The 917134-nt window shown below is 72.6% G+C and carries 789 protein-coding genes, 6 tRNA genes, 3 rRNA genes, 11 pseudogenes and 2 riboswitches (1 of these 811 cut by a window edge); of the genes and pseudogenes, 480 read left to right on the top strand and 329 right to left on the bottom strand.

Annotated features, from left to right (window positions below):
* Together fabG (K4G22_RS04060) and fabI are read left to right on the top strand one after the other, a co-directional pair.
* On the top strand, positions 1-484 hold the 3' portion of the coding sequence (gene fabG / locus K4G22_RS04060) for a 3-oxoacyl-[acyl-carrier-protein] reductase (protein ID WP_228078282.1). It extends 236 nt beyond the left edge of the window; the window shows 484 of its 720 coding nt (coding positions 237-720); its start codon lies off the left edge, out of view; its stop codon occupies positions 482-484.
* 2 nt (positions 485-486) lie between these two features.
* Positions 487-1266, top strand: coding sequence for an enoyl-ACP reductase FabI (gene fabI / locus K4G22_RS04055; RefSeq protein WP_228078281.1), 780 nt, complete (start codon positions 487-489; stop codon positions 1264-1266).
* 941 nt (positions 1267-2207) lie between these two features.
* Here fabI and K4G22_RS04050 read toward each other — a convergent pair.
* Positions 2208-2873: a FadR/GntR family transcriptional regulator gene (locus K4G22_RS04050; protein ID WP_228078280.1), complete on the bottom strand. Its 666-nt coding sequence runs from the start codon at positions 2871-2873 to the stop codon at positions 2208-2210.
* A gap of 75 nt (positions 2874-2948) precedes the next feature.
* Here K4G22_RS04050 and K4G22_RS04045 point away from each other — a divergent pair, with 75 nt between their 5' ends.
* The 4 genes from K4G22_RS04045 to K4G22_RS04035 all read left to right on the top strand — a co-directional run bounded on the left by K4G22_RS04045 (position 2949) and on the right by K4G22_RS04035 (position 5345).
* Complete coding sequence (locus tag K4G22_RS04045; RefSeq protein ID WP_228078279.1) at positions 2949-4241, top strand: CynX/NimT family MFS transporter; 1293 nt, start codon at positions 2949-2951, stop codon at positions 4239-4241.
* 16 nt (positions 4242-4257) lie between these two features.
* On the top strand, positions 4258-4374 hold the full coding sequence (locus K4G22_RS31600) for an SGM_5486 family transporter-associated protein (RefSeq protein WP_265590210.1): 117 nt from the start codon (positions 4258-4260) through the stop codon (positions 4372-4374).
* Between the two features lie 175 nt (positions 4375-4549).
* Positions 4550-4732 carry a hypothetical protein gene (locus tag K4G22_RS04040; RefSeq protein ID WP_228078278.1) on the top strand — a complete coding sequence of 61 codons (183 nt, stop codon included), beginning with the start codon at positions 4550-4552 and terminating at the stop codon, positions 4730-4732.
* Positions 4733-4826: 94 nt separating this feature from the next.
* Entirely contained in the window at positions 4827-5345 is a 519-nt protein-coding gene (locus K4G22_RS04035; protein ID WP_228078277.1) for a SixA phosphatase family protein, read from the top strand.
* Between the two features lie 48 nt (positions 5346-5393).
* Here K4G22_RS04035 and serB read toward each other — a convergent pair whose 3' ends face one another.
* Positions 5394-6605 (bottom strand): phosphoserine phosphatase SerB, encoded by a 1212-nt coding sequence (gene serB / locus K4G22_RS04030; RefSeq protein WP_228078276.1) that lies wholly within the window; start codon positions 6603-6605, stop codon positions 5394-5396.
* Positions 6606-6864: 259 nt separating this feature from the next.
* Between serB and K4G22_RS04025 the strand changes: the two genes are divergently transcribed.
* From K4G22_RS04025 to K4G22_RS04005, 5 genes are all read left to right on the top strand, one after another.
* A complete protein-coding gene (locus tag K4G22_RS04025; protein WP_228078275.1) occupies positions 6865-9321 on the top strand; it encodes an FHA domain-containing protein in 2457 nt (818 codons plus the stop codon).
* Positions 9322-9466: 145 nt separating this feature from the next.
* Positions 9467-10615: a GAF domain-containing sensor histidine kinase gene (locus tag K4G22_RS04020; protein WP_228078274.1), complete on the top strand. Its 1149-nt coding sequence runs from the start codon at positions 9467-9469 to the stop codon at positions 10613-10615.
* Entirely contained in the window at positions 10608-11240 is a 633-nt protein-coding gene (locus tag K4G22_RS04015) for a response regulator (protein ID WP_228078273.1), read from the top strand. The genes K4G22_RS04020 and K4G22_RS04015 overlap by 8 nt, the downstream gene beginning before the upstream one ends.
* Before the next feature lie 181 nt (positions 11241-11421).
* On the top strand, positions 11422-11661 hold the full coding sequence (locus tag K4G22_RS04010; RefSeq protein WP_228078272.1) for a chaplin: 240 nt from the start codon (positions 11422-11424) through the stop codon (positions 11659-11661).
* 157 nt (positions 11662-11818) lie between these two features.
* Positions 11819-12058, top strand: coding sequence for a chaplin (locus K4G22_RS04005; RefSeq protein ID WP_228078271.1), 240 nt, complete (start codon positions 11819-11821; stop codon positions 12056-12058).
* Between the two features lie 68 nt (positions 12059-12126).
* On the opposite strand, the gene K4G22_RS04000 is transcribed toward K4G22_RS04005, so the two are convergent.
* Positions 12127-12918 carry a hypothetical protein gene (locus K4G22_RS04000; protein WP_228078270.1) on the bottom strand — a complete coding sequence of 264 codons (792 nt, stop codon included), beginning with the start codon at positions 12916-12918 and terminating at the stop codon, positions 12127-12129.
* 132 nt (positions 12919-13050) lie between these two features.
* On the opposite strand from K4G22_RS04000, the gene K4G22_RS03995 reads away from it, so the two are divergent.
* From K4G22_RS03995 to K4G22_RS03985, 3 genes are all read left to right on the top strand, one after another.
* Entirely contained in the window at positions 13051-13842 is a 792-nt protein-coding gene (locus K4G22_RS03995) for an ABC transporter ATP-binding protein (RefSeq protein ID WP_228078269.1), read from the top strand.
* A gap of 49 nt (positions 13843-13891) precedes the next feature.
* Positions 13892-14314 carry an NfeD family protein gene (locus tag K4G22_RS03990; protein WP_228078268.1) on the top strand — a complete coding sequence of 141 codons (423 nt, stop codon included), beginning with the start codon at positions 13892-13894 and terminating at the stop codon, positions 14312-14314.
* Positions 14315-14381: 67 nt separating this feature from the next.
* The gene (locus K4G22_RS03985) at positions 14382-15356 is read left to right on the top strand and encodes an SPFH domain-containing protein (protein ID WP_228078267.1); all 975 of its coding nucleotides are present in this window, start codon (positions 14382-14384) and stop codon (positions 15354-15356) included.
* An 80-nt stretch (positions 15357-15436) separates the two neighbouring features.
* On the opposite strand, the gene K4G22_RS03980 is transcribed toward K4G22_RS03985, so the two are convergent.
* Positions 15437-15964 carry an HNH endonuclease gene (locus K4G22_RS03980; protein ID WP_228078266.1) on the bottom strand — a complete coding sequence of 176 codons (528 nt, stop codon included), beginning with the start codon at positions 15962-15964 and terminating at the stop codon, positions 15437-15439.
* A 137-nt stretch (positions 15965-16101) separates the two neighbouring features.
* On the bottom strand, positions 16102-16641 hold the full coding sequence (locus K4G22_RS03975) for a YbhB/YbcL family Raf kinase inhibitor-like protein (protein ID WP_228078265.1): 540 nt from the start codon (positions 16639-16641) through the stop codon (positions 16102-16104).
* A gap of 84 nt (positions 16642-16725) precedes the next feature.
* On the opposite strand from K4G22_RS03975, the gene K4G22_RS03970 reads away from it, so the two are divergent.
* The 6 genes from K4G22_RS03970 to K4G22_RS03945 all read left to right on the top strand — a co-directional run bounded on the left by K4G22_RS03970 (position 16726) and on the right by K4G22_RS03945 (position 24581).
* The gene (locus K4G22_RS03970) at positions 16726-17397 is read left to right on the top strand and encodes a DNA-3-methyladenine glycosylase (RefSeq protein ID WP_228078264.1); all 672 of its coding nucleotides are present in this window, start codon (positions 16726-16728) and stop codon (positions 17395-17397) included.
* Between the two features lie 349 nt (positions 17398-17746).
* Positions 17747-19288 (top strand): 16S ribosomal RNA (locus K4G22_RS03965).
* Positions 19289-19593: 305 nt separating this feature from the next.
* Positions 19594-22706: ribosomal RNA gene (locus K4G22_RS03960) — 23S ribosomal RNA — on the top strand.
* 91 nt (positions 22707-22797) lie between these two features.
* A 5S ribosomal RNA gene (rrf, locus tag K4G22_RS03955) occupies positions 22798-22914 on the top strand.
* The 16S, 23S and 5S rRNA genes sit together here, the layout of an rRNA operon.
* Positions 22915-23040: 126 nt before the next feature.
* Entirely contained in the window at positions 23041-23901 is an 861-nt protein-coding gene (locus tag K4G22_RS03950) for a hypothetical protein (RefSeq protein ID WP_265590209.1), read from the top strand.
* Positions 23880-24581 carry a tetratricopeptide repeat protein gene (locus tag K4G22_RS03945; protein WP_228083938.1) on the top strand — a complete coding sequence of 234 codons (702 nt, stop codon included), beginning with the start codon at positions 23880-23882 and terminating at the stop codon, positions 24579-24581. The genes K4G22_RS03950 and K4G22_RS03945 overlap by 22 nt, the downstream gene beginning before the upstream one ends.
* Here the strand turns inward: K4G22_RS03945 and K4G22_RS03940 are convergent.
* The 3 genes from K4G22_RS03940 to K4G22_RS03930 are packed head-to-tail and all read right to left on the bottom strand — an operon-like array spanning position 24563 to position 28296.
* Positions 24563-26377 (bottom strand): IucA/IucC family protein, encoded by a 1815-nt coding sequence (locus K4G22_RS03940; RefSeq protein WP_228078263.1) that lies wholly within the window; start codon positions 26375-26377, stop codon positions 24563-24565. The two genes, K4G22_RS03945 and K4G22_RS03940, sit on opposite strands and share 19 nt — an antisense overlap.
* Positions 26374-26958: a GNAT family N-acetyltransferase gene (locus tag K4G22_RS03935; RefSeq protein ID WP_228078262.1), complete on the bottom strand. Its 585-nt coding sequence runs from the start codon at positions 26956-26958 to the stop codon at positions 26374-26376. The genes K4G22_RS03940 and K4G22_RS03935 overlap by 4 nt, the downstream gene beginning before the upstream one ends.
* Before the next feature lie 45 nt (positions 26959-27003).
* Positions 27004-28296 carry a DUF1015 family protein gene (locus K4G22_RS03930; RefSeq protein WP_228078261.1) on the bottom strand — a complete coding sequence of 431 codons (1293 nt, stop codon included), beginning with the start codon at positions 28294-28296 and terminating at the stop codon, positions 27004-27006.
* A gap of 43 nt (positions 28297-28339) precedes the next feature.
* Between K4G22_RS03930 and K4G22_RS03925 the strand changes: the two genes are divergently transcribed.
* The 6 genes from K4G22_RS03925 (at position 28340) to K4G22_RS03900 (ending at position 34811) form a co-directional block, all read left to right on the top strand.
* Positions 28340-29398: an HAD hydrolase-like protein gene (locus K4G22_RS03925; protein WP_228078260.1), complete on the top strand. Its 1059-nt coding sequence runs from the start codon at positions 28340-28342 to the stop codon at positions 29396-29398.
* A gap of 160 nt (positions 29399-29558) precedes the next feature.
* A complete protein-coding gene (locus K4G22_RS03920; protein ID WP_228078259.1) occupies positions 29559-29906 on the top strand; it encodes a hypothetical protein in 348 nt (115 codons plus the stop codon).
* An 8-nt stretch (positions 29907-29914) separates the two neighbouring features.
* The gene (locus K4G22_RS03915; RefSeq protein ID WP_228078258.1) at positions 29915-30736 is read left to right on the top strand and encodes a TlyA family RNA methyltransferase; all 822 of its coding nucleotides are present in this window, start codon (positions 29915-29917) and stop codon (positions 30734-30736) included.
* Complete coding sequence (locus K4G22_RS03910) at positions 30733-31647, top strand: NAD kinase (RefSeq protein WP_228078257.1); 915 nt, start codon at positions 30733-30735, stop codon at positions 31645-31647. Before K4G22_RS03915 ends, K4G22_RS03910 begins: the two co-directional genes overlap by 4 nt.
* A 41-nt stretch (positions 31648-31688) precedes the next feature.
* Positions 31689-33479: a DNA repair protein RecN gene (recN, locus tag K4G22_RS03905; RefSeq protein ID WP_228078256.1), complete on the top strand. Its 1791-nt coding sequence runs from the start codon at positions 31689-31691 to the stop codon at positions 33477-33479.
* A gap of 204 nt (positions 33480-33683) precedes the next feature.
* Positions 33684-34811, top strand: a complete 1128-nt coding sequence (locus tag K4G22_RS03900; protein WP_228078255.1) for a glycosyltransferase family 4 protein — start codon at positions 33684-33686, stop codon at positions 34809-34811.
* A gap of 748 nt (positions 34812-35559) precedes the next feature.
* Here K4G22_RS03900 and K4G22_RS03895 read toward each other — a convergent pair.
* The 3 genes from K4G22_RS03895 to K4G22_RS03885 all read right to left on the bottom strand — a co-directional run bounded on the left by K4G22_RS03895 (position 35560) and on the right by K4G22_RS03885 (position 39172).
* Positions 35560-36585: a LacI family DNA-binding transcriptional regulator gene (locus K4G22_RS03895; protein WP_228078254.1), complete on the bottom strand. Its 1026-nt coding sequence runs from the start codon at positions 36583-36585 to the stop codon at positions 35560-35562.
* A gap of 197 nt (positions 36586-36782) precedes the next feature.
* Positions 36783-37241, bottom strand: a complete 459-nt coding sequence (locus K4G22_RS03890; protein WP_228083937.1) for a MarR family winged helix-turn-helix transcriptional regulator — start codon at positions 37239-37241, stop codon at positions 36783-36785.
* A 125-nt stretch (positions 37242-37366) separates the two neighbouring features.
* On the bottom strand, positions 37367-39172 hold the full coding sequence (locus tag K4G22_RS03885) for a glycoside hydrolase family 15 protein (protein ID WP_228078253.1): 1806 nt from the start codon (positions 39170-39172) through the stop codon (positions 37367-37369).
* 351 nt (positions 39173-39523) lie between these two features.
* On the opposite strand from K4G22_RS03885, the gene K4G22_RS03880 reads away from it, so the two are divergent.
* The 13 genes from K4G22_RS03880 (at position 39524) to der (ending at position 54521) form a co-directional block, all read left to right on the top strand.
* On the top strand, positions 39524-41206 hold the full coding sequence (locus tag K4G22_RS03880) for a CTP synthase (protein ID WP_228078252.1): 1683 nt from the start codon (positions 39524-39526) through the stop codon (positions 41204-41206).
* A 5-nt stretch (positions 41207-41211) separates the two neighbouring features.
* Positions 41212-41856, top strand: a complete 645-nt coding sequence (locus tag K4G22_RS03875) for an NUDIX domain-containing protein (RefSeq protein WP_228078251.1) — start codon at positions 41212-41214, stop codon at positions 41854-41856.
* A 54-nt stretch (positions 41857-41910) separates the two neighbouring features.
* Positions 41911-44022: a tetratricopeptide repeat protein gene (locus K4G22_RS03870; RefSeq protein ID WP_425336775.1), complete on the top strand. Its 2112-nt coding sequence runs from the start codon at positions 41911-41913 to the stop codon at positions 44020-44022.
* A gap of 133 nt (positions 44023-44155) precedes the next feature.
* On the top strand, positions 44156-45268 hold the full coding sequence (gene ald, locus K4G22_RS03865; RefSeq protein ID WP_228078249.1) for an alanine dehydrogenase: 1113 nt from the start codon (positions 44156-44158) through the stop codon (positions 45266-45268).
* 483 nt (positions 45269-45751) lie between these two features.
* Entirely contained in the window at positions 45752-46786 is a 1035-nt protein-coding gene (locus tag K4G22_RS03860; protein WP_425336597.1) for a ParA family protein, read from the top strand.
* Positions 46771-47340, top strand: a complete 570-nt coding sequence (locus K4G22_RS03855; protein WP_228078248.1) for a hypothetical protein — start codon at positions 46771-46773, stop codon at positions 47338-47340. Before K4G22_RS03860 ends, K4G22_RS03855 begins: the two co-directional genes overlap by 16 nt.
* 50 nt (positions 47341-47390) lie before the next feature.
* Positions 47391-48434 (top strand): segregation and condensation protein A, encoded by a 1044-nt coding sequence (locus K4G22_RS03850; RefSeq protein ID WP_228078247.1) that lies wholly within the window; start codon positions 47391-47393, stop codon positions 48432-48434.
* Positions 48431-49096 (top strand): SMC-Scp complex subunit ScpB, encoded by a 666-nt coding sequence (gene scpB, locus K4G22_RS03845; RefSeq protein ID WP_228078246.1) that lies wholly within the window; start codon positions 48431-48433, stop codon positions 49094-49096. The genes K4G22_RS03850 and scpB overlap by 4 nt, the downstream gene beginning before the upstream one ends.
* Positions 49096-50256 carry a pseudouridine synthase gene (locus tag K4G22_RS03840; RefSeq protein WP_228078245.1) on the top strand — a complete coding sequence of 387 codons (1161 nt, stop codon included), beginning with the start codon at positions 49096-49098 and terminating at the stop codon, positions 50254-50256. The genes scpB and K4G22_RS03840 overlap by 1 nt, the downstream gene beginning before the upstream one ends.
* 54 nt (positions 50257-50310) lie before the next feature.
* Positions 50311-51396 carry a prephenate dehydrogenase gene (locus K4G22_RS03835; protein ID WP_228078244.1) on the top strand — a complete coding sequence of 362 codons (1086 nt, stop codon included), beginning with the start codon at positions 50311-50313 and terminating at the stop codon, positions 51394-51396.
* A 187-nt stretch (positions 51397-51583) separates the two neighbouring features.
* Positions 51584-52279, top strand: a complete 696-nt coding sequence (cmk, locus tag K4G22_RS03830) for a (d)CMP kinase (RefSeq protein WP_228078243.1) — start codon at positions 51584-51586, stop codon at positions 52277-52279.
* A complete protein-coding gene (locus K4G22_RS03825; RefSeq protein WP_228078242.1) occupies positions 52276-52923 on the top strand; it encodes a lysophospholipid acyltransferase family protein in 648 nt (215 codons plus the stop codon). Before cmk ends, K4G22_RS03825 begins: the two co-directional genes overlap by 4 nt.
* A gap of 107 nt (positions 52924-53030) precedes the next feature.
* Entirely contained in the window at positions 53031-54521 is a 1491-nt protein-coding gene (der, locus tag K4G22_RS03820; RefSeq protein ID WP_228078241.1) for a ribosome biogenesis GTPase Der, read from the top strand.
* A gap of 18 nt (positions 54522-54539) precedes the next feature.
* On the opposite strand, the gene K4G22_RS31900 is transcribed toward der, so the two are convergent.
* Both K4G22_RS31900 and K4G22_RS03810 read right to left on the bottom strand, forming a co-directional pair.
* Positions 54540-54794, bottom strand: coding sequence for a hypothetical protein (locus K4G22_RS31900; RefSeq protein WP_425336596.1), 255 nt, complete (start codon positions 54792-54794; stop codon positions 54540-54542).
* Between the two features lie 200 nt (positions 54795-54994).
* A complete protein-coding gene (locus K4G22_RS03810; protein ID WP_228078240.1) occupies positions 54995-55777 on the bottom strand; it encodes a hypothetical protein in 783 nt (260 codons plus the stop codon).
* A 396-nt stretch (positions 55778-56173) separates the two neighbouring features.
* Here K4G22_RS03810 and K4G22_RS03805 point away from each other — a divergent pair, with 396 nt between their 5' ends.
* A complete protein-coding gene (locus tag K4G22_RS03805; protein WP_228078239.1) occupies positions 56174-56389 on the top strand; it encodes an I78 family peptidase inhibitor in 216 nt (71 codons plus the stop codon).
* A 28-nt stretch (positions 56390-56417) separates the two neighbouring features.
* Here K4G22_RS03805 and K4G22_RS03800 read toward each other — a convergent pair whose 3' ends face one another.
* Positions 56418-57302 (bottom strand): phosphatase PAP2 family protein, encoded by an 885-nt coding sequence (locus K4G22_RS03800; RefSeq protein ID WP_228083935.1) that lies wholly within the window; start codon positions 57300-57302, stop codon positions 56418-56420.
* A gap of 413 nt (positions 57303-57715) precedes the next feature.
* On the opposite strand from K4G22_RS03800, the gene K4G22_RS03795 reads away from it, so the two are divergent.
* Both K4G22_RS03795 and K4G22_RS03790 read left to right on the top strand, forming a co-directional pair.
* A complete protein-coding gene (locus K4G22_RS03795) occupies positions 57716-59308 on the top strand; it encodes an MFS transporter (protein WP_228078238.1) in 1593 nt (530 codons plus the stop codon).
* Between the two features lie 46 nt (positions 59309-59354).
* A complete protein-coding gene (locus K4G22_RS03790; protein WP_228078237.1) occupies positions 59355-60554 on the top strand; it encodes an acyl-CoA dehydrogenase family protein in 1200 nt (399 codons plus the stop codon).
* Positions 60555-61439: 885 nt separating this feature from the next.
* Here the strand turns inward: K4G22_RS03790 and K4G22_RS03785 are convergent.
* Positions 61440-61883 carry a cell division protein SepF gene (locus K4G22_RS03785; RefSeq protein WP_228078236.1) on the bottom strand — a complete coding sequence of 148 codons (444 nt, stop codon included), beginning with the start codon at positions 61881-61883 and terminating at the stop codon, positions 61440-61442.
* A gap of 363 nt (positions 61884-62246) precedes the next feature.
* On the opposite strand from K4G22_RS03785, the gene K4G22_RS03780 reads away from it, so the two are divergent.
* From K4G22_RS03780 to K4G22_RS31775, 4 genes are all read left to right on the top strand, one after another.
* Positions 62247-63164 (top strand): S1 family peptidase, encoded by a 918-nt coding sequence (locus K4G22_RS03780; protein WP_228078235.1) that lies wholly within the window; start codon positions 62247-62249, stop codon positions 63162-63164.
* Between the two features lie 497 nt (positions 63165-63661).
* Complete coding sequence (locus K4G22_RS03775) at positions 63662-64747, top strand: S1 family peptidase (RefSeq protein ID WP_228078234.1); 1086 nt, start codon at positions 63662-63664, stop codon at positions 64745-64747.
* 138 nt (positions 64748-64885) lie between these two features.
* Positions 64886-66013, top strand: a complete 1128-nt coding sequence (locus tag K4G22_RS03770; RefSeq protein WP_228078233.1) for a DUF5685 family protein — start codon at positions 64886-64888, stop codon at positions 66011-66013.
* 217 nt (positions 66014-66230) lie between these two features.
* Positions 66231-66497, top strand: coding sequence for a chaplin (locus K4G22_RS31775; RefSeq protein WP_425336774.1), 267 nt, complete (start codon positions 66231-66233; stop codon positions 66495-66497).
* A gap of 80 nt (positions 66498-66577) precedes the next feature.
* On the opposite strand, the gene K4G22_RS03760 is transcribed toward K4G22_RS31775, so the two are convergent.
* Positions 66578-67606, bottom strand: coding sequence for an aspartate-semialdehyde dehydrogenase (locus K4G22_RS03760; RefSeq protein WP_228078231.1), 1029 nt, complete (start codon positions 67604-67606; stop codon positions 66578-66580).
* 239 nt (positions 67607-67845) lie between these two features.
* On the opposite strand from K4G22_RS03760, the gene K4G22_RS03755 reads away from it, so the two are divergent.
* The 6 genes from K4G22_RS03755 (at position 67846) to K4G22_RS03730 (ending at position 72497) form a co-directional block, all read left to right on the top strand.
* Positions 67846-68148, top strand: coding sequence for an urease subunit gamma (locus K4G22_RS03755; protein ID WP_228078230.1), 303 nt, complete (start codon positions 67846-67848; stop codon positions 68146-68148).
* 67 nt (positions 68149-68215) lie between these two features.
* Positions 68216-68548: an urease subunit beta gene (locus K4G22_RS03750; RefSeq protein ID WP_228078229.1), complete on the top strand. Its 333-nt coding sequence runs from the start codon at positions 68216-68218 to the stop codon at positions 68546-68548.
* Positions 68541-70274 (top strand): urease subunit alpha, encoded by a 1734-nt coding sequence (locus K4G22_RS03745; RefSeq protein WP_228078228.1) that lies wholly within the window; start codon positions 68541-68543, stop codon positions 70272-70274. Before K4G22_RS03750 ends, K4G22_RS03745 begins: the two co-directional genes overlap by 8 nt.
* A gap of 63 nt (positions 70275-70337) precedes the next feature.
* On the top strand, positions 70338-71015 hold the full coding sequence (locus K4G22_RS03740) for an urease accessory protein UreF (RefSeq protein WP_228078227.1): 678 nt from the start codon (positions 70338-70340) through the stop codon (positions 71013-71015).
* Positions 71016-71055: 40 nt separating this feature from the next.
* Positions 71056-71766, top strand: a complete 711-nt coding sequence (ureG, locus tag K4G22_RS03735) for an urease accessory protein UreG (protein ID WP_228083934.1) — start codon at positions 71056-71058, stop codon at positions 71764-71766.
* Complete coding sequence (locus K4G22_RS03730; protein WP_228078226.1) at positions 71763-72497, top strand: urease accessory protein UreD; 735 nt, start codon at positions 71763-71765, stop codon at positions 72495-72497. Before ureG ends, K4G22_RS03730 begins: the two co-directional genes overlap by 4 nt.
* Positions 72498-72562: 65 nt before the next feature.
* Here the strand turns inward: K4G22_RS03730 and K4G22_RS03725 are convergent, their stop codons facing one another.
* Positions 72563-73471 carry a helix-turn-helix domain-containing protein gene (locus K4G22_RS03725; RefSeq protein ID WP_228078225.1) on the bottom strand — a complete coding sequence of 303 codons (909 nt, stop codon included), beginning with the start codon at positions 73469-73471 and terminating at the stop codon, positions 72563-72565.
* 91 nt (positions 73472-73562) lie between these two features.
* Between K4G22_RS03725 and K4G22_RS03720 the strand changes: the two genes are divergently transcribed.
* A complete protein-coding gene (locus K4G22_RS03720; protein ID WP_228078224.1) occupies positions 73563-74408 on the top strand; it encodes a phytanoyl-CoA dioxygenase family protein in 846 nt (281 codons plus the stop codon).
* Positions 74409-74515: 107 nt separating this feature from the next.
* The gene (locus tag K4G22_RS03715; protein WP_228078223.1) at positions 74516-75391 is read left to right on the top strand and encodes a pentapeptide repeat-containing protein; all 876 of its coding nucleotides are present in this window, start codon (positions 74516-74518) and stop codon (positions 75389-75391) included.
* A 101-nt stretch (positions 75392-75492) separates the two neighbouring features.
* Here the strand turns inward: K4G22_RS03715 and K4G22_RS03710 are convergent, their stop codons facing one another.
* Entirely contained in the window at positions 75493-76146 is a 654-nt protein-coding gene (locus K4G22_RS03710; protein ID WP_228078222.1) for an HAD family hydrolase, read from the bottom strand.
* Between the two features lie 23 nt (positions 76147-76169).
* On the opposite strand from K4G22_RS03710, the gene K4G22_RS03705 reads away from it, so the two are divergent.
* A complete protein-coding gene (locus K4G22_RS03705; protein WP_228078221.1) occupies positions 76170-76736 on the top strand; it encodes an AAA family ATPase in 567 nt (188 codons plus the stop codon).
* Between the two features lie 32 nt (positions 76737-76768).
* Here the strand turns inward: K4G22_RS03705 and K4G22_RS03700 are convergent, their stop codons facing one another.
* Both K4G22_RS03700 and K4G22_RS03695 read right to left on the bottom strand, forming a co-directional pair.
* Entirely contained in the window at positions 76769-77854 is a 1086-nt protein-coding gene (locus tag K4G22_RS03700; protein WP_228078220.1) for a DNA polymerase Y family protein, read from the bottom strand.
* Positions 77851-81303 (bottom strand): DNA polymerase III subunit alpha, encoded by a 3453-nt coding sequence (locus K4G22_RS03695; RefSeq protein WP_228078219.1) that lies wholly within the window; start codon positions 81301-81303, stop codon positions 77851-77853. The genes K4G22_RS03700 and K4G22_RS03695 overlap by 4 nt, the downstream gene beginning before the upstream one ends.
* A 392-nt stretch (positions 81304-81695) precedes the next feature.
* On the opposite strand from K4G22_RS03695, the gene K4G22_RS03690 reads away from it, so the two are divergent.
* Positions 81696-82556: an esterase/lipase family protein gene (locus tag K4G22_RS03690; protein WP_228078218.1), complete on the top strand. Its 861-nt coding sequence runs from the start codon at positions 81696-81698 to the stop codon at positions 82554-82556.
* 53 nt (positions 82557-82609) lie between these two features.
* On the opposite strand, the gene K4G22_RS03685 is transcribed toward K4G22_RS03690, so the two are convergent.
* On the bottom strand, positions 82610-83227 hold the full coding sequence (locus tag K4G22_RS03685; RefSeq protein WP_228083933.1) for a pyridoxamine 5'-phosphate oxidase family protein: 618 nt from the start codon (positions 83225-83227) through the stop codon (positions 82610-82612).
* Between the two features lie 339 nt (positions 83228-83566).
* Between K4G22_RS03685 and K4G22_RS03680 the strand changes: the two genes are divergently transcribed.
* The 3 genes from K4G22_RS03680 to K4G22_RS03670 are packed head-to-tail and all read left to right on the top strand — an operon-like array spanning position 83567 to position 86839.
* Positions 83567-85084, top strand: a complete 1518-nt coding sequence (locus K4G22_RS03680) for a pyridoxal phosphate-dependent decarboxylase family protein (protein WP_228078217.1) — start codon at positions 83567-83569, stop codon at positions 85082-85084.
* Positions 85081-86400: a lysine N(6)-hydroxylase/L-ornithine N(5)-oxygenase family protein gene (locus K4G22_RS03675; RefSeq protein ID WP_228078216.1), complete on the top strand. Its 1320-nt coding sequence runs from the start codon at positions 85081-85083 to the stop codon at positions 86398-86400. The genes K4G22_RS03680 and K4G22_RS03675 overlap by 4 nt, the downstream gene beginning before the upstream one ends.
* 58 nt (positions 86401-86458) lie before the next feature.
* Positions 86459-86839, top strand: coding sequence for a GntR family transcriptional regulator (locus tag K4G22_RS03670; RefSeq protein WP_425336594.1), 381 nt, complete (start codon positions 86459-86461; stop codon positions 86837-86839).
* A 60-nt stretch (positions 86840-86899) separates the two neighbouring features.
* On the opposite strand, the gene K4G22_RS03665 is transcribed toward K4G22_RS03670, so the two are convergent.
* The 3 genes from K4G22_RS03665 to K4G22_RS03655 form a co-directional block, all read right to left on the bottom strand.
* On the bottom strand, positions 86900-88576 hold the full coding sequence (locus tag K4G22_RS03665) for a glycoside hydrolase family 13 protein (RefSeq protein ID WP_228078215.1): 1677 nt from the start codon (positions 88574-88576) through the stop codon (positions 86900-86902).
* Positions 88577-88664: 88 nt separating this feature from the next.
* The gene (locus K4G22_RS03660) at positions 88665-89711 is read right to left on the bottom strand and encodes a LacI family DNA-binding transcriptional regulator (RefSeq protein ID WP_228078214.1); all 1047 of its coding nucleotides are present in this window, start codon (positions 89709-89711) and stop codon (positions 88665-88667) included.
* Between the two features lie 250 nt (positions 89712-89961).
* Complete coding sequence (locus tag K4G22_RS03655) at positions 89962-90636, bottom strand: hypothetical protein (protein WP_228078213.1); 675 nt, start codon at positions 90634-90636, stop codon at positions 89962-89964.
* A gap of 250 nt (positions 90637-90886) precedes the next feature.
* On the opposite strand from K4G22_RS03655, the gene K4G22_RS31590 reads away from it, so the two are divergent.
* Genes K4G22_RS31590 through K4G22_RS03640 form a run of 3 tightly spaced genes read left to right on the top strand, consistent with a single transcriptional unit; the run spans position 90887 to position 93583 of the window.
* Positions 90887-92011, top strand: coding sequence for a helix-turn-helix domain-containing protein (locus tag K4G22_RS31590; protein ID WP_265590208.1), 1125 nt, complete (start codon positions 90887-90889; stop codon positions 92009-92011).
* Between the two features lie 49 nt (positions 92012-92060).
* Complete coding sequence (locus K4G22_RS03645; RefSeq protein ID WP_228078212.1) at positions 92061-93029, top strand: pirin family protein; 969 nt, start codon at positions 92061-92063, stop codon at positions 93027-93029.
* Between the two features lie 38 nt (positions 93030-93067).
* A complete protein-coding gene (locus K4G22_RS03640) occupies positions 93068-93583 on the top strand; it encodes a hypothetical protein (RefSeq protein WP_228078211.1) in 516 nt (171 codons plus the stop codon).
* 67 nt (positions 93584-93650) lie between these two features.
* Here the strand turns inward: K4G22_RS03640 and K4G22_RS03635 are convergent, their stop codons facing one another.
* The 12 genes from K4G22_RS03635 to K4G22_RS03580 are packed head-to-tail and all read right to left on the bottom strand — an operon-like array spanning position 93651 to position 108921.
* Entirely contained in the window at positions 93651-94331 is a 681-nt protein-coding gene (locus K4G22_RS03635) for a hypothetical protein (RefSeq protein WP_228078210.1), read from the bottom strand.
* Positions 94328-95482 carry a type VII secretion protein EccE gene (locus K4G22_RS03630; protein ID WP_228078209.1) on the bottom strand — a complete coding sequence of 385 codons (1155 nt, stop codon included), beginning with the start codon at positions 95480-95482 and terminating at the stop codon, positions 94328-94330. The genes K4G22_RS03635 and K4G22_RS03630 overlap by 4 nt, the downstream gene beginning before the upstream one ends.
* A complete protein-coding gene (gene eccB / locus K4G22_RS03625; protein ID WP_228078208.1) occupies positions 95479-96879 on the bottom strand; it encodes a type VII secretion protein EccB in 1401 nt (466 codons plus the stop codon). Before eccB ends, K4G22_RS03630 begins: the two co-directional genes overlap by 4 nt.
* Before the next feature lie 2 nt (positions 96880-96881).
* Positions 96882-98249 carry a S8 family serine peptidase gene (locus tag K4G22_RS03620; protein WP_228078207.1) on the bottom strand — a complete coding sequence of 456 codons (1368 nt, stop codon included), beginning with the start codon at positions 98247-98249 and terminating at the stop codon, positions 96882-96884.
* Between the two features lie 11 nt (positions 98250-98260).
* The gene (gene eccD / locus K4G22_RS03615) at positions 98261-99685 is read right to left on the bottom strand and encodes a type VII secretion integral membrane protein EccD (protein ID WP_228078206.1); all 1425 of its coding nucleotides are present in this window, start codon (positions 99683-99685) and stop codon (positions 98261-98263) included.
* Positions 99682-103689 carry a type VII secretion protein EccCa gene (gene eccCa / locus K4G22_RS03610; protein ID WP_228078205.1) on the bottom strand — a complete coding sequence of 1336 codons (4008 nt, stop codon included), beginning with the start codon at positions 103687-103689 and terminating at the stop codon, positions 99682-99684. The genes eccD and eccCa overlap by 4 nt, the downstream gene beginning before the upstream one ends.
* Positions 103690-103720: 31 nt before the next feature.
* A complete protein-coding gene (locus K4G22_RS03605; protein WP_228078204.1) occupies positions 103721-106135 on the bottom strand; it encodes a TPR repeat domain-containing protein in 2415 nt (804 codons plus the stop codon).
* 25 nt (positions 106136-106160) lie between these two features.
* Positions 106161-106499, bottom strand: coding sequence for a hypothetical protein (locus K4G22_RS03600; RefSeq protein WP_228078203.1), 339 nt, complete (start codon positions 106497-106499; stop codon positions 106161-106163).
* 19 nt (positions 106500-106518) lie between these two features.
* The gene (locus K4G22_RS03595; protein ID WP_228078202.1) at positions 106519-107820 is read right to left on the bottom strand and encodes a hypothetical protein; all 1302 of its coding nucleotides are present in this window, start codon (positions 107818-107820) and stop codon (positions 106519-106521) included.
* Complete coding sequence (locus K4G22_RS03590) at positions 107817-108191, bottom strand: hypothetical protein (protein WP_228078201.1); 375 nt, start codon at positions 108189-108191, stop codon at positions 107817-107819. The genes K4G22_RS03595 and K4G22_RS03590 overlap by 4 nt, the downstream gene beginning before the upstream one ends.
* Before the next feature lie 42 nt (positions 108192-108233).
* On the bottom strand, positions 108234-108545 hold the full coding sequence (locus tag K4G22_RS03585; RefSeq protein ID WP_228078200.1) for a hypothetical protein: 312 nt from the start codon (positions 108543-108545) through the stop codon (positions 108234-108236).
* Between the two features lie 37 nt (positions 108546-108582).
* Complete coding sequence (locus tag K4G22_RS03580; RefSeq protein ID WP_228078199.1) at positions 108583-108921, bottom strand: WXG100 family type VII secretion target; 339 nt, start codon at positions 108919-108921, stop codon at positions 108583-108585.
* Positions 108922-109248: 327 nt separating this feature from the next.
* Between K4G22_RS03580 and K4G22_RS03575 the strand changes: the two genes are divergently transcribed.
* The gene (locus K4G22_RS03575) at positions 109249-110214 is read left to right on the top strand and encodes a helix-turn-helix domain-containing protein (RefSeq protein ID WP_228078198.1); all 966 of its coding nucleotides are present in this window, start codon (positions 109249-109251) and stop codon (positions 110212-110214) included.
* A 78-nt stretch (positions 110215-110292) separates the two neighbouring features.
* Here the strand turns inward: K4G22_RS03575 and dctA are convergent, their stop codons facing one another.
* Positions 110293-111771, bottom strand: coding sequence for a C4-dicarboxylate transporter DctA (gene dctA, locus K4G22_RS03570; protein WP_228078197.1), 1479 nt, complete (start codon positions 111769-111771; stop codon positions 110293-110295).
* A 135-nt stretch (positions 111772-111906) separates the two neighbouring features.
* Here dctA and K4G22_RS03565 point away from each other — a divergent pair, with 135 nt between their 5' ends.
* A complete protein-coding gene (locus K4G22_RS03565; protein WP_228078196.1) occupies positions 111907-112803 on the top strand; it encodes a TAXI family TRAP transporter solute-binding subunit in 897 nt (298 codons plus the stop codon).
* Positions 112804-112864: 61 nt separating this feature from the next.
* Here K4G22_RS03565 and K4G22_RS03560 read toward each other — a convergent pair whose 3' ends face one another.
* The gene (locus K4G22_RS03560; protein WP_228078195.1) at positions 112865-114247 is read right to left on the bottom strand and encodes a HAMP domain-containing sensor histidine kinase; all 1383 of its coding nucleotides are present in this window, start codon (positions 114245-114247) and stop codon (positions 112865-112867) included.
* 7 nt (positions 114248-114254) lie between these two features.
* Positions 114255-114944 carry a response regulator transcription factor gene (locus K4G22_RS03555; RefSeq protein WP_228078194.1) on the bottom strand — a complete coding sequence of 230 codons (690 nt, stop codon included), beginning with the start codon at positions 114942-114944 and terminating at the stop codon, positions 114255-114257.
* 195 nt (positions 114945-115139) lie between these two features.
* On the opposite strand from K4G22_RS03555, the gene K4G22_RS03550 reads away from it, so the two are divergent.
* A complete protein-coding gene (locus K4G22_RS03550; RefSeq protein ID WP_228078193.1) occupies positions 115140-115559 on the top strand; it encodes an ATP-binding protein in 420 nt (139 codons plus the stop codon).
* A gap of 68 nt (positions 115560-115627) precedes the next feature.
* Here K4G22_RS03550 and K4G22_RS03545 read toward each other — a convergent pair whose 3' ends face one another.
* The 3 genes from K4G22_RS03545 to K4G22_RS03535 form a co-directional block, all read right to left on the bottom strand.
* Positions 115628-115885: an SCO5918 family protein gene (locus K4G22_RS03545; RefSeq protein ID WP_228078192.1), complete on the bottom strand. Its 258-nt coding sequence runs from the start codon at positions 115883-115885 to the stop codon at positions 115628-115630.
* 76 nt (positions 115886-115961) lie between these two features.
* Complete coding sequence (locus tag K4G22_RS03540; protein ID WP_228078191.1) at positions 115962-117512, bottom strand: DEAD/DEAH box helicase; 1551 nt, start codon at positions 117510-117512, stop codon at positions 115962-115964.
* A 306-nt stretch (positions 117513-117818) separates the two neighbouring features.
* Positions 117819-118022, bottom strand: coding sequence for a cold-shock protein (locus K4G22_RS03535; protein ID WP_062214946.1), 204 nt, complete (start codon positions 118020-118022; stop codon positions 117819-117821).
* A gap of 812 nt (positions 118023-118834) precedes the next feature.
* Between K4G22_RS03535 and K4G22_RS03530 the strand changes: the two genes are divergently transcribed.
* Positions 118835-119104, top strand: coding sequence for a hypothetical protein (locus K4G22_RS03530; RefSeq protein ID WP_062214944.1), 270 nt, complete (start codon positions 118835-118837; stop codon positions 119102-119104).
* Between the two features lie 191 nt (positions 119105-119295).
* Here the strand turns inward: K4G22_RS03530 and K4G22_RS03525 are convergent, their stop codons facing one another.
* The 6 genes from K4G22_RS03525 to K4G22_RS03500 all read right to left on the bottom strand — a co-directional run bounded on the left by K4G22_RS03525 (position 119296) and on the right by K4G22_RS03500 (position 124491).
* Positions 119296-120111 carry a GntR family transcriptional regulator gene (locus tag K4G22_RS03525; protein ID WP_228078190.1) on the bottom strand — a complete coding sequence of 272 codons (816 nt, stop codon included), beginning with the start codon at positions 120109-120111 and terminating at the stop codon, positions 119296-119298.
* 35 nt (positions 120112-120146) lie between these two features.
* Complete coding sequence (hmgA, locus tag K4G22_RS03520; protein ID WP_228078189.1) at positions 120147-121508, bottom strand: homogentisate 1,2-dioxygenase; 1362 nt, start codon at positions 121506-121508, stop codon at positions 120147-120149.
* A gap of 80 nt (positions 121509-121588) precedes the next feature.
* On the bottom strand, positions 121589-122896 hold the full coding sequence (locus tag K4G22_RS03515; protein WP_228078188.1) for an NsdA family TPR-like regulatory protein: 1308 nt from the start codon (positions 122894-122896) through the stop codon (positions 121589-121591).
* A gap of 353 nt (positions 122897-123249) precedes the next feature.
* Positions 123250-123711, bottom strand: coding sequence for a MaoC family dehydratase (locus tag K4G22_RS03510; RefSeq protein WP_228078187.1), 462 nt, complete (start codon positions 123709-123711; stop codon positions 123250-123252).
* 43 nt (positions 123712-123754) lie between these two features.
* Positions 123755-124114: a hypothetical protein gene (locus K4G22_RS03505; protein WP_228078186.1), complete on the bottom strand. Its 360-nt coding sequence runs from the start codon at positions 124112-124114 to the stop codon at positions 123755-123757.
* Positions 124102-124491, bottom strand: coding sequence for a YidH family protein (locus K4G22_RS03500; RefSeq protein WP_228078185.1), 390 nt, complete (start codon positions 124489-124491; stop codon positions 124102-124104). The genes K4G22_RS03505 and K4G22_RS03500 overlap by 13 nt, the downstream gene beginning before the upstream one ends.
* 156 nt (positions 124492-124647) lie before the next feature.
* On the opposite strand from K4G22_RS03500, the gene K4G22_RS03495 reads away from it, so the two are divergent.
* Positions 124648-126300 (top strand): FAD-binding dehydrogenase, encoded by a 1653-nt coding sequence (locus K4G22_RS03495; RefSeq protein WP_228078184.1) that lies wholly within the window; start codon positions 124648-124650, stop codon positions 126298-126300.
* 65 nt (positions 126301-126365) lie between these two features.
* On the opposite strand, the gene K4G22_RS03490 is transcribed toward K4G22_RS03495, so the two are convergent.
* Positions 126366-128219 (bottom strand): BCCT family transporter, encoded by a 1854-nt coding sequence (locus K4G22_RS03490; protein ID WP_228078183.1) that lies wholly within the window; start codon positions 128217-128219, stop codon positions 126366-126368.
* 313 nt (positions 128220-128532) lie between these two features.
* Entirely contained in the window at positions 128533-129126 is a 594-nt protein-coding gene (locus tag K4G22_RS03485; protein ID WP_228078182.1) for a TetR/AcrR family transcriptional regulator, read from the bottom strand.
* A 68-nt stretch (positions 129127-129194) separates the two neighbouring features.
* On the opposite strand from K4G22_RS03485, the gene K4G22_RS03480 reads away from it, so the two are divergent.
* On the top strand, positions 129195-130745 hold the full coding sequence (locus K4G22_RS03480; protein ID WP_228078181.1) for an MFS transporter: 1551 nt from the start codon (positions 129195-129197) through the stop codon (positions 130743-130745).
* 131 nt (positions 130746-130876) lie between these two features.
* Positions 130877-131668: an SGNH/GDSL hydrolase family protein gene (locus K4G22_RS03475; RefSeq protein ID WP_228078180.1), complete on the top strand. Its 792-nt coding sequence runs from the start codon at positions 130877-130879 to the stop codon at positions 131666-131668.
* Between the two features lie 129 nt (positions 131669-131797).
* Here the strand turns inward: K4G22_RS03475 and K4G22_RS03470 are convergent, their stop codons facing one another.
* Complete coding sequence (locus K4G22_RS03470; RefSeq protein WP_228078179.1) at positions 131798-132259, bottom strand: NUDIX hydrolase; 462 nt, start codon at positions 132257-132259, stop codon at positions 131798-131800.
* Positions 132260-132424: 165 nt separating this feature from the next.
* On the opposite strand from K4G22_RS03470, the gene K4G22_RS03465 reads away from it, so the two are divergent.
* The gene (locus tag K4G22_RS03465) at positions 132425-133606 is read left to right on the top strand and encodes a hypothetical protein (RefSeq protein ID WP_228078178.1); all 1182 of its coding nucleotides are present in this window, start codon (positions 132425-132427) and stop codon (positions 133604-133606) included.
* A 96-nt stretch (positions 133607-133702) separates the two neighbouring features.
* The gene (locus tag K4G22_RS03460) at positions 133703-134509 is read left to right on the top strand and encodes a helix-turn-helix domain-containing protein (RefSeq protein ID WP_228078177.1); all 807 of its coding nucleotides are present in this window, start codon (positions 133703-133705) and stop codon (positions 134507-134509) included.
* 171 nt (positions 134510-134680) lie between these two features.
* On the opposite strand, the gene K4G22_RS03455 is transcribed toward K4G22_RS03460, so the two are convergent.
* Positions 134681-135151, bottom strand: coding sequence for a MarR family winged helix-turn-helix transcriptional regulator (locus tag K4G22_RS03455; protein ID WP_228078176.1), 471 nt, complete (start codon positions 135149-135151; stop codon positions 134681-134683).
* A gap of 114 nt (positions 135152-135265) precedes the next feature.
* Here K4G22_RS03455 and K4G22_RS03450 point away from each other — a divergent pair, with 114 nt between their 5' ends.
* The 7 genes and pseudogenes from K4G22_RS03450 to K4G22_RS31770 all read left to right on the top strand — a co-directional run.
* Positions 135266-136354 (top strand): substrate-binding domain-containing protein, encoded by a 1089-nt coding sequence (locus K4G22_RS03450; protein ID WP_228078175.1) that lies wholly within the window; start codon positions 135266-135268, stop codon positions 136352-136354.
* Positions 136355-136517: 163 nt separating this feature from the next.
* Positions 136518-137765: an urea ABC transporter substrate-binding protein gene (gene urtA / locus K4G22_RS03445; protein ID WP_228078174.1), complete on the top strand. Its 1248-nt coding sequence runs from the start codon at positions 136518-136520 to the stop codon at positions 137763-137765.
* 3 nt (positions 137766-137768) lie between these two features.
* Positions 137769-138665 carry an urea ABC transporter permease subunit UrtB gene (gene urtB / locus K4G22_RS03440; RefSeq protein WP_228078173.1) on the top strand — a complete coding sequence of 299 codons (897 nt, stop codon included), beginning with the start codon at positions 137769-137771 and terminating at the stop codon, positions 138663-138665.
* Positions 138662-139738: an urea ABC transporter permease subunit UrtC gene (gene urtC / locus K4G22_RS03435; RefSeq protein ID WP_228078172.1), complete on the top strand. Its 1077-nt coding sequence runs from the start codon at positions 138662-138664 to the stop codon at positions 139736-139738. Before urtB ends, urtC begins: the two co-directional genes overlap by 4 nt.
* Complete coding sequence (urtD, locus tag K4G22_RS03430; RefSeq protein ID WP_228078171.1) at positions 139735-140523, top strand: urea ABC transporter ATP-binding protein UrtD; 789 nt, start codon at positions 139735-139737, stop codon at positions 140521-140523. The genes urtC and urtD overlap by 4 nt, the downstream gene beginning before the upstream one ends.
* Complete coding sequence (gene urtE, locus K4G22_RS03425; protein ID WP_228078170.1) at positions 140523-141218, top strand: urea ABC transporter ATP-binding subunit UrtE; 696 nt, start codon at positions 140523-140525, stop codon at positions 141216-141218. The genes urtD and urtE overlap by 1 nt, the downstream gene beginning before the upstream one ends.
* A 12-nt stretch (positions 141219-141230) precedes the next feature.
* Positions 141231-141475, top strand: a pseudogene (locus K4G22_RS31770) (ATP-binding cassette domain-containing protein); the annotation flags it as partial.
* Positions 141476-141529: 54 nt separating this feature from the next.
* Here the strand turns inward: K4G22_RS31770 and K4G22_RS03415 are convergent.
* Positions 141530-143296: a VanW family protein gene (locus K4G22_RS03415; protein ID WP_228078169.1), complete on the bottom strand. Its 1767-nt coding sequence runs from the start codon at positions 143294-143296 to the stop codon at positions 141530-141532.
* 107 nt (positions 143297-143403) lie between these two features.
* Positions 143404-143850 carry an ATP-binding protein gene (locus K4G22_RS03410; protein WP_228078168.1) on the bottom strand — a complete coding sequence of 149 codons (447 nt, stop codon included), beginning with the start codon at positions 143848-143850 and terminating at the stop codon, positions 143404-143406.
* Between the two features lie 228 nt (positions 143851-144078).
* Between K4G22_RS03410 and K4G22_RS03405 the strand changes: the two genes are divergently transcribed.
* The 3 genes from K4G22_RS03405 (at position 144079) to wrbA (ending at position 146032) form a co-directional block, all read left to right on the top strand.
* Entirely contained in the window at positions 144079-144942 is an 864-nt protein-coding gene (locus tag K4G22_RS03405) for a helix-turn-helix domain-containing protein (protein WP_228078167.1), read from the top strand.
* On the top strand, positions 144939-145178 hold the full coding sequence (locus K4G22_RS03400) for a DUF397 domain-containing protein (RefSeq protein WP_062214904.1): 240 nt from the start codon (positions 144939-144941) through the stop codon (positions 145176-145178). The genes K4G22_RS03405 and K4G22_RS03400 overlap by 4 nt, the downstream gene beginning before the upstream one ends.
* 242 nt (positions 145179-145420) lie before the next feature.
* Entirely contained in the window at positions 145421-146032 is a 612-nt protein-coding gene (gene wrbA, locus K4G22_RS03395) for an NAD(P)H:quinone oxidoreductase type IV (RefSeq protein ID WP_228078166.1), read from the top strand.
* A 99-nt stretch (positions 146033-146131) separates the two neighbouring features.
* Here wrbA and K4G22_RS03390 read toward each other — a convergent pair.
* Positions 146132-147610 (bottom strand): annotated as a pseudogene (locus K4G22_RS03390) (MDR family MFS transporter); the annotation flags it as partial.
* Positions 147611-148037: 427 nt separating this feature from the next.
* Here K4G22_RS03390 and K4G22_RS03385 point away from each other — a divergent pair.
* The gene (locus K4G22_RS03385) at positions 148038-150740 is read left to right on the top strand and encodes an alpha/beta fold hydrolase (RefSeq protein WP_228078165.1); all 2703 of its coding nucleotides are present in this window, start codon (positions 148038-148040) and stop codon (positions 150738-150740) included.
* A gap of 2 nt (positions 150741-150742) precedes the next feature.
* Complete coding sequence (locus K4G22_RS03380; protein ID WP_228078164.1) at positions 150743-151606, top strand: ABC transporter permease; 864 nt, start codon at positions 150743-150745, stop codon at positions 151604-151606.
* Positions 151607-151688: 82 nt separating this feature from the next.
* Here K4G22_RS03380 and K4G22_RS03375 read toward each other — a convergent pair whose 3' ends face one another.
* Positions 151689-153269, bottom strand: coding sequence for a S8 family peptidase (locus K4G22_RS03375; RefSeq protein WP_228078163.1), 1581 nt, complete (start codon positions 153267-153269; stop codon positions 151689-151691).
* Between the two features lie 366 nt (positions 153270-153635).
* On the opposite strand from K4G22_RS03375, the gene K4G22_RS03370 reads away from it, so the two are divergent.
* A complete protein-coding gene (locus K4G22_RS03370; protein WP_228078162.1) occupies positions 153636-154358 on the top strand; it encodes a hypothetical protein in 723 nt (240 codons plus the stop codon).
* Positions 154359-154365: 7 nt separating this feature from the next.
* On the opposite strand, the gene K4G22_RS03365 is transcribed toward K4G22_RS03370, so the two are convergent.
* The 3 genes from K4G22_RS03365 to pip all read right to left on the bottom strand — a co-directional run bounded on the left by K4G22_RS03365 (position 154366) and on the right by pip (position 157179).
* Positions 154366-155049 carry a hypothetical protein gene (locus K4G22_RS03365; protein ID WP_228078161.1) on the bottom strand — a complete coding sequence of 228 codons (684 nt, stop codon included), beginning with the start codon at positions 155047-155049 and terminating at the stop codon, positions 154366-154368.
* Between the two features lie 84 nt (positions 155050-155133).
* A complete protein-coding gene (locus tag K4G22_RS03360) occupies positions 155134-156099 on the bottom strand; it encodes a sporulation protein (RefSeq protein ID WP_228078160.1) in 966 nt (321 codons plus the stop codon).
* A 108-nt stretch (positions 156100-156207) separates the two neighbouring features.
* Positions 156208-157179 (bottom strand): prolyl aminopeptidase, encoded by a 972-nt coding sequence (pip, locus tag K4G22_RS03355; RefSeq protein WP_228078159.1) that lies wholly within the window; start codon positions 157177-157179, stop codon positions 156208-156210.
* Between the two features lie 89 nt (positions 157180-157268).
* Between pip and K4G22_RS03350 the strand changes: the two genes are divergently transcribed.
* Both K4G22_RS03350 and K4G22_RS03345 read left to right on the top strand, forming a co-directional pair.
* Positions 157269-157919: a MarR family winged helix-turn-helix transcriptional regulator gene (locus tag K4G22_RS03350; RefSeq protein ID WP_228078158.1), complete on the top strand. Its 651-nt coding sequence runs from the start codon at positions 157269-157271 to the stop codon at positions 157917-157919.
* Positions 157858-158148 carry a GNAT family N-acetyltransferase gene (locus K4G22_RS03345; RefSeq protein ID WP_228078157.1) on the top strand — a complete coding sequence of 97 codons (291 nt, stop codon included), beginning with the start codon at positions 157858-157860 and terminating at the stop codon, positions 158146-158148. The genes K4G22_RS03350 and K4G22_RS03345 overlap by 62 nt, the downstream gene beginning before the upstream one ends.
* 27 nt (positions 158149-158175) lie before the next feature.
* Here K4G22_RS03345 and K4G22_RS03340 read toward each other — a convergent pair whose 3' ends face one another.
* Together K4G22_RS03340 and K4G22_RS03335 are read right to left on the bottom strand one after the other, a co-directional pair.
* Positions 158176-158553, bottom strand: coding sequence for an RNA-binding S4 domain-containing protein (locus K4G22_RS03340; RefSeq protein WP_228078156.1), 378 nt, complete (start codon positions 158551-158553; stop codon positions 158176-158178).
* A gap of 114 nt (positions 158554-158667) precedes the next feature.
* Positions 158668-159705 (bottom strand): LacI family DNA-binding transcriptional regulator, encoded by a 1038-nt coding sequence (locus tag K4G22_RS03335; protein ID WP_228078155.1) that lies wholly within the window; start codon positions 159703-159705, stop codon positions 158668-158670.
* A 366-nt stretch (positions 159706-160071) separates the two neighbouring features.
* Between K4G22_RS03335 and speB the strand changes: the two genes are divergently transcribed.
* From speB to K4G22_RS03300, 7 genes are all read left to right on the top strand, one after another.
* Positions 160072-161388 carry an agmatinase gene (gene speB, locus K4G22_RS03330; protein ID WP_228078154.1) on the top strand — a complete coding sequence of 439 codons (1317 nt, stop codon included), beginning with the start codon at positions 160072-160074 and terminating at the stop codon, positions 161386-161388.
* 37 nt (positions 161389-161425) lie between these two features.
* Positions 161426-163003, top strand: coding sequence for an ABC transporter substrate-binding protein (locus tag K4G22_RS03325; RefSeq protein WP_228078153.1), 1578 nt, complete (start codon positions 161426-161428; stop codon positions 163001-163003).
* A 27-nt stretch (positions 163004-163030) separates the two neighbouring features.
* Positions 163031-164497 carry an MDR family MFS transporter gene (locus tag K4G22_RS03320; protein WP_228078152.1) on the top strand — a complete coding sequence of 489 codons (1467 nt, stop codon included), beginning with the start codon at positions 163031-163033 and terminating at the stop codon, positions 164495-164497.
* A gap of 36 nt (positions 164498-164533) precedes the next feature.
* Entirely contained in the window at positions 164534-166570 is a 2037-nt protein-coding gene (locus K4G22_RS03315) for a dipeptide ABC transporter ATP-binding protein (protein ID WP_228078151.1), read from the top strand.
* Positions 166570-167433 (top strand): ABC transporter permease, encoded by an 864-nt coding sequence (locus tag K4G22_RS03310; protein WP_228078150.1) that lies wholly within the window; start codon positions 166570-166572, stop codon positions 167431-167433. The genes K4G22_RS03315 and K4G22_RS03310 overlap by 1 nt, the downstream gene beginning before the upstream one ends.
* A 103-nt stretch (positions 167434-167536) precedes the next feature.
* Positions 167537-168535 (top strand): ABC transporter permease, encoded by a 999-nt coding sequence (locus K4G22_RS03305; protein WP_228078149.1) that lies wholly within the window; start codon positions 167537-167539, stop codon positions 168533-168535.
* A gap of 162 nt (positions 168536-168697) precedes the next feature.
* Positions 168698-169117, top strand: a complete 420-nt coding sequence (locus K4G22_RS03300; protein ID WP_228078148.1) for a hypothetical protein — start codon at positions 168698-168700, stop codon at positions 169115-169117.
* 110 nt (positions 169118-169227) lie between these two features.
* On the opposite strand, the gene K4G22_RS03295 is transcribed toward K4G22_RS03300, so the two are convergent.
* Complete coding sequence (locus K4G22_RS03295) at positions 169228-170727, bottom strand: dihydrolipoyl dehydrogenase family protein (protein ID WP_228078147.1); 1500 nt, start codon at positions 170725-170727, stop codon at positions 169228-169230.
* A 250-nt stretch (positions 170728-170977) separates the two neighbouring features.
* The gene (locus K4G22_RS03290) at positions 170978-171586 is read right to left on the bottom strand and encodes a TetR/AcrR family transcriptional regulator (RefSeq protein WP_228078146.1); all 609 of its coding nucleotides are present in this window, start codon (positions 171584-171586) and stop codon (positions 170978-170980) included.
* A 120-nt stretch (positions 171587-171706) separates the two neighbouring features.
* On the opposite strand from K4G22_RS03290, the gene K4G22_RS03285 reads away from it, so the two are divergent.
* Positions 171707-172396: a cysteine hydrolase family protein gene (locus K4G22_RS03285; protein WP_228078145.1), complete on the top strand. Its 690-nt coding sequence runs from the start codon at positions 171707-171709 to the stop codon at positions 172394-172396.
* Positions 172397-172421: 25 nt separating this feature from the next.
* On the opposite strand, the gene K4G22_RS03280 is transcribed toward K4G22_RS03285, so the two are convergent.
* Positions 172422-173498 carry a LacI family DNA-binding transcriptional regulator gene (locus tag K4G22_RS03280; RefSeq protein ID WP_425336773.1) on the bottom strand — a complete coding sequence of 359 codons (1077 nt, stop codon included), beginning with the start codon at positions 173496-173498 and terminating at the stop codon, positions 172422-172424.
* Positions 173499-173705: 207 nt separating this feature from the next.
* Between K4G22_RS03280 and K4G22_RS03275 the strand changes: the two genes are divergently transcribed.
* From K4G22_RS03275 to K4G22_RS03260, 4 genes are all read left to right on the top strand, one after another.
* On the top strand, positions 173706-174635 hold the full coding sequence (locus tag K4G22_RS03275; RefSeq protein WP_228078144.1) for a carbohydrate ABC transporter permease: 930 nt from the start codon (positions 173706-173708) through the stop codon (positions 174633-174635).
* 3 nt (positions 174636-174638) lie between these two features.
* Complete coding sequence (locus K4G22_RS03270) at positions 174639-175577, top strand: carbohydrate ABC transporter permease (protein WP_228078143.1); 939 nt, start codon at positions 174639-174641, stop codon at positions 175575-175577.
* A gap of 78 nt (positions 175578-175655) precedes the next feature.
* Positions 175656-176993 carry an ABC transporter substrate-binding protein gene (locus K4G22_RS03265; RefSeq protein ID WP_228078142.1) on the top strand — a complete coding sequence of 446 codons (1338 nt, stop codon included), beginning with the start codon at positions 175656-175658 and terminating at the stop codon, positions 176991-176993.
* Between the two features lie 71 nt (positions 176994-177064).
* A complete protein-coding gene (locus K4G22_RS03260) occupies positions 177065-179113 on the top strand; it encodes a beta-galactosidase (RefSeq protein WP_228078141.1) in 2049 nt (682 codons plus the stop codon).
* Positions 179114-179193: 80 nt separating this feature from the next.
* Here the strand turns inward: K4G22_RS03260 and K4G22_RS03255 are convergent, their stop codons facing one another.
* Positions 179194-179814, bottom strand: a complete 621-nt coding sequence (locus K4G22_RS03255) for a CGNR zinc finger domain-containing protein (protein ID WP_228078140.1) — start codon at positions 179812-179814, stop codon at positions 179194-179196.
* Between the two features lie 172 nt (positions 179815-179986).
* Between K4G22_RS03255 and K4G22_RS03250 the strand changes: the two genes are divergently transcribed.
* The 8 genes from K4G22_RS03250 to K4G22_RS03215 all read left to right on the top strand — a co-directional run bounded on the left by K4G22_RS03250 (position 179987) and on the right by K4G22_RS03215 (position 186966).
* The gene (locus K4G22_RS03250) at positions 179987-180730 is read left to right on the top strand and encodes a metallophosphoesterase (RefSeq protein WP_228078139.1); all 744 of its coding nucleotides are present in this window, start codon (positions 179987-179989) and stop codon (positions 180728-180730) included.
* Positions 180731-180738: 8 nt separating this feature from the next.
* Positions 180739-181368 carry a LysE family translocator gene (locus tag K4G22_RS03245; RefSeq protein ID WP_228078138.1) on the top strand — a complete coding sequence of 210 codons (630 nt, stop codon included), beginning with the start codon at positions 180739-180741 and terminating at the stop codon, positions 181366-181368.
* 61 nt (positions 181369-181429) lie between these two features.
* Positions 181430-182479: an ATP-binding cassette domain-containing protein gene (locus K4G22_RS03240; RefSeq protein ID WP_228078137.1), complete on the top strand. Its 1050-nt coding sequence runs from the start codon at positions 181430-181432 to the stop codon at positions 182477-182479.
* Positions 182476-183303: an ABC transporter permease gene (locus K4G22_RS03235; protein ID WP_228078136.1), complete on the top strand. Its 828-nt coding sequence runs from the start codon at positions 182476-182478 to the stop codon at positions 183301-183303. Before K4G22_RS03240 ends, K4G22_RS03235 begins: the two co-directional genes overlap by 4 nt.
* 145 nt (positions 183304-183448) lie before the next feature.
* Positions 183449-184438, top strand: coding sequence for an L-glyceraldehyde 3-phosphate reductase (gene mgrA, locus K4G22_RS03230; RefSeq protein WP_228078135.1), 990 nt, complete (start codon positions 183449-183451; stop codon positions 184436-184438).
* Between the two features lie 202 nt (positions 184439-184640).
* Positions 184641-185618: a GlxA family transcriptional regulator gene (locus K4G22_RS03225; protein WP_228078134.1), complete on the top strand. Its 978-nt coding sequence runs from the start codon at positions 184641-184643 to the stop codon at positions 185616-185618.
* Between the two features lie 54 nt (positions 185619-185672).
* Positions 185673-186305 (top strand): DJ-1/PfpI family protein, encoded by a 633-nt coding sequence (locus K4G22_RS03220; protein ID WP_228078133.1) that lies wholly within the window; start codon positions 185673-185675, stop codon positions 186303-186305.
* A 94-nt stretch (positions 186306-186399) separates the two neighbouring features.
* Positions 186400-186966 (top strand): snapalysin family zinc-dependent metalloprotease, encoded by a 567-nt coding sequence (locus K4G22_RS03215; protein WP_425336592.1) that lies wholly within the window; start codon positions 186400-186402, stop codon positions 186964-186966.
* Positions 186967-187050: 84 nt separating this feature from the next.
* Here the strand turns inward: K4G22_RS03215 and K4G22_RS03210 are convergent, their stop codons facing one another.
* A complete protein-coding gene (locus K4G22_RS03210; protein WP_228078132.1) occupies positions 187051-187617 on the bottom strand; it encodes a GNAT family N-acetyltransferase in 567 nt (188 codons plus the stop codon).
* Between the two features lie 147 nt (positions 187618-187764).
* Between K4G22_RS03210 and K4G22_RS03205 the strand changes: the two genes are divergently transcribed.
* From K4G22_RS03205 to K4G22_RS03195, 3 genes are all read left to right on the top strand, one after another.
* On the top strand, positions 187765-188715 hold the full coding sequence (locus K4G22_RS03205; protein WP_228078131.1) for an LLM class flavin-dependent oxidoreductase: 951 nt from the start codon (positions 187765-187767) through the stop codon (positions 188713-188715).
* Positions 188716-188890: 175 nt separating this feature from the next.
* Positions 188891-191062: a GMC family oxidoreductase gene (locus tag K4G22_RS03200; RefSeq protein WP_228078130.1), complete on the top strand. Its 2172-nt coding sequence runs from the start codon at positions 188891-188893 to the stop codon at positions 191060-191062.
* Positions 191063-191244: 182 nt separating this feature from the next.
* Positions 191245-192009, top strand: coding sequence for a polysaccharide deacetylase family protein (locus K4G22_RS03195; RefSeq protein WP_228078129.1), 765 nt, complete (start codon positions 191245-191247; stop codon positions 192007-192009).
* Positions 192010-192081: 72 nt separating this feature from the next.
* Here the strand turns inward: K4G22_RS03195 and K4G22_RS03190 are convergent, their stop codons facing one another.
* From K4G22_RS03190 to K4G22_RS03175, 4 genes are all read right to left on the bottom strand, one after another.
* Positions 192082-193128 carry a lactonase family protein gene (locus tag K4G22_RS03190; protein ID WP_228078128.1) on the bottom strand — a complete coding sequence of 349 codons (1047 nt, stop codon included), beginning with the start codon at positions 193126-193128 and terminating at the stop codon, positions 192082-192084.
* A gap of 134 nt (positions 193129-193262) precedes the next feature.
* Positions 193263-194651, bottom strand: a complete 1389-nt coding sequence (locus K4G22_RS03185; RefSeq protein ID WP_228078127.1) for a GntP family permease — start codon at positions 194649-194651, stop codon at positions 193263-193265.
* Positions 194652-194977: 326 nt separating this feature from the next.
* On the bottom strand, positions 194978-196837 hold the full coding sequence (locus tag K4G22_RS03180) for a coagulation factor 5/8 type domain-containing protein (protein WP_228078126.1): 1860 nt from the start codon (positions 196835-196837) through the stop codon (positions 194978-194980).
* Between the two features lie 438 nt (positions 196838-197275).
* Positions 197276-198394: a glycoside hydrolase family 5 protein gene (locus K4G22_RS03175; protein ID WP_228078125.1), complete on the bottom strand. Its 1119-nt coding sequence runs from the start codon at positions 198392-198394 to the stop codon at positions 197276-197278.
* A gap of 254 nt (positions 198395-198648) precedes the next feature.
* On the opposite strand from K4G22_RS03175, the gene K4G22_RS03170 reads away from it, so the two are divergent.
* Entirely contained in the window at positions 198649-199071 is a 423-nt protein-coding gene (locus K4G22_RS03170; RefSeq protein WP_228078124.1) for a cold-shock protein, read from the top strand.
* Positions 199072-200344: 1273 nt separating this feature from the next.
* Positions 200345-201007: a lytic polysaccharide monooxygenase auxiliary activity family 9 protein gene (locus K4G22_RS03165; protein ID WP_483414794.1), complete on the top strand. Its 663-nt coding sequence runs from the start codon at positions 200345-200347 to the stop codon at positions 201005-201007.
* Positions 201008-201114: 107 nt separating this feature from the next.
* Here the strand turns inward: K4G22_RS03165 and K4G22_RS03160 are convergent, their stop codons facing one another.
* Positions 201115-202614, bottom strand: coding sequence for a glycoside hydrolase family 76 protein (locus K4G22_RS03160; RefSeq protein ID WP_228078122.1), 1500 nt, complete (start codon positions 202612-202614; stop codon positions 201115-201117).
* Between the two features lie 200 nt (positions 202615-202814).
* The gene (locus tag K4G22_RS03155) at positions 202815-203402 is read right to left on the bottom strand and encodes a TetR/AcrR family transcriptional regulator (RefSeq protein ID WP_228078121.1); all 588 of its coding nucleotides are present in this window, start codon (positions 203400-203402) and stop codon (positions 202815-202817) included.
* 146 nt (positions 203403-203548) lie between these two features.
* Between K4G22_RS03155 and K4G22_RS03150 the strand changes: the two genes are divergently transcribed.
* From K4G22_RS03150 to K4G22_RS03120, 7 genes are all read left to right on the top strand, one after another.
* The gene (locus tag K4G22_RS03150; RefSeq protein WP_228078120.1) at positions 203549-205102 is read left to right on the top strand and encodes an MDR family MFS transporter; all 1554 of its coding nucleotides are present in this window, start codon (positions 203549-203551) and stop codon (positions 205100-205102) included.
* Between the two features lie 228 nt (positions 205103-205330).
* Positions 205331-206413, top strand: a complete 1083-nt coding sequence (locus K4G22_RS03145) for an iron-siderophore ABC transporter substrate-binding protein (protein WP_228078119.1) — start codon at positions 205331-205333, stop codon at positions 206411-206413.
* A 28-nt stretch (positions 206414-206441) separates the two neighbouring features.
* Positions 206442-207482: a FecCD family ABC transporter permease gene (locus K4G22_RS03140; RefSeq protein WP_228078118.1), complete on the top strand. Its 1041-nt coding sequence runs from the start codon at positions 206442-206444 to the stop codon at positions 207480-207482.
* Positions 207479-208570: a FecCD family ABC transporter permease gene (locus tag K4G22_RS03135; protein WP_425336591.1), complete on the top strand. Its 1092-nt coding sequence runs from the start codon at positions 207479-207481 to the stop codon at positions 208568-208570. Before K4G22_RS03140 ends, K4G22_RS03135 begins: the two co-directional genes overlap by 4 nt.
* Entirely contained in the window at positions 208549-209430 is an 882-nt protein-coding gene (locus tag K4G22_RS03130) for an ABC transporter ATP-binding protein (RefSeq protein WP_425336590.1), read from the top strand. The genes K4G22_RS03135 and K4G22_RS03130 overlap by 22 nt, the downstream gene beginning before the upstream one ends.
* 136 nt (positions 209431-209566) lie before the next feature.
* A complete protein-coding gene (locus K4G22_RS03125) occupies positions 209567-211429 on the top strand; it encodes an ABC transporter transmembrane domain-containing protein (RefSeq protein ID WP_228078117.1) in 1863 nt (620 codons plus the stop codon).
* Positions 211416-213215, top strand: a complete 1800-nt coding sequence (locus K4G22_RS03120) for an ABC transporter ATP-binding protein (protein WP_228078116.1) — start codon at positions 211416-211418, stop codon at positions 213213-213215. Before K4G22_RS03125 ends, K4G22_RS03120 begins: the two co-directional genes overlap by 14 nt.
* Positions 213216-213220: 5 nt before the next feature.
* Here K4G22_RS03120 and K4G22_RS03115 read toward each other — a convergent pair whose 3' ends face one another.
* Complete coding sequence (locus K4G22_RS03115) at positions 213221-214450, bottom strand: cytochrome P450 family protein (protein WP_228078115.1); 1230 nt, start codon at positions 214448-214450, stop codon at positions 213221-213223.
* A 338-nt stretch (positions 214451-214788) separates the two neighbouring features.
* Between K4G22_RS03115 and K4G22_RS03110 the strand changes: the two genes are divergently transcribed.
* From K4G22_RS03110 to K4G22_RS03090, 5 genes are read left to right on the top strand one after another with little or no spacing between them, the layout of a single operon-like run.
* A complete protein-coding gene (locus tag K4G22_RS03110) occupies positions 214789-216168 on the top strand; it encodes an extracellular solute-binding protein (RefSeq protein WP_228078114.1) in 1380 nt (459 codons plus the stop codon).
* Positions 216146-217072 carry a carbohydrate ABC transporter permease gene (locus K4G22_RS03105; protein ID WP_228078113.1) on the top strand — a complete coding sequence of 309 codons (927 nt, stop codon included), beginning with the start codon at positions 216146-216148 and terminating at the stop codon, positions 217070-217072. The genes K4G22_RS03110 and K4G22_RS03105 overlap by 23 nt, the downstream gene beginning before the upstream one ends.
* Positions 217072-217962 carry a carbohydrate ABC transporter permease gene (locus K4G22_RS03100; RefSeq protein ID WP_228078112.1) on the top strand — a complete coding sequence of 297 codons (891 nt, stop codon included), beginning with the start codon at positions 217072-217074 and terminating at the stop codon, positions 217960-217962. Before K4G22_RS03105 ends, K4G22_RS03100 begins: the two co-directional genes overlap by 1 nt.
* A complete protein-coding gene (locus K4G22_RS03095) occupies positions 217962-219062 on the top strand; it encodes an ABC transporter ATP-binding protein (protein ID WP_228078111.1) in 1101 nt (366 codons plus the stop codon). The genes K4G22_RS03100 and K4G22_RS03095 overlap by 1 nt, the downstream gene beginning before the upstream one ends.
* Complete coding sequence (locus K4G22_RS03090) at positions 219059-220276, top strand: CehA/McbA family metallohydrolase (protein WP_228078110.1); 1218 nt, start codon at positions 219059-219061, stop codon at positions 220274-220276. Before K4G22_RS03095 ends, K4G22_RS03090 begins: the two co-directional genes overlap by 4 nt.
* Before the next feature lie 90 nt (positions 220277-220366).
* Here K4G22_RS03090 and K4G22_RS03085 read toward each other — a convergent pair whose 3' ends face one another.
* Positions 220367-221497, bottom strand: a complete 1131-nt coding sequence (locus K4G22_RS03085; protein ID WP_322785074.1) for a cupredoxin domain-containing protein — start codon at positions 221495-221497, stop codon at positions 220367-220369.
* Between the two features lie 51 nt (positions 221498-221548).
* Positions 221549-223969, bottom strand: coding sequence for a ThuA domain-containing protein (locus tag K4G22_RS03080; protein ID WP_228078109.1), 2421 nt, complete (start codon positions 223967-223969; stop codon positions 221549-221551).
* A 185-nt stretch (positions 223970-224154) separates the two neighbouring features.
* Between K4G22_RS03080 and K4G22_RS03075 the strand changes: the two genes are divergently transcribed.
* Positions 224155-225162 (top strand): multicopper oxidase domain-containing protein, encoded by a 1008-nt coding sequence (locus tag K4G22_RS03075; protein WP_228078108.1) that lies wholly within the window; start codon positions 224155-224157, stop codon positions 225160-225162.
* 139 nt (positions 225163-225301) lie between these two features.
* Here K4G22_RS03075 and K4G22_RS03070 read toward each other — a convergent pair whose 3' ends face one another.
* The 5 genes from K4G22_RS03070 to K4G22_RS03050 form a co-directional block, all read right to left on the bottom strand.
* Positions 225302-226348, bottom strand: coding sequence for a sodium:calcium antiporter (locus K4G22_RS03070; RefSeq protein WP_228078107.1), 1047 nt, complete (start codon positions 226346-226348; stop codon positions 225302-225304).
* A 108-nt stretch (positions 226349-226456) separates the two neighbouring features.
* On the bottom strand, positions 226457-227008 hold the full coding sequence (locus tag K4G22_RS03065) for a hypothetical protein (RefSeq protein ID WP_228078106.1): 552 nt from the start codon (positions 227006-227008) through the stop codon (positions 226457-226459).
* A 285-nt stretch (positions 227009-227293) separates the two neighbouring features.
* Positions 227294-228559, bottom strand: coding sequence for a glucuronyl esterase domain-containing protein (locus tag K4G22_RS03060; RefSeq protein WP_228078105.1), 1266 nt, complete (start codon positions 228557-228559; stop codon positions 227294-227296).
* A 399-nt stretch (positions 228560-228958) separates the two neighbouring features.
* Positions 228959-229498, bottom strand: a complete 540-nt coding sequence (locus K4G22_RS03055) for an NUDIX hydrolase (protein WP_228078104.1) — start codon at positions 229496-229498, stop codon at positions 228959-228961.
* A 97-nt stretch (positions 229499-229595) separates the two neighbouring features.
* Complete coding sequence (locus K4G22_RS03050) at positions 229596-231173, bottom strand: isocitrate lyase/phosphoenolpyruvate mutase family protein (protein ID WP_228078103.1); 1578 nt, start codon at positions 231171-231173, stop codon at positions 229596-229598.
* Between the two features lie 65 nt (positions 231174-231238).
* Between K4G22_RS03050 and K4G22_RS03045 the strand changes: the two genes are divergently transcribed.
* Entirely contained in the window at positions 231239-231943 is a 705-nt protein-coding gene (locus tag K4G22_RS03045; protein WP_228078102.1) for an ArsR/SmtB family transcription factor, read from the top strand.
* A 4-nt stretch (positions 231944-231947) separates the two neighbouring features.
* Here K4G22_RS03045 and K4G22_RS03040 read toward each other — a convergent pair whose 3' ends face one another.
* Positions 231948-232820 (bottom strand): NAD-dependent epimerase/dehydratase family protein, encoded by an 873-nt coding sequence (locus K4G22_RS03040; RefSeq protein WP_228078101.1) that lies wholly within the window; start codon positions 232818-232820, stop codon positions 231948-231950.
* A gap of 216 nt (positions 232821-233036) precedes the next feature.
* Between K4G22_RS03040 and K4G22_RS03035 the strand changes: the two genes are divergently transcribed.
* The 3 genes from K4G22_RS03035 to K4G22_RS03025 all read left to right on the top strand — a co-directional run bounded on the left by K4G22_RS03035 (position 233037) and on the right by K4G22_RS03025 (position 235188).
* On the top strand, positions 233037-233876 hold the full coding sequence (locus tag K4G22_RS03035; protein ID WP_228078100.1) for a helix-turn-helix transcriptional regulator: 840 nt from the start codon (positions 233037-233039) through the stop codon (positions 233874-233876).
* Positions 233877-233956: 80 nt separating this feature from the next.
* A complete protein-coding gene (locus K4G22_RS03030) occupies positions 233957-234736 on the top strand; it encodes an SDR family oxidoreductase (RefSeq protein WP_228078099.1) in 780 nt (259 codons plus the stop codon).
* Positions 234733-235188 (top strand): hypothetical protein, encoded by a 456-nt coding sequence (locus K4G22_RS03025; protein ID WP_228078098.1) that lies wholly within the window; start codon positions 234733-234735, stop codon positions 235186-235188. The genes K4G22_RS03030 and K4G22_RS03025 overlap by 4 nt, the downstream gene beginning before the upstream one ends.
* Positions 235189-235250: 62 nt before the next feature.
* Here the strand turns inward: K4G22_RS03025 and K4G22_RS03020 are convergent, their stop codons facing one another.
* Positions 235251-236609 carry an NsdA family TPR-like regulatory protein gene (locus K4G22_RS03020; RefSeq protein ID WP_228078097.1) on the bottom strand — a complete coding sequence of 453 codons (1359 nt, stop codon included), beginning with the start codon at positions 236607-236609 and terminating at the stop codon, positions 235251-235253.
* 342 nt (positions 236610-236951) lie between these two features.
* On the opposite strand from K4G22_RS03020, the gene K4G22_RS03015 reads away from it, so the two are divergent.
* The 8 genes and pseudogenes from K4G22_RS03015 to K4G22_RS31765 all read left to right on the top strand — a co-directional run.
* Positions 236952-237500 (top strand): hypothetical protein, encoded by a 549-nt coding sequence (locus K4G22_RS03015; RefSeq protein ID WP_228078096.1) that lies wholly within the window; start codon positions 236952-236954, stop codon positions 237498-237500.
* Positions 237501-237845: 345 nt separating this feature from the next.
* Positions 237846-239111: a serine hydrolase domain-containing protein gene (locus K4G22_RS03010; protein ID WP_228078095.1), complete on the top strand. Its 1266-nt coding sequence runs from the start codon at positions 237846-237848 to the stop codon at positions 239109-239111.
* Positions 239112-239743: 632 nt separating this feature from the next.
* Positions 239744-240259, top strand: a complete 516-nt coding sequence (locus tag K4G22_RS02995) for a DUF6879 family protein (RefSeq protein WP_228078093.1) — start codon at positions 239744-239746, stop codon at positions 240257-240259.
* Complete coding sequence (locus K4G22_RS02990) at positions 240256-241086, top strand: helix-turn-helix domain-containing protein (RefSeq protein ID WP_228078092.1); 831 nt, start codon at positions 240256-240258, stop codon at positions 241084-241086. Before K4G22_RS02995 ends, K4G22_RS02990 begins: the two co-directional genes overlap by 4 nt.
* 76 nt (positions 241087-241162) lie before the next feature.
* Positions 241163-241672: a hypothetical protein gene (locus tag K4G22_RS02985; protein WP_228078091.1), complete on the top strand. Its 510-nt coding sequence runs from the start codon at positions 241163-241165 to the stop codon at positions 241670-241672.
* A gap of 72 nt (positions 241673-241744) precedes the next feature.
* The gene (locus K4G22_RS02980; RefSeq protein ID WP_228078090.1) at positions 241745-242407 is read left to right on the top strand and encodes a class I SAM-dependent methyltransferase; all 663 of its coding nucleotides are present in this window, start codon (positions 241745-241747) and stop codon (positions 242405-242407) included.
* 148 nt (positions 242408-242555) lie between these two features.
* The gene (locus K4G22_RS02975; protein ID WP_228078089.1) at positions 242556-242906 is read left to right on the top strand and encodes a hypothetical protein; all 351 of its coding nucleotides are present in this window, start codon (positions 242556-242558) and stop codon (positions 242904-242906) included.
* A 42-nt stretch (positions 242907-242948) separates the two neighbouring features.
* A pseudogene (locus K4G22_RS31765) lies at positions 242949-243059 on the top strand (IS5 family transposase); the annotation flags it as partial.
* Positions 243060-243128: 69 nt separating this feature from the next.
* Here the strand turns inward: K4G22_RS31765 and K4G22_RS02970 are convergent.
* On the bottom strand, positions 243129-245438 hold the full coding sequence (locus tag K4G22_RS02970; protein ID WP_228078088.1) for a hypothetical protein: 2310 nt from the start codon (positions 245436-245438) through the stop codon (positions 243129-243131).
* Positions 245439-245605: 167 nt separating this feature from the next.
* Here K4G22_RS02970 and K4G22_RS31585 point away from each other — a divergent pair, with 167 nt between their 5' ends.
* The 7 genes from K4G22_RS31585 to K4G22_RS02940 all read left to right on the top strand — a co-directional run bounded on the left by K4G22_RS31585 (position 245606) and on the right by K4G22_RS02940 (position 250364).
* Positions 245606-245728, top strand: coding sequence for a hypothetical protein (locus K4G22_RS31585; protein WP_265590207.1), 123 nt, complete (start codon positions 245606-245608; stop codon positions 245726-245728).
* A 223-nt stretch (positions 245729-245951) separates the two neighbouring features.
* Complete coding sequence (locus K4G22_RS02965) at positions 245952-246227, top strand: hypothetical protein (RefSeq protein WP_228078087.1); 276 nt, start codon at positions 245952-245954, stop codon at positions 246225-246227.
* Positions 246228-246267: 40 nt separating this feature from the next.
* Entirely contained in the window at positions 246268-246726 is a 459-nt protein-coding gene (locus K4G22_RS02960; RefSeq protein WP_228078086.1) for a DUF6879 family protein, read from the top strand.
* A 13-nt stretch (positions 246727-246739) separates the two neighbouring features.
* Positions 246740-247588 carry a helix-turn-helix domain-containing protein gene (locus tag K4G22_RS02955; protein WP_228078085.1) on the top strand — a complete coding sequence of 283 codons (849 nt, stop codon included), beginning with the start codon at positions 246740-246742 and terminating at the stop codon, positions 247586-247588.
* 160 nt (positions 247589-247748) lie between these two features.
* Complete coding sequence (locus K4G22_RS02950; RefSeq protein WP_228078084.1) at positions 247749-248876, top strand: Rossmann-fold NAD(P)-binding domain-containing protein; 1128 nt, start codon at positions 247749-247751, stop codon at positions 248874-248876.
* A 1-nt stretch (position 248877) separates the two neighbouring features.
* Entirely contained in the window at positions 248878-249417 is a 540-nt protein-coding gene (locus tag K4G22_RS02945; RefSeq protein ID WP_228078083.1) for an NUDIX hydrolase, read from the top strand.
* A gap of 668 nt (positions 249418-250085) precedes the next feature.
* Positions 250086-250364 (top strand): hypothetical protein, encoded by a 279-nt coding sequence (locus K4G22_RS02940; RefSeq protein ID WP_228078082.1) that lies wholly within the window; start codon positions 250086-250088, stop codon positions 250362-250364.
* A 96-nt stretch (positions 250365-250460) separates the two neighbouring features.
* Here the strand turns inward: K4G22_RS02940 and K4G22_RS02935 are convergent, their stop codons facing one another.
* The 4 genes from K4G22_RS02935 to K4G22_RS02920 form a co-directional block, all read right to left on the bottom strand.
* Positions 250461-250682: a DUF397 domain-containing protein gene (locus K4G22_RS02935; RefSeq protein ID WP_228078081.1), complete on the bottom strand. Its 222-nt coding sequence runs from the start codon at positions 250680-250682 to the stop codon at positions 250461-250463.
* Between the two features lie 88 nt (positions 250683-250770).
* Positions 250771-250971, bottom strand: a complete 201-nt coding sequence (locus K4G22_RS02930) for a DUF397 domain-containing protein (RefSeq protein WP_228078080.1) — start codon at positions 250969-250971, stop codon at positions 250771-250773.
* Positions 250972-251385: 414 nt separating this feature from the next.
* A complete protein-coding gene (locus tag K4G22_RS02925; protein ID WP_228078079.1) occupies positions 251386-251607 on the bottom strand; it encodes a DUF397 domain-containing protein in 222 nt (73 codons plus the stop codon).
* Positions 251604-252473 carry a helix-turn-helix domain-containing protein gene (locus K4G22_RS02920; protein WP_228078078.1) on the bottom strand — a complete coding sequence of 290 codons (870 nt, stop codon included), beginning with the start codon at positions 252471-252473 and terminating at the stop codon, positions 251604-251606. The genes K4G22_RS02925 and K4G22_RS02920 overlap by 4 nt, the downstream gene beginning before the upstream one ends.
* Before the next feature lie 200 nt (positions 252474-252673).
* Between K4G22_RS02920 and K4G22_RS02915 the strand changes: the two genes are divergently transcribed.
* The 3 genes from K4G22_RS02915 to K4G22_RS02905 all read left to right on the top strand — a co-directional run bounded on the left by K4G22_RS02915 (position 252674) and on the right by K4G22_RS02905 (position 254062).
* Entirely contained in the window at positions 252674-253186 is a 513-nt protein-coding gene (locus K4G22_RS02915) for an ATP-binding protein (RefSeq protein ID WP_228078077.1), read from the top strand.
* A complete protein-coding gene (locus K4G22_RS02910; protein WP_228078076.1) occupies positions 253183-253551 on the top strand; it encodes a DUF7848 domain-containing protein in 369 nt (122 codons plus the stop codon). The genes K4G22_RS02915 and K4G22_RS02910 overlap by 4 nt, the downstream gene beginning before the upstream one ends.
* Positions 253552-253612: 61 nt before the next feature.
* Positions 253613-254062: an NUDIX domain-containing protein gene (locus tag K4G22_RS02905; RefSeq protein ID WP_228078075.1), complete on the top strand. Its 450-nt coding sequence runs from the start codon at positions 253613-253615 to the stop codon at positions 254060-254062.
* 37 nt (positions 254063-254099) lie between these two features.
* Here K4G22_RS02905 and K4G22_RS02900 read toward each other — a convergent pair whose 3' ends face one another.
* Together K4G22_RS02900 and K4G22_RS02895 are read right to left on the bottom strand one after the other, a co-directional pair.
* The gene (locus tag K4G22_RS02900) at positions 254100-254852 is read right to left on the bottom strand and encodes a methyltransferase domain-containing protein (RefSeq protein WP_228078074.1); all 753 of its coding nucleotides are present in this window, start codon (positions 254850-254852) and stop codon (positions 254100-254102) included.
* A 9-nt stretch (positions 254853-254861) separates the two neighbouring features.
* Positions 254862-255356, bottom strand: coding sequence for a MarR family winged helix-turn-helix transcriptional regulator (locus tag K4G22_RS02895; protein ID WP_228078073.1), 495 nt, complete (start codon positions 255354-255356; stop codon positions 254862-254864).
* Positions 255357-255413: 57 nt separating this feature from the next.
* Between K4G22_RS02895 and yczE (K4G22_RS02890) the strand changes: the two genes are divergently transcribed.
* Both yczE (K4G22_RS02890) and K4G22_RS02885 read left to right on the top strand, forming a co-directional pair.
* Positions 255414-256055, top strand: a complete 642-nt coding sequence (gene yczE, locus K4G22_RS02890) for a membrane protein YczE (RefSeq protein WP_228078072.1) — start codon at positions 255414-255416, stop codon at positions 256053-256055.
* Positions 256056-256175: 120 nt separating this feature from the next.
* Positions 256176-256751, top strand: coding sequence for an NADPH-dependent FMN reductase (locus tag K4G22_RS02885; protein ID WP_228078071.1), 576 nt, complete (start codon positions 256176-256178; stop codon positions 256749-256751).
* Positions 256752-256803: 52 nt separating this feature from the next.
* Here K4G22_RS02885 and K4G22_RS02880 read toward each other — a convergent pair whose 3' ends face one another.
* Positions 256804-257412 (bottom strand): TetR/AcrR family transcriptional regulator, encoded by a 609-nt coding sequence (locus tag K4G22_RS02880; protein WP_228078070.1) that lies wholly within the window; start codon positions 257410-257412, stop codon positions 256804-256806.
* A gap of 72 nt (positions 257413-257484) precedes the next feature.
* Between K4G22_RS02880 and K4G22_RS02875 the strand changes: the two genes are divergently transcribed.
* Positions 257485-258303, top strand: coding sequence for an SDR family NAD(P)-dependent oxidoreductase (locus K4G22_RS02875; RefSeq protein WP_228078069.1), 819 nt, complete (start codon positions 257485-257487; stop codon positions 258301-258303).
* 196 nt (positions 258304-258499) lie between these two features.
* Here K4G22_RS02875 and K4G22_RS02870 read toward each other — a convergent pair whose 3' ends face one another.
* From K4G22_RS02870 to K4G22_RS02845, 6 genes are all read right to left on the bottom strand, one after another.
* Positions 258500-261613, bottom strand: a complete 3114-nt coding sequence (locus K4G22_RS02870; protein ID WP_228078068.1) for a ThuA domain-containing protein — start codon at positions 261611-261613, stop codon at positions 258500-258502.
* Between the two features lie 75 nt (positions 261614-261688).
* Positions 261689-262552 (bottom strand): sugar phosphate isomerase/epimerase family protein, encoded by an 864-nt coding sequence (locus K4G22_RS02865; RefSeq protein WP_228078067.1) that lies wholly within the window; start codon positions 262550-262552, stop codon positions 261689-261691.
* Positions 262549-263766 carry a substrate-binding domain-containing protein gene (locus K4G22_RS02860; protein ID WP_228078066.1) on the bottom strand — a complete coding sequence of 406 codons (1218 nt, stop codon included), beginning with the start codon at positions 263764-263766 and terminating at the stop codon, positions 262549-262551. The genes K4G22_RS02865 and K4G22_RS02860 overlap by 4 nt, the downstream gene beginning before the upstream one ends.
* Positions 263763-264845, bottom strand: a complete 1083-nt coding sequence (locus tag K4G22_RS02855; protein ID WP_228078065.1) for an ABC transporter permease — start codon at positions 264843-264845, stop codon at positions 263763-263765. The genes K4G22_RS02860 and K4G22_RS02855 overlap by 4 nt, the downstream gene beginning before the upstream one ends.
* Positions 264842-265864, bottom strand: a complete 1023-nt coding sequence (locus K4G22_RS02850) for an ABC transporter permease (RefSeq protein WP_228078064.1) — start codon at positions 265862-265864, stop codon at positions 264842-264844. The genes K4G22_RS02855 and K4G22_RS02850 overlap by 4 nt, the downstream gene beginning before the upstream one ends.
* Positions 265864-267357 carry a sugar ABC transporter ATP-binding protein gene (locus K4G22_RS02845; protein ID WP_228078063.1) on the bottom strand — a complete coding sequence of 498 codons (1494 nt, stop codon included), beginning with the start codon at positions 267355-267357 and terminating at the stop codon, positions 265864-265866. The genes K4G22_RS02850 and K4G22_RS02845 overlap by 1 nt, the downstream gene beginning before the upstream one ends.
* 166 nt (positions 267358-267523) lie before the next feature.
* Between K4G22_RS02845 and K4G22_RS02840 the strand changes: the two genes are divergently transcribed.
* The 3 genes from K4G22_RS02840 to K4G22_RS02830 all read left to right on the top strand — a co-directional run bounded on the left by K4G22_RS02840 (position 267524) and on the right by K4G22_RS02830 (position 271772).
* On the top strand, positions 267524-268741 hold the full coding sequence (locus K4G22_RS02840) for an ROK family transcriptional regulator (RefSeq protein ID WP_228078062.1): 1218 nt from the start codon (positions 267524-267526) through the stop codon (positions 268739-268741).
* 635 nt (positions 268742-269376) lie between these two features.
* On the top strand, positions 269377-270087 hold the full coding sequence (locus tag K4G22_RS02835; protein WP_228078061.1) for a class I SAM-dependent methyltransferase: 711 nt from the start codon (positions 269377-269379) through the stop codon (positions 270085-270087).
* Between the two features lie 164 nt (positions 270088-270251).
* Entirely contained in the window at positions 270252-271772 is a 1521-nt protein-coding gene (locus tag K4G22_RS02830) for an alpha-N-arabinofuranosidase (protein ID WP_228078060.1), read from the top strand.
* Positions 271773-271838: 66 nt separating this feature from the next.
* Here K4G22_RS02830 and K4G22_RS02825 read toward each other — a convergent pair whose 3' ends face one another.
* The 13 genes from K4G22_RS02825 to K4G22_RS02750 form a co-directional block, all read right to left on the bottom strand.
* Positions 271839-272168 carry a DUF4333 domain-containing protein gene (locus K4G22_RS02825; protein ID WP_228078059.1) on the bottom strand — a complete coding sequence of 110 codons (330 nt, stop codon included), beginning with the start codon at positions 272166-272168 and terminating at the stop codon, positions 271839-271841.
* A 217-nt stretch (positions 272169-272385) separates the two neighbouring features.
* Positions 272386-273525, bottom strand: a complete 1140-nt coding sequence (locus K4G22_RS31580) for an ABC transporter ATP-binding protein (RefSeq protein WP_265590206.1) — start codon at positions 273523-273525, stop codon at positions 272386-272388.
* A gap of 122 nt (positions 273526-273647) precedes the next feature.
* Positions 273648-274799 carry an ABC transporter substrate-binding protein gene (locus tag K4G22_RS02805; RefSeq protein WP_228078058.1) on the bottom strand — a complete coding sequence of 384 codons (1152 nt, stop codon included), beginning with the start codon at positions 274797-274799 and terminating at the stop codon, positions 273648-273650.
* Positions 274796-276637, bottom strand: coding sequence for an ABC transporter permease (locus tag K4G22_RS02800; RefSeq protein WP_228078057.1), 1842 nt, complete (start codon positions 276635-276637; stop codon positions 274796-274798). Before K4G22_RS02800 ends, K4G22_RS02805 begins: the two co-directional genes overlap by 4 nt.
* Before the next feature lie 38 nt (positions 276638-276675).
* Entirely contained in the window at positions 276676-277716 is a 1041-nt protein-coding gene (locus tag K4G22_RS02795) for a flavin reductase (protein WP_228078056.1), read from the bottom strand.
* A gap of 46 nt (positions 277717-277762) precedes the next feature.
* Complete coding sequence (locus K4G22_RS02790; RefSeq protein WP_265590205.1) at positions 277763-279433, bottom strand: thiamine pyrophosphate-binding protein; 1671 nt, start codon at positions 279431-279433, stop codon at positions 277763-277765.
* 4 nt (positions 279434-279437) lie between these two features.
* Entirely contained in the window at positions 279438-280940 is a 1503-nt protein-coding gene (locus K4G22_RS02780) for an aldehyde dehydrogenase family protein (RefSeq protein ID WP_228078055.1), read from the bottom strand.
* A 5-nt stretch (positions 280941-280945) separates the two neighbouring features.
* A complete protein-coding gene (locus K4G22_RS02775; RefSeq protein ID WP_228078054.1) occupies positions 280946-281572 on the bottom strand; it encodes an RraA family protein in 627 nt (208 codons plus the stop codon).
* Complete coding sequence (locus K4G22_RS02770) at positions 281572-282231, bottom strand: RraA family protein (RefSeq protein ID WP_228078053.1); 660 nt, start codon at positions 282229-282231, stop codon at positions 281572-281574. The genes K4G22_RS02775 and K4G22_RS02770 overlap by 1 nt, the downstream gene beginning before the upstream one ends.
* Before the next feature lie 3 nt (positions 282232-282234).
* Complete coding sequence (locus tag K4G22_RS02765; protein ID WP_228078052.1) at positions 282235-282951, bottom strand: RraA family protein; 717 nt, start codon at positions 282949-282951, stop codon at positions 282235-282237.
* Between the two features lie 154 nt (positions 282952-283105).
* Positions 283106-284119: a DODA-type extradiol aromatic ring-opening family dioxygenase gene (locus K4G22_RS02760; protein WP_228078051.1), complete on the bottom strand. Its 1014-nt coding sequence runs from the start codon at positions 284117-284119 to the stop codon at positions 283106-283108.
* Between the two features lie 32 nt (positions 284120-284151).
* Positions 284152-285156: an amidohydrolase family protein gene (locus K4G22_RS02755; RefSeq protein ID WP_228078050.1), complete on the bottom strand. Its 1005-nt coding sequence runs from the start codon at positions 285154-285156 to the stop codon at positions 284152-284154.
* Entirely contained in the window at positions 285153-286637 is a 1485-nt protein-coding gene (locus tag K4G22_RS02750; protein WP_228078049.1) for a 4-hydroxyphenylacetate 3-hydroxylase family protein, read from the bottom strand. The genes K4G22_RS02755 and K4G22_RS02750 overlap by 4 nt, the downstream gene beginning before the upstream one ends.
* 221 nt (positions 286638-286858) lie before the next feature.
* On the opposite strand from K4G22_RS02750, the gene K4G22_RS02745 reads away from it, so the two are divergent.
* Positions 286859-288043, top strand: coding sequence for a PucR family transcriptional regulator (locus K4G22_RS02745; RefSeq protein WP_228078048.1), 1185 nt, complete (start codon positions 286859-286861; stop codon positions 288041-288043).
* A gap of 416 nt (positions 288044-288459) precedes the next feature.
* Here the strand turns inward: K4G22_RS02745 and K4G22_RS02740 are convergent, their stop codons facing one another.
* Positions 288460-288609 (bottom strand): hypothetical protein, encoded by a 150-nt coding sequence (locus K4G22_RS02740; protein WP_228078047.1) that lies wholly within the window; start codon positions 288607-288609, stop codon positions 288460-288462.
* A gap of 218 nt (positions 288610-288827) precedes the next feature.
* Here K4G22_RS02740 and K4G22_RS02735 point away from each other — a divergent pair, with 218 nt between their 5' ends.
* On the top strand, positions 288828-290582 hold the full coding sequence (locus tag K4G22_RS02735; RefSeq protein WP_228078046.1) for a carbohydrate-binding module family 20 domain-containing protein: 1755 nt from the start codon (positions 288828-288830) through the stop codon (positions 290580-290582).
* A gap of 105 nt (positions 290583-290687) precedes the next feature.
* On the opposite strand, the gene K4G22_RS02730 is transcribed toward K4G22_RS02735, so the two are convergent.
* Entirely contained in the window at positions 290688-292280 is a 1593-nt protein-coding gene (locus K4G22_RS02730) for an MFS transporter (RefSeq protein WP_425336772.1), read from the bottom strand.
* Positions 292281-292374: 94 nt separating this feature from the next.
* On the opposite strand from K4G22_RS02730, the gene K4G22_RS02725 reads away from it, so the two are divergent.
* The gene (locus tag K4G22_RS02725; RefSeq protein ID WP_228078044.1) at positions 292375-292743 is read left to right on the top strand and encodes a MerR family transcriptional regulator; all 369 of its coding nucleotides are present in this window, start codon (positions 292375-292377) and stop codon (positions 292741-292743) included.
* Between the two features lie 36 nt (positions 292744-292779).
* On the opposite strand, the gene K4G22_RS02720 is transcribed toward K4G22_RS02725, so the two are convergent.
* From K4G22_RS02720 to K4G22_RS02660, 13 genes are all read right to left on the bottom strand, one after another.
* A complete protein-coding gene (locus K4G22_RS02720; RefSeq protein ID WP_228078043.1) occupies positions 292780-294225 on the bottom strand; it encodes an NDP-hexose 2,3-dehydratase family protein in 1446 nt (481 codons plus the stop codon).
* Positions 294226-294262: 37 nt separating this feature from the next.
* A complete protein-coding gene (gene rfbA / locus K4G22_RS02715; protein ID WP_228078042.1) occupies positions 294263-295150 on the bottom strand; it encodes a glucose-1-phosphate thymidylyltransferase RfbA in 888 nt (295 codons plus the stop codon).
* Positions 295147-297057 (bottom strand): anthranilate synthase family protein, encoded by a 1911-nt coding sequence (locus K4G22_RS02710; protein ID WP_228078041.1) that lies wholly within the window; start codon positions 297055-297057, stop codon positions 295147-295149. Before K4G22_RS02710 ends, rfbA begins: the two co-directional genes overlap by 4 nt.
* Positions 297054-297734: an isochorismatase family protein gene (locus tag K4G22_RS02705; protein WP_228078040.1), complete on the bottom strand. Its 681-nt coding sequence runs from the start codon at positions 297732-297734 to the stop codon at positions 297054-297056. The genes K4G22_RS02710 and K4G22_RS02705 overlap by 4 nt, the downstream gene beginning before the upstream one ends.
* Before the next feature lie 72 nt (positions 297735-297806).
* Positions 297807-299021, bottom strand: a complete 1215-nt coding sequence (locus K4G22_RS02700) for a 3-deoxy-7-phosphoheptulonate synthase (RefSeq protein WP_228078039.1) — start codon at positions 299019-299021, stop codon at positions 297807-297809.
* A gap of 31 nt (positions 299022-299052) precedes the next feature.
* Positions 299053-300186 carry a nucleotide disphospho-sugar-binding domain-containing protein gene (locus tag K4G22_RS02695; RefSeq protein WP_228078038.1) on the bottom strand — a complete coding sequence of 378 codons (1134 nt, stop codon included), beginning with the start codon at positions 300184-300186 and terminating at the stop codon, positions 299053-299055.
* Between the two features lie 48 nt (positions 300187-300234).
* A complete protein-coding gene (locus K4G22_RS02690) occupies positions 300235-300960 on the bottom strand; it encodes a methyltransferase domain-containing protein (RefSeq protein ID WP_228078037.1) in 726 nt (241 codons plus the stop codon).
* On the bottom strand, positions 300957-301598 hold the full coding sequence (locus K4G22_RS02685) for a dTDP-4-dehydrorhamnose 3,5-epimerase family protein (RefSeq protein WP_228078036.1): 642 nt from the start codon (positions 301596-301598) through the stop codon (positions 300957-300959). Before K4G22_RS02685 ends, K4G22_RS02690 begins: the two co-directional genes overlap by 4 nt.
* A 62-nt stretch (positions 301599-301660) precedes the next feature.
* A complete protein-coding gene (locus tag K4G22_RS02680; protein ID WP_228078035.1) occupies positions 301661-302770 on the bottom strand; it encodes a DegT/DnrJ/EryC1/StrS family aminotransferase in 1110 nt (369 codons plus the stop codon).
* Between the two features lies 1 nt (position 302771).
* Entirely contained in the window at positions 302772-303491 is a 720-nt protein-coding gene (locus K4G22_RS02675; RefSeq protein ID WP_228078034.1) for a class I SAM-dependent methyltransferase, read from the bottom strand.
* Between the two features lie 26 nt (positions 303492-303517).
* Entirely contained in the window at positions 303518-304507 is a 990-nt protein-coding gene (locus K4G22_RS02670; RefSeq protein ID WP_228078033.1) for an NAD-dependent epimerase/dehydratase family protein, read from the bottom strand.
* On the bottom strand, positions 304504-305490 hold the full coding sequence (rfbB, locus tag K4G22_RS02665; RefSeq protein ID WP_228078032.1) for a dTDP-glucose 4,6-dehydratase: 987 nt from the start codon (positions 305488-305490) through the stop codon (positions 304504-304506). Before rfbB ends, K4G22_RS02670 begins: the two co-directional genes overlap by 4 nt.
* Positions 305491-305607: 117 nt before the next feature.
* On the bottom strand, positions 305608-306657 hold the full coding sequence (locus K4G22_RS02660; RefSeq protein ID WP_228078031.1) for an IS701 family transposase: 1050 nt from the start codon (positions 306655-306657) through the stop codon (positions 305608-305610).
* Between the two features lie 1668 nt (positions 306658-308325).
* Here K4G22_RS02660 and K4G22_RS02655 point away from each other — a divergent pair.
* From K4G22_RS02655 to K4G22_RS02620, 8 genes are all read left to right on the top strand, one after another.
* The gene (locus tag K4G22_RS02655) at positions 308326-309642 is read left to right on the top strand and encodes a hypothetical protein (protein WP_228078030.1); all 1317 of its coding nucleotides are present in this window, start codon (positions 308326-308328) and stop codon (positions 309640-309642) included.
* Between the two features lie 395 nt (positions 309643-310037).
* Complete coding sequence (locus tag K4G22_RS02650; RefSeq protein WP_228078029.1) at positions 310038-310682, top strand: MBL fold metallo-hydrolase; 645 nt, start codon at positions 310038-310040, stop codon at positions 310680-310682.
* Positions 310683-310799: 117 nt separating this feature from the next.
* Positions 310800-313613, top strand: a complete 2814-nt coding sequence (locus K4G22_RS02645) for an AfsR/SARP family transcriptional regulator (protein WP_228078028.1) — start codon at positions 310800-310802, stop codon at positions 313611-313613.
* A 587-nt stretch (positions 313614-314200) separates the two neighbouring features.
* A complete protein-coding gene (locus K4G22_RS02640; RefSeq protein WP_228078027.1) occupies positions 314201-314974 on the top strand; it encodes a hypothetical protein in 774 nt (257 codons plus the stop codon).
* On the top strand, positions 314971-315678 hold the full coding sequence (locus tag K4G22_RS02635; RefSeq protein ID WP_228078026.1) for a hypothetical protein: 708 nt from the start codon (positions 314971-314973) through the stop codon (positions 315676-315678). The genes K4G22_RS02640 and K4G22_RS02635 overlap by 4 nt, the downstream gene beginning before the upstream one ends.
* Positions 315675-316928 (top strand): MFS transporter, encoded by a 1254-nt coding sequence (locus K4G22_RS02630; protein ID WP_228078025.1) that lies wholly within the window; start codon positions 315675-315677, stop codon positions 316926-316928. The genes K4G22_RS02635 and K4G22_RS02630 overlap by 4 nt, the downstream gene beginning before the upstream one ends.
* A complete protein-coding gene (locus K4G22_RS02625; RefSeq protein WP_228078024.1) occupies positions 316921-317910 on the top strand; it encodes a hypothetical protein in 990 nt (329 codons plus the stop codon). Before K4G22_RS02630 ends, K4G22_RS02625 begins: the two co-directional genes overlap by 8 nt.
* On the top strand, positions 317900-319078 hold the full coding sequence (locus K4G22_RS02620) for an insulinase family protein (RefSeq protein WP_228078023.1): 1179 nt from the start codon (positions 317900-317902) through the stop codon (positions 319076-319078). The genes K4G22_RS02625 and K4G22_RS02620 overlap by 11 nt, the downstream gene beginning before the upstream one ends.
* A gap of 68 nt (positions 319079-319146) precedes the next feature.
* Here the strand turns inward: K4G22_RS02620 and K4G22_RS02615 are convergent, their stop codons facing one another.
* From K4G22_RS02615 to K4G22_RS02490, 26 genes are all read right to left on the bottom strand, one after another.
* Complete coding sequence (locus tag K4G22_RS02615) at positions 319147-319770, bottom strand: alpha/beta fold hydrolase (protein ID WP_228078022.1); 624 nt, start codon at positions 319768-319770, stop codon at positions 319147-319149.
* An 83-nt stretch (positions 319771-319853) separates the two neighbouring features.
* Positions 319854-320744, bottom strand: coding sequence for an alpha/beta fold hydrolase (locus K4G22_RS02610; protein WP_228078021.1), 891 nt, complete (start codon positions 320742-320744; stop codon positions 319854-319856).
* The gene (locus K4G22_RS02605) at positions 320741-321454 is read right to left on the bottom strand and encodes a TetR/AcrR family transcriptional regulator (RefSeq protein ID WP_228078020.1); all 714 of its coding nucleotides are present in this window, start codon (positions 321452-321454) and stop codon (positions 320741-320743) included. Before K4G22_RS02605 ends, K4G22_RS02610 begins: the two co-directional genes overlap by 4 nt.
* 146 nt (positions 321455-321600) lie before the next feature.
* Positions 321601-324060 (bottom strand): family 78 glycoside hydrolase catalytic domain, encoded by a 2460-nt coding sequence (locus tag K4G22_RS02600; RefSeq protein WP_228078019.1) that lies wholly within the window; start codon positions 324058-324060, stop codon positions 321601-321603.
* Positions 324057-325988 (bottom strand): glycoside hydrolase family protein, encoded by a 1932-nt coding sequence (locus tag K4G22_RS02595; protein ID WP_228078018.1) that lies wholly within the window; start codon positions 325986-325988, stop codon positions 324057-324059. Before K4G22_RS02595 ends, K4G22_RS02600 begins: the two co-directional genes overlap by 4 nt.
* A gap of 70 nt (positions 325989-326058) precedes the next feature.
* On the bottom strand, positions 326059-326937 hold the full coding sequence (locus K4G22_RS02590) for a carbohydrate ABC transporter permease (protein WP_228078017.1): 879 nt from the start codon (positions 326935-326937) through the stop codon (positions 326059-326061).
* Positions 326934-327848, bottom strand: coding sequence for a carbohydrate ABC transporter permease (locus K4G22_RS02585; RefSeq protein ID WP_228078016.1), 915 nt, complete (start codon positions 327846-327848; stop codon positions 326934-326936). Before K4G22_RS02585 ends, K4G22_RS02590 begins: the two co-directional genes overlap by 4 nt.
* Entirely contained in the window at positions 327845-329137 is a 1293-nt protein-coding gene (locus K4G22_RS02580) for an ABC transporter substrate-binding protein (RefSeq protein WP_228078015.1), read from the bottom strand. The genes K4G22_RS02585 and K4G22_RS02580 overlap by 4 nt, the downstream gene beginning before the upstream one ends.
* The gene (locus K4G22_RS02575; protein WP_228078014.1) at positions 329134-330504 is read right to left on the bottom strand and encodes an FAD-dependent oxidoreductase; all 1371 of its coding nucleotides are present in this window, start codon (positions 330502-330504) and stop codon (positions 329134-329136) included. Before K4G22_RS02575 ends, K4G22_RS02580 begins: the two co-directional genes overlap by 4 nt.
* Positions 330497-331339 carry an IclR family transcriptional regulator gene (locus K4G22_RS02570; protein WP_228078013.1) on the bottom strand — a complete coding sequence of 281 codons (843 nt, stop codon included), beginning with the start codon at positions 331337-331339 and terminating at the stop codon, positions 330497-330499. The genes K4G22_RS02575 and K4G22_RS02570 overlap by 8 nt, the downstream gene beginning before the upstream one ends.
* Before the next feature lie 417 nt (positions 331340-331756).
* Positions 331757-332398: a LysE family translocator gene (locus K4G22_RS02565; protein ID WP_228078012.1), complete on the bottom strand. Its 642-nt coding sequence runs from the start codon at positions 332396-332398 to the stop codon at positions 331757-331759.
* Positions 332399-332405: 7 nt separating this feature from the next.
* Positions 332406-333119: a 4'-phosphopantetheinyl transferase family protein gene (locus tag K4G22_RS02560; protein ID WP_228078011.1), complete on the bottom strand. Its 714-nt coding sequence runs from the start codon at positions 333117-333119 to the stop codon at positions 332406-332408.
* Complete coding sequence (locus tag K4G22_RS02555; protein WP_228078010.1) at positions 333116-333835, bottom strand: thioesterase II family protein; 720 nt, start codon at positions 333833-333835, stop codon at positions 333116-333118. Before K4G22_RS02555 ends, K4G22_RS02560 begins: the two co-directional genes overlap by 4 nt.
* Positions 333836-333864: 29 nt before the next feature.
* Entirely contained in the window at positions 333865-334947 is a 1083-nt protein-coding gene (locus K4G22_RS02550) for an HAD-IIIC family phosphatase (RefSeq protein ID WP_228078009.1), read from the bottom strand.
* On the bottom strand, positions 334944-336113 hold the full coding sequence (locus tag K4G22_RS02545; protein ID WP_228078008.1) for an acyl-CoA dehydrogenase family protein: 1170 nt from the start codon (positions 336111-336113) through the stop codon (positions 334944-334946). The genes K4G22_RS02550 and K4G22_RS02545 overlap by 4 nt, the downstream gene beginning before the upstream one ends.
* 25 nt (positions 336114-336138) lie before the next feature.
* Complete coding sequence (locus K4G22_RS02540; RefSeq protein WP_228078007.1) at positions 336139-336408, bottom strand: acyl carrier protein; 270 nt, start codon at positions 336406-336408, stop codon at positions 336139-336141.
* A gap of 42 nt (positions 336409-336450) precedes the next feature.
* Positions 336451-337326, bottom strand: coding sequence for a 3-hydroxyacyl-CoA dehydrogenase family protein (locus K4G22_RS02535; protein ID WP_228078006.1), 876 nt, complete (start codon positions 337324-337326; stop codon positions 336451-336453).
* Between the two features lie 76 nt (positions 337327-337402).
* Positions 337403-343054, bottom strand: coding sequence for a type I polyketide synthase (locus tag K4G22_RS02530; RefSeq protein ID WP_228078005.1), 5652 nt, complete (start codon positions 343052-343054; stop codon positions 337403-337405).
* The gene (locus tag K4G22_RS02525) at positions 343054-344964 is read right to left on the bottom strand and encodes an AMP-binding protein (RefSeq protein ID WP_228078004.1); all 1911 of its coding nucleotides are present in this window, start codon (positions 344962-344964) and stop codon (positions 343054-343056) included. The genes K4G22_RS02530 and K4G22_RS02525 overlap by 1 nt, the downstream gene beginning before the upstream one ends.
* On the bottom strand, positions 344961-345767 hold the full coding sequence (locus K4G22_RS02520; RefSeq protein ID WP_228078003.1) for a 4'-phosphopantetheinyl transferase family protein: 807 nt from the start codon (positions 345765-345767) through the stop codon (positions 344961-344963). The genes K4G22_RS02525 and K4G22_RS02520 overlap by 4 nt, the downstream gene beginning before the upstream one ends.
* The gene (locus tag K4G22_RS02515) at positions 345740-346507 is read right to left on the bottom strand and encodes a 4-hydroxy-tetrahydrodipicolinate reductase (protein ID WP_228078001.1); all 768 of its coding nucleotides are present in this window, start codon (positions 346505-346507) and stop codon (positions 345740-345742) included. The genes K4G22_RS02520 and K4G22_RS02515 overlap by 28 nt, the downstream gene beginning before the upstream one ends.
* Complete coding sequence (locus tag K4G22_RS02510) at positions 346504-347469, bottom strand: hypothetical protein (protein WP_228078000.1); 966 nt, start codon at positions 347467-347469, stop codon at positions 346504-346506. Before K4G22_RS02510 ends, K4G22_RS02515 begins: the two co-directional genes overlap by 4 nt.
* A gap of 16 nt (positions 347470-347485) precedes the next feature.
* On the bottom strand, positions 347486-347746 hold the full coding sequence (locus K4G22_RS02505; RefSeq protein WP_228077999.1) for a phosphopantetheine-binding protein: 261 nt from the start codon (positions 347744-347746) through the stop codon (positions 347486-347488).
* 19 nt (positions 347747-347765) lie between these two features.
* Entirely contained in the window at positions 347766-349304 is a 1539-nt protein-coding gene (locus K4G22_RS02500; RefSeq protein ID WP_228077998.1) for a class I adenylate-forming enzyme family protein, read from the bottom strand.
* Positions 349297-350481 carry an acyl-CoA dehydrogenase family protein gene (locus K4G22_RS02495; protein WP_228077997.1) on the bottom strand — a complete coding sequence of 395 codons (1185 nt, stop codon included), beginning with the start codon at positions 350479-350481 and terminating at the stop codon, positions 349297-349299. The genes K4G22_RS02500 and K4G22_RS02495 overlap by 8 nt, the downstream gene beginning before the upstream one ends.
* A gap of 43 nt (positions 350482-350524) precedes the next feature.
* Positions 350525-352042: a nitroreductase family protein gene (locus K4G22_RS02490; RefSeq protein WP_228077996.1), complete on the bottom strand. Its 1518-nt coding sequence runs from the start codon at positions 352040-352042 to the stop codon at positions 350525-350527.
* A 2435-nt stretch (positions 352043-354477) separates the two neighbouring features.
* On the opposite strand from K4G22_RS02490, the gene K4G22_RS02485 reads away from it, so the two are divergent.
* From K4G22_RS02485 to K4G22_RS02475, 3 genes are read left to right on the top strand one after another with little or no spacing between them, the layout of a single operon-like run.
* On the top strand, positions 354478-355017 hold the full coding sequence (locus K4G22_RS02485; protein WP_228077995.1) for a hypothetical protein: 540 nt from the start codon (positions 354478-354480) through the stop codon (positions 355015-355017).
* A gap of 38 nt (positions 355018-355055) precedes the next feature.
* Positions 355056-357281 carry a hypothetical protein gene (locus K4G22_RS02480; protein WP_228077993.1) on the top strand — a complete coding sequence of 742 codons (2226 nt, stop codon included), beginning with the start codon at positions 355056-355058 and terminating at the stop codon, positions 357279-357281.
* Positions 357265-358050, top strand: a complete 786-nt coding sequence (locus tag K4G22_RS02475) for a hypothetical protein (RefSeq protein ID WP_228077992.1) — start codon at positions 357265-357267, stop codon at positions 358048-358050. Before K4G22_RS02480 ends, K4G22_RS02475 begins: the two co-directional genes overlap by 17 nt.
* On the opposite strand, the gene K4G22_RS31885 is transcribed toward K4G22_RS02475, so the two are convergent.
* Together K4G22_RS31885 and K4G22_RS31760 are read right to left on the bottom strand one after the other, a co-directional pair.
* Positions 358014-358283, bottom strand: a complete 270-nt coding sequence (locus K4G22_RS31885; protein ID WP_342399144.1) for a transposase — start codon at positions 358281-358283, stop codon at positions 358014-358016. The genes K4G22_RS02475 and K4G22_RS31885 overlap by 37 nt on opposite strands.
* A 163-nt stretch (positions 358284-358446) precedes the next feature.
* Positions 358447-359211 (bottom strand): annotated as a pseudogene (locus tag K4G22_RS31760) (IS701 family transposase).
* Between the two features lie 1254 nt (positions 359212-360465).
* Here K4G22_RS31760 and K4G22_RS02460 point away from each other — a divergent pair.
* From K4G22_RS02460 to K4G22_RS02445, 4 genes are read left to right on the top strand one after another with little or no spacing between them, the layout of a single operon-like run.
* Entirely contained in the window at positions 360466-362037 is a 1572-nt protein-coding gene (locus tag K4G22_RS02460) for a TIGR02677 family protein (protein WP_228077990.1), read from the top strand.
* On the top strand, positions 362034-363284 hold the full coding sequence (locus K4G22_RS02455; protein WP_228077988.1) for a TIGR02678 family protein: 1251 nt from the start codon (positions 362034-362036) through the stop codon (positions 363282-363284). The genes K4G22_RS02460 and K4G22_RS02455 overlap by 4 nt, the downstream gene beginning before the upstream one ends.
* Positions 363268-367518 (top strand): TIGR02680 family protein, encoded by a 4251-nt coding sequence (locus K4G22_RS02450; RefSeq protein WP_228083925.1) that lies wholly within the window; start codon positions 363268-363270, stop codon positions 367516-367518. The genes K4G22_RS02455 and K4G22_RS02450 overlap by 17 nt, the downstream gene beginning before the upstream one ends.
* Positions 367505-368761: a Wadjet anti-phage system protein JetD domain-containing protein gene (locus K4G22_RS02445; protein ID WP_228077986.1), complete on the top strand. Its 1257-nt coding sequence runs from the start codon at positions 367505-367507 to the stop codon at positions 368759-368761. Before K4G22_RS02450 ends, K4G22_RS02445 begins: the two co-directional genes overlap by 14 nt.
* A gap of 47 nt (positions 368762-368808) precedes the next feature.
* On the opposite strand, the pseudogene K4G22_RS02440 reads toward K4G22_RS02445, so the two are convergent.
* Positions 368809-369014, bottom strand: a pseudogene (locus tag K4G22_RS02440) (IS701 family transposase); the annotation flags it as partial.
* Positions 369015-369333: 319 nt separating this feature from the next.
* Here K4G22_RS02440 and K4G22_RS02435 point away from each other — a divergent pair.
* Complete coding sequence (locus tag K4G22_RS02435) at positions 369334-370659, top strand: IS4 family transposase (RefSeq protein WP_228077984.1); 1326 nt, start codon at positions 369334-369336, stop codon at positions 370657-370659.
* Positions 370660-371168: 509 nt separating this feature from the next.
* Here K4G22_RS02435 and K4G22_RS02430 read toward each other — a convergent pair.
* The 3 genes from K4G22_RS02430 to K4G22_RS02420 form a co-directional block, all read right to left on the bottom strand.
* Complete coding sequence (locus tag K4G22_RS02430; RefSeq protein ID WP_228077983.1) at positions 371169-372053, bottom strand: IS982 family transposase; 885 nt, start codon at positions 372051-372053, stop codon at positions 371169-371171.
* A 406-nt stretch (positions 372054-372459) separates the two neighbouring features.
* Positions 372460-373005 (bottom strand): hypothetical protein, encoded by a 546-nt coding sequence (locus K4G22_RS02425; RefSeq protein ID WP_228077982.1) that lies wholly within the window; start codon positions 373003-373005, stop codon positions 372460-372462.
* Positions 373006-373236: 231 nt separating this feature from the next.
* The gene (locus tag K4G22_RS02420) at positions 373237-373656 is read right to left on the bottom strand and encodes an ATP-binding protein (RefSeq protein ID WP_228077981.1); all 420 of its coding nucleotides are present in this window, start codon (positions 373654-373656) and stop codon (positions 373237-373239) included.
* Positions 373657-373912: 256 nt separating this feature from the next.
* Between K4G22_RS02420 and K4G22_RS02415 the strand changes: the two genes are divergently transcribed.
* Together K4G22_RS02415 and K4G22_RS02410 are read left to right on the top strand one after the other, a co-directional pair.
* Positions 373913-374788, top strand: coding sequence for a helix-turn-helix domain-containing protein (locus K4G22_RS02415; RefSeq protein ID WP_228077979.1), 876 nt, complete (start codon positions 373913-373915; stop codon positions 374786-374788).
* The gene (locus K4G22_RS02410) at positions 374785-375021 is read left to right on the top strand and encodes a DUF397 domain-containing protein (protein WP_228077977.1); all 237 of its coding nucleotides are present in this window, start codon (positions 374785-374787) and stop codon (positions 375019-375021) included. Before K4G22_RS02415 ends, K4G22_RS02410 begins: the two co-directional genes overlap by 4 nt.
* A 49-nt stretch (positions 375022-375070) precedes the next feature.
* Here K4G22_RS02410 and K4G22_RS02405 read toward each other — a convergent pair whose 3' ends face one another.
* Positions 375071-376024 (bottom strand): FAD-dependent oxidoreductase, encoded by a 954-nt coding sequence (locus tag K4G22_RS02405; protein WP_228077975.1) that lies wholly within the window; start codon positions 376022-376024, stop codon positions 375071-375073.
* Between the two features lie 10 nt (positions 376025-376034).
* A complete protein-coding gene (locus K4G22_RS02400; protein WP_228077974.1) occupies positions 376035-377480 on the bottom strand; it encodes an NsdA family TPR-like regulatory protein in 1446 nt (481 codons plus the stop codon).
* A gap of 227 nt (positions 377481-377707) precedes the next feature.
* Between K4G22_RS02400 and K4G22_RS02395 the strand changes: the two genes are divergently transcribed.
* Genes K4G22_RS02395 through K4G22_RS02360 form a run of 8 tightly spaced genes read left to right on the top strand, consistent with a single transcriptional unit; the run spans position 377708 to position 386373 of the window.
* Complete coding sequence (locus tag K4G22_RS02395) at positions 377708-379018, top strand: glycosyltransferase family 4 protein (RefSeq protein WP_228077972.1); 1311 nt, start codon at positions 377708-377710, stop codon at positions 379016-379018.
* The gene (locus K4G22_RS02390; RefSeq protein ID WP_228077970.1) at positions 379015-380004 is read left to right on the top strand and encodes a D-2-hydroxyacid dehydrogenase; all 990 of its coding nucleotides are present in this window, start codon (positions 379015-379017) and stop codon (positions 380002-380004) included. Before K4G22_RS02395 ends, K4G22_RS02390 begins: the two co-directional genes overlap by 4 nt.
* Positions 380005-380015: 11 nt before the next feature.
* Positions 380016-381125 (top strand): radical SAM protein, encoded by a 1110-nt coding sequence (locus tag K4G22_RS02385; RefSeq protein WP_228077969.1) that lies wholly within the window; start codon positions 380016-380018, stop codon positions 381123-381125.
* Between the two features lie 5 nt (positions 381126-381130).
* Positions 381131-382270, top strand: coding sequence for a hypothetical protein (locus tag K4G22_RS02380; protein WP_228077968.1), 1140 nt, complete (start codon positions 381131-381133; stop codon positions 382268-382270).
* Complete coding sequence (locus K4G22_RS02375; RefSeq protein WP_228077967.1) at positions 382255-383028, top strand: radical SAM protein; 774 nt, start codon at positions 382255-382257, stop codon at positions 383026-383028. Before K4G22_RS02380 ends, K4G22_RS02375 begins: the two co-directional genes overlap by 16 nt.
* Before the next feature lie 26 nt (positions 383029-383054).
* Positions 383055-384779 carry a carbamoyltransferase C-terminal domain-containing protein gene (locus tag K4G22_RS02370; RefSeq protein WP_228077965.1) on the top strand — a complete coding sequence of 575 codons (1725 nt, stop codon included), beginning with the start codon at positions 383055-383057 and terminating at the stop codon, positions 384777-384779.
* The gene (locus K4G22_RS02365) at positions 384776-385390 is read left to right on the top strand and encodes an HD domain-containing protein (protein ID WP_228077964.1); all 615 of its coding nucleotides are present in this window, start codon (positions 384776-384778) and stop codon (positions 385388-385390) included. The genes K4G22_RS02370 and K4G22_RS02365 overlap by 4 nt, the downstream gene beginning before the upstream one ends.
* Positions 385387-386373 (top strand): glycosyltransferase, encoded by a 987-nt coding sequence (locus tag K4G22_RS02360; protein WP_228077963.1) that lies wholly within the window; start codon positions 385387-385389, stop codon positions 386371-386373. The genes K4G22_RS02365 and K4G22_RS02360 overlap by 4 nt, the downstream gene beginning before the upstream one ends.
* Here K4G22_RS02360 and gltX read toward each other — a convergent pair whose 3' ends face one another.
* The gene (gene gltX, locus K4G22_RS02355; protein ID WP_265590260.1) at positions 386374-387741 is read right to left on the bottom strand and encodes a glutamate--tRNA ligase; all 1368 of its coding nucleotides are present in this window, start codon (positions 387739-387741) and stop codon (positions 386374-386376) included.
* A 2348-nt stretch (positions 387742-390089) separates the two neighbouring features.
* Between gltX and K4G22_RS02350 the strand changes: the two genes are divergently transcribed.
* Entirely contained in the window at positions 390090-390542 is a 453-nt protein-coding gene (locus K4G22_RS02350; protein WP_228077961.1) for a plasmid mobilization protein, read from the top strand.
* Positions 390543-390596: 54 nt separating this feature from the next.
* Here the strand turns inward: K4G22_RS02350 and K4G22_RS02345 are convergent, their stop codons facing one another.
* The 5 genes from K4G22_RS02345 to K4G22_RS02330 all read right to left on the bottom strand — a co-directional run bounded on the left by K4G22_RS02345 (position 390597) and on the right by K4G22_RS02330 (position 394892).
* Positions 390597-391214 (bottom strand): hypothetical protein, encoded by a 618-nt coding sequence (locus K4G22_RS02345; RefSeq protein WP_228077960.1) that lies wholly within the window; start codon positions 391212-391214, stop codon positions 390597-390599.
* Positions 391215-391227: 13 nt separating this feature from the next.
* Entirely contained in the window at positions 391228-391617 is a 390-nt protein-coding gene (locus tag K4G22_RS31895) for a NucA/NucB deoxyribonuclease domain-containing protein (RefSeq protein WP_425336587.1), read from the bottom strand.
* Positions 391575-392348, bottom strand: coding sequence for a hypothetical protein (locus tag K4G22_RS02340; protein WP_228077958.1), 774 nt, complete (start codon positions 392346-392348; stop codon positions 391575-391577). Before K4G22_RS02340 ends, K4G22_RS31895 begins: the two co-directional genes overlap by 43 nt.
* 96 nt (positions 392349-392444) lie before the next feature.
* A complete protein-coding gene (locus K4G22_RS02335) occupies positions 392445-393290 on the bottom strand; it encodes an IS5 family transposase (RefSeq protein WP_228077957.1) in 846 nt (281 codons plus the stop codon).
* Between the two features lie 234 nt (positions 393291-393524).
* Positions 393525-394892, bottom strand: coding sequence for an AlbA family DNA-binding domain-containing protein (locus K4G22_RS02330; RefSeq protein ID WP_228077956.1), 1368 nt, complete (start codon positions 394890-394892; stop codon positions 393525-393527).
* A 295-nt stretch (positions 394893-395187) separates the two neighbouring features.
* Between K4G22_RS02330 and K4G22_RS02325 the strand changes: the two genes are divergently transcribed.
* The 4 genes and pseudogenes from K4G22_RS02325 (at position 395188) to K4G22_RS02310 (ending at position 399840) form a co-directional block, all read left to right on the top strand.
* A complete protein-coding gene (locus tag K4G22_RS02325) occupies positions 395188-396516 on the top strand; it encodes a hypothetical protein (RefSeq protein ID WP_228077954.1) in 1329 nt (442 codons plus the stop codon).
* Between the two features lie 189 nt (positions 396517-396705).
* Positions 396706-397883, top strand: a pseudogene (locus K4G22_RS02320) (IS3 family transposase); the annotation flags it as partial.
* Between the two features lie 259 nt (positions 397884-398142).
* Positions 398143-398301 (top strand): helix-turn-helix domain-containing protein, encoded by a 159-nt coding sequence (locus tag K4G22_RS02315; protein WP_228083923.1) that lies wholly within the window; start codon positions 398143-398145, stop codon positions 398299-398301.
* A 267-nt stretch (positions 398302-398568) separates the two neighbouring features.
* Positions 398569-399840, top strand: a complete 1272-nt coding sequence (locus K4G22_RS02310; RefSeq protein WP_228077952.1) for a tyrosine-type recombinase/integrase — start codon at positions 398569-398571, stop codon at positions 399838-399840.
* Between the two features lie 97 nt (positions 399841-399937).
* Here the strand turns inward: K4G22_RS02310 and K4G22_RS02305 are convergent.
* Positions 399938-400025 (bottom strand) — tRNA-Leu (locus K4G22_RS02305).
* Between the two features lie 137 nt (positions 400026-400162).
* Between K4G22_RS02305 and K4G22_RS02300 the strand changes: the two genes are divergently transcribed.
* The 3 genes from K4G22_RS02300 (at position 400163) to K4G22_RS31755 (ending at position 402846) form a co-directional block, all read left to right on the top strand.
* Entirely contained in the window at positions 400163-401500 is a 1338-nt protein-coding gene (locus tag K4G22_RS02300; protein ID WP_228077950.1) for a M20/M25/M40 family metallo-hydrolase, read from the top strand.
* Positions 401501-401729: 229 nt separating this feature from the next.
* Entirely contained in the window at positions 401730-401963 is a 234-nt protein-coding gene (locus K4G22_RS02295; protein ID WP_228077948.1) for a chaplin, read from the top strand.
* A 148-nt stretch (positions 401964-402111) separates the two neighbouring features.
* The gene (locus K4G22_RS31755) at positions 402112-402846 is read left to right on the top strand and encodes a chaplin (protein WP_228077947.1); all 735 of its coding nucleotides are present in this window, start codon (positions 402112-402114) and stop codon (positions 402844-402846) included.
* Between the two features lie 131 nt (positions 402847-402977).
* Here K4G22_RS31755 and K4G22_RS02285 read toward each other — a convergent pair whose 3' ends face one another.
* The gene (locus tag K4G22_RS02285; RefSeq protein WP_228077945.1) at positions 402978-403166 is read right to left on the bottom strand and encodes a DUF5703 family protein; all 189 of its coding nucleotides are present in this window, start codon (positions 403164-403166) and stop codon (positions 402978-402980) included.
* A gap of 47 nt (positions 403167-403213) precedes the next feature.
* Here K4G22_RS02285 and K4G22_RS02280 point away from each other — a divergent pair, with 47 nt between their 5' ends.
* Entirely contained in the window at positions 403214-403897 is a 684-nt protein-coding gene (locus tag K4G22_RS02280) for a hypothetical protein (RefSeq protein ID WP_228077943.1), read from the top strand.
* A 28-nt stretch (positions 403898-403925) separates the two neighbouring features.
* Here K4G22_RS02280 and K4G22_RS02275 read toward each other — a convergent pair whose 3' ends face one another.
* Together K4G22_RS02275 and K4G22_RS02270 are read right to left on the bottom strand one after the other, a co-directional pair.
* On the bottom strand, positions 403926-405845 hold the full coding sequence (locus K4G22_RS02275; protein ID WP_228077942.1) for an AAA family ATPase: 1920 nt from the start codon (positions 405843-405845) through the stop codon (positions 403926-403928).
* A complete protein-coding gene (locus K4G22_RS02270; RefSeq protein WP_228077941.1) occupies positions 405842-406828 on the bottom strand; it encodes an aldo/keto reductase in 987 nt (328 codons plus the stop codon). Before K4G22_RS02270 ends, K4G22_RS02275 begins: the two co-directional genes overlap by 4 nt.
* 85 nt (positions 406829-406913) lie before the next feature.
* On the opposite strand from K4G22_RS02270, the gene K4G22_RS02265 reads away from it, so the two are divergent.
* The 5 genes from K4G22_RS02265 (at position 406914) to mshC (ending at position 411570) form a co-directional block, all read left to right on the top strand.
* Positions 406914-407963, top strand: a complete 1050-nt coding sequence (locus K4G22_RS02265; RefSeq protein ID WP_228077939.1) for an LLM class F420-dependent oxidoreductase — start codon at positions 406914-406916, stop codon at positions 407961-407963.
* Between the two features lie 129 nt (positions 407964-408092).
* The gene (locus K4G22_RS02260) at positions 408093-408785 is read left to right on the top strand and encodes an MSMEG_4193 family putative phosphomutase (protein ID WP_228077937.1); all 693 of its coding nucleotides are present in this window, start codon (positions 408093-408095) and stop codon (positions 408783-408785) included.
* Positions 408786-408849: 64 nt separating this feature from the next.
* A complete protein-coding gene (locus K4G22_RS02255; protein ID WP_228077935.1) occupies positions 408850-409443 on the top strand; it encodes a DUF3090 domain-containing protein in 594 nt (197 codons plus the stop codon).
* Positions 409404-410249, top strand: a complete 846-nt coding sequence (locus tag K4G22_RS02250; RefSeq protein WP_228077933.1) for an SCO1664 family protein — start codon at positions 409404-409406, stop codon at positions 410247-410249. The genes K4G22_RS02255 and K4G22_RS02250 overlap by 40 nt, the downstream gene beginning before the upstream one ends.
* A gap of 91 nt (positions 410250-410340) precedes the next feature.
* Positions 410341-411570, top strand: coding sequence for a cysteine--1-D-myo-inosityl 2-amino-2-deoxy-alpha-D-glucopyranoside ligase (gene mshC / locus K4G22_RS02245; RefSeq protein WP_228077931.1), 1230 nt, complete (start codon positions 410341-410343; stop codon positions 411568-411570).
* 142 nt (positions 411571-411712) lie between these two features.
* Here mshC and K4G22_RS02240 read toward each other — a convergent pair whose 3' ends face one another.
* The 10 genes from K4G22_RS02240 to K4G22_RS02195 all read right to left on the bottom strand — a co-directional run bounded on the left by K4G22_RS02240 (position 411713) and on the right by K4G22_RS02195 (position 424396).
* Positions 411713-412690 carry a PAC2 family protein gene (locus K4G22_RS02240; protein ID WP_228077929.1) on the bottom strand — a complete coding sequence of 326 codons (978 nt, stop codon included), beginning with the start codon at positions 412688-412690 and terminating at the stop codon, positions 411713-411715.
* A gap of 382 nt (positions 412691-413072) precedes the next feature.
* Entirely contained in the window at positions 413073-414131 is a 1059-nt protein-coding gene (locus K4G22_RS02235; protein WP_228077927.1) for an LLM class flavin-dependent oxidoreductase, read from the bottom strand.
* A 59-nt stretch (positions 414132-414190) separates the two neighbouring features.
* Complete coding sequence (locus K4G22_RS02230; protein WP_228077925.1) at positions 414191-415894, bottom strand: dipeptide ABC transporter ATP-binding protein; 1704 nt, start codon at positions 415892-415894, stop codon at positions 414191-414193.
* Entirely contained in the window at positions 415891-416724 is an 834-nt protein-coding gene (locus K4G22_RS02225) for an ABC transporter permease (RefSeq protein ID WP_228077924.1), read from the bottom strand. The genes K4G22_RS02230 and K4G22_RS02225 overlap by 4 nt, the downstream gene beginning before the upstream one ends.
* Positions 416721-417671, bottom strand: a complete 951-nt coding sequence (locus K4G22_RS02220; RefSeq protein WP_228077922.1) for an ABC transporter permease — start codon at positions 417669-417671, stop codon at positions 416721-416723. Before K4G22_RS02220 ends, K4G22_RS02225 begins: the two co-directional genes overlap by 4 nt.
* A 9-nt stretch (positions 417672-417680) precedes the next feature.
* Positions 417681-419252 (bottom strand): ABC transporter substrate-binding protein, encoded by a 1572-nt coding sequence (locus K4G22_RS02215; RefSeq protein WP_228077921.1) that lies wholly within the window; start codon positions 419250-419252, stop codon positions 417681-417683.
* Between the two features lie 191 nt (positions 419253-419443).
* Complete coding sequence (locus K4G22_RS02210) at positions 419444-421042, bottom strand: glycerol-3-phosphate dehydrogenase/oxidase (protein WP_228077920.1); 1599 nt, start codon at positions 421040-421042, stop codon at positions 419444-419446.
* A gap of 6 nt (positions 421043-421048) precedes the next feature.
* A complete protein-coding gene (glpK, locus tag K4G22_RS02205) occupies positions 421049-422593 on the bottom strand; it encodes a glycerol kinase GlpK (protein ID WP_228077918.1) in 1545 nt (514 codons plus the stop codon).
* 72 nt (positions 422594-422665) lie between these two features.
* Positions 422666-423481 carry an MIP/aquaporin family protein gene (locus tag K4G22_RS02200; RefSeq protein WP_228077916.1) on the bottom strand — a complete coding sequence of 272 codons (816 nt, stop codon included), beginning with the start codon at positions 423479-423481 and terminating at the stop codon, positions 422666-422668.
* Positions 423482-423631: 150 nt separating this feature from the next.
* A complete protein-coding gene (locus K4G22_RS02195; RefSeq protein ID WP_228077914.1) occupies positions 423632-424396 on the bottom strand; it encodes an IclR family transcriptional regulator in 765 nt (254 codons plus the stop codon).
* Between the two features lie 216 nt (positions 424397-424612).
* Here K4G22_RS02195 and metH point away from each other — a divergent pair, with 216 nt between their 5' ends.
* The 3 genes from metH to K4G22_RS02180 all read left to right on the top strand — a co-directional run bounded on the left by metH (position 424613) and on the right by K4G22_RS02180 (position 430745).
* A complete protein-coding gene (metH, locus tag K4G22_RS02190; RefSeq protein ID WP_228077913.1) occupies positions 424613-428125 on the top strand; it encodes a methionine synthase in 3513 nt (1170 codons plus the stop codon).
* Positions 428126-428290: 165 nt separating this feature from the next.
* Positions 428291-429043, top strand: a complete 753-nt coding sequence (locus K4G22_RS02185; protein ID WP_228077911.1) for an HAD family hydrolase — start codon at positions 428291-428293, stop codon at positions 429041-429043.
* Between the two features lie 109 nt (positions 429044-429152).
* The gene (locus K4G22_RS02180; RefSeq protein ID WP_228077909.1) at positions 429153-430745 is read left to right on the top strand and encodes an ABC transporter substrate-binding protein; all 1593 of its coding nucleotides are present in this window, start codon (positions 429153-429155) and stop codon (positions 430743-430745) included.
* 197 nt (positions 430746-430942) lie between these two features.
* On the opposite strand, the gene K4G22_RS02175 is transcribed toward K4G22_RS02180, so the two are convergent.
* Positions 430943-431611: a response regulator gene (locus tag K4G22_RS02175; RefSeq protein ID WP_228077908.1), complete on the bottom strand. Its 669-nt coding sequence runs from the start codon at positions 431609-431611 to the stop codon at positions 430943-430945.
* 90 nt (positions 431612-431701) lie between these two features.
* The gene (locus K4G22_RS02170; RefSeq protein ID WP_228077906.1) at positions 431702-432670 is read right to left on the bottom strand and encodes a RecB family exonuclease; all 969 of its coding nucleotides are present in this window, start codon (positions 432668-432670) and stop codon (positions 431702-431704) included.
* Between the two features lie 194 nt (positions 432671-432864).
* Here K4G22_RS02170 and K4G22_RS02165 point away from each other — a divergent pair.
* From K4G22_RS02165 to K4G22_RS02155, 3 genes and pseudogenes are all read left to right on the top strand, one after another.
* Positions 432865-434043: pseudogene (locus tag K4G22_RS02165) on the top strand (site-2 protease family protein); the annotation flags it as partial.
* Between the two features lie 48 nt (positions 434044-434091).
* Positions 434092-434982: a tRNA (adenine-N1)-methyltransferase gene (locus K4G22_RS02160; protein ID WP_228077905.1), complete on the top strand. Its 891-nt coding sequence runs from the start codon at positions 434092-434094 to the stop codon at positions 434980-434982.
* A gap of 146 nt (positions 434983-435128) precedes the next feature.
* The gene (locus K4G22_RS02155; RefSeq protein WP_228077904.1) at positions 435129-435719 is read left to right on the top strand and encodes a hypothetical protein; all 591 of its coding nucleotides are present in this window, start codon (positions 435129-435131) and stop codon (positions 435717-435719) included.
* A gap of 33 nt (positions 435720-435752) precedes the next feature.
* Here the strand turns inward: K4G22_RS02155 and K4G22_RS02150 are convergent, their stop codons facing one another.
* Positions 435753-436070, bottom strand: a complete 318-nt coding sequence (locus K4G22_RS02150) for a ferredoxin (protein WP_228077902.1) — start codon at positions 436068-436070, stop codon at positions 435753-435755.
* A 237-nt stretch (positions 436071-436307) separates the two neighbouring features.
* On the opposite strand from K4G22_RS02150, the gene arc reads away from it, so the two are divergent.
* The 5 genes from arc (at position 436308) to prcA (ending at position 441923) form a co-directional block, all read left to right on the top strand.
* Positions 436308-438092: a proteasome ATPase gene (arc, locus tag K4G22_RS02145; RefSeq protein ID WP_425336586.1), complete on the top strand. Its 1785-nt coding sequence runs from the start codon at positions 436308-436310 to the stop codon at positions 438090-438092.
* Positions 438093-438259: 167 nt separating this feature from the next.
* A complete protein-coding gene (dop, locus tag K4G22_RS02140) occupies positions 438260-439771 on the top strand; it encodes a depupylase/deamidase Dop (RefSeq protein ID WP_228077898.1) in 1512 nt (503 codons plus the stop codon).
* Between the two features lie 123 nt (positions 439772-439894).
* Positions 439895-440113 (top strand): ubiquitin-like protein Pup, encoded by a 219-nt coding sequence (locus K4G22_RS02135; protein WP_062215349.1) that lies wholly within the window; start codon positions 439895-439897, stop codon positions 440111-440113.
* 140 nt (positions 440114-440253) lie between these two features.
* Positions 440254-441099, top strand: coding sequence for a proteasome subunit beta (gene prcB / locus K4G22_RS02130; protein ID WP_228077893.1), 846 nt, complete (start codon positions 440254-440256; stop codon positions 441097-441099).
* A 56-nt stretch (positions 441100-441155) separates the two neighbouring features.
* Positions 441156-441923, top strand: a complete 768-nt coding sequence (prcA, locus tag K4G22_RS02125; RefSeq protein WP_228077892.1) for a proteasome subunit alpha — start codon at positions 441156-441158, stop codon at positions 441921-441923.
* 51 nt (positions 441924-441974) lie between these two features.
* On the opposite strand, the gene K4G22_RS02120 is transcribed toward prcA, so the two are convergent.
* Positions 441975-442985, bottom strand: coding sequence for a LacI family DNA-binding transcriptional regulator (locus K4G22_RS02120; protein ID WP_228077891.1), 1011 nt, complete (start codon positions 442983-442985; stop codon positions 441975-441977).
* A gap of 164 nt (positions 442986-443149) precedes the next feature.
* Between K4G22_RS02120 and K4G22_RS02115 the strand changes: the two genes are divergently transcribed.
* The 11 genes from K4G22_RS02115 to K4G22_RS02065 all read left to right on the top strand — a co-directional run bounded on the left by K4G22_RS02115 (position 443150) and on the right by K4G22_RS02065 (position 454946).
* Positions 443150-444412, top strand: coding sequence for an MFS transporter (locus K4G22_RS02115; RefSeq protein ID WP_228077890.1), 1263 nt, complete (start codon positions 443150-443152; stop codon positions 444410-444412).
* Between the two features lie 9 nt (positions 444413-444421).
* Positions 444422-445783, top strand: a complete 1362-nt coding sequence (gene pafA / locus K4G22_RS02110) for a Pup--protein ligase (protein ID WP_228077889.1) — start codon at positions 444422-444424, stop codon at positions 445781-445783.
* Positions 445784-445868: 85 nt separating this feature from the next.
* Complete coding sequence (locus K4G22_RS02105) at positions 445869-446867, top strand: FKBP-type peptidyl-prolyl cis-trans isomerase (RefSeq protein ID WP_228077888.1); 999 nt, start codon at positions 445869-445871, stop codon at positions 446865-446867.
* Between the two features lie 95 nt (positions 446868-446962).
* Positions 446963-447334 (top strand): FKBP-type peptidyl-prolyl cis-trans isomerase, encoded by a 372-nt coding sequence (locus K4G22_RS02100; RefSeq protein WP_062215363.1) that lies wholly within the window; start codon positions 446963-446965, stop codon positions 447332-447334.
* A gap of 133 nt (positions 447335-447467) precedes the next feature.
* Complete coding sequence (locus K4G22_RS02095) at positions 447468-448421, top strand: helix-turn-helix transcriptional regulator (protein WP_228077887.1); 954 nt, start codon at positions 447468-447470, stop codon at positions 448419-448421.
* A 57-nt stretch (positions 448422-448478) separates the two neighbouring features.
* On the top strand, positions 448479-449447 hold the full coding sequence (locus tag K4G22_RS02090) for a helix-turn-helix transcriptional regulator (protein WP_228077885.1): 969 nt from the start codon (positions 448479-448481) through the stop codon (positions 449445-449447).
* A gap of 2 nt (positions 449448-449449) precedes the next feature.
* Positions 449450-449713: a hypothetical protein gene (locus tag K4G22_RS02085; RefSeq protein ID WP_228077884.1), complete on the top strand. Its 264-nt coding sequence runs from the start codon at positions 449450-449452 to the stop codon at positions 449711-449713.
* A gap of 140 nt (positions 449714-449853) precedes the next feature.
* A complete protein-coding gene (tatA, locus tag K4G22_RS02080) occupies positions 449854-450132 on the top strand; it encodes a Sec-independent protein translocase subunit TatA (protein WP_228077882.1) in 279 nt (92 codons plus the stop codon).
* 96 nt (positions 450133-450228) lie between these two features.
* Complete coding sequence (gene tatC / locus K4G22_RS02075; protein ID WP_228077881.1) at positions 450229-451137, top strand: twin-arginine translocase subunit TatC; 909 nt, start codon at positions 450229-450231, stop codon at positions 451135-451137.
* Positions 451138-451154: 17 nt separating this feature from the next.
* A complete protein-coding gene (locus K4G22_RS02070; protein WP_228077880.1) occupies positions 451155-452060 on the top strand; it encodes a diacylglycerol kinase in 906 nt (301 codons plus the stop codon).
* 75 nt (positions 452061-452135) lie between these two features.
* A complete protein-coding gene (locus tag K4G22_RS02065) occupies positions 452136-454946 on the top strand; it encodes a DEAD/DEAH box helicase (RefSeq protein ID WP_228077879.1) in 2811 nt (936 codons plus the stop codon).
* A gap of 25 nt (positions 454947-454971) precedes the next feature.
* On the opposite strand, the gene K4G22_RS02060 is transcribed toward K4G22_RS02065, so the two are convergent.
* Complete coding sequence (locus K4G22_RS02060) at positions 454972-455910, bottom strand: 5'-3' exonuclease (RefSeq protein WP_228077878.1); 939 nt, start codon at positions 455908-455910, stop codon at positions 454972-454974.
* A 245-nt stretch (positions 455911-456155) separates the two neighbouring features.
* On the opposite strand from K4G22_RS02060, the gene K4G22_RS02055 reads away from it, so the two are divergent.
* The 4 genes from K4G22_RS02055 to mycP all read left to right on the top strand — a co-directional run bounded on the left by K4G22_RS02055 (position 456156) and on the right by mycP (position 460815).
* Complete coding sequence (locus K4G22_RS02055) at positions 456156-457355, top strand: cation:proton antiporter (RefSeq protein ID WP_228083922.1); 1200 nt, start codon at positions 456156-456158, stop codon at positions 457353-457355.
* A gap of 200 nt (positions 457356-457555) precedes the next feature.
* Positions 457556-458605 carry a DUF2510 domain-containing protein gene (locus tag K4G22_RS02050; RefSeq protein ID WP_228077877.1) on the top strand — a complete coding sequence of 350 codons (1050 nt, stop codon included), beginning with the start codon at positions 457556-457558 and terminating at the stop codon, positions 458603-458605.
* A 27-nt stretch (positions 458606-458632) separates the two neighbouring features.
* The gene (locus K4G22_RS02045) at positions 458633-459622 is read left to right on the top strand and encodes a hypothetical protein (protein WP_228077876.1); all 990 of its coding nucleotides are present in this window, start codon (positions 458633-458635) and stop codon (positions 459620-459622) included.
* Between the two features lie 20 nt (positions 459623-459642).
* Positions 459643-460815 (top strand): type VII secretion-associated serine protease mycosin, encoded by a 1173-nt coding sequence (mycP, locus tag K4G22_RS02040; protein ID WP_425336771.1) that lies wholly within the window; start codon positions 459643-459645, stop codon positions 460813-460815.
* Positions 460816-460845: 30 nt separating this feature from the next.
* Here mycP and K4G22_RS02035 read toward each other — a convergent pair whose 3' ends face one another.
* Positions 460846-461781: a serine hydrolase gene (locus K4G22_RS02035; RefSeq protein ID WP_322785073.1), complete on the bottom strand. Its 936-nt coding sequence runs from the start codon at positions 461779-461781 to the stop codon at positions 460846-460848.
* 194 nt (positions 461782-461975) lie between these two features.
* Here K4G22_RS02035 and K4G22_RS02030 point away from each other — a divergent pair, with 194 nt between their 5' ends.
* Both K4G22_RS02030 and K4G22_RS02025 read left to right on the top strand, forming a co-directional pair.
* On the top strand, positions 461976-462704 hold the full coding sequence (locus K4G22_RS02030) for an SseB family protein (RefSeq protein ID WP_228077875.1): 729 nt from the start codon (positions 461976-461978) through the stop codon (positions 462702-462704).
* 110 nt (positions 462705-462814) lie between these two features.
* The gene (locus K4G22_RS02025; protein WP_228083919.1) at positions 462815-463645 is read left to right on the top strand and encodes an MIP/aquaporin family protein; all 831 of its coding nucleotides are present in this window, start codon (positions 462815-462817) and stop codon (positions 463643-463645) included.
* Here the strand turns inward: K4G22_RS02025 and K4G22_RS02020 are convergent.
* Positions 463635-464006, bottom strand: a complete 372-nt coding sequence (locus K4G22_RS02020; protein ID WP_228077874.1) for a DUF1844 domain-containing protein — start codon at positions 464004-464006, stop codon at positions 463635-463637. The two genes, K4G22_RS02025 and K4G22_RS02020, sit on opposite strands and share 11 nt — an antisense overlap.
* Positions 464007-464331: 325 nt before the next feature.
* Here K4G22_RS02020 and infC point away from each other — a divergent pair, with 325 nt between their 5' ends.
* The 7 genes from infC (at position 464332) to pheT (ending at position 471739) form a co-directional block, all read left to right on the top strand.
* On the top strand, positions 464332-464946 hold the full coding sequence (gene infC, locus K4G22_RS02015; protein WP_228077873.1) for a translation initiation factor IF-3: 615 nt from the start codon (positions 464332-464334) through the stop codon (positions 464944-464946).
* Positions 464947-465005: 59 nt separating this feature from the next.
* The gene (gene rpmI, locus K4G22_RS02010; protein WP_228077872.1) at positions 465006-465200 is read left to right on the top strand and encodes a 50S ribosomal protein L35; all 195 of its coding nucleotides are present in this window, start codon (positions 465006-465008) and stop codon (positions 465198-465200) included.
* A 108-nt stretch (positions 465201-465308) separates the two neighbouring features.
* Positions 465309-465692 carry a 50S ribosomal protein L20 gene (gene rplT / locus K4G22_RS02005; protein ID WP_228077870.1) on the top strand — a complete coding sequence of 128 codons (384 nt, stop codon included), beginning with the start codon at positions 465309-465311 and terminating at the stop codon, positions 465690-465692.
* Between the two features lie 136 nt (positions 465693-465828).
* Positions 465829-466719: a TrmH family RNA methyltransferase gene (locus K4G22_RS02000; protein ID WP_228077869.1), complete on the top strand. Its 891-nt coding sequence runs from the start codon at positions 465829-465831 to the stop codon at positions 466717-466719.
* A gap of 119 nt (positions 466720-466838) precedes the next feature.
* Positions 466839-467921: a sensor histidine kinase gene (locus K4G22_RS01995; RefSeq protein WP_228077868.1), complete on the top strand. Its 1083-nt coding sequence runs from the start codon at positions 466839-466841 to the stop codon at positions 467919-467921.
* A 177-nt stretch (positions 467922-468098) separates the two neighbouring features.
* Positions 468099-469220: a phenylalanine--tRNA ligase subunit alpha gene (pheS, locus tag K4G22_RS01990; protein ID WP_228077867.1), complete on the top strand. Its 1122-nt coding sequence runs from the start codon at positions 468099-468101 to the stop codon at positions 469218-469220.
* Positions 469220-471739: a phenylalanine--tRNA ligase subunit beta gene (gene pheT, locus K4G22_RS01985; RefSeq protein ID WP_228077866.1), complete on the top strand. Its 2520-nt coding sequence runs from the start codon at positions 469220-469222 to the stop codon at positions 471737-471739. Before pheS ends, pheT begins: the two co-directional genes overlap by 1 nt.
* 69 nt (positions 471740-471808) lie before the next feature.
* On the opposite strand, the gene ligD is transcribed toward pheT, so the two are convergent.
* Positions 471809-472696, bottom strand: a complete 888-nt coding sequence (ligD, locus tag K4G22_RS01980; RefSeq protein WP_228077864.1) for a non-homologous end-joining DNA ligase — start codon at positions 472694-472696, stop codon at positions 471809-471811.
* A 29-nt stretch (positions 472697-472725) separates the two neighbouring features.
* On the opposite strand from ligD, the gene ku reads away from it, so the two are divergent.
* Positions 472726-473787, top strand: coding sequence for a non-homologous end joining protein Ku (ku, locus tag K4G22_RS01975; protein WP_228077862.1), 1062 nt, complete (start codon positions 472726-472728; stop codon positions 473785-473787).
* Here ku and K4G22_RS01970 read toward each other — a convergent pair.
* The 3 genes from K4G22_RS01970 to K4G22_RS01960 form a co-directional block, all read right to left on the bottom strand.
* Positions 473767-474945 (bottom strand): low temperature requirement protein A, encoded by a 1179-nt coding sequence (locus K4G22_RS01970; protein WP_228077861.1) that lies wholly within the window; start codon positions 474943-474945, stop codon positions 473767-473769. The genes ku and K4G22_RS01970 overlap by 21 nt on opposite strands.
* A 112-nt stretch (positions 474946-475057) precedes the next feature.
* Positions 475058-475927 carry a 3-hydroxybutyryl-CoA dehydrogenase gene (locus K4G22_RS01965; RefSeq protein WP_228077859.1) on the bottom strand — a complete coding sequence of 290 codons (870 nt, stop codon included), beginning with the start codon at positions 475925-475927 and terminating at the stop codon, positions 475058-475060.
* Between the two features lie 97 nt (positions 475928-476024).
* Entirely contained in the window at positions 476025-478289 is a 2265-nt protein-coding gene (locus tag K4G22_RS01960; protein ID WP_322785072.1) for a xyloglucanase, read from the bottom strand.
* A 249-nt stretch (positions 478290-478538) separates the two neighbouring features.
* On the opposite strand from K4G22_RS01960, the gene K4G22_RS01955 reads away from it, so the two are divergent.
* Together K4G22_RS01955 and K4G22_RS01950 are read left to right on the top strand one after the other, a co-directional pair.
* A complete protein-coding gene (locus tag K4G22_RS01955) occupies positions 478539-479819 on the top strand; it encodes a glycoside hydrolase family 10-like protein (RefSeq protein ID WP_228077857.1) in 1281 nt (426 codons plus the stop codon).
* 260 nt (positions 479820-480079) lie between these two features.
* Positions 480080-480775, top strand: coding sequence for a hypothetical protein (locus tag K4G22_RS01950; RefSeq protein ID WP_228077855.1), 696 nt, complete (start codon positions 480080-480082; stop codon positions 480773-480775).
* Here the strand turns inward: K4G22_RS01950 and K4G22_RS01945 are convergent.
* The 6 genes from K4G22_RS01945 to K4G22_RS01920 all read right to left on the bottom strand — a co-directional run bounded on the left by K4G22_RS01945 (position 480763) and on the right by K4G22_RS01920 (position 484915).
* The gene (locus K4G22_RS01945; protein WP_228077853.1) at positions 480763-481032 is read right to left on the bottom strand and encodes a hypothetical protein; all 270 of its coding nucleotides are present in this window, start codon (positions 481030-481032) and stop codon (positions 480763-480765) included. The genes K4G22_RS01950 and K4G22_RS01945 overlap by 13 nt on opposite strands.
* A gap of 50 nt (positions 481033-481082) precedes the next feature.
* Positions 481083-481418, bottom strand: coding sequence for an NAD-dependent epimerase/dehydratase family protein (locus K4G22_RS01940; RefSeq protein ID WP_228077852.1), 336 nt, complete (start codon positions 481416-481418; stop codon positions 481083-481085).
* Between the two features lie 352 nt (positions 481419-481770).
* On the bottom strand, positions 481771-483069 hold the full coding sequence (locus K4G22_RS01935) for a DUF6236 family protein (protein ID WP_228077851.1): 1299 nt from the start codon (positions 483067-483069) through the stop codon (positions 481771-481773).
* A gap of 205 nt (positions 483070-483274) precedes the next feature.
* Complete coding sequence (locus tag K4G22_RS01930) at positions 483275-483694, bottom strand: thiol-disulfide oxidoreductase DCC family protein (RefSeq protein ID WP_228077850.1); 420 nt, start codon at positions 483692-483694, stop codon at positions 483275-483277.
* A 49-nt stretch (positions 483695-483743) separates the two neighbouring features.
* Positions 483744-484304, bottom strand: coding sequence for a histidine phosphatase family protein (locus tag K4G22_RS01925; RefSeq protein ID WP_228077849.1), 561 nt, complete (start codon positions 484302-484304; stop codon positions 483744-483746).
* Positions 484305-484459: 155 nt separating this feature from the next.
* Positions 484460-484915, bottom strand: coding sequence for a helix-turn-helix domain-containing protein (locus K4G22_RS01920; protein WP_228077847.1), 456 nt, complete (start codon positions 484913-484915; stop codon positions 484460-484462).
* A 188-nt stretch (positions 484916-485103) separates the two neighbouring features.
* Here K4G22_RS01920 and K4G22_RS01915 point away from each other — a divergent pair, with 188 nt between their 5' ends.
* Both K4G22_RS01915 and K4G22_RS01910 read left to right on the top strand, forming a co-directional pair.
* Positions 485104-485637, top strand: a complete 534-nt coding sequence (locus tag K4G22_RS01915) for a helix-turn-helix domain-containing protein (protein WP_228077845.1) — start codon at positions 485104-485106, stop codon at positions 485635-485637.
* 228 nt (positions 485638-485865) lie between these two features.
* Positions 485866-486633 carry an ATP-grasp domain-containing protein gene (locus K4G22_RS01910; protein ID WP_228077844.1) on the top strand — a complete coding sequence of 256 codons (768 nt, stop codon included), beginning with the start codon at positions 485866-485868 and terminating at the stop codon, positions 486631-486633.
* A 218-nt stretch (positions 486634-486851) separates the two neighbouring features.
* On the opposite strand, the gene K4G22_RS01905 is transcribed toward K4G22_RS01910, so the two are convergent.
* Positions 486852-487937: a pyridoxal-phosphate dependent enzyme gene (locus tag K4G22_RS01905; RefSeq protein WP_228077840.1), complete on the bottom strand. Its 1086-nt coding sequence runs from the start codon at positions 487935-487937 to the stop codon at positions 486852-486854.
* Positions 487938-487962: 25 nt separating this feature from the next.
* A complete protein-coding gene (locus K4G22_RS01900) occupies positions 487963-488607 on the bottom strand; it encodes a class I SAM-dependent methyltransferase (RefSeq protein ID WP_228077836.1) in 645 nt (214 codons plus the stop codon).
* 61 nt (positions 488608-488668) lie between these two features.
* Here K4G22_RS01900 and K4G22_RS01895 point away from each other — a divergent pair, with 61 nt between their 5' ends.
* Entirely contained in the window at positions 488669-489307 is a 639-nt protein-coding gene (locus K4G22_RS01895) for a TetR/AcrR family transcriptional regulator (protein WP_228077835.1), read from the top strand.
* A gap of 39 nt (positions 489308-489346) precedes the next feature.
* On the opposite strand, the gene K4G22_RS01890 is transcribed toward K4G22_RS01895, so the two are convergent.
* Positions 489347-490351, bottom strand: coding sequence for an SDR family NAD(P)-dependent oxidoreductase (locus tag K4G22_RS01890; protein WP_228077834.1), 1005 nt, complete (start codon positions 490349-490351; stop codon positions 489347-489349).
* Positions 490352-490425: 74 nt separating this feature from the next.
* Between K4G22_RS01890 and K4G22_RS01885 the strand changes: the two genes are divergently transcribed.
* Positions 490426-491337, top strand: a complete 912-nt coding sequence (locus K4G22_RS01885; RefSeq protein ID WP_228077828.1) for an AraC family transcriptional regulator — start codon at positions 490426-490428, stop codon at positions 491335-491337.
* Positions 491338-491354: 17 nt separating this feature from the next.
* Here the strand turns inward: K4G22_RS01885 and K4G22_RS01880 are convergent, their stop codons facing one another.
* On the bottom strand, positions 491355-492515 hold the full coding sequence (locus tag K4G22_RS01880) for an ATP-binding protein (protein WP_228077827.1): 1161 nt from the start codon (positions 492513-492515) through the stop codon (positions 491355-491357).
* Between the two features lie 101 nt (positions 492516-492616).
* On the opposite strand from K4G22_RS01880, the gene K4G22_RS01875 reads away from it, so the two are divergent.
* The 7 genes from K4G22_RS01875 to K4G22_RS01845 all read left to right on the top strand — a co-directional run bounded on the left by K4G22_RS01875 (position 492617) and on the right by K4G22_RS01845 (position 499197).
* On the top strand, positions 492617-493468 hold the full coding sequence (locus K4G22_RS01875; RefSeq protein WP_228077825.1) for an alpha/beta fold hydrolase: 852 nt from the start codon (positions 492617-492619) through the stop codon (positions 493466-493468).
* Between the two features lie 19 nt (positions 493469-493487).
* Complete coding sequence (locus tag K4G22_RS01870) at positions 493488-494012, top strand: AAA family ATPase (protein ID WP_228077823.1); 525 nt, start codon at positions 493488-493490, stop codon at positions 494010-494012.
* 96 nt (positions 494013-494108) lie between these two features.
* Positions 494109-495137, top strand: a complete 1029-nt coding sequence (gene argC, locus K4G22_RS01865) for an N-acetyl-gamma-glutamyl-phosphate reductase (protein WP_228077822.1) — start codon at positions 494109-494111, stop codon at positions 495135-495137.
* Positions 495134-496255: a bifunctional ornithine acetyltransferase/N-acetylglutamate synthase gene (locus K4G22_RS01860; protein WP_228077820.1), complete on the top strand. Its 1122-nt coding sequence runs from the start codon at positions 495134-495136 to the stop codon at positions 496253-496255. The genes argC and K4G22_RS01860 overlap by 4 nt, the downstream gene beginning before the upstream one ends.
* A 101-nt stretch (positions 496256-496356) precedes the next feature.
* On the top strand, positions 496357-497436 hold the full coding sequence (gene argB, locus K4G22_RS01855) for an acetylglutamate kinase (protein ID WP_228077818.1): 1080 nt from the start codon (positions 496357-496359) through the stop codon (positions 497434-497436).
* Complete coding sequence (locus K4G22_RS01850) at positions 497433-498623, top strand: acetylornithine transaminase (RefSeq protein ID WP_228077817.1); 1191 nt, start codon at positions 497433-497435, stop codon at positions 498621-498623. The genes argB and K4G22_RS01850 overlap by 4 nt, the downstream gene beginning before the upstream one ends.
* Positions 498624-498639: 16 nt before the next feature.
* Positions 498640-499197, top strand: coding sequence for an arginine repressor (locus K4G22_RS01845; RefSeq protein WP_228077816.1), 558 nt, complete (start codon positions 498640-498642; stop codon positions 499195-499197).
* Between the two features lie 35 nt (positions 499198-499232).
* Here K4G22_RS01845 and K4G22_RS01840 read toward each other — a convergent pair whose 3' ends face one another.
* Positions 499233-500288 (bottom strand): polyprenyl synthetase family protein, encoded by a 1056-nt coding sequence (locus K4G22_RS01840; RefSeq protein ID WP_228077815.1) that lies wholly within the window; start codon positions 500286-500288, stop codon positions 499233-499235.
* Between the two features lie 213 nt (positions 500289-500501).
* Positions 500502-501053, bottom strand: coding sequence for a GNAT family N-acetyltransferase (locus K4G22_RS01835; protein ID WP_228083918.1), 552 nt, complete (start codon positions 501051-501053; stop codon positions 500502-500504).
* Positions 501054-501410: 357 nt separating this feature from the next.
* Between K4G22_RS01835 and K4G22_RS01830 the strand changes: the two genes are divergently transcribed.
* Positions 501411-502607, top strand: a complete 1197-nt coding sequence (locus K4G22_RS01830) for an argininosuccinate synthase (protein ID WP_228077814.1) — start codon at positions 501411-501413, stop codon at positions 502605-502607.
* The gene (gene argH / locus K4G22_RS01825; RefSeq protein ID WP_228077813.1) at positions 502604-504070 is read left to right on the top strand and encodes an argininosuccinate lyase; all 1467 of its coding nucleotides are present in this window, start codon (positions 502604-502606) and stop codon (positions 504068-504070) included. The genes K4G22_RS01830 and argH overlap by 4 nt, the downstream gene beginning before the upstream one ends.
* A 69-nt stretch (positions 504071-504139) precedes the next feature.
* Here the strand turns inward: argH and K4G22_RS01820 are convergent, their stop codons facing one another.
* Entirely contained in the window at positions 504140-505144 is a 1005-nt protein-coding gene (locus K4G22_RS01820; protein ID WP_228077812.1) for a Gfo/Idh/MocA family protein, read from the bottom strand.
* A gap of 154 nt (positions 505145-505298) precedes the next feature.
* Between K4G22_RS01820 and K4G22_RS01815 the strand changes: the two genes are divergently transcribed.
* Positions 505299-506273: an aldo/keto reductase gene (locus tag K4G22_RS01815; RefSeq protein WP_228077811.1), complete on the top strand. Its 975-nt coding sequence runs from the start codon at positions 505299-505301 to the stop codon at positions 506271-506273.
* Between the two features lie 18 nt (positions 506274-506291).
* On the top strand, positions 506292-506483 hold the full coding sequence (locus tag K4G22_RS01810) for a hypothetical protein (protein ID WP_228077810.1): 192 nt from the start codon (positions 506292-506294) through the stop codon (positions 506481-506483).
* Between the two features lie 301 nt (positions 506484-506784).
* Here the strand turns inward: K4G22_RS01810 and K4G22_RS01805 are convergent, their stop codons facing one another.
* On the bottom strand, positions 506785-507498 hold the full coding sequence (locus K4G22_RS01805; RefSeq protein WP_228077809.1) for a lysophospholipid acyltransferase family protein: 714 nt from the start codon (positions 507496-507498) through the stop codon (positions 506785-506787).
* A gap of 235 nt (positions 507499-507733) precedes the next feature.
* On the opposite strand from K4G22_RS01805, the gene K4G22_RS01800 reads away from it, so the two are divergent.
* The gene (locus K4G22_RS01800; RefSeq protein ID WP_228077808.1) at positions 507734-508918 is read left to right on the top strand and encodes a glycerophosphodiester phosphodiesterase; all 1185 of its coding nucleotides are present in this window, start codon (positions 507734-507736) and stop codon (positions 508916-508918) included.
* A gap of 210 nt (positions 508919-509128) precedes the next feature.
* Positions 509129-509650: a GNAT family N-acetyltransferase gene (locus K4G22_RS01795; RefSeq protein WP_228077807.1), complete on the top strand. Its 522-nt coding sequence runs from the start codon at positions 509129-509131 to the stop codon at positions 509648-509650.
* Positions 509651-509737: 87 nt separating this feature from the next.
* On the opposite strand, the gene K4G22_RS01790 is transcribed toward K4G22_RS01795, so the two are convergent.
* Together K4G22_RS01790 and K4G22_RS01785 are read right to left on the bottom strand one after the other, a co-directional pair.
* Positions 509738-510193 carry a hypothetical protein gene (locus tag K4G22_RS01790; protein WP_228077806.1) on the bottom strand — a complete coding sequence of 152 codons (456 nt, stop codon included), beginning with the start codon at positions 510191-510193 and terminating at the stop codon, positions 509738-509740.
* Positions 510186-510563 carry a hypothetical protein gene (locus K4G22_RS01785; RefSeq protein WP_228077805.1) on the bottom strand — a complete coding sequence of 126 codons (378 nt, stop codon included), beginning with the start codon at positions 510561-510563 and terminating at the stop codon, positions 510186-510188. Before K4G22_RS01785 ends, K4G22_RS01790 begins: the two co-directional genes overlap by 8 nt.
* 395 nt (positions 510564-510958) lie before the next feature.
* On the opposite strand from K4G22_RS01785, the gene K4G22_RS01780 reads away from it, so the two are divergent.
* From K4G22_RS01780 to K4G22_RS01740, 9 genes and pseudogenes are all read left to right on the top strand, one after another.
* Complete coding sequence (locus tag K4G22_RS01780; RefSeq protein ID WP_228077804.1) at positions 510959-512008, top strand: methionine ABC transporter ATP-binding protein; 1050 nt, start codon at positions 510959-510961, stop codon at positions 512006-512008.
* On the top strand, positions 512008-512676 hold the full coding sequence (locus K4G22_RS01775; protein WP_228077803.1) for a methionine ABC transporter permease: 669 nt from the start codon (positions 512008-512010) through the stop codon (positions 512674-512676). The genes K4G22_RS01780 and K4G22_RS01775 overlap by 1 nt, the downstream gene beginning before the upstream one ends.
* Positions 512677-512765: 89 nt before the next feature.
* Positions 512766-513638, top strand: a complete 873-nt coding sequence (locus K4G22_RS01770) for a MetQ/NlpA family ABC transporter substrate-binding protein (RefSeq protein ID WP_228077802.1) — start codon at positions 512766-512768, stop codon at positions 513636-513638.
* Between the two features lie 136 nt (positions 513639-513774).
* Positions 513775-514392, top strand: a complete 618-nt coding sequence (locus K4G22_RS01765) for a GNAT family N-acetyltransferase (protein ID WP_228077801.1) — start codon at positions 513775-513777, stop codon at positions 514390-514392.
* Positions 514393-514442: 50 nt separating this feature from the next.
* On the top strand, positions 514443-515681 hold the full coding sequence (cbiE, locus tag K4G22_RS01760) for a precorrin-6y C5,15-methyltransferase (decarboxylating) subunit CbiE (protein ID WP_228077800.1): 1239 nt from the start codon (positions 514443-514445) through the stop codon (positions 515679-515681).
* 715 nt (positions 515682-516396) lie between these two features.
* Positions 516397-518520: pseudogene (cobT, locus tag K4G22_RS01755) on the top strand (nicotinate-nucleotide--dimethylbenzimidazole phosphoribosyltransferase); the annotation flags it as partial.
* Between the two features lie 256 nt (positions 518521-518776).
* Positions 518777-519982 (top strand): uroporphyrinogen-III C-methyltransferase, encoded by a 1206-nt coding sequence (gene cobA / locus K4G22_RS01750; protein ID WP_228077799.1) that lies wholly within the window; start codon positions 518777-518779, stop codon positions 519980-519982.
* Positions 519979-520800, top strand: a complete 822-nt coding sequence (locus tag K4G22_RS01745) for a TrmH family RNA methyltransferase (protein WP_228077798.1) — start codon at positions 519979-519981, stop codon at positions 520798-520800. The genes cobA and K4G22_RS01745 overlap by 4 nt, the downstream gene beginning before the upstream one ends.
* Before the next feature lie 100 nt (positions 520801-520900).
* Positions 520901-521158, top strand: coding sequence for a GNAT family N-acetyltransferase (locus K4G22_RS01740; protein ID WP_425336584.1), 258 nt, complete (start codon positions 520901-520903; stop codon positions 521156-521158).
* 13 nt (positions 521159-521171) lie between these two features.
* Here the strand turns inward: K4G22_RS01740 and K4G22_RS01735 are convergent, their stop codons facing one another.
* Together K4G22_RS01735 and K4G22_RS01730 are read right to left on the bottom strand one after the other, a co-directional pair.
* Positions 521172-521867 carry a D-Ala-D-Ala carboxypeptidase family metallohydrolase gene (locus K4G22_RS01735; protein WP_228077797.1) on the bottom strand — a complete coding sequence of 232 codons (696 nt, stop codon included), beginning with the start codon at positions 521865-521867 and terminating at the stop codon, positions 521172-521174.
* A gap of 460 nt (positions 521868-522327) precedes the next feature.
* Positions 522328-523392, bottom strand: a complete 1065-nt coding sequence (locus K4G22_RS01730; RefSeq protein ID WP_228077796.1) for a serine/threonine-protein kinase — start codon at positions 523390-523392, stop codon at positions 522328-522330.
* A 332-nt stretch (positions 523393-523724) separates the two neighbouring features.
* Between K4G22_RS01730 and K4G22_RS01725 the strand changes: the two genes are divergently transcribed.
* Positions 523725-523895 carry a hypothetical protein gene (locus K4G22_RS01725; protein WP_228077795.1) on the top strand — a complete coding sequence of 57 codons (171 nt, stop codon included), beginning with the start codon at positions 523725-523727 and terminating at the stop codon, positions 523893-523895.
* A 234-nt stretch (positions 523896-524129) separates the two neighbouring features.
* On the opposite strand, the gene K4G22_RS01720 is transcribed toward K4G22_RS01725, so the two are convergent.
* From K4G22_RS01720 to K4G22_RS01705, 4 genes are all read right to left on the bottom strand, one after another.
* Positions 524130-524201, bottom strand: a tRNA-Val gene (locus K4G22_RS01720).
* A gap of 22 nt (positions 524202-524223) precedes the next feature.
* Positions 524224-524295, bottom strand: a tRNA-Val gene (locus K4G22_RS01715).
* A gap of 1 nt (position 524296) precedes the next feature.
* Positions 524297-524367: transfer RNA gene (locus K4G22_RS01710), tRNA-Cys, on the bottom strand.
* A 23-nt stretch (positions 524368-524390) separates the two neighbouring features.
* Positions 524391-524463: transfer RNA gene (locus tag K4G22_RS01705), tRNA-Gly, on the bottom strand.
* A gap of 108 nt (positions 524464-524571) precedes the next feature.
* Between K4G22_RS01705 and K4G22_RS01700 the strand changes: the two genes are divergently transcribed.
* From K4G22_RS01700 to K4G22_RS01690, 3 genes are all read left to right on the top strand, one after another.
* Positions 524572-525660 (top strand): chorismate-binding protein, encoded by a 1089-nt coding sequence (locus tag K4G22_RS01700; RefSeq protein ID WP_228077794.1) that lies wholly within the window; start codon positions 524572-524574, stop codon positions 525658-525660.
* Positions 525635-526459, top strand: coding sequence for an aminotransferase class IV (locus K4G22_RS01695; protein ID WP_228077793.1), 825 nt, complete (start codon positions 525635-525637; stop codon positions 526457-526459). Before K4G22_RS01700 ends, K4G22_RS01695 begins: the two co-directional genes overlap by 26 nt.
* A gap of 97 nt (positions 526460-526556) precedes the next feature.
* Complete coding sequence (locus K4G22_RS01690) at positions 526557-527402, top strand: GNAT family N-acetyltransferase (protein ID WP_228077792.1); 846 nt, start codon at positions 526557-526559, stop codon at positions 527400-527402.
* 13 nt (positions 527403-527415) lie between these two features.
* Here the strand turns inward: K4G22_RS01690 and K4G22_RS01685 are convergent, their stop codons facing one another.
* The gene (locus K4G22_RS01685) at positions 527416-527925 is read right to left on the bottom strand and encodes a DsbA family protein (protein WP_228077791.1); all 510 of its coding nucleotides are present in this window, start codon (positions 527923-527925) and stop codon (positions 527416-527418) included.
* Between the two features lie 115 nt (positions 527926-528040).
* Between K4G22_RS01685 and K4G22_RS01680 the strand changes: the two genes are divergently transcribed.
* Together K4G22_RS01680 and K4G22_RS01675 are read left to right on the top strand one after the other, a co-directional pair.
* On the top strand, positions 528041-528472 hold the full coding sequence (locus K4G22_RS01680; protein WP_228077790.1) for a hypothetical protein: 432 nt from the start codon (positions 528041-528043) through the stop codon (positions 528470-528472).
* A gap of 126 nt (positions 528473-528598) precedes the next feature.
* Positions 528599-528808 carry a hypothetical protein gene (locus K4G22_RS01675; protein WP_228084292.1) on the top strand — a complete coding sequence of 70 codons (210 nt, stop codon included), beginning with the start codon at positions 528599-528601 and terminating at the stop codon, positions 528806-528808.
* Between the two features lie 137 nt (positions 528809-528945).
* Here the strand turns inward: K4G22_RS01675 and K4G22_RS01670 are convergent, their stop codons facing one another.
* Positions 528946-529359, bottom strand: coding sequence for an SsgA family sporulation/cell division regulator (locus K4G22_RS01670; RefSeq protein ID WP_003959770.1), 414 nt, complete (start codon positions 529357-529359; stop codon positions 528946-528948).
* A 162-nt stretch (positions 529360-529521) separates the two neighbouring features.
* Between K4G22_RS01670 and K4G22_RS01665 the strand changes: the two genes are divergently transcribed.
* The 4 genes from K4G22_RS01665 (at position 529522) to K4G22_RS01650 (ending at position 532865) form a co-directional block, all read left to right on the top strand.
* Positions 529522-529989 (top strand): SRPBCC family protein, encoded by a 468-nt coding sequence (locus tag K4G22_RS01665; RefSeq protein WP_228077789.1) that lies wholly within the window; start codon positions 529522-529524, stop codon positions 529987-529989.
* Positions 529990-530031: 42 nt separating this feature from the next.
* Positions 530032-530103, top strand: a tRNA-Val gene (locus tag K4G22_RS01660).
* Between the two features lie 151 nt (positions 530104-530254).
* Entirely contained in the window at positions 530255-532234 is a 1980-nt protein-coding gene (thrS, locus tag K4G22_RS01655) for a threonine--tRNA ligase (RefSeq protein WP_228077788.1), read from the top strand.
* Positions 532235-532307: 73 nt separating this feature from the next.
* A complete protein-coding gene (locus K4G22_RS01650; protein WP_228077787.1) occupies positions 532308-532865 on the top strand; it encodes an HIT family protein in 558 nt (185 codons plus the stop codon).
* A gap of 50 nt (positions 532866-532915) precedes the next feature.
* On the opposite strand, the gene K4G22_RS01645 is transcribed toward K4G22_RS01650, so the two are convergent.
* A complete protein-coding gene (locus K4G22_RS01645; protein ID WP_228077786.1) occupies positions 532916-534592 on the bottom strand; it encodes a hypothetical protein in 1677 nt (558 codons plus the stop codon).
* Between the two features lie 292 nt (positions 534593-534884).
* Here K4G22_RS01645 and pgsA point away from each other — a divergent pair, with 292 nt between their 5' ends.
* From pgsA to K4G22_RS01570, 15 genes are all read left to right on the top strand, one after another.
* Entirely contained in the window at positions 534885-535589 is a 705-nt protein-coding gene (gene pgsA / locus K4G22_RS01640) for a phosphatidylinositol phosphate synthase (protein WP_228083917.1), read from the top strand.
* On the top strand, positions 535586-536518 hold the full coding sequence (locus K4G22_RS01635; protein WP_228077785.1) for a phosphatidylinositol mannoside acyltransferase: 933 nt from the start codon (positions 535586-535588) through the stop codon (positions 536516-536518). Before pgsA ends, K4G22_RS01635 begins: the two co-directional genes overlap by 4 nt.
* A complete protein-coding gene (locus K4G22_RS01630; RefSeq protein ID WP_228077784.1) occupies positions 536515-537675 on the top strand; it encodes a glycosyltransferase family 4 protein in 1161 nt (386 codons plus the stop codon). The genes K4G22_RS01635 and K4G22_RS01630 overlap by 4 nt, the downstream gene beginning before the upstream one ends.
* Positions 537676-537697: 22 nt before the next feature.
* Positions 537698-538258 (top strand): LemA family protein, encoded by a 561-nt coding sequence (locus K4G22_RS01625; RefSeq protein ID WP_228077783.1) that lies wholly within the window; start codon positions 537698-537700, stop codon positions 538256-538258.
* A 201-nt stretch (positions 538259-538459) separates the two neighbouring features.
* Positions 538460-539383 (top strand): pyridoxal 5'-phosphate synthase lyase subunit PdxS, encoded by a 924-nt coding sequence (gene pdxS, locus K4G22_RS01620; RefSeq protein ID WP_228077782.1) that lies wholly within the window; start codon positions 538460-538462, stop codon positions 539381-539383.
* A gap of 13 nt (positions 539384-539396) precedes the next feature.
* Positions 539397-540002, top strand: coding sequence for a pyridoxal 5'-phosphate synthase glutaminase subunit PdxT (gene pdxT, locus K4G22_RS01615; protein ID WP_228077781.1), 606 nt, complete (start codon positions 539397-539399; stop codon positions 540000-540002).
* A gap of 67 nt (positions 540003-540069) precedes the next feature.
* The gene (locus K4G22_RS01610; RefSeq protein WP_228077780.1) at positions 540070-540822 is read left to right on the top strand and encodes a YebC/PmpR family DNA-binding transcriptional regulator; all 753 of its coding nucleotides are present in this window, start codon (positions 540070-540072) and stop codon (positions 540820-540822) included.
* A 404-nt stretch (positions 540823-541226) separates the two neighbouring features.
* A complete protein-coding gene (ruvC, locus tag K4G22_RS01605; RefSeq protein WP_228077779.1) occupies positions 541227-541799 on the top strand; it encodes a crossover junction endodeoxyribonuclease RuvC in 573 nt (190 codons plus the stop codon).
* Positions 541796-542431, top strand: a complete 636-nt coding sequence (ruvA, locus tag K4G22_RS01600; RefSeq protein ID WP_228077778.1) for a Holliday junction branch migration protein RuvA — start codon at positions 541796-541798, stop codon at positions 542429-542431. The genes ruvC and ruvA overlap by 4 nt, the downstream gene beginning before the upstream one ends.
* A gap of 82 nt (positions 542432-542513) precedes the next feature.
* On the top strand, positions 542514-543578 hold the full coding sequence (ruvB, locus tag K4G22_RS01595) for a Holliday junction branch migration DNA helicase RuvB (protein ID WP_228077777.1): 1065 nt from the start codon (positions 542514-542516) through the stop codon (positions 543576-543578).
* Positions 543579-543751: 173 nt separating this feature from the next.
* The gene (yajC, locus tag K4G22_RS01590; RefSeq protein ID WP_228077776.1) at positions 543752-544219 is read left to right on the top strand and encodes a preprotein translocase subunit YajC; all 468 of its coding nucleotides are present in this window, start codon (positions 543752-543754) and stop codon (positions 544217-544219) included.
* Positions 544220-544310: 91 nt separating this feature from the next.
* A complete protein-coding gene (secD, locus tag K4G22_RS01585) occupies positions 544311-546161 on the top strand; it encodes a protein translocase subunit SecD (RefSeq protein ID WP_228077775.1) in 1851 nt (616 codons plus the stop codon).
* A 1-nt stretch (position 546162) separates the two neighbouring features.
* A complete protein-coding gene (gene secF / locus K4G22_RS01580) occupies positions 546163-547350 on the top strand; it encodes a protein translocase subunit SecF (RefSeq protein WP_228077774.1) in 1188 nt (395 codons plus the stop codon).
* 5 nt (positions 547351-547355) lie between these two features.
* Entirely contained in the window at positions 547356-547916 is a 561-nt protein-coding gene (locus K4G22_RS01575; RefSeq protein ID WP_228077773.1) for an adenine phosphoribosyltransferase, read from the top strand.
* A 208-nt stretch (positions 547917-548124) separates the two neighbouring features.
* Positions 548125-550575 carry a RelA/SpoT family protein gene (locus K4G22_RS01570; protein ID WP_228077772.1) on the top strand — a complete coding sequence of 817 codons (2451 nt, stop codon included), beginning with the start codon at positions 548125-548127 and terminating at the stop codon, positions 550573-550575.
* 83 nt (positions 550576-550658) lie between these two features.
* Here K4G22_RS01570 and K4G22_RS01565 read toward each other — a convergent pair whose 3' ends face one another.
* Together K4G22_RS01565 and K4G22_RS01560 are read right to left on the bottom strand one after the other, a co-directional pair.
* Positions 550659-551888 (bottom strand): DUF349 domain-containing protein, encoded by a 1230-nt coding sequence (locus K4G22_RS01565; protein ID WP_228077771.1) that lies wholly within the window; start codon positions 551886-551888, stop codon positions 550659-550661.
* A gap of 190 nt (positions 551889-552078) precedes the next feature.
* Positions 552079-552918, bottom strand: coding sequence for a peptidylprolyl isomerase (locus K4G22_RS01560; RefSeq protein ID WP_228077770.1), 840 nt, complete (start codon positions 552916-552918; stop codon positions 552079-552081).
* 179 nt (positions 552919-553097) lie between these two features.
* Here K4G22_RS01560 and K4G22_RS01555 point away from each other — a divergent pair, with 179 nt between their 5' ends.
* The 4 genes from K4G22_RS01555 to K4G22_RS01540 all read left to right on the top strand — a co-directional run bounded on the left by K4G22_RS01555 (position 553098) and on the right by K4G22_RS01540 (position 557431).
* Entirely contained in the window at positions 553098-553811 is a 714-nt protein-coding gene (locus K4G22_RS01555) for an MBL fold metallo-hydrolase (protein ID WP_228077769.1), read from the top strand.
* Between the two features lie 8 nt (positions 553812-553819).
* Positions 553820-555103 (top strand): histidine--tRNA ligase, encoded by a 1284-nt coding sequence (hisS, locus tag K4G22_RS01550; protein WP_228077768.1) that lies wholly within the window; start codon positions 553820-553822, stop codon positions 555101-555103.
* 234 nt (positions 555104-555337) lie between these two features.
* A complete protein-coding gene (locus K4G22_RS01545) occupies positions 555338-555997 on the top strand; it encodes a vitamin K epoxide reductase family protein (RefSeq protein WP_228077767.1) in 660 nt (219 codons plus the stop codon).
* Between the two features lie 72 nt (positions 555998-556069).
* On the top strand, positions 556070-557431 hold the full coding sequence (locus tag K4G22_RS01540; RefSeq protein ID WP_228077766.1) for a replication-associated recombination protein A: 1362 nt from the start codon (positions 556070-556072) through the stop codon (positions 557429-557431).
* 7 nt (positions 557432-557438) lie between these two features.
* Here K4G22_RS01540 and K4G22_RS01535 read toward each other — a convergent pair whose 3' ends face one another.
* The gene (locus tag K4G22_RS01535) at positions 557439-558284 is read right to left on the bottom strand and encodes a DUF2470 domain-containing protein (RefSeq protein ID WP_228077765.1); all 846 of its coding nucleotides are present in this window, start codon (positions 558282-558284) and stop codon (positions 557439-557441) included.
* 55 nt (positions 558285-558339) lie between these two features.
* Between K4G22_RS01535 and rpsD the strand changes: the two genes are divergently transcribed.
* Positions 558340-558951 (top strand): 30S ribosomal protein S4, encoded by a 612-nt coding sequence (rpsD, locus tag K4G22_RS01530; RefSeq protein ID WP_228077764.1) that lies wholly within the window; start codon positions 558340-558342, stop codon positions 558949-558951.
* A gap of 1172 nt (positions 558952-560123) precedes the next feature.
* On the opposite strand, the gene K4G22_RS01525 is transcribed toward rpsD, so the two are convergent.
* Positions 560124-562172, bottom strand: a complete 2049-nt coding sequence (locus tag K4G22_RS01525) for an ATP-binding protein (RefSeq protein WP_483414793.1) — start codon at positions 562170-562172, stop codon at positions 560124-560126.
* A gap of 288 nt (positions 562173-562460) precedes the next feature.
* On the opposite strand from K4G22_RS01525, the gene K4G22_RS01520 reads away from it, so the two are divergent.
* The 14 genes from K4G22_RS01520 to nusB all read left to right on the top strand — a co-directional run bounded on the left by K4G22_RS01520 (position 562461) and on the right by nusB (position 575818).
* The gene (locus K4G22_RS01520) at positions 562461-562901 is read left to right on the top strand and encodes a DUF948 domain-containing protein (RefSeq protein ID WP_228077762.1); all 441 of its coding nucleotides are present in this window, start codon (positions 562461-562463) and stop codon (positions 562899-562901) included.
* Complete coding sequence (locus K4G22_RS01515) at positions 562898-563236, top strand: DUF6167 family protein (RefSeq protein ID WP_228077761.1); 339 nt, start codon at positions 562898-562900, stop codon at positions 563234-563236. The genes K4G22_RS01520 and K4G22_RS01515 overlap by 4 nt, the downstream gene beginning before the upstream one ends.
* The gene (gene alaS / locus K4G22_RS01510) at positions 563236-565905 is read left to right on the top strand and encodes an alanine--tRNA ligase (RefSeq protein WP_228077760.1); all 2670 of its coding nucleotides are present in this window, start codon (positions 563236-563238) and stop codon (positions 565903-565905) included. Before K4G22_RS01515 ends, alaS begins: the two co-directional genes overlap by 1 nt.
* A complete protein-coding gene (ruvX, locus tag K4G22_RS01505) occupies positions 565905-566369 on the top strand; it encodes a Holliday junction resolvase RuvX (RefSeq protein ID WP_228077759.1) in 465 nt (154 codons plus the stop codon). Before alaS ends, ruvX begins: the two co-directional genes overlap by 1 nt.
* An 83-nt stretch (positions 566370-566452) precedes the next feature.
* Positions 566453-568540 (top strand): endolytic transglycosylase MltG, encoded by a 2088-nt coding sequence (gene mltG, locus K4G22_RS01500; RefSeq protein ID WP_228077758.1) that lies wholly within the window; start codon positions 566453-566455, stop codon positions 568538-568540.
* Positions 568537-569373 (top strand): shikimate dehydrogenase, encoded by an 837-nt coding sequence (locus tag K4G22_RS01495; RefSeq protein WP_228077757.1) that lies wholly within the window; start codon positions 568537-568539, stop codon positions 569371-569373. Before mltG ends, K4G22_RS01495 begins: the two co-directional genes overlap by 4 nt.
* Positions 569374-569481: 108 nt before the next feature.
* A complete protein-coding gene (aroC, locus tag K4G22_RS01490) occupies positions 569482-570666 on the top strand; it encodes a chorismate synthase (RefSeq protein WP_228077756.1) in 1185 nt (394 codons plus the stop codon).
* Positions 570663-571178 carry a shikimate kinase gene (locus K4G22_RS01485; protein WP_228077755.1) on the top strand — a complete coding sequence of 172 codons (516 nt, stop codon included), beginning with the start codon at positions 570663-570665 and terminating at the stop codon, positions 571176-571178. The genes aroC and K4G22_RS01485 overlap by 4 nt, the downstream gene beginning before the upstream one ends.
* Positions 571175-572290: a 3-dehydroquinate synthase gene (gene aroB, locus K4G22_RS01480; protein ID WP_228077754.1), complete on the top strand. Its 1116-nt coding sequence runs from the start codon at positions 571175-571177 to the stop codon at positions 572288-572290. Before K4G22_RS01485 ends, aroB begins: the two co-directional genes overlap by 4 nt.
* Positions 572290-572751, top strand: a complete 462-nt coding sequence (gene aroQ, locus K4G22_RS01475; RefSeq protein ID WP_228077753.1) for a type II 3-dehydroquinate dehydratase — start codon at positions 572290-572292, stop codon at positions 572749-572751. The genes aroB and aroQ overlap by 1 nt, the downstream gene beginning before the upstream one ends.
* A 142-nt stretch (positions 572752-572893) precedes the next feature.
* Entirely contained in the window at positions 572894-573586 is a 693-nt protein-coding gene (locus K4G22_RS01470) for an AAA family ATPase (RefSeq protein ID WP_228077752.1), read from the top strand.
* Positions 573587-573647: 61 nt separating this feature from the next.
* Entirely contained in the window at positions 573648-574754 is a 1107-nt protein-coding gene (locus K4G22_RS01465) for a M24 family metallopeptidase (protein WP_228077751.1), read from the top strand.
* A gap of 69 nt (positions 574755-574823) precedes the next feature.
* On the top strand, positions 574824-575390 hold the full coding sequence (gene efp / locus K4G22_RS01460; RefSeq protein ID WP_228077750.1) for an elongation factor P: 567 nt from the start codon (positions 574824-574826) through the stop codon (positions 575388-575390).
* A gap of 2 nt (positions 575391-575392) precedes the next feature.
* The gene (nusB, locus tag K4G22_RS01455; protein WP_228077749.1) at positions 575393-575818 is read left to right on the top strand and encodes a transcription antitermination factor NusB; all 426 of its coding nucleotides are present in this window, start codon (positions 575393-575395) and stop codon (positions 575816-575818) included.
* Positions 575819-575926: 108 nt separating this feature from the next.
* Here nusB and bldD read toward each other — a convergent pair whose 3' ends face one another.
* The gene (bldD, locus tag K4G22_RS01450) at positions 575927-576427 is read right to left on the bottom strand and encodes a transcriptional regulator BldD (RefSeq protein WP_062215586.1); all 501 of its coding nucleotides are present in this window, start codon (positions 576425-576427) and stop codon (positions 575927-575929) included.
* A gap of 208 nt (positions 576428-576635) precedes the next feature.
* Here bldD and pyrR point away from each other — a divergent pair, with 208 nt between their 5' ends.
* From pyrR to K4G22_RS01380, 14 genes are all read left to right on the top strand, one after another.
* Positions 576636-577247 carry a bifunctional pyr operon transcriptional regulator/uracil phosphoribosyltransferase PyrR gene (gene pyrR, locus K4G22_RS01445; protein WP_228083916.1) on the top strand — a complete coding sequence of 204 codons (612 nt, stop codon included), beginning with the start codon at positions 576636-576638 and terminating at the stop codon, positions 577245-577247.
* A 252-nt stretch (positions 577248-577499) separates the two neighbouring features.
* Positions 577500-578516, top strand: a complete 1017-nt coding sequence (locus K4G22_RS01440) for an aspartate carbamoyltransferase catalytic subunit (RefSeq protein WP_228077748.1) — start codon at positions 577500-577502, stop codon at positions 578514-578516.
* Positions 578513-579808 carry a dihydroorotase gene (locus tag K4G22_RS01435; RefSeq protein WP_228077747.1) on the top strand — a complete coding sequence of 432 codons (1296 nt, stop codon included), beginning with the start codon at positions 578513-578515 and terminating at the stop codon, positions 579806-579808. Before K4G22_RS01440 ends, K4G22_RS01435 begins: the two co-directional genes overlap by 4 nt.
* Complete coding sequence (locus K4G22_RS01430; protein WP_228077746.1) at positions 579805-580431, top strand: PH-like domain-containing protein; 627 nt, start codon at positions 579805-579807, stop codon at positions 580429-580431. The genes K4G22_RS01435 and K4G22_RS01430 overlap by 4 nt, the downstream gene beginning before the upstream one ends.
* A complete protein-coding gene (gene carA / locus K4G22_RS01425; protein ID WP_228077745.1) occupies positions 580428-581573 on the top strand; it encodes a glutamine-hydrolyzing carbamoyl-phosphate synthase small subunit in 1146 nt (381 codons plus the stop codon). Before K4G22_RS01430 ends, carA begins: the two co-directional genes overlap by 4 nt.
* Positions 581566-584889, top strand: a complete 3324-nt coding sequence (gene carB / locus K4G22_RS01420; RefSeq protein ID WP_228077744.1) for a carbamoyl-phosphate synthase large subunit — start codon at positions 581566-581568, stop codon at positions 584887-584889. Before carA ends, carB begins: the two co-directional genes overlap by 8 nt.
* The gene (locus K4G22_RS01415; protein WP_228077743.1) at positions 584886-586016 is read left to right on the top strand and encodes a quinone-dependent dihydroorotate dehydrogenase; all 1131 of its coding nucleotides are present in this window, start codon (positions 584886-584888) and stop codon (positions 586014-586016) included. Before carB ends, K4G22_RS01415 begins: the two co-directional genes overlap by 4 nt.
* The gene (gene pyrF, locus K4G22_RS01410; protein ID WP_228077742.1) at positions 586003-586839 is read left to right on the top strand and encodes an orotidine-5'-phosphate decarboxylase; all 837 of its coding nucleotides are present in this window, start codon (positions 586003-586005) and stop codon (positions 586837-586839) included. Before K4G22_RS01415 ends, pyrF begins: the two co-directional genes overlap by 14 nt.
* A gap of 341 nt (positions 586840-587180) precedes the next feature.
* Positions 587181-587501 (top strand): integration host factor, encoded by a 321-nt coding sequence (locus K4G22_RS01405; protein WP_062215601.1) that lies wholly within the window; start codon positions 587181-587183, stop codon positions 587499-587501.
* A gap of 63 nt (positions 587502-587564) precedes the next feature.
* Complete coding sequence (gene gmk / locus K4G22_RS01400) at positions 587565-588116, top strand: guanylate kinase (RefSeq protein WP_228077741.1); 552 nt, start codon at positions 587565-587567, stop codon at positions 588114-588116.
* Positions 588117-588164: 48 nt separating this feature from the next.
* Positions 588165-588437, top strand: coding sequence for a DNA-directed RNA polymerase subunit omega (rpoZ, locus tag K4G22_RS01395; protein ID WP_062215606.1), 273 nt, complete (start codon positions 588165-588167; stop codon positions 588435-588437).
* Between the two features lie 116 nt (positions 588438-588553).
* The gene (coaBC, locus tag K4G22_RS01390; protein ID WP_425336582.1) at positions 588554-589807 is read left to right on the top strand and encodes a bifunctional phosphopantothenoylcysteine decarboxylase/phosphopantothenate--cysteine ligase CoaBC; all 1254 of its coding nucleotides are present in this window, start codon (positions 588554-588556) and stop codon (positions 589805-589807) included.
* A gap of 122 nt (positions 589808-589929) precedes the next feature.
* Positions 589930-591138 (top strand): methionine adenosyltransferase, encoded by a 1209-nt coding sequence (metK, locus tag K4G22_RS01385; protein ID WP_228077739.1) that lies wholly within the window; start codon positions 589930-589932, stop codon positions 591136-591138.
* Positions 591139-591256: 118 nt separating this feature from the next.
* Entirely contained in the window at positions 591257-593380 is a 2124-nt protein-coding gene (locus K4G22_RS01380) for a primosomal protein N' (RefSeq protein WP_228077738.1), read from the top strand.
* A 154-nt stretch (positions 593381-593534) separates the two neighbouring features.
* Here the strand turns inward: K4G22_RS01380 and K4G22_RS01375 are convergent, their stop codons facing one another.
* Positions 593535-593915: a MerR family transcriptional regulator gene (locus K4G22_RS01375; RefSeq protein WP_228077737.1), complete on the bottom strand. Its 381-nt coding sequence runs from the start codon at positions 593913-593915 to the stop codon at positions 593535-593537.
* A gap of 137 nt (positions 593916-594052) precedes the next feature.
* On the opposite strand from K4G22_RS01375, the gene K4G22_RS01370 reads away from it, so the two are divergent.
* The gene (locus K4G22_RS01370; protein WP_228077736.1) at positions 594053-594970 is read left to right on the top strand and encodes an alpha/beta hydrolase family protein; all 918 of its coding nucleotides are present in this window, start codon (positions 594053-594055) and stop codon (positions 594968-594970) included.
* A 60-nt stretch (positions 594971-595030) separates the two neighbouring features.
* On the opposite strand, the gene K4G22_RS01365 is transcribed toward K4G22_RS01370, so the two are convergent.
* Positions 595031-595540 (bottom strand): hypothetical protein, encoded by a 510-nt coding sequence (locus tag K4G22_RS01365; protein WP_228077735.1) that lies wholly within the window; start codon positions 595538-595540, stop codon positions 595031-595033.
* Between the two features lie 296 nt (positions 595541-595836).
* Between K4G22_RS01365 and fmt the strand changes: the two genes are divergently transcribed.
* From fmt to K4G22_RS01345, 4 genes are all read left to right on the top strand, one after another.
* Positions 595837-596769, top strand: coding sequence for a methionyl-tRNA formyltransferase (fmt, locus tag K4G22_RS01360; RefSeq protein WP_228077734.1), 933 nt, complete (start codon positions 595837-595839; stop codon positions 596767-596769).
* Positions 596770-596857: 88 nt separating this feature from the next.
* Complete coding sequence (locus K4G22_RS01355; protein ID WP_228077733.1) at positions 596858-598273, top strand: RsmB/NOP family class I SAM-dependent RNA methyltransferase; 1416 nt, start codon at positions 596858-596860, stop codon at positions 598271-598273.
* A gap of 52 nt (positions 598274-598325) precedes the next feature.
* On the top strand, positions 598326-598988 hold the full coding sequence (gene rpe, locus K4G22_RS01350) for a ribulose-phosphate 3-epimerase (protein WP_228077732.1): 663 nt from the start codon (positions 598326-598328) through the stop codon (positions 598986-598988).
* A gap of 83 nt (positions 598989-599071) precedes the next feature.
* Positions 599072-600109, top strand: coding sequence for a sugar-binding transcriptional regulator (locus tag K4G22_RS01345; RefSeq protein WP_228077731.1), 1038 nt, complete (start codon positions 599072-599074; stop codon positions 600107-600109).
* Positions 600110-601188: 1079 nt separating this feature from the next.
* Here the strand turns inward: K4G22_RS01345 and K4G22_RS01340 are convergent.
* The gene (locus K4G22_RS01340) at positions 601189-602106 is read right to left on the bottom strand and encodes an LLM class flavin-dependent oxidoreductase (RefSeq protein ID WP_228077730.1); all 918 of its coding nucleotides are present in this window, start codon (positions 602104-602106) and stop codon (positions 601189-601191) included.
* A gap of 268 nt (positions 602107-602374) precedes the next feature.
* On the opposite strand from K4G22_RS01340, the gene K4G22_RS01335 reads away from it, so the two are divergent.
* The 3 genes from K4G22_RS01335 (at position 602375) to K4G22_RS01325 (ending at position 605206) form a co-directional block, all read left to right on the top strand.
* Positions 602375-603814: a GuaB1 family IMP dehydrogenase-related protein gene (locus K4G22_RS01335; RefSeq protein ID WP_228077729.1), complete on the top strand. Its 1440-nt coding sequence runs from the start codon at positions 602375-602377 to the stop codon at positions 603812-603814.
* A 75-nt stretch (positions 603815-603889) separates the two neighbouring features.
* On the top strand, positions 603890-604582 hold the full coding sequence (locus K4G22_RS01330; protein WP_228077728.1) for a class I SAM-dependent methyltransferase: 693 nt from the start codon (positions 603890-603892) through the stop codon (positions 604580-604582).
* A gap of 171 nt (positions 604583-604753) precedes the next feature.
* Positions 604754-605206: a phospholipase gene (locus K4G22_RS01325; protein ID WP_228083915.1), complete on the top strand. Its 453-nt coding sequence runs from the start codon at positions 604754-604756 to the stop codon at positions 605204-605206.
* Between the two features lie 18 nt (positions 605207-605224).
* Here K4G22_RS01325 and K4G22_RS01320 read toward each other — a convergent pair whose 3' ends face one another.
* Positions 605225-606442 (bottom strand): MFS transporter, encoded by a 1218-nt coding sequence (locus K4G22_RS01320; RefSeq protein ID WP_228077727.1) that lies wholly within the window; start codon positions 606440-606442, stop codon positions 605225-605227.
* A gap of 133 nt (positions 606443-606575) precedes the next feature.
* On the opposite strand from K4G22_RS01320, the gene K4G22_RS01315 reads away from it, so the two are divergent.
* From K4G22_RS01315 to K4G22_RS01280, 8 genes are all read left to right on the top strand, one after another.
* Positions 606576-607796: an ROK family transcriptional regulator gene (locus tag K4G22_RS01315; RefSeq protein ID WP_228077726.1), complete on the top strand. Its 1221-nt coding sequence runs from the start codon at positions 606576-606578 to the stop codon at positions 607794-607796.
* Positions 607797-608416: 620 nt separating this feature from the next.
* Positions 608417-608547, top strand: a riboswitch (FMN riboswitch).
* 304 nt (positions 608548-608851) lie between these two features.
* Complete coding sequence (locus tag K4G22_RS01310) at positions 608852-609484, top strand: riboflavin synthase (RefSeq protein ID WP_228077725.1); 633 nt, start codon at positions 608852-608854, stop codon at positions 609482-609484.
* Positions 609481-610146 (top strand): nicotinamide mononucleotide transporter family protein, encoded by a 666-nt coding sequence (locus K4G22_RS01305; protein ID WP_228077724.1) that lies wholly within the window; start codon positions 609481-609483, stop codon positions 610144-610146. Before K4G22_RS01310 ends, K4G22_RS01305 begins: the two co-directional genes overlap by 4 nt.
* On the top strand, positions 610143-611501 hold the full coding sequence (locus tag K4G22_RS01300; protein ID WP_228077723.1) for a bifunctional 3,4-dihydroxy-2-butanone-4-phosphate synthase/GTP cyclohydrolase II: 1359 nt from the start codon (positions 610143-610145) through the stop codon (positions 611499-611501). The genes K4G22_RS01305 and K4G22_RS01300 overlap by 4 nt, the downstream gene beginning before the upstream one ends.
* Before the next feature lie 53 nt (positions 611502-611554).
* Positions 611555-612061, top strand: a complete 507-nt coding sequence (gene ribH, locus K4G22_RS01295; RefSeq protein WP_228077722.1) for a 6,7-dimethyl-8-ribityllumazine synthase — start codon at positions 611555-611557, stop codon at positions 612059-612061.
* A 13-nt stretch (positions 612062-612074) separates the two neighbouring features.
* Positions 612075-612347, top strand: a complete 273-nt coding sequence (locus tag K4G22_RS01290; RefSeq protein ID WP_228077721.1) for a phosphoribosyl-ATP diphosphatase — start codon at positions 612075-612077, stop codon at positions 612345-612347.
* Between the two features lie 62 nt (positions 612348-612409).
* Positions 612410-613258: an ATP phosphoribosyltransferase gene (hisG, locus tag K4G22_RS01285; RefSeq protein WP_228077720.1), complete on the top strand. Its 849-nt coding sequence runs from the start codon at positions 612410-612412 to the stop codon at positions 613256-613258.
* Positions 613255-613734 (top strand): PH domain-containing protein, encoded by a 480-nt coding sequence (locus K4G22_RS01280; protein WP_228077719.1) that lies wholly within the window; start codon positions 613255-613257, stop codon positions 613732-613734. Before hisG ends, K4G22_RS01280 begins: the two co-directional genes overlap by 4 nt.
* Positions 613735-614532: 798 nt before the next feature.
* Here K4G22_RS01280 and K4G22_RS01275 read toward each other — a convergent pair.
* A complete protein-coding gene (locus K4G22_RS01275; RefSeq protein ID WP_228077718.1) occupies positions 614533-616377 on the bottom strand; it encodes an AAA family ATPase in 1845 nt (614 codons plus the stop codon).
* 78 nt (positions 616378-616455) lie between these two features.
* Entirely contained in the window at positions 616456-617028 is a 573-nt protein-coding gene (locus tag K4G22_RS01270) for a uridine kinase family protein (protein ID WP_228077717.1), read from the bottom strand.
* A 167-nt stretch (positions 617029-617195) separates the two neighbouring features.
* Here K4G22_RS01270 and K4G22_RS01265 point away from each other — a divergent pair, with 167 nt between their 5' ends.
* Positions 617196-618578, top strand: a complete 1383-nt coding sequence (locus tag K4G22_RS01265; RefSeq protein WP_228077716.1) for a peptidase C39 family protein — start codon at positions 617196-617198, stop codon at positions 618576-618578.
* A gap of 52 nt (positions 618579-618630) precedes the next feature.
* On the opposite strand, the pseudogene K4G22_RS01260 reads toward K4G22_RS01265, so the two are convergent.
* Positions 618631-618771, bottom strand: a pseudogene (locus tag K4G22_RS01260) (tyrosine-type recombinase/integrase); the annotation flags it as partial.
* Between the two features lie 447 nt (positions 618772-619218).
* Between K4G22_RS01260 and K4G22_RS01255 the strand changes: the two are divergent.
* Positions 619219-619551 carry a hypothetical protein gene (locus K4G22_RS01255; protein WP_228077715.1) on the top strand — a complete coding sequence of 111 codons (333 nt, stop codon included), beginning with the start codon at positions 619219-619221 and terminating at the stop codon, positions 619549-619551.
* A 553-nt stretch (positions 619552-620104) separates the two neighbouring features.
* Entirely contained in the window at positions 620105-622339 is a 2235-nt protein-coding gene (locus K4G22_RS01250; protein WP_228077714.1) for an APC family permease, read from the top strand.
* Between the two features lie 78 nt (positions 622340-622417).
* Here the strand turns inward: K4G22_RS01250 and K4G22_RS01245 are convergent, their stop codons facing one another.
* Together K4G22_RS01245 and K4G22_RS01240 are read right to left on the bottom strand one after the other, a co-directional pair.
* A complete protein-coding gene (locus tag K4G22_RS01245; protein WP_228077713.1) occupies positions 622418-623104 on the bottom strand; it encodes an SDR family NAD(P)-dependent oxidoreductase in 687 nt (228 codons plus the stop codon).
* A 90-nt stretch (positions 623105-623194) separates the two neighbouring features.
* Positions 623195-624091 (bottom strand): helix-turn-helix domain-containing protein, encoded by an 897-nt coding sequence (locus K4G22_RS01240; RefSeq protein WP_228077712.1) that lies wholly within the window; start codon positions 624089-624091, stop codon positions 623195-623197.
* A gap of 302 nt (positions 624092-624393) precedes the next feature.
* Here K4G22_RS01240 and K4G22_RS01235 point away from each other — a divergent pair, with 302 nt between their 5' ends.
* The gene (locus K4G22_RS01235; RefSeq protein WP_228077711.1) at positions 624394-625662 is read left to right on the top strand and encodes a multidrug effflux MFS transporter; all 1269 of its coding nucleotides are present in this window, start codon (positions 624394-624396) and stop codon (positions 625660-625662) included.
* 52 nt (positions 625663-625714) lie between these two features.
* Here K4G22_RS01235 and K4G22_RS01230 read toward each other — a convergent pair whose 3' ends face one another.
* Both K4G22_RS01230 and K4G22_RS01225 read right to left on the bottom strand, forming a co-directional pair.
* Positions 625715-626998, bottom strand: a complete 1284-nt coding sequence (locus tag K4G22_RS01230; protein ID WP_228077710.1) for a glycoside hydrolase family 27 protein — start codon at positions 626996-626998, stop codon at positions 625715-625717.
* Between the two features lie 159 nt (positions 626999-627157).
* Positions 627158-628213, bottom strand: a complete 1056-nt coding sequence (locus tag K4G22_RS01225) for a helix-turn-helix domain-containing protein (RefSeq protein ID WP_228077709.1) — start codon at positions 628211-628213, stop codon at positions 627158-627160.
* Between the two features lie 230 nt (positions 628214-628443).
* Between K4G22_RS01225 and K4G22_RS01220 the strand changes: the two genes are divergently transcribed.
* From K4G22_RS01220 to K4G22_RS01200, 5 genes are read left to right on the top strand one after another with little or no spacing between them, the layout of a single operon-like run.
* On the top strand, positions 628444-628704 hold the full coding sequence (locus tag K4G22_RS01220) for a phosphopantetheine-binding protein (protein WP_228077708.1): 261 nt from the start codon (positions 628444-628446) through the stop codon (positions 628702-628704).
* Positions 628697-630265 (top strand): acyl-CoA ligase (AMP-forming), exosortase A system-associated, encoded by a 1569-nt coding sequence (locus tag K4G22_RS01215; RefSeq protein ID WP_228077707.1) that lies wholly within the window; start codon positions 628697-628699, stop codon positions 630263-630265. The genes K4G22_RS01220 and K4G22_RS01215 overlap by 8 nt, the downstream gene beginning before the upstream one ends.
* On the top strand, positions 630259-631092 hold the full coding sequence (locus K4G22_RS01210; protein ID WP_228077706.1) for an ABC transporter ATP-binding protein: 834 nt from the start codon (positions 630259-630261) through the stop codon (positions 631090-631092). Before K4G22_RS01215 ends, K4G22_RS01210 begins: the two co-directional genes overlap by 7 nt.
* Positions 631082-631873, top strand: a complete 792-nt coding sequence (locus K4G22_RS01205) for an ABC transporter permease (RefSeq protein WP_228077705.1) — start codon at positions 631082-631084, stop codon at positions 631871-631873. Before K4G22_RS01210 ends, K4G22_RS01205 begins: the two co-directional genes overlap by 11 nt.
* A gap of 4 nt (positions 631874-631877) precedes the next feature.
* Complete coding sequence (locus K4G22_RS01200; protein ID WP_228077704.1) at positions 631878-635093, top strand: type I polyketide synthase; 3216 nt, start codon at positions 631878-631880, stop codon at positions 635091-635093.
* 92 nt (positions 635094-635185) lie between these two features.
* Here K4G22_RS01200 and K4G22_RS01195 read toward each other — a convergent pair whose 3' ends face one another.
* From K4G22_RS01195 to K4G22_RS01150, 8 genes are all read right to left on the bottom strand, one after another.
* A complete protein-coding gene (locus K4G22_RS01195; RefSeq protein ID WP_228077703.1) occupies positions 635186-635941 on the bottom strand; it encodes a thioesterase II family protein in 756 nt (251 codons plus the stop codon).
* Positions 635938-637002 (bottom strand): HAD-IIIC family phosphatase, encoded by a 1065-nt coding sequence (locus K4G22_RS01190; RefSeq protein WP_228077702.1) that lies wholly within the window; start codon positions 637000-637002, stop codon positions 635938-635940. The genes K4G22_RS01195 and K4G22_RS01190 overlap by 4 nt, the downstream gene beginning before the upstream one ends.
* Complete coding sequence (locus tag K4G22_RS01185) at positions 636999-638129, bottom strand: acyl-CoA dehydrogenase family protein (RefSeq protein ID WP_228077701.1); 1131 nt, start codon at positions 638127-638129, stop codon at positions 636999-637001. The genes K4G22_RS01190 and K4G22_RS01185 overlap by 4 nt, the downstream gene beginning before the upstream one ends.
* Positions 638130-638134: 5 nt before the next feature.
* Positions 638135-638446 carry an acyl carrier protein gene (locus K4G22_RS01180; RefSeq protein WP_228077700.1) on the bottom strand — a complete coding sequence of 104 codons (312 nt, stop codon included), beginning with the start codon at positions 638444-638446 and terminating at the stop codon, positions 638135-638137.
* A gap of 21 nt (positions 638447-638467) precedes the next feature.
* Positions 638468-639313, bottom strand: coding sequence for a 3-hydroxyacyl-CoA dehydrogenase family protein (locus K4G22_RS01175; RefSeq protein ID WP_228077699.1), 846 nt, complete (start codon positions 639311-639313; stop codon positions 638468-638470).
* 102 nt (positions 639314-639415) lie between these two features.
* Positions 639416-648175: a type I polyketide synthase gene (locus tag K4G22_RS01160; RefSeq protein WP_265590204.1), complete on the bottom strand. Its 8760-nt coding sequence runs from the start codon at positions 648173-648175 to the stop codon at positions 639416-639418.
* A gap of 7 nt (positions 648176-648182) precedes the next feature.
* On the bottom strand, positions 648183-652751 hold the full coding sequence (locus K4G22_RS01155) for a type I polyketide synthase (RefSeq protein ID WP_228077698.1): 4569 nt from the start codon (positions 652749-652751) through the stop codon (positions 648183-648185).
* A 66-nt stretch (positions 652752-652817) separates the two neighbouring features.
* Positions 652818-660842 (bottom strand): type I polyketide synthase, encoded by an 8025-nt coding sequence (locus K4G22_RS01150; protein ID WP_228077697.1) that lies wholly within the window; start codon positions 660840-660842, stop codon positions 652818-652820.
* Between the two features lie 467 nt (positions 660843-661309).
* On the opposite strand from K4G22_RS01150, the gene K4G22_RS01145 reads away from it, so the two are divergent.
* The 3 genes from K4G22_RS01145 (at position 661310) to K4G22_RS01135 (ending at position 665950) form a co-directional block, all read left to right on the top strand.
* Positions 661310-662560 carry a pyridoxal-dependent decarboxylase, exosortase A system-associated gene (locus K4G22_RS01145; protein WP_228077696.1) on the top strand — a complete coding sequence of 417 codons (1251 nt, stop codon included), beginning with the start codon at positions 661310-661312 and terminating at the stop codon, positions 662558-662560.
* A gap of 64 nt (positions 662561-662624) precedes the next feature.
* A complete protein-coding gene (locus tag K4G22_RS01140) occupies positions 662625-665012 on the top strand; it encodes an AfsR/SARP family transcriptional regulator (protein ID WP_228077695.1) in 2388 nt (795 codons plus the stop codon).
* Entirely contained in the window at positions 665009-665950 is a 942-nt protein-coding gene (locus tag K4G22_RS01135; protein WP_228077694.1) for a TIGR03564 family F420-dependent LLM class oxidoreductase, read from the top strand. Before K4G22_RS01140 ends, K4G22_RS01135 begins: the two co-directional genes overlap by 4 nt.
* A 79-nt stretch (positions 665951-666029) precedes the next feature.
* Here the strand turns inward: K4G22_RS01135 and K4G22_RS01130 are convergent, their stop codons facing one another.
* The 9 genes from K4G22_RS01130 to K4G22_RS01090 all read right to left on the bottom strand — a co-directional run bounded on the left by K4G22_RS01130 (position 666030) and on the right by K4G22_RS01090 (position 673926).
* Positions 666030-666752: a 4'-phosphopantetheinyl transferase family protein gene (locus K4G22_RS01130; RefSeq protein WP_228077693.1), complete on the bottom strand. Its 723-nt coding sequence runs from the start codon at positions 666750-666752 to the stop codon at positions 666030-666032.
* Entirely contained in the window at positions 666749-669997 is a 3249-nt protein-coding gene (locus K4G22_RS01125; protein ID WP_228077692.1) for a S41 family peptidase, read from the bottom strand. The genes K4G22_RS01130 and K4G22_RS01125 overlap by 4 nt, the downstream gene beginning before the upstream one ends.
* On the bottom strand, positions 669994-670578 hold the full coding sequence (locus K4G22_RS01120) for a GNAT family N-acetyltransferase (RefSeq protein ID WP_228077691.1): 585 nt from the start codon (positions 670576-670578) through the stop codon (positions 669994-669996). Before K4G22_RS01120 ends, K4G22_RS01125 begins: the two co-directional genes overlap by 4 nt.
* On the bottom strand, positions 670566-671027 hold the full coding sequence (locus K4G22_RS01115; RefSeq protein ID WP_228077690.1) for a hypothetical protein: 462 nt from the start codon (positions 671025-671027) through the stop codon (positions 670566-670568). The genes K4G22_RS01120 and K4G22_RS01115 overlap by 13 nt, the downstream gene beginning before the upstream one ends.
* Positions 671020-671481, bottom strand: coding sequence for a GNAT family N-acetyltransferase (locus tag K4G22_RS01110; RefSeq protein ID WP_228077689.1), 462 nt, complete (start codon positions 671479-671481; stop codon positions 671020-671022). Before K4G22_RS01110 ends, K4G22_RS01115 begins: the two co-directional genes overlap by 8 nt.
* Positions 671478-671981, bottom strand: coding sequence for a hypothetical protein (locus tag K4G22_RS01105; RefSeq protein ID WP_228077688.1), 504 nt, complete (start codon positions 671979-671981; stop codon positions 671478-671480). The genes K4G22_RS01110 and K4G22_RS01105 overlap by 4 nt, the downstream gene beginning before the upstream one ends.
* On the bottom strand, positions 671978-673114 hold the full coding sequence (locus K4G22_RS01100) for an acyl-CoA dehydrogenase family protein (RefSeq protein WP_228077687.1): 1137 nt from the start codon (positions 673112-673114) through the stop codon (positions 671978-671980). Before K4G22_RS01100 ends, K4G22_RS01105 begins: the two co-directional genes overlap by 4 nt.
* Positions 673111-673704, bottom strand: coding sequence for an acyl-CoA dehydrogenase family protein (locus K4G22_RS01095; RefSeq protein WP_228077686.1), 594 nt, complete (start codon positions 673702-673704; stop codon positions 673111-673113). Before K4G22_RS01095 ends, K4G22_RS01100 begins: the two co-directional genes overlap by 4 nt.
* 69 nt (positions 673705-673773) lie before the next feature.
* Entirely contained in the window at positions 673774-673926 is a 153-nt protein-coding gene (locus K4G22_RS01090) for a hypothetical protein (protein WP_228077685.1), read from the bottom strand.
* Between the two features lie 239 nt (positions 673927-674165).
* On the opposite strand from K4G22_RS01090, the gene K4G22_RS01085 reads away from it, so the two are divergent.
* From K4G22_RS01085 to K4G22_RS01000, 18 genes are all read left to right on the top strand, one after another.
* Positions 674166-675776, top strand: a complete 1611-nt coding sequence (locus K4G22_RS01085; protein ID WP_228077684.1) for a condensation domain-containing protein — start codon at positions 674166-674168, stop codon at positions 675774-675776.
* On the top strand, positions 675773-677116 hold the full coding sequence (locus K4G22_RS01080; RefSeq protein WP_228077683.1) for a preATP grasp domain-containing protein: 1344 nt from the start codon (positions 675773-675775) through the stop codon (positions 677114-677116). The genes K4G22_RS01085 and K4G22_RS01080 overlap by 4 nt, the downstream gene beginning before the upstream one ends.
* Positions 677113-678387, top strand: a complete 1275-nt coding sequence (locus K4G22_RS01075; protein WP_228077682.1) for a type III PLP-dependent enzyme — start codon at positions 677113-677115, stop codon at positions 678385-678387. The genes K4G22_RS01080 and K4G22_RS01075 overlap by 4 nt, the downstream gene beginning before the upstream one ends.
* Positions 678387-678650: an acyl carrier protein gene (locus tag K4G22_RS01070; RefSeq protein WP_228077681.1), complete on the top strand. Its 264-nt coding sequence runs from the start codon at positions 678387-678389 to the stop codon at positions 678648-678650. Before K4G22_RS01075 ends, K4G22_RS01070 begins: the two co-directional genes overlap by 1 nt.
* 1 nt (position 678651) lies before the next feature.
* Positions 678652-679599 carry a 3-oxoacyl-[acyl-carrier-protein] synthase III C-terminal domain-containing protein gene (locus K4G22_RS01065; protein WP_228077680.1) on the top strand — a complete coding sequence of 316 codons (948 nt, stop codon included), beginning with the start codon at positions 678652-678654 and terminating at the stop codon, positions 679597-679599.
* Positions 679596-680201 carry an acyl-CoA dehydrogenase family protein gene (locus K4G22_RS01060; RefSeq protein ID WP_228077679.1) on the top strand — a complete coding sequence of 202 codons (606 nt, stop codon included), beginning with the start codon at positions 679596-679598 and terminating at the stop codon, positions 680199-680201. Before K4G22_RS01065 ends, K4G22_RS01060 begins: the two co-directional genes overlap by 4 nt.
* Positions 680198-681331: an acyl-CoA dehydrogenase family protein gene (locus K4G22_RS01055; protein ID WP_228077678.1), complete on the top strand. Its 1134-nt coding sequence runs from the start codon at positions 680198-680200 to the stop codon at positions 681329-681331. Before K4G22_RS01060 ends, K4G22_RS01055 begins: the two co-directional genes overlap by 4 nt.
* A complete protein-coding gene (locus tag K4G22_RS01050) occupies positions 681324-682094 on the top strand; it encodes a hypothetical protein (RefSeq protein ID WP_228077677.1) in 771 nt (256 codons plus the stop codon). The genes K4G22_RS01055 and K4G22_RS01050 overlap by 8 nt, the downstream gene beginning before the upstream one ends.
* Positions 682091-682498, top strand: a complete 408-nt coding sequence (locus tag K4G22_RS01045) for a holo-ACP synthase (protein WP_228077676.1) — start codon at positions 682091-682093, stop codon at positions 682496-682498. The genes K4G22_RS01050 and K4G22_RS01045 overlap by 4 nt, the downstream gene beginning before the upstream one ends.
* Entirely contained in the window at positions 682495-684054 is a 1560-nt protein-coding gene (locus K4G22_RS01040) for an amino acid adenylation domain-containing protein (RefSeq protein WP_228077675.1), read from the top strand. Before K4G22_RS01045 ends, K4G22_RS01040 begins: the two co-directional genes overlap by 4 nt.
* Before the next feature lie 13 nt (positions 684055-684067).
* Entirely contained in the window at positions 684068-684328 is a 261-nt protein-coding gene (locus tag K4G22_RS01035; RefSeq protein WP_228077674.1) for an acyl carrier protein, read from the top strand.
* Positions 684329-684435: 107 nt separating this feature from the next.
* Positions 684436-685410, top strand: coding sequence for a 3-oxoacyl-[acyl-carrier-protein] synthase III C-terminal domain-containing protein (locus K4G22_RS01030; RefSeq protein ID WP_228077673.1), 975 nt, complete (start codon positions 684436-684438; stop codon positions 685408-685410).
* Positions 685407-686534, top strand: a complete 1128-nt coding sequence (locus K4G22_RS01025) for an acyl-CoA dehydrogenase family protein (RefSeq protein WP_228077672.1) — start codon at positions 685407-685409, stop codon at positions 686532-686534. Before K4G22_RS01030 ends, K4G22_RS01025 begins: the two co-directional genes overlap by 4 nt.
* Positions 686527-687267, top strand: a complete 741-nt coding sequence (locus K4G22_RS01020; protein ID WP_228077671.1) for a hypothetical protein — start codon at positions 686527-686529, stop codon at positions 687265-687267. The genes K4G22_RS01025 and K4G22_RS01020 overlap by 8 nt, the downstream gene beginning before the upstream one ends.
* Positions 687268-687437: 170 nt before the next feature.
* Positions 687438-688556, top strand: a complete 1119-nt coding sequence (locus tag K4G22_RS01015; protein ID WP_228077670.1) for a hypothetical protein — start codon at positions 687438-687440, stop codon at positions 688554-688556.
* A 31-nt stretch (positions 688557-688587) separates the two neighbouring features.
* Entirely contained in the window at positions 688588-689775 is a 1188-nt protein-coding gene (locus K4G22_RS01010) for a toxic anion resistance protein (RefSeq protein ID WP_228077669.1), read from the top strand.
* A complete protein-coding gene (locus K4G22_RS01005) occupies positions 689772-691361 on the top strand; it encodes a substrate-binding and VWA domain-containing protein (protein WP_228077668.1) in 1590 nt (529 codons plus the stop codon). Before K4G22_RS01010 ends, K4G22_RS01005 begins: the two co-directional genes overlap by 4 nt.
* Positions 691348-691998, top strand: coding sequence for a hypothetical protein (locus K4G22_RS01000; RefSeq protein ID WP_228077667.1), 651 nt, complete (start codon positions 691348-691350; stop codon positions 691996-691998). Before K4G22_RS01005 ends, K4G22_RS01000 begins: the two co-directional genes overlap by 14 nt.
* Before the next feature lie 4 nt (positions 691999-692002).
* Here the strand turns inward: K4G22_RS01000 and K4G22_RS00995 are convergent, their stop codons facing one another.
* Positions 692003-693157, bottom strand: a complete 1155-nt coding sequence (locus K4G22_RS00995) for an RNA polymerase sigma factor (RefSeq protein ID WP_228083913.1) — start codon at positions 693155-693157, stop codon at positions 692003-692005.
* An 8-nt stretch (positions 693158-693165) separates the two neighbouring features.
* The gene (locus tag K4G22_RS00990; protein WP_228077666.1) at positions 693166-693573 is read right to left on the bottom strand and encodes a YciI family protein; all 408 of its coding nucleotides are present in this window, start codon (positions 693571-693573) and stop codon (positions 693166-693168) included.
* Positions 693574-693863: 290 nt separating this feature from the next.
* Here K4G22_RS00990 and K4G22_RS00985 point away from each other — a divergent pair, with 290 nt between their 5' ends.
* Together K4G22_RS00985 and K4G22_RS00980 are read left to right on the top strand one after the other, a co-directional pair.
* Positions 693864-695345: an RICIN domain-containing protein gene (locus K4G22_RS00985; protein WP_228077665.1), complete on the top strand. Its 1482-nt coding sequence runs from the start codon at positions 693864-693866 to the stop codon at positions 695343-695345.
* A gap of 43 nt (positions 695346-695388) precedes the next feature.
* On the top strand, positions 695389-696462 hold the full coding sequence (locus K4G22_RS00980) for a glycoside hydrolase family 5 protein (protein WP_228077664.1): 1074 nt from the start codon (positions 695389-695391) through the stop codon (positions 696460-696462).
* A gap of 138 nt (positions 696463-696600) precedes the next feature.
* Here K4G22_RS00980 and K4G22_RS00975 read toward each other — a convergent pair whose 3' ends face one another.
* Complete coding sequence (locus K4G22_RS00975; RefSeq protein ID WP_228077663.1) at positions 696601-696804, bottom strand: hypothetical protein; 204 nt, start codon at positions 696802-696804, stop codon at positions 696601-696603.
* Positions 696805-697429: 625 nt separating this feature from the next.
* Between K4G22_RS00975 and K4G22_RS00970 the strand changes: the two genes are divergently transcribed.
* Entirely contained in the window at positions 697430-698146 is a 717-nt protein-coding gene (locus tag K4G22_RS00970) for a TVP38/TMEM64 family protein (protein WP_228077662.1), read from the top strand.
* Between the two features lie 152 nt (positions 698147-698298).
* Entirely contained in the window at positions 698299-699255 is a 957-nt protein-coding gene (locus K4G22_RS00965; RefSeq protein ID WP_228077661.1) for an aldo/keto reductase, read from the top strand.
* Between the two features lie 22 nt (positions 699256-699277).
* Here the strand turns inward: K4G22_RS00965 and K4G22_RS00960 are convergent, their stop codons facing one another.
* Positions 699278-699931 carry an FMN-dependent NADH-azoreductase gene (locus K4G22_RS00960; protein ID WP_228077660.1) on the bottom strand — a complete coding sequence of 218 codons (654 nt, stop codon included), beginning with the start codon at positions 699929-699931 and terminating at the stop codon, positions 699278-699280.
* Between the two features lie 186 nt (positions 699932-700117).
* Here K4G22_RS00960 and K4G22_RS00955 point away from each other — a divergent pair, with 186 nt between their 5' ends.
* The 10 genes from K4G22_RS00955 to K4G22_RS00910 all read left to right on the top strand — a co-directional run bounded on the left by K4G22_RS00955 (position 700118) and on the right by K4G22_RS00910 (position 709545).
* The gene (locus K4G22_RS00955) at positions 700118-700495 is read left to right on the top strand and encodes a DUF2255 family protein (RefSeq protein WP_228077659.1); all 378 of its coding nucleotides are present in this window, start codon (positions 700118-700120) and stop codon (positions 700493-700495) included.
* A gap of 71 nt (positions 700496-700566) precedes the next feature.
* Positions 700567-701187, top strand: coding sequence for an L-threonylcarbamoyladenylate synthase (locus K4G22_RS00950; RefSeq protein WP_228077658.1), 621 nt, complete (start codon positions 700567-700569; stop codon positions 701185-701187).
* A 147-nt stretch (positions 701188-701334) separates the two neighbouring features.
* Positions 701335-702105, top strand: a complete 771-nt coding sequence (locus tag K4G22_RS00945) for a TauD/TfdA family dioxygenase (RefSeq protein ID WP_228077657.1) — start codon at positions 701335-701337, stop codon at positions 702103-702105.
* Positions 702106-702194: 89 nt separating this feature from the next.
* Entirely contained in the window at positions 702195-703283 is a 1089-nt protein-coding gene (locus K4G22_RS00940) for a FecCD family ABC transporter permease (protein ID WP_228077656.1), read from the top strand.
* 1 nt (position 703284) lies between these two features.
* Positions 703285-704145 (top strand): ABC transporter ATP-binding protein, encoded by an 861-nt coding sequence (locus K4G22_RS00935; RefSeq protein WP_228077655.1) that lies wholly within the window; start codon positions 703285-703287, stop codon positions 704143-704145.
* A complete protein-coding gene (locus K4G22_RS00930) occupies positions 704142-705137 on the top strand; it encodes an ABC transporter substrate-binding protein (protein WP_228077654.1) in 996 nt (331 codons plus the stop codon). Before K4G22_RS00935 ends, K4G22_RS00930 begins: the two co-directional genes overlap by 4 nt.
* A 133-nt stretch (positions 705138-705270) precedes the next feature.
* Entirely contained in the window at positions 705271-706857 is a 1587-nt protein-coding gene (locus K4G22_RS00925; RefSeq protein WP_228077653.1) for an MFS transporter, read from the top strand.
* Positions 706858-706966: 109 nt separating this feature from the next.
* A complete protein-coding gene (locus K4G22_RS00920) occupies positions 706967-707596 on the top strand; it encodes a TetR/AcrR family transcriptional regulator (RefSeq protein ID WP_228077652.1) in 630 nt (209 codons plus the stop codon).
* A gap of 160 nt (positions 707597-707756) precedes the next feature.
* Positions 707757-708230 carry a cupin domain-containing protein gene (locus K4G22_RS00915; protein ID WP_228077651.1) on the top strand — a complete coding sequence of 158 codons (474 nt, stop codon included), beginning with the start codon at positions 707757-707759 and terminating at the stop codon, positions 708228-708230.
* A gap of 109 nt (positions 708231-708339) precedes the next feature.
* A complete protein-coding gene (locus tag K4G22_RS00910; protein ID WP_228077650.1) occupies positions 708340-709545 on the top strand; it encodes an acyl-CoA dehydrogenase family protein in 1206 nt (401 codons plus the stop codon).
* 31 nt (positions 709546-709576) lie between these two features.
* Here K4G22_RS00910 and K4G22_RS00905 read toward each other — a convergent pair whose 3' ends face one another.
* Complete coding sequence (locus K4G22_RS00905) at positions 709577-709990, bottom strand: hypothetical protein (RefSeq protein WP_228077649.1); 414 nt, start codon at positions 709988-709990, stop codon at positions 709577-709579.
* A 202-nt stretch (positions 709991-710192) separates the two neighbouring features.
* On the opposite strand from K4G22_RS00905, the gene K4G22_RS00900 reads away from it, so the two are divergent.
* The 5 genes from K4G22_RS00900 to fxsA all read left to right on the top strand — a co-directional run bounded on the left by K4G22_RS00900 (position 710193) and on the right by fxsA (position 715927).
* Positions 710193-710633: an Lrp/AsnC family transcriptional regulator gene (locus K4G22_RS00900; RefSeq protein ID WP_228077648.1), complete on the top strand. Its 441-nt coding sequence runs from the start codon at positions 710193-710195 to the stop codon at positions 710631-710633.
* 44 nt (positions 710634-710677) lie between these two features.
* Positions 710678-712318 (top strand): amidohydrolase, encoded by a 1641-nt coding sequence (locus K4G22_RS00895; RefSeq protein ID WP_228077647.1) that lies wholly within the window; start codon positions 710678-710680, stop codon positions 712316-712318.
* A 502-nt stretch (positions 712319-712820) separates the two neighbouring features.
* Positions 712821-714566 carry an apolipoprotein N-acyltransferase gene (gene lnt, locus K4G22_RS00890; RefSeq protein ID WP_425336579.1) on the top strand — a complete coding sequence of 582 codons (1746 nt, stop codon included), beginning with the start codon at positions 712821-712823 and terminating at the stop codon, positions 714564-714566.
* Positions 714567-714570: 4 nt separating this feature from the next.
* Positions 714571-715353 carry a polyprenol monophosphomannose synthase gene (locus K4G22_RS00885; protein ID WP_228077646.1) on the top strand — a complete coding sequence of 261 codons (783 nt, stop codon included), beginning with the start codon at positions 714571-714573 and terminating at the stop codon, positions 715351-715353.
* A complete protein-coding gene (gene fxsA / locus K4G22_RS00880) occupies positions 715340-715927 on the top strand; it encodes an FxsA family membrane protein (protein WP_228077645.1) in 588 nt (195 codons plus the stop codon). The genes K4G22_RS00885 and fxsA overlap by 14 nt, the downstream gene beginning before the upstream one ends.
* A gap of 241 nt (positions 715928-716168) precedes the next feature.
* Here fxsA and K4G22_RS00875 read toward each other — a convergent pair whose 3' ends face one another.
* On the bottom strand, positions 716169-716543 hold the full coding sequence (locus K4G22_RS00875; RefSeq protein ID WP_062215891.1) for an RNA polymerase-binding protein RbpA: 375 nt from the start codon (positions 716541-716543) through the stop codon (positions 716169-716171).
* A gap of 170 nt (positions 716544-716713) precedes the next feature.
* Positions 716714-717403 (bottom strand): membrane protein YczE, encoded by a 690-nt coding sequence (gene yczE, locus K4G22_RS00870; protein WP_228077644.1) that lies wholly within the window; start codon positions 717401-717403, stop codon positions 716714-716716.
* 151 nt (positions 717404-717554) lie between these two features.
* On the opposite strand from yczE (K4G22_RS00870), the gene yczR reads away from it, so the two are divergent.
* Positions 717555-719057: a MocR-like transcription factor YczR gene (gene yczR / locus K4G22_RS00865; protein ID WP_228077643.1), complete on the top strand. Its 1503-nt coding sequence runs from the start codon at positions 717555-717557 to the stop codon at positions 719055-719057.
* A gap of 25 nt (positions 719058-719082) precedes the next feature.
* Here the strand turns inward: yczR and K4G22_RS00860 are convergent, their stop codons facing one another.
* The 3 genes from K4G22_RS00860 to K4G22_RS00850 all read right to left on the bottom strand — a co-directional run bounded on the left by K4G22_RS00860 (position 719083) and on the right by K4G22_RS00850 (position 722124).
* Positions 719083-719469 (bottom strand): VOC family protein, encoded by a 387-nt coding sequence (locus K4G22_RS00860; RefSeq protein ID WP_228077642.1) that lies wholly within the window; start codon positions 719467-719469, stop codon positions 719083-719085.
* Positions 719470-719578: 109 nt separating this feature from the next.
* Positions 719579-721222, bottom strand: coding sequence for a bifunctional 3'-5' exonuclease/DNA polymerase (locus K4G22_RS00855; RefSeq protein ID WP_228077641.1), 1644 nt, complete (start codon positions 721220-721222; stop codon positions 719579-719581).
* Between the two features lie 56 nt (positions 721223-721278).
* Positions 721279-722124, bottom strand: a complete 846-nt coding sequence (locus K4G22_RS00850) for a DeoR/GlpR family DNA-binding transcription regulator (RefSeq protein WP_228083911.1) — start codon at positions 722122-722124, stop codon at positions 721279-721281.
* A 141-nt stretch (positions 722125-722265) separates the two neighbouring features.
* Here K4G22_RS00850 and K4G22_RS00845 point away from each other — a divergent pair, with 141 nt between their 5' ends.
* Positions 722266-724644 carry a hypothetical protein gene (locus tag K4G22_RS00845; protein ID WP_425336578.1) on the top strand — a complete coding sequence of 793 codons (2379 nt, stop codon included), beginning with the start codon at positions 722266-722268 and terminating at the stop codon, positions 724642-724644.
* A 16-nt stretch (positions 724645-724660) separates the two neighbouring features.
* Here K4G22_RS00845 and K4G22_RS00840 read toward each other — a convergent pair whose 3' ends face one another.
* Positions 724661-727111, bottom strand: a complete 2451-nt coding sequence (locus K4G22_RS00840) for a right-handed parallel beta-helix repeat-containing protein (protein ID WP_228077640.1) — start codon at positions 727109-727111, stop codon at positions 724661-724663.
* A gap of 459 nt (positions 727112-727570) precedes the next feature.
* Between K4G22_RS00840 and K4G22_RS00835 the strand changes: the two genes are divergently transcribed.
* Both K4G22_RS00835 and K4G22_RS00830 read left to right on the top strand, forming a co-directional pair.
* Complete coding sequence (locus K4G22_RS00835) at positions 727571-728992, top strand: family 2B encapsulin nanocompartment shell protein (protein ID WP_228077639.1); 1422 nt, start codon at positions 727571-727573, stop codon at positions 728990-728992.
* Between the two features lie 230 nt (positions 728993-729222).
* Positions 729223-730656 (top strand): family 2B encapsulin nanocompartment shell protein, encoded by a 1434-nt coding sequence (locus tag K4G22_RS00830; RefSeq protein WP_425336577.1) that lies wholly within the window; start codon positions 729223-729225, stop codon positions 730654-730656.
* Positions 730657-730705: 49 nt separating this feature from the next.
* On the opposite strand, the gene K4G22_RS00825 is transcribed toward K4G22_RS00830, so the two are convergent.
* Positions 730706-731254, bottom strand: coding sequence for a DUF6643 family protein (locus K4G22_RS00825; RefSeq protein WP_228077638.1), 549 nt, complete (start codon positions 731252-731254; stop codon positions 730706-730708).
* A gap of 237 nt (positions 731255-731491) precedes the next feature.
* Between K4G22_RS00825 and K4G22_RS00820 the strand changes: the two genes are divergently transcribed.
* The 3 genes from K4G22_RS00820 to K4G22_RS00810 all read left to right on the top strand — a co-directional run bounded on the left by K4G22_RS00820 (position 731492) and on the right by K4G22_RS00810 (position 734102).
* Positions 731492-732757 (top strand): TerD family protein, encoded by a 1266-nt coding sequence (locus tag K4G22_RS00820; protein WP_228077637.1) that lies wholly within the window; start codon positions 731492-731494, stop codon positions 732755-732757.
* A gap of 61 nt (positions 732758-732818) precedes the next feature.
* Complete coding sequence (locus K4G22_RS00815) at positions 732819-733604, top strand: glutamate racemase (protein ID WP_228083908.1); 786 nt, start codon at positions 732819-732821, stop codon at positions 733602-733604.
* A gap of 9 nt (positions 733605-733613) precedes the next feature.
* Positions 733614-734102: an NUDIX hydrolase gene (locus K4G22_RS00810; protein WP_228077636.1), complete on the top strand. Its 489-nt coding sequence runs from the start codon at positions 733614-733616 to the stop codon at positions 734100-734102.
* A gap of 6 nt (positions 734103-734108) precedes the next feature.
* Here the strand turns inward: K4G22_RS00810 and K4G22_RS00805 are convergent, their stop codons facing one another.
* From K4G22_RS00805 to K4G22_RS00785, 5 genes are all read right to left on the bottom strand, one after another.
* On the bottom strand, positions 734109-734537 hold the full coding sequence (locus K4G22_RS00805) for a PTS-dependent dihydroxyacetone kinase phosphotransferase subunit DhaM (RefSeq protein ID WP_228077635.1): 429 nt from the start codon (positions 734535-734537) through the stop codon (positions 734109-734111).
* Positions 734534-735148 carry a dihydroxyacetone kinase subunit DhaL gene (gene dhaL, locus K4G22_RS00800; RefSeq protein ID WP_228077634.1) on the bottom strand — a complete coding sequence of 205 codons (615 nt, stop codon included), beginning with the start codon at positions 735146-735148 and terminating at the stop codon, positions 734534-734536. The genes K4G22_RS00805 and dhaL overlap by 4 nt, the downstream gene beginning before the upstream one ends.
* A gap of 12 nt (positions 735149-735160) precedes the next feature.
* Positions 735161-736159, bottom strand: coding sequence for a dihydroxyacetone kinase subunit DhaK (gene dhaK / locus K4G22_RS00795; protein ID WP_228077633.1), 999 nt, complete (start codon positions 736157-736159; stop codon positions 735161-735163).
* 166 nt (positions 736160-736325) lie between these two features.
* The gene (locus tag K4G22_RS00790) at positions 736326-738041 is read right to left on the bottom strand and encodes an ABC transporter ATP-binding protein (RefSeq protein ID WP_228077632.1); all 1716 of its coding nucleotides are present in this window, start codon (positions 738039-738041) and stop codon (positions 736326-736328) included.
* Complete coding sequence (locus tag K4G22_RS00785; protein ID WP_228077631.1) at positions 738038-739867, bottom strand: ABC transporter ATP-binding protein; 1830 nt, start codon at positions 739865-739867, stop codon at positions 738038-738040. The genes K4G22_RS00790 and K4G22_RS00785 overlap by 4 nt, the downstream gene beginning before the upstream one ends.
* 148 nt (positions 739868-740015) lie before the next feature.
* On the opposite strand from K4G22_RS00785, the gene K4G22_RS00780 reads away from it, so the two are divergent.
* The 4 genes from K4G22_RS00780 (at position 740016) to K4G22_RS00765 (ending at position 745650) form a co-directional block, all read left to right on the top strand.
* On the top strand, positions 740016-740669 hold the full coding sequence (locus K4G22_RS00780; RefSeq protein ID WP_228077630.1) for a TetR/AcrR family transcriptional regulator: 654 nt from the start codon (positions 740016-740018) through the stop codon (positions 740667-740669).
* Positions 740670-740892: 223 nt separating this feature from the next.
* A complete protein-coding gene (locus K4G22_RS00775) occupies positions 740893-743106 on the top strand; it encodes an MMPL family transporter (protein ID WP_228077629.1) in 2214 nt (737 codons plus the stop codon).
* 145 nt (positions 743107-743251) lie between these two features.
* Complete coding sequence (locus K4G22_RS00770) at positions 743252-745072, top strand: serine/threonine-protein kinase (RefSeq protein WP_228077628.1); 1821 nt, start codon at positions 743252-743254, stop codon at positions 745070-745072.
* A gap of 80 nt (positions 745073-745152) precedes the next feature.
* A complete protein-coding gene (locus tag K4G22_RS00765; RefSeq protein WP_228077627.1) occupies positions 745153-745650 on the top strand; it encodes a hypothetical protein in 498 nt (165 codons plus the stop codon).
* 469 nt (positions 745651-746119) lie between these two features.
* Here the strand turns inward: K4G22_RS00765 and K4G22_RS00760 are convergent, their stop codons facing one another.
* Complete coding sequence (locus K4G22_RS00760) at positions 746120-747226, bottom strand: aminoglycoside phosphotransferase family protein (protein ID WP_228077626.1); 1107 nt, start codon at positions 747224-747226, stop codon at positions 746120-746122.
* 241 nt (positions 747227-747467) lie between these two features.
* Between K4G22_RS00760 and K4G22_RS00755 the strand changes: the two genes are divergently transcribed.
* On the top strand, positions 747468-748928 hold the full coding sequence (locus tag K4G22_RS00755) for a DNA-binding protein NsdB (RefSeq protein ID WP_228083907.1): 1461 nt from the start codon (positions 747468-747470) through the stop codon (positions 748926-748928).
* A 39-nt stretch (positions 748929-748967) separates the two neighbouring features.
* On the opposite strand, the gene K4G22_RS00750 is transcribed toward K4G22_RS00755, so the two are convergent.
* Complete coding sequence (locus K4G22_RS00750; protein WP_228077625.1) at positions 748968-750353, bottom strand: PP2C family protein-serine/threonine phosphatase; 1386 nt, start codon at positions 750351-750353, stop codon at positions 748968-748970.
* 217 nt (positions 750354-750570) lie between these two features.
* Here K4G22_RS00750 and K4G22_RS00745 point away from each other — a divergent pair, with 217 nt between their 5' ends.
* From K4G22_RS00745 to K4G22_RS00735, 3 genes are all read left to right on the top strand, one after another.
* Positions 750571-752058: a HEAT repeat domain-containing protein gene (locus tag K4G22_RS00745; protein WP_228077624.1), complete on the top strand. Its 1488-nt coding sequence runs from the start codon at positions 750571-750573 to the stop codon at positions 752056-752058.
* A 50-nt stretch (positions 752059-752108) separates the two neighbouring features.
* The gene (locus K4G22_RS00740; RefSeq protein ID WP_228077623.1) at positions 752109-755717 is read left to right on the top strand and encodes a hydantoinase B/oxoprolinase family protein; all 3609 of its coding nucleotides are present in this window, start codon (positions 752109-752111) and stop codon (positions 755715-755717) included.
* Positions 755718-755872: 155 nt separating this feature from the next.
* Positions 755873-756826, top strand: coding sequence for a hypothetical protein (locus K4G22_RS00735; protein ID WP_228077622.1), 954 nt, complete (start codon positions 755873-755875; stop codon positions 756824-756826).
* A gap of 391 nt (positions 756827-757217) precedes the next feature.
* Here K4G22_RS00735 and K4G22_RS00730 read toward each other — a convergent pair whose 3' ends face one another.
* On the bottom strand, positions 757218-757667 hold the full coding sequence (locus tag K4G22_RS00730; RefSeq protein WP_228077621.1) for a Crp/Fnr family transcriptional regulator: 450 nt from the start codon (positions 757665-757667) through the stop codon (positions 757218-757220).
* A 153-nt stretch (positions 757668-757820) separates the two neighbouring features.
* Between K4G22_RS00730 and K4G22_RS00725 the strand changes: the two genes are divergently transcribed.
* The 4 genes from K4G22_RS00725 to K4G22_RS00710 all read left to right on the top strand — a co-directional run bounded on the left by K4G22_RS00725 (position 757821) and on the right by K4G22_RS00710 (position 767630).
* Positions 757821-760349, top strand: coding sequence for a SpoIIE family protein phosphatase (locus K4G22_RS00725; protein ID WP_228077620.1), 2529 nt, complete (start codon positions 757821-757823; stop codon positions 760347-760349).
* Positions 760350-760469: 120 nt separating this feature from the next.
* Positions 760470-761999, top strand: a complete 1530-nt coding sequence (locus tag K4G22_RS00720) for a hypothetical protein (protein ID WP_228077619.1) — start codon at positions 760470-760472, stop codon at positions 761997-761999.
* Positions 761996-762844 (top strand): hypothetical protein, encoded by an 849-nt coding sequence (locus tag K4G22_RS00715; RefSeq protein WP_228077618.1) that lies wholly within the window; start codon positions 761996-761998, stop codon positions 762842-762844. Before K4G22_RS00720 ends, K4G22_RS00715 begins: the two co-directional genes overlap by 4 nt.
* Positions 762845-762977: 133 nt before the next feature.
* Positions 762978-767630 carry a coiled-coil domain-containing protein gene (locus K4G22_RS00710; protein WP_228077617.1) on the top strand — a complete coding sequence of 1551 codons (4653 nt, stop codon included), beginning with the start codon at positions 762978-762980 and terminating at the stop codon, positions 767628-767630.
* Here the strand turns inward: K4G22_RS00710 and K4G22_RS00705 are convergent.
* Positions 767546-767932, bottom strand: coding sequence for a hypothetical protein (locus tag K4G22_RS00705; protein ID WP_228077616.1), 387 nt, complete (start codon positions 767930-767932; stop codon positions 767546-767548). The two genes, K4G22_RS00710 and K4G22_RS00705, sit on opposite strands and share 85 nt — an antisense overlap.
* 257 nt (positions 767933-768189) lie before the next feature.
* Here K4G22_RS00705 and K4G22_RS00700 point away from each other — a divergent pair, with 257 nt between their 5' ends.
* On the top strand, positions 768190-770556 hold the full coding sequence (locus K4G22_RS00700) for a sensor histidine kinase (protein WP_228077615.1): 2367 nt from the start codon (positions 768190-768192) through the stop codon (positions 770554-770556).
* A gap of 28 nt (positions 770557-770584) precedes the next feature.
* Positions 770585-771022: a roadblock/LC7 domain-containing protein gene (locus tag K4G22_RS00695; protein WP_228077614.1), complete on the top strand. Its 438-nt coding sequence runs from the start codon at positions 770585-770587 to the stop codon at positions 771020-771022.
* A 155-nt stretch (positions 771023-771177) separates the two neighbouring features.
* Here the strand turns inward: K4G22_RS00695 and K4G22_RS00690 are convergent, their stop codons facing one another.
* A complete protein-coding gene (locus K4G22_RS00690; RefSeq protein ID WP_228077613.1) occupies positions 771178-771906 on the bottom strand; it encodes a M15 family metallopeptidase in 729 nt (242 codons plus the stop codon).
* A gap of 148 nt (positions 771907-772054) precedes the next feature.
* Here K4G22_RS00690 and K4G22_RS00685 point away from each other — a divergent pair, with 148 nt between their 5' ends.
* Positions 772055-774082: an acetoacetate--CoA ligase gene (locus K4G22_RS00685; protein ID WP_228077612.1), complete on the top strand. Its 2028-nt coding sequence runs from the start codon at positions 772055-772057 to the stop codon at positions 774080-774082.
* Between the two features lie 31 nt (positions 774083-774113).
* The gene (locus K4G22_RS00680) at positions 774114-774833 is read left to right on the top strand and encodes a hypothetical protein (protein ID WP_228077611.1); all 720 of its coding nucleotides are present in this window, start codon (positions 774114-774116) and stop codon (positions 774831-774833) included.
* A 17-nt stretch (positions 774834-774850) separates the two neighbouring features.
* Here K4G22_RS00680 and ptsP read toward each other — a convergent pair whose 3' ends face one another.
* Positions 774851-776521, bottom strand: coding sequence for a phosphoenolpyruvate--protein phosphotransferase (ptsP, locus tag K4G22_RS00675; RefSeq protein ID WP_228077610.1), 1671 nt, complete (start codon positions 776519-776521; stop codon positions 774851-774853).
* Between the two features lie 175 nt (positions 776522-776696).
* Here ptsP and clsA point away from each other — a divergent pair, with 175 nt between their 5' ends.
* The 9 genes from clsA to K4G22_RS00630 all read left to right on the top strand — a co-directional run bounded on the left by clsA (position 776697) and on the right by K4G22_RS00630 (position 785783).
* Positions 776697-777305 (top strand): cardiolipin synthase ClsA, encoded by a 609-nt coding sequence (gene clsA, locus K4G22_RS00670; protein WP_228083906.1) that lies wholly within the window; start codon positions 776697-776699, stop codon positions 777303-777305.
* A gap of 136 nt (positions 777306-777441) precedes the next feature.
* Entirely contained in the window at positions 777442-779937 is a 2496-nt protein-coding gene (locus tag K4G22_RS00665; RefSeq protein ID WP_228077609.1) for a mannose-1-phosphate guanyltransferase, read from the top strand.
* Positions 779938-779990: 53 nt separating this feature from the next.
* Positions 779991-780947 (top strand): DUF881 domain-containing protein, encoded by a 957-nt coding sequence (locus K4G22_RS00660; protein WP_228077608.1) that lies wholly within the window; start codon positions 779991-779993, stop codon positions 780945-780947.
* 7 nt (positions 780948-780954) lie between these two features.
* On the top strand, positions 780955-781287 hold the full coding sequence (locus tag K4G22_RS00655; RefSeq protein WP_062215961.1) for a small basic family protein: 333 nt from the start codon (positions 780955-780957) through the stop codon (positions 781285-781287).
* A gap of 4 nt (positions 781288-781291) precedes the next feature.
* On the top strand, positions 781292-782113 hold the full coding sequence (locus tag K4G22_RS00650; RefSeq protein WP_228077607.1) for a DUF881 domain-containing protein: 822 nt from the start codon (positions 781292-781294) through the stop codon (positions 782111-782113).
* Between the two features lie 270 nt (positions 782114-782383).
* Positions 782384-782968: an FHA domain-containing protein gene (locus K4G22_RS00645; RefSeq protein ID WP_425336575.1), complete on the top strand. Its 585-nt coding sequence runs from the start codon at positions 782384-782386 to the stop codon at positions 782966-782968.
* 77 nt (positions 782969-783045) lie between these two features.
* Positions 783046-783519 carry a bifunctional nuclease family protein gene (locus K4G22_RS00640; protein ID WP_062215965.1) on the top strand — a complete coding sequence of 158 codons (474 nt, stop codon included), beginning with the start codon at positions 783046-783048 and terminating at the stop codon, positions 783517-783519.
* Positions 783520-783662: 143 nt separating this feature from the next.
* Positions 783663-784265: a MerR family transcriptional regulator gene (locus K4G22_RS00635; protein ID WP_425336574.1), complete on the top strand. Its 603-nt coding sequence runs from the start codon at positions 783663-783665 to the stop codon at positions 784263-784265.
* Between the two features lie 45 nt (positions 784266-784310).
* The gene (locus K4G22_RS00630; RefSeq protein WP_228077605.1) at positions 784311-785783 is read left to right on the top strand and encodes a DNA polymerase IV; all 1473 of its coding nucleotides are present in this window, start codon (positions 784311-784313) and stop codon (positions 785781-785783) included.
* Here the strand turns inward: K4G22_RS00630 and K4G22_RS00625 are convergent.
* Entirely contained in the window at positions 785690-786076 is a 387-nt protein-coding gene (locus K4G22_RS00625) for a PRC-barrel domain-containing protein (RefSeq protein ID WP_228077604.1), read from the bottom strand. The two genes, K4G22_RS00630 and K4G22_RS00625, sit on opposite strands and share 94 nt — an antisense overlap.
* Before the next feature lie 137 nt (positions 786077-786213).
* A riboswitch (glycine riboswitch) is annotated at positions 786214-786312 on the top strand.
* Positions 786313-786492: 180 nt separating this feature from the next.
* Here K4G22_RS00625 and gcvP point away from each other — a divergent pair.
* Positions 786493-789384 (top strand): aminomethyl-transferring glycine dehydrogenase, encoded by a 2892-nt coding sequence (gene gcvP / locus K4G22_RS00620; RefSeq protein WP_228077603.1) that lies wholly within the window; start codon positions 786493-786495, stop codon positions 789382-789384.
* 61 nt (positions 789385-789445) lie between these two features.
* On the opposite strand, the gene K4G22_RS00615 is transcribed toward gcvP, so the two are convergent.
* Complete coding sequence (locus tag K4G22_RS00615; protein WP_228077602.1) at positions 789446-790015, bottom strand: hypothetical protein; 570 nt, start codon at positions 790013-790015, stop codon at positions 789446-789448.
* 272 nt (positions 790016-790287) lie between these two features.
* Between K4G22_RS00615 and K4G22_RS00610 the strand changes: the two genes are divergently transcribed.
* Together K4G22_RS00610 and K4G22_RS00605 are read left to right on the top strand one after the other, a co-directional pair.
* The gene (locus K4G22_RS00610; protein WP_228077601.1) at positions 790288-791775 is read left to right on the top strand and encodes a glutamate-cysteine ligase family protein; all 1488 of its coding nucleotides are present in this window, start codon (positions 790288-790290) and stop codon (positions 791773-791775) included.
* 109 nt (positions 791776-791884) lie between these two features.
* Positions 791885-792649, top strand: coding sequence for a CPBP family intramembrane glutamic endopeptidase (locus K4G22_RS00605; RefSeq protein ID WP_228083904.1), 765 nt, complete (start codon positions 791885-791887; stop codon positions 792647-792649).
* A 217-nt stretch (positions 792650-792866) separates the two neighbouring features.
* On the opposite strand, the gene K4G22_RS00600 is transcribed toward K4G22_RS00605, so the two are convergent.
* A complete protein-coding gene (locus tag K4G22_RS00600; protein ID WP_228077600.1) occupies positions 792867-793589 on the bottom strand; it encodes a DUF4232 domain-containing protein in 723 nt (240 codons plus the stop codon).
* Positions 793590-793770: 181 nt separating this feature from the next.
* A complete protein-coding gene (locus K4G22_RS00595) occupies positions 793771-794433 on the bottom strand; it encodes a pyridoxamine 5'-phosphate oxidase family protein (protein ID WP_228077599.1) in 663 nt (220 codons plus the stop codon).
* Positions 794434-794492: 59 nt separating this feature from the next.
* On the opposite strand from K4G22_RS00595, the gene K4G22_RS00590 reads away from it, so the two are divergent.
* The 4 genes from K4G22_RS00590 to K4G22_RS00575 all read left to right on the top strand — a co-directional run bounded on the left by K4G22_RS00590 (position 794493) and on the right by K4G22_RS00575 (position 799773).
* Positions 794493-795824 carry an aminotransferase class I/II-fold pyridoxal phosphate-dependent enzyme gene (locus tag K4G22_RS00590; protein WP_228077598.1) on the top strand — a complete coding sequence of 444 codons (1332 nt, stop codon included), beginning with the start codon at positions 794493-794495 and terminating at the stop codon, positions 795822-795824.
* A 62-nt stretch (positions 795825-795886) separates the two neighbouring features.
* Complete coding sequence (locus tag K4G22_RS00585; RefSeq protein ID WP_228077597.1) at positions 795887-796786, top strand: LysR family transcriptional regulator; 900 nt, start codon at positions 795887-795889, stop codon at positions 796784-796786.
* An 831-nt stretch (positions 796787-797617) separates the two neighbouring features.
* Positions 797618-798361, top strand: a complete 744-nt coding sequence (locus K4G22_RS00580; protein ID WP_228077596.1) for an SDR family oxidoreductase — start codon at positions 797618-797620, stop codon at positions 798359-798361.
* A 224-nt stretch (positions 798362-798585) separates the two neighbouring features.
* Positions 798586-799773 carry a glycoside hydrolase family 64 protein gene (locus K4G22_RS00575; RefSeq protein ID WP_228077595.1) on the top strand — a complete coding sequence of 396 codons (1188 nt, stop codon included), beginning with the start codon at positions 798586-798588 and terminating at the stop codon, positions 799771-799773.
* A 134-nt stretch (positions 799774-799907) separates the two neighbouring features.
* Here K4G22_RS00575 and K4G22_RS00570 read toward each other — a convergent pair whose 3' ends face one another.
* A complete protein-coding gene (locus tag K4G22_RS00570) occupies positions 799908-800324 on the bottom strand; it encodes a Rieske (2Fe-2S) protein (protein WP_228077594.1) in 417 nt (138 codons plus the stop codon).
* A gap of 287 nt (positions 800325-800611) precedes the next feature.
* Here K4G22_RS00570 and K4G22_RS00565 point away from each other — a divergent pair, with 287 nt between their 5' ends.
* From K4G22_RS00565 to K4G22_RS00535, 7 genes are all read left to right on the top strand, one after another.
* Complete coding sequence (locus K4G22_RS00565) at positions 800612-801199, top strand: SRPBCC domain-containing protein (protein ID WP_228077593.1); 588 nt, start codon at positions 800612-800614, stop codon at positions 801197-801199.
* Between the two features lie 84 nt (positions 801200-801283).
* On the top strand, positions 801284-802114 hold the full coding sequence (locus tag K4G22_RS00560) for a HipA family kinase (protein WP_228077592.1): 831 nt from the start codon (positions 801284-801286) through the stop codon (positions 802112-802114).
* Positions 802111-802506, top strand: coding sequence for a DUF3037 domain-containing protein (locus tag K4G22_RS00555; RefSeq protein ID WP_228077591.1), 396 nt, complete (start codon positions 802111-802113; stop codon positions 802504-802506). Before K4G22_RS00560 ends, K4G22_RS00555 begins: the two co-directional genes overlap by 4 nt.
* A gap of 86 nt (positions 802507-802592) precedes the next feature.
* Positions 802593-803354, top strand: coding sequence for a 3-oxoacyl-ACP reductase FabG (gene fabG, locus K4G22_RS00550; protein WP_228077590.1), 762 nt, complete (start codon positions 802593-802595; stop codon positions 803352-803354).
* A complete protein-coding gene (locus K4G22_RS00545) occupies positions 803347-804120 on the top strand; it encodes an SDR family oxidoreductase (protein WP_228077589.1) in 774 nt (257 codons plus the stop codon). The genes fabG (K4G22_RS00550) and K4G22_RS00545 overlap by 8 nt, the downstream gene beginning before the upstream one ends.
* 89 nt (positions 804121-804209) lie before the next feature.
* Positions 804210-804890: a uracil-DNA glycosylase gene (ung, locus tag K4G22_RS00540; protein ID WP_228077588.1), complete on the top strand. Its 681-nt coding sequence runs from the start codon at positions 804210-804212 to the stop codon at positions 804888-804890.
* 169 nt (positions 804891-805059) lie between these two features.
* Positions 805060-805962, top strand: coding sequence for a Gfo/Idh/MocA family protein (locus K4G22_RS00535; RefSeq protein ID WP_228077587.1), 903 nt, complete (start codon positions 805060-805062; stop codon positions 805960-805962).
* Between the two features lie 7 nt (positions 805963-805969).
* Here the strand turns inward: K4G22_RS00535 and K4G22_RS00530 are convergent, their stop codons facing one another.
* On the bottom strand, positions 805970-806875 hold the full coding sequence (locus K4G22_RS00530; RefSeq protein ID WP_228077586.1) for an undecaprenyl-diphosphate phosphatase: 906 nt from the start codon (positions 806873-806875) through the stop codon (positions 805970-805972).
* A 397-nt stretch (positions 806876-807272) separates the two neighbouring features.
* Between K4G22_RS00530 and tuf the strand changes: the two genes are divergently transcribed.
* Together tuf and K4G22_RS00520 are read left to right on the top strand one after the other, a co-directional pair.
* Complete coding sequence (gene tuf / locus K4G22_RS00525; RefSeq protein ID WP_228077585.1) at positions 807273-808448, top strand: elongation factor Tu; 1176 nt, start codon at positions 807273-807275, stop codon at positions 808446-808448.
* 110 nt (positions 808449-808558) lie between these two features.
* Positions 808559-809404, top strand: coding sequence for a spermidine synthase (locus K4G22_RS00520; RefSeq protein ID WP_228077584.1), 846 nt, complete (start codon positions 808559-808561; stop codon positions 809402-809404).
* Between the two features lie 42 nt (positions 809405-809446).
* Here the strand turns inward: K4G22_RS00520 and K4G22_RS00515 are convergent, their stop codons facing one another.
* Positions 809447-810529 (bottom strand): DUF8017 domain-containing protein, encoded by a 1083-nt coding sequence (locus K4G22_RS00515; RefSeq protein ID WP_228077583.1) that lies wholly within the window; start codon positions 810527-810529, stop codon positions 809447-809449.
* A gap of 150 nt (positions 810530-810679) precedes the next feature.
* Here K4G22_RS00515 and K4G22_RS00510 point away from each other — a divergent pair, with 150 nt between their 5' ends.
* Positions 810680-811120 carry a DUF4442 domain-containing protein gene (locus K4G22_RS00510; RefSeq protein WP_228083903.1) on the top strand — a complete coding sequence of 147 codons (441 nt, stop codon included), beginning with the start codon at positions 810680-810682 and terminating at the stop codon, positions 811118-811120.
* Between the two features lie 22 nt (positions 811121-811142).
* Here K4G22_RS00510 and K4G22_RS00505 read toward each other — a convergent pair whose 3' ends face one another.
* Together K4G22_RS00505 and K4G22_RS00500 are read right to left on the bottom strand one after the other, a co-directional pair.
* Positions 811143-812012 (bottom strand): hypothetical protein, encoded by an 870-nt coding sequence (locus tag K4G22_RS00505; protein ID WP_228077582.1) that lies wholly within the window; start codon positions 812010-812012, stop codon positions 811143-811145.
* A 109-nt stretch (positions 812013-812121) separates the two neighbouring features.
* Positions 812122-812985: an EamA family transporter gene (locus K4G22_RS00500; protein ID WP_228077581.1), complete on the bottom strand. Its 864-nt coding sequence runs from the start codon at positions 812983-812985 to the stop codon at positions 812122-812124.
* 182 nt (positions 812986-813167) lie between these two features.
* Here K4G22_RS00500 and K4G22_RS00495 point away from each other — a divergent pair, with 182 nt between their 5' ends.
* The 3 genes from K4G22_RS00495 (at position 813168) to K4G22_RS00485 (ending at position 815284) form a co-directional block, all read left to right on the top strand.
* Positions 813168-813743: a helix-turn-helix domain-containing protein gene (locus K4G22_RS00495; RefSeq protein WP_228077580.1), complete on the top strand. Its 576-nt coding sequence runs from the start codon at positions 813168-813170 to the stop codon at positions 813741-813743.
* Between the two features lie 21 nt (positions 813744-813764).
* A complete protein-coding gene (locus tag K4G22_RS00490; protein ID WP_228077579.1) occupies positions 813765-814319 on the top strand; it encodes a YbaK/EbsC family protein in 555 nt (184 codons plus the stop codon).
* A gap of 113 nt (positions 814320-814432) precedes the next feature.
* Entirely contained in the window at positions 814433-815284 is an 852-nt protein-coding gene (locus K4G22_RS00485) for a siderophore-interacting protein (protein WP_228077578.1), read from the top strand.
* A 64-nt stretch (positions 815285-815348) separates the two neighbouring features.
* On the opposite strand, the gene K4G22_RS00480 is transcribed toward K4G22_RS00485, so the two are convergent.
* The 3 genes from K4G22_RS00480 to K4G22_RS00470 all read right to left on the bottom strand — a co-directional run bounded on the left by K4G22_RS00480 (position 815349) and on the right by K4G22_RS00470 (position 817881).
* The gene (locus K4G22_RS00480; protein ID WP_228077577.1) at positions 815349-816407 is read right to left on the bottom strand and encodes a pyridoxal-phosphate dependent enzyme; all 1059 of its coding nucleotides are present in this window, start codon (positions 816405-816407) and stop codon (positions 815349-815351) included.
* Positions 816408-816516: 109 nt separating this feature from the next.
* The gene (locus K4G22_RS00475) at positions 816517-817128 is read right to left on the bottom strand and encodes a sigma-70 family RNA polymerase sigma factor (protein WP_425336770.1); all 612 of its coding nucleotides are present in this window, start codon (positions 817126-817128) and stop codon (positions 816517-816519) included.
* 180 nt (positions 817129-817308) lie between these two features.
* Entirely contained in the window at positions 817309-817881 is a 573-nt protein-coding gene (locus K4G22_RS00470) for a hypothetical protein (protein ID WP_228077576.1), read from the bottom strand.
* A 514-nt stretch (positions 817882-818395) separates the two neighbouring features.
* Between K4G22_RS00470 and K4G22_RS00465 the strand changes: the two genes are divergently transcribed.
* Together K4G22_RS00465 and K4G22_RS00460 are read left to right on the top strand one after the other, a co-directional pair.
* Entirely contained in the window at positions 818396-819172 is a 777-nt protein-coding gene (locus K4G22_RS00465) for a class I SAM-dependent methyltransferase (protein WP_228077575.1), read from the top strand.
* Entirely contained in the window at positions 819169-820386 is a 1218-nt protein-coding gene (locus tag K4G22_RS00460) for an ATP-grasp domain-containing protein (RefSeq protein WP_228077574.1), read from the top strand. Before K4G22_RS00465 ends, K4G22_RS00460 begins: the two co-directional genes overlap by 4 nt.
* 64 nt (positions 820387-820450) lie before the next feature.
* On the opposite strand, the gene K4G22_RS00455 is transcribed toward K4G22_RS00460, so the two are convergent.
* A complete protein-coding gene (locus tag K4G22_RS00455; RefSeq protein ID WP_228077573.1) occupies positions 820451-821305 on the bottom strand; it encodes an NmrA family NAD(P)-binding protein in 855 nt (284 codons plus the stop codon).
* Positions 821306-821430: 125 nt separating this feature from the next.
* Between K4G22_RS00455 and K4G22_RS00450 the strand changes: the two genes are divergently transcribed.
* Positions 821431-822006, top strand: a complete 576-nt coding sequence (locus tag K4G22_RS00450; protein ID WP_228077572.1) for a TetR/AcrR family transcriptional regulator — start codon at positions 821431-821433, stop codon at positions 822004-822006.
* A 14-nt stretch (positions 822007-822020) separates the two neighbouring features.
* Here the strand turns inward: K4G22_RS00450 and K4G22_RS00445 are convergent, their stop codons facing one another.
* Positions 822021-822374, bottom strand: a complete 354-nt coding sequence (locus tag K4G22_RS00445) for a cupin domain-containing protein (RefSeq protein ID WP_228077571.1) — start codon at positions 822372-822374, stop codon at positions 822021-822023.
* 72 nt (positions 822375-822446) lie between these two features.
* Between K4G22_RS00445 and K4G22_RS00440 the strand changes: the two genes are divergently transcribed.
* Positions 822447-823403 carry a helix-turn-helix domain-containing protein gene (locus tag K4G22_RS00440; protein WP_228077570.1) on the top strand — a complete coding sequence of 319 codons (957 nt, stop codon included), beginning with the start codon at positions 822447-822449 and terminating at the stop codon, positions 823401-823403.
* Positions 823404-823425: 22 nt separating this feature from the next.
* On the opposite strand, the gene K4G22_RS00435 is transcribed toward K4G22_RS00440, so the two are convergent.
* Complete coding sequence (locus K4G22_RS00435; protein WP_228077569.1) at positions 823426-823839, bottom strand: CoA-binding protein; 414 nt, start codon at positions 823837-823839, stop codon at positions 823426-823428.
* A gap of 63 nt (positions 823840-823902) precedes the next feature.
* Here K4G22_RS00435 and K4G22_RS00430 point away from each other — a divergent pair, with 63 nt between their 5' ends.
* From K4G22_RS00430 to K4G22_RS00405, 6 genes are all read left to right on the top strand, one after another.
* Positions 823903-824529, top strand: coding sequence for a YigZ family protein (locus K4G22_RS00430; protein ID WP_228077568.1), 627 nt, complete (start codon positions 823903-823905; stop codon positions 824527-824529).
* 112 nt (positions 824530-824641) lie between these two features.
* Positions 824642-825739, top strand: a complete 1098-nt coding sequence (locus K4G22_RS00425) for an LLM class flavin-dependent oxidoreductase (RefSeq protein ID WP_228077567.1) — start codon at positions 824642-824644, stop codon at positions 825737-825739.
* 71 nt (positions 825740-825810) lie between these two features.
* On the top strand, positions 825811-826443 hold the full coding sequence (locus K4G22_RS00420; RefSeq protein ID WP_228077566.1) for an FMN reductase: 633 nt from the start codon (positions 825811-825813) through the stop codon (positions 826441-826443).
* Between the two features lie 87 nt (positions 826444-826530).
* Positions 826531-828540, top strand: coding sequence for a pectinesterase family protein (locus K4G22_RS00415; RefSeq protein ID WP_228077565.1), 2010 nt, complete (start codon positions 826531-826533; stop codon positions 828538-828540).
* A gap of 114 nt (positions 828541-828654) precedes the next feature.
* A complete protein-coding gene (locus K4G22_RS00410) occupies positions 828655-829809 on the top strand; it encodes an exonuclease SbcCD subunit D (protein WP_228077564.1) in 1155 nt (384 codons plus the stop codon).
* Complete coding sequence (locus K4G22_RS00405; protein ID WP_228077563.1) at positions 829806-832832, top strand: AAA family ATPase; 3027 nt, start codon at positions 829806-829808, stop codon at positions 832830-832832. The genes K4G22_RS00410 and K4G22_RS00405 overlap by 4 nt, the downstream gene beginning before the upstream one ends.
* 29 nt (positions 832833-832861) lie before the next feature.
* Here the strand turns inward: K4G22_RS00405 and K4G22_RS00400 are convergent, their stop codons facing one another.
* The 3 genes from K4G22_RS00400 to K4G22_RS00390 form a co-directional block, all read right to left on the bottom strand.
* A complete protein-coding gene (locus K4G22_RS00400) occupies positions 832862-834541 on the bottom strand; it encodes a DUF885 domain-containing protein (protein ID WP_228077562.1) in 1680 nt (559 codons plus the stop codon).
* Positions 834542-834647: 106 nt separating this feature from the next.
* Complete coding sequence (locus tag K4G22_RS00395; protein ID WP_228077561.1) at positions 834648-835301, bottom strand: GNAT family N-acetyltransferase; 654 nt, start codon at positions 835299-835301, stop codon at positions 834648-834650.
* Between the two features lie 159 nt (positions 835302-835460).
* Positions 835461-836234 (bottom strand): SDR family oxidoreductase, encoded by a 774-nt coding sequence (locus K4G22_RS00390; RefSeq protein ID WP_228077560.1) that lies wholly within the window; start codon positions 836232-836234, stop codon positions 835461-835463.
* A gap of 158 nt (positions 836235-836392) precedes the next feature.
* Here K4G22_RS00390 and K4G22_RS00385 point away from each other — a divergent pair, with 158 nt between their 5' ends.
* The gene (locus K4G22_RS00385; RefSeq protein ID WP_228077559.1) at positions 836393-837124 is read left to right on the top strand and encodes a GntR family transcriptional regulator; all 732 of its coding nucleotides are present in this window, start codon (positions 836393-836395) and stop codon (positions 837122-837124) included.
* Between the two features lie 768 nt (positions 837125-837892).
* Here the strand turns inward: K4G22_RS00385 and K4G22_RS00380 are convergent.
* From K4G22_RS00380 to K4G22_RS00340, 9 genes are all read right to left on the bottom strand, one after another.
* Positions 837893-839035: an ROK family transcriptional regulator gene (locus K4G22_RS00380; protein WP_228077558.1), complete on the bottom strand. Its 1143-nt coding sequence runs from the start codon at positions 839033-839035 to the stop codon at positions 837893-837895.
* Positions 839036-839098: 63 nt separating this feature from the next.
* Positions 839099-840529, bottom strand: coding sequence for an adenylosuccinate lyase (gene purB / locus K4G22_RS00375; protein ID WP_228077557.1), 1431 nt, complete (start codon positions 840527-840529; stop codon positions 839099-839101).
* An 11-nt stretch (positions 840530-840540) separates the two neighbouring features.
* Complete coding sequence (locus K4G22_RS00370; protein WP_228077556.1) at positions 840541-841350, bottom strand: SGNH/GDSL hydrolase family protein; 810 nt, start codon at positions 841348-841350, stop codon at positions 840541-840543.
* A 64-nt stretch (positions 841351-841414) separates the two neighbouring features.
* A complete protein-coding gene (locus K4G22_RS00365; protein ID WP_228077555.1) occupies positions 841415-841831 on the bottom strand; it encodes a DUF2752 domain-containing protein in 417 nt (138 codons plus the stop codon).
* Positions 841832-841835: 4 nt separating this feature from the next.
* Complete coding sequence (locus tag K4G22_RS00360; RefSeq protein ID WP_228077554.1) at positions 841836-842231, bottom strand: NINE protein; 396 nt, start codon at positions 842229-842231, stop codon at positions 841836-841838.
* A gap of 122 nt (positions 842232-842353) precedes the next feature.
* A complete protein-coding gene (locus K4G22_RS00355; RefSeq protein ID WP_228077552.1) occupies positions 842354-842836 on the bottom strand; it encodes a DUF5709 domain-containing protein in 483 nt (160 codons plus the stop codon).
* Between the two features lie 113 nt (positions 842837-842949).
* Entirely contained in the window at positions 842950-844446 is a 1497-nt protein-coding gene (gene crtI, locus K4G22_RS00350; protein WP_228077551.1) for a phytoene desaturase family protein, read from the bottom strand.
* A gap of 246 nt (positions 844447-844692) precedes the next feature.
* Positions 844693-845577 (bottom strand): hypothetical protein, encoded by an 885-nt coding sequence (locus tag K4G22_RS00345; protein WP_425336572.1) that lies wholly within the window; start codon positions 845575-845577, stop codon positions 844693-844695.
* A 111-nt stretch (positions 845578-845688) separates the two neighbouring features.
* A complete protein-coding gene (locus K4G22_RS00340; RefSeq protein ID WP_228077550.1) occupies positions 845689-846780 on the bottom strand; it encodes a substrate-binding domain-containing protein in 1092 nt (363 codons plus the stop codon).
* Positions 846781-846897: 117 nt separating this feature from the next.
* Between K4G22_RS00340 and K4G22_RS00335 the strand changes: the two genes are divergently transcribed.
* From K4G22_RS00335 to K4G22_RS00320, 4 genes are read left to right on the top strand one after another with little or no spacing between them, the layout of a single operon-like run.
* Positions 846898-848223, top strand: coding sequence for an ABC transporter substrate-binding protein (locus K4G22_RS00335; RefSeq protein ID WP_228077549.1), 1326 nt, complete (start codon positions 846898-846900; stop codon positions 848221-848223).
* Positions 848220-849119, top strand: coding sequence for a carbohydrate ABC transporter permease (locus tag K4G22_RS00330; protein ID WP_228077548.1), 900 nt, complete (start codon positions 848220-848222; stop codon positions 849117-849119). The genes K4G22_RS00335 and K4G22_RS00330 overlap by 4 nt, the downstream gene beginning before the upstream one ends.
* Positions 849116-849970 carry a carbohydrate ABC transporter permease gene (locus tag K4G22_RS00325; RefSeq protein ID WP_228077547.1) on the top strand — a complete coding sequence of 285 codons (855 nt, stop codon included), beginning with the start codon at positions 849116-849118 and terminating at the stop codon, positions 849968-849970. Before K4G22_RS00330 ends, K4G22_RS00325 begins: the two co-directional genes overlap by 4 nt.
* Positions 849967-851928: a DUF2264 domain-containing protein gene (locus tag K4G22_RS00320; protein WP_228077546.1), complete on the top strand. Its 1962-nt coding sequence runs from the start codon at positions 849967-849969 to the stop codon at positions 851926-851928. The genes K4G22_RS00325 and K4G22_RS00320 overlap by 4 nt, the downstream gene beginning before the upstream one ends.
* Positions 851929-851978: 50 nt before the next feature.
* On the opposite strand, the gene K4G22_RS00315 is transcribed toward K4G22_RS00320, so the two are convergent.
* Entirely contained in the window at positions 851979-854087 is a 2109-nt protein-coding gene (locus K4G22_RS00315) for an MMPL family transporter (protein ID WP_228077545.1), read from the bottom strand.
* A 137-nt stretch (positions 854088-854224) separates the two neighbouring features.
* Entirely contained in the window at positions 854225-854689 is a 465-nt protein-coding gene (locus tag K4G22_RS00310; protein ID WP_228077544.1) for a MarR family winged helix-turn-helix transcriptional regulator, read from the bottom strand.
* Between the two features lie 168 nt (positions 854690-854857).
* On the opposite strand from K4G22_RS00310, the gene K4G22_RS00305 reads away from it, so the two are divergent.
* The gene (locus K4G22_RS00305) at positions 854858-856366 is read left to right on the top strand and encodes a cryptochrome/photolyase family protein (RefSeq protein ID WP_228077543.1); all 1509 of its coding nucleotides are present in this window, start codon (positions 854858-854860) and stop codon (positions 856364-856366) included.
* Between the two features lie 25 nt (positions 856367-856391).
* On the opposite strand, the gene K4G22_RS00300 is transcribed toward K4G22_RS00305, so the two are convergent.
* From K4G22_RS00300 to K4G22_RS00285, 4 genes are all read right to left on the bottom strand, one after another.
* Complete coding sequence (locus tag K4G22_RS00300; protein ID WP_228077542.1) at positions 856392-857279, bottom strand: sirohydrochlorin chelatase; 888 nt, start codon at positions 857277-857279, stop codon at positions 856392-856394.
* 110 nt (positions 857280-857389) lie between these two features.
* On the bottom strand, positions 857390-858403 hold the full coding sequence (locus K4G22_RS00295; RefSeq protein WP_228077541.1) for an N-acetylglucosamine kinase: 1014 nt from the start codon (positions 858401-858403) through the stop codon (positions 857390-857392).
* Complete coding sequence (locus K4G22_RS00290) at positions 858400-859077, bottom strand: uracil-DNA glycosylase (protein WP_228077540.1); 678 nt, start codon at positions 859075-859077, stop codon at positions 858400-858402. The genes K4G22_RS00295 and K4G22_RS00290 overlap by 4 nt, the downstream gene beginning before the upstream one ends.
* A gap of 120 nt (positions 859078-859197) precedes the next feature.
* Complete coding sequence (locus K4G22_RS00285; protein WP_228077538.1) at positions 859198-860280, bottom strand: NADH:flavin oxidoreductase/NADH oxidase; 1083 nt, start codon at positions 860278-860280, stop codon at positions 859198-859200.
* 119 nt (positions 860281-860399) lie between these two features.
* Between K4G22_RS00285 and K4G22_RS00280 the strand changes: the two genes are divergently transcribed.
* Positions 860400-860768, top strand: a complete 369-nt coding sequence (locus K4G22_RS00280) for an ArsR/SmtB family transcription factor (protein WP_228077537.1) — start codon at positions 860400-860402, stop codon at positions 860766-860768.
* Here K4G22_RS00280 and K4G22_RS00275 read toward each other — a convergent pair.
* Together K4G22_RS00275 and K4G22_RS00270 are read right to left on the bottom strand one after the other, a co-directional pair.
* Complete coding sequence (locus tag K4G22_RS00275) at positions 860765-862123, bottom strand: FAD-dependent oxidoreductase (protein WP_228077536.1); 1359 nt, start codon at positions 862121-862123, stop codon at positions 860765-860767. The two genes, K4G22_RS00280 and K4G22_RS00275, sit on opposite strands and share 4 nt — an antisense overlap.
* 109 nt (positions 862124-862232) lie before the next feature.
* Positions 862233-862922, bottom strand: a complete 690-nt coding sequence (locus tag K4G22_RS00270; RefSeq protein ID WP_228077535.1) for a DUF305 domain-containing protein — start codon at positions 862920-862922, stop codon at positions 862233-862235.
* Between the two features lie 130 nt (positions 862923-863052).
* Between K4G22_RS00270 and K4G22_RS00265 the strand changes: the two genes are divergently transcribed.
* Positions 863053-864528 carry an LVIVD repeat-containing protein gene (locus tag K4G22_RS00265; protein WP_425336571.1) on the top strand — a complete coding sequence of 492 codons (1476 nt, stop codon included), beginning with the start codon at positions 863053-863055 and terminating at the stop codon, positions 864526-864528.
* Positions 864529-864535: 7 nt separating this feature from the next.
* Here K4G22_RS00265 and K4G22_RS00260 read toward each other — a convergent pair whose 3' ends face one another.
* The 4 genes from K4G22_RS00260 to K4G22_RS00245 all read right to left on the bottom strand — a co-directional run bounded on the left by K4G22_RS00260 (position 864536) and on the right by K4G22_RS00245 (position 867705).
* Positions 864536-865180 carry a TetR/AcrR family transcriptional regulator gene (locus tag K4G22_RS00260; protein ID WP_228077534.1) on the bottom strand — a complete coding sequence of 215 codons (645 nt, stop codon included), beginning with the start codon at positions 865178-865180 and terminating at the stop codon, positions 864536-864538.
* Between the two features lie 197 nt (positions 865181-865377).
* A complete protein-coding gene (locus tag K4G22_RS00255; RefSeq protein ID WP_228077533.1) occupies positions 865378-866076 on the bottom strand; it encodes an HAD family hydrolase in 699 nt (232 codons plus the stop codon).
* A gap of 44 nt (positions 866077-866120) precedes the next feature.
* Entirely contained in the window at positions 866121-867062 is a 942-nt protein-coding gene (locus K4G22_RS00250) for a M56 family metallopeptidase (protein WP_228077532.1), read from the bottom strand.
* A gap of 64 nt (positions 867063-867126) precedes the next feature.
* On the bottom strand, positions 867127-867705 hold the full coding sequence (locus K4G22_RS00245) for a DUF5134 domain-containing protein (protein ID WP_228077531.1): 579 nt from the start codon (positions 867703-867705) through the stop codon (positions 867127-867129).
* Between the two features lie 130 nt (positions 867706-867835).
* Between K4G22_RS00245 and K4G22_RS00240 the strand changes: the two genes are divergently transcribed.
* Positions 867836-868390 (top strand): GNAT family N-acetyltransferase, encoded by a 555-nt coding sequence (locus tag K4G22_RS00240; protein WP_228077530.1) that lies wholly within the window; start codon positions 867836-867838, stop codon positions 868388-868390.
* Here the strand turns inward: K4G22_RS00240 and K4G22_RS00235 are convergent.
* Positions 868374-869057, bottom strand: coding sequence for a glycerophosphodiester phosphodiesterase (locus K4G22_RS00235; RefSeq protein ID WP_228077529.1), 684 nt, complete (start codon positions 869055-869057; stop codon positions 868374-868376). The genes K4G22_RS00240 and K4G22_RS00235 overlap by 17 nt on opposite strands.
* Before the next feature lie 111 nt (positions 869058-869168).
* Between K4G22_RS00235 and K4G22_RS00230 the strand changes: the two genes are divergently transcribed.
* Genes K4G22_RS00230 through K4G22_RS00220 form a run of 3 tightly spaced genes read left to right on the top strand, consistent with a single transcriptional unit; the run spans position 869169 to position 872465 of the window.
* Complete coding sequence (locus tag K4G22_RS00230; protein WP_228077528.1) at positions 869169-870566, top strand: DUF6421 family protein; 1398 nt, start codon at positions 869169-869171, stop codon at positions 870564-870566.
* 46 nt (positions 870567-870612) lie between these two features.
* On the top strand, positions 870613-871392 hold the full coding sequence (locus K4G22_RS00225) for an SDR family NAD(P)-dependent oxidoreductase (protein ID WP_228077527.1): 780 nt from the start codon (positions 870613-870615) through the stop codon (positions 871390-871392).
* Entirely contained in the window at positions 871389-872465 is a 1077-nt protein-coding gene (locus K4G22_RS00220) for a threonine aldolase family protein (protein WP_228077526.1), read from the top strand. The genes K4G22_RS00225 and K4G22_RS00220 overlap by 4 nt, the downstream gene beginning before the upstream one ends.
* Before the next feature lie 284 nt (positions 872466-872749).
* Here K4G22_RS00220 and K4G22_RS00215 read toward each other — a convergent pair whose 3' ends face one another.
* Entirely contained in the window at positions 872750-873466 is a 717-nt protein-coding gene (locus K4G22_RS00215) for a lysophospholipid acyltransferase family protein (RefSeq protein WP_228077525.1), read from the bottom strand.
* 229 nt (positions 873467-873695) lie between these two features.
* On the opposite strand from K4G22_RS00215, the gene K4G22_RS00210 reads away from it, so the two are divergent.
* From K4G22_RS00210 to K4G22_RS00200, 3 genes are all read left to right on the top strand, one after another.
* A complete protein-coding gene (locus tag K4G22_RS00210; RefSeq protein WP_228077524.1) occupies positions 873696-874046 on the top strand; it encodes a TlpA family protein disulfide reductase in 351 nt (116 codons plus the stop codon).
* A 149-nt stretch (positions 874047-874195) separates the two neighbouring features.
* Positions 874196-874981, top strand: coding sequence for an electron transfer flavoprotein subunit beta/FixA family protein (locus K4G22_RS00205; RefSeq protein ID WP_228077523.1), 786 nt, complete (start codon positions 874196-874198; stop codon positions 874979-874981).
* 89 nt (positions 874982-875070) lie between these two features.
* Entirely contained in the window at positions 875071-876033 is a 963-nt protein-coding gene (locus K4G22_RS00200; protein ID WP_228077522.1) for an electron transfer flavoprotein subunit alpha/FixB family protein, read from the top strand.
* A 46-nt stretch (positions 876034-876079) separates the two neighbouring features.
* On the opposite strand, the gene K4G22_RS00195 is transcribed toward K4G22_RS00200, so the two are convergent.
* Complete coding sequence (locus tag K4G22_RS00195; protein ID WP_228077521.1) at positions 876080-876292, bottom strand: hypothetical protein; 213 nt, start codon at positions 876290-876292, stop codon at positions 876080-876082.
* A 199-nt stretch (positions 876293-876491) separates the two neighbouring features.
* Here K4G22_RS00195 and K4G22_RS00190 point away from each other — a divergent pair, with 199 nt between their 5' ends.
* The 5 genes from K4G22_RS00190 to K4G22_RS00170 all read left to right on the top strand — a co-directional run bounded on the left by K4G22_RS00190 (position 876492) and on the right by K4G22_RS00170 (position 881406).
* On the top strand, positions 876492-877799 hold the full coding sequence (locus tag K4G22_RS00190) for a DUF6986 family protein (protein WP_228077520.1): 1308 nt from the start codon (positions 876492-876494) through the stop codon (positions 877797-877799).
* Positions 877800-877863: 64 nt separating this feature from the next.
* Positions 877864-878829, top strand: coding sequence for an ROK family protein (locus tag K4G22_RS00185; protein ID WP_228077519.1), 966 nt, complete (start codon positions 877864-877866; stop codon positions 878827-878829).
* 27 nt (positions 878830-878856) lie between these two features.
* On the top strand, positions 878857-879894 hold the full coding sequence (locus K4G22_RS00180) for an NUDIX hydrolase (protein WP_228077518.1): 1038 nt from the start codon (positions 878857-878859) through the stop codon (positions 879892-879894).
* A 110-nt stretch (positions 879895-880004) separates the two neighbouring features.
* Positions 880005-880688, top strand: a complete 684-nt coding sequence (locus K4G22_RS00175; RefSeq protein ID WP_228083899.1) for a class F sortase — start codon at positions 880005-880007, stop codon at positions 880686-880688.
* A gap of 160 nt (positions 880689-880848) precedes the next feature.
* Positions 880849-881406 carry a hypothetical protein gene (locus K4G22_RS00170; RefSeq protein ID WP_228077517.1) on the top strand — a complete coding sequence of 186 codons (558 nt, stop codon included), beginning with the start codon at positions 880849-880851 and terminating at the stop codon, positions 881404-881406.
* Between the two features lie 324 nt (positions 881407-881730).
* Here the strand turns inward: K4G22_RS00170 and K4G22_RS00165 are convergent, their stop codons facing one another.
* Positions 881731-883110 carry a dipeptidase gene (locus tag K4G22_RS00165; RefSeq protein ID WP_228077516.1) on the bottom strand — a complete coding sequence of 460 codons (1380 nt, stop codon included), beginning with the start codon at positions 883108-883110 and terminating at the stop codon, positions 881731-881733.
* Between the two features lie 215 nt (positions 883111-883325).
* Between K4G22_RS00165 and K4G22_RS00160 the strand changes: the two genes are divergently transcribed.
* On the top strand, positions 883326-884630 hold the full coding sequence (locus K4G22_RS00160) for a geranylgeranyl reductase family protein (RefSeq protein ID WP_228077515.1): 1305 nt from the start codon (positions 883326-883328) through the stop codon (positions 884628-884630).
* Here the strand turns inward: K4G22_RS00160 and K4G22_RS00155 are convergent.
* Complete coding sequence (locus K4G22_RS00155; RefSeq protein WP_228077514.1) at positions 884588-885358, bottom strand: AfsR/SARP family transcriptional regulator; 771 nt, start codon at positions 885356-885358, stop codon at positions 884588-884590. The two genes, K4G22_RS00160 and K4G22_RS00155, sit on opposite strands and share 43 nt — an antisense overlap.
* Positions 885359-885472: 114 nt before the next feature.
* Here K4G22_RS00155 and K4G22_RS00150 point away from each other — a divergent pair, with 114 nt between their 5' ends.
* Entirely contained in the window at positions 885473-887713 is a 2241-nt protein-coding gene (locus K4G22_RS00150; protein WP_228077513.1) for an MMPL family transporter, read from the top strand.
* Between the two features lie 29 nt (positions 887714-887742).
* On the opposite strand, the gene K4G22_RS00145 is transcribed toward K4G22_RS00150, so the two are convergent.
* Together K4G22_RS00145 and K4G22_RS00140 are read right to left on the bottom strand one after the other, a co-directional pair.
* Entirely contained in the window at positions 887743-888219 is a 477-nt protein-coding gene (locus tag K4G22_RS00145; protein WP_228077512.1) for a DUF4442 domain-containing protein, read from the bottom strand.
* 72 nt (positions 888220-888291) lie between these two features.
* Positions 888292-889479: an MFS transporter gene (locus K4G22_RS00140; RefSeq protein WP_228077511.1), complete on the bottom strand. Its 1188-nt coding sequence runs from the start codon at positions 889477-889479 to the stop codon at positions 888292-888294.
* Positions 889480-889544: 65 nt separating this feature from the next.
* Between K4G22_RS00140 and K4G22_RS00135 the strand changes: the two genes are divergently transcribed.
* Positions 889545-890753 carry an ROK family protein gene (locus K4G22_RS00135; RefSeq protein WP_228077510.1) on the top strand — a complete coding sequence of 403 codons (1209 nt, stop codon included), beginning with the start codon at positions 889545-889547 and terminating at the stop codon, positions 890751-890753.
* 5 nt (positions 890754-890758) lie between these two features.
* Here the strand turns inward: K4G22_RS00135 and K4G22_RS00130 are convergent, their stop codons facing one another.
* Both K4G22_RS00130 and K4G22_RS00125 read right to left on the bottom strand, forming a co-directional pair.
* Positions 890759-891907, bottom strand: a complete 1149-nt coding sequence (locus K4G22_RS00130; RefSeq protein WP_228077509.1) for a hypothetical protein — start codon at positions 891905-891907, stop codon at positions 890759-890761.
* 76 nt (positions 891908-891983) lie between these two features.
* Positions 891984-892178, bottom strand: coding sequence for a hypothetical protein (locus tag K4G22_RS00125; RefSeq protein WP_228077508.1), 195 nt, complete (start codon positions 892176-892178; stop codon positions 891984-891986).
* Positions 892179-892387: 209 nt separating this feature from the next.
* On the opposite strand from K4G22_RS00125, the gene K4G22_RS00120 reads away from it, so the two are divergent.
* The 3 genes from K4G22_RS00120 to K4G22_RS00110 all read left to right on the top strand — a co-directional run bounded on the left by K4G22_RS00120 (position 892388) and on the right by K4G22_RS00110 (position 895496).
* Entirely contained in the window at positions 892388-893629 is a 1242-nt protein-coding gene (locus K4G22_RS00120) for a MurT ligase domain-containing protein (protein ID WP_228077507.1), read from the top strand.
* 50 nt (positions 893630-893679) lie between these two features.
* Entirely contained in the window at positions 893680-894408 is a 729-nt protein-coding gene (locus K4G22_RS00115) for a type 1 glutamine amidotransferase (RefSeq protein WP_228077506.1), read from the top strand.
* A gap of 140 nt (positions 894409-894548) precedes the next feature.
* Complete coding sequence (locus K4G22_RS00110) at positions 894549-895496, top strand: cytochrome c oxidase assembly protein (protein WP_228077505.1); 948 nt, start codon at positions 894549-894551, stop codon at positions 895494-895496.
* Positions 895497-895539: 43 nt separating this feature from the next.
* On the opposite strand, the gene K4G22_RS00105 is transcribed toward K4G22_RS00110, so the two are convergent.
* Positions 895540-896025 carry an MFS transporter gene (locus K4G22_RS00105; protein WP_228077504.1) on the bottom strand — a complete coding sequence of 162 codons (486 nt, stop codon included), beginning with the start codon at positions 896023-896025 and terminating at the stop codon, positions 895540-895542.
* A 71-nt stretch (positions 896026-896096) separates the two neighbouring features.
* Here K4G22_RS00105 and K4G22_RS00100 point away from each other — a divergent pair, with 71 nt between their 5' ends.
* Both K4G22_RS00100 and K4G22_RS00095 read left to right on the top strand, forming a co-directional pair.
* The gene (locus K4G22_RS00100) at positions 896097-896504 is read left to right on the top strand and encodes a helix-turn-helix transcriptional regulator (RefSeq protein WP_483414792.1); all 408 of its coding nucleotides are present in this window, start codon (positions 896097-896099) and stop codon (positions 896502-896504) included.
* A 44-nt stretch (positions 896505-896548) separates the two neighbouring features.
* Complete coding sequence (locus tag K4G22_RS00095; protein WP_228077502.1) at positions 896549-897295, top strand: thioesterase II family protein; 747 nt, start codon at positions 896549-896551, stop codon at positions 897293-897295.
* 21 nt (positions 897296-897316) lie between these two features.
* Here the strand turns inward: K4G22_RS00095 and K4G22_RS00090 are convergent, their stop codons facing one another.
* Positions 897317-898141: a class I SAM-dependent methyltransferase gene (locus tag K4G22_RS00090; protein WP_228077501.1), complete on the bottom strand. Its 825-nt coding sequence runs from the start codon at positions 898139-898141 to the stop codon at positions 897317-897319.
* 52 nt (positions 898142-898193) lie between these two features.
* Positions 898194-898682: a GNAT family N-acetyltransferase gene (locus K4G22_RS00085; protein ID WP_228077500.1), complete on the bottom strand. Its 489-nt coding sequence runs from the start codon at positions 898680-898682 to the stop codon at positions 898194-898196.
* A gap of 107 nt (positions 898683-898789) precedes the next feature.
* On the opposite strand from K4G22_RS00085, the gene K4G22_RS00080 reads away from it, so the two are divergent.
* A complete protein-coding gene (locus K4G22_RS00080; RefSeq protein ID WP_228077499.1) occupies positions 898790-899824 on the top strand; it encodes an alcohol dehydrogenase catalytic domain-containing protein in 1035 nt (344 codons plus the stop codon).
* A gap of 261 nt (positions 899825-900085) precedes the next feature.
* A complete protein-coding gene (locus K4G22_RS00075; RefSeq protein ID WP_228077498.1) occupies positions 900086-901006 on the top strand; it encodes an alpha/beta fold hydrolase in 921 nt (306 codons plus the stop codon).
* A 60-nt stretch (positions 901007-901066) separates the two neighbouring features.
* Here the strand turns inward: K4G22_RS00075 and K4G22_RS00070 are convergent, their stop codons facing one another.
* Positions 901067-901486, bottom strand: a complete 420-nt coding sequence (locus tag K4G22_RS00070) for a DoxX family protein (RefSeq protein ID WP_228077497.1) — start codon at positions 901484-901486, stop codon at positions 901067-901069.
* Between the two features lie 83 nt (positions 901487-901569).
* A complete protein-coding gene (locus K4G22_RS00065; RefSeq protein WP_228077496.1) occupies positions 901570-902442 on the bottom strand; it encodes a sigma-70 family RNA polymerase sigma factor in 873 nt (290 codons plus the stop codon).
* Between the two features lie 176 nt (positions 902443-902618).
* On the opposite strand from K4G22_RS00065, the gene tap reads away from it, so the two are divergent.
* Together tap and tpg are read left to right on the top strand one after the other, a co-directional pair.
* Positions 902619-904709, top strand: coding sequence for a telomere-associated protein Tap (tap, locus tag K4G22_RS00060; RefSeq protein WP_228077495.1), 2091 nt, complete (start codon positions 902619-902621; stop codon positions 904707-904709).
* Positions 904710-904712: 3 nt separating this feature from the next.
* Positions 904713-905270, top strand: a complete 558-nt coding sequence (tpg, locus tag K4G22_RS00055) for a telomere-protecting terminal protein Tpg (protein WP_228077494.1) — start codon at positions 904713-904715, stop codon at positions 905268-905270.
* A gap of 13 nt (positions 905271-905283) precedes the next feature.
* Here tpg and K4G22_RS00050 read toward each other — a convergent pair.
* The 3 genes and pseudogenes from K4G22_RS00050 to K4G22_RS00040 form a co-directional block, all read right to left on the bottom strand.
* Positions 905284-905404, bottom strand: a pseudogene (locus K4G22_RS00050) (ATP-binding protein); the annotation flags it as partial.
* An 80-nt stretch (positions 905405-905484) separates the two neighbouring features.
* On the bottom strand, positions 905485-906225 hold the full coding sequence (locus tag K4G22_RS00045) for an SDR family NAD(P)-dependent oxidoreductase (RefSeq protein WP_228083898.1): 741 nt from the start codon (positions 906223-906225) through the stop codon (positions 905485-905487).
* Between the two features lie 185 nt (positions 906226-906410).
* Positions 906411-907037: a TetR/AcrR family transcriptional regulator gene (locus K4G22_RS00040; protein WP_228077493.1), complete on the bottom strand. Its 627-nt coding sequence runs from the start codon at positions 907035-907037 to the stop codon at positions 906411-906413.
* A 119-nt stretch (positions 907038-907156) separates the two neighbouring features.
* On the opposite strand from K4G22_RS00040, the gene K4G22_RS00035 reads away from it, so the two are divergent.
* A complete protein-coding gene (locus tag K4G22_RS00035; protein ID WP_228077492.1) occupies positions 907157-907945 on the top strand; it encodes an SDR family oxidoreductase in 789 nt (262 codons plus the stop codon).
* A 177-nt stretch (positions 907946-908122) separates the two neighbouring features.
* Here K4G22_RS00035 and K4G22_RS00030 read toward each other — a convergent pair whose 3' ends face one another.
* On the bottom strand, positions 908123-908626 hold the full coding sequence (locus tag K4G22_RS00030) for a transposase family protein (protein ID WP_228077491.1): 504 nt from the start codon (positions 908624-908626) through the stop codon (positions 908123-908125).
* 240 nt (positions 908627-908866) lie between these two features.
* On the opposite strand from K4G22_RS00030, the gene K4G22_RS00025 reads away from it, so the two are divergent.
* The 3 genes and pseudogenes from K4G22_RS00025 (at position 908867) to K4G22_RS00015 (ending at position 912472) form a co-directional block, all read left to right on the top strand.
* Entirely contained in the window at positions 908867-909391 is a 525-nt protein-coding gene (locus tag K4G22_RS00025; RefSeq protein WP_228077490.1) for a hypothetical protein, read from the top strand.
* A 1096-nt stretch (positions 909392-910487) separates the two neighbouring features.
* Positions 910488-911240 (top strand): AAA family ATPase, encoded by a 753-nt coding sequence (locus K4G22_RS00020; RefSeq protein ID WP_228077489.1) that lies wholly within the window; start codon positions 910488-910490, stop codon positions 911238-911240.
* A 78-nt stretch (positions 911241-911318) separates the two neighbouring features.
* Positions 911319-912472, top strand: a pseudogene (locus tag K4G22_RS00015) (hypothetical protein).
* A gap of 313 nt (positions 912473-912785) precedes the next feature.
* Here K4G22_RS00015 and K4G22_RS00010 read toward each other — a convergent pair.
* Both K4G22_RS00010 and K4G22_RS00005 read right to left on the bottom strand, forming a co-directional pair.
* A complete protein-coding gene (locus tag K4G22_RS00010; protein ID WP_228077487.1) occupies positions 912786-913784 on the bottom strand; it encodes a hypothetical protein in 999 nt (332 codons plus the stop codon).
* Positions 913785-914156: 372 nt separating this feature from the next.
* A complete protein-coding gene (locus K4G22_RS00005; protein ID WP_228077486.1) occupies positions 914157-916652 on the bottom strand; it encodes a DEAD/DEAH box helicase in 2496 nt (831 codons plus the stop codon).
* Between the last annotated feature and the right edge of the window lie 482 nt (positions 916653-917134).

Below are 917134 nucleotides of genomic sequence, written 5' to 3'. Positions count from 1 at the left end.
CAACGCCGGCGTCAACCGCGACCAGTTGTTGCTGCGGATGTCCGAGGAGGACTTCACATCCGTCCTCGACACCAACCTCACCGGCACCTTCCGGGTGGTGAAGCACGCGGCCCGCGGCATGCTGCGGGCCCGTTCCGGCCGCATCGTGCTGATCTCGTCGGTGGTCGGGCTGCTGGGCTCGGCCGGGCAGGCCAACTACGCGGCCTCCAAGGCCGGCCTCGTCGGCTTCGGCCGCTCCCTGGCCAGGGAGCTGGGCTCGCGCGGCATCACCTGCAACGTGATCGCGCCGGGGTTCATCGACACGGACATGACGAGGGAACTCACCGAGAGCCAGCGCGACGCCATCGTCGAGAAGATCCCGCTGGCCCGCTACGGCGCCGCCGAGGAGATCGCGGCCACCGTGCGTTTCCTGGCCTCGGAGGAAGCCGCGTACATCACTGGAGCCGTCATTCCCGTTGACGGCGGATTGGGCATGGGTCACTGAGCATGAGTGGACTTCTCGCGGGCAAGCGGATCCTGGTCACCGGCGTTCTCACCGATTCCTCGATCGCCTTCCACACCGCCAGGCTGGCCCAGCAGGAGGGCGCCGAGGTGGTGCTCACCGGGTTCGGCAGGCTCTCCCTGGTGCAGCGCATCGCCAAGCGGCTCCCCAAGCCCGCCCCGGTGATCGAGCTCGACGTGCAGAACAAGGAGCACCTCGCGGGGCTCGCCGACCAGGTCACCGAACACTTCGGCGCGGGCGTCGGTCTGGACGGCGTGGTGCACTCCATCGCGTTCGCCCCGCAGGACGCGCTCGGCGGCAACTTCCTCCACACGGAGTGGGACTCGGTCGCCACCGCCGTCGAGGTCTCCGCGTACTCCCTGAAGTCGCTGACGGTCGCCCTGCTGCCGCTGCTCGAACAGCGCGGCGGATCGGTCGTCGGCATGAACTTCGACGCCCAGGTCGCCTGGCCCAAGTACGACTGGATGGGCGTCTCCAAGGCCGCCCTTGAGGCCACCTGCCGCTACCTGGCGCGGGACCTGGGAGACCGGAACATCCGGGTCAACCTGGTCTCCGCCGGCCCGATCAAGTCGATGGCGGCGAAGTCCATCCCGGGCTTCGAGGAGCTGGCCGACGTGTGGGACGGCCGCGCCCCGATCGGCTGGGACCTCGCCGACCCCGAGCCCGCGGCGCGTGGCGTTGCGGCGCTGCTGTCGGACTGGTTCCCCAAGACCACCGGCGAGATCGTCCACGTCGACGGCGGTGTCCACATGATGGGGGCCTGAGGCGGGTCGCGTGCCCGCGCACCCGGCCTGACCGCCACCACCCCCCGGCCCGCCGGGGGGTGTCGCGTTCCACGGGGCTCCGCCCGGGGGCGGATCGCGCCTGAGCCCCGTCACAGGCGCTCGCCCCGGTGGACGCCCGCCCGGACACACGCCCGGGACCGCCCCCCATCCGGACAGCGGGCCCGTCTTGCCGACGGCGCCCCGCCGTTCACACGGACCTCGTGGGACAGACGCCGGGGCTCTCGACCCGTGCGGTCAGCGGTCGGTGTTCGGCCCATCCGCTCCAGGTGCCCGGCGTTATTCGCCGGCGGCGCCCGGCCGTTCACACGGCACCCCGTGGGACAGACACCGGGGCCCGATCCGTGCGGTCAACGGTCGGTGTTCGGTCCGTGGACTGGGGCGCGTCGTTCGGAATCTCGCGGGCTCGTGCTTCCCCCAGACGTCGTCCGGGGGACCCGGGGCACCTCCCGGACGAAGTCCGGGGGAGTACGAGCAGGCCCTTGGGGCCTTGCGACCGCCGGGCTGGGGGAGCCGCTCGCTGTCCGCGAAGATCCCCACGACGGCGGGCCCCCGGCCGCCTCCGCCGGTCCCGGCCCGTGCGGTCGGCGTTTGGCCCACCCGCTCCAGGTGCCCGGCGTTCTGCCGGCGGGGCCCGGCCGCTCGCATGCACCCGGTGCACGGGCCGATGCCTGGCCGGGGCGCACCCCGTGGGACAGACGGCGGGCCCCCGGGCCGCCTCCGCCGGGCCCGGCCCGTGCGGTCGGTGTTCGGCCCACCCGCTCCAGGTGGCCGGCCGCCGCGCGGCAGGTGCCCGTCCCGTGGGACAGACGGCGGGCCCCCGGCCGCCTGCGGTCAGCGGGCGGTCCCTCGCGGCTCGGGGGGCGTTCGGTCCGTGTTCGGGCTGGGCTGGTCCCGGGCCGGGACGCGGCCCGGGACTCCGCTCAGCGGTGGCAGACGAGGGCGTAGGAGCCCGCCTCGGCGGCAGCCGTCTCCGCGTCGGCGGCGCGGATGGCGGTGAGGAGGCGGCCGTGGTCGACGTGGTCGGCCGGGCGCAGCTCGTCGCCCACATCATGGCGCAAAAACGCCCTGACGACGGCGCCCAGATCGGCGTAGAGCGCCGTCAGCACCTCGTTGTGCGAGGTCTGCACCACGGCCATGTGGAACGTCGCGTCCGCCTCGACGAAGCGTTCGACGTCGCCGGTGGCCCAGGCCGCCTCCCTGCGGGCCAGCAGGGTCTCCAACTGCCGTAGCTCGCGCGGCGTTCGGCGCCGCGCGGCGAGCCGGGCGGCGGACGCCTCCAGCGTGCTGCGCACCTCCGCGACGTCCCTGGCCTGCGCCCCGGCGAACCTGCGGTGCATCACACCGGCCAGCTCGCTGGTCGCGGCCACATAGGTGCCCGAGCCCTGACGGATGTCCAGCAGCCCGTTGTGCGCCAGCGCCCTGATCGCCTCGCGCACCGTGTTCCTGGCCACCCCCAGCTGTTCGACCAGTTCGGGCTCCGTCGGAATGCGTGACCCGACGGGCCACTCGCCCGAGGTGATCTGCAGGCGCAGCTGGCCGATCACCTGGTCCGCCAACGCTGCGCGACGCGGCGCGGTCAGTGACATGACTCTCCCCGATGCCGTCGTCCACTGGCTCAGACCGTGAACGAGGATTCATCCCATGATTCTATGATGAGGTTCATGGGACCCACGCGGACTGACCGTACTCTGCGCCGAGCCTCCGCGGTCACCGAACGACCACAGCCCGGCCAGCCCGGGCGGGGTACGGCCTCGGCGACCGCCGGCCGTTGGCTGATCGCGCTCGCGCTGGTGCTCACCGCCATCAACCTCCGTCCCGCCATCTCGGGCCTCGGTCCCGTCCTCGCCGAGGTCCGCCACGACCTGGGGATGAACGCCACCGTCGCCGGCCTGCTCACCTCCGTGCCCGCGCTCTGCTTCGCCGTCTTCGGCTTCACCGCGCCCCGGCTCGCCGGCCGCTTCGGGCCCGTCCGCGTCGTGGTGCTCGGGCTGTGCGCGATCAGCGCGGGCCTCGGCCTGCGCGCGCTGGCCGGCAACACCGTCGTCTTCCTGGCCACCAGCGCGCTGGCCCTGGGCGGCATCGCGGTGGGCAACGTGCTGATGCCGGTGCTGGTCAAACGCTTCTTCCCGGACCGGATCGGGCTGCTCACCGGTCTCTACTCCATGGGCCTGGCCATCGGCACCTCGGCAGCCGCCGCCTGCACCATCCCGCTCTCCCGCGCGGTGGGCGGCAACTGGCGGGCCGGCCTGGCCGGTTGGGCCGTGCTGGCCGCGCTCGCGCTCATCCCCTGGGCCGTTCTGCTGCTGCGCACCAGGAGACGCGCCGCCGGGCGGGACCGCGTCGGCGAGCAGGCCACCGCCACCACCACCCCGCCGCCCAGGATGCTGCGCTCCCGCACCGCCTGGGCGCTGGCCGTGTTCTTCGGCCTCCAGGCCACCGCCGCCTACATCATCATGGGCTGGCTCCCACAGATCTACCGCGACGCCGGGGTCTCCGCCGGCACCGCCGGCCTGCTGCTGGCCCTCGTCATGGGCCTGAGCGCGCCGTTGAGCTTCCTCATCCCGCCCATCGCGACCCGGCTGCGCAGCCAGGCTCCGCTGGTGATCGCCATCGGCCTGTGCGCGCTGGCCGGTTACGCGGGTCTCTGGCTGGCGCCGGCCACCGGCGCCTGGCTGTGGGCCGTGCTGCTCGGCGTCGGGAACTCCGCCTTCACGGTGGCGCTGGTGATGATCGGCCTGCGCACCCGCACCGGGCCTGGGGTGATCCGACTCTCCGCCTTCGCGCAGAGCATCGGCTATCTGCTGTCCGTGCCGGGACCGCTGCTGGTCGGCGCGCTCAACGAGGCGACCGGCGGTTGGGACGCTCCGCTGCTGCTGATGACCTGCCTGCTGCTGGCCCAGGTCACCTGCGGCGTTCTCGCCGGCCGGGACCGCTGTGTGGAGGACGGTCACTGAGTGCGAGACTGGTGCCATGCCAGCGCTCGATCCGAACCCCCGCAACGGCCAACGCTCCCTGCTGCTGATCCTGGGAGCCATGCTCGCCATCACCGTCGTGATCGGTGTGATCGCCACTGTCGCCTCGCCCTGACCCGGAGGGGTGGGGCTGGCCCCACCATCCCCTAGGGGGTTGGGTTCAGGGACGACTGGGTGGCTCACCGGATGGGCCGGACGTCTCCCGGTCCGTAGATTCGTGGTCATCGCGAAAGGCCCCCGCAACCGGCGGACTCGTGCCGCTCCCGCGCCCCACGGATGGAGACCGCGCCATGACCGCTCGCGCCCAGTCCGCCGACCACGAGATCCGCCTGCGCTGGTGGGCGGTCGCCCTGCCGGTCGCCGTCTTCGTCGCGCTTCTCGCGCTGCTCACCTCGGGCGGCCCGAACGAGACCGCCACGGGCCTGGAGCCGGTCACCAGGATCCTGGAGCACGTCCACTCGGCCCTGCTCTGACGATCCGGCCCCGCGGCGGACGTTGCCGGCCCGGCGTCGCGCCGATGCCCAACGACCCGCGCCCACCGGCGCGTTTCGTGCGAAGCTGGGGCACATGAGCGTCGAAGTTGCCCGCAGGATCGTTCTTCTCCGACACGCCAAAGCCGACTGGCCCGAGGTCGCCGACCACGACCGGCCGCTCGCCGAGCGGGGCCGTCATGACGCCCGCACCGCCGGACTGTGGCTGGCGGGGGCCGGCGTCACCCCCGACCTGACCCTCTGCTCCACCGCGGTGCGCGCCCGCGAGACGTGGAAGCTCTATGCCTCCGAGCTGACCAGGCGGCCGAAGACCGCCTACGACGAGCGGCTCTACGAGGCGTCCCCCGGCGAGGTGATCGCCGTGATCAACGAGGTGGACGAAGCGGTCAGGGATCTCCTGGTGGTCGGCCACAACCCGACCACCCACGCCCTCGCCGACCTGCTCGCCGCCACCTCCGAGGGCGACACCCGCGCCCGGATGAACGCCAGCGGCTACCCCACGTCGGGCCAGGCCGTGTTGACCCTGACCACCCCGTGGAAGTCCGTGGAACCGGGCGTGGCCCGGCTGAGCGCGTTCTGGACGCCGCACGACTGACGCCGCACGACCAGGGCACGGACCAGGCCGACCGACCGGGCCCGCCGCTCAGCCGTGAGCGTCCGCCGCCTCCACCTCTTCCCTGGTGATGCCCAGCAGATAGAGCACGGTGTCCAGAAACGGCACCGTGACGGCCGTGTGCGCGGCCTCGCGGACCAGCGGCTTGGCGTTGAACGCCACCCCGAGGCCCGCCGCGTTCAGCATGTCCAGATCGTTGGCGCCGTCCCCGATGGCCACCGTCCGGGAGAGCGGCACCCCCGCCTCGGCCGCGAACCGGCGCAGCAGCGTGGCCTTCCCCGGGCGGTCCACGACCTCGCCCGTGACCCGTCCGGTCAGCTTCCCGTCGACCACCTCAAGGGTGTTGGCCGCGGCGAAGTCGAGACCGAGGTGCTCCCGCAGCGCGTCCGTGACCTGCGTGAACCCGCCGGAGACCACGCCCACCTGGCAGCCGAGCCGCTTCAGCGTGCGGATCAGGGTCCTGGCGCCGGGGGTGAGCCGGACCTCGGACCTCACCTTGTCGATCACCGACTCGTCGAGCCCGGCCAGCAGCGCCACCCGCTGGTGCAGGGACTGCTCGAAGTCCAACTCGCCGCGCATCGCGGCGGCCGTCACCTCGGCGACCCGCTCCTCGCAGCCCGCGTGGGCGGCGAACAGCTCGATCACCTCGTCCTGGATCAGCGTGGAGTCCACGTCCATCACCACCAGGCGCGGCGCCCGGCGCTGGAGGCCCGACGACACCACGGCGATGTCGACGCCGCTGGCCGCCGCCTCCTTGCCCAGCGCCGTGCGGAGCGCCTCCGTCGGCACCCCCGACACGTCGAACTCCACGGCGGTGACCGGGTACTTGGCCAGCCGGTAGATCCGGTCGATGTTGCCGCCAGTGGCCGCTATCCGCGCGGCCACCGCCGCCGTGGTCGAGGCCGTCAACGGGTTGCCCAGCACCGTCACATGGCTGCGCCCGGTGCCGCGCGACGGGTTGTCGCCCGTGCCGGAGATGATCTCGGCGGACAGCCCGGCGCCCTCGGCCCAGGCGTGCACCGTGGCTCTCAGCCCCCCCTCGCCGCCGTTCCCCGGCGGCTGGCGGACGAGGGCGCAGAGCGTGATCCGTCCCCGGGTGACCACCTGCTCGATGTCGATCACATCCACCTGGAAGGTGGCCAATGTGCGGAAGAGACCAGCTGTCAGCCCCGGTCGGTCCCTGCCGAAGATCTTCACCAGCAGCGTCGGGGTTTCCTGGTCAGCCGTGTGTTCGGAGGTCATGGTGAGGCCAACGTTAGCGGCTCGCCGCGCGCCGGCGGCGCCACGGTCCGGCTGCCGGACACCCCGGCGCGACCGGCGCGAACACCCTCGAAAGCCTCTCGAACGTCACGGCGAAGCCCACGCTTCGCGACAGCTTGGTGACTTTCGGGGGGCGACTTCCCGTTTCGAGCCCGAGCCTGGAATAGTTCCCCAACGATGTTCAACCATCCCTAGACTTCCGGCCGGAGGTCACTCGGGGGACAACTTTGTGGGGCATGGAGTGCCGGAACTCGTACTCGAATTGAACGGTCAAATCTGGGCGTTGGACCCTACGAGGTCATACAGCCTCGGTAGGGACCCCCAGGGTGACTTCGTCCTTCAGGACGCTCGCGTGTCCTGGCGTCACGCGACCGTGCGGTGGGGTGGTCAGGGCTGGGTGGTGGAGGACCACGGCAGCACCAACGGGACCTACGCGCAGGGACAGCGCGTGCAGCAACAGGCGTTGGCGCCGGGGTCCGTCATACATCTGGGAAACGCCACCGACGGGCCCCGCCTGGCGTTCTCCCTCAGCGGTGCGGCGCCCTACCAGTCGCAGCAGGCCCCCGCCATGCCCTATCAGTCCCAGCCGGCCCCGGCCGTCGCGACGGGGGGCCCACCCCAGCACCAGACGCCCGGCGGGCCGCCGCAACACCAGCCGGCCGCCGACGCGGGCGGCCAGCCGCAGGGCAGCCACGGGGCGACGAGCCTGCACCGGCTCAACGTGGGACAGGTCACCCGCATCGGCCGTGCGCTGGAGAACGAGCTGGTCGTCTCCGACCTCCAGGTCTCCCGCCTGCACGCCGAGTTCCTCGCCCACCCCGACGGCAGCTTCGAGCTCCACGATCTCGGCAGCCACAACGGCACCTATGTCAACGGCCAGCAGGTGCCCAAGAACGGGCGGATCAGCCTCGGGGCCAACGACACCGTCGGTATCGGCCACTCCACCTTCCGGCTGGTGGGCAACCAGCTACAGGAGTTCGTCGACACCGGTGAGGTCTCCTTCTCCGCCCGCCACCTGACCGTGCAGGTCAACAACGGGCAGACGACCATCCTCAACGACGTGTCGTTCGGCGTCCCGGAGAAGTCGCTGATCGGCGTGATCGGCCCGTCCGGATCCGGCAAGTCCACCCTGCTGCGCGCGCTCACCGGCTACCGTCCGGCGACCTACGGCGAGGTGCTCTACGACCACCGGAACCTCTACACCCACTTCGCCGAGCTGCGCCACCGCATCGGCCTGGTCCCGCAGGACGACATCCTGCACACCGCGCTGCCCATCCGCCAGGCGCTCAGGCTCGCCGCCCAGCTCCGGTTCCCCGGCGACGTCGCCGCCGCCGAGCGCAACCACCGGGTCGAGGAGGTGCTGGCCGAGCTGAAGCTCGTGCCGCACGCCGACAAGCGGATCTCCTCCCTCTCCGGCGGCCAGCGCAAGCGGGTCTCGGTCGCCCTGGAGCTGCTGACCAAGCCCTCGCTGATCTTCCTCGACGAGCCCACCTCAGGTCTCGACCCCGGCATGGACCGGGACGTGATGCAGCTGCTGCGCGGGCTCGCCGACGACGGCCGCACCGTGCTGGTCGTCACCCACTCCGTGGCCGAACTCGGCCTCTGCGACCGGGTCCTGGTGATGGCCCCGGGCGGCGGCGTCGCCTACTTCGGCCCGCCGGACGAGGCCCTCAACTTCTTCGGCTACGACAGCTGGGCCGACGTCTTCTCGGCCTTCGAGAACTACCGCGACTACGACTGGATGGGCCGCTGGCGCGGCTCGCAGCACTACCAGATGTACGCGGCCGACCTGGACGCCGTGCAGCCCCAGGCCGCGTTCCAGCCCATGGGCGCCATCCAGCAGAAGGCCCAGACCTGGGGCTCGCAGGTGCTCACCCTGATGCGCCGCTACTCCGCCGTGATCCTCGCGGACAAGGGGTTCCTCGGCCTGACCATCGCGCTGCCCGTCATCCTGGGCCTGGTCAGCCTCGCCATCCCGGCCGACTCGGGGCTCGGCTACGGCCCCGTGGAGAACGGGCTGCGCAACGGCGACGCCAGCATCGTGCTGCTGGTCCTGGTGGTCGGCATGTGCTTCTCCGGAGCGGCCAACGCCGTCCGGGAGCTGATCAAGGAACGGGTGATCTACGAGCGAGAACGCGCCGTCGGCCTCTCCCGGTCCGCCTATCTGATGTCCAAGGTCTTCGTGCTGGGCATCGTCACCGTGATCCAGGGCGCGATCCTCTGCCTCATCGGCCTCGCCCCGCGCGAGATGCCGGAGGAGGGCGTGCTCTTCACCGGCTCGCCCGCCGTCGAGATGAGCCTGGTCATCATGACCCTGGGCTGCACCTCGATGATGATCGGACTGCTCATCTCCGCGCTGGTCCGCACCTCCGAGATGACCATGCCCCTGCTGGTCATGATCTCCGTCGTCCAACTGGTCTTCACCGGCGCCCTCTTCCAGGTGCACGGCACCCTCGGCGTCGAACAGCTGGCCTGGCTGATGCCGTCCCGCTGGGCGCTGGCCGGCACCGGCACCACCGTCGACCTCAACACGCTGACGGCGTCGCCCACCGAGGCCCCCGACCCCGACCCCCTCTGGAAGCACGAGGCCGGGTACTGGCTGCTCGACGTCGGCGCCCTGGTGGTGCTCGCCGTCATCTGCGGCCTGCTGGTGATGAAGTTCCTGCGCCGGCACGAGCCCGAGGTCATGCGCGCCTGACCCCCTCGCCGCACCGAAGGGCGGTGGCCCCCCGACGGGGGGCCACCGCCCTTTCCGCTCCGCCCAAGGACCTAGGCCGAGCGCCGCAGTCGGGGCCGGCCAGGGCCCGATCCGCCGACGCCGGCGGGCGCGCTACCGTTCGGTCATGGGCCCACCGACGGGGCTCGCCGCGGTCAGCGCGGCGCTGCTCGCCATGAACCGCACGCTCGCGGTGCACGACGTCCTCCAGACCATCGTGCGCTCCGCCCGCGAACTGCTCGACGCGCGCTACGCCGCGCTCGGCATCCCGGACGGCAACGGCGGCTTCGCCCAGTTCTTCGTGGACGGCGTCAACGACCGCCAGTGGCGGGCCATCGGCCCCCTGCCCCGGCAACACGGCATCCTCGCCGCCATGCTCTCCTCGGCCACGCCCGTCCGCCTGGCCGACGTCCGCCTCGACCCCCGCTTCGAGGGCTGGCCGGCCGCGCACCCCGAGATGACCGACTTCCTCGGCATGCCCATCGCCGACGGCGAGTCCGTGCTCGGCGCGATCTTCCTCGCCAACAAGCGCTGCCCACCCGGCGGGCCCCAACCCGACGGCTGCGCCTTCACCGGCGAGGACGAGGAGCTCCTCAGCCTGCTCGCCGAACACGCCGCCATCGCCCTCACCAACGCGCGCCTCTACGAACGGGGCCGCGAGCTGACCATCGCCGACGAACGCGCCAGACTCGCCCACGAGCTGCACGACGCCGTCGCCCAGAAGCTGTTCTCGCTCCGGCTGACCGCCCAGGCCGCCAGCACCCTGCTCGACCGCGACCCCGAGCGCGCCCGCGACGAGCTGCGCCAGGTCACCGCCCTCGCCGCCGAGGCGGCCGAGGAGCTGCGCGCCGCCGTGATCGAGCTGCGCCCGGCCGCCCTGGAGGAGGACGGCCTGATCGCCACCCTCCGCGCCCAGACCCAGGTCCTCGACCGCGCCCACCCGGCCACGGTCACCTGCGACTGCCGCGACATCCGGGCGCTGCCCGCCACCCAGGAGGCCGCGCTGCTGCGCGTCGCCCAGGAGGCGCTGCACAACGCGCTGCGCCACGCGGCCCCCAACGTCGTGGACGTCCTCCTGACCCGGAGGGGCAGCGCCACCCTGCTGCGGATCAGCGACGACGGCGTCGGCTTCGACCCCGACGCGATGCGCACGGCGGGACGCCATCTGGGGCTGGTCTCCATGCGCGACCGCGCCGCGTCCGTCGGCGGCCGGCTCACCGTACGATCGGCGCCCGGCAAGGGCACCGTCATCGAGATGGAGGTGCCCGGTGGCTGACGCCATTCGCGTACTGATCGTGGACGACCACCAGGTGGTGCGGCGTGGCCTGCGCACCTTTCTTGAGGTCCAGGACGACATCGAGGTGGTCGGCGAGGCGGCCGACGGCGCGGCGGGCGTCGCCAGCGCCCAGGAACTGCGCCCCGACGTCATCCTGATGGACGTCAAGATGCCCGGCACCGACGGCGTGGAGGCGCTCCGTCAGCTGAGCGAACACGGCAACCCGGCCCGGGTGCTGATCGTCACCAGCTTCACCGAACGGCGCACCGTCGTGCCGGCGCTGCGCGCCGGGGCGGCCGGCTATGTGCACAAGGACATCGACCCCGGCGCACTGGCCGGCGCCATCCGCTCCGTGCACGCCGGCCATGTGCTGCTTCAACCCGAGGTCGCCGGCGCGCTGTTGGCCCAGGAGAGCGGGGGCGGACGCCCCGGGGCGCTCACCGACAGGGAGCGCGAGGTGCTGGCGCTGATCGCCAGGGGCCGGGCCAACCGGGAGATCGCCCGCGCACTGGTGCTGTCGGAGAAGACGGTCAAGACCCATGTCTCCAACATCCTGATGAAGCTGGACCTCGCCGACCGCACCCAGGCCGCCCTCTGGGCGGTTCGGCATGGCATGTCCGACTAGTCCCGCGTCCATCCCGCGCCGACCCCTCGGCCATCGGACAACCGTCAACTCGGCTCTTCATACCATCGGGTGACCCTCGCACGAATGGCGTATCCCCGGCCCGCGCCCGCCGTTCTTGATGGCGTGCCCTGGCAACCCCGCCACGGGCATGCCCATCCCGAAGAACACAGAAGGACCCACTGTGAAGAACCTCAAGAAGGCCGGCGCCGTCGCTCTGCTCGTGGGCGGGATCGCCGCCACCGGCGCGGGGGTCGCCCAGGCGGACAGCGCCGCCGGCGGTGCCGCCTTCGGTTCCCCCGGCGTCGTGTCCGGCAACAGCGTGCAGGCCCCGATCCACGTTCCGGTCAACGTCAACGGGAACACCGTCAACGTGGTCGGCCTGCTCAACCCGGCCTTCGGCAACGTCGCCGTCAACAACTGACACCGGCCGGCGGCGCCGTCGCCGCCCGCCCCGCGTTGATCCGAACGGGGGTATCGGGCCCAGGGCCCGTGCCGCCGCAGCGGTCGGCGCGTTGTGCAGCGCGCGACTCCGTCCGACGGAGTCGCGGCTCAGCATTCGTCCAGGAGGAACGCAACTCATGAACACCGCGAAGAAGGCCGCCCTGGTCCTGGCCGCCACCGGTGCGGCCGTCGGCGCCGCCGCCGGCACCGCCTCGGCCGACTCCGGCGCCGCCGGTGCCGCCATCGGCTCGCCCGGCGTCGTCTCCGGCAACCTGATCCAGGCCCCGATCCACGTTCCGGTCAACGTCAACGGGAACACCATCAACGTGGTCGGCCTGCTCAACCCCACCTTTGGCAACGTCGCCGTCAACAACTGACCGGCCAGCCACCCGACGGCCCCCGGAACCACCCGGTTCCGGGGGCCGTCCCCTTAGGCGCGGCGGCCCTAGTCCGCCCGCTGCCGCTCCAACTCCTCCGCGTAGGCGTTGTACGACGCCACCCGCGCCCGCCGTGCCGCCCGCTCCACCGGGCGCAACAACGCGTCCCGGTGCGCGATCTCAGCCGCGCTGACCGCGCCCACCGGCTCGCTCACCTCGGCGATCCCGACCAGCGCCGCCACCCGGTCCGCCAACTCCAACACCCGTGCGGCGCGCGGCGGATACCCGGGGGCCAACACCTGCCGCCCGCGCTCCATCCGCGCTCGATAGGCGGCCAGCGCCGCATCCGCCACCGGCCCGGAACCGGCCACATCCAGCAGCGTCAGCGCCTCCGTCGCGTCCCGCAGCGCCTGCCCCAGCTCCCGCTCCGCCTCGCCGAGCGACGGCACATCGGCCGGCGGCCCCTGACGCACCTCCCGGACCCGCCACACCACCTCAGTCAGCACATCGCCAGGCGGGCCCACCTGGGACACCTCGGGCACCAACCCCAGCGCGGCGCCCACCACGACGACGGCCTCCCCGGCCACCAGCGCGGCCTCGTTGAACTCCGGCGGCCCCGAGAGACCCAGCGGATGCCCGGGCGCGGGCAACGCGATCCGCAGCCCGACCGCGCCCAGCGCGCGCAGCCGACCGAGTGCCAGCGTCAGCCCCACCGGGCCCGGTTCACCCGGCACGCCCACCACTCGATGCGCCGCGTCGTCACCGACCGCTCCCGTCACCGCGTCATCGGGTGACACCAGACCGGCCAAGAGCGCGTTTCCCCAGGCGGCCAGCCGCCCCACACGAGGTTCCTCCCACATGCCATCTACCTTAGGTAAGAAACCCGAACGAGCCGCCTGGCGCTCGATGCCGGGGACGGGTGGCGTAGGTTTTGTTCCGGGGAAGTGCCCACAGGCACCGAAACGGCGATTGCAAGGGGAGAGACCGCGCGCATGAGCGATGTACTGGAGCTGGTGGACGTATCCGTGGTCCGCGACGGCCGAGCTCTGGTGGACAAGGTCTCCTGGTCGATCGCCGAGGGCGAACGCTGGGTGATCCTGGGCCCCAACGGAGCCGGCAAGACGACGCTGTTGAACGTCGCGTCCAGCTATCTGTTCCCCACCTCGGGCACCGTCCAGATCCTCGGCGAGAAGCTCGGCGGGGTCGACGTCTTCGAACTGCGCCCCCGCATCGGCATGGCCAGCAGCGCCCTCGCCGACAAGCTCTCCCGCCGCCAGACCGTCCTTCAGACCGTGCTCACCGCCGCCTACGGCATGACCGCCGGCTGGCAGGAGAGCTACGACGAGGTGGACGAGCAGCGCGCCCGCGCCTTCCTCGACCGCCTCGGGATGAACGACCTCCTCGACCGCCGCTTCGGCACCCTCTCCGAGGGCGAGCGCAAGCGCACCCAGATCGCCCGCGCCCTGATGACCGACCCCGAGCTGCTGCTCCTCGACGAGCCGGCCGCCGGCCTCGACCTCGGCGGTCGCGAGGACCTGGTGCGCCGCCTGGGCCGGCTGGCCCGCGACCCCTACGCCCCCTCGATGGTGATGGTCACCCACCATGTCGAGGAGATCGCCCCCGGCTTCACGCACGTCCTGCTCATCCGCAGCGGCCAGGTGCTGGCCGCCGGCCCGCTGGACACCACGCTGACCTCGGCCCAGCTCTCCCGCTGCTTCGGCCTGCCGCTGGTGGTCGAGCGGCAGGGCGACCGCTGGACGGCCAGGGGCCTCCCGCTGTCCTGACCGGTTAGCGACCTATCCCCGACCCCCGCCCTCGCCCTACCATGGCCGGGTGGACTTCTGGGTGTGGTGGCTGATCGCCGCCGGAGGGTTCGGCATCGCTCTGGTGCTCACCACGATGCCGGAGCTGGGCATGCTCGGCGTGGGGGCGCTCGCCGCCTCGGGCGTCGCCGGAGTCACGGACAACGTGGTCATCCAGGTGATCGTCTTCGCCGTGGTGTCCACGGCGCTCATTCTCGTGGTCCGCCCCATCGCCCGCCGCTCCCGCACCCAGTCACCCGAGCTGAGCAGCGGGATCGACGCCCTGCGGGGCCGATCCGCCCTGGTGCTGGAGCGAGTGGACGCCACGAGCGGCAGGATCAAGCTCGCCGGCGAGGAGTGGTCGGCCAGAGCGCTGGGCGACGAGGACTCCTACGAGCCCGGCAGCCAGGTCAGCGTTGTCGAGATCGACGGCGCGACCGCCGTCGTGATGTGATGGCTGCCGCAGCACGCAGCTGTCCTGACAATCGTCCCAACTCAACTAGCAGCAGGGGGAGTACACGATGGACGCCATCATCATTGTGCTGATCATCCTGGTGGTGCTGGTCGTCATCGCGCTCGTCCAGACGATTCAGGTGATCCAGCAGGCCAGCGCGGCCATCGTCGAGCGCTTCGGCCGCTACACCCGCACCCTGAACGCCGGTCTCAACATCGTCGTTCCCTTCATCGACCGCATCCGCAACCGCATCGACCTCAGGGAACAGGTCGTTCCCTTCCCGCCCCAGCCGGTGATCACCCAGGACAACCTGGTGGTCAACATCGACACGGTCATCTACTACCAGGTGACGGACGCCAGGGCGGCGACCTACGAGGTCTCCAACTACATCCAGGCCATCGAGCAGCTCACCGTCACCACGCTGCGGAACATCATCGGTGGCATGGACCTGGAGCGCACCCTGACCTCCCGCGAGGAGATCAACGCGGCGCTGCGCGGGGTGCTCGACGAGGCCACCGGCAAGTGGGGCATTCGCGTCAACCGCGTCGAGCTGAAGGCGATCGAGCCGCCCACCTCCATCCAGGACTCGATGGAGAAGCAGATGCGCGCCGACCGTGACAAGCGGGCCGCGATCCTCCAGGCCGAGGGTGTGCGACAGTCCGAGATCCTCCAGGCGGAGGGCGCCAAGCAGGCCGAGATCCTGCGCGCCGAGGGTGACTCCAGGGCCGCGTCCCTGCGCTCCGAGGGTGAGGCCCAGGCCATCCGCACCGTCTTCGAGGCGATCCACGCCGGCGACGCGGACCAGAAGCTGCTCTCCTACCAGTACGTGCAGATGCTGCCGAAGATCGCTCAGGGCGAGTCCAACAAGCTCTGGATCGTGCCGAGCGAGATCGGCGAGGCGCTCAAGGGCCTCGGCGGCAACCTCAGCCGCTTCGCGAACAACGGGGACAACGACAACGGCGGTGGCGGCGACCCCGGCAACGGCGGCCCCGCCCCGCTGGACAAGCCCCCGGCCCCGCGCGAACGGCCGCGCATCGAGTAGCCGCTCCGGCGTTCACCACGGTCAACGGGCGGGGGGCCCGGGAGAGACCTCTCCCGGGCCGCCCGCCCGCTCTCGTTCCGTCAGGCCGCCACCGGCGGCGCCCCGGCCCGCGCCGTCAACCAGTGCGGCAGCGCCACCCCGTCCGTCCTGGTGTCCACGGCCAGCACCAGGGCGTCGGCCGGCGTCGGCTGGAACGGCTCGGCCAGCAGCCGCATCCCCGCCTCGACCGGCGTGCGGTTCGCCTTACGGCGGTTGTCGTCGGCGCATGCCGCGACGGTATTCAGCCATGTGTCGCCGCCACCCCGGGAACGGGGCACCACATGGTCGATCGTGGTGGCCCGCCGGCCGCAGTAGGCGCAGCGGTGCCGGTCCCTGACCAGAACACCCCGGCGTGACCAGGGCGCCTGTTGTCGGAACGGGACCTTCACGAAGCGCCGCAACCTGATCACCTGGGGCACCGGCAGATCGACGGCGGCGGCCCGCAGCCGCAGCCCGGGCAACACGTGCTCCACGACTGCCTTGTGCTGCAACACCAGCACCACGGCCCGCCGCGTGGACACCGTCGACAACGGCTCGTAGCTCGCGTTCAACACCAGGGTCCGCCGCACCCCGACCACCTCCCCGATCCCGCACCGCCCGTTGGCGGGCCGACACCCACTGTGCCGCCGGCCCCCCGGCCGAACAACGCAATTTCCCCGGCCCCGGGGGCCGGCGGGGAAGGGGGAGGAGCCCCGGGACGCGACGGTCAGCTCTCGGCCGGCACCTCGTACTCGGCGATCAGCTGCGCGCGGCCCACCGCGTGGAACCGCAGCATGAACCCGACCCGGGCGGGCGTCGCGTTCTCGTCCAGGCCGAGCTGCTCCGAGTCCACCGCGTAGACGGTGAACACATAGCGGTGCGGCCCGTCCCCGGGCGGCGGCGCGGCGCCGCCGAAGTCCCGGGTCCCGTAGTCGTTCCGCACCCGCACCGCGCCCGCGGGCAGACCGGCGCCATCGGCGTCGCCGGCGCCGGCCGGCAGCTCGGTGACCGAGGCCGGGATGTCGAACAGCACCCAGTGCCAGAACCCGCTCCCGGTGGGCGCGTCCGGGTCGTAGCAGGTCACGGCGAAGCTGGCGGTCCCAGCCGGGAAGCCGGACCAGGACAGCTGCGGGGAGCGGTTGCCGCCCGCGTGCACCTGCGCGTCCGGCAACGACCCACCGTCCTGGAACTCCGCGCTGGTCACGGAGAAGGAGTCGACCGGCGGATGGAACTCATGCGGCAGAGGGCGACGGCGCAACTCGGACATAGGACTGGAAACCTCCACGTCGAACGGTTCGCTGGCGCCGTTAGCCTAGTCAGCCAGACCGCTTCCCCGACCCGATTGAGCAACGTGCGAAACCCAGCCGCCGACCAGCCCCTGCCCCGTGTCTTCTTCGACCGCCCCGTGCTCGACGTGGCACCCGACCTCCTCGGCCGGACCCTGGTCCGCACCACCGAGCAGGGCGTGATCACCCTGCGGATCACCGAGGTCGAGGCATACGCGGGGGAGATCGACCCCGGCTCGCACGCCTACCGGGGACGCACCCGCCGCAACGCCTCGATGTACGGCGAGCCGGGACACGCGTATGTCTACTTCACCTACGGCATGTGGCACTGCCTCAACCTGGTCTGCGGCCCCGAGGGTCACGCCAGCGGGGTGCTGCTCCGCGCCGGCGAGGTCCTCACCGGCGCGGAGCTGGCCCGCACCCGGCGGGCGAGCGCGCGCAAGGACGCCGAGCTGGCCAAGGGGCCCGCCCGGCTGGCAACCGCCCTCGGCGTGGACCGGGTCCTGGACGGCACCGACATCTGCGGCGCGGACCAGGCCGCTCCGCTCGGCGTGCGGCATGGCGTCCCCGTGCCCGCGGACCGGATCAACTCCGGCCCCCGCACGGGGATATCGGGCCCGGGCGCGGTGCACCCGTGGCGCTACTGGATCGCCGACGACCCCACCGTCAGCCCCTACCGGGCCCATCAGCCACGGCGGCGAGCTGCCAGACTTGACGCTGAGGCCACCGGGTCGTAATGTGGATCGAGTCGCCTGAAGCAGGTCCTCCAGGGCCTCCAGGGAGAGTGTCGCAAGACCCTCCGGAGATGCTCCAGGGACGGTCTACTACCTTCAGCAACAAATCTCCCTCCCGAGGGCTTCTTTCGGTACGCCGAAAAAAACCCGGAAGGAACCGGATTAGGCGCTGGCCGGGAAATCGGTTAACGTAGTGGACACACCGAAGGGAAAGCCCGGAGGGCCTCGGAAGAGGTTCGAAGGAAGCGTCCGTTCCTTGAGAACTCAACAGCGTGCCAAAAGTCAATGCCAGATTTTGTTGTATTTTTGCGAGGATGTTCAAGCATCCTTCGTGAGATGCCTTTCTAAGACATTCACGGAGAGTTTGATCCTGGCTCAGGACGAACGCTGGCGGCGTGCTTAACACATGCAAGTCGAACGATGAACCGGTTTCGGCCGGGGATTAGTGGCGAACGGGTGAGTAACACGTGGGCAATCTGCCCTGCACTTCGGGATAAGCCCGGGAAACTGGGTCTAATACCGGATATGACCAACTGTCGCATGGTGGTTGGTGGAAAGTTTTTCGGTGCAGGATGGGCCCGCGGCCTATCAGCTTGTTGGTGGGGTGATGGCCTACCAAGGCGACGACGGGTAGCCGGCCTGAGAGGGTGACCGGCCACACTGGGACTGAGACACGGCCCAGACTCCTACGGGAGGCAGCAGTGGGGAATATTGCACAATGGGCGAAAGCCTGATGCAGCGACGCCGCGTGAGGGATGACGGCCTTCGGGTTGTAAACCTCTTTCAGCAGGGAAGAAGCCTTGCCTTTTTGGGTGGGTGACGGTACTTGCAGAAGAAGCACCGGCTAACTACGTGCCAGCAGCCGCGGTAATACGTAGGGTGCAAGCGTTGTCCGGATTTATTGGGCGTAAAGAGCTCGTAGGCGGCGTGTCACGTCGGTTGTGAAAGCTCGGGGCTTAACCCCGGGTCTGCAGTCGATACGGGCAGGCTAGAGTTCGGTAGGGGAGACTGGAATTCCTGGTGTAGCGGTGAAATGCGCAGATATCAGGAGGAACACCGGTGGCGAAGGCGGGTCTCTGGGCCGATACTGACGCTGAGGAGCGAAAGCGTGGGGAGCGAACAGGATTAGATACCCTGGTAGTCCACGCTGTAAACGGTGGGAACTAGGTGTGGGCAGCATTCCACGTTGTCTGTGCCGCAGCTAACGCATTAAGTTCCCCGCCTGGGGAGTACGGCCGCAAGGCTAAAACTCAAAGGAATTGACGGGGGCCCGCACAAGCGGCGGAGCATGTGGCTTAATTCGACGCAACGCGAAGAACCTTACCAAGGCTTGACATACATCGGAAACTGCTGGAGACAGTAGCCCTCTTTGAGTCGGTGTACAGGTGGTGCATGGCTGTCGTCAGCTCGTGTCGTGAGATGTTGGGTTAAGTCCCGCAACGAGCGCAACCCTTATCCTGTGTTGCCAGCATGCCCTTTCGGGGGTGATGGGGACTCACGGGAGACTGCCGGGGTCAACTCGGAGGAAGGTGGGGACGACGTCAAGTCATCATGCCCCTTATGTCTTGGGCTGCACACGTGCTACAATGGCTGGTACAATGAGCTGCGATGCCGTGAGGTGGAGCGAATCTCAAAAAGCCAGTCTCAGTTCGGATTGGGGTCTGCAACTCGACCCCATGAAGTCGGAGTCGCTAGTAATCGCAGATCAGCATTGCTGCGGTGAATACGTTCCCGGGCCTTGTACACACCGCCCGTCACGTCACGAAAGTCGGTAACACCCGAAGCCGGTGGCCTAACCCCTTGTGGGAGGGAGCTGTCGAAGGTGGGACTGGCGATTGGGACGAAGTCGTAACAAGGTAGCCGTACCGGAAGGTGCGGCTGGATCACCTCCTTTCTAAGGAGCATATGGCCAGCTTCGGGCGAATGTCCTGGAGTGGTTGCTCATGGGTGGAACATTGACTATTCGGCGCTCTTCGGGTTTTTCGGCCTGCTAGTACTACTCGTCCTTGTGATGGGTGTGGAACGCGGTCCGGAAGGCATGAGGGGTGTCGGGCACGTTGTTGGGTGTCTGAGGGCACGGCCGCTGTTGGGTGGTTGGTGTCTTCGGTTTCCAGTATCAGGAGGGGCTCCCTTGATGGGGGGTTTCTTTTGGTGGACTGGTTGTTGGTTGAGAATTGCACAGTGGACGCGAGCATCTGTGGCCAAGTTATTAAGGGCGCACGGTGGATGCCTTGGTACCAGGAACCGATGAAGGACGTGGGAGGCCACGATAGGCCCCGGGGAGCTGTCAACCGAGCTGTGATCCGGGGGTGTCCGAATGGGGAAACCCGGCAGTCGTTATGGGCTGTCACCTACCGCTGAATGTATAGGCGGTGTGGAGGGAACGCGGGGAAGTGAAACATCTCAGTACCCGCAGGAAGAGAAAACAACAGTGATTCCGGGAGTAGTGGTGAGCGAAACCGGATGAGGCTAAACCGTTTGTGTGTGATACCCGGCAGGGGTTGCGCAGGCGGGGTTGTGGGAGCGTGCTTGGTCGTTCTGCCGGACGGTCGGAGAGTAAGAAACCATTGTGGTAGTCGAAGGGCATGCGAAAGGCCCGGCGTAGAGGGTAAGACCCCCGTAGGCGAAATCATGGTGGCTCTCTTGTGTGTTTCCCAAGTAGCACAGGGCCCGAGAAATCTTGTGTGAATCTGGCGGGACCACCCGTTAAGCCTAAATATTCCCTGGTGACCGATAGTGGATAGTACCGTGAGGGAATGGTGAAAAGTACCGCGGGAGCGGAGTGAAATAGTACCTGAAACCGTGTGCCTACAAGCCGTGGGAGCGTCGCACAGTGAGCTTGCTTGCTGTGTCGTGACTGCGTGCCTTTTGAAGAATGAGCCTGCGAGTTTGCGGTGTGTTGCGAGGTTAACCTGTTGGTGGGGAGCCGTAGCGAAAGCGAGTCCGAAGAGGGCGTTTGAGTAGCATGCCCTAGACCCGAAGCGGAGTGATCTAGCCATGGGCAGGGTGAAGCGTGGGTAAGACTGCGTGGAGGCCCGAACCCACCAGAGTTGAAAATCTGGGGGATGACCTGTGGTTAGGGGTGAAAGGCCAATCAAACTCCGTGATAGCTGGTTCTCCCCGAAATGCATTTAGGTGCAGCGTCGTGTGTTTCTTGCCGGAGGTAGAGCACTGGATAGGTGATGGGCCTTACCGGGTTACTGACCTTAGCCAAACTCCGAATGCCGGTAAGTTTAAGCGCGGCAGTGAGACTGTGGGGGATAAGCTCCATGGTCGAGAGGGAAACAGCCCAGAGCATCGACTAAGGCCCCTAAGCGTGTGCTAAGTGGGAAAGGATGTGGAGTCGCAGAGACAGCCAGGAGGTTGGCTTAGAAGCAGCCACCCTTGAAAGAGTGCGTAATAGCTCACTGGTCGAGTGATTCTGCGCCGATAATGTAGCGGGGCTCAAGTACACCGCCGAAGTCGTGTCACTGCACTTGTGTGTGGTGGGTAGGGGAGCGTCGTGTGCTGGGTGAAGCAGCCGTGTAAACGTGTTGTGGACGGTTCACGAGTGAGAATGCAGGCATGAGTAGCGATACATGCGTGAGAAACGTGTGCGCCGATTGACTAAGGGTTCCTGGGTCAAGTTGATCTGCCCAGGGTAAGTCGGGGCCTAAGGCGAGGCCGACAGGCGTAGTCGATGGATAACCGGTTGATATTCCGGTACCCGCTATGGAGCGCCAACGCTGAATCTTCTGATGCTAAGCCCGTGAAGCCGCTGGTGATCCTTTCGAGGTGATCCAGAGTGGTGGAGCCGGTGACCCGAGGGGGTAGTAGGTGAGTGATGGGGTGACGCAGGAAGGTAGTCCAGCCCGGGCGGTGGTTGTCCCGGGGTAAGGGTGTGGCCCGTTGTGCAGGTAAATCCGTGCAACATTGTGGGTGAGACCTGATGCCGAGCCGATTGTGGTGAAGTGGATGATCCTATGCTGTCGAGAAAAGCCTCTAGCGATGTTTCATGGTGGCCCGTACCCTAAACCGACTCAGGTGGTCAGGTAGAGTATACCGAGGCGTTCGGGTGAACTATGGTTAAGGAACTCGGCAAATTGCCCCCGTAACTTCGGGAGAAGGGGGGCCTCTTCTGGTGATGACACTTTGCTGTCTGAGCTGGGGGTGGCCGCAGAGACCAGCGAGAAGCGACTGTTTACTAAAAACACAGGTCCGTGCGAAGCTGTAAGGCGATGTATACGGACTGACGCCTGCCCGGTGCTGGAACGTTAAGGGGACTGGTTAGTCACATTTCGGTGTGGCGAAGCTGGGAACTTAAGCGCCAGTAAACGGCGGTGGTAACTATAACCATCCTAAGGTAGCGAAATTCCTTGTCGGGTAAGTTCCGACCTGCACGAATGGCGTAACGACTTCTCGGCTGTCTCAACCATAGGCCCGGTGAAATTGCATTACGAGTAAAGATGCTCGTTTCGCGCAGCAGGACGGAAAGACCCCGGGACCTTTACTATAGCTTGATATTGGTGTTCGGTTCGGTTTGTGTAGGATAGGTGGGAGACTGTGAAGCTCAAGCGCCAGCTTGGGTGGAGTCATTGTTGAAATACCACTCTGATCGTGCTGGATGTCTAACCTGGGTCCGTGATCCGGATCGGGGACAGTGTCTGGTGGGTAGTTTAACTGGGGCGGTTGCCTCCTAAAGAGTAACGGAGGCGCCCAAAGGTTCCCTCAGCCTGGTTGGTTATCAGGTGGTGAGTGTAAGTGCACAAGGGAGCTTGACTGTGAGACTGGCGGGTCGAGCAGGTGCGAAAGCAGGGACTAGTGATCCGGCGGTGGCTTGTGGGAGCGCCGTCGCTCAACGGATAAAAGGTACCCCGGGGATAACAGGCTGATCTTCCCCAAGAGTCCGTATCGACGGGATGGTTTGGCACCTCGATGTCGGCTCGTCGCATCCTGGGGCTGGAGTTGGTCCCAAGGGTTGGGCTGTTCGCCCATTAAAGCGGTACGCGAGCTGGGTTTAGAACGTCGTGAGACAGTTCGGTCCCTATCCGCTGCGCGCGTTGGAGTCTTGAGAAGGGCTGTCCCTAGTACGAGAGGACCGGGACGGACGAACCTCTGGTGTGCCAGTTGTTCTGCCAAGGGCATGGCTGGTTGGCTACGTTCGGGAGGGATAACCGCTGAAAGCATCTAAGCGGGAAGCCTGCTTCGAGATGAGGACTCCCACCCACTTGATGGGGTAAGGCTCCCTGTAGACCACAGGGTTGATAGGCCGGAGATGGAAGCCTAGTGATAGGTGGAGTTGACCGGTACTAATAGGCCGAGGGCTTGTCCATAGATGCTCGCGTCCACTGTGAATTTTCTTGAACTTGCTGTGCTTTTTCAACTGAACAGCGCGCTTGTTCGTTGGAGCACTTCTTATAGTGTTCCGGTGGTCATGGCGAAGAGGAAACGCCCGGTTACATTCCGAACCCGGAAGCTAAGCTCTTCAGCGCCGATGGTACTGCATGGGGGACCGTGTGGGAGAGTAGGTCGCCGCCGGACAATTATTGATGGGACCTTTGGTTCCCCAGCGTAAGCGTTGGGGAACCAAAGGTCCCTTTTTTGTTTTACGGCAACTTTTTCGCGGGTTTGGAAAGCTAGGAGTCACGGCGATGTCAGATTCTTCCGGTGAGCGCGACGAGCGCCCTTCAGGGAGGCGTGAGGACGACGCGCGGGGACGTGGGCGTGGGAACGACCGCGGCCCTGACCAGCGTGGTGGCTACCGCCGTGACGACCGTCCGCGTTCCGGTTTTCGGCGGGATGACCGCCCCCGCGATGCCGCCCCTCGCTCTGGGGAAGGGCGGCAAGGCTGGGGCGAGCGGCGGGAGTTCCGCCGTGACGACCGCCCCCGTGACGACCGTCCCCGGGACGATCGGCCGCGTCAGGGCGGTGGTGGTGGTTACCGTCGTGACGATCGACCGCGCGATGACCGGCCGCGTCAGGGCGGCGGTGGTGGCGGCGGTTACCGTCGTGATGACCGCCCGCGTGATGACCGGCCGAGGGATGACCGTTCACGTCAGGGCGGTGGTGGGTATCGCCGTGACGATCGGCCGCGTCAGGGTGGCGGTAGCGGTGGCGGCGGTTACCGCAGGGACGATCGACCCCGTGATGACCGGCGGGAGTTCCGGCGGGACGAGCGTCCCCGTCAGGGCGGTGCCGGCGGTGGCGGTGGTTACCGTCGCGATGACCGGCCCCGTGATGAGCGTCCCCGTCAGGGTGGTGGCTTCCGGCGGGACGATCGACCCCGTGACGATCGGCGGGAGTTCCGGCGGGATGACCGGCCGCGCCAGGGCGGCGGCGGTGGTTACCGGCGTGACGACCGGCCGCGCCAGGGCGGCGGCGGTGGTTACCGGCGTGACGACCGGCCGCGCCAGGGTGGTGGCGGTGGCGGGTACCGGCGGGATGATCGGGGGCGGCCGAGCGGTGGTGGCTTCCGGCGGGACGATCGGGCCCCGCGCGAGCGGCGGTTGCCGATTCCCGAGGACGTGACCGGCTCCGAGATCGACAGGTCGGTGCGGCAGGAGCTGATGAGCCTGCCGAAGACGCTGGCCGAGGACGTGGCGAAGAACCTGGTGATGGTCGCCCGTCTCCTGGACGAGGACCCCGAGCACGCCTATCTGTACAGCAGGACCGCGCTGCGGCTGGCCTCCCGGGTCGGCGCCGTGCGGGAGGCCGCCGGCTTCGCCGCCTATGCCGTGGAGAAGTACGGGGAGGCGCTCACCGAGTTCCGGGCCGCCAAGCGGATGACCGGTTCTGTGCACCTGTGGCCGATCATGGCCGACTGCGAGCGTGGTATCGGCCGTCCCGAGCGGGCCCTGTCGATGGCGGGGGAGCCCGAGGTCAAGCAGCTGGACCGCGCGGGCCAGGTGGAGATGCGGCTGGTCGCCGCCGGCGCCCGGCGGGATCTGGACCAGGCGGACGCCGCCGTGGTGACCCTGCAGAGCCCCGAGTTGGCGTCCACCGCGGTGCATCCGTGGACGGCCAGGCTGCGTTACGCGTACGCGGACGCGCTGTTGGCGGTGGGGCGCGAGTCGGAGGCGCGGGACTGGTTCGCCAAGGCCCTTGAGGCGGACCAGGGCGGGACGACCAACGCCTCCGACCGGTTGGCGGAGTTGGACGGCGTCGAGTTCCTCGACGCGTTGGACCCGGATCAGGCGGAGGAGGACTGACCCTCGGGGCGGTGCCTGGCCAGCGGGTTGTCGAGCGTGCCGACCAGGTGGGACTCGTCCTCGTCCGGGTTCTCCAGGTCCACCATCTGCTGGTTGTTCCGCAGTTGCATGCGGTTCAGGCAGACCCGGTGGAACGACTCGGCGAACAGGTCGTACTGCGCGAACCGTTCGGCGAGTTCCGGGGTCGCCCGCTGGTAGGCGATGACGCACTCCGCGACCGTGGCCCAGAACGTGTCCTCGTCCAGCAGCCCCTCGCTGTCGAGGATGGGGCTGAGGAAGCGGAAGATGCAGTCGAAGACGTCGGTGAAGATCGAGAGGGGCCAGATGTCGTCCCTGGGGACGGGGAGCCGGATGCGCTCCACGTCCTTGGGGACCTCCGCGTCCTCGTCCAGCAGGGCGATCTCCTCGGCGAGGTCCTTCATCAGCGCGCGCACCGGGACGCCGTCCTTCAGGACCAGGATGACGTTCTCACCGTGCGGCATGAACATCAGGTCGTGGGCGTAGGCGCAGTGGATCAGCGGCGTGAGGTAGACGTCGAGGTAGCGGCGCAGCCAGTCGGCCGGGTCGAGGCCGGACGCGCGGATCAGGCCGCCGACGAAGGAGGCGCCGTCGGGGTCGGTGTGCAGCAGCGCGGCCATGGTGGTCAGGCGCTCGCCCTCGCGGAGGGTGGGGACCGGGCTCTCCCGCCAGAGCGCGGCGAGCATCTTGAGGTAGGGGGAGGTCTTCTTGGCCGCCTCCTCGAAGTGCCGGTGGCGGTAGCCGATGGCGGCGCGCTCCTTGAGGATGCCGAAGCCGTGCCGGGCGAGCACCTCGTCGTCCTCGATGATCTCGCCCAGCCAGTCGTTGATGGCGGGGGTCACGCTCATGTAGCGGGCGGAGAGGCCGCGTAGGAAGCCCATGTTGAGGACGGAGAGCGAGGTCTTCACATAGTGCTTCTCGGGGGCGTCGGTGTTGAAGAAGGTGCGGATCGACTGCTGGGCGCGGTAGCGGTCCTGGCTCGCGCCGAGGTGGACGAGACGGCGTTGGGCGACCTCGGCGGCGAAGGTGACGGAGATCTTGTTCCGCCACTGCCAGGGGTGGGTGGGCAGCAGGTAGAAGTCGTCGAGGTCGAGGCCGAGTTCGGACATGCGGTCGGCGAGGGTCGCGCGTTCGTCGGCGGAGAGTTCCTGCGCGAGCAACTGGTCGTAGTCCAGTCCAGCGACGGCGCTGAAGGTGGCCAGATCGCGGCGGGCGGCCAGCCAGACGAGGTGGACGGGCGCGCCGGTCTCGGGGGCGTAGTCGAGGTACTCGGTCGAGTCGAAGCCGAGCCGGCCGTTGTTGGCGACGAAGATGGGGTGGCCCTCGAACATGCCGGTTTCCACGGTCTGGAAGTCCTGGGCGGAGAGTTCGGGGGCGCTGTGCGCGCGGTTGGCGAGTTTGTAGGCGGTGCTGGCCAGGGTGCTGCTGATCTCCTCCAGGTAGACCGGGAGGATGTCGTCGCTGAGGTTGAGCGATGCGCGCAGCTCCAGCACGAGGTCGAGGGCGTCGAGGGGGAGGCTCTCGTCGGCGCGTTCTCTGGTGATCGAGGTGTGGTCGATGCGCCAGTGGTCGAGGGCGAAGACGCGCGCGGTGAAGCGGTAGGCGACGGTGCCCTCGTCGCTGTGCACGGCGTAGCGGCCGTCCGGCTGCTGTTTGGGGGTGATCAGGCGCTCGTGGGAGAACTCGGCGAGGGCCTTGCGTATCAGCAGGCGGTTGGCCTGTGCCCAGAGTTCGGGGTCGAGGTGGGCGGGAGTCTGCTGGGGCGATGTGGGGGTCATCGGGCCGCTCCGGGGAGTCGCTGGCTGGTGGTTGCGAGGTACTGGTCGCGGGTGCAGAAGCTCAGTTTGGCTTCTTTGTCCGGCAGTCGTACGGTCTTCTCGACAGTGAATCCGACAGCTTCGTTGAGCCGGTGGACCGCCTGGTTGCGGGCGTCGGGTTCGACGACCACGCGCCGGGTGGCCGGGTCGGCGAAGAGCAGCCGCATCACGGTGTCGATCACGGCCAGGGTGAAGCCGGGGAGCGGGGCGTCCGTGGGGGCGACGAGGAAGTGCATCCCGATGTCGCCCTCCCGCACCTCGTAGGTGTCGCCGACGGGGTCCCCGGCGGGGTCGTAGCTTTCGACCAGGAACGTGGGCAGGCCGTCGTGGTGCCCGACATAGGCGGCGCGGCCGGGGTCGCCGTCGATGGTGTCGTACTCCTTGCGCACGTCGGCCAGTTGGGCGTCTCCCATGAGCCAGAAGGCCGATTTGGGGTGGGTGAGCCACCGGTGCAGCAGGGGGCTGTCGGTGGCTGGTTCGACGGGGCGAACGGTGAACTCACCGAGGTGTGGATGGCGTCGGGCGAAGGTCTGACCGCGCATGGGACTCCAAGTCACAAAGGGGGACTGGAGTGAGGTTAGCCTAGCCTAAGTTTGGTCGGCAATCGGGCCTTCGGTCTCGTCCGACAGATCGCGGAGCACCAGGCCACTGGCCGGTTTGGGCCCGAACGAGGTGGACTTCTGCGGCATGGTCACGCCGGCCTCGGCGAGTTGACGGACCGTCGTCTCGGCGACCGGGCGGAGCAGCACGGCGCTGCCGCCCGACTGCCGGGCCTGGGCGACGGCGCTCGGGGCGTCGTGGAGATAGCGGGGGTTGGTGGGGCCGATGTCCCCGGGGCGGGGCGTCCAGAGGCGGTTCAGCAGGGCGGCGTGCAGGACGGTGGCGTCCAGGCCGCGCCAGAGCGGTGGCCGGTCGTGGCGCACGGTGCGCTCCAGCAACTCGGGGGCGGGGCGGTCGAGAAGATGGAACGCGCCCTCGTCCCCGCCGGCGAGAAGGAGGGCGGGGCCCGCGGCGTCCCGCAACACCTCCAGGGCCTCGGGCAGTCGCGTGGAACGGAGCGGGCGGACCCGGAAGGCGTCCGCGAGACGGTCGAGAGCGGCGGCCGGCGGCAGCCAGGGCAGCACCCGGTGGATCGCCTGCACCCGCAGCGGGAAGCGCGCCGTGTCGACGAGCAGGACCAGGGTGCGGTCCCACGGCGGGTTCCCGTGGTGCTCGTCGTTGAGGCGCCTGGCGGTGGCCCACCGGTGGTGGCCGTCCGCGATCAGGGCCCGGTGGCGGGCCAACTCCGCGTTGATCGACGCCTGTCGGGCGGGGTCGTGGATGGCCCAGACGCGGTGTTCGATGCCGTTGGGCGTGGTGGTCGCGAGCAGCGGTTCGCCCTCGGTCGCCGCGTCGACGGCGCGGGCGGCCGGCCCTTCGGGATCGCCCCGGTAGGAGAGGAGCAGCGGTTCGAGGTTCGCGGCCGTGGCCCGTGTCAGGGCCGCGCGTTCGGCCACCACCTCGGGCATCACGTCCTCGTGCGGCAGCACCAGGCCGGCCTCGGGCGGGGTCAGCGCGAGCGAGCCGAGGAGGCCGCGCTGGAGCACGGTGTCCGGGCCCCGGCGCTGTTCGTACACATAGAGGCCGGGGAGGGGATCGGCCGTCAGCACGCCGGAGGCGCGCCAGTGGCGCAGCCGCCGGGCCGCGGCGCGGTGGTCGGAGCCCTTGGGCAGGATCAGCCGCACCACGTTGTGGGGTTCGGCGGTCTCCAGGCGGTGCAGTCCGTCCGGCTTGACCACGACGTCATACGGGGGTGAGGTGACGGCGGCCAGGTCGGCGACGCGACGTGGTTGGTAGCGTACGGCGTGGAACGGGGCGAGGGTGAGGCCCGCGACATGCATCCTGGCATGGTAAGCCCGAACGGGGTGCGGGATGATCGGGGCGATGGCTGATTCGACAGAACTCCCACGGACCCGTCCGGCAGGCTCCGCCCAGGCGTTGAGCGAGGCATACGACACCGCGCTGCTGGACCTGGACGGTGTGGTCTACGCGGGCGGCGTCGCCGTTCCGCACGCGGTGGACGCGCTGCGCGTCGCGCGGGGCGGTGGCATGCGGCTCGCCTATGTCACCAACAACGCGGCCCGCACCCCGGAGACCGTCGCCGAACATCTGACCGAACTCGGCGTGCCGGCCACGGCGGACGAGGTGGTGACCTCGGCGCAGGCGGTCGCCCGGCTGATCGCCGAGCGGGTGCCGGCTGGCGCGCCGGTGTTGTGCGCCGGGGGCGTGGGCCTGCGGGTGGCGCTGACCGAACGCGGGCTCACGCCCGTTGACTCGGCCGAGGACGAGCCGGCGGCCGTGGTGCAGGGCTACGGCGGTCCCGAACTGCCCTGGGGGGTGCTCACCGAGGCCGCGCTCGCGGTCAACCGGGGCGTGCCGTGGTTCGCGTCCAACACGGACCTCACCATCCCCAGCGGACGGGGCATCGCGCCCGGGAACGGGGCGGCCGTCGAGGTGGTGCGGATCGCGACCGGGCACACCAAGGACCCGGTGGTCGCGGGCAAGCCGCTGCCGCCGATGCACCGGGAGACGATCCTGCGCACCGGCGCGCGGCGCCCCCTGGTGGTGGGGGACCGGCTCGACACGGATATCGAGGGTGCCCAGGCCGGCGACGTGGACTCGCTGTTGGTGTTCACCGGGGTGACCGATCCGGCGACGCTGCTGACCGCCGTGCCCGAGCACCGGCCGACCTATCTGGCGGCCGATCTGCGCGGGCTGTTGACGCCGCATCCCGAGGTGCTGCCGGCCGGCGACGGCTTCCGCTGCGGCGGCTGGCTGGCGACGGCGGGCCCCGACGGCCGTCCGGAGGTGCGCGCGGTGGAGGGCGCGGAGGGCGGCGATCCGCTGGACGGGCTGCGCGCGCTCTGCGCGGCGGTCTGGACGGCTGGCGGCGTCGACGACCGCTCGTGGGCGGCCGGGGCGCTCGGCGCGCTCGGCCTCTGAGGCGCGAGGAAGCCAGCCGAATCCCATGGCAGCTCTCTGACGCTCATCGTGATCCAACACGGCCCGGGGCGCGGCGCGTTGGCGCCGGCCGCCGGGCCGCTCGGCGGCGCGCGGCGGGTGTGTCCGGTGGCTGGGACGGGCACCCGGTAGCGTCGGTGCCATGCACCCCGCGCAGCCCGCAGAGTCCGCAGAGCACGAGCCCGTCGAGCCCGCACCGGCGACCGACGCCGCCGTCCCCGCCGCCCGCCCCGCGCCGCCTCGCGAGGCCGAGCCGGCGGACGCCGCCGCCGAGGAGGGGCCGGCGCCACTGGGCGTGCCGGTGCGCGCCACCGGGCACGGCCCGGTGGACGCCGTGCTGGCGCGGCTGGCCGATGTGGACCGACTCGGTGTCGGCGGGCATCCGGAGGTGTACGAGGATGTGCACGAAGGGCTGCGGCAGACGTTGGCCGCGCTCGACCAGCCCACCGGGCCGCCCGTGCCGCGAGCCCCCCACCCCTCCAGGAGCTGAACGCCCCCGTGGCAGCGACACAGCGACGGCTCGCCCGGCTCGACGCGGAACTGGTGCGCCGCAGACTGGCCCGTTCCCGCGACCACGCCAGAACCCTGATCGAGGCCGGCCGGGTGACCGTCAACGGCTCGGTCGCCGGCAAGCCCGCCACCCAGGTCGCCACCAGCGCCGCGCTGGTGGTGCGCGAGGACGACGGGGATCCGGAGTACGTCTCGCGCGGTGGCCACAAACTGGCCGGCGCGCTGGCCGCGTTCACCCCCCGAGGGCTGCGGGTCGCCGGCCGGCTGGCGCTGGACGCCGGCGCCTCCACGGGCGGCTTCACCGATGTGCTGCTGCGGGCCGGCGCGGCCGGGGTGATCGCCGTCGACGTCGGCTACGGCCAACTCGCCTGGTCGCTGCGGGCCGACGACCGGGTCACCGTCAAGGACCGTACCAACGTACGGGAGTTGACGCCGGAGGCCATCGACGGGCGGACGGTCGGTCTGGTCGTCGGGGATCTGTCGTTCATTCCGCTGGGGCTCGTGCTGCCGGCGTTGGTGCGCTGCGCCGAGCCTGACGCCGATCTGGTGGTGATGGTCAAGCCACAGTTCGAGGTCGGCCGCGAGCGGTTGGGCAGCGGCGGCGTGGTGCGTTCGGCGGCGCTGCGGGAGGAGGCCGTGACCGGGGTCGCGGTGCGTGCCGCCGAGCTGGGCCTCGGGGTCCTCGGCATCGTCGCGAGCCCACTTCCTGGCCCCTCGGGCAATGTTGAATACTTCCTTTGGCTGCGTGCCAGGGCACCCGCGCTGGATCCGGCCGACGTCCACCGTGCCGTGTCGGAAGGCCCACAGTGACCAGTACCCCAGAGCCACGCACCGTGTTCCTGCTCGCCCACACCGGGCGGCCAGCCGCCGTCCGCAGCGCCGAACGCGTCGTCGCCGGGCTGCTCTCCCACCACATCGGGGTCCGGGTGCTGGCCGACGAGGCCGACGACCTGGCGCTGCCGGTCGAGGTCGAGCGGATCGCCAGGGCCGACCGCGAGGGTCGGGTGCTGGACGGCTGCGAGCTGCTGGTGGTCCTCGGCGGGGACGGCACGCTGCTGCGCGGCGCCGAGTTCGCACGGGCGTCCGGGGTGCCGATGCTGGGGGTGAACCTGGGCCGCATCGGCTTCCTCGCCGAGGCCGAGCGGGACGATCTGGAACACCTGGTGGACCGGGTGGTGGCGCGCGCCTACGAGGTGGAGGAGCGGATGACGCTGGACGTCTCCGTCTACGCCGACGGCGATCTGCTGCACGCGGACTGGGCGCTCAACGAGGCCGCCGTGGAGAAGGCGGCCAGGGAGCGGCTGCTTGAGATGGTGATCGAGGTCGACGGCCGTCCGGTGTCCGGCTTCGGCGGGGACGGCGTGGTGTGCGCGACCCCGACCGGCTCGACCGCCTACGCCTTCTCCGCCGGCGGTCCCGTGGTGTGGCCGGAGGTGGAGGCGCTGCTGATGGTGCCGATCTCGGCGCACACGCTGTTCGCCAAGCCGCTGGTCACCGCGCCCGACTCGGTGCTGGCCGTGGAGGTGGGGGCGCACACCTTCCCCGGGGTGCTGTGGTGTGACGGGCGCCGCAGCTTCGACCTGCCGGCCGGCACCAGGATCGAGGTGCGGCGAGGTGCGGTCCCGGTGCGTCTCGCGCGCCTGCACAAGGCTCCGTTCACCGACCGGTTGGTCGCCAAGTTCGCCCTGCCGGTCGCCGGCTGGCGCGGCGCTCCGCACTGATGTTCGGACCCCGTCGTCGCCAGGGGCCCGGTTAACCTCGTATGGTCGTATCCGTGTTGGAGGAAATGCGGATCAAGGGTCTTGGCGTGATCGACGACGCCGTGGTCGAGCTGTCCTCCGGATTCACCGCGGTCACGGGTGAGACCGGAGCGGGCAAGACCATGGTGGTGACGAGTCTCGGTCTGCTGCTCGGCGGCCGGGCCGACGCCGCCTATGTGCGGATCGGCGCCTCGTCCGCCGTGGTGGAGGGCCGGCTCCACGTCCCCGCGGGTGGGCCAGCGGCCCGCCGGGCCGAGGAGGCGGGCGCCGAGCTCGACGAAGGGGCGCTGTTGATCAGCCGCACCATCTCCGCCGAGGGCCGCTCCCGCGCGCATGTCGGCGGCCGGACCGTCCCGGCGGGACTGCTCGCCGAACTCGGCGAGGACCTCGTCGCCGTGCACGGCCAGACCGACCAGCAGGGGCTGCTGCGGCCGGCCCGGCAGCGGGAGGCCCTGGACCGCTACGCGGGGGAGCCCGTCGCCGAGCCGCTCGTCGACTACCAGCAGACCTACCAACGGCTGCGCTCCGTCGCCGGCGAACTGGCCGAGCTCACCACCCGCGCCAGGGAGCGCGCCCAGGAGGCCGACCTGCTGCGCTACGGCCTCGACGAGATCAGCGCCGCCGAGCCGCGTCAGGGCGAGGACGCCGAACTGGCGGCCGAGGCCGAGCGGCTCGGCCATGTCGAGGCCCTGGCCGGCGCCGCCGCCCAGGCCCATGGCGCGCTGGCCGGCGATCCGGCCGACCCCGAGAGCCTGGACGCCGTCACCCTCGTGGGTGGTGCGCACCGGGCGCTGGAGGCGGTCCGAGCCCACGACCGCTCCCTCGCCGAACTGGCCGACCGGCTCGGCGAGGTCGGCATCCTGCTCTCCGACGCGGCCGGCGAACTCGCCGGCTACGGCGACGGCCTGGAGGCCGACCCCCGCCGGTTGGCCGCCGTCGAGGAGCGCCGCGCCACGCTGGGCCACCTGATCCGCAAGTACGGCGACGGCTCCGCCGACGGCGCCGGCGCGGTGCTGAGCTGGGCGGAGACGAGCGCCGCCAGGGTCGCCGAGCTGGAGGGCGACGACGACCGCATCGGCGAGCTGACCGCCGAACGCGACAACCTGCGCCACCGGTTGACCGAGCTCGCCCTGGCCCTGAGCGAGGCCAGGGCCCAGGCCGCCAAGCGGTTCGCCGACGCGGTGACCGAGGAGCTCGCCCAACTCGCCATGCCGCACGCCCGCGTCCAGGTCGCCCTCCGCCAGACCGAGGCGGCCGGCGGCCCCGAGACGGCCGACGACGTCATCGAACTCCACGGCCGTCCGGTCCACTTCGGCCCGCACGGCGCCGACGAGGTCGAGCTGCTGCTGGCCCCGCACCCCGGCGCCCAGCCGAGGCCCATCGCGAAGGGCGCCTCCGGCGGCGAACTCTCCCGGGTGATGCTCGCCGTCGAGGTGGTCTTCGCCGATGTCGCCCCCGTCCCCACGTACCTCTTCGACGAGGTCGACGCCGGCGTCGGCGGCAAGGCGGCCGTCGAGGTCGGCCGCCGGCTGGCCCGACTCGCCGACGCGGCCCAGGTGGTGGTGGTCACCCACCTGCCGCAGGTCGCCGCCTTCGCCGACCGGCACCTCGTGGTGGAGAAGACCCACGACGGCACGGTGACCAGCTCCGGGGTCCGCTCGGTGCACGGTGAGGGACGCGTGCGGGAACTCTCCCGGATGCTCGCCGGTCAGGAGGACTCCGAACTGGCCCGCGCGCACGCCGAGGAGCTGTTGGCGACCGCCGCGGCGCAACTGCGCGAGCGGGGGCGCTGACCGCCGGCCCCGCCCTAGCCCGTGCGGGTGGCGGACGCTACCGCGATCCGGGTGATGGCTGGCATCCTGGTGTCCGTTGCCACTCCCCGCCAGCGGGAGGTCGCTGTGCGCGACGACGTACGCTGGGGGAGCGGCGGCACGGCCCGGCGGCAGCGACGATGCCGAGAGGCATCGCCACCGCAGACCAGCGAACGAGAGGTTGCCGTGAGCAGCACCCCCCCACCGCCGCGCCGAGGCGCGCCCTTGCACGTGGTGCAACTCCTGGGCAGCGGCAGCGTGGGGACCGGCAGCCATGTGCGTTCCCTCTCCGCCGGCCTGGCCGCGCGCGGGCTGCGGGTCACCGCCTGCGCGGCCGGCTCCGCCGAGGGGCGGTACGGCTTCGTCGCAGCCGGCGCCCGCTTCGTGCCCGTACCGACCCACTCCGCCGTCGCCGCGGCCCGCGTGTTGCGGCTGGCCTGCGCCGACGCCGATCTGGTGCACGCCCACGGCATACGCGCCGGCCTGCTGGCGGCACTGGCGCTCCGCGGCCGGCGCGTTCCCCTGGTGGTCACCTGGCACGCCCGCTCGGCCACCCACGGGCCCGGCGCCCAACTGCGCAAACTGACCGAGCGGTTGGTGGTCGGCGCGGCCACCGTGGTGCTCGGCGCCACCTCCGACCTGGTGGATCGGGCGCGTCAACGGGGCGCGCGTGACGCGCGCCTGGCGCCCGTCGCGCTCTCCGCGCCCCGGCGTCCCGCCGGCGGGGAACGCCTCGCCGAGCCGCACCGCGAGAAGCTCCGCGCCGACCTGGGCGCGCTTGACCGGCCGTTGCTGGTCGCCTCGGCCGGTTTCGGCCGGGATCCGGGCCTCGACCTGCTGCTCAGCGCCTCCCGCTACTGGCTCGACCGGCGTCCGCAACCCCTGCTCGTCATCGCGGGGGAGGGCCCCGAGCGGGCCGTGATCCGCCGCCGCATCGCCAGGCAGCGGCTGCCCGTGTGGCTGCTCGCGCCGGGCGAGGAAGCCACCGAGCTGCTGCCCGTCGCCGACCTGGCCGTCCTGGCGGCGCGGTGGGCCGGCCGGGCGCCGCTGGTGGACGACGCGCTGCGGCGCGGCGTTCCGCTGGTCGCGACCGCGGTGGGCGGCGTGCCCGAAGTGGTGGGCGGCGCCGCGGCGTTGGTCCCCTACGGCAAGCCGGCCGCGCTCGGCTCGGCGGTGAACGCGCTGCTGGACGACCCGGCCCGGCGCGCCACGTTGGCCGAGGCCGGCCCGGCCCGCGCCCGCACCTGGCCCACCGAGGACACCACCGTCGCCCAGGTCCTCAGCGTCTACGACGAACTGACGTCCGCCCGCTGAACGCTGGGCACTTTGCCTGAACCACCGGCCGCCGGGCGTCGGGCGGTTGGGCACGACCACGAACGCCTGCCCACCGGGCGGGCCGGTTCGCCCCTGCGTCTGACCACCGACGGCTGGCCGGTGACGGTTGGTCGTTGGTCGTTGGAGCTGGCCACCGGTCGTCGGCCGTTGGCCGCAGGGGCTGGCCGTTGTCCCTTGGCGGTTGGGCGTTGGCCGCTCGGTCTGGCCGGTGCTCGTTGGGGGTGGGGTGCGACCGCCGGTGGCCGTGGGCGACGGCTGTTGGTGGTGGGGCGTGGCCGCCGGTGGCCGGGCGGCTGCGGGCATGGCGTGGGGAGCGGCTGTCGCCGTCTGACGGCCGGGCCCGGCCCGTGGTGGGCGACCGCCGGCCAGGCGGTACCGGGTGCGGAGGTGACCGTGGGCCCGAAGGGCACCTCGGGCGCGAGGAGTTGGACGAGTGCCTCCGCCGGATGCTCACGGTCAGCACGCACGGCGAGCTGCCCTCGGGCGCCGGGCCCACCAGCGCCGCCGCCGGCCGGCGGCGGAACGGAGCCAGTGGCCCTGTCCCTGGCCGTCCTCGAACACGCGGTGCTCGACATCGGTCGCGACTCGGCACCGGCCGGGCCAGGGTCACGGCGCCGCGTGACACGAACACGTCGCCCCGGATCTCCGGGGCCACCAGGGTGGGACGGCGGGGAACCCGCCACACGCGGCGTTGGGACTGCCGCGGCCGGCCGCGCCCGGGCACGGGCTACGCGGAGGCGCGCACCACCAGATGCACCGGCATGATCACCGGCTCGGGCACGGCGGGGGAGTTGAGGCGCTCCAGGAGGACCGCGGCCATGATCTCGCCCATCCGGGCGACATCCTGGCGGACCGTGGTCAGCGGCGGGTCCGACCAGGTGGCCGGCTCCAGATCGTCATAGCCCACCACCGCCACGTCCTCGGGGACCCGCAGCCCCTCGGCGCGCAGCGCGCGTAGCGCCCCCGTGGCCATCAGGTCGTTGCCCGCGAAGACGGCGTCCGGGGCGGGGGAGCGGCGGATCAGCTCGGCCATCGCCGCCATGCCGCCCTCGACCGTGAAGTCCCCGTGGGCCAGCAGCTCGGGCGCCGGCCGCTCCACGCCCAGCGCGTCGCAGTAGCCGGCCAGTCGGTCCACCGCCGAGGTCTGGTCGAGCGGACCGCTGATCACCGCGATCCGCCGGCGGCCCAGCGAGAGCAGATGCCGCACCGCCTGCCGGGCGCCGTCCCGGTTGTCCGTGTCGACATAGAGCACGGAGTCGTCGTCCTCCCAGCCCGGCCACCAGGGGCGACCGCCGAAGACGGTGGGCAGCCCGGAGGCGGAGGCGATGCCGCGCAACGGATCGTCCGTGTGCAGCGAGAACATCAGCGTGCCGTCCACATGGCCGCCGGCCAGATAGCGGGCCACCCGCTCGTAGTCCGCGTCCTGCTCCAGCAGCATCAGCAGCAGTTGCAGGTTGTTCGCCGACAACTCCCGGCTGATCCCGCGTAGTTGGCGGGCGAAGAACGGGTCGGCGAAGACCCGCGTCTCCGGCTCGGCGATCACCACGGCGACCGCGCCGGTCCGACGGGTGACCAGGCTGCGGGCCGCGCTGTTGGGCACATAGCCGAGCTCGGCCACCGAGCGTTTGACGCGCTCACGCAACTCCGGGCGGACGCCGGGGGTTTCGTTGACGACCCGTGAGACGGTCGCGCGGGAGACTCCGGCGTGGGCCGCCACGGCCTCCAACGTGGGGTGGGCAGCGGACACCTTCACATCCCTCTTGTTCGTGACACCCCGACCGTACAGGCAAGCGACGACAGTGGGCAGGGTCGTGACATGAGAGCGCTCTCACTCGTCCGGAAAAGCGCGCTTTGTCGGCGTCTCCCCGCCCCGACAGGCAAGGCTCGCATGGAAGTTCGTGTCACGAATGGCTATGGTTCGTGTCACGAACTGTAGATGGTGGCCGCGTCTCAGGGAGCGGGGGTGGTGGAACGGTCCTCGTCCAGTTCGAGGAAGACCACGGGGGCCTTGTTGTCCAGCACGATCCGGCCGAGCAGCCCGGCGAGCACGCCGCGCTCGGCGGGGCTCAGCCCGGACGACAGTCGTTCGACCCGCCGGCAGGTCTCGGCGTAGAACCGCTCGACCAGGTCGCTGCCCCTGGCGGTGAGCGCGACCCGCACCGCGCGGGAGTCACGCGGATCCGGCTGACGCCGCACCAGCCCGTTGCGCTCGGTGCGGTCGACAAGGCCGGTGAGGCTGGACTTGGCGAGCCCCAACGCGCTGCCCAACTCCCTCATGCCGTAGGGCCGCGCCATCAGCACGCACAGGAGCTGCCCCTGCTGCGGGGTGAGGCCGAACTCCCGACTGGACTCCGCATACGCCGTGTTGACCAAGAACGTGGAGCGGACCAGGGCGGGCACCAGCCCCAGTTGGCCCTCTTCGCGCTTTTCCACCCGGTCAGGCTAACACCGGAACGACGTATGTTCGTGAGACGAATTAACCGGCCCGCGACGGTTGTTCCGCAAGGGAGTCCAACCGCCACGGGCCCGGATACTCAGCCGCCGAAAGCGCCTGAGGCGGTCAACCTGAGCGCCGTGTCGATCAGCGGCACATGGCTGAACGCCTGCGGGAAGTTCCCCACCTGGCGCATCCGGCGCGGATCCCACTCCTCCGCCAGCAGCCCCAGGTCGTTGCGGAGCGCCAGCAGCTTCTCGAACAGCTTGCGCGCCTCGTCCACCCGGCCGATCATCGCCAGATCGTCCGCCATCCAGAACGAGCAAGCGAGGAACGCGCCCTCGTCGCCCTCCAGACCGTCCACGCCCGCCTGGTCGCCCGACGTCGGATAGCGCAGGATGAACCCGTCCAGGGTGGACAGCTCCCGCTGGATGGCCTCGATGGTGCCTATCACCCGCTTGTCGTCGGGCGGCAGAAAGCCCATCTGCGGGATCAGCAGCAGCGAGGCGTCCAGCTCCTTGGAGCCGTACGACTGGGTGAACGTGTTCCGCTCCGCGTCGTAGCCGTGCTCGCAGACCGTGCGGTGGATCTCGTCCCGCAGCTCGCGCCACCGCTCCAGCGGGCCGTCGACCTCGCCCGACTCGATCAGCTTGACCGTGCGGTCCACCGCCACCCAGGCCATCACCTTGGAGTGCACGAAGTGCCGGCGCGGACCGCGCACCTCCCAGATGCCCTCGTCCGGCTCGTCCCAGTGGTCCTCCAGATAGCGGATCAGCTTGAGCTGGAGCAGGTTCGCGTGGTCGTTGCGGGAGAGGCCCGTCATATGGGCCAGGTGCAGCGCCTCGGTGACCTCGCCGTAGACGTCCAGCTGGAGCTGGCCGGCGGCGCCGTTGCCCACCCGGACCGGCTGCGAGTTCTCATAGCCGGGCAGCCAGCTGAGCTCGGCCTCGGCCAGCTCGCGCTCACCGCCGATGCCGTACATGATCTGGAGGTTCTCCGGGTCGCCGGCGACCGCGCGCAGCAGCCACTCGCGCCAGGCCCTGGCCTCGTCGTGGTAGCCGGTGCGCAGCAGCGAGGAGAGCGTCATGGCCGCGTCCCGCAGCCAGGTGAAGCGGTAGTCCCAGTTCCGGGAGCCGCCGATCTCCTCGGGCAGCGAGGTGGTCGGCGCCGCCACCACGGCCCCGGTCGGCGCGTAGGTCAGCGCCTTGAGGGTGATCAGGGAGCGCATCACGGCCTCCCGGTAGGGCCCGTGGTAGGTGCACTGGGCGACCCACTCGCGCCAGAACTCCTCGGTGGCGGCCAGCGTCTCCGCCGGGTTGGCCACCGGCGGCGGCCCCTTGTGCGAGGGCTGCCAGCTGATGGTGAACGCCACCCGGTCGCCCTGGGCGACGGTGAAGTCCGAGTAGGTGGTGAGGTCCTTGCCGTAGGTGTCGGCGGTGGTGTCCAGCCAGACCGAGTCGGGCCCCGAGACGGCGACCGTCCGGTCGTCCACCTTGTGCACCCACGGCACCACCCAGCCGTACGAGAACCGCATCCGCAGCGCCGAACGCATCGGCACCCGTCCGCTGACGCCCTCGACGATCCGCACGAGCTGCGGCGCGTCCACGCCGCGCGGCGGCATGAAGTCCGTCACCCGCACGGTGCCTCTGGGGGTGTCCCACTCGGACTCAAGGATCAGGGAGTCCCCGACATAGCGGCGACGGTTGGCGGGCGGCGGCGGCATGTCCCTGCCATGCGCCGGCCCCACCCGCCAGAACCCGTGCTCCTCCGTGCCGAGCAGCCCGGCAAAGACGGCATGGGAGTCGAAACGCGGGAGACACAGCCAGTCGGCCGTCCCGTCCCGACAGATGAGCGCGGCGGTCTGCATGTCGCCGACCAGTGCGTAGTCCTCGATGCGCCCGGCCACTTGCCACTCCAGTCGAACAGCGCTCCGCCCCCCGTGGGACGTGCGGAATTTCCTCGCCCATTCCGGCGTCCAGGCAGGATACGACGCCGTTCGGCGTTCCGCTGGACACGTGGCGAACCCGTCCTGTGGCCCGGGTGCCCTTGTTGGCATTCGTCAGCACATATCGATTCGTCCGATACTCGTCCGGTAGAGGTCCTCGGGCGCTGTGCCCCGTCCGTCCGCTGTTACCCTGGTAGCCCGTGGACCGGAGGCAGCGACAGACCTTCGAACACCAACGACGGCACCCCGGCAGCGAACCGCGTGGGGCCTTCGCGTATCCGACCTCGCGACCACGGGAGCCCTGATTTGGCCATGCCGCCCAGCACCACGACGACCAAGCACATCTTCGTCACCGGCGGGGTCGCCTCCTCGCTCGGCAAGGGGCTCACGGCTTCCAGCCTGGGAGCCCTCCTCAAGGCGCGTGGCCTGCGCGTCACCATGCAGAAGCTCGATCCCTACCTCAACGTCGACCCCGGCACGATGAACCCGTTCCAGCACGGCGAGGTGTTCGTCACCAACGACGGCGCCGAGACCGATCTGGACGTCGGGCACTACGAGCGGTTCCTCGACGTCGACCTCGACGGCAGCGCCAACGTCACCACCGGGCAGATCTACTCCACCGTGATCGCCAAGGAGCGGCGCGGCGAGTACCTCGGCGACACGGTGCAGGTCATCCCGCACATCACCAACGAGATCAAGCACCGCATCCGGCGGATGGCCACCGACGACGTCGACGTGGTGATCACCGAGGTCGGTGGCACCGTCGGCGACATCGAGTCGCTCCCGTTCCTGGAGGCCGTGCGTCAGGTGCGGCACGAGGTCGGCAGGGACAACGTCTTCGTGGTGCATATCTCGCTGCTGCCCTACATCGGCCCCTCGGGTGAGCTGAAGACCAAGCCCACCCAGCACTCGGTGTCCGCGCTGCGGAGCATCGGCATCCAGCCGGACGCCATCGTGCTGCGCGCCGACCGCGAGGTGCCCACCGCCATCAAGCGGAAGATCTCGCTGATGTGCGATGTCGAGGAGGCCGCCGTGGTGGCCGCCATCGACGCCAAGTCCATCTACGACATCCCCCCGGTGCTGCACGCCGGCGGTCTGGACGCCTATGTGGTCCGCCGGCTGGACCTGCCGTTCCGGGACGTGGACTGGACCCAGTGGAACGACCTGCTGGGCCGGGTGCACCACCCCGAGCACGAGGTCACCGTCGGCCTGGTCGGCAAGTACATCGACCTGCCCGACGCCTACCTCTCGGTCACCGAGGCGCTGCGCGCCGGCGGCTTCGCCAACAACGCCAGGGTCACCATCAAGTGGATCACCTCGGACGACTGCCGCCCGCCCGGCGGCGCCGCCCGGCAGTTGGGTGACTGCGACGCCATCTGTATCCCCGGCGGCTTCGGCGACCGGGGCGTGGACGGCAAGATCGCCGCGATCACCTACGCCAGGGAGCGGGGCATCCCGCTGCTCGGCCTCTGTCTCGGCCTCCAGTGCGTGGTCATCGAGGCGGCCAGGAACCTGGCCGACATCCCCGACGCCAACTCCACGGAGTTCGACCAGGCCACGGCGCATCCGGTGATCTCCACCATGGACGAGCAGCTGGACATCGTGGCCGGCGAGGGCGACATGGGCGGCACCATGCGGCTGGGCCTCTACCCGGCCAAGCTCGCCGAGGGCTCCGTGGTGCGCGAGGCCTACGCCGGCGAGGCGTATGTCGAGGAACGGCACCGGCACCGCTACGAGGTGAACAACACCTACCGGGCCGAGCTGGAGAAGAAGGCGGGCCTGGTCTTCTCCGGCACCTCGCCGGACAACCGGCTGGTCGAGTTCGTCGAGTACCCGCGCGAGACCCACCCGTACCTGGTCGCCACCCAGGCGCATCCGGAGCTGCGCTCCCGGCCCACCAGGCCGCATCCGCTCTTCGCCGGCCTGGTCGGCGCCGCGGTGCGCCGGATCGCGGAGGGCCGCTCCACCACGGGCGAGGCGCCCGGGGGAAACTGAGGGGCATGACCCAACAGTCCCCGGAACGCGTCGTCGACTCCCCGGCGCGGTGGCCCGTCACGGCCACCGAGACCCCGTTCACCGGAAACAAGACCAGTGTCCGCACCGACCAGGTCACGCTGCCGGACGGCGGCAGCGTGCACCGCGACTACCAGGTCCACCCCGGCTCGGTCGCGGTGCTCGCGCTGGACGAGCACGGCCGGGCGGTCGTCATCGAGCAGTACCGGCACCCGGTGCGCCACAAGCTGTGGGAGATCCCCGCCGGCCTGCTCGACGTCCCGGGCGAGAACCCGCTGCACGCCGCCCAGCGGGAGCTGTACGAGGAGGCCCATGTCAAGGCGGACGACTGGCGGGTGCTGACCGACGTCTACACCTCGCCGGGCGGCAGCGACGAGGCGGTGCGGATCTTCCTCGCGCGCGGGCTCTCCGACGCCGAGGGCGAACGCTTCGAGGTGTTCGCCGAGGAGGCCGACATGCGGCACGCCCGGGTGCCGGTCGCCGAGCTGGTGCGCGGGGTGCTCGCGGGGGAGCTGCACAACACCTGCCTGGCCCTCGGGGTACTGGCCTACCAGGCGGCCGGCGCCGGGGACGGCCTCGACGGGCTCCGTCCGGCCGAGGCTCCCTGGCCGGCCCGCCCGTTCACCGGCTGACGTGTCCTGACCTCGCCTCCCGGGGCGTTGGCATACGCTCGGCCCGTGACGGATGTGACGGAACAGACAGTCACCGACGGCGGGGGTTTCCTCGGCCGACGCCGCGAGCTGGCCACCCTGCGCGCCGACATCGAGAAGGCGGGGCTCGACACCCTGGCCGGCCGGCCGGCGCCGCGCGGCCGGGTCCTGCTCGTCGCCGGCCGGCCTGGGTCGGGGCGGACCGCGCTGGCCGAGCGGCTCGCCGCCGCGCTGGCCGGGTCCGGGGAGTATCCGGACGGCGTCTGCCACGCCCGGCTCACCGACCCGGGCGGCGCCCCGGTGCCCACCGCGCGCACCGCCAGGGAACTCCTCGCCCAGCTCGGGGCTCCCGCCCCGGCGGGAGGCGACGACGCCGAGCTGTCCGATCTGCTGCGCGAGGCGCTCGCCGAGCGGCGGGCCGTGCTGCTGCTGGACGACATCGCCACCGCCGAGCAGCTGGCCGAGCTGGTCCCCGACAACCGGGACTGCCTGGTGCTCGCCGTCGCCGCCGGGCCGCTCACCGGCGTCCCCGACGTGCGCCCGTGCGTCCTTGGCGGCCTGGAACGTCCGCTCTCCATCCGGCTGCTGGCGCGCGGCGGCGGCCCCGTCCGTGGCACCGTCGACCCGGGGGCCGCCGACAGCCTCGCCGAGCTGTGCGCCGATCTGCCGGCCGCCCTGGTGCTGGCCGCCGGCTGGCTCACCCTGCACCCCGAACACACCCTCGCCGACGCCGTCCGCGGCATCGCCGCCGGCGCCGACCACCTGCCGCTGCACGACAGCGGTCCGGCCGACCCGGCGGACCTGCCGCTGCACCGCGCGTTCGGCCTGGTCTACGCCGCGCTGCCGACGCCGGCGGCGCGGCTGCTGCGGCTGCTCACGCTGGCCCCCGGCGGGCTGGTCGACGCCCATGTCGCCGCCGCGCTGGCCGGCTGCCCGATCGGGCTGGCCAGCACCCTGCTCAGCGACTTCAGCGCGTTCGGGCTGCTGCGCCCCCTGGACGAGGCGCCCGTCGCGGGAGCCGGCCCGCAGTACCGGGTGCCCGGCTGCCTCGACCCGCTGCTCGCCGCGCTGCTGCGGGCCCAGGAGCGGCCGGGGGAGGCGCTGTTGGCGCGGGCCAGGACGCTGGAGCGGACGGTGCGGTTGCTGCGTGCCTGCCACGCGGCCACCGAGCCGTCGGGGTCGCCGGCCAGGCAGTGGCTCTCCGGGCTGCCGCGCTCCCTGCGCTTCGAGAGCCGGGCCGCCGCCGACCGCTGGCTCGCCGCCCGGCTGCCCGCGCTCTTCGCCGCCGCCAGGGTCGCCGTCTCGGACGGGGAGTTGGACACCCTGGCCAGGCGGCTGATCGCGGCCCTGACCCGCGCGCTGATCGCCCACCGGGGCCCGGACGAGGCGGCGCCCGAGCTGTACCAGCTGCACGAGCTGGTGCTGGGGGTGGCGACACGTCTCGGGCTGACCAGGGAGAAGGCCGCCGCGCTGCTCAACCTGGGGGATCTGGACGCCCGCACCGGGCGGCTGCCGCAGGCGCTGACCCGCTACCGGGCGGCGCTGGAGGAGGCCCGCGCGGAGGGGGACGCCGCCGACCCGCTGGCCGTCGGCCGCACCCTGGAGTCCATCGGCGGCACCTACGCCGAGCTGGGCGACTGGCAGCGGGCGGCCGACTGGTACGGCCGGGCCGTCGCGCTGGCCCAGGCGAGGGACGATCTCGCCGTCGAGGCCAGGCTGCACGGCCGGATCGGTGCCGTGCTCGCCTATGACGGCCAGTTGGACGAGGCGCTGCGCGCCTGGCGGGCCGCCGCCTCGGCGCACCGCAGACGGGGCGACGTCCAGGCGCACGCGCGTTCGCTCACCGAGGCGGCCCGCGTCCAGGAGTACGCGGGGCAGTACGAGGAGTCCGAGCGCACCGGGAAGGAGGCGCTGCGGCTGGCCGCCGGCACGGGGGACCGCCGACTCCAGGCGGCGCTGCGGCTGCGCCTGGCGGACGCCGCCGAACGGCTCGGCCACGCGGAGCGGGCGGCCGTCCACCGCGCGGTGGCCCAGACGCTGCTCAACGCCCCTCGTCCCGTGCTGGAGCGGCCGGTGCCGGAGGCGGAATCCTCTGCTTACCCAGAGGGACACGCTTATGAAACACAGACGAAGCACGGGGATAATTGACTGAAAGCAAGGGTGGACAGCGTTCTCTCCTTGCTTAGAATGGTCGGAGCACCTCTCTTGTGGCAGGGATCTGGGGCACCGCTCTGTCACACGCCTGGCGACACAGTTTCGCGACACAAGGACCGTGATCGACATGAAGGTTGGCATCCCCCGCGAGGTCAAGAACAACGAGTTCCGCGTGGCCATCACCCCGGCCGGCGCACACGAGCTCGTCAGCGGCGGCCACCAGGTCTATCTGGAGCGCGGCGCCGGCCGTGGCTCCGCCATCCCCGACGAGGAGTACGTCGCCGCCGGCGCCACCGTGCTGGCCGACGCCGACCAGGTCTGGGCCGAGGCCGACCTGCTGCTCAAGGTCAAGGAGCCGGTGGCCGAGGAGTACCACCGGCTGCGCAAGGACCTCACCCTCTTCACCTACCTCCACCTCGCCGCCTCCCGCGCCTGTACCGACGCGCTGCTGGCCGCCGGCACCACCGCCATCGCCTACGAGACGGTGACGGCGGGCGGTGCCCTGCCGCTGCTGGCGCCGATGTCCGAGGTGGCCGGGCGGCTGGCCACCCAGGTGGGCGCCTACCACCTGATGCGCCCCGGCGGCGGGCGCGGCGTGCTGCCCGGCGGCGTCCCCGGCACCCCGGCCGGCCACGCGGTGGTGATCGGCGCGGGCGTCGCCGGTTGGAACGCCACCCAGATCGCCGTCGGCATGGGCTTCACCGTCACCGTGCTGGACAAGGACACCGCCAAACTGCGCGAGCTGGACCGGGTGTTCGGCACCCGCGTGCGCACCGTCACCTCCAACGCGTTCGCCCTGGAGCAGGCGGTGCTCGACGCCGACCTGGTCGTCGGCGCCGTGCTGGTCCCGGGCGCCAGGGCGCCCAGGCTGGTCAGCGGGGAGCTGGTGTCCCGGACGCGGCCGGGAAGTGTCCTTGTCGACATCGCGATCGACCAGGGCGGCTGCTTCGCCGACTCGCGGCCCACCACGCACGCCGAGCCGACCTTCCTCGTGCATGACTCGCTCTTCTACTGCGTGGCCAACATGCCCGGCGCCGTGCCCAGTACATCGACTCACGCGCTGACCAACGCCACCCTGCCCTACATCACCCGGCTCGCCGCTGACGGTTGGCGTTCCGCGCTGCGGGAGAGCGAGGGGCTGGCGGCCGGTCTCGCCACGCACGAGGGCCAGGTGACCAACCATCCCGTCGCCGAGGCTCACCAACTGCCCTTCGTCGCACCGTCAGAGGTCCTCGCCTGAGGCGGCGCGCCAACGCCGGGTCAACTCCCCGCGTCAACATTGGGAATGTCACATCGGGGCGCTCGACGGCCGTGTCGATTCAGCCACTCGGGCGTCTCGCCGAGACGCCCGAGAAGCCCCCAACTCGTCGCTAACGTCGCCCTTTAGCGGTCTGGGATGGGGTGGGAATCGCCCGTCTCGCGAAGCATGGGCCCTTGACAAGCGATTGTTCGATGGCCGACACATCCGTGCCGGTCCGGTGGATTGTGTTGCTGCGGACCGCCGACACGCCATAGAGTCGCCAAACGTCGGCATGGTGCAACGCTGACTCTGTCTAGAAGTTTCCTGGTCCCCAAGGAGGTAAGACGACTTGTGAATGAGTCGATAATTACTCCCAGGGGAGCACAGCCAGGGGTCCCGGAGCGGCGTCAGAGCGCCTCGGATTCGACGGGCATCGGCTCCGTCGCTGTTCATACCTTCGCAACCCACCAGAGCCAACCGAGCATGACAGCGCATCAGAGCACGGACGGCCAGCAGGCCAGTGCCGTAGCAGCGAACCGAACGGCCGGCGAGACCGACCGTTATCCCGACTACGAAGACATCCCCGACGGGCAGTTCTACGACCCGGACGCGGAATACGAGCCCGACCCCGAGTACGCGGCCACGATCGCCCCCGACGCGGCCCGGCAACGCCGGGAGCGCATCGGACCCACCGGCCGCCCACTGCCGTACTTCCCCATCCCGGGACCGCTCACCGAGCGCGGGCCGGGGAAGGTCATCGCCATGTGCAACCAGAAGGGCGGGGTGGGCAAGACCACCTCGGCCATCAACCTGGGCGCGGCGCTGGCCGAGTACGGACGCCGGGTGCTCCTGGTGGACTTCGATCCCCAGGGCGCCCTGTCGGTCGGCCTGGGGGTCAACCCCATGGAGCTGGACCTCACCATCTACAACCTGTTGATGGAACGGGGCATGGCCCCCGACGAGGTGCTGCTCAAGACGGCCGTGGCAGGCATGGACCTGCTGCCCAGCAACATCGACCTCTCCGCCGCCGAGGTGCAGCTGGTGAGCGAGGTGGCGCGCGAGTCGACCCTCCAGCGCGGCCTCCAACCGCTGCTGAGCGACTACGACTTCATCATCATCGACTGTCAGCCGTCGCTCGGCCTGCTCACCGTGAACGCGCTCACCGCGGCGCACAAGGTGATCGTGCCGCTGGAGTGCGAGTTCTTCGCGCTCCGGGGCGTCGCACTGCTCACCGAGACCATCGAGAAGGTGCAGGAGCGGCTCAACCCCGACCTGCGGCTCGACGGGATCCTGGCGACCATGTACGACTCCCGCACGGTGCACAGCCGTGAGGTCCTCGCCCGGGTCGTCGAGGCGTTCGACGACAGCGTCTACCACACGGTCATCGGCCGCACGGTCCGCTTCCCCGAGACCACCGTCGCGGGGGAGCCGATCACCACCTACGCCTCCAACTCGGTGGGGGCGGCGGCCTATCGGCAGCTCGCCAGGGAGGTGCTCGCCCGGTGCCACGCCGAGTGAGCCTTCCGGCGGCCGACGAACTGTTCCGTAGTACCGGTGGGGCGGCGGTGCAGCCGTCGACCCCCTCCGAGCCCACCGAGGGCCAGCAGGGGCCCGAGGGCCAACCGACGGCGCCGGCCGACCAGTCGGCCCAGTCGGCGGGCTCCGCGTCCGACGAGGCCGCGGGGGCTCGGGGCGCGCGCCAGGCGCGGGAGCGGTCGGGGCGTGAGCCCCAAGTCCCGGGCCAACCCCAGCGGGACGGCGCGGGCCGCCCCAGCGTCCCGCCCGCCGGCAAGAACGCCGGCGCGCGGGGCGGGGCTCCCGCGACGCCCCGGAAGGGGCGAGGGGCCGGACGTCGGCCGAGCGGGCGCGAGCGTCACGACGAGAAGATCACCGTCTATGTCTCCGCCGAGGAGTTGATGGACCTGGAGCACGCCCGGCTGGTGCTGCGCGGCGAACACGGCCTCGCCGTTGACCGCGGCCGGATCGTCCGCGAGGCCGTGGCCGTGGTGCTCGCCGACCTCGAATCCCGGGGCGACGCCAGCATCCTGGTGCGCCGACTGCGCGGTCGCTGACCGCGCGGCGCACCCCGGGGGCACGGCGCCGGGGAGTAACCTGCCCGGCGATGACCCCGCCCACCCGTCCACGTCGCCCTCTGGGAACCGGCCCCACCAGGCCCCCGGAGGGCCCCTCGGTCGACGCCGCCCCGGCGCCGGCCGAGCCGCCCACGCGCGCGGAGCCAGCCGAGGCGGCCACCCCGGAGGCGCCTGAGGCGGCGGGGGAGCCGGGCGAACCCGCTGAGGGCGCTGAGCCCGCTGAGGGCGAGGTGGTCGAAGACGGCCGGTTCCGGGTGGTGTTGGAGAACTTCGAGGGCCCCTTCGACCTGCTGCTCCAGCTGATCTCGCGACACAAGCTCGATGTCACCGAGGTCGCGCTCTCCCGGGTCACCGACGACTTCCTCGCCCACCTCAGGGCGATGGGCCCGGACGGCGATCTGGACCAGACGACCGAGTTCCTGGTGGTCGCCGCGACTTTGCTCGATCTGAAGGCCGCCAGGCTGCTGCCCACCGCCGAGGTGGAGGACGAGGCGGACCTCGCGCTGCTGGAGGCCCGCGACCTGCTCTTCGCCCGGCTGTTGCAGTACCGCGCGTTCAAGCGGGTGGCCGAGATCTTCTCGGCGCGACTGGCCGACGAGGCCCTGCGGCACCCCCGCACGGTGGGTCTGGAGCCGCACCACGCCGAGCTGTTGCCCGAGGTGGTGATCAACGTCGGGCCCGAGGGCTTCGCCCGGCTCGCGGCCAAGGCGATGCTGCCCAAGCCCAAGCCGGAGGTGTATGTCGAGCACATCCACGCCCCGCTGGTCAGCGTCCGCGAGCAGGCCGAGGTGGTGATCGCCCGGCTGCGGGAGCTGGGCGCGGCGACCTTCGCCGAGCTGATCGGCGACGCCCCCGACACCCTCACGGTGGTGGCGCGCTTCCTCGCGCTGCTTGAGCTGTACCGGGAGCGCGCCGTCACGCTCGAACAGGAAGAGGCCCTGGGCCCTTTGACGGTGCGCTGGGGCGGTGTCGAGCCGGAACGGGCGCGGGTGAGCGACGAGTTCGACCGGCCCGCCGAGGAACGGGACGGCCGGGAAGACGGGACATCGGGTCCCACGGAGGAGGCGCGATGACCGAGGCGGCGGCGACGGCCCAGGCGGCCGATGGCCCTGACGAGCGGGCCGAGGCCGAGGAGCCGACCCCGCTGAAGCCGGCGCTTGAGGCGGTGCTCATGGTGGTGGACGAGCCGGCGACCGAGGAACACCTCGCCAAGGTGCTCGGCCACCGCCGCCGGGCCGTGGCCGACGCGCTGCGCGAGTTGGCGGACGAGTACACCAGGGACGGGCGCGGCTTCGAGCTGCGGCTGGTCGCCGGCGGCTGGCGCTACTACACCCGCCCCGCCTTCGCGAAGGTCGTGGACGGCTTCGTCCTGGACGGCCAGCACGCCCGGCTCACCCAGGCCGCGCTTGAGACGCTGGCGGTGGTCGCCTACCGACAGCCGGTGAGCCGTTCCCGGGTCTCCGCGATCCGGGGCGTGAACTGTGACGGCGTGATGCGGACCCTGCTCCAGCGGGGGCTGCTGGCCGAGGCGGGCGGCGAACCCGAAACAGGTGCGATCCTGTATGGGACGACGCACTACTTCCTGGAGCGGATGGGCCTGCGCGGCTTGGACGAACTTCCCGAGCTGGCGCCCTTCCTTCCCGAGGCGGACCAGATCGAGGGGGAGAGCCAGGAGGGGGTGCCGTCGTTCGACGTAGATGCAGACGACAGCGGCGACTCCCCAACGGATCATTGATGCGAAGCAGCGGCAGGAACACCAACCGGAACACCAGCCGGAACAACCGGGGCGCGGGCGACAACCGCGACGACCGGCGACAGCGCGCGGGTCGGCCACGTCCCGAGGAGCGCCGCTACACCCAGGGCCAGGGGGGTCAGGGCGGGCAGGGCGGCCAGGGCGCTTCCGGCGGCGGCCGGGGCCAGGGCGGCGGCGCCGACCGTGCCCAGGGCGGCGGCCGTCCGCAGAGCGGTGGCGGTCGTCCCCAGGGCGGTGGTCGTCCCCAGGGCGGTGGTCGTCCCCAGGGCGGTGGCGGGCGGGGTCCGGGCCAGGGCAAGGGCGGCCCCCGTCGGCGCCCGGCGCCCGGCCGGTCCCGCGAGTACGACGCCCAGATCGAGGAGCGCAACCGCGAGCGGCACGACAAGCCGGCCGTGCGGGTGCCCAGGACGTTCGGCGAGCAGGAGGGCGAGCGGCTCCAGAAGGTGCTGGCCAGGGCCGGACTCGGCTCCCGGCGGACCTGCGAGGAGCTGATCGACCAGGCCCGGGTGGAGGTCAACGGCAAGATCGTCACCTCCCAGGGGCTCCGGGTCGACCCCGAGACGGACGAGATCAAGGTCGACGGGCTCACCGTCGCCAGCCAGTCGTACCTCTTCTTCGCCCTCAACAAGCCGGCCGGGGTGGTCTCCTCGATGGAGGACCCGGACGGGCGGCAGTGCCTCGGCGACTACGTGCAGAACCGCGAGACGCGGCTGTTCCACGTGGGGCGGCTCGACACCGAGACCGAGGGGCTGATCCTGCTCACCAACCACGGTGAGCTGGCGCACCGGCTCACCCACCCCAAGTACGGGGTGCGGAAGACCTATCTGGCCGCCATCCAGGGGCCCATCCCGCGCGATCTGGGCAAGCGGCTCAAGAACGGCGTCCAGCTGGAGGACGGCTACGCCAAGGCCGACCACTTCCGGGTGGTCGAGAACACCGGCCGCAACTACCTGGTCGAGGTCGCGCTGCACGAGGGGCGCAAGCACATCGTGCGGCGGATGCTCGCCGAGTCCGGCTTCCCCGTGGACCGGCTGGTCCGCACGGGCTTCGGTCCCATCGTGCTGGGTGACCAGAAGTCGGGCTGGCTGCGTCGGATGACCAACACCGAGGTCGGACGGCTGATGAAGGACGTCGGGCTCTGAGAGCGCCGCCGGAACCGGTCGAGCGGGGCGCGTCCAGGCGACTACGCTGAGAGGATGCGCACCGCCCTCGTCACAGGTTGCGGCCTGATCGGCACCTCCGTCGCCCTGGCGCTCACCGCCCGTGGCGTCCGGGTGCACTTGGCGGACCGCGACCCGGACCAGCGCCGCACGGCCTCGGCGCTGGGCGCCGGCAGCGAGGACCCGCCGGAAGGGCCCGTCGAGCTCGCCCTGGTCGCCGTGCCCCCCGCCCAGATCGCCACCACCGTCGTCGAGTTGCAGCGGCGGGGCGCGGCCCACGCCTATGTGGACGTGGGCAGCGTCAAGGCCGGCCCGGCGCGCGAGCTGGTGGCGCTGGGGGGCGATCCCACGAGCTACCTCGGTACCCACCCGATGGCCGGGCGGGAGCGGTCCGGGCCGCTGGCCGCCACGGCCGACCTCTTCGAGGGCCGGCCCTGGGTCCTCACCCCGCACCAAGAGACGGCGACCGAGGTGGTCAACCTGGTGCTGGAGCTGGCCGCGCTGTGCCGCGCCGTGCCGGTGATGATGGCGCCCGAGGCGCACGACCGCGCGGTGGCGCTCGTCTCGCACACCCCGCAGCTGGTGTCGAGCCTGGTGGCCGCCAGGCTCCAGGAGGCCGAGGAGACCGCGGTGCGGCTCTGCGGGCAGGGCATCAGGGACGTGACCAGGATCGCCGCCTCCGACCCCCGGATGTGGGTCGAGATCCTCTCCGCCAACCCGGGCCCGGTCGCCGACGTGCTGGCCGACGTGGCCGCCGACCTGGACGAGACGGTCCGCTCGCTGCGCGCCCTTGAGTCCGCCGACGAGGCCAAGCGGGCGGTGGGCGTCGCCGGCGTCGAGGAGCTGCTGCGGCGCGGCAACGCCGGCAGGGAACGGGTGCCGGGCAAGCACGGCGCCGCGCCGGCCAGCTATGAGACGGTCGCCGTCTCGATCACCGACCGTCCTGGCGAGCTGGCCAGGATCTTCGCCGACGCGAGCCGGGCCGGGGTCAACGTCGAGGATGTGCGCATCGAGCACGCCACCGGGCAGCAGTCGGGGCTCGCGCAGCTCATGGTGGAGCCGGCGGCGGCGCCGGTGCTGGCCGCCGCGCTCGAAGAGCGGGGCTGGTCGATCCGGCGGTAGCGCCGCCGGGGCGGGCGGCTGGTCGGGGGCCGGCCCCGGGCCGGTACCCTTCTCCGGGTGGGTCGGCGTAGGCATCCAGGGTGGCCGCCGCCCCCACCAGCGCGCTGCCGGGGGCCAGCCGCCCCCAGCACGCCGAGGAGCCCGAGGGCTCCCGTTCCTCCCGAACCTGCGAAAGGTGTCCACCGCCGTGGCTGCAACTCCCGTCGTCGTCGCCATCGATGGCCCCTCCGGCACCGGCAAGTCGAGCACCTCGAAGGCGGTGGCCGCCCGCATGGGGCTGCGCTATCTGGACACCGGCGCCCAGTACCGGGCCATCACCTGGTGGATGCTGAACGCCGGGATCGACGTCGACGACCGCGACGCGGTGGCCGCGGCGGCCGGCAAGCCGACCATCGTCTCGGGCACCGACCCGCTGGCGCCCACCATCGTCGTGGACGGCACGGATGTCGCGGCGCCCATCAGGGGCCGGCAGGTCACCGGCGCGGTCAGCGCGGTGAGCGCGGTGCCCGAGGTGCGCACCCGGATCACCGAGCTGCAACGTTCCATCGCCGCCGAGGCGCGCGACGGCATCGTGGTGGAGGGCCGGGACATCGGCACCACCGTGCTGCCCGACGCCGAGGTGAAGATCTTCCTGACCGCCTCCCCCGAGGTGCGGGCGGCCCGGCGGAGCGCCGAGCTGGCGGGCAAGCCGGGCGCCGCGGCCGAGGTGGCCGCCACCAGGGCCGCGCTCCTCAAGCGGGACGCGGCCGACTCGGGCCGCACCACGTCGCCGTTGGCCAAGGCCGATGACGCGACCGAGGTGGACACCAGCGAGCTGACCCTTGAACAGGTCATCGAATGCGTGGTCACCCTCATCGAGGAACGGGGGCGGCGGTCGCGATGACCCCATCCGGCGCCGGCGGCGCCGTGGCAGGGCGCAGGCTGGCGCTCGGCGTGGTGCGCTCCCTGTGGCGCCCCCGGGTGCTGGGCGCCTGGCGGATGCCGCCGGCCGGCCCGCTGATCCTGGCCGTCAACCACACCCACAACGTGGACGGCCCCGTGCTGCTGGGCACCGCCCCGCGACCGGTGCGCTTCCTGGTGAAGCGGGAGGCGTTCGTCGGCCCGCTGGGCCCGTTCCTGCGCGGTGTCGGCCAGCTCTCCGTCGACCGTGGGGAGATCGACCTGGGCGCCGTGCGCGGCGCCCTTAGGGTGCTCGACGACGGCGAGGTGCTGGGCGTCTTCCCCGAGGGGACGCGCGGCGACGGCGACTTCTCCTCGGTGCGGGCCGGCGTCGCCTACTTCGCGCTGCGCTCCGGGGCGCCGATACAGCCGGTCGCCGTGCTGGGCGGCGCGGAGCGGGCGAGCCGGCTGATCCCCGCGCTGCCCCGGCTGCGCGGGCGCCTGGACGTGGTCTTCGGCGAGCCCTTCACGGTGGCGGCGCCCGGGGGAAGCAGGCGCGGTCGGGCCGCGTTGGACGGGGCGAAGGGCGTCATCCAACGGCGCCTCGCGGCCCATCTGCGGGAGGCGAGGCACCTCACCGGCAGGTGAGGGAGACTTGACGGCCCCGCCACCGATCGCGGGCCGCACCCACCAGCGACACCATCAGCGACACGTCAGCGACACAGGACGACAGACGGACGAGGTAGACGTACGCCATGAACGACCAGAACCCCCCAGGCGCCGTGGACGGGCCGAGCGACGGGCAGGCGGCTGGCCATGGCGCGCTCGGCGACGCCGAGTACGACGAGTTCCTGCGGCTGGCCGAGCGCGAGGGCTTCGAGGCCGAGGAGATCGAGGGCGAGCTGGCCGCCGCCGCGTCCGGGCCGCTTCCCGTGCTGGCCGTGGTCGGCCGCCCCAACGTGGGCAAGTCCACTCTGGTCAACCGGATCCTGGGCCGCCGCGAGGCGGTCGTCGAGGACCGTCCGGGAGTCACCAGGGACCGCGTCACCTACGAGGCCGAGTGGGCCGGGCGCCGCTTCAAGGTGGTGGACACCGGCGGCTGGGAGCAGGACGTCCTCGGCATCCAGGCGTCCGTGGCGGCCCAGGCCGAGTTCGCCATCGAGGCCGCCGACGCGGTGGTGCTGGTGGTGGACGCCACGGTCGGCGCCACCGACACCGACGCGGCGGTGGTGAAGCTGCTGCGCAAGGCGGGCAAGCCGGTGGTGCTCTGTGCCAACAAGGTGGACGGGCCCAACATGGAGGCCGAGGCCGCCTATCTGTGGTCCCTCGGCATGGGCGAGCCGCACCCGGTCTCGGCGCTGCACGGCCGAGGCACGGGCGACATGCTGGACGCGGTGCTGGAGGCGCTGCCCGAGGCGCCCGAGCAGACCTTCGGCGACGCGGTGGGCGGCCCCCGCCGGATCGCCCTGATCGGCCGGCCGAACGTCGGCAAGTCCTCGCTGCTGAACAAGGTGGCCGGCGAGGACCGGGTGGTGGTGGACGCCGTCGCCGGCACCACCAGGGACCCGGTGGACGAGCTGATCGAACTGGGCGGCAAGACCTGGCGCTTTGTCGACACCGCGGGCATCAGGCGCCGGGTGCACCTCCAGGGCGGCGCGGACTACTACGCCTCGCTGCGCACCGCCGCGGCCCTGGAGAAGGCCGAGGCCGCCGTGGTGCTGATCGACGTCACCGAGCCGATCAGCGTGCAGGACACCCGCATCATCACCATGGCGGTCGACGCGGGCCGCGCCCTGGTGATCGCCTACAACAAGTGGGACACGCTGGACGAGGAGCGCCGCTACTACCTGGAGCGGGAGATCGAGCAGGAGCTGGTCCGGGTGCGCTGGGCGCCCCGGGTCAACATCTCGGCGCGCACGGGCCGGCACATGGAGAAGCTGGTCCCCGCCGTGGAGACGGCGCTCGCCAGCTGGGAGAGCCGGGTGCCCACCGGGCGCCTCAACGGCTTCCTGGGCGAGCTGGTGGCCAGCAACCCGCACCCGGTGCGCGGCGGCAAGCAGCCGAGGATCCTCTTCGGCACCCAGGCCGGCACCAGCCCGCCGCGGTTCGTGCTCTTCTCCTCCGGCTTCCTGGAGGCGAGCTACCGCCGCTTCATCGAGCGGCGGCTGCGCGAGGAGTTCGGCTTCGAGGGGACGCCCATCCAGATGTCGGTGCGGGTGCGGGAGAAGCGCGGCCGGAACAAGTGACGCGGGCGCACCCGCGGTTCAGTGCTCGCCGTGCGGCTCGGGGGACGAGCCGGCGGGCAGCTCGGCGCGGGCGGCGGGCAGCGATCGGTAGTCCAGATGGCGCCAGCTGCTCAGGCCGACCCCACGGATCGTGTTGAACCCGACGAACCCCAGCTCCTCCTCGCCGCTGCGGTCGCCGGGCAGCGCCCGGAACAGCCGGCGGTACTCGGCGCACAGCGCGTCGTAGATCGGCGTGGCCGACCCACCGCCCGCCCGTTCGTAGGGTGCCCGCATGCCGGGGATGGCGGCGGACGCGGGGCGGAGGGACTGCGCGGATCGCTGGGGCTCATAAGGGTGCACGCCCAACCCAACGACCGGCCGGGGCGCCGGATGCGGCCCCGCCCCGCCGTGTACACGATCGCCTCAGGAACGCCCGGCCCCTCGGCCCTCCCGCCGGGAGGGCCGAGGGGCCCGAGCTCGGGTGCCAGGGGGCGTCAGGTGCCGGCCAGCGGCATCGCGGCGGCCACCAGCAGTCCGCCGGCCGCGGCCTTCTCCAGCGCCTCCCGCAGCAGGTCCTCGCGCGGCTGCTGTCCGATGGTGCCGGCGGGCGCCGCGTAGACGAACACCGTGTGCCGCTGGTTGGCGCTGGCCCGCCAGCCGTCAGTGACCGACAGCGGCTCGTGCGCCTGCCACCAGGCGCTGGCGTCACCGCCCGCCGGGTCGTTCTGTAGCACCGCGTGCAGCTTGCCCATGGCCAGCAGCACGGACCAGCCGCTGAGCACGCTGGGCGCCCTGGCGACATCCGTCACTGGCATGAAGCCGCCCTCGATCAGCAGCGGCAGGAAGTCGTCACCAGGGCCCTGGGAGCCGGGGCGCACGATCGGCGCGGTGGGCTCCACGACGATCGCTGGGAAGAGTTCGTCGTCGATCAGGATCTGGCCGCAGGTGACACCGAGCACGGCCTGCCCGCGCCCGGCCTCGCCGCCCTGCCCCGGCTGGGTCTCGCCGGTGATGGAGCGCACCGCGCCGCGCAACTGCTCCTCCGAGACGGAGACCACCTGGGAGGGGATGCAGGAGGCGTGGGCGAAGGCGAGCACGGCGGTCTCGCCGCCCACGAACAGCACGGTGCTGGTGCGTTCCTGGGAGGTGTTGCCGGGGGTGCGGCAGGAGGTGCAGTCGTAGGCGCCCGGGGCGTTCTCGCCGGCGAGCAGCCGTTCGGCTTCTTCGTCGCCGATCTCGGCGCGTACGTCGTCGCTGACGTCGAGCAAGGGGGACACGGTCGCTCCTCGGTTCGGGTTCTCCCCGCCGTCACGGCGGGTGCCCCGTGCACAACGGCCCGAGACGCGCCCGGGTCACGCGCTTCCGTGAATCCGCGGGATCGCCCCGGCGGCCCCCGGCGCGCGTTCGGGACCGCCGGCATAAACCCGGCGTTCACCGAGGTTCACCTGGGGCGTGAATTCCGCGTGTCCCGAATACCGTCCTTCCGGTCGTCGGAAAAGCGGACCGATAACCCATCGAGGCGGCGCGCCGGGTAATTCCAGATGGCCCGCCAATAGGCCGCCGGGGCGTTCCCCTGAAGGGGCGAAAGAGCGGGTGGTTGTGACACAAGCGTGACAGTCCGCCGCTCCCCACGGGACTTCCGGGGGGTGGCGGGCAGGCCGTACGGTGTGGCCATGCCATCCCTTCCGAAGCCGCCCAAGTCCCCCGACGACGACCCGGACGCCTATCTGGGCCTGGCCGCCGACCGGGCCGAGGAACGTGCCAGGGGGCGCGGCTGGCGCACGGTGCGCCGGCTGGCCCCCGACGCCGTGGTCACCATGGAGTTCATGCCCGGCCGGATCAACTTCGCGGTACAGGACGGCTCGGTGGTGCGCTGCTGGCGCGGCTGAGGCCGCCCCGCCGCCGGCCCGCCCGGGCTCAGCGCCGGCTGGCCGGGCCGACCGGCTGCTCCGGGTGCGCGGGATGCGGCCGGGTGGCGCCCGGGGGCCGCAGCCCCACCTTCGACAGCCGCCCGGCGCCCGACCGCCCCGCGGCGACCGCGGGCTCGGCGCGCGGCCGGGGCTCCTCCTCCCCGCGCGCCGAGGCGGTCAACACGGTCGGCCGCACCTCGATCGTCGGCAGCTCCCTCGGCTTCGGCCGGGTGCGGCGCAGGCCGTCCCAGTACCGCAGCAGGGTGGCGTCGGCCTTGATGATCAGCGGCTCGCACCACGGCAGCGCCAGCAGGATCAGCAGGCCGGCCGCCCAACCGAGCAGCACGTCGCTCACCCAGTGGGTGCCCAGGTAGACGGTGGTGCCGCCGACGCCGAGGGCGAAGACAGCGGCGATCACCGAGAGGGTCCTGCGGGCGGTCGGGGTGGTGGCCAGATAGGCGAGGATGCCCCAGGTCACCACGGCGTTGGCGGTATGGCCCGAGGGAAATATATCCCCGGTCAGCCACATCTCGTTGGAGCCGATCGAGGTCGCGTAGTGCGGGCCCTCCCGGCCCATGCCCAGCTTGGCGGCGCCCACCGAGAGGTTGAGGAGCAGCAGCGCCGTGGCCATCACCAGCAGCGGGCGCAGCGTGCGCTGCCGCCAGCAGCGCCAGCCGAGCCAGGCCGCGATCAGCACCGCGGTGGGGCCGCGCTGGCCCAGCACCACGAAGTAGTCGAGGAAGGCGTGCAGCTCGGGCCACTGCTTGTAGGGCCGGAAGAGCATGACCTGCCAGTCCAGCCGGACCAGCCAGGAGGTGGTGCAGACCGCCGCCACGATGGCCGCGTAGATGCTCGCGGTGAGCCACAGCACGCCGAGGCGCGTGGGGCTCATAACAGGGGGCGGCACGTCCGGCGGACGTGCCTCCTGTTCGAGGCGGGCGAAGAATCGGTCGATGCGCACTCTCGCAAGATTACCGCCAGTGATACCCGACTTCCTCCCGTGGCCCGCCTTCGTAATGGCGATGTGATGTGATCGGGACCGACCAAGCCCCCGGCTTTCTCTCCGGTTTACCAATTCCACCGTGATCGGATAAGCCGTCATCAGGCTTTTCGCGAGCCCGTTCATCTGTTTTTCCCGGGGTTCGAACGGTGAACGGGACCGGGCCCGTCGGGTGGCCGGCGTGGCCTGCCGTAGGCTGTCCCCCCGTCTGCCCTCCGCACCACGCCCGCGCCCGCGCGACGTCGGGGTTCCCCCGTGGCCGTGAGGGGTGTGTCGCCGCGCGACGGATGAGACGGAGGGGTCGCATGTCCGGGGTTCCCCAACCCGGATGCCCCGCCACCGAGCGGACCCGCTGGACGGTTCTGGTGGTGCTGTGCGTCAGCCTGTTCCTGGTCGCCGTCGACGCCACGGTGCTGCATGTGGCGGTGCCGGCCGTCAGTGCGGACCTGCGGCCCGACGGGGTCGAGCTGCTGTGGATCGTCGACGCCTACCCGTTGGTCTGCGCCTCGTTGCTGATCCTCTTCGGCACCCTGGGCGACCGGATCGGCCGCCGCCGGGTGCTGCTGATGGGCTACGGATGCTTCGGTGTGGCCTCCGCCCTCGCGGCGCTCGCCGACGGCGCCCACGCGCTGATCCTGGCCCGCGCGCTGCTCGGCGTCGGCGGGGCCATGATCATGCCGGCCACGCTCTCCATCCTGCGGCAGGTCTTTCCCGACCGGCGGGAGCGGGCCGTGGCCATCGGCATCTGGAGCGCGGTCGCGGCGGTGGGCGCCGCGATCGGGCCGCTCGTCGGCGGGCTGCTGCTGGAGCACTTCTGGTGGGGCTCGGTCTTCGTGGTCAACGTCCCGCTGATGGCCGCCTGCCTGCCGGTGGCCTGGCTGCTGGTGCCGGAGTCGACGGGCGACGGCTCGGGTCCCTTCGACGTGCGCGGCGCGCTGCTCGCGGCCACCGGCCTCTTCTCGGCGATCCTGGCCGTCAAGCGGGCCGGCGGCGGGGACCTGGCGACCCCAGGGACGCTGCTGGCCGCCGCGCTCGGCGCCGCGCTGCTTGTGGCCTTCGTGCGCCGTCAACGGGCCGCCGAACGCCCGTTGTTGGACCTGTCCGCGTTCGCCAGGCCGGCCTTCGGCGCCTCGGTCGGCTGTGTGGTGCTCACGGTGCTGGCCCTGGTCGGCCTGGCCCTGGTGGCCGCGCAGTATCTACAGCTCGTCCTCGGCCTGTCCCCGCTCCAGACGGGCCTGCGGCTGCTGCCGCTGAGCCTCGCGGCCATCACCGCGGGGCTGCTCGGCTCCCGGATGCTGCTGTGGCTGGGGCCACGGGCCATGGTCGCCGGGGGCTTCGCGCTGACCGTGCTCGCGGTGTTCCTGCTGACCGGCTTGGACGAGACCGACCGTCCGGTGCTGCTCGGCGTCGGTTTCGTGCTGCTCGGCTTCGGCCTGGAGACCACCCTCTTCGGCGCCTACGAGTCCCTGCTCAGCGACGTCCCGGCGGCGCAGGCCGGGGGAGCGGCGGCCGTCGGCGAGACCGCCTACCAGTTCGGCGCCGGGATCGGGATAGCGCTGCTCGGCAGCGTGATGAACGCGCTCTACGGTCCCTCCGTGCGCCAAGTGGACGGGGTCGGCCCGGCCGAGGCGGAGGCCGCCGGGCACTCGTTGGGCGAGGCGCTCGGGGTGGCCGACCGGCTGGAGGGGCCGGTGGCCGAGGCGTTGCGCTCATCGGCCAGGGACGGCTTCGTGCACGGGATGCGGATGACGCTGCTGACCAGCGCGGCGCTGCTGCTGCTCGGCGCGCTGGCGGCGCTGCGGCTGCCCAGGGCGCTGGACGGGACGAGGGACGGGACGCCGGACGGTGTCGACGCGTCGGGTGGCGGCCCCTTGCCGACTCGGGTTACCCGCCCGTAACGTCGGCGGCGCTCGCCTCCACCCGCAGCGAAGGGCCGCACCCCAGATGCCGGACGACAAGCCGTCAGCCACCCCACCCGCCTTCGACCCCGCCGACCCGCTGGGGCTCGACGAGCTGCTCGCGCCCGACGATCTGGCCGTGCGGGACACGGTCAGGCGCTGGGCCGCCGAGCGGGTCTCGCCCCGGGTGGCCCAGTGGTTCGAGCGCGGGGCGCCCGACGACCCCCGGGGGCTGGCGCGCGAGTTGGGGGCGCTCGGCGCCCTGGGCATGACGCTCGACGGCTATGGCTGTGCCGGTGCCTCCGCGGTCCAGTACGGCCTGGTCTGCCTGGAGTTGGAGGCGGCCGACTCGGGCGTCAGGTCGCTGGTCTCGGTGCAGGGCTCGCTGGCGATGTACGCGATCCACCGGTTCGGCTCCGAGGAGCAGCGCCTGCGCTGGCTGCCGAGGATGGCCACGGGGGAGGCGATCGGCTGCTTCGCGCTGACCGAGCCCGACCACGGCTCGGACCCGGCCGGGATGCGCACCCGCGCCGAGCGGGACGGCGACGACTGGGTGCTGACGGGCCGCAAGATGTGGATCACCAACGGCTCGCTGGCGGAGGTCGCGGTCGTCTGGGCCAGGGCCGAGGACGGCGTCCGGGGCTTCGTGGTGCCGACCGACCGGCCAGGGTTCACGGCCAACGACATCCCGCACAAGGCATCGTTGCGCGCCTCCGTCACCAGTGAGCTGGTGCTGGACGGGGTGCGGCTGCCGGCGGACGCCGCGCTGCCGGGGGCGCGCGGGCTGCGCGCCCCGCTCGGCTGTCTGGCGCACGCCCGCTACGGCATCGTCTGGGGCGCGCTGGGCGCGGCCCGCTCCTGTGTGGAGACGGCGCTGGAGTACGCGCGGACCCGCGAGCAGTTCGGCCGGCCCATCGGCGGCTTCCAACTGACCCAGGCCAAGCTCGCCGACATGGTGCTCGAACTGCACAAGGGCCTGCTTCTCGCGCTGCACCTGGGCCGCCGGATGGACGCCGGCCGGCTGCTCCCCGAACAGGTCAGCTTCGGCAAGCTGAACAACGTCAGGGAGGCGCTGGCGATCTGTCGGAGCGCCAGGACGATCCTGGGGGCGAACGGGATCTCGTTCGAGTACCCGGTGATGCGGCATATGGCGAACCTGGAGTCGGTGCTCACCTACGAGGGCACCAGCGAGATGCACCAACTGGTACTGGGGAAGGCCCTCACGGGGCTCGACGCCTTCCGCTGACCGCGTGGTCCCGGTGGGACTTTCGCGGCCCCCGGGCCCGGGGGGCCCGGGGAGACCCCCGCCTCCGGCGGACGGGCGCCATGGCACGGCGGCCTTCTCCTGGGCGTTCGGAAGCAGCCTTCGGCCCGGTGGGCCGGGTCCTTGGACGGTGTCCCGCGGGTGCGGGATCTGCGGCTTGTTGTGCGAGTCGGCCGAGGTGGACGGAACCGCGGTCCGCTGCGCGCTGGCGTATCTCCGAGCTCTCCGAAGGGCGCTCCCACCCCGGTACGAGGCTTCCCTCGGCATCGCCCGGGGCGATCCACGTGGTGGTGTTCCTCTCGGTCTCCGCGGAGTTGGGCCCGCGTCCGGGTGGGGGTTTTCCTCGGCATCGTCCCCGTTCCGGTCCACGTGGTGGCGTTTCTCCGGAGCGTCCGGGTGGGGGTTTTCCTCGGCATCGTCCCCGTTCCGGTCCACGTGGTGACGTTTCTCCAAAGCGTCCGGGCGGGGGTTTTCCTCGGCATCGCCCGGGTCCGTCAGCGTGGTGACGTTCCTCCGGAGCGCCCGGAGGGTTTTCCTCGGCATCGCCCGGGTCCGTCAGCGTGGTGGCGTTTCTCCGGAGAGCCCGGGGGGTCCCTCGGCATCGCCCGGTCGGGTGCGTGGTGGTGTTTCTCCGGAGCGCCCGGAGGGCTTCCCTCGGCATCGCCCGGGGCGATCCACGTGGTGGTGTTTCTCTCGGTCTCCGCGGAGCTGGGCCTGAGCCCGGGCCGGGCGACGGGTGACGGGCGCTGGTCGCTCCGTGACGGTGTTCTCCCGATCCCCCGTACCGGTCCGCGCGTGTGGCGGGGGTGTCGGCGCCCCCGCCGACACCCCCGCCACACGCGCCCGCTGACGCCCCCCGCGCAGGGGTCAGCTCTGGTTGAAGAAGCCGCCGTCGTCGGCGCGCCTCGGGTCCTCGGAGACCACGTCGTAGGTGTCGGGCGTCAGCAGGAAGACCCGGTTGGCGACCCGCTTGATGGTGCCGCGCAGACCGAAGTTGAGGCCGGCGGCGAAGTCCACCACGCGCTTGGCGTCGGCGGTCTCAAGGGACGTCAGGTTGATCACCACGGGGATGCCGTCCCGGAACAGTTCGCCTATGCGCCGGGCGTCCCGGAAGTTCTCCGGAGTGACCATCGCGATGCGGCTGCCCTGTTCCTCGGCCGCCTTGGCCGCGACCCGCAGACGCGGGTCGGTCGTCCATGGCGCGGGGCCGTTCCCGGTCTCGGGCCCCTCGGAGTACTCGTCGTCGTAGTAACGCATCTCGCGGTCATCGACGAGGCCCAGCCAGGCGCTGGCCTTTCGTACCGATCCCATGGTCGCCTCCTCTCCTGACGCGGCCTCTACCCATCCGCATGCCTATCGTCGTCCATGATGCGGATGTTGTGCCATGTGGATACCTGCCTGTTACGAGTTTCGTGACGGTTCTGGTGCATTCGACGTGCCGTCCCATCAGGGATGTTGCGGTGACGGACGGCTGACGGAGAGTGAGTCGCCCTCCGGCGGCCAAACGGGTGAAGTCGAGCCTGGTGGCCGAAAGGCGTTCTTGGCAACCGGCCGGTATGTGAAGAAGATTCGACCAGCGCTTGTCAGGGGCATGGCAAATCCTGCTGCTCCTGACCACGCCTCACGGACCCGTTCACCCAGCGGGTCCCTCGATTCCTTGACTGGAGGAAGTACGTGAGTTTGAAGCGCACCAACCCCCACAGCCGCAAGTCCCGCCGCATCGGGCTGATCGCCGCGGTGACGGGGCTGCTGGCAGCCACCGCCCTCGCCCTGCCGGGCTCCGCGCAGGCCGAGGAGGCCCGGGTCTTCTCCAGCGCCGAGCTGACCGTCGCCGGGGACGCCGTGCTGGAGGCGGACGTCGCCGGTACCGCCTGGCTGGTGGACCGCGAGTCCAACACCCTGCGCGTCACCGTGGACGAGACCGTTTCGGACGCGGCGATCGCGGAGATCAGCGAGCGTGCCGGCGAACTGTCGTCCGCTATCACCTTCGAGCGCACCGAGGGCAAGATCCAGCGCCTGCTGGCCGGCGGCGACGCCATCTACGCCTCCGCCGGCTGGCGCTGCTCCGCCGGCTTCAACGTGCGGATCGGCAGTGCGGACTACTTCCTGACCGCCGGCCACTGCACCGAGGGCCTGCCGGGCTGGTACACCAACTCCAGCCAGAGCACCTACATAGGCCCCAGCATCGACGCCAGCTTCCCGGGCGACGACTACGGCCTGGTGCGCTACGACTCCTCCGTGCCCCGGCCGGGCGTGGTGAACCTCTACAACGGCACCACCCGTGACATCACCGGTGCGGCCAACGCCACCATCGGGCTGTCCGTGCAGCGCAGCGGCAGCACCACGGGCCTGAGCGGCGGCAGCGTGACCGGTCTCAACGCCACCGTCAACTACGGCGGCGGGGACATCGTCTCCGGTCTGATCCAGACCAACGTCTGCGCCGAGCCCGGCGACAGTGGTGGCCCGCTCTTCTCGGGGAACACCGCGATCGGCCTGACCTCGGGTGGCAGCGGCAACTGCTCCATCGGTGGAACGACCTTCTTCCAGCCGGTCGTCGAGGCCCTGAACGACTACGGGGCGACGATCCTCTGAGTCCCACACCCCTGCCCGCGCCATTCGGGGAGCATCCCCTGATCGCCGCGCCGGGACGCTCGCTCACTGCCCCCACCCGGGATCGGGTGGGGGCAGTGAGGCATTCAGGGGGCGCACGCGTGCCGTTCTTCGTTACGCGTTGGGAAAAAGGTGACCACGGTGAGGAGCTGGGTGGGCATCACCGATGCTTTTCAGACAGGTCTACTCCACCCCCAGGGGGGTGAACGCGACCATGCGCGCGGGTACGGGGCGCCCTTGTTCGGCTGACTGGGCGTCTCCCGTCGGGGAAATGGGGAGTGTTCTCGCCGGTTTACGCGCATTACCCGCACCGGTGTGATGATCTGGTCGGGGCAGGAACTTGTCCTTGTGTGGCCCGGGGTGTGCTGGGAATACTCGCCGGTACCGCTTGGCATGGACGTGACGGACCACTCAGAGGTCCGAACCGCGTCGGTGCTCTCTCCGGAGCGAAGGCTCCAACCCCCACAGGAGGAAAAAGCGTGACACAACGACGCAAGTCAACCCGGCGCGTCACCATTGCCGCCGCCGGCGTGGCAGCCCTCTTCGCCGGCTCGTTCGCGGTGGCCCAGGCCAGCGCCGAGCCCGCGGCGAGCGGGACCGCCGCCCCGAGCGTGCTGTCCTCGGCCGAGGCCGGAACGCTCGCCACCACCCTGGTCGATCAGCTGGGCGAGTCGGCCTCCGCCGGCAGCTACTTCGACGCCGAGTCCGGGACCCTGGTGGTCAACGTGCTCGACGAGAGCTCGGCCGACGTCGTCACGGCGTCCGGCGCCGAGGCCCGGGTGGTCGAACACAGCCTGGACACCCTGAACGAGGTGATGACCGAGGTCGAGGCGTTCGCCGTGCCGGGCACCTCCTGGTCCGTCGATCCGCTGAGCAACTCGGTCCAGGTCAAGGTGGACTCCACCGTGGCCGCCGACGACCTCGCCGGCATCGAGCGGGGCGTCGCCGAACTCGGCGAGCTGGCCCGACTGAACACCGTGGCGGGGGAGTTCCAGCCCTTCCTCGCCGGTGGTGACGCGATCTACAGCTCGGGCGCGCGCTGCTCGCTCGGCTTCAACGTCACCGCGGGTGGCACGGACGGCTTCCTCACGGCCGGCCACTGCGGCAGCGTCGGCAGCACCTGGGCGGCCTCCTCGGGCGGCTCCGCCGTGGGCACCCTGACCCAGGGCGAGTTCCCCGGCGGCGACTACGCGTTGGTCGAGTACACGACCAGCACGGACAACCCGAGCGAGGTGAACCGCTACGACGGCACCACCCAGCAGATCACCGGCGCCGCCGAGGCGGTCGTCGGACAGTCGGTGGAGCGCTCCGGCTCCACCACCGGGCTGCACGGCGGCGAGGTGGTCGCGACCGACGTCGCGGTCAGCTACCCGCAGGGCACGGTCTACGGCACCATCGAGACCAACGTCTGCGCCGAACCGGGCGACAGCGGCGGCGCGTTGTTCGCCGGCAGCGACGCGGTCGGCCTGACCTCGGGCGGCAGCGGCAACTGCTCCTCCGGTGGCGTCACCTTCTTCTACCCCGTGACGGACGCGCTGTCCCAGGTGGGCGCTAGCATCCCGTAACGAGAAGCGCACGGCCCGACCGCCGAGGCGGTCGGGAGCACCGCGACGCAGTCAAGGCCCCCGGCCCCACACCGGCCGGGGGCCTTGACGTCGTGACATGCCGGCGGGCGCGGCGCCCAACGGCGAGGGGGAGTAGGCGTGTTCGGAATCATCAGGCCCTGCCGGCATCGGCTTTCCGAGGGGTTGCGGGACGAGTGGCTCGGCCATCTGTGCGGGCTCTGCCTCGCGTTGCGCCGAACCCATGGGCAGGCGGCGAGGATGGCGACCAACTACGACGGCCTGCTGATATCGGTGCTCCACGATGCCCAGTCGGCCGCCGAGCCCGGGAGCAACCGGCGCACCGCGGGGCCCTGTCCGCTGCGCGGGATGCGCACGGCCCGGGTGGCCGCGGGCGAGGGGGCCCAGCTGGCGGCGGCCGTCTCGCTGGTGCTGGCCTCGGCCAAGATCAGGGACCATGTGCTGGACGGGGACGGCCTGTTGCGGCGGCGGGCGCTGGCCGCCGCGGCCACCAGGGTGGCCAGGAGCTGGGACGGCGCCGGCGCCCGAGGCGGCGCACGGGCCGGCTTCGACACGGCGCTGCTGGTGGACGCCGTGGCGCGGCAGCAGTCGATCGAGTCGCTCACCGGCCGTGGCAGCCCGCTGCTCACCGTCACCGAGCCGACCGAGACGGCGACGGGCGCGGTCTTCGCGCACACCGCGCGGCTCGCGGGCCGCCCCGGCAACGCGCCGGCGTTGGCCGAGGCGGGCCGGCTCTTCGGCCGGTTGGCGCATCTGCTGGACGCGGTCGAGGATCTCGCGGCCGACCGCGCGGCCGGCCTGTGGAACCCGATCGACATCACCGGTACCCCGCTCCCCGAGGTGCGTCGGCTCTGCGACGACGCGGTGCACGGGGTCCGACTGGCGCTTAACGACGCGGAGTTCACCAACGGCCGGCTCGCGCACGTCCTGTTGGTGCACGAGCTGGCCGAGGCGGTGGACCGGACGTTCGGCGCCGCCTGTGGGCACGCGTCCCCCGCCGCCTCGGCGCCCTTCGGAGCGCCGCAGGAGCCGCCCCCGGTCCGGCGCGGCCCGGTGGCCGGCTGCGTGGTCTGGGCGGGCCTCTTCTGCACCTGCCAGATCTGCTGCCGCTCGGAGTACCAGGATCCGTGGAACGGCAAGCGGCGCGAGGGCTGGTGCGGCAAGGCGAACTGCTGTGACTGCTGCGACTGCTGCCGGTGCTGCGACGGAGGGGGGAAGGGCTGCGACTGTTGCTCCTGCGACTGCTGAGGCGCGCCCGGGGAGCACGGCACGGGCGCGGGCAGCCGCGCGACACGCCTCCTTGTGGAGCAATGCCCAGGTCAGGGTGGAGATACAGGGTGTGATCTTCCCGTTCAGTTCTTCCTTACCGAGGGGTACACCCATGCGTCTTCGCACCGCTGCGGCTGCCACCGCCGTTGCCTGCACCGTCGTTCTCGGCGCCGGCTCGGCCGCTGTCGCCTCCGAGCTGCCCGTCCAGCCGCAGTCGTCCGACAAGGGTCATCACAAGGGCGACAAGCACGACAAGGGCGACAAGAAGGGGAAGGGCGGCGGCCACCACGGCGACACCGAGGCCGAGATCGGCGCCATCGGGTTCGCCGCGGGCTCGCCCGGCGTGCTCTCCGGGAACGTCATCCAGATCCCGATCCACATCCCCGTCAACGTGTGTGGCAACAGCATCAACGTCATCGGCCTGCTGAACCCGGCCATCGGCAACGTCTGCGTCAACGACTGACCTGACGACACCGCCTGACGGAACGAAGGAGGCCCACCCCCGGATCGAGGGGGGTGGGCCTCCGCCGTGTGCGCCGCCGGTCAGCCGCGTTCGGCCGCGACCAGCTCGGCGATCTGCACCGCGTTCAGCGCCGCGCCCTTGCGGAGGTTGTCGCCCGAGACGAAGAGGGACAGCCCGTTCTCCACCGTCTCGTCCCGGCGCAGCCGGCCGACGTAGCTGACGTCGCCGCCCGCCGCCTGTAGCGGGGTGGGGATGTCGGAGAGCGCCACGCCCTCCGCCTCGGCCAGCAGCTCACGCGCCTGACGGGGGGAGAGGGGGCGCGCGAACCGGGCGTTGAGCTGGAGCGAGTGCCCCGTGAAGACCGGGACCCGCACACAGGTGCCGGAGACCGGGAGCCCGGGGATCTCCAGGATCTTGCGGGTCTCGTTGCGGAGCTTCTGCTCCTCGTCGGTCTCCTCCAGGCCGTCGTCCACGATCGAGCCGGCCATCGGCAGCACGTTGAAGGCGATGGGCCGCAGATACTGCTCGGGGGCGGGGAACTCGACGGCCGTGCCGTCGAAGGTGAGCGATGTCGGATCCTGGCCCAGCGCGGCCTTGACCTGGTTGTTCAGCTCGGCGACCCCGGACAGTCCGCTGCCCGAGACGGCCTGGTAGGTGGTGGCGACCAGCGCCACGAGATCGGCCTCCCGGTGCAGCGGCTTGAGCACCGGCATGGCCGCCATGGTGGTGCAGTTCGGGTTGGCGATGATGCCCTTGGGCCGGTCCGCCACGGCGTGCGGGTTGACCTCGGAGACCACCAGCGGCACCTCGGGGTCCATCCGCCAGGCCGACGAGTTGTCGATCACCACGGCGCCGGCTGCGGCGACCTTCTCGGCGAGGGCCTTCGATGTGCCCTTGCCCGCTGAGAAGAGCACCACATCGAGATCGGAGTAGTCCGCGCTGGTGGCGTCCTCCACGGTGACCTCGCCGTCCTGCCACGGCAGGGTGCGACCGGCCGACCGCGCGGAGGCGAACAGGCGCAGCCGTTCCACCGGGAACTTCCGTTCGGACAGAATCCCGCGCATCACGGTGCCGACCTGTCCGGTGGCTCCGACGATCCCGATCTTCATGGGGCTCCTCACCTCGTTTGTTCATGTCCCGACCGTTACCTCCTACCCTGCCCGGTCCCACACGTGGCAGCCAACTGTTTGACGCTGGTCACACTCCCCGGCGGGGGCGCGGTCGTTTCGGCGGGGAGGTCCCGCGTGGAGGTTCCGAAGGGAAGTAACGCCGTCGTAACGCGTCCGATCTAACCTCCAACAGCCAGGTCCCCGGGCCGCCCAGGGCCCTACGACGGTGAGGTGGAAGCGTGCAACTGACCCCGCACGAGCAGGAGCGCCTGTTGATCCATGTCGCCGCCGACGTGGCCGAGCGCCGTCGGGCGCGCGGGCTGCGGCTCAACCATCCGGAGGCGATCGCGCTGATCACGGCGCATGTGCTGGAGGGGGCCAGGGACGGGCGCACCGTCGCGGAGCTGATGGAGTCGGGCCGTCGGGTGCTCGGCCGCGCCGAGGTGATGGACGGGGTGCCCGAGATGATCCACGACGTGCAGGTCGAGGCGACCTTCCCGGACGGCACCAAGCTCGTCACGGTGCACGAGCCCGTCAGCTGACGCCGCCGACGGCGGCTTTCGTATCCGACCGGTGCCCGAACCAGGGCCCGGAGAAGGGCCGATCGACGTGATCCCAGGAGAGATCCTCTTCGCGGAGACACCGGTGCCGTTGAACGAGGGCGCCCCCGTCACCCGCCTCGCCGTGCGCAACGTCGGCGACCGGCCCGTGCAGGTCGGTTCGCACTACCACTTCGCCGAGGCCAACCCCGGCCTGACGTTCGACCGCGCGGCGGCCTGGGGGCAGCGGCTCGGCATCGCGGCCGGCACGTCCGTGCGGTTCGAGCCCGGCATCCCCGTCGAGGTGGAGCTGGTCCCGCTGGCGGGCCGGCGCGTGGTGCCGGGGCTGCGCGGCGCGGCCGGCGGCCCGCTGGACGGCGCGGGAGAGGCCGACCATGGCTGAGCTGACCAGGCAGCGGTACGCCGACCTCTTCGGACCGACCACGGGCGACCGGCTGCGGCTGGCCGACACCGATCTGCTGATCGAGATCGAGGACGACCTCAGCGGCGGCCCGGGACGGGCGGGGGACGAGGCGGTCTTCGGCGGCGGCAAGGTGATCAGGGAGTCCATGGGACAGTCCCGCGCCACCCGCGCCGAAGGCACCCCCGACACCGTGATCACCGGCGCGGTCGTGCTGGACCACACCGGCATCGTCAAGGCCGACCTCGGGATCAGGGACGGCCGGATCACCGCGCTCGGCAAGGCGGGCAACCCGGACACCATGGACGGGGTGCACCCCGAGTTGGTGATCGGCCCTGAGACCGAGGTGATCGCGGGGAACGGGCGGATCGTCACCGCCGGCGGGATCGACGCGCATGTGCACTTCATCGCCCCCGGCATCGCCGACGAGGCGTTGGCCTCCGGCATCACCACGCTGGTCGGCGGCGGCACCGGGCCGGCCGAGGGCTCCAAGGCGACCACCGTCACGCCCGGCTCCTGGCATCTGGAGCGGATGCTGGCGGCGCTCGACGGGCTGCCGCTCAACATCGGGCTCCTCGGCAAGGGCAACACCGTCTCGGCCGACGCGATGCGCGCCCAACTGCGGGGCGGCGCCGTGGGGTTCAAGATCCACGAGGACTGGGGCGCCACCCCGGCGGCGATCGACGCCTGTCTCACGGTCTGCGAGGCCACCGGGGCCCAGCTGGCCATCCACACCGACACCCTCAACGAGGCCGGCTTCGTCGGCGACACGCTGGCGGCCATCGCGGGCCGGACCATCCACGCGTACCACACCGAGGGCGCCGGCGGCGGGCACGCGCCCGACATCATCACGGTCGTCTCCGAGCCGCACGTGCTGCCCAGCTCCACCAACCCGACCCGGCCGCACACCGTCAACACCGTCGACGAGCACCTCGACATGCTGATGGTCTGCCACCACCTCAACCCGTCCGTGCCCGAGGACCTGGCCTTCGCCGAGTCGCGGATCAGGCCGTCCACCATCGCCGCCGAGGACGTGCTGCACGATCTGGGCGCGATCTCCATCATCTCGTCCGACTCGCAGGCGATGGGCCGGGTCGGCGAGGTGGTGCTGCGCACCTGGCAGACGGCGCATGTGATGAAGCGGCGGCGCGGCGCCCTGCCGGGCGACGGGCGGGCGGACAACCTGCGCGCCCGTCGCTATGTCGCCAAGTACACGATCAACCCGGCGATCGCGCAGGGGCTCGACGGCGAGATCGGGTCCGTCGAGCCGGGCAAGCTGGCCGATCTGGTGCTCTGGGAGCCGGCGTTCTTCGGTGTCAAACCGCTACTGGTGCTCAAGGGCGGCCAGATCGCCCACGCGCGGATGGGCGATGCCAACGCGTCCATCCCCACCCCGCAACCCCAACTGGCCAGGCCGATGTTCGGCGCGCTGGGCCGCGCGCCGGCCGGGAACTCCGTCACCTTCGTCACCGAACTCGCCCTGGCGGACGGCCTGGACCGGCGGCTGGCCGAACGGTATGGGGTGGGCAAGCCGCTGGTGCCGATCCGCGACACCAGGCGGCTGACCAAGGCGGACATGCGGCTCAACGACGCCAGGCCCGAGGTGCGGGTTGACCCCGACAGCTTCACCGTCACCGTCGACGGCGAGCCGATCACCCCCGAGCCGGCCGAGGAACTGCCCATGGCCCAGCGCTACTTCCTCTTCTGACGCTGTTCCTGGTCCTGTTCCTGATTTCCTGATTCCGACCGCATGCTGAGCGAGGCGAGGACGATGAGTGCGGGAGCCGCCCTGCTGCTGCTCGCCGATGGCCGGTTCCCGGCCGGCGCGCACGCCCACTCGGGGGGCGCGGAGGCGGCGGTGCGCGCCGGCCGGATCAGCGACCCCGCGTCGCTGACCGCGTTCTGCCGGGGACGGCTGCACACCGCGGGCCAGGTCGCCGCCGCGCTGGCCGCCGCGGCCAACGCCGGCGCCGAGCCGGCCGGCCTCGACGCGGCGGCTGACGCCCGCACCCCCTCGCCCGCGCTGCGCGCGGTCGCCCGCCGCCTCGGCCGCCAGCTGCTGCGCGCGGCCCGCGCCACCTGGCCGGCCGAGGAGTGGGACGCGCTGGCCGCCGCCCACCCGGGCGGCCTGCACCAGCCGGTGGTGCTCGGCCTGGTCGGCCGGGCCGCTGGGCTCGGCCCGGGGGACGTGGCGCTGGCCGCCTGCTACGACGCGGTCAGCGCGCCGGCCACCGCCGTGGTGCGGCTGCTCGGCCTCGACCCCTTCGACGCCACCGCCACGCTCGCCGAGCTCGCCCCCGAGCTGGACGAGGTGGCGGCGCTGGCGGTGCGGGCCGCCGAGGAGTACCCCGCGCTGGGCGCCGAGGCGCTGCCGGCCGGCGCGGCGCCGCTGCTGGAGATCGCCGCCGAACAGCACGCCGACTGGCCGGTGCGCCTCTTCGCCTCCTGACCTCAGCCCCGAACAGCCTTGATCCGTGAAGGAGTTCGCCGTGCACCGCGATCATCCCGAGAGCTATCCCCAGCGCCACACCTACCGGGCCGCCGATCCCCGCCGGCCCGACGGCAGCCGGCGGGCCCTGCGCGTGGGGCTCGGCGGGCCCGTCGGCTCGGGCAAGACCGCCACCGTCGCCGCGCTCTGCCGGGCGCTGCGCGAGCGGCTCGCCATCGCGGTGGTCACCAACGACATCTACACCCGCGAGGACGCCGACTTCCTGCTGCGCAACGCGGTCCTGCCGGCCGAGCGGATCGCGGCCGTGGAGACCGGCGCCTGTCCGCACACCGCGATCAGGGACGACATCTCGGCCAACCTGGAGGCGGTCGAGGAGCTGGAGGCCGCCACCGGGCCCCTCGATCTGGTGCTGGTGGAGTCCGGCGGGGACAACCTCACCGCCACCTTCTCCCGTGGCCTGGTCGACGCGCAGATCTTCGTGATCGACGTGGCGGCGGGCGACGACATCCCGCGCAAGGGCGGCCCCGGGATCACCACGGCCGATCTGCTGGTCGTCAACAAGACGGACCTGGCCCCGCATGTGGGCTCCGACCTGGCCGCCATGGCCCGCGACGCCAGGGCGCAACGCGGCGAGCTCCCCGTGGTGTTCACCTCGCTGACCGCCGAGGACGGGGTGGCGCCGATCGCCGCCTGGGTGCGGGAACGGCTCACCGCCTGGCACGCCGTGCCGGCGGCCGGTGCCGGGGTGTGACCGGCAGGGCCGCCGTCGCCGCGCACGCCAGGATCGTCGCCGCGCCCGGCGGCGCGCTGCCGGTGCTGGCCGGCGACGGGCCGCTGGCGGTGCGCCGCACCCGCGCCGACGACCCCTCGTTCAGCCAGGTCACGCTGGTGGGGGCGATGAGCGCGCCGCTCGGCGGGGACCGGATCGAGCTGACGGTCGAGCTGCTGCCCGGGGCCGCGCTGCGCGTCACCTCGGCCGCCGCCACCATCGCGCTGCCCGGACGGGACCCCGTCCCCGCGCGCTACCGGATCACGTTGCGGGTCGGCGCGGGGGCCGTCCTGCACTGGATGCCGGAGCCGCTGATCTCCGCCGCCGGCAGCGAGCTGCGCCAGCTGACCCGGGTCGAACTGGCGCCCACCGCCCGGCTTCTGCTGCGGGAGAGCGTGGTGCTGGGCCGGGCCGACGAGGAGCCGGGCCGGCTGGCCAGCCGGCTGACGGTGGTCCGCGACGGCCGCCCGCTGCTCGACCAGGAGCTGCGCTGCGGCCCCGACGCGCCGGGCTGGGACGGCGGCGCGGTGCTGGACGGGAACCGCGCGGTCGGCCAACTCCTGGTGGTCGACCCGGCGTTGGACGGCCAACAGGCCGCGCCCAGGCTGCTGGGCGAGGGCGCGGTGTGCGCGCCCCTGGCCGGCCCCGCCACCCTGACCAGCGCGGTCGCCCCCGACGCCCTGGCCCTGCACCGCGCGCTGGCCAACGCGTAGCCCTCCGGGGGCGGGGCGTGGCCCCCCGCGGGCGACGCCCGGCGACCGGCGTGGGGAACGTTCGCTCAGCCGTCGTCGGGCGGCGAGGATCCGCCGGAGCGCCGCCGGTGGTCGCTGGGTGGGACGCCGTAGCGGACGCGGAAGGCGCGGCTGAAGTGGAAGGCGCTGACGAAGCCGGCCGAGGCGGCCACCCTGGCGACCGTCAGCTCGGTCTCCTCCAACAGCCGGGCGGCGTGCCGCAGTCTGGCCTCCCGCAGGGCCCGCATCGGCGGCACGCCGAGCTGCTCGGCGAACAGGTGCGCCATCCGGGACGGCGACAGCGCCACCGGCGCCGCCAGCGACGCCAGGGTGTGCGGCGCGCCCGGGTCCGCCGCGATCAGCGCGGCGACCCGCCGCACCCGGGGGTCGACGCCGTCCGTCGGCGAGCGGGCGCCGGCCAGCAGCACGATCTCCTCCACCGCGCCGAGCGCCAGCTCGCGCGCGGCCGAGCCGTGCGCGACCGCGGCCCGTCCCGGCTCCGCCGCCGGCTCGGGCGGCGGCGGAGCCCCGTAGCCGGACCAGCGGGCGTCGGACCGCATCCGGGCGAAGGCGCCGGCGATCCGCTCCCGGTTGGCCTCGGGCACCGGGCTGACCGCGTAGAGCCGTCCTTCGGCGATCCGATGCGGCCTGAGCCAGTCGCCCCAGCCCGGCCTGGCCTGGCAGTGCACCCACCAGAACGCCCAGCGCTCGGCGTCCGGCGCCACCGCGTACCGGTGCGGGGCGCGCGGCCCGAGCACCACCAGGTCCCCCGGCGCCGCCCGCGCCTCGGCCGGTCCCTGGCTCAGCTCGCCATGGCCGGCGACGGTCCAGGTGAAGAGCCAGCTGTCCGCGCCGCGCGGCCGGTGCACCGCGTAGCCGGGGCGCTCGTCGAAGTAGCCGACGGTCAGCAGCCCCGGCGGCGGGCCAGCGGCTTCGGGCAGGTGCGCGGCGGTCATGGGCATCCTCCTGGCCGTGGGGCGGGCCTACCGTCAAGAAACAGACATCAACGGACGTGACCAGACACTGATAGGGAGAGGGAGCGATCAGATGTCAACAGCAGAGAGGCAGATCCTGCCAGATGCCCAGGGGCTGCCGGCGGGGGAGCGGCAGCTCTTCCAGGAGCGGGGCTTCCTGGTGCTGCGCGGTCTCTTCGGCGCCGCCGAGATCGACGAGCTGCGGGCCGAGTTCGACGAGCTGGCCGAACGGGGCCCGGTGCCCGGGCACTTCGAACCCAGGGAGCCGGCCGCCGGCGAGCCGGACGATCCGCTGCTGTACCGGCCCCGGGTGATGCACCCGCACCGGATCAGCGCGCTGGCGCTGCGCTGGCTGCTGGACGCCCGGCTGCGCACGGTGCTCGAAGGGCTGCTCGGCGAGGAGCCGCTCGCCGCGCAGAGCATGTACTACTTCAAGCCACCGGGCGCCAGGGGACAGGCGCCGCACCAGGACAACTTCTATCTCCGGGTCGAGCCCGGCACCTGTGTGGCGGCCTGGATCGCCTGCGATCTGATCGACCGGGACAACGGTGGTCTTGAAGTGGTCCCCGGCACGCATGACATGGACCTCTTCTGTCCGGAAGAGGCCGATCCCACGCTGTCCTTTGTCCGCGAGTATGTCCCCCCGCCGCCTGGGCTCTCGTCGGTGCCGGTGGACATGGCCCCCGGGGACGTCCTCTTCTTCAACGGCAGCCTGGTGCACGGCTCGCAGCCCAACCGCACCACCGACCGCTACCGCCGCTCGTTCATCTGCCACTACGTCGGCCGCTCGGCCGAGCGGATCGGCGACTGGTACCCCACGTTGACGATGAGCGGTGAACGGGTCCGGCTGCCGGAGAGCGAGGGCGCGGGGCCCTGCGGCACCGAGTTCGACCAGGTCGGCCGGGACGCCCCGCACTGAGGCCCTGGCCGCCGGGGGCCGTGCGACGGCTGGCAGGATGAGGACGGCGGCGCCCGGCGGCGACGAGGGGGACGAGGGGGACGAGGGGGACGAGGGGAGAGTGGCACGTGGCGGCGAACGAGACCACGCCCGTCACGGCGGGCACCCGTCGACGGCTCGACCTGGTGGGCGACTGCGCCGCCTGTCACGGCCTGTGCTGTGTCGCGCTGCCCTTCGCCGCCTCCGCCGACTTCGCCCACAGCAAGGACGCCGGTCACCCCTGCCCCCGGCTGGGCGCCGACTCCCGCTGCGGGATCCACGCGAACCTCCGGGGAAGCGGCTACGCGGGCTGCGCGGTCTTCGACTGCTTCGGCGCCGGGCAGCGGATCTCCCAGCACACCTTCGGCGGCCGGAGCTGGCGCGACGACCCGGGGACCGCGCGCCTGATGTTCGCCGTCTTCCCCGTGCAACGGCAACTCCACGAGCTGCTCTGGTATCTGACCCAGGCCGAGGAGCTGCCCGCCGCGCGCCCGCTGCGCCCCGCGCTGAACGAGGCGCTGGCCGCCACCGAACGCCTGGCCGCCGCCGAGGCGGAGACGCTGCTTGGCCTTGACGTGGCCGCGCACCGGGCCGAGGTCAACACGCTGCTGCTGCGCGCCAGCGAACTGGCCAGGGCCGGGCAGCCGGCCCAGCGGCGGTACGCCAGGGGCGCCGATCTGGTCGGCGCCCGGCTGCGCCGGGCGGATCTGCGCGGCGCCAACCTGCGGGGCGCGCTGCTGATCGCGGCCGACCTGCGCCAGGCCGACCTCGGCCTGGCCGATCTGATCGGCGCCGACCTCAGGGACGCCGACCTGCGCGGCGCCCGGCTCGCCGGCGCGCTCTTCGTCACCCGGCCCCAACTCGACGCCGCGCGGGGAGACGCCGACACCACCATCCCCGACGGGCTCGCCCGCCCCGCCCACTGGACCGGCGGCTCGCGCCCCCGGCCCCGCAGGGGCCGCTGACCCGCCCGCGTCGCGAGGGCCCTGGTGCGCTGCTCAGGGCGAGGCCGCCACCCGGCGGAACCGCTCCGGCAGCGGCTCACGCGCCGAGGGCGCCACGGGCGTCAGCGACCGCTCAGCAGCGCGGGCAGCTTGCGCATGTCGTCGAAGACGGTGGTGTCGGGCCCGGCGAGCCAGTCGGCCGGGGTGAGGCCACCCGCGTAGCCGAAGGCGTACATGCCGGCGGCGCGGGCCGCGCGCACCCCGTACTGGCTGTCCTCGACCACCGCGCAGCGCGCCGGATCGACCCCCATCCGCGCCGCCGCGTGCAGGAACAGATCCGGCTCCGGCTTGCCCCTGGCCACCTCGCCGGCGCTGAAGATCCGGCCGTCGAACCGCTCGCGGAGCCCGGTGCGGCCCAGCGTGTGGCGCATCTTCTCGTGACTGCCGCTGGAGGCGATGCAGTTCAGCGGCACGGTCAGCGCGTCCAGCGCCTCCGTCACGCCGTCCACCTCGGTCAACTCCGTGTCGATGAGAAGGGCGAGGCGCCGCTGGTACTCCTCGCCCCAGCGGGCGGCCTTCTCCGCGCCGAGGCGCTCGGCTATCTGCTCCTGGACCGCCCGCTCGGAGCGGCCGAGGAAGCGGTCGACGACCTCGCCCTCGGTCAGCGGCCAGCCCAGCTCGGCCCCCAGGTCGAGACAGACCCGGAGGGCGAGCGGCTCGCTGTCCACCAGCACGCCGTCACAGTCGAAGATCACAAGGTCGAAGGGGATAGCCACGCTTGGCACCCTAACCTGTTGGGGTGACAGGGAGCGGAGCGGTCGTCCTGCTGAGCGGCCCACCCGGAGCGGGCAAGAGCACCGTCGCGCGGTCGCTGACCGAGGCGCCGGGCGAGCCCGGCAGCGCCTGGCTGCACGCGGACGACTTCTGGGCGGTGCTCGGGGACGACGCCGTGCCGCCGTATCTGCCGGCGGCGCGGCACCAGAACGAGGTGGTGGTCGGCGTGCTGGCGCGGGCGGCGGCCGGCTATGCCGCCGGTGGCTATCTGACGGTGGTCGACGGCGTGATCGGCCCGTGGTTCGTCGAGCCCTTCCGGGCCGAGACCGTCCGAGCGCTCGGCGAGACGCCGCACTATGTGGTGTTGCGCCCGGATCGGGAGACCACCCTGGAACGGGGAACGAGCAGGCGCGATCATCCGCTGACCGATCCTGGCCCGATCGAGGAGATGTATCGACAGTTCGCCGATCTCGGTCGCTATGAGCACCACGTTCTGGACAGCACGGGGCAGCCCCAGGGCGTCACCGCCGACGCGGTGCGCGCCGCGCTGGCCACCGGGCGCTGCCGCCTGCCGGCGCCCGAAGCCGGCTGACTCCGAGCTGACTTTGACGGGCCGTCAGGCGCTCAGGGGGACCACCGCGCGGTGGTCGAGGCGACCACCCTGGGTGGCTGGTCCGGGTGGCCGTACCAGGACGGCGGCCCCACGGCCGCCGCCCCGAACCGGCGGCGGATCCGGTCCGCCACCGCCTCGGCGGCCCTGGCGCGGTCGTCTCCCGAGTCCAGGGAGAGCTGACGATGGGCGGTGTCGGCGGGCCGCAGCTCCTCGGCGCGGACGGTGAAGCCGCGCACCCGGGCGCGTTGCAGCCCGAGCCCCGCCAGCAGCCCAAGGGCGGCCGACGCGAGGGCGGGGGAGTGCCCGGTCGGCTCCGCCAGCCGGTGGGCGCGGGTGCTGGTGGAACGGTCGGCGTACCGCACCGTGAGGGTGACGCGGCCGGCGACCTGGCCGGCGCCGCGCAGCCGGTGACCGAGGTGCTCGACGAGCCCCAGCACCGAGCGGTGCTGCCGCTCCGGATCGAGGCAGTCCCGCTCCAGCGCGAGCTCGGCGGTCAGCCGCGCGGCCGGTTCGTCGGGGACGACCGGACGGGGGTCGTGGCCGTGGGCGCGTTCGGTCAACAGCCGTGCCCGGCCGACGCCGAGGAGACGTTGCAGGGTCGCCGCCGGCAGGTCGGCGATCTGGCCGATGGTGTGCAGCCCGTATCTGCCCAGGGTGGTCGCCATGGACCGGCCGACCTCGGGCAGCGCGGTGACCGGACGGGGGCGCAGCCAGGCGGTGGCCCGTTCGGCGGGGACCCAGACGGTGTGTCCCGGCGCGGCCGTGTCGGCCGCCATGGCCGCCAGCATGCGGTTGCCGGCGAGCCCGGCGCCGGCGTCGACGCCGTGCAGGGCCTTCAGGCGCAGCTGCGCCAACTGGACGACGTGGTAGGGGGACAGGTCGAAGTAGCGGAGCGCCGACGTCAGGTCGAGCTGGACGGCGTCCGGCGGGACGGCCTTGACATGCGGGGTGATCCCGGACAGCACGTCGACGATGTCGGCGTACCGTTCCCCGTCGGTCTCGGCGTCGGTGTCGGTGTCGGGCGCGGTCAGGGCGAGGTGGGCGATATGCCGCTGACGTGAACGCGGCCGTGGGTCCGTCCGGCGTTCCCCGGTCATCCGGCGCTCCCCGGGCTGGTGTGGCCGAACTTTCGCAGGTCGATCGAGGGGCTGCCGGCGGGCCGCAGATCGGCGTACGGGTGCAGCCTGGCCCCCGCGGTGCCGTCGGTCAGGGTGCGCCCCGGCTGGGCGGGCGTCGGGTGGGGCCGGTCGGCGCCGAGGAGGGCGAGCGCGGCCTCGGGGCCGTCGTCCCTGCGGGCGGCGGCGATCCGTTCGAGGTCCCAGGCCATGGTGCCCACCACGGTGCGGCGGGTGCCGCGCACCTGGACCGTGCCCCGGACCAGCAGCAGCCCGCTGTGGAAGACGGTGTGCGCGCAGGCCGGGTGGGAGTCCTCGAAGAACGCCAGGTCGACCAGCCCTGAGCCGTCCTCAAGGGTGACGAAGATGATGCGTCTGCCGCTGGCGATCGGCGGGGTCTGGGTCGAGGCGCGCGCGCCGGCGACGAGGACCCGTTGGCCGGGGCGCAGCTCCGCCAGATGCGCCGCGTCGGTCGCGCCGATCTCCCGCAGCAGCCGGTGGTGGTGCTCCATCAGATGCTGCGAGACGTCGATGCCCAGGGTGCCGAGTTCGGCGCCGAGCGCCTCCCTGCCGGTCATCTCGGGCAGGCCGCTCGGCCCGCCCCCGCCCGGGGCGCCGGCATCGAGCGGCAGCTGCCCCGGGCCCGCGGTCCTGGCGCGGGCGGCCCGGTGGAGTTCGGCGATCTCCAGCAGCAGGTCCCGCCGGGTGCGGCGCCCGTCGTGGAGCGTGCCCAACGCGCCGACCTCGGCGAGGCGTTCGGCGACCGGCCGGCTGGGCCGCGCCCGCTGCCAGAAGTCAGACAGCGAGTCATAGGGCTGCCCCTCCTCGATCCGCGCGCACTCCTCCTCGCCGATGCCGTGCACCGAGGCCAGCGCGAGCCGCACCCCCCACGGCCCCTCGTCGGTTCGCTCCACGGCGTGCCGGACCCCGGACCTGTTGACGTCGACGGGGAGGACCCGCACGCCGCGGCGGCGGGCGTCGGCGACCAGGACACGCTTGGGCCACATGCCCGGGTCGTGTTCCAGGAGACCGGCCAGCAGGAACGCCGGGTGGTGCGCCTTGAGCCAGGCGCTCTGCAACGCGGGCACGGCGAAGGCGACCGCGTGGGCCCGGCAGAAGCCGTAGGCGCCGAAGGACTCGACGGTCTTCCACACCTCGTCCCTGACCGCCGCCGAGTAGCCGCGCTCGCCCGCCGTGCGGTGGAACCAGTCCCTGATCCCCGGCAGCCGCTCCCGGTCCCCGAGCGCGCGCCTGGCGACCTCGGCCAGCGCGCGGTCGCAGCCGGTCAGCACCGACAGCGTCTCGATGACCTGCTCGTGCCAGATGGTCACCCCGTAGGTGTCGGCGAGCACCGGTTCGAGGTCCCGGTGGGCGTAGGCCGGCGCGCCGCCGTGCCGGGCGGCGACATACCGCTCGGGCATCCCGCCGGCGACGGGGCCCGGCCGGAAGAGGCTGATGTCCGCGATGACGTCCTGCGGATCGCGCGGCTTGAGCCGGGAGAGCAGGTCCTGCTGGCCAGGCGATTCGAGCTGGAAGAGACCGAGGGTCTCGCTCTCCTGGATGAGCTTGAACGCGAAGGGGTCGTCGAGCGGTACCTGCCGCGGATCGTCCAGGTCGACGCGGTCGCCCGTGGCCCGTTCCAGCTCGGCGACGGCGTGGGCCATGGCCGACTGCATCCGGACGCCCAGGACGTCGAGCTTGATGTTGCCCAGCTTCTCGATCTCCTCCTTCGCCGCCATCGCCATGGGGTAGTCGCCCTGCGGGGTCGGCCGCACGGGCAGCCGGTCCAGCAGCTTCGCGTCGCTGATCACCACGCCGCAGGGGTGCATGGCCATGCCGTGGACCAGGGAGTCGAGGCCCTCGGCGAGCTCCCACAGCGGCCCGTATCTGTCCTTCTCGGCGGCCAGCTCCCGCAGTTCGGGCAGCTCGGCGAGCGCCCCCGAGATGTCGGACGCCCGCAGGTGCGGGAAGCTCTTGGCGATCCGGTCGACGTCCGCCGGCGGGATGCCGAGGGCGAGCCCGGTGTCCCGCAGCGCCCGGCGGGCGCGGTAGGTCTCGGGCATCGCGGTGACCGCGACCCGCTCCGGGCCGAACCGTTCGAAGATCGCGTCGTAGCACTCCAACCGTCTGGCGGACTCCACGTCGATGTCGATATCGGGCAGCGACGCGCGGCGTTCGCTCAGAAAGCGTTCGAACAGCAGCCGGTGGTCGAGAGGGTTCGCGGTCGCGATGTCCAGGGCGTGGCAGACCAGCGACCCCGCCCCTGAGCCCCGGGCGGCGACCCGGATGCCCTTGGCCCGGATATCGGCCACCACCTGGCCGACGGCGAGGAAGTACGCGTCGTAGCCCAGTCGGGAGATCACGCCGAGTTCCGCTTCGAGCCGGTCGCGGGCGGCCGGGTCCCGGCCCAGCCCCCGGCGGGCCAGCCCCTCCTCGGTCCGCTGCCGCAGCATCCTGGCGGTGCCGCCGGGGCCCGGGTCGGCGCCGAGCGCCTCGGGCTCCGGGAGGTGCGGCCGGCCGAGCCCCAGATCGGCCGCCGGGTCGACGACGCAGGCGGCGGCCGTGGCGGCCGTGTCCGCCAGCAGCCGGTGGGCCCGCCGGGCGTCGGCGCCCGCGCACTCGGCGATCAGGCGCGCGACCTCCGCCATCTCCCGCTCGCTCTTGAGCCAGCGCTGTCCGCTGTCCAGCCGGCGCCGGTCGACGGGCCGCAGCAGCCGTGCGGCGTCCAGGACGTCGGCGAGGCGGTGCTGTTCCCGGTCGGCGTAGCGGACGGCGTTGGAGAGCACGGCGGTGGTGTGGGTGCGGTCGGCCAGCGCCAGGGTGCGGGCGGCCAGCCGCAGCGATCCGGGCCCGGTGCCGAGGCGGTGGTGCGCGACGGCCTCCAGCCTGATCCCGTCGCCGAAGATCTCCCGCCAGGGCGCCAGCAGCCTCACCGCGACGTCCTCCCGGCCCACCGTCAGCGCGCGCACCGGCTCCGAGACCGGGCCGAGCAGCACGGTCAGCCCGGGGCCGCCGTGTTCGCGCAGCGCCCGCCAGGGCACCACGGGCGCCCCGCCGGCCGAGGTGCCATGGGCGGCCGAGGTGATCCGGCAGAGCCGGGCCCACCCCGTCCGGTCCCTGGCGAGCAGCGTGAACCGCAGCGGCGGCTCCCCGACATGGGCACCCCCGCGCGCCGGGGTGCGGGGCCGGCGGGCCGCGGGCGGCGGGGGCGCGCTGGCCTCCACCGCGAGTTCGACGCCGAAGACCGGACGTATCCCGTGCTCGGCACAGGACTCGGCGAACCGGACGGCGCCGGTGACGGTGTCCCGGTCGGTGAGCGCGAGCGCCGTCATGCCGCGTTCGCGCGCCCTCAGGACCAGCCGCTCGGGATGGGCGGCGCCGTACCGCGCCGAGTACCCGGACGCGACATGGGTGTGGACGAAGCCCGCCATGCCGCACCTCCCTCGCTCCGCCCCCGTTCCAGCCAGTGACCCAGGCGTTTATCGCACCTCAGTTCGATTACTGTAAACCCTGTCCCTGCTGGTCAGCGACATGGGTCGAACTCATGATCGATAACTTGGGCGGCGGGGAGGGTGGCTGAAAAAGTGCCCCGTCGTCAGCTTCGCGACGGAGTGGTGGAGTTGGCGGACCGGTGTGCGATTCGACGCTGAAACGGGGGAGGCGGGTGGTGCCGAAGTGGCCTGTGAGGAAAATGTGGCCATCTCTTTACCTTGTCGATGTGTGCTCAGGGGTTACCGCTCCGTAATTTGGCAGAGGTTTTCGCGTTGCGATCGGAAACCGCCTACCGATCACTCCAGTTGAGGGGACATCCATGCTGTTACGAATGCGGCGGAAGCGATCAAGACGGCTCCGGGGGGCCCTTCTCTCCGCCCTGCTGATCGCCCCCCTGACCCTGCTGCCGGCCGGCAGCAGCGCCGCGGCGAGCGGCGACGGCGGCTGGAACAAGCGGAACTGCGCGTCCGAGCACGACCGTCCCGTGGTCCTGGTGCACGGCACCGGGGGTAACGCGTGGCTGAGCTGGCTCGGCCTCGCGCCCTATCTGGTGGAGCGCGGGTACTGCGTCTACTCGCTGGACTACGGGCAGATGTCCGGTGTGCCGATCCTGCACGGGCTGGCGCCCATCGAGGGCTCGGCCGCCCAGCTCGCCACGTTCGTCGACGGGGTGCTCGCCACCACGGGGGCCGACGAGGTGGACATCGTCGGCCACTCGCAGGGCGGGATGATGCCGCGCTACTACCTGAAGCACCACGCCGACGGCGCCGACCGGGTCAACGCGCTGATCGCCCTCGCGCCCAGCACCAACGGCACCACGGCCAGCGGGCTGATCGGGCTGCTGGATCTCGTCCCTGGGCTCACCGCGTTCCTGGACGAGCACTCCCCGGTGCTGCTCCAGCAGATGGTCGGCTCGGAGTTCATCACCGGGCTCAACGCGGGCGGCTACACCCTGCCCGGCGTCGAGTACACCGTGATCGGCACCGAGCACGACCAGGTGATCACCCCGTACGAGACGCAGTTCATCGACGAGCCGGGCGTCACCAACGTGTTGCTCCAGGAGCTCTGCCCGGAGAACGAGTCGGGGCACATGGCCCTCGTGCTCGGCGACCGGATGGCCTTCCAGGAGGTGGCCAACGCCCTGGACCCGGCCAACGCCGAGCCCGCCGACTGCCGGCTCCTGTCGGAGTAGCGCCCCGCCGACGGCTGTCGAGGGGCCCCGTCCCGGCGGGGACCTCGGCGGTCTCAGTCCTGGTAGAGGCGCTCCCGATAGCCCGCCCCGTAGTGCTCCTCCAGCGCCTCGATGGGCTCGTCGTGCCGCTCCAGGGCCTTCGAGAACCGCGCCCTGGAGGGCAGTGCCTCGGGCTGCCAGCTCTCCGGCTCCCAGGCGCGGGAGCGCAGAAAAGCCTTGGCGCAGTGGTGGAACACCTCGTCGATCGAGACCACCAGCGCCAGCCGGGGCCGGTTGCCACGCACCACCAGCCGGTCGAAGAACGGCGCCTCGCGCACGATCCGGGCGCGTCCGTTGACCCGCAGGGTGTCCCCCCGGCCCGGCAGCAGGAAGATCAACCCCACCCGCGGGTTGCTCAGGATGTTGCGGAACCCGTCGACCCGTCTGTTGCCGGGGCGTTCGGGGATGACGAGGGTGTGGTCGTCCAACACCAGGGCCAGGCCGGCCGGATCGCCCTTGGGGGAGACGTCGCAGCTGCCGTCGGCGGCCGAGGTGGCGACCAGACAGAGCGGCGAGGCGGCCAACCACGCGCGGTCCAGTGGGTGGAGCGAGGTGCGGACCTTGTCGCGGGTGTAGGGCTTGGGCTCGCCGACCAGCTCGACGAGCTCGGCCTCCGTGGTGACCTCGCGCATGTCCTCCAGGCTCACGGTGCTTCCCCTCTCGGCGCGTCCCTCACTGGTCACGAGCGTACGCCCGGTCGTCCCCGAGGGGTTGGGGCGGGGACGGACGTCTCGGGTGGTGGGACGGCCCAGTTGACAAACTTAGGTGTGCCTAACCTAAATTATCGTGGGGTCGCCGCGCCGGGCCGCGCCGCCAACGTCGGTCCTGGACAACGCCGTTCCCCCTGACAACCCCATTGATCCCGCCCGCCACCGCCGGGCCTCCCCCACGAGACAGCCTCCCCAGACTGCCGCGACACCCGAGACAAGGGACGTCACCGACTCATGAGCATGTCCGGCCACGCAACAACCGTGCCCGTGCCCGCCCCCCTGCTGGAACCCGCCCTGCTGGCCGCCGATCCCGAGGGAATCGCGGAAGTCGGGCGCCTGGTAGGCGAGTTGACCAGTGAAGCCGCCAAAGCGCTGCGCCGCAGAGGCGGGCCGCTGCCGCCCATGACCCCCACCGAGCTGGCCCATGTGGTCGACGGCCAGCTCCCCGAAGGGCCGCTGCCGGCCGAGGGCGGCGGCCGGAACGCGCTGCTCGCCCTGGCCCGCGCCTACGCCACCTACACCGTCGACCTCGCCGACCCCCGCGCCGCCGCGCACCTCCAGCCGCCGGCCCTGGGCGTGGCCACCGCGACCGACGTGCTGGCCTCCGCGTTCAACGCCTCCGTCGACACCTGGGACAGCGGCCCCTACGCGGTCGAGCTGGAGAGCCGGCTGGTGCGCGCCCTGACCGCGCTGGCCGGCTACGGCCCGCGCGCCGACGGGGTGCTCACCCCGGGCGGCACCGCGTCCAACCTCCAGGCCCTGCTGATCGCCAGGGACGCCGCGCTCGGCGCCCGACGCGACGTCAGGCTCCTGGGCCTGGTCGGAGTGGACGTCCAACCAGTCGTCTACTGCTCGGAGTTGGCGCACTTCTCGGTGGCCAGGGCCTGCGCCGTGCTGGGCCTGGGCGAGGACGCGGTGCGCCCGCTCCCCGCCGACGCCGACCGTCGGATGGCCCCCGAGACGCTGGAGCGGGCCCTCGCCGAACGCGCCGAGAACGAGCTGCCCATCGCCGTGGTCGCCACCGCGGGGACCACCGACTACGGCTCCATCGACCCGCTCCCCGAGCTGGCCGCCGTCGCCCGGCGGCACGGGGCGCGGCTGCATGTGGACGCCGCCTACGGGGGCGGCGCGCTCTTCTCCGACCGGCTGCGTCCCCTGCTGAAGGGTCTTGAGGCGGCCGACTCGATCACCATCGACCTGCACAAGACCGCCTGGCAGCCGGCCGCGGCCAGTGTGCTCCTGGTGCGGGAGGGCACCGACCTCACCGCCAGCACCGGGCTGCGGGTCGCCTACCTCAACCCGGACGACGACGGCGCCGCCGGCTACGACGGGCTGCTCGGCCACAGCCTGGCCACCACCCGCAGGGCCGACGCCCTCAAGGTGGTCGCCACCTTCCTGGCGCTGGGCCGACGCGGCGTCGGCGCCCTGCTGGACTCCTGCCACGACCTGGCGCTGCACGCGGCGGACGCCATCAAGGACCACCCGCGCCTGGAGCTGGTCGCCACCCCGGTGCTCACCACCGTGGTCTTCCGCTACCGGCCGGCCGAGGCCAACCGGGCGCACGCCGACGCCATCAACGGCGCGCTCCGCCGCCGGCTGCTGCGCCAGGGCCGCGCCCTGATAGGCCGCACCGACGACCTCGCGGGGACGTCGGAGACCGGTCGGGTGCGGCTGAAACTCACCCTGCTCAACCCGCAGGCGACCAAGGACGACATCCAGGAGCTGCTGGCCGCCGTGGACGCGGCCGGACGAGCCGTGGAGACGGAGGACTACGCGTGAGCGAACCGGAACTCGACCTCGCGGCGGTGGGCATCGGCCCGTTCAACCTCGCCCTGTCGGCGCTGGCCGACGAACTGCCCGAGCTGCGGTTCGCCGCCTTCGACCGGCGCGAGAGCTACGACTGGCATCCCGGGCTGATGTTCGACTGGGCGTCGCTCCAGGTGGGCTTCCTGGCCGATCTGGTCTCGCTGATCCGCCCCACCAGCCGCTGGTCCTTCCTCAACTACCTGGTCGAGCACGACCGGATGTACCCCTTCTACATCGCCGAACGCTTCCATGTGCCGCGCCGCGAGTACGCCGACTACTGCGCCTGGGCCGCCGCCAGGCTGCCCGGCTGCCACTTCGGCACCGAGGTGACCGAGGTGGTCTGGCAGGAGGACCGGGAACGCTGGCGGCTCAGCCTGCGTGACACGGCCACCGGCGTCACCCGCCACCAGCTGGCCCGCCACCTGGTGCTCGGCGTCGGCACCCAGCCGGCGCTCCCCGAACCGCTGCGCCGGCTCGCCGGCGAGCGGGTGTTCCACTCCGGCGAGTACCTGCACCGGATCGACGCGCTGGCCGAGGCGGGCGCCCGCGAGATCACGGTCGTCGGCTCGGGACAGTCGGGCGCCGAGGTCTTCCTCGACCTGCTGCGCCGCCAGCGCGCCGCCGGCTGGGCCGTCAGCTGGCTCACCCGCTCCTGGGGCTTCGCGCCGCTCGACTACTCCAAGCTGGTCCTGGAGTACACCACCCCCGCCTACATGCGGTACTTCAACGCCCTGCCGCCCGAGACCAGGGACCGGCTGATCACCTCCCAGTGGCAGCTCTACAAGGGCATCGACAGCGAGACCATCGACCTGATCCACCAGGAGCTGTACGACCACCTGCTGGACGGCGACCGGCCCCCCGTCACGCTGCTCCCCGCCACCGCGGTCCTGGGCGCCGAGGCGCTGCCGGACGGCGGGGGAGTGCGCCTCACCACCCGGCACGCCGACACCGAACGGGAGGCCACCCGCGACACCGGGGCGGTCGTCGCCGCCACCGGCTACGCCGCCCGCCGCCCCGACTGTCTGGCCCCGGTGGAGAAGCTCATCGCCTGGGACGAGCACGGCCGTTACGACGTCTCCGAGGGGCACCGGGTGGCCACGGCCCCCGAGGTCACCGGCGGGCTCTTCGTGCAGAACGCCGAACTGCACACGCACGGCGCCGCCGCGCCCGACCTGGGCATCGGCGCCTACCGCAGCGCGCTGATCCTGAACGCGGTGACCGGCAGGGAGGTCTTCCGCATCCCGCGCAGCACCGCGTTCCAGACGTTCGGACCCGATCCGGGCCGCTGAGCCCGGCGCCCGTGGACAGGTTCGGAACGCGGCGCTCCGGTGCGGCAGAATCAGCGGGATGAACGGGATGACAGTGCGTATCGACCCCGACTCATCCACGCCGCCCTACGAGCAGCTCTGCGGGCAGGTCTCCGAGCAGGCGCGCGGCGGCACGCTCCCCGTGGGGTTCAGACTCCCGACGGTGCGGGCCCTCGCCGCCGAACTCGGCGTCGCCGCCGGCACCGTGGCCAAGGCGTACCGGACGCTGGAGGCCGACGGCGTGGTGGAGACGAGGGGCCGGCAGGGCACCTTTGTCGCCCCCGCCAGGGCCGCCGCCGCGCGTGAGGCGGCAGCGGCGGCCGAGACCTACGCGCGGCGGGTGCGGCGCCTCGGCCTGGACCGGGACGCCGCCCTGGCCGCCGCGTCCGACGCCGTGCGCGCCGCCTACCAGGCCGACTGACCCGGCCGCCCAGGCCGTCGACCCCCGTCGCGGGAACGGGAGTCGACGCCACGGCGCCGCTCAGCCCCGGGACGAGCCGCCGCCCCAGAGCCAGACGGTGGTGTCCGCCGGCAGCTGGCCGCCGGTGATCCGCTCGCTGGCCAGCAGCACGCCCCAGTTCTTCGGCAGCGGGAACGGCTCACCCGAGAAGTTCACCGCGCACCGCAGCACGGGGGACCGCTCGAAGGCCAGCACCCCCTCCGGCATCTCCAGCCAGCGCAGCGTGCCGCTGTCGAACCCCGACTGCTCCCTGCGCAGCCGCAGCGCCGAGCGGTACAGCTCCAACATCGACCAGGGAATGCCGGACTGCGCCTGCGCCGTCAGGGTCTTCCACTCCGCCGGCTGCGGCAGCCACGCCTCGGTGCCCTTGGGGCCGAAACCGAACGGGCCGTCGAGCCCCGACCACGGCAGCGGCACCCGACAGCCGTCCCGGCCGCGCACCGTGCCGCCCGACCGCTTCCAGGTGGGGTCGGCGAGCACCTCGTCTGGGAGGTCCTCCACCTCCCACAGGCCCAGCTCCTCGCCCTGGTAGAGGTAGGCGCTCCCGGGCAGGGCCAGCGTCAGCAGCGCCGCCGCCCTGGCCCTGCGGGTGCCGAGCTCCAGATCGGCGGGCCCGGCCCCGACGTCGTGCTCGTGCGTCTGGGTGTCGCCGCGCCCGTAACGGGTCACATGCCGGGGCACATCGTGGTTGGAGAGCACCCAGGTGGGCGGCGCGTCCACGGCCGCCAGGCCGGTCACGGCGCGGTCGATCACCTCCCGCATCGCGTTCGGCTCCCAGGAGGACTTCAGGAAGGGGAAGTTGAACGCGGTGTGCAGCTCGTCCTGGCGCAGGTAGTCGACCAGCCGGTCCTCCCGGACGTGCGCCTCGGCCACGAAGAGCCGGTCGCCCGCGTAGGAGTCCGCGATCTTCCGCCAGGTCTGGTAGATCTCGTGGACCCCCTCCTGGTCCCAGTGCGGGTGGTCCTCCTTGTGCCGCTCGTGTTCGAACAGCGCGTCGTCGGGGATGCCCAGATCGGGCAGCGCCGGATCCTTCGCCAGGCCGTGCGCGACATCGATGCGGAAGCCGTCCACGCCCCGGTCGAACCAGAACCGCAGGATGGCCTCGAACTCGGCGCGCACCTCCCGGCTGGCCCAGTTGAGATCGGGCTGTTCGGCGGCGAACAGATGCAGGAACCACTGCCCGGGGCTGCCGTCCGCCTCGGTGACCCTGGTCCAGGCCGGCCCGCCGAACCGGCTGCGCCAGTCGTTGGGCGGACGCGAACCGTCGGGTCCCGTGCCGTCCCTGAAGAGATAGCGGTCCCGCTCCGGCGATCCCGGCGGCGACGCCAGCGCCTCGACGAACCAACGGTGCTGGTCCGACGTGTGGTTGGGGACGATGTCCAGCACGACGCGCATCCCGCGGGTGTGCGCCTCGGCGATCAGCTCCTCGGCCTCGGCGAGCGTGCCGAAGAGCGGGTCGATGCTGCGGTAGTCGGCGACGTCATAGCCGCCGTCCGCCATCGGGGAGGGGTACCAGGGATTGATCCACAGCGCGTCCACCCCCAGTTCCTGGAGGTAGGGCAACCGCGCGCGGAGGCCGGCGATATCGCCGACTCCGTCGCCGTTGCCGTCGGCGAAGCTTCTGATGTAGACCTGGTAGATGACGGCGTCACGCCACCATGGCGTGGCCGACTTCTGGTCTGTGCGGGTGCGGGGCACGTATCTTCCATCCTCTTGCGAGTTGACCCTGGGAGATGCGCGGTCGGGGGCGGCTCACCGCGCGGTTGTGCGGCTGTGCTGGTCCGGTTCAGGTCCCGGCCGAGGTAGTGGAGTGATATCGGGGCGGATGTTCCCTAGCCGCGCCGGTGGTGCCCCGGACGACCAGCCGGGTCGGCACCACCACCTGGGCGGGCTCCTCGCTGCTGCCAGACAGTGCGTCCAGTATCTGGCCGGCGAGCAACTCGCCCTGGTGGGCTACGGGTTGCGCGATCGTGGTGAGATCGAGCAGCTCGGCCGTCTCGTGGTTGTCGAACCCGATGACCGAGACATCGTGGGGGGCGCGAAGCCCCATGCGGCCCAACGTCCGCAGGGCGCCGAACGCCATCTGGTCCGACTCCGCGAAGACGGCGGTGGGCGGCACCGGCAGGCTCAGCAGCTGTGCCATCGCTGACGCACCCTTGTCGATACTCAGATGGCCCGGCACTTCAAGATCCGGGTCGTAGGGAATCCCGGCCTGCGCGAGCACCGTGCGGTAGGCGTGCTGGCGAACGATCGGGCTGGTGAAGCCCCGGGGATCTCCGGGGGCGGCCGTGATCATACCGATCCTGCGGTGCCCCAGGTTGATGAGATGCCGGACGGCGGTGCTCGCGCCCTCCGCGTTGTCGATGGAGACGTGCCAACAGCCGGGAATGCGGGTGCCGAGCACGGCGATCGGCACCTCCATCGACACCAGCGCCTCGCTCTCGGCGGCGGCCAGCGGGAGGTTGAGCACGATCAGCGCGTCCACCCTGCGCCGCAGCGGCATCCGGGCGAAGAACCGCTCGTGCACCCGCTCGTCCCCGAGGTTGTACAGCAGCAGATCCAGATCGTGGGCGCGGAGCACCGAGTCGATCCCGGAGAGCACCTGGCTGTAGAACCAGCGGTTGACGAACGGCAGGACGACGCCGACCGTCCCCGTGCGCCCGGACGCCAACGAGGAGGCGTGCGGTGAGATCGAGTACGACAGCTCCTCGGCGGCGCGCAGCACGCGCGCACGCGTCGCCTCCGACACGTTCGGCAGCCCGCGCAGGGCACGGGAGACGGTCGCGGTGGAGACCTCCGCGCGCCGAGCCACATCCATGATGCTCGCGGCCATAACCCTCCGATCACGGCAGTGAGCCGAACGTACTGCCGATCCCCGAGGGAATGCAATCGCTTACATGAAAAGATCTTGTGCTTTTGGCCAACTCAGGCCAAGTGGCAGCCGGTTACCACCCTCACCGTAGCTGAAACCCCGACAGGCAACCCTGTAAACGTATGCATCGTGGCAGTCACATGCCACGGCCCGACCGCCGGCGCCCGCTGGCGCCGAACGGCCGGGCCGACAGCAGGCCTGACCCGGTCGGTCAGTCGTTCAACCGATCGAGCGCCGCCTCGGCGGTCTCCCTGAACTCCGCCACCGGCGCCTGTGACAGTGTGCCCATCTGGCCCCAGCGAACCACCGTGACCTTGCTCCCGTCCTGGATCACGGCGAACAGGTTGACGTCGTATCCGGCCTCCACGGGCGCGGTCCACACGCCGAAGATCCGGCCGTAGTCCGCGTCCGCCAACTCGCCGAACTCGTCCCAGGAGGCGGTGCCCCCGGGGTTCTGCCACAGCCAGTCGGAGGCGCAGTCGGTGCCCGCCTCGTGCAGCACCTCGACCAGGCCGGCCGCCTCGTTCTCGTCGCCGAGGTCCACCACCACCTGGGTGGCGGTGGCGTCCAACTCCGTCCAGTACTCCTGGTGCGCCGTGGTGCCGTCGTACGCGTCGGGCAGCAGCGCCCCGAAGCAGAACACCGGCACCTCGGGCCGCCCCTCGCCCGGACCCCCGGCGTACCAGCCCCACTCGTGCGCCGGCAGTTCGTCCGGGGTGACGAAGGCGGTGTCCGGTATCGCGTCGGCCACCGCCTCCTCGGCGGTGGCCCTCGCCTCGTCGGCGGTGGCCGTGGTCGCCAGCGTCGTCGAGGCCAACGCACAGGCTCCGACGGCCGCGCCGATCGTGAGTGCCAGGCCGCGTCCGGAGAATCGCGTGTGCCGCATGGCTCCATCCCCCCTCGGGTGTTGTCGAGTCATCGAAATGATCATCGAATGGATACTTCGGGGGCAGCGTGTGGCCGGCCGGCTCCCGGCCGCAAGCGTCCCGGTGGCATCTGGGATGGTGGAACGCCGAAGGGGGCTCTGACGTCGGACAATGTGATGTCCCTGGAACGCGGAACGGGACGCCGGGCGGGACACCGGGCGGGACACGGCACGGCACGCCGCACGGGACACGGCACACGGGGGAGAACGGATGGGAAACACGTCGACCGACGTCTTCGCGGCCCGGCTGCGCGCGCTCAAGGAGCGCTCGGGGCAGAGCTTCGGCAGCCTGGCCAAACGGACGCACACCAGCACCTCGACGCTGCACCGCTACTGCTCGGGCGCGGTGCTGCCGGCCGACTACGCGCCCGTCGAGCGCCTGGCGCGCGCCTGCGGCGCCCGGCCGGACGAGCTGTTGGAGCTGCACCGGCTCTGGCTGCTGGCCGACAGCGCCAGGGGCCGCGCCGCCCCGCCGGGGCCCGAACCGGCCGGTGACGCCGAGTCCGACCCGCCGGCGCCCGTCGACCCGCCGGCGCCCGTCCCCGCGCCGGCGCACGCCCCCAGGCGGCGCCCGCTGTGGCTGGCGGCGGCGATCGTCGTGGCGCTCGTCGGATTAGGCGTGTTCTGGTCCCTCGGCCCCGGCGACCCGGACGCCGACGCCCGCTCCTCCCACCGCCCGGCCGCCGGCTCGGCCGACGCCGAAGAGCCGGCCGCCGCCGCGCCGCTGGACTACAGCGCCCGTTCGCACGTCTGGGCCGAGGGCTGCGCCCACCGCTACCTCGTGGACCGCGATCCGAGCCGGGTGCCCCCGCCCCCGCCGGCCCAGGACGCCGAGCGCTGGGCGCTCGAACAGGGCGCGGTGCACGGGGAGTCCACCATCGTGGAGGCCACCGTCCGGGGCACCACGACCGATCCCGTGGTGATCGGGGCGCTGCACATCCGGGTCGCCGAGCGGCGCGCGCCGCTGGACTGGACGGCCTACGACATGTCCCCCGGCTGCGGCGGTGCCCTCACCCCGGCCGCCTACGAGGTGGACCTGGACGCCGAACGCCCCGTGCCGAGGCCCAGGGACGGCCGCGACGGCGAGGCGGGGGAGGACCTCCCGGCGCCCACCCTCCCGTTCTCGGTCAGCCTGGATGAGCCGCTGGTCCTGCGGGTGGAGGCGCGCACCGCCGGCTGCGACTGCGACTGGTACATCGAGCTGGAGTGGAGCGCGGGGGACCGCAGCGGCACCCTGCGTGTCGACGACGGCGGGGTGCCGTTCCGCACCAGCGGCGGCGGCTCCGCCGAGGCCCTGGTCCACTTCCCCGAGTCCGGCGGCTGGACGAGCGGTTGACCGGCGGCGGATCGGCCCGATTCGCCCCCGGTTGCGGCAGGATCGCCCCATGAGCAACCTCGACCAGCGCCCCGCTCCCACCCTCTGCGGCGCCGCCCACCACACGGGCCCGGTGCGCGTGCTCCAGGAGGGGCGACGGGTCCCGCTCGGCGAGAGCACCGTCGTCCGCCGCCTGCTGCCGACCCTGGGCCGCCGCATGGTCGGCGCCTGGTGCTTCGTCGACCACTACGGCCCCGACGACATCACCGACGCACCGGGGATGCGGGTGCCGCCGCATCCGCATATCGGCCTCCAGACGGTCAGCTGGCTGCACGCCGGCGAGGTGGTGCACCGCGACAGCCTGGGCAGTCTGCGCGTCATCGGGCCACGCCAGCTCGGCCTGATGACCTCGGGCCGGGCCATCGCGCACTCCGAGGAGTCCCCGCGCCCGCACCGCGACGCGCCGATCCTGCACGGCGCCCAGCTCTGGGTGGCGCTGCCCGACGAACACCGGCACACCGCCCCGGCGTTCGAGTTCCACGCCGAGCTGCCCCGGGTGACGGGCGGTGGCGGCCTGTCGGCCACCGTGCTGCTCGGCACGCTGGACGGCGCCGCCTCGCCGGGCACCACCTACACCCCGCTGGTCGGCGCCGACCTGACGCTCGCCGCCGGCACGGACGCCCGGCTGCCCCTGGAACCGGACTTCGAGTACGCCGCGTTGACCATCTCGGGCGAGTCCGAGATCGACGGCGTCCGGCTCGCCCCTGGATCCCTCCTCTACCTGGGCGAGGGCCGTCAGGACCTCCCGGTCCGCGCCGACACCGAAGCGGCCGTGCTGCTGCTGGGCGGCCTCCCGTTCGAGGAACAGCTGTTGATGTGGTGGAACTTCGTCGGGCGGACGCGGCAGGAGATCGAGCGGGCGCGGGACGACTGGGCGGCGGGTGCGCGGTTCGGCACCGTCGAGGGCTATGAGGGGCCGCCCCTGGCAGCGCCCCCGCTGCCGCCCACCCCCCTGAAGCCCCGCGGACGGGCCCGCTGACCCGCGGCCCCGGGCAGCGGCTGACGCGTACGCACCCGATGGCCTCGTCCTCCGGTCGGTTCCTGGACCCGCGCGGCAGCGCGTACGACTTCATGGGCCTGATCATGGTGCGCTGCCCCGGGTGCGAGCGGGCGGCCCGTGTCGTCCCGGGGCCTGAGGACCGCGCTCCCGGAGGCCGGACGGCGTTCCGGCCGCGACGCCTGGTCTGTCGCGGCTGCGGGCTGTCACGGGAGGGGAGCGGCGGCGACGGCGGCCTCTCTCCCGGCCCGGCCCGACCAGCGACCGATCCGTACTTCGGGATGCCGCTCTGGCTCCGGGCCGAGACCCGGCACGGGTGGTTGTGGGCGTACGACCCCGAACACCTCGACCTGATCCGCCGCTTCGTCCAGGCGCCGCTGCGGGAACGAGCGGCCTGGTACGACACCGGCCAGCGGCTGACGCTGGTGGCCCGGCTGCCGGCCTGGGTCAAACGCGCCAGGAACCGGGACGAGGTGCTGCGCGCCGTCGGCCGGACGCGCGCCTCGCTGGTGGCCGCGACGCCCGGGCGTCCATGACGACGGCGAACGGGCCGCGCGGGAGACCACCGACACCGCAGCCTTCGGCCGGCCGCTCCGTCCCGCGTCAGGGGCCCGGCTCCTGGGGCGGGGTCAACAGCGCGGTCTCGGCCGGGGAGATGTCCAGGCGGAGCGTCCGCGGGCCGGTGGGCCGGAAGAGGACGATCTCGCCGGGGGCCAGCCGCGAGACATGGGCGGCGGCGCCGGCGCCGAGGAGCTGGCCGACCTGCCGGGCGTGCGCGGCGTCGAGCGCGAGGAGCGCGTCCGGCCGCTGCCAGAAGGCGGCGCGACGCGGGACGGCGCGCGTGACATGGACGACCGTGCGCCACGGCCCGTCGGCCAGGGCGGCCGGCGGAGCCGCGCCCCGGTCGGTGACCAGCGCCTGGGGCCCGGCCGCGACGGTGGGCGGGGCCGGCGGGTGGCGGGGCCAGCCGTCGCCCGCCTCGGCCAGCCGCAGCCGGTCGCCGGCCGAGGCGCGAAGCCCCTGCCACTGCTCGGGCACCCGGGTGACGGCGGTGACCTGGGCGCCGACGGCCAGCAGGCGCAGCGCGACAAGCCGGCCGAACAGCGATTCGCCGAACACCGCGATCCGGCTGCCGGCGGGGCCGGGTGCCGGCAGGTCGACCGGCCGGCCTTCGAGGTCGGTGCCCAGCCGCAGCCCGGCGTGGGCCGGGGCGAGACGGAAGGACGGACGGAGCTCGTCCGCCCAGTCGGCGGCCGGCAGCGTGGACGGGTCGGGGGTCGTCATCGGGCAGTGCCCTCCCGGGGCGCGGCGGGGACGAAGCCGATGGCCTCGTCCAGCGGGCGGCCCGGATGGGCCAGGGGCAGGGTGGCCAGCACCCCGGCGGCCTGGTCGGCGACCGGCGGCCCGGTGGCGCCGGCCGAGCGCAGCAGGTCGCCCCTGGCCGCCGCGTGCTGGGCGAGGCCGCTGACCAGGCGCGCGCACGACCGGACCCGCGGCGTCCGGCCCACCAGCGTCAGCGTGGCCGCCACCACCGTGCGCTCGACGCCGGAGGCCGCCATTCCCGACAGCAGCCGCCGCCAGTCGGCGTCGGAGGCGACCCGCGCGGTCAGGACCCGGTGGGTGGCGGCCCGTCCGGCCCAGCCGCCGGCCCTGGCCTCGCCCTCGCCGTCGGCGTCGCCGAGCTGCCGCAGCAGCTCGGCCGCCTCGGCGCCGCTCAGCGGCGTGGTCGGCGCCCCGTGCGCGGCCAGCCGGGCGCACAGCCGGGCGGTGGCCGCCGCCACCGCGGCGCGCGCGCCGGCCGACCCACCGCCGCGCCGCGCCACCGCCGCCGGCGCCGCCAGCGGTTCGTGACGCACCACCAGCCAGGAACGGACGGCCACCGGACGCTCACCGTGCGGGAGTTGACGGTAGGCCGCGGTGGGCGGGAAGCGATGGTGCAGGTCCCAGGGCGGCACGCAGAACTGCTCGACGAGGATCTGCGCCGCCGCCGGGCCCGCCGGATCGTCGGCCAGCCACTCGGCGACGATCCCCGCCGGGATGGCCGGCAGCGTCCCGCCGGGGAACGCGGCCACGGCGGCGTGGCCGCGCCCGTCGGAGATCACGCCGAGCCCGGCGGGGAAGTTGCGGTCGGCGACCTCGGCCACCTCAAGCGCCGGCAGCAGGGCCTGGGCCAGGCCGAGCTCGTCGCCGGGCGGGCGCGCGCCGGGGCTGGCCGGTTCCAGGGTGCCCCGGCGCAGCCGGGCGAGGGCCCACCCACTGGCCCAGGCCCCGTCCCGGCGCGCCAGCGCGCCCAGCGCCAGCGCCACGCCGGCGCCGGCCAGCGCCTGCCCCGGCCAGCCGCCGAAGGCCACGCCGGCCAGGGCCGTCCCCGCGCCCGCCTCCACCGCGATCAGCCGGGCGCGGCCGAACGGCTGGCGGCCCGCGCGCCCGCTCACTCGTCCGCCCCCGCTCCGCCGCCCTGCTCCCTGGCCGCGGCCCACGGGTCGAGGACGGGCCCGGTGGGCAGTAGATCGACGTAGGCGCTCGGCAGCGAGGGCGCCGTCGCCGGGTCGTAGCCCAGCCGGGTCACCGCCTCGGCCGAGGAGAGCGGATAGGCGATGCCCCCGTCCGTGACCAGGGTGTAGGTGCCGGCGCTGCCGCCGGACGCGGTGGAACGGACCACGGCGCCGGCGCCCGCCGGCACATAGACGCGGTCGAGCAGCCCGAGCCGCCCGCCGCGCGACGCCTCGATCGGCGCGACATCCGTCGGCTCCGGCATGGTCGGCGGCAGATGCGCGGTCGCCTGCCAGGGCGCGTCGCCCGGGCGGCTGCCCGGCGGGGTGCTGACGCAGACGGGCCGGTCGCGCTCCGGCGCGTCGGCGACGGGCAGCTCCTCCGGCCACGTCGACTCGCCCGGCGGGGCCTCGGCCGACCTGGGGGCGCCGACCGCGTCGGTGGGGCTGATCTCGTGGTCGGCGCCGGCGGTGCTCGCCAGCAGGGCGTAGACCAGCTCGGAGATCGGGACCAGACCGTCGGGGCGCACCACGAACCACCGTCTGGCCGGCCCGCCGTCGGCCGTGTGGGCGACATCCCCGACCATGGCGTCGAACGGCAGGGCCGCCGACGGCGCCTCGCCCCACGCGTCGTCAGGTTCGGGGATGGTGATCGCCGGCGCCTCGGGGAGGGTAGCGATCACGGCCCTGGGCAGCCGCACCGGTTCCTGACGCAGCGCCAGTGCCTCGGCCGCCGTCTCCACCAGCGCGTATCTGCGGCCCTCGGTCAGCAGCCACCGGCCGCCGTGCTCCGACTCCACCAGCAGTGTCGCCCCGGGGCCGGCCGGCGCCACGCCCGGCACGGAGACATAGAGGGCGGTCTCCAGCGGATCGCCGCCGGTCTCCGAAGGGGTGGCGCACAGCGTCCAGTCGCCGTCCAGCAGATCGTCGGCGCCCGGGAGCGCGTCGGGGGCCCCCGGGATGCCGACGGGCAGCCCGCGCGGGGCCTCGTCGAGGGTCGACCCGCGCACCTCGGTCAGCTCGCCGCCGCCGGCCAGCAGGGCCGAGGCGAGGTTGAGCGCGGGATGCGCGACGCCCTCGGTGAGCACATAGGGATGGCCGCCGGTGCCGGCCACCACCGCGCCGGCGGCCGGCAGGTCGGGGCCGCGCCCGCCGCCGAGCCAGCCGACGATGCCGAACCCGGCCATGACGAGGATGGCCACGGCCACCCCGCCGCCCAGCGCGCGGTTGTGCCGGCGGCGCGGATCGAGGCGGGCCTCGTCGACGCCTCTGAGGAGGCTGGTGGACAGTCGGCGGTTGGCGTACGCGTACGCCTCCGCCTGCTCGCGGGTGCTGGCCATGGCTACGGTGTCCGGCTCCGTTCGGGGGAGTGGGGGCTGGGGACGGGGGCCTCGCCGGCGAGTCGGGCGAGGCCGGCGGCCGGCGGCGGATCGTTGGCCCTGGCCCGTGGCGCGACCAGCTCCTCGGGGCGCCCCGGGCGCCAGCCGCGCCGGACCGAGCGGCGCACCCCGGGCGCGGCGAGCAGGCCGAGGACCACGGCGAGCAGCAGCGCGCCGCTCCAGGCCAGCGCGGTGGCCGTCGCCGAGTCCAGCGGCGGCTCGGCGGTGGGCACGGCGCGCACCGGGATGTACCCCGGCGAAACGGCGGTGTCGGCAGGGTCGGCAGGGTCGGCAGGGTCGGCCTGGGTTGCGCCGCCGCCGAGATGGGTCAGCGCGCCGAACGGGTCGACAAGACCCGCGCCGGTGCGGTCGTTGACATCGCCGCCCAGCGGCGTGGCCGAGCCGGTCAGCCGGCGGCCCACCTCATCGGCGGTCAGCCCGGGGAAACGGGATCTGACCAGCGCCGCGGTGGCCGAGACCTGCGCGGTGGCCATGCTGGTGCCGCCCTCGACGCGGTAGCCCGAGCCGCCGGGGGCGACCACCGGCAGATCCTGGCCGTAGCCGGCCAGATCGACCCAGGGGCCGCTGTTGGAGGTGTCCAACGGCGCCCCTTCGGCGTCCACGGCGGCCACGGCGATGACGTCGTCGTAGGCGGCCGGGTACATCCGGCCGCCGGTGGGGCCCTGACCGCTCTCGTTGCCCATGGCGGCGACGACCACCACGTCTGCGGTCAGCGCGTCGGCGATCGCCTCGCGCACCGCGTCGTCGTCGTGGGGCCGGGCGAAGGACAGGTTGAGCACGCCCGCCCCGCTCGCCACCGCCTCGTCGATCGCGGCGGCGAGCAGCCCCGGGGTGGCCTGGTCGACGCCGTCGGCGACGCGGATCGGGTGGACAGAAGCGCCGGGCGCGACCCCGGCGATGCGATCGCCCTCGGCCCGGCCGGCGGCGATCAGCCCGGCCAACGCCGTGCCATGGCCCAGACAGTCCTGCTCGGGCGGCGGGGTGGTCCGCTCGAACTCCCGCTCGTCGGCGACGCCGGCGAACTCGCTGCCCTGGGCGACGGCCCCCGCGAGATCGGGGTGGGTGGCGTCCACACCCGAGTCGACGACGGCGACCGTGACACCCTCGCCGGTGGCCAGATCCCACGCCTGGGGCAGCCCCAGCTGGTCGATCAGCGGATACCGACCGGCCCCGTCCGGCAGCTCCTCGCCGCCCGCCTGGGTCCGGCACGGCTCGGCCGCCGCCGCCGGCCCGGCGACACCCGGCAGCGGCACGGGCCCGGCGACCACGACCAGCAGGGCGACGACCACGACGGTCGACCTTCCACGCATCCCTGACCCCCTCAGACCTTCAGATCGAGCAGCGCGCCGTACACGCCCCAGACCGCGAGCACCAGCGGCACCACGGCCACGAGCAGCAGCGTCTCCAGCACGTCGAGGGCCCGCTCCAGCCTGGGGTTGCCCCGGTACCGGCCGGCGGCCAGCGCCACACAGCCGGCCACCACCGCGGTGACCAGCGCCACCGGCAGCACGACGCCGAGCAGGGGGAAGCCACGCGCGGCATGGTCGGCCACCGTCCAGGCGCCGCCGCCCGCCGCCGCGAGCAGGGCCGCGACGAGCGCCGTCGCGGCCTGCCACGACTCCCGGAACAGCCGGGTCCGCAGCAGCATCAGCACGGTGAGCGTGCCGCCGAGCACCCCCGCCCACAGCTCGGACGCCGCGAACAGCACCAGGGCGCCCCCGACCGCCACCAGATGGCTGCCCACCAGCAGGCCGCCCAGCAGCCGCCTGGCCGCCGCGACCCGCTCCGCCAGCCGCTCGTGCGCCAGCTGCACCGGCAGCCGGTCCACGTCCTCCGCCGTCGCGGCCAGCTGCGGCGTCGGCACCCGCGCGACGCGCAGCGCCAGCGACGGCCAGAGCGCCGTCAGCGCCAACGCCAACGGGGCGGCGACCGCCGCCGCCTCCGCCGGGGTGACGTTCCGTCCGACGGCGGCGACCGCCGCCCCGACGCCGGCCAGCGGGCCCGCGACGGCCAGCGCCGCGAACGTGCCGTCCCCGCCGCCGATCAACACCGGGCCGAGCCCCCCGACCACCGCCACCACCGCGCAGCCAAGCAGCAGTTGGCCGGCGGTGAGGCCGTCCCCGCCCAGCAGCCTGACCGCGCCCACGGCGGCCGGCGGGGCGGCCAGCACGCCGGCGAACGTGCCGGCGCGGAGATCGCCGAACCCACGGGACATCAACACCCCGACGGCGAGCGCCAGCAGCGCCACCGTCAGGCCGAGCCCGCCGGGCGCCGCCCGCCCGGGGGCCACCGCCAGCGCGCCCGCCACCGTCCCCACGGCCAGCGCCGCCAGCGCCCCCGCGCCCACCCGGGTGGCCCACGCCGGCCACGGGGCGCGCACCCCGTGCTCGCCGACGACCTCGACGATGTCGTCGTACACCGGCGGAACGGTGTCGTCCGTGCCATGGCCGAGGAAGAGCAGGTCGCCCTCCTCGACGCCCTGTTCGGCGAGCGAGGCGGCGGCGTCGAGACGGGTCCCGTCCCCACGGCGCAGCACCCAGCCGCCATGTCCGAGCCCCCCGTCGGGGGCCGGGTCCGCGCCCGAGTGGCGCAGCAGCATCGGCAGCAGCCGCGCCAGCGCCACGGACGCCGGCACCGCCAGATCCGCGCGTCCGGCGGGAGAGGCCAGGCCGATGCGGACGAACTCCACCTGGGCGCCCTCCGGATCGGTCACCGCTGCCGGCTCGGGGCCGAGACCGATGGTCATCGCCGCTCGTCCCCCGTCGGTATGGCCGCCAACGGCGAGTCGGCGTGGGCCAGTTGCACCAGCACGGTGCCGAGGCGACGGTGCAGCAGCACACCGCGCCCCTTCGCCCGTCTGGCGGGCTTGACCCCCCAGATCGGCATCTCGTCGTTGGGCACGCTGAGCAGCACCACGGGGAAGTTCAGCTCCTTCATCCGGCCGAGCACCGGGTCGAGCACGGCCCGGGAGGCGCCGCCCGCCTGCCGGGTGAGGACGATGTTCAGGCCCATCGCCCGCGCGTGCGGCAGATAGTCGAGCAGCGCGGCCAGCGGGTTGCCGCGCGAGGTGGCGACCAGGTCGTAGTCGTCGACCAGCAGATAGATCTCGGGCCCCGTCCACCAGGAGCGGTCCCGCAGCTGCTCGGGCGTCACATCCGTGCCGGGCAGCCGCTTCCTGAGGCCGTCGGCCAGCCCGCCGACCACCTCCATCGACCGCTCCAGGGTGGTCGAGTAGCCCATCAGATGCGGCCCCTCGAACTCCCTGAGCGTCGTCATCCGGTGGTCGAGCACGATCAGCCTGGCCCGCTCCGGCGGATACGCGTCGACCACCTGGCGGGCCACCGCCCGCAGCAGCGACGTCTTGCCCGACTCGCTGTCCCCGATGACGATCAGGCCCGCCTCCTCGCCCGGCGTCAGCGCCACCGGGTCGAGACGGCCCCCCTCGACGCCGATCAGCACACCGGGGCCTCCCTCGGGGGCCCGTGGGGCGCTCCACACCGTCGGCAGCAGCCGCACCCCGGGCGGGCGCGGCCCGTGCCACGCCTCGTCGACGCGCCGCACCAGCTCGGTCACCGCCTCGGACAGCCCCTCGGCGGAGCGGACCCCGTCCACCCGGGGCACGGCGGCCAGGAAGTGCAGCTCGCCCTCGGTCACGCCGCGCCCCGGGCGGCCGGCCGGGATGGCGCGCTGCGCGTTGCGGTCCACCTCGGAGTCGAGCGCGTCGCCCAGCTTCAACTCCACCTTGGTACCGATCAGATCGCGCAGCCCCATCCGCATGTCGAGCCAGCGGTTGCCGGTGGCCACCAGATGGATGCCGTAGGTCAGCATCTGTCCGGCCACCGCCATCAGCACCTCCTCCAGCTCCGGATAGCTCTGCCGCAGCACCGCCCAGCCGTCCACCACCAGGAACACGTCGTCGAACACCTCGCCTTCGGCGGCCCCCGCCGGCGCCCGCCCTGACCGCAGGCCCGCCATGGACTCCACGCCCAGTTCGCGGAAGCGGCGTTCCCGGGTTTCGAGCAGCTCCAGCACCTCGGCGACGGTGCGGTTGACCACCTCGGCGTCCAACCGCCCCGTCACGCCGGCGACATGCGGCAGATCGGCGAGGGCGAAGAGCGTCCCGGAGAAGTCCAGGCAGTAGAACCGCACCTCGGCCGGGGTGTGGCTCAGCGCCAGCGAGGCGATCAACGCCCGCACCGCCGTCGACTTGCCGCTGCGCGGACCGCCGACGATCGCCACATGCCCGCCGGCGCCGGTCAGATCGAGCGCGAACGGGTCCCGCCGCTGGTGGAACGGCTTGTCCACGATCCCGATCACCGCCGTCAACGGCGCCCCGCCGGGCGCGGTGCCAAGGCCACGGCCCGCCCGCACCGCCAGGTCGCCGAGGAGCACGTCCAGCGGCTCGGGCTGGTCGAGCGGCGGCAGCCACACCTGGTGGGCCTGCGGCCCCTGCCCGACCAGGCCGCTCACCATCGCGCCGAGCACCGTGTCGCCCAGCTCCTCGTCGTCGGCGAACTCCCCCTCGGGCGGCGCCGGACGGGGCGGCTCCTCCGGCTGCTGCCCGACCGGCACCGGCACATAGGAGGCGGGGAAGGGACGCACGTCAGCCGCACCACCGAGCGGCCGGCCGCCCCCCTCCTCTCCCATCCGGTAGGGACCGGAGACATAGGCGGCGCGGAACCGCCTGAGCGTCGCGGTGTCGGTCCGCAGATAGCCATGCCCGGGCGCGCTGGGCAGATGGTGCGCGTCGGGCACGCCGATGGCGGTCCTGCTCTCGCTCTCCGAGAAGGTGCGCAGCCCGATCCGATACGACAGATGGGCCTCAAGTCCGCGCAGCCGACCCTCGTCCAGCCGCTGCGAGGCGAGCAGCAGATGCAGCCCCAACGACCGGCCCAGCCGGCCTATCCGCCCGAACAGATCGGCGAAGTCCGGCTTCTGGGCCAGGAGTTCGGAGAACTCGTCGACGACGAGGAACAGGCTGGGCAGCGGCGGCAGGCTCGAACCGCGCTGCCTGGCCCGCTCGTAGTCCCGCACCGACACCAGGTTCCCCGCGTCCCGCAGCACCTCCTGACGGCGGTCGATCTCGCCGCTCAGCGCCTCCGCCATCCGGTCGACCAGCGCCAGGTCGTCCTCCAGGTTGGTGATGACGGCGGCGACATGCGGCAGCTCGGACAGCCCGGCGAAGGTCGCGCCGCCCTTGAAGTCCACCAGCACCAGGTTGAGTTGATCGCTGGGATGGGTGGCGGCCATGCCCAGCACCAGGGTGCGCAGCAGCTCCGACTTGCCCGAGCCGGTCGCGCCCACCACCAGGCCGTGCGGGCCCATGCCGTTCTGCGCCGACTCCTTGATGTCCAGGCCCAGCACCCGGCCGTCAGCCGACACCCCGATGGGTGCCCGCAGCCGATCCCCCATCGGCCTCGGACGCCAGAGCGCGGCCAGGTCCAACCGCCCGGGATCGGCCACCCCGAGCAGCGCGGGCAGGGTGTTCACCACCGTGGTCCTGTCCTCGGCGTCCGCCGCGCTGGCGCCGACCTCCATCCGGAACCGCGCGATCCGCGTCGCCAGCGCCTCCGCCTCGACGACGCTCAGCGCGTCGACCCGGCCCAACTCGTCCCGGCTCTCCGCCGCCAGCACCGAGACCCGGCCCCCGGCCACCGCCAACCGCAACCCGTGCTGCTCGGTCAGCGGCCCCGCCACCGCGCCCCCGACGTCCAGCACCGTCACCGCCTGCAACCCGTTCGCGTCCACCAACGCCTCCGCCCCCGTCACCACCCCGCCGTCCACCACCACCAGCAGATGCGGCAGATCCGCGTCCGGCGCCGCGTCCCGGCTGAACCGCGTGCGGCGCGTCAACTCGGCGCCCAGCCACTCCTCCAACACCCCCAGCACCGGATGCGTCATCCGCACCGGGCCGACATGGTCGACCTCCTCGGGATGGTGCACGTGCGGCAGCCACTTCACCCACGACCACGCCGGCCCCTCCACATCGCCGGTACAGACCAGCACCCGCAGATCGTTGGGGGAGTGGAACGTCACGGCGTGCGCCACCACCGCCCGCGCCAACGCGCGCGCCGCCTCCACGCCCCCTTCGCCCTCGCCCTCCACCGACACGGAGGCGAACTTGCGCAGCGTCACCAGCACCGGCAGATCCGGCACCACGGCGTGCGCGTCCATGAACCGCCGCAGCGCCACGGCGCACAGCGGATCCAGATCCTCGACCGGCGGCGTCTCGTCCACCGTCAGCGGCGTCCCCAGATACCGAGGCCCCACCCCGACCCGCACCACCCCGAAGTCCGCGTCCCCGCTGCGCCGTTCCCAGAGCCGCCGGCTCTCCGGCACCCCCCAGAGCGCCCCGGGCTCCGGCGTGTTCCACGCCATCGCCGCCCGCTGCGCCCTCGCGGTCCGCCGCACCTCGACCCGGGTGACCTCCAGATACCGCAGATACTCCCGCCGCTCGTTCCGCGCCTGCGTCTTGGTCGTCGACCGCTGCCGCACCACCGAGCCGACGACCATGGCGAGACACGAGATCAGAAACATCGTCCCGACGATGTACCCGATGGGCCCCCGCCCCATGGTCAACATGTACAACACGGACCCGAGCCCACTGAGCGCGGGCAACGCGGTCATCCAGGCGTTCGCATCCTCCGGCTGCGGCAACCTGGGCGGCGCCCGCAGCACCATCTCTTTGACCGCCACATCCCGCTGCGCGGCACGGGGTGGACGACGGAACAGGGTGGTGGGGGAGGTCATTTGGCGGCCTCACGAACCGGTTGGTGTCTCATCATTGCGGTTTGGCTTGAGCTTTGAAAGCTTCTTCGTATTCTTTCAGGATTTCGTGTATTTTTTTATTGTTTTCCCTGATTGTTGTTATGTGGCCTTTTTGGTGTCCGGCTGTGGGTTCTTGCCCTTGAGAGAGTGAGGGTTGAGCTGTAAGGCCTCCCATTTTTGCGTAATCGGCATTGATGGCGGCGCCGGTGATGGCTACTAATCCGGGCAGGCTCCCGTGTTGCCCAACATTCCATAGAGCGCGCATCTTGATCTCGTCGGCCTTCTCTTCGGCGTTTCCGGTGACGATGTTCCCGATAATTCCCATAGTCTTATCGGTGGCCAATCCCAGGGCGGCGATCCTTGGGTCTCCGGACAGCATGGCGGTTGCGCCGGCTATTTCGGCGGCCTTGAGGACCGTCGTCCATCCCGTGGATCCATCCGGTGTCGAAATTTGTGAATAGGCGACCGCTCCGGCTATGGTGCCGATATTTTGGAAAGTTGACCATTTGGGATCGTCGGATTTGAATGCTTTGAGGGCGGTTCTGTGTTGCCATTCAGTGGTTTCGGTGAAAAATTTATTCTTCACCGAAACCTCAGTCTGATTCATCAAGTTGAAAAGTTCATGCCGGGCTTGAGGGGAGAACTCGAAAGACCACGGGTGGTCAGTTGCGTTGATTCTGGGATTGGTGCCTTTTTCGTGGTCTTGGCCAGCGACAGACAGCAGGTTCATATGGTGCACGGCGGTGTCCCCGATGGCCCTCTGGAGTGCGGCGAGGTCGATATCCGATCCCGGATTTCTTGTCCAAAACGTGCCGAGGATGTCGTCGTGGTGATTTGCTGCGTAGCTGAGTACCCGGTAGGCGGCTCTGACGTACTTCTCGGCCTCGGGGGCTGTCCTGGGCATGTCCTCAGGGATGTTGGTGCCCGACGTGACCAGTGCGCCGGCTCCGGTGCTGTCGTCCCAGCCTTGCGAGAGGAGACTGCGGAGGAATCCCTCCTCTTTGAGTAGTGCCGCAGCGGCTTCGGTGTTCAAGGCGGCAGCTTCGAGTAGGCCGCTGCTGCCGATGTTATTCTGAAGTGAACTTTGGGCACCAACTATTCTCTCGACCTCAATAGCGGTGCGCGCGAGTTTTATGGAAAATTCCTCGTCAGAGGGGATAGTGGCCTCACTCATGAGAAGTCCGAAGCCATTAAAGTCTCCGAGGTGCTGGCCAATGATTGCTCTTAACGTGGACTCAGGGATGTTGCCGTGGTAGCCCTCCATGAGATGACGGACGTCTCGGAAGAAGCGGATAGAGGCCGGAGCCTCATTCCACCTCAGCGGGCGGTCACCACCACGGGTGTCCACGATATTGTCATTCATTAGCATCATGATGCCGTTGGCGACGGTTGCCTTGACGGTTTTCAGAGGGTCCCCGACCCTGTGGGGATCCCCACCCAAGGGAATATTTAAGGCCCCCAAGGCGACGAGGGTTTTGGCGTCGATCGCGCTGTAGAACTGTCGGAGGTACGCGAGTTCCGAGGTGGTCAGTTTCCTCGGATCGTCGCTGGGACGGAATAGGTCTCCGTAGACGCCCTCCGCGATGGAGCGCAGCGCAGCCGTGTATTGCTTCAACAGTGCAAGATCTGGCTTCTCCTTCTTCATCGCCTTCTTGAGCGCGCCGGCGGCATAGCGCGCCATCTCCGGCGTGAGGACGAGTCGGAATGGGCCTTTGCTTAACTCATAGCCCAGGTCGGCCAGTTCGGCGGCCTCGTCCATCAGCTTGTGGCGGTAGTGCTCGATCGTGTCCTTGATCTTGGACTCGGAGTGCGCGGCGTGACCGGCTGCGCTCTCCAGGTGCTTTTCCCTGATCCCTTCGGCCACTTCCGGCGGCAGGGTCACTGCCGGACCGCCGTGGAGACTGCCGCCGGTCCTGACCGCCATGACTTGTCTGCCGTCGGGACCGGTGACGAAGACGGGCCCGACGCCATGGTGGCCGGCGACCGCCGTGTTGAGCGCGCGCCCCCAACTGGCCCACTCGCGCTCCGCAGCCCGCTTGTGGGCCTCCAGCTTGTCGTTCGTCCAGTACACCCACCCGTGCGCGTACTTCTCCGCGTCGATGGCGTGGTTCATGGCCCGGATGATGTGCTTGACCACGGCGTCCATGTGGTTGCCGCCGCGTTGCAGCGCCCGGTGGGTCTCCTGGAACCGGCCGTCGGGCTTCACCAGTGGTGCCCCGTTCAGGCTGCCGGCGTCCCGCGAGATCGTGGTGGCCCGCCCGGCGAGGGCGTCGACGTTTCTGGCCTCCGCCGACGCCCGCGCGTAGGCGGCTGCGGTGTCCGACATGGACTCGGTGTTCAGCTCCTTGGAGAACGTCTGCTGGGTGGTCCAGGGCTTCGCGCCCTTGGCCTCCACGTCGCGATAGCCGAACAGCCGCAGCGCGCTCATATCCCCCGGTCTCCCTCTCTGTGCCCTACACGCCGTCGGCGATGGTGCGGTCGGTGGGGGTGGTGGCCTGGGTGAGGGCGCGGGTGGCCTCGGTGTCCATGGTTTCGCCGGTGGTCGCGACGGAACGGTCGGCGGCGGCCATGTTGGTGCGGCCCTCGGCCGCCCGCGCGACGCTGCGGGACTGGACGTCGCGGGTGCTGGTCAGCGCCTTGGGGAACGCGTCGGCGCCCGCGTAGCCGGCCGGGTCGATGGGGACGCGGCCCAGGTAGCGGCTCACGCCGTCCGCCGCGTCGGCGGTGTCCGTGTTGGCGCGGGCGCCCTCGCGGAAGCCCTCGGGCAGGTAGTACAGACCTTCGTTGGACATGGCGTCACTCCTTCTCTGCCTACTCGCCCAGCACGCCCCGGGTCGCGTTCCGGGGCGGTGCCCAGACGGCGGGGTCCTCGGTCAGGTCGGTGGGCCGCTGCTCGCGGGGCTTCCGCTCGTCGCGCCCCTGGCCCCGGGCGGCGGCGCCGGGGGACGGCCCCGGCGTCCTGCCGCCCCCCGGGCGCCCGGCGCCCGCGCCGGCGGCCGGCCCCGGCGCCCGCCCGCCGCCAGGACCCCGCGCGCCGCCGTTCGCCGCCCCCGGCGGTGGGGTGAAGGGACGGCCGCCCGGCTGTGCCGCCTCGTGCAGGCCGAACCGGGCGGCGACCCGCGCCTTCATACCCATGTTGCGCAGGGCCTGTTGGGGCCCGGTGTGCGCGACGCCGGGCGGCACCGTGCCGCCGTAGAGGCCGGCGATGGTCGCCGCGCCGACGAGGCCGCCGGCCGAGGCGACCGCGCCGGGCCCCGCGCCGAGCCCCGAGAGTCGGGTGGCGTACTCGGTCACCTCGCCGAACGGCTCGCCGGTGACCGGGTCGATCCAGCGGCCCGCCACCGGGTCGAACTCCCGGCCCGTCGCCGGGTCCACCAGGAAGCCGGTGTTGGGACTGCGCACCCAGCCGGCGAAGTCACCGCTCTCCGGGCCGAGTACATGCGTGGACGGGTACCGGCCCGCGCCGACGACCGCGCCGTTGGGCGCCTCGTGCATCCGCCCCGTGCGCGCCCCGGCCACCCCGCCGCCGACGACGCCGGCCACCCCGCCGGCTCCGCCCAGCGCGCCGAGACCGGCGGAGTCGATCACCGCACCGGCTCCATCACCCGGCGCCGGCGGCGCGGTGCCGCCGACCACCCGGCCGAACTCGGCGGCCAGCGCCGCCAGTTCACGTTGCGCCGCGTCCACGATGGGCTGCTTCTCGCCCTCCGCCTGAATGTTGGCCGTCCGGGCCGCCATCCCGTCCGGCACCTGGACGTTGCGCTGCTCCTGCCACCGCCGCACCTCCTCCAGCTGCACCCGCAGCGTCTCGGCCCGCTCGACGGCCTGGGCGGAGCGCTCCGACGCCCGTTGCAGCTGGTTCGCGATACTTCGAGCCATCGAGGCGGCACCATCGGCCCAACCACTCGTCGCCTGGAGGCGGTCGGCGAGCTGCGTCAGTCCCACCCCCGGCTCTCCGGCCGCGGTGCGCGCGGTGCCGGAGAGCGCACTGCTCTCCGCCGCAGCCGCGTTGGCGAGCGCGACCCAGGCGCCGGCCGCCGCCGAGATGTTCAGGTGCTGGCTGCTTCTGATCTTGTCGAACGCGTCCCAGAACGCGTCGTCGGCCGCCGTCACCGGAACGCCACCACGGGGGGAGGCGTGGGCGGGCGCGTCAGGTCGATCGCCAGCAGTGCGCCGACGCTCGCCGCCTGTTCCCTGGACAGGGTGCGCCTGGCCTCCGCGTCCGCGCCTTCCCCGATGCCGGCCGCCGTCGCGGCGCTGCGCCTGATGTCGTCCACGGTGTGCCCCGCCCGCTCCAGCTCCTGGAGCAGGCTGGCAGCGGCCGACCGCAGCGCGGCGGAGGCCTGCTCCGCGTTCGGCACGATGCCGAACATGGCGGGGGTCGACGCGATGTCCGCGAAGTTGGCCCTCATCCGGGCGAGCCGGTCGCGGTCGCCCGCCCCCTCCTCGGCGTTCCGCAGGCCGCCGATGTTCATCGTCACCACGATGGTCGCTCTCCCCCTGTGAGATCCCCGGTGCGTGCTGTCTCAGCGTCCGCCGGCGGCGGCGCGGACCATGGCGGCGCCGCCCTCGTTGCCGATGTTCTGCACGTTGCGCATCGCGGTGTTCTGCGCGGTGACGCCCTGGTCGTAGCCGGCCGCCTCGCGGCGGAAGATCTGGTCGCGCTCGGTGAGCACGTTGCCGATCTGGGCGTCGACCTGGCCGTTGTGCACCAGCGCCGTCAGCTGCTTGTGCACGTCGTTCCAGATCGTGATGTATTGCTCCTGCTGCCCCCTGGTGCCGGTCTGGATCGCGTCGAGGCCCTCGTTCCTGAAATGGATCACACCGTTGAGCGACATGGTCGATCTCCCCCTGTCAGAAGTGTTGTTGAAGCGCTCAGATCTGTGCGGCGATGGACGGGTCCCCGGAGACGTTCGGGGCGACGACGCCCTGGAGCGCGGCACGGGCGGTGTCGTCCGTCTCGCGGCCGGTCATCGCGGTCAGGCCCAGGTCCTGGGAGAGGCCGTTGAGCGCGTTGGCCAGCGCCTGGCCGGCCCGGCCGAGGTCCTCGTAGGTCTGCACGCCGACGGCGGTGCCGCTGCCCTGGTAGGCGGTGCCGAGGTTGGCGCCATGCCTGCCGATGCCGGTGGCGACCTGGGCCATCTCCTCGTTGGCCTGCGCGATGATCCCCTTGACGTGTTCGACCTCTTCCGGAGAAAGCTTGATCTCTTCCATCAGCGGTGTGCTTTCTGATCAGTTGCTGCTCAAGTGATGTCATGGCACGCATGACCCGCCATCGGCGAGTGTGACAGCCGAGGGGGCGTCGATTGTTAGCGCTGGGCGCCATCCGCTACGCACTCAGTGCCACGGCGGGGGGCGGTCCGCCCGGTGGAACCGGGCGGAAACGGGGTACGTCTCCCCTCCCGGACCGCCTGCGTGAATGAGCGAAGGTGACGAGATGATCGCGAGCAGTTTTACGCTTGGGCACTTATCGAGAGCGGAACGGTTCCATCGCGTGCGCGACATGACCATGCTTCCGCTGCGGGCGCCGAGGGGGAGAGCGTGATCGAGTCGGCTTCCCCCGACCTGGAGTTGACCGGCGCCGAGCGGTACGACCGTTGGCGACAGGCGGCGTTCGAGAGCCACAATCCGTGCGAGATGCATCTCGACCGGCCGGCCGACTTCGACGCCAGCCTCCGGGTGCTCGACCTGGGTGCGGTGCGGGGGACGTCCTTCCAGTGCCCACCGCTGTTCTCGGCCAGGACACCTCGGCTGATCCGGCTGTCCGACCCCGAGGTGGTCTATCTGGCGACGCCCCGGCGGGGCCGGGTCGAGGTCGGCCGCGGGGACAGCCGGTTCGTCGTGGAGCCGGGCGATCTGCTGCTGATGAGCAGCTCCTACCCGTTCCAGACCGGGCTGCGGAACGAGAGCGGGGCCTTCGCCCTCAACGATCTGCTCGTCCCGCGGGCGTTGCTCCCCGAAACCCTGCGCCCGGGGAGCCACTCGGTCTCCCTGCACTTCCCCAGCCCCACGGGACTGGCCGCGCTGCTCGTCCAGCTCCTGACCCATCTGGTGGACGACTACGCGATCTACCGTCCGGCGCACACCCACATGCTCGGCACCGCCGCCGTCGATCTGGTGGCGGCCGTGCTCACCCACCACCTCGACCGGCCGCTGCCGCCGGAGGAGCGGCAGCGGGTCCTGACCCTGCGCGTCCACGACTTCGTCCAGCGGCATCTGCACGAGGACGATCTGACGCCGGCGACCATCGCCGCGGCCCACCATGTCTCGCCGCGCTCGTTGCACCGGCTGTTCCAGCAGAACGGGACCACCGTGGGCGCGTTCATCCGGGAGCAACGTCTGCAACGGGCCCGCCGGGCGCTGGCCGACCCGCTGTCGGCTCATCTGACGATCGCCGCGATCGCGCGGCACCACGGGTTCGCCCGGCCCGCCGACTTCACCCGCGCCTTCCGGTCCGCCTACGGCCTTCCGCCCCGGGACTACCGGGAGCGGGCGCTGCGGTCCTGAGGCGGCGCCTCACGGCGGACGCGCCCGCCCCCGGAGCGGCCTTCCGCTCCGGGGGCGGGCGTCGAGCCGCCGTCGGCGCTACCGCTGCTTCGCGATCGTGACGTCGGTGGACTCCTCGTCCCGATCGCCGACCGGCCCCTCGGGGCCCTCGCCGGAAGGGCCCTCGCCGGAAGGGCGCTCGCCGGACGGGCCCTCGTCGGACGGGTCCACCGTCGGCGGCACCTCGTCCTTCATCCACTCGTCCACGTCCACCGTGCCCGGGTTGTCGAGCACATAGGCGAGCCGTTCGCGGTCCAGATCGCCCGTCCAGCGGGCGATGACCAGCGTGCCCAGGCCGTTGCCGGTCAGGTTGGTCAGCGCGCGGCCCTCGCTCATGAAGCGGTCGATGCCGACGATCAGCGCGATGCCGGCCACCGGGATCACCGAGTCGAACGCGGTCAGCGAGGCGGCCAGGGTGACCAGGCCGGCCCCCGAGACACCGGCGGCCCCGTTGGACGAGATCAGCATGAACGCCAACAGGCCGATCTGCGTCGTGATCGGCACATCGATGCCGAACGCCTGGGCGATGAAGAGCGCGCCCATCGACATGTAGATCGCGGTGCCGTCCAGGTTGAAGGAGTACCCGGTGGGAATCGTCATGCCGACGACGTGCTTGGGCGTACCCGCCGCCTCCATCTTGCCCATCATCCGGGGCAGCACCGTCTCGGAGGAGGAGGTGCCGAGCACGATCAGCAGCTCGTCCTTGATGTAGCGGATGTACTTCAGCAGGCTGAAGCCGGCCGCGTAACAGATCGGGCCGAGCACCAGGAAGATGAAGAGCAGACAGGTCAGCCAGAAGGACAGCATGAACGAGGCCAACGAGCCCAGGATCGCGCTGCCGTGCTCCCCGATGGTGAAGGCCATGCCGCCCATCGCGCCCAGCGGCGCCACCCACATCACCAGCTTGATCACGCTGAACATGATCTTGGCGAAGGTGTCGAGCGAGCGCACCACGGGCTCGGCCCGGCTGCCCAACATGGTCACCGCGACCGCCACCAGGATCGCCAGCAGCAGCACCTGGAGCAGCTTGCCGTCCACAAAGGCGCTGGCGAAGGACGTCGGCACCAGATCGAGCACGAAGCCGGTGACCCCGCCCTGGTCCACCTCGCCAGCCGAGGCGATGGCGTCGTCGGCGGCCGAGGTGTCGAAGCTGTCGATGTCGTAGTTGAGGCCGCTGCCCGGCATGACGACGTTCACCACCACCAGGCCGATGGCCAGCGCGAACACGGTGGTGATGTTGAAGTACAGGACCGTCCTGAGGGCCAGCCCACCGGCGCGGGCCAGATCGCCGAGACCGGCGATGCCCACCACCACGGTGGCGAAGATGGTCGGGGCGATCACGACCTTCACCAGCTTGACGAAGAGGTCGGCCAGCCACTTCATGTCGGCTCCGACGCCGGGCGCCACCAGGCCGATCACGATGCCGATGCTGATGCCGAGCAACACCCAGAAATACAGGTGGTGGTACAGCTTTTTCTTCTTCGCCGTTGGCGCCTGCTGCGCCGGCTCATTCGTCATGGGCGTCCCCATCCCTGTGACTGTTATGGTCGAGATCACAGCAAGGTGAGGCTTAACGGCGTGTAACAGCAACGGCGCCGGTTAAAATTTAAGGTTGATCTGACATTGCCTGGCAGGGGCCCCAGCAGACGGACGGTGCTTTCCGCTGCCCTCGGTCTCGGCCTCGTCACCGCCTGCGACCGCGCCCCGGACGTCGACGTCTCCCAACTCACCCTGGCCACAGGCCCCGAGGGCGCGACGTACCGCGAGTCGGGCGCCGCGCTCGCCGAGCTGTGGAACGACGCGCTCGACGGCCCCGTGGTGCGGACGCTGCCCACCGAGGCATCCGTCGACAACATCCGGCTGCTGCTCGGCGAAGAGGTCGATCTGGCCTATGCCAACGTCGATGTGCTGCGCCCACACGGCGCCGACGTGGTCGCGCTGCTGCGCATCTTCGACTCCGTGGTCCATCTGGTGACGCTGCGGGACAACGGGGTGCGCGCGCTCTCCGACCTGCCGGGCCGTCGGGTCGCCGTGGGGCTGCCAGGGTCCGGCACCCGCTACACCGCCGAGCGCCTGTTCCAGGCGGCCGGGGTGGATGTCGAAACCCGTGACTACGGACAACAGAGCGCCGCCCAGGCGTTGTTGGACGACGAGGTCGACGCCGTGATGTCGCTCACCGCGATGCCGACCCCGGCGATCTCCTGGCTGCTGGCGAACGGCCCGGCGATCCGCTTCGTCGACCTGGGCACCGAGGCCAACACCCTCCAGCGAGCGCACCCGGGCGAGTACCTCTCGGTGACCATCTCCAACACCGTCTACCCCGGCGTGGAGACCACCGACACCGTGGCCGTCCCCACCCTGCTCGCGGTACGCCGGGGCTTCCCCGACGACCTCGCCCGGTTCCTCACCGGGACGACGATCGAGCAGGCCGACAGCCTGGCCCGCACCCGGCCCGAGGCCCTCCAGATCGACTCCCGCACGGCCGCCGCCACCGCGCCCGTCGCGCTCCACCCCGGCTCGGCCGACTGGTTCCGCGACGCCAAGCCGTAGCGCCGGTCGGCGGAGCCGCCCGCTCCAGGCCGGACCCTCGGTGTCGAACTCCCCGGGGGAGTCAGCGGACCACCGGGAGCCGGACCAGGACCCGCAGCCCGTGCGGCTCGGCCGCCGCCAGACGCACCTCGCCGCCGACGTCCTCGACGACATCGTGGACGATAGCCAGGCCAAGGCCGGTGCCCGGCGCGTTCTGGTGGCGCTGGGCGCGCCAGAACCGGCCCCTGGCGGCGTCCCGTTCCTCGTCCGTCAGCCCCACCCCGTCGTCCGCGACCCAGACCGTGCCGTGCGCGCGGTCCGCGTCCACCGACCAGCCCACCCGCACCGTGGTGCCGTCCGAGAGCCGGGCGGCGTTGTCCACCAGCTCGTCCAGCACGGCGACCAGACCGCCGGGCGGCTGGCGCAGCACCAGGTCCCGGTCGGGCTCGGCCACCTCAAGCGCCAGCCCGTGGTCCTCGGTGGCGCGCGTCCAGTGCGGACGGCCGGCGTCGAAGACCTGCGGCAGCGTCCACGCCTCCCGGTCGCGCACCCGCTCGGCGCCGGCGACCGCGGTGGCGGCCAACATCGCCTCGAACATCTCGCCCATCTCCACGGCCTCGGAGACCGCCTCCTCGCCGGCCTCCCGCGCCGCCGGCTCCCGCAGCCAGGGACGCAGGTTCTCCACCGAGAGCCGCAGGCTGGCCAGCGGGTTCCGCATCTGGTGGGCGGCGTCGGCGACAAAGGCCCGCTGCCGCTCCAGGGAGCGCTGCACCGTGTCCACCATGGCGTTGAACGACGAGGCCAGCCCGCGCAGCTCGGACGGGCCGTGCTCCACCTCGGCCCGCGCGTTCAGATCGCCGCCCCGCACGTCCGCCGCGATCCGCTCCAGGTCCCGCACCGGACGCAGGATCCATCTGGTGAGCGGCCACAGCCCGCCCACCAGGGCCGTCACCGGCAGCAGCAACAGCGCCGCGCCCACCCCCCACTGCCGCAGGGTGGCCCCGCGCAGCGCGTCGGTCGATGCCTCCAGCACCACCACGGCCGTCACCTGCGAGTCCCGGCCCACCGGCTCCACCACCCACAGCGGCCCCTCGGACCACGGCCACACCACCGGGTTGTCCATCGCGCGGCTGCCGGCGAACGCCAGCTGGATGTCGCGGCCGACGCCGGTCCCGTCGGGCACCGGCACGCCGGGGTCGTGCACCAGGCTGCCGTCCAGGCCGAGCACCCAGACCGGGGAGTCGAACAGCGCCTGGTAGGCGTCGAGTTCGGTCTTGAGCCGGGCCAGGTCACCCGATCTGATGGCGGCCTCGGTCAGGCTGGCGAACCGCACCGCGTCCCCGCTGCGGTCGATCTGCACCTCCTGCGTCAACCGCTCGCTCACCACCACGGCATAGGAGATGCCCACACCGACGATCAGCAGGGCGAGCACCGGCAGCAGGGCGACGACGATCCGTCGGCGCATCGGACGGCTACCCGCCCGATCGTCCGGCCGGCTCCAGCCGGTAGCCGATGCCCCGCACGGTGGCGATGCGGGCGGCCGGGCCGAGCTTGGCGCGCAGCGAGGCCATATGGGTGTCCAGGGAGCGGCTGCTGCCCTCCTGGGTGGAGCGCCAGACCTGGTCCAGTATGTGGTCCCGCTCGACCACCACGCCGACGTTGCGGGCCAGGACGAGGAAGAGGTCGAACTCCTTCCGGGTCAGCTGGAGCGGGCTGCCCCGGTGGGACACCTGGTGCTGGTCCCGGTCGATCACCAGCTCGCCGTGCGCGATGGTGCCCTGGGCGGCTGGCACGCCGCGCACCACCCGCAGCCGCCGGCTGACCGCCTCGATCCGGGCGAGCAGCTCGGCCACCCCGAAGGGCTTGACCAGGTAGTCGTCCGCGCCCGCCCGCAGCCCGCGCACCCGGTGCGTCTCCTCGCTGCGCGCGGTCACCGCGATGATGCCGGTCGACGCGTAGTCCCGCAGCGCCCTGATCACCTCGACGCCGTCCCCGTCGTCCAGGCCCAGGTCGACCAGCGCGATATCGAACTCCGAATGGCCGATCGCGTCCACCGCGCCCCGCACCGTGCCGACCCGCTCCACCTCGAACCGCTCGGCCCGCAGGGTCCGGCGCAGCGCGCGCGCCACTTTGTCGTCGTTCTCCACAATGAGGGCGCGCATGTCGCAAGCCTAGAGGAATGCGTCCGATGTGCACCGGTCGCGGGTCCGGCGGGCGCCGTCCGGGTGTCGGGAAGCGGGCCGGGCCGTTCGACGAACCGGGCCCCGCACGCGCGAAGTACGCCTAGAAAGCCGCATATCGGGAACGCTCGCTCTCAGGGAGGTGGCAACCACCGACACGAACCGAGGGGTGCGTATATGTATGGCACACAGATCATGGACAGGTCGCACGGGGTCGCGACCCCCGTCGCCAGCGTGGCCGGGACCTCGATGGCCGAGGTGCGCGACGCGCGCGACCTCACCCGCGCCTTCTGCGCGCGGCTGACCCCGACCCCGCCCCGTGACGCCGTGGACGCGGCGCTGCTGGTCGTCTCCGAGTTGGTCACCAACGCGCTGCGGCACGGCGGCGGACGCTATCTGCTCGAACTGTCGGCGACCGGGGCGACGGTGCGGGTCGCGGTCAGCGACGGCGAGCCCCGCCCGCCGAAGGCCCGAGGGCCCGACGTGCTGCGCGGCGGGGGCTTCGGCTGGCCGCTGGTGCGTTCCCTCTCCGTCGAGGTGGGCGTCCGCTGCCACGCGAAGGGGAAGACCGTCAGCGCCGTGCTGCCGCGCGGCTGACGCGAACGCCCGCCCCGCCCTGGCCAGGGCGGGGCGGGCGCGCTTCTCGCGGTGTCAGGCGTCGGCGCTCAGCCGGGGATGCCGAGGCTCCCGCTCGCGGTGCGGCAGGTGAAACCCAGCTTGTTCAGCGCCCGCGTCACCTCACGGGCCGAGAAGTCACGGCGGTCCTGCTTGGTGATCACCTGGCCGACCTGCATGACCGGGTACTCGCGGCGGCCGATGGTCACCGACTCCCCGGTGACGGGCTCGGGCTTGACGCCCTTCATCAGGTGCTCGACCTCACTCTTGACCAGGTCGAAGGGAAAGCGGGCGATGATGCAACGCATGTGGCCTCAACTGGGGTGATGGGGACGCCGGTCGGTCGTCCCGGGGGAGTGGGGAGAGGTGGTGACGGTGAGGGCTTCAGGATTCCGTTCCCGGGGCGCGGCGCGTGCCGCCGCCTCCCTGGCGGGGAGCCGCGCCGGAGCGCCGCCCGACGGGACGGCGCCCGCGCCGCTGCCCGCCGCCGGGGGCGGCACCCCTGGCGGCGGACTTGGCTGTCTTCGCTGCGGGCTTGGCCGCTGGTTTGCTGGCGGGGGCCTCCAGGATGACCGGCACCCCCGAGGGGGCCTGGGCGCCGGTGACCCGGCGCAACTCGTCGCTGCCCGAACGGACATGGGAGACCTGCGGGGTGATACCCGCGTGGTCCATCAGCCGGTGGATCTCCCGCCGCTGCTCGGGCAGCACCAGCGTCACCACCCGCCCTGAGGCGCCGGCGCGCGCGGTCCGGCCGCCCCGGTGCAGGTAGTCCTTGTGGTCTCCCGGCGGGTCCACGTTGACGACCAGGTCCAGATCGTCCACATGCAGACCGCGCGCCGCCACGTTGGTGGCCAGCAGCACGGTGACATGTCCGCTCCGGAACCAGTCCAGGGTGCGGGTGCGCTGCGCCTGCGACTTGCTGCCGTGCAGGGCGGCGGCGCGCACGCCGTTGAGCGCCAGATGCTTGGCGAGCCGGTCGACCGCGCGCCTGGTGTCCAGGAACATGATCACCCGCCCGTCCCTGGCCGCGATCTCGGTGGCCGTCGCCCGCTTGTCGGTGTCGGGGACGTACAGCAGATGGTGCTCCATCGTGCTCACCGCGCCGGCCGACGGGTCGACCGAGTGGACCACGGGGTCCCGCAGGAACCGACGGACCAGCCGGTCCACGTTGCGGTCCAGGGTCGCCGAGAACAGCATCCGCTGGCCCTCGGGGCCCACCTGCGTCAACAGCGCGGTGACCTGCGGCAGAAAGCCCATGTCGGTCATCTGGTCGGCCTCGTCCAGCACCGTGATGGCGACCCGCTCCAGGGCGCAGTCGCCCCGGGTGACCAGGTCGTTGAGCCGGCCGGGGGTGGCCACCACGATCTCGGCGCCGTCGCGCAGCGCGTTGCTCTGCCGCCGGATGGAGACGCCGCCGATGACGGTCGTCATGCGCAGCCGCAGGGCCCTCGCGTACGGCGTCAGCGCCTCGGTGACCTGCTGGGCCAGCTCGCGGGTGGGGACCAGGACGAGCGCCAACGGCTGGCGCGGCTCGGCCCGCTGCCCGGCGGTACGCGCCAGCAGGGCCAGGCCGAAGGCGAGGGTCTTGCCCGAGCCGGTGCGTCCACGACCCAGCACGTCGCGGCCGGCCAGCGCGTTGGGCAGCGTCGCGGCCTGGATGGGGAACGGTATCGCCACCCCCTCGACGGCGAGGGCGGCGAGCAGCGGGGCGGGCAGCTCCAGCTCGTCGAAGGCCTCGACGGGGGGCAGCGGGGGAGAGACGGTGTTGGGGAGCGCGAACTCACCGGGCGGAGCTGCGGGGCGACGGCCCTTGCCGCCGGAGCCGCCACGCGGGGCCTTGCCGCCGCGCTGGGCCGGGGAGCCTAGGCCGTCCCGGCGCTTTCCGGCCCCTGACCCCGTGCGGGGACGGTGGCCGGCCTGGGCTGAGCGGTTCATGAGGAACCTTCCTCGATGCGGTGCGTATCGAGGAATTCCTGGTGACCCATGTCACCCGAAGAATCGCAAGAACGGACCGGCGGAGAGACGGGGGCGGGGCGGGGAGGCACGGAGCGGCCCCGCAGCCGCCTGAGAATTCACTGAACAGGAATTCGAGGGAAGCCCGGTCTGCTGCAACGGCGTACGAGGCGCCGAACGGCCGGGGGAAGCACGGGTGAAACGTGCGCAACGTAGGGGAAAACCCGGAGCTGGGGCCCCCGCCTCGAAAGGTGTGGGGCCCCAGCCGGTGTCGTACGGGAGGGCTGCTCAGGCAGGAACGATGTTCTCCGCCTGCGGGCCCTTCTGGCCCTGGGTGACGTCGAAGGTCACCTTCTGGCCCTCGTGGAGCTCGCGGAAGCCCTGGGTGGCGATGTTCGAGTAGTGGGCGAAGACGTCAGCGCCGCCACCCTCCTGCTCGATGAAGCCGAAGCCCTTTTCCGCGTTGAACCACTTGACGGTGCCAGTAGCCATGTCTTGCTCTCCTTCTCGGGGCAGTTACAGAACCCACACCGTGTGGGCTCCGTGTCGCCGCGATGATTGCCCCGCCCGGTAAACAACCCGGGAAATACAAAGTAATTCTCGCCGTTCTGATGAATCAGTGAGACTACTCGAAGTCTTGGGAACCACAACTGCAACTGAGATCGACGGTAGCACGGGGGCGCCGAACCGGCATCATGGCCCGTTTCCGGGTCGGTGCGATCGCCGCGTCGCCGCCGCGTCATTGCCTCATCGGCCGGATGGGATTCGCCCGGTCGCCCGGGGCGTCGGGATTCCCGAAAATGGACTAATCCCGGAACAGGTGCTATGGCCCCCACGATGCGCCAGGTCAGGGCGGTGGGCGGCGCCGCCGTCGGCCGCCCCAACGGGGGCCGACCGGCGCACGCGCCCCGGCGCGCTCCCGCGCACCGTCCGCACTGGTGCGCGGGAGCGCCGACGGCCCCGACATCCGGGCCCCCTCGTCGGCGGCCCCGACGCGCGGGACGCGCGGGAGACGCGGGACAGGGGGGCCGGGGCGCCGGGGCCGCCGGGGTGTGACCGGAGGGGCCGCGGCGCGTTAGCCCCTATGGGTGGATGCCATGATGGTGGTACAGATGGTGTGCAAGAGGCGCCTGTGGCAGTTGTGACAGTGCCAGCGTGGAGTTTCCGGTCGGCACGTGGGGGCGGGCGTGTTCGTCAACCCCGTAGCGGGAAAGCTGATCGTGGGACCGGGATACCCACGTGTCCATGTGGGGCGTTAGGGTTACCCTGCCCGGACCGGGTGCCGCTGTACGGGTGGGAGAGTCATGGAGCAGATAACAGCGCACGGCAGGCCGCCACGAGTGCCTGCGATCAACTGCGGGAGCGCCGCCAACAGCGCGCGTCTCGACCGGCACTTGAGCGTGCTCTCCGGTCCCGCGGTGCCGGCGGTGGAGGCCGAGGAGGCCACCACCCTGATGCGTGAGCTGACCAGGCGGGATCACAAGAGCCCGACCAGGACGAACCGCACGGCTCGGGTCCTGCTCTTCGCACCGCTGCGGCGCTTGCGCCGCACGCTGTTCGGCGGGCGCGGCTGATCGTTGTTGCCGCCGGGCGCCGCCCGGCGGCAACACCCACCCTCTCCCATCTGTGACGGCGCTCCCGGTCCCAGCGCTCCCGTCCACCACCGCCTGACTCTCGCGCCGACGCGTTCCCACCCGTACGCGTCGGCGGCGCCATCTCCGCCTCCCCGGTGCGGAGTTCGGCTTCTCCCGCCGCTCCCCGGCGCTCAGCGCCCCGTCGTCCCGCCGCCCCCGTCGTCCGCCCCGGCGCCCCCCATCGCCTCGTCGGGTGTGGCCCGCACCGTGACGGCGAAGGAGAACCGGTCCCCCCGGTAGTGCATCAGCGCCACGTCGACGACCCGCTCGCCCTCGTCGTACTCCACCCCCGTGATGTGCAGGATCGGGCTGAGCAACGGCACGTCGAGCAGGCGGGCCGTGGTGGGGTCGGCGAGTCGGGCCTGGGCCGTGTTGTCGATCCGCCGCACCCGCACCCCGGCGATGTCCCGCAACACCCGGGTCATGGGCCAGTGTTCGAGGGCGCTCGGGTCGATCCGGTCGGCGACCTCGGGATGGATCAGGTTCTCCACCCAGTTGACCGGCTCCCCGTCCGGGCGGTCGCGGCGCAGCCGCCGGAAGCGCACCACCTCGGCGACGCCGGGGAAGTGCTCGGCGACCTCGGCCGGCACCGGGACGGCCGTCGGGGCGTCGTCAAGGAGCGTGCTGTGTTCGCCCGACTGCTGGGCCACGATGCTGTCGAGGGAGCCGAACAGCCGGACGGGCGCGCCGCGTTGGGCCGGTGGCTCGATAAAGGTGCCGCGGCGCCGATGCCGGCTGATCAGCCCCTCGTCCTCCAGCTCCTTGAGCGCCTGGCGCATGGTCAGCACGCTCACGCCGTAGTGCTCGGCCAGCTGCTCCTCCGTGGGCAGCCGCGACGGCGACCCCTGGGGCCGGCCGAGTATCGAGGTGCGTAACGACTGGGAAACCTGGTACCACAGCGGGAGCTTGCGGTTGAGCTCCAGGGAGTCGGGGGCGAAGACGGTCACGAGGTTGGCTCCGAGTCAGGTCGACCGGCGGGTTGTCACGAGGGGGCGCTGCCGCCGCTCTCGGGGAAGTTCCGCCCAAGACCCTGCCACACATCGTCGTACCCGCGCTGTCGATGGGGCGCGTCCACCGCCGCCGCGGTGAGGGCCACCGGCCAACGGGTCTCGAACATGAACGCGAGCCCCTGGTCGACCCGTTCCGGACGCAGCTCCGCCGTGCTCGCCCGGTCGAACGTGCTCCGATCCGGACCGTGGGCGGACATCATGTTGTGCAAGGAACCACCGCCGGGGCGGAATCCCTCCGCCTTGGCGTCGTAGGCGCCCTCGATCAACCCCATGTACTCGGTCATCACGTTGCGGTGGAAGTACGGCGGCCGGAAGGTGTCCTCGCCCACCAGCCAGCGGGGTGCGAAGACCACGAAGTCCGCGTTGGCCTGCCCCGGGATCTCGGACGGCGAGGTGAGCACGGTGAAGATCGACGGATCGGGATGGTCGTAGCTGAGGGAGCCGAGCACGTTGAACCGGCGCAGGTCGTAGAGGTACGGCAGATGGTTGCCGTGCCAGGCGACCACGTCCAGCGGGGTGTGGTCACGTTCGGCCGCCCAGAGCCGGCCGCAGAACTTGTCGATCACCTCGACAGGACCCGTCGGCTCGTCGAACGCGGCGGTCGGCGCCAGGAAGTCCCTGGCGTTGGCCAGTCCGTTGGCCCCGATCGGGCCCAACTCCGGCAGCGTGAACGGCTGGCCGTAGTTCTCGCAGACATAGCCCCTGGCCCGCCCGTCCGGCAGCTCCACGCGGAAGCGCACCCCACGAGGGATCAGCGCCACCTGGCCGGGCGCCGCCACCAGCACACCGAACTCGGTGCGCAGCCGCAGTGCCCCGCGCTCGGGCACCAGCAGCAGCTCGCCGTCCGCGTCGCCGAACACCCGGTCGGTCATCGAGGTGTTGGCGGCGTAGAGGTGAATCGCCAGACCGGTGCGGCGCCGGGCGTCGCCGTTGCCGCCCAGGGTCCAGAGCCCGGCGACGAAGTCCGTGCCGGCCGGCGGCTCGGGCAGCGGGTCCCACCGCATGCGGTTGGGGTCGGGCTCGACCTCGTCGAAGGGGGCGCCGCGCAGCGCACCGTGGTCGATCCGCCGCAGCGGCGGATGGGCGGCCGAGGGGCGCATGCGATAGAGCCACGAGCGCCGGTTGTGCGCCCTCGGCTCGGTGAAGGCGGTGCCGCTGAGCTGTTCCGCGTAGAGCCCCAGGGGCGCGCGCTGGGGTGAGTTGCGCCCCACGGGCAGCGCGCCCGGGACCGCCTCGCTGCTGTGTTCGTTGCCGAAGCCCGACAGATACCGCGGCTCGCTGCCCACCGGCCCCGCGCTGGTGACCACCGACCCGGCCGCCTCGTCGCCGTTCATCCCACACTCCCGCCGCCGCTGATTCCTGTGATGATGCTGAGGAATTGACGGTAGAACCGTAGGAAGAGCGTGGGGGCAAGTCAACGACCCGGCGGCGTCCGGCCCAACAACTCGGCCGTCTGCTTGCGGTTGCGATAGGGGTGCAACGCCTGGCGCATGTCCCGCAACGCCTGCTCCGCGTCGCCCGAACGCAGTCTCTCCCGGCCGTCGAGGAAGTTTCCCCAGGCCACGCACGCCTCGTCGAGGTGGCCCGCCTTCAGCAGGAGTTGGCCGAATCTGGCCTGGGTCAGCGCCCGGCCGCGCAGATCGGCCGCCGACCGCTCCAGCGAGGAGCGGCGCAGGGCGCTCAGCGCGCCCGGCAGGTCGCCCAGCGCCTCCAGCACCGAGGCCAGCTGGAAGTGCAGCGCCGCCGACGGATAGCTGTCGAACGGCGCGCCGGTGCCGGCCGCGCGCTCCGCCGCCCGCTCCGCCCGGTTGAGCGCCACCAGGGACTCCCTGCGGTCCCCACCGCGCGCCAGCACCACGGCCAACTGGATCTGCACATAGGCCTGGTGGGCCGCCGGCGCGCCGCGCGCCCCCTGCTGCGCCGCCTCGGCGAGCTGAAGCGCCGAGGGCAGATGCCCCAGGCGCTGGGCCTGGGCGCTCATCGCTCGCAGCACAACGCTCCAGGAGGTACGGTCGCCCGACTCGCCGGCCAACCGCTGGGCATAGCCGTAGTAGCGCTGCGCCACCCCGTGGAGCAGCCCGTCCTCGTACATCCGGGCCAGCAGGAAGGCCAGCCGGCTGGAGAGCACCAGCAGCTCGGCCCGCATCCTGGGCGGCTGACGGGCGCTCAGCAACGGCACCACATCGTCGGCGAGATAGGCGGAGAGGGCGCTGCGGGCGTGCCGGCCGCCGTGCGAGTCGATGGAGGCGGCGAAGAACTCCACCGCGTCGTGCAGGGCCTTGGTGTCCTCCGTGCGCTGGCCCAACCCCCTGACGGGCTGCGGGGCCGGCGGCGCGCCAGGGGCCACCGCGTCCGCGACCCGGTAGGGGCGCTGGTGCAGCGGCACCCGGCGGGTGGCGTCCGCGTCGGAGCGGCACAGCGCGGTGAACCCGGTGACCGGGTCGACGGGGGCGCCCTCGCTCGGGGTGTCGACGAAGCCCGCCGCCTCCGGGGTGATGGCACGCCCGATGCGGCGCGACAGCGCCTCGGCGGCCAGCTGGGGAACGGGGTGCCGGGGCTGCGTCCCGGAGAGCCAGTGCGCCACAGCGGTGCGGTCGTAGCGAAGGGAGGAGCCGATCTCCGCACCCAGTATGTTCACGGAGCGCGCCAGCGCCTCCTGCGTCCATCCCGCCTCGGTCAACAGGGCGCGCAGTCGGTAGTTCGGCACCTGCCGCTTCGTCATGCCTCAGTGGTCTCACGGTGGGGCGCGAGCCACCAGGGCGCACAGAGGCACACAACGGGGGGCTTCTGCCCCCCGATCACACGATCGAGTTGCTTTCCTGGCATTCGGTCACACGCAAGTGGCGTGCGGCGACAGCGTCGTTGACGGTGAGGGCATGAATGATCCGAACATGTATGCCGCAGTCGTTCCGCCGCCGCAGCGCCCCGGAGCCGTCAGCCCTCAGCCGGCACCGCCGCCGCGGGACCAGCAGCCGCCAGCTCGCGCCCGCCGATAGCGCCCCTTCCTTTCCGGGGCCCGACCCGGGGCCCCGGCCGGGCGGCGCCGCCCCCGTCGGGCCTCGGGCATCAGCGGGCTCAGACCAGATACCGGGTGACCGTCTCCGCGACACAGACCGGCTTCGCGCCGCCCTCCCGCTCCACGGTCACCGCGAGCGTCAACTGCCAGCCGCCCGCCACGGGTTGGGCGTCCAGCACGGACGCGGTGGCCCGCACCCTGGACCCGACCGGCACGGGGGCGGGGAAGCGGACCCGGTTCATCCCGTAGTTCACGGCCAACCGCGCCCCCTCCACCCGCAGCACCTCGGGGATCAGCCGGGGCAACAGCGCCAACGTCAGATAGCCATGAGCGATCGTGCCGTGAAAAGGGCCGGTTGCCGCGCGTTCGGGATCGGTGTGAATCCATTGGTGATCACCGGTGGCGTCGGCGAACTGATCGATCCGCTCCTGATCGATCCGCAGCCACGCGCTCACGCCCAGGCGCTCACCCACCGCGTCGGCCAACTCGTCGGGGGAGGCGAAGATCCGTGGTTCAGCCATGCGCCCAGGATACTCACGAGTAGCCCGCCGGCGACCGGCTCCGTCAGCCTTCCCCCACCAGGCCCGGCACCAGGCCCGACATGGTGGCGAGCGCGGCGAGCGCGGCCAGCGCCACCACGGACGCCGCCGCCAGCAGCACGGTGCGCGACCCGACACAGGCCCGCCCACCGTGCGCCAGCGCCACTATCCGCCGCTGCGCCAACACCAGGAACGCCGCCCACACCAGGGCGCCGGCGGCCACCGCCACCCCGCCGACGAGCAGCCCCCCGTCCGCCGTCACCAGGCCGCGCCCGGCCAGCGCCAGCGTCAACACGAAGGTGAGCGTGGTCCGTCGCCAGGCCAGCCTGGTCCGCTCCTCCTGCCCGTCTGCCGCCCGCCGGCCCTCGGGGCCTACCGAGGCCACAGCAGGGCCCCGATCACCAGCAGCGCCGTGAGCACCGTCCCGAGGGCGAGGAACGCCGGGAAGCGGCTCAGCGGGAGATCGTCCCCGCGCCGTATCGCCCGCTCGGTCCGCACCCAGTGGTTCACGCCGCGCACGGCGCACAGCGCACCGCCCGCCAGCAACAGCAGCGCCACCGCGGTACGGAAGCCCTGGGGAATCTCGGTCAGGAACTGCTGGACCGCGATCCCACCCGCAAGCAGCGCGAGCGCGGTTCGCAACCAGGCCAGAAACGTTCGCTCATTGGCAAGCGAGAACCGGAAGTCCGGGGTTGGCCCCTCCTCCCGCAGCAGTTGAGGCGAGAACCACCCACGCACCGTGTCGCGCGCTCGTCCGATCATGCGCCCGAGCCTAGGCCGTGTCCTTCCGGGGCGGCCGGCATCGGCGCCGCACCGCCCGGCGGGGCGGTTCCGCTCGACGCTGACCATGTGATCGCTGTTGACGACAGGTCCTGACCCGCCGAGGATCACTATCTGTCGACTGGGAGGACAGTGAGGATGGCGTATGACGCCGACGTGATCGTGATCGGTGCCGGGCTGGCCGGCCTGGTGGCCGCCGCCGAGGTGGCGGACGCCGGCCACAAGGTCATCTTGCTCGACCAGGAACCCGAGGCGTCGTTGGGCGGCCAGGCCCACTGGTCCTTCGGCGGCCTCTTCCTGGTGAACTCCCCCGAGCAGCGGCGCCTGCGGGTGCGGGACAGCCACGAGTTGGCCTGGCAGGACTGGTTGGGCACGGCCGGGTTCGACCGGCGCGAGGACCACTGGCCCCGCCGCTGGGCCGAGGCCTATGTGGACTTCGCCGCCGGCGAGAAGCGCTCCTGGCTGCGCGGCCAGGGCATCCGCTTCTTCCCCGCGGTCGGCTGGGCGGAGCGCGGCGGCTACGACGCGGTCGGCCACGGCAACTCAGTGCCGCGCTTCCATGTCACCTGGGGCACGGGCCCGGGGGTGGTCGCCCCGTTCGAACGCCGGGTGCGGCAGGCCGCCGAACGCGGCCTCGTCGACCTGCGGTTCCGCCACCGCGTCAGCGGACTGGCGCGCAGCGGCGGCACCGTGGACACGGTCACCGGCGAGGTGCTCGCGGACGACACCGCCCGCCGGGGGGTGGCCAGCAACCGGGAGGTGGTGGGCGCCTTCGAACTGCGCGCCCAGGCGGTCATCGTCACCTCGGGCGGCATCGGCGGCAACCCCGAACTGGTGCGCGCCGCCTGGCCGCAGCGGCTCGGCCCACCGCCGGAGCGGATGCTCAGCGGGGTGCCCGCCCATGTGGACGGCCTGATGTTGGGTATCGCCGAACGCGCCGGCGCCCGACTGATCAACCGCGACCGGATGTGGCACTACACCGAGGGCATCACCAACTGGGATCCGATCTGGGCCCGTCACGGCATCCGCATCCTGCCCGGCCCTTCCTCGCTCTGGCTGGACGCCACCGGGCAGCGGCTCCCCGTGCCGCTCTTCCCCGGGTTCGACACCCTGGGCACCCTGGCGCACATCCGAGGCACCGGGCACGACCACACCTGGTTCGTGCTCACCCAGCGGATCGTCGAGAAGGAGTTCGCGCTCTCCGGGTCCGAACAGAACCCGGACCTCACCGGCAAGAGCGTGCGCCAGGTCCTGGGCCGGGCCCGCTCCGGGGCGCCGGCCCCCGTCCAGGCGTTCCTCGAACGGGGCGCGGACTTCGTCGTGGAGCACGAACTCGGCGCCCTGGTCAGGGGGATGAACGCGGTGGCCGGCGAGAAGCTGATCGAGGAGTCCGCCCTGCGCCGCCAGATCGAGGCCCGCGACCGCGAGATCGGCAACAAGTTCACCAAGGACCTACAGATCACCGCGGTGCGCGGGGCGCGCGGCTATCTCGGCGACCGGCTGATCCGGATCGCCGCCCCGCACCGCCTGCTGGACCCCAAGGCCGGGCCGCTGATCGCGGTGCGGCTGCATCTGCTCACCCGGAAGACACTCGGCGGCCTGGAGACCGACCTCTCCGGACGGGTGCTCACCGAGGGGGGCGAACCGCTGCCCGGCGTGTACGCGGCGGGCGAGGCGGCCGGCTTCGGCGGCGGTGGCATGCACGGATACCGCTCCCTGGAGGGCACCTTCCTCGGCGGCTGTCTCTTCTCCGGGCGCGAGGCCGGCCGCGCCGCGGCCAAGGCCATCTGACGTCGGCACACGCCAGGGGCCGGTCGCGTCCGACCGGCCCCTGGCCCCGCGTGCGGGTTCCTCGGTCAGCTCCCGTCGGAGCCGCCGCCCCCACCGCCGTCCGATCCGCCGCCGTCCGACCCGGCGTCACCGGACTCCGTGTCAGCCGGTCCGGCGTCCGCCGCCCCCGGGGCCCGCTGCGGCTTGCCGAGCGTGGTGGTCGACCGGTCGGCCGCCGGCGTGTCCGGGAGGTCGGCCGTGCCCGGGCCGATCCTGATCTCGAAGTCGCCCGCGTACTTCTCGCCGCCGGCGATCACCGCCATCTCGACGACCTCCTCGCCCTTCTGCTCGCGCAGCACCAGCGAGTCCTGCCGCAGATCGCGCATGAACGCGAAGCACAGTCCGATCATCACCAGCGTGAAGGGCACGGCCGCCAGAATCGTCAGGTTCTGTAGGCCGTCCAGCGCCGGGTTCTCGTCGGAGCCCGGTTCCGCCTCGCCGCTCCCGACCAACAGCATGATCGCGGCCACCGCACCGGTGAGCGCGCCCCAGAAGATCACGACCAGCCGGTGCGGCTCCTGGGACCCCTTCTGCGACAGCGTGCCCATCACGATGGACGCCGCGTCCGCGCCGGAGACGAAGAAGATGCCGACCAGGATCATCACCAGCAGCGAGGTGACGGTGACCATCGGGTACTCGGCCAGCACCGTGAACAGCTGGCCCTCGGTGGTCGCCTCGCCGGCGATGTCGACGCCGTTCTCCTGTTCGCGCATGCCCGTGCCGCCGAAGATGGCGAACCAGACCAGGCTGACCGCGCTGGGCACCAGGATCACACCGCCGACGAACTGCCTGATGGTGCGACCACGGCTGATCCGGGCGATGAACATGCCGACGAAGGGCGTCCAGGAGATCCACCACGCCCAGTAGAAGACCGTCCAGCCGGAGAGCCAACCGGCCACGTCCTCGCCGCCGCTGGCCTCGGTGCGCGCCGCCATCTGGGGCAGCTGGTCGATGAACGAGCCGACCGAGGTCGGGATCAGGTCCAGGATCAGCACGGTCGGGCCCGCGATGAAGACGAACAGCGCCAGAATGCCGGCCAGCACCATGTTGATGTTGGAGAGCCACTGGATGCCCTTGGCCACCCCGGAGACGGCGGAGAGCACGAACGCCGCGGTCAGGAAGGCGATGATCGCCACCAGCAGACCGTTGCCGACATCCTCCATCCAGTCCAGTTCCTCTATGCCGCTGCCGATCTGGAGCGCGCCGAGCCCCAGCGAGGCGGCCGAGCCGAAGAGGGTGGCGACGATGGCCAGGATGTCGATGACCTTGCCGACCCCGCCGTTGGCGCGCCGCTCACCGATCAGCGGGGTGAAGACGGCGCTGATGGTCTGTCGGCGTCCGCGCCGGTAGGCGCTGTAGGCGATGGCCATGCCGACGACCGCGTAGATCGCCCAGGGGTGCAGGGTCCAGTGGAAGAGCGTGGTCGCCATGGAGGTGGCCATGGCCTCGCCCGAGTCGTCGGGCGACGTGCCGGGGGGAGCGGTGGTGTAGTGGTTGAGCGGCTCGGCGACGCCCCAGAACATGAGCCCGATGCCCATGCCGGCGCTGAACATCATCGCCACCCAGGACACGGTCCTGAACTCGGGTGCCTCCCCCTCCTTGCCCAGGGTGATCCGGCCGTAGCGGCTGATCGCCAGCCACAGCGCGAACACCACGAAACCCGAGGCGGCGAGGACGAATGCCCATCCCGCGTTCTCGATGATGCTGTTCAGCAAGTCGGTCGAAACGTCGGCCAATGAGTCCGTGGCGACGGCTCCCCAGATGACAAAGGCAAGAGTCGCGGCGGCGGATACGCCGAAGACCACGTAATCCGTTCGTGGTTCTCTGAATGCCGCCCGCTTGGGCCCTTCCGATGTCGGTGAGTTCTTATCGCCTGGCACGCGATTCCGCCTATCTGTATGGGTCACTTCCCCCGTGCGCGAGGGATATCCGCAGGGGGTACACGGGTAGGTACGCGGGGGCGGCTACCCGAGCTCCGCACCACCATGCGCGAAGGTTATCGAGCCGATACCTCCAGGCTGCGGCGTTCGGTGACCATGTCATCGCAAGTCATCGCAAAAAACAGCGCGCGGAGTAGCGAGGGCCCTTGATTTCGGGATTTGGAACGCCCTCTTCCGTTTGTGGCTCCGCCGGATGTGCGGCCCGTGTCCTCGTCGGAGGAACACCCGGGAGCCCGCTGCGCGGCGGCGCCGGTCACTCCTCCGTCGACGCGGGCGCGGGCGGAGTGGTCTCCAGCGTCCGTAGCGCCGCGATGACTTCTTCGGCATTCGGCAGGGATTCCGGATCGATCAGGAACTGCGCGATATAACCGACGGCCAGCGCGTACATCACCGAGCCGATGCCGCGTTCGGCGGCCGGATCCACCTCGTCCGTGGGGCGGTCGAGCGTGATCGCGGCCAGGGCCCGCCGGCCCTCGTGGAATCCTGCGGCGAGCGCCAGGCGGAGCTCCTCGTCGAACGCCGCCTCCGCCAGGGCCTGGAGGCTCGCCAGGTGGACGGGCCTGGCCTCGGGGATGGCCGCCATGAGCCCCCCGATCAGGGCGGCGAGCCGCTGGGGCGGCGCCTCGCCGCCGGCGGACCGGGCGGCGGCCTCGATGGCGTCGCCCCACTCGCCCGAGGCCTCAAGCACCGCCGCCCGCATCAGCTTGTCCTTCGAGCCGAAGTGGTAGCCGATCGAGGCCAGATGGGAGCCGGAGGCCGCCGCGATGTCCCGGGCGGTGGTGTGGCTGTAGCCCTTCTCGGTCAGGCACTGCTTGGCGCCTCTGAGCAGGTCGTCGCGCTGAGTCATGGCGCCACCCTACCGGCTTGTACGGACGTACGTTTGGCTTCCTGTTTGTACGTACGTACAATCACGCCATGGTCGCTTCCCCTCCCGCGCCTCCCGGCGCCTCCCCCGCCGTTCCTCCGTCCGCCCGGGCCGGTGCCCGGGCCTGGTGGGGGCTGCCGTTCCTGTTGCTGCCGGCGCTGCTGGCCTCGATGGACATCTCGATCCTGTTCGTCGCCTCGCCGGCGATCACCGAGGCGTTGGCGCCCAGTGCCACCGAGTGGCTCTGGATGATGGACGTCTACGGATTCGTGATGGCCGGGCTCCTGATCACCATGGGGGCGCTGGGGGACCGGATAGGCCGGAAGCGACTGCTGCTGATCGGGTCCGGCCTCTTCGGGATCGCCTCGGTGGCGATCGCCTGGGCCTCCACTCCGGAGGAAGTCATCGCGGCACGGGTGCTGTTGGGGGTGGGCGCCGCCACACTCGCGCCCTCGACGCTCTCCCTGATCCGGGGCATGTTCCTCGACGAGCGGCAGCGCCGGGCGGCGGTGGGCGCCTGGACCGTCGCCTTCACCGGCGGCGCCGTCGCCGGGCCGATCGTCGGCGGGGTGCTGTTGGAGCACTTCTGGTGGGGATCGGTCTTCCTGATCAATGTGCCGGTGATGGGGGTGCTGCTGCTCACCGTCCCGTTCCTGATCGACGAGTCCAGGAACCCCGGGGCCACGCGGTTCGACCTGCCGGGGGCCGCGACCTCCTTTGTCGCGATCCTCGGCCTGGTCTTCGCGGCGAAGCGGCTGGTCGAGCACGGGCTCGACGCGACGGGCTGCTGGGCGCTCGCCGGCGGACTCGCCGCGCTGGCGCTCTTCCTGCGCCGGCAGCGGGGAGCCGCCCATCCGCTGGTCGATCTGACGCTCTTCCGTCGCCCGGCCTTCGGCGCCGCCGTCGCCGGTCAGACCGTGGTGGCCTTCTCGGCCGCCGGGCTGGGTCTGCTCGCCTTCACCTTTCTACAGACCGTGCACCAACTGAGCGCGTTGCGGGCCGCCTTGTGGGCGCTGCCGACCTTCGCCGGCACGCTGGTCGGCGCCGTCCTGGCCGCCGCGCTCGCCGCGCGGCTGCGTCCCGCGACGCTGCTCGCCGCCGGGCTGCTGCTCGGGACCGTCGGCTTTCTGGTCGTGGGGACGGTCGGGGCCGGGAGCCCGCTCACGGTGTTCATCGGCGGCTACACCGTCCTGACCCTCGGGGTCGGCGTGGTGGGGACGCTCGCCAACACGCTGATCCTCACCGCGGCCCCGCCCGAGCGGGCCGGTGCCGCGGCCGGTATCTCCGAGACCAGCAACGAACTCGGCGCCGCGCTGGGCATCGCGACCCTTGGCACCGTGGCGAGCGCCGTCTACCGGGAGCGGGTCACGGGCGTGCCGGCGGCCGGTGAGACCGTCACCGAGGCGCTCGGGCGGGCGGCCGACCTGCCGGCCGCCGAGGGCGCGCGGCTGCTCGACTTCGCCTTCGCGGCCTACAGCGACAGCGTGAACACGGCCGCCGTCGCGGGCGCTGGCGTGCTGGCGGCGGTGGCGGTCCTCGCCTGGCTCGCCCTCCGGCGGGAGCCGACCGCGAGCAACGAGCGTGAGAAGACCACTTGTTGATCAGTAGTCGACGCGCAGTGATCAACGCCGTGAACGGATCGCCAGAAACCGCCGTCTATTGACATGTGCACTTCCATCAACGCGCGTTGCTTGGTACAAACAGTGCCACAGCGACCCCCCATGGAGGTTCCGTGAGACTGACCAGACGCCTGTCCGCCGTCGCCGTGCTCATCTTCGGGTTCGTGCTCGGCCTGATCGGCGCGGGCCCGGCGCAGGCCGCCGCCGCTCCCGCCTATGTGGCCCTCGGGGACTCGTACTCCTCGGGCAACGGGGCGGGCGGCTACATCGACTCCGACTGTCACCGCAGCAACAACGCCTACCCCTCCCTCTGGGCCCAGGCGAACAACCCCTCGTCCTTCTCCTTCCAGGCCTGCTCGGGCGCCGTGACCAGCGATGTGACCGGCTCCCAGGTCAACGCGCTCAACTCGTCGACCGGCCTGGTCAGCATCACCATCGGCGGCAACGACGCCGGCTTCGCCGATGTGATGACCACCTGCGTGGTGAGTTCCGACAGCACCTGCCTGAACCGGATCGCGACCGCTCGCACCTTTGTCAGCAACACCCTGCCGGCGCGGCTTGACAGCGTGTACAACGCGATCAAGGCCAGGGCTCCCAACGCGCATGTCGTGGTGCTCGGCTACCCGCGCTTCTACACCCAACCCACCGGGCTGTGCCTGGGCCTGAGCCAGACCAAGCGGAACGCCATCAACGAGGCGTCCGACCTGCTCAACTCCGTGATCTCCGCGCGCGCGTCGGCGCACGGCTTCACCTACGGCAACGTGGCCGCCGCCTTCGCCGGGCATGAGCTGTGCTCAGGCGACGACTGGCTGCACGACCTGGCCCTGCCGCTGTGGGAGGCGTACCACCCGACCGCTCGGGGTCACGCCAATGGCTACTTCCCCGTGCTCAATGCCAACGACTGACCCTGAAAGATCAGTTCTCGGCCGGATCTGAACGACCGCTGGTCGCGAATGATCCTGGGTGGTCCGGTGCCCGGCACCGGACCACCCTGCCGGCCCTCCCCGTGCCGGCGGTCGCGCGCCGGCCACCGGTCAGGCCGTGTGGAGCCGGCTGGGCGTCCGCACCGTGAAGTCGCCGTTGGTCAGGAGCGGGAACGTGGCGGAGCGCCCCGAGGCGATGATGGCGTACTGGACGACCGGGGCGAGCTTGCGTAACTCCGCCATGGGCGCCCACCGGCACTCCGGCTTGAGATCGATCGCCTCGGTGGGGATGCCGTCCGTGATCCCGCCGTCCAGGACATAGCTCAACTCCCGCACCGCGCCCCGCTCGTCCGTCTCCAGGCTGAAGGCCAACCCCGAGTCGATCGCCCGTCGGTACCCGGTCCTGGACGCCAGCACCTCGCTGCCCGTCTCCGCGACCGACCCGCCGGCCGGGACCACCCCGCCCGGCAGATCCCAGGCCCCGCCACCGGGGCGCCGGATCAGGAGAACACGCAGGGTGTGCGTGGTGCAGAGGACATTGACGCGGATCGGCAGCTCATGGTGGAAGGGCATGGGTGATCTCTCCGATTCCGTGGGAGACAGACGTTTACCGTGCTGGACTACCGGGCTCAGTATCGGGCTCAACTACATTGTGTAGTAGGGGGATCGCACTCCGCGCTAGCGGGTCGCCGGAAACGCGTGTGACGCGGGCCGGGCGAGCGGCGATACTCCGGTGTCATGACCGTGGCACGGCAGTCGCCATCCCGCCCCTTTCCGGTGCTCTGGCTCTGCGGGCCGCCCGGCGTGGGCAAGAGCGCGACCGGCTGGGAGCTGTACCGGCAACTCGCCTCGGAGGGGATCAGCGCCGGCCATGTCGACATCGACCAGCTGGGAATGATCCATCCCGAGCGTCCCGACGACCGGGACCGGCACCGTCTCAAGGCGAGGAACCTGGCGGCGGTCGCCGCCAACGCCGCAGCGACCGGGGCGAGTTGCCTGATCGTCTCCGGAGTGGTCGACCCGGTCCACGGCGTGCCGAGTGCCGAGCTGGCCGGCCCCGGCGCGCCCGGTACAGCGCTGGTGGTGTGCCGGCTGCGGGCGAACGCCGACGAGCTGGCCGGCCGCTTCCGCGGACGAGGCGTGCTCGTGCACGAGCTGCCGCGGGTCCTGGCGGAAGCGGAGACCCTGGATCTCGGCGGGTTCGCCGACCTCGTCGTGGAGACCACCGGCCGGTCCGTCGAGGACGTGGTGCGGCGGGTCAGGGAACGGTGGTCGCCGCACGGCGCCGCCGCCGCTCCGCCCGAGCCACCGCCCGCGCCGCGCGGCGCCGGCGGCGCGATGCTCTGGATCACCGGGGCGCGCGGCGTGGGCAAGTCCACCGTCGGCTGGCAGACGTACACCCGGATCCAACGGGCGGGAGTCCCGGTGGCGTTCTTCGACCTGGAGCAGATCGGGTTTCTCTCGCCGACGCCGCCGGACGACCCCGAACACCACCGCTTCAAGGCGCGCAACCTGGCGGCCCTGTGGCGGAACTGCGCCGCCCAGGGCGCCCGCCACCTCGTCGTCAACGGGCTGGTGAGCGACGCCAGGAGCGTGACCGCCTACCGGGAGGCGCTCCCCACCACCCCGCTCACCGTCTGCCGACTGGAAGCGGGGCCGGCGCGGTTGGCCGACCGCGTCGCCCGCCGGGGAGCGGGGGAGGGGCCCGTGCTGGCCGGGGACCCGCTGAACGGGCGCTCGGCCGCCGAGCTGCGGCGGGCCGCCGCCGAAGCGAGCGCGCAGGCCGAGGCGTTGGCACGCGCCTCGATCGGCGAGCTGGTCGTGGACACGGACGCGCGCTCGGCCGACGAGACGGCCGAGCTGATCCTGAGCCGCTGGCCAGGAGCGCCGGCGGCGCCGCGGCCATCGGCGGCCGGCTGAGCGCGGCGACGCCCCCGCGCGGCGACGGTGGACCGCCGGGAGTCGGGTGCCGTCGCCGGGGGCGGAAGCGGCGGCCCCGCGGGCTACGCTGCGGTCATGGACGAGGAACGGGAGCCTCGGGTGGGGGCGTTGCTACGGGAGTGGCGACGGCGCAGGAAGCTCAGCCAGCTGGAGCTCTCGCTCCTGGCGGAGACCTCGGCGCGGCATCTCTCCTGTGTGGAGACGGGCAAGTCCCGGCCCAGCCGCGCCATGGTCCTGCGGCTGGCCGTGGCGCTTGACGTACCGCTGCGCGAGCGCAACGCCCTGCTGCTGGCGGCCGACTACGCGCCGGCCTACCGGGAGAGCCGGCTGGACGACCGCGAGATGGTCCGGATCCGCGCCGCGTTGGACCAGATGCTGACCGCGCACGAGCCCTATCCGGCCGTCGTCCTGGACCGGTACTGGAACGTGGTCGCCGGCAACGGGGCCATGGCCGTGCTGACGGCCGGCCTTCCGCCGCACCTCCTGGAGCCGGCGCCCAACGTCTTCCGGATGGCGCTCCATCCGGAGGGGCTCGCGGCCCGCCTGGCCAATCTCCGGCAGGTGCGGGAGCTCTTCCTCGAACATCTGCGGCGCCAGGTGGACGGCACGGGCGATCCCCGACTCCGCGCGCTGCACGAGGAGGTGAGCCGCTACCCCCTGCCGGCCGGCCACCGCGAGAGCGAGTCGCCGAAACCACCGGCGGGGCCCGTCCAGGTGCCGCTGCGGCTGCGGTCCCCGGGCGGCGAGCTGTCCCTCTTCGGCACCATGGCCACCTTCGGCGCGCCCGCCGACGTGACCCTGTCGGAGCTGGCGATCGAGCTGTTCTATCCGCTGGACGACTTCACCGCCGGGGCGCTGCGGGAGTTCGCCGCGGGTCGGTGAGCCGGGCGCGGAGAGCGCCCCACGCCCGGCCGGGGAGCCGCCCCCAGCCGGGCGGCGTCTCGGCGACGGCGGTGTCCGCCGTGTCGTCCAGCGGAACGTGCGCCCGTGCGACGTCGTCGGGCGGCGTGGGCGTTCCCGCCGTCCCAGGTCGGATCCCGCGCCGGGCGGTCGTCAGCTGACCGCCGGTGCGGGAGCCGGCAGTTCGAGGCGGGCGATCAGCCGGTCGAGGAGCGTGGCGAGCAGCGCGTCGTCCGTGTCCGCCGGCAGGGTGGCCCAGTGCGCCCGCACCCGGTGGGCCAGGTCGGCGCGCACGGCCATGCCGTGCGGCGTGAGCCCGGCCAACACCCGGCGCCGGTCCAGCGGATCGACCCGGCGGTGCACCAGACCGTCGTCGACCAGCTGGTCCATCAGCCGGGTCAGGCTGGGCGGCGGGAGCAGCGTCCGCTCGGCGATGGCCGTCATCCCATGGCCCCTGCCGTCGGCCAGCAGGGCCAGCACCCGCCAGGCGTCCACGGAGCAGCCCGTCTCGTCCAGCGCCGCGCGCAGCCTGCGGGCCGCCAGTCGTTCCGCCCGGGTGAGCAGGAAGGAGACGTCACCGGCGCCGCCGGGATCGTCCGGGCGGGGCGCGGGAGTTGAAGGCATCGCACTCCTCGGGGGCTGTCCTGGGCTCCATGGTACAAACGCCGGCGGCGACGGCGTCGTCTCGCTGGCTGGGAGCGTCCGGCGGGCCCGGCCGCCCGGGGCCATGATGGGCGGATGGCCCACGGCGACTGGCTGGCTCCCGACACGGACGCGCTCGGCGTCGCCCTGGTGGTGCCCAGGAGCGGGCCGGCCGGGATCTTCGGCCCCGCCTGCGAGCTGTGCGCCCGGCTGGCCGCCGACGAGGTCAACGCGGACGGCGGCGTGTTGGGGCGCGCGCTGCGGCTGGTCCTGGTCGACGGCGGAGGCCCGCCGCAGCGGGTGGCGGACGAGGTGGCGGCGCTGGTCGCGGCGGGGATCGTGCACGGGGTGACGGGCTGGCACATCTCCTCGGTGCGGCGCGCGGTGGCGCCCCGGATCGCCCATCGGGTCCCCTATGTGTATACGGCGCTCTACGAGGGCGGGGAGAACTCCGCCGGCGTCTTTCTGACCAGCGAGACCCCGGACGGCCAACTGCGTCCCGCGATGCGGTTGTTCGCCGCCGAACTGCGGGTGCGGCGCTGGTATGTGATCGGCAACGACTACATCTGGCCCCGGCGCACCGCGTGGGCCGCCGAGCGCTACGCCAGAGAGGACGGCGGTCGGGTCGTCGGCGCCGACTACCTGCCGTTGGGCACCGACGACTTCGGCGCCGCGCTGCGCCGCGTCGAGCGCGCCGAGGCGGACGCCGTCCTGATGCTGCTGGTGGGCAGCGACGCGGTGCGGTTCAACCGGGCGTTCGCCGCCGCCGGCCTCGACCGGCGCAGTCTGCGGCTGAGCACGCTGATGGACGAGAACATGCTGGCGGCCAGCGGCCCGGACGCCACCAGGGGGCTGAGCGCGACGGGCGGCTTCTTCGCCGCCCTGGCCACCGCCGACACCCTGGACTTCCAGGGGCGTTACACGGCCAGGTTCGGACCCGAGGCGCCGGCGCCGAGCGCGCTCGGGGAGTCGTGCTACGAGGGGGTGCTGCTGCTGGCGGCGCTGGTCGGCCGGGCCGGCTCGGTCGCGGTGCCGGCGATCGAGGGCGTCGCGCCCCAGGTGAGCTACCAGGGGGCGCGTGGCGAACTGCGGCTGCGGGGACGGCATGTGCGCCAGCGCATCTATCTGGCGGAGGCGGACGGCCTGGACTTCGCGGTCACCGCCGAGCTGGACGCCTGGAGCTGACCGCCCGTGATACTTCCGAACGGAAGTATTAACGGTCGTGAAATTCCTGGGCAACAAGGCGATTTGAAGCTGTGGCGTGCCCTCGTCGGGCGGCGTCGCCCGGCGTTTTTTCCCCCGCACCCCCGCACCATTCCCCGCAGTCGCAGGGGACAAGGAGGACGAGATGCCCCCCATTGCCCGGGTACGCCACCTGGCCGCGATCGCCGTCGCGAGTGTGACCGCCCTCGCGTTGACCGCCTGCGGAGCCAGGACGGGCGAGGAGACCGAGAACGCCGCCGCCACCGTCGACACCTCGGGGGACACCATCAAGGTGGGCCTGCTCAACTCCCTCTCCGGCACCATGGCCATCAGCGAGGTGACGGTCCGGGACGCGCTCCTGCTCGCCATCGAGGAGATCAACGCCGACGGCGGTGTGCTGGGCAAGCAGATCGAGCCGATCAGCGAGGACGGCGCCTCCGACTGGCCGACCTTCGCCGAGAAGTCCGAGAAGCTGATCCAACAGGACCAGGTGGCCGCCGTGTTCGGCTGCTGGACCTCGGCCAGCCGCAAGGCCGTGCTGCCGGTCTTCGAGCAGAACGGCTCGCTGCTGTTCTACCCCGTGCAGTACGAGGGCCTTGAGCAGTCGCCCAACATCTTCTACACCGGCGCCACCACCAACCAGCAGATCGTGCCGGCCCTGGACTACCTGGTCGAGCAGGGCGTGGAGTCGCTCTACCTGGTGGGCAGCGACTACGTCTTCCCGCGCACCGCCAACCGGATCATCCGCGCCTACGCCGAGGAGCACGGCATCGAGATATCCGGCGAGGACTACGCCCCGCTGGGCTCGACCGAGTTCTCCACCATCGCCAACAAGGTCGAACGCTCGGGCGCCGACGCCGTTTTCAACACGCTCAACGGGGACAGCAACGTCTCCTTCTTCTCCGAGTACGCCGCCACCGGGCTGACCGCCGAGACCATGCCGGTGCTCTCCGTGTCCATCGCCGAGGAGGAGGTGAACAGCATCGGCGCGGAGAACCTGGCGGGCCAGCTGACGTCGTGGAACTACTACCAGACCACCGAGGGCGCGGCCAACGAGGCGTTCGTCGCCGCCTACCAGGAGCGCTACGGCGCCGACCGGCCGACCTCCGATCCGATGGAGGCCGCCTACACCTCGGTCCACCTGTGGGCCGCGATGGTCGAGGAGGCCGGCTCCTTCGAGGTGGCCGACGTCCGCGCGGCGGCCGACGGGATCACGTTCGAGGCGCCCGAGGGCACCGTCACGGTGGACGGCGAGACCCAGCACATCTTCAAGACCAACCGCATCGGCGAGATCGGCGCCGACGGCCTGATCACCGAGGTGTGGAGCAGCGAGGAGCCCATCAGGCCGGACCCCTACCTGCGCGAGTACGACTGGGCCGAGGGTCTGTCCTGACCCATGACCGTCATCCTCAGCCAGTCCTTCACGGGCGTCAGCATCGGCGCCGTGCTGCTGCTGATCGCCCTGGGCCTGTCCCTGACCTTCGGTCAGATGGGCGTGATCAACATGGCGCACGGCGAGTTCATCATGGCCGGCGCCTACACCGTCTATGTCGTCCAACAGTCCGTCGAGGCCCCCGGCACCTCGCTGCTGCTCGCCCTGCCGGTCGCCTTCCTGGTGGCCGGCGCCATGGGGGTGCTGCTTGAGTGGCTGCTGATCCGCCGCCTCTACACCCGGCCGCTGGACACGCTGCTGGTCACCTGGGGCGTGTCGCTGATGTTGCAGCAGCTCGCCCGGGACATCTTCGGCGCGCCGAACGTCCACACGCGGGCGCCGAGTTGGCTCAGCGGGCGGATCACGCTGATCGGCGGTGAGCACCCGCTGACGTTGGCCCACAGCCGGCTCTTCATCCTGGCGCTGGCCCTGGCCGCCGTGCTGGCGCTGACCCTCACGCTGCGGCTCACCTCGCTGGGCCGGCGGATGCGGGCCGTGGTGCAACACCGCGAGCTGGCCGAGGCGTCCGGGATCGCCACCGGGCAGGTGGACCGGATCACGTTCTTCATCGGCTCGGGGCTCGCGGGTCTGGCCGGCGTCGCGCTGACGCTGGTGGGGCCCATCGGACCCACCATGGGCACCAACATCATCATCGACGCCTTCCTGGTGATCGTGGTCGGCGGCATCGGACAGCTGCGCGGCGCGGTCATCGCGGCCTTCGCGCTCGGCGTGCTCCAGGCGGTGATGGAGTACTCCACCACCGTGAGCCTCGCCCGCGTCGTCGTGCTGGTCGCCATCGTCGCCTTCCTCCAGTGGCGTCCCCAAGGCATCTACACCCTGCGCACCCGGAGCCTGGCATGATCGAGAACCCGAAGGTGAGGCGCTCCTCCCGCTGGCGGCTGGCCGCCGGCTACGCACTCGGCGCGGTGCTGCTGTTCGCCGTCGCGCCCGCCGCGCTCTCCGACTTCCGCCTCGAACAGCTGGCGCGTTACCTCTGCTTCGCCCTCGTCGCCGTGGGCATCTCCCTGGCGTGGGGGCGGGGCGGCATGCTCACCCTGGGCCAGGGCCTGTTCTTCGGCCTCGGCGGCTATGTCATGGCGATGCACCTCAAGCTGGCCGACGCCGGCCCGGGCCAGCTGCCCGACTTCATGCTGCTCTACGGGTCGACCGACCAACTGCCGTGGTGGTGGGAGCCGTTCAGGTCCCCTGTGGTGGCGATCGCCGCCGTGTTCCTGGTGCCCATGGCGGTCGCCGCGCTGATCGGCTTCCTGGTGTTCCGGCGGCGGGTCAAGGGCGCCTACTTCGCCATCCTCAGCCAGGCGCTCGCCGCCGCGTTCGCCATCCTGCTGATCGGCCAGCAGGCCACCACGGGAGGCACCAACGGGCTGACCAACTTCCAGGGCTTCTTCGGCTTCTCGCTGCACGATCCCGTGAATCGCCGGATGGTGTACTTCGTCATCGCCGGCACCCTGCTGGCCGTGATGCTCCTCACCCGCCAGCTGTTCCTCAGCCGCTACGGCGAACTGCTGGTCGCCGTGCGGGACTCGGAGGAGCGGGTGCGCTTCCTCGGCTACGACCCGGCGCTGGTCAAGCTGGTCGCCTACGTGGTCTCGGCCGGCATGGCGGGCCTTGCCGGGGCGCTGTTCGTGCCCGCGGTGGGGATCATCTCGCCCGCGCTGATCGGCATCGTGCCCTCCATCCAGTTCCTGATCGGCGCGGCCATCGGCGGCCGGGCCAGCCTGGTGGGCGCGGCGCTCGGCGCCATCGCCGTCGCCTGGGCCCAGACCACCCTCTCCGAGGAGTTCCCCGCCGCCTGGACCTACTTCCAGGCCGGCCTCTTCATCGTGGTGGTGGCCTTCCTGCCCGGCGGACTGATCTCCCTGCGGCAGCTGCTCGCCCGCCGCCGCCCGAGCCCCGTGGGAGGAACCCCATGAACGAGGCGTCCCCGCCCGGCCTGACCATCGACGAACTGCGCGTCTCCTTCGACGGGTTCACCGCCGTGGACGGCGTGAGCCTGCGGGTCGGCCCCGGCGACCTGCGGTTTCTGATCGGGCCCAACGGAGCGGGCAAGACCACCCTGGTGGACGCCGTCACCGGCCTGGCCCGCGCCACCGGGTCGGTGCGGTTCGGCGGCGAGGAGCTGCTGGGCCGCCCCGTGCACCGGATCGCCCGGCTCGGCGTCGGCCGCACCTTCCAGACCGCGACCGTCTTCGAACAGCTCACCGTCCTACAGAACCTCGATATCGCCGCCGGCGCCGGGCGCCGCCCCCACACCCTGCTGCGGCAGCGCCGCTCGGTGCCGGCCGCCGTGGACGAGGCGCTCGCCACGGTCGGCCTGACCGCCCACGCCCACCGGCTCGCCGGCACCCTGGCGCACGGGCAGAAACAGTGGTTGGAGATCGGGATGCTGCTGGTGCAGGACGTCCGACTGCTGCTCCTGGACGAGCCGGTGGCCGGGATGAGCCACGACGAGCGGGACGCCACCGGCGCGCTGCTGCGCGCCGTGGCCGGGGACCGCACGGTCGTGGTGATCGAGCACGACATGGACTTCATGCGCGCCTACGCGGCCAGCGTCACCGTGCTGCACGCCGGCCGGGTGCTCAGCGAGGGAACTGTGGCCGAGGTGCGGGCCGACCCCCGCGTCCAGGAGGTCTATCTGGGCCACCCGCCCGACGGGTCGTCCACCACCGTGGCGGCCACCGTCGCCGAGGAGGCGTGATGCTGGAGATCACCGACCTGGTCGCCGGCTACGGCCGCAGCCAGGTGCTGCACGGCGTCGGCCTGACGGTGCCCGAGGACGGCGTCGCCGCCGTGTTGGGGCACAACGGCGCGGGCAAGTCCACCCTGCTGCGCGCCGCGCTCGGCCTGCTGCGACCGACGGGGGGCCGGGTGCGGTTCGACGGCAGGGACGTCACCCGGCTGCCGGCGCACCGGCGGGTGCGCCTGGGTCTTGCCTATGTGCCGCAGGGGCAGCAGAGCTTCCCCCAGCTCACCGCCCTGGAGAACCTGCGCCTCGTCGCCGACGGGCGGGGGCGGCGGGGCGCCGAGGCCCTGGACGAGGCGCTCGACCTCTTCCCCGCCCTGCGGGAGCTCACCGGCCGCAGGGCCGGGCTGCTCTCCGGCGGCCAGCGGCAGCAACTCGCCATCGCGCGGGCGCTGATCACCCGGCCCCGGCTGCTGCTGCTCGACGAGCCGACCGAGGGCATCCAGCCGTCGGTGGTGGCCGAGATCCAGCGCACCATCCTGGAGCTGTCAGGGCGCGGCGGCCTCTCGGTGCTGCTGGTCGAGCAGCACATCGACTTCGCGCTGCGGGCGGCGCAGCGCTACCACGTGCTGGAGGCGGGCCGGATCACCTCGTCGGGCGAGGGGGACGAGGAAGCCCCGGCGAGGGTGCGGGAGGCGCTCAGCGTCTGATCCGACGGCGCGGCGCGCGCTCGGCCTTCGGCCTCAAGCGGTGTCGTGGCCTCGCTCGACGTCTTCCCGGGCGGCGGCTCACGCGGCGCAGGGCCGGGCTGCTCTCCGGCGGCCAGCGGCAGCAACTCGCCATCGCGCGGGCGCTGATCACCCGGCCCCGGCTGCTGCTGCTCGACGAGCCGACCGAGGGCATCCAGCCGTCGGTGGTGGCCGAGATCCAGCGCACCATCCTGGAGTGGTCGGGACGTGGCGACCTGTGGCCGCGAGAGCTGTGGCCGAGAGCCTCGCTCGACCTCTTCCCGGGCGGCGGCTCACTCCTCGTCCGGGGCCACGCAGACGATCTCGTTCCTCGGGGTGTAGTCCGTCTCGAACCGCTGCCGGTTCACCTCGTCGCCGCCGCGCACGAAGATCCGCTCGACGACGACGTCGAAGCCCTCAAGGGGCGGCTGTTCGACGCACTCCTCGTCGTCGCTCTCGTGGCGCTCCGGCTCCTCCACGTTCTCCCGGGGGCCGGTCTCGGAGCGGATCTCGTCATAGGCCCTGGTGCCCAGGAAGGTGATGGTCACCGAGTGGTCGTCGGCGGAGGCGAGCACATAGAGCGCGTTGCCCGAGTCGTTGCGGAAGCGCAGGTCCAGGCTGCCCCAGGCGACGGTGGCCTCCCGCCCCTCCGGGTAGCGCTCGATATAGAAGGAGTGCGCCCCGTACTCGACGAACTCGACGCCGGCGAAGAAGGCCGCGTTGAACATCGTCGTGGCCACCGCGGAGACGCCACCGCCCTGCGCGGTCTGGTAGCGGTCGTCGAGGATGATCACGCCCTCGACGAAGCCGTTCCCCTCGGTGCGTTCGCCGACCGTCTCGTTGAAGCTCCAGACCTCGTCGGGCTCCACCAGCGAGCCGTTGATCAGCTCGGCGGCCCGGCCGATGTTGGTGATCCGGTAGGCCGCCGGCTCGAACTCGACGGTGAAGCTGGAGATCTCCTCCACCAGGCCGAGATCGCGGTGGTTCTCCGCGCTGAGCGCCGGCTCGACCTCCTGGGTCGGCAGCACGCCGGTGCGGGCCGCCGCGCCGACGCCGGTGACCAGGGGCAGCAGCGCCTCGCCCAGCTGCTCGGTGTCCACCGCGCGCCCGGCCGAGCCGCCCGAGGCGACCACGGAGCCGCCCTGGAGGGCGAGGGTGGCGTTGGTGGGCTCCTCGGTGGCGGCCGTGAGCTGGGCCGCCAGCCGCTCGTCGGCGACCAGCTCCTCCTGGGCCAACGCCGGTTCGAGGCGGCCCTCGTCGTCGGCCTCCAGCCGCAGGTGGTCGCCCAGCAGATCGGGGGAGAGGGAGACCTCCGCCGTGCCGTCCTCGGCGCGCAGCCTGACCGGGCCCGACATGGCCGGCTCGGCGAACTCCCGGACGGCGCGGGCCACTTCCTCCTCGTCGACCAGGGGCTGCGCCTGGGAGACGGGCAGCCGCACGGGCTGCACCTCCTCGTCGAGGTACCCGGTGCGCAGCAGGTCCACGGCGGGCTCGACGGCCAGCGCGGTGCCGGCACGCGGCTCGGTGATCCGCACCTCGCCGTCCTCGAAGCCGACCTCACCCTCGGTGACGGTGCTGTCGGCCTCCTCCGCCAGCCGGCCGAGGAGCTCGCCCGAGTGCTCCTTGTGGTGCACCACCACCGGCTCGATCGCGCCGCCGTCGCCCCCGAAGACCCGGCCCAACAGCCCGGGGCGGTCGGCCAGTTCGACCGTGGCCGAGACGTCCAGGACCAGCCCCGCCTCCTCGGGATCCACCTCGTACACCGGCTCGTCCGTCTCGCCGAGCACCACCCTGATGGGGGCCGCCCGGACCTCGACCAGCTCGGCCGTCAGCCGTGCCCGCGCCTCCTCGGGGGAGAGACCGCCGATGTCCACCCCCAACACCGTGGTGCCGGAGGCGATCCGGCCGCCCTGGAAGACGCCGAGGGCGCCGAACAGCAGGGAGAGCAGCAGCACGGCCAGCAGCCCGGCGCTGCCCCATAGCGCCCAGCGCCGCCAGGGCGCGGGGTCCGGGCCCGGTATCCGAGGGGGCTGGGCCGGGATCGGTGGGATGACGGCCACGGAACTCCCTTGAGGCGACGGTCGGACGGGCGACGCGGGAAGGAAATAACCTCGAAAGGCTAGCAAAGGGCGTGACCGGTGAGGAGAGCGGGCGGGGCGCCGCCGGCTCAGCGCGCGGGCAGCTCGGCCCAGACCGTACAACCGGCGCGCTGGTCGGGGGAGATCACGCCCCAACGCGCCGCGAGGGCGTCCAGCAGCAGCAGTCCCCGGCCGTGCTCCTGGTCGTCGCCAGGGCGCCGCTGGCACGACGCCGCCCGGCGGGGGATCGGCCCGGAGCCCTCGTCGGCGACCTCGATCCGCAGGAGTTGGCCGGTGGACCACAGGAGACAGCGGACCTGGCTACTGTGCGTGTGCAGAATGGCGTTGGTGACCAGCTCGGAGACGATGAGCTGCGCGGTGTCCGACGTCGAGGGCGACAGACCCCAGCCGTAGAGTTGGACCCGCGTGCGGTGGCGGGCCGTTGCCACGGAGGTGTCCCGCGCGGGCAGCGCGAAGCTCTCGCCCGGCGAGGGGGCGGAGCGTATCTCCGGTGTGGGGAGGGGGGACGGCGTCACGCCGTGAGCAGGAGACACGGGCGGGGTCGCCTTCCGGGGAACTGGAGCCGTCGTGAGCCGGGTCACGTGTCAACTATGCGGGCTGGTGGGGCGTCCACGCAAGAGTAGTTCTGCAATTCGCAGAAAGCGAAGGGATCTCTGTGGATATCGCTACCCGGTGTGGCAAACTTCTGTGCGGCGCAGGTGAGATGACAATCGGCGAGACGGAACGCGGCAAGGGGAGACGACGTGGCAGAGGCACGGTCCGGGCCGACCGTGGGGCAGATCGTCCTTGGCCTGCGGCTGCGGGAGCTGCGTGAACGGGCGGGCTGTTCCTTCGCCGAGGCCGCGGCGGCGCTGAGCGTCAACACCACGACGGTGCGGCGCATGGAGAAGGCCGAGGTCGGCCTGAAGCCGCTCTATGTGAAGGCGCTGCTCGAACGGTACGAGGTGCCGGCCGAGGAGTCGCGGTCCTTTCTGCGGCTCGTCGAGGAGGCCAACCGGCCGGGCTGGTGGCACCGCTTCCGCGACGTGCTGCCCGACTGGTTCAGCCTCTATGTGAGCCTGGAGGGCGAGGCGAGCCTGATCCGGGCCTACGAACCGCACTGTGTGCCCGGCCTGTTGCAGACCGCGGGCTATGCGCGCGCCCTGCTGCGCACCGGCTTTCCCGGCGCCTCCGACGAGGAGTTGGAGCGCCGGGTGGCGCTGCGGATGGAGCGTCAGGACCTGCTGTCCCGGCCCCGGGCCCCGCTGCTGTGGGCCGTGGTCGAGGAGCATGTGCTGCGGCGTCGCGTCGGAACCTCCGCCGAGATGCTCCAACAGATCGACCGGCTGATCGAGGCGACGCAGCTGCCCAACGTCACCCTCCAGATCATGCCGTTCAGTGCCGGACCCCACCCCGGCATGTTCGGGCCGTTCCAGCTCTTCAGGTTCGAGATCCCGGAACTGCCCGACATCATCTACGTCGAGAGTCTGACCGGGGCGACCTACCTCGACGAACGGCCCGACACCGTGGCCTACCTGGAGGTTCTCGACCGCATGGGTACGCAGGCGGCGTCAGCGCAGGACACCGAGGCCCTCCTCGGTGAGATTCGCAAGGAGCTGACCGCATGATCAACCACATCTACAACGGAATGCCAGCAAGGGAGCTGGGCAGTGAGGGCTGGCGCAAGCCGTGGAGCGGCACCAACGGCGGGAACTGCGTCGAGGCGCTGAAGCTGGCCGACGGACGGGTGGCGATACGCCAGTCCACGGATCCCGACGGTCCGGCGTTGATCTACACCATGCACGAGATCGAGAGCTTCATCCGAGGCGCCAAGCGCGGTGAGGCCGACTTCCTCTTCGCCTGAGACCGCTGCCCCGCCGGCCCCGCCGGCGTCGACCGTCCCCCCAACCGACCCACCGCGACGGTGGGTTGTTCCCAACGACCCCCGGGCCACGGCGTGGGGGTCGCTTTCGTGTCCGGGGTAGGGCAGGGGCGGCCGGGTGCCGGTGTGATCTATGTCTCTCCGTCGGGCGGAAGGTTCCCGTGTAGTTGTAGGTTCAACTACATCGTACCGACCGCTACCCCCCATCCGGAGGTCCACTCAGCATGAGCGCTCCCGTGAAGCTCGCCGTCATCCACTACTCCTCGACCGGGACGGTCGCCCGGATCGCGCGGGAGTTGGCCGAGGCGGCGACCAAGGCCGGTGCCGAGGTGCGGCTGCTCAAGGTCGCCGAACTCGCCCCCGCCGAGGCCATCGCCTCCAACGAGGCGTGGGCCGCGCACGCCGCCGCCAGCGCCGATCTCCCGGTGGCCACCCCGGGTGACGTCGAGTGGGCGGACGCCGTGATCTTCGGCACGCCGACCCGGTTCGGCAATGTGTCCGCGCAGCTGAAGCAGTTCATCGACGGGCTGGGCGGCCTGTGGGCGCAGGGCAAGCTCGCCGACAAGGTCTACAGCGGATTCGTCGGCACCAGCACCCTGCACGGCGGCCAGGAGTCCACGCTGCTGGCGCTCTACAACTCGGTCTACCACTTCGGCGGCGTCCTGGTGCCCCCGGGCTACACCGACCCGGCGAAGTTCGCCGACGGGAACCCCTACGGCACCTCCCATGTGGACGGCCAGGGCAGCATCCCGGTCGACGACGTGGTGGTCAACTCCGCCCGGGTGCAGGCGGAGCGGGTGCTGCGCTTCGCGCGCGCGATCAGCGCCGACGCCTGATCCCCGTCGCGGCGCCCCGTCCACCCCGTACCGGGGAGGGGCGGGGCGCCGTCGCGTGCGGGCGGCCGACCGGCGAACGGGTCAACGGGGGCCGTCCGTCCTGGTGCGCAGCGCGACCTCCCGGATGAAGAAGGTGAGCAGCAGCGAGGCCAGCGCGGTGGGCGCCGCGAACAGGAAGATGTCGGCGACCCCGTGCCCGTACGCGTTCTCCAGCACGCCGCGCACCGCGTCCGGCAGGGCCGCCATGTCGGGGATCGCGCCGCCGCCCCCGCCGTCCACGCCGAGGTCGGTCAGCGGGCCGCTGGAGTAGCTGGTCACCCGGCTCGCCAGCAGGGCCCCCAGCACCGCGACGCCTATCGCGCCCCCGAAGGTGCGGAAGAAGGCCACCATCGAGCTGGCGGCGCCGAGGTCCCTCGGCCCCACCACGTTCTGCGCCGCCAGCACCAGGTTCTGCATGGTCATTCCGACGCCGAGGCCCAGCAGCACCATGTAGACCGCGACCTGCCAGTACGGGGTGTCGTGCCGGATGGTGCCGAGCAGCCCGCAGCCGGCCGTCAGCAGCACGCCGCCCGACACCAGCCAGTGCTTCCAGCGCCCGGTGCGGGTGATCAGCCAGCCCGACACCGTCGAAGCCGCCGTCATCCCGATGATCATGGGGATGGTCATCACGCCCGACATGGTGGCGCTCTCGCCGCGAGCCAGCTGGAAGTACTGGCTGAAGAACACCGTGCCGCTGAGCATGGCCACGCCCACCAGCAGGGAGACGCCGGACGAGAGCGCGATGGTGCGGTCCCGGAAGAGCCGCAGCGGAATGATCGGCTCGGCGGCCCTCGTCTCGACGAACACGAAGAGGCCGCCCAGCGCCACCGCCCCGCCGACCATGGCGAAGCTCTGCCAGGACGCCCAGTCGTAGGAGTCGCCCGCCAGGGTCACCCAGATCAGCAGCAACGAGACCGAGGCGCTGACCAGCAGGGCGCCGGTCCAGTCGATGCGCACCCCCGGGCGGCGCACGGTGGGCAGCTTGAGCGTGCGGTGCAGCACCACCAGCGCGGCCAGCGCGAACGGGACCCCGATGTAGAAGCACCAGCGCCAGCCGAGCCAGGAGGTGTCGGTGATCACGCCGCCGACCAGCGGACCGCTGACCGTCGCCGCGGCGAACGTCGCGCCCAGGTAGCCGCTGTAGCGGCCTCGTTCCCTGGGCGGGATCATCGCCGCGAGGATGATCTGCGAGAGCCCGATCAGCCCGCCGACGCCCAGGCCCTGGACCACTCGCAGGGCGATCAGCATCTCGGGGCTCTGCGAGAGACCGGCGATCATGGAGCCGATCACATAGATGCTCAGGGCGATCTGGATCAGTAGCTTCTTGTCGAAGAGGTCGGCGAGCTTGCCCCAGAGCGGCATGGAGGCGGTCATCGCCAGCAGCGTGGCCGTCACGACCCAGGTGAAGGCGGACTGGCCGCCGTGCAGATCCGAAAGGATGCGCGGCAAGGCGTTGGTGACGATGGTTGAGGAGAGGATCGCGGCGAACATGCCGAGCAGCAGCCCGGAGAGGGCGCGCATGATCTCCGCGTGCGTCATGGTGGTGGACGCGGCATCCGTCGGTCCCGGCGGCCCGGCCTTGGGCGAGGTCGCCGGGTCGGGTATGGATTCCTTACTTTGCGTGGTCAAGCGATCTCCCCATGATGTGGTCCGTTCGCGACCCTACGACAAGTTGCTTACTACACGTAAACGAGTTGGGGAAAGCTTTAGGCGTTTTGGGGTGATCGGTCACCGTCCCCGCGCGCCCCGGCGCGCGGGACCCCGTCGGCTCCTCGACGGAGAGACAGGTAACCGTCCGCAGGCGCCGTTTCCTCCCGAGGGAGCCGGCGGGCGTGAACCCTCGCGCGCCCCCGGAGTGCGCCGACGCGATCCTCCACCCCGGCGGCTCGCCGGTCGAACGTCTCTGCGAAGGGCGGGCGTTGGGTAGCGTGGGGCGATCACTCCTGCCCCGAAGGGACGCCTTTCGGTGACGAACCTCCGATGGCTTCACCGGCTCCGACGGCCGGGGCCGATCCTGGCCGGACTGGCCGCGCTCGCCCTCCTCGTCGGGCTCGGCACCCTCAGCCTCGCCATCGCCTCGGACGAGCCGACCGTCCGCCGCACCGACCAGACGCTCACCCTGCCCCAGACCCCCGGCTCCGCACGCACCGTGGAGATCGACACCTCGTTCTTCGTCGGCGGGGACGGGGCGCCGCGCCCCGCCGTGCTGCTCGGGCACGGCTTCGGCGGCAGCAAGGTGGACACCCGGGCCCAGGCCGAGGAGCTGGCCGGGCACGGCTACTCCGTGCTGACCTGGTCGGCGCGCGGCTTCGGCGACTCAACCGGCCAGATCGGCCTCAACGACCCCGAGCGTGAGGTGGCCGACGTCTCCGGGCTCATCGACTGGCTGGCCGAGCGCCCCGAGGTCACCCTCGACGGCCCCGGCGACCCCCGCGTCGGCATGGCGGGCGCCTCCTACGGCGGCGCCATCGCGCTGCTGACGGCCGGACACGACGACCGCGTCGACGCCATCGCCCCCGCCATCACCTACTGGAACCTCGCCGACGCGCTCTTCCCCCAGGGCGTCTTCAAACAGCTCTGGGCCGGCATCCTCTTCACCACGGGCGCCACCGACCCGGGTGTCGGCTCGCCACCCGACGAGACCACGGAGAACCCCGGCTGCGGGCGCTTCACCGAGGAGATGTGCGCGCTCTACCAGCGGGTCGCCGTCGCCGGCAGCGCCGACCAGGAGGCGCTCGACCTCCTCACCGCGCACAGCCCCGCCGCCGTGGCCGACCGGATCGACGTGCCCACGCTGATCCTCCAGGGACAGCACGACTCGCTCTTCCCTCTCGACCAGGCCGACGCCATGGCCGCCGCCATCGAGGAGAACGGCGCCCCCGTCGCCGTCGAGTGGATCTGGGCCGGGCACGACGGCGGCGTCTCCGAGGCGGAGCGCACCGACCGCCGGATCGTCGACTGGTTCGACCGCTACCTCCACGACGACACGGGCGTGGACACCGGGCCGCCGTTCCGGGTGACCCGCATCACCGGGATCGACACCACCAACGGAGACACCCTGCTGCGCGGTGCCACCAGCGACAGCTACCCGGGTCTTTCGGGACCGTCGCGCACGGTCGAGCTGCTGGGCGAGCCCCAGACCTTCGTCAACCCGCCTGGCGGCGCGCCGGCCGCCGTCTCGTCGGTGCCGGGGCTCGGCGGGCTCAGCCAGCTCTCCGGGTTGGGCTTCGGCCCCGCCATCGACTTCCCCGGCCAGTACGCGCGCTTCGACTCCCTGCCGCTGATCGAGACCACCCGCGTCACGGGGGCGCCCTCCGTGCGGCTCACCGTCACCTCCGACACCCCGTCGGCGGTGCTCTTCGGCAAGCTCTACGACGTGTCGCCGGACGGCGAGACCCAGTCGCTGCCCGCCCAACTCGTCACCCCGCTGCGGATCGACGACGCGGACACAGGGCCCACCGTCACCTTCCAACTGCCCGCCATCGACTACCCGTTCGAAGCCGGGCACCGGCTGCGCCTGGTGATCTCCAGCACCGACATCGGCTACGCCTCCCCGGTGGAGACCGCGCGCCACACCGTCGCGCTGGCCGACCCCGGGCTCACCCTGCCGACCGCGCCCGATGTCGCCACCGCGCCCGTCGCGCTGCCCTGGTGGGTCCCGGGGCTGCCGCTGATCGCCCTGGCCATCGGCCTCGCCGTGGTGTTCGTCCGCCGCCGCGCCCCGGCCGGGAGCCGGGCCTTCGATCCCGCGCTCGCCGAAGTGCCGCTCTCCATCGAGGGGTTGAGCAAGCGGTACGCCCGCTCCAGCGACCGCTACGCGGTGCGCGACCTCACGTTCCGGGTGGAGCGCGGGCAGGTGCTCGGACTGCTCGGCCCCAACGGCGCGGGCAAGACCACCACCCTGCGGATGCTGATGGGGCTCATCACCCCGGACGCCGGCGCGATCCGGATCTTCGGCCGGCTCGTCGGGCCAGGGGCTCCCGTCCTCTCCCGGGTCGGCGCCTTCGTCGAGGGCGCCGGCTTCCTGCCCCATCTGACCGGCCGCGCCAACCTCGACCTCTACTGGCGCGCCACCGGCCGCCCGGCCGAGGACGCGCGGATCGAGGAGGCGCTGGAGATCGCCGACCTGGGCACCGCCCTGGACCGCGCGGTCCGCACCTACTCGCAGGGCATGCGCCAGCGCCTCGCCATCGCCCAGGCCATGCTGGGCCTCCCCGACCTGCTGATCCTCGACGAGCCGACCAACGGCCTCGACCCGCCACAGATCCGCGCCATGCGCGAGGTGATGATCCGCTACGCCGCCGGCGGGCGCACCGTGATCGTCTCCAGCCACCTGTTGGCCGAGGTCGAGCAGACCTGTGGGCATCTGGTCGTGATGGACAAGGGGCGCCTCCTTCAGTCGGGTCCGGTCGCCGAGATCGTGGGCTCGGGCGACACCGTGCTGGTGAGCACCGGCGGGCCCGTGACCGACGAGGCGCTGGCCACCTTCCGGGCGCTGCCCGGCGTGGACGCCGCCACCCCGGTCGAGGACGGGGTGCTGGTCCGGCTCGACGGCATCGGCCCCGACGTCCTCCTGACCGAACTGGTCCGCGCCGGCGTCCCGGTGCACGGCCTGACGCCGCACCGGCGCCTGGAAGACGCCTTCCTCACCCTGATCGGCGGTGCCTGACGATGACCACCCCCGTCCGCGAGAGTCCCGCGTCCGCCGCTCCCGGCTATGTCCCGCGCCGCACCCTGCCGTTGCGGGTGGAGGCGATCCGGCAGCTGCGCCGGCGCCGCACCCTGGTCGTGGGCCTGCTGCTGGTCGCGCTGCCGCCGCTGGTGGCCGTCGCCTTCGCGATGGGCGGCACGCCGGACTCCGCCGTCGCCTCGCTGCTGGACACCGCGACCGCGTCGGGGCCCAACTTCGCCGCGGTCTGCCTCTATCTCTCGGCCGGCTTTCTGCTGGTCGTTCCCGTCGCGCTGTTCTGCGGCGACACGGTCGCCGCCGAGGCCGGCTGGTCGTCGCTGCGCTATCTGCTGGCCGCGCCGGTGCCGCGCGCGCGGCTGCTGACCGCCAAGCTGCTGGTCGCGCTGGCGTTCTCGGCCGTGGCGATGCTGTCGCTGCCGCTGGTCGCGCTGGGCGTGGGCACCGCCGCCTACGGCTGGGGCCCGTTGGAGCTGCCCACCGGCGGCTCGCTGCCGGCCGGCGAGGCGGCGGGGCGGCTCGGCCTCGCCGTGGCCTTCGTCTTCGTCGGCCAACTGGTCACCGCCGCCCTGGCGTTCTACCTCTCGACGGTGACGGACGCCCCGCTGGGCGCGGTGGGCGGAGCCATCGGGCTGACCGTCGTCGGCTCCATCCTGGACGCCGTCACCGCGCTCGGCGGCTGGCGCGAACTCATCCCGGCGCACTGGCAGTTCGCCTGGCTGGACGCGCTGCAACAGGGGGTGGAGTGGAACGGCATGGCGCGCGGTGCGGCCGTCTCCGTCTCCTATGCGGTGATCCTGGTGGCCCTGGCCTACCGCCACTTCGCGCGCAAGGACATCGTCTCCTGAGCGTTCCTGGGCGTGCGACGGCCCTCCCCCCGGAAGAGGGGGAGGGCCGTGCCTGGATCACTTCACCGTTGTTCGGAACCGATCAGAACTGGAGCGCCCAGGCGTTGAGGGTGCCCTGGTCCAGGGTGGCGCTGTCGGTCACCTCAAGGGTCCAGGTGCCGTCGGCGTCGACGCCGGCACCGGCGACCCGGTAGGTGGCCTGGATGTCGTCCGCGCTGCCGCCGCTGCGCTCCCGCAGGAGGTAGGAGGCGCCCTCGGGGCTGGTCAGGCTGACGGTCAGGTCGCCGACCCAGGTGTGGGTGATGTCGACCTCGACCTCGAAGGCGCCGGACAGCTCGCCGACGTCGCTGACCTCGATGTCCGAGGAGATCGTGCTGTTGTCGACGATGGCGACCGGGCTGGTGCTCTCGAAACGCTCACCGGCCGGGGGGTTGCCCGGGCCGGTGCCGTCGCCGCTCACGTTGAGCAGCAGGTTGGCGGTGCTCCCGGGGATGCCGGTGATGGCGTCGGCCACGGCCGAGCCGGTCAGCGCCGCCTCCACCTCGGCCGGGGTGGCGTCCGGGTTCTCGGCCAGGAAGAGCGCGGCGCCGCCGGCCACGTGCGGGGCGGCCATCGAGGTGCCGGAGATGGTGTTCTCGGCGGTGTCACTGGTGTGCCACGCCGAGGTGATGCTGCTGCCGGGCGCGAACAGGTCCACCACGGAGCCGACGTTGGAGAACGGCGAGATGGCGTCCGTGCTGGTGGTCGAGCCGACCGTGATGGCGGTCTGGACCCGGGCCGGGGAGCGGGTGGAGGCGTCGGTGCCGTACTCGTTGCCGGCGGCGACGGCGTAGGTGACGCCGGAGGCGACGGAGTTCTCGACCGCGGCGTCCAGCGTGGAGTTGGCGGCGCCACCCAGGCTCATGTTGGCCACGGACGGGCCGTCGGCGTCGCCGGTCACCCAGTCCACGCCGGCGACCACGGCGGCGATGGTCCCGGAGCCGTTGTTGTCGAGCACCCGGACGGAGACGATGTCGGCTTCCTTCGCGACACCGTAGGCCGTGCCCGCGGCGGTGCCGGCGACATGCGTGCCGTGGCCCTGCCCGTCGCTGCCGTCGCCGCCGTACGCGTCGAAGCCGAAGGACGCGCGACCGCCGAAGTCCTGGTGGCTGTACCGGACGCCGGTGTCGACGACGTACACGGTGACGCCCTCACCCGCGTGGTCCGGGTAGGTGTAGGAGTTGTCCAGCGGCAGCGATGCCTGGTCGATCCGGTCCAGGCCCCAGGACGGGGGGTTGCTCTGGGTGGCGCTGGCGTGCACCACCTGGTCCTGGGTGACCTCGGCGACCGCCGGGTCGGCGGCCAGTTCCAGCGCCTCGGCCTCGGTCGCCTCGAAGGCGAAGCCCTCCAGCGCGTGCTGGTAGACCTGGGTCACCTCCAGCCCGTGGGTCTCGGCCAGCGAGTCGGCCGTCCGCTCGACGTTGGTGGTGATCTCCGCGCTGTTCAGCGTGACGAGGTAGCTGCCGGGGACGACGTTTTCGGCGCCCGCGTTGGCGATCACCCCGGTGGGGGTGTCGCTGGCGTGGGCGGCGGCTGGCAGCACCGCGCCGGTGAGGGCCAGCACGGCGGCGGTGGCCACGCCGGTTCCCAGGAGGAGTCGCGTCGGCTTACGCGTCTTGTCCATGAAGTGGTCTGCTCCTTGTGAGGGCACAACGAAGGACTTTATGTGCCCATGTCAAGCGAGACTTTCCATGAGCACGTCACAACTGTTGATCTACGCGTGCAGATTGGCAAGAGGGCGGAGCGATGCTTCACAAGAACGACATCTCCACGTAGCGGCCCGAGAGTTGACGTGCTGTCGGTCAAAGAGCACGTCAGGCTTCGTATACGAGGCGCGGAGGGTGGGCGGATGGCCTTCGGACGGCTGGCCGGAACTCGCTCCCGCCGTCGGCTGCCCCCGGCCGCCGGCCGCGCCCCTCGGGGCCGCGCGCCGATCCCGGTGGGCCGGGCCCGTGGCCGAGCTCCCCCGGGCGCCCGCTAGGGTCCCGACGTGGGAAACAAACTATGGCTCCAGGACCATGGGCCGAATCGTCGGGCCCGGCTCAAGGCGAAGGGACCGCACCCGTCGGACGGGCAGGTGCCGGTCGAGATACGACGGGCCGCGGCGGATGATTCGCGCCATGCGTCCGCCATCGAGGTGAGCGCCTACGCGGAGCGCCGACTGCCACCGGGAGGCACCGTCGAGCGCTATCTCGCCGAACGTCGCGGCGGAGTACGCGCCTTCACACTGTGGCGCGACCCTGACCGCCGGGAGCGCCTGGCTGAGGTGGTGACCCGGTCGGCGAGCCGACGTGGCCCCGCCGAGTACGAGGTGCTGGGCCCCGCCGGCGAGCCGCTGGCCCTGATCGTCCGCGATCCGGCCTCCCTCACCGCGCCCCGCCGCACCCGCTGGACGGTACGGCAGGCCGACGGCACGGTGGCGGTCGGGAAGAAGGGCACCCTCTTCTGGTGGTGGGTGTGGTGGCTGATGTCCCCGATCCAGGCGGTGCTGTTGGTGCTCGCGATCTTCGGCGGGGAGGTGGCCAGGCCACCCCGCCGCACCCGCTGGCGGGTCGGCGGGGCGAAGGTGCTCGACTTCGCCAACGGCTCCAGCCAGTTCGAGCTGACCGAGGTCGCCGGCCGCTGGGACCCCAGGGTGACGATGGCGCTGCTCGCCCTGCTCCACACCCACGAGGGGTGGATCGGGTCCAACTGGGACGACGAGAAGGGCTGACCGGCGCTCAGCCCAGCAGGTACTCCTCGCCCCCGGTGGCCGCGTAGACCGCGACATCGGCCAGCAGCACCAGCGCGACCAGCACCAGCAGCAGGGTGACGCCGTGTCGGACGGCGGGCCCGAGGCGCGCTGAGGCCCGCTCCAGCAGCCGCACCGCCGCCCGGTGCCTGCCGGTCGCCACCGCGCCGCCGACCAGCACCAGTGGCGCCTGGCTGATCAGGCTCCACAGCAGGTGGGCGACCACCAGCTCCCAGAGCGGCTCGCGGCCGGCCAGCACGACCAGGCCCAGGAAGGTCGGGTCCAGCAGGATGGCCAGGGCCAGCAGGACCGCGAGGCCCGCCAGTCGGCCCGTCCCGCCGCCGCGCGCGGCCGGGCCCGAGACGCCGGGATGCGGCCGGCGCCGCCGTCTGACGGCCCACCACAGCAGCGCGACCGCGATCGCCGCCTCGCCCAGCACCCACCACGGCGAGTACCAGTCGACCCCGGAGAGGTCGACCCTGGCCACGCTCGCCCCGACGAACAGCGACAGCGGGACGCCGAGCGCCGGCGGAATCAGCAGCGAGAGCGCGCTGAACACCAGGATCGCGCGCCGGCTCGCCCCGGCGGCCAACGCGCCCACGGCGATCAGCGCGCCGATCGGGTCGAGCCCGGCGAGGGCGAGCCCCACCACGGTGGCAAAGAAACTGAACACGGGGGCCACCGTGGCACGGGCGCCGCTCCTCGGGGCGCATTGAACGCCCGGACCGCGCGTACGCCGGGCGCGTACGCCGGCGGGTCAGTCGTCGTCGCCCTCGAAGGCGTCGCCGATCTCGTCGATGATCTCGGCGGCGACAAAGCCACCCACCACGCCGGCGGCCACACCGGCCACCACGCCGCCGATGCCCAGGCCGCCGCCCCCGCCGTGGCCCTCGTGGCCCTCGTGCCCGCCACCGTAGCCGTGCTGCCCGTGCCCGCCGCCGAAGCCGCCGTGGCCCCCCGCCGTCATCTGCCGCAGCCAGGAGTCGACCAGCGCGGTGAAGTCGGCCTGGCCCACGTCCTCGTGCGCGACCGAGAAGCGGTTCACCGCGTCGCCGCCGCCCCCGAAGAGCCCACCGCGCCGGTCCACCTCCAGGACCACGGTCAGGCCGCCCGGGTTGGCCAGGAAGCTCACCTCGATCTCGCTCATCGCGTGCGCGTGGTTCGGCCCCGGGGTCAGCTCGATCTCCTGGTAGAACGGCAGCGTCTGCCCGCTGTCCCGGATCTGGCCCAGCTCAAGATCGGACGAACGGAACCCGAACCCCAACTGGCCGAAGGCGTCCAGCACCGCCTCCTGCACCGGCAGCGGTCGGATCAGCAGCCGGTCGAGATCGCCCTGGTCCACCGCGCCGGCGACGGCGAGCTCGGTGCGCACGCCCAACGGGAAGCCGAGCGGCTGGCCGAAGACCTCGGTGATCGGCGTCTCCCAGGGCAGCGGGAAGGAGAACGGGACGGAGAACTCCTCCGCCTCGGCCAGGCGGAAGCCGCCGCCCACCACGACCCGATGGAACCTGACGTCGCCCTGCCGCTCCTCGTCCCCGGCCTCGGACTCCACCCGGGCGACCAGATCCAGCGTCAGCTCGGTGATCTCGACGTCCATCGTGCCGCCGCGCACCAGCACGTCGCCGGAGAGGGTGTCGCCCGGGAGCACCAGCTCCCGGTGCAGCACCGTGTCCACCGAGGGGCCACCCACGCCCAGCTTGCCGAGCAACCGCTTGAACACCATCGCGGCGTTCTCCTCTTGTTTCGTACGACATGTGTCGTCAGTCGGTCAACCGAGGTCACGCCGGTGGTCGGTCCGTCAACTGCCGCCGGTGGCGCGCCACTTCAAACGCTATCGCGTCCCCGATCCACCGGATGCGAAACGGTCCGTCGCCGAGACCAGCGCCTCGGACATCCCCGCGGCGGCGGTGCTGTGCCCGGCCGCGCCGATCACCACCAGCTCGCAGCCCGGGCCCCAGCGGTGCGCCAACTCCCAGGGGGTGCCCAGGAGATTGCCCGGGTCGAGGGCGCCCTGCACCACCACCCCGGGGATGCCGGCCAGCTCAGGGGCCCGGCGCAGCACCTCGCCCTCGGGCAGCCAGGAGCCCCGGCTCCAGTAGTGGGTGACGATCCGGGCGAACGCCAGCCGGAAGTCCGGGTCGGCGTAACGGGGGGAGGGATCCGAGGTGCTGACGTCGATCGCCTCCTCCCAGTCGCACCAGTCGCGCGCCGCCTTGGCCCGCACCGCCGGGTCGGGATCGTGGAGCAGCCGGTCGTAGGCGGCGGCCGGATCCCCGTCCCGCTCGGCCGGGGGAACGGCCGCCCGGAAGGCGTTCCAGGCGTCCGGGAAGTAGGCGCCCAGACCCCGGGTGAGCAGGTCGGTCTCCGCCCGACGGCCGGTGGCCAGGCCCATGAGCACCAGCTCGGTGACCCGGTCCGGGTGGCGCTGGGCGTAGTGCAGGGCGAGCGCGGAGCCCCAGGAGCCGCCGAAGAGCTGCCACCGCTGGACGCCGAGCGTCTCCCGCAGCAGCTCCATGTCGGCCAGCAGGTGCTCCGTGGTGTTGGTCGAGAGGTCGACCTCGGGATCGGCCGCGTGCGGGGTGGAACGGCCGCTGTTGCGCTGGTCGAAGAGGATGATCCGATAGGACGCGGGATCGAAGAACCGGCGGGCGCCCGGTGTGCAGCCGGACCCGGGCCCGCCGTGCACCACCAGCGCGGGCTTCCCCTCCGGATTGCCGCAGACCTCCCAGTACATCCGGTGGCCGTCGCCCACCGACAGCCAGCCGTGGTCGTGGGGTTCGATCGGCGGATAGAGCGCGGACATGGGGTACCTCCCGGGGAACGGCGCCGATTTGTCGTAGCGCTGTTATATCAGTGCTGTCATACCTGTCGCCTTCGGCTATCTTTCTGCGCATGGCCACCACTCCCGCGCTCACCGGCATCGGCACCCGGCTGCGCCATCTGCTCGATCTGCTGGAGAACGACCTCGCCGACGTCTATCCGTCCCTGGGGCTCACCGACTACCGGCCCCGGTTCACGCCGGCGATCCGGGCGCTGACCGCCCGGGGGCCCAGCACCATCAGGGAGCTGGCCGAGGCCCTCTCGGTGACCCACTCGGCGGCCAGCCAGACCGTCGCGCAACTCGTGCGGCGTGGCCTGGTCGAGCTGTCGGTGGGGGAGGACGCGCGGCAGCGGGTGGTGCGGCTGACCGAGGAGGCCGAGGCGATGCGGTCGGTGCTGGAACGGGAGTGGGCCCTCGCCGAGGCCGCCGTCGCCGACCTGGACGCCGAACTCTCCGTCCCGCTCGCGCGGTCGCTCACCGAGTTGGAGGAGGCGCTGGCCCGCCGCTCCTTCCGCGACCGCGTCGCCGAGGCCGCCGCGCGGATGGAGGGGCCGCCCGTGGGCGAGGGGGCGGACGCCTCGCCGCGGGGGCCACGGGGCACCCGCCCGAACGGCGCCGCCGACGATGCGGCGCGTGGGCGCGCGGGGCAGGATGACGCTCATGAGCACAGCGGTGCGGGACAACAGCCGGCAGAGCCGGTTCGAGGCGTGGGTGGACGGTGAGTTCGCCGGCTTCGCCGACTATGTGCGCACCGGGGATCTGGTGGTCTATCCGCATACCGAGGTCCGCGCGGAGTTCGAGGGGCGCGGCGCCGGCGGCGAGCTGGCCAGAACCGCGCTGGAGGACGCCGACCGCCGAGGGCTGCGCGTCCTCGCCACCTGCCCGTTCATCGTCGGCTGGCTCGCGCGGCACCCCGAGTACCAGCACCTGACCGAGGGCGCCGCCTCCTAGGGCCTGTCCCGTCCGGGGCGCCCGGTGTCACTGCTCGCGGCGCAACCGGTCCAGTTCGCGCCGGTCGCGCTTGGTGGGCCGGCCGGCGCCCCGGTCGCGCACCGGGACGGCGGGGATCTCGACCCGGGGCGGCGGCGGGGGACTGTTGTCGATCAGGCACTCCGCCGCGGTGGGCGCGCCGACCCGCTTGCGGATGAGTCGGGTGACCTCGACCACCCGCTCCCGCCCGGCGTGCCAGACCCTGACCTCGTCGCCGACCTTCACCGCCTGCGCCGGCTTGACCCGCTCGCTGTTGACCTTGACATGGCCGGCGCGGCAGGCGGACGCCGCCATCGACCGCGTCTTGACCAGCCGCACCGCCCAGATCCAGGTGTCCACGCGCACGCTTCCCTGCTCACCCGCCATGCCCCGACCCTATGCCCTCCCGCGCCTTCGTCCCAGGCCCTTTCCGACCGCCGCCCCACGCTGGGCGCCGGCCACGGCCGGACACCCGCCGGGCCAGGGGCCAGGGGGCAGGGGTCAGGCGACGACGGAGGCGGAGGCGGTGGCCGGCCGATGGGGGAGCGAGGCGCGCCAGTGGACCTCGGCCGGGAGCACGGTGGGCGCCTCGGGCGGCGCCACCTCGTGCTCGACCACGCGGATCAGCAGCTCGGCGCACGCCTGGCCCAGCGCGCGCGGATGGAGATCGACGGCGGTCACCGGCGGTGTGGTCATGGTCAGCGTGCGACTGTCCCCGCAGCACGCCACCAGCAGGTTTTCGCCCACCCGCCGGCCCGCCGCTTCCAGGACCGGCAGCGCGCCGCGCACGATCGGCTCCGACGACATCACCAGCAGGTCCGTCGCCGGCTCCCTGGCGAGCAACGCCTCGATTCCCGCCTGGTGTTCGCGTACCGACATGTCGCCGAACCGACTTTCGCCCGTGGCGCCCGGCAGCCCTTGTTCCTCGCACCAGGCGAGGAACTCGGCGCGCAGCAGCACGCCCCAGCCGCTGTTGGCGTCCGGGCCGACAAAGGCGGGGCGGCGGATGCCGTGCGCCAGCGCGCGGTCCAGGATCGCGCGGAGCGCCGCCGCGTGGTCGGCGACGATCACCGGACAGCCCGGCATCCCGGGCGGCAGGTGCTCGCCGGCGACCACCGGCAGTCCCGACTCCAGGAGTTGGCGGGCGCGCAGGTCGTCGGCGATCGGGTCGGCGATGATCACGCCGTCCACCCGGGGCACCCGGTTCCGCGGCACCTGGGGGTTGCTGGAGAGCAGGGTCAGGTCGTAGTCGGCGGCCTGGGTGCCGTCCAGCACGCCGGTCACAAACTCCCGGAAGTAGTCGGAGGCGAAGCGGTCACCGGCGTGCAGATGGTGCAGTCCGATGGACCGAACCGATCCGGTGCGCAGCCCCTGAGCGACCACATTGGGGCGGTAGTTCAACTCCTCGGCGGCGCGGGCGACGGCCCGCCGCGTGGCGTCCGTCATCCGGCCACCGCCGGAGAGCGCCTGGGACGCGGTGCTGGGTGAGACGTTCGCCGCTCTGGCCACGTCCTTGAGCGTCACGGTCTGGCGCCTCATGGGCACATCATACGAGCGCCGATCCGCTCGCCGGGAAACCGTCCCTTCCGGGCGGTGGCCTCCGGGCGCCGAGCGTCCGAAAACGATCGCCCGTGTTACGGCCAGGCTTCCTCGGCGCTTCGGGCTCCCCCGGAGCGGTCCACTACCGCACCAGCTGTGTAAACACCCGCTACGGCAGCCCGGTTGGCCATTGACGAATCGATTTCGCAGTCCCTAGTTTCTCGTCCTACCCGAACGAGACGGCGCGTTGGCCGTGCCCAGGGGACAACGAGGTTCACACCGGCGGCCATTCCTCCCACAGAGGGGCGAATCAGGCCATGCTCCCGCCTCATCGGGACAGCTACGGCTTATCCGCAGAGAGGGCCCATGTCCGAGAACCGCAGTGATTCCAGCCAGCCGCCGGACCAGCACGGGCACCACCAGCACGGGCAGCATCAGGACGGGCAGCATCAGCACGGGCAGCATCAGCACGGGCACCATCAGGACGGGCACCATCAGGGCGGCCCCGGGGACGGTCACCAACACCACCACGACTTCGGCGAGGGCTTCTGGGAGCAACCGCCCCGGCTGGGCAAGGGACTTGACGGCCATGGCGCCGTGGACGACTTCAACGTCGACCGCAGACCGGGCCCCATCTTCGTCAACCGCAAGGGGGAGGGCGGCTTCGCCGGCATCCAGACCTTCGCCAAGCTCCCGGTCTGCCTCACCCCCGAGGACCTGGTGGCCGGCGAGATGGACGTCGCCATCTGCGGGGTGCCGTGGGACGCGACCGCGTCCGGGCGCAGCGGCACCAACCACGGCCCGCTGGCCATCCGTTCCTGCGACTACAAGGGCGGCTACGGCCGGGCGCACTACTCCCTCGATGTGCGGGTCGACGCCTTCGAGGAACTCAAGGTCTGCGACTACGGCGACGCGCCGATCAAGGTCGGCAACACCTGGACCACCTTCGAAGGAATCCGCAAGTTCGTCGGCACCATCGTCGACGCGGGCGCCATCCCGATCATCCTCGGCGGCGACCACGCCACCACCTGGCCATCCGCCACCGCGCTCGCCGACCACTACGGCTACGGCAAGGTCGGCATCGTCCACTTCGACGCGCACGCCGACACCGGAACCGACACCCCGGGCAGCCTCGCCAGCCACGGCACCCCGATGCGGAAGCTGATCGAGAGCGGCGCGGTGCCGGGCAGGAACTTCGTCCAGGTCGGCCTGCGGGGCTACTGGCCCGACCAGGAGACCATCGACTGGATGGACGAGCGCCGGATGCGCACCCACTTCATGGCCGAGATCAACCGGGACGGCTTCGCCAAGGTCCTGGAGCGCGCCGTGGACGAGGCCCTCGACCAGGCCGACCACCTCTATGTCTCGCTCGACATCGACGTCGCCGACCCGGCCTACGCACCCGGCACGGGCACCCCCGAACCCGGCGGGCTGACCAGCGTCGACGTGCTCACCGCCGTGCGCCGACTGGCCGCCGAGGTGGGCATCGTCGGCATGGACGTCGTCGAGGTCAGCCCGCCCTACGACGACCGGGGCGAGATCACCGCGCTGCTGGCCAACCGCGCCGTGCGCGAGGCCCTCACCGGCATCGCCATGCGCCGCAAGGGCCTGACCGAGCCCGACTACCTGCACCCGGGCGCCCTGGGCCCGGGCCACTCCCGCGCGCTGCGGGACCGCGCCTGACCCGCGCCGACCAGCCCGAACCATCGAGGAGTTCCCCATGAAACGGCACACCGCCGCGTCCCTGGCCGCCGTGCTGGCCCTCACGGTCGCCGCCTGCGGCGGCGGCGAGGGCGGCACCGGCTCCGCCGCGCCCACCGACGGGGTGCTGCGCGTCGGCCTGCTCAACGACATCGGCCAGCCCCCCGACCCCGACGTCTACTACTCGGGCAACGGCCTGGCGCTGACCACCAACATGTACGAGGGCCTGGTCCGTTACGAGCCGGGCGTGGACACCTCCACCATCGGCCCCGCCCTGGCCACCGCGTGGGAGGCGTCCGCGGACCACACCAGCTACACCTTCACCCTGCGCGAGGGCGTCACCTTCCACGACGGGACCCCGTTCACCCCCGAGGCCGTCGAGACGTCCTTCGACCGGCGGACCGCCGTCGGCGCCGGGCCCGCCTACATGGTCGCCGGGGTGGAGAGCGTCGAGGTGGTGGACGGGGCCACGGTGACGATCCACCTCTCCGAGCCCAACTCCGCCTTCCTCGACTACCTCGCCTCGCCCTACGGCCCGCGCATGATCAGCCCCACCGCGCTGGCCGAGAACGCCGGCGACGACCACGCCCAGCGCTATCTGAGCACCCACTCCGCCGGCACCGGCCCCTACCAGCTGTCCGAGGCCCGGGTCGGCGAGCGGTACGAGATGACCGCCTACCCGGACTACTGGGGCGGCGAGGCCACGTTCACCACCATCGACCTGCCGGTGTACACCGACACCTCCGCCATGCAACTCGCCCTGGACAACGGCGATCTGTCGGCCATCATCGGCGCGGTGCCCTCGGCCTCCCAGGCGCGCTACATCGAGGACGACGACCTCCAGGCGTACAGCCTCCCCTCGTTCCAGGTCGGCGTGCTCTACATGAACCCCAACCGCCCCTTCCTGGCCACGCCCGAGGCGCGGGAGGCCATGTTCCAGGCGGTGGACTGGGCCGGAGTCATCGATCAGGTGGTCGCCCACAAGGCCGAGTTGGCGGTCGGCAGCTACTCGCGCGGCGCGCTGCCCGACGGCGCCGAGTCCCGGGAGATCGTCCACGACCCCGCGCCCCTGGCCGCGTACGCGGCGGGCCTGTCCGGATCGGGGAAGACGGTGCTGATCGGGCACGCGGCGTCCAGCGCCGACGACGCCCAGATCGCCAACCTCGTCGCCGCCCAACTCCAGGGCCTGGGCCTGGACGCCACCATCACCAGCTACCAGACCGCCCAGGTCTTCGGCGAGTTCGCCGCCGACCCGGCGAACGCCCCCGACGTCTATGTCGCCTCCGGCACCTGGCCCGACTCCAGCAACCCCTATATGTACGGGCATGTGTTCTGGGACCAGGACGGCGGTCTCAACCACCTCCAGTGCTTCTCGGACGCGACCACCGAACTGCTCTCCGAGGCCCTGGTCACCGGCGATCCCGAGACCTACGTGGCCGCCGCCCTGGCCAACGAGGAAGCCTCCTGCACCCCCGCCTGGGCCTATGTGAACGACTTCGTCGCCGCCCAGCCCTGGCTCGGCCAGGTCGCCGAGTCCCACAGCATCGCCGAGCCCTACACCCTCGACTTCCACACGCTGACGGTCCAGGAGCGGTAGCCCCCAGGCTCGGCCCGAAGGAACCCCATGCCACACCGCAGGACCCAGGAACGGCCCACCCGCGCGGCGGACCTCCCCGCGAGCTTCTGGTGGCTCTGGTTCGCCGTCCTCGTCACCTGGACCGGACGCTTCGTCGTCCCGTTCATGACGCTCTTCCTCACCCGCGACGCCGGGCTCAGCACCTCGGAGGCCGGCATGATCGTCTCCGGCTACGGCGGGGGAGTGGTCCTCTCCGCCCTGGCCGGCGGCGTGCTCTCCGACGTGATCGGGCGCCGTCGCACCCTGATCGGCAGCCTCCTGCTCTCCGCCGGCACCATGCTGGTGATCCCCTCCTTCCCCCAACCCGCCGCGATCGCGGTGCTGTTGTTCGTCTTCGGCCTGGTGAACGGCGCGGCCCAGCCGGCCGTCGCCGCGCTGATCACCGACCTGGTGCCCCAGGCGCACCGGCGCGCCGCGTTCGCCTACAACTTCTGGGCGGTGAACCTCGGCTACGCCATCGGCCCGCTGCTGGCCGGCTTCATCGCCGACCACGCCTTCTCCTACCTCTTCTACGCCCAGGCCGGCGTGCTGCTGGTCTCGGCCAGCATCGTGCTGGCCCGGGTCACCGACAGCCATGTGCCCACCGGGCGCCGCCGCCGGGGCGCCGACCCGCCGCCGGCGCCGCCCGGCGGCCTGCGAGAGGTGCTGCGCGACCGGGTCTTCGTCACCTTCGTGCTGGCCATGCTCGTCTACTCCGTCGTCTATGTGCAGTCCACCTCCTCGCTGCCGGTGGCGATGGTGGAGGACGGCTTCACCTCCGCCGAGTACGGCTTCCTGCTCACCCTCAACGGGGTGCTGCTCTGCGCGCTCCAGATCCCCTCCGCGCGGCTCGTCGCCCGCTGGCGCCGCGAGGCGGTGCTGGCCGGCGCGCTGCTCTTCACCGCGCTGGGCGTGGGGCTCCAGGGCTTCGCCGACTCCTGGATCCTCTACGCCACGGCCGTCTCCATCTGGACCATCGGCGAGATGGGCGCCCACCCGTCCGCGCAGTCCATCGCCGCCGACATGTCGACACGTCAGGCCAGGGGCCGCTATCTGGGCTTCTACGCCCTGGCGTTCAGCACGGCCACCATGATCGGGCCGCTGGTCGGCGGCACGGTGATCCAACGGTGGGGCAGCGGCTGGCTGTGGGGCGGCTGCGCCGTGGCCTGTGTGCTGCTCGCCGGCTTCCTCACCCTCACCGCCCGCCCCCGGGAACGGCGCCTGGCGGCGGGGGCCGGGACGCCGGGAGCTTCGGGGGTTTCGGGGGCGCCAGGGACTTCGGGGACTTCGGGGACTTCCGGTGCTTCGGGGGGCGCACTTGGCGCCGGCGAGCCCCCCGGGGCGCCCCCGCCCCAGGACCCCACGGCGGGCGAGGGCCCGCCGACCGAACCCGTCAGCCGTCCCCGCGGCGGCGACCCAGAACCCCCCAACGATCCCGCACCGCCGCGGGACCGCGTGGACCGGCAGGGCCGGTAACCCATCGGCCACCGAAGACCATCGGGAGGACCGCACATGCTCGACACCCAACACGCCACGCCCGCACGGGCCGGCGACCCACCCACCGGGGCCACGCCCGTGGCCACCCTGCGCGACCTGCGGGTCAGTATGTCCCGCAACGGGACCCGTTCCCCCGTCATCAAGGGCGTGGACCTGGACATCCACCCCGGCGAGATCCTGGGCCTGGTCGGCGAGTCGGGATCGGGCAAGAGCATGCTCTCCCTCGCCCTGCTCGGCCTGCTCCCCGCCTCGGCCGCCCCCCGGGTCAGCGGCACCCTGCACGTCGCGGGCGTGGACATGCTGGGCGGCACCGAGGAACAGCGGCGCCGCGTCCGGAAGTCCAGCCTGGGCGTCGTCTTCCAGGACCCGATGACCTCGCTCAACCCCACCATGCGCGTGGGCGACCAGGTGATCGAGGCGGCCGGCGGCGACGCCGAGGCCATCCGCCTGCTGCGCGCCGTCGGCGTACCGGAGCCGGACCGCCGGATGCGGGCCTTCCCCCACGAACTCTCCGGCGGGCTGCGGCAACGCGTCATGATCGCCATGGCCGTCGCCGGGGAGCCCCGACTCGTCATCGCCGACGAACCCACCACCGCACTCGACGTCACCGTCCAGTCCCAGGTCCTCAGGGTGCTGCGGGGCCTGACCGACGAGCTTGGCTGCGGCGTGCTGATGATCACCCACGACCTGGGCGTCGCCGGGCAGATCGCCGACCGGATCGCCGTGATGTACGGCGGCCGACTGGCGGAGGCCGGCCCCACCCGGCAGGTGCTGAACCACCCCCGACACCCCTACACCCTGGGCCTGTTGGCGTCCCGGCTGGACTTCGCAACCGACCGGGACGGCCCGCTGCGCACCCTGGCGCCCGACACGGCCGAGCCCGCCGGATCGTCCGGCTGCGCCTACCACCCGCGCTGCCCGCTCGCCACCGACCGCTGCCGTGCCGAACTCCCCACCCTGCCGGCGCCCGAGAGCGCGTCCACACACGACGCCGCCTGCTTCCACGCGGAGAACGCCGGGGAACGCCTCCGCGCCCCGGCCGCCCGCACCACCCCCTCGGGGCCGCCGCCCGCCGCGTCCGGGCCGCCGCCCCCCGCACCCGGGGCGATCCTCAGCGTCACCGAGCTGACCTGCGACTTCACCGTGCGGGACCGCCGTGGGCGCAGGGCACGGCTGGCCGCCCTGCGCGGCGTCACCCTCGATGTCGAGGCCGGTGAATCCCTGGCCCTCGTCGGCGAGAGCGGCTCGGGCAAGTCCACGCTGCTGCGGGTGCTCGCCGGACTCCAGAAGGCCACCGGCGGTGGGCTCAGCGGCCCTTCGGGACAGGACGTGCAGATGGTGTTCCAGGACGCCGGCGCCTCCCTCACTCCCTGGCTGACCGTCAGGGAGCTGCTGGTCGAACGCCTCCGGCCACAGCGACTCGCCCCGGCCGACCGACTCGACCGGGCCCGCGCCGCGCTGGCGGCCGTCGGCCTCGCCGAGGAGACCCTGCGCGCCCGGCCAGCCGAACTCTCCGGCGGCCAACGGCAACGCGTCGCCCTCGCCCGCGCCACCATCGTCCCGCCCCGACTGCTGCTCTGCGACGAACCGACCAGCGCCCTCGACGTCTCCCTCGCCGCCCAGGTGCTCAACCTCATCAGGCGACTGCGCGAGGAACTCGGCATGACCGTGGTCTTCGTCACCCACGACCTGTCCGTGGCCCGGATCATCGGGGACCGGATCGCCGTGATGTACCTGGGCCGACTGGTCGAGGTCGGCTCGGCACGGGAGCTGATCGCGGACCCCGAACACCCCTACACCAAGGCCCTGATCTCCGCCGTGCCGGGGCTCGACGTCGCGCTGCCGACGATCGAGGGCGAGCCGGCCAGCCCGCTCGCCCCGCCCTCCGGCTGCGCCTACCACCCGCGCTGCCCGGTCGCCGTCGACGCGTGCGCCGACACCCTGACCGGCATCCAGCTGGTGCCCATCGGGCCCCGCCCACCGGGCCCCGCGCGCACCGCGCCCCCCTCGGCCCGCCGCGCCGTCGCCTGTGTGCACCGGGAGGAGTCCTGATGGCCGCCACGATCGCCGACGTCCACCCCCCGGCCAGGATGCCCCGCCGGCACCTCAGCGGCGGGCGGCTGGTGAACCACACCCTGGTGGCGCTGCTCGGCCTCGTCACCCTGGTCGCGCTGGCCGCGCCCCTGCTCGCCCCCGCCGACCCGGTCTCCACCAGCGGGGAGCTGTACGCCGGCATCGGCGGCCGGGACCATCTGCTGGGCACCGACGGCATCGGCCGCGACCTGCTCTCCCGCACCCTGATGGGCCTGCGCACCAGCTGGTTGATGGCGCTGGCCGTGGTCGCCATCGGGCTGCTGGTCGGCGGTGTGGTCGGGCTGCTCGCCGGCGCCTTCGGCGGCTGGCTGGACGCCGTGCTGATGCGGATCACCGACCTCTTCCTGGCGCTGCCGGGCACCCTGGTCGCGGTCGCCGTGGCCGCCGCCCTCGGCTCGGGACTCGGCAACACCTTCCTGGCCATCTCCGTGGTCTGGTGGCCCTACTACGCCAGGATCGTGCGTGGCGAGGTGCGGTCCCTCGCGGCCCGGCCGCATGTCGAGGCGGCCCGGATGGCGGGCGTCGGCACCACCCGGATCATCCTGCGCCACCTCCTCCCCGGCGTGGTGCCGTCGGCCGTGATCACCGCGAGCCTCGACGTGGGCAGCGTGGTCCTCGTGCTGGCCAGCCTCTCCTTCCTCGGGCTCGGCCAGTCGGCCCCCGCCCCCGAGTTGGGCGCTGACACCTCCCGCGCCCTGCCAGAACTGCTCACCCACTGGTGGATTCCGGTCATTCCCGGGATCACCGTGATGCTGCTCAGCCTGATCGCCAACCTCGGTGGTGACGCGGTGCGCGACATCATGGCGCGGCGCGGCCACTGACCCACGCCCCGCCGGATGCCTCCCGCCCCGGGGCCCGCCCCCGGCTCCGCTCCGGCTCCGCCCGGGTCCGCCCCGGCTCCGCTCACGAAAGGCCCAACGGACCATGACCCCGCGCTTTCTCGGCACCCGGCTGGCCTCCCTGGTCGCGCTGCTGCTGGTGCTCTCCGTGGTGCTGTTCGTTCTCCAGGAGATCTCGGCGACCGACGCCGCCGCCGCGACCCTAGGACCGACCGCCTCTCCCGAGGCGATCGCAGCCGAACGTGCCAGGCTCGGCCTGGACGCGCCGCCCGTCAGCCGCTACCTCGACTACCTCGGTGGTCTCCTCACCGGAGATCTGGGCACCTCCTTCCGCACCAGGCGTCCCGTCACCGAGGACATCGGGAGCTATCTGCCGGCCACCCTCGAACTCGTCCTCTTCGCCTTCCTGTTGGCGCTGGTGCTGGCCCTGCTGTTCGCCCTCTCCAGCACGTTGCGCTGGAAGGGCGCGGGCGCCCTGCGCGGCCTGCTCTTCGTCCTCTCCACCGCGCCCACCTTTCTGTTGGGCATCTTCTTCCTGATCGTCTTCTACCAACGGCTGGACTGGCTGCCGGCCAACGGCCGCACCAGCGCCGCCGGGGCCGTGGACGGGCCGACGGGGCTGCTCGTGCTCGACGGACTGCTGGCCGGGGACCCGGCCACCAGCGTGGACGCGCTGCGCCACCTGCTGCTGCCGGCCCTGGCCCTGGCGGTGGGGCCCGCCCTCGCGATCGGCCGGGTGTTCCGCTCCAGCCTGCGGTCAACGCTGGACGCGGAGTACGTGCGCACCGCCCGGGCCAAGGGGCTGGGCGAACGCTCCATCGTGCTCCGGCACGTGGCCCGGAACTCGGTCAACGCCGCGCTCTCCATGACGGGGCTCCAGATCGGCTTCATGTTCGCCGGGGTGCTGGTCGTGGAGAGCGTCTTCAGCTGGCCGGGGCTCGGCAGCTATCTGGGCGCCAGCATCCCGGTCTCCGACTTCCCGGCGGTCGCGGGGGTCACCTTCGTCCTGGGCGCGGTCTATATCGTCGCCAACACCGCGGCCGACATCCTGCAAGGGGTGGCCGACCCCAGGGTCGCCGTCTGACCACCCGGGCCCGTGGCGCCCGGGACGGCCGTTCCGACGACGGCACTTGACGGAACGTTGCTGCAATGGGGTGAGCCAACGGAAACCTGGGCGGCCAGCCGCGTTGGACAGCGTGCCCCCGCGCTGTCGGGGCACCCATCCGCGTAAGGGAAGGCCCATTCGATGAACATCCCAGGCACCACCGCACGGCAGGCACTCGGCATGGCGGCTCTGGCGCTGCTGCTCGGCGGCTGCGCCGGAGCCGCCGGCAGCGAGGAGGCGAGGGACGGCGCCCTGAAGGAGCCCACGCCCCTGGCCACGGCCCACGCGGTGGCGCCGGCCAGCGAACCGAGCCCGGCCGCGGGGCCGGACGGGCCGGCGGAGAAGCGGGAGGCCGAAGCTGCCACCCCCAGCTCCACCCCCGCCCCCACGACACCCGCCCCCCAGCCCTCGGGCCCCGAGCCGATCGCGCCGGGCCAGGTCGACGAGCCGGCCCCCGAACCGGCGGGCCAGGAAGCCCCGCCCGTCGAACTCCCCGACTCCCTCTGTGCCTTCCCCGACCCCACCATGAACGCGGTCTGCCGCTCCGCGCTGGGCCGCTAGGGTCCGAGAGACAGACCCTGGACCGCCATCCGGCGCCGGGCGGACGCCACCGGATCCCGACCGGGGCGCCTCCGGCCCGGGGCGGGCCCACCCGCCGCCACCCGCGCCCGCTATCCCCGATATGCCTCCAACAGGCGCAGCCACACCTCGCTGATCGTCGGGTAGGCGGGGACCGCGTGCCACAGCCGGGACAGCGGCACCTCCCCGGCCACGGCGATCGTCGCCGCGTGCAGCAACTCGCCCGCCGCCGGGCCGACAAAGCTCGCCCCCACCACCACCTGGCGATCCTCGTCCACCACCAGCCGTGCCCGGCCCCGGTAGCCATCGGCGAACAGCGCCGCGCCGGCGACCGCGCCCATGTCGTGGTCCACCGCCCGCACCCGCAGCCCCGCCTTCTCAGCCGAGGCCAGCGTCAACCCGACGGAGGCCGCCTCCGGGTGTGTGAACACCACCTGGGGAACCGCCTGACGATCCGCCGTCGCCGCCTGGGCGCCCCAGGGCCGGTCGTCGACCGAGGCGCCGCGCGCCCGGGCCACGATGGCGCTCGCCGCGATCCGCGCCTGGTACTTGCCCTGGTGGGTGAGCATCGCGCGGTGGTTGACGTCCCCGGCGCAGTAGAGCCAGCCGCCCGGCACCCCCTCGACCCGGAGCGAGTCGTCCGCCGAGAGCCAGTCGCCCGGGGAGAGCCCCACGGTCTCAAGGCCCAGATCCTCCGTGTGGGCCCGCCGCCCCGTCGCGAACAGCACCTCGTCGGCGATCACCGTGTTCCCGCCGGACAGCTCGACCACCACCGGCCCTTCGGCCTTCGGCCGACGCAGCGCCGCGACGGAGGCGCCGGTGCGCACCTCGACCCCCGCGCTGGCCAAGCCCTCCGCCACCAACTCGCCGGCGAACGGCTCCCACTGCGGCAGGAGGGCGTCCCCCCGCACCAACAGCGTCACCGAGGCGCCCAACGACCGCCAGGCGGAAGCCATCTCCACGCCCACGACCCCGCCCCCGACCACGGCCAGCCGCTCCGGCACCCGCTGCGACGACGTGGCCTCATGGCTGGTCCACGGGCGCGCCTCGTCCATGCCGGGCAGCGGGGGGAGAGCGGGGCGCGAGCCGGTGCACAGCGCCACCGCGTGCCGGGCGACCAGGCGCCGCTCAGCCCCGTCGGCCGCCGTCACCACCACCTCCCTGGGCCCGGCCAACCGGCCCTGACCGCGCACGAGTTCCACATCGACGGACTCCAGCCAGGAGACCTGCCCCTCGTCCTGCCAGTCGCTGGCGAACGCGTTCCTGCTGGCGAGCACCGCGTCCACCGCGAGCTCGCCGCCCGCCGCCTCCCGGGCACCGGGGACGGCGCGCGCAGCGGCCAGCGCGGCGGACGGGCGCAACAGGGCCTTGCTGGGCATGCACGCCCAGTACGAGCACTCGCCTCCCACCAGATCGCGCTCCACCACGGCGGTGCGGAGCCCGGCGGCCCGGGTGCGCTCCGCGAGGTTCTCCCCTGGCGGGCCGGCACCGATCACGATCACGTCGAAAACGTCGCCTTCCGCCGCGTCCCCGATGGGGGCGTCGGACGCGTCGGCGCTGAACTCCTCGGCGGTACCAGGACGATCTGCCATGCCGGCCGGCTCCTCTTCCTCGGTGTGGCGCCCCGGGGGCGCGCCTGTCCTCATACCGTAGGACGGCGCCGCTCGCCGGCCCCGGCACCGTGCCGTGCCGGCCGGGGGAGCGGGCCGTCGGCCATATCCGAGACGAGTCATCATGGGTCACACTCCGTAGTTGTCTGAGGTGAGCCCAGGTCTATCAGGGGCCACTGACAACCGCGTCTCCCGGCGCCGTTGCCCCGGGTGATCCAGTCAACAGCCGCTCTCACGCGGTCAGGGTCCGCCGGTAAAGGGTCGCGAGCCGATCACCCAACTCCTCCTGTGACCAGTTGCGTTCATTGAGCAGTCCCGCGATCACCTCGCTGGAGACCAGGGACCAGAGCAGGTCGGCGCCGGTCTCCACCGTCCATGGCTCGGCCAGCCTCCGCTCCCTGGCGAGCCATTCGGTGAGTCGGCGGCAGTTCGCGAGTTGGGCGCCGCTGGCGCGCCTGTGGTGTCGGTCGGCGTCCGCGTCCTGCCGGCGCACCTGCTGTACCGCCTGGTCGACGGCGAGCACCCGGGGGTGGTAGCGCGCCAGATGGCGGGCCCACTCGGTCAGCGCGGCGACGGAGTCCTCGGCGGCCCAGACCTGCCGCAACGAGGCGTCGAGCCCCTCCTCGCCGGCCAGGTAGTCGAAGAGCGCGGTGACCAACTCACCGCGTGAGCCGAAGTGCAGATAGAGCCCGCGTCGGGAGACGCCGACCCGCTCGGCGACCGCGGCCATGGTCAGGGCCGGCAGCCCCTGCTCCTCCAGCAGGGCGCGGGTGGCCGCCAGGATCGCCAGCCGGGTCCGGCGGCTCCGCGCGTTCTGGGGTTCGGGGATCGATCGGGTCACGCGGAACAGCCTTGCACAGAAGTGCGCGCCCTGTGTACTTTCCAGAAGTGCACAGCTTGTGCACTTTATTCTGGGCCAGATGCGTTCTGGGCCAGAGGCCCAACTCCTGAGGAGGCACTTGTGACACGGGAACGCATCACCGTCCCGGGACGGCCGGAGCCCTACGCCCTGACCCCGGCGCGCGCCGCGGTCCTGGTGGTGGACATGCAGAACGACTTCGCCTCGCCCGGCGGCGGCATCGACGTCGGCGGCGGCGATCCCTCGGTGGTCGGGGCGATCGTCGAGCCCATCGCCGAAGTGCTCGCCAAGGCGAGGCACGCCGGGATCCCGGTGCTCCACCTCCAGCACGGATACCGTCCCGACCTGGCCGATCTCGGCCCCGAAGGAAGCAAGAACCGCCTGGTCCACGCGGCGGTCGGCCAGCCCGTGCCGGCCCCCGACGGCACGGAGGGCAGGGTGTTGGTCCACGACACCTGGAACACCCGGATCGTGGACCGGCTGACGCCGGTCGAAGGCGATCACGTGCTGCGCAAGAACCGCTTCAGCGGGTTCCATGACACGGCCCTGGACGCCACCCTGCGGCGGCTCGGCGTCGACGATCTGATCGTCACCGGCTGCACCACCAGCGTCTGCGTCGAGTCGACGGTCAGGGACGCCATGTTCCGCGACTACCGATCGCTCGTGCTCACCGACTGCGTCGCCGAGCCGCAGGGGCGCCGTCACCACGACTCCACGGTGGCGCTGGTGGAGAACAGCTTCGGCTGGACGGCCAGGTCCGAGGATCTGCTGGGCGCGTTGACGGGCCGCTGAGCCGCACGCGACGCGTGGGCCGGGCTCAGTCTCGGGGCGGCGGCGCGGTGCTCTCCCTCGGCACCATCCACGTCGGCACCAGCGTGGTGCCCCGCTCCATCGTGTCCGTCCGCAACTGTCGGAGCACGCCCTCCACACATCGCCGGCCCACCTCGGCGAAGTCCTGGTGGATGGTGGTCAGGGGCGGGGTGAAGGAGCCGGAGTCCGGGATGTCGTCGAAGCCGACCACGCTGATCTCCCGGGGGACCGCCCGGCCGCGCTCGTGGAACGCGCGCAACAGGCCGAGCGCCATCTGGTCGTTGGCGGCGAACACGGCGGTGCAGCCCGGCTCGTCCGCCAGCCTCAACCCGGCCCGGTAGCCGGACTCCGCCGTCCAGTCGCCCCGCAGGGGCGGCGGCACCTCGCGGCCGGCCTCGGTCAGGGTGGCCCGCCAGGCGTCGGTCCTCCGCTGCGCGGAGAACGACTCGTCCGGACCGGTCACATGCCAGACCGTCCGGTGACCGAGATCCAACAGGTGTTGAACGGCGTCCCTGGCGCCGCCGGCCTGGTCGGTGTCCACCACGCTGTAGCGGTCGCCCGCGTCGGAGTCCATCACCACCACGCTGACGTTCGGCGGCAGGGTGACCGTTCCGGCGTCGAGGAGGTGCACCTCCATGATCACGATGATCGCGTCGACGGCCAGCTCTCCCAGCCGGGTGAAGGCCCCCCGCACCTGGTCCTGGGTGGGCGCCGCCACCGGCAACAGCGTGATCGCGTAGCCCTGTTCGGCGGCCGAGCCGGCGATGGCCTCCAGGGTCCGGACGTTTCCGGTGGTCGAGAGGGTAAAGAGGATGACGCCTATCGTTCGGAACTCTCCGCTCTTGAGCGCCCGGGCGGCGCTGTTGGGCCGATAGCCCGACTCCTTCATCGCGGTGAGCACTTGCTGGCGGGTGCTTTCCACCACACCCGGATGTCCGTTGGAGACGCGGGAGACGGTCTGGGAGGAGACGCCGGCCAGCCGGGCCACGTCCGCCATCGACACCCGCTTCTGGCGGCGCGACCGGCGAACGTCCGGATCGGGGGCCGGCGTCGCGCCGCTCTCCGTGTCCGTGCCACGTCCCATCTCGTCCACTCGCCGCTCTCCTGTTTCGTGCCCGATATGTGGTTGGGGTGCGCCCGACCGAAGAGGTTCCCGGCCGGCGCTTGACGCTCCCCAGCAGGCAGTGTAAGCATCACATTAATCAATGTTTACGTAAACACCCCCGGTGGGTGACCTGCTCGGCCATGGTCTGTTTGCGTAAACATTCGGTACGACCAGCGAGGTATGCCCATGACGACGTTGTCACCGCCCTCCGTGGCGGGACGCCCGGCCGCTCCGCCGCCCAAGGCATCGCGGAGCCGGCGCTCCTGGGTCGGCTGGGGATTCCTCGCGCCCTTCATGATCGTCTTCGTCGTGGTCTTCCTGGCGCCGATCGCCTACTCGATCTATCTGAGCCTGTTCCGTGAGCAGATGGTCGGCGGCACCTCGTTCGTCGGACTGGAGAACTACCAACGGGCGTTCGAGGACCCGAAGTTCTGGGAGGCCCTGGGCCGGGTCACCCTGTTCCTGCTGATCCAGGTGCCGATCATGCTGGGGATCGCCCTGCTGGTCGCCCTGGCCATCGACAGCGGGCGCCTCTACGGGAAGAACTTCTTCCGGATCGCGATCTTCATGCCCTACGCGGTTCCCGCCGTGGTCGCCACCCTGATGTGGGGGTTCATCTACGGCAACCGCTTCGGTCTGGTCGGCAACATCAACGACACGTTCGGCATCTCACTGCCCAACCCGCTCTCTCCCGATCTGGTGCTCGCCTCCATCGGCAACATCGTGACCTGGGAGTTCGTCGGGTACAACATGTTGATCTTCTATGCCGCGCTGCGGGTGATCCCGCACTCCCTCTACGAGGCGGCGGAGATCGACGGCGCCGGCCAGCTGCGGGTGATCACCGCGATCAAGCTGCCCGCGATCCGTGGCGCGCTGGTGATCGCCACCATCTTCTCGATCATCGGCAGCTTCCAGCTGTTCAACGAGCCGAGCATCCTGCAGAACCTCGCGCCCAACGCGATCACCACGTACTTCACGCCGAACCTGTTCACCTACTCGCTGTCCTTCTCCGGCCAGCAGCACAACTACGCCGCCACCGTGGCGATCCTCATGGGCCTGCTCACCATGGTCATCGCCTACGTCGTGCAGCTCCGCGGTATGCGAAAGGAAGCGTGACCGATGGCAGCCACCACGACCACCACGAGGCGGAGCGCGAACGGACGCCCGGCGCCTCGGTTGCGCAGCCGGGGCCGGCGCCGTCCGAACTCCGTGAGCCGCCCGCGCCGCAGCACGCTGCTCACGGTCCTCACCGGACTGGTGCTGGTCTACTCGCTGGTGCCGCTCGTCTGGCTGGCGATCAACGCCACCAAGACCCAGGCCGGCCTCTTCGACTCCTTCGGCCTGTGGTTCGACGGGGATTTCGCGCTGTGGGGCAACATCTCCGACACCCTCACCTATGACGACGGCGTCTTCGTGCGCTGGCTGCTCAACACGCTGCTCTATGTCGTGGTGGGCGCGGGCGGGGCGACCTTCCTCGCGGTGCTGGGCGGCTACGCGTTGGCGAAGTTCCAGTTCCCCGGGAAGCGGGCCGTGTTCGCCGTGGTGATCGGCGCCGTGGCGGTGCCGGGCACGGCGCTGGCGGTGCCGACCTTTCTGATGTTCAGCGAGATGGGCCTCACCAACACCCCCTGGGCCGTGATCATCCCCTCGCTGATCTCGCCGTTCGGCCTCTATCTGATGTGGGTCTTCGCCGCCGACGCGATCCCCGTCGAACTGCTGGAGGCCGCGCGGATCGACGGCGCCAGCGAGTTGCGGACCTTCTTCCGGGTGAGCCTGCCGATGCTCGCCCCGGGGATCGTCACCGTGCTGCTGTTCACCATGGTCGCGACCTGGAACAACTACTTCCTGCCGCTGATCATGATCAAGGATCCGGACTGGTATCCGCTGACCCTGGGCCTGAACGCGTGGAACGCGCAGGCGTCCACGGCCGGTGGGGAGGCCATCTTCCATCTGGTGATCACCGGTTCGCTGCTCACCATCCTGCCGCTGGTCGTCGCCTTCCTGCTGCTCCAGCGCTACTGGCAGTCCGGGCTCGCGGCCGGAAGCGTCAAGGAGTGATCCCCCCGTTCCCCACCCCTCCGTTCTCTTTCTTCTTTTTCCTTCCAACAGTACTGACAGTGAAGTGAGTTGACTGTGATGACCAAGACAGCGCGCCGCGCTCTGCGCGGGGTCGGGCTGGCCACCGTTGTGGCCCTGGGCCTGACCGCCTGTGGCTCCGACGACGGCGGCTCCGGCGGGGCGAGCGCCTCGGCCGACGAGCTGACCCAGGCCCTGGAGGAGGGCGGCCGGATCACCGTGTGGGCCTGGGAGCCCACCCTGGGCCAGGTGGTGGAGGACTTCGAGGACGAATACCCCAACGTGCAGGTCGATCTGGTCAACGCGGGCACCGCCAACGACCAGTACACCGCGCTGCAGAACGCCATGCAGGCCGGCTCCGGCGTGCCGGACGTCGCGCAGATCGAGTACTACGCCATGGGCCAGTTCTCCTTGAACGAGTCCATCAGCGACCTGTCCGGCTTCGGCGCCCAGGACCTCGGCGACTCCTTCTCGCCCGGCCCCTGGAGCGCCGTGCAGGCGAACGAGGGCGTCTACGGCCTGCCGATGGACTCCGGCCCCATGGCGCTCTACTACAACAAGGACCTCTTCGACGAGCACGGCATCGAGGTGCCCACCACCTGGGACGAGTACCTCCAGGCCGCCCGCGATCTGCACGAGGCCGACCCCAACGCCTATATGACCAACGACACCGGCGACGCCGGCTTCGCCACCAGCCTGATCTGGCAGGCCGGCGGACGCCCCTACCAGGTGGACGGCACCGACGTGGGGATCGACTTCTCCGACGAGGGCACCACCGCCTACACCGAGCTGTGGCAGCAGATGCTGGACGAGGATCTGCTGGCCCCGATCACCTCCTGGAGCGACGAGTGGTTCCAGGGCATGGGCGACGGCACCATCGCCAGCCTGGCCACCGGCGCCTGGATGCCGGCCAACCTGGAGTCGAGCCTGCCCGACGGCGCCGGCTCCTGGCGCGTCGCCCCGCTGCCGCAGTGGGAGGAGGGCGACCCGGCCAGCGCGGAGAACGGCGGTAGCGCGTTGACCGTTCCGGACGCCAGCACCAAGAAGGAACTGGCCTACGGCTTCCTGCAGTACGCCAACGTCGGCGACGGCGTCGGGACCCGACTGGAGAACGGCGCCTTCCCCGCCACCACCGCCGAGCTGGCGTCCGAGGACTTCCTCGCCACGGAGTTCCCCTACTTCGGCGGCCAGCGCGCCAACGAGGTCTTCGCGGAGTCGGCCGCCAACGTCGCTGCCGACTGGTCCTACCTGCCGTTCCAGGTGTACGCCAACTCCATCTTCAACGACACGGCCGGGCAGGCCTATGTGTCCGACAGCCGGCTCGCCGACGGGCTGGGCGACTGGCAGGACAGCTCTCGCCGCTATGGCGAGGACCAGGGCTTCACCCTCACCGACTGACCCCGGTCGCACCCGATGACGGCGCGGGGGCGGCACCGCCTCCGCGCCGTTCGACTTATCCGAGGAGCACGATGAACCGCGACCCGTCGCCGCGCTGGCTGCGCTGGCCGACCGATGAGTCAACGCCCAGGTTCGCCTATGGGGCCGACTACAACCCGGAGCAGTGGCCGCGCGAGGTGTGGCGGGAAGACGTCCGGCTGATGCGCGAGGCCGGCGTGAACATCGTCTCACTGGCGATCTTCTCCTGGGCCCGTATCCAACCGACGCCCGACACCTGGGACTTCGCCTGGCTGGACGAGGTGATGGACCTGTTGCACGAGGGCGGCATCGCCGTCGACCTGGCGACCGCGACGGCTTCCCCGCCGCCCTGGCTGAGCACGCTGCACCCGGAGATCCTGCCGGTCAACGCGCTGGGGCAGACCATCTCGCCCGGGGCCAGGCAGCACTGGCGGCCGACCTCCCCGGTCTTCCGCGAGCACGCGCTGCGCCTCGCGCGGACGATGGCCGAGCGCTACCGGGACCATCCGGCGTTGACGGCCTGGCACATCAGCAACGAGCTGGGCTGCCACAACGTCTACGACTACTCCGAGGACGCGGCCACCGCCTTCCGGGACTGGCTGCGCGCCCGCTACGGGGGCGTGGACGCGCTCAACACGGCCTGGGGCACGGCCTTCTGGTCGCAGCGCTACGGCTCCTTCGACGAGGTGCTGCCGCCCCGGCTCGCCGCCTCGCATCCCAATCCGACCCAGCAGCTGGACTTCAAGCGCTTCTCCTCGGACGCGCTCAAGGACTATCTGCGGGCGGAGCGCGACCTGCTGTACGGCGTCACCCCGGATGTGCCGGTGACCACCAACTTCATGGTGATGGGCGAGACCAAGGGGATGCACTACGCCGACTGGGCCGGCGAGGTGGACTTCGTCTCCAACGACCACTATGTGCACCCCGGGCCGCAGGCACGGGACGAGCTGTCGTTCTCGGCCAACCTCACGGGCAACATCGCGGGGGGCCGTCCATGGTTCCTCATGGAGCACTCCACCAGCGCGGTCAACTGGCAGCCGGTGAACGTGGCCAAGCGGGACGGAGACCTGGCCCGCGACTCCCTGCTGCATGTGGCGCACGGCGCGGACGCCGTCTGCTACTTCCAGTGGCGGCAGTCGGCGGCGGGCGCCGAGAAGTACCACTCGGCGATGGTGCCGCACGCGGGGGCGGACTCCGAGGTGTTCCGCTCGGTCGTCGAACTGGGCGGCCGGCTGGGGCGGCTGGCCGAGGTGGTGGGCGCCGAGCGGCGCCCGGCGCGGGCAGCCATCCTGTTCGACTGGGAGTCCTGGTGGGCCAGCGAGCAGGACTCGCACCCCTCCTCCCTGCTCAACTACCGGCAGGAGGCCCTGGACTGGTACTCCGCCTTCCTTGCCCTGGGCGTGCGGGCCGACGTGATCCACCGGGGCGCCGCGCTGGACGCCTACGACCTGGTGGTGGCCCCGGTGCTGCATGTGGTTCCCGAGGAGCTGACCAAGGAGCTGACCTGCTTCGTCGAGCGCGGCGGACATCTGGTCACCACCTACTTCTCCGGCGTGGTGGACGAGAACGACCATGCCTGGCTGGGCGGTTACCCGGGGGCGCTGCGCGATCTGCTGGGCATCAGGATCGAGGAGTTCGGGCCACTGCTCCCGGAGGAGTCCGTCCGCCTCGACGACGGGGGCACGGGCACGCTGTGGACCGACCGGATCACCGTGGCGGATCCCGAGGTGTCCGTGCTGGCGGGCTACCAGGACGGGGCGCAGGCCGGGCGCCCGGCCATCACCCGCCGCGCGGTGGGGCGTGGCTCCGCCTCCTATGTCTCCACGCGGCTCGGGGCCTCGGGGCTGCCCGCCGTCCTGGCGCGGCTCCTGGCGGGCGCCGGGGTGGAGAGCGAACTGCCCGAAGGGCTCAGGGGGCGCGTGGAGCTGGCGGTGCGGGGCACCGGCGAGAGCGCCTACTGGTTCCTCATCAACCGCACGGATGAGCCTCTCGACCTGGGGGAGTTGGCCGATGGGCGGCTTTCGCCCGTCGACGGCGAGCGGCTCGGCGCGCTCCCGCCGCGCGGCGTGACGGTGTTGCGCCGAACGGAGAACGCCGGCTGATCTGGACAGCACCTCTCCGATGGCGGCTCTCACGCGTGAGGTGAGGGCCGCCATTCTGCTGAGGAAGGGGCGCCGGGCCGTCATGACGCCTCCCCTTCCGGCTTCTTGGCGCGCTGCCGCTGGTAGTGCCGTGCGGCGCGGACCCGGTCGGCGCAGCTCGGCTTGCACCACTCCTGACGGCCGTGGCCCTGCACGAAGTACCGCACGCAGCGTGGAGCGGTGCAGGCCCGCAGCCGCTCCCTGAAGGGCCCGGTCAGGAACGCGATGGTGGCGCGGGCGAGCGCCGCGGTGAGACGGGTGCCCTGATCGTCCGTCCCGGAGAGCGAGACCATGACCGGCGGCTTGCCGTCCGGCCAGTCGAGCCAGGCGGTGAGCGGCTCCCGGGCGACCGCCTCGTTCAGCCGGGCCAGGGACTCGTCGACGGAGAGCAACCGATGCGCGTCGGCGGGACTGGCGGGACCGGGGCGGACGGCGTGGGCGAAGAGGGCACGCACCGCCTGACGCAGCGCCAACACCTCTGCCAGCAGCGCGTCGTCGGCCCGGAACCGTCCGATATCGAGCCGGGAGTCGAACAACTCCGCGTGCTCCACCACCCACTGCTCCAGCTCCGGCGGGCCGAGGAGGTCGTCGGCCACGCCGCCGTGCCCGTCGTGCCGAATGGTGCTGGCCAGCTCCACCGCCAGATGTCGCCGTGTCGCCATCGCCCCTTCCTCTCCGCTCGTCGCCTCGCCCGCAGGGCCATCCCGCACGAATGTCACTTTCTGTGATGTCATTCGCCAAGGTGGTTGCGCTCGGTCACGAGTCTAGTCTAGATTGCTTCTCACGGTAAAGATGGAATTTACCGTGAGAAGCACTTCGAGAGGGGGAGGGCACATGGCCCTTCTGCTGGCACACATCAGCGACACGCATCTGGACGGCACCGCGCGATCCACCGAACGGACCGTCCGTGTGATGGACCATCTGCGGGCCCTGCCGCGCACGCCGGACGCCCTGTTGGTCACGGGGGACATCGCCGATCACGGCGCCGAGGAGGAGTACCGCGAGGCCGCCCGCCTGCTGGCCGCCCCCTTCCCGGTGCTGTACTGCCCCGGCAACCACGACAAACGCCCCGCCTACCGCGAGGTGCTGCTGGGGGAGCGCGTCGAGCCTGGCCCGGTCAACCGGGCGCACCGAGTGGGTGAGGCCGCCGTGTTGATGTGCGATGTCACCGTCCCCGGCAGGGACGAGGGGCGCCTTGCGCCGGAGACGGTCGCCTGGATCGACGCCACCCTCACCGCCTTCGGCCCGGAGAGCCCCGCGCTGATCGCCTTCCACCAGCCGCCGGTGGCCCTGCACCATCCGCTGCCGGACGACTCCCGCCTGCGCGACTCGGCTGAGCTGGCGGATCTGCTCGCCGCCCATCCACAGGTCGTGGCCCTGCTCACGGGGCACGCGCACACCGCGGCCGTCTCCCTCTTCGCCGGCGTCCCCGTGGTGGTCGCCCCCGCCGTCACCTGGACGCTGCGCATGCCCTGGGAGTCGGACGCCCCGGCCGACAGAGCGGCGCCTCCCGGTCTCGCCTTCCATCTGCTGGGCGAGGACAGCCGGTTGACCACACACTTCCGGGTGGTGTCCTGACTCCCTCGATGGCGGCCGTCGGCTTCGCGATGGCGGTGCTGCCGCTGGTCGTCACCCCGGGGGCCAGCCTGGTGCTGCTGACACGCCATGTCGGTGCCGGCGGCCGACGGCAGGCGGTTCCCGTCATCGCCGGCACGGTCGGCGGGCTCTATGTCCACGGCGCGCTGGCGCTGGCCGGGCTCTCCGCCCTGATCGCCCGCTCCAGTCAGGCGTACACCGCGCTGCGCCTGCTCGGCGCCGCCTACCTGGTGGCCCTCGCCGTGTGGACCTGGCGATCCGCCATCCCCCGCCCATCCGCCGCGCGCCCCGCGCGCTCGTTCCCGAGGAGGCCCTCCCGTCCGCTCGGCTCGTCCGCCTGGGCGCAGGCGCTGCTGGGCAATGTGCTGAACCCCAAGGCCGCCGCCGTCTATCTGACCTTGGTGCCCCAGTTCCTCGACCCCCACCGCTCCTTCGCGGGACAGCTGGTGCTGCTGGTCAGCGTGCACGCCGCGCTGATAGCCGGCTGGCTGCTGCTGTGGACCGCGCTGCTCACCGGCGCCCGGCGCCTGCTGGACAGCCCACGGGTGCGCACGGCCATCGCCCGGGCCAGTGCCCTGGCGCTGCTCACCCTCGGCATACGTTCGGCCGCGTCCCTGTGATCCTCGGGTCGCGGCCGTCCCCGGGACAACCGCATAGTGGAAGGGCTCGGAAGGAGCCCGCATGGAGCACGCCATCTGGGCCGAGGGGCTGGTCAAGCGCTTCGGCGGCACCACGGCGCTGGACGGGGTCGACATCCGGGTCAGGGCCGGCACCGTGCTCGGCCTGCTGGGGCCCAACGGCGCGGGAAAGACCACGGTGGTCCGGGTGCTGGCCACCCTGCTCCGCCCCGATGCCGGGCGGGCCAGCGTGCACGGCCACGACGTCTGCCAGGACGCCCACCGGGTCCGTCGGCTGATCGGCCTCACCGGACAGTACGCCTCGGTGGACGAGCAGCTCACCGGCATCGAGAACCTCGTGCTGATCGGTCGTCTGCTGGGCCTGCGGCGGGGTGTCGCCCGCCAGCGCGGGGCGGAACTGCTGGAGCGCTTCGGCCTGGCCGAGGCCGGCCACCAGGCCGTGGGCACCTACTCCGGAGGCATGCGGCGCCGCCTCGACCTGGCGGCCAGTCTGGTCGGGCGGCCCCCGGTGCTCTTCCTGGACGAGCCGACCACGGGGCTCGACCCCCGCGCCCGCACCGAGATGTGGCAGCTGACCCGCGAGTTGGTGGCGGAGGGCACCACGGTGCTGCTGACCACGCAGTATCTGGACGAGGCCGACGAACTCACCGACACCATCGTGGTGATCGACCGCGGCCGGCTGATCGCCCAGGGCACGCCGCAGGAGTTGAAGGCGAAGGCGGGCGGGAGCACCCTCGCGGTCCGCCCCGAGGACGCCGGGCGGCTGCCGCTGGTCCGCCGCACCGTCGCCGAACTCGCCGGCGCGGAGCCGGAGGTGCAGGGTGCCCTCGTCACCGTGCCGGTGAGCGATCCGGATGTGCTGCCCGCCGTGGTGCGCCGGTTGGACGAGGCTCGGGTGCGGGTCACGGAGCTGGCGCTGCGCGGGGCCAGCCTCAACGAGGTCTTCCTCGGTCTCACCGGTCGTCCGGCCCGCGCGGACGAGGGGGGAGCCGAGGACGAGGAGGGGGATGAGCCCCGGGAGAGGCGTGGGATGCCCTCGGCCACCGGAGCCCCGGCGGCGCAGGGCGGCCCGAGCGCGGAGGCGCCGCTTTGACCGGCGAGGCGGCGCCCCGTGGCCCGTCGGGCGCGGGCTCCGAGCCCGGCGCCCGGGTGGGCCTCGCCGAGGGCGTGCGGCAGAGCCTCACCCTGGCCTGGCGCACCCTCGTCCAGGTGCGCCACAACCCTTTCGAGCTCAGCGACTTCAGCATCCAGCCGATCATGTTCGTGCTGCTGTTCACCTACGTGTTCGGCGGCGCCATCGCCGGCTCGGTGCATGACTACCTGACCTTCATGCTCCCCGGGATGATCGTGATGAACATGCTGTTCGTCACGCTCTATGTGGGCCAGGGCCTCAACACCGACCTGACCAAGGGGGTCTTCGACCGGCTCCGGTCGCTTCCCATCGCCCGCTGGGCCCCGTTGGCGGGGCGGATCGCGGCCGACCAGGTCAAACAGGCGTGGTCGATCCTGCTGGTCTTCGTGGTGGGCCTGATCCTCGGCTTCCGGCTCGGCTCTCCCGGGCCGGTCGGCATGCTGGGTGCCGTCGTGCTGCTGCTGGTGTTCGCTCTGGCCTTCTCCTGGGTCGCCGTGCTGGTCGGCCTGTTGGCCAAGGACGCCGAGCGGGTGCAGATCTTCGGATTCACCGCGCTCTTCCCCCTCACCTTCGTCAGCAATGTCTTCGTGCCCGCCGACACCATGCCCGGATGGCTCCAGGCGTTCGTGGACGTCAACCCGGTCAGTGTCCTCGCCGAGGCGTGCCGTGGGCTGATGTTGGGCGGTGCCGTCGCCACCCCCGTGCTCAAGTCGCTGGCCTGGGCCGTTGCCATCGGGGCGGTCTTCGCCCCGCTCTCGGTATGGGTCTTCAAACGCAAGCTCTGACCGCGCGGGAGACCGGTTGCCACCGTTGCCACCCCGTGTGACGATATGTGGCGGTCGGGCCTGAACCGGACTCCTCACGCCGCGCCGTTCGCCCCAACATGGTTCGCCCCACACTGACGCACGCCGAGTTGAACGAGGACACAACGTGACCCATGTCGCCGCAGACTCCCGCTACCAGGACATGTCCTACCGCCGTTCGGGCCGCAGCGGACTGAGGCTGCCCGCTGTCTCCCTCGGGCTCTGGCACAACTTCGGTGACGAGCGCTCCCTCGATGTGCAGGCCGCCATCCTCCGCCGGGCCTTCGACCTGGGGGTCACCCACTTCGACCTGGCCAACAACTACGGCCCGCCCCCCGGCGCGGCCGAGGCCAACTTCGGCCGGCTCTTCGCCCGGAACCTGCGCCCCTACCGGGACGAGATCATCGTCTCCACCAAGGCCGGCTACCTCATGTGGGACGGCCCCTACGGCGAGTGGGGCTCCCGGAAGAACCTGCTGTCCAGCCTGGATCAGAGCCTCGGCCGGCTGGGCCTCGACTATGTCGACATCTTCTACTCCCACCGCCCCGACCCCGACACTCCCCTTGAGGAGACGATGGGCGCGCTGGACGCGGCGGTGCGGCAGGGCAAGGCGCTCTACGTCGGCATCTCCAACTACTCGCCGGAGCAGACCCGCGAGGCCGCCCGCATCCTCCGCGATCTCGGCACCCCGCTGCTGATCCACCAGCCGTCCTACTCGATGTTCAACCGCTGGGTCGAGGACGGTCTGCTGGACACCCTCGACGAGGTGGGCGTCGGCTCCATCGCCTTCTCGCCGCTGGCCCAGGGCCTGCTCACCAACCGCTACCTGGGCGGCGTCCCCGAGGGTTCGCGCGCCGCCGGGGCCAGCCCGTTCCTGACCGAGGACGGCCTGACGCAGGAGAAGCTGGACAAGGTCAGGGCGCTCAACGCCATCGCCGAAAGTCGTGGTCAGACGCTCGCCCAGATGGCCATCGCCTGGGTGCTGCGCGGCGGACGGGTCACCTCGGCCCTGGTCGGCGCCAGCAGCGTCAAGCAGCTGGAGGACAGCGTCGGCGCCATCCACCGGCTGGACTTCAGCGACGAGGAACTGACCGAGATCGAGGGCCACCTGGCCTGAGCGCACGGCGAGGTTCCGCGAGCGGCGGGCGACGGGCCCCGGCGGGCCGCGGCTCCCGCCGCTCCGCGTTCGCCGCCCGCCGGCCCGTGCGCCCGCCCGTCGATCCGTCCACCCACCCGCCCGGTCCCGTCGGGCGCGGATGGCAGGAATCGTCATCACAAGGTCGTTGCCGCAGTGATCGCCGTCTGTCCAGAATCGGAGGGTGACCACTCGCCGCATCGTCTTCGTGGCCTTCCCCCAGTTCCAGGTCCTCGATCTCACCGGCCCGCACGAGGTGTTCTCCCTGGCGGCCCGGCAGGTCGGAGGCACCACCCTCGACGTGGTGGCCGCCGAGCCAGGGTGGGTGCGGGCCAGCTCCGGTCTCGCCCTGGCGACGACCGCCACGCTCGAACAGCTGGACTCCCACCCGGTCGACACCCTGGTCACCGTCGGCGGCGCGGGTGTCCACCGGGCGGCGGAGGACAGGGCGCTGGTGGCCTGGATCGCCCGGACCGCGCGCCGGGCGCGCCGCGTCGCCTCGGTCTGTAGCGGCGCCTTCCTGCTCGCCGGGGCCGGTTTGTTGGACGGAAGGCGAGCCGTCACCCACTGGTCCGCCTGTGACGCGCTGGCCCGCGCCCATCCCGCCGTCACGGTCGATCCCGTCCCGATCTTCGTGCGGGACGGGTCCGTCTGGACCTCCGCCGGAGCCACCGCCGGGATCGATCTCGCGCTCGCCATGGTGGAGGACGACCACGGCCCCGAACTGTCCCGGCGGATCGCCCGACAGCTGGTCATGTTCGTACAGCGCCCGGGCGACCAGGCGCAGTTCAGCGCCCAGCTGGCGGCGCAGCGCCCGGCCCGGTCGCCGCTGCGCGAGGTGCTGGAGTGGATCGCGGACCATCTCGACCACGATCTGAGCGTCGCCGCGCTCGCGGCCCGCGCCGGGATGAGCGAACGCAACTTCGCCCGGGTCTTCCGCGACGCGGTCGGGCGAACCCCGGCCGCCTATGTCGAGGCGGCCCGCATCGAGGCGGCCCGACGACTCCTGGAGACCACCGATATGACCGTCGACGCCCTGGCCCGCTCCTGCGGGTTCGGCACCGTCGAGACCTTCCACCGCAGCTTCAAACGCGTGCTGCGCGTCACCCCGGGCGCCTACCGGCAGCGCTTCTCGCGCAGCGCCCGGCCGACCCTCGCCTGACCTCGCCCCTCGTGCCCGGTCAACCCCGATCCACCGTCCTCCCGAGAGGTCCTCGTGCGCATCCTGATCCCCGTCTTCCCCGGCATCACCACCCTGGACGCCATCGGCCCCTATGAGGTCCTGCGGCAACTGCCCGACGCCGAGGTCTTCTTCCCCGCCGCCGTCCCCGGGCCCGTCCCGGACGGCGCCGGCTCCTTGCGGCTGATGGCCACGCATCGGCTTGCGGACTTCTCCTCGGCCGATGTGCTGGTGGTCCCCGGTGGCCCCGGGGCGCGTCCGCTCCAGGAGGACCGGGCGTTCCTCGACTGGATCGTCCGCGTCCACGCCACCACCCGTTGGACCACGTCCGTCTGCACCGGTTCGCTGATCCTGGGCGCCGCCGGCCTGTTGCGCGGTCTCGACGCCACCACCCACTTCGGGGCGGTCGAGGGCCTGGAGGCGCACGGGGCGCGGTACACCGAGGAGCGGGTGGTGGTGAGGGGCCGCGTCATCACCTCCGCCGGAGTCTCGTCCGGCATCGACATGGCGTTGGTCCTCGCCGAGCGACTGTCCGGCGCGGTGGCCGCGCGGGCGGCACAGTTGCAGATCGAGTACGACCCGCGGCCACCGTTCGACTCCGGCTCCTACGCCAAGGCTCCACAGGAGGTCAGGGACTATCTGGTGGCACGCCGAGCGCGGGGCCGCTGACCCGCTCGGACTCCCGCTGGTTGGTTCGGCGGTGGCTGGGCAGATGATTTCTGTCATGAGCACGTCTCTTTTCGTCCCCCCACAGGAGGCTGACGTGATCCCCACCAGAGCCGAACGGGCACTCCCCGGCCGGGTTCTCCGGGTGCTGGTCACCCTGCTGGCGAGCGTCGCGCTGCTCTTCACCGGCGGCCAGGCCGTCGCCGACGAGCAGTCCGCCGCCGCGACCACCCTCACCTATGACGTCAGCGGCGCCGCCGAGTTCGTCGACGCCGTCCACGCGGGCGCCGACATCTGGAACGAGAGCGTCACCGAGGTGCGTCTCGAACCCGTGGCTCCCGGCCAGTCCGCCAACATCCGGATCATCGCCGACAACGGCTGGCCGCGCGCGCTGATGACCAGCCTGGGCAACGGCACCGTCTGGTTCGGCCGCCAGGCCGTGACCGAGGGCTATGACACCACCCGCATCGCCTCCCACGAACTCGGGCACATCCTCGGCCTGCCGGACATCAAGCCGGGGCCCTGTAGCAGCCTGATGTCCGGCTCGACCGCGGGTGTCGGCTGCGTCAACCCCTACCCCGACGCCGCCGAGCGGGCCGCCGTCGAGGGCTACTTCGGGGGCGCGTTCACCGCTCCCCGGGGACCGGCCCTCAGCCGGGACTGACGGGACAGACGGCCTGACGGGCCTGACGGGCCTGATCGGATCGACGGTGCCGCCCGCGCGCACGGGCGGCACCGTCGACGTTCCTCATGGTCGCCGACGGGCCGCCCAGTCCGCACGGGTGAGCGCGTACACGACCTCGCCGTGCTCGGACCCGGGAATCACCTCGGGCCACTCGCCGGTGAACGCGTGGTCGAAGGAGAGCCCGGACTTCTCCATCACCCGGCGGGAACGCGTGTTGACGGCCATGGTGTTGGCCACGACGCGCTCCACCCCCAACGTGGCGAAGCCCCGGTCGATCAGGGCCAGCGAGCCCTCCGTCGCATAGCCCCGCCCCCAGGACGCGGCCTTCAGGCGATACCCCAACTCGACCACCGCCGGACTGTCGTCAGCCAGCGGGCGGAACTCGAACCAGCCCAGGAACTCGCCCGTCGCACGCTCCTCGGCCGCCCAGTGGCCCGGTGTTCCCCAACAGGGGTGGACACGCAGGAGCCGGGGCAGGGACCGGTCCCTGAGCGTCTCCCGGGAGTTCGGCCGGCCGCCGTTGATGAAACGCAGGACCTCCGGGTCGCCGTCCAGGTCCACCAGATGGTCGAGATCGTCCTCGGAGAACGGGCGGAGCGCGAGTCGATCGGTCTCAAGGAATGGGCGCATGCGGAGATCCTGGCCCCTCGCCCCCTGCCTCGCCACCCGATACCTCCCGCTGGAACCCTGACCGCGCACCGTCGTTGACCTGGCAGAGGGGTCCCGGCGCCGCCGGCGGCCCGGTGCCGGGGACGAGGACGGACCGAGGGAGTCGATGTGAGTGTTCCGGTGGGTGTCATCGCGCCGCCGAGCCTGGACGGCGCGACGCTGTTGGCCTTCGCGCGGCGAGCGGAACTGAACGGTTTCGCCTCGCTCTGGATCGTGGAGGACTGCTTTCTGAACGGGGGGATCGCGCAGGCGGCCACCGTACTGGCGACGACCGAGCGGATCACCGTGGGCCTCGGCGTGCTGCCGGCCGGCGCGCGCAATCCGGCGTTCGCGGCCATGGAGCTGGCCAGCCTGGAGAACTTCCATCCCGGACGGCTGGAGGTCGGCGTGGGGCACGGGATGCCCGACTGGATGCGGCAGGTCGGCTCCTGGCCCGCCAGCCCGCTGACCCTGCTGGCCGAGTATCTGGACGCGCTGCGCCGCCTGTTGGCGGGCGAGGAGGTCACGGTCGAGGGCCGCTATGTGCGGCTCGACGGGGTGCGCCTGGCCGCGCCGCCGCTCAGGGCGCCCGCCGTGCTGGCGGGGGTGCGCGGGCCCCGCTCCATCGAGGTCTCCGGCCGGTCGGCGGACGGCACGCTGCTGGCCGAGCCGGTCACCCCCGAGTATCTGACGGCGGTCAGGGAACAGACCGGCCGTGCGCGGAGCGAACATCGGGTGGTCGGATACAACATCGCGGCGGTGGACGACGATCCCGGCATCGCGCGCGAGCTGGCCAGAGCCGCGCTGCGGGTGGCGGGGGAGCCGGCGTGGGCCCCGCACATCGCCCCCCTTCCGTTCGCCGACGAGCTGGCCGAGCTGCGCCGACAGGCCGGCAGCGCCGAGGAGTTCGCGGCGCGGATGCCGGACGCCTGGGTGGATCGGCTGGCCGTGGTCGGCACGCCGGCGCAGGCCGGGGCCAGGATCGCGGAGTTGGGCGACGCGGGCCTCGACGAGCTGGTGCTGTTCCCGGTGGGTCCCGACCCGGTCGAGGCGCTGGACGGGCTCGGCCGGCTGCTCTGAGGCCCCGGCCGGCCGCGGCACTCGGGCCGGCGGCGACGGTCCCGGCGCTTCCCACGGTCCCGGTGCGCGGCCGTTCCCGCCTGGTTTGATGTGATGGTGTGCTGATCAAGCATCGGGTGGGGTGGCGTCGGGTGCGCCCGGCGCGCCCGACGCCCGCTCCGAGGGAGAGCCGATGATGTCGTGGCAGCCAGCCCGACCAGCCCTGCTGGACACCCTGCGCGCGGTGGTGAACCGGCTCGTCCCGGCCGAAGGCCACCCAGGCGGCTGGGAGTCGGGCCTCGACACGTTTCTGCCCTCGGCGCTCGGCGCGGCGGCCAGGGCGGAGGCGCCGCTGGTCGAGGCCGGGTTGGCCCGGCTCGACCAGGAGGCCGGCGCGCGGCACGGCGGAACGCGCTTCGCCGCTCTCGCCCCGGCCGAACAGGACGATCTGATCGCGGAACTGCTCGCCGACCACACCGAGCCGGACGCGGGAGGGGCCGACGCGGGCCGTTGCCTGCGGACGCTGATCCGGCTCTGCGGGCAGGGGTTCTGGGGCGATCCGGGCAACGGCGGCAATCGGGACGGGGCCTCCTGGCGGCTGATCGGCTACCGCGAACGGCCCGCGGACGCCCCGTGGCCGCGACCGGACGACACCCCGCCCGCCGACACCGCGTGGGACAGCACGGCCGACGACTACGACGCGGTGGTGGTCGGTTCCGGGGCCGGCGGCGGGGTCGCCGCGTGCGTGCTGGCCGAGGCGGGCCTCCGGGTCCTCCTGGTGGAGCGCGGCGACTGGCTCATCCCGAGCGAGCTGGGCCGCGACCATCTGCGGAGCCAACGCGCGGTCGGCCTGGTCGGCGACTACGACGCGCTGGCCGGGCCACCGGCGGACGGCAATCCCCGCGTCGTCGCCGGGGCCGCCGGCGACGAGGCCGTCGGGCCCGCCGACCCCCGGTGGAACAACAACGCCATGACGCTCGGCGGCGGCACCCGGGTCTATGGCGCGCAGGCGTGGCGGATGTGCCCCGAGGACTTCCGTATGGCCAGCGTCTACGGGGTGCCCGAGGGCAGTTCGCTGGCCGACTGGCCGCTGGGCTACGAGGAGTTGGCGCCCTGCTACGACCGCGCCGAATGGGAGGTGGGGGTCAGCGGCGACGCCACGGGCAACGCGTTCGCCGGCGCCCGCTCCCGGGGCTACCCCATGCCACCGGTGCGCCCCAACGGGGTGGCCGCCCCGCTGCGCAAGGGGGCGAGAGCGCTGGGCCTGGCGACCTCGCCGGTGCCGCTGCTGATCAACTCCACGGCGTACAACGGGCGGGGCGGCTGCCTGGGCTGTGCCACCTGTGTGGGCTTCGGCTGCCCTGGCGACTTCAAGAACGAGACCAGGAACACGGTGATCCCCCGGGCGTTGGCCACCGGGCGCTGCCAGGTGCTCACCGGCACCCGCGCGGTGCGCCTGGTCAGCGGTTCGGACGGGCGTGTGGTCGCGGTCGAGCTGGCCACGAGGGCCGCTGGGGACGGGGGCGCCGTGGCGCGCCGCACCGTCTCGGCGCGCGCGTTCTTCCTGGGCGCCGGCGCGATCGAGACCGCGCGGCTGTTGCTCAACAGCCCCTCCGCGCGGGAGCCCCACGGGCTGGGCAACAACCACGACCAGGTCGGCCGGCATCTCCAGGGCCACCACTACGCCGGCGCGCACGCGCTGTTCGACACCCCCGTGCAGGACTGCGTCGGCCCCGGGCCGAGCATCGCCTGCAACGACTTCCGCCACCACAACCCTGGGGTGATCGGAGGCGGGATGCTGGCGAACGACTTTGTGCCAACTCCGCTCCAGACCTATCAGACCCTGGTCGGGCTCGGCCAGATACCGAGTTGGGGCGCGGCGGCCACCGAGGGGATGCGACGGCTCTACCCACGGCTGGCCATGGTGACCGGCCCGGTGCACGAGGTGCCCAACCCCGACTCCCGGGTGACGGTGGAGCCCGGCACGAGGGACGCGTTCGGCGTTCCGGTGGCGCGGTTGAGCGGGCGGCCCCACCCGGCGGACCTGGCCAGCGCCAGGCTGTTGTCCGAGCGGGCGACGGAGTGGCTGCGCGCGAGCGGCGCTCGCGCCGTCTTCCCGTTCGGCACCCAGGAGCCCACCCACCCCAGCGGGGGGCAGCACCAGGCCGGCACCTGTCGGATGGGCGACGATCCCCTGACGTCGGTGACCGACCCCTGGGGCACGGTGTGGGGCCACGAGAACGTGCGGGTGGTGGACGCCTCGCTGCATGTCACCAACGGCGGCGTCAACCCGGTGCTGACCATCCTGGCCCTGGCCTACCGGGTGGCGGGCCGCGCGGCCCAGGAGTTGACCGGCACCTCACCCTGACCCGCCCCCCTGACCCGATCCGCGCGCCGGGCCTCCGGTGGGGGCACCCCAGGGGAGACCGTCCGGGATGCAGCCTTAAGATAAACCGACTAAAGCCCTTCCCCCGGTTGGTTGTCTGAGAAGAAGCGTCGATGCGCGGGATCGGCGTTTCGGACACCACCGCACCACGGGGGGAATTTGGCATGCCACGAAAGAACCCGCGCGCCGGAGGAAGGTCCGTCGCTCTGCTGGCCGCGGCGACCTCGCTGGCGTTGACCCTGAGCGGCTGCTCGATGTCCACCGTCTCGCCCGCCGACGTGCGCGGTGAGCCCGTGGAGGGCGCGGTGCAGCTGGAGGGGCCGGACTGCGACGAACTCAAGTGCATAGCGCTGACCTTCGACTCCGCGCCCAGCGAGCACACCCCCGAACTGCTGGAGATCCTGCGCGAGGAGGAGGTGCCCGTCACCTTCTTCCTGCTCGGCAGGAACCACATCGACACCTACCCGGAACTCGTCCAGCAGATGGTCGACGAGGGCCACGAGTTGGCCAACCACACCTGGACCCATCCCCGTCTCACCGAGATCGAGCCGGACGAGGTGCGGGAGGAGCTGGAGCGCACCCAGGAGGCCGTGGCGGAGCTGACCGGGATCACCATGACCCTGATGCGTCCGCCGCAGGGGCGCACCAACGACGAGGTGGGCGAGATCAGCCGGGAACTCGGGCTGGCCCAGGTGCTGTGGAGCGTCACGGCCAAGGACTACCAGACGACCGACTCCGAGCTGATCCGGAGCCGGGTCCTGGACGGCGCGGACGAGGACGGCATCATCCTGCTGCACGACCTCTACGACGGCACGGTGCCCGCGGTGCCCGGCATCATCGAGGAGCTGAAGGCCCAGCACTACACCTTTGTCACGGTGAGCCAGCTCTTCGCGCCCGGGGTCGCCGAGCCGGGCAGGGTCTACCGCTGAGCCCGGCGCGCGCCGAACCCCGTCAAGCGGTCGGACGCGCACCACGAGCCGTCCACGTCCGACCGCGCGCCCTCAGCGCTCCGGCACCACCGTGACAAAGACGGGGGAGGCGACGGCGTGTCGGGCGCGTTCGGTGGGGAGCCCGGTCGCCGGGTCCAGATCCAACGTGACGAGGACGTCGTCGAACTGCGCCGCCGCGTACATCCGTCCGCCGTCCACCGCGAAGTGCCGGGGCCAGGCGGCGCCCAGCACGTACTCGCCCGCCACCTCGGGCGCCGCGTCCCGGCGCGCGGCTTCCGGGGGCAGCGCGAAGACCGTGACGGTGTCGGGGCCCCGGTTGGAGACGTAGGCGAAGCGGCCGTCCGCGCCGAGGGTGAGCTGGGCGCCGGCGTTCTCCTCGGGCCTGCCGGAGGCCGCGACGGCCGCCACCACCTCGAAGGCGCCGGGCGCGGGCTCCCGCAGGGTGATCAGCTCACCGGTCAACTCGGCCACCAGATAGGCGCGTCCGTCACCGCCCCTGACCAGCTGCCGAGGCCCGCATCCGGCGGGCAGCGAGGCCGCGACGCGGTCCACCAGCCGGCCCTGGGGGGTGAGCGAGAAGGACCAGAGGGTGTCGGTGCCCAGGTCGACCACCGTCGCCAGAGCGCCCCGGGCGTCCAGCGCCACCATGTGGGCGTGCGGCGCCTCCTGCCGCTCCTCGTGCGGGCCACGGCCGCTGAGGACGGCGAGGTCGGTGCGCTCCCCGAGAGCGCCCCGCTCGTCCAGCGCGAACACGGCGGCGCTGCCGCTGCCGTAGTGCGCCACCACCACATGGCGCCCATCGGGCGTCACCGCCAGATGGCAGGGCGCGGAGCCGCCGCTGTCCACCCGGCCCAGCACCCGAGGGGTGCCGTCGGGAGCCACCGAGAACGCGGTCACGCCGCCCTTCTCCAGCTCGTTGACCGCGTAGCCCACCGGCAGCCCGGGGTGCCAGGCGAGCCAGGAGGCGCCGGGCAGGTCCAGCTCGGCCAGCAGGGTCAGCGCCCCGGTGTCCGCTTCCTCCCGGAACACCGTGAGCCCGGGCCCGCTGCCGCCGCTGTCCGGCGTGTAGGACCCCACACAGATCAGCCGATCCGCCATCTCGCTCCGTCCGTCGTGCCGTTGGTGCCCTCACACGGTAGGCGGCTCGCGGCCCCACGGGCGGCCCGGGGCCGACCCCCGCGCGCCGCGACAGAACGGACAGGACAGGACAGGACAGGACAGGACCGATACACCTAGGCGACCGCGTAGAGCGCGCAGGCCAGGGCGAAGCCCATGGTGCCGATCAGGGTCTGGAGCACCGTCCAGGTCTTCAGCGTCGTCTTGACGTCCATGTTCATAAAGCGTCCCACCAGCCAGAACCCCGAGTCGTTGACATGGCTGGCGATGATCGACCCGGCGGCCAGGGCCATCACGATGGCCGCCAGTCGCAGCGCGCTGAAGTCGCCGCCCCCCACCACGGGTTGCATCAGCCCCGCAGCCGTGGTCAGCGCGACCGTCGCCGACCCCTGGGCCACCCGCAGCGCCGACGCCACCACGAAGGCCGCCACGATCACCGGCAGGCCCAGCTCGTCCAGGCTCTGCGAGAGGGCGTCCCCGATGCCGCTGGCGCGCAGCACCGCGCCGAACATGCCGCCGGCGCCGGTGATCAGGATGATCGAGCAGACCGGGCCCAGCGCCGAGTCCGTCAACTCCTCCACCACGCCCCTGCCCCGGCCCCGCCTGGTGCCCAGCACATAGCTGGTGACCAGCACCGCGACCAGCAGCGCGACCGGAGTGGAGCCGAGCGCCCTGACCAACTCGTACCAGCTCTCCTCACCGCTGACCCAGCCGGCCGCGCGCGCCGCGTCGAGACCGGTGTTGGCGAAGATCATCACCAGCGGGAGCAGCAGCAGCCCGATCACGGTGCCCGGGTGCGGCGGTTCCTCGTCCCTGGGGGCCTCGGGGCCGCCGGTGAGCAGGTCGGGGACGGGAAGCACCACCCGTCGACCGACCCACAGGCCGAAGAGGTAGCTGGTCGCGTACCAGGTGGGCAGGGCGATCAGCAGGCCGGTCACGGTGACCAACCCCATGTCGGCGCCGAGCAGTTCGGTGGCCGCCACCGGGCCGGGGTGCGGCGGCAGGAAGGCGTGCATCACCGAGAACGCGCCGGCGGCCGGCAGTCCGTAGCGCAGCACCCCGCCGCCAAGACGCCTGGCCACCGCGAAGACGATCGGCAGCATCACGACCAGGCCGGCGTCGAAGAAGATCGGGAAGCCGAAGATCAGCGAGGCCACGCCGAGGGCGAACGGCGCGCGCCGCTCCCCGAAGCGTCGGATCATCGCGTCGGTCAGCGCCTGGGCGCCGCCGCTCACCTCGATCAACCGGCCCAGGATCGCGCCAAGGCCGACCAGCAGCGCGACATTGGCGAGGGTGTCCCCGAAGCCGCCGGTCAGCGTGGGCACCACCTGCTCGGACGGGATGCCGGTGGCGAAGGCGGTCAGCAGGCTGACCGCGACCAGGGCCAGGAAGGCGTGCAGACGCAGGACGACGATCAGGAAGAGCAGGGCCGCGACCGCCACCGCCGCGATGGACAGCAGCGGCCCGGTGGACAGGGTCTGAACCCACTCGTCTTCGGTCGACATGGCGACAGCTCCGTTGCGTGTCGGGTCCGGTGGACGGATGCCGGGGTGGCCGGGCGTCGGCGGAACGTACCACCTGTCATGCTCACCCCGAAAGACCATGTCGCCCCTCGTCAGCGGCGTGATCCACCGAAACCGGCCCGGACGCCCCGGTGTTCACACGGCCTCCACCCGACGGTCGAACATCGGGCGCGGCACAGGGGTGGAACGCGGAGAGGGAGCGTGGGCCGGCCGGGTGGGGAGAGCGCGCCCCACCCGGCCGGCCCGGGACACCGCCACCGGGCCGCTCGCCAGGCCGTTGTCAGCCGGCGAACGCCCCGTTACGGGGGTTACGGATAGCTGGTGACATAGGACTGCTGGCTTTCGAGATTGACCGCGTCGCCCACGTCGTTGATCACGCGGTCGATGGTGCCGACACCGCCCAGCGACACCGTCACCAGGTTGTGGAACCGCACCCCCGGCGCGTCCGGCACCTCGAAGCCGCGGCTGGCGTGGATGTCCGGGTTCACGTTGAAGAACGAGTACGCGCCGACGCCCCAGGCCTCGTGCTCGGTCACGGAGTCGTCGACCTTGTAGGAGGCCCAGCCCAACGAGCCGTCGCCGCTGCTGCCCCAGGCCTCCTGGGTGGGCGGATCGTAGGGCATCTCGTTCTGGTAGAAGTACGTCCGGCCGCGTTCCCCGTTCCAGATGGTCTGGTACTCCTGGTAGTGCTCGACGAAGAGGCCGTACATGGTCACGTCGTCGCCGTTGACGATCACGCCGTTCGCCGCCGTGTTGACGTCCCAGCCCCAGGTGCCGTCCTCGCCGTGGTCGGCCCGCCACACCCACAGGTGGTCGCCGATCACATCGTCGCTGTTGACGGTGAGGCTGTTGTCCGCCCGGCCCAGATGCGAACCGCCGACGCGGAAGAAGACGTCGTGCAGCGAGGTCGGGTTCTCCGCGTGGTCGGCGGACGAGCCCTCGGGGCCCACCTCGATCAGCGTCGGGGAGCTCTCCGCCCCCGCGTCGACCAGGATGCCGGCCAGCTTGACGCCGTCCACGTCGGCGACCCGGATCGCCTCCTCGCCGGTGTCGGGCACCAGCGTCGCCAGGCCGAGGCCCAGCACCACCGTGTCCGGGTTGTCCACCTCGATCGCCCGGTCCAGATGGTGCACGCCCGGGGTGAACAGCAGGTGCTTGCCCTCGGCCAGCGCCTCGTTGACGGTCGCCGTCGGGGAGCCCGGGTGCACCACGTAGAACTCGCTCAACGAGATCGACTCGCCCGCCGCCTGCCCGCTGGACCAGCTGGTGCCCACCGCGTCACGCCGCACATCGGGCACGAAGACCTGGTACTCGCCGCCCTCGCCGATGTGGAGGAACGGCTTCTCGCGGATCACCGGGCTCTCGTCGACCACGGTGTGCGAGGGGTTGGGGAAGTTCGGCGCCGGGGTGCCGGTGGACCCCACGAACACCATGTTCCACACCGAGCCGCTCCAGCCGCCGTCCAACTCGGTGTTGCGGGTCAGCCACTGCTGCTGGGAGCCGGACTCGACAAAGCCGTCGATCTTGGTGTCCGCGTAGAGGCCGCCGCTGGCCCAGCCGTCGTAGCCGTTCCAGAGCTGGACGCCGATGCCCTCCAAGTGCATCCGCCGATACGGCGCGGCCTGGGACACCGCCCAGCGCTCGATCTCGCCCTCCGGCACCGAGACCGTGAGGTTCTCCGCGCCGCGCCAGAAGTTCTGGGTGGCGTTGCCGAGGTTGTCCGGGTCGTCGCCCTGCTCCAACCAGTCCGCCTCGACCCGGACATGACCGTCGACCGTCACGTCGCCGGGCAGCAGGCCGAGTCCGGCGATCTGGGTGTAGAAGCCCACCTTGATGTCGAGCGGATAGGCGCCCGGCTCGAAGAGCACCGCGTGGCGCTCGGTGCCGAACTGGTTGGTGTGCTGCTCCTCGTAGATGGCGTCCAGCTCGCCCTGGATCTGGCTCGCCGGCGTGGAGGGGCCGTAGACATGGACGTTGGGGCCCAGGTCGGGGGCGAACGGGTCGGTCTCGGGCACGGCGAGCGGCGCTGACTCCCCGCCGCTGTCCTCGCCGGCGATGGCGCCCGGCAGCGGTCCGGCCAACAGGCCGGCCGACACCAGCACCGCCGCGCCGGCCGTGACCATGCCTCGGCGGGACAGCGGCGACCGCCCGGGTGTCTGAGCTCTCATGGAATCTCCTGGTGGGGGTGCAGAAGAGCCGCGACCGCGACGGGCGGGGACGACGCTCGACGCGCTCGCGACAACGGCTGGTGGCGCCCGGGTACCTGGCGTCCCACCACGCCCCGGGCACTGAGAGAGCGCTCTCACTGATACTCGCGGCCGAGTTTCTTGGCCCGTGCGAGGACTGTCAAGGCGCTGGGAGATCCGGAACCGTCGCTGCTCGACATCCCCGGAACAACGGCAGTTCACGGCGCCGGACCAGGTTCCGGATCTGGCGAACGGCGCCGGGTCGCGGCGCCGGCGATGGTGAGAGAGCGCTCTCTCCCGCTCCGGCGTCACGACCGGCCCGAGACCGTCGGCGGGTGGGGCGCGCGGTGTCGGACGCGCGGATGCCGCGCCCCCCGGCTCGGGGGACGCGGCATCAACGGGCCGTGGGGGAGCGGGAGATCAGCCGACGCGTTCGCTGATCCAGGTGCCCGCCTCCTTCAGCGAGCCCGGGTCGCCCCAGGTCCCGGCGGAGCAGGTGCCCGTCTCGAAGACCGCGCCGCTGCGGAAGTCGTCGGAGAAGTTCCAGTTGGTCCAGCTGATGTTCTTCTCCGCCATCAGATCGAGATAGCGCTGCGCGTACGCGAAGTCGTTCCCGCCGTCGCCCGTGTAGTCCTGGGTGCCGAACTCGGTGACGAAGATGGGCAGCTGGTCGGCGGCCCGGTCCAACGTGTCGAGGTAGCCCGCCTGGTGGGAGGCCGCGTAGAAGTGGAAGGTGTACATGATGTTGTCGGCGTTCACCGGGTCGGCCACGATCTCCGACTCGTCGGCCCCCTCCGAGACGCCCAGCGACGACCAGGCGCGCGTGCCCACGAGGACCACGCCGTCCGGATCGCCGGCCCTGACCGTCGGGATCACCTCCTCGGCATAGCTCCTGATGCCGCTCCAGCTCACCCCGTTGGGCTCGTTGGCGATCTCGTAGATCAGGTTGCCCTGGTCGCCGTGGCGGGCGGTGATCTCGGTGAAGAACCGCTGCGCGAGCGCGGTGTTCACATTGGGGTCGCCCGGGGTGAGCATGTGCCAGTCGACGATCACATAGAGCCCGCGCTCGGTGGCCTGGTCGATGATCCGGCTCGCCACATCGGTGAAGTACGCCGGGTCGGTCTCGTAGCCGTCCTCCTGCACATAGGTGGACACCCGGATCACGCTGGCGTTCCAGTCGTACGCCAGCACGTCGAGGGACTCCTCGGTGACGCAGTCCTCGTACCACTGGGTGCCATGGGTGCTCATACCGCGCAGCTGGACCTGCTCGCCGTTCTCCCCGCAGAGGGTGGTCCCGCAGACCTCAAGCGCGCCGTGCTCGGCGAACGGGGTGACGGCCGCCGGCCCGTCGCCCGCGGCCTCGGCGGCCGAGCGGTCGCTCTCGCCCGCGGTGGCGAGCGACGCTCCGGCGACGGCGACGCCGGCGGCGAGCGCGCCGGCCAACAGCGCGCGCCAGCCCGGGCGTTGACGCCGGGGGCGACGGTCGGTTGCCGCCGGCTCCGTCGACTCTTCGGGGTGGGGGGAGGATGCGACAGCCATGGCTTCGTCTCCGTTCGTGCCGGGGGTGTGGGGGCCCCGGGCCGTGGGGGAAGTACGGAAGTTGGGTCGCCCTGAACGTAGAGTCGCCCATGGTCGCGGTCAATAGTCCGTACCAACGCCGGCGTCGTCCGACACCGCCCGGGAGCCGGGCCGGCGGGCTTCGACGGGAGGGGGGCCGACGCGGCGCGGCGAACTTGGTAGTCTGCCGGAAGGATTGGCTGTTGAGCTAACTGGCTCTTGTGGTGAGGTGTGCTATGGCGCAGGGCAGGGTTGTTCGTTTTGATGACATTCGCGGATATGGATTCATCATTCCCGATCAGGGTGGTGAAGACGTCTTCATGCACGCGAATGACTTGTTGGACGACAAGCATCTCTATCAGCCCGGTGCGGTTGTGGAGTTCGAGGTGGCGCAGGGAGAACGCGGTCCCAAGGCGTCGCTGGTGAGTGTGGTCAAGCAGAGTTCCCCGGAGAGCGCGGCGGCCATGCCCGCCCGCGCCGAGCAGTCCTCCGCCGTGGTCGAGGACGGGCTCTGCGATGTGCTGTCGCCGCGCGAGTTCCGGCAGGAGCTGACGGAGTCCCTCCTCGAAGGCGTCTCCAGCCTGACCGCCGCGCAGATCCTCCAGGTGCGGCAGGGCGTCGAGCGTCTGGCGCGCGGCCACGGCTGGATCGCCTCCTGACCGAGCGGTTCCGCGTCGGCCCTTGCCGGGCTCCTGTCAGGCGCCCGCCCCGGCACCCCCGGGGCGGGCGCCGGCTGGCGCCACGCGCCGGGTGCCGCCGGGCCCGGTCCGGGGCCGCGGCCACTGCGTTCGCCGGCCGGCCGGGCTGGGTCCGCCGTCTACCGTCGGCTCCGCTTTGGCGGGCCGCGTGTGACGCGTGCCCCGGCCCCGCATCTGTAGTCCGCCGCCCGGTCTTGCCCGGGCCTGCGGCCATTGCCGGCCAGGGGTGAGTGGGCGCCACGGCCAGCTGTGCCTCGGCCCGCCGTTCACCGGCCCGCCTGGTCCGGGGCTGCGGGGGCACCGCCGTCTTCGCGTCGTGCCTGACGCGTGCCGCGCCTCGCATCTATGGCCCGCCGCCGTCGCCGCTTCGCGGCCCCGGGGCCACCGTGCGACCAGCCCCGCTCCGGGCTGGGGTCGTGGGCGCTCGCGCGCGTGCCTAGTGGGCTCGTCGCCTCGCGGCCGGTACGTCGGCCGCCGGTCCTGGCCTGGTCCTGGCCGCGGGGGACCATCGTCTCCACCCGCGCCCGCTGGGCGCCGGTCCGTCGCCCCGACCCCCGCGGGCGCGACGCGTTTCCGTTTTCGCGGTCCCGCGCCGGCCGTTCGCCGGCCCGCCGTGCCGCCTGCCGGGCTCTGGCTCACGGTGGCGGCCACTGCCGTCCGCGCCACGCGACACCCGTCTCTGGCGCGACGCCGCCCGGCCGTGCTTCCGGTGCCGGCCCCGGTCTGTGGGCCCGTTTCCCCTTCGCGGCCCGGCACCCGCCGCCTGCGGTGCCGCTTGCCGGGCCCGGTTCTGGGCCCTGGGGCAGAGCCGTCCCCGCCGCGCGTTTCCCGTACCCGGCGTTCACCGCCCCGCCGGCCGTCCTGCCACCGCCTGCCGGGCACTGGCTCGCGGTCCCCCGGGCGCCGTTCGCCGCCCCGCCGGCCGGTCATGCCGCCTGTCCGGGGCCGTAGGCCACCGCCGCTTCGGGGTCCCCGCGTCCGCTGTTTGCCGGCCGGCCGGTCAACCGCGTCGGACGTCCGGGCCCGGCCGTAGGCCACCGCCGCTGCCGCTTCGCGGTTGCCACCCCCACCGCCCCGCATCCCCGCGCGGCCTCGCCGCCCCCGGCCCGCCAACTCGCCGGTGGCATTCCGTTCGATGAGTGTTTCGACGGTGTTGCGCCCGGGGTACACTCACCCTAGCTATGGGAGCGCTCCCAACCGGAACCCCCAAACCGGAAGACGGAGTTCGCGCGTTATGTATTGGCATGCACCTGCAAAATCATGGACCGTCAGGCTGGGCGCCCTGCTCGCGGCGGCGATGCTCTTTCTGATCCCCTGGACCGAGACCGCCAGCGCCCACGGGTCCATCGTCGATCCGGCCTCGCGGAACTACAGCTGCTTCGACCGTTGGGGCAGTGACCACCTCAACCCGGACATGGCGCAGGAAGACCCCATGTGCTGGCAGGCGTGGCAGGACAACCCCAACGCCATGTGGAACTGGAACGGCCTGTACCGGGAGAACGTCGGTGGCAACCACCAGGGCGCCATCCCCAACGGCACCCTGTGCAGCGGTGGTAACACCGAGGGCGGTCGCTACGACTCGCTCGACGCCATCGGTCCCTGGAAGACCACCGATGTCGGCTCCAACTTCACCGTGGAGCTGTTCGACCAGGCCAGCCACGGTGCCGACTACTTCCAGGTCTATGTGACCAGGCAGGGCTTCGACCCCACCACCCAGGCGCTCGGCTGGGGCGACCTGGAGCTGGTGGAGACCACGGGCTCCTACCCGCCGGCGCAGAACATCTCCTTCGACGTGAGCGCGCCGGGCCGCAGCGGGCACCATGTCGTGTTCACCATCTGGCAGGCCTCGCACCTGGACCAGTCGTACTACCTGTGCAGTGATGTCAACTTCGGCTGAGACGCCGGACATGTGACACCGCTCCGAGGCTGAGCCACCGCCCCCGGACGGGAGCCCCGCCGGACGCGACCGCGTCCGGCGGGGCCTTTCGTCGCGGGGCTGGCGCCTCAGCGCGCCGCGTTCAACAGGTCGAGCGCGGCGTGCTGTTGGCCGACGCCGAAGCTGTCGGCCAGGCCGCGCCAGGAGAGGTCGTACATGTCGAGGGAGGTGCGCGCGTCGGCCATGGCCGCGTTCGCCTGGCTCTGGAGGTAGTCGGTGTAGGGCCGGTCGGGCAGCGCCTCGTCGAGCGCGCCGAGCCCTCGGGTGTAGGGGCCCTTGAACGAGGGGCCGTCGGCGCCGCAGTCGGGCTCGCATGGCTCGGTGAGCACGCCGTCCTGGTGCAGTCCCGGCGCCGTCGTGGAGGCGTCCGCCAGGGTGCGGGCGGTCTCCAACAGGCCCTCGTCGCCGGTGGCCGCGCTCAGTTCGGCGAGCGCGCCCAGGATGACGCCCTGGTTGTAGGTCCAGGTGGTCTGGCCGTTGTTGACGCAGCCGTTGCCGGCGTCGAGGCCGTCGTTGACCAGGTTGTCCTCGTTGATCATGCCGCTGTTCGCGAGCCAGGCCCAGCCGCGCTCGGCGCGCTCCAGGTGGACGGTGTCGCCCGGGAGCCGGTTGTGGAGCGCGGCGTTGAGCTGGATGTACAGCTCGTTGGTGACGGCGTTCTTGTAGGGGTTGTCCACCATCCACTGCACGCCTCCGCCGCAGAGGTCGGTCCAGTGGTCGTCCATGTGGTCGGCGCCGGCCCGCGCGGTCTCCAGATAGCGTTCCTCGCCGGTGAGGTCGTAGGCGCCGATCCAGGCGAGTGCCCACCAGCCGGTGTCGTCCAGGTACTCGTTTCTGAACTGGCCCTCGGCGCCGTCGATCTGCTCCTCGTAGGTGGTCTCCACGACATAGGCGTAGGAGGGCATCCCGGTGACGCGGATGTTGTCGATGATGGCGGTGACCGCGTTGGCGCTGACCCACCAGTGGTTCTCGAAGAGCCCGTTGTCCGGGTCGTAGAGCATCATCAGCGCGGTGGCGGCAGCGGTGGCCGGCTCGCCGGCGTTCCAGGTGGATCGGGCCCAGTCGGTGCAGGTGATCTCGGGCTGTCCGGTGGCCTGGAGGCAGGCGCGGAGGGCGCCCACACCCCGTTCGCCCCAGTGGTCCACGTTGAACATGGGGCTGACCGCGGCGTCGGCGCCATCGGGCGTCGTGGTGTCGCCGATGCGGCTGTCGTCGGCCCAGGAAGCGCCGCCGTCGAAGGAGCGGTCGAGCCAGACCTGGTCGCCTGGCGAGCTGTCCGAGACGGCGGCCCAGCCCATGGCGCTGCTGTCGTCGAAGCGCAACTCCACCGTCCTGCCGTGGAGTTCGGCGCTCACCGCGAGCCGGTCCTCGGCGGCTTCGGCGGTGTCGCGACCGTCGCAGTGCTCGTTGCAGACAGTTGCCGCTGGGGCGGGGGCGGGCTCGGCGGGGACGCTCGGCTCCTGGGCGCTGGTCGCCGTGGCGGCGAGGGAGGTCGCGAGCAGGGCGGTGCCGAGCAGCACGGCGGGAACGCGGAGCGTGCGGCGCACCCGGAGGTTCGGTTCTCGCATGACGGCCTCTCCGTGGGGGAGCGGGGCCGGGTTTCCGGGACGCGAGGCCAGGGCCGGGAAACCCTTCTCCCTCCACTCCTAGGAAGGATCGAGGCGATCGTCAATGTGGGAGACCGTCCGGAACCTCCTGGGAAGTGGGCGATTCGGTCTTCTCGTGGTGCTGCTTGTCGTCGTCTTTGGTGTGTGTCCCCTCGCGCGATCTACCGGAAGGGAAGGGCCATCTCGCTCTGGACCTCGTCGAAGAAGTCCAGCAGTTCGCCCGTGCCGCCCGCCTCGATCCAGCTGCGGGTGGCGATCCGCAGCGAGGTGAGGAACGCGCCGGCGTAGACCTCGGGGCGGATCCGCTCCGTGCCGGGGCGGCCGTCGAGCGCCTCCACCAGATCCCGCTCCAGCGCGACATGGCTCCCCATCTGGCGGGCCAGCAGCGAGGGATGGCGCTTGGCGAGCTTGCTCCGCGCCGCCCAGGCCCGCTCCTCCGGGGTGCCCATGCGCGCGGAGAGCGCGGTGGCCGAGGCGCGGAGCGCCGCCCAGGCGGGCTCGTCGGCCGGGCGCTGGCGCAGCATCTCGACCAGGGCCCTGGTCTGCTGCTCCTCGCCGAAGAGCAGCGCGTCCTCCTTGCTGGAGAAGTAGTTGGAGAAGGTGCGCCGCGAGATGCCGACCGCGTCCGCGATGGCCTCCACCGTCACGTTCTCGATCCCGTGCTCGACGGTGAGGCGCAGGGCCGCCTCGTGGACGGCCTGGCGGGTGGCCGCCTTCTTGCGCTCGCGCAGTCCCGTGATGCTCTCCATATCTCCGTGATCCTACCTGGTGAGCAATATTACCCTCTGCGCAATTATGCGCAATGTGCATGTACAGTGAAACGGTCTCCCTCGAACGTCTCTGCTGGAGGTCGCGCGTGAGCGCAACAACCGTCGCGCAGCCGAAGGGTGCGCCGATGGATCATCGCCATGTCCTACGGGCCATGAGCGGGCTGTTCATCGTGCTCTTCATGGCGATGATCAGCTCCACGATCGTCTCGGTGGCCCTGCCCCAGATCATCGGCTCGCTCAACGGCACGCAGTCCCAGTACACCTGGGTGGTCACCGCCACCCTGCTGACGTCCACAGCGTCCACGCCGATCTGGGGCAAGCTGGCGGACCTGTTCAGCAAGAAACTGCTGCTTCAGGTCGGCATCCTGATCTTCACCTTCTCCTCGCTCGCCTGCGGGTTCGCGCAGAACACCGCCCAGCTGATCGGCTTCAGGGCGGTGCAGGGCCTGGGGCTCGGCGCCCTCCAGGTGCTGGTCCAGGTGATCATCGCGGCGATGGTCACGCCCAAGGAGCGGGGCCGCTACAACGGCTACCTCGGCGGGATCATGGCCGTCGCCACCGTCGGCGGGCCGCTGCTCGGCGGCGCGATCACCGATGTGTCCTGGCTCGGCTGGCGCTGGTGCTTCTTCATCGGCGTCCCCTTCACCCTGCTCGCCCTGGTGCTGCTCTCCCGCACGCTGCGGCTCGACGAGGTGCGCCGCCCCGACGTCAAGGTGGACTACCTGGGCGCCTCGCTGATCGCGGTCAGCGTCAGCCTGCTGCTGCTCTGGGTGACCTTCGTCAACAACGAGTTCGCCTGGGTCTCCTGGCAGACCGGGGCCCTGCTGGGCGCCAGCGTGGTGCTCGGTGTCGCCGCCGTGTGGGTCGAGGTCCGGGTCAGGGAGCCGATCGTGCCGGTGCACGTGGTGCGCCGCCGGGATCCGGCCCTGGCGATCGTCGCCAGCGCCTCCGTCGGCATGGCGATGTTCGGCGGCGCCGTCTTCCTGGGCCAGTACTTCCAGACCGGGCGCGGCTACTCGCCCACCGAGGCGGGGCTGCTCACCATCCCGATGATGCTCGGCGTGCTGGTCAGCGCCGCCGTGGCCGGCCGTCTGGTGTCAAGAACGGGCCAGGTCAAGCCCTATATCGTCGGCGGTGTGGTCACCCTCACCCTGGGGTTCCTGGCCCTCTCCACCATCGACCACACCACCTCGCTGGTCTTTGTGGGCATCGGGATGTTCCTCGTCGGGGTCGGGGTCGGCGCGTCGATGCAGAACCTGCTGCTGGTGGTGCAGAACACCGTGTCGCTGCACGAGGTCGGCGCGGCCAGCGGGGCGATCACCTTCTTCCGTTCGCTCGGCGGCACCATCGGGGTCTCGGTGCTGGGCGCGGTGCTCGCCAACCAGGTGAGCACCAAGATCGCCCAGGGGCTCTCCGCCGCCGGCATCGACCCCTCGGGCGGTGACGCGGACGCGTCGACGCTCAACGTGGCGGCCATGCCGCCGCCCGTCCAGGAGATCGTCCGGGGCGCCTATGGCGACGCGACCGGCCATATCTTCATGATCTCGGCGGCGATCGCGGTGGTCGGTCTGGTGGCGACCCTCTTCCTCAGCGCGACCAGGCTGCGCGACAGCCTGGATCTGGAGCCGGCGGCCGGTGGCGACGAGCCCACCGCAGCCCCGGCGCTCGCCAAGTCCTGACACCCCTCAACCCGCCTTCCCCGCCGGCGCGTTGGCGGCCGGGGACGGCGGGTTCCGGGCATCCGGCGCGCGGGGACGGCGCGTTCGGTGCGCGTGCGCGGCGCGTTCGGCGCGGAGGGGGCCAACTCCGCCGGGCGGGCCCGATGGTCCCGGGGGCCGGGCGCGTGGCTAAACTTAGGCTTACCTAAGCTATCCTCCTCGGGTCCGCTTCGAGACAAAGGAACGTCCATGCCGTCCTACCTCCCCCGCGCGCGCCGTCAGAGCGTCGCTCTCGCCGCCGCAGCCACCGCAGCCGCGCTGGTGCTCAGCGGCTGCTCCTCGTCGGACGATTCGGATGACTCGGACGACGACGCGTCCTCGGGCTCCTCGTCGGACACCGACGGCGGTGGGGGCGGCGGGGAGGCGTTCCCCGTCACCATCGAGAGCGCGCTCGGCGAGGCCGAGATCACCGAGCAGCCGCAGCGCGTGGTCACCCTCGGCCAGGGCTCGGCGGAGACCGCCATCGCCCTGGGCAACACCCCGGTGGGCATCGAGTCCTACGAGTGGGGCAGCGACGACACCGGCTATCTGCCCTGGATCCACGAGGCGGTGACCGAGCGGGGCGAGGAGCTGCCCACGCAGTTCGCCGGCGGCGAGGACATCGACTTCGACACCATCCTCGAACTGGAGCCGGACGTCATCCTGGCCGCCTGGTCCGGCATCAGCCAGGACCAGTTCGACATCCTCAACGACATCGCGCCCACCGTGGCCTACCCCGACCTGCCCTGGTCCACCAACTGGGACGAGCAGATCGAGCTGATAGCGACCGCGCTCGGCCAGCCCGACCAGGCCGAGGTGCTGATCGGCGACATCAGGGACCAACTGGCCGCGGCCGCCGAGTCCCGCCCCGAGTACGAGGGCGTCACCTTCTCCTACATCTACACCGTCGACCCCGGCAGCCTCGGCGTCTTCCTCCCCGAGGAGCAGCGGGTCGAGATGGTGTCGTCGCTGGGGCTGACCGTCGACCCCGTGGTCGAGGAGTTCGAGGAGCTGGAGGGCACCGACTCCGCGCTGATCGGCCTGGAGAACGCCGACAAGCTCAACGACAGCGATCTGGTGTTCACCTTCTACAGCGACGAGGAGTCGCGGCAGGAGACCGAGGCCCAGCCGCTCTACGCCGCCATCCCCGCCGTGTCGCGCGGCGGCGTCGTCGCCAGCGACGACACCCCGTTCGTCACCGCCTCCTCGATCATCAACCCGCTGACCGTGCCGTGGAGCATCGACCGCTATCTGCCGCTGATCGACGAGGCCCTCACCACCCTCGACGACTGACCGCCCCGACCGAGGCAACGCTCACGCGATGACCGTCACCCTGACGAAGCCCACGTCGGGTGGTGCGGGCCCCGGCCGTGCCCGCACCACCCGACTGGTCGGCCTTCTCCTGCTCGGGCTGCTCATCCTCACGCTCGCCGCGCTGGCGAGCGTCGTCTTCGGCAGCAAGACCACCTCGCTCGGCGAGGTGTTCGCCGTCCTCTTCGGAGACGCCGACCCCTATATCGAGACCGTGGTCGAAAGCCGCTACCCGCGTACCGCGTTGGGGATTCTGGCGGGCGTCTGCCTGGCCGTCGGCGGCACCCTGATGCAGGGCATCACCCGCAACCCGCTGGCGGACCCCGGCCTGTTGGGCATCAACGCCGGCGCCTCCGCCGGTGTGGTCACGGCCACCGCGTTCCTGGGCGCCACCGGCCGGGCCGGCGCCGTCTGGTGGGCGCTGCCCGGCGCGCTGCTCGCCGGGCTGCTGGTCTACGCCGTCGGCTCGGCCGGCGTGAGCGCGGGCCTGGTGCGCCTGGTGCTGGCCGGCGCCGTGGTCTCGGCCGTGCTCTCCGCCTACGTCCAGGCGGTGACGCTCAGCAAACCACTGGTCTTCGACACCACCCGCGTCTGGGTGGTGGGTTCGCTGGGCGGCCGGAACTTCGAGGTGTTCCGCTCCGTGCTGCCGTTCGCGATCGTCGGCCTACTGCTGGCCGCCGTGGTCGCCGCCGGGCTCAACACCCTGGCGCTGGGCGACGAGTCGGCCCGCGCGCTGGGCGCCAACCCGACGCTCACCCGGGCCGGCGGCCTGCTCGCCGCCACCCTGCTCTGCGCCGCGGCCACGGCGGCCGTGGGGCCGATCGCGTTCGTCGGCCTCGCCGTGCCGCATATCGTGCGGGCCCTGGTCGGCGTCGACTTCCGGCTCCAACTGGCGTTCTCCGCGCTGGTCGGGCCCACCCTGCTGCTGTGCGCCGACGTCATGGGCCGGCTCGTGCTGCGCCCCCAGGAGCTGCCCGTCGGCGTGGTCACCGCCTTCGTGGGGGCGCCCGTGCTGCTGTTCGTCGTGCGCCGGATGAGGGGGAACACATGACTGGGACGGTCGACACCCGCCCCGCCACCGAGGGGCCGTCGGCGCCGGCGCCCGCCAGGCCCAGGGGCATGTTCGCGCTGGGCCGTTGGCTGGCGCTGCCGGTGGGGCTCACCTCGGTGCTCGCCGCCGTCGGCACGGTGGCGCTGATCGTCGTCGCCGGCGTGGCGACCCTCAGCATGGGCCGACTCGGCATCCCGCTGGGCGAGTTGCCCAACGCCCTCACCGGCGGCGCCGAGGGCAAGGAGCTCTTCGTCCTCGACCGGCTGCGCGGCCCCCGGCTGACCGTCGCCATCGGCGCCGGCGCCGCGCTCGGCCTCTCGGGCGCGCTCTTCCAGTCCGTCACCCGCAACCCGCTGGGCAGCCCCGACGTGATCGGCCTGGGCGCCGGCGCGGGCGCGGGCGCCGCGGTGGTGGCGCTGCGGATGCCGGACACCATCCCGGTGCCGCTGGGCGCGCTGATCGGTGCCGCGGCGGCCGTCACCCTGGTGTACTTCTCCACCGGCACCGGATTCCGCGACCCGGGGCGGCTGATCGTCGCCGGCATCGGGGTGGCGGCGATCGCCACCGCGATCATCCAGTACGTGGTCTACGCCGTCGAACGGGACCGGGCCACCGCGCTGGCCTCCTATGTCAGCGGCAGCCTGGCCGCCAAGTCCTGGGACGACGCCAGGACCATAGGACTGGTGCTGCTGGTGCTGGTGCCGCTGACCTGGCTGCTGGCCCGCCGCTTGGACATCGGCGAGATGGGCGACGAGATCGCCGCCGCGCTGGGCGGCGAGCCCAAGCGCACCAGGGCGATGGCCGTGCTGCTCTCGGTGCTGCTGTCGGCCGGGGCGATCAGCGTCGCGGGGCCGGTCTCCTTCATCGCGCTCACCGCGCCCCAGATCGCGCGCCGGCTCACCGGCGCCTGGGGCGCCCACCTCACGCTCTCCGCCCTGATGGGCGCACTGCTGCTGGTCACGGCCGATCTGGCCGCCCAACAGCTGCCGCTGGAGGACCGACTGCCCGTCGGGGTCTACACCATGGCCATCGGCGGCGTCTACCTCGGCTATCTGCTGACCAGGGAATGGAGAAAGGGGCGACTGTGACGACCCACGAGCCGACCGAAGAGGTGGCGCCGGCGGAGAAGGGCCTCGCGGCGCACCAGGTGACGATCTCCTACGGCGGTGGCCCGCCGGTCGTCCACGACCTCAGCCTGGACATCCCGCAGGGCGAACTCACCATGATCATCGGGCCCAACGGCTGCGGGAAGTCCACGCTGGTCAAGGCCCTGGCCCGATCCGTCAGGCCCGAGTCGGGCCGCATCCTCCTCAACGGCGCCGACCTGCACTCCTACCGGGGCAAGGAGGTAGCCCGGCAGATCGCGCTGCTGCCGCAGAGCCCGATCGCGCCCGAGGGCATCAGCGTCCGGGGCCTGGTCAGGCGGGGCCGCTACCCGCACCACACCCTGCTCCGCCAGTGGTCGCCGGACGACGACACGGCCATCTCCTTCGCCCTGGAGCGCACCGGCCTCACCGATCTCGCCGACGCCAGGGTCGGCGAACTCTCCGGCGGTCAGCGGCAGCGGGTGTGGATCGCGATGGTGCTGGCCCAACAGACCGACCTGCTGCTGCTGGACGAGCCCACCACCTTCCTCGACGTGGCCCACCAGTACGAACTGCTGGAGCTGTGCGCCGAGTTGCACCGCGAGGGCCGCACCGTTGTGGCGGTGCTGCACGATCTCAACCAGGCCGCCAGGTTCGCCACCCACCTCGTCGTGATGCACGACGGGCGCCTCGTCGCCCAGGGGCCGCCGGCCGAGGTGATGACGGCCGAACTGGTCGCCGACGTCTTCGGCCTGGCCTGCGAGATCGTGCCCGATCCACAGACCCTGACACCCATGGTGGTGCCGCACGCCCGCCACCCCGTCGAGGGAGCCGGACGGGTCCTCCCGGCGGTGGACGCGTAGGCGACGCCCCCTCGGGAGGCGCCCTCTGGCCGCGTGAGACGCTGGGGCGGTCGCCTCCGGACCCGGGCGCGCGAGCCCAGGACGAGGGGAATCATGCACAGCGACGAGCGGCCCGCCCCCGCCGCGCGATGACCCGATGACTCCCGCGTTCGACGCCCACCGGCGCCCCGGCCGCCCCGATCTGCGCGGGCCGGGACGCTACCTCTGGTGGCTCGCCGTCCGACAGCGGCGCCGCGTGCTGACCGGCGCGCTGTTGGGCAGCCTGTGGATGCTGGGCCTGACCGTCGTGCCCTATCTGCTCTCCCGCGCCGTCGACGACGGCCTGGTGGACGGGAGTTCGGCGGCGCTGGCCGGCTGGGGCGCGGCCCTGCTGGCGGCCGGGGTGCTCAACGCCGTGCTCGCCATCGCCCGGCACCGCACCATGAGCCGGGTCAGGATGGACGCCTCGTTCCGCACCGCGCAGCTGGTGGTGGAGCACACCACCCGGCTGGGCGCCGAACTGCCCCGCACGGTCCGCGCCGGTGAGGTGCTCACCGTCTCCATCGGCGATGTGGCCACCATCAGCCAGACGTTGACCATCACGGGGCCGGGTGTCGGCGCCGTGCTCTCCTACGCCGTGGTCGCCGGGCTGCTGCTCGCGGTCTCCTGGCAGCTCGCCCTGCTGGTGCTGCTCGGCGTGCCGCTGCTGGCCCTGCTGGTCGGGCCGCTCCTCGGCCGCCTCCAGGGCGCCGAGACCGCCTACCGCGAGCGGCAGGGCCGGCTGACCGCCAGAGTGGTGGACATCGTGGGCGGCCTGCGGGTGCTCACCGGCCTCGGTGGAAAGGATGCCTACGCCGCGCGGTTCCGCGCCGAGTCCGCCCAACTGCGCGCCGAGGGCCACCGGGTGGGGCGGGTGACCAGCTGGATCGAGTCCCTCGCGGTCGGCCTGCCCGCGCTGTTCCTGGCCGCCGTCAGCTGGCTCGCCGCCCGGCTCGCCGCGCAGGGCGAGATCACGGTCGGCGAACTCGTCGCCGTCTGGGGCTATGCCGCGATGCTGGCGGTGCCCGTCGCGTTCTTCGTCGAGGGCGCCCACGACCTGGGCCGCGGGCTGGTCGCCGCCCGCCGCACCCTCGCCCTGCTGCGGCTGCCCCCGCCGCCGCGCGGCGAACTGCCGCCGCCCGCCGGGCCGGCCGAACTCCACGATCCGGCCTCCGGCGTGCGGGTGCCGCCAGGGCGGTTGACCGCGCTGGTGAGTGAACGGCCCGCCGAGGCCGAGGCGGTGGTCGACCGCCTCGGCGGCTTCGCCCCGTCGGACGCCACCTGGGGCGGGCTGCGGCTGGACCGGATCGCCCCTGGCCCGCTGCGCGAACGGGTGCTGGTGGCCGACAACGACGCCGCCCTCTTCGCCGGCACCCTGCGGGAGATCCTGGCCGGCCGCGCCGAACGTGACCAGGCCGCCATCGACGCCGCCGTCACCGCCGCGCTGGCCGACGAGATCGTCCGGGGCCTGCCCCAGGGCCTGGACTCGACCCTCGACGCCCAGGCCCGCGACCTCTCCGGCGGACAGCGCCAACGGGTGCGGCTGGCCAGGGCGTTGCTCGCCGACCCCGAGGTGCTGCTGGCCACCGAGCCGACGTCGGCGGTCGACGCCCACACCGAGGCGGCCGTCGCGGCCCGGCTGCGCGCCGCGCGGTCCGGCCGCACCACCCTCCTCACCTGCACCTCGCCGCTGCTGCTGGAACAGGCCGACACCGTCAGCTTCCTGGTGGACGGACGAGTCGCCGCCCACGGCCCCCACCACGAACTGCTCGCCCGCCACCCCCAGTACCACCGCCTGATCTCCCGCGACGCCCCACCCACCGAGACGGCCCCACCCACCGTGACCGCCGTGGAGCCCGCGAACGCCGGGGACGCGGCGCGCGGCGTGAACCGTGAGGACACCGCGCGCGCCGCGCGGGGCGTGGATGGCGTGGGTGGTGTGGGTTTCGATGAGGCCGAGGGGTCCGATGGTGTCCGATGAACCGGATGGGGCCGTCGCGTCGGCCGAGCCGGCTGCGGGACGTCCGTTGCCCGTGGCCGGGCGTGCCCGGGTGCGCCGTGCGGCGCTGCGGCTGATGCGCGCCGACCGGCGCGCCCTGCTGGTCGTGCTCACGCTCAACGTGCTGGCCGCTGGCGCGGGCCTGGTCGGTCCCTGGCTGCTCGGCCGCGTCATCGACGAGGTCAGGGCCGGCGCCGGGGTGGGAACGGTGGACCGGCTGGCCCTGTTCATCGTGCTCTTCGCGCTGCTCCAACTCCTGCTCGCCCGCTGGGCCAGGCTGCGCGGCCACCGCTACGGCGAGCGGATCCTGGCCCGGGTGCGCGAGGAGTTCGTGGAGCGCGCCCTGGCGCTGCCGTCGGCGACCGTGGAACGGGCCGGCGCCGGGGATCTCGCCGCGCGTGGCACCGGGGATGTCGCGGTCGTCGGCCGGGCGATGCGCGACGCCGCCCCCGAGGTGCTGGTCGCCGGGATGCAGGCGCTGCTCCTGCTGGGCGCGGTCTTTGTCGTTAGCCCGCTGCTGGGGGCCTGCGGGGTGCTCGGCATGGCCGGGGTCTGGGTGGCCAGCCGCTGGTATCTGCGCCGGGCCAGGGCCGCCTATCTGGCCGAGGGCGGCGCCAACTCGGCGCACGCCGAGCTGATCGAGGCCACGGCGGCCGGCGCCCGCACCGTGGAGGCGCTGGGGCTCGGGCCCCGCCGGATCGCGGCCAGCCGGTCCGCGATCGACGTCAGCGTCCGGTCGAGGGAGGCGACGCTCCGGCTGCGCACGGTGCTCTTCCCCTCCGTCGACATCGCGCATATCGCCTCGGTGACGGGCGTGTTGCTGCTCGGCGGCGCCCTGTACCGCGCCGACGCGCTGGGGTTGGGCGCGGTGGTGACCGCCGTGCTCTATCTGTGGCAGCTGGAGCAGCCGCTCGCCACCGTCCTGCGGTGGATGGAGCAACTCCAGAGCGGCGCGGCCTCGTTCGCGCGGGTGGAGGGCGTCGCCACGGCCGTCGGCGCGCCGTCGGTGGAGGACTTCCCCGAGCCGGACGGGCGCAGCGTCCGGCTGGCCGGGGTGCGGTTCGCCTACCCGGGTGGGGACGAGGTGCTCAGGGGCGTCGACCTCGACGTCAGGCCGGGGGAGCGGCTGGCCGTCGTCGGCCCGAGCGGCGCGGGGAAGTCCACGCTCGCCCGGCTGTTGGCCGGCATCGAGACGCCGGACGCCGGCACCGTCACGGTGGGCGGGGTGCCGCCCTCGGCGGTCCGGCCCGAACGGCTGCGCCGGCATATCGTGCTGGTCACCCAGGAACACCATGTCTTCCTCGGCACCGTCGCCGACAATCTGCGCATCGCGGCGCCTACGGCCGACGCGGCGCGGCTGGCCGAGGCGCTGGACCTGGTCGGTGCCGACTGGTGGGCCGGACTTCCGCGGGGCCTGGACACCGAGCTCGGCCCGGGCGGGCACCGCCCCGACGCCGCGCAGGCCCAGCAACTCGCCCTGGCCCGCGTGGTGTTGGCGGACCCCCATACCGTGATCCTGGACGAGGCCACGGCCTCCCTCGACCCCGGGGGCGCCCGGCGGGCCGAACGCGCGCTGGCCGCCGTGCTCAGAGGGCGCACCGTGATCGCCATCGCGCACCGGCTGCACACGGCGCGGGACGCGGACCGGATCGCGGTGCTGGTGGACGGACGGCTGACGGAGCTGGGCAGCCACGCCGAACTCCTCGCCGCCGGTCGCACCTACGCCGCCCTCTGGCGCTCCTGGCGCGGCACGCCGCCACCCGGCTGACCCGCTCAGGCGGGGTGCGGGTGGACGGGGAGGGTCAGGTGGCCGTTGGAGATCATGCTGGCCGTGGAGCGCAACTCCTCGGCGGGGACGGCGAGTCGGATGCCGGGGAAGCGGTCGAAGAGCGCGGGCAGCGCGATCGCGGCCTCGGCCCGCGCCAGCGGGGCGCCCAGACAGAAGTGCGCCCCATGGCCGAAGGCCAGATGCTCCTTGTTGGCGCGGGTGATGTCGAAGCGCTCCGCGCTCGCCCCGTGGATCCTGGGGTGACGCCCCGCCGCCGCGTAGGCGGCGAGGATGGGGTCGCCCTGCCGGATGACGACGCCGCCGGGCAGCGGGATGTCCGAGACGGCGAAACGCAGCGGCAGATAGGCGACGGGCGCCTCGAAGCGCAGCGCCTCCTCGATCACCTCGCCCCAGCCGACCTCGCCGGCGCGCACCAGCGCCAGCTGCTCGGGGTGCGTCAACAGGGCCGTGATCGCCTGGTCCAGCAGGTTGGTCGTGGTCTCGTGCCCGGCGCTGACCACCAGCAGGAGGGTGTCGACCAGCTCGTCCTCGGTGAGCGTCGAGCCGTCGCCCTCCTCGTCCCGCGCGGCGATCAGCACGGACGTCATATCGTCCCCCGGATCGGCCCGCTTGCCCGCCACCAGGGTGTGCAGCAGGCCGTGCAGCTCGGCGTTGTTGGCCGTGGCCCGCTCGATGTCGAGCGTGGTGTCGAAGACGCCGTACACCGTCCTGCGGAAGTCGTCGCCCAACTCGGGTGGCAGCCCCATCAGTTCGCTGATCACCCGGATCGGCAGCGGATAGGCGAGACGCTCCCGCAGATCCACCGGCTCGTCCCGGGGCGCGGCGGCGATGGCGTCCAGCAGATCCTCGGTGATCCGTTGGACGCGGGGCAGCAGCGCGTTCACCCGGCGGGTGCTGAAGGCCGGGGCGACGAGCCGGCGCAGCCGGCGGTGGTCCCCGCCATAGGCGGTGAACATGTTCGCCGTGGTGACCCAGAGATCGAGGGGCCACCGGCCGACGATCTCCTCCGGATACGGCGGCCAGTGCTGGACCGGATCCTTGGAGACCCGGTGGTCCGTGAGCAACTGCCGCAGCACATCCGGGTCGTTGACCGCCCAGGCGGTGACGCCCAGGAGATCAACCGGCACGGCGGGCCCGCCGGCGTGTAACGCGGCGTCCTCGGCGTGCCGATCGGCGCCGGTCGGATCCAGGGGCACGGGCTCGGAACGACTCATCAGGCGCCTCCACGGCGAAGGGGTGACCGGACGTCCGGCGCCGCGCGGAGGGCGTCCGCTGCCCCGATTCTCCCCCGCGCCCCGTCGACGCATCCGCCCCCTACGGCGCGGTTTCCCGCCATTTTCTTGGTTTTCCCGCGCTATCTCGCGCTTTCCGCTGGCAGCCACGCCACGTCAACCTGGTGACGTGGCGTCACCCCTCAACCGCCGCCCAGCCGGCCGGGATGACGTTCGGTGAGTGGCCGCCGGGCAGCGGGAGAAACTTGGGACGGCGGACTCTTTACCTCCCCAGACCGCTATGCGACCCTCCCGGAGCGAACCTCACGAGGGGATGACCCATGCGAGTGCTGACCAGACGCGCCATGGCGCTGACCGGGGCGATGGCCCTGGCCGGGAGCCTGACGGCCTGTGGTTCCGACGACGAGGGCGACGGGGGAGCGATCCAGCTGACCGTCGCCATGAACGCGATCGCCGATGGCAAGAACGCGGCGGAGGCCGACTGGGTCGAACAGTGGGTGATACCGGAGTTCGAGGCGGCCCAGGCGGAGGCGGGCGTCTCCGTCGAGGTGACCTTCGAGCCGAGCGGCGTCGACGACGAGCAGTTCAAGTCGCGTCTCGCGCTCGATCTCCAGTCCGGGTCCGGACCGGACGTCTACACCCTGGACGGCATCTGGCTGGGCGAGTTCGCCCAGGCCGGCTACGTCCAGCCGCTCGCCGGGACCGGCGCGGACGCCGACGCCTGGGACGGCTGGGAGCAGATCCCGGACGCCGTCCAGGAGTTGGGCACCTTCGACGGGGAGCTGTACGGCATCCCGGCGGGCACCGACGGCCGGGTGCTCTTCTACAACAGGAACCTCTTCGCCGAGGCGGGGCTGCCGACGGACTGGCAGCCCACCAGCTGGGACGAGATCCTCCAGGCCGGCGAGGCGCTGGCCACCCTGGACGGGGTGACGCCGATCCAGCTCAACGGCGGCTCGGCGATGGGCGAGGCCACCACCATGCAGGGCGTGCTGCCGCTGCTGGCCGGCGTCGGCGAGGAGGTCCACACCGACGGCGTCTGGACGGGGGCGACGCCGGGCCTGGGACGGGTCCTCGGTCTCTACGCCGACGTCTACGGCCAGGGCCTGGGCGACCCCCAGCTCCAGCAGGAGACACAGGGCCGGGACAAGTCCTTCGAGGAGTTCGCCGCGAACGAGGTCGGCATCCTGGTGGAGAGCGACTACTTCTGGCGCAGCGTGGTCAACCCGGTCAACGGGGTCGCCCCCATGGAGGACCGCGACGAGGCCGTCGGCTACGCCCTGATCCCGGCCGCCGAGCCCGGCTCCGGCATCCGCGGCCAGGACTTCGTCAGCACGTCGGGCGGCAACATCCGGGTGGTCAACCCGGCCAGCGACCACGCCGAACTCGCCCATGAGCTGCTCACCTTCATGCACTCGGCCGAGGCGTTCACCGCCCTGGTCGGCGACGACCCCAGGATCACCGCGCGCATGGACGTCAACGAGCGGTTGCTGGGCGCCGATCCGATGCTCGCCTTCGTCAACGAGCAGGTGCTGCCGCTCACCTCCTACCGGCCGGCGCTCGACGTCTACCCCCGGGTCTCCGTGCTGCTCCAGGAGGCGACGGCCGCCGTGGTCGGCGGAACGGCGCCGGATCAGGCCGCCGCCGACTACCAGGAGAGCCTGGAAGGAATCGTGGATGGCGACGACGTCACCCCCTGACACGGCGCCCGGCAGGCCCGGCGGCGAGCGGGACGCCGCCGGGCTCGGACGAGGCAGGGCAGCGGCGTTCGTCACCCCGGCGCTGCTGCTGATCACCGGCTTCCTGGTGTTCCCCGCGCTGTGGACGCTCTATCTGGGCCTGACCAACTACCAGCTCACCGGGCTCGCCGCCGCCGACCCCGAGCTGGTCGGCCTGGACAACTTCGAACGCGCCCTGGACGACGACGGGTTCGCCAACTCCCTCGGCCTCACCCTCCAGTTCGTGATCGGCTCCGCCGTGATCGGACAGGCGGGGCTCGGCTTCCTGATCGCCTGGGTGCTGCGCGATCGGCGCGGCGCCGGGCGGCGGCTGATCGAGGCCATGGTGCTGCTGGCCTGGATCCTGCCCAGCTCGGTGATCGCCTTCCTCTGGATCGCCCTGCTCGACCGCGACGACGGCACGCTCAACGCCCTGCTGAACACCCCGGGCACCGCCTGGCTGTTGGAACACCCGATGCTCACCATCATCGTGTTCAACATCTGGCGCGGCACCGCCTTCTCGATGATGCTCTACGCGGCGGCCCTGGGGAACGTCCCCCCGTCCCACCTGGAGACCGCCCGCCTCGCCGGCGCCTCCTCCTGGCAGCAGCTGCGGGACGTGGTCTTCCCCCGCATCAGGGGGCATGTCCTCACCAACCTGCTGCTGATCAGCCTCTGGACGTTCAACGACTTCACCCCGTTCCTGCTGACCAGCGGCGGGCCCGAGGACCGCACCGAGATCATGCCGGTCTTCGTCTACAAGACGGCCGTCTTCGGCGGCGAGTTGGGCTTCGGCGCGGCCATCTCGGTGCTGATGCTGCTGATCAACCTGGTGATCGCCGTGATCTACGCACGTCTGCTGCGGCAGCGGAAGGACGCCGTCTGATGGCCGGGACCCCCGCCGCCGAGCAGCCGGTCGCCATGCCCGACGCCGACCGGCACGCCGCCGGCGTCGACGGCGCCCGACGCCTGCTGGGCCGGATCGGCTTCTACAGCTTCTGCTCGCTGATCCTGGCCTTCTTCTCGCTGCCCCTGCTGTGGCTGGCCAGCGCGCCCTTCGACGACACACCGGGCATCACCGCCGGGCTGCCGTCGTTCACCCTGGACAACTTCCAGACGCTGCTGGACAACCGCTACGCGATGCGGTCGCTGGGCAACTCCACCCTGCTGGCCGCCGGCACCGGCACCATCGTGGTGGTCTTCTCGGCGCTGGCCGCCTACGCCCTCAGCCGGGTCAGACTCCCGGGACGGGACGGACTGCTCTACCTCCTGCTGCTGCTCTCCTCCATCGTCACCGGCACGGCGGCGATGGTCCCGCTCTTCAACCTCGCCTACGAACTGAACCTGATCGACTCCCAGTTGGGCGTGATCCTGGTGCTCAGCGGCGGGCTGCTGCCCAGCGCCGTCTTCATCCTGAAGGACTTCATGGACGGCACCCCCCGCTCCTACGAGGAGTCAGCGCAGGTCTTCGGCGCCTCACCGCTCCAGGTGGTCAGGCATGTGGTGGTCCCGCTGGTGCGCCCCGGGCTGGCCACCATCGCGGTGTGGTCCGTCGCCCAGGTGTGGGGCAACTTCCTGATCCCCTTCCTGCTGCTGCGCTCACCGGAGAAGTCCCCGGCGGCCGTGGTGATGTACACCTTCTACACCGAGGGCGGCCAGCCCAACCTGGCGCTCATCTCCACCTTCTCGCTGCTCTACTCCCTGCCGGTGGTGCTGATGTTCCTGCTGGTCAGCTCCCGGTACGGCTTCCGGTTCCACGGAGGGATCAAACGCTGATGGCCGATATCACCCTGGCCGCCCTGACCAAGGTCTACGCCGGCGGCGTCCGTGCCCTGGACGCCGTCGATCTGACCATCGAGGACGGCGAGTTCTTCGCCCTGCTCGGCCCCTCGGGGTGCGGCAAGACCACCCTGCTGCGCACCCTCGCCGGCCTGGAGACGGCCACCGCCGGCGGCGTGGCGATCGGCGGCAGGGACGTCACGGCGCTGGCCCCAGGGCGCCGCGATGTGGCGATGGTCTTCCAGGACTACGCGCTCTTCCCGCATATGACGGTCACCGACAACATCGCCTATCCGCTGCGGATCAGGAAGGTGCCCGGCGGGGAGCGCCGCGAGAAGGCGGCGGAGACCGCGGCCGAGCTCGGCCTCTCCGAGCTGCTCGCCCGCCGCCCCGACCAGCTCTCCGGCGGGCAGCAGCAACGCGTGGCGCTGGCCAGGGCGATGGCCTGCCACCCCAGGGCGTTCCTCTTCGACGAGCCGCTCTCCAACCTGGACGCCCGGATGCGCCTGGAGGCCCGCACCTTCCTCAAGCGGCTCCAGCGCGAACTCGGCGTCACCACCGTCTTCGTCACCCACGACCAGGCCGAGGCCCTCGCGATGGCCGACCGGATCGCCGTCATGGAACACGGCCGGATACGTCAACTCGGCACGCCCGCCGAGGTGTTCCGGCGTCCGGCCAACACCTTCGTGGCGTCCTTCATCGGCTCCACGCCGATGAACCTGCTGCCCGGCATCGCCCAGGACGGCGCGGTCGTGGTCGCCGAGGTGCCGCTGCCCACCCCCGAGGGGCTCGACCTGACGGGCGACGGTGAACTCACCTACGGCATCAGGCCCGAGTATCTGACGTACCACCCCGCCCCGGTGGACGGGGCGCTCGCCGGCGAGGTGCGCGTGGTGGAGAACCTGGGCAGCGCCCAACTGGTCACCCTGGAGGGCTCGGCGGGCGTGGTGCAGACGGTGGTGGACGAGGACGTCCCGATCACGCCGGGTGAGCGCGGCTGGGCGCTGCCCCGGCGGGACCGCGCCCTGGTCTACCGTGAGGGCGAGCTGCTCACCCCCACCGACCATCCCGGTGAGCGCGGAACGGAGACGTCATGAGCCCGGCCAGCGACCTGGTGCACAAGGGCCGCTGGACCCTCGCCGACCGGCTGGAACAGCCGCTGCGCGCGCTGGCGTTCGAGGTGCCGCGCGCCACGGCTGCGATCACCGTCGAGCTGTCCTTCGAACGGGCGGCCGGCGTGCTGGACCTGGGCTGCGCGGGGCCGAACGGCTTCCGGGGCTGGTCCGGCGGCGCGCGCGACCACTACACGATCACCACCGGGTGGGCCACGCCCGGCTATCTGCCGGGGGAGCCGGAGCCGGGGGAGTGGGCGGTGCTGCTGCGGCTGCACCGGGTGCCGCCCACCGGCCTTGAGTACCAGGTGCGGATCACCACCACGGGCCGCGCGCCCGAGGCGCCGGCCACGCCGGCCGCGCCGCCGCCGCCCGAGCGGCCGGCGCGGCGTCCGCTGCCCGAGGTCGACGGGCTCAGCTGGCTGGCCGGGGACTGTCACAGCCACACCGTGCACAGCGACGGGGCGCTGACGCCCGCCGAGCTGGCGGCGCTGGCCTCGGGCCAGGGCCTGGACTTCCTCGCCGTCACCGACCACAACACGGTCAGCCACCACCCCGAACTCCCGTCCGTCGGCGCCCGCTACGGGCTCACCCTGCTGCCGGGGCAGGAGGTCACCACGGACACCGGGCACGCCAACGTGCTCGGCGACGTCGGCTGGGTCGACTTCCGCCAGCCGCCGGACCGTTGGCTGGCACACGCCACGGAGCACGGCGGGCTGCTCTCCATCAACCATCCGGTGGGCACGGACTGTGCCTGGCGCAACCCGCTCACCGAACGGCCCCGCCATGTCGAGGTCTGGCACTCCGGATGGCCCGACCGCCGCTGGGGCGCGCCGCTGGCCTGGGCCGGGGCCTGGCGTCCCGATGTGATCGCGCTGGGCGGCAGCGACTTCCACCGGCTGGGCGACGACGCGTTGCCGGGGCGCCCCACCACCTGGGTGCTGGCCGCCGACCCGAGCCCGGCGAGCGTGCTGGCGGCGCTGGCCGCCGGACGGGTCGCCGTCTCGGCCGGGCCGCGGGCGCCGCTGCTGCTGCGGCTGGGGGACGAGCTGCTGGCCCTGGACGCGGAGGGCACCGCACTGGTGCGCCCGGACGGCAGCCGCCAGGTGGTGCACGGGGACCGCGCGACGCTGCCGGCGATGGCCGGGCCGCACCGGCTGGAGAGCCACGAGAACGAGGTCGTCGCGCTGGCCCAGTGACCCGCCGCACGCGAAGGGCCCACCGCTGGCGGTGGGCCCTCCGGTGTGGGGGGTTTCCTGTGGGGGGTGCTCGGTGTGCCTCGGTGGTGCTCAGTGGTGGTGCACGGGGCCCTCGCCGGCGACGACGGTGAACGTCACCGTCTCGTCCGCCGAGACGTTGCCCGCGACGTCGGTGGCCCGGAAGGTCACCGTCTGCTCGCCGAGGTCGTGCACCATGAACGGCGCCGCGTACGCCACGAACTCCTCGCCGTCCAGGGCGTACTCGACGGTGTCCACGCCGGAGCCGTCGTCCGTGGCCTCCAGCGTCACGGTCGCCATGTCGACATAGGCGTCGTCCGCGTCCTGTTCGCCCGCCACCGTGGCGACCACCTCGGGCGGGGTGGTGTCGTCCTCGCCGCCCGGCGCCTCGACGACCTCGACCGTGAGGCTCTCGCTGGTGGACACGTTCCCGGCCACGTCGGTGGCCCGGTAGGTGACCCGGTGCGAGCCCGGGGTGTCCAGCACGAAGGGCTCCTCGTACGGGGCGAACGCCGTGGCGCCGACCGCGTAGTCGATGCTCTCCACGCCGGAGTCGTCGTCCGTGGCCGTCAACTCCACGGTGGCGCTGCCGAGATAGGCGCCGTCCTCGTTCTGCTCACCTTCCACGGTGGCGGTGACCTCCGGCGGGGTGGTGTCGTCCTCGCCGCCCCCGCCGTCGCCGTCGGTGACCACCAGGGTGCCCTGCATGGCGAGATGCCCCGGGATGGTGCAGAAGTAGCGGTAGGTGCCCGGGGTCAGCTCCACGTCGATCTCGTGCAGGCCGCCCCTGGCGTCGTTCGGGTTGGCCAGGATGTTCACCCGGACGTCGTTGTTGTACTGCGAGTTGGAGACGTCGAAGGTGAGGGTGTGCGCCATCCCGGTGGTGTTGCCGGTGTCCACGCTGTTCTCGAAGACCAGCGTCGCCGGCCCGGCCACGGCCTCGACCGGCGCGGTCTCGTAGCTGTCCAGATCGTTGTCCGCCGTCCAGGTCAGCACCTGTTCGGTCGGCTCCGGGTCCGGCTCCGGCTCGTCGGCGGGGGTGACGGCGGCGGCGGACGTGGACTGTTGGGCCTGCGCGGTGGGCAGCGCGGCCAGGCCGACCGCGGCCAGCGACAGGCTCACCGCCACCGCCAACGGCCGCCAGCGGCGCCGGGGCGTGCGTCGCTCCTGGGGATCGTCCCCGAGAGCGCTCTGCTGCGTCATCGTTCCTTACCTCCTGCTGTGGGGGTGTGGTCCCGCTGTGGGGGGTGGCCGCTAGCGGATGGCCGGCTGCTCGGGTGAGGGCGTCGCCTGGCCGCCCTGGTAGGTGATCCGCCAGAGCGCGGACTCGTCGGTCAGGTTGAAGAAGCCGCGCCCGTAGTCGAGGACGTAGAGCGAGCCGTCGGGCGCGAACTTCCAGTCCATCAGGTTGCGGATGCCGCCCTCACCGGCCGGGATGATCTGGTCGAGGTCCTCGGCGTGCACCGGCAGCCCGCCGCTGCCCGCCTTGTCCGGGTCCATCACCACGGCGTGCCGGGGCTGGTCGGCGTCGTAGTGGTCGCCCACGAACCACTTGCCCTCCCAGTAGGCGGGCCAGGCGACATCGGAGGCCGTGGACGCGTCGTAGCGGTAGAGCGGGCCGCTCATCGTGGCCTGCCCGCCGCCGGTGAGCCAGGGCAGCAGGAACGTCTCGTCGCCCGCCTCGTAGCTGGGGACGCCGTTCTCGTCGCGCGGGTAGTCGGGGGCACCGCCCTGCGGCGAGTACCAGATGTTGTTCGCGGTGACCGGCGGCAGTTCGACCAGGCCGTCGTTGTGCGGGGACTCGTTGACGGGGTTGTCGCAGTCGTACCAGTCCAGCGGCAGCGACGGGTCGGGCAGGTTGCGGTCCCGGTAGGGCTGGTTGTTGCCCATGCAGTACGGCCAACCCCGGTTGCCGGCCTCGGTGATGACGGCGAAGGTGTCGTACTTGGCCGGGCCCCAGGTGGTGCTGGGCGATCCGGCGTCGGGGCCGACCCAGCCGGTGTAGAGCCAGTCGGTCGCCGGGTCGACCGCCACCCGCGTGGGGTTGCGCACGCCCATCACATAGATCTCGGCCCTGGTCTTGCCGCCGCCCTCCTCGTCCCCGGTGAAGAGGTTGCCCTCGGGAATGGTGTAACTTCCGTCGGCCTCCGGGTGGATGCGCAGGATCTTGCCGTTGAGGTTGTTGGTGTTGCCCGAGGTGCGGCGGGCGTCGGCGAAGGAGACGCCTGCGTAGGCGGGCTCCGGGTTGTTGCCCGAGTAACCGTCGCTGAAGCCCGAGGAGTTGTTGTCCCCGGTGGCGATGTAGAGGTTGCCGTCCGAGTCGAAGTCCAGGCCGCCGCCCGCGTGGCAGCAGCTGTGGATCTGCGCCTCCCAGCTGAGCACCCCCACCTCGGAGGCGAGGTCGAGCTCGCCCGAGGTCTCGTCGAAGGTGAAGCGCGAGACGCGCCGCTCGCCGATCCGGTCCTCCCGGTCGATGGTGTCGTGCGGCATCCAGTAGAGGTAGATCCACTGGTTCTCGGCGAAGTCCGGGTCCAGGGCGATGCCCAGCAACCCCTCCTCGGTCTTGGTCAGTTCGTCGCCGCCGCCCTTGTTGCCGAAGACCTCAAGGTTGGCCGCGAGGCTGACCTCCTCGGTCGCCGGGTCGTAGACGTGCAGCGTGCCCTGGCCGAGCCCGATCGCCGGGTCCTCCCAGTCGGTGACCACCTCGGCGCCCGACCACTCGCCGGCCCTGCCGATGTAGAACACCCGCCCGTCGTCGGCGATGTCCAGGCCGTGCGGCTCGCCGATCTGGTCGAGCTGCTCGGGCTGGTTGGGCTCGGTGATCCGCTCGGCGACGTAGTTGTCGGTGATGGTGGCCTGGCAGTCCGCGCGGGTCAGCCCGCCGGTCCACAGCAGGGCCCCGCGCAGATGGGCGCGGAACGCGTCCTCGGCGAAGCTCTCGGTGGTGCCGCCCATCCCGGTGTAGAACGAACGCCCGCCGTCGTAGTCGCGGCACCAGGAGATCGGATGATCCCACCCGAGGGCGCCGGCGCCCGGATCGTAGGTGCTCTCCCGCACCCGCGCGACGGTGTGCACCTCGCCGCTGGGGTTCTCGTCCCAGTTGAGCCAGACGTCCGAGCGCTCCCACTCCAGCGGGAGCCCCGCCGTCGCCGGATGCACCTGGTCGCCGACCTCGACCACCGCGTCCTGGGCCTCGCCCGGGCCGCCGTCCCCGGGACGGGAGCCGATCAGGCCGGTGAACCAGGACGACTCGGGCTGGGCGAGCGCCGCGTCGTGCACGCCGAGGAAGCCGCCGCCGGCCCGCACATACGTCTGGAGCGCCGCCTCCTGACCGTCGTCGAGCACCGCCCCGTCGGCGGCGAGGAAGACCACGGCGTTGAAGGCGAGGAGCCCCTCGCCGTCGAAGACGGCCGGGTCGTCCGTCGCCTGGACATCGAACTGTTCCTCGGCGGGACCCTCGGCCCCGATGGCCTGGACGGCTTCGACGGCCGCCTCGGTGCGCTCGGCCGGCGCGTCCGCCGCGTGGAAGACCAGCACCTGCGCGTCGGCGGCGACACCGGGCGGCCCGGCCGGATCTCGGGTTCCCTCCTCGTTTCCTGAGGCCGCCGGGCTGACGCCCAGCAGCGCGATCGACAGGGTGGCAGCAAGTGCGAAGACATATGGCTTGCGACCCATGGCTCGCCCGCCCCTCTCGGGTGACTGCAGCAACGCCCAGGAAGCTAGACCTCTTTTGCTGAGCCGCCAATGGCTATGACCGTAAAAGAGGAAACTTTGTCCTGAGGGTGGGCAAACTATTGTCGTGCTCATACCATGAGGCGCCATCGGAGTCGTTGCACGACGAGTGAGGAAGGCTCGGCACTATGAAGCGACCAGGCTTCTCCCGGCGCAAGTTCACCAGTGGCGCGGCAGTCGCAGCATTGGCCCCGGCTGGTATCGCCGCCGGAGCCGTGGGGCTGACCTCAGGCCGCGCGGCAGGCCAGCCCACCGCGAACCCGGGCCAGCCCACCACCAGCGAAGTGCACACCATCACGCTCTACGCCGAGGAGATCTCCGACGGCCAGGCCGGCTACGGCCTGGCACCCGGCGAAGCCACCATCCCCGGCCCGCTGTTGGAGATGACCGAGGGCGACACCTACGAGATCGAGCTCGTCAACACCATGGACGTCGAGGTCAGCCTCCATGTCCACGGCGTGGACTACACCATCGAGAACGACGGCACCGCGCACTCCAACAGCACCGTCGCACCCGGCGAGAGCCGCGTCTACACCTGGACCACCCACGCCCCCGGGGTCCGCGACGACGGCACCCTGATCCCCGGCAGCGCCGGCTACTGGCACTACCACGACCACATCGTCGGCACCGAACACGGCACCGCCGGTCTCCAGATGGGCCTCTACGGCGGCCTGGTGGTCCGCCGCGCCGACGACGTCCTGCCGGACAAGCAGTTCACCATCGTCTTCAACGACATGACCGTCAACAACCTGCCCGTGGGGCCCGACTTCGAGGCCGCGCTGGGCGAACGCGTCGAGATCATCATGATCACGCACGGCGAGTTCTACCACACCTTCCACCTGCACGGTCATCGCTGGGCGGACAACCGCACCGGGCTGCTGGAGAGCGAGAACGACCCCAGCCGGATCATCGACAACAAGATCTGCGGCCCCGCCGACTCCTTCGGCTTCCAGGTGATCGCCGGCGAGGGCGTGGGCCCGGGCCACTGGATGTACCACTGCCATGTGCAGAGCCACTCCGACATGGGCATGGGCGGCATGCTGATCGTCACCGACGCCGACGGAGAAGCCCCGGGCGACCCGGGCCACCACGGCACCGGCTCCGCCGGCAACCCGGCCGGAGCGGCGCACCACTAGACCGGGTCCCGCGCGTCGACCCGGAACGGGCGACGCGTGCGCGGCCGGAAAACGTCTTCTGACCCGGCAGGACCGTGCCAGGGCGGCCGGGTCAGAAGACGCCCTCCCCCCGACCCCGGCGATCCCGGCGATCCCGGCCTCAGAAGGCGAGCACCGCCACCGTGGCCGCGTAGATCCCGATCAACAGCACCCCGTCGAACCCCAGCCGCAGCCATCCGCGTTCCTGACGCACCAGCAGACCGCCCAACAGCACCGTCGTCATCACCAGCGCGGCGGCCGTCAGAAACAGCTGGTCCGCGTCCGCCGCGTGGAAGAGCGAACCGCCACGGTAGGCCACATCGCCCACCACCAGATTGAGCGCGTCCAGGCAGTTGCCGCCGATCACCGCCGCGATCGCCAGTGTGACGGCGCCCCTGCGCACCGCGGCGATCGCCGTCACCGTCTCCGGCAGCGCGTTCACCACCCCCATCAGCACCGCGCCGACAAAGCCGGCGCGCAGCCCGGTCACCGCGACGAAGGTCTCCGCCGCCCGCGCGATCACGAAGCCACCCGCCATCACCAGGGCGGCGATGCCAAGGAACTCCGCCCACAGCAAACGGGTCGGCCGCGTCCGCGTGGCCCCCTCGGCGTGCGGCAGATCGGGCACCGTGTCGCTGGTGCGCACCGCCACCCACATCGGCCGGGACCGGTCGCTGATCAGCCGCAGCCCACCCCAGTAGAACGCCACCATCACCGGCGACACCGGATGCACCCCGAGCACCGTCACCTCGGGACTGAACGCGCCCATCAGCGCCAGCCCCAACAGGCCGATCAGCAGGCAGCCGAAGAGCAGGTTCGGCAACGAGGCCGCCGCGTGCTCCAGATTCACCCGCCGGTAGACCGCGTCCGCCGCCGCCACCGCGAGGGTCTGCGCCGCGATACCGCCCACCGCGTTCGAGTACGCCAGATCCGGATGGTTGTCGGCCGCGCTGACGGCCGTCATCACGATGCCGGAGAGCGAGGTGACCAGGCCGAAGAAGACCGCACCGAAGAGCGCCTCCCCCCAACCGGTCCGGTCCGCCAGCACATCGCCGAGCGTCGCCAGCCGGACGCTGCCCAGCACGGTGAGAAGGCCGGCGGCGAGAAAGAGGGCGACGCTCCAGCCCAGCGGCCACTGGCCGGTCACGAAGTCAGGCACAGAGCGCATCCTGACCCGCCGACCCCGCCACACGTGGGAGGCGTGCGATAGGAAAAACCGCGTCCCGGGGCCCGGCCGGCGGCGCGCACCGCCGGCCGGACCCGTCGAGGCGACGGCTCAGCAGCCGCCGCAGTTGTAGTAGGTGACGTCCCAGTGGTTGCCCTCGCGGGCGTAGACGTTGCCGGACGCCGACTCGTAGAGCGCCGCGCCGTCGCCCCGCTCACCTATGTAGGTGAAGGCGCCGGTGATGTACGAGTTGAGGCAGCTGTTGAGCCCGAAGTCCAGCTTGTAGCCGTTCCAGTGGCTGTAGGTGCCACCGGCGTGCCCGGTCTCGGTGCCACCGGTCACGTTCAGCGCGCAGCCACTGGCCGACTTCAGGGTCTGCGCGCCCTGGGCGGACTCAAGGTTGAGCTGTTCGAACGAGGTGCACGTCGGAACGTCGCGGTCGGAACAGCCGCCGGAGGACGACCAGGTGATGCCGGACGAGGAGAAGCGCGCGGTCGCCTGCGCGTGCGTGATCTTGGTGACCAGCGGCGCGACCTCCTGGCCGGCCACCGGTGCCGACGCGGCGGCCGGCGCCTCGGCTTCCGCCGCCGCGCTCACGCCGGGAACGGCGAGGAACGAGGCGCCGGCGATGGCGAGTACGGAAAGCGTGGAACGAAGACGCATGGTGGGAAACCCTCCTGCTGTGGGGGACCGCCCCGAGGTCGGGGCGGGTGACGCGTGATCGGATGGGCCATGCGGGGGACGCCGACACCGCGCACGGTGCCGACGCCTGAGCATGGTGCCCGAGATCTACGCGCGTTCGCCAGAGGGGGGGACCACCTTCTCGCCGCACCTTCAGGACAGGCCATCGGACGTGGATCGGAGCGGGCCCCTTCGAAGGGGGAGTCCCGTCCCGGCGGTGTGGTGGGACGCCGGGACGGGACGGTCACGGACGCGGCCTCGGCGGCGTCAGTTCAGCACCGGCGTCTGCCAGTTCCGCCACTGGTCCAGGTTCCCCGCCTTGCCCGGCGCGATGGCGAACACCCCGGGCGCCTGGCCCGTGCCCAGCAGGAACGTCTCGATGCTCGCCCGAAGCGGGCCCTGCCACTCGGACCTGGCCGCGCAGTGCGTGCCGTCCTGGACATCGGACGAGTAGCTGATGTTCTCCGCGACGCCGAGCGCCCGGTAGACCTCGGCGCCGCCCAGCGCCGCCACGCTCCCCGACCTGGCGCCGAGCCAGTCCACATGCGGGTTCTCCATCAGGAACAACCCACGGGGCGCGACCATGGACACGATCTCGTGGGTGTCCACCGGCAGCCTGCTCGGATCACCGGTGAACGAGCCGAACGCGTCGCCGAACCACGGCTGTTCGCCATAGGCGCTGTCCAGCGGCTGGGCACCGTTCTCGCCCGGTATCCCGCGCAGGATCGGCGCCCCCGCGGTGCCCGACTCGATCGGCATGGTCAGATCGATGCGCTGGTCGAACGCGCCGGCCACGAAGGCGCCCTTGCCGAAGCGCGAACAGCCGGTGACTCCCGTGGCGTCCGTGCTCAGCACGCTGCCGTCCGCCTGTTCGATCACGTCGATGATCCGGCTCACGCCCCAGGACCACGCCATCAGCAGCCCGGTCTGGCTCCCGGAGCCGTAGATGTCGTAGAACGCGCCCTGCTTGTTGTTGCGCGGGGTGCCCTCGCGCCCGACCGCGTAGGGGTCGAAGTTGATGACGGCCGCGCCCGCCGCCCTGATGGTGGCGGTGTCGGCGCCGAAGCCGCCGAGGACCACGACCGCGGGGACGGGTCCGGCCCCGGTGCCGCTCGGCAGCTCGACGCTCGCCGAGAAGCTGGCGCTGCGGCCCTGGTCCGTCACGTTCACCGTGATGCCGTTGGTCGAGACCGTTCCCGTGACGCTCTGGGGCGGGTCGGGCTTCTCGCCGTAGACGGTCGACTCCGCCAACTCCCTGATCTCCGCGCGCCGGCACTCCCAGTCGGCGGCCTCGGTGATCCGGGTCCCGTCCAGCCGGGTGAAGGGGTCGGGGAGCAACTGCTCGGGCGTCGCGGGCCCGGGGGAGGGCACCGCGCAGTGGGCGCCGTCGTTCTCGTCGGCCGGCGCGATCCGGGCGGTGGGCCCGGCGTCGGCGGCGACCGCCGCCGGGTTGAGGGTGGTGACGGCCAGACTCGCGACGGCGACACAGGCCGCTGCGGCCCACACCCGGGGGCGCGGTCGGTGGAAGCGCATGGGGAACCTCCGGAGAAGGGCGCGCCGTCCCTGCCGGACGACGCCCCAGCGGGCGGTCGCCGGCGCGCGCCGGATGATGGGGGGCACCCGATTCCGGCCAGGCGGCTCGCGGGGCGCGGAACGGGGATGGCGAAGCAGAGGAGGAGCTGGGGTTGGGAGCGCTCCCAAGGTTAGGGAGGGGCCCCGGGGGTGACAACACGCGGGACATGGCTCCCTCAGGTTGGCCGTTCTCCCCTCTCTCAGTCGAGAGCCCCGGTGGGACGTATCGGCTGAAAGGTGGGGAAGTTACCCGCGTGGGCCCCCGCTCGGCCCCTCCGACCCTCGGAACTTCCGGACATCTTCCGGAAAGGCCGGCCGAGTTATCTGAAAAGTTATCTGAAAAGCTTGGAGCCCCTGCGTTCAGGACCCGGTGGTCTCCCCGCGCCGCCACGCCAGAAGCCGGCGGTACGCCTCCATGCCGTCGGGCACCCAGCTCCACTCGGTGAGCCGCCGGTCCAACTCCTCCTGGGTGAGGAACGCGTGCCACGCGACCTCGGACGCCTGCGGGTTGACCGGCGACGCGCACCGAATCTCGTAGACCGACGACCACCAGGTGTGTTCCGGGGTCTCATAGAGGAACTTGAACAGCGGTGTGGGAGCCGGCAGTCCCGACACGCCGAGCTCCTCCTCCGCCTCGCGCAGCGCCGCCTCGTCGTACGACTCGCCCGCGCCCACCACCCCGCCGACGAACATGTCGTACAGCGAGGGGAAGACCAGCTTCTGCGCGGTGCGGCGGTGCACGAAGAACTCTCCCGCCGCGTTCCGCGCCAACACGAACGTGCAGCGGTGGCGCAGCCCGCGCGCGTACACCTCTCCGCGCCGCTCCTGGCCGACCACGCGGTCCTGCTCGTCCACGATGTCCAGGACCTCGTCCGCGGGGGGCGGTGTCTGATCTGTCATGCCGTCATCTAACCAGGAGTCCCCGGCGGGCCCGTCGCCCGACGCCGCCCAAGTGGCGGCGGCCGACGGGCGGTTGGCGTGGGACGAGCGCCGCTCGTCACGGGCGCTGCTCCCCTCCCGCCGGCCCGTCGGGGCGCGTGGGCGACGAGGCCAGCCGCTGCACCTCGGCGTAGGAGGGCGCCGTCAGGTCCGTCGGCAGTCCGTCGCGGACGGCCGTCGCCGTGGTGAGCGCGGCGGCCAGGGCCTGGCGGTAGAGGAGCGAGCCGAGGCTGACGCGGCGGACGCCCAGCGCGGTGAGCCGGGCGAGGGAGGGGCCGGTCGGCGTGTAGAGGATGTTCAACGGGGTGACCAGGGCGGCCGTCAGCGCGGCGATCCCGTCCGGTTCTGCCAGCCCCGGCACGAACACCCCGTCGGCGCCCGCCTGTTCATAGGTCGCCAGGCGCGCCGAGGTCTCCTCCCGGCGACGGCCCAGCCAGTGGGTGTCGGTGCGCGCGTTCACAAACAGCGCGGGCACCGCGGCCTTGACGGCGGCGATCTTCGCCGCGTGCAGCTCCACCGGGGCGAGCGTGCCGTCGGGGCGGCCGTCCTCCAGGTTGATCCCCGCCGCGCCCGCCGCGTGCAGTTCCCGGGCCCACGCGGCCACCTCCGCCGGGTCGTCGCTGAAGCCGCCCTCGGCGTCGACGGTGAACAGGAAGCCGCCGCGCCCGAGTCGGCGCGCCAGCGCCAGGGTCGCCTCGGCGGTGGCCGCCGTCCCGTCCGGCAGCCCCTCGGCGGCGGCGACGCCCAGGCTGGTGGTGCCGACGGCGGCGAAGCCGCGCGCCGCCAGCGCGGCGGCCGAGGCGTGGTCCCAGGCGTTGGGCAGCAGCAGCGGGGTGGACCGATGGTGCAGACGGGCGAACGGGGTCAGCGGGCGCCCGCGCAACCCCTCGGCCAGGGCGAGGGCGTGGGCCCGGCCCGGGCAGACGCGCGGCGGGGCGCCGAAGGCGAGGGGCACGGGATGCGCGCGGTTCGCCGACACGGGATCGAGCAGCACCCCGTCGCCCTCGGCGATCTCCCGGCCCGCGATCTCGGTGGCCCGGACGGCGACGCGCCGCATCCCCCGCACCGGCGGCGACTCCCGCAACACCCGCGCCAGCGGCGCCTCGTCCCCCTCGGACGCGGCCTCGACCAGCGCCGCCGTCGCCTCGCACGCCTGGACGAGCAGCCCGATCCGGTTGGCGACGGCCTCCAGCGCGGCGCCGTCCCTCGGCCCCGGCGCCAGCCGCGCCACCAGCTCGGCCACCGCCAGGTCCGCCGCCGCGTCCCCACCCCCGAAGTAGGCGCCGGCCACCACGAGCACCGCCTCCGCCACCGCCCCCGGCTCCGGCATTCCCAGGGCCTCGGCGAGGGTGCGCACCACCCGGGCCCTGGCCTCAGGCAAGGGCCCGGGGGTCGCCGCCCGCCAGAGCGACGCCGGCTCCAGCCGGGCGAGTTCGGCCTCCACCAGCGCCCGCCGCCGGCGATGCGGCTCCCCGGAGCTGAACCGGGCCACCGCCGCCCGCAGCCAGGCGACGCTCGCCCCCTCCGCCGCGTCGCCCCCGGCCGGCAACGCCGGCAACTCCGGGACGAGCGCCGGATCGGCAAGCGCCGCCCGCACGTCTCCGGCCTGGTCGAACTCGTGCACCGTCCGCGTCATGGCCCCGAGGCTAGGCCCGGAACCGTTCGGCGCGGCCCGAACCGTCGCTGCGGCATCATGGCCGCATGTCCCCGCTCGCCGAGACCGCCGGTCTGCTGGCCGACCGCACCAGGGCCGCGTTCTGCCAGGCGCTGCTCGACGGCCGCGCCTGGACGGCGGGTGAACTCGCCCGGCACGCCGGGGTCCGCCCCTCCACCGCCAGCGAGCAGCTCTCCCGCCTCGTCGACGGGGGGCTGTTGACCGAGGAACGCCAGGGCCGACACCGCTACGTCCGGCTGGCTGGCCCCGAGGCCGCCGCCCTGGTCGAGACCCTCGCCTCCTACGCCCCGGACGTGGCCCGCCCGCGCGATCTGCGCCAGTCGTCCCGGCTCGGCGCCGAGGCCAGGGCCCGCACCTGCTATGACCACCTGGCGGGGCGCCTCGGCGTGGCCCTGGCCGACGCGATGATCGCCCGGGGCCTGGTCGCCGACGACGCCGGGCTCGCCGTCACCCCCGCCGGCCGCGGCTGGCTCGCCGACAGCCTCGACCACCAGCGGCCCCCGGCCAACGGCCGTCCGCTGGTGCGCGGTTGCCTGGACCGGACCGAGCGCCGCCCCCACCTCGCCGGTGCCCTGGGCGCGGCCCTGTGCGCCACGGCCCTGGACCGGCGCTGGATCCGCCGCGTCGGTACCGGTCGCGCCGTCCGGGTCACCAGGAAGGGCGGCGAGGCGTTCCAGGAGCTGCTGGGCCTGACCTTCCAGGACGACCCGCCAGACCCGGGCGGCGGTTGAGATCTCAGGCGCCGGGATCCGAAGGGCCCAGCGCTGTCCACTCGGCCGCGTACTCGTCGACAAACGCCGCGAACGAACGCGGTGGCCGGCCCGTCAGGTCCAGCACGGCGGTGCTGACCCAGTCGTCCCTCCCGCTCCTGACGCCCTCCTCGACGCCGGCGAGGGAGGCGGCGAAGTCCGCCGGCAGGCCCGCCGACCGGTAGTGCGCCGTCAGCTCCCCGGCCGTGGCGTGCACCACTCGGACGGTCCGGCCGGTCCTGGCGGTGATGGCCGTCGCCGTGTCCTGGTAGCTCAGCGCCTTGGGCCCGGAGAGCAGATAGTCGCTGGGGCCGTCGCGCGCCACGTCCGCGGCGGCCAGCAGGGCGTGGGCCGCGCCGGCGATGTCACGGGTGTCGATCCAGCCCACCCGTCCGGAGCCGGCGGCGGTGCGGATCTCCCCGTGCCGCCTGATCCGTTCGGCCAACGGATGGGGCCGCAGAAAGTTCTGCATGAACCCCGACGCGCGCAGCACCACCCACCCCGGCCTGGCCCGCACCCGGGCGGCGAGTTCGAGCAGCCCCGGCGCGTCGGGGAAGACGATGGCGGACCCGAGGAGCACCACCCGACGCACCCCGACCCGTTCGGCCTCCGCCAGGAACCGGCCGACCGACGGCAGCGGATCAACCGTGTTCACCGGCGGCACCAGATACACCCGGTCCATCCCCCGCAACGCCGGCGGAAACGTGGCCGGTTCCGTCCAGTCGAACCGGACGGCGTCCCGATCCGCACCGCACGGGGTGCGGCTGGCCACCCGGACCGGCACCCCGGCGCCGCGCAGCGACGCGGCCAACACCGACCCGGTCTTCCCGGTCCCGCCCGTGATCAGTACACCCGTCATCGAGAAGTCCCCCTTCTCCCGGGGAGGTTCTCGGCGGGTGGCGGCTTCGGCAGCCGGCGAAAGGTCTCTTCTGATGTGCCTGGCACGGCGGATCTCCTCCGGTGGTGGGACGACCACCCCACCCTGCGGGCGCGCACCGCACCGGAGAAGGGACGGGCAAGCCCCGGACCACCACTCCGTGGCTGGGCCACCGGGGGCCATGCCACCATGAGCGTGGTGAGCAGAACCGAACTGGCCGACTTCCTGCGCCGCCGACGGGAGGCACTCAGCCCGGAGCGGAGCGCGGGACCGGCGATCCACCCCCCGGGCCGCCGCGCCCGCCGGACCCCGGGCCTGCGTCGCGAAGAGGTGGCCGCCCTCGCCGGCATGTCGACCAGCTACTACGAGCGGCTGGAACAGGCCAGGGCACCGCACCCCTCCCCCCAGGTGCTCGCCGCCCTCGGCAGCGCGCTCCAACTCGACGCGGCGGAGCGGGAACACCTGGCCAGGCTGGCCGGCCAGGCCCCGCCCCCCACCGCCCCCCAGCAGACGCGGGTGCCCCACGGCGCCCGACGGCTGCTGGCCGGGCTCGGCGCCTCACCCGCCTATCTGACCAACGAACGACAGGACATCCTCGCCTGGAACGCCGCAGCCGTGGCCCTGATCGCGGACCTGCGCCTGCTGCCTCCCGAGGAACGCAACGTCATACGGCTGGCCATCCGGCTCAACGGCACGCTCTGCACGGCGCCGCCCGGCGAGGAGGGCGCGTTCGCCCGCGCGTCCGCCGCCCACCTGCGGGTGGCCAGCGCCCGCCACCCGTTCGACAGCACCCTCAGCGGCCTGGTCAACGAGTTCGCGGCGCACAGCGAGGACTTCGCGGCCGGCTGGCGCGACCACGAGGTACGCCCGGTGCCGACGCTGCGCAAGCGACTCCACCACCCCGAGGCGGGCGAGCTCCAACTGGACTGCCACACCCTGCTGGTCCCCGGCACCGACCTGCGCCTGGCCGTCTACAGCGCCGAACCGGGCACCGCCAGCGCCACCGCCCTCGACCGACTCACCACCGATCCCCGTTAGCCGTTTTTAGCCGTTCGACAACCTTCGCGCCGACGCGTGGGCGCCCGCGCGGGTGGCCACCCACAGAGAGACGGAGAGTCATGGAACCCATTCTGGTGACCGGCGGCACGGGGAACCTCGGCCGAGACGTGGTCCGCCGGCTGACGGCCGACGGGCACACCGTCCACGTCCTCAGCCGCCGGGCGCCCGCCCAGGGGACGCGGCAGGGGCACCGGACGATCGTCGGCGACCTGAAGACCGGCGCCGGGCTGCCGGCGGCCGTCGAGGGGGCCAGGACCGTCATCCACTGCGCCACCTCCAGCGGCCAGGGCGACATCCGCGCCGCCCGGAACCTGGTCGCCGCCGCACGAGGCGGGGGTCTCGACCCCCATCTGGTCTTTGTCTCGATCGTGGGCGTCGACACCATCCCGATCCGCTACTACCGGGCCAAGTTGACGGTCGAGCGGCTGATCGCGGACTCCGGGCTGCCGTGGACGGTTCAGCGAGCCACCCAGTTCCACACCCTGGTCGCCGGCTTCTTCGACGCCCAACGGCGGCTGCCGCTGACCCTCGCCCTGGCGAGGTGCGGCTTCCAGCCGATCGACACCGGCGAGGTCGCCGACCACCTGGTGCGCCTCGCCCAGGACGCGCCGGCCGGGCGGGTGGCCGACATCGGAGGTCCACGCGTGCACGCCATGGACGACCTCGCGCGGCTCCACAACCGGCTCCACGGCCGTTCCCGGCGCGTGTTCTCCCTCCGCCTGCCGGGCCGGATGGCCCGCGCCTTCGCCACCGGCGCGAACCTGGTGCCGGAGAACCCAACCGGCTCGATCACCTTCGAGGACTTCCTCACCGAGCGGCTTGGCGGTGACGCGAGATGACCGGCACCCGCGCCCTGCTGGTCCGTGGCGGCCTGATCTTCCTCACCGTCGTGTCAGCGGTCCTGGGCGGATACATCCTCCTCTTCCCCGAGTCGTTCTTCTCCTGGTCCTGGGTCAACATGGGCATGGCCTACAACCCGCACCTGCTGCTCGACTACGGGGCGATGAACCTCGCCGTCGCCATCCCGCTCGGCGGTGCGGCCATCACCATGACCCCGGCCTCGGTCCGCGCGGCCCTGGGCTCGTACGCCGTCTGGGGCATCGCGCACTTCCTCATCCACGTGCGCTACTGGCACCACATCGTGGCGGAGACCTCCACCGAGGGGGCCGGTCTCCTCCTGAGCGCGCTGGCGATCGGCGGGCTGCTGCCGATCGTCCTCCTCGCGCTCACCTTCCGCACGCCCGCGCCAGACCGCCGCCCCGCCGACCAGCCTCAACAGGGCCTTGCCTGAACGGGGTTGGCCCGGGAAACCGTCGGAGCGGTGGGGCCGCGCGGCTGGTTCGGTGCGGCGTCTCAGCCTTCCGGGGCGCCGTTCAGCTGACGGCGGGCGTGGTCCTGCCAGGCGCGCACACGGGGTTCTCGCGCCCAGGGGGTGAGAGCGGTGTGGATGTCCTCGACGTATTCGCGGGCTCGGGCGGACGCGACACCGGCGAGGATGTCCACGGCGCGGCGGCCGACGGCCAGGCCCTGGTCGAGGTCCCGGTCCTGGAGATGCGCCGTCGCGGTGACGGACAGCCGCAGCCCGACGGCCCTGGTGTGGCCGGCGGGCATGGCGCACTGGGCGTCCCAGCCGGCGGCGATGTGTGGTTTCCCCAGGTCCCGGTAGATCTCGACCGCGTCGCTCGCCATCCGGGCGGGGCCGAAGAACGCGATATAGGTGGGGGAGTCGGTCTCGCGCGCGGTGTCCAGCAGCCGCTCGCAGCCGGACAGGGCCCGAGCCGCCGCTCGTTCGTCCCCAGCCCTGGCCTGGGCACGGGCCTCGATCAGCTTGGCGAACGCCCGCACACGGGGCGTGGCGTCCCGGCCGGCGCGTTCACAGGCGCCCTGGGCCATGTCGATGGCCTCGTTCGGATAGCCCCGGCGCATGGTCTGGAGCGCCATGGTGGCCGTGACATACGCGCCGAGTTCGGCGTTGCCGCCGGCGCGTGCCAGGCTCAGGGCCTGGATGAAGTGCCGCTGGGCGAGCGCGTGGTCGCCGGCGTCGAACGCCGCCCAGCCCGCGAGCCGGGACAGTTCGGCCGCGGCGGAGTGCAGTCCGTCGCTGATCTGCTGCGTGGCCGTCCCGGTGAGCAGCGGCGCGGCCCGGGTGGTGAGGCAGTCGACGACCTGGCTGGTGCGCCAGTTGCCCCCGCCGTAGCGGGCGTCCCACTGTCGGGCCTGCTCGGCGTGCTCCCACAGCTCGGTGAGTTCCCGCTGCCCGACGCGTTGGCCACCACCGCTGGCCGGGGCGGCGGCGGCCGGATGGATCAGCCAGCGGGTGACGGGCAGGCTGAAGGCGCTGATGGCGAACGTCCGCCTGACAAGAGAACGGCGGTGCATGGTGCTCCAGAAGTCGGCCGCCCGCTGTGCGGCGTCGGCGGGGTCACGGGGAAACTCCAGCCCGCAGGCGTCGCCCCGGCCGGTGGTGGCCATGCCGATCTCGGCGACGTCCACCGCGCGGCCGATCCGTTCCCCCAACGCCTGTGCCAGCAGTGCGGGTACCGGCTGTCTCGGGAGCATGCCGTCGAGCCAGTTCATCACGCTGGTGTGGGTGTAGGAGGTCGAACGGCCGGCGGTGGCGGCGAGTTGGTTGACGCGGTGCGCTATGGCTTTGTGGCTGGCGCCGGACGCGGTGACGAGGGTGGCCAATGACGTGTTGGGTGATCGGGTCACTGGACCGCACCTCCTGATGGGGTGTCACCGAGTCCTCACCAAGCGTAGGAGAAGCGCCGGACCCGTGGGCCCTCCCGTGAGTTTTGGGCCCCCTCCGTGAGCCTCCCCCTTCCCGCCGCGACCCGGTTTCCCATGGTCGTCCGCCGTGGCGTCCCGGCCTCCGGTTGTCAGTGACGGGCGGTAGCTTGTTCGGTAGCAGTGTGAGTTGATCGACTTCGGGGGATGTCCATGCGGTACCGGTTCACGTCATACCAGCCGGCGGGTGCCGCCGAGGCAGCCGTCACGGATGGCACGAGGCTGGGTGGGCAGCCGCATTGGCTGGCGGGGGAGCCGCAGTGGCCGGTGGATCCCTACGAGGGCGAACTCGCTCCGTTCATAGGCCAGTTCCGGGTGCCGGCGGCGGATGGTGGCGTGGGCCGGATGGTGTATCTGTTCGCCATCGGGTTCTCCGGCGAACACGCCACCGTCGTCCAGCCGGCCGGGCGGGTCACCGACTCCTTCGAGATCCGGGCCACGGCCACCGGGCCGACCGTGCTGGACCGCGTCCATCTGCTGCGGGTGGACGAGGAGGTGGACTTCGCCGAGGTCGAGCGGGGGCTGGAGCCGGTGGCGGGCGAGGACGAGGAGGAGAGGGAGGAGCGGCTGGCGGAGCTGCTCGACGAGCGCCGGAAGAACGCCCGCGGCAGCATACGGATGAACCAGCTGGGCGGCCCCGATGTGGTCCCGGTCTGGTTGCAGGGCGACGCCCTGCCGGGCGACGGCTGGCGGCTGGTCGCCCAGTTCGACTCCATCCAACTGCCGTTCGACGTCAACTTCGGCGACCGGGGCGTCGGCTATCTGTTCCTCTCGCCGGACGGCGACAACGCCGAGTTCTTCTACCAGAGCGGCTGAGCTGCCCGGACCGGTGCCCTTGAGGAGCAGGAGCACCTCGTCCTCGCGCGTGTGCGGATGGAACGGCGGCGCCTCGCCCCGGGGGACGTCGAACCGGCCCACAAGGAGCTTCCCCTCGGCGGCGGCGAACGGCCTGGGACGGCCGGCCGCGCGGCCCTTCGCGTGGCCAGCCGCCACGCCCAGCGGAGAGGCGACGCCGGTTCGGCCTTCCTCCGGAGCCTGGTAGGGCTAACCCCCTGACCGTTCGGGTATCTGGACGGTTTTCGTCGCGAACGCGGCTGGCCAAGGATGGACACAGTCACCAACCAGGCGGCCCAGAAGACCAGTTCCCGAAGGAGTACCACCATGTCCTTCCCCATGACGCCGAGTCGCAGGACCGTGCGGACCGCCTTGGCGCTGACGTTGGCGACCAGCCTGAGTGGGGTCCTCGTCGCCTGCTCGGAGGCGGGCGCGAGCACTCCCGCGCGGGGCGAACGGCTGGCCGAGCTTGCGCAGACCGCGGCGGACACCGGCTCCTTGGGGGTGTTAGTCCGGGTCGACCAGGGCGACGGCCAGACGGTGGAGCTCGCACGTCAGACCGAGTGGACCAAGGACGATCACGGTCTGGCCGCGACCGATCAGTTCAGGGTCGGGTCCAACACCAAGACGGTCACCGCAACGCTCATCCTCCAACTGGCCGCCGAGCACAAGCTCGATCTGGACGACTCGGTGGAGGATTGGCTCCCGGGGCTGGTGCCCGGCGGCCAGGACATCACGATCGAGATGCTGCTCAACCACACCAGCGGCCTGGACGACTACCTGCTGACCCCGGACTTCCTGCTCTCCCTGACCGGGCAGGAGCAGCGCGGATGGCAGCCCGAAGAACTGCTCGCGATCACCCAGCCGCTGGACCCTCCCACCGCTCCCGGCGAGAGCCACTACTACAGCAACGCCAACTACACGGCCCTCGGCCTCATCGTCGAGCGGGCCACCGGGCAGAGCCTGGCCGAGCTGATCGAGGAGCGGATCACCGGCCCGCTCGACATGAACGACTCCTTCCTGGCCACCAGCGCTGACTGGGACCCGGAGAAGCCGCACGCGTCCGGCTACGAGCCGGACGCCGAGCGTCTCAGGGACATCCTCGCCCCGGATGTGGAACTGCCGGAGGGCATAGGGTTCGTCGGGCCCGAGCGCCCGCACGAGAACGTGAACACCACCGACATCGACCCGAGCTGGGCCTGGGCGGCGGGCGGCATGGTCTCCACCGCCGAGGACTGGACACGGTTCCTGACAGCGCTGATGTCCGGTGAGCTCCTGCCCGAGGCCCAGTTGGAGCAGATGCGCACCACCATTCCCATTCCCGGCGACGACGGCGAATACGGCCTCGGCCTGATGCGCAAGACCTCCTCCTGCGGCACCGTCTGGGGCCACACCGGCGGCCTGCCCGGCTACTCGAGTGAGATCTACGCCGACGACACGGGACAAGGCGGCGTCGCGGTCCTGACCATCACCAACTTCGGCATCCAGGAAGCCGAGGCCGCCGCCGCCAACTCGGCTCTGATCGACGCCGCGATCTGCGACATGCTCGGCGAGCCCATCCCCGACACCGGGGACACCGCCTCGTCCCCGTGACGCACAGCCACCCGTGGGGGCGGCAGCCGAGCGGAGTTCGCTGGACGGCGAAGCGGCGAAGCCGAACTCGCCGCCGCACCAGCCCGGCTCCCTGGCCGCCCCACGCTCGGCCGACTGCCCGGCCCAGCCCCGGGACACACGCCGTCGCGTCGACGTCGCCAGCGTCCGCCCGCCCCAGCGCTCAGGGCCGAGGGCCCCAGCTGCGCCAGCGGGTCTGACCGGAGCCGAAGCCCCGTTCCAACGGCAGCCGCTGCCAGAAGATCCCGGTGTACAGCACGAACGGGATGCCTTGCGGACACCGCCGGTCGGTCCGCCGGCAGAACGGTGCGCGCGCCCCGGCGCCAGACCGTCCGGTTTCCCGTGTTGGAAAAAGATTCGCTGTTGTCCGTGACCGCTTCTGTGGGAAATTTGTAGGAGGAAGAAACCTCAAGCAGCGGCAGGAAGGTAGGCAGGCGTGAAGCTGACCCGCTTAGTTGGTGAGTGTGACGATGGCGAGTGCCCCACGCTTTACTCGACCGATCGGGGGACCCTGGCTGTTCAGGGGGACCTGCTGGCTCACCACGGGATCAGGCTCCCCGATGGCGAGGGCGTCGTGGAGATCCCGATCTCCCTTCTGAGGAAGGCCGTTGCCAATGGCTTCATCTAGAAACCTGTTCGAGGAGTTTGGGGCGGAGGCATTCCGGCTGGAGACTCTCGACTACTACGGGGTATCCCGTCTGGAGGGCCACCTTCGGGCGTTTCTGGACGGGGCGCCACAGCCGGAGGACTTCAAGAACTCGGGTTGGGTCTCGACGATCCGAAACGCTGTCCAAGGTGGAAAGCGGATGTACCGCGTTCACATCCTCCGTCGGCCGCTGACCGACTATCTCCGGTACGAGCTCGGCTGGGGATATCGCCGGAACTTGGCGGCGGGGGAGGAGTTCTTCATCCTCGACACCACGGAGCAGCCCAACCCCCTTGAAGGGGTAGGTGATTTCTGGATGTTCGATGAAGAAACCGTCCAGCGCATGCATTACGAGGACGACGGTACGTACATCAACTCGGAGGTTCTGCCACTGGAGAGAGCGCCCGAGTTCATCGAATACCGAGATATCGCCATGCGTCATGCGGTGCCATTTGGCGAATGGTGGGAAAAGTACCAGGAATGAACAGAGGAGAGTTGGGGGCAGCGCTCCGGGCACTGCGGCAGGCTTCCGGGAAGGAGGCGAAAGTCGTCGCCCGGAGTTCTGCTATGTCTGTGAGTAAGCTTAGCAAGATTGAAACGGGCAGGGTCACGCCTTCCATCACCGACGTTGACCAAATCCTGATAGCTCTTGGCGTGTCGGACGAAGTTAAAGCCGAGTACCTGAAAATTGCGAGAGAGCAGACAACGGAGACAGTGGCCTGGCGTGAACTCCGTCGCATGGGAATGCATAAGGTGCAGGAGCAACTGAAGGCCGTTGAGGCCCAAATGGTCTTGATGAAGGTCTTTCAGTCCGCGCTTGTTCCCGGTCTCTTGCAGACCCCCGAGTACATCAGGGTCATCTTGGGGCGACACGGGATGACCCCCGAGATTCTCAGGCGAACCATGCAGGCCCGTCTGGAGCGGCAGGGGGTTCTGTATGACGAGTCCAAGGTCTTGAGCTTTATTATCACCGAACATGTTCTGCGGTGGCGCATCGTGTCGAACAGTCGGATGGCTGAGCAGATAGACCGGATTATTTCTCTGTCCCGGCTGCCCGCCGTCGATGTTCGGCTTGTCCCAACTGCGGCACGACAGAACGACATTGCCAGTCATGCGTTCGTTATCCGAGACGACAGGACGGTCTCTATCGAGACGGTGCATGCCAAGGTCGTCGTCACCGATCCAAGAGATGTGGCTGTGTATGTGCGGAAGTTTGAACAGTTCGGTGTTGTCGCACTTCAAGGCGATGAGATGCGGGCAGCGCTGGCCAGGATAAGAGACGAGTTTTTGCGACAACAGGAAACTGACTAGGACACCCGTCTCTGGATTTCTACTGTGGGTACCACTCAGGTGCCACAGGAGAGAATCAGAAAGGGAGGCAAGATCAATGACGATCATGGTTGAGAACCAGGTGAGCACAGCTCGCCGTGACCCCCGGTTACTCCTCGACGCGGTACGGCCGCATATCAAGGAGTGCACGTACAACGTGCTGGAGAGTCCCGGATCGGGAATCTCGCTCTGGGAGCGGGAGATCCAGCTCATGATGCGTGACAACATCATGCTCCGGGACATGGCCGAGCGGATCATGGCGAACGCCATCGCGTATACGGTCACCGCCATGGAGCGCCCCGAAATCCACATCGGTGTGGGCAAGATCGTTGATATCGGCGTGCATACGCTGATCCTCGACACCCCCGTTTACTTCGCGTTCTGTGAGGTCTACAACCGAGGGAAGTACAAGCATCATGCCCCGCTGATCGAGCGGCGGAACGATGGGCTGGTCATCCGGACGGCCGATGTTCTTCGGGAGCAGGGGTTCGATCCCGACACGGAGTTGTGGGCCATGGATGGTGCCGACTGTTCCCCGTGCGACAACAAGGTTCCCGACAGTCACTAGCACCCGCCGGAGCGCGTGCCCTCTTCCAGCATATTCGGGCGGGGGTGCGCGCCGCATGTGAGAGGAGACGCCGTGCCCGCAGAGCACAACTACGACCACGAGCGCGAACTCTGGGACGCCTACGCGGAGAGCACCCGAGAGACGGTCAACGGAGCGGACGCCGTATTCCGATGGACGCAGTACAGCGACCATGGGCCGGGAGTCGAGTTGCTCGCAGGCGCGAACAGCGTTCTTGAGATCGGATGTGGCACCGGCCGTGCGCTTGCCTATCTCGCTCAGCGAGGCGTCAAGGCAAGGGGTGTCGATCTGTCACCGGCCATGGTTCAGCAGACCACCGAGAGGTGGGGGCCGCTCGGTGTCGAGTTCGTCTGCGGGGAGGTCGTCGAACACCTGGCGACCGACGCCGCCACCTACGACGCGATCTACTCCGTCTTCGGAGCGGCGTGGTTCGTCGACCCCGCGCGGCTTTTCCCGTTGGTGGCCGAGCGGTTGAACCCCGGCGGGGTGTTTGTGTTCTCCCAACCTCCGGCCATTCCCGGTGCCTATGGGCCGCAGGGAATGTACAAGGGAGGATTCGCCGGGCCGGCCATGTTCACCTACCGCTACAGCTATACGCCCGACAGGTGGGAGAGGTTCCTGTCGGACGCGGGGCTGTCCGGCGCCCACGTCGGCGTCCTGGAGGCCCCCGAGCCCGGTCACATCGGGACCCTGATCGGCCGCGCCGAGCATCGATGAGTGCCGCCCGCTCCCGGAGCGGTGACGCGGTGTGGTGATCCCGTGACGGTATGGTGGCGTCCGCGCCCCTCCGGCTATTTGTGCTTGTTTAGCATATTTCGCTGCCGTCGGGTCGTCGGGAACATCACCAGGGAAAGGGAAGATCGGCATGCGAAGGACCATCAACAGGCTGTCGGTCGCGGTAGCGACCGGAGTGCTGCTCGTGACCGCCGCCGGCGTGGCCAGCGCCGACGTCGAGGCGCGGGGGTCCCGTACGTGGCAGCGTCCTTGCGGAACCACCTACGACGCGAAGAGCAGCGGCACTCTCGCGCAGACCACCAAGCGCACGGACGGCAGCTGCGACGGCCACGCCTGGGTGCGGGTCAAGTACAAGGCGGGCAACTGGAGTTCCTGGCAGCACGCCAACGGCACGACCCGCATCGAGAACTCGGCCGGGAACATCGTGCGGGCCGAGCACAAGGGGTGCGAGACCTGCACCGTCTACACCACGACCCCGTAGGGCCGCGCCGCGCGGCATGTGGAACGGGCCTCCCCCTCGGTGGGTTTCACTCCCATCCCGAAGCGGTGCGCCGTCGAACGGACCTATGGCTGGTTCATGCTCCACCGCCGCCCGCCCCGCGACGACGAGACCCTGCCCCCGCACCGGGCCTGACCGGGTGCGGGCGGCCCGGGAGCTGGCCAAGACGGGTGCCCCAACGGCTGAACGCGCGGGTCGGCGCGGTCAGTCGTCATCACTCGCGGTCAGGGCCACGTTCGTCAACGACACCTGCTCCGGCGGTGTCGCTGCCCATGGTTGGGCGATCGACCCGTCTGGCTCCACGCCGTATCTGCGAAGTCGTTCTGCCTCTGGGCCGTGCCCCGTCCGGGCCAGCAGCTCGGCCGTGATCCAGCGGGCTCTTCGGTTTCCGGACGTCAGCTCTTGCCGGAGCCAGACCATCGCCTCCTCCTGCCGACCCGCCTGTTCCAGGAGCTTGACGGCCTGGCGCATCGCGTAGGCGCTCTCGTCGGAGAACCACTGATAGTGGCGGATGGCCTCCTCGATCCGGCCCTCGTGGACCAGAGGATCACCCACCCAGAGGATGAACGGGTTCGGGCCGCTCATCCTGCTGCCGATGTGAAGCTCGTCATCGTCCCAGTAGTCGACCGGGTACGGATCGTCGCCGGCGTATGCGAGCCGGTCGCCGAGTTCGCGCAGCTCGGTCGCGTCATCCACCCCGTAATGGCGGCTCAACACCGCGTTCAACTCATCGCGCCGGTCCTCCAGCAGATAGGCGAGTGCCTCCAGGGCGGCCTGGGCGCCCGTTCCCGCGTTGGTTTCCACGCGCCCGCGCAGCCAGCGGACGCTCTCCGCCACTTCGATGCCGGACCGGTCGGCCAGCCAGGCCACCCGGGCGTGGGCCTCCTCGTCCGTTCCTGACTCAGCGCACCACCGGTACCAGCGGAGAGCCTCGGGGATCCGGTTACCGCCTTCCAGCATCGCGGCCAGCGACCATGCCGCTCTCCGGTGACCTGCCCGGACGGCTGCGACGTAACAGAGGGCGGCTTCGCGCATCAAGCCCCGGTCCTGGGCGGCGGCGGCCAGTGTGGTGAGGTCCTCGCGGGCGGCGAAGTCGATGAAGGCGTCCCACAGGGTGGCGGGAACGGGGGAGGTGCGGCGCGTTTCGCGGCCGTGTTGTTCGAGGTAGTGGGCCAGATGGTAACGGGGCTGCTCGTACGCGGAGCTACCGCCGCGTGGCCTGCGGCGGTACAGCGGGCTCCGCGCCCCCCGGCATGCCTTGCTGTCGGTGACGTGGTCCCAGGCTCCCCGCTGCCAGTTGTCGGGCAGGGCATCCCACTGTAGGTCGGTCAGATAGCCGGGCCCGGCGGCTTCCAGCAGGGCGAGTGGCAGCTCCTCGCCGTGGCCCAGCCGGCGGGCGTCCATGGCTGCCTCTATCAGCGTCCGCGCGGCATCCGGAGCGGTGCGGTAGCGCTCCAACAGGGCGGGGCCACCGGCTAGATACTGGGTGATCTGCCCCTGCTCCGCGCGTGCGAGGGCCTCGGCCAGACGGGGATCGCCGTTGCCGGCGATCCCTACGGCCTTCAGCTCCTCGGCGGTGAACGCCCCGGGTACTGGAAGGTCCTTCGCCTTGACCAGCTGTCGGGCTTGCGCGTACCGGTCCGGACCGCTGCTGGGGACAGCGGTGAGCTCGTCCCAGTGCCGGTGCCAGATGGAGCCCAACACCAGCACCGGGGCACGCCCGGGATCGTTCAGCACCTCGCGGAGGCCGGCGGCGACGTGCGCGCCGTGCTCCCGGTTGAGGAGGTAGTGCTGGGCCTCGTTGAGCCATACCACGGTCCGTGGTCCCACCTGGCTCAGCTGCTCGATCAGGGCCGGCGCGCGGTCGGGCTCGACCGGATGCCACAGCCGCCACCCGTCCGGCAGGCTCCTGACCGCTTCCCAGCAGGCCCGGGTCTTGCCCGTGGAGGAGCCGCCAACCAGGATCGCGATGCCGCTCCGCCCGTCCGCTGCCGTGGCGACCATCGCGTCGAGCCGCTCGTCGAACTCCCGCCGGACATAGGCGGGGAGCGCGCCGAGCCCGTCTTCGGCGGTGCCGACGGCGAGGGCGGGGTGCACCTCCAGGTCGTCCAGGACGAGCCGGTCGTCGTACTCGGCGATCGACCGGCCCACAGGGGTGTGCATCCCGGCCTCGGTCCACAGATCGCGTACCCGCGTGGCCAGATCTTCCTCGTCCCAGGCGGCACGGCGGGCGAGCACGATGGCGACGGAGACCGCGTTGGCCTGGCTGGGCGGCCGGTCCGGTGAACTGATGCAGCGGCGGATGGTGTCCCTGCTTGGTGTCCCCTTCACCGCGAGGTCTTCGGCATCGACATGGGCGATGTCCGCGGCGATCTCGTCCAGACTCGGCGCTCGCGCCGCCAGGTACGCCTCATACAGCAGATCCTTCAGCTCCCGTAACGGGCGGGGCCATCCGACCTGCGCCCGCTTCAGCTGCCGCGGCCTCGCCGGGCCGCCTCCCGTGTCGCGACTCATCGCACCATCATCATTCGTCCAGGCGCCGGGCACCGTCTGAACGGCACATAAGCCGCCATGGGCGAAGCGCTTGTCGCAACTGGGAGTCGGTCGTGGTGCGGGGGCGAGTGTGGAGAGCGAGCCGGCCGGCTGTCCACCCGCGCTGATCGCGACCCATGGAGATCCCTATGTCCCGCAAACGCCTGACACGCCGCGAGCGTCTGTCCCTGGTCCGCGCCGCCCTGGGCGGTCTCGTCTCCGGCACTGCCCGGGGCTTCGTCACCTGGCTGCTGGCCCAGCTCACCCCGTAGTTCCCGCCCCCGTCCGGGGGCGCCGATATCGGGCGCCCCCGGACGCGGCTGACCCAAGGCGTCGCGGGGCCCGTGTTGTGTGCTGTGGCTGGGGGCGGGGGGCCCCAGGCATTGGCCCGCCTGGATACCGTCTCTTGGCGCGTACGGCCCTCTTGACGCCGAATACGTCGGAGGCTGACTCTCGGGGTGCGGCAAGGGGGACCACCCGGCAGCGGGAGTGATGATGACCCTGAAGTTCCTCGGTATCATTCCGAACACGCCCACCGACGAGTCGCCGACGATCTGGCTGCACGAGGAGACGGGCGACCTTCTGATCCAGTCGTACAAGGCCACGGATGACGAAGTGAAGGAGTGCCAGGAGGTTGGCTCGATTCCCGGCCACTCCACTGACGTGCCGGAGCGCGAGGCCATCATTCGACTTCCCGCCGTGATGCTGACGTACATTCCACGCCCGAACGAGGAAAACGGAGACACGACAGGTGCGACCCCCGGCGCGTGACGCGCTTGCGCAGGCTCAACGGTCAGCCATCCACCTTGAGTTGCGTGACTCGTACATGCTGGACGACCCCGAGTTCATCGCCTGGCAGCGCGGCAAGCGGCTTGACCCCACCGACCGGTCGGCCTGGTGGGGCGGGTGGCATGACGTGGTCCACGAAGCCGTCGCACGTGGCGTGATCGTGCGACGGGCCCGGATCGTCTCGGAGCCGATCAGCGACTATGTGCGGTACGAGTACGACGGCACCTTCACGAACATCGTCGCCGGGGAGTTCGTTCGCTGGTTGCCGAGGCGGCAGACCACGGACCTCGCGTTGCCCGGTGCGGACTTCTGGGTGTTCGACGAAGTTCAGGCCCTGTTCCATCACTTCACCGGAGAAGGGCAGCTGGACGTGGACGGCCGGGAGTACACAGACGACCCCGCACGGGTGAAACTGTGCGCCGACGCCTTCGAGGCCGTCTGGGGACGTGCCATCCCGCACGAGGAGTACCAGCCCCGCTGACCGCGCGCCACCCATGACGGATTCTCCTCACTCAAGCGCACAGGGAGCGCGGCGGGCTTTGGCGTCTCGCCTTGCGGATCTCTGCCGAGATGCAGGTCTGACCGGTGCCGAGCTCGCCGAGCGCTGTGGCTGGAGTCAGTCGAAGTCGTCCCGGATCAAGAACGCTCGAACGCCTCCGTCCGCTGAGGACATTCGCGCATGGTGTCGGGCGTGTGGGGCCGAGGACCAGACGGAGGACCTGATCGTATCCCTGCGATCGGCCGAGGGCATGTGGGTGGACTGGCGGCGCATGGAACGAGCGGGACTCAAGCAGGCGCAGCAAGCTCAGCTGCCGCTGTTCGAGCGCACTCACCGTTTCCGCTCGTACTCCTCCTGGTTGGTCCCCGGACTGATCCAGACCTACGGGTACACCGAGGCCGTGCTGCGTGCGGTGCAGCGACGCCGGGTAGCCGTGGATGACGTGACCGCCGCCGTGGCCGCCCGTATGGAGCGGCAGCGAGTGCTGTTCGAGGCGGGCAGACAGTTCGCCTTCCTCATGGAGGAGTCGGTTCTACGCAATGGCTTGGGCGGTTCCGATGTACTCAAAGGGCAGCTCGGGCATCTCCTCTCCGTCGGTTCGCTGCCGAACGTCAGCCTTGGCGTGGTCCCCATGGGCGTGGAAAGGTCCCGAATGCCGGTTGAGGGTTTCTGGATCTTCGATTCCGCACAGGTGAACGTCGAGTTGGTGTCCGGGTACCTGACGGTCAGGCGCCCCAGTGAAATGGCCATGTACACAGAAACGTTCGCCCAGCTTGCGGAGCTGGCTGTCTACGGAAGAAAGGCTCGTCAACTCATCAGCCAAGCTTGCCACTGGATCGGGTGACGGCCGTGCAATGCTGTGCAATGCCCTGTGAGTCTGGGTTCCGTTCTTCCTAGCGTGGTCTGAGAAGACACCCACGTAATGACCGCTGTTGACCTGTTCGCCCCGGTCCAGCCGCAACGGCCTTACCGGAGGCGCGTCCACCGCAGGGAAGGCGAGTCCGTTGGAACCCTCCGAGCACGCCCGGCTTGACGCCTACTGGCGGAAGATCGCGTCCGAGTTCGCGCCCGACCCCACCGCGCGTCCGTCCTCGCTGCTGGTAACCCACCTCCTACCCGAGCGGCCCGCGTTTGTGCGGGCGGTCGGTGCCGTTTCGGAACTTCGGGCCGTGCTGCCCAAGCCGAAGTCAGTGGTTGCTGCCGCTCGCCGCGAAGTTGAACAGAGCTACAGAGTCGATGAGTTGACCCGTGAGCGCTTCAGCGATCCGGATGATGCCGTTGCCTACCTGGAGAGTCGGGCGGCCGGCGAACGAATCATCCTGCTGGACGTAGGAGGGTATTTCGCCCCCACGCTGAACGAGCTGTGCACCCGATTCAGCGGGACTGTGCTCGGCGTGGTGGAGGACACGGAAAACGGACACAAGCGCTACGCCAGCGGCGAAAAGCTGCCGTGCCCGGTCATCTCCGTGGCGCGGAGCCCACTCAAGGATCCAGAGGACTTCCTCGTCGGACAGTCCGTCGTGTTCTCCGCCGAAGCACTTGTGCGTGGGCGGGGCGACATCCTGCACGGCCGCTCCGCGTATGTGCTCGGCTTCGGCAAGCTCGGCAGCTCGATCGCCCGTCTGCTGCATGCCAAGGGTGTGCATGTCACGGTGTACGACAAGGACCCCGTGCGCCGTGCCCAGGCCATGGCACAGGGGTTCGGTGTGGCCAGGGACCGGGACCAGGCATTGAGCGCGGCGGGCCTCGTGCTCTGCGCGACCGGATCCCTGTCGTTGCGGGGCGAGGACTTTCCGACGTTGCGGAACAGCGCGTACGTCGCCACGGTAACCAGTTCGGAGGACGAGCTGGAACTGTCCGGGCTGCCGGCCGGATACAGCCGGTCTGCCGTGGGCGAGCACATCACCAGGTACGAGACGACCGGGCACTACTTCTACTTGCTCAATGGGGGTGAGGCGGTCAACTTTTTACACGGTGCGTCTGTGGGACCGTTCATCTTCTTGGTGCAAGCGGAGATCATCGCGGCTGCCCGGACGTTCACGCGTGCCGAACTGTCCCCGGGGATGCACGAAGTCCCCGCAGCCGACCGGAGCACCATCGCGGCGCACTGGCTCAACTATTGGAATCGCTGACATGGCCATCTCGTCTGACCACATTCGCCACACGTTCGCCGGCTACGTTGACACATGCCCCGACGACAAGGGCGCGCTGTCTCCCGTTCTCGCCGCGCTTGACGCGCGGGTCGATCTGAGCAGCCGTAAGACGTTCCCGCTGCATGTCACCGCGGGGGCGGTGCTCGTCAACGACACCGGAAACGTGCTGTTGATCCACCACAACGGAACGGGGAGATGGCTGACCCCCGGTGGACATCTGGAGCCCGGGGACACACATCTGATGGGCGCCGCGCTCCGGGAACTGGCCGAGGAGACAGGGATCGACACCGGTGTCGTCGCCATGTTGAACGAGCCGGTGCACATTGACGTGCACCCGATCCCGAGCAACCCGGCCAGGGGCGAGCCCGAGCACCAACATGCGGATGTGCGCTATCTCCTTCGGGCGACCGGTGATGTTGACACCGTGCTCCAGCGGGAGGAGGTGTCCGGGGCCGAGTGGCGTCCCGTCGGCGCCCTCTCCGCTGCGCTGCGGAGCCGGGTGCGAGCCGCGCTGCGGTGACGCGGCTGTCCCACCGGGCGGGCCTCCATCCGGTGGGTGGAGGCCCGGTGTTGTTGGGGGGGTGGTGGGGGGCCGGGGAGGAGGTCGCTTTGGCCGTCCTGGATGCCGCCGACACGGGAGAGGGGGAACGGTGGCCGGCGGCTGGTGCGGGAGACGAGGTGAGGACTCGACGCGGAGAGTGCCCTCGGGGCGACAGCGGTGGGGGTGCAGAAGGCCGCTGGTCACGCAGGAGAGCCGGGCAGGAGTAGTTCCTGTCCTTTCGGTCCCACCCGTACGCGAAGCCGCTCGGCCTGGGGAGAGCCCACCGCCCGCCAGGCGGTCAGCCGCCGTGTCACCACGTCCCACAGCCGTTCGGGGCCGCCCTGCCGCACGTACCACTGCCCGGTCCCGTCCAGCCAGAGCGCCGCCCAGGGTTCCAGCGGCGATGTCGTGGTGATGCACTTCGCCTGGCGTGATGGGCGGGCTTGATCCTGTGCGGGGAACCGTGCGCGGGGCTGGCCGCGCCGCTGCGGCGAAACGGCCAGATATACGGTGGGCCGGGCACCCCGGGGAGGTTCACGGCGTGCGGAGTGCCCTGTTCCCGGTCGTCCCCTGGGGGTTACGTGCAGTACAGAGCCGTCCTCGTGGCGTTCTTCCTCGTGCCGGCACTGTGGGGAGCGACGAGCCTCGTGAGTTCCCTGACGGCGTCGGAGGAGGTCGTGTGTCCCGGGGAGAACGTGGGCGAGGACGGGGAAGAGCACCCAGGCCCGATGCGGCCCGGGGACACCGAGTGCGCGGTGCTCGACGGGTCCGTCGGTGTGGCGACACGAAGCTACGAGCAGCAGCGGCGGGTTCAGTCCCTGGAGCGGCAACGTGGCGCCAGGAACGGTGCCCTGCTGTTCGCCTACGGCACCGCGGGGGCGCTCGTGGCATGGCGCGCCACGCGGGCGCGCTCCGACAGAAGCTGAGCCCACGACAGTTCGCGCCTTCCGGTGTGAGGGGATGAGGCCGACCTTCCATCAGCCCAGGAATCGACCTCCACCGTTTGTGGGGGTGGGGTGGAGTCAGGGGAGGAGGTCGCTTTGGCCGTCCTGGATGCCGCCGACGAAGGCGTGGTAGTCGTCGCGGGAGAGGACGAGGATCTGCGCGTCGGGGTGTCCGATGTCCTTGGAGTCCCGCAGGGCGACGACGCCGTCGACGAAGGCGACCTCAAGGCAGTTGTCGCCGCCGTTGCTGCGGTGGCTCTTGGTCCAGACGGCGTGGGTGAGGTCGGGTTTGGCGAGCATCGGTGGGCCTCCCGATTCGGTGGGGCGACAGGGGGCGGGCCTCCATCCGGTGGGTGGAGGCCCGGTGTTGTGGGGCTGGGGGTGATCGTCAGTGCTCCGGCTGGGCCTCGGTGGCCAGTTGGAGGAAGGCGGTCCACTGGGAGGGGGCGAACGTCAGGTGGGGGCCCGGGTTCTTGGAGTCCCGCACGGCTCGGGTGTCGCCAACCAGCGATGCGATCTCGACGCAGTTGCCGTTACCCGCGCTGTAGCTGCTCTTGCGCCACGGCCCGGTGCCGTCTCGGGTTGTCATCGTCTGTGCCTTTCTAGTCCTGCAAGTCCTCGGCCGCTCGCTGGATCAGCGCGAGCGAGTCCGCCGGGTTGAGGGCGGTCGCCCTCAGATGGTCGAACGCGTCGTTGACTTCACCCACAGTTTGACGGAGCGCGGATTCGCTCACAATGGCCCAGAACCTCGGCGGTCGGGCGGGAGCTTCGCGCGGATGACATCGAGCAGTGGCGTTTCGCGGTCGCTGACGCGTTGGCGCTCTGGGGGCCCAACCTCGTCCGTTGAGGTGGCCCGGCTCCGGGGCCTCCGAGTGTCGCCGAAGCGGTCGGGCCCGGCCGACGGCGGAGTGAAGGGATGCCAGGGGATCGGGTCGATTCCTGGCCATGCCTTGGAGCGGGCCTCCACCCGGTGGGTGGAGGCCCGGCGTTGTGGTGGGGTGGGTCAGGGGAGGAGGTCGCTTTGGCCGTCCTGGATGCCGCCGACGAAGGCGTGGTAGTCGTCGCGGGAGAGGACGAGGATCTGCGCGTCGGGGTGTCCGGCGTCCTTGGAGTCCCGCAGGGCGACGACGCCGTCGACGAAGGCGACCTCAAGGCAGTTCGCGCTGCCGTTGCTACGGTGGCTCTTGGTCCAGACGGCGCGGGTGAGGTCGGGCCGGTTGATCATGAGTAGCGTTCCTTGAGTACGGTGCGGATGTGCTCCCGGGATGCTCGCACATTGAGAGCTTCGGTCCGAAGGTGATCGAAGCCGCTCTCGTAACGAGCAAGGTGACCATCTTCCTCCAGGTAGAGCGAGGTTGTCATCGGCTCAACCACGGCCACCGGTGGGCCGGCCGCGAAATGGAGCAGATGGAAGTCGCCGTCCACTCCCGCATGGGCACCCTGGTCGAAGGGCAGCACCTGAACATCCACGTGCTTGAACTCCTCGGAGAGGGCCAGCAGGTGTTCCAACTGTGCCTTCATCACGGCGTCGCTGCCGACCCGGCGGAGTAGCGCGGCCTCGTCCAGAACGCACCACAATTGCAGAGGGTTCTCCCGGTTGAAGACCGTCCGCTGCCTGGCCATGCGCAGCTCCACGAAGTTCTGGATCTCCCGCTGATGTCGCCAAGCGCGCCCACCCTCGACAATGGCCCTCGCGTACTCCTCGGTCTGGAGCAGGCCGGGGACGACGACGGCGAACGTCTCGCTCTTCAACGCCAGCTCTTCGAGCTGGACATAGTCCGCGAAGGGGTCGGGGATGGCGTGGCGGTACTGGTTGAAGAGATTGCTCCGCCTGCCGGTGTTCGCGAGCTTGGCCAGCTCCCGGATGTGGTGGCGGCGTTGCTCGTCCCTGAGCCCGTAGACCTCGAAGAACCCCAGCACCGAGGTGGGTGCCACCCGCTGCTTGCCGTTCTCAATGCGGCTCAGGGATGGCGCGCCGGGTAGGTCGAGCTGCTCTGCCGCCTCGGCCAGAGACTGGCCAGCCGCTTTCCGCAGTGACCTCAACTCCAACCCCAAGCGGCGCCGATGCAAGTTGGGTTGAGCTTCCGTCATCAGTAAACCTCCTTGGCGCATCAGCTTACCCACGGGGGGAACGGTCCGCATCTCGCAAAGACATTTGACAGTCAACCTTCCGTGAAGAGTTGCTTGCGGGCAACATTCCCTCCATGGCAGTCTTGGGTCAAACACTGAGCGTGTCCGCTCGGCCACGGTCAATTCCAACTGGCCGCCGGTGAGCCCCGTTTGGAGGAGCTATGACCGTTCCGGTTCGATCCCTCGCTGGTCAGCAGGTTCATGGGTGGGCGTTAACGGTCAACGCTGGGGCGATCGAGTACTGGCGGCGCGAAGTGGGCGCGTTGGTCGCCCAGTTGGGCGCCTCGCGGGAGGCCGTGGAGCTCGCTCGGCTGGGAGTCTCCGAACTTCTCTCCAATGTCTCGAAGCACGTAGAGAGCCGCTGGTGCTGCTTGACGGTCTGCCAGTCCCGGCTCGCCGTCGTCGTGGTGCAGGTTCTCGACCGGTCGCCGGTGTACCCCGTTGTCCATACGCCCGCCTGGGACGCGGAGTCGGGGCGGGGGTTGTGGCTGTTGCGGGAGATGGCGGATGGGTTCGGGTGCCTTCGGCATGTGTGGGACGACGGGGTGGTCGGCAAGTCCGTCTGGTTCGCGTGCCGTTGGGGCGAGACGGAGCCCGTTCCCGCCGAGGCCGGGGCCCCCGTTGGCGCCACCCGTGAGGTCAACTATCGGATCAAGAGTGGGGAGTTGCCGTGAGTGTGGTCGAGCCGCGCGTCGTCAAGGGTGCGGACTGGATACTCAGCGAGGTGCGGGAGCGGGGGGCGCCGCCCGCCATTCAGGCTGCGGAGTGCATGAGCTGTGACGCGCGTTCGCCGCTGGTCGACGACGCTGATCCGCAGCGGATGGCGGTTTGGGCGATAGGGCACAGCCAACAGGAGCCGGAGCACACGATGTTCCTGCTGCGTACCGAGAAGCACTGGCGAGTTCAGCATCTCGTGCAGGGCGTCGAGGACGTGGAGCCGGTCGAGGGCGAGCAGGCCGTGGGGTGGTTCGGGCCGGTGTTCGTCGGGCTGATGTGTCTGCTGACGGCCGCCGCCGGGCTCCTGCCCGCCCTCCGCTGAGCTCGCCCAGCCCGTTGAGTCGATCGTGTTCTGTCACTGATGAAGGAGTGTTGTCCCCGTGGTGCGTACTGTGATTGCCCGGTCGCCGGTGCTGATCTACTTTCAGGTGTTGGCCACCACCGCGAGCGACCATGTGTTGATGGTGCGCGGGAGCGAGGGGTGGGAGCTGCCGGGGGGTGAGTTGCGGTCGGGGGAGTGCGTGATCCTGGCCGCGCGGGAGACGTTGTGGAAGACGACCGGCTATGAGCGGGGGCTGACCGATGTGCTGGCCGTCACCCTCGACACCGACGAGAGCGGTCGGCTCAACCGGATCGTCTATGTGTTGGACGGGCAGGTGATCCCGCAGGTGCCGGCCGACGCCAAGCGGTTGCCGTCGTCGGCCGCCTGGATGCCGTTGCGGGAGTGGGCCGAGGCGCCGCCGTTGGTGCAGTACGGAGTGATGTCCGCCGGGCGTCGCAACCGACTCCCGTTGCTGATCAACGGCGACCGCCCCGAGTCGGCCTTCCTCTGACGCCTCCGACGGGCCTCCGCGCGTGGTGCCCGCCCGGTCAGGGCGCCGTGGCGGTGGCCAGGAAGAAGGGGACGGCCAGGAGCAGCCGGTCGGCGTCGGCGCGGAGGCGCTGTTCGGCTATCCAGTCGGTCACCTGCTCCGCGCCGAAGGTCTCCTCGGCGCCGCCGGTCAGGGAGAGCAGCAGCGGGATGGCCGCCTTGCCGGTGAGCACCGTGGTGTGCACGGTGAGGGAGACGTCCGTGAAGCCGGCCTCCAGCAGCAGGCCCCGGTAGCCCCGGGCGGCGCGCGGGCGGACGATCCGGTCCGCGCGGGCGTGCACCAGGGCGCGGGTGAGGTCGGGGCGGTCGGAGTCGATCAGCAGGCCGTCCCAGTCCTGGCCGACCAGCACGATCCGGCCGCCGGGGGCGAGCACCCGGCGGGCCTCCGTCAACGCCCGTTCGCAGTCGGCCAGTTCGTGGAAGACCTTGTCCGCCCGGTAACCGCCGACGGAGGCGTCGGCCAGCGGCAGCGCATACGCGTCGGCGATCCGGAAGTCGCTGGTCGGCCAGCGGCCCTTCGCCAGCGCGATCATGCGCGGGTCCGGGTCGATGCCGGTCGCCGGCACCCCGCGTTCGGCCAGTTCGGCGACCGCCCGGCCGGCGCCGCAGCCGACGTCGACGACGGCCGTCGGGACGTCCGGCGCGGTGGTCAGCCCCTCGTAGGAGGCGGTGCGCAGCTCCTGGGCGCCGGGCAGCCGGTCGGCGACATCGAGCCTGGCGGCCAGCTGGTCGGCGGGTGGGGTCCCTGTCATGGGGCCAGCCTAGGGCTGCTGCGGCTGCTGCGGCTGCTGCGGGGCCTCGGGGAGCAGGGGTGCGGTCACCGTTTCGGCGATCTCGGCGAGGGCGGCGAGCTGGGTGTGGGTGAGGCGGTCGACGAAGTGGCGGCGGACCGAGGCGAGATGGGCGGGGGCGGCCTCCTCGATGGCGTGCCAGCCGGCTTCGGTGAGCCGGGCCACCGTGCCCCTGCGGTCCTCGGCGCAGGTGTCCCTGCTGATCAGCGCGCGGCGTTCCATCCGCGCCAGATGGTGCGAGAGCCGGCTCTGCGACCAGAGCATGGAGCTGGCCAACTCGGTGACGCGCAGCTGGCCCTGGGCTTCCGAGAGCTTGGAGAGCACGTCGTAGTCGGGGTCGGACAGGCCGCTGTCCGTCACATGGTCCGCCGCGATCCTGGCGGTGAGGAGCAGCTGCATCCGGCGCCAGGCGCGCCAGGCGCGCTCTTCCTCCGGGGTGAGCCAGCGCGGTCCCTGATCGGTCATGGGGGCCATCCTAGGTCAATGCTTGACGCGTCATGTAACCCTGTTAATGTGATTGACGTGTCATGGAAAATTCTGCCGGCTCCGCGCCGGCTGGCCGGCCTGCTGGTCGGGCTCGCGCTCTTCGGCTGCTCGCTCGGGCTGCTGGTCCGTGCCGAGTTGGGGCTGCCGTCCTGGGATGTGCTCCACCAGGGCCTGGCCGACCGCACCGGCGCCCCGCTCGGGCTGGTCGTCACGCTGATGGGCGGCCTGGTGCTGCTCGCCTGGATACCCCTGCGGGAGCGCCCGGGGCCCGGCACGGTCTGCAATGTGCTGCTCGTCGGCCTCGCCGTCGAGGCCACGCTCCAACTGCTGCCGCAGCCGGAGTCGTTGCCGCTCCGCTGGGCCTTTCTGCTGCTCGGTGTGGTGACGGCGGCGGTGGGCACCGGGCTCTATGTCGGCGCGGGGCTCGGCGCGGGGCCGCGCGACGGTCTGATGACCGGGCTGGCCAGGCGCGGCCTGTCCATCCGGCGGGCCCGTACCATGATCGAGCTGACGGTGCTGGCCCTGGGTTGGCTGCTCGGCGGGGTGGTCGGCGTCGGCACGGTGCTCTACGCGCTGGCCATCGGTCCGCTGACCCAGATCGCCCTGGCCCGGCTGAGCGTCCCGCCCGCCGGAGCCTCCCGATCCCGCCGCGTGACCGGCGCCCCGCGACCGCGTTGACCAGGGGGCGCGCCGGCCCGCCGCGCAACGAGGGCCGCCTCCGCCCGCTCCCTACCATCCGAGATACCGAACGAGTCCCCGCGCACCCCTGCGGGGACCCACAGAGAAAGCAGTCGCCCCGTGCCTCGTCTCAGCGTCATCGTCGGCAGTAACCGTCCCCACTCCAACGGGCTCCCCATCGGTTCCTGGGTCTTCCACCGGGCGTCCGCGCTGGACGCCTTCGGCGCGGTGGACCTGGTGGACCTGGCCGAGATCGGCCTCCCGTTCCTGGACGAGCCCGAGCATCCGTCCGCCGGCAACTACCAGCACCAACACACCAAGGAGTGGAGCGCGTTGGTCGCCGCCTCGGACGCGTTCGTGATCGTGCTGCCGATGTACAACGGCGGCTACGGCGCGGCGCTGAAGAACGCGCTGGACTTCCTCTACGCGGAGTGGCGGGACAAGCCGGTGGCCCTGCTCAGCTACAGCGCCGGCTCCTCCGGCGGCGCCCCGGCGATCGAGGGGATCAAGCCGGTGCTGGCGCGGCTGGGGATGCGGGTCACCGCGACCTCGCTGTCGGTGCCGGGCGTGGACCAGCTGGTGGACCGGGGCACCGGCTTCCACCCCACGCCGGCGATCGTGGCGGACGCGGACGCGCTGCTGGCCGAGCTCGCGGCGGAGCTGAAGGCCCCGGCCGGCGGCCCGCCCGTCTCGTAGCGGGGCCTGCTCCGGGTGCCGGGGCGCCCGGAACAGGCGATGCCCGTGCGGCTCATGGGGCGGCCGGCGGCCGGCGGACCGCGTCCAGGGCGGCGTCGAAGTAGCCCTGGAGCGGGTCGGCGCCGCCGTCGCGGGTCCACGCCTCGCCGGCGAGGTCGAGGCAGGTGACGACGCACCCCACGATCGCTCGGGCGCGCAGCGTCTCCGCCGCGCCGCCGCCGAGGCGTCGTTCCACCTCGGGGGCCAGCTCGTCGTACCAGCGCAGATGCTTCTCGATGCTGCGCGCCCGCAGGGACGGCGTCCCGTACATCATCCGGGAGATCGCGAGCATCCGGCCCTTGTCGGTGGCCGCCGCCTCCAGGGAGAACAGCGCGCCCCTGAGTGCCGCCCAGACGTCCTCACCCTCGGGCCGGCGCTCCAACTCGGCGCGGAGAACGGCCCCCTCGGCGACGAAGTGGCCGAGCACGATGTCCTCCTTCGTGCCGAAGTAGCGGAAGAGGGACCTGCGGGAGATCCCCGCCGAGGTGACGATCTCGTCAATGGTGGTCTGCTCGAAGCCCTTCGCGAGGAAGAGGTCCATCGCCACGGTGGTGATCTCGGCGTACACCCCTTGCCTGGACCTCGCCCACAGCCTGGAGCGTGGATCGTCTGCCGTTGCCATGCGCCCATCGTACCGCCACTGCTACTTGGTGTCCTGCTGGCACCAAGTGCCAACCTGGCATAGGGTAGCGCCATGGGGAAGACGATGGCGCCCGTGGACTACGCCGGGCAGACGGTTCTGATAACGGGAGCGAGCGCGGGGATCGGGGCGGAGTTCGCCCGCCAACTCGCGGGGCGTGGCAGCGATCTGGTGCTCGTCGCCCGACGCGCGGAGCGGCTCGACGCGCTCGCCGCTGAGTTGCGGGGCGCGCATGGCGTCGCTGTGTCGACGCTGCCCATGGATCTGGCGCGGGCGGGCGTCGGCCAGGAGCTGCTTCGCGCACTCGACGCGCGGGACGTCGAGGTGACCAGCGTGGTGAACAACGCCGGCTTCGCCAACCACGGGCCGTTCCACGAACAGGAGTTGCCGCGACTGATGTCGGAGGTGGCGCTGGACGTCTCCAGCGTGGTGGAGATCAGCCACGCCTTCCTGCCCCGTCTGCGTCAGCGGGGCGACGGCTTTCTCCTCAACGTCGCGAGCATGGCGGCCTATCAGGCGAACCCGACGATGGCGGTCTACGGCGCCGCCAAGGCGTTTGTGCTCAGCCTCACCGAGGCCATCTGGTACGAGGCGCGCGGCACGGGGCTGCGGGTGCTCGCGCTGTCGCCCGGCGCGACGCGGACGGAGTTCTTCGACGTCGCCGGCGACAGCGCGGACGGCGGGTCCCGGCGGATGCCGGTGGACGCCGTCGTCGCCACCGCCCTGGCCGGGCTCGACCGCCGCACGCCACCGCCCACCGTCATCGCCGGCCGGTCCAACCGGTTCGCCGCGCGGGCGTCCAGGCTCCTCGGCCGGCGCCGCACGACCGAGCTGATCGGCGCGATGATGACCCGCGCGACCGCCGCCCGGTGAGATCCGGCCTCAGGCCGCCGCGAGGCGGTTGATGTCGGCGTCGCGCAGCACGGTGGGCCCCGTTCCGCCGGCACGGGCGACGGCGAGCATGGCGCGCCGCCTCCATGGCCGTCCTCAACCTCGCCGGACCCGCGAACGCCCCCGCCCCGGGGCCTGGTCGGCCACGGGGCGGGGGACCGCTCGGAGGGGAGCGGGATCAGGAGGTGGTGAACAGGATCGAGTCGATGTCGAAGCTGTTCTCCGTCGGCGCGTCGAACACCAGGTACAGCTTGTGGGTGCCGTCGAGATCGGCGACCGGGGTGTCCTCGGTCAACTCGTAGGCGTCCCAGTCGCCCGTGCCGTGGATCGGCGTGGTGGCGAGGAGTTCACCGTCGGGCGCTCCGGCGCGCAGCTCCACCGCGCCGCCGCCGTCGGGCGAGGAGAAGCGGTAGCTGACGCTCTCCGCTCCCTCCACGCTCATCGGCTCGAAGGCGATCCAGTCGCCGTCGCTGATGTCGCCGATCCGCTGCCCGTTCTCCGCTCCCTCCTGGGAGACGATCCGGGTGCCGGACTGGTCGTGGTAGTACTCGGCCTGCTTGTGCTTCGGCTGGAGCACGGCCCGGCCGTAGCCGGTGAGCGAACCGGTGCCCTCGCCGCCCTGGTCGGTGTAGCGGGCGTTGAGGACGTACCAGAGGTCGGCGCCCTCCGGATGGCCGCCGAGGTCACCGGTGTCGAGCGTGCCCTCGCAGCCGCGCAGGTCGGTGGTCGGATGCTCGTGGTCGTCATGGCCGAGGGCCGGGTTGACGATGACCTGCTGGCAGTCGATCTCCCCGTCCTCCGGGTCGGTGACCGTCACCTGGTAGGGGACCTGGTCACCGAACTCGATCAGGGTGCCGTCGGTGGGGAAGTCGATGGTCACCGTCGGCGTCGTGTTCCCCACGGTGATGGGGATGTTGGCGTAGGCGGAGACCTCCTCGGCGGTGGTCACCCGGAGTTGGGCGTTGAACTCGCCCACCTCCTCGTAGGTGTGGGTCACCTCGGATCCGTCGGCGTCGAAGGTGCCGTCACCGTCGAAGTCCCAGGCGTAGTCCAGGGTGCCGGCGTTCGGGTCCGACGAGCCCTCGCCGCTGAACTCCACCGTCAACGGCGCTGGGCCGCTGGTGACCGAGGCGCTCGCCTGGGCGTGGGGGGCCTGCCCGTTCGGGGCGTAGTCGATGCGGTAGAGCCCCGAGTCGGAGTTGCCGCCGCCGAACTCGCTGCCCCACTCCAGGACGTAGAGCGAGCCGTCCGGCCCGAACGTCAGGTCCATCGGCTTGGCGAAGTCCTCCGTGGAGAGGAAGTCGTTGATCTTCAACACGCCGCTGTCGGAGTCCAGTTGGACTTCCTTGATGTAGTCGCGGGTCCACTCGAAGAGGAACTGCGTCCCGTCGTAGTAGGCGGGGAACTTGGTCGGCGAGGGGTTGTCCGCGTCATAGCGGTAGACGGGACCGCCCATCGGGCCCGAGCCGCCCGCGCCCATCTCCGGGAAGTTCGGGGACTCGTCGTAGCCGTACCAGATCTCCGGCTGTTGCACCGGCGGCAGTTGCTCAAGACCCGTGTTGTTGGGCGAGGCGTTCACCAGGTTGTCGCAGTCGAACTTCTCGCCGACCTCCCCGGTGTCCGGGTCGTAGGGCGCGTAGGGCTGGTTGTCGCCATGGCAGAACGGCCAGCCGAAGTTGCCCGGCTCCTTGACGATGTTGTACTCGACCAGCCCCTCCGGGCCCCGTTCGGTCGTGGGTCCGCCCCGGTCGGGGCCGTAGTCGGCGACATGGACATAGCCGGTCTCCGAGTCCACCGTGAAGCGGAACGGGTTGCGGAAGCCCATCGCGTAGATCTCGGGCAGGGTGTCCTCGGTGCCCTCGGCGAAGAGGTTGCCCTCCGGGACGGAGTAGCCGCCGTCCTCGTTCGGCAGCACCCGGAGGATCTTGCCGCGCAGGTCGTTGGTGTTGCCCGAGGTCCGTGCGGCGTCCAGCATCTCCTCGCCCTCGCGCCAGTCGATCGGGGCCCAACCCTGCCAGTGGCTGGAGAGGTTGGGCGGCACGTCGTCGCCCGTGGAGAGGTAGAGGCTGCCGTCGGGACCGAAGTCCAGGCTGCCGCCGGTGTGTCCCGGCTCCGGATACGTCCGGTCCCGGTAGGCCGGCACCTCCAGCACGGTCTGCTCGCTCGCCGGGTCAAGGGTGTTGCCCTCGACGGTGAAGCGGGAGAGCCGGTTGACGTCCTCCTCGGCGTCCGCCGGCGCGTGGTAGAGGTAGACCCAGCCGTTGTCGGCGAAGTCCGGGTCGAGCGCGAGCCCGACCAGCCCGTCCTCGCCGCCCGTGTAGACGTCCAACACCCCCGCTGTGACGGAGGAGTTGGTGGCCGGATCGAAGATCTTCAGCTCGCCGCCGCGCTGGGCGTAGAACACCCGGCCGTCCTCGGCGACGTCCAGCTCCATCGGGTCGGACGTGTTGTCGTCGAGCGTCACCTTGTCGAACTTGCTCCAGACGGTCCCGCCGCAGTCGCCCGGCAGGTTGCCGGCCGCCCACTTGACGCCGCCGATCACATGCTCGATGAACTCCGCCTCGGCATAGGCGTCGGCCTCGTGGCCCATGGCCGTCGCCCAGACCTGCCCGCCCTCGGCCTCGCGGCACCAGGAGATCGGATGGTCGTGGCCCATGGCGTCGCCGCCCGGGTCATAGGTGGACTCGTCGGCCGTCACCAGGACATGGACGTCGCCCCTGGGGTTGACGTCGAAGTTGTACCACTCCTCCGCGCGGTCCCACCGCTCGGGCAGCGTGGTGGTCGAGGGGTGCACCCGGTCGGCGACATGGGCGGTGCCGTCCAGGGTGCCGGGGGAGTGCGTCGGCATATGGGCGCCGCCGTTGATCAGGTCGTCCCACCAGGGGAACTCCTCCTCGATGCCCATGTCGAGGGTGTTGTGGATGGCCGCCACGCCACCGCCGTTGTTCACATAGGTCTGCATGGCGGTGCGCTGCTCGTCGGTGTCCCAGACCATGCCGGAGTTCTGGAGCATGATCACCACGTCGTAGGTGGCGAGTTCCTCGTCGTTGAACACGGTGGGGTCGTCGGTCTGGACGATCTCGAAGTCGTTCGAGGCGGACTGCTCCTCGAACATGGCGATGCCCGCGGGGATGGAGTCATGGACATAGCCGACGGCTCGGGTGTAGAGGAGGGCGCGGAACTCGGCGGCGTGTGCCTCGTCCGCCAGGACCGGTAGGGCGGCTGCCGCCAGCAGCGGTGCGGCGGCCATGGCCACCACCGCTCTCAGGCGTGGCCTCGATGGGCGTTTCATGTGGGGGGTACTCCCTCTCCTGGTGCTCCTGTTGTTCACGGTTCTGCTGGTGAACGCGGCTCCCAAGGTGCTGGGTCAGAGGGCGGCGCCGGCCCGGCGGAGGAAGTCCAGGCCGGCCACCGCGATGTCGTCCTGGCTCTGGGCCAGCGGTCGCCAGACCGAGGCCGCCACCGCGATGCTGTCGTTGTGCGCGGTGAAGGACTCGACGCAGAGCGGGCCGGTGTAGCCCGCCTCCGGCAACGCCCGCAGAAAGCCCGGCCAGTCGAGGTGGTCGGCGCCCGGGGTGCCCCGGTCGTTGGCGCACACCTGCACATGCGCGATCCGCCCGGCGGCCTGACGCACGGCGCCCGGCAGCGACCGTTCCTCGATGTTCTGGTGGTAGGTGTCGAGGGCCACCCCCACGGCCGCCGGCGGCAGCCCCGCCAGGGCGTGCAGGGTCTGGCCGACGGTGTTCAACAGGCTGGTCTCGTAACGGTTCAGCGGTTCGACGGCCAGCCGCACCCCGGCGGCGAGGGCCTGTTCGGCCACCGGCGCCAGATGCTCGCGCCATTCGGCGTAGGCCGCCTCCCGCTCGTCCTGGCTCATCCGCCAGGTGCGCCCGACCGCCGCGTAGATCGGACCGGCCACCACAGGGGCGCCCGTCAGCTGGGCCGCGTCCACACAGTGCAGCAGATAGTCCTGGGTGCCCCGGACGGTGCCAGGGTCGGCCCGCACCAGATCGCGCCCCGGCGGCATCACGGCGATCACCGCGGCCGGCAGCAGCTCGTGCCGCTTCAGCAGCTCGGCGGTCGCGGCGTACGACCAGTCGTCCGGGGACTCCAGCGGCAACTCCACCGCGTCGAAGCCCCACTTCGCCAGCCTGGGCAGGGTCTCGGCGAGCGCCGCGTCGTCCACGGGGGAGTGCCAGATCCACGGGTTGGCGCCGATGGAGAGTCTCACCCCCGGCCTCCCCAGTCCTGCGGGTAGCCCGGCAGGTCCTCGCAGCCGCACAGCCCGTAGTGCAGCGGCGGCATCTCCTCGCGCAAGTAGTCGTCGCGGTTCTCGCTGGTGATCACCGGCTGCGGCAGCACCCACTCGCCGGGCACCTCCTCGCCGCGCAGCACCTGGAGCGCGGCGATCACCGGGGTGCGCCACTGGAACGTGGGGTAGCCGGGCGCGATGGCGGTGAGGTCGTTCTCGGCCCACGCCTGGAGGAAGTCCTGCTGGTCCTCGCCGCTGATCGGCGGCACGTCGACGCCCGCGTCCTCGAACGCCTCGATGGCGGCCACCGCCGTGGCGCCCGAGTCCATCCAGACGCCGTCGATGGAGCCGTGCCGCTGGATCGCGTCCGTCACGATCGACTTGGTGACGGCCGGGTCGCCCTCGGTGAACTCCACGTCGGCGACTTCGAGTCCGGCCTCCTCAAGCGCGATCTCGGCCGCCGACCAGCGGTTCTCCAGCACGTCGACGCCGGGGGAGATCCGCAGCGCCAGGATCTTCCCGCCGGAGTCCACCTCCTCCACCAGGAAGTCGGCCGCCGCCGCGCCGTAGGCGTAGCCGCCGATCGGGTGGATGAAGGTGACCGCGCAGTCGGTGTTCACCCCCCGGTCGAAGACGATCACCGGCAGCTTCTGGCACGCCTCCTCGACGGCCGGGGTCAGCGTCGCCGTGGTGTTGGGCGAGACGATCAGCAGATCGCAGTCCTGGTTGCTGAGGTTCTGGATGTCGGAGATCTGCTTGTCGTCCTTGCCCTCGGCGTCGAGGACGGTGAACTCGGTGATCTCCGGATGCTCGGCCACCTCGGCCCGCATGGTGGTCATGCCGACCTGACGCCACGGGTTGAAGACGCCCGCGTTGGAGAAACACAGGTGGATCTCCTCGTCGGGGATGGCGTACTCCTCGGTGTTCACCAGCTCGGGGCGCAGCATCTGCTCCCAGGGCCGGTCCTCAGGGCCCTCGGGCGTCTCCTCGGTGAGGGCGAGCTGGCGCGCGTACTCGTCCTCCTCGAAGAACTCGGCGTCGTCGGCGTCCGCGTCGCCGTCCGCCGGCTGCTCGGAGCCCGCCGGATCGGGTGGCCCGTCGGCGGGGGAGTCGGAGGAACAGGAGGTGATCAGGGCCGCGGACAGCACGGCGGAGACGGCCAGGGTCAGACGTCTGCGGATGGGGCTTCTCATGCGGTGGGACCTCCCGTGGAATCTGTGGGACCTGGGGCGTGGGTGGGGTCGGCCGAGCCCGGTGGCGGCCGGTTGCCGGTGAGCAGGCGGGCGCGTGGGCGTGACCAGTTGGCGGCCCCGACGGCGACCGCGGCGATCACGATGACGCCCTGGACGGTGGGTTCGAGCGCCCCGGAGACGCCGCGCAGGTTGAGCAGGGTGAACAGCGCGGTGAGCGCGAACGCCCCGGCCATGGCGCCCAGCACGGAGCCCCGGCCGCCGCCGAGCAGCACCCCGCCCAACACCACGGCGGTGATGGCCTCGAACTCCATCCCGCTGCCGGCCTGGGCCGAGATCCCCGAGTAGCCGCCGACCAGCACGGCCGCCAGCGCGGCGGCGGCACCGGAGAGCACGAAGGCGATCACCCGCACCCGGTGCACCGAGACGCCCGACAGCTCGGCGGTCCGGTCGCTGTCGCCGGTGGCGATCAGGGTGCGGCCGAAGCGCGAGCGCATCAGCAGCGCGACCCCGACGCCCGCCGCGGCGCACACCAGCACCGCCCAGGGCAGCCAGCCGAAGACGTCGTTGCGGCCCATCGCCCGGAACTCCTCCGGCAGCGAGCCGGTGGGCGAGCCGCCCGTCCAGTAGAAGACGCCGCCCTGGAGGATCAGCATCATGCCCAGCGTGGTGATGAACGACGGCACCCGCAGCACCGTCGACACCAGCCCGTTGACCAGGCCGACCAGCCCCCCGGCGGCCACCAGGGCCAGCGTGACGACCAGCCAGTGCGCCCCGGGGAAGTCCTGGTAGATCTCGGCGGCGACCACCACGCCGGCGGTGACGATGGCGCCGACCGACAGGTCGAAGTGCCCGCTGACGATGACCAGGTACTGGCCGGCGGCCAGCAGCACCAGCGGCGCGGCGCGGCGCACGAACGCCAGGAAGCGGTCCGCCTCGAAGAAGCCGGGGTCGGTGATGGCCAACGCCCCGAACAGCAGGAGCAGCAGCGCGTAGACGGGCAGCGCGGTGCCCAGGGCCTGGGTCAGCCGGCTGCGCCGACCTTCCGTGGCCCGCACGGGCGTTGCGGTGACGGTGCTCACGCCGACCTCCTCGTCGAGCGGCGCCGCCGGGCGTAGACCGCCACGGCCGCGATGATCACCACGCCGCGCAGCACGTTCTTGAAGAACGGGTCGACGGCGAGCTGGTTGAAGACGCTGTCCAGCACCGCGAGCACCACGACGCCGCCCAGCGTGCCGACCACCCCGCCGCGCCCGCCGGCCAGGATGGTGCCGCCCAACACCACGGCGGCGATGGACTCCAGGTCGTAGCTGGCCTCGGTGCCGGCCCAGGGCGAGCCGGCGCCGAAGCGCGCGGTCAGGAAGAGCGCCGCGATCCCGACACACAGCGCGCACAGCACATGGGCGATCACCACCGTGCGTTCGGTGCGCACCCCGGACAGCCGGGCGGCGTGCTCGTCGCCGCCGGTGGCGAACATGTGATGGCCGAGGCGGGTGCGCCGGCAGACGAACCACAGGGCGAGGGCGACGGCCGCCAGCAGGAACACCGAGACCGGGATCGGCCCGATCCGGTCGTAGCCCAGGCGTTGGAAGCTGGGGGACACCGCGCCCGAGGGCCCGGTGTAGTTGTCCTCGATCCAGCCGCGCAGGATCAGTGCCACGCCCAGCGTGGCGATGAAGGCGTTGACCTTGAGCTTGGTGACGATCAGCCCGTTGGCCAGACCGACCGCCGTGCACAGCGCCAGCACCGCGAGGACGCCGACCACCAGGTTGGCGTCCTCGCCGGCCATGGTGTCGGCCGCCACCAGGGTGCCGAGGCTGGCCAGGAAGGCGACCGAGAGGTCGAGCGAACCGGTGAGGATCACCATGGTCTGGCCCAGGGCGATCAGGCCGAGCGCCACACAGTTCTGGAGGATGCCCGTGATGTTGGGCTGGGTGAGGAACTCCCCGCCGTCGAGGGCGACCACGAGCCAGCCCAGCAGGGTGACGCCCAGCGCGGCGAGCCAGATCCCGACGGCCGGGTCGCTCAGCTGACGCCGCCAGCGCGCGGCCGTCTCCTTCGCGGGGGCCGGCAGCGGGCGGGTCTCGGTGGTGGCCGTCATCACGCCGCCCCCGCATCGGGATACGCGGCCGGGGCCGTGGCCAGGCGCATGATCTCCTCCTCGGACGGGCCGGCCGGCAGCTCACCCGCGATCCGGCCCTCGGCCATCACCAGCACCCGGTCGCTCATGCCGATCAGTTCGGGAAGCTCGGACGAGATCAGCAGCACCGCGAGGCCCTCCTGCGCCAACTCCCGTACCAGCGTGTGGATCGCCGCCTTGGCACCGACGTCGACGCCCCGGGTCGGCTCGTCGAACAGCAGCACCCTGGGCCCGGCGGCCAGCCATTTGGCGATCACCACCTTCTGCTGGTTGCCGCCGGAGAGGTAGCGCACCTCCTGCCCGGCACCGCCGCGCGCGGTGAGTCTGACCCGCTCCAGCAGCTCGGCGAGGCCCGCCTCACCGCGCCGCCGCTCCGGGACCCGCACCGCGCGGGTCACCAGCAGCGCGTTGTCCCGCACGGACTGACGCAGCGCGAGACCCTCGCCCTTGCGGTCCTCGCCGACCAGGGCGATGCCGGCGCGGATCGCCTCCCTGGGGCGACGCGGGCGCACCGCCCCACCGGCCACCGTCATCCGGCCGGTGGTGAACGGGTCGGCGCCGAAGACAGCCCGGGCCAGGGCGCTGCGCCCCGCGCCCTGGAGGCCGCCGACGCCGAGGATCTCGCCGGCCCGCACGGAGAGGGAGATCCCCGAGAGCCGCTCGTTGCCGGCGTCGGTGACGGTGAGCACCGGCTCGCCCAGATCCGCCGGGGTGGCCAGCGGCGGGTAGTAGGCGCTCAACTCCCTGCCCACCATGGCGTGGACGATCCCGTCCACGTCGGTCTCCTCGGTGTTGACGCAGGTCACCAGCCGGCCGTCCTTCAACACCGTGACGCGTTGCGAGAGTTCGAAGATCTCCCGCATCCGGTGCGACACGTAGAGGATGCCGAGGCCCCGGCCCGTGAGCCGGCGGACCAGGTCGAAGAGGGTGGCGACCTCGTGCTCGGCGAGCGCGGCGGTGGGCTCGTCCATCACCAGGACGCGCACATCGGCGGCGAGCGCCTTGGCCACCTCGACGGTCTGCTGACGGGCGACGGACAGCTCGCGCACCGGGGTGTGCGGGCTGATCCCGTCGGCGTTCAACTCGGCGAGCAGCGCGGCGGTCCGCTCGGCCATCGCCGCGCGGTCCACCAGGCCACGGCGGGTGGGCTCCCGGCCGAGGAAGACGTTCTCGGCGACCGTGCGGTCCGGGAGCAGGGCCAGCTCCTGGTGGATGATGCCGACGCCGGCCGCCTGGGCCTGCGCGGGGTGGCTGAAGGAGTGGACGGTCCCGTCGATCTCGATCCGCCCGCTGTCCGGGACGTGTTCCCCGCTGAGCAGCTTCATCAGGGTCGACTTGCCGGCGCCGTTCTCGCCGACGACGGCATGCACCTCTCCCGCCTTCAGATCGAGGGAGACGCCATGGAGTACGCGGATGCCAAGGAAGCTTTTTGTCATGTCCTGCATCGACAGCATGGAAGCAATGTTGAGGCGAAAGATGTACCTGTCAAGACACAAAGCAGCTTCAGGATCGAACGCGTGGGCAAAACTTGGACTGAACGGTTGGTAACTTTCGCTTCGGAGAGGCGAAAGTGGAGGGCATGGAGGTGCTGTGTCTGAACTTGGGCCGCTTCAGGGTGAATTGCGAGGTAGGGCGCGGGCCGCCACGCCCGGGGACGGGGGGAGCGCGCCGGCCTCGCCGGGCCGGGTGCTGGCCCTGATCGCCGGCGGCACCGCCCAGACCCGCGCCGATATCGCCAGGCTCACCGGGCTCGCCCGCTCCACCGTCTCCCAGCGCGTGGACGCCCTGATCGCGCACGGTCTGTTGGACGAACCCACCGAGACAGGCGCCGGCGGCCGGCGCCTCTCCCGCCGGCTGCGGCTGCGCACCAGGGACCAACTCGTGCTGGGCGTGGGGCTCGGCGCCACCCACGGTCGGGTCTCCCTGCTGGACGTCGCGGGCGCCGAGTTGGCCACCGGCGAGGAGCCGCTGCGGGTCGCCGAAGGGCCCGAGGGCGTCCTCGGCCGCGTGGCCTGCCTCGCCCACGAGCTGCTCGACGCGGTGGGCCAGCCGCCCACGGCGCTCCGCGCCATCGGCGTCGGCCTGCCGGGGCCCGTGGAGTTCCGCACCGGCCAGCCCGTCGATCCGCCGATCATGCCCGGCTGGCACCGCTTCCCCGTCCCCGCCTTCCTCACCGACCGGCTCGGCGCCACCACGCTGGTGGACAACGACGTCAACCTGATGGCCCTCGCCGAACGCCGCCGACACCTGCCCGGCGTCGACCACCTGCTCTTCGTCAAGATGGGCACCGGCATCGGTTGCGGGATCGTCGCCGGCGGCCAACTCCACCGGGGTGCCAGGGGATCGGCGGGCGACATCGGCCATATCCGGGTCGGCACCGACGAGACGCCCTGCCGCTGCGGCAACCTCGGCTGCCTGGAGGCGACGGTCGGCGGCGCCGCGCTCGCCCGCCGGCTCGGCACGCCCGACGCGCCCCTCACCGCCACCACGGAGGTGGTGCGCCTGGTCAAGTCGGGCGACCGCGAGGCCGTCCGGCTGGTCAGGGAGGCGGGCCGCGCCGTCGGCGAGGTGCTCGCGGGGCTGGTCAACTTCTTCAACCCCGAGGCCGTCGTCTTCGGCGGCGCCCTGGCCGCCGCGCACGACCAACTCCTCGCCGGCGTACGGGAGGTGGTCTACCGCCGCTCGCACCCGCTGGCCACCCGCAACCTGCGCATCGAACCCAGCGGCGCCGGCCGCGACGCGGTGGCGCTCGGTGCGGGTCTCCTTGCCGTCGACCACGCGCTGTCGCCCCGGCAGGTCGACGAGGTGGTGTCGCCCGGCGGCGGGCCTGGCCGGTGATGCCAACGGGGTTTCGCCTGGCGGCGGGCTTGGCCGGTGATGCCGACGCTTGGCGGCGGTGGGTCGGGTCGGTAGTGCGGACGGCTGGCGGCGGGGTGTTTCCGCCTGGCGGCGGCGGGTGTGGCCGGTGGTGCCGACGCGTTCTCGCCTGGCGGCGGGCTTGGCCGGTGGGGCCGAGGCGTTTTCGCCTGGCCGGCGGGGCTGTCTGGTGGTGGGGAGTTGCTCTTGGCCGGTGGGCATTGTCGGTGATGCCGATGCCTGGCGGCGGTGGGTCGGGTCGGTAGTGCGGACGGCTGGGTGGTGGGGGGTTTTGCCTGGCGGCGGGGGTGGGCGTTGGTGCCGAGGCGTTTTCGCCTGGTCGGCGGGGCTGTCTGGTGGTGGGGAGTTGCTCCTGGCCGGTGGGCGTTGTCGGTGATGCCGACGCTTGGCGGCGGTGGGTCGGGTCGGTAGCGCTGACGCCCGGCCGGCGGGGTGTTTTGCCCTGGCGGCGGTGGGCCTGGCCGGTAAGGCGGACGGCTGGCGGTGGGGCGCTGACGCCTGGGTGACCCCGCCGGTCAGGCGGTCGGGCTGGGGAGCGTGGAGTGCTGGTTGTGAGGGGACATCGGGCGGCAGCCGGCTGGCGTTAGGGTAGGCGCGTGTTCACCGAGCGGGGGCCGACGGTTCGTGAGCTCGTCGGGCAGGCGCTGTCCTCCGTCGAGCGCGGCTACGATCTGCTCGCCCCCAAGTTCGACGAGACCCCGTTCCGCACCCCCGAGGTCGTCCTCTCCGCGACCGCCGACGCCCTCGCCGCGCGGGGCGCGTACGCGACGGGCCTCGACCTCTGTTGCGGCACGGGCGCCGGGCTCGGCGTGCTGCGGCAGGTCTGCCGGGAGCGCGTCGTCGGCGTCGACCGCAGCGCCGGGATGCTGGCCGTCGCGGCGGCCTCGGCCGGGGCGGCCTCCCTCGTCCGGGCCGACGCCCTGGCGCTGCCGTTCCGGGGCGCCTTCGATCTGGCCGTCAGCTTCGGCGCCTTCGGCCACTTCCTCCCGCACCAGCGCCCCGCCCTCTTCGCCGAGGTCCACGCCGCACTGCGCCCCGGCGGGCTGCTCGCCTTCCCGATCACCGCGCCGCCCCGGGTCGGCTCCGCCGGCTACTGGGTGCTCTGGGGCTTCGACGCGGCGATGCGGGTGCGCAACGCCCTCTGGCGCCCGCCCTTTGTGATGTACTACCGCACCTTCCGACTCCCCGACGTGCGCGCCGAGTTGACCGAGGCCGGCTTCACGGTCGAGACGCCGGCGCTCAGCGGGTTGGGCCACCGCCCCGACGGCTCCCCCCGCTGCCGCCTGGTGCTGGCCCACCGCCGCTGACGCCCCTCCCGCCCGTCGAGTCTCCCCGCACCACGTCCCTGGCCATCGCCTGCGCCCCGGTTGTTCGATATCATGCGCAGTGTTCGAAGTATCGACCAAGCGGGCGCGGTGGGGCCACGGTGGAACGGTCACCACCAACCCGGCGTGGAGCGAGGGGTCCTGGCATGTCCAGCAGCAGCGGCACGGCGATCATCAACCTGGACATCGAGGGGCCGGTGATCAGCCGTCATCTCTACGGCCACTTCGCCGAACACCTGGGGCGCTGCGTCTACGGCGGGTTCTGGGTCGGCGAGGACTCCCCGATCCCCAACGAGGGCGGCATCCGGCTGGACGTGGTGGCGGCGCTGCGCGCGTTGAACATCCCCAACCTCCGCTGGCCGGGCGGCTGTTTCGCCGACGAGTACCACTGGAAGGACGGCGTCGGCCCGCGCGAGGGGCGCCCGCGCATGGTCAACACCCACTGGGGCGACGTCGAGGAGAACAACCACTTCGGCACCCACGAGTTCCTCGCCCTGTGCGAACTGCTGGGCGCCGAGCCCTACATCAACGGCAACGTCGGCAGCGGCACCGTCCAGGAGATGAGCGAGTGGGTGGAGTACCTCACCCGCGACGGCGACAGCCCGATGGTGCGGCTGCGCAAGGCCAACGGGCGCGAGGACCCCTGGCGGGTGCGGTTCTGGGGCCTGGGCAACGAGGCCTGGGGCTGCGGCGGCAACATGCGCGCCGAGCACTACGCCGACCTGGCCCGCCAGTACTCCACCTACTGTCGTGACCACGGCGACAACGCGCTCTACCGCATCGCCGCCGGCGCGTCCGACGACGACTACGCCTGGACCGAGACGCTGATGCGGCAGATCAGCTGCTTCGGCTGCGAGGCCACCCCGAAGAACTTCTTCCAGGGGCTGTCCGTGCACTACTACACCCTCACCGGCCCCTGGGACGCGAAGGGCAGCGCCACCGACTTCGACGAGGAGTCCTACTACCGGACGATGGCGGCAGCCGCCCGGATGGACCGGATCATCCAGGGCCACTCGACGGTGATGGACGCCTACGACCCGAAGCGACGCGTCGGCCTGATCGTCGACGAGTGGGGCACCTGGTTCGATGTCGAACCCGGCACCAACCCCGGGTTCCTCTTCCAACAGAACACCCTGCGTGACGCGTTGGTCGCCAGCGTGCACCTCGACATCTTCCACCGGCACGCCGAACGCCTGGCCATGGCCAACCTCGCGCAGACGGTGAACGTCCTCCAGGCCGTGCTGCTCACCGACGGCGACCAACTGGTGCGCACCCCGACGTACCACGTCTTCGAGATGAACAAGGGACATCAGGACGCCACCTCGCTCGAAGTCCACCTGCGTGGCACGGGAATCCAACGCACCGTGGGGGAGGCCGAGTTGACCACCCTGTCGGTCTCCGCCAGCGTCAAGGACGGCGCGGCCCTGATCTCCCTGACCAACCTCGACGCCGAACGGCCGGCCGAGGTCACCCTCGACCTGCGCGGCGGCACCCTCGCCGACCCCACCGGCCGCATCCTGACCGCCGACCGCCTCCAGGCCCACAACACCGCCGCCCAGACCCCGGTCACCGTCCGGCCGTTCGACGGCCTCAGGGCCGACGACCGTGGCCTCGCCCTCACCCTCCCCCCGCACTCCTTCGTCACCGTGACCGGCCGCCTCGCCTGACCGGCGCCCCCGCCGACCCCCGGAACCGACCCGGTTCCCGGGGTTGGCACGGCGAGGAGGGCGGCCTCAGTTCGCGATGGTGTCGTCCACCTGGATGTCGAGTTCGGCGTCGGTGCCGTCCACCGCGGTCGCGGTGACCGTCACCCCGAGGGTGTCGCCGTCGGCCGTCAGCTCGCAGCGGATGGAAGCGCCGACCTCCGCCGGAAGGTCCTCGGGGCAGGTGACGTCGTCGGGCGCCTGACCGATCTGTTCCTCCAGAGCGGACGACACCTTCTCGGCCACCTCCTCCTTGTCGACGACGGGGTCGCCACCGGAGGAACAGCCGCCGGCGAGCAGCACGGTGAGTGCCGCCAGGGTCGTTCCCACCGCTGTCCGGCTCCGGTTGGTGTGTCGCATGGTCGCTCTCCGTGTTCCTTGAGACTCCTGTGACCAGCGAGACGCCCGTGGCGGTGGATCGGTTCTGGGAAATTCTGGGAAAGGGGCCTCGCCTTCCGGAAACACCGGATGGCGGAGACAGGGCCCCCGCTCCGCCCAGCCCCGCACCGGTCCGGTCCGGTCCGGTTGGGTTCGGTCCGGTTGGGTTCGGTCCGGTGCGGGGCTTTCGGGGACTCGCTCAGGCCGCGGTCGTCGCCGCCCGCCGGGTGGCCGGGGCGGTCGGCAGGGTGATGACGCGGTCGGGGACGACATACAGCCGGACGCTCTCGCCGGGGGCGGGCGCGACGCCGCCCCTGCGGTGGCGGCCGTTCTCGGAGAGCCGCGCCAGCAGGCGGCGGCCCCCCGCCTCGACCTCGATCTCGGTGTGACCGCCGAGATAGCTGGTCGCCGTCACCGTGGCGGGGAAGGTGTCGTCGGCCGCCCGGCCCTCGTCGGCCAACCGGAGTTGGGAGGCCCGCACGGCCGCCGTCACCCGGGTACCCACCGGCCCCGGGGCGGCGCCGCGCACCGGGAACGAGGGCCCGCCGCCCTCGCCCACCAGCCGGTAGCCGTCGGCGGTGACCTCGCCGACCGCCGCGTCGAGGAGGTTCTCCACGCCCATGAAGTCGGCGACGAAGCGGTTGGCCGGGCTGCCGTAGATCTCCTCCGGGGTGCCGATCTGCTGCACCACCCCGCCGTCGAGCACCACGATCCGGTCCGCCAGCGCCATGGCCTCCTCCTGGTCGTGGGTGACGTAGATGGCGGTGGTGCCCAGATCCCGGTGGATGCTCCTGATCTCCTTGCGCATGCTGAGGCGGAGCCTGGCGTCCAGGTTGGACAGCGGCTCGTCGAAGAGCAGCAGCCGCGGGGCGTTGGCCAACGCCCGAGCCAGCGCGACCCGTTGCTGCTGCCCGCCGGACAGCTGCGTGGCGTAGGTGGCACCCCGGTCGCCGAGGCCGACCCGCTCCAGCATGGCGCCGGCCCTGGCCGCGGCCTCCCGTCGCGGCACCTTGGCCAGCTTGAGCGGGTAGCTCACATTGCCCCGCACGGTCATGTGGGGCCACAGCGCGTAGCTCTGGAACACCATCCCCGTGCCCCGGCCCTCGGGCGGGACGAAGACGCCCCGCTCCGGCGCGCTGACCAGCTCGCCGGCGATGGTGATCTCGCCGGCCGTGGGGTGTTCGAGCCCGGCCAGACAGCGCAGCATGGTGGTCTTGCCGCATCCGCTGGGCCCGAGCAGGACGACGAACTCGCCGTCGGCGATGGTCAGATCGAGCCGATCGACCACGACGGTGCCATCAAAGGTCTTGACGAGTCCTCTGATCTGAACTTCGGCCATGATGTCCGGTCCTCTTCTCTGCGTCTGGGCGCGCCGCCGTTCCCCGCCGTTCGCCGGGTGGTTCGGGTCGTTCGGGCCGCTCGGGTCGTTCGGAACGTCCGGGCGGGCCCCTCGTTCGGCCCTCACCGGAACAGCCGTTGGGTGAGTTGGAGGGTGTCCCTGCTGTACCGCTCGGCCTGGTCGGCCGGCAGATGGGCCAGCCGGTCGATCTCGTCGAGGGGCGGCAGCCCGTCCGGCGGCGGGGCGCCGGGGAGCAGCGAGTACTGGCCGACCTCGGCCAGCGCCGCCTGCCCGCGCGGGCTGAACAGCCAGGCCGTCAGCAGCCGCGCGGCGCGCGGGTGCGGGGCGCCGTCGAGCAGGCCCAGGAAGTGGGTGGACAGATGGCTGCCGCCGTCGACGGGGAAGACGGCGGTCAGCGGGGCGCCCTTCGCCGACGCCGACAGGTAGAAGCCGTACGGGTAGGAGACGGCGACCGGGTACTCGCCGGTGGCCATCGCGCTGCTCACCCCGGCGGCGCTCGGCGTCAGTCCGAGGCGCTGCTCGGCCATGGCCGTGAGCCACGCCTCGTCCTGCCGGCCGTCGTGCAGCAGATGGGTGATGGTGGTGAGCGCCGATCCGGCGGCCGTCGGGTTGTCCCAGACCAACATGGACCGCCAGCGCGGGTCGATGAGTTCCTGCCAGCCGCGTGGCGCCTCGTCGGCCGGGACGATGTCGTGGTTGAACGCGATGACGAACGGCAGCGCGCTCACCCCCAGGAACCGTTCCTCGCCGTCGATCACCGAGTCCGGCAACCCGGCGGCCGTGACGGGCCTGTTGGGCTGGAAGCGGCCGGTCTCGGCCAGCGCGACCATGGTGGTGTCGCCGGTCTGGATCAGATCGGCCGCGCGGCGCCCGCTGGCCACCTCCAGGTTCACCCGAGCCGTCAACGAGGGGCCCTGAAGCACCTCGGTGCGCACCGTGATGCCGGGGAAGGTCTCCTCGAACGTGCGGTAGACCGGGGCCCGGTCGTCCTCGACCGGTCCGTAGACGACGATCTCCGATTCGCCCTCATCGGCGGCGGCCCGGTACAGCTCCGCCATCTCGTCCACGGCGGCCCGGCCGCCCAGCGGGTCGATGTCGCCGGCGCCGATGCTCGGCTCGCCGAACTCGCCGACGGTGGCGCAGGCGGAGAGCAGGGAAGGTCCGAGCACGGCGCTCAGGGTGCCGACCGCCAGCAGCCGGCGGCGGCTCAGTCCGTTCCCCGGCGAGCGCGGTCCTGGTGGGGTGTGCTTCATGACGCGCTCCGTTCCGCCGCGGCGGCCGAGGGGGCGGACGCGCTCGCCGTGGCGGCGGGCGCGGGGGCCGGGGGCGGTGGCGCGGCGTCGTCCGGCGGGGCCTTCGCCGTGCGGTCGGCGGCCCGCACCCTGGCGTCGACCACCCGGCCCAGCAGCCGGATGACCAGCCACAGCACCCCGAGCCCGGCGAACAGCACGGCCATCATCACCAGCAGCAGGGCGCCGGCCTGGGCCGTCTCGCCCTTGCTGTAGAGGCGGAAGACCTGGATGGGGACGGTCTGGTTGCGCAGCGAGGACAGCAGGGAGGGGACGGCGAGGTTGCCCGAGATGGTGATCGCGGCGACGAACCACGCGGCGGCGAAGCTCGGGGCGATCAGCCGCAGCACGATCCCGAAGAAGGTCCTGGTCGGCCCCGCACCGCTGGTGCGGGCCGACTCCTCAAGCTCCACGCCGAGTTGGGCGATGGCGCCCTGGGTGGCCCGGCTGGCCACCGGGACCGCCGCGACGACCAACCCGATGCCGACCAGCCAGACGGTGCCGTAGAGGCCGCTCAGCCCGGGGACGCTGATGTACGCCCAGGCCATCGCCAGGCTCAGCACCACCCCCGGCACGGCCCACGGCAGCCAGGTCGCCAGGTCGAGCAGCCGGCGCAGCCTTGAGGTGGAGCGCGCCACCTGGTAGCTGATCACGGCGGCGAGCAGCGCGGCGGCCAGCCCGCTGGTGGCCGAGATCAGCAGCGTGGCGCGGATCGCCTCGCTGAGGATGGGGTCGTTGATGACGAAGGAGATGTTGTCGAAGCTGTAGCGGCCGTACGCGCCGAAGTAGGGCTGGAGCGCGCCCAGCACGAGTTGGACGACGGGGAGGAGCACGGCCAGCAGCAGATAGCCCACGATGACCGCCGTGCCGGCCAGCCGCCAGCGGCCGATGTCCCAGGGCGCGGTGCGGTAGCCCTTGCCGGTGACGGTGGTGAAGCGGCGCCGTCCCAGCACCCGCCACTGCACGGTGACCAGCAGGATCACCACGACCACCAGCAGCAGCGAGATGGCGCTCGCGCCGCCGTAGTCGGCCGGCGTCTGGTCGTTGATCATGCCGTAGATCCGGGTGGAGATGACGTTGATCCCGGCGGGGAGGCCCAACAGCAGGGGCACGTCGAACGATTCGAGGCCGACCACGAAGCCGAGGATGAAGACGCCCGTGATGGCGGGGGCGAGCACCGGGACGTCCACGGTCAGGAAGGTGCGCAGCCGCCCGGAGCCCGAGACCTGGGCCGCCTCCTCAAGTCCCCTGTCCAGGGCGCGGAACGGGCCCAGGAGCAGCAGATAGGCGAAGGAGGTCATCTTCAGCGAGATGACCAGGACCAGCCCGGCCCACGAGTTCACGTCGACCAGGGACACGTCGCCGCCGACCACCCAGCCCAGGGCCTTGTTGATCAGGCCGACCTCGGCGTTGCCCAACATGCCCCAGCTGAGCGCGAAGAACAGCGGTGGCATCGCGAGCGATACGGCCATCATCGGGGTGACCAGCCGGCGCAGCGGTGCGCGGGTGCGGGCCACGACGAAGGCGAGATAGAGCGCGAGCGCGGTGGAGAGCGTGGCGCAGACGAGCGCCAGCAGGAGCGAGTCCCGCAGCGTGCGGTAGGTCTCGCCGTCGGCGTAGGCGGAGTGGAAGCCGTCGAACGACCACGCGGCCGGCAGGCTGGGGTCGGTGTTGCGGAAGGCCCCGACGGCGAGCATCACGATGGGGTAGACGAAGAGGACGGCCGCGACCGCGAGCAGCGCGATGGTGACCTTTCGGCCGCGGACGGGTTCCGCGCGGCGTGAACGAGCAGTGCGCATCATCGGCGATGCTCACCACCTTTCCTTCGATGGACGGTCGGTCAGGGCCGTCCCTTGGCCTTGGGGGCTGTTTCGGTCCCGGGGTCGTCGGCGGCCGGCCAGGCGGCCGAGACGGTGCGCAGATGCGCCCCCATCAGGGCGCGGGCCGCCTCGGCGTCCCCGGCTGCGACGGCGTCCAGCACCGCCTGGTGCGCCCGCAGCGCGCTGCGGGCGCGGCGGGTGGTGGTGTGGTCGGTGTAGTGGGTGACGAACGACCGGCTGAGCGCGATGGCGGCGGCCTCCAGCGCGGCGTTGCCCGACATCCGGGCGAGCAGCAGATGGAAGTCGTTGGAGAGCCGGGTGAAGCGTTCGGGGTCGTCGACCGCCTGCCGTGCCTGGTCGAGGCAGTCGCGCAGGGCGGTCAGCTCGCCGCCGCCGAGCCGGCCGGCGGCCAGGGCGGCGGTGGCCGGTTCGATGGCGGCCTGGGCGTCGAGGAGGTGGCCTCGTTCCAGCCGCAGCAGATGCAGCTGGACGGCGAGCGCGTCGGCCGAGGCGGCCAACGCGCCCGCGCTGTCGCGCTGTTGGTCCTCGGCCAGCGCGTGGTAGCCGCCGAGGAAGTGCAGCAGGGGGGTGCCGTCGGCGCCGCCGGCGGCCCGCACCCGGCCGACCAGGATGCGGTGGTCGCCGCCCGGCAGCACGGTGTGCGTCTCGCAGTCGAAGTAGCTGAGGCAGCCGGAGATCACCGGCGCCCCGGTGACGACGGGCTCCGCGTCGATCCCGGGGAAGGCGAGCCCGGCCGTGTCCCGGTCCCTGGTGGCGAAGTAGGCGGAGACCCGCTCCTGCGAGCGCTCCAGCACGCTGACGGCGAACCGGCCCGACCGTTCCACCATGGGCAGCAGCGGGCTGCGTTCGTTGACCGAGACCGTCACCAGCAGGGGGTTGATGGAGAGCGAGGCGAAGGCGGAGACGGTGACGCCGTACCAGACGTCGTCGGCGACGGTGGTGACGACGGTGATGCCGGAGGCGAACCGGCCGGCCGCCTCGCGGTAGGCCAGGGCGTCGACCTCGGCCGGTGGCCGGGGGACATCGTGCCGTGCGGTCATGACTGCTCCTTCACGTGCTTCCGCTGGGGTGGGATGGACGCCCCGCTCAGGGCCACAGCGTCTGGTCGACGCGGATCTCGATCAGCTCGGGCCCCGCCTCGGGCCCGCGCCGCACCGCCGCGTCCAGCGCGGTCGCGAGGGCGTCCCGATCGGCCACCCGGCTGGCCGGCATCCCGAACCCGGCGGCGATCTCGGCGAGTCGGGGGCCGCTGATGTCGGTGAGCGGGTAGCGGCGGCCGGCGTGGGCCACCCCGTCGAAGCGGCGAAGACCGGAGATCATCGCCTGGTAGCGGCCGTTGTTGACCACCACGAAGGTGACCGGGAGGCGGCGGCGGACGGCCGTCCACAGCGCCGGCAGGCCGAACTGGAGGACGCCGTCGCCGACGACGGCCAGCACCCGGCGCTCCGGCTGGGCCATCGCCACGCCGAGCGCGGCGCCCATGCCCCAGCCGAGCGAGCCGCTCGCGGTGGCGTACAGGCCGTCGAGCCGCTCGCGTTCGACGAAGCGCAGCAGGGGCAGCGTCGAGGTGACGGCGTCCACGACGAGGGTCACCGAGTCGGGCACGGCGGCGGCCAGCGTCCGCATGGCGTCGGCCGCCGACGGCGGGCCGTCGCTGTCGGCCGCCGCCACCTCGGTGGCCCAGCGTCGCCTGGCCGCCGCGTGGTGCGCCCTGGCCTCGGCCAGGAACGCCAACGCCTCGGCGCGGTGCGGTCGTTCGACGCCGGCCAGCGCCTCGCGCAGGGCGCGCAGGCCGATCGCGGTGTCACCGGCGAGCACGCGCGCGGTCGGCAGCCGCAGGCCCGGTTCGGCCGGGTCCTCGGCGAGGTGCACCAGCGCCGCGCGGGGCGGCAGCAGCGGCGCCCCGGGCGCGAACTCGATCGGGTTGGGGGCGCCGGCCAGCAGCACCACGTCCGCGGCGCGCGCCGGGAGCTCGGCCACATCGAGCAGCCCCGCGTAGTGCCCCCCGGTGGTCGGATACGAGAACCGCTCCAGATCGCGTCGGGAAGGCGCCAGCACCGGCGCGCCCAACAGCTCGGCGACGGCGGCGAGTTCGCCCGCCGCGTGCCGCCGGCCCACATCGGGCCCCGCGACGATCACGGGCCGCCGCGCCGCCGCCAACGCGCGGGCGGCGGCGGCCACCCCCGCCGGGTCGGGGGCCTGCCGCGCCGGCTCGGCCGCCGGGGCCACGGCCGGCTCGCCCACCTCGGCGGCGAGCATGTCCTGCGGCACCACCAGCAGCGTGGGCCGCTCCGGCGGCACCGAGGCGTGCCACAGCGCGCGGTGCGCGTCGGCGACCAGGGCGTCGGGGCGGAGCGTCTGCCAGTCGAACCCCACATAGGGGCGTGCGCTCTCCCGCAGCTGCGGCGTGGTGGTGAGCGCCCGGTGCGGCAGCGTCGCCGTGGGCTTGACGCCGGTGAACACCACGACCGGGCTGTGCGCCAGCTGGGCGGCGTAGAGATGCGAGAGGCCGTTGGCCAGGCCCACGTTGGTGTGCAGATAGGCCACCGCCGGGCGGCCGGTGGCGCGGGCGTGGCCGTCGGCCATGGACACCGATATCGCCTCGTGGGTGGTGAGGACGAACTCCGGTGCCCAGGCGGCCACCTCCGGATCGGCCAGGGCGTCGAGCAGCGGTATCTCGGTGGTTCCGGGACAGCAGAAGACCTGCCGGACGCCGGCCTCGCTCAGGGTGCGCAACAACGCGCGTGCGCCGTCCATGGGATCAGCCCGCCTTCCGTGGGGCGCGTGGCCGGTCGAGGACCGTGACCCACTGGGTGAAGGTGAACGCCTCGACGTTCCACCGCCCGCCTGAGCGGTGGCCGTTGCCGGAGAGGCCCAGGCCGCCCATCGGCACGTGCGGCGCGTCGTCGATGGTGGAGCCGTTGACATGCGCCATGCCGGTGGGGAGCCGGTCGGCGAAGGCCCGGCCCCGCACCGGGTCGGCGGTGTGGATCGCGGCCGAGAGGCCGTAGGCGGTGGCGCGGGCCAGCCGGACGGCCTCCTCGTCGTCGGCGAACGACGTCACCGGGATGACGGGGCCGAAGATCTCCTCGTCGAAGGCCGGCATCCCCGGCCGCACCCCGGTCAGCACCGTCGGCGGGTAGAGGCCCGTCAGCGTCCCGGCGCCCGGACCGGTGTCCAACGGCCGGCCGCCCAGGCGGAGTTCGGCCCCGGCGGCGACGCTGTCGGCGACGATCCCGGCGACCCGGTCGGCCTGCCGCCCGTTGATCAGCGGGCCGATCGCCACCTCGGCGACCCTGGGGTCGCCACAGCGCAGCCGGGCCAGCCGCTCGACCAGCGCGGCGGTGTACTCCTCGGCCAGGTCCTGGTGCACCAGATGGCGGCCGGCGGCCATGCAGATCTGGCCGTTGTGGGCCAGCGAGGCGCGCAGCGCGGCGTCGACGGCGGCCGGCAGATCGGCGTCGTCCAGCACCACGAAGGCGTTGTTGCCGCCGAGTTCGAGCACCGCGCGCTTGAGCAGCCCGCCGGCGATCGAGCCGATCCGCCGGCCGGTCGCCGTCGATCCGGTGAAGGAGATCACCGCCGTGTGCTCCGAGGCCACCAGCGCCTCGCCGACCTCGGCCGGCCCCGGCAGCACGGCGAGCAGCCCCGCCGGCAGCCCGGCCCTGGCGAACGCCGCCGCCAGCACGAGGCCGCCCCCGATCGCCGTCTGCTCGTCCGGCTTCAACAGCACCGCGTTGCCCAGCGCCAACGCCGGCACCACGGCTCTCGCGGCCAGCCGCAGCGGCGCGTTCCACGGGGTGATCACGCCGACCACCCCGACGGGCACCCGCCGCGCGTAGCCGAACTGCCCGGGCGCGCTGCCGGGCAGCAACTCGCCACAGGGCTCGGCGGCCAGCGCCGCACCCGCGTACAACTCCTCGATGGCGGCGGCGACCTCGCCGGCGCCCTTGGCGCCGACGCCGCCCGTCTCCCGGTTGACCCAGTCCGCCACCTCGTCGCTGTGCGCGGCCAGCACGGCGGCGGCCTCGCGCAGCACCAGGGCGCGCTCCGCGCAGGTGGTGCGCGCCCAGGACTCCTGCGCGGCGACGGCCGCCAGCGCGGCCCGCTCGACGTCCTCGGTGGCGGCGAGGCCGATGCCGGCGATGGGACGCCCGCTGCCCGGCTCGGTCTGCGTCCTGCTCCCGCCCCGGCCGCCGGCCCAGGGCCCGGCGAGCGCGGCGGCGTCGAGCAGCGGCGCTCGCGCGGCCCCGGTGTCCGGCACGGCGCTCACCGCCCCAACCCGTAGAGGTCGAGGGTGGACTCGCCGGCCCTGATCCGTTCCAGGAAGGCGTCCTCCTTGGCGGTGCGGGCCCGGGCCCGCACCAGCACCGGCGTCAACGCGTCGGCCGGCAGCACGAGCACGCCGTCGGCGTCGGCGACCACCACATCGCCTCTGGCGACCAGCCGGCCGGCCACCACCACGGGTTCGCCGACCACGCCCGGGTCCGCCTTGGCGGTCCGGGTCACGGCGATCGAGCTGGCGAAGGTCGGGAAGTCGAGCGCGGCCAGCCGCGCCGTGTCCCGCACCCCGCCGTCGATGACCAGGCCGCGCACGCCCCTGGTCGCCGCGGCGACGGCCAGCACCTCGCCCCAGTGGCCGTGGGGCCGGCCCAGGGCGTCGACGACCAGCACCTCGCCAGGTCTGGCGGCGGCGACGGCGCGGTGCAGCGCCAGGTTGTCGCCCGGGCCGGTCCGCACCGGCAGGGCGACGCCGCAGAGGCGGGCCCCGGCCCAGGCGGGCCGCAGCGCGGCGGCCAGCTCGCAGTCGAGCCCCGACGCCTCGTAGAGCGTCGCGGTGCCCAGGCCGAGCAGCTCGGCCCTGGTCGGCTCGTCGATGACGGTTGGCTGGTCCATCAGGGCTCCGCTCGTTGGAGTTGGTGGTATCCGTGCCGGCCGCGCGCCTCGGCGATGGTGGCGCCGGCCAGCGCGTCGTCGAGGATGCGCCCCTCGCGCTCGGTGATCTCGCGGGCGACCCGCAGCACCTCGTCCACCGCCTCGGCGGCGATGGCGACGACCCCGTCGCCGTCGCCGACCAGTAGGTCGCCGGGGCGGATCAGGACGCCGCCCACGGAGACCGGGCCGCCGACCTCGGCGACCTCCACCCGGTCCTTGCCGGTGCGCATGAAGGCGCCCCGGGTGAACATCGGGTAGCCCAGGTCACGGGCCCGGCGGGTGTCACGGCAGACGCCGTCCACGACCGTGCCGGCGATGCCCCGCCGGTCGGCGACGGCGGTGAGGATGTCGCCCCAGACGGTGCAGTCCAGCCGGCCGGCGTTGTCCAGCACGGCCACCTGTCCGGGGGCCATCGCGTCCAGGTAGTCGCCGACGGTGCCGGGCGGGGAGCCGGCCGGCACATAGCGGACGGTGAAGGCGGTGCCCACCATCCGGGTGCCGGGCTGGAGCGGCGCGATCCCCAACAGGGCGCCGGGGCGGCCGAGTCGGTCGAGGGCGTCGGAGAGCGCCGCGGTGGAGAGGCCGGTGGCGGGGGCGTGGTCGCGCTGATCGGTCGACATGGCTCAACGTCCTTCCCGCGCGCCGGGCGTGCCGGGCGCGACGGAGGGTTCGGTGGACGGCCGGGGGTCGGCCGTGACGGCCGGGAAGCGGGAGTCGTGCATCACCTCGGTCACCGGGTCGCCGGCGGCGATCGCCTCGACCATCAGCGCCTCGCGCGCCGCGATCCGCTCGGCCAACGACAGGACGGCCGCCAGGTGTTCGGGCGCGACGAAGACCACGCCGTCCCGGTCGGCGACCACAAGGGCGCGCGGCGCCACCTCGACCCCGGCGAAGGTCACCGGCACATCCATCGCGCGCTGGACGATCCGGCCCCTGGCGCTCACCGGCACCACGGCCCGCCCGAAGACCGGCAGCCCCGCGGCCTCGCTCTCCGCGACATCCCGCAGCGCGCCGTCCACCAGCACCCCCGCCACGCCCCGGCGGGACGCGGCCGAGGTCAGGATGCCGCCCCAGCAGGAGACGTCGGTGCGGCCCCCGTTGGCGATCACCAGCAGCTCGCCCTCCTCGGCGGCGACCACGGCCTCGGTGGCGATATGCCGCGCCGGTCCTGTCTCCTCCCGAGGCCCGGCGAGGACGGTCCGCACCCGGCCGGCGACCGGGCCGCCGAGCGAGCTCAGCGGGCCGACCCCGGTGACGGCGCCCGGCAGGCCCAGGGTGTCCAACGCGTCGGAGACGGCGCAGCAGCCGACGGCGCGCAGTCGTGTTGCCGTGGGATCCACGGACGGACTCCTTCTCTTCGCAGGTGGTCTGGGGTGGTCTTGGGTGCGGTGGTCTGGGGTGGTCTGGTGTGCGGTGGTCTGGGGTGGTCTGGTGTGCCGCCGTCCCGCTGCCGGCTGTTCGCCGGCCCAGCGCCCCGGCGGGCGCGTCCCGCGCTCACGGGGTGTGCCAGGCGAAGAACCCCATCGCCGTGCCGGTGCCGGCCTCGGTGCGGTAGCAGGGCTGGTAGTCGACGAGTTCGGGGGTGAGCGGGCTGTCGGCGAGCGCTCCGGCGACCGTGATCCAGCTGCGCAGCTCGGAGGTGCCCGAGCGCAGCACGGCGGCCGGCAGCGATCTGAGGTGGTCGGCGTCCCCTTCGGCCAGCGCGGTCAGGAAGGCTCGGTCCAGGTCCTCCTCGATGACGAAGTGGGAGAGCCCGCCCGAGGCGACGACCGCCACCCGCAGCCCGCCAGGCAGGCCGGCTATCGCCCGGGCCAGCGTCTGCCCGAAGGCGTAACAGCGGGGCGCGCTGGGCGGGTTGGGCTCCCAGAAGGTGTTGACGAACACCGGCAGCAGCGGGACGGCGCTGCCCTCGCCCACGATCCGCTGGTAGATGTAGCCCCAGCCGTGCGGCAGCCCGTGGTTGCGGTAGCGGCCCGCCGGGAGCGTGCGGGAGGCGGCGAGGTCGAAGCCGTCGGCCGCCGCCTGCTCCAGCAGCCGGCCCGCCAGCTCGGGGTGGCAGGGCCTGACGATGGGCTCGGCCGGCACATCGTGCACGGCGGCCCGGGCAAGTCCTGGCGCCATCCGCTCCAGATCCTCCCGGCTGAAGGGGACATGGGCCACCGAGTCGCCCCAGTAGACGGCGAAGGGCGCCAGCAGCTCGTCGCCGAAGATCTCCTTGTGGTCGCTGCTGACGATCACCACCACGTCGGGCCTGGCCCGCTCCGTCAGCTCGGCCAGCCGGTCGAGGGCGCGCTGCGACGCCGCGTACGCCGCCTCGCGCGCCGGCGCCGCGTTGCCGCGCGAGAAGTCCTCGCGGGTTTGCCTGAGCGAGTCCCAGCTGTGGTCCTCGCCCCGGTGGACCAGGGTGCGCGAGGCGCGGTCGAAGACGGCGCGCTCGTCCCACTGCTCCGGGGTGGTCTTGAGCTGGGGGCCGTGCGAGGTCCCCAGGCCCAACACGATCTCAGCCATCTCCTGGTCTCCTTCCGTCGCTCACCCTCGGCTCACAGCCCGTACAGCGCGCGGGCGTTGCCCTCGAACAGCGCGGCGCGGTCGGTGTCGTCGAGCCAGTCGATGCCGCCGATCAGCAGCTGGATGTCGTCGTACCAGTCGCCGGTGGCGGCGTTCCGCTGCGATCCGGTGCCGGGCTTCTCGGTGCCGAACAGGCAACGGTCCACGCCCACCGTCCTGATGAGGAGCTCGATGGCGTCCTGGGTGTAGAGGCAGGTGTCGAACCACAGGCGCCGCAGACGTTCGAGATAGGGCGTGCCGTTGCCGCGCGCGTCGGCCGGCAGGAAGCGGCCGACCTGGTAGGGGATGGCCCCGCCGCCGTGCGACACGACGATCCTGAGGTCGGGGAAGTCGGTGAACACGGGGGAGTTGAGCAGGCTCCAGACCGCGACCGTCTCCTCCTGGATGAAGTGCAGGCTGTACGGCTCCCTGCTGGGCGGTCGGCAGCCGGCGGCGTGCAGGGTCGCCGGCACGTCGAGCTCGCAGAGCGCCTCGTAGACCGGGTACCAGTAGCGGTCGCCCAGCGGCGGCGGCACGGCCGTCCCCTCGTGCGGGTCGGGGTTGAGCAGCGCGCCGACGAAGCCGAGTTCGGTCACGGCGCGGCGCAGCTCGTCGGCCCACCGCTTCGGCGGCAGCTCGGGGCTCTGCGGCAGCCCGGCCACCCCCCGGAACCGTCCCGGCTCAAGCGCGCAGACCCGGTGGATCAGGTTGTTGGTCTCCTCGGTGAACCAGCGCACCACCCGCTCGGGGGACTCGCTGTGCATCATCTGGTACGGGCGCGGCGAGATCAGTTGCAGGTCGACGCCGGCCCCGTCGAGGTGGTCCAGATGCGACACGCCGCCGAAGCTGGGATGCGGCGCGCGCTGCGCCTCGCGCAGCAGCTCGTCGCTGACGCGCACCGCCCCCCGGCCGTGGGCGCCGCGGTGGGCCAGCAGGTTGGCCTTGTAGGCGTAGAGCGCGTCCGGCGCGGTGACATGGCCGTGCACATCGATGATCATCGGGTTCCCTCCGGGACGGTGGGGCTGGTCGGGATCGGCTGGGCGAGCAGCCCTCGCAGGCGTTCCTCCAGCTCCCCGCGGTCCGACCAGGAGCGGTAGAGCCGGACCCGGCCCGCCCCCAGATCGCCGCGGTGCAGGTACTCGTACATCTCCTGACGGGCGCCGAAGCCGTCGGCCACCAGATCCCACGCCAGCCGGAAGAGGCGGGACTTGGCGGCGGCGTCGATGTTCTTGCCGCGCATGTAGCGGTCGAGCAGGGGCCGCAGCTCCGGATGCGCGAGATCGGCCTCGCTCGGCTGCATCACCACCCCCGAGGCGCCGACGCGGCGCACGATCTCCACCGCGCGCGCCGAGATCCCGGCGGACCAGAAGCCCAGGCCGTAGCTCTCGCCCGGCGCGTACAGGCCGCCGGGCGTCGGACCCCCCGTGGCCAACGAGCCCTCGATGCCGATGCGCAGGGTCTCGACATAGGAGACCAGCTCGCCCAGGTCCTCCTGGATGCCGCGGAAGGCGTCCACGCCGACGCTCTGCGCCACCAGCGAACCGGTGGCGGCGATGGTCCGCAGCCGTTCGTGGAAGCGGATGTGGGTGCTCAGCATCGACCAGGCGTTGATCCGGCTGAGCCCACGCAGCGCCAGGGGCCCGTCGCGCAGCAGGAAGATCCGCTCCCACGGGATCTCCACGTCCTCGAAGAACAGCATGGCGTCCTGCTCGTCGAAGCGACGCGCGAACGGATGCCCGTGCCCGGTGCGGTGGTCGCCCAGCGGCTCGCGGCACAGCACCCGCAGGCCCCTGGCGTTCATCGGCAGCGCGAACCAGATGACGAAGCGCTCGGAGCCGCGCAACGCCGAGACCCCGTTGAGGTAGACGAGCACCTCGTGGGCGAAGGGCGCCAGGGTCGCCAGCTGCTTGGCGCCGCGCACCACCACCCCGTTGTCGGTCTCGCGCACCACCCGCAGCGCCAGGTCCTGGTCCTCCAGCGCGCTGCTCGACCGGTCGATCTGCGGGTCGCCCAGGGCGTGGGTGAGGGCGAGGTCGTGCTCCCTGGCGTAGCGGTGGTAGGCGACCGCGTTCTCGCCGAAGCCCTGGTGGTTGGCCTCCAGCTCGTCGCGGAAGTCGTGCAGTCCGACCGTCACATTGGCCATGAAGTCGGGCGCCCGGCCCAGCTGGCCCCAGCTGGCCCGCATCCAGTCCCTGGTGTTCTCCGCCTTGGCCCGCAACTCCTCGGCGTTGGTGGGGAGTTGGTAGGAACGGGACACCGGGTTGCCGGTGTCGGGCGAGGGGAACGTCAGCCGGGGCGCGAGCGCGGGATCGTGCTGGCGGTCGTAGAGCCGACCGAACTCGGCCACCGTGCCGGCGAAGGCCGGATGCCCGGCGACATCGCGCACCCGCTCCCCGGCGAGCCACACCTCCCGGCCGTCGTCGAGGCTTCGCCGGTAGCGTTCCCCGGTCAGCGCACCCTCGGCACCCGCCACATCCATGTGGTTCTCCCAAGCTCTCTCGCGCGTGTCGTCCCGGCCGACCAGCGGGGACCGGCGTGCGGTCGGTCGCCGACGGATCACGGCCGGTCGGATTCCGGTGAACTTGAAACTAGCTCTGGCCCTGGCCGAAAACATCCGTCATCATGGCGGAATCTCGCCGACCCATTTCCGACACAGTGTTGAAACGCGCAGGTCAACTCCCTACGGCCGAGAGATCACGGATGAGTCTGCAAGCAGTGGTCGAGGCGCTGGGACGTCAGTTGGGACACCCGGTGACGGTCTACGACACCTCCATGGAGCTGATCGCCTACAGCGCCCATGACCGGGACGTCCAGGACATCGACGACGCCAGGGGCCGCATCGTGCTCTCCCGGCGCGCCAGCGCCCAGGCAGTGAAGCTGATCAACCGCTCCGGCGTCGCGGTCACCCACCGGCCGGCCAGGGTGCCGGCCGAACCCGCCTCAGCGACCAGGGGCCGCGTCGTCGCCCCGGTCTGCGCCGGCCGGCAACTGCTCGGCTACGTCGCCTATATCGACGACAGCGCGGAACGGGAGATCGACCCCGTCGCCACCCGCTGCCTCGACGAGTACACGACGCTGATCGCCGTCGAGATGCTGGCGCGGGAACGGGCCGAGACGCTGGCCGCCGGGGACGGCGAGCGGCTGGTCGCCCGGCTGGTCGCCGACGACCCCGCGGCCGTCGCCACGTCACCCCCGCGACCGCTCGGCCCCACGGCCGGATACGCCGTCCTCGTCGTCAGCGCCGACGACCGGCTGCCCCGGATCCGCCGGCGCATCGCCGACGTCACCAGCACCCCGACCGCCGCCGCCCTGGTGGACGGCGACCTGGTGCTGGTGCTCACCCTCCGCTCCCTCGGCCCGCCGGGAGCCCCCGTCGACTCCCCGGAACCGGCCAGGGTGGGGCCGCTGCTCGACGAGTTCAGGGAGCGCGGGGTGCGGGTCTTCGCCGGTGTCGGCGAGCCCGTGCCCGACCTGGCGGGCGTGCGCGGCTCCTACCGGGGCGCGCTGGCCGCGCTCGAAGCGGCGAAGCGCGGCGCGGCGGGGGCGGCGCACGGGGCGGGCGTACCCGAGTGGGACCGGGTCGGGGCGGCCCGGCTGCTGCTGCGCCTCCCGCTCGACGCCCTGCGCCCCGCCGACCTGCCCGCCCGCGTCCGGCTGCTGCTCGCCCCCGAGATCAACCCGGCCCTGGCCGAGACCGTCAGGGCCTACCTCGACCACAACGGCGACGCCCGGGCCACGGCCCGCTCCCTCGGCATCCACCGCAGCACCCTCTACTACCGCCTGCACGCCGTCGAGGACATCATCGACGGCGACCTCGGCGACAGCGGCATCCGCTTCGAACTCCACCTCGGCCTTGAGGTGTCCCGCCTGATCACCCCCACCTGACACGCAAGCCCACCCCCCACCCGACCCGCCGCCGCCGGCCGCCGCGCCGGCGGGCCGGGGTCCTGGTGGCGAGGGCGATGGTGGGAGGGGTGGGGCGGCGGGGGAGAATGGGGGCATGGCGATGTGCAGGAAGTGCGGTGAGCGGAAACGCCGTTGGCCCCGTTCGTGCTCCAGGTGCCAGCCTGGGTCACGCCGGGCCGACGCGGTCGCGGACGCCGCCGACATGGCGGTGGCGGCGGGGGTGGTCGGGTGGATCTGGCGAGGAGTCATGAAGGTCGTCCGGATGGTGCTGCGCGCGCTCGGCTGAACCGCCCCCTGGCCCGGCGAGGATCGGCACGCCACCGTCCTGCCGCCTGTCGTGGGCGACCACCGCCCACGTCGCCGCCGCGCCCGGACGGCGGCGGTGACCGGCCTCGTCAGAGCGTGATCCGGTAGCGCCGCTTCCACCCGACGCCGGTCTGACGGACATCCTCCAGCACACCGCCGTTCGCCTCGATGGCCCGGGCGGAGGGGACGTTCCCCTCATCACGGGTCAACAGGACCCGCGCCAGCCCGAGATGGCGCATCCCCTGGTGAAAGTTCTGTCAACCGCTTGCAGGCGGGGCGTCCCCGGGTGGTGGGTGGGAGGGGGGTGGCGTTCCGTGCGCGGGGTATTGACCGCGTTTCAGGGGCGCTCTACGTTGCGTCATGCAAATCCTTGCAGAAAGAGTCGCGTGAGGTTGGCTGTTCTTGCGGGCAGGGCGCGTTGTCTCGTCGGTCGCACCTCACCTCGCCAGGAGGCATCATGTCCGCACGTTCCCAGGGAAGACCCCGCGTTCGAAGACTCAGGCGCTTCGGTAGCGCGCTCCTCGCCGGCCTGGTCGCCGCGACGGCGACCGTCGTCGGCCTCACCGCCCCCGCCGCGCAGGCGGCGCCGCCCGGAGACCGGGATGTCACGGCGGTGCTGTTCAACTGGAACTTCGACTCCATCGCCCGCGAGTGCACCACCAGGCTCGGCCCGGCCGGATACGGCTATGTCCAGGTCTCCCCGCCGCAGGAGCAGATCCAGGGCGGCCAGTGGTGGACCAATTACCAGCCCGTCAGCTATGAGATCAACAGCCGCCTCGGCAATCGCGCACAGTTCCAGAACATGGTCTCCACCTGCCGCGACGCCGGCGTGGGCGTGGTCGTCGACGCGGTGATCAACCACATGTCGGCCGGCTCGGGCACCGGCACGGGCGGATCGTCCTACACCAAGTACGACTACCCCGCCGCGCCCTACAGCGACTGGGACTTCAACGACTGCCGCCGCGACATCGGCGACAACTACGGCGACCGCTACAACGTGCAGAACTGCGAGCTGGTCGGGCTGGCCGACCTGAACACCGGCAAGGACTACGTCCGGCAGCGCATCGCCGACTACCTCGACGACCTTCTCTCCCTCGGCGTGGCCGGCTTCCGGGTCGACGCCGTCAAGCACATCCCCGCCGGCGACCTCGCCGCCATCCGCTCCCGGCTGTCCGACCCGAACGTCTACTGGAAGCAGGAGGCGATCCACGGCGCGGGTGAGGCGATCCTCCCCGACGAGTACCTGGGGACCGGCGACGTCCAGGAGTTCCGCTACGGCAGGGACCTCAAGCGGATCTTCGAGAACGAGAGCCTCGCGTACCTGGAGAACTTCGGCGAGGGCTGGGGCTACATGCCCAGCGGCGGCTCGGCGGTCTTCGTGGACAACCACGACACCGAGCGCAACGGCTCGACGCTCAACTACCGGAGCGGCGCGAACTACACCCTGGCCAACGTCTTCATGCTGGCCTGGCCCTACGGGACACCCGATGTCCACTCCGGCTACGAGTTCAGCGACCACGACGCGGGCCCGCCCGGCAACGGGCAGGTGAACGCCTGCTGGCAGGACGGCTGGACGTGCCAGCACGCCTGGCCCGAGATCGAGAGCATGGTCGAGTTCCGCAACGTCAGTCGCGGCCAGTCCGTCACCGACTGGTGGGACAACGGCAACGATGCCATCGCCTTCGGCCGCGGCGACCAGGCGTATGTCGTCATCAACCACGAATCCGGCTCGCTGAGCCAGACCTTCCAGACCTCGCTCGCCGCCGGCACCTACTGCGACGTCCAGAGCGGCGGTTCGGTCACCGTCGACGGCGCCGGCCGGTTCACCGCCACCCTCGGCGGCGACACCGCGCTGGCCCTGCACACCGGAGCCCGCACCTGCGAAGGCGGCGGCGGCCCGGGCCAGCCCGATCCGGTCGCGGGCGCCTCGTTCCAGGTCGAGGCGGAGACGGCCTGGGGCGAGAGCGTCCATGTCGTCGGCAGCGTCCCGCAGCTCGGCGACTGGAACCCGGAGCGGGCCGTCCGGCTCAGCGCCGACACCTACCCGATCTGGCGTGCCACCCTCGCTCTGCCGACCGGTACGACCTTCGAGTACAAGTACCTCCGCCGCGTGGACGGACAGCCCGGAGTCGTCTGGGAGAGCGGCGCCAACCGCACGGGCACCGTCCCGCAGAACGGCTCCCTCACCCTGAACGACACCTGGCGCCCCTGACCCGGTACGGAGAGAGGATCGGGGACGAACAGCACGGTGGCGGTGCGCTGTTCGTCCCCGATCGGAGCCCGGCGCGGCGGAGCAAGGGCAGGCGGCGCGGCTCCGTCAGGCCGCCTTGGCCGGCTCCGGCTCCTGGTCCGGCGACTCCTGACCGGTGGGCGGGGTGCGGCGCAGGGACACCGCGGCCAGCACGGCCGCGCCCAGGAGGGCGACCGCCGTGAGCAGCGCCGTGGCGTGCAGCCCGGTGGTGAACGCCTCGCGGGCCGCGTCGAGCAGCGCGCCGCCCAGCGGCTCCGGCAGATCCTCCGCGGTGCTGACCGCGCCGCCGATGGTCTCCTGGGCGTCGTGCAACGCCTCGTCGCCGACGCCGTCCGGCGCGTGGTCGGCCAGCTGCTGCCGGTAGACGGCGAGGCCCAGGCTGCCCAGCAGCGCCATGCCCAGGGCCAGGCCGAGTTCGGCGCCGCTCTCCGAGATGGCCGAGGCGGCGCCGGCGCGCTCCGGCGGCGCCGAGCCGACGATCAGGTCCGTGGTCAGGGCGAGGATCGGGGTGATGCCGACATACAGCACGGTGAAGCCGGTGACCGCCCACGCCAGGCCGTCCTCGCCGTCCGCCGCGGTGACCAGCGCCGCGCCCACGGCGGCCACCACCAGGCACACGGCGACCACGATCGCCGGCCGCACCACGGCCACCACCTTGGGCGCCAGCAGCGTGCCGCCGATCCCGACGGCGACCGCCGGCAGCGTCCACAGCCCCGCCTCCAGCGGCGAGAGACCGATGACGGACTGGAGGTACTGCATCAGCAGCAGCTGGGTGCCGGCCATTCCGCACACCGCCAGCGTCTGGGTGCTCAGGGCGGCGCTGAACGCCGGGAGACGGAAGAGCCCCAGGTCCAACAGGGGTTCGGCGAGCTTCTTCTGCCGCCGCAGGAACACCCCGCCGACGGCGAGACCCAACAGCGCCCACGCCAGCGGCACCGTCCCGGGCCCTGACTCCGACAGCCGTTTGACGGCGTACACCAGGGAGAGCACGGCCACCATCGAGAGCACCGCACTGACCACGTCGAAGCGCCCGGCCGCGCGCCCCCCGCGCTGCTCGGGCAACAGCCGGGGCCCGGCGACGAGCAGCAGCAGCATCACCGGCACGGCGATGAGGAAGACGGAGCCCCACCAGAAGAACTCCAGCAGCGCGCCGCCCACCAGCGGGCCGATGGCCTCGCCGCTGATGAACGCGGTCATCCAGACCGCGACCGCGAACGAGCGTTGGGCCGGAACGGCGAACATCGTCGAGATCAGCGCCAACGTCGAGGGCATCAGGGTGGCGCCGGCCACCCCCAGCAACGCCCGTGCGGCGATGAGCATCTCGGCGCTCTGCGCGTAGGCGGCCAGCACCGAGGCGGCGGTGAACGCGGCGGCGCCGGCGAGCAGCAGCCGGCGGCGCCCGATGCGGTCGCCGAGTGTCCCCATGGTCATCAGGAAACCGGCGATCAGGAAGCCGTAGATGTCCAGGATCCACAGCAACTGGCTGCCCGTGGGGGAGAGATCCGCACTGATGGTGGGGGCGGCCAGATGCAGCACGGTCATGTCCATCGCCAGCACGACGGTGGGCAGGGCGAGTACGGCCAGCCCGATCCACTCCCGCCGCCCCGCCCGCTGCGGTGCGCTGTCGCCGGTGGTCACAGGTGTCTCCTTCGCTCGGATCAGGGGAGATGCGGATGACGCCGCGTCAGCAGCACGTTAAGCTTTGACACCGATGTGAGAGTCAAGTCGTGATGGGCCGTCGGAGGAGTGGTCAGTGCGGATCGGGGAGTTCTCGCGTCGCACCGGGGTCAGCGAACGGCTGCTCCGTTACTACGAGGAGCAGGGGCTCCTGCATCCGTACCGGCGCCCCAGCGGGTACCGCGAGTACCAGGAGGGGGACGTGGAGGCGGTGCGCCGCATCCGCACCCTGCTGTCCGCCGGTCTGCCCACCGTCCTCATCGCCGAGGTGCTGCCGTGCATGCGGGACGACGGCGAGAAGCTGGTCCCCACCTGCGCCGAGATGATGGACGACCTGCACGAGGCCAGGGCCCGGCTCACCAACGTCATCGACGAGCTGAGCGCGTCGCGTGCCGTGCTCGACGAGGTGATCGCCGCCGCCCCGCCCGTGGTGGAGGCCGTGTGAGCCGGGCCCCGGCCCCGGCCCCGGCCCGCCGGCCGGTCATGGCTCCTCTCGACCGGTGAGGCTGCGCAGGCAGGCCAGCAGGCTGCGCGCCTGCACATTGAGGTAGTTGCTGTGCCGGAGGAGCTCCTGCGCCTGGCGCAGGGTCATCCACCGGAAGCCGGGCGGCTCGGGCAGCGGGTCGGTCTCGACGACGAGATGACGGCTGGCGGTGTGGTAGAAACGCCCACCCTCGTCGGACTGGACGGCGTCGAACCTGACGCGCTCGGGGCCGGCGGCGAGGATCTCGTCGAGGAAGACCGGACGGGCGTCGGCCGGCAGCCGCGCGTACGTGTCCGGCGTGCACTGCACGGTCGGCGCCAGCTCGGGCCCGTCGAGCAGCCCGGGCTCCGGCCGCAGGTTCAGCAGGAGGTGCAGGACGCCGCCGAACTCGGCGACCAGCAGCGCGACGAGGCCCGTGCCACGGGCGGCCAGCATCGGCTGGCTCCAGCGGTCGACCTCCCGTCCTGCCGCCTCGACCCGCACCCCGATCACGTCGAAGAACAGGCCGTCCTCGTGCGAGATGCGCCCGTCGGCCTGCCGCCAGCCCGGCAGCGAACGCAGCGGCGCGCGGGTCGTCGACCCTCGGGCGACGCTGCGGGCCCCGGTGACCCAGCTGAGGAGGTCGGTGGTGGAGTGCAGCGCGCCGCCCTCCGGACCGCACGATCGGTCCAGGGCGGCGCCGAAGCCCGACCCGGCCGTCGGCGCGCCGGCGCCGCTGAACGGCAGACAGGAGAGCACGGTGCGGCTGTCCATGTTCACCATGTCGTCGACGGACAGCAGCCCGTGCAGCTGGCCGAGCGTCAGCCACTGGAAGCCGTCCAGCACCTCGACGTCCGCCGTGGTCTCCACCACCATGTTCCGGTTCCGCTTGCCCAGGAACCAGGCCCCCTGCTCGGACTGGCGCACATCGGCGAGCACCCGTCCCGGGGGCGGGTCGAGGAAGTGCTCCAGATACGGCACGCGCCGGCCCCGGTGCAGCCCGGTGTAGTTGCTGTGCGTCGCCTGCACGGTGGGGGAGATCTGGAGCCCGTTGCGGTTCCCCGGCTCGGGCTTGAGCTGCGCCAGCAGATGCGGCACCCCGTCGAACTCCCGCACCAGGAAGCCGAGGATGCCGGTCTCCGGCTGGTGGATGATCGGCTGGCTCCAGCGCGGGACGGCACCGTCCGGCATGTCGACACTCACCCCCACGACGCGGAAGAACCCGCCGCTGCGGTGGGCCAGGGCCGCCCCGTCCGGGGTGTGGTCCCACCCGTCGAGGCGGTCGAGGGGCACCGGCTCCGCGGTGGTGTAGATGCGTTCCCGCGCCTCGTCGACCGAGCGGAGGAAGTCCCGCAGCGACGGGACGACGACCCCGGGCGAGCGGGCGGAGCGCGCCATGCGGTGGGCGTTCACCTCGTGGGCGAGTTCGGGCGGGCGGGGGTGAGGCGGGGTCGGCGTGCTCATCGGACTCCTTACCGAGGACGGACGGGTGGCCGGCGCGTCACCTCGCGGCCGAGGCGAGGTGCCGGGCCGCCACGTCCAGGACGTAGTCGCCGTAGCCCGAACCCGCCATGGCCAGGCCCAGCCGGTAACACTGCTCGGGGGTGATGAACCCCATGCGCAGGGCCACCTCCTCCACGCAGGCGATGCGTTCGCCCTGCCGCTGCTCCAGCACCTGGACGTACTGGCCGGCCTGGAGCAGCGACTCGTGGGTGCCCATGTCCAGCCACGCGAACCCGCGGCCAAGCCGGGTCAGCCGCGCCCGATCCCGCTCCAGGTAGGCGTTGTTGACGTCGGTGATCTCCAACTCCCCCCGGGCCGACGGGGTGATGTTCTTCGCGATGCTCACCACCTCGCTGTCGTAGAGGTACAGGCCGGTGATCGCGAGGTTGGAACGCGGGCGGCGCGGCTTCTCCTCGATGGACACCAGCCGGCCCCCCGCGTCCACCTCGCCGACGCCATAGCGCTGCGGGTCGGTGACCGGGTAGCCGAACAGGGTGCAGCCGTCCAGGGCGGAGACGGCCGACTGGAGCAGGTGGGAGAAGCCGGGGCCGTGGAAGACGTTGTCGCCCAGGATGAGGGCCACATCGTCGTCACCGATGTGGTCCGCCCCGATGAGGAACGCCTCCGCGATGCCGTTGGGGCTGTTCTGCTCCGCGTAGTCGATCGTCAGCCCGAGCCGGGAGCCGTCGCCCAGCAGGGCCCGGAACATGCCGGTGTGCTGCGCCGACGAGATGACCAGGACGTCGCGGATGCCGGCCAGCATCAGCACCGACAGCGGGTAGTACACCATCGGCTTGTCGTAGACCGGCAGCAGTTGCTTCGACAACGGGCCGGTCAGCGGGCGCAGCCGGCTGCCGCTGCCGCCGGCCAGGATGATGCCCTTCATCCGGCCACCCCGCTCGTGTCGCCGGCGGTGCCGTGCAGCACCTCCGTCAGCAGGCGGCCCAGGAGGCGCGCGCCGTTCCTGGTGAGCACCGACTCGGCGTGGAACTGCACCGACGCGAAGCCGCCGCCGCGCAGCGCGTGCACCTCCCCCGTGGTGGGATCCCTGCTGACCTCCACCGGGCCGGCGCCGGGGCAGTCCACCTTGTCGTCGGGGGAGGTGGCCGTGAACGAGTTGTAGAACCCGACGCGCTCCCGCGCGCCGAAGAGGTTGATCTCCGACTGCGCCCCCTGGTTGGGGGCGGAGCGGCGGGTCAGCTCGAAGCCCAACTCGTGGCACAGGACCTGGTGGCTGAGGCACACGGCGAGAAAGGGGTGGCGCGTGGCCAGCAGGTCGCGCACGGCGGCGCGCACCGCGGCGATCCTGGGGTCGCGCACCGACCTGGGGTCACCGGGGCCCGGCCCCATCAGGACCACGTCGTGCTCCTCCCACGCGGACGCCTCACCCGCCGGGCGCACCGTCACCGTGAGCCCGAGCGAGCGGAGTTGGTGCGCCAGCATGGCGGTGAACTCGTCCTCGGCGTCGACGACCAGGACGCGCCGCCCCGCGAGCGCCGGATCGCGCGCGGCGCGCCGATCCTCCTCGGCCAGCCAGAACCGGGCGACCTGCGCGTTGCGGCGGCGCAGCGCGGCGGCGACCCTCGGGTCGCCGCCCAACGCGCCGCGCCCGTCAGAGTCCATCGCCGACAGCAGCCCGGCGGCCTTGGCCCGTGTCTCGTCGGCTTCCGAGGCCGGGTCGGAGTGCCGGACCACGGTGGCGCCGACGCCGATGCTCAGCCGGCCGGACGCCTCGATCTCGGCCGTGCGGATCACGATGGCCGAGTCCAGCGAGGGACCGCCGCCCTCGTCCCGGCCGATCAGCGCCATGGCGCCGCTGTAGTAGCCGCGCCCGCCGACCTCGTGGCGGCTGATGACGCGGCAGGCGTTCTCCAGCGGGCTGCCGGTCACCGTCGGGGCGAACATCGTCTCGCGGAGGATGGCGCGCGGGTCGCGGGTGCTGCGTCCCGTGATGTGGTACTCGGTGTGCGCCAGGCGCGACATCTCCCGCAGGTGCGGCCCGTGCAGGCGGACCTCCGCGTCGCAGACGCGCGCCATCATCTTCAGCTCCTCGTCGACGACCATGTACAGCTCGTCCGTCTCCTTGGTGTCGTGGAGGAAGTCGAGCAGCGCGGGCACGGTCGGTCCCGTGGCGGGGTAGCGGTAGGTGCCGCTGATGGGGTTCATCGCCGCGGTCCCGCCGCTGAGACTGACGTGCCGCTCGGGCGTGGCGCCGACGAACGTGCGGGCGCCGGTGTGCACGAGGAACGTCCAGTAGGCGCCGGTCTCGTGGGCCAGCAGCCGCCGGAAGACGGCCAGCGCCGTGCCCGGCGTGAAGTCGGGGATGGTCGCCTCGTAGCGGCGCCTGAGCACGAAGTTCGCGCCCTCGCCCTGCCCGATCTCCTCGCCGATGACGCGCCGCACGACCGCCGCGTAGGCCAGGTCGTCGAGGTCGAAGCCCCCGTCGGTGACCCGAACCGGGACGTCGGGCACGGCGGCGAGGAACTCCTCCCGCCCCACCTCGGCCTGCTCGGTCACGGCCAGGGCCAGCAGCGGCGCCCCGTCGTCGGTGCACTGGAACCCGCGCTCGGCGATCTGGCGGAACGGGACGGCGACCAGCGCCTGGTGGCGGTGGGCCGTGGCGCGGGGCAGGGGCGGCAGGGGGATGTCGGCGAGCGTGGCGGGCGTCGACACCTCGCCCAGCAGGATCTCCAGGGTGTCAGGCCCCGTCGCGTGCGGCCGGTGCAGCACCGCGAACGCCGGCGGGCTCCCGGCCAGCACCCGCGCGGCGACCGAGCCCGCCGCGCCGCTCACCGCGCCGCCCCCGTCCGGAGCTTCGTGCCGGACGCGCCGGCCTGGCCGAGCCAGGCGACCAGTTGCGCGGTGGTGGCGACCATGGCACACCGGCCGGCCGCGTACTCCAGGGCGAGCCGGTGGTGGTCGGCGGAGAAGTCGGCTACGGCGTCGGCCGCGACAAAGGGCTCGATGTCGTGGCTGAACGCGTCCACGGCCGTCATCAGCACCCCCACGTGCGCGTACACCCCGCAGACGACGAGCTGGTCGCGGCCGGCGGCGCGCATCCGCTCCAGCAGCGACGAGCGGTGGAAGGCGCTGTAGCGCCACTTGGTGAAGAGCCAGTCGCCGCTGGCCGGGGCCAGCGGCTCGACGATGCTCCGGTCGTCATCGGCCGCGCGCATGCCCTGGCCCCAGAAGTCGGTGAGCAGGCCGCGCTCCTGCGGGGACATGCGGCCGGGTTGCGCGGTGTAGGCCACCGGCACCCCCGCGCCGGCGGCGGCCTCGCGCAGGGCGGCCACCCGGGTGACGAGCTGTTCGCCCAGGGCGCTGCCGTCGAAGGCGCGCAGGAAGAAGCGTTGCATGTCGTGGACGAGCAGCACCGCCCGCCCGGGCTCTGGTCGCCAGGCGGCGGTGTTCGGCGGCAACTCGTGCGCGGCCGGCAGGGGGTAGGGGGCGACGGGCGGGATATGGGCCATGGGAGAGTCCTCGGCTGGTCCGGAAGGGTCGGCTGGTCTGGAAGGGAGGGCCGGCGCGGCGCTGGCACCGGGTCAGGGGCTCCAGGAGTCGACGACGGCCATCGCCTGGGCGGGGTTCAGCCGCGGGTCGCACAGGGTCCGGTACTCGGCCGGCCCGCCGGGTTCCTGGCCGGCCTCCCACACGCACTCGACGACGTCGTCCGGAGTGGTCTCCAGGTGCACGCCGCCCGCGGTGCCGCCCGCCGAGGCCACCGCGTCCTGGAACTCGGCCAGCTCGCGGACGACCGTCGTCACATACCGGGTCTTCACCCCGCCGGACGCCCGCTCCGTGTTGCCGTGCATCGGGTCGCACAGCCAGATGACGGGGTGCCCCGCCGAACTCACCGCCCGCACCAGCGCCGGCAGCCGCGCCAGCACCCGGCCGGCGCCCATCCGGGAGACGAGGGTGAGCCGGCCCGGCTCGCGCCGCGGGTCGAGCCGCCGGCACACGGCGAGCGTCTCGTCGACCGTCATGTCGGGACCGACCTTCACCGCCACGGGGTTGGCGATCTCGGTCAGCAGGGCCACGTGCGCGCCCTCCGGATGGCGGGTGCGGGTGCCGATCCATGGCCAGTGGGTGGAGGTCAGCCACTGCGTACCGGCCTCGTCGCGGCGCAGCAGCGGCGTCTCGTAGTCGAGGAGCAGCGCCTCGTGGCTGGTCCACACCGGGGGACCGATGCGGGGTGACGCGCCCTGCCGCGGCCACCCGAGGTGCGCCAGCGCCTCACGCGAGGCGCGGTAGCCGGCGAGCATCCGCCGCGGGTCGGGTCGGCGCCCGAGCGGGTCGGGCGCCGGGGCGTTCACCATGTGCCCACGGAACACCGGGAGTTCCACGCCGTCGACGTGCTCCATGGCGCTCGACCGCGGCTTGGCGTACTGGCCGGCGATCCGGCCGGCCCGGACGGTGGGCAGGCGGGTGCGCAGCGTCAGCGCCCCGGCGAGCAGGTCGAGCAGGCCCACCTTGCGCGCGATGGGCGCGGCCGAGGCTTCGGCGAAGTCCTCCGCGCAGTCTCCCGCCTGCACCACGCGGGCCTCGCCGGCGGCGACAGCCGCCAGTTGGGTGCGCAGGACGCGGATGTCGTCGGGGTGGACGAGCCCGGGGGACTTGGCGAGTTCGGCCCTGACCCGGCGGACCGCGCCCGGGTCGGGCCAGCCCGGCTGCTGGGCGGAGGCCGGCTGGTGGGGCGCGGCGTCGAGGTGGGTGTCGAGGTGGGGGTCGAGGTGAGGGTCGAGGTGGGGGGTCTTCACGGTGATCCGTCTCCACAGGGCCTTGGCCGTGTCACGTCACGAGCTCTTCCATGGCCCCGACCATTCCGGGCGGGGGAGTCAGCGCCGCGATCTCCCGGGACAGTTCCCGGTTGCGTTCCCGGAACCTCGGCTGCGTCAGCAGCTCCCGGCAGGCGTCGCGGATCACGTCGGGGGACGCCTCGTGGCGGGCGATGTTGAGGGCCGCGCCGGTGTCCTGGAGGCGCTGCCCGAGCACGAAGGTGGCGTCCTCCTCGGGGAGGATCAGCTGTGGAACGCCCGCGTCGAGGGCCGTGAGCGACGTCATCCCGCCGGCGTGGTGCACGAACAGGTCGCAGGTCGGCGCTATCACGTCCAGCGGTATCCAGCCCACCCGCGCGCCGGGCAGCTCAGGGCGCAGCACCTCGGCCAGGGCGTGCGGGACGGCGACCACCAGGTCGGCGTCCAGGCTGCCGACCGTCTTCGCCAGGTCGCGCACATAGGCGAAGTGCTGCTCGGCGCTGGCGCGGCTGCCGGGCGTGACACAGATCCGCGGCCTGGTCGGCCTGGTGTACATCCACCGTTCCAACTGGCCCTGGGTGCCGCCGGGCCGCAGGCGCATCAGCCGGGCCGGCCGGGCCCCCGGGGGGCGGAGGCTGGGCGGGTACACCTCGATCGACAGGTCCGGCTCGGGCAGGTCGGACAGGCCGACGTCCTTCAGCTCCGGCCGCAGCTCCTCGACGGCGCCCTCGTCGACCACGCTCCACTCACCCATGTCCACGGCCTGCCGCACGAACGGGAGACCCAGGTGCGCGGCCAGCAGCGGCGCCGCGTAGTCCAGCCGGCCGCCGACGACGATGTCGGGCGGCCAGTCGGCGGACACCTCGCGGAGCCGGGCGATCTCGGTGGCCGCCAGCCGCGCGAACCAGGCGCCCCCGAACAGCGCCTGCTCGCGGGCCCCGCGCGCCGGGAACGTCAGCGGGGTGCCGTCGCGGTCGTGGGAGCCGAAGTACTCCTCCGTGTACGAGGTGACGGGCACCGCCGGCAGCCCGACGGTGGCCAGGACGGGCATCATCGACTCGGTCGAGGTCATCAGGACCTCGTGCCCGGCGTTCCTGGCGGACGTGGCCAGCGGGACGAGCCCGAAGATGGAGGCGGGACTGCCTCGGGTGATGAACAGAACGCGCATCGTTCCTCCTTGGGAGCGAGTCCGGGCAGCCGCGCGGAGCGGCCCGGGTCAGGGGTGCCGGGGAAGGATCTCCAGGAGCTTGAACGTGACGTCACGGCCCGCGAGCCGCCGTGGCGGGCTGGCCGCCAACCGCCGCAGCGACACCCCGGCGTCGGCGGCCAGTTGGTCGAGCCGCCCCGCGTCGCCGAGCGTGTTGAACGTCACCAGGGCACGGCCGCCGGGGGCCAGCCGGCCGCGCGCGGTCGCGAGATAGCGGCCCAACGCCGCGTAGCCGCGGTCGAAGATCGCCCACTCCACGTCGCGGGTGAACTCGAAGTCCTCGGGCGCCTCGATGACGCTGCAGTTCCAGAAGACGACGTCGAAGCGGTCCTCCGCGTCCAGCCCCTCGAACACGTCGCCGCCCAGCACGCGAAGCCGCCGCGCCACCCCGTGCCGCTCGGCGTTGAGCGCGGTGTTCCGCACGGCCGACTCGGTGATGTCCGTGGCGGTGACGTGGGCGCAGCCGTTCAGCGCGGCCCACACGGCGGTCACCCCGGCCCCGCAGCCGACTTCGAGGAAGCGACCGCCTCGCGGGTAGGGGACGTGGGTGGTGTACCACTCGGTGCCGGTGCCCGGCCGGGGCGCGTACGCGCCGGGCAGCAGGTCCCACTCCTTGCCGAGCAGTTCGAACGTGGAGCGCTCGGCGCCGGTCGTGCCGAGCTGGTCCGCCAGGGTCTTCCCCAGCAGATAGCGCTCCTCGGACAGGTCGTGGGCGGGGTTTCGGGGGTGGTTCACCTGTGGCCGTCCTTTCGGGCGAGGGGGCGTCCGTCCCGCTGGCCCAGGTGCTGGTCGAGGCGCCGGCTCTCGGCGTAGTCCGGCAACGAGCCCTGGGCGCGGGCCTCGGCCAGGGTCGGCGCCACCTGGTCGCGTGCGGAGAGCAGCGGCTCGACGTCCGCCGGAATCGGCAGCCCGAGCTCCGGGTCCATCGCGGAGAGCGCCAACTCGTTCTCCGGCACATAGCTTCCGGACAGCATGTAGCTCATGACGGTGTCGTCGGCCAGCGCCACGAACGCGTGCCCCACACCGACCGGGAAGTACATGGCGCGGAACGCGCTCTGGTCCATTCGCACCACGTCCCAGGCCCCGAAGGTGGGGGAGCCCTCGCGAAGGTCCACGACGATGTCCAGGGCCTCGCCCCGCGGGCAGTACACGTACTTGGCCACGCCGGGGGGCGTGACGGTGTAGTGCACGCCGCGCACGACGCCCCGGCGGGAGACGCTGTGGTTGGTCTGGGCCACCGGGAACAGCGGCGCGCCCGTGGCCCGGACGAAGGCGGCCTCCTGGAACGGGGAGAGGAACGCCCCGCGCTCGTCGGGAAAGACCCGGGGCGTGAACTCCAGCGCCCCCTCGACCTTCAGTTCACGTACGTCCACGCGCACTCACACCTTTCCTGGCAACGGGGAACGGGCAACGAGAAACGGGCAACGGGGGCCGGTCACAGCTTCGCCAGGACGTCGCGCAGCGCCTGGACGACCGTGTCCTGGCGCTCGCGCGAGAGCGAGGGGTACATCGGCAGCGAGAAGATCTCCGACGCCAGCCGCTCCGTCACCGGCAGGTCGCCGGCGGCGTAGCCCAGGTGGGAGAAGCCGCTCATGGTGTGCACCGGCCACGGGTAGCTGATGTTCAGCGCGATGTCGCGGGACCTCAGCGCTTCGAGGATCTCGTCACGGCGCGGATGGCGCACCACGTACACGTAGTAGACGTGCTCGTTGCCGGAGACGGTGGCCGGCAGCCGCAGACCGGTGTCGCCGAGCCCCTCCTCGTAGCGGCGGGCCACCGCGCGGCGCCCCTCCAGGTAGTCGTCAAGGCGGCGCAGCTTGCGCCGCAGGATCTCGGCGTGCACCTCGTCGAGCCGGCTGTTGTGCGCCGGCGTCTCCTCCGTGTAGTAGCGGTCCGACATGCCGTAGAACCGCAGCCGCCGCAGCCGCCGGTCCGTTTCCTCGCCGGAGGTGACCACCGCCCCGCCGTCGCCGTAGGCGCCGAGCACCTTGGTGGGGTAGAAGGAGAACGCCGCCGCGTGGCCCATGGTGCCGGCGAGCCTGCCGAGGTGGCGGGCGCCGTGCGCCTGGGCGCAGTCCTCCAGGATCGCCAGGCCGTGCTCGTCGGCCAGCCGCTCCAGCGGCCCCATCCGCACGCACTGCCCGTAGAGATGGACGGGCAGCAGCGCCTTCGTCCGGGGCGTGAGCGCCGCCTCGACGAGGGAGGTGTCCATGAGGAAGTCGTCCTCGCCCACGTCCACGAAGACGGGTGTCGCGCCGACCGCGTCGATGGCGACGACGGTGGGTGCCGCGGTGTTGGAGACGGTGACGACCTCGTCCCCCGGACCGACGCCGAGGGCCTGGAGGGCGAGCTTGATGGCGTTGGTGCCGTTGTCGACTCCGACGCAGTGCGGCTGGCCGTGGTAGGCGGCGAACTCGCGCTCGAAGCCGGCGACGCTCTCGCCGAGCACCAGCTGGCCGGACCGGAAGACGGTGTCGACCGCGTCGAGGATCTCCGCGCGCTCCTCGGCGTACTCCGGCAGGTAGTCCCACACGCGAATCGGCATCTCAACGACCTTCCGGCGTGGCGAGGAAGAGGCCGCGCCCACCCTGGACTCCCGCCAGGTAGTCGACGGTGAGGCCCGCCGCCCGCAGCTCCTCGGTGTACTCGGCCCGCGTGAACAGCCGGTGCGTGTACTCCTCGGTGAACGAGGTGACGCCGCCCTCGGGGTCGGCGACCACGTAGTGCACCTCCATGCGCGAGCCGTCGCCCTCCCTGCGGGTGTGCGAGACGCGCGCGATGGTGCGGTGGTCGGGGGTGACGACGTCGCCGGAGACATAGCCGTCGAGATAGCTCTCGGCGAACCACCACGGCTCGACGACCACGATCCCGCCCGGTGTCAGATGCCGGGCGAACCGGTCGAACGTGCCGCGCAGCTCCGCGCGGTCGGCGACGTGCCCGACGGAACCGAAGAGGCAGAAGACGACGTCGAACTTCCGGCCGAGGTCGAAGGAGCGCATGTCGCCCTGGTGCAGGGCCGTGGCGGGCAGCCGGCGCCGCGCCGCTTCGAGCATCTCCGCGCTGAGTTCGAGCCCCTCGACGTGGTCGAAGAGATCCCCGAAGTGCTCCAGGTGCGCGCCCGTGCCACATCCGACGTCCAGCAGGGACGACGCCCCGGGGACCCGGCCGCGCACCGTGTCGCTCAGGTACTTGGCCTCCTCCGCGTAGTCCTTTCCTCGGGACTGGTACACGGCGTCGTACAGCGCGGCGAGTTGTGCTCCGTACATCGAAACTCCGTTCGGTGGGGGCAGGATCAGGCGGCGGCCTGAGCGGCGACAGTTCGTTCGACGGCGGTGCGCAGGGGCACCAGGGGGCGCCATCCGGTGGCCTTCCGGAAGAGCGAGGAGTCGACGGTCACGCTCGTGAAGTCGATGGCGGGCGCGTCCTGGGGCGGCGTGACGGTGACGACGGGAACGGGCGGCCGGCCTGTGATGGCCGACGCCGCCCGGGCGACCAGGGACAGCACCTGCCCGAGGGGCACACTGCGGTCGGCGCCCAGCAGCCAGTGCCCGCCGGCCAGCGCGTCGGAGTGGTCGAGCGCGGCGCCGACGGCCGCCGCGACGTCGCTCACATAGATCAGCTCGCGCAGCACCGTGCCGTCGTGCCACATGGGCAGCTCCTGGCCGGCGAGCGCGCGGCGGGCCATGGTCGACACCACGCCCTGGTCGGCCGAGCGGGCCCCGGGGCCCTGTCCGAAGACGGTGGGCAGGCGCAGGCTGACGCCGCGCACCGCGCCCGCCGCGGTCGCCTCCTTCAACAGCCGTTCGGCGGCGAGCTTCTGACGGTCGTACGCGGTGACCGGCGCGTCCGGCTCGGAGCCGTCCATCGGGCGGGAGCCCGGCACGCCGAGCTGGGAGACGGTGCCGCTGAAGACGACGACCGGCGGGGGCCAGGCGGCGGGCGCCTCCCGCAGGGCCGCCAGGACTCCCGCCATCACGCCGGTGTTCGCCCGCTCGCTGCCGGGGTCGCCCTCCGCGGCCCGCCAACCGCCGTCGTGCTTCACCAGGTTGATCACCGCGGCGGCGCCGCGCACGGCGTCCGCCAGCCGGTCGGGGTCGGTCAGGTCGGCCGCCCCGGTCTCCACCTCGGCCACGAGCCCGGCGCGGCCGGGCACCGTGGGGCGGCGCCGCGCCACGGCGCGCAGCCGCACCGGGCGGGCCGACAGGGCCGTGGTGACCGCGGAGCCGACGGGGCCCGAGGCGCCGAGCACCACCACCAGGGGCCGCTCGCCCGCCCCGGTCACGCCCCGCTCCGTTCGCCCGTGAGCGGTCGCCACCACCGCGGGTTGTCCCGGTACCAGGACACGGTCGCGGACAGACCGTCAGCGAACGCGGTGCGCGGCTCGTAGCCCAACTCCTCGCCGATGCGGCTGAAGTCGACGGAGTACCGGGCGTCGTGTCCCTTCCGGTCCGGCACTCGGCGCACCATGTCCCAGCCCTTACCGCATTCGGCGAGAACACGGTCAACTAACTCGTTGTTGGCCAATTCGGTCCCGCCTCCGATGTTGTAGACACGGCCGGCTGTTCCCTTGGTCGCCACCAGAGCCAGCGCCCGACAGTGATCCCCGACGTGTAACCAGTCCCGCCGATTCCTGCCGTCGCCGTACAGGGGCAGGGGTATTCCGTCCAGCAGATTGGATATGAAACGGGGGATTGCCTTTTCGGGATGCTGGTAGGGGCCGTAGTTGTTGGAGCATCGCGTCACACACACGTCGAGGGCGTGGGTGGTGTGAAAGGCCAGGGCGAGGAGATCGGACGCGGCTTTCGACGCCGCGTAGGGGGAACGGGGCCGCACGGGCTCCCCCTCGGTCCACGAGCCGTGTGCGACCGACCCGTACACCTCGTCGGTCGACACGTGCACGAAACGGCCGACGCCCGCGTCCACCGCCGCCTGGAGCAGGGTCTGCGTCCCCAGGACGTTGGTGCGGACGAAGGCGTCGGCGTTCTCGATGGACCGGTCCACATGCGACTCGGCCGCGCAGTGCACCACCAGGTCGATGTCGCGGATCGCCCGGCGCACCGGCTCGGCGTCACAGATGTCGGCCTGGACGAAGGTGAGCCGCGAATCGGCCCACACCGGCGCCAGGTTGGCCTTGTTACCCGCGTAGGTCAGCTTGTCGAACACCACGACCTCACTCGCCGGCAGAAGCGGCGAAGCGTCGTCGAGGATGTGCCGAACCAGGTGGGAACCGATGAATCCGGCTCCTCCGGTCACCAGGATGCGCATTCGGATGATCACCTCTTCGATGCGTTCCGCATGACGCGGAGAAGGTGAACCGTTGACTGCGCCTTTACCCTGGCAATGAGCCGGTGTCCGGGTCAACGAATGTGCGGAAGGCGGCCCTCAACTGCAATAGGCGACGGTGCCTTCCGCGGTTATGCAGGAGAGCTCCGCACTTTCGACCGGTCTGGGCGACGGTTCCGCGAGGGACAGCCGCGACGCCTTCGCCGGCCGCTGCTCGGACACCAGGAGAAACACCTGCGCGGACATGGCGAGGGTCATGTGGCGATACCAGGCCCGCCATTTGCGGACGGAGTAGCGCTCAAGACCGGCGTCGCTGCGCGCCGTGGTGAGGGTGCGCGCAGCGGCGCCGCCCTGGCTGGCCACGAGCGAGATCTCCTCGGTATCGGTGCCGTGGGGAACGAAGCACAGATACGAGCCGCCACCCCAACGGCTGACGTGGCAACGGGCGAAGTCCTCGGCGACCGGCGACGCCGGGATGGGACGCGCGGGGTGGCTACTGGGCAACACGTAGGGTAGTCGACGTCTCTCCAGCGCGGCTCTGAACGCCCCGTCGTCTCCGTAGGACGGGTCGACCGCCGTGACCCAGTGGGCCGGAGCGCCCGCCGCACGCGTCCGGTCGAGCATGCCCAGCGCGAGGTCCCGGCGGCTGCGCGAGGCCAGCCCGCCCGGGATGCCCGCGCGTTCGCGGCGCGCCGGGTCCTCCGTCCAGCAGGCGGGCAGGTAGAGCTCGCGGTCGATCACCCCGGCTGAGCCCGCCGCGTTGGCCTGGAGAAGGAAGACGCCCAGCTGCGCGTTCTCCACCTTCCCCGCGGAGCTGGAGAACTGCCGGGCCACGCCGGCCGAGTTGTCGCCCTTCTTGACGAACGCCTCCTCGGCCAGGACGAAGACGCTCCCCGACGCGGCCAACCTCTCCCCGACGATGCACCTGACCTCGTCACGGACGGCGTCCTCCGACCATCTGGCCGTGGTGAGCAGCCGATGGCGCCCGTCCTCCCTGGGCGTAGGGACGGGCGGAGTGTGCGAGAGCAGGCCACAGAGATACGCGTAGGCGTGCTCGCGCGGCTCGGCCCGCTGGAAGTGGCAGTCGAGCCGCGTGAAGAAGCGGCGGAGCTGCGTGGAAGACGGTAACTCCAGGGGGTCAGCGGACATGGCGGTACCTTCCTGAGATGAATGGGTGATGTCGGTCGAGTCTCTGGCCGGCGGCTCGCCGGCGGAGTTCGGTCCCGGCTCGGTACACGGGCCCACCGTGCGTCGTCGGTGGGCCCGTGGTGCGGCAGGGGGCACGCGGACCCGGCCGCACCCCTGCGGCCGTGCGGTGATCCCGCCCGTACGGTGCGCGGGAGCGGCGGATCGTCGCGTTCGGCCGGGCGTCGCGGTCGCGGCGCGGGTCAGCCGAGTGGCGACCGCCCCGGCCCGGGGGAGGGGCGGGCGGGCGCCGGCGGTGCGCGGGCGCGGCGAGGGGCCCCCGGGCACGTCGCCTGGATCCTCGCGGGCTCGCGCGTTCCGGCTCCCCCAGCCCGAGGGCCTGGGGGAGCACCGCGTCATGGGGGCGCCTCCCAGCCGTCCGGCCGGGGGAGCCACTCGCTAGCCGCGACGATCCAAACGACGCACCCTAGCCGGGGCCCTTACAGCGTTTGACCCGTTTCTCCGGCCTCCGGCCCCGCGTCCGACCGGTACTCCGGGAGCGGCCGGGGTGGGCGTGGCACGGGACGAGGGCCACGGGGCGAACCGTGCCCGTCTGTGGGGACACCGCGCCCGAAACCTGCCCGAACGGGCAGGGACACGAGGGGGGTTGACAGCCGCGCGCCGCCGCCGGCGCATGGTGGCCGCCGCGCGGGGCACACCCGCCGCGGGACGGCGCGCCGGACGCCGGCTGCCGCCGTCCGAAGCGCGAGGCGCCCCGCGGCCGGCGGTGTCGGCGGGCAGCGCAAACGAGGAGCACACGATCAACAGGCTGCTGCAGCCGCACAGTTCCCCCAATGCTCAGGTGCCGGTCATTGATCTAGCTGGGGCCTCGTCAGTCTTCGCCATGGCGCGCAGATCCGACAATAGGGCCTGTCCTGCGACGACGTAACCCAACAACGGTGATGCTCTGGTGAACGATTGTCACGCTCCGCGGATCACCGGCGGGGCTCGGCAGCCCGCTCTGACGTGCGGGGCTCGGTGGCGCACGCCGACCGGTTAGCAGGGGCGAATGTTTGTGAGGCGCCGGCCCCCGGGGTGTCGGGCGCTGGATGGGCGACGGCACATCGGCGACCGGGCGGCCAGGTGCCCACCGGCCGCCCGCACCGCTGGCGCCCTCGCCAGGCCACGATCGCGGGGGCGCCCGTTGCCCGCCGGTTCCCACCTCATGTCGCGGTGAAGCGGGCACTCGGGCACGGCCCTGCCCGAGTGCCTCCCCGATGCACCACCGGCCCGCACCCGCACGGGTGGGCGTGCCGTCCCCCATGTCGCCACCGACCCCGAGCACCGCACCCCGCCTTGCGCCCGCGAACAGATGGCCACCACCAGGGGCACCGCCGGCCCACCGACAGCCCCTCCACCGCACCCGGACGTGGGGTGCCCAGCCGATGCGCTGCGCCGGGCAGCGCCTCAGCGCTTCTCCGCCCGGGCGACAGCATGAGGAGGTGGCGCTGCCGTCGGCCGGAACGACACCCAGGCGCACCGGCGCCACCTGGGCAACCGGCCCCGGGAGAACGGGAATCCACCGGTACGCCTTACGTACCGTCAGTCATGCTGACAGCCTGGTGCGCCGAGTGCGGCGAACCGGTCGCACAGAAAGTGGTCACACGAAGAGGACGACAAGGGGGCGCGCGGATGCGTGGCAGGCGAAGGCTCGCCGGGCTGGCGGCGGTCGGGGCGTTAGTGGCGGGCTGCTCCGGCTCCGGCGGGGACGAGGGGAGCCCGGGGGCCAACGGGGAGAAGGACGCCGAGAGTCGGGCGAGCGCGGCGCCCTCGCCCGAGGCCGAGCAGACCCCGCCCGACACCCAGCTCTCGGTGCCGGCGCTCTACGACACCAGCCGGGGCTGGGAGTCCACCGAGGAGGGCACCCAGTTCCCGCTGCCCAGGACCGGCGCGGTGGCGTTGTACTGGGAGCGGACCAGTGAGGTGGCGCCGACCGAGCACGGCTTCACCGTCCTGGACGCCACCACCGGCGAGCGGCGCTGGAGCAGCGTCCCCATCGGGCCGCTGGGGAGCACCGATCTGCCCCACTTCAGGGCGACCGTGGACGGCCGGGAGTATCTGGTGGCGTGGTCCACCGGCGTCACCGGCGCCGACGCCATCAACCGGGGCGAGGAGATCACCGCCATCGACATCTTTCCGGCCGACTCCTCGGGCGAGGCCGTGGAGCCGCTCCGGGTCGAGCTGCCGGGCGAGCGGGAGGTCCGCAACGGCGGTGCCGGCCTCCTGGTGCGGGACGGGGACGACTCCGTCGTCGCCGTCGACCCGGCGACCGGCGACACCACCGAGTACCTCGTCGACGACCAGGAGCCGCCGGCCGACTGCCCGGACTGCCACGAGAGCTGGATGGTCAAGGGGATCACGGAGAACGGCCCGCTGATGGGCACCAGGACCGATATCGACTACGGCGGCCTCTGGGTCCCCGGCGGCTGGGCCACCTCCGACCTCCGGCCACCGGGAACCGATCCGGAGAACGACCCCAGCGTCGGGCTGGTCTCCGACCACCTGCTTGTCCTGGGGTGGGGCGAGGAAGCGGCCTCCGGGGAAACCGTCTGGACCGCGGTGGACAGCGCCTCGGGCGAGACGCTGGCCACGGTCAACTGCGCGGGGGACCGGTCCTCGGAGACGGATGTCCACCTCTCGGCCAACGGCCGCTACCTCGCCCACGGAAACCGGGTGTTCGACCTGGAGGAGGGCACCGGGGTCTGCTTCCAGCGCACCGAGACCACCAACGCGGTGGAGTTCCGGCTCGCCTCCGACCCGGGCGTGATCTATGGCTACGCCATCGAACCCCAGGGCTTCACCGCCGCCGAACGGCCGGTCCAACTGGACATGCGGACCGGGGAGATCGAGCAGTTCGACGACATCGACATCGACCTCCCGTTCGGCGACACCGCCGGCTACGGCCTGTTCTGGGACGGCACGTTGGTCGCCTATCCGCACGCGGAGTGAACGACGGTCAGCGACACGGGGCGCAGGTGGAGTGCGCCGACGTCGGCCGGGCTCGGCCGCGCCCTGCCGCAGGCAGCGGCGGCCGAGCGGGCGGGAGTGAGCATGCGCCGGTAAAGGAAACTGGCTCGCGGCTATCCCGTTCGACCGAGTTCTCCTCAACAGGGCCACGCGCCGAGGACCACGGGAACGAGCAACGCCCCGTCGCGGCTGGACCAGCCCGGCTACCCGCCCGTGCTCAGCGGAGGGGATCGTATGCGCGGAAACACACTCGACGCATGGCAATTGGCCGGAACCATACTTGTTCATGGCGCGATATTGCTGCTAAGAATTGCGGGTTAAATCCGTCAGCCTGAAATGCGTTGGCCACCTCTCCGGCGATCATCTAGGCTCAGAGCATGACAGCGTACTCGGGTGTGGCGCCAGGAGTTCGAGAGCTTTCCGCGTTGACCATTAGCAAGGTCTCGGTCGGGCGGGGCGACAACAACTGTTATCTCCTGCGTTGCCGTGCGACCGGACAGCAACTGATGATCGACGCGGCGAATGAGCCGGAAGTCCTGCTTGATTTCTGTGGCCGCCGTCTGGATGCCGTGGTGACCACTCACCGGCACTGGGACCACTGGGAATACGGGCTCGCCGCGGTTGTCGACGCCACTGGTGCCACAACCTACGCCGGAGAGCCCGATGCCCCGGCCATCGGTGTGCCTACCGACATTCTGTTGCACGATGGCGACACCATCGCCTGCGGTGCGTTTGAGCTCCGCGTAATCCGGCTGACCGGGCACACCCCGGGAAGTGTCGCATTGCTGTATGACGACCCCGAAGGTCATCCTCATCTCTTCACCGGTGACTCACTTTTCCCCGGCGGGCTGGGGAACACCTTTGGTGACGCCGACGCGTTCGTCTCTCTTTTCAAGGACGTTGAGAGCAAGGTGTTCAATAAGCTGCCAGACGAGACGTGGGTCTATCCAGGGCATGGAAAGGACACGACTCTTGGCGTCGAAAGGCCCGCACTCGCCGAATGGCGAGCGCGCGGCTGGTAGGTACCTCTCAAGCGCGGGGATGCCTTGCGATCCCACCAGGTGGGAGAGGTGCCAGATTTCACGGCAGAGTTGTTCTCGCGGTAGTGCCGGTGAGGTCACATTCCAAAGGTAGGGCTCATGGAATTTCAGGTGCTCGGGAATCTGGAGATTCAAGCGTCAGCGCATCGGCTCCCCACGCTTCGCCCCCGACACGAAAGATTTCTGGCTCGTCTGCTCCTGAGTCCGAACACGCTGGTGTCCATCGGTGCGCTCACGGAGACCCTCTGGGATGCCGCACCGCCCGCGTCCGCGGAACGGCAGGTCCAGAACGTGGCGTCGCAACTGCGTCAGGCGTGGATCAGGGCCGGCGTTTCCGAGGTGAACGAGGTTCTCCGAACCGGCCGAGCTGGATACTCGCTCACCGTCGATCTGGAGCACATAGACCTCTACGTTTTCCGTGACCTGGTCACTCAAGCCGGCAACACCACAGCGGCGGGCGATCTACCGGCATCAGTCGGTAGGCTGCGGCAGGCGCTGGCTCTGTGGCGCGGCCCAGTGTTCTCCGGTATCGAGAGCCAGGTTATCCAGGGAAACGCCGTGCTGATTGACGAGGAGCGGCCGGCGGCTTGGGAGGAATGCATGCGGCTGGAGTTGCAGCTTGGCCTGCACAGCCGTGTGGTGACCGAGTTAGCCGCGCTCGTGGCGGAGTTTCCCTTCCGGGAACAGCTTGTCGGGCTTCTCATGACGGCGTTCTACCGGACGGGGCAGCAGACGGCCGCCCTGCAAACGTACCAGCAGGCGCGCGACCGACTGAATGACGAGCTGGGAATCGATCCCGGCCTCGTACTTCAGGAGCTTCACACGAGAATCCTGCGGAGCGATCAGACCCTCTTGGGATCAACCGCACACGAGACGATCACGCTCGCGGCGCCATCGGCCAGCGCTGACTCGTCGTCGCAGGTACCGAGCCAGATTCCTCCATCGGATGGGTCCTTCGTCGGCCGCCAAGACGAATTGACCACTCTCTCCGAGCATATTGGCAAAGTGCAGATCCTCGTTGTATCCGGCGCAGCCGGCATGGGGAAGACGTCACTCGTCGTGCAGTGGGCGTACCAGGTCCGGGATATTTTCCCCGACGGTCAGATATTCATCGACCTGCGCGGACACAGTGCGGATACCAGTCAGTCGGCGCGGCGTGTTCTCGGACACATGCTGGAGAGTTTCGATCTTCCTCCGCAGGAGATTCCCGGGGCACTGGACAAACGAATCGCGTTGTACCGCTCGATGGTTGCCGACAAGAAGGTGCTGATCGTTCTGGACAATGCCAGCGCGATCGACCAGGTGCTGCCCGCCGTCCCGACGAGCGGCGGATCCCAACTGGCTGTGACCAGTCGCAACAACCTCGCGGCCCTGTACGCCCACGTCGCGGTGCGAGGGATCTCCCTCGACGGACTCAGCCGTGCCGAGAGCTCCTCCATCCTCACCAGGGCCGCAGACCGGCCGTCGAAGGAATCCAGCCCCGAGCTGGAGGACCTGCTGGATCTGTGCGACGGGATGCCACTGGCGCTGCGCATCCTGGCCGCCAGGATGATGGCGGACCGCTCCCTGACGGTTGAGGCGCTGGCTGCCGGCCTGTCCGACGCCGTACCACTCGACAGCTTCACCCTCGACGGCGACGCGCGCAGCGTCCGCTCCGTGCTGGCGAACACCTATACAACCCTGTCCGAGGAAGACGCACGGCTCTTTCGTCTGCTGGCAGTCCATCCCGGGCGCAGGATACGCGTGGAACCGGTGGCGGCGCTCGCGGCGGTCCCGCTGGCGGGGGCGCGGCGCGGCCTGGACAGCCTGACCGCGCTCCACCTGCTCACGAGGGCCGATGACCAGTACATGGTCATGCACGACCTGGTCCGGTCCTTCGCTGCGGAGTGCCTCGATGCCCAGGCCCTTCACGACCGGCCGACCGAGGCCGCGGAGCGTCTCCTGGAGTGGTACCTGTCCGCCGCCGCTTCGGCCAACGCCGCCCTACGGCCCGACCGTGACGCCTTCGCCGACCGGAGGGTGCTCCGCGGGATGTTCGCCCAGCCGTTCGCCGAGGATGTCGACGCCATCGAATTCCTCGACCAGGAACGGGAGAACCTGGCAGCGGTCACGGGTCTCGTCGTTCGCCACGACATCGACCGGGCGGTGGAGTTGCTCTACCACCTGCACAGCTACTTCCTGCGCACCGGATTCTCCACCGCGGACATGGATGCCTGGAGAAAGTGCGGAGAGAACGCGCACAGGATTCATGATCCGTTGCTACGAGCCCACCTGCACCATGCCCTGGGCGGCGCGCTCGTGGAAACGAACGACCTCGACGCCGCTATCGAGCACCTGCGCCTGGCCACCGGGCTGTACGAGGCGGCAGGACAGCCGGGGGGCGCTGCCGGCTCGCGTCTCGGCCTCGGGTTCGCCTTCGAACTACAGGGCCGCTACCACGAGGCGCTGACCGAGCACGAACGGGCGTTTGACCTCGCGAAGGCCGCACAGAACACCACGCTCATCGTGCACGCGCTCAACAACTCGGCGGACGCGCTGGTGGCCCTTGACGACCTCGACACGGGGCTGGAACGGCTGCAAGCGGGCCGAGCCCTCGCGCGGAAGCACGGCCTGCGACACCACGAGTCCGCGATCCTCAGCAGTATCGGCGCACTCTTCATCCGCAAGCGGGACTACCCGAAAGCCCTGGCGCACCTGAACGAAGGGCTGGCGCTGATGCGGCAGTCCGGGTTCCGCACGGCGGAGGCGGACACACTCGCCCGCATGGGGCACGCGGTGCTCGGCTCCGGCGATCCCGCTGGCGCGGTCGAGTGGTTCCGCAAGGCCAAGGACGCCTACCACCAGAGCAACGACGCGTCTGGCGAGGCCGACATGGAGCGACTGATGGGAGGGTCCCGGCCCGGGGCCCGATAGCTCGCGCCCAGCACGCCCCCGCCCCGTCACCGCTCCCGCGCTACCAGTCCTCTGGCCGTGGCGGGGTCCCGCCCTCCTGATCCGCAGGTCAGACGCGGTGGATGAAAGATGGATGACGCCGCGATGCACGATGAGACCAAGCTAACCGCAGACGGGCCGAGAGGCCCCGCCGGGATGAGGGATTCATCCTTAGCCGCACATTCGCTCCACACCGGGGCGAGTGAGTCACAACAAAGGGAGAACCGTCATGGAGCAGGTTGTGGAGATCATTGAGGTCATCGAGTCCCTCGGTGAGGCCGAGGAGGGCGTGGACGCGCTGACGTCCGTGCAGGCGGCCGAGACCTGGGTCTGACAGGTCGACACATACAGCCACCGCGGAGAAGGGGGAGGAGGAAACCGTCATGGAGCAGGTTGTGGAGATCATTGAGGTCATCGAGTCCCTCGGCGAGGTCGAGGAGGGCGTGGACGCGCTGACGTCCGTGCAGGCGGCCGAGACCTGGGTCTGAGCAGGCCCTCATCGTCGCTCACCGGCGCCCGGCCCTTTTCAGGGGCCGGGCGCCTCTCCACCGTCAAGGGAGCGCGGAACCGTGGTTGCTGACGCCTACTACCTCGCCGAAGCCGACAAGCTGCACGCCGCCGCCGAACAGGCGGCCGTCAAGTATGGCCCCTCCTCACAGGCAGTGGTCTTCCTCAAGTACGAGGAGCTCATCCGACTGTGGCACGTGCACATGTGTGACGGCCCCGACCCTCGTCTCCGTGAACGGCTGACCCATGCCGCTGAGCACATTCGCGCAGCCTATGCGCGGCAACTCTCCGTCCGGCGGGATCATCCGACTCGGGTAGTGGGCGAGGATCCGCTGGTCATCGAGTTCGACCGCGCAGTGTTCCAGGAGCGTTACGCGGTGGCCGCTCCTGAAGCGGTCAGGCAGACCTGGCAGGTTGACTCCCCTGAGATCCCCGAAGGCTTCGCCACGGGCGCGCCTCACATGTTCGTGATCGACGACCTGGGAAACCTGCTCATATGGCGTCGCCGGTTCAGCTTCCGTGAACTCATCTTCGGGCGCGCGAAATCACAGATCGATGGCGTCCCCGTGGCCCACCCGATGCTGGTGCCGGACCGGTTGCGTGTGCGCACCGCGGGCGAGATCGTGCTGATTGGCGCGCCACGGGTACACGCGATGGTGGTGAACACCAAGTCCGGCCATTTTCGCCCGCCGCCTTCGACGGGAACGGTCGTGCGGGAAGTGTGCGCGGAACGGTTCGCCGTGCCGACCGACCGGATCGACGTGTTCACCGTCGGCGGTCTCTCCGATCAGGACTACGAAGGCTCGACCCATCGACTTGCGAGAGCGGTGTCATGACAACCCTGGAACGGATTCTGCGGATACCGCGAGTGGGTGTGGAGCATGAGTATCGCTGGATGGTGCGGGAGACCTCGCTCACCGACATCGCCGCGCGCGAGAAGCTGCGTGGTGAACTGACGGAGATGTCCGGACTGCGCCTCACCGACGAGGCAACCGTCCTACAGCACTCGCTGTGCTTCGACGACGCGAACTGGGCGCTGCTGACAGCTGACTGCTCGATGACCGTACTGGTCAACGGAGGCCGGAGCCCGTCCTGGTTGGTGGCGAAGGAGACCATCCAGTGGGTGGACGGGCGTCGAGACGTACTGGAGATGTCCGAATACGTTCCGGACGTGAAGTCCCTGTCGAGTGCCGGCATGTTGGCCGGAAGGCCGGGGCGGCATCTGTCGCGCCGGGTGCCTCCGGTGCGGGATGTGCGCGTGTTCGGGTATCTCTCCCAGCGGCGTACCAAGGCGGCTCTGCTCACCGAACAGGGAGCGACGATAGCCATCAGCTGCGACGGGGTCGAACTCCGGGATTCCGCGTCGCGACTGGTCGACACGTTCGCAGTGGTGGAAGTGGAGGCGAATCAGGCGAGCCGCGTCGACTTGGATGTGCTGGCCGGCACGGCCGAGAAGTTCTCCCAGCACCTCGGATGCCCTCCGGCGGAGATATCGAAGCCGCAGTTCGCCGCAGCCCGTCTGGGGTGGAGCGGGCCTTGACCACCGACAGTCAGACGCCCCCGAAAGGTGCACGGGAACAGGCGGCAAACCCGTGGCAGACCTGGCGGATTCTGCTGCTGGCGAATGCGTTCTCGCTGGTCGGCAACTACGTTCAGAACCTCGCGCTCCCCCTGTGGGTGCTGTCGGTGACCGGTTCCTACTCGGCCACGGGTATCACTTTCGCCGTTGGCACTCTGCCGGTCGTCCTGTGCGCGCCACTCGCGGGAAGAATCGTCGACCGATTCAACCGGCTGGCCGTGTTCATCGCCTGCGAGGGGATCTGCGCGCTGCTCGTACTCATCCTGATCGTCGGGGTACGTGCGGAGAGTCTCGTCGTCGTCTACGTGATCTCGGCTCTCCTCAAGGCTGTCGGCAGTGCGGCTGTCCCCGCGGTACAGGCGATGCTCAAGGAGCGGCTGTCTCCCGACGAAACGCGACCGGTGATCGCCAGGTTCGAGATGGTGTTCGGCATGACCATGAGCCTCGGGCCACTGGTCGGTGCCGCACTCTCAGCGGGGATCGGCATTGAGGGTGCCTTGTGGGCCAACTGCGCGTCGTTCGTGGCGTCAGGGCTGCTCGCGATGCTGCTGCGTCCGTCGAGAACCGGGGCAAGGGGCCCGAAGGCGCCGTCGACGGAGAAGCAGCCACGAACCCGGCTGGAACCGCTGCGGTGGAGTGCCCTCAGTCCACTGCTACGCCGTGTGGCACTCGCTGAGGCGTCCTACTTCCTCTTCCTGGGCGCCGAGGTGGTCATCGCCCTGGCGGTGTTCCAGGAGACGGTGGGGGTCGCCGCGGCGGCCGTGTACCAGACGCTGACCGGAATCGGCTGGATCGCCGGATCGTCCCTCGTGGTCCGCAGGTTCAATCGGCAGCCACTGGTCATCTGGACCGGCGCTGCCATCTCAGCCGCGGCGACGGCCGCACTCGCCTTCAGCGGTCAGAGTTGGAGCTGGGTCGCGGTGGTTCTGGTCGGACTACTCGGGGGGACGGGCAACGTGATGATCGCCGGCGCGACGACCGTGGTGTATCAGGCCGCGGCGTCCAACGAGATCATCGGCCGCATCTTCGCGTTCCGTCGTGGCTTGCTGAACTTGTTCATGACGGCCTCGTACGTCGCCATCCCCCTCATGGGGGACCTGACCAACCATCCGGCGCCGGTGTTGCTGGTCGCGGGACTCGTGAACTTGGTGATCACCACATGGCTGTTGCTGCCCCACCTCCGAGCCAGGACGGGTGAGGGGAGTGACTGACCTGGTATCCCTGGGCCGGATCGACGCGACACCGGCCGCGCCCCCCACCGTGCGGTGCGTCCCCTCGGGCACAGCGACAGAGCCGGCCGACCAACCAGGGCTGACAAGCCTGTCCCTCGCCGCCCTCTGCGGTGTTGACGCGTTCCGGGTGGGCCATCGCTGCTCCATGGTCAGCATGCCTCCGGGCACCACCCAAGACCTCCTCGCCCAACGGCTGGGCGACGTCGACCTCGCCGCACTCCGGCGCGGGCTCGCCACCCGGCGGGCGCAGCACATGAGCGACAGGGGCCAGTTGGTCCGGCGCGCGCTCCACCGGGTGGCCTGGGGCGACGACTGCGTGGCCGCGCTGCCCAGCCCGGCCGAGGCCGCGGCCATCACCGACCAGCAGATCATCGCGCACGCTCGCGGTGCCATGGAACTCATCCGCGCTGGAACGCATCCCGGCCAGTGCCCCGACACGCTTCCCTGGCGCGGTGGTCTGTACTACGGGAGCCGCAACCAGGCGAGACTCGCCGTAGGCATCCAGCTTCCGTGGCCCGCGGGGGAGATGGGGACGGAGTCCGCCTTGATCACGGCCACGTATCTGGGACGAGTGGGCGCTCCCGGCACCCTCGTCCAAGCGCTCGCGCGGCGTCAGGTGCCGTACTACGCAGCCGCGGTGCTGCCTCTCGAAGAGCACGGCACACCCTGCCTGACCCTGGGCCTCAGCACCGTGGCCGACCACGTGGTCGCCCTTGTCGAGACCGTGCGGCACGAGCTGCGTCGGATGCGTGACTCCGGTGTTCCCAGCCGGCGGCTGCCCTACCTGCGGGACAGCGCGAAGCTCTATGCGGCCATCCACCCATCGGATGATCTCTTCCAGCATCGGACTACGGGCACCCCCGGTCCACCCGCCGGCTCACCCGCTCCCGCCGTCGCCGTGATCGGCCAGCTGCCCGACACGACCCTCACTCAACTGCGCGAGGCCGTCCGTGAATGGTGAAATCCTCCAGCTGCCAGGCGAGGGCGGCAGCGTGATCGTGGTTCATCGGCCGGATTCCCCGACGACCTCGGTGAGCGCCACCTACACGCTCGGATTCGGGCAGGACCCCACCCACGCACCGGGTGTGGCCCACCTGTACGAACACCTGTATCTGGCAACGTTGCGCGCGCAGATGACCGCGCCCCTGGTGGCACACGCCCAGACCCACGCGGACACCATGGACGTCTCGGCGACCGTGCTCGCCGACGCGGACCGCGCGTTGCTCACCGCGTTGACCAACGCTCCTCGGCTGCTGGCCGAAGGACGCGTCGACGACGACACCCGCGTGCGGGAGTGCCGTGCCATCGACGTGGAACTGTCCGAGTGGTTCGGAAACCCGCTGCTCATCGCCGGCCACAAACTCGCCGCGCTGGCGACTCGGCGCCCGCAGCCGGCCCGCTTCGACGACTGCCGCATCGGCTCCACGCCCTCCATCTCGGTCACGGACCTGCGGGCGCACGCCGCCCTGAGAGCAGCGCTGTTTCCGGAACGCGTGGTGATCGTCGGTCCCCGGCCGGCGGAGGAGTGGCAGCACCTGACGCAGGAGGTGCGGTCGCCCGACACGGCACCCGCACCGGCCGACGCCTGTCCTGGCTGGGCAGGTCTCGGATCAAGAGGAGACGTGCCCGGGGCCGCCAGCCGTGTCTTCATCGGCATCCCGCTCCAGCTGAGCACACCGGACCGAGCCGAGGCCGTACAGCTCACCGCTGAACTCCTGATGCATGAGCGGGGCCCACTCGCAGGGATCGGCCACCGGCTCGGGGTCCGCTTCCGAGGCGGTTCCCTGATCCCCACCGCCGGCTGCGCGGTGATCGTCGGCAGTTGGACACCGGAGAACGCTCGACAGCGCGAGGCCATCGGCGTCGCGGTACGTCAGTACGCCGAGCGGGACCTGTCCATGTTCGTCGCGGCCCAGGCCATCACCATGCCGGAGCGTCGCCGGGCCGCGGCGGCCACTTCCGCGACGTTGGCCACGGCGGTCGACGGGTGGCAGGCCGGATGCGGCATTGATCCAACAGCTGCCAGGGCGCCAAGCGTTGACGAGATCAACCACACCATGTGGGCCGGATGGGACAGGTCCGTGCTCGTCGGGGCGACCTCCAACCGCTGTGGGCCGTTCCAGGACTGACCGAGAACACCGTGGCCGCGTGGCCGCGTGGACCACGGCAGAGGCGGTGTGTGGAGCGGCGCTGCGCTTCAGTCCCGGTCGCCGGCGTTCTTCCGACCGTTCCCACGACCGAGAGCGCCGATGAAGTCGTCCAGCCGTGAGACGGTTTGGCGCAGGACCTCCACGGACCTCACGGCGTCGTTCGACAGTTCCAGGGAGTGGTCCGCTGACGGAATCGTCAGCACGTCGTGCCCCGTGGACTCGGCGATCCGGGTGTCCCACAGTCTGTCGGCGCTCCCGCCGATGAGGAGAGTCGGTGCCGTGGCCCGCCGGAGCGAACGGGCCACCTGCTCGATGTCCAGGACAGGCGTGAGCCAGGCTGCCGCGATCCGCCGATCGGCGGCGACACCGCAGGCCAGGGAGCCCAGGGACTTACCGACAAGAAGGCGGCAGGCGCCTGCCTCGGCGTCGACGGCCTCGGTGACATGCCGCTCCACCCACGCGATCCGGTCGGCCACGGTGAACTGCGAGAAGTCGTCCGGGACCTGCCACCACAGCTCCTGGACCGTCCAGCCATGCTGGACGAGCACCTTTCGGGCGAAGTGCAGCAGCGGCCGGGCAGGCGAGTAGCCGACGCCGGGGACGATGACCGCGACCCGGTCACGGTCGCCGTCGGAGCGAGTGGGGGCGGCGAAAGGAGAGGGAACGGACATGGCAGCAGGCTACTCGCCAGCTGATCACCCGACAGGCGCGCGGACCCGGTGCCCAGGGCTGGCCGTCGCCGGGGCGCGGGGCGTCAGTTGTCGGCGCGTGCGGCGAGGTCGGAGATGAAGCGGGCGATCTCCGACGGCTGTTCCTCGGCCATGAAGTGCCCGGCGTCGATCGGCTGGTACGTCAGGTCGCGCGCCCACGCTTCCCAGAGCGACGCGGCGTCGAAGCCGAGTTGGGATCCCCAGTCCTGGGAGATGACCCCGACCGGCATGCCGAGTTGGCGGCCTGCGTCGCGGTCGGCCTGGTCCATCTCCAGGTCAATGCTCGCGGTGGCCCGGTAGTCGGCGACGATGGAGGCGACGGCCGCGACGGAGCTGTCGATGTAGTGCTGGCGTACCTCAGGGGTGAACGTGGAGCCGTCGGTGTCCCAGGCGTCCAGGAACGAGGCGAAGAACTCGGGGGCGACGGCGGCGATCATCCTCTCCGGAAGGCCGGCCGGCTGGGCCATGAGGTACAGATGCCACGCGACCTTGGCGTTGACCCCCTGGAGAACGGCCCATGTGTCGAGGGTGGGGAGCACGTCGAGGATGCCGAGATACCGCACCGTCCGCGGGTGGTCCAGGCCGGCGCGGACCCCGACCAGCGCGCCCCTGTCGTGCCCGACCAGCCCGAAGCGCTCGTGTCCGAGAGCGTGGGCCACCCGGACGACGTCCCGCGCCATGGTCCGCTTCGCGTAGGTCTCGGCGCTGCTCGCGCCGGGCTTGGAACTCTCGCCGTAGCCGCGCAGGTCAGGCACGATCACGGTGTGCCGCTCGACGAGTTCCCGCGCGACGTGGCGCCACATGTAGTGCGTCTGGGGAAATCCGTGGAGCAGGACGACCGCCGGCCCGAAGCCGGCGACGGCGACGTTGATATCGACGTCCCGCTCCCCCGGCAGCGTCTGGTACCGGAACCCTTCGATGGTCAGCGGTGTCACGGTGCTTCCTCCAGGACTGAGGTCGGTTGGGTGGCTGGGTGGCCGGAGAAGATGCCGGCCGGCATCGTTGTTCGACGGGAGCCCGTGGTCGCGCGCAGGGCGGGGATGAGGACGGAGTCGATCAGCGCTTCGAGGTAGGGGGTGTCGGCCCGCAGTCCGTTGAGCCGACGGAGCAGGAGCACGGAGCCGGCGACCTCCTCGTAGGGGAACGGGTCGGCGCCCTCGGGCAGTTCGCCTCGGCGGACGGCCGCCTCGATCACCGCCGCCGGCAGGCGTGCCCCCGTCGGCCCCACGGCTCTCTCGATCTCCTCGCAGAGGTCGGGATCCTCAAGGCCGGCCTGGAGCAGCAGCAGTGCCGTGTGGTTGTCGCCGGAGCGCATGGAACGGTCGAGGCGTCGGCACAGTGCCAGCAGGTCCCCGCGCAGGCTGCCCGTGTCGATCTCGTCCGGCCCCTCACGGCGCGCCGGGCCCGCCTTCAGCGCGGCGATCACCATCTCCCGTCTGGTCTTCCACCGCCGGTAGAGGGTGGCCTTGGACGCGCCCGCCCGGCGCGCGACCTCCTCGAAGCTGACGCCGTCGTAGCCCGACTCGGCGAGCAGGGAGCCCACCACCGCGAGGATCTCGCGCTCCCGCCGCTCGTCGCGTGGACGCCCACCACGGGAGGCGGCGGGGGCGGCAGGGGCGCTGACGGGATCATTAGGATACGGCACGTGCCGTATCGTATCAGGTGGTCGCCCAGAGTCCGCGCCCCGACCTGCCGAGCCCGCCGGAACGGTTCGCCCCCGAGGGGGGGGACGGAGCCGCCCGTCCCGGCTGAGCGCCGCGCCGGCCAGGGCGCGCCGCGGACGGCCCCTGGTCAGGCCGGACGCGACTCGGTGGGGGGTGGACGGTGTGCTGTCGAGTGGAGTACGCCGTAGGGTGTGCGCACCGACGCTCGGACCCAGTCGACGCCGTCGGGCAGGCTCGGCTCGGCGTGGGCCGTGCGGCCCCAGCCCGGTTCGGTCGGGCGCAGCCCGGCCAGCGTGTGGAAGAGCCAGTCGTCGAGCGTGCCCAGGAAGTAGTGCCCCCGGGAGCGGGACTCCGCACGCCAGTGTTCCCACAGCGTTGTGGCGCCCCGGGTGACCCAGTAGCCCCAACTCGGGTACGTGGTACGGGTGGCGACGCCGTGCGCCAGCTGGAGGTACCCGTACTCGGTGAGCACGGGCAGCAGGAACTTGGTCGCCAGCGCGCCGGTGGCCAGATGACCGCCGCGAGCGCGGATGTCGCCGGCCAGCGCGTCGGCCGCCCGCCTCGCCGTCCCCGGCGGCAGCAGGCGTAGCGCCAGCGCCAGCACATGGTGGGACTGCCGGAAGCCGGTGTCCCCCCGGCCGGCGACGACCGGCGCCCCGGGGCCCGAGGGCTCGGGGACGACGAACGCCCGCCGGAACGCGGTCCGCACCCGGGCCGCCTCCCGCCACCACCTGCCGGCCTCGGCCGGCCGGCCGGCGACCGGGGCCATCGAGGCGAGGGCGAGCGTCATGGCGTGCAGAAACGCGGTCGCCGCGATCCGCCGGTCCTCGGGCGGGTTGCCGCCCTCCGGGTCGGTGTCCGGGCTCACCCAGTCGCCCAGGGTGGTGTCGGCCAGGCCGTCGACCCGGCGGGCCAGTTCGAACTCGACATAGGAGGCCATGTCGTCCCACAGCTCGTGGACGATCCGTCGGTCACCGGTGTAGCGGTGCAGCCACCACGGGCCGAGCACCAGCGCGGAGTGCCAGGTGGGCGCGGGCGACCAGTCCATCCGCCAGCCGCCGAACGGGGCGATGACCGCCGGGGCGCCGGAGCCGTGCCGTGAGTCGGCCACGTCCGTGAGCCACTTGGCGAGAAGCTCGTGGGCGTCGAAGTTGAGGAGGAACAGCTCGGTGCCCAGCATCCCGTCGCCCGTCCAGCCGTTCTTCTCGTAGGCCGGAGTGTCGGTGGGCAGATGGTGCAGGTTGTTGAGGACGGTGCGGCCGGTCAGTTCGTGCAGCCGGTTCAACAGCGGGTCGGAGCAGGCGAAGTGGCCGGTGCGACGGACCAGGGTGTGCGCGGCCTCCGCCGTGAGCACGGGCGGCGCGCCGAGGCCGGGGGCGCGCACCTCGACATGCTGGAAGCCCTGGTAGCTGAAGCGCGGTCGCCAGTTCAGCGCCCGCCGGTCGACGGTGACCCGGTGGGTCTGGAACCTGCCGTCGTAGTAGCCGCGGTCGTCCTCGGCGCGCACGGTGCCGTCCGGACGGAGCAGTTCGCCGTGCGACAGCTCCACGGTGGTCGGACCGCGCTCGGGGTCGGCGGGCAGCTCCAGCCGCGTCCACCCGGCGAGAACCCGGGGGAAGGAGAACACCCAGTGCCCGGGACCGAGTTCGGCGACGGACTCGGGCGCGAGGACATCCGTGACGCCGATCGGCGGCTGGCGCTGGTTGACCAGCCGCCCGCGCGGCCCCGCGACCACGCGCGCCGACCGCCACGCCGCGTCCTCGACGAACCCGACCCCGGCGAAGCCGGGTTGGTCGTGGCGGACGTCGAAGTCCTCCCCCGCGTAGAGGTCGTCGGCGCGCGTCGGACCGCCGACGGTGCGCCAGGACCGGGAGCTGACCACGGTGTGCTCGCCCCCCGACGCGTCCCGGGCGAGGAGCAGCAGCCGGAGGCGGGGCGCGCCGTGCCAGGGCGCGGTGTGCCAGTCCCAGGTGTTGCGCCGCGCCATGCCGTAGAAGCCCCGGCCCAGCTCCACGCCCAGGGCGTGCCGACCGGCGCGCAGCCGTGCCGTCACATCGCTCACCACATACTGGACGCGCACGTCGTAGTCGGTGAACCCCGGGCTGAGCAGGGACGGTTCGACCGGTTCGCCGTCGAGCAGCACCCGGGCGTAGCCCCCGGCGGCCACCGCGAGCTGGGCCTCCACCGGGTCGAAGGGCAGCTCGAAGACGTGGCGCAGCAGCGGGGCCGCCTCGTCCGTGCCGGCCAGCCACCGCGCGCCCCGCCAGTCGCCGTCCGGCACACCGGTGACGAACTCCGAGGCGGCGGTGAGCCGTCGACCGTCCGCCCACGCCGTCACCGACCAGCGGTGGCGGCGCAGCGGGGCCAGCGGCGGCCCGGCGTACTCCACCTCGGTGGTGCGGTCGCCCGGCACCCGGCCGGTGTCCCAGCGCACGCCGTCCCGGTCGCTCACCACGAGCCGGTACGCCGAGGGCGTGACCGGGCTCTCGTCGGGGTCGGTGACCAGCCAGCCGAACCGGGGCACCACATCGACCCCGACCGGCTCGGCGGTGTGCTCGACGGTCAGCCCGCCCAGGACGACGCTCACGACAAGCGGTAGCGGAAGACGGCGGTCGGCGGGTGGGCCACCCGCAGCACATGGGCCCGGCCACGGGCGTCGGCGAAGTAGGCGCGGTCCAGATCGCTGACGGTCGCCTCCAGCCGGTCCCCCCAGTGGACGTCGAGGGTGACGCGGCCCCGGCGCAGGCGCAGGCCGCGCGCCGTGACGGCCGTGCCGACCTCGACCCGGCCCGGGCCGCCGGTCCAGGTGAGCCGGTCGCCCCGCCGCAGCAGCAGGGGGACCTGCTCGGTGGCCTCGCTGACGACGTCGAGGCGCCGGGTGATCGAGGCGTCGCCCAGTACGGCGGCGCCGGTGACATTGCCCTGCGGGCTGCGCCAGGTCAGGCCCAACTCGTCGACGTCCGCGACCTGTTCGGGATCGAGTTCGACGCCGTCCGCCGGGTCGCCGTCGAAGTAGGCGACGGTGAGGTCGGCGGCGGCGTCGGTGCCGCCGCCGGGCAGCACGGTGGCCCAGCAGTCCTCGTTGCTGTTGTGTCCGCCGTGGACGAGGGTGCCGGCCTCGGGATGCCAGATCAGGGAGAGGCCGGAGCGGACCAGGGTGGTCGCGTTGGGTCCGTAGTGCGCCATGGTGTAGTAGCCCGGACGGCGCACGAAGAGGTAGTCCTCGCCGCGCGGGTCGCGGCGCAGCTCGGTGAACCGGTCCGATGCCAGATAGGGCAGCGCGGCGACGGCGGCGGCCTTGGCCGCACCGGTCGGGTACCGTTCGCCGTAGGGGATGTTGACCAGGATGCGCGGGTTGGTCGCCCCGCGCTCCTGCTCCGGCACGGGCGCGGTCTCGGCCGCCCACGCCTCGCGTTGCGCCGCCCGGTCCTCGTCCGTCGGGTAGAACGCGGCCATCGCGGGGACCAGCGGGGTGAACCACGAGCCCAGGTCGCGCTGTTGGGGCTCGTCGGTGACATCGTCCAGGTAGTACATGGGGGTGCGGGCGGAGCCGGCCGTGTTGGCGATGTAGCCGGCGCCGTCGGGTTCGCGGACCAGGTTGTAGCCCAGCCAGTCGGCGAACCGTTCGACGGTGCCGATCAGTTCGGGCGCCTCGGTGTGGTCCAGTATCTCGACGATCTCGGAGAGCGTGACGTTGAGGTTGTAGGCGATGTCCATGCCGCGCGGCTCGTAGAAGTAGCCGGCCGGGCTCTGGCCCCTGGCGACGATGTCCGCCGTCCTCTCCCGGAGCCGGGTCGCGAGCCCGGGGTCGGGATCCAGTCGCAGGGCGAGGGTCGCGCCGGCGAGGCCGGCCATCGGCTGGTTCACGAACTCGATGGACCCCGGCTGCCACACGCCCTCGTTGGCCGGGTCGAGGAACCAGACCATGGCGCGGTGCAGCGCCGCGCTGATCTCGTCCCTGGTCCCGGGGAGCCGGTCGGCGCGCCGCAGGTCCTCCAGGGTCTTGGAGAGATAGCCAAGCGCGAAGGCGGTGGCCGCGCGGGAGCGTTCGGTCGGCTCGAACTCGGACCAGAACCCCTCCTCGTGCTGAAGGGAGAGGTAGTGACGGATGGCGGCGTCCAGCCGGGCCAGCAGCGCGGGATCGCCGTGATAGGGGTTCCAGTCGCGTTCGGTGGTGGCGAACCAGGCGAGCGTGCGGACGTGCTCCTGGATGCGGGCGTTGAACGGTTCGACCGGCGTCCGCCACCAGCCGCCCGCCATCCAGCCGTGCCGCTCGGAGCCGTCGTCGACGATCTCGTTGACCATGGGGGCGAGCGTCACCAGGTAGGGCGCGAGCCGCTGTTCCGGGTGGCTGAAGAGGGAGCGGTCGAGCGAGCCGGGCGGCAGGGGCGCGATCGGCGGCAGTCCCTGGGCATCGGCCGCCGGGGCGGCGGCGAACGCGCTCGGACCGGCCAGCCCGGCGGCGGTGACCAGCGTTCCCGCGCCGGCCCCCAGCAGCAGGGTGCGCCGGGTCATTCTCGGAGAGGTGGGTCTCGGTGAGGTGGGTCTCGGTGAGGTGGGTTCGGCCATCGTCATCGGTGTCCTTTCAGCCCTTGAGCCCGGAGGCGAAGCCCTTGATGATCGACTTCTGGAGGAGGAAGTAGACGAGCAGGATCGGCAGGATCGCGAGGACCATGCCGGCGAAGATCACGCCCCAGTTGGTGCTGAACTCGCCACGGAAGGCGAAGATGGCGACCGGGAGCGTCTGTTGGGAGCTGCCGCCGACGTAGAGCAGCGGCGTCAGGAACTCGTTCCACACGTTGATCGACGAGATGATCACCACGGTGCCGGTGACCGGGCGCAGCAGGGGGAAGACGATCCCGAGGAACGTCCGCAGGGTGCCGGCGCCGTCCACATACGCCGCCTCCTCGTACTCGCGCGGCAGTGCCCGGGTGAAGCCGGCGTAGAGGAACACCGTCATCGGCAGCTGGGTGCCCACGTTGAAGATGATCAGCGAGGTGTAGGTCTGGAGCAGATCGGCGTCCCGCATCAGTTGGTAGAGCGGCACCATGCCCAGTTGGAGCGGAATCATGATGCCCAACAGGAACAGCACATAGGTCGTGTAACTGAGCCGCCCGGCGCGCCGGGCGATGGTGTACGCGGCCAGCGAGCCCAGTGCGATCAGCAGTGCCACGCTGATCGCCGCGACCACGGTCGAGTTGAACAGCGCCTGGCCCAGCTCCGCCTCGCGCCAGGCGGTGGTGTAGTTGTCCAGCCGCAGCCCGGACGGTGGGCCCAGCGGGTCGGCGGCGACCTCGTCCGGCGTCTTGAGCGAGATGCTGAGGAAGACATAGAAGGGGAAGGCGAACAGCACGCCGACCGCGATCATGGCCAACTCGCCCAGCACCGCTCGCGGTCCACGCCCGCGTCGGGCGCCCAGAAGCCCGCCGCCCAGAAGCCCGCGGCTCAGAGGTCCGCCGCTCATGAGTCCACCTCGAATCGGCGCAGCGTCCGCAGCTGGATCATGGCGAAGGCGAACACGATCATGGTGAGCACCAGGGCGATCGCCGCGCTGTAGCCGAACTCGCCGGAGACGAACGCCTCCTTGTACATCACCACCGACAGCGTCTCGGTGGCGTAGCCGGGCCCGCCGCCGGTCATGGCGAAGACCTGGTCGAACAGCTTGAGGCTCCCGATCAGCGTGAGCGACAGCGCGATCGTCGTCGCCGGCAGCAGCAGCGGCAGCGTGACGGAACGGAACCGCTGCCACGGCCCGGCGCCGTCGATGGCGGCGGCCTCGTGCACCTCGGGCGGGATGCCCTGGAGCCCGGCGAGGTAGATCACCATCGTCAGTCCGGCGTTCTGCCAGATGATCACGCCGATCACCGACCACAGCGCCAACGAGCCGTCCCCGAGCCAGTTCTGCCGCAGCGCCCCGAGGCCCACGTCGGACAGCGCGGTGTTCAGCGGACCGGTCGGCGTGAGCACGTACTGCCACAGAAAGCCGATGATCACCGGCGGCAGCAGCGCCGAGGCGAAGAACAGGGTGCGCAGGACGTTGCGGCTGCGCAGCCTGGTGTTCAGCGCCAGCGCCAGGCCGAGCCCGGCGGCGGTCTGGACGATGGTGCAGGCCGCCGCGATCGTCAGGGTGTTGACCAGCGCGGAACGCGCGGACTCCGTGTTGAACAGGCGGCGGAAGTTGTCCAGGCCGACGAAGTTCGCATCGCCGGCCCGGCCGGTCCAGTCGGTGAACGCGTACAGTCCGCCGGCGGCCGTCGGGTAGAGCACCACGACGCCGTAGACCAGCAGCGCCGGCACCACGAACAGCCAGGGCGCCCCACGCACCCCGACGCGTCGTCGCCGGCCGGCGCGGGCGGGGAGGGGCGGCGCGGTCACCTGGTCCCCTTCGCGTACTGCTCGTCCAACTGGTCCAGCAGCGCCGGAACGCCGATCTCCCCGGCGAGCAGTTGCTGCCCCGACTGGAGCAGCGTCTGCTGGGTGTCGCCGTTGGGCCACAGATAGTTGGCGTAGGGCGCGGTGCGGCCCTCGTCGACCAGCGGCAGCACCGGGGCCAGCGGCGAGTCCGCCGCCTGGGCGGTCTCGCCGACGCCGGGCAGCACGCCCAGGGTGGTGGCGTAGGACTCGACGTTCTCCGGCTCGGCGAGGAAGTCGAGGAAGGTCCGCGCCTCGTCCACCCGGGGCGAGGCGGCGTTCACGGCGAGGAAGTCGGGCGCGGTGGGCAACACCGTGGCGTCGGGGTCGTCGTCGGCGGGCAGGGCGAACACCTCGAAGGCGTCCGAGCCCTCGGCCGCGTAGTCGAACAGCTGCGGCAGTCCCGCCGAGACCAGCAGGGTCATCCCGGCCTCGCCCCTGGCCAGCGCCTGCTGGGCCTGGTCGGCCGGGACGCCGAGCGCGTCGGGCGTGAAGTACTCGTTCAGCTCGGTCAGCTTCTCGAAGACCTCGGTCCAGGCCGCCTCGTCGGCGAAGCTCGTCTCGCCGGCGCGCATCCGCTCGTCGAGGTCGGGCTGCTCGGCGTGGACCAGGGTGCCGGCCAGGGCGTAGACGAAGAACTGGAGGTAGACGCCCCCGGAGAGCCCGGCCGCGATCGGGGTCTTCCCCGCGGCCTCAAGCTCCTCGCAGACGGCGAGCAACTCGCTCCAGGTGGTGGGGACCTCAAGCGACAGCTCCTCGAACACCTCCTTGTTGTAGGCGGCGACGATCGCGTTGCGTCCGACCGGGTAGGCGACAGTGCGCTCCCCGTCCCCCGCCAACACGGCCGTGGACTCGTCGAGTTGGCCCGCCCACGCGGAGTCGGACAGATCGGCCAGCTCGTCCGCCTCGCCGAGCACCCCGGCCGAGACGGGGCTGGAGTACCCCGGCGAGACCCGGATGACGTCGGGCGCGGTGCCGGAGGTCAGTTGGACGCGCAGCTGCTGGTTGAGCTCCTCGGCCGCCGCGTGGGAGGCGTCCACGGTCACGCCCTCCCGCTCCTCGTAGGCCGCGTACAGGTCCGCCAGTCCCGTGTTCTGCTCGGGGCTGGTGTACGTGGTCAGCGTCGCCGTGTCGCCGTCACCGTCGCCGGTGTTGACGAAGCCGCAGCCGGACAGGGCGAGCAGGGTGGTCAACCCGGCCGCCAGCCCGGCCCGAGCCGGGCGGTGCCGACGGGCCATGTGGTTGGGGCTCATGTTTCCTCCTTCACCGGCGGGGCCGGGGGTTCCTGGGACGGACCGTCGGGTGCGGGCCCTGCTGGTCCTGGGGGTGGCGGGGGGACGGTGACGTCGCCGGGGACGGTGGCGCCGGTGTCGCGCAGCGTGCGGTGGATCGCGGGGAGGGGCACGTCCCGTACGGCGGTGCCGTCCCGCACCGACAGGGCGGCGACCGTCCCGGCCGCCTGCCCCATCGCCATGCAGGACGCCTGTACGCGGTAGGCCGAGTTCGCCTCCTGGTCGCCGGAGACCGCACGGCCGGCGACCAACAGCGATCCCGGCGCGTCCCTGGGCACCATCGCGCCCAGGGGGATGGTGGGCAGCACGCCGTAGTCGAGGGGACGGATGTCGATCCCGTCGCCGTCGGAACGGTGCACGTCGATGGGGTAGAAGCTGTAGGAGACGGCGTCGTCCCACAGCCGCCCGCTCCGGTAGTCGTCGACGGTCACCCGTTCGACGCCGTCGATCGTGTAGGTCTCCCTGATACCGGTCTCCACCGCCCAGGACTCGATGGACAGCCGCTCCAGCCCCGGCTGCGCCCGCAGGAACCGGAAGATCCGCAACAGCGCGCGGCGGCCGGCGAGTTCGGCCTCGGTCCTGGTGCGACTCGTGCCGCCGTCCACGCCCGTGACGTGGATCGCGTTCTCGCCCCGGTGGCGCAGCAGCTTCCGCAGCGGGCGGGAGGCGGACTGGAAGTCGTCGGCGCGCAGCGTGCCGTCCACGAGCGCGGCGTCATAGGCCAGGTCGAGCGCGTCGAGGTCCATCCCGTCCAGGGAGCGGTGGTCGTAGCCGCCGAACCGCACCATCAACGTCCCGGGCTGCCGCTCCGGATTGCGCGATCTCGGCAGGCCGGCCAGCGCCACCACGTCGGCGTCGCCGGTGCAGTCCACGACGCGGGCCGCGCTGACCTCGCGCAGCCCCTCCTTGCCGCAGAGCACCACCCGCCACCGCGACCCCGTCCAGGAGACGGCGGCCACCATGGTGTGCAGCAGCAGGTCGGCGCCCGACCCGACCACCGCGCGGTCCGCGAGGGCCGCGTACACCGGTGCGCTGACGGGGACCTGGAGCCGGTAGTGCGGCAGATCCCAACGGGAGAAGTCGGGCAGCGTCGTCCCGCCGACCGCCACCGCCTCGCGCACCAGCCGCCAGCCGACGCCCGTGATGATCTGCTGTCCCCAGGCGTGGAAGAGGCCGGGCAGCGCGACGCCGGCGACGGTCGTCGTGCCGCCCAACGCGCCGTTCTTCTCGACCAGTCCGGTGCGTGCGCCGAGCGTGGCGGACTGGATCGCGGCACAGATCCCGGCCGGGCCGCCGCCGACGACCAGCACGTCCAGCTCCTCACGCACCTGGGGCCTCCCCACGGTCGGTGCCCGTGGGCGCGCCCACCAGCCGGGACAGCTCGGCGGCCGAGGCGATCGTCGCCTCCCGCAGCCGGCTCTCGTGCTCCGGCGTGCGACGGGCCGACGGATAGCCAAGACACAGCGCGGCGACGACCCGCCCGTTGTGGTCGCGCACCGGGGCGGCGATCCCGCAGACCCCGGCGACCTCCTCGTCGTGGTTGGTGGCGAACCCGTCCCTGGCCACCGCCGCCAACTCGCTCAACACCCGTGCCCGATCGAACTCGGCGTGGCCGGAGGACAGCAGCCGGTCCCGCTCGACGTCCGGGAGCCCGGCCAGCAGCACCTTCCCGGCGGCGGTGTGGATCAACGGCCCGACGGGCTCGGGCGCCGAGCGCATCGTCGTCGGGTTGACGTTCAGCAGCTGGGGGCCGACCAGCACGCTCACGTCCACCCGCCGACCGTGCTGGAGCGTGGCGAGCTGCACGGTCTCGCGGCTGGTCTCCCACAGGTCCCGCAGCACGGGGGCGGCGACGGCTCCCAGGTCGTTCTGGAGCGTGTAGGTGCGGTTCAGCTCGAAGAAACGGGGGCCGAGCACATAGCGGCGGGTGGACTCGATCTGCGCGACGAGGCCGTGCATCACCAGCGCCGAGAGCAGCGTGCGGCCGGTGGAGGCCCGCAGGCCGACCGCGTCGGTGACTTGGGACAGCCCTATCCCCGCGGGTCCGGCGCCGGCCAGGCACTCCAGCAGCGCCGTCACCCGGTCGATGGTCTGAATCGGGCTCTTGACCGCCCCGCCCGGGGTGCCCCCGGCGGGTTCGGACCTGTCCTCTTCGACAGCCATGATCCTCGCTGATCCTTAGCTTCTACAATGTAGAAGGCAGTTCGACTTTGTCAGAGCACACCATGGCACCCCGGCGATTTCGTGACAAGAGGTCGGGCAAAAACGATTCAATCAAGGAAGCGGGGATGGCCGACGGGAGTTCCGCCGCCGTACCCGGCCTGCCCGCGCCGTCGCCGGGCCGGATGCGGGGAGGCGGCAACCCCGGTCGGCCCGGCGGAGATCGGCGGAGCGGAGGCGGCGGGGCCCCGGGCGACCCCGCCACCAGTCGCCGACCCTCCGGTCGTCGTCACCCCCCACAACCGGTGGCGCGAGCGCTAGAACAACGGCATGGTCATCCCTTCGACAGGGGGCGACAGGCATGCCGGACCCGGAGGCCAGCGGTCCTCTTGCCGGACCGCGAGAAGGACAGCGGGGCGGTCAGTCGCCGGCGCTGCCGGTGGTGAGGACGGCGCCGGCGAGGACGAGGAAGACGCCGCCGCCCACGTACCGCTGGACCTGGAGGAACCCCCTGCTCTGCCGCACCCGGCCGCGGATGAGGAGGCTCAGCAGGGCCCAGCTCGCGTTGGTCACCATGCCGACCGCCACGAAGACCAGGCCGAGGACGAGGGTCTGGGACCAGACGGGGCCGTCGGCGCTCTTGACGAAGACGGGGAGGAAGGCGAGGAAGAACAGCGTGCTCTTCGGGTTGAGGGCGTTGACGACCAGCCCCTGAAGGAGGACGCGCCTGCCGGGGGAGGGCGCCGACGTCCCGTCCTCGGGGTCGGAGGCCACCGCCGGGGTGCGCAGCCGTTGGACGCCGAGCCACAGGAGATAGGCGGCGCCCGCGTACTTGACGATCTCGAAGGCCACCTCGGAGGAGGCGATCAGGGCCGAGAGGCCCACCACCGCGGCGAGCACCTGGACGAGGTCGCCGAGGGCCAGGCCGACGGTGGACAGCGTCCCGGCGCTGAGGCCCTGGTCGAACGTGCGGCCGGTCACATAGAGGACCGAGGGGCCGGGAACGAGTAACAGGATCAGCGAGGCGGTGAAGAACCACCAGAGCGTGGCTGGTTGGGGCATCGGTCTACTACTTTCTGCTGTCGGTCGCCTGCTCGGTCCGCCCGGCCTGTCGGTCCCAGATCCAGCAGCGGGGGGCACCCACCGGCCGGGCGGTGACCAGAGTGGCACAGACCTCCGGCCGTGACGGAAGATCCCAGAGAACCAGGGGATCGCTCACCTCCAGCCGCCGCGGGATGGCGCAGTCGAGGGCCTTGGCGTAGGCCTCTCGGCGGGTCCAGCCGGTGAAGAACGAACGACGGCCGGCCGCGTCCGGCTGAGCGTCGATCAGCTCCGCCTCCGTCGGGTCGAGGAAGCGGCGGGCCATGGCCCGGTGGTCGACGGACGGGTCGATCTCCTCCACGTCGACGCCCACCCGGCTGCCTCGGGCCACCGCGATCAGCGCGGTGCCGCCCGAGTGGGAGAGGTTGAAGTCGAGCCCCGCGGGGCCCACCAGTTGGGGCCGCCCGCGCTCGCTGCTGCCGAAGGCGAGACGCCTCGGCGGTGTCCCGGTGTAGCGGGAGAGCACCTCGCGGACGGCAGCCCGCGCCGCTGTGAACCGGGCCCGCTCCAGGGGGAGGACGCACCGGTCCGCCCGCGCCGTCTCCTCGGGGGAGAGCAGCTGGGCCGGCCGGTATCCGGGGCCGGGCGGCGCGTCGAGGCGCACGAGCCAGACGTGCACGCCATCCCCGTCCAGCGTCACCCGTTCGGGCGCCGGCTGCCAGCGCCCCGCTGTCCGGGTCACGCCAGGATGCCGGCCAGCTCGCGCAGCAGCCGCTCCTGGGCCGAGTGCAGGAAGAAGTGGCCGCCCGGCAGCATCCGCAGCGCGAAGGGCCCTGTGGTCTGTTCCGCCCAGGCGGCCAGCCCCGCCTCGTCCACATGCCGGTCCTCGCGCCCCCCGAAGGCGGTGACGGGGCAGTCGAGGGCGGGGGCCGGCTCGTAGGCGTAGGCGTCGTTGAGCCGGAAGTCGGAACGGAGGCCCGGCATGATCAGGCGCATCACCCGGGGGTTGTTCAGCAGGTCCTCGGGCGTTCCGCCCAGGGCCCGCAGCCGCTCGACGAAGGCGTCGTCGGGCAGGTCGTGGATGACGGGCCGGTTGTGCGAGAGCTGGGGCGCGCGCCGGCCGGAGACGAGGAGGTGCTCGGGGCCCCGCCGCCCGGTGTCGCGGAGCAGCCGCGCGTAGGCGAACGCGATCAGTGCCCCCATGCTGTGGCCGAACAGGACGAAGGGCCCCGAGTCATAGCGGTCGCCGATGGCCTCCGCCAGGTCCGGGATCAGCTCGCGCAGATCGTCGTAGGGCCGTTGCAGGATGCGTGACTCGCGCCCCGGCAGCCGGACGGCGTTGACCTCGATGTCCTCCGGGAGCTTGGCCGCCCAGTCGGTGAACACCGCGCTGCCGCCGCCCGCGTAGGCGAAGCAGAGCAGGCGCAGCCGGGCGTCCGGCCGGGGCCGGGGGGACACGATCCAACCCTTGCCTGGCGTCGCCACGTTCACGGGCTCACCTCCGCCTCGGCCGGTACGACCACGGTGAGGTAGCCGGGGAACTCCGGCACCTCGGCCACGTCGGCCTCCAGGAGGGCGAGTTCGCCGTCCCTGCCGATCTCACGGAAGCCGGAGAACTTGTACGTCACATACATCATCCGGTTGCGGCCGTTGGAGAGGAACTCCGCGAGCAGCCGCACCCCCGCCCGGCCGGCGCGGCGGCGCAGATAGGTGATGAGGACGCCGCCCACGCCCCGCGACATGACCCGGCAGGACATCAGGAGCAGCTTGATCCGCCAGGCGTCCGCCTCCCGTTCCAGCAGGACCAGGCCGATGGTGCCGTAGGGCCCGTGCCGGTCCTCCAGCCGGGCGACCAGCAGCTCGTGGTCGGGAGACTGCCGGAAGGTGTCCAGCTCCTCGTACGAGTAGGTGTATCCGGTGGTGTTCAACTGGTTGGTGCGGACGGTGAGTTCCTCGGCGCGCTGGAGGTCGTCCGTGGTGGCCCTCGCGATGGTGAAGGTCATGCCGAGGGTGGCGAGGAACTCCTCCTGGGGGCCGCTGTGTTCGCGTTCGACCTCGGCGCGCACCTGGTCGGCCCGGTACATCGAGCGGCGCTTGGCGGAGTCCTCGGTGATGAACCTGGGGGTGAACTCGGGCCGGTCCGGCAGCCCGGCGGCCTCGGCGGCGTCCACACACAGCGCTTCGGGGATCTCGTGCGCCACCTCGGCCCGCTCGAAGGGGTCGTCGTCCACGAAGGCGAAGGCGTCCAGACCGAGGTTGAGCGCCTTGGCGACGGCCCGCACGGAGCCGGACTTGGCGTGCCAGCCGATCTGCGGGTAGAGGAAGTAGTCGGCGAGGCCGTGGCGTCGGAGCGCGGCCATCGCCGTGTCGTGGTCGTTGCGGCTGGCGACGGACTGGAGGATGCCGCGTCGGTCGAGCTCCTCGACCGCCTCCCTGACACCCGGGCGCAGCGGCCCCTCGCCGTCCTCCAGGAGCACGCCGTCCCACACCGTGTTGTCGAGGTCCCACACCACGCACTTCACGGTCTTCGCCGCCCGCTCGGGGTGCGGCGCGCCGCTGTCGTCGGTCATTCCGTGACCTTTCTTCCGGTGCCTGCCCGGGGGGCGAGATAGGCGGACTCGGCGATGGTCGTCTGTTGGAGTTCGGTGCTGCCCTCGATGATCTCCATGACCTTCGCGTCCCGCAGATAGCGCTGCACGGGGTAGTCCTCGCCGCAGCCGTGCGCCCCGTGGATCTGTACGGCGTCGGCCGCGCTGCGGAAGGCCGTGGTCGAGGAGAAGTACTTGGCGAGCCAGGTCGCGTGCAGGCCCTGCTGGTCACCGTCCTGGCGCAGCCAACCCGCCTGCTGGCACAGGAGTCTGGCCGCGCTGGTGTGGGTGGCCATGTCGGCGAGCATCCGCTGGACGAGTTGGTGGTCGCGCAGCCGCACGCCGAACTGCTGGCGCTGCTCGGCGTAGGAGAGCGAGGCGTCCAGGCAGGCCTGCGCCAGGCCCACGCAGCCCCAGGCGACGCTGTAGCGGCCCAGCTCCAGGGCGGTGGCGGCGACCGCGTTCAGCCCGAACCCCGGGCGGCCCAGGAGCGCTTCGCCGGGAACGCGGCAGTCGCGCAGGTCCAGCTCGGCGAGCATCGAGGCGCGGGTGCCGAGGATGCCGCGCACCGGTGTGACGGCGAGTCCGGGCGCGGTCGCCTCGACGAGGAAGGCGGTGGGCCGGTCGTCGAGCCGGGCGAACAGCAGGAAGACGTCGGCGCGTTGCCCGAAGGTGATCCACCGCTTGGCGCCGTCGATGACGAAGCCGTCCCCGTCGCGGCGGGCGGTGGTCGCGAGCCCCTGCACATCGCTGCCCGCGCCGGGCTCGGTCAGGGCGAAGGCGCCGATCGCGGCGCCGGTGGCCAGCCGGGGCAGCCAGCTCTCCCGCTGCCCGGCGCTGCCCCAGCGGGCTATCGCCTGGCAGACCATGCCGTGCACGGTCAGCAGGCTGCGGACCGACGAACAGGCCCGGCCCAGCTCCTCGTTGAGCAGCCCGAACGTGATCGGGGCAAGCGCCGTGCCGCCGTAGTCGGCCGGTACGGCGCCGGCCAGGTGTCCGGCGTCGCCGATGGTCGCGTAGAACTCCTTCGGCAGGGCTCCCTCCCGGTCCCAGTCGCCCGCGTGCGGGGCGATGTGCTCCTGGGCGAAGCTCTCGTATGCCGCGCGTGCCGCCGTCTGCGCGGCGGTCAGCTGTACTCGTGTGGCCATCGTGGTCTCCGTACCGGATGGGCGGTCAGTCGCCGGCGACGGTCGCGCGCTTGCGGGCGACGAACGCGTCGATGGCGGCGACGGTGTTGAAGTTCGCCATCTCCAGGTCCTCGTCTTCGACGGTGAGTTCGAACTCGCCCTCGACGAAGAGGACAAGCTGCATGATGAAGAGGGAGTTGACGAAGCCGGTGGCGAAGATGTCGTCCTCGTCGGCGGGTTGGTGGTCGCCGAAGAACTGGGCGAGGAAGCCGCGGATCGCCGGCCGGTGGCCGTCCGTGGTGTGCTGCGTGGTCATAGGTGCCAAGCCGTTTCTGAGGAGTGCGGGGAGGTCGGGAGGTCAGGAGGCCGCGGTGGTCGGGTAGGCGAAGAAGCCCTGGCCGCTCTTGCGGCCCAGCAGCCCGGCGTCCACCATCCGGGTCAGCAGCGGGCAGGGCCGGTACTTGCTGTCGCTGAAGGCCGCGTAGAGCCCTTCGACGGACTGGAGGATGGTGTCGAGGCCGATCAGGTCGGCCGTCTCCAGCGGGCCCATCCTGTGCCCGAAGCAGCTGCGGAAGATCTGGTCCACCTCGGCCGCGCTGGCGACGCCCTCGTGGACGAGGTAGACGGCCTCGTTGACGGTGAGCATCAGCACCCGGTTGGAGACGAAGCCCGGGGAGTCCTCGACGACGATGCCCTCCTTGCCCAGCTGGGTGAGGAGTTGACGGGCGGTGTCCAGCGTCTCCTCGCTGGTGTGGTGGCCTCGGATCACCTCCACCGTCGGCTTGAGCGGCACCGGGTTCATGAAGTGCATGCCCAGGACGCGGTCCTGGCGGCCGGTCGCCGCGCCGATCCGGGTGATCGGGATGACGGAGGTGTTGGCGGCGAACACGCACTCCGGCCGGCAGACGGCGTCGATGCGCTGGTAGACGCCGCGCTTGATGTCCCAGTCCTCGGTGACGTTCTCGATCACGAAGTCGGCGCCGTCGAAGCCCTCGTACTCGGTCGTGTACCGGATGCGCTTGGCGACGACCCGGCGGTCGGTGCCGGCGCCCTGGGCGCCGAGCACACGGCCGAACCGCAGCCCCTGCTGGATCTGTTGTTCGGCGCGCGCCAGGATCTCCTCGGTGCGGTCGACGAGGAGCACCTCGTGGCCGCTGACCGCCAGGGCCTGGGCGAGGCCGGTGCCCATCACTCCGGCACCCACCACGCCGACCGTCCGAATGCTCTGTGCCATCTGCCGCTCTCTCCTGTCCGTCTGCTGTCCGTGTCTGTCGGCGTCCGTGTCCGTGCAGGCGTTCGGGTCCGGTGGGTCAACGAGCGGGGCCCGGTGGGCCGTTGGGGATGCGGACTCGCAGCGACCTGGCCAGTTCCGCGACGGTCAGCGCCTCGAAGAGGTCGCTGAGCGGGAGGTCGGCGCCCAGGGTCCGTCGGATCCTGGCGACCAACTGGACGCCGAGCAGCGAGTGGCCGCCCAGCTCGAAGAAGTCGTCGTGCGCGCCGACCTCGCGCAGGCCGAGCAACTCCGCCCAGAGCGCCGCCAGTTGTTCCTCGATCGGGCCCTCGGGCGCCTGGTAGGAGGTGCTCAGCGGTGGCCTCGGATGCCTGGAGGGGTCGGCGTGACCGCCGACCGGTGCTCCGGCGGCGTCGGGCGCCGCGTTCTCCTCCGGCCGGGCGCGGCCCCTGGCGATATCGGTGATGACCGCGCCGAGATCCTTGGTCACCACCGCCACCCGCGGGCCCGGGTCGGCGGCGAGCAGCCGCAGCAGCGCCTCGACGCCCTCGTGCGGGCGGATGCCCCGCGCGAGGTGTTCGCGCAGCCCGCTCGCGTCGCCGCCGCGCCGCGTGCCGCGCGCCGGGGGCCCGACGAAGCGGTAGGGGGCCACCTCGGCGGAGGTGCCGTCCCGCAACGCGCCCAGCCGGGAGCCGAGTTGGTCGACCTTCTTGAGGACGAAGTCCTCGATCCTGGCCAGTTCCCCGCCGTTCTCGTCGAGCAGCGTGAAGTCCGCGGTGAAGGTCTCCTTGCCCGGCTGGTCGGCCTCGTGGAAGCGGTGGTAGCTGAAGATCCTGCGCGGCAGCGGGCCGAGCAGCGTCAGCCGCCCGTAGGCCAGCGGGATGCGGAACTCCTGGGCCAGGTTCATGCCGTGGAAGCCCGCGGCCAGGTCGAGCAGCGAGGGGTGCAGCGCGATCTGCTCCAGATCGCCCTCGAACTCGGCCGGCAGCTCCAGCTCGGCCAGCGCCCCGTGCGCGCCGAGGTGGACCCGGCGCAGGCAGTGCGAGCGCGGGCCGAAGCCCATGGGCCCGGTGTGCTCGACGGCGCCCAGGTCCCGCATGCCGGTGGCCTCGACCAGGGCGGCCAGGTCGAACCGCCCGGCGGGCGGGGCCCCCTCGGGGAGCGGGCCGACCTCGCCGGTCACATGGACGTGCCAGCCCTCGTCCCCGGCCCCGCCCGAGGGCTCGTCGGCTCCCAGCGCCCGGCTCACCACGCTGAACCTGGTCGGGGTGCGCGTCTTGTCCAGGACGACCCGCAGCTCGCGCCGTTGGTCCTCGCCGACGACGACGGGGGAGAGGAAGGTGACCTCGCGCAGCTCGACCTCGGGCCCGCCGAACTGGTGCGCGTGGGCGGCGCGGACCAGCTCCAGATGCCCGGTGCCGGGCACCACGGCGTTGCCCTCCATCCGGTGCTCGTCGATCAGCCAGGAGCCGGTGACGCTGAGCGAGGCAGCGTAGACGGCCTCCCCGTCGTCGTCGCTCAGACAGCTGTCCAGCAGCGGGTGTTCGACGGGGCCGGTGCGCCCCTCCGACGTGCCGCCGATCAGACGGGCGGCCATGCCGGTCTCCTGCCAGCCGTCCCAGTTCACCGACACCGTCCTGGGCCCGCCGGTGAGGTCGTTGTACTGGGCGAGCGCGTCCAGGAAGGCGTTGGCGGCCACATAGTCGACCTGCCCCACGCCACCGGTCAGCGCGAGCGTCGAGGAGCAGAGCACGGTGAACTCCGGCCGCAGCCTGCGGGCGAGCGCGTCGATCACCAGGGCGCCCCGCACCTTGGGGGCGAGGACCCGCAGCGCGGCGTCCGTCTCCTTCAACTGGGCCAGACCGGCGGCCGGCAGGCCGGCCGCGTGCACGATGCCGTGCACCGTGCCGAACCGGCGCACCGCCTCGTCGGCCACCTCCGTCATGCGCGCCTCGTCGGTGACGTCGGCGGCCAGGGCCAGGACCTCGGCGCCCAGCGCCTCCAACTCCCGCACCGCGAGGACGCGGGCGGCGGCCGGGGCCCGCTCACTCTCGGCGACCGCGTCCCACCGTTCCCTGGGCGGCAGTTGGCCGCGTCCGACGAGGACCAGCCGGGCCCCGCCCTGCCGGGCGAGATGCCGGGCCAGGGCCAGCCCCATGCCGCCGAAGCCGCCGGTGATCAGCCAGGCGCCCTCGACGGTTCCGCCGTCGCCCCGGACGGCGGGCAGCCGCACCGGCCGGTGGCCCGGGGTCCAGCGCCGCCGGCCGCGCAGCGCGGTCAGCGGCCGGTCCGAGGGGCTGAGCAGCTCGGCCAGCAGCCCGTCGATCTCGCCGGGCGCCGCCGTGCCGCCCGGGAGCGTGATGTCGATGCCCCGGCAGCCGGTGCCCGGCTGCTCCAGGGGCAGGACCAGGCAGGGGCCGACCGTGGTGGCCTTCTCCGGGGCCACTGCCTCCACGCCGAGCACGGCGTGCGCGTCGCTGGAGACCACGGCGATATCCACCGGCTCGCCGGCGAGGGCGCCGACCAGGGCGCGGTTCAGCCGCAGCAGGCTCAACAGGCCGTGCTCCAGCGTCCTCTCCACCCCGGTGCGCGGCCCGACGGTCCACAGGTGAACCACCTGGGCGGGCAGCCGGCCGTCCGCGCCGAGGGCGTCGAGCAGCCGCCCGTAGCCCTCCTCATCGCCGGGCGCGAGGGTGTAGGCGTCCTCGGCGTGGCGCTGCCAGCCGGCGCCCGGCCGCGCCGTGGTCACCCGGCGGCCCCGGGCGCGCAGCCGTTCGGCGAGCGCCTCGCCCACACCCCGGTCGTCCAGGAACAGGAGCCAGTCGGCACCGCCCTGTTCGGTGTCCTGCGCGGCCCGCGCGCCGCGCGGGTGGCCGGCCAGCGGCTCCCACACGGGCACGCTGAACCAGTCGGCCAGATCCGCCTTTCTGGCCAGGGACGGCGCGGGCGCGGCCGGGCGGGCGGCCGGTTCGATCCAGTGCCTGCGCCGCTGGAAGGGGTAGGCGGGCAGCGCCACCCGCGCCGGCTCGGCGCCGCCGCGCACCGCCGTCCAGTCCAGCTCGGCGCCGGCCGCCCAGAGCTTCCCCGCCGTGGTGAGGAAGAAGCCCGCCTCGCCCTGCCGGTCGTACTCGCCGGGCAGCGAGGCATACGCCCGGGGGCGGCTCTGGGCCGCCTCGCCGCCCGGGGCGGCCGGCCGGGCCTGGAGGGCCAGGCTGCTCAGCGACTGGCCGGGGCCGATCTCCAGGAACAGCCGCCCCGGCTGGTGCCACAGCCGGCCGACGCCCTCGCCGAAGCGCACCGGCTGCCGCAGATGGCGGCCCCAGAAAGCGGGGTCGGTTGCCTGCTCGGCGGTCACCCAGTCGCCGGTGACATTGGAGACATAGGGGATCTGCGGCGCGTTGAGCGTGAGGGAGGCGGCCACCTCGGTGAACCGCTCGACCACCGGATCCATCAGGTGCGAGTGGAAGGCATGGGTGGTGTGCAGGCGGCGGACGGCGACCTCCTCGCGGCCGAGCCGCTCGGCCAGCTCGTCGACCCGCGCGCTCTCGCCCGCCACCACACACAGCTGTGGGCCGTTGACGGCGGCCAGCGACAGGCCCTCGTCGAGCAGCGCGCGCACCCGCTCCTCGGGCAGCGGCACGGCGAGCATCGCCCCGCCCGGCGACTCCTCGATGAGACGGGCGCGTTGGGCGACCAGCAGCAGGGCGTCCGGCAGCGAGAACACCCCGGCGAGACAGGCCGCCGCGTACTCGCCGATGCTGTAGCCGATCAGCGCGTCCGGCCGGATCCCCCAGGACCGCCACTGCTCGCCCAGGGCGTACTCCAGGGCGAAGACCGCCGGCTGGGCGTAGAGGGTGCGGTCCAACTCCGTGCGGGCGGCCGGCGGACGGCCGCCACGCCCCAGCAGGGCGCGCAGGTCGGGCCCGTCGCCGGCGGCCTCCCGGGCCCGCGCCGGACGGCCCGGGTAGAGCAGGGTCCGCAGATCGACGCCGAGCCGGGGCGCCAGAAGCTCGGCACAGCGGTCGATCGCGGCGCGGAAGACCGGCTCGCGGTCATAGAGCTCGCGCCCCATGCCGGGGCGCTGCTCGCCGAGCCCGGGCAGCAGGAAGGCGAAGGAGGGCGGCGGCCCGTCGGCCCGTCCGCCGCGCAGCACGCGCTGGTCGCGGCTGCGCAGCGCCGTCGCCGCGCTCGCGGTGTCGCGGGCGACCAGGAACCGGCGGTGCTCGAAGTGGCGCCGCCCGCTCTGCAAGGTGCGCGCCACCGCCGGCAGCGTCAACTCCTCGCCGCTTTCCAGCCGTTCGGCGAGCCGTTCGGTGGCGGCGTCCAGGGCGGCCTCGCCGCGCGCTGACAGCGGCAGCAGCCGCCAGGCGGCGGAGTCCTCCCCGGCCTCGGGGGCCGGCGCCTCCTCCAGGACGACATGCGCGTCGGTGCCGCCCATCCCGAAGGAGCTGACGCCCGCCCGGCGCGGCCCTTCCCCGGCCTCCCAGGGCCGCAGCCGGGTGTTGACGAAGAACGGGGTGGAGTCGAAGTCGATGTCCGGGTTGGGCTTGTCGAAGTGCAGGCTGGGCGGGATCTGCCGGTGCTGGAGCGCCAGCACGGTCTTGATCAGCCCGGCCATTCCGGCCGCCACATGGGTGTGCCCGATGTTGCTCTTGACCGAGCCGATCGCGCAGCTGCCCGGGGCGGCCCCCCGGGCGCTGAAGACCCGGTTGAGCGCCTCGATCTCGATGGGGTCGCCGACGGGGGTGCCGCTGCCGTGCGCCTCCACATAGGAGACGGTGGCGGGGGAGGTCTCCGCCCCCTCGTAGGCCGCCGCGATCACCCTGGCCTGGCCCGCCGCGCCCGGCGCCGCGAAGCCGACGCGCTCGGCCGCGTCGTTGCCGACGGCCGAGCCCTTGATGACGGCGCGCACCGGGTCGCCGTCGGCGACGGCGTCCTCCAGCCGCCTGAGGACGACGACGCCCACGCCGTTGGACGCGACCGTGCCCCGCGCCATGGCGTCGAAGGGGCGGCAGTGGCCGTCGGCGGAGAAGATCCCGCCCGGCTGGAAGACATAGCCGGCCTGCCGGGCCCGCACGGTGGCGCCGCCGGCCAGGGCGGTGTCGCAGTCGCCGCTCAACAGGGCCTGACAGGCCAGATGGACGGCGACCAGCGAGGTCGAACAGGCCGTCTGCACCGTCAGGGCCGGCCCTGACAGATCCAGCTTGTAGGCGATCCGGGTGGCCAGGTAGTCCTTCTCGTTGGCCAGGTTGCGGGCGAACTCCTCGGCCGCGTCGGTGGGGTCGGCGCCGGCGGAGAGCTGGGCGAGATAGCTGCTGTAGTACGAGCCGGCGAAGACGCCCACCGCTCCGGGGACGGCCTTGGGGTCGTAGCCGGCGTCCTCCAGGGCGGCCCAGGCGGATTCGAGCAGCACCCGGTGCTGGGGGTCCAGCAGGCCGGCTTCCTTCGGGTTGAAGCCGAAGAACTCGGCGTCGAAGAGGTCGGAGCCCTCCAACACCCCCTGCGCCGGCACGTAGTCCGGGTCGTCGAGCTGGGCCTCGGGCACCCCGGCGGCGGCCAACTCCGCGCGCGAGAAGACGGTGATGGACTCGGTGCCGGAGGCGAGGTTGCGCCAGTAGGCGTCCGCGTCGGCGGCGCCGGGGAACCGGCAGGAGAGCCCGATCACCGCGATCTCCAGACCCGTCGGCTCCTCGGCCGCGCCCCGGGCAGGGGGCTGTTCGCTGTGCGCCATCAGTCGCTCTCCCTGATCGCCGTGCGTGTCCTGCGGCCTCGTTGCCTGAGCATCCGCTCCTTGCCGCGCGCCTTGCGTCCGGCGGCGTCCCCCTCGACGTGGGCCGGGCCCTCGGGGGCCCGGGGTCCCGCCAGATGGGCGGCGAGCGCGGCGACGGTCGGGTACATGGTGAGGACCACCACCGGCAGCCGGCGGTCCAACTCCCTCTCCAGCCGCACCGAGACCCGGGCCAGCAGCAGCGAGTCGCCCCCGAGGTCGAAGAAGTTCTCGTCGAGACCGACCCGTTCGCGCTCCAGGACCTCCGCCCAGACCGCGGCGATCCGCCGCTCCAGCGGGCCGCGCGGCTCGGCCCCCGAGCCGTGGGCGGCGGCGGACAGCAGTTCGGCGAGCCTGAGCCGCTGCACCTTGCCGGCCGGGCTCTTGGGGACGTCGGCCACCAGATAGACCCGGCTGGGCACCTTGAAGTCGGCGAGGTGCTCCGCCACGTACTCCCGCAGCTCGCGCTCCACGACCGTGGCCGAGGCGCGGGGGACGACGGCCACCGCCACGTCCTCGCCCAGCGTCGGGTGCGGCAGGCCGAAGGCCACCGCGAGCTTGACGGCCGGGTGCCCGGACAGCACGTCGTCGATCTCGGCCGGGGACACCTTGGAGCCGCCGCGGTTGATGATCTCCTTGCTGCGCCCGACGACATAGAGGTAGCCGTCCTCGTCGACGCGGCCCTCGTCGCCGGTGCGGAACCAGCCGTCCTCGGTCAGCGCCAGCGCGTTGGCCTCCGGGTTGTCCTCGTACCCCGCGGTGACGTTGGCCCCCCGGATGGCGATCTCGCCGACCTCCCCCGGGCCGAGCGGGCGCCCCGCCCTGTCGAGCACGGCGAAGGGCTCGCCGACGGGCAGCCCGACGGACCTGAGCCTGCGGACGCCGGGCGGCAGCGGGTTGCTGGCGACCAGGGAGCCGGCCTCCGTCATGCCGTACGCCTCGATCACCGGGGCCCCGAAGGCGGCCTCCAGGGCGGTCAGCACCGGGCCCGGCAGCGGGGCGGACGCCGAGCGGACGAACCGCAGCCCGGCGGCGGCGAGTTCCGCCGCGTGCTCCTCGGCCACCGCGAGAAGCGCCTGGTGCATGGTGGGCACCGCGGTGTACCAGGTGGGGCGGAACTCGGCGAGCCACGCGAAGAACCGGGTGTCGGAGAAGCCGGGGGTGCAGACGATGCCGCCGCCCCCGGCGAGTGTGGCGAGCAGGGTGCTGGTGAGGCCGTGGGCGTGGAAGAGCGGCATCACGTTCAGGCAGAGGTCCTCCGGGCCGATGGCGAAGGCCGCCCTGGTGTTGCCCGCCGCCGCGCACAGGTTGGCGTGGGTGAGCGGCACGAGCTTGGGCTGCGAGGTGGTCCCCGAGGTGTGCAGGATCAGCGCGACCTCCTCAGGCCCGGCCGCCGTCGGGCCCGGCAGCGGCTCCCCGGCGGCGCCCACCAGGGTGAACGTTCCGGCGGGCCCGGTCGCGTCCGGCACCAACTCGACGACCTGGACACCGAGTTCCCTGGCCACCGCGATCGCGGGCGAGTCGCTGCCCCGCTCCACCAGCAGCGCGCCGGCACCCATGTCCCGCAGATAGAAGGCGAACTCCTGCTCGCGGTAGGCCGGGTTGAGCGGCGCCGCGCAGGCGTGGGTGGCCACGGCGAGGAAGGCGAGCGCGAGGTCGGGACCGTTCGGCAGCACCAGCGCCACCCGGCTGCCCCGGCCGATGCCCAGGGCGGCCAGCGCCCGCCCGACCTCCGTCACCCGGTCGCGCAGGGCGGCATAGCCGAGTGGCGCCTGGCCGGGCGCGTACAGGGCGGGGGCCTCGGGGAGGCGCGCGGCCTGATGGTCGAGCAGCCGCCCGAGACTGTTGATCGAGTGGTCGTTGGTCACGCTCATCGGTGCCCGCTTCTCTCTGCTGCCTCGGGTGCCTGCGGTGCGGTGGGGTCGAAGTGGTGGGTCGGGAGTTCGGCGACGGCCCAGGCGGTGGGCGGCCGGGTGGCGTGGGTGCCCACCCGGAGCCGGGTGGTGCGGGGCGGGCCGCGGTGGTGCTCCTCGGCCAGTTCGAGCAGCACGGTGCCCGGGGCGCCGTCCTCGGCGCGGTGCAGCCGGTAGCGACGCGGCGGCACCGCGAAGCCCCGGCCCGTGGCCTTGGCGATGGCCTCCTTGGCGCACCACAGGTGCAGCGGAAGCGCGGCGGCGTGATCCGGGGCCAGCAGGGCCAGTTCGGCCCGGGTGCCGAAGCGGTGGAGGTTGCGGGCGGCGCTGTCCCAGTCGTCCTCGGCGTCCACGCCGAGCCCCGTGGGCGGCCCGTCCGCGCGCCGCAGCGCCACCACGGCCTGACGTGCGGTGTGCGCCAGGGAGAACTGCACGGCGGGTCCGGTGCGGCGCCCGCCGAACCGCACCAGGCGCACAGCGCCGGCCGCGCCGAGCGTGAACGGCCCGTCGCCCAGGCCGAGTTCGGCCAGCGCCGCGCCGAGCACCCGCCGGGCCGCCGCCCCCTGCGCCCGGCGGGCCCGTGAGGTGAACGCGCCGTCGGCGGCGCGCTCTTCGGGGGGCGCGGCGGCCTCCCCGGCGGCTTCGGCGGCCTCCCGGGGGCCTTCGGGGCCTTCGGGGCCTTCGGAGACAGAGCCCCACCACAGCCGGGGGCGGTGGGACGGCCCGACGGGGGCGCTCACCCGGGCGCCGCGGCCGGTGCCCATGCCACGTCCTCCAGTGAGTAGACCCCGGGCTCGGCGGCGGCGGCGAAGCGCACCGACCGCAGGATGCCGGGCAGGAACGCGGACCGGTCCGCCACCCGGTGCAGCACCTCCACGTGTTCGCCGGGGCCGGCCGCCAACAGCCGGTGCTCGCTGACCCCGTCGCCCATCCGGAACGCGGCGATCTCGGGGCCCGGCTCCTTCGTTTCCGTGGCCTCGGGGGCCGGCCGCCACCGGCCGGCCAGGAAGCGGGCGGTGGAGCTGGGCCGGTCGCGCTTGCCCGCGAAGTGCACGTCCAGCACCCCCGCGTCCCAGTCCTCGTCCACCTGGAGCGACAGCTCCCGCACGAAGCGGGCCACGGCGAGCAGCGCCACGCTGAAATTGGCCGCCACCACCACCGCGCTCCCGCGGCCGGCCGCCGCGATCAGCTTCTGTTCGGCGTCGCCCAGGCCGCTGGTGCCCACCACCAGCGGACAGGGCGCGTCCACCGCCTCCCGCAGCAGCGCGGCCGTGGCCTCGCGCGCCGTGAAGTCCACCACCACGGGCCGGGCGACCGGGAGTTGACCGAGCGACCGGAGCACGGGCACGGATCCCTCGGCAGCCGTGCCGGACGCGCCGGCCGGGTACGGGGTGCGCAGGCTCAGGCGCGCCGCGAGGTCGAGGCCGGGGGCGTGCTCGACGGCGGCGGCGATCAGCTTCGCCATCCGCCCCGTGCGCCCGCAGACCACGGTCGGGATCGTCATGGCCGCCCCACCAGCCCCATGCGCCTGGCCAGTTCACCCTCGACCATGCGCCTCCCGCCGAAGCTCGCCTGGACCACGTCGGCCGGCCAGCCCTCCTCGGCGACGGGCCCGGGGACGAGCCCCAACTCCGTGCTCAGATCCTCGGCGATCCGCACCGTGCGCCAGAGCAGCTCCGTACCGGCGGCCAGCACGGCGCCGACGCTCTCGCCGCCGGGCGGCTCGCCCTTGAACTCCGCGCCGAAGCTGGCGGCGGCGGCGGCCAAAGAGAGCTCGATCTCCAGCCGGCTCAGCTCGTGCGCCAGATACTGCGAGGTGCTCAGCGCCCCGGTGCCCTCGCCGGTGTTCGCCAGCGCCCGCCGCAGATCCGCGACCACCTTGGCGCTCCAGGTGACCGACCGCCGGGAGAACTCCCAGGCGTAGGCGTCCAGTACGGGCACCAGCGGGCCGTCGGGCCGCCAGCTCACCGGGCGGGACAGCGCCCGGCCGTCCAGGGCCGCGTCCGTCGCCTCGCCCCAACCCCGGTCGGCCGCCCGGCCGGCGCCGAACAGCCGCACGCCGGCCAGCGTGTGCGGCAGCAGCGCCAGCCGCAGCGTCTCGTCCTCCTCGGACCACACGGTGGCCAGGGTGATCTCGGCGGCCCCGTCGGCGTAGCGGAACCGCCCGGTGAGGGCGGTAAGGCCGGCGCCGACCGGCCGGGCGCGAAGGGTGGGCTCGGTCACGGCGAAGGGCGCGTTGGGGGTGAACAGGCCAAGAGCGGCGCGCTGTTGGCCGGCGCGGACGGCGGCGGCGCAGTCGTACGGGTCGTGCTCGAACAGGTCGAGCAGCGGCAGCACCGCGCACAGGTGCTCGGTCCGCGCGGCGGCCTCGGCGAAAGGCTCGGCCGCCCAGACCTCGTCGAGCCGTCGGGTGAGGTCCGGGGCGCCTGGTTCGGTCGGGCGGGTGGCCTCGTATGCGGTGCTCACAGCTCTCCTCGCGGTCTCAGGCCAGGGTGCGGACGAACGCGGCGATGGAGTCGACCGACAGCAGGTACTGCGGGTCGGCCTCCGGGTCGATGACGGCGCCGAACCGCTGCTCCAGCGCCTCCATCAGGTTGATGTAGCCGATGGAGTTGACCCCGGCCCGGTCCAGATCCCCGTCGGCGGCCCGCAGGTCGGCGACGGTCACCACCTTTCCTGTGGCCACTTCCACCAGTTGCTCGATCTGCTCGCGCAGCTTGTCCGTGACGGCCTGCTCGGTCATACGTCCACTCCTGTGCTGGTCACGCGCTGCCGCGCACGGTGTCCTCGACTGTGTCCTCGGCGCTGCCCCTGACCGTGTCCTCGACGAGGGTCCTGAGTTCGGAGAGGCGCACCTTGCCCGCCGAGGAGCGGGGGATCGACTCCAGGAAGGTGATCCGCCCGGGGACCTTGTACGGCGCCAGGCGCTGCCGGCAGCCGTCGACGACCTCGGCGCGGGTGAGGGTGCTCGCTCCGGCGAGCACCAGGTGCAGCACCGTCTCACCGTGGGCGTCCCGGTCGGCGAGGAGCACGCTGTCCCGCACCCCTTCGAGGGCGCGCACGACGCGTTCGATCTCCTCGGGGTCGACCTTGCGCCCGGCCAGGTTGATGGGGCCGCCGAGCCGGCCGGTGACGAAGAGCCGTCCGTCCCTGAGCAGCCCCCGGTCCCCGGTGCCGTAGTAGCCCTCGGCGTCGACGCGCTCCGCCAGGCCGCCGGGGAGGTTGAGATAGCCGCTGGCCATGGACTCGGTGCGCACCCGCACCTCGTCGCCGCCCGTAGGCCGGGGGACCACGCGCAGGCTCACCCCGGGCAGCGGGGTGCCGAGGCCCTCGCGGTAGTCCGGGTCCCGCTCGAAGGTGCAGGGGCCCGTCTCGGCGACGCCGTAGTAGTCGGCGACGCGGACGCCGTAGCGCGCCTCGAAGCCCTCGCGGACCTCCGGCGCGAGGACGGCGGCAGCGGAGACCGCCAGGCGCACGGTGGCGAAGGCCCCGGTGTCGGCCTCGGGCGCCTCGGCCAGCAGCCGGTAGGCGAGCGGGAACGCCACCAGCCGGGTGGCCGCAGCGCGGCCCACCGCCCGGACGACGCCGCCCGAGGTGGGCAGCCCCCGGTAGAGGTGCAGCTCGGCGCCGACCAGGAACACCGGCAGCAGCGAGGTGTTGAAGGCCAGCCCGTTGGTGAAGGCGGCCAGGCACAGCACCCGGTCCCCGGCGTCGAGCCCGGTGCCGTCGACCCAGTTGACGGCCGCCCGGTGCACGGCGTGGTGGGAGAACTCCAGACACTTGGGCGCGCCGGTGGTGCCCGAGGTGAACCGGCAGGTGCCCGTGTCCGCCCGGGGCGCCGGTGCCTCGGGCGCCGCCCCTGCGGTTGCTTCGGCGGCTGCTTCCGTGCTGTCGGGGCGGGCCAGCGCGTGGGGGCTGTCGGGCAACCCGGTCACCACGGCGGGCAGCGGGAAGCCGCCGGGCCGGTCGGTGAGGAAGGCATCCACGCCGCAGCTGGAGTGGATGCCGGCGAGTTCGGCGGCGCCGAACTGGGCGTCGACCAGCAGCGGGAGCCGCCCGGTGAGCAGCAGGGCATAGTACGAGACCAGATACTCCGCGCTGTTGGCGGCGTACAGGGCGATCCGCCGCTCCTGCGGGCCCAGTTGGCCGTCCAGCACCCGGGCGTGGGCGCGGACGCGGTCGGCGAGCTGGGCGTAGGTCAGCTCCGTGCCGGCGTCCACCACGGCCCGGCGCTCGCCGTGCGCGGCGCAGGCGGCCAGGAACACCTGGTCCAGGGTCTCGGGGGTGGGCTGCTCAGCCACGGCGCCTCCCGGGAGCGGCGGCGAGCGCCGGCGCCTCTAGTTCGGCGCGGGCGGCCAGCGAGTGGTTGGCGATGGTGAGCATGGTGGTCTGGCTGCCGCCCGACATCCGCAGCCCGCGCAGCTGGGCGTGGGCGCGCAGCGCGACGCTGTCCCACATATAGCCGGCACCCCCCTCCAAGTCCGTTCCCAGGGCGGCGAGTTCGGTGGTGCGCTCGACGCAGAACCACTTGAGCTCGGCGATCTCGGGGACGGTGCTGCCGCCCTCGGTCAGCCGCAGGAAGGCCTCCGTCAACCCGGCCTCCATCAGCTCCTGGTCGGCGCGGGCCCTGGCCAGCGCGTGCGCGTTCACCGGCCAGCCCGCCAGCGGGCGTCCGCCCAACTCGCGCGCGGTGGTGTGGCGGCGGATATGGTCGAGCAGCGCCCGGTGGGCGAAGTAGGCGTCCGCCGCGATCAGGAAGCGCATCCGGGACATCACCCGGTTCCACCGCATCAGCTGGCTGACGCCGCGCCGCGAGATGACCTGGCCGAGCGGGACGCGCACCTGGTCGAACTCCACCAGGGCCGAGTCGATCGAGCGGGTGCCGAACTTGTCGTACACCTCGGTCACCCGCACGCCCGGCGTGGACTTCTCCACCAGCACGATGGCCGGCTGGCCGTCGAGCTGGACACTGACGAAGCACAGGTCGGCGTTGGCCCCGTTGACCACGAACTTCTTGCGTCCGCTGACCACCACCTCCTCGCCCTCCGTGACGGCGCGGGTCGGCTCGTGGGCGGAGGGGTCGGTGTCGCACTGGCAGGCCACCAACTCGCCCGCCACCAGGCCCGGCAGAAAGCGTTCGCACAGCTCGACGTTCTTCGATGAGACCAGCCAGTCCCCGGCGATCTCGTTCTGGACGTGCATGCCGAGCGCCAGCCCGTTGTCCCGGAGCCGGGCCAGTGCCTCACCCAACACCAGGGCGCCCAACAGGCCGAGGCCCTGGCCGCCGTGCTCGCGCGGCAACGAGACGCCCATCAGCCCGTGTTCGGCCAGGTCGCGCCACGCCTTCTTGCGGATATGGCCCTCCGGGGAGGCGCGCCACCGCTCCAGCCACCGGGGCGTGAGGCAGGCAGCCGCCCGGCGGCCCAGCTCGTGATGGTCCTCGCTCAGCCGGGCGGACAGGACGCTGTTACTCAACATGGGGTGAACCCCGCTCCTTCTGGTCGACGTGGTCTGGCGGGGCCTACGGGAGTTGTCCGGGACCGCGTCCATGGCTGTAGGCGATCGGCGCGCGGTCCCACTTGACCGCGTTCTCGTCCGGCACTCCGCAGGCCAGGACGTAGATCACCTCCTCGGACGCGTCAAGCCGGACGAGTTGGGCGACGCGGCTCGCGTCGAAGCCGCCCAGGCAGGTGATGCCGACTCCGTGCTCGGTGGCGCCCAGGCACAGCCGTTGGGCGGCCGAGGCGGCGTGGTAGTGGAGCTCGGCCAGGCCCTGGCGGCCTCGGGCGCCGAGCAGCGGCCCCATCGAGGAGTGCAGGACCAGCAGCGCCGCGGCGCCCCGGACCACCTCCTGGCTCATACAGGCCGTCACCACCGCGTCGTCGGCGTGGACCTCGCCGCTCACCGGACGCAGTGCGTGGGCCTCCCCGTCGTAGCCGTAGGCGCCCGCCCCGATGCCGTCCACGGCGCGGGCGAGCACCCGTAGCGCGGCCCTGGGGCCGTCGGCGCTGTCGATGACACCGCCCTCGCGCAGCCGGGCCAGGACGCGGCCCAGATCCTCGCCCGGCACGGCCTCGGGCCTGAAGCCCTTGGCTGAGCGGCGGTCCAGCACGGTGTCCCGGAAGCCACGGGAGGCGGGCGGCTCGCCCCCGCCACCGGGGAGGGGCACGGGGGACGAGACGGCCTCGGCCCCTCCCGCGGCGACGGAACGGGGACTCCCGTACGAGCGCGGGATCTCCTCGTGGTGGAAGGCGCTGATGGACCGCACCGACCGCCAGGCCGCGACCTCCGCCTCGTCCGGATCCTCGGGCGGCGCCCCGTCGACATGTCGCCAGATGGGCACGGCGAAGGGGTTGGCGACCGTCCGGCCCCAGACCGGCGGGCGGACGGCCGGCGCGGTGAGCGTGATGAGCGTCTGCGGTTCGCGGCAGCGACCGAGGAGCCCGAGGAGCTCGGCCGCCCGGTGGCGGTCGAACCGCAGCCGGGTGACGGGGCTGAAGCCCATCTCCTCAGCGGCCAGCGCGATATTGGTCGCCGCGTGGGCCCCGTCCAGATGGGTGTAGAGGTAGCCCCGGCGGCCGTACTTGCGCATCGAGGCCCAGGGCCGCCCGACGACCGCCACGACGGCGTCCGGCGGCGGCTCGGCTGCCGCGCCGTCGTCCTGAGGGCTCGACAGCGCCGCGAGGGCGGCTGTCTCGACCTGGCCGACGTGCTGGAGGCAGCAGCCGAGGACGTCGTAGTCGTACAGCTCGTAGTGGGTGGCGCCCCGGAAGGCGACCAGCAGCTCGAAGGGGTAGAGGGCCCCAGCGGACGGCGTGGTACGGGCCCGCATGACGGTCTTGCCCTTGGTGATCACCGCACCGGAGCGTTCGCCGTACCCGAGCGCCAGCACCTCGGAGACCGCGAGCCACGACTCCTGGATGACGGGCGCCGCCGCCACCGTGACGGCCATGGCCGGAACGAAGTTCGCACGTAATCGCGTCTCGTCCCAGAAACGGGCCAGCTGGGGATCCACATCCATGTCACTTTGCGGGCTCATGGCTCTCGCTTCCCCATGTGTTCGGCTGCCTGGTATTCGTTTGATTCATATGAGGATTGAGGCCGAACAATGGCCCGTGACCTGGGGCCATGACAGGTGGGCGTTTCCATGGGTACCCCCCATGATCTTCGTCGGTGTGCGGCCCCGATAAACCAAGAGGCGTTGAATCGCTGCCGATTCGCCGATCACCGTACCCACAAAATCTAAAATGCGACATGAGCCTCTTTCGGCCACCCCGAAAGCTGCGGACAGTTGTGGCGCAACCGATAAAACGCGCAGAAAACGTGCTCGGTGGCGTTGCGGCGGTCCTGGGTCGCCCGAGGCTCTTATGGTTTGCGTCCGCACACCGCTGTGGCCGAGATCTTCGACGGTGGCCGGGGAAAGGCCGCTACCTTCTTCGGCCGTGCCGGACGATGGCCGAGGAATGCACGCTTGTCGCGTTCGGGCAGCCATGGACGTCGTGATGCGCCGCTGGTCCCCGGCCGTGGGCTCGTTGCCCCAGGAAACGGCGTGAGTCGTTGGGAGCGGCGGGCCTCCCTGAGCGGCGGCCGGCGCCGGCGAGGCCGCCCGGCGATCCGAGGAGATCGTTTCCGGGTGGCGGGATCCTCGCCTTTCCGGTGACCGAGACGGGGGTCGTGGACCGGCGTGCGTGGGCGAAGCGGGGGGCCGGTGACTTTCGGAACGCGCGGGCGATCTCCTATCACGTCAAACGCGGCACTGCCCAAAGATCGTCCCTAAGAACTCACCCGTTGGCAGGCCAAGTGCGAGATCAGGCACCGGTCGGAGAAATGCGGACACGCGTCTCGGGAGCCGATTCCCGGAACCCACCCACCGAGGCCCGTCCCGTCCGGATCCGCGATCCTCGGGAGCGATGTCTCGTCGTTCCGGCTCCCCCGGAAGTTCCCACCGGCGTTTGATGTGACCGACTTCTCTCCGCCCGGAAGTCGCCGTGCTCGTGGAATGTCACGTAGTCGTTGTGTTGCTGTGTTGTCGTGTTGTTGCGACAGAAACTCGCCCCGCCCCCGGCCGACACTTCCGCGCGCCGACCGCACGGAGCGCAAGGAACGTCGGGTCAGGCGGCCGTACCAGTTCCGGGGGCGACCGCGCTGCGGGATCTGTGCGCGGAAGATCCAGGGCCGGCGGATGCACGACCAGTCCTGCTACCGGTGCCACCAAGCCGCCGGGCACGATGCCCAGCGGACGAATCCCTCGCCGAGGAACGGATACGCCCCTGCTGGAAGGGCTGTCCGACATGGTCGCCGTCATCGGCGACGCCGATCCGGCACTCAGGGCCGAGATACACGCGGGCCTGGGCGTCACCGCCACCTACGAGCCCGCCAGGAACCGACTGAGGGCCGAGGCGAGCCCCGCCCCTCGTAGTCCTATGGTCCGTGTCCGAGGGGGGACTTGAACTGCCACCCCGAACACCACGCTACCAGGGCCCTGACCTGCGGTTTTCTCTGCTTGATGGGGCTGGCGCGCGGCTCGCGCCTTGTGTCTTCTACCTGGGCTTTTCTGGGTGCTCCTGACCGCTGTTGTCCACGCGTTGCCCACGCGGCGCCGGTCCTCCAGTCCTGGGGCCACCCAGCTGAGGTTCCAGCCGCACGGGCCGCGGGTTGCCTTCGTCAGCTCGCTCGGATTCGGTATACAACCAGCCAGCCCTTCCCCACCCAGACCCTTTCGACGCCCAACTGCATCGAGGCATGGAGACGGCGGGCCTGCGGGAGTTGGGGCGGTCTGACGCTCCGGTGAGCATGGGGTACGTACTGGCCTCGCCGCAGGCCAGAATGTGCTCTTGCGATCATGCCGGGCGTCGCTCAATTACCATTTTCTGCAGCCCTGTTTAAGGGTCTCGTGCTGCCGCTTGTGGGCTGGTTCAGATGGTCGCTGTCAGGAGAAGAGTTTTTCGCGCCATCGCGAGATTGTCGCGATTGCTGCCCTGCTGCCAGTTGCTGTCCTGCCGGTTCAGCGGAACCTTCTCTCATGAGGGAATGAGGTGCTCACGCTGAGAGTTATGCGCCTGACCCTTGTTCGTTTCTTCCTGTCTCCTGTGACCAGTTGCCGTGCCGCCTGGGCTGCGGCCCGCAGCGCGGGCCGGGTCTCCTTCGACGTCGCGTGGCGTCGGGAACGCGTGGCCAGGCACCCTGATGAGCTGCTCTACCGTCAGTCAGGCCACGGCCCGCCGCACAGCACGCCATCCGAAGAGGACGCCGAGCGTGCACCCCAAAACCCGAAGACGGAACCGGGCCCGGTCAGAGAAACATGAGCCGTCGTACGGGCTCGCCGAATGTGGCTGCTGATGCGGATGAAAGCAGTGTGGCAAGAGATAGGAATCCGCTTTCGGTCAACTTCTGCAAAGCCTGGTATCCCGCTCGTGGGCACGCGGCAGCATGCCTCGTATCTTCCTTAACGTCCGACAGAACAGGGAGAAGTTCATGCCTGATCTCAGCGCTTTGTCTGCCGTACTCGGAGCCGGGTTGCCGGCCACCTACACGTTCCTCTTCCAACGCCTGGAGAACCTGCTGGACCGGCGTGGCCAGCCAGAGACAGTCCTGCCCACCTCGGACGTACTGCGCGGGGAACTACGCTTGCCACTCACCGCAGATCCGGAGGAACTCGCCGAGCGGTTGGAGAACCTGGAGACTCTGCGCGATGTGCTGGAGGGGTACCGGCACACCCCTGAGCGCATCAGTGTCGAAGACGAACGGCTGCTGCGGATGCTGGGCCGGGCGCGCGGCACGCTTGAGGAGATCTACGGACAGCGCTTGACGTTCGTGGGGGAGGAGGACCGCCAACCCTCTGGGACGTCCGTTCGGCAGAAGATCGGAACGTTGCGCGGCAGGGCCACAGCCATCGACGCGGATGTCGTCGCCGGCGCAGTGGAGACGAGCCAGGACGCCGTCACGGTGGAGGAGGGCGGCGAGCTGACGGGAATCCGGACCCGTTACATGGGTCCGCCCCCCGCCTCCCGGTAGCCCTGCACGCTCTCCAGCCGTTTCGAGAAGGGAAGTACGTGACCACAAACGCTCTGTCCCCGCATCCCGTGAACGACTCGCCGCCCGAGGCCGGTTACGACCCACAGCATGCTCCCGCCCCACCAGAGGATGACTCGTCCGGCCGGCCGCCCGAACCTGCTGCTGAGCCCTTTCCCGCCCCCTCGGGGGACGTTGAGCGCGTCGAGGAAGCCGTGCAGCACGAGCCGGGCACTGCGCCGTACTGGAGCGCACAGGCCAACCAGCGCGTCGGCATCAACCGCGGCGTCATGATCGGCACGCTCATTGAGCAGGGCATCCGCCGTCTGCGCGGTACCACCCTCACCGGCGAGGAAATCGACGCGCAGCTACGGAACTACGTACGGAGCCAGGACGACGACAACGCGATCAACGCGATCCTGGACAAGGGCCACGTAGCCGTACTGACCGGCGCAGAGGGCAGCGGACGCTTCAGCACCGCGCTGCACATCCTGCGCCGCCGCGTAAACGGCGCCATCCGCCAAGTTCGGAGGGAGCCCGGCAGCCCCTTTGATCTGAGTGGCCTGCTCGACCACAACACCGGCTGGGTCCTGGACCTGCGGGCCGAGACGCCACACGCCGGTTTCGGCCGCGAACTGGCCGAAGACGCCCACGAGCTGCCCCCAGGCTCTCGCCTCATTGTCCTGACGCACAGCGAGGCATGGAAGAAACGCGGCGACGGTGCCACCCACCTCAGTCGCTCCCTGGCCGGTCCGAAGCGTGCCGACATCCTTCGAGAACACCTGAAGGACGTGCCGCTCTTCTTCGACAGAGACCAGTGGATCGCGGCCGACCTTATCCAGCGGGGCATCGCCCCTCTCCAGCCGTCCCAGATCCAGGCCTGGGCCAACGCCATCGTCAACACGGAAGACGTTGAGCGGGACAGGGGCCGCCTCACACTCGCCCAGAACGCGAAGGACGACACGTACTTCCTCAGCTTGGTCCAGAAGGTCGTCACAGCTGCCGAAAACTGGCGCAGCCACCTCCTGGAATGGCACACCACCCACGAGGACAGCGACTACCGCAACTACCTACTCGCCGCGGCGGTGCTTGAGGGCGCGAAGTCGGACAAGATCTACAAGGCATCCACCACTCTGGCCCAAGCACTCAAGGAAACGCACCCAGCCCGTCCCGGGCAGCAAGGGCTCGGAGTCGTGGCGCTGACACAGAGGGCCAATGCCGACCTCCGACCGGACGGTACGATCCGCTTCCGCTACCACAACTACGCTGAGGCCGTCGTCGACTACTTCCTGGATGACCGCCCGCACTTGCTGCGGGAGTTCACCCGTTGGACTGCCGACCAGGTCGCCGGACTTGGCGAAGACCTCGCGGGGCCGCTGATCCAGCGCGTAAGCGACTGGGTCGTGCACTACACAGCCCGCCACCGCAGAACCACACTCCTCAGGTCCCTGGCCGAACAGTGGTCCACCACCCACAGCGACGCCGCCTGCGACCTCCTTGTCCTGGCCGCCGTCGACGACCGGACCGGAGACCTCGCCCGCAACGCCTACCGCCGATGGACCAAATCCGAAGCCGGCTCCCTGTCCGCCGACTTCACGATCGTCCTCATCCGCGCCTGCCTCCGCCTCGCCGAGGCGTACCCCGCCAGCATGCTGGGCCGTATCGCCGAACTCGCCACCAGGGCCCACGGCGACGGTGACGTTGAGAACGGCCGGACGGCCCAGATCACCCAGGCCGTCAGCGAGGCCCTGAACGCCTTGTGGGACGACAGCGAGCAGCACGCGGGAATTCAACGCCAGCTGACCGGGTGGGCCAACGACCAGCACGCCCCGCACCGGGCAGCAGCGCAGAGCACGTTCGCCTACCTCGCCCAGCGCCGCACCCCCACCGGTCCGGCCCTCCTGCCCGATCCCGTCATCGACACCGCATGGCTCGTCAACATGTGGCGCAACGCCCTGCCCACCACCGACTGGTCGCCGCCGGTCGCCGACGCCTTCGCCTACTGGATGCAGACCGCCCTGGAGTACCCCGATCGGCGCGAGACCATCGAGCAGATCGTGTGCGACGCCGTCCACCGTGCCGACGACCCGCACTACAGCGCCAACCGCCTGCTCGCCGTGCAGAACCTTCTGTATAGCTGGGCCCCCGCACCTCCCGCCGTGCAGGACGCCGACACCGTACATCTGCGCGACCAGCTCCTCACCCGGTTGCGGGCCCAGGACCCTGCCGCGCCCCCGCTTCCCGACCCTCATGCGCCACAGTCGTAGCCGATCCGGCTGGCCGGCGCCGCGCGCCGGCCAGCTCGCCCAGGGCAGCTACACGCTGCCCAGCAACACACCAGGATTCCGCTTCCATGCTGAACTGACCGGCCGGTGGCAGGAGACGCCCGCCGCCCGACTCCATCACGATCCGCGCGCGGCGGCCACCCATCATGCCCTGCAAACGGCCCGCGCCGCGGCCGGACTGTACCCGCTCGGTGAGCACCAAGCCGCCCAGGTTCACATCAACACCCGCCTTGGTGCCGGGGCTGACCTCGACGGTGCTCCGGTCCGTCTCCTGTGGGCCGAGGTAGCACTGACCGTGACCGCCACGGACCTTGCGGCAGCCACTGCCCTCGAACGGCGGCTGCATGAGGAGACGCTGAACGAACAACGGCGCCGACGGCGCCAGCAAGAGGCCGAAGAACTCCACCAGGCCCTGGCCACCACCCCGACCCTGACACTGGCCTACTGGCTCACACACCACCCCGAGGCCGCCGACAGCGACACCATCAACGCCATCAACCAACTGGCCCAGCAGATCACCAACCACGCGCCCGACAATGCCTGGGTCCAGACCGCCCGCCTGCTCCAGACCTTCGCTGAAGGGCTCAACGCGGGCCAGCGCGCCAACCTGGTGGAGAGCCTGGCACAGATCGTGACCCGCTACGACCAGCCCGGCCTAGCCGAGGACCTGCGGACCATCGCCACCTCCGCAGCCCTCCTCAATGGGCATGTAGCTCATGGCCCACCCGAGTCGGAGACACCGGGACGCTGAGGCCCCTGGAGGGTGCAGAAGGCGTGGGCGACGGAGACGAGGGTGACGTGGTGGTGCCAGCCTGGCCAGGTTCGACCTTCGAAGTGGGCAAGGCCCAGGGCCTGTTTCATCTCGCGGTAGTCGTTCTCGATGCGCCAGCGGAGCTTCGCGGTGCGCACGAGGACGGCAGCGGAGTGGTTGCGGGCAGGTTGGAGAGCCAGAACTGCACGGGCTCGTCCCTGTCGGCGGGCCACTCCGCCAGCAGCCAGCGGACCGGAAGCTCAGGGGCAGCCGTGGATCTCACGCCGGGCGGGCCTAATCCGCAGAGCCACGAAGCGCGAGTACATGCGATTGTGCCCGCTGCGCCCACTGCCGGGCCGCGATCCCTCCCGCCACCGCACCGGCCGCGCGGAGGCTTTACCCGCCGCGATGACCCTTCACCCGCTGCGCCGGCTCGGGGTAGGCCGGGATGGGCCGTCGCCCTCGGCCCGTGGAGGCTGGGGTGCGGGGCTGTGCGTCCTCGGGTTGCGCGGTGGTCGTGGTCGAGATGCTCACGACGTAGTCGAGGCCGCGTGTCTCCAGGCCGAGCCGGAAAGCGGGGGTGTCTCCGTAGCCGCCATCGGCGATGACCTGGGGCACCTCGATGCCCCAGGACCGGGTCTCGTCGATCATGTCGAGGGCCAGTTGCCACTTCTCGACATGCCCCACCTCGGCGGGGATGGCGCACTTCGTGCGGCGGGCCACCTTGAACGGATCGGCCTTCGGCTAGGCGGGATCCCAGCTCCCAGGCAGGAAGGGACGCCAGTTCACCGCCACCGAGGCGCCGTTGGAAGCCGGGTGCAGCGAAACCCCGGCCTGGCAGTTGGTGACCTTGCCCGCATTACCGGTGTACTACCTGGTCACACACGCCGACGCGCCCCCGTCCTTGAGGAACCCGGTGTCATCAATGATCAACGCGGTGGGTTTGACGACCGGCTGCATGCGCCAGGCCAGCCGGGCCTGCACATGCGCCGCATCCCACGGGCTGGAAGTGATGAAGTGGGCCAGGGCCTGCCGGTTCCCGTCTTCACCCAGGTGAGCGGCCATGGGCTTTACCGACTTGCGCCCGCCCACTTGCAACAGGCCCCGCAGGTAGACCCCGCCCCACCGTCGCTGATCCACCCGCGCGAACGGCTCGAACATCTCCGCCGCGAAGTCCTTCAGATCACCCCGGACCGCAGCCAACTCCCCACCCAGCACACCCGATCAACGACACCACCGACCAAAAAGACACGCCACCACGGACCGCACATGACCAAGCACTACTAGGCGTTTGAACCGATGAAGGAGGGCGAATTTTTGTTCGACGGCGCAGCGGAGCTTGCCTAGGCCCCTCAAAGTTCGGGTTTGCCTTGCGGGAGGTGACCGGGACGGCGCGGCGTTCCCGCAGTCCACAGCGGTTGGGGTCGCTGTCGTATCAGTTATCACCCAAGAAGGCGTCAGGGCGCTTGCGCGGGTTTCCGACCCGGCCTGCGACGGGCGGGATGCGTCGATCGGGGGAGAGTCTGCGTGACATCGTTGACGTTGGCGATGGTGGTGATCACCTTCAGCGGTGTGCCCCTCCCATCGCAGACCAGGTGGTGCTTGCTGTCGGTCTTGCCCCGGTCGACCGGCGAGGGGTGGGTCGCCTCGCCCCCTTTGTTTTTGTTGCCTTTACGTCTGAAGCATCCACACAGGCGCGCGTCCAGTTGATCAGGAGCCCTCGGAAGCCGCTGACTTGGCTTGCCCAGCGCTCCGGTTTCGCCGATACAGTGCTGGGCCCCGAACTATAGGTGCAGGAGTTCGACCCGCACGCAAAGATCGAGCATGTGCTGCAGCGATGTGCTCGCTCCCTTGGTTGACGCAGTTACCGGGAGCGGTTCGCCAGCATGGCTGAGGAGCTGACAGAGGTTCTCCCAACCATGCCACCGACGGGCCGCGGGCTCTGCGACCGCTCGTGGTGGCTGGTCCAGCATTTCTATAGCCGCGAACGCAGTTCCGCCATCTTGGGGCTTGTCCGATGGCAACGCACTGAACACGCCTGGCACACCAGAATCATGCAAAGCCACCGACGCCCCGTCCATCGGCCCGCTACGGTACGGATATGTCGCACTGCGCATCGCAGCATCTCTGGAGGAAGCCGTGTCACTGCCGAACACTGCCGCATCGCTCTTCTTGATGACGTGGGCATGGCGCTCGTGCTCAGCGATGCCCGGCCGCGAGGGCCCTGCGTGGAAAGACGGGGAATGACTCCGAGCACCGGGCGCTCAGTACCAGTTCACCGCCTCCCTTGGACATAGCTCATGTACCCCCGGCCACGCCCGCGATCCCTAGTCTCATCCCCGGTCGCGCTCGGATCATGCTGCCTCCCAGAATCCCCAACGTGATGTGTCCATCTGCGCACCTCAACCAGGACCCATGACCACTCTGTACGGCTTCGGCCATCGCATGCTCCTCGTCAACTACCTGACCCATGACCATGCTGTCTACTTCCGGCTGGTCCTGGATGTACTCCTTGAGGAGGAGTCCCGGCTCGGCATCCATCTGCCCACGGCTGAGATTGGCCAGCAGATTGCCAAACGTCTTTCGTCGACCTCTGAGCTGGTGGCCGAGATGCCGCCGGTCGATGACCTTCTTGAGAGACTGAACACCTGGGGCAATGTCAATCGCATCTACAACCTGCGGCGCAGCGGCACGGTGCGAGAGTTCATCCGTAAGGACTTCCTGTATCAGCTGACTCCCGCAGGCGCGCAGGTCCACCGAACCCTGACCTCGATCGACCAGGAACTGGGGTCGTCAGGAGCGCTTCATGCCTCCATGTTGCCGGAGGTTCTCGAAGCACTGACGGTGTTGGTGCAAGCGGGAGAGAAGTCGCCTCCGGACCTGAGCGGGGCCAGTCGCGCGTTCCAACGACTGGCCGGTGGCTTCACGCAGTTGACCGAGAACGCGAAGCTGTTCGTACAGGGGCTCAATCGATCTCTTGCAGTGGATGACCAACTCGATGTGGAAGCGTTCCTCGCCTACAAGGACGTGGTCGTAGGGTACCTCCAGACATTCATCCTCGCCCTGAGCCGGAATGGGCCGCTGATCTCCGGTCTGATTGAACGGGCCGAGGCGGCGGGAATCACCGTGTGGCTGAGGAACATCGCAGCCCGCGAGTGGGCACCGCAGATGGGTGTGGCGAAGGAAGACATCATCGAGCGCGATGCCGACCGTCTGGTGCGACAGTGGGCGGGAGTGCGCAGCTGGTTCTTCGAGGGCCCCGAGAGGGTGCCAGTTGCGCACACCCTGCAGGACCGCGCCTCCGACGCGGTCAACCACATCATGCTGACGATCCGGCAGATCAACGAGCAACGATTCCGACGGGCCGATCGGGCCGCCGATCTGGTGACCCTTGCCACGTGGTTCGACGACATAAACGGGGAGGGCGAGGAATCCGGACGGGCAGTGTCGTGGCTGTGGCGCGCCGCTTTCGGTATGTACGCCACGCGACACCTGGGCACCGCGCGTCCGGCGGATGACGACGAGGATGTACTGCCCGAGGCCAGTTGGTGGGACAGCGCTCCCGCTCCGGTCTCCGCAGCCCTTCGGGCCTCCGGCCCCCGGACGCGCCCGGGACCGCCGCCACGAATCCGCCGCCCGCACCGTGCCAAAAGCATGCTCGCCGCCGAACTCGGCAAGCAGCAGCATGCAGAGGCTTCGGCCGAACAGTCGCTGGCCGCCCGCGGTACCGTACCGTTGTCCGCTCTAGGCGAGTTGAGCGATGCGGAAGCGGCCGTCCTGCTGCGCTGCCTGGACTGTGTCCTCTCGGTGCCCGAGGACAGCGAGAAGGTACGCAGAGCCCGGACCAGCGACGGTCGACTGGCCATCACTCTCGCTCCCCTGGAGCCGGGTTCCGCTCGGGTCGCGACTGTGGCTATGCGTGGCGGCCGGATGCAGATCGCCGACATGCAACTGACCATTCGGCTCTCCCCGCGCAGGGCCGCGTGAGCGGGCGGGGGCACGAGGCCGCTTTCGAGCGCGGCGCGGTGATCCGGGCACTGCTGGCACAGCCTCTTCTGCATCGCCGGGGGCGTCATACCAGGACTCTGGATCTCGCGCGTCGGCATCAGACCGGCCTGCGGGCTTGGTTCGACCACCATCTGGGCTGGCGGCTGCACGTGGAGCGGGACCGCCTACGTCTGTTCAAGGTGCCGGAGACGTCCGACCGGCTGGGAACGGAGGCTCCGACGGCTCGCCAATGTGTCTTGTACTGCCTGCTTCTGACAGTTCTGGAGGACTGTGGGCAGCAGACCGTGCTCAGCGAACTCGCGGAGAGAATCACAGCCTTGAGTAGCGCCCACGCCAGGTTGCGACGGTTCGAAGCCACCGTCCACCGGGAGCGCACGGACCTGGTGGCCATGGTTCGGCTGCTGTACCGGCAAGGCGTTCTGGCCACTCCCAACGGCGAGACCTCCACCACTCGCGAACACGAGAAGGAGTACGTCGCGGGTGACGGCGACGCGCTCTACGACGTTGATCACCGCACAGCGGCCCTCCTGCTGGCTGCCCCGATTCCTCCTGCCGAGGTCGAGGGTCCACAAGCCTTGTTCGATGCCATGACGCCGGACGACACCGGTTTTCCGGCAGTCAGTGTCCGGCATGCGCTTATGCGGCGCCTGGTGGACGAGCCGACCGTCTACTGGGACGATCTACCCGGCAATCAGCGTGAGTACTTCCACGAACATGCCGACGAGTTGCTCAGCGCCGTACGCCTGGGGCTCGACGTTCGCGTGGAGGTACGTGCCGAGGGTGCGGCTGTGATCGATGAGGAACTCACCGACCTGGAGTTCCCCAAGTCCAGTGCCGCGTCGTTCGCGGCACTGATTCTGGCCGACAAGCTATGTGCCGAAACCGAACGCGCCGTACCGCGACGTACGTTCGTGTCTCGCGCCCGGATACGTGAACTCTCCGACGAGATCGCCCCGGAACTGCTGAAGCTGATCGCCAACATCAAGGGTCAGCCAATCGACGGGGCCCGCGTGCAGGAAGCGGCCTTGCCGATCCTCCTCCAACTGGGGCTTGCCGAACACGTACCCGGCGGCATCCGTGTCCGCCCTGCCTTGGCCCGCTACCGTGCTCCGGCTGGCCACGGCCTCCGCTCCGGCGCCGATGACCTGATGCTCTTCGGTACGCACGACCTCCCCGATTCGCCCGCACCCGCCAAAGAAGACGACCGTGATGACACCACCACCTGACCAGTCCGCAACCGATCCCGCGCTTCAGCGGCTTCTCGACAACGAGCTGCCCGTACCGGACCGGCAACGGTTTCAACCGCTGCGCATGGGCCTTGTCGGCATCTGGGAGTACGACGAGCAGGTGTTCCACTTCTACGGGGGGAGGCTGATCCTGCGCGGCTACAACGGCTGTGGGAAAACCAAGGCTCTGGAGGTCACGAGCCCACTCCTGCTCGACGGCATCCTCAACGCCCGCCGGCTGGACCCCTTTGGCAACGCGGCACGTCCCATGCGCGACAACCTTCTGTACGGCGGGCATACGCAGCGGATCAGCTACGTCTGGACCGAATACGGGCGCGTCACCGAGTCCGGCGTCCACCAATACTTGACGGTCGGCATCGGTATGCACGCGCTTGAATCCCATAAGAAAGGGCTGCGCGCCCGGTGGTTTTTCACCACGTCGAAACGTGTGGGGGGTGATTTCGCTCTGTACGGAGAGGACCGCCGGCCGCGGCACCGTGCCGAACTGGAAGCTGTACTGGACCAGGGAGATGTTCACGAGTCGGCCAAGGACTATCGCGAAGCACTCGCCAAGCGGCTCTTCGGGTTCTCTGCGGCGCGGCTCGGTTCCCTCGTCGATCTCCTGCTGACGCTGCGCAGGCCCAAGCTGAGCGAGGACCTGACGGTGGCCAAGTTGAGCGAACTCCTCAAGTATGGACTTCCGCCCGTCAGCGGCCTGCTACTGGAGGATCTGGCCGGCAAGTTCGACGAACTCGCCCGTGAGCGCGAAGAATTGCAGTCCCTTATCCGCGACAAGGGTTCCGTCGACACGTTCCTGTCCGCCTATCGCCGATTGGCTCGACGCGTCGTGCGTGACGAGGCGGGCAAGCTCGTCGCTGTTGGCCAGGACCGCGACTCCACATACCGCATCCGGCGCACTAAGGAGAGGGAGCTCGCCGAGGCACGGGAGCGTACGCATCTACATGAGGAGAAGGGGCAGGAACTCGCCCTACTCAAAGACAGGCTGCAGACTCGGGTCAATGAGCTGCGGATCAGCCCGGAGATGAAGCAGCACGGGCTCATCACGGAACTCCAGAAGCAGCAGACTGCTGCCGAGCAGTCGCTAAGCAAGGCCACCGGTCGGCATCAGAAGGCCATCGCGGTCCGCGACAAGGCGGCAGGGGAACTGACGGTTGAACAAGGCGGATTGGAAGCCGCGCAGAAGCAATTGGCAACCGCCGAACAGACTGCGGACGGTTGTGTGGACGGCGCACCTCTGGATGCCACGCACCGCAGCCACCGCGAAGGGATGCGCCGGAATCCCGCATCGACCCGCGACGCCCTCATGGGTCACGTTCAGGCACGTACGCAGGTCCTCGCGCGTGCTGCCCGTCTCGCCGAGGATATGGCGGAGGCCGAGCGTGACCATGGCACGGCGGCCGATGTCTGCGCCCGCCTGCTCAAGCGCGTTGATGAGGCTAAGGAGAACTGCGAAGGACATGAGGAGGTGCTGGCGCGGCGGATTCGTGAGCTGTGTGCTTTCCTCATCGATTGGTCCGAACGCTGTCGCCAATTCGCACTGACAGAACAGCAGTTGGCTGACCTGATCGCCGCAGTACCGGCGCTCGGCGAAGACGCCGGAACGACCCTGGCCGAGCTGATCGCGGCTGAGGCGCGGCATGTGGAGAAGGCCATGGACACCACGCTCGCCGAGCAGGAGGCTGAGCGTAGGGACCTGGGAGCGCAGTTCCGGAAGATCCGCGACGAGCGCGCCCGCGTCGCCGCCCAGCGGGATCCCGTACCGCCCGCTCCTCTCACACCACGCCGGGAGCGCACCGCCGAATTGGGTGACGGCGCGCCCTTGTGGAAACTCCTCGAGTTTGCCCCCACGGTGACCGACGCGCAGGCTGCCCGGCTCGAAGCCGCACTGCTCGGTGCTGGTGTCCTCGACGCCTGGGTCACCCGTGACGGCCGGACCCTGTCCGCCGACAGCCTGGAGACGATCCTGCTCGCCTCTGCGCCGTGCGAGGCCCCCACCCGGTCACTGGCCGATGTACTCCACCCCGTCGATCACCCGCTAATCCCGGCGACTGTGACCCAGCAGATTCTCACTTCGATCGCTCTGGCCGATCAGGACACCGCACACACCTATCCCACACGGGTGGGCTCGGACGGCTCCTGGCAGATCGGCGCGGTAAGTGGCCGCACTATGGGCACTGTCGCGGCCTATATCGGTGCCACGGCGCGGGAGGCGGAGCGCCGACGCCGTCTGGAAGTCTTCGACCTAGAGCTGGAGTCGCTGAGTGAGCGCCTCGCCGAACTGGACGCCGAGATCATGGGCACCCGCCGCCGCCGGGATGACCTGGAAGCTGAGCGCGCCGAGACCCGGCACAAGGACCGCGATGTACGCGAGGCCCGCTGGGAACGCGACGGTGTACGTGCGCTGCTGAAGGAGCTCGGCCAGGAAATGGCCAAGGCTCAGGCGGAGCAGCAGGCACAGCGGGAGAAGTGGCAGGCCGCTGAGCGCACGTTGGAGGACTTCGCCCGCTCCCACGGGATCCGCCCCGTTGCCCTTTCCATTCATCACGAGCAGGAGTCACTGGGGCGTTACGCGAGCAGCGTCACCGACCTCTTCCATGCTGCGCAGGAGCACCTGCGTCGCAGTGTGACCACCCGCAAGTCCGAGGAACACCTTGACGAGGCCTCCCAGCAGCTCAAAGACTGCACCGACGACCTGACGGATGCCCGTACTGTCCTTGAGGGGGCGAAGGAGAAGCTCGACATCCGGAGGCGGCTGGCCGGCGCGGGGGTACAGAAGGTGCTGGCCGACCTGGCACAGGCGACCAGCGACCTCGGCGCGGCACAAGTCGACCTGGACAACAACCACAACCTGGCGAAGGGGATGTCGGAGCAGATCGGTGCGCTGGCTGAGGCGGTGACCGTTGCGACGAAGGAGTGCAGCGGAATCGATATCCGGTACCAGAGGGCAGCGGAAGACTACCGACTACTGGAACAGCGCGGCTATCTCGCGCTGGCCAGCGTGAACGCCATCGGCTCACAGGGCGACGCCGCAGCGGAGGCACAGGCCCAGGTCGCCCTGAGTCAGCTGGATGGCGAACCGTGCGACGAAAGAGCCCGGAACCAGGCGCGCAACGACGCCGACTCCCAGTCCAGACTGTTGCAGGCCGCGCTCAGCGGGCCGGACTGGCGACCGCGCGCCGAGTACGACGGCCAACTGTTTCTGGTCACCCTCCTGCACAACGGCGAGAGCCGTACCGTGGCCCAGGCACAGGACATCATGGCCAATGAGATCCACACGCGCCGGGGTTTCCTCGGTGACGAGGAGCACGAACTATTCACCGAGGTGTTGCTGGGGCGTCTCGGAGACCACCTGCGTCGGCGCCGTGCCGAAGCGGAGAGCCTCATCGCTCGGATGAACACGCTGTTGCAGCAGGTACCCACGTCTTCCGGGCACCTGCTGAAGCTCGTTTGGGAACCCGAACCCCGCCAGGACCAGGGCATCCTGGACGCCTTGGCATCCCTGGACGGGCAGTCCACCGAGCACCTGGCCGATGATGCCCGCGAGCGGCTCATCCGCTTCCTTGTCGAGCGGGTGGAGACTGCCCGGCAGAGCGAGAGTGGCGGTGACTGGCGAACCCACCTGCGCGAGGCCTTGGACTACCGTGCCTGGAGCCGGATCCGTATCCGCCACAGGGCAGGACCCCTCGAGAAATGGACCAACCTCACCGACCGGAAGCAGCAGCGGGGATCCGGCGGCGAGCAAGCCGTGGCACTTCAGTTGCCACTGTTCGTCGCTGCGGCGGCTCACTACGAAGGAGCCGGCGCCATTGCGCCCCGCCCCATCTACCTCGACGAGGCGTTCGCCGGTATCGATGCCGACATGCGTGGTCGCTGCATGGCGTTGCTCACTCGGCTGGACCTGGATTTCGTCATCGCCAGCCATGACGAGTGGGGCTTTCACGAAGAGGTCCCCAAGGTGGCCACCTATCAGCTGTTCCGTCACAAGGGGCTGCCTGGCGTCCTGACCACCCCCATCCTGTGGGACGGCGCCGAGAAGCACGTCCTGCCCGACCCTGCTCTGCGCCACGACGCCACGCTCGACGCCGGTATCGACTGGGACGACGAGGAAGACCTTCTCGACGAGGAATTCCCCGACGACGGCGACTCCAGCTTTGGTGACGACACGCTCACCCGAGACGAGGAAGTCGAGGAAGGCGTTGATGAGGAGGATTGAGCTGCCTACGGGGCTGGCGCGCTGGGCGTGTACCCCGGGCGGCGCGGCGTTCTGCCAGGCGGCCCGACGGCGCATCGCCAACGGGGGCGGCCTCGACCGCAAGATGGAGCTGCCGATGACACCCCAGCAACGAGCCGACCTCGTCGACCTGTTCGGTACCAAGTGCGTCGGCAGCGCCTTCGTCCACCTCGGTAAGGCGAACGAGTCCCTGCTGAACGGGGCCTACGCTCTGCCATTGCGCCAGCTGCTGATCGGCGTGGACGGGCCTCTCCTGACCAACCGAGGCCAGGCCCGCTATCGCAGAATCGTCAAGAAGGGGGACGTCCACCGCGCCCGCGCGGCTCTGACTGCCCGGATCACCGGAGTCCCCGAGCTCATGTCCGAACTCGCGTTGCTGGTCGCGCTCCCCGACCCCGCGTCCTGGCTCTCGCCCGAGGACTCCGCTACCCGGACACGGAATTGGGCCACCTACAGTGCTGCCCTCAGCGCCGCCGCCGAGTGGTTCCGAGGCCGCGCCAGAAAGTGGAAGTTCGCCGAACGCGAGCTCGCCGTCCGTGCCCTGGGCGGCAGCAAGAAGTGGACCTCGCCAGCCAAGAACGCGTTCAGCAACGTGATCGGCCTCCCCTTCACCGACGCCGTCTACACCGCTGACACCGGCATCCGTATGCTCGGTCCAGCCAGTTGGCGCCTCGACAGCCTGGTAGCGGACGCCGCAGCCGCGCGCCCTTTCGTGGACCTTCCCGGCCGGGCCGCCGCCACACGGGGAACTCTCGACGTCCCCGCCAACGGCGTGCTGCTCGTCGAGAATCAGGAGACCTTTCAGGCCCTCAGCCGCACCAGCGTTCCTGAACAGTGGCTCTGCATATGGATGGAGGGATACGCTTCGGACGCCCTCGCCCTCTTCCTCACCCGCCTCCCTGACATTCCGCTCACCGCGTGGGGAGACCTCGACCCAGATGGCATCGACATCATCGTGAACCTTCGAGCGAAGAGCGGCCGTACGATCCACCCTGTCGGCATGAGCGCCGAACTGTACAAGGCGGGATACATGCTGGAGGAGGACCCCGAGACGGCCGAGGGCTGCCGCGAACGAGCCGAGAACCTGTCACGCACAGCTCCGCAGGAGTTCCGTTCGCTGGCACGGGCAATCGCCGACAATAACGGACTTCGCTGCGAACAGGAGGGTCTGCACGAAGTGGTGCTACCACGTCTGCATGACGAACTACGGCGGTTCACTGCCTGATGGTCGGATGTGCGTCCCCCGAATGACGGATGCTGTCGGGCGACCTAGCCTCGGAGGTCGTCGCGGACCGCATCGGCGTCCCACCGGGCCCTGGACAGCAGGTGCTGCAGGCCGTGCGGGGTCGCCGGCCCGGCCTACTCGGCAAGCGTCCAGCAGTTCTCGCGCGGCACGTCCGATAGCAACCCCAGCACCAACTCCCGTGCTCGGCGCCGTGGTTCCGCCCCGCGATGCGGTCCATCAGGGCCACGAACATGTTCTGCCAGCGGGCAGGATCTATGCTGTGACCTGCGGCCACCACCTGATCTTCCGTCTTCACACACCGATGACCACCGATGGTCGTGCCCGTTCCCCGGACTGGCCACGACCAGCAAGATCACGTTCTACAGCCGGAGTACTAGCCCCAAGGCCGTGAAGTTATGGCTCGGGTGGGGTTGTCCAGGGGGCTTTGAGGTGCGGTTTCGTCGGATATGAGGAGCGGAGCCCCGGTAGAACTGGCAGTCGACCAAGACAAGCCGTTCACAAGACCGGAGGTTCCGCTGTCCGAACAGTGTGCCATCACGCATACTGTCACGGTGGCTGGAGGCAGGTTCGCGCCCGGTCACCTCGGTGAACTCACCCAGCTGGTGCCCTTCGAGATGGTCGATGCGGTGCTGAGCGCGACCAGGACGGTGCAGTCGCGGCTGCGGGATCTGCCTGCCCGGGTCGTGGTGTACCTGGTCCTGGCCGCGTGCCTGTTCCCGGAGACCGGCTACCCCGGGGTATGGCGCAAGCTCACAGGGGCACTGGCCGGCCTGCCGGTGGCCGCGCCGACGGCGAGCGCGCTGGCCCAGGCCCGCCGCCGCGTCGGCGGCACACCGCTGCGGTGGCTGTTCGACCTGCTGCGCGGCCCGGCCGCGACCGGGCACGGACCGGGAAGCCGCTGGCACGGCCTGCTGGTGGTCGCGCTCGACGGCACCATCCTGACGGTTCCCGACACCCCCGCTGTCATGACCCGGTTCACCAAGCAGGCCGGCAACCACGGCGGGACCGGATACCCGCAGGTCCGCCTCCTGACACTGGTCGCCTGCGGTACCCGCACCCTCATCGACGCTGTCTTCGGCCCCACCACCGCGGGCGAGGCCACCTACGCCCCGCGCCTGCTGCCCAGCCTGCGGCCAGGGATGATCCTGCTGGCCGACCGCAACTTCGGCGCCCAAGAACTCGTGACCGACATCGCGGCCACGGGAGCCGAGGTCCTGGTCCGGCTCAAGAACGGCCGCCGCATGCCCGTCCTGGCCCGCTACCGGGACGGCTCCTACCTCTCGGCGCTGGGAGGCCTGCGCGTCCGCGTGATCGACTGCGAGATCACCCTCACCACCACCGCCGGGAAACACACCGGCCTCTACCAGCTGGCCACGACCCTGCTCGACCACCACCGCCACCCGGCAGCCGAACTGACCACGCTGTATCACCAGCGCTGGGAGATCGAGACGGCCTACCTGGAACTGAAGTCGAGCATCCTCGGCGGCCGGGTCCTGCGCGCCCGCACCCCCGAAGGCATCGACCAGGAGATCTACGCCCTGCTGGTCGTCTACCAGCTGCTGCGGACCGCCATGGCCGACGCCACCAGCACCCAAGGCAACACCGATCCCGACCGCGCCAGCTTCTCCATCGCCTGGCAGACCGCCCGCGACCTGGTCATCCAGGCCGCGGGTGTCATCGCCAACACGGACATCGACCTCGCCGGCACCATCGGCCGACACATCCTGGCCGACCTGCTGCCCGAGCGGCGACTACGCGTCAGCCCTCGCATCGTCAAACGCGCCATCTCCAAATACCAGGCCCGCGGCCCCCGCATCGACCGAACCAGCTACAAAGCCACCACCAGCATCAACATCCTCATGCCCGCAGGCCCTTGACAACCCACCCCAACCGCAAACTTCACGGCCTTGGTACTAGCCCGGGAACACTATCCTTGAGCACCTGCTCGGCACGGTGTCGAATGTCCGGGTCAGGGTGGCCAACTGCCAACAACATTAGGGCGGAAAGAACAGCAACAAACATGGTGGGCGCAAGAGTAGCGATCGCGATGTAGTCCATGCCGCCTGATTTTAGCGTTACCGACCAGATGCCCCAACCGTGGTGCTTTATTGCTTAATTCTATGACTTTGAGAACCAAGTCAGTTCTGCCGGATGCAGGCGACTGGTCACCTCCATAGGTGCAGGTCAGGGCCTCAACTGGCAGTAGGTGTGATAATGTGTGTGTCGTCGCTGGTGGCGAACTCGATAAAATATCACAACGAAGTTGTGGTGAGCCTCACAGGGTAATTCGCGTCGTTTGGGTGCCGCGCGGGAGAGCGTGAAACAGTTCCCCCAGGGATTGTGCTACGAGCCTTGGGACGCCGCTAGATGAATGAGTCCGATGTCTTCAGTGGTCATAGGCGATGAGTGAGCGTTTGATCGGGGCGTCGGTGGTCCAGTTGTGCCAGATCGTGGCGGCCAGGGCGAGTAAGCGTTGGCCGGTGCGGGCGAAGACTGCGGCCGGGGTTCTGCCGCCGTGTGTCTCCAGGCCGAGTTGGCCTTTGAGGGTGTCGAATACGGCCTCGATCCACTGCCGCATCCGGGCCAGCCGTCCGTGACGGACCGGCTCGTCTTTGCGGTCGGGTCGCACCAGGTGGGCACCGAGGCGTTCGGTGACGAACGCCTCGAACTCGCGCCCGGCGAAGCCCTTGTCGGCCAGGATCACCTGCCCGGTGCGGAGGAGGTGGTGGTCGCGTTCCAGCAGCGCGGTCATCACTTCCCGCTCGCCGAGCTTGGGGTTGGCCAGGCACCAGGTGACCGGCATGCCCTCGGCGGTGGTCACCAGGTAGAGCCGAAAGCCCCAGAAGAACCGGGAGTGGGAGCGGCAGTAGCCGTAGCCGGCGTGTCCGGCCAGCCGCGAGCGTTTGACGGTCTCCCGGGAGGCGGCGCATGGCAGCGGGGTGGAGTCGATCAGCCGCAGGTTGTCGTGCCAGGTGGGCACCTGCCGGGCCAGTGCCTCGATCACCTGCGAGATCAGCGGCCCGGCGGCGTTGAGGCGCTTGTTGTAGCCGGATTGCTGGGGCAGGTAGCGGAACAGGTGCGGCAGCCGTGCGTGAGCGAAGCGGATCCAGTGCCGTGCGGAGTGGAAGCCGAGCAAGACCTGCGCGACCGCCAGGCACAGCAGTTCGGCGTCCGTTAGTTTCGGGGGTCGCCCGATCCGGCGACAAGGGGCCACATGGTCGTCGATGAACACGTACAGTGCCGCCAGAAGGGCGTCCAGGTGAGTCTTCACACGCACACCAACGGACGCCCTTCGCCATGGTCGCGGCCAGGCCAGACATCGGACTCATTCATCTAGCGTGGCGACGGGCGAGTGATCCGCTTGGGAGGAGTTGTGGGCCGGCAGCCACAACGATGGCTCCGCCACCGGGCAACGGCGTCGGCGGGGCATCCCGCGAGCCGCGACAAGTACCTCAGGGGCTTCAGGCCGAGTCCTCGAACATCGAGTGCTTCGTCGCTCAGTACTTGGCCCAGAACCCCAGTCAAATGCCAGTCCCTGGCGAATTCCCAGTGCGGACGGGGTCGGTCTCTTGATATGTGCTGTCGGGGCTTTCGGCTAACTTCGCGCCCTCGAGTGCGGATGTCGGTCGCCGGCTTGACTGGAGATGGCTTACCGACAGGACTCAGACCGAAGGTGATCATCCAACCACCTGGCATCGAGTGAGTTCGACCACGAGTTGGGAGGCGAGAAACCACGGGGCTGTCGGGTCGCCGTAGGGGAGGGTGTCGTGGGACGGCAACGGGGTCAAGCCGTTCGCGGTCGGGGTGAGGAATCCGCCGAAGACGCCCCAGATGCGGGGTTTGCGGGAGCGGACGAGCACGGGGTCGGTGAGGTGCGGGCAGTGGTGCGTGGCCAGGGTCGCGCAGGGTTCGCAGATTGGTGGCTTGGTGGAGAGGGTCTCCTCGGGCCAGCCGGTTGGTTCCTCGCCGGGTTCCGGGCGTTGGAGTAGGAACAGCACGCCTCGGGAGGAGCGGCTGGCCGGGCCGCCGCATACCTGGCACAGCTGCTCAAGCATGGAGCGGCGCTGTCGGGAGGTGTGCAGCGCACGGAAGTTCGGGCGTCCTTCGCCGGGTGCCTCGGTCAGCCGGGCCCACAGAACGCCGTGCCGGTCGCGGTCGGCGGGTACCTCGTCCCGATAGGCGATTCCGGTGCCGCTGGGGTGAGTCGTCAGTGCCTTCGCCACAGCGGGCTTTTCCGCGCTCCAGGCCGCGGCATACGGGACGGGCACGTTGTTCCTGCCCCACACCAGCGGAAGTGCGGGAGCAGTTGAGCGAGTAGACATCAGCGGGTTCTTTCCTGGTGAGTTCACGAACTGGTGGTGCGGACAGCCGCGTTGCTGGAGACAGGTTGAGAGGGCGGCCTCGATCAACTGCGCGGCGTTCGAGGGGTTTCCGGCTGCGCGCCGCGACGGTGCTCACGTGCCGGATGTCAGCTCCAGGTCGGCCCAGACGCGCTTGCCCCACGGCAGCGGATCCGTTCCCCAGCGGGTGGTCACTGCCTCCACGAGGGTCAGTCCCCGCCCGCTGTCCTCGGAGTCGGTCGGAGTCCGACGCATCGGCGGAGTATGGGATTTGTCCACCACCGCGACTTGCACGCGGCGCTGGTCCAGTCGTGTGAGCCGGACCCTGATCGAGGCACATGTGGTGTGTTGGACGGCGTTGGTGACGAGTTCGGAGACGACCAACGCCACGTCGTCCGCGAGTTCCCCCAAGCCCCACTGTGCGAGCGCGGCACGGGTCAGCCGGCGAGCGGTGGCGGCGCTCTGCTCGGCGCGGGGGAGGGTGTGGGAGACGGTGGGGTGTTCGAAAGGGCTGGCCAGGGTGGTTGTGGACATGCCGGTGCCTCCGGTCGTGGGCAGGGGGAGTTGGGGGAGTCCCTGGCCGCCTGTGCTGGCGGCCCGGCCTTCCCGAGGCTCAACCAAGGTCCCTCGACGCGGAGTTCATGCGCAATAGAATCTGCTACAGATTCAGCCTCGGCATCAGGATTGGTATATGCCCAAGCAATCGCGTGGGCTTCTGCTCCATGCACGAGGCAGTCAGGGCTGATCAGAAGGCGATGACGGCGCGCACATGCGCCAGAACGGAGGGCACATGGCCGCGAAACCGCAACCGACGGCACGGCGTATCGGGCTTGGGCACGAGCTGCGTCAGCACCGCAAAGCAGCCGACCTGACCATCGAACAGGCGGTGAAAGGCCTGCCGTTCGACGAAAGCACGCTCCAACGAGTCGAGACCGGCTGGAAGTCCTTCCGGCAGGCAGGTCATCTGCGGTTGCTGCTGGAGCGCTACGGGATCATCGACGACGAGGAGATCGAGCGACTGATCGCGATGCAGCGCGACGCGTCCAGTCGGGAGTGGTGGACGGGGGTGGGGACCGTCAACCTCCTGTCTGGGATGCAGCGCTTCCTCGGCGTCGAGTCGGCGGCGCGGGAGATCCGCATCTTCCACCCGACCGTGATTCCTGGTCTTCTTCAAACGGTGGACTACGCGCGCGCTCTGCACGAGCTGACCAAGCCCATCGACGAGACGACCACGGAGTTCGGGCAGAAGAGCGTGCAACTTCGCATGATGCGGAGGGAAGCCATCACCCGTGACGACGAGCCCACGAAGATCTGGGGCGTCCTGTACGAGCCCGCCCTGCGCTATGCGATCGGCGGTGCGGAGGTGATGCGCGAGCAGTACGCCGAACTCGCCAGGCTCGCCGCCCTGGACAATGTGACCTTGCAGATCCTGCCGCAGGCGGGGAGCGGCTATGTCGCTTACCATGACGTCAACATCATGATTCTCGGTGAGGGTCTGCCCACGGCGGTCCAGACGGACACCGCGTGGTTCACCGTTGCGGTATCGGACAAGTCCCGCGATGTTGGGCGCTTCTCCCGAATGTTCGACGCGATGGTGGCCGGGGCTCAGCCTCCCGGAGACACCCCAAGGATTTTGCAGCAACTATCGAGAGAGATCACCGAATGAACAACCACCCTGCCGAGGTTCTGGCTTCCGTTCTGGCGGATGCCGAGTGGTTCACGTCCTCGTACAGCAACGGCGGGGGCAACTGCGTCGAGGCGGCTGACCTGACCGCCACGCCCCGTGGGTCTGTCGCTCTCCGCGATTCCAAGGTCCCCGGTGGCCCCGTGCTGCTCCTCGACCCCGACCCCTTCGCCGCGTTCATCGCCGATGTGCGGGCGGGCCGCTTCGACGTCTGATCCCAGCTGATGAGGCCGCCTTCTCTCCGCGAGACGAGGGAGGGCGGCCTCACTCGCGCTCGGCGAGACGTTGAACCTCGTCGGCGCATCCCCACGAGAGGGTGACGCCGGCGCCGCCGTGCCCGTAGTTGTGTATGACGGCGGTGTCGTCGGACAGCAGTTCCTTCTCCACGCGGACCGTCGGCCGGGTCGGTCGGGCGCCGATGCGGTGCTCCAGGACGTGGGCTTGGGCGAGGCGGGGTTCGACCTCGGCGCAGCGGGTGAGGATGCCGGCCGCCGCCTGGTCGTCGGGGGCGAGGTCGTCTTGGCCGTCGACAGCTGTGCCGCCAAGGACCACGGTGTCGCCGTGCGGGTACCAGCAGAGCAGGTCAGGTGATGGGCCGGTGTCCTCGGAGAAGAACTCGGTCAGTCCGGGGTTGGTGACGACGACGTGTTGGCCGCGGATGGGGCGGAGTTCGGGATCGGCGGCCAGCTCGGCCGCACCGAGTCCCGCGCAGTTGACGATCACCGGGGCCGGACCGGCGTCCGGGAACGAGGCCACGCGACGTCGCTCGACGGTTCCGCCGGCGGTCTGGAGTCGACGCAGGAGGTAGTCGAGGTAGACGGTCATGTCGATCAGCGGCACGGTGAACCGGTAGCCGGAGGCGAACCCGGTAGGGAGTTCGGCGCGTTCGCAGGAGCGGAAGTTCGGCAGGGTGGTGGCCCACTTCGGCGCGGTCTCGGCCGTCCGGGATGCCTCGATGCCGCTGGTGAGCCGGACGCCGGTGGCGGGGTTCTCGGCCAGCTCCCGAAAGGACTCCAAGGAGCGCTGTCCCCACTGGTCGACCTTGTCCTTCGGTTCGACCAGGTAGGGGCCCCATATCGCGCCGGCCGCCAGGGAGGTGCGGCCGGGTACCTCGTCGGCGATCACGTGCACCCGAGTTCCGGTCTCGGCGAGGACGACGGCGGTGGTCAGCCCTGCCACCCCGGCCCCGATGACGACAATGCGTTCCCCTGTGGTCATGATCCTGACCCTAACGGCCGGGTGACGTCGATGGGGCGTGCTGGGCGAGGGCGTTCTCCAGGGTTGGCAGGAAGCTGCGCACGTGCGGATTGCGCTGCCGGCGCCGCAGGTCCCCGGCGAGTTGGTGGAGCAGGGCCGCGCTGCGGGGCGAGCGCACGACATCGAGGCGGTTGGCCGCGATCCGGCCTACGTCGCAGGCCGCTTCCAGGTCTCCGTGGGCACTGTGTCCAAGGGCCAGCCAGGCCCCCTCGAACATCGCTCGGCGTTGGCTGGGGTCGCCGCGCGGAGTGCCGTAGGCTCCGGATCTGAGCAGTTCGGTGCCCTGGGCGAGGAAGCGACGGCTCTTCTTGCTCTGGCCTGCCGCCCGTTGTGCGGTGCCCATCTGGATGAGGCCGTATCCGGCCTGGCAGTCCAGGTGGTTGTCGGTGAGGAAGTACATCCAGCGGGGCTCCTCCTGGCCGCTAGCCCGGTCTGTGACCAACTCACGGGCGAGGCCGCGGGTGTGGGCGAAGTCGTTGTCGCGGCCGGCGGTGGCGTAGGCGTAGGCGAGCCGGGACAGAACGGATGCCCGGACGGCGGGCGGGGCGGCGTCGCTGGCTCGGCGTGCGGCCTCGCCGAGGGCGACGGCATCAGCGGGGTGCCCTCGGCTTGCCGCCTGGAAGGAGAGGTCACCGAGGATGTGGGCGGACAGCGGTAGATCGTTGACCTGGTGCGCGGCGCGCAACGCGGTCGCGAAATAGCGCTGGGCCAGGCCGTGGTCGGCCGCGTCGAAGGCCATCCAGCCGGCCAGTTGGCCGATCTCCGCGAGCGCGCGGATCAGTCGGCTCGTGGCAGCGGGGGAGTGGCCGCCTTCGCGGATGAGTAACCCGACCGCGCGGAACTGGGCGCCCACATACGGGAGATGACGTGCTCCTCCGTGCTCGTCGTCGAGCAGCTGGAGCATGGGCAGGTGCTGCTCTACGTGGTCCACGAGCGGGTCGGCGCCCAGCGGGGGCGTCAGCCGGGCGGCGTGCTGGCCCCGTCCGGCGGTGCCGTCGAGGTACTGGGCGACGATCGCGAGGAGTCCGACACCCGAGATCGCGAGGTATCGGCGTCGGTCGACGATCCCTCCCATCACCCAGTCCTCCACGATCGCTTCCATCCCCTGCAAGGTCCAGGGGCGTGCGAGGTCCGTGTCCGCAGGGACGAAGGCCGAGGAGTTGCCCACCCGGCCCTGCCACAGCTCAGCCGCTGTGAGGGGCCTACCCAACTCCTGGGAGAGTACATAGGCAGCCATCATCGGCAAGGGTGAACGTGGCAGGGAGCCGGCGTCCCGCCAGTGGTAGGGCGCCGACTCGGCGACGGTTCCGGCTCCGAACACCCTGTTGAGCTTGCGGGCGAGGGCCTTGGGGCTCCACCCGAGTTCGTCGAGGCACCCGGTCAGCACGATGTTGGGTGTCCCCGCCCGCGGCGCCATGTGCGACCACCTCTCGCCTCAGTGGTTCGTCCAGCCCTTCGCCCGCATTCCATGGTGACCGCCCCCGGCCAACAAATCAGCGCCGCCTCAGGGAAGTTGACCGAGTTGACCCGTTGATCGGGTCTTGCGCGACCGGCCTTCTCCGGTGTTCTGGAGGTCCGGCCGGAGGTGCCGGCAGCTGTCGTACACCTCCGCAGAAGGTCGTTCCCCCGAGGAGGCCCCGCACGGTGCGTATCGACCACACGAGTCCATCACCCCCGCCTCAGGACAGGTCGAAGGCCACTGGCCAGCCGCGTGTCGTCGTAGCCCTCCACGAGGGACTTTTCGGCGCGGCGTCGGGCACCGGCTTCAGCAACCGAGCCCTCCTCACGGCATTGGTCCGCCTGCTGCCGGCAGGTCGCCTCTCAGTGATCACACCAAACGTCCCGGAGGGGGCGGGCGCATTCGATGGGGGGTGGGCCGGCGAGGTCCGGCAGATGCTTCGGCAGGCCGCAGCCGAGGTCGTCACCATCCCCAAGATCCACGCACCGCCGGACTCACTCCGCAGCTGGGCAGCACTATGCGACCTCGCGGGTGAGGCCACGGCTCGCATCGCCGCCGATGCGAGCCGATGCCTCGTCATCGGTCTCGACGCCCCTCTCCTCGGGCTCGCCTCCCGGGCGGCACCGACCACGGATCTGCTCCTCATACCCCGCTCCTCCAGCGCGCTGACGCGGCCGAGAGACCTGTCGCGAGTTCGTTGGGAACGGGAGGCCCTGCGGACGGCGCCCCTCCGAGGCGCGCGGATCGGCGCCATCTCGTCCCATATGCTCACCCACCTCATCGCTGACTGCGTCGTTCCCGCGGCGAACATCGTGAGCATCCCGAACGGGCTGATCCCGGGGGAAATGGCCAGGCCGGCGCACGTTCCAGCCCTGCCCCACAGGGCCCGTGCCGGTTTCCTTCTTGCGATGGGCCGCGCCGTGCCAGCGAAGGGTTTCGAGGACCTCTTGGAAGCGCTGCGTCTCTTGAAGGAGCGTGGCGTCCGCCTTCCGCCCCTGCTTCTGGCCGCGGTGACTTCGGACAGGCACGATCACGCGACCCCGTACCAGAAGGACCTGGCGGCACTTGTCCACGCCTACGACCTGGACGCGACCTTGATCACTCGTTTCACCCCCGCAGTGCGCGCCTGGCTGCACAGCTCGGCCCTGTGTGCCGTAATCGTTCCCTCGCGTGAAGAACCCTTCGGGCGGATACCACTTGAGGCGTTCGCGGCCGGCGCGGGGCCGGTGGTCGCGACCAGGGCCGGCGGTCTTACTCAGACCGTTGTCGAGGGGGAAACCGGCCTCACCGCCGAGCCAGGGGACCCCAAGTCCCTTGCCTCTGCGGTTCATCGTGCCCTGACCATCCGAACCGAGGAGCGCGAGCGGCTCCGGCGGAACGGGATGTCTCTGGTGCGCTCGCGCCACGACTACCAGGCCAACGTCCGTTACGCGCTCGGCCACGTCGCGCCCTGGGCCATGGCGCCGTCGCCAACCACGGAGGGCGCTGAACGATGAACCGACCGGTGGTGTTGATCAGCCTGGAATCCCCATACTCCTTTTGGCAGTTCGCCGACAGCCCCCTGCATTCGCTGTGTGCTGCCTTCCCCCACGTCGAGTTCCGCGCGGTGAGCGAAGAGGTCCTGCCGCGCGGACTGGTCGACGTCGACGTCTTCTTCGGGTGGCGTTTCGAACCATCGTGGCTGGCCGGCGCGCCGCGTCTGCGGTGGATCGCTTCCCCGGCCGCCGGCACCGACCACCTCCCCGTCGCCGAAGCGAACTCGGCCGGCGTGGCTCTGACCCGCTCGTACGGCTTTCACGGCCGCCCCATGGCCGAGCACGCCATGGGACTGATCCTGGGCTTCTCCCGTGGGCTGTTCATCAGCCAACGCGCGCAGCGGAGCCGCATCTGCTGGAAGGACGACCTGGCCGAGGAGTTCTTCGACCTGGCGGGGGCGACGATGACCATCGTCGGCTGCGGCAGCATCGGGGAACACCTCGCCCGCGCCGCGCACGCCTTCGGTATGAACGTCATCGGGGTACGGCGGACGCCAACGGCGGCCTACAGCAGCGGAATCAGATGGATGCACACCTCGGCCGTGCGTCAGGCGGTGGCCGTCGCCGACGTGGTGGTCGATCTGCTGCCGGCCAACCCGGCAACGGACCGCTTCTTCGACCACGACCTCTTCTCGGCTTTCAAGCCGCAGTCCCTCTTCCTCAACCTCGGCCGTGCGACGACCGTCGACCAGCAGGCCCTCCTTACCGCCCTCGACGCCGGCCACCTTCGCGGCGCGGGACTGGACGTCTACCAGCCCAGGCCGCTGCCGCCTGGTCATCCCCTGCGGCACCACCCTCGGGTCGTGCTCACGCCGAAGAGTTCCGTGTTCAGCCGCACGTACATGGACGCGGCCGTCGCGTTCTTCGCCGACAACCTGCACCGCTTTCTCGCCGGCCAGGCGTTCAACGGCCTGGCCGAAGCGCCGACTGCCAACTCTCCCTCGTAGGAGGCCGACCGATGCTCGACGTACACCAGCGCGATCTGGTCGCCGCGTTCGCCGCGACCGGCCGCAATCACCCCTATCTGGCGCTCACCCTGAACTCCCTGTGCAATCTGGACTGCGTCTTCTGCAAGCCCCGTTGTATGCCGGACTACGGACACAAGGACCGGCCCCTGACCGCCTCCGACTACGCGGCCATCGCCGCCGAGGCCGGCGGCTGGCGGATCAGGAAGGCGCACTGCTCCGGCGGTGAGCCGACGCTCAGGGCTGACATCCTCGACGTCATCGCCGGCCTGGCCGAAGGGCTCGGGCCCGATGCCGCCATCGGCATCACCAGCCACGGCAACCTGCGCCGGGGGCTCAGCGTCGAACAGCTTCACAGCGCCGGCCTGACATACCTCAACCTCAGCCTCCACAGCCTCGACCCGACGAGGTCGGCCGCGATCATGGGCGGTGGCGACCCGCGCACCACCCGGCGCACCCTCGACACCGCCCTCGCCCTCGGCCTGCGCGTGAAAATCAACTGCGTCCTCCAACGCACCTACCTGGACGACGCCTTCGCCGTGGCCCAGCTCGCCCGGGAGCTGCCCATCGCCGTCCGCCTGATCGAACTCCAGAACATCGGCCCCGCGCAGGCGCTGTTCGACACCGAGTTCATCAACGAGGCGGAGGTCCGCGACCGGCTCCACGCGTGGCTTGCCGACGCCGGCGAAGTCCCCAGGGATCAGCTGGGTGTTCGCAGCCCCGGACAGTACCTCCGGCCCGCCGGCTGGGCCGGATCGATCGGCTTCATCTCCAACTCCAGCTGCGCCACCTGCTCCGACGCCAACCGCATCAAGATCACCCCCACGGGAGTGGCACGGCCCTGCATCCTGCACAACCGCGACATTCCCCTGAAGCCCCACCTCGCCGAGGGCACCCTCGGCGACGCCTTCGCCCACCTCTTCCAGGCCATGCTCGACCGGGACACCAACGACGCCTGGCAGGGTTTCCACTACGTCGACTACGACCTGCGCTGGGACCGTATGGAACGCCCCGAGGGCACCGCCGTCCTGCCGCTGCTCCCCGTCGTCCCCACAGACGCGGCCGGACCCTCCTGCGCCCGCGCCTCCACGGGGGAGCGGTGATGGTCATGGCCGAGGCACCACCTCTCTACCAAGGACTCGGCGCCCTGTACGAGCGCGAGTTGGCGGCTCAGGGCCTCGGGGCCGTGATGCTTACCCATAAGTGGCAGCCCGCCGATCTACTCGCCCCGCACTCCGACATCGACGTGCGCGTCCTCCTCCCTCGGGTCCCCGAGGACTGGGAGGGGTGGAACCACCGGCTGGCCGCCGCGCACACCGCGGCGGTCGCCCGAGAGGTCTCCCATCGACGTCTTCTGGAGCATCCGCCCGGCTTCGCGTTCATCACGGCCGAGGCGGATGGGCAGCTCGTCTCCGCGCCCGAGCTGGCGACCTGGTCGCTGATCAGCGGGAGCACCAGGGACTTCCAGCGTTGGAAGTCCCGTGCGCAGATGGCGCCTTGGGGAGATATCGACGAGCGGTTCTATCGGGGAATCCTCCACTCCCGGCTGGGCGGCCAGTACCAGCTGGCGGCCGACAGCACCGACAACGTGATGGGGGACCTTGCCAGGTACCGGCGCCACTGCGTCGCCTGGCACTACCTTGCCCCGTGCTGGTTTGCCGCCACCGCGCTCGCGACCCGGACGCGCTGCCCTGGCAAGACGACCGCCCTCACCCAGTGGCGACCGGACGGGCTGGGGCGGTACGGGGAACAATTCCTCCGGCACGCCGAGCAACCACCGGATGGCCGAAGCCCGCACCAACTGCTCCGCACAGCCCACGTCGCCCTGGCAGCGGCCATGCGTCGCGTTCCCGATGCGCAGGGCCCGGCCGAGGGCCGTAACGAGGAACACGTCCGTACCGACTGGGTGATGACCGCCGGGATGCTCCGCGTACGTGTCGCCCGCTGGCTGTACTACCTCGACCCACCGCCCGGCGTGGCGACCGAGTACCTGATCCGCCGAGAGGCGAAGGAACTCAGTTCCGCCGCCCGGGCGTTGACCGCGCTCGCGGCGGACGAGGCCGCTCCCGCCCAGCGGCTGGCCGCCCGGATGGCGGCGCTGATCCCCACGGGACCGACCACCGCCAGCATCCTGCGCGTGGCCCTCGCGCGCTGGCACCGCCAGCGGGCGACCGTGCAGGACTTCCTCAGTCTCACGCCGGGCGACGTTCACCCTGACCCGAGGAGTTCGCCATGCCCCGCATCCTGAGGACCGCGAAGATCAAGATCACGACGAAGTGCAACCGCTCCTGCGACTTCTGCATCTTCGCCGACGGCGCCCAGGGCGAGAACATGTCCGTGGAGCTGTTCACCACGGTCCTTGACCGGCTGGAGACCATCCCGTTCCAGCAGTTGCACATCAACGGTGGTGAGCCCACCGTGCACCGGGACTTCCCCGCCCTGAGCGCCCTCGCGCGCACCCGGCTGCCGGGCAAGGTCATGGTCCTGGGCACCAACGCCATCACCCTGGCCCGCAACCAGCGGATCATGGACGCCGCCCTCCGCTCATACGACCAGATCCTCATCGGCTGCGACGACGAGCACGCCAACTACGACGAGGTGCACACCGTCGTCCCCCGCCTCCGCGAAGCCGGCAAGACGGTGGTCGTCAACAGCGTCCTGGAAGGCATCAGTTCCACTCGGCTTGCGCAACTCGCCAGCCTCTGCGGCAGGTTCGGCGCCATCCATGTCACCAACCACGTTCACCACGTCGATGTCGGCCAGCCGGCGAACGATCTGCGAGGCATCTGCGACCGCTACCTGGACCAGCACCTGATGATCGAGATGGACGGCTCCTGCTACCGCTGCTTCAACGCCATGGCGAAGGACGACAGCGAATTCAGCATCTGGGACGAGGACTTCGCGGCCAAGGTCTTCGCGCCCCGAGGCCACCACTTCCGGTTCTGCCTGCGCTGCCACGAATACACCGACTCCGGCTCAGCCGTCGTCCCCGCACTCGCCACCTGAGCCCTCAAGGCCGGAGGTACCCCACCATGCCCGCAGTCCTCGGACTCAACTTCCACCACGACACCGCCGCTGCCCTGGTGGTCGACGGCCGCCTCTACGCGGCCGAAGAGGAACGATGGAGCGGCATCAAACACCACCACACCACCCGCAAGGGCACGCTCACCGTCCCGATTCGCGCGCTCCGGTGGTGCCTGGAAGCCGCCGGCATCCCACCGCAGGACGTGGACGTCGTATGGGCGGCCTCCATGCGCCCCAACCCGGCGGCCGGCAGTTGGCTGTCCCAGGAACGGGACGAACTCGCCGCCCTGTTGCCGGTGCCGCTCGGCGAGCACCTTCGCCTCCTGTCCCACCACGCGGCCCATGCGCTCTCCGGCTACCTGCTCTCCGGGCACGAACACGCGGCCGGCCTCGTCATTGACGCCGGCGGCTCCTCCCTTGGCGCCGACTTCGGCCCCGGCCGGGAACGCATCACCGGGTACGACTTGCGCCCCGACCGCATCGACCGCCTCCATCAAGGTATGCCGACCGTCCTCCCGGGCCCCTCCGGACCTCGACGTGTCCACTCCTCCCTCGGGCACTTCTACCGGAACCTCGCCCGGCGGGTGATCCCGCCCGGCGACGAGCCCGAGGGCAGCATGATGGCGCTCGCGGCCTTCGGCGATCCCCAGCACTACGGACCGCAGATCCGCGAACTGGTCCGGCTCGGCGATGACGGCGAAGTCCACATCGCCCACCCCTGGGGCTCAGCGGACAGCAGCACGCCGTTGCTGCTCGACGGCCGAGCCTGGACTGTCGCCAACGTCCAGGGACAGCCGGAGAAAGAGCGCGCCGACCTGGCCGCCGCAGCCCAGCAGGTCTTCGCCGAAGCGGTCGTTCACGTCGCCCGCCACCTGCAACGGCTCACCCGCGCCTCGGCGTTGGTGTTCTCGGGCGGATGTGCCCTCAACTCCCACCTCAACGGTCAGCTGACCGCCGACAGCGGCTTCGACACCCTCTTCGTGGCACCAGCTCCGCACGACGCCGGCACCGCCGTGGGCGCCGCGCTCTACGGCTGGCACTACCAACTCGGGCAGGAGCGCCTCCCCGCGCTGACCGACGCGGCCTGGGGCCCGCTCCCGGGCGCGCTGTCCGCGACCGCGGTGCCGTCCGGCTACCGCGCCCTGACCGACCTCGGTCCGGAACTGGAGTCCACGGTGGCCGAGTTGCTCGCTGAGCACCGCATCGTCGGCTGGGTGCGGGGACGGCTCGAATTTGGGCCCCGGGCCCTCGGCCATCGCTCGATCCTCGCCCACCCCGGCCACGCCGCTACCCGGGACCGGCTCAACGCGCTCAAGAAACGAGCTTCCTACCGACCGTTCGCCCCCGCCGTCCTCGCCGAGCACACCACCGACTGGTTCATGTCGGCGGGCGACCCGTTCATGAACCGCGTCGCCCACATCCGCCGGTGCCGGGCTGACCGTGTCGCCGCAGTCACCCACCACGACGGCACCGCACGGGTCCAGTCCGTCTCCGCCGGCCATGAGGGCCTGCGTGAACTCCTCGAACGGTTCCACGGCCGCACCGGCCTGCCGCTGCTGCTGAACACCTCTTTCAACCGCAAGGGCTCCCCGATCCTGCGGACCGCCGAGCAGGCAGCGGCAGCTGCGGCCGAACTCGGCCTCGATGCCCTCGCGGTCGGGGACACCCTGCTGCTCGCCGACCACGTCCCCAACCCCCACGTCCAGCAATGCCGTACGAGGTGGGATGGATGAGTCCCATCGACCTGGACCACATACTGAGCGTGCTCGGCGCCGCCAACTGGAACGCGGACGAGCAGTCCCGCGCCCGCGCTGCCGGTGGCCTCGCCCTCACCGTCTACGAAGGCCACATCCGCGACCAGGGCACGCCGTACCTCCAACACCCTCTCGCCGTCGTCACTCTCCTGCGAACGGAGATCGGCATCGACCGCCCCGGGACCCTGCTCCTCGCACTCCTTCACGACGCCCTGGAAGTGACCCCGGAATCGGAGGCGGCGGTCACCCGTCACCTCGGCCGCCCGTTCACCGCCCGCCTACGGGCCATGACAGCCGACCACCGCCTCGAACAGCGCCCCAAGTCCTCAGGTGACGAGGGACGGTGGCGCACCAAGCAGGCCGCGCTCCCGCCCGAGGACCTCCTGGTCCGGCTCGCCGACCGCCTCCACAACCTGCGCGATCTCGCCGCATCGCCGAACCTCGAACGGCGTCGACGGTTCCTCCAGAGCCTGCACGACTTCCACCTCCCCCTCGCCGAGGCCGCCCGCCACCTCACTCCCGAGCTGGAGGCCATGTGCGGGCTGCTCCACGCCGAGTACGTCCAACACCAACCGGAGGTACGCCCGTGAAGCGGGTCGTCTACTCGATGGAGCCCGTCGGCCGCACCGGCGGCCGGGCCTATCTGCGGATGCTCCACGAGGTGACGGCCGACGACGTGCAGTGGCGCACGATTCCCGACCACAAGCGGACCTACCGCGTCCGCCGCTGGCGCAAGCTCCGCCACCTCGCCCGCTTGGCCCCGACGATCCGCGCACTGAACGACACGACCGGCACCTTCGTATGGGACGACCTCAGCCTGCTGCTGTTCACCCCCGAGATGCGCGCCCGCACGGTGTTCCTCCTGCACCACTACGAACCGCTCCAACACGACTCCGCCCCCGTCGAAGCCATGCTCTGGGAACGCCTCTTCCGGCTGCTGCCCCAGTGCGCCGCCGTGGTCTGCGTCGCCCCCTACTGGGCCGACTTCCTCCGCGCCCGGGGCGTTCGCAACGTGCGGGTGATCCACAACGCCTTCGACCTGACCGAGATCGAGCGGGTACGGAGCCTTGACCGGGACGAGTGCCGTGCCGAGTTCGGCTTGCCTCCGGACCTGATCGCCGTCTACGCGGGGAAGGCCGTGCACTGGAAGGGAACGGAGGAGATCTCGGCGGCCCTGGCCGACGCTCTCGGGACGCGGGTGATCACCAGCGGCAGCAACACCATCGGCTTCGACGGCGCACACTACGACGTCGAACGCGAACGGTACCTACGACTGCTCCGCGCCTGCGACGTCGGGGTCTTCCTCCCTCGGATGCGGGAGGGGTGGAGCCGCTGCGCGGCCGAGGCCCTGCTGCTCGGCCTGCCCTGCCTCATCCGCCCGGTGGCCGGCCTGGGCGACCTCGCCGCGCTGACCGGCCAGCCGGCCCCGGACCTCGGCCGCCTGCCGACGCAGATCCGGGAACGCGCATCGGCCGGCCAGACGGAAGTCAAGGCGGCATACGAGGCCCTGGCCCAGTTCGACCTGGACTACTTCGCCAAGGCCTGGGGTGACCTCCTCACGGAGGTCACCTGACTACGCGGCCAACTTCTCAGCCACCGCGTCCAGTCGGGCCAGCACGCGGTCCCGGCCGAGTAGCTCCATGGACTCGAACAGCGGAAGCCCGACCGTCCGGCCGGTGATCGCGACCCGGACGGGTGCCTGCGCCTTACCCAACTTCAGCCCGTGCTTTTCTCCGACGGCCAGGAGGACGGCCTTCAGCTTGTCCGCCGTCCACTCCGCGACGCTGGCCAACTCGCTCCGGGCATCCGTCAGGATGTCGATGGCGCCCGCCTTCATCGCCTTGTTCCACGACGCTTCGTCCTCCACCGGCTCGTCGAGGAACAGGAAGTCCACATAGGCGGTGATCTCCGACAGCAGCGCCAGCCGGGTCTGCGCCAGCGGTGCCGCCGCCTCGAAGACCGCCTTGTCGAAAGCCTCCGCCGGCCACGGGGCCTTCGGGGCGACGAGCCACGGCGCGCAAGCGGCGACGAACTGCTCCGCCGACAGGGCGCGGATGTAGTCGCCGTTGAACGCAGTCAGCTTCTTCACGTCGAAGAAGGCGGGTGCGGTGTTGACGTCCTCGATCCGGAAAAGCTGCTCCAACTCCTCGTAGGGCAGGATTTCCCGGTCGTCGCCCGGTCCCCAGCCCAGAAGCATCAGGTAGTTCACCAGCGCGTTCGGCAGGAAGCCCTCGGCGAGGTAGTCCTCCAGCGCCACCTTGTCGCGGCGCTTGGACAGCTTCTGCCGCTTCTCGTTCACGATCACCGGCAGGTGTGCCCACACCGGCGGCTGCGCACCGAGCGCCTCCCACAGCAGCTGCTGCTTCGGTGTGTTCGACAGGTGCTCCTCGCCCCGGATGACCTGCGTGATCTCCTCGTCCAGGTCGTCCACAACATTGGCCAGCAGGAAGACGGGGGACCCGTCGCCCCGCGCGATGACGAAGTCCTCGATCGTGTTGTTCGGAAAGGCCGGCTTCCCGCGGACCACATCAACGACGACGGTCTCGCCCTCGTCCGGTGTCCGGAACCGCAGCGCCCGCCCTTCCTCGAACGCCAGCCCCCGGTCCCGACAGAACCCGTCGTAGCCGAGGTGCTCCGAGCCGGTGCGCTCCTTCAACTGCTCCCGAGTGCAGTCGCAGTAGTACGCCCGCCCGGCCGCGAAGAGCTGCTGCGCCGCCTCCCGGTGCCGGTCGGCGTTCTGCGACTGGAAGTACGGCCCCTCGAACGCCGAATCCTCGGCATGGATGCCGATCGCCGCGAGCGCGCTGATGATCCCGTCGATCCACTCCGGCTTGTTCCGCGCCGCGTCGGTGTCCTCGATCCGCAGGACGAACGTGCCACCGGACTGTCGCGCCACCGCCCAGTTGTAGAGGGCGGACCGAGCGCCACCGACGTGGAACATGCCGGTCGGGGACGGGGCGAAACGAACGCGAACGGGAGCGGTAGACATGCGCTCCAGGGTACCGACGCTGAGCATGTGCCCAGACACCCAGCGCGAATCGGATGAGAGGGAACCGGCGGCTACACATGGACCTCGCCTGGTCCCCAGTGCCAGGCCGCGAGGCGCTTGGCGTTCGTGGGTTGCCAGCACATTGCGGCTGATCTTGGCGAACTGTGCGTGCCCCGTCAGCCCGCTCACCGTACCCAGCAGAGCGCGAGCTGCTTCCGGGGCCTGAGTGATGGCATCCCGGCGGGGTTGATCTGCGGCTACGGGGCTTTCTGCGCATCGGGACGTGGGGACCGGCAGCAGAACATCGCCCCTTCCAAGTGGCGTACGCCGGCTTGCCTGGTGCACGAGCGCGAGTGTGCTTGCGGCGGGTGCGGGGATGCCTCCTGCCGCCGCGACGACGTGCCGGCGGCTCCCGATCAGTCGACGGCGCGTGTTCCTCGACGCTCCGACGAGCCCTCGACGAGGGTTCCGCGAGGACTCGACGAGCCTGTGGCGAGGGTTCGCGAGTATGCGCCGCCGATCAGCGAAGCCGCAGGTCACAGGGTCTTCGATGAGGGCTCGCCGAAGGTTCGTCGAGGGCTCGACGAAGCCTCGTTGTCTGGATCTAGGACCATGGACCGTGGATCTACCGCTAAAGCGGGGCGGGCAGCGCCCGACACGCAGCATTGGCCACCCAGGCGGGTGGTGGACCACCCCGCCCGGGACACGGGCGCGGCTGCGGAAGGACGTGGGCCCCGAGGCGGTGCGCGCGGGGCTGGCGCGGTTCTGCCAGCGGCCGATGGCCCCGAGCGTGCTGCCGAGCCTGGTGAACGAGGGTCTCAGGGGGCCTGCGCTCGGGCGGCGGTTTGGTGTGACAGGGATCGGCGCCTACGGTGCCGATGCACGTGGGATGGACCAACCTGACCGACCTGTCCGTCTACGAAGGGAGTCGTGATGAGCCAGTGCGTCAAGACCCTGGCGACGGTGTCGCTGGCGGTGGAGCGAGTGTTCGCCATCAGGGCGGTACGGCGGCATCCCAGCTCACTCACCGCAGCCGGCCCGAGGTGCCAGGACCGACAACCGGGTCCCGGCCGAACTTCGTCACGCGACTGCCACGCACCGGCAGATGCGGGCGTGGGCGGGGCAGCTGGTGGCGGACGCCAGGCGGGGCGGTGACGGTGGCCGGGGCGCCATCGCTGCTCACCAGCAACGAGCCGCTGCCCGGGGTGCGTCAGGTGTTCGGTGACCGGATCGCCTCGTGGCTCGCGCAGATGACCGACCACATGGTGTTGGCCGGCGCCGACCGCGGACACCAGCGTCCCACCACACCCGTGCCTGACCATGACAAGGAGCCCGTCCCCGCCGACGTCGAGTCCGTCCCACGCCGCCACAGCGGACGGAACCTCGGACCACTTCGTCCGAACGTCGGCGGAGCAACGCCCCGTCCGTCCGGCACTACACGTCGTCCGCTTCCGATGGATGAGGTAAACACGATTTCACGAGCCCTGGCTCGCCGTCCCCGTCCGCACTGGGGCTGCTTCGTCCCCTCAGCCGGTCCCCATCATGAAATGGAACTCCGGTTGCTTCCTTCCCACTCCCGGGGGAAGTCGATCATTTGCACCGCGCGCCAGGAGGCGAGACCACCGCCGGCCCCGGCCTGGTCCACATGCCAGATGGAGCATCACCTCGACTACTACGTCAGGCCACCCGAACGAGCACCCCTCGCCAACAGCATGTCGTCCCCTGGTGCCCTGGCGTCCACAGTCCCATCAGCCCTCTCCGTGCACGATCGGGCGGACGAACGGGAACCAGTGCCTCAACCCGTCGTCGCCCAACCGTCTGTCCGCGCCTGGCGTCGTCCGCGGGCACGGCAGAGTCGTGGGCGCCGACGGACGGTCCGCCCCCTTCGCCCCAACGCCCCCCCCCACGGCGGTCGCGCCCGTCCGCCGCTGCGGACCGTCCGTCCGCAGGCGCGCTGTTCGAACGCTTGGTCCGTCCGCTGGCCTGACCGTCCGTCCGGCCACCTGCCCAAGGCCGCCGCAGTGGTGGACGAGAATCCGAAGTGTGAAGGCGCCGTCCGTCCCCTCGGTCCTCGCCGTCCGCCTCGCCCGTCCGCTCGTCCGTACCCCGCTCAAAGGGCGCCAACGGTGGACCCGCCGTCACCAAATACCAGAGGAATGAGGTTTTTGCCCCATCCTGACCCCGCGACATATTGCGTCCGTTTGGCCACCTGCTGTGGCCGAGCAAGCTATGGGGTTCGAAACTCCTGCGCACGCGCAGGAGTTTCGAACCCCGACCCCGCCCCAGGGGAGGCGGGGAAGGTGCGGCTCCAGGGGGAGCCGAACCGGGCGGGCGGACCGCCCGAGCGGGCCGTGCTCGGGCCGGCTCGCCCCCGCCGCCGGCCGCGCAACCGGCTGGCCACCGCCCAGGTCCGCGACCGGGTCCGCAGCGTGCTCCTGAGCGAACGCGAGTTGGAGTGGGTGACCGCCGCTGCTCGGGCGAGCGGCATGACGACGGCCGGGTTTCTCGCCCAGGCCGCCATCGCCGCCGCTGGCGACGCGGAGGCGGCCGAGGCGCGGGTCGCCGGAGATCGGGAGCTGATCACGGGGCTGTTCGCGGCGCGGCGACATCTACGTCAGGTCGGGAACAACCTCAACCAGATCGCGAAAGCGGTGAACAGCGGTGGGATACGGCCCGAGTCCGAACGTGTTCTCGCAGCGGTGCAGCAGGCGGTCCTGCGTGTCGATGCCGCGGTGAACGCCATCGTCCGGTAGAGGGTTGGTAGTTGGTAGTTGGTAGTTGGTAGTTGGGCACCGGTGGTGGGCCGCTCAGGCGCGATCTTGACGGATTCGCCGCAGGTTGCGCCGAAGGTGCTCGCGCTGGGCGTCTTTGTGATCCGGGAGGCGTGGGGCCGAGGAGGCTGGCGTTGGTGGTCCTGAGGCGGCGCGGAGCTGTGCTCCGTAGCGGTCTGTCTGGTGGTGCACGTGGTCAGGTTGGTGTGGCGCGGGCCAGCTGGCGATGAGGTATCTCTCGCGAGGTTCGCGCGCGACACCGTCGGGGCTCATGTCGCGTCCGCTGGCATGGACGCGCAGCCGGTAGGGTCCCGGGCCGGAGGGGGTCAGGAGCGGCAGGTCGGGGGGCCCGCAGGTCATCACGGTGGTGACGCGGAGTGCTCCGGCCGGTGCTAGGACGCTGTGCTCGACGACTTCCTCCCAGTCCTCGGTCGGGGCGTTCTGCGGTGGGGAAGTGAAGGTCTGGACGGTGAGGATGACTGAGCCGCTGCTGGCGCCGGTAAAGATCACGGCCATTCCAGGGCGTGAACTCACCAGCCCGTTGGCGGCGTGAACCGGTGCGTCCGCTTTGCTGGGCTCTCCCGGCTCGGCCAGGTAGAACATGTGGTAGTCGACCACGACGACGGGGGTTGCGGCAGCAGCGGGCTCAGCCATGGTTGCCTCCTTGTCAGGCGACGATCAGGACCCAGAAGTCGTCGCCGTCGATCACGCGATAACTCTGGTAGAAGCCTCCCAACCTGCTGCCGCCGAGGCTGTTCTCCGGTCCGGGGATCATGCAGGCGCTCCACCCGTTCGCGCCGCTACCGGTCGGGAGCGTGTTGATCTGGCACCAGTTGAAAGTTGGGCCGGGATGGGGCGTTCCATCCTGGCCAGAGGTATATGCCCCATTGACGGGGGATGCGAAGGGGTACTCGTCGCAGCTAAAGCCCTCAGGCCGAGGGTAGCCACCGACGGACGTATCGGGGCAGGCGGTGTCCCGGTTCGCCTGGTTGAGGGTCGGGCTGACCAGGCGGGTCAGCGGTGTGCCGCCGCGTGCCCCCGGCAAGCCAGAGGCCATGGCTTCTTGGAGGTGGCGCACATAGTTAGGGGTGTCGCCCGAAGGGACTCGAGGAGGGTGGGCGTGTAGTCCGGCAGGATGCAGCCGGCGCTGGCCCGGTCTGGTACGGCGTTGTCGCAGCGCACGTCGGTGTAGGGGCGGGCGACTCCTGAGGTCGAGAAGCCGTAGGCAGGGCTGGTGAAGTAGTACGTCCATGCGCTGCTTGCGCTGAGGACATCATCCGGGCCAATGGTCATCTCGTGGAACGACTCGCCCTGAGCATCGGTGAGGGGAGTGGTGTTCAGCGGCTGGGATGGGAACGTCGACTTCAGCACCTCACAGGTCTCACCGCTGCAAGAGGCGCTGCCCTGAACGGAACTGCCGATGGTCGCTCCGGTCATCGTGGTGGGAGAGATCTCGATCTGGTACCCCCAGCCGGTCTCGCTGTCGTCGCTGTACAGGTAGGCGTAGCGCAGGTACGTCATGAGACCGACGACGTTTCCCCTGCTATCACGGATAGTGAGCGTGCCGTTTGCGATGCCGCACGAGTCGTCGCGGGTGAACCGCCAAGCGTTGACGGCGGGGTCCTCGAGGCACCAGTCGGGGAGTGGTCGAAGAGCTGTGGATTCGAAGTCCGCGCTCTCGACGGCCTGAACCGTCTCCCGCGTTGCAGGGCTGAACTCGGTGCAGACACTGACCTGTTCAGGCTTGCCCTGATCGTTCTCTACGGTGTTCTGAGTGCAGCTCTCCACGCCGACACGCAGCGAGGGATCTGGCGAGTCCTGGGGCTCATCGCCGATGAGCCCTTCGGATATCTCAGAGGACGTTCCATTTGGAGACGGAATAGTTCATGGTTTGTGCCAAGTTATGGGTGTTTCACCGGTTGCTCGCTTCGCGAGGTTGGAGATCATTGCGAGGCGGATCATGCTCTCGGAGTGGGCGGGTTTGGTCTCGTAGTCTCGGGCGAGGCGTCGGTGCATCATGATCCAACCGAAACTTCGCTCCACTACCCACCTTCGCGGAATCACAGAAAACCCCCTGACCTGGGCGTTCCTGGGGGCGACGTCGACATCGATACCGAGGGCGGCGCCGTGCTCGATGGCCTGGGTCTTGTAGCCAGTGTCGACCCATGCCTTGGTGATCGTGGGATGGTCGGCGGCGATCTGGGTGAGGAGTTGCTTGCCGGCCTCGTTGTCGGAGACGCTGGCTGCGGTCACGATGACCAGCAGTAACAGGCCGAGGGTGTCGACGACGATGCTGCGTTTGCGGCCCACGATCTTCTTGCCGGCGTCGGTGCCCTGGGTGTCGGTGGGGACGCGAATGGCGGTCTTGACGCTCTGTGCGTCAAGGACGCAGACGGTGGGTTCGGCGGTGCGTCCTGCCTGCTCACGGACCATTCGGTGCAGGCGGACGCCGAGTTTCTCGATGGTGCCGTCGGCGGTCCAGGCGCTGAAGAAGCTGAACACGGTGGTGTGCGGCGGGAAGTTGTGCGGCAGGTAGCGCCACGGGACTCCGGTCCGGTTGAGGAAGCGGATCGCGTTCATGACCTCTCGCAGGTCAGTGACCTTGCCGCCGAGGTTGAGCGAGGTCTTCTGCCGCTCGGCCCGCCAGGCCGTCAAGACCGGCTCGATCAACTCCCAGCGGGCGTCGGAGAGATCGCTCAGGTACGGCTTGCGCTGTCGCGAAGAGGTCATGGGGATACTCATGCATGAGATGTCCAACCGGGTATATCGCTCGATCGAGCGAGGCAAAAGCCATCTACGGGAGCCTATTCGAATCGGACAGGAGCTATCCGTAGTAATCAGGGCAAAACTCAGAGGTGGGCACTCGCCAGTCGAAGCAACATACCGCTCGTTCTACCTGTACACGGCGGATCCCGGCGCGGTCCAACTAGCAAAAACCGGCACATAGATGACGCGAACGTCCTCTTAGTCGCCCCCGCCCTCTTCTTGCTCTGCGTCGTCGCTGATTCCGAACATGGGACGAAGAATGCCCCGCAGGTCGAGTTCCAGGCGCTGAGCGGGAATCGATAGAGACCGCTGCACGTTGCTGCTGACGTTGGTCGCAGTCGCTCGCCACTCCGCAGGGAAAGAGTCGGCTTCCTGACTGCTGTAAACCGTGATCGCGTCGAGGGTCACGGTCTCGTGGGGGCGTAGGTCTACCGGGGCAAAGCGGATGAGGGTGCGGCCATCCTGCTGCTCGATGTCCGGGGAATGCAGGGACGGCAGATGGTAGGCCGGGGGCTGCACCCCGAGCACCCCTTGGTGGATGCCGAGTCCGGGGATCATGCCCTCCCCGTACTTGGCCGGCTGATGAGGCCAGTCGATCTCTTCCTCGGCATCGGCCGTGACGCAGGCCGTGACGGTGCCGGGGAGGCTCAGCACCACCTGGACCTTCGTGAGGTTGTCTTCGCCGGGGTTGGTCAACGTGAGGGTCACAGGCGTGCCTGTGGCGCTCACCGCCTGCGCCAAAGCATGCTGCATCGCGACATCGAAGTCGCTCAGGTACTCGTCCACCTCCTGTCGGAATTCCTTCGGCGAGCGGGAGTCAGGCCACAGGACTTGGAGTGACCCGAAGGCCCTGAATGGGTCGGAAGCTGCGGCCTTCTTCTTCTCCTCTGCGGCGTCCACCTGCCGCATCATCACCTCGCCGAGGGAGTCGGTGATCGTTCGGCGGACGTCCTCGGTCGGGGCCAGCATGGCGACGCTGCCGGTGGTCATGGTGACGTCGACGTTCACGCGCTTCGTTGCTCGGCGGGCTCGCTCTGTGAGGGCGTAGATTTCCGCTGGGCGAGCAGGTTCGGTCTTGCCGGCGTACCGGTGGAAGACGGTGCCCGGGCGGTAGCTCTCATATTCCTTGTGCAGTGGGTGAATAAGGTCGCCCCACCGGGGAGGCGAGACGTCGACGAGCATGATGTGGCGCTTGCCGTCGTCGGTGTCCATGGGAACGTACGTGAACTGGTAGCGGCTGAACTCGCCCAAGTAGCGCCTCAGCCAGCCGTCGACCTTCTCGACATCGTGCGTCGGAACCCCATGGATCGCGTCTTCATCTACGCCTACCAAGAGGTAGGCGTGGCCTCCAGCCCACTGCTCAGCCACATCAGGCATCCTGTTGGCGAAACCGAGGATCGCTTTCGACACCGCGAAGGCTCCCGCCGCCCTCGACACGTCGTGCTGAGACTTCCACTCCAGCCAGCGCGTCTCATCCGCGCTGCTGGCGTTCAGGACGGCGCGGATTAGCTCTCGCTGCCGCGCCAGCCCGACTACCGGTTCGTCCGCGTTGAAATCCAGGGTCATGGTTGTCCTTCGTGCCAGGTGAACTCCAAGCATGCGGGACCACACCGACAGGCCAGCTCGCCAGCCGGGTAGACCAGTCGCATGGATCGTCTGAAGATCGTAGAGGTCCGCTCACCCGGCGGTCTCGGGGTTTCGCCGTCCGCGGCCTGTCCGCCGCTCGCTCGCTGGCAGCCGCCGTCAGCTTCGGCGTGGTGACTGCACCGGGGCTCTAGCGCAGCGATAGGCAGCGTTCTGGAAACGCGTAGCCGCTCTGTTGTCGCGCCGGTATATTCGCGCGGCACAGAGAGGGTGGTTGATGAGCAAGAGGGTCGTGAAGCTGCCGGACATCCCCGGGGCCGGCGAGGAGCTTGAGGACTACATCGCCGCGTTGTTTCAGGCATCGGGCCACTTCGTGGAGAAGCAGATCGTGGAGTCCGACCCTGCGGACCTCCTCGAACTCGACATCGTCACCACTGACTACGCAGGCGAGCAAGCCTCACGACGGCTCATCGAGGTCAAAGGTGGCAAGTGGGGGTACACCGATCTCTTCAAGGTCGTCGGCTGGATGCAGTACCTGAAGATCCAGCACGGTGCCTTCTTCCATACCCGTTGGGACGACCGTACGACTGCTCCCACCCGGATGACCCCGCTGGGCCTGGAGGTCGTCTGCTTCGACGACTTCCAAGCCGCTCCAGAGTGCTTCTCCGAAAAGGGCTTCGGCACCTTCGTAGAGCCGCAACTCATCGGCCTCTGGCGGTTCTCGTATGGTGTCGAGCGTAGGTTCGTCAATCTCATCCATGGGCGGGCGAAGAAGGGCGAGGAGGGCGCCAAGGCGGCGAAGACCTACCATCGCCAGATCAACAACGGCACCTTCCTCTCGCGGGCTCCCGAAGAGTCTGTGGCGATGCTGTACGAGGCGTACCAGGAGCATCCTCAGCTGACTCGCGGCTACGCGCACGAACTCGATGGGGGCACGTTCGACCCGCAGTCGGCGCCCGCTGACAGCCCGAGCTACAAGGCAATGCTCAAGGGGAAACATCCGGAACTCCAGGCATGCATCTACCTCGAGCATCGCGCCCGCCTGGCCATCCTGAAGGCCGCCGTCGACTACGCGCTCGCACACCCTCACGGCGCGCCGGAGTTCAGCATGTCGGAGGATCGAAAGGTTTTCATATTCCAAGGGCTGACGTACCACGCCCTCCCTTCGAGCTTCCACTCGGGCATGAAATGGTTGCGGAAGCAACCCAACTTCCGGCGCTACGCGACCTTCTGGCAGCAGTTTCTGTGGGGATGGGGAGGGTTCTACCTCGAAGACCGAGAGGAGCAGGAGTTCGAGTGGATGTCGAAGTACTCCGGCATCCCGGTCGACGAGATCCCGACGGCGCTCGAAGCCTTCGACCGCTTCTTCCCCATTCAGGATGGGTGGTTCATCACCGCAGGGGCGACGGATGTCCGCATGGTCAAACTGGTGCCGTTGATCTTCCAGGGACTCGGCGCCCATCACCGCCGCGTCCAGTACTGCTTGATGGACCAGCCTGACCTCTCGTCGCTGAGCCCGAGTTCCTGGTACACCCTCAACGACCTCCACAGCCGCATCAGCTGCGCTGTCGACTTCCTGCTTCTGCCTGGCAAGGAGCTCAAGTAGTCGACGAGCCGAACTCGCCCCTCAGGACCTCGGATGGGGGCGGCCCCGACCGTACTGTGTCCCCTCACGGTGACCGGGGCCTGTACCGCGCGCTCCATTCCGGCGCGGGCCGGGGAAGTGAGCTGCTCTGAGTTTGGTGGAGTCCTTGAAGCCTGGCTATGATGCCGGGCCGTAAGGAGAACCACAGCAGTGCCAGCACCGCGTAAGTATCCTGATGAGCTCCGTGAGCGCGCGGTCCGTGAGGTCCGGGCGACTGGACGGCCGATCGCGCATGTCGCGAGGGATCTCGGGATTCACAAAGAAGCCTTGCGGGGCTGGGTCCGCCAGGCCGAGGCGGACGTCGGGGAACGCGATGATCGGCTCACGACTGCCGAACGCGAGGAGCTGAAGCAACTCCGCAGGGAAGTGGCCGAGTTGCGGCGGGCGAATGACATTCTCAAAGCGGCGAGTGCGCTTTTTGCGCAGGAGCTCGACCGTCCCCGGACGAAGCCGACCAGGTGATAGAGGACCTGAAGAAGATCGGCTTTGGGGTCGGGCCCGTATGCCGGGTGCTGGACCTGTCAGAATCCGCTTACTACGCCCGGAGGAAGCGGCCGAGTTCCGCCCGCCGTCTGCGGGATGAGCAGCTCATGCGCCTGATCACCGAGATCCATGCCGAGTCGGCCGGCACGTACGGGGTCCGGCGGGTCACCCGGGCCTTCGCCGCCGTGGGATGGAGGTGGCCCGGTGCACGGTGGAGCGGTTGATGCGCGAGCTGGGGATCGAGGGCGTCATCCGTGGCCAACGGCGCCGGACTACGGTGGCCGAGCCGTCGGCGCCCCGGCCTCCGGACCTGGTGGACCGGGACTTCACCGCCTTCCGGCCGAACCAGCTGTGGCTGGCCGACCTCACCTACGTGCGGACCTGGTCCGGCTGGGTCTACGTGGCGTTCGTCCTGGACGCCTACTCCCACCGGATTGTGGGCTGGCAGGCCGCGACACACATTCGGACCGCCCTGCCGCTGGACGCGCTGGAGATGGCGCTGTGGCGGCAGAAGATCAAGAAGGACGCGGGCCTGGTTCATCACTCGGACCGCGGATCGCAGTATGTATCCATCCGGTACACGGAGCGTCTGGCCGAGGCGGGCGCCTCGGCGTCGGTCGGGTCGGTCGCGGATTCGTACGACAAACGCCATGGCTGAAGCCCTCAACGGCACGTTCAAGGCCGAGCTGATCGAGCATCAAGGCCCGTGGCGAGACTTCTCACATGTCGAGCGGGCCGTCTTCGCCTGGGTGACCTGGTACAACAGTGAACGGCTCCATTTCGCACTCGACTATGTCCCACCCGACGAATACGAGCAGGCGTACTGGCGAAGCCAGGAAGAAGCCCTCCAAGATCGCGGACTCTACGAAACTCGGTTCAGCTCAGGCCGACGGATTATGAGTCCGATCCGTGGCTTGGAAGCGCGCACACTCCGCTGGCACGCTCCCCGCCAGAATCCAGTGCTGGGGGCCGTGCTGTAGCAGAGTGCTTGGGGTTGGAATGATGCTACGCGGAATTGCTGGTCGCGCCGAATCTCGCGGAAGAGACAAGCTGTAGATCGATAACAGTGGCTCTCGACGGAGGCGTACGGTGACACGCGGTGCGATGCTCACGCTTGATGAGGTAGCGGATTACCTGGGGAAGCCGAAAGGATGGGTCTACGCCAACTGGCGTGTGGCGGGTATCCCCTTCAAACGCATCGGTAATCAACTGCGTTGCCGCCCGACTGACCTGGAACAGTGGATCGACCGGCAGCCTGGGTAGCAACGATGTATCAACGGAGTGAGACCCGGAAGGCCACTTCCCCGTTTTAGGGAGCGCTCGGCCTCGCAGCGTCTGTACGGATTTGGCGTCGAGCCCTTCGTCCTCTTCTGCTGATGACGCTGGGGCGCACCCGGAGGGCTTGGTTCCAGTGCTGTCGCCAATTGGTCATTGACTGATGGCAGTTGCCCCGAGCAGTGTTGCCCCGATCACGTCTGCCAGGCGCCCTCCGGCGCCGTATCTCGGCGCCTCAGACAGAAAGGACCGTGCGTGGCGAAGAAGGCCAACGGCATGGGAAGTACCCCGGTAGAGGTCGTGCGCAAGGGCCGCCCGAACACCTGGGGCATCCAAACTCCCCTGCACTTCGACAAGGCGCAGGGGAGGAAGATCCGTTACTGGATCGGCCGCGAGTTCAAGAACAAGACGGCTGCGGAAAAGGCCCTGCGGGAATGGTTGGGCAAGCGGGACGAGGGCAAGCTGGCCGCCCGCACCAACATGACACTCGGCCAGTTGCTCGACGTCTTTCTCGCCGGCCACCAGGGAGAGGCGACAACCAAGGCCGGATACGAACCCAAGGTGCGCCTGCATATCAAGCCGCGCCTGGGGCACGTCAGGATCAGCGAAGTGACCGACGAGATGCTGGACGAGCTGTACCGGGCGCTGGAGACGCAGCCCTGTCCCACCAATGGGGGCAGGCCCCTGGGGTACAAGACGGTGCGGCACATCCACCACATCATCTCGGGGGCTTTCAGTACGGTCGTGCCGAAACTGCTGCCGGCCAACCCAGCCGCGACCGCCCACCCGCCCACCGTGCGGCAGATGAAGGCGGCCAAGCCCGACTACCCCACCCTCAACGACGACGAGACCCGCGCTTTCCTCAAGGCCATCTGGACCCCGTGTGGGAACGGCACGTGCCACGCCTGGCACCACTGCCTCCGGGACGCCCCGCTGTGGACGGCCTACATAGCCACCGGGTGCCGCCGCAGCGAGGTCCTGGGGTGGAAGTGGTCCCTCATCAACTGGGACGAGGGCAGCATCGCGCTCGACTGGGTGGTGGTCGAGGTGGGCCGGGGCTACCGGCTGCGCCGGCTCACCAAGGACGGCGATGACAAGCCGATCATCTATGTCGACCAGTCCCTGACGAATATCCTCAAGATCCAGAAGGAGCGGCAGGAGAGGGAGATCGCCCGCCTCGGGGAGGCGTGGACGGACCACGACCTGGTCTTCGCGCGTGATGGCTGGCGGCTGCGGGCTGGGATCCGTGCGGGAGGCCCCCAGGACCCCGACAAGGTGACGGCCCGCTGGCGCACGGTCCGCAAGCGCCTCGGCCTGCCGGAGAGGTTCCGGCTTCATGACTCCCGCGCCAGCAAGATCAACAATGACCTCGAAGCCGGAGGGAACCCTGTCGAGGTCGCGGCGAATGCCCGCCACCACAACCCCGGTTACACCATGCGGGCCTACGGCCGGCGCCGCGCCGACTCGGCGAAGAAACTGGCCGGGGCCAGCGCGGACCGGATCGGATTGTCCACGGTCACAGCCTGAGCGAACAAGATCACTCGCGTTGTTCACGCGGTTGTTCATATGGGGCCTCTGAGAGCCCCTAGCCGGAGAGAAATCGCAGGTCAGACAAGGTCTGATGTGGTGTCCGAGGGGGGACTTGAACCCCCACGCCCATAAGAGGGCACTAGCACCTCAAGCTAGCGCGTCTGCCATTCCGCCACCCGGACAAGAGGTGTGCGCGCGGCCGATGGCCGCGCTGACGTGGGAAACCATAGCAAAGGTCGGCGGGGTGGGCGGGGGCGGCCCTTGGGGAACTCGGGGGCTGGGAGGGAGGATGAGAGGAGGCATCGCAGGAGGAGGCAGCGTGAGTGAGACCAGCCCCGACAGGGACGGCGGTATCCGTGGCAACGCGGAGGAGGAGGTCGTGGACCTTTGCCGCGACCTGATCCGCATCGACACCAGCAACTACGGGGACCACTCGGGCCCGGGCGAGCGCGTCGCCGCCGAGTACGTGGCGGAGAAGCTGGCCGAGGTGGGCCTCGAACCGCAAATCTTCGAGTCGCAGCCGGGCCGGGCCTCCACCGTGGCGAGGATCGCCGGCGAGGACCCGTCCCGTCCCGCGCTGCTGATCCACGGTCACACCGACGTGGTCCCGGCCAACGCCGAGGACTGGACGCACCATCCGTTCTCCGGCGAGATCGCCGACGGCTGCGTCTGGGGCCGGGGCGCCGTGGACATGAAGGACATGGACGCCATGACGCTGGCCGTGGTGCGCGAGCGGCTGCGCACCGGCCGGAAGCCGCCCCGCGACATCGTGCTGGCCTTCCTGGCCGACGAGGAGGCCGGTGGCATCCACGGGGCCCGCTACCTCGTCGACAACCACCGCGACCTGTTCGAGGGCGTCACCGAGGCGATCAGCGAGGTCGGCGGGTTCTCGTTCACCGTCAACGAGAACCTGCGGCTCTACCTGATCGAGACCGCGCAGAAGGGCATGCACTGGATGCGCCTCACCGTGGACGGCACCGCCGGCCACGGTTCGATGACCAACAACGACAACGCCATCACCGAGCTGTGCGAGGCGGTCGCCCGGCTGGGCCGGCACACGTTCCCCGTGCGGGTGACCAAGACGGTGCGTTCCTTCCTGGACGAGCTGTCGGACGCGCTGGGCACCCCGCTCGACCCGGAGAACATGGAGGAGACCCTCGCCAAGCTCGGCGGCATCGCCAAGATCATCGGCGCCACCCTCCAGAACACCGCGGCGCCCACCCAACTCGACGCCGGCTACAAGGTGAACGTCATCCCCGGACAGGCCACCGCCGCCGTGGACGGTCGTTTTCTGCCGGGCTTCGAGGACGAGTTCCTGGCCGATCTGGACCGCGTGCTCGGGCCCCGGGTGCGCCGGGAGGACATCCACAGCGACAAGGCCCTGGAGACGAGCTTCGACGGCCAGCTGGTCGAGGCCATGCAGTCGGCGCTGGTCGCCGAGGACCCGGCGGCGCGCGCCGTGCCGTACATGCTCTCCGGCGGTACGGACGCCAAGTCCTTCGACGACCTGGGCATCAGGGGCTTCGGGTTCGCCCCGCTGAAGCTGCCGCCGGAGCTGGACTTCGCCGGCATGTTCCACGGGGTGGACGAACGGGTGCCCGTTGACGGCCTCCAGTTCGGCGTGCGGGTGCTCGACCGCTTCATCGATCAGTGCTGAGAGCGCTGCTGAGAGCGCTGCCGGGAGCGGTGCGGAGAGCCCTGCCGGGAGCGCTGCCGACCGCCTGCCGCACGTCCGGCCCATCGCCGGCCCCTCAATAATCGGTCGGGCGTGCGGAATTCCCCAGGTTAGGTGAATGATCGCGAGGTTTCGTGCCCTTGTTTTGGCCTTCTCGTTGCAACACATGCGGTCCCCGGCTGGGACCCGCGTTGTCCATGAGGAGGAATTAATGATCAAGAAGGTCGTCGCCACTGCGGCTGCCGCCAGCGGCCTGGCGCTGGCCGGTGCCGGGCTCGCCGTCGCGGACTCCGGCGCCGTCGGCGCTGCCGCCAAGTCGCCCGGTGTGATCTCGGGGAACACCATTCAGGTGCCGATCCACGTCCCGATCAACGTGTGTGGCAACACCGTGAGCGTGATCGGCCTGCTGAACCCGACGTTCGGCAACGTCTGCATCAACAACTAGAGCCAATTCCCCCATCTCCATGAGGGCTTGGGCCAGCGGTCCCGGAGCGTGCGCGCACGCTCCGGGACCGCTCAGGGCTCTACGTCGGGCGCGGGTGCCCTCACCCCCCACCCCGCGACCCATCCCAACGCAAGGCAGGGAAACAACCATGCGACAGGTCACGCGTAACGGCCTGCTCACCGTATTCGCCGCCAGCGGCGTGCTGGCGGCCTCCGGTGGAGCGGCCTGGGCCGACTCCGAGGCGGAGGGTGGAGCCGCCAACTCACCCGGCGTGGTGTCCGGGAACAGCGTTCAGGCGCCGATCCATGTGCCCGTCAACGTGTGTGGCAACACCGTCAACGTGGTGGGTCTGCTCAACCCGGCGTTCGGCAACACCTGCGTCAACTCGGGCGGTGGGGGTGCGGAGGCCAGCGGCTCTGCGAGCCACTCCCCGGGCTTCGTCTCCGGCAACCAGGTGCAACTGCCCATCGACGTACCGGTGAACGCCTGCGGGAACAGCGCGTCGGTCGTGGGTCTCGGCAACTCGGCCTCCGGCAACGGATGTGCCAACGGCGAACTCCCCGTGCCGACCGAGCCGACGCCCGAGGAGCCGGGCCCCGAGGAGCCGGGTCCCGAGCAGCCTGGGCCGAACCCCAACGACCCGGAGCCGAACGAGCCGAAGACCCCGGGCGAGCGCCCCGAGACGCCGGTGGAGCAGACCGACCCTGTGGTCGACACCTCCGAGGTGGTGCCGGCCGAGGAGGCCGCCTCGACCGAGGAGAGCACCCAGCTGGCGGCGACCGGCAGCAACTTCGCGCTGGTGGCCGCGCTGCCGCTCGGCGCCGGTCTGCTGCTCGGCGGCACGTTGCTGTACCGCAGGTCACGGGTGGTTCAGCAGGGCTGAGGCGGCCCCGGCCGAGCCCATCGGCCACCCCAGACGAGTGGGACCCGACATCGGGCCCACTCGTCGCCATGCTCCCGGGCGCCGACGCGCGGCGCCCGGACCCTCAGCCGCTCGTCACCGGGCTCCATGACTCACCACGTGGGGCGGAGCTGGCGGATGATGCGGCGCTTCAGACGTACCCGGCGGCTGCCGTCCGGATACAGGCGGAGCTTGGCCAACTCCCAGTGTCCGTACTCGGCGTGTTCGGTCAGCAGGCGTGTGGTGGCCGCGCGGGAGACCCCACGCGGCACATACACATCGCGAAACTCATATTCCGGCATCGAATCTATTGTGCGGGCAAGCCCTGGATGCCGATACCGTCTGCACCATGTCTGATGCTGTGCAGCCGACGGCTGCCGAAGTCCGCGCCGCCGCCGAAGCGCTCAAGGAAGCGCTCGACCGGCACCTGGCCGCCATTGAGCGACGCGCGGTGGCCCCCGAGGCGGAGATCGAGGCCGCTGACGCCGCCGTCTTCGCCGCGTTCAACGAGATGGCGGCCGCGGGCGAGGTGTACGACGAGCTGCTGTACGACGTCTACGACGAGGTCACCCCCTTCGAGGTGCCGGCGTCCGAGGGGGCCACCTATGAGGGCCCGGAGGATCCGGAGGTGTTGAGCGTCTTCCTGCGGCGCGACTACATCGTGGCCGAGCCGCAGCGGGTGCTCGGCCAGGCCGAGCGCGTGGCCGAGCTGGAGCCCGAGGAGGCCGATCCGGCGGAGCCGGAGGCCGAGGTGGCGGCCGGCCGCAGCGTCAGGGCCGCGATCGGGGTGCTCTTCGGCGAGTTCGACCCGGACGAGATCGCCTCCCGACACGAGGAGTTCGGCCTCGCCGAGGGGGACGCCACGCTCTGGGTGACCGCGCAGCCGGAACCGGCCGAGCCGGGCGAGTGGCTGGCGGCCCCCTTCGACGCGGTCGATCCCGAACGGGTGATCTGCCGCTTCGACATCAGCGACGCGTTTGACGACGACGATCCGGACGCCGTGGACGAGGTGCCTCGCTGGCTCGGGTCCTGACCTTCTCGGGACAGGACCCGAGCACCGCTCAGCCCACCGCGCCCGACCGCGGCTGCTCGCGCAGCAACGTGCGCAGCCGCGTGGCGCGTTCGCCCCTCGGCGACGCCGCCACCGCGTCCGCCAGGGCCGGTCCTGGGCTCCGCACCACGGAGAGATGGCGTTCGGCACGGCCGAACGCCGTGTACACCCAGCGGCGGTCCAGCGCGGCCCCGGCGTCGCCCGGCACCACCACCACGGCGGGCCAGCGCAGCCCGGCGGCCTGGTGGGCGGTGATCGCCCAGCCGTGCCTGAGGGTGCGCGCGACCGCGTCCCTCGCCACCACGAACCTGCCCTCCTCGTCGGCCAGCCACAGCCCGTCGGCGCCCGCCTCGACGACCGTGGCCAGCCGCGTCCGTCCCGGGGCGGGGGAGTGCGCCACCCGGTCGCCGGGGTCGAAGCCGCCGAACCGGCCCGGGCCCGCGTTCAGCCGCTCCTTGACGGCGGCGTTGAGCGCGCGGGTGCCGAGCGGGCCGCCGTGCGCCGCGGTGATCACCTGCGCCTCCTCCGGCGACGTCCCGAAGGCCCGCGGAATGGACTCGGCGACCAGCTGGACGGCGCGGTGCACCGCCTCGCCCGGATCGCCGACCGGGACGATCACCACCTCCCGGTCCGGCGCGGCCACCTCGGACAGCTCGCCGACGCCGACGCCGGAGACCAACTCCCCGAGCGGGCCCGGGTCCGGGGTGCGGGAGACGACCCGGGGGCATCCGCCCGAGGCCAGCAGATCGGCCAGCACCTGCCCGGGGCCCGCCGAGCCCAGCAGCAGCGGATCGCCGCTGAGCACCAGCCGGCAGCCGTCCGGCAGGGACTCGACCAGCGCGGCGGCCGGCTCGGCGCCCAACAGGCCGGCGTCCGTCACCACCAGCAGATCGACGGGCCACAGCCCCTCGGCGTCCCGCGCCGGCCCCTCGCGACCGGCGAGCAGCCCGGCCACCGTGACCGCGGCTTCGGCCGCGTCGGCGCCCAGCGCGGCGGCCAACCGCCGCCGGCCCGCCGCCTGATGGGCCGCGAGACAGACCCGCAGGCCCAGCGCGCGGGCCGCGGCGGCCAGCGCGATCGGCTCGGCCTTGGCCGTCTCGCCGCCGGTGTGCGCGACCACGGCCGAGGCCGCCACCGCCGCGATCAGCTCGGCCGCCGATGGCCCCGGCGCGGCCTCGCCGGCCTCGGCCCAGGCCGCCGCCGGCGCCTGGGCCGCGGGCTCGAACGTGCCGCGCAGCCGGGCGAGGCCGTCGGCCAGGCTCTCCTCGGCCAGCGCGTAGCGGTCGAGCCCGACCGAGACCCGCACCGGGACGGGGGCCTCCTCGTCCGCCGCCACGGGCGCGTCGTCGTCGCGGTCCTGGAAGAGCAGCAGGGCGCCGGCCTCGACGGCGGCCCCGACCGCCTCGTCAGGGGCCGGCACCCCGTGCTCGGCGAGGCTCTCGGCCAGCGCGCCTGGCGTGAGCACCGTGTGCCCGATGAGCGCCGCGCGCTCCAGCAGCCAGCCGACCAGGGCCGCTCCGCGCCGCTCGTCCGCGGGGCCCGCCTCGGCGCCGAGCAGCGCCCTGGCGAACTCGTCGGCCTGGCGCGGCTGGACGCCAGGGGCGGCCAGCAGCCGCCATGGGTCGGCGCGCAGCTCCTGCTCGGCGCCCTCGCCCAGCGCCGCCGCCACCCCGGGCGCCAGCGCCTCGGGCGCGCCGCCGGCGGCGAGCAGCGCCGGCAGCCCGGGCGGTACCGCGACCTGGCCCGCCTCGGGCGCCGGCCGGGCCGGCGGGCCGGGGGCCCTGGGCGCCAGCGGCTTCGGCGGCGCCGGCCGGTTGAAGAACGAGGCGGCGGGACGCTCCCCGCTCTCCACGGCCCGCACCGCGGCCCGCAGCGCAGCCGCCGGATCCACGGCCGCCTCCGCGGCCGAAGGGGCGTTCTCCGAGGTCACAGCGAACTCCAGTCCTGGTCGGGGTAGTGGTGCACCGGGGCGGAGACGTCGTCGTGCGCCCGGCGGATCTCATCGGGAAGACTAAGTCCCTCCACTGACAACGCCTCGTCGAGTTGGCGCACGGTGCGGACGCCGAGGAGGGGCGCGACCACGCCGGGCCGGTCCCGCACCCAGGTGAGCGCCACCTGGGCCGGGGTCACCGCCAGGCCGTCGGCGGCTATCGCCACCGCGTCGACCACCCGGCCGGCCGTCTCGTCGAGATAGGGCGCGACAAAGGGCGAGAGCATCTCGGACGCGCCCCTGGAGTCAGCGGGCCTGGCCCCGTCGCGGTACTTGCCGGTGAGCACGCCGCGTCCGAGCGGGGAGGAGGGCAGCAGGCCGATGCCCAGGTTCCTGGCCGCCGGCAGCACCTCGCGTTCCACGCCGCGCTGGAGCAGCGAGTACTCCATCTGGGTGCTGGCCAGCCGGGTCGCCGCGCCCGGCACGGCGAGCTGCCAGGTGGCGGCCTTGGCGAGCTGCCAGCCACAGAAGTTGGAGACGCCCGCGTAGCGGGCCCGGCCGCTGCTGACGGCGGAGTCCACCGCCTGGAGGGTCTCCTCCAACGGGGTGTGCGGATCGAAGGCGTGGACCTGCCAGAGGTCGACGTGATCGGTGCCCAGGCGGCGCAGCGACGCGTCGAGCGCGCTGAGGAGATGGCCGCGCGAGGTGTCGAACCTGCGGTCCGGATCGGGCACGCTGCCGGCCTTGGTGGCGATCACCAGGTCCTCGCGCGGGACCAGGCCGTTCAGCAGCCGCCCGACCAGCAGTTCGGCGCCGCCGTCCGAGTAGACGTCGGCGGTGTCCAGCAGGGTGCCACCGGCCTCCCAGAACGTCCGGAGCAACTCGGCGGCGCCGCGTTCGTCGATCTCCCTGGCCCAGGTGAGGGTGCCGAGTCCGAGCCGGGAGACGCGCAGTCCTGTGTGGCCGAGGTGCCTGAGATCCATGGGCGTTGAGCGTACTTGCGGCCACGCGCTACAGTCCGAGGGACCGGTGCGTTACCGGTGAGTAGGCGTCGGTGAAGGGATGCTCATGCGGCTTGGGATCAACCTCGGCTACTGGGGTGCGGGAATGGACGCGGACAACCTCGCGGTGGCCCAGGAGGCGGATCGGCTCGGCTACGCGGTCTGCTGGGCGGCCGAGGCCTACGGGTCCGACGCCCCCTCGGTGCTCTCCTGGGTGGCCGCGCAGACCGAGCGGATCGACGTCGGCTCCGGCATCCTGCAGATCCCCGCGCGCACCCCGGCGATGACGGCGATGACGGCCGCCACGCTGGACAGCCTCTCCGGCGGGCGGTTCCGTCTCGGTATCGGCGTCTCGGGGCCCCAGGTCTCGGAGGGGTGGTACGGCGTCCGGTTCGACAAGCCGTTGGCACGCACCAGGGAGTATGTGGAGATCGTCCGCAAGGCGCTGTCCCGGGAGCGGCTCACGCACCAGGGCGAGCACTGGACGCTGCCGCTGCCCGAGGGCCAGGGGAAGCCCATCAAGCTCACCGTGCACCCGATCAGGGAGCGGATCCCGGTGTACATCGCCGCGATCGGCCCCAAGAACCTGGAGCAGACGGGGGAGATCGCCGACGGCGCGCTGCTGGTCTTCTTCTCCCCCGAGCACGCGGAGGAGACCGCGCTCAAGCCGCTGCGGGCCGGGCGCGCCAGGAACGGTCAGACGTTGGACGGGTTCGATCTGGTACCGACCGTTCCGCTGGCCGTCGGTGACGATCTCACGGCGCTCGCCGACCACTTCCGCCCGTATACCGCTCTGTACGTGGGCGGGATGGGCAGCCGCAAGCAGAACTTCTACCACCGGCTGGCGCACCGGATGGGCTTCGAGCAGGCGGCCGACGAGATCCAGGAGCGCTATCTCGGCGGGGACAAGGCGGGCGCCGCGGCGGCCGTTCCGCACGAGTTGATCGACGCAACCACCCTGATCGGCCCGGTGGAGCGGATCGCCGACCGGATGCGGGCCTTCGCCGAGGCCGGCGTCACCACCCTCTCGTTGGCGCCCGCCGGGCTGACGCTGGAGGAGCGCATCGCCTCGCTGCGCGCCGGCGTGACCGCGCTGGAGCGCGCCGGCCTCGCCTGAGACCCACGCCCGTGCGGGCGCGGCGGCTCCGGGGGGCGCGGCGGGCCGGTTCAACACCGCGCCCCCCGAGGGGATTACCTCCCCCGGGGCCGCCGCGCCGCCGCGCGCGGCTGCTCTAGTCTGGTCGGCATGCCCACGCTGCTGCTTCTCCGGCACGGCCGGACCACCGCCAACTCCGCCGGCCTGCTCGCCGGCCGCACCCCCGGGGTCGATCTGGACTCCTACGGCCAGGAGCAGGCCGAGGCGCTGCCCGGGCGCCTGGCCGGGGTCCCGCTGGCGCTGGTCGTGCACAGTCCGCTGCTGCGCTGCGCGCGCACGGTGGCGCCGCTCGCCGAGGCCCGCCCCGAGCTGCCCCTCCATGAGGACGAGCGGGTCACGGAGTGCGACTACGGGCAGTGGACCAACCAGCCGCTCAAGGAGTTGGCCGAAAGCCCTCTGATGCGGACGGTCCGCGTCCAGCCGTCGGCCGTGGTCTTCCCCGACGGGGAGTCGCTGCGGGCCGTGCAGGCCCGCGTGGTGGACGCCGTCAGGGACTGGGACGCCCGGGTGCGCGAGGAGCACGGCCCGGACGCGATCTGGCTGATGTGCACCCATGGGGACAACATCAAGGCCATCGCCGCCGACGCCCTCGGCCTGCATCTCGACCTGTTCCAGCGGCTGTTGCCGCACCCCGCCTCGGTCACCGCGATCCGCTACGCGGAACCCCCGCTGCTGCTGCGCTTCGGCGACACGGGGGACCTCGGCGAGTTCGTGCCGCGCACCGAGGCCGCCGCCAGGGAGGCCGCCGAGTCCACCGAGACCCCGGTGGGCGGCGGTGCCTAGGCGGAGTGATCGCCAAGCGCAGTAGGGTGCTCGTGTCCCAGCAATCAATCCCCCGGAGCAGTACGTGTCCCGTCAGGTCTTCCTCTACGACCCTCCCGAACGCTTTGTCGCCGGGACTGTCGGGTTGCCTGGCCGCCGTACCTTCTTCCTGCAGGCGTCGGCGGCAGGCCGCACCACCAGTGTCGCTCTGGAGAAGGCACAGGTGGAGGCGCTCGCCGAGCGCATAGACGAGCTGCTGGACGAGGTGGTCAGGCGGTCGGGCGGCAACACCTCGGTCCCCGCCGTGGCGCCGTCGGAGCTGACCGACACCGCCCCGCTGAACTCCCCGGTCGACGAGGAGTTCCGCGTCGGCACCATGGCGCTGGCCTGGGACGGGGAGGCCGAGCGCATGATCGTCGAGGCGCAGGCGCTGGTCGAGCTGGAGGCGGAGTCCGAGGAGGAGTTCGCCGAGGCCGAGGAGCGACTGCTGCGGGACGACGAGAACGGCCCCCCGATGCTGCGCGTCCGGCTCAGCGGGACGATGGCCCGCGCCTTCGCCAAACGCGCCCAGGACGTCGTCAACGCCGGCCGGCCGCCCTGCCCGCTGTGCAGCCTGCCGCTCGACCCGGAGGGACATGTATGTCCGCGCCAGAACGGATACCGTCGCAGCAGGGCGTGAGCACCCAGGAGGTCCTCTCCCAGGGCGAGTTGACCGTGGTGGGTCGGATCACCGACGCCTCCAACGCGGTTCTCTACGGCCAGGTCGAGCTGGCCGGCCGGCGGCTGCGCTGCGTCTACAAGCCGGTCTCCGGGGAGCGCCCGCTGTGGGACTTCCCCGACGGCACGTTGGCCGAGCGCGAGGTCGCCTCCTACGAGGTGTGCCGGGCGCTCGGCTGGGATCTGGTGCCCCCGACCGTGCTGCGGGACGGCCCGCTGGGGGCGGGGATGTGCCAGCTGTGGGTGGGTCCCGCGCCCGAGGCGGCGGACTTCGCGCGGGGCGCCGAGAGCCTGCTGGCGCTGGTCGAGGGCGAGCACCCCGAGCCGGGCTGGAAGGCGGTCGGCTTCGCGGAGGTGGCCGAGGGGCGCACGGCCCTGCTGGTGCACGCCGACGACGCCAGGCTGCGCCGGCTGGCCACGCTGGACGCGGTGATCAACAACGCCGACCGCAAGGGCGGGCACCTGCTGCCGCTGCCCGACGGCCGACTCCACGGCATCGACCACGGCGTCACGTTCCATGTCGACAACAAGCTGCGCACCCTGCTGTGGGGTTGGGCCGGGGAGCCGCTGCCCGCCGAGATCCGGGCCGCCCTGGGCCGGCTCGCCGACGAACTCGCCGACGGCCGGCCGCTGTCGCGCCGGCTGCGGGAGCTGCTCACCGAGGCCGAGTGCCAGGCCGTCAGGGAACGGGTGGCCGCGCTCCTGGCCGCCGGCGCGCATCCGGCGCCCAGCGGCGAATGGCCGGCGATCCCCTGGCCGCTGGTCTAGCCGTGTCGTCCCGGGACGTCGGTGTCGTCCCGGCCAGGACGGGGCCGAGGCCAGGTCGTGTGAGGCGCCGCCCTGCGGTTAGGCTCGGGGCATGTATGCCTGGCCCGCCTCAAAGGTTCCCGTTCTGCCCGGTCAGGGCCCAGATCTCACGGTCCACGACACCGCCAGGGGCCGTCTCCACACCCTGGAGCCCGGCCCCGTCGCACGACTCTACGTGTGCGGTATCACCCCCTACGACGCCACCCATATGGGACACGCGGCCACCTACACCGCGTTCGACCTGGTGTACCGACTGTGGCTGGACTCGGGACGCCAGGTGCACTACGTGCAGAACGTCACCGACGTCGACGATCCGCTGCTGGAGCGGGCCGCGGCCACCGGGGTCGACTGGACGGAGCTGGCCGAGCGTGAGACCGCGCTCTTCCGCGAGGACATGACCGCGCTGCGGATGCTGCCGCCGGAGCACTATGTCGGCGCGGTCGAGGCCATACCCCGGATCGTCCCGGTGATCGAGCGGCTGCGGGCCGCCGGCGCGGCCTACGGCCTGGAGGGCGACTGCTACTTCTCGGTCGAGTCCGATCCGCGCTTCGGCTCCGTGTCGGGGTTCGACGCCGCCCTGATGCGGGAGCTGTCCGCCGAGCGCGGCGGCGATCCGGAGCGGCCCGGCAAGAAGAACGCGCTGGATCCGCTGCTGTGGCGGGCCGCCAGGCCGGGGGAGCCGTCCTGGGACGGCGGCACGCTGGGCCGGGGACGGCCCGGCTGGCATGTCGAGTGTGTGGCCATCGCCCTCGACCATCTGGGCATGGGCTTCGACATCCAGGGCGGCGGCTCCGACCTGGTCTTCCCGCACCACGAGATGGGCGCCTCGCACGCCCAGGTACTGACCGGCGAGTTCCCCTACGCCCAGGGCTATGTGCACGCCGGGATGGTCGGCTACCAGGGCGAGAAGATGTCCAAGTCCAAGGGCAACCTGGTGCTGGTCTCCCAACTGCGGAAGGACGGCGTCGACCCCGCGGCGATCCGGCTGGCCCTGCTGGGGCACCACTACCGGTCCGACTGGGAGTGGACGGACGCGGTGCTCGACGAGGCGGTGGCCCGGCTGGCGCGCTGGCGGCACGCGGTCTCCCGCCCCGAGGGGCCGCCGGCCGAGGCTCTCGTCGGGGAGATCAGGGCGGCCCTGGCGGACGATCTGAACGCGCCCGAGGCGCTGGCGGCCGTCGACCGCTGGGCCGAGACGCAGGAGCGCGAGGGCGGCGCCGAGACCGGCGGCCCCGGGCAGGTCTCCCGGGCCGTGGACGCGCTGCTCGGGGTCGCGCTCTAGCGCCGCGTCAGTCGGGGCAAACCCTGGCTGACGCGGCACTAGCAGCGGCCAGGGCGTCCCGAAAGCGCCGCAACGCGCGTCAACTCCCGAGCGGTATGCCGGGAGTTGACGCGCGTCGCCGGTCGTGCGGGGCGATGCGGGGCTACTCCTCCGGCTCCGTGCCGCCGGGCTCGGCCGCCCCGGACTCCCCTTCGGGGGGACGCCGGCGCCGGGTGCGCCCGCTGCCGGGATCCCGCAGATAGGAACTCTGGTCGCCCGGTGGCGGCTGGCCGTCCCTGCGGCGCAGATACCGCTCGAACTCCTTGGCGATGGCCTCGCCCGACGCCTCGGGCAGCTCCGCCGTGTCCCTGGCCTCTTCGAGGGACTTCACATACTCGGCGACCTCGCTGTCCTCGGCCGCCAGTTGGTCCACGCCGATCTGCCAGGCCCTGGCGTCCTCGGGCAGGTCCCCCATCGGGATGCCGAGGCCGAGGAGATCCTCCAGCGCGTGCAACAGGGCAAGCGACGCCTTGGGGTTGGGCGGTTGGGCCACGTAGTGCGGCACCGCCGCCCACAGCGTGACCGCCGGGACCCCCGCGTGTCCGCAGGCCTCCTGAAGGATGCCCACGATGCCCGTCGGCCCCTCGTAGCGGGACTCCTCCAGATCGAGGGTGCGCGCCAGATCCTCGTCCGAGGTCACGCTGGTGACGGGGACCGGACGGCTGTGCGGGGTGTCGCCCAGCAGGGCGCCCAGCACCACCACCATCTCCACGCCCAACTCGTGCGCGAAGCCGAGGATCTCGTTGCAGAACGAGCGCCAGCGCATGCTGGGCTCGATGCCGCGCACCAGGACCAGGTCCCGGCGTCTGACCGGGCCTTCCTCCGAACCGATGCGCACCACCGAGAGTCTGGTCGTGGGCCAGGTGATGCGTCGTACGCCGCCATCCAGCCAGATATGCGGTCGGTTGACCTGGAAGTCGTAGTAGTCCTCGGCATCCAGCGCCGCGAACACCTCGCCCTTCCATTCCCGTTCCAGGTGAGCCACCGCTGCGGAGGCGGCGTCACCAGCATCGTTCCAGCCTTCGAACGCGGCCACCATGACCGGGTCAACCAGCTCGGGAACTCCGTCGAGCTCGATCACCCAGCGCCTCCTCCCGGCCGGGACGGGACGGTCCTGTCCGAATCCCGGCTGCCATAAGTCATCCGTGCGGCCCCAGCCTACGGCGTGACCGTGCCCAGCCGGCCGTCCTCGTACGCCTACAGGGGGGCACGGTTGTCCATGCGCCCCCCGGGCCCGGGAGGACGGGCGCCGCGCGGCGCGGGACGGCCGGCGCGGCGCCGGCGGGCGCGTGATCATCAGGCATATGCCTCCGGCCCGGGCCCGCCAGCGGGAGGAACACGCCGAGCCGGGCCGGGAGCTCGGCGGGACGGCGCGCCGGGCGCGGTGGTCTCGACGCTGCTGGCCCACTGCCAGGAGCCGTTCGACGGGCAGGCAGGGGGCAGGCGGGCGGGTAGGGGCGCGATCACGTCCAGAGGGAGGTGGGGGCCTCGCGGCGCAGGGTCGGGGCGATCTCCTCGGCGAAGCGGTGCAGGGTCTCGATCTGTTCGGTGCGGCTGAGGCCGAGGCCGTCCACGGTGAGGGAGAGGAGGTCGTGGCGGTAGGAGACATGGAAGTCCAGGATCTTGTCGATCACCCGCTGGGGGTCGCCGATCAGCGCGGGACCGTGCGCGACGGCGTCCTCGATGGTGCTGAACGGGGTGTTGTACCCGGGCTTGCCGACCAGTTCGGGCTTGAACGCCTGGCGCACCCTGGCCTCGTAGAGCGGCCCGTAGCGGGCGATGGCGCCCGCCGTCGTGTCCGCCAGGTACAGACCGCCGGAGCCCGCGCCCAGATAGGCGTGGGCCGGGTCGTGGCCATGGTCCGCGTAGCGCTGCCGGTAGTGGTCCACCAGCCGGACATAGGCCGCGCGCGGCTGGACCGCGTTCGCGGTGAACAGCGGATCCCCGTACCTGGCGGCGAGCTCCGTGGAGATCTCGCTGGTGGCGGAGCCGTGCCAGACCCGGGGCGGGCCGGCGAACGGACGGGGCACGGTGGTCACCCCGCCGAGCGCCGGACGGAACTCGCCGCTCCAGCTGACGTCCTCCTCGCGCCAGAGGCGGCGCAGCAGCCCGTACTTCTCGGCGAGGTAGTCCCACTGGCGTTCCTCGTCGAGTCCGTAGAGGCCGAAGTGTCCCGCCTCCGACCCCTTGCCGATCACCAGCTCCAGGCGGCCCTGGCTCAGTTGGTCCAGGGTGGCGTACTCCTCCGCCACCCGCACCGGATCCAGCACCGAGAGCACGGTGACCCCGGTCAGCAGCCGCACCCGGGAGGTGCGGGCCGCGATGGCGGCCAGGACCACGGCCGGGCTCGACGAGAGGAAGTCGCCGGCGTGCCGCTCCCCGACGGCCACCGCGTCGAAGCCCAACCGCTCGGCGGCGACGGCCACCTCGACCACGTCCGCCAACCGTTCGGCGGCCGGCGCCCGTTGCCCGGTCAGCGGGTGGGGCGCGTTGCCGATCAGCGAGAGCACGGAGAACCTCATCACCACTCCTCTGTTGGGATTCCGGCGTCGGGGCCCGCGGCGGGGCGGGACTCCCCGCCTCAGTCGGGGGCGAGGCCGGACGCCGTGTACTGCTCGTTCTCGGGGGCGCGGGCGCCCGGGATCGCGGCCAGGAGCTCCTGGGTGTACGGATGGGTGGGCGCGGTCAGCAGCTGTTCGGCCGGGCCCTCCTCCAGCATCCGGCCGTGGCGCAGCACCGCGACCCGGTCGGCGATCTGGCGCACCACGGCCAGATCGTGGGAGATCACCAGATAGCTGAGCCCCAACTCGCGCCGCAGCTCGGCCAGCAGGTCCAGGATCTGCGCCTGGGAGGTCACGTCGAGTGCCGAGACCGGTTCGTCGCAGACCACCAGATCGGGGCGCAGCGCCAACGCCCGGGCGATGGCGACCCGTTGGCGCTGCCCGCCGGAGAGCTCGGCGGGCCGTCTGGCGAGCATGCCGGCCGGCAGTCCCACCCGGTCCAGCAGGTCGGCGGCGCGTGCCGCCCGCACCCGGCGCGGGCCGACGCCGAAGGCGCGCAGCGGCTCGCCGATCACCTCGGCGACGGAGAACCGGGGGTTGAGCGAGGAGTAGGGGTTCTGTGGGACGAACTGCATCCGGCGGCGCAGCCGGCGCAGCGACCCGCCCCTGAGCGTGGTGATGTCCTCGCCGTCGAAGCTGACCCGCCCCGAGGTGGGGGAGGTCAGCCGGATCAGCAGCCGCGCCGTGGTGGACTTGCCGCTGCCCGACTCGCCGACCAGCGCCAGGGTCTCGCCGCGCCCCAGGCGCAGGCTGATCCCGTCCACGGCGCGGATCGGCTCGCCGCCGCGCTGCGCGGGGAAGACCTTCACCAGCTCGTCGGCCGCCAGCAGCGGCTCCGGCGGCTTCGGCGGGCCGGGCCGCGCGCCGGCCGGGCGGGTGCCGCGCAGGCTGGGCGCCGCCTTCACCAGGGCCCGGGTGTAGGGGTGTTCGGGGTCGGAGAGCACTCGTGGCGCGGGTCCGGTCTCCACCACGCGCCCCTGGGAGAGCACGGCGATCCGGTGCGCCCGGTCGGCGGCGACCGCGAGGTCATGGGTGATCAACAGCACGGCGGTGCCGGTCTCCCGGGTGAGCGTCTCGATGTGGTCGAGCACCCGCCGCTGCACGGTGACGTCGAGCGCGCTGGTGGGCTCGTCGGCGATCACCAGCCGGGGGTCGGCGGCCAACGCGATGGCGATCAGCACGCGTTGCCGCAGTCCGCCGGAGAGCTGGTGGGGGAACTGCCGCGCGCGCATGGCCGGTTGGGGCACACCGGCCCTCTCCAGCAGGGCGACGGCCCGCTCGGCCGCCGTCTCCCGGTCGGCCAGCCGGTGGATCAGCAGCACCTCGGCGACCTGCCCGCCCACCCGTTGCACCGGGTTGAGCGAGACGGTCGGGTCCTGGGGGATCAGGCCGATCTCCCGGCCGCGCACCGCGCGCAGCCGCGCGGCGTCGGCGGTGGCCAGATCGGTCCCGTCGAAGAGGATCCGGCCCGACTCCACCACCCCGCCCCTGGGGAGCAGGCCGATCACGGCGTGCGCGGTGCTGCTCTTGCCCGATCCCGACTCGCCGACCAGCGCGACCACCTCGCCGGGTGCCACGTCCAGGCTCACCCCGCGCACCGCGGGTTCGAGGTCGCCGCGCAGCCGGTAGGACACCCGCAGATCGCGCAGCGCGAGCAACGGGCCTTCCGGCGCGGCCCGTTCGACCGCTGTCGGGGCCGGGCGCGCGTTCTTCCGCTGGCTCACGAGAGCCCTCCTGGCTTCTGGTCGAGGGCGCGTGCCACCCGGTTGGCGGCCAGCACGGTCGCCGCGATGGTCAGCCCCGGCAGCGTGGTCAGCCACCAGGCGGTGGCCAGATGGTCGCGTCCGCCGGCGACCAGCGAGCCCCATTCGGGCTGTGGGGGAGCGGCGCCGTAGCCGAGGAAGCTGAGCGAGGAGATCGCCAGCACGACGGTGCCGAACTCCACGGCGGCGAAGACCGCCACCGGGCCCCGGGCGCCTGGCAGCACATGGCGCAGCAGGATGCCGCTGGTGCGGGTGCCGGAGGCGAGCGCGGCCTCCACATAGCCGCTCTCCCGCACCCGCAGCACCTCGGAGCGCATCACCCGGGCGAACCCGGCCACCCCGACCACGCCCACCGCGATGGCGACCTTGACGGTGCCGAAGCCGAGCGCGGTGATCAGCGCGAGCGACAGCAGCAGCCCGGGGATGGCGAGCAGCACGTCGGCCAGCCGCATCAGGGCATCGTCCACCCAGCCGCCCAGATGGCCGGCGAGCAGGCCGATGAGCGACCCCGGCACCAGCCCGATCGCGACGGCCAGCACGGTGGCGCGCAGCGTCTCGCCGGTGCCGTGCACCACCCTGGAGAGCAGATCGCGGCCCAGCTGGTCGGTGCCGAACGGGTGGGCGAGGCTGGGCGCCTGGAGCTTGTCGGCCGGCACCCCGATCAGCGGGTCGTGCCCGGTGAGCAGGCCGGGGGCCAGCGCGGCGAGCGCGACGAGGGCGAGCAGCAGCAGCGAGAGCGGCAGCCCGGGGCCGCGCGGCAGGGCCCGCACCCGGCGGGTGGGCGTCCTCACGCGGCCACCGCCCGTCCGGGCGTCACCCGTGGGTCGAGCAGCGGGTAGACCAGGTCGACGGCGAGGCTGGCGAGGACGAACGCGACCGCGCCGAGCACCACCAGGCCCTGCACCACGGGGATGTCCTGGACGGTGACGGAGTTGGCGGTGATCCGGCCGACCCCGGTGCGGGAGAACACCGTCTCCACCACGACCGAACCGGCCAGCAGGTTCCCGACCAGCACGCCGAGGACGGTGAACGCGGGCAGCGCCGCGTTGCGCACCGCGTGCCGCAGCAGCACCCTGGCCCGGCCGGCGCCCTTGGCCAGCGCCGTCTCCACATACGGTTCGGCGAGCGTGTGGGACAGGCTCTTGGCGAGGACCTGGCCCAGCACGGCGGCGGTGGGCAGCGCCAGGGTGACGGCCGGCAGGATCAGGCCGCGCCAGCCCTGGTCGCCGATCGCTGGGAGCAACCCCCAGCGGAACGAGACCAGTTGGATCAGCAGCAGCCCCACCCAGAAGGTGGGCGCCGACGCGCCGAGCGCCGGCAGCGAGAGCAGCACCTGCCGCAGCCAGGGCCGGGTGGTGTACACCCCGGCCAGGGCCACCGCCGCGCCCAGCAGCACGGCCAACGTGGCGGCCGTCAGGGTCAGTTGCAGCGTCGCCGGCAGCTGGTCGGCGATCATGGCGGTGACCTGGTCGCCGGTCTGGGTGGAGACGCCCAGATCGCCGCGGATCGCGTCCGTCAGCCGGTCCAGGTACTGGGTCGCCGGCGGCGCGTCAAGACCCCACTCGGCGCGCACCTCGGCGAGCTGCGCATCGGAGATGTCGGTGCCCTCGCCGCCGCCGGCGACCATGATCTCCGCGGGGTCGCCCGGCAGCAGATAGAGCACGACGAAGGAGAGCGTGTAGGCGGCCCACAGCACGAACACGGCCTGGAGCAGCCGCCGTAGCAGATACCGTCCCATCGCGGCGGCTCAGCCGAGCCAGGTGTCGTGGAACTGGAGGCGGGAACTGGCCTCGAAGTCCAGGTCGTGGACGTGTTCGCCGAGGCCGAGCACCGTGGTCAGCTCGAAGACCGGGACCAGATACCCCTTCTCCAGCACCTCGGCCTGGACCCGCTCCACCAGCTCGGCCCGCGCCCCGGGATCGGTGGTCGCGTTCTGCTCGGCCAGCAGCTCCTCCAGGGCGGGGTCGTCCACCCGGGAGAGGTTGGCCAACTCCCGGGAGAGCCCCGCGCGCAGCACATCGGGGTCGGTGCGGGTGGTGTTGCTCCAGGCGAAGTCGTAGTCGCCCGCCTCGCGCGCCGCGTTGTACTCGGCGATGGTGACGGTCCGCAGCTCCGCGTCGAACCCCACGGCGTTCAGCTGCTGCTGGATCAGTTCGAGGGCCGGCTGGTTGGGCCCGAAGTTGGCGCCCCAGATCAGCGAAAGCCGCAGGGGTTCGCCGTCCTTGACGCGGACACCGTCAGAGCCCGGCTCCCAGCCGGCCTCGTCGAGCAGCCGCCCGGCCTCGGCCGGGTCGTGGCCGAGCAGGTCGGCGTGGTCGGCGTAGAGGTCGGTGGTGGAGGCCAGCGCGCTGGTCGCCGGTCGGAAGGATTCGGAGAGCACGGTCGCCACCACCTCCTCGCGGTCGATGGCCAGCGAGACGGCCCGCCGGACCGCCGGATCGCCCGCGATCGGCCGCTCCAACTGCGGGAAGAGGGCGAACGGGAGGCCCGGGTTGGGCCGGCTGATCACGGTGTGCCCGCCGGCCGTCAGGGTGGCCTCGTCCTGCGGGGCGACGCCCCCGATGGCGTCGACCTGGCCGGAGGCGAGCCCGCCGGTGCGCACCCCGGACTCGGCGATCACCTCGAAGGTCAGCCGCTCAAGATGGGCGGGCCCGTCGTCGCGCCACAGCGAGGAGCCCCAGGCGTAGTCCTCCCTGCGGATCTGGCGCACGGAGCGGTTGAGGGTGAACTCGTCGAGGACGAACGGTCCCGAGCCGATCACCTCCGTGCAGCGGTCCGCGGCGGGAGCGGCCAGTGTCGCAGGGGAGAGCAGGCCCAGGGCGTGGGTCGAGGTGGCCTGGAGGAACTGCGCGTTGGGCTGCTCGAACTCGACGCGCACGGTGAGTTCGTCCAGCACCACGCTCTCCCGGTACCCGGCCAGATAGCCGGCGCCGAGCACCGCGCGGGCGCCGAGCTCGACGACGCCGTCCAGGTTGGCGCGCACCGCCTCCGCGTCGACCGGGGCGCCGTCGCTGAAGGTCGCCCCGGGCCGCAGCACGAACGTGAAGGCCGTCGCGTCGGCGTCGACCTCCCAGGACTCCGCGAGCCAGGGCACGATCTCCCCGGTCTCCGGATCCTGGTCGGTGAGCGAGTCGACCAGCTGCCTGGCCGGATAGATGGAGTCGTTGGTGGCCGCCTGCTGCGGGTCGGCGCAGGTCGGCGCCGAGGCCAGGGCGAACGTCAACTCGCCGCCGGCGACCGGCTCCCCGGGGGCGTCGCCGGCCTCGGACGAGGTGGCGGATGAACAGCCGGACGCGACCAGCGCCCCGCCGAGCACCATGGCGACGAGGATGCGTGGACGAGGAGTCGAGCGGCGGGATGGGGCGGAAACCGAACGTCCTTGAAGACCGAACCGCACGGGCGGGTGCTCCCTTCAGCCCTTGATGTCGGTTCAGTCTCCCGCCGTGGTGTTGACGCAGTATGAAGTGAGCATGGCGACCGTCGCGGGTGGTACCTCCCGCCGCCGGTGACTCAGCCGGCGTCACCCAGCACTTCGGCCACGCGCGTGCGCACCTCTGGCGTGTCCAGGCCCCGCACCGTCAGCGTGGTGCGCCGACGCAGCATGTCGTCGACCGTCTCGGCCCACTCCCGCTCGCGCGCGTAGACCAGCTGCGCGACGATCTCCGGGCTGTCCGGGTGCACCCGCTCGCCCAACGCCCGGTCCCGCCGCACCAGTTCCGCGATGTCGAGCGCCAACGAGCCGTAGTGGCGCGCCAGATGGGTCGCCGTCGCGGGGCCGAGCAACGCGCCGACGTCGGGGTCGGCCAACAGCCGGTGGGCCACCGCGTTGGGCTGCGCGACGCCGGGCAGCGGCACCCGGCGCACCAGGTCGGAGACGGGCTCCATCGCGCCGCCCAGCGGCTCGCCCGGCAGCTTGGCCAGCTTCCGGAGCACGGTGCGGCCGATATGCCGGTAGGTCGTCCACTTGCCACCCGCCACCGAGAGCATCCCGCCGCGCCCCTCGGTGACCACCGTCTCGCGTTTGGCGCTGGCCACCCCGCCGGGGCCGCCGGGCAGCACCCGCAGGCCGGCGAAGGCGTAGGTCAGCAGGGAGCGTTCGAGCTGCTCGTCCCTGACCGAGTGGCTCGCCTCGTCCAGGATCTGGGCGATGTCCGCCTCGGTCGCCGCGACCTCGGCCGGATCGCCCTCGTAGGTCTCGTCGGTGGTGCCCAGCAGCAGCTGGTCCTCCCAGGGCAGCGCGAAGGTGATCCGGTACTTGTCCACCGGCGTGGCCAGCGCCACCGGCCAGGGCGCCGAGCGGCGCATCACCACATGGACGCCCTTGGAGAGGCGCACGCTGGGCGCGGCGCCCGGGTCCTCAAGGCGCCGCAGGTGGTCGACCCAGGGGCCGGTCGCGTTCAGCACCAGCCGGGCGTCGACCCCGAACTCCGTGGCGTCGAGGCCGTCCCGCAACTCGGCGCCCGTCACCCGTCCGGCGGTCTGCCGCAGCCCGACGACCTCGGCGTGGTTGAGCACGGTGGCCCCCGCGTCGGCCGCGGCGCGCACCGTCATCACGGCGACCCGTGCGTCGTTCATCTGGTGGTCGCCGTAGACGGCGACCGCCTTGAGGCTCTCGGTGCGCAGCGCCGGCACCCGGGCCGCCGCCTTGGCCGGCGAGATGACGCGGCCGACGCCGTCGCCGAAGGCGGAGAGCGCGGAGTAGGCGAAGACGCCGGCGCCGAGCTTGGCCGCGCCGTGCGGGCCGCCCTTGTAGACCGGCAGATAGAAGGTGAGCGGGTTGACCAGGTGCGGTGCGACGTCCTTCGCCAGCACCCGCCGCTCGTGGTGGTTCTCGGCCACCAGCCGGACCGCGCCGGTCTGCAGATAGCGCAGCCCGCCGTGCACCAGCTTGGACGAGGCGGACGAGGTGGCGCCGGCGAAGTCGCCGGCGTCCACCATCGCCACCCGCAGACCCGACTGGGCGGCGTGCCAGGTGACCGAGGTACCCAGGATGCCGCCCCCGATGACCAGCAGGTCATAGGTCCCCTCGGCGAGCCGCTGCCGGGTCTCGGCGCGGCGCTCGGCGCGGGCTATGGCGGCCGGTTCCGTGGTCGGGTGCGGGGTGTTCATCTGATGTCAGCCTTCCTCGTCGAGCCAGCCCATGGTCCGCTGCACGGCCTTGAGCCAGAACTGGTACTCCCGGTCGCGCCGGGCCGGGTCCATCTCGGGGGTCCACTCGGCGGCCCGGCGCCAGTTGGCTCGCAGGTCCTCGATGTTGGACCAGAAGCCGACCGCGAGGCCGGCCGCGTAGGCGGCACCGAGACAGGTGGTCTCGGAGACCATCGGGCGCACGACCGGCGCGTCCAGATAGTCGGAGATGTTCTGCATGAGCAGGTTGTTGGAGGTCATCCCCCCGTCCACCTTGAGGGAGGTCAGCTCGACGCCGGAGTCCTTCCGCATGGCGTCGACGATCTCCCTGGTCTGCCACGCGGTGGCCTCCAGAACCGCCCGGGCGATATGCGCCTTGGTCACGTAGCGGGTCAGCCCCGAGATCACCCCGCGGGCGTCCGAGCGCCAGTACGGCGCGAAGAGCCCGGAGAAGGCGGGCACGAAGTAGGCGCCGCCGTTGTCCTCCACCGAGCGCGCCAGCGTCTCGATCTCCGCCGCGCTGTGGATCAGGCCCATCTGGTCCCGCATCCACTGCACCAGGGCGCCGGTGATCGCGATGGACCCCTCCAGCGCGTAGACCGGCTGCTGGTCGCCGATCCGGTAGCCGACGGTGGTCACCAGGCCCGCGTAGGAGTTGATCGCCTGGTTGCCGGTGTTCATCAGCAGGAAGGTGCCGGTGCCGTAGGTGGACTTGGCCTCGCCGACCGAGAAGCAGGTCTGGCCGAAGAGCGCCGCCTGCTGGTCCCCGAGGGCCGAGGCCACCGGCACGCCGTCCAGCGCGCCGCCCTTGGCGTGGCCGTAGACCTCCGAGGAGGAACGGATCTCCGGCAGGAGCTCCGCCGGCACGCCGATCGAGTTGAGGATGCGCTCCTCCCAGCGGAGGGTGCGCAGGTTCATCAGCATGGTCCTGGACGCGTTGGTGACGTCCGTGACGTGCACCCCGCCCTCGGTGCCGCCGGTGAGGTTCCAGATCACCCAGGAGTCCATGGTGCCGAAGAGGATGTCGCCCTGTTCGGCGCGCTCCCGCAGGCCGTCCACGTTGTCCAGCAGCCAGCGGATCTTGGGGCCGGCGAAGTAGGACGCCAGCGGGAGCCCCGTCTCCCGACGGAACCGGTCCTGGCCGACGTTGCGCCCCAGCTCCCGGACGAGCGCGTCGGTGCGGGTGTCCTGCCAGACGATCGCGTTGTGCACCGGCTCGCCGGTGGTGCGGTCCCAGAGCAGGGTGGTCTCGCGCTGGTTGGTGATGCCGATGGCCTTGACGTCCTCCTTGCTGATCTCCGCCTTGGCCAGCGCGCCCGCCACGACTTCCTGGACATTCGCCCAGATCTCGGTGGCGTCGTGTTCCACCCAGCCCGGCTTGGGAAAGATCTGCTCGTGCTCCTTCTGCTCGACGGACACGATGCGCCCGTCGTGGTCGAAGACGATGCAACGGCTGGAGGTGGTGCCCTGGTCGATGGCGGCGATGTACTCGCGCGCCTCGGTGGTGAGTGCGGGGTCCTGAGCGTCAGACATGGTGGCGACTCCTGCGTCGTGGTGGTGCGGTCGTGCGGTCGCGGGTACCCGTTTCCTCTGCGCGGAGCGCGGTCAGAACAGCAGGTTGTGGATCACGGCGGCGATCGTCGCGCCGATCAGCGGGCCGACGATGGGAATCCAGGAGTAGCCCCAGTCGGAGCCGCCCTTGTTGGGCAGCGGGAGGAGCGCGTGGACGATACGGGGGCCGAGGTCACGGGCCGGGTTGATGGCGTAGCCGGTGGGCCCGCCCAGGGAGAGGCCGATACCGACGACGACCAGGGCCACCATCAGCCCGCCGGTGCCGGAGAGCGTCAGATCGTCGTTGCGCCCGATGGCCAGCACCGCGGAGACCAGCACCGCGGTGGCGATGATCTCGGTGGCGAGGTTCTGCACGGTGTTGCGGATCTCGGGCGCGGTGGCGAAGACGCCGAGCACGGGGCCCGGCTCGCCCGGGTCGGCCGGCCGCCGCTCCTCGGTCTTGGCCGCCGTCTCGTCGAAGGCGCGCGGTCCGGGGGTGCGGGAGCCGCTGACCTCCTCCCGGTCCAGCAGATGGGCCTGGAAGTGGCCGTAGTAGGCGAGCCACACCAGCGTGGCGCCGATCATCGCGCCGAGCAGCTGTCCGGCGACATAGGTGGGGACATCGCCCCACTCGCCCGTGTCGATGGCGATGCCGAGGGTCACCGCCGGGTTGATGTGCGCGCCGGACAGCTCGGTGCAGGCGTAGACGCCGGTCAGCACCGCGAAACCCCAGCCGAACGCGATGGCGACCCAACCGGCCTCGAACGATTTCGATTTCCTGAGGATGACGCCGGCGACGACGCCGGCCCCAAGCGTGATCAGTACGGCGGTGCCGAGCACCTCGCCGAAAAAGATATCGGAGCTGGACACCCGTGACTCCTTTGTCCTTCGTCCAGGGGGATTCCTGGCCGACATCCGTCCATTGTTCGACATTATCGACCATCGAACGGCAGTGTTCTCCCCGGAGAGGTTGTCGTCAAGTGGGTGAGCGCCAGATACCTCGCCGGTGTCTGGATTGTCCTAGAAGCGACCGGCTCCCAGGTCCCGCGACACGGACCGGGCGCAGTCCCGCACGGCGGCGATCAGCCGGGGGCGCAGCGCCTGCTCGTCGAGGATCCGCTCCACGGCACCGGTGACGGCCACCGCTCCCACCGGCATCCGGCGCCGGTCCACGATCGGCGCGGCGACGGACGCCACCCCGTCCCAGGTCTCCCCTATGTCACTCGCCCAGCCCCGGGCCCGCACCTCGGTCAGCCCCTCGTCGAAGGCGTCGGGGTCGGTGGTGGTGAGCGGGGTGATCGCCGCGAAGTCGGACTCCATCACCTCGTTGTGCGCCACCGGGTCGAAGGCCGCCAGGACCTTGCCGAGCGCGGTGCTGTGCAGCGGCTGCATGGCGCCCACCTCCAGCACCTGGCGGCTGTCGTCGGGGCGGAAGACGTGGTGCACGATCAGCACGCCACGCTTGTGCAGGACCCCCAGATAGACGCTCTCCCCGCTCGCCCTGGCCAGATCGTCCGTCCAGACCAGCGCCCGCGCGCGCAGCTCGTGCACGTCCAGGTAGCTGTTGCCGAGCCGCAGCAGCTCGGCGCCGAGCTGGTACTTCCCCGAGAGCGCGTCCTGCTCCACGAAGCCCTCCTGCGCCAGGGTGCGCAGCAGTCCGTGGGTGGTGGCCTTGGCCAGCCCTATGGCGGAGGAGATGTCGGACAGGCCGAGCCGCCGCTCGCCGCCGGCCAGCAGTCGTAGCACCGCCGCGGCGCGTTCCAGGGACTGGATGGTCCGAGCCATGAGGCCGCCTCCTTGCGCTCCAGTCGATCGTCATGTCCCGTTCGGCATTGTCGAACGGTAGTGGGGGATGTCGATACCCCCAGGCCGGAACTGAGTTTACGGCTGTCCGCTCCCCGGAATGTTCGGCTCCCGATCGCCGCCCGCCGGTTACGCTGCTGAGGTGCGCCGCTCCGCAGCGGCGCATAGCCGACAGCCGTCGCACCTCTGGGAGAGCCCATGGCTTTTGTCAGCCTGCCATCCGTCCCCCAAGCCCAACGTGCCCGGGAGCTGAGAGAGGCGCTCGCCTCCCGCGTCGTGGTCGCCGACGGGGGCATGGGCACCATGCTCCAGGCGCAGGACCCCACCATGGAGGACTTCCAGCAGCTGGAGGGCTGCAACGAGGTCCTCAACGTGACCCGCCCCGACATCGTGGGCAACGTCCACCGGGAGTACCTCGCCACCGGCATCGACTGCGTGGAGACCAACACCTTCGGCGCCAACCTCGCCGCGCTGGGCGAGTACGACATCCCCGAGCGGGTCCAGGAGCTGTCCGAGGCCGGCGCCAGGATCGCCAGGGACATCGCGGACGAGTTCACCGCCGAGGACGGTCGCATCCGGTGGGTGCTGGGCTCGATCGGCCCCGGCACCAAGCTGCCCAGCCTCGGGCACACCACCTACCGGCCGCTGCGCGACGCCTTCCAGCAGAACGCCGAGGGGCTGATCGCCGGCGGCGCCGACGCGCTGCTCGTGGAGACCAGCCAGGACCTGCTCCAGACCAAGGCCGCCACCCTCGGCGCGCGCCGCGCGCTGCGCGCCCTCGGCGTGGACCTCCCGCTGATCGTCCAGGTGACCGTGGAGACCACCGGCACCATGCTGCTCGGCTCGGAGATCGGCGCCGCGCTGACCGCCCTCGAACCGCTCGGCATCGACATGATCGGCCTCAACTGCGCCACCGGACCGGCCGAGATGAGCGAGCACCTGCGCCATCTGGCCCGGCACACCGAGCTGCCGCTGTCCTGCATGCCCAACGCCGGCCTGCCCGTGCTCGGCAAGGACGGCGCCCACTACCCGCTGACCCCCGAGCAACTCGCCGACGCGCACGAGGAGTTCGTCGGCGAGTTCGGCCTCTCCCTGGTCGGCGGCTGCTGCGGCACCACGCCCGAGCACCTGCGCCAGGTGGTGGAGCGGGTCAGGGAGCTGACCCCCGTCGCCCGCGAGCCGCGCCCCGAGCCGGGGGCCTCCTCCCTCTACCAGAGCGTGCCCTTCCGGCAGGACACCGCCTATCTGGCCATCGGCGAGCGGACCAACGCCAACGGCTCCAAGAAGTTCCGGCAGGCCATGCTCGACGGCCGCTGGGAGGACTGCGTGGAGCTGGCCCGCGAGCAGATCAGGGAGGGCGCCCACCTGCTGGACCTCTGCGTGGACTACGTCGGGCGGGACGGCGTCGCCGACATGGAGGAGCTGGCCGGCCGCCTGGCCACCGCCTCCACCCTGCCCATCGTGCTGGACTCCACCGAACCCGCCGTGCTCGAAGCGGGGTTGGAGCGCCTCGGCGGCCGAGCGGTGATCAACTCGGTGAACTACGAGGACGGCGACGGCCCCGAGTCGCGGTTCGCCAGAATCGCCGGGCTGGCCGCCGAGCACGGCGCCGCGCTGATGGCCCTCACCATCGACGAGGAGGGGCAGGCGCGCACCCCCGAGCACAAGCTCGCCGTCGCCGAGCGGCTGATCGCGGACCTCACGGAGAACTGGGGCTTCGCCCCCTCCGCCATCCTGATCGACTTCCTCACCTTCACGATCTGTACCGGTCAGGAGGAGTCCCGCAAGGACGGGATCAACACCCTCGAAGCCATCAGGCAGTTGAAGCGCACCCACCCCGACGTGGGCACCACGCTCGGCCTCTCCAACATCTCCTTCGGCCTCAACCCCGCCGCCCGGCTGGTGCTCAACTCCGTCTTCCTGGACGAGTGCGTGAAGGCGGGCCTCGACTCCGCGATCGTGCACGCCGCCAAGATCCTGCCCATCGCCAGGATCGAGGACGAACAGGTCGAGGTCGCCCGCGACCTGATCTACGACCGGCGCCGCGAGGGCTACGACCCGCTCCAGCGGTTCCTCACCCTCTTCGAGGGCGTGGACACCAAGTCGATGAAGGCGGGCAAGGCCGAGGAGCTCGCGGCCCTGCCGCTGGAGGAGCGGCTGCGCCGACGCATCGTCGACGGCGAGCGCAACGGCCTGGAGGCCGACCTCGACGAGGCGCTCACCCAGCGCCCCGCGCTGGAGATCGTCAACGACACGCTGCTGGAGGGCATGAAGGTCGTCGGCGAGCTCTTCGGCTCGGGCCAGATGCAACTGCCGTTCGTGCTCCAGTCCGCCGAGGTGATGAAGAACGCGGTGGCCCACCTGGAGCCGCACATGGAGAAGACCGACGACGACGGCAAGGGCACCATCGTGCTGGCCACCGTGCGGGGCGACGTCCACGACATCGGCAAGAACCTCGTGGACATCATCCTCACCAACAACGGCTACAACGTGGTCAACCTCGGAATCAAACAGCCCGTCTCCGCCATCCTCGACGCGGCCAAGGAACACCGCGCGGATGTGATCGGCATGTCGGGGCTGCTGGTCAAGTCCACCGTGATCATGAAGGAGAACCTGGAGGAGCTGAACCGCCGGGGCATGGCCGCCGGCTACCCGGTGATCCTCGGCGGCGCCGCGCTCACCCGCGCCTACGTCGAACAGGACCTGCACGAGATCTACCAGGGCGAGGTCCGCTACGCCCGCGACGCCTTCGAGGGGCTGCGGCTGATGGACGCGCTGATCGCCGTCAAACGCGGCGTGCCGGGCGCCACCCTGCCCGACCTCAAGCCGCGCCGGGTGGCCCGCAGGGACAGCCCCGTCGTCGCCGAGCGGGCCGAGGAGGGCCCCGCCCGCTCCGAGACCGCGACCGACGTCCCCCTGCCCGCGCGCCCGTTCCTCGGAACCCGCGTGGTCAAGGGCATCCCGCTCAAGGACTACGCGGACTGGCTGGACGAGGACGCCCTCTTCAAGGGCCAGTGGGGGCTCAAGGCGACCAGGGCCGACGACGGCCCCGACTACGCCGAGCTGGTGGAGAACGAGGGCCGCCCCCGGCTGCGCGGCTGGCTCGACCGTCTGCACACCGACAACCTGCTCCAGGCCGCCGTGGTCTACGGCTACTTCCCCTGCCACGCCGAGGGCGACGACCTGGTCATCCTCGACGAGGAGGGCCGCGAGCGCACCCGCTTCACCTTCCCCCGCCAGCGGCGCGGACGCCGGCTCTGCCTCGCCGACTTCTTCCGCCCGGCCGAGAGCGGCGAGAGAGACGTGGTGGCGCTCCAGACCGTGACCATCGGCCCCAAGGTCAGCGAGGCCACCGCCGAACTGTTCGCCGCCGACGCCTACCGCGACTACCTGGAGCTGCACGGCCTCTCCGTCCAGCTCGCCGAGGCCCTGGCCGAGTACTGGCACGCGCGCGTCAGGACCGAGCTCGGCATCGCCGACGACGACCCGGTGGAGCTGTCCGGCATGTTCCGCACGGAGTACCAGGGCTGCCGCTACTCGCTCGGCTACCCCGCCTGCCCCGACCTGGAGGACCGCGCGAAGATCGCCGACCTGCTGGACTCCCGGCGCATCGGCGTCACCCTCTCCGAGGAGTTCCAGCTCGACCCCGAACAGTCGACGGACGCGATCGTGGTCCACCACCCGGAGGCGAACTACTTCAACGCCCGCTGACCCGTCCTCCGCGCGGTGTTCAGCGGCCCGTCACTGGGCCGACCGGGTGAGGTCAGCTCTTCGGCTCGGAGTGGTTCCCCCGTCCGACGTAGACTGATCGATCCGGTACCGGCCGGCCGTCCACCCGACGGCCGGCCGGTCCACCCCCTACGGAGGTGCGCACGGATGACGAGTTCCACGCCCGCCCTGGACACCCGGCACGCGCCCGGGCCCCTGCCACAGGCCGTGCTCCTGGACATGGACGGCACCCTGGTCGACACCGAGGACTTCTGGTGGGACGCCGAGGTGGAGGTCTTCGGGGCCCTCGGCCATGTGCTCTCCGACGAGCACCGCGCCGTGGTGGTCGGCGGCCCGATGACCCGCTCCGCCGGCTACCTGATCGAGGTCACCGGCGCCGACATCGGCCTCGACGCGCTGAGCGACCTGCTCAACGAGGCGTTCCTGCGCCGCCTCGACCGGGGTGTCCCGCTGATGCCGGGAGCCCGCCGGCTCCTCACCGAGCTGGCCGCCCACGGGGTGCCGACGGCTCTGGTCTCCGCCTCCCACCGCGCCGTGATCGACCGGATACTGCGTTCGCTCGGCCCGGAGTTCTTCGCCTGCACCGTCGCGGGCGACGACATCCGGCGCACCAAGCCCCACCCCGACCCCTACCTCACCGCCGCGCTGCGCCTGGGCGCCGAGCCCGCCCGCTGCGTCGCCGTCGAGGACACGGCGACGGGCGTCGCTTCCGCCGAGGCCGCCGGCTGCCCGGTGCTGGTGGTGCCCTCGGTCGCCGCCGTCCCCGCCGCCCCCGGACGCACCGTGGTCGGCTCCCTGGAGGAGGTCGACCTCGCCCTCCTCCGCTCCCTCCTCCTGGCGCCGCCGGCCCGCCCCGGGCCGGAACCGCGGGTCACCCCCGTCCCCGAACGCCGTCCGTGAGTCTTCTCACCCGATTTCCACACGTAGCGACCACCGCGTTGACTAAGGTCGGTTGGACTCCAGGAGTAAGGGCCGCGACCGTCAGCCCCGGTAGACGAAGGATCGCCACGTGAAGACACGCTTGGGGAGGGCCCGCCCGGCGCTCGCCCTCCCGGTGGCCGCGACCCTGCTCGCCGGCTGCGGACTGACCGGTGACGACGGCGCGGGCCGGGGCCAGCCCATCACGCTGGGCATGACCGACGAGGTGCTCTCCGTCGACCCGGCCTCCGGCTACGACCCCGGCTCCTGGCTGGTGTTCAACAACGTCTTCCAGTCCCTGCTGAGCTTCCCGCCCGGCGCCACCGAGCCGCAGCCCGAGGCAGCCAAGCAGTGCGGCTTCACCGACCGGGTCAGCCAGCGCTACACCTGCACCCTCCAGGACGACCTCAGCTTCAGCAACGGAAACGCGCTGACCTCGAAGGACGTCAAGTTCTCCTTCGACAGGACGCTGCGCATCGACGATCCCGACGGCCCGGCGGTGATGCTCGCCTCCATCGACCGGATAGAGACCCCGGACGACCGGACGATCACCTTCCACCTCAGGGAGCCCGACGCCACGTTCCCGCAGAGGATCGCCTCGGGCGCCGGCTCCATCGTCGACCACCGCGAGTACCCGGCCGACGCGCTGCGGACCGACGGGCAGGCGGTCGGATCCGGCGTCTACACCCTGGAGAGCTACACGGCGGACGAGGCCGCATTCGAGGTCAACCCGGACTACCACGGCCCCGCTGAGGCGCGGAACTCCGGCGTGACCATGCGGCTCTACCACGGCGACCAGGAGGCGCTGGACGCGGCGGTGCGCGGCGGGGACGTGGACGTCGCCTACCGGGGCCTGAGCGCCGATGACATCGCCACGCTGCACTCCGCCGACCGCAGCGGGAGCGGCGAGCTCAAGGTGGTGGACGGGAGCAGCGCCGAGGCCCAGTACCTGGTCTTCAACCTCGACGATCCGGTCGCCGGCGAGCCGGCGGTCCGCGAGGCCGTGGCCCGTCTCATCGACCGCGAGGCGCTGGTGCGCGACGTCTACCAGCGCACCGTCGAGCCCCTCTACTCGGTCGTCCCCGCCGGGATCACCGGCCACAACACGGCCTTCTTCGACCGCTACGGCAGCAACCCCGACACCGAGGCGGCCGAGGCCGCCCTCCGCGCCGCCGGGATCACCGAGCCGGTGGAGCTGCCCCTCTGGGTCACCCCCACCCGCTTCGGCCCCGACACCGTCGAGGCCTTCGAGCGCCTGGCCGACCAGCTCAACGGGTCCGGCCTCTTCCACGCCACGGTGGAGAGCGTCGCCGCCGACGTGTTCGCCGAGGGCGTGGCCGCCGGCGAGTTCGGCGCCTTCGTCCGGGGCTGGGTCCCCGACTACCCGGATCCGGAGAACTTCACGGATCCGTTCTTCGGCCCGGACAACGTCCTCGCCAACGGCTACGAATCGGACCGGATCAGCCAGGAGCTGCTGCCCGCCACCCGCGCCCAGGCCGACCGCGCCCAGTCCGTCGCGGACTTCGCCACGCTCCAGGACATCGTGGCCGAGGACATCCCCCTGATCCCCATCTGGCAGGGCCGCCAGTACGCGGTCGCCGCGGAGAGCATCGGCGGCCTCCAGTGGAGCCTGGACGCCTCCACCGTCTTCCGCTTCTGGGAGATCGAGAAGGTCGACCTCTGACCCTGGCCCCCGCGACGGTCGGGGAGCCGTGCCCTAGTGCCGCGTCAGTCGGGGTTTGCCCGGTAGCGAGGTGTCCTGGTGCGTGCGATCGCAAGGCAGCCGGGAGCCGCATGTAGTTGTCCTACCTGGGCTCTCGGCTAACGCAGCGAGTGTGCGTGCCAGGGCGGTGAGCGGGGCAAACCTTGGCTGACGCGGCACTAGTTGCCCGGCCGGACCAGGCCGCTCTCGTAGGCGAACACCGCCGCCTGCACCCGGTCCCGCAGCTCCAACTTGGTGAGCACATGGCCCACATGGGTCTTGACGGTGGTCTCGCTGACGAAGAGGTCGGCCGCGATCTCGGCGTTGGACAGCCCCCGGGCGACCAGCTTGAGGACCTCGACCTCGCGTTCGGTCAACGTGTCCAGGGCGTCGGGGACCGGCTCCTCGCCCGAGGGCAGCTTCGAGGCGTACATGTCCAGCAGTCGGCGGGTGACGCTGGGCGCCAGCATCGCCTCGCCGCCCGCCACCACCCGGATCGCCTGCACCAGTTCGACGGCCGGCGCGTCCTTCAACAGAAAGCCGCTGGCCCCGGCGCGGAGCGCCTCCACCACGTACTCGTCCAGATCGAAGGTGGTCAACACCAGCACCTTGACCGGGCCGTCCTTCGCCGGCCCTGTGATCTGCCGCGTCGCCTCCACGCCGTCCATCCTGGGCATCCGGATGTCCATCAGCACCACATCCGGCTGGAGCGCCCTGACCTGCTCCAGGGCCTGGAGGCCGTCCCCGGCCTCGCCCACCACGGCCAGGTTGTGCTCGGCCTCCAGGATCATGCGGAAACCGGTGCGCAACAGCGGCTGGTCGTCCACCAGCAGAACGCGGATCGGCATCAAAGCGCCCTTCGATCGGGGGGACGGCCACGGCCGCCGAGATCCACCCGCCATTCTGGCTCACGCCGGCCGATCGCCGGGCGCCGGGCGCTACTCCCGCGCCACGGCCGGCTCCGACGCGCCGGCGGACTGCTCCGGCAGCCCGGGCGCCCGCACCTGAAGGGGATACGGCGGGGGAGTGCCGCCGAACTCGGGGCAGCGCGCCTGGTGGTCGCACCAGTCGCAGAGCCGGCCGCGCCTGGGGCGCCAGTCGCCCGACTCGGTGGCCCGCTGGATCGCGTCCCACAGCGCGTGCACCTTCCGCTCGACCCCGCGCAGATCCTCCTCCGTCGGGTCGTAGGTGAGCACCTCGCCGCTGCCCAGATAGACCAGCTGGAGACGGCGCGGCACGGCGCCCCGCAGCCGCCAGAGGACCAGCGCGTAGAACTTCATCTGGAAGAGCGCGCCCCCCGCGTACGCCGCCGGCGGGGCCTTGCCCGTCTTGTAGTCCACGATCCGGATCTCGCCGCTCGGCGCCACATCCACCCGGTCGATCACCCCGCGCAGCAGCAGCCCCGAATCCAGCGTGGCCTCGACGAACAACTCCCGCTCGGCCGGCTCAAGACGCGTCGGATCCTCCAGCGAGAACCACCGCTCCACCAACCGCTCCGCCTCCGCCAGAAAGGCCGCCAGCCGCTCCTCGTCCAACGCCGAGGCATCCGACTCCGCGCCGTCCGGCCCCGTGGCATCCGACTCCGCGCCGTCCAACTCCGCTTCGCCGTCCGCCGACTCCGCGGGCGAGCGCCCGAACAGCTGGGCCAGCTCGGGACGCTTCGCCAACAGCCGCCGCCACTCCGGGGCCACCAGCTCACGAGCCCTGGGCACGCTGCGCTCCTCCGCCGGCGCGTCGAAGACGCGCTCAAGCACCGCATGGACCACCGTGCCCCTGGTGGCCGCCGCGCTGGGCGCCTCCGGCAGTTTGTCGATCACCCGAAAGCGGTAGAGCAGGGGGCACTGCTGGAAGTCGGCGGCCCGGGACGGCGAGAGCGAACGTGGCGGGGAGGCGGCGGTCCGAGTCATGGAGCGAACCCTACGGCGCGTCACTGACAGGCCAGCCCATACCATCGACTTCACGTCCACGGCACGGGACGATCGACCGCGACGCGTCAGCGCCGCGCGCAGCCGCGAGGCGACGAGGGGAACAGGTGGGAGACTCCACGACCGATCAGGCGCCCGACCCGGAGAACCGGGACGGCTCCGCCGAGGAGCCACGACGCCGGGGCGGCGGATTCCTGATGGGGAGGGTGCTGGGCGTCCCCATCTATGTGGCCCCCAGCTGGTTCCTGGTCGCCGCCCTGATCACCTGGTTCTTCGGCAACCAACTCGACCGGGTGCTGCCCGAACTCGGCGCCGCCCGCTATCTGGTGGCGCTGTTCTTCGCGGTCGCCTTCTACGGCTCCGTGCTGGTCCACGAGGTCGCGCACACCGTCGCCGCGCTCCGCTTCGACCTGCCGGTCCGCCGCATCCAGCTCCAGTTCTTCGGCGGCGTCTCGGAGATCGAGAAGGAATCCCCCACGCCCGGCAGGGAGTTCGTGCTGGCGGGCGTCGGTCCGCTGCTTTCCCTCGTGCTGGCCGGCGTCTTCTACCTCGGGATGCTGACCGTCGAGCCGCGCACCGTGCCCGGCGTGCTGCTCGCCGGCCTGATGATCTCCAACCTCATCGTCGCCGTCTTCAACCTGCTGCCGGGACTGCCGCTGGACGGCGGCCGGATGCTGCGGGCCCTGGTCTGGCGGATCTCCGGCAGCCCCATGCGGGGCACCGTCGCCGCCGCCTGGACCGGCCGGGGGCTCGCCATCCTGGTGCTGATCGGCTTCCCGCTCGCCACCCACCTGGGCGGACTCGGCGAGCGCGGCTCGTTCAGCGGCCTTGAGTCGCTCACCGACGCGCTCCTCGCCGCCGTGCTGGCCGCCATCATCTGGACCGGCGCCGGCAACAGCCTGCGGATGGCCAGGCTGCGCGAACGCCTCCCCGCGCTCAACGCGCGCGCCCTCACCCGCCGGGCCGTCCCCGTCACCGGCGAGACGCCGCTGTCCGAGGCGCTGCGTCGCGCCAACGAGGCCGGCGCCCGCGCCCTGGTGGTGGTGGACCCGGAGGGCGCCCCCACCTCCGTGGTGCGGGAGGCCGGCATCGCCGGCGTCCCCGAGCACCGCCGCCCCTGGGTCGCCGTCAGCGGCCTCGCCCAGGAGCTGACGGAGGGCATGCGGGTGCCGGCCGAGCTGACCGGCGAGGACCTGCTGGCGCATCTGCGCACCACCCCCGCCACCGAGTACCTGGTGGTCGAGGAGACCGGCGAGATCTACGGCGTGCTCTCCACCCGGGACGTCGAACGCGCCTTCATCGACGCCATGGCCAGGACCGCCCCCGACCCCGACGCCCGCCCCCGGGGGGCCTGAGGGCCCTCGATTACGGTCGCACCGCGCCTCTGGACTAGGCTGACCGCCATGTCCGAACCGACCGGTGCCGCCCGCCGTCGTGGGCCCTTCCAGGTCGGGGACCAGGTCCAGCTCACCGACCCCAAGGGACGCCACTACACCTTCACGCTCGAAGCGGGAAAGAGCTTCCACACCCACAAGGGAGCCTTCCCCCACGACGAGCTGATCGGTGCCCCCGAGGGATCCGTGGTCCGCACCACGGGAAACGTCGCCTATCTGGCGCTGCGCCCACTGCTCCCCGACTACGTCCTGTCCATGCCGCGCGGCGCCGCCGTCGTCTACCCCAAGGACGCGGGGCAGATCCTGGCGATGGCCGACATCTTCCTCGGCGCCCGGGTGGTGGAGGCGGGCGTCGGCTCGGGATCGCTCTCCGCGTTCCTGCTCCGGGCCATCGGCGACCAGGGGATGCTGCACTCCTACGAGCGCAGAGCCGACTTCGCCGACATCGCGCGGGAGAACGTCACCCGCTACTTCGGCGCCCCGCACCCGGCCTGGCAGTTGACCGTCGGCGATCTCCAGGACCACCTCTCGGACACCGAGGTGGACCGCGTGATCCTGGACATGCTCGCCCCCTGGGAGTGCCTCGACGCGGTCTCCAAGGCCCTGGTGCCCGGCGGGATCGTCTGCGCCTATGTGGCCACCACCACCCAACTGGCGCGCACCGTCGAGACCATCAGGGAGCACGGCACGTTCAACGAGCCGACCGCCTGGGAGACCATGGTCCGCACCTGGCATGTGGAGGGTCTGGCGGTCCGTCCCGACCACCGGATGATCGGCCACACCGGCTTCCTGCTCACCGCGCGCCGCCTGGCCGACGGCGTCACCCCGCCGCTGCGCCGCCGCCGCCCGGCGCCGGGCGCCTACGGCTCCGACTACACGGGCCCTGGGTCGGCCGGCTGAACTCCGCGCGCCCCGGCGGTCGTTACCGGTCACGAGCGGTACCCCGCCGTTCCGTGGCGGTGTGAGATATGGCACGATGCGGCCCTGCCGGTCGGCAGGTCCTCTCGTTTCCCAGCGCTCACCCCGCCTCCCAGGAGACCCCCAGCGTGCAGCAATCGGCAGTCTCGTCCCCGGGCACCGAGCCCGGGGGCCTTCCCCACACCCACTCCGGCGCGCGCCACTGGCTGGTCACCGCCGTCGCCATAGCCGCGGTGGCCGGCGCGGCGGCCCTCGTCCAGCCGGCCGACGCCGGCGCCACGGCGGCCGAGCCCGCCGCCGGCACGGGGCCCGACCCCCTGGCCGCCGTCTACCCGCTGGACTGCGGCCCCTTCGAGGTGCTGGTCACCGACCAGGCCGAGTTGGACCTGGACGCGGACGGACGGGCCGAGACGGTGGCCGTGGTCCGCTGCGACGCCGGCTCGGGCACCCCGCCCAACGGCGTGTACCTGCTGACCCACACGGACCACGGCGGCGACGGCCCGGCGACGCCCCGGGTGGCGGCCACCCTGGTGGAGCCCGACGAGGGGATGACGGTGGACGACCTCAGGGCCGAGGAGACCGGCTTCACGGCCCGGCTGGTCGGCTACTCGTCCGTCGACGTCCCCCGCTGCTGCCCCGACCTGCTGCGCGACGTCGCCTGGCAGTGGCAGGACGGCCGTCTTCAGCTGATCCCGGGCCGCGCCCCCAACAGCGTCTGAGCCGCGCCGCCGGCGGCGGGGACCCCGGCGCCCTCACTCGGCGTCGGGGCCCAGCACCTCCGTGCGGTCGGCGACCCGGCGGACATGGATGCACTGGCCGGGGCAGTCCTTGACCGAGTCGGTGATCTCCCGCAGCAGCGGCAGCGGCACCGGGGCGCTGGCCCCCGGCTCGGTCAGCAACTCGGCCTCCGTCCCCGGCTCCGTCGGCGGTTTCACATAGGCGAGACCGTCGATGTCCAACTCGAACACCTCGGGCGCGTACTGCGCGCAGATTCCGTCGCCGGTGCAGAGGTCCTGATCGATCCAGACCTCAAGCTCATCGGCCTGAGGCGCTTCGTTCCTCGTGGTCATATCGACTACCGCTCCTGTCGGATCCTCGTGGGCGTCACAGCAAAGGAAGCTGTCCCCGACGGGTGTTGACCACCCACGACGATACAGCCGGGCTGCTTTTGGAACGCCCGGGGTGGGTATCCCCCTGGCGTGAGGGAGTGCGCAAGGGTGAAGATCGGACACGCCCCGACCGTCTTTGTGATCTAGGGGTTTCGAACTGCACCGGTCCAGGTAGGGTCTGGAAGCGTCCAGCTCCCCTTGGAGGAGGTGAGGACCGTGGTATCCCAGAACGACGACAGCAACCGCGGCATCCGGTCCGGGCGAGGTTCCGACGACCCGACCCGCCAGATCGCCGAACTTGAGCAGGAGATCACCGTCCTGCGCCGAAAGCTGGCCGATTCGCCGCGGCACACTCGGATTCTCGAAGAGCGGATTGTCGAGCTCCAGACGAATCTGTCCGGCGTTTCCGCGCAGAACGAGCGGCTCGCGACCACGTTGCGCGAGGCCCGCGACCAGATCGTGGCCCTCAAGGAAGAAGTGGACCGGCTCGCCCAGCCGCCGTCCGGCTTCGGAGTCTTTCTCATCGCCAACGAGGACGGCACCGCCGATATCTTCACCGGCGGCCGAAAGCTTCGGGTCAACGTCAGCCCGGGCCTGGAACTCGACGAGCTGCGCCGTGGCCAGGAGGTCATGCTCAACGAGGCGCTCAACATCGTGGCCGCGATGGAGTTCGAGAGCGCGGGCGACATCGTCACCCTCAAGGAGGTCCTGGAGGACGGCGAGCGCGCCCTGGTGGTCGGCCACACCGACGAGGAGCGGGTCGTCAAGCTCGCCGAGCCGCTGATGGCGGCCACGCTGCGGGCCGGGGACGCGCTGCTGCTTGAGCCCCGCTCCGGCTATGTCTTCGAGGTGGTGCCCAAGAGCGAGGTCGAGGAGCTGGTCCTCGAAGAGGTCCCGGACATCGACTACACCAGGATCGGCGGCCTCGGCGGCCAGATCGAGCTGATCAGGGACGCCGTCGAGCTTCCGTATCTCTACCCGGACCTCTTCCGCGAGCACGAGCTGCGCCCCCCCAAGGGCGTGCTGCTCTACGGCCCGCCCGGCTGCGGCAAGACGCTGATCGCCAAGGCGGTCGCCAACTCCCTTGCCAAGAAGGTTGCCGAGGTCACCGGCAAGCCGGCGGGGAAGAGCTTCTTCCTCAACATCAAGGGCCCCGAGCTGCTCAACAAGTACGTGGGCGAGACCGAGCGGCACATCCGCCTGGTCTTCCAGCGGGCCAGGGAGAAGGCCAGCGAGGGCACCCCGGTCATCGTCTTCTTCGACGAGATGGACTCCCTCTTCCGCACCCGTGGCTCCGGCGTCAGCTCGGACGTGGAGAACACCATCGTCCCGCAGCTGCTCTCCGAGATCGACGGTGTGGAGGGCCTGGAGAACGTCATCGTGATCGGCGCCTCGAACCGCGAGGACATGATCGACCCGGCGATCCTGCGGCCAGGGCGTCTCGATGTGAAGATCAAGATCGAGCGCCCCGACGCGGAGGCCGCCAGGGACATCTTCTCCAAGTACCTCACCGCCAGGCTCCCGCTGCACGCCGACGACGTGCAGGAACACCAGGGCAGCCCGGACGCGGCGATCGACGGCATGATCCAGACCGTCGTGGAGCAGATGTACGCGGAGACCGAGGAGAACCGCTTCCTGGAGGTCACCTACGCCAACGGTGACAAGGAGGTCCTCTACTTCAAGGACTTCAACTCCGGCGCCATGATCCAGAACATCGTGGACCGGGCCAAGAAGATGGCGATCAAGGACTTCCTCGACCACCAGCAGAAGGGCATCCGTGTCTCCCATCTGATCTCGGCCTGCGTGGACGAGTTCAAGGAGAACGAGGACCTGCCCAACACCACCAACCCGGACGACTGGGCCCGGATCTCCGGTAAGAAGGGCGAGCGGATCGTCTTCATCCGCACCCTGGTCACCGGCAAGCAGGGCGGCGACACCGGCCGCTCGATCGACACGGTGGCGAACACCGGCCAGTACCTGTAAACGACGGCATCCGGCTGCGGGGCACGCGAGGCGTGGCCCGCAGCCGGACGCATTCCCAGACAGTCCCTAAGGAAACTCGCGGTGATCTCCCCACCGCATGCCGTGTCGCCTAGGCTTCTAGCCAGCGAACGGACGGCCGAGGGCCGCCGCGAGGCAAGGAGGGTCGCATGACCGTACGGCGAGTGATGGGCATCGAGACGGAGTACGGCGTCTCCGTCCCCGGCCACCCGAACGCCAATGCCATGCTCACCTCCTCCCAGGTCGTGAACGCCTACGCGGCGGCGATGCACCGGGCCAGAAGAGCGCGCTGGGACTTCGAGGAGGAGAACCCGCTCCGCGACGCGCGCGGCTTCGATCTGGCGCGGGACACCGCGGACGCCAGCCAGCTCACCGACGAGGACATCGGCCTGGCCAACGTCATCCTCACCAACGGCGCCCGCCTCTACGTGGACCACGCGCACCCCGAGTACAGCGCCCCCGAGACCACCAATCCGCTGGACGCCGTCCGCTGGGACAAGGCGGGGGAGCGGATCATGGCCGAGGCGGCCAGGCGCGCCGCCGAGGTGCCCGGGTCCCAGCCGATCCTGCTCTACAAGAACAACACGGACAACAAGGGCGCCTCCTACGGCACCCACGAGAACTACCTGATGAAGCGGGAGACCCCGTTCTCCGAGATCGTGCGCCATCTGACGCCGTTCTTCGTCTCCCGGCAGGTGGTCTGCGGGGCCGGCCGGGTCGGCATCGGGCAGGACGGCGGGGAGCACGGCTTCCAGATCAGTCAGCGCGCCGACTACTTCGAGGTCGAGGTCGGCCTGGAGACGACCCTCAAGCGGCCCATCATCAACACCAGGGACGAGCCGCACGCCGACGCCGAGCGCTATCGCCGGCTCCATGTGATCATCGGCGACGCCAACCTCTCCGAGATCTCCACGTACCTCAAGCTGGGCACCACCGCCCTGGTGCTGTCGATGATCGAGGACGGCTTCATCGCCGTCGACCTGGCCGTCGACCAGCCGGTCCGCACCCTCCACCGGGTCAGCCACGACCCGTCGCTGCGCGAGCTGGTGACACTGCGCAGCGGTCGTCGACTGACCGCGGTGCAGCTCCAGATGGAGTTCTACGAGCTGGCCAGGAAGTACGTCGAGGAGCGCTGGGGCGCTGATGTCGACGCCCAGACGCTGGATGTGCTGACCCGCTGGGAGGAGGTCCTGACCCGGCTGGAGAGCGATCCCATGAGCCTGGCGAACCAGCTGGACTGGGTGGCCAAGCGCGAGCTGATGGAGGGATACCGCCGGCGCGACGGGCTGGGCTGGGAGGCCGCCAGACTGCATCTGGTGGACCTCCAGTACGCGGACGTCCGCCCGGAGAAGGGCCTCTACAACCGGCTGGTGGCCCGGGGCCGGATGACCACCCTGCTCGACGAGGACGCGGTGACGAGCGCGCGCCTCGACCCCCCGGAGGACACCAGGGCGTACTTCAGGGGCCGGTGCCTGGAACGCTACGCGGAGCATGTGGCCGCCGCCTCCTGGGATTCGGTGATCTTCGACCTCCCGGGGCGGGACTCGCTCCAACGGGTGCCGACGATGGACCCGTTGCGCGGCACCAGGGAGCACGTCGAGGGGCTGCTGGAGAGCAGCCCCACGGCCCAGGATCTGGTCCGCGCGCTCTCCGGCGGCTGATCGGGCCCCCGGCAGGGAATGATCCAGGTGGTCCCCGGACGTTGTACCGACGAGGAGCCGATGTCAGCCCCTGCTAGTAGGGTCTGATCTTGTTACGTCACAGCTGAGCATGGGGTGAGGGAGATGGCGACCAAGGACACCGGCGGCGGCCAGCAACGGGCGTCGCGCACCAACGAAGAGGTCGAGGAGCAGGCTCAGGACGCGGAGGTCTCGGAGGACCTCAAGGAGCGTCAGGAGGCCCTGACGGACGATGTGGACTCGGTTCTGGACGAGATCGACGAGGTGCTGGAGTCCAACGCCGAGGACTTCGTGCGCAGCTTCGTTCAGAAGGGCGGCCAGTAGTCCGGGGCTGCCAGGTATCGCCTCCGACTCATGTGGATCATGTCCATCTGACGGGTAGGGTCCGTGACGTACGCTGCCCCTGCCCGGCCGCACCGCTGGTCCGGAGCAGCGGACCGTTTCTCCTACCTGGAAGGAAACCTGTGGCAGCCAACTCCCACGATCATGGGCGACTCCCGGCGGCCTTCCTGCGGCCGGGGTCGTCCTCGTTCATGGACTTCCTCACCGAGCACGCGCCGGAGCGACTCCCGAACAACCGCGGCCTGCCGCCGGTCGAGGGTCCGCTGGAGGCGGTGCACGGCACCACGATCGTGGCGGCCAGCTTCGCCGGAGGCGTGGTGCTCGCCGGCGACCGCCGCGCCACGATGGGCAATGTGATCGCCACCAAGGACATGGAGAAGGTCTTCCCGGCCGACGAGTTCTCCGCCGTCGGCATCGCCGGCACGGCGGGCATCGCGGTCGAGTTGGTCAAGCTCTTCCAACTGGAGCTGGAGCACTTCGAGAAGGTCGAGGGCGAGGTGCTCTCCCTGGAGGGCAAGGCCAACCGCCTCGCCGCCATGATCCGCGGCAACCTGGGCATGGCCATGCAGGGCCTCGCCGTGGTCCCGCTCTTCGCCGGCTACGACCTCGACCGGGACCGGGGCCGCATCTTCTCCTACGACGTGGCCGGCGGCCGGACCGAGGAGCAGGGCTTCGCCTCCGTCGGCTCGGGTTCGGTCTTCGCCCGAGGCTCCCTCAAGAAGCTGCACCGGGCGGATCTGACCGAGGAACAGATCGTCACCGTGGTGGTCCAGGCCCTCTACGACGCCGCCGACGACGACTCGGCGACGGGCGGGCCCGATCTCGTCCGCCGGATCTACCCCATCGTCATGGTGATCACCGAGGACGGCATCCGCCGACTGACCCAGGAGGAGATCTCCGAGGTCGCCAGGGCCGTGCACGAGGGCCGTCTCCAACTGCCCAACGGGCCCCAGGCGCCCATCGTCTAGCCTCGCGGTGCCGACCATTCCGCTGTGACCGACCTGACTCGAAGGGACAAACTCCGGTGTCCACGCCGTTCTATGTCTCACCCCAGCAGGCCATGGCCGACCGCGCCGAGTACGCCCGCAAGGGCATCGCGCGCGGACGCAGCCTGGTGGTCCTGCAATACGCCGACGGCATCGTGTTTGTCGCCGAGAACCCCTCACGCGCCCTGCACAAGGTGAGCGAGATCTACGACCGGATCGCGTTCGCCGCGACCGGCAAGTACAACGAGTACGAGAGCCTGCGGATCGGTGGCACCCGCTACGCCGATCTGCGCGGCTACACCTATGACCGGCAGGACGTCACGGCCAGGGGCCTGGCCAACCTCTACGCCCAGACACTGGGCACGATCTTCTCCGCCACGGTGGAGAAGCCCTATGAGGTCGAGTTGCTGGTCGCCGAGGTGGGGGCGACCCCGGCCGAGGACGAGATCTATCGGCTGCCCCACGACGGTTCGATCATCGACGAGCACGGCTCGGTCGCCGTCGGTGGCAACTCGGACCAGATCGGCAGCTATCTGAGCCAGCGACACCGCGACGACATGGACCTGGGCGAGGCCCTGCGGCTGGCCGTCGCCTCGCTGGCGCGGGAGAGCGGCGGCGGCGAGCGGGAGTTGAGCAACGATCAGCTTGAGGTCGCCGTCCTGGACCGCAAGCGTCCTCAACAGCGCAAGTTCAAGCGGGTGTTGAACCGTCAGCTGACCGCCCTGCTGGCCGAGCCCGGCGGCGGGTCCGCCGAGGGCGAGCCGAGCGAGTCGGCCGACGAGGCGGCGGAGGGCTCCGAGGAGTAGCCAAAGGCCCCCGACGGCCCGTCAACTCCGGGCCGTCGGGGGCGAGTCGAGTCAGTCGGGCGGTGGCGCCGCCGTCGTCCCCCGGCGCATCAGGCGGACGGGCAGGACGGCGTCCCGCCCCGTCCCGCCGTCCAGCACGGCGAGCAGGGCGCGCATCCCCGCCGCGCCCAGTTCCTCAGCCGGCAGGTTCACCGTGGTCAGCTCCGGTTCCACCGCCGTGGCCAGCGCCAGATCGTCGAAGCCGGTGACCGAGACATCCTCGGGCACCCGCAGGCCCAGCCGCCTGGCGGCCTTGCACGCCCCCGCGGCCAGCAGATCGTCGTCGCACACCAGCGCGGTGGGCCGGGGCCGCGCCGCGAGGGCGCGCTCCGCGGCGGCCAGGCCGCCCCGCACGCTCAGCGGCGCGCGCTCGGTGGGCGGCGCGCTCCCGGGTGCCAGGCCGAGGCCGGCGGCGAGCACCCGGGCCCGGGCCGCGAACGTCCAGGAGTCCACGTCGGCCGCGATATGGGCCACCCGGCGGTGGCCCAGGCCCCACAGATGCTCCACCACCAGGCGCATCCCCGCCTCGATGTCCGGGTTGACGGTGGCGGCGGCCGGCGCGCGCCCCGGCTCGCTGTCCACCATCACCAGCGGGAGCCCGCCGCCGCTGAGCGCCGTCAGCGCCTCGGCGGCCATCGACGAGGCCACCACGCCGTCCAACGTCGCGCTGGCCGACGCGAAGGGGTCGGGGGTCGGCCCCACGCCCTCGGGCGAGGGGTAGAGCACCACCCGGAGATCCCGCTCGCCCGCCACCCGGGCCGCGCCCGTGTGCATCCGCGCGAAGAAGTCGTTGCTCAGCGCCGGCACCACCACCAGCGCCGTGCGCACCCGCCCCAGGCGCAGGTTGCGGGCCGCCTGGTTGGGCCGGTAGCCCAGCTCGCGCACCGCGACGCGCACCGCCTCCACCCGCGCCGGCGACACCCGGCCGCGCCAGCGGTCCCGCAGCACCAACGAGACCGTGGCCTGCGAGACGCCGGCGCGCTCCGCGACGTCGCGGCTGGTGGGGGGACGTGTCGCGCTCACTGACTCTCCTCGTCCTCGGGCCCGGGCCGAGCCGCCGCCCGGACGGCCCGAGGACCGGGCGGTCGAAAAGGCGAACAGTCGTGGGCTCCGACGGTCTGGCGGATCGGGCCATCGTACGTAGAATCAGGTGCGTTATACGTAACACGTCGACGAAGGGTGAACAGATGGCCACGGGCTATGGCGAGCTGCTGCGGGCGCCCCATGTGGCGCGGCTGTTGACCGGCACCCTGGTGGGGCGGCTGCCGCACGGGACCGCGCCGCTCGCCATCCTGCTGTTCACCCGGGCCGAGGGCGGCAGCTACTCGCTGGCCGGCGCGCTGGCCGCCTCGCACGGGCTGGCCACGGCGGTCGGGCAGCCGCTGCTCGGGCGGCTCGTCGACCGGCACGGCCAGCCCCGGGTGATGTTCCCCGCCGCGCTGGTCTCGGCCCTGGCCATGATCACCTTCGCCCTGGTGGGCACCGGCGGCGTCCCCCTGGCCGTCGCCTCCGTGGTGCTCGCCGGGCTCACCACCCCGCCGCTTGAGGGCGCGCTGCGGGCGCTCTGGTCCAGCGTGCTGGGCACCGGGGACCGGCTGCGCCGGGCGTACGCGCTGGACGCGGTGGCCCAGGAGCTGATGTTCGCCGGCGGCCCCCTGCTGGTGATGCTGGTGGTCGCCGCCTGGTCCGAGGCGGCGGCGCTGCTGGTGATCAACGTCGTCGGGCTGCTCGGCGCGGCGTCCGTGGTGGTGTCGGCGCCGTCCAGGAGCTGGCGGGGCGCCGAGCGCGAGGCGCACTGGCTGGGCGCGCTGCGCTCCGGCGGCCTGCTCGCCGTGCTGGGCTGCTTCCTCTGCGTGGGCATGGCCCTGGGGGCGATCTCGGTGGCCGCCGTGGCCTACGCGGACGCCAGGGGCGCGGAGTTGGTGGCCAGCTATCTGCTCTCCGCGCTCGGGGTGGGAGCGCTGGTCGGCGGTCTTGTCTACGGCGCCAGGCCCTGGGCCGGGGCGCCCGAGCCCCGGCTGCTGGGGCTGGTGGCGGCGCTGGCGGCCGGCTATGTCCCGCTGGTCGTGGTGCCCGCCTCGGTGCCGCTGATGACGCTGCTCGCCGGCGTCAGCGGGCTCTTCCTCGCGCCGGCCCTGGCCTGCTCGTTCGTGGTGATCGACCGGCACGCGCCGCGGGGGACCGTGACCGAGGCGTTCTCCTGGCTGGTGACCACCTTCGGGCTGGGTACGGCGCTCGGCACCGCGCTGGTGGGCCCGGTGATCGAGTGGGGCGACGAGGCCGCCGGGTACGCGGTTGCCGGCGTCGCCGGCTGGCTCGCGGTCCTGGTGCTGCTCGCCACCCGTCGGCTTCTCGCGGTTCCCGAGCGCGCGCCAACGCCTGCGCCGGAATCGCGAAATGATCGAAACGCCGCGCTCGAACCCGGTTTCAGAAGCGGGCATCAGGCGTAATGTTCACTCATGGATCGCCGCATTTTCGGGCTGGAGAACGAGTACGGCGTCACCTGTACGTTCCGTGGCCAGCGACGGCTGTCCCCGGACGAGGTGGCGCGGTACCTCTTCCGTCGCGTCGTGTCATGGGGCCGCAGCAGCAACGTCTTTCTACGCAACGGCGCCCGGTTGTATCTGGACGTGGGTTCGCACCCGGAGTACGCCACTCCCGAGTGTGACAACGTCACCGAACTCATCACGCACGACAAGGCGGGTGAGCGCATTCTCGAAGGGTTGCTGGTCGACGCGGAACGCCGCCTGCACGAAGAAGGCATCGCCGGAGACGTCTACCTCTTCAAGAACAACACCGACTCCGCCGGGAATTCCTACGGCTGCCACGAGAACTATCTGGTCGCCCGGCACGGGGAGTTCTCCCGGCTGGCCGATGTGCTGATCCCGTTCCTGGTCACCCGGCAGCTGATCTGCGGCGCCGGAAAGGTGCTCCAGACGCCGCGGGGCGCCGTGTTCTGCGTCAGCCAGCGCGCGGAGCACATCTGGGAGGGGGTCAGCTCGGCCACCACCAGGTCCCGGCCCATCATCAACACGAGGGACGAGCCCCACGCCGACGCCGAGCGGTACCGGCGGCTGCATGTGATCGTGGGCGACTCCAACATGTCCGAGACGACGATGCTGCTCAAGGTCGGCGCCACCGACCTGGTGCTGCGGATGATCGAGGCCGGCACGGTGATGCGGGACCTCACCCTGGAGAACCCGATCCGGGCCATCCGCGAGGTGAGCCACGACACCACGGGGCAGCGCAAGGTGCGGCTCGCCACCGGCCGGGAGGCGTCCGCGCTGGAGATCCAACAGGAGTACTTCGACAAGGCGTTGGACTTCTGCGAGCGGCGCGGGATGCGGTCGGGGACCACCGAGCGGGTCCTGGAGCTCTGGGGCCGGACGCTGGAGGCGATCCGCGCCGAGGAGCTCGACAAGATCAACACCGAGATCGACTGGGTCATGAAGTACCAGCTGATCGAGCGCTACCGGGCCAAGAACAACCTCACGATGTCGCATCCCAGGGTGGCCCAGATAGATCTCGCCTACCACGACATCCACCGGCGCCGCGGCCTCTACTACCTGCTGGAGCGCAGGGGGCAGGCGCAGCGCATCTGCAACGACCTCAAGATCTTCCAGGGGAAGTCCGTTCCCCCCCAGACCACCAGGGCCAGGCTGCGCGGCGACTTCATCCGCCGGGCGCAGGAGCAGCGGCGCGACTTCACGGTGGACTGGGTGCATCTCAAGCTCAACGACCAGGCTCAGCGCACGGTGCTCTGCAAGGACCCCTTCCGGTCCGTCGACGAGCGGGTGGAGAAGCTGATCGCGGGCATGTGAAGCGGCCCCCGGGAAGGGGCCGAGGCGTAGGGTGGGCGGGACCAGCGGGGTCCCGCCCCGGCCGTTCCTACCGCGAGTTGGATTCATGATCCCCACACAACGAGCGCACCGCATTCTCGCGGCGCTGGCAGTGCCGGCCCTCCTGCTGACCGCAGCCTGCGGATCCGACTCCGCCGACGACGCGGCAGACGGCGCCGCCCCCATGGCCTCGGTCTCGGGCAAGCCGGGTGAGCAGCCGGAGATCGAGATCGACAAGGAGGCCTCCGTACCGGGGGAGGTCGTCGTCGAGGTGTTGGAGGAGGGGGAAGGCCCCGAGATCGCCGAGGGGGCCTACCTGCGGATGGACGTGGTGGCCACCACGGTCGAGCAGGAGACGGAGCTGGTCAACACCTGGCTCGACACCGAGGGGCAGCCGATCGAGCAGTCCGACAACGGGGCCAGGCCCCAGGTGATCGCGCAGGCCAACGTCGAGTCCTCGCTGCCGCAGACGGTGACCGAGCCGCTGGTCGGGCAGAAGGTCGGCAGCCGGGTGCAGGTCGAGGGCAACGTGGGGGACCTGCTGGGCCCCGCCGTGCAGCAGATCCCCAGCCTCTCCGAGGACGACGGCGTGGTCTGGGTCTTCGACATCAGGGGCGCGTCGGACGCGGATCCGGCGGGCTCGGTCGAGGGCGAGCAGGCGGACACCGAGGACGGCCTGCCCACCGTGGAGCTGACCGACGCGGGGCCGGAGATCACCGTCCCCGAGGGCGAGGATCCGCCCGCTGAGCTGCGGGAACAGCTGCTGGTCGAGGGCGATGGGCCCGAGGTCACCGACGGTCAGGCGCTGGTGGTTCAGTACACCGGTGTCACCTGGGCGGACGGCGAGGTGTTTGACTCCTCCTGGGAACGTGAGTCCGCATCCGCGTTCCAGATCGGCACCGGCTCCGTGGTCCCCGGTTGGGACCAGGGCCTGGTCGGCAAGAACGTCGGCGACCGGGTCCTGCTGGTGCTGCCGCCCGACATGGCCTATGGCGACCAGGAGAACGGCGGGATCCCCGCCGGCTCCACGCTGGTCTTCGTGGTGGACATCATCGGTGCGGCCTGAGCGTGGCCGGCCGGGGCGATCCGTCGATCTCCCCGTCGAGGCGCGCCGCGGCGGCACCATCGCAGTGGAACGATCCTTCGTAGGAGTGGTTTTTGGTGAACATCGACAAGCCCGAGGTTGACTTCCCTGGGGGCGAGCCGCCGGCCGACCTGGAGATCAAGGACCTCTGGCTGGGCGAAGGCCCGGTCGCCGAGGCCGGCGCCCAGGTCTCCGTCCACTACGTGGGCGTCTCGTTCAGCACCGGCGAGGAGTTCGACGCCAGCTGGAACCGCGGCACCCCGCTGCGCTTCCAGCTCGGCGCCGGGCAGGTCATCTCCGGTTGGGACCGGGGCGTGCAGGGGATGCGGGTCGGCGGTCGCCGGCAGCTGACCATCCCGCCGCACCTGGCCTATGGCGACGCCGGGGCCGGCGGCCGGATCAAGCCGGGCGAGACGCTGATCTTCGTCTGTGACCTGGTCTCGGTCTGATCGCACCGGACCCAGGCGGTACCGTGGGCCCATCCCCTCGTGGGATGGGCCCACGCGCGTGTCCCGGGGCGGGGTGCCTGTCGGGTTCGCCCGGTTCTGTCGAGGGTTCGTCGAAGAGAGGGGTGGCGGGGCGATGGCGATCGCCAAGGCCGAGCGGCTGATGAACCTGGCCCTGTGCCTGCTGAACACCGGCCGCCCGCTGAGCAAGCGCGAGCTGCGCACGTCCATCGAGGCGTATATCGAGGTCACCTCGGAGGACGCGTTCAACCGCACCTTCGAACGCGACAAGGACGACCTGCGGGAGCTCGGCATGGTGATCGAGACCGTGGAGAGCATCGACGGCGAGGTCGGCTATCTCGCCCGCCGGGACCGCAACCAACTGCCCCCGCTCACCCTGGACGCCGAGGAGGCCGCCGCCCTCGGGCTGGTGGCCAAGGTCTGGCAGCAGGCCAGGCTCGCCGGCGCGGCCAGCGGCGCCCTCCAGAAGCTGCGCGCGGCCGGCATCCCGTTGACCGAGGCCGATCAGGACCGCTACAGCGCCCTGGAGCCCCGGGTGCCGGCCGGGGAGGCCGCGTTCGAGCCGCTGATGATCGCCTGCCGCGACCGGCGCGTGGTCACCTTCGCCTACCGCAAGTCCAACGCGGCCAGCGCCGGCACCCGACAGGTCGAGCCATGGGCGCTGGAGTGCTGGCACGGCAACTGGTATCTGGCCGGCTGGGATCGGGGCCGTGGCGCCGAGCGGGTCTTCCGGCTGTCCAGGATGGTGGGCAACGTCCGCTCCCGGGTGGGGGAGTTCACCGCCGAGGTGCCCGACCAGATCGCGGTGCGCGAGCAGGTCGCCAGGTTCGCGGGGGAGCACGCCACCGCGCAGGCCAGGATCCGGCTGCGCGCCGGCGCCGGCTACCCGCTGCGCGCCCGGGCCACCCGGGTCACCGGGCGGGACACGGACTGGGACGATCTTGAGATCCCCTACGGGCACGGGCTCGACGCCTGGCTCGCCGAGTTCGGCCCCGACGTGCTGGTGCTGGAGCCGGCCGAGCTGCGGGCCGACGTGCTGGAGAGGCTGCGCGCGGTCGCCAAGGGCTGAGCGGCCGGAACGGCCGGGACATGGGCAGGGAACGGGCTGCGAGGGGGAGGGATCGACATGGCGACAACCGCCATTGACCGCACCAGGCGGCTGCTGTCGCTGGTGACCTATCTACGGGAGCGGCCCGGCGCCCGGGTGGACGAGGTCGCGCGGGCCTTCGGCGTCACCCAGGACGAGCTGATCTCCGACCTCAGCGTGCTGCCGATGTGCGGCACCAGCTTCCGGGGCGGTGACCTCCTGGACATCGACACCGACGGCGAGCACATCTGGTGGCACAACGCCGAGGCCACCGGCACCACCACGGGGCAGCCCCTGCGGCTGGCCGCCGACGAGGCGACGGCGCTGCTGGTCGCCGCCCGCGCCGTGGCCACCATGCCGGGGTTGCGGGACGGCGACCGTGACGCGCTGCTGCGGCTCACGGCCAAGCTGGAGGCGGCGGCGGGGGAGAGCGCCAGGGCCAGCTCGCGGGTCTCCGTCACGTTCGAGTCCGAGGGTGGGGTCTTCGCCGAGGTCGACCGCGCCATCGCCGAGCGCCGACGGCTGCGCATCCGCTACTACTCGCCGGGGCGGGACGAGCTGACCGACCGGGAGATCGATCCGATCCGGCTCTTCGCCGTCGGCCACACCTATGTGGAGGCGTGGTGCCACCGCACGGAGGCCAGGCGCACCTTCCGTCTCGACCGGGTGGCCAGGATCGAGCTGCTGGACGTCCCCGCCGACCCGCCGCCGGTCGAGCCGCGCGATCTGAGCGAGGGCCTGGTGCAGCCGGCCCCTACCGATCCCGAGGTGGTGATCGAGGTGGGCCCCGGGGGGCGCTGGGTCGCCGAGTACTACGCGCACGACACCGCCGACGAGCTGCCGGACGGCGGGCTGCGCGTCACGCTGCGCACCCCCGATCCGGCCACGCTGCGCCGCCTCGCGCTGCGCCTCGGCGGCGACGGGCGGATCATCTCCCCGCCCGAGCTGGCGATCAGCGCGCGGGAGGCGGCCATGGCCGCGCTGCGTCACTACGAGGAGCTGGGGTAGCCGTGTTCTGGCCGATGTTGCAGGTGGCGCTCGCGTTCGCCGGCACCGCGGTGCTGGGGGTGCTGGCGGTCCGGGTGGGGTTCGAGGTGCGTCGCCTCTCCCGCGCCGTGGGGGACAGCGCGGAGCGGATCAGCCGCGCCGCGGAGCAGTTGGAACGTTCGGCGGCGCCGCTCGCCGCGCGCTCGGGGGCGCTGCGGCGGGAGGTCGGTGGGAGCGCCGCCGAGTACAGAGCCGGGGAGAACGGCGGGAGGATCCGGAAAGAATAGGGCGATGCCCAAGCATTGCTTTCGGTTTACCCCTGGGCGTTAAGATTGCTGATCGTGCGGCATGGTGGACAGGAATGTCCGCGTCCGCGCAGCGTCAGCTCCATTCTCATGGAGAGACTCGAAGAGAGAGAAGACACGTCATGGGCGGTATCTCCCCTATGCAGCTTCTGCTCGTCGCCCTTGTCGTCGTGCTGATCTTTGGCTCCAAGCGCCTACCAGACACCGCCAGGGCGTTGGGCAAGTCGATGCGGATCATGAAGAGCGAGACGGCCGCCATGAAGGCGGACGGCAAGGACGCCGAGGCGTCCGCGCCCGCCGATCCCGAGCCGACGGTCGCCCCCCGGAGCATCCAGCCCGCCCCCGGCGAGACCCGCGCGGGGCAGCCGGTCGACGAGCCCAGGGGCACGTCCCAGGGCTGACGTCCACCGGGTTGTCACCGGTGGTCTCACCGGTCAAGGGGCAGTGAGAGCCGGCGGTCGGGCGGATGCCGGCCGCCCGATGAGATGAGGACGTGGGTGCCGAAGACCACGCGGCAGCGGGAGAAGGACCCCGAGGGGCGGATGCCGCTCACGGAGCATCTCCGGGAGTTGCGCAACCGGCTCGGGATCGCGGTTCTCGCGGTGGTCATCGTCGCGATCGGCGCGGCCTTCTTCGCCAAGGACATCATGGACTTCCTCGTGGAGCCGGTGCCCATGTGCGACTACGGCGATCCCGCCGCCGAGGACAAGCGGTGCGCCGTCCTGGCACAGAACGGCCTGACCGCGCCGTTCGCCACCTATCTCCGGGTCTCCCTGCTGGTGGGCCTCATCGGGGCCTCGCCGGTCTGGCTCTACCAGTTCTGGGCCTTTATCGCCCCCGGCCTGCACCGGCACGAGAAGAAGTACAGCCGTGCCGTCGTCGCCGTCGGGGTGCCGCTGTTCCTGGTCGGCACCTACTTCGCCTACTGGCTGCTGCCCCGGGCCATTCCGGTGCTGCTGAGCTTCAGCGCCGACGACGCGCAGAACTTCGTCACCGTCGAGGAAGTCCTCGACATCAGCGTCCGGTTGGCGCTCGCCTTCGGCCTCTCCTTCGAACTGCCCCTGCTGCTCGTTCTGTTGAACCTGGGCGGCGTGGTCTCCGGCAAGCGGATGCTCAGCTGGTGGCGATGGATGGTGATGGGCATCGCGATCTTCGCCGCCATCATCACTCCCACCGACGTGATGACGATGATCGCCCTCCAGGTCCCCGTCACCGGCCTCTACTTCCTGGCCTGCGGCATCGCCCTCCTCAACGACCGCCGCCGGCGGCGGCGGGACGCGGACGCCGGGCTGAGCGACGAGGAGGCGTCCCGCCTCGATCTGACGCCGGAGCCGGTCGGCCCGGCGGAGCGGATCCGCAGCGACGACGGCGGCCCGGTCAACGGGTACGACGACGACGTGACATGAGCCGCTGAGGGGGACGGGTGAGCGGTGAGGTCACCCTGCTGGTCAACCCGGTGGCCGGGCAGGGGCGCGGGCGGCGTGCCGCCGTGCCCGTCGCGCGGACGCTGCGGGACGCCGGGATCGCCGTGCGGGTGCTCGTCGGCCTCGACGCCGAGGACGCGGTGCGCCGGGCCAGCGAGGCGGTGGCCGCCGGCACGGGCGCCCTGGTCGCGGTCGGCGGGGACGGGATGGCCGCGCTCGCCCTGCGGGCCGTCGCCGGCACGGCCACCCCGCTTGGCCTGATCGGGATCGGCACCGGCAACGACGTGGCCAGGGCGCTCGGGCTGCCGGTGCGCGATCCGGTGGCGGCGGCCGGGGTCGTCGCCGAGGCGCTCAAGCGCGGCTCGCCGCGCGCCGTCGATCTGGGGCGGGTGGGTGACACCTGGTTCGGCAGCGTGCTGGCGACCGGCTTCGACGCGCGGGTCAACGACCGCGCCAACCGGATGCGCTGGCCGCGCGGCGGGCCGCGGTACGACCTGGCGGTGGTGGCCGAGCTGGCCACGCTGCGGCCCTCGCCCTACCGGATCAGCCTGGACGAAGGGCCGTGGCGCGATCTTGAGGCGACGCTGGTCGCGGTGGGCAACGGGCCCAGCTACGGCGGGGGGATGCGGATCTGCGCGGAGGCCAGGATGGACGACGGCCTGCTGGACGTCACCGTGGTCGGCCCCTGCCGGCGCGGCACCCTGCTGCGGGTCTTCCCCCGGGTCTACCGGGGCACTCATCTCAGCCATCCGGTCGTCAGCCGGTACCGTGCCCGCCGGGTCGCGCTGGCAGCGCCCGGCGTCGTCGGCTACGCGGACGGTGAGCGGGTGGGGCCGCTGCCCCTGGTGGCCGAGTGCCGGCCGGGGGCCGTGCGGGTGCTGACGGACGCCGTCCCGGCTCCCTGATCCCGCCGGCCCGACCGACCGCCCCGGGAAAAGCCCCGAGGCGCCTCGGCGCCGGGCCGGTAGGCTCGGAGCACGATGACCGAGCACATGTCTCCCGCCGAGCGGTACGCCGAATCCCGGCGGCGAGCCGCGGACGAGCGGACCGCCCTCGCGCCCTTCCGTGAACTCTACGACTTCGCGCTGGACGACTTCCAGATCGAGTCGTGTCAGGCCCTGGAGGCCGGCCGGGGCGTGCTGGTCGCGGCGCCGACCGGCTCGGGCAAGACGATCGTGGGCGAGTTCGCCGTGCACCTGGCCCTGGAGCAGGGGCGCAAGTGTTTCTACACCACGCCCATCAAGGCGCTCTCCAACCAGAAGTACACCGACCTGGTCCAGCGCTACGGCGGGGACCGGGTGGGGCTGCTGACCGGCGACAACAGCGTCAACTCCGAGGCGCCCGTGGTGGTGATGACCACCGAGGTGTTGCGGAACATGCTCTACGCCAACTCCTCGTCGCTCGACGGCCTCGGCTATGTGGTGATGGACGAGGTGCACTACCTCTCCGACCGCTTCCGGGGCGCGGTGTGGGAGGAGGTGATCATCCACCTGCCCGAGTCCGTCGCGCTGGTGTCGCTCTCCGCGACCGTCTCCAACGCGGAGGAGTTCGGCGACTGGCTGGACACCGTGCGCGGCGACACCGCGGTGGTCGTCTCCGAGCACCGCCCGGTGCCGCTCTGGCAGCATGTGCTCGCGGGGCGGCGGATGTACGACCTGTTCGCCGAGTCCGACCGGAAGCGCGAGGTCAACCCCGATCTGCTGCGGATGGCGCGGCTGGAGAACACCCGCTCCTGGGGCGCTCGGGATCGCAACCGCAACGGGCGGGACAGCCGGCGGGCCGCCGACCGGGAACGCGAGAAGCGGCAGCGCAACCGGATCTACACGCCCAGCAGGGCCGAGGTCATCGATCGGTTGGACGCCGAGGGGCTGCTGCCCGCGATCACCTTCATCTTCAGCCGGGCCGGCTGCCAGGCCGCGGTGCAGCAGTGCCTGAACGCCGGGATGCGGCTGAACGACGCGGCGGCGCGGGCCAGGGTGCGGGAGATCGTGGAGCGGCGCACCGCCGCCATCCCCGACGAGGACCTGCACGTCCTGGGCTACTTCGAGTGGCTTGAGGGCCTGGAGCGGGGGCTGGCGGCCCACCACGCGGGGATGCTGCCGACGTTCAAGGAGATCGTCGAGGAGCTGTTCGTCAAGGGCCTGGTGAAGGCGGTCTTCGCCACCGAGACGCTCGCCCTGGGTATCAACATGCCGGCGCGTTCGGTGGTGTTGGAGAAGCTGGTCAAGTGGAACGGGGAGCAGCACGCCGACATCACGCCCGGGGAGTACACCCAGCTCACCGGCCGGGCCGGCCGGCGCGGCATCGATATCGAGGGCCATGCCGTGGTGCTGTGGCAGCGCGGCATGGACCCGGGGGCGCTCGGCGGGCTCGCCGGCGCGCGCACCTATCCGCTGCGTTCCTCGTTCAAGCCGTCCTACAACATGGCGGTCAACCTGGTCGCCCAGTTCGGGCGCCGGCGTTCGCGTGAGCTGCTGGAGACCTCGTTCGCGCAGTTCCAGGCGGACCGCTCGGTGGTGGGGATCTCCCGGCAGGTGCAGCGCAACGAGACCGGGTTGCAGGGGTATCGCGAGGCGATGACCTGCCATCTGGGGGACTTCCAGGAGTACGCGGGGCTGCGGGTCAAGCTCAAGGACCGGGAGACCGAGCTGGCCAGGCAGGGGGTGGCCCAGCGGCGGGCGGCGGCGTCCGACGCGCTGGAGCGGCTGCGCCCCGGGGACATCATCCACGTGCCCACCGGCAAGTTCGCCGGGCTCGCGCTGGTGCTCGACCCCGGCATGTCGGAGGGGCGCAGCGGGGGACCGCGCGGCTGGGACCACCACGACGGGCCGCGCCCGCTGGTGCTCACGGTGCAGCGGCAGGTGAAGCGGCTTGGCGCGATCGACTTCCCGGTGCCCGTCGAGCCGTTGGGGCGGATGCGGATCCCGAGGTCGTTCAACCAGCGCAGTCCGCAGTCCCGCCGGGATCTGGCCTCGGCGCTGCGCACCAAGGCCGGACATCTGGAGCCGCACCGGCACCGCAAGGGGCGGGCCGAGGCAGCGGACGACCAGGAGATCGCCCGGCTGCGGGGCGCCATCAGGGCGCACCCCTGTCACGGCTGCGACGAGCGCGAGGACCACGCCAGGTGGGCCGAGCGGTACCACCGGCTGAAGCGGGACACCAAGCAGCTGGAGCGTCGCATCGCCGGCCGCACCAACACCATCGCCAGGACCTTCGACCAGGTGTCGGCGCTGCTGACCGAGCTGGACTACCTGCACGGCGACGAGGTGACGGAGGACGGGCGTCGGCTGGCCCGGCTCTACGGCGAACTCGACCTGCTGGCCAGCGAGTGCCTGCGGGAAGGCGTGTGGGAGGGGCTGGATCCGGCCGAACTGGCGGCGTGTGTTTCCGCGTTGGTCTACGAGGCGCGCTCGTCCGACGACGCCCCGGCGCCCGATGTGCCGGCCGGGGCGACCCGGCAGGCGCTGGGCGAGATGGTGCGGATCTGGGGCCGGCTGGACGCGTTGGAGGAGCAGCACCGCATCAACCAGGTCACCGGCGTCGGGCAGCGCGAGCCGGATCTCGGCTTCGCCTGGCCGGTGTACCGGTGGGCCCAGGGGATGGGCCTGGACGCGGTGTTGCGGGACGCCGAGATGCCGGCGGGCGACTTCGTCCGCTGGTGCAAGCAGGTCATCGACGTGCTGGGGCAGCTCTCCTCGGCCGCGCCGGCGGGCAGTTCGGTGGGCAGGACCGCGCGCAAGGCCGTGGACCAGCTGTTGCGCGGAGTGGTCGCCTACAGCTCGGTGGGCTGAGCCCGCCCGCGCGGCGCGGCGCGCGTCATCGCCTGGCGGCCAGCGCGGCCAGCAGTCGGGTCAGTGAACCGCCCAGGCCCCAGCGTTCGTTGAGCGCGGCGAGCGCCTCCGGGTCGCGGGGCGTGGCGGGCAGCGTCGCGTCCGCGTCCGGCAGCGGCAGGTCGGTGACCACCCGGACCACCCGGGGGGCGACGGCCAGGTAGGCGTGTGCCTCGGTCAACCGCCGGCGCTGGGTGGGGGTGAGGGCGGCCCCGGGATCGTCGACGGCGGCCAGCACCCCGGCCAGATCACCGAACCGCGTCAACAGGGTGGCCGCCGTTTTCTCGCCAATTCCGGCCACGCCGGGGAGGCCGTCGCTCGGGTCGCCCCTGAGCAGCGCGAGATCGGCGTAGCCGGGGCCGTCCACGCCGTACCGCTCACGCAGCGCGGCCTCGTCGAAGGCCGCCAGGTTGCCCATGCCCTTCACGGGGTAGAGCACCCTGACCCCCCTGGTGTCGTCGACGAGCTGGAAGAGGTCGCGGTCGCCGGTGACGATGTCCACCGGCCCGGTCGCCCGGTGGCTGAGCGTGCCGATCACGTCGTCGGCCTCGTGGTTCGCCGCTCCGAGGCGGCGGATGCCCACCGCGTCCAACACCGCCTCGATCACCGGGACCTGGGGGGTGAGGGTGTCGGGCACCTCCTCGGTGTCGGGGGCGTCCTCGGCCTCCTCGGCCACCCGGTGGGCCTTGTAGGTGGGGATCAACTCCACCCGCCAGGCGGGGCGCCAGTCCTCGTCCATGCAGGCCACGAGGGCGTCGGGGTGGTGGTCGGCGACCAGCCGGGCGATGAAGTCCAGCAGGCCGCGCACGGCGTTGACGGGAGTGCCGTCGGGGGCGCGCACCGAGTCGGGCACCCCGTGGTAGGCGCGGAAGTACAGCGAGGCGGTGTCGAGCAGCATCAGACGTGTGGTCACAGCAGCGATCATGCCGCAATCGCCACAAAATCCCGACGCCCTCTGGCCGACTAAAAATCGTTTGGTAAGCTAAATATTAACGCTTTCTTGACGCTCACATTGCCGAGCCGTCCGGACGCCGAGGAGGAGACATTTACTTGCCGACGCCCAACCGACCCGGCACCCGCTCTGGTCCCGCCGCTCTCTTGATCATTTCCCCGACGACCCCCGGCAACGGGGAGTGAGGGCGAATGGGACACGCTGACACGCTGCTTGCCATGGGTGGCGCCTTCGTCGCCACCGCCTTCCTCGCCCGCCTGGGCGGCCGGATAGGTCTGCCCACGATTCCGCTCTTCATCCTGGCCGGGATTCTCCTCGGCCCCAACACCCCCGGCTTCGTACTGCTCGAAGACCAGCACGACCTGGAGATGCTCTCCGCGCTCGGCCTCGTGCTGCTGCTGTTCTACCTGGGCCTTGAGTTCCACATGGACGACCTCAAGACCGGCGGCAAGAAGATGGCCCTCGCCGGCACCATCTATCTGGCGCTCAACGTGGGAGCCGGCCTCGCCTTCGGCTTCGCGCTCGGCTGGGGCACTTCCGAGGCGTTGGTGCTGGCCGGTGTGCTAGGCATCTCGTCCTCGGCGATCGTGACCAAGATCCTGGTCGACGCTGGACGCATCGGGAACCCCGAGACCAAGCCCATCCTGGGCATCATCGTGGTCGAGGACATCTTCCTGGCGCTGTATCTGGCCGCGCTCCAGCCGATCATCTCCGGCTCCGACGGCGCCGGGGAAACCGCGTGGCAGATCACCAAGGCGTTCGGCTTCCTGCTGGTGCTGGCCATCGCCGCCCGCTGGGGCACCAAGATCATCGGTCGGCTCTTCGCGACCAAGGACGACGAACTGCTCACCATCTCCTTCCTCGGAGCGGCCGTGCTGGTCTCCGGCATCGCCGAGAACTTCGGCGTGGCCGACGCCATCGCCGCCTTCATGGTGGGCCTGATCCTCGGCAACACCGCTTCCGGGGAACGGATCAGGGAGTTGGTCCACCCCCTCAGGGACGCCTTCGCCGCGATCTTCTTCTTCGGCTTCGGCCTGTCCATCGCGCCGGGTGACCTGCCGACGGTGATCTGGCCCGTGGTGATCGCCGTGGTGATCACGCTGGCGATGAACATCGGCGCCGGTCTCTTCACCGCCCGGATCTACGGCTTCGGCGCGCTGCCGACGGCCAACGTCTCCACCACGCTGCTGGCTCGGGGCGAGTTCGCACTGATCCTGGCCACCATGGCCGCCGCCGCTGGTCTTGACGACCGGCTCTCCCCCTTCATCGCGGGCTATGTGCTGATCCTGGCCGTTCTCGCGCCGATGATCGCGGGCCGTTCGCACTGGCTGGCCCGGATCCTACCGGGGGACAAGTCGGATCTCCGTAAACGGGAGATCGTCCAACCCGAGCCGGAACCGGCGAGTTCCGGCAGATAGCCGGGCCGACCGGCCAGCTTCGACGCGACACCATCGATCGAGGGCTCAGCGCCACCTTCAGGTCTCGACGGCGGTGTCATATGCCAACGAACACCGGTGAACAGGGACAACGCCCGGCCGTGTGCCGGGCGTTGTCCCGTGATCCCCGGGTCATCGCTCCGATACTGGCCGCCACGGCCCCGGTGTGAGAAGTTCACGGGGTGAGCCTGACCACACCACCCGGCTGGTACCCCGACCCGGAGGGCGTGCCGGGGGCGCCGGGCCGGGAGCGCTGGTGGGACGGGTCCGTGTGGACCGCCCATGTGCGCCCCACCGCCGAGGCATTGGCCAAGACCCCCACGCTGCCTTCGGGGCCTTCGGGGCCTTCGGGGCCTTCGGGGCCTTCGGGGCCTTCGGAATCTTCGGGGCGCTCGGGGCGCTCGGGGCGCGACACCGCGCCGGCGTCCGGGGCCGGCGGCCACTCCCTGCCCACCCTGCCGGGCGGCGTCCCGGCCGGGCCACGGCGTCAGCGCCGGCGCACGGCACTGTTCCTGTGCCTGGGTGTCCTCGGACTCGCCCTGGCCGCCGCCATTCTCGTCCCGCTGCTGCTGGACGGCCAGGACGGGGGCCAGCGGAGCGGCCCACGCCCCGGGCCCTCCGCCGAGGACGGCGGCCCCGAGGGCGGGAGCGGTGGAGACGGCGGGAGGGGCGCCGAGTTGAGCGCGCGGCGGGTGGACGGCGTCGCCCTCCCCCTGCCCGCGGGCTGGTCCGAACGCGAGATGCCGGGCGGGGTCTCGTTGGTCTACGGCGGCTATCCGTGCCCGGCAAACGCGGATCTTGACTGCCTGGAGGGCGCCGCCCAACTCCAGGCGCTGCCCGGCGCCGGCTCCCTCTCCACCGAGGGCACCGCCCGCGCCGACATCCCCGAACTCCGGCGCGACGCCTACCCGTCGACGGCCTACGGTGGCGTCTTCGGCACCGAGGAGACGGCCGCCGAGCCGGTGACGGTGGCCGGTCAGCCCGGCTACCGGGTGCGGGTGCGGCTCTCCACCGCCCTCGGCACGGCGTACGCGGAGTCGGTCGCCTTCGTCTCGCCCCAGGACCCGGGGACCCTGCTGCTGTTGCGACTCACCTGGGACGAGGTCGACAGCGCGCCGCCGTTGGCCGATCTCGACCAGATCCTGCGGGGTACGACCACCGTCTCCACCGGGCCAGGTACCGCTGCCGCCTGGCGCGCACGTAAAGTTACCCCGTTCGCGTGCGACCGTTAGGTCGCCGGTTGGCCGGGGAGTGGGCGGATGAACACCGAGCAGGGGCCGCGTTCCACACCTGCGTCCCGGCTGCTCTCCGCGCGTTCGGCCGGGGCGCCGCCGCTCCGCACACCCCCGCCGCCGCCCGTCGCCCCGCCGAGGCCCAGCGCGCCTCCCCAACCGAGCGGCCCACCACGCCCGTTCGCGCCCCCGCCGCCCACCAACGCGCCCCACGCACTCCGGCTGGCCGCGCGGAACCGGGCGTTGCGCGCCCTCGCCTCGCGGCTGCCGGTGCGGCTGACCGGCGCCGTCGTCTGCCTGGTGCTGGGCGCGGGCCTGCTGGGCGGGTCCGCCGCCGGCACCTGGCTCTCCGGCGGTGAGGACCGGGCGCGGGCCGAGGAGTCGGCCTGGGCCGAAGGGCGCGACCTCTGGCGGGAGTTGCCGGTCGACGAGCTGTTCCCGCCCGAGCTGACCTCGGGCGACGCGGGCCCCGGCGGCGCCGACCGCAGATGGCTGCGCCTGGGCGTCGCCCCGGACGGCGGCTGCGCCGACGCCTTCGACCCGCTGCTCAGCGAGGTGCTCTCCGCCGCCGGCTGCCACCGGCTGATCCGCGCCACCTACACCGACGAGACCGAGACCACCGTCACCACCGTGGGACTGCTCTTCACCACCGCAGATCCGGCGGTCACCGCCGCGCTCGCCGGGCGCTTCGCCGACGAGGGGCTCAGCGGGCGCACCGACCTGCTGCCGCGCCCGTTCGCCGTCCCCGGCACCCCGGCGGAGGGCTTCGACGACGGCCAACGTGCCTCCTGGAGCATCGAGGTGGACGAGGGGCTCCCCGTCGTCGCCTGGTCGGTGACCGGCTTCGCCGACGGACGCGCGGTCGGCACGCCGGTCCCGGCCGCCGAGGCCACCGCCGACGGCGCGGACGGCGTGGTGGCGCTGGCCGGCCTCGGGCACGACAGCCTGGGCGTGCTGACCCGGATCGTCGAGCCGCTCCGCGAGGCGCACGCGGCACGTACCGGGGGTGACGCGTGAGGGCGGGGCGGGTCGGCGGCGTGGCGCTGGTGACGGTGGGGGCGCTGGTCGCCCTGGCCGGCCCGGGGGCCGGCGTGGCCGGTGCCGACGCCACCAGGGAGCAGCAGCGCTGGGCGCTCGACCAGGTCAACGCCTCCGCCGCCTGGGAGTTCACCCAGGGGGAGGGGGTCACCGTCGCCGTGCTCGACACCGGCGTCGACGCCGACCACCCGGATCTGGCGGGCAACGTCCTGCCCGGCCGCGATCTCGTCGGGATGGGCGCCGAACCGGGCGAGCGGTACTGGGCGGAGCACGGCACCGCCATGGCCGGCATCATCGCCGGTGCGGGACACGGCAGGAACAACGACGACGGGGTGATCGGCGTCGCCCCGAGGGCCCGCGTCCTGCCGGTGCGGGTGCTGCTGGAGGACGACGACCCGCAGCGCGACGAGGCCAGGGACGAGCGCGCCGGCGCGCTGGCCGAAGGCATCCGCTGGGCCGCCGACCAGGGCGCCGACGTGATCAACCTCTCCCTCGGCGACGACAGCGACTCGGCCCACCCCGACCCCGAGGAGGACGCCGCCGTCCGCTACGCGCTCGCCAAGGGCGCGGTGGTGGTGGCGTCCGCGGGCAACGGCGGCGAGAACGGCGATCCGGTCTCGTACCCGGCCGGCTACCCGGGGGTGATCGCGGTGACGGCGGTGGACCGGAGCGGCAGCCCGGCCGAGTTCTCCACCCGGCGCTGGTACGCCACGGTGAGCGCCCCCGGCAAGGACGTGATCGTGGCCGACCCGGACGGCCGCTACTACACCGGCTGGGGCACATCGGCCGCCGCGGCCTTCGTCTCCGGCTGCGCGGCGCTGCTGCTCTCGGCGCATCCCGACCTCACCCCGGCCGAGGTCCGCGCGCTGCTCACCGAGACGGCCCAACACGCGCCCGACGGCGGTCGCAACGACGCGCTGGGCAGCGGGATCGTCGACGCGGGTGCCGCGATCGAGGCGGCCAACGAGCGGGCCGGCGCCGCGGCCGTCGAGCCGGGGGAGACCTATGGCGGCGCGTACTTCGGCCCGGGGCCGACGCCCGAGGAGAGCGAGGGCGGCGGGGCCTGGCTGGCCCCGGTCGCCGGCGCGACGGGGGTGCTGCTGTTGGGCGCGGGGGGCGCGCTGCTGGTCCGTCGCACCCGGGCCGGGCGCCCGTACGCCGTCCCCGAGTGACGGGGGCGGCCGGAGTCGGCGCCGCGCGGCTCAGGTGGTGCGCGTCACCGGATCGGCCGGGTCCAGCGCCCCCACGGCGGCCATGGCCGCCCACTCGACGGCCGCTATGCCGGCCTCCTGGGTGGCGTGACCGTCGGACACCACGGCTATCAGATAGTCCTCACCCGCGACCTGCACCCGGCCGATGCTGTTGATGTCCCACAGCCCGGTCTCGGTCCTGGGCAGCCAGCCGTTCTTCAGCTCGAACCCCTCGTCCGTCGCCGCCGCCGACACGCCCCACCGCTGGCCGTCGACCACCGTCGCCATCAGCTCCTGGAGATAGCGCTGGGAGGACGGGGTGAGCGGCGAGTCGGGCGCGTACACGGCCCGCAGCAGGGCTATCTGGTCGGCGCTGGTGGTCTGGGTGAGCCCCCAGTGGCCGTCGCCGCCCGGGATGGTGGACGTCAGGCCGAGCCGCTCGTTCGCCTCGGCCAGGCCGCTGGCTCCGCCGATCAGCCACCACAGCGCGTCCGTCGCCGCGTTGTCGCTGGCCCGGATCATGATCTCGGCGCGTTCCCGCTCAAGGGCGGTCAGCTCCCGCCCCTCGTCCTGCGCCCGCAGCAGCAGGGCGGCCAGGACGTCCACCTTCACGATGCTCGCCGTGTCGAACCGCTCGGCGCCGAAGGTGGCGTTCGTCCCGCTCTCCAGCGCCAGCACCGACACCGAGAGCCGGGCGCTCGGCTCGACCGCCAGCGGGGCCATCGCGTGCGCCAGCCGCGCGTTGGACATCTGGTCGGGCACCGGCCGCGGAGCCGCGTCCGAGGGACGCTGGTCCAGGGAGTCCTCCACCAGGCTGTCCTCCGGTCCCGCTCCGACCTCGGCCGCGTCCCGCGCCGAGGACGCCGTGTCGCCGCCCGGAAGTGCGAGGGGCGGGGCGTCACCGGAGACTGAGAAGGCCAGCAGCGTGCCCGCGAGGGCGGTGTTCACCAGCAGGACGGGACGAAACCGTCGCGCTGGCGGCTGACCGTTCACATTCATCAACATGAACGGTAACTCGCACACTTACGCGAGTCACCGGTTGTTGTATGAAAAACGGGTAACAGCGGGTGAGCGGGAGGCCGCGCGCCCGTGGCCGGCGGCCTGCCGGGGGTCCCTGACCGGTCGCTGGATACCCTCGACGGGTGGCCCTCAAGAACATTCCCCAGCCGGCCTTCGCCGACGACGACGGCACCGCCGACCCCGCCCTGCGCGCGGCCCTCGACCGCTGGGTCGACGATCCCGCCGGCGCCCGCCCCGCCGTGCTCGCCGCCCTCGCCGAGGCCCGTCTGCTGGCCCCCGTCGTCGCCGTGCTGGGGGAGGCGGAGACGGACGAGGCCGGGCGCCGCCGGGAGAAGAGCAGCGAGATGGCGCTGCTCACCCTCCAGCTTCCCGACGGCCGGCGGGCCCTGCCGGTGTTCAGCGCCATCGAGACGCTCACCCGCTGGCGGCCCGAGGCGCGCCCCGTCCCCGTCACCCCGTCGCAGGCGCTGGCCGCGGCCGTCCAGGAGGGCGCCGGCGTCCTGGTCGTCGACGCCGCGGGGCCTGTGGCCTTCGAGGTGGCGGGCCCGGCCCTGCGCACCCTGGCCGGGGGCGGCGCCCCGGCCGAGAGGCCCGCGGTGCTCGACGGGGTGCGGGCGGCGCTGCGGAGCCAACCGGACGTTCTCGCCGCCCAGTTGGTCCCCGGCGGCGAGGCGGACGGCACCCTCGCCGTGCTGCTGGAGCCGTCCGCCGAGCCGGCCGTGGCCGCCCGTGCGCTGGCCGGCGCGCTCGCCGCCCAGCAGGACCTCAGGGTGCATCTGGTGCGCGGCCTCCAGCTGGCGATCCTGCCGCCGGGCAGCGGCCTGCCGGGGGAGCCCACCTACCGGCGGTGACCCGCCGAACCCCGTCACCCGGCCGGCCCAGCCGACATGCGAGGGACCCTCAGCTGCTCAAGACTGCCAGCAGATTCCCCTAGGCACTGGAGGGCGCCATGTCGGCCGAGATGTCCGCCGAGAGAACGGCCGGGAAGTCGGCCGACAGCGATCCCGCGTCGCTGGTGGCCGAACTGCTGGGGACGCTGGTCCTCGTCTTCTTCGCCGTGGGGTCGGCGGTGCTGGCGGGCGAGTTCATCGGCAGCCTCGGCATCGCCCTCGCCTTCGGCTTCACGCTGGTGGCCCTCGCCTATGTGCTGGGCCCCGTCTCAGGGGCGCAGCTGAACCCGGCGGTGACGCTGGGCATGCTGCTGGCCGGCCGGATGACCCCCCGCGCGGCCGTCGGGTACTGGGTGGCCCAGCTGGTGGGGGCGATCGTCGGCGCCGCGCTGCTCTTCCTGGTGGCGCACCAGGTGCCCGGGCTCAAGACCGGGGAGGCGTTCGGCAGCAACGGGTACGGGCACAGGTCGGCCGTCGGTCTGACCATCGCCGGCTCGTTCGTCGTCGAGGTGATGCTGGCCGCGCTGCTGGTCTTCGTCTATCTCTCGGTGACCAGGAAGGTCACCCTCGGCAGCCTGGACGGGCTGCCCGTCGGCCTGACCCTGGCGGCGGTGAGCCTGATCGGCATCCCGCTCACCGGGGCCTCGCTCAACCCGGCGCGCTCCATCGGGCCGGCGCTGTTCGCCGGCGGCGACGCGCTGATCCAGCTCTGGCTCTTCGTGCTGGCCCCGCTGGTGGGCGCCGCGATCGCGGTGCTCGCCCACCGGTTCACCCATGAGCGGCCCGAGGCGTGGTTCCAGGACATCCCCTGGCTCTCCGAGAAGCTCGGCAGGTCCGGTGGGTCGGGTGGCTCCCGTAAGGCGGGGAAGCCCGGCGGGGCGGACGCGCGGGCTAGCGAATGACCGGGCCCGTGTACTTCTCGCCCGGCCCCTGCCCGGGCTCGTCCGGCACGGCCGACGCCTCGCGGAAGGCCAGCTGGAGCGATTTGAGCCCGTCCCTGAGGGGCGCGGCGTGATACGTGCCGATCTCGCCGGCGCCGGCGGTCACCAGGCCGGCCAGCGCGGTGATCAGCTTGCGCGCCTCGTCCAGGTCCTGGTGCCGCTCGCCCCCCTCGGCCAGCCCCAGGTTGACCGCGGCCGAACTCATCAGGTGGACGGCGACCGTGGTGATCACCTCGACCGCGGGGACGTCGGCGATGTCCCTGGTCAGGTCCGCCACGTCGGGGGTCTCGGCGGGGTCGGGGGCGGGGGCTTCGTCGCTCATGCCGCTCAGCCTAGGCCGCCGTCCCCGGGGGCTGGACCGGGGGCGGCCCCCGCCCTCAGGACCGGCTTCGCCCCCTCCGTGCGGTGGTGTAGCCTGGAGGTTGACCGGCCGGACATCTGTGTGTCCGGCCCGCAAGTGGAGGCTCCGCGCTCCCACCTCGCCGACCCGGAGGGTCGGGAGGTCTTTGGTCAGGCAGCGCCTCGCGGTTTCACCGCGCTGGTGCTCCCGGTCTGTCTCGGAGCCCCGCCTGTGTTACCGGTCGGGGCGTTTTTTACGCCGTCGAACGGTGGTCACACGATCTAGCGCGGCTGTTCGCCAGACATCCGTGCGGCGTAACCGAGGAGGCCCCATCAGCGCCGAGCCCCGTATCAACGACCGGATTCGCGTCCCCGAGGTGCGACTCGTCGGTCCCAGTGGCGAGCAGGTCGGCATCGTGCCGCTTGCGAAGGCCCTGGAGCTTGCCCAGGAGTACGACCTGGACCTGGTCGAGGTGGCGGCGACCGCCCGCCCGCCGGTGTGCAAGCTCATGGACTACGGAAAGTTCAAGTACGAGTCGGCCCTGAAGGCACGTGAGGCGCGCAAGAACCAGGCGCACACGGTCATCAAGGAGATGAAGCTCCGGCCGAAGATCGACCCGCACGACTATGACACCAAGAAGGGTCATGTCGTCCGGTTCCTCAAGCAGGGGGACAAGGTCAAGATCACGATCATGTTCCGCGGTCGTGAGCAGTCCCGCCCCGAGTTGGGCTTCCGACTGCTCCAGCGGCTCGCGGAGGACGTCCAGGATCTGGGCTTTGTGGAGTCCAACCCCAAGCAGGACGGCCGGAACATGATCATGGTTCTCGGTCCGCACAAGAAGAAGACCGAGGCGATGGCCGAGGCGCGTGAGGCTCAGGCCGCCCGCAAGGCCGAACGCCAGCAGGGGAAGACGACGGCCTGACCCGGCCGCCACCCCGCTGGGGTACGAGGATTCAGGAACGACGAGGAGAGTACGGCGACATGCCGAAGAACAAGTCCCACACCGGTGCCGGCAAGCGGTTCAAGCTCAGTGGCTCCGGCAAGGTGATGCGCCAGCGCGCAGGTCGCCGTCACTACCTGGAGCACAAGTCGTCCACGCTGACCCGGCGACTGGCCGGCACCGCGGAGACCGCCCCGGCCGATGCCAAGAGGATCAAGAAGCTTCTCAGCAAGTGATCCCCCCGCGACCGCCCCGCCAACCGGCGGCGGTCGGCGGACCGACCGGGACCCATCCGTTCCGGGCCGTGTGACCATTCCCACGGCCCCGCTACAAGGAGTACACACGTGGCACGCGTCAAGCGGGCAGTCAACGCCCACAAGAAGCGCCGGGCGATTCTCGAACAGGCCAGCGGCTACCGCGGCCAGCGCTCGCGGCTGTACCGCAAGGCGAAGGAGCAGGTCACCCACTCCCTCGTCTACAACTACAACGACCGCAAGAAGCGCAAGGGCGACTTCCGGCAGCTGTGGATCCAGCGGATCAACGCCGCCGCCCGCGCCAACGGCGTCACCTACAACCGCTTCATCCAGGGCCTGAAGGCCGCTGAGATCGAGGTGGACCGCAAGATGCTCGCCGAGCTCGCGGTCAACGACCCGAACGCCTTCGCGGTGCTGGTCGAGACGGCGCAGAAGGCGCTTCCGAGCGACGTCAACGCGCCCAAGGCCGCCTGAGCGACAGGCCCTGGCGGCACGCGCTTCCCGGACCCGCAGGCAGACCGCCTGCGGGTCCGTCGCTTCCCGTCCCACGCCCCCTCGTCCACCCGGGCCCTCCGTCAACCGCCCTCTCCGATAAGCGAGTTCGTCGCCCATGGCCGCTGCCCCCCAGCTGATCTCCGCGCGCTCCCCCCGCGTGTCCGCCGCCAGGCGGCTGGCGCGGCGCAGCTTCCGGGGCCGGGAGCGGCGCTTTCTGGCGGAGGGACCACAGGCGGTGCGCGAGGCGGTGGGACACCGGGGCGCCGAGGGCGGCACCCTGCGCGAGCTGTTCATCACCCCCGAGGCCGCCGAGCGGTACGCGGACGTGGTGGCAGCGGCGCTGGCGGCCGGCGTCCCCGTGCACCACGCGGACCCGGAGGTGGTCGCCGGCATCTCCCAGACGGTCACCCCGCAGGGCCTCGTCGGCGTCTGCGACTTCCTGGACCGGCCGTTCGCCGAGGTGCTGGCCGCGCGCCCCCGGCTGGTCGCCGTGCTGGCGCACGTGCGGGACCCGGGCAACGCGGGCACGGTGCTGCGCTGCGCCGACGCGGCGGGGGCGGACGCCGTGGTGCTCACCGACGCCTCCGTCGATCTCTACAACCCCAAGGCGGTCCGCGCCTCCGTCGGCAGCCTGTTCCACCTGCCGGTGGCCGTCGGGGTGCCGGTCGGCCAGGCGGTAGCCGGCCTGGCCGAGGCGGGCGTGCGGGTGCTGGCCGCTGACGGCGGGGGCGCCGACGATCTGGACACCGAGCTGGACCGGGGCACCATGGGCGGGCCCACGGCGTGGATATTCGGCAACGAGGCGTGGGGGCTGCCCGCGGCGACCAGGGAGCTGGCCGACGCGGTGGTCCGGGTGCCGATCCACGGCCGCGCCGAGAGCCTCAACCTGGCCACCGCCGCCGCCGTGTGCCTCTACGCCTCCGCCCGCGCCCAACGCGGTCCGGGCGGCTGCCGCGCGGCCGGTTTCCAGCGCGCCCCCCACAACGTTCCCGGGCCAGGGCTGTAGCTCCGGCAGGTGCTGGGCGGCCACCGGGTAGGGAATGATTGCGCGTTCAACCGGGGGTGGGACAGGCCCGGTTGGGCATGTGGTGACGCTGACACCCAAGGGGAGAGGGGCGATGGGGGATGGACACGGAGGCCGGTGACGAGGAGCCCGAACACCTAGCTCCCGATGATCTTCCCGACGGTCTGGTGATCGCGGACCGCCGTGGTCTCGTGGTGTGTTGCAACGCGGCGGCGGCGCGGCTCACCGGGCAGTCGGCCGCCGAGGCCCTCGGCCGTCCCATCGAGCGGGTGCTGCCGCTTGAGGACCCGGACGGCCGGCTCTGGTGGCGGCTGACCGACCCCTATGGCGGGCTCGCCATCAGGACGGGACAGCCCGAGCGGAACCTGCTGCTGCCCGGTGGCCGCGAGGTGCTGGTCGCCGCCCGCTATGTGCGCGAACGGCCGGCCGGGGCGCTGCGGCGGCTGGTGGTGTCGCTGCGCGGCACCGAGGCCAGGAAGCGCACCGAGCGCGGTAACGCCGAACTGATCGCCACCGTGGCGCACGAGCTGCGGTCCCCGCTGACCTCGGTGAAGGGCTTCACGGCCACCATGCTGGCCAAGTGGGAGCGGTTCACCGACGAGCAGAAGCGGCTGATGCTCCAGACCGTGGACAGCGACGCCGACCGGGTGACCCGGCTGATCACCGAGCTGCTCGACGTCTCCAGGATCGACTCGGGGCGTCTTGAGATCCGTCGCCAACCGGTGGCGCTGGACGAGGCGGTGCGCCGCCATGTGGAGCTGCTCGTCAACAACGGTCAGGACGCCGGCCGTTTCCAGCTGGGCATCGAGGACTCCTTGCCGCTTCTCTGGGCCGATCCGGACAAGATCGATCAGGTCCTGGTCAACCTCCTGGAAAACGCCGTGCGGCACGGGAGCGGTAGGGTCACCATTGAGGTACATCGAGTTCCGCCCAGCAGGGCCCGCCAGGAAGGGACGGCCGTCACCGTGAGCGACGAGGGCCCCGGCATCCCCGAGGACGCCATGCAACGGGTCTTCACGCGCTTCTGGCGCGGCAGCGAGCACGGCGGCACGGGCCTCGGGCTCTACATCGTCAAGGGAATCGTCGAGGCGCACGGTGGCACGGTCACCGTCGGCCGCTCCTCAGGGGGCGGCGCCCGCTTCCGATTTATCCTGCCCGCGGGCATTCCGGCCTTTCTCCGCTGAGGCGTCGAGCCTTCGAGCCGCTGAGTCGCTCAGCCGCTCGGCCTCTCGGCGGAGGCGCCCCGGCCGGTCCCGCGGGCCGACTCCGGTCAAGAAATCCACCGCACGCCCCCCGTAGACTCGGTCGCCGGGCCTGAAGGGGGCGCAGCGGAGCCCAAGCCAACGGAAGCACGGGAAGAGATGTCGGCACCCAACAAGTCCTACGACCCGGTCGAGGTCGAGGCACTGAAACCGCAGGCGATCGACGCGGCCAGGGACGCGGCGCTGGCCGCCTTCGAGGCCGCCGAGGACCTGGACGCGCTCCAGCAGGCCAAGGTCGCGCACACCGGCGACCGTTCGCCGCTGGCGCTCGCCAACCGGGAGATCGGCGCCCTGCCGCCGCAGGCCAAGGCCGCGGCCGGCAAGCGGGTCGGGCAGGCCAGGGGCGCGGTGAACAAGGCGCTCGCCGCCCGCAGGGAGCGCCTGGAGGAGGAGCGCGACGAGCGGGTCCTGGTCGAGGAGGCGGTGGACGTCACCCTCCCCTACGACCGGCGCCCGGCCGGCGCCAGGCACCCGCTGACCACCCTCTCGGAGCGCATCGAGGACATCTTCGTGGCCATGGGCTACGAGGTGGCCGAGGGCCCCGAGCTGGAGGCCGAGTGGTTCAACTTCGACGCGCTCAACCTCGATCCCGACCACCCGGCGCGCTCCACCCACGACACGTTCTTCGTCGCGGACGAGAAGGGCGGCCCGGACAGCGGTCTGGTGCTCCGCACCCACACCTCGCCGGTGCAGATCAGGTCGCTGCTGGACCGGGAGCCGCCGGTCTATGTGATCTGCCCGGGGCGCACCTACCGCACCGACGAGCTGGACGCCACCCACACCCCGGTCTTCGGCCAGGTCGAGCTGTTGGCCGTGGACGAGGGCCTGACCATGGCCGATCTCAAGGGCACGCTCGACCACATGGTGCAGTCGCTCTTCGGCGCCGGCATGCGGACCAGGCTGCGGCCGAACTACTTCCCGTTCACCGAGCCGTCGGCCGAGATGGACATGGTGTGCTTCCGCTGCCGGGGCGAGTCCGTGGGCGACCCGGACCGTCCCTGTCGTACCTGCGGCAGCGAGGGCTGGATCGAGCTGGGCGGCTGCGGCGTGGTCAACCCCAGGGTGCTGGTCGCCTGCGGCGTCGACCCGGAGCGGTACAGCGGATTCGCCTTCGGGTTCGGGATCGAGCGCCTGCTGATGTTCCGGCACGGCGTCGCCGACATGCGGGACATCATCGAGGGTGACGTGCGGTTCACCCGGCCGTTCGGGAGTGAGATCTGATGCGCGTTCCCCTTTCCTGGCTCCGGGAGTACGTGGAGCTGCCCACCGAGGTCACCGGGCGCGAGGTCGCCACCCGCCTCATCTCGGCGGGTCTTGAGGTGGAGCTGGTCGAGCGTCTCGGCGCCGACCTCACCGGGCCGCTGGTGGTCGGACAGGTGCTGGCCATCGAGGAGTTGACCGAGTTCAAGAAGCCGATCCGCTACTGCCAGGTGGATGTGGGCGAGGCCAACGGCACCGGGCAGCCGCAGAACATCATCTGCGGCGCGTCCAACTTCGCCGTCGGCGACAAGGTCGTCGTGGTGCTGCCGGGCGCGGTGCTGCCCGGCGGGTTCGAGATCTCCGCCCGCAAGACCTACGGGCATGTCTCCGAGGGCATGATCTGCTCGGTGCGCGAGCTGGGCATCGGTGAGGACCACGCCGGCATCCTGGTGCTGTCGCCCGAGCACGAGGTCGGCACCGACGCCGTCGCGCTGCTGCAACTCGTCGACGAGGTCCTGGACATCGCGGTCACCACCGACCGCGGCTACTGCCTGTCGATGCGCGGCATCGCCCGTGAGACGGCCACCGCGTTCGGGCTGCCGCTGCTCGACCCGGCGCTGCTCGACGTGCCCGGGGCGAACGGCGACGGACCTCAGGTGCGGATCGAGGACGCGGCGGCCTGCGACCGCTTCGTCGCCCGCACGGTGACCGGGGTCAGGCCCGAGGCGCGCTCCCCGATCTGGATGCGGCGCCGGCTCCAGAAGGCCGGGGTGCGGCCGATCTCGCTGCCCGTCGACATCACCAACTACGTGATGCTGGAGATCGGCCAGCCGCTGCACGCCTACGACCACAGCCGCCTCGACGGCGCCATCGTGGTCCGCAGGGCCGGCGTGGGGGAGAAGCTCACCACGCTGGACGGCGTCCAGCGCGCGCTGCACCCGGAGGATCTGGTGATCGCCGACGGCAGCGGCCCGATCGGTCTTGCCGGGGTGATGGGCGGCGCGCACACCGAGATCGCCGACGCCCCCGTCGACCCGTCGCCGCTCGGCGCCTCCGGCACCACGGAGATCGTCGTCGAGGCGGCGCACTTCGACGCGGTCACCATCGCCAGGGCCGCCCGCCGGCACCGGCTGAGCAGCGAGGCGTCCCGCCGGTTCGAGCGCGGCGTCGATCCGGGGGCGGCCGACGCCGCCGCCCAACGCGCCGTGGATCTCCTGGTGTTGCTGGCCGGCGGCACGGCAGGCGCCGGGGTCACCGACGAGGGCACGCCCGTTCCGCCGGCGACCGTCGAGATCCGGGCCGACCACCCGGACCGGGTGGCCGGCGTCGCCTACGGCCGGGAGGTCGTGGTGCGCCGCCTCCAGGAGGTCGGCTGCGCGGTGACGGGCAGCGACACGCTGACGGTGACCGCGCCCAGCTGGCGCCACGATCTGACCGACCCCAACGACCTGGCCGAGGAGGTGCTGCGGCTTGAGGGCTATGAGTCGCTGCCCTCCACGCTGCCCCGGCCGCCGGCCGGGCGCGGGCTCACCGAGGGCCAGCGGCTGCGCCGCCGGGTCGGCCGGGCGCTGGCAGGACAGGGCTATGTGGAGACGCTGAACTACCCGTTCGTCGGGGCCGCGGCGCTGGACGCGCTGGGCCTGCCGGGGGACGACCCCAGGCGGCGGGCGGTGCGGCTGGCCAACCCGCTCTCCGACGAGGAGCCCTGGCTGCGCACCACGCTGCTGCCGGGACTGCTGGAGACCCTGCGCCGCAACCACGGGCGGGGCAGCCAGGATCTGGCGCTCTTCGAGACGGGCCTGGTGTTCCGGCCGACCGGCCGGGAGACGGCCGGGGTCAGGCCGCCGGTCACCCGCCGTCCCACCGACGAGGAGATCGCCGCGCTCAACGCCTCGCTGCCGCCGCAGCCGCGTCGGGTCGCCGTGGTGCTCGCTGGCGCCCGGGAGCCGGCCGGCTGGTGGGGCGCGGGCCGCCCCGCCGAGTGGGCGGACGCGATCGAGGCCGCGCGGACGGTCGCGGCCGAGGCGGGGGTGGAGCTGACCGTCCAACGCGACCAGCACGCCCCCTGGCACCCGGGGCGCTGCGCCGCGCTGCGGCTGGCCGGCGAGCGCACGCTGGTGGGCCACGCGGGCGAGCTGCACCCCAGGGTGGTCAAGGCCCTGGGCCTGCCGGAGCGCGCCTGCGCGATGGAGCTGGACCTCGACCTGCTGCACCGCGCCGGCGGCGAGGCGGTCACCGGTCCGACGATCTCCTCGTTCCCGGTGGCCACCCAGGATGTGGCGCTGGTGGTGGACAACGCGGTGCCCGCCCACGAGGTGGAGGCGGCGCTGCGCGCCGGCGCCGGCGAACTGCTGGAGTCCGTCCGGCTGTTCGACGTGTTCGCCGGCGAGCAGCTGGGCGCGGGGCGCAAGTCGCTGGCCTACGCGCTGCGGTTCCGGGCCCAGGACCGGACGCTCACCGCGGACGAGGCCAGCGCGGCCAGGGAGGCCGCGGTCGCCACGGCCGTCTCCCGCACCGGCGCCTCGCCGCGCGGCGCGTAGCGGCACGCTGGGGCGGTGGGGGTCGACGCCGGTGGGCGTCGGCCCCCACCGCCGTTCCCCGTGGCGGGCTCACTCGGGCTCGGGAAGGGGCGCCGCGTCCGCGTGCTCGGCCAGGGGGGCGAGGAGGTCACCGTGCTCGGCCAGCCGGTCGGGCAGGTCGGCCAGCGTGATCTCCAGGTCCTCCGGACGCGCGCAGGCGGCGATCTCGTCCCAGGTGACCGGCGCTGAGACGGTGGGCAGCGGCCTGGCGCGCAGCGTGTAGGGGGTGGCGGTGGTCTTGCGGGCGGCGTTCTGGCTGTGGTCGATGAACACCTTGCCGGGGCGGAGCCGCTTGGCCATCACGGCGACGGCCAGCTCGGGCAGCGCCCGGGCCGCCTCGGTGGCCAGCCGCTTGGCGTAGGCGGAGGCGTCCGCCGAGTCGACGGGCTCCAGCGGGCAGAGCAGGTGCAGGCCCTTGGAGCCCGACGTCTTGGGGTGGACGGTCAGCCCGTCGCTGGTGAGCCGTTCGCGCAGCCAGAGCGCCACCCGGCAGCAGTCCACCACGGTCGCCGGGTCCCCTGGGTCCAGGTCGAGGACCAGCCGGTCGGCCACGCCGGGATCGGTCAGCGTCCACTGGGGGGTGTGGAACTCCACCACCAGGTTGGCCGCCCAGACCAGCGACGGCAGATCGGCCACCACCAGCTGCCGCATGCTGCCGCCGCCGGACCTGGGGACCTCGCCCGTCATCACCCAGTCGGGCGTGCCGGGCGGCACGTTCTTGGTGAAGAACCGCTGCCCGGTGTGCCCGTCCGGGTAGCGCAGCAGGCTCAGCGGGCGATCCACCAGGTGCGGCAGCAGCAGCGCGCCGTGCGAGGCGTAGTAGTGCAGCAGCTCGCCCTTGGTGGTGCCGTCGTCATAGAGCGCCTTGTCCAGGTTGGAGAGCGTCAGACGACGGCCCTCGACGGTGACCACGGGCATACCCTGAGACTGCATGAAAGGGGCAGATCGTGCGAACTATCTGGAAAGGGTCCATCTCCTTCGGGCTGGTCACCATCCCCATCAAGGTCGTGGGCGCGACCGAGAACCACTCGGTCTCGTTCCGCCAGGTGCACATCGCCGACGAGGGCCGGATCCGCTACCGCAAGGTGTGCGAGCTGGACGGCGAGGAGCTCGCCGGCGACCAGATCGGCAAGGCGTACCAGGCGTCCGACGGCACCCTGGTGCAGATCAGCGACGACGATCTGGACGCGATGCCGCTGCCCACCGCGCGGACCGTGGAGATCCTGGGCTTTGTCCCCGTCGGCAGCATCGACCCCTTCCAGCTGGACCGCTCCTACTATCTGACCCCCGACAGCGGCGCGGCCAAACCGTATGTGCTGCTGCGCGAGGCGCTGCGGCGCTCGGGCCAGGGCGCCATCGCCAAGCTGGCGATGCGCGGCCGGGAGACGCTCGCGCTGGTCCGCACCCGGGAGGACGAGGAGGTGCTGGGCATGCACACCCTGCTCTGGCCGGACGAGATCCGCTCGGCCCAGGGGCTGGCCCCCACCGAGCAGGTGACCGTGCGGGACGCCGAGCTGGACATGGCCGACACCCTGATGGACACCCTGGGCGAGGTGGACATGTCCGAGCTGCGGGACGAGTACCGGGCCGCCGTGGAGACGCTGGTCAACGCCAAGCTGGAGGGCGTGGAACCGCCGAGCCTCGGAGCTGAGGCCGCCGGCGGCGGCCGGGTGGTGGACCTGATGGCGGCCCTGGAGGACAGCGTCCGCGACGCCCGCGCCTCCCGTGGCGAGGACGAGGGCGCCGACGAGGGCGAGGACGCCACGGTCACCGACATCGGCGGTCGGGGCGGCACCAGGAAGGCCACCGGCCGGCAGGCCGCCAGGAAGAGCACCGGAACGAAGGGTGCCACCAAGAAGGGCGCGGCCAAGAAGAGCACCGGAACGAAGTCCACCGCCAAGAAGGGCGCGGCCAAGAAGGGCAGCGGAACGAAGAGCACGGGCAAGAAGAGCGCGGCGAAGAAGAGCACGGCCAAGAAGTCCGCCGCCTCACGCAAGCGCGCCTCCTGACCGCCGTTCGGCGCCGCGTTCCCTGACCACCCCGACGGTGACCAGGGCGCCGCTGATCAGCCCGACGGCCACCACCGGCATCGGCACGAACGTGGCGAGCAGCACCAGGACCGCGCCGCCGGGGAAGAGGTAGGGAGCCCACCCGGTCCGGTGGTGGGGCCGCAGGTGCAGGGCCCAGACCGCGACCAGATAGACGGCCACCGGCAGCGTCACCGAGGCGGCGGCGGTGATCGGGGCCAGCTCCGCCTCGTCGGTCAGCGCGTCGATGTTGAGCGCGAGACCGGCGCCGACCGCCGCCGCCGCGCCGAAGATCAGGAAGTGGCCGTAGCCCCAGAGGAAGGCCTGCCGGCTGGACTCCAGGAACTCGCCGGCCGGCGTCGCGAAGTACATCCACCACATGGCGAACACCGTCAACAGCGCGCCCCCGGCGAGCAGATAGAGGTCGTCGCCCGCGTACTCCACGTCGACCGCCCGGCGGACGGCCGATGTCGCCGACATCACCGACTCGCCGAGCACGATCATGGTGAACAGCCCGTACCGCTCGGCGATGTGGTGCGGATGCCAGCTGGTGCGATGGCCCCGCTCGGCGAACAGCGGAACGGCCAGGTCCAGCATCGCGAGCGGCGCGAACGTCCAGCGCTGCCAGATCTCGGGCAGCAGCAGCCAGACGCACCACAGGCACTGCGCCCCGGCCAGGCCGCCGGCGAACCGCAGGGCCACCGACCGGGGCGCGGCCCCGGCGAGCATGGCCCGCAGCCACAGGCTGATCATGGCCAGCCGCATCACGGAGTAGCCGACGACCACGACCACGAAGTCGTGGTCCTCGAAGGCCAGCCGCACACCGGCGGCCAGCACCAGCGCGCCGGTGATGGTCAGCAGCGCGGCCAGGCGGAAGAGCACATCGTCCGGATCGTAGGCCGACGAGAACCAGGTGAACCCCATCCAGGCCCACCACACCGCGAAGAAGACGGTGAGAAAGCTGGTCACCGCTGTGAACGACCGCCCCGTGGCCAGGTACTCGTGCAACTCGCCGGCGACCTGCGCCACGGCGACCACGAAGCAGAGGTCGAAGAAGAGCTCCAGCGGGGTGGCCGTGCGGTGCCGCTCCCCGGTGTCCCGCGCCGTCATCCGGCGGTGCCACAGGTAGTTCACGGACATCGTCGCGCCCGCCCGTCCGTCGTGAGGTCACCCGTCAGCCCCCCGCGGGGTCATTGTGGCGTATCGCGACGAATCGGACAGGGAGGTGCGGCCGGCGGTTCGGGAGGGGCGGTCAGCCCCGGGGCGGGTACGAGTAGAAGCCGGCGCCGGACTTCCGCCCCAGCTGGCCGGCGGCCACCATCCGCAGCAACAGCGGCGGCGGGGCGTAGAGCGGCTCCTTCAGCTCCTCGTACATCGACTCGGCGATGGCCGACACGGTGTCGAGACCGATCAGATCGGCGAGCTTGAGCGGGCCCTGCGGGTGCGCGCAGCCCAGCTCCATCCCGTTGTCGATGTCGTCCCTGCTCGCGGCGCCCGCCTCGAACATCCGCACGGCGGAGAGCAGATAGGGGATCAGCAGCGCGTTCACCACGAACCCGGAGCGGTCCTGCGCGCGGATGGCGTGCTTGCCCAGCACGCCGGTGACCAGCGCCTCGGCCCGCTTGACGGTGGCCTCGCTGGTGGTCAGCGCCGGGATCAGCTCCACCAGCCGCTGCACCTGCGCCGGGTTGAAGAAGTGCACCCCCAGTACCTGCGCCGGCCGGCCGGTGGCCACCGCCAGGTTGACCAGCGGAATCGCCGAGGTGTTGGAGGCGAGGATGGCGTCCTCCCGCGTCACCACCTGGTCGAGCACCTGGAAGATCTCCGTCTTCACCTGCTCGTTCTCCACCACCGCCTCGATCACCAGATCGCGGTCGGCGAACTCGCCCAGATCGGTGGTGAAGGTGAGCCGCTCCAGCGCGGCGTCCCGCTCGGGCACCGTGATCTTGCCGCGCTCGGCGGCCCGCTCCAGCGAGTTGACCAGCCGGGTGCGCCCGAGCTCCAGCGCCTCGCCCGTGGTCTCGGCGACCCGCACGTCGAGACCGGCGCGGGCGCACACCTCGGCGATGCCGGCTCCCATCTGGCCGCAGCCCACCACCCCAACGCGTTCGATATCCGTCACGCCTGCCCCTTCGCCGGTCCGTCCGCTTCTCGGGACCCGACGTTACCCCCGGTGCGCCCGGGGAGGACCGGCCGGGTCCGGTCCTCCCCGGCGGCGGTCAGTCGGCGGAGTCGCCGACGATCACGCCCCGGCCGTTGGTCCCGACATAGACCCGTCCGAAGACGTCGGGGTCGCCGGCGATGGCGTCGCCCGTATAGGCCCACTGGTGCTCGTCGTCGTTGATCCGGGTCCAGGAGGCGCCCGCGTCGGTCGAGCGGAAGACGCCGCGCGTCCCGTCCACCACCCCGCTGCTGTAGAGCGTCGGGTAGTCGGCGTCCGGCGCCGGGGCGCCGAGGCCGAGGGTGTTCGCCGCGATCCCGTCCACCTCGGTGAACGTGGCGCCGGCGTCCGTGGAGCGCCACAGGCCCTCGCCGGCCAGCCAGATGTCGCCACGCGCGCCGGGGACGGCGGTGAAGCGGACGTCCGCCTCGGCCGGCAGCCCGTCCGTCGCGCCGGGGGCGAAGCTCAGGCCGCCGTCGACGCTCACATAGAAGGTGCCTTCCAGGAAGCCGTAGAAGACCTCCGGGTCCACCCGGTCGGCCTCCACCCTGGCGCCGGCCGGGATGCCTTCGGCCTCCGTCCAGCCCTGGCCGAAGCCCGCGCTGCGGAGCACAGGGCCGCTCTCCGGGCTCCACACGAACGAGGCGCCGTCGGCCGCCGCCGCGACCGTGCCACCGGTCGCGCCCTCGGGGGCGGTGCCGGGGAACCAGTTGGCGCCGCCGTCGGTCGAGAACCCGATCGTCGGATCGGTGCCCTCGCCCACGTGGTGGCCGACCCTGACCACGGTGTTCGGGTTCAGCTCGGCGAAGTCGAGGCTGGTGGTGGTGCCGAAGCCGGGCGAGGCGTACATCGACTCGGGCACCGCGGTGATGTCGTCGTGGCGGAAGCCGCCGATGTCCCCGAGGCCGCTGAGCAGCTCCACCGCGCCCGGCGGCGCGGCCAGATCCAACACGGCGGTCTCCTCAAGGCCCTTGACCACGGGCCGGAGGGTGAATCCGGTGTCGCTGTCCCAGTTGGTCAGGTCGGTGGTGCCGAAGATGGTCGCGCCGGTGCCGTAGAGCAGCCGGTCGGAGTCGAACGGGTCGATCTCCATGCCCTCCGTCATCCAGCCCAGCTTGGGGACCTCCTCGGGCGGCGTCGGGTTCCCGTTGAAGTCCAGCCAGGGCACGGCGGAGATGTCGATGGTGTAGCGGTTGTCCCGCTCCGGGTAGTTGCCGAACTCCCACGCCCTGGTCCAGCTGTCGCCGCCGTCCGTCGAGCGGAACAGCTGGGTGTCGGGCCACCAGGAGCTGTAGCCGGTGACCATCAGCGTGCCCGGACTCTGCCGGTCGACGGTCAGCCCGCTGAAGCCGAAGTACCGGTCGTCGCCGGCCGGCACGGGGGAGATGTCCGTCCAGGTGCCCTCGGCGGTGTCGAGGCGCCAGACCTCGCCGTCCTCGCCGGCGTAGGGGCCGGAGTTGTCGCTGGTGGCGACGTACAGATCGCCGGTTGCCTCGTCCAACACCCCCTTGTGCGGCAGGAATCCGACCGGCTGCCCCGGCACCGGCTCCCAGGTGGCGCCGGCGTCGGTGGAGCGGTAGACGCTCTCCGCCAGGTCGGCGACCCCGGCGTAGAGGGTGGGCGTGGCGCTGCCAGCGCTGCCGGAGCGCAGGTCGAACGTCACCCAGGTGACGCCGATGACGTCGTCCTCGTAGCCCCAGGGGTCGTCCGGATTGAGCACGTAGTCACCGGGGTTGGGGAAGGAGCCGACCTCGCTCCAGGTGACCCCGGCGTCCGTGGAGCGCCACAGGCCCTCGCCGCTCGGCGCCCCCAGGTAGAGCACGTCGTTGTCGTGCGGGTCGACCGCCAGGCGCTCGCCCATGCCGCGGCCCGGCATGTTGCCGCCGAGCTTGAAGGGCAGCTCGCTGGTCTCCCAGGTCTCGCCCCGGTCCGAGGAGCGCAGGATCGCGCCGTTGGCCGGGTCCCAGTCGTTGGTGTAGGTGCCCACGGCGGCGTAGACCCGGTCCGGGTCGACCGGGTCGGTGGCCAGCGAGGCGACGCCGGTGTAGCCCCAGTCGTCCCAACCGACGTGGTCGAGCAGCGGAATCCAGGACTGGTCGGCCTCGTTCCACCGGTAGGCGCCACCGATGTCCGTACGGGCGTAGAAGAGGTCTGGTTCGGACCGGTTGAAGACGATGCTCGGTACGAAACCGCCACCGCCGATCTGGACGTTGTCCCAGGTGTAGCTCGCGGCGAGCGTCGGCTCGGCGTCGCCGCCGTGCTCCGGGCCGGTCGCGTCGCTCGCGTTGGCCGTGGCCAGGCCGCCGAGCAGACCGCCTACCATGGCAAGTCCCGCTACCAGCACTACCGTTGGTCTCCCTCTGCGCACGCTGTCGTCCTCTCCGTGCATGACCGCCCGAAGGCGGCGTGGGGGGTGGGCGATAACCGTGGGAGCGCTCCCGGAGATGTGCGCTGTTGATGCTAACTATCGAATGTTGTTCGCATAAGGGTGTGTCAAAGGCGGATCGACCGCATGGCATTCCGTCACTCTGTGCTGGGCATGGATAACGGACAAGAACGTCAGGGGGCAGTCATGGGTCGCAAGGGCCGGATCAGCCGCAGGAGCTTCGCGCTGGTCGCGATGGGCACGATGGCCGGCGCGTTGACGCCGGCCCAGGCCGGCGCCGCCGAGCGGGTCCCTCCCTCGGCTCCCGACGCGCGGCCGGCCGGCGGCGGTGCGGCGCCGCTCGCCGATGAGCTGCGCGGGATGTGGATCGCCTCGGTGAGCAACATCGACTGGCCGGCCAGCCCCGGGCAGTCCGCCGAAGCGGCCAGGGCGGATCTGCTGGAGCTGCTGGACGTGGCCGTCGGCTGGGAGTTGAACACGGTCTTCTTCCAGGTGCGGCCCACCGCCGACGCGTTCTGGCCCTCCCCGCACGAGCCCTGGTCCGAGTGGCTCACGGGCACCCAGGGGCAGGATCCCGGCTGGGACCCGCTGGCCTTCGCCGTCGAGGAGGCGCACGCGCGGGGCCTCGCGCTGCACGCCTGGTTCAACCCGTACCGCGTCGCCACCCACACCGACCGCTCCCGCCTCACCGCCGACCACCCGGCGCGGCGCAACAGCGACTGGGCCGTGGCCTACGGCGGCCGGCTCTACTACAACCCGGGCCTGCCCGAGGTCCGCGCCTTCGTCCAGGACGCGATGCTGGACGCGGTGGCCGGCTACGACATCGACGGCGTGCACTGGGACGACTACTTCTACCCCTACCCGGTGGCCGGCGAGTCCTTCGACGACGCGGACGCCTTCCGCGAACACGGCGGGGACTTCGACGATCTGGGGGACTGGCGCCGGCACAACATCGACCTGCTGGTGCGCGAGATGCGGGAGCGGGTGGCCGAGGCCAAGCCGGACATCCCGTTCGGCGTCAGCCCGTTCGCCGTCTGGCGCAACCGCTCGACGGACCCGCTCGGCTCCGACACCAGGGGCGGCGTCCAGACCTATGACGACCTCTACGCGGACGTCCGCACGTGGGTCAAGGAGGGCTGGATCGACTATGTGATCCCCCAGGTGTACTGGCATATCGGCAACGAGGCGGCGGACTACGCGGTGCTCGCCGCGTGGTGGTCCGACGTCGCGGACGGCACGGGCGTGGCGCTGTACCTCGGCGAGGCGGCCTACAAGGTCGGGGATCCGGCGCAGCCGGCGGCCTGGCAGGACCCGGCGGAGCTGTCCCGCCATCTCACGCTCTGCGCGGAGGAGCATCCGCAGGTGGGCGGGCATGTCTTCTACTCGGCCAAGCAGGTTGCGGCGGACCCGCTGGGGGCGATCAGCCGCGTCTACGAGGACCACTACCGGGCTGCCGCCGGGGGCTGAGCGGAGCGCCTGCGCGGCGCGGCGTGCGGGTGGACGGGTGGTTGGTCGGGGGGTGGGCCAGGTGGGAAGGCGCGGGTGTGCGTGGGGTCGGGTGGCGGGCCTTCTGCCCCGAGTTGGAGGTCCGGCCCTGGCGGGCAGGTGGCGGGTGGCGGGCCGTGCGTGGGCTGGGTCGGTGGGGGGTGGACAACGAGCCGCGACCGGAGACCGGGTCGCCTACGCCGTGAGGTCAGCCGCCGCATCTGGACAAAGGAGGCCAGCAGATGACCAGCCACAACTCTCGCGTGGACGGTGAGGTCTGGGACCCCTTCGGCACACTCAACCGCACGTTGTGGATCGGAGGCGGCCAATGGGCCGGCAAGTCGACCGTCGCCCGACTGCTGGCCGTTCGATACGGCGTCACCGTCTACCACTACGACTACCACGACGCCCGCGGTCACAACGATCGCAGGATCGCCCGCCGCGTCGCTCTCGGCGAGTGCGCCACCGCGCCTGACCTGGACACGATGTGGGTCCACACCACTCCGGAAGAGATGACCACCGACACCCTGGGCGGATTCCCTGACAGGTTCCAATGGGCTCTCGACGACCTACGCGCGCTCGTGTCCGGCCGCCCCATCATCGCCGAGGGCTGGGGACTACGACCCGAACTCGTCGCACCCATCATCGACTCACCGCGCCGGATGATCGTCATGGTGCCCACACCTGAGTTCCGCGACCAGCAGGTCCGCGAACTACCCCGAGCCGCCTCGCTCGGGCAACAGGTCAGCGATCCCGCCCGAGCACAGGCCAACCGACTGGCCCGCGACCGACTCGTCGCCCAGGACGCCGCCCGCCAGGCCCACCAGCTCGGTATCCGCGTGATCGCCATCGACGGTTCCCGCGACGCCGCCGCGATCGCGGAGACCATCGCCGATCATTTCGCCCCCTACCTCCCAGAGCAAGATCACAAGCCCTGATCGTCAGGGGCATTACGACCCTGATCCACCGGGAGGCGTACGAGGACGCCGGGGCGGCGTACGAAGCGGCGGCCGGGTTCGACGACGAGATCGAGAACGGGCCCGCCGCGGCCCACTACGCGCATCTTGGCCTGCGGAAGGCCCGAGGCAAAGGCTTCGGCATCGTCCACGGGCACGTATCCCCATGCTGCTCCGGCATCGGTGTCCCAGAAACGGCGGGTGTTGGCGGAAACCGCATACACCGTCTCGAAACGCACATCCTGAGCGGCGCGGGCTGCCCGGGCGAAGCCGAGGCAATCGCGGGGGCTCAACCAGTGGACAGATGTCGTCGTTCGCTCGGCGCGTCCTCAAAGCTCCGGATCCGCAGGCACACCACCGACAGGCCGAACTTGTCCGCGTACAGGCGCCCGAGCGCCTCCACCGCGACCGGATAGAAGCCGCTCACACGATTGCTGCTGGCCAGCACGACCCGCCGCACCCCCTCCAACACGTTGTGGGTCGCCCGGACATTCGCGTCCAGCAGCTCAGGCAAGGGCGCCTCGTCAGGCGCCCCACCCAGATGCACCACCGCGTCCACTTCCTTCGGGGCGGCAGCCACCGCTTCAGGGCCACGCGGATCAATCCGTTGAACGCCTTCTGCCACTCCTCGGGTTATCACCCGAGAGGACGCCGAAGCTGCCATCGCGATCCGGCAGGGCACGCCGGTCCGAGCCATCCACATCGTTCTGCGGGGCGTCTTCCGAGCCCTTCGGCAGGAACGCGTGATCTTCCGTGCCCCATCCACGGACTCGCCTTCTCCGGCGTTACCACGGTGCCGCCGCCGGCTTGGCGGTCTCCTCGATGGGTCTGGGAGCGACACCACCGCCATGCGACACATCACGCGGCCCACCCGGAGCGAACCGCGAAGCTCCCACGGTGACGCTCGGGTCACCGGAGCTTGGAGGCTTCAAGGCACCGCAGACGCGCCGAGTGCTTCCGCCATGGCTCTCCCGCTGTCAGAGCCTCCCAAACAGAGCCTGCCGCGCACGTGTCAGGACGGTAACCGGGGCGATCTCTCGGTGGAGACCAATCAAGTAGCCGGCAGCACTCTTTCGCTGTTCCATCGCGGTACGCCGTGCTGTTCGCGTTGCGGAAAGCAGTTGAACGGCGACCGCGCCGCCAGCCCCAATGATCGGGGAGGTCTGCATGGCGTGAGCGGCGAGAGCGGCGACCGCGGGTAGCTCCAGTGATTTCAGTCCGAACACCGCGCGCGCAGGCGCCAAGCCGAGTGATCGCAGGCCGCGTTCGAGTTCCTGCGCGGGTTTCGTCAGGTCGCGTCCGACCATGGAATCCAGCCGCGCGCGGACGATTCCCGGGTCCTTGATGCCATCGAGGCGGACGAATTCCTCGCCCAGTGCATCGATGTGCGTGCGGAAGGCGTCGAACTCGTCACTCAGCGCTTGCCGCGCTTGGACGATTCTCTCCACGGGCACGTGCTCAAGGTCGGCGGGAATGACCGCTTGTACCGCCGCGCAGGCATACAGCACCGCTGATGGGCCGCTTGCGGGAGGGGTCTCTTGTAGAAGGGCGGCGCTGAGGTCGTCCACCGTCCAGTGTCTCGGCAGAGCGAAGAACTGTGGGTCATGGGTCACCGGGGTCAAGGAATTGGCCTCGGCGATCTCGTTCGCCAACGCGCAGGAGTAGACAGAGACCATCTGCGGGCGCATGCCGATCCATTGCATGTCATCCCGGACTCCGGTCAAAGGGTCGAAGCGCGTCCGCTTGGCGAGCCCCAGTTCGCAAAGACGATCGACGAATGGAGTTGGTGGGCTCCAGTTCGAGATCGCGTCTGCCAGCTCGGGGGTTTCGGGCGGGAGTCCCTGCCCGATGCGTTCCTGAGCTTCCCGCAGGATTTGTTCCCACTCGCGGTAGTCGAATGATGCGGGAACTCCGAGTTGCGAAGTATGGATCCACGCGAAACGCGACTCATTCAGGTGCCATGGATTGCCAACCTCGTTCCCGAAACCCCCCACTTCTGGAGGGTACGGGGGGAGACGGTACTGTTCGCGCAGTCGATCTTCTTCTCGGTCCACTAATGCTTCGAACCTGCGCGCTACAGCCACGGCGTGTGGGCCGGGGTCGACATCGCGCAGGAAGTCGAGTTCGTCGCGCAGGACTACGGCCGTCTCCGAGTCCTGGACGGGGTACCTCGGTGGCCGCACCCGCGCGACCTGCGGCAGGTAAAGTGCCGCAGCTTTGAGCCACGTATCGTCACGGACGTGAAAATACGGGTAGTAGAGCCCAATCTCGTGCATGTATCCCTCCCGGAGGAGTGCGGCCCGGCAGTCAAAGAACAATCGTGTTCAACATCGGCTGCCCGGACCAGCCCTTCTCCTCAATGAGCCCACGGGGCACTGAGCGCGGCGGGCCTCGTCCGCCGCGAGGGCGGCGTGGGGGCCACCCCTTCGGCTGAGCCGAGCTTCGGTGGCACTGAGTTGGCGTCGGCCGAGGTGGTGGGCTTCAGGCTTCCCCGGGGTCGTCTCCGGTGGGGCGGTCGCCGTGTGGGCCCCCGGAGGGGACGGCGCAGGCGGGGGTGGAGCCCGGCATGCGGTGGCGGTTGTTGGCGATGGCGCGGTAGACGCCGTGGGCGAGCCAGCTGATCGGGGGGAGGGTGAGCAGCGCGCCGAGGGGCGCCCACCAGCGGCCGGCGGAGAGCAGGGTCTTGGCGACGGCCCTCGCCCCGCCGTACACCCGGCCCACCGGGGTCACCCAGAGGACCTCGTGCTGGGCGCGCTCCGCGTCGATCCCCAACTCGTCGAGGTCGGCGAACTGCCAGGCCACGACGGAGCAGTCGGGCCCGACCCGCCGCTCGGCGAAGAGCACGGAGGCGGTGCAGAAGCCGCAGTCGCCGTCATAGACGAGTACTGGTCGCGTGCGCATGCCCCCATGGTGCCGGTCCGGGGTCGTGGGGGTGGTGGCGGGCTCCCGTTCATCCCAGCCGCAGACTCCAACGTCCGCGTCCGCCGCTGAGGCTGACCACCGAGAGCGGATAGACCTCCGTACGCCAGTAGGAGGCCGGTGGCGCCTTGAGCGCGTACAGCATCGCGGCTCTGATCACGGTGGGCTCGGTCACGGCCACCACCAGGCCGTCGCCCTCGATGGGCCGGGTGTCCAGCCAGCCGCCGATCCGCGAGACGAAGGCCAGCAGCGACTCGCCGCCGTGCGGGGCGGATCTGGGGTCGGCCAGCCAGGCGTCGACGGACTGCGGCTCGCGCGCGGTCACCTCCTGTAGCGTCCGCCCCCGCCAGCGGCCCATATCGCAGTCCCGCAGGGCGGGTTGGGCCAGCGGGGACAGGCCGAGCGCCTCACCGGTCTGTCGACTGCATGGCGTCGGCGAGCAGTAGCGCAACTCGGCGGCGGCCAGCGGCAGCAGCGCGGGGATCGCCCGTTCCAGCGCCAACCAGCCGGCCGCGTCGAGCGGCCGTTCATCGTCGAAACGGGCGTCCAGGAGGGAGGAACTGCGGGCAGCGGCGATCAGCGTGACCAGCATGGCGCGATGGTACGAACACATGAAGGAGTAGACCACTACTCGCGCGTTAAATCTCCGCGATCCAGGAGAGCGCCCCGCGACGCGGCTGCTGAACGCCGAGGCGCGATGTCACGCTCTGTGCGCAGTTGATTTCAGCCATGGCGCGGGTCCGGCCGTCAGTCCGGCGGGGGAGCGGGGGCGGGGCGGATGGCCGTCATGGCGGAGATCTCCCTGATGTCGCGACCCGTGAGGGTGATCTGCCCGCCGCCCCTGTTGTGCGGGAACTCCCGTACCCGCGCCTTGCGGCGGATCCAACTGGCCGACCAGGGCAGCCATTTGGCGGCCTCCTCCGGGGTGTAGTGGAAGAGCTCGCCCTCCGGGGAGCCGGGGGGCGGCACCTCACGTCCGGGGACGGCCTCGACGGCGGGGTCGTCGTCGTTGCGGAGCAGGTCGCTGATCGGCACCCCGAGGGTGGAGGCGATGCGTTGCAGCGTCACCTCGCTGGCGCCGGCGAGGCCGCGTTCCAGGCGTGAGAGATGGCCTCGATCAAGGCCGGTGAGTCGGGCGAGGTCACGAAGGCTGAGCCGCCGAACCGTGCGGATGGCCCGAATCGCGGTGCCGTTCGGTGTCACGTTCAGAGGATAAGGCCACCGATGTTTAGTGAGCAACTATTCATGCTTAGTTTCTGCACGTCAGGGGCTTGTGGTTGTGTATTTGAGACACCCACTTGGCATGACGCAACCATATGGCGCTGTACATGCTGCTCAATGGCCGATTTTGGGCCTGTCGCGTTGCACAGAGGTGCGGCAACATAGATTTCATGACTCAAGACTGGGCACGGCTGGGAACGTTGTTGAAGCAGGCGCGGGAAGGGCGTGGGCTCCAACAGAAGTTTGTCGCCAAGTCCCTCAAAGTGGAGCGCGGCGCCATCTACAACATCGAGAAGGGCGCGATCAAGAAGCTCACCGGCACCATTCACCACTACGCCGAGCTGGTCGGGTGGAACGCGGAGTCGCTGGGCGCCGTGCTCGAAGGCGGCGAGCCGGACACGGCCGGCGAGGCGGAGCGCGCCTCCGGCGCCGGCCGGCGGGCGGACACCACGGGCTCCGCCGCCGACGGCAACACGGGCGGTCTCTCCCTCCTGGTGCGCAAGGCCATGTACGAGGGCGAGTTGATCGACTCCGACGTGGAGTCCGTCCGCACCCCGAACGGCGAGATCAGGGTGGCCATCGTCGCCCGAGGCGTCCCCGGCGCGTCCGGCGCGCAGCTGGACGAGGCGGGCGAGGTCTGGGCGCGGCTGCGCACCGCGATCAACCGGGCCTTCGACGAGGAGCAGGGCGGCTCGGGCGGCTGACGGCCGGCCGGGCGGCGGGCCGGACGCCCCGGGCACCGGCCGGGCCTGGGCGTCCGGCGGCGGCCGGGGACGGAGACGTCCGAGGCCGGGCGCACGGATCGCGGTGAGCCCGTCCGGGGTGCATCTCACTGAACCTTTACGGGCCCTGCATGCCTCGTGGATCGTCGCCGAAGCTCCGGAGCGCGGCCCGCCTTCCGTTCGGGTGCCCCGGCGCGAAAGCCTGGGCCCATGACCCTTGTCCTGCCGCCCCGGCTCACCGCGTCCGCCGCCTCGGTCCGTGCCGCGGCCGAGCGCCGTGGGCTCGCCACCGTGGTGCTGCCGTCCTTCGCCGTGCCGCCGGGTCTGCGCGCCCGACATCTGCACGCGGGGCCCTCCTTCGCCGACGCGGTGGCCCCCGCCCTGGGCATCGCCGCCCTCCAGGCCCCCGGCGACTGGCTCGCCACGCTGCCCCGCGCCCACACCGGGCGCGAGATCACCCTGATGCCGCTCGCGCGGGCGCACGCGCTGCGGCGCCCGGTGTTCGTCAAGTCGCCGAACGACAAGTCGATACCGGCACGGGTCTATCCCGACGGTTCCCGGCTGCCGGGGCTGGACGCGTTCGCGCCGGAGACCGAGGTGCTGGTCAGCGATATCGTCGCGTTCTCCGCCGAGTACCGGCTCCATGTGCTGGACGGCGCCGTGCACACCGGCAGCCAGTACGCCGAGGACGGCCGACCGCGCCGGGGGCCGCTGCCCCCGGCGGCGCTGGCCTTCGCCGCCGACCTGCTCGCCGAGCGGGGGCACACGCTGCCCTCGGCGATCGTGGTGGACATCGGTCCGACCGGCGGCCGGTGGGCGGTGATCGAGGCCAACGCGGCCTGGGCCAGCGGGATCTACGCCGGCGACCCGGACCGCGCACTGGACGTGGTGCTCCGCGCCGCCCGTCCGCTCTCCGCCGTGGACGCGCGCGACCGGCCGTTCGTCCGCACCGTGCCCGGGCGCGGCGGACGTCGATGACGCGGCGTTCGGTCCGCGTCGGTGTGCGCCGGGGGCTGTCATCGACGACCCGGTGGGCCGGACACAGACCCCGGTCTCGGTCAGCGGGGCTTCACGGTGGAAGACGAGGGCCTCCTGGCGGTCGGCGGTAGCTGTCCCAATCCCCACCGAACCCCCGGAAGGCCCTCACCCGTTCAAGCACCCGGCACGCGTGTCGCCGACGTCCCGGGACAGAACACCTAAGGCGTCGCCCGCCACTCGCCCGTGGTGGCGAAGCGTTCGAGGGTGCCCTCGTAGGGGGTCGGGTCGAGCCCGCGCTTCGCGAGCCACGCCGCGTCCAGGTGGGTCCGCCGGTAGGGCGCGGCGCCGTCGCCGGCGACGGTGACCACGCTGCCGCTCTCGCCGGCCTCGGCCATCCGCCGCACCAGCTGGCAGGCGCCCCACAGGCCGGTGCCGGCGGCGGGGCCGACGGCGAGGCCGGCGCGGTCGTCGAGCCAGCGCATGGCCGCCACGGAGGCGCCGTCCGGCACGGGGAGGACCAGGTCGATCACCGAGGGCGTGAAGCCGGGCTCGATCCTGGGCCGGCCGATGCCGGGGATGCGCGACGGCATGCCGGTGGCGTAGTCCGCGCAGTCGCTCGCCCAGCCGGGGAAGTACGCCGAGTGCTCCGGGTCCACCACGGCCAGCCGGGTGCCGGGGGAGTGCGCCCGCAGATGGCGCCCGCAGGTGGCCGAGGTGGCGCCGGTGCCGGCGCCGGTCACCAGCCAGCGGGGCGTCGGGTGCGCGGTGTCGCGCAGTTGGCTGAGCACCTCCTCGGCGAGGGAGGGGCCGCCGTGTTCGGCGAGGGCCGGCGTGGCCTCGGCGAAGTGGTCCAGGAGATGGCCGCCGAGATCGCGCGCCACCGACGCGGCCTCCGCGCCCAGCGCGGCCGGCGGCTGCCGCGCCAACTGCCAGCGCCCGCCCTCCCGTTCGATCCTGGCGCGCACCGCGGGCGGCGCTCCCCTCGGCACCACGGCGGTGAACGGGAGCCCCAACAGCCGGGCGAAGTACGCCCCGGCGACGGCGACCGCCCCCGCGGTGCCGACGACCACCGGAACGCCGGCGCCGAGGTGCCCGCCGGCGATCGCGCGGTGGTAGAGGGCGCGCACCAGGCGGTGCTTGACGCTGCCGGTGGGCTGCGCCGACTCGTCCTTGAGGTGGACCTCGATGTCGGGGAACGCGGGCAGCGGCAGCGCGCGGAGCGGCGTCGGGCCATGGCTCGCCGCCTCGGCGCGCAGCCGGGCGACGGCCTCGACGGCCCAGGTCATGGCGCCTCCCCGTGTCATGGCCCCCTCCTCCGTGACCGGGAGGCTACCGGTCCCGGCGCAGGACGAACCAGAAGGTGGGCATCTCGTTGGTGCCGGCAGTGGTTCGGGTCAGCTCCCAACCGGCGAACCGGGCGCGAAGTTCGTCGGCCGTGACGCCGGAGACCGGATCGTCGAACGCCTCGGGGCCGTATCCGAACATCAGCAGCCAGGCGCCCGGCGCCGCGCGGTCGGTGAGGCCGGCGGCATAGGCGTCGCGGCGGTGCGGTGGGATGCCGCAGTAGCAGCTCAGGTCGAAGAACAGCTGGTAGGGCCCCGGTGCGTCGAGGCCGTCGAGTCGGGTCGCGTCGCCGTGCAGCAGCCGGAGCGACACCCCCGCGGCGGCGGTCTTCGCCTCGGCCCGGCGGATGGCCCGCTCGACCAGGTCGACACCGACCACGTCCCAGCCGTGCCGGGCCAGATAGACGGCGTTGGTGCCTGTGCCACAGCCGAGTTCGAGGGCTCGGCCGGCCGGCAGCGCGTCGGGCCCCTCGACCAGGGCGACCAGCTCGGGCGGGGTCACCCCGGTGTCCCACGGCGGGCTGCCGGAGCGGTAGTAGTCCTCCAACTCCCGGCGGACGGCGTGCTCCTGGGCGCTCGGAGCGGCGAGCCCACCGCCGCCCTCTCGTGCGGTGCCGCGCGGTTCGGTCATCGTGGTCTCCAAGAATTTAGAGCATGACTCTAGTGTTCCACTCTAGATATAGGCTCGGCGCATGGACCCCGTCAAGCGGCCGGACAAACGGGCGGAGCGCGCGCGGCACACCCGCGAGAAGATCGTCGGAGCGGCGCTGGAGCTGTTCGTCGCGCAGGGCTACGGCGCGACGAGCCTGCAACAGGTCGCGGACCGCGCCGGCGTGGCGGTTCAGACGATCTACTTCGTCTTCCGCAACAAGCGCACCCTGTTCAAGGGCGTCGTGGACGCCTCCATCGCTGGCGACGTCGAACCCGTCGCCACCCTGGACCGCCCGTGGTTCCGTGCCGCCTGCGCCGCCCCCACGGCACCCGAGCAACTGCGCGCGCAGGTGCGGGGTGCCCGTGGGGTCCTCGAACGGGTCGCGCCGATCATGCCGTTGATCGCCGCCGCCTCGGCCACCGACCCGGAGATCGCCGCGCAGTGGCCGCAGGGCCAGGACCCGCGCTACACCGTGCACCGGGTGGCGGCCGAGGCGTTGGTCCGCAGGCCGGACGTCCGCCCCGAGATCTCCGTCGACACCGCCGCCGACCTGCTGTTCGGCCTGCTCAGCCCGGAGATGTACCTGATCTTCGTCCGCGATCGCGGCTGGTCGCCGGACGCGTGGGAGGAGTGGGCCTACTCCACCCTGCGCGCCCAGCTCTGCGCCGACGCGCCCTAGGCGCGTAGGCGCGGCGGCCCGCGCCCCGATACCGAGGCGTCACGCCGTGAGCAGCCGCTCGCTCAGCTCCCAGAGCCGCTCGGCCGACTTCGGGTCGACCGCGTGCGGCACCACATCGGTGACCAGGATCGGCTCGACGCCGAAGACGATGGGCGACGGGTCCTCGTCCAGCGCTGAGATGTCGTTGTCCCGCAGATAGACCCCGCCGATCCCGCTCAGCAGCGGGCTGGTCGCCGCGAACACCGTGGTGCTGGCGCCCTGTTGGGCGGTCTTCTGGCCGCGCTCCGGGGCGATGATCGGCCGGCCGGCCTCGTCGATCAGCCCCATGGCCCGCAGCGGCTCCTCGTCCGCCGCCCCGCTGTCGCGGTCCGCCGGGCCGAGACCGGTGCCGACGATGATGCCGGGGTGCACGGCGTAGCCACGGATGCCGTCCGGGGCCCAGCGCCGATCCAGCTCGACGGCGAACAGCACATTGCCGGTCTTGGACTGGCCGTAGGCGAGCATGCCGTCGTAGCCGGAGGTGAAGTGCGGGTCGTCCCAACGGATGTCGGAGAGCCGATGCCCAGCGGACGTCACCATGACGACCCGGGCGCCGTGCGCGGTGCGCAGCGCGGGCAGCAGGGCCGACGTCAGCTGGAAGTGGCCGAGATGGTTGGTCGCGAACTGCGCCTCGTAGCCCCGGGCGTCGCGCGCCAGGGGGCCGCCCATGATGCCGGCGTTGTTGATCAGGATGTGCAGCGGGCGGCCGGACGCCAGGTACCGGGCGGCGAAGGTGTCGACCGAGGCCGGGTCGAGGAGGTCGAGCCGGTCGACCTCGACACGCTCGATCCCGGCCAACGCGGAGGCGGCGCGGTCGGGTTGACGCGCGCCCACGGTGACGGAGGCGCCGGCGGCGCTGAGCGCCCGGGTGGCCTCCAGGCCGATCCCGACGTGGCCACCGGTGATGACGACGTCGCGGCCGGACAGGTCGATGCCTCGGAGCACCTCTTCGGCGGTCGAGGCGGCGGTGAAGCCGGATCCCAGGGGGCGTTGGTGGTGAGTCATGCCCTCCACTCTGCGCGGAACCGCGCGCACGATGAATCATTGACGGTCCGTATTTGTTGCGTGAGAGTACGGATATGACCGGCGACCAGCTGTCCGAGGTGTTCGAACTCGTCGAGGTGCGCGGCCAGATGACGGGCGGCTTCGCCGTCCGGGGCCCCTGGGTGACGCGTGCGGCGCTGCCCGGTCAGCTCAAGTTCATGGCGATGGCGCGCGGCCGGGCCCGGCTGACCGCCGACGGCCTCGACGGGCCGATCGAGCTGGGGCCCGGCGATGTCGCCGTGCTGAACGACATCTCATGGCTGGAGCTGGCGGGCGGCACCGGCGAGGGGCCGCGCCGCGAGATCGCGCCCACGCCGGGCTTCCCCTCCAGCGTCCTGCTGGGCGCCGACGGTGACCTCGACGATGTCCTCTTCGGCGGTCGCGTCGAACTCAACCCGGTCGGGCGGGCGTTGCTGACACGCGCGCTGCCACCGGTCGGCCACGTCAGGGGCGTGACGGCGGCCAGCCTGCGCGCGATCCTCGACCGGCTCTTCGCGGAGGTGACGGCCGACCGGGTGGGCTCGGCGTTCGCGATCCGCCAGTACGGTCAACTCCTGCTGCTCGAAGTGCTGCGCGCCTATCTCGACCAGGCCGAACTCCCGCCCGGCTGGCTGCGGTTGCTCACCGACGAGCGGCTGCGTCCCGCGCTCGGCCGGATGCACGCCGAGCCCGGCAGGACCTGGCGTCTTGAGGAGTTGGCGCACGCCGCCGCGATGTCAAGGACGTCGTTCGCCGAACGCTTCCGGACCACGGCCGGCGTGCCACCGCTCACCTATCTCCACCGCTGGCGGATGCTGCTGGCCCGGCGCGCCCTGCGGGACGGGGATGTCCGCGTCGGCTCGCTGGCGGCCGAGTTGGGCTACGGCTCGGAGAGCGCGTTCAGCACCGCCTTCAAACGGGAGGTGGGCGAGTCGCCGCTGCGCTACCGCGACCGGGCGCGCGGCTGAGCCCGTACGCGGGCGGCTCAGCCGAGGTCGGGGAGCAGCCGTGCCACCTCGGCCGCGATGGCGTCGATCGCGCGGCCGTCCGTCGCCACCCGCACCGCGCCGACCCCGGCGGCCTCCAGCCGCCCGGCCTCGCGCGCCGCCGCCTCGGCGTGGCGGCGCAGCTCCCCGGGCGAGCGGCCGAGCAGCGGGTCGCCGGGCAGCCGGGGGCCGACGCCCCGGCCGCGCAGCTGGACGCGTTCCCTGAGCACGTCGGCGCCGGCGTGCAGCCTGACCAGGGTGAACCTGCCATCCGGCAGGGCCTCGGCATAGCCGCGCACCGTCTCCTGATCGTCCACCTCGCCGGCGAGTATCAGACAACGAGCCCCCGCCGCACGGTAGTTGGGCCAGAGGGCGGCCAGCGCCCGGGCCCGCAGCCGGTGGCCGGCCGGGTCGTTCGCCCGGCCGTTCGCCGGGGTGGGGTGGAGGAAACCGAGCTGGCCGAGGTCCACCTGCGCCGCCGTGACCCCGGTGGCGAAGAGCCGGGCGAAGACCGCCCAGGCGACCTCGGACTTGCCGACGCCACTCGCGCCGCAGAGCCAGAGCACCGGCACCGGCCTCGGCACCGGGCCCGACGGGCGGTCGGCGGCGGGTGCCGGGCCGGGCGGGGACGCGGTCGCCGGCCCCGGCCAGCCGCCGGCGCGCTCCAGCACCCGCGGCGCCGTCTCGGCGACGGAGAGCCCCGTGACGTCGAGGTCGAGGTCGGCGAAGGTGCTGTGGTCCAGTGCCGCGGCGGTCCGCTCGTTCTCCGCCAGCAGCTCCGGCCGCCATCCCCGGCCCAGGAACCGGGCCCGCAGCTCGTCGATCCCGACATGGAGGCGGCAGAGGGTGAGGGCCGCGTCCGGCACCGCCTCGGCGTACCGGGACACCTCGGCCGCGTGCCGCACCCCGCCGGAGAGGACCAGGCAGCTGGCCCCGGCCGCGTGCAGGGTCCGCGCCATGGCGCCGACGTTGCTCGCCTTGACGCGGTGGGTCCCCGGATCGTCGGCCGGCGCCGGATAGCAGAGGCCGACCTGGTCGGCGTCGAGATAGCCGGCGACGATCCCGGCCCGGCCGAGCCGGGTGAAGATCTCCCAGCCCACCGAGGTCTTGCCGACGCCCGAGGGACCGCAGAGCCAGAGCAGGGGAAAACCGTCGGTCATCCGAGGGACGGTAGCCACCGCCGACGCCCGCTGGCGACCGGATTTCCGTCCCCCGTACCGCGGTTGTCACGGAGCCGATCGCCCCAGCAGACTGAGCCCCCATGAGCAGCGAGGACGAGGCCGTACTGACCGACGACGGGACCCGGCTCTGGGCGACGCGGGTGGGGGAGGGCGCTCCCGTGATCCTCTGCCATGGCGGCCCGGGCCTGTGGGACTTCCTGGACGAGCTGGCCGCGCTGCTGGCCGACCGGGCCACCGTGCACCGCTGGGACCAACGGGGCTGCGGACGCTCGCAGCGGCGCGGCCCCTACTCGCTGGCCCGGTCGGTGGCCGATCTCGACGCCGTGCGCCGCCACTTCGGCCTCGACCGGATGGCGCTGCTCGGCCACTCCTACGGCGCCCAGCTGGCGCTGCGGTACGCGCTCGACCATCCCGGGCGGGTGAGCGCGCTGGCCTATGTCTCCGGCACCGGAATCGACGACCGCACCACCTGGCGGCCGGCCTACCGGCAGAACCTCCGCGCCAACCTCGGGCAGCACCTGGCGCGTTGGGAGACGCTGGGCGACCGGGAGCGCACCGAGGCCGAGGAACGGGAGTGGTGCCTGTTGCAGTGGTCCGCCGACTACGCCGACCGGGAGCGGGCGCTGGCCCTGGCCGAGGCGTCGGCCACGCCCTGGTTCGCGGTGAACCACGCGTGCAACACGACCATCGGCGCCGAGGTCGACCGCGTCTCGGGCACCCCCGAACTGCGGGCGGAATGCGAGCGGTTGGACGTGCCGGTGCTGATCGTGCACGGGGCTGAGGACATCCGGCCGAACACGGCGCTCGACTCGCTGGCCGAGGCCCTTCCCCGGGTCTCCCGGACGCTGCTCGACGGCGCGGGACACCTGCCCTGGGTGGAGGACCCGAACGGTTTCCGCTCCACGGTCGGCGACTTCCTGGCCATGCCCTGAGGGACTAGCGTCAGGTCCCATGATCGTATGGCTCAACGGCACCCATGGCGCCGGCAAGACGACGACCAGTGCGCTGGTGCAGCAACTCCTCCCGGACTCCCGGGTGTTCGACGCCGAGAAGGTGGGCGAGACGCTCATGGACATCTCGCCGGGGCTGCCGGGGACGGACAACTTCCAGCACTGGCCGCCATGGCGGCCACTCGTGGTGGAGACCGCCCGCCACGTACTCGACTACACCGGCGGCACCCTGGTGATGCCCATGACGGTCCTGGTCGAGCGGTACTGGCGCGAGATCAGCACGGGTCTCGCGCACCACGGCATCCCGGTACGGCACTTCGTCCTCCACGCCGACCAGGAGACCCTCCGCGGGCGCATCGCGGGCGACACCGTTCTCGGCCCCGACTCCCCGTTCCGTCTCCAGTACCTTGAGCCCTACGCCGAGGCGGCCCGCACCTGGCTCCACGCCGAGGCCGAGGTCGTCGACACCACCCACCTCACCCCCGCCCAAGCCGCCCAGCGGATCGCGGAGGCCGTCAAGGGCTGACGCCGGCCCGCCGCGCGAGGCCGGGGCGTCGACGCTGCCACTGATTGCATAAAACTGTTGCGCTACGTATAGTCATGCCATCGGTAGGAGGAGGCGATGGTAGTGCGTGCTGCGGTGGCGGGCGCCAGTGGCTATGCGGGGGGCGAGATTCTCCGGCTGCTGCTGGGACACCCCGAGGTACGGATCGGAACCCTGACCGGGAACAGCAGCGCCGGGCAGCGGCTGGGGAGTGTGCAGCCGCATCTGGTGCCGCTGGCCGACCGCGTGGTGGAGCCGACCACGCCGGGAACGCTCAAAGGTCACGATGTGGTCTTCCTCGCGCTGCCGCACGGCCAATCGGCCGCCGTGGCCGAGGAGTTGGGCGATGCCGCGCTGATCGTCGACTGCGGCGCCGACTTCCGGCTGCGGGACGCGGCCGACTGGGAACGCTTCTACGGCACCCCGCACGCCGGCACCTGGCCGTATGGCCTGCCCGAGCTGCCGGGCGCGCGCGACGCGCTGCGCGGCGCCCGCCGGGTGGCCGTCCCGGGCTGCTACCCGACCGCCGTCAGTCTGGCGCTCTTCCCCGCCTATGCCGCGGGGCTGGTCGAGCCCGAGGCGGTGATCGTCGCCGCCACCGGCACCTCGGGCGCCGGCAAGGCGCTCAAGCCGCATCTGCTCGGCAGCGAGGTGATGGGCTCGATGAGCCCCTACGGCGTCGGCGGCGGCCACCGGCACACCCCGGAGATGGCGCAGAACCTCGCCGCCGTGGCCGGCCGGCCGGTCACCGTCTCCTTCACCCCGACGCTCGCGCCCATGGCGCGCGGCATCCTCGCCACCTGCTCGGCCCGCGCCGTCCCCGGGGGCGACGCCGGGGCGCTGCGCGAGGTCTACGCCAAGGCGTTCGCCGGCGAGCGCTTCGTCCAGCTGCTGCCCGAGGGGCAGTGGCCCACCACCGCGGCCGTCACCGGCTCCAACGCGGCGCTGGTGCAGGTCGCGCTCGACGAGGCCGCCGGCCGGGTGGTCGTCATCAGCGCCATCGACAACCTCACCAAGGGCACGGCGGGCGGCGCCGTGCAGAGCATGAACATCGCCCTGGGACTGCCCGAGGAGTCGGGGCTCCCGCTGACCGGCCTCGCCCCGTGAGCGTGACCGCGCCGGCCGGCTTCACGGCCGCCGGGGTGGCCGCTCGGCCGGGCGGCGAGGGGGCACCGGATCTGGCGCTGGTGGTCAACGAGGGGCCGACACGGGCGGCGGCCGGCGTGTTCACCAGCCACCGCCTCCCGTCGGCGCCGGTGTTGTGGTCCGCGCAGGTGCTGCGCGGCGGCGCGGTCGGCGCCGTGCTGCTCGACACGGCCAACGCCCACGCGTGCACGGGACCGCTCGGCTTCCAGGACGTGCACGCCGTCGTCGAGCGCACCGCGCTGGCGGTGGGCCGCGACGCCGCCCAGGTGGCCTTCGCCGCCACCGGCCGGATCGGCGTCCGGGCGTCCCTGGGGACGCTGCTGCCCGCCGTCGATCTGCTCGCCGAGCGGGCTCACGAGTTCGGCGGGGAGCGGGCCGCCCAGGCCCTCGCCCCCGCGCCCGGCCCGCCCGTCACCGCGGCCGTCAGGGGCGAGGGCTGGACGGTGGGCGGGATGGTCGCCGGCGCCGCGCCGACCAGCTCGCCCGTGGTGCTCACCACCGACGCCGAACTGCCGGCGCCGGCGCTTGAGCACGCCCTGCGCCCCGCCCTCGGGGCCACGTTCCACCGGATCGGCGCCAGGACCGCCGCCTCCCCCGGCGACACGGCCCTGCTGTTGGCCTCGGGCGCCTCCCGCCGCGCCCCGGACGAGGCCGAGTTCGCCGACGCGGTGCGCCGGGTCTGTGCCGACCTCGCGCGCCAGGCGGTGCGGAGCGCGCCCGGCGCGACCAAGGAGATCGAGATCGAGGTGCGCGGCGCGGCCACCGAGGAGGACGCCCTCGCCGTGGGGCGCGCCATCGCCGGCGACGACCCGCTGCGCCACGCCATCCACCGCGAGGACCCCGACTGGGGCCGGATCGTCGCCGCCCTCGGCGGCGCGGACGCGGCCTTCGAACCACACCGCCTGGCCGTCACGTTGGGCGGAGTCCAGGTCTGCCGCGACGGGGCGGCCGGCGACGACGCCGCCCTGGTGGACCTGCGCTTTCGCGCGGTGGCGATCGCCGTCGACCTGGGCGTGGGGACGCGCTCCGCCACCGTGTGGACCACCGATCTGCCGGCGGCGGGAGCCGCCGCGCCCTGAGCGCCCCACCCCCAGCCCGAACGACCCTCCAGAGCCGAAAGCTTGTGATGACGGTCAACGAACCCAGGGACGCACCCCGTCCCCACCCGACGGAAAGCCCGATGGAGAGCCCGACGGAAGGCCCGGCGGAGAGCCAGACGGGAAGCCCGGCGAAGGGCCCCGCCGAGACGCCCGTCTCCGAGACGCCCTTCTCCGAGGCGCGCGGAGCCACCCGCCGGCATACCGCGCTCCCCAAGGCGCGCATCCTGATCGAGGCGCTGCCCTGGCTCACCCGCCACCACGGCAGGACGGTGGTGATCAAGTTCGGCGGCAACGCCATGGTGGACGAGGAGCTGAAGGCGGCCTTCGCCCAGGACGTCGTCTTCCTCCGCCACGCCGGGCTGCGTCCCGTCGTGGTGCACGGCGGCGGGCCGCAGATCACCCGTCAGCTGGAACGCCTGGGCCTGGCCTCGGAGTTCAAGGGTGGCCTGCGGGTCACCACCCCGGAGACCATGGACGTCGTGCGGATGGTGCTGGCCGGCCAGGTGCAACGGGAGCTGGTCGGGCTGCTCAACCAGCACGGGCCCTGGGCCGTCGGCATGACGGGCGAGGACGCGCATATCCTCACCGCGACAAAGCGCTATGCCGATATCGAGGGGGAGCGGGTCGACCTCGGCCGGGTCGGCGACATCACCGCGATCGAGACCGGCGCGATCCACGCCCTGCTCGACGACGGCCGCATCCCCGTGATCTCGTCCATCGCCCGCAGCGCCGACGACGACCACGTCTACAACATCAACGCCGACACCGCCGCCGCCGCGCTGGCCGCCGCCCTCGGCGCCGAGACGCTGATCGTGCTCACCGACGTCGAGGGCCTCTACGCCGACTGGCCGGCCAGCGACGAGGTGATCAGCAGGCTGACCGAGAGCGAGCTGGAGAAGCTGCTCCCCGAGCTGGCCAGCGGCATGGTGCCCAAGATGGAGGGCTGCCTCTACGCGGTGCGCCACGGGGTCACCACCGCCCGGGTGATCGACGGCCGGGTGCAGCACTCCATCCTGCTGGAGATCTTCACCGACGAGGGCATCGGCACCATGGTCGTGCCGGACGAGCCGTCCGCCACCTCGGCCACCCCCACCGACACCGTCACCACCACCCCCGCCGACCCCACCGCCGACACCGCGAACCAGGGAGCGCCGTCATGAGCAACGCGTCGTTGAACGCCAGGTGGCAGGCCGCGCTGATGGACAACTACGGGCTGCCCCGGGTGCCGCTCACCCATGGCGAGGGCGCGCGCTTCTGGGACGCCGACGGCCGGGAGTACCTCGACTTCGTCGGCGGGATCGCCGTCAACGCCCTCGGCACCGCGCATCCGGCCGTGGTGGCGGCCGTCTCCGAGCAGATCGCCCGGCTCGGACACGTCTCCAACCTCTTTGTCGCCGAGCCCACCGTGGCGCTCGCCGAACGGCTGCTGGCGCTGGCCGGCCGGCCGGGGCGGGTCTACTTCTCCAACTCGGGCGCCGAGGCGAACGAGGCCGCGTTCAAGCTCGGCCGGCTCACCGGGCGCCCGCACATGGTCGCCACCGAGGGCGCGTTCCACGGCCGCACCGTCGGCGCGCTCGCGCTCACCGGCCAGCCGGGCAAGCGGGACGGGTTCCATCCGCTGCCCGGCGAGGTGACCCATGTGCCCTTCGGCGACATACCGGCCCTGCGCGCCGCGGTCACCCCTCAGACCGCGCTGCTGATCGTCGAGCCGATCCAGGGGGAGAACGGCGTGGTGATGCCCCCCGAGGGCTATCTCGCGGCGGCGCGGGAGATCACCAGGGCCACCGGCACGCTGCTGGTGCTGGACGAGGTGCAGACCGGGATCGGCAGGACGGGGCACTGGTTCGCCGGCCAGGCGCAGGGCGTGGAGCCCGATGTGATCACCCTGGCCAAGGGGTTGGGCGGCGGTCTCCCCATCGGCGCCACCCTCGCCTTCGGCGAGGCCGCCGAGCTGTTCACGCCCGGCCGGCACGGCTCCACCTTCGGCGGCAACCCGGTCTCCTGCGCCGCTGCCCTCGCGGTGCTGGAGACCATCGAGACCGAGGAGCTGCTCCAGCGGGTCAAGGAGACGGGGGAGCGGCTGCGCGCCGGAGTCGAGCGGCTCGGGCACCCGTTGGTCCAGGGGGTCAGGGGCGCCGGTCTGCTGGTCGGTATCGTGCTTACCCAGCCCGTGTCCGCGCGGGTGCAGCGATCGGCCCAGGAGGCCGGGCTGTTGGTGAACGCGGCGGTCCCCGACGTGGTGCGGCTGGCGCCGCCCCTGATCATCGGCAAGGCGGAGGTGGACGCCCTCCTCGCCGCGCTGCCCGGGGTGTTGGACGCCGCGCGCGCCGAAGCGACGGACGGATGACAACCGGAGAGGGAGCATGAGCGACCCGGAGCGACCCAGAGGCGGCCAGGCAGGCGGCCCCGCCGTGCCCCAGACGCGCACGGCCAGGCACCGCAGGATCGTGGAGATCCTCAACCGTGGTCCGGTGCGCTCACAGAGCCAGCTCGCCAAGCTCCTCGCGGACGACGGGCTGAGCGTCACCCAGGCGACGCTCAGCCGGGATCTGGACGAGCTGGGCGCGGTCAAGATCCGCGGCACCAGCGGCGAGCTGATCTACGCGGTGCCGAGCGAGGGCGGCTTCCGCACCCCGCGGGCGCCGCTGGGCGAGTCCGCCAAGGAGGAGCGGATGGCCCGGCTCGCCGGCGAGCTGCTGATCGCCGCCGAGGCGTCGGCCAACCTGGTGGTGCTGCGCACCCCGCCCGGCGCGGCGCAGTTCCTCGCCTCCGCGATCGACCAGGCCGAGGTGCACGACATCCTGGGCACCATCGCCGGAGACGACACGGTGCTGCTGATCAGCCGGGCCCCCGACGGCGGGCAGTCCCTGGCCGACCATCTGCTCCGCCTCGCGCAGCGGGAGGCGGGCCCGGGGGAGTAGCCGCCGGGCGGCCCCCGCCCTGGCCCCGCGCCCGGTCAGTGGTCCCGCTGGCCCACCAGGCGGAGCAGCGCGATCAGCCGCCCCGCCGCCTCCTTGGACACGTCGGCGGTGGCCAACGCGCTCTCGGCCAGGCCCAGTTGCTCGACGACGGCGCGTTCGGCCCAGGCCCGTCCGCCCGCCTCGATCACCAGGTCGGCCAGCGTCGATGGCGTGGTCGCCCCCTCGTCGGCCTCCGGCTCCTCCTCGGCGTACAGCTCGGCGAGCCGCCGCCCCGCCGGCGTGCCCGAGTCGAGCGCGGCGACCACCGGCAGCGACTTCTTCCGACTGGCCAGATCGGCGCCGGCCGGCTTGCCGGTGACCGCCGGATCGCCCCAGATGCCGAGCAGGTCGTCCGTCAACTGGAAGAGCACGCCCAGATGGTGGCCGAACCGGCGCAGCGCCTCCGTCTGCCGCTGGTCGCCACCGCCCCAGAGCGCGCCCAGGGCGCAGGCGCAGGCCAGCAGCGAGGCCGTCTTCCGCTCCGCCATCAACAGGCACTCGCCCAACGTGACCCGGGAGCGCTCCTCGAAGTGCAGATCGGTCTGCTCGCCCTCGATCAGCTGGGTGGTCGACTCGCTCAGCCAGCGCAGCCCGGTCAGCGTCCTGGGCAGCGCCGCCTCCTCGGTGAGGACCCGGCTGGCGTGGATCAGCAGCGCGTCCCCGGCGAGCAGCGCGGCCGACGAGCCGAAGACCGTCCACGCGGTGGCCCGGTGCCTGCGGGTGGTGTCGCCGTCCAGGATGTCGTCGTGCAGCAGCGAGAAGTTGTGCACCAACTCCACGGCCACCGCGGGGGCGAGGGCCTCCTCGGCCGAGCCGCGCACCGCCTCGGCGCAGGCGAACACCAGCGCGGGCCGCAGTGCCTTCCCCGGCGGCGCGCTGTCCGGGCGTCCCGCGCTGTCGGTCCAGCCGAAGTGGTAGGAGGCCACCCGCACCACGGGCGGCGGCAGCCGGCGCACCCACGCTTGGAGGGCCGGATCGAGCAGCACCCGGGTCCGGTGCAGCACCTCCCTGGCGGTCTGCTGCCCGTCCTTCGTGGGGGGATGGGTGGTCATCGGGGGCTCCCTCGCAACGCGCCGGTCAGGACAACGCGTCCCAGCTTGACCGTCGCCGGAGGGCACCGGAACGGCGCGCGAGCACCGGCACGCGCCGGTTGCCCCGGCCGCGCGCCGGCCGGCCCCGCACCCCGGCCGGCTGACCAGGGCTTCCCCCCGGAGCCCCGGGGGTGCGCACGGGGCTGATGGTGCGTGGGGATATACCCGTGTGGGTTACCCCCGGGCGGCTCGCCACTCGTCGGCGAGCACCGCCCACATCTCCAAGTCGTGGCGCTCGCCCGCCATTTCGAAGACGCTGCGCAGCGTTCCCTCGTGCCGCATGCCCAGCCGCTTGGCGACCGCGATGCTGGCCGCGTTGACGGGGCTGACCATCCACTCCATCCGCGCCATGCCGCGCTCGTCGACGGCCCAGTCGATCATCGCGCCGGCCGCGCGGGTGACCAGCCCCCGGCCCTGGGCCTCGGGCGCCAGCCAGGCGCCCAGCTCGCAGCTGCCCTGCGCGGTGTCGAAGACCCGGAAGAGCGTGCCGCCGACCAGCTCGCCGTCCTGCCTGATCGCGTAGATCCGGCCCTCGTCCGCCGCCTCGCGCTCGGCGTAGTGCTGGAGGAGGGTCCGGGCCGACGCGGTGTCGGTGACCGCGTGGACCCAGGGCAGCCAGGGCGCCAGATGGGCCCGGTTCGCCTCGGTCCAGGCGGCGAACTCGGCCGCCTGGTAGGGCTCCAACGGGCAGAGGACGGCGCCCTCCCCGAGGTCGTTGCCGAGCATCATGCCTTCGCTCCCCTTCGCTGGCCTGATCGTCCTACCGGAGGCCCAGCCTAGTGCCGCGTCAGCCAGGGTTTGCCCCGCTCGCCGCCCTGGCACGCACACTCGCTGCGTTAGCCGAAAGCCCAGGTAGGACAACTACATGCGGCTCCCGGCTGCCTGGCGATCGCACGCACCAGGACACCTCGCTACCGGGCAAACCCCGACCGACGCGGCACTAGATCATCGGGGCCGGGAGATCGCCTGGTCAGGGTCGCTGAGCAGGGCGTTTGACGAACCATACGGAGCGCCGCATACTTATTCCAAGTTCAGCGTGGATATCCCCACCGCACCAGCAACGCCCGCACCAAAGGAGACACCGTGTCCCAGCGCGTCGTACTCGCCTACTCCGGTGGACTGGACACCTCGGTCTGCATCGGCTGGATCGCCGAGGCCACCGGGGCCGAGGTCGTCGCCGTCGCCGTGGACGTCGGCCAGGGCGGCGAGAGCCTGGACGTCATCCGCAAGCGCGCGCTGGCCTGCGGTGCGGTCGAGGCCGAGGTGGTCGACGCCAAGGACGAGTTCGCCGAGGAGTACTGCCTGCCGGCGATCAAGGCCAACGCGCTCTACATGGACCGCTACCCGCTGGTGTCCGCGCTCTCCCGGCCCGTGATCGTCAAGCACCTGGTGGCCGCCGCCCGCAAGCACGGCGCCGACACCGTCGCCCACGGCTGCACGGGCAAGGGCAACGACCAGGTCAGGTTCGAGGCCGGCATCGCCTCCCTCGCCCCCGATCTGACCTGCATCGCCCCCGTCCGGGACTACGCGATGACCAGGGACAAGGCCATCGCCTTCGCCGAGGAGAACGGCCTGCCGATCGCCACCTCCAAGAAGTCCCCCTACTCCATCGACGCCAACGTCTTCGGCCGCGCCGTGGAGACCGGCTTCCTGGAGGACATCTGGAACGCGCCGATCGAGGACATCTACGAGTACACCCAGAACCCGGCCGACCCCAGGGACGCCGACGAGGTCGTGATCACCTTCGACGCGGGCGTCCCCGTCGCCATCGACGGCCGCCCCGTCACGGTGCTCCAGGCCATCAAGGAGCTGAACGAGCGGGCCGGCGCCCAGGGCGTGGGCCGGATCGACATGGTCGAGGACCGGCTGGTCGGCATCAAGTCCCGCGAGGTGTACGAGTCCCCCGGCGGCGTCACGCTGATCGCCGCGCACCAGGAGCTGGAGAACGTCACGGTCGAGCGCGAGCTGGCCCGCTACAAGCGGCAGGTCGAGCAGCGGTGGAGCGAGCTGGTCTACGACGGCCTGTGGTTCTCCCCGCTCAAGCGGGCCCTGGACGGCTTCGTCCAGGAGGCCAACCAGCATGTCAGCGGCGACATCCGGATGACCCTGCACGGCGGCCGGGCCACCGTCACCGGGCGGCGCTCCGACCGGTCGCTCTACGACTTCAACCTCGCCACCTACGACACGGGCGACTCCTTCGACCAGTCGCTGGCCAAGGGCTTCATCGACATCTTCGCGCTCTCCGCCAAGATCGCGGCCAAGCGGGACGTCGCCCCGTGAACCAGCCCACCGCGCACAACCAGCCCACCGCGCACAACGAGCCCGAAGTCCGGCTCTGGGGCGGCCGGTTCGCCCACGGCCCGGCCGAGGCCCTGGAGCGGCTGAGCGCTTCGGTGCACTTCGACTGGCGGCTCGCCCCCTACGACATCGCGGGATCCCGGGCCCACGCCCGGGTGCTGCACCGCGCCGGCCTCCTCGACGAGGGGGAGCTGACCGCGATGCTCGCCGGCCTCGACCGGCTCGCCGCCGATGTCGCGGACGGCTCCTTCACCGGCACCATCGCCGACGAGGACGTGCACACCGCGCTGGAACGCGGCCTGCTGGAGCGGCTCGGCCCCGACCTCGGCGGCAAGCTGCGCGCCGGCCGGTCCCGCAACGACCAGGTGGCCACCCTCTTCCGGATGTGCCTGCGCGACCACGCCAGGATCCTCGGCGAGCTGCTGGCCGACCTCCAGGAGACGCTGATCGGCCTGGCCGAGGCCCACCCGACCGTCGCCATGCCGGGCCGCACCCACTTCCAGCACGCCCAGCCGGTCCTCTTCGCGCACCATGTCCTGGCCCATGTCCAGGCGCTGGCCAGGGACGCCGAACGGCTCCGCCAGTGGGACGCGCGGACGGCCGTCTCGCCCTACGGCTCGGGCGCGCTGGCCGGCTCGTCCCTCGGCCTCGACCCGGAGGCCGTCGCCGCCGACCTCGGCTTCGAGGGCGGCGCCGCGGGGAACTCCATCGACGGGACAGCGGCCAGGGACTTCGCCGCCGAGTTCGCCTTCGTCACCGCGATGCTGGGCGTCAACCTCTCCCGGATCGCCGAGGAGGTGATCGTCTGGAACACCAAGGAGTTCTCCTTCGTCACCCTGCACGACGCCTTCTCCACCGGCAGCTCGATCATGCCGCAGAAGAAGAACCCGGACATCGCCGAGCTGGCCAGGGGCAAGTCGGGCCGCCTGATCGGCAACCTCACGGGGCTGCTCGCCACCCTCAAGGCCCTCCCGCTCGCCTACAACCGGGACCTCCAGGAGGACAAGGAGCCGGTCTTCGACTCCTGCGACCAACTGGAGATCCTGCTGCCCGCCTTCACCGGCATGCTGGCCACCCTCACCGTCAACGAGCAGCGGATGGCCGAGCTGGCGCCCGCCGGCTTCTCGCTGGCCACCGACATCGCCGAATGGCTGGTGAAGCGCGGTGTCCCGTTCCGGGTCGCCCACGAGGTCGCGGGGGAGTGCGTCAAGGTCTGCGAGGCCCAGGGCATCGAGCTCGACCAGCTGACCGACGCGCAGTTCGCCGCCATCTCGCCCCAGCTCACCCCCGAGGTCCGCGAGGTGCTGAGCGTCGAGGGCGCACTGGCCGCGCGCGCCGCGAGGGGCGGCACGGCGCCCACCGCCGTCGCCGGGCAACTCCTTGAGCTGAAGGCCGAGTTGGGCCGGCAGCGGGAATGGGTCGCGGCCCGTGGGCCGCTGGTCTGAGGCCCCGCGCCCCGCTGAGCCGCCGAACCCGCCCGCTCCCGAGCCGCCGCTCGGGAGCGGGCGTTTGGCTCACTCGCCCGGGTAGCGCAGCCCGATCTCCCGCCGCGCGGCGTCCAACGTCCGCATGACCGCCAGGGTGCCGTCCAACGGCACCAGCGGCGACTCCGTCTCACCGGCCCGCAGCGCGCGCCCCACCTCGGCCGCCTCGTGGAGGAACGAGCCCGAGGGCCCAGGCGCCGAGAACTCCTCGGGCTCGGCGCCCGCCCGGTGCAGCACGAACCGCTCCGGGTGGAAGAAGCCGCGCGGGAACTCGATCCGCCCCAGCGACCCGGTGACCACCGCCGTCCGCGCCGTGTCGGCGACCAGGGAGCACGTCAGCGCGGCCACCGCGCCCGAGGCGTACCCGAGCAGCAGCCCGGTGTTGTCGTCCACCCCGCCCGACAGCCGCGCCCAGGCGCGCACCTCGTCCGGCTCGCCCAGCAACAGCTGTGCGAACGCCACCGGATAGACCCCCAGATCCAGCAGCGCGCCACCGCCGAGCAGCGGATCCCGCAGCCGGTGCGTGGCGTCCATCGGCGCCTCGATCCCGAAGTCCGCGTGCACCGCGAGCACCTCGCCGATCGCGCCGTCGGCGACCAGCTCGGCCATCCGCCTGACCACCGGGTTGCAGTACGTCCACATGGCCTCCATCAGGAAGACCCGCCGCTCCCGCGCCAGCTCCACCAACTCCTCGGCCTGCGCCGCGTTCAACGTGAACGGCTTCTCGCACAGCACCGGCGTGCCCGCCTCAAGGCACAGCCGCACCGGCTCCTGGTGCGCGCTGTGCGGCGTGGCCACATAGACCACGTCCACCTCGGGATCGCCGGCCAGCGACGCCCAGTCGCCATGGGCGCGCGGGATCCCGAACCGCTCGGCGAACGCCTCCGCCGACGCGGACGAACGCGAACCCACGGCCACCACCTCGGCGTCCGGCAGCTCGGCCAGGTCCTCGACGAACTTCCCCGCGATGCCCCCCGTCGCCAGCACGCCCCAGCGCACCGGGCGTTCGCCCAGCCCTCTGCCCTCGTCAGCCATGTCGCTCCCTCACCGTGGTACCCCGCCCCCGGCGAGGGCGGCGATTAACCGGTTCATCGTAGTCAGCGGCGCCGCTGTCCCCCCGGCGGCGGCTCGCCCCAACCGGTACGGTGAGCACCTGTTCCGGCGACCAAAGGGTGTGAAAGGTACCGCCATGGCGTTCACCCGCTACGATCCCGAGGCCACCCCCACCGCGCGCATCGGCCTCGGCCTGGCCGCCGTGGGACGCCCCGGCTATGTCACCCTCGGCCGCGCCCGCGACCTGCCGGCCGACCGCACCCCGGAGGCGCTGCGCGAGCGCACCCACCAACTGCTGGACGCCGCCTACGCCCAGGGCGTCCGCTACCTGGACGCGGCCCGCTCCTACGGCCGGGCGGAGGAGTTCCTGGCCGACTGGCTGGCCAGCCGCGCCGAGGCCGCCAAGGACGTGGTGGTGGGCAGCAAGTGGGGCTACACCTACACCGCCGACTGGCGGACCGAGGCCGACACCCACGAGGTCAAGGACCACGGCGCCGCCACCCTCGACCGCCAACTCGGCGAGTCGACCGCGCTGCTCGACGGCCGCCTCGACCTCTACCAGGTCCACTCGGTGACCCCCGGCAGCCCCGCCCTCAGCGACCCGGCGGTGCTGGCCCGCCTCGCCCGCCTCGTCGAGGACGGCGTGACGGTCGGTCTCTCCACCAGTGGCCCCGACCAGGCCGAGGCGATCCGCGCCGCGCTGGACGTCACGGTCGGCGGCCGGCCGCTGTACTCCACCGTCCAGGCCACGTTCAACCTGCTGGAGCCGTCAGCGGGCCCGGCCCTGGCCGAGGCGCACGAAGCGGGGCGCACGGTGCTCGTCAAGGAGGCGCTGGCCAACGGGCGCCTCGCCGGCGAGGCGGCGCCGCCGGAACTGCGCCGCCTCGCGCAGGACAGCGGCACCACGGCCGACGCGGTGGCGCTGGCCGCGGTGCTGACCCAGCCGTGGGCCGCGCTGGTCCTCTCCGGCGCCGCGACGGTCGCTCAGCTGACCGAGAACGCGAAGGCGGCGACCCTCAGCCTCGACCCGGCCCGCCTCGCCTCCCTGGCCCGTCTGGTCGAACCCCCCACCACCTACTGGCGCACCCGCTCCGCCCTCCCCTGGCGCTGACCGCCTGCCGGCGGGGGCTTGGCCACCGGGCTCCTCGACGCGGACGCCTGCCCGGCGGGGCTGGCTGCGCCGGGTGGGGTGTGGGGCGCGAGCTTCGCCGGCGGGGGTGGGCGGGAGCCGTTCGGTGTGGGGTGGTTTGGCCGCCTGGCCGGCGTCGCCGATGGGGTGCGCTGCCCGGCCGGGCAGCGCACCTTCGGCGTGGGGCGGTGAGCCGGCTGGCGTCAGCCCCGTCGGGCACCCTCGCCCGGTGGACGGGCGACGCCCGGTGACCGGGCCGGCCAACTCCACGCCCCCACCGGCCAGACGAACGGGCGCCTCTTGCCTCAGCCCGCACCAGAGGGGCGCGGCCCCGCCCGACCGGGCCGGCGGAATCGGCGTCACCGGGCGCGCAGCCCGTGCCGTCATCCACACGGCCGGCGGCCCGGCGCGCGCCCTTACTGTGTGTCGCTGGGCCGGGAACCCCGCCCGGTGGGAGGCGGGGGGCGGTGGTCGTCCGCCCGCCCGGCCAGGGCTACGCGGCGCGGGCCTTGGTGGCGTACATGTCGACGTACTCCTGGCCGGAGAGGCGCATCACCTCGGTCATCACCTCGTCGGTGACGGCCCGCAGCACATAGCGGTCGCGGTCCATGCCCTCGTAGCGGGAGAAGTCCAGCGGCTGGCCGAAGCGGACGGTGATCCGTCGGCCGCGGCCCACGCGGGGCAGGCCCTTGCCGCCCGGCTGCACCCGGTCGGTGCCGATCATCGCGAAGGGCACCACCGGCGCCCCCGTCATCAGGGTCAGCCGGGCGATGCCGGTGCGGCCCCGGTAGAGGCGGCCGTCGGGGGACCTGGTGCCCTCGGGATAGATCCCGAACACATCGCCGCGCTCCAGCACCCGCCGTCCCGTCATCAGCGCGGCGACGCCGCCGCGTCCGCCGTCCCGGTCCACCGGGATCATGCCGACCGCCGTGAAGAACCAGGCCATCACGCGGCCCTTGACGGAGCGGCCCTTGACGTACTCGTCCTTGCCGATGAAGAAGACCTGGCGGTCACAGACCAGCGGAAGGATGACCGAGTCGATGAAGGTCAGATGGTTGCCGGCGAGGATCACCGGACCGCTCCCCGGCACATGGGCCAGCCCCTCGACCCGTGGGCGCAGCAGCAGCTTGAGCAGGGGGCCCAGCAGCACCTTCAACAGCACGAATCGGGACAACTTCCCCTCCGGGTCGTTCATGGTCACGCGCATCTCGCGATGCGTTCGGCGCATTCCTCGTGACGCATAGGAATGCATAGGGACGATACTCGCGCGAAGGGGTCCCTCCCGCACAGGGTTCACCCGATGGTGCGGAGAACGTCACATCGTCCCGACGGCACCCGAGCCGTTGGGGGCGGCTTCGCCGGGAGTTCGCCCGCGCGTCCTACCGGGGGACGGCGCGCGTCCCTACGATCGGCGCGGTCAGCTCATCGGCGAGGGAGAACACATGTCAGCTCGACAGGCCGCGGACACCACCAGGAGCGCGCTCGGCCGGCGGGCGGTGCTGGGCGCGGCGATGGCGGGCGCCGGCGGCGCCGCGCTGGTCGGCACCGGCGCCGGGACGGCGCCGGCCGCCGAGGCCGCGGGGCGGCCAGGCGGGGGCGGCGGGGGCCGCGCGCTGCCGGTGCCGACCGTGGTCGCGCACCGGGGCGCCTCCGGCTACCGACCCGAACACACGCTGGGCGCCTACCAGTTGGGGCTCGACCTGGGTGCCGACATCATCGAGCAGGATCTGGTGCCCACCAGGGACGGCCATCTGGTGTGCCGGCACGAGAACGACATCACCGGCACCACCGACGTCGCCGACCACCCGGAGTTCGCCGAGCTGCGCACCACCAAGACGGTGGACGGTGTCGACTACACCGGCTGGTTCACCGAGGACCTCACGCTGGCCGAGCTCAAGACCCTGCGCGCCGTCGAGCGCATTCCCGGCCAGCGTCCGCACAACACGCTCTACGACGGGCGTTGGGAGATCCCCACGTTCGCCGAGGTGCTCGACTGGGCCGCCGAACAGGGCCGCCGCCGGGGCCGCCCGGTGTGGCTGTACACCGAGACCAAGCACCCCACGTACTTCCGTTCGCTCGGCCTCGGCCTGGAGGAGCCGCTGGCCGCGCTGCTGCGCCGGCGCCGGCTGCATCGGTCCAACGCGCCGGTCTTCCTCCAGTCCTTCGAGCCGACCAGCGTCGAGCGCCTGGCCGGTCTTGTCGACACGCCGGGCGTGGTGCTGCTGGGCGCGGCCGACTCCCGCCCGTGGGACTTCCAGGAGTCGGGCGACCCGCGCACCGTCGCCGACCTGATCACCCCTCAGGGCCTCGCCGAGATCGCCGGCTACGCCTCGGGCATCGGCCCCGTGCTGGACCTGGTCATCCCGCGCGCCGCCGACGGCTCGCTGACCAGCCCGACGAGCCTGGTCGCCGACGCCCACGAGGCCGACCTGCTGGTGCACCCGTACACCCTGCGCAACGAGAACGCGTTCCTGCCCGCCGACTTCCGGCGCGGCGAGGACCCGAACGGCTTCGGCGACGCGTTCGGCGCGCTGCGCGCCTACTTCGACGCGGGTGTCGACGGCGTCTTCGCCGACCACCCGGACACCGCGCTGCTCGCGGCGGAGGACTTCAGGGCGGGCCGTTGACCCCCCGGGACGCGCCGGGCACGAAGGCCCGTTCAGGGGGTTGAGTCGGCAATCTCACACGGTAGTTGGCCCGGGGGCATTCCCCCACGCGCCCGTCCCTAGCACAATGCTGACGGCGCGGGTCTGACCTGCGCCGTCAGGGCTATCGCCGGCGCGCGCGCACCCTCAACACGCGCGGCCGGCCGAACTCCTCAGCTGGAGGCGTGAGCAATGGGCATGAGCGTCACCATCGGGTCGGCGACCGAACAGGACGTCGAGCAGATCCTCAAACTTCAGTACCTCTGTTACCAGTCGGAGGCCGAGCTGTACGGCGACTACACCATCGCCCCGCTCACCCAGACCCTCGCCGAGCTGCGCGCGGAGGTGGCCGACACCTGCGCGCTGGTGGCGCGGCTCGGTGACGAGGTGGTGGGTTCCGTACGGGGCGGCGTGGGGGCCGACGGCACGGCCGACATCGGGCGGCTGATCGTGCATCCCCGGATGCAGCGACACGGCCTGGGCGGGCGGCTGTTGGCGGCGATCGAGCAGCGGCTCGCCGCCGAGCGGGCCGCGGCACGCTACCGGCTCTTCACCGGCCACCGCAGCGCGGGCAACCTGCGGCTCTACCGTCGCCTCGGCTACGCCCAGGTCGGCACGGAGCAGGTCTCCCGGCACCTGAGCCTGGTCACCCTGGAGAAGCCGGTGGCCCGTGCCGGAAGCGTGTCCGAACAGCCGCTGGCGGCCAGCGCGTAGCGGCCCGAACGAGCGACACCGACGGCGCGGCGCGGGCGAAGAGGCCCGCGCCGCGCCGTCTCGCGTGCCCTCGCGCCCCGGGGGCGCTCAGGGCCGGCTCGGCGCCGGCGAGCCGGCCCTGGCCCGCTGACCGGTGGGCCCCAGCCAACGCAGCCCGGTGAGCGGCAGGATGAGCGGGAAGAAGACATAGCCCATGCCGTAGTCGGACCAGACCGTGGCGTCGGGGAAGGCGTCCGGGTCGACCAGCGACCAGGTGCCCACGATCAGCACCCCGGCCAACTCCAGGGCGCAGCACAGCCGACCGAGCTTCCTGGCCCGCTCGCCACCGCGCACCAGGGAGACGGTGATCACCGCGTACACCACGGCCGCGACGGCGGAGAGCAGATAGGCCAGCGGCGCCTCGTCGAAGCGGGTGGAGAGCTGGTACGCCGAGCGCGAGGCGGCGCCGACGGCGAACACCCCGTAGAGCAGCACCAGCAGCCGTCCCGGGCCTTTGCTCAGATCCGGGCCCCGCACCGTCGCGGGGGAGTGGGGCTCAGACACCGGCGGCCCCCGCCCAGACGTCGGCCAGCCGCACCTCGAGCACGGCCAGCACCACGGCGCCGGCGGCCACCGTCGCGGAGCCCCAGCGGTTCCGTTCCGTCAACGAGACGGCGGCCGTCACCGGCAGGCAGAGCGGCACCGCCACCAGATAGCAGACGAACACCAGCGTGCTGCCGTCCCCGGCCGGCCGCTCGCCGCCGGCGAGCGCGACCGTGGAGACCCCGACCTGCACCAGGGCCAGCAGCAGCACCAGGGCGGCGCCCGCGTAGTGCCAGTCCTTGACCGGCTGGTCCCGGAAGGCCGCGTAGCCGCACCAGGCCCCCAACAGCAGGGCGGTCACCACGACCGTGACCGTCAACGGGGTGAGCATGGGCAGACTCTACGCCGGGGGCCGCCGGCCCCCACCCGCCGGCCCCCGGGTTCCCGGCCGACCACGTGGCGTTGGCCACAGGTTTCCGGCCTGCGACGTTGGGCCGCGCGCCGGTCTGTTTTACTTGACCTCATGACACCGACGAGCTGCCACTTCCCGGCGACCGAGGCGCTGATGCCGCCCGGTGCTCACTGTCCGTGTCGAATGTGTGACCGCTGAGGGCCCCTGATCGAGCAGCGACCTCGCGCCCCGAAGCGAAGCTGACGCCCCCGCCCGCGCTCGCCGCGCGCCCGCGCCGCCGTCGTCGGCACCGCCGCTCCCGCACCACCACCACCTGACCGTGTCCAGGTGTGCGCCGCCGCGCGCCGCCAGGCACCCGACAGCGATGGAAGCCAGTGATCACCACCACGGATCTGACCAAGGTCTACCGTTCACGGGGCCGGGAGGTCACCGCGCTCGACGGCGTCAGCCTGCGGGTCGAACCCGGCCAGATGTACGGCGTCATCGGGCGCAGCGGGGCCGGCAAGTCCACGCTGATCCGCTGCGTCAACCTGTTGGAGCGTCCCGACTCGGGGACGGTGACGGTGGACGGTGCGGACCTCACGGCGCTGGCCGGTCGCGGCCACCGCGCGGGCAAGCCGCTGCGGCAGGCGCGGACCGGCATCGGCATGATCTTCCAGCACTTCAACCTGCTCTCCTCGCGCACCGTGCGCGGCAATGTGGAGCTGCCGCTGGAGATCCTCGGCCTCACCCGCCGCGAGCGCGCCCGCAAGGCGCTCGACCTGCTGGATCTGGTCGGCCTCGCCGACCACGCCAGGGCCTATCCGGCGCAGCTGTCCGGCGGCCAGAAGCAGCGCGTCGGCATCGCCCGCGCGCTCGCCGGCGACCCGAAGGTGCTGCTCTCCGACGAGGCCACCTCGGCGCTCGACCCGGAGACCACCCGCTCGGTGCTCCAGCTGCTGCGCGACCTCAACCGTCAGCTCGGCCTGACCGTGCTGCTGATCACCCACGAGATGGACGTGGTCAAGGCCGTCTGTGACGCCGCCGCGCTGATGGAACAGGGCCGGATCGTGGAGTCGGGCGTCCTCTCCGAGCTGCTCGCCACCCCGGGCTCCCGGCTCGCGGGGGAGCTGTTCCCGGTCGGCGGCGCCAGGAGCGCCGAGGACCGCACGGTGGTGGACATCACCTTCCACGGCGAGCGCGCCGGCCAGCCGGTGATCTCCCAGCTGGCCAGGTCGCACGGCGTCGACGTCTCGATCCTGGGCGCCGCCATGGACACCGTCGGCGGACGCCAGGTCGGCCGGATGCGCATCGAGCTCCCCGGCCGCCCGGAGGAGAACACCCGGGCCCTCGGCTTCCTCCGCGAGGCCGGGCTCACCGTCGAACTGCCCGACCAGCCGGCCGCCGTCCCGGCGGCCAGGGAACTCACCGGAGAGGGCGCCTGATGACCTGGTCCCAGATGCAGCCGCTGCTCAGCCAGGGCACCATCGACACGCTCTACATGGTGGGCTGGTCCACCTTCTACGCGGTGCTCGGCGGCCTGCCGCTCGGCGTGCTGCTCGTGCTCACCGACCGCGGCGGGCCGTTGCGCAACGTGCCGTTGAACAAGACCATCGGCGTGATCGTCAACATCGGTCGCTCGCTGCCGTTCATCATTCTGCTGGTGGCGCTGATCCCGTTCACCCGCTTCGTGGTGGGTACCGCGATGGGGCCGACCGCCGCCGTGGTGCCGCTGGCCATCGCCGCCATCCCGTTCTTCGCCCGGCTGGTGGAGACCGCCGTGCGCGAGGTCGACCACGGACTGGTGGAGGCCGCCCACGCGATGGGCGGCGGCACCTGGACGGTGGTGCTCAAGGTGCTGCTGCCGCAGGCCCTGCCGTCCCTGGTCGCGGGCCTGACCACCACGGTGATCGCGCTGATCGGCTACTCGGCGATGGCCGGCGCCGTCGGCGGCGGCGGCCTCGGCACCCTCGCCTACACCTATGGCTACCAGCGCTTCGAGGACGAGTTCATGCTCGTCACCGTCGTCGTCCTGCTGGTCATCGTCACCGCCGTCCAGCTGCTGGGCGACGGCGTCGTGCGCCTCATCTCCCGCCGCACCCGCACCGGTTGACACGCGGCGACCCCCGACTTCGGGCCACCCCCGGACCCCGGGCCACCCCGGAACCCAAGAAAACCCGCAGCAAGCGAAAGGCACTCTTCGTGCGTACCCAACTGAAGTCCGGCGCCCTGCTCGCCGCCATCACGGCCCTCACCCTCGGGTTGACCGCCTGCGGCACCGACTCCGACCCGGACACCGGCGGCTCCGGCGGTGGCGACGGCGCAGCCGCCGACCCCGCCCAGCCGCTGAGCGTCGCGGCCAACCCCGTGCCCCACGTGGAGATCCTGGAGTTCGTCCAGGAGAACCTCGCCGAGGACGCCGGGCTCGACCTGGACATCCGCACGGTGACGGACTACGTCATCCCCAACACCCTGGTGGACGACGGCGACGTGGACGCCAACTTCTTCCAGCACCAGCCCTACCTGGACGACTTCAACGCCCAGCAGGGCACCGACATCGTGCCGGTCATCAACGTCCACCTGGAGCCGCTCGGCCTCTACTCCGCCCAGCTCGACAGCTTCGACGAGCTCGGCGAAGGGTCCACCGTCGCCATCCCCAACGACGCCACCAACGGCGGGCGCGCCCTCCAGCTGCTCGCCGGCGAGGGCGTGATCGAGCTGGCCGAAGGGGTCGGCGCCGAAGCCACCCTCGGCGACATCACCCAGGACAACGGCCTGGACTTCCAGGAGTTGGAGGCCGCCTCGCTGCCCCGCGCCCTGGAGGACTTCGACGCCGCCGTGATCAACGGCAACTACGCCCTTGAGGCGGAGCTGGTGCCCGCCGAGGACGCGCTGATCCTGGAGGACTCCGAGAACAACCCCTACGCCAACTTCCTGGCCGTCAACGCGGGCAACGAGGACGATCCGCGCGTCCAGACGCTGGCCGAGCTGCTGAACTCCGACGAGGTCCAGCAGTTCATCGAGGACACCTACCAGGGCTCCGTGATCCCGGCCTTCGGCACCCCGGCCGGCTGACCGCCCCCGTGACACGGGCGGCGCCGACCGCCACCCACCGCGCCGGGCCCCGCGACACAGCCGGGGCCCGGCGCCGTCGTTCGGCGCCCCATGCGCCATGCTGTGCACGAGACCCCAGGCCAGGCATGGAGCCCGCATGACATCCACCTTCCCCGATATCTCCATCAACACCGAACGGTTGATGCTCCGTCCGTTCGAGGAGGCCGACGCCCCCGAGCTGGCCGCGATGATGAGCGACGAGCTGAGCGTCGCCTGGACCTCGGCACCCATGCCGTACACCCGGCGCGAGGCGTACGACTGGATCACCCGCAGGGCGCCGGCCGAACGCACGGAGGGACGGGGCATCGTGCTGGCCGTGACCGAGTACCTCACCCACCGGCTGGTCGGCAGTGTGCATTTGATGAACACCGACTGGCGGGTGCTGAGCACCGAGGTCGGCTATGTGGTGGGCCCCTGGGCCAGGGGCGAGGGCTACGCGGCCGAGGCCGTGCAGGCCGTCGCCCAGTGGCTCTTCCGCGACCAGAAGTTCGAACGTCTTGAGCTGCGCACCGCGGCGGGCAACACCGCGTCGCAGCAGGTGGCGCAGAAGGTCGGCTGTATCAGCGAGGGCGTGCTCCGCAACGCGCTGATAGTGCGCTCCCGCACCGAGGACGGCGGTTGGACCGACATCCGCACCGACCTGATCGTCTGGGGCCTGCTCCCCGAGGACATCGAGGAAGCCCCCCACCACCGCGGGCGGCCGGCCGACGTCTGACGGGCGCGGTAGGCTCAACGCCGTCACCAGCCCTTCCCCGCAGGAGATCCATGGCCGACCGCGTCACCGTCATCGGATGGGACGGGTCCCCGCTCGGCTCTGCCGCCACCACCGCACTCCGCGCCGCGACCCTCGTCGCCGGCGCCCCCCGCCATCTGGACCTGCCCGAAGTCCCGCCGCACGCCGAGCGGGTGACCCTCGGCAGCGTCGCCCTCGCGGCCCGCAGGATCGCCGCCCACCGGGGAACCGCCGTGGTGCTGGCCGACGGCGACCCGGGCTTCTTCGGCGTGGTGCGCGCGCTGCGCGATCCCGCACACGGCCTTGAGGTCGAGGTGGTGCCCGCCGTGTCGGCCGTCGCCACCGCCTTCGCCCGCGCCGCCATGCCCTGGGACGACGCGCGGGTGGTGGTGGCCAACGAACGCACCCTGCGCCGCGCCGTCAACGTCTGCCGCGCGCACCCCAAGGTCGCCGTCCTCACCGCCCCGGGCGCCGGGCCCACCGAGATCGCGCTGCTGCTCGGGGCCGAGCAACGCACCTTTGTGATCTGCGAGTCGCTCGGCACCGCGCGGGAACGCGTCTCCGTCCTCACCTCCGACCGCGTGCCGCGCCACCACTGGACCGATCCCAACGTGGTGATCGTGATCGGCGGCCCCTTCGCCCACTCCGGCACCAGCAGCTGGCTGGCCGGTCTCGCCACCGGCGATCTGCCGGAGGCCCCGCGCGGCTGGGGCCTCGACCCGGCCGCCTACGGACAGCCGGCGCCCGACCGGGACGCGGAGCGCGCCGGGCGCAGCCGACGCCTGCGCGCCCTCGAACTCTCCGTGCTCGGCCCCCGGTTCGGGGACCTGCTGTGGGACGTGGGCAGCGGCGGGGGACTGACGGCCGTCGAGGCGGCCGGTCTCGGCGCCGCGGTGATCGCCGTCGACCGCGATCCGCGCGCCCTGGCGCTCGCCGACGCCGCGGCCCGACGGGTCGGGGTGCGTGTGCAGACCGTGCAGGGCGTCGCGCCCCAGGTGCTGGCCGATCTGCCGCAACCCGATCTGATCCGGGTGGGCGGCGGGGGGCACCGCACCCTGGTCGCCTGCGCCGACCGGCGGCCCGAGCGCGTCGTCAGCCACGCCATGACCCGTGACCAGGCCGAGGCGGCCAGCCGGGTGCTGACGGGCGCCGGCTACGCCGTGGAGTGCACCCTGGTGCAGTCGGTCGAACTGGCGGTTGGCGACTGGTCGGAACAGGGTCGAACGGTTGTCTTTCTGCTCGCTGCGCGACTGTTGTCGTCAACCAACTGACAAATACGGATCATTCAGGTTCAGTCCGGCACCCACGATCAGCGCGGGGCAGCATCCCGGGTAGGCTGATCGACCGTTGTGCCGTCAGCCGGACACGTTGTTTCGAGGTCGTTTCGACCGTCGCGTCCGGGCCCTGTCAGGCAACGGAAGGAGCACACGCGATGGGCGAGGTGGACGCATGACGGACGCCCTCGGCACGATCCCCGAAGGGGAACAGCCGGAGCAGCCGGAGCGGTTGGACACACCCACTCCCACCGTCTACCCCTACCCCGGACAGCCAGCGGTGGCCGGGGGGGCCGAGGGGGTCGACGGGGCCGAGGAGGCCGACGAGGAAGAACTGCTGATGCCGGGCAGCGCCGCCGCCTGGGGCGAGGCGCCCACCGCGCCCACCCCCCCGGCCCCCGCGCCACGGCAGAACGTTCGCCCCGTGCCCCGTCCTGGCCCCCACCCCACGGAGCCCGAGTACCTCGATATCCCCATGACCCAGGCGGGCGCCGCCGTGCCGGCCCCGGTGGAGGCCGTCCAAGGCGCCCCCGCGGAGGCCGTTCCGCCGCCAACGGCCCCGACCCCTGCGAACGGCGTTCCGGTCGTGGCCCCCGCGCCGGCCACGCCCGCTGAGGGTGTCCCGTCGGCCCCGGTCGACGCCGCTCCGGCGGATGACGTTCCGGCCGTGGCGCCCACGCCTGCCGCGGGTGTCGCCACGCCGGCGGCACCCCCGGCCGTCGAGCCCCATCCGGCGGACGGCGTTCCCGCCGCGCCGGCCGCTCCGGCGGTGGCCGCCGAGCCCGTTCCGGCTCCGCCCGACACCCCGGTGAACGCCGCTTCGCCGGCGGTGGCCCAACCCCATCCGGCGGACGGCGTTCCCGCCGCGCCGGCCGCTCCGGCGGTGGCCGCCGAGCCCGTTCCGGCCCCGCCCGCCGCCCCGGCGGACGCCGCCCCGCCGGCGGCGGCCGAGGCGCCCCCGGCCGCCGACCCCGCCACCGCGGTGCCGCAGCCGGCCAACGAGCCCCCACCCGCACCGAGTTCATCTCAGCCTCCCGAGGCCCCGCCCGCGCCAGCGGCCCCCGAGCCCGCCGCACAGCCGCCGGAGGCCCCCGCACCACCGCCGGAGGCGCTCCGCTACCCCGAGCCCGAGCGGGACGCCGTGCACCGGCTGATGCGCGACCGGCGGGACGTCCACCACGGCTTCCGCCCCGATCCGGTGCCAGCCGAGGTGCTGCTGCGGGTTCTTGAGGCGGCCCACAACGCGCCGAGCGTCGGCCCGGCCCAGCCGTGGGACTTCGTCATCATCAAGTCCCAGGAGACCCGCGCCACCATCCACGACCTGGCCCGCCGGCAGCGCGAGGCCTACGCCAAGTCGCTGTCCAAGGCGAGGGCCCGGCAGTTCCGTCAGCTCACCGTCGACGCGATCAGGGACACCCCGATCAACATCGTGGTGACGGCGGACCCCACGCGCGGAGGCCGCAACACCTACGGCTGGCACCTCCAGCCGCAGACCACGCCCTACTCCTCCGCCCTCGCGGTCGAGAACCTCTGGCTCGCCGCCCGTGCCGAGGGGCTCGGCGTCGGCTGGATCGGCTTCCTCGACGAGCGGGAGCTGGTCCGCGCCCTCGGCCTGCCCGAGCATCTGGAGGTCGTCGCCTACCTCTGCGTCGGCTACGTGGACGCCTTCCCCGACGAGCCCGAGGCGGACCGGAGCGGTGCCACGCACCGCAGGCCGCTCTCCTGGGTGGTGCACGAGGAGTCCTACGGCCGCCGCGCGCTGCCGGGCGCCGAACCGCACGACCTGCTGAGCGAGACCCTCGCCGAGATCCGCCCGCTGGACGCCCAGGCCCTCGGCGAGGCATGGGAGCGGCAGAAGCGGATGACCAAGCCCGCCGGCTCGCTCGGCGCGCTTGAGGTCATCTCCGCCCAGCTCTGCGGGCTCTCCCGCAGCTGCCCGCCGCCGGTGCCGGAGCCGGCCGCCGTCGCCGTCTTCGCCGCCGACCACGGCGTCCACGACCAGGGCGTCACGCCCTGGCCGCAGGAGGTCACCGGCCAGATGGTGGCCAACTTCCTCGGCGGGGGAGCGGTCTGCAACGCCTTCGCCACCCAGGTCGGGGCCGAGGTCTGCGTGATCGACGTGGGCGTCCGCGACGAGCTGCCGGGGATGCCGGGTCTGGTGCCGCGCCGGGTGCGGGCCGGCACCGCCGATCTCAGCGTCGGCCAGGCGATGAGCCGGGAGGAGACGCTGCGCGCCGTCGAGGTGGGCATCGAGACCGCCCGCGATCTGGTCGCCGCCGGCAACCAGGCCCTGCTCACCGGGGAGATGGGGGTCGCCAACACCACGGCCGCCGCCGCCCTGGTCGCGGCGTTCACCGGAGCCGAGGCCGCCGAGGTCACCGGCCGGGGCTGCGGCATCGACGACGAGACGCTCGCCCGCAAGATCGACGTGGTGCGCCGCGCGCTCCAGCTGCACCAGCCCGACCCGAGCGACCCGTTGGGCGTGCTCGCCGCCGTCGGCGGGCTCGAACACGCGGCGCTCGCCGGGCTGATCCTCGGCGGCGCCGCCCAGCGGGTGCCCGTGCTGCTCGACGGGGTGAGCGCGGGGGCCGCCGCGCTGGCCGCCCGCGCCATCGCGCCCGAGGCCGTCTCGGTCTGCGTCGCCGGACACCGCAGCGCCGAGCCAGGCCACCAGGCCGCGCTCACCGCGCTGGGGCTGCGCCCGATGATCGATCTCGACCTGCGCCTCGGCGAGGGCACCGGCGCGCTGCTGGCCCTTCCTCTGGTGCAGAGCGCCGCCCGCGCCATGCGCGACGTGGCCACCTTCGACTCCGCCGGCGTCACCGACAAGAACTGAACCGACAAGAACTGGCCGACAGGAACTGAACGGGCGGGATCTGGCCGGCGGGAGCCGAACCGGCCCGTACGGAACCGAGCCGACCGATCAGCGCGGCGCCGGGCCCTGGTGCCCGGCGCCGTAAGCTTGTGCGGCGGAGCAGCGGCGCCCCGCACCCGACCACCCCGCACCCAGCACGCCACGGCCCCGGCCCGGCGGCCGGGCAGCAGCGGCGCGCCCCGCCCGGCGCGCCCCGCGTCAAGGAGTCCGCCCGCCGATGTCCGAACACCCCGCCTACCCCGTCGGGCTGCGCCTGGCCGGCCGCCGAGTGCTGGTGCTCGGCGGCGGCACCGTCGCCCAGCGCCGGCTGCCGGCGCTGCTCGCCGCCGGCGCTGACGTCACCCTGATCGCCCCGGCCGTCACCCCCTCGGTCGAGGCCATGGCCGAGACCGGCGAGCTGCGCTGGGAGCGGCGCGGCTACCGCCGGGGCGATGTCGACGGCGCCTGGTACCTGCTGATCGCGACCGACGACACCGAGGTCAACGAGGCGGCCTCGGCCGAGGCCGAACGGCTGCGGGTCTGGTGCGTCCGCAGCGACGACGCCGAGGCCGCCACCGCCTGGACGCCGGCCACCGGCCGGGGCGACGGGGTCACCGTCGCCGTCCTCACCGGGCGCGACCCCCGCCGCTCGGCCGCCGTCAGGGACGCCGTCGTCGAGGGACTGCGGGACGGCACCCTCGCCGCCCGCCGGCACCGCGACCGGACCCCGGGCGTCGCCCTGGTCGGCGGCGGCCCTGGCGACCCCGACCTGATCACCGTCCGGGGCCGCCGGCTGCTCGCCGAGGCCGATGTGGTGATCGCCGACCGGCTCGGCCCCAGGGACCTGCTGGACGAACTCCCGCCGCAGGTCGAGGTGATCGACGCGGCCAAGATCCCCTACGGCCGGTACATGGCCCAGGAGGCGATCAACGCCGCGCTGATCGAACACGCCAGGGCCGGCCGGTCCGTCGTGCGGCTCAAGGGCGGCGACCCCTTCGTCTTCGGCCGGGGCCGCGAGGAGGCGCAGGCACTGGCCGAGGCCGGCATCCAGGTCACCGTGGTCCCGGGCGTCACCAGCGCCATCTCCGTCCCCGGGGCGGCCGGCATCCCGGTCACCCACCGGGGTGTCGCCCACGAGTTCACCGTGGTCAGCGGCCATCTGCCGCCCGACGACCCCCGTTCCCTGGTGGACTGGCCGGCGCTCGGCGCGCTGCGCGGCACCCTGGTGCTGCTGATGGCGGTGGAACGGATGGGCGCCATCGCCGAGACCCTGATCCGACACGGCCGCTCCCCCGCGACCCCGACCGCCGTCGTCCAGGAGGGGACCACCCCGGCGCAGCGCCGGGTGGACGCCACCCTGGGCACGGTCGCCGCCCGCCTCACGGAGGCCGGTATCCGGCCCCCGGCGGTGATCGTCGTCGGCGATGTGGTGGCCGTGCCATGAGCGATACGGCGAACCAGCGCCTGATCCCGGTCGACGACCCGGCGGACCCGCGCCTCGCCGACTACGCGGGGCTGACCGACGTGACGCTGCGCCGCCGCCTCGAACCGGCCCAGGGCCTCTTCATGGCTGAGGGTGAGAAGGTCATCCGCCGCGCCCTTGAGGCGGGTTACCCCATGCGGTCCCTGCTGCTCACCCCACGCTGGGCCGAGACGATGGCCGAGGTGATCACGGGCACCGACGCCCCCGTCTACGTGGTCACCCCCGAGCTGGCCGAGCACGTCACCGGCTACCACGTCCACCGCGGCGCCCTCGCCGCCATGCACCGCGAGCCCCTGCCCACCCCCACCGCCCTGCTGACCGGGGCGCGGCGCGTCGCCGTGTTCGAGGACATGGTCGACCACGCCAACCTGGGCGCGGCCTTCCGGAACGCCGCCGCCCTCGGGGTGGACGCGGTCCTGCTCTCCCCCCGGTGCGCCGACCCCCTCTACCGGCGGGCGGTGAAGGTCTCGATGGGGGGTGTCTTCCGGGTGCCGTGGACCCGCCTCGCCTCCTGGCCCGGGGAGATCGAACTGCTCCGCTCGGCGGGCTTCACCGTCGCCGCCCTCTGCCTGAGCGAGCGGGCGATCACCCTCGACACCCTGGCGGAGCGGGCACCGGAGCGGCTCGCCCTGGTCTTCGGCACGGAGGGCGCGGGACTGACCCCACGAGCCCTCGCCTCGGTCGACGAACACGTCCGCATCCCGATGGACGCGGGCGTCGACTCCCTCAACGTGGCCGCCGCCTCGGCCGTCGCCTTCTACACCACCCGCCCCCGGTGACCGTGCGGCCCGGAAACGCAGCGAGGTTCCCCCAGGCCCTTGAGGGCCTGGGAGGTGCCCCCATCCGCTGTCGTCGCGAGCCCGCGAAGATCCAAACGACGTGCCCTATGCCGGGGTGGTCACCGACCTGGCCACCTTCGCCTGGCTCTGCGACATCTGTGTGAGCCGGGAACACCGGGTCCTGGGCCTGGGCACCTGGCTGGCCGGCGCGGTGCGGGACCATCTGGCCCCGCACCGCCGGGTGCTGCTCTTCACCGCCGAAGCCCACGAGATCTACGCCCGGGTGGGCTTCGGCCCGCTGGACGGCCCGCACGACCGGGTGATGGCGCTGACTCCTCAGACGCCGGGTCCGGCCTGAGCGGGGCCGTCCCTCAGATGCCGCAGCTGGGCGCCGACCAGCGGCGGGTGCTCTGGCTGGCCAGGTGGGCGTGGTCGTTGTGACCGGGGAAACCAGGGCCCAGGATGTGGTTGAAGCCGTGGTAGCGCGCCTGCTTCACGATCTGGCAGAAGGTCGGCGAGCCGACCAGGTCGATCGCTCGACCGTAGAGGTGGTTGCTGCCGGCCGCACCGCCGGCCGAGTTGTTGCACGCGGTGGAGCGGAAGCCGCTGCTGGTGGTGAGCGGACGGTCGCCGAGGGCGTGCCGAAGCGCCTCCAGCTTCCACATCGCCCGCAGCGCGTTCTGTTTGGCGGTCGCGGCGCTGACCGCTCCGCCCGACCAGGTGCTGTTGCAACGGTTCATCTCGGCGTAGGTGAAGTGCGCCGGGGTGCAGTCGTTGTCCTGGAGCGCGTAGATCTTGCTGTAGGTCTGGTTGCCGGCGACGCCGTCCGCCGACAGCCCGTAGGCCTGCTGGAAGCGCTTGACCGCGGCGGCCGTGGCCGGGCCGAACTGGCCGTCGATCGCCAACTCGGCGCCGTAGCCCGGGTATCCGGCCACCCGGATCTGTAGCTGGGTGACGTCGGCGCCGCTGTGGCCCTGTTTGAGGGTGCGGTTCCAGGTGTAGCAACCGTCGGCCTGCGCGGTGCCGGCGGTGGCCACGGTACCGACCACGGCGACTGTTGAGATCATGACAAATGCGAGAAACGCGCGTAGAAGCCGTTTCACGGTGACACCTCCATGAGGGGAAAGAGGGAGTGAGTTGAGAGTGCCCGAGGGGATCAACGCGCGTCAACTACCTGTGCGCTACAGGTGGTTCACCTCCGCCGCCCCGCAGGGCTCCACCGGCTCCGGCCGGGTGCCACCACTCGTGGGACGACCGACGACGACCGCCTGTGCCGTTCCCCCTGGATGTGCCGGTTCGTCCGAGCGGCCGGCCGCCGGCCGTACCCCGTCGGGCGCACCCGGCCACGAGGTGGACGCACGGGCCGGCGGTCGCGCGTTCCGCACCCCGTCCGTCCTCTCCGTCGGGGACGGCTCCCTCGGCCGTGGGCCACGCTCAGGGGATCAGCCGGCGTCTCCTCGTGTCACGAGCCCCGCGCCTGGACCGCGACCCCGCTCGCCGTTCCGATGGCGATCGGCCCGGGAAGGGCTACAGCGGGCCCTGGCAGCCCTGGGCCAGGCTGATGCCCAGGATGACCAGCAGGGTCACCGTCACAAAGACGAACACCCGCTGGCGCAGCAGGCGGCGGTCGGCCACCCGGCGTGCGGTGGAGGGGGCCGGGCGCCGGCGTGCGGGGGGTGGTGCGGTGCGCTTCGCGCGCGGGCGCTCGGGCGCGGGGCGCTCCGGGACCGTCACGCGCTGCCGGCGCGCCGGCAGCGGCACCCCTCTGGCCTCGCGGGCGGCGATCTCCTTGAGTCGCAGCGACAGCTGCGTCGTGCTGGGCCTGGTCTCCGGGGACTTCGACAGACAGGACCGCAGCAGGGGCGCCAACGCCGAGGGAACGCCCACCAGTTGCGGTTCCTCGTGCACCACCCGGTAGAGCATGACCTCGGAACTGCCCTGCCCGAAGGGGGAGTCGCCGAGCGCCGCGTAGGCCAGGGTGGCGCCCAGCGAGAAGACGTCGCTGGCGGGGGTGACGCCCTGGCCGCGCACCTGCTCGGGGGCGAGGAAACCGGGCGAGCCGACCGCCGTGCCCACGTGGGTGAGGGTGCTGGCCCCCGTCGACCAGGCGATGCCGAAGTCGATGATGCGCGGTCCCTTGGGGGACAGCAGGATGTTGGACGGCTTGAGGTCGCGGTGGACGACCCCCGCCTCGTGCACCGCGACCAGGCCCTCGGCCAGCGCGGCCCCGATGGCCGCCGTCTCGGCCGCCGACAGCGGGCCCTGATCCATCACCTTGTCGTGCAGCGAGGGGCCGGGGACGTACTGGGTGGCGAACCAGGGCCGGCTGGCGTCGAGATCCGCGGCGACCAGGCGGGCCGTGCAGCCGCCCCTGATCCGTCGCGCCGCCGACACCTCGCGGGCGAACCGGGAACGGAACTCCTGGTCCTCGGAGAGATCCGGGCGGATGACCTTCAGCGCGACCCGCTGGCCACGCCGGTCCGATCCCAGATAGACGACGCCCATCCCACCCGCGCCCAACCGACGGTGCAGTCGGAAGGCCCCGACGACTCGCGGGTCCTCGCGCCGGAGCCGCATCATCGCCATGTCCACCTCGCTGCCCGGGGCTTGTGATGGCCACAGCTTACGGACTGGACGCCGCGAGGAGCGAAAGGCCGCGCGCGTCCCACCGTCACGTTCCGCGACCGCCGTCGTGACGTTCCGCGCTTCCCTGGGGGCAAACCCTCGGCTTGGCGGGCACCTTGTCCACCCTGAGGAGTAGCCGAGGGGGGTCGCCGTCCTCCTCGGGGAGGCTTGAGGTCGGTACGCCGGGCTGACGTGGTCGGGGGGTGCGGTGCCTAGGGTTGTTCTACAGCGGCGGGCGCAGAAGCCGTCCCCCGAGGTCACCCGTCCGCCGCTGCCAACAGACGGACAGGAGTGCGGAGATGACACGCATGGCGGCAGAGCGGGCAGTCACCCGCCCGACGGATCGGCGTCACCCCCTGGTGGCCGCCGCGATGGTGTTGCCGCTGGCATTCGCTCTGGCTTTTGTGACGGGCGGCATCGATGCCGTCATCACCCAGGCGTCGTCCGTGGCCGGCACACTGGGGCGCTGAAGAGCGCTCCGGGCCCGGGAGAGCGGCCCGGGTCGGGGACACCGGCACACCAACCCCGTGGGGACGGGGAACGGACGGCATATGTGCCCGGGCGGCTGGGGAGCCGCCCGGGCATCGTCGTGTGCGCGGGCGAGGGATCACAGGGACGACGGGCACGACAAGGACGACGGGGACGACACAGGCCGAAGGGCCGAGGAGAGCGATCTCTCCTCGGCCCTTCGGCGGCGATCTCGGTGCGCGATACTGGGATTGAACCAGTGACCTCTTCCGTGTCAGGGAAGCGCTCTCCCGCTGAGCTAATCGCGCGGGCGGGTCCGTGGGGACCCGGTGGACGATACTGGGATTGAACCAGTGACCTCTTCCGTGTCAGGGAAGCGCTCTCCCGCTGAGCTAATCGTCCGAGGTGGAGACGGGATTTGAACCCGTGTAGACGGCTTTGCAGGCCGTTGCCTCGCCTCTCGGCCACTCCACCGGATGGGGGCATGGCCCCCTTCGAGCGGACGACGAGATTCGAACTCGCGACCTCCACCTTGGCAAGGTGATGCTCTACCAACTGAGCTACGTCCGCAGTTGTCCTCGGGCCGTTTGTCCTGACCCGGCGACGTCATGAACTCTAGCGGATTCAACGGCCAGCTCAAACTCACCTTCCCCGGAGGCCCCCTCTAGACTCGCACAGGTGCACGAACAACCTCCGCTTGCTCGATTCGGTGGGCTGGTGGCCACCGACCTGATCGATGTCACCGACGACCCCGAGGCCCTCGACTCCCGGGGCTGGTGGGCGGTCGCCGCCGACTTCGACGGGCGGTTGGTCTGCGCCAGGTTCGCCACCCTGCGGCCGGCCCCGCCGTCGGCCGCCCCCGGGGTTCCCTGGCGCGGCCCCGCCCCCGACGACTGGACCAGCTCCCTCGACCGGGCCGGCTACACGGCCGGCGTCGAGGAGATCCGCCGCCGCGTCGCGGCCGGCGACGTCTACCAGGTCAACCTCTGCCGGGTGTTGTCGGCCCCCCTGCCCGAGCAGGCCGCCGACATCGACGCGTTGCGCGCCCGGCTGGCCAGCCGCCACCCGGCGCGCCACGCCGGCTCGATCCGGCTGCCGGCACACGGCACCGAGATCGCCACCGCCTCACCGGAGTTGTTCTTGCGCAGGACCGGCCGCACGGTCGAGTCCGGACCGATCAAGGGCACCGCCCGCACCCCCGAGGCGCTGCTGCCCAAGGACCGGGCGGAGAACGTGATGATCGTCGACCTGGTCCGCAACGACCTCGGCGCGGTCTGCGTCCCCGGCTCCGTCACCGTGCCGGAGCTCTGCGTCGTCGAGAACTACCCGGGCCTCGTCCACCTGGTGTCCACCGTCAGCGGCGAACTGGCCGAAGGCGCCGGCTGGCCCGAGCTGCTCGCCCACGCCTTCCCACCCGGATCGGTCACCGGCGCCCCCAAGTCCAGCGCGCTCACCGTCATCGACGCCCTGGAGCCGGCACGCCGCGGTCCCTACTGCGGCGCGATCGGCTGGGTCGACGCCGACCGGCGGGTGGGGGAGTTGGCCGTGGGCATCCGCACCTTCTGGATCGACCGGCTCGACCGGATCGACGGCCGCCCCCGGCTCCGCTTCGGCGCGGGCGCCGGCATCACCTGGGACTCACGACCCGAGGGCGAGTGGGCCGAGACGGTGCTGAAGGCCGAACGGCTCCTTGGGGTAGCGTCCGCTGGGGAAGAGGACAGCACGAAGCGAAGGAGCCGAGATGGCGCTGATCTGGCTGGACGGTGAGCTGCGCGACGCCGACAGCGCGCGGGTCTCCGTCTTCGACCACGGACTCACCGTGGGGGACGGGGTGTTCGAGACCATCAAGACCGAACGGGGCGCCCCCTTCGCGCTGACCCGCCACCTGGACCGGCTGGCGGTCTCCGCCGCCGGGCTCGGCCTCCCCGACCCGGACCGCGACGAGGTGCGCCGCGCCGCGCGGGCGGTGCTCGACGCCGTCCCGCTGGAGCGCGGCCGGCTGCGCGTCACCTACACCGGCGGACACGCCCCGCTCGGCTCGGACCGGGGCGACAGCAGGCCCACCCTGGTGGTGGCCCACGCCGAGGCCAAGGCCCCTCCGGCGGCCACCTCCGTGATCACCGTCCCCTGGACCCGCAACGAACGCGGCGCCCTCGCGGGACTGAAGAGCACCTCCTACGCGGAGAACGTCGTCGCGCTGGCCAGGGCCCGCCAACAGGCCGCCTCCGAGGCGCTCTTCGGCAACAACGCCGGGCAGCTGTGCGAGGGCACCGGGACCAACGTCTTCGTGGTGCTGGACGGCGAGCTGCACACCCCGCCGCTCTCCGCCGGCTGCCTCGCCGGCATCACCCGGGCCCTGGTGGTGGAGTGGTCGGGCGCCAAGGAGACCGAGCTGCCGATGGACTGCCTGCGGTGGGCGGAGGAGGTCTTCCTCACGTCGAGCACCCGCGACGTGCAGGCGGTGCGCCGCGTCGACGACCGCGAACTGCCCAAAGCCCCTGGCCCGGTGACCGCCGAGGCGCTCCGCGTCTTCCTGGCCAACTCCGCCGCCGACATCGACCCGTGACCCCCACGCACCAGGACGGCGCGCGTGGCACCACACCGGTCGGGGATAACGCCGCGCCGGCGGGGATTTCGCCGCGCGGCTGGGTAGACATCCGCCGATGACCACCACGTTGCGCCCCACGGGACCCGAGGAGCGAGCCGAGGACGGGGGCCGTCGTCGATCCTTCGCGATCGCCGACAACGGCCGCCCGGTCGGCGCGCTCACGCTGGCCACGGACAGCCGCTTCGCCCACCGGGCGGGGCGGCTGCTCGACCTCACGGTCGAGCCGGCCGAACGCCGACGCGGCCGGGGCACGGTCGCCGTGCTGGCCGCCGAGGAGGTACTGCGCGGCTGGGGCTGTCGCCAGGCCGACGCCACCGTCGACGCCGACGACGAGGGCGCGCTGCGGCTCGCCACCGCGCTCGGCTACCAGCCGCGCGGTCACCTCCTGACCAAGGAGCTGAAGGAGCCGCCGGCCCCGCCGCCGGCCGGCAGTGTCGCGCGCCCCATGGCCGAGGCCGAGTTCCAGGACTGGCTGGTGGAGGAGCGCGCCTCCTACACCCAGTCGTGGGTGGCGCGCGGGGTGCCGGAGCGGTGGGCGGCCTTCCGGGCCGACACCGATGTCGACGGTGCCTTTCCCGAGGGCCTCGGCAGCGCGGGAGTCCTGCTCCGCGTCCTGGAACACCGGGGCACCCCCGTGGGCACCTGCTGGCTGGATCTCGGCCGCACCCACGAGGAGAGGGTCGAGCGGGGCCCGATGCTGTTCGGGGTGCGGGTGGCCGAGGAGCAGCGGGGGCACGGCCATGGCCGCACCCTGCTCGGCGTCGCCGAAGACCTCGCCGCCGGCAGCGGCGCCGGCCGCCTCACCCTCCATGTCTTCGCCGGCAACGTGCCCGCCTCCCGGCTCTACGCCTCCCTCGGCTTCCAGCCGATCCGGCTGCACCTCAGCAAGCCCCTGGACTGACGGGCACCCCCGCTCAGGCCCGCTCGGCGAGCAGCCGCTCGACGATCTCGACGATCCGCTCGCGCAGCCCGGCCTGGCTCTTCCCGCCGTCCAGCCGCTCGCCGTCGATCAGATAGGTGGGCGTGCCGGTGACGCCCAGCGCCTGCCCCTCGGCGTGGTCGGCGTCCACCGCGAGCAGATGACGGCCGTCGATCAGCGCCGTCTCCACCTCGTCCGTGTCCAGCCCGATCTCGCGGGCCACCGCGAGCAGCTCGGCCTCGCCGCGCTTGGCCACCGCCCCGGTCCTGGCCAGCACCGCCGTCCAGTACGCGTCGCCCTTCCCCTGCGCGTACGCCTCCTCGGCGGCCTGCGCGGCGGCCAGCGCGTGCCGGTGGCCAGGCAGCGGGAAGTGCCGGCGCCTGATCTCCAGCGCGGCGCCGAAGCGCTCGGCCAGCGCCCGCAGGTCGTCCTCGGCCCGGTGACAGTCGGGGCACTGCAGGTCACACCACACGTCCAGCACGGCGGTCCCGTTCGTCTCGTTCATGGGGGCAGTCTTTCACCGGTCTTCCAGCCGGTTCTCCCGGCGGCTGACCCCGAGATCTCCCTGATCCCCGCGGCTGACGCTGGCCTCAGCGGAGCGAGCGCGGCACCATGGACAGATGTTGACTGGCATCGCATGTACTCTGCTGTCCGCTGCCGGCCTCGGCATCTCGCTGCTGGTGGCCAAGCGCCGCCGGTACGCCGCCGCGATGCGGCTGGCCGCGGTCTCGCTGGTGCCGGTGGGCCTGGCGATGACGGGCATCCTGCGCCTGATCATCAATATGACGTTCAACCCGGTGGCCTGGGCGGGCGTGGGGGTGCTGGGCTTCGCCGTCCTGCTCTTCCTGTCGGCCCGGCTGGCCGACCGGGGCGGCCGTGGCCAGCCGGCGGCCGAGCCCGCCGCGACCGCGGGCCCGGCCGTCACCGCCAAGGGGGCGAGCACGCCGGCGCTGCCGGCGACGGGGCGCAAGGGCGCCCAGGCCGCCGGCGGCGGGGGCGCGGCGGACGACTTCTCCGATATCGAGGCCATCCTGAAGAAGCACGGCATCTGAGCCGCGTCACGGGCGTGCCGATCTAGCACACGCGATGCCGTGCGTGCCGGCAAAACGGGGAATTCCCGCGCGAAGGAGACTTGTTGATCGCGCGAGCGGCGCCCGCTGGGCCATGATCGCCGCGTCATGGCCCACATCACCGGGGAGCACGCTCCCGACTCCGTCGCCCCGCCCATCTCCGAACCCCTTGTCGAGGTGGGCGCGGAGCGTTCCGCCGGGGACGCCGAGCCCAGGGGCTGCCTCTTCGCCGTCTCCCAGCCGCCGCTGATGCTCTTCCTTCTGGTCATCTGCGCGCTGCTGCTGATCGCGGGGGTGCACGACCAGTTCTGGCTCTGAGGCGGGCGCGGCCGGGTGCCGACACACCGAGGAGCCGCCGCGAGGGACTCGCGACGGCTCCTTGGTGTGGGGGTAGGGGGGCGCCGGTCCCTCCCACCGTCGCCCCGAGTCAGACGGTGGGAGGGACCGGCGGGTCCTCAGCTCTCGGCGAGAATGTGCGAGAGTTCCGTATCGAGGTCGAAATGCCGATGCTCCGTGCCTGGGGGTACGGCGGCATCGGTCCGCTTGAGGAACGATTCCAGGGCTCGGGCCGGGGCCTCCAGCAGCGCCTCCCCCTCGGGGGAACTGAGGGCGATGCAGACGACTCCCTGACCATGGCTGCGGGAGGGCCAGACCCGGACATCTCCCGTTCCCGTAGGGCGGTGCAGCCCTTCGGCCAACAGGTCACGGGCAAAAACCCACTCGACGGTTTCTTCGGCTCCGGTGTGAAATGTGGCGTGTACGGCGTAGGGGTCCGCCGTGTCATACCGCAGCCCCGCGGGTACAGGTAGTGAGGACTCGCTCGATACGACGAGGCGCAGGTGCAGCTCGCAGCTGACCGTGGTGTTCATAAGCGCCAGGGCCTTTCGCTCAGTGTGCGCTCGGGGATTCGCACGTCGGCCAATTCGAGATGCCACATACCCGTCGGTTGTAAACCAGTCTGCCCGCATTGCTCCCTTTAACGTCATTCCAATGGTGGAGCCGTGACAGGGCCCGGAGCGGAGAGGAAGGCCATGTCCCATCCCTGGTGGACCCGTTACCAATTCGGCGGTGTCTGGCGTGTCGCGGCGCCGGCCTCCCGGATCTTCGCGGTGCTCGACGAACCGGAGGGCTATCCGCGCTGGTGGCCGCAGATCCGCGCGGTGCGGCGCACCGGCCCCGACCGTGGGCTGGTCACCATCCGCTCGGTGCTCCCGTTCGAGCTGCGGGTGGGGGTGCGCAGGGGGCGACGCGACCAGGCGGGCGGGCGGCTTGAGGTGCTGCTGTCCGGGGATCTGGAGGGCGCCCTGCGCTGGTCGCTCTTCCCCGACGGACCTCGCACCCTGGTCGTCCACGCCCAGGACTGCGCGCTGACGGCCGTGGTGCCGCTGCGGTTCGGCCCCCTCGCCAGGCCGCTGCTGCGGGCCAACCACGCGGCGATGACGCGGGCGGGGGAGCGTGGTCTGCGGGCCTGCCTGGAAGGGGATTTGGATCTCGGCTGACCTGCCCTGTATGGTTTCTCACGTGCCGCAGAGCACAACACCGGGCGATTAGCTCAGTGGGAGAGCGCTTCGTTCACACCGAAGAGGTCACTGGTTCGAACCCAGTATCGCCCACCCCGGGAAGGCCGGTTCGTCGTTCAGGCGGGCCGGTCTTTCGTTGTGCCGGGCCGCGGCTCCGGGTGCGCGACGCCCCCTGGGCGCTCGGTACGATGCGGCGGTGCGCAGCGTTCGCTGCCCTTCCCCAGGCAAGAGTCAGGAGAGACCGGTGTCAGACGTCCGTGTGATCATCCAACGCGATTCCGAGCGGGAAGAGCGCGTGGTGACGACGGGCGCGACGGCCGCCGCGCTCTTCGAGGGCGAGCGTTCCGTGGTGGCCGCCCGGGTCGGCGGCGAACTCCGCGACCTCACGCATCCGCTGGCCGACGGCGACGAGGTGGAGCCCGTCGAGCTCACCTCGCCCGACGGGCTCGACATCCTGCGGCACTCCACCGCCCATGTCCTCGCCCAGGCCGTCCAGGAGCTGTACCCGGACGCCAAGCTGGGCATCGGCCCGCCGATCAAGGACGGCTTCTACTACGACTTCGACGTCGCGGACCCGTTCCACCCCGAGGACCTCGGCCGCATCGAGAAGCAGATGCAGCGCATCCAGAAGCAGGGGCAGCGGTTTGTCCGGCGGGTGGTAGGCGACGACGAGGCGCGGGAGGAACTGGCGGCCGAGCCCTACAAGTTGGAGCTGATCGGGCTCAAGGGCGCGGCGGCCGAGTCGGCCGAGGGCGCGGGCGCCGAGGTCGGCGCCGGCGAGCTGACGATCTATGACAACGTGGACGCCAAGAGCGGCGAGCTGTGCTGGAAGGACCTCTGCCGAGGCCCGCACCTGCCGAACACCCGGCTGATCCCGGCGTTCAAGCTGATGCGTTCGGCCGCGGCCTACTGGCGCGGGAGCGAGCGCAACCCGCAGCTCCAGCGGATCTATGGCACCGCCTGGCCGACCAAGGACGAGCTCAAGGCCCATCTGGCGTTTCTCGCCGAGGCCGAGAAGCGGGACCACCGCAAACTCGGCGCCGAGCTCGACCTGTTCTCCATTCCGGAGGAGCTGGGCTCGGGGCTCGCCGTGTTCCATCCGAAGGGCGGCACCGTCCGCCGGGTGATGGAGGACTATTCGCGCCGCCGTCACGAGGCTGCGGGATATGAATTCGTCAACACCCCGCACATCAGCAAGCGAAAGCTGTTCGAGACCTCGGGGCATCTGCCGAACTATGCGGAGTCCATGTTCCCGCCCATGGAATTCGAGGGGCAGGACTATTACCTCAAGGCCATGAACTGCCCCATGCACAACCTGATTTTCCGGGCGCGTGGCCGGTCCTATCGGGAATTGCCGCTGCGGCTGTTCGAGTTCGGCACGGTCTACCGCTACGAGAAGTCGGGCGTGGTGCACGGGCTCACCCGGGCGCGCGGATTCACCCAGGACGACTCGCATATCTACTGCACCAAGGAGCAGATGCCGGACGAGCTGGACGCGCTGCTCACGTTCGTGCTCAACCTGCTGCGTGACTACGGCCTCGACGAGTTCTACCTGGAGCTGTCCACCCGGGGCGACTCGGACAAGTTCATCGGCGAGCCGGCGGAGTGGGCCGAGGCGACGGAGGCGCTGCGCGAGGCGGCCGGCAAGCAGGGCCTGGAGCTGGTGATGGACCCGGGCGGCGCCGCCTACTACGGGCCCAAGATCTCCGTGCAGGCCAGGGACGCCATCGGCAGGACCTGGCAGATGTCCACCATCCAGGTGGACTTCCAGCAGCCCAAGCGGTTCGACCTGGAGTACACCGCGGCCGACGGCACCCGGCAGACCCCGGTGATGCTGCACCGGGCGCTCTTCGGCTCCATCGAGCGGTTCTTCGCCGTGCTGCTGGAGCACTACGCGGGCGTCTTCCCGCCGTGGCTGGCCCCCGTCCAGGCGGTGGGCATCCCGATCGGCGACGCGCATGTCCCCTACCTCCAGGAGTTCGCCGCCGAGGCCAGGGCGGCCGGGCTGCGGATGGAGGTGGACGCCTCGTCGGACCGGATGCAGAAGAAGATCCGCAACGCGCAGAAGGCCAAGGTGCCCTTCATGGTCATCGCCGGCGACGACGACACCGCCGCCGGCGCGGTGAGCTTCCGCTACCGCGACGGCAGTCAGCGCAACGGGGTTCCGCGCGCCGAGGCGCTGCGGGAGATCGCCGAAGCCGTGGAGAGCCGGGCGCAGGTCTGAGCGGGCGAAGCGCGCGCGTCGGGGTGGGTTCCGGGGGTCGGCCCCGGGGCCCGCGTCGGGCGTCCGACGCCATATGCTGGCCGGCATGAGCAGCGAGCCGGAGCAGCAGATCGGGGTGGGGTCACCGGACGCGTTCCAACGCCTGTGGACGCCTCACCGGATGGCCTATATCCAGGGTGAGGGAAAACCCACCGGGCCCGGAGCCGAGGACGGGTGTCCGTTCTGCGCGATCCCCGGCAAGAGCGACGAGGACGGCCTGGTCATCGCCCGGGGCCAGACCGTCTACGCGGTGCTCAACCTCTACCCGTACAACGGCGGCCATCTGCTGGTGGTGCCCTACCGGCATGTCGCCGACTACACGGGGCTGACCGACGCGGAGACCACCGAGTTGGCGGAGTTCACCAAGCGGGCCATGACGGCGATCCGGGCGGCCTCGGGCGCGCACGGCTTCAACATCGGGATGAACCAGGGCTCGGCCGCCGGCGCCGGGATCGCTCCCCATCTGCACCAGCACGTGGTGCCGCGCTGGGGCGGTGACGCCAACTTCATGCCGGTGGTGGGCCACACCAAGGTGTTGCCCCAACTCCTCGCCGACACCCGGCGGATGCTCGCCGACGCCTGGCCGGTCTGACGCCTTGCCGAGGCCGACCGCGTGCCCGCCGGCACGCGGTCGAACGGCACTCACATGTTGTACTCGTCGGCGTGCTTGGGGCCCGGGTCCTGGATCTGGCCGCTGAGCGCCTGCGACCTGGCGTCGAACGGCGTCATGTCCACGCCGTTCTCCCGCAGCACCCGGAACGCCGCCGCGTGCGCGACGCGCAGCACCGGCGTCGCGGTGCGCAGCACGTCGTCCACCATGAAGCGGTTCCCCCACGGCGTGGTGGCCCAGGTGTGCCGCAGCCCGAAGGGCTCGGGCAGGCCGAGCGAGCCGCCGAACTTGTCCAGCGTCTTCGGGAACCAGGTGAGCGGCGCGCGCACGGCCAGCCGCACCACCTCGCTCGGCTTCACGGCGGGGAGCTCCACATCGTGCGTCTTCCAGACCTTGGGGAAGTTCCGCACCTTCTTCTTGTCGGGGCTCGGGCCCTTGGCGAAGAAGCCGTGCAACGGACCCAGGGCGTAGCCGGAGACCTCGATCCGCAGCGTGTGGTGGAGCACCGTCACCGAGATCATCATGGTGATGATCAGCTCACCGTCCCACAGCGCGAACTGGACGCCCAGGTAGTGCCGGTCCCCGGCGTTGAACTGCGACTCGTTGCAGATCCGCTGCACCTCGATGTTGCTGAAGCTGTAGCCGTCCGCCGTCGGCCCCTCGGGGCGGGACACCTCGCCCGCGCCCTCGCCCACATGCCGCACCACCCAGTGGACTATGGACGGCGGGGTGAAGCCGCCGGTGTGCAACGGGCCGCGCTCCAGCATCCGCAGTTGGTCGCCGATGGCCCTGGCCACGTCCCAGCTGCGGAACGGGTCGATCTCCCGACCCGGGTCACGCGGGCGCAGATCCTCGGCGAGCTGCCAGCTGCCCCAGCGCACGCCCATGCCGAGTATGCCCTTGGTGCCGGCGTAGTAGGTGAGGTTGCTCGCCTGCTCGGCGGCCAGCTTGGCCAGCCCGATCCGCAGCCGCTCGGCCTCCGCGTCGTTGGGGTTCTGCGGGACGGCCTCGGGCACCGCCGCGCCCGACTTGCCGCCGCCGGCCAGATCGCCCCAGTGCGCCCTGAGGTTCTGCGCGGTGCGCTCGCTCACCTGCCGGGCGAGGAACCAGCCCAGGATCGGCGCCGGCAGCACCGCCCACAGATAGATCTGGAGCGCGCCGTCCACCGGGGCGCGCACCACGGCCAGCACGGCCAGCGCGCCGATACCGATCAGCAGCAGGGTGCCGAGCACGCCGGCGCGCCGGTCCTGGGAGCCGGCGAAGGTGCGGCGGAGCTGGAAAAGACCGAGCCATATCGCCACCCCGGGCAGGAAGAGCAGCCCGAAGACCACCATGATCAACGTCAGCCGGCTGTCCCGCTGCCGCCTGATGCGCTTGGCCGCCAGCGCGTGCTCGACCACCACCTGCGGCTCGGCGCCGAAGGACTGGATCAGCGGCTTGCGGCCGTCCGACAGCATCCTGGTCTCGATGGCGCGGGTGAACGCCTCGCCCAGGTTGGGCTCCAGCAGCGAGAACTTGCCCTTGTTCACGCTGGCCGCCTCGTTGGGCTCCTTGATGTCGGCCGGGTCGCCCTCCCGGTAGGCCACGGAGGCGATCCGCTGGCTGAGCCCGGTGCGCCCGGTGTTGGCGCCGGACAGCGGCACCTGGGCGCCGGGGGCGAAGTCGAACTCCACACCGGCCGCGTTCCGTAGGTCGTCAAGCGCCGTCATGACCGCCCCCACTCCCTGAGCCGTACCGGAAGAAGCGCCATCGATGAACCGCTTCGACGCGCACGAAGAACCGTCCTCACACGAGATCCGCCGACAGGCCCGTTCCCGCCCCGGGCGGGCGCGACACCTGCCGTGGCAAGACTATCGGCGTCGGGCACAACGGCGCTGCCGGATAGGCCAGTTCCCGCCGTCGGGGCGGGGTGGGCGGGCGAGTCCCCCCGGCGTGACTACGATGGGCCCTCCGGTGGCCGCCCGACCCGCGCGGCCCGATGCCTCACCCCCTGGGAAGGACATGCTCAACAAGTACGCGCGTGCATTCTTCACGCGTGTCCTCACCCCGTTCGCCGCCCTGCTGCTTCGGCTGCGGGTGAGCCCGGACGCGGTGACCCTCATCGGAACCGCCGGAGTCATGGCGGGAGCGCTGGCCTTCTATCCCAGGGGCGAGTTCTTCTGGGGCACCGTCGTCATCACGCTGTTCGTCTTCTCCGACATGGTGGACGGCAACATGGCCCGCCAACTCGGTGTGTCGAGCCGCTGGGGCGCCTTCCTGGACTCCACCCTGGACCGGGTCGCCGACGCGGCCGTCTTCACCGGGATCGCGCTCTGGTACGCCGGCGGCGGTGACCACATGGTGCTCTGCGCCGTCACGCTCTTCTGCCTCGCCAGCGGTCAGGTGGTCTCGTACACCAAGGCCAGGGGCGAGAGCATCGGCCTGCCCGTCAAGGTCAACGGTCTGGTGGAGCGCGCCGAGCGGCTGGTCATCACGCTGGTCTGCGCCGGCTTCGCCGGCTGGGAGCGCACGTTCGACGTGCCGCACATCGACGTGCTGCTGCCGATCGCCCTCTGGGTGGTCGCCGTCGGCAGCCTGATCACGCTGGTCCAGCGGATGGTCACGGTGCGCCGTGAGTCGGCCGAGGCGGACGCCGCCGACGCCGCCGCCCGGGAGGCCGCCGACCAGGCGCCGGCGCCGGCGGAGGGGAAGAGCGAACGCGGATGAGGGAGCGTCTCGCCGACCTCGGCTACCAAGTCGGCTGGAGCGCGGTCAAGCGCCTGCCCGAGCCGGCCGCCGTGGCCCTGGGGCGGCGCGCCGCCGACTCCGCCTGGCGGCGTCGCGGCCCCCGGGTGCGGCAGCTGGAGGCCAATCTGGCCCGGGTGCGGCCCGGAGCCGACGAGGCCGAGCTGCGCGCGCTCTCCCGGGCCGGGATGCGCAGCTATCTGCGGTACTGGGTGGAGTCCTTCCGGCTGCCGGTCTGGAGCGAGCGGCGGATCGGCGGCGCGCTGCGCCTCGACGACCAGCACCACCTCACGGACGCCATCGACGCGGGCAAGGGCGTGGTGTTGGCCCTGCCGCACCTGGCCAACTGGGATCTGGCCGGCAGCTGGCTGGTCACCGAGCTGCGCACCCCGTTCACCACGGTCGCCGAACGACTCAAGCCCGAGCGGCTGTTCGACCGCTTCATCGCCTACCGCGAGGGCCTCGGCATGGAGGTGGTGCCGCACGACGGCGGGGTCGCCTTCGGCAAGCTCGCTCGGCGGCTGCGCGCCGGCGGCGTGGTGGCGCTCGTCGCCGACCGCGACCTGTCGGCCTCCGGCGTTCCGGTCACCTTCTTCGGCGAGACGGCCACCATGCCGGCTGGCCCCGCGCTGCTGGCCCAGCAGACGGGCGCCGCGCTGCTGCCGGTGTCCCTCTGGTACGACGAGACCCCGGTGATGAAGGGCCGGGTGATGGCGCCGCTGCCCATGCCGGCGGACGGCACCCGCGCCGAGCGCACCGCCGCGCTGACCCAGGCCCTGGCCGACCGGTTCGCCGGCGCCATCGCCGAACACCCGCAGGACTGGCACATGTTGCAGAGGCTGTGGACGGCCGATCTGGACCCGAGGCCGGCGCCCCCCGCACCCGACCCAGCCGAGGAGCGCCGGGCATGAGGATCGGCATCGTCTGCCCCTACTCCTGGGACGTCCCCGGGGGGGTCCAGTTCCACGTGCGGGACCTGGCCGAGCACCTGATCGAACGGGGCCACCACGTCTCGGTGCTGGCCCCCGCCGACGAGGACACCCCGCTGCCGCCCTATGTGGTCTCGGCCGGCCGGGCCGTCTCCGTCCCGTACAACGGGTCGGTCGCCCGGGTGAACCTAGGGCTGACCTCGGCGTCCAAGGTCCGCCGCTGGGTCCACGACGGCGACTTCGACGTGCTGCACATCCACGAGCCGGTGGTGCCCTCGCTGGGGCTGCTCACCTGCTGGGCGGCGCGCGGCCCGATCGTCGCCACCTTCCACACCTCCAACCCGCGCTCCCGGGCCATGGTCGCCGCCTATCCGATGCTCCAGCCGGCGCTGGAGAAGATCAGCGCCAGGATCGCGGTGAGCGAGTACGCCCGGCGCACCCTGGTCGAGCATCTGGGCGGCGACGCCGTGGTCATCCCCAACGGGGTGGACGTGGGCTTCTTCGCCGACGCCGAGCCCAGGGCCGAGTGGCGGGGCGACACCATCGGCTTCATCGGCCGCATCGACGAGCCGCGCAAGGGCCTGCCCGTGCTGATGCGCGCGCTGCCGGCCATCCTGGCCGCCCGCCCGACCACCAGGCTGCTGGTCGCCGGCCGTGGCGACGAGAAGGAGGCGGTGGCCACGCTGCCGGCCGAGCTGCGGGAGCGGGTGGAGTTCCTCGGCATGATCACCGACGAGGAGAAGGCCGGCCTGCTGCGCAGCGTCGACCTCTATGTGGCGCCCAACACCGGCGGCGAGAGCTTCGGCATCATCCTGGTCGAGGCGCTCTCCGCCGGGGCGCCCGTGCTGGCCAGCGATCTGGACGCGTTCGCCCAGGTGTTGGACGGCGGCACGGCGGGCGAGCTGTTCGTCAACGAGGACGCGGACGCGCTCGCCGCCGCCGCGCTGCGTCTGCTGGGCGCCCCCGAGCGCAGGGCCGAGCTGCGGGAACGCGGCAGCCGGCATGTGCGGCGCTTCGACTGGTCGACGGTGGGCGCCGATGTGCTGGCGGTCTACGAGACGGTCACCGCCGGTCGTGGTTCGGTCGCCCCGGACGACCGGGTCGGGCTGCTGGGCCGCCTGGGCTTCGCCAGGGACTGACCCCCGGGTAGGGTGACCGGGCGTGACCACTGTCATCTCCGTCGTTGCCGCGCTGCTGCTGATCGGTGTCTATCTGAGCTGGACGGCCGGGCGACTCGACCGGCTGCACGCCAGGATGGACGCGGCCAGGGCCGCGCTGGACGCCCAGCTCCTGCGGCGCGCCTCCATCACCCAGGAACTCGCCACCGCCGGCGTCTTCGACCCCGCCGCCTCGATGGTCCTCTACCAGGCCGCGCACGCCGCGCGTCTCGCCGAGGACGAACAGCGGGAGGTCGCGGAGAGCGAGCTGACCCAGGCGCTGCGCGCGGTCTTCGCCGAACGGGCCCAGGTGGGCGCGGTGTTGGACGCGCCGGGCGGCGAGGCCAGCGCCGAGGAGCTGGTGGCCGCCGTGCGGCGGGTCCCGATGGCCCGCCGTTTCCACAACGACGCGGTCAGGGCCGCCCGCGCCGTCCGCCGCCACCGCACCGTCCGCTGGCTCCGGCTGGCCGGGCACGCGCCGTTCCCGCTGGCCTTCGAGATGGACGACGAACCGCCCCCCGCCCTGCTGGAGCCGCTGCGGGGCGACGGTTCCGCGACCCACTGAGGGACGAGCGTGCGAGCCACCGAGGGACGATTGGCCCTTCCGGAGAAGGCCACCTTCGGGTGAAATGGGGGAGTGCGACAGCCGTTCGATGGCGTGGTGAGGGGGCTCCGAAGGGCCCCGCGGTCCGCCGGGACCCTCGTCCCACCATCGACGCGTCGCACGATTACCGTCGCGTAGCCCCCCGTCGAGTGAGGTCGATCCGTGTCCAGCACGCCCGAGAACACCAGCCCCGCCCCGGCGAACCCGGAGACCGGCACCGCCCGCGTCAAGCGCGGCATGGCCGAGCAACTCAAGGGCGGGGTGATCATGGACGTGGTCACCCCCGAGCAGGCCAGGATCGCCGAGGACGCCGGCGCGGTGGCCGTGATGGCCCTGGAGCGCGTGCCGGCCGACATCCGCAAGGACGGCGGGGTCGCCCGGATGTCCGACCCGGACATGATCGACGGCATCATCGAGGCCGTCTCCATCCCGGTCATGGCCAAGTCCCGCATCGGGCACCTGGTCGAGGCGCAGGTGCTCCAGGCCCTCGGTGTGGACTACATCGACGAGTCCGAGGTGCTCACCCCGGCCGACGAGGTCAACCACACCGACAAGTGGACCTTCACCACCCCCTTCGTCTGTGGCGCCACCAACCTGGGCGAGGCCCTGCGGCGGATCGCCGAGGGCGCCGCCATGATCCGCTCCAAGGGCGAGGCCGGCACCGGCAACGTGGTCGAGGCCGTCCGCCACATGCGGCAGATCAGGGGCGAGATCGGCCGGCTGCGCGCGCTCGACAACCACGAGCTGTTCGCCGCGGCCAAGGAGCTGCGCGCCCCCTACGAGCTGGTGCGCGAGGTGGCCGATCTCGGCAGGCTGCCGGTCGTCCTCTTCTCCGCCGGCGGCGTGGCGACGCCGGCCGACGCCGCGCTGATGCGTCAACTCGGCGCCGAGGGCGTCTTCGTCGGCTCCGGCATCTTCAAGTCGGGCGACCCGGCCAAGCGCGCCGCCGCCGTGGTCAAGGCCACCACCTTCTACGACGACCCCAAGGTCATCGCGGATGTCTCCCGCGGCCTGGGCGAGGCCATGGTCGGCATCAACCTGGACGCCGAGCCGGGTGCCGAGCGCTACGCGAACCGTGGCTGGTGAGCGGGAGGCGGCCATGACAGCGGACGACGCGGCTCCCGTGGTGGGCGTGCTCGCCCTCCAGGGCGACGTCCGCGAGCATCTGTCGGCGCTGCGCGCGGCCGGGGCCGAGCCCCGGCCGGTGCGCAGGCCCGAGGAGCTGGCGGCCGTCTCGGGTCTGGTGATCCCCGGCGGCGAGTCCACCACCATCTCCAAGCTGGCCACCGCCTTCGGCCTGCTGGCCCCGCTGCGCGAACGGGTCGCCGACGGGCTGCCCGTCTACGGCTCCTGCGCCGGGATGATCATGCTCGCCGACAAGATCCTGGACCCGCGCTCCGGACAGGAGACGGTCGGCGGCATCGACATGATCATCCGCCGCAACGCCTTCGGCCGGCAGAACGAGTCCTTCGAGGCCGCCGTCGAGGTGGCCGGGGTGCCCGGCGGCCCGGTGCGGGGCGTCTTCATCCGCGCCCCCTGGGTCGAGTCAACCGGGGCCGCCGCCGAGTCCATCGCCGAGCACCAGGGGCACAGCGTGGCCGTCCGCCAGGGGAACCTGCTGGCGACCGCGTTCCACCCGGAGCTGACCGGCGACCACCGGGTGCACGCGCTCTTCCTCGCCATGGTGCGCGCGGCGGCCCGCTGAGCTGCCGGTAGGATCGCTGGGCGATCGACGTAACGGAAATAGTTGGCGACATCGAAGGAGCAGCGCTGTGTCCGGCCACTCCAAGTGGGCAACCACCAAGCACAAGAAGGCCGTGATCGATGCCAAGCGCGGCAAGCTGTTCGCCAAGCTGATCAAGAACATCGAGGTCGCGGCGCGCACCGGCGGCGGCGACCCGGACGGCAACCCCACGCTCTTCGACGCCATCCAGAAGGCCAAGAAGAGCTCGGTCCCCAACAACAACATCGACCGCGCGGTCAAGCGCGGGGCGGGCCTTGAGGCCGGCGGCGCCGACTACCAGACGATCATGTACGAGGGCTACGGCCCCAACGGTGTCGCCGTGCTGATCGAGTGCCTCACCGACAACCGCAACCGCGCGGCCTCCGACGTCCGCGTGGCGATGACCCGCAACGGTGGTTCCATGGCCGACCCGGGCTCGGTCTCCTACCTCTTCCACCGCAAGGGCGTGGTGATCGTCCCCAAGGCCGAACTGGCCGAGGACGACGTGCTGGGCGCGGTGCTTGAGGCGGGCGCCGAGGAGGTCAACGACCTGGGGGAGTCCTTCGAGGTGGTCAGCGAGGCCGGCGATCTGGTCGCGGTCCGCACCGCGCTCCAGGAGGCGGACATCGACTACGACTCCGCGGAGGCCAGCTTCGTCCCCACCATGCAGGTGGAGTTGGACGAGGACGGGGCGCGCAAGATCTTCCGCCTCATCGACGCGCTGGAGGACAGCGACGACGTGCAGAACGTCTTCGCCAACTTCGACGTCGCCGACGACGTGATGGCCAAGGTCGACGCGTAGGTCCGTCCGGCGGATCCCGGTGCGCTCGCGGCTCCCCGGGCCCCAAGGGCCCGCGGAGCCGCATCGCCCTCGTACGCCCCAGCCCGGCGCCCCGAGGGTCCCCCCGGACGAAGTGGGGGGAATGCCGGGGCGGTTCTGGTAACACGGCGAGGAACCCCCATCCGCTGGGGGCACCTCTCCCGGACGAAGTCCGGGGGAGTCGTGCAGGCCCTGGGCCGCGCGCCGCACCGCCGGCGGGTCAAAGGACCGGCCGCCTCGGCTCCTTGGACGGCCCCCACGCGCCGCGCGGGGGCCGTCGCCACGCCGGGCGGAAGCCGCGCGCCCGGCGTTGTCAGTGCCGCCAGGTAGCCTGCCCCACGGCTGGTCAACGGGCCGGTCCTGGGGGGCGAGAGCAAGGAGAGCCGGTGCGGGTACTGGGAGTTGACCCGGGGCTGACCCGCTGTGGCATCGGCGTGGTGGACGGCGTGGCCGGCCGCCCGCTGCGGATGCTGGCGGTCGGCGTGATCCGCACCCCGGCGGAGACGGACACGGCGCTGCGCCTGGTGGAGATCGAGCGCGGCATGGAGGAGTGGCTGGACGCGCACCAGCCGGAATCCGTCGCCGTGGAGCGGGTGTTCAGCCAGCACAACGTCCGCACCGTGATGGGCACCGCGCAGGCCAGCGCGGTCGCCATGCTCTGCGCCGCGCGGCGCGGGCTGCCTGTCGCGCTGCACACGCCCAGCGAGGTCAAGGCCGCCGTCACCGGCAGCGGCCAGGCCGACAAGGCCCAGGTCGGCGCCATGGTCACCCGGCTGCTGCGGCTCGCCGCCCCGCCCAAGCCGGCGGACGCGGCCGACGCGCTCGCGCTGGCGATCTGTCACATCTGGCGCGCCCCGGCCCAACAGCGCCTGCGCGCCGCCCAGTCGGCGGCAGCCGCCCGGCTCATCCCTGCCGTCACCCCACCGAACTCCCCACCGAAGGGCAGCGCCCCCGCATGATCGCCTTCGTCCAAGGGCCGGTCGCCGCCCTCACCCCCGACACAGCGGTGGTGGAGGTCGGCGGCGTCGGGCTGGCCGTGCGCTGCACGCCCCCCACGCTGGCCGCGCTGCGGCTCGGCGAGCCGGCCAGGCTGGCCACCTCCCTCGTGGTCCGCGAGGACTCGCTCACCCTCTACGGCTTCGCCGACGAGGACGAGCGGCAGGTCTTCGAACTGCTCCAGACCGCGAGCGGGGTGGGCCCCAGGCTGGCGCAGGCGATGTTGGCCGCGCACCGCCCCGACGGGCTGCGCCTCGCCGTGGCCACGGGGGACGAGAAGGCGCTCACCGCCGTCTCCGGCATCGGCAAGAAGGGCGCGCAGAAGCTCCTGTTGGAGCTGAAGGACCGGCTGGGCGCCCCCCTGGGCTCCGCCGCGCCCCAGCCCCCGGCGCAGCGCGCCGGCGGCGGTCCCGCGCCCGGCTGGCGCGACCAGCTGCTCGCCGCCCTCGTCGGCCTCGGATACCAGCCGCGGGAGGCGGAGCGCGCCGTCGAGGCCGTGACGCCGCAGGCCGAGGCCACGCTCGCCGAGGGCGGTCAGCCAGCCGTCGCCGGGCTGCTTCGGGCCGCGCTGCAGTCCCTCAACCGCGCCCGCTGACCCGACGGAACGCGTGTGACCGCCCCGACCGCCGAGCACGACTCCAGCACGACTCCAGTACGACCCCAGGAGGACAGCCGAAGTGAGCCCGGACGACGACAGCGTGGGCGGCGGCGTGGACCGGCTGGTCGGCGCGGCGGCCGACGGCGAGGATCTCGCGGTCGAGGCGGCGCTGCGCCCCAAGGACCTGGGCGAGTTCATCGGGCAGCGGCGGGTGCGCGAACAGCTCGACCTGGTGCTGCGTGCCGCCAGGGCCAGGGGCGGCACGGCGGACCATGTGCTGCTCTCCGGGTCCCCCGGGCTCGGCAAGACCACCCTCTCCATGATCATCGCCGCCGAGATGGCGGCGCCGATCCGCATCACCTCGGGCCCCGCCATCCAGCACGCGGGCGATCTGGCCGCGATCCTCTCCTCGTTGGCCGAGGGCGAGGTCCTTTTCCTGGACGAGATCCACCGCATGTCCCGGCCGGCCGAGGAGATGCTCTACATGGCCATGGAGGACTTCCGCGTCGACGTGATCGTCGGCAAGGGCCCAGGCGCCACCGCCATCCCGTTGGAGCTGCCCCCGTTCACCCTGGTCGGGGCCACCACCAGGGCGGGGCTGCTGCCGGCGCCGCTGCGCGACCGGTTCGGCTTCACCGGGCACATGGAGTTCTACGAGCCCGCCGAGCTGGAGCGGGTGGTGCACCGCTCCGCCGGGCTGCTGGGCGTCGAGGTCACCGCCGAGGGCGCGGGGGAGATCGCCGGGCGCTCCCGTGGCACGCCCCGGATCGCCAACCGCCTGCTGCGCCGGGTGCGGGACTACGCCCAGATCAGGGCGGACGGAGTGGTCACCAGGGAGGTCGCGGCCAGCGCCCTTGAGGTCTACGAGGTGGATGCCCTCGGCCTCGACCGGCTGGACCGCGCGGTGCTGCGGGCGCTGCTCAAGCTGTTCGGCGGCGGCCCCGTCGGCCTCTCCACGCTGGCGGTCGCCGTGGGGGAGGAGCGGGAGACGGTGGAGGAGGTGGCCGAGCCGTTCCTGGTGCGGGAGGGGCTGCTCGCCCGCACCCCCAGGGGCCGGGTGGCCACCCCTGCGGCCTGGCGCCATCTGGGGCTCACCCCGCCCGACGCGCCCCCCGGCGGACAACCGGGACTGTTCGGGACGTGATGACGCCCCAGCAGGCGTGGTTCACCCCCCGTGGAACTTCGATAGCATCCAGGACGTTGTTCCCCTGGCGCAGCCTCGCTTAGACTCCGCCGATGCCATCCGCCCCTAGGACGGCGCCCTGACCCCCGAATGCCAGGCCGCGCGAGCGGCCAAACAAAGGAAATTCCCCCGCCGTGGATATCGCGTTTCTCTTCCCCTTCATCCTGCTCATCGGCGTCATGTTCCTGATGACGCGCTCCGCCAAGAACCGCCAGCGTCAAGCGCTGGAGATGCGGGAGTCGATCGAGCCCGGCACCGGCGTGCGGACCATCGGCGGCATGTACGCCGAGGTCAAGGAAGTGCGTGAGGACACGGTGCTGCTTGAGGTCTCGCCCGGAGTGCAGGCCATCTACGCCAAGAACGCGATCGCCGTGGTGCTGGACGCCGAGGAGTACCAGCGGATCGTCGACGGCGACGAGCCCGAGGACGACGAGTCCGTGGTGGTCCCCGACGACGCCTCCGCCCTGACCGCCGACGAGGCCGAGGAGCGGGTGGAGCTGGAGAAGAAGGACGGCGAGGACGAGGCGCGGGAGGCCGAGGACACGTCGGCCAAGCGGCGCGACCGGGGTGACGACGAGGGCGAGAGCGGTTCCAAGGCGTAGGGCTACGGCTTCGGCCGTTCGTCAGTCATTCCCCTGAGCCCTGCCGCGAGCACCGGGTGCGCGGGGCATTGGACAGAGAGAAGACGAGAAGGTGGCGACACCGAAGAAGGGCCTTGGGCCCTCACGGAAGCGGGATCTGAGGTCCCGGGGCCAGGGCAGGCCGGGCCTGGCCCTGGCGTTGATCCTGCTGATCGTGGTCGTGCTCACCGGAGGCATGTTCGTGTCGGGGCACACCACGCCACGGCTCGGCATCGACCTCGCCGGCGGAACGAGCATCACGCTCACCGCCCGCCCCGACGCGGGTGACGAGGACGCGGTCAACGAGACCAACCTGAACACGGCCGTCTCCATCATCGAGCGCCGGGTCAACGGTCTCGGTGTGCAGGAGGCCGAGGTCCAGACCCAGGGCAGCGAGAACATCATCGTCAACATCCCCAAGGGGACCGACGAGGAGGCGGCCAGGGAACAGGTCGGTACCACGGCCGAGTTGGGCTTCCGTCCGGTGCTCTCGGCCGCCGACGCCCTGCCGCCGCAGGAGCCGGCGCCCGAGGAGGGCGAGGAGGGCGCCGAGGGCGAGGATCCGGCGGAGGAGCCCACCGAGGAGCCCTCGGAAGAGGGCACCGACGGCGAGGACCCGGCCGAGGATTCCGCCGAGGAGCCGGCGGACGACGCCACCGAGGAGCCGGGCGACGGCCAGGAGGACCAGAGCCTCGGCGTCCCCGGCGCCGACCGGGACACCGGCGGTCTCTCGCCGGCCTCCTACCGCACCGACGACGAGGCCACCGACGAAGCGACGGAGGAGCCCGCCGAGGGCGAGGACCCGGCCGCGGACGCCGCCGCTCTCCAGGCCCGCCTCCAGGAGCTGGACTGCACCACCCCGGACGCCAGGCTGGCCGCCAGCCGCGCCGCCGCCGAGGCCCTGGACGAGGAGCCCATCGTCTCCTGCGACACCCAGCGCCCCGTCAAGTACGCCCTCGGCCCGGTCGCCGTCCCCGGCACCGACGTCAGCGACGCCAACTCCGTCTACGACCCCAACCAGGGGTGGATCGTCCAGATGGAGTTCACGGGCACCGGCGCCGACCGGTTCGCCGACATCACCGCGCAGCTGTCCACCCAGGTCGAGCCGCAGAACCAGTTCGCCATCGTGCTGGACGGCGAGACGGTCTCCGCGCCCAGCGTGCGTGAGCGGCTCGGCGGTGGCCGTGCCGAGATCTCCGGCACCTTCGACCAGGACTCGTCGGACGAGCTGGCCAACATCCTGAAGTACGGCGCCCTGCCGCTGAGCTTCGACGAGGCCAGCGTCTCCACCGTCTCCCCGACCCTGGGCGGCGAGCAGCTGCGCGCCGGCCTGATCGCCGGTGGCATCGGCCTGGCCCTGGTCGTGCTGTACATGCTGGTCTACTACCGCGGTCTCTCCCTGATCGCGCTGGCCAGCCTGGTGGTCTCCGGCATCCTGACCTACGCGATCATGGCGCTGCTCGGGCCGGCCATCGGCTTCGCGCTGCACCTGCCGGCCGTCTGCGGCGCGATCGTCGCCATCGGAATCACGGCGGACTCGTTCATCGTCTACTTCGAACGGATAAGGGACGAGATCCGCGAGGGGCGCAGCCTGCGTCCCGCCGTGGAACGGGCCTGGCCGCGGGCCCGGCGCACCATCCTGGTCTCCGACTTCGTCTCCTTCCTGGCCGCCGCGGTGCTCTTCATCGTCAGCGTCGGCAAGGTGCAGGGCTTCGCCTTCACGCTGGGCCTCACCACCCTGCTGGACGTGCTGGTGGTCTTCCTCTTCACCAAGCCGCTGATGACGCTGGCGGCCCGGCGGAAGTTCTTCTCCAGCGGGCACTCCTGGTCCGGGCTCGACCCCAGGCGTCTGGGGGCGCCCCCACCGCTGCGCCGCGCGCGCCGTCCGGCCCCCGTTGTTCCCTCCGACCCGAAGGAGGCGTGAGATGTCACGGCTCGGCGATCTCGGTGCCCGGCTCTACCGGGGCGACGTCAAGCTCAACATCGTCGGCCAGCGCAAGATCTGGTACGCCGTCTCCCTGCTGATCACCGTCCTCGCGCTCGCGGCGCTGCCGCTGCGCGGCCTCCAGATGGGCGTGGAGTTCGAGGGGGGCGCGATGTTCACCACCCCGCCCACCGAGATCTCCGAGGAGGAGGCCAGGGACGTGGTCAGGGCGGAGACCGGCCATATGCCGCTGGTCAACACCCTGAGCGACGACACCATGCGGATCCAGGTCGGCGGCCTGGAGCCGGAGCAGTCCAACGAGCTGCGGGCGGCCCTCGCCGAGGAGCTGGGCATCCCCACCTCGGAGCTGAACGCCGAGGTGATCGGCCCCAGTTGGGGTGAGCAGATCGCCAAGCGGGCCTGGCAGGGCCTCGCCATCTTCATGGTGTTGGTGGTCATCTACCTGGCCATCGCCTTCGAGTGGCGCATGGCGCTGGCGGCGCTGATCGCCCTGGTGCACGACCTGACGATCACGGTCGGCGTCTACGCGGTGGTCGGATTCGAGGTCACCCCGGGCACGGTCATCGGACTGCTGACCATCCTCGGGTACTCGCTCTACGACACGGTGGTGGTCTTCGACAGCCTCAAGGAGACCACCCACAACGTCACCCGCCAGTCCAGATACACCTACCGCGAGCTGGCCAACCGCAGCCTCAACGCGACCCTGGTGCGCTCCATCAACACCTCGGTGGTGGCGCTGCTGCCGGTCGCCGGCCTGCTCTTCATCGGCGGTGGGCTGCTGAACGGCGGGATGCTCAACGACATCGCGCTGTCGATCTTCGTCGGCCTGGCCGCCGGTGCCTACTCCTCGATCATGATCGCCACCCCGCTGGTCGCCGACTTCAAGTCGCGGGAGCCCCTGATCGCGGCCAACGACCGGCGGGTCCTCCTCAAGCGCGCCAAGCGTGCGGAGAGCGGCCAGCCGGAGGAGGCCGAGACCGCCGAGCAGGCCAGGAGCGCCGATGACGAGCCGGTCGAGTCCTCGGCGGACGAGGCGCCGGACGACGAGGCAGGCGGGGACGACGAGGCCACCCCCGTGGGCGCGGCCGGCGGTCAGCGGCGTGGCCCGCGCCGCCAGCCGGTCTCCCGCACCAGGGGCCGGGGCCGTCCCTCGGGCAAGCGGCGGTGACGGCCGTGACCTCGCGGGAGGGCGCTGAGCGGCGGCTCGGCGAGCTGCTGCTGAGTCGGGTCAGGGATGTCGCCGACTACCCCAAGCCCGGCATCGTGTTCAAGGACATCACCCCGCTGCTGGCCGATCCGGAGGCGTTCTCCGCGCTGATCGAGGCGCTCGCCGCGATCGCCGAGGAGCGCGGGGCCACCAAGATCGTCGGTCTGGAGGCGCGCGGCTTCATCCTCGGCGCCCCCGTGGCGCTGCGGGCCGGGATCGGCTTCATCCCGGTGCGCAAGGCGGGGAAGCTGCCGGGCGCCACCCTGGCCCAGCGGTACGACCTGGAGTACGGCAGCGCGGAGATCGAGATCCACGCCGAGGATCTTTCCTCCGACGACCGGGTGTTGATCGTGGACGACGTGCTCGCCACCGGGGGGACCGCCGAGGCCGCGGTCGGCCTGGTGCGGCGCACCGGGGCGCGGCTCGCCGGTCTGGCCGTGCTGATGGAGCTGGGTTTTCTTCCCGGCAGGGAACGTGTGCTCGCCGCTCTGGGCGACACCCCCTACCAGGCGCTCATCACCGTCTGACAACGCACGCACACAGCAGGGGCGCTCGCCATGGAGGCGGGCGCCCCCTCGCGTGTGCCGGTTGAACGCGAACGGTTTGCCCGCCCTCGTTACCATGGCAGTCCGATCGTTCCCCGGCCGGACTCTTCTCCACGCCGTGTACGGCCAGGAGGACCGTTCCCCCCGCCGAGCCACCCCGGCGCGGAGAGGGGCCGCACAAGGAGTGCCCTTGCCCGACGACGCCCAGCCGCTCACCTCCACGCAGCGGAAGAACAGCAAGCCCGCAACGGCCCTCGGCTGGCGCGACGGCGGCGCGGACTCCCACGCGCAGGGCGCCGCGGCCCCACCGGCCACTCCGGCGGTCTCCGGCGTCTCCGGCCGCTCCGGTTCGTCGAACCGCGTCCGGGCACGGCTGGCCAGACTCGGCGTCCAGCGCTCCACCCCGTACAACCCGGTCCTCGAACCACTGCTGCGGGTGGTGCGGGCCAACGACCCCAAGGCGGACACTGCGGCGCTGCGCCAGATCGAGCAGGCGTTCCAGGTCGCCGAGCGGTGGCACCGGGGGCAGAAGCGCAAGAGCGGCGACCCCTACATCACCCACCCGCTGGCCGTCACCACCATCCTGGCCGAGCTGGGCATGGACGCCGCCACCCTGATGGCCGGGCTGCTGCACGACACCGTCGAGGACACCGAGTACGGCCTGGAGACGCTGCGGCGCGACTTCGGCGACCAGGTGGCGCTCCTGGTGGACGGCGTCACCAAGCTCGACAAGGTCAAGTTCGGCGAGGCCGCGCAGGCCGAGACGGTCCGCAAGATGGTCGTCGCGATGGCCAAGGACCCGAGGGTCCTGGTCATCAAGCTCGCCGACCGGCTGCACAACATGCGCACCATGCGGTTCCTGAAGCGGGAGAAGCAGGAGCAGAAGGCCCGCGAGACGCTGGAGATCTACGCCCCGCTGGCGCACCGGCTTGGCATGAACACCATCAAGTGGGAGCTGGAGGACCTGGCCTTCGCCATCCTCTACCCCAAGATGTACGACGAGATCGTGCGGCTGGTCGCCGAGCGGGCGCCCAAGCGGGACGAGTATCTGGCCACCGTGATCGACGAGGTGCAGGCGGACCTGCGCGGCGCCCGGATCAAGGCCACGGTCACCGGGCGGCCCAAGCACTACTACAGCGTCTACCAGAAGATGATCGTGCGCGGCCGGGACTTCGCCGAGATCTACGATCTGGTGGGCATCCGCGTCCTGGTGGACACCGTCCGCGACTGCTACGCGGCGCTCGGCACCGTCCACGCCCGGTGGAACCCGGTGCCGGGGCGGTTCAAGGACTACATCGCGATGCCCAAGTTCAACATGTACCAGTCCTTGCACACCACCGTCATAGGTCCTGGCGGCAAGCCCGTCGAACTGCAGATCCGCACCTTCGACATGCACCGCCGCGCCGAGTTCGGCATCGCCGCGCACTGGAAGTACAAGCAGCAGGCCGTGGCCGGCTCGTCCAAGGTCCGCACCGACAGCCCCAAGCGGGTCGGGGACAAGAGCGGCACCGTCAACGACATGGCGTGGCTGCGGCAGTTGCTCGACTGGCAGAAGGAGACGGAGGACCCGGGCGAGTTCCTGGAGTCCCTGCGCTTCGACCTCTCCCGCAACGAGGTCTTCGTCTTCACCCCCACCGGGGACGTGATCGCGCTGCCGGCCGGCTCCACCCCCGTCGACTTCGCCTACGCGGTGCACACGGAGGTGGGCCACCGCACCATAGGAGCCAAGGTCAACGGCCGCCTGGTGCCGCTGGAGTCCACCCTGGACAACGGCGACACCGTGGAGATCTTCACCTCCAAGGCCGACGGCGCGGGGCCCTCCCGCGACTGGCTGGGCTTCGTCAAGTCGCCCCGGGCGCGGAACAAGATCCGCGGCTGGTTCTCCAAGGAGCGCAGGGACGAGGCGATCGAGCAGGGCAAGGACCTGATCGCGCGCGCCATGCGCAAGCAGAACCTGCCCATCCAGAGCGTGCTCACCGGGGACTCCCTGGTCACCCTCGCCCACGAGATGCGCTACCCCGACATCTCCTCGCTCTACGCCGCGATCGGCGAGGGCCATGTGTCGGCGCAGAGCGTCGTGCAGAAGCTGGTCCAGGCGGTCGGCGGCGAGGACGCGGCCAACGAGGACCTCGCCGAGACCGCGCCCCCCGTGCCGGCCGGAGCCCGCCGCCGCTCGGCGGCCGACCCCGGCGTGGTGGTGAAGGGCGTGGAGGACGTCTGGGTCAAGCTCGCCCGCTGCTGTACCCCGGTGCCCGGCGATCCGATCATCGGGTTCGTCACCCGGGGCAACGGCGTCTCCGTGCACCGCGCGGACTGCGTCAACGTCGACTCCCTGTCCCGCGAGCCGGAGCGCATCCTGGAGGTCGAGTGGGCGCCCACCCAGTCGTCCGTCTTCCTGGTCGCCATCCAGGTCGAGGCGCTGGACCGCTCCCGGCTGCTCTCGGACGTGACCAGGGTCCTCTCCGACCAGCACGTGAACATCCTGTCGGCGGCCGTGCAGACGTCGAGGGACCGGGTGGCGACCTCCCGGTTCACGTTCGAGATGGGCGACCCCAAGCACCTCGGCCATGTGCTGCGCGCGGTGCGCCGCGTCGAGGGCGTCTACGACGTCTACCGCGTCACCTCACCGCGCCGCCCCTAGCCACACGCGGAACGCGGCGGGCGGTCGGGATCAACTCCCGGCCGCCCGCCGCGCGTTCGCCCACAAGGGAGCAGCGGGGAAGGTCAACCACCGAACTCCTGGAGGCCCTTGAGGGCCTGGTCCAGCAGCGCCTGGCGGCCGGCCAGCTCCTGCTCCAGCTTCTGCGCCTTGGCCGTGTTGCCCGCCGCGCGCGCCTTCTCCTCCTGCTCCCGCAGCCGGTCGACCGCGTCCTGCAACTGGCCGGTCAGCCCGGCGGCGCGCGCCCTGGCCTCCGGGTTGGACCGCCGCCACTCGGCGTCCTCGGCCTCACGCACCGCGCGCTCGACCGTGTGCATCCGCCCCTCGACGCCGGCCCTGGCGTCACGCGGCACATGCCCGATCGCCTCCCAGCGCTCCCCGATGGAACGCAGGGCCGCCCTGGCCGACTTGAGGTCGGTGATCGGCAGCAGCTTCTCCGCCTCGGCGGCCAACTCCTCCTTGCGCGCCAGGTTCTCCCGCTGCTCCGAGTCCCGCTCGGCGAACACCGCGCCACGCGCCTGGAAGAAGACGTCCTGCGCGGCCCGGAAGCGGGCCCACAGATCCTCCTCGGCGTCCCGGTGCGCCCGGCCGGCGGCCTTCCAGTCCCGCATCAGCTCGCGGTAACGCGTCGCCGTGTCCCCCCAGTCGGTGGACCCGGACAGCGCCTCCGCCTCACTGATCAGCTTCTCCTTGCGCCGCCTGGTCTCCTCCCGCTGCGCGTCCAGCGCGGCGAAGTGCGACTTGCGCCGCTTGGAGAACGCCGAACGGGCGTGGGAGAAGCGGTGCCACAGCTCGTCGTCGGTCTTGCGGTCGAGCCGGGGCAGGCCCTTCCAGGTGTCGACCAGGGCGCGCAGCCGTTCGCCCGCCGCGCGCCACTGATCGCTGGACGCCAACTCCTCGGCCTCGGCGACCAGGGCCTCCTTGGCGACCCTGGCCTCCTCGCTCTGCTTCGCGCGCGCGGCCTTCCGCTCCTCGCGGCGGGAGTCGACCGTCGCCACCAGCGCGTCGAGCCGCTTGCCCAGGGCCACGAGGTCGCCGACGGCGTGGCCCTCGTCCACCTGCGCCCGCAGATGGTCGATGGCGGCCGTGGCGTCCTTGGCGGAGAGGTCCGTGGTGCGCACCCGGCGCTCCAACAGCCCGATCTCCACGACCAGACCCTCATACTTGCGCTCGAAGTAGGCGAGCGCCTCCTCGGGAGAGCCCGCCTGCCAGGAGCCGACGACCTTTTCCCCGTCGGCCGTCCGCACGTACACGGTCCCCGACTCATCAACACGGCCCCACGGCTCGCTGCTCACAGCGCCTCCTCTTTTGATGCGCGACGGGCTCAACACCCGCGGCACCGTCCACAGTTCTCGCCGGCCCACACCGGCTGCCGGGCCCGCACGCCGACGCGCCAGGCCCCGCACACGGCCAAACATAGGCGACACCCCACCCGGCTGTCCGCACCTTGCCGGGCGGAAATTGCCCGGCGAGGGGGCCTGTTCCCTAGGCCAACGGCTCCACCGTCGCCTCGTTGATCACGACGGTCGCGTGCGGCGCGGTGTTCCCGCTGGTCGGATCGGGCTCCGCCGCGCCGGTCTCGGCGATCATCTCGACCACGTCGAGCCCCGCCGTGACCGTCCCGAACGGGGTGTAGCTCGCGGGGAGTTCGCTGTCCTCGTAGACGACGAAGAACTGGCTGCCGCCGGTGTCGGGGCCGCTGTTGGCCATGGCCACCGTGCCCGCGGGGTAGACGCCGTCGGCCACCGCGGGATCGTCGAGGTTCTCGTCGGGGAGGGAGTAGCCGGGGCCGCCCTGCCCGGTGCCCGTCGGGTCGCCGCACTGCAACACGTGGATGCCCTCCGTCACCAGGCGGTGGCAGGGGGTGTGGTCGAAGTAGCCCTCGCCGGCCAGGAAGGCGAAGGAGTTGACCGTCTGCGGAGCCGCTCCCGGGTCCAGCGTCAGCTCGATGTCGCCGCAGGTCGTCGCGAGCCGCATCAGCTGCTCGCCGTCCGTGTCGACGGTCATCTCCGGCACGCTGTCCCACTGTTGCCCCGAGGGCTCCCCGTCGGCCGGCGGGTCGCAGGGGTCCTCGACGGGCTCCGCCGGCTCCTCGGACGGCTGCTCGTCGGTCGGCTGGTCGGACGCCGCCTGGTCGGAGGTGTCGTCGTGACCGTTGGCCCAGACCGCCCACGTCGTTCCGGCGCCGGCCACCACGAGCACCGCCACCGCGACGCTCAGGACGCGGTATCTGCGCCCCCGCTTGGCCCGCTCCGCCCTGCGTCGCGCCTGCCGCTCGTACTTGGCCCGCGCGAGTTCCCTGCGCCGCCGCTCCTTGCTGGACACCGCGCTCTCCTTTACGCCACTGGATACTTCATACTTCCACCGGACCTTGTGGCGTCACCGTATACGGGTTCGCCGGCCGCGTACCGTCGCCGGTAGGCTCGGATCGGGCTGAGAACCATCCTCGGAACCACGCCGAGAACCACATCGAGAACGCCAGAGAAGACGACCGAAGGACGAGTGTGCTCATCGCAGGCTTTCCCGCCGGCGCCTGGGGGACCAACTGCTATCTGGTGGCGCCCGCGGCCGGCGAGGAGTGCGTGATCATCGATCCGGGGCACCGCGCGGCCCCCGGCGTCGAGGAGACCATCGCCAAGTACCGGCTGCGCCCTGCCGCCGTCATCCTCACCCACGGCCATATCGACCATGTGGCCTCCGTCGTCCCGGTCTGCGGCGCGCACGGCGTGCCCGCCTATCTCCACCCGGACGACCGCTACATGCTCAGCGACGTGGAGCGGGCGCTGGGCGCCCGGATCGGCCAACCGCTGCTGGGCGAGCTGACGATGGGCGAGCCGGACGATCTGCGGGAGCTGACGGACGGGTCCACGCTGGAGCTGGCCGGCCTCTCGTTCTCCGTCGCGCACGCCCCGGGCCATACCGAGGGGTCGGTGACCTTCGGGACCCCCGAGGCGGCGGACGTTCCGCCGGTGCTCTTCTCGGGCGACCTGCTGTTCGCCGGCTCCATCGGACGCACCGATCTGCCCGGTGGCGATCACGCCGAGATCCTGCGGTCGCTGGCCCGTGTCTGCCTGCCGCTCGACGACTCGACCGTGGTGCTGTCCGGGCACGGCCCGCAGACCACCATCGGCCGGGAACGCGCCAGCAACCCCTTCCTGCGGGAGCTGGCCGCCGGCCACGGCGCCGGGGAGGCCCCGGCACCGCGACGAGGAATGTGAAACAGCGAGTGAGCGACGACAACTCCACCCCCCGCACGTTCTCCGCCCCCAAGGGCACCTACGATCTGCTGCCGCCGGACTCGGCGACGTTCCTCGCGGTCCGCGAGGCCGTCGCCGGCCCGCTGCGCGCCGCGGGCTACGGCTATGTGGAGACCCCGGGATTCGAGCAGGTCGAGCTGTTCTCCCGGGGCGTGGGCGAGTCGACCGACATCGTCACCAAGGAGATGTACACCCTCACCACCAAGGGCGGTGACCAACTGGCGCTGCGGCCCGAGGGCACCGCCTCGGTGCTGCGCGCCGCGCTCCAGGCCAACCTCCACCGGCAGGGCAACCTGCCGGTCAAGCTCTGGTACTCCGGCTCCTACTACCGCTACGAACGCCCGCAGGCCGGCCGCTACCGGCACTTCTCCCAGGTGGGCGCCGAGGCGCTGGGCGTCGAGGATCCGGCGCTGGACGCCGAGTTGATCATCCTGGCCGCCGACGCGTACCGGTCGTTGGGCCTGCGCGAGGTCAAGCTGGTGCTCAACTCCCTGGGCGACGCGAAGTGCCGCCCCGGCTACCGCGCCGCGCTCCAGGAGTTCCTCCGTGGGCTCGATCTGGACGAGCAGACGAGGGAGCGGATCGAGATCAACCCGCTGCGGGTGCTGGACGACAAGCGGGAGAGCGTGCGCGGCCAGCTGGCCGGGGCGCCGATGATCCCCGACCACCTCTGCGACGACTGCCGCGCCTACCACGCCTCGGTGCGCGCCCTGCTCACCGAGGCGGGCGTCCCCTTTGTCGACGATCCCCGGCTGGTGCGCGGGCTCGACTACTACACCCGCACCACCTTCGAGTTCGTCCACGACGGCCTCGGCGCCCAGTCGGGCGTGGGCGGCGGCGGGCGGTACGACGGGCTCTCCGAGATGATCGGCGGCCCGGCCCTGCCGTCCGTCGGCTGGGCGTTGGGCGTGGACCGCATCGTGCTGGCCCTGCGCGCCGAGGGCGTGACGACGGAGGTGCCGGCCGCCACCGACGTCTACGCGGTCCCGCTCGGCGAGGCCGCCAGGAGCGCGCTCTTCCCGCTCGTCACCGAGCTGCGCAGGGCCGGTGTCGCGGCCGACTTCGCCTACGGGGGCAAGGGCGTCAAGTCGGCGATGAAGTCGGCCAACCGCAGCGGCGCGCGGATCGCGCTGGTCGCCGGTGACCGGGATCTGGCGGACGGCGTGCTCCAGCTCAAGGACCTCTCCAGCGGCGAGCAGTGGCCCGTCCAGCTGGACCAGGTGCCGACCGAGGTGCGCAAGCTGCTCGGCTGACCCGGCCTTCGACGGCCTTCCGTCAACGGCTCGATGACCGGGTCCTCCCTTCGGGCGGTGCCGGGGGCACCTGCCGGGGCGTGCGGTCACCGGCGGTGCATTGGTGATCAACGGGGCGTATCGGGCGAGGAGTCGGCCCGATACGCCCCGGGTGTTGACGACGGCCTTACACCGGCGCTGATTCACTGGTAGAGAATGGGGATCCGGACCCCGGGACAGAGCGGATTGGGCGCCATGGGAGCAGGCACGGCAGCAGGCACGGCAGCAGACGCGGCGGTGGACGAGGAGCGCACGGAGGACGAGCCCGTGCGGAGCGGGGCGGTCGGCGCCGGGCGCGCCTTCGCCCTGACCCTGGTGATCACCGGCTTCGCCGGCCTGCTGGCCGCCTGGGTCATCACGCTGGACAAGTTCAAGCTCCTTGAGGACCCGGACTTCACGCCGGCGTGCAGCCTCAACCCGGTGATCTCCTGCGGCAGCATCATGGAGAGCGATCAGGCCAAGGCGTTCGGCTTCCCCAACCCGATGCTGGGCCTGGTCACCTACGGTGTGGTGATCGCCATCGGCATGGGCCTGCTGGCCGGCGCCCGCTACCAGCGCTGGTTCTGGCTCGGCCTCCAGGGGGGCACGCTCTTCGGCGTCGTCTTCTGCACCTGGCTCCAGTACCAGTCGTTCTACGAGATCAACGCGCTCTGCCTCTGGTGCTGCCTCGCCTGGGTCGCCACCATCGTGATGTTCTGGTACACCACCCTGCACAACGTCCGCCAGGGCTTCCTCCCCGTCCCGCGCGGCGTGCGGAACACCCTGGAGGAGTTCCACTGGCTCTTCCCCGCCGTGCACATCGGCGTGATCGGCATGCTGATCCTGACCCGCTGGTGGGATTTCTGGACCAGCTGACGGAGGGCCCGGGCCGGGGGCTTTCCCCCCGTGGCGAGGGCGCTGTCAGAGGGGTGGCTTAGGGTCGGTGCCGTGGAGCCCGATCTGTTCACCGCCGCCGCCGAAGAGCGCGCCGAGAAGGACCCCACGGCCAGCCCGCTGGCCGTCCGGATGCGTCCCCGCACCCTTGACGACGTCGTGGGCCAGAGCCATCTGCTGCGCCCGGGCTCGCCCCTGCGCCGCCTGGTGGGGGAGGGGGCCGGCGGGCCGGCCGGCCCCTCGTCCGTGATCCTCTGGGGCCCTCCGGGCACCGGCAAGACCACGCTGGCCTATGTCGTCAGCCAGGCCACCGACAAGCGCTTCGTCGAGCTGTCGGCGATCACCGCCGGGGTCAAGGAGGTGCGCGCCGTGATCGACGGCGCCCGCCGCTCCTCGGGCGGGTTCGGCAGGGACACGGTCCTCTTCCTGGACGAGATCCACCGCTTCAGCAAGGCCCAACAGGACTCCCTCCTCCCCGCCGTGGAGAACCGCTGGGTCACGCTGATCGCCGCCACCACGGAGAACCCGTACTTCTCCGTGATCTCGCCGCTGCTCTCCCGCTCCCTGCTGCTCACCCTCGAACCCCTCACCGACGACGACCTGCGCGGCCTGCTGCGCCGCGCCGTGCGGGACGAGCGGGGCCTGGGCGGCGCTGTGGCGCTCCCCGAGGACACCGAGGCGCATCTGCTGCGCATCGCCGGCGGGGACGGGCGACGCGCGCTGACGGCTCTTGAGGCGGGCGCGGGCGCGGCGCTGGCCGAGGGGGCGTCGGAGATCGCGCTGGCGGCCCTTGAGGCGGCCGTGAACCGCGCCGCCGTCGCCTACGACCGGGACGGCGATCAGCACTACGACGTGGCCAGCGCGTTGATCAAGTCGGTGCGGGGCTCCGACGTGGACGCGGCCCTGCACTATCTGGCGCGGATGATCGAGGCGGGCGAGGATCCCAGGTTCATCGCCAGAAGGCTGATGATCTCGGCCAGCGAGGACATCGGGATGGCCGACCCCACGGCCCTCCAGACGGCGGTGGCCGCGGCCCAGGCGGTGGCGCTGATCGGCTTCCCCGAGGCCGCGATCACGCTCAGCCAGGCGACCATCGCGCTGGCCCTCGCGCCGAAGTCCAACGCGGCCGTGATGGCGATCGGCGCGGCTCAGGCGGACGTCAGGGCCGGCCTGGCAGGGCCGGTGCCGCCACATCTGCGGGACGGCCACTACCAGGGCGCCAAGAAACTCGGCCATGGCCGGGACTACCAGTACCCGCACGATCTCCCCGGCGGCATCGCCGGCCAGCAGTACGCGCCGGACGCGGTGGACGGCAAGCGCTACTACCAGCCCACCCGCCACGGCGCCGAGGCGCGGTACGCCGAGGTGCTCGAACGGGTCCGTGAGCGCCTCGCGGACCGCCCCGAGCGGTCCTGAGGCCGCGTCAGGGCGTCTCCGCGGCCGTCTCGAAGAGCCAGCGCATCGCGCGGCGGAGCTGCCCGACGTCGTTCACCGGCTCGGGGAAGTCGAAGCGCGCGTCGAAGCAGGAGCTCTCCGTGCGGCAGCGCAGCCGCAGCCCGTAGCGGTCCAGGCTCAGCGGCGCGATCCCGAGCGGCTTGGCGCAGTCGCCGGGCAGGTCGGCCAACAGGGAGCACAGCGAGCGGAGTTGCGTCTCATGGCTGGCGGCGAGGTGCTGGAGCAGCTCGGCCTCGTGGCGGGCCAGCGGATCGGCCGTCGCCCGTGCGAAGTCGTCGGGCTCGACATGCTCCTGCCCCCAGAGGTCGTCGACATACGCCTCGCCGACCTCCATCCGCAGCAGCGTCCACGCCGGCCCGGGCACCGGCCCCGCCGGGTGCGTCCGCGCCAACAGCCGGCGACAGGCGCCGCTCTCGGCCGGGGGGACCGCGGTCAGCCAACCGGCCACCCAGGACCGGCCACGGATGCGCTGGGGCACCGAAACGGGTGCGACATCTGTGATTTCCATCACGGCCGTCACCTCGTCGTGTTGGGCGTGTACCGCCGTACGCCCGGCGAATGAGTCCGTCGGGACCAACAACAACACATCCCCGGTGGGCGTGACCGCTCGGGCCTCCGGCACACTGGGTGCGGTGTTGTCGACGCCGTCTCGTTCCGCACCCGGAATGGTGAGCGCGGCCGAGGCGTTCGACTCCACCAGAGTGCGCACCCGCTCGGCGGCCGTTGGCTGTTGGGTTTCCTCCGTGGGACGCGGCTGGCTCGCTTCCCGGCTCCGGTGACCGGTTTCGGGCAGGGGGCTCCCAGGTCGAATCATGCGCACTCCTCAGCTAAGGTAAGCCTCACCTAACTTACACGGAGGTCCGTTCAACGTGAACCAGTCGCGTCCCAAGGTCAAGAAGTCACGCGCACTTGGCATCGCGCTCACGCCGAAAGCGGTCAAGTACTTCGAGCGGCGCCCCTACCCGCCGGGCGAGCACGGGCGTGGCCGCAAGCAGAACAGCGACTACAAGGTCCGTCTGCTGGAGAAGCAGCGGCTGCGGGCCCAGTACGACATCAGCGAGCGGCAGATGGTGCGTGCCTACGACCGCGCCCGGAAGGTCACCGGCAAGGCCGGCGAGGCGCTGATCGTGGAGCTGGAGCGGCGCCTCGACGCGCTGGTGCTCCGCTCCGGCTTGGCCAGGACGATCTACCAGGCCCGCCAGATGGTGGTGCACGGCCACATCGCCGTCAACGACCGCAAGGTGGACAAGCCGTCGTTCCGGGTCAGCCCGGACGACGTGATCAGCGTCCGCGAGCGCAGCCGTGACAAGCACCCCTTCCTGGTGGCCCGTGAGGGCGGCTACGCCGGCGACGGCGAGACCCCCCGCTACCTCCAGGTCAACCTCCCCGCGCTGGCGTTCCGGCTGGACCGTAACCCCAACCGCAGTGAGGTCCCCGTGATCTGCGACGAGCAGCTGGTCGTGGAGTACTACGCCCGCTGAGCCCTCGCGGGCCGGCTGTGCGGAGTTCCGGGCGGTGCCCCGGCCGGCAGTGCCCCCACCGGGCACGCCGGTCCGGGGCACCGCCCTTTTCCCGAGGCGGCCGGCCTTCCGGCCGGGGCCGGCGTCCGGACGACGGGGTTCCCGCGCCGGCGGGTTGGCCGGGGCCCAACCCGGCGGGGTCCGCTGGCCCTTGGGACGCCGGCCCCGTGCGGCGGTGAGGGCTCCGCCCAGCCGATCGCCGACGAACTCCACGCCGGCCCACCGCTGGCGTCCGTCCGGCCGCCGTGGGTGCGCGTCCGACCTGCCGCGAGAGCCGTCTCGTCCGTTGGGACGCCGGCCCCGTGCGGCGGTGAGGGCTCCGCCCAGCCGATCGCCGACGAACTCCACGCCGGCCCACCGCTGGCGTCCGCCCGGCCGCCGTGGGTGCGCGTCCGACCTGCCGCGAGAGCCGTCTCGTCCGTCCCGCTTGTTGCGGCGTGGGCTCCACTCCGCCGGAGGCGTTGCGCGTTCCGCCCTGCCGGGTGGTCGGCTGGTGGCCGGGGACGTCTGCCCGGTCGGTCGTCCGGTTTGTCGTTGATGTTGGTCTTGGTGTCGCCGGGGGGTTCCCGCCCGCGCGGTCCGCCGCCGGAGGTGTTGGGCGTTCCGCCCCGCCGGGTGGTGGGCTGGTGGCTGGGGGGTCTGTCCGGGCGGTTGTCGTTGACGTTGGTCCGGATGTTGCCGGGGCCGTTCCGCTCGCCCGGTTTGCCGCCGGAGGCATCCGGCGTTCCGCCCCGCCGGGTGGCCGGCTGGTGGCCGGGGGCGTCTGCCCGGTCGGTCGTCCGGTTTGTCGTTGATGTTGGTCTTGGTGTCGCCGGGGGGTTCCCGCCCGCGCGGTCCGCCGCCGGAGGTGTTGGGCGTTCCGCCCTGCCGGGTGGTCGGCTTGTCGCCGGGGGTGTCCGTCCGGCCGCCGTGGGTGGCCCGCTCTGCCGGGTGGTTGGCTATTGGCCGGGGGCGTCCGTCTGGGCGGTTGTCGCTGGGGGCTGTTCCGCCCCCGCCGTCCGCCGCCGGAGGCGTTGGGCGTTCCGCCCCGCCGGGTGGTCGGCTTGTCGCTGGGGCTGTTGCGCCCGTGCGGTCCGCCGCCGGAGGCATCCGGCGTCGCTGCCGGCCGTGGGTGGCTCGCCTCGCCGGAGGCGTCAGCGGCGGAGGGCGCGGGCGACGGCGGCGTCGGTGTCGAGGCGTTCGCCCTCGCGGAGGCATTCGCTGAACCGTGCCTTGCCGAGCCGTTCCACGACCTCGCGGGCGCTGCGGTTGTGGGGATCGTTGAAGTACTCGGAGCCGAAGAGGGGCATCCCCACCGAACGCCACAGCCGGGCCGCCGCGCCCTGGAGCACGGCCGCCTCGACCGCGTCGCCCTCGCTGGCCGTGATCCCGGCCAGCAGCTCAAGCGCGAACACCGTGCCCACCAGGTCGCGGAAGGCGTAGTTCACCGGCAGCGACTCCTCCAGGATCTCCCGGGCCGCCGCCGTGTCGCCCTGGTTCCACGCCGCGAACCCGAGGACGTGCAGCGCGTACGAGCGGGCCCACTGCTCGCCGTGCTCCTCGCAGATGTCCCGCACCTGCTCGCAGAGCGAGGCCGCGCCGGCGATATCGCCCTTGAAGGCCAGCGCCATCGCCAACTCCACCTGCCCCATCAGCACGTTGCTGTTGAGTTCGCCGATCTCGTCGTACTGCCGCAGGGCCGTCCGCAGCAGCGTCTCGGCCTCGTCCGTCTCGTCGTTGATCAGCGCCAGGCAGCCGCTGAGGTGTATCGAGTACGCGACGGCCCGCGCGTTGCCCGTGCGTTCGGCGGCCTCCCGGCACTCGTGGAGGGCCGTGAGCGCGGCCACGGTGTCCCCCTGGAGCACCGCGACATAGCCCACGACCCACAGCGCGCGCAGCCGGGTGTCCTCGTGGTCGGTGCCGAGGGCCAGCGCGCGGTCCAACCAGTGGCGGCCCTCGGCGAGTCGGCCGCAGGCCACCCAGCAGAACCAGAGCGTCGCGGCGAGGTAGAGCCCGAACCTGGCGTCCTCGTCCTCCTCCAGGGCGAACTCGAACGCGGCCCGCAGGTTGGGCAGTTCGTCGTGGATGCGGCAAGCCACCTCGGACTGGCGCGGGCTGAACCACTCCAGTTCGCACCACGTGACCAGACCGGTGCACCAGTCCCGGTGGCGGCGGCGCAGCCGGTCGCTGTCACCGGTGGCGGACAGCCAGTCGGCGCCGTAGGCGCGGACCGTGTCGAGTATCCGGTAGCGCACCCCCGAGGGGGCCTCCTCCCGGCTGACGACCGACTGGGCGACGAGTTCGGTGAGCACGTCGAGCACCTCGTCGGCCGGCAGGTCGGGGCCCGAGCAGACGTACTCGGCGGCCTCCAGGTCGAAGTGGCCGGCGAAGACCGAGAGTCGGGCCCACAGCAGCCGCTGCTGCGGGGTGCACAGCTCGTGGCTCCAGCCCATCGCGGTGCGCAGCGTCTGGTGTTGCGGCGGCGCGCCCCGGCTGCCGCCGACCAGCAGCCGGAACCGGTCGTCGAGCCGTTGCAGGGTCTGTTCCAGGGAGAGGGTCCGCAGCCGGCCGGCGGCCAGCTCAAGGGCCAGGGGGATGCCGTCGAGGCGGTGGCACAGCTCGGCGACCACCCGGCGGTTGTCGTCGGTGACGGCGAACCCGGGGAGCACGGCGGTGGCGCGGTCGGCGAAGAGCCAGGCCGCCTCGCCGAGCGGGACCCTGGCGGCCTCGGCACCGGCCGCGGGGCCCGGCGCCGTCATCGGCGCCAACGGGTAGAGCCGCTCGCCAGCGACGCCCAGCGGACGGCGTCCGGTGGCCAGGACGCGCAGCCCGGGCACTCGCCGCAGCAGCTCGTGGGCCAGCGCGGCGGTCGGCTCCACCAGGTGCTCGACGCCGTCGAGCACCAGCAACATCCGGCGTCCGGCGAGCTGTTCGAGCAGGACGGTCAACGGTGGGCGGCTCGACTGGTCGGTGACGCCCAGCGCCTCGACCACGGCGTGTTCCAGCAGTTCGGGATCGCGCAGGCCGGCCAGCTCGACCAGCCAGACGCCATCGCAGAAGCGTTCCTGCAACAGCCGTGCCGCCTGGAGCGCGCAGCGGGACTTGCCCACCCCCCCGACTCCCGTGACGGTCACCAGCCGGTCGTCGGTCAACGCCGAGGTGAGCGCGCTGACTTCGGCGCTCCTCCCGATGAACCTGGTCAACTCCGCGGGGAGGTTGCCTGCCCGCGCAGCCCCCCGAGCCGTTTCCCGAGCCGGAGGCTCGGACCCCTGAAAGCCTCGCATAAGACACGCAGGGTACGCGTAGGTAAGCAGAACGTACAATTGTCGGCGGTGCCTCTTGGCAGACGCGGAGGATTGCGGTACGAGCGCGAGCGGGGAGCGCGATAGGGTTCGGACCTGCCGTCGAGCGCGGTACGAGGCGCCATCTCCGCTGGCCGCCCGTCGACCTCGGGGCGGCAAAACTACCCATCCGAGGGAAGCGGTGCGTTCGTGTCCGGTGGAGAAGTGGCCGGCCTGCTGGTGGCCGTCTTCTGGGCGATCCTGGTCTCGTTCCTCGCCGTGGTGCTGTACCGGTTGGCCCGGACGCTGCGGGCGGCGACGGAGCTGGTCGGCTCGGTCACCGAGCAGGTGGTCCCGTTGCTGGGGGAGGCGTCGCGGACCGTGCGCAGCGCCCAGACCCAGCTGGAGCAGGTCGACCACATCACCGCCGACGTGCGCGATGTCACCGCCAACGCCTCGGCCCTCTCCACGACGGTGGCCAGCACCTTCGGCGGGCCCCTGGTGAAGGTCGCGGCCTTCGGCTACGCGGTGCGCCGGGCCCTGGGCCGACGCGGTGCGCCGGCCCAGGAGCCGCGCGTGGTGCCCGTTCCCCGCCGCCGGCGTGCCGGCCAGCGTCCAGGACAGCGTTCAGGAAGGACCGAGACCCGATGATGCGTCGCGTGTTCTGGTTCACCACCGGTGCCGCGGCGGGCGTCTGGGCCACCACCCGGGTCCAGCGCAAGCTGCGTCAACTCACCCCGGAGAGCCTCGCCGCCCGAGCCGCCGACCGGGCCGTCGCCACCGGGCACCGGCTGCGCGGCTTCGCCCTGGACGTGCGTGACGGCATGGCCGAGCGGGAGACTGAGCTGAACGACGCGCTCGGCCTGACCGCCGAGCCGCCCGACCGCGCCCTGCCGCCCGCGCCCCGCCGCGCGCCGCTGGACGCGGCCCCGCACCTGACCGGACCGACCCGACCGTTCCGACCGACCGGAAATGAGGACCTCTGATGGAGTCGGCTGAAATCCGCCGCCGCTGGCTGAGCTTCTTCGAGAAGCGTGGGCACTCCGTGGTGCCCTCGGCATCGCTGATCGCGGACGACCCGACGCTGCTGCTGGTCCCCGCCGGCATGGTGCCGTTCAAGCCCTACTTCCTGGGCGAGGCCACCCCGCCGTACCGGCGGGCGGTCAGCGTCCAGAAGTGCGTCCGCACGCCGGACATCGAGGAGGTCGGCAAGACCACCAGGCACGGCACGTTCTTCCAGATGTGCGGCAACTTCTCGTTCGGCGACTACTTCAAGGAACAGGCCATCACGCTGGCCTGGGAGCTGCTCACCACCTCCCAGGCCGAGGGCGGTTACGGCCTCGACCCCGAGCGGCTGTGGATCACGGTCTATCTGGAGGACGACGAGGCGTACCGCATCTGGACCGAGGGGGTCGGGGTGCCGGCCGAGCGGGTGCAACGGCTCGGCAAGGGCCCCAACTTCTGGTCCATGGGCGTGCCGGGACCCTGCGGCCCCTGCTCGGAGATCAACTACGACCGGGGCCCCGCGTTCGGCCCCGAGGGCGGTCCCGAGGTCAACGAGGAGCGCTATGTCGAGCTGTGGAACCTCGTGTTCATGCAGTACGAGCGCGGCCCGGGGGAGGGCAAGGAGGACTTCCCGATCATCGGGGACCTGCCGGCCCAGAACATCGACACCGGGCTCGGCCTGGAACGCCTGGCGATGGTGCTCCAGGACGTCCACAACATGTTCGAGACGGACACCCTGCGGGTGGTGATCGACAAGGCCGCCGCCCTCACCGACGTCTCCTACGGCACGGCGGAGAGCAGCGATGTCTCGCTGCGGGTGGTCGCCGACCACATGCGCACCTCCGTGATGCTCATCGGCGACGGCGTCACCCCCGGCAACGAGGGGCGCGGCTATGTGCTCCGCCGCATCATGCGGCGGGCCATCCGCAACATGCGGCTGCTGGGCGCCACCGAGCCGGTGGTGGGCGAGCTGGTGGACACCGTGATCGGCAGCATGGGCGAGCAGTACCCGGAGCTGCGCACGGACCGCGAGCGGATCGAGACCGTCGCGCTGGCCGAGGAGGCCGCGTTCCTCAAGACGCTCAAGGCCGGCACCAACATCCTGGACACCGCCGTCACCGAGACCAGGGCCGCCGGCGGGCGGGTGCTCGCCGGCGAGCAGGCGTTCCTGCTCCACGACACCTGGGGCTTCCCGATCGACCTGACCCTGGAGATGGCCGCCGAGCAGGGCCTGTCCGTGGACGAGTCCGGGTTCCGCCGGCTGATGCGCGAGCAGCGGGAACGGGCCAAGGCCGACGCCAGGGCCAAGAAGCAGGGCCACGCCGACCTGACCGCCTACCGCGAGTTCGCCGACGCCGCGGGGCCTTCGGAGTTCGTCGGCTACACGTCGACCAGCGGCGAGTCCGAGGTGGTCGGCCTGCTGGTGGACGCCGCTCCCTCGCCGGTCGCGGTGGAGGGCGACGAGGTCGAGGTGGTGCTCACCCGCACCCCGTTCTACGCCGAGGGCGGCGGTCAGCTCGCCGACACCGGGCGGATCAGGACCGCGTCCGGCGCGGTCGTCGAGGTGCGCGACGTCCAGCAGCCGGTGCCGGGGGTGATCGCCCACCGGGGCGTGGTGCTGGTCGGCGAGATCGGCGTGGGCGCCGGCGTCGAGTGCGAGATCGACGTGCGCCGGCGCCGGGCCATCGCCCGCGCGCACAGCGCCACCCACCTCACCCACCGGGCGCTGCGCGACGCGCTGGGCCCCAGCGCCGCGCAGGCGGGCTCGGAGAACGCCCCGGGGCGCTTTCGCTTCGACTTCGGCTCCCCGGCCGCCGTGCCGGGCAGCGTGCTCGCCGACGTGGAGCAGAAGATCAACGAGGTGCTCAGCCGTGAACTCGACGTCACCGCCGAGGTGATGTCGATGGACGAGGCCAGGAAGCAGGGCGCCATCGCCGAGTTCGGCGAGAAGTACGGCGATCGCGTCCGGGTGGTCACCATCGGCGACTACTCCAAGGAGCTGTGCGGCGGCACCCATGTGCACAACACCGCGCAACTCGGCCTGGTCAAGCTGCTGGGCGAGTCCTCCATCGGGTCGGGGGTGCGGCGCGTCGAGGCCCTGGTGGGGGTGGACGCCTACCACTTCCTGGCCCGCGAGCACACCGTCGTCGCCCAGCTGACCGACCTGGTCAAGGGCCGGCCGGAGGAGCTGCCCGAGCGGATCTCGGGGATGCTCGGCCGCCTCAAGGAGGCCGAGAAGGAGATCGAGCGGTTCCGCGCCGAGAAGGTCCTCCAGGCCGCCGCCGGGCTGGCCGCCGGCGCCAGGGACGTCCGGGGCGTCGCGCTGGCCAGCGGCCGGGTGCCGGACGGCACCGCGGCGGACGACCTGCGCAAGCTCGTGCTGGACGTGCGCGGGCGGCTGGCCGGCGATCGGCCGGCCGTGGTCGCCCTGTTCACGGTGGTCTCGGGCCGCCCGCTGACCGTGGTGGCCACCAACGAGGCGGCCAGGGAACGCGGGTTGAAGGCGGGCGATCTGGTGCGCGCCGCGGCCAAGGCGCTCGGCGGCGGCGGGGGCGGCAAGCCCGATGTGGCGCAGGGCGGCGGCCAGGACCCGGCGGCCGTCGACGAGGCGCTGGCCGCCGTGGAGCGCCTGGTCGCGGACGCCGCCTGATGCGACGTGGCAGGCGGCTGGCGATCGATGTCGGCGAGGCCAGGATCGGGGTCGCCTCCTGCGACCCCGACGGGCTGCTCGCCACCCCGGTCGAGACGGTGCCGGGGCGCGATCTGCCGGCCGCCGAACGGCGTCTTGACCAACTGGTCGCCGAGTACGAGCCGATCGAGGTCGTCGTCGGGCTCCCGCGCTCGCTCAACGGACGCGAGGGCCCGGCGGCGAACCGGGTGCGGACGTTCGCCGGGCGGCTGGCCCGCCGAGTGGCGCCGCTTCCGGTGCGGTTGGTGGACGAGCGGATGTCCACGGTGAGCGCCGCCAGGGACATGCGTTCCTCCGGCGTCTCGTCGAAGAAGGGCAGGTCGCGCATCGACCAGGCGGCGGCCGTGGTGATCCTCCAGTCCGCGCTGGAGACGGAGCGCGGTGCGGGCCGGCCACCGGGGCAGTGCGTCGAAGTGGTTGTCTGATCGCGATACGGTAACGTTCCGCGCGACATGGCAGTTTGCTGCACGGGGGGTACGGGGCTGCCACCTGCTGCACAAGGGGATCGATGACTGATTACGGCCGGGGCGCCGGCTCCGAACCGTGGTACCCGGACGACCCGGCGCACGGTGACCAGAACTGGCCCGAGGGGTACGACCCGCACGGTCGGCATCCGGCACCGCGGGCGGGGGCCGAGTCCTGGGACGCGTATGGCGGCCAGGCACCGCAGGGCCAGCCCCAGCAGGGGTACCAGGACCCGTCCTACCCGGATCCGTCCTATCAGAACCCCGGCTACCAGGATCCGTCGTACCAGGATCCGTCCTACCCGGGTCAGGGGCAGGGGGGTTGGGACGCGAGCGGGCAGTCCCATCAGGCGGATCCCTACGGCCAGGGCCAGGGTCAGGGACAGGGCGGAGCCCACCAGCAGGGCTACCAGCAGGGCGGCTACGACACCGGCGGCTATCCGCAGGGCCCCTACGACCAGGGCGCCCACGGCACTCAGGGCGCTCAGGGCGGCAACTCCCCGCAGGGGAGCGGCGGTTACGGGGCCGGCCCGTACGAAGGCGGCGGTCAGCAGGGCGACGCCGGCTATGGCGGCTCCTACGGCGGAGGCTCCTACGAGACCGGCGCCTACTCCTCCGGCGAGTACGACACCGGGGGCTACCAGACCGGCGGTTACCAGACCGGCGGCTATGACACCGGCGGGTACCAGAGCGCCTCCTACGACACCGGCGGCTACCAGGCCGCCGGCTACGACACGGGCGCCCGCGGCGGCTACGTCGACCCGCGGGCCGCCCACTCCGACCTCTCCCCGCCGGGCCAGCAGGGGTTCACCCCGCACGAACAGGGCGGGCAGCCCCGTCCCGGCGAGTATCCCGGCGATCACCCCGGTGGGTATCCCGGCGAACCCCAGGGCGCCACCCAGGCGATGGACGCCGTGCGCGTGCCCCGCGCCCGCGCCGGGGAGCCAGAACCCGGGCCGGACCCGGAGACCGGCTGGGATCCAGGGCCCGACCAGGGCGAGTCCGACTTCTTCCGCCGCGACGGCGACGATGACGACGACCGCGACGGCGCCGACGACGGCGAGGGGCGGCGCGGGGAGGGCAGATCGGGCCGACGCAAGGGCTGTGGCTGCCTGCTGCTCGCCGCCGTGGTGATCGGCGGCATCGGCGGCGTCGGCTGGTACGGCTACCAGTTCTACCAGGACCGGTTCGGCCCCGCGCCCGACTACGAGGGCGAGGGACAGGGCGAGGTCCAGGTCGAGATCCCGGCCGGGGCCGTGCTCTCCCAGATGGGCAACATCCTCAAGGAGGCCGATGTGGTCAAGAGCCACGACGCCTTCGTCGAGGCGGCCGAGGCCGCCGAGGCGCAGATCCAGCCCGGGGTCTACACGCTGCGCCAGCAGATGTCGGCCGAGGCCGCCGTCGCCGCGCTCACCGACCCCTCGGCGCTCAACGTGCTGACCATCCCCGAGGGCAGGCGGGCCACCGACATCTACGCGATGATCGACGAGCGCCTGGAGTTGGCGGAGGGCACCACAGAGGACGTCGCCGAGTCCGGCACCATCGGCCTGCCGGAGTGGGCCGAGGGCGATCCGGAGGGCTTCCTCTTCCCCGCCAGGTACGACGTCGGCGGCGAGACCACGCCGGAGGATCTGCTGACGCAGATGGTCGAGCGCGCCGAGGCCGAGTTCGAGGGGATCAGCCTGGAGACGGCCGCCGAACAGCTCGACCGCACCCCCCGCGAGGTGCTGACCATCGCCTCGCTGATCCAGGCCGAGGCCCAGGAGGACGACGAGTTCGGCAAGGTCTCCCGGGTGATCTACAACCGCCTGGAGATCGACATGAAGCTCCAGTTCGACTCCACCGTCAACTACGCGCTGGGCCGGTCGACCCTGGACGTCACCCTCGACGACATCGGGGTGGACTCGCCGTACAACACCTATGAGGAGTTCGGTCTGCCGCCGGGCCCGATCGACAACCCGGGCCACCAGGCGCTGGAGGCGGCGCTCAACCCCACCGAGGGCGACTGGCTGTTCTTCGTCACCGTGGAGCCGGGCGACACCCGGTTCACCGCCGACGACGTCGAACACGAGCGCAACGTCGACGACTTCAACGAGGTCCAGCGGCGGGCCCGCGAGGAGGCCGACGAATGACCGGGCCGCGACCGCCCCGCAGGGCCGCCGTGCTCGGCTCCCCGATCGCGCACTCCCTCTCCCCGGCGCTGCATCGGGCCGCCTACCAGGCGCTGGGCCTCACCGACTGGCAGTACGGCAGGTTCGAGGTCGGCGAGGACGAACTGGCCGAATTCCTCGGCGGGTTGGGCCCCGAGTGGGCCGGCCTCTCGCTGACCATGCCGCTCAAGCGCGCCGTCCTGCCGCTGTTGGACGAGATCAGCGACACCGCCGACTCCGTCTCGGCCGTGAACACCGTGGTGTTCACCGACGACGGGCGCGCCGTCGGCGACAACACGGACATCCCCGGCATGGTGGCCGCGCTCGCCGAACGCGGCGTGACCCGCGTCGAACGGGCCACCGTGCTGGGCGCCGGGGCCACCGCCTCGTCCGCGCTCTCCGCGCTGGGGCGGCTCGGCGCCCAGGAGGTCACGGCCTGCGTCCGCACCGAGGCCAGGGCCGCCGAGATGCGCTCCTGGGGCGAGCGGCTCGGCGTCCGGGTGACCACCACCGGCTGGGGCGAGGCGGCGCGGGCGCTGTCCGCGCCGCTCGTCGTCGCCACCACCCCGGTCGGCGCCACCGACGCGCTCGCCGACGCGGTGCCGGCCACCCCCGGGGTCCTCTTCGACGTCCTGTACGAGCCGTGGCCCACCCGGCTCGCCGCCGCCTGGTCGGCCGCCGGCGGGCAGGTCGTCGGCGGGCTCGACCTGCTGGTCCACCAGGCGGTCTGCCAGGTCGAGTCGATGACCGGCCTCGCCCCCGCCCCGCTGGCCGCGATGCGGGCCGCCGGGGAGGCCGCCCTGGCCGCCGGCTGACCCGCGTCCGACCAGCGGTGTCTCGCGGGGCAGACGGAGCACGGCCCACTCCGCCGAACGTGGCAAGATCGAGGGCGACACGCAGGGTCGAACATCCGAGGAGCACCGTTGAGCAGGCTGCGCTGGCTGACCGCGGGGGAGTCACACGGCCCCGCACTGGTCGCGACGTTGGAGGGGCTGCCCGCCGGGGTGCCGATCACCACCGACCTGGTCGCCGACGCCCTGGCCCGCCGGCGCCTCGGCTACGGCCGGGGCGCGCGGATGAAGTTCGAGCGGGACGAGGTCACCTTCATCGGCGGCGTCCGCCACGGGCTGACCCTCGGCTCCCCGGTGGCGGTCATGGTCGGCAACACCGAGTGGCCCAAGTGGGAGAAGGTGATGGCCGCCGATCCGGTGGATCCGGCGGAGCTGGCCGAGCTGGGCCGCAACGCCCCCCTCACCCGCCCCAGGCCCGGCCACGCCGACCTGGCCGGCATGCAGAAGTACGGGGTGGACGACGCCCGCCCGATCCTGGAGCGGGCCTCGGCGCGGGAGACCGCCGCCCGGGTCGCGCTCGGCGCGGTGGCCCGCTCCTACCTGCGGGAGACCGCCGGCATCGAGATCGTCTCGCATGTCGTGGAGCTGGGCGCCGCCCAGGCGCCGCAGGGCCTGCTGCCCCGCCCCGAGGACGTCACCGCGCTGGACGCCGACCCGGTGCGCTGCCTCGACGCGGCGGCCGGCGCGGCGATGGTCGCCGAGATCGACCAGGCGCACAAGGACGGCGACACCCTGGGCGGCGTCGTCGAGGTGCTCGCCTACGGTGCCCCCGTCGGCCTGGGCTCCCATGTGCACTGGGACCGCCGTCTCGACGCCCGGCTGGCCGGTGCCCTGATGGGCATCCAGGCCATCAAGGGCGTGGAGCTGGGCGACGGCTTCGGTCTGGCCCGGGTCCCCGGCTCGATGGCGCACGACGAGATCGTCTCCACCCCCGACGGCATCCGTCGCTCCTCCGGGCGCTCCGGCGGCACCGAGGGCGGGCTCTCCACCGGCGAGCCGCTGCGGGTGCGCGCCGCGATGAAGCCGATCGCAACGGTGCCCAGGGCGCTGGCCACGGTGGATGTCGCCACCGGCGAGACCACCAGGGCCCACCACCAGCGTTCGGACGTCTGCGCGGTGCCGGCCGCCGGCATCGTGGCCGAGGCGATGGTCGCGCTGGTGCTCGCCGACGCGGTCGCGGAGAAGTTCGGCGGCGACAACGTCGTCGAGACCCGCCGGAACGTCACCGGCTATCTCGCCAATCTGGAGGTCAGGTGACCACGCCCCTGGTGGTGTTGGTGGGCCCGCCGGGATCCGGCAAGTCCACCGTCGGCGCGCTGCTCGCCGACCGGCTCGGGGTGTCCCTGCGGGACACCGACGCCGACGTGGAGCGGGCCGCGGGCAAGCCCATCCTCGACATCTTCCTCGACGAGGGCGAGGCGCACTTCCGCGCCCTTGAGGCCGCCGCCGTCCGGGAGGCCGTCGCCGAGCACGACGGCGTCCTCGCGCTGGGCGGCGGCGCCGTGCTCGACCCCGCCACCCGCGCGCTGCTGACCGGGCTGCCCGTGGCCTTCCTCGACGTGGCGCTCGCCGAGGCCGTCAAGCGCGTCGGCCTCGACGTGCCCAGGCCGCTGCTCGCGGTCAACCCGCGACAGCGCTGGCGCGCCCTGATGGAGGAGCGTCGCCCCTGGTACACCGAGGTCGCCAGGGCCGTGCTCGCCACCGAGGAGCGCACGCCCGACGAGGTGGCCACGGCCGTACTCGACGCATTGGAGCACCATCCCGCATGAGCGACACCCGCGACCCCCTCCTCGACGAGACGGAGCCGCTGCGGATCACCGTCGGCGGCAGCCAGGGCACCCAGCCGTACGACGTGCTGATCGGCCACCGGCTGCTGGACGAGCTGCCGGGGCTGGTCGGCCAGGCGACCCGCGTCGCCGTGCTGCACCCCGAGGCGCTGGCCGAGACCGGCCAGGCGCTGCGCGAGGACCTGGCCGCCCAGGGCTACCAGGCGATCGCCGTCCAGCTCCCCAACGCCGAGGACGCGAAGAACGTCGAGGTCGCCGCGTACTGCTGGCAGGCGCTCGGCCAGACCGGGTTCACCCGGGGCGATGTGATCGTCGGCGTCGGTGGCGGCGCCACCACGGATCTGGCCGGCTTCGTCGCGGCCACCTGGTTGCGCGGGGTGCGCTGGATCGCCGTGCCGACCACGGTGCTGGGCATGGTGGACGCGGCCGTCGGCGGCAAGACCGGGATCAACACCGCCGAGGGCAAGAACCTCGTCGGCGCCTTCCACCCGCCCTCCGGAGTGCTCTGCGATCTGGCGGCGCTGGCGTCGCTGCCGGTGCACGACTACGTGTCGGGGCTGGCCGAGATCGTCAAGGCCGGGTTCATCGCCGACCCGCGCATCCTGGAGCTGATCGAGGCCGACCCGGCCGCCGCGCGCGGACCCGAGGGGCCGCACACCGCCGAGCTGTTGGAGCGCTCCATCAGGGTCAAGGCCGAGGTGGTCTCCGACGACCTGAGGGAGTCGGGACGCCGGGAGATCCTCAACTACGGCCACACCCTGGCGCACGCCATCGAGAAGAACGAGCGCTACCGCTGGCGGCATGGCGCCGCCGTCTCCGTCGGGATGGTCTTCGCCGCCGAACTCGGCCGCATCGCCGGCCGGTTGGACGACGCCACCGCCGAGCGGCACCGCACGGTGCTGGAGTCGCTGGGGCTGCCGGTGACCTACCGGGGCGATCAGTGGCCCAAGCTGCTGGACACCATGCGGGTGGACAAGAAGACCAGGGGGGACCGGTTGCGTTTCATCGTCTTGGACGGCCTGGCCAGGCCCACCGTGCTGGAGAGCCCGGACCCGGCCGCCCTGCTGGCCGCGCACGCGGAGATCGCCGCCTGATGGGCGCGGAGCGGAGCGCGGAGGTACGCCGCGTGCTGGTGCTCAACGGGCCCAACCTGGGGCGTCTCGGCTCCCGTGAGCCCGATGTCTACGGCAGCACCTCCTACGCCGGTCTGGTGGCCCGATGCCGCGCGCTGGGCGCCGAGTTGGGCCTGGCCGTCGAGGTGCGGGAGACCAACGACGAGGGCGAGATGATCCGTTGGCTGCACGAGGCGGCGGACGAACGGCTGCCCGTGGTGATCAACCCGGGCGCGTTCACCCACTACTCCTACGGGATGCGGGACGCGGCGGCGCAGCGCACCGCTCCGCTCATCGAGGTGCACATCTCCAACCCGTACCAGCGCGAGGAGTTCCGGCACACCTCGGTCATCGCGCAGGTGGCCAGCGGGACGGTCGCCGGGTTCGGCATCGGGTCCTATCTGCTGGCGCTGCGCTCGCTGGCCGAGGAACCGACCTCCTGAGGGGCCGCGCTGCCGGGGCGCGACGGTCCGCTCGCCGACCGCCGCCTCCCGGAGCGGGGTGGGCGAACGGTACCGTTGTCCCAGCGGAAGGGTGCGCACGAGCCGGTCGGCCGTGCCGGGGAGAAGACGGAGTGGGGAGCGGATGCGACAAGCTGGTGGGATGCCCACACCGCCACCCGTGCCGCTCGACGGCGGCACCGGGTATGTCCAACTGCCGCCGGGACAGATGGTGCCGGCGCCCGCCCCGGCTCCGGGGACGGCCATGCCGGACGCCCATCACGCGGGCGTGGCCGTGCTGTTGATCGGGCCGGCCGGAGCCGGCAAGACCACGGTCGCGCGGTACTGGGCGCAGCGGCGCCAGGTGCCGACCGCGCACATCAGCCTGGACGACGTCAGGGAGTGGGTGCGCGCCGGCTTCGCCGACCCGCGCCGCGGCTGGGACGACCGTTCCGAGGCCCAGTACCGGCTGGCCCGCCGCACCTGCGGGTTCGCCGCGCGGAACTTCCTGGCCAACGGGATCTCCTGCATCCTGGACGACGCGGTCTTCCCCGACCGGCCGGCGGTCGGGTTGGGCGGCTGGAAGCGCCATGTGGGCCCCGGCCTGATCCCGGTGGTGCTGCTGCCGGGCCTCGACGTGGTGCTGGAGCGCAACGCCGAGCGCAGCGGCACCAGGCGGCTGTCGGACGAGGAGGTCGCCACCATCCACGGCCGCATGGCCGGCTGGTACGGCTCGGGGCTGCCCATCATCGACAACTCCCGGCACGATGTGGCGTCCACGGCGCGGATGCTGGACGACGCCGTCAGCCGCAGTCTGACCAGCCCACCGCAGTGGTGACGCGCGCTCGTTAGGACGTGTTCAGCCGGCCGTGCCCGCCCGCCGTGCGTAGGCTCGACGCATGTCCGAGGTTCACGCGGCTCGACGGTCCTGGCTGCGCGCCCGCTGTTCCCCCGTGAACGGCGTGGCCGTCGTCTCAGGCCCTGCCAATGTTCGCTATCTGGCCGGTGCGGCCCCCGCGGGGGCCGCACTGCTGGTGCGCCACTCGGGTGGTGATGTGCTGCTCGGCCACTGGGACCCGGCCCAGAGCCCCGCGGGTCCGTTGGGGGAGTTCGGCGGCCCCAGGATCGTCGCCCTGGACGGCGAGGCCGACCCGGTGGAGGCCGCCGTCGCCCTGGCCGTCGAGGAGGGGGCGGAGGAGATCGCGCTGGAGGAGCACCACCTCACGGTGGCCAGGCACCGCGCGCTCACGGCTGCCGCGCCCGCCGTGCGGCTGACCGACCTGGGCCGGGCGGTGGAGGGCCAGCGGGTGGTCAAGGACGAGGACGAGATCGCCGCGCTGCGGGTGGCCGCGGAGATCACCGACCGGGCGCTCGGCGAGCTGCTGGAGTCCATCCTGGTGGGCCGCACCGAGCGGCATCTGGCGCTGGAGCTGGAGCGCCGCCTGGTGGACCACGGCGCGGACGGCCCGGCCTTCCCCACCTCCGTGGCCACCGGCAGCCACTCGGGGCTCGCGGGGCACCGGCCGACGGACCGCAGGGTGGAGGAGGGGGACTTCCTCACCGTGCGTCTCGGCGCCCGCTTCCGCGGCTACCGCTGCCGGATCGGGCGCACGTTCGTGATCGGCACCAGCCCGGCGGACTGGCAGATCGAGCTGTACGACGTGGTCTTCGCCGCCCAGCGGGCGGCCAGGGAGACGCTGGCGCCCGACGCCGAGTGCCGGGCCGTCGACCGCGCGGCGCGCGAGGTGCTGACCGCGGCCGGCCATGGGAAGGCGCTGGGGCCCGTCACCGGGCACGGGGTGGGACTGGAAATGGGGGAGGACCCTCGGATGGGCCCCGCCGCCATGGGTAGACTGGGCGCTTGTGTGCCGGTCACCGTCGAGCCGGGGGTACATCTTCCAGGCCGGGGCGGTGTCCGGATCGACGACACACTCGTCGTCCGCCCGTCGGCGGACGGCGGGCCCGAGCTACTCACCATCACGACCAAGGAGCTTCTGGCGCTGTAGCCCCAGCCGGGGCCGGGCCCGGGGGCTTCGGGTCCGTCCACTGCGGCAGCCTCAGGAGAATCCACGACCGTGGCCACCACGAACGACCTCAAGAACGGCATCGTGCTCAAGCTCGACGGCGGCCAGCTGTGGTCCGTAGTCGAGTTCCAGCACGTCAAGCCCGGCAAGGGCGGCGCCTTTGTGCGCACCAAGCTCAAGAATGTGCTCTCCGGCAAGGTGGTGGACAAGACGTTCAACGCCGGTACCAAGGTCGAGACGGCCACGGTCGACCGCCGGGGGATGCAGTTCTCCTACAAGGACGGCGCGGACTTCGTCTTCATGGACACCGCGACCTACGACCAGCTGCCGATCAACCCCGAGACGGTGGGCGACGCGGCGAACTACCTGCTGGAGGGCCAGGACTGCACGGTCGCCATCTACGAGGAGAGCCCGCTCTTCGTGGAGCTGCCGGCCGCCGTCGAGCTGGTGATCGAGTACACCGAGCCCGGTGTGCAGGGCGACCGCTCCACGGGCGGCACCAAGCCGGCCCGGCTGGAGACCGGCTACGAGATCGGCGTGCCGCTCTTCATCACCACCGGTGAGAAGATCAAGGTCGACACCCGCTCCGGCGAATACCTTGGCCGGGTGAACAACTAACCGTGGCTGCCCGCAGCAAGGCGCGCAAACGAGCCCTCCAGATCCTCTTCGAGGCCGACCAGCGCGCGGCGAAGCCCACCGAGGTCCTCGCCGACTGGCAGCGACTCGCCGGGACCGACGAACGGCAGCCGCCGGTCAGCGAGTTCAGCAGGCGCCTGGTCGAGGGCTACGCGGAGCACGCCGAGCGGATCGACGAGCTGCTCGCCCAGTACACCGTGGGCTGGCCGCTGGACCGCATGCCGGTGGTCGACCGCAACATCCTGAGGCTCTGCGCCTTCGAGCTGATCTGGGAGGACGAGACGCCCGACGCCGTGGTGCTGGACGAGGCCGTCCAGCTGGCGCGGGAGTTCTCCACGGAGGAGTCCCCGAGCTTTGTGAACGGCCTGCTCGGGCGCCTGAAGGACCTCAAGCCGACCTTGCGCCGCTGAGGCCGTCCGAGCGCGCCTCCCGGCACGCGTGAGATCCGCACACGGGGGCGGGTCCTGACCCTGACGAGGGGCCAGGACCCGCCCCCGTGCTGTCGGAGCGCTGTCGGATCAGCCCTCTTCGGCCTGCACCGCGCGGCGCGCGTCAGCGCCCAGCACACCCCAGCTGATCAGCTGCTCGGTCAGCACCGAAGGGGACTGGTCGTAGATCACGGCGAGGGTGCGCAGATCGTCCTGGCGGATCGAGAGCACCTTGCCGTTGTAGTCGCCGCGCTGGCTCTGGATGGTGGCGGTGTAGCGCTGGAGCGGCCCCGCCTTGTCGCTGGGCACGTTGGCCAGGCGCTCCAGATCGAGAACCAGCTTCGGCGGCGGCTCGGCGGCACCACCGGGCGTCGAGCCCGGCAGCAGCTCCTGCACCGGCACTCCGTAGAACTCCGCCAGCTCCGCGAGGCGCTGCACGGTCACGGCACGGTCGCCGCGCTCGTAGGAACCGACCACCACGGCCTTCCATCGGCCCTGGGACTTCTCCTCGACCCCGTGAAGCGACAGACCCTGCTGGGTGCGGATGGCTCGAAGCTTGGCTCCAAGCTGTTTGGCGTATTCGCTGGACATGTGTCTCCCCGGACGGCTTTTCGTAACTCACTGTGAGGTTACGCAGCGTGATATCTCTCGTCAAGCCGAGACCGAGGAGTTCTTTCTGACCTGGGGCGATGCGAGGCACGCAAATCACCCTGATAGGGTCCAGAGCGTTCCACCCGACATCCTTTAAGGCCCGTCCCGTGAGGCGGGGAAGGAGGTCCACGTTCGTATGGACAGCCGTATGGACAGCGACATCGACAGTGACAGCGGTGGCGAGAGCCACGGCGACCGCTCGGCCGGGGATCGCTCCGTGCTTGAGGCGCCGGACATCGCGCGGGTGTTGACCCGCATCGCGCACGAGATCGTCGAGCGCGCCAAGGGCGCCGACGACGTGGTGCTGCTGGGGATTCCCACCCGAGGAGTCTTCCTGGCCAGCCGGCTGGCGGCCAAGCTGCGTGAGATCACCGGCCACGCCACCCCCGTCGGCTCACTCGACATCACCATGTACCGCGACGACCTGCGGCTTCGCCCGGCCCGCGCGCTGGGCCGCACGGAGATCCCCGGCGAGGGGATCGACGGCCGGCTGGTCGTCCTGGTGGACGACGTGCTCTTCTCCGGCCGCACGATCAGGGCCGCCCTGGACGCGCTGGGCGATATCGGCCGCCCCCGGGCGGTGCAGCTCGCGGTCCTGGTGGACCGCGGGCACCGCGAGCTGCCGATCCGCGCCGACTACGTCGGCAAGAACATCCCCACCTCGCTCCGGGAGACCGTCAAGGTCCGGCTGACCGAGGAGGACGGCCGCGACGGCGTGCTGCTCGGCACGCGCGCCCCACGACCGGACGCGGAGCGCTAGCCCGTGGCCGGAAAGCCCCACCGGGCCCGCGACGCCCCCGGGCGCCGCCCGGAAGGCGCCGCCAGGCGCGCCCGCCCGCCGCGCCCCCGGATCACCCGAGTGCCCCCTCCGTCCTCGTCCTGGGGACCCCCGGGGGCGCCTCCCAGCCGCCAGGCCGGGGGAGCCGCGGGCTGATCCGCCCCGACCTTCCGCACGCGGAGCGCCAGCGCGCCCCGCTCACCAGCACACTTCCTTGCCTACGGAAGGCACTTGATGAAGCACCACCTCATCTCGGCCGCCGACCTCACCCGTGACGACGCCGTGCTGATCCTCGACACCGCCGAGGAACTCTCCCGCGTCGCCGGCCGGCCGATCAAGAAACTCCCCACGCTGCGCGGTCGCACCGTGGTCAACCTCTTCTTCGAGGACTCGACCCGCACCCGGATCTCCTTCGAGGCCGCGGCCAAGCGGCTCTCCGCCGATGTGATCAACTTCTCGGCCAAGGGCTCATCGGTCTCCAAGGGGGAGTCGCTCAAGGACACCGCGCTCACCCTGGAGGCGATGGGCGCCGACGCCGTGGTGATCCGCCATCCCGACTCGGGCGCCCCGCACCGGCTGGCCACCTCGGGCTGGATCGGCGGCGCGGTCGTCAACGCGGGGGACGGCACCCACGAGCACCCCACCCAGGCGCTGCTGGACGCGTTCGCGCTGCGCCGCCGGCTGGCCGGTGGCGCGCTGGGCACCGACCTCACCGGCCGCCGCGTCACCATCGTCGGCGACATCCTGCACAGCCGGGTCGCCCGGTCCAACGTGCGGCTCCTCACCACGCTGGGCGCCCAGGTCACGGTGGTCGCCCCGCCGACCCTGCTGCCGGTGGGCGTCGACGCCTGGCCCTGCGAGGTGTCCTACGCCCTCGATCCGGTGCTGCCCGACTCGGACGCGGTGATGACGCTGCGGGTCCAGCGGGAGCGGATGAACGCCGCCTACTTCCCGACCGAGCGGGAGTACGCCCGGCGCTACGGGCTGGACGCGGACCGGATGGCGCGGATGCCGGGGCACGCCATCGTGATGCACCCGGGACCGATGAACCGGGGCATGGAGATCACCGCCGAGGTCGCCGACTCGCCGCGCTGCACCGCCGTCGAACAGGTCTCGGGCGGCGTGAGCGTGCGGATGGCGGTGCTCTACCTGCTGCTCGGCGGCGCCGAGAGCGCGGGCCCGCGCTCCGACACCACCACAGGACAGCCGGCCACCGGACTCGACGAAGCGACACAAGGGAAACGAGCATGAGCCAGAGCGAGCGGACGCTGATCCGAGGTGCCGGAGTGCTCGGCGGAGCCCCGGGGGACGTGCTGATCGAGGGCGGGACGATCGCCGAGATCGGCGCCGGCCTCCCCACCGAGGGCGCCACCGTCGTGGAGGCGGCTGGCCGGGTGCTGCTGCCGGGGCTGGTCGATCTGCACACCCATCTGCGGGAGCCGGGACGCGAGGACTCCGAGACGGTCCGCACCGGCACCAGGGCGGCGGCGGCCGGCGGCTTCACCGCCGTGCACGCCATGGCCAACACCTTCCCCGTCGCCGACACCGCCGGCGTGGTCGAGCAGGTGTGGCGGCTCGGCCGCGAGTCCGGCTACTGCGACGTGCAGCCGGTCGGCGCGGTCACCGTCGGGCTCGGGGGCAGCAAGCTGGCCGAGTTGGGCGCGATGCACGAGTCGGCCGCCGGCGTGGTGGTCTTCTCCGACGACGGCAAGTGCGTCGACGACGCGGTGATCATGCGCCGCGCGCTGGAGTACGTGAAGGCGTTCGACGGGGTGATCGCCCAGCACGCCCAGGAGCCCCGGCTCACCGAGGGCGCCCAGATGAACGAGGGCGTGGTCTCCGCCGAGCTGGGCCTGGCCGGCTGGCCGGCCGTCGCCGAGGAGTCGATCATCGCCCGCGACGTGCTGCTGGCCGCGCACGTCGGCTCCCGGGTACACATCTGCCATCTGAGCACCGCGGGCTCCGTCGAGCTGGTCCGCTGGGCCAAGTCCAAGGGCTGGCGGGTCACCGCCGAGGTCACCCCGCACCATCTGCTGCTCACCGACGAGCTGGTGCGCTCCTACGACCCGGTCTACAAGGTCAACCCGCCGCTGCGCACCGAACGCGACGTGCTGGCGCTGCGCGAGGCGCTGGCCGACGGCACCATCGACTGTGTGGCCACCGATCACGCCCCGCACCCCCACGAGGACAAGGACTGCGAGTGGGGCGCGGCGGCCATGGGGATGATCGGCCTGGAGACCGCGCTCTCCGTGGTGCAGCACACCATGGTCGACACCGGTCTGCTGGACTGGGCCCAGGTCGCCGACCGGATGTCCACGCGCCCCGCCGCCATCGGCCGCCTGACCGGCCACGGCCGGCCCATCGCCCCGGGCGAGCCGGCCAACCTCACCCTGCTCGACCCCACGCACCGCGCCGAGGTGGACCCGGCGGGCTTCGTCTCGCGCAGCCGCAACACCCCCTACCGGGGGCGCGAGCTGCCGGGCCGGGTCACCGACACCTGGCTGCGCGGCCGGCCGACCCTGCGGAACGGGGCCCTGGTATGAGTCCCCCCGTCTCCGCGCTGGTCGTCCTCGCCGAGGACGCCGAGGAGTTGGAGCGCCGCTCCCAGCCGGTGACCGACCTGGCCGAGCGCATCGGCTGGGTGATCGGCCTGCTGCTGCTGGTCGCGCTGGTCTACTGGCTGATGCGGGAGGGCTGGAAGTGGCGCGCCACGCTCCAGGGGGACCTCCCGGCGCTGCCCGAGCCGCCAGCGGCCGACGGCACACCGCGGCTGGCCTTCACCGGCCGGTACCACGGCTCGACGACGGCCGGCCAGTGGCTGGACCGGATCGTCGCGCACGGTCTGGGCACGCGCAGCAGGGCCGATGTCGCCCTCACCGAGCACGGCGTGCGGGTGCTGCGGCCCGGCGCCCAGGACTTCCTGATCCCGGCCGACCGCGTCCTGGGCGCCCGCCTGGACAAGGGCATCGCCGGCAAGGTCCTCACCGAGGGCGGGCTGCTGGTGATCACCTGGCGCCACGGCGACCGCGTCCTCGACTCCGGCTTCCGCTCCGACCGGGCCGCCGAGCACGCGGCCTGGGTGGACGCCCTCGGCCACCACCGTCCCGAGCAGCCGGCCGACGACGCCCGGTCCTCCCAACGAACCGAAACGGAGCGCGTCCGATGAGCGCCACCCCCCGGCCCGGCGCCCCCGGGCCCGCCGAACTCGTCCTGGAGGACGGCCGGTTCTTCACCGGCCGCGCCTACGGCGCGGTGGGCGAGACCCACGGCGAGGCGGTCTTCTCCACCGGCATGACCGGCTACCAGGAGACCCTCACCGACCCCTCGTACCACCGCCAGATCGTGGTGATGACCGCGCCGCACATCGGCAACACCGGTGTCAACGACGAGGACCAGGAGTCCCGTCGCGTCTGGGTCGCCGGCTATGTGGTGCGCGACCCCGCCCGCACCCCGTCCAACTGGCGCTCCCGGCGCGGCCTGGAGGACGAGCTGCTCGCGCAGGGCGTCGTCGGGATCAGCGGCGTCGACACCCGCGCCCTCACCCGCCATCTGCGGGAGCGCGGCGCCATGCGCTGCGGGATCTTCTCCGGCCCCGCGCTCGCCGAGAGCCGGGAGGCGCGGCTGGCCCTGGTGCGCGCCGCGCCGCCGATGGTCGGCGCGCACCTCTTCGACGAGGTCGCCACGGAGGAACGCTATGTGGTGCCGGCCGTCGGCCCCAAGCGGTTCACCGTCGCCGCCGTCGACCTGGGCATCAAGGGGATGACACCGCACCGGATGGCCGAGCGCGGCATCGAGGTCCATGTGCTGCCTGCGGGCGCCGACCTGGACGGTGTCTACGCCGCCGACCCCGACGGGGTGTTCTTCTCCAACGGTCCTGGCGACCCCGGCACCGCCGACCACCCGGTCGCGCTGATGCGCGGCGTGCTGGACCGTGGCACCCCGCTCTTCGGGATCTGCCTGGGCAACCAGATCTTCGGCCGGGCCCTCGGCTTCGACACGTTCAAGCTCAAGTACGGGCACCGGGGCATCAACCAGCCCGTCAAGGACCTCGCCACCGGCAAGGTCGAGGTCACCGCGCACAACCACGGCTTCGCCGTCGACGCCCCGCTGGGCGCCCCGACCCGGACGCCCTTCGGCCGCGCCGAGGTCTCCCATGTCTGCCTCAACGACGACGTGGTGGAGGGCCTGCGCCTGCTGGACCGGCCCGCGTTCAGCGTCCAGTACCACCCGGAGGCGGCGGCCGGTCCGCACGACGCGTCCTACCTGTTCGACCGCTTCGTCTCCCTGATGGAGGGCCAGCGTGCCTAAGCGCACCGATATCCAGTCCGTCCTGGTCATCGGCTCGGGCCCGATCGTCATCGGTCAGGCCGCCGAGTTCGACTACTCCGGCACCCAGGCGTGCCGGGTGCTCAAGGCCGAGGGCCTGCGCGTGATCCTGGTGAACTCCAACCCGGCGACCATCATGACCGACCCGGAGATCGCCGACGCCACCTATGTCGAGCCGATCACCCCCGAGTACGTCGAGAAGATCATCGCCAAGGAGCGCCCGGACGCCCTGCTGCCGACGCTCGGCGGCCAGACCGCGCTCAACACCGCCGTGGCGCTGCACGAGGCCGGCACCCTGAAGACCTACGGCGTCGAGCTGATCGGCGCCAACGTGGAGGCCATCCACAAGGGCGAGGACCGCGAGCGGTTCAAGGAGGTGGTCGCGGCCGTCCGCGAGCGGATCGGGCACGGCGAGTCCGCCCGTTCGGTGATCTGCCACACCATGGACGAGATCCTCGCCGGCGTCGACGAGCTGGGCGGCTACCCCGTGGTGGTCCGCCCCTCGTTCACCATGGGCGGCGCCGGATCGGGGTTCGCCCACGACGAGGACGAGCTGCGCAGGATCGCAGGGCAGGGCCTGGCCCTCTCGCCGACCACCGAGGTCCTCCTGGAGGAGTCCATCCTCGGCTGGAAGGAGTACGAGCTTGAGCTGATGCGGGACCGCAACGACAACGTCGTCGTGGTCTGTTCCATCGAGAACCTCGACCCGATGGGCGTGCACACGGGGGACTCCATCACGGTCGCCCCCGCGATGACGCTGACCGACCGCGAGTACCAGGTGCTGCGCGATATCGGCATCGCGGTGATCCGCGAGGTCGGCGTCGACACCGGCGGCTGCAACATCCAGTTCGCGGTCGACCCGGAGGACGGGCGGATCGTGGTGATCGAGATGAACCCCCGGGTCTCCCGTTCCTCCGCGCTGGCGTCCAAGGCCACCGGCTTCCCCATCGCCAAGATCGCCGCCCGGCTGGCCGTCGGCTACACGCTGGACGAGATCCCCAACGACATCACCGAGGAGACCCCGGCCTCCTTCGAGCCCACGCTCGACTACGTGGTGGTCAAGGTCCCCCGGTTCGCCTTCGAGAAGTTCCCCGCGGCCGACACCTCCCTCACCACCACCATGAAGTCGGTCGGCGAGGCCATGGCCATCGGCCGGAACTTCACCGAGGCGCTCAACAAGGCGCTGCGCTCGCTGGAGAAGAAGGACGCCCCCTTCGACTTCTCGCCCGCGGCGGCGGCCGGCGACGGCGACAAGGAGCAGCTGCTCGAACTGGCCGGCACCCCGACCGACGGCCGGCTCGGCACGGTGATGCGCGCCATCAGGGCCGGCGCCACCCCCGACGAGGTCTTCGCCGCGACCCGGATCGACCCCTGGTTCGTCGACCAGCTGTTCCTGATCAAGGAGGTCGCCGACGAGCTGGCCGCCGCCGGCGAGTTGAGCGCCGAAACGCTGGCGTACGCCAAGCGGCACGGCTTCTCCGACGCGCAGATCGCCGACATCCGGGGCCTGAGCGAGAACGCGGTGCGCGAGACGCGGCACGCGCTGGGCGTGCGCCCCGTCTACAAGACGGTGGACACCTGCGCCGCCGAGTTCGCCGCGCGCACCCCCTACCTCTACTCCTCCTACGACGAGGAGACCGAGGTCGCGCCCCGCGAGAAGCCCGCCGTGATCATCCTCGGCTCCGGCCCCAACCGCATCGGCCAGGGCATCGAGTTCGACTACTCCTGTGTGCACGCCTGCTTCGCGCTGAGCGAGGCCGGCTACGAGACCGTCATGGTCAACTGCAACCCGGAGACGGTCTCCACCGACTACGACACCTCCGACCGGCTCTACTTCGAGCCGCTCACCCTGGAGGACGTGCTGGAGATCGTGCACGCCGAGACCCTCGCCGGGCCGGTCGCCGGCGTCCTCGTCCAGCTCGGCGGCCAGACCCCGCTGGGCCTGGCGCAGGCACTCAAGGACAACGGGGTGCCGGTGGTCGGCACCTCGCCCGAGGCGATCAACCTCGCCGAGGAGCGCGGGCACTTCGGCCGGGTGCTGGCCGAGGCCGGGCTGCCCGCCCCCAAGTACGGCACCGCGTTCTCCTTCGACGAGGCCAGCGCCATCGCCGCCGGCATCGGCTACCCGGTGATGGTCCGCCCCAGCTATGTGCTGGGCGGGCGCGGCATGCAGATCGTCTACGACGAGCCCGCCCTGGAGGACTATCTGCGCCGGCACGCCGGGCTGATCTCCGAACACCCCGTGCTGATCGACCGGTTCCTCGACGATGCCGTGGAAATCGACGTGGACGCCCTGTACGACGGCCAGGAGCTGTACCTCGGCGGGGTCATGGAACACATCGAGGAAGCCGGTATCCACTCGGGCGACTCGGCCTGCGCCCTGCCCCCGATCACCCTCGGCGGCCACGACATCAAGCGGCTGCGCGCCTCGACCGAGGCGATCGCGCGCGGCGTCGGGGTGCGCGGGCTGATCAACATCCAGTTCGCGCTCGCCGGGGACATCCTCTATGTGCTGGAGGCCAACCCCCGCGCCTCCCGCACCGTGCCGTTCACCTCCAAGGCCACCGCCGTGCCGCTGGCCAAGGCCGCCGCCCGGATCTCGCTGGGCGCCACCGTCGCCGGACTCCGCGCCGAAGGCATGCTGCCGGCCGAGGGCGACGGCGGCACCCTGCCGCTGGACGCGCCGATCTCCGTCAAGGAGGCGGTGCTGCCCTGGGCCAGGTTCCGCGATGTGGGCGGACGCGGCGTGGACACGGTGCTCGGCCCCGAGATGCGGTCGACCGGCGAGGTGATGGGCATCGACTCGGTGTTCGGCACCGCCTACGCCAAGTCCCAGGCCGGCGCCTACGGCGCCCTGCCCACCCGGGGCCGGGCCTTCGTCTCCGTCGCCAACCGCGACAAGCGCTCGGTGATCTTCCCCGCCCGCGCCCTGGCCGAGCACGGCTTCGAGCTGTTCGCCACCTCGGGCACCTCCGAGATGCTGCGCCGCAACGGCATCGACTCCACCGTGGTCCGCAAGCAGAGCGAGGGGGGCGGCCCGAACGGCGAGCCCACCATCGTCCAGATGATCCACGACGGGCGGATCGACCTCATCGTCAACACCCCCTTCGGCACCGGCGGTCGGCTCGACGGCTACGACATCCGCACCGCCGCCGTCGCCAGGGGCGTGCCCTGCCTGACCACGGTGCAGGCGCTGGCCGCCGCCGTCCAGGGGATCGACGCGCTGCTGAGCGGCGACGTCAAGGTGTGCTCCCTCCAGGAGCACGCCGAGCGGCTCAACGCGGCGCGTGCCCGATGAGCGAGCACCGCGCCTACCGGCTGCTCTACCGCACCGTGCTGCGCCGGATCGACCCGGAGCGCGCCCACCACTGGGCCTTCGGGCTGATCCGGCTGGCCGCCCGCGTCCCGGGACTGGCCTCCGCCGTCCGTGCCCGCTATGCACCTGGGCATCCCACCCTGGCCGTCCATGCCCTGGGAATGAACCTCCCGGGCCCCTTCGGGTTGGCCGCCGGGTTCGACAAGAACGCCGTGGGCACCCGGGGCATGGCGATGCTGGGCTTCGACTTCGTCGAGATCGGCACGGTCACGGGACAGCCCCAACCGGGCAACCCCAGGCCCCGGCTGTTCCGGCTCGCCGAGGACCGCGCCCTGGTCAACCGCATGGGCTTCAACAACGCCGGCTCCGCGGCCGTGGCCGCCCGGCTGGCCGGTCTCGGCCACCGGCGCCCCGCGCTCGGCGTCAACATCGGCAAGACCAAGGCGGTCCCCGAATCGGGTGCCGTCGACGACTATGTGACCAGCACCGAACGCCTCGCCGGGCACGCCGACTATCTGGTCGTCAACGTCTCCTCGCCCAACACCCCTGGGCTGCGTGACCTCCAGGCCACCCGCCATCTGCGCCCCCTGCTGGTCGCGGTGCGCGAGGCGGCCGACCGCGCCGTGCCCGAACGGCGGGTGCCGCTGCTGGTGAAGATCGCCCCCGACCTCGCCGACGAGGACCTGGACCAGATCGCCGACCTCGCCGTGGAGTTGGGCCTGGACGGCATCATCGCCACCAACACCACCATCGCCCGCGACGGACTGCGCGCCGACGGGGCGGCGGTGGCCGCGCTCGGCGCCGGTGGCCTCTCCGGAGCCCCGCTCAAGGAGCGCTCCCTGGCCGTGCTGCGCCGCCTCCACGCCCGGGTCGGGGACCGGATCACCCTGGTCGGCGTCGGCGGCATCGAGACCGCCGACGACGCCTGGGACCGGATCCTGGCCGGCGCCACCCTGGTCCAGGGCTACAGCGGCTTCGTCTACGCGGGCCCCGGCTGGACCCGCGCCCTGCACCGGGGGCTGGCCAAGCGGCTGGCGGCCAGCCCGTACACCACGCTCGCCGACGCGGTCGGCGCCGATGTCAGGAGCCCCCACCATGACCGTCCCTGAGCCCTTCGGCGCCCGGCTGCGTCGGGCCATGGACCGGCGCGGCCCGCTCTGCGTCGGCGTCGATCCGCACCCCGAACTGCTCGCCGCCTGGCAACTCCCGGACGACGTCGAGGGGTTGGCCCGGTTCGCGGACGGTGTGGTGGCGGCCCTGGCCGACCGCGTCGCGGTGCTCAAGCCGCAGTCGGCGTTCTTCGAACGCCATGGCTCCCGGGGCGTCGCGGTGCTGGAACGGGTGGTCGCCGACGCCAGGTCGGCCGGCGCGCTGGTGCTGCTCGACGTCAAGCGCGGCGATATCGGCTCCACCGTGGCCGCCTACGCCGGCGCCTACTTCGGTCCGGCCGCCCCGCTGCGCTGCGACGCCGTGACCCTGAGCCCCTACCTCGGCTACGCCTCCCTGCGCCCCGCCCTCGACGCGGCCAGGGCCGACCGGGCCGGCGCCTTCGTCCTGGCCCGCACCTCCAACCCCGAGGGCGCCGAGACGCAGACCGCCACCACCGCCTCCGGACTCCCGTTGGCGCAGCGGGTGTTGCACCAGCTGGCGGAGGAGAACGCGGGGGCCGCGCCGCTGGGCTCGTTCGGCGCGGTCGTCGGCGCGACCGTGGGGGACACCGCCCTCGACCTGTCCGTCAACGGGCCGCTGCTGGCCCCGGGGCTCGGGGCCCAGGGTGCCACGGCCGCGGATCTGCCCCGGGTCTTCGGGGACGCCCTCGGCCAGGTGCTGCCCAGCGTCAGCCGCGGGTTGCTGCGGCGGGGGCCCGGCATCGGCGCGCTGCGCGAGGCCGCGGCCAGGGAGATCGAGGGGCTGACCGACGTCCTACCGTAGCCGCCCTGTCGCACATAGCCACGTGACGTCGGCTCCCCGGGGGCGCTCGGTGCTCGACTCCGGGGAGCCGACCCGGCGTGAGGGGCGCTCCTGGCGGCGCGGAAACGTTCCTCGTTGGCGTAACTCCACCGAAAAGCGTGGGCATATATCCGATATGTCGCCGAGGCTCCTCAGCTGACCAGGACTTTTTGTCGATTCTCCCTGACTTATTGCCGTCACGGCCGCTAGTCTCCGTCGAGAGCGGAGCACCCGGGCGCGTTGCTCGTTGCTCCACTGGTGCGGTGCCGCTAGGTTCCTCACCGTTCCCTATCCGACAGTTCGACAACCGAGGTGACGTAGGCGTGGCTCTTCCGCCCCTTACCCCTGAACAGCGCGCAGCCGCGCTTGAGAAGGCCGCCGCGGCTCGCCGGGAGCGCGCCGAGGTCAAGAATCGGCTCAAGCACTCCGGTGCGTCCCTGCACGAGGTCATCAAGCAGGGTCAGGAGAACGATGTCATCGGCAAGATGAAGGTCAGCGCCCTTCTGGAGTCGATGCCCGGCGTGGGCAAGGTCCGCGCCCGTCAGATCATGGAGCGGCTCGGCATCTCCGAGAGCCGCCGGGTCCGTGGTCTCGGCTCCAACCAGATCGCCTCCCTTGAACGGGAGTTCGGCAGCGGCGCCTGAGATCGTGCCGCGCTCGCTGAAGCGGTTTTCGCCACCGAAGCGGGAAGCGGGATAATCGCCGGCATGACCGATCGTTCGCGACTGACCGTGCTCTCCGGCCCCTCCGGGGTCGGCAAGAGCACGGTCGTCGCTCATCTGCGCAAGGCCCATCCGGAGGTGTGGCTCTCCGTCTCCGCGACCACTCGGCGTCCCAGGCCGGGGGAGCGGCACGGGGTGCACTACTTCTTCGTGAGCGACGAGGAGTTCGACAAGCTTGTCGCCAACGGCGAGCTGCTGGAGTGGGCCGAGTTCGCCGGCAACCGCTACGGCACGCCGCGTCGCGCGGTCGTCGACCGCATCGAGGCGGGGGAGCCGGTGCTGCTGGAGATCGACCTCCAGGGCGCCAGGCTGGTCCGCGACTCCATGGCCGACGCCCGGCTGGTGTTCCTCGCCCCGCCCAGCTGGGACGAGCTGGTCCGCCGGCTCACCGGCCGGGGCACTGAGCCGCCCGAGGTGGTCGAGCGCCGGCTGGCCGTCGCGCGCGGCGAGCTGGCAGCCGAGGCGGAGTTCGACGTCACGCTTGTCAACACCTCCGTCGAGGAGGTCTCCGCCGAACTGCTAGCCTTGATTCGTTGAACCCCGGGAGCCGTCCAGCGGCTCCCGACCTCCACCGGAAGGCAGAGCGTGTCCTCTCCCATCACCACGCCCGAGGGCATCATCAACCCGCCGATCGATGAGCTGCTTGAGGCCACCGACTCCAAGTACAGCCTGGTGATCTACGCGGCCAAGCGCGCGCGTCAGATCAACGCGTACTACTCGCAGCTCGGCGAGGGCCTGCTGGAGTATGTCGGCCCGCTCGTGGACACCCATGTGCACGAGAAGCCGCTCTCCATCTCGCTCCGCGAGATCAACGCCGGTCTGCTCACCTCCGAGGCCATCGAGGGCGCCACCGACTGACGCGTCCCGCCTCCGGCGGTCCGCTCGGGGCCCGGCAGCCAGGGTGCTGCCGGGCCCTCGGTGCGCCGTGCGGCAGGATGGGGCCCGGTCGCCCCTTCGGGTGGGCCGCGAGGGAGATGGGAGAGGGGCCAGTGGTGAGTCAGCCGGAGATCGTGCTGGGTGTGGGTGGCGGCATCGCCGCCTACAAGGCGTGTGAACTGCTGCGCCTGTTCACCGAGTCGGGACACGGGGTGCGGGTGGTGCCCACCGCTTCGGCGCTCCGCTTCGTCGGCGCCCCCACCTGGGCGGCGCTCTCCGGCCGCCCGGTGACCACCGAGGTCTGGGACGAGGTCGACGAGGTCCCGCATGTGCGGATCGGCCGCCGCGCCGATCTGGTGGTGATCGCCCCCGCCACCGCCGACCTGCTGGCCAGGGCGGCCACCGGGCGTGCCGACGACCTGCTCACCAACGTGCTGCTGACCACCCGCGCGCCCGTCGTGCTGGCCCCCGCCATGCACACCGAGATGTGGGAGCACCCGGCCACCCGGGAGAACGTCGCCACCCTCCGCCGCCGGGGCGCCGTGGTCATCGAGCCCGCCGTCGGCCGGCTCACCGGCGCGGACACGGGCAAGGGCCGGCTGCCCGACCCCTCGGCGATCTTCGAGGTGGCCCGCCGGGTGCTGGCGCGCGGCCCGGCCGGGGCCGAGCCCGACCTGGCCGGCCGCCGCGTGGTGATCAGCGCCGGCGGCACCAGGGAGGCCATCGATCCGGTGCGCTATCTGGGCAACAACTCCTCGGGCAAGCAGGGCTACGCGCTGGCCCGCACCGCGCAGGCCAGGGGCGCCGAGGTCGTGCTGGTCGCCGCCAACACCGCGCTCCCCGACCCGGCCGGCGTCGACGTCCGGCACGTCGCCAGCGCCGAGGAACTGCGGAGCGCGATGCACGCCGAGGCCGAGGGCGCCGACGCCGTGGTGATGGCCGCCGCCGTCGCCGACTTCCGGCCGAGTCAGCGCGCCCAGCAGAAGATCAAGAAGCGTGACGGAGTGGAGCCGGAGCCCATCGCCCTGGTCCGCAACGCGGACGTGCTGGCCGAGCTCGCCGCCGCCCGGCCGGCCGGCCGGATCGTGGTCGGCTTCGCCGCCGAGACGGAGAACGTCCTGGCCGGCGGGCGGGCCAAACTGGCCCGCAAGGGCTGTGACCTGCTGGTGGTCAACCAGGTGGGGGAGGGCATCGCGTTCGGCACCGACCAGAACGAGGCCGTGATCCTGGCCGCCGACGGCTCGCAGACGCCCGTCCCCCTCGGCCCGAAGGAGGCGCTGGCCGACCTCGTCTGGGACGCCGTCGCCCGGCGCTGGGCGGCGGGTCGGGAGCACGCCCCGACACCCGGATGAGGACGCGGATCGCGTCTACTACTCCGCTCGGCTGGCTCCGCCCGATACACTGTCGCTGTCCGCGCCGGCCCCGGGCCCGCGCGGGTGCATAGTCAGCAGCCGCTGCAACCCCAGGGAGCGTTGTGTCCCGACGTCTGTTCACCTCAGAGTCCGTCACCGAGGGTCACCCCGACAAGATCGCCGACCAGATCAGCGACACCATTCTGGACGCCCTGCTCAAGGAGGACCCGGCCTCCCGGGTCGCCGTGGAGACGATGATCACCACGGGGCTCGTCCATGTCGCGGGTGAGGTCACCACCCAGGCGTACGCGGACATCGCGACGCTGGTGCGGGGCAAGATCCTTGAGATCGGATACGACTCCTCCAAGAAGGGGTTCGACGGCGCGTCCTGCGGAGTGTCGGTCTCCATCGGGGCCCAGTCCCCGGACATCGCGCAGGGCGTGGACGTCGCCTACGAGTCCCGCGTCGGCGGCACGGAGGACGCGCTGGAGAAGCAGGGCGCCGGCGACCAGGGGCTGATGTTCGGCTACGCCTGCGACGAGACCCCCGAGCTGATGCCGCTGCCGATCCGGCTGGCGCACCGCCTCTCGCACCGGCTCTCCGAGGTCCGCAAGAACGGCACCATCCCCTACCTCCGCCCGGACGGCAAGACGCAGGTCACCATCGAGTACGAGGGCGACAAGGCGGCCCGTCTCGACACGGTGGTGGTCTCCAGCCAGCACGCGGCCGACATCGACCTGGACTCGCTGCTCGCGCCCGACATCCAGGAGTTCGTCGTGGAGCCCGAGCTGCGGGCGCTGCTGGGCGACGGGATCAAGCTGGACACCGAGAACTACCGCCTGCTGGTGAACCCGACCGGACGGTTCGAGATCGGCGGCCCGATGGGCGACGCCGGGCTCACCGGACGCAAGATCATCATCGACACCTACGGCGGCATGGCCCGCCACGGCGGCGGCGCCTTCTCCGGGAAGGACCCGTCGAAGGTGGACCGTTCCGCCGCCTACGCGATGCGCTGGGTGGCGAAGAACGTCGTGGCCGCCGGGCTGGCCTCGCGCTGCGAGGTGCAGGTCGCCTACGCCATCGGCAAGGCCGAGCCGGTCGGTCTCTTCGTGGAGACCTTCGGCACCGCGTCCGTCGCGCCCGAGCGGATCGAGCAGGCCATCTCCGAGGTCTTCGACCTGCGCCCGGCCGCGCTCATCCGCGATCTGGACCTGCTGCGGCCGATCTACGCCCAGACCGCCGCCTACGGCCACTTCGGCCGCGAGCTCCCCGACTTCACCTGGGAGCGCACCGACCGCGTCGACGCGCTGCGCGCCGCCGCCGGCGTCTGACCGCGCCAGGAACGAGCCGATCGGGCCCCCGCCAGCCGGCGGGGGCCCGATCGGCGTGTCCTGGCGTCCGCCGCACCACGCTGTCGGAACTGTCGGACCCTTCTGGTCTACTGGACGGGTGAGTGAGGCGGGCGCCGGCCAGGAGCGGGACGGTGAGCAGCTGGCGTTGATCAGGGCCGCCGTCCGGGCCAGGACCAGGGCCAAGCCGCGCACCTGGCGCGGTGCGCCGCTCGCCGAACATCTCCCGGTCGCCCGCGTGTTGGTCGACAAGGGCCTGGTCCATCTGGACCGCTGCTTCGACTACGCGGTGCCGGCCGCCCTCGATACGGACGCCCAGCCGGGCGTCCGGGTCCGGGTCCGGTTCGGCGCCGGCCAGCGCGAGGGGCGCCGCGAGGGCGGCGGCCTGATCAACGGCTTCGTCGTCGAGCGCCGGGCCGAGAGCGACTTCACCGGCGTGCTGGCGCCGCTGGCGCAGGTGCTGTCCGCCGAGCCCGTGCTCACCCCCGAACTGCTGCGGCTCTGCCGGGCGGTCGCCGACCGGTACGCCGGCGCGCTGGCCGATGTGGTGCGGCTCGCCGTCCCACCCCGGCTCGCCCGCGCCGAGCGACACCCGACGCCGCCGACGTCCCCCGTCCCCGCCGTGCCGCCGCCCGGCGGCTGGGCCCGCTATCCGCACGGCCCCGGCTTTCTGACCGCCCTCGTCGAGGGCCGCGCGCCACGCGCGGTGTGGACGGCGCTGCCCGGGCAGCGCTGGCCGGACGAGTTGGCCGCCGCGCTGGCCGGCGCCCTCGCCGGCGGGCGCGGCGCGCTCGCCGTGCTGCCCGACGGGCGGGCCGCCGCCCGGGTGGACGCGGCCCTGACCGCGCTGCTCGGCCCGGGACACCATGTGCTGCTCACCGCCGACGCGGGGCCCGAGGCCCGCTACCGCCGCTGGCTCGCCATCCACCGGGGCGCGGTGCGCTGCGTCGTCGGCACCAGGGCGGCGATGTTCGCCCCGGTCCGCTCGCTGGGGCTGGCCGCGATCTGGGACGACGGCGACGAGGCACACCGCGAGGAGCGCGCGCCCCATCCGCACGCCCGCGAGGTGCTGCTGCTGCGCGCCGTGCAGGAGGGCGCCGGCCTGCTGCTCGGCGGCCACGCGCACACCGCCGAGGCGGCCCAACTCGTCGACAGCGGCTGGGCCAGGCCGCTCGCCGCCGAACGGGACACGGTCCGGGCGGCGGCCCCCCTGCTGCGCACCGTCGGCGACGAGGACCAGGCGCGCGACGAGGCCGCCCGTTCCGCCCGGCTGCCCACGCTGGCCTGGCGGGCGCTGCGGGACGGCCTGGCCCAGGGCCCGGTCCTCGTCCAGGTCCCGCGCCGGGGGTACGCCCCCCGCCTGGCCTGCGCACGCTGCCGGGAGACGGCCCGCTGCCTCGCCTGCCAGGGGCCGCTCGCCTCGGCGGGCGGCGCCCAGGAGCCGTGCTGCGCCTGGTGCGGCGATCCCGCGCCGCTCTGGCACTGCCAGGAGTGCGGCGGCGACCGGCTGCGCGCCGTGGTGGTGGGCGCGCGCCGCACGGCCGAGGAGCTGGGCCGCGCGTTCCCCAAGGTCCCGGTGCGCACCTCGGGGCGGGACCACGTGCTGACGACCGTCCCCGACGAACCCGCGCTGGTGGTGAGCACCCCGGGAGCCGAGCCGGTGCCCGAAGGGCCCGGCTACGCCACCGTGTTGCTGCTGGACGGCTGGGCGCTGCTCGGCCGGCCCGATCTGCGGGCCGGCGAGGAGGCGCTGCGCCGCTGGCTCAACGCGGCGGCGCTGGCCAGAGCGCGCCACGACGGGGGAGCGGTGGTGGTCCTCGCGGAGGCGACGCTGCGGCCCGTGCAGTCGCTGGTGCGCTGGGATCCGGCGGGGCACGCGCTGCGCGAGCTGGCGGACCGGCGTGAGCTCGGCTTCCCCCCGGTCTCCCGGATGGCGGCCGTCAGCGGGCGGGCCGAGGCGGTCGCCGGCCTGCTGGACGCGGCCGAACTCCCGCCCGAGGCTGAGGTGTTGGGCCCGGTGCCGCTGCCTGCCCCGACGCCGGGGCGTCCCCGCAGGGCGGGCGAGCCACCGCCGGGGGAGGAGTGGACGCGCGCGCTCGTCCGGGTCCCACCGGGTTCGGGTGGACGCCTCGCCACCGCGCTCAAGTCCGCCCAGGCGCACCGCCTCGCTCGTCGCGAGGGCCCGACCGCCTGGGTCCGCATGGACCCCGACGCCATCGGCTGACCGGTACCGCCAACCGCTGGCCGCAGGGCCTCGGCCCCACCCCGCGCCCGCCGGCGGCAGGGGCCGCGCGGTCCGGCTTCGCGGCGCGGCCCGGCAGGTCGGAGCCCTTCGTGTCGTGGCCGGGGTGGGTGTTCCGCGTTCCCGACGAGGTGCCCTACGCGGTGGCGTCCGGGCGGCAGGGTCTGCCCGTGCGGAGGTTGGTGTCGGCGGCGGTGATGACGGAGTCGAGGCGGTCCCTGGTGTGGGTCAGGTCCGTGATGCGCACGCCGATGCGGTCGCGTTCGACGGCCAGTCGCGCGAGCAGTTCGGGGGTCGCCCGGCCGTCGAGGACACACGGCATGAGCTCGACGATCGTCCTGCTGGAGAGCCCGGCGGCGTAGAGCTGTTGGATCAGCTGGACCCGGTCGACCGCGCTCTCCGGGTAGTGGCGCTGGCCGCGGGGGCTGCGCTCGGCGGCCAGCAGGTTCTGCTCCTCGTAATAGCGCAGGGCCCGGACACTGACTCCGGTCCTGGCGGCGAGCTCCCCGACGCGCATTCCTTCTCTCCCTCACGCCGTACGTCGTGCACTTGCCTCTGACGTCAACGTCAGGTTTTAGCGTAGCGCACGTGCGCGCACCGCCTCCTTTTGTCCCCGCGTCCGTCCTCGCCTCCCAACCGGAGAGAAGCACACCCATGAGCACACCATCCACCCCCATCGTCTCGGTCAGGCCGATCGTGTTGCCCGCCCCCGGGCGCGGTGCGGACCTGCCCGTCCGCGTCTCCGCCCCGGTCGCCGGGCGGGACCTGCCGATCGTCCTCTTCGCGCACGGCTTCGGCTCGGACCTGGACGGGTACGCGCCGCTGGTCGACCACTGGGCCGCGCACGGCCTCGTGGTGATCCAGGCCACGCACCTCGACTCCAAGCGGTCGCGTCTCGCCGCCGACGATCCCCGCGGGCCCCAGCTGTGGCGCCATCGCGTCCAGGACATGAGGCGCGTCCTCGACCACCTCGACGTGCTGGAGGCCGCCGTGCCAGGGCTGGCCGGCCGGACGGACCGCGGCCGGGTCGTCGCGGCGGGGCACTCCTTCGGCGGTCAGACGGCGGGCATCCTGGTGGGCCTGCGGGTCCGCGATCCGCTGACGGGGACCGCCGAGGACCTGTCCGACCCGCGCGTCCTGGCGAGCGTTCAGCTGGCCACCGCGGGCAGGGGCGGGGACGGGCTGACGCCCTTCGCCAGCGAACACCTGCCCTGGCTGCGTGACCAGGACTTCTCCCATATCACCGCGCCAGGACTCGTCGTCGCCGGCGACCAGGACGAACTCCCGCTGCTGTCCACCAGGGGAGCGGCCTGGACCACCGACCCCTACACCCTCGGCCGTGGCGGCAAGAGCCTGCTCACCCTCTTCGGCGGTCAGCACTTCCTCGGCGGCGTCTCCGGCTACGAGGTCGCGGAGACCACCGACGAGAATCCCGAGCGCGTCGCCCTGGTCCAGCGGGTCACCCTCGCCTATCTGCGCCATGTCACCGGCGTCGACAGCGGCGGCTGGGCGGCGGCCCGCGCCGCCCTCGCCGGCGACTCCCACCCGCTGGGACGGCTGGAATCCCGGTGACGGCCGGGGCCGGGCGCCCTCGCGCGGGCCGCGCCCGGCCGCCGGAGGCGGACGGCGGGGTCAGCCGCCGCGTTGGCCGGGGACGGTGTGGGGTTGGCCGTCGGGTGTCGGCTGTGGGCGACGGGCGGCCAGTGGCGGGGCCGGCGCCGGGGCCGGCGTCGGCGGAGCCGCCGGTGGGGGCGCCGGTGGGGCGACCGTGGGGGAGCCGCCGGCTCCCGTCGTGGGGCGCCGCGCGCCGTAACGGCGGTGCACCGCCTGCTTGGTGACCCCCAGCGCGGAGCCCACCGCGTCCCAGGAGAAGCCGAGGGAACGGTCGAAGTCGACGGCCGCGGTCACCAGGGCCTCCACACTGTCCCGCAGTTCCTGGGCCAGTCGTACCGTGGGGGCCGGCGCCCGGCCGTACACCACGAAGCCGGCGGAAGGGCCGGTGCGGCGGGGGCGGTAGACGTTGCCCAACTGCGCGGTGAGCGTACGCAGCGCGTCCACCTGGCGGCGAACCCGCTCGATGTCGCGTACCAGCAGATGCAGGCTGGCCCGCGCCTGGGCGTCAGGGGTGGCGTGGTCGGCCATGAACAAGCCTCTCGAACCGGCGTCAAGGATAGGGGGGCCAGACGGCCCCGGGGTCAATCTGCCTTGACCAACGCGCCACCCGGCGCCTGAGTCACGCCCTCGGCGCGCATCGTCAACTCGGCGGAGCGCGCGCCCTCCCGAGCACGCCCCTCGGGGGACCTTCCCGGCGTGGAACGTAGACTCGGCGGGCGTTCACCCTGTGCGTCCCCTGCACCTCGACGGAGGTGCCGGCGAGACATCAGGGAGTCGTTCGAGATTGTTTTCCGAAGATCCTTCCGAGAGGTCAGCCACCCACGATGAGGCTTGTCTTCGCAGGCACCCCCGAGGTCGCCGTTCCCGCGCTGGACGCCCTGTTGGCGTCCGACCGGCACCAGGTCGTCGCCGTGGTCACCCGGCCCGACGCTCCCGCCGGGCGCGGGCGCCGGCTGGTCGCCAGCCCGGTCGCCGAGCGGGCCGCCGAGGAGGGCATCGAGATCCTGCGGCCCCGCCGCCCCAGGGACCCCGACTTCCTGGCCCGGCTGGCCGAGATCGCCCCGGACTGCTGCCCCGTGGTGGCCTATGGCGCGCTGCTGCCGAAGGCCGCGCTGGAGATCCCCGCGCGCGGCTGGGTCAACCTGCACTTCTCCCTGCTGCCCGCCTGGCGCGGCGCCGCCCCCGTCCAGCACGCCGTGCTCGCGGGCGACGAGGTCACTGGGGCGAGCACCTTCCTGATCGAGGAGGGCCTCGACTCGGGCCCGGTCTACGGGGTGCTGACCGAGGAGATCAGGCCCCGCGACACCAGCGGCGACCTGCTGACCCGGCTGGCGCTCGCCGGCTCCGGGCTGCTCGCGGCCACCATGGACGGCATCGAGGACGGCGCCCTGAGCCCCAGGACGCAGCCGGCCGAAGGGGTCAGCCTCGCGCCCAAGCTCACCGTCGAGGACGCGCGGGTCGACTGGACGGCTCCCGCGCTGCGGGTGGACCGGGTGGTCCGCGCCTGCACGCCGGCCCCCGGGGCCTGGACCACGTTCAGGGGCGAGCGCCTCAAACTGCGCCAGGTCAGCCCGCTGCCCGAACGGCCGGCGCTGGCCGCCGGCGAGTTGGTCGCCGAGAAGCGCGCGGTGCTGGTGGGCACCGGATCGCACCCCGTCGAGCTGGCCTGGGTGCAGCCCCAGGGCAGGAAGCCGATGCCGGCCGCCGACTGGGCGCGCGGGGTGCGCGTCGCCGAGGGCGAGCGGTTGGGCGACTGAGCCGCATACCCTGGACCGTCCCCCGTTCCGGCTTCTTCGCCCCCCGCACCCCTTACGCCCCCTTCGTACCACCGGAGTCATCGTTCCCGTGAGCAGTCGGCCGCGCCGTCCGTCCAAGCCCTACCGCCGTCCCCAGCGTGACCCGGCGCGGATCCTCGCCTTCGAGGCGCTGCGCGCGGTGGAGGAACGGGACGCCTACGCCAACCTGGTGCTGCCGCCCCTGCTGGCCAAGGCCAAGAAGGCCGGCACCCTGGACGACCGGGACGCCGCGCTGGCCACCGAGCTGGTCTACGGCACGCTGCGCCGCCAGGGCACCTATGACGCGATCCTCGCCGCGTGCGTGGACCGCCCGCTGCGCGAGGTCGACCCGCCCGTGCTCGACGTGCTCTCGCTCGGCGCGCACCAACTGCTCGGCACCCGCATCCCCCGCCACGCGGCGGTGAGTTCGGCCGTCGAGCTGGCGCGCTGCGTGGTGGGCGACGGGCGGGCCAAGTTCGTCAACGCGGTGCTGCGCAAGGTGACGGCACACGATCTGGATGGCTGGATCGAGACCCTGGCCCCGCCCTACGACAAGGACCCCGAGGGACATCTCGGGCTGCGCCACGCGCACCCGCGCTGGGTGGTCGGCGCCCTCTGGGACGCGCTGGGCGGCGGGCGCGCGGGCATCGAGGAGCTGCTGGTCGCCGACAACGAGCGGCCCCGGGTCACCCTGGCCGCCCGGCCGGGGCGCAGCACCCAGGACGAGCTGCTCGAAGGCCCCGGCGCCGAACCGGGCCGGTTCTCGCCGCAGGCCGTGCGGCTGGCCGAGGGCGGCGAGCCCGGCGCGGTGCCCGCCGTGCTCGACGGCCGGGCCGGTGTGCAGGACGAGGGCAGCCAGCTGGTGGCGCTCGCGTTGGCCAACGCGCCGGTCACCGGCGCCGACCGGCGCTGGCTGGACGGCTGCGCGGGCCCGGGCGGCAAGGCCGCGCTGCTGGGCGCGCTCGCCGCCGAACGCGGGGCCGCGCTGGTAGCCGCCGAGATCCAGCCACACCGGGCCAGGCTGGTGGCCCGCGCGCTGGACGGGAACCCCGGCCCCTACCAGGTCGTGGTCGCCGACGCGAGCCGTCCGCCGTGGCCGCCGGCCGGCTTCGACCGGGTGCTGCTCGATGTGCCCTGCACCGGCCTGGGCGCGCTGCGCCGCCGGCCCGAGTCCCGCTGGCGCCGCCGCCCCGAGGACCTGGACCGGCTGGCCACCCTGCAACGCGGCCTGCTCCGCGCCGGCCTCGCCTCCGTCCGCCCCGGCGGCGTCGTCGGCTATGCCACCTGCTCCCCGCACCTGTCGGAGACCCGACTCGTGGTCGCCGACGTGCTGAAGGGGCTGACCGACATCGCGGTGGAACGGGTGGACGCCAGGCCGCTGCTGCCCGGCGTCCCCGACCTCGGCGAAGGGCCCGACATCCAGCTGTGGCCGCACCGGCACGGCACCGACGCGATGTATCTGGCGCTGCTGCGCCGCACCCGCTGACGCCGGGCGGCCCGGTTTCGGCCATGCTGATCTCGGGGTGAATACTGGGCCCATGGCCCAGATCAACCCCAGCATGCTCTCCGCCGACTTCGCCCGCCTCGCCGACGAGGCCAAGGCCGTCCAGGGCGCGGACTGGCTGCATATCGACGTGATGGACAACCACTTCGTGCCGAACCTGACGCTGGGCGTGCCGATCGTCGAGTCCCTGCGCAAGGCCACGGACATTCCGTTGGACTGTCATCTGATGATCGAGGACCCGGACCGCTGGGCCCCCGGCTTCGTCGAGGCGGGCGCCGGCTCCGTCACCTTCCACGCGGAGGCGGCGGCGGCGCCGGTGCGGTTGGCCAGGGAGATCAGGGCGCTGGGGGCCCGCGCCTCGATGGCGCTCAAGCCGGCCACCCCCATCGAACCGTTCGAGGACCTGCTGCCCGAGCTGGACATGGTGCTGGTGATGACGGTCGAACCCGGCTTCGGCGGCCAGGCGTTCCTCGACATCATGCTGCCCAAGATCCGCCGCACCCGGCAGCTGATCGAGCGGCACGGCCTGCCGCTGTGGCTCCAGGTCGACGGCGGTGTTTCGGCCACCACCATCGAGCGCTGCGCCGAGGCGGGAGCCGACGTCTTCGTCGCCGGCTCCGCCGTCTACGGCGCGGACGATCCGGCGGCGGCGGTGCGGGGCCTGCGCGAAGCGGCCGAACGGGCCCGCGTGCGGTGAACGCGGTCGCGCTCCATCTGCGAGGATGAAGGCGAAACGTGACCGGGGGCACAGTGGGGGCACAGGGGCCGACGCGGTGTCCGATGAACAGTGAGGTGAGTGCGGTGCCGACCGGGAGGTCAGCCACACGGATGGGGCCCGCCGAGCTGATGCAGGCGGCGGCGATGGCACGGCGCTTCTACTTGGAGGGCAAGTCCAAGATCCAGATCGCTGAGGAGTTCGGCGTCAGCCGCTTCAAGGTGGCCAGGGTGCTGGAGTCGGCGGTGGAACACGAGCTGGTACGGATCGAGATCCGGGTGCCGGCCGAGCTGGACGCCGACCGGTCGGACGCGCTGCGCGCGCACTTCGGCCTGCGCCATGTGGTCGTCGCCGAGTCGCCGTCGGAGGCCGTGGACGACACGCCCGATCCTGAGCATCTGGGCGAGGTGGCGGCCGAGTTGCTGGAGGAGCTGGTCGCCGAGGGGGATGTGCTGGGGTTGGCGTGGGGGCGGTCGACGATCCATATGGCGGCGGCGCTGCGGGAACTGCCGCCCTGCACGGTGGTCCAGCTGACCGGGGTCTATGACGCGGGCGCCGCCGAACGCGGCTCCGTCGAGGCGGTCCGCCGGGCCGCCGCCGTCTCCGGGGGAGAGGCACACCCGATCTACGCGCCGATGCTGCTGCCCGACTCGGGCACGGCGGCGGCGCTGCGCGCCCAGCCGGGTATCTCGGCGGCCTTCGACTACTTCGACAAGGTGACCATCGCCGCGGTCTCCATCGGTACCTGGGAGGCCGGCATCTCCACGGTGTACGACATGCTCGGCAAGGAGGACCGCGACCACTACGCGTCGCTGGGGGTCGCCGCCGAGATGTCGGCGCACCTCTTCGCGGCGGACGGCCGACGCGTCGGGCGCGACCTGGGCGAACGGTGCATCACGGTCGAGCCGGATCGGCTCCGCCGGGTCCCCGAGGTGGTGGCCATCGCCGGCGGCCGACGCAAGGCCGGCGCGATCGACGCGGTGCTCCGCTCCGGTCTGGTGACCAGCGTGGTCACCGACACGGCAGCGGCGGACCTGCTCCTCGCCACCCCACCCCCCACCCGCCCGGCCCTGGACCGCACCGACCCCGACGCCGCACGCTGACCGCTGTGGCTGAGCCACGTGGGGCTGGCCGCCCGGGCTGGGCCGCGAAGTGGCTTGCGGCCGTTGGATGTTGGGGCCGCTGGGTCGGGCGTCTGGGTGGCTGAACGGTGAAGTGGCCGGCGGTGGTTCGGCGTTGGTGCCGGCCGGTCTTCCGCTGCGCGGGTGGCCTACGGCTGTTGAACGTTGATGGCTCGGCCCCGGCGCGCGACCGCTGCGCGGGCTGGGCCGTGAAGTGGCCTGCACCTGTTGGATGTTGGGGCCGCTGGGCCGTCCGCTGTGCGGGCCGAATGGGGGAAGCGGCTTGCGGCCGTTCGGCGTTGAGGCCAGCCGGTCGGGCGCTGGGCCGGTGGTCGGTTCGGCCTCGTGTCTCGGCGCCCGTGTCTCGGCTGGGGGCCGGGGCGAGCCCCGGCCCAACGGCCCGTCCGCTGCGCGGGTGGCCTACGGCTGTTGAACGTTGAGGGCTCGGTCCCCGGTGCGCGACCGCTGCGCGGGCTGGGCCGTGAAGTGGCCTGCGGCCGTTCGGTGTTGAGGCCAGGTGGCAGAGCGCTGGGCCGGCTGTTGGGCGGGAAGTGGCCTACGGCGGCTTGGTGTTGAGGCCAGCCGGTCGGGCGCTGGGCCGGTTGGTCGGTTCGGTGCCCGTGTCTCGGCTGGGGGCCGGGGCAGCCTCGGCCCAACGGCACATCCGCTGCGCGGATCCTGGTGCCGTTCGCCGCTTCGGCTTGGGGGAGCGGGCTGCGGCCCTTGGCTGCCTCGGCTCGGGGGCCTTGCCTCGGTGTGTCCGGGCCTACGGCCCGTGCGCTGCACGGAGAACTGGCCGACGGCCGGTCGCCGTCCGGGCCTACGGCCCGTGCGCTGTGCGGTTCGGCGCTTCGGTTTGGGGGAGCGGGCTGCGGCCCTTGGCTGCCTCGGCTCGGGGGCCTTGCCTCGGCGCGTCCGGGCCTACGGCCCGTCCGCTGCACGGCGAGGTGGCCGACGGTCGTTTGCCGTCCGGGCCTACGGCCCGTCCGCTGTGCGGGGCTCGACTCGCGGGGGCTCCGTTGTCACGCGCGTAGCGGAGGCCGCCGCCACCTGACGGGCCGTCAGGGCACGGTCTCCAAGGTGGGGGTGATGACCTGTTGGTCGACCCAGGTGGCGACGTGGGGAGGGAAGGGCATGCGGAGGCTGAGGACGATATGGGTGATTCCGGTGTCGATCAGGGCGCGGACCGTGGCCCGGGTGGTGGCCGGGTCGTCGTAGGAGACATGGGTCTGGGCGGAGCGGACAAGGCCGGCCGGGTCCCGGCCGAGCGTCGCGCAGTGGGCGTCCAGGGCCTTGGCCCGCTCGCGGATCGTCGGCAGGTCGTGGTGCGGTGGGCCCGAGATGTTCCAGATGTCGGCGTGTTCTGCGGCGACGCGGAGCGTTCCGTCGCCGGCGCCGCCGACCAGCAGGGGGAGGTGGCGGGCGGGGCGAGGCACGATCTGGGCCCCGTGCAGCCGGTAGTGCCGGCCGTCGAAGTCGACCGGGTCCCGCGAGTCCCAGAGGGAGCGCAGCAGTTGGCAGCTCTCCGTCAGCCGGGCCAGGCCCTCGCCCGGCGCGGGGGGCGCGATGCCGAGCGCGCGGTAGCCGGCGACGGCCCTGGCCGCCGGGCCCGGCGCCGGCTCCGCGCCGGCGCGCGGCCGGGTGGTGCCCATGCCGAGGCCGACGGTGAGGCGGCCGGCGGAGACCTCCTCGACGGTGGTGGCGATCTTGGCGAGCAGGGCCGGCGGGCGCAGGCGGTTGCTGGAGACCAGGAGGCCGAGGCCCAGGCGTTCGGTGCTCGCGGCGAGCGCCGCGAGGGTGGTCCAGCCGTCCAGCGCGGGGCCGCCCGGCGGGCCGAAGACGGGGAGCAGGTGGTCCCAGAGCCAGGCGTGCTCGATGTGTTCGATCTCGTCGGCCTCGCGCCAGACGCGCAGCAGATCCGCGTAGGTCACGTGTGCGGGCGTGGTCTTGATGCCGAAGCTCAGCCGCTGAGCGGTCATGGCCCCCCGTTCGGTGCGGTGGGTGTCGTTCGTCGAGCGCCATGGTGGCAGCGGTGCGCCGGTCGCCGGCGGGTTCGGCGGATCGTTCCCCCGGCGGATGGCCGCACGCGCGGGGGCGCGGGGGCGGACGCACGCCCCGGCGCGCGCCGCCGCGCGGTGCTGTGCGGACGGTTACCCCGGTCGGCCACGACCTGGGTGATAATGACACAGGAGCCGCAGCCTCCCACCCGCCCGATGACAGCGAGCCACAGCAGGTGAGAGTGCGCCCATGAAGTTCCTCCACGACGCCAAGCCGTCCTATGACCTGACCTATGACGATGTCTTCATGGTCCCCAACCGCTCGGCCATCGGTTCCCGGTTGGCGGTCGACCTCTCCTCGCCGGACGGCACCGGGACGACCATCCCGCTGGTGGTGGCGAACATGACCGCCGTCGCCGGGCGGCGGATGGCGGAGACGGTGGCCAGGCGGGGCGGCCTCGCGGTGATCCCACAGGACATTCCGATCGATGTGGTGACCGAGGTGATCGGCTGGGTCAAGCGCCGCCATCTGGTGTTGGACACCCCGATCGTGCTGGCCCCGACCCAGACGGTGGCCGACGCGCTGGCGCTGCTGCCCAAGCGGGCGCACAACGCGGGGGTGGTGGTGTCGGCGGAGCGCCCGGTCGGCATCGTGACGGAGGCCGACCTCACGGGTGTCGACCGGTTCACGCAGGTCGGCGAGGTGATGTCGCGCGATCTGCTGGTCCTCGCCGCGGACCTGGACCCCCAGGAGGCGTTCACCACGCTGGACTCGGCACACCGCAAGATCGCCCCAGCGGTGGGCCCCGATGGACGGTTGGTGGGCATCCTCAGCCGGAAGGGCGCGCTGCGGGCCACGCTCTACCAGCCGGCCGTGGACGACGAGGGCCGGTTGCGCGTCGCCGCTGCCGTCGGCATCAACGGCGATGTGGCCAGCAGGGCCGAGGCGTTGCTCGCCGCCGGTGTGGACACGTTGGTGGTGGACACCGCCCACGGCCACCAGGAGTCGATGCTCTCGGCGCTGCGCGCGGTGCGCGCCCTCGACCCCCGGGTGCCGGTGGTGGCGGGGAACGTGGTCTCAGCCGAGGGCACGCGGGATCTGATCGAGGCGGGCGCGGACATCGTCAAGGTGGGCGTGGGCCCGGGCGCGATGTGCACCACGCGGATGATGACGGGCGTCGGCAGGCCGCAGTTCTCGGCCGTGTTGGAGTGCGCCGCCGAGGCGGCCAGGTTGGGCCGGCACGTCTGGGCGGACGGCGGGGTGCGGCATCCCAGGGATGTGGCGATGGCGTTGGCGGCCGGCGCGTCCAATGTGATGGTCGGCTCCTGGTTCGCCGGCACCCACGAGTCGCCCGGCGATCTCCAGCAGTCGGCCGACGGGCGGCTCTACAAGGAGAGCTTCGGCATGGCCTCGGCGCGCGCGGTCCGCTCCCGCACCTCGGCCGAGTCGGCCTACGACCGGGCGCGCAAGGGGCTGTTCGAGGAGGGCATCTCCACCTCGCGGATGTTCCTCGACCCGGCCAGGCCGGGCGTGGAGGATCTGGTCGACTCCATCGTGGCCGGCGTCAGGTCCGCGTTCACCTACGCCGGGGCCGGCAGCCTGGCCGAGTTCGGCGAGCACGCGGTGGTGGGGGTGCAGAGCGCGGCCGGATACGCCGAGGGGCAGCCGCTGTACGCGAGTTGGCAGTGACGGGTCACCGGAATGGCGTGTTCGAGGTATCCGAAACATTGGTCCCGGGGCAACCGACCGTGATCTGATGATGGCATGAGTGGACGTACCCGTGAGGGATACAGCGGAACGGGTCCCGGGCCGATCACGCCGGACGGCTGCGCCGTGGAGCGTTGGCTCCGGCTGCCGGTCGGGCGTGAGCCGAACATCATCGAACGCGCGGTTCCGCCCGGTGCCAGCATCCTCGAACTCGGTTCCGGCGTCGGGCGGGTGACCCACCCGCTGGTCGAACGGGGCTTCGCGGTGACGGCCGTCGACGAGTCCCCCGAGATGCTGGAGCATGTCAGGGACGCGCGCACGGTGTGCTCGTCGATCGAGGAGCTGGAGCTGGGCGCCGAGAAGTTCGATGTGGTGCTGCTGGCCTCGTTCCTGATTCACAACGGTGATCCCGGCGTGCGTGCGGGGATGTTGCGCACCTGCCGCCGCTATGTCGCCGACGGCGGGCTGGTGTTGATCCAGCGGGAGGGCGAGGACTGGCACCACCGGGTGCCCCGGGAGGCCAGGACCGGCCCCGACGGGGTGATCCGGGTGGCCGCGGCCGACCCGATCGGGCCCGATCTGACGCGGATCCGGGTCGAGTACGAGTTCCCCGACGCCGAGTGGACGCACACCTTCCCGTCCTACCGCTGGAGTCGGGAGGCGTTCGAGGAGGCGCTGGAGGGCGCGGGGCTGCCCGTCGAGCGGTATCTCACCCTGGATCGCACCTGGGTGCTGGCGCGCCCCTCCTGAACGCGTCCCGAGCCCGGCCAACCGGTCGCCGTCATTCGTTCGCACGCCTGTCAACTCATCCGTGTGCGCGAAGGGTTGAGCAATCCTTCAGTGATCCGTAGGTTCGTCTCCCGGAAGACACGGCCCGCCCGTTCGGGCGGGCCGCCGACCCTGGGAGGATGCGCCATGCGCATGCGTCATCGGATCGCCACCCTGCTCTCCGCCCTCGCTCTCGGCTTCGGCACGGTCGCCGTCGCGGCGGCCCCCGCGAACGCGGCGCCGGCGGACAAGCCGCAGGTGCTCAGCAGTTGGACGCAGACCAGCGCCAGCAGCTACAACGCCTGGGCGTCGGCCCGCGGCAACCAGGGCAACTGGTCGTCGTACGGCTTCGACTGGAGCACCGACTACTGCTCCTCGTCGCCCGACAACCCCTTCGGCTTCCCCTTCAGCATGTCATGTGCGCGACATGACTTCGGGTACCGCAACTACAAGGCCGCCGGCACCTTCGACGCCAACAAGGCCCGTCTCGACAACGCGTTCTACCAGGATCTGCTCCGGGTCTGCGGCAACTACTCCGGTGCCACGGCCACCGCCTGCAACGGCACCGCCTGGACCTACTACCAGGCGGTCCGCCTCCTCGGCTGAGCCGTCGGGACCTCGGCCTCAGGGAGCGGGCAGCGTCCTGGTGGCGCTGCCCGTGTCCGAGGCCACCGCCCCGCGCGCGGGGCGCGGCCCGAGCACTCCCGCGCCCAGCAGCAACAGCGTGAGCGCCGCCGTCACCAGGCCGAACGACGCGCGCAACGAGGCGAGTTCGCCGAGCGCGCCGATCACCGAAGGGGCGAACAGGCCGGCCGTGTAGGTGACCGTGGCCACCCCGGCGATCGCCCTGCTCGGGTTGGGGCCGCTGTGGCCCGCGGCGGCGAAGGTGAGCGGCACCACCACGGCGACGCCCACGCCGATCAGGGCGAACCCCGACACCGCCTGCGCCGAGGTGGTGGCCGTGACCACCAACAGGCCGCCGGTCGCGGCCAGTCCCGCGCTGATCCGCACCGTGCGCACCGGTCCGAGCCGCCGCACCACCGCGTCCCCGGCCAGCCGGGCGACCGCCATGGTGCAGGCGAACGCGGTGTAGCTGGCCGCCGCGACCGTCTCCGACGCGTCGGTGACATCCCGCAGATAGACGCCGGACCAGTCCATGCTGGCGCCCTCGGCCAGCACCGCGCAGATCCCCACGGCGCCGATCAGCAGCGCCGACCTCGGCGGCAGCGCGAACCGGGGCGGCGCCGCCTCGTCCGCCGTCGGCCGCACATCCAGCAGGCCCCGGCTCAGGAACGGGACGGCGAGCGTCAACGCCACCGCGACCAGGGAGAGATGGATCCGCGCGTCCAAGCCGAGCCAGACGGCGCCGACGCCGAGCGCCGAGCCGAGCAGCGTGCCCACGCTCCACAGGCCGTGCAGCCCCGACATGATCGACCGGCCATGGCGCTCCTCGACCTCCACGCCCTGGGCGTTCATGGCCACGTCCGCCATGCCGCCCGTCGCCCCCGAGAGGAAGAACAGGGCGCAGAGCAGCGGCAGGTTGGGCGCCAGCGCGACCAGCGCGAACGTCACGGTGTAGAGCGCCATCAGGCCGCGCACGGCGGCCCGCGCGCCATGGCGGTGCATCACCCGGCTGGCCAGCGGCATCGCCGTCGCGGCGCCGATCGCCGGAAAGGCCAGCGCGACGCCCAACGCGGCTGTGCCCAGGCCGAGTTGGTCCTGGAGCCAGGGGATGCGGGTGACAAAGCTGCCGCTGGCCGCGCCATGCACGGCGAAGATCAGGGAGACGGCGATCCGGGCCCGACGTATCCGCATGCGGTCGGCGGAAGGCTGCTGAGACATGGGGATTCCGATTCCTCGGGAGGCTCACGGGGCGGGGCGGAACGAGCCGGCGGACACGAGAGCGCGCGTCCGGGACCGACCGGGGAAAAACTATCAGGAAGGCTTCCTGATAGAAAGCGGATATGATCGGCCCATGAGCACCGTCCGCACCGCCACCCCCCGCACGGCCCGTGTCATCAACGACCGGGCCGTGCTCGAACTCCTCGCCGAACACGGGCCGTTGACCGCGCCCCGGCTGCGGGAGCTGACCGGGCTCTCCCGTCCCAGCGTCGCCGACCTGCTGGGCCGGCTCAACCGCGAGGGCCTGGTCACCGTCGTCGGCGAGGCGGGCGCTGACCGGCCGGGCCCCAACGCCAAGGTCTACGGTCTGGTCCCCGACCGGGCCCATGTCGCCGCGCTGGACGTGCGCACCGACGGTGTCGCCCTCGCCCTGGCCGACCTCACCGGCGAGACGGTCGCCACCGCGACGCTGCCGCTCGACCCGCCGGCCACGCCGCCCGGCGGCGAGGGGGCCGGGCATCCCATGGTCGAGACGGCGCTGGCGACGCTGGCCCGGGAGCGGCGCCGCGCCGGGGTGCGGGAGCTCCACACCGTCGTGCTCGGCGCCCCCGGCCTCGCCGACCCGGCCACCGGCGCGCTGCGTCCCTCCGGCGGCCTCCCCGCCTGGCACCGGGAGCTCCTGTTCGCGCTGCGCCGCACCCTCGACGTGCCGGTGCTGCTGGACAACGAGGTCAACCTCGCCGGGATCGCCGAACACCGCCTGGGCGCCGTCCAGGACGTGGACACCTATGTGCTGCTGTGGCTGGGCGCCGGCGTCGGCGCGGCCGTGGTGCTCGGCGGCGCGCTGCGCCGGGGCGCGTCGGGCGGCGCCGGCGAGGTCGGCTTCCTGCCGGTCCCGGGCACCGGGGGAGTGCCGTCGTCCGCCGACTGCGACCGGGGCTTCCACGGTCTCGCCGCCAGCGCGGCCGTCCGCGCGCTGGCCGAACGGCACGGGCTGCCGGCCCCCGACGTCCCGGCCGACGACGTGGCCCACGTGGAGACGCTGGTCCGCCGCGCGGTGGCCGAGGACATCGGCCCAGCGGCGGGCTTCCTCGACGAGCTGGCCGGGCGGATCGCCCTCGGCGCGGCCTCGGTGACCGCGGTCCTCGACCCGGGGTATCTCGTCCTCGGCGGCGAGGTCGGCCGCGCCGGCGGGGAGGCGCTGGCGCGCCGCGTCGCGGAGCGGCTGCGCGCCCTGTCCCCGCTGGAGACGGAGGTGCGCGCCTCGACGGTCACCGGCAGCGCGGTCCTCGGCGGCGGGCTGCTCACCGCGCTGGACGCCGCCCGCGCCGACCTCTTCGCGACCGACCGCTAGACGAGTGCTCTGCGCCGGCAGCCCCACGGCTTGCCGCCGCCGGGCCGCCGGCCTGTCGGCCTGTCGGCCTGCCGTCGTGGCCTGCGGCCGGCCGGGTGCTGTCTGGGCTGTCGCCCTTGGCCCAGGGCTCGCTGTCTGCCGGCTGGTGGCTGGTACGTCGTCCGGTGGGCTGTCGCCCGCTGTTCGGTTACGACTAGCCGCCCCACGGCTTGCCGCCGCCGGGCTGTCGGGCTGTTGGCCTGTCGTAGTGGCCTGCGGCCGGCCGGGTGCTGTCTGGGCTGTCGCCCTTGGTCCAACGCTCGCTGTCTGCCGGCTGGTGGCTGGTGGCCGGTGCGCCGTCCGGCGGGCTGCCGCCCACCGCCCACCGGCCGTTGCCGCCCGCCCGCACGACGGCTCGCGGCCCGGCCCGGCCCACCGTCCGCCCGCCTGCCGGCCCGCCCGCCTGCCGGCAGGCGGGGCGCCGGGGGCGTGTTCCGGTTGTTCGGCCTGGGGGGCGTGGGGTGTCGGGCATGGGTGTCCGGCGTTGGTGGTCCGTTGGGTTGGCGGGAGGGGTGTGAGGGGGATCACAGGGGGGCGTGGGTGGGGGGATCACGTGGCAGACTGGGGGTGTACCAGTGACGTAGCGCACTCCGGGGTCGGTGAAAGTCCGAACCGGCGGTTATAGTCCGCGACCCGTCCGCTGCCAGCGGCCGGTTGACCAGGTGGAATTCCTGGACCGACGGTTAAAGTCCGGATGGGAGGCAGTGCGCGGCGGGTGTGGTGTGCGTGTTCGGCTCGTTCGGGTGTCCCTCTTCGAGGGGCGTCGTGTGGTCCGGTCCCGCGTCGCCGATGTCCCGTCGTCCCTGAAGTCAGCCCCGGAGTCGTGCCCTGAAGAGGCAGGAGACCCGGTGGCCCCCGCATTCGCAGCCCGCGTGCTCGGCGCTCTCGACGCCCGCGCGGAATCACCATCCCGCTCCCGGTGTTGCTCCTGCCGGCACACGCCGACGCCGCCCCGCGCGTCGTCGGCCCGCCGCGTCCCGCGTCCCGTCGCCGTTCGCAGCACCGAGGAGTCCTGAATGTTCACCGGAATCGTCGAAGAGCTGGGCGAGGTCGTCGCCGTCGAGCGTCTGAACGACTCGGCGCGGCTGCGCCTCCGCTCCAAGGTGACCGTCGAGGACGCCGTGCACGGCTCCTCCATCGCCGTCAACGGCGCCTGTCTGACGGTGGTGGAGCTGGGCGCGGACGAGTTCACCGCCGATGTGATGGCCGAGACCCTGCGCCGTTCCAACCTCGCGGGGCTCGCCGCCGGCGACCCGGTGAACCTGGAGCGCCCCATGGCGCTGGGCGGACGCCTCGGCGGCCATCTGGTGCAGGGGCATGTGGACGGCACCGCCGAGGTGCTGGAACGCGTCCCCGGCGAACGCTGGGAGACGGTCAGCTTCGCGCTGCCGCCCGCGCTGGCGCGCTATGTCGTGGAGAAGGGCTCGATCACGGTGGACGGCGTCAGCCTGACCGTGGTCGAGGCCGGGGCCGACCGCTTCAGCGTCGGCCTCATCCCCACCACGCTCGACCTGACCACCCTGGGCCACCGGCGGCCGGGGGATCTGGTGAACCTTGAGGTCGACCTGCTCGCCAAGCATGTCGAGCGGCTGCTGGCGTATGGCGTCACCGCCGGCCCGGGCGGCGCGGAGGGGGTGAACGCGTCATGAGCCTCGACCAGTTGAACGCCACCGCGTTCGAGGTGTTCGACCAGCGGGTGATGTGGTCCGACATGGTCGGGAACCTCGCGGGGCTCGCCGCGCTCGCGCTCGGCTGGCGCCGCTCCATCCTCACCTGGCCCGTCCAACTGCTCTCCGGGCTGATCCTGGTGGCCGCCTACGGCGCGGCCGACCTCGGCGGCGGTGTGGGCAAGCAGCTGCTGGTGATCACCGTCGCCCTGTGGGGCTGGCGGCAGTGGCGGATCGGCCGGCGGGACACGGGGGACGGCCAGATCTCCGTCCGATTCGCCACCTGGCGGGAGCGCGGCGCGCTGCTCGCCGGCGCCGCCGTCGGCACCCTGCTGGTGGGCGGCCTGTTCACCGCCTTCCCCGAGCTCTCCTGGAACCCCTGGCCGGACGCCTATATCTTCGTCGGCACCCTGGTCGCCATGGTGGCCCAGGCCAGAGGGCTCGTGGAGTTCTGGTTCGCCTGGCTGCTGGTCGACCTCGTCGGCGTCCCCCTCGCCTTCAGCAGCGGGCTGCCGTTCTCCGGACTCGTCTATGTCGTCTACCTGTTCCTGGTCATCTGGGGGATGCGCGACTGGTGGCGGCGCACCCGTGAACGGCAGGAAACACGCCCCGTGGTGGGGACCCTGGAAGGAGCGTCGGTATGAACGTCGCGCGACGGGCGCCCGAGGTGCCCAAGACGCAGTCCCAGCCCGTCACCGGGCACGAGGCGTCGCACGACCCGGTGGACGAGGCGCCGCTGGACCCGATCGAGCGGGCCGTCGCCGATATCGCGGCCGGCCGTCCCGTCGTCGTCGTCGACGACGCGGACCGGGAGAACGAGGGCGATCTGGTGATGGCCGCCGAGCTGATCACCCCCGAGATCGTCGCCTTCATGATGAGCGAGTGCCGGGGCCTGATCTGCGTGCCGATGGTCCCGGAGGAACTGGACCGGCTCGACCTGCCGCAGATGGTGGAGAAGAACACCGAGTCGATGGCCACCGCCTTCGCCGTCTCGGTGGACGCCGGCCCCGAGCACGGCGTCACCACCGGCATCTCCGCCGCCGACCGGGCGGCCACCATCCGGCTGCTCGCCGACCCGGCCGCTGGCGCGAGCGACTTCGCCCGCCCCGGCCACGTCTTCCCGCTGCGGGCGCGCACCGGCGGCGTGCTGGTCCGCGACGGGCACACCGAGGCCGCCGTCGACCTGGCCACGCTCGCCGGGCTGCGGCCCGCCGGCGTGGTGGTGGAGATCGCGGGCGAGGACGGCACCATGCTGCGGCTGCCCGCGCTGCGCTCCTTCGCCCGCCGGTACGGCCTGACCCTGGTCTCCATCGCCGACCTGGTCGCCTATATCGAGGCCCAGGACGCGGCCGAGGCGCCGGCCACGGCGCCGGCGGTGCACCACGAGGCGGTCACCGCGCTGCCCACCGCGCACGGCGCGTTCCGGGCCCACGGCTACCGTTCCGCCGCCGACGGCGTCGAACACATCGCGCTGGTCAACGGGGACCTGGGCGACGGTGAGGACGTCCTGGTGCGGGTGCACTCCGAATGCCTCACCGGGGACATCTTCGGCTCCCAGCGGTGCGACTGCGGGCCGCAGCTCGCCACCTCACTGGACCGGATCAGCGCCGAGGGGCGCGGCGTGGTGCTCTATCTGCGCGGGCACGAGGGGCGCGGCATCGGATTGCTCTCCAAGCTGCGCGCCTACGAGCTTCAGGAACGCGGACGGGACACCCTGGACGCCAATCTGGAGCTGGGACTGCCGGCCGACGCCCGCGACTACGCCGTGGGCGCGCGGATCCTCGCGGACCTCGGTGTGCGCTCCCTGCGCCTGATGACCAACAACCCCGACAAGGCCGAGGCGCTCACCCGACACGGCCTGCGGGTCAACGGCCGGTTGCCGCTGCCCATCTCACCGGGCGAGCACAACCTCCGCTACCTGCGGACCAAGAGGGACCGGATGGGCCACGACCTGCCCTGGCTGGACACCGCCCCGGTGTCCGCCTGCGGCAACCAGTAACCCGGCAACACGCAGCGACATCCAGCGACACACGCAGATCCGAGGAGTAAGCCGTGAGTGGGACAGGCTCCCCCGAGTTGACGGTCAGCGACGCCACCGACCTGCGGGTCGCCGTGGTGGCCGCCCAGTGGCACCGGACGGTGATGGACGGGCTGCTGGACGGCGCGCAGCGCGCCCTGGACGAGTTCGGCGTGACCACGCGCACCGTGCTGAGCGTCCCCGGCAGCTTCGAACTCCCCGTGGCGGCGGCCGTGTTGGCCCGTCAGGGAGTGGACGCCGTGGTCGCGCTCGGGGTGGTCATCCGGGGTGGCACGCCGCACTTCGAGTATGTCTGCCAGGGCGTCACCGAGGGCCTGACCCGGGTCAGCGTGGACACCGGCGTGCCGGTCGGCTTCGGCGTGCTCACCTGCGACACGGAGGCGCAGGCGCTCGCCCGCGCCGGCCTCGCCGGCTCCGTCGAGGACAAGGGACACGAGGCGGCCAGCGCCGCCGTCGCCACCGCCGCCGTGCTGCGGGCCGCGACCGAACCCGGGCGCTGGCCGGTGCCGCCCACGCCGTAGGCTGAGGGGCACCATGGCCAACAAGACATTCGACCAGCTCTTCGCAGAGCTACAGCAGAAGGCCGCCGCCGGCGACCCGTCCACCTCGCGCACCGCCGAGCTGGTCGGGGCCGGCGTCCACACCATCGGCAAGAAGGTCGTCGAGGAGGCCGCCGAGGTGTGGATGGCCGCCGAGCACGAGAGCGCCGACCGCACCGCCGAGGAGATCTCGCAGCTCCTCTACCACCTCCAGGTGATGATGGTCGCCCGGGGCATCTCGCTGGACGACGTCTACGCCCACCTCTGAGCACCCCGACCCCACCCGTTCCCCCGACCCGCTGTGCCTACTTCGCGAAGGAAAGCCCGCTCATGCTGCGCATCGCCGTTCCCAACAAGGGTTCCCTCTCCGAGCCTGCGGCGGCCATGCTCCATGAGGCGGGCTACCGGCAGCGCAAGGACCGCAAGGAACTCGTGCTGATCGACGTGGACAACCAGGTCGAGTTCTTCTACCTGCGCCCGCGCGATATCGCCGTCTATGTCGGCCTCGGCCGGCTCGACATCGGCATCACCGGGCGTGACCTGCTGCTGGACTCCCGCGCCGACGCCGAGGAGATCATGCGGCTCGGCTTCGCCGCCTCCACGCTGCGCTACGCCACCACGCCGGGGACGGTCTCCGACGTCCAGGAGTTCAACGGCCTGACGGTGGCCACCTCCTTCGCGGGGGTGGTCGGTGCGCACCTGGCCGAGCACGGTGTCGAGGCATCCGTGGTGCACCTGGACGGCGCGGTGGAGACGGCCATCCAACTCGGGGTGGCCGAGGTGATCGCCGACGTGGTGGAGACCGGCACCACGCTGCGCAACGCGGGCCTCGACATCGTCGGCGAGCCCATCCTGGAGTCCGAGTCGGTGGTCATCCGCCGCCGGGGCGACACCGAACAGGAGGCCAAGGTGCAGCAGTTCCTCCGCCGTCTCCAGGGCGTCCTGGTGGCGCGCCGCTACGTGATGATGGACTACGACATCAGGACGGAGCTGGTGGAGAAGGCCGTCGCCCTCACCCCGGGTCTTGAGTCGCCCACCGTCTCGCCGCTGCACGACCGGGGCTGGGCCGCGGTCCGCTCCATGGTGGCGGTGCGCGACGCGCAGCGCGTCATGGACGAGCTGTACGACCTGGGCGCGCGGGCCATCCTCACCACCGGCATCCACGCGGCCCGGCTGTGACCGCCGAACGGGACGCGCTGCCGCTGACCATCCGCCCCGTGGTCACCCGGCTGGTCCTCCTCTCCACCGGGCTCGCGGTCTGGGGTGTGCTCACCCTGATCGCGGTGCTGCTGCCGGCCGGCGGCGCGGTCAGTTGGGGGCTGGGGGACCGGCTGGCGGTCAGCGGCAGCGGGCTGCTGGTCTTCGCCATGCTGGCGCTGCTCAGCCGGCCCAGGCTGTCGGCCGACGACGCCGGCGTCACGGTGGTCAACCTGACCACCGTGCGCCGCCTGGCCTGGCCGGAGATCGTCCGCGTCACGCTCCGCCCCGGCGACCCGTGGGTCACCCTCGACCTCGCGGACGGCAGCGTGCTGCCCGTGATGGCCATCCAACCCGGCGTCTCCCGCCGCAAGGCCCTCGCCGACGCGAGGACGCTGCGCTCGCTCGCCGATGCCCTCGGCTCCGCCGAGGACCCGGCCGAAGGCCCGGTCGCCTGACCGCCGTCGGGTGCCTTGACGTGGCGACGCCGCGCTGGCTCGGCTCCGCCGAGGGGCCGGCCGTCTGACTGCGGTCTGCCGCCGGGTGCCTTGACGCGCGGATGCTGCGTTGGCTCGCCGACGCTCTCGGCTCCGCCGAGGGTCCGGTCGCCTGACCGCCGCCGGGTGCCTTGACGTGGCGACGCTGCGCTGGCTCGCTGATGTTCTCGTTTCGGTCGATGGTCCGGTCGTCTGACTGCGGTGTGCCGCCGTGGGCGTTGACGCGCGGACGCTGCGCTCGCTCGCCGACGCTCTCGGCTCCGCCGAGGGCCCGGTCGCCTGACCGCCGTCCGCCGCCGGGTGCGTTGACGCGGCGACGCCGCGCTGGCTCGGCTCCGCCGAGGGGCCGGCCGTCTGACTGCGGTCTGCCGCCGGGTGCGTTGACGCGCGGATGCTGCGTTGGCTTGCCGACGCTCTCGGCTCCGCCGAGGACCCGGTCGCCTGGCTGCGGTGTGCCGTCGGGTGCGTTGACGTGGCGACGCTGCGCTGGCTCGCTGATGTTCTCGTTTCGGTCGAGGGTCCGGTCGTCTGACTGCGGTGTGCCGCCGGGGGCGTTGACGCGCGGACGCTGCGCTCGCTCGCCGATGCCCTCGGCTCCGCCGAGGACCCGGCCGAGGGCCCGGTCGCCTGACCGCCGCCGGGTGCGTTGACGCGGCGACGCTGCGCTCGGCCGGCGTTCCGGACGGTGGTGACGGCGCGGCACCTCGTTCGACCGGCGCTGTCCGGATTGCCCGGCTGCCCCGGGGGCGGGGGCAACGGTCAGGTCAGCGGGGGGAGTTCGTCGTCCGTGGGGCGGGCGCGGCCGGCGAGGACCTCGCCGTAGGCGAGCATCAGGTCCGGCAGGCGCAGCGTGGACAGCTCCTGCCGGGTCGGCGCGGCGCCTGACTCCGTGAGGCGGACGTCCCGGAAGGCACAGCTGGACTCGTAGAGGGTGCGCAGGAAACGGCCGTTCCCCAGGTCGTCGATCCAGCCCTCGGCCACCACATGGCCGCTGATGCTGCGCAGCTCCTCCAGCGCCTCCGGATCCCAGGAGTCGCCGTGCTCCGCCGCCAACAGCTCGCCGATGGCGGTGAGTTCGTCGGGCCGGTAGCTGGGGAACTCCACGCGCGTCGCGAACCGCGAGCCCAGGCCCGGGTTGGCGGCCAGCAGCCGGTCCATGCCCTCCGGGTAGCCAGCCAGGATCACCACCAGGTGCTCCCTGCTGTCCTCGGCCCGCTTCAGCAGGACCTGGAGCGCCTCGTCCCCGTAGGCGTCCCCCTTGCTGTAGCCGGAGTGCACCAGGCTGTACGCCTCGTCGATGAAGAGCACCCCGCCGAGCGCCGAGTCGATCAGACGGTTCGCCTTGACCGCCGTCTGGCCCAGGAACTCGCCGACCAGGTCCGCCCGTTGGGCCTCCACCAGCCGGTCGTGCGCCAGCACGCCCAGCGCGTGGAAGACCCGGCCGAGTATCCGGGCCACCGTGGTCTTGCCGGTGCCCGAGGGGCCGGAGAAGACGAAGTGCCGCTTGGGAGGCTGCGTCGGCAGGCCCTGCCCGGAGCGCAGCCTCGCCATCCGCAGCTGGGCCGACATGGCCCGCACCTGCTCCTTGACCGGCTCCAGGCCGACCATCCGATCCAACTCGGCGAGCGTCTGGGCCAACAGCGTCGGATCGGGGGCCGGCGGCGCCAGGCCCGCCGTGGTGTCCTGACCGGCCGTGCCGAAGCGCGCGGCGCCCTCGGCACCCGGCCACTCGCCCCCGGCGGCGGTGGCGGGCGACGGCACCCGCCGGTCGGGATAGGGCGACTCATCGGGGCCGCCGGACGCCACCAGACCCGCCTCGTCGTCCCCGTCGCCCAGGCCGCCCAACGGCAGCCCCTCGGCGTCGTCATGGGTGAGCGCGGTCAGCCGGATCGCCGTGTCCATGAACTCCGGGTCGGCGTGCTGGACCGCGCGGTACAGCGGGATGGCCGCCGCGCTGCGCCCACTGCCCTCGCGGGCCCTCGCCAGCCAGTAACGCAGCTCCTTGCGCTGCGGATGCTCGCTGCGGCAGCGCACCAGCGCCGCCGCCAACAGCGGTTCCGCCTGGTCGAACATCTCCAGCCGCACCCGCGCCATCCCGGCGAACAACCCGGCCTCCACGCCCAGTTGCGGGTCGTCGGTGAGCTTGGACGTATAGCGGTACAGCCCCTCCCAGTCCTTGGAGAGATAGCACCGGCAGGCGTGCAGGAAGCGGGCGTAGGGATCGGACTCGGGGGCGGGGCAGTCGGCCAGCGCGCGGTCCAGCTCCGCCATCCGGCGCCCGTCGAGTAACTGCGAGGCGTGCGCCAGCACCAGGTCCCGCTCCGTCTCCAACACCGGCTGCACCCACCAGCCCAGCCAGTACCAGGAGCTCAACGGCCGCCCGTGCCGCGCCCGCTGCTCGCCGAACCTGGCGCGGTTGCGGTACATCTGACGGAGCGCCACCGGCACGTCCGTGCGCAACGCGTGGAGGCCGAGCCAGGCGTCGGCCATGCCCGGGTCCTCCCTGACCGCCGCGCGGAACTCCTCCTCGGCCTCCGGGTACGCGGCGGCCGTGTACGCGTCCACCCCCCGCAGCCAGGCCAGATCCGCCGTGGGAGAGGGCATCCCGGGGGCCGGCCCGCCAGCAGTCATGCGCGCCTCGCACAGCGGGTGCCGCCGCCCGCCGCCGGCATCCGGTGGACCTTATTCGCAGGCATGGTGACTGTCTCCCCCTGAAGTCATCAGGATATCCGCAAAGGGTCTTGACGGGTCATCGGCAAAATGACGCAGCTCGGCCGGTTGCCATCCGTCCCAGAACGCGGCCTGGGCCGGCCCGTCCCGCCCCCGCCCCCGCCGCCACGCCTCCTCGGCCGGCATATCCAACCAGATCAGCAGGGCCAGAAGGGGGCGCAGGGCGCGCCGGCCCGCGCCCACGCCCTCCACCAGCACCACGGGCGCGGGTGGGAGCGTCGCAGTGCCGGTGAACGCCCGCCGCGTCCAGTCGTACACCGGGTAGTGGGCCGGCTCGCCGCGCGCCAGGGGATCGAGCACCTGGTCGAACAGCGTGTCCGTCCAGTCGAAGAGCGCGTCGTGCGAGGCGAGGTCGTCCAGCCGCAGCACCGCGGTGCCGGGCAGCAGCCGGGCCAGCGTGGTGGCCAGGGTGCTCTTGCCCGAGCCGGCGTGCCCGTCGATACCGACCAGCCGCACCGGCCCCACCGAGGGCGGCAGCGCGCGCAGCCCGGCCGCCAACTCGGCCGGGTCCCCTTCGAAGATCATCGTCGGCCAGGGTAGCGCCGCCACTGGTCGACACCAATATTGGTACGCGCTGTCCGCAGGACCTTACTGGTCGTCAGCCCGCGCAGCCGAGATAGTGGTACGCACTCGCGCCTGTGCCGCCTCGCCGCCGGGCGAGGCGTGGGCTCTGACCACCGGGAGACCAACACGTGACCAGCACCCCCCGACGCACCGTACTGGCCGCCGCCGTCGCCGCCGTGGGCACCGCCACCGCGCTGTCCGCCACCCCCGCCCTCGCCGCCGGCCGCCCGGGGAGGCCCGACCGCCCCGGCCGCCCCGGCCGACCCCACGCGGACTCCACCATCGAGTACCACGCCTGGACCACGGCCGCCGACTGGCGCCAGGGCACGGGCGACGGCGTCTCCGTCGTCGGAGGCACCCGCCCCGGCGTGCGGATCGCCGACCCGGTGGGCACCCTCGAATACGCCGACCCCCATCTGGGCACCACCAGGACCTGGGAGTACGCCACCTGGCTCTCCCCGGTGCGCACCCCGGCCACGCCGGGCAGCGAACTGATCGCCTCCTGGAACACCGACACCCCGGCCGGCACCTGGGTCCGCGTGGAGGCCCGCGCCACCTACTCCGACGGCACCGAGAGCCCCTGGTACACCCTGGCGGTCTGGGCCTCGGGCGACGAGGACGTCCGCCGCGCCTCGCTGGACGGCCAGGAGGACGGCAAGAGCACGGTCTGGACGGACACCCTCGCCATCGACGACACCGACTCGGGCCTCCGCCTCGCCTCCTACCGGCTGCGCCTCACCCTGCACCGGGCGCCGGGCAGCGACGCCACGCCCACCGTCTGGCGGGCCGGCGCGATGACCTCGGACGTCCCGAACCGCTTCGAGGTGCCGGCGAGCACCCCGGGCGTGGCCGCCGGCATCGAGCTGACCGTCCCCCCGTACTCGCAGAACGTCCACGTCGGGCGCTACCCCGAGTACAACAACGGCGGTCAGGCCTGGTGCAGCCCCACCTCCTCGCAGATGATCATCGAGTCCTGGGGGCGCGCCCCGACACCCGAGGACCTCGCCTGGGTGAACCCGGACTACGACGACCCCCAGGTCTGCCACGCGGCCAGGTTCACCTACGACTACGAGTACGGGGGCTGTGGCAACTGGCCGTTCAACGCCGCCTACGCCGCGACCTATCCGGACCTGGAGGGCGTCGTCACCCGGATCGCGTCGCTGGACGAGGCCGAGGAGCTGATCGCCGCGGGCATCCCGTTGATCACCTCGCAGTCCTTCTACGAGGCGGAGCTGGACGGCGCCGGCTACGGCACCGCGGGCCACCTGATGACCGTGGTCGGCTTCACCGACGACGGCGACGTCATCGCCAACGACCCGGCCAGCAGCGCCAACTCCGCCGTCCGCCGCGTCTACCGCCGCCGCCAGTTCGAGAACATCTGGCTGCGCACGCAACGCTACGACGAGGCGGGCCAGGTGCGGGGCGGTTCGGGGGGCGTCTGCTACCTCTACTTCCCGACCACCCCGGCCCCGGCCCAACGCCGCGCGCTGCGGCGTCTCGGGCTCTGCTGAGGGCGGTCCCGACGAAGGGAGCGCAGAGGGTCTCCCACGTCGGATGCCCGTAGCGGTCGACCGTGACCTTGATCGAGCGGTGTCCCGACCAGCGAGAGACCTCGTGAAGGGGGACACCCTTGGTCAGGGTCATGGTCGCCCACAGATGCCGCAGATGGTGCGGCGTGTGGTGGGGGAGACCGCGACGATTGATGGCCCGATGCCAGGGACCCCCTGAGGAGATCGGGACAGGGAAGAGTCCCCTTTTCGGTGAGGATCGGAAAGCTTTGGGCGAACGGTGCGACCGAATCCGGGAGGGGATGTCCCACCAGTCTCCCTCCCGGCGGTTTTTGAGTGTGCGTGACGAACGACGTAGACGCCCTTTCGGATTTTAGTGCGTGTTTCTCGATGCCTGAGGATAATCGTGTTGCCGTGGAAATCCTTTTCGTGCAGGCCGAGTACCTCACCTATCCGCAGTCCGTAGCAAGTCATCAGCCATACCGCTGGGTCACGTCGCGGGCCAGTCCACGGCTACCTACGGCAACAGAACCCGAGTCCCGCACCCCCCGTGGCATGGCAGCCTGGGAGGGCCCGGGGTGGGATACCTTCGCTACGACAATCAGGATTGGGCGACAACCCCCGTCGCTGTAACGGAGTTCAGATGATGAGAAGGATCGACGACGCAGAACTGCGCGGAAAGCGGCAGGAGTACGTGGCTCAGATTCTGGTGAGTGATGAGTATGTGCAGCGGCTGGGGGAAGGGGCTCCCGACCGAGTCACGGATGGCTTGGGGGTATGGCTGTCCACTTCCGTGAGGCTTGAGACGGGTGATATCGCGGTCCTGGCCCGTCATGAGGAACACCCTCCGGCGCCGGGCTACATTCTGACGGCTGTCTCGGATCTTTCTGGTGAGGAAGTCATCGAACGGTTTCTCCGAGAAACAGGGCTGAGCGAGTCAGTGGTGGTACGTCCGCAGGATGACTACCCGAGTTGAATGTGTGAAGTCGGCTGTGGTCGTGCGGAGTGCTTCGCGTGCGCGGGGGCATGTCGCCCCGTGGGCGACTGGGGCAGAACACGGAGCCGTGGCAACGCTACGCCGAGCAGTCCGAGGTGGGCTCTCAGCCCTCGGCGCTTGGGGCCCGCCGTGCTGGGGCGAGGCTCCGACCACCCGGCGGGGGGTCGGCTCGATTACGAGTTGGGACGTGGGGAGCCACAGGGCGAACGGGCGGGGCGGGAGGAACGGCACGCTCCGGGAAGTCCGGGCCCCTTCGCCGGGTACCTCGGATAGGCGCGCCCACGGCACGCCGTGTCGATCGCGGTCGCCGGGCACCTCGTCCCCCGGCCTCACGTCGCCGGCGATGTGGGCATGGTCGGGGACTTTCGTTGTTCGAGGGCGCGAGGTCGTCCCCCGAGGACGCGGCGTCGCCGGCCTCCCTCGCCTGCTGGGCGTGACCTTCGTCGCGATGTGCGACTGCTGGGTGACACTGAGTCGCATGGCGCGACGGGCGAGAAAGCCGAGGGAGCGGGACGACACGGCGGTAGGGGGCATGCCCAGCCCGTCCGCGCCGCTGCCCCAGCTCGACGAGGAACAGGTCGAGGTGCTGCGTCGGGTGGGACGTGAGTGGGGCAGGGCGGCGGGCCCCTCGGAAGCCTGGCGCCGCGCGCTTCCGGTGGCACCGGATCTCGGCGGCTTCCCCGCGCCCGGCGAGATCCGGCCGGCCGCCCTCGGCCGGCATGTCCGCATCTCCTCCCTCGGCGGCGAGTCGCCCGCGATCGAGCTGACCGAGGGCGACGGGCCAGAACGCGGTCGGCGGGCGAGGGCCGCCCATCTGCTGCGCCGCACCGTGCTCGGCATGCCGCTGCGCAGCAGCGCCATCGCCAGGGAACGGCTGCGCAAGCGCGTGGCGCTGCCGGTGCTCTCCGCCGACGCGCTCTCCTCGGTCGCCTACGGTCCGGAGGCGCTGCTGGCCGTGCTGGTGCTCGGCGGGGCCGCCGGACTCGCCTACGCCACGCCGCTGGCGGCGGTCATCGTCGTCCTGATGGTGTCGGTCGCGCTCTCCTACCGGCAGACCATTCGCGCCTACCCGCACGGCGGCGGCTCCTACCTGGTCGCCAGCGCCAACCTCGGTCGGACGCCGGGGCTGCTGGCCGCAGCCGGGCTGATGACGGACTACGTGCTGACCGTCTCGGTGTCGATCGCCGCCGGGGTCGCCGCGATCGCCCCCGTCCTGCCCGCGCTGGCGCGGTCACCCGTGCCGCTGGGGGTCGCCGTGATCCTCGTGCTGCTCGCCGGGAACCTGCGCGGCGTCCGGCAGGCGGGGCGGCTGTTCGCCGTGCCCACCTACGCGTTCGTACTGGCCATGGTCGTCCTGGTGGTGGCGGGGCTGCACCAGGCCGCCGGCCGTGGCTTCACCCCCGCGACGCCCCCGCACCCCAACGCCACGGAGGCCGTCACCCTCTTGCTGGTGCTGCGGGCCCTCGCCTCCGGCTCGACGGCGATGACCGGGATCGAGGCCATCTCCAATGCCGTGCCCGTCTTCCGACCCAAGGAGTGGCGCAACGCCCGCACCACTCTGACCTGGATGATCTGCCTGCTGGTCGTCCTGTTCACCGGCATGATGACGCTGGTCCACCTCACCGGCGTGGTCCCGAACCACCAGGAGACCCTGCTCTCCCAGCTGGCGCACGAGGTCCTCGGCTCGGGGGCGCTGTATGTCTTCGTCCAACTCGCCACGGCCGGGGTCCTGTTGCTGGCGGCGAACACCGCGTACAACGACTTTCCCCGGGTGTTGTTCCTGCTGGCCCGCGACTGGCACGCTCCCCGGGTCTTCCTCCGCCTCGGCGACCGGCTCGCCTTCAGCCACGGGATCATCCTGCTCTCCGCGGCGGCGACGCTGATCTTCGTCGCCTTCGGCGGCCGGACGGCCGCCCTCATCCCGCTGTACGCGGTCGGCGTCTTCCTCGCCTTCACCCTCTCCCAGGCCGGAATGGTGGTGCACTGGCACCAGACGCGGGACCCGCACCGGCTGCGGAGCCTGCTGCTCAACGCGGTCGGCTGCACGCTCTCCGGGATCGTCTTCCTCGCCGCCGTGGTGACCAAGTTCCTGACGGGCGCCTGGGTCGCGGTGCTGACCATCGGCGGCTTCGTGCTCCTGACCAAACGCATCAGAGCCCACTACGACCGGGTGGGGGAGGCCCTACGACTCCACCCGCACGCCCTGGAGCTCCCCACCTCCGGTTGCCGGGTACCCGCCCCCGACCCGGCCGCGCCGCCGGAACCGGACGCCCCGGCCGGGCAGGGCAGCAAGGCATCGCCGGCCGTGGTCCCCGAGGACGCTTCGGAGGCGGAGGCGGAGGCGGAGACGGAGGAGGCCCCGGAGCAGATCCACCATCTCTCCATCGTCCCCGTCGCCGTCCTGGACCTCGCCGGAATGCGGGCGTTGGCCTACGCGGCGGCCCTGCGTCAGCCGGTCCTCGCCCTGCACATCAGCCCCAGCGACGCGGAGGCGGAACGCTTCCGCGACAACTGGCGCGAGTGGGGCGACCACCTGCCGCTCGAAGTCGTCGTCACCCCGTACCGAGCCATCGTCGCCCCGATGATCGACTACATCGAGGTGCTGCACCGGCAGCGGCCGGACCTCACCGTCACGGTGATCCTCCCGGAGATCGTGCCCCGGCAGCGGCGCTACCGGCTGCTGCACAGCCGCATCGCCGGCCGGCTGCGCCGCTCGCTCCGCACCCTGCCGAAGATCGTCGTCACCACCGTGCCGTTCCACGTGTGACGACCGGGACGCCCCGTGCCGCCACGTCGCGCCCTCGGCGAAGCACGCCCCGCCCCACCCCACCGGCGGGGTCGGGTCTCAGGCGTCGGTGGGGCCCCAGGCGCCGGGGAGTTCGTCGGCGTAGACGCGGAACGCGTCGGGGTGGGTGTGCAGGTGCCACAGGTGGTCGGCGAGCACCGTGGGGTCGTGCGTGGGGTGCCCGGGGGTGATCGCGCCGGGGATGATGAGCTGGCCGACCTGGATGTGCTCGTCCTTGAGGGTGTCGTGGAGGAGCTTGGCGTAGGCGCTCTCGCCGGCGAACGCGATCGAGGTGCCCGCGACGTTCGGGTTGGGGCGCGCGCCGGAGCCGCCGTTGACGAACAGGATCGACTCGCGTCCGAGGAACCGCTGCCCCTGGAGGACCTGGTGCACGGCGGTGACCGGCCCGTAGATGGAGAACTCGACCGCCCCCACGAGGTCATCCGCCGTGGTCTCCAGCACCGGACGCAGAAACTCCTTCTGCGGCAGCGGCGAGTAGGTGAGCACCTCGATGGGGCCGAGCTCCTGCGCCGCCGCGTCCAGGGCGGCGATGAGCGACTTCGGATCGCGCACGTTCGCGGCGTACCCCCGGGTGGTGAGGCCCTCGGCGTGGAGGTCGGCGGCGAGCTGGTCGACGCGCTCCTGGCTGCGGGAGATGAGCGCGACGTCGAAGCCCTCGGAGCCGAACTTGCGGGCGACGGCGGCGCCGAGGCCCCGCCCGGCTCCGACGATGGCGATGGTGGTCATGGGGAGGACTCCTTGTTGTGGTCGCGGTGATGTGGTCGCGCCCGGTCGACGGTGGGCGCCGGAGGTCGCTGGTCAGGGGGTGACCCGTGCTCAGGGGGTGTCGTCGCGCGCGGTGCCGGCGGCGCGCTCGGCGCCGCCGTCGGCGGCCCACGAGGCGAGCAGCCCGAGTCGCTCGGCGGAGGACGAGCCGGGCTCCGCGGTGTAGATGAGCATGACGTTGCCGGGCTCGGCGGTGACCGCCAGCTCCTCGTAGACGAGCACGAGCTCGCCGACGACCGGGTGGTGGAACCGCTTGGTGCCCGACCCGTGGGTGCGGACGTCGTGCGCGGCCCACAGGGTGCGGAACGTCTCGCTGCGGGTGGACAGTTCACCCACGAGGTCGTGCAGGCCCTTGTCGTGAGGGTTGCGGCCGGCTTCGGCGCGCATGATCGCCACGCACATCGCCGCGAAGACGTCCCAGTCGGGGTAGAAGTCGCGGGCCGTGGGGTCGAGGAACTGGAAGCGGGCGAGGTTCGGCACCCGTCCGCCGTCGCCGATCAGTGGTGCGTAGAACGCCCGCGCCAACGGGTTGGCGGCGATGATGTTGTGGTGCTGGTCGCGGACGATCGCGACGGCGTCGGTGATCGCCTCCAACGCCCACTCCAGGCTCGGCCGGGCCGGGCCGGGTCTGGTGGCGCGGCGGCGGGCACGGCCGGAGGTGGGGATGCCGTCGGCATTGCGGGCGAGGTCGAGCAGGTGCACCCGCTCCGTGTCGTCCAGGTGCAGCCCGTCGGCGACGGCGTGCAGCACGGAGGAGGACGCGCCAGCGATCTGGCCGCGTTCGAGTTTCGCGTAGTACTCCACGCTCACCCCGGCCAGGGCGGCGACCTCGCTGCGCCGCAGGCCCGGCACCCGCCGGTTCGTCCCGGCGGGGATGCCCGCCTGCTCGGGGGTGACCTTCGCGCGGCGTGACATCAGGAACTCCCGCACCTCGGCCCTGTTATCCATGCCCACCACGCTAGGGCGCCTTTCGCGCGCCGGGGAGACCCTGCCAGTACACCCCTCGACCGGCCGGGTGCCAGGAACGCGCGGGACGATCGATCCGATCGGCGCACGTCATGGCGATCCGGTCCGCTCGATGGCGTCACGAAGCGCGGGGAGGCGCGGTGGAGCCATTCGAGGTCGTCGGCGTCGGCGTCGGCGAAGGTCGGGGCGAGGCGACCCGAGTCCGCAGCGGTGAGGGGTGCCCTGCCGGTACCTCACTCGTCAGGGACTCCCGCGCGCGCGGACGGCGGCTGACGCTGAGTACCGTGACCGACACTTCCGCTGAGACCGCACCGCTCCGCTTCGCCCGGTTCCTGCCGTCGCTGCTGCTCCTGCTGACGGTGTTCGGGCCCATCTCGATGGACCTCTACCTCCCGGCGCTGCCCGCGCTGACCGCGGACCTGGGCGCGGCGACCTCGGTCGCGCAGCTCACCGTGACCGCGTGCCTGGTGGGGCTCGCGGCCGGTCAGCTCATCGCCGGACCGCTGTCGGACAGGTTCGGGCGGCGCGGCATCCTGCTGATCGGCGTGGTCGCCTACGTGGTGACCTCGGCACTGTGCGCGATCAGCCCGACCGTTGAGCTGCTGATCGCCGCGCGGCTGGTGCAGGGCCTGGCCGGCGGGGTCGGCATCGTCATCTCCCAGGCCGCCGGGCGTGACATCTGCTCCGGCGCGGCGCTGATCCGCTTCTACGGGCGCCTCACCGTCGTCGGCGGGCTGGCCGCGATCATCGGCCCGCTGCTGGGCGGGCTGCTGAACACCTTCGCCGACTGGCGTGGCCTGTTCGTGTTCCTCACCGTCGTCGGTGCCGCCCTGCTCGCCGTCTCCGTGTTCGCGTTCCCCGAGACCCTGCCGCCCGCGGCACGCACCACGGGCGGGTTCGCGCAGACCGGGCGGGACTTCCGGACGCTGCTCACCGACCGGGTGTTCCTCGGCGCGGTGCTCAGCCAGGGATTCCTCTACGCGGCGCTGTTCTCCTACCTGTCCGGGGCGACGTTCGTCCTCCAGGGCATCTACGGGCTCACCCCGCAGGGCTACGCGGCGGCGTTCGGGCTGAACTCCGCCGGGTTCATGGCCTTCGGATGGGCCGCCGGCCGCTCCGCCGAGCGCTGGGGCATCCGCGGCACCCTCGTCGTCGGCATCGTCGTCACCGGGCTCGGCGCACTCGGCCTGCTGGCCTCCGGCCTGGCGGTGATGCCGCTGTGGGTGGTGATCGGGTCCTTGTTCCTCCTCGCCGGGGGCGTGGCGATCAGCTCCCCGCCGGCGACCATCCTGGCGCTCGCGGACTACCCGCGGATCGCCGGCACCGCCTCCTCGCTGCTGGGCATGGTCCGTTTCGGGTTCGGCGGGGTCGCCGCGCCGCTGGTCGGTATCGCCGGGGCGGCGACGGTCCTCCCGCTCGGCCTGGTCACCACCGTGTCGGTGCTCCTGGCCGCCGCCGTCTACGTCGCCCTGGCCGCCCGCGGCCCCGTCCCCGCCCCCGCGCCCGCGCCGTCCACGCCGGTGGCCGTCCCGCCTCGCGGTGCCCCTGATTGAGCGGTGTCCCGGCCGCCGGCTCGGAGTGGGCCTCCGCCGGGGGCGCGGCGTGTCACTCGGCGTCGAAGCGGTAGAGCGCGGCGCCGTGGGTGGGGAGGTAGGTGGTGAGGGTGGTGCCGTCGTGGGGGATGTCGGCGCCCGTCCACAGCTCGGTGATCCGGTCGTCGGGCCGGGCGTTGACGGAGCCGAGGGGGGTGGCGACGGTTCGGGGTCCGGGGGCGAGGGAGAACACGGCGGCGTACCGCCGCCGTCCGTCGGTGTCGCGGGCGGTCCACCACACCGTGTCGCGTTCCCGCAGCACCTCGCGGTTGTCGGTGGAGTGCCACAGGACGCCGAGGGCCTCGTCGTTGGTGAGCAGCGCGATGGTCGCCGGTGGGCTGGTCGGGAGGTCGCCCCCCATCATCAGCGGTGACCTGGCGATGATCCACAGGGTCAGCAGGCTGATCTGCTCGGGGCCGGTCAGACGGCACAGCCGGTCGTCACCGCGTTCCGCGCGGATGCCGACGCGGCCGAGGGGGAGCATGTCCGCGTCGGCCCAGCCTGCGGGGCCCTGGAACGGGGCCCAGCGCGCCAGGCGGGCGAACTGCGGTTCCACGTCCTCCCAGCGGTCCCACAGATCGTCGCTCAGCCGCCACATGGTGGAGTGCGCCCGCAGATGGTCCAGGCGCGCGACGGAGACATCGGTGCCGGGGGAGAGGCTGAGTTCGATCGGGCGGCCACAGGCCCTGATCGCCTGGGCGTAGGCGCTGATCTCCCGTTCGTGGTACGGGAAGAGCATGTCGTCGGCCTTGACGAAGTCCACGCCCCAGGCGGCGAACTGGGCCAGCTGCGCGTCGTAGTACGCCTGTGCGCCGGGATGGTCGTGGTCCAGGCCGAAGTTGTCGGAGTTCCACGGGCAGACGGAGCTGGTGTCGGCGATGTCGGCCGCGGTGAACGGGGTTCCGTGGACGGGGAGGCGGGCCGCCACGGCGCGCCGGGGGACGCCGCGCATGATGTGCACGCCGAACCGGAGCCCCAGGGCGTGGACCCGGTCGGCCAGCGGCCGAAAGCCGGCGCCCGCCGCCGCGGAGGGGAAGCGGCCGGGGGCCGGAAGCTGTCGGCCGTACGCGTCGAGGACGATCGGGGCGTCGGCGTTGTAGCCGTGGGCACGGGCGGTGGGTTCGTACCACTGGATGTCGACGACCACGGTGTCCCAGCCGTGGGCGAGCATATGGCGGCTCATGAAGGTGGCGTTGGCGAGGACCTCGTCCTCGGTGACCGTCGTTCCGAAGCAGTCCCAGCTGTTCCACCCCATCGGCGGGCGCGCGGCGCGGTCCGGAAGGGGGCGTGCGGGCATCGCGGTCAGCGCCTTCGGGTGGCTGGGTGGCGGTGCGACCGGGTCGGGCCGGTCGTGATATCGAACGGTGGTCGATATCACGTGAGGACGGTAGTGAGGGTGCGGGAGGGTGTCAACACCACCCGGGCGGTCCGACGCCCGCCCCGTGGCCGGCGGGCGCTACGCGCCGGACGCCGGCTGACCCGCGGCGGTCAACGGGAACCGGTCGGCGGCGCGCACGCCCGCCTGGAACCGGCTGACCGCGTCCAACTCCTGGAGCAGCCCCGCGATATGACGTCGGCAGGTGCGCACCGACATGCCCAGGCGCCGGGCCACCACCTCGTCCGTGTGGCCCTCGGCCATCAGCCGGGCCAGTGACCGCCGCAGATCGTCGGCCGCGTCCGCGTAGCCGGCGGCGTCCGAGCCGAACGGGGTCGCGTCCGCCCAGAGTTGGTCGAAGAGCTCCAACAGGAAGCCCACCACGTCCGCGTCCCGCACCCGGCGCGCGGTCGGCTCGCCGTGCTCGGTCAGGTCGACCAGCACCGCCGTCGACCGGTCGAAGACCACCGCCGCGCGCGGCACCTCGCTGAGGGTGCGGATCTCCGCGCCCGAAGCGGCCAGCCTGGCGGCCCTGGCGCGCGTCGCGAACCCCGTCCTGCTGCGGTGCGGCGCCAGTATCCGGGTGGGCACCGCCCGCTCCAGCGCCTCGAAGCAGGGGTCCAGCAGATCGTCGATGACGGCCTCGGGGCCGTGCCCCGGGCGCAGCACCACCAGCTCCCGCCGGCAGGTCTCCGTCGCCAGCTTGAAGAGGCCCCTGATCTCGGCGCCGCCGGTCAGGGTGTCCAACTCGCCGTGCGGGGCGGTGTCCTCGCCGTCCGGCGCGGTGACGGCGCGGATGCTGTCCCGCAGTTGGTCGGCCAGATCCCGGCGCCGGTAGATGGCGCGTTCGACCGGGGCCACCAGCAGGTCCGTCGCCACCTCGGGCGGGGTGGGCACCAGCCGGCCGCCGGCCGCCGTGTCGGTGGTCAACAGGCGCAGCTCCACCAGCCGGGTCGCGGCGACGAGCAACGCCCCGGTGGGCGCCCCTAGTTCGGCGGCGGCCACGTCCAGCGGGCCCAGCTCGCCGCGCCGCAGCGCGTAACGGTAGAGCGCGGCCGTGTGATCGTCCGGCCTGACGTCGTCCGATGGGTCCACGCCCGGGGCGAGTCCGATGCGCGGCAGAGCAGCCGTGGTCATGTCTCCTCCGAAACCTGAGGGAGTGAGGCTCAGGCGGATCACGGTGGCAGAGCCGCTCATCACGCCACTACCCCCGCGCCATCGAAGCGCTGGTAGCGGAGTGAGAGCGAGGTGAGGACGGCCGGTGGTTGGCTCGGGCGCGCACCGGCGGATGCCCGAAACCTGCGAGAAGACCCCATAAGAAGAGCCCAGAAGACCTCAGAAGACCCAAGAAGAACATGGTGACGAAGATGGACATACCGCGAACGTTCCGGGCCACTCTGGTGGCACATCTGCCCTATGCCAGCGGGGAGGAGCTGGCCCCTTCGGACGATCTCGCGGCCCTCGGCCTCGACTCGATGGGCGTGGTCCAGCTGCTGACCTCCCTGGAGGAGACCTTCGGGCTCGACCTGCCGGACGAGTTGATCACCGAGGAGACCTTCGAGACGGTCGGGTCCCTGTGGGAGGCGGTCGGCGGGGTCATCCCGGCCGAGCGGTTCGCCGATGCCTGAGCCGCCCCTCGTCCGGGTGGACCAACTGCTCTCCCACGGGGCGCCCGACCGGCCGGCGCTCACCTACCGGGGGGAGACCCTCTCCTACGCCGAACTCGCCAAGCGGGTCGCCCGGGTCGCCGGCGGGCTGCGCGCGGACGGTGTGCGCCGGGGCGACCGGGTCGCGGTCTACGCCGAGAAGCGTCTGGAGACCGTGGTGGCGCTGCTGGCCGCCTCCCTGGTGGGTGCGGTCCTCGTGCCGCTCAACCCGCTGTCCAGGGAGCGGCAGGTGCGGTCCGTCGTGGCGGACTGCGCGCCGTCGGTGCTGGTCACCACCGAACAGCGGCTGGCCACCGTGGCGGCTGCCCTGACCGACCTCCGGGTCGAGCGGGTGGTCACCGTCGGCTCGCCCGACTGGCGGCGGTGGGCCGCCGCGCCCCCGCTCGACCCGCGCGCCGAGACGGCCGTGATCGACGACGACCCGGCGGCGATCCTCTACACCTCGGGCAGCACCGGCGGACCGAAGGGCGTGGTGGTCTCGCACCGCAACCTGCTGGCCGGCGCCCGGAGCGTCGCCGGCTATCTGCGGCACACCGCCGACGACGTGCTGCTCGGCGTGCTGCCGCTGAGCTTCGACGCGGGGCTGAGCCAGCTCACCACCGCGCTGGTCGCCGGCGCCCATCTGGTGCTGGTGAACTACCTCGGGCCCGCCGAGGTGGTCGGGCTCTGCGCCAGGCACCGGGTCACCGGGCTGACCTGCGTGCCGCCGCTGTGGCTGCGGCTGGCCGCCCAGGAGTGGCCGGCCGAGGCGGCGGCGAGCCTGCGGTACTTCGCCAACACCGGCGGGCGGCTGCCGCGCGCCACCCTGGACTCGCTGCGCGCCTCGCTGCCCGCGGCGGAGCCGTTCCTGATGTACGGGTTGACCGAGGCGTTCCGCTCCACCTATCTCGACCCGGCCGAGGTGGACCGCCGCCCCGACTCGATCGGGAAGGCCATCCCCAACGCCGAGGTGCTGCTGGTCCGCCCGGACGGCACCCCCTGCGAGCCGGGGGAACACGGCGAGCTGGTGCACCGGGGCGCGCTGGTCGCCCTGGGCTACTGGCGCGACCCGGAGCGCACCGCGCTCCGCTTCCGCCCGGTGCCGGGCGAAGCGGTGGCGGGGCGCCCCGAGATCGCCGTCTGGTCGGGCGACACCGCCTACCGGGACGAGGAGGGCTTCCTCTACTTCGTCGGCCGCGACGACGACATGATCAAGACATCCGGCTACCGGGTCAGCCCCACCGAGGTCGAGGAGGCCGCCTACGCCACCGGGCTGGTCGGCGAGGCCGTGGCGCTGGGGATGCCCGACGAACTCCTGGGCCAGCGGATCACGCTGCTGGTCACCGCCGGTGGCGACGGCCCGCTCTCGGCCACCGGCCTCCGCGCCGAGCTGGCCCGGGTCCTGCCCACCTACATGGTGCCGGGGCGGATCGAGGTCCGCGCCGCGCTCCCCCGATCCGTCAACGGCAAGTTCGACCGCGTCGCCCTGCGGGCCCAGGCGCGGGAGAGCGGCCCCAGAACAACCCAGGAGGTCCCGTGCTAGTGGCCGAAGAACTCACCAAACGCTACGACGAGGTGCGCGCCCTCGACGGTTTCAGCCTGAGCGTCGAGGCGGGGGAGATCGTCGGTCTCGTCGGCCACAACGGCGCCGGCAAGACCACCTTCGTGGAGATGGTGTCCGGGCTGCTCAAGCCGGACAGCGGCACCGTCAGGGTCGGCGGCAAGGCCCCGGCCGAGACCCGGGGCGAGATCGGCATCTCACCCCAACACATCGCGCTCTACCGGCCGTTGACCGTCCGGGAGCATCTGAAGCTCTACGGGAGCGTCGCCGGGCTGCGGCGCGGCGCGCTGCGTTCGGCGATCGAGGAGCTGGCCGTCGCCCTCCAGCTGACCGACTTCCTCGACCGCAGGGCCGGGCTGCTCTCCGGCGGCCAGCAGCGCCGGACGCAGGCCGCGACCGCGCTCATCCACCGGCCAGCACTGCTGCTGCTCGACGAGCCGACGGCGGGCGCCGACCCGGAGACCAGGGCGGCCCTGCTGGACGTGGTCAAGCAGCGTGCCGCCGAGGGCGCGGCGGTCATCTACACCACCCACTACCTGTCCGAGCTGATGGATCTCCAGGCCACCCTCGCGGTCGCCGTCAAGGGCCGGGTCATCGCCCGGGGCACCAGCGCCGAGCTGCTCGACGGACTGCCGGGTGAGGTCAGGGTGACCGCCGGCGACGAGCAGGTGCAGGTGTCGTCGCAGGACCCGACCAGCAGCCTGCTGGAGATCCTGCGCACCGTTCGCCGCCCCGTCGAGTCGGTCGAACTGCGCCACCCGTCCCTCGACGACCTCTACCACTCCCTGGCGGTCAGCCATGTCGACTGAGTCCACCACAGCGCCCCTCGTCGTCCCCCTCGGCGGCGCCCTCCACCGCACCCGCGCGCTGATCGGCTACAACCTGCTGCTGCGGCTGCGGGACCCCTCCCAGCTGATCAGCTACCTGGTCACGCCGATGGTGTTCATGCTGATGCTCCAGCCGCTCTACGAGGAGGCGTTGGAGACCGGCACCGTGCACGCCGTCACCGGTCAGCTGGTGATGTTCTCCGTCTTCGCCATGGCCATCGTGGGCAACGCCATCTTCGTCGAACGCGAGTGGCGCACCTGGGACCGGCTGCGGGCCAGCCGCGCCGCCCGCTGGGAGCTGCTGGTCGGCAAGGCGGTGCCGGTCTTCGTGGTGCTCCTCTTCCAGCAGACGGTGCTCTTCGTCTACGGGATCACCGTCATCGGGATGCCGCTGCCCGTCTCGCTGCCGCTGCTGCTGGTCGCCATGTCGGTCTGGGGCGTCACGCTGCTGGCCATGGGCGCCGCGCTGGCCACCGTGGTCCGCAGCCGGGGCGACCTGATCGTCGCCTGCGACGTGGGCGCCATCGTGGTCAGCACCGTCGGCGGCACGTTCCTGCCGGTGGACCTGATGCCGGGCTGGGCGCAGGAGATCGCCCCCTTCTCTCCCGGCTACTGGGGCCTGTCCATGCTCCGCGCCGCCGTGGAGGGAGACGCGGGCGGCACCTTCGGGCCCGCCCTGGTCTGCCTGGCCATCGCGCTGGCCACCGGGGCCTTCGCGACCTACCGCCTCGCCCACGGGTGGGGCCGCAGCCACCTGGTGTGACGCCATGACCGAGGCAGGGATCGATCCGACAGTGAACTCATCCGAGCGGGAGCAGCCAGCACAGGTCGTGCCCGAGGGCGCGGTGGCCATCGTCGGCATGGCCGGCCGCTTTCCCGGCGCCGGCGACGTGGCCGAGCTGTGGCGCGCCCAGTTGGCGGGCGAGCCCGGGCTGCGGCAGATCACCGAGGCCGAACGGGTCGCGGCCGGCGTCCGGGACGGGCCCGGCTATGTCCCGGTGGGCGGTCCGGTACCCGGGCTTGAGGAATTCGACCCGGTGGCCTTCGGGCTGACCGACCGGGAGGCGGAGACCCTGGAGCCGCACCACCGGCTGCTGCTTGAGTGCTGCTGGGAGGCGCTGGAGTCGGCCGGCCACCCGCCCGTCCGCCCAGGCCCCGCCGTCGGCCTCTTCGCCGGCTGCGCCTTTCCCGACTACCTCACCCGCCATCTGCCGGGGTTGGCCGACGAGCCGGACGGCGCCCGGCTGTTGGCGGCCGGCGTCGAACGGGACTCGTTGACGTCCCTGGTGTCCTGGAAGCTGGGCCTGGCGGGCCCCAGCCTGACCGTGCAGACCTACTGCTCGACCTCGCTGGTGGCCGTCCACCTGGCCTGCCAGAGCCTGCTCACCTACGAGTGCGACCTGGCCCTGGCCGGCGGGGCCCATCTGCCGCTGCCGCAACCCGCCGGCTACCGCCACCAGGAGGGCGGGATCCTCTCCCCCGACGGGCGGGTGGCCAGCCTGGACGCCTCCGCCAACGGCACCGTGATGGCCTCCGGCACCGCCGTGGTGGCCCTGCGGCGGCTCGCCGACGCGCTCGCCGACGGCGACCCGGTGCACGCGGTGATCCTCGGCTCGGCCGTCAACAACGACGGCGACGACCGGGCCGGCTACGCGGCGCCCGGCGTCGCCGGCCAGGCCGCGGTGATCGAGACCGCGCTGGCCGTCGCCGAGGTCAAGCCGGCGGACGTGGGCTATGTGGAGTGCCACGCCGTCGGCACCCCGCTCGGTGACTCCATCGAACTCGACGCCCTGCGCCGGGTGTTCGCCGACCCACGGGAGCGCCCCTGCGTGCTGGGCTCCGCCAAGCCGCTCGTCGGCCACCTCGACCGGGCCGCCGGCGTGACGGGCCTGATCCGCGCCGCGCTCGGCCTGCGGGACCGGGTGCTGCCGGCCACCGCCGGGTTCCGGACGCCCAACCCGGTGCTGGCCGACGCCGCCGACCGGCTGACCGTGCTCACCGAGAACCGGGCCTGGCCCGCCGGGCCAGGGCCGCGCCGCGCCGGCGTCAGCTCGTTCGGCGTGGGCGGCACCAACGCCCATGTGGTGCTTCAGGAGCCGCCGCCCCGACCCGCCGCGCGACCCCGCCCCGGGCCGCACCTGCTCACCCTCTCCGCCGCCGACCCGGCCGCGCTGACCGCGCTGACCCGCCGGATAGGCGACCAGCTGACCCGCCACCCGGAGACCGAGCTGGCCGACCTCGCCCACACCCTCCAGGTCTCCCGCGGCCAACTGCCGCTGCGCCGCGCCCTGGTGGTGCGGGACCACGCCGACGCGGTGGCCGCCCTCGCCGACCCGGGCCGCTGGCGGGACGCCCCCGCCGCGCACCGGCCGCCCCGCGTCCGGGTCGCCGGCTCCGGGGGGCCGGCGCTGGACGCGGCCGTCCGCCGCCTCTGGGACGCGCCGGGGCTGGCCGACGGCCTGACCCGGCTGGGGGTCGTGGTCGCCGACGACGGCACCGAGACGGTCGCCGCCGACGAGGTGACGGCCGACCCCGACAGCTGGCTGGCCGACACGTTGGCCCGGCTCTGGCTGGCCGGCGCGCGGATCGACTGGGCCGCCCTGCACGGCGGCCTGGGCCGGCGCCTGCCCCTGCCCACCTACCCCTTCCAACGCGCCCGCCACTGGGTCGAGCCGGTGGCCACCGCGCCCACGGGCGACGCCTGGACCCCCGCCTGGCGCCGCAGCCGGCCGCCCACGCACGATCTGGACCGGCGGCTGCGCGCGGCCGGGCCCTGGCTGCTCCTCGTCGCCGACCCGGCGGGGGAGTCCCTGGCGGACCGGCTGCTGCGGGCCGGCGCCGAGACGGCCGTGGTGCGGCCGGGCCCCGCGTTCCTGGCGCTGCCCGACGGCGACTTCACCGTTTCCGGCCCGCCGGATCTCGGGCGTCTGACGCGTTCGCTGGTCGGCGTGCCACGGCTGGTGGTGCACGCCACCGCGCTGGCCGACGACGCCGAGGACCCGGCGCCCGCCGTCGGCGCGCTCGTCCGCGCGCTGGCCGACGACCCGCTCTTCGCCGACACCTCCGTGGTCGCGCTCACCGGCGGAGCCCTCGGGGTGCTGGGGCCCGACCTCACCCGTCCCCGGGACGCGGCCCTGGGCGCGCTCGCCGGCGTGCACCAGGTGGACGCGGCGCCCGGCAGCGACCCGGAGCAGACGCTCGCCGCCGTCCTCGCCCGGGGAAGCGGTCCACTCGCGGTGCGCGGCACCGGCGTCTGGGAGCCCCACCGGGAGCCGGTGACGCTGCCCGAAGGCGATGCCGCGCGCGGCTGGACGGTGCTGCTGGCCGGTGCCGACGACGCCGTCGAGCGGCGGCTGGCGGCGGTCCAGGCCCGCGTCGTGCGCGCCTCGCCCGAAGCGCTCGCCTCGGCGGTGCGCACGGCCGTCGACCGCTGGGGGCGGCTGGACGCCGCCGTCTTGACCGGGCTCACCGAGCGCCAGTTCGACGCCGCGCAGGCGGCGTTGGCCGGGCAGGCGCCCCTGGCCCGGGTGGCCATCGCGCCGGCTCCGGCGGTGGTCGCGCGGGCCGCCGCCGCCCGTCACGGGGGCGCCGGCCGCTGGCTGGTCGCGGAGGGCGAGGCGGCCGGCGCGGTCGCCGACCGGCTGCTGGCCGCCGCGGGGCATCTGGACCATGTCCAGCTGGACCAGGGACTGCTGGCCGCCGCCCCACCGCCGCCCGCGCCCCGGCGCGCCAGGGCGGCCTCGGCCGCCCCCGAGGCCCCGGACGAGCGGGCCGTCGCCGCCCTGTGGTGTGACGCGCTGGGCTGCGAGGAGGTCGGACTCGACGACAACTTCTTCGACCTGGGCGGCCGTTCGTCCGCCGCCGTGACCCTCGCCGACCGCCTCGCGGCCGTCTTCGGCGTCCGACTCCCGGCCACCGTCGTGCTGGAACACCCGACCGTCCGCCGCCTCGCGACCCACCTCGTCACCCTGGCCGGCGACTGACGCCGGACACCCGTCAGTGAGCGGGGGAGAGACGCTCTCGCGGCACAGGTCCGCCCCCGTCCGGAGAGACCGGGCGGGGGCGGGGGCCGGGGTCAGGGCGCGGTGGTGGTGGCGAGGTGGGGGAGGAGCGCTTCGCGGACGTGGGAGAGGGTGCGTTCCTGCTGGTCGAGGACGGCGAAGTGGCCGCCCTCGTAGGTGTGCAGGCGGAAGCGGCCGACGGTCTCCTCCCGCCAGGCCGCCACGTCCTCGACGGAGACCCGGGGGTCGGCGTCGGCGGCGAACGCCGTCATCGGCACGTCCAGCGGCGGTGCCGGCCGGTGGCGGAAGCTGTTGCGCACCGTCAGGTCCGCTCGCACCCGGGGCAGCAGCATCCGCGCCACCCGGGGGTCGGCCAGGAACGCCTCCGGGGTGCCGCCCAGGCCCCGCATCAGGGCCAACACCTCCTCGTCCGTGATGCCCTCGGCGTCCGGCGCCAAGGTCCCGGGCGCGCCGCAGCCGGAGACGAAGAGATGCACCGGCGGGGGGCCGCCGCGCGCCAGGACGGCCCTGACCAGCTCGAAGCCGACCAGGGCGCCCAGGCTGTGGCCGAACACCGCGTAGGGCCCCGCGGCCTCCGCGATCAGCCGGTCGGCCAACTCGGCGCACAGCTCGTCCAGGGAGGCGTGCGGCGGCTCGCCCGATCTGGTCTCCCGGCCCGGCGGCTGAAGGGGGCTGACGGCGACCTCCGCCAGGCCGTCCCGCCAGGGACGGAAGGCGGAGGCCGAACCGCCGGCGTGCGGCAGGCAGTACAGCCGGGGGCCGGCGCCCGCCGGCCGGTACGGCAGCCAGGCGCCCAGCGCGCCGGTCATGGATCCACCCGCAACCGCACATAGGCCGGCGGCGGTTGGAGGGTGTCCAGGTCGGCGGCGAGCGTGGTGCGGGCGCCGTCCCTGGCGACCTCGCGGAAGCCGCTGAACGCGTAGGTGATCTGCATCATCCGGTTCCGGCCCGTCTCCACGAAGTCCGCCCTGAGGCCGGCGCCGGCCTCCTTCGCCAGGCCCATCACATGCCCCAGCAGCACCGAACCGACGCCGCGTGACAGCACCCGGCAGGACATCAGCAGCATGTTGAGCCGCCAGTCGGGCGTGCCGCGTTCCACCAGGGCGAGACCGATCTTGCCGTAGGAGCCGAACCGGTCGGTCAGCGAGGCCACCAGCAGCAGGTGGTCGGGGGAGGAGCGCAGCTCGTCCAGCGCCTCGTAGGAGTAGGTGACCCCCGTGGAGTTGAGCTGGTTGGTGCGGACGGTCAGCTCCTCCGCGCGCTGGAGGTCCTCCCGCCGGGCCCTGGCGATCTCGAACGTCATGTCCAGGCTGGCCAGGAAGTCCTCGTCGGTGCCGACGAACTCGGCCTGCCGCTCGTCCCGCACCAGCTGTCCCTGGTACATCGCCCGCCGCAGGGCCGACTCGTCGGTCACGAACCGGGGGCGGAACTCGGGCCGCAGCAGCGCCTCGTCGATGGACTCGGCGTTGACCCGGGTCACCTGGGGCAGCGCGTGCCCGACCTCGGCCAGCTCGAACTCCTGGTCGTCCACGAAGGCGAACGCGTCGAGCCCGAGGTTGAGCTTGGTCGCGATCTCCTGGATGGCCTGGGACTTCGGGTTCCAGGAGATCCTCGGGAAGAGGAAGAACTCCGCGAGACCGACCCGTTCCAGCGCGGCCAGCGCCGCCTCGGGGTCGTTCCTGCTGGCGACGGAGTGCAACACCCCCATGGCGTCCAGCCGGCGGATGTGCGCCACCACCCCGGGGCGGACCCGGACGTCCCGGTCCTCCAGCAGGACCCCGTCCCAGACGGTGTTGTCGAGGTCCCACACCACACACTTGATCTTGCCCTGGACCGGCTTGGTCACCGGTGCCGTCACGGTCTCCGTCATGCTCCGCGTCTCCGATACGCCTCGTCGGCGATGGTCAGCCGCTGGATCTCGCTGCTGCCCTCGATGATCTCCATGACCTTCGCGTCCCGGTAGTAACGGGACACCGGGTGGTCGCCCGCGCAGCCGGCGGCGCCGTGGATCTGCACCGCCTCCGTGGCGTGCCGGGCCGCGGCGGTGGAGGCGAAGTACTTCGCCACCCAGGTCGCGGCGAGCGTCGCCTCGTCGCCCGCGTCCTTCAGCCGGCCGGCCTCGGCGACCAGCAGCCGGGCGGCGCGGGCATCGGTGACCATGTCCGAGACCTTCGCCCGGATCAGCGGCAGGTCACGCAGCGGCACGCCGCCCACCACGCGCCGCGCGCAGTGGTCGGCGCTGGCGTCCAGGCAGGCCTGGACGATGCCGACGGATCCGGCGGCGACGCTGTAGCGGCCCAGGTCCAGCGTGCCGGTGAGCAGCATCCCGGACGCGAAGCCGGCGGGGCCGAGCAGCGCGTCGGGCCCGAGCCGCACCTCCCGGAAGTCGATCCTGGCCAGCATCGACGCGCGGGTCCCCAGCATGTCGTCGATGGGGGTGACGCGCACGCCCGGCGTGTCCCTGGGCACCAGCAGCGCCACCGTGGCGGCCGGGCCCCGGGCGAACACCAGGAACAGGTCGGCGCGTTGACCACCCGTGATCCAGGTCTTGACGCCGTCGAGCACCCAGCCGCCGCGCTCGGCGCGGGCGGTGGTGGCGATGGCGGCGGTGTCGCTGCCGGCCTCCGGCTCCGAGAGGCAGAACGCGCCCAGCGCCCGTCCGGTGCCGAGCTCGCGCCCCCAGCGTTCCCGCTGCTCGGCGGTGCCCCAGCGGCGCAGCGCCCAGGCCACCATGGTGTGCACGGTCAGCAGGCTCCGCACCGAGGAGCAGGCCCGTCCGAACTCCTCGTGCACCGCGCCCAGGGTGACCAGGTCCGTCGCCGAGCCGCCGAGTTCGGGGGGCAGGAAGGGCGCCCACAGCCCGGACTCGGCGATCCGGGCCAGCACCTCGTCCGGCACCCGCCCGGCCCGGTCCCACGCGCCGGCGTGCGGGGCGATGTGCTCGTCCACGAAGCGCCGCGCGGTGGCGCGGTCCACCGCGGTCAGTTGGTCGGTCATCGGGATCAGCCCGCCGCGACGGCCGGCCGCAGCCGGCCCACCAGGCCGCTCATCGACTCCACGGTGCGGAAGTTGTCGATGCTCAGCTCCTCGTTGGGGATCGTCACGGCGAAGGCGCGCTCGACGAACATGACCAGCTCCATCGCGAAGAGCGAGTTGATGTAGCCGAGCGCGAAGATGTCCTGGGTTGGCGTGAGTTCGGCCTGCGGGAAGCGGTCGGTGACAAAGGTCGAGATGCGGCTGGTGATGTCGTCGCCGCCGGTGTCGCCGCCGGTGCCGGTCGTGTCGGCGGCGGTGGGGTGCGCGGTGTCGCTCATGGAAGGGGCTCCTCGGGTCGCTCAGTCGGTGTAGGTGTAGAAGCCGCGGCCGGTCTTGCGGCCGTGCAGCCCCGCGTCGGTCATCTGCTTCAGCAGCGGGCAGGGGCGGTACTTGCTGTCGCCGTAGGACTCGTGGAGCACCTCCACGCTGTAGAGGATGGTGTCCACGCCGATCAGGTCGGCGGTCTCCAGAGGGCCCATCGGGTGGCCGAAGCAGCCCCGGAAGACCTCGTCAACGGCCTCGGCGGTGGCCACCCCCTCGTGGACCAGGAACGCCGCCTCGTTGACGGTGAGCATCAGCACCCGGTTGGAGACGAAGCCGGACGCGTCCTTCACGTCCACCCAGCGCTTGCCCATGGACGTCAGCAGCTCCCTGGTGCGCTCCACCGTCCGTTCGTCGGTGTGGACGCCGGGGATCAGCTCGACGACCGGCTTGGCCGGCACCGGGTTCATGAAGTGGACGCCGATGACCCGCTCGGGGTGGCCGCCGACGGAGGCGAGCCGGGTGATCGGGATCGCCGAGGTGTTGGCGATCAGCACCGTCTCCGGCGGGCACACCCGGTCGAGCTCCTCGTGGACCGCGCGCTTGGCCTCCCAGTTCTCGGTGATGTTCTCGATCACCACCTCGGCCTTGGCGAGGGCCGCCACGCCGACGGCCGTCGTCACCGACGCCAGCACGGCGTCCGCGTCCACCACCGGGCCGCCCATCAGCCGGCTCATCCGGCAGTTCCTGGCGATCGTCGCCCTGGCCTGGTCGAGGACGCCCTCGTCGCGGTCCACCAGGACCACCTGATGGCCGCTCTGCGCCAGGTTCTGGGCCACCCCGGTGCCCATCACCCCCGCGCCCACCACTCCGATCACTGCCATGACTTCCTCCGTATCCGACTGTTCCGACTGTTCCGGCTGCTCTGTTCGTCGTGTCTCAGCTGCTCGCGGGCTGGCGGCCCGGTGGCCCGGTGGCCCGGTGGTTCAGGCCCCGCGGCGTCTGGCGGCGGCGGCCCGCAGGCCCGAGCGGCGCCGCAGGGCCTGGGCCTCGACCTCCCGCGCGGCGGCCACCGGATCGGGCGCCGCCTCGTCGGGGCCCTCGATCAGCCGGGCCAGCGCCGTCACCGTCGGCGCCTCGTGGATCACATGCGGCGGCAGGTCCGCGTCGGGGAAGGACCGGCGCAGGGTCGCCAGCAGGCTGATCCCCAACAGGCTGGTCCCGCCCAGGTCGAAGAAGTTGTCCAGCGCCCCGACCCGCTGGAGCCGCAGCGCCTGGCACCACACCTCGGCCACGGCCTCCTCGGTCGGCCCCGAAGGCTCCCGGAACGGGGTGACCAGCTCGGGCCTGGCGTGCCGGGGCGTGTCCTCGTCGGCCGAGGGCGCCGAGGTCACCGCGTCGACGCTGAACCGGCCGGCGACGCTCACCACCGCTGGCAGGTCCTGCGTGGAGATCACCACATGGGGGACGCCGGCGGCCAGCGTCCGCAGCAGGGTCCGCCAGCCCTCCTCGAAGGCGATGCCGAAGCGTGCCCGGTGCTCGCGGAAGAACGTCCTGATGCCCTCCTCGTACCCGGACAGGCCCTCGTCCCAGGCGTTCCACGTCCACTCGCCCCAGGCCACCGAGACGGTCGGCTGGTCGGTGCCGGGGGCCAGCGCGTCCAGGTAGGCGTTCGCCGCGCAGTAGTCCACCTGTCCAGGGCCGCCGCCGGTCACCGAGGTGATCGACGAGAACAGCGCCAGGAAGTCGAGCCGGACCCCGGCGGCCCGCAGCGCGTCGAGGATCGCCTGGGTACCGGCCACCTTGGGCGCCAGCACCTGCTCGGCGTCGCCCGGCTCCTTGAACTGCATCAGCCCGGTGCCCGGGACACCCGCCGTGTGCAGCACGCCGTGCAGCGCGCCGAACCGGTCCACGGCCAGCCGAACCGCCGCCCGCACATCAGCGGGGTCCGCGACATCGCCCTCGACGACCAGCACCTCGCCGCCGTGTGCCTCGATCGCCAGCACCCGCTCGACCCGTTCCCTGATCCGGGGCGGCGCCTCGGCCGATCCCTCGGCGACGGCCGCCCACGTCTCCCTGGGCGGCAGCCCGCGCCGGCCCAGCAGCACCAGCCGCGCCCGGTGGTCGCGCGCCAGCCGCTCGGCCATGGCCAGGCCGATGCCGCCGAGCCCGCCGGTGATCAGATAGACGCCCTCATCGCGCGGGCGCGTCACGGCCTCGTCCTCGGGCACGGCCGGCAGCGGCTGGTAGTCCGGCAGCCAGCGCCGGCCCCCGCGCAGCGCCACCACCCGGCCGTCCGCCGGCCGGCGCAGCTCGGCGACGACCGCTCGGACGTCGGGCGTCGGCTCCACGTCGACCAGCCGGGTGGTCACCGTCGGGTACTCCATCGGGATCACCAGCGTCGGGCCGGTCAGCGTCGCGACCTCGGGCCGCACCTCGGCATCGCTCAGCACCCGCTGGCTGCCGCTGGCCACGATGTCCAACCGCCAGTTCTCCAGGCCCAGTTCGCCGGCCGCCCGGGCCAGCGCCACCAGCGAGTGCAGGCCGAGCGCCAGCGGGTCGCCCGCGTCGTCCCCGAGGTTCCACAGATGCGTCACCCGCTGGGGACGGACGCCCCCCGCGCGCAGCGCGCGCAGCAGCGCCAGGGCGTCGTCCACCCGGCCGGGACGCACCGTGTGCCCCTCGGGGCCCGACGCGAACGCCGGCCCAGGGCGCACCACGGACACCGTGGCACCGGTGCGCGCCGCGTTCCGCCGCAGCGCTTCGAGCACGTCATCGGCGGGGCCCGGGCGGGCGAACACCAGCCAGGAGGTGGGCTCCTCCGGCTCGGGCGCGGTGGCCGGCACCTGCCGCCACACCGGCAGGTGCGGCCACGCGGCCTCGGGCAGCAGCGGTATCCGGTCGAACTCGGCCAGCGGTCCGTCCACCGGGGGGCCGTCCGGCGTCGCCGGCGCGGCGAGCGCGCCGGGCGCGCCGGGCGCCGGGTCGATCCAGAACCGCTGCCGCTGGAACGGGTAGGTCGGCAGCGGCACCCGGCCGCGCCCCGCGCCGGCGTGGTACGTCGCCCAGTCCACGTCCACGCCCAGCAGCCACAGCCGGGACAGCGCCTCGGTGAACACCTCGTCGTCCGGGCGGGAGTCGTTCTCCGCCGGCAGCGTCGCCGTGATCGTCGCCCACCGGTCCGGGGGGCAGCCCCCCGACCGCAGCAGCGCGCCCAGCGACTGCCCCGGGCCGATCTCCACCACGGCCAGCTCCTCGTCCGCGAGCAGCGTGGCCGCCGCCTCGTGGAAACGGACCGGCTGGCACATGTGCCGCGCCCAGTAGCCGGGGTCCAGGACCTGCTCCGGCTCCACCGGGCGGCCCGTCACATTGGACAGATAGGGCAGCTCGGGCGGCCGGGGCCGCACATGGGCGCGCACCCACTCCGTCAGCTCCTCGGCGAGGGGGGCCAGCATCCGGGAGTGGAACGCGTGCCCTGTGCGCAGCGGGCGGCTCGGCACCCCGGCCGCCGCCAGCCGCTCCGTCAGCTCCCGCATCGGCTCGGGCGGGCCGGCCACCACGGTCAGTTCGGGCCCGTTGACGGCGGCCACATCGATCCCGTCCAGCGGGAAGCGGGCCGTCAGCTCGGCCTCGGACAGGGGCACCGCGGCCATCGCGCCCGGCTCGATCCGGGAGATCAGCCGGGCCCGGTGCGCCACCAGCGCCAGGGCCTCGTCCAGCGTGAGCACGCCGGCCAGGCAGGCGGCGACATACTCGCCGACGCTGTAGCCGAGCATCAGCGCGGGCCGCACGCCCCACGTCAGCAGGGTGGTGGCCAGCGCGTAGTCGACGGCGAAGACCAGCGGCTGGACCAGCTCGGTGCGGCGCAGCCGCTCCGCCCTCGGCGCCGCCGCCGACTCGCGGCCAAGGAGCGCGGCGAGTCCGCCGCCGTCCTCCCGCTCGCCGGTGAGCAGCTCAAGCAGCCCCTCCTCCGGCAGCCGCGCCAGGCAGTCGTCCAGGGCCGCGCGGAAGACCGGCTCCCGCCGGTACAGCTCACGCACCATCCCCGGGTACTGCTCGCCGACCCCGGTGAGGAGGAAGGCGACCCGCCGCCCGCTCGTCGGGTCGAAGCGGCTCGCCGGCGCGTCCAGGAGCGCCCGCGCGGCCTCGGCCGGCCGGCCGGCCACCACGACCCGGCGGTGCTCGAAGGTGCCGCGCCCCACCTGGAGGGTGAACGCCACATCGCCCAGGGAGAGTTCGGGACGCGCCCCGAGGTGCTCGGCGAGCCGCTCGGCGGCCTCGTCCGCCGCCCGCTCGGTCCGCCCCGAGACGGGCACCACCTGGTGCCGGCGCTCGGCCTCCGGGTCGAGACCTCGGCGGCCCCGGCGGTCCGGCGGCTCCTCGACGACGAGATGGACGTTGGTCCCGCCCATGCCGAGCGAGTTGACGCCGGCGATCCTGGGCCGCCCCTCGGCCTTCCACTCCGTCAGGTCGGCGTTGACATAGAACGGGCTGTGGGCGAAGTCGATCTCCGGGTTGGGCCGGGTGAAGTGCAGGGTGGGGGGCAGCAGCCCCTCCCGCACCGCCAGTGAGGTCTTGATCAGCCCGGTGGCGCCGGCCGCCCGGTCCAGATGGCCGACGTTCGGCTTGACCGAGCCGATCGGGCAGTACTGGTGCCGCTCCGTGCGGCCGAACGCCCTGGTCAGGGCCGCCACCTCGATCGGGTCGCCGAGCGGGGTGCCGGTGCCGTGCGCCTCGACATAGCCGATGTCCTCGGGGGAGACCCGCGCGTCGGCCAGCGCCTCCGCCACCACGGCGGCCTGCCCCGCGACGCTGGGCGCGGTGTAACCGACCTTCAGCGCCCCGTCGTTGTTGATGGCGGAGCCCCTGATCACCGACCAGATGTGGTCGCCGTCCCTGAGCGCGTCGCCCAGCCGCTTCAGGACCACCACGGCGGCCCCGTCGCCGAACATGCTGCCGCGCGCCTCGGCGTCGAAGGTCCGCACATGCCCGTCGGGGGACTCCATGCCGCCCGGGGTGTGGCGGTGCCCGACCCGGTCGGGCACCCGCACGGAGACCCCGCCGGCCAGCGCCATCTCGCAGTCCCCGGCGCGCAGCCCCCTGATCGCGCTGTGCACCGCGACCAGCGAGGTGGAGCAGAACGTCTGCACCGCCACGCTCGGGCCGCGCAGGTCCAGCAGGTAGGAGACGGTCGTGGTCAGGGCGTCCTTGTCGTTGCCCATGACGAGTTCGTAGATGCTGGCGTCCCGCTCGTCCGTGAACCGGCCGGCGATGCCCAGCAGATAGGTGCTCAGGTTGCAGCCGCCGAAGACGCCGACCCGGCCCCGGTGTTCGGGGCGGGCGTAGCCGGACTGCTCCAGCGCCTCCCAGCAGACTTCGAGGAAGAGCCGCTGCTGGGGGTCGGTCAGCGCCGCCTGCCGGGGGCTGAGACCGAAGAACGCGGCGTCGAACCCGGTCACGTCGTCCAGCACCGGGCGGGCCGGCACATAGGACGGGTCCCTGGCCAGCTCAGGGCTGACGCCGGCCGCGGCCAGCTCCTCCTCGTCGAAGAAGCTGATCGACTCGACCCCCTCGCAGAGGTTGCGCCAGAAGGCGTCCACATCGCCGGCACCGGGGAACCGCCCGGCCATGCCGACCACCGCGACATGCCGGTCGAGATCATCGGCGGCGGGGTCGGGGCGCTCCGCCACGACCACGGGGCGCGGCGCCGCCGGCGCCGCCTCGGGGGCGGGGACAACCGCCGGGCGGGGGGCGCGGGTGAGCTTGGCGACGCAGTCGGGCAGCGGCGAGGCCACGGCCCGGACGGCGGGCGCCCGTTCGGCCGTCGCGACCGGCACGGCCGGTTCGGCGGACGTCGGGGGCGCCGCTTCGGCGAGCCGCTCGTCGACCAGGGCGGCCAGCGTCCGCACCGTCGGATGCTCGAAGAGCGCGACGGTGGGCACCACCACCCCCAGCCGCCTGCGGACCTCGGCCAGCATCTGGAGCGCCAGCAGCGAGTTCCCGTTGAGTTCGAAGAACACGTCCCTGGTCCCCACCGGTTCGACGCCCAGGACGCCCGACCAGATCTCGGCCAGCTCCCGCTCGGTCGGGGTGGCGGGCGCGGCGTACGGCTGGGGCAGCTCCGGGCGCGGGAAACGGGCCGCCGACGGGGCCGCCACCGGCGCAGCCGCCGGCGGCAGCCGGTCGGCGAGGTCACCCGCGGCGGCCACCAGCGAACCCGCGCCCCGGGTCAGGGCCCGGTCGAACGCCTCGGTGGCCTCGGCCTCGGTCATGGCGTGCTCGGCCAGCGCGGCGCCGATCCGGCCGCCGACCCGCCCGGCCGTGCCCGGCCAGGTGTCCCAGGCGACCGCCGTCCAGCGGGTGCCGGCGGCCCGGCCGGCGGCCAGGCTCGCCAGCGCCGCGTTGGCCGCCGCGTAGCCGCCCAACGTCACCCCGCCCAGCAGGGCGGAGGTGGAGGAGAACAGCACGACCCAGTCGGGGCGCCGCTCCCTCGGCGACTCCTCGACCAGCTCGGCCAGGACCCGGGCCCCGGCCACCTTGGCGCCGAACTGCCGGGCGAGCGTCTCCCCGTCCAGCGCGTCCAGCGGCAGCAGCGTGTCGGGTCCCGCGTCCGCCGCCGCGTGCACCACCCCGTCGAACCGTTCGCGTGCCCACAGCTCGCGCATCGCCGCGCGGTCCAGGACGTCGACCCGGGGCGTCACCACCTCGGCCCCCAGACCCCGCAGGCGCTCCGCCCGCCCGCCCGGGTCGCCCCGGCCCGTGAGCACCAGCCGCGCCGCGCCCCGGCGCGCCAGATGCTCGGCCAGCACGAGACCGACGGGCCCGAGGCCACCGGTGACCAGATAGCTGCCGCCGGCCCTGATCCCGGTCGCCGGGCGCGCCTGGGCGGGTTCGAAGAACCGCGTCCGGCGCCGCCCGCCCCGGTGCGCGGTCAGCGCCTCGCCCGCGGGGGCGGCGAGCTCGTCGGCCAACGCGCGGGCGGCCTGGGCCGGGCCGTAGCCGGGGTCGAGGTCCAGGCAGCGCCGGTCGAGCCCCGGCAGTTCCTGCCCGGCGACCAGCGGCAGCACCCCGAGCGCCGCCTGCGCCGGCGCGGCCGGCTCCGTGCCGCTGGCCCGCTGGCCGCCCCTGGTGGCCAGCAGCACCGGCGTGGTGGCGGCGACCAGCCGGCTCGCCACGGCCGAGACCGCCGCCAGGGTGTTCTCTGCGTCCTCGGCATCCTCGGTGTCCAACGCCGACAGGTCGACCAGCACGTCCTGGTCGGCCGCGACGACCTCCCCGCCGTCCCGGCGCACCAGGTCGGCGAGCGCGGCGGCCACGCCGCCGGCGTCGGGGACGATCAGGTACCGGCCCGTCAGCGGGGCGGCCGGCCCCGCCGGCTCGGCGGCGGGCCGCCAGCCGGCACGCAGCATCCGCACCCGGCGCTCCTCGCCTTCCGGCGCCGGTGCGTCGATCCAGTAGCGCTGCCGCTGGAACGGGTAGCCGGGCAGCCCGACGCGGCGGCCGGGCCGGTCGGCGCGGTAGGCCGCCCAGTCCAGCGGCGCCCCGGCCAGCCACAGCCGCCCCGCGGCCTCGGCCAGCAGGCGCCGGCCCGCCGCCGGGGTGTCCTCGGCGGGCAGCAGCGGCAGCACGCCGGGACGGCCGGTGCCCACCTCGATGCGCAGATCGCCGTCCGCCACCTCGGGCGCGGCGAAGTCCGCCGGCGCGCACGCCTGTTCGCTCCAGAACGCGGGGTCGGCCGCCTGCGCCGAGCCCACCTCGCGCCCGGTGGTGACCGAACGCAGCGGCAGCGTGACGGCGATGGGGGTGAGCCGCCCGGCGAGCCAGCGGGTCAGCGCCCCCCGCTCCCTCGACGACGGGGTGGCGCCGAGACGCGCGCGGCGCCTCGCCAGCTCCGCCGCGTCGGCGACGCTCAGCACCCCGGCCAGCACGGCCAGGGCGGCGACGCCGGTGCCGCCGCCGGCCATCGCCGTGGGGGCCGGCCCCCAGGAGCGCAGCAGCGCGGCCAGCGCGAGGGCGTCGGCGACGCCGGCGGCGTGCGGGCCGCTGTCGCCGCGCGGCAGGCGCCGGTCGCGTTCGGCGCGGAACGCCGGCTCGGCCGCGTAGAGCGCGGCGGCGGCGCGCGTTCCCCCGGCGGGCAGCGCGCCGAAGAGCAGCGTGACGGCGCCGGCGCCGGCCTCGCCGCCGGCGACCGCGCCGGTGCGCAGCGCCTCGGCGGCCTCCCGGACCGTCCCGGCCACCAGCATCCGCCGGTGCGTCAACTCCCGGCGCCCCGTCTGGAGGGTGCCGGCGACAGCGGCGAGCGCCTCGTCGGGGCCGTCCGTCAGCCGCGCGGCGAGGTCGCGGGTGGCCTGGTCGGCGGCGGCGGCGGAGTGCGCCGACCAGACCAGGGGCTCAGGGCCTTCGGCCCCGGTCGGCGCCGGCGAGGCGGGCGCCTCCTCGACGACGACATGCGCGTTGGTGCCGCCGATGCCGAAGGCGCTGACGCCGGCCCGCCGGGGGCGCCCCGCGCCCCGTTGCCAGGGCTGCCGCTCGGTGACCACGCTCAGCCGGGCGGTGCCGTCGGCCAGCTGCGGGTTGGGCCGCTCGAAGTTCAGGGTCGCGGGCAGCTCCCCGTGGTGCAGGGCGAGCGCCGTCTTGATCAGCCCGGTGACGCCGGCCGCGCGGTCCAGATGGCCGACGTTGGTCTTCACCGAGCCGATCCGCACCGACTCGCCGGCGAAGACCCGTTGCAGGGCGGCCAGTTCGGCCGCGTCGCCGAGGGCGGTGCCGGTGCCGTGCGCCTCCACGTAGTCGATGTCGCCCGGGTCGAGCCCGGCGGAGGCCAGCGCCTCCTCGATGACCGCGGCCTGCCCGTCCACGCCGGGCGCGGTGAAGCCCACCTTGTGCCCGCCGTCGTTGTTGACCGCCCAGCCGCGCAGCACCGCGTAGACCCGGTCGCCGTCGGCGCGCGCGTCGGCGAGCCGCTTGAGCGCCACCACGCCGACCCCGCTGCCCAGCGGGGCGCCGAGCCCCGCCGCGTCGAACGCCCGGCACCTGCCGTCGGGCGGCGCGATCCCGCCCTCCTGGTACAGATAGCCGACCCGCTGCGGAACGGCGACGGAGACGCCGCCGGCCAACGCCACGTCGCACTCCAGGTTCGCCAGGCTGTTGGCCGCGACGCACACCCCGACGAGGGACGTCGAGCAGGCGCTCTGCACGGTGAACGCGGGCCCGGTGAGCCCCAGCAGGTGCGCGGCCCGGGTGGCCAGGGTGTCCTTCTCGTTGCCGAGCGTCACCCCCATGTCCAGCTCGACGCCCGAAGGCGTCAGGTTGCTGGTGAGATAGGTGCTCCAGGCGCTGCCGGCGAAGACGCCGACGGAGCCGTCGAAGCGGGCCGGATCGCAGCCGGCGTCCTCAAGCGCCGCCCAGGCGTGCTCAAGGAAGAGCCGGTGCTGCGGGTCGAGGATTTGCGCCTCCCGTGGGTTGACGCCGAACAGCTCGGCGTCGAACTCCTCGACCCCGTCGATCACCGCGCCGGCCCGCACATAGGCCGGGTCGGCCAGCAGCTCCGGCGGGACCCCGGCGTCGCGCAGCTCGCCCTCGGTGAACTCGGTGATCCCCGAGCGGCCGGCCCGCACGGACTCCCAGAAGGCCGCCACGTCCCGGGAGCCGGGAAACCGCCCGGCCATGCCCACCAGCGCGATGTCCGTCGGCGCGGGCGCGTCGCCGGGGTGCGGGCCTTCGGTGGCCTCGGTGTAGTCGCTCACGTCATCCTCACTTCTGCGGGCGGGACCGCCGGGCACGGCGCTGTTCGCCCCGTGTCGTCCCGGTGGCCCGTCGAGGCTGGGAACCGCCGTCGAGGGCGGCGGTGAAGGCCGCGACGGTGGGGTGTTCGAAGAGCACGGCCGGCGCGATCCGCCGGTCGAGGCGGCGCTCGAACTCGGTCACCATCGCCATCCCCACCAGGGAGTTGCCGCCCAGGTCGAAGAACGCGTCGTGGATGCCGACCCGGTCGATGCCGAGGAACCTGCCCCACACGTCGGCGACGGTGTGCTCCAGGTCGGTGCGCGGCGCCACGAAGCGGGTGCGCAGCGCCGGGCGGGCGAACCTGGCGCCCCCGGCCGCCGGTTCGGACGTCTCCACCAGGGCGTCCAGACTGTTGAGCGCCGCCAGCTTCCTGGCGGTGGTGGGCAGCGGCTCGCGCAGCGCCACCACCGGTCCCGCCGCCGCGCCCAGCAGTCCGTCCAGGAGCGCGCAGCCCTCCTCCGTGGTGAAGCCGTGCCGGCGGCGGTACGCGGTCCGGTCGGCGCCGGTGGCGTCGTCCGCCCACGCGTCGTGCTGCCAGTGGCCCCAGGCGACCGACAGCACCCGGGTGGCGGGCGCCACCCCGGCCAGCGCCTGGGCGTAGCCGTCGAGCACCGCGTTGGCGGCGCAGTAGTCGGCCTCGCCGACGCCGCCCACCACGGCCGCGATCGAGGAGTAGAGCACCAGCCAGCGCGGCGGGGCGGGCAACGGGCTGTCGGGGCCCAGGAGTTCGGCCAGCGCGCCGATGCCGAGCGCCTTGGGCGCCAGCGCCGCGTCGGCGTCGGCCGGGGTCAGCCGCTGGGTCAGCCCGCCACCGGGGCGACCAGCGGCGTGCACCACGCCGTCCACCGTGCCGAACCGCGCGAGTGTCGCGGCGACGGCGCGGCGCAGCTCGTCGGGGACGCCCGCGTCGGCGGCGAGCACCAGCACCTCGGCGCCCGCCGCGGTCAGCTCCGCCACGTCCGCCCGCCCGGTGCGGCCGACCAGGGCCAGGCGCCGCACGCCGCGCGCCACCAGGTGCCGCGCGAGGGCCAGGCCCAGGCCCCGGGTGCCGCCGGTGATCAGGAAGGTGCCCTCGGGGGCCCAACGGGCGTCGGGCTCCGGGAGTTCGGTGTGGCCCTTGACCCAGCGGCGCCCGCCGCGCCAGCCGGCGAGCACCGGCTCCGTCACCGGGTCGCCGGCCTCCCAGCGGCCGGCGGACAGCTCCCACAGCAGGTGCCGCGCGGCCTCCGGCCCCGGCTCCACATCGACGCCCCGCCACGACAGTTCGGGGTACTCGGCGACGGCGCCACGCCCGAGGCCGTGGGCCAGGGCCCGGGCCGGCGCGGTCAGTTCGCCGCCGGTGATCTCCTCGGCGCCGGCGCTGACCGTCAGCAGCCGCGCCTCCCGGCCGGCCAGGGCCCGCACGGTGAGCAGCGGCGCGTCGAAGCCGAGCCGCACCGAGGCACGCAGCGCCGTATCGCCGGCGAAGACCCCCTCGTCCGGCGCGAGCAGGCTCCACAGGTGCACCACCCGCAGCGGCCCCGGCAGCCCGGCGAACACCTCGCGGTGGTGTTCGGGATCGGTCGGGTCGATCTCGATCCGCCGCCCGGAGCGTCGCAGTTCCGCGCCGGCCACCACCTCGACGGCGTCGGGCCCGGCCAGCTCGACCAGCCGGCTCCCGACCTGCCCGTCGCTGAAGACGACCAGCGTCCTCGCCTCGACGGGCGGCACGGTGTCGGGGGCGTTCGCGCTGTCCCGCCGCCAGACCGGCGCGTAGCGGTACGCCCCGCCGGCCGCCGCCTCGGCGTCGCCCGTCGCCTCGGCGCGGGGCGCGGCGCCGGTCGCCTCGGGCCAGAACCTGGTGCGCTGGAACGGGTAGTGCGGCAGCGAGACCGTCCGTCCCCCGGCCGGACGCAGCGCCGTCCAGTCCAGTTCGACGCCCAGCTCCCAGAGGCGACCGCAGCTCTCCAGCACGGCCGTCGCCTCGTCCGCCCTGCCGGTCGCCGGCCATGGGCCCGGCAGCGTGCCGAGCACAGCGGGCCCGCCGTCGCCCGGCAGGTTCTGCCGCACCAGGCCGCCCAGCGTCTGCCCGGGGCCGAGCTCGACGAAGACGTCCACGCCGGCGCTGGCGCAGTGCCGCACGGCGTCGGCGAACCGCACCGGCAGGCAGAGGTGGTCGGACCAGTAACGCGGGTCGGTGGCCTGGTCGTCCGTCAGTGGCAGCCCGGTCGCGTTGGAGACGATCGGCACCCGGGGCGCGCTCCTCGGCACGCCGGCGACCAGCGCGGCGAGCTTGTCCTGGGCGGAGCGCAGCAACGAGGAGTGGAAGGGGTGCGCCGAGCGCAGCGCCCTGGCGGCCACGCCGTCGTCGGTCAGCCGCCTCGCCGCCTCGGCCGCCGCCTCGGGGGAGCCGCTGAGCACCGTCATATGGGGGCCGTTGACGGCGGCGACCTCCATCCCTGGGACGTCGAGCCGCTCAGCCGGCGCGGCGACGGCGAGCATCCGGCCGGGCGGCGCCGAGGCGATCAGCCGGGCGCGCTCGACCACCAGCCACAGGGCGTCCTCCAGCGTGAACACCCCGGCCAGGCAGGCCGCCAGATACTCGCCGAGGCTGTAGCCGGCCAACAGGTCGGGGGTGACGCCCCGTTCGCCGAGGAGCCGGGCCAGGGCGTACCCGACGGTGAACAGGAACGGGTGGGCGATCTCCGCGCGCTCAAGCAGCGCGTCGGCGCCCCCCGCCAGCAGCGAGCCGGCGGCGGCCTCCTGGGGATCGGGCGGCGCGTGGAAGACGGACCGCAGGTCGATGCCGCAGCGCCGCTCGGCGATGGTCAGGCAGGCGTCCACCTCCCGGGCGAACGCGGGCTCGTCCCGGTAGAGCGCCTGGCCGAGGCCCCGGTACTGGTCGCCCGTGCCTGGCAGCAGGAACGCCACCCTGGGCCGCTGGGCCCTGGGCGCCGCCTCGTGCGGCGCGGCCAGCCGCTCGGCGGCCTCGGCCGGGTCGGCGGCCACCACCGCCCTGCGGTGCGCGAGGTGCGCCCGCCCCGACTGGAGGGTGTGCGCCAGATCGGCCAGCGGCACCGCCCCCGCCGCCCTGGCCAGCCCGGTCAGGGCGGCGGCGAGCGCGGGGTCGCCGGCAGCCGACACGGGCAGCAGCGTCGGCGCCGCCGGCCCGGCCCCGGCGGGGGCCGGGCGGGGCGCCGGCTCCAGCACCAGGTGCGCGTTGGTGCCCGACCAACCGAACGAGCTGACGCCGGCCAGCCCTTGCTCGGGCAGCGGGGTGGCGGCCGTGACCGGTGCCACGGCGCCGCTCGCCGCCACCGACTCGGCGGGCTCGACCAGATTCAGGTTGGGCGGGGCCACCTGGTGTTCCAGCACCAGCACGGTCTTGATCAGGCCGGCGACGCCGGCCGCCGTGTGGGTGTGGCCGATGTTGGTCTTCACCGCGCCGACCCGCAGCGGCTCCGGGGCGGCCCGCCGGCCGAAGACGTCCTGGAGGGCGCCGAGTTCGATCTCGTCGCCGAGCGCGGTGCCTGAGCCGTGCGCCTCCAGATAGGCGACCTCGTCCGGGACGGCTCCCGCGTCCGCCAGGGCGTGGCGCACCACCGTGACCTGGGCGTCGCGGCTGGGCGCGGTCAGGCCGTTGCTGCGGCCGTCCTGGTTGATGGCCGAGCCCCTGATGACGGCCCGCACCCGGTGTCCGGCCCGCTGGGCGTCGGAGAGCCTGGTCAGCAGCACCATCCCGCCGCCCTCGCCCATCACATAGCCGTCGGCGCCGGCGTCGAAGGTGTGGCAGCGGTCGGTGGGGGAGAGCAGGGCGTTGGCGCCGCTGTAGAGGTAGAGGAAGGGGTGCAGCGCGAGGAACCCGCCGCCGGCCAGCGCGTAGTCGCACTCGCCGGCGCGCAGGGCGCGCAGCGCCAGGTGGGTGGCGACCAGGGTGGAGGAGCAGGCCGTGTCGAGGGAGAAGGCGGGGCCGCGCAGGTCGAAGTGGTAGGCCAGCCGCCCGGCGACCACGCTGCCGAGGCTGCCCTGCCCCATGTACGGGTCGGCGTAGACGTCGGTGCCCTGCCGCTCGGCCTGCACCTGCCCGTACTGGAAGGCGTCGGAGAAGCCGAGCAGCACCCCCGTCCTGCTGCCGGCCAGCGAGGGGGCGGGCGTTCCGGCGTCCTCGAACGCCTCCCAGGCCAGCTCCATCATCAGCCGCTGCTGCGGATCCATCCGCAGCGCCTCCTGCGGCGGGAACCCGAAGAACTCCGCGTCGAACCCGGCCACATCGGGCAGGAAGGCGCCGCGCCTGGGGCGGAACCGCTCCCGTTCCTCGGGCGACAGGTCCAGGTCGAAGCGGCCGGCCGGCACCTCGCCCACGGGGGCGGCGCGGCCCTCCCGCAGCAGCTTCCAGTAGTCGTCGACGTTCCGGGCGCCGGGGAAGCGACAGGACATGCCGATGACGGCGACCGGTTCGCGCTCGCCGGTCTCCGCCTCGGCGAGCCGCCGACGGGTGTCCGTCAGCTCGGCGGTCACCCGTTTGAGATAGGCGCGCAGCTTGTCCTCGCCGGCCATGGATTCTCCCTGGGCTGAAAGTCTGGGTAAGTCTGGTTATGTCGGGGTGGGCTGGGGGCGTCGGCCCTACAGCTGGCTGTCGATGAAGGCGAACAGCTCCTCGTCCGAGGCGTGTTCACGGGCGTCTTCACGGGCGTCTTCACGGTCGTGTTCGGGGGCGTGTTCGGGGGCGGAGTCGGCCGGTGGACCGGCCAGCCGCGCCAGCGCCTCGGCCAGCACCGCCGTCGCCCGTTCCCGGTCGAGCGCCGGCAGGGCCAGGCCCAGGGCGGCCCGCAGCTCGGCCTCCGGGTCGGGCAGCAGCCTCTCCCCCAGGTGGGCGGCGAGCAGCGTCACCGTCGGGTGGTTGAAGACCAGGGACGCCGGCAGCCGCAGCCCGGTGGCGGCGGCGATCCGGTTGCGCAGCTCCACGGACATCAGCGAGTCGAGCCCCAACGCGCTGAACGTGCGGTCGGGTTCCACCGCCTCGGGGGTGGGGTGCCCCAGGGCCAGGGCCACCTGGCCGCGGACGAACGCCAGCACGTCGGACGCCGAGGCGAACAGCGGCCCGGCCGCCGCCTCCGCCCGGGCGGCGTCCGGGGCGCGGCGCCGAGGCACCAGATCGCGCAGCACCTCGGGCGGTTCGGCGCCCGGCTCCCGCAGGGCGGCCCGGTCGAAGCGGGCGCCGACCAGGGTGGCGTCCGCGTCCTCGCACAACGCGAGGTCGAGGAGGTCGAGCCCCTCGGCGTCGGTCAGCGGCACCAGCGCCGTCAGCCGGCGCCGGTCGGCCGCCGACAGCCGCCCCGTCATGCCGGTGTCCCTCGCCCACAGGCCCCAGGCGACCGACACGGCGGGGAGTCCGGCGGCGCGCCGCCGGACGGCGAGCTGGTCGAGACGGGCGTTCGCCGCCGCGTAGGCGGCCTGCCCCCGGTTGCCGAGGACCCCGGCCACCGAGGAGAACAGCACAAAGGCCCGCAGCGGCTGGCCGGCCGTCAGGGCGTGCAGCAGCTCGGCCGCTTCGGCCTTGGGACGCTGCGCCGCCGCCAGCCGCTCCTCGGTCAGCTCCGTCACCGTCGCGTCGGACAGCACGCCGGCCGCGTGCACCACGCCCACCAGCCGCCGTCCCGTCAACAGGGCGGCGAGGGCGGTCGGTTCGGCCACATCGCAGGCCGCGACCGTCACCGAGGCGCCGCGCTCCCGGAGCTCGCCGACCAGCTCGGCCGCGCCCGGCGCCGCCGGGCCGCCGCGCGAGGCCAGCAGCAGGTCCCGCACACCGTGCCGCTCCACCAGATGGCGCGCCACCAGCGCGCCGAGGCCGCCGGTACCGCCGGTGACCAGCACCGTCCCGCCGGTCAGGTCCACCGCCTGGCCGTCGTCGCCGGCCGCTCCCCGCACCAGCCTCGGTACCAGGACCCGCCCGTCGACGACGCGGAACTGCTCGGCCGGCACCGTCGCGGCCCACGCGTCGGGGGCGTCAGCGAGCGCGAACCGGCCCGGGTGCTCGGCGATCGCGGAGCGCACCAGCCCCCACACGGCCGCGCCGGCCCGCCCCTTCGGATCGGCGACGAACACCAGCCGGGACGCGGCGAACCGCTCCTCCGTCACCCAGCGGCGCACCGCCTCGGCCACCGTGCGCAGGACCTCGTCCACCGGTGCCTCCTCGCAGCGCAGCACCATTACGGGGGGCGCGCTCCCGGCCAGCGGGTCGCCCCAGGCCGGCACGGAGCGGGCCGCGTCCGGCGGCGCCGGCCGCGCGGGGTCCTCGCGCCACTCAAGGCGGTACCACTCGGCCGCGCCGGCGGCCGGGGGCCGCAGCACCACGTCCTCGACGCCGGCCACCGCCGTGCCCCGCTCGTCGTAGAGGGTGACGCTCTCGCCGACGACCCGCACCCGCAGCCGTTCCGCGCCCGCGCCGGCCGCCCAGATCCCGGAGAGCGAGAACGGCAGCAGCAGCCCGTCGGCGTCGAAGAGCGCCGGGTGCAGCGCGGCGTCCAGCAGCGCCGGGTGCACCGCGCAGGCGTCCGCGCCGGCGACCGGGGCGACCAGCTCGCCCCACCAGCCCTCCGCGTCCCGCCAGGCCCCGGTCAACCCCCGGAACGCCGGGCCGTAGCCATAGCCGCGCTCCGCCAACCGCTCGTAGAGCGGCGGGAGTTCGACGGGGACCGCGCCGGCGGGCGGCCAGGCGCCGAGCGCCGTGGGACGGGGTGGCGGCGCCGTGGCCAGGGTGCCGTCGGCGTGCCGGGTCCAGTCGGGCTCGTCGTCCGCCCTGGCGTGGATCGTCAACGCCCCTTCGGCGACCCTGACCTGGAGGGAGACCGCGCCGGTCGCCGGCAGGGCCAGCGGTTCGCGCAGGGTCAGCGTGTCGATCCCCGCCGCCCCCACCTCCGCCGCCGCGCGCAGCGCCAGCTCGACGAACGCGGTGCCCGGCAGCAGCACCCGGCCCCGCACGGTGTGGTCGGCCAGCCAGGGCGCGGCGGCCGGCGACACCCGGCCGGTGAGCAGCGTCCCGCCGTCGGCCAGCGGCAGCACGTCGTCGACGAGCGGGTGCTCGGCGTGCCGGCTCGGGTGGAGCCAGAAGCGGCGCCGCTCGAACGGGTAGGCGGGCAGCTCAGGACGGTCGCCCGGCGCGCCCAGCACCCGGGGCCAGGAGACGGGGGCGCCCCGCGTCCAGGCCGTGGCCAGCGCGGTCAGGAACCGCCGCCGGCCGCCCTCGCCCCGGCGCAGGGTGCCGACGGCCTCTCCCGGCAGCCCGGCGTCGGCCAGGATCTCCTCGACCGCGCCGGTGAGGATCGGATGCGGGCTGACCTCCACGAAGAGGGGGGTGCCAGGACCTTCGAGCGCCACCGTCCGGACCGCCGCGTCGAACCTGACCCGCTCCGCCAGGTTGCGGTACCAGTAGCCGGCGTCGAGATCGGCGCCGCCGACCAGGGCCCCGGTCAGCGAGGAGGCGATCCCCACCCCCGTGGCCCTGGGCGTCAACGAGCCGAGCGCGGTGAGCAACTCCTCCCGTACGGCGGTGACATGCGGAGTGTGCGCGGCGTAGGCGACGGGCGTCCTGCGCAGCTGGACGCGGTCGCCGCAGGCCGCGGCGAACTCGTCGATCGCGCCCAGCTCGCCGGCCACCACACAGCCGATGGGCCCGTTGTCCACCGCGACCCACAACCGGTCCGGCCACGCGGCCAGGCGCCGCTCCACCTCGGCGGCCGGCAGGCCCACGGCCAGCACCCCGCCGGTGCCGTCCAGCGCCCCCACCACGCGGGCGCGCCGCGCGCTGATCCGGGCGGCCTCGGCCAGCGGCAGCGCTCCCGCGACGGCGGCGCCCGCGATCTCGCCCTGCGAGTGGCCCACCACGGCCGCCGGCTCGACGCCGGCCGCCCGCCACCGGCCGGCCAGCGCGTACATCAACGCGAAGAGCACGGGCTGCACCACCTCCGTGCCGTCCAGCGTCGGCGCGCCATCGGCACCCCGCAGCACATCCACCGCCGACCAGCCGGTGTACGGCTCCAGCGCCCGCGCGCAACGCTCCACGTCGGCGGCGAACTCCTCGTCCTCCCGCAGCAGTTCGGCGGCCATGCCGACCCACTGCGCGCCCTGTCCGGGGAAGACCAGCACCGGGCGGGTCTCCTGCGGCGCCGCGCCGAGCGACAGCGCCGGATGGGGCCGCCCGGCCGCCAACGCGCCCAGCGCCTCCACCAGTTCGGCCCTCTCGGCGGCCACCACCACGGCGCGGTGGGCGAACGTGGTGCGTCGCGCGAGCAGCGCGCCGGCCCCGGCCGGCGCCTCGGCCCGCTCCGCCACGGCGACCAGCCGCGCCGCCAGCGCGCGCAGCGCGTCGGCCGAGCGCGCCGAGAGCGGCCACACCAGCGGCCCGGCGTCGGCCGGCGTCGGCGCGGTGGTCGGCGCCGGGGCCTCCTCCAGCACCAGATGGACGTTGGTGCCGCTGATCCCGAAGCTGGAGACGGCCGCGCGCCGGCGCCGGGCGCCGGCCGGCCAGGGGCGCTCGTCGGCGAGCAGCCGCAGCGCGCCGTCCTCCCATCTGACGCGGGACGTGGGGCGCTCGACGTGCAGCGTCCTGGGCAGCCGCCCGTGGCGCAGCGCCAGCACCATCTTGATCACGCCGATGACGCCGGCCGCCGCCTGGGTGTGCCCGACGTTGGACTTCACCGAGCCCAGCCAGGCCGGCTCCGCGCGGCCTTGGCCGTAGGTGTCCAGCAGCGCGTGCGCCTCCACCGGGTCGCCCAGCGCGGTGCCGGTGCCGTGCGCCTCGACGGCGTCCACATCGGCCGGGGTCAGCCCGGCGTCGGCCAGGGCCGCCCGGATGACGCGCCGCTGGGCCTGCCCGTTGGGCGCCGAGAGACCGTTGCTCGCGCCGTCCGAGTTGACGGCCGCGCCCCGGATGACGGCCAGCACCTGATGCCCGTCGCGGAGCGCGTCGGAGAGCCGCGCCAGCAGCAGCACGCCGGCGCCCTCGGCGAACGAGGTGCCGTCGGCCTCCTCGGCGAACGCCTTGGCCCGCCCGTCGGGCGCCAGCCCGCGCTGCCGGCTGAACTCCACCAGATGGCCCGGGTTGGCCATCACCGCCACGCCGCCGGCCAGCGCCAGCGCGCACTCGCCCCTGCGCAGCGACTGGACGGCCAGCTGCACCGCGACCAGCGACGACGAGCAGGCCGTGTCCACCGTCAGCGCCGGGCCCTGGAGCCCCAGGGTGTAGGCGATCCGCCCCGAGGCGACGCTCAGCGTGGTGCCGGTCAGCAGATGGCCGTCGGCCGCGCCGGTCGGCTGGTGCAGCCGGGGGCCGTAGTCGGTGGCCATGGCGCCGACGAAGACGCCGGTGGCCGAGTCGGCCAGGCCCGTCGGGTCGAGCCCCGCGCGCTCCACGGCCTCCCAGCTCACCTCCAGCAGCAGCCGCTGCTGCGGGTCCATGGCGAGGGCCTCGCGCGGGCTGAGCCCGAAGAACTCCGGGTCGAACGCGTCGACGTCGTGCAGGAAGCTCCCCCTGCGGGCGGCGCACGCGCCGCCGTGCAGCGCCGCGAGATCCCAACCCCGGTTGTCGGGCAGCTCGGTGAGGGTCTCCCGGCCCTCGGCCAGCAGCCGCCAGAACGCCTCCGGCGAGTCGACGCCGCCGGGCAGCCGGCAGCCGAGGCCCACGATCGCGATCGGCTCGCCGCCCGCCTCCGGGGCCGGCGGCCCCGGAGGCACCGGCGCGGGGGCCGGCGGCGTCCCGGTGAGCAGCGCGCGCAGCCGCTCGGCGACCCGGCGGGGCGTGGGGAAGTCGTAGAGCAGGCTGGACGGCAGCCTCGTGTCGGTCAACGCCTGGAGCCGGCCGTGGAGTTCCACGGTGAGCCCGGAGTCGAAGCCCAGCTCCTTGAAGGGCAGCGCCGGGTCGACCGCCGCCGGATCGCGGTGGCCGAGCACCGAGGCGGCGGCCTCGGTGACCAGCGCGCGCAGCGCGTCGGCCGAGGAGCCGACGGCGGCGCGGTCCTGGGCGGCGGGCGCCGAGACGGAGCCGGGCCCGTACCGCTCGCGCTGGAACGGGTAGGTCGGCAGGTCGACCCGGACGCCGTCCGGCACCGTGGGCCAGCGCAGCGGCACGCCCCCGACCAGCGCCTCGGCCGCGGAGCGCGCCCACCGCGCCGGCCCGCCCTCGCCCCGGCGCAGCGTGCCGACGGCGACCGCGTCGGCGCCCGCGTCCGCCGCGGTCTCCTCGATCGCGCCGGTCAGCACCGGATGCGGGCTGACCTCGATGAACCGGCCCACGCCGAGGTCGAGCGCGGCCCTGGTGGCGTCGGCGAACCGCACCTGGTGGCGCAGGTTGTCGCACCAGTAGTCGGCGTCGAGCCCGGCGGTGTCGAGGGGCGCGCCGGTCAGCGTGGAGACAAACGTCGCCCCGGTCGAGACCGGCCGGATCGGGGCCAGCAGCGTCGCCAGCTCCGCGCGGACGGCGTCCACGGCCGGGGAGTGCGAGGCGTAGCCCACGGGCAGGGACCTGGTCCGGTGGCCGGCGGCGGTCAGCGCCTGGGCGAGGGCGTCCAGCCGCGCGCGCGGGCCGGAGAGCACCACGGAACGCGGCCCGTTGACGGCGGCCACGCTCACCTCGGGCGCGGCGGCCAGCGGCTCCGCCAGCTCCGCGACCGGCGCGGCGACCGACAGCATCCCGCCGTCGGCCAGCGCCCGCAGCGCGCGGCTGCGCAGCGCCACCACCCGCGCCCCGTCGGCCAGGCTCAGCGCGCCCACCACCGTGGCGGCGGCGATCTCGCCCTGCGAGTGGCCGACGACCGTCTCGGGCTCCACGCCCAGGGACCGCCACAGCTCGGCCAGCGCCACCATCACCGCCCACAGCGCGGGCTGCACCACGTCCACCCGGTCCTGGTCCGGCGCGCCCGGCGCACCGCGCAGCACGTCAAGCGGGTCGTAGTCGACGAACGGCGCCAGCGCCTCGGCGCACGCCGCGAGCCTCCCGGCCACCGGCTCGGGCCCGGCGAACAACTCCCTGGCCATGCCCGCCCACTGGGTGCCCTGCCCGGGGAAGACCAGCGCGGTGCCGCCCGGCATCGCCCGGCCCACCACCACCGACTCGCCTGGGCGGCCGGCGGCGAGCGTCTCCAGCGCGGCCAGGTGGTCGTCGAGCACCACGGCCCTGCGGTCGAGGAGCGCCCGGGTACGGGTCAACGAGTACGCCACATCGCGCGGGTCGGGCGCCGGGTCGGCGGTCAGCGCTCCGGCCAGGGCCTCGGCCCGGGCACGCAGCGCCGCCGTCGAACGGGCCGAGAGCACCAGCGGCGCCGCCGCGTCCGCCGGGGGGCGCCCGGCCGAGGCGCCACCGGCCGGCGGCGCCTCGGCCACCACCAGATGGCAGTTGGTGCCGCCCACGCCGAAGGAGCTGACCCCCGCGATCCGGGGCCCGTCCGCGGGGCCGGGCCAGGGGCGACGCTCCGTCACCACCTCAAGGCCGAGGTCGGTCAGCGGGATGGTGTCCGGGGGCGCGGTGAAGTGCAGGCTGGGCGGCAGCGTGCGGTGGGCGAGGGAGAGCACCACCTTCAGCAGTCCGGCGGCGCCGGCCGCGCCCTCCAGATGGCCGATGTTCGTCTTCACCGAGCCGACCGGCAGCGGCCCCCGCGTCCGTCGGGCTCCGCCCAGCGCGGCCCCCAGCGCGGCGGCCTCCACCGGATCGCCGACCCGGGTGCCGGTGCCGTGCAGTTCGACGTAGGAGATCAGGTCGGGCGCCACCCCCGCGTCCCGGCAGGCGGCCCGGATGACGCTCTCCTGCGCCGGGCCGTGCGGCACCGTGAGCCCCTCGCCGCCGCCGTCGTTGTTGACGGCGCCGCCCAGGATCACCGCGTGCACCCGGTCGCCGTCCGCCAGCGCGTCGGCCAGCGGCCTGAGCACCAGCAGCACACCGCCCTCGCCCCGCGCGTAGCCGTTGGCCCGCCGGTCGAAGGTGTGGCAGCGGCCGTCGGGGGACAGCGCGCCGAACGCCCCGAGCACCTCGCCGGAACGGCCACCGTCGATCAGGTTCACCCCGCCGGCCAGGGCCCACGACGCGCTGCCGGCCCGCAGGCTCTGGCAGGCCGTGTGCACCGCCACCAACGAGGAGGACTGCCCGGTGTCCAGGGTCAGGCTGGGGCCGCGCAGCCCGAGGTGGTAGGAGACCCGGTTCGCGATCAGCCCGCGCTGGGCGCCGGTGAACGTGTGCGGCCCCGGCTCGCCCGCGCCGTCCGCCCAGTCGGAGGCGATCACCCCCAGATGCACCCCGGTGTCGGAGTCCCGCAGCGCCGTGGGCGCGGTCCGCGCGTTCTCCAGGGCCTCCCAGGCGAGTTCGAGGACCAGCCTGGCCTGCGGGTCCATGGCCGCCGCCTCCTTCGGCGCGATCCCGAAGAACCCGGCGTCGAACCCGTCGACCGTCGGCAGGAAACCGCCGCGGGGCGGCGCCGCCGCGCCGTCCTGGCGGCGTTCCACCGGCATCTCGGCCACCGCGTCGCCGCCTTCGGACAGCAGCCGCCAGAACGCGTCGGGGTCGGCGCCGCCGGGCAGCCGGCAGGCAAGACCGACGACGGCCACGGGCGTGCCGTCCGTGCTTTCCGCACTCCTGGAAGACAGGTGACTCCTGGAAGGCATGTGCTCACCAACCGTCGCGGGGACATTCGGATACGAACAGCGAGAGGGGCTCAGGGGAGGAAACGCGCGGGGCGCGGCGGGGACAACGGCGACGACGGGGAACACACCGGCGCGCCCCGGCCGGTCGCACCGGCCGGACGAAGACCGATCCTGTGCGCTCGCCGATGGGCAGTCAAGAAGATCCAGGGCGCCGCCCGCTGACAGGAAACGCTGGTCAGGAAGCTGCCATCGGCGTCGAACCCCCCACGGCGCGAGCGTCTGACCTGCGGCTACCCGGCAACGTTCGGAGACATGGGGGAGCTTGGCCGGGGATTCTCGGGAATATGGGGAGCGCCCCCCCATGTGGAGTGGGGGTGACGCTTGAAAGCGTGCTCACGGATGCTTCCGCCCGTCCGTGAGGGGCGGGCCGGAAGCCTCCGGACGGGACCCGGAGCGAAGCGCCCGACGGGCGATGAGGGGGAGCACAGGTGGTCATCACGGTGTCGGGCGGCACGCTCGGCGACACGCTTTTCGAGCGGGCCGGAGAAGGGCTTGAGATCGGCGGAGTTCCCGCCGAGCGGCTGGCCGAAAGGGTCGGCGGCACGCCGTTCTTCGCCTACGACCGGGAGCTGATCACCCGGCGCGTGGCCGCCGTCAGGGCCGCGCTGCCCGACGACGTCCGGCTCAGCTACGCGGTCAAGGCCAATCCGATGCCCGCCGTGCTGCACCATATGGCCGGCCTGGTCGACGGGTTCGACATCGCCTCGGGCGGCGAGTTGGCGCGCGCCCTGGACACCGGGATGCCGCCCACCCGGGTCAGCTTCGCCGGCCCGGGCAAGAGCACCGCCGAGCTGCGCCGCGCGGTCGCCGCCGGCGTCACCGTCGAACTGGAGTCGGCCACCGAGCTGGCCCGGGTGCGGGACGTCGCCGAACGGCTCGCCCTGCCCGCCAGGGTCGCGCTGCGCGTCAACCCGGACTTCACCGTCAAGGGCGCCGGGATGCGCCTCGGCGGCGGCCCGCAGCAGTTCGGCGTGGACGCGGAACGGGTCCCCGAGCTCCTCGCCGAGGCGGCGGCGGCCGGGCTCGACCCGCTGGGGTTCCACGTCTTCGCCGGCTCGCAGAACCTCAGGGCCGACAGCCTGCGCGACGCCCAGCGCGCCACCGTCGAACTGGTCCTGCGGCTCAGCGAGTCGCTGCCGGGCCCGCTGCGCTACCTGAACCTCGGCGGCGGCTTCGGCATCCCCTACGCGCCCAGGGACACCCCGCTCGACCTGGCCGAGGTCGGGGCGCGTCTGGGGGAGCTGATGGCCCAGCGGGTCAGGCCGCACCAGCCCCAGGCGCGGGTGGTGGTGGAGCTGGGCCGCTATCTGGTCGGCGAGGCCGGCGTCTATCTGACCCGCGTGGTGGACCGCAAGGAGTCGCGCGGCACCACCTTCCTGGTGGTGGACGGCGGCCTGCACCACCAGCTCGCCGCCTCGGGGAACTTCGGGCAGGTGATCCGCCGCAACTACCCGATCACGCTCGCCCACCGGGCGGCAGGCCCGGACACGGGGGAGCCCGAGGTCGTCAGCGTCGTCGGCTGCCTGTGCACGCCGCTCGACGTGCTGGGGGACCGGGTCGCCCTGCCCAGGGCCGAGGTCGGCGACCTCATCGCCGTCTTCCAGGCCGGCGCCTACGGGCTGACCGCCTCGCCCAACGGCTTCCTCGGCCACCCGGACCCGGCCGAGGTCCTGGTCTGAGCCACCATCCGGCCTGGTCCGGACCGACCATTCGGACCACCACCGTCCATACCAAGGGGTACACGTGCGCACGCTCGACCCACGAGGCATCCATTCGTCCGGCGCCGACCCGTTCGGGGAGGCCCAGGCACCGCCGGACGGCCCGTCCCCGGCACCGCGCTTCCGGATTCTCGGCCTGCTCCAGGTGCACGGCACCGAGCAGGTGCTGGTGACCGCGCGCCGCCAACAGGTCGTTCTCGCCCTGCTGTTGCTCAACGCCAACCGGCTGGTGACGTTGGACGGGCTGGTGGACGGGCTCTGGGACGGGGAGCCGCCGGCGACCGCGAGGGCCCAGGTGCAGACCGCGGTGTCGGCGCTCCGCCGGCTGCTGGAGCGCGCCGGCCTCGGCGAGCGCATCAGGACCAGGGGCGCCGGCTATGTCGTCGAGGTCGGTCCCGGCGAGCTGGACCTCGCCGTCTTCGAGGAGCTGGTGGCGCGCGGCCGGGCGGCGGGCGCGGCCCGCGACGCGCACCGCGCCCGCCGCGCCTTCCGGGAGGCGCTGGCGCTGTGGCGCGGCGAGCCGGTCGCCGGCGTGGACAGCCGGCTGGTGGGGGAGCACCGGGCGCGGATCGCCGAGCGCAGGGTCGCCGCCGTCGAGGAGTGCGTCGAGGCCGAACTCCGCCTGGGCCTGCACCGGGAGAGCATCGGCGAGTTGGCCGTCGCCGTCGCCGAACACCCCCTGCGGGAGCGGCTGGTGGGGCAGCTGATGACCGCGCTCTACCGGTCGGACCGGCGGGTCGAGGCGCTGGCCGCCTACCGTTCTCTACGCGCGGTGCTCGTCGCCGAGCTGGGGCTTGAGCCCAGCCTGGCGCTGCGTCAGCTCCACCAGGACATCCTCGCCGACCGGGCCGAGCCGGGACCCCCCGCGCCGGCCGCCGGCGGCGTCACCCCTCCCGTGCCCAGGATGCTGCCGGCCCGCCCGCAGGGGACGGCCTGCCACGGCGAGCGACTCGACCGGCTGCGGCGGCAGTTGCTCGCCGTCCCCGAGACGGCCGGCGTCTCCGTCGCGGTGCTCACCGGGCGCGCCGGCGTCGGCATGTCGCACCTCGCCGTCGAGGCAGCCCACGCCGTCGCGGGCGCCTTCCCCGACGGACAGCTCTACGCCCGGCTGACGGACCGCGCGGGCCGCCCCCAGGACATCGGCGACGTGCTGGAACGCTTTCTGCGGGGCCTCGGCCACTCCGTCGCCGAGATCCCCCCCGACCTGGAGGCCAGGGCCGCCCTCTACCGCAGCGCGCTGGCCGGCCGCCGGGTGCTGATCCTGCTGGAGGACGCGGTGGACGAGTCCCAGCTGAGGCCGCTGCTGCCCGGGGACCCCCGCTGCCCGCTGCTGGTCACCACCCGCCGCCGGGGCCTGGCGCCGGCCGGCGCGGTCCGCCACGAGATCCCCGCCCTGGACGTGGCGGACGGGGTGCGGCTGCTGTCCTGGCTGCTGGGGGCCGAGCGGACCCGCGTCGAGGACGAGGCGGCCGGGCGGCTGGTCGAGCTGTGCGGCGGGCTCCCCCTGGCCCTGGCCGGAGCCGCCGCCAGGATCGCCGCCCGCCCGCACTGGCGCCTCGCCGACCTGCTCACCGGCCTGCGCGAGGACCCCACCCGCCTGGACCAGTTGGGCTGCCACGGCGTTGACCTGCGTGCCAGCCTGCGCCGGGATCTCGACCAGCTGCCGGTGCCGGCGCGCCGGCTGTTCGGCCGGCTCGGCCTGCTGCCGGCCGGTACCTGCCCCGGCTGGATGGCGGGGCCGCTGCTCGACGACGCGCCGGGCCCGGCGGCCGAGATGTTGGAGGCGCTGGTCGACGCCCGGCTGGTCGAGGTCGTCGACGGCCACGGCGCCGCCACCCGCTACCGGCTGCCGCCGCTCGAACGGGTGCTGGCGCGCGAGCTGGTCGGGCTGCGGGAGACCCGCGCGGAGCGGGCCGCCACGCTGCGCCGGGTGTTCGGCGGCTGGCTCACCCTCGCCGACGAGGCGGCCAGGCGCATGCACCGGCCCCAGCTCCCGCCGGGCCGGGTCGCGCGCTGGGCACTGCCGGCCGGGGTGGTGGACGCGCTGCTCGCCTCGCCCGAGCGCTGGGGCGCCGAGGCACGCGCCGAACTGCTGGCCTTCGCCCGGCTGGCCGAGTCCGCCCACGAACCCGGCCCCTGCTGGGAGTTGGTGGTCGCCGCCGGCGCCACGGACGAGGCGCGCCGCACGGCCGAGTGGCGGGAGGCCGCCGAGGGCGCGCTCCGCGGGGCCAGGGGCGCCGGCGACACCGTGGGCGAGAGCGCCCTGCACCGCCTGCTCGCCCGCGGGCCGCAGGCCAGGGGCGGCGGCGAGGCGCGGGTCCCGCTCCGCAAGAGCCGGCCACCCGGCCTGTTCGAACCGCGCCGGCCGCCCGTCGGCCAGCCGGCCCTCATCAGAAAGGAACCCCTGCTGTGACCGTCGGCATCGCCCTGCCAGCCGGAGAGAATCCGGCGGCGGGCAACACCGTGGACGAACTCGTCTCCCAGGCACGTCAGTTGGCGCGGGCCGGAGTGAGGTCGCTCTGGTTCAGTCAGCTCTTCGACCACGACGCGATCACCCTGGCGGCCGTGGTCGGACGCGAGGTCCCCGAGGTGGACGTGGGCACCCAGGTCGTGCCGCTCTACCCACGGCACCCGCTGAACCTGGCCGCTTCGGCGGGGACCGCCCAGGCGGCGACCCGGGGCCGCTTCACCCTGGGCGTCGGCACGGGCGTGCGGGCCCTGCTCGAACCCGCCTACGGCACGCCCTACCCGCCGCCGATCGGGCATCTGCGGGAGGCACTCACCGTGCTCCGGCAGGTGCTCGACGGCGAACGGCCCTCGTTCGCCGGGAGCAGCGTCACCGCGCGCCCGCCGCTGCCGACGGCCGTGGCCGGCGGGCACTCCGTGCCCCTGCTGGTCGCCGCGATGGGCCCGCAGGCGCTCCGTGTCACGGGCGAACTGGCCGACGGCACCCTCCCGTTCCTGGCCGGCCCTCGCACCCTGGCCGAACGGATCGTGCCGACCCTGACCAGGTCGGCCCAGGCCGTCGGCCGGCCCGCCCCGCGGATCGTCGCCGCCGTCCCCGCCGTCGTCACCGACGACCCCGACGTGGCCCGGCAGATCGCCGCAGTCCGGCTCGCCGCCTACGCGAACATCCCCTCCTACCAGCGGGTGGTGGCCGCCGAGGGCGTCGCGCACCCGGTGGAACTGGCCCTGGTGGGTGACGAGAACACGGTGGCCGCCGGTGTCCGCCGCTACCTCGACGCGGGGGCGACCGAGGTCGTGTTCACCCAGACGGGCCTCCGCTCCGACCGCGAGCGCCTCCGCACCTGGCAGCTGGCCGGCCACCTCACCCGCACCGCGGCGTCCTGACCGGGGTGGGGTGCCGGCTCCGCCCGGCACCCCACCCGGCAGGCGCCGAGTCGGCGAGCTCTTCCGCCGCGTCGTCCGTTCAGCGTCGGGCGACGTGCCGGGTGGGTACCCGGTCGGAGAGGGAGAGGCGGTGGAGCGCGGTGACCGGACCGGTGGTCGCCAGGGTGCCGACATGGCCGGCCGGCAGCGACAGATCGTGGAGGAGCACCGGGTCGGCCGGCCAGCCGGCGATCCCGTCGGCCACCGCCAGGGGCCCCGTGACGTCCAGCAGCCGGGGGCTGGCGCGCAGGCCGAGGCCGGTCAGCTTCATCGCGGCCTCCTTCCTGGTCCACCTGGAGCGCAGCCACCCGGTCCGCTCGGCGTCCGGCAGTGCGCCGAACCGCCGCAGCTCGGCGGGCGTCAGCACCGTCCTGGCCAGCGCCGCCGGGTCCCCCGGCTCCGTCAGCTCCTCCAGGTCCACGCCGACCGGCGCGCCCCCCGTCACGGCGACCAGCAGCCAACTCTCGGTGTGCGACACGGCGTGCACCACATCGGGCCGGCCCACGAAGCGCGGCGGGCCGTGCCCCTCGGCACCGCAGTGCCGGCACCGCCGGTCGGTGCGCACCGCCCCGGGCGGCACGCCCAGATAGCGCGCGCCGATCAGCCGCTGCGCCGCCCGGGACGTCACCAGCACCTCGGCCGCCCGGGTGCCGGCCAGCCGGTCGGCGCGCTCCCGCTCGGCCGGGTCCAGCAGCCGCAGCCACCCAGGTCGGTCGCGCACCGGGACCAGCCACAGGTGGCACTCGCCCGGCGCCGGGATCACCGCGCCGTCCGCCGCTCGCCGACCGCGACCCCGTCCAGCAGGGTGCGGACCTCGGCGCCCGTCGCCAGCTCGTCGAGCAACAGCCGCACGGCGGCGTGGAGTTGCGCGTCCTCGGCGGGCCACTCCAGACGGGGCGGCCGGTCCACCGGCAGGTCGGGTTCGACGCCCCGGTTCTCCAACAGGTCGCCCACCCCGTTCAGATAGAACCGGAACTCGGGTTGGGTCGTGACCGTCCCGTCCGCCAGCACATGACGCGGCCAGGTCGCGACCACCCCGCCCCAGGTGCGGCGGCCGACCAGCCGCCCCAGGCCCAACTGGCGGAAGCCGTGCGCGAAGATCTCGCCGTCCGATCCGGTGTGTTCGTTCACCAGCAGCGCCAGAGGGCCCGCCACCACCTCCGCCGGGTGGCTGACCGTGCCGGCGCGCCGTCCCCGCTGCTCGCCTCCGCCGCGTCGGGCCAGCAGGTCGAGCAGCAGCGGCGAGGCGTGGCCGCCGGTGTTGTAGCGCACGTCCACCACCAGGCCCTCGTGGGCGAGTTCGCCGAGGAAGCCGCGGACGAAGTCGCCGTAGCCGCCCGCCAGCATGTCCGGTACGTGCAGATAGCCGAGCCGGCCGCCGGAGAGCGCCCGCACCGCGGCCCGGTTGGCCGCCACCCAGTCCAGGTAGCGCGCCCGGTCCTCGCTCTCGGCCGCCACCACGGCGAACCGGCGCGCCGGTTCCGTGCCGCGCCGCAGGGTCAGCTCCACCTCCCGGCCGGCCTGCCCCACCAGCAGCTCGCCGGGGCCGGCCGGGCCGACCGGCTGGCCGTCCACGGCGGTCAGCTCGTCGCCGGCCCGCACGTCCACGCCGAGCCGGCGGCACGGCGAGGTGGCCTTCGGGTTCCACGGGTCGCCGCGCAGCACCCGGGCGACCCGCCAGCCGCCGCCCGCCGCGTTCTCGGCGGGCTCGGCGTTCTCGGCGGGCTCGGCGTTCTGGGCGGGCTCGGCCCAGTCCACCCCGAGGAAACCCTGGCCCTGTGCCTGCCGCCCCGGGTACTCGCCGCCCTGCTCGTAGGCGTGCGAGGTGCCGAGCTCGCCCTGGAGCTCCCAGATCAGATCGGACAACTCCGAGCGGCAGGCGACCCGTTCGGCCAGCGGCGCGTAGCGCTGGTACATCGCGTCCCAGTCGACGCCGGCCATGTCCGCGTCCCAGAAGGACTCCCGCTGGAGCCGCCACGCCTCGCGGAACATCTGCCGCCACTCGCCCTCGGGGCGCAGCGGCACCCTGATCCGGTCCAAGTCCACCCAGCCGGTACGGGAACCGGGAGGCGCGTCGAGCCCCGGGTGTTCGGCGGTGACCTGGGCGACGGACTCGGTGCGCAGCACACGCAGCCGGCTGGCGGCCCGGCAGAGCAGCACCTCGCCCCGTGCGGAGGCGACGATCTCGTCGAGCGGGCCGAGCCACTCCTCGGTGACCTCCGGGCCCGACCAGGTGGCCAGGGTGACGGTGCCATCCGGCATGCCCTCGACCCGTTCCCCGCCGGGGGGCGTCAGCGGCTGGGTGAGCAGCAGCGCGCCGCCGGGCACGCCGATGACTCCCGCGTGCCGTCCCTCGGCCACCGGCAGCGGCGCCACCCGGTCGGCGAGGCCCGGCAGGTCGATCTCGACGCGGGGCGGCGTCCCCTCGTCCGGCGCGGCCTCGGGGCCGGTGGCCCGCGTGGGGCTCTCGACCTCGAAGGGGTCGGTGTCGCCCGCCCGCAGCGCCACCACATACGCCCGGGTGCCGAACGGGAAGCCCAGGTCGAACCTGACCTGGTCGTATTCGGGGTGCGGGTCACGCTGCCCCAGGAAGTAGAGGAAGCGGCCCTGCGGGTCGAACGCGGGGCAGCTGTCGCGCAGCACGGGCTCGGTGACCGGGTGGACCGTCCACGGCCCGGCCTCGGCCACCGAGATCGCCGAACGGTGCGGGCCCTCCGGGCGGGTGTAGGCCAGCCACCGGCTGTCCGGCGACCAGGTCAGATCGGCGATCCGGTCCGCCCTCGCGCGATCCACCAGACGGGGCGCCGGCCGTTCGGCCCCGGCGTCCACCACCCACAGCTCCTGCCGGTTGGTGGCGAACGCCACCCAGCCGCCCGAGGGGGCGGCGACCAGCTCGGTGACGCAGCCGAACCCGCCGGCCACCAGCTCGGTCTCGGCCTCGCCGCCCTCCGCCGACAGCGTCACCAGGCGCTCGTCCGGGCGCTGGTCGGAGGCGACGGCCACCAGCCGTGTGCCGTCGGCCAGCCAGTCGACCAGCCGGTACCGCACCCCGGCCGGCCGGCCGTGCCGGCGCACCGGGCCCGACCAGGGGCCCAGCGTGAACGCCTGCCCCCGGGCGGCCACGGCCAGCGTCGCGCCGTCAGGGCCGAGCCGCGCGCCGTCCAGGTACTCGCCCGCCGGGACGAACCGGCGCGCGGTGCGGGCCCGGGGGCTGGGCAGGGTGACATCGATCGGCGCGGCCTCCGATGCGCCGGGCGCCAGCTGCCAGAGCGCGGCCCCGACCTGGTACACCAACCGCCGCCCGTCGCCGACGAGATGGCGCGCGTAGTGCTCCCGGTGGTGGGTGTGCCGGGTCAGCTCGGTGCCGTCGGCGCGGCAGGAGTACACGTGGCCGAGCCCCTCGTGGTCGCTGAGGAAGTAGACCCGCTCGCCGACCCAGCAGGGGTTGGCGAGGTTCCCCGGGAGCTCGACCAGCGGCCGGGTGGGCGCCGACTCGTCCTCGGCGAGCCACAGTTCGCCGGCGCTGCCGCCCCGGTAGCGCTTCCAGCGGGCCGGGTCGCCCGTGTTGCGGCCCAGCACCACAAGCCCGCCGGGGCCGTGGGCGACGCTGTCGGCCGGGCCGCCGAGCAGCCGGGGCGGGCCGCCGTCCGGCGCCACCGCGAAGAGCCGCTGGCCGAAGCCGTACGGCAGCCCGGCCGCGCTGGCGTAGAGGATCTCCCCGGTGCGGGGGTGCCAGCCGACGGTGGCGCAGCGGGCGCCCTGGAAGGTGAGCCGGCTGGCCGGGCCGCCGGCCGTCGGCATCGCGTAGATCTCGGTGGGCCCGTCGTCGGTGCCCACGAAGGCGATCAGCGCGCCGTCGGGGGAGACCCGGGCCCGCGTCGCCTCGCCCTGTCCTGCCGTCAGCCGGCTGGCCCGGCCGCCGTCGAGCGGCACGGACCACAGATCGTCCTCACAGGTGAAGATCGTGCCGTCGGGGGAGGGCGCGGGGAACCGCAGATAGCCCGTCATGCGACGCCCCCCGACCTGGCGCGGATCCGCTCGGCCAACTCCCGCCGCCGGGCGAGCCGTTCGGCCCGGTCGGCGGCGACGTCCTCCTCGGTGAGCGTCCAGTAGCACGCCGAGCGCCACTCGCCGACCGTGTAGGAGTCGAACGCGGACCGCACCTGCCCGCTGGCGGCCAGCGTGGCCGCCGACTGGAGCATGGTGTTGTGCTCCAGCACCTGGTTGATCACCACCCGCATGTTCAGCTCGGCCCGCACATGGTCGTGTGCGGCCCGCACCGCGAGCGCGCCGGGGCCGCCCCGGTAGCGGGGCAGCACCCCGAAGGACAGCTCGCAGCTCTGGGCGCGCCAGTCGACCGACGTGATCCAGGCGAAGCCGAGCACCGCGTCCCCGGCGCCGCAGAGGGTGAAGATCCGCCGCTCGGCCTGGCGTTCGGCGATGGTGCGCCGCACGTCGGCGACCAGGTCGGCGTCGGCGGCCTGCACCGCGAAGTCCGACAGGTTCGCCTGGAACCTCGACTCGCGCAGCAGTTCGAGGCGGAACGGTATGTCCTCCTCGACGAAGTGTCTGACCCTTACGAACGACACGCGTCCCCCGTCCTCTGATCTCCGGTGCCGAACAGCACCCGCACGTCGTGGTAGGAGCCCGACGCGTAGCGGTGGTCGCGCAGCACCCCCCGGTCGGTGAGGCCGGCGCGCAGGAACCCCGCCACCGCGGGGGAGCCCTCGGGCACCAGGGCCAGGAAGGACGTGTTCCTGCGGTAGGTCACCAGGAACTCCACCAGCGACCGCACGGCCGCCTCGTCGTCGTGGGTGCAGGCCACGAGGGCCTGCCTCGGCTGCGCCGGGTTGGGCGCGGCGCCCACCAGGGCGTCCCCGACCCGGAACACCCGCCCGTCGAGGCGCGCCAACTCCCTGGTCAGCAGCGCGTCGTTCTGCACCACCGGGTCCAGGCCCAGGAAGCCTCGGGACGCCTCGCCGGCCGCGCGCAGCGCCTCGGCGGCGTCGGGGCCGTTCAGCTGGACGAGGTCAGCCATGGTCGACACACCCCCAGATCTCGCGGCTCACCGCGCGGCCGTCCAGCCACAGGTGCTCGGGCACGGTCGCCTCGTGGCGGAAGCCCGCCCCGGTCAGGACCGCCCGAGGCGGTGCCGCCAGCGGCGTCACCAGGCCGTGCAGGCGGCGCAGGTTGAGCCGGTGCCGCCCGTGGGCGACGGCGGCCGTCAGCAGGTCGTCCACCCCCTCGGTGTCCTGGCGGTGCCAGCCGATCTCCAGCCTGGCCCGCCGGCTCACCCAGTCGATGTCGGTGAACCGCGCGAAGCCGACATCGGGGACGACGCACAGCTCGTCGTCCCCCTCCGCGGGCGCCGGCACCTGGGTGGGCGCCGCGAGCGCCGGCCGGTTCGGCAGCGGCAGCCCCAGCAGCTCGCCGGGCAGCCAGGTGCCGGTGAGCAGCGGGCGGTCCCGGTCGCGATAGCCGCGCAGCCTCATGAGACCGGGCTCCAGACCTGGGAGAAGTAGACCCGCCCGTGCCGCGCGCCGTCCCGCGCCGTCACCCCGGCCAGGATGCCCTCCTCGGTGAGGCCCGTCGCCCGCGCGGAGCGCAGCCCCCGCTCGTCGTGGGTGGCGAACCGCACGGACAGCCGCACGATCTCGTGCCGCCAACGGGCGGCGGCGACCACCTCGGCGTAGGCCGACGACCACCACGCCTCGGGCACGGCCCCGGAGAGCCGCAGCGTCAGCAGGTAGTGGCAGCCGTGCTCGACGCCCTCGGCGCTCAGCGCGTACAGGCCGACCACCCGGCCGTCGGCCAGCAGCACCTGGGTGTCGTCGTCCAGCAGCCGCTGGATCTCGGCGGCGGACCGGGTGTCCGGCTGTTCGGTGCGGTAGTGGAAGTCCGGCTCCTCGAAGAGCGCCAGGACGGCCTCCCGGTCCGGTTCGGAGTACGGGCGGCTCGACCAGGCGGGGGGCCTTCGGCGGGTGTCGGTCATGGTCCCTCCCTGCGGGGCGCCGCGTCGGGCGCGACGGCCAGACGCAGCATGTGACTGGTGCCGTCCATGAACTCGAAGGCCATGACGTCGCGGCACCACTTCTCCAACAGCGGGTGCTCCACCAGGGAGCCGGGCGACAGCGCGCTCTCCGCCCACCGGCCCACCTCGACGGCCAGCGCCGCCGTGTGCAGCTTCGCGAGCGAGGGGGGCCGCCGGTCGTCCGGGTCGGCGTCCGCCTCGGCCGCCAGGTCGAGCAGCAGCGCGTGGGCGGCGTCCAGCCGCGCGGAGAGGGCCAGATGCCCGTCCCAGCCGGGGCGCAGCGCGCGCACCTCGTCGCGGATGGCGTAGCCGGCGCCCAGCGCCTGCGCGGCGATCTGCATCCGCACCACGCCGAACGCGCGGTTGGCGCCCCACAGGCCGCGCCGGGACGCCGGCAGATGCCGGCCCAACACCTGCTCCCCGCGCACCTGCACCCCGTCGAACGCCATCGACCCCAGGCAGGCGCCCCGCAGGCCCAACATCTCCAGCGGCGCCCCGGTGAAGCCGGGCGCTGGCCGGCGCAGCACCACCGCGCGGATGGCCAACGGCGTGGGCCCGGTCCTGGCGAACACCACGCCGATCCCGCCGCGCGCCGCGTTGGCGACATAGCGCTTGCCGCCGTGCAGCACGAAGCCGCCCGCGCCGTCCGGCGTCAGCCGGCTGCCCAGCGCGGTGGCGTCGCTGCCGTGGTCGGCCTCCGTCATGCCGAAGAACGTCCAGGGCTCGTCGCGGGCCAACGCGCCGTAGAAGTCGTCCTGTTGGGCCCGGTCGCCGAGCGCGTCCACGGTCAGGCCGGCCAGCGAGGGCGCGGCGCAGGCGTTCAGCACCCCGACGTCTCCCCTGGCCAGCTCCACGTTCGCCACCACCCTGGCCAGGCAGCTGTCGGTGAACGGCGAGGCCCAGCCGGGCACCTCGCTCGCCCGGTGCCGGCGCGGCGTGCCGGCGACCCGCAGCAGGCGGAGCGCCGAGGAGGCGCGCAGCCGCTCCTCCGCATGCGGTTCGGCGTCCACGGCCAGCGCGATCTCGCGCAGTTCGGGGGCCAGTTCACGACATCCGTCGCGCAGCGCCCGAAGCGCCGCCGGCGGTCTCCTCATGTTCTCGCCCCCGTCGGCACCCAGCAGTTGGCGGTCAGCCGGGCGACGAAGACGGTGTTCGCCGCGCGCGGCCCCACGAACCCCGAGGCGCCCAGCAGTTTGGTCAACTCCCAGTCCAGCTCCGAGAGTCGGTGATGGCACTCGGCCACGGTCCCCGCCAGGTCGCCGGCCACCACCAGGGTGCGGCGGACCGTCTCGACGGTGACCAGCGCGTCGGCGAGCACCCCCCGCACCAACTGCTTGCGGATGGTCGGCTCACCGCCCGAGACCCGGGTCGCCAGATGGGCGACGGCCCTCTCCCGCAGGCGCTGGGTGACGCCGAGGCGCGCGGCGGCCAGCCGGGCGGCCAGGGCCGTGCCCTCGGACTCGGCCAGGCTCCGAGGGCCGGTGCGGCGCACGAAGCTCACGCCCTCGCGCCCGGCGAGCCGGTGCGGCACCACGGGCGCCCCCGCGGGCACGGCGTCGCTGGGCAGCGCGGCCAGCCGGCCGGGCGCGGCGTCCGCACCCGCGCCGTCGAGCGCCAGCGCCAGACCGGCGGCGAAGCCCTCCGTCCGGCCGGTGTGCTCGCAGGCCAGGATCGCGTCTCGCATGGCATTCCTCCGTGGCGCGGGATGGGCGGTGCGGCGCCGGACCTGGGCCCGGCGCCCCACCGCCGGGGATCAGGCGATGGCCTTGGCGGCGATCACCTTGGTGGCCACGACCTTGCCGGCGATGACCTTCGTCGCGACGACCTTGCCGGCGATGACCTTGTGCGCGATGACCTTGTGGGCGATCGCCTTGTGCGCGATGGCCTTGGTGGCAACCTTCGCCATGTGACTTCTCCTTGGAAAGGGGAAACGGAACGGACACATCCCGGGCCGAATAACACCGACCCCGGAATGGGAAAAGGCTCCGCCCGCCCCATTCCGGTTGTCAACGGCAGCAATATGCCGCCCAGTTGATGTCACCGACACGGGCTGACGAAATCCCCGCCCATCGGAGACTATTCACCGGACCAACCGGAGAACGCCGGGTGGTGACCGCCGAGCCGTTCGGCCGGGGAGGAGGGCGTATGCCATCGGTGCGGAGCGCCGACCTGTGCTGGGGTCAGCACCACCATGTGCTGCGCTATCTCGGGGCGCCCCCGGAATCCCGGCACGAGGCGCACATCGCGACCAGCTACCCCCTGCCCGACGGCTGCACCACCGCCCATGTGCGGGCCGCCCTCACCCATCTGGTGCGCCGGCACGAGGTGCTGCGCACCGTCTACGACCTGCACGCCACGCCCTGGCCCCGGCAGCTGGTGCGGCCCCCGGGACCGCCGCCCGTCGTCGAGGTCGCCACGACGGACGATCCGGCGGCCGAGGTGCGCCGGCTGACCGAGACGCCGTTCGCGCTCGCCGACGAGTGGCCGCTGCGCGCCTGCCTGATCACCGAAGGCGGCCGGCTGCGCCGGCTCCACCTGGTCTTCAACCACCTGGCGTTCGACGATGTGTCCCTCGACCGGCTCGGCGCCGAGCTGGACGCGCTGCTCGCCGCCCGGGTCGCCGGCCGCCCCGTGGCCCTGCCGCCCGTCGCCGACCAGCCCGTCGACCTCGCCGCCCACGAGGCGACCAACTCGCCCGACGCCGCCCTCGCGCACTGGCGGGAGCAGATCCGCGCGCTGCCCGACGACATCCACGCCGCCCGCCGGGACCCCACCGACGCCACCGCGCACAGCGCCTCGTTCACCGTGCCACGGCTCCTCGCCGCCTCCCGCGCGGTCGCGGCCAGGCACGGCGTGTGGCCGTCGGCCGTCCACGTCGCCGCCTACGCCGTCACCCTGGCCGCCACCACCGGGCGGCGGCGGGTGGCCAGTCGGCTGTACACGGGGCAGCGCGAGGCCAGCGCCCTCCCCTCCGTGCTGACCTGCATGTCGCACCCGCTGCTCTGCGCCATCGACCTCGCCGACGACCCGCCGTTCGGCGAGGTGGTGCGCCGCGCCGCCCGCCGGGTGCGGGAGGCCATGGAGCACGGCCATGTCCCGTTCGACCGGGTCGACGAGCTCGTCGGCGCCGAGAGCGCGGCGCGCGGCCGATCGGTGCGGGTGGCCACGGAGCTGAACTTCCTGGACAACGCGCCCCGTTCGTGCCGCACCCGCAGGGAGCGGTGGGTGTGGAACGCCGCCCCGACCCACTGGGCCTGCGCCGGCTCGGACCTGTATCTGCGCGTCTACGAGTGGTCCGACGGCGTCACCCTCGCCCTCCAGGCGCGCGGCGAGGTCCTGGACCGCGCGGGCACGGAGCGGATGCTGCGCGGTCACGCGGCGCTGCTGACGGCGCACCGCGACCCGGCCGTCGACCTGCGGGTCGGCGAGGCGATCAGGCTCCTCGGCCTCGGCCCCGACACCGCACCGCCAGCGCCGGGCCCCGACGTCGCGTCGCCCGTGCCCGCCCCCGCCTCGCCCGCGTGCGACGCGCTGGTCGGGGCCGTCGCCGAGGTCAACGGCCTGGCGCGGGTGAGCCCGAACGACAGCTATGTGGCCGCCGGCGGACGGCTGCTGCGGCTGCCCAGGGTGGTGGCCGAACTCGCCGCCCTGGGCTGGGTGGGCACCGAGCGGCGGCTGGCGGGAGCCCGCCCGCTGCACGAGGTCGCCGACACCCTGCGCCCCTGCCCCCCGTCGAACTCCGGGAGACCCCGATGAAATTCGTCGAACGACTGAAAAAAGACCTGACCGGAGACGCCGGATCCCGATTCGTCTTCCTGAACAACTTCGAGGTGGAACGCAGTTGGGCGGCCGGCGAACCGAAACTCCCGGGCGCCGGAATATCGTTCGCCGGAACCACGGTGAACCGCATGGAGGAAATGGGTGCGCTGCTCGCCGAATCCGGTGACGTGGTCGTGCTCAAAGCCCCCATGGACACGGAGTTCACCGCCTATCTCGACGGTCTTGGCGCCGCCGCGGGGCAGGTGTTCGCCGCCGAGCGGAGCAGGCCGGAGCACACCGTCACCGAGGACGCCCTGGACTCGCCCGAACTGCTGCGGCGGCTCCGTGGCCTTGCGGACGGCCGCACCTTCCTGATGCCGCTCGGCGTCTCCCCGGCGGAGGAGCGCCTCGCCAAGGAGACCGGGCTGCCGCTCGCCGGCCCCTCGTCCCAGGTGTGCAAGCACGTCAACGGCAAGATCTTCAGCCGCCGCCTGGTGGACCGCCTCGGCCTGCGCGCCGTGCCGGGCGACATCTGCGAGACCGTCGGCGAACTGCGCGCCGCCCTCACCTCCCGGCTCGCCGCCGGCGGCCGGGTGGTGGTCAAGGAGTCGCTGGGCGTCTCCGGGCGCGGCATGGTGGTGGTACGCGACGAGGCCGGCGCCGCCCGGCTGCTGCGCCTGATCGAACGCCGCGGCGCGACGGCCCCGGCCCGGCTCGTCGTCGAGTCCTGGATCGAGCACGCCCAGGACCTCAACTACCAGCTGGTCGTGGGCAGAAGCGGCCAGGTCAGGTTCGAGACCGTCAAGGCGGCCGTGCTGCGGGACGGCGTCCACCAGGGGCACCGCTTCCCCGTGGAACTGCCGGCCACCGCCGAGCGGGAGCTGCGGGAGGCCGTCGAGCTGATCGGCGGCGCCCTCTTCGAGGAGGGCTACCACGGCATGGTGGGCGTGGACGCCATGCTCGGCCACGACGGCACGCTCCACCCCTGCCTGGAGATCAACGCCAGGTTCAACATGTCCACCTACCAGAGCCGCGTCGCCGAGCGCTTCATCCCCGCCGGCCACCACGCCATCGCGGCCACCTTCGCGGTCCGGCCCGGCCGGGCGCACTCCTTCCCCGAGGTCGCCGAAGCCCTCGGCGACCTGCTGCTGCGCGCGCCGGGCGGATCAGGGGTGCTGATCAACAACTTCGCCACGCTGAACGCGGCGGCCACCGACACCGGCAGCTTCCACGGCCGGCTGTACGGGATCTGCGTCGCCGAGAGCGCCGACGCCGCGCTCGCCGTGCGCGGCACAGCCGAGACGCGCCTGCGCGCACTGACGGAGGGCCGGTCATGAGAGTCCAGGGCATCCCCTACGAGGAGCTGGCCGAGGAGTTCGGCACCCCGCTCTACGTCTACGACGGCGAGCTCCTCACCGACGCCGTCACCGGACTGCGCGCCGCGCTCCACCCGGCGCTTGAGATCTTCTACTCGCTGAAGGCCAACCCCAACATCAGCGTCTACGCCACCCTCGCCGCCGGCGGTGCCCGCGCCGAGGTCTCCTCGCTCGTGGAGCTGCGCACCGCGCTGGCCGCCGGCACCCCGCCCGAGCACGTCATCTTCCTCGGCCCCGGCAAGAGCGGCGCCGAACTCGACGCCTGCCTGGACGCCGGGGTGTACGCCATCGTCTGCGAGTCCTTCGCCGAACTCGACGCGATCGAGCGGCGGGCGGCCGAGCGCGGAAGGACCCAGCGGGTGCTGCTCCGGGTCAACCCGGCGCTGGCGATCAGCGGTTCACGGCTGACCATGGGCGGCAAGCCCCGGCAGTTCGGCATCGACGAGGAGAGCGTGCTGGCCGCCGGCGACCTGGGGGGCCGGTACCGCCACGCCGACGTGGCGGGCGTCCACGTCTACATGGGCACCCGCATCCTCGACCCCGAGGTGGTCGGCAAGAACACCCGCTACATCCTCGACCTGGCCGAGCGGATCGCCGAGGCCACCGGCATCCGCCTCGACGCCGTGGACATCGGCGGCGGCCTCGGCGTGCCCTACTTCGACGGCGAGCGGGAGCTGGCGGCGTCCGCCGTCGCCGACCAGATCAACCCGCTCCTCGACAAGTTCGCCGGCGCCCACCCGGAGACCCGGCTGATCATGGAGTCCGGGCGCTATCTGGCCGGCCGCTGCGGGGTGTACGTCGTCCGGGTGCGGTACGTCAAGGAGTCCATGGGCGAACGCTTCGCCATCGCCGACGGCGGCACCCACCACCACATGGCGGCCGTCGGCATCGGCTCCTTCGTGAAGCGGAACTTCCCCGCCGTGCTGCTCGGCGACCGCCCGGCGGGCGACCCCGAGCCCTGGAACGTCACCGGGCCCCTCTGCACGCCCAACGACTCGGTGCTCAAGCAGGCGCCGCTGCCGCCGCTGCGCCCGGGGGACCTCGTCGGCGTCCTCAACTCCGGTGCCTACGGCCCCACCGCCTCACCCGGCCTCTTCCTCAGCCACGGCTACCCGGCCGAGGTGCTCGTCCAGGGCGGCCGTGCCCATCTGGTGCGGCGCCGCGACGAGCCGGACGACCTGCTGCGCCCGCAGCTCCTCGTCACCCAGACCGACCACGAAAGGCACCCCTGATGGAGCGTTCGGAGATCGTCGACCAGCTGCGCGCCGCGCTCTCCGCGGTACTGAACCGGCAGCTCGACGCGCTCGACCCCGGGCTGAGCCTCTTCGACGACCTCGGCCTCGACTCCACCAGCGTGATCGAGCTGCTGATGAGTCTGGAGGACACCGTGGGCCTGGAGATCGACCCGGACGAGCTGGGCCCCGACGTCTTCCGGACCGTCGGCTCGCTCACCGACTACGTCGAGGCCGGCTTCCGCAAGAGCACCGCGGTCTGAGATGGCCGTCGGACTGTCCCGGGTCGCGGTGCGCCTCCCGAGCGTCACCGAGCCGGTGGCCGAGGTGTTGGCGCGCACCGGCCACAGCCCGATGGAGCGGAAGGTGTTCACCCGCGTCTACGGGCTGCGGGACACCGTCACCCTGGCTCCCGGCGAACGGATGGAACAACTGCTCGTCGAGGCGGGCCGGGCGGCGCTCGGCGGCGGCGGAGCGGGGCTGGTGCTCTACGGACACACCATGCTCACCCAGGAGTTCCAGCTCGGCGGCGGCTTCGCGGGCCGGCTGCGCGCCGGCCTCGGCCTGCCGGACGCCGACCTCTACGGCCTGTCGCACGTCAACTGCGTCTCCGTGCTGCGCGCCCTGGAGCTGGCCCGCCGCTATCTGCGCCGCCCCGGGGCCGACCCGGAGGACCGGGTGCTGGTGCTCGGCGGCGACCACGCCAGCGTCCACGAGCCGTCCCGGGTCATCCCCGGCATGGCCGTCGGCGGCGACGGGGCGGTCGGCGTCGTCGCGCACTCCGGCGCGGCCCGCTACCGCTACCTGGGCGGGGCCACCCTCAGGGACGCCAGGTTCCACCGCGCGCTGCGGCTGTCCGCCGACGACAGCAGATCCTTCACCGAGGCGTGCCAGCGCGGCGCGGTGGACGTCGTCGCCAGGGCCGCCAGGTCCGCCGGGCTCGACCCCACACGGGTGGACTGGGTGATGCCGCACCTGTCCAACCGGATGTTCTGGCGCACCTTCAGCACCCACACCGGCATCCCCGTCGACCGGATCTGTCTGGACCTGATCCCGGAGCGGGGCCACAACTTCGGCGGGGACGCGCTGATGGCGCTCGAACACGCCGACCGGACCCGCCGGTTGCGCCCCGGGGACCGCTGCGTCCTGGTCTCCCTGGCGCTCGGCGCCTACTTCCAGGCCGTCTTGCTCGAAGTTCAGGAGGAGAGATGACAACCGCCCTGCGGGAATGCGAGCGCCTGGCCCGGGACGAGGGGCTGGCCGCCGGCCTCGCCGCGGCCGTCGCCGACACCGAGGTCGCCGCCACCGCCCCCGGCCGCTTCGCGGCCGTGCCGGCCAGGAGCGTGCCGGACGGCGCCCCGGTGCGCCGGCACCGCGTCGCCGACCACGAGGGCGTGGTGTTCCTTGAGACCCCGGGGTCCCCCGACGGCGCGACCGGCGCGGCCGACGCGCTGCTCGCCGTCGGCCGCAGGCTGGCCGCCGTCCGCATCGGCCTGACGCGCCGCCTGCTCGACCAGGCCGTGGAGCATCTGTCCGGGCGGCTCGCCGGCGACGAGCCGCTGATCCGCAAGCAGTTGGTCGTCGGCGCCGTCGCCGACACGGTCGCCGAACTGGAGCTGCTGCGGGAGCAGATCCTCGCCCCCGACGACCCCGTCGCCGTCGCCGACGCCCACGGGCGGCTCGACGACCTGGGCTGGGAGGTGCTGAAGCTCTTCGGCGCCGCCGGGTACATCGCCGACCACCCGGCCCGCGCGCTCCATGTCTCGGTGCTGGTCGGCAACACCTGGGTGGTCAGAGACGGAGGCCCGGCGTGATCGAGTTCGACGAGCGGCTGCGCGCGATACGCGACAGCCACCGGGAGGCCGCCGAGGACCTGCGGTCCCGGGCGCTGGCCGTGGACGCCGATCCGGCCGCCATGGAACAGCACCTCGACTCGCCCGCCTTCGCGATGATCCGCGAGTCCAGCATCCCGCGCGCCTACCGCACCGGCGCCGCCGCCGCGAGCCGGCCCGACCGAGGCAGCTGCCTGGAGAGCATCGTCGGCCTGGTCGAGCTGTTCCGGGGCGATGTCGCCACCCTGCTGTCCTGCCCCTCACCCGCGCTCGCCGGCGTCTTCGTCGAACTCCTGGGCGACGAGGCGCAGAAGGCCCGCTTCTACGCGCGGCTGGCGGACGGCAGGACCTGGACGTTCTTCGCCATGTCGGAGGAGGGCAGGGGCAACGACGCGACGGCCATGGAGAGCCGGCTGGAGCCGGACGGCTCCGGCGGCTGGCTGCTGCACGGCGCGAAGCGCTACATCGGCCACGGCGCCAGGGGCGGGATCGGGGTGGTCTTCGCCCGCACGGGCCGCTCGCCGCTCTCCATCAGGGCCGCGCTCGTCGAACTGCCGGCGCCGGGGTGGTGGGCCGAGCCGCTGGAGATGGTGGGCCTGCGCGGCGCCTATCTCAGCGAGCTGCGGTTCGACGGGGTGCCGGTGCCCGGCGACATGCTGCTGGGCCAGCACCTCCCCGTCACCCGACGCGGCATCTGGGGGGCGCTCACCACCTTCAACAACATGCGGATGCAACTGGCCGCCGCGGCCGTCGGCACCGGGCTCGCCATGGCCGAGTACGTCGCCGAACACCGCAAGACCGCGCCGGGGCTCGACCGGGTGCTGGCCCGCACCGAGGCCGCGCGTCACCTCGTCCACGAGGCCGCCGCCCGCCTCGACCACGCGCCGGAGCGCGGCTACCTGTCCAGCGCCGCCAAGCTGGGCGCCACCCGGATGGCGGTGGAGACCGCGCACTGGGCGGGCGCAGCCCTCGGCCCGGCCGGGCTGCTGGAACACCCGCTGCTGGAGAAGTGGACCAGGGACGTGCGGGCCCTGGAGTTCATGGACGGCACCAGCAACATCCAGCGCCTCCACATCGCCAGGGGCTACCAGAGCGGCGACGCCGATGGCTGACCTCGGCGTCCACGCCATCGCCGCCGTCACCGCCCTCACCCGGGCCGACGCCTGGCTCCCCGCCGACCGCGTCGCCGCCACCGGCACGGCTGCCGGCGACCTGGCCCGGCTGGCGGCCCACGCCAGGGGCGTGCCCCTGACGGAGCTGCGGCTGCCGCCCCCCGACCTGCCCGGCGCACCCGACCCCGACGTGTCCGCCCAGGCGCTGGCCGCGCTCGCCGCCTGGGAAGGGCCCGCCGACGACGAGCCGCTGTTCCTGGTGCGTTCGGGTCCGCTGCGGGACCCCGAGGTCGCCGAACTGGGCCGGCTGGTGCACGCCTTGGGCTGGCGCGGCGACGACCTGGGCCTCACCCACCTCGACGAGCTCGGCGGCGCCCTGTTCCACGGGCTGCTCGACTGGGCCGTCACCTCCCGGGCCACCGTCCTGGTCGTCGACGACCCGGCGCTCGCCGAACCGGCGGCCGTACGCCCCCCGCGCGCCGTGGCGCTGCGCCTCCGGCGCGGCCCCGCCCCCCTGCGGCTGCTCGCCTCAGCGGAGGGCCCGCCACCCGAGGGCGCCGGCACCCGGATCGTCGGCACCTGGCCCTGCGACGCCTGGCTCGACCTCGCCGCCGCCCTGGCAGAGGGCCGCGTCGCCCCCGGCGAACGGCTGCTGCTGCACACGGTGGGGCCGCACCGGGAGGGCTGGCTGGCGCTGGCGGCCACCCGTCCTGGCGCGGTCAGGATCGCCGCGCCGAGCCCGGTCCCCGGGGGCGCGCCATGAGGATCGGCGTGGATCTGCTGTCGGTGCCGCGCTTCACCCGGATCGCCGAGCACCCCCGCTACCGGACGCTGGTCTTCACCGAGGCCGAGCTGGCGCAGGCGGGGGAGATCGGCTCCCGGCGCCATGTGGAGCGCCTCGCCGGCCGGTTCTGCGTCAAGGAGGCGGTCTGCAAACTGCTGGGCCGCGGCTTCGGCCAGGGCCTTCGATGGCGCGATATCGAGGTCACCACCGACCGCTGGGGCGCCCCCGGCGCGCGGCTCGCCGGCGGCGCCGAGCACCGCGCCCAGGAGCTGGGCCTCGGCGACCTGGTGGTCACGCTCACCCACCAGGCCGACCTCGTCGTGGCGATGGCCGCGGCCCAGGTGCGCCCGACCGACCCGTCCCAGAACCGAGGACCACGATGACGACCGCGCACGACGCCCCGCCGGGGCCGGCCATCCCGACCGGGCCCAGGCCCCTGCACCACTGGTTTCTCGCCGGGCTCGACCACGCCCCCGACGCCGTCGCGCTCCGCGTCGGCGCCACCGCCGTCACCTACCGCGAGCTGCACCGACGGGCCCTCGCCCTGGCCGGGACGCTGCTCGCCGGCGCCGCGACCGGACCGCGCCGCGTCGGCGTGCTGGCCGAGCGGGACGTGGACGGCTATGCCGGGGTGCTGGCCGCCGGCTACACGGGGGCGGCCGTGGTGCCGCTCAACACCGCCTTCCCCGCGGCCAGGACCAGGACCATGATCGAGGCGGCCGGTCTTGACGCGCTGCTCGTCGACGCCGCGGGCCGCCGTCAACTCCCCGCCCTTAAGGGGGCCCTGGCCGGCGTCCGGATCGTGGACGAGGCGCAGGGGCCGCCCCTGGAACGCCCCCGCACGCCCGGTCCCGACGAGACCGCCTACATCCTCTTCACCTCCGGCTCCACCGGACGCCCCAAGGGCGTCCCGGTGCGCCACCGCAATGTGGACGCCTATCTCCGGTACGTCCACGAGCGCTACGCGTTCACCCAGGACGACGTCTTCTCCCAGACCTTCGACCTCACCTTCGACCTGGCGATGTTCGACCTCTTCACCGCCTGGGGCGCCGGCGGCACCCTGGTGTCGATGCCGGCCAGGGCGTTTGTCACCGTCCCCGACTTCGTGGCCCGCAACGGCGTCACCGTCTGGTTCTCCTCGCCCAGCGTGATCTCCCTGCTGCGCCGGGTCCGGGCGCTCGCCCCCGGCGCCCTCGCCGGGCTGCGGCTGAGCCTCTTCTGCGGCGAGCCGCTGCTGCGCGGGGACGCCGCCGACTGGCGGGCCGCCGCGCCCTCGTCCCGTCTGGAGAACCTCTACGGCCCCACCGAGCTGACCATCTCCTGCACGGTCCACCGCTGGGACGACGCCACCTCGCCCGAGCGCTGCGTCAACGACATGGTGCCCATCGGCGCCCCGCACCCCGGGCTGCGCGTCCTGCTCGCCGACCCCGAGGGCCGCCCCGCCGACAGCACGGGCGAACTCTGCGTCACCGGCGACCAGATGTTCCCCGGCTATCTCGACCCCGCCGACGACGAGGGGCGCTTCCTGACCGTCGACGGCGTCCGCTGGTACCGCACCGGCGACCTGGTGCGCCGCCTGCCCGACGGCGAACTCGCCTATCTGGGGCGGCGCGACCACCAGGTGAAGATCAACGGCGTCCGGGTCGAACTCGCCGAGGTGGAGAGCGGGTTGCGCCGCCTCCGCGGGATCACCGACGCCGTCGCCGTCGTCGTCGAAGGCGAGCTGTTCGCGTTCTACCTGGGCCAGCCGCGTCCGGCGCCCGAGCTGATGGAGGAGCTGGGGGCGTTCTTCCCCCGGGCGTTGATCCCGCTCGGCTACCGGCACCTGGCGGAGTTCCCCCTCAACGCCAACCGCAAGACCGACCGTCCGGCCCTCGCGGCCGAGGCCGCCAGGCTGCGCGGCGGACGCCGGCAGCCCGCCACCACCACCCACCCATGAGAGGAAGACCCTGATGACGCGCACCGAGATCGTGGAGCATCTGCGCATCGCGCTGTCCGCCGTGCTCAACAAGGAGTTCCCCACCCTCACCCCCGAGCTGCGGCTCTTCGAGGATCTGGCGCTCGACTCCACCAGCGTGATCGAACTGCTGATGAGCCTGGAGGACACCATGGGCCTGGAGATCGACCCCGACGAGCTGGGGCCCGAGGTGTTCCAGTCGGTCGGCTCCCTCGCCGACTACGTCGAGGCCGGCTTCCAGAAGACCACGGTCTGAGCCATGACCGCCCAGCCGAGCCGGGCACCGCGCGCGGTGCCCACCGGGCCGCCGCCGCGCGCGGCCACCCGCGACGCGTCGCCCCGCCCGGCCCGGCGGGGCGTCTCGTGAACGTCGGCCTCTCCCGGGTCGCCGTCGCCCTGCCCCGGCACTCCGAGCCGGTCGACGCCATCCTGGCGCGCGCGGGCCGAGGCACGCTGGAGCGCCGGATGTTCGCCAAGGTGTACGGGCTGCGGGACTCGCCGACCCTGGCGCGGGACGAGCGGATGGAGGACCTCCTCGCCCTGGCCGGCGCCACGGCGCTCGACGGCGACTCCGCCTCCCTCGTCCTGTACGGCCACACCCTGCTGATGGCCGAGGGGGATCTGGGCGACGACTTCCCCGAACGCCTGCTGCACCGGCTCGGGTCGACGGGGAGCCGGTTCTTCGGCGTCTCGCACGTCAACTGCGCCTCGGTGCTCCGCTGCGTCGAACTCGCCCGCCGCTTCCTGCGGCGCCCCGACGCCACCGCCCGCGACCGGGTGCTGGTGCTCGGCGGCGATCAGGGCAGCGTCAACGACGGCGCCCGCTACATCCCCGGCACCACCGTCAGCGGCGACGCCGCCGTCGGGGTCGTGGTGCGGGCCGGCGGCTACCGGTACCGCTATCTGGCCGGCGCCGGCGCCAGAGACGCCCGGTTCCACCGCAACATGCGGATGACGCCCGAGGAGACGGCCCTCTTCGGCCGGGTCTGCGCCGATCTTGTGGTCGACGCCGTGCACCGCGCCGTCACGGCCGCCGGACTGACCCCTGAGCGTCTCGACTGGGTGATGCCGCATCTGTCGAACCGGTTGTTCTGGCGCACCTTCAGCGCCCACTCGGGCATTCCCGTCGACCGGATCTGTCTGGACCTGATCCCGGAGCGGGGCCACAACTTCGGCGGCGACGCGCTGATGGCGCTCGAACACGCCGACCGCACCGGGCGGTTGCGGCCCGGCGACCGGTGCGCCCTGGTGGCCATCGGTCAGGGCGCCTACACCCAGGCCGCGATCGTCGAGGTGGTCGCCGACGACCACGAGGCCGGCGGGGGTGGCGGCCGGTGATCACCCTCGACGAGCGGCTGCGGGCCATCCGGGCCACGGCGGTCGCCATGGCGGAGGACCTGCGGTCCCGGGCGCTGGCCGTGGACGCGGAGCCGGCCGCCATGGAACAGCACCTCGACTCGCCCGCCTTCGCCCTGATCCGCCGCTCCGAGGCCCCGCCGGGCCAGGACCGGCAGGGGCCGCCGCTGCCGACACCGGGATCCTGCCTGGAGAACGTGGTCGGCATGGTGGAACTCGCCAGGGGCGACACGGGAGTTCTGCTGTCCTGTCCCTCGCCTGGCCTGGCCGGCGCCTTCGTCGAACTGCTGGGCGACGAGGCGCAGAAGGCCCGCTTCCACGCGCGGCTGGCGGACGGCGGGACCTGGACGTTCTTCGCCATGTCGGAGGAGGGCCGGGGGAGCGACGCGACGGCCATGGAGAGCCGGCTGGAGCCGGACGGCTCCGGCGGCTGGCTGCTGCACGGCGCGAAGCGCTATATCGGCCAGGGCGCGAGGGGCGGGGTGGGGGTGGTCTTCGCCCGCACCGGGCCCTCGCCGCTGTCCATCAGGGCCGCGCTCGTCGAGCTGCCGGCGCCGGGGTGGTGGGCCGAGCCGCTGGAGATGGTGGGCCTGCGCGGCGCCTGTCTGAGCGAGCTGCGGTTCGACGGGGTGCCGGTGCCCGGCGACATGTTGCTGGGCCAGCACCTCCCCGTCACCCGACGCGGCATCTGGGCGGCGACCCGCACCTTCCACCGGATGCGGGTCAGGGTCGCCGCCGCGGCCGTCGGCACCGGCCTCGCCATGGCCGAGTACGTCGCCGAACACCGCGAGGACGCGCCGGGGCTCGACCGGGTACGGGCCCGTGCCGAGGCCGCGCGGCAGCTGACGTACGAGGCCGCCGCCAGGGTCGACCTGGCGCCCGACCGGGGCCAGCCGTCCAACATCGCCAAGTTGACCGCGACCCGGATGGCGGTGGAGACCGCGCACTGGGCGGGCGCAGCGCTCGGCCCGGCCGGGCTGCTGGACCACCCGCTGCTGGAGAAGTGGACCAGGGACGTACGCGCCTTCGAGTTCATGGAGGGCACCGGCACCATCCAGCGCCTGCACATCGCGCGCGGTCACCGGAACGGAGAGACCGATGGTTGAACTCAGCGTGCACGCGCTCAGCGTGGCGGCGGTGCCGCACTCCGACTACCGGCCGCTGTCCGACTTTCCCGACAGCCTGCTGCCCCGGGCCGAGCGGATCGCCGCCGCGCACGGCATCCCCCTGGAACACCTGCTGGTGGTGACGCCGGGGGACGCGGCCGAGGCCGAGGGCCCCGACGCCAGCGGCCGGGCGCTGGCGGCGTTGGGCCGCCCGACGGCGGACGAGCGGCTCTTCCTGATCCGCTCGGGACCGCTGCTGGACGCCAAGGTGGCGGCCCTGGCCGGTCTGGTGCACGCCTTCGACTGGGCCGGTGAGGACCTGGGCATCACCCACCTCGACGAGCTCGGCGGGGTGCTCGCCCTCGACCTGCTGGGCTGGGCCCTGGACGACGACGCCCGCGCCACCGCGCTGATCTGCGACGAGCCGCTGTTCGCCGATGCCAGGCTGGGCGTGGGCTGGTTCAGCGCGGTCGGCCTGCGGGTGCTGCGCGGGCCGGGCCCGCTGACCCTGCTGGGCTGCGGCGAGGGGCCACCCCCCGACGACGGCACCACCTTCCGCCACCTGCCGGGGCGGGCCCCCTGCGACAGCTGGCTGGCGCTGCACGGTGCCCTGCGTTCCGGCGAACTCGCCCCGGGGGAGCGGGTGTTGCTCCACACGCGGGGGCCACGCCGGGAGGGCTGGCTCACCCTGGAGGCGACCACGCCTTCCGCCGTCCACCTCCCCGCCCCCTGACCCCCGGCGCGGCCTGACTCCTCGCCGGTGCCGCCCGGCGGTCGGCGGCCCGCCAGCCTCGGGCCCAACACGCCGCCCCCACGGGCCCGTTGCGATCCGCGACCGGCGCTTCACCCGCCGGCCACCTGCCCGACGCCCGGCGGTGGTTCCGGCTGAGGAAACTTCACCTCGTGAGACGGGTATGGGGGATCGCGCTCGGAGTGCTGCTGTTGGCCGGCGTCGCCGCCGCGCTCGTCGTCGGACGGGACACCGGGGACGGGGACGGCGGCGGGGGATCGGTGACGGTCAGTGGGGTGATCGGCTCGGAGAAGGCGGAGTTCTTCGCCGACCCCGACGTGGTGGCCGCCCTGGCGGACGAGGGGCTCACCGTGCGGGCGCAGTCCGTCGGCTCCTGGGCCATGGACGACGTCGACCTGGCGGGCTACGACTTCGCGTTCCCCTCCAGCCAGGGCCCCGCCGACGCGCTGCGCGGCGAAAGCGGCGACCCGAGCGCCCCGCTGCGGCCGTTCTACTCGCCGCTGGTGGTGCTCGCCCACCGCGAGGCCGCCGAGGTGCTGGCCGCCAACGGCCTGGCCACGCTGGAGGCCGACAACGTCGGGCGGCTGTTCATGGCCGACTACCTGTCAGCCGTCGAGGAGAGCCGCACCTGGCAGGAGTTGGAGGGCGCCATGGCACAGGACGGTCTCAGCGGCGCCCTCTATGTCTCCAGCACCGACCCCCTCACCTCCAACTCCGGCGCCCTCTACCTCGCCGCCGCCTCCTTCGTCGCCAACGACGGGCAGGTCGTCGCGGACGAGGCCGCCATCGAGCGCACCGCGCCCCTGCTCCGTGCCCTGGTGCGGGTCCAGGGCACCCAGCAGTCCAGCTCCGACGGCCCGTTCCGCGACTTCGTCAGCGGCGTGGGCAACCCGCTCGTCCTCGCCTACGAGTCGCAGGTCGCCTCGCTGCTGATCGGCGGCGCCGACTCCGGAGACGAGGGAGACGCGGGGCACGCGGCGCACGCGGAGAGCATGGTGGTGCTCTATCCGGACACCACGGCGACCAGCGACCACACCCTCGTGCCGCTCACCGAGGGCGGCCGGCGCCTGGGCGAGGCGCTGACCGACGACCCCGAACTGCGCCGCCTCGCCGTCCGCCACGGCTTCCGGCCGCAGGGCGCGACCGCCGAGTTCACCGAGGCCACCGCGGCGCACTCCGCCTATCTCAGGGACGGACTCGACGGGGTACGGCAGGTGCCCGTGCCCACCGCCGACGTGCTCCGTGCCATGGCCGAGCGCGCCAGGGGCTGACATCCGTGCCGGACCTCATCCAGGGGGAGCCATGACAGACACCGAGAACCCACTGGTCCTCACACCACCCGAACCCGTCGCCCCGGTCCGGGCCGAGCAGGCGTCAGGTCTGGTGCCGCTGGACGCGGGGACCCGCGAGGAGCTGGGGCGCCGCGCCGCGAGCTATGTCGACTCGCTGTCCGAACTGGACGCGCGCTCCCCCGAGTTCTCCAGCCGCGTCGGCGAGGTCACCTCGCTCGGCTCCGCCGAGATGCGGGCCGCGGCCCAGCAGTCCAACCGGATGCTCGACCGCAGCGTCCGCTCGCTCTCGCAGGGCGCGGGCGGCGACGCGGCCGACGCGCAGACGTGGGTCTCCTCGTCGCTGCTTGACCTGCGCCGCACCGTGGAGGACCTCGATCCGCGCGAGTCCTCGTCCGGCGGGGTGCGGAAGCTGCTGTCCCGGCTGCCGGGCGGCAACAGGTTCCGCGACCACCTGGCGCGTTACGCCACCGCCCAGGGCACGCTCCAGAGGATCGTGACCACCCTGCGCGCCGGCCAGGACGAGCTGCGCCGCGACAACGCCACCCTGCACACCGAGCGTGCCCGCCTCTGGGACACCATGGGCAAACTCCAGGAGTACGCGGTCCTCACCGAGGCGCTGGACGAGGAGCTGCGAGGCCGCGTCGAGCGGCTGGAGACGACCGACCCCGAGCAGGCCGCGGCGCTGCGCGCCGACATCCTCTTCCCGGTCCGCCAGAAGCACCAGGACCTGCTGACCCAGCTCGCGGTATGCGCCCAGGGCTACCTGGCCATGGACGTGGTGCGCCGCAACAACGAGGAACTGGTCAAGGGCGTCGACCGCGCGGCCACCACCACCGTCACCGCGCTGCGCATCGGCGTGATGCTCTCCGCCGCCCTGGAGAGCCAGCGCAAGGTGGGCGAGCAGGTCGCCGCCCTGCGCGGCACCACGGAGGAACTCGTCCGCGGCAACGCCGAGATGCTCGCCACCCAGAGCGGCGAGATCCAGAAGCTGGCCACCGATCCGGCCGTCGGCGCCGAGACGCTGCGCGCCGCGTTCCAGCAGATCTACCGGACCCTGGACGCCATCGACACCTACAAGGCGCAGGCCACCGAGACCATGGCGGCCACCGCCCGCGCCCTCTCCGACGAGCTGGGCCACGCCGCCAGCCATCTGGAGCGCTCCCGCGCCGCCGACCAGCGCGACGAGGGCCTGGTATGAGAGCGGGCGCGCGGATCGTCGCGCTGCTCGCCACCCTCGCGCTGGCCGTCGCCTGCACGGGAGAGTCGGACAAGGAGGAGGAGGGCGGGGACGGTGTCGCCGCCGCCGGGACCGTCAGGATCCTGGCCGGCAGCGAGCTGGCCGACATGGAGTTCCTGCTGGAGCGGGCCACCGAGGAGACCGGGGTGGAGGTCGAGATCACCCATGCCGGCACCCTCGACGCCACCCGCCAGGTGCTCTCGGGCGAGGCCGACGGCACCTACGACGCCGTGTGGCTGGCCACCAACGACTACCTCAGGCTGCACCCCGAGGCCGAGCGGCGGATCCTCACCGAGACCTCGATCATGACCTCGCCGGTGGCGCTCGGCCTGCGCCCCGAGGCCCTGGACCGGCTGGGCTGGCAGCCCGACGAGATCACCTGGTCCCAGGTCCACGAGGCCGCCGCCGCCGGGGATCTGACCTTCGGAATGACAGACCCGACGCGCTCCAACTCCGGTTACAGCGCGCTGATATCGGTGACCTCGGCGCTCTCCGGCGCCCAGTCGGCGCTCACCGCCGACGACGTCTCCGGCAGCGCCACGGAGCTGCGGGAGCTGTTCGCCGGGCAGCGGCTCACCTCGGGGTCCTCCGGCTGGCTCGCCGAGGCGTTCGGGCAGCGTGCCGACGTGGACGCGCTCGTCAACTACGAGTCCGTGCTCCTCGGCCTCGACCGTGCCGGCGTCGCCGACCTGGCGGTGGTGCGTCCGCTGGACGGGGTGGTCACCGCCCGCTACCCGCTGACCACGCTCTCCTCCGCCTCGCCGGAGGCGGGCGAGGCGCTGCGTCTCCTCGGCGCCTATCTGCGGACCGCCCCGGCGCAGCGCGCCCTCACCGAGGAGACGCTGCGCCGCCCGGTCGCCACCGAGGTCACGGCCGCCGAGTCCATCCCCGACGGACAGCGCCGCGAACTGCCCTACCCGGGCTCGCTCGATGTCGCCGACGCCCTTCTCGACGCCTACGACGGCGAGTTGCGCCGCCCCTCCCGCACGCTCTACCTGCTGGACACCTCGGGCTCGATGAGCGGCGAGCGGCTGGCCGCGCTCCAGGACGCGCTGCGCCACCTCACCGGCGCCGACAACCCGGCGGGGGAGCGGTTCAGGGACCGCGAGGAGGTGACGCTGATGCCGTTCAGCGACGCGGTGGTCTCCACGGAGACCTGGACGGTCGACGCGGAGGGCCGCGAGGAGGCCCTGGCCGGGATCCGCTCGGGGACGGACGCGCTGGTCGCCCAGGGGGAGACCGCCGTCTACGCCAGCCTGATCGAGGCGTACGAGCTGCTGGCGGACGAGGGCGCGCGGGACGCGTTCACCTCCATCGTGCTGATGACGGACGGCGAGAACAACGACGAGGTCCAGGCCACGGACTTCCAGGACTTCCACGGTGGCCTCGGCGACGAGCAGCGGCGGGTGCCGGTGTTCACCATCCTGTTCGGCGACTCCGACCCGGCCGAGCTGGAGCTGATCGCCGAGGGGACCGGGGGCGCGCTCTTCGACGCGGTCAACGGCTCGCTCGCGGACGCCTTCCGGGAGATCCGTGGCTACCAGTAGCGGTCCGGCGGCCAGGGCGCTGGCCTATCTGGAGTCCCGGAGGAACCTGACGGGCTGCGCCTGCGGGCTGGCCGGCCTGGTGGCGGTGTTCGGCGGGCTCGCCGGCGCGTACTGGCCGTTCGTCGTCGTCGGCCTGTACGGGGCTGGCGCGCTGCTCGCCCCGCCCGAGCGGACCGCGCCCCCGCTCTTCGCGGGACCGGCCGGCCCCGGTGCCGAACTGGACGCCGTCCGCGCCGACTTCGCCGCCCTGCGCGGCTATGTCGAGGCCCTGGAGGTGCCCGCCGACGCCACCGCGCCCGCCGCCGAGCTCGACGGCCTGCTGGCCGCCCTCCTCGAACCCGGCTGGGTGGCGGAGGAGGTCTCTGCCGATCCCGAGGCGGTGCACATCCTGGGCCGGGCCGTGCGCACCGACATCCCGGAGGCGTTCGACGCCTACCAGCGCACCCGCTGGTGGGCCAGGCTCCAGCCGGGCGCCGACTCGGCCGAGCAGCACCTCAGACGCCAACTGGAGTTGCTGGCTGGCGAGTTGAACACCGTGGCGAGCGCGGTCCACGAGGCGCTTGAACGCCGTCAGCGCACCCACACGACCTATCTGGAGTCCAGGGCCGAGCCCCAGGAGCCGCCCGGCACGGGATAGCGGGTCACGGCTGTCCCTCGGGGCGGCGGGAGTTGAGCCGCGCGGCCTCGCGGGTCAGATGGTGGCGTTCGGCGAGGTTGGGCGCCTTCAGGGCCGCCTCGGCGTAGAGCCGCGCGGCCCTCGCCAGGTCGCCGTCGCGTTCGTGGAGGTACGCCGCCACCGCGGTGTGGCGCGGCAGCGATGGGTCCACCCCGGCGAGCGCCGCAAGCCCGGCGCCCGGTCCGTCGGCTTCGCCGACGGCGACCGCGCGGTTGAGCCGGACTACCGGGCTGTCGGTCAGCCGCGCCAACTCGTCGTACCACTCGACGATCTGCGGCCAGTCGGTCTCCCCGGCGGTGCGCGCGTCGGCGTGCAGCGCCGCGATGGCGGCCTGGGCCTGGAACTCGCCCAGCCGGTCGCGGGCGAGGGCGGCCCGCAGGATGCCGATGCCCTCGACGATCGCCCCGGTGTCCCACCGGGACCTGTCCTGTGCGGCGAGCGGTACCAGGCTCCCGTCGGGCGCGGTCCTGCTGGCCCGCCTGGCGTGGTGGAGCAGCATCAGGGCGAGCAGGCCCGCCACCTCCGGATGGTCGATCGCGGCCGAGAGGCGCCGGGTGAGCCTGATGGCCTCGGCGGCCAGGTCCACCTCGCCCGAGTAGCCCTCGTTGAAGACCAGATAGAGGACCCGCAGCACGGTGGCGACATCACCTGGCTGGTCGAACCGCACGCCGGAGACGGTGCGTTTGGCGCGGCTGACTCGCTGCGCCATGGTCGCCTCCGGCACCAGATAGGCCCTGGCGATCTGCCGGGTGGTCAGGCCGCCGACGGCGCGCAGGGTGAGCGCCACCGCGGACGCCGGGGTCAGCGACGGGTGGGCGCACAGGAAGTAGAGCTGGAGCGTGTCGTCCACCGTGGCCGCCGGCCCCGGCGCCGGCTCGGCCTCGACGATCTCCTCGCGTCGGCGGCGGGCGACGTCCGCCCGGGTCGCGTCGAGAAAGCGGCGCCAGGCCACGGTGATCAGCCAGCCCCTCGGATCGCGCGGAGGGGCGGTCGGCCAGACGCGGACCGCCTCCACCAGCGCTTCCTGCACGGCGTCCTCGGCCGCCGCGAAGTCGGCCCCACGGCGGACGAGGACGCCGAGCACGCCCGGCGTGAGGCTTCTCGGCAGGGCTTCGTCCATCGGGGCTGTCACTCACCGACGGTGGGCGGCTGGGTCAGGGCCGGGCGCAGTTCCAGCCACTCGTGGATCGGCTTCCCGCCGGCCCCCGGGGCGGCCGACAGCTCCCCGGCCAGCTCGACGGCGCGCTCGTGGCTGTCGACGTCGATCACCATCCAGCCGGCGACCAGGTCCTTGGTCTCGGCGAACGGCCCGTCGGTGACCGGGGGACGCCCCTCGCCGTCGTAGCGGACGAACGTGCCCTCGGGGGCGAGCGCCTGCTCGCCGACGAACTCGCCGGTCTCCGCCAGCCGGGCCGCGAAGTCGTTCATGTACCGGATGTGCGCCGTGACCTCCTCCGGCGTCCACCGGTCCATCGGCACGTCGTTGACCGCCTCGGGGGCGCCCCGGTAGTGCTTGAGCAGCAGATACTTGGCCATGGTGGTACTCCTCGGTGTGGTGGGGGACCCATTGTGGTCACCCGCACCAGGGAGACGGAGCCGGTTCCGGGTTCTCGACAGCGCCGGGCGAACCAGTTCCACCCGGCTGGCCCAGTCCGGCCGCGCCCGCTGGTCAACTCCACCGTGCCTGAGCGGAGTTGAACGATCCTGATCGCTTCTCTTGAGTTCGGTTGACGCTCCGTCGCGGTCGCTCCACGGTGAGAAGGCGGCGCCACCACGGTCGGGAAGCGGTGGTCGCCGTCCCCACCCCACCAGAGCGGAGCCGCCCCATGCGAGCTGCCAGAAGGACCCCGCCCACCGACGGCGCGCGCCGCCGCGCGCCGCACGTCCGACGCCTGATCGCCCTGTTCGCCACCGTGCTGCTGGCCACCGCGCTGGGCGTGCGGCCGGCCGCCGCCGAGCCGGTGACCGTCCCCAACGGCACCCAGTTCACCACCCCCGACGGCGAGCCCGTGCACGCGCACGGCGGGGGCATCGTCGAGGTGGACGGCTACTACTACTGGTTCGGCGAGAACCGGCAGGAGAACGACAACGGCTTCCGCTATGTCTCCGCGTACCGGTCGACCGACCTGCGGAACTGGGAGTTCCGCAACCACGTGCTCACCCAGCAGTCCGATCCCGAACTCCAACAGGCCAATATCGAACGCCCCAAGGTCATCCACAACGAGACGACCGGCCAGTTCGTGATGTGGATGCACAAGGAGAACGGCCAGGACTACGGCGAGGCCAGGGCGGCCGTGGCCGTCTCCGACACGGTGGACGGCGACTACGCCTGGCAGGGCAGCTTCCGCCCGCTGGGCCACATGTCGCGCGATATCACCGCCTTCGTCGACGACGACGGCACCGGCTACATGGTCTCCTCCGCCAGGGAGAACTACGACCTGCACATCTACCGGCTCACCGACGACTACACGGACGTCGCCGAGCTGGTCGCCAACCCCTGGCCCGGCGGCCACCGCGAGGCGCCGGCGCTCTTCCAGCGCGACGGGGTCTACTTCATGCTCACCTCGGGCGCCACCGGCTGGAACCCCAACCAGCAGCAGTACGCCACCGCCACCAGCCTGGACGGCGACTGGAGCGCCATGCGGAACGTCGGCGACGCGACGGCCTTCGGCTCCCAGACCGCCTTCGTGCTGCCGATCCAGGGCACCGGGACGACGTCGTACCTCTATCTGGGCGACCGCTGGGGCAACTCGTTCGGCGGCCTGGTCAACGACTCGCGCTACGTCTGGCTCCCGATCGCGTTCCCCGACCCCACCAGCATGCGTCTGGACTGGGCCCCCGAGCTGACCATCGACACCGAGGCCGGCACCGTGACCGCGAGCGGCGGGCCGTACCGGACGCTGACCGCCCGGCACTCGGGGAAGTGCGTCGACGTCCCCGACCAGTCCCAGGCCATCGGGCGCCAGGCCGTGCAGTGGAGTTGCAACGGCGGCAGCAACCAGAGCTTCTGGGCCCGCGACGCCGGCGAAGGCCACGTCGAACTCGTGGCCAGGCACAGCTCTCTCTGCCTGAGCGTCGCCGACGGTTCGACCGCCGCCAACGCCGACGTGGTCCAGGCGGCGTGCGACGGCGGGGCCGAGCAGCGGTGGCGGCTCGCGGACGCCGGTGACGGCTATGTCTCGCTCGTCGCCCGGCACAGCGGCCACTGCCTGGACGTCGCCGACGAGTCGACGGCCGACGGCGCGCACCTCATCCAGTACACCTGCACGGACGCGGCCTGGCAGCAGTTCAGGTTGACCACCGTCTGAGCCGAGCGGCTTCCCCCCACCCCCCAGCCAGGAAAGGCCGGTCATGCCCCCGTTCCGTTCCCGCCATCCCCGCCGTTCCCTCTCGGTGACGCTCTCCGTGGCCGTCGCCGGCTCGCTCGTCGCCCTGTCGTCCGCAGGCCAGGTCACCGCGGCCGACCGGGCGGCGGAGCCGGCGCCGCAGGCCGCGGCCGACTTCCGCGGTGTCAACTGGGCCGCGCCGGGCGACAACTTCACCGACGGCCCCGTGGTGCCCGAGGGGCTGAGCGAATCCGACGACTACGACACCGTCAAGGCCAAGGCGAGCGTGGTCTACGACCAGTTCCAGAGCACTGTCGGCGCCAACACCGTTCGGCTTCCGATCAACTTCGACTCCTACCCCGGCACGACCTGGGGCGACTCCTATGCGGGAGCCATCGATGCCGCGTCGGAGAGCGGCCTCAACGTGATCATCTCCCTGTGGGAGGGCGCCTCGGCCAACGGCCGGATCGACGACCTGGCCGGCTACAACGCGCTGTGGGACGCCGTCGTCGAACGCTGGGGCGACGACGGACGGGTGCACTTCGAGCCCATGAACGAACCGTATGCCTATACCCCGGCGGAGTGGGCCGATATCGCCGCCGCCTGGATCGAGGACCGCCCGTCGGTCCCCAGGGAGCGGATCCTCGTCAGCGGACACGGCTACAACGGCGACGTCACCGCCGTGTGCGCCGACAGCCGGCTCGACGGCACCTATCTCTCGCTCCATCTCTACGCGTTCCAGTTCGCGGAGATGAGCTACGACCAGTGGCGCGACACCTTCGACTCCCGCATCGGCGACTGCGGTTCGCGCACCGTGCTGGACGAGTTCGGCGCCCCGCTGGACGACGGCAGGGACTACGACCACCCCGACAGCGACGACAACTTCGTCCGCTATCTGCGGGCGGCCACCGACACCGTGCGCGCCGAGGGCATGGGCGCCGTCTACTGGCCGGCCCTCGGCGGCAAGCACACCAACCGGCCCGACCACGACTGGTACTCCCTCTACGCGATCGAGGGCAGCGGCACCGACCTGACGCTGACCGTGCGCAACGAGAGCGCCGTCAACCGGCTCCACCACGCCTGGGCCGTCACGAACTGACCCGGCCGCCACCGGGACCGCCCGCCATTGCCCGGCAACGGCAACGGCGGGCGATCTCGGTGGACGGGCCCTTTCCCCGAGGGCTGCTGCCGCATTTCCCGGGGGCGAGTCAGCCGGAACCATTCCCGGCGCGATGAATCAGCTGAGAATATCGGCCTCGTACGCGTCGAGATCCACATCCTCGCCCGCGAGGTCGACGCTCCTCGTGAATTCCTCGTGCGGGGCGTTGTCCCATTCGAGCGTCATGGCTTCCCCGGCGAGCCGAAGGGTGCCGCTCCGCGCACTTCCCGAGTCGCAGGTGAACAGGAACGGCTGCCAGTCGAGGCTGCCCTCGACCGCCATGCTTGAGCGGCAGATTTCCTGGGTCCGGTAGTTTCCGTACAGGACGCCTTCCGTGCTGGTGATCAGCTCGGCTCCGTCGGACGCCCAGATGGCGAGCCACTCGGGGTTGGCCTCGCCCGGGTCGGGCCGGTCGTCGGGACCGTCCGTGTCCCCGTTGGCACCCCCGGAGCCCGAGCCGTCGAGGCCCCCGTCGCCCCCGCCGTCGTTGTCGTCGCCGCAGCCGGTGAGTGCCAGACAGGCCGCGCCGCGGCTACCGAAGCGATGAGTCGTATACGTGCGCGCATTGCTGTTTCCCCGTTATCGCTGTGAGTTGGTCCCTCGGTCAGGTACGGGATCGAACGATAGTGAGAGGTGGGGGGAAATTCCAATCGAAGCCGGCCGGTACTCGATATCGGTTACGTGGCTGTCACAGCGAAAGCCTGAGGGAAGGGCCAGGAAAGCCTGCTGTTCTATATGCCGAAAGAGAAGTCAGAAGAAAGTGCGGAGCCGCCTTTACCGAGCCGGTCGCAGAGCGAATACCGGCGGCCGTCAGGACCAGCCGCAGCAGGCCGGCTCCGACGCCCAACTCGTCGGTGACCAGCACCATGGCGACGAGCCCGCCCGACGCCGCACTAGAGTTGGCGCCGTGCGGGGAGAGGGAGCGGTGCGTGGCGAGCCGCTGGTCCGCCCCTCGCGTTCGGTGGCCGGGGTCGTCGTGGCGGCCCTGCTGTCGCCCTGGGGGCGACTGCTGCTGTTGGTCCTGCTGGTGGCCGGCGCCTGGGCCGCCGCGACGCTGCTCGGCGTGGACCGGCTGGCGCGCGCCGAGCCCGCCACGCTCGGCTCGACGGTGTGGGCCGGGCCGCTCTTCGTCGCCCTCTACGCGCTGGGGACGACGGCCTTTGTGCCCAAGCCGGCGCTGAGCGCCGCCGCCGGCGCGCTCTTCGGCGCCGGCTACGGCCTGTCGCTGACCGTCGCCGGCACCGTGCTGGGGGCGCTGCTCGGCTTCGCCGCCGGCCGCTTCCTCGGCCGCGACGCGCTGGGCCCGATGACACGGACACGCGTGCTGGCCGGCGTCGAACGGCGGCTGTCCGAACGGCCGTTCCGCGGGGTGCTGTTGGCGCGCCTGTTGCCGGTGGTGCCCTTCGCCGCGGTCAACCTGGGCGCCGCCGTCGCCCGGGTGGGCTGGGCGCCGTTCGCGGCGGCGACCGCGCTCGGCACGCTGCCAGGCAACGCGGCCTGGGTGTTGGCCGGCGTCTCGGCGTCCACGCCCGCCACCTCCTGGCTCTGGCTGCCCGCCGTCGGCTGCGGCGCGCTGCTGGGCGGGGCCGCGCTGTGCCGCGCGGCCCGCCGCCGCCGGGCCTGATCCCGCCCCGTCCCGCCACGGCTTGCCCTGGAGCGCGCTTCAACGGCGATGCTGACCGACAGCACGGGAACAGCGGTGAACCGCGGTGAACCGTGCTGGTCGTCAACGAATCGCCGAAAGCGCGGGGAAGCGCTTGTACAGGGGGAGATCCCATGCCAACAGGGACAGCGGCCACGGCGCGGCTCGCGCTCGGCACCATGCACTTCGGCACCAGGACGGACGCCTCGACGGCGTTCGACCTGCTGGACCGGTTCGTGGACGCCGGCGGCACGTTGATCGACACCGCCGACTGCTACACCTTCTGGAACGAACCGGACGGCCGGGGCGGGGAGAGCGAGGAGGTCATCGGCCGGTGGCTGGCGGCCCGGCCCGGCATGCGCGACCGGGTGTACCTGAGCACCAAGGTGGGGGCCCAGCCGCACGGCCAGGGGGAGTGGCCCGCCAACCGCCAGGGCCTGTCGGGCAACGTGGTCGGTGCCGCCGTGCGGGGCAGCCTCCGCCGGCTCGGCACCGACCGGATCGACCTCTACTGGACCCATATGGAGGACCGGGGCGTCGCCCTTGAGGAGACGGCCGAGGCGCTCGCCGGGCTGGTCGCCGACGGGACGGTCGCCAGGATCGGCGCCTCCAACCACCCGCTGTGGCGGGTGGAGCGCTCCCGGGGGATCGCCGAGCGGCGCGGCTGGGCCGGGTACACCGCGCTGCAACTGCGCCACTCCTACCTCAGGCCCCGCCCCGGCGTGCCCTCGCTGCCGCACCGGTTCGGCTGGGTCACGGACGAGACCCTCGACTATGTCGAGAGCGAGCCCGAGCTGAGCCTGTGGGTGTACAGCGTCCTGCTGAACGGCTTCTACGCCAGGACCGACCGCCCACTGGGCGAGGACTTCGAACACCCCGGCAACACGCGGCGGTTGGCCGCCCTGGAGCGGGTGGCCGAGGACCTCGGGGCGACCCGTAACCAGGTCGTCCTGGCCTGGCTGACCGGCGGCCGGCCGCCCCTCGTCCCCGTGGTCGGCGTCAGCCGCCCCGAGCAACTGGACGAGGCGTTCGCCGGCGTCGCCCTTGAGCTGCCGGCCGAGCACCGCCGGCTCCTCGACGAGGCGGCCTGACCGGCCGGCAGCGTCCGGCGGCCTACGGCCGGCCGGAGCCGAGCCGCCCGCCGAGCTCGACGGCGAGCGACAGCGCTCCCCTCAGCTCGCGGGCGGCGCGTTCGGTATGGCGGGCGAGGGCGGGCGTCCGGTTGGCCAGGGTCAGGTTGGCCGCGATCACCGTGACGGACATCCCCATCTCCTCGCCGAGCACCAGCTCCATCACGGGGGTCGCGTGATCGCGCTGCCTGTTCACGCCGCGGGTGCCGTACTCGCCGCCCCGCGCCGTGGCCAGCACCACGGGGCGCCCCGCCAGCGGGGCGCCCGAGATCGCCGAAGGGGCGGTCCACCCCGGGACATGCACATGGTCGAGCCACGCCTTGAGGGTTGAGGGCAGCCCGTAGTTGTAGAGCGGGAACCCGATCAACAGCACGTCAGCCGCGAGCAGTTCGTTGACGAGACGCCGTTGCGCCTCCTCGGCGGCCCACCCCGGCCGCTCGCCCGCCTCCCGGAGCCCGGGGGCCCAGTGCAGGCCGGCTTCGGGCAGATGGGGCGGCGGGTCCGTGTGCAGGTCACGGCGGAGCACCACGTTGTCCGGGTGCGCGGTGCGGAACGCCGAGGCGAAGGCCGCGGTGATGGCCCGCGACTCCGAGGCCTTCCCCCGGGCCGAGGAATCCAGGTGTAGCAGTGTCGACATGCCGGACATCATGGCGCGGTTCGGACCCCGCTCACCACGCCGGAGCTACCCCGAACGCCCTTACGTTCCCTCCTCCTCACCGCCATTCGGCCGCCGGCGGGGACGCCCGCACTCCAGTCGGGAGGGGGAGTGGCCGATGTTTGGGGGAGCCACATCGGCACGGATCTGACCCGAGGGAGAGCGCGGATGGCGACCTGGACGAGCGACGAGTTGGACACGATCGGCACCGCGGACGAGTTGGAGATCGCCCCGCTGCGCGACGACGGCACCCCGCACGGCCCGGTGACGATCTGGGTGGTGCGGCACGGAGACGACCTCTTCGTCCGCTCCTACCGGGGACGCGGCGGCGTCTGGTTCCAGACCACCAGGGCGCGGGGCGAGGGACACGTCCAGGCCGGCGGGGTCGACCGGGACGTCCGTTTCGCCGAGGAGACCGACCCGGCCGCCAACGAGGCGATCGACGCCGCCTACCGCACCAAGTACCAGCGGTACGGCAGCCAGTACGTCGACCCGATGGTCGCCGGCCCGGCGCGGGAGGCGACCATCAGGCTGCTGCCGAGCTGAGCCGGATCGCCCCAGCGCGGCACCACGCCCACCCGGCGCCCCACCGGGTGGGCTCACCTAAGCTCAGGCGCATGGCGAAATACTTCGACGTGCACCCGGAGAACCCACAGCGCCGTGTGATCGACCAGGCGGTTCGGATCCTCAGCGACGGAGGGCTCATCGTCTACCCCACGGACTCCTGCTTCGCCCTCGGCTGTCGGCCGGGCGACAGCCGGGGCGTCGACCGGATCCGTGCCATCAGGCAGCTCGACAGTCGCCACCACTTCACCCTGGTCTGCCGGGACTTCGCGCAGCTGGGCCAGTTCGCGCGGATAGACAACACGGTGTTCCGCGCGGTGCGGGCCGCGACGCCCGGCAGTTACACCTTCATCCTGCCGGCCACCAAGGAGGCGCCGCGCCGCCTGCTGCACCCCAAGCGGCGCACCATCGGCGTGCGGATTCCCGAACACCCGGTCGCCCAGGCGCTGCTCGCCGCGCTGGACGAGCCGCTGCTCTCCAGCACCCTCCTGCTGCCGGACCAGGAGGAGCCGTTGACCCAGGGCTGGGAGATCAAGGAGCGGCTCGACCATGTCGTGGACGCCGTGCTCGACTCGGGGGACTGCGGGACGGTGCCCACCACCGTGGTCGACTTCTCGCAGGGCGAGCCGGAGATCGTGCGCCGGGGCGCCGGCGACCCCGACCGCTTCGCCTGACAGCGGGCGTCTCCTTGATGACAATGATTCCCGTGTGCGTATAGTGGCCCGGGTGGCGTAGCCCGACGGCCGTCCCGCCTGTTCGGCGCGCGCGCCCTCCCCGCGGTGTCCCCGTGGAGCGGCACCGCGCCGACCGAGAGGACTCCCGTGTCCACCGCACCGCCCCTCGCCGATCTCGGCGTCCTGCCCGACCGCGTCGCTCCGACGGAGCCCGACCGCGCCCGGCGCGCGCTGGCCCGCGACGGCGCCGTCGTCCTCACCGGACTCGAACCCACCGCCGACGCCCTGGTGGTCGCGGCGGCCTCGGTGCTCGGCGCAGGGCTGCGGGAGCTGTATCCGCAGCGCGTGCGGCGTTCGCAGGACGGTGGCCCCGTCCAACTCCACGCCGACGGCCTGGACTTCGTGGTCGACATCGGCGGTGTGCCCGCGCGCCGTCGCCATCCCGACGAGGACCACGTCCTGGTGCAGAGTGTCGTTCCGGCGCCGTCCGGCGGCGGGTCCATGGTGCTGGACGCCTACCGCTTCGTCGATCGACTCCCCGCCGAGGACGCGGAGTTGCACGAGTTCCTGCGCACCGTCGACGTCGATCTCTACGGTGCCTGGGCCGGGTTGCGCGGGCTGCCCGCGGTGCCGCGTGTCGCCCGGCACATCGAGTTCACCCGGGCCGGCCGCCGGGTGGTCAGGTGCGGAGAGGGGGCCACCCCGCTCCACCGGGACCCGGAGGGCGAACGCACCCGCGTGATGTTGGAGCGGTTCGCCGCGCGGGTGCGGCGGTCGGCCGAGGCGCTGCCGCGCTTCGCGCTGGCCCCGGGGGAGATCCTGCTGCTCGACAACTACCGCTGCTGGCACGGCAGGGACGCGCACACCGGCTCCCGGGCGGTCCGCATCCAGACGTTGCGGACCGCCGAAGCCCGCTGACCGGCGACGGGGGCGGCGGCGGGGGTGGTGCGCGGGGCTCCCAGCATAAAAATTGAAAATGATTACCAGTTCGCTTAGGGTGCGTCGTCATGCACTCACCACGGGTCCGCGCGGCCCCTCACCCGCGGTCGGCCAACTGGTCGCCGCGTCACCGGGCGGCCCCCGCCGTGCTGCCGCTCGCGCTCCTCCTGGTTGGCTCGGTGCTGGTCGCCATCGGTCTGGGTCCCACCGTGATCTCGCCGCCCGACACCGCCCGTTACCTCTGGGCGGCGACCAGCGGGGGCTCCATCGCGGCGGACGAGGTGACCCGCTACCAGATCGTCTGGCAGGTGCGCACGCCCCGGGTGCTGCTCGCGGTGGTGGTCGGCGCCGGGCTCGGCGCGGTCGGGGTGGCCGTCCAGGCCCTGGTGCGCAACGCCCTGGCCGACCCCTTCGTGCTCGGCATCTCCTCCGGCGCCTCCGTCGGCGCGGTCTCCGTGCTGACCCTGGGCCTCTTCGGCTCCTTCGGGGTCTACGCCCTCTCGACGGGGGCGTTCGTCGGCGCGCTGGGCGCCTCGGTGTTGGTGTATCTGGCCTCCTACAGCCGGGCGGGGCTGACCCCGCTGCGCCTGGTGCTGACGGGGGTCGCCCTGGCCTACGGGTTCCAGGCGCTGATGAGCGTGCTCGTCTATCTGGCGCCCGACGGCGAGGCCACCCACACCGTGCTGTTCTGGACGATGGGCGGGTTCGGCGCCGCCACCTGGGGTTCGCTGCCCGTCGTGGCGTCCGTGGTGCTCGTCGGCATCGTGCTGCTGCACCGGTTCAGCGGATCGCTCGACGTGCTCGCCCTCGGCGACGAGACCGCCGTCAGCCTCGGTATCGACGCCACCGCGCTGCGTCGGGGGCTCTTCGTGCTGACCTCGCTGATGACCGGCGCGATCGTGGCGGTCAGCGGCGCCATCGGGTTCGTCGGGCTGATCGTGCCGCATCTGGTGCGCATCGTGGTGGGGGCCGGGCACCGCCGGGTGCTGCTGGTCGCGCCCCTGGTCGGGGCGGTCTTCATGGTCTGGGCCGATCTGCTCGCCCGAACCGTCGCCGCCCCGCGCGAACTTCCCCTCGGCGTCATCACCGCGCTGGTGGGCGTGCCCGTCTTCGTGACGCTGATGCGGCGGCGCGGCTATCTCTTCGGGGGCCGGTGAGATGCGTCTGCGACTGGACTCCGTCTCCGTCGAGATGGGGGACGCCGCCCTGGTGCGGGCGCTCTCCCTGGACGTCGGCCCCGGCGAGGTGGTGGGGCTCGTCGGCCCCAACGGCAGCGGCAAGTCCACGGCGCTGCGCTGCGTCTACCGCGCCCTGGCCCCGACCGGGGGCGCCGTCTGGCTCGACGACCGGCGGCTGGCCGACCTCCGCCCCCGGGAGGGCGCGCGCGCCGTCGCCGCGCTCACCCAGGAGAACGGCACCGAGCTGGACTTCACGGTCGAGGAGGTCGTGGCCCTCGGCCGCACCCCGCACCTGCGCGGCAACCGGCCGCTGAGCGCCAGGGAACGCGCCCTCTGCCAGTCCGCGATGCGCCGCCTGGACGTGGCCCACCTGGCCGCGCGCGGGGTGCTCACCCTCTCCGGCGGGGAACGTCAACGCGTCCTGGCCGCTCGGGCGTTGGTGCAGGAGGCGGAGGTGCTGGTGTTGGACGAGCCGACCAACCACCTCGACATCCGGCACCAGCTCGCGCTGCTCGGCCTGCTGCGCGACCCCGCCCTCACCGTGCTGGTGGTGCTGCACGACCTGAACCTCGCGGCGGCCGTCTGCGACCGGATCGGCGTCCTCGCCGACGGCGCGCTGGTCGCGGTCGGCACGCCGGCCGAGGTGCTCACCGAGGAGCGGGTCCTTGAGGTCTTCGGCGTCCACGCGACCGTGGTGCCGCATCCGCTGACCGGCGATCCCCAACTCCTCTACTCGCTCCCCGAACCCGACCCCCAGGACCCCCCGCACCCGCCAGCTCCCCCAAGCCCCCCACGCCTCCCGATCGCCGACCGAGGAAACACGCGAGGAATCACGCCATGACCGCACGCCGTGCCCGTACCGCCCTGCCGCCCACCGTCGCCCTCGTCCTCCTGCTCGGCGGCTGCGGGGCCGAGGTCACCGACGACGACGGCGCCGCCGCGGCGACCGCGACCGTCGAGCGCTGCGGCGAGGAGGTGGAGTACCGCCGCCCCGAGCGCGCCGTGGTCTACGAGGCGGGCAGCGCCGACAAGTTGTTCGCGCTCGGCCTGACCGACGCCGTCCACGGCTATGTGATGCCGCCGGCCAACCCGCCGGTCGAGGAGTCGCCCTGGGCGGCCGAGTACGCCCGGGTCGAGATGCTCAGCGACGATCTGCTCAACCGCGAACTGGTGGTGGACGCGCGGGCGGATCTGGTGGTCGCGGGTTGGCAGTCCGGGTTCAGCGACGAGCGGGGGATCACGCCGGAGATCCTGGACGGCCTGGGCATCCAGAGCTATCCGCACAGCGAGACCTGCTACAACTACCCGAACCACCCGCTGGAGGTCGGCCCGTTCGAGGGGCTCTATCTGGACCTGGAACGCCTGGGCGCCATCTTCGGCGTCGAGGAGCGCGCCGAGAGCGTCGTCGCCGAACTGCGCGAGCGGGTCGAGGAGGTGCGCCGGGCCGCCCCCGAGGGCACGCCGCCCCGGGTCTTCCTCTACGACTCGGGCACCGACCAGCCGTTCACCTCGGGCAACCAGGCCCCGCCGCAGGAGATCTTCGAGATCGCCGGCGGGCGCAACATCTACTCCGACCTCACCGAGCGCTGGACGTCGGTCGGTTGGGAGTCCGTCATCGAGGCGGACCCCGAGGTGATCGTCATCCTCGACTACGGCGACCAGCCGGCCGAGGAGAAGATCGCCTTCCTGCGCTCCTCGCCCGCCCTCGCCGAGGTGACCGCGATCAAGGACGACGCGTTCCACATCCTGGACTACAACGAGGCGATCAGCGGCCCGCGCATCGTCGACGGAGCCGAGGGCTTCGGCGCCTACCTCCGCGAGCGCGCCGGCTGAACGGGCGCGGTGGCGGTTCCTTCCCGCCCGGTGCGGCATCCCCCAAAGTAATTGGACTATAGTCCAAGTTGGACGATTGTCCAGTTGTGTGGAGCCCGGGTCGCCATGCCCGGAACCAGTCGAGGGAGATGCCATGGACACCCCGCCCGCGCGGCGGGCCGGACGGAGGGAGTGGGCGGGACTCGCCCTCCTCACCCTGCCCACGCTGCTGCTCGGCCTCGATGTCACCGTGCTCTACCTGGCGCTGCCCGCGCTCGCCGAGGACCTGCGCCCCAGCGGCACCCAGTCGCTGTGGATCATGGACGTCTACGGCTTCCTGATCGCCGGTTTCCTCATCACCATGGGCACCCTGGGGGACCGGATCGGCCGCCGCCGGCTGCTGATGATCGGCGCGGTCGCCTTCGCCGCCGCCTCCGTGCTCGCCGCCTACGCGACCAGCCCCGAGGCGCTGATCGCCGCCCGCGCGGCGCTCGGGATCGCCGGCGCCACCCTGATGCCCTCCACGTTGGCGCTGGTCAGCACCATGTTCCCCGACCCGCGTCAACGGGCCCTGGCCATCGGCGTCTGGGCGACCAGCTTCGCCCTGGGCATGGTCGCGGGACCGCTGGCCGGCGGGCTGCTCCTGGACCGCTACTGGTGGGGCTCGGCCTTCCTGCTCGCGGTGCCCCTGGTCGGCGTCACGGTGCTGGCCGCGCCGTTCCTGCTGCCGGAGTACCGGGACCCGCGCGCCGGTCGCCTCGACCCGGCCAGCGTCGTCCTCTCGCTGGCCGCCATCCTGCCAATCGTCTACGCGGTCAAGCAGTCCGCCGCCCACGGCGTCGAACCGCTCACCCCGCTGGTGCTGTTGATCGGCCTGGGCTCGGGTGTTCTCTTCGTCCGCCGTCAACACGCGCTCGATGAACCGCTGTTGGACATGAGTCTGTTCGCCAGCCGGGCGCTGGGCGCCGCCCTCGCCGTGCTGCTGGTCGGCCTCGTGGGCGTCGGCGGGGTGCTCTTCCTGGTCACCCAGTACCTGCAACTGGTCGCCGGACTCGGCCCGTTGGCCGCCGGCGGGTGGATGGGGCCGCCCGCCCTGGCGATGCTGCTCGCCGCCATCGGCGCGCCGCTGCTCGCCCGGCGGGTGCGCCCCGGACAGGTGGTCGCCGGCACCCTCGCGCTCTCCTCCGCCGGCTATCTGCTGCTCGCCCTGGTGGACGGCGCGGACGGGGTGGGCGCCGTGGTGGCCGGCTTCTCCCTGGTGTATCTGGGGCTCGGGGCCGTCGCCGCGCTCGGCACCGATCTGGTGGTCGGCGCGGCGCCACCGGAGAAGGCGGGCTCCGCCTCCGCGATGTCCGAGACCGTCCAGGAACTCGGCGTCGCGGTCGGCGTCGCCGTCTTCGGCCCGCTCTCCCTCGCCGTCTACCGCGCGCGGCTCGACGACCAGCTCCCGGCCGGCCTCGATCCGGGAGCGGCGGAAGCGGTGCGCGACGGGCTCGCGGGCGCCGTCGCCCACCAGGAGCGGCTGTCCGCCGGCCTGTTGGACCAGGCGCGGGAGGCGTTCACCTCGGGGCTCAACGTCAGCGCCGCCGTCGCCGGGCTCGCCATCCTGGCCCTGGCGGTCCTGGCCGCCGTCACCCTGCGGCATGTCGGCGCGGTCGGCGCGACCGCCCCGGTCGCTGGCGAGGAGCCGGACCCGGTGTCGACCGCCCCGGCGGACGCGCCGGAGCGCACGTCCGCCTGACGCGCCCTTATGGCCGCCCCCGCGCGTGGCATCGCCCCCCGCCGAGATCGCCTACCCTGTCCTGGCCGGCGCCGGCCTGGAGCGTCGGGCGCGGGCGGGAGGGCCGGAGGTGGCAGAGGTGGCAGATGCGGGCAAGCGTGGCGCGGAGGCCCAAGGGCCCGCCGCGGTCGACGGTCGGAGGGCCAGGGGCGAACGGCGCCGGGCCGAGATCATCGAGGCCACGCTGCGTGTGGTGCGCCGGGACGGCGCCGCCGGGGTCACCCACCGCTCGGTGGCCCGCGAGGCGGGCGTGCCGACCAGCCTGACCACCTACCACTTCGCCTCCATCGACGACCTGTTGGTGGCCGCCCTGACCACCGTCGCCGACGACTACACCCGCGAGCTGCGGGCCATCATCGACGGGCCAGGCGACCCGCTCGACGGGCTGGCCGCGTTCATCGCCGCCGGCGCCACGGAACGCACCCGCTGCTTCGCCGAGCGCGAGCTGTCCACGCTGGCCGCCCGGCGGCCGGCGCTGCGCCCGGCCGCGCGCGACTGGCGGGAGCTGGTGGCGGAGATCGGGCGGAGCCAGAGCGAGGACCCGGTGGCGGTCGAGGCGATGGTCGCCGCCGCCGACGGGCTCTGCGCGAGCATCCTGCTGGGCGGCACCGAGCCCGATCTCGACCTGATCCGCACCGTGCTGGCGCACACCCTCGGCGTCCGGAAGGCGCCGGGCGCACGCCGGCCGACGGGGGGTTGAACAGGTGTGCCAGGGGGCGCGCGTTGGCGCGTTGGGCGCTGGGCATGATCGGCCTACCGAGGCGAGACGTTTTCCGACCCCAGCGGGTTCGGACCCTTTTCAGAGAGGCGGAACAGATGGACGAGCGTGGGCAGTCGACGGGGCGTGGAGGGGGATGTTGATGCGGGGCGGACGTCCCATCAGGCGGGCCGGCACCTTCGCCGCGCTGGCCGGGCCCTTAGTACTGGTCGCGTTCCCCTCCGCGTCCGTCGCCGGCTCGGGCGGGCAACAGCGGGTGCAGTCCGAGACGCTGGCCGAGGGCGTCGCGCCGCACGGGGTGCGGATCGAGGCGGAGGGCCCGACGGACGTGGTGCAGCGCGTGATCACCATCGAGCCCGGCGGCTCCACCGGCTGGCACTACCACGACGGGCCGCTGCTGGCCGTGATCGCCTCCGGCACCCTCACCCGCACCCTGGAGGACTGCACGGTCGAGGTGTCCCACGCGGGCGACTCGTTCGTCGAACCGCACGGCCCCGGGCATGTCCATGTGGGGCGCAACCTCGGCGACGAGCCGGTGGTGCTCTACGCCACCTATATGGTCCCCCAGGGGGCACCGCTCTCGGTGGACGCCGAGGACCCCGGCTGCCCCGGGTAGCGCGCGGCAGCGCACCACCCATTCGTTGATCGCCACCCGCTCGCCCACCGGCCACCGCCGGAGCGAGGGGATCGGCGGGCCACTCGTACCCGCCACGCATGGAGGAGTCATGGCCACCACCACTCGGAACGGCCCAGCCGGTCCGCTCACCGGGCTCACCCGCCCCACCGGGCTCACCGATGAGGCCGGCGAACTGCTGGGCCTGGCCCGGGAGTTCGCGACCAAGGAGATCCATCCGCCCGCCGCGGACGAGGAGGCGGCCGGGGTCTTCCCCCGGGCGACCTTCGCGAAGCTGTCCCGCCTCGGGCTCCTCGCCCTGCCCTACCCGTCCGAGTACGGCGGCGGCGACCAGCCCTACGAGGTCTATCTGCGGGTCCTGGAGGAGCTGGCCGCGGCCCGGCTGACCGTCGGCATGGGCGTCAGCGTGCACACCCTCGCCTGCCACGCGCTGGCCAGCTTCGGCGAGCCCGGCCAGCGGGACGCCTGGCTGCCCGCCATGCTGGAGGGCCAACTGCTGGGCGGCTACTGCCTGTCGGAGCCGACCGCGGGATCGGACGCGGCGAGCCTGCGCACCCGGGCGGTGCGGGACGGCGACGACTGGGTCATCAGCGGCACCAAGGCGTGGATCACCCACGGCGGGATCGCCGACTTCTACACCGTGCTGGCCCGCACGGGCGAGCAGGGGCCCAAGGGCATCACCGCGTTCCTGGTGCCCGGCGACGCCGCGGGGCTCACCGCGGCGCTCCCCGAGCGCAAGATGGGGCTCTCCGGGTCGCCCACCACCCAACTGCACTTCGACGGGGTGCGGATCCCGGACGAACGCCGCCTCGGGGAGCTGGGGCGCGGCCTGTCCATCGCCCTGGACGCCCTGGACGCCGGGCGTCTCGGCATCGCCGCCTGCGCCGTCGGCCTGGCGCGGGCGGCCTGGGAGGAGGCGGCGGCCTTCACCGCGCGCCGCCGGCAGTTCGGCCGGCCGATCGCCGACTTCCAGGGCACCAGGTTCCTGCTGGCCGAGCTGGCCACCCAGATCGAGGCCGGCCGCGCCCTCTGTCTGGCCGCCGCCCGGCTGCGCGACACGGGCGCGCCGTTCACGGCCCAGGCCGCGATGGCCAAGCTGTTCTGCACGGACACGGCGATGCGGGTCACCGTGGACGCGGTGCAGCTGATGGGCGGTTACGGCTACAGCGCCGACTACCCGGCCGAGCGCTATCTGCGCGAGGCAAAGGTGCTCCAGATCGTCGAGGGGACCAACCAGATCCAACGGTTGGTCATCGCCCGCGAGTTGCTCAAGGACGCGGAGGCGCCCGCTCGGTGAACGCGGCTCCCCGGCGCCGGCGGCTGGCGCCTCAGGCGGCCTGCCGCAGCGCCGGGGCCGGCCCCGCGGCGTGCGAGAACGGCTGGAGGCGCCAGTCGAGGCCCTCGGGGAGCGCGGCCAGCGTCAGCGCGTCGCCCACCGAGGGCAGCGCCACCTGAGCGACCCAGCCGGCCTCGTTGGGCTCAAGGCCCGAGCCCGGACAGACCGTCAGCCCGAACGGGTTGAACGGCGTGGAGCAGAGCGCGTGCCGCGGCAGCGGCTCGTCGTGCGCGCCCAGCGCGATGGGGCGGTTGCACTCCGGGCAGACCACCCGCAGCGCCTCCACCTCCGCCAGGTCGTCGAGCCCTTCGGGGCGTTGCTCGTCTCCCATTTCCTGGTCGGTCTCCTCAAGGATCGTCAATGCGGTGCGGTGGGTGGCACGTCTGGGTGGCTGAAGCCGGTGCATACATCCCCCTTGGGCGGCACGGATATCGGCCACTGCAAGAATTGCCCGTGGCGATCGGCGGATAATCGTGCGACCCCGAGACGCCCTGGAGTGGCGTTTGTGGTCTTCATCACAGTTCGGAGACGAACGGGTGTGCCGTCCGACCACCGTACGCGCCCCACGGTGCGGCACCCGACCGACGGTACGGGTAGGTTACGGAATCGTGGAGGAACTGGACCGGCGCATCGTGGAACTGCTCGTCAGGGACGGGCGGATGAGCTACACCGACCTGGGCAAGGCCACCGGCCTGTCCACGTCCGCCGTCCACCAACGGGTGCGTCGCCTGGAGCAGCGCGGCGTCATCCGGGGCTACGCGGCCATCGTGGACCCCGACGCCGTGGGGCTGCCGATGACGGCGTTCATCTCCGTCAAGCCGTTCGACCCCAGCGCCCCCGACGACATCGCCGACCGGCTCGCCGGGGTCTCCGAGATCGAGGCCTGCCACAGCGTCGCGGGCGACGAGAGCTACATCCTCAAGGTGCGGGTCGCCGCCCCGGCCGAGCTGGAGCATCTGCTGGCCCGCATCCGCACCCTGGCCGGCGTCTCCACCCGGACCACCGTGGTGCTCTCCACCCCCTACGAGGCCAGGCCGCCCCGGATCTGACCCCGCGCCGCCCCCGCTCCCGGCGCACCGGGAGACTTGGGCCCATGACCCAACGCACCACCTCCGGCGCGCGCCCGGCCTCCGTGCTGCTGCGCCGGGGCGAGATCCACAGCCCGGCCGATCCCTTCGCCACCGCCATGCTGGTCACCGGGGACCGCGTCGCCTGGCTCGGCTCCGAGTCCGCGGCCGACGCGCTCGCCGACTTCGCCGACGAGACGGTGGACCTGGCGGGCTCCCTCGTCACCCCCGCCTTCACGGACGCCCATGTGCACACCACGGCGACCGGGCTCGCCCTCACCGGCCTCGACCTGAGCGGGGCCGGTGACCTCGGCGCCGCCCTGGCCGCCGTCAGCGCCCACGCCGAAGGCCGGCCGGCCCACGAGGTGCTGCTCGGCCACGGCTGGGACGCCGCCCGCTGGCCCGAGCGCCGCGCGCCAGGACGCGCCGAGCTCGACCGCGCCGCCGGCGGCCGGCCGCTCTACCTCTCGCGTGTCGACGCGCACTCGGCGCTGGCCACCACCGCCCTCCTCGACCTGGTCCCCGGTGTCACCCGGCGCGCCGGCTGGGCCGAGGACCAGCCGCTGACCGGCGACGCCCACCACGCGGTGCGCCGCGCCGCCTACGGCACCCTCACCCCACGCCAGCGCGCCGAGGCCCAGCGCGCCGCCAGGCGCCGGGCCGCCGCCCAGGGCATCGGCGCCCTCCACGAGTGCGCCGGCCCCGAGATCTCCAGCGAGGAGGACCTGGTCGCGCTGCTGGCCCTCGCCTCGGCCGAGCCGGGGCCCCGCGTCGTCGGCTACTGGGCGGAGCGCGTCACCGACGCCAAGGACGTCCAACGCGTCCGCGAGCTCGGCGCCCTGGGCGCGGCCGGCGACCTCTTCGCCGACGGCTCCCTCGGCTCGCACACGGCCCACCTCGGCCAGCCCTACGCCGACGCCCCCGGCACCGGTCTGGCCCACCTCACCGAGGACGAGATCGCCACCCATGTCGCGGTCTGCACCGAGGCCGGCCTCCAGGCCGGCTTCCACGCCATCGGCGACGCGGCCGTCGGCACCGTCCTGCGCGGCACCCGCGCCGCCGCGAAACGCGTCGGCCTGGACCGGGTACGGGGGCTGCGCCACCGCGTCGAGCACGCCGAGCTGCTCACCGAGGCGCTGATCGGCGAGCTGGCCGCCCTCGGGATGACCGCGTCCGTCCAGCCCGCCTTCGACGCCACCTGGGGCGGCCAGGACGGCATGTACGCCGCCCGGCTCGGCGCCGAACGCGCCGCCGCCCTCAACCCGTTCGCCGCCCTGGCCCGGGCCGGGGTGCCGCTCGCCTTCGGCTCCGACGCCCCCGTCACGCCGCTCGACCCCTGGGGCGCGCTGCGCGCCGCCGCCCACCACCGCACCCCCGCGCACCGGATCTCGGTGCGGGCCGCCTTCACCGCCCACACCAGGGGCGGCTGGCGGGCCGTAGGCCGCGACGACGCCGGCGTCCTGGTGCCGGGCGCGCCGGCCGACTACGCGGTCTGGCACACCGGGGAGCTCCTCGTCCAGGCGCCCGACGACCGGGTCGCCCGCTGGTCGACCGACCCCAGGTCCGGCACCCCGGGGCTGCCCGACCTGAGCCCGGGGACGCCGCTCCCCGAGTGCCAACGCACCGTGGTCGGCGGGCAGATCGTGTACGACCGGCTGAACGAGTGATCTCGCCGCAGACGATACCGCCGAACGACGTGTGCTCCGCCGGTCGAACGGGCGCCCCCGCTCCGCACTGACCAGCCGCTTTAAGGGGAAAACGCAGGTCAGAGGTGTGTTGACAGCCAGCGGTCGGCAACGGGTAGGTTCGGCCGGGTCCACCACAGGACGTCCGGCCGGCGCTCCTTCGCGCAGTCGTCGAACGCTGCTGGGCCAGAGGGCGGATGCCACGCCGGCATTCCGCCACCGGGAGCCAGGTCCAGTGTCCGCGGCACGGGGGCGGGAGGTTTCGCCCGGCCGGCGGGTGCGACCCGGGGCGGGGCCCGGACGCTCAGTAGACAACGGCTTTCGGTCGACCCGCAGCCAGCGGGTCCCGGGTCGGACCGAAGGGCGCCGGGTCCCGATCCGCAGCCGGGCTCGCCCGCCCGAGCCGGACCGTGTGATCGGTCGTCGTGGCATTCGAGGTACGGTCGTTCATCATCGCCCGCTCTCCAGAGAGGCCACGACCGTGGTGCCATCGGGCCCAGAGACGACCGCGACGGACGAGCCCCCGGGGACCAGCCCGGGGCCGGTCGCGCCCGCCGAGCCGGCCGACGACCCGCCGCCGGCCCGCACCCCCGTGTCGCCACGCCGCCCCGGGCGGCTCCGGCGGCTGGTCGCCGCGCTGCGACACGACTGGCCGGCCACCCTGCTCGCCGCCCTCGCCGGGCTCGCCCTCGTGCCCGCCTTCCCGCCCTACGACATCTGGCCGCTCTCGCTGCTCGCGGTGGCCGCGCTCTCGCTGCTCACCCGGGGCCGCAGCGCGGGCCGAGGCGGCTGGCTGGGCTTCGTCATGGGTGTGCCGTTCTTCCTCGGCCTGCTCAGCTGGCTGCGGGTGATCGGCTGGGACGCCACGGTCGGCCTGTCGGTGATCGAGGCGCTGTTCTTCGTCCCGCTGGGCGCCGGTCTCGCCGCGACCGCCAGGACGCGGCTCTGGCCGCTGTGGGCCGCCTGCCTGTGGGTCGCCCAGGAGTGGGCGCGCGACCGCGTCCCGTTCGGCGGCTTCCCCTGGGGCCGGCTCGCCTTCGCCAACACCAGCACCCCGTTCACGCCGCTGGCCGCCATCGGCGGCGCGCCGCTGGTCACCTTCGCGGTCGCGCTCGCCGCCGCGCTGCTGGCCTGGGCGGCGCTGCGCCTGTGGGCGCTGCGGCGCGCCGGCGGCCGTGCCCCGCGCGCCTTCCTGCCCGCGCTGGGCGGCGCGGGCCTGGCCGTGGCCGTCGGCGCCGGCGGCTACGCCGTGCCGGTGCCCACGGCCGCCGCCGACACCGTCACGGTCGCGGTGGTGCAGGGCAATGTGCAGCAGGCCGGGATGGACTTCCTGGGCCGGCCCATGATGATCCTCAACAACCATGTGGAGGCCACCCTCGAACTGGCCGACGACGTCGCCGCCGGCCGCGCCGACCGGCCGGACCTGGTGCTCTGGCCGGAGAACGCCTCCGACCTCGACCCCTACCGCCGGCCCGAGGCGTACGCGGCGATCGACCGGGCCGCCCGCGCCATCGGGGTGCCCATCCTGGTGGGCGCCCTGGTCGACCACCCGACCCGGGAGGGCTACGTCGAGAACCAGGGCATCGTCTGGGACCCGGAGACGGGCCCGGGCGACTCGTACACCAAGCAGCACCCCGTGCCGTTCGGCGAGTACGTGCCCTTCCGCGACCAGCTGAGCAAGGTGATCACCCGCCTGGACCGGGTCCCGCGCGACTTCTGGCCCGGTGAGAGCTCCGGCGTGCTGGACGTCGGCCCGGCCCGGCTCGGCGATGTGATCTGCTTCGAGGTGGCCTACGACGGCATCGTCAGGGACACCGTCAACGACGGCGCCCGCGCGCTCGTCGTGCAGACCAACAACGCCACCTACGGCAGGACCGGACAGCCCGAACAGCAACTGGCCATGTCCCAGCTGCGCGCCGTGGAGCACGGCCGGGCCATCGTCACCGTGGCGACCAGCGGCATCAGCGCCGTGGTCGCCCCCGACGGCACCATCGAGCAGCGCACCGAGGAGTTCACCCAGGACGTCCTGGTGGCCGAGCTCCCGCTGCGCGACGACCGGACGCTCGCCGACCGGGTGGGCGCGGCCCCCGAGTGGGCGCTGGCCTTCGGCGGCCTGCTGGCCTGGGCCTGGACGGGCGCGGGACCACGGCTGGCCCGCCGCCGGGCGGGCACGGCGGCCCCCGGGGAGGGCGGCGCCGAAGCGGAGGGCGCGGGGGAGCGGAAGGAGTGAACGGGTGAGGGACGGCGCGCGGGTCCACCCACCGCTGGGCCGGGTCCTGGTGATCATCCCGACCTACAACGAGGCGGACAACCTGCCACCGCTGGTGGAGCGCCTGCGGGCCACCATGCCGGAGTGCGATCTGCTGATCGCCGACGACAACAGCCCGGACGGCACCGGGAAGCTCGCCGACGAGCTGGCCGCCGCCGACCCCGGCGTCCAGGTCCTGCACCGGCCGGGCAAGGAGGGCCTGGGCGCCGCCTATCTGGCCGGCTTCCGCTGGGGCCTCGAACGCGGCTACGAGGTGCTGGTCGAGATGGACGGCGACGGGTCCCACCAGCCGGAGGAGCTGCCCCGGCTGCTGACGGCGCTGGCGGGCGCGGATGTGGTGCTGGGCTCCCGCTGGGTGCCCGGCGGCCGGATCGTCAACTGGCCGCGCTACCGCCAACTGCTCTCCCGGGGCGGCAGCGCCTACTCCCGGATCGTCCTCGGCCTCCCGATCCGCGATGTCACCGGCGGCTTCCGCGCGTTCCGCGCCGAGGTGCTGGACGGCGCCTTCCTCACCGACGTCGCCTCCCAGGGGTACTGCTTCCAGGTGGACCTCGCCCACCGGGCGATCAGAACCGGTCATCGGGTGGTCGAGGTGCCCATCACCTTTGTCGAACGTGCCCATGGCAACAGCAAGATGAGCCGGGACATCGTGATCGAGGCGCTCTGGCGGGTCACCGCCTGGGGGGTGGCCACCCGCATCGGAAAAATCTTCCGACGGCAGGCACACTTACACCATGACAACCGGTAGTCCTGACCCGTACCGAGCCCGGCACACCGGTGCCACCCGCGCGACCCGCCGCAGGCGCGGCCCGCTGGCGCTGGTGCCCGTGGCGGTCGCCGTGCTGGCCCTGCTGGAGATCTGGCTGCTGACGCTGGTGGGGCGGGCGGCCGGCGGGCTGACCGTCTTCCTGCTGCTGGCCGCCGGCGTGGTGGTGGGCGCCCTGGTGATCCGGCACGCGGGGCGGCGCGCCTGGCAACGGCTGGCGGCCCAGGCCAAGGGTGAACCCGAGCCCAAGGGCGCCTCGTCCTCCGGCGGTGGGGTGCTCACCATGCTGGGCGGCCTCCTGCTGATGGTGCCCGGCCTGATCTCCGACGTGCTGGGGCTGCTCTGCCTCTTCCCGCCCACCGCCCGCCTGATGCGCCGCTCCGTCGCCCGTTCGGTGGAACGCCACACCTGGCCCGTCGGCCCGGCCTTCCGCCAGGCGACCGACGCGGCCCGCCGCCGCCAGGGCCACCACACCGTCCAGGGCGAGGTCATCCGCGACGACGCGCCTCCTCGCGACGGCGAGCGCGACGCCCCCCGCGACGACCAGGGCCGCTGACCGCTCCCGGCGCGTGGCCCCGAACGGCCTACCGGTCCGGCTTCTGGTCCGGCCGGTCCGCCGGGGTCGCCACCGCGTCCGAGCGGCGGCCGGACGGCGTGCCGGCCCGACGCGGTGGTGGTTCGTCCGGTCCCGCCGGGGCCGTGGCCGTGGCGGCGGGGGAAGCCGAGAGGCCCGCGTCACCGACTTGGTGACGCGGGCCTCTCTCGGGCTTGTGGCAACCGCCGATCGGCGGATCGCGCTAAGCGGACTTGCGGCTGTCCCGGGGATGTACGGCGATGTTCATCGCCCCCGAGCGCAGAACCGCGAGCCGTTCGGCCAACACCTCTTCCAACTCCTCGCGGGTGCGCCGCTCCATCAGCATGTCCCAGTGCGTTCGTGCGGGCTTTCCCTTCTTCTCCTCCGGGCCCTCGCCGTCAACCAGCAAGGCCTGGGCGCCGCAGACCTTGCACTCCCATTCCGGAGGAATCTCGGCCTCGACCGAGAAGGGCATCTCGAACCGATGCCCGTTCTGGCATTGGTACTCCACCGCCTGACGCGGCGCGAGGTCGATGCCGCGGTCCGTCTCGTAGCTGGTCACCACGAGCCGCGTGCCGCGCAGAGCTCGCTCACTCATGAATCGTGCCTCCCGGGCTGGTCGCCCACAGGACAGGTGTCGCTGTCATCATCAATCCGGTCAACGTCCGGTCGGCGGTGAAGATTCCCGTTGTAGGTCATGCGTCGCCCGTCGTACCGCCCCTTCTTGTACCCACCACCGCCCGGTTTGTCACATCTGAGAGGGGGATGTCACCCGGCGTCCATCGAGGATGGCTCGCGGTCACGGTCCATCCGGCGGGACCAAGGGCGTAGAATACCCCGCCGTCGCCGGACTTCGAAATCCATTCCGGGTGACGCGTCGGGGATCGTCAGCACGCGCAGGAAGAACTGCGCCAGGGGGCCGATCGCGAGGGCGTAGACCACCGTACCGACTCCGGCCGTGCCGCCGAGGAGGATTCCGGTCAGCAGAACCAGCAGCTCGATGCCGGTGCGCACGCGCCGGATCGAGCGGCCGGTGCGCCTGCTGAGCCCGGTCATCAGCCCGTCGCGCGGCCCGGATCCGAGGGCGGCGGAGAGGTAGAGGCCGGTGGCGAACCCGTTGAGCGGCACCGCGACGAGCAGCAGCGGTATGCGGACCGGGAGCCCTTCGGCCGTCGGGACCAGGGCGAGGGTGGCGTCCATCACGAGGCCGACCAGCGCCGCGTTGGAGAGGGTGCCGAGCCCGGGTCGCTCCCGGAGCGGGATCCAGAGCAGCAGCACCAGGACGCCGGCGATGGTGATCACCAGGCCGATGGAGAGCCCCGTGTGGTCGCTCACCCCCTGGTGGAAGACGTTCCACGGGTCGAGCCCGAGCCCGGCTCGCAGCAGCAGGGCGATGCTGGCGCCGTAGAGCAGCAGTCCGGCGTACAGCCGGACCAGACGGCGCGAGAGATGGCGCATCGACGGGGACCCCCTTGGTTGACCGAACTTCTTGACCGCGGTTGTTGACCGAGGTGCTTGAATTGGACTGGTAGGCGCAGGCCCAAGCGCACTCTCCGGTGCCGATTGGCGCCTTGGGTACGGCCAATGCGGGAAAGGTGGACTGATTCTGATGCCCGAGTGGACCTCAACGGTCGGAACGGGTCAGCTGGCGCGGCTGTTGACCTCCCAGGAGCGCTACGAGCGGACGCCCGGAGCGCGGCGGGCGCCCGCGTACCGGACGCTGGCCGACGGGGTCCGCCTGCTGGTGTTGGAGGGCCGGGTGCCGGTCGGCGCCCGGCTGCCGGCGGAACGCGAGTTGGCCGGCGCGCTCTCCGTCAGCCGCACCACGGTCGCCGCCGCCTTCGACGCGCTGCGCTCCGACGGCTTTCTCGAGTCGAGGCGGGGCGCCGGAAGCTGGACGGCGGTGCCGGCCGGCCGGCCGCTGCCGGCCCGTGGGCTGGAGCCGCTGCCGCCCGAGGCGGTCGGTTCGATGATCGACCTGGGCTGCGCCGCGCTGCCGGCACCCGAGCCCTGGCTCACCCGCGCCTGCCAGGCGGCGCTCGCGGCGCTGCCGCCCGCCGCGCTCACCCACGGCGACTTCCCCGCCGGGCTGCCCGCGCTGCGGCAGGCGCTCGCCGACCGCTACACCGCGCGCGGTGTGCCCACCATGCCGGAGCAGATCATGGTCACCACCGGCGCGATGGGCGCGATGGCCGCGCTCTGCCGGATGTTCGCCTCGGGCGAGCGGGTCGCCGTGGAGCATCCGTCCTACGCCAATGTGCTTCAGCTGATGAGGGACACGGGGGCGCGCCTGGTGCCGGTGCCGATGACCGAGGGCGCCCCCGGCTGGGATCTGGCGGCCTGGCGCCGCACCCTGACCGAGGCGGCGCCCCGGATGGCCTATGTGGTCGCCGACTTCCACAATCCGACCGGCGCGCTGGCCGACGACGACCAGCGGCGCGAGCTGGTGGCCGCCGCCAGGGCGGCCGGGACGGTGCTGGTGGTGGACGAGACCATGGTCGACCTGGCGTTGGACGAGGAGCCGGCGCGCCAACCGCCGCGCCCGATGAGCGCCTTCGACCACGGGGGCGCCGGGGTGATCACCGTCGGCTCGGCCAGCAAGACCTTCTGGGCCGGACTGCGCATCGGCTGGGTGCGCGCCGCCCCCGAGGTGATCAGGGGACTGATCTCCCGCCGGGCCTACGCGGACCTCGGCAGCCCGGTCCTCGAACAGCTCGCGGTGGCCTGGCTGTTGACCTCGGGCGGCTGGGAGGGCGCGATCGAGCAGCGCCGCGACGAGGTCAGGGCCAGTCGCGACGATGTGGTCCGCGCCCTGCGGGAGCACCTGCCGAGCTGGGAGTTCACCGTGCCCGCCGGCGGCCTGACCCTCTGGGTGCGGGCCGGCGGGCTGTCCGGCTCCCGGATCGCCGAGGCGGGCGAACGGTGCGGCGTCCGGCTGCCGTCGGGCCCGCGCTTCGGCGTGGGCGGCGCCTTCGAGGGCTATGTGCGGGTGCCGTTCACCGTGCGGGGCCCGGTGGCCGAGCAGGCCGCCGTGCGGCTGGCCGCCGCCGTCGACCTCGTCGCCCGGCACGGCGCCCAGGGCCAGGACCTGCCGCCCGGCTACACCAGCTGACCCCGGGCCGCCGCACCGGAGGGGCTCAGGGCTGCCGCGGCCCCTGGATGAGCTGGAGGTAGTTGCCGTCCGGATCCTCGACGGTGGAGAAGAGCCAGCCGTCGCCGTTGTCCTCCACGGGGCGCACCCAGGTGACGCCCAGGGAGTCGAGATGCCGCTCGGCGGCCCTGATGTCGCGCACCGTGATGTTGATCAGATGACGTCCGGGCTCGGCGGCCTTCGGCGCCACGTCGTCCCGCTGGTCGAAGCCGATGATCGCGCCGGGGCCGACCGCCAGCAGATGCTCCTCCCAACGCGCGCCCAGGGGTTCGAGGGCGGCGCGGTACCAGGCGATCAGCGGCTCGATGTCCGTGGCGCCGATCAGGATGCCGAGGCCCTCGACGTTCGCGGGGGCGCTCTCGGGGATTGCCATGGGTTTCCACCTCCGGTGGGTCGATGAGCGTGCTTGAGCACGCAGAAGAGAGGACCGCGCGGACCGGCGGAACTCATCGCTCCGGGCGCGGCGTTCTCGGGGGCCGGGCTCATTTGGCCTCCGCGTAGGTCTCGACGGCGGCCGTGGTGAACGGGAAGACCACCGGCGTGTCGCCGAACGCCAGGCGGGCCGCCGCCGAGGAGGCCGCCGTGATGGCGGCGGTGACCGCGGCGACCTCCTCCTCGGGGCAGTGCACCAGGACCTCGTCGTGTTGGAAGAAGACCAGCTCGGCGCGGAGTTCGCGCAGGCTCCCGCGGAGCGCGGCCAGCATCAGCAGGGCCCACTCGGCCGCGCTGCCCTGGACCACGAAGTTGCGCGTGAAGCGGCCCCTGGCGCGGGCCGCCGCGCCCGACCTGGCCGTGCCGTCCTCGTCCTCGACCGGGCAGGTGCGGCCCAGCCAGGTGCGGACCAGCTCGCCGCGCTCGCCGGCCAGGGCCGCCTCGTCCACACAGGCCACGGCGAGGGGGAAGCGGCGGCGCAGATCGGCCAGATGACGCAGCCCGTCGCCCGACGTCTGCCCGTACATCGCGCCCAGCAGGCTGAGCTTGGCGGCCTCCCGCTCGCCGGAGAAGCCCTGGCGGGCGAGCCGGGTGTAGAGGTCGTCCGGGCTGGCGGCCACCGCCATCAGCCCCCGGTCCCCCGAGATCGCGGCCAGCACGCGCGGCTCCAACTGCGCGGCGTCCGCGACGACGAGCCGCCAGCCCGGATCGGCCACCACCGCCCGGCGCACCACCCGGGGGATCTGCAACGCCCCGCCGCCGTGCGTGGTCCAGCGGCCCGACATGGTGCCGCCGACGACGTACTCCGTGCGGAAGCGGCCGTCGCGCACCCAGGTGCGCAGCCAGGACCAGCCGTGCGCCGTCCAGATGCGGTAGAGCCGCTTGTACTCCAGCAGCGGTGCCACCGCCGGATGGTCGATCCGGCGCAACTCCCAGGCCCTGGTGCTCTCCACCCGCACCCCGGCCCGGCCGAAGGCCCTGACCACCTCGGCCGGCAGATCGGGCCGCACCCGGGCGCCGCCGAACGCGGCGGAGATCTCCTCGGACAGCTCGGCCAGCCGCCTCGGCTCGGCGCCGCCCGGATAGCGCTCGCCCAACAGCTCGTCCAGCAGCCGCCGATGGATATCGGCGCGCCAGGGCAGCCCGGCCACCCGCAGCTCCGCCGCCACCAGCGTGCCGGCGGACTCGGCGGCCAGCAACAGCCGCATCCGGTCCGGGCGTTCGGTGAGCGCGATCCGCTCCCGCTGCGCCGCGTACACGGCGAGCAGCGCGGCCAGCGGGTCGGCGTCGCCCGGCAGCGGCGCCGGGGACGCGTCGAAGAGGGAGGGCTGGTCGGTCGGCGCCGCGGGGGGCGGATCGGCCGGCTCTGGCTGCCGGGTGAGCCTGGCCAGGGCTGCGGCCAGCGAACGCGGCCGGCCCCAGGCGCCCTCGTACGCCAGCAGCAGCGCCTCGGCCGCCTCCACGTCGTGGCACCGCTCGACCCGGCCGCCGGCGGCCAGCACCGCCGGATAGACCGAGGCCGTGGACCGCCAGACCCAGCGCGTCACCCATGGCCTGGCCCTGACCGCCTCGGCGGCGCCGGGCGCGGCCTGCTCGCCGCCGGCCCGCCGCCCGGCGGCGTCCAGCGGGACGACCCGCACGGAGCCGTCCGGATACTCGGCCAGCGCGCAGTGCGCCACCCGCTCTTCGTTCATGTGAGCGATTCTGGCAGCGGCCACTGACAGTCGCCCGGGACGCGCCGGGCCCCAGGTCAGGCCGGGCGTTCGTCCAGCGCCTCGCCGCCGGCGATCACCAGCTCCGCGAGGTGCTCGGCGATCTCCTCCCGGTCGGCGTCCGGCAGCCCCGCGTCCGTCACCAGGGTGTCCACCTCGTCCAGCGAGGCAAACGAACTCAGCCCCGTGGTGCCCCACTTGGTGTGGTCGGCGACGACCACCACGCGCCGCGCCGAACGGATGAAGTGGCGGTTGGTCTCGGCCTCGGCCAGGTTGGGCGTGGAGAGCCCCGCCTCCACCGAGATGCCGTGCACGCCCAGGAACAGCACATCGAAGTGGAGCGAGGCGATCGCCGCGTCGGCCACCGGCCCCACCAACGCGTCGGACGGCGTGCGCACCCCGCCCGTCAGCACCACCCGGGACGCGTCCGTGGCCTCGGGACCGCCCGGTTCGGCGGCCTGCCCGGCGTGGTGGAACACGTCGGCCACCCGCACCGAGTTCGTCACCACCGTCAACTCCGGTACCTCCAGCAGCTGGTGGGCCACGGCGAAGGTGGTGGTGCCGCCGGAGAGGGCCACCGCGCTGCCCGGCGTGGCCAGGCCGGCCGCCGCCCGCGCGATGGCGCTCTTGGCGGACAGCTCCAGCGCGGACTTCGCCTCGAACCCCGGCTCGTGCGTGCGCCGCTCCGCCACCGGCACGGCCCCACCGTGCACCTTCTCCAACGCGCCCTGCCTGGCCAGCACATCAAGGTCCCGGCGGACCGTCATATCCGAGACCTGCAGCATGCGCGTCAGCTCGCTCACCCGGATGCCACCCCTGCGGCGCACCTCGTCCAGGATGAGCGCCCGCCGCTGGCCGGCCAGCAGGTTCTGGTTGTCGCTCACAGGACCTCCCACGTCCTCGCTGCGGTTCATCCTGCCATGCTCAACATCCACACTTCCGGGGCGGTTCACACGGCCGGCGCCGGAGAGAGTTCTGGGGAGGAGGTGCGCGGGACGCGTGCCGTGCCCGGGGGGAGCGGAACGATGGGGGAGGGGTCCGAGGTGCCGGAGGGGTCCGTGGGGTCCGAGGGCGGGGTGCGCAGGGCGGCGGGGCGGGTAAGTCGGCCGCCCGCCATGGAGTTGCTGGTCCACGGGGTGGGTGGGGCCACGCCGGCCCAGATGTTGGACGACGCCCGCACCACCAGGATCACCGGCGACGCCACCGCCAGCATCCACCGCAGGACGGACGATATCGCCGACCGCCCGTGGAGCGACGCCAGGCCGGTCCGCGAGGCGTACTCCTGGTCCAACCTCACCTCGGGCAACGGCGCCCGCGCGCTCTGGCTGCTGCTGCTGCCCTTCATGATCGTCAACGTCGCGCACTGGATGCGCCCCGCCGGCCCGGACGCCAGCCGCGCGCACCGCCCCTACGATCTGCTGGTGCGGCTCACCGCGCTGTCGCTGACGGTGCTCCTCACCGCCGGGGCCTGCGCCGTCGCGCTGGATCTGGTGGCCTGGCAGTGCGGTGGCTCCGCAGAGTGCGCGGCCGGTGCCGCCTGGATCGAGCCCTGGGCCACCCACGACTGGTGGGGGCAGCCGGGCCGCCGGCTGATGCTGGCCACGGCTCTGCCGCTGGCCCTGCTGTTGCTGCTGTGGTGGCTCTCGCACCGCACCTGGAGCGCCTACGAGTCGGCCTCGCCGCCGGTGCGCCCCCGCACGGACGGCGACGAGGCGGTGCTGAGCCGCCCCGGGTTCTGGTACGGCCGGGTGATGGTCGCCAGGCTGCGCGCCGCGCATGTGGCGGCCGGGCTGCTGACGGTGGCCAGCGCGCTCGCCCTGGCCACGGCCGGGCACGACCGGGGCGCGGACGGGGACACCGCGCTGGCGGGCGTGGGTCTCGTGCTGCTGGGCCTGGTCGGTGCCGGCTGGCTGGTTCTGGTCGGTCAGCAGGTGCGGCACGGCCGCAGCGAGTGGGAGCCGGACGAGCGCCCCGAGCCGCCCGTGGGGCGCGCGCTGCCGTGGGGCGCGATGGCCCTGCTGGCGCTGGTCGTCGTCCACACCGCCTGGAGCCGCCCCGAGTGGCGGACGGAGGGCAGGATGCCGGCCGGCAGCGAGGTCTTCCCCGCCCTGGTGGTGGTCCAGGGGCTGCTGGTCACCGGGGTCGCCTGGGCCGCCTACCGGCTGCACCGCTCGACGCCCGAAGGGGAGCGCGGCGCCGTCGCGGGGCTGGCCGGCGCCGCCGTGGCGCTGCTGGCCTGCGCGCTGGCCGGGGTGTTCACCGGGGGAGTGGCGCAGCGGATCGCGGACTGGCTGGATCCGTCCGCCGTCCCCGGCGCCCCGGACGCGCCGATCGCTGGTCCGCCGGTGATGCTCAGCTGGGAGGCCGCCGCCATTCCGCCGCTGCTGGCCGTGGTGCTGGGGCTGGTGGTGGCAGGGGTGGTGCGGGTGCTCGGGCGGCGGCGCGAGCTGGAGCCGACGGTCGGGGACCGCTACCCGGCGGAGAACGGCGCCCCCGACCGGGACCGCGACCGCCGGATCGCCTCCGCCATCGCCCGCGCCGAACTCACGGACTCGGCGGGTCCGTTGGTCGGTTGGATCGCCGGCGCCAGCCTGCTGCTCGGGCTCGGCACGGTGGCCGGAGCCCTCACGGGGGAGACCCCTTCCCAGGCGGCCGAGGGCGGCCCCGCCCTGGTCGAGACGGTCGCCGACGCCTGCCAGGGCCTCGGCTCCTGGCTGATGGGCGCGGGCGTGGTGCTGCTGCTGGCGCTGGGACGCCGCGCCTACCGGGACGCGGGGGCCCGGCGCACCGTCGGCATCCTCTGGGACGTGGGCACGTTCTGGCCCAGGGCCGCGCATCCGTTCGCCCCGCCCTGCTACGCGGAGCGCGCGGTGCCCGACCTGTCCTGGCGGATGAGCACCTGGATCGACACCACCGGCGGCCGGTTGGTGATCTCGGGCCACTCGCAGGGCAGCGTGCTGGCCGCCGCCGCGGTCTGGCAGGTGGACAACGCGACGCGCAGCCGGATCGCGCTGCTCACCCATGGCTCGCCGCTCGAACGCCTCTACGGGCGATGGTTTCCGGCCTATTTCGGTGCGGGCGCGCTGCGGTCGCTGGACGAGGATCTCCGCTGCTGGCGCAACCTGTGGCGCGAGACCGATCCCATCGGCGGCCCGATCGGGGTGGCGCTGGACGGCCAGGTGCCGGTGGACCGCCCCGCGCTGGCCGACCCCATGCACTACGGCCGCAACCTGCGCTCCCCGCTGCCCGAGCCGATCCTCGGACACAGCGACTACGCGGCCGACCCGGCCTTCGCCGAGGAGCGCTCCGGGCTGATGCGCCGGCTGCCGAGGGACGTCCAGGTGCCGCTGCCCGGGCAGCCGTCGGGCCCGGCCAGGGAGAGCGCCCCGCCGGAGAGCCCCTGACCCGGCCGAGGGCGCGTCAGGGCAGCACCGGCAGATCGCGCGGGTGCAGCAGCGTCAGCTCCTCGGTGCTCGGATCCGGCAGCCTGGCCACCCGGCCGGCGTGGCTCTCCACCATGGACTCGAACGTCTGCCGGGCGGCCCTGCCGTTGCCGAACGAGGGGCCCCTGTCCATCGCCGTGAAGTGCTTCACCAACGCGTCCTCGGTGCCGTCCGCCAGGTCGTACTCCTGCTCTGCGGCCTGCTGGCGCACGATGCTCAGCAGCTCCTCTGGGGCGTAGTCGCCGAAGGCGATGGTGCGCGAGAAGCGCGAGGCCACTCCGGGGTTGGTGGCCAGGAAACGCCGCATCTCCTCGGTGTAGCCGGCGACGATCACCACCACGGAGTCCCGGTGGTCCTCCATCAGCTTGACCAGGGTGTCGATGGCCTCCCGGCCGAAGTCCCGGCCGCCGTCCTCGGGCGAGAGCGCGTACGCCTCGTCGATGAACAGCACGCCGCCCTTGGCCCGTTCGAAGACCTCCTGGGTGCGGATCGCCGTCGAACCGATGTGCTCGCCCACCAGATCGACGCGGGAGACCTCGACCAGGTGCCCGCTCCTGAGCACCCCGAGCGAGGCCAGGATCTCCCCGTAGAGCCGCGCCACCGTGGTCTTGCCGGTGCCGGGGGAGCCGGTGAACACCAGGTGCCGGCGGACCGAGGCGGCCTTGAGGCCCGCCTTCACCCGGCGCCGTCCCACCTCGATCATGTCGATCAGCGCCCGCACCTCCGCCTTGACGGTGGCCAGGCCGACCAGGGCGTCGAGTTCGGCCAGCACCTCGTCCGCCGGCCGGCCCGCCGGCTCCTCGACCGGTGCCGGCGCGGGCGGGGGCGTCGACGCGGGGACGGCCGGCCGCGCGGTGGCCGTCTCCGTGGCGGTGCTGGTGGCGGCGTTGGTAGCGGAATTTATGGCGGGGTTGCCCGTGGGGTTCGTGGCACGGGGCGCGCTGTCGGCGCCGGGAGGCGTCGCCTCGTCGCTCTGGCAGTCGTTCACCACCGGGCTTCCCTCGGCGAACACGTATCCGCCCCTGGCGCAGCGCTCGGTGCGGCAGCGGGTCAACTCGGAGCGGCAGCCGTCGATCACATGGAAGCCGTAGCCGCCGGAGTCCGCCACCCGGCAGCGGGTGAAGCGGCCCACGCCGTCGGCCGAGACATAGATCCCGGCCTCCGAGGGCGCGAGGACGGCGGTGTCGGCGACGGCCGGATCCGCGCCCTTGGTGACGATCAGGCCGGTCCTGGCACGCTCGATGGTGCAGCCGGTGACCGAGCCGCCGCTGCCCGCGTCCCGGAACCACGCGCCGGTGCCGACGTCGGTGATCCGGCAGGTGTCGAGGCGGGCCGTCGCGCCGTCGCTGACCGAGACGGCCGAGCCGCGCACCTCCTCGATGGTGCTGTCGACCACGTCGGCGCGGGAGCCGGTGTCCAGCACGAACAGGGCGTCCGGCACCGCGCGCACCGCGCAGGACTCCAGCACCACGGTCGCGCCGTCGCTCACCCACACCGCCGGGTAGTCGCCCGTGCCCTCAGCTATCTCGCAGTCGTGCACATCGGCGTGGGTGCCCGGATCCCACACCGAGACGCCGTTGCGTCCGAACCTGGTCACCCGGGTGCGCATCAGCGTCAGCACCGAACGGGAGCGCAGGTCCAGGGCGTTCTCCGGGATGTCCGTCACCCGGCTGTCGGCCAGCGTGAGGACGGCGTCCGTCTCCAGGGTGATGCCGTCGCCCGTGGTCCCGCTGATCCGGCAGTCCGTCAGATGGGCGGTCGCCCGCTCGGCGAGGCTGACGCCCGCGCCCTTGATCTGCTCGACCACCAGGCCGAGCGCGTCCACCGCGCTGCCGTCGCCCGCCACCGTCAGACCCGCCCCCGAGGCCCGCTCCACCCGGCAGCGCTCCAGGCGCAGATGGGCCGGGCCCCGCACGGCGATGCCCGCCTGGCCCGACTCCGTGATCCGGCAGTCCTCGAAGAGCCCGCCCGCCTGGTCGGTGACGTTGACCCCGACCCCGGTGGCGTTGCCGACCTCGCAGCCGCGCACCGTGGGCCGCGCCCCGGCCCGCACCTCGATGCCGGCCGATGAGGTGGTGCGCACCCGCAGCCCGGACAGCTCGGGGGTGCTGCTCTCCACCAACACGGCGGGCGACGTGGTGTCCTGGCCCTCGATCAGCAGGTCCCGCACGGTGGCCGAGCCCCTGACCGTCATGGGGACGCCCTCGGGCGGCGCGATGCGGGCGGGCCCGTCCCTGTCGTCCTGCGGGCCGCGCACCGTCACGGCCTGCTCGATCACCAGGTTCTCGCGGTAGGTGCCGGGGCCGAGCAGCAGCACATCGCCGTCCGCCGCGGCGGCCAGGGCCTCGGCGACCGAGCCGTAGACGGCCGTCCGGCGCCGCCAGCGTGCAGTTCCGGTGTGCGTGACCTGGACCGAGCCCTTAGCCATGGACTGATATGCCCCAACCTCGTGCGTGATCGACTCGTTCGTGTGCGGAAGGCGCTGTACCACGCGCACCTGGCCGCTCCACGGTAGCGCGCCGCGAACCGATGGAATGACCGGTTCCTTCGGGATCCGCGCACGCCACGAGCGTGCGCCGGCGCGTGGTCCGCGCGCCCGAGCGCCCCCACCCTAGCCGCTGGCCGGTGCGCCGCCGGCCCCAGGGCGGGGGCGCTCCCGGGACGTTCCCGCCGCTCGGGCCGGCCGGCGGACCGACCGTTCGGCGTCCGGGGGCCCCAGGGCGCGAATCCCGGGGAGCTACCCATCAATTCGCCTCAGAAATCCGGGAGTTGGCTTCACTTTTGAGTGATTGCGGCCTGTTGGTGTCAGCCCTTAGTTTCATGGCGGCCCCGTCCCTCGGATGGCCCCATGGCCGCTGGCACAACCGCAGATTGGGTACGTTTCCGCATGACGACTTCTGTCGAACCGACTTCCGAAAGCCAGGCCGCTCCCGTCGAAACCCCCCGACTGAGCCTGGATACCGCCGCCGCCCGCAATCTGGCGACCACCACCAAGACGCCGCCGCAGATGCAGGCCATCACCTCACGGTGGTTGCTGAAGGTGCTGCCCTGGACCCAGGTTTCCGGTGGCACGTTCCGGGTGAACCGCCGGTTGACCCACACCGTGGGGAACGGTCGGGTCGAATTCTTCTCCACCGGTCCGGAAATCCGTGTGATTCCCGCCGAGTTGACCGAACTCCCCGCGCTCGCCGGTTTCGACGACCCCGAAACCCTGGAGGCCCTCGCGTCGGCCTGCGTCCAACGGGACTTCGCCCCCGGCGAGGTGGTGGTCCGCGCCGGGGACCCGGCCGACCGACTGGTGCTGATCGCGCACGGCAAGCTCAGCCGGCGCGGCGTCGGCGCCTACGACGGCGAGACCGACTTCGGCGTGCTGGCCGACGGCGACTTCTTCGCCGACGACACGCTCACCGACGCCGAGCCTGGCGCCTACGAACACGGCCTCACCGCCCTCACCAGCGGCACCGTACTCACCCTGGCCCGGGCCGACTTCGCGCGCGTCAGCGAGAACTCCCCGGCGCTGCGCGAGCATCTGGCCGCCGTCGACACCCGCCTGCCGGGACAGCGCAACGCCCAGGGGGAGTCGGCCATCGCGTTGGCGGCCGGGCATGTGGGGGAGCCGGCGTTGCCGGGGACGTTCGTGGACTACGAGGCGTCGCCTCGGGAGTACGAGCTGAGTGTGGCGCAGACGGTGTTGCGGGTGCATTCGCGGGTGGCGGATCTGTACAACGAGCCGATGAGTCAGGTGGAGGAGCAACTGCGCCTGACGGTTGAGGCGTTGCGGGAGCGGCAGGAGCACGAGCTGGTGAACAACCGGGAGTTCGGGTTGTTGCACAACGCCGATCCCCGGCAGCGGCTGCACACCCGCTCGGGGCCGCCCACCCCCGACGACCTCGACGAACTGCTGGCCACCGTCTGGAAGGAGCCCAGCGTCCTGCTGGCGCACCCCCGGGCCATCGCCGCCTTCGGCCGGGAGTGCAACGCGCGCGGGCTCTACCCGGCGCCCACCGAGATCTCCGGGCACTCCGTGCCGTCCTGGCGCGGTGTGCCGCTGCTGCCGTGCGACAAGATCCCGGTGAACGCGGCCGGCTCCAGCTCCATCCTGGCGCTGCGCACAGGCCTGGAGCGTCAGGGCGTCGTCGGCCTGCACCGCACGGGAATTCCCGACGAGTACCAGCCGAGCCTCTCCGTCCGTTTCATGGGTATCAGCGAGCAGGCCATCATCTCCTATCTGGTGAGCGCCTATTACTCGGTCGCCGTCCTCGTGCCCGACGCGCTCGGCATTCTGGAGGACGTGGAGATCGGCCACTGAGAGACCACGCGGCCCATCTCCCGCCCGTCGCTCGATCCGGCCTCCTCCGCCGCCCGCTGCCCGGGTGACAGAAGGCCGGTCGGCGAACGAGCGGAAACGGTTCGCCGTCGGAACTCCCCGAACCGCCGCCGCCGCGCCCACCTCCGCCGCGCGGCGGCGGCCTTCCCCTCTCCCGCCCTTTTCCCGCTGTTCTCCGTCTCTCTTCCCGCTCCGCCCAGGAAAGGCCGTACGTGAATTCCCCGAACCCGCCCCCGAGCGCCACCGGACCGGTGCCGGGGCCCGGCACCGCGACCGCCGAACCCACCGCGCTGGGCACCGAGGCGGCCGGCAAGCTGGCCAGCACCGTCAAGACCCCGCCCCAGAACCAGGGCGTCACCCCCCGGTGGCTGCTGCGGATGCTGCCCTGGGAACAGGTCTCGGGCGGCGCCTACCGGGTCAACCGCCGGCTGACCCACGCCCTGGGCGACGGCCGCGTCGAGTTCTTCGCCGACGGCGGTCGACTCCGCGTGATCCCCGCCGAGTTGACGGAGCTACCGGCGCTCGCCGGCCTCGCCGACCAGGCGGCGCTGACCGCGCTCGCCGACCGCTGCGCGCACCGCGAGCACCAGGCCGGCGAGACGCTCGCCACCGCCGGCGCGCCCATCACCGAGGTGCTGCTGATCGCGCACGGCAAGGTGCGCCGTCTGGTGCCGGGCGCCTACGACGGCGAGGCCGCCGTCGCCACCATCGGCGGCGGCGCCTTCGCCGGCGACCAGGCGCTCGAAGCGCCCGCGACCGGCACCCCCGCCACCTGGCCGCACACGCTGCGCGCCACCACCCGCTGCACCGTGCTGGCGCTGCCGCTCAGCGCCGTGGCCGAGGTGGCCGACCGCTCGCCCGCGCTCCGCGCGCACCTCGCCGGCGCCGCCGACCGCCGCGCGCTCCCGCGCAACAAGCGCGGCGAGGCCGATATCGCGTTGGCGGCCGGGCATGTGGGGGAGCCGTCGTTGCCGGGGACGTTCGTGGACTACGAGGCGTCGCCTCGGGAGTACGAGCTGAGTGTGGCGCAGACGGTGTTGCGGGTGCATTCGCGGGTGGCGGATCTGTACAACGAGCCGATGAGTCAGGTGGAGGAGCAACTGCGCCTGACGGTTGAGGCGTTGCGGGAGCGGCAGGAGCACGAGCTGGTGAACAACCGGGAGTTCGGGTTGTTGCACAACGCCGATCCCCGGCAGCGGCTGCACACCCGCTCGGGGCCGCCCACCCCCGACGACCTCGACGAACTGGTCTCCCGCCGCCGCAACACCCACTGCCTGCTGGCCCACCCCCGGGCCATCGCCGCCATCTCCCGCGCCTGCAACGCGCGCGGCGTCTACCCGTCCACCACCGAGGTCGAGGGGACCCCCGTCCACGCCTGGCGTGGCATCCCCCTGTTGCCGTGCGACAAGATCCCGGTGTCCTCGACGCACACCAGCTCCGTCATCGCGCTCCGCCTCGGCGCCGCGCGCCAAGGGGTGGTCGGCCTGCACCGGACCGGCATCCCCGACGAGTACCAACCCGGCCTCAACGTACGCTTCATGGGCGTCGACGACCGGGCGGTGATCTCCTACCTGGTCAGCGCCTACCACTCCGTGGCCGTGCTGGTCCCCGACGCCCTCGGCGTGCTGGCGGACGTGGAGCTGTGACCAGGGCGCGCGCTCGCCCTTCTCCTGTGCGTCCCGGTGGCCCCCGCGCTCAGGCCCCCTGTTCCGACCAGTAGCCGGGGGCCGGGGCCGGCGCCTGCTGGTGCTGGGGGTAGCCGCCGCCGGTCGGGTAGCCGCCGGGGCGGGGCGCCTGCGGGCGCGGGGCGGCGGGCCGCATCTGCTGCGGCGCCGCCGGTCGCATCTGCTGCGGCGAGGGCGCCTGGGGAGCCTGCGCGGCGGGGTACGGACGCCCCCCGCCCGGCTGTTGCTGGTGCCCGTAGCCGCCGGGGCTCTGGTAGCTCGGCGAGGGCGCCGAGAACGGCTGCCGGACCGGCGTGGCCTGGTAGCCCGGGTAGCCGCCTCCGCCGTGCTGCCCCTGGCCCGGCTGCGGGGGCGCCGAGGAGGCCGAGGGAAGCGCCGGAAGAGCGGGCAACGACGGCTGGGGGGAGGGGTGTTGGTACCCCAGCGAGTCATAGGCGGCCGGCACCCGGATGGGGGCGATTTGCGGGGTTCCCCGCTCGGCCACCAGCCTGTCGTAGATGGGGGTGTCGGGGAAGGAAGGCGAGGAGTAGCCACCACCGTAGGGGCGCGGGAGGGTCATGCTCCATAAGTTAAGCCCACCATGTGGTCGTTGGGGAGACCGATTAGCCGCTCATTTCGCGGGCTCGGGGACACCGTGAACGGGCATTCCGCTCGAATTCCGGAAAAAACGCCGATGACCGCTCTCATGCCGTTGTATCAGGGGCCTGCCCGGGAGGACTTGGGGTGTGGGATGGCATAGTGGATCGTGCCAGTTGAACAGGTGGTTGAGGACGCCCACCCGACGGAGGAACCCACAATGCTCAAAGGCTCTAATGTCCCCGTGCCTGCGCGGTCCGTCCGCGTCGAGATTGGCTGGAACGCCTCGGCCGGCACACCGGATGTGGACGCCTCAGCGCTGCTGCTCAGTGAGGGCCGGGTCCGCTCCGATGAGGACTTCGTCTTCTACAACCAGCCCCGGCACGCCTCCGGCGCCGTCCGCTACGCGGGCAAGGAGCCGCAGGCCGGCGGCTCGGTCGACCGCATCGAGGTCGATCTGGCCTCGGTGGAGCCGGAGATCGAGAAGGTCGTGCTCGCCGCGTCCGCCGACGGCGGCACCTTCGGGCAGGTCCCCGGGCTGCACATCCGGGTGCTGGACGCGGACAGCGGCAGCGAGGTGGCCCGCTTCGACAGCCAGGACGCCAGCAGCGAGACGGCGTTCGTGATCGGCGAGCTGTACCGGCGCCAGGGCGCGTGGAAGTTCCGCGCCGTGGGCCAGGGCTACGCCAGCGGCCTCGCCGGCCTCGCCACGGACTTCGGCATCAGCGTCGACGACGATCCGGCGCCGACCCCGCCGCCGGCCGCCGTTCCCGCTCCGGCCCCAGCCCCCGCCGCGCCGCCCGCGCCGGCGCGGGCATCGGCCCCCGCCGGCGGCTCCCCGATCCGGCTGAGCAAGATCACGCTCACCAAGGACGCCCCCGCCATCTCGCTGGCCAAGCAGGGCGCCACCAGCGGACGGATGCTGATCAACCTCAACTGGCAGCAGCGCAACCAGCCGCAGCAGAAGCAGGGCGGCTGGAAGAGCCGCATCACCAAGGCCATGGGCGGCGGTCTCGACCTCGACCTGTGCGCCCTGTTCGAGCTGACCGACGGCCGCAAGGGCGTGATCCAGGCCCTCGGCAACGCCTTCGGCTCGCTCAACCAGCCGCCCTACATGCACCTGGACGGCGACGACCGCACCGGCGCCGCGGCCCAGGGCGAGAACCTCACGGTCAACCTCGACCACGCCAAGGAACTGCGCCGCGTGGTCATCTTCGTGACCATCTACTCCGGCGCCAGCAGCTTCCAGGACCTGTCGGCCACGGTCACCCTCACCCCGGAGAACGGCGCGCCCATCGAGTTCTTCCTCGACGAGTGCGATGTCCCCTCCCCGGTCTGCGTGCTGGCCACCCTGGTCAACAAGAACGGCGAGCTGACGGTCAACCGCGAGGCCAGGTACCTGGTGCCGGACCGGGGCGTCAGCCCGCAGCGCACGGTGGACCACGCCTACGGCTTCGGCATGCAGTGGACGCCGGGCCGCAAGTGACCGGTCGGGCGGTGCCGGGGCCAAGGCCCCGGCACGCGTAATCTGGGTCCTTGTGAGATCCGTGAGAATCGCCCTGCTCGACTCGGGCGTCGGCCTGCTGGCCGCAGCCGCCGAGGTGCGGCGGCTGCGGCCGGACGCCGCCCTGGTGCTCTCATCCGACCCGGACGGGATGCCCTGGGGGCCGCTCGACCCCCGGCGCATCGCCGACCGGGCGTCGCTCTGCGCCGAGTTCGCCGCGACCGAGCGCCCGGACGCCCTGATCGTCGCCTGCAACACCGCGTCGGTGCACGCGCTGCCGGCGGTGCGGGCGGCGCTTGAGCCGGCCATCCCCGTGATCGGCACGGTGCCGGCGATCAAGCCGGCCGCCGCCGCCGGCGGCCCGTTCGCCGTCTGGGCCACCCCGGCGACCACCGGCAGCCCCTATCAGCGCCGGCTGCTGGACGAGTTCGCCCGGGGCGCGCGGGCCACCGGGGTGCCCTGCCACGGGTTGGCCGGCGCGGTGGAGAGCGCCGACGAGGCGGGCGTGCGGGACGCCATCAAGGCGGCGGCCGAGCTGACGCCCCAGGACACCACGGCCGTCGTCCTGGGCTGCACCCACTACGAGTTGGTCGCCGACGAGATCGGCCGCCACCTCGCGGCCGTCACCGGCCGCGAGGTCACCCTCTTCGGTTCGGCGGGCGCCGTCGCCGCCCAGGCGCTGCGCCGGGCGGGCGCCGAGCCGGCCCCCAGCGCCCCGCCGACCGGCACCCTGACGGTCTTCGCCAGCGGCCGACGCGCCTCCCTCGCCGAGGCCGCCCGCCACTATCCGCAGGGGCTGGCGCTGCTGACGGGAACGGCGGCCGGTTAGGGTCCGGACATGGCTACTCCGGACTTCATCCGTGCCCTGCGCACCAGCATCGGTCACCAACTCCTCTTCCTCCCGGGGGTGACCGCCGTCGTCTTCGACGACGAGGGACGGGTGCTGCTGGTCCGTCGCGCGGACGACGGCCGGTGGACGCTGGTCGGCGGCATCCCCGAGCCCGGCGAGCAGCCGGCCGAGACGGCCGTCCGTGAGGTCTTCGAGGAGACGGCGATCCGCTGCGCCGTCGAGCGGGTGCTGCTGGTCGAGACGGGGGACGTGGTGCGCTACCCCAACGAGGACGAGTGCCAGTTCACCGACATCAGCTTCCACTGCCGGGCGTTGGGCGGCACGGCCAGGCCCCATGACGACGAGTCGGTCGAGGTCGGCTGGTTCCCGCTGGACGCGCTGCCCCCGCTCTCCGAACACGCCCTGCACCGGATCGAGTTGGCGACCGCCGACCGCCCCACCTGGTTCGCCCCCGCCGAGCCGCCCACCGCCGGCTGACGCTCCCTAGACCTTCCGGTAGTGGTACGCGTCGCCGGCCGCCGCCGCCACCGCGTCCAGATCGGCCCCGGTGGACGCGGTCAGCACGGCGGCCACCGCGCCCTCGACCAGCGGCGCGTCCACCAGCCGGGCGTCGGCCGGCAGCGCCGCGTCCTCGTCCTCGTCGTCCTGTTCTCCCAGCATCGCCCGCACCGTGAGCACGGCGCTGCCCAGGTCCACCAGGATCGCGACCCCCGCGCCGCCGTCCGCCCGCCGCGCCGCCTCGGCGATCAGCTCCGAACTGGTGCCGAGGCCGCCGTCCGGGGTGCCGCCCGCCGGCACCACGGGCGCCAGCCTGCCGCGGCCCGCGAGGCGGGACGCCATCTCGGCGACCGAGACGGCCACCTCGGCGCTGTGCGAGACCAGCACCACGCCCACCAGCCGTTCTCCGCTCATCGATCGGCCACCTCGTGGAGCGCGCGGAAGATCAGCGCCGCCGAGGCGGCGCCCGGATCCTCGTGGCCCACGCTGCGCTCGCCCAGATAGCTGGCCCGCCCCTTGTGCGCCCGCAGCGGGATGGTGGCCCGCGAGCCCTCCTCGGCGGCCAGCGCCGCCGCCGCGTAGTCGGGGAGCGCGTCCAGCGCCGGCAGCAGCGCGTCCAGCATGGTCTTGTCGCCGGCGGCGGCGCCGCCGAGCTGGCCGACCGCGCCGATCCCCGTCTCCAACGCGACCCGCAGCTCCTCGTCGGTCACCCGCTCGGCCTCGCCCAGCGCCTTGCCCGTGCGCCGCAGCAGCGTGCCGAAGAGCGGGCCCGAGGCGCCGCCGACCGTGGAGACCAGCGTCCTGCCGCCGAGCAGCAGCACGGCCCCCGGCGTGTCGGGACGTTCGTCCGCCAGCGCGGCGGCCACCGCGCTGAAGCCGCGCCGCATGTTGTTGCCGTGGTCGGCGTCGCCGATCGCGGAGTCAAGATCGGTCAGCCGGTCCGCGTTCGCGCGGATGGCGTCCGCGGCCGTCACCAGCCAGTCCTGGAAGAACGCGGCGTCCCGCTCCGTCACCTGCCCTGTCACCTCCCGCTCCTCTCAACGACCCCAGCGCAGCCCCGGCGTGGACACGGGCGCGTCCCACAGCCGCAGCAGCTCCTCGTCCAACCGGCACAGCGAAACGGAGCAGCCGGCCATGTCCAACGAGGTCACATAGTTGCCGACGAGGCTACGCGCCAGGGTCACCCCGCGCTCGCCCAGCGCCCTGACCACCTCGGCGTGGAATCCGTACAGCTCCAGCAGCGGCGTGCCACCCATCCCGTTGGTCAGGCAGAGCACCGGCTCCGACGCGGACAGCGGGAGGTCGGCGAGCAGCGCCTCCACCGTCACATCGGCGATCTCGGCGGCGCTCAGCATGGCGCGGCGCTCCCGCCCGGGCTCGCCGTGGATGCCGATGCCGAGCTCCAGCTCGTCGGGCGGCAGATCGAAGGTCGGGCTGCCCTTGGCCGGCGTGGTCGGCCCGTGCAGCGCGACGCCGAAGCTGCGCGACGCCTCGGCCACCCGCCGGCCGACCTCGGCGACCCGGGACAGCGGCGCGCCCTCCTGGGCGACGGCGCCGGCGAGCTTGTGGACGAAGAGCGTCCCCCCGACGCCCCGGCGTCCGGCGGTGAACGTGCTGTCGGTGACGGCGACATCGTCGTCCACCACGACCCGGTCCACCGCGATGCCCTCGTCCTCGATCAGCTCGGCCGCCATGTCGAAGTTGAGCACGTCGCCGGTGTAGTTCTTGACGACGAGCAGCACGCCCTGGCCGCTGTCCACCGCGCCCGCGGCCCTGGTCATCTGGTCGGGCACCGGGGAGGTGAACACCTCGCCCGGGCAGGCGGCGTCCAACATGCCGGGGCCGACGAACCCCGCGTGCAGCGGCTCGTGTCCCGAGCCGCCGCCCGAGATCAGCCCGACCTTCCCGTCGACCGGCGCGTCCCCGCGCAGCACGAGCCGGTGCTCCACCTCGACCCGCAACCCGGGGTGCGCGGCGGCCATCCCGCGCAGCGCGTCGGCGACCACCCGGTCCGCCCCGTTGATCAGCATCTTCACGGCAACTGTCCTCCTGACCTCGGCGACGAGCCCGGGCGGCCCCGAAGAGGCGGGCGGCGGCGAAGCCGCGCGGCGCTTCGGCGCACCAGCCTACGGATCCTATAAGCGACAGGCCCGAAGCGCGCCCGGACCGACCGGGCCTGTCCCCGCGAGTCGACATCCCCGCTCAGCCACCCGCCTCAGGGGCCGGGGAGATGCTCAGGAAATCGGCGTAGCGGCCGTTTCGGCGGAGCAGCGTGTCGTGGTCCCCCTCCTCCACGATCCGGCCCCGGTCGAGGAAGACGATGTGGTCGGCCCGTCGCACGGTGCGCAGCCGATGCGCCACCATCACCACCGTCCGGCCCGCCATCAGACGTTCCACGCCCTCGTGCACGGCGGCCTCGTTCACCGGGTCGAGCGCGGAGGTCACCTCGTCCAGGAGCACGATGGGCGCGTCCTTCAGCAGCGCCCGCGCGATGGAGACGCGCTGGCGCTCACCGCCGGAGAGCAGCGCGCCGCCCTCGCCGACCCGACTCGCGAGGCCGTCCGGCAGCCGGGCGGCCACCTCGTCGAGCCGGGCCGCGGTGACCGCCGCCCGCACCGCCGCCTCGTCGGCGTCCGGGCGGCCGAGGCGCACGTTCTCCTCGATCGTGCCGTCGAAGAGATACACGTCCTGGAAGACCATGGCGATCCGCGCCATCAGGGCCTCCGCGCCGATCGCGCGCACGTCGACGCCGCCCACCCGCACCGCGCCGGCGTCCACGTCGTGGAAGCGTGCGAGCAGCCGCAGCAGGGTGGTCTTGCCCGCCCCCGAAGGGCCGACCACGGCGATCCTGCGGCCCTCGGGCACGCTCAGCGACACCTCGTCGAGCACCGTGCGCCCCTCCTGCCGGAAGGAGACGGAGGCGAACTCGACACCGTGTCCGCGCGGCTCCTCCGGATCGGCGGGGACCGGCAGCGGCTCGGTGCGCAACACCGCGTCGAGCCGCGTCAACACGGTGCGCCCGGCCCGCAGTTGACCACCGATGTCGGCGAGCGACAGCAGCGGGTCGGCGCACCGGGCGGCCAGCACCAGGACCGTCAGGACCTCGGCGGCGCCGACCCGGCCGCCGAGCGCGAGATGGGCCCCCAGCACCAGCAGCCCGGTGAACACCGTCTGCACCGCGAGCGTCAGCCCCAGCACGCCCGGCAGCGACGACACGGCCTGTCGCCGGCCGGCGCTCCGCACCTCACGCAGGGCGTCGTCGAGCAGCCGGAACCGTTCGCCCGACCGGCCACCGGCGCGCAGCACCGGCTGCGCGCCGAGGTACTCGACGACCCGCCCGGTGGCCTCGTGGGCGCGCTCCTGGCGCGCGGTGTCCTGGGCGGCGGTCGCCCGGTCCGTCCAGAGCTGGAGCGCCACCACCACCGGCACGGCGGCCAACGCGGCGAGCCCCAGTTGCCAGTTGATCGCCAGCATCACGACGACGACGGTCAGCGGCGTCACGGCGGCGGCCACGGAGGGTGCCAGCAGATGCGCGACCACGCTCATCGCGTCCAGCACCCCGTGGCTCGCCAGCCCCGACACCTCCCCGAGCCGGCCGCCGCGGTACCAGCCCAGCGGCAGGGCGGCCAGCCGGTCGCCGAGCCGGCGGTAGACCCCGCCCAACAGCCCGGCCGCGACGCGGAATCCGGAGAGGTCGCCGAGGTAGCGGAGCACGGCGTGGACCGCGACCGCGCCGCCGAACGCGAGCAGCCAGGGCCAGGCGTCCTCGGGCGCGCTCCCGAGGAGCGCCCGCAGGACGGGCACCAGCAGCGCGTAGGAGAGCCCCTCCGTCACGGCGCCAGCCACCATCAGGGCCAGGGTGCGACGGAGCGGCCGGGCGTGTTCGCGGCCCAGCACGCGGAGCAACAGGCGCGTCATCGGGACCCGCCCCCTTCCCGGTCGTCGCCGGTGCCGGCGAGCGCTGTCCCTGGGGACCGCGGAGCGCGCCGGGAGCGCCAGAAGGCGGCGAACCGCCCGTCGCGTGCGAGCAGTTCGGCGGGCCGGCCGTGCTCCACGATCGTCCCGTCCGCCAGCAGCGCCACGGCGTCGGCGTCGGCGACCGTCTCCAGCCGGTGGGCGATGACCAGCACTGTCCGGTCGCCCCCCAGCGTCGCCAGGGTGCGGCGCACCGCCTGTTCGGTGCGCGGGTCGGCGAAGGCGGTCGCCTCGTCCAGCACCAGCACGGGGGCGTCGGCGAGCAGCGCGCGGGCCAGCGCGATCCGCTGCGCCTCGCCCCCCGACAGCCCGGCGTCCTCCCCGATCACCGACGCGTAGCCACGGGGCAGTTCGAGGATCCGGTCGTGCACCCGCGCCAGCCGGGCGGCCCGCCGCACCGCGTCGAGGTCGGCCTCCGGCACCGCCAGCGCGATGTTCTCGGCGACGGTGGCGCGCAGCAGGGTCACGTCCTGGAAGACGAAGGAGACCATGCGGCTGAGCTGCCGCCCGTCCAGGTCACGCAGGTCGACCCCGCCGAGCAGCACGGCGCCCCGGGTCGGGTCGAAGAACCGGGGCAACAGCTTGACCAGCGTGGACTTCCCGCCCCCCGACGGGCCGACGAGCGCGGTGACCGTGCCCGGCTCCAGCACCAGGTCGATCCCGCGCAGCACCTCGTGCTCCGCCGTGTAGCCGAAGTGGACGTCGCGCAACTCCACCCGGTGCCCGCGGGGCGCGAGGGGCCGCGCGGGCTCGGACAGCGGCTCGACGGCCAGCACGTCCCGGATCCGGCCGACCGCGCTCCTGGCCGCCCGCAGATCGTCGAAGCCGTGGCCGAGGGCGGCCACCGGGGCCGTCAGGCCGAGGCCGAGCAGCAGGAAGGGCAGCAGATCCGCCGGGGCGAGATCGCCCCCGGTGATCCGCGCGGTCCCGCCGACCAGCACGACCAGCAGCACGAACGGCGGCGAGAGCGCCAGTTGCATGCCCGCGCCGATCGGCGAGAGCCCGCGCACCATCCGGGAGAAGACGGCGGCGAAGTCGTCCGTGGCCGTGCGGTACGCGCGGTGCGCGCGTTCGCCCCCACCGAACGCCTTGACCACCGCGATGCCCTGGACGAACTCGACCGCCGCGTTCGATATCCGCCCCATGGCCGCGTCGTACTCCGCCTGCTCGCGCTGTCGGGCCGGCGTCATCAGCAGCGGCACCAGCGCCAGGGCCAGCACCACGGGGATCAGCGTGATCAGGGTGAGCCGCCAGTCGACGGTGAGGAGGTAGAGCAGCGACACCAGGGGCACCACGAACGCGGAGACCAGCTCGCCCGGCGTGTGCGCGATCAACGGGTGCACGGCGCTGACGTCCTCGCCGACCACCTTGGCCAGCTCGCCGCCCCGGCGCCGGGAGAGCCAGCCGATCGGCGCCCGCCCCAGCCGCTCGGCCAGCGCCCGTCGGAACGTCAACTGCACCGAGGAGTCAAGGAGATGGGCGAGGGCGGAGGAGGCGGCCGTGCAGAGCAGCCGGACGAGGAGGCCGGCCGCGCCGACGGCCAACACCCAGCGGACCTGGCCGTGATCGGTGGGCCCCGGCGCCAGCAGCGCGCGGCCCAGCTCGACCACCGCGAGCAGCGGCGCCAGGCCGGCGACGGCGCCGACGACCCGCAGGAGGACGACGGCCGTGAGGCTTGTGAGGTAGGGGCGCAGCAGCGCCGCCAGCCGCGGTGTCGCCATGGCTCTCTCGTCCCGGGCGGAGGGCCCGGTGGTTGTCTCTCTTGTCATCTCGACTCTCCCTCAGCCGTACTCACCACGCGGTGGAAGGCCGCGAGCGCGCCGCCGACTCGTCTTCCCCGGTGCTTGCCCTCATTATGCACGCGGTGCGTGCAATGGTGCGTGCATGATTGGATTGGGGTCGGAGGCGAGGTGTGGAATGGCGGGTCGAAGGCGCTGGTCGACCGAGGAGATCCTGGACGCGGCGGTGGAGTTGCTGCGCGACGGCGACGCCGACTCGTTCAGCGTGCGCAAGCTGGCCGCGAGCCTCGGGACGGACTCCTCCAGCCTCTACCGGCATTTCCGCAGCAAGGCGGAGCTGCTGCGGGCGATCGGCGATCGGATGCTCGCCGACGCCATGGACGGCTACCGCCCCGAGGGCGACTGGAAGCAGCGCATCGTCGCCCTCGCGCTGCGGGTGCGCGACGCCTCGGGGCGGCAGCCCGAGATCGCCGCGCTCTGGGGGCGCTACGCGTCGGGCGGCGCCGGCTCCCGCCAGGTCATGGAGGAGCTCCTGGTGGCCCTGTGCGACTCGGGGCTGCCGGACGAGGAGATCCCGGTGCGCTACCACCGGATCGTGGTCCTCGTCGCCGCGCTGATCGCCGCCGAGGCCGCGGTCGGCTCCATCGCCCCCGAGGAGTACGAGCAGGGCATGGAGCACTTCCGGGTCACGGCGCTGGGCGCCGACCCCGAGCGCTTCCCCGTCCTGGCCAGGTTCGCCCGCGACGTCCGCCCGCTCGGCGCTGACCGCCGCGCCGCGTTCGAGGAGATCCTCGCGGCCCATCTCGCCCAGATCGAGGCCGCCATCCGCTGACCGGCGGCCGGCCGGCAGCTCCCCCCCCGTCGCGTTCCCGCGCGCCCCGCGCGGTCCACTCCGTGCCATGGGGGGCACCCCATTCAGCGACCCCAAATGGGGGGAACATCCATGCGATGGGTGGTTTTTGGCGAAGCGCTCCTTATGCGCGATAGCGTCCGGCTGGGCCGGGTTGCTTGGGCCCGTGCATCGCTCGTTGACTCATCACCCCGTGGAGCACCCCATGGCCTCCCTCCTCTACCGGCTCGGCCGCGCGGCCTTCCGTCGCAGGCGACTCGTGCTGTCGCTGTGGCTCGGCGCGCTGGCCGTCCTCCTGACGACGGTCGGTGCGTCGGGCGCCGCGCTTGACGACGAGTTCACCATCCCCGGCTCTGAGTCCCAGCGGGCGCTGGACACCCTGGGGGAGGTGCTGCCGGCCGCCGGCGGCACCACGGCGCAACTCGTCTTCACCGCGCCCGAGGGCGGCGAGATCACGGACCCGCGCTGGTCCCAGGCCATCGCCGGCACCCTGCGCGAGGTCGAGAACGCGCCCCAGGTGTCCGCCGTCATCTCCCCCGAGGAGGCCGGCACCATCTCCGAGGACGGGCGCACCGCGCTCGCGGTCGTCAACTACGCCGACACCACGGCGGATCTGGCCGACGGCACCACCCGGGCGTTGGAGCGCGCCGTCGAGCCGGCCGAGGGCGCCGGACTCACCGTCACCGTCGGCGGCCAGGCGTTCGCCCCCACCGGCGTCAACATCAGCGCCAAGGAACTCTTCGGCGTGGTGGTCGCGCTGGTCGTGCTGGTGATCACCTTCGGCTCGCTGCTGGCCGCCGGGATGCCGCTGGTCTCCGCGCTCTTCGGGGTCGGCACCGCCGTGGGCGGGCTGCTGATCGGCGGTCACCTCTTCACGTTGTCCTCCACCGCCGTCACCCTCGCCGTGATGCTGGGCCTCGCCGTCGGGATCGACTACGCGCTCTTCATCCTCTCCCGGCACCGCTCCCAACTCGCCCAGGGATTCGGCCCCGAGGAGTCCGCCGGCCGGGCGCTCGGCACCGCCGGCAGCGCCGTCGTTTTCGCCGGGCTCACCGTGGTCGTGGCGCTGTGCGGGCTCTCCGTGGTGGGCATCCCGTTCCTGACCGTGATGGGCCTGGGCGGCGCGGCGACCGTGGTGATCGCCGTGCTGGTCGCCGTCACCCTGCTGCCCGCGCTGCTCGGCTTCGCCGGGGCGCGGTTGACCCCGCGCCCCGGCTCCCGGGCGGCCCGCCGGGAGGCGCGCGCCGAGCGGGCGGCGCCGGCCACGCTCGGCGGGCGCTGGGTGCGGCTGACCACCCGTCGGCCGCTGCTCACCGTGGCGGCCGTGGTGGTGGGCCTGGTGGTGATCGCGCTGCCGGCGCGTGACCTGCGGCTCTCGCTGCCCGACAACGGATCGGCGCCCGCCGGCAGCGGCGAGCGGGAGACCTACGACACCGTCAGCGAACGCTTCGGCCCAGGGCTCAACGGGCCGTTGCTGGTCCTGGCCGACACCGGCGGGGTGGACGGTGACCCGCGCGCCGCGCTCACCGAGGTCACCGACCGGATGGCGGCGCTGCCCGGGATGGCGCGGGTCGCCCCCGCGCGGCCGACCGAGCGCGACACCGCCTGGCTGATCGAGGCGGTGCCCACCACGGGGCCCGACCAGGAGGGCACCGAACGGCTGGTCCACACCCTGCGGGACTGGGCCGAGGACCACGCCGAGGCCACCGGCGTCAGCCTCGCCGTGACCGGGAACACCGCCGTGGCCGTCGACGTGTCCACCCGGCTCGCCGACTCGATGGTCCCGTTCGGCGCCGTCGTGGTGGGCCTCGGCCTGCTGATCCTGCTGCTGGTCTTCCGCTCCGTGGTGGTGCCGGTCAAGGCGACCCTGGGCTTCCTGCTCTCGGTGGCCGCCGCCTTCGGTGCGGTGGTCGTGGTCTTCGACTGGGGCTGGCTGGCCGGCGCGTTGGACGTGGCCCGCACCGGACCCGTGGTCAGCTTTCTGCCCATCATCCTGATGGCGGTGCTCTTCGGCCTGGCCATGGACTACGAGGTCTTCGTCGTCTCCCGGATCCACGAGCGCCACGCGCGGGGCGCCTCGCCGACGGACGCGGTGCGCGAGGGCGCCCCGCTGGCGTTCCGGGTGGTCACCGCCGCCGCGCTGATCATGTTCGCCGTCTTCGCGAGCTTCGTGACGATGGAGGACGCCATCGTCAAACCCATCGCCTTCGCGCTCGCCTTCGGCGTCCTGGTCGACGCGTTCCTGATCCGGATGACGCTGGTGCCGGCCGTGCTGGTGCTGGTGGGCCGCGCCGGCTGGTGGCTCCCCGGCTGGCTCGCCCGCCGGCTGCCGCACGTCGACATCGAGGGAAGCCGGCTGCCGCCCACGCCGGCCGAGGCCGCCACCCCGTCGGCCGAGCGCTCGCGCGCCCGGGTGTGATCCGCGTGCGGCCACGTCAACCCCTGCTGCGAATACGCCCGTTCCATCTCTTTCCCGCCACTTGGCATAGGAACGTCCCGCCCGGGACGCCATACTGGTAGGCGGGGGTGACGCAGGGCCAACGACGGGGGGCGGGAATCGGACCATGGCGGAACGCGTGCTGCTGCATGGCCGCTACCAACTGCTCGAACTCATCGGGCGCGGCGGCATGGGGGAGGTCTGGCGTGCCCGGGACGAGGCGCTGAGCCGCCGGGTCGCCGTCAAATGCCTGAAACCGCTGGGCACCCAGCAGGAGGAGTCGTTCCTCCGCGTGCTGCGGGAACGCTTCCGGCGCGAGGCCAGGGTGGCCGCGGGGCTCCAGCACCGCGGCGTCACCGTGGTGCACGACTTCGGCGAGTCGGATGGCATCCTCTATCTCGTCATGGAGCTGCTGGAGGGCCAGAACCTCAGCGAACTGCTCCAGGCCGCCGGCCCGGGGCCGCTCCCCGTCGACGAGGTCGTGGAGATCGCCGAGCAGGTGGCCACCGCCCTGGCCTACACCCACGAGCAGGGCATCGTGCACCGGGACCTCAAGCCGGCCAACATCATGCGGCTCACCGACGGCACGGTGAAGATCTGCGACTTCGGGATCGCCAGGCTCGCCCAGGACATCGGCCTCAGCACCAAGCTCACCAGCGCCGGCATGGCCATGGGCACCCCGCACTACATGTCGCCCGAACAGATCGCCGGCACCCATGTCGACGCCCGCAGCGACCTCTACTCCTTCGGCTGCGTGCTCTACGAGATCGCCACCGGCGTCCCCCCGTTCGACCTCGGCGACCCCTGGGCGATCCTGATCGGGCACCGGGACACCGTGCCCGAGCCGCCCAGGACGCTGCGGCCCGAACTCCCCGAGGGGCTCGACCAGTTCATCGTCGCGCTGCTCGCCAAGGACGCGGACGACCGCCCCGACGACGCCTCGGCCCTGGCCAGGACCCTGCTCGGCCCGCCCAGGCGCCCGCCGGCCACCCAGCTGGTGCCCCGCCCGCGCGACACCGAGCCGATGCCCGACTGGACGCGCGGCATGCGCGCCGGCTCCCGCGCCAGCGGCGCCTGGTCGCTGCGGATCTCCCCGCCGGACCGCTCGGCCGGCCTCACCGGGCAGTGGACGGGCCTGATGGCCACCGCCCTCGCCCATCTCCCGGCCACCGGGGGCGGCCCGTCGCCCGAACACCTCGCCGTGCTCGACAGCCGCCACCGGGCCGGGCTCAGCCTGGGGCGCCTCGGCCGCTGGGAGGAGGCCCACGCCGTGCACAGCGCGGTGGCCACCGAACGGATCGCCGCCCTCGGCGAGCACCACGAGGCCACCCTCACCAGCCAGTACGAGGCGGCCTACGCGCTGGCCAGGCTGCGCCGCTGGGAGGAGGCGCTGAACGGGCTGCGCCGCGCCGCCGACGCCCGCGCCCGGGTGCTGGGCCCCGAGCACCCCGACACGCTGGAGGCCCGCTACGAGGTGGGCATCTGCCTGGGCCGCCTGGGCCGACAGGACGAGGCGCTGCCGCTCTACGAGCAGCTGATCGAGGCCCGCTCCCACGCCCAGGGCCCCGGCCATCCGGAGACCCTGCGCGCCCGGCACGGCCGGGGCATGACGCTGGGACGGCTGGGGCGTTGGGACGAGGCGCTGGCCGAGGCCGCCCACGTGCGCGAGGCGCGCGGCACCACCCTGGGCGTCGACCACCCCGACACCCTGGTCAGCGATCGGGAGGTGGCCGTCGCGCTGGGCTGGCTCGGCCGGTGGGACGAGGCCCTGGAACGGTTCCAGCGGGTCCGCACCGACCGCGAACGGGTGCTGGGCGCCAGCCATCCGGACGCGCTGACCAGCCGCAACGACGAGGCGCTCTGCCTGGAGCAGCTGGGCCGTGGCGCCGAGGCCGTCGAGCTGTACCGTCAGGTCGCCGCGCTCCGCGACGAAGCCGCCGAACCGTAGGGCCCGCCCGGGCTGTCGGCTGCCGAACGGGCGCCCCCGTGGACGGCGGAGCCCGCCCCGGCCCACGTACCATGGCGGGCATGTCCTTCCTCCGCCGCCGCAACGCAGCATCCCCCGCAGGGCCCGATTTCGACGTGCTGGCCATGGACCCGGGGGACTGGCCCGGAGTGCTCGGCGCCGGGCTGCTGCCGGCGCCGGACGGGAGCTGTCAGGGCGTGGTGCTGCGCTACGACCTCTTCGGCGGACGCGGACCCGCCATGGTCATCGGCAACCTCCCGGAGGGCTCCCCGGCGCGCGAACGGGACGAGGACGACGTCCCGTTCGAGGTCCACCAGCTGCTCTCCGCCCTGGAGATGGACGAGGAGGTCCGCTGCACCGGCACGGAGGAGGTGCCCGTGATGCACGACGGGAACCTCCTGATCGTGCGGCGGGTGCTGTGCAGCGAGAGCCGCATCGCCTGCGTCCAGTTCGACCGCGACGACGGGGTGCTGGTCACCATCGCCAGCTGGGAACGCCCCATCACCGACGAGCTGTACCAACTCCTCAAGCCCCTCCCGGCGGAGATGTTCCAACGCTGAGCCCTCCCCGGGCCGGGCGGGCGGTGCCCCGACGGAGGACGCCATTCGGCGGGGCCGCCGGGGCCTGACCGGCAGGGCGCCCCGCGGGGCTTCGCGTGGAGCGGAGGCAAGGTTCCTGGCGGGCACCCGTCCGCCGACGAACACGGCGTCCCTGCCTGGCGGCGCCGGCGGGGAGCCGCGCGCCCGGCTGCCATGTCCGGTTCCCCGCAGGGAGTGTCCCGGACGCAACCGGCGCCGTATCGGCCTTCCCTGCACGGCACGTCTCCTTGTGCCGGGTCGGCTTCCGTCGGCGTGTGGCGTCCGTTTCCCCGCTGTGGACATCGCGGGTCCGGCCGGCGCCGGGTCGGCTTTCGGCGAACGGGGCTTCTCCCTGCGCCGGATGGCGCCCTGGCCGCGCTAGCGGGTGTCGCGGGTCCGGTCAGCGCCCCGGCCGCTGCCGGGCGGGGTGGCCCCCGGCTCCCCGCAGGGGTCAGCGGGTGCCGACGGCGGCGCGGACGGCGCGGCGGGCCGTTGCCCAGTCGTCGTGGAGGCGCCGGAGGAGCAGCCGTTGCTCTTCGCCGTACGCCGGGCCGCTGGCCGTCCGTTCGGCGGAGGCGCTGCCGGGGCGGTCCATCGCGCGGCGGACCGCCATGTCGCACAGCCGGATCTCCCGGGTGAGCACCAGCATCAGGTTGACCAGGAAGGCGTCCCTGCCGTTCCGGCCGCCGGCTTGCGCGCGTTGGCTGATCTGACGCCGCACCAGCGGCGTCTCCCCGAGCGACGCCCACAGCGTGGCCAGATCGTAGTTCGGCAGGTACCAGCCGGCGGCGCCCCAGCCGACGAGGACCGGCCCCGTCGGGGACAGCAGCACATGGGATAACAGGGCCTCACCGTGGCAGAACTGCCGGGTCGGCTCGTGCCGGGCGCGGCTGCGCACATCGTGGAGCAGGGTGTGCAGATCGCTCAGGTCCCGGTCGGTCAGCAGCCCGAGCGTGTGGTAACGCGCCAGCTGGGCGCGGTAGTCGATGGCCTCGGGGAACGCGTCGGGGGCCGGCTGCCACGCGTTGAGCCTGGTCAGGGTGGCCAGGGTGGCCCGCAGATCGGCCGGGGACGGCGGCACCGAGGGGTGGCGCCGCGCCGATGCGGCGCGTCCGGGGACGAACTCCGTGATCAGCGTGCGGGTGCCGGGATCGTCCGCGACGAGGCGCGGCAGCCGAACCGGCGGCCGGTGTCGGACGAAGGCGCGGTTGGCCGCTATTTCCCGATCGAGGCGCGCGCCCGCCTCACTGTCGTCGAGCACGCACTTGGCGACGGCCGCACGGCGGCCGGCCATGCCGGCCAGCACCACGGCGCCGCCGGCGTCGCGCAGCACGCGCGCGGGGCTGAAATCGGGACAGATCCGGTGCACGGCCGCCAGCGCGCCGCGCAGCCGTTCGCCCTTGACCCCCGACAGGTCCAGCCGGGCGCCGGTCGGCGCGGGGCCGGCGCGCCGCTGCCGGAGGGCGCGCTCCTCGACGAAGCCGCCGGCCGGGCCGCCGGGCGCTCCGCCCAGCGCGGTACGGTGCCGGGTGACCACGGGGGAGGGTGCTGGGTACATATCCGGGCAAGGTCCCTTCAGTGCCGCCGGACGGTTGGGGCGCCCCACCGGGCCTTCGGGTTCGGCCGGGCACCCTGGGGAAATGCCCGCCGAGCCCTCCGGTCGGAGTGGCGCGTAGTACACACCACTCCCTCGCGTGGGTGGCACACCATCTGGCGAGCCCTGGCGAACCCTGGCGAATTGTCATGTCGTGGTGGCTGGCGGTTACTGTCAACTCAGCCGAGATCCTGGGGGCTTGAACGTGAGCAGAGGACCCAACACCAGGCTGGCGGACCTGTTCAGGCTCGCCGGGTGGTCCAAGGGGGAACTCGCGAGGCTGGTGAACCGGCAGGCGGCGGCCCAGGGCTTCCCGCAGTTGGCCACCGACACCTCGCGGGTGCGTCGGTGGATCGACACCGGCGAGACCCCGCGCGACCCCGTGCCCGATGTGCTGGCGACGCTGTTCACCGAGCGGCTCGGCCGTGTCGTGACCATCGAGGATCTCGGGTTGCGCCGGCCAGGGAGCGCGGGGAAGCGGCTGTCCCTCCACGGACTGCCCTGGACTCCCTGGCGGACGGCCGCGGTCCTCACCGAATTCACGGGAATGGACCTCATGCTCAACCGACGCGGCATGGTGGGCGCGGGCGCCGCGCTCGCCGCCGGCTCCGCACTCAGTGACGCCATGCACGACTGGCTCAAGGGCGCCCCGAACGAGCACCCCCACCCAGGGGCCCTTGACTCCTCCGACGAACCAGGTATGGACCGCTACGACGCCGCGCCCGTCGGCTCCCAGGAGATCGAGGCGCTGGAGCGCTCGGTCGAGGTCTTCAGGGCCTGGGACGCGGCTCGCGGCGGCGGGCTGCAACGCAAGGCCGTGGTGGGCCAACTCAACGAGGTGGGCGGCCTGTTGGCCTACCACCAACATCCGGAGCACCTGCGCAGACGGCTGTGGGGTGTGGCGGCCAACCTCGCGGTGCTCGCCGGCTGGATGTCCCACGACGTGGGCATGGAGCCCACCGCGCAGAAGTACTTCGTGATCGCCGCGCACGCCGCCAGGGAGGGCGGCGACCGGCCGCGGGCCGGCGAGGCGCTGTCCCGGGCGGCGCGCCAGATGGTGCACCTCGGGCGCCCTGACGACGCGCTCGACCTGATGCGGCTGGCCAACTCCGGCATGGGCCAGGAGGCGTTGCCCCGCACCCGGGCGATGCTGTGCACCATCGAGGCATGGGCCCAGGCGTCCATGGGGCACGGCCAGGCGATGCGCCGCACGCTGGGCGAGGCGGAGGACCTCTTCGCCTCCGACCGGGAGGACGTGCCGCCCCCCAGTTGGATGCAGCTCTTCGACGAGGCCGATCTCTACGGGATGCAGGCGCTCGCCTACCGCACGTTGGCCGAGCACGATCCCTCGGCGGCCCGCCCGGCCGAGCAGCACGCCAAGCGGGCGCTGACGCTGCGCGACGGTGAGCTGCGCCGGGCCAGGATCTTCGACCAGATCTCCCTGGCCTCGGCGTGCTTCATCGCCGACGACCCCGAACAGGCCGATCGCTACGCCCGGTTGGCGTTGGCGTCGGTGAGTGAGAACTCCTCCCACCGCACGTGGGACCGGCTGCGCGAGATGTACCGGCTGACGGGCTACTACGCCGGCTACGCCCGCATCGAGGAGCTGCGGGAGGAGTTGTCGCAGTCGATGCCGAGGCCGCCGGCCGGGCAGCGCGCGGTGTGACGGTGGCGTGCGGTGTGAGGGGGAGCCCGCGCGGGGCGGTCAGCCGGTCACCCTGGCGACCAGGACGCAGGCGTCGTCGCCCGCGTCCCGTTCGCCGCGCTCATCGGCGATCAGCCGGAGGCAGTCGGCCGCGCTGCCGGCGGCGCTGAGCCGCTCGGCCAGGCCGAGGAGCCGATGGTCCCCGGCATGGCCGGCGGCACCGCCCGCCGGGATGTCCGAAAACAGCCCATCAGTATGGAGGACCAGCACGTCACCGGGCTGGAGCGGATCGCTCCGCTCCGCATAGGCGGCGTCCGACACGGCGCCCAACAGGGTGCCGGCGGGCCGTGGCAGGGCCCAGCCGGTGCCGTCGCGGCAGAGCAGCGGCGCCGGGTGGCCCGCCTGCGCCCAGCTGAGCTGCCGGCGCGCCGGATCGTAGTGGCAGCACAGCACGCTGGCGAGCACTGGGTGGACGCCCCGGTCGAGGAGTTGGTTGAGATGGCCGAGGAGCGCGGCCGGCGGCTGCCCGGAGAGGGCGATGCCGCGCAGCGCCCCCAGCGCCGTGGCCGTCCCGGCGACCGCGGCCGGGCCCCGGCCCGCCAGATCCCCGACGCTCAACAGCGTGCCGCCGGCGGGCAGTTCGAGGGAGTCGAACCACTTCCCCGTGAGCGGCGCGCCGTGCCCGGCCGGCAGGTAGCGGGCGGCGAGGTCCAGGGCGCCCACCCGGCCGTGCCCCTGTCCCTGCTCCTCGCCCCCCGGCCAGGGGGCCCCGGCGGCGACGGCCAGCGCCCGCCCGATCTCACGCCCGTCCGACGCCTGGCCCTGCGGCGCGCGCTCGCCCCTGCGCTGGACCGGCACCGGATGGGAGACCTCGTCGACATCCCTGATCATGGCCCACATGGCGACCGTGCCGCCCTCGTCGTCCAGCACCGGCTCGCCCGCCATGCGGACGGTGCGCAGGCTGCCGTCCGGGCGGGTGATCCGGAACTGGCAGTCCATCGGCCGCCCGTCGATCAGGCAGCCGGTGACCGCGGCCATCAGCGCCGGCTGATCCTCGGTGGGCAGATACGAAGGCAACTGGTCCAGAGTCAGTGCCCCTTCGCGCACCGGGCGATCAAAGATCGCGAAGAGTTCATCGGACCAGACCACGCCATCGGTCAGCAGATTCCACTCCGCGCTGCCGACCCGGGGCGCCCTGGCCGGCGGGAAGCCCGCCTCCGGCACGTTCCGCAGCTCGTGCAGTTGCTCGCCCACGTCGTCGAGCCAACTGGCGGCCAGCTCCCACGCGGCGCGACGGATCGGCTCACCCGCCGTGGTGCGGGAGTCCGCGCGGCGGACCGCGTCGAGATCCTCCCGCAGCCGGCTGGTGCGGCTGATCAGGTCGTCGAGCGTGGGCCCGGCGGGCGCGGTGTCCACCGGGGGCTTGGGGTTCTGGGAGGAGAGCATGGCTGATCCTCGATGCGGCGAGTCGGGCCTGACGGCCGGAGCTGTCGGCGCGGACGACTCCAGACTGTTGCACAGCCCTACCCGCTGCGTAAGAGATTCAGCCGCCGCACGGGGGCGCACGGTGGCACGACAGGTGTAGAACCTCTGTCACCGGCAAGCAGCACCATCAACGGAAATCCCGTTGCCACCGAATGCCCCGCACCGGATGCTGACTCATATGTTCCCCAGTCCGACCGAAACCGACATAGCGCCCAGCGGAACCCTCCTCGGGCTCCTCCAGCGAGGGCGCGGAGACGGGTGGCTGCACGCCCTCGCCGCCCCCAAGGCGGAGGCCGTCGCCGCTCTGGAGCACTGCGTGCTCAACGACCCACGCCCGGACTGGCAGCTGGAACACCGCTCGCTCTACTACGCCCGCCTCTACCTGGAGCTGGACGCCGGCCTCGACGCGATCGCCGCCCATCTCTTCCACCCCGACTTCCCCCCGGGCTTCCCTCCCGGCCTCCCTCCCGACGAGAGCGGCCCCGCCGACGCCCCCTCCGGCGAGGAGGAGCGCACCGGGCTCGCCCTGTCCGTCCTCGGCCACCTCGTCTCCTACGGCCGCCGACCCGCCCTGCGCCTGCTGCGCGCCTATGCGCTGCGTGGCGCCAACTGGCGCTGGGCGCTTGATGAGTTGGCCGTCCGGGACACCGACGCCGGGCTCCGTGCCCTCGGCCCCGGCATCCTGGACCGCTTCCCCAGGACCGAGGGGGGCGAGGCCGCCCTCACCGCGGCGGCCCGCGACTCCTTCGAGCCACGCCCGTGGCGGATCTGGGCCGAGGACCCGGCCCGCCCCGCGCAGCGGCAACGGCTCGCCACCGCCATGGAGCGCGGGGACTTCGACCGCTGGCAGCGTCAGCTGCGCACCACGGGGCCCCGGCCCGGCTGGAGCGTCGCCTCCGTCCTGGCCTGGGCCAGGGACGGCTACGAACAGACCCCCCGCCAGTGGCGCGAGGCCCCCGCCGCCCGCTGCCTGGCCGCCGTCGCGGGTCCGCAGGACCGGACGGAGCTGCTGGCCGCCGCCGGCGGCGGCCACCCGGCCGCCCGCGCCGCCGCCCTGCGCCACCTCGCCGAACGCGGCGACGCCCGGGCGCTCACCCTGATCGACGCGGCCTCGGCCAGCTCCCATCCCGACGTCCGCCGCGCCGCGCTGGCCGCCTTCGCGCGGATGACCGGCCCCCAGGCGCTCGACCAGGCGCGGCGGTGGGCCGTCCGCCGCGACGAGCTGGGCACCGCCGCCGCCGCGCTGCTCGCCCGCCGTGGCACCGCCACCGACGCCCCCCGGGTGCTGGCCGCCCTCCAGCGCGCCGCGCGCACCAGGGGCTCCGACAGCAGGGAGCTGCGCCCCCTGGTCGAAGGCGCCGGCCGGCTCTGCGTCACGGCCGCCGTCCCCGTGCTGCGCCACCTCTACCGGCAGACGCCCTCCTCCCAACTGCGCTGCCACGCCGCCCGCGCGCTGGCCGCCACCGACCCGGCGTTCCCCAGCGCGCTGGCCGTCGAATGCCTCTGGGACTGCGAGGAGGAGACCCGACAGCTCGCCGCCGAGTTCGCCACCACGGGCGACAGCCGGGCGGTGGAACGGATGCGGCTCCTGGCCAACGATCCGGCGGAACGCGCCGACGTCCAGACCGTGTTGCGCGGCCGACTCGCCCGCCGCGCCACCGGCTGACGCCCAGGGCTGGCATGGGCGCGCGGCCCCCCGGCTGGCACGATGGCCCGATGAGCGGACGCTGGGAGTTCTGGATCGACCGAGGCGGCACCTTCACCGACGTGGTGGGGCGGCGGCCCGACGGCCGGCTGGTCACCGACAAGCTGCTGTCCCACGCGCCCGAGCACTACCGCGACGCGGCCGTCGCCGGCATCCGCCGGATGCTCGGCCTGGCCCCCGGCGAGCCGGTCCCGGCCGACCGGATCGAGATCGTCAAGATGGGCACCACCGTCGCGACCAACGCCCTGCTGGAGCGCCGGGGCGAGCCCACCGTGCTGGTCACCACCGCCGGCTTCCGCGACGCGCTGCGCATCGCCTACCAGAACAGGCCCCGGCTCTTCGCCCGCCGCATCGAGCTGCCCGAGGCGCTCTACGAGCGGGTGATCGAGGTGCCCGAACGGGTCGGCGCCGACGGCACCGTGGTCACCGCGCTGGCCGAGGAGCCGACCGCGGCGGCGCTGCGCGCCGCCCACCGGGACGGCTTCCGCAGCGCGGCCGTGGTCCTGATGCACGGCTACCGCCACCCCGCCCACGAACGGGCCGTCGCCGCGCTCGCCGTCGAGGCCGGCTTCACCCAGGTCAGCACCTCGCACGAGGTCAGCCCGCTGATCAGGCTGGTCTCCCGGGGCGACACCACGGTGGTCGACGCCTACCTCTCCCCGGTGCTGCGCCGCTATGTGGACCAGGTCGCCGACGAACTCGCGGGCGTCCGGCTGATGTTCATGCAGTCCAACGGCGGGCTGCGGGAGGCGGGGCACTTCCGGGGCAAGGACGCGGTGCTCTCCGGACCGGCCGGCGGCGTCGTCGGCATGGTCCGCGCCTGCGCCGAGGCCGGCCACCACCGGGTCATCGGCTTCGACATGGGCGGCACCTCCACCGACGTGTCCCACTACGCCGGCGAGTTGGAACGGGTCTTCGGCACCGAGGTCGCCGGGGTGCGGATGCGCGCGCCCATGATGGACATCCACACCGTGGCCGCCGGCGGCGGCTCGCTGCTGCGGTTCGACGGCGCCCGTTACCGTGTCGGCCCCGACTCCGCAGGGGCCCATCCAGGGCCCGCCTGCTATCGGCGCGGCGGGCCGCTGGCCGTCACCGACGCGCAGGTGATGCTCGGACGCATCCAACCCGCCCACTTCCCCCGGGTGTTCGGGCCAGGCGGGGACGAGCCGCTGGACGCCGCCGTGGTCAGGGAGCGGTTCACCGCGCTGGCCGGCGAGATCGCCGAGGCCACCGGGGACGCCAGGGGCCCGGAGGAGGTCGCCGCCGGCTTCCTCGACATCGCGGTCCTCGGCATGGCGGGCGCCGTCAAGAAGATCTCCGTGCAGCGCGGCCACGACATCAGCCGCTACGCCCTCGCCAGCTTCGGCGGGGCCGGCGGCCAGCACGCCTGCCAGGTCGCCGACGCCCTCGGCGTCTCGACCGTGGTGGTGCCGCCGCTCGCCGGCGTGCTCTCCGCCTACGGCATCGGCGTCGCCGACGCCACCGTGCTGCGGGAGCGGTCCGTCGAGGCCGAGCTGACCACCACGGCCCTGGCCGACGTCAGGGAGGTCGCCGGCCGGCTGACGGCCGAGGCCCGCGCCGGGCTGCGCGCCGACGGCCTGCCCGAGGACGCCATCGGCCACACCGTCCGCCTCCACCTGCGCTACGCGGGCACCGACGCGGTGCTGCCCGTCCCGCTGGACACCGTCGCGCGCATGGCCGCCGAGTTCGCCGAACTCCACACCGCGCGCTACGGCTTCACCATGGACAAACCCCTGGTCGCGGCCACCGTCGTGGTCGAGGCCACCGGCCGGGCCGGCGGCCACCGGGAGCACCGGGACACCGCGCCGCCCCGCGCCGAACCGCCGCGCCCCGCCGCCACCGTCCGCGTCTGGACCGAGGGCGCCTGGCGCGACACCCCGCTCCACCAGCGGACCGAACTGCGGCAGGGCGACACCGTGTCGGGGCCGGCCATCGTCGCCGAGGCCGACGCCACCACCGTCGTCGAACCCGGCTGGCGCGCCACCGTCGGCGCGCGGGGCCACCTGCTGCTGGACCGGGTCGCCCCGCGCGCCACCCGGGTGGCCGTCGGCACCGAGGTGGACCCGGTGCGGCTTGAGGTCTTCAACAACCTCTTCATGTCCATCGCCGAACAGATGGGCGTCCGCCTGGAGAACACCGCCCACTCCGTCAACATCAAGGAGCGGCTCGACTTCTCCTGCGCCCTCTTCGACGACCTGGGCAACCTGATCGCCAACGCGCCCCATATCCCGGTGCATCTGGGTTCCATGGGGGAGTCCATCAAGGAGGTGCTGCGCCGCAACGCCGGCACCCTGCGCCCCGGCGACGTCTACGCCGTCAACGACCCCTACCACGGCGGCACCCACCTGCCGGACGTCACCGTGGTCACCCCGGTCTTCGACGCGCCGGGCGAGCGGCTGCTCCTCCTGGTCGCCTCCCGCGGCCACCACGCCGAGATCGGCGGCATCACCCCCGGCTCCATGCCGGCGTTCAGCCGCACCGTCGAGGAGGAGGGCGTGCTCTTCGACAACTGGCCGCTGGTCCGCGACGGCCGACTCCGCGAGACGGAGACCCGCGCGCTGCTGACCGGCGCGCGGTACCCCTCGCGCGGGCCCGACGCCAACCTCGCCGACCTCCGCGCGCAGATCGCGGCCAACGAGCGGGGCATCGCCGAACTCCGCGCCATGATCGACCAGTTCGGCCTGGACGTGGTCCAGGCGTATATGCGCCATGTGCGGGACAACGCCGAGGAGGCGGTGCGGCGGATCATCGCCACCCTCGACGACGGTCACTACCGCTACGAGACGGACGCCGGCGCCGTGATCGAGGTGACGGTCACCGTGGACCGGGTCGCACGGAGCGTGGTGCTGGACTTCACCGGCACCTCCCCGCAGCAGCCGGGCAACACCAACGCGCCCAGCTCCGTGGTGCTGGCCGCCGTCCTCTATGTGTTCCGCACCCTGGTCGCCGACGACATCCCGCTCAACAGCGGCTGTCTCGCGCCCGTCGAGGTGCGCATCCCACCCGGTTCGATGCTCGCCCCGCGCCATCCGGCCGCCACCGTTGCCGGCAACGTCGAGACCTCCCAGGCCGTCACCGGCGCCCTCTACGCGGCCCTCGGCGTCCAGGCGGAGGGCTCGGGCACCATGAACAACGTCACCTTCGGCAACGACCGGGTGCAGTACTACGAGACGGTGGCCAGCGGCTCGGGCGCGGGCGACGGCTTCCCCGGCGCGTCGGCGGTGCAGACCCATATGACCAACTCCCGGCTCACCGACCCCGAGGTCCTGGAGTGGCGCTATCCGGTGCGGGTGGCGGACTTCCACATCCGCGCCGGCAGCGGCGGCGCGGGCCGCTGGCGCGGCGGCGACGGCGTCAGCCGCCGGATCACCTTCCTGGAACCGATGACGGTCGCCCTGCTCAGCGGCCACCGCCGGGTCCCGCCCTACGGCATGGCCGGCGGCGAACCCGGCGCGCTCGGCGCCAACGCGATCCTCCGCGCGGACGGCACCCACCACCCCCTGGCCGGCAACGACACCGCCGACCTCGCCCCGGGCGACACCCTCCACCTCACCACCCCCGGCGGCGGAGGCTACGGCGCGCCGACGTCCGACGGCTGAGCCGAGCCCGCCGACCCGCGCGGCGCCCCGTCGACGTGTGTTCGGCAGGTCACGCACAGTCGACTTGTGATAATAGGTGCCCGCTTGTCATGTCTTGGTTAGTCTGCCGCATTATGATATCCATTACGGGGCGGCCGACCAGTCGTCTGGCGGGAATGCGCAGAACCGCGGGCAATGTGGCTGCCCTCGCGGTGGCGCCGTACCTGCTCATCAAGATTCTCTGGACTCTCGGTCTGTTCGTTCCGACGGAGGAGATGGGCGGCGCCGACTGGCGTGCCATCAACGCCGCCACGGCGCTTCTCGCGGCTGTCGGGATCACCCTGGCGATGGCGTTCTCCCGCCCCTGGGGCAACAGACTGCCCGCGTGGCTGGTGGCCCTGCCGGTGTGGGTCGGCACCGGGCTCCTCGTTCCGATGCTGCTGCTGGCGCCCGTCCTCGGCCCAGCCGCGATGAACCGGGACCAGGCGGCCGGCGCGCCCGACTTCTGGGTCTACGAGCAGATCCTGGTGATGATCTCGCTGGTCGGAGCAGGTGTCGGCCTTCCCCTCGCGCTGCTCGGCTACGCCAAGGAGCGCTGGCCCGAAGCCCTCGGCGGGCCGCTGGACTGCGGGGAGCCGCAGGGGAGTTCCCGCGCGCTCCAGGCGACGACCGCCAAGCTGCTCGCCGTCGGTTGCGTCCTGCTCGGCGCGGTCAAGATCTACTGGGCGGCGGGCGGCACGCTCGGCATCGACCCGGACCGGCTGGACGGACGCGACGTCTGGTGGCATCTCCTCACCCTGAGCACGGGCGTGTGGGCGCTCGCCGGGGCGTGGGGGCTCGTGGCGCTGACGACCCGCCGCGGCTCGCGCCGGTTCCTCCCGCCGATGGGAGCGGCCTGGGTCTCCTCCGGGATGCTGTTCGCCTACAGCGTGTACAACCTGCTCACCCTCACCGACATGCAGCAGCCAGCCCCCGAGCATCCGCTGGCCGCCGCGGCGACGCGGGAGATCGGCGCGGTCCTCGGCGTGCTGATGGGCATCGTCATCCTGATGGTGCTGCACGACCGCGGACGCGTGCTGCGCGGCGACGACACGCGGCCGGGGCAGCGGGTGACAGCCGGTCAACTGTGAGTGGACCGGCGCCGGTCCACCGCCCCGGGCGGCGTTCGACCGGCCGCCTCACGGGCCGCCTCACGGGCCGCCTCACGGGGCGCCGGAGGTCCGGTGGCCGGCGCCGGCCGTCGCGTGGTGGCCAGGGGCGGTCGGGTTCCTCGCCGCTGGGAGCCTCGTCCGGGACGGGCCGCCCCTGCCGCCGATGGCCTGGATGACCACGGCGCTCGGCGACGGGTGTCGTCGTCGCCCGAGGCGCGCCAGGGGGCACGTTCGGCGCCTGTGGTCCGTCCCCGGCGGGGGGCCCGCGATCCGGCGTTCGTGGGTGTCCGCTGCGCGTCCGGCGCTCCGCCCAGGGCCCCGCGCCCAGCGGCAGGTCGCCGTGCGTTGCCCAAGGCCCAGCGCCCGGCGGCTAGCGACCCGCGTGGGGGGCGAAGAGGTCGAGGACGCGGACGCGTGCGGCCTGGACGCGGTAGGCGAGGATCTCGGCGATCACCCGCAGCAGCCCGTAGCCGAAGGCCGGGTCCTCGTCGCACAGCGCCTGCACCTCGGCGCCCTGGAACTCGTAGGCGCGCACCGGGCTGAGGGCCTGGGCGCCGAAGTCCCACTGGAACGGCGGAAAGAGCCAGGACCAACCCAGCAGGTCACCCGACTCCAGCGAGGACACCGCCGTGGGGCGGGTGCCGGCGAGCCGCAGATCCAGGGTCACCGTGCCGGAGCGGACGATCCAGAACCGGTCGGCTGTGCCCCGTTCCTCGAAGATCCGTCGGCTCTGCTCGAAGGACACCTCCGTCGCCAGCGACATCAGCCGCTCCCGGTGGCCCGGGGGCAGCACACGGAGCAGCCGCCGTGGAGCGGTCATCGTGGCCTCCCTCGCGTTCCTGACCCTCTCGTCCATTGCACTCCGAACGGAGCAGTCGCGCATCCGCGCCAGGTGGCGTGGAGTCGCCGGGGGCGGTGAGGTCCGCGAGAGTGGGGGAGGGAGGGGCTGCGTCCTGCGGACCGAGGGAGGAACGTGCGCGCGATCCCGCAACCCGGTGATCTGGGCCAGCCGCCCGGTGAGTCCGTCGCGATGCTGGTGGTGGGCCCCGAGGGCGAGATCCTGGCCACGTCCGAGGGCTCGGAGCGGCTCACCGGCATCCCGCCCGAGGACCTGCCCGGAAGCAGCCTGACGGATCTGATCCCCGACCCGGAGGGCCGCTCCGCCGCGCTGGCGGGGGTGCCCGGCCGGAGCTACACCTCGGTACGGCACAGGGACGGGCACCTCACGCGGGTGCGTCTCGACATCTTCCCCCAGCTGCTGAGCGATCCCGGGCGGGTGCTGGTGACCCTGGTGGACGCGGCGGCGGCCCGCCAGCAGGAGGAGGACCAGGCGCTGGTGCGGGCCCTGTTCTCGCAACAGCAGGTCGGCCTGTCGATCCACGCCCCCGACCTGTTGATCACCCGGCTCAACTCCGATCCCAACGAGTGGGTCACCAACGACGCGGAACTGGGCCTCGACCACCCGCTGCCCGTCGCCCTGCACGAGATCATGGACCCCGAGGACGCCGAGGAGGTCGCCAGGAAGCTGTCCAGGGTGGCCGGCACCGGCGAGCCGTTGATCAACTGGGAGTACACCTACCGGGCACGCGGCGCGCCCGAGCAGGAGCGCAAGCTCTCCGTCACCTCGCTGCGCCTGGAGGACTCCCGGGACGAGTTGCTGGGCGTGGTCAGCATCTACACCGATATCACCGAGCAGCACCAGACGCAGCGCCGGATGGCGCTGCTGCACACCGCGGCCCAGCGGATCGGCCCCTCGTTGGACGTCACGCGGAACGCCGAGGAGCTGGCCAAGGTCCTGGTGCCGTCCTTCACGGACTTCGCGGCCGTCGATCTGGGGGAGCGGGTCCTCAAGGGCGACGAGCCGGGGCCCACCTCGCTGATGAACGTGCCGGTGCGGCGGATCGCCGTGGCCGAGGCGGCCGGCCGATGGCCCGAGGAGGTCCAGCCATTGGGCGGCGCCTTCCGCATCGAGATGCCGGACGACGACGCGGGGACCCCGGGGGAGGCCATCAGGGGGGCCGCCGCCGCGGCGCTGCGCACCCTGCCGGTGGAGGAGGAGCCACCCGCCGACGCGGCCCCCGCCCGGCTGCTGCTGCCCAGCTCGCCCGGCTCCCTCATGGTGGTGCCGCTGCGCGCCAGGGGCCAGGTACTGGGCACACTCGCGCTGTGGCGCTCGCCTGACCGCACCCCGTTCGGCGAGACGGACGCCGATCTCGCCGAGGAGGTCGGCTCACGTGCCGCGCTCAGCCTGGACAACGCGCGCCGCTACACCCGGGAGCACCGCACGCTGGAGACCCTGCAACGCAGCCTGCTGCCCCCGGCCGTCTTCGAGGTCAGCGCCGCCTCGACGGCCGGCAGCTATGTACCGGCCGAGACCACCGCCGGCATCGGCGGCAGTTGGTACGACGTGATCCCGCTCTCCTCGGCCCGGGTGGCCTTCGTCATGGGCGACGTGGCCGGGCACGGCCTCAACGCCACCGCGACCATGGGGCGGCTGCGCACCGCCGTGCAGACCCTCGCGGACATGGATCTGGCCCCGGACGAGCTGCTGACCCGGTTGGACGATCTGGCCATCCGACTGGCCGAGTTCGGGCCGACGGACGAGGGCGGACAGCGCGGCTCCATCGGCGCCACCTGCCTGTACTGCGTCTACGACCCGGTGAGCGGCGAGTGCACGCTGGCCAGCGCCGGCCGCACCCCCCCGCTGCTGGCCGAGCCGGGAGAGCCGGCCGAGGTGCTGCCGCTGCGCCCGGGACCGGCGCTGGGCGTCGGCGGCGCCCCGTTCGAGACGATGACGCTGCGCCTGGGACCGCAGAGCGTGCTCGCCTTCTTCAGCGAGGAACTCGCCGGCCACGGCCCGGAGACGGGCGATCCGACCGGCGAAGGCCAGGACGACGGCGACGGCGACGGCGACGGGGGCGAGGACGGGGACGGCGAGGGCGGTGAGGAGCAGGGGGGCGGAGCGCGGGAGCCGGGCCGGCTGGCCCAGCTCAGTCAGCAGATCACCGAGGCGGCGAAGGGCCGGCGTTCGCCCGCGGAGACGGGCCGAGGGGTGTTGGACCAGCTGCTGCCCGACCGGGCCCCGGCCAACGATGTGGCGCTGCTGATCGCCCGGGTCCGGCCGCTGCCCCCCGACTCCACCGCGGACTGGCAGCTGCCGGCCGAGCCCGCCGTGGTCGGCCGGGCCCGCGATCTGGTGCTGGAGCAGCTCGACGCCTGGGACCTCACCGAGAGCGCCTTCCCCACCGAGCTGATCGTCAGCGAGCTGATCACCAACGCGATCCGCTACGCGGGCGGCCCGGTCGGCGTGCGGCTGATCCGGGACGACGTGCTGATCTGCGAGGTCTCCGACCCGAGCGAGACCCAACCCCACCTGCGCCGCGCCCGTCCCACCGACGAGGGCGGCCGGGGCCTGTTCCTGGTCGCCCAGCTCGCCCACCGCTGGGGCAGCCGCTACACGGCGACCGGCAAGACCATCTGGACCGAGCAGCCGCTCGGTTAGGCTTTCACCAGCCCGAACGCGCTTTCGCGCGGGGGCGTTGACCTTCCGCCCCGCCGGTGGACAACAGCCGCATCCGTGCCGAATCGAGCGTTGTCGGTGGCACCGCCTAGGGTGTGCCTCGTGACCGCACCATCACCGACCGGCAGCACGCCGCACAGCCCGCCCCCAGGCGCCAGGCCCGCGCCCGGGCCGGCGGCCGACGAGGGCCTGGCCCGCCGGCTGCGCGCGCTGGCCTGCACGGCGCCCCTGCACGACCTGGACGTCCGCAAGGCCAACCTCGCGGGCGAGTACGCCCGTTACGCCATGGCCGAGGTGGCGCTGGCCGCGATCGACCTGGTCACCCTCAGCATGGACTTCGACACCGGAGCCGACCAGGAGCAGGTCATCGCCCGGCTGTTGGCCAGGATCGCGGCCCAGGCCCCCACCCGCCCCGCCGTCGAACACCAGCGCGTCGCCCGCTGGGTGGTCGACAACCTGATCAACGTCGGCAGCGTCGACCGCGGCTTCCGCGCCGTCTACGGCACGTTCGGTGCCGGCGGCGAGTACACCCGCAGGGACTACGACTTCAAGCTGATCGAGGAGGTCCAGGGCCCGGGCGGCGAGGTCTACCTCCGCACCACGGACGAGGCGGTCAACGTCCTGGTCGGCGCCCTCGACACGGACGTCACCAGCGCGCAGATCGCCGCCGAGGTCAAGCTGGAGGTGCTGATCAACCGGGGCCGTCTCGCGGACGCGCAACTCGCCGCCGAGCAGGCCCGCTACCGCACCGTCCAGTACGCCGAGACGCTCCGCCGCACCCTGGAGACCACCCGGCGGGACGTCCGCTCGGTGGACTGGCTCCGCACGGTCCCCGATCTGATCAACGAGGCGCTGGAGCACATCGCCGACCGCTACCGGCACGAGAACGCCATCCTCACCCATATCCGGCACGCCAGGGACGAGGCGGTGGACCCCGAACACAAGCTGCGCGCCGCCGAGTTGGTCGACATCGTGCGGGACTGCATCCGCCGCCACACCCAGCTCCAGTCCCGGCTCCTGGAGGCCGGGCCGCTGTTCCGCGCCGAGCAGGACCGGCAGGCGTTCGCCACCCCCGCCGCCCGCGTCGACACCGACCTCTACGGCCAACTCCTCGTCCCGCTGCTGCCGCTGCCCCTCGCCGACGCGGCCACCGTCACCGACGCCTTCTTCGCCCGCGGCACGGGGCCGCGCCCGCCAGGAGCGGTGCGTCTCGCCGATCTCGCGGAGTGGCTCTTCACCCCGCCCGCGCCCAGGGAGCATCTGGGCATCGAACTGCCCGAGCCCGATCTGGTGGCCACCCCGGACGACAGCCGCTTCAGCGAGGCACAGCTGAGCGAGGCCACCCGGCTGCTCCGGCTGCCCTCGGACGCGCCGCGCCGGCTCTCCGGGCTGCTCGCCGACGCCCGCGCCATAGACCCGGAACTCCCGCACCTGATCGCCCTGTTGGCGGCGCACGCGGCCAGCCCGCCGGTGGGCACCGCCTACCGCCAGGGCGAACGGCGGCTGCTGTTCGCCGTGGACGACGGCACCCCCCTGCACGACCCGCACTTCGGCGGGGCCGATCTGATCGTCGGCACCGCCCTGCTGGACGCGGCCGGCATGGCCGCCGCACGTACGGAGAACAGCCCATGAGCACCCCCGGCACGCCCCCGGCGCCCCTCACCCCGGCCGACGCCGCCGACGCGGCCCGGCTGGTCGCCTTCGGCCTCCAGCCCAAGCTGCCGCCGGCCCGCGACGCCGAGTACGCGGCGCTGCTGCGGCGCTACCAGGAGGAGCCCGCCTTCGCCCGGATCGCCGACGCGGTCGCCGGCGGCCTCGGCCTGGTGGTGCTGGAGGTCTCGCCGCGCGCCGGCATGGCCGTCGCCGCCGCCGAGGACTCCGTCTTCGCCGTGCGCATGGCCGAGTACGCCCGCCGCACCTCGGCTGAGACCGCCGACCGCTTCCTGCACGGCCTGGCCCATCTCGCCGTCGCCGCCCTCGCGTTCCCCCGCCCGCAGGATCTCGCCGACGACGACTACCTCGGGCGGATCACCGTCAACGGCGTCGAGGCGTTCGTCCGGCACGCCTGCGAACGGCTCGCCGAACGCGCCGCCGAACGCGGTGAGAACACCGACCCGGCCAGCGACGAGCCCGGGCTTGAGGCCGCCTGGCGGGTCTACGCCCGGCGCAGCGCCACCGGCGCCACCAAGGACTCCCGCCGGCTGGCCGGATCCACCACCGGCATCGTCGGCAAGGCCGTCGCCTTCCTGGCCGACGCCGGCTTCCTGCACCGCGCCGGCGACGAACAGGGCGGCACCTTCCGCACCACCCCGCGCTACCAACTCCAGGTGCGGGAGCTGGCGTCAGGAGCGGCGATGGCCGAGCTGACCGCGCTCGGCGTGGTCCAGGTCAGCGACGGCGGCGGAGTGCTGCTGCCCGCCGCCCCGGGCGCCGATCTCGACCTCGTGGAGGGCGCCGGGCTGCCGTTCCACCGCTGACCCCCGAGCCGCGCCCTTCCATCCCGCGCCCCGAAGCCACCCCGCCGCCCGCTGAGTTCCCGCGCGTTTCCCCGAGTTCCCCGAGTTCCCAGAGTTCCCAGAGTTCCGCCGAATTCCCACGAGAGTATCCGCCATGTACGAGCTGTCCCGGGTCCGCCTCTACTCCATCGGCCCCGCCGGCGCCCGCTACGCCGACACCGTCCTCGACCTGCGCGGCGTTGGCGCCCCCGTGCCCGAACCCGCCCCCACCCAGGCGGACTTCTTCGAGGAGGAGCCCACCGGGCCGCCGCTGCGCCCGGCGCCGGCCGGGGTGCTCTTCCTGGAGAACGGCGGCGGCAAGTCGGTGCTGCTCAAACTGATCTTCTCGGTGATGCTCCCCGGACACCGCAACACCCTGGGCGGCGCCAGCTCGGGCGTGCTGCGGAAGTTCCTGCTCGCCGACGACTGCGGCCATGTCGCCCTGGAGTGGCAGCACACCCGCACCGGCGAGACCGTGGTGGTCGGCAAGTGCAGCGAGTGGCGCGGGCGCCAGGTCTCCAGCGATCCGCGCAAGTTCGCGGAGGCGTGGTACTCCTTCCGCCCGGGCCCCGGCATGAGCCTGGACTCGCTGCCCGTCGCCGAGTCCACGGCCCTGCGCGGCTCCGCCTCCGCCGACGGCACCTCGGGCGCCAGGGGCCGGCGCCGCACGATGAAGGGCTTCCGCGACGTCCTCACCGAGACCGCCCGCGCCTACCCCAACCTCGACGTGGTCTGGGAGGAGATCCACGAACGCTGGATCGAGCACCTCGGCGGCCTCGGCCTCGACCCCGAACTCTTCCGCTACCAGCGGGAGATGAACGCCGACGAGGGGGAGGCCGCCGGCCTCTTCGCGGTCAAGAACGACGCCGACTTCACCGATCTGCTGCTCCGCGCCGTCACCGATCCCAGGGACACCGACGGGCTGGCCGACCTGGTCCACGGCTTCGCCGACAAGCTGGGCCGCCGCGCCGAGCTGACCGCCGAACGCGATTTCACGGCCGGCTCCGTCGAGCTGCTCCAGCAGGTCACCGAGGCGGCCGGGCAGCGCGAAGGCGCCCGTTCGGTGCACGGCGCCGCCGAGCACCGCGCCCGGGCGTTCAGCCGTCGCCTCGCCGCCCGCGCCGCCGCCGAGCGCGAGCTGGCCGGCGAGCTGGCCCAGCGCGCCGAACGCGGCGCCGAGGCGGTGGCCGCCGCCGAGAGCGGCACCGGCACCGCGATCCGCACCGCCGCCGAGCTCGCCTACCGGCACGCCTCGTTGGCCCTCGCGGCGGCCGAGCAGGCCGCCACGGCGCAGCGCCGCGAGCTGCTGGAGGCCCGCACCCAGCAGGCCGCGTGGGAGGCCGCCGAGACGGTGCTCGCACACCGCGCCGCCGCCGACCGCGCCGCCCGGGTCGCCGCCGCCATCAGGGAGGCCGAGCGGGACGCGGCACCCGCGCTGGCCGCCCGGAGCCGGGCCGCCGCCGATCTGGTCCGCGCCCTGCACCGCGCGGCCGAGCGCGGCGAAGGGGCCGCCGCCGACCACGAGGAGCGCTCCGGCGCCCTGCTCCGGGCCGCCGAGTCCGCGCACCGCGACGCCACCACCGCCGCCACCGAGGCACAACGCGCCCGCAGCGAGGCCGAACACCTGCGCCAGCGGCTGGCCGAGGTGGCGCAGGAGACGGCCGAGGCGGTCGCCGCCGGCTGGCTGGCGGACGGCCCGGGCGCCGATCCGGCGCGCGCCGCGCTGGCCGCCGCCGACGCCGAGCGCGCCGCCGTCGCCGCCTTCGAGACCGCGCGCACCGCCGCGAGCCGGGGCGCCGAGCGGGCCAGGGAGAGCGCCGCCGAGCGCGCCGCCGCCGAGCTGGCGGCGGCCCGCGCGGCGGACGCGGCCGGGGCCGCCGCGTCCGCGCTCGCCGCCGAGCGGGCCACGGCCGGCGCGCTCGCCGAAGAGGCCCGGCTGGCCGCCCTGTTGGGCGTCGCCCCCGAGGCAGGGGCGCCGGGCCTGACCGTCACCGAGCTCGACGCCAACGCCGAGACGCTGGCCGGGCTCCTCGACGACGCGGTGGAGTCCGCCGAACGCCGGCTCTTCGAGCTGCGCACGGCGGCGGCCGACGACACCAGGATGCTCGCCGCCCTCGGCGACGGCGGCCTGCTGCCGCCGGGCCCCGACGTGCTGGCCACGGTCGAGTTCCTCGGCGAACACGGCATCCCCGCGCTCCCCGGTTGGCGCTATCTGGCCCAGGCGGTCGCCCCCGCCGACCACGCCGCCGTGCTGGCGGCCCGCCCCGAGCTGGTGGACGGCGTCGTCATCACCGACCGGGCCAGCCACGACCGCGCCCGCGAGGTGCTGGCCGAGGCCGCGCTGCTGCCCCGCTCGGCCGTCGCCGTCGGCACGGCCGCCGCCCTGCTGGCACCGACCCCGGCGCCGGGCGCCGGCCAGGAGAGCGGGGTCTTTCTGGTACCGCCCAACCCCGCCATGCACGACGAGCGCGCCGCCGACGCCGAGCGGCAGGCCCTGCGCGCCCGGGCCGCGGCCAGGGACGGCGACATCCGCGCGCTCGCCGCCCGGATCGGCGAGGACCGTTCGCTGGCCGCCAGGATCGCCTCCTGGCGGGCCGGCTGCCCCGCCGGCCGCCTCGCGGAGCTGGCCGCCACCGCCGAACGCACCGGGCTGGCCGCCGCCGAGGCCGAGTCCCGGCACACCACCGCCGTCGCGCGCGCCGTCGAGGCGGAGGAGGCCGCCGCCGAAGCCGCCCGCGCCAGGGACGAACGCCAGGAGGCGGCCCAGCGCGCCCGCCGCTCGGCCGACGCGCTCGCCGGCCTCGCCCACCGGCTGCGCGAACGCGGCCGATGGCAGTCCCGGCTGCGGGAGTTGGCCGCCGAGACGGCCGAGGCCGAGGCGCGGGCCACGGAGCGGCTTGCCGCCGCCCAGGCCGCCGACGAGGACCGCCGCGCCGCCCAGCGCGCGGCCGACGACGCCCGCCGCACCGCCAGGGCGCTGCGCGCGGAGCGCGCCGAGGTCTCCGGCGCCCCGGAGGAGGAGCCGCCCCCGGCCGGCGACGCGGCGCCGCCGCCGGAGGAGTCGCTGCCCACGCTCCGCGAGGCGTACCGCTCCGCCGCCCGGCTCTACGAGAAGGTCGGCGTCGGCGCCGACCTCCGCGCCGAACAGGCCAGGGCCGAGGGGGACGAGAGCGCGGCCCGCACCGCGCTCGACCGGCTGAGCAACAAGGTCCGCACCCGCGCCGCCCGGCTGTTGGAGGGCCCGGAGGGCGCCGACGGCCCCTCCCGGCAGGCCGCGGGATCCCGCGCCGAGGCCCAGGTCCAGCTGTTGGAGACGCGCTCGGGCGCCGCCAGCGAGCGGCTCGGCCGGCTGCGCGGCGAGGCCGAGCGGCTCGCCCCGGCGGATGGCACCGCGCATATCGAGCTGCCCGCCGAGCGGGTCCCCGACGACGCGGAGCGCGCGGCCGAGCTGCTGCGCGAGGCCGACGCCGAAGTCGCCGCGCGCCAGGAGGCGTTGGCCACCGCCCAGGCCACCCACCGGGATCTGGCCGCCCAGCACGCCGAGGCCCTCGGCGCGGCGGACGGCTTCGCCGAGAGCGCCGCGCACCTCGGCGACCAGCCGCACGACGCGGGCGACGCGCCCGCCGATCCAGGTCAGGCGCCGCCCGAGCCCTACCCCGGCTCGATCGAGGAGGCCCGCGCCGGCGTCGGCGACGCCCGCCGCGCGCTGCGCGCCGCCGCGGCCGGCCTGGCCACCGCGGAGTCCGGCGTCCGCGACGCCTGCGACCAGTTGGTCCGGCACGCCAACGCCACCCGCTTCGAGCAGGTCCGCACCCCGGCCAGGACACAGATCAGGGAGCTGCCCGGCGCCGCGCTGCCCACCCACGCCGCCGCCTGGGCCCAGGCGTTCGCGCCCCGACTGCGCGTTCTCGGCGACGAGTTGATCCAGCTTGAGCGGAACCGCGACGGCATCGTCGACCGGCTGCGCGGCCTCGTCGAGTCCGGTCTGGCCACGCTGCGCTCGGCCCAGCGGCTGTCCCGGCTCCCCGAGGGCCTCGGGGAGTGGTCGGGGCAGGAGTTCCTCCGCATCCGCTTCGACGAGCCGGACCAGGCCACCCTCACCGAACGCCTGGGCGAGGTGGTGGACGAGGTCACCCGCGCCGCCGTCCGGAAGAACTCCGACCTCCGCAGGGACGGCGTCTCCCTGCTGCTGCGCGGAACGCACGCCGCGCTGCGCCCAGGCGGGGTGCGGGTGGAGATCCTCAAGCCGGACGCGGTGCTGCGCGCCGAGCGGGTGCCCGTCGGTCAGATGGGCGACGTCTTCTCCGGCGGCCAGCTGCTCACCGCGGCCATCGCCCTCTACTGCACGATGGCCGCGCTGCGCGGCAACGACCGCGGCAGGGACCAACACCGGCACGCCGGCACGCTGTTCCTCGACAACCCCATCGGCCGCGCCAACGCCACCTACCTGTTGGAGCTGCAACGCGCGGTCGCCGACGCCCTCGGCGTCCAACTGCTCTACACCACGGGCCTCTTCGACACCACGGCGCTCGCCGAGTTCCCGCTGGTCATCCGGCTGCGCAACGACGCCGACCTGCGGGCCGGGCTGAAGTACATCAGCGTGGAGGAACATCTGCGCCCGGGGCTGCCCAGGGCCGACGAGAGCGCCGAGCCGGTGCACGGCGAGGTCACGGCGACCCGGATCTACCGCCGCCCGTCCCCGCCGAGCACATCCAACCCGGCCGCGCCGTCCGCGGATCCGGGGTCCGCCTCGGCCGGCCGGCCGTGACGCCTGGCCGCCTTCCGCGCCGCCCGGCGCGCCCGCCGGGCGGCCCTGGCGGCGCTGCTGGGCACGGACACCACGCCGTTGCGCTGCCGCCACGCCTGCGAGGTGATCCAGATGTCCAGCACGGCCCAGGTCGCCACCACGGAGCTGACCAGGGTGGATATCGCCATCGGCAGCACCAGCCAGGCGTCCGCCCACAGGCCGAGCAACACCACGACCAGCTGAGTGAGCGTCAGCGCGATGATGATGACGGCGCGCACCGCCGCCGCGCGCACCGGATCCGGCATACGGGGTCTCGCATACACGCCGATCTCGCTCCCTGCACGGTGAGATGCGTGGATATGTCCTCGCCCCTCATGGTAGAACGCCCCGGACCCCCCTGGGACACCGGCCGGGATCGGAACGAGGCGCCGGGCGGGGCGATCGCCTGGCCCTCACCGGGTTAACTCCCATGATTACCAGACAGTTACCCGGCCGGTGGACGGCGCCGGTAGTAGGCTCGCGTCGTCGAACCGTGAGAACCACCGCGTACGGGGGCGGCCCGGCGGACCAAGGGGAGGGTATGCGCGTTCGCGGCAGATCGATCCATCGCAGGATCTGGACCCTGGTGCTGGTGCCGCTGCTCTCGCTGCTGGCCGTCTGGGCCTTCGCCGCCACGCTCACCGTGAGCGAGGCGTTCGGCGCGCGCGACTCCGCCGCCGCGGCCGACTCCTTCGCCGAGCCCGCCCACGCCGCCCTGTCGGCGCTCCAGTCGGAGCGCAGACACGCCATCGTCCACCTCGCCGACCCGCGCCGCGCCGACGAGCGCACCGCGCTGGCCGAGGCCAGGGAGCGGACGGACGAGGAGCTGCGCCGGCTCCGCAGGACAACGGAGAGCGCGCGGGGGGGCCTTGGCGACTCGGCCCAGAGCCGGCTCGACGGACTCTGGCGCACCCTCGACGAGTTGGAGCGGCTCCGTCAGCAGACCGACAGCAACACCATCTCCCTCCCCGGCGCCCTGGACGCCTACAGCGGTCTGACCTCCTCCTGTCTCCGCTTCCTCGCCGCGCTCCAGCCGGTCGTCGACGCGGGCGACCAGCGGCACGCCAGCGCCGTCGCCGGCCTCGCCCAGGCCCGCGAGTACATCTCCCAGGAAGACGCCCTGGTCGCCGGCATGTTGGGCACCGGGCGGGTCACGGGCGACGAGCGCCGGTCGCTGTCCGACCTGATCTCCCGCCGCCAGGTGACGCAGGTGCACTCCGTCCCCGACCTCCCGGTGGACGACCGCCAGAGCCACACCAGCTTCTGGGAGAGCGGCACCGCGCGCATCCTCGCCGAGGCCGAGGCGCAGCTGCTCACCGGCCGTGGCACGCCGCTGCCCGAGCACTGGGAGCAGAGCACCTCCGATGTCCTGGACAGCACCGGCACCCTGGTCGCCGACGCCGAGCGGCGCCTCGCGGACCGGCTGGACTCCGCCACGGGCCCCGTGGTGCTGCGCGCGGTGCTCGCCGGCGTCCTCGGCCTGGTGGCCGTGGCGCTCTCGCTGCTGGTCGCGCTGCGCGGCGGACGCGATCTCGTCCGCGACCTGACGGCGCTCTCCCGCGACGCCAAGGACGCCGCCGAGGTCCGGCTGCCCGGCGTCACCCGCCGCCTGGACGCCGGCGAGCATGTGGACGTGGAGGTGGAGGCGCCGCGCCTGGAGTACGGCCCCGACGCGCTGGGCGAGATCGGGCGCGCCATCAACACCCTGCAACGCGAGGCCGTCTCGGCCTCAGTGGAACGCGCCTACACCCGGCGCGGCATCTCCGAGGTCTTCGTCAACCTGGCGCGGCGCAGCCAGGTCCTGCTGCACCGTCAACTCCACCTGCTGGAGGCGTTGGAGCGCCGTGGCCAGGACGGCGAGGCCCGGGTCGACCTGGTCCGCCTCGACCACCTCAGCACGCGGATGCGCCGACACGCCGAGGGCCTGGTGATCCTCTCCGGCGCCGCCCCCACGCGGCAGTGGCGCAAGCCCGAGCCGCTGTGGGACGTGCTGCGGGCGGCCGTCGACGAGATAGAGGACTTCGAACGCGTCGAGGTCCGCCCGATGCCGCCGCTGCTGGTGGACGGCGGCGTGGTCGCCGACGTCGTCCACATCGTCGCCGAACTCCTGGAGAACGCGGCGGTCTTCTCGCCGCCGCACACCACCGTGCAGGTCTCGGGCGAACGCGTCCCGCACGGCTGCACGTTGGAGATCCACGACCGCGGCCTCGGCATGACGGCCGACGCGCTGCGGGACGCGAACCAGAGACTCTCCGAGATCACCGAGTTCCAGCTCTCGGACACCGACCGCATCGGCCTCTTCGTGGTGGCCAGGCTCGCCCACCGGCACGGCATCAGGGTCGCGTTGCGCGAGTCGCCCTACGGCGGCACCACCGCCGTCACCCTGATCCCCGGCGAGCTGCTGACGGAGGCCGACGAGCCGCGTTCGGCGCCCGAGCGTCTCGTCCCGCCGCCCAGCCGCCCCGCGCTGATGGACGGTCCGGTGGACGGCCCCGCCGAGTTGGCGGCGTCGCTCGCGCCCCGGAAGGTCCGCGCCGGGCCGCCGGCGGACACCGAGGAGCACGCCGCCGGGCACACCGCCGGTGGCCTGCCGCGTCGTTCGCCCCGCGTGCTGGTCGCCGACCACGAGCGGCCGGCCGACGCCGAGGAGCCGCCGGCCGAAGGCCCGGCGCGGTCGGCGGACGGCGTCACGGGGGCCGGGCTGCCGCGCCGCGTCCGCCGCGCGGCGCCGGAGCCGGCGGCCGAGCCGCCCGCCCGCCCCGGCGGCCATCCGGACGCGGAGTCGGCGCCGGACGTCGACGCGGAGGAGCTGCGGAACAAGTTGAGCGCGCTGCAACGCGGTTGGCGACGCGGCCGAGAGCAGACCGACCCCGGGCGGGGCGACACCCCGCCGCCCCCTAGCCCCTAACCACGCACGGAATTCGAAGGCAGGACTGATGACCGTACCGGAGCCAAGCGCTCTCGGCCGAGCGGAGCGGCCAGGCGCGGCCGACCCCGGGTCGATCGACGCGCTGTTGGACGACATGGTGGACCGGGTGCCCGACATCCGCCACGCCCTGCTGCTGGCGGCCGACGGCCTGTCACGCGGCGCCTCCCGCGCGCTGGGGCGCGCCGACGGCGAACAACTGGCCGCCGTGGCCTCCGGGTTCCACAGCCTGGCGCGCGGGGTCGGCACCCACTTCGAGACGGGCACGGCGCGGCAGACGCTGGTCGAGCTGGACGGCGCGTTCCTGCTGGTCACCGCCGCCGGCGCGGGCAGCGCGCTGGCCGTGCTCACCGAGTCGGAGGCCGATGTGGGGCAGGTCGCCTACGAGATGGCCCTGCTGGTCAAGCGCCTCAGCCCGCTGCTGGCCACCCCGCCGCGCCCCCGCTGAGCCGACGCCTCCGGCAGCGCGCGGGCCCGGACGCCGTCGAATGTCGCGAACGGGTGACAAAGACGGGAAGGCGGCGAACCAAGAACGGCGCGGTCGCGTCCGATAACAGGTGACGGCGGGTTCCGGGACCGACGGGGGTGGCTCCGGGACCGCCGTCATTCCGTGCCCAGCGCGGCCCGTTCGACGGGGAAGTCGAAGTGCTCGTCCGGGTAGGGCTCCTGGCCGTAGGTGAAATGCCACCACTCGGTGTCGATCGGGGCGAACCCCTCCTCGTCCATCGCGTTCCGCAACCGCTCCCTGGCCCGGCGCTGCTCCCGGTCGGGTGCGTCGGAGTCCGGGTGCGAGGCCGGGTCGAAGAAGTCGAACGGGGTGCCCATGTCCACCGCCTCGCCCCCCGGCCCCAGCAGGGTGAGGTCGACCGTGCCGCCCCCGCTGTGGCCGGATCTCGCCGCCAGATAGCCCTCGTCGAAGAGCCGGTCCTTGGGCACCTCGGGGTAGAAGTCCGCCCGCCGCTCGGTGGCGTCCGGGTCCTTCGCCCACCGCAGGAAGTGGTCGACGGCCCGCTGCGGCCGGTAGCAGTCGTAGACCCGCAGCCCCAGGCCGTCATCCGCCAGGGCGGCGCGCACCCGCTCCAGGGCGCGGGCCGCCTCCTCGGCGAGGAGGCACTCCGCCTCCTGGTAGCCGTCGATCGGCTCGCCCACGAAGTTGTCGTCCCCCGCGTATCTGATGTCCTGCTGGATCAGGGGCGCCACCTCACGCAGCGCCACGAACCCGTCGGGGGCCCGCTCGGCGCGCGGCGCCACCCGAGCCGGCGCCACCGAACCGGCCAGTGCGGCCAGCAGGCCGACGGCCAGGGCGACGGTGACCACGGGAGCGAAGCGCACGATCCACGCCTACCAGCGCCCGGCCCCGGCCGAAAGCGGACACCGGTCTGGGCCCGGCATTCGGGTGGCGCCACACTGGTGGCGACCGGGCCGAACTGGCATCGTCCCGGGGAGCCCCGCGCCAACGACGTCGCCGATGGAGCCGCCCATGACCACCGAGACCCCCGTCCCCGACCAGCCGCTGTGGCGGCCGAGCGCCGAGCGGGTCGCCGCCGCGCGACTCACCGAGTTCCACGGCTGGGCCGCGCTGCGCCACGGCGCCCCCGCCGTCAGGACCGACGACCCGACGGCCGGCTACGCCGCCCTGCACCGCTGGTCAGTCACCGACCTCGACACCTTCTGGCGCGCCCTGGCCGAGTGGTTCGACGTCCGCTTCAGCACGCCGCCGACCGCCGTGCTCGCCGACCCCAGGATGCCGGGCGCGCGCTGGTTCCCCGGGGCCACCCTCAACTACGCGGAGCACGCGCTGCGCGGCCCCGCCGACCCGGCCGCCCAGGACCAGCCGGCCCTGTTGGCCGTCGACGAGTCCATCGCGCCACGGGCGATCGGCTGGCCCGAGCTCCGCCAGCGCGTCGGCGCCCTGTCCGCCGCCCTGCGCGAGTTGGGCGTCCGTCCCGGCGACCGGGTCTGCGGATACCTCCCCAACATCCCCGAGGCCGTCGTGGCGCTGCTGGCCAGCGCGACGGTGGGCGCGGTGTGGACCTCCTGCGCCCCCGACTTCGGGGCGCGCAGCGTGCTGGACCGCTTCCAGCAGGTCGAGCCCGTGGTGCTGTTCGCCGTGGACGGCTACCGCTACGGCGGGCGGGTCCACGAGCGTGCCGAGACCGTCGCCGAGCTGCGCGCCGGCCTGCCGACGCTGCGTGCCGTGGTGCATGTGCCCCTGCTCGGCGGCGCGGCTCCCGAGGGCGCGCTCCCCTGGGCCGAGCTGACCTCGGCCCCCGTCGAACCGGTCTTCGAGCAGGTGCCCTTCGACCATCCGCTGTGGGTGCTGTACTCCTCGGGCACCACCGGGCTGCCCAAGGCGATCATCCAGTCCCAGGGCGGCATCCTGCTGGAGCACCTCAAGCAGTTGGGCCTGCACTGCGACCTGGGCCCGGGGGACCGGCTGTTCTGGTACACCTCCACCGGCTGGATGATGTGGAACTTCCTGGTCTCCAGCCTGCTCACGGGCAGCACCGCCGTGCTCTACGACGGGGCGCCAGGACACCCGGACCCCGCCGCCCAGTGGCGGGTCGCCGAACGCGTCCGCGCCACCGTCTTCGGCACCTCGGCCGCCTATGTGACGGCCTGTGCCAAGAAGGACGTGCACCCCGCGCGGGACTTCGACCTCTCCGCCACCCGCTGCGTCGCCACCACCGGATCCCCGCTGCCGCCCGAGGGCTTCCGCTGGCTGCACGAGGAGGCGGGCGCCGACCTCTGGATCGCCTCGGTGAGCGGGGGCACCGACGTGTGCAGCTGCTTCGCCGGCGGCGTCCCCACCCTGCCGGTCTACGTCGGCGAACTACAGGCGCCGTGCCTGGGTACCGACCTCGCCGCCTGGGACCCCTCGGGGACGCCGCTCATCGACGAGGTGGGCGAGCTGGTGGTCGGCACCCCCATGCCGTCGATGCCGGTGGGCTTCTGGAACGACCCGGACGGATCGCGTTACCACGACAGCTACTTCGCCACCTTTCCCGGCGTCTGGCGCCACGGCGACTGGATCACCCACACCTCGCACGGCGGGGTGATCATCCACGGCCGTTCCGACTCCACTCTCAACCGGCAGGGCGTGCGGATGGGTTCGGCCGACATCTACGAGGCGGTCGAACGGCTGCCGGAGATCGGGGAGTCCCTGGTCATCGGGGTGGAACAGCCCGACGGCGGATACTGGATGCCGCTGTTCGTGGCGCTCGCCGAAGGCGCCGTGCTGGATGACGCGCTGCGCCAGCGGATTGCGGACACCATCCGGCACAGCCTCTCGCCGCGCCATCTGCCGGACGAGATCATCGAGATCCCCAAGGTTCCGCACACCCGCACGGGCAAGCGCCTTGAGGTGCCGGTCAAACGGCTCTTCCAGGGCGACGCGCTGGAACGGGCGGTCAATCTGGGCTCCGTCGACGACCCGGAGGCACTCCTCTTCCTCGCCCGCCTGGCCCAGCGGAGGGCCACTGTCAGTGACGACCGCTACGGTGAGTGACCAATAGGTTCCGAACCGTGGAGGGACAGTCATGAGGCGGTACGACGACGAGGCGCGGCGCCCCGGCGGACGGCGGCGCGTTCCCGGGCGCTCGCGCCCCAGGCCCGGCGGGCGCGAGAGGCGGGAGCGGCCGGGGGCCGCTCCCGGCTGGCCGGGCGCGCGCGGCGGGGCCGCCCCGCCGGGCGCGGGCGGGCGGCCGGTGCGGGAGCCGGCCGACCACCCGTGGCACACGTGGGAGCGCGGCGCCGGGCTGCTCGCGGGCGCCGGCCGCTGCCCCCACTGCCGCGCGCCCCAGCGGCGGTGCGCCTTCGCCCGCGCGGCCCGGCTGCTGACCTGGATCCTCGACCGGATCGGCGCCGGCGACCACCACCTGGTGTGCAGCGTCGCGCTCCCGGACGCCCCGCTCAACGCCAACCTCGGCGTGACGGGCCACACGCCGGGCGCCGCCGGCACGCTCCCCGAGCATCAGGCGCTCGTCCTGTGCACGGTGCTCGCCGTCGGGCTGGTCGCCGGCGCCCCCGGCGGCCTGGTGATGCGCAGCGAACCGGGCGCCTCGCCGCCCGGCGGGCCGCGCCGACAGGCGGTGCGCGGCTGGCGGTTGGCGGACGGCCGGCTCACGCCGCTCGGCGAGGCCGAGGTCTTCGCCGCCTACTGCACGGATCCGTCCACGGGCGATCCGCTGCCCCCCGAGCCCGGCGTCGACTACCTCGCCGCCCCACCACCGCCCCGAGCCGAATGTCCAGGGCGATGAGGCGGCGCCCGGCCCCCTCACTCCCCGGAGAGCACCGCCACCGCCGCCGCCCTCGCCCGCTCGGCGCTGTCAGCGGCCCGGGCCGCGGCCGAGGCCCGCTCGCACTGCGCCAACGTGTGCTTGGCGAGCGTGGCGCGCACCTGCGGGATCGCCGCGGCCCCCATGGAGAGGCTGGTCACCCCGAGCCCCGTCAACACACAGGCCAGCGCAGGATCGGCGGCGGCCTCGCCGCACACGCCGCAGCCCTTGCCCTCGGCCGACGCCGCCTCCGCCGCGAACGCCACCAGATCCAGCAGCGCCGGCTGCCACGGATCCTGCCACCGCGCCAGGGCGCCCACCTGCCGGTCCGCCGCGAAGGCGTACTGCGCCAGGTCGTTGGTGCCGATCGAGAGGAACTCCACCTCCCGCAGCAGCGAACGCGCCCGCAGCGCGGCGGCCGGGATCTCCACCATCGCGCCGGGGGCGGCCCGCAGCCCGGCGGCCCGACAGGCGTCGGCGAAGGCCCGCGCGTCCTGACGGTCGGCCACCATCGGCGCCATCACCTCCAGATACACCGGCAGCCCCCGGCCGGCCTCCGCCAGCGCGGCCAGCTGCGTCCCCAACACCTCGGGCCGCTCCAGCAGCGCCCGCAGGCCGCGCACCCCGAGCGCCGGATTGGGCTCGTCGCCGGGGGAGAGGAAGGCCAGCGGCTTGTCCGCCCCGGCATCCAACACCCGCACCACCACGCGCCCCTCGGGGAACGCCTCCAACACCTCGCGATAGGTGCGCACCTGCTCCTCGGCCGCCGGCGGGCCCGCCCCACCGGAGAGAAAGAGCAGCTCCGTCCGGAAGAGCCCCACGCCCTCGGCGCCCGCGGCCAGCGCCGCCGGCAGATCGGCGGGACCGCCGATGTTCGCCAACAGCGGCACCCGATGCCCGTCCGAGGTCGCGCCCGGCCCCCTCACCCGGGAGAGCGCCGCCCGGCGCCGGGCCGCCCCCTCGGCCAGCTCGGCCCGCCGCCGCTCACCCGGCTCCACCACCACCTCCCCGGTGCTGCCGTCCACCGCGACCACCGTGCCCGTGGCGATCTCGCCCGCGCCCTCCACGGCCACCACCGCCGGCACCCCGAGCGCCCTGGCCAGGATCGCGCTGTGGCTCGTCGGCCCGCCCTCCTCGGTGAGGAAGCCCAACACCAGCGTGGTGTCCAACAACGCCGTGTCCGCCGGGGCCAGGTCACGGGCGATCAGCACATAGGGCTCGTCACTGTCCGGCACCCCGGGCGTCGGCACCCCGAGCAGCCGGGCGATGATCCGGTTGCGCACATCATCCAGATCGGCCACCCGCCCCGCCAGATACGCCCCGGCCCCGGCCAGCAGCGCCCGATAGGCCGCCAGCGCGTCGTGCACGGCCCGCTCGGCCGTGCTGCCGACGCTGATCCGGCGCTCCGCGTCGGCGAGCAGCTCGGGGTCCTCGGCCATCAGCGCCTGCGCCTCCAGCACGGCCTGGGCCTCGCCGCCGGCGAGGGTGCCCCTGGCCCGCAGATCCGCCGCCACAGCTCCGATCGCCTGCCGCGTCCTGGCCAGCTCCCTGGGCGCCTCCTCGGCCGAGATCCGCCGCGTGGGCGGCTCCAGCACCCCCGTGCCCATGTGTCGGACCTGCCCGATCGCCACGCCGTGGCTGACCCCGACGCCCAGCAGCCTGGTCTCCATCACACCCGCCTCGCGTCCGCTCCATACCACCCTAAGTCATCCCAAGTCGCCGGCCAGCCGCCGCACCTGCGCCCCGCCGCCCGCGTCCCCGCTGTCGGTGGGGCGGGCGTCGGCCGGTAAGGTCGGAGCGCGTTGGCGACGGTACGGTGCGATGGGGCGATGGGGAGGCTTCCGGGTGGAGGTCCAGGAGACGCGCGTTCAGACGGACCGGATCTGGACCATTCCCAATCTGCTCAGCATGGCACGCCTGTTGGGAGTGCCGGTCTTTCTCTGGCTGGTTCTGTCCCCCGTCTTCGGCGGCCCGAAGATGGACGGCTGGGCCCTGCTGGTGCTGGCCGCCAGTGGGGTGACGGACTACCTCGACGGCAAGCTCGCCCGCCGCTGGAACCAGATCAGCGCCCTCGGCCGGATACTCGATCCGGCCGCCGACCGCCTGTACATCCTGTCCACCCTGGTCGGCCTCACCTGGCGGGAGATCCTGCCGCTCTGGCTGACCGCGCTGCTGCTGGCCAGGGAGCTGATGCTGCTGGTCGCGGTCTGGCTGCTGGACCGGCACGGCTACGCCCCGCCCCAGGTCAACTTCCTGGGCAAGGCCGCCACCTTCAATCTGATGTACGCCTTCCCCCTCCTGCTCCTCAGTGACTCAAGTGGCTGGCTGGGGTCACTCGCTGCTATTTTCGGATGGGCGTTCGCCGGCTGGGGTACAGCGCTCTACTGGTGGGCAGGGATCCTCTACGTGGTCCAGGTCCGCCGTCTCCTCACGGCGGATGCCACGGCCGACTGAGCAATGCCCTGGCAGCGTCGCAGGGGCCTGACGCCCGCACGTGTCGCGATCTTCCGGGGAGCCACCCCGGGCCAGGGCCCCTCCAGATGGGCACAGTCGGAATGACTGTCGGACCCCCAAGGAGGACACTTCCGATATGAAGGCCGTCGTAATGGCTGGTGGCGAAGGCACCCGGCTTCGTCCCATGACCGCGAGCATGCCCAAACCCCTGTTGCCAGTGGCCAACCGTCCCATCATGGAACACGTGCTCTGTCTGCTGAAACGGCACGGGCTCAACGAGACCGTGGTCACGGTGCAGTTTCTCGCCTCACTCGTCAAGAACTACTTCGGCGACGGTGAGGAGTTGGGAATGGACCTCACCTACGCCCACGAGGAAAAGCCGCTGGGCACGGCCGGAAGTGTGAAGAACGCCGAGGAGGCACTCAAGGACGACTCCTTCCTGGTCATTTCGGGAGACGCGCTCACCGACTTCGACCTGACGGAGCTGATCCGCTTTCACCGGGAGCGCGGCGCGCTGGTCACCGTCTGCCTGACGCGCGTTCCCAACCCGCTCGAATTCGGCATCACCATCGTCGACGACGAGGGCCGCGTCGAGCGCTTCCTGGAGAAGCCCACCTGGGGCCAGGTCTTCTCCGACACCGTCAACACCGGCATCTACGTGATGGAGCCCGAGGTCTTCGACTACGTCGAGCCCGACGTCTCCGTCGACTGGTCGGGTGACGTCTTCCCCCGTCTGATGAAGGAGGGGCACCCCATCTACGGCTACATCGCCGAGGGGTACTGGGAGGACGTCGGCACCCACGAGAGTTATGTCAAGGCCCAGGCGGACGTCCTGGAGGGCAAGGTCGACGTCGATATCGACGGATTCGAGATCTCGCCCGGCGTGTGGATCGCCGAGGGCGCCGAGGTGCATCCGGACGCCAAGCTCAGGGGCCCGCTGTATGTCGGCGACTACGCCAAGATCGAGGCCGGCTCGGAAATCCGCGAGCACACCGTCATCGGCTCCAACGTGGTGGTAAAGGCGGACGCCTTCCTGCACCGGGCGGTGGTCCACGACAACGTCTACATCGGCCCCCAGACCAATCTCCGCGGCTGTGTCGTCGGAAAGAACACCGACGTCATGCGGGCCGCGCGGATCGAGGACGGCGCCGTCATCGGCGACGAGTGTCTCATCGGCGAGGAATCGATCGTCCAGGGCAATGTCCGGGTCTACCCCTTCAAGACCATCGAGGCCGGCGCCTTCGTCAACACATCGGTTATCTGGGAGGCCAGGGGACAGGCCCAGCTCTTCGGCGCGCGCGGTGTCTCCGGCATTCTCAACGTCGAGATCACGCCCGAACTCGTGGTCCGCCTTGCCAGTGCCTATGCCACCACCCTCAAGAAGGGCTCCACCGTCACCACCGCGCGGGACCACTCCCGAGGCGCCCGCGCGCTCAAGCGGGCCGTGATCTCCGCCCTCCAGGCCAGCGCCATCGACGTCCGGGACCTGGAGAACGTGCCGCTGCCCGTGGCCCGCCAGCAGACCGCGCGCGGCAGCGCCGGCGGCGTCATGATCCGCACCACCCCCGGCGTGCCCGACTCGGTGGACATCATGTTCTTCGACGAGCGCGGCGCCGACCTCTCCCAGGCCGGACAGCGCAAGCTCGACCGGGTCTACGCCCGCCAGGAGTACCGCCGCGCCTTCCCCGGCGAGATCGGCGACCTGCGCTTCCCCGCCAGCGTGTTCGACGGCTACACGGGATCCGTGCTGCGGGCCATCGACACCACGGGCGTCGCCGAGTCCGGGATCAAGGTCGTGGTCGACGCCGCCAACGGCAGCGCGGGTCTTGTGCTGCCCAGCCTCCTCGGCCGTCTGGGCGTCGACGCCCTCACCATCAACCCGGGCCTCGACGAGGCGCGCCCGACCGAGAGCGCCGAGACCCGGCGCGCCGGTCTCGTGCGGCTCGGCGAGATCGTCGCCTCCGCCCGCGCCGCCTTCGGCGTCCGCTTCGACCCGGTCGGCGAGCGGCTGGCGCTGGTCGACGAGCGCGGCAGGATCATCGAGGACCAGCGCGCCCTGCTGGTCATGCTCGACCTGATCGCCGCCGAACGGCGCAGCGGCCGGGTGGCGCTCCCCGTCACCACCACCCGGATCGCGGAGCAGGTCGCCGCCTACCACGGCACCCAGGTCGACTGGACGACCACGTCGCCCGACGATCTGACCCGTGCCGCACACCAGGACGACGCGGTCTTCGGCGGCGACGGCCGGGGCGGCTTCGTCGTCCCCGAGTTCAGCAGCGTCTTCGACGCCACGGCCGCCTTCGCCCGGCTCATCGGCCTGGTCGCCCGCACCCAGCTGTCGCTCAGCCAGATCGACGCCCGCATCCCGCGTGCCCATGTCCTGCGCCGGGACGTCGCCACCCCGTGGGCCGTCAAGGGGCTGGTGATGCGCCGCGTGGTGGAGGCGGCCGGTGAGCGTTCCGTCGACACCACCGACGGGGTCCGCGTCGTCGAGCCGGACGGCCGCTGGGTGCTGGTCCTGCCCGACCCGGCCGAGGCGGTCACCCACCTCTGGGCGGAGGGCCCCGACGACGCCGCGGCCCAGGAGTTGTTGGACGTCTGGTCGGGAGTGGTCGACAGCGCCGAGGGCTGACGGGAGGGCCGCGCACCGGCCCGATTCGATCTACCGACAACTGGCGTGTCACCATGTGCGCCATGCCAGAGCAGGAGCCCGGGGCGAGCCCACGGGCGCGCCCCGACGCCTCCATGTCGCTGCTGACCACCGTCATGGACAACACCCTGGACGAGGGGTATGCCCAGGCGGCGGCCAGGCGCCGTGAGAAGGGCCGGTCAGAGCTGCCGCGCGGTCTCCGCGCCCGGCTCTGGCTGGCCGGCGGTCTCGTGCTCGCCGGCCTCGTGGTCACCCTGGGCGCCGCCCAGGCGCGGGAGGCCGCGCCGACCGTCGCCAGGGAGCGCGAGGAGCTGCTGGAACGGGTGACCACCGGCACGGAGGAGCTGGATCAGCTCCAGGCCCAGGTGGACGCGCTGCGCACCGAGGTGGCCGCCAGCCAGCGGATCGCGCTCGGCGGCGACGACGGCGAGGTCGCCGAACGCGCCGAGCTGGTCGCCCTGCTCGCCGGCGCCAGCGAGGTCGAGGGCCCCGGCGTCGAGCTCTCCGTCGACGACGCCAGGGAGGCCGGCCAGAGCGTCTCCGGCGGGCCGAGGGACAACGGCTTCAGCCAGACCGGCCGGTTGCGCGACCGCGATCTCCAACGGGTGGTCAACGGCCTCTGGCAGGCCGGCGCCGAGGCCATCGCCATCAACGGCCAGCGGCTGACGGCGCTCTCCGCGATCCGCGCGGCCGGCGACGCGGTGCTGGTCGACAACCGGCCGCTGGTGCCGCCGTACACCGTGCTGGCCGTGGGGGACGGGCAGGCGCTGCTCGACGCCTTCGAGCAGACGTCCGCCGGCCGGTATCTGGCCACCCTGCGGGACGACTACGGCATCAGGGTCGACAGCTCCGCCAGGGACGAGCTGCGGCTGCCGGCGGCGCCCAGCCTGACGACCCGCAGCGCCCGCCCCCGGGACGAGCGCGGCGCCGACACGGAGCCCGAGACATCGCCGACGCCGTCGGGGGCGTCATCCGAGGAACGGGAGAGGTAGGCCCACGTTGATCGCCGTGCTGGGGCTGGTACTGGGAGTCGTGATCGGGGTGGTCACGCGCCCCGTGGTGCCCACCGGATTCGAACCGTATCTGCCGATCGCCGTGGTGGCCGCGCTGGACGCGGTCTTCGGCGGGCTGCGAGCCACCCTGGACGGGGTCTTCGACGACAAGGTGTTCGTCGTGTCCTTCCTGTCCAACGTGGTGGTGGCCGCGCTGATCGTCTTCCTCGGCGACAAGCTGGGCGTGGGCGCCCAGCTGTCCACGGGTGTGGTCGTGGTGCTCGGCATCCGGATCTTCTCCAACGCGGCGGCCATCCGGCGCCATGTCTTCGGAGCGTGAGGCCATGACCCGCGACCCGGCCCACGGGAAACACGGACCCCACGGGAAACACGCCGCCGATGGCCCCGAGGACGCCGCGCAGCCGGCTGGGCGGCCACCGACACGCCCCACCGGGCGGGCCGCGCTGGTGGCCGCGCTCTGGCCGCCCAGGGCCAGCAGAGGGCAACTGGTCGCCGCCGTCCTGCTGTTCGTCCTCGGTCTCGGCCTGGCCATCCAGGTCAGGGCGGCCGGCAGCGAGGACACGGCGCTGCGCGGGGCGCGCCCCGAGGACCTGGTGCGCATCCTCAGCGACCTGGAGGACCGCTCGGCCCGCCTTGAGGACGAGAAGAGCACCCTGGAGGACCAGCGCGCCGAGCTGGAGAACAGCACCGACCAGGCCGAGGAGGCCCGCCGCCAGACCGAGGAGCGGGAGCGGCAACTGGGCGTGCTGGCGGGCACGGTGGCAGCCGAGGGCCCGGGCATCACGCTGCGCGTCGACGACCCGCGCGGCGCGGTGCAGGCCGACATGCTGCTCGACGCGGTCCAGGAACTGCGCGCCGCGGGTGCCGAGGCGCTCCAGATCAACGATGTGCGGATCGTCGCCAGTACCTCTTTTGTGGACCACAACGGTGGGGTACGGGTGGATGACGAGGGGATTCGCGCGCCGTTCGTGATCGAGGCGATCGGCCGCCCGCAGGATCTGGAGCCGGCGCTGAACATCCCGGGAGGCGTGGTGCAGTCCCTGGAGAACAAGCAGGCCACGGTCACGGTCGACCGTCCGGAGACGGTCGTCGTGGACGCCTTGCGATCGGCGGAGCAGCCTGACTACGCTCAGTCGTCATCATGATCGAACCTCGACGTCACGGGAGCTATCGGATCGCCGTGCCGCTCAGTGAGGGAAACTGAAGGGAGACCATTCACGTTGTCAGGATGACGTGTGTGGTCGGTGAGAGAGAATGGACCGGTTCGTTCGACACGGGCCGGGCTAGGTGCGAGGGGATCGCTGGTGAGTTTTTTCGCTAGGTTGTTCGGCAGGCGTCAGAGCGGTACCCACAGTGCCGCGGGGGCCCGCGCCCGCCAGCAAGGCGAGCCGCCAGCGCCGCCGTCCGGGCGTCCGTTGTTCCGTGACGAGGTCGGGGGCCCAGGCGGTATAGCGGACCAGGGGCCCGGCTCCGCCGGTCCCTCCTGCGGTCGCTGCGGCCACGGCAACGCGCTGCACAGCCGTTTCTGTTCCCACTGCGGCGCCTCGCTGCGCCCTGGCGTCGAGGGAGCGTCCGAGACCACCTCGACGATCTCCATCTCGGGCCTGGAGGCGTACGAGGCCGAGGCCACCGGGCAGCATCCGACGCCGGTGCTCTCCTCCGAGGCCCAGGCCGCGGTGGACGCGCTGCCGGCCGGATCGGCGCTGCTGGTCGTTCGCCGAGGGCCGAACTCGGGGAGCCGGTTCCTGTTGGACAGCGATGTCACCACGGCGGGTCGGCACCCGCAGAGCGACATCTTCCTGGACGACGTGACGGTCTCCCGCCGCCATGTGGAGTTCCGGCGCAGCCCGGACGGCGGGTTCACGGTCAGCGATGTCGGCAGCCTCAACGGCACCTATGTGAACCGTGAGCAGATCGACGCCCTGGTGCTGGCCAACGGCGACGAGGTGCAGATCGGGAAGTACCGCATGGTGTACTTCGCCGGGCGGCAGGGATTCTGAGGCCGCGCGGGCGTGGGGAGCGCGCTGGGACGGGGCTCGACTATCCAAATGCCCCGGGCACGGCCTAGGGTTGCTGTGTGAATCAGCTCGATGTCGTGGGCGTACGGGTGGAAATGCCCAATAACCAGCCCATCGTGCTCCTCCGAGAAGTCGGTGGCGATCGCTACCTCCCGATCTGGATCGGGCCTGGTGAGGCGACCGCCATCGCGTTCGCCCAGCAGGGGATGACGCCTGCCAGGCCGCTGACGCACGACCTCTTCAAGAACGTTCTCGAAGCGGTGGAACAGGAACTCAGCGCGGTGCGGATCACCGATCTGCGCGATGGGGTCTTCTACGCCGAGCTGGTCTTCGCCAGCGGGGTCGAGGTCAGCGCCCGCCCGTCGGACGCGATAGCGCTCGCGCTGCGGGTCGGCACGCCGATCTACGGCAGCGACGCCGTGCTCGACGACGCCGGGATCATCATTCCCGACGAGCAGGAGGACGAGGTGGAGCGGTTCCGCGAGTTCCTCGACCAGATCTCCCCAGAGGACTTCGGTACCAGCAGCCAGTAGCGGCGCGTGGCGATCGTTGACGCGCTGAGTGTGGATCCCTAGCGTCAATGGGGCATGTCTTGGGAGGAGCGCTGTGTGCGTGCTCATCGTGACAGCCGGTGAGTGACGAAGGCACGGTCGGGGCATGTGGAACGGAGGCCGGCGTGACAGGTAACGGCGACAGCAGAGCGGTCGGGGGCGGAGCGGCCCGGCCCGGCGCGGCGCCACGCCCCGGGCTGCGGCAGTCCCTCGCCCCGCAGGGGCGGGCGGCCGTCGAGCGGTTGGCGTACCGAGGCCCGAGCGCCTGCGCCGCCGCCGGGATCACCTACCGCCAGCTCGACTACTGGGCGCGCACCGGGCTGGTCCAGCCCAGCGTCCGCCCGGCGCCAGGAGCGGGCGGCCAGCGGCTGTACGGCTTCCGCGACGTGCTCGTCCTGAAGATCGTGAAGCGGCTGTTGGACGCCGGCGTCTCCCTCCAGGCGATCCGTGCCACCGCCGAGGCGCTGCGCACCGCCGAGCTGGGCGAGCTGGCCCAGATGACGTTGATGAGCGACGGCGCCGCCGTCTACCGCTGCTCCTCGCCCGACGAGCTGGCCGAGCTGCTCCGCGGCGGGCGGGGCGTCTTCGGTATCGCGGTCGGCGCGGTCTGGAGCGATGTGGAGGCGGCGCTCGCCCTGCTGCACGCCGAGCGGGTCGACACGGGCGAGCAGGTGCCGGCCGAGCACCCCGAGGACGAGCTGGCCCGGCGGCGGCACCGCGTCGGCTGAGCGCGCACCCCGGCACTGTCAGTGCCATAGGGCACCATCGGGTGGGTGAGGGGCCAGCCAACCATCCTGCACCTCGATATGGACGCCTTCTACGCCTCGGTGGAGCAGGCGTCCAAGCCGAGCCTGCGCGGGAAGCCGGTGATCGTCGGCGGCATCGGGCCGCGCGGCGTCGTGGCGACGGCTTCCTATGAGGCCCGCCGGTTCGGGGTCCGTTCGGCGATGCCCACGGCGCAGGCGCGCCGGCTGTGCCCGCACGGCGCCTACCTGACGCCCAGGTTCGAGGTCTATCGCGCGGTCAGCGACCGGGTGATGGGGCTGCTGGCCCGGCTCTCCCCGCTGGTCGAACCGCTCAGCCTGGACGAGGCGTTCGTCGATCTGGCCGCCGGGGCCAGCGCGGCCACCGCCGCCGAGGCGCTGGCCGTCGGGGAGCGGCTGCGCGCCGAGATCGCCGCCGTCACGGGGGTCACCGGCTCGGTCGGTCTCGCCGGCGCCAAGATGCTGGCCAAGATCGCCTCGGAGCGCGCCAAGCCCGACGGGCTGGTGCTGATCGAGCCGGGCACGGAGCGCGAGCTGCTGGCCCCGCTGCCGGTGCGCACCCTGCCCGGCGTCGGCCCGGCCACCGCCGAGGTGCTGCGCCGGGCCGGGATCCACACCATCGAGGAGACGGTCGAGGCCGGCGAGGCGGAGCTGCTGCGGCTGCTGGGGAAGGCCCACGGCGGCGGTCTCTTCCGGATGGCGCTGGGGGTCGACGACCGCCCGGTGGTGGCGGAGCGGGACACGAAGTCCGTCTCGGTCGAGGACACCTTCGAGGTGGATGTGACGGACCGGGCCCGGATCAGGTTCGAGGTGAGCCGCCTCGCCGAGCGCTGTGTGGGGCGGCTGCGGGCCGCGGGGCGCTCCGGCCGCACGGTGGTGCTCAAGGTCCGGCGCTACGACTTCAGCACGCTGACCCGCTCCGAGACGCTGCGCGGCCCCACGGACGACCCCGCGGTGGTGAAGGAGGCGGCCGAGCGGCTGCTGGAGAGCGTCGACACCACCGAGGGGGTCAGGCTGCTGGGAGTCGGCGTCAGCGGATTGGCCGACTTCACCCAGGAGGACCTCTTCGCCCAGAGCGCCCAGAGCGCGAGGGACGCCCGTCTGGCGGAGCCGGCCCCGCCCCCCACCCCGGGGGACGCCTCGGTCGTCGACCGGAGCCCCTCGGCGCCGGCCGGCGAGGAGCCCGACCGGCGTTGGCTGCCCGGCCTCGATGTCGCGCACGAGCGGTTCGGCCCCGGCTGGGTGCAGGGCAGCGGCGTCGGCCGTGTCACCGTCCGCTTCGAGCGCCCCGACGACACCCGTCCCGGTCGGGTGCGCACCTTCGCCGTGGACGACGCGGAGCTGCGGCGAGGGACGCCGCTGCCGCTGGTGCCCGAGGTGGCGGCCGGTCAGCTCTCCGCGTCCTCCGAGCCGGCCAGCCGGCCGAAGTCGCCGTCCCCCGGGGGCCTTCCGGCGGCCTCCTCGGGCAGGTCGAGCCCGTAGTGGCGGTAGAGCTGGAGCTCCTGCTCGGGCGAGAGATGACGGCCCACGCCCAGATCCGGGGCGCGGCGGATCAGGGCCCGGTCGAACGGCACCCGGAGCGCGTTGCCGACCAGCTCGCTGGGCTCCAGCGGCACGAAGGCGTCCCGGGTGAAGAGCCCGGTGCGCACCGCGGCCCACTCGGGGACGCCGGTCGCGTCGTCCAGATACACCTCGTCCACGGTGCCGATCTTGTCGCCGTGGCGGTCCAGCGCCTTGCGGCCGATCAGACTGCGTGGATCGATATCGGTTCGCACGGTTCCTCCTGCTGGTCGCCCGGGACGCTGCACAAGCCCTCTGTAGCTTCTACCCAAGGGCACAAACCGGTGCCCGGCCAGTCGACGGCCACCCCTTAGCGGCCGGGTCGGCCGCTGGTAGTCTCGAAGGCGGTTGGCAACCTCGCGCGGGAGAGTCCTGCCGCCTCTCGGGCGGCGGGCGCCGAAGGAGCAAATCCTCCCCGGAATCTCTCAGGCACCCGTACCGCGCGGGCGAAACCACTCTGGAAAGCAGGACGCGTGCGCGGCGTCGCCGCGCGGGTGTCCTCACCGACGGTGCAAGCCCGGGCGCGGTGGCGCGGGGCGAAGCTCTCAGGTCGTATGACAGAGGGGGAGGCAGTCAGGCACCGCCGCCTGGCGCCCCGTAGGTCGCCCACGGCCACAAGGAGCCTCCACAGATGACCGCGCACCCGACGTCGTTGACCGCCCTGGAACAGGGCATCCCGTTCGCCGACCGCCATATCGGCCCCGACGGGGCAGCCGAGGCGAAGATGCTGGCCCAGGTGGGGTTCGGCTCGTTGGACGAACTCACCGCCGCCGCCGTCCCGGAGGCCATCGCCAGCACCGAGGCGCTGCGGCTGCCCGACGCCCGCGACGAGGCGGCGGTGCTGGCCGAACTGCGGGAGCTGGCGTCCCGCAACACCGTGCTGCACTCCATGATCGGCCTCGGCTACCACGGCACCTTCACCCCGCCGGTCATCCAGCGCAACGTGCTGGAGAACCCGGCCTGGTACACCGCGTACACGCCCTACCAGCCGGAGATCTCCCAGGGGCGCCTTGAGGCGCTGCTGAACTTCCAGACGGTGGTGGCCGATCTGACCGGGCTGCCGACGGCCGGGGCCTCGCTGCTCGACGAGGGCACGGCCGCGGCCGAGGCGATGGCGCTCTCCCGCCGGGTGGGCAAGGTGAGGGACGGGCTGTTCCTGGTGGACGCCGACTGCCTGCCGCAGACCATCGAGGTGGTGCGGACCCGGGCCGAGCCGACGGGCGTCGAGGTGCTGGTGGCCGATCTGGGCGACGGCATCCCCGAGGAGGCCGCCGAGCGCGGCGTGTTCGGCGTGCTGTTGCAGTACCCGGGCGCCTCGGGCGCCGTGCGCGACCCGCGCCCGGTCATCGAGGAGGCGCACGCGCTGGGCGCGGTGGTCACCGTCGCCGCCGATCTGCTGGCCCTCACCCTGTTGGCCTCGCCGGGTTCGCTGGGCGCCGACATCGCGGTCGGCTCCAGCCAGCGCTTCGGCGTGCCAATGGCCTTCGGCGGCCCGCACGCCGGGTTCATGGCCGTGCGCGAGCGCTACGCACGCAACCTGCCGGGGCGTCTGGTCGGCGTCTCCAAGGACGCGGCCGGCAAGCCCGCCTACCGGCTGGCGCTCCAGACCAGGGAGCAGCACATCCGCCGGGAGAAGGCCACCAGCAACATCTGCACCGCCCAGGTCCTGCTCGCCGTGATGGCCGGCCTCTACGCCGTCTACCACGGCCCCGAGGGGCTGGCCGCGATCGCCCGCCGCACCCACCGCTACGCGGCGCTGCTCGCCGCCGGGCTGCGCGAGGGCGGCGTGGCGGTGGCGCACGCGTCGTTCTTCGACACCGTCACCGCCACGGTGCCTGGACGTGCCGGCGCGGTGGTCGCCGCCGCGTGCGAGGCGGGCGTCAACCTGCGCCAGATCGACGCCGACCGGGTCGGCATCGCCTGTGACGAGACCACCACGCGCGCGCAACTGGCCGTCGTCTGGGCGGCGTTCGGCGTCCCCGGCGACGAGGCGGACATTCCGGAGCTGGACGCGCGCGTCCCCGAGGCGCTGCCGGCCGAACTGGCCCGGCAGGACGGGTATCTCGAACACCCGGTCTTCCACCAGCACCGCTCCGAGACCGCGATGCTGCGCTATCTGCGCCGGCTGGCCGACCGTGACTACGCGTTGGACCGGGGCATGATCCCGCTGGGTTCCTGCACGATGAAGCTCAACGCCACGGTGGAGATGGCGCCGGTCACCTGGCCGGAGTTCGCCGGGCTGCATCCCTTCGCCCCCATCGACCAGGCCGGTGGCTATCTGGCGCTGATCCGCGAACTGGAGGCCCGGCTCGCGGAGATCACCGGCTATGACGCCGTCTCGCTCCAGCCCAACGCCGGCTCGCAGGGCGAGTTGGCCGGGCTGTTGGCCGTCCGCGCGCACCACCGCGCGAACGGTCAGCCGCAGCGGACGGTCTGCCTGATCCCGTCCTCCGCGCACGGCACCAACGCCGCCAGCGCGGTGCTCGCCGGGATGCGGGTGGTGGTGGTCGCCACCAGCGAGAGCGGTGACGTGGACGTCGCCGACCTGCGGGCCAAGATCGACCGTCACCGCGACGAGTTGGCGGTGCTGATGGTCACCTACCCGTCCACTCACGGGGTGTTCGAGGAGCGGATCACCGATATCTGCGCCGCGGTGCACGACGCCGGCGGGCAGGTCTATGTGGACGGCGCCAACCTCAACGCGCTGGTGGGGCTGGCCAAGCCGGGGCGCTTCGGCGCGGACGTGTCGCACCTCAACCTGCACAAGACCTTCTGCATCCCGCACGGCGGCGGTGGCCCCGGCGTCGGCCCGGTCGCCGTCCGGGCGCATCTGGCGCCGTATCTGCCGGGCCACCCGGCGCAGCCGGACGCGGGCCCGGCGGGGAGCGGGCCCGTCTCGGCCGCGCCCTGGGGCTCGGCCGGGATCCTGCCGATCTCCTGGGCCTACGTCCGGCTGATGGGCGCGGCCGGGCTGCGGCGCGCCACGCAGGTCGCGGTGCTCAGCGCCAACTACCTGGCAAAGCGCCTCGAACCGCACTACCCGGTGCTCTACACCGGCCCCGGCGGGCTGGTGGCGCACGAGTGCGTGATCGACGTGCGGCCGTTGACGAAGGCGACCGGCGTCACCATCGACGATGTGGCCAAGCGGCTGGTCGACTACGGCTTCCACGCCCCGACGATGTCCTTCCCGGTCGCCGGCACGCTGATGATCGAGCCCACCGAGAGCGAGGACCTGGCCGAACTCGACCGGTTCTGCGAGGCGATGATCGCCATTCGTGCGGAGATCGACCGTGTCGCAGCGGGGGAGTGGCCGGCGGACGACAACCCGTTGGTCAACGCCCCGCACACCGCCGAGCAGTTGACCGGCGACTGGCCGCACCCCTACCCGAGGCGCACGGCGGCCTATCCCGTCGAGGCCACCAGGGACGCGAAGTACTGGCCCCCGGTGCGGCGCATCGACGGAGCCTTCGGCGACCGCAACCTGGTCTGCTCCTGCCCGCCCATCGAGGAGTACGCCGACTAGCGCCGTCCGGCGCCGGGCGCGCGTTCAGCGCGTCCGGCGCCGGCGGAACCTCCTGGCCCGGTCAGCTGGCGAGGCCCAGGGGGGCGAGCCGGTTGGCCACCAGCGACACCAGCGCGTCCACGGTGATCAGGCGCTCCGCGGCGATACCCGGCGGCGCCGGCGCGAGCGGGATCAGCGGGTCGCTCGGCGCGGGGCTGCCCGTGGCCGGGTCCGCGTCCGGGTCGGGATGGAGCCAGAGGGTGAGCATGTACAGCTCCGGCACCGAGAGCAGCCGGGGCTGGTAGGCCAGAGGCTGCTCCTCGGCCAGCCGCAGCGCGCGCTCCGTGGAGGCGATGTAGGGGCCCTCGCCGAAGTGCGAGAAGGCCCAACCCTCGGGTGTGACCTCGCATTCGGCCGTGCCCACGGAGCCGCCGTCCCGCGCCAGCAGATAGCGCCAGCCGGTCAGCCGCGCCGACGGCGGCTCCGTCGGGACGGTCAGCCGCTCCAGCCGGTGGACGGGGAGCGGGAGCGTGGGCAGCAACTCGCCTCGGTCGAAGCGGAGGTTTCTCGGGGCCGGTACGGTGGCCGAACGCAGAGCGGTGCGGATGGTGGTCGCCACGGCCTCGGGAGCCTGGGGGTTACGCAGGGGCATGATGGGTCGCCTCTCGCTTTGGAGTAGGTCGCCTCTGATAGGAGACACGCCGTGCTCCCGATTTTATACGAGGCTTGTTTGTGCTGTGTTTCCACTAGCCATACCGGGGTGTTTCAGCAAGGGTAAATTAAGCCGCCAAAAGGGGCGTAGCGCCCTGTTTTATGCCGCTGGAATATGCCGTAACCGTGCGGGACGTGTTGGCGGCCTGGTGTTACCTCGGGCGTGACGTGGGCAGGATCCCGGGCGCATCGCTCGACGGAGGAGGTGCTCCCATGGGGGAGAAGGTCGCGGCCGACCGGTTCGATCTGACGGCCCGAGGGCGCTTCAGGGAGAGATTGCTCAGCTGTCTCGACGCCCTGGGGACGTTGTTGCGCGAGGAGCGCTTCCACGGGCCGAGAGACCGGGTCGGGGTGGAGGTCGAACTGTCCCTGGCCGATTCCGACGGGTCGCCCCGAATGGTCAACGAGGATGTTCTTGGCCGAATGGCGACCAGGGATTTCCAGAGTGAGCTGGGCAAATTCACCATTGAGCTGAATATGTCGCCGCGCGAGCTGTCCGGCGGTGTGTTCGAGGATATGGCCGAAGAGCTGCGGATCGCGCTCAGGTACGCCGATCGAATGGCCGACGAATTCGGCGCCCAGGTGGTGATGATCGGCGTCCTGCCCACCATCACCGCCGACCAGATGGTGCCGGGCAGCCTGTCCCACGGGGACCGCTACACCCTGCTGAACGACCAGATCATGGCCTCCAGGGGCGAGGCCATCAGCCTCGACATCAGCGGTGCCGAGCGGCTTACGCGCACCTTCGAGTCGATCGCGCCCGAATCGGCGTGCACCTCCGTGCAGTTCCATCTCCAGGTCACCCCGGAGCGCTTCGCGCCCCTCTGGAACGCGGCCCAGGTCGCCGCCGCCGCGCAGATAGCCGTGGGGGCCAACGCGCCGTTCGTCTTCGGCCACGAGCTGTGGCACGAATCGCGCCCCCCGTTCTTTCTCCAGGCCACCGATGCCCGACCGCCCGAGATGGCGGCGCAGGGCGTGCGCCCGCGTGCGTGGTTCGGGGAGCGCTGGATAGAGGGGGTGACCGACCTCTTCGAGGAGAACATCCGCTACTTCCCCGCGCTGCTGCCGCTGAGCGGGGATGAGGATCCGCAGGCCGTGCTGCGCGCCGGCGGGGTGCCGGCGCTCGGCGAGCTATCGCTGCACAACGGCACGGTCTACCGCTGGAACCGCCCGGTCTACGCCGTGGTCGACGGCGTGCCCCATCTGCGGGTCGAGAACCGCGTGCTGTCCACCGGCCCGACCGTCTCGGACACCGTGGCCAACGCCGCCTTCTACTACGGACTGGTGCGGGCGTTGGCCGACGATCCTGAGCCGGTCTGGCGGCGGTTGGCCTTCGCCGACGCCGAGGCCAACTTCGGCGCCGCCTGCCGCCACGGCATCGGCGCACGGCTCGCCTGGCCGGCTCCCGGCGGCACCGCCACCCGCCCGGCGGCCGAGCTGATCGCCGACACCCTGCTGCCACTGGCCGCCTCGGGTCTTGACGCCTGGGGGGTGGCCCCCGCCGACCGGGATCGCTATCTCTCGGTGATCGAGGGGCGATGCCGGCGCGGGCTCACCGGAGCGGGCTGGCAGACTCGGACCTACCACCAGCTGGTGGACGACGGAAAGGACCGGGCGACGGCCCTGCGGGACCTCGTGCGGCGGTACTGCGAACTGGCGCGGACCGACACCCCCGTGCACGACTGGCCGACGCGGCCCTGACGGCGATCGGCCGTGCGCGGCGTGCGCGGGCGGCTGCCGGACGGGAGGCGGAGTGCGGCTTACGCGACACGGGGGCCAGGAGGGGCGGCTCGACGGCGGCCCCGACCCCCTGCCGGCTCGGGCCCTGCGTCATGAACTGCTGCTGGTGCTCGGGGTGTCGCTGGGGGCCAGCGCGATCCGGGCCCTGGTCAGCTTCACCGGCGTGCTCACCCGCCCCGGCGGGCTGAGCGACCACGCGGCCAACCTCAACTCCTCGCGCGCCCCCGACCGCCCCTGGCTGGATCTGGCCTGGCAACTCGTCAGCATCGGCACCGCCCTGGTGCCCGTGGCCCTGGTGGCCCACCTGCTGCTGCGGGAGTACGCCTACCGGGGCGGCGGGATGCGGCTGATCGGCTTCGACGCCACCAGGCCCCGGTTCGACCTGGCCTGGGGGGCCGTGGTGGCGGCCGGCATCGGCGGCAGCGGTCTCGCGCTCTACCTCGGCGCGCACGCCGCCGGCGCCAATCTGACCGTGGTGCCCGAGTCGCTCCCCGACGTCTGGTGGAAGTACCCGGTGCTGATCGCCTCCGCCGTGCAGAACTCCGTGCTGGAGGAGGTGATCGTGGTCGGCTTCCTGCTGCGCCGGCTCGATCAGCTCGGCTGGTCCCCACTGGGCGCGCTGACGGTCAGCGCGCTGCTGCGCGGCACCTACCACCTCTACCAGGGCATCGGTGGCTTCTTCGGCAATGTGGCCATGGGCGTGATCTTCGTCTGGCTCTACCGGCGGTGGGGGCGCGTCATGCCGCTCGTGGTAGCGCACGCCCTGATCGACATCGTCGCCTTCGTCGGCTACGGGCTGCTGGCCGGCCGCGTCGGCTGGCTCCCCACTGCGTGAGGGCCTCCGGCCCGTGGGAGCAAGGGGCCGGGGCCCGGCCGGGAGCTGTCCCGGCAGGGTCGGCCAGGCCCCCACCGCACGGGCCAAGGACCGAGCGAGACACGCGGTGCGGCCCGAGAGGTGGTCGCGCTTCGGCCGGAGCCGGCGGTCGCCTCCGCGTCGAGGCGGGCGCGATGAGTTCTCCGCCGGTCCCGGCGTCACCGCCCGTCGGCCGGGCTCAGGGGCCCTCGCCCTCGGCCAGGGGCAGGGCCTCGATGCGGCCGGGGCCGCAGACCGCCCCGAACTCCCAGTCGGCGGGGGTCGCGTCGTAGGTGTCCGGTGGTATGACCCGCAGCGCCGCGGGCTCGGGCCCGCAGCCGCCGTCCGCCGGGTCGGCCGAGCCGGGCACCACCGTCCACCGCAGCTGGGCCCAGGCACTCTCGCCCGGGGCCAGCGTCAGGGGGACGGGCGCCCTGGAATCGTCCCTGACCGTCTCGGTGGGGAGCGCGGCGCCGTCGCCGGCGGCCAGCTCCAGACCAGGCCAGCCCTGGGTGCGGCAGGAGGCGTCCGTGGTGTTGGTGAGCACCAGCGCCGCGTAGCGGTTGCCGGCGCCGGCGTCCAGCGGGGTCACCTCGGCGGCCAGCGCGTCGGTGGCGCACCAGTCGGCCGCGTCGGACTGGGGGCGGCGGTCGGGGGCGGCGGAGTCCGACCCCGCCTCGGCTTCCGCCTCGGACGGGGTGTCGGCGTCGGCGTCGGGGTCCGTGTCGGTGTCGGTCTGGGCTTCGGTGTCGGCCGGCTGGTCGGACGAGGAGGCGCGTTCCAGGGCGTTGTCCTCGGACGCCGAACCGCCTGTGCCGCAGCCGGTGGCGACCAGGGCGGCGAGCACCACCAACGCGGCGCCGGCGGTGGGACGAGCGCGAAGGCGCGGGGAACGGGGGGAGTCAGGGGGGAGGGGGGCCATTTTTCCTCCGGAGGGGATTCGGCTGGATGCGGAGGAGCACTGTCTGGTCCGACGTGGGGGCGACGTTCCGGGTTCCCCTCGCGGCCCCTTCGCGGGGTCGTGCGGGTGCACGGACAGGCGCGTCCCACTTCCCGCACGCCGGGCGCGAGGGCCCTCTGACGCGCCGGCGTGCGAGGCGAGTTCAGGCGCCGACGGACTGCCGCAGATAGTCGGGCAGCGGCGCGCGGGACCCGCCGTCCTCGGCGGCCAGCGGCGGCCCGTAGGCTGCCCGGACCGGCAGCACGCCGCTCCAGTGCGGCAGGTCGAGGTCCTCCGGGGCGTCGTTCGGACCGCCGGCGCGCGCCTTGGCCGAGACCTCGGTGAGGTCCAGCTCCAGCACGGCGGTGGCGGCCAACTCCTTGGCGCTGGCCGGGCGGCAGTCGGCCGCCCGGCCAGCCACCACCGAGTCCACCAGGGCGTCGAGCGCCGTCCTGGCCAGCGCCTCGTCCGTGACCCGGCGAGCGGTGCCGTGCACCACCACCGAGCGGTAGTTGATGGAGTGGTGGAACGCCGACCTGGCCAGTACCAGCCCGTCGACATGGGTCACCGTCACACAGACCGGCAGCTCGGACCCGCGCAGGGCGCGCGCGCCGCTCGACCCGTGGAGGTAGAGCCGCTCGCCCAGCCGCGCGTAGAGCGTCGGCAGCACCACGGGGCGGCCCTCGGCGACGAAGCCGAGGTGGCACAGATACCCCGCGTCCAGGATGGAGTGGACCAACGCGCGGTCGTAGGAGACCCGTTCCCTGGCCCGGGTGGGGGTGGTCCGATCGGTCCTCGGATAGCTGGGGGACTCGGTGGCCGACATGATCACTCCCTGGTGGTTTCCTCTTGCGCCCTGTATTGCACTAGTGCATACTTGCGTTTGTGCTAGCAGGATATCGGATCGAAGGTCGCGGCGCCGCCGAGATCGCGGCCAGCGTGGAGCGGGCCATTGGTGACGGCACCCTGCTCCCCGGCCAACCGCTGCCGCCACTGCGGGAGTTGGCGGCCGAGTTGGGCGTCAACGCCAACACCGTCGCCGCCGCGTACCGGACGCTGCGCGACCGCGGCGTGATCGAGACCGCGGGCCGGCGCGGGAGCCGGGTGCGGGCGCGCCCCGCCAGCGCGCCGCGCGAGGCGCTGTCGTTCGCGCCGCCGCCCGGCGTGCGGAACGTCTCCGATGGCAACCCGGACCCCGCGCTGCTGCCTCCCCTGGCCGACGCGCTCGCCGCCGCGGCCGAGGACGCCCGGCGCTCGCCCACCCTCTACGGCGTCCCCTCCGTCGACCCGGAGTTGGCGGAGCTGGCCCGCGCCCGGCTGGCCGTGGACGGCGCGCCCGAGGGGCCGATCGCCGTCACCTCGGGCGCGCTCGACAGCGTCGAACGCGTACTGCACGCCTGGCTGCGGCCGGGCGACGCCATCGCCGTCGAGGATCCGGGGTGGGGCGCGCTGCTGGATCTGGTGCCCGCCCTCGGTCTGCGCGCCCTCCCCTGCGAGATGGACGACGAGGGCCCGCTGCCCGAGGCGTGCGAGCGCGCGTTGCGCGCCGGCGCCCGCGCCCTAGTGGTGACCGCCCGCGCGCAGAACCCCTCGGGCGCTGTGGTCACGCCGGCGCGTGCGGCCGAGTTGCGCTCCCTGCTGGCCCGACACCCCGGGGTCCTGGTGATCGAGGACGACCACGGCCGGGACATCGTCCGCCAGCCGCTCGCCCCCGTGGCGGGCGGCACGGATCGGTGGGCCTTCGTGCAGTCGCTCTCCAAGGCGTACGGCCCTGATCTGCGCCTGGCCGTGCTCACCGGGGACCCGACCACGGTGGACCGGGTCCGCGGACGCCAACGCCTCGGCCCCGGCTGGGTCAGCCAGCTGCTGCAACGGGCCACCGCGCACCTGTGGCGCACCGGCGCCGTCGAATCGGCCCGGGTCGCCGCCGTCTACGATGCCCGCCGCGAGGCGCTGATCGCGGCCCTCGCCGAACGAGGGGTGGCCGCCAGGGGGCGCGGCGGCCTGAACGCCTGGGTGCCCGTGCCGGACGAGACGACCGCCGTCGCGCAACTGCTCCGCGCCGGCTGGGCGGTGGCGCCGGGCGCCAGGTTCCGGCTGTCCGCGCCGCCCGGCCTCCGCCTCACCACGGCCTCGCTCGCGAGTGACGAAGCGGCCGGGCTGGCGGCGGCGGTCGCCGAGGCGCTCCGCCCGCCCACCGTGCGCCGCCTCGGGTGACCTGGCCCACCTTTGTGTAGCGCGGAGAGGTCAGTAGGGCTCAACTGTGTAGCATCGCTGACATGTTGAACCTGGACCGGCTGCGGGTGCTCTATGCCGTGCGCAGCCACGGCTCGGTCAGCGCCGCGGCCCTCGCCCTGCGGGTGACCACTTCGGCGGTCTCCCAACAGCTGGCCAAGCTGGAGCGGGAGACCGGGCAGCGGCTGCTGGCCAAGAGCGGTCGTGGTGTGCGGCTCACCGACGCGGGCCGGCTCCTCGCCGAGCACGCCGAGCGCATCCTGTCCCAGGTGGAGGTGGCCCACGCCGACCTGGAGGCCCAGCGCGGCCAGGCGGTGGGCGAGCTTCGGGTCGGCGCGTTCGCCACCGCCGCCCGGGGGCTGTTTCCGGCCGCGCTCGCCACCCTGCGTGGTGCGCATCCCCAACTGCGGCCCACGCTCCGCGAGATGGAGCCGGAGGAGGCGCTGCGGGTGTTGGCGCGCGGGGACATCGACCTGGCCGTCGTCCTCGACTGGTACAACCGGCCGCTGGCCCTGCCCGGCGGGCTCGCCCGGGTGACCCTCTTCGACGATGTGGCCGATATCGCGCTGCCGGTCGCCCATCCGCTCGCCGACCGGAGCGAGGTGGACCTGACGGAGCTCGCCGACGAGCACTGGGTCTCCTGGCCGCCGGGCGCGATCTGTCACGACTGGCTGATGTTCACCCTGCGCGGGCGTGGGATCGAACCCAAGATCGAGCACACCGCGTTCGAACACCACACGCAGCTGGCCCTGATCGCCGCCGGTCTTGGCGTGGCCGTCGCCCCCCGCCTCGGCCGCACGCCGGTGCCCGACGGGGTGGCGCTGGTTCCGCTGCGCGGGAGCATCACCCGCCGGGTGTACGCCGTCTGGCGTGAGGGCTCAACCGGCCGCCCCTCCGTCCGCGCCGCCGTCGCCGCCCTCCACGAGGTGTCTCCCGACGGGTAGGCGGCGACCTCCGACGCCCCGGAAGCCGGCCGACGCCTTCCGCCCGTGGCCCGGCCGGCGGGGGCGGCCTCCGTCGTCCGGCGTCGGTCCCAGGCGGCCCCGGCTCGACCTCCGTGCTCGTCGACCGACGGTGTCAGGCGCGCGAGTTGGGCTTGGATCGCCCGGGCCGGGTCGTCCGCCCGGTCAGCGGTGAGCCGTCGCTGTTCGGGCGCCCTGAGCAGTTCGAACACGCCAGGCCCCCGGAGATCACCCGGCAGGTCAGCCACACGCGGCACCACGGGGAAGTGGCCATGGGTGCGGCCGTCGTTCCCCGCGAGCCGGGCGACACTGGTTCCTGGGCGACCAGTTGCCGAGTGCGGGGCCTGGGACGGCCTCAGCTGCCACCTCCCCAGCGTCTCGGCTTCGGCGTCCGTGAGCTCGTGAACGGCCGGGACATGGCGGCGAGGCGGCGGTACGGGCCAGCCGGGAGGCCCGGCGTCCACGGTGTGTGCCCACGCGCCAGTAGCGATCCGCGGCGCCGCGTTCACGCGGCGGCGGAGCGTCGAACCGAGCTTCCTGGCCGCCGGCGTAGCAGGCGGAGGCCGTCACGCCGGGAAGCGTAGGGGCCGTGTCGATCGCCGGGGGAGGTGAGCGGGAGAGCCGTGGTCAGCCGGGCCGGCGGGCCTCGTTTCGCGCGGGAGGCGGAAACACTGTGTTCACAGCAGGTGGTGTCTTCTTGGGCGAGAGGGGAGTGCTCCCTCGGTCTCTGCTCGCCGGGGAGCCCGCGCTCTTCGGGGTCCCCTTGGTGGGTAGGGGTGTGCGCGACAGACGGGCCGGAGGGAAGGGGAGATCATGGCGGTGCTCGCAGGCAAGGCGGCTGTTGTCACCGGGGGTTCACGGGGGATCGGCCGGGCGGTCGTGCTGCGGCTCGCACGGGACGGAGCGGCTGTGGTCTTCACCTACGCGCGGAACGGTGAGGCCGCGGACGAGGTCGTGCGGCAGGCCGAGAAGGCGGACGGGAACGTCACCGCGGTCCAGCTGGATCTGGCCGAGCCCGGCGCGGCCGAGGAGGTGTTAGCCGGGGCCGAACGTCAGCTCGGTGGCCTGGATGTCCTGGTCAACAACGCGGCTACCCAGTCCGAGGTCGTGCCCATCGCGCAGACGACCGAGGCTGATTTCGACCGGGTGATGGCCGTGAACGCGCGGTCCGTCTTCCTCACGGTGCGCTATGCGGCGCGGCACATGCGCGAGGGCGGGCGGATCGTGAACATATCCACCCTCAACACGGTTCTCCCCGCCCCGGGGAACGCCCCCTACGCGGCCAGCAAGGGCGCCCTCGAACAGCTGACCCTGGTGGCCTCGCGCGAGCTGGGCGCACGGGGCATAACGGTCAACACCGTCTCGCCCGGCGCCACGGACACCGATCTGCTGAACGCGGCCAACGAGCCGGAGAAGCTGGCGATGGTCGCCGGAATGACCCCGCTCGGCCGCCTCGGCCAGCCCGAGGACGTGGCGGATGTGGTCGCCTTCCTCGCGGGTCCGGACGGCCGGTGGCTGACGGGCCAGAACATCCGGGCCAACGGGGGCCTCGTGTAGCCCAGGGGGGCGGCCGGCCCCATGCTCGCTGGCCGCTGTCGGGCGAAGGCGCCGCCGATGCGCGGCGAAGTATTGACAGGTACACGGCGCTACGGGACGGTGAGAGCGCTCTCAATCCTGAGAGCGCTCTCATGGGCGTCTCTCGCACAGACGAATCGCCCGCCGTGGGCGCGGTGTTGGCGGTGCGTGGCCGATGGGAGTTGGTCGAGACGAGGAGGACAACGGTGTTCCGCTTGCGAAGAGTTCTGGTGGCCGCGGTCGCGAGCGCGGTCGTGGCGACGGGCTTCACCGCCCTGGGCCCCGCGCCCGAGGCGGAGGCCGTGCCCGACACCATTCCGCTCACCATCACCAACGACTCGGGGCGTGACGAGCCCGTCTACCTCTACAACCTGGGCACCGAGCTGAGCAGCGGCCGGCTGGGCTACGCCGACGCGGACGGCACGTTCCACGCCTGGACGGGCGGTGGAAGCCCGCCGGTCCCCGCGCCCGACGCGTCGATCCCGGGGCCGGCCAACGGCGAGACCATCACCATCCAGATGCCCAAGTTCTCCGGCCGGGTGTACTTCGCCGTGGGCGAGAAGCTGCACTTCGCCCTGAGCGAGGACGGACTGGTGCAGCCGGCGGTCCAGAACCCCGACGACCCCAACCGCAACATCCGCTTCAACTGGTCGGAGTACACGCTCAACGACGACGGCCTGTGGATGAACAGCACGCAGGTGGACATGTTCACCGCGCCGTACTCGGTGGGCGTGCGGGAGTCGGGCGGCGCGGTCAGGACCACGGGCGAGCTGAAGTCCGGCGGCTACCAGGCGGTCTTCGACGGCGTGCGCGAGGCCGGCTGGGGCGATCTGGTCCACGAGGGCCCGGACGGGGAGCCGTTGCGGGTGCTCTCCCCCGGGCATGGCGTGGGCACCGGCGATGTGCCGGCCGACGTCCTCGGTGACTACATCGACCGGGTGTGGGACCACTACGCGTCCCAGACGTTGACGGTCACGCCGTTCTCCCACGAACCCGACACCAAGTACTACGGGAACGTCGAGGGTGGCGTCATGAACTTCAGGGACGGTTCCGGCGAGGTCGTCACCAGCTTCGAGAAGCCGGACTCCGACAGCGTCTTCGGCTGCTACAAGCTGCTGGACGCGCCCAACGACCTGGTGCGCGGGCCGCTGTCCCGCACGCTGTGCGCCGCCTTCAACCGGACCACGCTGCTGACCAACTCCGAGCAGCCCGACCAGGACAACTCGGGCTTCTACCAGGACAGCGTGACCAACCACTACGCCCGCGTGGTCCACGAGGCGATGGTGGACGGCAAGGCGTACGCGTTCGCCTTCGACGACGTCGGCGCCCATGAGTCGCTGGTGCACGACGGCGACCCGACCGAGGCGTTCATGACGTTCCTGCCGTACGACTGAGCGTCAGGCCCGGCTCGAACACCGCGAACCGCCCGCACGGTTGAGGCATCGCGTGATCGCCGCCCTCGGTGGACGGGGCACCTCCCGTCCACCGAGGGCGGCGCGGCGTGCGGGTGGGCGGGGGGCCGCCGCCGTCAGCCGCGCAGGATGGTCCCGCCCTCCACCGTGATGGCCTCCTGGGGCAGCGGGGTGGTGGCCGGGCCCTCCAGCACGCTGCCGTCGGCGATGTCGAACCGGGTGCCGTGGCAGGTGCAGTTGATGGACCCACCGGACACCTCGGCGACCGGGCAGCCCTGGTGGGTGCAGATCGAGGAGAAGGCCACGAAGTCCCCCTCGGCCGGCTGGGTCACCACCACCTGCTGATCGGTGTAGATCTTCCCGCCGCCGACGGGGATCTCGCCCGTGGCGCCCAACTCCTCGCCGCGGTCAGCCTCCTCGCCACCGTCTCCGCCGTCGCTGCCGCTGTCGGAGCCGCAGGCGGTCAGCGCCGCCGCGAGCCCCGCGGCACCCGCCACCACCGCCGCTCTGCGCGTGGTCACCGGACCGTTCATCGTGCATCACCTCTCGTGGACAACCGCGTGGCACGCTCTGGTGCCCGCCTCGGGGCGGGAGCGTGCGTGCCACCTACCCAGCCGCCGTGAGGGTAGCCGAGGACGCGGCACCGGAACGGCGGCGCGGCGAGCGGTTCGGAGATGTCCGCACGCTCGCATCGCCGTTGAACGCGAACGCCGCCCGCCGGGCGGGTGCCCGTCACCACGCCGGCCACCGCTCTCGCCCCCGTTCCCGGGCTCCCGCCGCGCCGAACGGGGGTGTCGCACGCCTGTGTTAGCTTGCCCCGATGGACGCACCCCACCGTGCTCCGGGGGACACGGAGCGTTCCCCTGGCGACGCCACCGGGCCCGAGGCGCCGTCCGCCCCGCGTGGCACCTTCGTGCTGACCCGCGACTTCTCGGCCCCGAGGGCCGACGTCTTCCGCGCTTTCGCCGAACCCGGCCTGCGCGCCCGCTGGTTCCGGCTGCCCGGCCGGACGGCGACCGCCGAGCACCGGCTGGACTTCCGGGTCGGCGGGGAGGCGGTCGCCCGCAACGTGTTCAGCTCCGGTGGCGTCGAGGAACACCTGGAGAACCAGTCCCGGTTCCTGGACCTCGTGCCCGACGAACGCTTCGTGTTCGCCTACACGGCGCTGGTCAACGGGGTGCGCCGCTGGGTCTCCCTGGTCACCGTCGAACTGGCCGACGAGGCCGGCGGCTCCCGCCTCTCCTGGACCGAGCACTACTCCTACCTGGTGACGACGGGGGACGGTTCCCGGGATGTCGCCCATCTGCGGGGCGGCACCGCGCTGCTCCTCAACGGCCTGTCCGCCGTGGTCGAACCGGACCGCCACCGCGGGCCGCGGCCGATCGCGACCCCACCGCCACCGGCCTGACCCGTTCCGGCCGGTGGCCTCCGCCGGCCCGTCGGACGGCGGCCACGGACAGCGGGGGCCGAGGCGGCGTATAGCCTTGCGGCCATGCTCAGAGAAGTCCTGGCCACCCGCTATGTCACCCCCCTGCGGGAGGGGGGATCGCTGCCCGGCATCGTCGAGGGGGACGATCTGGGCACCTATGTGATGAAGTTCACCGGCGCGGGGCAGGGCCCCAAGTCATTGGTCGCCGAGGTGATCTGCGGGGGGCTCGCGCGGCGGCTCGGGCTGCGGGTGCCGGAGTTGGTGCGGATGACGTTGGATCCGGTGATCGGCCTCGCGGAGCCTGACCAGGAGGTGCAGGAGCTCCTCAAGGCCAGCGCCGGCCTCAACCTCGGCATGGACTACCTGCCGGGCTCGATCGGCTTCGACTCCCTGGCCTACCGGGTGGACCCGGTCGAGGCCGGTCGGGTCGTCTGGTTCGACGCCCTGGTCAACAACGTGGACCGCTCCTGGCGCAACCCCAACCTGCTGGTCTGGCACGGCGATCTGTGGCTGATCGACCACGGCGCCGCGCTCATCTGGCACCACAACTGGCCTACCGCCCCGGCCTCGGCGGCGCGCGGCTTCGACGCGTCCGACCACGCGCTGGCGCCCTTCGGCCCCGACCTCGGTGCCGCCGCTGCCACCCTGGCGCCCCAGGTCACCGCCGAGCTGCTGGACGCGGTACTGGCCGAGGTCCCCGACGCCTGGCTGGCCGCCGAACCCGAGCTGCCGACGCCCGACGCGGTGCGCGCCGCCTATCGCGAGGTGCTGCTGGCCCGCGCCGCCACCGTCGCCGACCGCGTCACCCTCGGGCCGCCCCGGCAGCACACGCGCTCCAACGCGCCGGGTTGGCTGACCGGCCGCCCCGCCGAGCGGGACGGGGCCGGCCGATGAGCGGGACGAGCGGCGAGCGAGTCGTCTTCGAGTACGCGGTGCTGCGGGTGGTGCCCCGGGTGGAGCGCGGCGAGTGCGTCAACGCGGGGGTCCTCCTCTACTGCCGCCCCCGCTCCTTCCTCGCGGCCCGCACCCACCTCGCTCCCGAGCGGCTGCGGGCGCTCGACCCCCGGGTGGACCTGGACGGGGTGGGGGCCGCCCTGCGCGCCGTCGAGAGCCTCTGCGACGGCGGGCCCGAGGCCGGGCAGGGAGCGGCCGACGAGGTGGGGAGGCGCTTCCGCTGGCTGATCGCGCCACGCAGCACCGTGGTGCAACCGGGGCCCGTGCACAGCGGGTTGACCGCCGATCCCGAGGCGGAGCTGGAGCGGTTGCTCACGGTGTTGGTGCGCTGAGGGCGGGGGGTGGGCTTCCCGTTGTCAGTCCTGGATGGTAGTTACTTGTGGGTAGTGCATCACTCGACGGCGAGGAGACCCCACGCATGTCCACCACCGAGCAGCGCGTCGCGCTGGTGACCGGCGCGGCCCGAGGCATCGGGGCCGCCACCGCCGAGCGGCTGGCCGCCGACGGCCATCGGGTCGCCGTGCTGGATCTGACCGAGGAGGCCGGGCAGCCCGCCGTGGCCGCCATCGAGGCGGCGGGCGGCAGCGCCCTCGCCATCGGCTGCGACGTCTCGGACACGGACGCGGTGACCGCGGCCGTGTCCCAGGTCGCCGAGCGCCTGGGCCCGCCCGGGATCCTGGTGAACAACGCCGGGGTGCTCCGCGACAACCTGCTCTTCAAGATGAGCGAGGCCGACTGGGACACGGTCCTGAGCGTGCATCTGCGCGGCGCCTTCCTGATGTCCCGGGCCTGTCAACAACACATGGTGGAGGCCGGCTTCGGCCGGATCGTCAACCTCTCCTCAAGCTCCGCGCTCGGCAATCGGGGCCAGGCCAACTACGCGGCGGCCAAGGCGGGGTTGCAGGGCTTCACCAAGACGCTCGCCATCGAGCTGGGGAAGTTCGGCATCACGGCCAACGCGGTGGCGCCCGGCTTTGTCGCCACGGAGATGACGGCGCAGACGGCGCGGCGCGTCGGCATGTCCTTCGACGACTTCCAGCGGGCCGCCGCCGAGCAGATCCCGGTCCGCCGGGTCGGGCAGCCGGCGGACATCGCGAACGCCGTGGCCTTCTTCGCCAGCGAGGCCGCCGGCTATGTCTCGGGCCAGGTGCTCTATGTGGCGGGTGGTCCCCTTGACTGAGCCGGCGCGGCCCGAGGTGGCCGGCCCCGACGCCCCGGTGGCCCTGGTCACCGGCGGCAGCCGGGGGATAGGTCTGGGCATAGCCCGGGCGTTGACGGCCAGGGGGACGCGGGTCTGCGTCACCGGACGGGATCGGGAGCGGCTGGCCGAGGCCGTCGCCGAGCTGGGCCCGGGCGCGATGGGGGTGGCCGGCAAGGCGCACGATCCGGCGCACCAGGCCGAGGCGGTCGAGCGGGTGGTCACCGCCTGGGGCCGCCTCGACCACCTGGTCAACAACGCCGGCGGGAACCCCGTCTTCGGCCCGCTCATCGAGGTCGAACCGGCGTCCCTGGCCAAGGTCTTCGAGATCAACGTGCTCTCCGCCTTCGGCTTCGCCCGCCATGCCTGGCGCGCCTGGCAGCGGGAGCACGGCGGCAGCGTGGTCAACGTCTCCTCCATCGCGGGTCTTGGGGCCGCGCCGTTCCTCGGCGGCTACGGCGTCACCAAGGCGGCGCTGATCAACCTCACCGAGCAGCTCGCGCTGGAGCTGGCGCCCGGTGTCCGGGTGAACGCGGTCGCCCCCGCCGTGGTGAAGACACGGTTCGCCAGCGCGCTCTACGAGGCCGACGAGGGGGCCGTCGCCGCCGGCTACCCGCTGAAGCGGCTGGGCGTCCCCGAGGATGTCGCCGGCGCCGTCGCCTTCCTCACCTCGGACGAGGCGAGTTGGATCACCGGCCAGACCCTGGTGCTGGACGGCGGTCTCGGCCTCGGCGCCGCCACGGGCTGAGCTGTCAGTGCCGGCCGGTACGTTGTGAGGCACACCGCGCCGCAGTGGCGGCGCGGTAACTCACCGCACGACCCCGGAGGTTGAACGACGTGAATGGCAAGCTGCCCGACTCCTGGCAGACGGCGCTGGGCGAGCAATGTGACCAGCCCTACTTCAAGGAGCTGACCGCGTTCGTCGAGGAGGAACGGGCCGCTGGCCCCGTCTACCCCCCCGGCGACGAGGTGTTCGCGGCGCTGGAGGCCACTCCCTTCGAGGACGTCAAGGTGCTGATCCTCGGTCAGGATCCGTACCACGGCGAGGGCCAGGGCCATGGCCTGTGCTTCTCCGTGCGCCCCGGCGTGCGGGTGCCGCCCTCGCTGCGCAACATCTACAAGGAGATGAAGGAGGAGCTGGGCCATCCCGTCCCGGACAACGGCTATCTCCTGCCGTGGGCCCGGCAGGGCGTGCTCCTGCTGAACGCGGTGCTCACGGTGCGCGCCGGTGAGCCCAACTCGCACAAGGGCAAGGGCTGGGAGAAGTTCACCGACGCGGTGATCCGCGCCGTCTCCGACCGTCCCGATCCCGCGGTCTTCGTGCTCTGGGGCGCCTATGCCCGCAAGAAGCTGCCGCTGATCGACGTCGACCGGCATGTGGTGGTCCAGGGGGCGCACCCCTCGCCGCTGTCCGCCAAGAAGTTCTTCGGATCCCGCCCGTTCACCCAGATCAACGAGGCGGTCGCCGCCCAGGGGCACACCGCGATCGACTGGCGCGTCCCCGACCTGGCCGGCTGACCGGGCCGCCGCCCGCCCCGGCCGCCCCCCGTGGCCGGCCGGGGCGGACGGCCGGGGCGGACGCCTCCCCGGCATCGGTGTTCGAGGTGCGAACGGCCCCGCGTATGCTGCCCGTCCGCGCCGGTCGCGGCGCGCGATCCGTGGTTCCACCTACACCGAGGAGCAGTTCGTGAAGGTCGGCGTGATCGGGCTCGGGGACATCGCCCACAAGGCATACCTGCCGGTTCTCAGCACGCGCCCGGGAATCAGCCTCCACCTGCACACCCGGCGGCGGGCGACCCTGGCGGAGGCCGGCACCACCTACCGGCTGCCCGCCGAGGCGCTGCACGAGGAGTTGACATCGCTGCTGGCCGTCGGTCTGGACGCCGCGTTCGTCCACGCCCCGACCGCCGTCCACCCCGAGATCGTCACCCGGCTGCTCACCGCCGGCGTCGCCACCTATGTGGACAAGCCGCTGGCCTACGAGCTCTCCGAGGCGCGGCGGCTGGTGGATCTGGCCGACACCCTCGGGGTGTCCCTGGCCGTCGGCTTCAACCGCCGCCACGCCCCGGCCTACGTCCAGTGCCTGGAGGGCCCCCGCGATCTGATCGTCTTGCAGAAGCACCGCAGAGGACTGCCCGAGGACCCCCGGCGGATGGTCTTCGACGACTTCATCCACGTGGTGGACACCCTGCGCTTCCTCGCGCCGGCGCCCGTCGACCAGGTGCACCTCAGCGCCCGGGTGCGCGAGGGCCTGTTGCACCATGTCGTGCTGCATCTGGCGGGCGAAGGCTTCTCCGCCCTCGGCACCATGAACCACCTCTCCGGCTCGGCCGAGGAGATCCTGGAGGTCTCCGGGCAGGACACCAAGCGGGAGGTGCGCAACCTCGCCGAGATCATCGACCACAAGGGCCAGCCCAGCGTCCGCCGCCGGGGGGACTGGGTTCCGGTGGCCAGGCAGCGCGGCATGGAGCAGGCGGTGGCGGCGTTCCTGGACGCCGTGCGAACGGGCCACACCCTGGACGGCCAGGACGCGTTGCGCACCCATGAGCTGTGCGAGCGGGTGGTCCTCCACGCCCAGGGCCGGCACTGATGCCGGCTCAGCCCTCGGTGGTCACCTCGGCCGGCGTGCCGAAGTCCTCGCCCGCGTTCGGTTCGACCACCCCGAACCAGATCAGCAGCAGCAACACCACGCCCACACCGATCCGGTACCAGACGAACGGCATGAAGCTGCGGGTGGTGATCCAGCGCATGAACCAGGCGATGATCGCGTAGCCCACGAGGAACGCGATCACCGTCGCCAGGATCGTCGGGCCCCAGGAGACATGGGTGTCCTCGCCGCCGATCTCCGTCAGCTCGTAGCCGCCGGACGCCAGCACCGCGGGGATGGCCAGCAGGAACGAGTAGCGGGCCGCGGCCTCCCTGCTGTAGCCGAGGAACAGCCCGCCGGTGATGGTGGCGCCGGAGCGCGAGACCCCGGGCACCAGCGCCATGGCCTGGGCGAAACCGAACAGCAGACCGTCCCTGACGGTGAGTTGGCCCAGGTCCTTGCGCACCCGCACCGCCCGGTGCCGGCCGCCGCCGTTGTCCCTGGCCGCCATCCGGTCCGCCACCCCGAGGATGATCCCCAGCACGATCAGGTTGACCGCGATCAGCCGCAGATCGCGGAACGGGCCCTCGATGGCGTCCTGCAACGTCAGCCCGAGCACGCCGATGGGGATGGAGCCGATGATCACCAGCCAGCCCATTCTGGCGTCCGGGTCGGAGCGCAGGGACCGGTCCGTCAACGATCGGGACCAGGCCCTGAGCACCCGGGCGATGTCCTTGCGGAAGTAGATCAGCACGGCCAGTTCGGTGCCGATCTGGCACACGGCGGTGAAGGCGGCCCCGGGATCCTCCCAACCACCGGCCACGGCGGCCAACCGCAGATGGGCGCTGGAGGAGATGGGCAGAAACTCCGTCAGCCCCTGGACCAGCCCGAGAACGATCGATTCGAACCAAGACATGAGGTCAGCGCGTATCCCTGGAAGAGGCAGATGGGAGGGAACAGAAAGAGCCGGGAGCGGGGAGCGATGTCACTCTAGGCGAGCGCCCCAACGGCCGGGGAACACCGACTGTCCGACACGTGGCCGTCAGAAAACCGTTCGATTCCGAGGGCGGTATCCGTCACCCTAGGACGCATGTTCCCGAACGCCCACCCCGCCGCGCCGTCCGCATTCGCGGACGCGCCGTGGGCTGCCGGCGTTCCGCTGACCGCGGCAGACGGCGCTCGAAGCTGACCCTTCCCGGATCGCACCGTGGACCCCACAGGGGGAGGGTCGGCGCACCGCCCGGGGTCCACGCTCCGGCCCGTGGGCGCGTCCCCCGCCGGAGCCACCCCACTCGGCAGTGAGAGAACACGCCATGTCCAAGCAGCCCTACACCCGCACCAAGCCCCACCTCAACATCGGCACCATGGGGCATGTGGACCACGGGAAGACGACGTTGACCGCGGCCATCACCAAGGTGCTCAGCGACCTCGGCACCGGCACCTTCGTCCCGTTCGACCGCATCGACCGCGCGCCCGAGGAGGCGGCGCGGGGCATCACCATCACGCTCAGCCATGTGGAGTACCAGACCGCGACCCGGCACTACGCGCATGTCGACATGCCGGGGCACGCCGACTACGTCAAGAACATGATCACCGGCGCCGCGCAGTTGGACGGCGCGATCCTGGTGGTCTCGGCCGTGGACGGCGTGATGCCGCAGACCGCCGAACACGTGCTCCTGGCCCGTCAGGTGGGGGTCCGGCACATCGTGGTGGCGCTCAACAAGGCGGACGCCGGGGACCCCGAGCTGACCGACCTGGTCGAGCTTGAGGTGCGGGAGCTCCTCACCGCGCAGGGCTACGCCGGCGACGAGCTGCCCGTGGTCCGGGTCTCCGGGCTCGGCGCCCTGAACGGGGAGCGGCGCTGGGTCGACGCCGTGGTCGAACTGCTGGACGCCGTCGACCGGCACGTCCCGGTGCCCGAGCGGTACCTGGACGCGCCGTTCCTGCTGCCGGTGGAGAACACCCTGACCATCACCGGACGCGGCACCGTGGTCACGGGCGCCGTGGAACGGGGCGTCGTCCGGCTCGGGGACCGGGTGGCGGTGCTGGGCGCCGACGTCGAGACGGTGGTCACCGGCCTGGAGACCTTCGGCAAGCCGATGTCCGAGGGGCAGGCCGGCGACAACGTGGCGCTGCTGCTGCGCGGCGTGCCCAGGGACGCGGTGCGCCGTGGACAGGTGGTCGCCGCGCCCGGCAGCGTCACGCCCGGCCGGCGCTTCGCCGCCGAGGTCTATCTGCTCTCCTCGGCCGAGGGCGGGCGCCGCACCGCGGTCACCACCGGGTACCGGCCGCAGTTCTATCTGCGCACGGCCGACGTGGTGGGCGACATCGAGCTGGGCGAGGGCCAGTTGGCGCTGCCGGTGGAGCGGGTCTCGATGACCGTCACCCTCGGGCAGTCGGTGCCGCTGGAGGCCGGGCTCGGCTTCGCCGTCAGGGAGGGCGGCCGAACGGTCGGCGCCGGCACCATCACCTCGGTGCTCGCCGACTGACCCGCCGAACCGACTGACCCGCCGAACCGGCTGACCCGCCGAACCGGCTGAACCGCCGCACGCCCGACCCGGCGTGCGGCGGTGCCGGCCCGGCGCGGGAGAATGTCCGGATGGACGAGCCGACGCCGGTGCTGCGCGCCGTGGATCTGGGCACCGCCCGGCTGCTGCCCGATCTGGACCGGGCGGGCGCCTGGCTGCTCACCGTGGACGACGCCCCGCAGTCCTATGTGGATCCGGCCGACCCCACCCATCTGGAGTTCGAGTACATCCGCCGGCTGGCGTATCTGGCGGACACGGTGGCCGCGCCCGGCCGGCCGCTCGACGTGCTGCATCTGGGCGGCGGCGGGCTCACGCTGCCGCGCTATCTGGCGGCCACCCGCCCCGGCTCCCGGCAGCGGGTGATCGAGGCGGACGGACGGCTCGCCGAACTGGTCGCCGAGCGGCTCCCGCTGCCGCCCGGCAGCGGGATCGAGGTGGTGGTCGCCGACGCCAGGGACGCCGTCGAGGGCGCCCCGCCGGGCGGCTGCGATCTGCTCATCGCCGATGTCTTCGGCGGCTCGCGGGTGCCGGCGCGGGTCACCACCCTGGGCCACGCGCGGGCCGCCGCCCGCGCGCTGCGCCCCGGCGGGGTCTACGCCGCGAACCTGGCGGACGCGGCGCCTTTCGCCTTTCTCCGCTCCCAACTCGCCGCCTTCGCGGCCTGCTTCGCGCGGTTGGCGCTGATCGCCGAGCCCGCCGTGCTGCGCGGGCGGCGGTTCGGCAACGTGCTGCTGCTCGCCTCGGCCGAGGCACCGCCCCCGGCGGGGTTGGCCAGGCGGCTGGCCGCCGACGCCTTCCCCGCCCGGCTGACCGAGGGCGAACGGCTGACCCGCCTGATCGGGGACGCCCGGCCGGTGCCGGACGGTGCGCCCGTCCCGTCCCCGGCGCCGCCGGCCGACGCCTTCCGGGTCGGTTAGGACCGCTCCGGGGTCGGTCGACGGCGCCGGCCGGGCGGGGGCTCAGCTCTGCTCGGACTCCACCGGGTAGGGGCGCAGGCTGCTGAGGATCTGCTCGATGACGTCGTCGTCCAACTCCTCGGGGATGCCGGCGTCGGCCATCATCACCCAGGTCGCCATGTCGTTGTTGAGATCCAGATAGGAGACGGTGACGACCTTCCCGTCCGTCTGGCCACACGGCTTGGGGTCGTCCGGGTCCTCCGGCACGTCCGTGACGGTGGCGCGGACGATATGCCCGCTGATGCCGTAGTCGCTCTCGAACTCCTCGGGCTCCGTCATCTCGAAGGTGCCCGTCTGGTGCTGGTCGTAGCCGCCGAGCGCCCAGTTCATGGCCTCGTTCTCGGCCGCCTCGGCCGTGTTGGTCGCGCCCTGCGCGCCCTTGGTGCCCGTCATCGCGCGGCTGCTGACCCCGTGCCTGGAGTTCTCGCACCAGTCGTCCATGTAGACGGCGACGCCGGACATGGCGACCAGGATGTCGCCCTCCTCGGCCTCCTCGCGGTCGTCCTCGATGCCGTAGGACATGCTCTCCGAGTTGACCGTCCAGTCCTCCGGCGGCACATCGAACGCGATGTGGCGGTTCTCCAGGGTCTGCACCTGCCAGTCGGGCGCGATCACCGGATCGGGGCGCTGGAGGACCCCGCGGCGCGGGTCGTCCGGGTTGTTCGGACGCTCGGTCTCCTCCTCCGTCGGCTCGTCGGTGGGCTCCTCGGACGGCTCCTCGCTCGGCCCGGGAGCGTCGCGCGAGTCGCCGGCCTGGGACGAGTCGTCGTCGCCCCCCAGCAGCACCACGCCCGTGACGGCGGCGCCCGCCACCACGGCGACGGCGACGACGATGCCGACGGCTATCTTCGTCCGTTTGGAGTTGTCGCCTCCGCCCGGCGGGGGCGGTGCCGCTCCTGGTCCTCCGGGCGGGGGCGGCGGCTGCTGCCACCCCGCCCCGGGCTGGGCGGCCCCTGGCGGCTGCTGCCACCCGTCGCCCGCCGGCGGTTGCTGATACGGGTTGGACTGGGTGTACCCCGGCTGCTGATAGGGGTTGGACCACTCACGGGCCGGCTCGCCCCCCGGCTGTTGTTCTCCTGGCCTCATGGAAGAAGACTCTAAAGGCGCTTGCGCCAACGCTTGACACCTGTCACCGATTTGCGACGGACCTGCGACGTGCGAGCGTCCCTGACCGGGGCGTTGACGCGCGGACCCACTGTCATTACCCGCTGGTAACGTGTGGGCATGACTGACTCGATCTCCATCGGCGAGCAACTCGCCGCGACCGTCCCGATGGCGCGCACGCTCCACCTCGCCTTCGACCACACCGACCCGGAGCGCGCCGTGGTCCGGCTGCCGGACCAGCCGGAGTACCACAACCACCTGGGCGGGCCGCACGCCGGCGCCATGTTCACCCTGGCCGAGTCGGCCAGCGGGGCCATCGTGCTGGCGGCCTTCGGGGATCAGCTCTCCCGGGCGGTGCCGCTGGCGGTGCGGGCCGAGATCGCCTACCGCAAGCTGGCCAAGGGCGAGGTCACCGCCACGGCCACGCTGGGCCGGCCGATCGCCGATGTGGTCGCCGAGCTGGACGCGGGGCAGCGCCCCGAGTTCCCCGTGCGGGTGGCGATCACCCGCGCGGACGGCGATGTCACGGGCGAGATGACCGTGGTCTGGACGCTCAGGCCGCACGACGCGTAGGCCCTGGCCGGGGCGCGTCCGGTCAGGCTTCGGACATGGCCTCGGCGAGGAAGGCGTACGGGTCCACGCCGTCCAGCTGGTCGAACTCCACGACCAGCTGGGCCGGCGGCTCTTCCGCCTCCACGGGCACGCCGAAGTCGCTGTACACCGCCTCCGCGGTCACCTGCCCGTCGCGGGTGGCGAAGATCCGCCGCGCCAGGAGGAGATAGGGCTCGCCCTCCGAGGCGATCAGGAAGAAGTGCTCGGTCTCGGAGACCCGGTCCGACTCCGTCCTCAGGACGCTCGTCACGGCCTGCCCGCGGAAGGTGGTGTCCTCCCCCCTGGACCAGTCCCCTTCCTCCTCTTCCTCCTCCACGGCTGCCGCGTCGTCGCCCCTGAGCTGGCCGTCGAGGTCGCACGCGCTCGCGACGTCGAAGTAGCGGTGGCCCAACTCCGCCCGGGTCCCGTGCAGATACCGGCCGGGCAGGTCCCCGGCGCCGGCCGCCGCGTTGACGCGCCATGCCTCCTCGTCGGGCATCAGCCAGGCGTCCTCGCCGTGGGCGAGGAAGGTGGCGCTCCCGTGGGCCGTCTCCAGCAGGCCCGTGCAGGCTTCGTGGTCGAAGTGGAAGTCGCTGGTCAGGATCGTCGAGTCCGTCTGCATCAGCAGCCGCGACCGCACGGCGCCGGCGTCCGCCACCGCCTCGCCGGCGCGGTCCAGCAGCTCGGTCGGCGAGAGCGCCGCCAGGTCCGTGCCGCCGGGGTCCTCGCCCGCGCGGGCGGCCGGGCGGTCGGACTGCCGCGCCGCGCCCGCGCAGGCGGTGAGCAGGACGGCCAGGGCCCCCACCCCGGCCAGCGTCCTTCTTCGAGCCCCGGACATCATGGTCTTGCCCCCTCGTCGATGTGTCACGCTCATCGAACCACCCGGCCCCGGCGGCCTCAACCGCGTTGCGGGCGGGGGGAGTCGGGCCGCTGGCCGTCCTGGTCAACTCCCGACTGTCAACGACGGCCGGCGATCGGCACGGCTAGCCGGTGGCCAGGAGGAGGGTGCCCGCCAGGGCGAGGCCGGCGCCGGCCGCCTGGCTGCCCAGGAGCCGCTCCCGCAGGACGCCGCGCGCCGCCAGCGCCGTGACCACCGGGTAGAGCGAGGCCAGCACCACGGCCACCGTCGTCGGCCCGATCCGGGCCGCCAGCGCGTAGGTGCCGTTGGCCGCCACATCGGCCAGGCCGACGAAGGTCAGCGAGGGCAGCGCCGCCACCAGGAGCGACCGGCCTCCCTCGGGCAGCACGGGCACCCCATGCCGCGCTCCCCACCACAGGGCGGCGCCGCCGGTCACCACATTGGTCACCCGCTGCACGAACAGGGCCAGGAACAGGCCGGTGACGGTGGTGGACGCCTCCGCGATCAGCGCCAGCACCGCGCCGAAGCCCAGCGCGGCGCCCGCCGTGTACACCAGCGTCTGCCGGGGCACGCCGCCCCCGCCGCCCAGGCGGGGTCCGCCGGCCAGCAGCACGCCGCCGAAGGCGACGGCCATCCCGGTGTACTGCCACAGGCCCGGGCGTTCGCCCAGGACCAGCGCCACCCCTATCGGCACCGCCAGGGCGGTGGCGGCGAGCGGTGAGACCACGCCCATGGGGCCGAGCGCCAGCGCCCGGTAGAAGCAGAGCAGCGCCAGCGGGCCGACGGCCCCGGCCGCGACCGCGAACCAGAGGCGTCCGCCGGCCTCGGTCCAGGCGCTGGTGGCCACCACGACCACGCCCAGCACGCCGGCGGCCAGGACCTGGGAGACCACCACCACGGTGAGCGCGGGCAGTCGCCTGGTCAGCAGACCTCCGCCGAAGTCGGCGAGTCCCCAGAGCAGGCTGGTGACCAGGGCAAGGGCGACCATCGTTCTACCTCACACGTAAGGTGTCCCGGGCGGTCTCGTCGACCGGGCCCGGGACGGCATTCGGGACTTCGGGATGGGCGTCGCGATGAACATCGGGATGAGCGTCGCGACGGACTTCAGGGTAGGATAGTGAACTATCGCATGGAAAATAATACACTCTGCCGTGGGTGGGGGAGACGCCGGTGACCGACCTGGACCAGCTCACCCAGTCCCTCGCGAGCAATCTGCGCCGGCTCCGCGCCGAGCGCGGCCTCACCCTGGAGGCGTTGGCCGCGAGGGCCGGGGTCAGCCGCAGCATGGTGATCCAGATCGAACAGGCCAGGACCAACCCGAGCGTCGGCACCGTGGTCAAGATCGGGGACGCGCTCGGCGTCAGCGTCACCACCCTGCTGGAGACCGAACATCCGCCCGCCGTGCGGCTGTTCACCGCCGAGCAGGCGGTGCGGCTGTGGCACACCGAGGCCGGGAGCCACAGCACGCTGCTGGTGGGCACGGAGGCCCCGGGGCCTCTGGAGATGTGGCGGTGGCGGCTGATGCCGGGGGAGGGGCACGAGGCCGACGCCCATCCGCCCGGCACCACCGAGCTGATCCATGTGGTCGAGGGCGAGTTGACGCTGCGGGTGGACGACGCCGAGCACCTGGTGCCGCTGGGCGCTTCGGCGGCGTTCGAGTCCCATGTGTCGCACGGCTACCGCAACGAGGGGCGGGATCCGGTCGAGTTGATCATGGCCGTGGTCGTGCCGCCCGCGCCCCGCTGAGCGCCTGGTACGGTGCCCGCCATGCGTGCTCCCATTGGTGACTTCGCCGAGGCGACTCCCCTCCCCGAGGTCGAAGAACCGCTCTGCCCCGCCGTCGCGGCTGCCGTCGCCACCTGGACGGGGAGGGTGCCGGTCGATCGGCTGCTGTGGGTGGACAGCGACCCGGAACGGGCCGACACCGCCGTCTTCGTCGAGACCTATGGCGCCGATCTGGCCACGGCCTCGGCCAACTGCGTGGTGATCGCCGGCAAGCGCGCCGGCGAGACCTCGCTGGCCGCCGCCGTGGTGCTCGCCACCAGCCGGATCGACGTCAACGGCGTGGTGCGCAAGCAACTCGGCGTCCGCAAGGCGTCGTTCGCGCCGCGTGAGACCGCGGTCGAGGCCACGGGGATGGAGTACGGCGGGATCACCCCGATCGGGCTGCCGGCGGACTGGCCGCTGCTGCTCGATCCGGCGGTGCTGGAGCTGCCGCACGTCCTGATCGGCAGCGGGAGCCGCAGGGGCAAGCTGATCGTGCCGGGTGAGGCGCTGTCCCAGCTGCCGGGTGCCGTGGTCGTCCCCGGGCTCGGCGGGTAGCGCGGGGGCGGTGGCGGGCGGCTCGCTTGACTTCGACGTACAGTGAGGTGAGGCTTGCCTAACTTGATCTGGGTGTCGTCCGTGCACCACCCGCCCCGAGCCAGGAGTTCCCCGTGAGCGACCGTCCCACCCCCAGGCCCGTTCAGACCCACCGCGCGCGGGTGCTGCACAAGGAGCGCCTCACCCCCCACATGATCCGCGTGGTGTTCGCCGGTGAGGGACTGCGGGACTTCGCGACCAGCGGCTGCACCGACCACTACGTCAAACTGCTCTTCCCCGCGCCGGGGGTGACCTACCCCGAGCCGTTCGACATCGCGACCATCCGCGCGGAGCTGCCGCGTGCTTCCTGGCCCCGGACGCGCACCTACACGGTCGCCGCCTGGGACGCCGAGGCACGGCAGCTGACCGTCGACTTCGTGTACCACGGCGACCAGGGTCTCGCCGGCCCCTGGGCCGCGGCGGCGCGGTCCGGCGACGAGCTGTACCTGCTGGGTCCCGGCGGCGGCTACGCGCCCTCGGCCGACGCCGACTGGCATCTGCTGGCCGGTGACGAGAGCGCGCTGCCGGCCATCGCGGCCGGGCTCGCCGGGCTGCCCGAGGGGGCCAGGGCGGTGGCCTATATCGAGGTGGCCGGGCCCGAGGAGGAGCAGAAGCTCGCCGTTCCCGCCGGCCCGGTCGAGGTGCACTGGCTGCACCGGGGCGAGCGGCGGGTCGGCGACGCGGTCGTGGACGCCGTGACCGCGCTCGACTTCCCGCCCGGCGAGGTGCAGGTGTTCGTCCACGGCGAGGCGCACATGGTCAAGGCGCTCCGCCGCCATCTGCGCCACGACCGGGGGTTGCCGCGCGAGGGCGTGAAGTCCGTCTCCGGCTACTGGCGCAAGGGCAGCGACGAGGACGGCTGGCAGTCGAGCAAGGCCGAGTGGAACCAGCGGATCGAGGCCGAGCAGGAGGCCGGCCAGGGCTGAGCCGCCCTCGCACCGCGTCGGATCACCACCATCACAGCCATCACAGCCATCACAGCCATCACCGTCAGATCCGCCCGGTCGGCCGGCCCGGCGAGTAGGGGCGGCGCCCCCACTCCATCGCCGACCAGGGCGGTCGCAGATCGGCGAGCTCGGTGATCTGGTGCGGTTTGAGCGTGCGCGGGTCGGGCGCCTCCCGGTGGCGGGCGAAGGCGCGTTCGGCATAGCGGTGCCCGGTGTCGGCGCCGATCACCAGATGGGTGCGCTCGGGCCGCCTGGCCGCCTCCCACTGGGCCGCCAGATGCGCCGCGCCCGTGGAGAGCCCGGCGAACACCGCGTGCCCGCGCAGCAGGGCGACGGAGCCGGCCATCGCGTGCCGGAAGTCGATCCAGTGCAGTCCGTCGTAGAGCTGGTGGCGGACGTTGGCGAACGGGATGGCGCTGCCGATGCCGGCGATGATGGCCTCCGGATCCAGGAACCGTTCGCTGCCGAAGGTGACGCTGCCGAACGGTTGGACGCCGACCAGCCGTGCGTCCAGGCCGTGTTGACGCAGCGGCAGCACGAGTCCGCCGGTGGAGGAGCCGGTGCCGACCGAGCCGACCACCGTCAGCTCCCGTCCGGGCAGCGCCGCCGCCACCAGGGCGGCGAACTCGCGGTAGCCCGCGTAGTGCACCGCGTCGTGGTACTGCCGCATCCAGTGCATGTCGGGGCGTCCCGCGACGAGTTCGCGCACCCGCTCCACCCGGCGTTCCTGGTCCAGGCGCAGATCGTCGGACGGCGGCATCTGGTCGATGGTGGCGCCCAGGATCTCCAACTGCACCCGGGTGGTGGCGTCCACGGTGGTGGACGCCACGATGTGGCAGCGCAGTCCGTGTCGGTGCGCGGCCATCGCCAGGGCCAGCGCGTAGATCCCGCTGGAGCTGTCGACGAGCGTCTGTCCCGGGCGGATGACGCCCCGCTCCCGTAACGTCCGCACCGCGCCGAGCGCGGCGTACACCTTGAGCGTCTCGAAACGCGCCAGCACGGTGTTGGGGGAGAGCCGGACCAGGTCGGGGGCCTTGATGGCGTCGGTGATGTGCGCGTGCACCACCGCGGTTCCGGGGGTGTTCTCCTCGTGCCTTCGCATGGCGTCGCCACCTCGACTCGTGGGGAATCCGGCGCGGTCGGCGCCGGACGGCGGGCGTTGGACGGGGCCGGCGCCCGGCCGCGCGGGTGCGCCGCGGCCGGGCGCGGGGTCACGGCAGGGGCCGATCGGCCTCGGCGGTGGTGAGTTGGGTGACCAAGGTCTGCCGGGCCCGCGCCACCCGGGAGCGCACGGTCCCGATGGGGCACCCGCTGGCCGCCGCCACCTCCGCGTAGGGCAGGCCCACGATCTGGGTGAGCCGGAAGGCGGTGGCCCGGTCGGTGGGGAGGCGGGCGAGCAGTTCGTCCAGCGCCACCCGCTCCTCGAAGCCCGGTACCTGGCCGCGCTGTTGGCGTTCCACCACGGAGAGCCAGTCGGAGGTGTCGGCCAGCCGGGGACGGGAGCGCTCGTAGCGGACCCGGTCGATCACGGTGCGCCGCGCGATGGTCAACAGCCAGGTGCGGGCCGACGAGCGGCCCTCGAACGCCGGCAGGCTGCGCAGCGCGCGCAGCAACGTGTCCTGGGCGAGGTCCTCTGCGCCCTGCGGATCGCCGCTCAACCGGGCCAGATAGCGCTGGAGATCGTCGCGCACGGCGCGCACGAAGAGCTCGACCGCGCGCGCCTCGCCGGTGCGGGCGGCCAGCGCCCACCGGGTGACGGTGGCGTCGTCGGCGCGCGCCGGATCGAGCGCGAGGGCGCGCACCGCCGCCGCGTCCTTGCGTATGTCGCCCTGCTCATGGGGGGGTTGACCGGCGTGGGCGGCCGGCCGCCGGCCTGGCGGAGCGGCGAGTGTTGAGGTCACGGTCCTGTCGCCTTTCGCGGAACGTGCCGTCCCCCGGGGAGGTGGCACGGCGTGGGGGAGCCCGGGCTCCCCCCGAGGACAGGACGGACGTGACGTGGTCCGTCAGGCGGGGCGGGCCCGGTGGGGGCGCGGAAGGGGCGCGGGGAGCGCGCGGAGCGGGGGCGGCCCCCGGGAGCCGAACCGGCGCGCCCATCCGGGCCACGGCGGCTCCCGTTGGTCGTCGGGGCCGACGCGCCGCCGGCGCGGGGGAGTCGAAGCGGTCGGCGGCGTGGCGAGGGGCGGCGGGGGCGGCCACACCCGGTCGGCGGCCCGGCCGAGCAGCCGGAAGAGCGCGCGTTCGCCCCACCACAGCCAGACCGCGCTGAGCAGCGCCAACGCCAGATGCGCAGCGAGCATCCACGCCGTGGAGCCATGCTCCTCATGGGCGCCGGTGAGCGTCACGGTCGCGGCGTGCGCCGCGTCCCCAGGCGCCGGATGGGGGCGCGCGGCGGGGGCCGGCGCCGGCCCGACGACATGCCCCAACGAGAGCGTGACATGCAGCAGGGCCTGGGTGCCGAGCGCCGAGGCGATGACGGCGACCGGCCCCCGCTCGCGGTCGGTGAACGCCACCACGCCGATCCAGACACCGAGGAAAACCACCCCGAGTGTCGGCCAGGAAACGGAATCCCCGGACATCAGCGTGTGACTGGAAACGGTGAGCACCACGCAGAGCCCCGCGAATACGGTGGCTCTCGTGGCGCGCAACGTCCGGCCAGGTTCCATGACACGACCATGGTGACATCGCGCGGTTCGGGTGACGATATGTGCGGCAGGATTTTCGTCATCCGAAAACGCATTGCGGAGTGCCGGGAACTTACCTGTCGCGGCTGCCGACTTCTCAAGTGAAAGGCCGCTGCACCCTGCGCCTGGCCGGTGGTCGCTGGCCGTTCGACCCGCCGGTCGGCGGCCGGATTTCCCGGTCGGCGCGGTACCGGAAGGTTTCTGTTCCGGAACCAAAAGCGAGGCGAGTGCGACCCCGGCGGATTTCCCGTTCCGCCGTCGCGTGTTCCCCCGCGCCGCGGCCGGTACGCCTCCGTCGGGTAAAGGATTTCCATGTTCCGAAGAACAGCCGGGGAGGTCTCTATTTCACCGTCCGCCGCCCCCGGGTACACTCCGAGCCGGCCGCTACCGGAAGCGAGGTGTCCCACCGATGCACTGGTACGAGGATGACGGTTTTTGGGTCGATTTCTCCGAGGTGATGTTCCCCCCACGACGACGCGCCGCGATCGCCGAACTGGTCGAGGGGTCCCCGCTGTTCGACCACCCGGCGGGGACCCGGGTGTTGGACCTGGCCTGCGGGCCCGCGCTCTACGCGGTGCCGCTGGCGCGCGCCGGCTGCCGGGTCACCGGGCTCGACCTCAGCCCCGCGATGCTGGACCGCGCCCGCGCCGCCTGCGCCGCCGCCGGCGTCCAGGTCCGGCTGGTCCAGGGCGACATGCTGACCCATGTGGAGCCGGAGAGCTACGACGTGGTGCTCAACGTTTTCACCTCCTTCGGCTACTTCGACGCCCCCGAGGACAACCTGCGGGTGCTGCGCAACGCGTACGCCTCGCTGGTGCCCGGCGGCGAGTTGGTGATCGACCTGATGGGCAAGGAGGTGCTGGCCGGCTGGATCGGACGGCCCCAGGTCGTCGAGTTGGACGACGCGTATGTGGTGCAACGGGACACGGTGTTGGACGACTGGACACGGCTGCGCACCGACTGGACGCTCGTGCGGGGCGCCACCGCCCGCGAGGCGTCGATCACCTCCCAGCTGTACAGCGCGGCCGAGTTGCGCGCGCTCTTCGAGAACGCCGGCTTCACCGAGGTCAGTTGCCATGGCGACTTCGACCTCTCCCCCTACGACCAGCGCGCCCGCCGGCTGATCGTGCGCGGCGTCAGGCCCGGTGGGCCGACCGGCGACGAGCGGAAGCGAGAAGACGCATGACCACCATCGCCGCCCTGGAGACCCTGAGCTTCGGACTGGTCAACACCGTCGAGGCGGTGGCCGGGGCCGGGCACCGGTTCGTGCTGCTCACCGGGGCCCGCGCCATCTACCGCCACGAGCTGGCCCGACTGCCGCCGGACGCCCTGGACATCGTCGACGTCGACACCCGCGACCAGGCCGCCTGCCGGGCCGCGCTGCGCGCCGTCCCCGACCTGGTGGGGCTGGTCAACTCCACGGACGGCTGGAGCGTCCCGGCCGCCGAACTGGCCGCCGAGTTCGGCCTCCCCGGGCCGGAGCCCGACGGGGTCCGGCTGCTCCGCGACAAGCTGCGGGTCCGTCGACTGCTCGCCGAACGCGGCCTCGGCCGGGTCCTGGCGGTCCCGGTGGAGCCGGGCCCCCACGCGGCGCCGGCGGTGCTGCGCGAGATCGGCCTGCCGGCCGTCCTCAAGGACTCGGCCGGCACCTCGTCCCGCAACGTGTGGCTGGTGCGGGACCGGGCGGGGCTCGACCGGGCGCTGGCCGAGGCCGGCCAACAGGCGCTGACCGGCGGCCTCTTCGCCGAGACCTATGTGCCGGGCCCCGTGTACAGCGCGGAGACCGTCGGCTGGGGCGGGGAGACCCGGCTCCTGGGCGTCCTCAGCCGGCAGCTGTCGCCCCCGCCGGCGGTGCGCGAGGAGGTGGCGTCCTTCCCCGTGGCCCTGCCGCCCGACCAGGAGCGCGCCATCGAGGACTGGGTGCGCCGCCTGCTGGCGGCGGCCGGCCACCGCGAGGGCTTCGCCCATGTGGAGTTCGTCCTCACCGCCGAGGGGCCGGAGCTGGTGGAGATCAACCGGCGCATCGGCGGCGCGCTGGTCGGCGAGGCGCTCTGCCGCGCCCTGGCCACCAACGTCTACGAGGCGCTGGTGGACACCACGCTCGGCCGGCGCCCCGGCCTGCTCGACGGCCCCGAACGCACCGGGCCGGCCACCGCGTTCGCGCTCGTCTACCCGGACCGCCCCGGCACCCTCACCGGCTGGTCGGGGCTCGACGGTCTGGCCGCCTTCCCCGGCTCCCCCGAGTGGTACCCGACGCTGGCCCTGGGGGACGTGGTGCGGCATCTGACCGACCAACGGGGGTGCAGCGGCATCCTGTTGACCGAGGGCGCCACGGCCGAACTCGCCCTGCACCGGGCGCTGAGCGCGGCCGGCTCGATCACCCCGCTGATCACCCCATGACCCCGGTGAGGTGCGCCGGCCGGTGGCCGGCGCCCTGCCCGGCGGGGGCAGCGGCCCGTGGCCCTCACCCCGTGGGGGTCCGCGCACGCAGGTAGGCGGTGAGGGAGCGGGGCTCGTGGCCGGTCAGCTCTCTGACGGCCGTGGTGACCTCGGACATCCCCCCGGCGGCCAGGTCCGCGTAGAGCCACAGCAGGTCATCGACGAACCAGGCGGGCAGGCCGCCGGCGCGCAGTTCGGCCCCCGCGACCGAGGGAGTCTGGTCGTGGAAGGCCACCCCCAGCGCGTCGGCGATCTCGGCGTGCGACAGGGCCAGCGGCCCGGTCAGCGGGTAGGCGACCCCGGCGCCCGGCGCCACCGCGCCCCGTTCGCCGGTCAGCAGCGCGGCGGCGCACGCGGCGATGTCCGCCGCGTCGATGTACGCCACCCGGCCGTCCCCGTAGGGGCCGGTCACCGCGCCGTTCCGGACGAGCCCACCGGCCCCGTTGTCGAAGTTCTGGTAGAAGCCCGTCGGTTGGAGGGTGGCCCAGGGCAGGCCCGAGTCGGCCAGGTGGCGTTCGATCTCCCAGTGGGCCAGCGGCGACAGGCGCGCGTCCGGCGACGGTCGCCAGGCCGAGATCTTGACCACCCGGGAGACGCCGGCGGCCAGCGCCGCCTCGATGGCGGCGCCCTGCTGGGCGATCATCGGCTGGCGCCCGGCGACCGGCAGCGCGCCGGGGCCGTTCAGCAGCAGCCGGTCCACGCCCTCGAAGGCGGGCGGCAGCGACGCGGGATCGTCCAGATCGCCGACGACGAAGGGGCAACCGAGCGCGCGGCCCTTCGCCTCGTCGCGCACCAGGGCGCGGAAGGGCGCCCCCGCCTCGGCGAGGATCCGCACCAGCGGCCCGCCGATGGTGCCCGTGGCACCCGTCACCAGAATCATCCGACCTCCCGAAGGCCAACGCCGGTCCGGCTCCCCGGGCATGGGGGAGCCCTGGGGCGCGGACCGGCATAAAGTGAGAGCCCCTCAAGAAGCACCCTACGAATAACCCGAGGACCCCTCAAGTTATGTCGGAGACCCCCACCCGCCGCAGGCGGGCCGATGCGGAGCGCAACCGCGCCCGGCTGCTCGCCCAGGCGGAGACCGTGTTCCAGGAGCAGGGCACCGAGGCGTCGCTGGAGCGCGTCGCCCGGGGCGCGGGCGTCGCCATCGGCACGCTCTACGCGCACTTCCCCTCCCGCCGCGCCCTGTTGCTGGCGCTGCTGGAGGACCGGCAGGACGCCGTGCACGCCCTCGGCGACGCGCTGCTCGCCGACGCCGCGATCCCGCCCGGGGAGGCGCTGGCCCGCTGGATGACGGCCGTCGCCGCGCACGGCGCCACCTACAGCGGGCTCGCGGGGCAACTGCTCGGCAGCCTGGACGACGAGACCTCGGCGCTGCACGCGGCCTGCCACCGGATGTCCACGGTTGGCGCCGCGCTGGTCGACCGTGCCCGCGCCGCCGGCGTGGTCGGCGCGGACGTCTCACCCGACGACGTCTTCGCCGTGATCAGCGCCGCCTCCTGGCTGCGCGGCCAGACCCGGGACGAGGCCAGGGCCGAGCATCTGACCGGACTGCTGATCGCCGGCCTGGTGCCGGGCTGACCGGCGCCGCGTCCCTACGGCCGGCCCAGCACGGTGAGGCCGAGCATCCGCGCGCCCAACTCGGTGCGCGGCCGGTGGCGGCTGCCGGGCTCGAAGACGACATAGGTGCCGGGGCCGTGCCGCTCGCCGCCGTCGATCACCTCGCCGCTCAGCACGAAGTACCGCTCCTCGGTGGCGTGCACATCCACCTCGGGCCACTCGGTGCCAGGGGCGAAGTCGATCAACCAGCCGCTGGCGTAGGGCGTGCGGCCCAGCCGGCGGCGCAGGATGCCGGGAGCGACCTCAAGCGGCTCGACGTCGTCGACCCGGAGGCTGGTCTTCCCCGCGGTGGTCGTCGGCTGTTCGGTCTGTTCGGTCTGTTCGGTCATGAGCCCCACGGTGCCGTGGCGCGACCCGGGCTCGGCAGAGTCTGGAAAGACATCATCGGGTACATTCGTGCCATGACGAGCCACCGGGTGGTCGCGCTGCTCAACGAGCCGCAGTCGCCGTTCGAACTCGCCTGTGCGGCCGAGGTCTTCGGGGTCGAGCGGCCGGGCCTCACGCCGCACTACGCCTTCTCCGTCTGCGCGAGCCGCCCCGGTCCGCTGCGGGCCACGGTGGGCCCCGCGCTGGTCGTCGAGCACGGCCTCGACGCCCTGCGCGAGGCTGACACCGTCGTCGTGCCCGGCTGGCACCCGGTCGGTGGCGACGTCCCCGCCGAGGTCCTCGACGCGCTGCGCGCCGCGCACGCCAGGGGCGCGCGGCTGGTCTCGATCTGCACCGGCGCCTTCGTGCTGGCCAGGGCCGGGCTGCTCGACGGCCGCTCGGCCACCACCCACTGGGGGCGCACGGCCCAACTGGCCGCCGACTTCCCCCGGGTGACGGTGGACGCGGACGTGCTCTACGTCGACCACGGCGATGTCGCCACCAGCGCGGGCAGCGGAGCCGGCATCGACCTCTGCCTCCATCTGGTCCGCGCCGACCACGGCGCGGCGTACGCCGCGCGGATCGCCCGCAGCATGGTGCTGCCGCCGCACCGCGAGGGCAGCCAACTCCAGTACGCCGTGCGGGCCGACGACGCCCGCCCCCGGGCGGACGCGTCGCTCGCGCCGCTGCTGGAGTGGGCCGTCGCGCGGCTCGGCACGCCGCTGACCGTCGAGGCGCTGGCCGCGCGCGCCGGCCTGTCGGGGCGCACCCTGACGCGTCGCTTCCTGGAGCAGCTGGGGACCAGCCCGGGGCAGTGGCTGCTCGCCCAACGCCTGGACGCCGCCCGGGGGTTGCTGGAGCGCACCGACCTCCCGGTGGAGGCCGTCGCCACCCGGGTCGGCCTGTCGTCCGCGGTGAACCTGCGCCGCCGCTTCCGCACCGCCTACGGCGTCACGCCCGGCGCCTACCGGCGGACGTTCGGCGGCCGGTAGGCGCCGCCCCGCCGGCCGCGCGCTACCGGTACTCGGGGGCGGCCAGCTCGATCGCCGGGCAGCGGTCCATCACCATCTCCAGGCCGGCCGCCAGGGTGCGGGCGTAGGCGGCCTCGTCGAGCACGCCGAGCTGGAACCACACGGCCCTGGCGCCGATGGCCACGGCCTGGTCGGCGACCTCCCCGGCGAGCGCGCTGTTCACGAAGACGTCCACCACGTCCACCGGGAACGGGATGTCGGCCAACGTGGCATAGCCGGGTTCGCCGTGCACCGTCTCGGCCCTGGGGTGCACCGGCACCACGCGCTTGCCGAACCGTTGGAGCGTGGTGGCCACCCCGTAGGCGGCGCGCGCCGGATTGTCGGACAGCCCCACGACGGCCCAGGTGGGGCCGGTCTCGGTCAGAATCCTGCGGACGGTTTCCTGGTCTCCGTACATGCCCGCTCAACGGCGGCGCCCACCGGCCGCATTCCCCGACCGCCGAGTCCCTAGTCTTGGCGGATGCCTGACCACTATCTGACGGTGGCCGCCGAGGGTGAGCACGAGACCGAGGTCAACCGTTCGCGCTTCCTGTGCGCCCTGGCGCCGGCCCCCACCGAGGAGGACGCCCAGCGGTTCGTCGGGCGGATCAGGGAGCGGCACCCCACAGCCAGTCACCACTGCTATGCCTATGTGATCGGTGCCGATGCCTCCGTGCGGCGCGCCTTTGACGACGGGGAGCCGGGCGGTACGGCGGGTCAGCCCATGCTGGGCATGCTGCTGCGGCGCGAGGTGCGCTGTGTGGTCGCGGTGGTGACCCGGTACTTCGGCGGTACCAAGCTGGGCGCCGGCGGGTTGATCCGTGCCTACGGCGGCGCGGTCGGCGCCGCCCTGGACGCCCAGGGCACGGTCACCAGGCGCCGGCTGCGGTCCGCGCTGGTCACCGTGGACCACGGTCGGGCCGGCCGGCTGGAGAACGAGCTGCGGGCGCTGGGCCATCAGGTGCGCTCCGTCTCCTATGGCGCCGAGGTCGCCATCGCGCTCGCGCTGCCGGCCGGCGACCTCGACTCCTTCGCCTCCTGGCTGGCCGGGGCCACGGCGGGCGCCGCCCGGCTGGAGCTGGGGGCGGACACGACGGACGCGGTCTGAGCCGAGGAAGCCGGGGTCCGGGCCAAAGGGGGTACTCGGTCGTCCGGAATAGTCCGGCAGGGGATACGGTTGCCCAGATAAGTTGAACGGTCAACTAAGTGAGGTGGGTGCGATGCAGTTCGGAGTCTTCACCGTCGGTGATGTGACCCCCGACCCGACCACCGGCAGGACGCCGTCCGAGCACGAGCGGATCAAGGCGATGGTGGCCATCGCGCAGAAGGCCGAGGAGGTCGGCCTGGACGTGTTCGCCACCGGCGAGCACCACAACCCGCCGTTCGTCCCCTCGTCGCCCACCACCCTGCTGGGGTGGATCGCGGCGCGCACCGAGCGGCTCATCCTCTCCACCTCCACCACGCTGATCACCACCAACGACCCGGTGAAGATCGCCGAGGACTTCGCGATGCTCCAGCACCTGGCCGACGGCCGGGTGGACCTGATGCTCGGCCGGGGCAACACCGGGCCCGTCTACCCCTGGTTCGGCCAGGACATCCGCCAGGGCATCCCGCTGGCCATCGAGAACTACGCGCTACTGCACCAGCTGTGGCGCGAGGACGTGGTGGACTGGAAGGGCCGCTTCCGCAGCCCGCTCCAGAGCTTCACCGCCACGCCCAGGCCGCTGGACGGCGTGCCGCCGTTCGTCTGGCACGGCTCCATCCGCAGCCCGGAGATCGCCGAACAGGCCGCCTACTACGGCGACGGCTTCTTCGCCAACAACATCTTCTGGCCCAAGGAGCACTTCCAGCAGCTGATCGGCCTCTACCGCGAGCGCTACGCCCACTACGGGCACGGCACCCCCGAGCAGGCGATGGTCGGCCTGGGCGGGCAGCTGTTCGTCCGGAAGAACTCCCAGGACGCGGTCCGCGAGTTCCGCCCGTACTTCGACAACGCGCCGGTCTACGGGCACGGCCCCTCGTTGGAGGAGTTCACCGAGCAGACCCCGCTGACCGTGGGCAGCCCGCAGGAGGCGATCGAGAAGACGCTCGCCTTCCGGGAGTCCTTCGGCGACTACCAGCGCCAGCTGTTCCTGATGGACCACGCCGGGCTGCCGCTGAAGACCGTGCTGGAGCAGCTCGACCTCCTCGGCGAGGAGATCGTCCCCGTGCTGCGCCGCGAGTTCGCCGCAGGGCGTCCGGCCGACGTGCCCCAGGGGCCCACCCACGAGGCGCGGGTCGCCAGGGCGCGCCAGGACGCCGCCGCCAGCCCGGCCTGAGCGGACGGCCGGACGTTCCCGCACCCGACGCCGTCCAGGAACGGCGACCTATCGACAAGGAGTCAGGCATCATGACGTCGCGGAACCTGGTGGTGGTCTCGGCCGGGCTCAGCCAGCCCTCGTCCACCCGCCTGCTGGCCGACCGGCTCGCCGAGGCGACCGGCCGCCATCTGACGGGCGACGAGCGGGAGACGGAGACCCGGGTCGTCGAACTCCGCGACCTGGCCACCGACATCGCGGGCAACCTGGTCACCGGCTTTCCCGCGCCCCCGCTGCGCGCGGCCGTCGACGCCGTGCTGTCGGCGGACGCCGTGATCGCGGTGACGCCCGTCTTCGCCGCCTCCTACAGCGGGCTGTTCAAGTCGTTCTTCGACCTGTTCGAACCCGCCTCGCTGGTCGGCAAGCCGGTGCTGATCGCCGCCACCGGCGGCACGGCGCGGCACTCGCTGGCCCTGGAGTACGCGATGCGCCCCCTCTTCGCCCATCTGCGGACCACCGTCGTCCCGACGGCGGTGTTCGCGGCGGCCGAGGACTGGGGCGGGAACGGCGACCCGCTGACCGACACCCTGCCCACCCGGATCGACCGCGCCGCCCGCGAACTCGCCGCGCTGGCCGGCGCCGCGCCCCCGGCGATCGAAAGCGGCGAGGAGGAGGCGGCGGTCACCCCGTTCGCCGAGCAACTCGCGGCGCTGCGCGTCGAGTAGGGCGGCGGACGAGGGACACCGGCGGCAACCTTCGGCGGTTCGGCGGCCACCAGGGGGGGAGTTCCCCCACGCGAGATTGGACCGCCGTTGACTCCCCACATCCAGCGCCGACGCCGCCCGCTCACCCTGTTCGCCGCGCTCACCGTGCTCGGCGGCGGCCTGGTCGCCGTCGGCACGGTCGGCGAACAGGCCAGCGCCGCCCCCGCCCTGCCCACCGCCTGGCCGGCCGAGGCGGACGGCTTCGCCTCCGTCGACGCCCTCGGCCAGAACGGCACCTACGGCGGCCGGGACGGCGAGACCGTCACCGTCACCACCGAGGAGGAACTGGTCCGCTACGCCACCGCTGAGGAGCCCTACACCATCCAGGTCGCCGGGCCCATCACCCTGGCCGACAAGGGCACCGAGATCCGCGTCGCCTCCGACAAGACCATCGTCGGCGTCGGCACCGCCGGCGAGATCGTCGAGGGTGGCTTCTTCCTCGGCGAGGGCGTGCACAACGTCATCATCCGCAACCTCACCATCCGCGACACCTACGACGGCGAGTGGGACGGCAAGGAGAACGACTGGGACGCCATCCAACTGGACGGCGCCCACCACGTCTGGATCGACCACAACCACCTGACCCGCATGGAGGACGGGCTGATCGACAGCCGCAAGGACACCACCTACCTCACCGTGTCCTGGAACAAGCTCAGCCAGCACAACAAGGCGTTCGGCATCGGCTGGACGGAGAACGTGACGGCCGACATCACCATCCACCACAACTGGTTCCACGAGACCCAGCAGCGCAACCCGTCCGCCGACAACATCGCGCACGCCCACCTCTACAACAACTACCTCCAGGACGATCCGGCCGGCGAGGTGGAGACCGCCTACGGCAACTGGGCGCGCGGCGCCACCAACATGGTGCTGGAGAACAGCTACTTCGAGAACGTGCACGACCCCTACTTCCCCGACCCGGACGCCCAACTCGTCGAACGCGGCAGCGTGTTGCGGAACACCACCGGAAGGGCCGAGACCCAGGGCGAGGGCTTCGACCCCGGCGCGTTCTACGACTACACCCTCGACCCGGCCGAGGACGTCCCCGCCCTGCTGCGCGCCGGCACCGGCCCCAGGGCCGACCTCGGCACCACCGTGCCCGTCGCCGACGAGCCCGATCTGGTGGTGGCCGCCGACGGCAGCGGCGACCACACCACCGTGGCCTCGGCCGTCGCCGCCGTGCCGCCGGACAGCGACGCCCCGTTCACCATCGGCGTCCAGCCGGGCGTCTACCGCGAGACCGTGCTCGTGCCCCGGGACCGGCCGCACCTGCGGCTGGTCGGCCTCGGCGACTCGGCCGCCGACGTCACCGTCGTCTACGACAACTCGGCCGGCACCGAACGGCCGGACGGCGGCACCTACGGCACCTCCGGCAGCGCCACCTTCACCGTCGAGGCCGACGACTTCCAGGCCCACCGCCTCACCTTCGCCAACGACTTCGACGAACTCGCCCACGCCGACCAGCCGGGCCACCAGGCCGTCGCCCTGCGCACGGCGGCCGACCGGGTGCTGCTGAGCGACATCGTGGCCGAAGGCGACCAGGACACCCTGCTGTTGGACACCAGGAGCAAGGGCGTCGAGGGGCGCGTACTGCTGACCGGATCGGTCGTCAGGGGCAACGTCGACTTCGTCTTCGGCCGCGCCACCGCCGTGATCAGCGACACCGACATCGAGGTGACCACCCGCCCCGACGGCTCGTCCGGCGGCTATGTCACCGCGCCCTCCACCGTCGCCGAGCACGCCGGGTTCCTGATCACCGACAGCCGGATCACCGGCGACGTGGACGCGGGCACCTTCCACCTCGGACGCCCCTGGTACGCCGGCGGCGACGCCGCGCTGCACCCGCAGACCGTCGTCAGGGACAGCGAGTTGGGCCCGGCCGTCCGCACCGCGCCCTGGACCGACATGAGCGGCTTCCCCTGGCAGGGCGCCCGCTTCGCCGAGTACCGCAACGGCGGCCCCGGCTCCGGCGACGCCGGCGAGGACCGGCCGCAGCTGACGGACGAGGAGGCCGCCGACCACACCGCCGAACGCTGGCTGGGCGACTGGACGCCCTGACCCCCCTGACCACCCCCGTCGTTCGGCCCGCGCGCACCACTGTCGGACCCCGGTGGCACACTGAGTGACATCCCACCGGGGCCGGCCCGGTGACCGACGGGAGGTGGCGCGACGGTGCGGCTGCTGCACACCTCGGACTGGCATCTGGGCCGCTCCTTCCACCGGGTCGGCCTCCTCGCGCACCAGGAGGCGTTCCTCGACCACCTGGTGGAGACCGCCGTCGCCGAACGGGTCGACGCGGTGCTGGTCGCCGGGGACATCTACGACCGCGCCGTGCCCCCGCTCTCCGCCGTGCGGCTCTTCGACGACACGCTGCACCGGCTCGCCGCGCACGGCGTGCCCACGGTGATGATCTCCGGGAACCACGACTCGCCGCACCGCCTGGGCGTCGGCGGCCGGCTGCTGGAGCGCGCCGGCATCCATCTGCGCACCCGCCCCGAGGACTGCGCCACCCCCGCGCTGCTCCACGACGCGCACGGCGAGGTCGCGCTCTACGGCCTGCCCTATCTCGAACCCACCCTGGTCCGCGAGTCGTTCGGCGTCGCCAAACCCCGGCACGCCGCCGTGCTCGGCGCCGCGATGGAGCGGGTCCGCGCCGATCTGGCCACCCGCCCCGCCGGCACCCGCTGCGTGGTGCTGGCCCACGCCTTCGTGACCGGCGGCCAACCCTCCGACAGCGAACGGGACATCACCGTCGGCGGCGTCCAGTCGGTGCCCGTGGACACCTTCGCCGGCGTCCACTACGCCGCGCTCGGCCATCTGCACGGCTGCCAGACCCTCACCGACCGGGTCCGCTACTCCGGCTCCCCCCTGGCCTACTCCTTCTCCGAGGCCGGCCACCGCAAGAGCATGTGGCTGGTCGACCTCGACGCGGCGGGAGCGGTGCGGGCCGACCGCCTCGACTGGCCCGTCCCCCGGCCGCTGGCCCGCCTCCGGGGCCCGCTGGAACACCTCCTCACCGCACCGGAGTTGAGCGACCGGGAGGACTCCTGGGTGGAGGCCACCCTCACCGACCCGGCCCGCCCGGAGGAGCCCATGGCCCGCCTCCTCGGCCGGTTCCCCCACACCGTCAGCCTGGTCTTCGCGCCCGAACGCCCCGCGGACCGGGGCCCCGCCTCCTACGCCGAGCGGCTCGGCGGGCGCACCGACCAACAGATCGTCGAGGACTTCGTCGCCCACGTCCGGGGCGGCCAGGGGCCCGACCGGGCCGAACGCGCCGCGCTGCGCGCCGCGTTGACCGCCAGCCGCCGCCAGGAGCCCGAGCGTTGAGACTGCACCGGCTCACCGTCACCGCCTTCGGCCCGTTCGCCGCCACCCAGCACGTCGACTTCGACCGGCTCTCCGCCGCAGGACTCTTCCTGCTGCACGGGCCGACGGGCGCCGGCAAGACGTCCATCCTGGACGCCGTCGCCTACGCCCTCTACGGCTCCGTGCCCGGCGCCCGCCAGGGCAGCGGCCTGGCCCTGCGCAGCGACCACGCCGACCCAACCACCCCGACGGAGGTCGTGCTGGAGCTGACCGTCGGCGACCGCCGATGGGAGATCACCCGCCGGCCCGAGCAGCTCCGCCCCAAACGCAAGGGCACCGGCACCACCAGGGACCGCGCCAGCGCCCTGCTGCGGGAGCGCCGCACCCCCGGCGGCGACTGGGAGCCCGTCAGCCGCTCCCACCAGGAGATCGCCGCCGAGGTCGGCGATCTGCTCGGCATGAGCAGGGACCAGTTCTGCCAGGTGGTCCTGCTGCCCCAGGGGGACTTCGCGCGCTTCCTCCGCTCCAGCGCCGAGGACCGCGCCAAACTGCTCGGCCGGCTCTTCGACACCCGCAGGTTCGCCTCCGTCGAGGCGCATCTCGCCGAGCTGCGCGCCCGCGCCGCCGAGCGCGTCCGCACCGGTGACGAACGGCTGCTGGCCGGCGCCCACCGGGTCCGCCAGGCCGCGGGACCACACCCCGACCTGGCCGACCACCCCTGGGCGGGGCTCGGCCCGGGCGATCCCGAACTCGCCGACCGCGTCCTGGAGTTCGCCGCGCTGGCCCGCTCCGCCGCCCGCGAGCGGCACACCGTCGCCGGCAGCGCCCTGGCCTCGGCCGAGGAGGCCCACGCGCGGGCCCAGCTCCAGCACGCCGAGACGGTGGAGCGCGCCCGCCTCCAGCAGCGGTACGCCGAGGCCACCGCCCAGGCCGCCGCGCTCGCCGCCCAACAGGGCGAACGCGAGGCCGCCACACGGGAGTTGGCTGACGCGCGAGCCGCCGACCTGGTGGCGCCCGCGCTCCGGCTCAGGGAGCTGGCCGACGCCGAACACCGCTCGGCGGCCGACGCCGAACGCCGCGCCCGCGCCGCCCTCGCCACCACCGGCACGCCGGCCCTCGACGTGCCAGCCGACCGACTGGCCGCCGAGGAACACGCCGTGCGGGAGCGGCTCGGCGCCCTCACCGCCGCCGAGGCCGCCGAGCGGCGCGCCGAGCTGATCGCCGCCGAACTGACCACCATCGCCGAACGCGACACCGCCGACCAGGCGCTCCTCGACGCCAGCGAGCGGCGCCTCGCCGACTGGCCAGCCACGCTGGAGCGGCTGCGCCAGGAAAGGGAACGCGCCAGCGCCGCCGGCGCACGCCTCAGCGAGCTGGCCGAACGCGTCGCGGTGGCCGAGGCCCGGCTGGCCGCCGCCCACGAGCGGGACCGGCTCGCCGCGCTGCTTCCCGCCGCGCGCGAGAGCGCCCTCACCGCCCGCGAGGAGGCCACCGCCGCCTTCGAACACTGGCTGCGCCTCAAGGACCGCCGACTCGCCGGCATCGCCGCCGAGTTGGCGGCCGAGCTCGCCCCCGGCGAGCCCTGCGCCGTCTGCGGCTCGCCCGACCATCCGGCGCCGGCGCCCGAGCCGGCAGACCGCGTCGACCACACCGCTGAGGAGACGGCCGAGGCCGCGCACCGGGCCGCCGAGGCCGCCAGGGAGTCCGCCCAGCGGCAGCAGGCCGACCTCGCCGCCGAGCACGCGGCGGCCAGCGCGGCGGCGGGCGCCGAGCCCGCCGCCGCGCTCGGCGAGCGGCTGCGCGCCGCCCGCGCCGAACACGCCCAGGCCGGCGCGGCGTTCGCCGCCGAGCCGGCCGCGCACGCCGCCCTCGGCGCCGCCGAGCGGGAGCACGCCGAGCTGACCGCCGCCCGCCAGGCCGCCGAACGCGACCGCGCCGCCCGCGCCGCGCACCGCGCCGTGCTGGCGGCCGAACACGCCGCGCTCGCCGCCGAGATCGACCGCGCCCGCGCCGGCGCGCCCAGCGTCGCCGCGCACGCCGCCGCCCTGGCCCGCCGCGCCGAGCTGCTCGCCGCCGCTGGCGCGGCGGCCGGCGCCGCCGCCGACACGGCCGCCCGTCGCAAACGGGCGGACGCGGCCCTCGCCGACGCCGCCTACGCGGCCGGCTTCGCCCACCCCGAGGCCGCCGCCACGGCGCGGCGCGGCCCGGCCGAACAGCGCGCCGTCGAGGAGCGCCTGGCCCAGTGGCGGGCCCGCGAAGGAGCCGTCGCCGCCGCGCTGGACGACCCGCGCGGCGCCGCCGCCGCCGAAGGGCCGCCCGCCGACCCGGACGCCGCCCTGGCCGCCCTGGAGACCGCCACGAACCGGCTGCGCGCGGCCTCGGCCGCCGACGCGGGCGCCCGCCAGCGCTGCGCCGAACTCGACACGCTCGGCGCCATGTTGGCCGACGACACGGCCCGGCTCGCCCCGCAGCGCGAGGAGAGCCGCCGGATCGCCGGCATCGCCCAGCTCACCGCCGGCACCTCGCCGAGCAACGAGTACCGGATGCGCCTGGAGACCTATGTGCTGGCCGCCCGCCTCGAACAGGTCGCCGAGGTCGCCAGCCAACGGCTGCACCACATGTCGGCCGGCCGCTACGCGCTGATCCACTCCGACGACCTGGCCGCCCACCGGGCCCGTTCGGGGCTCGGCCTCAAGGTGCTCGACGCCTGGACCGGCCGCGCCAGGGACACCGCGACGCTCTCCGGCGGCGAGTCGTTCTTCGTCTCCCTGGCGCTGGCCCTCGGCCTGGCCGATGTGGTCTCGGCCGAGGCCGGGGGCCGCCGGCTGGACACCCTCTTCATCGACGAGGGCTTCGGCAGCCTCGACGAACAGTCCCTCGACGAGGTGCTCGACGTGCTGGACGGGTTGCGGGAACACGACCGCCATGTCGCCATCGTCAGCCATGTTCCCGACCTGCGGGCGCGCGTCCCCAGCCAGCTGGAGGTGGTCAAGACCCGCCGGGGCTCCACCGTCAGGCACCACACCGTTCCCGCCGCCAACTGACCGGCCGCCGCGCGGGAGGTGCGACGCCGCTACAGCGCGGACAGCTCCGCGACCAGATCGTCCAGGCCCAACGAGCCGAGCGAAAGCGCCGCCATATGCCACTTCTTGGCGTCGAAGCCGGCGCCCCTGGCCTCCCTGGCCGCGTCCCGGCCGCGCAGCCAGGCGCGTTCGCCCAGCTTGTAGCCGATCGCCTGCCCCGGCGCGCCCAGATAGCGCACCAGCTCGCTGCCGACGAACTCGGGCGGCCGGCCGCTGTGCCGCTGGAAGAACTCCTCGGCCAGCTCAGGCGTCCAGCGCTCCCCGGGGTGGAACGGGGCGTCCGCCGGGATCTCCAGCTCCAGGTGCATCCCGATGTCGATGATCACCCGCACCGCGCGCAGCATCTGGCAGTCCAGATAGCCGAGCCGCGTCTCCGCCGTGTCCAGATAGCCCAACTCGTCCATCAGGCGCTCCGCGTACAGCGCCCACCCCTCCATGTTGGCGCTGACCCCGCCCACCGTCGTCTGGTACCGCGACAGCTCGTCCGCCACCAGCACCCACTGCGCCAGCTGGAGATGGTGCCCAGGTACCCCCTCGTGGTACCAGGTGGACACCAGGTCGTACACCGGGAACGAGGTCTGCCCCATGGTCGGCAGCCAGGTGCGGCCCGGCCGGGAGAAGTCCAGGGAAGGGGCGGTGTAGTAGGGCGCGGCCGAGCTGCCCGACGGCGCGATCATCGCCTCGACCCGCTTGATCGGATCGGCCAACTCGAAGTGGGTGCCGTCCAGTTGCTCGATCGCCTCGTCCATCAGCCGCTGGAGCCAGACCCGCACCTCCTCGACGCCCTCCACCACGGTGCCCTGGGTGTCCAGGTGCCGCAACGTGTCCCACGGGTCGGCACCGGGCAGGATCCGGTCCGCCTCGCGCACCATCTCCGCGCGTAGCCTGTGGAACTCGGACCACCCGTAGGCATACGCCTCGTCCAGATCCAGATCGGTGCCGTTCCAGTACCGCGCCCAACGGGCGTAGCGCTCCCGGCCCACCACGTCGGGCGCCCCGGCCACCCGCTCGGCGTACACGTCCCGCAGCCAGTCCCGGAGTTCGGCCACCGCCCCCGTCGCCAGCGCGGCGGCATCGTCCAACTCGGCGCGCAGCGCCTCGGGTCCCGGGGCCACGAACCCGGCGAACCAGCTCCCCTCGGGCGACAGCCACTCGTCCAACAGCTCCACCCGCTCCGCCACCTGGCGCGGACCGGCCGGCAGCCCCCGCTCCACCCCCTCGGCCAGCGACGCCCGATAGCCGGCCAGCGACGCCGGCACCGCGCGCAGCCGGGCGGCGATGTCCGACCAGTCCGCCGCCGTCGCGGTCGGCATGATGGTGAACACCGAACGCACCGAGTGCACCGGCGACAACAGGCTGCTCACCGCGCGCAGCTGCTCACCCGCCTCGTGCACGGCCAACTCGGCCGTCAACCGCTCCCGCAACAGCCGCGCGCAGCGCCGCTCGCCCGCGGCGTCGGCGCCCGGCGCCCGCTCGGCCTCGGCCAGCCGGGCCAGCGTGTGTCGGGCCAACTCGGCCTGTTCGGCCAGCCCCTGGGGTGAGTAGTCCGGAAGCCGGGTGGAACTCCCGGGGGCGCCGAGATAGGTGCCAATGATCGGATCCAGTGCGATCAGCTCGTCCACATAGACGTCGGCAAGCTGGCGCGGAAGCACGTTGCTGGTGTCTGCCATGCCCCCATCCTGGTACGCCGACGCCCGTTCGTCACCAGGCCCCCCACCCCGGAAGGAACCCTCCGCCGCACGGGCCCCGGCCACCGGCTGAGTCCGGCACCAAGGCTCAGGGCCGCGGCTCCGGCTCGGCCGGGCCCACCGCGTCGGCCAGCCGTGCCGACACCACGAGGCTGCCCGCGTCGGCGTGGTGCGTGAGCGGCAGCCCGGTGGCCCGCATCGTCTCCAGCATCGCCGCGTTCGACGCCTCGGTGACCGCGTAGACGCTCGCGCAGCGCCGCGCCCAGGCCAGCGCCAGCAGCGTCCGCAGCAGCGCGCCGCCGATGCCCCTCCGCTGCCAGGCGTCGGCGACCAGCAGCGCCACCTCGGACTCGTCCTCGTCCCACAGCACATGCCCCAGGCCGACCAGCTCGCCGGAGGCCAACTGGGCGGCCACACTGCGGCCGTGACGTCCCCCCAACAGATGCCGCAGATAGCCGTCGGCCTCGCCGGCGCCACCCGGGTAGCGGCGCGCCAGAGTGCCGGGCGAACAGCGCTGGTGCAGCGCCAGAGCCGCCGTCAGATCATCGGCCCCCGCCGGTCGGAGCCACACGCGCTCCCCACCGGCCAGGGCCGCCTCGGTCAGCGCCGTGCCGTGCCGTGTGGTTGCGGCGGAGAGGCCAGGCGCGTGGCAGCCACGTCCCGACTGGTAGCCGTTCACCCGCGCGGGCGGTGTCGCGCGGGGAAGGCGGAGCGTCGGTCGCGGAGTGTCCCACTCATCCATGTCTGCACTGTCGTCCCGAGTTATTGCCTGGTCACGAACGTGCTGTGACCGACGGGTAAAGGACCCTCACCGAGGGCCCCTCAACCCCCCTGACTGTGACCGCCGTCACGGAGAACTCGCAGGTAGGGCCCGGAACGAGACCGGAGGGAGACCATCCGCTCACAGCCCGCCCGACACCCGGAGCACCGCGCCCGTGGTGTAGGAGGCGTCCGGCGACAGCAGCCAGGCCACCGCCCCCGCCACCTCGTCGGGCCGCCCTGGGCGGCCCAGCGGGATCCGCTCGGCGACGCGCCAGGGGCGCTCCGGATCGCCCATCGCCGCGTGCATCCCGGTCAGGATCAACCCCGGCTGCACCGAGTTCACCCGGATCCCCTCGACGGCCAACTCCTTGGCCAGGCCCACCGTCAGACTGTCCACGGCGGCCTTGGTCGCCGCGTAGTGCGGGTACTCGCCCGGGGACCCCAGGGTGGCCGCCGCCGACGAGATGTTGACGATCGCCCCGCCGGCGCCGCCGTGCCGCGTCGACATCGCCAGCGCCGCCCGCCGCGCGCACCACAGCGTACCCAGCACGTTGACCTCCACCACCCGCCGCATCACCTCGGGCGGGGTCTCCGTGAAACGGCCCAGCGGCCCGGTGATCGCCGCGTTGCTGACGAGCCCGTTCACCGGGCCGAGCGTCTCCTCCGCCGTCGCGAACAGCCGCTCCACATCGGCCTCCACGTCGATCTCGCCGCGCACCGCGACGGCGGCCCGGCCCAGCGCCCGCACCCGGTCGACCACCGCCTCGGCCGACGCGTCGTCGTTCCGGTAGCCGATCGCCACATCGTGGCCCTCCTCGGCCAGCCGGACCGCCACCTCGGCGCCGATGCCCCGGCCGCCTCCGGTCACCACCGTCACCCTCGACGCCGTGGCCCGCCGTTCTTCACCGCTCATGGACGTCACCCTAGCCATAGGGCGGACTTGGTCTTGACCAAGGTGCGCACTGACCCTAAAGTCCAGATACGCAACAACCTTTCATAAAGGCCCTGTTCGGTGATCACCGCCAGCTCCGGTCCAGGTCAGGCCGGTGCGGCGGGGTAGGGGAGGCGCAGGTGGGCACCACCACACGACGAGCCGTGGCCCGGCGGGGCGCGGCGCCGGCCGAGCCCAAGCACTGGCAGCTGCGCACCGCGCTCACCGACGCGCTGGACGCGGAGTTCAGCGTCGGGCAGGTGCTGCCGGACGAACGCACCCTCGCCGCCCGGTTCGGCGTCGCCAGAGCCACCCTGCGCCAGGCGCTGGACCAACTGGAGCTGGAGGGCCGGCTCCAGCGCCGCCGTGGCGTCGGCACCACGGTCGCCCCGCCGCGCGTCGGAGTGGACGTCAGCCCCGCCCGGCAGGCGTGGCCCGGCGCCGACGACGACCCGTGGACGGTCACGGGCCGCGCCCTCGTCCGACCACCGGCCGCCGTCGCCGGGCCGCTCGGCGTCGACCCCGCCGGGCTGCTGCCCGTGGTGCTGCGCGACCTGGTCGCCGACGGCCAGCCGGTGGCGACCGAGCGGCTCTACGCACGGCCCACGCCGCCGGCCGACGAGACGGTGACCGCCGAGGAGCTGCTGGCGGCGCTGCGCCGCCAGCCCCTCGAAGGGCAGGACCGCGCCGTCGAGTTGGGCTCCGCCGACGCGCGGCAGGCCCGGGACCTGGACCGGCTCCCCGGCTCCCCGGTGCTGCTGGTCACCACCCGCTACACCACGGCGGGCCGCGTCGCGGCCCTCTCCCTCGCCACCTACCGCGCCGACACCTGCCGCCTCACCTTCGGCGACCAGCCCCTGACCCTCACCTGACCGGCTCCGCCGGGTGGAAAGCCACCCACCGACACCGGCCCGTTCGCGCTCCGCACGGCGGGCTCCGCCCGGCGGCCGGGGACACGGCGGGCGTCGTGCTTCGCACGAGGGACCGGCTCGCCACTGCGCGCGTGCGCGGCGCCAGGCCCGCCCTCGGCGGGCCGGCCCGCCGGCCCGGGGCCGAGAGCCGGTCGCCGCCGGCCCGTCCGTGCTGCGCACGGCAGATCCTCCCGCCGGACCGGTTCAGGCGCCGCGCGCGCCAGGTCTGCTCCCGGCCTGTCCGGCGTCCTCCTGGCGGTTTCTCCCGGGCTCCGCCCGTGAACGCGCCGAGTCACAGGGTGCTTTGGCCTGGCGGTCTGCCTCCGGCCGGTGCCGTGCTTCGTTTGCGGCGGGCCGACCCGCCGGTGCCCGGGTGGCGCCGCGCGGAGGCGTCCGTGCCGGTAGGCGGGTGGCGCTGCGCGCGCTGGCGCGCATGTCCGTGCCGAACGCTGCGCCCCCGCCGGACCGCTCCCGCGCTGCGCAGCAGTACGCGGAACCGCCCGCCGGGGCGCGGGTGTCCGTGCGCGCGGGGCACGGCGTCAGGAGGTTTCCGGTCCCTCCGTCCGCAGCCCCGCCAGGAGGGTACGTCGGGTGTCGAGTGCCGCGCCCGCGCGGCGGCCCCGGCCGGAGAGGTGCTCGCCACCCCCGGGCTCGGGGGCGCGCCCCCGGCCGAACGTCCGCGTGTGCGGACGCGCCGGGGCGTTGCCTGCCCGGCCGGCCAGGCCACGGCTAGGCCACCGTGAAGAGTTCGGCTTCGAGGCGGTCGAGGGCGAGGCGGACCGCGCCCGTGGCGACGGCGGCTGGGCCGAGGGCCGAGGCGACCACGCGGGGTGGGCGGAGGCAGAGGCGGTCCAGCTCCCGCCGCAGCGGCTCGACGACGGCCTCCAGGCCGGTGGCCCAGCCGCCCACCACCACCAACTCGGGGTCGAGGGCCAGCACCAGCGCCGTCACATCGTGGGTCAGCCGTTCGACGAACCGGGCGACCGCGTCGCCGGCCCGGGGATCGCCCGCCCTGGCCTGGGCCAACACCCGGGCGACCGCACGTTCGTCCAGCGGGTCGACGGGGGTGCCGGCCGTGGACAGCAGCCGTTCGGGGGTGGCCAGCCGGCCCAGCAGGTGGAGCGCGCCGATCTCGCCGGCCGCGCCCGCGTGCCCCCGGTGCAGCCGCCCGCCGATCAGCGAGCCCGCGCCCGGGCTCAGCCCGGCCAGCACCATCACCACATCGTCGGCGCCGACCGCCGCGCCCACCCAACGTTCGCCCAGCACCGCCGCGTTGGCGTCGTTCTCCACCAACACCGGGGCCTGGAACGACTCGCCGAGCCGTTCGCCCAGCGGCAGCCCGGTCCAGCCGGGCAGGGCCGTGCACAGGGCCACGGAACCGTCGTCCGCCACGATGCCAGGCGTGCCCACGGCCACCGCGCGCAGGGCGGGCGCGGCGACGTCGTACCGGCCCAGCAGCTCCCCGGCCGCCGCCGTCACCCGGGCCAGCCGGTCGTCGGCCGGGGCCCGCGTCGAGACGGCCCGGCTCACGCCGCCCAGCCGGCGGCCGGCCAGATCGGCCAGCACGGCCGACACCCGGCGGCTGCCCACCTCCACGCCCAGCAGCCGGCCGGCCTCGGCCCGGAAGCGGAACCTGCGCGCCGGCCGGCCGAGCCGCCGGGCGCCCGGCGGCGCCTGCGAGGTGGTCTCGGCGACGAGACCGGCCCGCGTCAGCCCGTCAAGGACGCCCTCGACGGTGGGCCGCGAAAGCCCCGTGACCCGGGCCAGATCGGTCAGTGAGCACGCCGGCTCGGCGGCCCGCAGGGCCCGCAGCACCGCCGCGGAGTTGATCCTGCGGAGCAACGACGGGTCCCCGCCCATCAGTTGACCCACCCGCGCCTCCCGCCTGCGCCCTCGGCGACCGCCGTCCCCGACGAGCCGTCCCTCTGGCTGTCCCTACAGAATCGCCCCCGGCGCGTACCCCGCCGCCGCCGGATAGCGTGCCACCACCTCGTCGACCCGCGCCACCACGGCCGCCACCTGATCGCCCGCCGCGCCCGTGAAGGAGAGCCGGTCGGCCATCAGCTCGGCCAGGCCGGCGCGGTCCAGCGGAATCCGCTCGTCCGCCGCGAGCCGGTCCAGCAGCTCGTTCTGCTCGGCGCCCTCGCGCAGCCGCAGCGCGGACGCCACCGCGTGCTCCTTGATCACCTCGTGCGCGGTCTCCCGGCCGACGCCCGCCCGCACCGAGGCCATCAGGACCTTGGTGGTGGCCAGGAACGGCAGGTAGCGGTCCAGCTCCCGGTCCACCACGGGCGGGAAGGCGCCGAACTCGTCCAGCACCGTCAGCATCGTCTCCACGAGCCCGTCGAACGCGAAGAACGCGTCGGGGAGCGCCACCCGGCGCACCACGGAGCAGGAGACGTCGCCCTCGTTCCACTGGTCGCCCGCCAGCTCGCCGGTCATCGAGGCATAGCCGCGCAGCACCACGGCCAGGCCGTTGACCCGCTCGCAGGAGCGGGTGTTCATCTTGTGCGGCATCGCGGACGAGCCGACCTGGCCCGGCTGGAAGCCCTCGGTCACCAGCTCCTGCCCGGCCATCAGCCGGATCGTCTTGGCCAGCGACGAGGGCGCGGCGGCCAACTGCGTCAGGGCGGTGACCACCTCGTAGTCGAGCGACCTCGGATAGACCTGCCCCACCGAGCCGAAGACCTGGCCGAACCCCAGATGCCCGGCGACGCGGCCCTCCAGCTCCGCCAGCTTCCGCTCGTCCCCGCCGAGCAGGTCCAGCATGTCCTGCGAGGTGCCGACCGGGCCCTTCACACCGCGCAGCGGGTAGCGGGTCAGCAGCTCCTCCAGCCGGCAGAACGCGACCAGCAGTTCGTCCGCGGCGGAGGCGAACCGCTTGCCCAGCGTGGTGGCCTGCGCCGGCACGTTGTGCGAGCGGCCGGCCATCACCAGCGTGGCGTGCTCGGCGGCCAGCCGCCCGAGACGGGCCAGCACCGCCACCGTCCTCTCCCGCGCCAGCTCCAGGGAGAGCCGCAGCTGGAGCTGCTCGACGTTCTCCGTCAGATCGCGGGACGTCATGCCCTTGTGCACCTGCTCGTGGCCGGCGAGCGCGTTGAACTCCTCGATGCGGGCCTTCACATCGTGCCGGGTGACCCGTTCGCGCTCCGCGATGGAGCCCAGGTCCACCTTCTCCAGCACCCGCCGGTAGTCCTCGACCGCCTCCGGGGGGACGGCCACCCCCAGATCGGCCAGGGCCGTCAGCACGGCCAGCCACAGCCGGCGCTCCAGCACGACCTTGTACTCGGGGGACCAGAGCCTGGCCAGCTCCACCGAGGCGTAGCGGCCGGCCAGGACGTTCGGAATGCGCGGCTTGTCAGTCACGTCACCGGATTCTACGGCCCCTTCTCCCAGGCCAGCGGCGTGAGGTCGGGCCGCTTGGCCAGCCGGCCGTCACCGGAGGAGCGCCCGGTCAACCGGCGGCCGATCCAGGGCAGCAAGTGCCGCCTGGCGAACCGGAGATCGGCCGCCCGGCGGGCGTACCAGCGGCCAGGGGCGGTGGCCGGCAGCGGCTCCTCCCAGGCGAACGTGGGCTCGCCGCCGAGCCGCTGCCACACCGCCTCGGCCACCCGGCGGTGGCCGTCGGAGGTGAGATGCAGCCGGTCGTCGGCCCACATCCGGGGGTCGATCAGGGAGGGCGCCGCGTAGAGGTCGACGACCAGCGCGCCGTGGCGTTCGGCGATCTCGTCGATCACCGTGTAGAGCTGCTCCATCCTCGGCCGGTAGCGCTCCAGCACCGGGCCGTTCCGCCCCGGGGTGCGCATCAGCACCAGCTGGCGGCAGTTGGGCGCCAGCCGGGCCACCGACCGCTCCAGCAGCGCGCAGACCGCCGGCACGTCGCAGCGCGGGCGCAGCACGTCGTTCAGCCCGCCGACCAGCGTCACCAGATCGGCGCCCATGGCCTCGGCCACGGGCACCTGGTCGTCGGCGATCTGCCGCATCAGCTTGCCGCGCACCGCGAGGTTCGCGTACTGGAAGTCCTCGCGCCCCTCGCCGAGGCGTCGGGCGAGCCGATCGGCCCAGCCCCGGTAGGTGCCGTCGGGCAGGGCGTCGGACATGCCCTCCGTGAACGAGTCGCCCAGGGCGACAAAGCTCTTGATCGCACGGAGGTCCGGGAGGTCGGGGAGGTCTGCTGTCTCGTGCATGGCGACGCCCATGCTAACCAGGTGCCCGCCCTCGACGAGGTGCGGGCCACCCCGGTTCCGGGGGTCAGAGCAGCAGATTGCGGGCGAGCGTCCAGAGCACGGCGACCGCGAGCACCGCGAGGGTCGCCGCCGGGGTGAAGCGCGGTCGGTAGCGCCGTCCGCGCAGCCCGGCGACCAGCCACCTGCCGGTGAGGAAGAGGGCCAGCGGAACGCCCACCGTGAGCAGCACCGGATTGGCCTGCCAGGCGCCGGCGAGATCCAGATGCAGCAGGTCGTAGGACATCCGGGTGCCGCCGCAGCCGGGGCAGAGCAGCCCGGTGGCCCAGTGGACGGGGCAGCGGGGGAGGAGCTGACCGCCCTGGTAGGGGTCGGTGCCCCACAGGTAGACGGCGCCGAGAAGACCGGTGGCGACCAGCGCCAACGGTGGCGCGGCGGGATGTATCCGCCGCGCCACCGTGGCGGTGGTCGCCCTCTGGTCCATGCGGTCAGCTCTTCAGCACCCGGCCGTCGCCGTCGGTGCGGTCGTCCTTCACGAGGAAGAGGATGCCGTCGATCAGGGCCCAGACACCGAGCCCACCGCAGGTGAGCAGCTGGGCCACGGCCATGCCGGGGTGACCGGTGTACCAACGACCGGCACCGAGCCCGCCGAGCAGGAGCTGGAGCACCCCGGCGACGATCTTCGACTTGTGGGAGTAGGGACGGCCGTAGGGGTCGTACCCGTAGGGCGCGTTGGGGTCCTGGCCGTAGCCTGGCTGGCCGTAGGCGCCTGCCTGCGGGTAGCCGTAACCGCCCGCCGGCTGTTGGGGATAGCCGTAGCCCGGCTGGCCCCCCGCGGGGGGCTGTTGGGGGTTCGGCTGCTGGTAGGGATTCTGGTCGGACATGTCCCCCCTGAGGACGATGAGCGGATCGGTTGTTCGGGACTCGCCGGCGCCGAAACGGACGTTGGCTTGGCGACATACTGCCAAACAACCCGATCATCGGGGAACGCGCCGGTGGTGTCCGTTCACTGTCCAGACTCCTCCGACGGCTCCTCCAGTTCCGTCAGATGCACGGCGGCTTCCTCGGCGGAGGCCGCGCCGCCGTCGATCCCCGCGTCCTCGGCGGCCACCGGATCGGGGCTGAGGGTGGCCTCGTCCGTCGCCCGAACCAGACGGCCGGCCCGTTCGCCGCCCGCCTCGCCATCGGCCAGCGGCTCGCCCTCCGCCCCCGGCAGATCGCCGATGCCGTCCCCCGGCGGCGGCTGGACGTCCGGCATCTCCTCGGTGAGGCGCTGGTCGAGCGAGGGCCCGTCGTGCTGACCGCGCGCCGTGGTGCCGGGGTCGTTCACCGCGAGGGGCTTCTCCGGCGGGGAGTACCCCTCGTCTAGGGTCGCGTCCGCGCCGTATCCGTCCAGGCTGTTCTCCAGGTCCAGCTCGTAGGGGTCGTCCCTGGTCTCCGACTCGGTCGGCTGGTAGACCTCGTCGCCCATCTCGCTCTCGTCGGTCATCTCCAGCCCTCCCTTCTGGTCGCTCCCGACCGGCTTCCCCGCCACCTCCGGGACAAAACCCGGATATACGAATAATGCCGCGAAACAGTGCGAAACATGCGCCCGGTGGGCGGTCACCGTTCGGCCCGGCCGGTCACCCGGGCGGCGGCCAGCTTCCCGGAGAGCAGGGCGGTCGGCACTCCCGCGCCCGGCGTGGTGCCGCAGCTGGCGAGCACCGCGTTCTCGGTGCCGGGCACCAGGTCGCGCGGCCGGAACGGGCCGGTCCGCGCCCGGGCGCGGACCGGTGGGAACGGGGTGCCGGCGCGGTGTCCCCTGGCGCTCCAGTGCGCCGGCGTGACCAGGCACTCCTCCTCGACGGCCGCGCCGAGTCCGGTCAGCCCCCGGCGTTCCAGCGCCGCCACCAGCCCGTTCCGGTAGCGGGGCCCGAGCTCCCGCCACTCGATGGGCCCGGGGCCGATGGCGGTGTTGGGGCAGGGCGCGAGGACGGAGAGCAGCTCGCGCCCCGCCGGCGCGAGGGTGGGATCGCTCGCGGTGGGGCGGGTGATCAGCAGGGACGGGTCGGTCATCGGCCGGCCCTCGGCGGTCAGTTGATGGAGGGTCCGCTCCCAGGCCAGGCCGAACGACAGGGTGTGATGGCCGAGTTCGCCGAGTGGGAGGCAGCCGCGGTCGACCCCCAGATGGAGGACCACGGCCGAGGGGGCGTACCGCTCGGACGCCGGACGGCGCGCGGTCCAGCCCAACAGCCGGTAGGCGACGGGCAGATCGGCGGTGAGGACCACCGCGTCGCAACGGACGCGGTCCCGTTCCGTCAACACGGCGGTGATCCGCGCCCCGGAACGTTCAAGACCGATCACGGTCTCGCCGTACCGCAGGCGCGCGCCGGCGTCGGCGGCGGCGTCCGCCAGCGCGCGCGGCAGGGCGTGCACGCCCCCGCGCGGGAACCACACCCCGGCCACGGTGTCCATGGGGGCGATCACCGCGCGGGTGCTCAGCGCCCGGTCCGGTGGCACTCCCGCGCAGAGCGACCGGAAGGTGAAGACGCGCCGCAGCCGTTCGTCGGAGAGGAGGCGGCGCACCCGGCTGTCCAGGGAGCGGAGGCCGCCCAGGGCGGCCAGCCGTGCGAGATCGGGGGTGGGCGGGCCCAGCGGGGTGTCGACATCGCTGTCGACAAAGCGCTTCATCCGCACCGCGTGGAGCCGTTCCAGCCAGGCCCGCAGCCGACGGTAGCCGGCCGCGTCCCGCGCGCCGGCGAACCGTTCCACCTCGGCCTCCATCGCCTCGGGGTCGGTGTGCACTGCGAGATGGCCGCCGTCGGCGAAGCGCGCCGTGTAGGCGGGGTGCAGCGGCGTCAGTTCCAGCCGGTCGCCGAGCTTCTCGCCCACGGCGGCCAGCGGCTCCTCCAGCAGGTCAGGCAGGGTGAGCACGGCGGGGCCGGTGTCGAGGTGGTAGCCGCCCCTGACCCGGCGGCCCACCTGGCCGCCGGGCAGGGCCTCCCGTTCGACCACCGTCACCCGTCGGCCCGCGCCCAGCAGATGGAGGGCGGTGGCCAGGCCAGCGAGACCGGCGCCCACGACCACCACATGGTCGGTCGGTCCTGACAGGCGTCTCATGGACTGCCCCCCGTCGCCTGGCTGCCTGGCGGGTTCACCGGGGTGTGGCGCATCGCCGCTCCTCCTCGGGCCGGACGGCCGGGCGCGCGCACCGGGGGCGGCCCGCCGTGGCGTCCGCGACGCCGCCGCCCACCTCATCACGTCCGGTACGGGATTGTCCGGATGGCGTGTCCGGGGCGGCCCCATCGGCGGAGTGCGCGGGAACGGGGGAGCCGTCCGGCGTGGACGGCCCCCCGCGCACCCGCGTCAGATCTGGTAACGGCCCTTCAGATGGCGCCAGAAGTCCCTGGCCATCCAGGCGTCGAACCCGGTGATCTCACTGGCCGTGCCGGCCTTCATCAGGAAGTTGGAGACGCCGGTCGGGGTCCAGTCGTAGAAGTCGTCGAGGCCGAGGGTGTGCCCGATCTCGTGGAGCAGGATATGGATGTTCTCCTGCCCGAGGGCGCCGACGAAGTACTCCCGGCCCATCCGCTGCCCCCAGTCGCCGCCGGCTCCGCCGCCGAAGCCGTCGGTCAGCCACAGCGACTGGTCGAAGTGCCTGGCCTCGCCGCCCGGGCAGTCCGAGTAGTCGCCGTCCTGGTGGAAGAAGCGGTCGCACTCGGGGGCGCAGCGCGGGGCGCCCGCGCCGTCCAGGTCCCCGATGTAGAGGTCCACCGCGTCGTCGTCCCACTGGAGCGTCGACCGGTCGGCCGCCGCCCAGCCCACCACGGTGACGGGCACCCGGTCGTAGGGGAAGCCGTCGAACCCGTCGATCGCCTCGAACCAGCGGTTGACCTGCTCGTCCAGCACGGTGTGGATCTGATCGCGGAGTGCGGCGTCGACCGGTGTGGTGGACTCCCAGCGGACGCAGTACTGGAGCGTCCCGCCGTTGGCCATGACGTGGTCCCAGCCGTAGTTGGGGAAGCCCAGCAGGTCGGGGTAGGTGTCCTCCATGTGTCGCCAGACCTCGTCGAGCCCGACGGCGTACTCCGCCGGCGGGTTCCACGCGTCGTCCGGGTGATCGGCCGGGCCTGGCCCCTGCGCGGCGGCCGATGGCCCGAGCAGGGCGGTGAGCAGAACGAGCAGTAGGGCGCCGACGGACGCCAGGGCGCCACGTCGTGGGGGCGCGCCGGGCCTGGGGTGGTGACGCACGGGCAGCTCCTGTTCCCGGGAGGGGCGGACGGGCCCGATGCCCGTCCGTTCCCCTTCTGGTGGTCGCCCGCGCGTCAGGGGTTGCCGTCCGGCGCGCTCCGCTCGCGGTGGTCAGTCCGGCTCGCCGCCGCAGGACTCGCGGACCTCAAGGGTCGGCCAGAGCTGCACCCGGTGCACCGGGCGCCGGCCGACCTCGGTGGCCCGGGCCAGCGCCAACTCGGCGGCCAGCTGGCCGAGTCGGTGTTTCTGCGGGCGGACCGCGGTCAGCGGCGGGTCGGAGGTGGCGGCGACCTCGTCGTCGTAGGAGACGACCGCCAGTTCGCCCGGCACCGCGATGCCCAGGTCCCTGGCGCGCTCCACCATGCCGATCGCCTCCCGGTCGGAGTGCACCAGCAGCGCGGTCGCGCCCATCTCCAGGCAGTGGCGCAGCACCGCGTCATAGGCGGTGGCCCATCCCGGGGTGCCGTAGATGGCGACCTCGAACTGCTGGCTCCGCGGGTGCGGCAGGCCCAGCTCGGTCATGGTCTCCGTCCAGCCCTGGCGCAGCGCCCGGCTGGTGGGGGACTGCCGGGAGAGGATCAGCGCGATGCGGGAGTGGCCGAGCGTCACCAGGTGGCGCACGGCGAGCCCCGCGCCGATGGCATGCGAGGTGGTGGCGGCGTCCAGCGCCAACGTCGGGAGTTCCGGCGGGGGTTGACGTTCCACCAGGACCACGGGGACGGGGCGGGCGGCGAGCCAGCGCAGCAGGTCGAGGCCGTAGGCGCCGGTGACCACGGGGGCCACCAGCAGGGTGCGGACGCCGCGTTCCAGCAGGGCGGTGATCTGCCGGCGGTCCTCGCCGGGTTCGTAGCTGGAGACCCGCATCACCAGCCGTCCGTCGGCCGCGTTGACCGCGGTCTGGGCCCCCTGGATGACCTGGGGCCAGTAGTACTCGGCGGACGGGACGACCATCCCGAGCAGGATGCCGGCCGCCGTCGCGCCGAAGGTGCTGCGCTGCTGTTCGGGCTCGCGGCCCGAGCGGTGGGAGAGGGTGACGCCGCCGTGCACCCGGCGCAGCAGGCCCCGGTCGGCGAGGGCGGTGACGTCCCGCCGCACGGTGACCGCCGAGACGTCCAACTGCTCGACCAGCGCGCTCAGTCGCACCGTGCCGCGCTGTCGAACGGCGGCCAGGATGCGTTCCTGACGTTCGGACGGTAGGAACACCGGCCACCCCCACTTTCGTTTCTGATCGATTCTGCTTGTTTCGTTTCGTGGTGATTGACCGGGCACTATTCCACACGGTGAGGTGGGCCGGCACACCGATCGGGAAGGGAGGGACTCATGGCTCCGCACACCGGGTGGTCCCGTCGTGCGATGTTGCGTTCGGCGGCCGGGGCCGCCGCGTTCGCCGCCGGGGGCGCAGGGCTCGCCGGCTGCGCGTCCTCGACCACCGCGTCCGGGGCGACCCGGGTGACCCTGTGGTCGTGGATGACGGGCATGGACCAGTACGTCGCCGCGTTCAACACGGCCCAGGACGAGGTCCATGTCGAGCTCAGCGTGATCGCCGCCGGACTCTCCGGCGGCTACGCCCAGCAGACCAACGCCATCAAGGCGCACAACGCGCCCGACATCCTGCACGTCGAGTACCAGGGCCTGATCCAGATCCTGGCCACCGGCGGACTGCGCGAGATCACCGAGGACGTCGCCGACCTGTCCGACGGCTACTCGCCCGCGGCCTGGCGCGCGGTGCGCCCCGACGGCCGCACCTGGGCCGTGCCCATGGACATGGCGCCCATGGCCCTCTACTACCGCAAGGACCTCTTCGACGAGCACGGCCTCGAAGTCCCGCGCGACTGGCCCGAGTTCGCCGCCGTGGCCGAGCGGGTGCGGCAGACGGAACCGGCCGCCAGGCTCACCACCTTCCCGCTCAACGACGGCTCGTTCTTCGCCGGCATGGCCTGGGGCGCCGGCGACCCCTGGTGGCGCGTCGAGGGCGACACCTGGGTGGTCGACGTCGCGGGCGCCGGCACCCTGCGCACCGCCGGCTACTGGCAGGACCTCCTCGACGCCGACCTCGTCGGCGGGGGCGGCACCGGCACCCAGGACTGGATCGCCTCCATCCACCAGGGCCGGCTCTGGGGCTATCTGGGCGCCTCCTGGGGCGTGGGCACGCTCAGGAAGTCCATACCCGACGACGCCGGACGCTGGGCCGTCGCCACCATGCCCACCTGGCCCGAAGGCCCCCCGGCCAACGGGATGCAGGGCGGGACCGCCTTCGGGATATCCGCCGAGAGCGACGTCCCCGAGGCCGCGCTGACCTTCCTGCGCTGGCTCTCCACCGACCCCGAGGTCCCCCGGATCGGCGCCACGTTCACCTCCCCCTTCCCCGCCTACCTGCCCAACCGGGACGTCGCCCGCCAGATCGCCCCGGACGACTACTTCCTGGGCGACCCGGTCTACGACGTGCTCGACGAGGCCGACGCCCGCGTCCCCGAGTGGACCTGGGGCCCCAACGCGCTGGGCCTCTTCTCCTCCGTCGCCGACGCCCTGGGCGGCGTCTCGTCCGGCGCCACCACCCTCCCCGACGCCGTCCACTCCGTGCAGCGCACCGCCGTGTCCACCATGCGCGACCGCGGCCTGGCCGTCCGGGAGGGGAGCGCCGGATGACTCTCGCCACCCCACCGCCGACCAGCCGAAGAAGCCGCCGCTCCCGGCTGGCCCCGCTGCTGCTCGCCGCCCCCTTCGCGCTGCTGCTCACCGGCACCGTGCTCGTGCCCATCGGCTACGCCCTCTATCTGAGCCTCTTCACCGAACGCCTCTCCGGGCTCGGCTTCGACGGGCCCAGCGACGTCTTCGTCTGGTTCGCCAACTACGCCGACGTCCTCGGCGACGAGAACTTCCGCGACAGCGTCGGCAACGTCGCCCGCTACGCCCTGCTGCACGTGCCGCTGATGCTGGGCGGCGCCCTGGTCCTGGCGCTGCTGCTCGACGGGGCCACCGTGCGGCTGCGGCAGCTGTGGTCGCTCGCCGTCTTCCTGCCCTACGCCGTGCCCGGCGTGATCGCCGGCCTCATCTGGGCCTACCTCTACAGCCCCGGCATCGGCCCGCTCAACGACCTGCTGCCCTTCGACCCGCTGGGCAGCGACGGGGTGCTGCCGTCCATCGTCAACATGGCCACCTGGCAGTGGCTGGGCTACAACATGATCATTTTCTATACCGCGTTGCGCACCGTGCCCCGTGACGTGCTGGAGGCGTCCACCGTCGACGGCGCGGGCCCGATCCGCACCGCGCTGGCCGTCAAGGTGCCGATGATCCGTCCCACCGTCTTCGTCGCCCTGGTCTTCACCGTCATCGGCTCGCTCCAACTCTTCACCGAGCCCCTGGTGTTGCGCTCCTTCAGCTCCTCCGTCACCAGCACCTGGACCCCCAGCCTCTATGTCTACGAGGCCGCGTTCATCAGCAACGACTACGGCCGGGCCGCGGCGGCCTCCCTGCTGCTCGCCGTCGCCTGCGCCCTGCTCTCGGCGCTGGTGATGCGCCTGTCCACCCGGAGGTCCCGATGAACCCCTCGCGGCGGACGTCCCGTTGGACGTCCAAAGGCGCCGTGCACGCCCTGCTGGCCATCGCCGCCCTCTACAGCGTGCTGCCCCTGATCTGGCTGCTCACCTCGTCCACCAAGAACGTCGGCGACTTCTCCACCACCAGCGCCTTCGAACTCGGCGACTGGAACCTGGTCGGCAACCTCCGCGACCTCTTCGCCGAGGAGGACGGCGTCTTCCTCCACTGGATCCGCAACTCCCTCCTCTACGCCGGCGTCGGCGCCGTGCTGGGCGCGCTGATCTGCGCGGCCTGCGGCTACGCCATCGCCAAGCTCGACTTCCCCGGACGCCGCGCCCTGTTCGCCGTCACCCTGGCGGGCGTCCTGGTGCCCACCACCGCGTTGGCCCTACCGCTGTACCTCATGGCCACCGAACTGCGCGTCGTCGACACCTTCTGGGCCGTCTTCATCCCGCTGCTCACCAACCCCTTCGGCGTCTACCTCGCCCGCGCCTACGCCGAGGCCGCCGTCCCCGACGAGGTCATCGAAGCCTCCCGGATGGACGGCGCCGGCGAACTGCGCACCTTCTTCACCGTCGCGCTGCCGATGATGCGCCCCGGCGTGGTCACCATCCTCCTCTTCCAGTTCGTCGGCATCTGGAACAACTTCTTCCTGCCGCTGGTCATGCTCACCGACCCCAAGCTCTTCCCCATGACCCTCGGCCTCTTCCAGTGGAGCTCCCGCGTGGGCCAGTTCCCCCAGTACAACCCGCTCGTCATCACGGGCTCCCTCCTCGCCGTCCTGCCGCTGATCATCGCCTTCGTCGTCCTGCAACGGCAGTGGCGCTCAGGACTCGCCGCCGGGAGCGTCAAATGACCCCTCCGCCAGGGGAGTCCGCCGGTCTCCCACCCGAGGACCGCACCACGTCCCCGCACACCGGCTGGACCCGCGCCCACTGGGCCGCGCTCGCCGACGGGCTGCTCACCGCCGTGGACCGCCACCGCTCCCCGCGCGGCGCCCGCGTCGACCTGCCGGGCCCCGCCAGCGGCCACGGCCCGGACTCCGACGGCCTTGAGGGCTTCGCCCGCACCTTCCTGCTGGCCGGCTTCCGCATCCTCGGCGAACGCGGCGCCGACCCCACCGGCCTGCTGGAGCGCTACGCCGCGGGCCTGGCCGCCGGCACCGACCCCGCCTCGCCCGAAGCCTGGCCGCGCCCCGACCGGTTGGGCCAGGCCAAGGTGGAGGCCGCGTCGATCGCGCTGATCCTGCAACTCACCCGCCCCTGGCTCTGGGACCGGCTCGACGACGCCGTGCGGCACCGCACCGTCGACTGGCTGGCCACCGTCGTCGGCCAGCCCTACCCGCCGATCAACTGGGTCTGGTTCCGCGTCGTCGTCGAGTCCTTCCTCCGCGAGGTCGGCGGGCCCTGGTCGGCCGCCGACATCGAGGAGGACCTCGCCGTCCACGCCCGGCTGCGCCGCCCCGGCGGCTGGCTCTCCGACGGCGCCGACCAGCGCGCCTACGACCACTACACCGGCTGGGCCCTGCACCTCTACCCGCTGCTCTGGGCCAGGGCGTTCGACGTCACCGGCACCCTCTGCCCACCCGCGCTCCGCCAGACCTGGGCGGACGACCTCGGCCGCTACCTCCACGACGCGGTCCACCTCATCGGCGCCGACGGCTCCCCGCTGCTCCAGGGCCGCAGCCTGATCTACCGCTTCGCCAGCGCCGCGCCGCTGTGGACCGCCGCCTACACGGACGTCGGCGAACTGCCGCCCGGGCTGCTGCGCCGCGCCGCCAGCGGCACCCTGCGGCACTTCACTGAACACGGCGTCCCCGACCGGGACGGCCTGCTCACCCTCGGCTGGCACCACGCCTGGCCGCCCATGAAACAGTCCTACTCGGGGCCCGGATCGCCCTACTGGGCCGCCAAGGGCATGCTCGGCCTCGCCCTTCCCGCCGACCATCCCGTGTGGACCGCGCCGGAGGAGCCGCTGCCCGTGGAGCGCGGCGACGTCCAACGGGTCATCGAGGCACCCGGCTGGCTGGTCTCGGGACGCCGCGACGACGGCGTGATCACCGTCGTCAACCACGGCACCGACCACGCCGCCCCCGGCGCCGGCGGCACCGACGCCCCCCTCTACGCCCGGCTCGGCTACTCCACGGCCACCGTCCCGCCGCTCACCGGGCCCACGTCCAGGGCCCCGCTCGACAACGCCGTCGTCGTGCTGGACCAGGAAGGCCGCGCCACCCACCGCACCGGATTCACCCACCACTACGCCAGAGCCGAGGCCGGCGGCGTGCTGCTGGCCGCCTCCGGCGGCCGGACCCACTGGGTGGAGCCGGCGGCGGACGCGGGACCCGACCACGGCTCCGGCCACCCCGGCACGACCACCAGGGGGCCGGTCGTCACCGTCGTGTCCGTGGTCAGGGACGGCGTCGAAGTCCGGCTGGCGCGCGTGGTGTTCGACGAGCCCCAGGAGCGGCCGGTCACCGTCAGGCTCGGCGGCTGGCCGCTCGCCGCCGCCGACCGCCCGACCACGGGCCCCGGGGCGCTGGCCCGCACCGACCGGCTGCGCTCCACCCTCCACCCGCTGCGCGGCCTGGACCGCGCCGGGGTGACGGTGGTCCGCGACGCCGGCCCGCTCGGCGGCTGGACGGCGATCCCCTGGCTGGCCACCGGGGGCCGGCTCCCCGCCGACGGCCTCGTCGCCGCCCGCGTCACGCTCACCGGCACCGAGGAACACCCGCACGAACCACCGGAGTTGCTGGTCGCCGTCGAACGGGTGACACTCCGCTGGCCGGACGGCCACCGGCTCGACGTGACGATCTGACGGGCTGACGATCTGACGGGTTGACGAGCTGACGTGTGAGGCGGGCGACGTCAGGGGCGGCCCCGGCGGGCCCCGTCCGGTGCCCGGCTCAGCGCGCCGGGCCACCAGGCGGCCCGGCCCATGTCCCTGACCAGCGCCGGCACCAGGAGTGACCGCACCACCAGGGTGTCCAGCAGCACCCCGAAGGCCACGATGAACGCGATCTGCACCAGGAAGGCCAGCGGGATCACCCCCAGCGCGGCGAACGTCGCGGCCAGCACCACCCCGGCGGAGGTGATCACCCCGCCGGTGGTGGTGAGCCCGCGCAGCACCCCCTCGCGCGGGCCGTGCTCCAGCGCCTCCTCCCGCACCCGGGACATCAGGAAGATGTTGTAGTCCACGCCCAGGGCCACCAGGAACACGAACCCGTAGAGCGGCACGGAGGAGTCGGTCCCGCCGAAGCCCAGCAGGTTCTGGAAGACCAGCGCGGAAACCCCCAGCGTGGTCAGAAAGTTGAGGGCCACGGTCGCGACCAGCAACACCGGCATCACCAACGAGCGCAGCAGGGCGATCAGGATCAGCAGAATGATCACCAACACCACGGGGACGATCAGCGTCCTGTCGTGCGCGGCGGTGCGCTGGGTGTCGTACCGCTGGGCGGTGTAGCCGCCGACCAGCGCGTCCGCGTCGGACACCGCGTGCACCGCCTCCCGCAGCCGGAGGACGGTCTCCTCGGCCGCCGTGCTGTCCGACGCGTCGGTGAGCGTCGCCTCCAGCCGGACGCGGCCGTCCACCTCCAGCGGCGGGCCCCCGTCCGGGCGGCCCGACGCGGTCACCGGTGCCACCGAGGCCACGCCGCGCGTGCCCTCGGCCGCGCGGACCACCTCGTCCAGCGCGTCCGCGTCCGCGATCACCACCGCCGGATTGCCGGAACCGCCGGGGAAGTGCTCACCCAGCGTCTCCTGGGCGGCCACCGACGGCGCGTCGTTGACGAAGACCTCGTCAAGCGGCACACCCCTGGTGTTGAGGGTCGGGGCGAACGCGGCCCCCGCGAGCAGCACCACCAGGGTGGCGACCCAGACCTTGCGCGGGGCCCGGTCCACCAGCGCCGCGACCCGGGTCCACAGCCCGTGCGCCCGATCCCGCCCGCCCGCCGGCCGCGGCCTGGCCGGCCAGTACGCCCCGCGGCCGAGCAGCACCAGCACCGCGGGCAGGAACGTCAACGCGCTGAGCACCGCGCAGCCGATCCCGATCGCGCCCACCGGGCCGAGGGCGCGGTTGTTGGTGAGGTCGCTGAGCAACAGCGCCAACAGGCCGGCCGCCACGGTGGCCGCGCTCGCCGTGATCGGGCCGAGGGAGCGGCGCAGCGCGGTCCGCATGGCCGCCATCCGGTCGTCCCCGCGCGCCAACTCCTCGCGGTAGCGCGCCGTGAGCAGCAGCGCGTAGTCGGTCGCCGCCCCGATCACCAGGATGAAGAGGATGCCCTGGACCTGGCCGTCCACCCGCACCACGTCGAGGTCGGCCAGCAGATAGACCACCGCGCAGGCCAACGCCAGGGCGAACATGGCCCCGACGATGATCACCAGGGGCAGCGGCACGCTGCGGTAGACCAGCAGCAGGATCAGCAGCACCGTCGTCAGCGCGACCCCGAGCAGCAGACCGTCGATGCCGGCGAAGGCGTCCGAGAGGTCCGCCTGGCTGGCCGCCGGACCCGCGATCTGGACGCTGGTGCCGAGGACCCCCTCGGCGGCCCGGGTGAGCCGCTCCAGGGCCTCGGACAACTCCTCGTCGAGATCGGGATCCAGCGGCACCACCCCCTGGAGGGCCAGACCGTCCTCGGCCGGCAGCGCGGGCGACGGCTCCGTCACCACCGCCGGGTCGTCGGCCAGCGCGGCGAGTACCTCGCTCGCCGCCGCCCGCCGCTCCTCATCGAGGGGACCGCCCTCCTCGTCCGAGGTCCACACCACGATCGCCGGCAGGGTCTCGTCCTGACGGAACGCCTTCTGGGCCTCCAGCACCCGGGTGGACTCGGCGCCGCCGGGGAGGAACGCGGCCTGGTCGTTGGTGGCGACCTCCCCGAGCCTGCCGGCGAACGGGCCGAAGCCGGCGCCGACGCCGAGCCAGACGAGAAGGACGACGACGGGGATCAGCCAACGGATCCGCCGAGTGCTGCTGGGCATAGGTGCTCCTGACCGGACGCCGATCCCGGGGGCGAACGCCACGCTGGTCCACCGGGACGGCTAACTCAATGAATAACAATCTCAATCATTGAGATAATCTACCGTGCCTCGGCGACGGGGGGTGACACGGGTGCGGATCAGCGCCGCGGCGTCCGCAGCTCGCCCAACTCCTCGTTGAGCGCGTTCAGAAAGCGCGACACCACGGCCAGCTCCGCCGCGCTGAACCCCGCGCGGGTGCTCTCGGCGGCGGCGGCCAGCGGACGGAAGTGCTCGCGCGCCGCCGGCCTGGCGCTCGCCGCGTAGTGCACATGGACGACTCTGCGGTCCTCGCTCGCACGCGAACGCCGCACATGGCCCGCGCGCTCCAACCGGTCGAGGCAGGCGGTGACGGCCCCCGAGGTGAGCCCCAGCCGGCTCCGCAGGTTCCCCGGCGTCAGCGGCGCCTCGCTGTCCAGGATCACGGCCAGCGCCTGCACATCGGTCGGATGCAGCCCCTGGGCCAGCGCGAAACCGTGGACCAGACGGTTGATCTCCCCGTTCAGGTGCCGCAGCTGTCGGGCGAACGCCTGGAGATCGCTCGCCGAGTCGTCGGTACTGGCCATCCCGTCAGCTTATAGAAGAGCGGATCGCCAGCCGGCGCCCGGCCGCGCCTCGCGCCGGCGCGGCTTCCCGCGCCGCGGGGTGGTGTCGCCCAGGATGGGGGCCGGCCCCGCCCCCACCAGGAGAAGCCCGATGCGCCACCCCCACACGTCGTCACACGGCCGGCAGCCGTGAGCACCGCGCACTGGCTCTTCGGGGACCAACTCGGCCCGCACTTCACCGCCCCCGGCGACGGCGGCCCCGCCCGCCGGGCGCCGCTGGTGATGATCGAGGCCCGCTCGGTGCTGCGCCGACGCCGCTTCCACCGCGCCAAGGCCCACCTCGTGCTCTCCGCGATGCGCCACCGGGCGGCCGAACTCGGCGACCGCGTCCGCTACATCAGGGCCGACACCTACCGGGAAGGGCTGCGCACCGCCGTGGGCGACGCCCGGGTGACCGTCCACCACCCCACCTCGCGCGCCGCGCTGGCGCTGGTCACCGCCCTGGACCAGGTCACGGTGCTGCCGCCGCGCGGCTTCCTGCTCGCCCCCGAGGACTTCCGCGCCTGGGCCGACCGGTACCACGAGAGCGGGCTGCGCCAGGAGAACCTCTACCGCCGGGTGCGCCGCGCCCACGGCCTGCTGATGGACGGGGACCAACCCGCCGGCGGGCGGTGGAACCTCGACCACGACAACCGCGAACCGCCGCCCCGCCACGCCTCGACCCTGGGCCTGCCGGCGCCCTACCGCCCGCGCGAGGACGCCATCGACGAGGAGGTGCGGGCCGATCTCGACCGCTGGGAACGCGACGGCGAGGTGTCGTTCGTCGGCCGGGACGGCCCCCGCGCCTTCCCCGCCACCCGACGCGAGGCACTCGCCGCGCTCCACCGCTTCGTCGACCGCCGGCTGGCCACCTTCGGGCCCCGCGAGGACGCCATGCTCGCCGACGATCCGGTGCTCAGCCACAGCCTGCTGTCGTCCTCGCTCAACCTCGGGCTGCTCGACCCGGGGGAGTGCGTGGCCCTGGCCGAGGACGCCTGGCGCGCCGGAAAGGCGCCGCTGGGCAGCGTGGAGGGCTTCGTCCGGCAGATCGCCGGCTGGCGCGAGTACGTCTGGCACCTCTACTGGTACGCCGGCGCCGACTACCGCGACCGCAACGCGCTGGGGCACACCGCGCCGCTGCCCGACTGGTTCCTCGACCTCGACGCCGACGCCGTCACCGCCCGCTGCCTGGCCACCGTCCTCGCCCAGGTGCGCGACACCGGCTGGACCCACCACATCCCGCGCCTGATGGTCCTGGGCAGCTACGCCCTACAGCGCGGCTGGCACCCCCTCGCCGTCACCGACTGGTTCCACCGCAGCTTCGTGGACGGCTACGACTGGGTGATGCTGCCCAATGTGATCGGCATGTCCCAACACGCCGACGGCGGACTGATGGCCACCAAGCCCTACACCTCGGGCGGCTCCTACCTCCAGCGGATGAGCGACTACTGCGGGCCCTGCGCCTACCGCCCCGGCGACCGGGTGGGGGAGCGGGCCTGCCCGTTCACCGCCGGCTACTGGGCCTTCCTGGACCGCCACCGTGAGACGTTCGCCGACAACGCACGGATGTCCAGGCCCCTGCGGGGCCTGGACCGTCTCGCCGACCTGACCGAGCTGCTCCACCAGCGGGAGGCCGGATCGGACGCCGCGCCCCCGTGAGGGGGCCGCCCGCGCGTCCCGGCGGTCAGGCGCGCGGGCCGCCGGGAGACGCCGGCTGCGGAGCCAGGCCGGCCGCCGCCATATAGGTGGAGAGGACCAGCTTGCCCACCGCGGGGTAGGCGCCCAGCGGCTCGGCCGTCGGGCAACCGGCCTCCTTGGTCGCCGACTCCAACAGGCCCTCCGGGATCTCCGGGCCGATCAGGCAGGGCGCCACGGCCAGTTGCTGGGCCCCGGCCTCCAGCAGCCGGTTCGCGGTGTGCGCCACCGCGCCCTCCTCGTCGAGCGCGGCGGCCAGCACGGGCACCGCGAGCCGCGCGGAGAGCAGCATGCCGGTGATCCCCGCGGTCTGCACCGCCTCCTCACCGCCCACCGTGGCGAGCACGATGCCGTCGGCGGCCGTGGCGACCGTGAACAGCCGCGCCCGGTCGGCCCTGGCCAGCCCCGACTCCGACAGCCGGACATGCACGCCCTCCGCCAACAGCGGGTGCGGGCCCAGCACATCGGTCAGCTCGGCGCCCGAACCGCTGTGCACCACGGTCTGCCGTATGCCGCGCAACTGGGCACTGTCCGGGCCCGCCAGCAGCGGCACCACGATGGCGCTGGGCGCACCGCTCGCCTCCGAGGCCGCCGCGTCGGCGCCGGAGAGCACCTCCTCCAGGGAGGGGAACTCCTCACCCGCGCGCTCGGCGAAGCCGATCCGCCCGTCCAGGCCGGGCAGTTCGGAGCGGGCGATGCTCAACACCTCCTCGGCGACGGAGAGAGACGAGGCGGAGGGCGTCCCTGGCACCGCGAGCACCAGCGGCGGCGCCCCTTCGGGGGCGGACACCGGCTCCGGCCTGCGATGGCGTCCGGACTGACGGGGTCGCGGCATACGTACGGGGAGGCCGGATGCTGGCCCAGTGGAGGAGCTCATGTCGCCGCATGTTAATGCCTTGATGTGCCCGGCTGTTCGTCCGGGGGGACAGGGACCAGATCTGTCCCGTTATGTCCCACGCGTCGGTGTGACGCTGCCGGCGGTGGCTCTTACCCACGGTGGTCGACGATGTGCAGCAGGGCGGGGTCCTTGGGCAGGTGGGATGTGCCGTGGGCGAGGCGGGCGGCGATCAGCAGGGCGCCGTCCAGCGGGGTGCCGGCGGCCGGGACCAGCAGGGCCCGGGGGAGCCGGCGCGCCAACTCCGCCCGCAGCGGCCCGGTGAGCGGATCGCCGAGCTGGAGGAGCCCGCCGGTCAGCGCGACGCGGCCGTCCGTGTCCGCCGGGCAGACCGCGACCGCCGAGTCGGCGATCTCCCGCGCGGCCTCCCGCAGGATGCCCGAAGCCACCTCGTCCGGCTCGTCCGCCGTGGCGCAGCGCGCCACCTCGGGAGCGAACGAGGCCAGCACCGCCGCGCGGTCGGGGCGTGGATAGATCCGCGCCGGCAGCCCGGACATCGGCCCGAACTCGGCCTCGGCGCGCGCCAACAGCGCCGCCGAGCCCCCGGGGCGGCCGTCGTGCGCGCGCAGCGCGGCCGTCAGCCCGCGCCGCCCGATCCAGGCGCCGCCGCCGAGATCGCCCAGCAGATGGCCCCAGCCGTCCGCCCGCCGCCAGGTCACCAGGTCGGTGCCGAGCGCGATCATGCCCGTGCCCGCGGCGACCACGGCGCCGGGCGCCTCGCCGAGCGCCCCCGCGTAGCCGGTGACCGCGTCGGCGGCCAGGGCCAGCCGGCGGACCCCGAGCCCGGCGGCCAGCGCCTCGGGCAGCTCCGCCCGCAGCCGGCCGCCCAGCGTCGCCATGCCGGCCGCCCCCACGCAGATCGCGTCGATCCGCTCCCTGGGCGCCACCTCGTCGAGCAGGGCCCGTGCCGTGGGCAGGAGTTGGGCCAGCAGATGGCCGGCGTCGATCCCGCCGGGGCCCGTCCGCACCGGCTCGTCGGTGCGGCGCCGGCCGCCGGGGCGCGGCGCGCCCTCCGGCGTCGCCTCGGCCAGCGCGATCCGCAGGCCCGAGCCTCCCGAGTCGACGCCCAGCACCCAGGCCGAGGCGGTCCCGGCCCCTGACGTCACGGGAGCTTCCAGTCCACCGGGGAGCCGCCCTGTTCGGCGAGCAGGGCGTTGGCCCGGCTGAACGGCCGGGAGCCGAAGAAGCCCCGGTCCGCCGACATGGGCGAGGGATGCGCCGACTCCACGGCCGGCACCCCGCCCAGCATCGGCCGCGCCGTCCTGGCGTCCCGCCCCCACAGGACGGCCACCAGCGGGCGGCCCCGCGCGGCCAGCGCGCGGATGGCCTGCTCGGTGACCTCCTCCCAGCCCTTGCCCCGGTGCGCGGCCGGGCGCCTGGGCGCGGTGGTCAGCGCCCGGTTCAGCAGGAGCACCCCCTGGTCCGCCCAGGGGGTGAGATCCCCGTTCGAGGGTCTCGGCAGGCCCAGATCGGTGTTCAGCTCGCGGTAGATGTTCTCCAGGCTGCCGGGCAGGGGGCGCACCTCGGGGGCCACCGAGAAGCTGAGGCCCACCGCGTGCCCCGGCGTGGGATACGGGTCCTGACCGACGATCAACACCCTGACGTCGTCGAAGGGTTGCTGAAACGCGCGGAGGACGTGCTGGCCGGCCGGGAGGTAGGTGCGGCCGGCGGCGATCTCGGCGCGGAGGAAGTCCCCCATGGCCGTGATCCGGTCCGCCACCGGCTCCAGCGCCTTCGCCCAGCCCGCTTCGACAATCTCGTGCAATGCTCGTGCTGCCACGGTCCGTCACCCTACTGGCAAGCACCGACAGCCCGTTGCCCGGCCGCGTGCCGGGCGCGCGGCCGGGTACCGCGCGCCCGGGGGGCAACCGTGCGCCTTAGAACGGCGGGGTCGATCCCGTCAGAAGGCGCGTTCGTACTGCGCGGGGATCGCCGGGGGAGAGACCCCGAGCTCCCCGGCCGCGCGCAGCGGCCAGTAGGGCTCGCGCAGCAACTGCCGGCCCAGCAGCACCGCGTCGGCCTCGCCGGAGGCGAGGATCTTGGCCGCCTGGTCCGGCTCGGTGATCAGCCCGACCGCGGCGACCGGCAGCCCCGCCTCCCGCCGCACCCGCGCGGCGAACGGCACCTGGTAACCGGGCTCCGTCGGCACCCTCACATGCGGCGCGTTGCCACCGGACGAGACGTCGAGCACGTCGACGCCGTGCTCCCGCAGGTCGTGGGCGAACCGCACGGTGTCGTCCGGCGTCCAGCCGTGCTCCGTCAGCCAGTCGGTGGCCGAGATCCGGAAGAACAGCGGGAGCTCGTCGGGCCACACGGCCCGCACGGCGTCCACCACTTCGAGCGCGAACCGCGTCCGGCCCGCGAAGTCGCCGCCGTAGCGGTCGGTGCGGCGGTTGCTGTGCGGGGAGAGGAACTCGCCGATCAGATAGCCGTGGGCGCCGTGCACCTCGGCGACCTGGAAGCCGGCCGTCAGCGCGCGCCGCGCCGAGGCGGCGAACTGCTCGACGATCTCGCGGACGCCCTCCTCGGTCAGCTCCGCCGGCGTCGCGTAGCCGTCGGCGAACGGCACCGGGCTCGGCGCCGACGGACGCCAGGGACGCTCGTCCCCGGCCAGCGGTCCGCCGCCTTCCCAGGGGCGGCGCGTGCCGGCCTTCCGTCCGGCGTGGGCGAGTTGTATCCCCGGCACGGCGCCCCGCTCGCGCAGCGCGCGGGTCAGCCCGGTCAGCGACTCCTGCTGCCGGTCGTTCCACAGGCCGAGGTCGGCATGGCTGATCCGGCCCTCGGGGCTGACCGAGGTCGCCTCCGTCAGGATCAGGCCCGCGCCACCGACCGCCCTGGTGGTGTAGTGGGTGTGGTGCCACTCGTTGGCCGCCCCGGTGTCAGGGCCCGACACGGCGGCGGAGTACTGACACATGGGCGCCATCCAGACGCGGTTGGGGACGGTAAGCGAACGCAGCGACCAGGGCTCGAACAGCGTGCTCATGGCGGGGATCCTCCCGAGGTCGGTACCGGGGCGCGAGGACCCGGATAGTACGACGACCATCGTACGATGCTTCGGGATGCTTCGGGGTCCGCCCCAACGCCCTCTCGTACCATGGCCCCATGACGCTCAGCGCCGGTCCCGAAGCCCCGAGCCGCTCGCTCGCGCACCCCACGCGCGCGCAGATCCGGCTGGAGCAGGTGCTGCACGCGCTCTCCGACCCGGTCCGGCTCTCCGTGGTCAGCGCGCTGGCCGCCACCGAACGCGAGCTGCCGTGCTCGGCGTTCCCGCTTCCGGTCACCAAGTCCACCTGCACCCACCACTTCCGGGTGCTGCGGGAGGCCGGCGTCGTCCGCCAGGTCTACCGGGGCACGGCCAAGCTGAACGCGCTGCGCCGCCAGGACCTCGACGTGCTCTTCCCCGGCCTGCTCGACGTGGTGCTCGACGCCGCCGCCCAGCAGCGGCGGCAGGACTCCGCAAAACCTCTCTAGGGCCGGCCGCCCGTCGTGTCCCCCGCGGCGCGCAGCAGGGTGGGCCAGTCCGCGATCTTCACCGGCCCCCGGGACAGCGTGCGCCCCAGCGCCGCCTCCGCAGCCTCGATGCCGAGCCAGCCGGGCCACTCCACCGGATCGGCGCCCGCCGCCCGCAGCGCGGCCAGGGGATCGGCCGCCGGCGCGGCCGGCAGCGCCGGCAGATCCGCCAGCACGGAGGTCGCCGTCTCCTTGCCGCAGGGGCGGTTGCTGCCGATGACCCCGGTCGGGCCGCGCTTGATCCAGCCGGCCACATACTCCCCGGGCGCGACATCCCCGCCCCGCAGCACCCGCCCGGCGGCGTGCGGGACGACGCCCCGCTCCGGGTCGAACGGCAGCCCGTCCAGCGCCACCCCCTGGTACCCCACCGACCGCAGGACCAACTGGGCCTCGATCTCCACCTGTTCGCCGGTGTCCGTGACCCGGCCGCCGCCGATGCCCGCGGTCCGCTCGAAGCGCACCGCGCGCACCGCGCCCGCCCCGTCGTCCAGCAGCTCGACGGGGCGCAGGAAGAACCGGGGCGCGATCCGTCGGGCCCGGCCGCGCGGGGGAGCGTCCGCCCAGGCGCTCAACGCCGCCAGGTTGCGCCGGGCGTTGGCGCCGAGCGACGCGGGCTCGGCGCCGTCCGGATCGGCCGCCAGCTCGGCGGCGTCCACCACCACCTCGGCCTCGGCGAGGGTGCCCAGCTCGCGCAGCTCCTTGGTGGTGAACCTGGCCTGGCTCGGGCCGCGTCGGCCCACCAGATGCACGGAGCGCACCGCGCTGTCCGCCAACGCGGCGAGGACAGGGGGCGGTACATCCGTGCTCCGCAACTCGGCGGCGGTGCGGGCCAGCATCCGGGCCACGTCGAGCGCGACATTGCCCGCGCCGATCACCACGGCCGAACGCGTGTGCCCGGGCAACTCCAGCCGGGGCGCGTCCGGATGGCCGCTGTACCAGGAGACGAAGTCGGTGGCCGACCAGCTGCCGGCCAGCTCCTCGCCCGGGATCCCGAGGCGCCGGTCCCTCGCCGCGCCCACGCAGTACACCACCGCGCCGTAGAGCGCGCGCAGCCGCTCCGCGCGCACCCCGTCGGCGCCCACCGGGACGTTCCCGAGGAAACGGACCCGGGGATCCTCCAGCACACGCCGCAGCGTGGCCTGTAGGGACTTGATCTTCTGGTGGTCGGGGGCCACCCCGTAGCGCACCAGGCCGTAGGGACAGGGCAGCCGGTCCAGCACATCGACGCGCAGCTCCGCGCCCGGGTGCTGGTCGAGCAGCGCCTGGGCGGTGTACACGCCACTGGGACCGGAACCGACCACTGCGATGCGCACCATGGCGAACCCCCTGCCGCTCGCTTCGGACGTGGAGCATCGGGCGCGGACTCCCCTCCAGCATCCCACCGCGCGGCCGGCCTGGCGAGCCCCACGCGGGGGCCGGTGCGCCTCAGCGCAGGTCGGCCATCCGTGCGATCTCCGACGACTGGCTGGCGATCACATCGGTGGCCAGCCGTTCCACGTCCTCGTCGGTGGTCTCGCCCAGCACGGCGGCGGCCATGGTGACCGCTCCCTCGTGGTGGCGGACCATCAGGGTGAGGAAGAGCTGGTCGAAGTCGGCGCCCCTGGCGTCGGCCAGCCGCGCCAACTCCTCGGCCGACGCCATCCCGGCCATGCCCCCGTGCTCGGCGTGGTCCCCGTGCTCGCCGTGGTTCTCGCCCGGTCCGTGCGCCAGGTCGTCGTGCCGCTCCAGCCAGGCGCGCATCACCTCGATCTCCGGCGTCTGGGCGGCCTCGATCCGCTCCGCCAGCCGGCGCACATCGTCCGATTCGGCGTGTTCCAGGGCGAGTTCGGTCATCACCAGCGCCTGCCCGTGGTGCTCCACCATGCCGTCCATATAGGTGAGGTCGGCCGGCCCCGGCGGGCGTTCGCCCGGGGCCCGCTCGGCGGCCTCATCGGCGCTCAGCGTCTCGGCCGGTTCGCCCGGCGCGCCCGGCGCCACCACCGGCGGGCCCTCGTCGGCCGCCGAGGCCGCGCCGCCGCTACAGCCGGACAGGGCGACCGTCGCCAGCGCGACGGCCACCAGAGTGACCAGCGCGACCAGGGGGGAGCGGGATCCGGGGCGTGGGCGGTCCGTCAACGGGTCCTCCTGTTGCGGCGTATGACATTCCTGTTACCCATATTGACGTGCTCATGTAAATAGCGGGGTGAGGGGTATGCATGACGGGGCAACCGCACCGCCCCGTCCGAGGATTGAGGGAGAACGTCCAGTGACATCGTGGCACAGGCTCCGTCGACGACAAGGGCGCCTCGGTGTGCTCGCGGTCCTGTTCGGCCTGGTGGTGGCCCTGCTGGTGGCCCATCCCGCCGCGGCGACGCCGGATCCGGGCGACGAGCCCCCGCCGACCGAGGACATCTCCGAGAGCGACCGGCGGGCGGTCGAAGCGGCCATCGCCAGCGGCGAGATACCGGGCGTCGACGAGATCGCGCACAGCGACAACGTCACCCACCTCGCCAACATCCCGCGCTCCGAGGGCCTCACCAGCACCAACACGGATATCGCCTTCCAGGGCACGTACGCGTTCGCCGGGAACTACGACGGCTTCGTGGTGTACGACATCAGCCGGCCCAGCGCGCCCGAGATCGTCACCCGGGTGCTCTGCCCGGGCTCGCAGAACGACATCTCGGTCTCCGGGGACCTGCTCTTCCTGTCCGTCGACTCCTCACGGTCCGACGACTCCTGCGCCAGCGAGCCCCAGCCGGCCACCGAGGCCGACTCCTGGGAGGGCATCCGCGTCTTCGACATCAGCGACCTGCGCGCCCCCCGCTATGTCTCCGCCGTCGAGACGGCCTGCGGCTCCCACACCCACACGCTGGTGCCCGACCGGCGCGACGTCTACGTCTATGTCTCCTCCTACGGGCCCAACCAGACCTTCCCCGACTGCCAGCCCCCGCACGACGGGATCTCCATCGTCAAGGTGCCCAAGCACGCCCCCGAGCGGGCCGCGCTCGCCAGCTTCGAGGTGCTCTTCCCCGACGGCGGGTTCCCCGGCGACGAGGACGGATCGGCCACCAGCGGCTGCCACGACATCACCGCCTACCCCGCCCTCGACCTGGCCGCCGGCGCCTGCATGGGCGACGGCATCCTGTTGGACATCTCCCGCCCCGCCGCGCCCCGCGTGCTGGACCGGGTGCGGGACGTCGAACACTTCGCCTTCTGGCACTCGGCGACCTTCAGCCAGGACGGAAGGAAGATCGTCTTCACCGACGAACTCGGCGGCGGCAGCGGCGCGACCTGCGACGCCCGCACCGGCGAGGAGTTCGGCGCCAACGGGATCTACCACGTCGAGGGCCGGGGCGAACACCGCCGGCTGAGCTTCCAGAGCTACTTCAAGATCCCGCGCCACCAGGCGGAGACCGAGAACTGCGTGGCCCACAACGGCTCCCTGATCCCGGTGCCCGGCCGGGACATCATGGTCCAGTCCTGGTACCAGGGCGGCGTCTCCTTCTGGGAGTTCACCGACTCGCGGCGGCCCCGGGAGATCGGCTACTTCGAACGCGGCCCCGTCAACGGCGAGCAGCTCTCCTTCGGCGGCTCCTGGTCGGCCTACTACTACAACGGCCATGTGTACTCCAACGACCAGAAGGGCCTGGACGTCCTGCGCATCGACGACCGGCGCACCGATCCGGCCCGCCGGGTGCGGCTGCACGAGCTGAACGCGCAGACCCAACCCACCTACCGCTGAGCCCGCGCTACGGGGACACCCGTGGCCTGGGCATCCCGCCGGGCGGCGACTCGCTCGGCGGGATGCCCAACCGCCAGGACAGGTCGAAGCGGGCGAACAGCTCCGCCCGCAGCCGAGCGGACGACATCGGCGCGCCCGGCAGCAGCTGGGCCACCACCGCGCCCATCAGCAGGGCACGCAGCATCGGGTAGTCGCCGTCCGGATCGGCCGAGCCGAACTCGACCACCGTGTTCCGCAGCAGAAGGGCCAGCCGCTGTTGCTCGGCGCACTGGATGAAGCCCTCGCACTGGAGCAGCCCGGCCATGTGCGCCCGCATCAACACCGGTTGCTCCTCGGCCAGCCCCAGGATCGCGTCGATGGCGCGCGCCATCAGCTCCCGACCGGCGTCCTCCCCCTCGGGCCGCGGATCCCGATCCAGCGTCGAGGAGAGCCTGCGGTGCATCAGACGGTGCACCGCCGACTGCAACAGTTGACGTTTTCCCGGAAAGTAGTACGAGATCAAGCCCCGGGCCGCGCCCGCGCGATCCGCGATATCACCCAAGGTCGTGGCCTCGTAACCGCGTTCGGCGACCAGCTCGACGGCGGCCTGGAGCAGCCTCTCGCGGGAACGACGGCGCATCTCCTCATTGACCGATGCGCTGCGAGGCGACATGCTGGGCTCCTGTTGACTGGCTCACAGCCAATATACTCAGCCGGGCACCTGACCTCGGCCCGGGTCGGCTGCGATCAGTCCGGCGGCGGTATCGGGCGGCGCGGGGGACCGTCCGATACCGCCGCCGACTCCTTTCCCGAGCCGACGCCCCGATGGTCCCGAGCCGGCGCCCCGATCCCTCGGGCGACGCTCCCGGCTCAACGCACCAGATCCAGGACGGGCAGCAGATCCTTGGGGCGTTCGTCCACCGGCAGATGCCGCACCAGGTGCACCGCGCAGCCCAACGCCGTCGCCCCGCCGTCCGCGCGGGGGCTGTCCCCCACCATCAGCGCCCGCTCGGGCGCCACCCCGAGCGCCGCGCAGGCGTGGGCGAACAGCGCGGGATCGGGCTTCTGCACCCCGTGTTCATAGCTCAGCGCGAACGCGTCGACCAGCTCCAGCAGGCCGTGCTCCCGGAAGACCGGCCGCAAGTCCCAGCCGATGTTGCTCACCACGGCGACCCGCAGGCCGCGTTCCCGCAACGCGCGCAGCACCGGGCGGGTGTCCGGGTACTCGCGCCAGGCGTCCGGCTCCCTGTGCCGGTCGTAGAGCGCGTCGTACACCTCGGGCGCCCCCGGCAGCGGCACCTGCCTGGCCAGCGTCACATACAGCTCGCGATGGCCCGAGGGGTCGCGGTCCCGCACCTCCCACAGCTCGCGCAGGCCGGGCGGCACCTCATCGGGCTCCGAACCGCCGGGCAGCGCGCCGACCCGTTCCAGCTCGGCCGCGCGTCGCCGCGTCTCCGCCGCCGGCAGGCTCACCCCCACCCGGTCGAGCCCCACCCGCAGCCAGTCCAGGGTCGGCTCGACGCGCAGCAGCGTCCCGGAGAAGTCGAAGAGCACACCCGAGATCGTCATGCCCCGATCCTCTCCCGGCCCGCCCCCGGGCCACCAGCCGAAGCTCAGCCGGTGAGGGCGGAGAGACCCGGCGCGAACGCCACCAGCAGCGGCACCGCCGGCACCAGCGTCACCGCCGCCGTCAGCCGCAACCGCCGCGCGGGGGACAGCCGGCGCTCCGGGGCCAGCAGCCGACTCACCCGCTGCGGCACCTCGGCGTGCTCCGACGCGTGGGAGAAGACCCCACGCCCCTCGTTCAGCCCGACCAGCGCCAGCGCCGTCGTCATCCGGCCGAACCGGCGGGAGGCCATGTCGTCGGCCGACAGCTCGACGAGCCGGTGCACCTGCGCCTGGAACGCGGCGAACACCGGCACCCCGGGGAAGCCGCCGGCCAGCGCGCCGGCGCAGTGCTGGAGCCAGTGGTGACGCGCCAGCGCGTGCCCGCGCTCATGCGCCAACACCGCGTCCAACTGCCGCCGGTTCAGGCGACGGAGCGCCGCGGTGGTGATCACCAGCCTCGGCGGCGTGCCGGGCAGCAGCCACGCGTCCGGGCGCTCGTCCTCCCACACGACCAGCCGCTCGGCCGATCCGGACTCCTCGCCCGGCAGCCGGGGGGAACGGGCCAGCAGCTCGGCGCGGCGCCGCCGCCGCCCCGCCCTGGCCCGGCGCACCTCGCGGGTGAGCGCCACGGCCGTCCACAGGCCGCCGAAGGCCAGCGCCAACGCGATCAGGGCGGCCCACCTGTCGCCGTCGGGCGGCAGCGCGTAGGCGTCCACCACCACCGCGGGAGCCGGCGCGAACACCCCGCCGTGCACGGCCCGCCAGGCGGCGGCGCCGGACAGCGCCATCGCCAGCACACAGCACAGCAGCACGGCGGCCACCACGCACTGCCACATCCACAGGGCCAGGACCGGTTCGCGATCCGACCAGGAACCACGGGCCACCACGCGCGGCGCCATCGCCGCGGTGAGCGCGCCCAGCACCAGGAGCGTGATGGTGATCACCATGAGCCCAGCCTAGAACGCCGCCGGCGGCCGGGCGTCCCCCGGGGCCGCCGGCGTGAGCAACGCCTCACCCGGCCAGCACCATGGTGAACATCCCCAAGGACAGGGCGAGTCGACAGGCCGCGCCCACCTCGTCCGGCCGCTGCCCGTCCCCGGCGGCCCCTGTCCCGGCCGCTGTCCCCACCGCTGTCCCCACCGCCGACCCCGCCGCCGTCCCGGCCGGCAGCGGCAGCAGGCGGGGCGCGGCCCGCAGCGCGTAGAGCCCGAAGTAGACCAGCGCGGGCCCCGCCCACCCCGGTGGCCCGTGTCCCGGATGTCCCCCGGCCATGGCCCACGCCATCGCGAGCATCGCGGCGCCCTCCACCAGATGGTGCGCCCGGTGGCGCGCGCCGGCGCCGAGCGGCAGCGCCGCGCCCAGCGTGCTCGCCGCCGCCAGGGCGACGAGCAGCCAGGACGGGGGCGCGGCCCCGGCGACGCCGCCGGCCATCGACAGCGCCATCAGCGCCATGCCGAGCCCCATCGCGGCCTCAAGCCCCCGGCCCTGCCGCTCGCCGGGAGCGGCCCGCCGCAGCCGCGCCAGGCAGTAGCCGCCCGTCGCGCCGCAGACCACCACCAGCAGCCAGTTCACCAGCACGGGCCCGTGCATCGCCCACCTCCGCGCGGTCTCGACGGCGACCTCCGCGCAGAGGCTGCCCGATGCCGCGTCCCCCCACGGCGGCGCATGGGAGCGCGGGGGCGCGCGGAGGTGGGGACGTGTGGAACTAGGATGCTGCGCTGTGACCGCGACAACGGAGCTGATCTTCAGCGAGGCGAACGAGGCGGACGTCCCGGCCCTGGTGGCGTTGGTCGAATCCGCCTACCGGGGCGAGGCCAGCCGCGCCGGCTGGACCACCGAGGCGGATCTGCTGGACGGCCGCCGCACCGACGCCGACGCCGTGCGCGAGCTGGTCGCGGACCCGGGGAGCCGGCTGCTCACCGCCTGGCGGGACGGGGAGCTGGTGGCCTGCTGCCAGCTGCGCGAGCCGCCCGCCGACCAGGGCGGGCCACGCACCGCCTACTTCGGGATGTTCGCCGTGCGCCCCGGGCTGCAAGGCGCGGGCCTCGGCCGGCAGGTCCTCGCCGAGGCGGAGCGCACGGCGGCGCGCGACTGGGGCGCGGAACGCCTCAGGATGACGGTGATCTCCGCCCGCGAGGCGCTGATCGCCTGGTACGAGCGCCGTGGCTACACGCGCACGGGCGAGACCGAGCCCTTCCCCTACGGCGACGAGCGCTTCGGCCTGCCGCGTCGGCCCGATCTGCGGTTCGACGTGCTGGTCAAGCCGCTGCCCTGACCGACCGCGCGATCTCCGGACGGTCGGTGACCACCCCGTCCAGGCCCAGCGCCCGCGCCTCGGCCAGCTCCGCCTCCGTGTTGACCGTCCAGCCGAGCACGGCGAGTCCGGCGTCCCGGCAGCGGCCCACCACCTCCTCGTCGAGCCGGGGCAGCTCACCGGAGACCAGCGCGCAGCCCAGTGCCACGGCTCGCTCCGGCGCACTCGGCGTCGAGGTGCCGGTGACCAGCCCTCGCGGCACCTCGGGCAGCAGCGCGGCCACGGCGCTGAGCGCCGCGTCGTGGAACGAGATCACGGTGACCCGGTGGTGCAGCCGGTGCCGCTCGACGAGTCCTGCCAGCCGCTCGGCGGCGGCCGGGTCCTTGATCTCCAGCTGAAGGTGTCCGCCGACCTCCGTCACCACCTCCTGGAGCGTCGGCACCCGCTCGCCCCCGCCGGCGTCCAGCCTCCGCAGCTCGGCCAGCGTCAGCTCGGCGACCGCCCCCCGCCCGTCGGTGGTCCGATCCACCCGGGCGTCGTGCAGCACCACCAGCGCGTCGTCCGCGCTCAGGCGCACATCCAGCTCGATCACGTCCAGGCCGGTCAGCTCGGCCCTGCGGAAGGAACGCAGGGTGTTCTCCGGCTCCACACCCATCAGCCCACGGTGTCCCACGGTCAGCAGCGCCATGGCCCACACCCTAGAGCCCGCACGGAAGGGGCCCACGGGACGCCCGGTTGATCGGGCAATCTTCTGGGGATACCGTGGATACGCTGCATATTCTTCTGTGGAGGGTGGGTCATGACGGAAAGTCTCGCGTCAATCGCGGCAAAGGGCGACGGATTGACGGCGGACCGTGTGGTCGCTCATCCCGCCTGGCCGGTGCTCAGGGACGCCGTCGCGGCGATCCGGCCCGCCCAGGCCAAGGACGGCTCGATCGACCTCGCCGCCGAAGGCGCCCCCGACCGCGCCGAGTTGACGCGCCGGATCGACACGATCGTCGACGCCGTCCAACGCCTGAGCCCGCTGCTGCCGCACGACGCCGCCTACCACCGGGCCCTCGTCGACGATCTGCGCCGCTGGGCCGACGACGGCTTCGGCGTCCCCGACTTCCTCGACTCGCTGCTCGCCTTCCAGCCCACGGCCGAGCGGGCCGACGGCCGCCAGCACCTGGTCGTCTTCCCCATGTACACGCAGAACGGCAACCCCGACCGCAACCTCGAAGCCGTGGTGCTGCGCGTGGTGTGGCCCGAGTGGCTCGCCGAGCTGGAGCGCACCCGCTACGACAACCCGATGTTCCTCGGGATCACCTTCGAGGACTTCACCGACGGCTACGACACCAACTCGGCCGTCCTCTTCCCCGAGACCATCGCCGTGCGCCAGGCGCCCGCCCGGTTCTCCTGGGGCGGCATCTTCTGCGACCGGGAGGCCGCCAGATTCCGCCGGGTGATCAGCGCCGCCAGCGAGGTGACCAGCCTGGAGCTGCCCGAGGACGCCAGCGGCCTCCTCACCGACCAACAGCGCTGCCAGCAGACCTTCGTCCTGTGGGACATGGTCCATGACCGCACCCACAGCCACGGCGACCTGCCCTTCGACCCGTTCATGATCAAACAGCGCCAGCCGTTCTGGATGTACGGCCTGGAGGAGCTGCGCTGCGACCTCACCGCCTTCCACGAGGCCGGCCGCCTCGCCGACGACGGCTATCCCCAGGGCCGCGACGTGCAGTACGCGGTGCTGCTCGACCGCCTCTTCCGCTTCCCGGTGACCGGCGCCAGGGTCCGCAACTACGACGGGCTCGGCGGCCAACTCCTCTTCGCCTACCTGCACCAGCACGACGCGCTCCGCTGGCGCGACAACCGCCTCACCGTCGACTGGGCCCGCGCCCGCGAGGTCACCGCCCAACTGCGCGACGAGATCGAGACCCTCTACCGCAAGGGCATCGACCGGCCCAAGATCGTGCACTGGCTGAAGTCCTACGATCTGGTCGCCCGCTACCTCTCCCCGCACCCGGGCTCCGTCTGGGCCAAGGGCGCCGAGGCCCTCGACCTCGACCAGCCGCCGCGCCGCCTGGTGGACGACGTACTGCCCGACGAGTTCCCGCTGAGCCTCTTCTACGAAGCGCTCGGCAAGAAGCTCCGTAAGGTGATCGAGTCCACCCGGGGCATCACCGCCGACCAGGCCCCCACCAGGGCCGCCTGACCGCCGGCCCGCCCCCGGGCAGCACGCTTCGACGAGGAGGCACCCCATGAACAACCCCGTCCCAGGCGAAACCCCCAGGCCCGGGGGCGCGCTCGAAGGAGCCGTGATCGCGGTGGCCGGCGCCGGCGGCCCCGCCGGCCACGCCACCCTGCTGCGGCTGGCCGAGGCCGGCGCCGTCGTGGTCGCCGCCGACGCCGACCCCACCCGGCTCGCCGAGGGCGTCGACGCCGCCCGCTTCGCCCACGGCGGCGCCACCGTCATCGGCGACACCGTCGACCTGCTGCACCTCGACCCCACCCGCGAGTGGGCCGAGCGGACCGAACGCGAATACGGCCGGATCGACGGCCTGGTGCACCTCGTCGGCGGCTGGCGCGGCTCACCGACCTTCGCCGAGACCGACCTCGCCGACTGGACGCTCCTCCACGACCTGCTGGTGCGCACCGTCCAGCACACCTCGCTCGCCTTCCACGCCCCGCTCGCCCGCTCCGGCAACGGCCGCTTCGTGCTGGTCAGCGCCGCCGGCGCCAGCCGGCCCACCGCGGGGAACGCCGCCTACGCCGCCGCCAAGTCGGCAGCCGAGGCGTGGACGCTGGCGCTGGCCGACGACTACCGTAAGGCGGCGGCCGAAGGCGCCCGACCGCCGGCCGCCGCCACCGTGCTGGTGGTCAAGGCGCTGGTCACCGAGGCCATGCGCGCCCAGAAGCCGAAGGCGAGGTTCGCCGGCTTCACCGATGTCCACGACCTCGCCGACGCCGTCAGCAGGCTGTGGACCACCCCGACCGAGGAAGTGAACGGAAACCGCCTGTGGCTCACCCAGAAGCCGTGACCCCGCCCTTCGGCCCCACCGACGCCCGCCGCCGTCACGATCCCGCCGTCCGCGGTTTCGCCTCCGACAACTACTCGGGCGCCCACCCCGAGGTGCTGGCGGCCCTCGCCCTGGCCAACGGCGGACACCAGTCCGCGTACGGCGCCGACGCCTACACCACGCACCTCGGCGACCTCTTCCGCCACCACTTCGGCCCCCGCGCCGAGGTGTACCCCGTCTTCAACGGCACGGGCGCCAACGTCGTCGGGCTCCAGGCGCTCACCGACCGCTGGGGTGCGGTGATCACCACCACCAGCGCCCATATCAACGTCGACGAGGGCGGCGCCCCCGAGCGGGTCGGCGGCCTCAAGCTGCTCACCGTCCCCACCCCGGACGGCAAGCTCACCCCCGAGCTGATCGCCGGCGAGGCGTTCGGCTTCGACGACGAGCACCGCGCCATGCCGCAGGTCGTCTCGCTCACCCAGAGCACCGAGCTCGGCACGCTCTACACCCCGGACGAGATCCGCGCCATCGCCGACCTCGCCCACGAACACGGCATGGCCGTCCATGTGGACGGCGCCCGACTGGCCAACGCCGCCGCGACGCTGGACCTCCCGCTGACGGCGTTCACCACCGACGCCGGCGTGGACGTCCTCTCCTTCGGCGGCACCAAGAACGGCCTGCTCCTCGGCGAGGCCGTCGTCGTCCTCGCCCCCGAGCGGGTCCGCGCCATGCGCCACCTCCGCAAGCTCTCCATGCAGCTGACGTCGAAGATGCGCTTCGTCTCCGTCCAGTTCGAGGCGCTGCTCGCCGGCGACCTCTGGCTGCGCTCCGCCCGCCACGCCAACGCCATGGCCCGCCGCCTGGCGGCGGGCGCCGGCGACCTCGACGGCGTGCGGATCTGCCACCCCGTCCAGGCCAACGGCGTCTTCGCCGAACTCCCCCAGGAGGTGAGCCGGCGACTGATGAAGCGCTACGCGTTCTACTTCTGGAACGAACCGGCCGGCCAGGTCCGCTGGATGTGCTCCTTCGACACCACGCCTGACGACGTCGACGGCTTCCTGACGGCCCTGCGGGAGGAACTCGGCCGTTAGGGCAATACGTTCGGATCTTCACGGGCTCACGATTCCCCCGGACTCCGTCCGAGGGGACCTTGGGGGCACCTCCCGGACGAAGTCCGGGGGAGTACGAGCCGCGATCCGGCGCCTCAGCGGCTGCGCGGCGGGCGGCCGGGAGACGTGGGGCTCGCCCCCGCCGGCCAAGCGGTGCCCCGCGCCCCGCCGCTGGCTGCCGGCTGGCGTCCGGCCTCGCGGGGCGCGGGGGCGGACCGGCTACGAGCGACGTGGCAGTGTCCCCACGGGGCCCGGCCGGCCCGGGGTCAGGAGTGGGAGGCCGGGGGCGGGGGGGCCGCGCCGCCGAGGTGGGCGGGGAGCCACCAGGTATCCTCCGGCTTCTCCGGCTTGTCCGGATACGCCCGCTGCGCGGCGTCGAGCAGCTCGTGCACCCGCTCGCGCAGCCGCTCCGTGATGTTGGCCGCCGGCTCGTCCGGATCGGCCAGCATGGGCTTGCCGATCCTGATGGTGATCGGGACGTGGTTGCGCCGTAGATCCCGCTTGCGGCCCTTCGTCCACAGCCGCTGCGTGCCCCACAGCGCGACCGGCAGCAGCGGGACCTGCGCCTCCTGCGCCATCCGCGCGGCGCCGGACTTGAACTTCTTCAGCGTGAACGAGGGGGAGATCGTCGCCTCGGGAAAGACCCCGACGATCTCCCCGCCCCGCAGCGCCTCCAGCGCGGGGGCGAACGACTGGTCGCCCCTGGCGCGGTCCACCGGGATGTGCTTCATGGCGCGCATCAGCGGCCCCGACACCTTGTGCCGGAAGATCGAGTCCTTGGCCATGAAGCGCACCAGCCGCTTGGCCGGGCGGGCGGCGAAGCCGGCGAAGATGAAGTCCATATAGCCGATGTGGTTGCTGGCCAGCACCGCACCGCCCTGACGCGGCACATGCTCGTCGCCGCTGATGTCGAAGCGCAGGTCGAGCACCTTGAACATCGTCCGCGCGGTGGCGATGACCGGCGGGTACACGAACTCTGCCATGAAGGACCTCTCTCAAGCGGCAACCTACGCCACCGTAACTTCCCGAGTGGCCCGATCGTGCCCGAAAGAGCGGGGGATCGCCACCCCCGGGCGGGACGAGGGGGCCGCGCGCGGCCCCCAGATGGCGCGATCCCGACGGGAGTTGAGGGCGTCGCCGGGAAGAAAAAGCACCTCTGGCACGCTGTGCGGGGAAGAGGACGAGCCAACCACCGGGCCGGAGGGAGACACCATGACCGCGGCGGCGGGATCCGCGCCCGAGCGGCTGGACGCCGCCACGCTCGGCGCCGGCCCGCTGGGCCGCCGCGCGACGCTGGTGCAGTTCTCCACCGCGTTCTGCCAGCCCTGCCGCGCCACCCGCGCCGTGCTGGCCGAGGTGGCGACCATGGTGGACGGGGTGGCGCACCAGGAGATCGACGCCGAGGCCCGGCTCGACCTGGTGCGGGCCCTCGGCGTCACCGGCACCCCGACCGTGCTGGTGCTCGACGCGCGGGGACGCGTGGTCCGCAGGGCGACGGGGCAGCCTCGTCGCGTGGACGTGATCGCGGCGCTGGGTGCCGCCATCGACGCGCGGCCCGGCTGAGAAGCTGGCTGCGGTCAGATGATCGCACGTTGGCCATGTCACAGTGCGACATCCTTGCCCAAGGGGGATACCCTGAGTGTACTGGTGAGTAACTACCGGGTTGATCTTGCCAGTCCCGTTGCGGACCGACTAGCTGTAGGAGAGCCGGCGTGAGCTTGAAGATCGTTGTCTGTGTGAAGTACGTACCCGACGCGACGGGCGACCGCGGTTTCACCGATGCGTTGAACACCGACCGCGAGGCCGTCGACGGCCTCCTCTCCGAGTTGGACGAGTACGCGGTCGAGCAGGCGCTGCGCATCGCGGAGGAGACGGACGACGCCGAGGTCACGGTGCTGACCGCGGGTCCCGAGGACGCCACGGACGCGCTGCGCAAGGCGCTGTCGATGGGCGCCGACAAGGCCGTGCACATCGAGGACGACGACCTCGTGGGCAGCGATGTGCTGGGCACCTCGCTGGCCCTCGCCAAGGCGATCCGGCACGTCGGGTTCGACCTGGTGGTCTGCGGCATGGCCTCGACCGACGGCGCGATGGGCGTGCTGCCCGCGCTGTTGGCCGAGCGCCTTGAGGTGCCGCAGGTGACGCTGCTGTCGGAGCTCTCCGTCGCCGAGGGCCGGGTCACCGGGCGCAGGGACGGCGACGCGGCCACCGAGCGCCTGACGGCCGCGCTGCCCGCCGTGGTCTCCGTCACCGACCAGTCGGGCGAGGCCCGCTACCCCTCCTTCAAGGGCATCATGGCCGCCAAGAAGAAGCCGGTGGAGACCCTCGACCTGGAGGATCTGGACATCGAGGCCGAAGAGGTCGGCCAAGCCGGCGCCCGCACGACCGTCGACTCGGCCACCCCGCGCCCGGCGCGCACCGCGGGCGAGGTCGTCACGGACGAGGGCGACGGCGCCAAGCGGCTGGCCGCGTTCCTCGCCGAGCGCAAGTTCCTCTGAGCCCGCCGAGCGTCCGCCCGACGCCCCGCGCGGCCGGTTCCGGCCGCAGATCCCCGCACCTCGTCCCGAATCCGCTGGAGAGCGCACCCATGGCTGAAGTCCTCGTCTATGTCGACCACGTGGACGGCACCGTCCGCAAGCCCACTCTCGAACTGCTGACCCTCGCCCGCCGCCTCGGCGAGCCCGTGGCCGTCCACCTGGGCCCTGGCGCCGAGGCCGCCGCCGAGGTGCTCGGCGAGCACGGCGCCGTCCGGGTGCTGGCCGCCGACGCCCCCGAGTTCGCCGACTACCTGGTGGCCCCCAAGGTCGACGCCCTGCAAGCCGCCGTCGCCGCGGTCGAGCCGGCCGCCGTGCTGGTGCCGTCGAGCGCCGAGGGCAAGGAGATCGCCGCCCGGCTGGCGCTGCGCGTCGAGTCCGGCCTGATCACCGACGCCATCGACGTGACCGCGGGGGAGGAGGGCCCCGTCGTCACGCTGTCGGTGTTCGCCGCCGCCTACACCACCACCTCCCGGGTCACCACGGGCACCCCGGTGATCACCGTCAAGCCCAACTCCGTCGCCCCCGAGGCGGCCCAGGCCGCCGGCACGGTCGAGGAGCTGGCGGTGTCCTTCGGCCCGCTGGCCACCGGGACGCAGGTCGTTTCCCGCACCCCGCGCGAGTCCACGGGCCGGCCCGAGCTGACGGAGGCCGCGATCGTCGTCTCCGGCGGACGCGGCGTCAACGGCGCGGAGAACTTCGCGGTGATCGAGGCGCTCGCCGACTCGCTGGGCGCCGCCGTGGGCGCGTCCCGCGCCGCCGTCGACGCCGGCTGGTACCCGCACTCGCACCAGATCGGCCAGACCGGCAAGACGGTGTCCCCGCAGCTGTATGTGGCCGCCGGCATCTCGGGCGCCATCCAGCACCGCGCCGGGATGCAGACCTCGAAGACCATCGTCGCCGTCAACAAGGACGCCGAGGCGCCGATCTTCGAGCTGGTCGACTTCGGCGTCGTCGGCGACCTCTTCGACATCGTGCCGGCCCTCACCGACGAGGTCACGGCCCGCAAGAGCTAGCAGGAACCACAGCCCCGCGGGCCGCGCCGCGCCGCGTCGGTGCCCGTCAGGTGACGGGCACCGGCGCGGCGTTCGTCCGCCGTCGCCGGCGCCCGCGCGGCCCCTGGCCCAGGGGCGCGCCGGCGGCCGGCGCCGGAGCGGCGCGCCGCCCCGCCCGCCGGTCCGCCTCCAGATCCGAGACGGCCGGCGGCGGACCGCTGCCGTTGTCCTTCTGGGACTGGCCCAGGACCAGCGCCGCCAGCAGGTGGTGGTATTCCATGACGCACTCCTTCGTCCACGCTCCGCGACGGAACCCCGCCGCCGCATCCAGCGTCGGACAGCCGCATGACGTGGCCTTTGCCCCGCGATCAACCCTCCGTGGCGATCCGCCGTCGCCCGATGAACGCGGCGTGACGCGCCCCGCGTTGTGTTTCCGCCGGGAACCCCTCCCACCGAGTCGACCGATCGGAGCAGGACGCATGGAGCACGGTGACCCCGTGACGACCAGCCTGACCACCGCCGTCAACGTCGAGCTGGGGACGGCCCTGGCCGCCGTCGACGCCGAGTTGGCCCGCCGTTACCCGGGCGACGACGGCAGCCGCCAGCCCGTGCACACCGTCTATGTGCCGGCCGACCGCTACACCCCCGACACCCCGCGCGAGTGGGGCCGCGCCGCGCTGGCGCTGCTCGACCAACACGCCCCGGACGCCGCCGCGTTCGCCGCCGCCCTGCACGGCGAGCCCCGGGGCCTGGAGGAGGACGAGGCGCTCTACGCCCGGGTCCGCGCCAAGCTCGCCGAGGAGCCCGTCGAGGATCTGCGGCTCGACTTCGAGGACGGCTTCGCGCCCCGCCCGGACGCGGAGGAGGACGCCGTCGCCGCCCGCGTCGCCCGCCAGTTGGCCGCCGAGGCGGCGGCCGGCACGGCGCCCCCGTTCGTCGGCATCCGCTGCCAGTCCCTGGAGGCCCAGGTGCGCGAGCGGGCCATCCGCACCCTGGACGTCTTCCTCAGCACCCTCCTCGCCCACGGACCGCTCCCGGCGGGGCTGCGGCTGACCCTGCCCAAGGTCAGCGACGCCCGGCAGGTCGCCGCCATGGTCCGGCTCTGCGAGGCGCTGGAGGCCGCCTGCGGACTGCCGGCGGGGCGGCTGCGCTTCGAGATCCAGATCGAGACCGCCCAGGCCGTCGTGGGCCCCGACGGCACCGCGACCGTCGCCCGGCTGATCGACGCCGCCGACGGGCGCGCCGACGGCCTGCACTACGGCACCTTCGACTACAGCGCGGCGCTGGGCATCAGCGCCGCCCACCAGGCCCCCGACCATCCGGCGGCCGACCACGCCAAGGCCGTGATGCAGGTCGCCGCCGCCGGCACCGGGGTGCGGCTCTCCGACGGCTCGACCAACGTCCTGCCCGTCGGCCCGACCGCCCAGGTCCGGCACGCCTGGCGCACCCACCACCGGCTGGTCGGCCGCGCCCTCGCCCGGGGCTACTACCAGGGCTGGGACATGCACCCGGGGCATCTCCCCACCCGCTACGCCGCCGTCCACTCCTTCTACCGCGCCGGATTCGCCCCCGCCGCCCACCGGCTCGCCGCCTACGAACGAGGCGCCGAGGGGGAGGTGCTGGACGAGCCGGCCACCGCCCGCGCCCTCGCCGGCTTCCTGCTGCGTGGCCTCGCCTGCGGAGCGTTGGAACGTCCCGAGGTGGTCGAGGGCTCCGGGCTCACCCCCGAGCGCCTCCACCAGCTCGCCGCGCCCCGGCCGACCCGAGGCCATGGTGATGGGACGTGATGGGAGGCGGTCGGAGATTGATCGGACTGGACAACCGTGCTCCTACCGACCAGGCTTTCCGCTCATGACCACTGATCTTGTCGCCGCCGTTGACATCGGGGGCACCAAAATCGCCGGTGCGTTGGTCACCGGCGAGGGGGAACTGCTCCACCGCGTCCAACGACCGACCCCGGCCAAGGAGTCGGCATCCGACGTGTTGCGAGCGGTGACGGAGGTGGTCACCTCACTCGTCCGCACCCGGGACTGGTCGCGGGTCCGCGCGCTCGGCATCGGCAGCGCCGGCCCGCTGGACGCCAGGCTCGGCACCGTCAGCCCCGTCAACATCCCGGGCTGGCGGGAGTTCCCGCTGGTCGAGGGGGTCCGCAAGACGGTCGGCGAACTACCGGTCAGCCTGGTCGGGGACGGCGCCGCCATCGCGGCCGGCGAGCACTGGATCGGCGCGGCCAGGGGCCGCAGCAACGCGCTGTGCATGGTGGTGTCCACCGGCGTCGGCGGCGGCCTGATCGTCGGCGACCGGCTCTATCCGGGGCCTACCGGCAACGCGGCCCATATCGGCCATATCAGCGTCGACTTCAACGGCGACCGCTGTCCCTGCGGCGGGCGCGGCTGTGTGGAGCGGATCGCCAGCGGCACCAACATCGCCCGCTACGCGCTGGCCGCCGGCTGGCGCCCGGCCGAGCCCGCCGGGGACGCCACCGCCGCCGGCGTCGCCGTCTCGGCGGCGGCCGGGGACCCCATCGCCCTTGAGGCGTTCGACCGTTCGGCCCGCGCGCTGGCCGCCGGCATCGCCGCCACCGCGACCCTGGTCGAGTTGGAGACGGTGGTGGTGGGCGGCGGCGTGAGCCAGTCGGGCGCGGTCCTCTTCGACCCGCTGCGGCGGGCGCTGGGCGAGTACGCGACGCTGCCCTATGTGCGGGGCATAGATGTCCTGCCGGCCCAACTCGGCACCGATGCGGGGCTGGTGGGCGCGGCGGCGGTGTGCTGGACGGCACCTGACACGTTTTTGCCCCAGGGTGAAGCGGGCAACTGAACCTGGGGGCGAGGAAGGAGGGGGTTCGTGATCATCTGGCTCAATGGCGCGTTCGGTGCCGGCAAGACCACGGCGGCACACGAACTGCTCCATCTGCTGCCGGGCAGCACCCTGTTCGAGCCGGAGCGGGTCGGCGACCAGCTGCGCGGGATGTTGCCCAAGGAACGGCTGGCCCAGGTGGACGACTACCAGGACCTGCCGTCCTGGCGCAGCCTGGTGGTGAACACGGCGTCCGCCCTGCTCGCCGAGCTGCCCGGCCCCTTGATCACCCCGATGAGCCTGCTCAGCCAGGCCTATCGGGACGAGATCTTCGGCGGGCTCGCGGCCCGCCGCATTCCGGTGCGCCACTTCCTGCTCCAGACCGAGGAAACGTTCCTTCGCGCGCGGATCGACCAACGGGCGGCCATCGACGGCGACGCCGTCCGCACCCGCTATCTGGCCCGGCTGCCGCAGTACGACGCGGCGCTCCCGTGGCTCGCCGGCGACGCGCACCCGGTGGCCGCCTCCCAACTCACCCCACGCCAGACCGCCGAGGCCCTGGCCGAGGGCATCCGACGCGGCGACGGCGCCTGCACCATCGTGCAGACGGCGCCGCCCCGGGGCGAAACCCTCGCCGCCGGCGTCCTGTTCTTCGACGCCGAGGGCCGGGTGCTGCTCGTCGACCCCACCTACAAACCCGGTTGGGAGTTCCCCGGCGGCGTCGTCGAACCGGGGGAGGAGCCGACCTCGGCCGCCGCCCGCGAGGTCGCCGAGGAGCTGGGGCTGCGCCTGGCGGGCGAACCCACACCGCTGGTGGTGGACTGGGAGCCGCCCCACCCGCCCGGCTTCGGCGGCGTCCGCCTCCTCTTCGACGGCGGGCTGCTGCCCGCCGACCGCGTCGCCGACCTGCTGCTGCCGGGCGCCGAACTGCGCGGCTGGCGGTTCGCCAGCGAGGCGGAGGCCGAACACCTCCTCTCCGCCGACCGGTTCGCCCGCCTCCAGGGCGCGCTGCGCGCCCGCGCCCTCGGCCACCCCCTCTACCTGGAGCGCGGCCGGGTGATCACCGGACCCACCACCGCACGCTGAGCCGCCGCGCCCGCGGCGGCGGCGCTGGAATCGCGGGTCGGCCCGGCTCGCTCTAGCGTGGTCCCGATGGCCCCAGAACGGGGGAGGACTCCCCACGAGCGGTGACCACGATGCGCCACGCGGACGATCAGGCCGACCCGAACCACCCGTGCGACCCCCCGCCCGACGAGCCCATGGGCTGGGGCACCCGCGCCGCCTTCGGCGTGATGGCCGGCACCGTGGCGTTGGGCCTCACCATCATTGCCGGCGCCGTCCAGGGCTCGGAGGGGCCGCCCGGGCCGCCGCTGGGCGCCCCCGCCACCAGCGCGCCGCCCACCGGCGTCGCCCACGCCCCGCTGGCCCACGCCGAACCGACCTGGGTCACCATCCCCGCCATCGGCGTGGACGCCCCGCTGACGTCCGTCGGCCTCGACCCCGAGGGCTGGGTCGACGCCCCGCCGCAGGAGGTCGACAACCTCGCCGGCTGGTTCCGTGACGCCGCGTCCCCCGGCTCCGCCGGCACCGCCGTACTGGTCGGCCACGTCGACAACGCCGCGGGGCCGGCCGTCTTCTACGGCCTGGGCGAACTGCGCCCGGGCGACACCGTCCAGGTGATCCGCGAGGACGGCCTGGAGGCGACCTTCACGGTCTACGAGACCGCCGTCTACGAGAAGGACCAACTCCCCGAGCGGGTCTACCAGGACACCGACCACCCGGAGCTGCGGCTGATCACCTGCGGCGGCCCGTTCGAGCCGGGAAGCGGCGGCTACGCGGGCAACGTCGTGGTCTACGCCGCGCTCACCGGCGCCGCGTGACGCGAACGGCCCCCGCGGTAACCCGTTCGCTCCCCCTGGGGTGTTGACCCCCACCCGCTGTGTTTATGTCACACCAGGACGAAGCGGGCGAAACGCGCCTTCCGGAGCAGCTCCGACAGCCAGCGCATCTTCCGGCAAACCCCGACGAAGGAGTCTTCCCATGAGCAGACTGAGGACCGCGCTGGCCGCCGCCGGGCTGAGCGCGACGCTGGTCGGAACGGGCGCGCAGGGCGCCCTCGCCGCCGACGACCAGGCCCCGGCCCAGATCGTCGACTTCGGCTACAGCGTCTCCCCTGGCACCGTCCGCCCCGGTGGCGCGGTGGACCTCACCGTCACCGGCTGCACCGACTTCGAGGCCACCGCGGAATCCCCCGTCTTCGACCTCGTCGTGCTCGGCATCCCGGGCGAACTCCAGAGCGCCCGCACCACCGTGGACACCGACGCCAGGCGCGGCGCCCAGTACGACGTCATCTTCAGCTGCGGCGACCAGACCGCCGCCGCGCGGCTGGCGATCTCCGAGGCCACCACCACGCCGACCCCCAGCGCGACCCCCACGGTGGCCGGCACCTCCACGGCCAAGCCGAGCCTCGGCGCCCAGGCCGGCGTCGGCGGCTCCCAGTCCGGCACCGCCCCCATGGTGCTGGCCGGCGCCGGCCTCACGATCGCCGCCGTCGCCGGCGGCGCCATGCTGGTCCGCCGCCGCGCCTCCCGCCACTGAGACCTGGGCGGTCGGCCACCGGGCGCGAGAACCCCGCCCGGTGCGGGCCGCGTGGCCCAGCACGTCCCCTGGTGAGGGAAGCACGCGCGGCCGGCCGGGGCCACCGGGCGATGTCAGGTCGCGGCAAGCGACTTTGCTCGGCAACGGCCACTGAGCCGGCGACGGGCCCGTCGGCCCGTGTTCCTCTCCGTGGTGGAATTCCTTGAGGGGAGCGGGAGCGCGCCGGCCGGCTCCGGCGTATCGCGTCGGGACGGGTTTGTCGGCGGGGCCCGGTGGGTGGGCGGGCCTTCGGTGGTCGCGTCTCGGGCCACCGGGCGGGGGGTGTCAGCTCGCGGCAAGCGACTTTGCGTATCGGGCCAGGAAGAGGGCCTCGGCGACCGCCATCCGCTCCAACTCGTCGGGGGAGACGCTCTCGTCCACCGCGTGGATCCGGGCCGCCGCGTCGCTCAGGCCGATCATCAGCACCTCGGCGTCCGGGTAGAGCGCGCCCAGCGTCGCCGTCAACGGAATCGAACCGCCCTGGCCCACCACGGCCATCTCCGTGCCGTCGTACGCGTCCCGCATCGCCGACGCCATCGAGGCGTACGCCGGGCTGGAGACGTCGGCCCGGAACGGCTGCCCCTCGCCGTGCCGCTCGACCGTGACCCGCGCGCCCCACGGCGCGTGCGCCCGCAGATGCGCCCCGACCCTGTCGCCGGCCGCCCCCGCCTCCACCCCGGGCGGCACCCGCAGCGCGATCTGCGCCCGCGCCGCGGCCTGCACCGACGGCGTGGCGCCCACCACCGGCGGGCAGTCGATCCCCGTCACCGTGATCGACGGCCTGGCCCACAGCCGGTCGGCGACCGCCCCCGAGCCGACCAGCGCCACCCCGTCCAACACGCCGGCGTCCGCCCGGAACGCCTCGTCCGGATAACCGGTGCCGGGCCAACTCCCGTCCGCCGCGAGGCCGTCGACGGCCGGCCCGCCGTCGGCGTCGTACAGCGAGTCCAGGATCCGCACCAGCGCGGCCAGCGCGTCGGGCGCCGCGCCGCCGAACGCGCCCGAGTGCAGATTGCCCGCCAGGGTCTCCACCCGCACGGTCAACACGGCCATCCCGCGCAGGCTCGCCGTCACCGTTGGCTGCCCCGCCCTGACGTTGCCGGTGTCGCCGATCAGCACCACATCGGCCGCCAACAGCTCGGGATGCGCCTGTGCGTACTGTTCGAGGCCGCTGGTGCCCTGCTCCTCCGAACCCTCGACGATCACCTTCACGCCCACCGGCACCCCGCCGTTGGCCGCGAGCGCCCGCAGCGCCAACAGGTGCATCAACACGCCGCCCTTGCAGTCCGCCGCGCCGCGCCCGTACCAGCGCCCGTCCCGCTCGGTCAGCTCGAACGGCGGCGAGGTCCAGGCCGCCTCGTCCAGCGGCGGCTGCACGTCGTAGTGCGCGTACAGCAGCACGGTCGGGGCGCCAGCGGGGCCCGGCAGATGGCCGAAGACGGACCGGGTGCCGTCCGGGGTGTCCAGCAGCCGCACATCGGGGAAGCCCTCGGCCCGCAGGGCGTCGGCGACCCAGTCGGCCGCGGCGTGGCACTCCTCGGGCGGGAACTGCCTCGGGTCGGCCACCGAACGGAAGGCCACCAGCTCGGCCAACTCCCGTCGGGCCGTGGGGAGCGCGGCGGCGACGGTGCCGGCCAGGGCGGCGTGCTGCGGGCTGTGCGGCATGAGGACCCTCCTTGAGCGGGCCGGGTCCGGCGGTCCGAACGGCCCCCTCACGCATACATACGAACGACGGTGCGGTCGATGATGTCACAGCGTGAACGGCCGCCCCCCGGCCCGGCCCGGCCGCCCCGGCAAACCGACCGGGCTCCGCCCGTGACGCCGCATTAGGATGCAGAGCGGCGAGGGAACAAGAACGCATCGGGGAGCACGAGCACGTCGTGAGCAGCGAGAACGAAGCCGAGGACCGCACTGTCTGGGATGTCGTCGTGGTGGGAGCCGGGCCCGGCGGGGCCTCAGCCGCCCGAGCCGCGGCCGAGGCCGGCCGCCGCGTCCTGCTGCTGGAGAAGGCCGAACTGCCCCGCTACAAGACGTGCGGGGGCGGCATCATCGGCCCCACCAGGGACGCCCTGCCCCCCGGCTTCGAACTGCCGCTGCGCGACCGGGTGCACGCCGTCACCTTCTCGCTCAACGGGCGGCTCAACCGCACCCGGCGTTCCAAGCGGATGCTGTTCGGCCTGGTCAACCGCCCGGAGTTCGACGAACGCCTCGTCGAGGCCGCCGTCAAGGCCGGCGCGCGGCTGCGCACGGGTGCCGCCGTCTCCCGCGTCGAGCAGCACGGCCCGGCCGTGCCGGACCGGCGCACCGTCGCCGTGGTCCTCGCCGGCGGCGAGACCGTCCTGGCCCGCGCGGTCGTCGGCGCCGACGGCAGCGCCAGCCGGATAGGGGCCCATGTCGGGGTCCGCGTCGACCACGTCGACCTGGGCCTTGAGTCGGAGATCCCCGTGCCGCCCGAGGTGGCGGGGGACTGGCGCGGTCGCGCCCTGATCGACTGGGGGCCGCTGCCGGGCTCCTACGGCTGGGTCTTCCCCAAGGGCGACTCCCTCACCGTCGGCGTCATCGCCGCCCGAGGCGACGGCGCCGCGACCAAGCGCTATCTGGAGGACTTCGTCGGCCGGTTGGGCCTGTCGGGGTTCGAGCCCAGCATCTCCTCGGGCCACCTCACCCGCTGCCGCACCGACGACTCCCCGCTCTCCCGGGGCCGGGTGCTGGTCTGCGGGGACGCGGCCGGGCTGCTGGAGCCGTGGACGCGCGAGGGCATCTCCTTCGCGCTGCGCTCAGGACGCCTCGCCGGCCAGTGGGCGGTGCGCATCGCCGAGGCCGGCGACGCGGTGGACGCCCGCCGGCAGGCCCTCAACTACACCTTCGCCATCAAGTCGGGGCTCGGCGTGGAGATGGGCGTCGGACGCCGGATGCTCGCCACCTTCGCGCAGCGGCCCCGGCTGGTGCACACCGCCCTCGTCGGGTTCCGCCCCGCCTGGGGCGCGTTCGCCCAGATCACCAGGGGTTCCACCACCCTCGCCGGCATCGTCAGGACCCACCCGCTGGCCCGCAAGGCGCTGTCCGCGCTGGATCGGCGCGGCGACGGCCCCGACGCTCCCGACAGCGCGGACGGCCGGCGGGGGCCGGACGGCCCCGGCGGTCAGGACGCCAGCGCCGGGTCGGGGGAGAGCGCCGGATCCTGACGCAGGATGCGCTGGTGCAGCGCGCGCAGTTCGGGGCCCGGGTCCGAACCCAGCTCCCGCCCGACGCGGGCCCTGGTCTCCTCGAAGGTCAGCAGCGCGTCGGCTGAGCGCCCACTGCGGTAGAGCGCCAACATCAACAGCCACACCAGCCGTTCCCGCAGCGGGTGCGCGGCGACCTGCCGCATCAGCTCGTGCACGCACTCGTGGTACCGGCCGCGCTCCAGCGTGCCCTCAAGACGCGCCTCCAGCACCAGCAGCCGCTTCTCCGCCCAACGCCGCCGCTCGGCGGCCAGATAGGGGCCGGTCAGCCCCTCGGCGAACTCCCCGCGCCACATCGACTCGGCCCGCTCCGCCCACGCGCCGGCCTCCGCCAACCGCCCCGCGTCCCTGGCCGCCATCGCGTGCGCCAACAGCTCCCGCCGCTCCGCGAGATCGTCGATACGGGCCTCCGCCAGCAGATAGCCACTGCCCGTCCACCGGGGCACCGGGCCGGGCGCCAACGCGCGCCGGATGCCGGACACGTACTTCTGCACCAGATTGCGCACCTGCCCCGGCGGACGCTCCCCCCACACCGCGTCCACCAGCGCCTCGAACGTCATCGGGCGCCCCTCCTGGAGCAACAGCACGGCCAACACCGCCCGTTGCCGGGGCGGCCCCGACGCCAGCTCGACGCCGCCACGCGACACCCGAATCGGACCGAGCAGTTCGAAACGCACACCCTCCGCCATACGAACGAGCCTAACGCGCCGCGTTCCAGCGCATCTTCCAGCGGGCGTTCCAGCGGACGGTCAGCGGCCCTTGCCACGGTGAACACTCCTCGCTCGCGAAAGGTTCTCCCCTCCATGGCACAGCCAAACCGCCCGGCAGGGCCCGGCCCGTTGACCCGGCTCGGCCGAGTCGCCGTACGGCGCGCGGGCGCGATCCTGCTGGTCGCCGCCGCGCTTCTCCCGCTCCTCGGGCTGCTGGGCGCCGGCGCTCCAGGCGCCCTGCAACTGGCACGCTGGGACGCCCCAGGCACCGAATCGGTCCGCGTCCAGGACGTGCTGCGCGAGACCTACGGCACCGGCAACCCCAACCTCGCCCTGCTGGTGACCGCCAGGACCGGCGATGTGGACAGCCCCGAGGTCGTCGCGGAGGGACAACGGGTCGCCGCCGAACTCGCCGAGCACCCGATGGTCACCGACGTCACCGCCTACTGGACCGACCGGGACGCCGCGCTGCGCGCCACCGACGGCAGCCGCGCCCTCGTACTGGCCAGGCTGGAGGGCGACGCCACCGAGACCCGCGCCGAACTGGCCGACCTCTCACCCGAGTTGACGCAGAGCAACGCCTTTGTCGACGTCGCGGTCGGCGGCCAGGAAGAGGTGTCGCGGCAGGTCGGCGAGCAGGCCGCCAGCGACTTCCTGACCGCCGAGCTGATCGTGCTCCCCGCCGTCACCCTGCTGCTGATCCTCGTCTACCGGCGAGCCGTCGCGGCGCTCCTCACGGTGGGCGTCGGCCTGTTCAGCGTGCTGGCGACCCTCGCGGGGCTGCGGCTGATCAACGAGATCACGCCCGTCTCCACGTTCGCCGCCAACCTCGCCCTCGTCCTCGGGCTCGGCCTGGGCATCGACTACTGCCTCTTCGTGATCAACCGCTACCGCGAGGAGCGGGCCGCCGGACTGCCCCAGCAGGACGCCGCGGTCGCCGCCGTCGCCGTCGCGGGCCGCACCGTCATCTTCAGCGGGCTGACCGTCGCCATCTCGCTGGCCACCCTCCTCGTGTTCCCCTTCTTCTTCCTCAGCTCCTTCGCCTACGCCGGCGTCCTGGTGGTCCTGGCCGCCGTGGTGGGCGCCACCGTCATCCTGCCGGCCGCGCTGGCCCGTTGGGGCCACCGCTTCGAACGCCCCCTGCCCCCCGCCCGCACCGGCGCCTTCTGGGAGCGCACCGCCCGGCTGGTGCTGCGCCGCCCCCTGGTCACCGGGCTGGCCGCCCTCGGGGTGCTGCTGCTCGCCGCCTCCCCGGTGCTCGGCCTGCGGTTCGGCCTGCCCGACCAGCGCACCCTGCCCGCCGGCACCTCCAGCCGGGTCGTCGCCGAGGAGACCCAACGGCACTTCGTCGCCGAGCCGACGGACATCCTGTTCGCCGTCACCGCGCCCGATGACGGGCTCGACGCGGGCCGGACGGCGGAGTACGCCGCCGAACTCTCCCGCCACCCCGGCGTGTTCCAGGTGGTGTCCGCCGCCGGCACCCACCGCCAGGGCGAGTTGGCCGAGCCGCCGGGCACGGACGCGGCGGCCATGACCGGCCCCGACGGCGGCACCCTGCTGTCGGTGGTGCCCACCCAGGACGCGATGGCCGGCGACGTCCCGGGCCTCGTCGCCGACCTGCGGGACACCCCGGCGCCCGCCCTCTTCGAGTTCGGCGGCTACCCCGCCGAGACCAGCGACTTCCGCTCCGTCCTGCTCTCCCGGGTGCCGCTGATGGCCGCCCTGATCCTCATCGCCACCTGCGTGGTGCTGTTCCTGCTCACCGGCAGCGTGCTGCTGCCGCTCAAGGCCACCGTCCTCAACCTGCTGAGCCTCGGCGTGATGTTCGGCGCCCTGGTGTGGATCTTCCAGGACGGCCGGTTCTCCGGCGTGTTGGGCTTCACCCCGACCGGCTCCATCGAGCCCAGCATCCCGATGCTGATGTTCTGCGTCACCTACGGCCTGTCCATGGACTACGAGGTGTTCCTGCTCTCCCGCATCAAGGAGGAACACGACCGCACCGGCGACACCCACGCGTCCGTCGTCGCCGGCATCCGCACCACGGCCCCGCTGATCACCGCAGCCGCCGGCATCCTGGTCGTCACCTTCGCCACCTACGCGACCAGCGGCGTGGTCTTCCTCAAGGAGCTGGGCATCGGCACCGCCCTCGTCATCCTGGCCGACGCCACCCTCATCCGGATGGTGCTGCTCCCCGCCTCCATGCGGCTCGCCGGCCGCGCCAACTGGTGGGCGCCGGGTCCCCTCCGCCGCTTCCACGACCGCTTCGGCCTGAGCGAGGCCCTGCCGGCGGCCCAGCCACCGCCCGCGAAGCGGGAGCCCGCCCCCGTCGCCTGACCCGGGGGACGACGCCCGCCGGCCGAGGATCAGGCCGGCGCGGCGGCGTCCCGCTTGCGGCGGACGTACAGCTGCTTGCGCACCAGCGCCACCACCGTGCCGTCGGCGGCCCGCACCTCGCAGTCGAACCAGGGCAGCGCCTTCGCGCCGTCGACGGTGGCCTCGCGGATCTCGGCGACCCGCTCCTCGGACAGCGCGAACTCGACGAACACGTCCCCGCGCCCGGGGGAGACATACTCGATCTCGGCCGCCTGGTCCCACACCACATAGCCGGGGCCCAGCCGATGCAGCACCAACAGCGCCCAGAACGGGTCGCACATCGAGTACAGCGAACCGCCGAACTGGGTGCCGAAGTAGTTGCGGTTCAGCCGCCCGAGGCGCATCCGCACCCGGGCCACGCTCCAGTCGTCCGCGATGCGCTCCACCCGGATGCCGGCCGCACGAAACGGCGGCCACCAGCGCATGACGCGTCGCAGGGTGCGGGGGCTGACGCTACGTACCGGCATAATCCGTAAGCTACCACGGGAAGTTACCTGCCGGTAATTCCGGCCGGCACGGCCGGCACGGCCGGGCCCGCCTCACCCCGCCCGACGCAGCGCGTCCCGCGTGCCGTAGGCCGTCACGGCCGCCACCCCCGACAGCACCGCCACCGTCACCAACGCCGTCGCCAGGCTGAACCAGTCCGCCAGGAAACCGATCGCGACCGGCCCCGCCAACATCCCCCCGTACCCCACCGTCGAGGCCAGGGCCACGCCCCGGGGGCCGGCCAGGTGCCCGGCCGTGCCGATGGTGATGGGGAACGCGTTGGCCAACCCGAGACCGGTCAGCGCGAACCCCACCAGCGCCAGCCACAGCGTGGGCGCCAGCGCCCCCAGCAGCATCCCGCCCGCCCCCAACGCGCCACCGGCGACCAACGCCCGGTCCGGGCCGATCCGCGCCAGCACCGCCGACCCCGTCAACCGGCCCACCGTCATCGCCAGCGCGAACACCGAATACCCCGCCGCCGCGACCCCGGCGCTCGCCTCCAGCGTCTCCCGCAGATGCAGGGCGCTCCAGTCCGCCATCGCCCCCTCGCCATAGGTGGTGCACAGCGCTATCAACCCCAACACCCCCACCAGCCAGCCCACCGAACCCGCCGCCGCGGCGCCCTTCGCCCCGCCGTCGTCGCCCCCGGCCAGCGGCGCCGGGCGCACCGGCTCCCGCCACAGCGTCCGCCCCGCCCACACCACCACCAGCAGGCCGGCGGCCGTCAGCAACCCCAGATGGCGCGCCGCGCTCAACCGGTCGGCGACCAGCCCGCCAAGACCTGCACCCACCATGCCGCCCAGGCTGAACGCCGCGTGGAAACCCGGCATCACGGGGCGCCGCAGCGCCGCCACCAGATCGACGGCCGCGCTGTTGGCCGCCACGTTCACCGCGCCGAACCCCGCGCCGAACAGCAGCAGCACCGCCCCCAGCGTCGTCGCCGAGTGGGTGTGCGGCGGCAGCGCCACGCTCAGCACCAGCAGCGCGCCGGCGAACACCGTCACCCGGTTGTTGCCGAACCGTTGACAGAGCCGCCCGGTCAACGTCATCGTCACCACGGCGCCGATCGAGACGCCCAGCAGCGCGAGACCCAGCGCGGACGGGGAGGCGCCCGTCTGCTCCTTCACCGCCGGGATGCGCACCACCCAGCCGGCGAAGACGAAGCCGTCCACCGCGAAGAACGCCGTCAGCGCCACCCGGGCCCCGGCCAACGCCCGGGCCGCCGAAGGGTCGTCGCCCACCGGCGCGCGGGGAGACAGGATCGCCCGAAATTTGTTTATTGAAGACACAAAGCCAGAATAGGAGCGTGACCCACACCCGTACCAGACTGGAACGTGGCCGGAACGCGCTGGGCCCCGCGCTGGAACTCGTCCACACCGGCCGGGCCCCCACCCGAGCCGTCCTCACCACCGCGCTCGGCGTGACCCGCGCCACCGCGGGCGCCGTCGCCAGCGAACTGCAGACCCTGGGCCTGATCACGGTGGACTCCCGCCCCGGCGCCCCCGCCGGCAGCCATGGACGCCCCTCCCACCGGCTGGCGATCGACCCCGGCGGCCCCGTCGCGCTCGCCGCCCAGGTGCACGCCGACGGCTTCCGCGCCGCGCTGGTCGGCCTCGGCGGGCGCCTGCACGCCACCACCCCCGCCTGCACCACCGTCGCCGCCGACCCCGCCCAGATCCTGGGCCAGGTCGTCGCCGCGGGCGCCGAACTGCTGCGCGCCAGCGGACGCCACTGCGTCGGCGCCGGCCTCGCCGTCCCCTCCGCCGTCGCCGAACCCGAGGGCACCGCGCTCAACCCGCTCCACCTCGCCTGGCCCGCCGGCGCCCCCGTCCGCGACATCTTCAACGACTGCCTCGCCGACGCCGGCATCGCCGCCCCCGGCTACTGCGGCAACGACGTCAACCTCGCCGCGCTCGCCGAACACCGGCACGGCGCGGGACGGGGCGCCGCCCAACTGCTCTGCGTCGCCACCGGACACCGAGGCGTCGGCGGCGCCCTCGTCCTCGACGGCCGCCTGCACTCCGGCAGCGCGGGACTCGCCCTCGAAGTCGGCCACCTCACCGTCGACCCCGCGGGCCGCCCCTGCCACTGCGGCAGCCGAGGCTGCCTCGACGTGGAGACCGACCCGCTGGCCCTGCTCGACGCCGCCGGCCGCCAACCAGGCCCGGAGGGCTCCCTGTTGGACCAGGCCAGGGACCTGCTGCGCACCGAGTACGCCACCGACCCCGCCGTCCGCGCCGCCACCCACGGCGTCATCGACCGCCTCGGCCTCGGCCTCGCCGGCCTCGTCAACATCCTCAACCCCGACCGGATCATCCTCGGCGGCCTGCACCGCTGGCTGCTGGACGCCGACCCCGGGCGGCTGCGCGGCGCCCTGGGCGAACGCAGCCTGTGGGGCCGCAGCGGAACGGTGCCCCTCATGCCCTGCACCCTCGACTACAACAGCCTCGTCGGCGCCGCCGAACTCGCCTGGCAACCCGTGCTCGACGACCCGCTGAGCGCGCTCCCCGGCTGATCCCCTCAGTCGCCGGCGGCCACCTCCGGGCTCGCCGGCGCCGGCAGCAACTCCCACACCGCGCGCCGTAGCGCCCGGTCGCCGGCCTCGTCCCACGGGTCCGGGGTCGCCGGCACCCGCAGCCGGCAGACCCCGCCCGTGCCCAGCCGCGCGAAACCGTCCCCCGCCGCCGACCCCACGCCCCCCGGCGGCACCCCGCCCAACACGGCGGACGCCTCCTCCGCCGCCACCGCCCCCAACACCACCCGCGCCCTGGTGCACCCCACCAGGGCGCCGGCCAACGACTCCCACGCCCCCACCTGCTCGGCCACCACCACCGTCACCCCCGCCTCCCGCCCGTACCGCAGCGGCACATCCAGCAGCCCCAACGGGTCCCCCGCGCCGGCGACCCACGCCAGATGCGCCAGCAGCGCCGGCCGGTCCACCAGCACCCACAGCGGGCGCGAAGCCCGGCGCTCGCCCCCGGGCAGCAGCAGCCGACGCTCCGTCTCCCGCGCCACCCAGGACAGCCCCGACACCGCGCCCTCGGGCGTGGTCTCCGCCCCCCACACCCCCGAGCGGCCGGCGAAGCAGGCGAACTCACCCACCCCGCTGCCGTCGACCAGCACCACCTCGCCGCCCGCCAGCGCCTGGAGCGCCAGCCAACGCAGCAACGAGGTCGCCCCGGCGCCCGGCGTGCCCACCGCCAGCAGATGCGGCGCGGTCGCCCGCGGCCCGGTGCGCCACACCAGCGGCGCGACCTCCACCCACCGCCCGCACCCGTCGCGCGCCGGGACCATCCGGTCCGCCGCCGCCGCGTCCGTCAGCCCCAGCACCACCTCTCCAGGGCCGGCGGGAAACCGCTGCGCGGCCACCCCCGTCGGCAGCCCCGCCCCCGCGGCTTCCGGCCGCCGTTCCCCCGGGGGACGGTCCCGCCCCCGGGCCGGCCACCCCACGGGGCCGGGCGCCCAGCCCAGCGCCACGGCCACCGCCAGCACCGCCACGGTCAGCGCGACCCCCACCGCCGGCAGCCACAGCGCCACCAGGAGCAGGGCCCCGGCCAGCCCGGACAGCAGCAGCCGTCGCCGGCCGTGCGCCCCCCACCACCACGCGGTGGCCGCCAGCCGCGTCAACCCGCGCGACAGCACCCAGGGGCCCCACCACAGCACGGCCACCGACCGCCGCCAGCCGGGCCGGACTACGGCGGTGCCCGCGACGCGCGAGGATCCCGAGGTCCACACCTGGCACCGACTACAGCGCGATGCCACCGAGCAGATGGGCCAGCTTCGCGCCCCCCGCCTCGATGCTCGGCGCCATCGCCGTGCCCGCCAGATAGAAACCGAACAACCCGCACACCAGCGCGTGCGTCGGTTTGAGCCCGTCCTTGCGAAAGAACAGGACCACCACGACACCGAGCAGGACGACTCCCGAGACGGACAAGACCATGAGCACTCCCCAGCGGCCGAGCGGCGTTCTGAGAAGCACTGTAGAGGGAGAAAAAGCTAAATATCGGTTGAAAGGGTCATATGGGCGAAAGTCGGGGCCACGCCGGCGAACTCACCGCCCGTCAGACCTCGCCACGGCGCCGTGGTACGGGACCGGCCCAAGACATCGATAGGCTGGCCTTTGTTCGAGGGCGAGGAGGAAGAAGGACGATGGCAGACAGTACCCAGCCGTTGTCGGCGCGGGCCAAGTTGGCGGTCACTGCGGGCAAGGCGGCAGCCGCGGTCTCCCGGGCCGCCGGCCGTGGCAGCGGATCGGTGATCGGTGGCCGCGTCGCTCTCAAGGTCGATCCCGAACTCCTCTCCCGGCTCGCCGGCCATCTGGACGTGGTCCTGGTCTCCGCGACCAACGGCAAGACCACCACCACCCGGCTGATCGCCGAGGCCCTGCGCGCCGGCGGCCCCGTCGTCTCCAACGCCCTCGGCGCCAACATGCCGGCCGGCATCACCTCCGCCCTCTCCGGTGGAGCCGAGGCCCGCTACGGCGTGCTGGAGGTCGACGAGAAGTACCTGACGGGCGTCGCGCAGGACGTGGCCCCCAAGATCATCGCGCTGCTCAACCTCTCCCGCGACCAGCTCGACCGTGCCGCCGAGACCCGGATGCTCGCCGAACACTGGCGCGAGGGCCTCCAGGACTCCAAGGCCACCGTCGTGGCCAACGCGGACGACCCCCTCGTCGTCTGGGCCGCCTCCTCGTCCGCCAACGTCATGTGGGTCGCCGCCGGCCAGGAGTGGAAGGACGACGCCTGGTCCTGCCCCGCCTGCGGCGGCGTCATGCAGCGCCCCGACGACACCAACTGGGGCTGCGGCGAATGCGGATTCGGCCGCCCCGCCCCCTCCTGGGTGCTCTCCCAGGGCCATGTGATCGACCCGCACGGCACCGCCTGGCCCATCCGCCTCCAGCTCCCCGGCCGCGCCAACCAGGCCAACGCCACCACGGCCGCCGCCGTCGCCGCCGCCTTCGGCATCCCGCCGCAGGTCGCCCTCCAGCGCATGGAGTCCGTCGCCGCCGTCGCCGGCCGCTACGACGTCGTCAGCCACCAGGGCCGCGACATCCGCCTGCTGCTGGCGAAGAACCCGGCCGGCTGGCTGGAGACGTTCTCCCTGATCGACCCGCCGCCCACCCCCGTCATCCTCTCCGTCAACGCCCGAGGCGCCGACGGCACCGACACCTCCTGGCTGTGGGACGTCGACTACACCCGCCTCGCCGGGCACCCCATCGCCGTCATCGGCGACCGCCGCCTCGACCTCGCCGTCCGCCTTGAGGTCGCCGGCGTCGACTTCCGGGTCTTCGAGTCCCTGGAGCAGGCCCTTCCCCAGCTGCCCCCGGGGCGTATCGAGGCCATCGCCAACTACACCGCCTTCCAGGACCTGCGCCGCGTCGTCGGCAACTAGGGCCACGACCGCCCACCACCCCTGGGGAAGACCGAGAGGAAACCGCGAGTATGAGCACCTCAGGCCTGCGCCTGGTCTGGGTCTACCCGGACCTGCTGAGCACCTACGGCGACCAGGGCAACGTCCTCGTCGTCGAGCGCCGAGCCCAGCAGCGCGGACTGCGCGTCGAACGCGTCGACGTCCGCTCCGACCAGCCCATCCCCACCTCGGGCGACATCTACCTCATCGGCGGCGGCGAGGACCGGCCCCAGCGGCTCGCCGCCGAACGGCTCCTGCGCGACGGCGGCCTCACCCGCGCCGTGCAGAACGGCGCGATCGTCTTCTCCGTCTGCGCCGGCTACCAGATCATCGGCCACGAGTTCATCAACGACCTCGGCCAGCGCCAGCAGGGCCTCGGCCTCCTCGACGTCATCAGCGAACGCGGCATGGGCGAGCGCTGCGTCGGCGACGTCCTCGGCGACGTCGACGAGCAGCTCCAACTCCCGCAGCTCACCGGCTTCGAGAACCACCAGGGCATCACCCGCGTCGGGCCGCACGCCCGCCCGTTCGCCCACGTCCGGCTCGGCAACGGCAACGGCACGGGCGACGGCACGGAGGGCGCCTGGGCCGGCACCGTCTTCGGCACCTACATGCACGGCCCGGTGCTGGCCCGCAACCCCGCCGTCGCCGACCTGCTGCTCAAGCTGACCCTCGACGTCAACGCGCTGCCCCCGGTCGACGACCGCTGGTACGAGGCGCTCCGCGCCGAACGCGTCGCCGCCGCCACCGCACCGGCCTGACCGCCCCGCGCCGCCGCACCACGCGGCGGCGCGCCCCAGGGACAGGCCGGAGTCAGGCCAGGGACACCCCCGACGCGAGGGCCACGGAACGGTTTCCTAGGCTTGTCCCCGCGACGGGGCGGAGCACAGGGAGTACGCGGATGGGTCACGGCGACCACGGCGGCCATGCGGAGCTGCCACCCCTCACACCAGGACGCGCGCTGGAGTTCGGCGGCGACCCGATCTTCCTGATCGGCTGCCTCCTCGCGCTGGCCCTCTACGGCTGGGGCGTGCTCCGGCTGATCCGGCGCGGCGACTCCTGGGCCACGGGCCGCACCGTCGCCTTCGGCCTCGGCGTCCTCAGCGTCGCCGCCGTCACCTGCACCGCGCTCAACGACTACGGCATGGTCCTCTTCAGCGCCCACATGGTGCAGCACATGGTGATCAGCATGGTCTCGCCGATCCTGCTGCTGCTCGGCGCCCCCATCACCCTCCTGCTGCGCGCGCTCCCCACCGCCCCCCGGGGGCACAGGGGGCCCCGCGAATGGCTGGTCGCCCTGCTGCACAGCCACTATGTGCGGGTGGTGAGCAGCCCCCTGTTCACCATCCCGCTCTTCATCGCCAGCCTCTACGCCCTCTACTTCACGCCACTCTTCGACTTCCTGATGGGCAGCCGCCTCGGCCATCTGGCGATGATGGGCCACTTCCTGGCGGTCGGCCTCGTCTTCTTCTGGCCGATCATGGGCGTCGACCCGGGCCCCCGCCGCGCCGGTCATCTGATGCGGATGCTGGAGCTCTTCGCCACCATGCCGTTCCACGCCTTCTTCGGCATCGCCCTGATGATGGCCTCCGAACCGCTGGTCGACTCCTACGCCACCATCCCCGGCTCGCTCGGCACCGACCCGGTCTCCGACCAGTCGGCCGCCGGCGGCATCGCCTGGGCCTTCAGCGAGATCCCGACCGTGGTGGTCCTGCTGGCCCTGGTCATGCAGTGGTACGTCTCCGAACAGCGCACCTCCCGCCGCCTGGACCGGGCCGCCGACCGCGACGGCGACGCCGACCTCGTCGCCTACAACGACTACCTCGCGCGACTCGGCAGCCGACGCTGAGCGGCCCGCCCCGCGCCGGCCGCCCAGCCCCACCGTCACCCCTTCACGCCGCCGCGCGCTCGCGCCGTGCGCCCGACCACCCCAGCCAGGCGATGACGAACGCCACCGCCAGCGGCACCCGCTGCGGCCCCCACCGGGTCACCAGCGCCGAAGCGACCCCCGCGGCCACCGCCGTGGCCACCGCGAGCGGCAGACACGCCAGGCCGGCCCGCTGCGGCGAGTACTCCATGACCTGCCGCGTCCACAGCGTCGCGAAGAAGAACAGCGACACCACCGTGCCCAGCAGCAGCACGGCGACCACGTTCGCGGTCCGCAGCCGGAAGATGTCCAACGGCACAAACGGCACCTCCACCACCGGGCCGAACGGCACCGGGCCGCCCCGCACCGCCGACGGCAGCACCTCCCGCATCGCCGACAGCGCCACCGTCAACACCGCCGGGTCGAACGACGGGCGTTGCCCGGTCGCCGACGCCAGTGGTCCGCGCGGCAGCCGCAGCGGACGTTTCAGCAGCGTCGGATCCGACCACACCTCCGTCACCTCGGCCGCCGCGTCCGCCCAGGCAGCCGCCCACCCGTCGTCCGGAACGTCGCACCTTCCGGGTGGCGCGCGTCATCTCCGTCACCCCCACCGGGGAACCGGTGGCCCGTCCGCCGGACTTCGACCTGGCCACCGCCTGGCACGAGGTCACCGACCGGATGGCGGAACGCATGCGGGGCTCCGTCGTCGAAGGGCGCGCCGACCCCACCGCCGAACCGCTGCTGCGTCGCCTCCTCGACGGGCGGCTACGGCTGGGACCAGCGGGGCCCGACGGCTGGCTGGAGATGACCGTCGAAGGGCCGTCCGTGCAGGTCGTCGCGGCCCAACTGGCCGGCCTCGGCAGCCGGGTCGAGATCCTCAACCCGCCCGAGGCCCGCCGCCGCCTGGCCGAGCTGGCTGCCGAACTCACCAGCGTCTACGGTACGTTGGAGCCCGACGCGCACCCCGCCGGCACCCCGCCGGCACGGTGACGCGGCACACGTTCCACGACGACGAAACAGCGGTGGGGTACCAGGTGAGCGAGCAGAGCCCGTGGATACAGCGGTTCCATCCGGCACCGGAGGCGAGCAGCCGGCTGGTCTGCCTTCCCCACGCGGGAGGCGCCTCCAGCTACTTCCACCCCGTCTCCGCCGCCCTGTCGCCCGGCCTCGACGTGCTGGCCGTGCAGTATCCGGGGCGGCAGGACCGCCGGCTGGAGCCCGTCCTCACCTCCATCGACGACCTGGCGGACGGCGTCCATGACGCGCTCGCCCCCTGGCTCGACCGGCCGTTGTCCATCTTCGGCCACAGCATGGGAGCCATGGTCGGCTACGAGGTCGCCCGGCGCCTCACCAAGGCCGGCCACCCGCCCGTCACGCTCATCGTCTCCGGACGCCGCGCCCCCGACCGCTACCGCGACGAGAGCATCCACACCCGCAGCGACGCCGGCGTCATCGCGGAGATCCAGCGGCTCGGTGGCACCGACGCCCAACTGCTCAGCGACCCCGAGCTCCGCGCCATGGTGCTGCCCGCCGTCCGCGGCGACTTCCAGGCCGTCGAGACCTACCGCCACACCGAGGGCCCCCAACTGACCTGCCCCGTCCAGGCGTTGCTCGGCGACAGGGACCCGATGGCCACCCTCGAAGAGACGAACGGCTGGGCGGAGCACACCACCGGCGCGTTCGAGCTGAAGACGTTCCCCGGCGGCCACTTCTACCTGGGGGAGCACGCCCCCGCCGTGATCGCCACCATCCGCGACCACATCGCGCGCCTCACCACCTGACCGCCGGGCCCCGCGCCGGGCTCAGCCCGCCGGCCGGTCCCTGGTGGCCCGCAGCGCGTACATCAGCGGCACCCGGGGCCGGCCCGCCGGGAACGTGTACTCCCCGGCGGGCCCCCGCATCAGCGACGGATACCGCTGGAACAGCGTGCTGGGCCGCTCCCGCAGAAAGTCGATCCGCAGCCCCGCCGAGGCCAACGCCGTCACCACCTCGCCCAGTTGATGCCGCCACTGCACCGAGGCGGTCTTCGTCAACGGCGGGCCGTCCGTGTAGGTGTGCGGATAGTCGACCTCCTCGGGACGGCCGTCGAAGTAGTCGAACTCCAGCCGGCTCCCGTCCTCCGCCAACACGTCCGACAGCGGATGGAACTCGGCCAGATACAGGAACCCGCCCACCGCCAGCGACGACGCCACCACCCGCGCCCACCGCGTCAGATCCGGCAGCCACACCAGCGCCCCACCACCCGTGTACACCACGTCGAACCCTTCGCCGTCCAACGCCGCCGGCGCCTCGTACACGTCCGACACCACGAACCGCGCCCGGTCGGCGAGTCCCACCTCGTCGGCCAGCGCCCGCGCCACGTCGATCGCGGAGGACGAGAAGTCCACCCCCGTCACCCGCGCGCCGCGCCGGGCCCACGCCAATGTGTCCTGACCCATGTGACACTGCAGATGGAGCAGCCGCAGCCCCGTCACATCCCCCACCTCGGCGACCTCCACCGGCCGCAGCGGCTCGGCCCCCGCGCGAAACCCCGGCAGATCGTAGAACGCGCTCTGAGCGTGCACCCGCACCCGGTCGTCCCAGTTCTCACGGTTCAACCGCAGCCAGCGATCCGTCTCATCCGTCATGGCCGCGACGGTAGCCAACGCCGGCACCCCGGGGCACACCGTTAACCCCCGTTCACCCCTCCCGCAGGTCCCGGTGGAACCGCAACCCCGGACGTCCGGCTACCTCCACCGCCCCCACCTCGGCGAACCCGGCCCGCGCCAGCACCGCGCGCGACGCCACGTTGTCCACCGTCGTCACGGCCCGCAGCGACCGCAACCCGTAGACCCCGGCGGCCAGTTCGACGACCGCGCGCACCGCCGTCGTCGCCACCCCCCGCCCGCCGGCCGACTCGGCCACCCGATACCCCAACTCGGCGGACCCCTCCGCCACATCGACGACGTTGACCCGCCCCAGCACCGCGCCGTCCTCGCCCACCACCACATGGAAGTGGTCCGTCCCCGCGTCCTGCATCGCCAGCAACGCCCGGTGCCGCTCCTCGAACTCCGCGAAGTACGCGTCCCCCCGGTCGGGCACCGACGCCGCGAAGAACGCCCGGTTCTCCCGCTCGAACTCCAACACCGCCGGACCATGACGCGGCGACAACCGCTCAACTGTGCACATCACCCCACCCAACCACAGCCCCCACCCCGCCGGAGAACGCGTCCGCCGTCAGCCCCGACCGACCGGTATCCCGCCCGCCGGCGCGACCGGTTCGGTACGGTGGTCCCGTGCGTGCTGTGGTGTTCGACGCGTTCGGCCACCTCCCCGAGGTGCGGGAGGTGCCCGACCCCGCGGTGCCCGACACCGGGGTCGTCGTCCGCGTCGCCGCCACCGGGCTGTGCCGCAGCGACTGGCACGGCTGGATGGGCCACGACCAGGACATCGCCCTGCCCCATGTGCCGGGCCACGAACTGGCCGGCCGCATCGAGGCCGTCGGGCCAGGCGTCACCCGCTGGCACGTCGGCGACCGCGTCACCGTCCCCTTCGTCCAGGCCTGCGGACGCTGCCCCACCTGCGCCGCCGGCGACCACCAGATCTGCGAGCGGCAACGGCAACCGGGCTTCACCGGCTGGGGATCCTTCGCCGACCGGGTGGCGCTGCACCACGCGGACGTCAACCTCGTCGCCCTCCCCGACACGATGGACTGGACCACCGCCGCCGGCCTCGGCTGCCGTTTCGCCACCGCCCATCGCGCCGTCGTCGCCCAGGGCCAGGTCAGGGCCGGCACCTGGGTGGCCGTCCACGGCTGCGGCGGCGTCGGCCTCTCCGCCGTCATGATCGCCGTCGCCGCCGGCGCCCTGGTCGTCGCGATCGACACCCAACCCGAAGCCCTCGCCCTGGCCGCCGAGTTGGGCGCCGCCGTCTGCCTGGACGCGGCGGCCCCACCCGAGGAGCTCGCCGAGGCCGTGCGCACCGCCACCGGCGGCGGCGCCCATCTGTCGCTCGACGCGATCGGTTCGCCGACCAGCTGCGCCACCTCCGTCCAGGGCCTGCGCCGCCGGGGCCGACACGTCCAGGTCGGCCTGCTGCCCCACGGCGCCCCGATCCCGATGGACCGCGTCATCGCCCTTGAGCTCGCCATCCTCGGCAGCCACGGAATGGCCGCCCACGCCTACCCCGAGATGATGCGCCAGATCACCGCCGGCACACTCCGCCCGGACCGGTTGGTGCGGTCCGTCATCCCCCTCGACGCCGCCCCCGCCGCCCTGGCCGCCCTCACCGACGGAACCACCCCCGGCGCCACCGTGATCACTCTCGAATGACGCGGTGTGCTGGTGTTGTGTCGTGGGGTTCGCTGACTGGAGTTGGGTGTGTGGGGCGTGTGAGGGGGGTGTTGCCAGGTCTCCCCGGTTCCGGGGGGCAGCTTGATGGGGGTGCCGTGGCGACAGCGACTAGGGTCTAACCCGCCGTCAAAGTGACGGCGCACAGCGGCAGTTGACAGTTCCCGACGACCGGCCCAAGGCCGCGGCCCGTGTCGGTGCCGCCCTGTGCACTGCTGTTGAGCGAACTTGTTGGAGGACATCATGACCCGCCCGAAGCTGAGGACATCTGCCGCGATGGTGCTGTGCTGCGCCGTGACGGGCCTGGCGCTCGTCGGGTGTGATGACTCCGAGACGGACACCGGCTCGGGCGGAGACGCGGAGTCCTCCGCACCCGCCGAGGATACGGAGGCCGACGCGGGGCCGTTCACCGGAACGCAGACGATCTCCGTGGGAGACAAGTCGATCACGGTCTCCTGCTCCGGCGCCCCGGTCGACGGCCGGCCCGTTGTCGTCCTGCTCCACGGCGGAGGGCACGATCTGACGACGATGGCCGACTTCCAGGAGAGCCTGAGCGCCGAAGGCCGCGTCTGCTCCTACGACCGCCTCGGCGCGGGCGCCAGCGACCTGCCCGACGGCCTCCAGGACTTCGAGGACATCGGCGAGACCCTGACGGGAGTCCTCGACCAGATAGCGCCCGACAGCCCCGTCGTCCTCGCCGGCCACTCCATGGGCGGCCTGATCGCCGCCCGCTACGCGCCCGACCACCTCGACCGGGTCCACGGCCTGGTGCTGCTCGACGCGACCCCGCCGACCCAGGCCGGCGACTTCGCGGCCAGGATCCCGGACACGGTCACCGGCGAGACGGCCGAGTTCCGCGCGGTGACCCTGGCGACCTTCGAGGGCCAGAACCCCGAGCAACTCGTCTTCGCCGACGCGGAGGTCCGCCCCGCCGATGACATCCCGGTGCGGGTGATCCAGCACGGACACCAGTATCTCGCCGAGATGCCCGAGTACGGACCCGGCCTGGAGGAGGACTGGGCCGCGGGCCAGGAGAAGTGGCTGGCGCTCTCCACCGACAGCGAGTTGAGCATCGCCGAGAACAGCGCCCACGACATCTACCTCGACGAGCCCGAGGTCGCCCTCGCCGCCATCGAGAACGTCATCGCCGGCGCCGCGGGCTGACCCCCGGCGGACACACGGTCACGGCCGCCCGGCAGCCCCCCGGCTGCCGGGCGGAACGCGTCACCCCCCGCCGCCCGACGCCACAGGCCGCCGCCCGCGCGTCCCCGCCGGCCGATACACCCAGACCAGCAGCGCCGACAGCACCACGTGCAGGGGAGCGGAGAGACTCTCACCCACCGGGTCCAGGTGCGCGACATGCGTCACCACCGCCCCCGACGTGATCACCAGCAGCAGACCCGCACCCCACCACCGCGTCCGAACCCTCAACAGCAACGCGGCACCGAGGAGTTCACCCCCTCCCACCACAAAGCGGAACCACGACGGGTAGCCCCAGTCGACGAACTTCTCCGAGTACGCCGGGCCGAAGAACGTCTCACCCGAGGAGAACTTCGTCAGCGCCCCCACCGTGAACGAGAACACCATCCACCCGCACAACCCGGTCAACCAGCGGCGCCTCGCCGCCGGGGAGAACGTCCTCATCACACCGACCACCTCTCGTTCCGGGGCCCATCGCCCACCCCAGGGACCGGCCACCCCACCGGAATGTGACCGGCCCACCCGCCTCACCCCTCCACGAACACCACGCTCAGCCGATCCAACGTCACCGCGTCGGCCAACAGATCGATGGCCACGATCACGCCGTCCACCAAGGCGAAGGTGAACGCCACCCGCAGCCGACCCCCCGTCGACCACACCGCACCCCAGGCGCCGTCCACCAACGCCAACCGCGCCCCCCTCGCCCGCCCGGAGAACGTCCGCGCCACCGCCCGCGCACCCCGCACCTCCGCCACGGCACCCCCGCTCACCGCCGCCCCGTCGGCGCGCACCACGACATCGGACGCCAGCAACGTCAACAGCTCGTCGAAGTCCCCACCGCGCGACGCCGCGAGAAACGCCTCCACTACCTCGCGCCGCGCCGCACCACGCCGCGCCGGCACGTCTCTGCCCCGCAACCGCCGCCGCGCCCGACTCGCGAGCTGCCGCGTCGCGGCGGGGGAGCGGTCGACGATGGTCGCGATCTCCTCGAAGGGCACACCGAACAGGTCGTGCAGGACGAACGCCAGCCGCTCGGCGGGGGAGAGGGCCTCCAACACCACCAGCAACGCCAGGCCCACCGAGTCGGCCTCCACCACTTCCCACTCCGGGTCACCCGCACCGGCGTGAGCCGGCCGCGTGTCCTCCTCCCGCCCCTCGATGGGCTCCTCACGCCGAGTCCTGCGCGACTGCAACATGTTCAACGACACCCGCGCCACGATCGTCGTCAGCCAGGCCCGCAGGTTGTCCACATCGGCGGCCCCCGCCCGGTTGGCCCTCAGCCAGCTCTCCTGAACGGCGTCATCGGCCTCGCTGGCCGAACCGAGCATCCGGTAGGCCACCGCCCGTAGCCGGGCACGGTGTGTCTCGAACCGCTCCGCGAGCCATTCCTGTTCGTTCATCGGTCACACTCTCTCGTCGCCACCTGTCCTAGCAACTGACCAATCGGCGCCCACCGATGTGACATCACACGAGAAACCCATGACCGGAACCCGCCCCCGCCGTCCGTCCGAGCAACCCTCAAAAGAGTTAAAAGCAAGGGGTAAAAGTGAGGGTAAGTCGCTGCTAGGGTCGGGTCATGCCCACCGAGGAAGAGCTGTTCGCCAACGTAGACGCACTGTTGGAGGAACCGCCGCTGCCGCCCCCCGCCGAACGAGCCAGGCTGCGGGAAGCCGCCGGCATCACCCAGGCCCGCCTCGCCACCGCGCTCAAAAGCACGACACAGACAGTCAAGAACTGGGAGAACGGCCGCTCCGAACCCAAACCACCCCGCCTGGAGGCATACCAACGACTCCTCAACGGCTGGGCGACGAAGTACCCCGCCCCCACCACCCCCGCCACCCCCACCGCTTCGGCTCCACCCACCACACCCACCAGCACGCCGATCGAGCCCCCCGCCACCCCACCCCCACCCGCGCCCGTGCCCGAAAGCCCCGCCCACCCCGCCGCCTCGTCACCCCACCCGGTAGGGAAGCCAGCCCAACCCACCCCCCGCACCGCCACCGACCCGCGCTTCCCCCACGGCCCGCTCGCCGTCCTCGACGGCGACGGCTCCGCCTACGCCGCCCACGGCATCGTGCTGGACTGCCCGGCCACCACCATCCCGCAGCTGGTGGAGTGGACACTCAAGGAATCCGGCCTCGGCGCCGCCCCCCTGCACCGGCACGGCAAGGACGCCGACCCGCTGATCGCCCTCACCGCCTCAGCCGCCACCAACCTCGGACTGCCCGAACGCCTGGAAGGCCACGAACAGCGCCGCTCCCTGCGCCTCCCCGAAGACCACCCCGTGATCACACAGATCACCCGCGCCCGATGGCGGCTCACCCAACGCGGATTCGGCCCCTGGGCACGGATCTACCGCAACGCCCAGGGACGCGACCGGCAGTGCGTGCAACTCGCGATCCTGCCCTGGGACGCCCTCGACGCCCGCTCCTGGCCCGGCGTCACCCACATGCGACCCCCCGACATCGCGCGCGTCCTCAGCACCTACGCGACCCGCGTCATCACCCCCCGCGGCTCCACCGCCGTCTCCGGCCTCGAACTCATGACCGCGCTGCGCCCCCCCACCCGAGCGGTACGGGACGAGACCACCGGGAACTGGATCCCCGGCCACAACCCCGGATCCCTCGGCACCCACCCCGTCGACCCGGCGCCGCCCGAGGCCACCCCGGAACACCCGGTCGTCATCAACTCCGCCTGGAACAAGGGCTTCCTCGACGAGGAGGCCTACCAGTGGGTCCGCCACACAGACCTCCTCAGCGACGAGGAATGCCTCCTGCCGCACGCGATCGGCCTCGACCTCAACACCGCGTTCCTCGCCGCGTCCGCCCGCCTCACCGTCGGCCTCGGCGCCCCCGAACACCTCACCCACCCCACCTTCAACCCCAAGATCCCCGGCTCCTGGTACGTCGACCTGTCCCACATCGAGCTGGACCCACGCCTGCCCTCCCCGTTCACCCCCACCGGCACACGGCCGACAGGACCCGCCTGGTACCAGACCCACACCATCGCCTACGCCCAGGAACTGGGCCACAACATCGCCCCTACCGAGGCATACCTACGCCGCCTGACCGGCGCCTACCTCGACCCCTGGCACGACCACCTCAAGAACGCCTACGTGGCAACCCTCGCCGACCTCGGCGTCACCCGCGACCTGAACGACGCGGAGTTCCTCACCGCCATGGAACACCACAAACACGCCGACCCCGGCCTGGCCGCCGTCCTCACCGCCATCAAAGCCACCGTCAAAGGCGGCGTCGGGAAGCTCCGCGAACGCCCCCAAGGCCGCCACTACAAACCCGGCGAACGATGGCCGGCCCTGGAACGCCCCACCTGGCGGCCGGACATCCGCGCCGCCGTCATCTCCAAAGCCCGCGTCAACATGCACCGCAAGCTCACCAACATGGCGAAGTTCACCGGCCGCTACCCCCTCGCGGTGCTCTCCGACTGCGTCGTCTACCCCTCACCCGGCCCCAGCCCCACCGACCTCCTCCCCTACGCCGCGTCCGGCAAGCCCCAACCCGGAGCCTTCCGCCTCGGCCCCACCCCCGGCCTGGCAAAGCTGGAAGGCGTCCAGGAAATGGCCTGGGCGGTCGACCTCATGGAACAAGGCCACAACCCGGCCCGCCACATCAAGGGCGGCGACGCCGTCCTCGACGAAGGAGAGTAGACCGTGGGAGAGATCGAAGACGCCATCACCCGAGCCGACAACGAGACGTTCACCCGCCAACCCCCCAAGACCCTCCAAGCCCGCATCAACTTCCTGATGAAGCAGTTCAAGACGACCCGCGCCGTCGCGGCCGAACTCGGCGTCACCCCCGACTCCGTCAACCGCTACCGGCGCGGCGCACGCAAGAACCCACCCAAGGCCATCGCCGACCGCATCGACGCCGCCGTCCGCGCCCGCTGGCAACCCCGCGTCCGCAAACGCCGCCAACGCCACGCCGCCACCGTCGGCGGAATCACCGTCGAGACCCGAGCCCGCATCGGCTACACCGCCCCCGCCGGCACCACCGACGACGGCCGCCTCCGCCGCCTCACCGTCCACCTCCCGCCCCCGTACGCCGACCGCCTCTTCACCGCCCGCGACACCGGAACCACCGAGGACCACCTGCGCGGCATCGTCGCCGAAGGCCTCCGCGACATCTACTTCCAGGACGGCGGCACCCGCGCCCTCGGCCTCACCGACGTGGCCCTCACCGACATCGACTACCTCGACCTCGAATTCTGACCCCAGCCGCCCCTCACCCCTCGACGGGCTCCGCGACCCGCCGAGCGGACTGAGCCGGCGTGAGAGCACGTGGTGTCGACGCCCTCGGCCTCGGCACGCGGCCACCTACGGGCCGCCTCCGCATAGGGCTCCAGGCACCGGACCGCGCCCCTCCGCCCCGCCCGCGGGCGACCCGCCGCTGGGGGAGGGGGAGGCGCGGCCGGCTTCCGTCACCTCAGGTGTTGAATCCACCATCCACATCAAGAGTGGCCCCGGTGATGTACCGGCCGCCCACCCCCGCCAGGTGAACGACGGTCGCGGCGATATCGCTCGCGTCCGCGAAACGACCAAGCGCGGTGAACGCGTTGATCCCCGCCGCGTTCGGTCCGTCCGCCGGATTGGCCTCCGTGTCGGTGGCCCCCGGTTGCACCAGGTTGACCGTGATGCCACGCGGCCCCAACTCCCGGGCCAGCCCCTTCGTCATACCGACCAACGCGCTCTTACTCAACCCGTACAACGTGAACCCGGGAAACACCGTCCTCCCCGCCACATTGCTGCCGATACTGATGATCCGGCCACCATCGGTGAAATGACGCACCGCGGCCCGAGAAGCAAGGAACGGCGCCCGCACATTCACCGCCACCGCGTGGTTGAACTCCTCCTCACCCAAGTCCTCGATGGGCCCGACGGGAAACACCCCCGCGTTGTTCACCAGAATGTCCAACCTGCCGAACCTCCCCGCGGCCTCATCCACCGCAGCCGTCACGGCCACCGGATCGGCACTGTCCACGCGGATGGCCAAACCAGCGACGCCGGCCCTCTCGATCCGCCCGACCACCTCGGCGGCACGCTCCTCACTGCTCCGGTAGGTCAGCACCACATCGGCACCGCACTCGGCGAGCCGGACGGCCACCGCCGCCCCGATACCCCGGCTGCCGCCAGTGACAAAAGCTGTCCTGCCTTCGATTCCGTTCATGTGAGCGAGCATGACCACGCCACCGACCAGGCGCTGGCGGAATCCCGTCGTGGCGCTGACACCCGCACCACCACACCCCAGGCGCCGACAGCCAACGGCCCGACGCGAGCGGCGTGGTTCGAGCCGTGCATGAGCCCGAGAACGTCGCCGGAGGGATCGACCACCGATGCGGTGACGAACCGACCTCACGCCTGCGCGCCGTATCGGGCAAGCATGGTCAGCACCGCCTGGTCGACCGCGTTGGTGATGGCGGGGTCGTCGGGCTCCCACCGCGCGAGCAGCATCCGCGGCCAGAAGACGTAGTTGGAGATCATCCCGAGGAACTGGGTCGCCGCCGTCTCCGCGTCGTCAAGCCGGGCGGTACCAGCGGCGTTCTCCGCTTCCAGGTAGCGGCGGACCGATTCGAAGTAGGGCATCTTGCCGAGCTTGAACTGGGTCTCGCCGAGCTCGGGGAAGCGCGGAACCTCGGCGATGACGATGCGGAAGAGCGCGGCCATGCCGGGTTGGGTGAGAAGCGCCACGTATCGGCGTCCGATGGTCTCAAGCCCCGCCCGGAGGTTCCCCGGCTCGGGAAGCGGCGCCTCCTCGTCGTCGACCTTCCAGTATTCGGTGACGATCGCCTCGAACAGGGCCGCCTTGGTGGCGAACTGCTTGAACAGTGTCGCCCTCGACACTCCGGCCGCCTCGGCGATGCGGGCCAGCGAGGTGCCGTCGTAGCCGGAGTCGAGGAACAGCTTCGTCGCTGCCTCGACGATGGACGTCCGCTTCTGCGCTGCCACGCGCCGGTGGTATTCCGAAGGCTGTGCCGTCATGCCCTCCAGTATGCCCACCGCCACGAGGTGAGTCACTTGACTCGCCTCGCTCTCGCTCTTACCTTGAGAGGAGGTGAGTCACTCGGCTCACCATCAGCGCAAGCCTGGAAGGAAACACCATGGGACGCTTTGCGGGCCAGACCGTCATCGTCACAGGCGGCAGCGGAGGCATGGGCAGCAGCCATGTGCGGGGCTACCACGCCGAGGGGGCGAACGTCGTCATCGCCGGCCGCGACGACGACGCCGGCCGCCATCTCGCCGCTCAGCTCGGCCACCGGGCTCTGCCCGTTCACCTGGATGTCGCCGACGAGGACCACTGGGCGGCAGTGGTGCGAGAAGTCGAAGGCCACTTCGGACCGATCACCATCCTGGTGAACAACGCGGGCGTCCAGAACCCGGCGGCCCCCATCGAGCACACCGAACTCCACACCTGGGAACACGCCTTCAGCGTCAACGTCACCGGCCAGTTCCTCGGCATCAGGGCCGTGACTCCGTCCCTGCGCAAGGGCGGCGGCGGAACCATCGTCAACATCGCCTCGACCATGGCCCACGTCGGCACGGCCTACTACGCCCCCTACACCGCCAGCAAATGGGCCGTACGCGGACTGACCAAGACGGCCGCGCTGGAGCTGGGGCGGGACAACATCCGCGTGAACTCCCTCCACCCCGGCGTCGTCTCCACCCCACTGATCAACGAACCCGCCATCCCGGGCCAGCCGGCCATCGCCGACCTCTACTCGCCCGAACCCTTCGCCATCCCCCGCCTCGCCGAACCCTCCGAGATCACCCGCCTGTTGCTCTTCATCACCTCCCCAGACGCATCCTTCGCCACGGGCTCGGAATTCGTCCTGGACGGAGGCCTGCTGCTCGGCCCCGCACTCCAGCCCGAGACCGACAACGCGGCCTGACCCGACATCACAGGAGGAAAAGCGCAGTCACGGGCGCCCAACCCGTCCAAAGTGAGGCGCCCTCCCTCGCGACAACGACGATCACACCCCCAAACCAAACGACAAAGCCGAACGCTGCCACTACACCCCGCGCGAAGAACGAGCCACCCCCGCCACCAACCTCCCCGAACAACACAGCTAGCCAAAAGGACGGCGCCGCCGAGCCAGCCATCGGCCCGCGGGCTGCGACGCGAAGAGCAGGCCCGAGGCTCGGTCGAGTACGAGGGCGGCTTGGGTGATGGCTCCGATGTGGGCGGGGCTGAGGGTGACGTGTTGGAGGACCCGCCAGCGCTGTTCGAGGTGGGCAGCGGCGCGTTCGCCCAGGGCACGCAGTCCGCGGAGGAGTCGGTCGTGGGTGGGGGTGTGGATGCCGATGCCGGCGCCCTGGTAGCCCAGGCCGGCGAGGCTGGGAAGGCCGTCGGTGGCTGCCTTGTACAGGGCGGGAAGGGCGTGGATGCGGGCGGCGGTGATGTCAGGTATCGAGGCGGGTTCGACCTCGGATATCCCCAGCGGGGTGCCGTCAGGAGCGGCGCGGGACGGGATGTTTCCGGCGAAGCGGCGGGCCGTGCCGGAGTACCACAGGCCGTTGCCGTTCTCCCGGAGGCCGGCGACGCGGTCGCACGAGATCAGGGTGCCGTCCAAGCCGGCTGACCAACAGGTTTCTGTCCCGACGAGCAGCACCACCCCCGACCGGAGCCGTGGAACCCGACGCGACAGCCGGGCCGCAGACCTGCCCGTGATCAACCCGGACGAGCGAAACCGCCCGCCAGAAAATCCGACGGACTGCCACAAGAGATCGAGGCTGGAGATAGAGTGCAACACCGGCACGTCGATGGGGCGTGTGCGGATTTGGCCAGACAGCCCTAGCCGCAGGAGTCGCGTATGGGGAGCGATTCGAACTTCGGGACGCGTGCTGCGGCAGCGATCGGGGTCATAGCCTCGGTGTTGGGCATCCTCACCTTCTTCGGGATACCTGACTGGAACGCGCTCACTTCGAGGCTTTTCGGCTTTGAGTCCGCAGCTCAACCTAGTGGCGCCGAACTGTTTCCGGTGTCGTTTACTCACCAGAGTTGGACGTTGACGGCCACTTCCCGCCCGGACACTTGGGACGAGTGCGAGGAAGACTGGGGCTGCATCGCAAATATCAAAGCGGAATACACCGCCGAGGATCCTGGATTAATTGTGATGGTGTCAGTCACTGTCTATGCCGATAACGAAGCAGCCACACGACAAATTGACGACCAACGACAATGGGAACAGTCGAATGGTGTAGACGGATACGGCTACTCGGCAGTGAGCGGCAGCTACTCCGTCACTGCGGGCGCATTGGATTTCCAGGCAAACGATCCATACACTGCGAGTTCTACAATAGGCAGCCAAGTCCTCGCCAGGCTCCCGTCGGAGTAGAGCCCGATTGGCATTTTCTCAGTAGGGTCGGGGCTTCACGCCCTTCCACGGCCAGGGCACCGATGTCCCACTCAGGCGGACACACCCAGATCAACCCACTTCGCGAAGATCATTTCACCGAGAAAACCTCATTCAGGTGAAGCGGCCCACCTCATCGAATTCAGCCCCCCCCATAGGCCGTCAGACCACTGCTGCGGTACACACCTCAATGCGGTGGCGTCCACATTCCGGCGCGACACTCTTCCGTTAACACACACCGAGGGCGAACTCGTGACGCCATGGCGACGCCGGGACCGACCGCCAGGCCGACCTCCGAAAGCAGCCGACGACGAAAGGACCACGGCTATACCTGCGGGTGCCAAGCCGGGCGCGACGGCGGCATCCGGATCCCTCGCTCGACCTGGTCCCGCCGCACCGTCTCCACGCCCTCACAGGACACCTGGCCGGCACAGTCGTCGCTCACCGACCCCGGCCACCTCAACGCGGTCACGACCGCGGCCGTACGGACGCCGGCGTGCCCCTCCCGTTCAACGCACCGCCACACCGCTTCCCAACCACGGCGGTCATCCAGTCGGCCCTCTGCGCTCGGTGCTACCACCGATCTCCTCCACCGATCCGCTCCAGGACCCGAGGAAGACCAGCGAGATCTCCCGGGAACCGCATCATCGAATCCGACCACTTCGCGGCTGGCCAACTCGGCGAACCAGCGCTCGTCCGTCGGGTCCTGACCAAGCCGCAGGTGGCCACCGACCTGGCATCGCTGATGGGCGAACACACCGGGGGGATGCCGCTGGCCCGGCGATCGGCACCCGGTGGGCTCACCACACGGCGGCGCCTACCACGCGACGTATGGTGCGGCCATGGACGAAACCCGAACGCCACCAGGGGGCTTGACGCACGAACACGCGGTGGCGATGTGCTTCGCCATCCCGCCCGCCGCGCCGCCAGCGGGGTGGCGCACCCCCACTTCCCTGTCCGCGCTCACCTCGCCAGGCCGGCCTGCCCCCGCCCCGTCCGGCTGCGATTCCGATTCCGCCCTCGACGGCCCGGGCGGGCGGTCTGTACCTCCCACCACCGACGAATACGGAGATGCCTGATGAGCGCGGCCACCTACCAGTACGTCGACCTGCCGGACGCGTCCGTGGTCACCACCCGAGCCCTGCTCACGGCCCGGGAGAACATCGCCGACACCGTCGACGCGCGCGCCATGATGTGTATCCACGGGGGCGCCGGCTTCGGTAAGACCCTCGCCGTCAACACCTGCCTGAGCGAACTCGAACCACACGAGGACGTCCGCAAGATCACCTTCCGGGCTCGGCCCACCGCCCGCGCGGTGCGCTACGAACTGTTCACCGCACTCGACCTCCCCGGACAACCACCGCGCCACCCCAGCGAGTTCGACCGCCTGCTGAAGGCCGCCTTGGCCGAACGCCCCCGCATCTTCCTCGTCGACGAGGCCCAGTGGCTCAAAGGCGAGGCGTTCGAGTACTTCCGCTACCTGTGGGACGACCCCTCAACCCAGCTCGCGATCATCTTCGTCGGCGGCGAGGGCTGCCACACCGTGCTGCGCCGCGAACCGATGCTCTCCTCCCGCATCTTCATCTGGCAGCACTTCACCCGCCTCACCCCCAGCGAGGTCCTACAAACCATCCCGCTGTTCCACCCCATCTGGGCCGCCGCCGACCCCGGCGACATCACCTTCGCCGACCAGCACGCCGCACACGGCAACTTCCGTAACTGGGCCCGGCTGACGGCCCATGTACGCCTCGCTCTGGCCCGCACCGGCCGCCCTCGCGTCGACCAGGAAGTCCTGCGTTGGGCCTTCAGCCGGCTGGGCAGCCCCGCCTGATGCCCCGCCAGTCCGTCCTCGGGCCGAAGATACCGGTGCCCGGCCGCTCTGATGGAGCTGGTGGGCCATGATGCTGTGGTGACTCTGGACCTGAGAAACTATGAACTCCTCTGGCCTACCTCGCTGTTCGTTGCCGAGGGCGAAAGAATCCTCCGGTCCCCGAACGGTCGGTGGAAGCAGCAGGCGGCGTGGCTCATGACTGAGGCGCTGTCCGGGCCCGCAGTCACCGACTTCGAAGAGCTGCCCAACCGTATCCCCGGCCGAGACCCTTGGGGGGGGGGAGAGACCCTTGGGCGACCACCACCTCTACCCAGAGTGGGCCCGGCAGCGTGGACCCACGGGCGTGGTTCACCGAACTGGTCAACCGCGCGGCCGAACTCCGCCACGCCGTCGCTCCGCAGCCGTACTGGCCACAGCGCCGCAGCAACGGCCGCTCGCAACGTGGCAGCACACGACAGGACGCTCGCCAGGCATTCGCGCGGATCATCAAGGAATTTGCCGACAAGGGATACTTGGTAGAAGCATTCGGTGAAGAATGCGTTGACGATCTCAACCAAATGCCAGACGCCTCGGAAGTGATTGACCGGCGCCTTGGCATCCCCAACCTCTGGCCCCTGGCTCCAGAGACGTGGGACAAGGATACCTTTTACGGACTGATCGAAGTCTTCCACGACCTGCTCAGCCGCCCCCGCAGACGGCAATACCACGATTTCAACTCTTGCGGGTGGCATCACCATGAGTTTCACAACGGCCCGGCACGTGTCCTGTACCGCTGGAAGATCAACGAGCTGCTGCGCGAAGCCGGCATCGAATACGAACTGGCCGCCGAAGGCGAAGACCTCGGGCGCCTCACCGCCGTCACCGATGACGCCCGCAGCGCACTGGTGCACCGGGCCCTGAACGACAGCACCCCGGACATCACCACCCGGATCCGCCACGCCATCGCGCTCTTCCGTGGACGCGACACGTCAGCCGAGAGCAAGCGATCGGCGATCACGACTCTCGTAGGCATCCTGGAAGAGCGCAGGGCCCTGATCAAGGAGCAGATCGGCAAGCCCGACGAGGGGGCGCTGTTCGAGATTGCCAACCGCTACGACCTTCGCCACCGCCGGGCCGACCAGCGCCGCGACTACGACGAAGCGTTCCTCGACTGGATCTTCTGGTGGTACCTCGCCACGGTAGAGCTGACCAACCGGCTGATCGCGCACCGGAATCCGGCCAGCCGGGGATAGCCAATCGCAGGCCAGGGCCCTGGTGATGTTACCGGGGGCAACGCGCCGGGAGTTCGCACATCACCGCTCCAGTCCGCACCCCGCTTCGGACGGAGCTACTTCTCCGCACGATCCTCCTCGTCGACGACGTGTTCACCAGCGGGCCCCAGCTCCAGCACGTCGCACTTCGACTCCGCGCGTCCGGCGTCGCCGACGTCCGCGGCCTCGTACTCGCGCGAGTCCCCTGGAGCGGATGACCCGGCCTCGGACGCCCTGACCGTGCCTGCCGGCCGGAACCCGGTCCCTCGTCAGTGCCGGACGCGCCCTACGGAGCTCACGCGGCTTGCCCAGGGCGACGGCCATGCGGCGGCCGAGGCGTTTCGCGGAGGCCTGAGAGCCGACGCCCAGCGCCGCTGTCAGAAGCCCGCCCCGGGACCACAGCTGGGGCATCCGCGTCCGGGATCACCACAATCCCGCCAAGCTGGTCAGTGACCCACGTTGGAAGCGTTCGGCCCTCCAGGACGTCGCGTACATAGTCAGGGACCTCCGCCCGCAGGCCGCGGAGCATGTGCGCGAGGTACGGCACGGAGAAGTGCCCGTAGTCGTTGGGGACGTTCTCGAAAAGGGCGCCGGTTACCGGGGCGGCGTGTTCCATGACTGCCGCACCGGCGAACTGGCCGTTCCTGATCCGCTGGACCGGCCGGAGAAGCTCCTTTGCCACCCGGCGAGAGCCCCGCTGCGGCTGCCGCAGGAAGCGGTCGAGGTCCTTGGCTAGCCCGCGCGCCAGGGGCACGATCGGTGCGTCCAGGCCATCGGGGCTGGTGATGTCTTCGACCGGGACAGCATCGTGGAAGGCGCTCACGCCCGCGTTCCTGACGTCTAGGCCCACGGCCGTCTCCGCCACCAGGGCAGAGACGGCAGACACACCGACCCGGTCGCGCTCCCTGCAAGGAACGTCGTCATGGGCGCGATCGCAGGTCAGAGTCGATCGGTACTGCGAGTCACCGCAGTACAGGACGTACGCAGCGGGGACGTGGAAGTGGTTCGCCGCGTTGATCAACTTCGAGAGCTGCGTCCGGTCGTCGCCGCGCGTCTTGTAGCTGAAGTCGATGCTCCAGCGCTTGCCGTGCAACTTCAAGATCTTCGCCTGGACGAGGAGCCCGTAACAGGTACCGTCCCGGTCCACCCACCACCACAGCCAGTCGGCTCCGTTCTCCTTCTCCTCGTCGGCTGCGAACTCGACGAACCGGATGCGAGGGCTCGTGGTAGACAGAAGCACCTGGGTCGCCGCCACCTCACGGAACATACCGCCAGCGTCCAGCATCCCCGTCATCAGACGATCCACCGCCGTCCGGCCCTGCCGGAGCGCCTCGTTAGGGCTATCCTCATGACTGGAGAAGTGACTCAACGCGGCTGCCCTTCTGCGACGTTGCGATGGCTTCCTCATTATCCCCCGTGCGCCCAGTCCGTCGTGGCCGATCCGACTTCCTCGTAATCGACTCGTATTGGCCGTGCCGGGGATCGACTGGGCTGCCGTTCGGGACACCCCCGCCGGCCGGCTTTCTCTCTCCCCCTGGCCAGCCTCACCACCATGGAATGAGGCCAAGACCCCCGACAAGATGGGGGCCGGCCCAGCAGCTGGCCCCCATCACCCGCACCCCATGCGGCTACCTGGGCCGCGAAATCCTGCCGTGTGCGCGCTGCCCTACAGCCCCAACTCCTCAAGCACAGCTTGCTGTTCGGGCGGCAGTGTGTGACGCCTGGTGCGCATGTTGGAGCGCCATACCCCGAGCTTTACCTCCAGGGTCTGCTGCTCCTGGTCGTCGTCGTTGTTGATGCCGGCATCGAGGACCAGGCGCTCGGTGTGCCCTCGGGGAACGGTGAGGTGGCCTTCGCGGGCGAGGTACTGGCGGGCAGCGGCTACCCCCCGCTCGAACGCCGCGCTGCCGCGCCCTCCGGCGGGCTTCCCGGCCGCCGGCAAGCCGCCGGAAGCCGCAGGCTCCTCGCCCCCCGCGCCGGCCGCCGCGGGGGCGGCCACGGCCTTCGCAGGCGTCACCGGCGATGCCACCTTGGTGACCCCGAGCCGCTCCAGAAGCTCTCGCTGGCCAGGGAGGAGCTTGGCCCACACCGCCGGTTGGGTCTGCTTGGCCAACCAGCGCCCGACGTCCATGCCGTGGACCGTGACCCCCGGGTCGACGTAGGCCGGGCGGCTCTCCTCGGCGACGAGGCCGTGGAGAGCGGCGTAGTGGCGCTGCCAACTCGCGGGCCAGTCCGGGTTCCAGTGGGGGTCGATCGCGTTCAGCGCCGTTTCCCACTCGGGGTGCCCGTTCAGCGCGCCGGGGCGGCGCAGGTTGCTCAACCACTGTCCTACCGGCCTGTCGAGGGCCACGGCGGACCTCGGAGCACAGAGGCTCCAGCGCTGTTCGTAGTACGCCTTCGCGGCGGCCAAGTTCTCCTGGAACCGCTCGTCGGTGACCGACCACACCATCCCGAGGTCTTCCAGCCGGCGGGCCCGCTGGCCGCTCATCTCTCCGGCCCCATAGGCGCGCCGCTGTTCCGCGACCCACTGCCCAAGGGGTGTCGCACCCTCACGGTGGCCGTAGGGGACGCGGGCCTGCCCCTCGCGTTCGACGTACCGGCGCAGCGCTTCCCAGCCACGGGCCCAGTCCTGCCGCTCGATGTCGACCACATTGAACGACACCCACCGCGCGACCATCGCCGGGTCACGCCGCGCCGCGAAACGCAACAACAGACGGGATTCTTCCTCGCCTTCCTCCGGCTTCGGACCGATGAAGAATGACGGCTCCACCATGGCCTTCTGCGGTTCCTGTGGGATGGCGAGCAATTCCACAGCTTCCTCGTCGTGTGCCCGCAGCCCTTCCAGTACCTTGACCAGCGGCCGGTACGAGCTGGAGGTGAACATATCCTCCGGGCTTTCACCGGGCTGGAGAAAGACCGGCACAATCAACGACGCCAGCTTCCCTTCACCGGGCTTTTGCCGCAACGCCCGACCGATGGCCTGGACAATGTCGTGCGGCGCGCCCTTCGGGTCGATCAGGGCGACGCTGTCCACCGCCCGAATGTCAACGCCCTCACCCAAAACGCGGCAGTTGGAAAGCACCGCCCGCCGCGCGGTGGACCCGAACTCCTCCAGTACTGGCTGGCGATGCTCCGGCTCGTGTTCACCACACAGCCAGTCCGCCCACATCCTCCTCGGGTAGGTCTGGGGCTGGTCGGCATGGAGCTTGTCGGCGACCGTCTCCAGGCCCTCGGCGAACGCCTGGGCCTCCATGGTCCGGTGGTGGAAGGTGATACAGGTCTGGAGGTTGTGCTCGGCCATGGTTCGCAGCAGGCCGGCCTGCAACGCCGCCAGGCGCTGCCCGCGCACCTCCTCACTGTGTCGGTCCTCGCCCATCAGCCGCTCGGGAGTGACGACCGGGTCCTGGATCTCCAGCACGATGATCTGGTACCGCGCAAGCAGGCCGCGAGACACACCCGACGCCAACGAGAGCTTGTAGAAGACGGGGCCGAAGATCGCCTCGTCGTCCATGCTCGCGGCCAGCTCCTTCGGCAACGGATCGCGCACCCCCTCTGCCACCTCCCAGTGCGGGGCCCGCTCCTGCCAGATCCGCGGCGTCGCGGTCAGGTACAGCCGACGGGCCGCCGGGATCGCTTTCTGGTCGTGGACCCGGGCCCATCGCTTCCCCAGGGAGCCGGAGGTGCGGTGTGCTTCGTCAACTGCCACCAGGTCCATCGGCGCGAGTTGCTGCCCGTAGGCGCCCTCGAATGCCTCCTCCAGCACAGGCAGGGACGCGTAGGTAGCGAAGATGACCACCTGCCCCTTTCCGTGCCACAGACTCAGCCGCACTGGATTCGTGGTGGACCGCACCCCCAAGTTCCACAGCTGCGGGTCCTCCTCAAGGGAGCACACCGCCACCGCCGGCCCGGTATGCCCGACCCGCCGCCACTCCCGTACCGTCTGGGACAGCAAAGTCAACGTGGGCACCACCACCAGAATGCGCCCACGCGGCAGCATTTCCCGAGCCGCGAACGCGGCCATGATAGTTTTACCCGTACCACAAGCGGAAATTACCTGCCCGCGAAGACCATTCGCGGGAATTCCATCCGGGGGAATATCGAAGCCGCGCACAATGGCATCAACGGCCTCGATCTGATGATTACGGAGATCACGTCTCGACATAGCCACGGGAAAGGAACCTCGCGAGGAGGAGAGGATCGGATCATGAGGGGAGTGGTAGCCCCTGGACCCAGAGTCTACACAGTGCATCGGGTCAGATGCATCACCCTGGATCTGCGTTCACCCTCAAGCGCGACAGACCGTCAGACCGCCCCCACGTGCACCCTTATCCTGATAGCATGACCCGGAGTCGACCCCCAACGGCCCCCTCGCACCCCTCCCCGGGGTACGTCCCCGACCCCGAGCCTCACCCGTCAATGATGGGCCGGATGCTCCTCCGCCCCATCCCTGGCGTGGGGGTGATGGCCCCGAATCCCAGTCTGCACACAGTGCATCCCCCTCACGCCTGCCACCTCTCCTCGTAGCCAGCCGTCTTTTTGGAATCCCGCGTGCGGGATTCCGCCTATTCGCGCTTGCGCGAATAGGCTACGTTGTTTGCATTCCGCTTGCGGAATGCTATTCCCGCGCTTGCGCGGGAATTCGCC

Origin of the sequence: Streptomyces profundus, from assembly GCF_020740535.1 — a bacterium.
GTDB classification, from domain to species: Bacteria; Actinomycetota; Actinomycetes; order Streptomycetales; family Streptomycetaceae; genus Streptomyces; species Streptomyces profundus.
This window is presented reverse-complemented; position numbering and strand designations above follow the sequence as displayed.

What these genes read in the sequence shown, in the direction of transcription:
- fabI (WP_228078281.1), top strand. Translation starts at nt 487, where the DNA reads ATGAGTGGACTTCTCGCGGGCAAGCGGATCCTGGTCACCGGCGTTCTC.
- K4G22_RS04050 (WP_228078280.1), bottom strand. Translation starts at nt 2,873, where the DNA reads ATGTCACTGACCGCGCCGCGTCGCGCAGCGTTGGCGGACCAGGTGATC.
- K4G22_RS04045 (WP_228078279.1), top strand. Translation starts at nt 2,949, where the DNA reads ATGGGACCCACGCGGACTGACCGTACTCTGCGCCGAGCCTCCGCGGTC.
- K4G22_RS31600 (WP_265590210.1), top strand. Translation starts at nt 4,258, where the DNA reads ATGCCAGCGCTCGATCCGAACCCCCGCAACGGCCAACGCTCCCTGCTG.
- K4G22_RS04040 (WP_228078278.1), top strand. Translation starts at nt 4,550, where the DNA reads ATGACCGCTCGCGCCCAGTCCGCCGACCACGAGATCCGCCTGCGCTGG.
- K4G22_RS04035 (WP_228078277.1), top strand. Translation starts at nt 4,827, where the DNA reads ATGAGCGTCGAAGTTGCCCGCAGGATCGTTCTTCTCCGACACGCCAAA.
- serB (WP_228078276.1), bottom strand. Translation starts at nt 6,605, where the DNA reads ATGACCTCCGAACACACGGCTGACCAGGAAACCCCGACGCTGCTGGTG.
- K4G22_RS04020 (WP_228078274.1), top strand. Translation starts at nt 9,467, where the DNA reads ATGGGCCCACCGACGGGGCTCGCCGCGGTCAGCGCGGCGCTGCTCGCC.
- K4G22_RS04005 (WP_228078271.1), top strand. Translation starts at nt 11,819, where the DNA reads ATGAACACCGCGAAGAAGGCCGCCCTGGTCCTGGCCGCCACCGGTGCG.
- K4G22_RS04000 (WP_228078270.1), bottom strand. Translation starts at nt 12,918, where the DNA reads ATGTGGGAGGAACCTCGTGTGGGGCGGCTGGCCGCCTGGGGAAACGCG.
- K4G22_RS03995 (WP_228078269.1), top strand. Translation starts at nt 13,051, where the DNA reads ATGAGCGATGTACTGGAGCTGGTGGACGTATCCGTGGTCCGCGACGGC.
- K4G22_RS03985 (WP_228078267.1), top strand. Translation starts at nt 14,382, where the DNA reads ATGGACGCCATCATCATTGTGCTGATCATCCTGGTGGTGCTGGTCGTC.
- K4G22_RS03975 (WP_228078265.1), bottom strand. Translation starts at nt 16,641, where the DNA reads ATGTCCGAGTTGCGCCGTCGCCCTCTGCCGCATGAGTTCCATCCGCCG.
- K4G22_RS03940 (WP_228078263.1), bottom strand. Translation starts at nt 26,377, where the DNA reads ATGACCCCCACATCGCCCCAGCAGACTCCCGCCCACCTCGACCCCGAA.
- K4G22_RS03935 (WP_228078262.1), bottom strand. Translation starts at nt 26,958, where the DNA reads ATGCGCGGTCAGACCTTCGCCCGACGCCATCCACACCTCGGTGAGTTC.
- K4G22_RS03930 (WP_228078261.1), bottom strand. Translation starts at nt 28,296, where the DNA reads ATGCATGTCGCGGGCCTCACCCTCGCCCCGTTCCACGCCGTACGCTAC.
- K4G22_RS03925 (WP_228078260.1), top strand. Translation starts at nt 28,340, where the DNA reads ATGGCTGATTCGACAGAACTCCCACGGACCCGTCCGGCAGGCTCCGCC.
- K4G22_RS03920 (WP_228078259.1), top strand. Translation starts at nt 29,559, where the DNA reads ATGCACCCCGCGCAGCCCGCAGAGTCCGCAGAGCACGAGCCCGTCGAG.
- recN (WP_228078256.1), top strand. Translation starts at nt 31,689, where the DNA reads ATGGTCGTATCCGTGTTGGAGGAAATGCGGATCAAGGGTCTTGGCGTG.
- K4G22_RS03880 (WP_228078252.1), top strand. Translation starts at nt 39,524, where the DNA reads ATGCCGCCCAGCACCACGACGACCAAGCACATCTTCGTCACCGGCGGG.
- K4G22_RS03875 (WP_228078251.1), top strand. Translation starts at nt 41,212, where the DNA reads ATGACCCAACAGTCCCCGGAACGCGTCGTCGACTCCCCGGCGCGGTGG.
- ald (WP_228078249.1), top strand. Translation starts at nt 44,156, where the DNA reads ATGAAGGTTGGCATCCCCCGCGAGGTCAAGAACAACGAGTTCCGCGTG.
- K4G22_RS03860 (WP_425336597.1), top strand. Translation starts at nt 45,752, where the DNA reads ATGACAGCGCATCAGAGCACGGACGGCCAGCAGGCCAGTGCCGTAGCA.
- K4G22_RS03850 (WP_228078247.1), top strand. Translation starts at nt 47,391, where the DNA reads ATGACCCCGCCCACCCGTCCACGTCGCCCTCTGGGAACCGGCCCCACC.
- scpB (WP_228078246.1), top strand. Translation starts at nt 48,431, where the DNA reads ATGACCGAGGCGGCGGCGACGGCCCAGGCGGCCGATGGCCCTGACGAG.
- K4G22_RS03840 (WP_228078245.1), top strand. Translation starts at nt 49,096, where the DNA reads ATGCGAAGCAGCGGCAGGAACACCAACCGGAACACCAGCCGGAACAAC.
- K4G22_RS03835 (WP_228078244.1), top strand. Translation starts at nt 50,311, where the DNA reads ATGCGCACCGCCCTCGTCACAGGTTGCGGCCTGATCGGCACCTCCGTC.
- K4G22_RS03825 (WP_228078242.1), top strand. Translation starts at nt 52,276, where the DNA reads ATGACCCCATCCGGCGCCGGCGGCGCCGTGGCAGGGCGCAGGCTGGCG.
- der (WP_228078241.1), top strand. Translation starts at nt 53,031, where the DNA reads ATGAACGACCAGAACCCCCCAGGCGCCGTGGACGGGCCGAGCGACGGG.
- K4G22_RS31900 (WP_425336596.1), bottom strand. Translation starts at nt 54,794, where the DNA reads ATGCGGGCACCCTACGAACGGGCGGGCGGTGGGTCGGCCACGCCGATC.
- K4G22_RS03805 (WP_228078239.1), top strand. Translation starts at nt 56,174, where the DNA reads ATGCCATCCCTTCCGAAGCCGCCCAAGTCCCCCGACGACGACCCGGAC.
- K4G22_RS03800 (WP_228083935.1), bottom strand. Translation starts at nt 57,302, where the DNA reads ATGAGCCCCACGCGCCTCGGCGTGCTGTGGCTCACCGCGAGCATCTAC.
- K4G22_RS03795 (WP_228078238.1), top strand. Translation starts at nt 57,716, where the DNA reads ATGTCCGGGGTTCCCCAACCCGGATGCCCCGCCACCGAGCGGACCCGC.
- K4G22_RS03790 (WP_228078237.1), top strand. Translation starts at nt 59,355, where the DNA reads ATGCCGGACGACAAGCCGTCAGCCACCCCACCCGCCTTCGACCCCGCC.
- K4G22_RS03785 (WP_228078236.1), bottom strand. Translation starts at nt 61,883, where the DNA reads ATGGGATCGGTACGAAAGGCCAGCGCCTGGCTGGGCCTCGTCGATGAC.
- K4G22_RS03760 (WP_228078231.1), bottom strand. Translation starts at nt 67,606, where the DNA reads ATGAAGATCGGGATCGTCGGAGCCACCGGACAGGTCGGCACCGTGATG.
- K4G22_RS03745 (WP_228078228.1), top strand. Translation starts at nt 68,541, where the DNA reads ATGGCTGAGCTGACCAGGCAGCGGTACGCCGACCTCTTCGGACCGACC.
- K4G22_RS03740 (WP_228078227.1), top strand. Translation starts at nt 70,338, where the DNA reads ATGAGTGCGGGAGCCGCCCTGCTGCTGCTCGCCGATGGCCGGTTCCCG.
- K4G22_RS03725 (WP_228078225.1), bottom strand. Translation starts at nt 73,471, where the DNA reads ATGACCGCCGCGCACCTGCCCGAAGCCGCTGGCCCGCCGCCGGGGCTG.
- K4G22_RS03720 (WP_228078224.1), top strand. Translation starts at nt 73,563, where the DNA reads ATGTCAACAGCAGAGAGGCAGATCCTGCCAGATGCCCAGGGGCTGCCG.
- K4G22_RS03700 (WP_228078220.1), bottom strand. Translation starts at nt 77,854, where the DNA reads ATGACCGGGGAACGCCGGACGGACCCACGGCCGCGTTCACGTCAGCGG.
- K4G22_RS03695 (WP_228078219.1), bottom strand. Translation starts at nt 81,303, where the DNA reads ATGGCGGGCTTCGTCCACACCCATGTCGCGTCCGGGTACTCGGCGCGG.
- K4G22_RS03690 (WP_228078218.1), top strand. Translation starts at nt 81,696, where the DNA reads ATGCGGCGGAAGCGATCAAGACGGCTCCGGGGGGCCCTTCTCTCCGCC.
- K4G22_RS03685 (WP_228083933.1), bottom strand. Translation starts at nt 83,227, where the DNA reads ATGCGCGAGGTCACCACGGAGGCCGAGCTCGTCGAGCTGGTCGGCGAG.
- K4G22_RS03670 (WP_425336594.1), top strand. Translation starts at nt 86,459, where the DNA reads ATGAACGGGATGACAGTGCGTATCGACCCCGACTCATCCACGCCGCCC.
- K4G22_RS03660 (WP_228078214.1), bottom strand. Translation starts at nt 89,711, where the DNA reads ATGGCCGCGAGCATCATGGATGTGGCTCGGCGCGCGGAGGTCTCCACC.
- K4G22_RS03655 (WP_228078213.1), bottom strand. Translation starts at nt 90,636, where the DNA reads ATGCGGCACACGCGATTCTCCGGACGCGGCCTGGCACTCACGATCGGC.
- K4G22_RS31590 (WP_265590208.1), top strand. Translation starts at nt 90,887, where the DNA reads ATGGGAAACACGTCGACCGACGTCTTCGCGGCCCGGCTGCGCGCGCTC.
- K4G22_RS03645 (WP_228078212.1), top strand. Translation starts at nt 92,061, where the DNA reads ATGAGCAACCTCGACCAGCGCCCCGCTCCCACCCTCTGCGGCGCCGCC.
- K4G22_RS03640 (WP_228078211.1), top strand. Translation starts at nt 93,068, where the DNA reads ATGGCCTCGTCCTCCGGTCGGTTCCTGGACCCGCGCGGCAGCGCGTAC.
- K4G22_RS03635 (WP_228078210.1), bottom strand. Translation starts at nt 94,331, where the DNA reads ATGACGACCCCCGACCCGTCCACGCTGCCGGCCGCCGACTGGGCGGAC.
- eccB (WP_228078208.1), bottom strand. Translation starts at nt 96,879, where the DNA reads ATGGCCAGCACCCGCGAGCAGGCGGAGGCGTACGCGTACGCCAACCGC.
- K4G22_RS03620 (WP_228078207.1), bottom strand. Translation starts at nt 98,249, where the DNA reads ATGCGTGGAAGGTCGACCGTCGTGGTCGTCGCCCTGCTGGTCGTGGTC.
- eccD (WP_228078206.1), bottom strand. Translation starts at nt 99,685, where the DNA reads ATGACCATCGGTCTCGGCCCCGAGCCGGCAGCGGTGACCGATCCGGAG.
- eccCa (WP_228078205.1), bottom strand. Translation starts at nt 103,689, where the DNA reads ATGACCTCCCCCACCACCCTGTTCCGTCGTCCACCCCGTGCCGCGCAG.
- K4G22_RS03605 (WP_228078204.1), bottom strand. Translation starts at nt 106,135, where the DNA reads ATGAGCGCGCTGCGGCTGTTCGGCTATCGCGACGTGGAGGCCAAGGGC.
- K4G22_RS03600 (WP_228078203.1), bottom strand. Translation starts at nt 106,499, where the DNA reads ATGTCCAACGAAGGTCTGTACTACCTGCCCGAGGGCTTCCGCGAGGGC.
- K4G22_RS03585 (WP_228078200.1), bottom strand. Translation starts at nt 108,545, where the DNA reads ATGTCGCTCAACGGTGTGATCCATTTCAGGAACGAGGGCCTCGACGCG.
- K4G22_RS03580 (WP_228078199.1), bottom strand. Translation starts at nt 108,921, where the DNA reads ATGGAAGAGATCAAGCTTTCTCCGGAAGAGGTCGAACACGTCAAGGGG.
- dctA (WP_228078197.1), bottom strand. Translation starts at nt 111,771, where the DNA reads ATGACGAATGAGCCGGCGCAGCAGGCGCCAACGGCGAAGAAGAAAAAG.
- K4G22_RS03560 (WP_228078195.1), bottom strand. Translation starts at nt 114,247, where the DNA reads ATGCGCCGACGGATCGTCGTCGCCCTGCTGCCGGTGCTCGCCCTGCTG.
- K4G22_RS03555 (WP_228078194.1), bottom strand. Translation starts at nt 114,944, where the DNA reads ATGCGCGCCCTCATTGTGGAGAACGACGACAAAGTGGCGCGCGCGCTG.
- K4G22_RS03550 (WP_228078193.1), top strand. Translation starts at nt 115,140, where the DNA reads ATGTATGGCACACAGATCATGGACAGGTCGCACGGGGTCGCGACCCCC.
- K4G22_RS03545 (WP_228078192.1), bottom strand. Translation starts at nt 115,885, where the DNA reads ATGCGTTGCATCATCGCCCGCTTTCCCTTCGACCTGGTCAAGAGTGAG.
- K4G22_RS03540 (WP_228078191.1), bottom strand. Translation starts at nt 117,512, where the DNA reads ATGAACCGCTCAGCCCAGGCCGGCCACCGTCCCCGCACGGGGTCAGGG.
- K4G22_RS03535 (WP_062214946.1), bottom strand. Translation starts at nt 118,022, where the DNA reads ATGGCTACTGGCACCGTCAAGTGGTTCAACGCGGAAAAGGGCTTCGGC.
- K4G22_RS03530 (WP_062214944.1), top strand. Translation starts at nt 118,835, where the DNA reads ATGGAGCAGATAACAGCGCACGGCAGGCCGCCACGAGTGCCTGCGATC.
- hmgA (WP_228078189.1), bottom strand. Translation starts at nt 121,508, where the DNA reads ATGAACGGCGACGAGGCGGCCGGGTCGGTGGTCACCAGCGCGGGGCCG.
- K4G22_RS03515 (WP_228078188.1), bottom strand. Translation starts at nt 122,896, where the DNA reads ATGACGAAGCGGCAGGTGCCGAACTACCGACTGCGCGCCCTGTTGACC.
- K4G22_RS03510 (WP_228078187.1), bottom strand. Translation starts at nt 123,711, where the DNA reads ATGGCTGAACCACGGATCTTCGCCTCCCCCGACGAGTTGGCCGACGCG.
- K4G22_RS03500 (WP_228078185.1), bottom strand. Translation starts at nt 124,491, where the DNA reads ATGATCGGACGAGCGCGCGACACGGTGCGTGGGTGGTTCTCGCCTCAA.
- K4G22_RS03495 (WP_228078184.1), top strand. Translation starts at nt 124,648, where the DNA reads ATGGCGTATGACGCCGACGTGATCGTGATCGGTGCCGGGCTGGCCGGC.
- K4G22_RS03485 (WP_228078182.1), bottom strand. Translation starts at nt 129,126, where the DNA reads ATGACTCAGCGCGACGACCTGCTCAGAGGCGCCAAGCAGTGCCTGACC.
- K4G22_RS03480 (WP_228078181.1), top strand. Translation starts at nt 129,195, where the DNA reads ATGGTCGCTTCCCCTCCCGCGCCTCCCGGCGCCTCCCCCGCCGTTCCT.
- K4G22_RS03470 (WP_228078179.1), bottom strand. Translation starts at nt 132,259, where the DNA reads ATGCCCTTCCACCATGAGCTGCCGATCCGCGTCAATGTCCTCTGCACC.
- K4G22_RS03465 (WP_228078178.1), top strand. Translation starts at nt 132,425, where the DNA reads ATGACCGTGGCACGGCAGTCGCCATCCCGCCCCTTTCCGGTGCTCTGG.
- K4G22_RS03460 (WP_228078177.1), top strand. Translation starts at nt 133,703, where the DNA reads ATGGACGAGGAACGGGAGCCTCGGGTGGGGGCGTTGCTACGGGAGTGG.
- K4G22_RS03455 (WP_228078176.1), bottom strand. Translation starts at nt 135,151, where the DNA reads ATGCCTTCAACTCCCGCGCCCCGCCCGGACGATCCCGGCGGCGCCGGT.
- K4G22_RS03450 (WP_228078175.1), top strand. Translation starts at nt 135,266, where the DNA reads ATGGCCCACGGCGACTGGCTGGCTCCCGACACGGACGCGCTCGGCGTC.
- urtA (WP_228078174.1), top strand. Translation starts at nt 136,518, where the DNA reads ATGCCCCCCATTGCCCGGGTACGCCACCTGGCCGCGATCGCCGTCGCG.
- urtB (WP_228078173.1), top strand. Translation starts at nt 137,769, where the DNA reads ATGACCGTCATCCTCAGCCAGTCCTTCACGGGCGTCAGCATCGGCGCC.
- urtC (WP_228078172.1), top strand. Translation starts at nt 138,662, where the DNA reads ATGATCGAGAACCCGAAGGTGAGGCGCTCCTCCCGCTGGCGGCTGGCC.
- urtD (WP_228078171.1), top strand. Translation starts at nt 139,735, where the DNA reads ATGAACGAGGCGTCCCCGCCCGGCCTGACCATCGACGAACTGCGCGTC.
- urtE (WP_228078170.1), top strand. Translation starts at nt 140,523, where the DNA reads ATGCTGGAGATCACCGACCTGGTCGCCGGCTACGGCCGCAGCCAGGTG.
- K4G22_RS03400 (WP_062214904.1), top strand. Translation starts at nt 144,939, where the DNA reads ATGATCAACCACATCTACAACGGAATGCCAGCAAGGGAGCTGGGCAGT.
- wrbA (WP_228078166.1), top strand. Translation starts at nt 145,421, where the DNA reads ATGAGCGCTCCCGTGAAGCTCGCCGTCATCCACTACTCCTCGACCGGG.
- K4G22_RS03380 (WP_228078164.1), top strand. Translation starts at nt 150,743, where the DNA reads ATGACCACCCCCGTCCGCGAGAGTCCCGCGTCCGCCGCTCCCGGCTAT.
- K4G22_RS03375 (WP_228078163.1), bottom strand. Translation starts at nt 153,269, where the DNA reads ATGGACAAGACGCGTAAGCCGACGCGACTCCTCCTGGGAACCGGCGTG.
- K4G22_RS03360 (WP_228078160.1), bottom strand. Translation starts at nt 156,099, where the DNA reads ATGGTGTTCAAGCGGTTGCTCGGCAAGCTGGGCGTGGGTGGCCCCTCG.
- pip (WP_228078159.1), bottom strand. Translation starts at nt 157,179, where the DNA reads ATGTCCGCGCTCTATCCGCCGATCGAACCCCACGACCACGGCTGGCTG.
- K4G22_RS03350 (WP_228078158.1), top strand. Translation starts at nt 157,269, where the DNA reads ATGGCCACCACTCCCGCGCTCACCGGCATCGGCACCCGGCTGCGCCAT.
- K4G22_RS03345 (WP_228078157.1), top strand. Translation starts at nt 157,858, where the DNA reads ATGAGCACAGCGGTGCGGGACAACAGCCGGCAGAGCCGGTTCGAGGCG.
- K4G22_RS03340 (WP_228078156.1), bottom strand. Translation starts at nt 158,553, where the DNA reads ATGGCGGGTGAGCAGGGAAGCGTGCGCGTGGACACCTGGATCTGGGCG.
- K4G22_RS03335 (WP_228078155.1), bottom strand. Translation starts at nt 159,705, where the DNA reads ATGAGGCGCCAGACCGTGACGCTCAAGGACGTGGCCAGAGCGGCGAAC.
- speB (WP_228078154.1), top strand. Translation starts at nt 160,072, where the DNA reads ATGTCCGAGAACCGCAGTGATTCCAGCCAGCCGCCGGACCAGCACGGG.
- K4G22_RS03325 (WP_228078153.1), top strand. Translation starts at nt 161,426, where the DNA reads ATGAAACGGCACACCGCCGCGTCCCTGGCCGCCGTGCTGGCCCTCACG.
- K4G22_RS03320 (WP_228078152.1), top strand. Translation starts at nt 163,031, where the DNA reads ATGCCACACCGCAGGACCCAGGAACGGCCCACCCGCGCGGCGGACCTC.
- K4G22_RS03315 (WP_228078151.1), top strand. Translation starts at nt 164,534, where the DNA reads ATGCTCGACACCCAACACGCCACGCCCGCACGGGCCGGCGACCCACCC.
- K4G22_RS03310 (WP_228078150.1), top strand. Translation starts at nt 166,570, where the DNA reads ATGGCCGCCACGATCGCCGACGTCCACCCCCCGGCCAGGATGCCCCGC.
- K4G22_RS03305 (WP_228078149.1), top strand. Translation starts at nt 167,537, where the DNA reads ATGACCCCGCGCTTTCTCGGCACCCGGCTGGCCTCCCTGGTCGCGCTG.
- K4G22_RS03300 (WP_228078148.1), top strand. Translation starts at nt 168,698, where the DNA reads ATGAACATCCCAGGCACCACCGCACGGCAGGCACTCGGCATGGCGGCT.
- K4G22_RS03295 (WP_228078147.1), bottom strand. Translation starts at nt 170,727, where the DNA reads ATGGCAGATCGTCCTGGTACCGCCGAGGAGTTCAGCGCCGACGCGTCC.
- K4G22_RS03280 (WP_425336773.1), bottom strand. Translation starts at nt 173,498, where the DNA reads ATGGGACGTGGCACGGACACGGAGAGCGGCGCGACGCCGGCCCCCGAT.
- K4G22_RS03275 (WP_228078144.1), top strand. Translation starts at nt 173,706, where the DNA reads ATGACGACGTTGTCACCGCCCTCCGTGGCGGGACGCCCGGCCGCTCCG.
- K4G22_RS03270 (WP_228078143.1), top strand. Translation starts at nt 174,639, where the DNA reads ATGGCAGCCACCACGACCACCACGAGGCGGAGCGCGAACGGACGCCCG.
- K4G22_RS03265 (WP_228078142.1), top strand. Translation starts at nt 175,656, where the DNA reads ATGACCAAGACAGCGCGCCGCGCTCTGCGCGGGGTCGGGCTGGCCACC.
- K4G22_RS03260 (WP_228078141.1), top strand. Translation starts at nt 177,065, where the DNA reads ATGAACCGCGACCCGTCGCCGCGCTGGCTGCGCTGGCCGACCGATGAG.
- K4G22_RS03255 (WP_228078140.1), bottom strand. Translation starts at nt 179,814, where the DNA reads ATGGCGACACGGCGACATCTGGCGGTGGAGCTGGCCAGCACCATTCGG.
- K4G22_RS03250 (WP_228078139.1), top strand. Translation starts at nt 179,987, where the DNA reads ATGGCCCTTCTGCTGGCACACATCAGCGACACGCATCTGGACGGCACC.
- K4G22_RS03245 (WP_228078138.1), top strand. Translation starts at nt 180,739, where the DNA reads ATGGCGGCCGTCGGCTTCGCGATGGCGGTGCTGCCGCTGGTCGTCACC.
- K4G22_RS03240 (WP_228078137.1), top strand. Translation starts at nt 181,430, where the DNA reads ATGGAGCACGCCATCTGGGCCGAGGGGCTGGTCAAGCGCTTCGGCGGC.
- K4G22_RS03210 (WP_228078132.1), bottom strand. Translation starts at nt 187,617, where the DNA reads ATGCGCCCATTCCTTGAGACCGATCGACTCGCGCTCCGCCCGTTCTCC.
- K4G22_RS03200 (WP_228078130.1), top strand. Translation starts at nt 188,891, where the DNA reads ATGTCGTGGCAGCCAGCCCGACCAGCCCTGCTGGACACCCTGCGCGCG.
- K4G22_RS03195 (WP_228078129.1), top strand. Translation starts at nt 191,245, where the DNA reads ATGCCACGAAAGAACCCGCGCGCCGGAGGAAGGTCCGTCGCTCTGCTG.
- K4G22_RS03190 (WP_228078128.1), bottom strand. Translation starts at nt 193,128, where the DNA reads ATGGCGGATCGGCTGATCTGTGTGGGGTCCTACACGCCGGACAGCGGC.
- K4G22_RS03185 (WP_228078127.1), bottom strand. Translation starts at nt 194,651, where the DNA reads ATGTCGACCGAAGACGAGTGGGTTCAGACCCTGTCCACCGGGCCGCTG.
- K4G22_RS03180 (WP_228078126.1), bottom strand. Translation starts at nt 196,837, where the DNA reads ATGAGAGCTCAGACACCCGGGCGGTCGCCGCTGTCCCGCCGAGGCATG.
- K4G22_RS03175 (WP_228078125.1), bottom strand. Translation starts at nt 198,394, where the DNA reads ATGGCTGTCGCATCCTCCCCCCACCCCGAAGAGTCGACGGAGCCGGCG.
- K4G22_RS03170 (WP_228078124.1), top strand. Translation starts at nt 198,649, where the DNA reads ATGGCGCAGGGCAGGGTTGTTCGTTTTGATGACATTCGCGGATATGGA.
- K4G22_RS03165 (WP_483414794.1), top strand. Translation starts at nt 200,345, where the DNA reads ATGTATTGGCATGCACCTGCAAAATCATGGACCGTCAGGCTGGGCGCC.
- K4G22_RS03160 (WP_228078122.1), bottom strand. Translation starts at nt 202,614, where the DNA reads ATGCGAGAACCGAACCTCCGGGTGCGCCGCACGCTCCGCGTTCCCGCC.
- K4G22_RS03155 (WP_228078121.1), bottom strand. Translation starts at nt 203,402, where the DNA reads ATGGAGAGCATCACGGGACTGCGCGAGCGCAAGAAGGCGGCCACCCGC.
- K4G22_RS03150 (WP_228078120.1), top strand. Translation starts at nt 203,549, where the DNA reads ATGGATCATCGCCATGTCCTACGGGCCATGAGCGGGCTGTTCATCGTG.
- K4G22_RS03145 (WP_228078119.1), top strand. Translation starts at nt 205,331, where the DNA reads ATGCCGTCCTACCTCCCCCGCGCGCGCCGTCAGAGCGTCGCTCTCGCC.
- K4G22_RS03140 (WP_228078118.1), top strand. Translation starts at nt 206,442, where the DNA reads ATGACCGTCACCCTGACGAAGCCCACGTCGGGTGGTGCGGGCCCCGGC.
- K4G22_RS03135 (WP_425336591.1), top strand. Translation starts at nt 207,479, where the DNA reads ATGACTGGGACGGTCGACACCCGCCCCGCCACCGAGGGGCCGTCGGCG.
- K4G22_RS03130 (WP_425336590.1), top strand. Translation starts at nt 208,549, where the DNA reads ATGGAGAAAGGGGCGACTGTGACGACCCACGAGCCGACCGAAGAGGTG.
- K4G22_RS03125 (WP_228078117.1), top strand. Translation starts at nt 209,567, where the DNA reads ATGACTCCCGCGTTCGACGCCCACCGGCGCCCCGGCCGCCCCGATCTG.
- K4G22_RS03120 (WP_228078116.1), top strand. Translation starts at nt 211,416, where the DNA reads ATGGTGTCCGATGAACCGGATGGGGCCGTCGCGTCGGCCGAGCCGGCT.
- K4G22_RS03115 (WP_228078115.1), bottom strand. Translation starts at nt 214,450, where the DNA reads ATGAGTCGTTCCGAGCCCGTGCCCCTGGATCCGACCGGCGCCGATCGG.
- K4G22_RS03110 (WP_228078114.1), top strand. Translation starts at nt 214,789, where the DNA reads ATGCGAGTGCTGACCAGACGCGCCATGGCGCTGACCGGGGCGATGGCC.
- K4G22_RS03105 (WP_228078113.1), top strand. Translation starts at nt 216,146, where the DNA reads ATGGCGACGACGTCACCCCCTGACACGGCGCCCGGCAGGCCCGGCGGC.
- K4G22_RS03100 (WP_228078112.1), top strand. Translation starts at nt 217,072, where the DNA reads ATGGCCGGGACCCCCGCCGCCGAGCAGCCGGTCGCCATGCCCGACGCC.
- K4G22_RS03095 (WP_228078111.1), top strand. Translation starts at nt 217,962, where the DNA reads ATGGCCGATATCACCCTGGCCGCCCTGACCAAGGTCTACGCCGGCGGC.
- K4G22_RS03090 (WP_228078110.1), top strand. Translation starts at nt 219,059, where the DNA reads ATGAGCCCGGCCAGCGACCTGGTGCACAAGGGCCGCTGGACCCTCGCC.
- K4G22_RS03085 (WP_322785074.1), bottom strand. Translation starts at nt 221,497, where the DNA reads ATGACGCAGCAGAGCGCTCTCGGGGACGATCCCCAGGAGCGACGCACG.
- K4G22_RS03080 (WP_228078109.1), bottom strand. Translation starts at nt 223,969, where the DNA reads ATGGGTCGCAAGCCATATGTCTTCGCACTTGCTGCCACCCTGTCGATC.
- K4G22_RS03075 (WP_228078108.1), top strand. Translation starts at nt 224,155, where the DNA reads ATGAAGCGACCAGGCTTCTCCCGGCGCAAGTTCACCAGTGGCGCGGCA.
- K4G22_RS03070 (WP_228078107.1), bottom strand. Translation starts at nt 226,348, where the DNA reads ATGCGCTCTGTGCCTGACTTCGTGACCGGCCAGTGGCCGCTGGGCTGG.
- K4G22_RS03065 (WP_228078106.1), bottom strand. Translation starts at nt 227,008, where the DNA reads ATGCGTCTTCGTTCCACGCTTTCCGTACTCGCCATCGCCGGCGCCTCG.
- K4G22_RS03060 (WP_228078105.1), bottom strand. Translation starts at nt 228,559, where the DNA reads ATGCGCTTCCACCGACCGCGCCCCCGGGTGTGGGCCGCAGCGGCCTGT.
- K4G22_RS03055 (WP_228078104.1), bottom strand. Translation starts at nt 229,498, where the DNA reads ATGACAGATCAGACACCGCCCCCCGCGGACGAGGTCCTGGACATCGTG.
- K4G22_RS03050 (WP_228078103.1), bottom strand. Translation starts at nt 231,173, where the DNA reads ATGACGCGGACGGTGCACGAGTTCGACCAGGCCGGAGACGTGCGGGCG.
- K4G22_RS03045 (WP_228078102.1), top strand. Translation starts at nt 231,239, where the DNA reads ATGTCCCCGCTCGCCGAGACCGCCGGTCTGCTGGCCGACCGCACCAGG.
- K4G22_RS03040 (WP_228078101.1), bottom strand. Translation starts at nt 232,820, where the DNA reads ATGACGGGTGTACTGATCACGGGCGGGACCGGGAAGACCGGGTCGGTG.
- K4G22_RS03030 (WP_228078099.1), top strand. Translation starts at nt 233,957, where the DNA reads ATGGAACCCATTCTGGTGACCGGCGGCACGGGGAACCTCGGCCGAGAC.
- K4G22_RS03025 (WP_228078098.1), top strand. Translation starts at nt 234,733, where the DNA reads ATGACCGGCACCCGCGCCCTGCTGGTCCGTGGCGGCCTGATCTTCCTC.
- K4G22_RS03010 (WP_228078095.1), top strand. Translation starts at nt 237,846, where the DNA reads ATGTCCTTCCCCATGACGCCGAGTCGCAGGACCGTGCGGACCGCCTTG.
- K4G22_RS02995 (WP_228078093.1), top strand. Translation starts at nt 239,744, where the DNA reads ATGGCTTCATCTAGAAACCTGTTCGAGGAGTTTGGGGCGGAGGCATTC.
- K4G22_RS02990 (WP_228078092.1), top strand. Translation starts at nt 240,256, where the DNA reads ATGAACAGAGGAGAGTTGGGGGCAGCGCTCCGGGCACTGCGGCAGGCT.
- K4G22_RS02985 (WP_228078091.1), top strand. Translation starts at nt 241,163, where the DNA reads ATGACGATCATGGTTGAGAACCAGGTGAGCACAGCTCGCCGTGACCCC.
- K4G22_RS02975 (WP_228078089.1), top strand. Translation starts at nt 242,556, where the DNA reads ATGCGAAGGACCATCAACAGGCTGTCGGTCGCGGTAGCGACCGGAGTG.
- K4G22_RS02970 (WP_228078088.1), bottom strand. Translation starts at nt 245,438, where the DNA reads ATGAGTCGCGACACGGGAGGCGGCCCGGCGAGGCCGCGGCAGCTGAAG.
- K4G22_RS31585 (WP_265590207.1), top strand. Translation starts at nt 245,606, where the DNA reads ATGTCCCGCAAACGCCTGACACGCCGCGAGCGTCTGTCCCTGGTCCGC.
- K4G22_RS02965 (WP_228078087.1), top strand. Translation starts at nt 245,952, where the DNA reads ATGACCCTGAAGTTCCTCGGTATCATTCCGAACACGCCCACCGACGAG.
- K4G22_RS02955 (WP_228078085.1), top strand. Translation starts at nt 246,740, where the DNA reads ATGACGGATTCTCCTCACTCAAGCGCACAGGGAGCGCGGCGGGCTTTG.
- K4G22_RS02945 (WP_228078083.1), top strand. Translation starts at nt 248,878, where the DNA reads ATGGCCATCTCGTCTGACCACATTCGCCACACGTTCGCCGGCTACGTT.
- K4G22_RS02935 (WP_228078081.1), bottom strand. Translation starts at nt 250,682, where the DNA reads ATGCTCGCCAAACCCGACCTCACCCACGCCGTCTGGACCAAGAGCCAC.
- K4G22_RS02930 (WP_228078080.1), bottom strand. Translation starts at nt 250,971, where the DNA reads ATGACAACCCGAGACGGCACCGGGCCGTGGCGCAAGAGCAGCTACAGC.
- K4G22_RS02925 (WP_228078079.1), bottom strand. Translation starts at nt 251,607, where the DNA reads ATGATCAACCGGCCCGACCTCACCCGCGCCGTCTGGACCAAGAGCCAC.
- K4G22_RS02920 (WP_228078078.1), bottom strand. Translation starts at nt 252,473, where the DNA reads ATGACGGAAGCTCAACCCAACTTGCATCGGCGCCGCTTGGGGTTGGAG.
- K4G22_RS02915 (WP_228078077.1), top strand. Translation starts at nt 252,674, where the DNA reads ATGACCGTTCCGGTTCGATCCCTCGCTGGTCAGCAGGTTCATGGGTGG.
- K4G22_RS02900 (WP_228078074.1), bottom strand. Translation starts at nt 254,852, where the DNA reads ATGACAGGGACCCCACCCGCCGACCAGCTGGCCGCCAGGCTCGATGTC.
- K4G22_RS02895 (WP_228078073.1), bottom strand. Translation starts at nt 255,356, where the DNA reads ATGACCGATCAGGGACCGCGCTGGCTCACCCCGGAGGAAGAGCGCGCC.
- K4G22_RS02880 (WP_228078070.1), bottom strand. Translation starts at nt 257,412, where the DNA reads ATGGCAACGGCAGACGATCCACGCTCCAGGCTGTGGGCGAGGTCCAGG.
- K4G22_RS02875 (WP_228078069.1), top strand. Translation starts at nt 257,485, where the DNA reads ATGGGGAAGACGATGGCGCCCGTGGACTACGCCGGGCAGACGGTTCTG.
- K4G22_RS02870 (WP_228078068.1), bottom strand. Translation starts at nt 261,613, where the DNA reads ATGAAACGCCCATCGAGGCCACGCCTGAGAGCGGTGGTGGCCATGGCC.
- K4G22_RS02860 (WP_228078066.1), bottom strand. Translation starts at nt 263,766, where the DNA reads ATGAGAAGCCCCATCCGCAGACGTCTGACCCTGGCCGTCTCCGCCGTG.
- K4G22_RS02850 (WP_228078064.1), bottom strand. Translation starts at nt 265,864, where the DNA reads ATGACGGCCACCACCGAGACCCGCCCGCTGCCGGCCCCCGCGAAGGAG.
- K4G22_RS02845 (WP_228078063.1), bottom strand. Translation starts at nt 267,357, where the DNA reads ATGCTGTCGATGCAGGACATGACAAAAAGCTTCCTTGGCATCCGCGTA.
- K4G22_RS02830 (WP_228078060.1), top strand. Translation starts at nt 270,252, where the DNA reads ATGTCCAGCAGCAGCGGCACGGCGATCATCAACCTGGACATCGAGGGG.
- K4G22_RS02825 (WP_228078059.1), bottom strand. Translation starts at nt 272,168, where the DNA reads ATGCGACACACCAACCGGAGCCGGACAGCGGTGGGAACGACCCTGGCG.
- K4G22_RS31580 (WP_265590206.1), bottom strand. Translation starts at nt 273,525, where the DNA reads ATGGCCGAAGTTCAGATCAGAGGACTCGTCAAGACCTTTGATGGCACC.
- K4G22_RS02805 (WP_228078058.1), bottom strand. Translation starts at nt 274,799, where the DNA reads ATGAAGCACACCCCACCAGGACCGCGCTCGCCGGGGAACGGACTGAGC.
- K4G22_RS02800 (WP_228078057.1), bottom strand. Translation starts at nt 276,637, where the DNA reads ATGATGCGCACTGCTCGTTCACGCCGCGCGGAACCCGTCCGCGGCCGA.
- K4G22_RS02795 (WP_228078056.1), bottom strand. Translation starts at nt 277,716, where the DNA reads ATGACCGCACGGCACGATGTCCCCCGGCCACCGGCCGAGGTCGACGCC.
- K4G22_RS02790 (WP_265590205.1), bottom strand. Translation starts at nt 279,433, where the DNA reads ATGGACGGCGCACGCGCGTTGTTGCGCACCCTGAGCGAGGCCGGCGTC.
- K4G22_RS02775 (WP_228078054.1), bottom strand. Translation starts at nt 281,572, where the DNA reads ATGGACCAGCCAACCGTCATCGACGAGCCGACCAGGGCCGAGCTGCTC.
- K4G22_RS02770 (WP_228078053.1), bottom strand. Translation starts at nt 282,231, where the DNA reads ATGTCGACCGATCAGCGCGACCACGCCCCCGCCACCGGCCTCTCCACC.
- K4G22_RS02760 (WP_228078051.1), bottom strand. Translation starts at nt 284,119, where the DNA reads ATGGCTGAGATCGTGTTGGGCCTGGGGACCTCGCACGGCCCCCAGCTC.
- K4G22_RS02755 (WP_228078050.1), bottom strand. Translation starts at nt 285,156, where the DNA reads ATGATCATCGATGTGCACGGCCATGTCACCGCGCCGGACGCGCTCTAC.
- K4G22_RS02750 (WP_228078049.1), bottom strand. Translation starts at nt 286,637, where the DNA reads ATGGATGTGGCGGGTGCCGAGGGTGCGCTGACCGGGGAACGCTACCGG.
- K4G22_RS02745 (WP_228078048.1), top strand. Translation starts at nt 286,859, where the DNA reads ATGAGTCTGCAAGCAGTGGTCGAGGCGCTGGGACGTCAGTTGGGACAC.
- K4G22_RS02740 (WP_228078047.1), bottom strand. Translation starts at nt 288,609, where the DNA reads ATGCGCCATCTCGGGCTGGCGCGGGTCCTGTTGACCCGTGATGAGGGG.
- K4G22_RS02735 (WP_228078046.1), top strand. Translation starts at nt 288,828, where the DNA reads ATGTCCGCACGTTCCCAGGGAAGACCCCGCGTTCGAAGACTCAGGCGC.
- K4G22_RS02720 (WP_228078043.1), bottom strand. Translation starts at nt 294,225, where the DNA reads ATGAGCACGCCGACCCCGCCTCACCCCCGCCCGCCCGAACTCGCCCAC.
- rfbA (WP_228078042.1), bottom strand. Translation starts at nt 295,150, where the DNA reads ATGAAGGGCATCATCCTGGCCGGCGGCAGCGGCAGCCGGCTGCGCCCG.
- K4G22_RS02705 (WP_228078040.1), bottom strand. Translation starts at nt 297,734, where the DNA reads ATGGCCCATATCCCGCCCGTCGCCCCCTACCCCCTGCCGGCCGCGCAC.
- K4G22_RS02695 (WP_228078038.1), bottom strand. Translation starts at nt 300,186, where the DNA reads ATGCGCGTTCTGTTCATCACCCGAGGCAGTCCCGCCTCCATCTTCGGG.
- K4G22_RS02680 (WP_228078035.1), bottom strand. Translation starts at nt 302,770, where the DNA reads ATGCCGATTCGCGTGTGGGACTACCTGCCGGAGTACGCCGAGGAGCGC.
- K4G22_RS02675 (WP_228078034.1), bottom strand. Translation starts at nt 303,491, where the DNA reads ATGTACGGAGCACAACTCGCCGCGCTGTACGACGCCGTGTACCAGTCC.
- rfbB (WP_228078032.1), bottom strand. Translation starts at nt 305,490, where the DNA reads ATGCGCATCCTGGTGACCGGAGGAGCCGGATTCATCGGTTCCCACCTG.
- K4G22_RS02660 (WP_228078031.1), bottom strand. Translation starts at nt 306,657, where the DNA reads ATGTCCGCTGACCCCCTGGAGTTACCGTCTTCCACGCAGCTCCGCCGC.
- K4G22_RS02655 (WP_228078030.1), top strand. Translation starts at nt 308,326, where the DNA reads ATGCGTGGCAGGCGAAGGCTCGCCGGGCTGGCGGCGGTCGGGGCGTTA.
- K4G22_RS02650 (WP_228078029.1), top strand. Translation starts at nt 310,038, where the DNA reads ATGACAGCGTACTCGGGTGTGGCGCCAGGAGTTCGAGAGCTTTCCGCG.
- K4G22_RS02645 (WP_228078028.1), top strand. Translation starts at nt 310,800, where the DNA reads ATGGAATTTCAGGTGCTCGGGAATCTGGAGATTCAAGCGTCAGCGCAT.
- K4G22_RS02635 (WP_228078026.1), top strand. Translation starts at nt 314,971, where the DNA reads ATGACAACCCTGGAACGGATTCTGCGGATACCGCGAGTGGGTGTGGAG.
- K4G22_RS02615 (WP_228078022.1), bottom strand. Translation starts at nt 319,770, where the DNA reads ATGTCCGTTCCCTCTCCTTTCGCCGCCCCCACTCGCTCCGACGGCGAC.
- K4G22_RS02595 (WP_228078018.1), bottom strand. Translation starts at nt 325,988, where the DNA reads ATGACCCGGCGCACCCTGCTGCTGGGGGCCGGCGCGGGAACGCTGGTC.
- K4G22_RS02590 (WP_228078017.1), bottom strand. Translation starts at nt 326,937, where the DNA reads ATGAGCGGCGGACCTCTGAGCCGCGGGCTTCTGGGCGGCGGGCTTCTG.
- K4G22_RS02580 (WP_228078015.1), bottom strand. Translation starts at nt 329,137, where the DNA reads ATGAGCCCCAACCACATGGCCCGTCGGCACCGCCCGGCTCGGGCCGGG.
- K4G22_RS02570 (WP_228078013.1), bottom strand. Translation starts at nt 331,339, where the DNA reads ATGGCTGTCGAAGAGGACAGGTCCGAACCCGCCGGGGGCACCCCGGGC.
- K4G22_RS02565 (WP_228078012.1), bottom strand. Translation starts at nt 332,398, where the DNA reads ATGCCCCAACCAGCCACGCTCTGGTGGTTCTTCACCGCCTCGCTGATC.
- K4G22_RS02550 (WP_228078009.1), bottom strand. Translation starts at nt 334,947, where the DNA reads ATGACCGACGACAGCGGCGCGCCGCACCCCGAGCGGGCGGCGAAGACC.
- K4G22_RS02545 (WP_228078008.1), bottom strand. Translation starts at nt 336,113, where the DNA reads ATGGCCACACGAGTACAGCTGACCGCCGCGCAGACGGCGGCACGCGCG.
- K4G22_RS02540 (WP_228078007.1), bottom strand. Translation starts at nt 336,408, where the DNA reads ATGACCACGCAGCACACCACGGACGGCCACCGGCCGGCGATCCGCGGC.
- K4G22_RS02535 (WP_228078006.1), bottom strand. Translation starts at nt 337,326, where the DNA reads ATGGCACAGAGCATTCGGACGGTCGGCGTGGTGGGTGCCGGAGTGATG.
- K4G22_RS02530 (WP_228078005.1), bottom strand. Translation starts at nt 343,054, where the DNA reads ATGGCGCACAGCGAACAGCCCCCTGCCCGGGGCGCGGCCGAGGAGCCG.
- K4G22_RS02525 (WP_228078004.1), bottom strand. Translation starts at nt 344,964, where the DNA reads ATGAGCGTGACCAACGACCACTCGATCAACAGTCTCGGGCGGCTGCTC.
- K4G22_RS02520 (WP_228078003.1), bottom strand. Translation starts at nt 345,767, where the DNA reads ATGGGCACCGGCCGCGGCGCCCGGGTGAGCGCCCCCGTCGGGCCGTCC.
- K4G22_RS02515 (WP_228078001.1), bottom strand. Translation starts at nt 346,507, where the DNA reads ATGACGATCCCGACCGTGGTCTGCGGGCGCACGGGGCGGATGGCGAAG.
- K4G22_RS02505 (WP_228077999.1), bottom strand. Translation starts at nt 347,746, where the DNA reads ATGACCGAGCAGGCCGTCACGGACAAGCTGCGCGAGCAGATCGAGCAA.
- K4G22_RS02495 (WP_228077997.1), bottom strand. Translation starts at nt 350,481, where the DNA reads ATGTTGAGTAACAGCGTCCTGTCCGCCCGGCTGAGCGAGGACCATCAC.
- K4G22_RS02490 (WP_228077996.1), bottom strand. Translation starts at nt 352,042, where the DNA reads ATGAGCCCGCAAAGTGACATGGATGTGGATCCCCAGCTGGCCCGTTTC.
- K4G22_RS02485 (WP_228077995.1), top strand. Translation starts at nt 354,478, where the DNA reads ATGCCTGATCTCAGCGCTTTGTCTGCCGTACTCGGAGCCGGGTTGCCG.
- K4G22_RS02475 (WP_228077992.1), top strand. Translation starts at nt 357,265, where the DNA reads ATGCGCCACAGTCGTAGCCGATCCGGCTGGCCGGCGCCGCGCGCCGGC.
- K4G22_RS02460 (WP_228077990.1), top strand. Translation starts at nt 360,466, where the DNA reads ATGACCACTCTGTACGGCTTCGGCCATCGCATGCTCCTCGTCAACTAC.
- K4G22_RS02450 (WP_228083925.1), top strand. Translation starts at nt 363,268, where the DNA reads ATGACACCACCACCTGACCAGTCCGCAACCGATCCCGCGCTTCAGCGG.
- K4G22_RS02445 (WP_228077986.1), top strand. Translation starts at nt 367,505, where the DNA reads ATGAGGAGGATTGAGCTGCCTACGGGGCTGGCGCGCTGGGCGTGTACC.
- K4G22_RS02420 (WP_228077981.1), bottom strand. Translation starts at nt 373,656, where the DNA reads ATGTCCACAACCACCCTGGCCAGCCCTTTCGAACACCCCACCGTCTCC.
- K4G22_RS02415 (WP_228077979.1), top strand. Translation starts at nt 373,913, where the DNA reads ATGGCCGCGAAACCGCAACCGACGGCACGGCGTATCGGGCTTGGGCAC.
- K4G22_RS02410 (WP_228077977.1), top strand. Translation starts at nt 374,785, where the DNA reads ATGAACAACCACCCTGCCGAGGTTCTGGCTTCCGTTCTGGCGGATGCC.
- K4G22_RS02405 (WP_228077975.1), bottom strand. Translation starts at nt 376,024, where the DNA reads ATGACCACAGGGGAACGCATTGTCGTCATCGGGGCCGGGGTGGCAGGG.
- K4G22_RS02400 (WP_228077974.1), bottom strand. Translation starts at nt 377,480, where the DNA reads ATGGCGCCGCGGGCGGGGACACCCAACATCGTGCTGACCGGGTGCCTC.
- K4G22_RS02390 (WP_228077970.1), top strand. Translation starts at nt 379,015, where the DNA reads ATGAACCGACCGGTGGTGTTGATCAGCCTGGAATCCCCATACTCCTTT.
- K4G22_RS02385 (WP_228077969.1), top strand. Translation starts at nt 380,016, where the DNA reads ATGCTCGACGTACACCAGCGCGATCTGGTCGCCGCGTTCGCCGCGACC.
- K4G22_RS02380 (WP_228077968.1), top strand. Translation starts at nt 381,131, where the DNA reads ATGGCCGAGGCACCACCTCTCTACCAAGGACTCGGCGCCCTGTACGAG.
- K4G22_RS02375 (WP_228077967.1), top strand. Translation starts at nt 382,255, where the DNA reads ATGCCCCGCATCCTGAGGACCGCGAAGATCAAGATCACGACGAAGTGC.
- K4G22_RS02370 (WP_228077965.1), top strand. Translation starts at nt 383,055, where the DNA reads ATGCCCGCAGTCCTCGGACTCAACTTCCACCACGACACCGCCGCTGCC.
- K4G22_RS02365 (WP_228077964.1), top strand. Translation starts at nt 384,776, where the DNA reads ATGAGTCCCATCGACCTGGACCACATACTGAGCGTGCTCGGCGCCGCC.
- gltX (WP_265590260.1), bottom strand. Translation starts at nt 387,741, where the DNA reads ATGTTCCACGTCGGTGGCGCTCGGTCCGCCCTCTACAACTGGGCGGTG.
- K4G22_RS02345 (WP_228077960.1), bottom strand. Translation starts at nt 391,214, where the DNA reads ATGGCTGAGCCCGCTGCTGCCGCAACCCCCGTCGTCGTGGTCGACTAC.
- K4G22_RS31895 (WP_425336587.1), bottom strand. Translation starts at nt 391,617, where the DNA reads ATGGCCTCTGGCTTGCCGGGGGCACGCGGCGGCACACCGCTGACCCGC.
- K4G22_RS02335 (WP_228077957.1), bottom strand. Translation starts at nt 393,290, where the DNA reads ATGACCTCTTCGCGACAGCGCAAGCCGTACCTGAGCGATCTCTCCGAC.
- K4G22_RS02330 (WP_228077956.1), bottom strand. Translation starts at nt 394,892, where the DNA reads ATGACCCTGGATTTCAACGCGGACGAACCGGTAGTCGGGCTGGCGCGG.
- K4G22_RS02325 (WP_228077954.1), top strand. Translation starts at nt 395,188, where the DNA reads ATGAGCAAGAGGGTCGTGAAGCTGCCGGACATCCCCGGGGCCGGCGAG.
- K4G22_RS02315 (WP_228083923.1), top strand. Translation starts at nt 398,143, where the DNA reads ATGCTCACGCTTGATGAGGTAGCGGATTACCTGGGGAAGCCGAAAGGA.
- K4G22_RS02295 (WP_228077948.1), top strand. Translation starts at nt 401,730, where the DNA reads ATGATCAAGAAGGTCGTCGCCACTGCGGCTGCCGCCAGCGGCCTGGCG.
- K4G22_RS31755 (WP_228077947.1), top strand. Translation starts at nt 402,112, where the DNA reads ATGCGACAGGTCACGCGTAACGGCCTGCTCACCGTATTCGCCGCCAGC.
- K4G22_RS02285 (WP_228077945.1), bottom strand. Translation starts at nt 403,166, where the DNA reads ATGCCGGAATATGAGTTTCGCGATGTGTATGTGCCGCGTGGGGTCTCC.
- K4G22_RS02280 (WP_228077943.1), top strand. Translation starts at nt 403,214, where the DNA reads ATGTCTGATGCTGTGCAGCCGACGGCTGCCGAAGTCCGCGCCGCCGCC.
- K4G22_RS02270 (WP_228077941.1), bottom strand. Translation starts at nt 406,828, where the DNA reads ATGGATCTCAGGCACCTCGGCCACACAGGACTGCGCGTCTCCCGGCTC.
- K4G22_RS02265 (WP_228077939.1), top strand. Translation starts at nt 406,914, where the DNA reads ATGCGGCTTGGGATCAACCTCGGCTACTGGGGTGCGGGAATGGACGCG.
- K4G22_RS02260 (WP_228077937.1), top strand. Translation starts at nt 408,093, where the DNA reads ATGCCCACGCTGCTGCTTCTCCGGCACGGCCGGACCACCGCCAACTCC.
- K4G22_RS02250 (WP_228077933.1), top strand. Translation starts at nt 409,404, where the DNA reads ATGTCCGCGCCAGAACGGATACCGTCGCAGCAGGGCGTGAGCACCCAG.
- mshC (WP_228077931.1), top strand. Translation starts at nt 410,341, where the DNA reads ATGTATGCCTGGCCCGCCTCAAAGGTTCCCGTTCTGCCCGGTCAGGGC.
- K4G22_RS02235 (WP_228077927.1), bottom strand. Translation starts at nt 414,131, where the DNA reads ATGAGGTTCTCCGTGCTCTCGCTGATCGGCAACGCGCCCCACCCGCTG.
- K4G22_RS02220 (WP_228077922.1), bottom strand. Translation starts at nt 417,671, where the DNA reads ATGGGACGGTATCTGCTACGGCGGCTGCTCCAGGCCGTGTTCGTGCTG.
- K4G22_RS02215 (WP_228077921.1), bottom strand. Translation starts at nt 419,252, where the DNA reads ATGGTGCTCGGCGGGGCGCTGGTCGCGTCCGGCTGTTCATCCGCCACC.
- K4G22_RS02210 (WP_228077920.1), bottom strand. Translation starts at nt 421,042, where the DNA reads ATGAACACCCCGCACCCGACCACGGAACCGGCCGCCATAGCCCGCGCC.
- glpK (WP_228077918.1), bottom strand. Translation starts at nt 422,593, where the DNA reads ATGTCTGACGCTCAGGACCCCGCACTCACCACCGAGGCGCGCGAGTAC.
- K4G22_RS02195 (WP_228077914.1), bottom strand. Translation starts at nt 424,396, where the DNA reads ATGGCTCGGACCATCCAGTCCCTGGAACGCGCCGCGGCGGTGCTACGA.
- metH (WP_228077913.1), top strand. Translation starts at nt 424,613, where the DNA reads ATGGCTTTTGTCAGCCTGCCATCCGTCCCCCAAGCCCAACGTGCCCGG.
- K4G22_RS02185 (WP_228077911.1), top strand. Translation starts at nt 428,291, where the DNA reads ATGACGAGTTCCACGCCCGCCCTGGACACCCGGCACGCGCCCGGGCCC.
- K4G22_RS02175 (WP_228077908.1), bottom strand. Translation starts at nt 431,611, where the DNA reads ATGCCGATCCGCGTTCTGCTGGTGGACGACCAGCCGCTGTTGCGCACC.
- K4G22_RS02170 (WP_228077906.1), bottom strand. Translation starts at nt 432,670, where the DNA reads ATGACTCGGACCGCCGCCTCCCCGCCACGTTCGCTCTCGCCGTCCCGG.
- K4G22_RS02160 (WP_228077905.1), top strand. Translation starts at nt 434,092, where the DNA reads ATGTCCGAACCGACCGGTGCCGCCCGCCGTCGTGGGCCCTTCCAGGTC.
- K4G22_RS02150 (WP_228077902.1), bottom strand. Translation starts at nt 436,070, where the DNA reads ATGACCACGAGGAACGAAGCGCCTCAGGCCGATGAGCTTGAGGTCTGG.
- dop (WP_228077898.1), top strand. Translation starts at nt 438,260, where the DNA reads ATGACCGTACGGCGAGTGATGGGCATCGAGACGGAGTACGGCGTCTCC.
- K4G22_RS02135 (WP_062215349.1), top strand. Translation starts at nt 439,895, where the DNA reads ATGGCGACCAAGGACACCGGCGGCGGCCAGCAACGGGCGTCGCGCACC.
- K4G22_RS02115 (WP_228077890.1), top strand. Translation starts at nt 443,150, where the DNA reads ATGGCCACGGGCTATGGCGAGCTGCTGCGGGCGCCCCATGTGGCGCGG.
- pafA (WP_228077889.1), top strand. Translation starts at nt 444,422, where the DNA reads ATGGATCGCCGCATTTTCGGGCTGGAGAACGAGTACGGCGTCACCTGT.
- K4G22_RS02105 (WP_228077888.1), top strand. Translation starts at nt 445,869, where the DNA reads ATGATCCCCACACAACGAGCGCACCGCATTCTCGCGGCGCTGGCAGTG.
- K4G22_RS02095 (WP_228077887.1), top strand. Translation starts at nt 447,468, where the DNA reads ATGGCGATCGCCAAGGCCGAGCGGCTGATGAACCTGGCCCTGTGCCTG.
- K4G22_RS02090 (WP_228077885.1), top strand. Translation starts at nt 448,479, where the DNA reads ATGGCGACAACCGCCATTGACCGCACCAGGCGGCTGCTGTCGCTGGTG.
- tatA (WP_228077882.1), top strand. Translation starts at nt 449,854, where the DNA reads ATGGGCGGTATCTCCCCTATGCAGCTTCTGCTCGTCGCCCTTGTCGTC.
- K4G22_RS02065 (WP_228077879.1), top strand. Translation starts at nt 452,136, where the DNA reads ATGACCGAGCACATGTCTCCCGCCGAGCGGTACGCCGAATCCCGGCGG.
- K4G22_RS02060 (WP_228077878.1), bottom strand. Translation starts at nt 455,910, where the DNA reads ATGATCGCTGCTGTGACCACACGTCTGATGCTGCTCGACACCGCCTCG.
- K4G22_RS02055 (WP_228083922.1), top strand. Translation starts at nt 456,156, where the DNA reads ATGGGTGGCGCCTTCGTCGCCACCGCCTTCCTCGCCCGCCTGGGCGGC.
- K4G22_RS02045 (WP_228077876.1), top strand. Translation starts at nt 458,633, where the DNA reads ATGAACACCGAGCAGGGGCCGCGTTCCACACCTGCGTCCCGGCTGCTC.
- K4G22_RS02025 (WP_228083919.1), top strand. Translation starts at nt 462,815, where the DNA reads ATGTCCGCCGAGAGAACGGCCGGGAAGTCGGCCGACAGCGATCCCGCG.
- K4G22_RS02020 (WP_228077874.1), bottom strand. Translation starts at nt 464,006, where the DNA reads ATGAGCGACGAAGCCCCCGCCCCCGACCCCGCCGAGACCCCCGACGTG.
- rpmI (WP_228077872.1), top strand. Translation starts at nt 465,006, where the DNA reads ATGCCGAAGAACAAGTCCCACACCGGTGCCGGCAAGCGGTTCAAGCTC.
- K4G22_RS02000 (WP_228077869.1), top strand. Translation starts at nt 465,829, where the DNA reads ATGGCCGCTGCCCCCCAGCTGATCTCCGCGCGCTCCCCCCGCGTGTCC.
- K4G22_RS01995 (WP_228077868.1), top strand. Translation starts at nt 466,839, where the DNA reads ATGGACACGGAGGCCGGTGACGAGGAGCCCGAACACCTAGCTCCCGAT.
- pheS (WP_228077867.1), top strand. Translation starts at nt 468,099, where the DNA reads ATGTCGGCACCCAACAAGTCCTACGACCCGGTCGAGGTCGAGGCACTG.
- pheT (WP_228077866.1), top strand. Translation starts at nt 469,220, where the DNA reads ATGCGCGTTCCCCTTTCCTGGCTCCGGGAGTACGTGGAGCTGCCCACC.
- ligD (WP_228077864.1), bottom strand. Translation starts at nt 472,696, where the DNA reads ATGCCCGTGGTCACCGTCGAGGGCCGTCGTCTGACGCTCTCCAACCTG.
- K4G22_RS01970 (WP_228077861.1), bottom strand. Translation starts at nt 474,945, where the DNA reads ATGTCCGTGAACTACCTGTGGCACCGCCGGATGACGGCGCGGGACACC.
- K4G22_RS01960 (WP_322785072.1), bottom strand. Translation starts at nt 478,289, where the DNA reads ATGGTAGGCGGTCTGCTCGGCGGCCTGGCCACGGCCAACGCGAGCGAC.
- K4G22_RS01955 (WP_228077857.1), top strand. Translation starts at nt 478,539, where the DNA reads ATGGGTCGCAAGGGCCGGATCAGCCGCAGGAGCTTCGCGCTGGTCGCG.
- K4G22_RS01950 (WP_228077855.1), top strand. Translation starts at nt 480,080, where the DNA reads ATGACCAGCCACAACTCTCGCGTGGACGGTGAGGTCTGGGACCCCTTC.
- K4G22_RS01935 (WP_228077851.1), bottom strand. Translation starts at nt 483,069, where the DNA reads ATGCACGAGATTGGGCTCTACTACCCGTATTTTCACGTCCGTGACGAT.
- K4G22_RS01930 (WP_228077850.1), bottom strand. Translation starts at nt 483,694, where the DNA reads ATGCGCACGCGACCAGTACTCGTCTATGACGGCGACTGCGGCTTCTGC.
- K4G22_RS01925 (WP_228077849.1), bottom strand. Translation starts at nt 484,304, where the DNA reads ATGCTGGTCACGCTGATCGCCGCTGCCCGCAGTTCCTCCCTCCTGGAC.
- K4G22_RS01915 (WP_228077845.1), top strand. Translation starts at nt 485,104, where the DNA reads ATGACTCAAGACTGGGCACGGCTGGGAACGTTGTTGAAGCAGGCGCGG.
- K4G22_RS01910 (WP_228077844.1), top strand. Translation starts at nt 485,866, where the DNA reads ATGACCCTTGTCCTGCCGCCCCGGCTCACCGCGTCCGCCGCCTCGGTC.
- K4G22_RS01905 (WP_228077840.1), bottom strand. Translation starts at nt 487,937, where the DNA reads ATGACACGGGGAGGCGCCATGACCTGGGCCGTCGAGGCCGTCGCCCGG.
- K4G22_RS01900 (WP_228077836.1), bottom strand. Translation starts at nt 488,607, where the DNA reads ATGACCGAACCGCGCGGCACCGCACGAGAGGGCGGCGGTGGGCTCGCC.
- K4G22_RS01895 (WP_228077835.1), top strand. Translation starts at nt 488,669, where the DNA reads ATGGACCCCGTCAAGCGGCCGGACAAACGGGCGGAGCGCGCGCGGCAC.
- K4G22_RS01890 (WP_228077834.1), bottom strand. Translation starts at nt 490,351, where the DNA reads ATGACTCACCACCAACGCCCCCTGGGATCCGGCTTCACCGCCGCCTCG.
- K4G22_RS01885 (WP_228077828.1), top strand. Translation starts at nt 490,426, where the DNA reads ATGACCGGCGACCAGCTGTCCGAGGTGTTCGAACTCGTCGAGGTGCGC.
- K4G22_RS01880 (WP_228077827.1), bottom strand. Translation starts at nt 492,515, where the DNA reads ATGACCGACGGTTTTCCCCTGCTCTGGCTCTGCGGTCCCTCGGGCGTC.
- K4G22_RS01875 (WP_228077825.1), top strand. Translation starts at nt 492,617, where the DNA reads ATGAGCAGCGAGGACGAGGCCGTACTGACCGACGACGGGACCCGGCTC.
- K4G22_RS01870 (WP_228077823.1), top strand. Translation starts at nt 493,488, where the DNA reads ATGATCGTATGGCTCAACGGCACCCATGGCGCCGGCAAGACGACGACC.
- argC (WP_228077822.1), top strand. Translation starts at nt 494,109, where the DNA reads ATGGTAGTGCGTGCTGCGGTGGCGGGCGCCAGTGGCTATGCGGGGGGC.
- argB (WP_228077818.1), top strand. Translation starts at nt 496,357, where the DNA reads ATGGAGAGCCCGACGGAAGGCCCGGCGGAGAGCCAGACGGGAAGCCCG.
- K4G22_RS01850 (WP_228077817.1), top strand. Translation starts at nt 497,433, where the DNA reads ATGAGCAACGCGTCGTTGAACGCCAGGTGGCAGGCCGCGCTGATGGAC.
- K4G22_RS01845 (WP_228077816.1), top strand. Translation starts at nt 498,640, where the DNA reads ATGAGCGACCCGGAGCGACCCAGAGGCGGCCAGGCAGGCGGCCCCGCC.
- K4G22_RS01840 (WP_228077815.1), bottom strand. Translation starts at nt 500,288, where the DNA reads ATGACCACCCATCCCCCCACGAAGGACGGGCAGCAGACCGCCAGGGAG.
- K4G22_RS01835 (WP_228083918.1), bottom strand. Translation starts at nt 501,053, where the DNA reads ATGCTCGGCAACGACCTCGGGGAGGGCGCCGTCCTCTGCCCGTTGGAG.
- K4G22_RS01820 (WP_228077812.1), bottom strand. Translation starts at nt 505,144, where the DNA reads ATGGCTGACGAGGGCAGAGGGCTGGGCGAACGCCCGGTGCGCTGGGGC.
- K4G22_RS01815 (WP_228077811.1), top strand. Translation starts at nt 505,299, where the DNA reads ATGGCGTTCACCCGCTACGATCCCGAGGCCACCCCCACCGCGCGCATC.
- K4G22_RS01805 (WP_228077809.1), bottom strand. Translation starts at nt 507,498, where the DNA reads ATGCGCGTGACCATGAACGACCCGGAGGGGAAGTTGTCCCGATTCGTG.
- K4G22_RS01800 (WP_228077808.1), top strand. Translation starts at nt 507,734, where the DNA reads ATGTCAGCTCGACAGGCCGCGGACACCACCAGGAGCGCGCTCGGCCGG.
- K4G22_RS01795 (WP_228077807.1), top strand. Translation starts at nt 509,129, where the DNA reads ATGGGCATGAGCGTCACCATCGGGTCGGCGACCGAACAGGACGTCGAG.
- K4G22_RS01785 (WP_228077805.1), bottom strand. Translation starts at nt 510,563, where the DNA reads ATGCTCACCCCGTTGACGGTCACGGTCGTGGTGACCGCCCTGCTGTTG.
- K4G22_RS01775 (WP_228077803.1), top strand. Translation starts at nt 512,008, where the DNA reads ATGACCTGGTCCCAGATGCAGCCGCTGCTCAGCCAGGGCACCATCGAC.
- K4G22_RS01765 (WP_228077801.1), top strand. Translation starts at nt 513,775, where the DNA reads ATGACATCCACCTTCCCCGATATCTCCATCAACACCGAACGGTTGATG.
- cbiE (WP_228077800.1), top strand. Translation starts at nt 514,443, where the DNA reads ATGGCCGACCGCGTCACCGTCATCGGATGGGACGGGTCCCCGCTCGGC.
- cobA (WP_228077799.1), top strand. Translation starts at nt 518,777, where the DNA reads ATGTCCGAACACCCCGCCTACCCCGTCGGGCTGCGCCTGGCCGGCCGC.
- K4G22_RS01745 (WP_228077798.1), top strand. Translation starts at nt 519,979, where the DNA reads ATGAGCGATACGGCGAACCAGCGCCTGATCCCGGTCGACGACCCGGCG.
- K4G22_RS01735 (WP_228077797.1), bottom strand. Translation starts at nt 521,867, where the DNA reads ATGATCTCAACAGTCGCCGTGGTCGGTACCGTGGCCACCGCCGGCACC.
- K4G22_RS01725 (WP_228077795.1), top strand. Translation starts at nt 523,725, where the DNA reads ATGACACGCATGGCGGCAGAGCGGGCAGTCACCCGCCCGACGGATCGG.
- K4G22_RS01695 (WP_228077793.1), top strand. Translation starts at nt 525,635, where the DNA reads ATGGCGCTGATCTGGCTGGACGGTGAGCTGCGCGACGCCGACAGCGCG.
- K4G22_RS01690 (WP_228077792.1), top strand. Translation starts at nt 526,557, where the DNA reads ATGACCACCACGTTGCGCCCCACGGGACCCGAGGAGCGAGCCGAGGAC.
- K4G22_RS01685 (WP_228077791.1), bottom strand. Translation starts at nt 527,925, where the DNA reads ATGAACGAGACGAACGGGACCGCCGTGCTGGACGTGTGGTGTGACCTG.
- K4G22_RS01680 (WP_228077790.1), top strand. Translation starts at nt 528,041, where the DNA reads ATGTTGACTGGCATCGCATGTACTCTGCTGTCCGCTGCCGGCCTCGGC.
- K4G22_RS01675 (WP_228084292.1), top strand. Translation starts at nt 528,599, where the DNA reads ATGGCCCACATCACCGGGGAGCACGCTCCCGACTCCGTCGCCCCGCCC.
- K4G22_RS01670 (WP_003959770.1), bottom strand. Translation starts at nt 529,359, where the DNA reads ATGAACACCACGGTCAGCTGCGAGCTGCACCTGCGCCTCGTCGTATCG.
- K4G22_RS01665 (WP_228077789.1), top strand. Translation starts at nt 529,522, where the DNA reads ATGTCCCATCCCTGGTGGACCCGTTACCAATTCGGCGGTGTCTGGCGT.
- K4G22_RS01650 (WP_228077787.1), top strand. Translation starts at nt 532,308, where the DNA reads ATGCTGGCCGGCATGAGCAGCGAGCCGGAGCAGCAGATCGGGGTGGGG.
- K4G22_RS01645 (WP_228077786.1), bottom strand. Translation starts at nt 534,592, where the DNA reads ATGACGGCGCTTGACGACCTACGGAACGCGGCCGGTGTGGAGTTCGAC.
- pgsA (WP_228083917.1), top strand. Translation starts at nt 534,885, where the DNA reads ATGCTCAACAAGTACGCGCGTGCATTCTTCACGCGTGTCCTCACCCCG.
- K4G22_RS01635 (WP_228077785.1), top strand. Translation starts at nt 535,586, where the DNA reads ATGAGGGAGCGTCTCGCCGACCTCGGCTACCAAGTCGGCTGGAGCGCG.
- K4G22_RS01630 (WP_228077784.1), top strand. Translation starts at nt 536,515, where the DNA reads ATGAGGATCGGCATCGTCTGCCCCTACTCCTGGGACGTCCCCGGGGGG.
- pdxT (WP_228077781.1), top strand. Translation starts at nt 539,397, where the DNA reads ATGACAGCGGACGACGCGGCTCCCGTGGTGGGCGTGCTCGCCCTCCAG.
- ruvA (WP_228077778.1), top strand. Translation starts at nt 541,796, where the DNA reads ATGATCGCCTTCGTCCAAGGGCCGGTCGCCGCCCTCACCCCCGACACA.
- secF (WP_228077774.1), top strand. Translation starts at nt 546,163, where the DNA reads ATGTCACGGCTCGGCGATCTCGGTGCCCGGCTCTACCGGGGCGACGTC.
- K4G22_RS01545 (WP_228077767.1), top strand. Translation starts at nt 555,338, where the DNA reads ATGGGAGCAGGCACGGCAGCAGGCACGGCAGCAGACGCGGCGGTGGAC.
- K4G22_RS01535 (WP_228077765.1), bottom strand. Translation starts at nt 558,284, where the DNA reads ATGATTCGACCTGGGAGCCCCCTGCCCGAAACCGGTCACCGGAGCCGG.
- K4G22_RS01515 (WP_228077761.1), top strand. Translation starts at nt 562,898, where the DNA reads ATGATGCGTCGCGTGTTCTGGTTCACCACCGGTGCCGCGGCGGGCGTC.
- alaS (WP_228077760.1), top strand. Translation starts at nt 563,236, where the DNA reads ATGGAGTCGGCTGAAATCCGCCGCCGCTGGCTGAGCTTCTTCGAGAAG.
- ruvX (WP_228077759.1), top strand. Translation starts at nt 565,905, where the DNA reads ATGCGACGTGGCAGGCGGCTGGCGATCGATGTCGGCGAGGCCAGGATC.
- mltG (WP_228077758.1), top strand. Translation starts at nt 566,453, where the DNA reads ATGACTGATTACGGCCGGGGCGCCGGCTCCGAACCGTGGTACCCGGAC.
- K4G22_RS01495 (WP_228077757.1), top strand. Translation starts at nt 568,537, where the DNA reads ATGACCGGGCCGCGACCGCCCCGCAGGGCCGCCGTGCTCGGCTCCCCG.
- aroB (WP_228077754.1), top strand. Translation starts at nt 571,175, where the DNA reads ATGAGCGACACCCGCGACCCCCTCCTCGACGAGACGGAGCCGCTGCGG.
- aroQ (WP_228077753.1), top strand. Translation starts at nt 572,290, where the DNA reads ATGGGCGCGGAGCGGAGCGCGGAGGTACGCCGCGTGCTGGTGCTCAAC.
- K4G22_RS01470 (WP_228077752.1), top strand. Translation starts at nt 572,894, where the DNA reads ATGCGACAAGCTGGTGGGATGCCCACACCGCCACCCGTGCCGCTCGAC.
- K4G22_RS01465 (WP_228077751.1), top strand. Translation starts at nt 573,648, where the DNA reads ATGTCCGAGGTTCACGCGGCTCGACGGTCCTGGCTGCGCGCCCGCTGT.
- bldD (WP_062215586.1), bottom strand. Translation starts at nt 576,427, where the DNA reads ATGTCCAGCGAATACGCCAAACAGCTTGGAGCCAAGCTTCGAGCCATC.
- pyrR (WP_228083916.1), top strand. Translation starts at nt 576,636, where the DNA reads ATGGACAGCGACATCGACAGTGACAGCGGTGGCGAGAGCCACGGCGAC.
- K4G22_RS01440 (WP_228077748.1), top strand. Translation starts at nt 577,500, where the DNA reads ATGAAGCACCACCTCATCTCGGCCGCCGACCTCACCCGTGACGACGCC.
- K4G22_RS01435 (WP_228077747.1), top strand. Translation starts at nt 578,513, where the DNA reads ATGAGCCAGAGCGAGCGGACGCTGATCCGAGGTGCCGGAGTGCTCGGC.
- K4G22_RS01430 (WP_228077746.1), top strand. Translation starts at nt 579,805, where the DNA reads ATGAGTCCCCCCGTCTCCGCGCTGGTCGTCCTCGCCGAGGACGCCGAG.
- carA (WP_228077745.1), top strand. Translation starts at nt 580,428, where the DNA reads ATGAGCGCCACCCCCCGGCCCGGCGCCCCCGGGCCCGCCGAACTCGTC.
- K4G22_RS01415 (WP_228077743.1), top strand. Translation starts at nt 584,886, where the DNA reads ATGAGCGAGCACCGCGCCTACCGGCTGCTCTACCGCACCGTGCTGCGC.
- pyrF (WP_228077742.1), top strand. Translation starts at nt 586,003, where the DNA reads ATGACCGTCCCTGAGCCCTTCGGCGCCCGGCTGCGTCGGGCCATGGAC.
- gmk (WP_228077741.1), top strand. Translation starts at nt 587,565, where the DNA reads ATGACCGATCGTTCGCGACTGACCGTGCTCTCCGGCCCCTCCGGGGTC.
- coaBC (WP_425336582.1), top strand. Translation starts at nt 588,554, where the DNA reads ATGGGAGAGGGGCCAGTGGTGAGTCAGCCGGAGATCGTGCTGGGTGTG.
- K4G22_RS01375 (WP_228077737.1), bottom strand. Translation starts at nt 593,915, where the DNA reads ATGCGCGTCGGGGAGCTCGCCGCCAGGACCGGAGTCAGTGTCCGGGCC.
- K4G22_RS01370 (WP_228077736.1), top strand. Translation starts at nt 594,053, where the DNA reads ATGAGCACACCATCCACCCCCATCGTCTCGGTCAGGCCGATCGTGTTG.
- K4G22_RS01365 (WP_228077735.1), bottom strand. Translation starts at nt 595,540, where the DNA reads ATGGCCGACCACGCCACCCCTGACGCCCAGGCGCGGGCCAGCCTGCAT.
- fmt (WP_228077734.1), top strand. Translation starts at nt 595,837, where the DNA reads ATGAGGCTTGTCTTCGCAGGCACCCCCGAGGTCGCCGTTCCCGCGCTG.
- rpe (WP_228077732.1), top strand. Translation starts at nt 598,326, where the DNA reads ATGGCCCAGATCAACCCCAGCATGCTCTCCGCCGACTTCGCCCGCCTC.
- K4G22_RS01345 (WP_228077731.1), top strand. Translation starts at nt 599,072, where the DNA reads ATGAACAGTGAGGTGAGTGCGGTGCCGACCGGGAGGTCAGCCACACGG.
- K4G22_RS01340 (WP_228077730.1), bottom strand. Translation starts at nt 602,106, where the DNA reads ATGACCGCTCAGCGGCTGAGCTTCGGCATCAAGACCACGCCCGCACAC.
- K4G22_RS01335 (WP_228077729.1), top strand. Translation starts at nt 602,375, where the DNA reads ATGAAGTTCCTCCACGACGCCAAGCCGTCCTATGACCTGACCTATGAC.
- K4G22_RS01330 (WP_228077728.1), top strand. Translation starts at nt 603,890, where the DNA reads ATGAGTGGACGTACCCGTGAGGGATACAGCGGAACGGGTCCCGGGCCG.
- K4G22_RS01325 (WP_228083915.1), top strand. Translation starts at nt 604,754, where the DNA reads ATGCGTCATCGGATCGCCACCCTGCTCTCCGCCCTCGCTCTCGGCTTC.
- K4G22_RS01320 (WP_228077727.1), bottom strand. Translation starts at nt 606,442, where the DNA reads ATGTCTCAGCAGCCTTCCGCCGACCGCATGCGGATACGTCGGGCCCGG.
- K4G22_RS01315 (WP_228077726.1), top strand. Translation starts at nt 606,576, where the DNA reads ATGAGCACCGTCCGCACCGCCACCCCCCGCACGGCCCGTGTCATCAAC.
- K4G22_RS01310 (WP_228077725.1), top strand. Translation starts at nt 608,852, where the DNA reads ATGTTCACCGGAATCGTCGAAGAGCTGGGCGAGGTCGTCGCCGTCGAG.
- K4G22_RS01305 (WP_228077724.1), top strand. Translation starts at nt 609,481, where the DNA reads ATGAGCCTCGACCAGTTGAACGCCACCGCGTTCGAGGTGTTCGACCAG.
- K4G22_RS01300 (WP_228077723.1), top strand. Translation starts at nt 610,143, where the DNA reads ATGAACGTCGCGCGACGGGCGCCCGAGGTGCCCAAGACGCAGTCCCAG.
- K4G22_RS01290 (WP_228077721.1), top strand. Translation starts at nt 612,075, where the DNA reads ATGGCCAACAAGACATTCGACCAGCTCTTCGCAGAGCTACAGCAGAAG.
- hisG (WP_228077720.1), top strand. Translation starts at nt 612,410, where the DNA reads ATGCTGCGCATCGCCGTTCCCAACAAGGGTTCCCTCTCCGAGCCTGCG.
- K4G22_RS01275 (WP_228077718.1), bottom strand. Translation starts at nt 616,377, where the DNA reads ATGCCCTCTCCCACGGCGGATCTGGCCTGGCTGCGGGGGGTGGACGCG.
- K4G22_RS01270 (WP_228077717.1), bottom strand. Translation starts at nt 617,028, where the DNA reads ATGATCTTCGAAGGGGACCCGGCCGAGTTGGCGGCCGGGCTGCGCGCG.
- K4G22_RS01255 (WP_228077715.1), top strand. Translation starts at nt 619,219, where the DNA reads ATGATGAGAAGGATCGACGACGCAGAACTGCGCGGAAAGCGGCAGGAG.
- K4G22_RS01250 (WP_228077714.1), top strand. Translation starts at nt 620,105, where the DNA reads ATGCCCAGCCCGTCCGCGCCGCTGCCCCAGCTCGACGAGGAACAGGTC.
- K4G22_RS01245 (WP_228077713.1), bottom strand. Translation starts at nt 623,104, where the DNA reads ATGACCACCATCGCCATCGTCGGAGCCGGGCGGGGCCTCGGCGCCGCC.
- K4G22_RS01240 (WP_228077712.1), bottom strand. Translation starts at nt 624,091, where the DNA reads ATGGATAACAGGGCCGAGGTGCGGGAGTTCCTGATGTCACGCCGCGCG.
- K4G22_RS01230 (WP_228077710.1), bottom strand. Translation starts at nt 626,998, where the DNA reads ATGCCCGCACGCCCCCTTCCGGACCGCGCCGCGCGCCCGCCGATGGGG.
- K4G22_RS01225 (WP_228077709.1), bottom strand. Translation starts at nt 628,213, where the DNA reads ATGACCACGGCTGCTCTGCCGCGCATCGGACTCGCCCCGGGCGTGGAC.
- K4G22_RS01220 (WP_228077708.1), top strand. Translation starts at nt 628,444, where the DNA reads ATGGACATACCGCGAACGTTCCGGGCCACTCTGGTGGCACATCTGCCC.
- K4G22_RS01215 (WP_228077707.1), top strand. Translation starts at nt 628,697, where the DNA reads ATGCCTGAGCCGCCCCTCGTCCGGGTGGACCAACTGCTCTCCCACGGG.
- K4G22_RS01205 (WP_228077705.1), top strand. Translation starts at nt 631,082, where the DNA reads ATGTCGACTGAGTCCACCACAGCGCCCCTCGTCGTCCCCCTCGGCGGC.
- K4G22_RS01200 (WP_228077704.1), top strand. Translation starts at nt 631,878, where the DNA reads ATGACCGAGGCAGGGATCGATCCGACAGTGAACTCATCCGAGCGGGAG.
- K4G22_RS01195 (WP_228077703.1), bottom strand. Translation starts at nt 635,941, where the DNA reads ATGACCGGCGCGCTGGGCGCCTGGCTGCCGTACCGGCCGGCGGGCGCC.
- K4G22_RS01190 (WP_228077702.1), bottom strand. Translation starts at nt 637,002, where the DNA reads ATGACGGAGACCGTGACGGCACCGGTGACCAAGCCGGTCCAGGGCAAG.
- K4G22_RS01185 (WP_228077701.1), bottom strand. Translation starts at nt 638,129, where the DNA reads ATGACCGACCAACTGACCGCGGTGGACCGCGCCACCGCGCGGCGCTTC.
- K4G22_RS01180 (WP_228077700.1), bottom strand. Translation starts at nt 638,446, where the DNA reads ATGAGCGACACCGCGCACCCCACCGCCGCCGACACGACCGGCACCGGC.
- K4G22_RS01175 (WP_228077699.1), bottom strand. Translation starts at nt 639,313, where the DNA reads ATGGCAGTGATCGGAGTGGTGGGCGCGGGGGTGATGGGCACCGGGGTG.
- K4G22_RS01155 (WP_228077698.1), bottom strand. Translation starts at nt 652,751, where the DNA reads ATGGCCGGCGAGGACAAGCTGCGCGCCTATCTCAAACGGGTGACCGCC.
- K4G22_RS01150 (WP_228077697.1), bottom strand. Translation starts at nt 660,842, where the DNA reads ATGCCTTCCAGGAGTCACCTGTCTTCCAGGAGTGCGGAAAGCACGGAC.
- K4G22_RS01125 (WP_228077692.1), bottom strand. Translation starts at nt 669,997, where the DNA reads ATGACGGGCTATCTGCGGTTCCCCGCGCCCTCCCCCGACGGCACGATC.
- K4G22_RS01115 (WP_228077690.1), bottom strand. Translation starts at nt 671,027, where the DNA reads ATGGCTGACCTCGTCCAGCTGAACGGCCCCGACGCCGCCGAGGCGCTG.
- K4G22_RS01110 (WP_228077689.1), bottom strand. Translation starts at nt 671,481, where the DNA reads ATGAGGCTGCGCGGCTATCGCGACCGGGACCGCCCGCTGCTCACCGGC.
- K4G22_RS01105 (WP_228077688.1), bottom strand. Translation starts at nt 671,981, where the DNA reads ATGACCGACACCCGCCGAAGGCCCCCCGCCTGGTCGAGCCGCCCGTAC.
- K4G22_RS01100 (WP_228077687.1), bottom strand. Translation starts at nt 673,114, where the DNA reads ATGAGGAGACCGCCGGCGGCGCTTCGGGCGCTGCGCGACGGATGTCGT.
- K4G22_RS01095 (WP_228077686.1), bottom strand. Translation starts at nt 673,704, where the DNA reads ATGCGAGACGCGATCCTGGCCTGCGAGCACACCGGCCGGACGGAGGGC.
- K4G22_RS01090 (WP_228077685.1), bottom strand. Translation starts at nt 673,926, where the DNA reads ATGGCGAAGGTTGCCACCAAGGCCATCGCGCACAAGGCGATCGCCCAC.
- K4G22_RS01085 (WP_228077684.1), top strand. Translation starts at nt 674,166, where the DNA reads ATGCCATCGGTGCGGAGCGCCGACCTGTGCTGGGGTCAGCACCACCAT.
- K4G22_RS01080 (WP_228077683.1), top strand. Translation starts at nt 675,773, where the DNA reads ATGAAATTCGTCGAACGACTGAAAAAAGACCTGACCGGAGACGCCGGA.
- K4G22_RS01075 (WP_228077682.1), top strand. Translation starts at nt 677,113, where the DNA reads ATGAGAGTCCAGGGCATCCCCTACGAGGAGCTGGCCGAGGAGTTCGGC.
- K4G22_RS01070 (WP_228077681.1), top strand. Translation starts at nt 678,387, where the DNA reads ATGGAGCGTTCGGAGATCGTCGACCAGCTGCGCGCCGCGCTCTCCGCG.
- K4G22_RS01065 (WP_228077680.1), top strand. Translation starts at nt 678,652, where the DNA reads ATGGCCGTCGGACTGTCCCGGGTCGCGGTGCGCCTCCCGAGCGTCACC.
- K4G22_RS01060 (WP_228077679.1), top strand. Translation starts at nt 679,596, where the DNA reads ATGACAACCGCCCTGCGGGAATGCGAGCGCCTGGCCCGGGACGAGGGG.
- K4G22_RS01050 (WP_228077677.1), top strand. Translation starts at nt 681,324, where the DNA reads ATGGCTGACCTCGGCGTCCACGCCATCGCCGCCGTCACCGCCCTCACC.
- K4G22_RS01045 (WP_228077676.1), top strand. Translation starts at nt 682,091, where the DNA reads ATGAGGATCGGCGTGGATCTGCTGTCGGTGCCGCGCTTCACCCGGATC.
- K4G22_RS01040 (WP_228077675.1), top strand. Translation starts at nt 682,495, where the DNA reads ATGACGACCGCGCACGACGCCCCGCCGGGGCCGGCCATCCCGACCGGG.
- K4G22_RS01035 (WP_228077674.1), top strand. Translation starts at nt 684,068, where the DNA reads ATGACGCGCACCGAGATCGTGGAGCATCTGCGCATCGCGCTGTCCGCC.
- K4G22_RS01020 (WP_228077671.1), top strand. Translation starts at nt 686,527, where the DNA reads ATGGTTGAACTCAGCGTGCACGCGCTCAGCGTGGCGGCGGTGCCGCAC.
- K4G22_RS01010 (WP_228077669.1), top strand. Translation starts at nt 688,588, where the DNA reads ATGACAGACACCGAGAACCCACTGGTCCTCACACCACCCGAACCCGTC.
- K4G22_RS01005 (WP_228077668.1), top strand. Translation starts at nt 689,772, where the DNA reads ATGAGAGCGGGCGCGCGGATCGTCGCGCTGCTCGCCACCCTCGCGCTG.
- K4G22_RS00995 (WP_228083913.1), bottom strand. Translation starts at nt 693,157, where the DNA reads ATGGACGAAGCCCTGCCGAGAAGCCTCACGCCGGGCGTGCTCGGCGTC.
- K4G22_RS00990 (WP_228077666.1), bottom strand. Translation starts at nt 693,573, where the DNA reads ATGGCCAAGTATCTGCTGCTCAAGCACTACCGGGGCGCCCCCGAGGCG.
- K4G22_RS00985 (WP_228077665.1), top strand. Translation starts at nt 693,864, where the DNA reads ATGCGAGCTGCCAGAAGGACCCCGCCCACCGACGGCGCGCGCCGCCGC.
- K4G22_RS00980 (WP_228077664.1), top strand. Translation starts at nt 695,389, where the DNA reads ATGCCCCCGTTCCGTTCCCGCCATCCCCGCCGTTCCCTCTCGGTGACG.
- K4G22_RS00975 (WP_228077663.1), bottom strand. Translation starts at nt 696,804, where the DNA reads ATGGCGGTCGAGGGCAGCCTCGACTGGCAGCCGTTCCTGTTCACCTGC.
- K4G22_RS00965 (WP_228077661.1), top strand. Translation starts at nt 698,299, where the DNA reads ATGCCAACAGGGACAGCGGCCACGGCGCGGCTCGCGCTCGGCACCATG.
- K4G22_RS00960 (WP_228077660.1), bottom strand. Translation starts at nt 699,931, where the DNA reads ATGTCGACACTGCTACACCTGGATTCCTCGGCCCGGGGGAAGGCCTCG.
- K4G22_RS00955 (WP_228077659.1), top strand. Translation starts at nt 700,118, where the DNA reads ATGGCGACCTGGACGAGCGACGAGTTGGACACGATCGGCACCGCGGAC.
- K4G22_RS00950 (WP_228077658.1), top strand. Translation starts at nt 700,567, where the DNA reads ATGGCGAAATACTTCGACGTGCACCCGGAGAACCCACAGCGCCGTGTG.
- K4G22_RS00940 (WP_228077656.1), top strand. Translation starts at nt 702,195, where the DNA reads ATGCACTCACCACGGGTCCGCGCGGCCCCTCACCCGCGGTCGGCCAAC.
- K4G22_RS00935 (WP_228077655.1), top strand. Translation starts at nt 703,285, where the DNA reads ATGCGTCTGCGACTGGACTCCGTCTCCGTCGAGATGGGGGACGCCGCC.
- K4G22_RS00930 (WP_228077654.1), top strand. Translation starts at nt 704,142, where the DNA reads ATGACCGCACGCCGTGCCCGTACCGCCCTGCCGCCCACCGTCGCCCTC.
- K4G22_RS00925 (WP_228077653.1), top strand. Translation starts at nt 705,271, where the DNA reads ATGGACACCCCGCCCGCGCGGCGGGCCGGACGGAGGGAGTGGGCGGGA.
- K4G22_RS00915 (WP_228077651.1), top strand. Translation starts at nt 707,757, where the DNA reads ATGCGGGGCGGACGTCCCATCAGGCGGGCCGGCACCTTCGCCGCGCTG.
- K4G22_RS00910 (WP_228077650.1), top strand. Translation starts at nt 708,340, where the DNA reads ATGGCCACCACCACTCGGAACGGCCCAGCCGGTCCGCTCACCGGGCTC.
- K4G22_RS00905 (WP_228077649.1), bottom strand. Translation starts at nt 709,990, where the DNA reads ATGCACCGGCTTCAGCCACCCAGACGTGCCACCCACCGCACCGCATTG.
- K4G22_RS00895 (WP_228077647.1), top strand. Translation starts at nt 710,678, where the DNA reads ATGACCCAACGCACCACCTCCGGCGCGCGCCCGGCCTCCGTGCTGCTG.
- fxsA (WP_228077645.1), top strand. Translation starts at nt 715,340, where the DNA reads ATGACAACCGGTAGTCCTGACCCGTACCGAGCCCGGCACACCGGTGCC.
- K4G22_RS00875 (WP_062215891.1), bottom strand. Translation starts at nt 716,543, where the DNA reads ATGAGTGAGCGAGCTCTGCGCGGCACGCGGCTCGTGGTGACCAGCTAC.
- yczE (WP_228077644.1), bottom strand. Translation starts at nt 717,403, where the DNA reads ATGCGCCATCTCTCGCGCCGTCTGGTCCGGCTGTACGCCGGACTGCTG.
- yczR (WP_228077643.1), top strand. Translation starts at nt 717,555, where the DNA reads ATGCCCGAGTGGACCTCAACGGTCGGAACGGGTCAGCTGGCGCGGCTG.
- K4G22_RS00860 (WP_228077642.1), bottom strand. Translation starts at nt 719,469, where the DNA reads ATGGCAATCCCCGAGAGCGCCCCCGCGAACGTCGAGGGCCTCGGCATC.
- K4G22_RS00855 (WP_228077641.1), bottom strand. Translation starts at nt 721,222, where the DNA reads ATGAACGAAGAGCGGGTGGCGCACTGCGCGCTGGCCGAGTATCCGGAC.
- K4G22_RS00845 (WP_425336578.1), top strand. Translation starts at nt 722,266, where the DNA reads ATGGGGGAGGGGTCCGAGGTGCCGGAGGGGTCCGTGGGGTCCGAGGGC.
- K4G22_RS00840 (WP_228077640.1), bottom strand. Translation starts at nt 727,111, where the DNA reads ATGGCTAAGGGCTCGGTCCAGGTCACGCACACCGGAACTGCACGCTGG.
- K4G22_RS00835 (WP_228077639.1), top strand. Translation starts at nt 727,571, where the DNA reads ATGACGACTTCTGTCGAACCGACTTCCGAAAGCCAGGCCGCTCCCGTC.
- K4G22_RS00825 (WP_228077638.1), bottom strand. Translation starts at nt 731,254, where the DNA reads ATGACCCTCCCGCGCCCCTACGGTGGTGGCTACTCCTCGCCTTCCTTC.
- K4G22_RS00820 (WP_228077637.1), top strand. Translation starts at nt 731,492, where the DNA reads ATGCTCAAAGGCTCTAATGTCCCCGTGCCTGCGCGGTCCGTCCGCGTC.
- K4G22_RS00810 (WP_228077636.1), top strand. Translation starts at nt 733,614, where the DNA reads ATGGCTACTCCGGACTTCATCCGTGCCCTGCGCACCAGCATCGGTCAC.
- K4G22_RS00805 (WP_228077635.1), bottom strand. Translation starts at nt 734,537, where the DNA reads ATGAGCGGAGAACGGCTGGTGGGCGTGGTGCTGGTCTCGCACAGCGCC.
- K4G22_RS00790 (WP_228077632.1), bottom strand. Translation starts at nt 738,041, where the DNA reads ATGACGCGCCTGTTGCTCCGCGTGCTGGGCCGCGAACACGCCCGGCCG.
- K4G22_RS00785 (WP_228077631.1), bottom strand. Translation starts at nt 739,867, where the DNA reads ATGACAAGAGAGACAACCACCGGGCCCTCCGCCCGGGACGAGAGAGCC.
- K4G22_RS00780 (WP_228077630.1), top strand. Translation starts at nt 740,016, where the DNA reads ATGGCGGGTCGAAGGCGCTGGTCGACCGAGGAGATCCTGGACGCGGCG.
- K4G22_RS00775 (WP_228077629.1), top strand. Translation starts at nt 740,893, where the DNA reads ATGGCCTCCCTCCTCTACCGGCTCGGCCGCGCGGCCTTCCGTCGCAGG.
- K4G22_RS00770 (WP_228077628.1), top strand. Translation starts at nt 743,252, where the DNA reads ATGGCGGAACGCGTGCTGCTGCATGGCCGCTACCAACTGCTCGAACTC.
- K4G22_RS00765 (WP_228077627.1), top strand. Translation starts at nt 745,153, where the DNA reads ATGTCCTTCCTCCGCCGCCGCAACGCAGCATCCCCCGCAGGGCCCGAT.
- K4G22_RS00760 (WP_228077626.1), bottom strand. Translation starts at nt 747,226, where the DNA reads ATGTACCCAGCACCCTCCCCCGTGGTCACCCGGCACCGTACCGCGCTG.
- K4G22_RS00750 (WP_228077625.1), bottom strand. Translation starts at nt 750,353, where the DNA reads ATGCTCTCCTCCCAGAACCCCAAGCCCCCGGTGGACACCGCGCCCGCC.
- K4G22_RS00745 (WP_228077624.1), top strand. Translation starts at nt 750,571, where the DNA reads ATGTTCCCCAGTCCGACCGAAACCGACATAGCGCCCAGCGGAACCCTC.
- K4G22_RS00740 (WP_228077623.1), top strand. Translation starts at nt 752,109, where the DNA reads ATGAGCGGACGCTGGGAGTTCTGGATCGACCGAGGCGGCACCTTCACC.
- K4G22_RS00735 (WP_228077622.1), top strand. Translation starts at nt 755,873, where the DNA reads ATGCGCAGAACCGCGGGCAATGTGGCTGCCCTCGCGGTGGCGCCGTAC.
- K4G22_RS00730 (WP_228077621.1), bottom strand. Translation starts at nt 757,667, where the DNA reads ATGACCGCTCCACGGCGGCTGCTCCGTGTGCTGCCCCCGGGCCACCGG.
- K4G22_RS00715 (WP_228077618.1), top strand. Translation starts at nt 761,996, where the DNA reads ATGAGCACCCCCGGCACGCCCCCGGCGCCCCTCACCCCGGCCGACGCC.
- K4G22_RS00710 (WP_228077617.1), top strand. Translation starts at nt 762,978, where the DNA reads ATGTACGAGCTGTCCCGGGTCCGCCTCTACTCCATCGGCCCCGCCGGC.
- K4G22_RS00700 (WP_228077615.1), top strand. Translation starts at nt 768,190, where the DNA reads ATGCGCGTTCGCGGCAGATCGATCCATCGCAGGATCTGGACCCTGGTG.
- K4G22_RS00695 (WP_228077614.1), top strand. Translation starts at nt 770,585, where the DNA reads ATGACCGTACCGGAGCCAAGCGCTCTCGGCCGAGCGGAGCGGCCAGGC.
- K4G22_RS00685 (WP_228077612.1), top strand. Translation starts at nt 772,055, where the DNA reads ATGACCACCGAGACCCCCGTCCCCGACCAGCCGCTGTGGCGGCCGAGC.
- K4G22_RS00680 (WP_228077611.1), top strand. Translation starts at nt 774,114, where the DNA reads ATGAGGCGGTACGACGACGAGGCGCGGCGCCCCGGCGGACGGCGGCGC.
- ptsP (WP_228077610.1), bottom strand. Translation starts at nt 776,521, where the DNA reads ATGGAGACCAGGCTGCTGGGCGTCGGGGTCAGCCACGGCGTGGCGATC.
- K4G22_RS00665 (WP_228077609.1), top strand. Translation starts at nt 777,442, where the DNA reads ATGAAGGCCGTCGTAATGGCTGGTGGCGAAGGCACCCGGCTTCGTCCC.
- K4G22_RS00660 (WP_228077608.1), top strand. Translation starts at nt 779,991, where the DNA reads ATGTGCGCCATGCCAGAGCAGGAGCCCGGGGCGAGCCCACGGGCGCGC.
- K4G22_RS00650 (WP_228077607.1), top strand. Translation starts at nt 781,292, where the DNA reads ATGACCCGCGACCCGGCCCACGGGAAACACGGACCCCACGGGAAACAC.
- gcvP (WP_228077603.1), top strand. Translation starts at nt 786,493, where the DNA reads ATGACCGCGCACCCGACGTCGTTGACCGCCCTGGAACAGGGCATCCCG.
- K4G22_RS00615 (WP_228077602.1), bottom strand. Translation starts at nt 790,015, where the DNA reads ATGCCCCTGCGTAACCCCCAGGCTCCCGAGGCCGTGGCGACCACCATC.
- K4G22_RS00610 (WP_228077601.1), top strand. Translation starts at nt 790,288, where the DNA reads ATGGGGGAGAAGGTCGCGGCCGACCGGTTCGATCTGACGGCCCGAGGG.
- K4G22_RS00600 (WP_228077600.1), bottom strand. Translation starts at nt 793,589, where the DNA reads ATGGCCCCCCTCCCCCCTGACTCCCCCCGTTCCCCGCGCCTTCGCGCT.
- K4G22_RS00595 (WP_228077599.1), bottom strand. Translation starts at nt 794,433, where the DNA reads ATGTCGGCCACCGAGTCCCCCAGCTATCCGAGGACCGATCGGACCACC.
- K4G22_RS00585 (WP_228077597.1), top strand. Translation starts at nt 795,887, where the DNA reads ATGTTGAACCTGGACCGGCTGCGGGTGCTCTATGCCGTGCGCAGCCAC.
- K4G22_RS00580 (WP_228077596.1), top strand. Translation starts at nt 797,618, where the DNA reads ATGGCGGTGCTCGCAGGCAAGGCGGCTGTTGTCACCGGGGGTTCACGG.
- K4G22_RS00570 (WP_228077594.1), bottom strand. Translation starts at nt 800,324, where the DNA reads ATGAACGGTCCGGTGACCACGCGCAGAGCGGCGGTGGTGGCGGGTGCC.
- K4G22_RS00565 (WP_228077593.1), top strand. Translation starts at nt 800,612, where the DNA reads ATGGACGCACCCCACCGTGCTCCGGGGGACACGGAGCGTTCCCCTGGC.
- K4G22_RS00560 (WP_228077592.1), top strand. Translation starts at nt 801,284, where the DNA reads ATGCTCAGAGAAGTCCTGGCCACCCGCTATGTCACCCCCCTGCGGGAG.
- K4G22_RS00555 (WP_228077591.1), top strand. Translation starts at nt 802,111, where the DNA reads ATGAGCGGGACGAGCGGCGAGCGAGTCGTCTTCGAGTACGCGGTGCTG.
- fabG (WP_228077590.1), top strand. Translation starts at nt 802,593, where the DNA reads ATGTCCACCACCGAGCAGCGCGTCGCGCTGGTGACCGGCGCGGCCCGA.
- K4G22_RS00530 (WP_228077586.1), bottom strand. Translation starts at nt 806,875, where the DNA reads ATGTCTTGGTTCGAATCGATCGTTCTCGGGCTGGTCCAGGGGCTGACG.
- tuf (WP_228077585.1), top strand. Translation starts at nt 807,273, where the DNA reads ATGTCCAAGCAGCCCTACACCCGCACCAAGCCCCACCTCAACATCGGC.
- K4G22_RS00520 (WP_228077584.1), top strand. Translation starts at nt 808,559, where the DNA reads ATGGACGAGCCGACGCCGGTGCTGCGCGCCGTGGATCTGGGCACCGCC.
- K4G22_RS00515 (WP_228077583.1), bottom strand. Translation starts at nt 810,529, where the DNA reads ATGAGGCCAGGAGAACAACAGCCGGGGGGCGAGCCGGCCCGTGAGTGG.
- K4G22_RS00505 (WP_228077582.1), bottom strand. Translation starts at nt 812,012, where the DNA reads ATGAGCGTGACACATCGACGAGGGGGCAAGACCATGATGTCCGGGGCT.
- K4G22_RS00500 (WP_228077581.1), bottom strand. Translation starts at nt 812,985, where the DNA reads ATGGTCGCCCTTGCCCTGGTCACCAGCCTGCTCTGGGGACTCGCCGAC.
- K4G22_RS00490 (WP_228077579.1), top strand. Translation starts at nt 813,765, where the DNA reads ATGCGTGCTCCCATTGGTGACTTCGCCGAGGCGACTCCCCTCCCCGAG.
- K4G22_RS00480 (WP_228077577.1), bottom strand. Translation starts at nt 816,407, where the DNA reads ATGCGAAGGCACGAGGAGAACACCCCCGGAACCGCGGTGGTGCACGCG.
- K4G22_RS00470 (WP_228077576.1), bottom strand. Translation starts at nt 817,881, where the DNA reads ATGTCCGGGGATTCCGTTTCCTGGCCGACACTCGGGGTGGTTTTCCTC.
- K4G22_RS00465 (WP_228077575.1), top strand. Translation starts at nt 818,396, where the DNA reads ATGCACTGGTACGAGGATGACGGTTTTTGGGTCGATTTCTCCGAGGTG.
- K4G22_RS00460 (WP_228077574.1), top strand. Translation starts at nt 819,169, where the DNA reads ATGACCACCATCGCCGCCCTGGAGACCCTGAGCTTCGGACTGGTCAAC.
- K4G22_RS00455 (WP_228077573.1), bottom strand. Translation starts at nt 821,305, where the DNA reads ATGATTCTGGTGACGGGTGCCACGGGCACCATCGGCGGGCCGCTGGTG.
- K4G22_RS00450 (WP_228077572.1), top strand. Translation starts at nt 821,431, where the DNA reads ATGTCGGAGACCCCCACCCGCCGCAGGCGGGCCGATGCGGAGCGCAAC.
- K4G22_RS00445 (WP_228077571.1), bottom strand. Translation starts at nt 822,374, where the DNA reads ATGACCGAACAGACCGAACAGACCGAACAGCCGACGACCACCGCGGGG.
- K4G22_RS00440 (WP_228077570.1), top strand. Translation starts at nt 822,447, where the DNA reads ATGACGAGCCACCGGGTGGTCGCGCTGCTCAACGAGCCGCAGTCGCCG.
- K4G22_RS00435 (WP_228077569.1), bottom strand. Translation starts at nt 823,839, where the DNA reads ATGTACGGAGACCAGGAAACCGTCCGCAGGATTCTGACCGAGACCGGC.
- K4G22_RS00430 (WP_228077568.1), top strand. Translation starts at nt 823,903, where the DNA reads ATGCCTGACCACTATCTGACGGTGGCCGCCGAGGGTGAGCACGAGACC.
- K4G22_RS00425 (WP_228077567.1), top strand. Translation starts at nt 824,642, where the DNA reads ATGCAGTTCGGAGTCTTCACCGTCGGTGATGTGACCCCCGACCCGACC.
- K4G22_RS00420 (WP_228077566.1), top strand. Translation starts at nt 825,811, where the DNA reads ATGACGTCGCGGAACCTGGTGGTGGTCTCGGCCGGGCTCAGCCAGCCC.
- K4G22_RS00400 (WP_228077562.1), bottom strand. Translation starts at nt 834,541, where the DNA reads ATGGCAGACACCAGCAACGTGCTTCCGCGCCAGCTTGCCGACGTCTAT.
- K4G22_RS00395 (WP_228077561.1), bottom strand. Translation starts at nt 835,301, where the DNA reads ATGGATGAGTGGGACACTCCGCGACCGACGCTCCGCCTTCCCCGCGCG.
- K4G22_RS00390 (WP_228077560.1), bottom strand. Translation starts at nt 836,234, where the DNA reads ATGAGCGGTGAAGAACGGCGGGCCACGGCGTCGAGGGTGACGGTGGTG.
- K4G22_RS00370 (WP_228077556.1), bottom strand. Translation starts at nt 841,350, where the DNA reads ATGCACGAGACAGCAGACCTCCCCGACCTCCCGGACCTCCGTGCGATC.
- K4G22_RS00365 (WP_228077555.1), bottom strand. Translation starts at nt 841,831, where the DNA reads ATGGACCAGAGGGCGACCACCGCCACGGTGGCGCGGCGGATACATCCC.
- K4G22_RS00360 (WP_228077554.1), bottom strand. Translation starts at nt 842,231, where the DNA reads ATGTCCGACCAGAATCCCTACCAGCAGCCGAACCCCCAACAGCCCCCC.
- K4G22_RS00355 (WP_228077552.1), bottom strand. Translation starts at nt 842,836, where the DNA reads ATGACCGACGAGAGCGAGATGGGCGACGAGGTCTACCAGCCGACCGAG.
- crtI (WP_228077551.1), bottom strand. Translation starts at nt 844,446, where the DNA reads ATGAGACGCCTGTCAGGACCGACCGACCATGTGGTGGTCGTGGGCGCC.
- K4G22_RS00335 (WP_228077549.1), top strand. Translation starts at nt 846,898, where the DNA reads ATGGCTCCGCACACCGGGTGGTCCCGTCGTGCGATGTTGCGTTCGGCG.
- K4G22_RS00330 (WP_228077548.1), top strand. Translation starts at nt 848,220, where the DNA reads ATGACTCTCGCCACCCCACCGCCGACCAGCCGAAGAAGCCGCCGCTCC.
- K4G22_RS00325 (WP_228077547.1), top strand. Translation starts at nt 849,116, where the DNA reads ATGAACCCCTCGCGGCGGACGTCCCGTTGGACGTCCAAAGGCGCCGTG.
- K4G22_RS00320 (WP_228077546.1), top strand. Translation starts at nt 849,967, where the DNA reads ATGACCCCTCCGCCAGGGGAGTCCGCCGGTCTCCCACCCGAGGACCGC.
- K4G22_RS00315 (WP_228077545.1), bottom strand. Translation starts at nt 854,087, where the DNA reads ATGCCCAGCAGCACTCGGCGGATCCGTTGGCTGATCCCCGTCGTCGTC.
- K4G22_RS00310 (WP_228077544.1), bottom strand. Translation starts at nt 854,689, where the DNA reads ATGGCCAGTACCGACGACTCGGCGAGCGATCTCCAGGCGTTCGCCCGA.
- K4G22_RS00300 (WP_228077542.1), bottom strand. Translation starts at nt 857,279, where the DNA reads ATGAGCTCCTCCACTGGGCCAGCATCCGGCCTCCCCGTACGTATGCCG.
- K4G22_RS00285 (WP_228077538.1), bottom strand. Translation starts at nt 860,280, where the DNA reads ATGAGCACGCTGTTCGAGCCCTGGTCGCTGCGTTCGCTTACCGTCCCC.
- K4G22_RS00280 (WP_228077537.1), top strand. Translation starts at nt 860,400, where the DNA reads ATGACGCTCAGCGCCGGTCCCGAAGCCCCGAGCCGCTCGCTCGCGCAC.
- K4G22_RS00275 (WP_228077536.1), bottom strand. Translation starts at nt 862,123, where the DNA reads ATGGTGCGCATCGCAGTGGTCGGTTCCGGTCCCAGTGGCGTGTACACC.
- K4G22_RS00260 (WP_228077534.1), bottom strand. Translation starts at nt 865,180, where the DNA reads ATGTCGCCTCGCAGCGCATCGGTCAATGAGGAGATGCGCCGTCGTTCC.
- K4G22_RS00255 (WP_228077533.1), bottom strand. Translation starts at nt 866,076, where the DNA reads ATGACGATCTCGGGTGTGCTCTTCGACTTCTCCGGGACGCTGCTGCGC.
- K4G22_RS00250 (WP_228077532.1), bottom strand. Translation starts at nt 867,062, where the DNA reads ATGGTGATCACCATCACGCTCCTGGTGCTGGGCGCGCTCACCGCGGCG.
- K4G22_RS00245 (WP_228077531.1), bottom strand. Translation starts at nt 867,705, where the DNA reads ATGCACGGGCCCGTGCTGGTGAACTGGCTGCTGGTGGTGGTCTGCGGC.
- K4G22_RS00235 (WP_228077529.1), bottom strand. Translation starts at nt 869,057, where the DNA reads ATGGCGCTGCTGACCGTGGGACACCGTGGGCTGATGGGTGTGGAGCCG.
- K4G22_RS00230 (WP_228077528.1), top strand. Translation starts at nt 869,169, where the DNA reads ATGACGGAAAGTCTCGCGTCAATCGCGGCAAAGGGCGACGGATTGACG.
- K4G22_RS00225 (WP_228077527.1), top strand. Translation starts at nt 870,613, where the DNA reads ATGAACAACCCCGTCCCAGGCGAAACCCCCAGGCCCGGGGGCGCGCTC.
- K4G22_RS00215 (WP_228077525.1), bottom strand. Translation starts at nt 873,466, where the DNA reads ATGGCAGAGTTCGTGTACCCGCCGGTCATCGCCACCGCGCGGACGATG.
- K4G22_RS00210 (WP_228077524.1), top strand. Translation starts at nt 873,696, where the DNA reads ATGACCGCGGCGGCGGGATCCGCGCCCGAGCGGCTGGACGCCGCCACG.
- K4G22_RS00200 (WP_228077522.1), top strand. Translation starts at nt 875,071, where the DNA reads ATGGCTGAAGTCCTCGTCTATGTCGACCACGTGGACGGCACCGTCCGC.
- K4G22_RS00195 (WP_228077521.1), bottom strand. Translation starts at nt 876,292, where the DNA reads ATGGAATACCACCACCTGCTGGCGGCGCTGGTCCTGGGCCAGTCCCAG.
- K4G22_RS00190 (WP_228077520.1), top strand. Translation starts at nt 876,492, where the DNA reads ATGGAGCACGGTGACCCCGTGACGACCAGCCTGACCACCGCCGTCAAC.
- K4G22_RS00185 (WP_228077519.1), top strand. Translation starts at nt 877,864, where the DNA reads ATGACCACTGATCTTGTCGCCGCCGTTGACATCGGGGGCACCAAAATC.
- K4G22_RS00175 (WP_228083899.1), top strand. Translation starts at nt 880,005, where the DNA reads ATGCGCCACGCGGACGATCAGGCCGACCCGAACCACCCGTGCGACCCC.
- K4G22_RS00170 (WP_228077517.1), top strand. Translation starts at nt 880,849, where the DNA reads ATGAGCAGACTGAGGACCGCGCTGGCCGCCGCCGGGCTGAGCGCGACG.
- K4G22_RS00165 (WP_228077516.1), bottom strand. Translation starts at nt 883,110, where the DNA reads ATGCCGCACAGCCCGCAGCACGCCGCCCTGGCCGGCACCGTCGCCGCC.
- K4G22_RS00155 (WP_228077514.1), bottom strand. Translation starts at nt 885,358, where the DNA reads ATGGCGGAGGGTGTGCGTTTCGAACTGCTCGGTCCGATTCGGGTGTCG.
- K4G22_RS00150 (WP_228077513.1), top strand. Translation starts at nt 885,473, where the DNA reads ATGGCACAGCCAAACCGCCCGGCAGGGCCCGGCCCGTTGACCCGGCTC.
- K4G22_RS00145 (WP_228077512.1), bottom strand. Translation starts at nt 888,219, where the DNA reads ATGCCGGTACGTAGCGTCAGCCCCCGCACCCTGCGACGCGTCATGCGC.
- K4G22_RS00125 (WP_228077508.1), bottom strand. Translation starts at nt 892,178, where the DNA reads ATGGTCTTGTCCGTCTCGGGAGTCGTCCTGCTCGGTGTCGTGGTGGTC.
- K4G22_RS00120 (WP_228077507.1), top strand. Translation starts at nt 892,388, where the DNA reads ATGGCAGACAGTACCCAGCCGTTGTCGGCGCGGGCCAAGTTGGCGGTC.
- K4G22_RS00115 (WP_228077506.1), top strand. Translation starts at nt 893,680, where the DNA reads ATGAGCACCTCAGGCCTGCGCCTGGTCTGGGTCTACCCGGACCTGCTG.
- K4G22_RS00110 (WP_228077505.1), top strand. Translation starts at nt 894,549, where the DNA reads ATGGGTCACGGCGACCACGGCGGCCATGCGGAGCTGCCACCCCTCACA.
- K4G22_RS00090 (WP_228077501.1), bottom strand. Translation starts at nt 898,141, where the DNA reads ATGACGGATGAGACGGATCGCTGGCTGCGGTTGAACCGTGAGAACTGG.
- K4G22_RS00085 (WP_228077500.1), bottom strand. Translation starts at nt 898,682, where the DNA reads ATGTGCACAGTTGAGCGGTTGTCGCCGCGTCATGGTCCGGCGGTGTTG.
- K4G22_RS00075 (WP_228077498.1), top strand. Translation starts at nt 900,086, where the DNA reads ATGACCCGCCCGAAGCTGAGGACATCTGCCGCGATGGTGCTGTGCTGC.
- K4G22_RS00070 (WP_228077497.1), bottom strand. Translation starts at nt 901,486, where the DNA reads ATGAGGACGTTCTCCCCGGCGGCGAGGCGCCGCTGGTTGACCGGGTTG.
- K4G22_RS00065 (WP_228077496.1), bottom strand. Translation starts at nt 902,442, where the DNA reads ATGAACGAACAGGAATGGCTCGCGGAGCGGTTCGAGACACACCGTGCC.
- tap (WP_228077495.1), top strand. Translation starts at nt 902,619, where the DNA reads ATGCCCACCGAGGAAGAGCTGTTCGCCAACGTAGACGCACTGTTGGAG.
- K4G22_RS00045 (WP_228083898.1), bottom strand. Translation starts at nt 906,225, where the DNA reads ATGAACGGAATCGAAGGCAGGACAGCTTTTGTCACTGGCGGCAGCCGG.
- K4G22_RS00040 (WP_228077493.1), bottom strand. Translation starts at nt 907,037, where the DNA reads ATGACGGCACAGCCTTCGGAATACCACCGGCGCGTGGCAGCGCAGAAG.
- K4G22_RS00035 (WP_228077492.1), top strand. Translation starts at nt 907,157, where the DNA reads ATGGGACGCTTTGCGGGCCAGACCGTCATCGTCACAGGCGGCAGCGGA.
- K4G22_RS00025 (WP_228077490.1), top strand. Translation starts at nt 908,867, where the DNA reads ATGGGGAGCGATTCGAACTTCGGGACGCGTGCTGCGGCAGCGATCGGG.
- K4G22_RS00020 (WP_228077489.1), top strand. Translation starts at nt 910,488, where the DNA reads ATGAGCGCGGCCACCTACCAGTACGTCGACCTGCCGGACGCGTCCGTG.
- K4G22_RS00010 (WP_228077487.1), bottom strand. Translation starts at nt 913,784, where the DNA reads ATGACGGGGATGCTGGACGCTGGCGGTATGTTCCGTGAGGTGGCGGCG.
- K4G22_RS00005 (WP_228077486.1), bottom strand. Translation starts at nt 916,652, where the DNA reads ATGTCGAGACGTGATCTCCGTAATCATCAGATCGAGGCCGTTGATGCC.